Source organism: Periweissella cryptocerci (genome assembly GCF_004358325.1).
Lineage (GTDB): Bacteria > Bacillota > Bacilli > Lactobacillales > Lactobacillaceae > Periweissella > Periweissella cryptocerci.
The window spans coordinates 1787819-2710564 of record NZ_CP037940.1 but is presented as its reverse complement, the minus strand read 5'-3'; the positions used below and the strand labels follow the sequence as shown (position 1 = coordinate 2710564).

The following is a 922746-nucleotide window of genomic DNA, read 5'->3' as shown; positions in this document are numbered from 1 at the left end:
GGCACGTTCTTCACCAGCTGCCCGGGCAGTCTTTTCATCTTCCATGACGATAAAGCGATCACCTGAATCAGGCACGTCATTCAAACCAGTGATTTCAACTGGGGTAGATGGCAAAGCTTCCTTGATGCGACGACCGCGATCGTTAGTCATCGTACGAACACGTCCGTATGTGTTACCAACAACGATTGGGTCACCAACCTTCAAAGTACCTTGTTGCACGAGCAAGGTTGCAATTGGGCCACGTCCCTTATCAAGACGGGCTTCAATTACTGAACCAGCAGCTTTTTGATCTGGGTTAGCAGTCAATTCAAGCATGTCAGCTTGCAACAAGATCATTTCCAACAATTCGTCAACGTTTTGACCGAACTTAGCTGAAATCTTAACGAAGATTGTGTCCCCACCAAATTCTTCAGGAACCAATTCGTATTGCATCAATTGGTTCATTACGTTTTCAGGGTTGGCACCTGGCTTATCAATCTTGTTAACCGCAACAATGATTGGTGTTCCAGCGGCCTTAGCGTGGTTAATTGCTTCGATGGTTTGTGGCATTACACCATCATCAGCTGCAACAACCAAGATTGTGATATCAGTCACGTCCGCTCCACGTGCACGCATTGCCGTAAAGGCCGCGTGACCAGGAGTATCCAAGAATGTAATCACACGGTCTTGCAACTTAACTTGGTAAGCACCGATGTGTTGTGTGATCCCACCAGCTTCACCTTCAGTAACGTGTGAGTTACGGAGGTAATCAAGCAAGGTCGTCTTACCATGGTCAACGTGACCCATGATAGTAACTACTGGAGGACGTGGAGCTTGGTTTTCGCTACTGTTTTGTGCTTCTTCGAAGAACTTATCAGTATCGGCAACGTCGACTTCAATTTTTTCTTCAGCTTCCATACCGTAGTCAGCAGCTAAAATTTCGATTGTTTCGGCATCCAAACTTTGGTTTTGGTTAACCATAACCCCAAGCATGAACAACTTCTTGATGATTTCAGCAGTATCACGGTGAATTAACTTCGCAATGTCTTGCACGTTCATCCCGATTGAGTATACCAATACTTCTGGAAGTGGTTGTTCCTTACGTTGTGGCATTGGTTTAGCAGGCGTGTTATTACGTTGGTTTTGACGCTTACCCTTCTTACCATGACGGTTATGTTGACCATTGTTACCTTGGCTACCGTAACCACCACGACCACCGTTATTGTTATTACGCTTTGGGGCGTTGTTGTTCAAAGCACCACCGAAACGGCCTGAACCATTTTGGCTCGTTGATGTAGTCGTCGTTGAACTGTTGCTTGAACGATTTTGGCTACTAGTTGAGCTGGTATTAGCTGGGCGGCTTTGGTTATTGTTGTTTGAACGGTTTTGACCGTTAGCCGCACCATTGTTGCTAGGACGTGATTGACCACTTTGGTTGCTGTTCCGGTTTTGACCGTTACCGTTGTTAGAGCGGTTTTGGTTGTTACTGTTGGTGTGGTTTTGGCTGTTACCGTTATTAGGGCGGTTTTGACCATTTTGACCATTATTTGAACGTTGTGCGTTACCGTTGTTGTTTGAACGGTTTTGGTTGTTTTGGGCAGGTTTATTTTCAGTCGCTGGTTTAGCAGCTGCTGGCTTTGGAGCTGAAGCATCCCCTTTTTTCCCAAATCGATCACGTAATTGACGTTCTTCATTATCACCAATTGTAGACATGTGGTTCTTTACATCAAAGCCCTTGTCTTCTGCAGCTGTCACAAGGTCCTTTGAGGAAACATCCAATTCTTTAGCAAGTTCATAAATGCGTTTAGCCATAAAATTGATCACACTCCTTTTTCATTAATTAATTGTTTTATCTTTTTCGCAAAACCGGCATCGCTGACACCATAAATCGTCCGGGCCATTCCAGTTGCGTCATTCAATGCTTGTTTTGTAAAGGTCGTTACTAACGGCACATTATAAAAAGTTGTTTTATCAGTGACTTTTTTCGCAGTCGCTTGACCGGCATCACTAGCGAGGAAAACCAAATTAGTTTTGTTAGCACGCACGGCGTTTAACACTAATTCTTCACCAGTCACTAACTTACCTGCCCGTCGTGCAAGCCCGAGCATACTCAAAACTTTTTGCTCGTTATTTTGCATCGCCGAATAATTCCTTTCGGGCTTGTTGGTGATCAACATAAGCGATTAATTCTTCATAAAATTCATCGCTCACAGCAATCCCAAACGCTTTGTCTAGCGTGTGCTTTTTAAATGCTTCCTTAGCAATCTTAACATCAAGACCGATATAGGCACCGCGTCCGTTCGCTTTTCCCGTTGGATCAATACTTATTTCGTCTTCATTATTTTTAACCACGCGGATTAAATCGTTCTTGGGAAACATTTCCCCAGTCACAATATCCTTGCGCATTGGTATTTTACGAGGTTTCACTGTTTTTTCCTCCTCTATTTTCACGTAGGTTGCTTATTCAGCGTCAAACAAGTCGCTAGCAAAGTCTTCACTAACAGCCGCTTCAATGGCAGCTTCATCAGCTGGCGTTGCATCAACGGCTGGTTCGGCTGGTTTGTTAGCTACAGCAGTCTTAGCAGCTTGCATTTGTTCAAAGACCGTATCAGCTTCTGATTCAGGCTTGATATCAATCTTGAAGTTTGTCAACTTAGCTGCTAAACGAGCGTTTTGACCCTTCTTACCTATTGCCAATGACAATTGGAAGTCTGGCACAATAACGGTTGCGGCACGTTCGTTTTCAGGATCAAAAATGACATCAACCACTTCAGCAGGATTCAAGGCATTCGCAATGAATTGTGCTTGGTCTTCAGTCCATTCAACAATATCCATGTTTTCACCGGAAAGTTCGGTTACAACTGATTGTACCCGAGCTCCACGTTGACCAACCATTGTTCCAACTGGATCAAGATCAGCATTGTTACTCTTCACCGCAATCTTTGAACGATCACCGGCTTCGCGCGCAATACTCATGATTTCAACTGTACCATCAAATACTTCAGGTACTTCTTGTTCAAACAAGCGCTTAACTAAGTCTGGGTGTGTCCGTGAAACGAACACTTGGGGACCCTTGGCGTTGTTTTCAACTTTTGAAACCAATACCTTGATACGATCGTGCATCCGGTAAGTTTCATTTGGCATTTGATCTTGTTGCGTCATTACGGCTTCTTGGTTACCAGGTAAAGTAACAAACAAGTAGCGGTTATCTTGACGTTCAACTTCACCGGTAATGATTTCATCTTCATATTCAGCGAACTTATCGTACACAATGGCACGTTCAGCTTCACGAACACGTTGAATGATAACTTGCTTAGCAGTTTGCGCAGCGATCCGACCAAAGTCCTTTGGCGTCACCTTAAAACGAATTTCGTCGCCGAGTTCGTATGCCCGGTTTAATTTCAACGCTTCCTTCAATGAAACTTGTGTTGTATCGTCTTCGAATTCGTCATCTGGAACAACTGTCTTCACAGCCATTACTTTGATGTCACCCTTCTTTTTGTCAAACGTAACTTCAACGTTTTGTGCTTGATCATAGTTACGCTTATAAGCGGCTTCTAAAGCAGCTTCTAATGATTCAATCACGATTTCTTTTTTAACGCCTTTTTCTTGTTCAAGGGCATCAAGAGCCGCAATCATTTCTTTACTCATGATTTATCACCTTCCAATGTTAATTAAAATTTAATTGCTAACCGCGCTTTAGCGACTGAATCGCGTGGAATAACGACGGTTTTTTGACGAGTTTTGTCCATGTAAGTCAACGTTAATTCTTCGTCAGTCACTTCAACTAAATCACCTTCGAATTCTTTAACGCCATCAAGTTTTTGATAAAGTGACACGTGGACATATTGACCCTTGGCCCAAACGTAATCTTCGGGTTTTTTCAATGGGCGTTCTGCACCCGGTGATGAAATTTCCAGCATATATGCTTGGGGAATTGGATCAGGATCGACTTCATCAAGTAATTCACTGATTTGATTAGTAGCGACCACGATATCATCCATTGTGATACCATCGGGCTTCTTATCAAGTAAAATACGTAAGAACCAATCGCGTCCTTCCTTGACGAATTCAACATCCCATAAATCTAAGCCTTGAGCTTCAACAATGGGGGTGACTAATTTAGTGATTGTTTCGACAACGTTATTTGCCACGAACTATCCTCCTATCGTACTACTGTTGTGAAGTCTGACATCTATAAGCCTAATTGTAGACCATTCCGACTGCCGTTTCACGAACCAGCTACCAAATTTACTTCAAAAAAATGAGCGGGCAACGAATTGCCCACTCAATTAAGAGTTATATTTGAACGTTTATAATGATAGCATTATCGTACTGTTAATGCAAATTATTCGGGCGTTTTTGCGTAATTTATTAGTCCAGTGCTCACTTACCACTACATACTACGCGAGCAATGCTATCTGGCCATTTTTAACTGCCAAAAACGGTCTTAAAAATAACTCTAGTTTGAGCAGATTACAAAATCAGCACCCCAACGAATTACCGGAAAGTAATATTTCAATCACAGCCAATTTACCGTGATGAAAACGCAGCTGGCTCAGAAAAAATCGACATACTATATCAATTTCACAAACAAATTTTGATTAGTGTTATTTTCCACATTATAAATTACGAACAACACTGAATTACCGCTTGATTAAACTTGCGCATTATTTCAGCGGCTCAATTGGTTTTCCATGCATTTCGGCCCACAACGACTGTTTTTGCTAGTTTGAAAATTATTCCTAACTAACGGAGTGGCGGTAAATTACTTGGCGGGCGTAGCCTTTACACCGCGATTGGGGGAATATGTGTGTGAAACACATATTTCCGCTGAGGATGAGATGAGGAGTCTTAGGAATTTATTCCTTAGATTCCCAGCTTATCCGAACCTCACAAGACCGCATTTTGGCTTGTGAGGTTGCTTCCAGCGTGGTGCGCCAAGTAATTTACTTACACGCAGTGGCCAATTTTATTCAATCCCACGTCAGACGAATTTAGAACAAAAAAGCAATCCCCCGCCAAAATGGCATTGGATTGCTTGACATTTATTATTAATCTTTATCGCTTAAGCCGTTTTTCTTTTGATAGAAAGCATAACCGAATAACATTACGATGAAGAAAATCACCGTTGAAATTACTGAAACCCGCGTAGCTGGATCCCATACTAGAACTACTAACACTGCGGCAAAGAACGCCAACGTTAAGTAATTAGACACTGGGAATAATGGCATCTTGTATGGATTAGTCTTCGCTAATTCTGTCCGACGGTACTTGATATGACTGACTAACAAGAGCATCCAGACGAAGATAAAGCTAATTGTGGCAACCCCTGAAATCAAGACAAAGACATTGTTTGGTACATAGAAGTTCAATAAGACAACCACCAATAAGATTGCTGATGATGTTACCAAACCAGCAACTGGCACATGGTGACGACTGATGTTACCAAAAGCTTTTGGCGCTTGATTATTTTTGGCTAAGACATACAAAGTCCGACTCGTTGAGAAAATTGCTGAATTTGCTGCTGACAATGCCGCTGTTAAGACCACGAAATTAATAATTCCGGCAGCTGCTTTAATCCCAATACCTGAAAATACTTGGACGAATGGTGATTGACCAGCGTTAATGGCATTCCATGGATAGATACTCATGATAATAATCATCGCACCCACATAGAACAAACCAATCCGGACAGGCACTGAATTAATCGCTTTAGGTAAATCTTTTTCGGGATTTTCCGTTTCACCAGCAGTTAAGCCAACCATTTCAATCCCCGTAAAGGCAAAGATTACCATTGGAAAAGCCATCATAAACCCGTGGGCCCCAGTCGCAAAGAAGCCGCCGTGTGAAACCAAATTAGTAAATGAAGCCGTCCCAGTATTGACGTGAAAACCAGTTACAATCATACAGAAACCAACAATAATTAACGCTAAAATAGCAAAAACTTTAATGGCTGAGAAAGCTGACTCCATTTCACCAAACCAACGCACGTTTACCAAATTCATCGCCAGCAAAGCTACGATAACAATCAACGGCGTTACCCATTGTGGCAACGTTGGGAACCAGTAACGTAGGTAAATTCCACTAGCAGTCAAATCCGCCATCGCTAAACTTTCCCAACACAGCCAATACGCCCAACCAATCACGAATTCCCACCGCTTACCTAAGTAAATTCGGACAAAGTCAATGAATGACCGTAGTTTAGTATTTGAGAGTAATAACTCCCCGATTGCGCGCATCATCAAGAAACAGAAAATCCCGGTGATAATGTAGGCCAAAATGATTGATGGACCAGCCTGCTTAATTGCCGTCCCAGAACCTAAGAATAATCCGGTTCCAATAGCACCACCAATCGCAATCATCTGAATGTGCCGGGGCTTTAGTGCGCGCGATAACTCACGTTGTGTATCTTTTTCCATGATTTTCACCTCGATGCATGAGGACACAAAAAGTCCCCATGCCAAATTAAATTTGACATAGGGACGTTATTTAACGCGGTTCCACCCTATTTCTCAGTAAACTGAGCAACTTAATTACAGTCCTACTCGTTCGTCTCCAAAAGTACCTATTCCTGACCACCAATGCCCGCATCTCACCTACGCGAACTCTCTGAAATTGGCTGTTGCCAGTAACATTCTTTCTTCATCAACTAATTGATTAGAAGTCAATGATAGTTTCCATTCACGAAATTGTCAACAGTCGATATTATTCATTGCCGCATTGTTAACCAAATATGTTAATTAAATGCCGCTCCACCTAAAAATTACATTATTTTGATTCCAGTTCACTGCCACTGGCTTTAAACTGAATTGCTAACTGCTTTTTGTGGCTAAAGCCCGCCATTACCAAATCATATGATGCCTTAATTAATTTCTCGTAACCCGCAATCGTGAAAGTCGACTCTGTTAAGCGAATTGAATTCCAGTGCGTTTTATTAACGTGATATCCAGCAATCACAAATGCAAACTCTTCGCGCATGATTTCATTTTGTTGCGGATCACCTTTCAATGTCAGCAAGCTATCGTGCATCAGGCCAAACATTTTTCCATCTAAATCAAAATACCAACATTCCCAATCAATGCGCCAACGAACATGCGCACCCGGTAAACTGTCACCAATTCGTTTCATGTCTTTTTCAAGCGGCGTAAGTTGGGCAAAATGGTCTGCTTCACTCATATGACTTTCACCTCACATAATTTATTTTATACCTATAGCATAACAAAAAAGTCGGTATCAACCGACTTTTCACTGTTAAATATTTGTTGGCATCCCCAAAGCAATATCAGCAGCTTCCATTGTTGCTTCCGCTAAGGTTGGGTGCGCGTGAATTGTCAATGCGATATCTTCAACATTCATGCCACTGTTCACCGCTAACGTTAATTCAGCAATTAAATCCGAGGCGCCGGGGCCCGCAACTTGTGCCCCAACTAACGTACCATCATCAGTTGATACTAACCGCACAAAACCATCCGTTTCGGCTAAGGTAATCGCCCGACCATTAGCCGCAAACGGAAACTTGCTGGCTTTGACGTGCAGCCCTTTTTCAGTTGCTTCAGCTTTAGTAATTCCCACTGTTGCTAATTCAGGATCTGTGTAGCAAACCGCCGGCATTCCAAGATAGTCAACGGCAGCACTTGCATCACCACTAATTGCTTCTGCAGCAACCTTTCCTTCAAATGATGACTTGTGCGCCAAGGCCGCCCCGGCCACAATATCACCGATAGCGAAAATATTTGGCGCTGCGGTCCGTCCTTGTTGATCAACTTCAATCAATCCCCGTTGCCCAATGACAACATCGGTATATTCCAAACCCATTTCATCGGTGTTTGGGCGCCGACCAACTGTGACCATGCAATAATCAGCCGTGATTGTGTGTTCATCATCACCAACCTTGTAAGTTACGGTCACATCATGATCAGTTTGTTCTGATTTTTGCGCCATGGCACCCGTAATCACTGCAACGCCTTTTTCTTTCAGGCTCTTCAGCACTAATTCCACCATGTCTTTTTCAAAGTTTGGCAAAATTGATGGGGTTCCTTCAAGAATTGTGACGTGCGCACCAAGATTAGCGTAGGCACCCGCTAATTCCGCACCAATATAGCCCCCACCGATCACAACTAATTCCTTGGGCACTTCCTTTAAATTCAAGCCCCCAGTTGAATCAACAACTCGACCGGCAAATTTAAAGTTGGGAATTTCAATCGGCCGTGAACCCGTCGCTAAAATCAAATTATCAAATTGATAACTTTGGGCTGCCGAGTCACTCGTTTCACTCATCACCCGAAGTTTATGGTTATCATGCAAATACACTTCGCCCTTCACAATTTCAATTTTGTGCTTTTTTAAGAGCATTTCAACACCACTAGTCAAGCGTTTAACGACTTCATTGTCTTTCCACGCTTGGGTCTTAGTGAAATCCAATGTTGCGCCGGTACTTGTAATCCCAAATTGATCAGCTTGCATTGCTTGGTAGCGATGTCCCGCGTTAATCAACGCCTTTGATGGAATACAGCCCACGTTCAAACAGACGCCACCGATTTCATCGCGTTCAACAATCATCACTTTCTGACCAAGTTCAGCCGCGTGAATTGCCGCTACATAACCACCAGGGCCAGAACCAACCACAATTGTTTCGCGTTCTTCAGCAAAATCTCCTACAACCATTTTTTAGCCCTCCATCATCAACATTTCTGGATCGTGCAATAAGCTCTTCAACAGATTCATTGCCCGTTGTGCTGTGGCACCATCAATTAAACGGTGATCAAAACTCAATGATAACTTCATCATTTGACCAACTGCCAATTCACCATCCGCATTCACATATGGTTCTGGCGCAATCTTACCAACACCCAAAATGGCAACTTCTGGATAGTTGATTACTGGTGTAAACCAACCACCACCAATTGAGCCAATGTTAGTGATTGTGATTGAGCCACCCTTCATATCGGCGCCACTCAACTTACCATCCTGTGCTTTAACCGTATTTGCACTAATTTCTTGAGCAATCGTAAACAAGCCCTTAGTATTGGCGTCCTTAATGTTTGGCACGTACAGACCATGGTCAGTATCGGTAGCAATGCCAATATTGTAGTAATGCTTTGTAATAATCTCTTGCGTTGCATCATCAATTGAAGCATTGAAAACTGGATATTCTTTCAAGACTGCAGTTAAAACTTTCGCAACATATGGTAAGAATGTTAATTTGATATCACGCTCGGCCGCAATCGCTTTGTACTTCTTACGGTTAGCCATCAACGCACTTACTTCGACTTCATCAAATAACGTTACGTGTGGCGCAGTGTGTTTAGATGTCACCATCGCTTTGGCAATTGCCTTACGTGTCAACGACATTGGTTCGCGCGTTTCGAGTTCCGGCATTGCTGCGACATATGGCTGCACTGGCGCTGGTGTCACTGCAGCTTCCACGGGCGCACTAGCTTCTGCGGTCACAATCGGAGCTGGTGTTGCACCGTTAATTGTGGCATCAACATCCGCTTTCAAGATTTGTCCATGTTTTCCCGTTGCCGTAACTTGTGCCAAATTAACACCTTGTTGGCGCGCATAATGGCGTACTGACGGCATCGCAAGGATCACGTCACCAGGTTGTGCGACCGTTACGCTTTCAGTGGCAACAGTTGGCACTGAGTCGGTTGGTGTTGCTGGTGTCACTGCCACGGGGGCTTCATCTGGTACAGCTGCCGGTGCCGGTGATTCTGCTGGTACATCTACGGAACCGTCATCAATCACAACTAAGACGTCACCGATAGTCGCAGTTGACCCCTCAGCAAGTTTAATTTCTTTGATTGTACCCGTTACTGGCGATGGCAGTTCTTCGACTGATTTATCATTTTGAATTTCGACTAAACCATCGTCTTCTTCAACATGATCACCAACTTTGACCAGCCATGAAGCAATTTCACCTTCATGCATGCCTTCACCAAGTTCTGGGAGTTTAAATTCAAATGCCATAACTGACCTCCTAATTAAATTCTAAAGTTTCGCGAACTTTTGCTTCAATATCTGCTGCCGCTGGAAGCCAGTCGTCTTCAGCTAAGCCAAATGGATAAACCGTATCTGGTGCTGAAACCCGACCAATCGGTGCATCAAGTGACAAAATGGCTTTTTCTGAAATTTCAGATACGACCTTGGCCGCCACCCCAGCCATCCGTTGGGCTTCTTGAACCACCACAGCCCGGTGGGTCTTGCTAACTGACTGCACAAGTGTTGCTGAATCAATCGGTGCTAGTGAACGTAAATCAACCACTTCGACCGAGATGCCCTCTTTTGCGAGTTTTTCCGCAACTTTCAAACTTTCATTAACTTCTGCCGAGTATGCGATAACGGTCACGTCACTACCTTCACGGACAACGTTCGCCTTGTCTAACGGTACCGTATATTCACCTTCTGGCACATCTGCTTTCAATGAACGATACAATTTCAAATTTTCTAGGAAGAAGACTGGGTCATTATTTTTAATTGCGGAAATTAATAATCCCTTAGCATCGTATGGATTAGATGGTGTGACCACGCGCAGACCTGGCACCGACGCAATCATACCTTCCAATGAATCGGCGTGCATTTCTGGCGTGTGCGTCCCACCACCAAATGGCGAGCGAATCGTGATTGGTAAGCCCACCTTACCGTTCATCCGGTAACGTGTCCGTGCCATCTGACCGGCGATTGAATCCATTGCTTCAAAAATAAAGCCGATGAATTGAATTTCTGGAATTGGGCGGAACCCTTGTAAAGCTAATCCCATTGACAAACCTAAAATTCCAGATTCCGCCAAAGGAGTATCAAACACACGGTCTTTGCCGTATTCAGCTTGTAAGCCATCCGTCGCCCGGAAAACCCCACCGTTTTTACCAACGTCTTCGCCAAAAATCAACGTCTTGTCATCATTTTTAAGTTGTGTGTTTAGTGCATCAGTAATTGCTTGGATAAATGTCATCGTAGCCATAATTACTTAGCCTCCTTTGCTTCAAAGATTGCGATTTGTTCAACAATATCGGGAGTTGGTTCTTCAAAAACATTCTTCAAAAAGTCTGAAATTTTTTGTTTTGGTGCTGCATCTGCTTGAGCGACTGCGGCCTTAATCTCTGCTTTAACATCATCAATGTAGGCATTTTCAATCTCTTCAGACCACACGCCCTTCTCCGTCAACACCTTGCGTAAGCGAATTAAGGGATCATTGTCAAACCATGGTTGTTCTTCTTCAGGTGTCCGATAACGTTTTGGATCATCCCCAGCATTCGTGTGGGGGCCAAAACGGAACGTCAACGTTTCAATTAAAACTGGACCATTACCGGCAGCGGCATATTCACGGGCAGCCTTAGCAGCCTCACGCACTGCCAAGATGTCCATTCCATCAACTTGGACAAACGGAATCCCTGCGGCCATCCCTTTTTGCGCCAACGTCACTGCGGCCGTTTGCACATGTCGTGGTGTCGAAATGGCATAGCCGTTATTTTGGATAATAAACACCGCTGGCACTTGGTACGCACCAGCAAAGTTAATTCCTTCATAGAAATCACCTTGCGAAGTCCCGCCATCACCAGTAAACGTGTAAGCAACCATATCTTCGGTTTTATTTTTTTTGATTCCTAATGCAACTCCTGCCGCTTGGATATATTGCGCACCAATAATGATTTGTGGTGGCATTGCCGCTAAGTGTTCTTCTTCGTAATCGTTACCAAGAACATGTCCACGCGACCATAAAAAAGCCTTCCAAGTTGGCAAGCCGTGTTGAATTAGTTGTGGGATATCACGATAAGCTGGTAGTAAGAAGTCAGTTGCTTTGAAGGCTAATTGTGCCCCCATTTCACTAGCTTCTTGCCCTTCGGTTGGTGCATAAAAACCCAAACGACCTTGGCGCGTTAATGCATTCGAGCGTTGGTGCAAAGTCCGTTCCCAAACCATTAATTTCAACATGTCTACCAATTCAGTATCACTATATTGGTCAAACACCGCTTGATTGACAATCTTACCGTGACCATCAAGCACTTGTAGGGGTGTCTGATTAGACATCATTTCATCTTTAATTGCAGCAAAGTCGACAAAACTACTGCGGTTTTCACTCGCGTCTGTGTTTTGCATACCATCCGTAACAAAATTTGTTTCAGTCATAACAAATATCCTTCCTGTTCTCTAAAATTGTTTACTCAGCTATAGTTTGTGAATTAATAACTAATGTAAACGGTTTCATTCCAACTATAATTGTACCTTTAATTTGTGAAAAATGTGAGAACTTCTCGCAAAAATAGAATTGTTTGCGCTAACTAATATTTAACGGTAAAATGATTTGAAGAAGATTTTGAAATTGTGTGCGCCAACCACATGCAGTGGCGACACACTAAATGAAGGAGCAGAAATTATGTATTTAATGAAAGACATTACTCGCGATGGCGACCCCGTGTTACGTCAGGAAGCTGCTGACGTTCAATTCCCCCTGTCTGCTGAAGACCGCAAGTTAGCCGATGACATGATGGAATACTTAGTCATCAGCCAAGACGAAACTGAAAATGAAAAATACAAGTTACGTCCCGGTGTAGGTTTAGCTGCCCCACAAGTCGGCGAATCAAAGCGTATGGCTGCAATCTTGGTACCTGGTGAATTTGAAGACGATGAACCTTTATTCAAAGGTGTGATTTCAAACCCCGTTATCATTTCCCACTCAGTCCAAGATGGTGCGCTTGACATGGGTGAAGGCTGTCTTTCTGTTGATGAAGACGTGGCTGGTTTTGTTCCCCGCCACGATCGCATCACCGTCCGTTACCAAAACCTTGATGGCGAAACGGTAAAGTTACGCTTGAAAGATTATCCAGCCATTGTTTTCCAACACGAAATGGATCACTTGCACGGTGTGCTCTATTACGATCACATCAACCAAGCTGAACCATGGGCTGAAAGCGAAGATGTTAAATACATCAAATAACCTATTGTAAATCGAAAACGGCGTTGCCAAGTTCATTTGAACTTAGCAACGCCGTTTTTAATATTATTTATTTTTACGTAACCAGTAAACCAACCCAAAAGGTGTCTGGTTTTCATTGCCGTGGATGATACGCACAATATTCGTTCGGTGCTTATAGATAATAAAAACCGTCAAAACCGCCGCAATCGTGAACAAAAACCAATCGTGATTAAACAACGAATAGGCGTCAACTGCCAAGAAAGCCACGATTGAACCGACACTCACCATACTGGTTAAGAAAATAAACCCAGCAAACACAATGACTGCAAGCACAAACACATGCGGATCATACGCAAGCAAAACCCCGGCCGTTGTGGCGACGGCTTTACCACCCTTGAAACCAATCCAGATACTAAACATGTGACCAATAATCGCCGCTAAACCAATAATAAACGGATTAGTCCAGATTCCCATGCTAATACCAAAGATATGTGGCAAGCTCGCCGCTAAGGTCCCTTTCAAGACATCAAGCACCATCACTGCTGAACCAGCTTTTACACCGAGCACGCGAAAGGTATTGGTTGTACCAATATTACCTGAGCCCGCCGTCCGAATATCTTCGTGGTAGAATATTTTGCCAATCCAATAGCCAAATGGGCACGCCCCCAAAAAATAGCTCAACACGAATAAAAATGCAATTTCCAATGGTTAATACCAACTTTCAAATCAATCTGATTAAGTTAGTATAGCATACGCCCATTGGGTTTTTGTATCAATTTTAGAAGAAAGTTAAGCTCCACTTTCCTGAAAAATCAGACTGACCATCCAATTTATTGATTGCAAATTTGTGGGTCAAATCACCGTCTGCGTCAATCGTGTCCGCCAAGCCCCACCAAGGTTCAAGGCATACAAACGGCGCGTTCTTACCATACGGCGTCCAAATCCCAACATAATCGGCATTTTCAAGTTCCATCGTTACCCCATGCGATTCAAACAATGTCGCTAAGACTAATGATGTCGTTTCTTTTTCTAAGCCTAAAATAATCGCATCGTCTTTGTAATCGTCATAACGCAAGCGTAAAGGAATGTGGGCATCAAATTCACTTGGATGCTTTGGATCTGAGTATGGTCCAATCAGATTGATGCGATCATACTTTTTGACTGGATCTACATTCACGTAATAATCTGAAAATTTTGAAGTTGTGTCCATTGGCACGTTAAATGCGGGGTGACCACCAATTTGGAAATAAATTGGGTCATTTTCAGCGTTACTCACATAATATTCAATACTCAACCGATCATCATCCGTCAGCGTGTAGCGTAATTGCAAAATAAAACTAAATGGATACAATGACTTGGTTAGTGGATTATCACGTAATTCAAATGTGGCGGTAGTTGGTGTTTGTGCCACGACAATAAAGTTCAAGTCACGCGCAAAACCATGTTGATTTAAATAGTAGGTTTGATCATTAAAAGTGTATTGATTATCTTGTAAGCGGCCAACGATTGGGAATAAAACTGGTGCGTGCCGCCCCCAATACTTCGGGTCACCTTGCCAAATATATTCAATTTGGTGTTCTTTGTTGTAGACACTCCGTAATTCAGCACCATGCTCATGGATTTCGACAACTAAATGTTCATTTTCAAGTTTTACAGTCATTATATTTAGGACCCCTTATACTTTATAAAAGCGTTTTCATAATTACTATTTTACCATAATAAAAAGGGAGTGGAACAAAAAGGCAATATGAAGTCTGGATATTATTCATCCTCAGGCGTGGCGCGATTGAAGTATTTACGGTAGTTTTCTTGGAGCTGTTCACGGCTAACGTGCGTATAAATCTGCGTCGTACTAACGTTAGTGTGACCTAACAATTCTTGTACCGTGCGCAAGTCAGCCCCGTTATTCAATAAATCCGTTGCGAATGTATGCCGCAGCATGTGGGGATGGATTTCATTGGACAGTCCCGTTTTCTTCATTAATTGTTTTAAAATATATTCAATCCCGGTTGACGTTACCGGCTTGCCTAAATGATTGATGAAGACATAATCATGCACTTGGTGAAAGTGCGCCATCAGCTCTGGCCGGAGTTGGTCGAGATACACATTTAACGCTTTAATTGCGTAACTACCAAGAGGCACAAATCGTTCTTTGCCCCCTTTACCGATGACGTGGACGGTCTCACGCGAAAAATCAAGCTGACTAAGCGTTAACGTGGCCACTTCAGATACCCGCATCCCCGTGCCATACAACAATTCCAACAACGCAATATCGCGCAATTTTAATTTAGCGTCCTCTGCATAAACGGTTTCAAATAACACATTCAATTCTTTTTGTCGAAAATAATGGGGTAAATGATTATTGTGGGGCTTAATCTGAATATCCGCGAACGGATTGTCACGAACCATCTCATTATTCAAGAGGAACTGATAAAAGCTGCGCAACGAACTCAACTTGCGATTAATCGTCGTCCGCTCTAACTTGCGATCAAACATATTGCTTAACCAACCGCGAACCGTCATTGGGTCCAACTTATTCCAATCAAGGATAATTTGTTCACCGTCTAAATATTCGCGAAATAATTTGATATCTTCTTCATATGCTTTGATTGTCTGGGGCGAATATTGACGTTCAATCGTCAAATATTTAATAAATAAATTACTATAATTATCCATTTTTTGTCCTTTCAACTATGTACGCCAATCTAAAATCGTGCTGCTAACAACAATTTCATTAGATTATTGCATTTTCACAATTCCTTCACATAATAAACATCACGAATTCACACCCTTTGCCTAATATAAAACGTAACATTAATAAAATATTAAAGAAAGCAGTGTGATAATATAAAATGAAACAATCCGAATACGCTGATCGTATCGCTGCCACTGACAGTTCGATGCTCGCTGAACTCTTCATTGCCAGTTCAGATCCTAAAAACATTTCTTTTGCAGGTGGTTATCCTGACCAAACTTTATTCCCTGCGCAAGCTTTACAAGATTCATTTACTAAGGCCATTCAAGCTGGCGCCCCTGGCATTTACCAATATACCGATGCCAAAGGCCCAATTGATTTACGTTCTATTTTAGCACAACGCCACCTCGCTCGAACAAACGTCCAAACATCAACTGATGAAATCTTGATTACTCAAGGTGGTCAACAGGCGATTGATTTGATTGCGCGCTTATTTTTAAACAAACATAGCGGTTTAGGCGTCGAAGCACCAACATACATGGGCGCTATTTCAGCATTCAATACTTACGAACCAACTTATTTTGAAATTCCATTGGAAACTGATGGTCTTGATGTTGCTTATCTTGAACAACAATTAAAATCACATCGTGGTGCTAACCGCATTCGCTTAATGTATGTGATTCCTGATTTTCAAAATCCAACCGGCGTGACTTTGAGTGTCTTGAAGCGACAACGTTTAGCACAATTAGCTCGCGAATACGACTTCTACATTTTGGAAGATTCACCTTATCGTGATTTGCGTTACTCTGGCGAAGATTTACCAACCATCCAAAGTTTTGATACCGATGGTCGTGTGCTCTACGTTTCAAGCTTTTCAAAGATTTTGTCACCTGGTCTGCGGGTCGGTTACATTCAAGCTGCCCCTGAGCTTATCACTGAACTTGCTGGGCTCAAGTCATCCGCTGATGTGCAATCACCTAACATGACTTTGGAAGCCTTGGCGACGTTCTTAAACGAAAACAGCATCGACGATCACATCAACCGAATGAAGCCCATCTACGCTGCCAAACGCGATGCGATGATTAATGCACTGCACGAATACTTGCCCGCAACAGTTACTTTTACCAAGCCAGATGGCGGCTTCTTCCTATGGTTGCAAGCACCCCAAAATGTTAACCTATTAAAATTCCTCAAAGAAATTTTAATGCCGGAAGCTAACATCGTCTATGTCCCTGGTCAGCCACAATTTGCCACTTCAATTTCAATGAATACGGCGCGTTTGAACTTTTCAAATGTGCCACTCGAAAAAATTGAACCCGCCGTTAAACGGATGGCTGAACTTTTGAATAAATATCTATAATTAGCAAATAAACCTGATTTCAACCTTATGATACTTGAGGAGAAATCAGGTTTATTTGGCTAAAATTTTTCTAGCGTGGAATTTAAATATGTGTCTCAGGTCGATTCCCACTACGCAAGAAAAAAAGCCACCTCCCGTTATATAGGAAGTGGCTTTAATTTTAAGCATGCGATTATCATTGCAATCATCGAATTACTCAGGTTCTATTGTCAGTGTTTTTTCCATACTACTGAGGTCTGTGATTTAAAACGGTTTTCGCTAGTTTGAGTATTATACCTAACTAACGAAGTGGCGGTAAATTACTTGGCGGGCGCAGACTTTACCACGCGACTGGGGTGAGATGTGTGCAACACATGTCGCCGCTGAGGATAAGATGAGGCTTCTTAGGAATTTATTCCTTAGAAGCCCAGCTTGTCCGAACCTCTCAAGACCGCACTTTGGCTTGGGAGGCCGCTTCCAGCGTGGTGCGCCAAGTAATTTACTGGCACGCAGTGGCCAATTTTATTCAATCCCATGTCAGACGAAATAGAGCATTAATTCCCATATTCCAAACAAATACTGTCACAGAATACTTATTACTTAGTAGCCCTAATCGCTTTGGTTAATGTCAACGCACCGTTTGCTTTGGTGTTCTTGATAACCAATTTAAATTTAGCCTTCTTCGTAATCTTGTGCTTCAATTTAAGCGTGAACTTGCCCTTGGTATTGGCTTTCGTTGTTGCCAATTTCTTGCCTTGCGCACTGTATACCGTGACTTTTGCGCCCTTAGTTGTAACACCGGCAATTTTCTTGGTGTTTCGCTTAGCAACCACTTTCTTGACGCTTGGCTTAACGACCTTCTTAGTTGGTGTTTTCGCCGTTGGAGCAGGCTTAGGTGCGGGTGTTTTCTTTGGCGCTTGGGGTTGTTTGAAGTAACCCACAAGTTTGTCAGTCAAACTCGTAACTTGCTTGCTCAATGCATCAATCTTATCGTTCAAACCGGCCACGATTTTGTCAAACGCTGAGAAAACATTTGCATCGGCATCCGTTTTTGTGGTCGTGTCTGGTATTGTGGCATCCGTATTTGAGTTAGCAGTGTCATCACCCTTTGCTGGTGTGTCTGGTGTTGTAGTATCGGTTGACAACGTCGCATCGGCTGCCTTAGCCAAATCAACTTGGACAAGTACAGGATCATGATCAGATGCTTGATCCGCAAATGGCGAGTTAACGTGCACCATGTCGAATTGGTAATCACCCTTTGATTTATCTGCCGAATCAACTAAATTGTTCGATAAGAAAACATGATCAAGGACTTGTTCGTTACCATCAAAAATGTATGATGAGCGATCGGTAATATCGTAATGTTTAACCAAATCCGTCATACTTGATCCTTCAAGCGCCGTTGCGGCATCTGAAAAATCGTAATCATTCATATCACCAGTCATAATAACGTTTGTCTTCGCCGCAGCAGCTTTGCTCAAGACATCGTTAATTTGTGTTGCCAATTGAACCCGCTTAACTTCCGAAGGTTGTTGGGCTGGTTGATTTTTACCAAATGTTGGTTCGTCGCCAGTCTTTGAATTCAAGTGATCCGCAACCACAATCACATCTTGCCCCTTGAAAGTGAATTCAGCGGCCAGCGGCTTCCGCGTACCATCACCAAGGTTGCCTGAGAATAAAATACGACCGGGATTGTATTTCAAATGACCATCAGTCGTGATATCTTCAGCTTGATTAGTTGTGCCCGCAACTGCGCCATCACGTAATTGCACACGTGCTGGATTGTAAAGCATCGCTGGGCGAATGTTGGCCCCAGGTGCACCACCATCTTTGTTGTTGACGGGATCGATGTTCAAGAATTTATATTCTGGCCCACCGGCTGCTTTGATCGCATCTACTAGACGTTGGAGCGTCTTAGTCGCACTCACATTACCGTCATCAGTTTCACCATTGTCATCTTGAATTTCCATCAAATTAATCACATCCGGCGTCTTCAAATTATTAACGATATGCGCTGCTTCCTTGTCCACTTGTGATTGTGGTGTCTTAGTTGCGGCTGAGAAATTTTCAATATTATAAGATGCCACCGTCAACTTACTATCATCTTTAGCAATATAAGTTGTTTCTGGTTGTACATCAAGCTTCGTTGTAACTGGTTTAAGATCAGTGGCTTGCGCTGAAATTTTGTATGAACCGTATGAGTAGTAACCAACCCCAATCACTTTGTTGCTAATCATTTGACCTTGGTTAAATGTGGTTGATTTAGTTGACTCGATTTGAATTAATTCGGGGTGTGAATCATTCTTAGTAAGGAGTACACCACCCTTTTTCGTCAACTTATTATCAAATTTGTATTCGTCCCACTTGCTTTCAGGCAATGTGTACGTGTCACCATTTTTGGTTGGTCCAACTGCAACTGGATTATCAACTTCAACCCGCATCCCTTCAACAGCTTCCCAAAAATCAATCGCGTACTTCTTGGCGTCTGGTTCATATGCTTTTGTGTTAAATCCAGGACCAGCCAAGCCAAATGTCGCCGTGGGAATTTGGCGATCTTTATCGAGGACAACTGGTGCAGGTACCGGTTTTGTATCACCAGTTTTAGTTGCAGTTGCATTAATAATTTCAGTTACCGTTAAATCAGTTGTCGCTTTATCATCATAACCAGCCTCGTAAGTTTCTTTCACAGTCCCATCAACGGAAACAACATCCCCCGGCTTAAAGTCTTTATTTGAAGCAACTTTTACCATAATTCCGTTTGAAGTGCTGTCGTCTTGATCGGCATCCTTATCAGCATCTTGGATGTAAAGCTTCGTCGTGCCATCAAGATACGTCACAACTCCCGTCACGCCGCGCAATGTTTTGCCAGAATATGGACTAGTTTGACCAGCACCTTGGATGTCAGCAATCAGCTTAGGTGCGGCGAGTTCAGCGGGACGTTTGGTCGCATCCATGAATTGGATATCTTGCAAATTACGCAATCGTAATTCCGGTGCATTTTTGAACGTTTCAAGGACACCCGTCAAATTAACTTCATCACCATTTTTATAAAAAGTGCTGAAATCGTCAATTGATGAGCCGGTCCGATTGTCTAATTGTACGTAAATTGATTTGCCGGCTTTGTCAGTGGCAGTAAAGCCAACTGAACCATACGTATCATACGTCGCCACATCAGAAATTGTCACAGCACTCAAGTTAACCAATGATTGTTGGCCAGACGCATTCACGTTAGTTTTAGTTGCGTCGCCCAAATCAAGCGTTTCGCCCTTGATTACAGTACCAAGTTCCGTGGCTTTAGTAGCCTTATCAGGCATGAATTCCAATGTACCGTTATAAACTTCAACGTGCCCATGTAGAGTAACTTTATCGCCATCATTTAACTTGTAATCCGTCGTTGTGTAGACGTAAATGCCGGCAGTTCCGTCTTGAACGTAGAAGGCTTTACCGCCCCAACTCCCTGGTACACCAACGACCGTTCCGGTAATCGTTGCCGCTTGGGCTTTGTCAGTTAGCTTACGAGCATCCGCAATCGCGATGTTCCCTAGCTCAGCTGCGTCGGTCGGTGTTGCTGGTGTCGATGGCGTTGATGGTTGCACCACTGCTGGCGTGTCGCCACCTGCGGTCACTGTCACCGTCGCATCAGCCGGAATCCCAACTGTGCTGAAATATGTGAAGCCCTTTGAACCTGAAGTGACCGTCACCGTTACCTTTGTGCCAACCAACTCAGGGTGATCTAAGACATTGAAGTTTGTCCGTGCGTCTGAGCCCGCTTGGAGCGCAATTGGAATCACGTTTTCTTTAATATTTGTTTCATCAGGACTGTCAGCCAGCGCAATATTTGAAGCGACAGCTTTCGTTGTTGCGTTCAATCCAGTTGCTGAAGCTGATGAGCCGATAATGTAGCCAGTAATCGTGTAAGTCGTGCCTAATGTTGCGTTTTTGGCTTGATTGATGAAATCGCTAACCGAAATTGCTGCGGTCGCTGATGTTGGCGCTGGTACGTCAGCCGCATAAACAGCTGTTGTTGCAGTCCCCACAATTGGTGTTGCATAGCCACCAAGTAAAATCGTTAAAGCAGCAGTTGTGCCTAACACATGACGCCAATTACTCTTCTTACCAGTTTGCATTATAAATATCCCATATCCTTATGTTTGAATTTAGATTATTAAGAACCCGACGCCTCATAGATTATCAGGTTGTATTACTCCGTAACTATCAAGAAATCGTATTAAAACGGTAAAACATTTACTCCATGCATTTACAACTAATAGACAAAAAGCCGAAACATGCTTATTTATCTGCAATTCTGAACCAAAAACCCGCGAACATTGACCGCACATGCGTGAAATCTTCTTTCGTTTGTAGAAATAATATAGCACATTAACCGAACATTAGACAACGATTAATTTTGTACACATTTCTCAAAAGCGTGCAAAAGTTATTCAAAAGACACTCGTATAGCCTTTTAATCGTGTTATCTTTAATTTAAGTTTTTATATCAAACAGAACAATACAGAAGCGAACGTTCTTATCGTTCGTGTTTTAGTCATAAAAACCAAATTTTTATTATTTTCAGTTGTACGCAAAAAACTGGCATCGGATTATTATCCGACACCAGCATTTCTTATTTTTAATTTATATCTGTTCGCTTAAGCAAATTCCAGAAATTGAGCGCCGTTCCGATCTGAAACTTTCGCTGATGCAAATGTAATTTCATACACGTTCATCGCATCATCGTTACCCTTAAATTGGAACCCTTCAGGCAAACGGGCCGCCAAAAGTGGTTCAATCTCAGAAAATTGTTTAGCTGACTTCTTAATGACCGCTGAATTTGACGCAACATACCCAACGCCATCTTCCTTAACTGGTGTAATGAACGAAACCTTATCATTGTCCTCAAATTCATGGTTTTTGGGTGAAGTGTGAATCGTCGCAATGTAAAATTGGTTCATTTGTTCTGGATTTGGTGCATAAAAAATGTGACGAATATTGGGCACGCCATCCGCAGTTGCGGTTGCCAATGCCAACGTGTGATTCGCATTATTAGTGAAGTATGCTTCAAATAGTTCTTCTGCAGTAGCCATATTCAGTCCTCTCGTGGGTCAGATTAGTTTATGTGATTAATTTAATAATAACGATTAACACCCACTCGAAGCAAGGATTTATTTCGGAATATTATGTGAAGAAACCGTTTTCATTATTTTGCAGTTTATTTTCGCACCTGAACTAAGTCGCTTAGTTACACCCATGCCAAAAACCGTCTAACCGAAATCAGGCAGTCTCAGAACACGTATACTAGTAACTATCACCATTAATAATTGAATTTTTAACGATCACATAGTCAACTTGCCGTAAATCTAATAACTCGCGACCACCGGCGTACGAAATTGATGATTGTAAATCTTCGCGCATTTCACGCAAGGTGCTATCAATCGAACCACGATATGGCACAAACAGCTTCTTACCTTCGACGTTTTTATATTCACCCTTTTGAAATTGTGATGCGGAACCAAAATACGTCTTGAATTTTTCGCCGTCTTTTTCCACGATTTCACCAGGGGTTTCATCATGCCCCGCAAACAACGAACCAATCATCACCATGTCTGCGCCAAAACGAATTGACTTGGTAATATCACCATTGTAACGAATTCCACCATCCGTCACGATTGGTTTTCTCGCTGCCTTTGCACAAAGACGCAGTGCTGCCAATTGCCAGCCACCTGTCCCAAAGCCGGTTTTCAGCTTAGTGATACAAGCCTTTCCTGGGCCAACTCCCACCTTGGTCGCATCAGCCCCCGCATTTTCTAAATCACGAACTGCTTCTGGCGTCGCAACATTACCCGCAATGACAAACGTTTCAGGCAAGTTAATTTTAATGAATTGAATCATCGCCATCACTGATTCTGAGTGTCCATGCGCAATATCAATCGTGATATATTCAGGCGTAATACCGTTCGCTGCAAATTTTTCAACCAACTCACGATCATCTGCCTTAACGCCTAAGCTAATTGAGGCAAACAACCCTTTCGCTTGCATGTCGACCGTAAAATCATACCGCCCCGCTGGATTGAAACGGTGCATTACATAGAAATATCCCTCACTCGCCAAATGCTCAGCCAATGCTTCATCAATCACCGTTTGCATATTGGCTGGCACAACTGGCAACTTGAACGTCCGTGGCCCAAATTCGATTGACGTTTCCGCTTGCGAACGACTTTCGATAATACACTTGTTTGGAATCAATTGGACATCTTCGTAATCAAACACACTCATTGCATTATTCATTGCTAATCATCCCCATATTTTTCATTACTTGATTGTTTTATCAGTTAAAAGCGAACATTAATGAACGCTTTTACTTTATATAACTATTTTAACGAACATTAGCGGAAAATGATAGGGTTTCATTAATAAATAGTTTATATGGTTTAATAAGTCTGAATTTACGACCTTTCATTTATCAAATTTCATGTTCTACTCATCGCTTGTTTTTGCCGTAGTACTAGAAAGACCGATGCTACCACACAAATTGCTACCAAGTATCCAATCAACTCAGAAAATGTGACGAATGAAAATTCACTTTCACCTACTTGCTCTACTAAGAGCCACAACAAATGCCCGGGAAAAACATTGTAAGTATCGCGGACAAAATCAGGCAACATAGCAACTAATCCGCCAGGCATACTCAGTAATACAATAACCATATACAAGGGATTCGTAATTGTTTGTAAAGAAACTGAATCAAACACATATCCACATAAAACCCCAATAAAAACGAAAACGTTGCAAAATAAGTAAACCAAGAACCAGTTCAACAACAAATGTAAATTTAATGTTAAGTTCAAAAATAATGTGCCGACTATAGCTAACAAGCAACTAACAATCATATTTAAAATTGCCTGCGTCATGAATTGCACTACTGTATTTTGAACAATATTAAACGTCGTCGTTTTATACAAATTGAAGAAAAAGTTTTTTTCTTTCGCAATGCGTGTGCTCATTGTCACGATATTGTTGCCCAACATGCCATACATTACACAGATATAAAACAAATAATCCGTAGAAAAACCGTTAATTCGCCCCATAGAAATTTTCAAGCCAACGTAAAACAAAGTCGGAATCACAATCGTAAAAATTAAAAAACGGCGATTACGTACCACCTTATTGAATTCCAATCGAACAAGAGTTGGTATCATAAATCGGCACCCCCATACAATTTGTCATACTCCTCATTAAAATGCGTGAACTGCGAACTAGTTAACACTTTTACACTTTGACCATCCCTCAAAAAGAACAACTTATCGCATAATATTAACAAATCTTCTGAATTATGCGACGTCATTATTACCGACCCCTTCACTTTTTTTAAATCTACACGAAATGTATTAATACTAATTCGGTCAACCCCCGCACTCGGTTCATCAAGGACTAACAGACTCGCATTCGATAATAAACTTAATACGATTCCTAATTTACGCTGTTGACCACCAGAAAGCTGCGTCACATTTTTATCTAGTAACTCACTTAAACCGTATTGATTTATATAGTCGTTAAAAATATTTTTGTCATAATGCAATGCATAAACGTTCTCATACAACTTCAAAACCTCTTTAACTTTCATGTTTTCCGGGTAATTGTCCGACTGCGGTTGATAATATATATTGTGCGTCACTTCATTAGACACCGAGATGCTACCTTGGTTCGGTTTTAGTTTTCCAATAATAAGCTCAAGAAGTACTGACTTTCCCGTTCCATTTGGCGCCACAATTCCAACTATTTCATTTGCACCAATATTCATTGAAAAGTTATTCAAAATTTTTTTATCGCCAAAAATTTTTGATACACTTTGTATTTCAATCATTTGCCCCTCCTCTATCCAACAATGGCCTTAGCTGGAAAACATTAATTCTCAATCCCATTTTTAAGGACATATTAACCCTTTTATTGGCGTTAGATTCACATTTTCTTAAACCGCATTATTCTTTCTTAACGCTATAAAGTCGCAACCGCTGAACGGTCTATTTTCTTCTTAAGAACAAAAACGCCTATTCAAGAAAAATAGTTGTTTTTACGGCTTTGACAATTTCACCGGTTTACCTTATATTTTTCAATTTTCGGATTTATAAAAACAACCACACAATTAGAAAAACTTGAAGATAATCAAAAAAGTTCAATCCCAACGACACCATGGAATTGAACTGCGTCATATTTTGGTTAAAATTTTTCTAGCGCGGAATTTGGATGTGTGTCTCAGATTGATTCCCACTACGTGTCTGGAACCAGTCTCTTCGTTAGTTTGAGCAGGCAGTCTGACTAGTAATATGCTGTAATCCTTGGCGCTACCAGTTTAGTGGCAATCAATAATTCCACGTTTATCTAGCGGAGTGACTGAAAATCACTTTGTGGCCGGCAGACTTTACACCGAAATGGGACGTGACACCACGTGTCGAGTTTGTCGCTGAGGGTAGAGCCGACCGGACCTTATTTGTCCAGCGTAGCTACAAATGTGAGCAGTCTTTTGGCTTTAGCCATTAGACTGCCAGCTATCCCGAATTGCCCAAGACAGACATCCAGCCTGCAAGGCTAATCTAATCGCGTTAGGATTAGATTCAGTATTTTGTGCAACAAAATGCTGGGATGTTTTGCGTTACCGGTTCGCAGGCATAAGCAAGCAGCTTGGGCATGTGCTTCCATTTCGGTGCACAATGTGATTTTCAGGCACGCAGTGGCATCATACATCTCGTCACATTTTATAAATTCCAAGTCAGACGTAATTGAGCCTCTAACATTCCAGTATTTACTCCTAAAAAAACCGCAACCAATTAAGGTCGCGGGTTGTCTCGCATTAACGATATTTGTCGGTCTTTTTGGCGATTGTTAAGACATCACCGGCTGCTTGATAATTAATTTTTACATAAGTCATAACTGAGTCAGCGCCGGCCTTGGTACCAACTAGTGGAATGTTTTTCAAAATATCCATCAGTTGATCGTAATCACCTTCGAGCGTCGTTTCAAATGCCCCCACTTGGTAATTTACTCCCGTGCCATCAATATAAGCAATCACTTCATCGACAATCCGAATCACTTCGTTCTTATCTTCCACAATTGGCAAAATTTGGATCGCAATACTTGAATTCATATGATAATCCCCGCTTCATTTATTTTGTAACAATAAAAAGCGACCACCAAACTCAAAACTCTCATTGAACCAAGTTCAAATTAACATAAATTCGCTAATATCTTCCTACGCCGGTTTTAGCCACCAGGTTCAATGGGTATTATCTCAGCCGAGTGGCACCCCAGATATATGTTACGAGTGTATCATAACATACAATTAACAGACAAAAATGTGAATCTAGCAAAAATACCACCGCATAGTCTCAGCGACATTAATCTTTCTTATCAACAAATATTCGTAATCTTTAAATTTTGTCGTAGCGCGAAACCATGCTTTTAGTATGGCGCGCCATATTATTTCGGATAATTTCCGTTTTTTGGAAGCTCCGCTGTTGCTTGTTTGCTTCCAGTAGTTCGTTAGCTAAAGTTGAAACCATCGCTTCGTCTGATAATTGCTGATACTCATCATAATGTTGTAACAATAAATTGAATTCGTGGTAACTCAGTGGCGTCTTGGAATTACGGGTTACCAGTAGTCCCATACGATAGATATATTCACTCCCCAATAGCACAATGCCAACTATTATTGCTGGCAACACTTGATGAATCGCCCCCAACCCAATCAGAACAACAAGCATTGTGTTTACCGTTGAGAAACCACGTTGTAATTTTGAAAAATTATTCATATGCTTGGCAACGTACAAATATTTTGGCGTAAAGTATTCTGCAAGTGTAATTGCAATGGCACTGTTATCGTGAAATGCGATGCCTTGATAATATTTGGGATTTAAACGGCGCTTTTCCAGTTGCTCAAAAAGCGTTTGCATTGAAATATTCGCTTCAGTTAAGTTCATTAGTATTTCCCCCGAAATAGCTGTAATGCTTCACTAAAATTGCTTACTATAAGTTCATTGTAGACCTATTTGCGTGCCGTTACCAATGTCACACTGAACATGTTTGCTTTTTATTCGTGTGAACTCACGTTAATAGCCCTGATTTCTACCTCACAAAAAGCTAAGGTAAAATCAGGACTATCTTTGCACAAGGGTCGATTACGTTATCTCCACGGCCTCGTATTGCTAATTAATTTTAATAATCACTTTACCATGTGCATGCCCTGCTTCGACGTAATCTAGTGCGGCTTGGGCATCGGCGAAATCAAAAACGCGGTCGATTACTGGCACAATCTTGCCGGCTTCAAGCCACGTGGTTAATTGAGCTAGTTGCTCACCACTTGGGCGCATGAAGAAAAATTTATACTCCGCTTGGGCTTTTTTAGCAGCTTGCGTGGCTTTCCGACTCATTGCCCCAATCATTAGCTGCTTGCTGAGTGGGAGCTTGGCAGCTTGCGCCCATTTGCGATCAGGCATTCCCGCCACCGTTGCGACAGCTTTATGTGGCGCTAAAATTTTGACACTTTTGACTAAGTCATCACCACCCCGAGTATCATAGATGGCATCATAATCGTGCAGCACTTCACTAAAATCTTGTTTCCGGTAGTCAATCACCACTTCTGGATTAAATGGAGCTAGCGTCGCCATTGATTTTTCGCTGGCAGTTGTTGCGACGCGGGCACCCAACAGATGGGCGATTTGAATGGCGATTGTACCAACACCACCGGCACCACTGGGAATAAATAATTTATCACCCGCTTGAATGTTTAGTTGTTCGGTCAGCGCTTGATATGAAGTCAAACCAACTAATGGAATCGAGGCGGCTTCTTCAAAACTCAAGTTAGTGGGCATCAATGCAAGTTCCGCCTCATTAACCGCGATGTATTCTGCATATGTTCCAGTGCGCGTCGTCCGTGGTCGCCCATAAACCCGATCACCAAGTTTAAACTGCGTAACTTGTGCCCCAACTGCGGTTACTTCCCCAGCAAAATCATTCCCCATCGTCATTGGGAAGGCGATTTTCATGATACCTTTGGTCATACCGTTGCGTGTTTTAAAATCGACAGGATTAACACTGGCGGCTTTGATGGCAACTAGAACGTCATTGTCGCCAACAATCGGCATGGCGACTTCATTAATAATGACTTTTTCATTTTTGCCATAACGGCGAATTAGTTGTGCTTTCATAATGTTTCCTCTTCTGCAATTGCGCTCTTACACGACTCCCGAATGACATCAATTAAATATTCAAATTGATTTAACGATTCAGTCAGTTTTAGTTGATAAATATTTTCCGTACCTTTTTTAGTTGCTTGAATCATTCCCACCCGACTTAATTCCTTCAAGTGGTGTGAAACCGCTGGCCGTGATAAGCGCATTTCGGCGGTAATCTGCTTCACATTGAGCCCGGCATGCTCAATTCCTAATAAAACAATTATTTGTTGGCGCGTTGGTTCAGCCAAGACGCTGAACAACTCACTTGCGCGGTTAAATTCCTGCAAGGCTAGTGCTTGTTTTTCGTTCATTTCAACCCTCTTGTTCGTTTAAACTCATGAACTTATCATATCGAAGCAAGCGCCATTTTCATAGCTAATTTAGGTTCGTATAAACTTTACATTTAGGCTTAACATCCGGCGTAGTGTGCGCAGGCTTAAATACTGACCGCAACTCAGTTAAGTTCATTAGTATCCCCCCAAACAGCTGTAATACTTCACTAAAATTGCTTACTACAAGTCCGGTATAGACCCCTATTCGCCTGTTGTTGCCAATGCAGTATCGAGCGTGACTTGCTCATTCTTAAATATTAATAAATCCAAAGCGGGATTCAACATCGCTTTTTAAAAAGTATCATCGCACAAGAACAAAAATTCGCATTGGCTCGTTCTTTATTGTATACTTGTGGTATCAAACACTAGTTACTGCAGCGCATCTTCAAGTTTCACGACTACCTGACAAACTATTATCCATGACAATCCGGGGCACATGACGGCTGAATAAGTTATCACTTCCAACCGCCCCCACTCATATAACTCGGGCATAAATAATTGAAACATCATCGTTTGGTTGACTACAACATTTGCTAAAATGTGGCTCATAATATGCATCAAACGTTGGTATAACAGCAATCGTTAAGCATCCAAAGGCATCAAATTCATGTTACAGACATCATTGGTAATTTGCGATAAAGTTAAATGTAGTCGGAGGAAATTATGAAAAAAACAACTTTTATTAAAAATGCCAGAGTTGCTGCGCATCTCACATCAGATCAAATGTCAGAGTTACTCAATTATTCTCGCGTACAATACAGTAGGATGGAAAATGGTAAAACACCGATCCCAGATAATGTACTTTTCAAACTGCCCGAAATTACCAATGTTAGCTCCGAGGAGATTCGTGAAAAAATATTGATACCACAAAATGGCTATTTGCCAATTATTTACAAACACAACATTGAAGATGACGCTCTCATTTACTCAAATAAATATGTGAACCTTTATAAAGAGCAGCGTGCAAATGGCATTGTTAATCCCCTTGATTTTAAAGAAGTTCTAAACAAAGTAACCAAATACCACCCATATCATGACATTCTCATAAATGAAAAAATCACAATCGGCTATAGTCCACTTGGCGGTACTTTTTGGATTCAAAAAGGAGAAACAGTATTTGATACATTTAAAACAAGCTTCTTCCCAACCGATTGTCTTAATTATATTTACAGTTTCGACCTCCGTTCAACAGGACTTGTTGACTGTGATACTGCGTGCAAGTTTCTATTTTACCTATACCAAAGGAATGCCACATTTTATATTTCATCGGAAGTTTGGCGTAAAACCTTTAAAATCAGAACATACGATGCATTTGTAGAAAAATTGTGTCAGCTGATGCAAGACGAAGAAAATCGTATACACGCCCTCTCAAAGAAATATGAGGAGAAAAATGACTAATAACAACAAAAGCGAACAAATAACAACACTAACTGTCGAATTCACAGAAGATCAATACGCAATCGTTAGCGCATATGCCGAAAGTGTGCACCTAACCATTGAGCAAGCGCTTGAATCTTCTGTTCATAATCTGCTTCTGGCCGGTCCTACTGCCCTTCAACTTCCAGAAAAAACTTTGCTGAAGTCAGATGGAACCTTTGAAAAACTAGCATGGGGTGGCGGGCGTCTATTCTCTCCTGAATTTTTGGCGGAAAATCTCGCTGAAGTGATGAATCGCATCAAAGATGGCTCCCCCATTTTAATAAGCGACCCGGCAGACGAAACTAAAGATACTGTTTTAGTTTCCATTAACGACTATAGCAATTTGTACAATAAATTAAAAAAGTACCAAGATAATCTTAGCAACTAAGGCAATTAATTAATTTAGATTATTACTAACCTTCCCCTTTCCTAAATTTTTTTCGAACGCTAGTTTTTGATTTACTTTGTATATTTGCTGATAGCGATAATTTCCAGAAATAATAAACGAAGGAGCTTGGCATGGTCACTAAAAAGAAACATTGGATGGCAATATTTAACGGAACTCACGAGGGCATATTCGAAAGAAACGAACTACCAACCCCTAGCAATGCTTGGATAGTGGGGCGTTCATTTGCAACCCAAGTTAGTTTTGATACTAAAAAAGAAGCTCAACTTTGGCTTGATAAGCAGATTACAACGTATGTTAAGTCCGCGAATTTCAAATCGAATATCAAGCGCGATGCCGCTGGTCATGCAGTGGTGAATGAGACTAAATCGCAACCAATTAAAGAAACTGCATCACCAATGATTGCTGATGTAAATGAATTAACCGTACGTGATAAGAAAAAACGTAATAACTTTAAGCAATTCATGCATAAAGCGACCACCTTGCTTCATTCGCTCCGGCCTTCAGTACGCATTGCAAACGCCAAAGAGTTGCAAATCAAATCGCAACCATTCGTAGCGGATTTAGCGCAAGCTGAAGCTATTCCAAGTCCAAACCCAAATACTATCTTCCTTATCACGGACGGTAAAGGTTCAAATGGTGACTCGAGCGAAAAAGGAATTGGCATTTTAGGCTATATGTTAATGGATGGTATCGCACGCGATGTAGAAATTACCGCATCATATGAACCGAATTCCACAACGCAAGAACTACTAGCAATCATTGCTGGGTTGAACGCCATTCCTGTCAACAAGCGGCACAAAAATTTAACCATTTGTACCGATCGCCTAGATTTCATTACGCGCGTGAACACATTTCAGCTTGATGATTGGTACAACACATCCCCACGTCCCAATATTACCAATAAAGAACTATGGGCTGAACTTTATGAATTGTTGCAACTCTTTTCAAGTGTCCGCTGGATGAAAGTTACGTCACACGAAAACCCTCGCAACAAATTTGTTCATGATAATTTGAACAAATATGCGACATTATTGAGATCTGGCGAAAGAATCATCGCAAAGTGAATACCGATTGGGGCTGGGACATAAATTGTCCAGCCTACAAAATAAGCCGAATTTCTCCTTATCTTAGCAAGGTAGAGATTCGGCTTATTAACGTACATGCCTGCTGTTCAAGCTGTGTCCAATTTCAAAAGATCAAAGTTAGTAGTCATAAAAATATCTGCCCGCATCGCACAATGCTTTTACTAACCCGATATTTTTTACCGAACCCGCCCTCAATTAACAAAACAAATTCAAATAAAAATGGTTATTTTTTCTAGCGCGGGATTGTCGTTTCTGTACCTTTCAATCATCCAATTACTGAGTTCTATTGTCAGTGGTTTTTTCATGCTACTTCAGCCTGTGATTGGTAACTACTTTCGCTAGTTACATTATTCCTAACTACCGACACGCAGTGGCCAAATTTATTCAATTCCACGTCAGACGAAATAGACCGCAAAAAAAGCTCAACATTTCAAAAAACAATGTTGAGCCCTAATTAATATTTTTATTCTTCAGCCATATTAGGTTGACCAGCATTTTCAGCGTAAACTGGTGCTGTCAAACCAAGATCTGTCACAATTTGTTGTTTAGCAACTGGTTGTGGCGCATCGCTCATAACGTCCTTTGCAGAGGCATTCTTAGGGAACGCAATCACTTCACGGATGTTTTCTTGACCAGCCAAGAGCATTGCCAAGCGATCAAGTCCAAGGGCGATTCCGCCCAATGGTGGGAATCCAAATTCCATGGCATCCAACAAGAAACCGAATGCTTCGTGCGCTGCTTCGTTAGTGAAGCCAAGGGCCTTCAGCATTTTTTCTTGGACGTCCATTGTGTGGATACGGATTGAACCAGAACCAAGTTCGTAACCATTCAAGACCAAATCATATGATTGTGCGTGCGCTTGGTGTGGGTCTTCGCCTTCGTCCAAGAAGTGTAAATCTTCAACGTTAGGCATCGTGAATGGGTGGTGGGCCGCAATCCAACGATCGTCTTCTTCTTGGTATTCAAACAATGGCCAGTTCACAACCCAGGCAAATGCCCACTTGTTTTCATCAATCAAGTTGAGGTCAGCTGCCGTTTGACGACGCAAGTAATCCAATGCACCAGCAACAACTTTTTCCTTGGCCGCAACGAAAAGCAAGATGTCACCAACTTTAGCGTCCATCGCAGCGACAATTTCATCGTGCTGGTCGTTCAAGAATTTGGCCACCGGTCCGTTGAAACCATCATCAGTCACCTTCACCCATGCAAGTCCCTTGGCACCGAAACGTTCGATGTATTGGGTCAACTTGTCGAGGTCTTTACGTGAATAGTTGTCGGCACCACCAGGGACAGCAATCCCCTTTACAACCCCGCCGTTTTCGATTGTACCACTGAACACGCCAAAGGCTGATTTAGCGGCAATTGGTGAGATATCTTTAAGTTCGTAAGCGATACGCAAGTCGGGCTTGTCGGTACCAAAACGTGCCATTGATTCTGCCCAATCCAACACTGGGAAATCTTCTGGTTGCACATCAACATCGATGGCATCCTTCATAATCCGTGCAACCCATGCACCGACGAGTTCTTGGATTTCTTCTTGATCCATGAATGACATTTCCACATCAAGTTGCGTAAATTCTGGTTGGCGGTCACCACGTAAGTCTTCATCACGGAAGGCGCGTGCCACTTGATAGTAACGATCAAAGCCGGCACCCATCAACAATTGTTTAAATAATTGTGGTGATTGTGGCAATGCATAGAATGAACCTGGGTAAACCCGTGAAGGTACCAAGTAATCACGGGCACCTTCTGGCGTTGATTTAGCCAAGTATGGCGTTTCAATATCGAAGAAACCCTCTTCATCCAAGAAATCGTGCGTGGCCTTTGTTACTTTTGAACGAATCTTCAAGTTGCGTTGCATTTCTGGACGACGCAAATCAAGGTAACGATACTTCAAACGTAAATCATCAGAAGCTTCAACTCCATCAACAATTTCAAATGGCGTCGTCTTGGCTTCAGCTAAAATTGAAGCTTCGTGAACTTCAACTTCGATTTTACCCGTCTTCATATCAGCATTGATTGCCTTGGCGTCACGTGCCTTCACCATCCCGTGAATTTCGATGACGTATTCTGAACGCATTTCATCGGCAACCTTCAAGGCATCCGCACTGAATTCTTCAGAGAATACTAATTGAACGATTCCTTCGCGATCACGCAATGAGATAAAAATCAATGCTCCTAAGTCACGACGCTTTTGTACCCAACCCTTCAAAACTACTTCTTGGCCAACGAATGATTCGTCAACTAAACCGGCATATGTGGTCCGTTTCATAATTTATCCCTCATAATTTCATTTACTTTAACGAAGCCCAAATGACTTCCTTTTGCTTAACGTGCACGTAAAAATTTTTATTTAATCTTCAACAATTTCAACTTCAACCAATTGGTCGCCGCCATCATCCACTAAATCTGGTAATTCTGTATAAACTTGCGCCAAGGTGATTTTAACTTCTTCACCATTTGCCAAATTCTTCAAGTTAGCCGTTTGATTGGCCAATTCTTCTGGTCCAATCGTAATTACGTAACGCGCGTTCAAGCGGTCAGCTGACTTAAATTGCGCTTTTGGCTTGCGGTCAAGATAGTCGCGTTCAGCTGAATAACCATATGAACGAATTCCTTGAACAAGCTTCAACGCTTCAACGTCCGTTTCTTCGCCAATATTAACAACGTAGAAATCAAGTGGATCAACATCTGGCAATGGTGCGTCTTCATTTTCGAGCAAGAGCATCAAACGTTCAAGTCCGATACCAAAGCCGATTCCTGAAGTTTCGGGGCCACCAAATTCTTCGACCATCCCGTTATAACGACCACCACCAGAAATCGTAGTCCAGCCACGGCCAAGTGCTTTTGAATTCGTCATAATTTCAAAAATTGTGTGGTTGTAGTAATCCAAGCCACGCACCATCGATGAGTCGATTTCATAATCAATTCCCAAGGCATCTAACATTGTTTGGAGCTTTTCCCAGTGCGCTTTTGCGTCATCAGTTAAGTAATCCAAAATTGATGGTGCATCGGCAACAAATTCTTGGTCTTTTTCATCTTTAGAATCCAAGACACGCAATGGGTTCTTGTGTAAACGTTCCTTTGAATCATCACTCAATTCATCAAAGTGTGGTTCTAGGAAGTCAATCAATGCTTGGCGGTAATTAGCGCGAGTTTCGGCATCCCCAAGTGAGTTGATTGCCACTTTCAAAGTTGTTAAACCAAGCGTTTGGAAGAAATCAACCGCCATTGCAATCACTTCAGCATCCAAAGCCGCTGAATCGGCCCCAAAAGCTTCAACCCCGATTTGGTGGAATTGACGCATCCGGCCTGCTTGTGGACGTTCGTAACGGAACATCGGTCCAATGTAGAACGCTTTGTAAGGCTTGGCTTGTTCTGGTGCATATAATTTGTTTTCAACGTATGCGCGCACAACTCCGGCTGTACCTTCAGGACGCAAAGCAACGTGCCGGTCACCCTTATCGTGGAAATCGTACATTTCTTTGGTAACAACGTCAGAAGTATCCCCCGCTGAACGTGAGAAAACTTCAAAGCTTTCAAATAATGGCGTGCGAATTTCATGGTATTGGTAATCAGAGAAAAGCAGACGCGCAGTTTCTTCAACGTAGTGCCATTTTTCACTTTCACCTGGTAGTAAATCTGCAGTACCTTTTGGTTTTTGGAATGATTGTTTAGCCATCTTTAACACCTTTCTATTTTACGAATGCAAAAACGAAAAAAACGCCCCTACTAGCAAATAAATGCTAATAAGGGCGCTCAAGAGCACGGTACCACCTTAATTGGTTCTCATCCCTTAACGCGGGAAACGCAGCTAAGCTGGACCTCTAAAGTGTCTTTCAGGTTTTTCTAGATCGGCTCACAGCATCCGCCGACTTTCTGAACTAAAGTTACCGTACTCTTCTTTGTCATCAGTCAATATTGTTCTAGATAAATATAGTCGATTTAACCCGTATTTGCAAGCAGAATGTTCGCTTGTGATCAAACCTAATACGGTTGCTTAGCTTGAACCTTCGAGACTAGTCGTGGTAGCGCTAAGAAGATTCCTAAGCCAAGCCCAAACAAAATAATTAACGAACCAGCCGCTAATTGCACACGACCAGTTAATTGCGCTACTGCCCCAAACAGGACTGGTCCGAGAATCGCTGAAAATTTGCCAAAAATATTGTAGAAACCAAAGAATTCACTAGCATGATCCTTGGGCACCAAACGGCCAAAGTAAGCGCGACTCAAAGCTTGCACCCCACCTTGTGAGGTTCCCACTAGAATTGCCAACACCCAAAATTCTGCCGCATTTTCAATAAATAACGCATATAACGCAATTCCGACATACACAATAATGCCACCAATCAACACATTACGGGTATTGAATTTTTTCGCCAAACGCCCGTATAAAATTGAGAATGGAAAGGCAATTAATTGGACAGCTAGTAAAACCGTTAATAGCGTCGTCGTATCAATCCCGACAGCTTTCCCGAAAAGCGATGCTTCGGTAAAAATCGTGTTAACCCCATCAATATAGAAGAAATACGCCAACAAGAACCAGGCAATTTCAGGATATTGGGCAATGTGACTGACCGTTTTCACAATCCGACTACCTGCTTCTTGAATCGGATGTGCAGGTAGCGGTAAATAGTTGGCTTGCTTAACATTGCGCCACATCGGCACCGTCCAGACTAACCACCATGCTGCGGCTAGAACAAAACCAAACATCACGCCGGCCGTCGTACTCATAAAGCCACGCAGTGCGTAAAAAATCAGAAACGGAATGACACCACCCAAGTAACCAAAACCGTAACCATTACTTGAAACGCGATCCATCCGCTCATCGGTCGTCACATCAGTTATAAATGCGTCATAAAAAATATTTGCCGCACTGTAACCAATATTGGCAATCATGAAAACAAATAACAACCACCACATCTTATTGTTGGGCACCAATGCTAAACCAGCTGTTCCGACAATCCCTAATGTCGTAAATATCGTGAACAGCCTTTGCTTGAAACCCGCGTAATCCGCCAGCGCACCTAAAATTGGTGCGGCAATTGCGACTAGAAACGTTGAGAGTGAATTGGCATATGACCAAAATGCCGTTGTATCAGCGGTCGAGTAGCCAGCATTTTTACCAACCGCAACCAACCAAATTGGCAAAACCGCCGTTACAACGATAATCCCATAACCTGAATTAGCCCAATCGTACAATATCCAAGATTTTTCTTGCTTGGTCAATTTTGTCGAATTTTTTGCCAATTAATTGTCCTCCGTTTTTAACGCTTCGGTCAGGGCATGCCCATCTAATTGATTTTCAAAGTGTAACCCAAGCAATGCCGCCATCGTTGGTGCTTCATCAACTAGCTTTGCTGCCGGAATGATTGTGTGTGCCACATCTGGCCCTGCCAATACGAGCGTCGTTTGGTAATCTGGTTTTGCCGGATAAAATCCATGAACTGCGCGATACCGATCAGGTTCTGAAATATCATCGCGGTTAACCGTTTCAACAACTGCCGGGCGGTTAAGTTCATCGGTGAAATAATACCCATTTTGCGCTTCAACCATTAACGTTGCTTGTTCATTAACGTGCCACGCCTCCAATTCAGCCGGCGACTTTACCATCTCAATTCCCTCAAGCGATGAAATTGCTGCCTTAACTTCGGCAATTAACGTTGCATCACGGACATAAACGTAAGTTGAGCCATCAGTCGTTTTCGCCATTACGCGCCAATCTTTTGCGATGTGCTGCTTGGCATCTTGAGTCAACCACCCTTTGGCTTCAAATAATTGATTAAAATGAATCATGCTATGAACGTCAATCTGGAAGTGATCACCAAGTACGATGAAATTCGTATGCGCATACGTTCCGGCGGTTTTTGTGGCTTCAATCAATTCCCCTAAACGGTGATCTAAGCGTGCTAAGGCTGCATAGGCTTCTGCTGAACGCACGCCATACTTGTGCCGATGCGAATCCATATCAACCAAGTGAATTGCCGTCAAATCCGGTTGCTTTTTTATCAACGTATCTACTGCCGCGGCGGTAATGAAATCATCCAAGTTTGGTTGTTGGATACCATTACGCAAATGGCCAAACCGCCGATTCATGTCAAAGGCAAAGTAAGGTGAACTCGCTGAAAACGAGACGAGATATTGATTCGTCCAAATTCGATTCGGAAAAATCTCGGCGATGTTCCAATTGATCGGCGCTTTGGCTTGCACTGGCCAAAGGAATGCGGCTGATTTCAAACCAGCTTTGTGTGCGAGATCAAAAATTGTAGGTACCTTAATATCCTTGGCATACCAATACCAGTCAGGTGCGTCCCCACGCTCTGGTTGGACTTTTGTATTATTGATAATTCCGTGCCGATTGGGATAGACCCCTGTACCAATCGTGGTGTGCGATGGATATGTCAATGTCGGATAAATACCCGTTACTTTTTGCACATGCGTCCCTTGTTCAATTAGCTGCGCCACATTTGGCATCAAATCTAAATGCTCCGCGATATCTTCAGCCCCCATGGCATCGAAGGACACAACAACTAAGCGATTATTTGTCTTTGTCATATTTTTCGTTATCACATCCTACTTGTGTGGTAGAAATCCCCTTTTTTCAGTTTATTGAAGTTATTCAATTATATTCTTTCGGTTGCGTAAAATACAACCGTGCGATGAATTTCAGCTCGATTCCGTCTGACGTGGAATTGAATAACATTGACCACTGCGTGCCAGTAAATTACTTGGCGCACCACGCTGGAAGCGGCCTCCCAAGCCAAAGTGCGGTCTTGGGCGGTTCGGACAAGCTGGGACTCTAAGGAATAAATTCCTAAGACTCCTCATCTTATCCTCAGCGGAAATATGTGCTACACACATATTCCCCCAGTCGCGGTGTAAAGGCTGCGCCCGCCAAGTAATTTGCCGCCACTCCGTTAGTTAGTGATAATTCTCAAACTATCAAACAAAGTTACCAACCACAGGACGTAGCAGTATGGAAAACAACACTGATAATAGAACCTCAGTAATTCGATAATTGAAATGTATAGAAACGATAAGCCCACGTTAGAATAAATAGGCTAAGTTTTTTTCTAGCGTGAAATTTGGATATGTGTCTCAGATTGATTCCCACTACGTGTCTGGAACCAGCCTCTTCGTTAGTTTGAGCAGGCAATCTGACTAGTACTATGCCGTAATCCTTGTCGCTGCAGGTTTCGCGGTAATCAGTAATTCCACGCTTATCTAGCGGAGTGATTTTCAGTCACGCAGTGGCATCATACATCTCATCCCATTTTATAAATTCCACGTCAGAATATATATAGCCTGAATTCCGCCTAAATCAAAAAGCTCGATTCCTAATATCGAAATCAAGCTTTTCATCCGCAACAAAATACTGCAATCCTAAGCAATCAAACACTTAATTGACCTCAGATTTTTTGTCGCACTTTTTCATTTACAATGCATCGTATGCTTCTTCAGATAATTCCAAATCTTCAATCATATCGGTAATTGTTTGGTACTTATGGGCAATGCGCGCCATTGTTGCACCGGCAATATGTGCAACCAAATCGTCAATGAACGTGTTTGATACTTTCACACCATTGCGTTCAGTACCCTGTTCATCATTTAATTTTGCGATGATTCCTTGCTTGGCAATATCCAAACCATAGGCGTTCGAAAGACCAATACTACCTGAAGTATGGCTAATGCTTTCTGCGAGCACTTCATCCAAACCAAAAGTTCCTTTATCATTTACTAACTGATTATTTAAGTCTTCATCAAAGGCAAAGGCACCTTGTTCCGTTGCGATATCAATGGCAATGCCCATCATAATCGTATTTTGTACTTCCCGCTTTTGCAAAACTTCATACAACATGTATGTCACGGTCGTCATCGACAAATCTTTTGTGTAATTTTTTTGCCGGTTATAAACCAATTCGGCAATGCTTTCCATGGTTACGCCACGGTTTTCAAGGATTTGAATAACGTGGTGATAGTTACGCTTATCATCATAAAGATCACGGAAATCTGGGTGATAAAATTTCTTCTTTAAACGTCCCAAATCTTGAATCAAAATCGTACGAGTAATTTCATCCATTTGTGCCATAGCTACACTAATCTCCTGTTCACATCGTTTAGTTTTAGTATACACCTATTGTGCGGGGGCATATATCAACACTTCGCAAAATCCAGCATATCTTAGTTATTGAGTAAGTACGCATAGCCCGCACAAAAAGCCCTCGATATTAGCGCGAGGACTGACCGTATTTATTCGGCAGTGTCAACAACTTCAGCAATTGGCGCTTTCAAATCTTGCAACTTGGCTGAGGGATGTAGCACTTCGACACCTGTAACCGGTTCAACCTTAGGCGTCATATCACCCATTGGATGATCGTCTTCCAATCCCATATCATACTCCTCAAGTTTTACCGCCAGAAAAGCCATTTGGCGCTTTATCCAGTCAGTATCTGGAATTAGGAGAATCCCGTCGACTTCTTTTATTTTTACAACCATCCCATCAGTGGTCTGATGATAATGGTTCCAATCTAGTTCAACATCTTCAGGCATAGCTTTTGCTTTGGCATTCATGGCTAATTTCATGCCAAGACCACCCACGACAATGCCCGCTACCGTTCCAAGTAATGTGTGCGTTGTTTTATTCATTAGTGTACATCCTTTCATTCATCTGCCACAGACTAGCCCCAATTTCGGCGCTCAACGAAAATCAAATTCTTCCCCATTTCCCCAACTTTTCATATCCTGTTTAATAATTAAATTATATCATTCTAACCGTTTTTTCACGTATCTGTGGTTTGCGGTAATTGCGCCCAAAAAGGTGCTCGGACAAATTTTGTCCAGGCACCTCGGCATTACTATTTATGCGCTTCAAGAAATTCCACATTTTGCTTACGTAATACATTCGTCAAACGCGTGGCCATAAACGTTTTATTGAAAATTACTTCTAATTCAGCATGTTCCATGGTTGCTTTCAATTCACTCGCTGCTTTAACCGTTAGCGCAACACTATTACTCCAAGCGGTCACGAAATCCGCCATCACTTGTGTATCCGCCTCCTCCGCAAATTCGGGCAATTGCAATTGGTCTGCTTCAGCGGTTACACGATATGTTTCATACACAATCGCCGCTAATTTACCAATATTGCCAACAATTTCCTTAATGTCACTATCCGTCAGTTGACGTTTTTCAACGACGTAAGCACCAACATCCCGCAAATTATCACCATAAACTGCGACTTGATTCAAAAATGGTACATATGCTTGTTCCGTCATAATTAAATTCCTCTTTTTAAAATTGCCACACTAACCGCAATATTTTCTTACTAGTTAATTTTACCAATAATCTGTGTAAATTCACTCATTATTACTACCACTGAAAAATTAAAACCTGACATCGCGTCTGAATTAACGTTTACCCAATACATAAAAAGCGTTGTGTTCGCATTATTTTTGCTGATTACTCGCATTATCATCGCTTAAAATTAAAGCTATACCAATTTTAATTTCGTGATTATTTTCATTCAGTTCGTTCACTAGATTGTGCCTGTTTTCCAGTTTATCTTCTTCTAAACCCTTTATATACAGGCATTCATAACAAACATCCCCAATCTATGATACGTTATAAAATTATACAGTAACTCACTAGCTTTCATAACTTTATGTATACCAATTAAATTTAACACTTGTCCTTAGCGCCCAAGTAGGATAGTATATTGATTTGACGAAAGCGCTCACAAAAATGATTTTATAAAACGAGGTACGTATGATAAAACCAAAACTTTTTCTCGATATGGATAACGTCTTAGTCGATACATTATCCATTTTGAACACAGCTGATCCAACAAATTTTAACGTGGCAAAGCCTGACCAAATCCCGGGCATTTTTCGTTCGCTGCCACCAGTCCCTGATGCAATTAGTGCGGTTAACCAACTGGCTGAGCATTTTGACTTATATATTCTGTCAACGGCGCCTTGGCAGAACCCAAGTGCATGGTCCGATAAAATACTGTGGTTAACCCAGTATTTTGGAGCGGCGGAAGACAGCGTGTTTTACAAAAAAGTCGTGATGACCCATGATAAATCGCTTGCCAAAGCTAATGGTGGGATATTAATTGACGACCGTCCCTATCATGGGGCTAGCGGTTGGGACGACGCGGCACTTGGAACTGCATGGGTGCAGTATGGTTTTGATGCCCAGCTAACCTGGTCATCTACGTTAGTCCAACTGCTCATCGATACTGCAAACTATTATCAAGCGCATGATGTAACTTTGCGGGCCGCCTTGGAAGCCGCCAACGCGTCACGCTTCCAGTTGCAAGGACCAGTAGAAACTTTTGCAAAAGCCCACTGGGAATAGGCTTAAGCGCTAATTTAACACAATTTTTATATTTTAGGGGAGATTAATAACATGACAATTGTATCAGGAAAACAAGTGGTTCAAACTGCACGGGCCAATGGTTACGCCGTTGGTGCCTTCAATACTAATAATTTAGAATGGACACAGGCCATCTTGCGCACTGCCGAAGCCAAGCAATCACCTGTTATTATCGCTGCATCAATGGGCGCAATCAAATACATGGGCGGCTTTAAAACTGTCGCTGAACTAATTAGGAACTTGGACAGCGCCATGAATATTACGGTGCCGGTTGCGATTCACTTAGACCACGGTGACTACGAAGCCGCAATTTCAGCCATCGCCGCCGGTTTTACCTCCGTGATGTTTGACGGGTCAAATTTAACTTTCGCCGACAACTTGGAAAAGACGCAAAAAATCATTGAATTTGCGCATACCGTTGGGGTTTCCGTTGAAGCAGAAGTTGGTACAATTGGCGGTGAAGAAGACGGTATTATCGGCTCAGGTGAAATTGCTTCAATTGACGAAGCCGTAATTATGGCGCAAACCGGGATTGATTTCTTGGCTGCCGGCATCGGTAACATCCATGGTGTTTACCCTAAAAATTGGGCTGGTTTAAACTTGGACCACTTAGAAAAATTAGCAGCCGCAGTTAATGAGGCCGTTGGTTACGATTTCCCATTAGTTTTACATGGTGCGTCCGGTGTTCCTGATGCGCAAATTGCCGTCGCCATCAAACACGGTGTCGCCAAAGTCAACGTGAATACCGAAGCCCAGCTCGCCTTTCACCAAGCCACCCGCGATTTTGTTCTCAGCGACAAAGACTTAATCGGTAAAAATTATGACCCGCGTAAATTCTTAGCGCCGGGTGTCAAAGCCATCGAAACTGCCCTCACCGACCGCATTAATGTGTTTGGCTCAGCCAATAAATAGCTGTCTGCCGCAAATACTGTTTAACTCAATTTGATCTATAAAAAATAACCCCGTAGCCACTGATTACAGATGGTTGCGGGGTTATTTGGCTATGTGTCTCAGATCCATTTCCACTACGAGGCTGGAACCAGTCTGGACACCGTGATGGAAGACAAGCATTTGAAGCCACAGTGCGGTCTTCAAATGTTTGCGAAGCTTGGTTCGCTAACGCGGCAACCATCTTCACAAATCCATAATCAGTAACGAAACCCGTTACTGATTATGCCATCACGGTGCGAGCTAAAGTCCAGCCTGGTTCCAGCCTCTTCGTTAGTTTGAGCAAGCAATCTGACTAGTAATATGCCGTAATCCTGTGCTGTAGGTTTAGCGGTAATCAATAATTCCACACTTATCTAGCGGAGTGACTGAAAATCACATTGTGGCCGGCAGGCTTTACACCGTGATGGGACGAACTTGACACCACGTGTCGGGTTTGTCGCTGAGGGGTAGAGCCGACCGGGCCTTATTTGTCCAGCGTAGCTACAAATGTGAGCAGTCTTTTGGCTTTAGCCATTAGACTGCCAGCTATCCCGAATTGCCCAAGACAGACATTCAGCCTGGAAGGCTAATCTAATCGGTTTTTGATTAGATTCAGTTGTTTGTTACAAACAAACTGCTGGAATGTTTTGCGTTGCCGTATCTCAGGCATAAGCACGTGGCTTGGGCATGTGCTTCCATCTCGGTGCACAATGTGATTTTCAGGCACGCAGTGGCATCATACATCTCATCACTTTTTATAAATTCCACGTCAGACGAAATAGAGCCTGTTTTAAACTTATGACGGCAAATTCAATGGCTACTAAAAACTAGTCTAGTGACCCTTCTTGAACTCATCATCGTCCTCAGTTTTAAGAACGGCCATGAAGGCTTCCTGCGGTACTTCAACGGTACCAACCGACTTCATCCGGGCTTTCCCACGTTTTTGCTTGTCTAACAACTTAGCACGACGGTCAGGATCACCGGTGTGAATCTTAGCGGTAACATCCTTACGGTAGGCCTTGATATTCGTCCGCGCAATAATTTTGGCCCCAATGGCTGCTTGCACTGGAATTTCAAAGTTCTGGCGGGGAATGATGTTTTTCAGCTTACCAGTAATAATACGCCCACGTTCAGCGGCAAAATCACGGTGCACGATGAAACTCAAAGCATCGACCTTTTCAGAATTCAACAAGATATCAATTGTTACCAAGTCAGATTGACGGTAGCCAGCTTCTTCATAATCCAATGAAGCGTACCCACGCGTGTTTGACTTGAGTTTATCGAAGAAGTCGAAGATGATTTCTGACAATGGTATGAAGTACTTCACGTTAACCCGTGAGTCATCCAAGTAATCCATCGTATCAAATTCACCACGTTTGCGCTGTGCCAAATCCATGACCGCCCCAACATATTCGTTAGGCACCATGATATTAGCATGGACATAAGGTTCTTCGATAAAACGAATTGAACTAACTTCTGGCATTTCGGCTGGGTTAGCCACTTCAACTTGTGTGCCGTCGTTCTTGGTAACCTTGTAGGTCACGGAAGGCGCCGTCGTGATCAAGTCGAGGTCAAATTCACGTTCCAATCGTTCTTGCACAACATCCATGTGCAACAATCCTAAGAATCCCGTCCGGAAACCAAAGCCCAAAGCTTGTGATGTTTCTGGTTCAAATTCCAAGGCAGCGTCATTAAGTTGGAGCTTTTCAAGGGCTTCGCGCAAATCCGTGAACTTGGCGTTATCGGTTGGATACAAACCAGAATAAACCATTGGCTTCATCGTCCGGTAACCTTCCAAAGGTTCAGCAGCGGGATTCTTCACGTGCGTAATAGTATCCCCAGAACGCGTGCTCTTGATGTCCTTGATAGCTGCGGTGATATAACCAACATCCCCGGCACCCAAGTAATCGCGGGGAACCGGTTTTGGTGAGTTAACGCCGACTTCAGTGACTTCAAATTCCGCACCAGAGTGCATCATCTTAATCTTGTCACCAACGCGCACAATTCCTTCACGCACACGGACTGTCAATACAACCCCACGATACGCATCGTAAGCTGAATCAAAGATCAACGCTTTTAATGGTGCTTCAATGTCACCTTCTGGCGCAGGCACTGATTTCACGATTTGTTCAAGCAATTCCTTGATGCCGATACCTTGCTTAGCGGAAGCCAAAACTGCTTCAGAAGCGTCGATTCCGATGACGTCTTCGATTTCAGCGCGAACTTTTTCCGGTTCAGCAGCTGGTAAATCAATTTTGTTAATCAAAGGCACGATTTCCAAATCATTGTCCATCGCCAAGTAAACGTTTGACAAGGTTTGGGCTTCAACCCCTTGGGCCGCATCAACAACTAAGACCGCCCCTTCACCAGCAGCAAGTGCCCGGGATACTTCATATTGGAAATCGACGTGACCTGGTGTGTCAATCAAGTGAAAGACATAAGTTTCACCATCTTCAGCGTCATAGTGCAATTCGACGGAGTTCATCTTGATAGTTATGCCACGTTCACGTTCAAGCTCCATCGAATCCAAAAGTTGGTCTTGCGCTTCACGGGCCGTAATTGCGTGGGTTAAATCTAAGATACGATCAGCAATGGTCGACTTACCGTGATCAATGTGGGCGACGATACTAAAGTTCCGAATATGTTTTTGACGTTCTCGCATTTCTTCTAAATTCATTTAAGCGACGTCCTTTCTCATTAGGCTGGTATCTAAATAACCAGCAGTTTAATTTATTTTGATTAACGAACAGCGTGACAGTCAAAAAGTACCTGCACGACTAACCGAAATTTTATATTTGCTATAAAAATATTCCGTACTTTACCTTAACTATATAATTTTACCAGTAAATGCGAAAAAAAGAACTAAGGATTTCCCTCAGTTCTCAAGTTTCTCGCGATTAAGTTCGATTTGCCACCTAATTAATGGCATATTTTGCTGAATCACGTATTACTATTTATTGAAAGTCCCAATCCCCCCCATCATCGGAAAACTTGAATGTAATAACCTTATCACCAGTTACCGTCGTGTGATATTCATACTTACTATTGTCATAATTCTGGAGCGCAAGCGGATTCCCAGTTGGAAAATAATCTGTACCCTTGTAGCTTAACACCCCCGTATAATCAACGTCCGTTTGTGTATAGACAAATCGCTGGTCATAGTAGACCGATTTCTGCCCTTTTTCAAGCGTTGTATATTTAATCGTTTCATTATAACCGTCATCAACATCTGTAGTTTTCAGCTGATATTTAATCGTATAGACAAATTGCTTGGGCACTACTTTCACAGTTAACACTTTATTATTAATTCGATAAGTAGCACCTTTTTTCACTTGATACCCCACCTTTGAAAAGGTTGCAATGTACTTCTTGGCGTACGGCTTTGTCAGATATTTTTTAGTTGCCACTAATTTAGCGTTGCGACTATTAACAAATTTAACACTGACCCACGCCTTTTTTGGCATTAATTTAAACGTCAATGTCTTACGCTTGTTAATCACATATTTTTTGTTAATTTTCTTCGGTTGGTAACCGGCTACACGAACCGTTTTTATTTGCTTAATACTACCTTTGTTAATCCGATATTTTTTCGAACTAATCGTTGAACCCGTCCAACTATTTTTGTACTTAATTCGCACTGTCACTTTTTGCCGGGTGGCTTTGGCATGGCTTAGCTTTAATTTTTGGTTTGATTTAATCTTAATTTTTTTAGCAGTTTGACCAATTTTGTACGTTTTAACAATTTTCCCGTTGCTATTCTTCACATATGCGTATGCGGTTGGTTTAGCATGTGAATTGTACCAAACACGGTAATCACCCTTCGCGCCATACAAAAACTCATCGACGGTTGGGAAAATCACGCCGCTAGAATCCTCAATTGAATCATCCGCCCACTGCCAATCAGCCTCATCAACGGAGATAAAATACATATATGGCAATGAAGAGATAGCTTGGTAATGGTATGTCGTGTCATCCCACAGAATATCGCCATCGTGAACGAAATGTTTTTTCTTAATGGAATTCTTATTGGTGTTGGTTACGGTGTAATATTTGTTATACGTGCTCGCCGAAACATTCGGTGCATTCATTACAAAACAAATTGCCATTACCAATAACATCGCTAAAATCATCGGAATTTTTATAAATCGTTTCATTTTACTTTCCCCATTTTCTAAATTTTTTGCAATATTTGCATTCGTTTACTATCTAATTAAATTTTACTCCTCTGCAAATTAACACACAATTTACGCGACTTAACGTTGCCACTTTTACAAAAATTTCGTCTCAATGCGGGCTTTTCACCTCACGGCAAATAGCTCGACTTCCCCTTAGATCACTAAGGAGAAATCGAGCCATTTTGTATGGTTATGCCACTTTACGGTGCCACCAGCCAACACGTGGTTTAAAAATTAAGATGAACATCACGGCATTGATAAAGACAATCACCCCAATCGTCAAGATAACATACACCATTTGTGCGCGCATATAGCCGTTGTTCCACGGTTGTACTTCTTCGCTAATCGAGAACGTTGTATATACCAAAGTGGTAATCCACAGGGGCCACTTCAGTTTTTCAAACATTACAAAATCACCATTGCGTTCAAACGAGAAGCGACTGTACAAAATGCTTGCAAAAACGATACCAATTACACCTACCACAAACACAATAATCAATATTCGTTGCGCTGTTAACAGATTATCCATCATCGAAAGCGCCGCCGTTGTCGACATATGCAGGACGTTTGTTGCGACGTCGAGATAAACATTGCTAACCGCATGGGCAAAGAAAATTGTCGACAAACCAAAGCCACCAATTAAAATCAACGCCCACAGGGTTTGGCCAATAATTTGCGTAGTTAACACAATCAAACCAATTCCGAATATAAAGAACGCGCTAACTGCTAACACATTTATCGGTGTAAGATACCCACCAACGTTATATGCGCTATTTGGAATTGCGAGATAGATTGCACCAAAGTACAGTACCTCACCAATTACCGTCAATAACGTTGGTAGACCAACAATAATTGCTAATTTAGTCCAAAAAATTGATATCCTTTTGTACCGCGATGCGAATAATAGACTATTGAAATTCTTGGCTGTGTCCATCACCAGTAAGACAAATGTCGCTACCAAAATCATTGCTAAGACAAAAAGCGACGGTTCGAGTGGCATATTTCGCAAATTGTGGGGACCTGCATAACTAAATTGATTATTCCAGAATTTCGCCGTTCCCCGCTTTTGAATCTCACTAATTGGCTTCACTCGTTTTTGCACGACTTTGCTATCATCATTTAGCACCGAGCTATCAAAATCATCTGGATGCGCAGTATATTGTTGCGCAAATTTTTCTGAGTGCAGATACACATTAGCTTGATTCCATTGATGAATATCATTGGCCGTGGTGACTGCAAAGCTTCCCACAATCACTATCATCACAGTTAAGACAAGCACTTTATAACGTTGCCATAATAATTTAAATAACTTCATTTCGTTCCCCCTACTTTTCCAACACATAATCCGCTTCATTAACCAGCGTCGTCCGGAACAAGTCCTCCAAGTTCAATGGTAAATCTTCAAATAACAACGGTGCGCTATGCGCGATCATTTCATCAATTTTGCGGTTATAGTCGTTGAATACCACAACAATAACGCGCCCCCGCTGTTCAACTATCGTTCCATATTCACTAATGAAATCCGGGGTTTCTTCACGAAATACTAATTGAATTTTGCGGGCATTTTCACGCGATGATTCCAATGTGTACTCACGGGCAATGCGCGCGTCAGCCAATATAATTGCTCGATCAATCAATGTATCCAATTCCGTTAAATTATGCGATGAAATCAAAATACTAATATGTTGTGTTTGCACTGCATCTATCAAAACGCGCTTCACCGTTTCTCGCACTAATACATCCAAGCCATCGAGTGGTTCATCCAAAATTATGAATTGGGCTTTCGAGGCAAGCGCCAACAAGACGTTAAATAGCCCCTGCATCCCCTTTGAATAACTACGATAACGACTATCCATTGGCAAATGATGCTCTTGGACTACCGTCAAAAATCGGTCACTGTCAAACTTGTCGTATAACAAGCTATACATCTTGGCAATCTGCGCTGGCGTATAATCCGTCAAATAATTATTCTGCTGATCAATAAAGAACATATTTTGCCGTAATTCCAAATCATCACTAACCAGCTGGTCATCAATTCCCACGGTTCCTTGATCCGCCAAATATTGCCCCATCATCGTCCGAAATAACGTTGTTTTACCAACCCCATTCCGCCCAATAATTCCTAAAACTTCACCTTGCTTAACCGTAAAACTAATGTCATTCAATACGACATGTTTATTAATCATTTTCGCTAAATTGTTTACTTTTAATTCCATGATTTCCCCCATACCACTCTGCAACCAAAGCTTGCATTTTTTGTTCTGTTAATCCCATGTAGGTCGCTTCCGTCAAAAGCTCGCTCAGCTGCTGCTTAAAAATTTGCAACTGCCGATCATCCACATCACCACTCAACTGCATCGCGACAAACGTGCCACGCCCTAGCACAGTTTCAATAATTCCTTGCGCCTCCAACGCCTTGTATGCTTTCGCGACTGTATTCGGATTAACCAATTGTCGTTGGGCCATTTCACGAACCGATGGTAACTTATCCCCCACCTGTAAAATCCCCAACAAAATATCTTCTTTAATCCCATACATGAGTTGCTCATAAAGTGGTCGCCCACTTTTTTGATTCATATTCAAAGTTTCACCAACTTTCTATGCTTCTAAGCACAATGTTTGTGTGCCATGTGTATTACTATACGTAGTACACTGCAACATGTAAAGAAATTTATGTAATTCGGGCGTATTTAACCCATTGTTTGCATGTAGCAATTAAAAGATTTGTCATACGCAATAAGCTAATTAACAACATTAAAATCAAGCATCAAAAAAGGGCTATTTTTTTCTAGCGTGGAATTTAGATATGCGTCTCAGATTGATTCCCACTACGTGTCTGGAACCAGTCTGGACACCGTGATGGAAGACAAGCATTTGAAGCCACAGTGCGGTCTTCAAATGTTTGCGAAGCTTGGTTCGCTAACGCGGTAACCATCTTCACAAATCCATAATCAGTAACGAAACCCGTTACTGATTATGCCATCACGGTGCGAGCTAAAGTCCAGCCTGTTTCCAGCCTCTTCGTTAGTTTGAGTAGGCACGCAGCAGCATCATACATCTCATCACATTTTATAAATTCCACGTCAGACGTGAACGTCAAAAAAGTCCTGATTTCTAACCCGCTTAGCATAGAAATCAGGACTTTTATTTAAAAATCTATCGGAACTGACCGCTTATTTGCGGTCAATTGTTACGTGTTCACTCATCTAACTGCGTACCAAAGCTTTGTTGCATTTTAGCCAACTGCCCATGATTCAGTAAATACAAAACCCAGCCGCCGAGGACTGCACCAACTAATGCCGAGGGAATGAAAAACGGAATATAGAAATAGAAATGGTGTAAATCTAACCCGTAAATTAATTTCATCACGGGATATGAGAACAAGGCGCCAAACAAGCCGACCCCCACTACTTCACCAATAACCGCCATATAGATTTTTCCGCTCAGTCGGTAAAGGATTGCCGCCAAAGCTGGTGCCACCAAAATGCTGACGACACTGGTTGCTGGCCGACCTTCAAAGCCCATCCGTGCCAATCCCGTCATAATTGCTGCGGCCGTCGCATAACCCGGACCTAGGAGTACTGCTGCTAAAACATCGATAAAATGTTGAAATGGCGCCATATTTGGGAATACAAATACCGTTGATAAGACGTAACTCATCGCGGATAAAATTGCCGTGGCGATTAATTTGCGCGTGCGTACTTGGCGCTTCAATACATTTGTCATTTTTTGACCAAACCCTCTCTTCAAATTGCTACTTGAATTAGCGGTCGTAACTACCAGTTACCTCTCACCCCGTGGCGTTGTATGCAACAATCGGGTTCCCTCGCAAAATATTTGAGTACTAGTTGTGCGCTCCCACACCTAGCTTTATTTCTGATCAATCCCCCCAACCGCACTAAAAAACCGCCGTTCGACTGCATAAAGACAGCCAAACAGCGGCACTCTGCCAATGTTTAACCACTTCCCTACGCGAGTTCAAACTCAACAGGTTCAAAGGGTCGACATTGTCTCTCAGCCGCTAAACGGCACCCCTAGTGCATAATATTTGATTACCAATTGAGTGTAACACAAGTTTTTTGGTAGTTAAAGCGGTTTTGGATGAAGCATCCAGTAAATGTTGGTGAGTTTAATTGGAACATCAATTAAACTAGCTATTCCCCAGCTTTTCGGACCTCAATCCATTGCGGCATAAAATCTTTATCAGTAATTCCTACACGAACAGCATCATTAATTCCTACTTGAGCCATCATTAGCAAATTCATAGAAGTTTGGGTTTTAGTTGCATGAATTAACTTACTTTCCATATTTTCGGATATTAGTAAGTACAAGTAACGCTCATATTCTATATCCTCATCAATGGTTGCTGCTCTCCAGAAATTAATATCACTTGCGACTTTTTCGGCAAGCTTCCGTTTCACATTAATTGGATAAATTTCAATGCCAAATACAATCCACTCATCTTCAGTCTCATCAATATCCTCATCGCCAGAAGAAAACGAATCATTAATTGAGTTCCAACGGGCAATCGTGGCCGCTTGCTCACCACGAACCACCTCGGTCGTTCGCACTAATAATTTTGCCGCGTTCTTAGGTTTGGCATCACGGGGTTCAATCCATCCCCATTCACCCGCTGGCAATGGATTCTCTTCGCCCCCATAGTAGTCGCCTAGTTGCGGCACACCATGAAAATCGTGGTTTCCTTGTTTAAGGATATTATTTTCCGCCTGAGCGTCGACTTCCTGCCGTTCTTTTTCAGTGTTTATTTGTTCAATTTGTTGTGTTAAAACCGCACTCAATTCATTTTGCTGCTTGAGCTTAGTTTCCTGTTTAACAATCATGGCTAATTGGTTTTCTAGTTGCTGACCTATCTCTGCCAGACACTTTTCCCGCGTGATGCGGTTATCTTGGGTAACACATGTATTAGTTCCCTTTTCGATTTTTGTAATATTTTCTTCCAGCTTGGCAATATTATCTTTTATGAGTGCACATTGTGCCATAATATCGTCAATTTTAGACAGCTTCGGCGTACATTCGTGAACTACATAAACGAGTTCATGAGCTGTCCGAGCAACTTCATCCATGTTTACTACTACGGATTTTGCTTGCCCTTTATTAAAAAATTTAATTTCATCATCTTGAAAAACAACGTAATCCCCATCATCCAGCACGCGGGCAAACCGTGAGACTAAATCTGTTTTGGCGTAAAGTTGTGATAAATCTAAATAATTTGCAATTGGCATCGCCACTCCTCCATTTTCATGCTTACAACTAATTCACCCTCACTAACTAGCCCAATATGGCAATTCGATAATACGAGTCATCTGAGTCGCTGATTCGCAACAACGGTTTGACGCCTTTTACATAGACACTCCCAATTACAACTTGCACCGAATCATTCCGATATTCAGTTGCAATAATATATGCATCATGTTCACGATAGTCCCCGGATTCAGTCCAACCAAATAAATCAACATAAGCCAGATAGTCCCTAACGTCATCTCCCGTTAATGTAAGATGTAAGACGTATAAATCATTTAAATCCGGATTATATTCATCCGCGAATGAATCCATTTTTTTGCACTGCTTAATTTGTTTTTTTGCATCTTCACCGGTGATTGCCCGCTTAATATTAAACTCGATTTCATATAACGTATATGCTTCTTGTAGGATAAATGTGTCCCCAACCATGAACGGATTGATTTCGCTGCCTTTATGTTCGAGTAAAGCGCTAGCAACCGTTGGCATTTCCCCCTGCAAAATTGCTGCGTTAAAGTTATCGGTACTGGGTTTGACGCTAATTGGCGCTGGCTTATGTAGCTTAATTTCGTTTTGCAAATCCCAAACTTCAGCTGATCTTTCTGTAAATTCATTTTTAACCGCCTCAAGTTTAAACTCAGCCCGCAATAACTCTGTTTTTAGTTGTTCAATTTGCAGCAATGACGTAGTTGGTTTAAGTTGGTTGATTTTTCGGGTTATCGCGGTAATTTTATTGCTGACGGTTTGTTCCAATTCGGTAAATGCCAGCAATGCATCATTTACATTACTTTGCTTTTGGACACTTCCTTTTTGCGCTTCAACGCGCACGGTTAATTTTTGTGGTTCGATTTTCTGAACACTAAATGAACTATCGGGCTGATCAAGCACACTGCCGGCATCGATAATATTGACCAGCCGTTTACCTTGCAACACAATCAAAGCTTCATCTGGTAACACTTGTGCCAACATGTTGGCTAGTGCATCGTTTTCATATTTAAGTGTCGCCGTGAGGTTATTTTGAATTGTCATCTAGCCACCGCTCTATTCTTTGAATTCTGCAATGCTCGCTACTATTTTTTCCGTTCGCTTTTGTAAACTTGTTAGTTTTTTAGTAGCTTCCGCCAATAGTTCGAGTGTCTTTTCTTCATCATTGACACTGGTAACCACGCGTTTGGGAATTTTAGCTAAGATTTCGGTCTTGCTTTTTCCATAATTTTCAATTTCATAGTCAACCACACTCTGTGATGACACTTGATAGATTTCAGTGTCATCGTCGCTAAACACTCTGAATGCACGTTGGTCACTACTACGTTCCACTCCGTCGTTATCTAACAATGTCACATCGCCGAATTCATCCAGCGTTAACAAATCACCCGGTTTAGCACCAATTGCCATCAATTGTAGCAATTCTTCTGGCGTGAGGGTCATGTATCCATCCTTAAATGAACGGTCTTTTAACTCTTCAAAACTGGTTACGGTTGGGATGACTTGTTTTTCATCCGCATTGACTTTAGTAGTATCATCCAATCCAAAAAACTTTCTTAACATCATTTATCTCCAATCCGTATTAATAGTTACTTTTAAGATTAGCATAAAATTATGAACAGTTTATGAACTAAGGGGAAAATTACGGCTCCGTTCTGTCTGACTGGGATTGAATAAACTTGGCCACTGCGTTACTTAGGAATAATGTAACTAGCAAAAAGCAGTTACCAACCACCGGTCGCAGTAGCATGGAAAAACCACTGACAATTGAACTTCAGTAATTGGATGATTAAACAGTACAGAAACGACAATCCCACGGTAGAAAAAATATAGCAAAAAAAAAACGATGAAATCTTGGTGTGATTTCATCGTCTGTTTATTGATTATTATTTAACACGGCCGGCAAATGATGGGTGCCATTTGGCAATGCTTGAAATTTCGACCCGCTTACCAGCTTCTGGGGCTTGGACAAATTTCTTATTACTAATTGCTAGACCAACGTGGTAGACACGGCCATTTGATGACCAGAATAATAAATCACCGGCTTTAACGTTGGCAACGGCAATGCGCTTAGTTACGGCTGCTTGGCGGGCCGAACTGTGTGGTAATTTTACACCGGCTTTGTGCGCAAAACTATATGCGACTAAACCTGAGCAATCAAATCCACGCGGACTCATACCACCCCATACATAATGCGTACCAATGAAGCGTTGGGCATATTCAGCCACGCCTTGGTAAGGTGCGGTTGTTGCGGGGGTAACTGTGGTTGTACCCGTACTAGTGGCAGGTGTCGCGCTATCATCGCCAATTACCAAAGTTTGGCCAATTTTAATTACGTCAGAGTTCAAATTATTTTCGCTTTTAATCGCACTTACCGTGACATTATACTTCTTAGCAAGTGACGTCAACGTGTCGCCTTTAACTACCTGAACGCTGGTGCTATCCGCACTAACAATTCCACTAGTCGCCACAATTGTGATTAAAGTCGCAACACACGCAAAAACTAATTTACCAAGCTTATTTTTCATATTATGTGAACTCCAAATTTCGTTAATTGTCGTATTTCAATACTCATTAGTATATTCTCACAATGTTACAGAAATGGTATCGGTTGCATTACCGAATTGTGTCACATTGCTTATTATTTGTAATCGATTCATTAGGAATTTGCTGAGAACAAAACCTTACATTAGAATCATACTTGGTAAATTAGCATCATTCACGAAATTTACTTTACCATATTCGCAAGTGTTACCGTGTGCTTCGACTAGTATACTTATCTGTTTCTCAATACGAATAAGCCCTAATCTGCACGCAGCAAGTTAGGACTTTCGATTAAATCAACCTCATGTTTTTTTGCCTTACCGACCACAATCAACCTCTGTCGCCGTACCTGATTTCACCACTCCATTAATTGCTATCGATAGTATTGATGTACGTTTTTTTGAATTAAACATGGTTCATCACCAATTCGATACCATTAAAATGAATATACATCTTTTACGTTACTAACAATCGATCCCATTCAGCTTGCAAATCATCATCAAGCTTCTGCAAATGTTTGATATGTTTACTATAATTTCTGGCAACTTGAATAGATCTGAATCCAAGATCAACTAGGCCACCAAAGTTTAAACGGAACAATATCGCTGGTGTTATACCATTTCTCATAATCGCGTCAGCTACATCAATTGTTTCAAATGTCGCAATTGCCACAAGCAACAACTTTGCCAAATCCGGTTTATTGCCAATTGGCAAACTTTCCTTCCAAGTTTTGCCATAATAAAATTTCTGCTTAAACGCCCAATATAGCCGCACTAACACTTCTGCTACTAAAACCGGGATGGCTTGTGCAGTAAAAGCCCGCACATCATATCCTTGCTTATAAAGCGATTCGGCAAGTCCTGCAGCATTCATTTCACTGCCATTGGCATCAAATTTACCAAACTGCAGCTCTTGCGTGATTGCATAAAATGGAACCGGCAATCCTGCACCACGCCCAACGGAACCACTTGTCCCCGCAACGTCAGACATCGTATGTCCAAACCAATTAACAACAGCATCGATTATGCGCTTAATAATATTGCCTTCACCGGATAAACTAGATGCGTTGTCAGTCACCACTCTCACTATACTGCCATCAGTTCCAATCATCGTTGACTTGTTTGTCAATTGATCGAAAATACCCATAATCAACCCCATTGGTCCTGGATCATGTGACAAACTCAACAGGTGATGGTTAGATGCGTTTATGCCAGTTACGTTTCCGCTAAGAACATGCGCGTTGTTAGAAGCATCATAATTCACCTTAAAGTGTTTTTCCAAATACCCAATAGCTTTTTTTCGATCAGCATTTTTTGCAATGTCAACTAAACTGTCAAATTGCTCGAGCTTTTTAGAAGATGGCTGTAATCCTTTTTTGGCTTGGCTTGCAATATAATCGTTTTTATTTGCCAAAATTTCATTAATCTTTATATTTCGTCCCATCTTTTGAACAACCGAAGCATACAAATTATCTACTTCTTTACTTAATTTCCCTTGAGCATTTTTGGTTAAGGGATTATTACCATCAGTAATAGAACCGACAAGAAAAGCATCAACTAGTCCCATAATAATTCCGACAACCGCTGCAAATGCATAATCCTTTTTCTCTAATTTAGAAATTTCATACTTATCTACCAATTGATGGCTCAATGTCGCAAATTCTTGTGTACTAAACAATTTCAAATAAGGATTTGAAATATCAAAATTTATTTCCTTAGCATACGCACGGTTATCTTCCAACAGTTCTTTCCAGTCATCCGATATATCCATCGTCTGTAAAATATTTCGACTTCGCTTTTCGCTTGATTCCTCCGCAAGTTGCTGTTCAAAATCATCAAATTCTGACGTCTTAACATTTGCAGCTAACAAAGCATCTAAGTCATCCAGAATGTCTACTTGCTGATTTTTTACGGATTGCACATTGTTTTTTAACTCTTCTAACTGACGATAATTCGTATCCATCTGTGCAGATGCCGCTTCATGCATAGCAGTGTCAGTTGCGAGCAATTCAGCCATTTCATCATACAATTTATTGTCTTTGTTACGTTGTCCTTCATTCATCATAAATTCACCTACTATATTTTATGAACCACCAAACATTTTTTTAACGGAATTTTTCATATCTGAGACTGCAGATTCCTTCATATCAAAATATCCGATTGTTTCCAAAATTGCCCGGACTTTTTCAAGATAATCTTCATCCAAATCTTGCCGTAGCACAAATTTATTTTTCCCGTCGTCACTTGTTTCCTCATTATATGCATTCATCACAAATTCTTTGAACTTCACTGAGTTCACATTTTTAGACGCCAAATCATTGAATTTATCTATATTCAAAACATTAACTAAGTTTGCAATGGTAAGCTCTTTTTGTGCATCTGACTGGTCATCCATAACAACCTTTGAACTTGCTGTGATTTGCTTCAGCATCTTAATCTTTGTCATGATTAAATTATTTGTATCAGATAAACTATCAACGTCGTCAAGTGCATCTGCTAACTTGGTGGTAACCCAGTTAACATCTTCGAGCAAGATTGTAGTTGAAATTTTCAACTTTTTAATACTTGCTTGAAGCAACTCTTGTCGTACTTGATTTTTCTCCATCTCTTTACCGACTGTAAGATATTTCATACCTTTGTAAGCTAAATATCCAGCACCGGCAATTGCTCCAACGCCAATCAACATGCCACCAGTACTTGCAAAAGCCAACGTTAAAAGTCCTGTTGAAACACCACCTGAAACACCACCGGTAACAGCAAGTGCTGCTAACGTCACACCAGCTCCACCTGCTAATGCCGTTAGCTCTTTTGTAGCAGCTTCAGCTTGGGTATCATTTAAGCGTTCAGTGATAATTTTTTTATCTTGTTCAACACTTCTAATAAAGAATTTTATTTGATCATCTGTTAAACCCAATTTTTGTTCTAATTCAACAAACATAGTATTTTGCATTAGTGCCTTAAATTTTAGTTCCTTAACTAACACAAGGTTGTTTCCCAATGATTGGAACACTGTATCCTGACTACCCGTTGGAATATTTTCTTTTAAAACACTCAATAGCTCATCGTTTTCCAACACGTTTGCTGGATTCAGCCGGTACTCTCGTAACTCTTCACCGGCAGCTTTAGACAGCCGTACAGAACTAATAATTCCCAACAAGCTACTGTTTTCAGTTGGGTCAATCAAGCCATCATCACTCCGTAAGTAATTAACAATAATTTTCAAATAAGCCAAAATAACCTCATCACCAAAATCCTGAAGTTCTAGTAGCTGGTTTGTTTCCTCAAATTCGTCCCCATCTGCCAATTCCGAAATCAAAATGTACAAGAAATCTGCTACACCTTTATTTGTTCCACCAGTGTCCATTATCCCTTCTTCCCATTTTACTGTTGACCCATCCTTAAGGGTGAATTCTAAAGAATATGAGTGAACATCTCTTCCTTTTTTATCTTTCGTAACTTTATCTACTTGTTCAACACTCTCAATGGCTTCATAGTCCATTGAAACCGGATCTGTCATTGTAGCTTTATATAGTACCTTAGAACCAGTAAATACGTAGCCACCTTTACCACTATTCAGCAAGGTAGTATCTGCAATTGCCAAAATTAATCCGGCATCTATACCCACTACTTTTGAAGCATTAACTAATTGTTTTTCAGAAATATTTGGGGTTACAAAAACTTTTACACCACCTAAATCGTCAAAAAATTGACTGATGTTTTCCTTGATAAATTGTTCTGAAGCCATATTATTCTCCTCACTAATCTTAACTATTATTACCATCTATAGTTCTATTTTCGCAAGTAAATATGAATATTCATTGATTAAGCTATTCAATTACAATAATCTACTATATTAATCAAGGCAGCCGTAATCGTCCTTCTTCCGGGTAGTCTTAACCTCAAAGTTCCCGTCCATTAATCAGATAATTAAAAGCACTGATTGATGGACTGAGAGCGAAATCAAAAAGGCTGGAGATTCCAGCAGAATCACCCAGCCTAACATTGAACTAACTTTACTTATTCCAACTAAAACACTTCAACCAGAATTTCTTTGACTAATGCTAACTTCGCCCACTGCTGGTCTTCCGTTAAAATATTACCTTCCTCCGTTGAAGCAAATCCGCATTGGGTGCTTAACCACAAACGCTCTAATGGTAGGTATGTGGTTGCTTCTTGAATGCGGTTAATAATCGTTTGTTTGTCTTCTAATTCACCAGACTTGGTCGTAATCAAGCCCAAGACCACACGTTTATCCCCACTGACTTTCGCTAATGGTGCGAAGCTCCCAGCGCGGTCGCTGTCGTATTCTAAGAAATAGCTGCTGACATTTTCTTGCCCAAACAACACGTCGGCGACAGTATCGTAACCACCTTGAGCGGCCCAATCAGAATGAAAATTCCCCCGGCACACGTGGGTATTAACCGTCAAATCGGCTGGTAAATCCGCAATGGCGCCATTATTCAAATCGACATAGATGGCTTGTAATTTTTGCGGATCGAAACCAGCACCTGCGATCGTATTCCAAAAGTGCGGATCGACTAACATCCCCCACGTGCAATCATCCAATTGGACAATGCGGGCACCCAAATCATATAACGCTAAAATTTCTTCGTGGTAAACGCGTTTGATATCGGTGAATAACGCTTCATCTGAATCATAGTATTTTTCAATTTCGCTGGCGTTGATCCCCCGCACGAGTTCCGAATAAAATTGTGCTGGCGATGGTAACGTTATTTTGGCTTGAATGTTTTGTTCGGTGGCAACTTTTTGTAAGAAACCAAAATCGGCAATCACTGGATGCGTGGCAGCGATAAAACTCAATCGGCCATTCAACCGGGCTGAGTCGTCTTTGGTTTCTTCGTGGGCAAATAGATACCCTTCACCAAATTTAATTTTTTCAACGCCCCCAAAGCCCCAGAAGTTGTCCAAGTGCCAGTATGCTCGCCGAAATTCGCCGTCTGTGACCACGTCCAAGCCGACTGCTTTTTGCTTAGCAACCAGTGCGGTAATTGCGTCATCTTCCACGGTGCGTAATTGCGCGGCTGTAATTTCATTGGCTGCAAATTCGGCCCGAGCTGTCTTCAATGCTGTTGGGCGTAAGAATGAACCAACGTGTTGGAACCCAATTTTTTGTTGTGTTTGTGTATTTGGCATGTGTTTTTCTCCCCATATTCCTGGTGATTTTCATCGCTAAACTTGGCGGTACAATCCCGCCAATTCACTGCTAGTTACCACCACATGGTCGCATTTACCACGGCGCCACTACCAAATAGCAAGATTGCCGTCACTTTCGCATTCGCGTGTAAATAATAAATTTTCAATGCTTGCACCATTTGGTAGCCCCCTTTTCGTTTGTTATAAATTCGGTTTGTTATAAATTCGCTGCCCCCAGTGTTTTTCCCATGCCACTGCGGTTTGTGCTTGGTACTAGTTTTCCGCTGATTTGGCATTATACCTAACTAACGTAGTGCCGGTAAATTGCTTGGCGGGCGTAGCCTTTACACCGCGGCTGGGGTGATATGTGTGTAACACATGTCGCCGCTGAGGATGAGATGAGGAGTCTTAAGAATTTATTCCTTAGAGTCCCAGCTTGTCCGAGTTTGCCAAGACAGCACTTCGGCTTGGCAATGCGCTTCCAGCGTGGTGCGCCAAGCAATTTACCGGCACGAAGTGGCCAAGTTTATCCAATCCCACGTCAGACAAAACGGAGCCAAAAAATCCCGCAGCCTAAAATTTTAGACTGCGGGACGAATTTACTCGTGTTACCACCTGCGTTTATTGCCCAATCACTAGGGCAACCTCATCAAGTCAACCATAATTAGCGTTAACTCGGCACGCTATAACGGGCGTATCCCGGGGAATGCTAACAACATCTTGCTCACATTCCGTTTGCTCCAAGACCATTTTCCAAAATCACATTGGGCGTTCTTTCACCAAATGAACGCTCGCTGGCGCCAATGTTAATCAAGTACTTATCTCTTCATCGCAAGTGATTGCCATCAGTTTAAGCCCACTACATACGATTGTCAACCGTTTTATTAAAAATAAATTAGAAAAGTGTGCAGAATGCAATTTTTATATTACCCGTGTTACACCAATTCCTTTTCAAAATCACTCGTGGTCTGCTGTGTATTAGCGGATTTATTCCACAAATACCACCCCCACATGCCATTAATCGTCATCACGATTTGCAAAATTAGCATTGAGGTTGAACCAACGCCACCCGCGTGAAGTTGGTTAATCCAAATGACGATATTAATCAAATTAATCAGCGTCCACATGAACCATTGGCTCGCAAAACCGTAAATCATCAAGATTTCAGCGGCAATATTCAATGGTAAGACCGCTGAATCCAGCCAAATTTGCGTGCCGTGAAGCTGGCGTGACAGATAAACTTGGACGAAATAGGCGATTAATAAAATCACCGCTAACACCACCATTTGGCGCCGACTAAGCTTCTTGGCGATAATTTCTCCATGCTCATCGTGGTTATCTGTGATTGATTTGTGCCACACCGCAATCCCCACAAATTGCATGATGAAGAAAAATATTTGCGTGGTGATATCGCCAATTAAATGGTTATGCCACGCAATAATCAACCACGTCAATGTCGAAATCATCCCCCACGCGTAATTCGTCAGCCGTCCCCGGTCAATCAAGATTAAATTTGCCACCGTCGCGATGCCGACAACAAACGACACGACGCCCAATACCGAGAAATCTTGCCCAAAAATAAACGCTGCAATGGTTGCAATTAACATCATCCCCAGCAAAATGAAATCTTTGCCCGATAAAGTAATGAAATCCCCCACCAAACGTGCTGGTTTAAACGTCGCCCGTAATCCGGGTCCTATGTGCTTAATTGTTTGCATCTGTTGCTCCCCCAAGTGTGTGTGTACTCCAACTATTGTATGTTGCTAACTGCTAGCCAACTTTATACGTTCCCCAAATTAATATGGAGGTGTTCGGCGATTAGCTGTTGCGCCTGCTTAAACCGTCCGTAATAGCCATGCGGATCCGCCTCGCTAAATGCGCTATCCAAAATCACTAATTTATCCCCCAAACCCGCGTCCCGGAACAAATCAACCAGATGTTGAGTAAATAATTCACGAATATGTTGGTCGCCCATATTCATATCGCGCACCCCATCATCATAATAATCCGCATATGGGGGCACGATGATAATCAAGTCCCACTGCTCCTGCGCAATTGTGTTTTGGTACATGCCATCTAAAACTTCCAGTTCGATTGCCGTCGCCGTTTTTGCCAAATAATAATCCATATACGCTTTTGTCGCTGTCGAATTAGTATCGGCAAACACCAGCCCATTATTAGTTGATCCATTAATGACTGAACTCGTACGATTATATTGCCCCAGTAATAACTTTTGATAATCCATTGCCGTGAGCTCTTCATCGAAAATACCGTTTTTTTCCTGATAATCACGCGCGTACTCCAGTGAATATGGTGAACCATAACTGCGGGCCAGATCTTGGACCAACGTCGTTTTACCCACACTACCGCCCCCAGAAATTAACACATGCTTGGAAAAATGGCGCCGAAATGGGGTGGTAATGTAATTCCAGTTTTTCATGGGATCCTTCCGAATTTCAGTCGCGGAAATCTTCAAATCGCTCCGATCTAACACCTCAACTTCATACTGTGGCCGTAATGCGCGAATTCGTTGCGCATAATCCGCCTCACCGACGTAAAAAGTCAGTTTCGCGGCGGGATTAACAATCAACGTTTTGATTTGTTTTTCAACCTCATCCAGCCATAACGGCCAACCATGTGGCGCCGCCGGAATGTTGGCCTGACTTTCATTTAACTTGCCAACCGCCACTAACTCATCATTGCGAAAAACTTCGCGGACATAGCGGAAACGCTTATCGACCCCCAAGCCGATTTTAGTGCCGCGGTCGTCGTCTCGCCCTGAAGCAATCACCACCGCACCATCATTTTGGCGCTTTGCCTTCATCGCCACGGAATAGTGCCCGATGTGGAATGGCGCAAACGTACCAAAATACACCCCAATTCTGTTACCTGCAATCTTCTTACGCATGATTCCCCTCATTCCTTTTAATATATTTTATTAAAAATAACCGATAACGTTAGCCACCGCTTCCCACTATGATGCCTAACGTCTATTCACATCCCCCGACTAACACAACACGCTTTGTACCATTCACCGTCAAACTACCACAACCGCTAATCCTTTAAGACGTACAATTTGGCCGGGCGCCCCTTGCCCTTCGTTGAAACCGTCAAACCAGTTTCGGTAAATAATTTGCCATAAACCGTTTTGAAGTTACTACCCAGATTCCCGCTAAAATCCTTCGCAAGAAATTGCGCGTACACATTTTGCGCCTGTGGTAGGGAAAATGTTGGGCCTAAGATTTGCAAAATAGTTGGTGCATAGCTCAAGCGATTAGCCACGCGTTGGAACGCTGTTTGTAAGATTTCCGCATGGTCAAACGCTAAATCTGCCAAATCAATACCTGCAACTGTGAACTCATCCCCGTGCTTTGTAAAACTAAACCAACGTGCTTCAACGACGTCATCGCGCGCTACTACAACTTGCATCGTTGGTAGATAAGCGATGTGCGACACCGTGATAATCCACCCCCGTGGATCACGATTTGGGGTGCCAATCGTTTTGAGTTGTTCGACGTGTTGCTCATTTAGTAAAATCCCCGTCTCACCTAGCACCCCACGGATTGTTGTCTGCGTGGTATCTTCATTTGGGCGGACAAATGCACCCGGTAACGCCCATTTCCCCTGAAATGGATGTTGTTTCCGCCGCACCAATAAGACTTTGACCTGTTCGGTATCCGCATCGTACCCAAAAATGACATTATCGACCGCTAAACTCGGCTTGGCATACGTTGCTAAATCGTATGCGGCATACCACGCGAGAAATTCTGCTTCCGTTGCCTCCGTTTCATAATATTGACGTTCAGCTGCTTTACTGGAAAAATTCATCGTAACGTCCCTTCTTTGTATTTTAATAACTTTTATTATTAATCTGTGTGGGTTCAGCTTAACATACTTCGGCAATTAAATACGTTAATTTACCAAATTACCATCTCACTGACACAAAATATTTGCATTTTTAGATGTCAGCTTTCCCGACATGAAGTCTTGTACTAAATATTAAAACAGCGATAATTACCATATCAACTAAAAGAATGAGGACGAAACTATGGCAATCGATGTTGAAGCACTTAAAGCAACCCACCCGATTTTAGATGATCTGCTCACATACCAGGAATTATTCTGGAATAACCCTGAATACCAACAAGAATTCACGTTACCGTTTGGCGTGGCCGATGTTTTAGCTGCTACCAAGCGTTTTGAACGTTTTGCGCCTTACCTCGCACTAGTTTTCCCCGATACCCGCGCCACACATGGCATTATCGAATCACCGCTAACTAAAATCCCCAACATGCAACAACATTTGAGCGCGGATACGCCAATTCACGGCCAACTTTATTTAAAAGAAGACAACAAAATGCCAGTGTCTGGCTCAATCAAATCCCGTGGTGGCCTCTACGAAGTGTTGAAATACGCGGAGTCTTTGGCGATTGCCCACCTCGGTTTCTCAACCACCGACGATTACACCAAATTCAACTCAGCAAAATTCCGCGATTTCTTCGCTCAACACAAAATCGAAGTCGCCTCGACTGGAAACTTAGGGCTAAGTGTTGGGTTGATGGCGAGCACCCTGGGGTTCCAAACTTGTATTCACATGTCAAAAGACGCTGTCGCTTGGAAGATTGCCAAACTGCGTGCAAACGGTGTCGAAGTTGTCGTATATGATGATAATTTCTCTAATGCCGTCGCAGCGGCCCGCAAAGCTTCCAGCCAAGATATGCGGAGTTACTTTGTCGATGATGAAGCTTCCACCGATTTATTTTTAGGCTATGCAACTGCAGGACCTCGAATCAAAGCCCAACTTGCGGCCGCTAATATTCCGGTCGACGCGGATCACCCGCTCTTTGTTTATTTGCCGGCTGGTGTCGGTGGTTCACCTTCGGGCGTTGCTTTTGGCTTAAAAATGATGTTTGGCGCCAACGTCTATCCAATTTTCGTTGAACCTGCGCATATTCCCTCCGTCCTCGTTGGCATGGAAACCCAGCTCAACAACGATATCACAGTTTATGACGTTGGTATTGATGGTCAAACGCGTGCGGATGGTCTGGCGGTCGGGCGACCCTCTAAGATTGCGGGCGTCTACATGCGGGGCTTGTTAGCTGGCATCGCGACTAGCACTGAGGACCGCATGTTCAAATACCTGGCTGAATTAGCCGATGCCGAAAATATTTGGCTTGAGCCTTCATCAACTATTGGCATGAAAGCCCTGACCGATGTGATGCAACATCCCATCTATGGTCCCCGTGCCCAAAATGCGACCCATATCGTTTGGGCAACTGGTGGCTCAATGGTACCTACCGATATTATGCATTCGTACTACGAATATGGGCGTGAACTATTAGCACGGGATACTCCTGTATTTAGTAAGTAATAATTACGTAACCAAATGAAAAAGTTCAGCGCATCCATCTTGGGATGTGCTGAACTTTTTTGGATTTGCGATTGATTGAAAAGTACAGAAGCGACAATCCCGCGCTAGAAAATAACCATTATTTTACTAACCCACCATGTTCTTGAATCAATTCACCTAACTTTGTAAATTCACTCAAATTGAATTTCCGCACATGATTAATCAAATCAACTGCATCCATATCTACATATTCCTCATTATCAAGGTATGAATCGCTGCCCAGAACAAATTCTTCACTATGGAAAACTCGCTTAATCGGACCACTTACATCGCGTCCCCATAACAAGTCCCACCGTGCAGAGGTAGTGTATGACTTTATATCAGCAAACAGTGCGCTCCCATCAGCTAATTCCAATACTGCCCGCAAGCTGTCAAGATCGTAATTTCGATAGTCGTCAAAGTAATTTTGCACACTTTCAGTTACAGCATCCATTTTCTTGCCATTATTGTACTTTTCCAAAACGCCCATGATTTGTTTTGCATCATGCTGCGAAAGTTGAATCTCTTTTTTACCAAGCCATTTAATAAGCTTCTTTTCTGTTACCAGTTTTGTCATTTTTATTTCCCCTTCATTTGCTTCGTTATTTTCCGAATATAATAGTAATTTGCTACCAACTGCCCTATCCTCCTTGTTCGCGCGAATCAATCCGCATAAAGATTTCATCTGAAATCAACAATAGTCGGCAATCTAGTTGGTACTATCACTATATACAATGTGGTAGACATAATTTGTCTATCTTGTTACGAAATGCATAGGAAGGAGAAAAAATTGCAGTCAATTGCCGTATTTACTAGGCTGGTGAAAAATTATGAGTGCGCAAAAAGTACCCACATAATCTTCCTCGTTAAACATTCCAATAATTGACACACATCGAATACTTAGGTTGCCACCCACATAATGACGGATTTTACGGAATCTGTAATTAGCGACACCACTACTTTGTTCAAAATATTTTTCCCTTTTTCACTCATAACGGCCATCAACTCCTTTTCACTCATGAAAAAAATAATAATTAACAGCAAATACACTATATGTGGATATGTGACATCCCCTGCCGTTGTTGGCAACCTAAATATTCGATAATGAAATCAACAAAGTGCATTAAAACTTCACTTAACTTTAAGCATATGTCACCCTCGTTGTATGTTACCACAAATAATACCAAATGTGTTATTCATTGACTGACTCTATTATCAGCACTCCCCGGCATCAACGATTACTTTGTTAAAACCACGGAACAAACGCCCGCGCCACTCGCTTAACTATATGTAACCCAAAACATCCTAGTCAGCTAGAATCACCGGTATGAGAATCCAACAAATCCAGTTCTGGCGCACTCACATTAAATGGAGGAAATGCATATGGCAGCAGCAAAAACACTCGCAATTTTTAAATATATGACACCGGTATCAGCATGGGTTGTCGTAACTCAAATTGATGCCGTAGATGGTGTTGCAACTGAAGTATCATTGTAAGTAAATAGGAGGTTAGACGAAAATGTCTGGCCTCCTGTTTTTGTATTTGATTGAAAATACTAATGATAATTCATACTAACTAATGTATATTAAACAACATCTTCAATAACTTTTATTCTAAATTTAGGTTCCATAATGCCCTATTTACTTCTCATGCCCTCTCCAGATACTATTTAATTTGTTCTTTTTGAGTAGGCCAATTTATGGAAGCTAGATTTCATAATAGTTGCTACGTTAGCTGTTAGCTCACATGCTGTTATTTTTTTACTATTGCTTCCAAGTAGCCAGCATCAACCATCGCTAAGTTAATGATATGTGGAATATGTGTAAAGGCCGCTGCCATTGGTTTCTTGGCCGTTGTCCACCCCACCTTACCATCACTAATCCACACAAACCGTATGTCCGTCTCAGTAGCTTCTGTGTTAAACAAGGCTTGTAATTCCGTAAATTCACCCGCAACGGACTTCAACTTAGAACCACCTGAACCATAGAAATTGGTTTCAATGATTGTGATTCCCTTGTTATCTGGGTTATACACTACACCATCGTAGATACGTGTTGATTTATCAATCGGTACGTCCAAATTCCACCGTGCTTTAATTTCATCGGCGGTCACTTGCGTTCCCCATTCTAAGTTCGTACCCTTAACCAACTTTTTCAAATTAATTTCTAAGATTTCTTCATTTTGCTTGCCTGAACGGTTTTTTCGTCCGTTACTATCAATCCCTACCTCAACACCATAAACATAATCTACGAGTGACTTCTTAGCGTGTTTTTGAATAAAGTTCAACACTCCCGCTTCACTCAGAAAATCTACATACTCAGTAATTTTTGTGTCATCAATCTTCTTAAAGTTAACGTTGTAAAAACTAAAGTCTGCTTCATCATCAATTTTTAAAACGTCTAAATCTGCTTCACGGCTAGCAATTAGTGCTGGCATTACCTTTAATAATTCTGGGTGTTCCGTGAACACTTTGGTTGCTTCGTTTTCAATGTTATCCTTACCAATCAAGAAGTTTAAAGCATTTAATTCATATTCGTACTTATCTGAATTGTTGTAAACTTTATCCCAATTCACATAGTAGGTGGGCTTACGGTTACTAATTGCAAGGGTATCCATAAAGTTTTTCAGCTTGCTGTCGTCTGATTGCTTCATATATTCATCAAAACTTAACATGTTGAGATTCTTCCTTTTGTTTTTAATTTAAGTCTAACGTCAATTCTTGATTCTTAATTCTAGCCTTAGCAATATCTAAATATTCTGTTTCTAGGTCTACACCTATGACTTGACGACCATGGATCATCCCAGCTAATGCAGTTGTTCCTGACCCAACAAACGGGTCAATAATCACATCCCCCTTACCTGTTGAGGCTTCAATAATACGTTCCATTAATGCTAGTGGTTTTTGGGTCGGATGTTTTCCAAAGATACGTTCTGAATTCCTAATGGTGCTAGTCGTCCAAACGTCCTTCATCTGCTTGCCACCGTTGTATTCACGCATAAGGTCATAATTAAAAGTTTGCTTAGCTTTTTTCTCTTTTTTCGCCCAGAGAATTGTTTCAGTCGAGTGTGTAAACATACGGCGACTTAGGTTTGGTGCAGGATTTGACTTCTGCCAAGTGACATTATTTAGAATCGCCCAATCTTTCTTCTTTAGCAAATAGCCTAGTGTGTAGATGTTGTGCATTGTTCCAAATATCCATAACGCACCATTGGGTTTCAATACTCGACGAGCTTCGTCTAGCAACTTGCTGTAAAATTCCTCTACATCGACGTTTTCAGCCTTGTCCCAATCCCCCTTATCAACTGAAACAACTTTCCCCCCTGAATTAGAAAAACCACCATTGCTAAGAAAATATGGTGGGTCAGTGATAAACGCATCAACAGATTCGTCTTTAACCTGTGCTAATGTTTCAAATGCATCCCCATGCAATAACATCACCTGCTCACTCGTATAATATGGTGTTACTTCTTCGTTTAACTCGAGTGCATCATCAAATATGTCCATCCATGTCTCCCCTTTTTTTCGTTTCACGATATAAGAAAAAAACTGTGCCATATACTGATTGTATCAATTAATTCTACAGAGGTCTATTTATTTAATATCAGCTAAACACCTGGTATTACTGAATTATTAAAGTGTTTATATTTTCCACTTCAATCCATAAGCATCTGAATCAGTCGCAAATGCTTATGGTCAATTTTACTTTTCGCCGTAACAGCCTAAACTAGTTCAATAGTCTGGAGCTTCTTCATCTTGGTTGCTTTCTGCAAGCAACAACAAAAACTAGCTTCCAATCCTGATTCAATATAGTCAGTTGTGAGCTCTTAACTTAATCCATACCCATTAATGAAATCAGTAACCACTCGTTTGTTGGCTTGCTTCAACAATTAGTCGACTATCATGGTTCAAATGCCTCGCTATCTGGATAGTTAGTAATGATAACTTCGTTGATTTTACCGCGCTTTGCTGCGACTGAATTAATCATTCGAGTCGCCCCAACAGTATGAATGTTAGCTCGTGGTGCGTTATTTTCATTATATAATTCATAAATTAGTTCTGATGAACTATTTGAAAGAACAACCTTAACCCCACTTTCTGACAATGAATTAAACAAATCACGTAAACGGATTTGCTCTTCAAGTCCAAAGCCCTCAGCTGTATAACTTGTGAATGAGCTAGTTGCATCAAGCGGTGCGTAAGGTGGATCAAAGTAAACAAAATCATTCTTAACCGCCTTTGACACAGCATCACCAAAGTCTCCGTTGAGAATTTCTACATTGTTATTATTAAGGTATGCCGACACCGCCATAATATTATCAGTATCGACAATCTTTGGGTTCTTGTAACGGCCATAAGGGACGTTAAATTGATTCTTTGAATTTACTCGGTAGAGCCCATTGAAATCTACACGAAGCATGTAAAGAATGCGTGCAGCACGTTCTACATTCGATTCGTTATCAATGCTAAGTTCTTCCCAATCAGCACTTCGGTCTAATGCTCTCACTTCAAGATAGTGTTCCTTAGCCTGTTCGTATTCTTGATTATTGTTTAGCGCTTGGTGTTCTTCTAGTTTTACTAACAAAGCAGCTGGGTTATCCTTAACCACTCGATATGCATTGATTAGTTCACTATTCCAATCATTAATAGTTGCTTTCTCTGGCAACATGTCCAGTAAAAATGCAGCTCCACCAATGAATGGTTCAAAATAACGGTTAAAATTTTGGGGCTTTAAGGCGTTCAATTCAGGTAACAATTGCCTTTTCCCCCCCGTCCATTTTGTAATCGGTTTTGGCGCTTTGATTGATTGTGTTAATGAATCAGTATTCATGCTAATCAACCTCCTCTATTTAATTTTTTGTGCTAAATCAGTGTAACATCATGTAGACCAATGCTAAAGGGTTACAGCAAAAAAAGAATAATTCCTAACCTTTCTCGTTATATTGGTAACCAAAGCTTCAATTGTTGGCCGAATAAAGCCGAATACGACGACCTCAAGAACGAGGGTCTCCTACTCGGCTATTTACTGGCAGCAAAACAAGACTGGCACACACACGACATCTGCGCCTTTCGTGGCTTGTTCAAACGCGCGTATCGTAATTTTGTCCTCGACCATTACCGAGTGCAACGTCGCCGGACTGAAATCATTACTGAACACCAAGTGGCATTGGTTCGCCCTGATTTTGAGCTTGACCCGATTCACAATGTTAGTTTGCTGCAAGCACAGCTAACACCGCGCCAATACCAGATTTTGTGTAGCTTATATCAAGGCGACACCTTCCGGCAAATTAGTGCCAAGCTTGGGATTAGTATCACGCAGATTAGTCGTGAACGCCAGGCGATTCAGGCGGTGGCGCGTGAGATTTGGGATGACACGTTGGGTGCTTGAATTTAGTGTCTCTGAACCTGCCAGGTGCACCTGAGCCCTACTGCGTGCCTGAACACCATTCAAATAATAAGGAGCTTAATTATGAATTCGCGAATCCAACCAATTTACGGTAACACTTGGGATGGGCAGTTAATTTTGCCCAATACGCCAGATATTATTCGCACCCCGTTGGGGCATCTCGTGCATTTGGATGATGCCCGGGCGTATTTATTATGTATTAGTGAGCGTGTCGATACTCACCCGCCGTTTAAGCAAACTACGCAAGCACCAATGGTTAAGGGCAATCCGATTTTACGACCTGCCGTTAACTGAATTGGTGCGCTAGTGCATCGCGCCACGTCCGATCACTCATTGACTACGTAAAAAAGGAGGTCAAGTATTCCGTGAAAAATCCACAGTGTTGTATTCCTGAACATACCATTAGCGTTATTGATGAAGATATTCTCTTGGCGCTGCTCGAGCGTCCCCATTATGGCGATCACCCTGGTTTCAATGCTTACTGCAAGGCGTTGATTAGTTATGCACGCGTGACTGGGCAGATTAGTAGTACCGGGCCAGCTGACGCTGTCGTGAGTGATTTACTCCCCGCGATGGTCAAGTATTTGCGCCAACGTCAAACTGGTTGTTTAACCAGTGAGCAAGTTTTTAACCATTTGGCCGGATTTTTAAATACGAAAGTCGCCCGTATCAAAACGCCACCCGACCACCAATTAAAGGAGCATTTACTACAAATGCCACCCCATCAGTTCGAAGTGTTTACCCGCGAACTGATGCACGCGCTAGGTCTCGAACTCGACTTAACTTTAGGTGTGAAGCAGTCCGCTGATGGTGGTATTGATGGCTTCGGCTATCTACGCACAATCTACTTGCGCACCGAGCGCATCGCCATCCAAGCTAAGCGTTGGCAAAGCAACATCGGTAGCCGCGAAATCGACTCATTCCGTGGTGCGATGGACAAGTTTCATGCGGACTTTGGGATTTTCATTACCACCTCGCGTTTTACGAAGGAAGCTGTCGCAGCGTCACGAGCTGGGGTTAAGCCGATTACTTTGGTAGATGGTGATGAGTTGGTGGGGTTGGTGCGGGCTTGTGGGGTACAGGTGATTAGTAGTGTAGATAACTGAAATAACCCTTGATACTCAGCCCAACGCTTGGTATCAGGGGTTTTAATATGGGGCACATTAACTGATGTTTGGGGCTGAATAAGGTGTATTCACCCCCAAGTTAGAAGATTCTGTGAACTATCCCTGTTTTCGTTGACCCCGCCGTAGTGGGCTTGCTAGAATGCATATAACCAGCTACTATTTACGCATTGGAATGCGGTTTTGATTCCGATGTTGTAAATATCATTCCCTACGAAAGCACGAGGTATTTCTATGCAAAACATCCAAACTTTGATTCAAGAAAAGTATGACGCTGAAATTCATAATGTCCACGCCTTCATTCTTGACGACTTACATAGCACGAACGCGGACCTTGCGAATGCCAAGTTAGATGTCTTCGAATACCAGGTAAAAGAAGAACACCAACGCGACACCGAGATTGTTGTGCGCCCTGATTCGATGGTTATTGAACGCTTCGATAATTTCATGATGAACAATCAAGTCACCAATGAAATTAGTTTGCTTAACATGCTCATCAAGCCCCTGATCAAGGGCAATTCGCAAATTGCCGATACGATTATTGAGTTGCTCGCAGTTCAAGTCCAAAAACTCAAAGCACTTGATCCTGGAGTTGAAGACGTCAAGACCGCGTCGTTCATCACCTTCGCTGACGGTCAAGCATACCGCTACGACGTATTCATCTGGTCAAAGCAGTTTTCTTCACCTCAGATTATCAACACTTTTGGGCAAACCAGTGCCCTCCTCGTCGCCCGTAGCAACATTTCGCGCACCAAGTCCGACTACAACGCCGTCGATGCCAATTACATGCCGTTGGTGAAGTTGGCTTTTCCTGAGAATGAGACAGAACATCAGGTGCATTTGCAACGGTGTCGGATGGTGATGTTGAGTCGGAATCGGTGATGAGGTGGTGTTGAGGATGGATTAGTTATGCATATGAATATGGCGGTTTGAACTTGTCGGTTATTTGGCGGGAGCAGGCTGTCATGTTTTTGTGGTGCTTAAAAATGTATGAATCGCTTACAAATAACAATTAACCAGTTAACTATCTGATTTAGTAAAAGGAAATTAACACTAACTTTGTGTCAATTTCCTTTCACTAAGTGCTTTTTAACGGCTCGGTACCATTTCAATAAATTAATTATTGACACCAGAAATACCCTTATTTAAGTCGTTTTGCCGGATTCCCTCCAACGAGAGTCCGTTTCTCAACATCCTTTGTAACGACACTTCCCGCGGCAACCACAGCGCCTTCATGAATCGTCACACCAGGTAAAATAATTGAGTTAAGTCCTATCCACACATTATCTTCAATCACTACTGGTTTCGTATTCTCAGAAGTAATTAAGCGTAACTCTGGATGATCAAAGTGCAACTCATGTCTGTTGGCGTCAAAAATTTGTGTGTTAGCAGCAATTAAAACATTTCGTCCAATTATAACTGAGTTATATGCGTGAATTAATGTACCGTGAATTCTTGTGTTATCGCCTATTTTAATACTTCCGCTTTTACCACTAATCATTAATTTCATTGGCGCATACATATTTACGTGATAATTTAAATTACGTGAATTCAGTACCACATTATTACCAATTTCTATTTTTCCAGATTGTGTACGATTTTGAATAATTGGTTTTCCGTAAAATCGCGCGTTTTTTTGTATTTCAACAAAATTTTTGTTACGTACAATTTTATTTTGAAAAAAATCAGAATATAGTCTGAAAAATGTTCTGATTTTGCGTACAATATTCATATTATTTCATCCCATCCAAATGTTCTTTAAAATAAACTTTATTAGCTTCATCATCGAGCACTCGTTTTGCTAAATCAGTTGACGAGATTGACTCTGTATATGGCAAATAATCAACCATCGCACCAACCTTGGCAAGTCGTATTTCTTCCTGCTTATATCGTTCACTCCCCTTGTAATCGCTTCCGATAAATACAGTGTCAAATTTGTACTTTTCCCATGCATCCATCTTATCTAGTGAATCCATTACATGAACTTCATCAACATACTTAATGGCTTCGACAATTGCTAAACGTTGTTCTTCAGCAATCAGAGGATATTTTTTCTTATATGAAAATACCAAGTCTGCCGCATTAACGCCAACAATTAAATATTCGGTTCTTTCTTTAGCTGCCTTTAATAGGTTCAAATGCCCAATATGGAACATATCAAATGTACCAGCGGTAAACCCAATTTTTGATTTTTTCATTTTTTATCTTTCCCCTCGATATGTTCTAAAATTATTTTTGCCACTCGCTCAGAAGCATGTCCATCTTCTACAACGCCAATTTCATCTGTGAATTTAGCTATCTTTGACTCGTATTCGGAATCATCAAACCCCAGAATAACATCATTTAGTTCATTTTCTGATTTTGCCACTACAAATGGTAACTCATCAATTTTGAAATATAACTTACGATCACCATTCTGATATTCATCTAAATCTGGAACATATAAAATAACTTTTTTCTTAGCAATCATCCCATCAAACATAATCGATGAATAGTCGGAAATTATTATATCCGCTCGATACACCAGCTCTTGTGAATCGGCATATCCACTTGCTTGATGAATTTTTTCGTTATTGAAACCAACATCACTAAAATTAACGTTTGGATGTAATCGAATGAGTAGCTCCCAACTGCCGTTAAATCTTTGTTGTACATTCTGCAGAACACGTTCAAAATCAAGACTATACATTTCCACAGTCCAATTTTTACGGAATGTTGGAGCATAAAGAACAACTTTTGCCTTTTCATTTATCTTAAAAAATGTATTTACATTATCGTTAATTTCCGAATGATTTTCAAAAAACAAATCTAAACGTGGTGTTCCTGTTTCTAACACTTCCCCGTTGAACCAAAATGCACGTTTATACAATTCCGTTCTAAAATGCACACCAGATAACATTATATCTGTCCTCATTGCATCTTTTTGTGCAGATTTCACATATCCAAGAGATAATGTATTTTCGGAATCTGCTTCTAAATACTTCAATCCCATAAATGCATGCCATGTTTGAATATATAATTGCTTTCGCTTTTTTCTTGTAACTAATGATTTGCGTACGTTGTCTACCCAAACATTAGCGGTAGCCAACTCGTATACAGCCCTAATTGATTTTCGTTTGATAAATCTAATACCTTTAATATTAGGCTTAGAATTTATATCATTCATCAACCAAACTAAATCTAAATTTCTTTCTAACAATAGCTTTTGTGCAATATACTTTGGTGAATCACCAAAACCACGTCCAGAAAAATTATCAAAAACAATTTTATTTTTTCTAATGGGCAAAATATTAGGTATGATGCTCAGTAACTTACCTACCTGATTAAAGCTCTTTTTTATCATTTTAATCTCTCCATCATTTTATTTTTTTAATATATGTACGCCAAAGACTTCCAAATCTTTAGGCTTTTTAACTTACTTGAACTACTAAATGATTTTATACCCAAGAACTTTCAAGGACAATTCTGAAAATAATTTGTTTTTGGATTTTTTAAGGTAAACCAGTGTAAAGCTTAAATAAATAAACATTCCTACAATCACCTGAACCATTAACGTAACGACCCCGTACCCCATTTTAATTCCTATTAACCGCGTAACAATTGCCATTATGATTCCAATGCTAATAAAAACGCCACTCATCATTCCATACCTCGAGTAATGTATGTCTTTTGCACAATAGACCATTACGTACGTTGCTAATACATACTCTGTGAGAACCGTTGCAATTACACCACCCAAGGCACCAAGGAAACGAATCAAAATTAAATTTAATGTAACATTTGTAATTGCACCTAATACAATTGAGATGACATATGGCTTATCATTTGACTTAGGAATCAACAGCTGCGTGCGAATCAGGTTTCCCCACGCATAAATAGGAATTACCGTTGCAATTATTGTTAGTAAATATCCCACTTCACCGTAGCCATTTCCTAAAAATACATTTGCAAGAATAGGAGCTACTCCAATTAACCCGAACATAGCGGCAAAAGAATAAAACGATATAAATATTATAGAATTATCCATATACACACTAATATTTGTGCTTGAATTGTCGTTTCCATTTGCAAAAGTATGCGCCAGTCTAGGTAACATAACCGCCCCTAAGGCGCCAATTACACTTTTGGGCATCGAAAGAATTGTCGATGTTAATTGGTAAAAAGCCACTTGTTTGGCCGACGAAAAAATTCCAACTAAAATGGTATCCATCGATGTAAAGAGACTAATTGCAATCATTGGTACGAATAATACCAATACGGGCTTAAAGTGCTGAAAGCTTTTTTTTAGGTTAAACTTAAGTTTTCCTACTTCTTTCACGGCCATTGGAAGAACAATAATAAATCCTATCAGTTGTCCCGCCGGAACAATCAATGCATATTTAAGTAAATCATCTGGTCCCTTGACAAACATAAAAATTGCAGCCAACGTTAGTATTTTTATTAACGTGTTTCTAAAAATAACAATACCAAATTTTTCTAAACCCATAAACAACCAAGTTGTATCAAACAAAGCGCTTAAAATTATTATCCCTTGCACTAAAAAAATAATATTATTTTGACGCATGATTCCTAACGTCACAACCAAATATATACATACAATTACTAATCCAACTAATATTTGAAGCATATATATACTCCAAAACGTTTCTCTTAACTGATATTTGTCATTCCGAACTTTAGCGATGCTTCGATTACCATAATTTGCAAATCCAAGGTTAGCAAAAACTAAAAAATATCCAGCAACTGATGCTGTAAATCCATACACACCTAATGATTCTGCTCCCAATACACGAGATACATACGGTGTGGTTAAAACTGGCACTAACACAATTAATATTTGATACACCAAATTATATGTGAAATTTTTTTTCAATGACGGCATAATAGTATTATCTCTCTAAAACTTTCTATCCACGATTAAGTGCTCATAATACGTTCCCTTAACATCAGTAGGTATCATCATTTTATAATTCAATTTATGAAAAGCACTCAATTCACAATATTCAAAATACACGTTTTGATTGAATTCCTTAAATAATTCTGAGACCAACACATGAGGTTGTTGATTGCTAACAATTGGCATCATTTTGATATCTTCAGGATATTCATTAACTACAAGAGTCAAAACATGATGCATTAAAAAATAATCAGATAATGCATTTCTATTTTGCCAATATTCAAACAAAATATCCCTAGTTACTGTAAGCGTTATATTTTTTGAGAATTTAGAAAATATTAACCAATTTGAACCCGTTATCGATAGACGAGTCAAATTAGAATAAAAGAAAAGATTAGCCTCAGACATATAATCAGGAATTGCAGTTACAGTAGTTAGTACAGTGGAATCTAACCAAAGCCCACCATGTTCAATTAGCAATTGTAGTCGGACTAAATCAGAAAAATGTGTTTGTGAAATTATTCCTTCCTTCCACTTTTTTAAAATGTAATCAGGAAATTCAACGTAGGAAAATAAATTTTCTTCAGAAACTATTCGCACATCATACCCTTGTAGATGATCAATTGTCGACTGAATCGTCGACTTAACAAACTCCGGGGCTTGCTCAAATCCCTGTGCCCAATAAAGCCATACAATATTTCGGCCATCTTTTTTTTGCCCTTCTGAGTCCTTGCCCTTAGCCGCACAAATATACTTTTTTACCTGTTTTCCATAGTGCTTATTTAGCCAGTAATACGCCTTATTTAGGCTAACATCCTGGCTAATAGACATTCTTTTTCGTAAATACAATGGTAGCAAACCACTACGTACTATATTATTAAATTTTTTTATTTTATTCATTACCCACCCTGATCCATAATATTCATATTCTATTTAAAAAAAGTATAAGATTCAACTTCTTACATTTCAACAAGCTTATTAATAAATTTCATTAAACCATTCGATTTTATTACTACTGCGCCAATCATCAAATTCAACGCAATTGATTCTTTTAGGGGGATTTTTGAACGTTTGTTTTCCAAATGCAAGTTCATAATTTTTGTTTTACATAGGCTAAATTCATCTCTTGAAAAACTAAAATCACTAGCACGAAAAAAATCAATAATCGCAAAGAACCATGATTTTTCTTGAATAACTGAAAGTATTTCAAAATTTTCTGAACTTATCTGCTTTTTATACTTATTAATGTTATCTGCTAAAATATCTAGTGCTTCAAATTTCTTTAAAGCAAGATCTTTTGTCAATACCGAAGAAGTTATAGCTCCACTTCGATTACGCACATAATAGTAATAAGAGCCAGATATTTTTATCTTTTTCTTGGCGACTGCATAAATAACATGTGTAATAGCAGTATCCTCAAATAACTTTCCCACTGGATATAAAAACTTATTTTCTAAATAAAATTCTGTTAAGTAAAATTTATTCCACGCCACATCCCCGTAATTATTTCTACTCACTTCAAAATTTGTGGAACTTATAATGCTCATATCGTTACCGTCAACAGTTTTATAGTCGAATATTCCCATCTCTGCTTCCGAGTGATTCATGGCTTCTACCAATTCACTAATTAAATTAGTGTCAATAAAGTCATCTGAATCAACAAACATTAAATACTTTCCCTTAACACTTGGAAGCGCGTTATTTCTAGCAGCCGATAATCCTTGATTTTTTTGGTGTATTACCGTTACTCGTGAATCTTTTTTTGCGTATTCATCACAAACGTTCCCCGAATTATCGGTTGATCCATCATTGACTAATATGATTTGTAAATTAGAATATGTTTGATTCAAAATCGATTCCATACATCTACTTAATACAACTTCAACATTGTATACAGGCACAACAATAGAAACTAATATGGACATTTTCTTCTCCCCTTCAACTATCCGCACTTATTCAACATTAACGTTTGTTTTTAGATTTTCTTTATGCATTAAAAAGCTATCGTAGTGATAACTGGCACCATTATCAAAATTCGTAGCAAATCTATACATACCATAAAATGAAATTGTAGCGATTACCATATACGTAACCAACCTATTTTTGATAGTTACATTCTTTGTAAGTAAATCCAATAATATTGCGTATGTGAAAAGAAAATAAAATCCATCTCTGACCATAATTGGCGATCCGGCAAATAATGAATATATGGGTAGCAAAATTAGAAACAGCCGTATAATCAACGCGTTCGATTTATCGCCTAAATCAATAGTTTCATATTTCAGTAACAAAAATAAATTTAGTACCCAGAACTCTAGTAAATGTAGAATATTTGTCGCATTACCACCATATAAATTACCCGCAGCAGCTTCAGATATTTTTGTACCACCGGTACCACCAATAAGGTTTGCAAATGAAGAAAAAATGCTCATAACATCAATATGCATCAATGAGGCAACGAAGCTAAATGTAAAAATAATAGAGTAGCTAATTACTTTTTTCTTAGAAAGTTTAATGTTCCCAATCCAATATAACGGAATTAAAATTATCGCTGAAAAATGCACGCTTGCAGCCAATATTACCAGAATCATATAGCGTATTATTTTTCTATCCCTTAACGCGGGGAGAGCAATGATAAATAGTGCAACTGCAATTGATTGCCTCATATAAACAAATGACATATCTAAAAAGTATTTATAAAAAACTATAACAATTAATACATTAATATTAGCAAAAAATTTTTTTAAGCCAAAAAACATTGAAAGCCAAAAAAATAGTGCAACGAACATCGTGAGCCCATAAAATCCCATTCCTAGACTCTTTATTAGCGAGTTTAACAAAGTCCATCCAATATCATTTCCAATTAATCCATTTAACTTAATATAATCAATTAAGTTAAACTGAGCTAAGCTGGGGGCCTGTTTAAACATATAAACATAATTCTGATAATCATATCCACCCAGATGATACCGAGTACCCGATACAATTACTAATCCCAGAATTATGACAAAACCGAGCATCTCAGTAATTTTTCTATTTCCAATCATTCCAGAAAAAAGCATTGCAAGTGCAGCCACGATAAACAGGGGTGCGTATACTATCATGTTATTAACTCCTATCGTTCCGACTTATATTTTGTCCAATGCCACGCTATAAGCACACCTGGGACATAAGTTATTGCTCGCATAATGCGATGTTTTGTCTTAACAATTTCATTTCGTTTCAAAAAATGAGCGTAAGTATTGAATGCAATCCCACTTTTAATGCGTAATTTAAATGGCAACTTTAAATTCATCATTACATCATAATAATCCATCATTGCATGTGGCGATTTTATTCGCATCTTTCGACCGTCATTAGTTAATCCATCTTCTTGATAACCACCTACCGCAAGTACCTCATCAAAGTCCACCGTCCGATAACTCAAAAATACTTGTGTCCAAAGCCAACCTTCTGGGAAAAATTTTTCACCCACATATTCTGGAAAAATAAATTTTTTAAAAATATCAGCTCGAATGGTCTCGACAAAATCTCCAGTAACCCCATTTCGAAATCTGTAATCTAATTCTGAGCCATCAAACTTTTTTTGGGGAAATCTTCCTAAGTAATTATTATTTTCATCTTGTTGCTCAAACGTAATTGTTCCGTAGGAATTTACGCTTTCAAGCCTTTCCCATTCATCAGAAATTCGTTCAATCGCATTGGGTAAAAGAATATCATCGCTATCCATGATAATCACCACATCCCCAGTGATATGTCCATGTGAAAAATTCAGAGCTGTATGTTTCCCACCATTTTTCTTTACGTAATAAATTATTTCAAATGAATCACCTTTTTTTTGAAAGGATCGCACAATTTCTCCCGTATTATCAGAACTACCATCATCGATAATCAGCCACTCAAAATTTTTATTAGTCTGTTTTTGCAGACTACCATATAATTTATCAAGTAACTTCGCCCGATTATACGTAGTGGTCAATATTGTAATCTTCATCATATTCCCTCGTACACTTTTTTAATCGTGGATATAAAACCTTCGATGTTATTAATTCGGGTACTACTAGCTAAGGCAGCATTAGATTTTGCTTTATAATAGTCATTATCAGAAAATAATTTTATGATTTCTTCCACAATTTCTTCATCATCATCGGAAAGTAACCCATTAACTTCATTAATAAAACCTGCAAGTCCACCCACTCGCGTTGCAACAACAGGTTTTCCAAGTATTAAAGCCTCTAATGCGCTCAAACCAAATCCTTCCCAGCTGGACGTAAGAATACTAATTTTTGCTGCCTTTACATACGGGTACGGATTTGAAACATACCCCACCATTGATATATTATCTGTTAATCCCAATTTTTCAATAGTGTTCACAATTTTCTCCCGCATATCACCATCACCAACCATAATGACTTTAATATTCGGAACAACATTTGCTAACTCACCTACCAACTTAACAAATCTAATTGGATTTTTTTGTTCAACTAGTCTAGCTACCATAATCAAGTCTGAACTAGGTGCAACAAGCTCAACGGATTTTTTTTCAATCATTTTTTGATTTACAATGTTATTCAAAATAATCGCTTTTTTTCCCAATGAATGTTCAAATACATATTCATTAATAACTGCTTTTGAGACAACCAGAATATTATCAAACTTTGGCATAGCCAATCTATATATTAATGGTAATGAGCCTACCTTTGCCATTCTCGGATCATTATTATGTAAATGAGAAATAATTTTCCCATTATTTTCTTTTATCAGCTTCGCATTTTTCGCCGCAAATATGCTTGCTCTGAAGTCATGTGCATGAACAATGTCAGGTTTGTGTTTTACGATTATTTGTTTCATCGAATCTATCGAAAGGCTTTCGATAGATATATGATTAATTCCTAATTCATTAAGAATTGCATTAATATCGCCATCAGGGGAAACATAGTAGTGATCATACCCATCCACCAGTAAAGCGATATTAGTTACAACATTTTCTGCACCTGAATAATTACCAGTATTTAAAAAATGAAATACTTTTTTCATTTTAATTTCTCCAATTATATTTGGTTATATATAGCTTTCATCTGCCCATCAATCTCAGCCATTTCAAACTGCCGAGCATGTTGCTGCGCACTAATTCCTAATGCATCACGATTTTCAACATTAGCCAACTGCTTCATTGCTTTCGCCACTGAACCCACGTCATCATAGTTAAAGGAAAAACCAGTACGTCCATCTTCTGAATAGTCCCTAATCCCACGAACGTCCGCATATAGTAATGGCACTCCTGCAGCCATGGCTTCCATGCCTGCAACCATTAAGCCTTCAAATTTAGAAGGGAAAATAGCAGCATTCGATGCTTGATACAATTCAGGTAAGTCACTGCGATACCCAAGCAACTTAACGTTATCTCCTAAGTGATTTTGTGCGATCAACTCATTAAGTTCATCTTTCAACGGACCAATTCCCGCAATTACGTAATATAAATTGGGATTGTTCAATTTAGCCAGTGCTTCAATCACGATTCGATGGTTCTTACGTGCACTCAGTTCACCCACTGAAATCAGTAATTTTGCATCTTGTGGTACACCTAACTCACTGCGCGTTTTAATGATAACATCTTCACCAACTGGTGTCGCAAATTTATTGTAGTTAATTCCTACACCTGGCACTTCAATCACCTCACCTGCATGAAATTTTTTCTTAGCAAGTTTCGTATCTTCATGATTGATTGTAATTAATAAATCAGTCCATCGTGAAAGGAATTTCTCGATATTGTAATAAACTAACCAACTAACTGTCGATGACCCTTTATAAAACTGGAATCCATGCGCCATATAAATCAGTGGTGTTTTTGTTACATGTGTAGCTAGGCGTGTCAACATACTCGCCAGTGATGCTTGCGTATGTACAAAACTATATCCTTGTTTAATAATTTTGTGAATTTGCTTATATGCCTTCATGTTACTTTTGAGCGAACCTGCTCCACGACCAAAATCAACTTGATACCAAGTCACACCCATCTCTTGCAACTGCTCCTGCAAGTGTTCTGCCATTCGTTTTGTAATTGTTCCGGGTTCCACAAAATTAGCCGCCACATGGACTTCATTCCCTAATTCCTGCAGAATTTCAATGTTCCGCATATTAAACTGTTTAATCATTGAAGCAGTTGAACTGACAATTAATACTTTCTTCGTTTCACCCATCTTTTTCCCCACACTCCTATGTATCATTAAATACTCTTTATGTAATACAAGGCAATGACTACATCATTCGCCATTGCCTCAATTTAATTATCTATGTTATTTGCTCTCAAACACCGGCTTAACGCTTTTAATAGCCACTACATCAGCTTTTCGTTCCACTTTTTCGGCTTTAACTTCAGCCCTTTCAAGCTTGTGTTCCTTCCGCCGTTCCGCATTGGTTACCTTAGAAATCTTGTCTTCCACGATTCCCTTTGAACCAAGTACGTAGAACATTGTCCGAACGACGATTTTAGCATCCTTCATGAAAGTCACATCTGATGCGTATATACTATCAAAATTTGCCTTTGCTTCATCGTCTAGTGTGTCGCGACCGTTAACTTGGGCCAATCCCGTCAAACCAGGGCGTACACGATCAGCACCACCTGCATGACGCATCAATAAAACTTCTCGTTCACTGCGAATTAATGGACGTGGGCCAATCATGCTCATTTCACCAGTAAGGACGTTGAAAAGCTGTGGTAATTCGTCGATTGACACCTTTCGGATAAATGTACCAATTTTAGTATGGTAATCATGTGCATCCAAATCATTTGAAGCAACTTCCGGCGTATCAATTCGCATTGAACGAAACTTCTTTAATGTAAACTGAACCGAGTGAATTCCGACACGCTCTTGTTTGAAAATTGCCGGTCCCTTTGATTCGAATTTAATTGCTAATGCTGTAATCAACATGATTGGTGAAGCACAAATCAAGATGATAAGCGCCATAATAATATCTAAATATCGTTTAATATAATTTTTATACATTTTCTGAATCCTCCATTTATATTCCCCAGTGATTCCAATAGTAATGTCTCTTAATAATTCATCCAGCAAGTTGATTTAGTTAACCAACCATCACTTTGTACATATAGGTACAACAATCTCGCCAACAACTTAAATGGTTAAAATAATTAACTCATTTAAGCCTTTCACTTGACTTTCTATAACAAGATTTATTATACATAGCCCACCGCACACATACCATAGCGAAAGTGTTACAAAAAGCCGAAGAAATCATGACCTCATTATGGATAAAGTTCACGTTTTGTTCACATTTCCGGATAATCGCGCGTCTTAATAGCACGATTTCTGAACAATCCCCTGAACCCCACGTGTACTCGCGCATGTGAAAAAGCACGCAATGAATTAACACATTCACAATATAATGCATAATCACTCAGCTAATGAACACATAATTAAAACCTTGTTCATTTACTGATGATCATCCATTCACATTCTTCGTCTTTTGGCACCCTTCCGCTGCAAGGTTTGCTTGCAACCGACTTTATTATTCTATGGTTTTGTGAATTAACATGCAAGGTTTTATCCGTGTATAAATTAAAATAGTGAACTTCTATTAGACAAGTCTAATCTGAAGTGTGTTCATTGGCCGCTACTAACTATTTTCGTATTTTGTCCCAAGCGCCCCCTAATTATGTTACACATTGTTTGTTGGAAAATAACGCAATAAAAAAAGAAGTGGCTCTATCCCTTTATGGATAAAATCACTCCTCAATATAATGCTTAAATAATATTTCTCTGCTTATTTCGTTTTCTGCGTTGCATTTCGTTTGGCGTTAATTCACGTTTTACTTCAACGTCGCAGATACCGTTATCTTACCAGCAATGATTTCAGCCTTGGCCTTGTCAGTCGCCTTGACGATTGCGGGTGAAAGTTCCGTCTTCACGATGTCAACTCCGTTTTCCTTCAAGCCCAGGATAGTGTCCTTGCCAGCTGGGAAGTAGCCGTCATTAGCCGCCGTCGCAATGGTGTTTGCGGCGTTACCGACTTGGGTGAGAACTGATGTTAAGGTGAAGTTTGACTTCACGCCCTTTGAATCCGTGTAGTCACCATCGGCGTGTTGATCAATATCGACCCCGATGAAGTACTTTTTGTCGGCTGCAGGCACTTTTTGGTTTTGTGAGCGTAATTCGGCAGCGACCCCTGAACCGACTTGGCCAGCAGCTGAGTAGATGACGTCCGCGTGGTCAGCCGTCATTGCCGCAGCAATTGCGGATCCCTTTGATGCGTCCGTAAAAGTGTTGGCATAGGCGATTTTGATGCTAATCTTGGGGTTCACTGACTTGGCACCCGCCATGTAGCCGGCTTGGAACATGTCAATCAATTCTGAGTGCATCCCCCCAACAAAACCAATCGTGTTAGTTTTCGTGGTCTTGGCCGCCGCCACCCCAGCTAAGTATGAAGCTTCATTTGACCGGAAGTTAACGGACGCGATGTTTTTGCCCTTCACCACTGAATCAATGATGACGAACTTCGTCTTTGGGTATTGCGCCGCGGCTTGCTTGATTGAATCCGCTAATTGGAAGCCCGCCCCGAAGACAATCTTGTAGTTTGACTTCGCTGCCAACAAGAAATTGGCTAGGAATTGGCTTTGATCATCTGAATTGAAGTAATCGTAGCCCGGCTTGCCGTTAACCATCCCCTTCTTCAAGCCATTCGCCTTTCCAAACCGCGTTATCCCTTCCCAAGTCGATTGGTTAAATGACCGGTCATCCACGCCACCCCCATTTGTCACCATGGCAACAGACTGCGCTGTCGATTGCCCTTCGGCAGCTTTGCTAGGCTTGTGCATGTTAACCCCAATCAACGCAATCACAACTGCCACCCCAACACCGATAAGTGAGTACTTCATAGACTTCTTCATAATTTCTAATTCTCCTAATTAGCTATTTCTTATTTTCAACATAAATTAATATAGCATACCTAGAATTAAATTACTATCAAAAAGTAAGTTTCTCGACACAACATGTTGTGTTTGGGTTGTTTTGAGGTGACACATTATCTACATGTAGTGGGTAGGGTATTGCTTGTAAATGCCGTGAAATCTGGGTGGAGTAGCCCGCTGGCTGGGGCGCTGGCAAAATAATCGGGGCACGAAAACAGACCGCAAATATTCTTGCGGCCTTTTTTGTATTTATTTTCAGGGGACCAAAATGGCAGTCACCCGCAAGCTTTGTCAATTTGGACTGAGCCATAACGTAGCCAGTGTGAAAAAACTAATCCAATACAATCTTCGCCAACGCTTCGGTAGCGACCTTCGACACATTAATCCCGCGTTCTTTAGCTAAGTCGCTCAAATACTTTGGGACGGTAATTGTCTTCTTAATGGTTTTGGAGTTAGCCTGCAACCATTTGGGCATATCAACCGACACATAGACAATGCGCTCATTGGCTGCCAGCTGCCAACCACTTGGATCAGCGGACGCCGGATATTCCGGCATTTCATCAATCATCGTTGCAATTGCATCTTCACTCCAATACGCCGCATCCGCCAATGTATCACCTTGCGTAACCATTCCAGGAATATTAGGTGACGATGCGACAAAATAGTCACCATCGTCATGAAATTCGCCAATTACAACGGGATAAATCAATCTTTTTTCCATCATCTTCACCGATATACCTGCGCAGGGCTTATCTGAGGCCCGCACTGGCATACCACTAACTCCTTTCTTAACTATACGTACAAAATCTTCATCGCATATTCTACATTAGCTCGCCCAAACTCAATGACCGGAACTTCCATCTTCATCAAACACCCGGACACTATCCAATTTAAATTTCGGGAAAAAATAATTAACGCCTGAATCTTTTGTGTACACATTCAATTCAATCTTTTGTTTTCCAAGCTGTGCAAAATACACATAAAGCCCTTCTGAATTGCCCCCTTGCATATCAGAAATTTTTTCGATATGCTCGCCATGTTTATAGTCTTCAATAATCGTTTGCCTACCATGATCACCATCTAAAAACATGAAATTATCATCTTCTTTGATAGCTCGCTTCAGTTGCTTATCCAGGTTACGTTCCATCGGTGCACCATATTGGTGAAATACAAAGGGAGTTGTGATAACTAATAAACCTAAAATAGTTATCGCCACTATTAAAATTATGCGAATGAGCTTTTTCATTTGAGTTAATACCAATCCTTACCAAGTTGTCGGTTGTCATCAGCACTCGCCATAACTGTAAATTCAGCAATCACCCAGTGTTTACCTTTATACAGCCTAAATCGTTTCCGTTCATCCATAATATATTCTCCCTAATTCCCAAAATAAGCTAACGATTAAATCGGGCCCCTTAATCTTTAAAATAGATAATACTGCATCGAGAAATAATTCACAATACCAATTAACGTCTAATAAGACAGCTGTCCACCCTAATCCTAAATGTGAAGATACTACGATTGACACGGCAAGCTTCCTCATAATTTTATTCATACTTTTTTGCTAGAATTTATGTATTGAATGTAGTGTGATAAATGAAAATGAGGTGAAAAATATGGAAATGAAGTTTAACAAGCGTGGAAAAACATACTTGGCAGCGGGACTCCTATCTGCCGCACTAATGGGTGCCGGTTTTTCAACTGAAGACGTTCAAGTTGACGCAGCAACCACTCGACAAGCGATGATTTATCGCGTCAACAAAATTTTCCACTTAAGCAATAAAATTAAAGGGAACGCAACGGCAGGCTCGACAGTTGTTGCGTACCAAGTGGTTGGCAAGCATGTCACCAAAATTGGGCAAACCAAGGCTAATGCTAGTGGGACATTCACGATTATTGATCGTGGAACTGATCAAATCACTAAGGGTGGCACAATTAAGTTGATCGCCATGAAGAAAGGCTTCAAACCGGGTCAAAAGACTAAGATGGTGCGCACTAGTAAAGTTGCTTTAAGCGTTACAAGTAAAACCGTAACCGAAGGCGGCCAAAGAATTGCCCATGGTACGGCAACTCCTAAGCAAGCCGTACATGTTCGCTACATTGATAAAAATGGTCATAAGCGCCATTACAAAATTAACGCTACTCGTTATGGCCACTGGCACCATGCCTTACCTGCTACTAAAGCGGGTAATAACGTTGAAGTCCAAGTTGTGCACTACACAAATTTGGCTAAGAAGAATGCCCAAATTAAGATTGTGCCAAAAGCTGCAACACCAGCGAAAGCCGATTTAACCGCATTACAGGCAACGCAAGCGCAGGTGGCGGCCTTAGAAGCCGCCTTGGCTCAACTCAAAGCCGACTATCAGGCGCCCAACAAGGGAATCACGCCGCAAGAATTTGCCGAGTTGCAGCTAACAGTTCAAAGCTTACAGGCAGCATTAACGGCATTACAAAATACTTCTGGAACTGAAAATACTAACGGCAACAATAGTGAAAACGGAAATACTAATAATGAAAACACCAATGCTGATGGCGCAATTGATCTGGCGGCCATCAACGACCGTTTCGTCACTATTGAGGAAGCTTTAAGCAAGCTTTTAAGTTCAACGGACTTGACCCAAATCTATGATAATCTCGAAGAAATTAACGCTGCATTACGCGCATTACCAAATTCAATGGACTTGACAGAACTCACTGACCGCCTCGCAAAACTCGAGGAACAAGTGCGCGAACTATATGGGTATGACGGTAGTACTAGCAGCTCTGGAAAATAAGTGAAAAACTATAATCGAAGGCTTGATTATAGACACACGCTGCATAGATTACGCATAGCATCATTTGAATCATTCCCCACTAAGAACTACATCCATAGGCACGCGCCTCGATGTAGTTCTTATTACATATTTTTGCTAAAATTCACCTTAAGCAAGCCTCAGGAGAAATGCACCCGAGACTTTTTTCATTTCATCCTTTCGAAGTCGTATATAACTTTATATAACTTTTATTTGTTTATATAACTTTATATAACTTTTCGTAGTTTTACACATACACAACAAAAAAGCCCACCATCGCTGGTGAACTCTCCGTTAATTTATCAATTTAATAATACTTTACTGCCACACCACCTGAACCCGTCTGAACACCTCAAGTCCAAGCACTCCTGTTTACCCAAACAACATATTCAAGAACAGTGACATCCCTAAGCCGACGACCGCGATAATCGTTTCCAGCAATGTCCATGTCTGGAAAGTTTGCTTAATGTTTAAGTCAAAGTATTCCTTGAACATCCAGAACCCGGCATCGTTCACGTGACTGAAGGCCAATGAACCCGCCCCAATTGAAAGCACCATGAAGGTTGGATCGATACCAGCACCTTGCATCAGTGGCATCACCAAACCAGCGGCGGTTAAAGCCGCCACCGTCGCTGAACCAAGTGCAATCCGCAGAATCACCGTAATCACCCAAGCAAGGATAATTGGTGAAACGTCCACGCCTTGGAAAACTTCGGCCACGGCCTTACCAACGCCACCGTCGATTAAGACTTGCTTGAAGGCGGCCCCACCCCCGATAACCAGTAATAAACCAGCAATCGAACGGGTTGAAGTATCAATTGAATTAGCGATTTCCTTGAATGAACGCTTGCGTAAGTAACCCATCGTAAACAGCGCAACGACTAATGAAATCAAAATCGCCATCACAGGGTTACCAATCATTTCGATGACGGCGTCAATCCCTTGTGGACTCTTGGGCACTCGGCCATCGAAGCGGAAAATCTGCCACCCTGTCGTAATCGCCATCAGAATAACTGGGAATAATGACGTCAACGTCGCAATCCCAAATGATGGTGTATCTTCAAGCTTGAAGGTTTTTTGTTCACCAAACGCCGTCAATTCTTTCTTGATTGTGAACGCATCAGGAATGACTTTCATAATGACCTTAGTAAATAATGGTCCCGCAATGATTGCAGCGACCACCGCTGTGATTAACCCGAAGATCAAAACTTTCCCGGGGTTCGCCCCTAACGCCACCGCAATTGCAGTTGGCGCTGGGTGTGGTGGTAAGAATCCGTGCGTAACTGACAAGGCAGTCGCCATTGGAATCCCCAAGTACAGCAAAGGTACACTCGCCTCCATCGCAATTGCGAAGACGATTGGGATCAATAAGACCATCCCCACTTCAAAGAACAACGCAATCCCGATGATAAATGACGCCACCATGACGGCGAGTTGCAGGCGTTTGCGCCCGAATTTTTGAATCAGCGTTTCTGCAATCCGAAACGCCCCACCAGCATCGGCAACCAACCGGCCTAACATTGCGCCCATCCCAAAGACAATCGCGAGCTCACCAAGTGTGCCACCAATCCCAGTTTCAATCGAATGCGCAATGTCAGCTGGGTTCATCCCCAGCCCTAAAGCCACCAAGGTAGCGGTAATAATTAACGAAACAAAAGTATTTAACTTGAACTTAACAATTAGCAGCAGTAAAAAAACAATCCCCACCGTTAGTATAATGAATGGCATATCCGTTCCCTCTATTTTCCCAAAGTTATATCAAAGACATCCCCGTAATCGTCCTCGACAAGTAACTAACAACATCGCTAGCAAGCGCATGTAAGCGTTTACCATAAATAAGATTACTGGATTACTTACTAACTGTCAACACTTCCTATGGTTTGTCTTTGCAACCAACGAAAGACGATTTCCACGCAAAAAAGTGAGGATATGCCCTACCCTCACTGAAGTCCGCAATCTGCTTATTGTCGCGTTCTTCTGCTTCACGATACAACTCCATATCAAAAAGCCCGGCGCAGACAACATTTGTCCTCACCAGGCTTTTTGTGTTATACATTTTAACAGATTAACGGTCGCGTTTCGGCCCTTTACGCCACGTTGCTGGCAAAAACTTCTCGACCAAGACGCTCACCGCCCAGAAAACGACCACGAACACCGCTATTTGAGCAATATTGTTATCCCACACATTGGCATGGAAGATATTCCGCGTAAAATTCCCAACAACAAAGCCGACAACCAACGACAAAGTCCGCGCGTCTTTACGCTTAATGCTATATACAACCGCGCCAATTAGCACAGCCAGTATCGCAATTAAAACCACTAAATAAATCATTTATTATTACCGCCTCCGGTTACACTTTTGTGCCAAGCTTGATTAGTGAGTCAGAAAGAAATCACCTCTCACGTGAAAAAAATCCATGCGTTTTTCAGCGGTTCATTTTTACAATCGGTGAAAATGCCGTTTAAACCACTCAGCTATAATTACAGTTACTTCTTCTGAATCTTTTGAATTAGTTACCTGCAATACGAATTCCTTAATTTCAGGTACGGTCAAGCTGGTGTCTTGAAAATATCCGTTGTCTTCAAGAAAAATTTTTGCACTTTCGTAAGATGTGCGTTTGTTGCCATCCTGAAAGACATGCTTCTTGGTTATTTTTTGCAAAATAATGGCTGCTTTTGAATAAATAGTTGGATACATCTCGTTTCCAAAATATTCAATCTTAGCAATTTCAACTACGACTTCCAAACTTTCTTGTGATTGGACCCCAAATGTTGTACCACCAACTTCACTGACAACGAACTCATTGATATCAATGTAATCTTGTTCAGTCAAATATCTCATACATTTTTCAACGCTTCCATCAGGTCATGGTCTCCGTGAATTCGTGCCTTTAAGTCAGCACGCCGTTTCTCGCGCACAACGTATGGCTTGATGTTTAAACTACCATCCGCAAGTTCCGTAAATTCAATTTCTGAGTGTGCATCTAGACCGTTAGCATCTAACCATTGCTTCGGAATCGCAATCGTGGTTGCGTTACCGGTTCTTTGCAGTTTACGAGTTACAGTTTCCATTGTAATTACCAACTTTCCTATTTAGTAATTACATTATACCATAATACGCTTATACTCCTTAAACAAATTGGTTCTCTCAAAAACAAACTAGCTTGATTTTTATCACATATTTTGTCGGTGATTTCAGTAAATTTGTTTTGGAGATGCGTGATTCCACAAAAAAGGCTACCGCTTTCGCAATGGCCTTTCCATAATTAACAGTTCCATTTATTCAAGCATGGGATTGTCGTTTCTGCACTTTTCAATCATCAAATCACAGTGGTTCTATTGTCCGTATTTTTTCCATGCTACCGCACCTATTTTTTACTAGTTTGACCATTATTCCTAACTAACGAAGTGCCGGCAAATTGCTTGGCGGGCGTAGCCTTTACACCGCAACTGGGGAAATATGCGTGAAACACATATTTCCGCTGAGGATAAGATGAGGACTCTTAGGAATTTATTCCTTAGAGTCCCCCAGCTTATCCGAACCTCACAAGACCGCATTTTGGCTTGTGAGGTTGCTTCCAGCGTGGTGCGCCAAGCAATTTGCTGGCACGAAGTGGCCAAGTCTATGCAATCCCACATCAGACGGAATAAAGCATAACTAACTCACAATCTTCAAACCAACCACGGCAATAATGATCAGCGTCACGAACAAAATCCGCGTGTAACTTCTTGATTCACCATACCAAATGATACCGACAATCGCACCACCGGCCGCACCAATCCCAGTCCAAACGGCATAGGCCGTCCCCATCTCAATCCCACGCATCGCGAGGTATAAGAATGACAAGCTGCCACCAAACGTCACCATCAAGCCCAAGACCGTCCAGACGTTGGCTCGAATTTTAAATTGATTCAGGGCGACGACCCCAAAAATTTCAAATAAACCGGCGATAATTAAAAATATCCATGACATATTAGTTTACCTCCGCATTAATTTTTTGCTTGGCTGCCGTTTTTTCTGGTTCAACTTCAGCACCCAACATTAAACCAACCACACCGATTAACAATAAAATAATCAATGCGATTTGAATCAAACTGATTGGCGTTTTGAACACGACGGAATCAACAATCACTGCGGCCAATGTCCCTAAACCAACGAACACCGCATACGAAGTTCCGACTGGCAATTCTTGCCCTGCGCGGAAAAAGAAATAATAACTCGTTCCCAACGCCACAATTGTCAATGCCCATTGCCACCAGTTACCCGCGTGGTTGAAACCACTGACCCAGACAACTTCAAACAACACTCCAATAATAATTTTTACCCATGGATTCAATTTCATATTTAGCTCCTTCATCGGGTTCCCTGCACTCAGGCAAATCACCCGTTTCTCTCATCAAAATTAAAAACAGATGTCCGAGTCGCCTCCAATAAAACGTTCATGGAGTCTAACCCTCACATCTGTTGTTACCCATCTTGCGATAAGTATATTTTCTATATTCAATGTCTACAATTGTACCAAAGTTCCAACGCTCCGTGCAAAACTATTTTTGCTGATACCGTGCCAATAATTCGGGCGATAACTCACTGCGGGCTAACCAGCTTTGCTGAAAGGTTTCCGGACTTCGTAAGTACAGCTTACCAAATTCATCAATCAGCGCATGCCACTCGCGCGCATTATTAATGTCGAATTCCGCGAAATCCGTTTGCGTTTCAATGTACTTTTTCAGTTTACCATAGTTAAGTTTCGAATCGCTGATGCCTAGATACGTGAACAACCGGCGCGAGTAAGAGTCAGCGATAAATTGTGGTCGTCCAAAAATATAGACCAGCCACACATCAGCCGTTTCGTTGCCAATTCCCGGAATTGCATTGACCAATTTGCGTAACGTCGGCGTTTCTATCGTCGCAAAATTAGCCACATCAAAATCATATTCCGCAAAAAAATCGAGCGCATTCCGCAAATATTTAGCTTTGGAGCGATACAAACCAGCAGCTTTAATCAGATTTTCCAGCTCTTCCTGGCTTAACGCCTGCAGCGCCTCGGGATCAAAAGCCGTCACTTCACCGACATGTTGGATTACCGGATCAACGGTCACAGAACTCGCATTTTGAATCAGAATGCTCCCAACAATCGTTTCCATCCATCGCTCTTGGGGCCACCAATGCTGATCACCCATGTTGGTCTGCATCTTATCAAATAATTCGCGCATTGAATAAAATGTCGCCATATCAACCCCACTTTTCGCTTAAATTCAATACTTGTATATACCAAAAATCAACAATTCGTAAAATAAGTATTGCACCCCATTCTACCCTATTTAATCCGCAACTTCACTATCCAGTTTGCAGCAATTCAGCTATTTACATTCAGCCTTATCCGGGGAACACCTAATTGCAATACACAAAATGCGTTTTCTTCCTATAAACAAAACCGACCCAACACAATCCCTCGTGTCAGGTCGGTTTTCATTTACTAGAAATAATCCGCCAATATCGGCTTCTCAATTTGCACCAGCCGGTCAAATTCTGCGACATCCAAATCCTCCGCGACCGTAATTCGGCCAGCAAACACTAACTCGGCAAATGTCCGATACCCCATCAGCCACTGTGTCAGCGCTTGAATATCAGTGCTGAAATCAACTTCGGCTTCGGCAGGTGGTGTCGCTAGTTTTTGCGTTTGCCAGTTTTCGGCAACTGCAAACGCACCGTCATTCCAAGTGGCATTGTCATCATGCACGGCCATCACAAAACTACGCGATACATAATTACGCACCGGATACTGGTTCAAAAATTCTACCAAATTCACAATCCGCGCCTGCATATCTGGTACGAGTTCCGCCTTGGCACGATTAGGCTCAGGCATTTGCTGCAAGACCCGAATCTTTGTCGCATCGCTTTGTGGCGAGACGTACGTGAACGTATCGAATGCCCCCGCGTGACTTTGAATGAACCGCGTCGTCGCATTTTGCGCGGCCATCGTAGTGTTCACCCATTCTTTGATATTAAAATTCATTCCATCAAAGTTATAAATCACGTAACCCTGTGGTTGCCCCGCATCATCAAAATAAATCGCAAAGTTCAGCCCAGCTAACTTCTTGCCATACCAATATTGCCACCACCAAGATGCCCGTTTAAGCGCACCGCGGTGCATTTCCGGATTGTCACGATAGACTGCGGCCATCAGTGGTTGCGCCTCATCAAATGACAACCGTTTGATGTCACCTGCCGTTTTGGCACCATGGGGGAAATCGGACGCCGCCCAAGTCAGCTGCATATGATTAAAAATTTGTTCATAGCCAAACCGACGATAGAACCCATATGAAAATGGTGCCAGATACGAAATGACCACCCCATCTGCATATTCATCATCCAAAATTCGCGCCATCAGTTCACGAATACCACCATTCCCGCGTGTCTCCGGATAACTCGCCACATACCCAATCCCAGTTGCCTTGTATGTCGTACCCCAGAAATCGACATCAAATGGCGTCACAATCACATCACTTGAAATTTTGCCGTCACTTTTAAAACTATAATTAAGTGAGTGTTCAGCAAAAAAATTAAACGCCGTCTCCCCACCGGTTGGTACTTTATGAAACGCATATTTGATTAATGCAAAAAGCTCTGCATAGTCAGTTTTAGTTAATTTTTCAATCATCAGCTGCTCCCTCATAAACTTGTACAATTCTTTACAAACTATTAATAATCCCCGCATAGTTCAAAACCAGCACAACGCCCGTCGTCAAACTACCCAGGAACGCCAAGATAACGATCCCGTACCCCAACGTAAAATTGCTATACCATTCCCACGCGTATTTTTTCAATCGCACGCCTTGATAACTCACCAACACAATCACCCCAAGAATCGCTAAAACGACCCCTTGAATGACAAATTGTAACGAGTCATCCCCATTCACATAAGCAGTATAGTTAAAGAAACTCGCCACGCCAATTATTATCGCCGCAATTATTCCCATCAGGTCCTCCTTCTTTCAGCAGCCCAAGTTCGCATGCTAATCAATCATCAATTTTTGCAAACCGCTGAGCAGTTCCTTGGCTTCATCGGGAGTCAACGTAATACCTTTCCCCATCTTGCCATGTTCAGGATCCCACGAACGAATATCCAATTTAGGATCACGGTCATTCCACGAAATCAAATTCAATTCCGTCGTCCATCCTTTGGCATTCGTCGATAAGGTCGCAATGTGTTCTGTAATTTCAAATTTTAATTCCGCCATAATTCGTATCCCCTTTTCACGTTCAAAATAACGTTTGCTAAATTACATCATCAAAATCAAGCTACCTTAATTATAACAGACTCCAAAAATGCTTGATATTTTTTACCAAATTGGACATTTTCAGACATATCCAATCAATGTGCTTGTGGTTACAGTTGCGGATTATGCAACAAAAAACGCTAATACTTATTAAAAAGCATTAGCGTGTTCTCTTGTCTGATAAAGCCAGCACTTCTGCAAAATACGTTAGGTTCGCACAATTAGAGAACCTCATTCAATACATTATCTATCACCCACAGAAAAATTTGTTGCGTCAATATCTAACAACTCAATTATCTTTTCTGAATTTTTTATGACAAAACGTACATCTACATCAGTAACTTCGCCGTCCTTATAATCAGCCTTAATTCGCTTACGCATAAGTTTCAAACCCAAAGTGCCAACTTGTTCTATTTCAGGTGTTTGCCATTACCTATACTTACTAGATTCTAGGGCTTGCCACATACCCGTATGCGAATTCCCGCCAGAATAATCAGGGTTTACTTGCCCAATTAGTCCCCCAGTTACACGACGCACGGTGTAATAAATCCCATAATATGCACGAGAAATCATTATTCTCCGGCTTAGTTCATCTTTTATATTTCCATCTTTATACTCGTTACTGGCAAAAGTGTAGAATTTAAAAAAGTCATACATTATACATCCTCATCAAGTTCAAGCAGATATAAATGATTCAAGTTATGTTCAACCATCCAACTATCCACCTCGTTCAATTTGTCAAAATCGGTGTCAAATGATGACCTACTGGTGTTAATTGTAAATACCATTTTCTGGACGTCAGAATCATATTCATAGTGATATTGATTTTGACCAAATTGATCATCTAACTTTGCAAGTAAGGACCTATCAGGGGTGAAATTATTCGAGACACCCTCATTAATTTTCATCTCATGTGTCGGTGTCTTTACTGAGGTACTAGCATCTGCACTCGGCAACGTAATCATTTGCGTGCCAAAAACAAGTGTCGTAGTAAGGGCAGCTGTACCAGTCAAACTAATATTCTTTTGAAATGACATGTGATAAACCTCCTACTTTGAGACATCCGTTTCCACAACGAAAAACTTTTGGCTGTACTCCATTCCATCAATCGTAGCAACTGCTTTAAATGCACCTGCATTTGCGATAAAAACATTTCGCAAATCAGCATTCATATTAACGCTATTCATCTTCGGATCGAGTTGGACATCAGTATTTGGTAATTCAAAAACCACGTCGTCCGTTTTCAGATTGATAACCTTTAATCCCAATTCAAAAGAAGTAATATCCTCAAAGTTAGCTACAAAAACACTCAATGAAAATGACAACGCCGTAGGGATAACTCGGGCGCCTAAGACTAAAGTTGGTGATACAACCTTATTTAGAGTCTGTCCCTCATTAACCAGTTGACTTTCAAATCCTTCTGAAATAACAATTTGAACTTCCATTATGTTTACTTCTCCTAATTAAACATAGTATACGTATTAGCATAGCTACATTATTATTCCTCAATAATATATCATTTTTTGTTCTATTTATTCTAGCGTGGGATTATCGTTTCTGTACTTTTCAAGCATCGAATTACTGAGATTCTATATGCCATTTTTCCTGCTGCGACCTGCATTTGGTAACTATTTTTCGCTCGTTTGAGCAATATTCCTAACTAACGAAGTACCGGTAAATTACTTGGCGGGCGTAGCCTTTACACCGCGACTGGGGGAATATGTGTGCAGCACATATTTCCGCTGAGGATAAGATGAGGATTCTTAGGAATTTATTCCTTAGAATCCCAGCTTATCCGAGTTGTTCAAGACCGCACTTTGGCTTGAACATGCGCTTCCGACGTGGTGCGCCAAGTAATTTACCGGCACGCAGTGGCCAAGTTTATTCAATCCCACGTCAGACGAAATAGAGCAACAAAAAAACCTCATCGTAATTGATGAGGTTTTCTTATAAGTTATCTTAACGACGGGCTTCCTTGATACGGGCAGCCTTACCGTGCAATGCACGGAGGTAGTACAACTTAGCACGACGAACACGACCGTGACGAGTCACTTCGATCTTGTCAACACGTGGTGAGTGCAATGGGAAAGTACGTTCAACACCAACACCGTTAGAAATCTTACGAACAGTGTAAGTAGCTTGGATACCAGTACCCTTGCGCTTAATAACAACACCTTCGAAGAGTTGCACACGTTCGCGAGTACCTTCAACGATACGGGCGTGAACGCGGACAGAGTCACCGGCACGGAATGCTGGAACGTCTTCGCGGATTTGATCCTTAGTGATCAATTCAAGTAATTGGTTTTGCTTCATGATTAAATCTCCTGTTTCGACATTGATGGCAGTACCTAGCAGCGCAACATCGTTAATATGGGCTTGTAGCCAAAGAATATCTTACCATGCCTGCCGTACCCTGACAAGGAATAATTCTTGACACCACCACAAATACTGACTGATTTGCCAACATTTTAGGCGCATTTATTTCTATTGTAATACTCAACGTTGAGAAAGCCTAGTCAAGCATGTTAATGGCATATTGCTTCAGCGCCTTTAACGTCTGGGCATCGACCCGGTCAACGACTTCAACGTGGCGACTCCCTGAATCATAACCTAACAGCTGCCATAGTGTAATAAATCCATGGATTTCGCGCGTAATCACATCAGGCATCAATTACCGTTGCGCCCCAACTTTCGCCCTTAACGCGCTTTAAAATCAAGAATTTTTGCATCCCAAATGACACCGCTAAATAAATCAATAACGTTGACGTCCCGACCGCTGCCATCCCTGGTACATGCAATAGCGTAACCAATTGGTCGTAACCCACGTGCAAGACAATCGTCAACAACCACAAAATCACTGATTTGACCGTCCCTTTGCGAAATACTTTGCCATCAACGACCGTCACTTCATAGCTTGGTACCCGCACAAACGCCGTCGCAACCGCAAGCACTAAACTGCCCAACACAACTAACACTAATGTCAAACTCGCCATTGGTTGTTGCATACTTTGGTGTTGCAAAAATTCGAGAAAACCAACAAACCCAATACCCCCCATGATAAATTGCGCCACCCACTTATTTTCGACCTCGCGCACCCGCAATTGCCGCGCCAAAACAAATCCCATCACCACTACACCAATCAACACATTCATCATCATTATTTCTTCCTCATTTTCCATAAATTCACTAGCACCAAGGCACCTGTATAATTGCTATCAATCAATATATTGATAATAATCCACACCCCAGCAAACCCGTAGCAAAATACGACGAGTTACAAATATTTGCGATAACATGCAAAATCTAGCGTGGAATTTGGATATGTGTCTCAAATTGATTCCCACTACGAGGCTGGAACCAGTCTGGACACCGTCATGATCGAAGACAAGCCCGTTTCCATCCTCTTCGTTAGTTTGAGCAGGCAGTCTGACTAGTAATATGCCGTAATCCTTGTCACTACAAGTTTAGCGGTAATCAATAATTCCACGCTTATCTAGCGGAGTGACTGAAAATCACCTTGTGGCCGGCAGGCTTTACAACGTGATGGGACGAACTTGACACCACGTGTCGAGTTTGTCGCTGAGGGTAGATGAGCAGTCTTTTGGCTTTAGCCATTAGACTGCCAGCTATCCCGAATTGCCCAAGACAGACATTCAGCCTGGAAGGCTAATCTAATCGGGTTTTGATTAGATTCAGTTGTTTGTTGAAAACAAACCGCTGGAATGTTTTGCGTTGCCGTATCTCAGGCATAAGCACGTGGCTTGGGCATGTGCTTCCATCTCGGTGCACAATGTGATTTTCTGGCACGCAGTGACATCCTACATCTATCACATTTTATAAATTCTACGTCAAACGAAATAGAACAAAAAAAGCTCGCCCAAATTGGACAAGCTTCACTCATTTACGTCATTAATTACGCTGACACTCGCACTAAATCACGTGCCACTAAGGTTTCACCAATTTGAATGGCATTCCAAGCGGCACCCTTGAGCAAGTTATCAGCAACGACCCACATGTGGAACGCCCCATCAACTTCAAGGTCGGGACGCACACGGCCAACAAACGTCTCACGCTTGCCAGCTGCCGTCAATGGCGTTGGGTATGTTTGGGTGGCTGGATCATCTTCTAACACGACGCCCGCACCATTGGCTAAGGCATGCTGAATTTGCGCAGCCGTAACCGCTTCGTCACTCGTTTCAAAATACACAGTTTCTCCATGTCCAATCCCAACGGGCACGCGGACACATGTCGCCGTAACTTTGAGCGCCTTCGCATTCATATCACCCAACAAAATTTTCTTCGTCTCGTGAATCATTTTCCATTCTTCATGCGTATAACCATCCGCTTCAAAGACATCAATTTGCGGCAATAAATTAAACGCTAAGGGAAAATGCCGCTTGTCACCCTTCGCCGGCAAAATGTGCGCATCCATCGTTTCACCATTCAAATGTGCCTGTGCTTCAGTGTTCAATTCATTCCAAGCACTTTGCCCAGCACCTGAAGCCGCTTGATACGTAGAAACAATCACTCGTTCCAAACCAAACTGCGCTTTAATCGGCGCTAACGCCACCACCATCTGAATCGTCGAACAGTTCGGATTAGCGATGATCCCGTGATGCCAATTCAAATCATCCGCATTCACCTCAGGCACCACCAACGGCACAGCCGGATCCATCCGAAAGGCACTCGTATTATCCACACAGACCGCCCCACGTTTGACCGCTTCTGGCAGCAAAGCTTCTGATACAGACCCACCCGCTGAAGAAAATACCAAATCCACGCCCGAAAAACTATCCGGCGTCGCTTCTTCGATAATCAGCGTGCGCCCCTTAAATTCACGGGTTTGCCCAGCTGACCGCTTTGAAGCCAACAATTTCAAACTCGCCACCTCAATTGAAGATTGCGCAAGCTGCTCAATCATCCGCGTACCAACCGCTCCCGTGGCCCCTAAAATCGCTACATTATATCCTACCATCAGCTACCCCTTTTTCTTTTAATGTACTATCATATTTATTCGCAAGAATTGGCAATGTTATTCTAATTTGATCAGTGCTACAGGCTGCATACTCGACTACACCATTACTCCAAGAAAGCGGAATTTTCCGCCAAATAATGTGTAACTACCATATTAAAGCTAGTCAGTGATTTATTGAAAACCAACGAAGTGGCTGGAAATTGCTTGGCGGGCGCAGCCTTTACACCGCGACTGGGGGAATATGTGTGCAGCACATATTTCCGCTGAGGATGAGATGAGGAGTCTTGGGGATTTATCCCCTAGAGTCCCAGCTTGTCCGAGTTGTTCAAGACCGCCCTTTGGCTTGAACATGTGCTTCCAGCGCAGTGCGCCAAGCAATTTCCAGGCACGAAGTGGAACCAACCACCAAATCACTCAATCAACCTTTAATAAAAGCCGTCAAACGTGCCACCGCTAACTGCAAATGCTCCAAACTAGCCGCGTATGATAACCGCACATACCCTTCACCACCGGCACCAAACACATGCCCCGGCACCAAAGCAAGTTTTCCTTCATGCGCAAGTTGGCGCGCAAACGCTTCGTCATCCGAACCAAATTGCGCGGGAATTTTAACGAACAAGTAGAAGGCTCCTTCAGGCTTGGCAACCCCAAAACCTAGCGTACTCAGTTCTTTCATTAAGTAGTCCCGGCGGTTTTGATATGCTTGCTTCATTTCCGCAATATCGTCATCCCCATCCGCAAACGCTTTAGCAGCAGCCGCCATTGAACTGTTAATTGGCGTCGTCACCACAAACTGGTGTAGTTTGGCAATTTCTGTGACTAATTCCGCCGGACCCGTCAAGAAACCAATCCGGTACCCCGTCATGGCATACGCTTTTGACGCCCCGTTAATTAAAATTGTTTGTTCAGGCAACAGTTTAGCAATCGACGTGTGCGCCGCATCATAAGCGAGCTCACTGTAAATTTCATCTGATAAGACGAACAGGTCGTGTTGCTTAATCACAGCGGCCAAATCCGCTAATTCTGTTTCACTATACGTCACACCAGTGGGATTTGAAGGGAAATTCAAGACCAGCATTTTGGCCGTTGGATGCTCTGCTAAAGTAGCGGCTAAACGAGCGGGTGTCAAAATGAAATCATCCGGTTGCGTATTGATGAACACTGGTACACCACCGTTCACAGCGACCACCGCTTCATACAATGGAAAAGTTGGGGTCGGAATCAAGACTTCATCGCCAGGATTAATCACCGTCCCAATCACATCATAGATGGCCTCGGTCGCCCCGATTGTCACAACAACTTCGGTCGCTGGATTATAACTAACTTGATATTTTCGTGCTAAGAAATCCGCAATTGCTTGCCGCAAGTCGACAGTTCCGCGTGAAGCAGCATAGTGCGAGTCATCATTTTCGATTGATTGAATCCCGGCAGCTTTGATTTCAGCCGGCACGTTAAAATCTGGTTCACCTAACGTCAATTTTAAAATGTCAGGAATACTCGATACTTCTTCATCAAACGCCCGAATCGCCGATGGCTTCATTTGGGGCAAATATTGATTGATCTGGTTGATTAAATTTGTTTTTAATTGTGGCATTGCGGATTCCCCTTTATCTTAAATTAAATTTTCTAAGCCAATGACAAATTCATTTGAGGTCATGACTTTTTGAATACCGAGCTGCACACCCGGCATGAAGGATGTACGATCAAATGAGTCTTGGCGAATCGTTAGCGCCTCGCCCGTGCCACCAAAAAGCACTTCTTGATGAGCAACATACCCGGGTAACCGCACTGAATGAATTGGAACCTCACTCGTTGCTGGTGACTCATTTTCTAGTTGAGTGGCGGTATATTTAGCTGTCCCAGATGGCGCATCGACCTTTTTTGCATTATGCAATTCAATAATTTCCACATCCGGGAAGAATTTGACCGCTTGTTTTGCGAGCATAATCATCACCACGGCTGACAAACTAAAATTAGGTACAAGCAACCCGCCAATTTGGTGTTCGCTAGCGAGCGCACTTAACTGTTCAATTTCATTTGCCGTCAAACCCGTCGTCCCAATGACTGGCCGCATGTCCTTATTCAACGCGCCAACCACATTTTCAAAGACCGTCGTTGGCGTACTAAAATCAACCCAGACATCGGCCGCATTGGCGGGAATATTAGCCAAATCAGTATAAACCGTTTGGTACAAATCACTAGCAACAGCTTTGGGATCATAACCGCCGACTAATTTTAATCCTGGTGATGTATTTATTAATTCGACGACTTGGCGCCCCATTTTACCGCGAAAACCCGCGACAATTACTGAAATCATTTGGCACCTCCTGCAAGCACACTTTTTAACATCACAAACTCTTCGGCATCCAACGGCAAAATTGGTAACCGCGGACTCCCCGTTTCAAGCCCCTGTTCATTCAGCAGGGCTTTGACCGGTGATGGTGATGGATACATAAACAACGCATTCATCCGAGGTGTCAAAAAACGTTGCAGTTCCGCCGCATGCGCAAAATCCCCCGCATCAACGGCCGTGTACATTGCCGCAATTTCATCACCATAAATGTGGCTGGCCACCGACACTAAGCCGGTCGCGCCAATCGTTTTGGCCGCTAATGCTTGGGCATCTTCCCCAGTATACACGGCAAACCCAGTTGGCGTGTGCTCAACTAAGTAGCCGAGGTCATCAATTGACGTACATTGTTTCACCGCGTGAATATTCGGGTGTTTGGCCAAAGTCACGACGGTTTCATTTGCCATCGTCACCCCAGTCCGGCCAGGAATGTTGTACATCATAATTGGTAACGCAACTGCATCAGCGATAGCCGTAAAGTGCGCCACCATCCCCCGTTGATTGGGTTTATTATAATACGGCACAACCACTAATCCCATATCGATCCCGGCAATCGCGGCTACTTCTTGCCCAAACGCAATCGTTTCCGCCGTATTATATGAGCCAATCCCCGCAATCACTGGCACACGCCCATCAATAATTTCCGCAAAGGCGCGGTATAACCGCAATTTTTCATCATGGCTCAACGTTGGCGCTTCACCCGTCGTCCCACCAATCACAAACCCTTCACTACCATGCGCTAATAAATGCTCAGTCAAGTTTGCGAGCGCATTTAAATCAAGTTCACCGTGCACATCAAATGGCGTCACAATCGCCGTCATGATTTTTGCATCTGAAATTTTCATATTTACCTCCATTGCATTTTTCTTCAAATTAATTCGTTCACTGCGCCTGTTGCATCCGGTCAATGAGGAAACCACAAATTGCATCAATACCCATTTGAATTGCTGCTTCATTGGGCGCCAAATGTTCGGAGTGTAATGAATAAGGACTATCCACCCCTAACCAAAACATCGCCCCCGGAATTTTCGCTAAAAGATAACCGAAATCTTCGCCCGTCATTGCTGGTGCCACTTCAACGTAGTTCACCGTGTCCGTCTTCGCCATATAATCAATCAAATTAGTTGTTAATTCGGGATCATTTTCAACTGGCAAATAGCCATCTTGCTTCAAAATCAGCTCGGCTTCACAGTCAAAACTCAACGCAATCCCGTCAGTAACCTGGCGCACGCGCTCTTGAATGGCTTCAATCGTTGTTTGCTCCAACGCCCGAATCGTCCCATCCGCCGTCGCTTGACCAGCAATCACGTTACTCGTCGTGCCAGCATGCATTTGCCCAATCGTCACAACGCCACCAACAATCGGATCGACATTGCGTGACACAATCGTTTGCAACTGCGTCACCCAGCTGCTTAACGCGACCACCATATCATTTGCCAGATGTGGAAACGCCGCGTGCCCACCTTTACCAGTGAGCTGCAAATTAATTTCCGTCGTCCCCGCAAACAGCGTGCCCGGCCGACAACCAATCGTCCCCACTGGCAAACTCGGATTATCATGGAGCCCATAAATTTCATCAAGCTGCCAATCACCTTGTAAAATGCCGCTATCATATAGAAGCTTCCCGCCCGAAATGCTTTCTTCTGCCGGTTGGAAAATAAAAATCAAGTTATCAGTCGGCTGATTCTCAGCGAAATAACTCAACAACCCCAGCGCCACACTCATATGAATATCGTGCCCACACGCATGCATCCGCCCGGGGTGCACCGAACTAAACGGCAAGCCCGTCGCTTCTTCAATTGGCAAGCCATCAATATCCGTCCGGTAGCCAATCGTCCGCACTGGGTTACTACCATTAACTTTCACCAACCATGCCGTGGGTAATTCAGGCACCATCGTCGTTTCCAAATACGTCTGGTCAAATCCCCCAACAATTGCCCGAATTTTGGCAATTGTCGTAAATTCTGCTAGCGCTAATTCTGGAATTTGGTGCAGTTCACGCCGAATATTAATTAATTCTGCTTCCGTTAATACCATCTCATCACAACTTTCTTAATGCTTCCAGGAGCCCTGTCTTCGAAATTGTTTTTGCATCAACATCTTTCAATTTACGAGCAGGCACTCCCCCGACAACCGTGTACGGCGCCACATCTTCAGTCACAATTGCCCCAGCCGCAACAATCGCGCCTTGACCAATGCGCACACCTTCAAGCACCACCGCATTGGCACCAATCAAAACATCATCTTCAACAATGACTGGAGTAGCCGAAGCCGGCTCAATAACACCCGCTAAAACGGCATTCGCCCCGACATGCGCGTGCTTGCCGACAATCGCGCGGCCACCAAGCACTGCTCCCATATCAATCATCGTACTTTCACCGATTTCAGCGCCAATATTAATCAGCGCCCCCATCATAATCACCGCATTATCGCCAATCACAACTTGCTCACGAATCGTCGCGCCGGGTTCAATCCGCGCATTAATCCCCTTCAAATCCAGGAGCGGCACCGCCGAATTACGCGTATCATTTTCCACCACGTAATCCGCAATTTTTAATTTATTGGCCGCCAAGAACGGTTGCACATCCGCCCAATCACCAAAAATCGTCCCCGTATGATTTTCAATAAACCCTTGAATACTCTCGGGAATTTCCAACACCCCTAAATTCCCTTTCAAGTAAACTTTGACCGGTGTTCGCTTTTTAGCATTACTAATAAAATTGATAATTTCTTGTGAATTTAATTGTGTCATGTTTTCCCCTTATTGTTGCTTTTATGTCGGCAATATTCACCGTGTGGCATGAATTCTGTTTTTCGTGCTGATGTAGTCTTAGCAAGTCGACGCGAAGTGACAGCGTTCCCTGCTAAAGCGCTAACCCCTCTCATTTCCACTGAGCGAAGTGATTCTCACTTCCCATCGCGGTATTCACCACGCCGAAAAGCAGATTCCTTAAACGTTTCGTTAGTTTGGTACAAGTATCCTACACTTTATACACCTAACTGGAAGCAGCAGTGCACCTAAAGTTATAAGTAACTCCTATCGAGGCGGACTAAATCCGCATATGTTTCGCGCTCGACAACCACCTTGGCCGCCCCGTTTTCAATGAAGACCACCGCCGGCCGCGGATTCCGGTTATAATTTGACGCCATCGAATAGCCATAAGCACCCGTCGCTAATAACGCGATAATATCGCCAGTTTGCACCGCCGGCATATCTTGTTCATAAACTAAAATATCGCCTGACTCACAATACTTCCCCGAAATCCGTACTTTACGCGTCGTTGGCGCCTGCGGATTATTTGCGAGGATGGCTTCGTATTTGGCTTGATAAAGCGCTGGCCGAATATTGTCGCCCATCCCCCCGTCCACATTGATGTATGGCAATAAATCCGGCACAACCTTGCGCGTCCCAACGGTATAGAGGCTATATCCAGCTTCACCGACAATTGAGCGCCCAGGTTCAATCCAAATGGCGGGCATCGCTAAATGATTGGTCGCGGTTGCTTGCTTCACTGCCTGAATGATAGCTTTAACAAAATCACTAGCTGGAATCGGATCATCATCAGTCGTATAGCGAATACCAAAACCACCACCCACGTTGATTACTTCTGGTTCATAACCAATCGCATCCCGCCATTCGACGATGGTGGCGACTAATTTTTCTGCCGCGGCCACAAAGCCTGTGACTTCAAAAATTTGCGAACCGATGTGGGCGTGGATACCGCGCATCTGGAACCGGTCATTTGCTAAGACAAAATCCAACGCTTGGCGCGCTTGCCCCGATTCAATGTCAAAGCCAAATTTGCTATCGGTTTGGCCTGTTTGATCATATTCATGGGTATGCGCGGAAATTCCTGGCGTTAACCGGAGCATCACATTGACGCGCGTATCTTTAGCTGCCAAAATCGTCGTCAGCATCGCCAACTCATCAAAATTATCCACGATAATCGCACCAACTTGGGCATCGACGGCCATTTCTAATTCTGCATACGCTTTGTTGTTACCGTGAAAACTCACATCAGCCATCGGGAAATCCGCTTGCATCGCCGTATAGAGTTCGCCACCCGACACCACATCGATGTGCGCACCTTCTTGGGCGACCACTTGATACATCGCAATTGTCGCAAACGCTTTGGAAGCATAACTAACGGCGTAATTTATATTTTCTTCATTAAATACCTGTTTAAAATCCCGAATCTGTTGACGAATTTTAGCTACGTCATAGACTACCAAGGGCGTTTGAAATTCTGTCGCTAATGTCACGGCATCATAACCGCCAATACTTAAGTGCCCAGCCGCATTTGTTTGTAATTGTGCTTCACTCATAACCATTCTCCCGCTTTTATCTGCCTATTCTAATCAACTAGGAAGCGTGGTAACCGTTCCGTTAAACGATTGGTAAATTCCCATGGTTGCGAACCGACATACTTGGTCACATCCCAAATATCAATTGACTGCTGCCCGTTTGAGCCGACTAACGTTACTTCCGTCCCCACTGGCATTTCGTGGGGGAGGCGCACCATCAGTTGATCCATCGCTATTTGACCAACAATTTTGGCCTTTTCATTACCAACTAGGATTTCAAATCCCTGCATATTGCGGTCAATGCCATCGCCGTAACCTAAAGGAATCGTGCCAATCCATTGCTGGCAATCGGTCTCATAAGTCCGCCCGTAGCTGATCCCTTCATCGCCATCTAATTGCTTAACAAAGCTCAAAGCTGACTTGATACTCAAAATGGGGGCCAAGCCTTCGCCCGTAGCCAATTCTTTACCAGATGGTTCCCAGCCATACGCGACCGTGCCCACCCGAATAAAATCAGTTGGCACTTCGTCAGCATGATACATCGCTGCCCCAGAATTGGCGACGTGTACCATTGGTGGTAGCTCAGCCAAATCATCGGTTAAATCATGCCAGCGTGCCAGTTGCTTTTCAAAGTACGCTTCGTCAGTTGAGTCAGCGGTCGCAAAGTGGGTCATCAAGCCTAACCATTCGTACATATTGGGGTGCGCCTTAATCATATCGATTGCGCGGTGTAACTCATTTTTCGTCCGCATGCCAATCCGATTCATGCCTGTATCAAGTGAAATCGACACTTGCAATGCGTGATTCCCAGTTAAGAAATCTAGTGCATCCGTCAACCAATCAGCACTAACTACACTGGCGATGATATCGTGTTGCGCCAAGATTTCGGCATATTGCGGTTCCGTATAACCCAGCACCATAATTGGAATCGTGATTCCATTTTGCCGTAAGACGACCGCTTCATCAGCCACGGCCACTGCTAACCCATAAACGCCCGCATTTACTGCTGCGTGCGCGATTTCCAGAATCCCGTGCCCATAACCATTTGCCTTGACTGCCAAAAACATGTGCTTGGCATGACTAGTTTGCATCGTCGTGCGAATGTTTTGATTAAATGCTGCTTGTGAAATTTCAATACGGCTGGGCCGTAAACTTGCTACTACCATGAATATTTTCCTCGTTAAATTATTAGATTTAATTCGGCGGTTCGATTTATATGTATTTCGTGCAAACCCTTGGCTGTAACCACAAAAAAACAGCAACCAAAGTGTTCGCACTAACGCACACTCTGATTACTGTCCATAAAAAAATCTATAGTCAAAAACCACATTGTCGATAGCGCCCCGTAGCCGACTTTTTCGCTACGACAGTTCGTCATCTCTTAAACAACGTCCCAAAATTGAATAGCTACATCTATCAATCTTTCGGCAACCGCCCCTTTCACTGACCATCAATGCCTTTTGTAGTAGACTTCGATCAATTACTCTTGTTGGTTGCAACCTCTATGAATTATTAAGTTGTTACTAGCTTATGATAATTCGGACCCCGCGTCAAGATGTAAATTAATAACTTCTAATTTGTTTGCTTTTTATTCACACCTTCTTCACATCATTCTCTTAAATTTAGCTTGACCCTCAATTTACTTTGTGGGTAAAATGCCAGACAAGACGAAAACATTACAGGCACCATCCGCAATTCCTTTTTGAGACAAACTAAATTAACCGGAGGCAGCAAAATGAAAGTTGTAAAGTTTGGTGGGAGCTCCTTAGCTGACGGCCCGCACTTAGCACAAGTAATCCAGATTATGGTCCAAGATCCTGAGCGGCAAGTTCTAGTCGTCTCGGCACCCGGCAAACGGACAAGTGATGACACCAAAATCACCGATTTATTGATTCAATACGCCAACGCACCAACTGACCCAAACATCCAAAATAACATCATCAATCGCTACTGGGAAATAGCCGCCTACTTCGACCTTCCCGCTGAAAAATTCAGCCGCATTAGTGATGGTGTCATTGCTTTAGCTACCCAGCAATTCTCAACATCCGCCTATCAACTAGCCGCCTTTAAAGCCCACGGTGAAAAGCTTAACGCCATGCTGATTGCCCTGATTTTAAACCACCTCGGCAAGCCCGCAATTTATGCTGATCCAAAGGCCCTTGGTATCATGGTAACAGGCTCAGCGGCCGCGGCTTCGGTCAGTGAATTTACATACCAAAATATTTCCCGCTTTCCCTTCAAAAATGAATACCTAGTTGTCCCAGGATTTTATGGCTATGATTCACAAAATCAGATTGCAACCTTTGCACGTGGTGGCTCCGATATTACCGGTTCAATCGTGGCACGTGGACTGCAAGCGGACTTGTATGAGAACTTCACCGATGTGGACGCCATCTATTCCGCGAACCCCAATATTGTCGCCAATCCCCAACCAATCAGCACGATGAGTTACAAAGAAATGCGGGAATTAGCCTACGCGGGCTTTCAAGTCTTTAACGACGAAGCGATTATTCCCGCAATTCAAGGTAATGTGCGCATCAATGTGAAGAACACCAACCACCCGGAGGCTCCCGGAACACTAATTGTGCCCGACCAAGACCTCGTCATTGAACACGAAATCACGGGGGTTGCCAATTCAAACCGTTTCGCCGCGCTGTATTTACACCGTTATCTCTTGAACAAGGAAGCCGGCTTCACGCTTAAGATCCTCCAAATTCTGTTCAAATACGATGTCAGCTACGAACACATGCCTTCCGGGATTGATGATTTAACCATTATCTTTGATAAAACCCAATTAACCGCTGAAACCGCCGCCAATATCATGCAAGAAATCCAGGACGCCGTAAAACCAGACGTCTTGGAATGGCTCGATGACTACGCAATCATCATGGTTGTCGGCGAAGGCATGCGCGCCAAAGTCGGCGTCGTTGACCACATTATTGCCCCCTTAGCCGCCAACAACATCGGCGTCCAAATGCTCAACCAAGGTGCCTCGCGCATTTCAGTAATGATTGGTGTCAAACAAGAACTCGCCGAAGCAGCAGTCCGCGCAATTTACGCGGCCAATTTTCCAGCAAATTAATTTTATCCTTCAAAAAGCGACCAACTCATGTTGATCGCTTTTTCAGTTCTATTCATTCTAGCGTGGAATTGTCGTTTCTGTACTTTTCAATAATCGAATTACTGCGGTTCTATTGTCAGTATTTTTCCATGCTACTACGGCCTGTGGTTGGCAACTGTTTTCTAATCTGAAAACCATTACCAACTAACGCAGTGGCCAATTTTATTCAACCCCACGTCAGACGGAATACAACAAAAAACACATTAATGCGCCCATATTTGGTGGCATCAATGTGTTTCAACTTAGTTCATTATTCAGCTAACTCAGCTTTCACTTCCGCGAGCAATTTCTTTTGTTCCTTGGTTAACTCAATGTCTTCCAACAAATCAGGGCGACGCGTTAACGTCCGGCGCAATGATTCTTTCATCCGCCATTCCGCAATTTTACCGTGGTTACCACTCGTCAATACTTCTGGAACTTTGCGACCACGGAAATCCGCAGGGCGTGTGTATTGGGGGTATTCCAACAATCCCGTTGAAAATGAATCGCCAGGCGCAGATTCTTCGTTACCCAACACTTCTGGAATCAATCGCACCGTCGCATCAATGATAACCATCGCACCGAGTTCACCACCAGTTAACACGTAGTCACCTAGTGAAATTTCATCCGTTACCAATTCACGAATCCGTTCATCGTAGCCTTCGTAGTGGCCAGCAATAAACGTCAAATGTTCTTCTTGGCTCAAGTCTTCGGCCACTTTTTGGGTAAAAGGCACACCAGCAGGATCCAGCAAAATCACGCGTCCACGACTGCCAGCTTCTTGTTCGATATGATCCATCGCATCAAAAATTGGTTGGGGCATCAACAACATCCCCGCACCACCACCGTAAATCGTATCATCGACGTTGTTGTGCTTGTTATCCGTGTAATCACGAAAATCCGTCACACCAAAATCCAGCTTACCGCTTTCAACGGCTTTACCAATGATTGATTCCGTCATTGGTTTGAACATATTGGGAAAAATACTTAAGACATCAATCCGCATTAATCATCCAACCCTTCTAGCAAATCAATCACAACTTCTTGGGCGTCAATGTCAACACTCTTGATTACATCGTCAATCATTGGCAACAACAAATCTTCCTTGCCAGCGCGTTTAACTACCCAAACATCGTTAGCACCAGTTTCAAAAATTTCACTAACTGTCCCAACGGCTTGACCATCTTCAGTCACCACGTTGGCGCCAATAATATCCTTGTAATAGTATTCACCTTCGTCCAAGTCTTGCAATTCTTCTTCAGATACCGAAATATCCATACCCTTGTACTTTTCAATATCATTGATGTTTTGCTTGTCTTTAAATGACAGCAAGACAAATTGCTTGTGGTAACGCACCGTTTGGATTTCCAACGCCGTGTGTTCCTTGTTATCGATGTAAATCATGTTGCCTTTTTGGAAACGGTCTTCTGGGAAGTCCGTCGTCGCAATGACCCGCACTTCACCACGAATGCCGTGCGTGTTCACGATTGTCCCTACTTTAAAAAAATCCACTTGTTAATCCCTCACTAGTCTTATTTTCCACGTTGCCTAAGCATGCCGTGGTTCAATTGATAAACGGACCCGCTTTGCGCCTTCAAAACGCGCACTGTACACGAGGTTCCGAATTGCCGTCACGGTCACGCCACCGACCCCGATTAAACGCCCAAGGTCACTCCGATCAACGTATGCGGTAAATTCAACAAAACGGTCGCCTTCATTAATTTCGATTTCAATCACCTCTGGCTTACTAGCTAAAGGTACAATCAACGTTGTTATTAAGTTTTTCATTTCTTGTTCATTCATAATTATATTTTACCAGTAAATGCGGGCAAATACTCACTGTGGCAGCTAATTATTTACTCAAAAAATTATATAAAAGCACGAGTAAGATAAAAACAATCAGCGTGACGGCCGTAAATTTTTCTTTGCGCGTTGATTTTTTGGCCGTACCGTTATGCTGCGCTGCCCGCCGTTGTGCTAATTCATTTTCATCTGGCAATCCCAAATTCATCGTCTTCCTCTTTCATTTCAGTAATTCTACACAAGTTCCTATTGTACCAGTTTCCCTGAAAATATGGTCAGTTATCACCTAATTTAGGCCGAAATAAACCTGCCTATGCAAAAAATGGCTACAATTTTTCTAACGTGGAATTTGGATATATATCTCATCACATTTTATAAATTCCACGTCAGACGAACTAGAGTCAAAAAAATCCCAAGCCAGTTTCAAAATGACTTGGGATTTCACAGTTCACGTTACTGCAAGTGAACTCGCATTAATTATTTATATTGCTTGTTCACCACGAGCTCCAATGGTGACTTAATGTCTTTTGGTACTGACTTGTCAGCAAAGTAATCGTAAGCCGCTTGAATTGCTAATTCACCCATTTTATCAGGTTGTTGCGCAACTGTTGCCGCCATTTGACCGTTTTTAACTGCCTTAATACCATCTTCGGAACCATCAAAGCCGACAATCATAACATCTTCATGTCCCTTCAATCCTTGCACTGCTCCTAAGGCCATCTCATCGTTTTGTGAGAACATCCCTTTAATATCAGCGTGTCCTTGAATGATATTTTCAGAAGTAGTCAAACCCTTAGCACGATCAAAATTAGCTGTTTGTTTGGCAACAATCTTCAATTTACCCTTCACGGCATCATCAAATCCTGCACCACGTTCGCGGGTCGCTGATGCACCTGGCGTCCCTTGTAATTCAGCAATTTTGGCATTCTTACCAAGTTGCTTAATCATAAAGTCCGCTGCCATCTGGCCACCTTCACGTGAGTCTGAAGCCACAAGTGCCAAGACCTTCCCAGCATCAGACGACCGGTCAACGGTAATTACTGGAATTCCCGCATCATTGGCCGCTTTAACTTCGGGTGAAATTGCTGATGAATCAACTGGATTAATAATTAAGACATCAACTTTCTTTTGAATCATGTCTTCCACATCGTTATTTTGTTTAGCAGTATCGTTTTGGGCATCGAAAACTTGTACGGTTGAACCGTTTTCTTTGGCCACGTTAAGGATACCGTCTTTAATCGCGATAAAGAATGGATTACTCAAAGTCGAGAGTGAAACCCCGACTTTAATATCTTTAGGACTTTTTTTAGCAACCTTATCGGCTTTTTGGTACGGATTTTCCAAGGTCACGATGGCACAGCCACCTAAGAGGACCATGAGCGATAAGCCAACTGTCATCAGACCAAATATTTTTACTAGTTTATTTTTCATGTTAACGCCCCCTATTTTGATTTACGACGATCAATTAAGACTGCAATAATAATCACAATCCCTTTGACAATTTGTTGGTAGAAACTTGAAATTCCCAATAAGTTCATCCCATTATTCAAAGTTCCAATAATCAATGCCCCTATCAACGTTCCAAAAATTCGACCTTTACCACCGGCTAAGGAAGTACCACCTAACACAACCGCAGCAATTGCATCCATTTCATATGACATACCAGCATCTGGTTGTGCTGAATTTAAACGGGATGTTAAAATCGTTCCCGCTACGGCAGCCATAATTCCTGAAATCGTGTAAATTAAGATTGTCACTTTTTTCGTTTTAATACCGGAAACAAACGCGGCTTTTTCATTACCACCCAAAGCATACGTTTTACGCCCAAATGACATTTTGTGTAGTAACAGGTACAACAGCGCGAAGGCCACAATCATAATCACAATTGGGAAAGGAATTCCCAAGAAATAACCACGCCCGATTACTTGAAAGAAAAAACTGTTCGTCATGGCTGAGCCAGTAATTGGATTACCATTAGTGAACACGTAAGTTGCCCCACGGAAAATGGTCATCGTTGCTAATGTAGCAATAAATGGCGCCGCACCACCAACGGTAATAATAAGGCCATTAATTGCCCCCAAAACACCACCGAGTAAAACACCAATCAATAACGCAATGGCCGGTGGCATCCCACCAACAATCATCTGCGCAGTTATCGCCCCCGTAAAGGCCAAAATTGAACCAACTGACAGGTCAATCCCGGCAGTCAAAATCACAAACGTCATCCCAAAGGCAATTAACGCGTTAATCGAAACTTGCCGTAATAAGTTCAAAATATTATTAAATTCTAGAAAACTGGGATTCATGACTGTCACAATTAAGACTAGGAAGACCAATGCGAGGACTGGCCCCAATTTACCTAGGAATTCACCGATATTAAATTTCTTTTTAGCTGTTACATCATTCATACTATTTCCCCTCCTGTAGCAAGTGTCATAATTTTTTCTTGATCCGCATCCTTAGTGGCCAATTGTCCAGTCACGTGACCCTCATAAATCACCGTGATATTGTCACTCATGCCGATTACTTCTGGTAAATCACTTGAAATCATGATGATGGCAACACCTCGGTCGGTTAATTCATTCATCAAATCATAAATTTCCCGCTTGGCCCCAACATCGACACCACGCGTTGGTTCATCAAGAATTAAGACCTGTGAACCAGCTCCGACCCATTTGGCTAACACAACTTTTTGTTGGTTCCCACCTGAGAGACTTGACGCTAAATCTTGTGAACTCGTCGCCTTGACCGTCAGGCGTTTCATCAACGTCTCCACAAACAATAAATCCGCCTTTTGATCAATTAAGCCGTGCTTTACAAACCCATCAATACTTGGCAAATCAATATTGTCTTGCAGGGTCGCTTCAAGAATTAACCCTTCGTCTTTCCGGTTCTCGGTCACAAAGCCAATTCCATGTTGAATGGCTTCATGCGGTGTCCGATTTTCAACTTTCTTCCCGCGAACTTTTATCGTGCCACTGTCGAGCTTATCAATACCAAAGATTGCGCGCATAATTTCAGTACGCCCAGCTCCCATTAAGCCCGCAAAGGCCATAATTTCACCAGACCGAACTTTAAAACTGACATTTTCAAAAGCACTACTGGTCAATTGGTCAGCTTCAAAGTAAACATCGCCAAAATCAGGCTTACGTTCGGGATAAAAATCACCAATTTCGCGGCCAACCATGTCACGGACGATTTGGTCAATGGTCGTATCTTTAATTTCATAGTGTGAGACAGAAATCCCATCACGCATAATTGTAATATCATCACACAAGGCCATAATTTCTTCCATCCGGTGCGAAATATAAATGAATCCGACCCCTTTATCACGTAAATCACGAACCGTTTTGAATAATAATTCAATTTCGGTTGCTGTCAACGCCGCCGTTGGTTCATCCATAATGATAACTTTTGCATCAGCCATCAATGATTTGGCAATTTCAATTAATTGTTGCCGACCAACGCTTAAGGTACCAATTGGTTGATCCACATCAATGTCAGCGCCCAACATATCCAGATAATGCGTCGCTTGTTTACGCATTGCTCGCATATCAAGCACGCCAAACCGTCCTTTAATTTCACGGTTGATAAACATGTTTTCCACGACGGTCATTTCACTATAATTATTCATTTCTTGGTGAATAAAGCTAATTCCATGTTCTTCAGCATCTTTTGCGTTGCTGTACTGAACCGTTTGCCCATCAACCTCAATCGTGCCCCCATCATGCGATAACAGCCCCGTTAGAATATTCATCAAAGTCGACTTACCCGCACCATTTTCACCCATCAACGCATGGATGCGTGCTTCACCAAGTTTAAAATCAACTCCTTGGAGGACATGATTCGTCCCAAACGACTTCGAAATGTTTTTCATTTCAATTTGCATTACTTTTACCCTCCATTATTTCACTAAATTTAAGCTAACCCATTAAAACTCAGGATGCCATTTTGCTAAAAGGTCACGCCACTTTCTAAAATAATGTTAGCGTACGGCGTCATTTCACCCGTCCGAATAAATGCGTGCGCCGGTTGCAAATTCCGTTTCATATCTTCATGGGGGATGTAAGCCACTTCAATGCCATCAAGCAAAGCCAATGTCTGCGCTAATACTTCAGGATTCTCAGTTTTTATCTCGTTTGCTAAGTAAACTTTTTGCACTTCCAATTCAGTTAAGACATTTTTAAGTACTGCGATAAATGATGGCAACCCCTTAGAAACCGCCAAATCAATCTTTTCCGTGCCCACCGGAACTGGCATCCCAGCATCCCCAATAGCTAATGTATCAAAGTGCCCCATCTGCGCAATCACGCGTGAAATATCTGAATTTATTACTGATCCTTTTTTCAATTTAATGTTCCTCCAATAAATTTAGTTGTTTTTTATTTCCATTCTTAGCACTACTACAATATTCAATTCCCCCAAAGCACCTCGTTCTCTTTGTAAAACGTTTTACTAACCTCTTGTATTTATCATACCGCTCTTTGTAAGCGCTTGCAAGATATTTTTTGTCGTGTTTGGTAATTTGTTATTTTTCTGTAAAACACAAACAAATAGCCGTTACCTCTCTCCGCCAAGAAAAAGGTAACGACTATCAATAATATTTGCAGCTAGCATGTGTATTTTGTGTGCATGATTTGATCAACCGATATTACTTCGACGATGGAATATCCACCATATCCGCTTCTGTTACATACCAATCTTCGTCGTCAGTGAGAAATGAATTTCCTTTTGCCCATTCATTGTATTTCTCTACCGGCCAACCATACATCCCCCACGGCGTGACCGAGTTGGTGTACTCAGTTGTCACTTCCATTCGTGACGGCAACTTGCTAACCGTTACCACATTGCCACTAATTGCTTTTACAATCCCAGTTGCGCGGTTTCGTTTTCCGTCGTATTTTGTGGTAAAAAAGACAACATTACCTACCGCAATCCCCATGTATTCCATTTCCATCGCTACAATTGACTTATTATTTTTTTCAAACATTTTACTTTTCTCCTATTTTATCAAAAAGACAGTTCGTTGAACATTTTGCTTCATGAGTCCATTTTAACAATAAAGTTTGAAGAAAATTAAAACAGAAGTGGCACAAAAGGCAATCTGCAACCCTGATGTACTGAAACTTAATTCGTCAGCGATAACGAGTAAAGCGGCAGTTGCCACATTCATGAATCGTCAAATTTCTGAGTAAGTCGGCACTTACTTTATAATCAGGTCGGCACTTGCCGACTAGTTACAAAAAACTACGTAAAATCAAAAGAAAATCCCAAGTCGTGTTCAGACTGGGATTATAAGTTAATTATTATTTGATCTAATACCGAACAAATGTAAACTCACTAAGCCAATATGATGACAAAGCAAGTGTGCTATTAATTACGTTAACAATTTTAAAAACTTTCAAATAGCACCTGAAAATTAAGCATAAATTTCTGGTCATTTCTCATACTTATACTTCAAAAGCAACAGAACTAATTGGATAATTACCGCAAGAACGACAATAATAAACATAAGTCCATTACGGTATTTCGCATACATTAACACTAATAAGCCCGTTAATACTGAAAAGTAATTAAACGCCTTTGTGTAGTTAATATTCATTTTTCCCCCACTCAATAATTTACAAATGTCCAAAATGTTTTAGTGTATTCTTTACCTATTTGATGCTTATGTGCGGCATCTTTATAAATAGTAATTCGCCGACGATATGCGAGAATTTGTGCTGCTCCGTAACTTGTTTTGGAATTTAAATTCTGCTCAGTCACATGTACATACAAATAATTAGCCTTCGAATCATGCGCAATCATTATTGCGGCGATTGATGCTACGGCTTTTGCCCATCCAGGAATTGCCTTTGGAATATCAACTAGAGCCGCTATCAGTGCTGCACGATAGCCCTTATCCGCCCCTTTTTTATAATTATATCCTTTTGAAATTGCCCCCCATTTGATATTTTTATATCCTAACTTTTTGTAGCCTTCAATACTCGTTGGTGCCTTTGTACTGCCAGCATTAGCGCTGACTTCAAGACTAGGTTGAATTACTGGAACTACTGATAAACCAAGTGTCAGACTAGTAAATACAATAGCTGTTGATTTGATAATTTTGTTCATAGCGTTTCCCCTCAATGTATAAATATCTAAATAATTAACAATTTTAAGTATCCGCTAATTCAATTATACTTTCTACACCAATAAGTTGTAAATGAGTTATATTCAACTTATCGATATAATCTTGTGATATTATCTTCATATAAAAAAAACCAAAAGGAGAATCATCATGGGAGAAATTTTACGTAGACTCCGCTATGAACACGGTTTTACTCAAGAAGAATTAAGTATGGAATTGAATATTTCACAACAATCAATTTCAAAATGGGAACAAGACATTTCACAACCTTCGTTTGGAACCATTGTAAAGTTATCTACGCTTTACAAAATTAGTATTGACGAATTTAAAATACGTTAGCGTTAACTACAAAGAGATGCAATCAGATGTTTTTCTCAATTGGTTGAATCTTTTTCATATATCGGATTATTTTACACAAATAATCACCGGCATTCCTCGTATTTTCAGACACAAAAAAACTCCTAAACCCTGTTATACCAAGGTTTAGGAGCAATTTGTTATTACTTAGTGAACTTTGCTTCGTGGTACTTCTTCATGATACCTGCTTTAGAAAGGATGTTCTTAACAGTATCTGAAGGTTGCGCACCGTTGTTCAACCAGTTCATGATGCTTTCTTCTTCCAACTTAACTTCAGCTGGTTCAACAAGTGGGTTGTAAGTACCCACAGTTTCGATGAAACGACCATCACGTGGTGAACGTGAATCTGCAACAACGACACGATAGAATGGGCGCTTCTTAGAACCCATACGCTTAAGGCGAATCTTAACTGCCATAATATAATTTCCTCCGATGTGTTTTATCTACGCTTAATAATATACCAAACAACTAATCACCTGTAAAGCCTTTTTACTTTACAGACTGAAAAAAATTCATTATTTTTGTAATTTTTGGACTGTTTTGGGAAAAATCCACCGAATTACATGATATAACCCTGCTCCAAGGATAAAACCGCCCAATGTATTTGAGGTAATATCCATCAAATCAAACGTGCGCGCATTCATATAGAAATACGTCAGCACAAATTGTGTGCTTTCAACTAGGAGCGACGCCAACAACGCCAGCCCTAACATCCAGGGTAATTTAACAAAACGTTTGAAGAGCAACGCAAACATCGAAACTAACGGCACCAGCATGACTGAGTTACCGATAATATTATAGGCTGCAACTTCATTAGTTGTCACATACTTTAAAATCCGGAATGGATGGACTTCCCAATATGGTACGTGCCCATAGCCGACTTGCGCAAACGTCTGACCACTATGGGTGAAAATCCCAATCGGAAAGACGGTAAACGACAACACCATGACAAAATACGCGTAGAAGATCGCCCACACTCCAATGCGGAGCCACCGGAGCTGCGGATGGCGATGCTTTAAACTGATGACAGCCGTAATGATAAATAGCCCAACCGCAATCACTAATAGTGTGTTGTCACCTAGTATGATATCGGGGCGAAATGTTTGACCCTTGATATGAAATTCCACCGACTGCCACCTCCTCTCTTTAGTATGCTTCCTTACAATATTAGTGGAAAATGGCCGTAATTACCACTCCAACTGTTTTCTAAGAAAAATTCTTAATTGTTTGTTTAGAAAACCTCTGCAGCCGACCCGCCGGGTGCAAAGAAACCCGTTCCCGCAAAAAAAGAGCTAAGACATAAACATCCCGCTCTTAATCGCTAATATCTTATTTTACTTACGACGTTTCTTGGCTTTTTTAAGTTTCCGCGCCATTTGCTTCATGGCTAAATTACCAGCCATGCCGCCAATCTTGCTACCAAGACCACCGCCGCCCATGCCTGGCATTGAAGGCATTCCTGGCATGCCGCCACCGGCACCACCCATCATATCCATCATGCCTTGCATTTGTGGTGACATCTTACCATTCATCATGCCGTTCATCATTTTTTTCATTTCGTTGAATTGCTTGATCATCTTGTTAACTTCCACAACTGGACGACCAGCCCCAGCAGCCAAACGACGACGACGGCTAGGATTCAAAATATCTGGGTTTTCACGTTCTTCAGGCGTCATTGAGTACACAATTGCCTTAATGTGATCCATGTCCTTAGGATCCATTTGCACGTTCTTCAAAGCTGGATTGTTCGCCATCCCAGGAATCATCTTCAAGATATCTTCCATTGGTCCCATGTTTTGGACTTGTGACAATTGTTCTAAGAAATCATTGAAATCGAAGGTGTTTTCCTTCATTTTTTGCATTTGTTCTTCGGCTGATTTTTCGTCGAAGTCACGTTGCGCCTTTTCAATCAAGGTCAACATGTCACCCATGCCCAAAATACGTGATGACATCCGATCTGGATAGAAGACATCCAAGTCGGTCATCTTTTCACCTTGACCAACAAACTTGATTGGCTTACCAGTTACGGCACGAATTGAGAGCGCCGCCCCACCACGGGTATCACCGTCAAGCTTAGTTAAGACAACCCCAGTCACATCAAGGCGTTGGTCGAAACCTTCAGCAGTTTGGACGGCATTTTGCCCAGTCATGGCATCAATAACCAACAGGATTTCGTCAGGCTTGGCGATATCCTTGATGTCAGCTAATTCGTTCATCAACTCTTCATCGATTTGCAAACGACCAGCCGTATCAATGAAGACATAGTCATTGTGGTTTTCAGCAGCTTGGGCCAACCCTTGGCGTACGATTTCTCGTGGATCAACATCGGTGCCCAATGAGAATACGGGAATATCCATGTCAGAACCAAGTTTTTGCAATTGGTCAATGGCCGCTGGACGATAGATATCGGCCGCAATCAACAATGGTCGCGCCTTTTCTTCGTTCTTTAACTTAAGGGCTAACTTACCAACCGTGGTCGTTTTACCGGCCCCTTGCAGCCCTGACATCATGATAATCGTAGGAATTTTTGGGCTCTTATTCAGCGGAACCGCTTCTTCACCCATCATCTTCGTTAATTCTTCGTCAACGATTTTGACAATTTGTTGGGCGGGGTTTAACCCTTCCAGCACTTTAGTCCCGGTTGCGCGGTCACGGACAGTTTTGATGAAATCTTTCACCACATCAAAGTTAACATCGGCTTCCAATAAGGCCAAACGGATTTCGCGCATGGTTTCGCGTAAATCAGCGTCAGTAACCTTTCCTTTTTTGCGTAAGCCAGAAATTGCGTTTTGTAAACGTTCTGTAAGCCCTTCAAAGGCCATAGTAGCTACCTCACTCTATTTTCTTAATTTGCTAATACTCTTAATTGTTATCAATAACACTCAGGAAAACGCATTTATTACTCTAATTTTTCAAAGTGCTCAACTAATGTCATTAAATATTCGTCAGCACCATAATTAGTTTGGACGTATTTATCTAATTCATCAGCCGCGGCACTCCGTAATTCAAAATCACGTAACAAATGTAATTTTCCTTCGTATGCTTCAAGCAGTTTTTCGGTTCGTCTTAAGTTATCATAAACTGCTTGCCGGCTAACTTCAAACTCTTCAGCGATTTCGCCCAAAGAATAATCATCACCGTAGTAGAGATCCATGTACTCATTTTGCTTCACGGTAAGTAATGGTTGATAAAACTCAAACAAGGAATTGATGCGATTGTTCTTTTCAATTTCCAAAATGTGTTACCCCTAACATGACCACCAGTATCCTTGCACATGCAAATCACGCTGGTCATGTTTCCTCTCTAATCGGTTTAGTCAACTAAGCCCTTGAATAATCCTTGGACAAAGTCAGCTGGTGAAAATGGCCGTAAATCTGCTGCTTGTTCACCCAAACCAACCCATTTAACTGGTAAGTGCATTTCATTACGAATTGCCAAGACAATCCCACCTTTGGCAGTTCCATCAAGCTTCGTTAACACAATCCCAGAAACATCAGTTGAATCTTTAAATAATTTGGCTTGTTGGAGCGCATTTTGCCCCGTGGTCCCGTCTAAAACAATTAAAACTTCGTGCGGTGCATCGGGAATTTCACGCGTAATAATCCGCTTCATTTTTTCCAATTCTTGCATTAAGTTAACATTGTTTTGCAACCGGCCCGCCGTATCAACGAACAAGACGTCGTAATTGCCCCGGATAGCCGTTTGCACACCGTCAAAGACGACTGACGCAGGATCAGCACGATCAGGCCCTGCGACAACTTCAACCCCGTCACGGCGACCCCATTCTTGGAGTTGTTGCGTGGCACCAGCCCGGAAAGTATCAGCCGCGGCCAACAAGACTTTTTTGCCTTGTGACTTGTACAATGCGGCCATCTTACCGATAGTGGTTGTCTTACCAACCCCATTAACCCCAACAAACATGATGACAGTTGGGCCTTCTTTGGCGAAGTGCATCGAAATGTCTTCCCCATTCCCCGCTGCATCGTAGATTGAGATTAATTTATCAATGATAACTTGTTTAATATCATTCTTGTTCTTAGCGTTCTTCAACTTAACTTCACTACGTAACTCATCCGCAATTTGCATCGCAGTTTCGTAGCCCACGTCAGCTTGAATCAAAGTGTCTTCCAAATCTTCGAAGAAATCTTCATCCACCGAACGGAATTTTGCAAAGAAGGCATTCAAGCGTTCCCCAAATGACTTCCGTGTCTTTTCAAGCCCCACATCGTAACGTTCTTGTTCAGTTGGTTCGGCACTTGCTTCCTCAACACCCGCTTCTTCAACGACAGCTTCAGTAACCACTTCAGCCACAGGTTCAGCCGTTGCTTCTTCAACTAGTTCTTCTTGAACTGGTGCATCTACAACTGGCACTTCCACCGGCGTTTCAACAACTGGTGTTTGAGCTTCTGCCTGCTCCACAACGGGTTCTGGAGTTGCCGTTTCAACAACTTCTTCCGCCGCTACTGGTGCAGTTTCAGCTGCATTATCTTCAACTGCAACTTCAGTAGTATCTGCTTCACCGCTTTCAATCACATCTGCTTGCGGTTCTTCTAGCGTCGCTGCAAATTGTTCACTTGGCACGTCATCGGCATCAGTACCCGCGTAGGCTTGTTCGCCTTCGCCATCAGAGTTTTCCATCGTCGTGTCAGCCACAACTTCAGTTTCATCGGCAAATGTTTCACCTGCCGCATCCGGTGTTAAATGCACAAATTCACTATCTTTAGTTGCTTCAATATCGTTAGGAACAATCACACTTTGTGTCGCTGCATCCCAATTGGCTGGGTAAAGCACTTCAACAACGACTGGGGCAACTTTTGGTTTCTTTTTGAAAATATCAAATAATCCCATATTTAGCTTCCTCGTTTCTATTAGTTTTTAGCTCAATTAGGCAGTGCTCTAACATACGGCTATTTGACGCTTACCACCACTTAAGCTTGATTAATCAAGATCAGTTAAATTAACTGAAACCATTTTTGAAACACCCGATTCTTGCATCGTAATTCCATACAAGACATCGGCATTGACCATCGTACCTTTACGGTGGGTAATGACAATAAACTGCGTGTCATCTTGGAAGGTGTGCAAATATTCCGCAAAACGCGTGACATTCGCATCATCCAAAGCAGCTTCAGTTTCATCCAAAATTGCAAATGGTACCGGACGAACAGCAAGAATTGAAAATAACAGCGTAATTGCCGTCAATGCTTTTTCGCCACCTGATAACAATGACATTTGCTGGAATTTTTTACCAGGCGGCTGCGCCATAATATCAATCCCAGATGTCAAAAGATGTTCCGGATCCGTCAGCGTCAATTCAGCTTGCCCACCACCAAACATTTTAGTGAAGACAATACTGAACTGTGCCGCGATTTCATCAAAGGTAAATTTAAAGCGCTTTTGCACTTCCTCATCCATTTCATTCATCGTCGCATACAAATTGGTTCGCGCAGCTACTAAGTCAGCTTGTTGATTCGTCAAGAAATCAAAACGCGTTTTAACTTCTTGGTATTCTTCAATCGCTCCGATGTTAACATCGCCGATTTCATCCAACCCACGTTTGATGAGCTTCAACTGCACCCGAATTTCTTCAACCGGCATATCCATATCGGCAACTTCGGCACGAGCTTCAACTAACGAGAGTGCATAATTTTCATTCAACTGGTTCATCGCTTGGTCAAGTAATGTCGCCAAACGTGCTTGTTGGGCCCGCAAATCATTCATTTCTTGCAAGCTTTCGCGTTGTAAGGTGGCTAGTTTAGTTGACTCATCTTCTTGGCTAGTAATAACCGTATTGAGTTTAAGCAACTTTTCGCGGACTTCACTCGTTTGAATTTGGGCGGCTTCATATGCGGCGGTCGTCTTGACCAAATCAGCTTGCGCATTTTGGCTAGCCGTATATAAATCATCAACGTTCGCCGTTAATAATTCCAAGCGTTCCGCTAATGTATCTTTTTGGCGTTCTAATTGACTAACTTGTTGCTTCAATTGATTAACTTGACTCGCTAAGGCATTATATGTGGCACGCTTAGCAGCTAACCATTCCCGTTTTGTTTGAATCTGCTCAGCAATTGCTGATTGATTTTCACTTAACTCGTCGATTTGGGTTTCGAGCGTGGTGCTCTTTGCTTGGCTAGCTAACAAGTCTTGTGCCACTTGTTGCGTGTCGGCAACATTTTGGGCAACTTCTTTTTCGTAGTCGCTAGCAGAATCATTGGCATGACCTTGTTCATATTGCAATGCTTGAACTTGGCGGGCTAATTGTTCATGACTCGTGCTGGCTAACTTGCACTGACTTGTCAAAACTTGCACGTGTTCGTTCGCTTGAGCAACGACTTCACGTAATTGACTACCATCCTCAGTTAAAGTTTCTAACTTATTCGTCAAATCACGGACTTGTTGTTCTTGCGTCAACAACTCAGCTTCCATGGTTTTAACGGCCGTTTGCAATTTCTCAATCTCGGCTTTTTGACTTAACAAACCATTTTGATCATTGCGTTGAGCTCCACCGGTAATTGAACCACCGGGGTTAATGACTTGCCCATCAAGTGTCACAATCCGGAAACGATGTTGGCCCACACGCGCAATCGCCGTGGCATTGTCTAAATTATCCGCAATCACAACAGTTCCTAGCAAGCTTTCAACAATTGTGCTGTATTTCGCCTCAACCTTCACTAAGCTACTAGCAACCCCGACATAACCGGTTAATCCTTGAATTGCTTGGACTTGGTTATCTCCGAGGCTTCGGGCTTTGATGACATTACGTGGTAAGAAAGTTACCCGCCCTAAGCGTTGTTGGGTTAAGAACTTAACGGCATTTTTAGCAGTCTGTTCGTTATCCACAACTACTTGTTGGAGGGCGGCTCCTAATGCGGTTTCAATTGCCTTATTGTAATTGGTTGGCACTGAAATCAATTCAGCCACAACCCCTTCAATGCCCGGAAAATTAGCTTTATGCTTCATCAAGTTCCGCACACCTTGATAGAACCCGGTATACTCATTTCCCATGTTTTGCAACGATTCTAACCGTGCTTGCGCTTGCTTCGTTAAACCAAGCCCATCATACCAAGCTTGACGGACTTTTTGTTCAGCGGTTTTAGCTTGTTTATACTCTGCTGTAACCGTATCAAATTCTTTCGTCCGCGTCGTTTGCGTTTCCTTAGCGGTTGCTAGCTGTGCTTCCAAATCCGCTAATTCCGTGGCACTTTCAGCGAGGCGGGCTTGCGCCGTGGCTAAACGCTGCGTCAAACCAACTTGGGCTTGAGATGACTGTTGCGCGTTGCGTTCCAAATTTTGCTTTTCATTATGCAGTGATGCTTGCCGTTGCAACAACTCAACGTAATTATTTTGTTCTTGTTGCAATGTTTTACGTAACTGGGCAACCCGTTCGGCAACGGTCTGACCGGTCAATTCAGCAACTTCAGCGTTCACGTTTTCAACGGCTTGCGCTTGTTCGGCCAGTTCAGTTTGCTTAGTTGCTAACTCTGCGACCGTCGCCGTTAAGTTAGTCGTAACTGCTTCTAGTTGACTAGATACTTCCTGAACCGTGGCCGTCCGATTTTGGTCACGTTCCGCATTCACATTTTGTAAACCTTGCAAGCGTTCCTTAGCTTGCGCGTATTGCACTAGCTTCTGCTGTAACTCATCGCGCTTTAATTCCAACGCAGTCCGTTCTTGTTTTAATGTCTGCAATCGCTCTGTTTGCCCCGCAACTGCTGTTTCGTGTTTCTTCACGACATTTTCTAAAATACGGACACGCGCATCCACACCTTGCTTTGCTTCCCGATTATCGGCAATTTCAATTACCAATCGCGATTTTTCCAAGCGGTCGTATTGTGCTTTTTCAGCCAAATAATCTTGAGCCAAAGCCGATTGCTGTGCTAATGGTTCCACCCGGCCACCAATTTCAGCCATGATGTCTTGCACCCGATCTAAGTTATCTTGCGTTTGGCGTAATTCACGTTCCGCCCGTTCTTTATTCGTTTTGTATTTGAACACCCCGGCAACTTCTTCAATAATTGCGCGCCGGTCTTCAGGCTTAGAATTAAAAATGGCTTCCACCCGGCCTTGGGAAATAATTGAAAAACTTTCCCGTCCCAGGCCAGAATCCATGAACAATTCTAAAATATCACGCAAGCGCACGTCTTGACCGTTAATCTGATAATTCGATTCACCAGAACGATATAGGCGGCGCGTCAAGCGAATTTCACTCCAATCCGTCTTCAAATAGTGATCACTATTATCAAAGACAATCGAAACTTCCGCCCGGTTGAGTGGACTACGCTTGCTTGTCCCACCGAAGATGACATCCTGCATCTTGTCCCCACGCAAGCCCTTGGCGGATTGTTCCCCCATGACCCAACGAATGGCTTCAATGATGTTTGATTTACCCGACCCATTTGGTCCGACAATCCCGGTCATCCCCGGCATAAATTCAATTTTTGTTTTATCAGCGAACGATTTAAAGCCGCTAATTTCCAAAGATTTGAGTTTCATTACCAATCCTACTTTTGTTGTAATTGTTGATATGCTAAACGTGCTGCCATTTTTTCAGCATTTTTAATTGAGGAACCACTGCCCATCGCTAGGACTTGCCTATTAACTTCAACGGCCACTTTAAAAATTTGGCTATTGTCAGTACCAGATTCAGTCTCGCTGAGCTTTTGGTATTTAATCTGCACGCTACCACGTTTTTGCAGTAATTCTTGGAGCTTGCTCTTATAGTCAATGAACTGGTCAAAAAAACCTTCATCGATTTTTTTGAACATTTGTTGTTGCAAAAATGCTTGCACCGTTGCGTGGCCTTGGTCAAGATATAACGCACCAATAAAGGCTTCCCAGACATCTTCCAGCAAGGAATCACGGTTACGTGCCCCGTTTAATTCTTCACCATGACCCAGCAAAATGTATTTATCAAATGCAAGTTCCCGGGCTAAATATGCAAATGAACGGGTTTGCACCATGGCAATCCGCAATTCAGTCAACCGGCCTTCATCCCAAAGTGGGTATTTCTTGAAAAGATATTCAGCAGTCGATAGTTGCATCACTGAATCACCAAGGAATTCTAAGCGTTGATAATCACGCCCACCAAAATGGGGGTGCTCATTCAAATAATTTCCTTGCGTAAATGCTTCGACTAACAAAGTCGGTTTATTAAAAGCAATGTTAAAATCAGCTTTCAACTGTGCTTGTAATTCTTCTAACATAACTTGCCCCTTTAACTGGATTTTTTTAATCGCTGAATTCACAGGTCATCAGATTTGATTAAATCACCATTTATATAAATTTCGTACTCTCCATTATACCCCATTACAGTACTTTTAAGGCACTTAATCCCACGAAATGGCGCTCCAAGATATAAAGAAAAACCAGCACAATTAAGCACTGGTTTTTCGGGCTAAAATTTTTCTAGCGTTGAATTTGGATATGAGTCTCAGCTTGATTCCCACTACGAGGCCGGAACCAGTCTGGACACCGTGATGGAAGACAAGCATTTGAAGCCACAGTGCGGTCTTCAAATGTTTGCGAAGCTTGGTTCGCTAACGCGGTAACCATCTTCACAAATCCATAATCAGTAACGAAACCCGTTACTGATTATGCCATCACGGTGCGAGCTAAAGTCCAGACCGGTTCCAGCCTCTTCGTTAGTTTGAGTAGGCAGTCTGACTAGTAATATGCCGTAATCCTTGTCGCTGCAAGTTTAGCGGTAATCAATAATTTCACACTTATCTAGCGCAGTGTCATCATACATCTCATCACATTTTATAAATTCCACGTCAGACGGAATAGAGCCGTTTTTCGCGTCAAACAATATTATGCTGTGATGCCTTTTTTGGCAGCGATATAATCCACTGTGTTTTGCAAAGTAATCAATTTTTCGGCATCTTCATCCGAAATTTCAATGTCAAAGTGGTCTTCAAGGTCGAGGACTAATTCAACGAAATCAATTGAATCAGCATCAATATCCTTCAAAAAATTTAATTCTGGTTTAATATCTTCACGCTTTAAGTTAAACTGTTCCGCAATTGAATCGGCGATTGAGTTGTAAATATCTTCTTTAGTCATTTTATCTGGTTTCCTTTTTCTTAATTGTCTTGTTCAGCATCAAGTTGTTTTGCACTTAAATCGTCTTTGTGTGCGGCCACGTATGCTTGAATATCGGGGACGAGGTTACTAGTAATCATCTGGTGAATCTGGGCAAATGTATTTGACACCGCTTCCGCCTTCGCTGAACCATGGGTCTTAACAACTGGTGCGTTCACACCAAGAATCACAGCCCCACCAGCTTTACTATAATCAAGTTTGCCTTGCAAGCCCTTCAAAGCTGGCTTCAGTAAGGCGCCACCGATTTTAGCTGTGACCCCATTTTCCATGATGGCGGCTTTAATCATCTTCAACATCGTTAATGCCGTTCCTTCGATGGCCTTCAAAGCGGTATTCCCGTTTGAACCATCGGTCACTACGACATCAGCTGCCCCATTCAACAATTCGCGGGCTTCGACATTACCAATAAAGTTTAACGTATCGGAACCGTTAAGTAATTGCCATGCTTCCTTGTGAACCGCATCACCCTTATCTTCTTCAGTCCCAAGGTTTAACAAACCAACAGTCGGTTTAGTATAACCTAACATCTTCTCAGCGTAAAAGTCGCCCAAGAAGCCATATTGGTATAAGTGCGCTGGCTTAGATTCAGCATTTGCGCCCATGTCCATCATCACGAAATATTCATGATCACCTTTGCCAGACAAGTTAGGTAGTACTGTCGCTAACCCCGGGCGGTCAATCCCTTTAATCCGACCAATCACAAAGATTCCGGCGGCTAACACGGCACCAGTATTTCCGGCAGAGAAGAAGGCATCGGCTTCACCGTTTTTCACAGCCGTAGCTGCCAATACTAATGATGAATCCTTCTTACGTCGAATTGCCTTAACTGGTTCTTCTCCCATATCAATTGTCACATCGGTATGATGAATGTTAACCCGGTCACTATTTTGCAAAATTGCTGTGATTTGTTTTTCGTCACCAAATAATTCAAATTCAATATCAGTAAATTGGTCACGCGCTAATTCGACACCTTTAACAATTTCCAAGGGGGCAAAGTCGCCACCCATGGCATCAACTGCAATTTTCATGATTGTTTATCTCCATAATGCATGCAAACACCGTTACTTCCGGCTCCGCCACGCTAACCACCTGACAAAGTCGCCCGTATTTGCAGTACACTTCCTTTTTTGTGACTTAATCGAGATTCCGATATTTAGCCAGACTATTTGATAAATATTGTACCAGAGCTGCGTTACTTTGAACACTCTCCCAATCGGGATCTGAAATAATATAAATTGCTTCTTGTTGCGCAATTTCTAACATTTTCAGGTCAGCCACAGGGTCCCCGACGCGAAAATCAGGCATCCCTGACTGTTTATTCCCCAGAATATCACCTTGCCCCCGCAATTCTAAATCTTTTTGCGCGAGTACAAAACCATTATTCGTTTTAGTCATAATATCCATGCGGTCTTTACCATACTGGGTCTTGGGATCAGCTAACAACAGCGTATACGACTGCTTATCACCCCGACCGACCCGACCGCGTAGTTGGTGCAGTTGCGCTAAACCAAACCGATCAGCATCTAAAATCATCATCACGGTCGCATTGGGCACATCGACCCCAACTTCAATCACAGTCGTTGACACAAGGACTTGAAACTCATTTGCCTTGAATTTTGCCATGACATCAGCTTTTTCATCATTTTTCATCCGACCATGCAGTAGGCCGACTTTAATATCCGGCTGAAAATGCAGTGCCAAATCTTCATAAATCGCGGTCGCATTTTGCACGTCTAGCGCTTCTGACTCTTCAATCAAGGGCGTGACCACATAGGCTTGGGCGCCTTCATCAATTTGTGATTTCATAAAGCTCACCGCTTGATCAAAGGCATCCGTTTTTAACCAGCGAGTTTGAATCTGCTTACGACCTGCTGGTAGTTCATCAATAATTGATACATCCATTTCACCATATGCGGTAATCGCAAGTGTCCGCGGAATCGGCGTCGCTGTCATTGCTAAAATATCAGGGTTCATCCCCTTCTCACGCAAAGTCGCTCGTTGCTTAACCCCAAACCGGTGTTGTTCATCAATTACCGCTAAGCCTAAATTATGAAATTCAATATCATCTTGAATCAAAGCGTGTGTCCCGATAATCATATCGATTTCGCCATTCATTAAATCGTCCAAAATTTGCCGACGTGCCTTAACCTTAGTTGAACCAGTTATTAATTCCACACGCACATCTGGGAATGCTTCAAAAAACTTACCAAAGCCCTTCGCATGTTGCTGCGCCAGAATTTCGGTTGGCGCCATAATCGCAGTTTGCATCCCAGCGGTGTGCGCTGCATACGCAATAATTGCCGCGACAACTGTTTTACCAGAACCCACATCCCCTTGCAGTAGGCGATTCATGTGAATTGGCCGCTTAATATCAAACGCAATTTCATTAACGACTTTCTTTTGCGCATTGGTTAGCTCGAACGGCAACGTACTGATGAATGCTTGCACGGCATGATTATCAAACTCAATTGCGCGCCCATGATTTTTAGTGTCGGCCATTTTAACTAATTGTAAATTCATCTGAAACAAGAAGAACTCTTCAAAAGCCGCCGTGCGTCTAGCGGCCTTAGCATCCTCAAGTGTTTCCGGAAAATGCATATCGTGGAGCATTGTTAAACGATCCGTCAATTTATATTTTTCCTGTAAATTAGCGGGTAATAAATTTTCAATATACTGATGATAGCCACCAAATGCTTGCTCAATTAAATCATGAATCGTTTTAGCATGCACTTCCTTTGAAGCTGGATAAATACCGGCTAGTGCATCCTCATCAGCCTTAATTAGCTTGACTGCAGCTAAGCTTTGGCGATTAGCGTCATAGGTCCCATTGATGCCGACTTCTTGCCCTTGTTCGATTTGGGTTTGAATCCATGGCTGGTTAAAGAATGCGACCTTGATATTTTCATGCTCAATCAGCATGTTAAACGTCACACGGGCTTTCTTGAAACCAAAACGCACAAGGACCGGGTCTGATGAGACAACACCTTTAAACGTCACTCTTTCGCCGTCAGCAGTCTGCGATGGAATCTTTGCTGCCAAGTCGTCATAACGGAACGGAAAATATTCCAACAGGTCATAAATGGTAAAAATCCCCAAATTATTTAAAGCTTTCTCACGTTTTGGCCCGACGCCACTGAGTACCGCAATACTATCGCTTAATGATTTAGTTTCAGTCACGGTCGAACCCTCCTTTTGCTTAGTGAAAAAGGATACCCGCACGGTTCCTTTTTATCTTTGTTTAATTATACCAAACGAACAATTGTTTGAGTAGTTATTATCGACAAAAAAGTCCGCCAACACAACCGCGTGTTAGCGAACTTTAATAAATTATCTCTTATTCAACTGAAATCAAGAATGGATAAGTTGGTTGGCCACCTTCGTGGATTTCAACTTCCAATTGATCATCAATTTCGGTAATTGCATCAGCCAATGTTTGTGCGTCAGCTTCAGTCGCATCTTCACCAAAGAAAATTGTCACGATTTCAGAATCGTCATCAACCATCTTTTGAACTGTTTGGACACTTGCAGCTTGTAAATCAGCAGCCGCAACTTCGATGTCTTTGTCGATAATTCCAATGTAATCACCAACATGAATATCCAAACCACCAAGTGTGGTATCACGAATTGAAGTTGTGATTGAACCAGAAACTACCAAGCTAATGTTTTCTTCCATGCCGGCAACATTTGTCGCTAAATCAGTTGCTGGGTTAAAAGCAAACAACGCTGAGAGCCCTTGTTGAACCGTCCGTGTGTGGACAACTTCAACTGGAACATCAGCCACTTGGGTTGCTTGTTCCGCAGCCATAAAGATATTGCTGTTATTAGGCAAAATAATGGCCTTTTTAGCACCACTAGCTTCAATCGCCTTGACGAAATCTTCCGTTGATGGATTATTCGTTTGGCCACCTTCAACAATTGTAGTTGCACCAGATGACAAGAGCAATTCTTTCAAGCCTTCACCAGAAGCAACTGCTAAAACCGCAATTTCAGGAGTTTCCTTTGGTGTTGCCTTGGCAGCTTGTTGATCTTCATCACGTTGCGCATCAATCACAGCTTGTTGTTGATCACGCATGTTGTCAACTTTTACTTTGACGAGTGAACCGTAGTGCGTTCCCCATGAAATCACTTCACCAGGATCTTCAGTGTGCACGTGGACTTTAACAACTTCTTCGTCGTTAATCACAAGCAATGAATCACCTAAATCAGCCAAATGAGCGTAGAACTCATCATAATCAAAGTTATGGTCGTAAGTAGTTCCCTTAGCGATTTGAACCATGATTTCAGTACAATAGCCAAATTCAATATCTGCGGGGTTCAATTTTGATTGTGCACCAGCATGCAGGTTTTGCACCATTTCTTCTAATTCAGCGTTATCAGGAATATAAATATCATCAGCTGAAATTTCACCGGATAAGGCTTCATAAAAGGCTTGGATGACAAATACTAGTCCTTGACCACCGGAGTCAACAACACCGACTTCTTTTAAAACTGGTAGCAAATCAGGCGTTGAAGCAAGCGCTTTTTCAGCAGCTTCAAGCGTCGTCCCCATTAATTGCACGGTATCATCAGTCTTAGCGGCTTCCTTGTTGGCTGCACTTGCAGCTTCACGGATAACCGTTAAAATTGTACCTTCAGTTGGCTTCATGACTGCCTTATAAGCAGTTTCAGCACCTGCCATGAAGGCATCAGCCAATTCACGAGCAGACAAAGTTTCTTTACCTTCAACTGACTTTGAAAAGCCACGGAAAATTTGCGATAAGATAACCCCAGAGTTACCCCGGGCACCCATCAACAAACCTTTTGCAGTTGCTTGCGCTAACGCACCAATGGTTGTATCTAATGAATCACGTTCATACTGCGCGCCACTGTTCATCGAAAGCGACATGTTTGTACCAGTATCACCATCTGGAACTGGGAAAACATTTAATTTATTAATCTTTTCAGCGTTTTCGGTTAACTTATGTGCGGCGGCATTAACCATTGATCCGAATTCTACGTTCGTAATCTTCGTTACAACTTCCACTTCTCTTATCCTCCTAGAGGGTAAACGAATATTAGTCAGCTAATACTCGCACACCTTGTACAATCACATTTACTTCGTTCGCATCAACACCAAGCATTGCATCTAGGTTGTATTTAACCTTAGATTGCACACTCTTTGATACTTCAGAAATTTTCGTGCCGTAGCCTACAACAATGTAAACATCGACAGAAATCCCATTCGCTTCTTGACGAACAACAACACCCTTTGTGTAATTTTCGCGGTTCAAAATTTGATTGAAACCATCACGCAAGGCACTTTTTGAAGCCATACCAACTACGCCGTATTGTTCAGTGGCAGAACCACCAACAACCGTTGCAATAACATCATTGTTGATATCAATTGTCCCATGTTGTGATTTGATTTTAACAGCCATCAGAAATCCTCCTCAGCACCCTAGTAACATCATAAAATATCACTATCTTAAAATTTTGACTAGGGTTATTTTATCTATTAAATGCATGAATATGGTAATTTTACCATAAAACAAGCAATTCGACTAACTCCCAATCACACTTTCGTGACTTCTAGTCATTTATGATATCGATTGAAACAAAAAAGCCACCGCGAACGGTGACTTCCTGTTTGTTAATGCTTAAACACGTTCGATTGAACCGTTCTTCAAGCCTGCCTTCAAAGTGCGAGCAGCAAGATAAACTCGTTGAGGTGCTGAACCGTTGATACGGACAGTAACCTTTTGCAAGTTTGGCTTCCAGCTACGACGACTTGAGTTAAGGGCGTGTGAGCGTTGGTTACCGAAGCGAGTGTGCTTACCAGTAATTGCATCTGTTGCCATGTTGAATAACCCTCCTGTCTAACTATCGATTTCAGAAATTCACGTTTAATTAAATTTCATTACTCGATTATATTATCAGACGTACGCCAACAATGCAATAAAAAAGTGTAAAGTAAAATGACTTTACAGCTAATTTTTTTGCCACTAGCGATACGACTGGTGCATAAAACTGCACTGCATCAATGATTATACCACGTTGCGTGCCTTTTTTAGCATTAGAAATTCCCGCAATTATTTTGACGCAGTTATATCTACATTTCAATCGCGTGCCCGCGTCAAAAGTTAACCCGCGTATTTTTAATTACCATATTGGGTGTCCTTCGATTGAATTACCATCACAATACCTTGAGTAAAACTAAAATGATTAACCGTGCCTTTGAATTCGTTGGAAGACCATGAGTACGGTGTTGGACTACTCCAATCATGCAATTCATAGCGTTCATCCGCCAAATCTAAATGCTCCACCGCCGTCAAATTAATAAAGCCTAAATACTTTTTATCGGCTTCTTTAACAATTGTATGATTTCCTGGTGCATAAAACCGAATACTATTGCCACGGTCCACTAAATTAACTTTACCGATGAATTGTTGAAAACGCGGTTGTGAAAAAATCCAAATATTCGAAAGTAAATGATCAATGCGACCACCAGTTGCGCCATAAATGACAATTTCATCCGCCTGATATTCATTTTGAGCAATCGTTAGTGCTAATTCTAAATCAGTTTCATCTTTTTCTGGTTTAACTCGTCGAATATCTTGAACTTGGGTTGTTAGCCATTCGCGTTCAGTCTCAGAAAGCGAATCAAAATCACCAACAGCTACCTTGGGCGTAATCCCTAACTTTAGTAAACGAAACGCGCCACGATCAACCCCAATCCACTCGCCAACCACGGCACCAGCGGTTAATTCACTGGGCCATTGATCAACCGGACCACCAACCAGAATATTTAATTTTTTCATATTATCAAAAAGAGGCTGGAACATAACTCGTTCCAAACCCCCTTCCTTTCATTAGTTAGTTGCGTCTTTGAGCGCAGCAACCTTAGCAGCAGGGTCAACCTTGTCGTAAAGGTATGAACCTGCAACCGCAACCGTTGCACCAGCCTTGTAAGCAGCTTTAACAGTTTCGTTGTTAACACCACCATCAATTTCGATATCGTAATCTAAACCGAGTTCAGCTTTCAAATCGTTTAATTGTTGAATCTTAGCCACAGTTTCTGGCAAGAACTTTTGGCCACCAAAACCAGGGTTAACCGTCATAACCAATACTTGGCCAACCATGTGTAAAATAGGCTTGATTAAATCAACAGAAGTACCAGGGTTGATAACCACTTCAGCTTTCACACCCTTGTTGTTGATCATTTGTAAAGCACGGTGGATGTGTGGAGTTGCTTCATAGTGGACACCGATGATATCGGCACCAGCATCTGCAAATTCATCAACGTAACGTTCTGGGTTTTGAACCATCAAGTGGACGTCTAATACCATGTTAGTAACTGGCTTAAGGGCTTTAACCCAACCGGCACCATATGAGATTGATGGTACAAATAAACCATCCATAACATCGATGTGCAAGTATTCGGCGCCGGCCTTTTCAACCAATTCAACATCGCGTTGCAAGTTTACGTAATCAGCAGATAAAATTGATGGTGCTACTTTGATAGACATAAGATAAAACACTCCTTATTTTTTCTTTTTCCGGTAATCTGGTTTTTGGTTAATAATCAAATCATAAAAAGCAAGATAGTTGGTATAGCGTGATTGCATAAATTCACCCGCCTCAACACCAGCCTTAACCGCACAGCCTGGCTCATTGATGTGCACACACCCGCGGAAACGACAATTACGACTCGCTTCATCAAACTCTGGGAAGTACTGGGTCAATTCATTAGCTTCCATGTTAAACACCGCGTATGAAGAGAATCCAGGTGTGTCAGCGACAAGGCCACCATTGATTTCATGCAAGCCCACCATCCGTGTTGTGTGTTTCCCACGACTAAGAGCTTGCGAAATCTCACCGGTTTCTAACGCTAATTCGGGCAAAATGTGGTTTAACAACGTACTTTTACCCGCACCTGTTTGTCCCATAAAGACCGATAATCGGCCAGTGAATTCCGCCTGTAATTGCGCTAATCCTGCTGGTGCAAAGGCATCATCAGGCACGTAAGTTGGGTAACCAATTTTCGTATAGCCGGCGCCAACTTCGCGCAAATGTGCGAGTTTTTCCGGTGATAACAAATCAGTCTTCGTAAAATAAATAATTGGTTGAATATTAAATTCTTCAATTGCTACCAATTGTCGGTCTAATAAGTTATCTGCAAAATCGGGTTCTGCAGCCGCTGTAACTACAATTGCGGTGTCAATATTCGCAACTGGTGGACGCACAAGGCTATTTTTGCGATCATGAACCGCTAAAATGTAACCTTCATCGTGATCACTCACGTCAAAATCTACGATGTCACCAACCAGTGGCTTAATTCCGCGATCCCGGAAATTTCCGCGGGCTCGTGTTCGGTATTTTTCACCATCTTCAGTTACAACGTCATAATATCCTGCTAGTGATTGTCGAATCTGTCCTGTTGCCAAATAATTAACCCCTTTTTGATTGTTTTGATTATTAATACTTCACTATATTGTACCCGAATTTAGCCGAAATTTCGACCTACTAGCCCCTGTAACGCAAAAAATATTCGCATTATTGCAATTCTACGCAGATAATCAGCAATCCACTCGGCACAAATTAACGCCATTAGAAAAAGCCGCATCACGAGGACACGGCTTCAATGCGGTAATTACGCTAAATCGCGGAAAACTTCAGTAATATCAGTTTCCCAATCAAATGACTCTAATCCGGCCTGCGTCCGAACTTGAACTTCCATGTTAATGCAATTCTGCTCTGATGTATCGCCTGATTTGTTGATCATCCGTTTACCTCGCATTCTAACTGCCACGACATAATAACTTAATACTATGTTTATTATATAACAAAAAAAAGCCCGCTGGGTAGTAATAACCCCTCGGACTTGAAATGTTTTACAAATAAATTATGCGAGCAATGCTTTAACAGTTTCGTTAACTAACTTACCATCAGCTTTACCCTTAACTTTAGGCATCAAAGCACCCATCACTTTACCAAAATCAGCTTTTGAAGTTGCGCCAACTTCTGCAATTGTATCAGCAACAATTTGCTTAACTTCAGCTTCTGACATTTGGGCTGGCAAGTACTTAGCAACAACCAAGATTTCAGCTTCCAAAGGTTCAACTAAGTCCATACGACCAGCTTCCTTAAATTCGGCCATTGAATCCTTACGTTGCTTCATTTCGCGTGAAAGAATCGTTAATTCTTCTTCATCAGACAAATCGTGGCCTTCCTTGATTTGTTCGTTTTGTAAAGCAGACTTCAACATCCGGACCGTTGATAAAGTTGCCTTGTCCTTAGCCTTCATGGCTGCTTTCATGTCGTCGGTTAATTGTGCCAAAATACTCATTATACTTACCTCTTCTTCAGATATTTTCTACTATTTAGTGTAGCCCACTGCTAATAAGTTAGCAAGTTTTTATGTTTTTTTACGAGCATAGGTACGTTTTGCACTACGATGGTCACATTAAAATGCACCACCACCTGAGCCACCACCAAAACCACCCGAGCCACCGCTGACACCAAAACCAGCTGATTCCTTTGGCGCATTAGCACTGTCCAAACCTGTCATGTCACTCATTAGAGACACACTAAATAAATTGTACGCTAAGTATGTCGGAATAAAGTCATCTGTGTAGTTCGCATCATCGGCATGGTATTGTTGCAATGCTTTCGCAACATTATCCGCTGCGTTCAATACAACGGCATATGCGAGGTAGCGATCCCACAAGGTAACGTCTGGTACTTTTTTCAAATCAAACTGCCCGACTTCACGTAACATTTGGCCAAAATTTTTCCATGCTTGTGCTTCAGACCACCCTGTTGGCGTATAGATTGTCCCCATTTTGCGATAGTCTAGTACTCCAAACAATATGCCTAAGCTAGCTACGAGTAAAACTACGCCCAACCAAGGATAAAATTCCACGTATGGCGATCCAACTAACATTGCAATCTGGCTCCCGACCAATACAATCAAGCTAAACAATCCCAACAGATACGCCAACTTAAATTTAACATTACCGCGTTCATCGCGAAGCCAAACTGGTAGGGCTGCATTCTCGATGTCTTTATTGAATTTTTCTTTATACACGCTCAGTCGTTTAACTACCCGACTATCAGTTTTCTTAAATGTTCGCGTATCAACTTTGGCACCAATTTCAGTATTACCAAATAAAATTAATGTCACCGTTTTTTCAAATGACGTCAACCCATCATTCTTAATCAGCGTCAATTCAAAATGTTTTTGTGACCAATTGGTTTGGTCTGTCAACCGATAGTAATGGCGCGCCAATAAATCCATAATGGTTGCGCTAAAAGCTTTATCTAAGCTAAAGTGTTTTCCGTTTAGCTGTGCTAGCACAACTGCCGGTGCATTTTCACTTGGCAACTCATAATTATTAATACCAGTAATTACCAATCCAGCTTTGGCTTTAGCATGAGCATAAAATCGTTTTGCACGATAAATCAAAAATGCGCCAATTAACATTAAACTCACCAAACCAACTTGAATCCATAGCCGTAGTTGTTTAGCACGTTGCAAACGTGCTGCGATTTGTTCTTCTTGTGCAATAATTTTTGCTTGTCCATTCCCTGCAGTTTTAGGCACTTGTGGAACCGTACTTTCATCAAAATACGTATGCAATTCAACTGGTGTATTTGCCGCCACTGATGCTGCGGTATAATGATAAACCCCAGCTTTCGCATCACCCGTAAATTTGGCCGTGTTCAAGCTATGGGTCCAATACGCAAAATGTTGCTGCTTACCTTTGGGTAGTTTCACAGTAATATCAACATTTTTCAACGGAACCGCCCATTGTCCACCAATAATCTGCCAATTAATTTCAGCCACATCGTGATAGCGGGTGACAACATTATTAAGCTTATAAGTCCACTGCGCATTTAAGGTGTCGTCTGCGGCAATTGGATAGTAGATTCGGAGCTGTTTTGCGTTATTGCTATTAACAATTTGCATACCAGCACTACCACCATGATACTTCCCCTGGCGCTTGCCATTGATACTTGCTTGTGTCCATTCAGCAAAATCAACGCCCTTATCAGTTGCTTGTGTCACATAAACCCCATGCATATCATCAGCGAATTCATAACGAATCTGATAGTGCACGGTGGCTGAGCCATCAGGATGAATTTGAACATTTTCCTTTAGGCGGTTAATGCTGTACTCACCATCAGCGTGAATGCTCGGTTGCCACCACACCAGTGCCAACAAGAACACAATTACTACAATCCCACATTTGTGCTGTTTCATCACTTGCACCTTTCCCCTAGTTGTTTTGTTGTACCATTTCAATATATTGCTATATACATAAAGCAAGTAATCAACGAATGTATCTACCTTCTTAATTATAATGACTTTATCACATTCTGTACTTAGAAACAAAAATAGCGCTGAACAAAATGCTCCTCGTGATCTACTGACCTATCTTGTAGGTGACCTGGTTCTATTTATTTTAGCGCAGGATTGTCGTATCTGTACTTTTCAATCATCGAATTACTGCGATTCTATTGATTCTCAGCGTTGTTTTTCCCATGCTACTGCGGTTTGTGGTTTGTGGTTTGTGGTTTGTAACTATTTTTCGGTTGTTTGAGCATTATTCCTAACTAACGGAGTTGCCAATCTTATTCATTTCCACGTCAGACGAAATAGAGCAAAAAAACACGATTTTACCTTGAAATAAGATAAAACCGTGTTTTGCTATGAAACTATATTTATAATTGAATCGCTTTAATTTTGCTTTTGTTTTTTCTCACCGTGTGCATAGAATGCCCAGGCAACAATTCCGAAGAATACTGGACCGATAACTGTCCAGAAGGCTCCGAAGTAATCTTTAGCAATAATTGGTTGCGCAACTGTAAATGCAATTGAAACAACCAACAGAATTGCTACCACTGTTGAAACAACGTAAGTTACCGCCATGCTCTTATATGCAACAAATGGGCGGTCAACATTTTTCAAGCGCTTGAACATTGGGAAGGCAATTACCAAGAATACATATGGCAAGGTTGATGAAACATTTCCCATGTTAGTCAAGACTTGATACAGCGTTGAGGCACTATCCCCACCAAATGAAACCGCAATGATAAAGATTGACACGACGGTTGCTTGAATCCAGATTGAGAATGATGGCACTTCAGCTTTATTAAGCTTAACCATCCGACTAGGCCAGAGTTCGCGTGGTGTTCCTAAGATAAATGACTTGATTGGTGCATAAGTCATAAAGAAGAATGAACCTAAGTAAGCTAAGAACATTGAAATCCCAGCAAAACGAGCAAAGGCACTCCCGAGGCCCAAGGCAGCGGCATGGCTCAGGCCAAATGCCCCACCAAGTTCAACTCCAAGGTTATTCATCAAAACATATGTGATATTACCCAAATTTGCGGCATTACCCATACCGTGCAAGTGTGCCCAACTAGTTGAGACACCCCACAATAAGATTGATAACGCATAACCCAAACCAATTACGACCGTCGCAATGGTTGCGGCTTTAGGATAAGTCTTTTCAGCTTTATCAACTGATTCCATAATCCCACCCATTTGTTCCAAACCACCATATGCAAAGACTGCATACAAGGCAAATGACATCATTGCCAATGGTGATTGAAAGCTAGTGTTAGCAGGAGTTGTAAAGGTTGCCAAACCGTGAATTGGTTCCGCGAAGTGACCACCGTGTGCCACTAAAATAATAATTGATGAAACTAAGAAAATTACGTTCAACGCCATTACGGCCATTCCACCAATTGATGAAATTTTTGCAATCGCTTGAACCCCACGGTTAACGAAGAATGTAATTACTAAAACGAATAATACACCAAGTACACCCACTGTTTGGGTTGAATTCATGCCCAAAATTGACCAAGTTTGGGTTGTATCGTGACCAAAAACCAAAGTTGACAGGGGAATCCAGACCTTAGCTGCCACCCCAATCATCCAAACAATCCATGAAGCCAATCCAATAAAGGTTGCAATGAAAGCCATCCGAACGCCCAAAGCGTGTTCCATCCAGCTGTACAGACCACCCTTTGATTCTTTATACGTCGCCCCAAATTCTGCATACATCATTGAAGTTGGTAAGAAATATAACAACGCCCCAATGATATACCAGATAATACTGGCGAAGCCCATTTGTAAGAAGGCGACTGGCCCGTTGGCAAAACCGAAGATGGTGGTAAACATCATCATGGTTAAGGCCAAGAGACCGATTTTTTTCTTGTCCATAATGTTTCTCCTCAGGTTGATTTATTAAATTAAATTGTAAAAGTCAAACTACAGCATACCCCTAAACATTTGTGTGGCGCAATTGACTTGAAATGATTCTCATTAAACTATCTTTTAATTCTCACATAATACTAATCAAAAGCCAAAAATAAAGAACTATTACCTCAAAGCGGGCAATAGTTCTGTGTGTTATATCTTATTGTAATGTGACGATGGTCGCACCATCACCACCTGCGTTAGCATTAGCAAAATTAAATGATTTCACGCGTGGATTAGACCGTAAATACTCTTGCACGCCTTTACGCAACGCCCCGGTCCCCTTACCGTGAATAATTTCCACGGTACCAAGGTTTGAAAGGACCGCGTTATCAATGTAGCGATCAACTTCACCCATTGCTTGTTCGTAACGGTGTCCCCGTAGATCAAGCGATGCTTTCACAGTTTGTCGTGAGCTACCTTTGACCGTTGCACGTGGTTTGGTTTTCGGTTTAGCTTCTTTAGGTAAATTTTGCTTTTGGAGGTCATCAGTTTCAACGACCATCTTCAAAATACCCATTTGCACTTCCCATGCATCTGCCCCGTGTTTGCGTAACAAAACACCTTGTTGGCCATAAGAAACGACTAAAACATCGTCGCCTTCTTTAAACTCTTGTTGGCGTTTAGCACGAGCCAACACCTTATTCTTTTTCAAATCAGGTGCTTGCCGCATTGCATTTAGCTGACCTTGTGCATCAATTAAGGCACTTTCTTTAACCGTACCTGCATCTAGCTGCATTTTGCGTAAATCAGCAATCAGTTGATCCGCCTTCTTTTTGGTATCAGCAACTATATGGTTAGCTTCCTTTTTAGCTTCGTTCAATTGGTGATCACGTGCATTATCCAGCTTGAACAACTGCTTTTCCAAATCTTCTTGTTCTGCCGTAATTGTGGCTAAGCGCTCATTAATTTCAATTGATTCATCTTCAACTTGCTTACGCTTGGCAACTAAATCCGCAATCATTTCATTTAAATCTTGCGAATCTTGTTGCGTCAACGCCCGCGCTTCATCAATGATCGTATCATCCATTCCTAAGCGTTTTGAAATATCAAAGGCATTTGACCGCCCTGGTACCCCAAGCAAGAAACGGTAAGTTGGTTGTAAAGATTCAACATCGAATTCCATTGAAGCATTAATCGTGTTTGCCCGATTAAATCCATACGCTTTCAACTCTGGATAGTGGGTTGTCGCAACCACATAACTGCCTTTTGTTCCAATCGCATCAAGAATCGCAATCGCCAAAGCAGCCCCTTCTTGTGGATCAGTCCCCGCACCCAGTTCATCGACAATTACTAACGATTTCTCATCAGCTTGCTTCAAAATATCAATAATGTTAACCATGTGTGAACTAAACGTTGATAACGATTGTTCTATTGATTGTTCATCACCAATATCAGCAAATATTTCATCAAAGATACCAACGGTTGAGTATTCATCGGCCGTGATAAAAAATCCCGATTGTGCCATTATCTGCAGTAAAGCCAAAGTTTTAATTGTGATGGTCTTCCCACCGGTATTAGGCCCCGTCACGATGATAGCTTGGTAATCTTTGCCAATTACAATATCGTTTGCTACCACTTTAGTTTGATCAATCAACGGATGCCGTGCTTGTCGTAATGATACCTCGTTGGCTTCACTTACAGCTGGTTCAGTTGCCTTCATTTGGTGAGCATACATTGCCTTGGCATTAGCAAAATCCAAGTGTCCCAAGATTACTGCGTTATTCAAAATTGCTGGGGCTTCTGGTCGGAGTAGTTCTGACAATTCATCAAGAATGCGCTTTTCTTCTGAAATTTCTGCGACCTGTGCTTGGCGTAAGCGGTTATTCATATCAACAACCGCTTGTGGTTCGATATATAACGTCAAACCAGTTTGTGATTGGTCATGAACCACGCCGCCAAACTTATTCCGGTATTCGGCCTTAACTGGTACCACATAACGTTCATTCCGCATCGTAATGATGGGATCGCTCAAATAATCAGCCGCCTTACCACGCGTATATTGTTGCATTTTTTCCCGAATTGATTTTTCCGTCAACGTAATTTTTTGCCGGATTTGTTTCAATTCTGGTGATGCTTCATCCGTAATCCGACCATCATTTTCGATGGAAGTGTGCAAGCGCCGCGTTAATTGTGGCATTGTCACAATGTTATTAACTAAAGCTGGCAACCGGATTAAGTCGATTTCTTTGCTATCTGCTAAGTCAGCAAAGAACGTTGTGATTGCGGTTGAAGCTTGAAGGACCCGGCCCACTTGGGCTAATTCGGTCCCGCTAAGTGAGGCGTCCATCTCCAAACGCTTCATGTGTGGTTTAATATCTGCTAATTTAGGTAAGATAATTCCCCCGCTCACACGATAAATTTCCACAGCATCATGCGTATCTGCTAGCCATTTACGCATCGTATTAGCGTCTTTAGTTGGCCGGAGCGCATTCAATTCTGCGAGTCCAGCATCTGAGGTAAGAAAGCTACGTAACTGTTTTTTCACTTTATCGTATTCAAGGGTTGCTAAAACTTTTTCGTTCACGATAATTTCCTTTCGCGCTTTGCGTGGTTAACTTCACTCAGCGATTAACTTACTTAATGCGCCCGCTCGTTTAACCACCAGTGATAAATTTGGTTTGAAATAACTGGGGTGTTATCCAAAATGTTATTCAAAATTGGCGCCGTTACAAATTGTTGGTGAACCCATGTAATGTTCATAACTGACAGCATTGATAGAATAAAGAAACCAATCACATAAATGATTATCATGCTAACCAAGCCACCAATAATCGCATTAACTCCACCCACAATTGGAATCTTTTGAATGAATTTCAAGCTTTTTAAAAGTGTATGCACAAGAATCCCACCAATAAAGAAAATCAATGAGAATGAAATGCCTGAGGCTAAAAATTGAACACCTTTGTCTAATACAAAGGTCGGTACTGTCGGGCGATAAGCCGCACTGGCACTAGTCAATAATTTCGTAACAAGTTGTCCCACAGGGTGTGCCAAAAGTGTCGCCACAACCGTCAAGAACACATAACCAGCTAATTGCGCGATTGTTCGTACCAAACCCTTGCGGTATCCATTACCAAAGGCCACAATCAGTGCAATCCCAAAAATAACAGCTAGAACCATGTACTATGCTCCTTCTTCCACGTGCTTCAATTCATCAAGTTCCGTTTGCTTTTTTAATTGATCAGACATTGCGTTAAACGCTAACAATAACGCTTGATCTTCTACTGCCAATTTAGGCGCTAACTGTTGGATTTGTTCCAACTGTTCATTCAATAGTTGGTTGACTGCTTCCATATGTGCCACCGTGCCATTCCCAACAATCGTAAATTCCTTGTCACCAATCTTTGCGCGGTAACGTTGCTTTTGATTTGCCATAATTTTAATTTTCCACCTTTATAATCATTTTTATTGTGTCGCTACTTTGCAACACCGATTCTATTTCATTATACCTGACTCGGCAACGTTAGGAACATATTTCTTTTTCACGCAACGCAACGTTTCCATGTATAATTAAATATACTCAAATTAACCATGCGTGCACGCCAATCTGAGATTGCGCGGTGCACTCGCATACCGTAACGAAAGTGAGTCATTCTATGTCAGTCGTCATCAAAGTTGATCCGTCTACTTTAAAAAAAATTCAACAACACTACGGTTCTGTCGGTACTTTACCACCAGGCGCCGTTTTTCGCAATAAAACGAATGGGGTGACCATTACTGGTTACAAGTCCGGCAAGGTCATGTTTCAAGGTCAAAACGAAGACCGCGAAGCAAAACGATGGTCTAACACCGCACCAAGCACAGGTGCTAGCTCGCAACCTAAGCTAGCTGGTTCAAATGGTAATTTGCCTGTTGGTTTAGCCGGTATGTCAGTGCTTGGGTCAGATGAGGTCGGCACCGGTTCCTACTTTGGCCCCCTCACTGCCGCCGCAACCTATGTTTCGGCAGAAAACATTGCCCAGGTAAAAGCACTAGGTATCGCTGATTCAAAGACCTTAACCGACAAAGCAATGCAGACAATGGCAGAATCATTAATTACTTTCATTCCCTACCACGTCGTCAACATTTTGCCTAAGAAGTACAATGAATTAAACCAACGCTTAAACGCTAATGAGATGAAAGCATTTGCTCATAATCTCGCTTTAGGTAAAGTTCTTGAAAAAATCCGGCCAGTCCAACCAGACGCCATTTTAATTGATCAGTTTACGCAACCAAACACTTATTGGAAATACTTGCGCAACGTTGATGGTGTAGTTAAACAGAACGTTTATTTTACAACTAAGGGTGAACAATACCACCTGGCAGTTGCCGCGGCCTCTGTCATTGCCCGCTACGTCGAATTACAAACAATGGCAACATTAAGTGACCAAGCCGGTATCAACCTGCCCGTTGGTGCTGGTAGTGCGGTTGACAAAGTTGCCGCACAATTATTAAAAAATGGGCAAGACTTACACGATTACACTAAATATCATTTCGCTAATACCGATAAAGCAATTGCATTGGCACGGCGCTAATCCGTACTCAACAAATTTACCTTTGTCAAAAACTAACTTCAAAAAAGCTCTCGAACGTTAAATGTTCGAGAGCTTTTTTGAAATTTTACTGGCTATACTTATTTTAGCGTGGGATTATCATTTCTGTATTTTTCAATCTTCGAATTACTGAGTCCCGCAGTGTTATTTTTCTATGCCACTGCGGCCTGTGATTGGTACCTACTTTTCGCTAGTTTGAGTATTATTACTAACTAACGAAGTGCCGGTAAATTACTTGGCGGGCGTAGCCTTTACACCGCGACTGGGGTGATATGTGTGCAACACATGTCGCCGCTGAGGATGAGATAGGCTTCTTAGGAATTTATTCCTTAGAAGCCCAGCTTATCCGAGTTGTTCAAGACCGAACTTTGGCTTGAACATGTGCTTTCAGCGTGGTGCGCCAAGTATTTTACTGGCACGTAGTGGTCAAGTTTATTCAATCCCACGTCAAACGAAATAGAACCGTTTTACTTTTATTTAACGAACCACCAAGACTGAAACTGGTGAGTTCTTAGCAATATAACCAGCTTGGCTACCCATGAACTTACCCAGTCCTTTTTTGGTAGCGGCACCAACTACGACTAAATCTGGCTCAACATCAGGAATCACATCCTTAATGATTGTTTCACCAGGTTCACCTTCAGCTAGGACAATGTGAACTTCCTTCACACCAGCATCCAATGCTTGTTGTTTATAATCTTGGAGGCGTTTTTCAACATCGAGGCGCTTTGCTTCTAAGGCTTCTTTGTCCAAAAATTGGAAAACGTTCAATGAATCAGATTCAAGAACCGTAACAATGTGTAACAAGGAATCATCTTCTAATGCGTGACTAACTGCATTCAAGAATGCGAGTTGGGCATCAGCTGAATCATCAACGCCAACTAAAATGTTTTTGTGTTTTGGTAAATCTAATTTAAAAGCCATCTCGTTATCCCTCCGTCAACTAAACCATTGCGATTAATTCTTTAACAAGATTAAAGATTAATTGAATGTTCAATCCAGTTAATAGAATTGCAGATACCCATGCAACAATTGAAACCCACAATGGGTTAACAAATCGTTCACCCATAATTTTCTTTGAACCAGTAAAAATAATCAAGGGGAACATTGTAAATGGTAAGGCAATTGACAAGAAAACTTGTGAGTAAACCAAGAGGTTATCCAATGCGCCTTCCGTACCACCCCATACACATGCCGCAATCAAAACTGGAACAACTGCAATCAAACGTGTGATTAAACGACGGGCCCACATTGGCACCTTCAAGTGAATGAAACCTTCCATGATGATTTGCCCTGTCAAAGTACCAGTAATCGTGGCATTTTGACCAGAAGCCAATAAGGCAACCGCAAACAATGTTGAAAGCACTGGCGAGGCAATCCCCTTGGCGATTGTGTTATCACTCAAGGCACGGTATAAGTCACCAAATGCTTGTAATTGATCACCATGTCCAAAGAACAAGGCTGCTCCTAAGATTAAGAGCAAGGCATTAATGATTGTTGCCCCAACTAATTGGATATTTGAATCCCAAGTTGTAAAACGCACTGCATTGGCAACTTCATCTTCATTATCGCGATCATAAGCCCGCGTTTGTGAGATTGATGAGTGCAAGTACAGGTTGTGTGGCATAACAGTTGCCCCAATAATCCCAAGCGCTAAAGTTAATTGCTTATGTTGTAAGATTGAAGTGCGTGGTACTAAGCCACCCATAATCCCTGCCATGCTTGGCTTTGAGAGAATAACCATGTATAAGAAAATAACTAAAATTGATAATATCAGTGTAACAACAATTGCTTCGATCTTGCGGAAACCAAGTTTTGTTAATAATAATAGCAAGAATACATCTAAGATGGTCAACATAACCCCAACTGTTAATGGAATTCCAAATAACAGTTGCAAGGCAATCGCCCCACCAATAACTTCAGCAATATCCGTCGCCATAATGGCTAATTCAGTCATTATCCAAAGCATAAACCCAACCGGCTTATTGGTTCGGTGTCGAATTGCTTGTGCTAAATCTTGCCGCGTTACAATTCCTAATTTTGCTGCCATATATTGCATGACCATCGCGATGATCCCTGAAATAACAACAACTGATAAGAGCAGGTAGCGATATTGCGCACCACCGACAATTGATGTAATCCAGTTACCTGGATCCATATACCCCACTGCGACTAATGCCCCTGGGCCACTAAATGCAAACAAAGTCCGCCAGAATCCAGCACCTTTAGGCACTTCGACTGAACTGTTTACTTCTTCCAAACTTGCTTCACTAGCTGCGCTCGCAAATTTGTTTTTCCCTGTTTCGTCCGTCATCAAACTACTCCTTTGAAATGTTTTTCTGGTGCTAAGTTATTATACCTTCTATATAAGACTTGTAAATGTAAATAACTTAGGCACGCCTTAAAATTTTAAGCTGCGAAAATCACTGATATTCTTGATTTGTGACATGTTACCGTTTCCATTGCCGTTAAATCAACCCCTTAACTATTTACAAATACAAATATATCAATTATATTACAAACTTATTTTAGCCCTAAGTTCATCCAGTTAAACTAAACTGCTTAAATTACCTCAACATTGCCACTAAAGCAAAAAAGCTTGTCCAAACACAAAATGTATTGTACAAGTTTTTCTCCGATTTGACAATTGCTACATACAACTAAAAATAATCTTAGGCCAATATCCCTGACCAACTAGTTGCTTCAACAATCTCCGTGCTACCATTTTGCCGATTAACCGCTTGTTGATATTGGAAAATCGCTTGGCGCGCATTCAAGCGTGCCATCAAAACGCTCACATCGGCGCTTTGATCAACTAGCTTATCTAGAATCACCGCCAATTCATCAACCATCAGCAACACATCAGTATAAGTCGTCATACTATCAATATCGACGACTGCGCTAAAGCTATTAGCTAATAATTCACTAATTTCACGGTGGCAGCCATGTGCCTGTGCCTTACTGTTAATCTCGTGCAACCGGTACGTCAATTCACCTTGCAATGTCGCCAACTCATTTTGTTCAGCTACAGGTCGGTTTGCCCGATTCTCAAGTTCCACGCTAAATTCCGTAATTACCGTTTGTAATTGGCATAATTCAGTATAGTGAATCCCTGTTTGCAATGCTGTTGCAAACTCTTGTAACTGCGCTAACTCTTTGGTGGCACCTGCTTGCGTTTCCAACATTGCTTGCATGGTCGTCACTTGGTGCGTTAATTCTGTAGTAATTTCATCTATTTCGTTTTCACGCAAGGCTTTAGCCGTCTGCATTGCAACTGCTAAATCATCAAGCCGTTCTTCAATCCGTTGGACCGTCGTTGGCAAAAAGCATGAATTAAATTGTGTTTTGAGCCCTTCCACGTGTTCAGCTACCACGGGGCAGTCAGCAATATCGAACTCGGCAATGGTCGCTTGATACGCGTTAAAACGTTCTCTAAGGCCTACTAGCAAATGGTCAAGTAGTTGTTGCTGGACGGTCGCTTTGTCGATTAGACTCGCTAATTCGTTCAAATCTACCATGATCCGGGGAATATCCCGACCAGATAATAGTTTTTTTAATCTTTTTTCATGACGCATAAACTGCATGTGTACGACTGGATTATGATAAATCCCATTTTCCAACGCGGTTTGTCGTTGCTGGTCAATCAAACTTTGAACTAAATTAATGAATTTAGCTAATGCGTGACTTGCACCATCCAAAAAATCATCAAATGCCACCCGCATTACTTCAAGGTTGTTTTCATCATCGGCTAACAGATATCCTTCCAATTCAGCAAATGGTTCCCGAATCGAACGTTCCATTTTGAAATCAACATCGGCTTCCAACGACATCTGCACGCGTGCTTTCAACTCTGGATAATCCATTGGTGGCAACGCAGCAATCGTATTATCAATGTAGTCTTCCAACGAACTAATTTCGGCGGCAACCGCATGAATTTCTGCCCGGGATGCACAATGATTTACCGCACACTGATTTAATTTTTGTGTGATTGCATGTTGCTTAACTTGAATGGTTTCACAGTCGGCTAAATCAAATACATTGGCTTTGGCGATTAGACCATTCATCATTCCAATAAAATATGTTCGTACTTCGCGATAAAAATCAGGTGCTGTTGGCAAATTAAACTCAAGTTCTGGGTATTTAAGTAGAATTTCCAAAACACCACTATGCCCCATCTTCGACACATCTAACACCGTGCTGTGTTTTACTTCAGTTACCATTTTCATGTCCACCTTTTAATTATTACTACGCTTTTAATATCAATAAAATAATTTATATACCCCACAAGTCTATTATCCCAGATATTACTTTCATTAACAAAAAATAAGTCCGCTACATTGAAATATTATCGGTTCTCCATTTTCACGAATGTACTTAAGTAACGCTAACACCTAATTATCAGCCTCGCTACTAAGCACCCAGCTCAATAGATTACCAAACATTTCAAACCTCGGTACCTAGATTTTGTTGATAGTTATCGTAATCGCAGTAGCCATCCATTTTTTAAAATCACTAAATTCAAACTACTATTGCATACTAATATACTACGATGCAATCAGCGTTACTACACAAAAAGACCCCTACCACCAAAGTGATAGAGTTCTAAACATGTTAATAATATGGGGCAAATCACCCAATAAATAAGCGTGATTCGAAAAAAAGCACTCACAATTAAAGTGAGCGCTTAACAAAATAAAGAGCATTTAATTTTCTTCAATCTGAAGTTGGTTTACACCTTCAATTGTGAGAACTTGTCCTTTTTCCAACTCTGTCGTAACAGTCTTAACTTGTCCTAATTCAGAATCTTCGGTTGTACCCATAATTTCATTCACTTCACCATCGTCAGTTTGGACATTACCACTACCTTGTAACGCAGTTAACGTATAGCGACCTGGCATAATATCTGTACCAACTAAATAGTTCCCTGATCCCAATACCGTTGCACTTGGGTTTGATGCAACAGGTATTAACTTAATACTTGGAATGCCTTCTACCTTTAGCTTATCGCCTTTAACCAAGTATGAGGTAACAGAATCTACTTGCCCCATACTTGGGTCTGCAACTGAACCTAAAATAGCATTAATCAATCCTTCGCTATCAGATAAGTTACCACTCCCACTAACAGCGGTTATCTTGTAACGCCCTGGTTCTAAATCTCTACCCACTTCCCAGATACCGGTTGACAATGTAGTCGCCTTACCATTTAACTCTGACTTAGTTTCCTTTTTTGGTTCAGCCTTCTTGGGTGCTGCCTTTTTTGGCTCCGCACTTTTCATAACACTTGATGCGGCAGCTTCTGATTGAGCTTTCGTAGTAAAGATTATTGTGGTTTCAGAATTCAACGTAATTTCAGTTCGCACATCAGATTTACCCAAAGTACCACTAATCTTATACCAACCATTTGCGTCAGCACTTTGTTTAGATACCGTAACATTAGAGTGTGGGAATAAATTGGAACCAACTTTTCCCTTGACCAAAATCGTCATTTTACGTGAATTTGGAATAAATGTTGCGTACTCACCAGACCCTTTAACTGGTTCCTCAACATCCGTATCCTTATCACCACTCTTTATTTTCAAAATATTACTAGTTTTTGCTGTACTTTGGGAATCAGCTGACTTACTTGAACTATTCCCACTCAAACTCGCAACCAATGACAAAAGTGCAATTAACCCAATAAATCCAAAATAGATTTTTGAGGCAACTCCACGTTTAGTCCGTTTTAACCACTTATCGTGAATCAAACAATAAGGTACATATAAAAAGGCGGTGACAATAATAACTACAATAATGGTTCCAATAAATTTGCCCATGAAAATCTCTCCTGTCTTATTATCGTTCAATTATATACAAATAACCAGCTAATGTATATAATGTTTTTCTCAATAGCAGTTGCCTCTTGCATTTGAACTCTATGATTTAAAAAGCACAATCTAAAAGGATTCCACATCTTTTGAATTAATATTTGAGACAGCCACGCAACCCTATATCAGGATATGCGATGATAAAATAACAACGTCTCAAATGTCCGCGATGATATGTTTTGGTTCGATTTATTTTAGCGTGTGATTATCATTTCTTTACTTTTGCTTAAGAATACTCATTTACCACGGAATATACCTTAGGCACTAGTTTGGGCACATCACAAAATCAGCGATAATTGATTTGATTGTTTCGGCCCACAACGACTTTTTTTACTCCTTTGAGTATTATTCCTAACTAACGGAGTACCAGCAAATTACTTGACGGGCGTAGCCTTTACACCGCAACTGGGGAATATGTGTGCAGCACATATTTCCGCTGAGGATAAGATGAGGAGTCTTAGGAATTTATTCCTTAGGGTCCCAGCTTGTCCGAACCTCACAAGACCGCACTTTGGCTTGTGAGGTTGCTTCCAGCGTGGTGCGCCAAGTAATTTGCTGGCACGTAGTGACCGATTTTATTCAATTCCTCATCAGAAGAATTAGAACCTATGTTTTTTTATTACTATACAAAAAGAACCCTACCACCGAAGTGATAGAGTTCTAAAAATGTTAATAATTAACGTTTTTACTAACGCAGACTAGTCAATTGCTTGGATAGTCATGATGTTAGTAGTACCAGTTGTGCCAACAGGAACACCGGCAGTGATGATGATGTTATCACCCTTCTTAGCAAGACCACGTTCAACAGCAGTCTTCTTAGCCAAGGCGATCATAGCATCAGTATCAGCAGGTTCTGAGACAACGACTGGGTCAACACCCCAGCTCATAGTCAAACCACGTTGTACACGTTCGCTGAAAGTAAGTGCCAAGATGTCAGCATCTGGACGGTGCTTAGAAATCATCTTAGCAGTGTAACCTGAAGCAGTAGCGGCAACGATAGTCTTGATGCCCAAGTTAGCAGCAGCAGTAGCAACCGCAGCAGCAACTGATTCAGTGATGTCAGTAGCATCGAACAAGTTGTCAACGTGGCGACCGTTAAGTGCCAATGCTGATTCAGCTTTTTCGTCGATGTGAGCCATCATAGCAACAGCTTCCTTAGGGTAGTTACCGTTAGCTGATTCACCAGAAAGCATAGTTGCGTCAGTACCATCAAAGACGGCATTGGCAACGTCAGAAGCTTCGGCACGTGTTGGACGTGGGTTTTCTTGCATTGAGTCCAACATATCAGTTGAAGTGATAACTGCCTTACCAGCAGCGTTCATTGAACGGATCAAGGCTTTTTGTACCAAAGGCACGTTTTCAGGTGGAATTTCGATACCCATGTCACCACGAGCAATCATCAAACCATCAGAAACCTTTTCGATTTCGTCCCAGTTGTCGATACCTTCTTGTGATTCAATCTTAGGGAAGATTTGAACGTCTTCCTTGCCCTTTTCCTTCAACAATGCACGAATTTCGAGCACGTCTTGTGGCTTACGGACGAATGAAGCAGCAATGTAGTTGATGTTTTGGTCAAGACCGAAACGAATATCATCAGCATCCTTTTCAGTAATACCAGGCAAGTTGATTGACACACCAGGTGCGTTAACACCCTTACGTGAACCCAAGAGACCTGGGTTTTGAACAGTAACAAGAAGTTCGCGAGTAGCATCGTCCTTGCCAGTGATCATCATGTCAATACGACCATCATCGAAAAGTACGTGACCGCCAAGTTCAACGTCTTCAAACAAGTTTTCGTAAGTAACGTAGATACGTTCCTTAGTTCCCAACTTTTCAGCAGAAGAGTCCATACCGATACGAAGTTCATCGCCAGCGGCGAATTCAATCTTACCAGTTTCAGTATCTTGCTTAGTAGTACGGATTTCCGCACCCTTAGTGTCAAGCAAGAAACCAACTGTCTTACCAGTGATCTTTTCTGCTTCGCGAACTGCTTCCATACGGCCTAAGTGTTCTTCGTGGTCACCGTGTGAGAAGTTGAAACGGAACACGTTGGCGCCGTTTTCAATCAAGCTAACAATAGTATCCACATCTGAACTGGCAGGTCCAAGTGTTGCAACAATCTTGGTCTTTTTCATGATGTAACATATCTCCTTAGATATAACTTAGAAATTTAATTTGATTCCAATAGCTATAATACCATATTCTTAGCATTTGTGACTAAAGTTTGAACTAAAAATCATTCATCATTTGGTTTGAAAATAACATTTCCGCGCCCTAATAGTGATGTAAGCGATTCCAGTGTTTCATTATTTTTTTTGAGCCAGAGGTTCGCTTTCAATGAAATTTTACGATCATCAACAGCAAACACCAATAAAACCGGATTAACCCCATGATTGTGTTGTAAAATTCGTTCTAATTCATGTTGGGTGGTTGGATTATCAGCTGCCGCAGGAATCCGAATGTACCATTGCCCAGTTGCAACTTCAGACGTCTTTTTTTCTGTGTTATTAGCTGGTTTGCCCACCGTAATTGTACTAGCTAAACGAATTTGGTCAGCGATTACTTGCAACCCACGGTTACTTTCCACCTTTCCTGCCACAAAATAAACGCGCTGTGGTTCCAATTGACTTTTTAATTGCTTATACAAGCGTGGAAAAACGGTAATTGATATTTCACCTGTCGCATCATTACCGGTTAAGAAAGCCATTTCTTCACCCTTTTTCGTCCGAATTGTCCGAATATGGTTAATAAAAACGCTCAACATAACTTTCTGCTCAACTTGTAAGTCGCTAATTGCCACCACATTTAATGCCCGTGCTTGTTGACGATATTGTTCAACTGGATGTGCGGTCACGTAGGCGCCTAAATATTCAGCTTCTTTACTTAGTTTTTCACCTAATGACAAATCGGGTAATTTTTTAACCTTTGGTGCCATCGTGGCAAATAACGACAACGATTCACCGGATAGACCAATTGCGTCAATGAATCCCGGCAACGATTGTAGCAATTCATTACGATTATAACCAAAATTATCGCAAGCCCCGGTATATATCAGTAAGTCTAATAGCTCGGCTTTACGCCATTTATCCGGTAATCGACTAATCAAATTGGCTAAATCCGTAAACGGCCCCTTAGTTTCCCGTTCGTTAATTAAATCCCGCACAAAATCACTGCGTAGACCTTTAACTGATGCAAGGCCAAAACGAATGGCACCTTTATAGAGGGTAAAGTTTTGATAGCTTCGATTAATATCGGGCGCTAACACCGCCACCCCTTGTTGCTTAACTTCTTGAATGTAAGTTTTCGTTTTGACATCATTTCCAATCGCCGAATTCATCAGCGCCGCAAAGAATGCTGCTGGATAATGTGCTTTCAAATACGCTAATTGAAAGGCCATCTTGGAATACGCAATCGCGTGCGACCGGTTAAACCCATAATTGGCAAACGCTTCGATATAATCATAAACCTGAATTGCGACCTGTTCTGAATGCCCAAGCGTCTTGGCACCTGTAATAAATTGGTTCCGTAAACTATCAAGTTTTTGGGCGTCCTTTTTACTCATCGCACGCCGTAACAAATCCGCTTGAGCAAAACTAAAGCCTGCCAAAACCGACGCAACTTGCATGACTTGTTCTTGATAGACAATAATCCCAAATGTCGGTGCCAAAATCGGTTCCAGCACCGCGTCTGGATACGTAATCGCTTCTTGACCGTGTTTGCGTGCAATAAAATGATCAATGTTTTCCATTGGACCTGGTCGAAATAGTGCGTTTACGGCTGCAATCATTTCAAAAGAATCTGGTTGTAATTTACGGAGCACGTTCTTAATCCCGTTCGATTCAAACTGAAAAACTCCGTTGGTGCGTGCTTGTTGAAAGAGTTCCAACGTTTTAGCATCATTCAAATCAATCGTCGTAATGTCGAATGGTTCACCAGTCAACGTTTGCACGTTAGCGAGTGCATCCGCCAATAACGTCAAATTCCGTAATCCCAAAAAATCCATTTTTAACAAACCAAGTGCTTCCACGGGGTTCTTTGGTAATTGCGTCATCAAACGGCCATCTGGACCGGCTTGTACGGGTACGACATCAGTTAACGGCCGCCCAGCAATCACGACACCGGCCGCGTGCGTACTATAGTTACGCGGTAACCCTTCAATCATTTTCGCAGTTTCAACTAATAATTCACCATTTGGTAGGTCAATCATCAAATTCCGAAAGGCTTGTGAACTAGTCCATGCTTCATCAATCGTAAAGTGAAGTGCATTGGGTAAGGTTTTTGATAATTCCGACAGCTGTTGCGGATTATAACCAAATACCCGGCCAGTATCGCGGAGTGCTTGCTTAGCCGCGAGTGTCCCAAATGTAATAATTTGCCCGACGTTTTCGTGACCATACCGTTGGTGGACATATTCCAAAACCGCTTCTCGGCGTGTGTCAGGAATATCAATATCGATATCCGGCATTTGGGCTCGTTCGGGATTTAAAAACCGTTCAAAGAGTAAGTTATACTCAATTGGATCGACATCTGTGATTGCTAAGGCATACGCTACCAATGAACCAGCTGCTGAACCCCGGCCTGGACCAGTTTGAATATGTTGTGTGTGGGCCCAATTTAATACATCCCAAACAATTAAGAAATAATCATTAAAACCCAATTCATTAATTACTTGTAATTCGTGTTGCAAGCGCGCCTGATATGCTGGTTTCACTGCCAATCCGCGTGCCTGCAGCCCTGCCTGTGCTAATTCTGTCAAATAACTGGCTGCCGTTTCACTCACTGGTACCGGGAATTTAGGTAATTGCGGTTCTTGAAATTTTAAATCCAAATCAATTACGTGGAGCATCTGCTCGAGATTATGTAAAGCATCCCCGAGCTGGGCACGTTGATAGCTAGCTTCCATCTCATCAGCTTGTCGCATAAAATGGCTTCCAAGTTCATTGCGAGCTTCACCAATATTGCTTAGCGTGATTCCAGCATCTACCGCCCGTAATACCCTCGTTGGAAAGTACTCTTGTGGCGTCAAATATTCCACCAAATCATTTGGTACAACTTGGGTATGCGTATCACTAGCTAATTGCAAAATCGTCTGTTGCAAATTATGCGAATGTTCGAGGCTAACCCCAATCATCAACGATGCTGGATCAACTGCCGGTTGTAGTTTCTCCAAATATGCTTTTGCCTGGCTCAATTCACCTTGTTGTAGTAGCTGAACTACTTCACCATTCATTGGTGTAATGACAAACAAATCGTGCAAATAGTCCCACACGTCATCAAGCTTGGCCGGCGTTTGGTTATCTAAGGTCATTTTATATGATGATAATTTCAATAAATTTTGGTAACCTTTTTGATTTTTGGCAATAAATACCAACGGTTCTTCGGTTCCTTGATTAATCAAACCTTGCACCCGAAGCGTCACCCCCAACAAAGGCGTAATACCAGCAGCTTTAGCAGCTTGATAAAAATCAACAACCCCATACAAAACATCATAGTCAGTCAAAGCGACCGCACTATATCCATGCTCTTTGGCCGCTGCAACTAACTTCTTGGGCGTTGTTGTACTCTGCAGGAGACTATATGTACTGATTGTTTGCACAGGAAAATAACTCATTTTAATTTCCTCCTCGTATTTCATTTAACTTGGATGCCCATCTGGCTCCTCATTTTTTAATTAATTCGGGTACTCGAATAGTCCGAGCTGATTTAACCGCGGCCCTGCGTTTCTAAGCTGACCAATAGTATTATGGCATCCCATTCTATCAAGTCATGCTACCCCTGATAACTTTAACTCGGCTCTCGAAACTTTGTTCGTTTCTCGTTAGTATTTATTATACCAGAGAATGGTTTCTACTTGCATTTACAATTATTCAGAGTAAACTTGTATTGTAATTAAAGTATAGGAAGTTACCTAACTAACTTCACGAATAAGGGTGATTAATATGAAATATATTGTTGGAGCATTCTGGGCCTTAGTCTTTGGCGAAATCCTGGGTTACATTGGTTCTTCATTAGACGGTTCAACGTACAGCGTTAGCTTTATTGGCATCTGGGCAATTGTGCTTGGTTTAGCCGGAACCTTCCTTTTCTCAAAGATTTCATTCAGTGCAGCACCAGACGAAAAATAAGCGTTCAGGCCATTGTGGCTTGAACGTTTTTTTCTTTGTATTGCTCAAAAAACGGGGCTGGGACAAAATTTGTCCCGCCAGCAAAATAAGCCGGATTTCGCCTTATTGTGTAAGGTAGAAATCCGGCTTATTAACGTGTAACAATATACAAAACCTATATTATTTACTGTTTAATTCTGAAATCTTCAAGATAACATCAACAGCTTGATCCATAACTGTCGTTGAAACGTATTCAAAACGTGAGTGCATATTTTCACCACCGGCAAAAATATTAGGCGTTGGTAAACCTAAGAATGTAATCTTAGAACCATCAGTACCGCCACGCACTGGTTCAATAATTGGCTTAATAGCTAATTCTTTCATCGCATTTTCAGCCAAATCAACTGGGGTCATGTCGTTTTGGAGCACTTCACCCATGTTGTAGTATTGATCGCTCAATTCAACCTTAACGCGGTCTTCACCGAACTCAGCATTCATTTTAGCTGCAATATCCAACAATGTTTGCTTACGTTCTTCAAACTTCGCACGATCATGATCACGCACGATGTAACGTGCTTCGGCGGCTTCTGTTGTGCCACCAATTTGCATGACGTGCCAGAAACCTTCTGTACCTTCAGTGTGTTCTGGACGATCATGTTCAGGCAACGCTGCGTGGAAGTCCATTACTACTTGAATGGCGTTAATCATTGTGTCCTTTGCAGAACCAGGGTGCACATTCTTACCTTCAACCGTCACCTTAGCACCGGCAGCATTGAAAGTTTCCCATTCAAGTTCACCTAAAGGACCACCATCCATTGTGTAGGCAAAATCTGCACCAAATTCAGTCGTGTGGAAGTTGTCTGCACCGATTCCAATTTCTTCATCAGGTCCAAACGCAACTTTGATTGTTCCATGCTTAACATCTGGATTAGCAATCAAGTATTCCATAGCCGTAATGATTTCAGCTACACCGGCTTTATCATCGGCACCCAACAAGGTTGAACCATCAGAAGTAATCAAATCGTGTCCCGTGTAATTTTTCAAACTTGGGAATTCACTTTGTTTCAATGAATAAGTATCACTCAACTTGATGTCTGAAACACCGTCATAGTTTTCATGAATTTGTGGTTGAATGTTTTCTGAGTTGAAGTCAGCGGTATCAACGTGTGAAATAAAGCCAACAACAGGGACATCTTTATCGGTGTTAGCTGGTAATTCAGCAAAGACATAACCGTCTTTCATGGTTTGGACATTTGCCAAACCAATTGTAGTGAGTTCAGCTGCCAAATCCTTCAAGAATGCAACTTCTTTAGGATCTGATGGAACTGTCGTTGATTCCTCATTAGAACGGGTGTTAACCTTTGCATATTTCACAAAACGTGGTACTAAGCTTTCATATTTAGCCAATTGACTATACCTCTTTTCATTAAATGAATTGGAATGGATCCGTATTTATATTAGATTGTACTACTTCTAGCTCCCAATGTCCGTCCTCAGACCAATCTTTCAGAAATTGTTGGAGCGCAATTTTCATCCAAAATTCCATGTGATGACCAGGGTCGATAACTGACATCTCGGCAGCTAGAATATCATGACCGGTATGATAGGTTACATCCGCAGTCACAAATACATCCGCGCCTTGATCTTTAGCGGTTTGGTAAAATTCAGAGCCTGAACCACCTAAAACTGCCACGCGCTTAACTGTCTGACTAAGATTATTACTAACAACGCGTACATGTTCCACTTTAAAAATTTGCTTCAAACGTTCGGCATAATCTTTCAAAATAGTCGGCGTCGCTAAGTCACCTATCCGGCCCAAACCAGTGCCAGCCTCTGTACCAGAAATTAATGGCACTGTATCAGCCATTCCCAACACTTGTGCAAGCCAATCGTTCATACCCTCTTTTGCATTGTCTAAATTCGTGTGCGCCGCATAAACCGTGATATTATGCCGTAACAAATCAGCATACATCCGGTTTTGGGGGTCAGCTAAATCCAGATTTTTCGCGGGTTTAAACATCATTGGGTGATGTGCAAAAATGAAATCAACATCCGCATCAATCGCTTCTTGCACGACTTCTGGCCGGACATCCAAAGTAGTCATCACTTTGCGAATTGGTTTCTTCAAATCACCAAGCTGTAACCCACTATTATCCCAGCTTTCTTGTAGAGTTAAAGGTGCAAATTCTTCAAAACGTTCAACAAGGTCTTGCCCCTTAATTACAGTCATGCGAGTACCTCCTTGATTTTAGCAATTTCAGTTTGTGTTTCAGCAACCCGATCTTCATGGACGGGTGTTGCCGCCTCTAAGAAACCAATCACCTTTTCTTTTCGCGCTAATTCACTTTCCCACTTAGCACGCCAAACTGGTGAGTTAGCACGCATTAGCATTGGACCAAATGTTTTTTCTTGTTCAGTTAATTTTGCAGCCCCTGCTTCAGCCCGGATTAATTCATACACATGGTTACCTTCGGCGATAATATCTTCAGCCACAATGTGGTAATCGTTATCTTCCAGCCATTGGCGCACAGTTGCTTCGTCAGTATTAGGTTGCAAGATTAGTTTTGGAAAACGGGCACCGGCAGCTAAAATTTGTGAAATCAAAATTCCACCCATCCCAGCAATCGTAACCGTATCAATATTATCAGCTGGTTCAATCGCAGCTAATCCATCAGCGAGACGAGGAATGATTTTACCTTGTAAAGCATGCCGAGCGATTTCGGATTCCGCATTAGCCAACGGTCCCTTAGCCACTTCACCAGCGACAGCAAAATCAATGTGGCCATTCAAAATTAAATTGGCTGGCAAATAGGCATGATCGGAACCAATGTCAGCCACACGGGCGCGGTCGTCCACCATTTTAGCCACTGCCGCTAAGCGATTAGAAAGTTTTTTTGCATCCATTTTTTAGAATATCCTAACTATTTTGGCACTATCAGTCTTGCGCAACGCTTTATCCGCTCACAAGACTACTAGGACCACTATTTTTATTATGTTACTTAAATCTTATCATAAAACGAAGCGGTCTGAACGCAAAAATTTGAATGCAAAAAAGGACCCGATACAAACGTATCAGATCCCTTTTAATAGTTGATTACTTTGAGAGCTTAGCAGCCAAACGTGACTTGTCACGTGACGCCTTGTTCTTCTTGATCAAACCCTTTGAAACGGCCTTGTCGATTGCTGATGAAGCAACAACAAACAATTCGTTCAAGTTGTCTGCACCGGCTTCAGCAGCGGCGTTAAACTTCTTAACTTGAGTACGGTAAGCACTCAATTGAGCAACACGACGAGCTTGAGCCTTTTCGTTAGTGCGAACACGTTGGATTGAAGATTCAATAACTGGCATTGATAATTCCTCCTGGTATTTTCTGTTTAGAACTTGTAACTTGTATTGTAATCCGAAGATTAACGACGCAAGCCAAGTGCCTTAATCAATTCACGGTAACGTTGAACATCGTTGTCACGGAGGTAACGTAATAAGTTACGACGGTGACCGATCTTCTTCATCAAACCACGTTGTGAGTGGAAGTCGTGCTTGTGAACTGAAAAGTGTCCGTTCAATTCGTTGATATCTTCAGTGAGGACAGCAACTTGAACTTCAACAGAACCAGTATCGCCTTCGTGACGACCAAATTGCTTAATAAGTTCGTTCTTACGTGCTTGTGAAATAGCCATGGGTTATTTCCACCTTTCTATTTTTTATTCCATCAAACCGAGTAAAGCGACGGTGAACCGCAAAACTAAGTAAGAGGATTGTGCTCTTGGCACTTGAACTATAATACCGGCTTTTTCAGATATTATCAAGTGTTATCTCTACATTTTTGAAATTAAATTTTACTTACCAGCCGTAACGAAGTCGACCATGAACAATTCAAACAACAATTCGGCACTACGTTGTGTTGACTTCATTTGCTTTTCAATATCAATTAATCCAAGATACGCCAAACTTAAATCACGGAATTTAAACCGCTTCGCCGATTGATTAGCGAGCTTAATCCGATATGGGTGGACTTTCAATTGTGATGCGAGTTCTTTTTCACTCCGCACTTTATTAATTAACCCTTTGACCTGAATCAATAAGCGAAATTGGCTAACTAGTAATGCGTTCATTTTCAATGGTTCTTCACCACTAATCATTAAATCATGATAAATCGTCAACGCAGTATTTGTCTGTTTAGCTAATACAGCATTCACTAAATCAAACACATTTTCAGTTAATGATTTTGTGACTAACTCGTTAACCGCCGCACTAGTAATGTTTTTTTCATCATAACAATACAAATACAGCTTAGCGAGTTCACCCATCATATCTGACAAATCCGCATTCGTCCGTTGCACAAACGCATTCATGGCGACTGGTTCGATTTTGTAACCATGTGTGCGAATATCGCGTTCCACAAATTGGCGTACTTGATTTTCCGTCATTTCGGTAAATTCTAAAATTTGCGCCGTCCGCTTCAACTCTTTGACGACTTTTTTTCGACTGTCGAGCTTTGCATATGGGGCAATAAACACCAACGTCGTAGTCGGTTCTGGATGTTCCAAATAGGCCTGCAAACCCTCAATATCGTGATTTAGCCGTTGTTTTTTGACCTCACCCGTTAAAAAACCAGGCTTTTCGATGACAACAACTCGTCGCTCACCAAAAAATGGGACTGACATTGCATCGTCGAGGGCCACACTTACTTCCACTTCATCCATGTCATAGCTGGCATAATTCATCTGGCGTTCATCTTCTGGGATGACTTGTTTGAACAAGTCACGCACGGCATCCAACAAATAGAACTGTTCGCCTTGAATTAAATAGACATTCGCTGGTTGTTCCTTTAATTGTTTAGTTAATTCATCAAAATTCATTTTATTACTCACTTATCATTGTTCGCCACTCTGTATATTTCCGTGACCATCTGTAGCTAATCATACCATTTTTTGCGGTACTAACATATTGCACGTGTTCTGCTTCTAACGTTGTTATCGTATCTTGATGTGGATGACCGTACATATTATTTCGACCGGCGGAAATAATTGCTAACTGTAGTTTGATTTGCTTCACAAATTCCGGTGCCGTACTTGTTTTACTACCATGATGTCCAAGCTTAAGCACATCCACCCGTAACATTGGGTACTGGCGCATTATCATTTTTTCACCCGCTTGGTCTAAATCCCCCATGAATAGGAAACGTTGGTTACCAAAGACCGCAGTAGTGACCAACGAATCTTCATTTTTGCCTTTTCCCACTTTCATCGGCATCAATGCTTGTAACTGCGTGTTTGCCAATTGCTGGGGTGCCATGATTGCTACTATTTTAAAATGATACCGCCGTTGTAGCTGTACAAGTGTCGGCAGTTTTTCCATCCCCGCCCCTACATAAATTTTGTCGGTGCGGACTTGTTGTAATAATGTGGCCAAATCGCCCATATGATCGGCATCCGCATGCGTCAAAATAATTTGATCTAGCCGCGCAATCCCTTGTTTGAATAGATACGGAATTGTGACTTTTTCGACGATCCGTTGTCCCACCTGTTGCCGTTGTTGCCACGCAGCTTTTTCCTGAGCAAATTCCACCCTACCACCAGTATCAATCAGCGTTTTTTCTTGATTTTGCGGTGTCCGAATAAAAATACTGTCACCTTGACCAACATCAATAAACGTCACTTCGCCAGTATTTGGTACTCGAATAATCATAAAGCCCAGCACATAGCAGACGCCCAATAACCACCAACTTCGCCAACTAGTAACACGACTAAGCAAGTGTAAAGTCAGTCCCAAGCAAATCAGCGCCAATATCAACGGTAGCTGACCATAAACGATTTTCCCGGGTAAATTGCCCAGAAACGCAATTAGCCAATTTAACCCCTTAAGCATCGTATCGACACCATAACTGATTACTGGAAAATATTTAAAGACCACAACGCCTAAAATCGTCAGTGGCAGTACTACCAAACTGAACAGCGGCAATAAACAAAAATTAGCCAACAACGCTAACCAATGCCACTGATACGTATGAAAAAGTAATAACGGTACGCTCACCAAGTTCATTAACAATACGTGCACTGCATAGCATAAATGGCGCCCATAGATTAGGGACAAGGCAAGTACATATGAAAGCTGCCCACCTAAGTTTAGTAAGACTGCCGGCTCGACACACATACCGAGTATCAGCGCCCAACTCCACGCGTCAAGCTTACCAATTCGTTTGCGGCTCACAATAATGATTTGTGCAAGCATCCCCATAATAACTGCACGCACTAACGACTGTACACTACCAGAAAAAATGAAATACATTGGTAAAGCAATACAAATCAAGATAGCAACAATTTCTTGCCACCACCCAAAACGGCGTAAAATAAAACCAACAAAAATAATAAAATACGTCACTTGAAACCCCGAAATACTAAATAAATGGAGGAGGCCAAGCTCTTTGATACCTTGATTTTCTTGATAAAAATCCGCCCGAACATATCCTAAAATTAAGGTTTCACCATAAAATCGTAAATACTTAGGCAATTTCTCAAACGTTAAAATTACTTGTTTGCGCCAGCAATGTAAATAATCGTTCAGTCCATTTGGCGGGACTGTCTTGATTGTTGTTATTTTGGCTTTTGCAAGCGTATTAGTTATTCCTTGCCCACGAAAATACTCACGGGCATCAAATTCACCAATATTAGTCGCCGAATTAACTCGCCCTAACTTACCCGTGACCGTTATCAACATTGGCTGAGTCACGTTACTTAGCATTTCTTGTTCCGCTTGTTTTTGCAATTTAAGGTAGACGATTATCGGTTGTGAGTGTTGTAGCGTGCTACCCGTCACTCGCGCATAATCACCATCAACTTGAATTTCATCGGGCTGAACATGTAACTCCAGTGTGGCTTTATCCATATCCGGTAAACATTGTTGCGTTAACCGCTGATCGAATGCATAAAACCATAGTCCCATGATGCCACCGACAATGAGACTAACAATCAACACGTTACGTTCACGTAATAAAACAATCCGGATGATTACGACTAATAAGACAATAGCCGCCCATCGTTGCTGTGCGAGGATCAGAGCACTTAAACAGGCTGCCACTAAAGCTGGAAAAATCCAGCGATGTTGCATAATTATTTGTAAAGGTCGAGATTCACAGCGTCCTGTGCTGAATCAGAGAAATGAACTTGGTTGAGTTCAACCCCTTTAAGGTCAATCAAATGCTGTGCAAATTCATCATTATTATAGTTTCGCAGATAGTTAATTTTCTTAATTCCCGCTTGTAGCAACATTTTAGTGCAATTTACACATGGAAAATCCGTCACGTAGACCTCCGCCCCATCAGCGGCAATTCCGTACTTAGCACATTGAAGTAGTGCGTTTTGTTCCGCATGGATCGCCCGAATACAGTGACCGTCAACCATTAAATCACCAACATCAAAACAGTGCGCATCCCCTTCAACAGCACCGTTGTAACCTGACGCAATCAAGCGCCGGTCACGAACTAAAACCGCCCCAACTGATAAGCGATTACATGTTGAACGTGATGATAAAGCTACTGCTTGTAACATGAAGTATTCATCCCAAGGAATTCGTTTTACCATTGTATTGCCCTCATTTATTAATATTTCCTAATATTATACCAAACAAATCATTCCAAGTATTAGCCAGCATCAAGATTTATGTCTCACCCACAACAAATTCATCGCATTCTACATTTGCACTGAGCAATATCGAATTTTATTATATTCGCTGTTCTTACTGTTACAAACTAGGGTGAATTAACAATGCATAAATGCTAAACACTTAATTTATCTTTTAATTTTTCAAACGTCTTTTCACCAAAACCGGTCACTTCAGTTAGTTCCTCAATTGTGCCAAACTGCCCATGTTCTTCACGATATTGAATAATAGCATCTGCCTTGCTTGGTCCGACACCCGTCAATGTCTGGAGATCCTCTTTCGACGCATTATTCAAATTAACATTGGCTTCAGTTGTGGCTTCCCCAGCTCCCGCTACACCACTCGTTGCCGTTCCACCAGCATTATTAAATTGCGCTGGTGTCTGCTCTCCTTGTTTTGGCACATAAATAATTTGTTGATCTTGAACTTCTTGCGCTAAGTTAACTTGGTTTAAATCAGCCTTTTTTGTTACCCCACCCGCCAAAGCCAAAATACTATCGAGCCGCGCACCGGCAGCTACTTCCAAGACACCTGGTTTATTAACCGCACCTTTTACGTCTACAAATAAGCGCTTAGCCGTCGATGACGTGACCGCACTATTTGCTACCCGGCTTGAAACTTTGGGCTCTGGTGGTTGCCCAATCTGGCTAACCGCTTTAATATTTGCGTCGGGCTTTGGGGCTGTTGCTATGACACCACTTCCCAATAATACTGCCGTACCGCCACCAACAATCACCACTGCAATAATCACCCATCGCTGATACTGTTCCCACAATTCTGTCACTCGTTCTAACATCTAGCTAATTCCCCCTTTCGAAATTAAACAGTCTGTAACCCGTACGCTTAAATAATTTACGGTCTATATATAAACTACGTAAAATTAAGCCAGTTTTTTTAATTTTTTTAAAATTTTTACAAGTTCCAGTTTATTGCGTAAAAAACTCGATTCCACTCCTACGAGTAGAATCGAGCCTAGTCAATATTATGTTCCGCACTAATTTAGTTATCGTGTAATTGCACACCATCTGAATCAATCACACCACGGTACCAGGCAAAGCTATCCTTCTTGTACCGTTCATAATTACCAGAGCCATCATCGTGGCGATTAACGTAAATGAACCCATAGCGCTTCTTTAATCCTTCGTGCGTTGAAATCAAATCAATCGCGCTCCAAGGATTATACCCAAACACTTCTGCGCCATCTGCCATTGCTAAACGCATCTGTTCAATGTGATCACCTAAATACTTAATCCGTGGTTGATCATGAATCTTGCCGTCAGCGGTCAATTCATCATAATCTGCCATACCATTTTCAGTAATAATCAATGGCAAACCATAGCGGCTATAAATTTCATTAATGGTTGTCCGAAAACCGATTGGATCAATTTCCCAGCCAAATTTAGTATGGTCAAGATTTGCATTATCAATTTGCTTGAAGAAACCTGGGAAGCCAATCCCAGTTTGTTGATCGCCACTCGCTAATTCGCCTTGACTATCCATCGCCACAACGGTTCCACTATTATAGTAATTAAAAGCAATAAAATCAGCCGTCCCATTCCGCAAAATCTCGCCATCGCCATCTTCAAATGGTATCTCAACACCTAATTGCTTGATAATCGCCAAAAATTGCGCGTTATACCGACCGTAAACTGCTGGGTCAAGGAAAGCCCAGTTACGCAATGCATTCGCTTGTTGCGCCGCTAAAACGTCCTCTGGCTTATCAGAGCCTGGATACATTAGGGCAATATTCGGTGCCGGGCCAATCTTACCAGGATAATGGCCTTCATGATAATCGCGCATAACTTCAGCTTGCGCTAACAGCATATGGTGATTTTCAGTAAAGGCTGTCTGATAACCACCTTCACCGCCCCAAATCATGCTACCAAATAGTACCATCATATTTTGTTCGTTGATAGTTAACCAGTATTTCACGCGGTCACCAAAACGTTCAAATAAGATATGACAATATTCACGGAATGCTGTAATCGTTTCCCGATTTTGCCAGCCACCTTTTTCGTTCAATGCCGCGGGTAAATCAAAGTGGAACACCGTGATTACTGGTTCAATATCATTAGCCAATAGTTCATTAATTAGGTCATCATAAAACTTTATCCCAGCTTCATTAATTTCTCCTGTGCCTTCGGGTAAAATTCGTGACCAAGCAATCGATAAACGATAGGCTTTGAGGCCCAATTCTTTAAACAACTGAACGTCTTCTTTCATGTGATGGTAATGATCAACGGCGTCCCGAAAATCAATTGTTCCTGCTGGTACGTCCCGAATGTCTTGGACAGACGGTCCCTTTCCATCAACGTTCCACGCACCTTCAACTTGGTACGCACTTGTACTTGCTCCCCATAAAAAATCCTGTGGAAATGCGGTTGTTTCGGTCATTAATTTTCCTCCTTGTATTCAGTACAACTTCATAGAAAATAGTACCCAATCTGTTCCCTGTTCTCGTTTTGCAAACGCTTTCATTTATAATGATACCAAAAAAACACTAGTTAATGTAAGCCAATTTACATTTTTCTAGTGTTTTTCACAAAATACTTAATTTAATTGACCCGTAGTAATTGTTGCGGCACTCCGACGACCTTCACCATACACGCGCTTAACGTCGAGGTACTTATGTAACATTACCCATCCTTTGCGACCATTACCAGCCATCGAAACACCACTACGGCCATAACCTGGCCAAGCTTGATTAGTTATCCCAATATGCACGTGTGTCCCAGATGTCATTCCTGATACACCCATCGTCCCCAGCTTTTGTCCTTGCGCGACATATTGACCACGACGAACGGTTTGCGAACCATTTCTAAATTCTGAGTAAACAGCATACTTGCCGTCATCTTGTTTAACGATAATCACGTTTCCCGCCATTTGAAAATTGTGCGCACGATCATGGGCTCCAGCAGCAATCACTATACCCCCACGCATCGCGTAAAAACTCTTACTCTTACCAGGCACAAAATCATAGCCGTAGTGAAAGTTAGTAGCTGCATAGGCCAAGTGCCGTGAACCTTCACCTGACGAGATGTGCATACTACCTTTAACTGGCCAAATGTAGCCCGTTTTAGTACTATATGTAAATCCTTGTGCCGTTAATTTTTTGATTTGTGCTTGCGAAGCAGTTGCTGGTACGAGGTCATTGTTAGCATTAGCTGCTGTTGCACTGCCAGAGGCTACTGCACTAACTAAAATGGCTACTGTTATAATTGTTTTTAAAATCAGCTTAGTAATTTTCATCGATTAACCAGCTCCTATATATTTCTTTTTTACTTGCGTTTTTATCAATATAAAGAAGTATACTAACTTTTTGTTAGTGAAGTGAATATTCATCGATTCGTAGTTTGACCGTATTATGTTTGCAATCTAATTAGCTGAATATTGCAAAAAGAACGGTTTCTATTACAAAAAGTAATAATAACCGTTCTTCATAATTTATTTTTTTGTTGGCTGTAAAAACTTAAAGGTTAAACCAAATAAGCCAAAATTGATAAGCGCTAAGGCTAAAATAAAAATAAATGCATGTTGTGTCCCACGAGCAGTTTGTGTTGCGACACTTGCCGTTGCTTGGTGATCAACCTTCAAGAACAGTGATGCAATGGTTGTTCCAATCGCACCCGCAAATTGTTGAGCCGTATTATAAATCGCATTTCCATCCGGGCGATCTTTGGCATCAATTTGAGAAAGTCCAGTTGCCATTGAATTACCAAATGCCATACTTCGGCCGACCGTTAAGAATACATAAATCAACGTAATTGCCCAGATAACCATATTTTGCGCAATAATACTGTAGATTAATACCACGACTGCAAAGATTGAATTACCAAGCAGCAATGGTATTTTAGGCCCATGTTCGTCGTACAAACGACCAAACACAGGATTCATGAGTGCCCCCACTAAACTCCCTGGCATTAAAGCAAACCCAGCTAACAAAGTGGTTGACCCCAACACTAACTGAATATATGTCGGTATCATGAAATTCACTGCCAAGTTCGTAAATTGATAAATAAAGTATGCAAGTAAACTAAAACGCAATGCTTTACTACTAATAATATCAATGTTTAAAAACATCTTTTTGGAATGCTTTGAACGATAGATAAACAATCCCATCGCAACCACCGCTACTGCAAAGTTAGCGACCATTGCCAATGATACATCGCCATGTTCAACCGTATTCAAACCATACAGAAATGTTGAAAAACTAATAGCTAACAAGATAAATCGCAAGAAATCAAAATCACGATGTGTGCCAGTTGGTTTGACTGCTGGGATATTTTTTACTCCCAAGATAAATGAGATAAGTGCAACCGGTAAGACAAGCCAGAAAATCGCCCGCCAAGGTAAATAGTACGCAACCAAGCCACCAAACATGGGGCCAAAAGCTGGTGCTAACGATAAAATCATTGTCCCAAAGCCCATATACTGCCCGACTTTACTGAATGGTACATATTCTAAAATAATATTAAACAGCAACGGTGTGACAATCCCTGTCCCCGCTCCTTGGATAATTCGGCCAATCAAGAGTAACGCAAATGAATTAGACGCAATTGCGAGAACATCTCCGACAACGAAGAAGATCAACGCGGCGTAAAAAATCATCCGCGGACTCAAGACGTTCTTCAAATACGCAGAAACTGTCATCGTTAACGCCACTGTCAAAAGATATGCCGTTGTGATCCACTGTACCGTTCCAATTGTAATGTTGAAGTTCTGCATTAATTCCGGAAAAGTCACATTCATTGAGGTTTCTGTCAAAATTCCGGTAAAGCCAAAGAGTCCCGTTGCAATAATTGCTAAGATTGTTTGGCGACTAATTGTTTCGGTTTTTTCTACCACGATTTCTACTCCATTATTCTGATGTAATAGTTACTATAATACCACTTCACTTACCTTTAATAACACGAAAAAAAGAATGAACTAGCAAACATTTGCTAATTCATTCGTCATTTATTCAAAATTAATCATTTTCACGCACATAACGCATCGTCCGATTTGATTCTCCAACGTTGCTATTTTCAACGTGCGATACTTCAGTTTCGATATCTTCATCCGGCAGCCCACAATCAACACACCATTCTGTAAACCATTGCTGTGCTTCAAAAGGATTGTCACCAGTATATTCAAACGTTACAGTTCTTCGCATTTCTCTTACCAACTTTCCTTGAGGTTTCATAGTTACTATCTTGCCTGAAAAGTATGAACATTTTGCGAATTTGAAACAAAAAAACGGTTATCATTACGTAAATTCGTAGTGATAACCGTCCAAAATATTAATTAATCAATGTATTGATCAAGCAATGTTGTTAATTGTTCTTTAGAGTGGTAACCCACAATAGTATCAACAACTTCACCATCTTTTTTCACCAACAAGGTAGGAATTGACATGATGCCAAATTCTTGTGGTGTTGCAGGGTTTGCGTCAACGTCCATCTTGTTGAACGTTACTTTGCCACTCATTTCTGCGTCCAAAGCTTCAACAACAGGACTTTGCATGCGACAAGGTCCACACCAAACCGCCCAAAAATCAGTTAAAGTTACGCCTGTAGCAGTATCAGCTACAAAAGTTGAATCAGTAGTTTCTAAAACAGCCATTATCTAAAATCCTCCACATCGCTTTTGATTTAATATGGAGTAATTGTAACATCTTTATTAACGATATGCTATACGTTTGCTTACAAAAAATTAGAGAATTTTAGCTAAGAAGTCTTTTGCCCGATCGGTCTTGGGATTTGTAAAGAATTCTTCGGGTGACGTATTTTCTTGAATGTAACCATCCGCCATGAACCAAACTGTTGAAGCAACTTCACGTGCAAAGCCCATTTCGTGTGTTACCACAATCATTGTCATGCCTTCATCGGCCAAGTCTTGCATAACTTTTAAAACTTCACCAACCATTTCAGGGTCAAGTGCTGAAGTAGGTTCATCAAATAGCATCACTTCTGGATTCATCGCCAAGGCACGGGCAATTGCGACCCGTTGTTGTTGACCACCAGACAAGCTTGCTGGGAAAACATCAGCTTTATCTGACAAGCCAACTTTTGCTAATAATTCTTGCGCAATTTCAGTGGCTTGGCTATCATTAGTCCCTTTAACTTTCATTGGTGCTAACTTGATATTTTCAAGCACGGTCATGTTAGGGAATAAATTAAAACTTTGGAACACCATGCCCATCCGTTCACGCAGATTGTCCAATTCTTTATCAGAAAGGTGCATTAAATCTTTATCATCAAAGACAATTGCCCCTGCTGTAGGTTTTTCTAACATATTCAATGAACGTAGAAAAGTTGATTTCCCCGCCCCAGAAGGTCCAAGCACGGCAATCACTTCACCCTTGTTAACTGTTTCAGTAATATCTTTGAGGACTTCATTTTCCCCATAGGTCTTTTTTAAATTTTTAATTTCTAAGACTGTACTCATTTGCATAATCCTCTTTTTCTAATATTCATTGAAACTAAGTTTACCGATTCGGATGAAACTATGCAACTGAAAAACACATTTTTGCATATATATACACATTGTCGCTGAATATACACAAGAATATTCAGCGTTACCCCCGCAAAAGTTCCGAATACCAATTTGGGCAATTATCTGCTATACTTGCTGTGAAGAAAAGAAAGGAAACGGTATAGATGGCTCTCACACTTAAACGCGAAACTAATTTTGACAAAATGCTCGGTGACATGATTTCATTGCCACTTGACGACGAAGACAACAAAGCAAAAGATCGTGCGCTTGGTCGCACCAAAGAAAACACTAGTGACAAAAAAGATTAATCGTAACAAAAAAAGCGTCGGATTCCGGCGCTTTTTTCTTTGCTGTAAATTACTTGTGTTCGCCGTCAGGATAACGTTGATTCAATGACGCTAAGTTTTCCTTGGCAGCATCTTCAAAATCAATATCAGCCCATTCAGCAATTTGTGATAAATACCAAAGTGCATCACCAATTTCATGGGTTAAGACTTGCTTGTCCAACTTAGCACCTTCAAAACTGTAACGTTTCATCATGTAAGTGATTTGACCCGTTTCAGATGCGAGACCTAAACCAAGATTCGTTAAAACGGTTTCGGTACCAAAGAGTGTTCGATTCGCATCTTTTTGATATTCATTAAATTCCATCTTTATTCCCCTTCGTCGTCAGCTTCGATTGCTTCAAAAACGGCTTCTGGTTCTGCCATCCGTGCTTCAATCCAATCCCACGCTTCCGCTTTACCGTCTTTGGTCACGGCTGAGAACATCAAAAAGTCACTATTGGCATCATTAAATTCCAACGCCTTTTTGATGATTGATTCAGCTTTATTCCACTTACCGCGCGCAATTTTATCGGCTTTAGTCGCAACTACTAAGATTGGAATATCATAGTAAGACAACCAATTGTACATATTAATATCATCTTCTGATGGTGCATGGCGCGCATCAACTAGTGAAACCACCCCACGCAATTGGGTACGATCAGTCAAATACGTTTCAATCATTTGACCCCATTTTTCACGTTCAGTTCGTGAAACTTTGGCATAGCCATAACCGGGCACATCGACAAAATAAACTTGATCTTCAACATTATAGAAATTCAAAGTTTGCGTCTTACCTGGTTGTGAAGACGTCCGTGCAAATGACTTACGATTAATTAATGTGTTGGTAAATGATGACTTACCAACATTTGACCGGCCAACGAAGGCAAGTTCGGGGTAGCCAGTAGTTGGGTATTGCTTTGGTGCCACGGCACTAATTGTTAATGAAACATTGTGTACGTCCATTGTGAGGCTCCTATCTGTGACGATATTCGCCACACGTTGATTTTTTATAGTGATTTATAGGTTTTTATGACTTAACTAGTATACCAAAGAATCACTCCTTTAATTGTTACAAGAAAAACAAATTCAAATTATTTTGGGCTGTGTGGTATCCACTGCGTGCCACAGGACCAGAATAAATAGAATCATAATACTTTGGCTAAAATTTTTCTAGCGTGGAATTTGGATATGCGCCTCAGATTGATTCCCACTACGAGGCTGGAACCAGTCTGGACACCGTGAGGGAAGACAAACATTTGAAGCCACAGTGCGGTCTTCAAATGTTTGCGAAGCTTGGTTCGCTAACGTGGTAACCATCTTCACAAATCCATAATTCCGCGCTTATCTAGCGGAGTGACTGAAAATCGCTTTGTGGCCGACTGGCTTTACACCGAAATGGGACGAACTTGACACCACGTGTCGGGTTTGTCGCTGAGGGTAGATGAGCAGTCTTTTGGCTTTAGCCATTAGACTGCCAGCTATCCCGAATTGCCCAAGACAGACATTCAGCCTGGAAGGCTAATCTAATCGGGTTTTGATTAGATTCAGTTGTTTGTTGCAAACAAACTGCTGGAATGTTTTGCGTTGCCGTACCTCAGGCATAAGCAAGCGGCTTGGGCATGTGCTTCCATCTCGGTGCACAATGTGATTTTCAGGCACACCGTGGCATCATACATCTCGTCACATTTTATAAATTCCACGTTAGACGAAACAGAGCCAATACTTTTTTAGAATATCAAAACCATTATAAAAATGGTAGTTAATCAACTGACCAACTACCATTTACGATCTATTATTTTAAAATTAATTCAGGTTCTGCATGGTCATTAACGGTTGTTTCACCGATAATGACTTTTTCAACATCGTCTCGACTTGGTAAGTCAAACATAATGTCGCGCATCACTTCTTCGATAATTGAACGCAAACCACGGGCACCCGTGTTACGTTCGATCGCAAGTTTAGCCATTGCTTTCAATGCAGCTGGCGTAAATTCAAGATCAACATCATCTAACTTAATTAATTCAGTATATTGCTTGACCAACGCATTCTTTGGTTCCGTCAAAATATGAACCAAATCGTCTTCATCTAATTTTTCAAGCGCTGTCAAAATTGGCAACCGCCCGATAAATTCTGGAATCAAACCAAACGCCATTAAGTCTTCAGGAATCACTTGTTGCATGATTGATTTTTCATCAAGTTCACGTAACTTAGCGCCCTTATCTGAATCAGTACCAAAGCCAATGACCTTGTCCCCAAGACGTTCCTTAACAATCGTTTCAATCCCATCAAATGCCCCACCAACGAGGAATAAGATGTTCGTCGTATCAACTTGAATGAATTCTTGTTGTGGGTGCTTACGACCACCCTGAGGCGGAACGTTAGCAAGTGTACCTTCAAGCATCTTCAATAATGCTTGTTGTACCCCTTCACCAGAAACATCACGCGTAATTGAAACATTTTCTGACTTTTTCGCAATTTTATCGATTTCATCAATATAGATAATGCCACGTTGGGCGCGTTCTACATCGTAATCAGCATTTTGCAATAACTTCAGAAGGATATTTTCAACGTCTTCACCAACATACCCAGCTTCAGTCAAAGTTGTGGCATCCGCAATAGCAAATGGCACATCCAAGATACGGGCAAGGCTTTGCGCCAAATAAGTCTTACCAGAACCAGTTGGTCCGATAATTGAGATATTAGACTTTTGCAATTCAACTTCACTATCACCAACTAAAGTTTCGTTAATTCGTTTGTAGTGGTTGTAAACTGCAACTGCTAACGTCCGCTTTGCATCTTCTTGACCAATTACGTATTGGTTTAAAATATCAACAATTTCACGTGGTGTTGGTAATTCAATAACTTCTTCAATATTGTCACGACGAGTTTCTTCATCAATGATTGACTTTGCAAGTTCAACACATTCATTACAGATAAACACGCCAGGACCAGCGATAATCTTTTGTACCTCATCTTGTGATTTACCACAAAATGAACAAACTACGGGACCCATTGGGTCAGTAGCATCAAACATGGGCAATAGCCTCCTGTCAAAAATTCATATCTCAATTGTACCATAAGACCGCTACCATTCAAGGCTTTCAAAACTCAAGTTTATATGGCTTTTTAATTTCCCACACACCTAATAAAATAAAAAGGCTAAAATTTTTCTAGCGTGGAATTTGGATATGTGTCTCAGATTGATTCCCACTACGTGTCTGGAACCAGTCTCTTCGTTAGTTTGAGCAGGCAGTCTGACTAGTAATATGCCCTAATCCTTGTCGTTGCAAGTTTAGCGGTAATCAATAATTCCACGCTTATCTAGCGGAGTGACTGAAAATTACTTTGTGGCCGGCAGGCTTTACACCGAAATGGGACGAACGTGACACCACGTGTCGGGTTCGTCGCTGAGGGTAGAGCCGACCGGGCCTTATTTGTCCAGCGTAGCTACAAATGTGAGCAGTTTTTTGGCTTTAGCCATTAGACTGCCAGCTATCCCGAGTTGCCCAAGACAGACATCCAGCCTGCAAGGCTAATCTAATCGCGTTAGGATTAGATTCAGTATTTTGTGAAACAAAATGCTGGGATGTTTTGCGTTGCCGGTTCGCAGGCATAAGCAAGCGGCTTGGGCATGTGCTTCCATTTCGGTGCACAATGTGATTTTCAGGCACGCAGTGGCATCATACATCTCATCACATTTTATAAATTCCACGTCAGACGGAATAGCGCCAATAAAAAAGATTGAATCGCGAACGATTCAATCTTTTTAGCTAATGATTAATTATTAGGCTTCAACAGCTGATTCAACAATCAAGTCAACTACTTGCTTGATTGCGATATCGTGCTTCAACATTTCTGGAGTTAAAGCTTGGCGAACCGCTGCTTCGTCCATACCGTATTGGTCAGCCAATGACTTAACTTCAGCATCAAGGTCAGCATCTGATGGTTCAACCTTTTCTGCAGCCACGATTGCTTCAAGAACAAGGTTAGTCTTAACGCGCTTTTCAGCACCGTCTTCGAATTGCTTGTGCAAGTCATCGTGAGTAGTACCAGTCAATTGGAAGTACATGTCTGGGTTGATACCTTGTTGTTGCATGTTGCCAAGGTATTGGTCGATTTGACGGTGAACGTCTTCGTCGATCATTGATGCAGGAACTTCTTCACCAACAACTGAGGCGTTATCAACAGCTTGTGAGATTGCAGCTTCTTCAATTGCATCCTTAGCAGCTTGTTGCTTGTCTTCCTTAAGTTGGTCCTTAGTCTTAGCCTTCAATTCTTCAAGAGAATCAACGTCTTCATCAACGTCCTTGGCGAATTCATCGTCAAGTGCAGGCAATTCCTTAGTCTTAACTTCGTGGATAGTAGTTTCAAACAAGGCTTCCTTACCAGCTAAATCAGCTGCTTGGTAGTCTTCTGGGAAAGTAACCTTAACTTCAACATCTTCACCAGCTTTGTGGCCAACAAGTTGGTCTTCAAAGCCAGGGATGAATTGACCTGAACCAAGTTCAAGTGAGAAGTTTTCGCCCTTACCACCTTCAAAGTGGTCGCCGTTAACTGAACCATCAAAGTCGATAACAACAGTATCGCCTTCAGCGGCTGCTTCATCTTCCTTCAATACAAGTTCAGCTTGTTGTGCTTGAAGCTTTTCGATTTCAGCATCAACTTCTTTAGCAGTTACACGAGTGCTTTGCTTAGGAACAGTCAAGCCCTTGTATTCGCCCAATTCGATTTCAGGTGCGATTTCAACTTCAGCGTGAAGCTTCCATGCTTCACCCTTGTTCATTGAATCTGCATCGATAGCTGGTTGACCAACTGGAGTGATACCTGCTTCAAGAACAGCTGATTCGTACACATCACCCAAAACGATGTTCATAGCGTCTTGGTACAATGCTTCTTCACCGTATTGCTTGATGAAGAGTTGCTTAGGCATCTTACCTTTACGGAAACCAGGCATGTTAACTTGGTTCTTCACCTTGTTGTAAGCCTTATCGATACCATCAGTGTAAATTTCAACTGGGATTTCAAATGACAAAGTACCTTTGTTACCTTCGCCCTTAGTCCATTGTGCGTTTGTTGCAACCATGTGTTAATTCCTCCAATTAGAGAGCTGATCAAGCAGCTCAACTTATTTCAATGTTTAATACATACGAATAATAGTTTAACCTACAAAACTAGGCTTGTAAACTGAAAACACTATAAATTCCTGTATTTAATCGCTTTTTCTGGTGATACTAATACTGACTCAAGCAGATTAACCACTTCACGCTACACAACCAGACCTACGTGCTGTGTAGGAAGCTCATTACCACGGCAAAGCGCCCTTCTTGGTAAACTCACAACACACAGTTGGAACTCTACTGGCGAGCCCCCAAAGAGCCCTCCTGCTTGTAGCTTCAGCGTGCAAAAAAAAGAGTTCGCACGAATGCGAACTCTTTTTTGTTCAGTGAATTTGTTTAAAATTCTCTGACTAACAAATATTAGTCGTCGATTTCTGAAACAACACCGGCACCAACAGTACGGCCACCTTCACGAACAGTGAACTTAAGACCCTTTTCAAGCGCAACAGGGCTGATCAATTCAACAGTGAAAGTAACGTTATCACCAGGCATAACCATTTCTACACCTTCTGGCAATTCGATAACACCAGTAACGTCAGTAGTGTGGAAGTAGAATTGTGGACGGTAGTTTGAGAAGAATGGAGTGTGACGTCCACCTTCTTCCTTAGAAAGGATATAAACTTCACCCTTGAACTTCTTGTGGGTTTGGATTGAACCTGGCTTAGCCAAAACTTGACCACGTTCGATGTCTTCACGAGCAACACCACGGAGAAGGGCACCGATGTTATCACCAGCTTCACCTTCGTCCATAGTCTTACGGAACATTTCAACACCAGTAACAGTAGTTGAAGTAGGTTCGTCCTTAAGACCAACGATTTCAACAGCGTCACCAACCTTGACGATACCACGATCGATACGACCTGAGGCAACAGTACCACGACCAGTGATAGTGAACACGTCTTCGACAGGCATCAAGAATGGCTTGTCAGTGTCACGTACTGGAGTAGGAATGTATGAGTCAACAGTGTCCATAAGTTCTTCGATAACCTTAACTTGTTCAGGGTCACCTTCAAGAGCCTTAAGAGCTGAACCACGGAGAACAGGAATATCGTCACCAGGGAAGTCGTATTCGCTAAGCAATTCACGAACTTCCATTTCAACAAGGTCAACAAGTTCTTCGTCATCAACAAGATCAATCTTGTTCAAGAATACGATCAAGTAATCAACACCAACTTGGCGAGCCAAGAGGATGTGTTCACGAGTTTGTGGCATAGGACCATCAGTTGCGGCAACAACAAGGATGGCACCATCCATTTGTGCGGCACCAGTGATCATGTTCTTAACGTAATCCGCGTGACCAGGGGCGTCGATGTGGGCGTAGTGACGTGCTTCAGTTTCGTATTCGATGTGGGCAGTGTTAATAGTAATCCCACGTTCGCGTTCTTCTGGAGCAGCATCAATAGCTGCGAAGTCTTGTTGTTCTGCAAGACCCTTGTCAGCCAATACCTTTGAGATAGCAGCAGTCAAAGTAGTCTTACCGTGGTCAACGTGTCCGATAGTACCGATGTTAACGTGTGGTTTTGTGCGTTCATAGTGTGCTTTAGCCAAAATGAAAATCCTCCTAATATTTGCAAAACGATTGGACGTAGATACGTCTCAATCCTATGCGTTCAATTATACTACAATCCTCGAAGAACACAAACATCTAAATTAGAAATAATTGAAATATTCGTGCTCTACTGGAAAGCCTTAATTATTATATAAATACCAATGAAATTTGTAAACAACAAACCCTTAAAAAAGACTAAAAAGTTGCGATTATCGTAATAATTAGCCTTAATTACTGATTATAACCCAACTTCGGCCAAAATTTCATCTAATTTTTCAATCCATTTAATATCATTTTCAGCTAATTCTGGTAAATCTGTATCTTGATATCGAGCAATTTGATATTTTGTCCAGCCAATTGGGTCGGAAATAATTTCATCAAGCAATGGAAATGCCGTCGCTAATTTCAATTTTAAGTCTTCAGCTAAAATTTGTAACGCCATCGGATCATCTTGACCGACAGTTTCATTTAACACATTCCAAACAGTTTTGGCAGTTTCTGATGCTAAAGCTGGAATTGTCCGGCTTGGGTTAAAACTATGTTCTTCCCCATCGAACCATAAAAAACTAATTTCATCGTTAATTTGCAACCGTGCAAGAGATTCTAAAATTGATGCGCGCACCATTGGCAAGACATATTCATCGCGAAGTAAGAATTTTGCGCCCTTTAAATATTCATCTAGTGGCAATTTCAAGGCTGCACGATAGCGATTAAACTGCTCACCAAATTCAAAGTCACCTAAATGAATAAATTGGCGTAACACAACCTTGAACGTTTCGGTACTATCGACCCGCGCTTTTTCTTCACCGCTGACCACCAATGCCAATCCCGTTTCTCGTACCGTTAAATCAGTTACTGACATCAATAGTTGGCGCGCTTCAATGAAGTTATGATTTTGCACAAAAACAGCTAAAAGAATATCCAAATATTCAGGATCGTCCAAATATGCATCCAGATACTCAGCTAAATACTGCTGTGCCAACTGATACTGCTTGTTCGCAAATAACGCCCGCACAAGCTTGTAATTTAGTTCTAGACTCTGTTCGTCAGCATATAATTCGTCAAAAATTTCAATTGCTTCACGCCAATGTTCCTGCGCTAATGCATTATTACCAGCAGTTAGTGCTTCATTACGGTTATCTTCCATTAATTTGTACTCCTTAAAAAGACAATAGAGACCAGTAGGTAAAACTTTCCTACTGACCTCCATTAATGTTATGCAAAATCACTAACCTTCTGTGGTTTCTGGTTTTACAGTTTTTTTGTTTTTATTACGGTTCTTGTTTTTGTTAGGCTTTTTCTTAGCTACTGGTTGTTCATCAGCACCTAACTCTTTCGCCAATTCTTCAACGCGTTGGGCATTTTGTTGACCCTTAGCGCCGCGTTGCTTACCACTTCGGAAACCATTTTGGTTAACTTCCATGATAACTGGCAAGATTACTGGTCGGCGCCGTGTTTGTTCAAATAAGAACCGGCTAAGATTATCACGAACAGCGGTCTTCAATGTTGACCAATCAAATTCTTTGATATTAGCTAAATTATCAAGAATTGTTTTTTCAACAATATCGCTACTTTCGCGCATTAAGTCCCGTGACGCTTTTACGTACACAAAACCACGTGAAGTAATCTTTGGTTTTGAAATAATTTTCTTCTTTTTACGATCAATTGTTACTACGGCCACAAAAACCCCATCTTCAGATAGAATCTTACGATCACGTAAAACAATATTACCAATATCCCCAACCCCAGAGCCATCAATCATCGTGTTACCGACTTCAAATGAACCTGAAAGCAACATATTGTCACCATCATAAGTAAGCTTATCGCCCTTTTGCGTGATGAAAATGTGGTCTTTGGCAATGCCGATTTCTTCAGCTAATTCAGCCGCACTGTTCAAAACACGGTATTCACCTTGAACAGGGAAGAAGAACTTAGGCTTCATAAAGTTCAGCATCAATTGTAAATCATTACGTGATGCGTGCCCTGATGAACGTAAGTCTTGTGAAATTGACTTCACATCGGCGCCAGCGCGGAACATCATGTCACGCGTACGTGCTACAAAGGCCTCCATTGCTGTTGAAGGCGTTGTTGTAATGAATACTAAGTCGCCTTCGCCGATTTTAATGTGACGATCATCGCCATTTGCCATCCGTTGCAAGTGCTTAATTGGTTCACCCATCCGACCGGTTTCAAGAATCACGGTTTCTTCAGGCGTAAGCTTCTTCATGTTTTTGAATGAAACAAATAATTCACTTTCTGGAACTGGTAATTCCAACTTGTGAATTTGTAAAGCTGTGCGTACAACTTTTTCCAAGTCATTACCTGACAGAACAATTTTACGACCAGTTTTAAATGTCGCATTGATTACTTGTTGAATTCGTTGGATATTTGAAGCCACGGCAGCGACGATAATTCGGCCTTCGTGATCTTGGAATTTATCCAAAATATACTCTTCAATCTTAGATTCGTTAACTGATTCACCATAGTTACCAGTTCCGGCAGCATCGGCCAACAGCGCAACGACACCACTTTTTCCGATTTCACCTAAACGCGCCAAATCAGTTGTGTAGCCTTCGATTGCTGTTTGATCAAACTTGAAGTCCCCAGTATAAACAACTTGTCCTTCAGGTGTTTCTAAAACAATCCCAAGTGATTGTGGAATTGAGTGAGTCGTGCTAAAGAATGATACCTTAACATCGCCGTAATCAATAACTGACTTCTCGTTAACAACATGGAAATCAGTAAAGTTCTTCGTTGCGTCTTCTGCCTTAACGGCTAACTTAGCCAAGGCTAACGTCATTTCTGAACCAAAGACTGGGGCTTGTAAATCTGCCAAAAGATATGGCAAAGCACCGATGGCATCCGCGTGACCGTGTGTTAAGAAAATCCCAGCCACTTGATCAGCGTGTTCCACTAAATATGCGTAGTCTGGAATAACTACGTCAATTCCTAATAAATCATTTTCTGGGTATTTTAACCCGGCATCAAAAATGAAGATTTCATCATTATATGATACGGCATACATGTTCTTCCCGTTTTCGCGTACCCCACCAAACGGAATGATTGATAGTTTGTTGTCCATTATTAACCTCTATGTTTTTTTGACCATCGTGAACCTCACGCAGTCTTTACTCGTTCTAAATATTCTTACCTTACAGTTTATAACAAAAGTTTGCATTTTGCTACGTTTTACTACAAAGTGTCACCTTGTTTTCACTGTTTCTTCTTATATATATCGAGTGATTAATTGTACTTGTAATTCACTCATGTCGTCATTATGTCGTCACACGAACAAAAAAAGACCTGACGCCGCCTCATGTGAGTGCGTGCCAGGTCTTTTTACTGATAACTCGTACTAGAACAATTTACCAGAATTAAGCTTCTTTTGCCATGCCAAAACAGATGTCTTGTCAAATGCTGATTTGTTTTTGAAACCAAGTTTAGAATTAAGTGCGGTTGATACTTTCTTACCCCACTGACCATCTAAGTCCTTACCCTTGAACCCAAGTTTCTTTTGCAGAGTAACTACAAAGAGTGATCCGCCATTGGAATACTTGGTGTTCATTTGATGAATCTTTGGCCAGTACTTTGCATTTGGTGCATACTGTCCAGTGATTACACCGTCTTGCGTCGTGCCTGCAATCTTTTGAGCTAACTTAATTGTAGCCACGCCACCTTCACCATCTTCTGCAATCTTCTTTGCGGGTTTTGGCTTTGAAGGTGTAACTGGCTTGTTTGGTGTCGTTGGCTTTAATGGCGCCTTACCATCAAAAATATACTTAACTAACCAGATAAAGTCAGCAATCTTATAAGTTGTGCTAAACCACTTGCTAGCTGAAGTAGTCCAGTATGCATCTGGATCCGTATGGTCTGTTTCGTGAAACATGTTAGATGTTTGGTGGTGTGTAACAATCGTCGAGTCGCTAGGCTTCAAATTGTATTTCTTCAATACGTTCGCCACAAAGTTCGCACCATTCAATAATTCTTTTGCAAAATCATCTTTTGAATGAACGCGTACTTGTTCAAATTGAATGTAACGTGAGTTCGCTGTGTACCCTGCGCCCCACGCTAAGTAATCAGTATCAGCCACGCCGATAATATTTTGGCCATCCACAAACTCGTGTACAAAAGCATCCTTGTAGTGACCTTGCATGTATGAAATTTCACCGCCAATCGTTGACGTTGGATTAGCCGTTTCATGCACAACTACACCTTCTGGGCGCCCCTTGCCATTACGATATGAGTTGTGCACTGGAATTTTACCAGTCTTGTCAGTTTCTTTGGGTGCTTTAAATCCCTTATCAATAATATATTGATTAATCTTATTAGCCATTACTTAATTCCTCCATTCATCTTGTTCACAGCCATTTCAATTGCTGCGCTAATTTGGTCTGTCGTAAATCGATTAGCCCATTTATTACGCTGTAAGCTCTCGGAAACCATGTCCATTGCAGCACTTTTCTTCGCTTCATTGGTTGTGGCTTCATTGAATTGTGAAGCGTGATACACAGCTTGATCCGCAAAGTGGTATAGCATTGATGTCCGGTCGGCCTTCTTACTGATTTTAAGACGTGACCAAACGTAAACAGCGACACCCGTTAAGATGCCGCTGTCCCATAGTGCTGATAAAATTTTTAACCAATTGTCTAAATTCATTTATTCCGCTCTTTCATAAATTCAATTTCTTTTTCATTTTGAATAATCCGTTTTTCATGATTATCCAACTCGTCAAAGATAAGTTTGTCATTGCGCCGCCGCTTCACGCTGTCCTCTTTAAAGTCAGTTTGAAGTTCGGCAAGTTGATGTCGAACATCTTTAATATCAATAGAGAGCGGGTCACTAATCTTAGATTTAAAGCGGTCAATCAATTTAGCTCCCACACCCCAGAACGACAGAATGACACCAATAACGGCGCCAATTTCTCCCCATGTGAAGCCTCCAATGTCATGCATATTTTGCCTCCTCTTGATAATTGGGCACTTCCCCCTTCGGCTTTTCAGCGTATTAAAAAAGATGGCTATTTCTGGCCACCTTCAATCTGTTTCTTAATTCTAACTAACGTACTTTTTGATATTCCAGTCTCTGTGATTACTTCTGAATAGCTGTGTGTTTTCAACAGCTCATAAGCTTCACGATACCGCTTTGTTATTTTGCGCTTCGGTCTACCTTCTTTGTAGCCTTTGCGTTGACGCGCCTTCTCTTTGCCTTCTGTCACACGTTCAAGAATCATATCACGTTCCATTTCAGCAATTGATAGCAGCGTTCGCAAGAAGAATCTGCCAACCGAACTATTCTCAATCATTCCGATATTCAACACTCGAACCATCACACCCTTATCAAGCAATGGCTCAATGATGTTAAGCGCTTCTCGTGTGTTTCTAGCCATTCTATCAAGCTTCGTGACTACTAGAATGTCATTAGCTTCTAAACGTCGTATGAGCGCTTTAAATCGTGGTCGGTTCGTAGTCTTGCCTGTAAACTTCTCACTGTAAATCTTCTTTGGGTCAACACCTGCTGCCATCAATTTATCCAACTGAACATCTAAACTTTGTCCTTTGGTGCTCACTCGTGCATATCCGTAAATCATTCTGGTACATCCTTTTTTAAGGATAATGTACCAGAAACTTAGAAGTAACCGGTAACCTGAAATTACCGAATAATGTGCTTTGGACTGGTGGCTTTCACATGGACGCCACTAAGACGATTACACCGTCTAAGAGCATATCAAATTGCCGAAATGGTTGGATATTACACTGGCAAGGATATGACGGTACGAACTTAAAGAATTCGGATCATCACTATCAATATGTGCCAAAAACACATGTCCTAAAATATTCAGGTCAAGGCATTCAATTTGATTACATGGCTGGTATCAACGCGACAACGTTTGGTATGAAATACTGTTATTTTTCTGATACCACGATTACTGGTAACGATGGTAATGCAAGTAGCGCCGCCAACAAATGGTTAGTGCTTGCTGAAGTAATTGAATACTAATCACTAACTTAGAAGTTTCAGGAACAAGCGTTAATTTGAACGATACGGGTTGGATTAATGTAACTCCCAACGCGCCATTTACTGCAGGATATTTGCAATATAAACGGCGCGGAAAAACTGTGATGTTACGAGGACAGCTTAATATCACCTCTGCACAATCAGCCGGTTGGACAGGAACGATATTTACTTTACCCGCTGGGTTTAGACCAACTATTGGCTCATATTACTCACCCCGGTTCCAAGGTTCAGATGCTAACAGTTGGTTGATGCCTATTAATACAGCCGGTGTCGTTAGCTTTGAACGCTACGGGTCAGGGTCTAACGTTGCTATTGCGGCTAATGCGTGGCTTGTTTTCACAGCTCAATTTGAACTCGATTAGGTGGCTATGCGCAGATGTATGTGACCTGCCCGTCCCAGTAGTCGTTGCTACCAGGTGTACCAGCGTTAGCGTTAACAACGATATTACCAGTTGATGAATCGACACGAACCGCTGCAAAGTTAGAACCGGTGCTAACATCAAGTAGGAATCCACGAGCCGCTACAGTTCCGTAAGGCTTAGGAATACCAGCCGGAAGCGTCCCAATCGTTGTATCACCGCTCCAAGCAGGAACTCCAGTCACATTTCCAGCAAGAGTTATCTGAACGACATTTCCAATAACTCGATACGATGCGGTTAAACCAGGTGCACTGCTATTCAACGTTATCGTGCCACTTGCAATAGGCAATTTGGTTGTTCCTAAAACTTCTAAGTTTTTGACACGCAATGACTCAGTTGCCGGGTCATATAATCCCGCAACTGAATTGATTGCATTTACTGCGTCAGCGCCATTAGCGCCAATCTGAATTGGTGTATAAGCCATATTATTTTCCTCCAATAAAAATGGCTTACTCGAATTGAGCAAGCCTAGTTAAATATGATGTCAATTGTACGTGTGCCGGCGTTATCAGCGTAATTGATGATGCGCCAGTGGTGCGTGCCTAAAAGTTGTAAGATACCATCATTGGCATCAGATGACTTGTAATTAAGTGGTAACGTAACCGTGAGATTACGCGTTCCGTCTGCGTTTAGCGACCCATAGACGACTTTAGATGTGACCGTTTCAATCGCCGAACTTTGCAACGGTAAATCGTTCTCGTCAAAGATTGATTCGCTAGTAATACCATTCGTCCAAGATGTCACCGCGACAGTCGGTTGAGCACTCCCCGTGTACGTAATTGGGATGTCATAACCGGCAGCCACATTTGCAGCAATCAATTGATACATAAATGAGACCATGTCGGTTAATGTGTTAAACGAATGACCTTCGATTGCTGTAGTATTAGCAGTAATAATTTGTGCTAGTGCTGCGCTTTCAGCTGAATTATCCGAACTTTCAGCGATGTTTTGCTGAAACTGATTCCAGATGATTTCAAAGTCTTGAAACCCACCTTCCACATATTCGATTCGGCCATCAAAAGTTTCAAGCATAGAATTAACTAAATTTTTGAACGTTGCAAATTCAGCACGGTTTGTTGAAAGCATATAGCCAGTAAGTTCAACCCAGCGCGCAAGTGACTCACGTACATCTACACCATACATTTTAGTCCGAATTTGCGAAGCGTTTTGATTCACAGCAGTTGGAATATCATCAATATCCACGTTCCATGTATCACTGATATGCGTTGGGTCTCTGTACTCGACTTGTCCTGCTAAAGTAATATCTGCCATAGTTCTCCTTTCTACGACATAATAATGTCGATTGTACGCGTTCCAGCTGGATCATTATAAGTAATAATCCGCCAGTGACTATCATCAATCCGTGTAAGTACACCATCTCCGTCAGCGGTTGGTTTGTACTGAATCGGTAAAGCTAAAGTTGCATTAAATTGTCCGGTCACGCTGTTCATTCCGCTGTATGTGACGTTTGCAGTGACGGTTTCTATCTCAGATGATTGGAACGGCGTTGTGTTTGCGTTGAATATTGTTTCCGAAGTAACCCCGTTTGTCCAAGTCGTAACAGTGAATGTCCGTTGTGATACCGAGCCACCGTAGCTGACGGCTACTTTATAACCAGTGGCTAAGTAATCTTGAAGTACTCCTGAAATTTCATTCATAGAGTCTTGCAATAATTGGTTATTAGCAATCACATCCATCATGAGCTGATTATTAATTGCTACCTGTGTATTATTCGCGATTTGCGTATCAACCACGCTGTCAACTCGCCCACTCATCGTTGCCAATTGAATAGTGAAATCATTACCTAATGAATACCAAGACGCATTAGTTGTTTCCGTGGGTGTTGGGCTAGTGATAATCGTCTGCCCTGCTTGTAATGTCATTCCACCATCGTTAATAATTAATGTGGTTGGCTGATTAACTGGCAACAAACTAGCCGCATTCGATACATCATACTTAGCAACCGCAATACCGCTGAACATATTTGCAAATGTACCAATATCAGTAAAATTTTGCGTTCCGTTTGGTAATGTGACTGATGCTGGAAAGTTCATAAGTTTGTCTCCTTTCTAATATGAAAGTGACCCACTAATTATTTGCCATGCACCAGTTCCAATTTTTAACAACTCGGCATATTGACCAACTGGTTTGAAGAAATACCGCGTTTCACCCGTGAATGTTTCAACTTTTATTTCGCCACCTTTTGCTGCAGGTGTGAACGTTGCAGTTGGAATATCAGCAAAACCAGTTTGTGTAGTCACGTCGGCAAAGTATTTGTAAGTCGCGTTGACCGTCACCGTGATTGTTGCATCACCTGAACCATCAATACTCGTCGAGCCACTAACGTCACCAGCTAAGGTAATCGTACGAGCAGTAGCCCATTTGGTGGCGGTTCCGGCGTTACCAGTAATCGTTGTTGGTGCAGCCGGCAAGTTCAACGTCACATTGGTAACAGTTGCGTGGCCACCAGCATCCGTCACGATTTTGGGCACGATGATGGCTCCACCCCATGCCAATGCACCGGCCGTATTACTTGCATAGGTTCCAGCAGTTCCATAAGTCGGGTGCGTATAAATCGTATCTGTGTCAGTGAATGTTTGTGTTGTTCCATTACCCTTTGTAAAAGTAATAACTTTACCTGTAACACTCACCGACTTAACGTAATCAGCAGATGTCGCTTCAACGTAACCTGACAAGTCGACTGAATCACCAAGCTTGTCCCAATTACCAATCACATTAGTCGTCCCACCAGACCATACATAATTATTGCCGTTATCAAGTTGGTTATACACATCACCAACTTTCAAGCTTGCAACTGCCAAAGCTAACAATGCGGCTTGATTTGATACTGTACCTTTGTAATTCATGACAGTTGTGGCTTTAGCATTAATTTCTTGTTGAACAAATGCCGTCGTAGCGATACTGGTATTATTCGTCCCAGTTGCCTGCGTGGTTGCTAAGACCGCCGTTGGTATTGTCCCGCCCAACTTTGATGCATCCAAAGCTGTCACATTCAAAGCCACTGCACCCGTACCATCAAAATTAACGCCGGCAGCAGTAGCACCGCCAGTAATTGAGAATGCACGCGCTGTCGCTAATTTTGTTGCACTAGCTGCGACTGTTGGAATATCAGTAGTGGCGGCAAACTTCGTCCAGCCATTAGCGGCAATCGTAGCGCCGTCACTAACGTAGCCTCCAGTCGGTGTAAACAATATTACGGTGTTCTTTAAACGTAGCAAGGCACCCTTACCGGTTGTTACTGGTAAGAATGCCTTGATTGTTGTTTGTGCTGCAATGTCTCCCAAATCGACAAATCCGCCGACTGGGATTGAATCTAATACGTTAGTTGTAGCCATGCAATTATCCTTTCTAAACTTCGGTTATACCGTATATGATTCGCCACCCATCAGGGACGTACTTATCCATAATAGGATAGCCCTCATCATTAGTTGCCTGCACTAACGCAGTGGTTTTACGCCACATTGTGTTAGTTCCAATCGGATTAAATGTAAGAACATCAATTCCATTCACGTGCTCAATTCGATAAAAACCCACATTACCAAGAATAGTTGGTATGTCCTCAAAGCCAGCGATGTTACGAACGGCTTGCGTATATTTTAACGCATCGTCATCCGTCCCCTCGCCAACCTGTAAACCATCAACTTTAGTGTTCAATTCATTGATTAATTGCTTATTATCCTCGGAATTTCTATTCGCTTTCGTAGCAATGGCACGTACTGAGTTAACATCAGATACTACCTTTTGCACGCCATTAGTCGCTTTTTGAATTGAGCTAGCAAGGCTTTTTGTGTACTCTTCCAAACCAATAGTTCGGTCACCAACAGTCATTGATGAACTAGCCGGTTCATTCAAATCTAATTCCATTTGGACTATCCGTTTGGTTGTCCCATCTAATCCAATCAATGGATTAAAAACAGGATAGTAATTACCATTCACATATTCATCGACATTTCGGTCAATCATTGAACGATCAATCGCTGACAGCTGTGTAGCTTCAGTAACTTCCATCCCTTTAGCCAGGTCAGCCAAACCAGCAACTTTTAAGTCGGCGGGGTCGTCAATATCGTCGTAAGTAATTACCTTAACAATCCGACCAAACACATTCACACCATCTTGATTAACAAGATAGGGACTACCACCATTTACACTGGAATCGTCGCTGATATTAACTCGTTGTGGTGGTGCGGTTGTTTCATCGCTATCGCCTTCATATTGCATTCCTAGCGGCTTGACGACTGTATAAATATTGCTAGCGTCAATTGACCGACCAACTGATAACAAATTATCAGCAAGCCGAATTGGCTGTGAACCTTGGTCACTAATCTCTTTCAGATAATCTAGATATAACCCATCTATTTCGTGTCGAACTCGAAGTTCACCGCCAATTTTTTGAATTAGCATTTGGTCGATATTATCAAAACTATCAGCATCTTCGGCAGTCCACCTTTCAACTTCATCGGTTAAATCAACTTGGCCAAGATGTAATTGTTTCCACTCGTCAACGGATTGATTATGGGTTGCTATGAGTTGTGTTAAAAACTGTCTTGGTGTACTTACACCCAAATCAATTAGTAACTGTGTAGAATCGTGTAAGACAGCTTCGAGCGATTCAACTTGAACATCTAACGTGACACCATCAGCACCAAAACTCGGATTAGACTGCAACACACGTCCTTCAAAAACAGTTCGTATCGAACCGTCCTTGCCATAGCGAATCACCTTGATGAAACTAGTCAGATAATTAATATCATCATAGCCCGGTTGGCCGTAGTTGACAGAAAATGTCATACCGTCAATTGCCTTTACGTCCATTTGAATTTTAGGATTAATCAACTTAGGCACACCAACGAAACGTGAATGGATTATTTGTTCTTGACCATCGAAGCCGTTGCGTAATGTAACCTCATACATTAAATCACCTCTCGATAATAATCTACTTTGACGTGGCCATGACCACTGAACTGGAAGTAATTGATACCTGGCTGCAGTCCAATATCCCACGAATGATACGTTCCAACCGACAAAGCGATACTCTTATCATTGAACGTCAATGTAACGGAACCATCAACAACGACAATATCCGGTATCAAAACTGATTGTCCTGTATTCAAATAAATAAGTTGTGCAGTACCATTCACAATAAAGTCGCTAATATGCGCGATGTCGTTATCAAAATCAAATGTGTCCCACACATCAGAAGTATCAGAATAGCGGTGCACTCGGAATGGATAACAAGTCCATTCAATCGTAAGTGTCCCGTATAAATCGAATTCCTCCAATGTTGGGGCCGTTTGAACCTCAGCAAGAAAATAGTAATCTGGGTCTTCGTCAAGAATTAGTGGTGTTTGTGAGTTCGATGATTCAACCCAGTTAACGACATCATTGGCCACACGTCGTTGGCCAATCCGAGTGAGATTAGCACGATCGCGAATCATAAACACTTTCTTAATTTGCCGTTGTTCATAGGTTTGAACATTCGCATAAATCAAGCTTAAATCGATTGGACTATTAGCATACGGAACCGAAATAATTGATTTTGATTTTTCGGGGAAACCAATTTCGCCACCGGTAAGCATATCCACACCCAATTCAGTTGAATGTTTACCGTTGAACCACAATCCCATTTTAAATCTAGATGTTATTGCCAATTGCTATCCCCCTTCCCGCCAGGCCGTTACGATTTGCATTTGCTACCGATTGATATGGTGCCAATGCTTTACCAACACTTGAACCATCAATCGTGGTGTTCTTGTCAGCAATTGCCTTCAAGTACGATAGTGCCTCTTGACCGGCCGTATTAGTTTGCGACTGGTGTGTGACGTTGTTGTAATAGTTATTTACGTTACTTGATGCATTCAACTTCCCACTAATCCCCAGTGCTTTTTCAACGCTAGTATTATCAAACAAGCCTTGAATTTTTGGATTAACCTTGATGTTTCCAACTGGATTAATCACAGCTTCTGCCATCTTTTGTGATGCACGTTGCACTGTACGAATCTGGTCAGAAATACCATTAGTTAACCCGGCACCAACGAATCCACCTAATTGAGCCATGACACGACTTGGTGAGTGAATTTTGAGTTTTAACCGAATTGCTTTTTCAATACTCTTGGCCAAATTGGTAGCCGTGCTTGTTAGTTCACCCATTTTTTTCTTGTCTTTCAATCCATTGATGATACCTTGAATTGAATTATTCCCAAGAATGTTACCAGACTTTTTAAAGTTAGCAATATTCTTGAACTTATCACCAATCGCTGCCAAATCACTATTCAAAGTTGCTTGTGCATCAGAAAGTGCTTTTGAAGCCGCATCTTGCAAACTCTGAATTTTTGTATTCAAAGTATTTTTATCCGGAATAATCTCAATGTCAGCTTCGCTATTAGCTAAGTTGTGCTTCTGATTCCAAAGAGCAACGTACTGTTGTAGCTCTTTATCGCTCATCTGAGTCATTGCTTTAATTTCAGCAGATGAACCAACACCCATCGCACGAAGCTCATCCGTCAATGCTGCCGGAACCTTCTTAGCAATCTTTGCAACGTTGGCTTGCCATTGTGTCATTTGATTTACTTGATCATTTAAATTCTTTGCTAACGTTGACTTAGAAACTGCTTTTTTAGCCACCGCATCAAATAATCCAACTTGCGAGTAAATACTATTTTTTAAGTCATTTAACTTAGAATTATATTCATCATTTGCCGCTTGAATATCTATTGGCAACTGGTCATTAATTTTTTTAACGGTAGTTACGTACTTCTTAGATGCCGCCGCAGTTGCATCTTGCGCTTTGGTAACTTGGCTTTTTATTGAACCTTGGACTGTAGCAATTTTCTTGTTAAGGCTTTCATACGTTGCACCGGTAGCTTTACTACTCTTTTTAATTTTCTTCAATTGATCTAAGTAAGAATAATCATTCGTATAGCCTTTGCCAGCTTTGCGTTTATTACCAGCCTTATTCATTTGGTTATAGGTTTTTCGGTTAGCACCTGCTGCCTTCTTATTAACTTTCGCAATTGATTCATTAATGCGCTTAGTAGTCGCTTTCGTAGAAGTACCGTACTTTTTCAAGTCCTTAAGTTCTTGTACATAATCACCCGGACTAATCTTACCGGCTTTGTATTTTGACATCGCCCGTTTCATAGCCTTAGTTGTGCCAGTTGCTAACTTGGCAGCTTCTTTTTTGGATGCTTTTGAACCATCAGCAATACCAACGGCCAACCCTTCAGCAGTAAAGCGTCCAAGTTTCTTCGTGACACGAGATGGCGAGTGAATACCTAGCAACTTGCGAATATTAGCAGGAATCTGTCCAACTAATCGTGAAATCGCACTTGTAACACTACCCCAAGCAGCACGCAATCCACCCGCAATACCTTGAACAATCCGATGACCAATATCGCTCATCTTACCAACGACACTTTCAAATGCGCTTGTAATACCGCTGGTAATCGTAGTAACTGCTCCTTTGATTGCGCCCCATGCTGAAGAAATAATACCGGACAATGACTGCCAGATACTGGTGAAAATACTTTTAACGCGATTAAGCCCTGACTGAACAACCGACTTAACAGTATTAATACCACTAGTAACTGCTCCTTTGATTGCATTCCATGCTGAAGTAACTGGTCTTTTTAGAGCATTCCATGCGGCCGTAAAGAAACTACGAATAACATTCATAACTCGTGTAATAACTGCTCGTACAGAGTTGATATACGTAGTAACTACTGACCGAATAACATTCCACACAGCTTGTGCCACAGACTTAACCGCATTCCAACCAGCTTTCCATCCGGCCGAGATAACACGTACTGCGGCACTAATAACTTTACCAATGGCGGCTAATATTGGTGCTAAAAAGCCAGCTATTGCATTAAACACCGTCACGACAACATTCTTAATGATATTGAATTGTAAGAACCAAATACCAAGAATAATTGCTAGTGCGCCTCGAACAATCGCGACGATTACGTTGAATACAGTCGTGAACACAGCTGTTATTCCGTTCCAGACGGCCGTTGCAACTTGAGTAACACCAGACCATACAGCTGTCCAAAATGCTACAAAACCCGTCACGATTGCTTTAATTGCAATGAACACACCTAGAACTACCGTTTTGATTACATTAAAAATGATGGTCACAACGGACTTAATGATATTAAATTCTATTGTCCAGAACGTAATGAGAGCAGTGATTGCCGGTTTAAGGAAATTAAATACAGCCATTGCGGCAGTTTTAATCACATTCCAAACGGTTACAGCCACCTGTTGGATTGCATTCCATGCGGTGATAAAGAAATTACGGAACCCTTCGTTAGTTTTCCAAAGGTAAATGAATCCCGCTACTAAGGCTGCAACCGCTGCGATAATCAAACCTATTGGGTTCGCAGCTAACAACATCATTGCTACTCTAACCGCCATGATTGCAGTTTTTACCGCATTAAAAATAGCGATTACTTTTTGGACGGCCATAAATGCAATAACACCCGCACCTACCGCAGTAATAACTGGCTGCAAGATTGGTACAAGTGTTTTGAGTACATTCGCAACAGTTTGAATTATCCCAACAATTACACTCATTGTGCTTGAACTAGTAATAAAATTGGCTACTGCAACAGCTACGCCTGCAATAATCATCACGATTGGTTTAACAACTGCAACCAATGATTGAAAGATTGAGATAACACTTGGAATTGCCGCTTGAATTGCCCCAAATACGACCGATACGCGAGCTTTTACGGTATCAAATACCCCAGCCATCTGTTTTCCTGTCGGTAAAAAAGATTGAACGGAAGAAACAATACCTTGGACAAACGTCACAACCTTTGGCATGACACCAGCAATCGCTTTTCCCACACCATCAATCATCGGAATCATTGCATTAAGCGCTTGAGCCATTGGCTTAGACAACGGCTGGATAACGTTAGCAAGACCACGCACAATTGCCGTCTTGATGTTTTGCATTGAAGTTCCAATACCAGCAGTTGAGTCTTTGGCAATTTTTGAAAGTGACTTCATACCGCCACCACCGTTTTTGTCGAGGTTAATCAAACTATCTTGGAATTTTTCAACACTAATCTTTCCAGACGACAAACCAGCTTTCATCTCGCCAGTAGTCATGCCCATTGTTTTAGCTAGCGCATTTAGACTCGGACCCATGCCGGCATTAATCATACTGTTCCAAGTTTGACCGTCAACTTTCCCATTCGAGAATGCTTGCGATAACTGCGTGACAGCTTCATTAACTTGTTCCGTTGAGCCACCAAATCCAAGGATCGAATCATTCAGTGATTTATAAATATCAGCTGACTTTCCGGCTTTACCAGTCGAAGCGGCTAACAATTGTGTTGCTGATACAGCTTCATTCATTGGCGTTGGCAATCCTTGAATAGCTCCCTGAAGTTTATTCATTACGCCATCAGTTTGTTTTGCGCTGAATCCCATATTTTGGAACGCACGATTAGCATTATTCAATGTGTCAACACGCTGAATTGCCCCACCGATTGAGTTTGTGAGCACACCAACTGCCTTGGTGGCTAAACCAATCACTGCCCCACCAGCAATCATGCCTTTAAAGCTAAGTCCCTTGTCTGCTTTCTGACCAGCAACGGTTGCATTAGCCCCAAGTTCCTTAAGCTTTCCTTGAAACTCACTTAACTGTTTACTATCAACAGTTACATCTAATTTAACTTGTGCCATTTAGTCTCCTTTCTATCAAAGGTATGGTTCATCATCTTCTGGTGGTTCAAATAGTTCAGGATGTTCTTCCATGTAAATATCACGTTCCTCTGGCGTCATCCGAGCGAATTCAGCCTCTGCCTGCGTAACGTGTAACCGGTAAACGACTTGTAAATCTTGCATTTGTTGTTTTTCTTCTTTGGTGACACCCTTGTACGGCTTCCATTGACGAATCTGTAGGACTTGACGGAACTTTGTATCATCTGGAAGCCCAGCTAGCAAAGCTCTAAACTTGTACCAATGCAGTTTTTTAAACTGATCGTGCAAATCCATTCCGTAAGCTTGCAAAAAGGACGCAAAGATATACTCGGCGTCTTCAGTCAAACTATATTGTTCTGCATCTTCCTTACCACCTCCGCCGTTTCGTAACGCATCTGGGTCAATAATCGGCTTATTGTCATTGATGTATTCATCCATCAAGTATTGATATAGTCCCACTTGAAAATCTTGGCCACGTTCCTCGTAGTCGTCTCCAACTAACAATTGCAGTGACACAATCAACTTCAAATAGGCATCCATATCTTCACGAGTTTGGGTTTCAAACATGAGAATAACATTGTCAAAACTCATGTCCACCTTGCCACTCACACCCTCATACTCGAATGAATCATCCAGAGAATGCGAAAGGCTAAATAACATAATTACTTAGCCTTCTTCGCGTCGATAACAGTTTGAGCTTGCTTCTTAGTTTCTTCCAACTTGATAGCATTAAATTCTTCTTCAATCGCATTCGTGACGTTTTCAAAAGTTTGAACCAACGCAAAGACATCCTTTTGGTTGGCGTAAACCTTATCAAATGTACCTTCGCCGACGATAGAATCAAATGATAACTTCAAACCATCTAACGCAATTGCAATTTGATCTTCACGGTCGGTATCAATCTTCTTAACTTCTTCTTGGTACTTGTCGATAGTATCTAAGATGGTAGTTGCCATTTGCACACTAAATTTTTCACCATACAAAGTAAATTCAAATAGTCGTACCTTTGCACCAAGTTCTTTAAGTTGAGTCATGTTATAAATCCTCCGAATATATTTATTATGTGGAAACGACGATGCCGAGAATCGAACTCGGCCACACACCAGTTATCGCCACCAGTTTAACCAGCTGGAACTGGTTCTTCTGTCTTGGTTGGTGCAGTAGCAAATTGGTCAGCGTTCCGAAGCGTACCGTCAGTTTTGAAATCTGCTGGTGTGCCATCAAATGTGATAGTTGCTTTAAGCGCTGCACGATCGTTCGCGTCACCACCAAACGGCGTGATTTTAGATACTGATGCAGGGCCTTCCATTTGGTCGCCATTGGGTTCAATAACAACCAAGTAGCCTGTTTTATCGGCAGCCGTCATCATGTCACGAATCAACTCTTGTGCTTCATTACCGTACTTACGGTTACCTTCAAAGTTGAAAGGATATGAGGCGCCTGATGAGATTGATTCTGTACCACCGTTATCATCGTAGTAAGCAACTGAGTCTGAATCTTCATCGAAGTCAGTTTCAGCAGTTTGAATACCACCTGCGATGCGGAACAATGTAGCTTTTGTTCGACCAAAGTAGTATTTAGTCTTGTGGTTTTGGGCATAGCCCGCAAAAATAGTTGGTGTATCTGGCATTAAATTTCTCCTTGTATATAAATGTTTGCTTTGGCTTGAAACATGTACCCGTAGTAGCCGTGTTGGTCTAATCCTTGAATAGATGATTGTGGGTCAACCAGTAACACTTGTTCACCGCGCCACCAAGAAGCATCTTCACTAGTTAAATCAGCTGCGTTGAGTGAACCTAAAGATTGGCTAATCAAGTTTGAAGTGCCTTGAACCAGAGCTTGGTCTTTGTCTTTGATAACAATTTGAAACGGCAATGAAATAAATTCTTCGCCATCCATAGTTGCTTCAAGGATTGTTGACCCCGTAATTGGGTAAATAAAAACACCTGACTTTTCGTTTTGATACCCAATGAGTACTGGCAACGTTAAGTTAGGTGTTCCATTAATCTTGTCATATAGACGATCAATAAAATCCATTTAGAAATCCAATCCTTTCATGAATACTTGCCCCCACTGCTCTTGATACTGTTGTGTTGCAGGCTCGTCCCAGTGCGATGTTGTCCCAGCAGTCGTCCACGCACTTGCTTCGTCCATGTCATAAACAAAACTAGCGTATTGAGCACTCCAAATAATTGAGGACCCATCAGGCGCAACATGGCCACTATCGCGTAAATCGCCGAATCGTAATGGAACAAAGCGATTGGTATCTAGCAAGATTTGGTTGGCCATTAAAAATGAAGCTTTCCGGACTTGTTGCGGTGATGATTTATTGATTAACTCCTTTAAATCCCGCACATCAATTTTCATATTGAATGACATCTAAATCACATCCAATTCATAAGACCATGCACTAGCAGTAAATAGTCCACTAAGTGGTGTTACTTGCTTAATGATGTAGTCGTGTCCTTGTTCGTCGGTAACAATACCGTCTTTGAATGTTTCATCCATCAGACCGAAGTTTGATGTGTATCTCGCGTACAAAAAGACAACACCGTTCGAGAACAACTCTTTGCCATCCCCTGAACCCGTGAATTGCTGTGACTTGTCAAAACGAACTTTTACAAACTGGATAGCAGTATCATAAATTGGTTTCTGATATTTATCTTCGCCAATCTTTTTCTTAATCAGTACATTGTGCACTAACATTCGTGGATCAATATCAACCATAGTTAATACCTCGATATGTCAGTCCTGTACCAGCTAAGGCATTCAATGCGTCAATTGACACATAGTTATACTGACTATCTGCGCCACTTCCTGAGCGTCCACCAATCGTGACAGACGTTCTACCAATCGACTGGCCAGTAATACCTGACCGTTCGTTAGCTTCTTCAGCGGTTTGTATACCAGTTTTGGCGATGTATTCCATCTGTAAAGCAACGGCTAATTTGAATTTATCACGTCTGAAATCTACCTCATCAGAATCTAAATCATGAAACTGATAATAGTTACGCGTCGCAACATCAAGTGCCATCGAAGCCCTAGTGAGTGCACCAGTGTAACTATCTTCATCGATGTCTGTTAATCCATAATCCTTGTACTCCTCAAACGTTAGGTAGTCCATGTGGCCACCTCCTATTCTTCGGTGTCAGGTTCTTTCTTAGCGCGAGGCTTGCGCGCTGACTTAGCTGGTTCTGGTTCTGGTTCTGGTTCTGGTTCTGGTTCTGGTTCTGGTTCTGGTTCTGGTTCTGGTTCTGGTTCTGGTTCTGGTTCTTCGATTAGCTTAATCAATGGACCTTTAAAATTAGTGTGCGTATCACCTAAAAGTTCGGCGATTCGTTCATCAGAATTATCACCTGTATACTCATTACCAACATAATAAGCATGTTTGCCATCTAAGCGATCAGTAAATGATTGTACTACTTCATACTTCATGAGCTACCTCCTAGCCTTCTGCTGGTCCTTCTGCTGCAACAGTAACCTTAGTCACTGCAACCTTGTTATCGTCAAGAATAAATTGTCCACCCTTTGATGTAGCTTGCAATTCGACACCGTCGAAGTTAGTTGCTTCAATTGTCCGAGCTGTTTCAATCCCAACAAACGGAATTGCAATCATATCAGGTGCAAACAAAGCAATTACACCATCAGGGAAATTGGCTTCAGCAACTTCAATAAGTGAGAATCCCTTATACTGTTTAACTCCGTTGTCGTCTAATGAAACCGTTGAACCCTTTGCAGAAGTATTAGCAGCGTAATCAACAACAGCAGTATACAAGTCAGATGTTACATATGCAGTAACTGGCGCAGTAACTTCCTTATTGATGTAGTATTTGTGCAGTTCATTGAACAATACTGCAACATCGCCAGCGTATTCGGCAGCATTACCGGCATTTGTAGCTAAGAATGCACCGTTACGCTTATTCATTGCACGCACTTGCGCTTGTGATTGCAAATTCAAACGATCTGCAACAGCTGCGTTCAAGTCATTATTGACTGTGTGACGGTCAAGACCTTCGTGAATCGCCAATTCGTATGAATAATTAGCATCCGTATCAGCGTAGATGACTTCTGTCATATCGCCGAAACGTGAAGATTTTGCTGTGCCAGTTCCGAATGCGGTATTTGTGTCCTTGCTATAAGTTCCTACGACAACTGGCGTTGCATTTGTTTTAACTGAGAATGCTTTTGAATTAAATTGAATACCGTCTTTTGTTTGCAGTGGTGAAAATGCTCCACCAAATGCTGCTTGAACACCAAACACGGTAGACAAGATTTGTGAATACTGCGGAATGTATTGGCGAACTGGAAGATTGTTATTTGCTGTAGGCATGTGTTAATTCCTCTTTTCTATTATTGATATGACGCTACAATAGCTGCGAATGGGTCAACTTCTCCTGAATCCCCATCCCCAGCTGGATTACCCGGATGAACAATTGATGGCTTACCCGGTTGTTCGGGACTAACTTCAGCAGTTGCAAACATGAAACTAGTATCTTCGGCAGTCTTGATTGCTTCAAGTTGTTCATTCAAGCCTTCAATCTTACCGTCCTTATCGAACTTGATATTGTCCATGTCTAACAACGCTTTAGCAGCCTTTACGTTCTTTGCACCCGCTTTCGTTAGTGCTAGCTCTGTTTCATAACCGAGCTTCGTTTGTGTGAGTGCTTCTTGGCCATTATCTTGGGCAGTCTTCAAATCATCTTGCAATTTGTCGAGTTGGGCTTGGAGTTCCTTTGAGTTGCCACCGTTCTTTTGTGCGTCAGCAAGGTTCTTAGTTACTTCATCAACTTGTGTTTGTAAGTTGTCACGTTCTTGCGTGGCCGTTGTAAGTTGTCCGCGAAAGTCATTGATATCCTTACCGTTCTCGTCCATTACAAAGTCAATTTGTTCGTCTGTTAAGCCTTTGGTCTTAAGTTCATCACGTTTCATATTCTTCTCCTACGCACTTTTACGTCTGCCGACATGGATTTGTGTATGAAAAAAGCACAGAACTTATTACGCGCCCTGTGCAATGGCGCCAGTATTTTTTGTACTAAAAAAGCACTCACAATATAAAGCGTAAGTGCTCAGTTGATATACAAGTCATCGCCTCTTAATGTTTTATCAAGCTGAATAGACCCTAATAAATCACCTTTATCTGAAGTAGTAACACCATTAGCAACGACCTTATAAGTATTCCCTAAATTATCGCGTAATTCAGAACCCACATTAATTACATCTACGTTAATGTCATACCACAAAATACTACCCTTACCAGGCAAATCTAATACTGAATTTGTATATATCATCGTTCGGTAAGTTTCCTTTCGTGGTATTTAATCATTGCTTTAGTTTGCATTATCTCATCATCTGTTAATTCGTATATATCTGCATGTTTTAATAGCAAATTTTTAACTAGTATTTCTTCTGCATCTGTACCTAATTCGTCATCTAGAATACCATAATGCTCTGGGTTTTTCCACACTAAGAAATGGAACCGTTCTTCGTAAACAGTTGCACGCGAAGGATTTTGTGAAAACATAATAATATCATTTAACGTTAACCCCAACGCGCCTTGTCTCTTAAGGTGATTCTCAACTTGTTTGGTGCCGATTATCACAGTTGCACCATCACGGCGTAAATCTGCAACTACTTTATTAAGCTTATCTGTAGGCATTGGTACATTTTTAATGTTTGGAACAGTTGCCCGTAACATTAACCCATTTTTGGATATTGGCGATTGTAATACTTTAATTACTTGCCTAGCTTTAAGTAATGCTTGACTATACGATTTCTCATGCAAATTAAGTGCAGTTTGTTTCCATAACGGCACCTTAGCAGATTCTCTCAACTTAGGTGGTGCAAAATACTTCTCACGTTGATAATCACGATGTAAGAACGAATGATTTCCAACCAAGTTCCGTAGCTTTCCTTGATTATTTCTTACACTCAAACTGTATTTCTGAATCGCTTCAATATCACCTTGCTTCGTGGCCACATTGAGCAATTCTTTAGACTTGCGCACGTTGCGTTCTAAGCTTCTTTGCTTAGCTTGTAACTTACCATTAGCAGTTGCGACTTCTGGTGTCACACCGTCCATTTCTGGCCCCAATTCTGGTACTCCATTAACTTCGGGAAGGAACGGCGTAAGAATGTGGTGGCAATTAATTCCTCGGCATCCCCAAGGCTCTCCATAGCCATAATCATAAATGCTTGGATAGCCTTGATATTCATCCGGCGCTTCATCTTTTGGAACAACAAGGACAACACTACCTTGTATTGTTGCTTCAGCAGGCCGACTCGCCGGATGCGCATTCAAGTATGCCGTAACAATTCCAAACTCACTCATACGTTGTGTTCGCATTTCGTTGTAAACACGGTACGTGGTGGATTGAATGACTGTACGAGCATAATTTTGAAACGACCACCGACGACCAGCACGATCAACAAAATTTGAAGCCAATCCCTTTTGTGTCCATTTCTGAATCACATCATTGATTGCCTTATCTTTCGTCGTCACGCCAGACACAACCTGTGCAACCGATGTTTCAATCATTGACTGATACGCTTTCATTGCTTGATTGTCGCCGAAATGCGTTGTTATCAATGTTTGATTGACAAGATTATCCATCGAGATAAATGTCTGATTAACATACTGGTTAAGAATATTATCAATATCTCCAGACGGTACATGCGTCTTTCGCAAATTAGTTTCTATTTCTTGGCCAGCTTCGTTATAAACTGTGTGGCCAATATCTTGAATAAACTCTGTGAGCCGTTCTTGGCCGATGCTAGCATATCTGGCAGCAATCTCTATATTCTCTTTGTTGATGATATGAAGCTCTGACATCTTTTCCAATTGCCAGTAAAAAGCACTATCTGGCGTGAGGTCATTAACCCCAACACGTTTCAAGTGCTTCATAAAGTTATTGAATATCTGCTGTTGCAATCCTGTATAGATAGCTTCAATCTTGGCTGATTGCTCACTGATTGCTTGCGGAGTTGTCTTTGGCACATACTTCTTTGCCATTCGTCATTCCTCCGTTAATCATCAGCAATTGGTTGCTCAGTTGGATCTACATCAACAGCTACATCTTCACTAGTGTCGTCAATCTCTGCTAGTGTTTTTTGTGCTGTTTTCTCATCAACACCTTGCACCGCCATAATAGCTTGTTTTCGGCTTGCTAATCCCGCAGCAACTAACTTGCTCCAGTAATCGGCTTGTGCTGCCTTATCCGTGAATACACCGTCATCAAAATTGACCGTTATATCTTCAAGACTTGGAATATCACCAATATATAAACCAAATGCCGCTGCTTGCTCCATGGCCGAAACAATAAGCTCTTGAATAGCCCGTTCAATGTTCGTGAGTTGGCTGTTACGAGTCTGATAAGTCATTGAGTTTTCAGACACAACCTCAGTCGCAGTCTTAACACCCTGACCATCAAATGTGAACGTTCCACTCGATAACCCTAATTGCATTTCAAGCGTCTTCATCTTCTGATTGATAGTATCAATGTAAGCCTGCGACCTAATTTCACTTGTTAAGTCCTTCATGTCAGCGTCATTATTCATGCCGCTTTCGACCATGAGATACACGTTTTGATTGCTATCAAAAATTTGTCGTGGTTGCGTGTCCCCTTGTAACATAACCTGCGTCATGCTTTCAGGTACAGCAACACGTCGTTGCCCCATTTTGATTTCCCAATTAAATTGGTCAGTAGCATCATTTATTGAACGCAACGTTGGAATTGCATTATCAAAGATAGATAACCCCAAAGGACTATTAATATCCTTGTTGTTGAAATGTGCCGGCTTTAAGTATACAAACTGCGGGCGTGACAAATCTGCGAACGTCGTTACTGGTTGTAAGTCCTCGTATAACGTCTTAAGACTAACTTTGATGCCAACTTCATCAGCACGCTCAGATTGATATAGTTCATTCGTAATCGTGTAATCTTGGCCACTCCACTCATGAAATTCTAGTAACGTGTAGTAGATTATTTTGCTGCCTTCCGTTTGACGGGTAACAGTTGCAATTGCAGCTTCATGAACATCTGCCGTATTGGACCTTAATGGATAAAATACCGGTGCTTGAATCCAACTAATCTTCAATGCCCCAGTTGCTTGGTCAAAGTATGGCCGCATTGCTAATCCACCAAGAGCCAAACCACTTTCAAGATAACGACCAAAGTTCTTATTAAAATCGTTATCCTTCATGAACATTTGTGCATATTCATTAGCTTCCTTGTCGGCAATCTCGAACGTCATTTCTTCGTTAAACAAGATTGAGGCCAATCGGTGTGCTGAAACTTCTGCCATGTTGAGTGTCGTGTAATCGCGTTCTTTCGTAACGCCATAGGTATTTTTAAACTTAACCTTTGGGAACGTCCCGCGATAATAGCGCAATGCCGTAGCAATACGTTCATACTCCAATTGATTTGCACCAATTTTCGGGTGGTCAGTAATTTTACTTAATCGTTCTACAACTCCCACGTTTGCACCTGCCTTTCTAAAAAAGTTTCTTAATCTTTCAAACATATTGCCCTCCTAACGTTGCAAGCCTAGTAACTTAGCGTTGTCACGAGCCATGTATCTAAAGTTATCGCTTGTATGGTCATCTTCTTTGATAACCTTTGGATTACCAGCTTCGACAGTCTTGATATCCCATCTATAATTCTGCTGCTGTGTAACAAAAATATCGTTGCTTCCCCGGTTGATAATGTACATCAAATCTTTACCAAGTAAGTCAATTGCATAATCAGTCATTTGTTCCTCAGTCAACGCCTTATTAACCGGATCCCAACGTATGTGAAAATCTAAATAGTATTGATTACGGAAACCACCTTCCGCTGAGTCAATTGTTCGTTTCCAAATATTCAAGCCGAACTCATGCATGACACGCTCTTCAAACTCATGTACCTCTTGCGAGAGCTCGCTAGGTGCTTTCTTAACGACTTTACCGGCTGGAGAGTAATAATATGTGTCTAACAAGTAAACACGTCCCAGTCTTGAATATCCGTATGCTGACACGGCGGTTGCTGATTGCTGGTGGCCAATATCAGCGGACATTAAGATGTAAAGTAAATCATCATCGTTTGGTATGGCGTCAACAATGTGAAAGAAATCCATATTCCAGACATTAGTGCCAAGTCCAACAGCTTCACCAAGATATAAATACCGATAATAATCAATGTCACGTATCTTGATATTCTCGATTGCTCGAAGCATATCATCTGTAACAAATCCAAGCACATCATCAAGATACGTTGACTCATCCACATACCAACCAGGCGTTGTTTTCATGTCAGAAGCCCATTTGTTAATCCATGAGTACGGATTACGTGGCGGATTGTAAGTCCATATGAACCGAACAAAATCAGCTAGCGGGTGTTTTTGTCTCATAAATGTTGATTCGGTTTGGTCAAATTCTTCTTCATTTTTGAATTCGGCCGATTCTTCAAACCAAACAACAATCACGTTCTCAACGTCATTTGATTTAAGCTTTTCATAATCATCGTGGCCATAGAAATAAAACGTTGAACCAGTGCTTTTATGTTGAATCATCAATGGTGATTTTTGGAAATCGAATTGGTCAGTTGCATCAAACTTTTTGATTGCCCACTGAATTTTCTTGTATACAGAATCACGCAATGACTTACCTGTTTTACGAATGACAATGACGTTAGCCGTCTCATCCTGCTTAACATAAGCAAGCATTTTTTTAACTGAGCGCATGGCCACCACTGAGGACTTGAATGAGTTACGACCGCCTTTTAAAATATTGAACTGGTCTTTGAACTCCCAGAAACGCTTAAAGTGTGGGTTGACTTCTTTTCCAACTGTGAACGTCATGAGATATCATCCCCTTCCGCCCAATTGTCTTGAATAATGATTTCGCGTGGTGCTTCACCTGTGTTAGTCGTAGTCCTATCTAAGAACTCCTTGGCAGCTTTCTGCGCGTCATATAATTCAACATTCAGTTTCCCAAACTCACTAATCTTGATATTCTTAACGATTGCAGTATCGTAATCATTTCGTAGTTCAGTTTCAGTAATTCGATATGTTTTAAGTTGCATCGTTTCAGGATCAAGCTTCGGATTACCGTCTTCATCGTAAACATGACGGGTAACTGTCTTAGCAGCTACTACATCATCAAATCGCCCTAATGCTTGATTTGCTAACCGGTTAATAATTGCTGTACGTTTATCAGCAAACTGTTCCTCAGCTTCTTTCTTTAAACGATTCAATTCATTTTGAACACTAGCCTTTGCTAGCAACCTTGCGCTATTAGCATTAGCTGTTTCGTAATCAGCATCGTAGACGTGCATATATGAACGGGTTGCGTTACCGGTCTCCCAATATCGCTTCACAAAGGCAATCTGTAACGGATTAAGTTTGGGAGGGGCTTCATCATCTTGGGTTGCAACTTCTTTCTTTTTGGTTGCAACCTTGCGACCTTTTTGTGCAACCTTTTTAACCGAGTTTGCAACTTTTTCTTGCGACCACTTACGAGCTTTCCATGACTTAACCGTACTAAGTGACACCTCATACTTCTCGGCAATGTCCTTGTACTTCATGCCAGCTTCATAATCCTTCTCGGCATCTATCCACTTCTCTGACACATTCTCACCACCTCTCTTTCTTGGATATTCTTATGTATGCAACGTTTTCGGAGCGTTCAGGTGCTACCTAGATGCTCATTTACCGGTTTATATGAGTGCTACTCATTACGTTGCCAACCTTCTATGTATACCAGCACGGATGCTGGTTAATGTGATTACTTGGGCATGCGCTTCTCGCGGTAGTTGCGCTTGAAATAATCATCGCCAACAATCCATTTATCTGTAACGTTGATGAGAATCCAATCGCCTTCATGAATTGGAGTGTCACCGTGATAACTATCTGTGAACGTGCAATTATTATCTTCATCAACATAAACGTCGTATTGTTCAATGAACCGCTTAATTTGGCCCATGTGAAATTGCTCTGCTTTGACCGTCGTTGCCTTAAAGTATGTTTTGGCTGCCATTATTAATCCTCTCGACAAAAAGACGACCAACAATTAAGTCAGTCGTCTATCTTGTTTAATATCGTTCAATGGAATTTCCATGCCGTATTTTTTGACAATATCATCTTACACCCTATTCACTCCGCTATTACTCCGGCTCAACTCCGTTCTTACTCCGATTTTCAGAATCTAGCCAAACTCGAAAGTCGATAATTTCTTTCGGATAAGCAGTAGCAAACCAGCTATACGCTTGGTCTTTGAGTTCATAGTAACGTGAAGGCTTGTAACCAATACGATCCATGATAAATTCATCTTGTACGTTATCAATGTATGAAGCCTTTAAGATAGTGCCGTACATTGATGGTATCTTATCCATTGTTTTACGCACTGCAATGACAGCTTCACGAGCCATCATGTACTCAGTCATATTATCTTCGGCTGAATTCCCATCGCCGCCACCCTTTGGCATATCACTAAACGATGGCGACTTAATATCTAGCTGGGATAAATTAGCAACTAACATCAACTGTGGCAATTCATTTGTCAAAAAATCACGGACACGGTTTTTAGTCGCATGGTTATCCATACGTTTTAATAATTCCATTTAAGCGACACTCCCAATCTGATATAATTAATTTATCGGATTAATACATTTGATTGGCTCTGCGCTTAGCGTGGGGCTTTTTTGTTATTCTTTATTTTCAATCAGCATTGCAATGTATGAAATAATCCAAAATACCAATCCGATTGCGTTCAAGTACCACGCAATTCCCGGAGTTTCTAACGTCGGTGTGGCATCACCGTACCCTACCCACCACATTGCAAAAATATAAGCCGTAGCGCCAATACAAAATGACGCTAACAATTGCAATATTTTCATCCTATCTTCCAAAAATCCAGTTACCAGCTACCAACAACAATTTGATAACTAGCATGAACGCTAACCCAGCAGCAATGACAAATCCCAATGCTTCGAGTGACCCTTTCCAATCAGTTTTCATCTTTCGCCTCCATAAACGGCTCATCATAGCTTCCATAAATGTTTTTAAACGTGTGCCGCACATACCATTTTCCATCTTGATGTTGAACAAGTTTAAGAGGTTCATGTAAGTACATATCACGTAGCAACAAACGTTCATTATCAACAATATCGATTAGCTTATTCGTGATAACCTCAGTCAGCGTTTCGCCCATCTTCAGCCTCCGCTAAAATCGCTTCCGCAGCATCCGCTGTCCGATTTACCAGGTAATCGATCATGTCATCTACTAATTCCTTATCGAGCGTCTCGTCCGAACTGTTGTAGATGAATTCATTTAAATTATCCAAATTTGAGTTCCGTTCAAAGAGAATACTTACTAACAATTTTGCGTACTTTTCAACTTCACTTTTTTTCATTTTCCTGCCTCACTGTCATAATGTATATTTCTGCTATTGTCGTCATATTTAAATTTGCCTGCATTCGTAAACGATGTCGCTAATCGCTATCAACTTGTATTTCCAACGAATTAACCACTTAATCAATCTTCTGCCTCCACAGCTAATGCTTCATATTTAGGTAGAATTTCTTCTTTAGTGAACAAAGCCGCATCAAACAACTTGGCAAGGTTTTCGATTGTGTCCATTGCTACGAATTCATCACCTTTGTATACTGCCAATTCTCGTTGTAACATCTGCTTGGAAAGTTGTTTTGTTGCCATATTCCAACCTCCTTGTCTAAAACGGCAAATCATCATCACTGATGTCTATTTCTTGCCCGTTAGCACCGAATGGGTTACCTTGCCCGAACGTGGATTGCTGCGTATTCTGTGTGGCAACATTGTTCGTCTGTCCACCTGCGATGTTAGGTTGGGCATAATTAGTGGTGTTATTCGCTCCTGTTTGTCCTGTGCCGAAGTTTCCTTGCGGTTGTGGTTGATTGTTCCACCCGTCGTTTGCATTCGCTCCTGACGCTCCTCCGACAATATTTTGACCAAATCCATTTTGCTCTGTTGGATTGCTTTGATTATTGGTTGCAGCTCCTTGATTAAATTGCTGACCACCAAACGTATCTCCTCGTTGCGCATTGTTATCTCCCTTTGGTTCTAGCAAGCTGAAATTATCAACAACAACTTCCGTCACGTATACTCGTGTACCTTGTTGGTTCTCGTAGTTGCGTGTATTTAAACGCCCTTCAATCCCAATCAATGAGCCCTTATGCGTGAAGTTTGCCAAGTTTTCAGCTGCTTTCCGCCAAATAACTGCACTGATAAAATCTGCTTCACGTTCACCAGCGTTGTTTGTAAATTGACGATTAACAGCTAGGTTGAACGAACCAACTGCCGTTCCACTCTGGGTGAATTTAAGTTCGACATCTTTGGTCAAACGCCCAATCAGTACTACGCGATTAATCATGCTGATACCTCCATTTTTTCGCTTTCAGGTAGCACGCCCTGTTCTTTTAGCAAGTCGTAAATGAAAATGCGCCCTTTTTGTGTCCATTTAGTATTCATCACTGTTTTACGTTCACCATTGCGATGTTTAACAACGGCCGTTTCCGATTTCGTATACCCATTACGCATGTGCTTAGAGTACAGTAGCCATTGGTCGCCAACTTTGTGTTGAACACGGAAATTGTGAAGCATTCGATTCATGGCCACCGCACTCATTCCGTAATCAGCAGCAATTTGGCTAGTTGTCACAGTATCTTTTGATGCCAAGATAGTGTCTAAGTAACTGATTCTTGGTTCGTACTCCGCGATACGTTGCTCTGCGATTGCTAAATGTTCTTTTGTTTGGCCGTACTCAATCATCATTTGTCCAATTGCTACCGGGTCAGCCAAGAGTTGTTCAACGGGATTAATCTTGAACTGTTCTTCAAGCTTGACGTAGTACATTCGTACCTGTTTTCCGATTTCTGTGTGCTGCATCATCGCAACTTGCTTAGCAGTTTCGATTGTCAAAGCAAAATCATCAAGTTCACGACTGGCACCATTATTTACAAGCGTGGAAGATTTCACACTTGTAAAATCAACCCCGTCAATAAAATCCTTAATGATAAATCGTTCAGCCCATCGGCTAAAACGATCCGTAACATCAAGCCCTTTGTGTAAATTGCGTGCGCTAACTACTTGCTGACCGTTTTTATTGATTGTTGGTGTAATTAATTCATTCATCCCGTTTCCTCCTGTTGTTTTCTAACTCGGCCAATAATGCCAAATTCTTTAATTTGCGGATCCGTGAGCTTGACCGGCTTAACAATGTACTTGCTCATAAACGTATCCATGCCAATTGTGTGCTGTTCTATGTGGTGCTTGGCGCATAAGGACATATACCAAAATTCTGATGCAATGACCTTTCTACGGTTCCGCCCCATTCCAACTGGATTAAAGTGAGCTACTTGGGCATGTTCACCGCCACAAATAACGCAAATTCGTTTCTTAAGCGCCAGCATTTGCACTGCGTAATCATCTTTAATCGAATCCCATGTTTTCATTGCGAATGGAATGTCGTGCTCAATCATGAATTCAATCAAGAAATTGAGGACCTTATTAGCTTCGCTCATGGTCATTTGACTTTTATCAGCCCAACTAAACCATTCAGCACCCGTCTCACGAACATATTCACTTTTGATTACGAATGCTGCTTCATCCAAATCTTGTTTCTTGGGATTGACGTAACCTGTGTATTCAGCAAAGTCATCAAGCAACGCCCACCACTTGCGACGTTGCTCTACACTGAAACTTCGCTGGTCGCTGATTAACATCCCGACCGTTGGGCGTTGTCCTTCGACCATGTACCGTGTCAATTTCATCACGTCTATTTCATCGTCAAAGTGGACAGTGACATCTTGGCCAACAACTTTAACTATTTTTGCTAACAGTTCTTGCAGCATGTCACTGCCCCCTTCGATTAAATAATTGGTGCCCACGTCTTGGGATTGCGAATCCATGCAACCGGTACGAACGCTTTATTAGTGTCTTCAATACCGATTGGCTCAACGTAGACAAAGTTAAGCAAGTTATTTTCAGCAGTCCCTAAAAACTTGCCGTAAAACGTTCCCTTATCGTCAGTCACGACGATTACTCGCTTACCAATCCACTTGCTAATAGCTTTGGCTACTTCTTTTTTCATACCTACGCTACCCGCTTTTTGCTGATAATCTCTGCTAAGCGACGTGGATCAACACCAACGTTCTTAGCCATTACCATTTCAATTGCTTTTACTGCGCTGTCACGGTTATTTTCATACCGCCAGCCAATGCGAGTAAGCATTAAAATTGCCATTTTCTTTTGTGTATCTAGCACAGTCATATTAGTTTTCCTCGTTATTCTGGCAAGTCGCCGTCATCAATTACTACGCTTGAATAATCGAACTGCTCACTTTTCGAGTTCGCAATATCTGATTCTGGGATTTTTTTGCCGACGGTGGCCGCTGCTGAATAATCCGGCATGGTTTCGACTTTTCTTTTTTGTCTTCCCCAACTATTCGATTTTGTTGCTGACCGCTTCTGCTCACGTGCTTCAGCTTCGGCCACCGTTTTTATATTGTTTTCTTCCCAGCGTTTCAAAATACCCTCAACGTAGTTCAAACTTGGATTAGATGCTTTTGCAGTAATTCCCAACGCACGCAACATCATTGGTTCAACATTTTCTACGCCAACACGATTACTCAAATCTTGGTAATCATCTACGAAAAATTGGGTAACTGTGTTTGAAGTCAAGAGACCCAAATCAATAGCCATTTGTTTTGATTCCCATGCTCCTGATTTTGATTTATCCGTGTGCGTATCATCATGATGATTAATATCTGTGTTAGTCTCTGGTAGTCTCTGGTTATTGGTAGTGTCATTTTGACCTAATCCATCAGACCAATTTGACCCATCGAGCGGTTCATTTTGACCTGATGGACGACTCACCCGATTTTCATTACTCTCCGTAAGTGTTTCAGTGTTTTCATCATTTCCCATAGTGTCAATTTGACCCGATGGACGACTCACCCGATTTTCGAGCACTTTATAGTCGATTGAATACCATTTTGTTTTATCAATTGCCATGCGATTGTAGTTACCAGAAATTAATAATCCGTCTTTTTCGAGTGAAGAAAATGTGCGTTTCAATGTACTCATTGACCACCAAGAAAATTGTTCTAGCCATTCTTCATAAGTGTTATAAATCCAAATATGATTGTCTTTTTTTACGCCAGATTTGTTAATCCAATATTGTACTTGTTGTAATACAATCGATTCGTTTAACCCAATTTCTTTTGCCAATGAAGGCATGAATACCAATGGTGATTCATCAATTAAATATTTGCTTACGCTTGCCATTGCGACCTCCTACGCTACTGGAGCTACCTTCAGGTTATTGCTCATTCTTGCTAAGATGGCATTTAACCCGTTCCAGTCTCCAACTACTTGATTGTTAAAATCATGACCCACTTGTTGTGAAAATTGTTGTAACGCATCACGATTAATTTCATCGAGAACCTTTTGGCCATCTTGATCGCTCATCGTTTCGGCACCCATCTTTTTAGCAATTTCCCCAACCAATTTATCTGCTACGTCACCGGGACGTGGTACAACAGCCTGTGGTGCTTGTCTAGCTGTATTTGGTTTTCGGGTTTTATTAGTTGTTCCGCTTTGTTGTGCCTGCTTGGTTCCTTCAATTTCTTGAATATCAACGTCTACTTCACTAGCAATTCCAAGCATTGGTCCTAACTGATATCGACGAGCATAGGTTATCGCGGAACCAATATTTTTAGGTTCTAAATCCGTCGGAAGCCAAAACGTATCGGATTCCTTCCATGCTACTTTCTCACCGTCTACGGCTTCGACATAGGTTGTTAACCCTACCCATGTTGTTTCACCATCAACCCTTGTTTGAACATCTTGGTCATAAGTCAAGTCAACACCTGCTGTCGCAATCCCTGTATCAATTGCATGGATAATGTCATCTAAGGTTACGTAGTCGTACTTCTGACGACCTTTCTTACCCGTAAAATCAACATTTCCGTTCTTGCTTGGTTGCTTAAAAGCTTTCTTGAATTTCGTGAGTGCTTTGGTTAATGGTGCCCGTTCATCACTTCTTTTCATGATTTCTTACCCCTTATAGATTTCGACGTAGTCCGCTAATTTTTCTAACTCAATACCCGGTAAAATTTCGCCAGTCACTGTATTAATAGTCTTGCCATCCGTAGTTACGAGTTCTCCAGCCGCTGCCGCCTTCTTAATTGGGTCAAGGGGAATCGTAAGACTTTCTTTAGTTTCAACCTTGATGAAGTCTTCAAGTTCGTCACGATATTTCTTGGCGAGTGCTGCTGCGGTTCCATCTGTTCTAACCTTCCAAGCATTAGACTTCTTTGGATCAAACCGTTTGTATCGAAATTCCATTCCCATACCTGCATCAATGTTTTCAGCATCGCCCATTAAGGCTTGTAACTCACCTTGAAGTACCCGTTGGTTTTTCTCGAACAATTCGGCATCACGTGCTGCATTCCGCTTGAGCTTATCAATTTCAGCTTTGTAGTAGTCGGCTGACTTCTTAGCCTCTGCCTTGCTTTCTTGCATGCTGTTCCACAATTTTTGCATTTGTTCCGATACGGTTAATTCAACCTTTGGCTCCGTTGAAAATTTAAACTCTAATCCCATAATCTAATACCCCTTAATTTCCTTGATAATTAATTGTTCTTCGCTAGCCATTTCAAGTGCTTCAGTTGCATTTGCTGGATCTAATCCAAAATCATTCAAATAATCAACCAAGTCATCTTCTGCAACAATTTCGTTATTATCTGCGAAGTAATACACCTCATTACTATCAAGTTCATGACCAGCCCAATCACGTAATTCTTCGAGCAACATTGTCGGAGCCCAATAAACTGATAACTTTTCTAAGACCGTATCCCAGTTAGTCACTGGTAATTTTTCTTTAACTGTCATATAATTAACCTCTAAATAACTTTCTTAAGATTGTTTTGAAGCAACATTGCTAGCCGTCAAACTAGTGCGATGTTGCTTTTTTTGTGCGTTGTAATAATCCTTACGGTATTTCCAAGATGAATAGCTGTCCCATTCGGCAGCCTTATCAAATCCAATCCAAATGATTGGTAGAGTTACTAAGCTAATCATTACGATAGCCAGTAAGATGTGCGAATCAGAGATGAACGAATAATCCATGTTGTCTCCCTTCACTTAAGTTTTACTAAATCACCAAGTGTTACTCCGAGCACGTCTGCAATCAGTAATAAGTTCCCAACTGTGATATCGGTTTTACCATTCTCGAAGTCTGAGATAACCATCGGCGCCACTGTTGAAAGCTCTGAAAGCATTTTTGCGTGTAGCCCACCTCTTTCCTGATGTCTTTCAGGAAACGCGAATACTGTTTTGACCTAGCCATCACTAATTCTCAGGCTTGAGTTCAGTATCGAGCCAATCTTCGTCGGTGTAATTGAACATCTTTCGTGCACCATTTGAATCAGCAACATACAATCCTGATAAAAATGCAATTAATACTAACCCTGCTGCCATTACCCTGCCTCCTTCCCACTGAATGAAATGTCATTCAGATATTGATTGACGGTTTGCCATTTGAAACCAACTAACTTACCTGGCCGTTCAGACTCTGGCACCCGTGGGAAATTCTTATCCCTCATTAATTTTTGGAAGCTTCCCCAACTTGGAGTTGCTTCTTTACCGAACAGCTCTTTTGCGAGTTGAGTTTGGTTCAACATTTCAACGTCTGGGTACACACGTTGTTTGCCATATTCCATTTCTTTCACAATCGCTTTTGCAATCGCATTTCCAAATTCTGTAAGTTCTTCAATTGTCATAGTGACAACTTTTACTTCTGTCATGAACTGGCTCCTTTCTTGTCACTTCTGGGTGACTTGGTTTGATATAATGATTGAAAAACGAGGTGGCTTAGTATGGCTATTGCAGCATTCACAATTTCAATCATCGGTATTCTAATCAGCATTATCACTCTCTGGCGAACCTTGTTTTATGAAAAGCAACGTCAGGACACCGTTATCAACGCTGTATTTCCAACACCGGAAGACGTACCACCATTGGCTCGAATGATTTACATCGAGTTAATGATTGCTAATAACTCAAAGTTACCGCTACCTATTTCCAATGCCACAATTGTTATTGAAGACGGTCTGAAACGACAAATTACTACAACCTCTAAAAAGTTCACTTCAACCGCATTTCGTTACAATTCATTGATTGCACGTTAGCCGCTTAAAACCAATGTTGGTAATAAAACAACTAGAGAAGTCGAAATCAAATCTGATGCCGCTCCATTCGTCATTCCGGCGTTGTCAGCAGATAACCTGATTCTTGCTTTCCCAACTCCCGAATATCAATTGGACGGGCAATTCAAACCTGAGTCATTCATCCTCACGCTTGAAACGAATCGGAAGCCAATCGTAATTACCACCAACCGGCTAACAGACCAAGTGCAAACAATGCGCCAATGGTTGATACTACGAGCCCGGTTATAGGAATCCATAACCCTGAGTTATCTACAAAGTGGATAACTTTAGGGTTATTTTTGTCTACTTTTCCTTTCATGTTGTCTTACCTCCTCTCCGTCACTAACTCTCTTTATAAATTTCTATTTCAGAGATTACGAAACGAAAAAATTTTTTAAACTTTTTTTGAATGCTTTTGAAATTGTATAAATGTGATTGGCACTAAACTCATACTCGCCACTTTCATACTTGTAATAGTTTGAAGCATTCTTGAAGCCTAGTAAGTCAGCCATTTCTTGCAAACTTAATTTTCGAGATTTTCGTTCAGATTTAATGTACTCAAGATTAACTTTATTCATGGGTCCTCCTTTCACGTTTCCGTTTCAGAAACTTACCATATATTTATAATAACATCTCTGTTTTAGAGACGCAAGATAAAAGTTTATATTTTAGAAACTTTTCTTTTCTGTTATAGAAATATATCGTATACTTTCTCTATATTAGAAACGGAGGTGCCGTTATGCCAAACACTGGCTTTACAGCGCGACTAGAACAAGCAATGGAGCAAGTTGGTATGACTCAACGCGACCTTGCAGAAACTACAAACATAAATAAAGCAGTTATTAACCGAATTATATTAGGTACAAGACCTGCCCGTGATAATGAAATTACGGCAATGGCAGAAGCGCTTAACGTTTCAACTGATTGGTTACTTAAAGGTACACACAGCAGTGAAACTAATGATCCACAAGATAAAAACATAGACCTCAAAAAAGCCATCGAAGACGAGGATGTACTTCTCTCATACGATGGTAAGCCTATTCCTGATGAGTATGCTGAAATGATTAAGAAATTGTTGTCATAAAAAATAAAACCAACGCAGTGATTGCATCGGTTAAGGGGAGTTTTTAGATGATAGAAGAAATCTATGATTTTTTAGATGATTTAGCAGCAAAAAATGGAATTATTGTGTATTGGCTTAGTATTCCAGAATATATTCCACACCGTTCTAACCCACACACTAAAAAGATTGCTATGGTTGGTCGACATGGTCGTCAAGATTTAATATTTCCTTATGCACATGAAATATCTCATGTGATATTCGGAGATCCAACAATTGATAAGTTGTATCCCTATTCACCTGGGGCACATTCAAGTAGCGAAATGAACGCTGATGCTCACGGGCTAGATATGTTAATTGATTGGTTCGATAAATATCAAGACAATGGAATTGTGTACTCACAGCGCTATGCCTTCATGGAATGGTTTAAAATACCGTCTCACTTAGAACGTGTTGTTGAACGTAAACTTGCAAACTAACCTACTCACAAATAAGGATGGATATTACGATGGGATTTATGGACAAATTAAAAGGTAGCGTAAAAGAACAAGTTTCAAAAGCAAAAGAGGCCGCTGCTGAAAACAAAGCGGTTGCTAAAGCCGATACCGACATGCGTATGCTATTACTACAACAATTTACACCAAACGAAAAAGTTGCTGGATCGTTAGCCGTTGATAAAAATAACCATATTTTTAAGCTCCCTGGTCTAACTAACTTGCCATACAAATTTGATGAGCTTCGTGATTTTGAACTTCAAGAAGATGGGGCCACTGTCACTTCTGGCGGAGTTGGTCGTGCGGTAGCATTCGGTGCATTAACTGGTGGCGTCGGTGCGATTGTCGGTGGCATTACCGGTCGTAAAACTAAAGACGTTGTTAATGAATTAAAAATCAAACTTAATATCAATACTTCAAATGAAATTAAAGTTGAATATATTACCTTAATTCCTAAACCCGTAAAACGTAAATCAAACACATATAAGGTTGCAACTAAAACTACCGACCAAATTCTTGCCTTACTTCAATACATTGTTGATAACAATTCGGACGATGAAGTTGTAGCGCAAGAAGTTCAAGCTGCGGTCTCACCTGCTGACGAACTACGTAAGTATAAAAGCCTTCTCGACGATGGCATCATTACGCAAGACGAATTTAATAAGAAAAAATCTGAATTACTTGGATAATAAAAAGGGGTTAAATGCCCCTTTTATTCTAAACATCAAAGAACAAAAATTCTCATACAACTACGATATACCGTAGTTATGTTTGGCTTTACGACAATCGTATGTAAGCCCAATAAAAAATTGGAGGTATTCATCATGGCATCAATTCGTAAACGCGGTAAAACTTGGGAAGCTACCGTTTCTGTCATTCACGATGGCAAGCGTGAGCGTGTAGTTAAAGGTGGTTTTGAAAAAAAGGGATTTGCAAAAGTGTGGGCGGACGATATGGAAAGTTTGAAACGCACAGGAAAGCGACTAGTATCTTCAAACATGTTACTTTCTGACTATTTTTTAATGTGGTATGAGCAGTATAAAAAAGCTGATATTCGTGAAATTTCTTATATTCAATACGAAAATACTCATCGAATACTTACCGTGTACTTTCCAAATCTACGGCTAAATAACCTTTCAACCTTAGAACTTCAATCGGGACTTGACGCTTTTGGAAAAACTCATATGAAAATGACGGCAATTAACGTGTGGACAAGAATAAAAGCATCGCTTCGTGATGCGCTGCTTGATGACTATGTTCAATCTGACGTTTGGTCTCGCGTAAAAATAAGAGCAATTAACCCCGAGAAAAAAATACACGCTTTGTCAGTCGCCGACTTTGAATTCCTCCAAAATTACTTGTATAAGCACCTAGATGAAGAACGCAATCGGGTATTTTTGACAGCACTTGAAACGGGGGCTCGACGTGGTGAGATTTACGCCCTTACAGGTGACGATATCTCTACTGATTTCAAAACCATCAATATTTCTAAGTCATATTCCATTGCCGTAAAAAAAGTTACCGCGCCAAAAAATGAACAATCTGGACGTGTAGTCCCTGTCAGCGATAGTTATATCGCTGCAATGACGCCTTATTTGGTCGATGGCCCTATTTTCACTTACAGTCAGGCTCCTGCTGCCAACTACTTTTTTAAACGCTTGTTGGCTAAACTAGAGCTCCCAGACCATCACTTCCATGATCTAAGACACTCTCATGTTTCTTATTTGTTGTACAAGGGTGTGTCACTTGATTATATTAGCCAACGTATTGGTCACAAAAATACTCGAATAACGATGGACGTGTATAGTCACATGCTCTCCGAACAAGAACAAAGCCAGCGTGAATTACTACTTAGAATTATGCAAAAAAATAATCCGGCGTCGTCAAATGTCGTCAAAACAGCCTACAAACGTTGATATACCGCCTTTCGGCTTGTTAGTTTATAACAAATCGGTTGTTTGTGCTACTGTTTCACACACAACTTCATATAATGGTCAAACTTTCCGTTAAACTACCGCGATTATAATGATTAGTTCAGACCTATAAAATTCGTTAAACTCTCCTTATGCAAAAATTTTGCTCACAAAAAAACAGTTAAGCCCGTAAGCCTAACTGTTCGCTATTATTTAGAATGATTTATTTTGTATAACTTGGCATTCAACTTTTCATGTTCGACTAAGTTGTGCGTAAAGTATACTTTCCCTGATTTCAAATCAGCGATGAAATAGTAAAACTTCTTATCACGGTCAAGTGGCTTCAATACTGCTTCAATTGATTCCAATGATGGTGAATTGAATGGTCCTGGTCCATAACCTTGATTCGTATACAAATTGTATGGTGACTTAACTTGGGTATCTTTGTTATTCAAATTCGTCTTGTCACTGTCCAACGCATATTTTACCGAAATATCGGATCCTAAGGTCATGTGCGTGTCCAAGCGATTGAAGAACACCCCAGCGACCTTCGCACGGTCAGTCGGTGTGATGGCCTCGCGTTCAACTAATGAAGCCAACGTCAAAACTTCTTGGACGCTTAATTTTTTCTGCTTCATTTGGCCAAAGTATGGTTGCATCACTTGATTAGTTTTGGTCACCATTTGTGTGGTGATTTCTGAAGGTTTAGTTGCTGCGCGAACATCGTAAGTTGCTGGGAATAAATACCCTTCTAACTTGTATCGAGTTCCCTTAGCCTTCATTGCTGAATCAAGTAATTCTGGGTATAAAGCGTGGAGTCGCTTCAAATACGCTGGGTCATTCAACGTTGCCAGCCAATCCTTAGCACTAAATTTCGTTTCTGCTGCGACAGTCTTGGCAAATTGCTCAGCCGTTTCACCTTCACGCATTAGCACAAACCCTTTTGGCGTCGTATTGGCTGGATATTGTGCCCCAGGTTGTTGGAGGGCTTTAGCAATCGTTGCCAAATCCATGTTAGGTGACAATTCAAAATAACCAGCTTTCAAATCATTGATGTTGTTTTTAGCAACATAACGATCAAAAGCAAAATCATGTTTGATGACACCCTTCTTTTGCAAACTAGTGGCAATCTGCTGTGATGAAGAACCATCGACAACATGAAATTCAATTTTTTTCGTACTTTTAGCGCTTAAAGCTGACGTATCATTGCGCAAGTGTAAATAATATCCACCTGCAGCGGCACCAACAACAATCACAAGAATCACCAAAATTTTCAAAATCGTAACGAAAACATTGCTCTTCTTGGCTGGTGTGTATTGCTCATTTCGCGGGGTAAAGTCTGCTTCTGCCATAGTGCCTCCTAGCGAATTTCAGCATGTAATTCATCAACTAACGCCTTCACAACCTTTTCAAAGGCGGTATTAACTTCTTCTTCGACTAATGTTTTAGCTGTATCTTGATAAGTTAAAGTATACGCTAATGATTTCTTACCTGCTGGGACGTTTTCACCTTGGTAGACATCAAATAATTGAACATGCTTCAAGTGCTTACCACCCTTGCCGGCAATCGTTGCTAAGATATCAGCGTGCGCTACGTTTTCGTCAACCAAAATTGCAATATCCCGTGTGACTGCTGGGAACTTAGAAATCAAGTCATAAGCGCGATCATGCTTAGGCAAGTCGAGTAACTTTTGCAAATCAAGTTCAAAGACGTACGTGTCTTTAATTTTGAAGTTCTTAGCAATGGCGGGGTGCACTTGTCCAACAAACCCAACAAGTTGATCACCAACCATCACATCAGCAGTCCGACCAGGGTGCATTTCTACATGGTCACTAGTTGCAACATACGTAATTGGGGCAACAAAATCGAATTCAGCCAAGTAAGCTTCGACCATCCCCTTAATCGTAAAGAAATCAACTAGCTTGCCTTTAGCATCCCAAGTTGTCGCATCAATTGCACCAGTTACGGCACCCGCGATGTGTTCCACTTCAACGGGACGAACTTCTTCACCATGACGGTAGAATACCCGACCTTGTTCATATAACCCCACGTTCAATTGCTTGCGCGCCGTGTTGTATGCAATGTCGTCCAACAAACCACCCACTAAACTCATCCGGGTTGCGGTGCGGTCTTGAGTCATTGGGTAATCAAGTTTGGTGATTTCAGCGGCATTGTCCAAAGTAAACATCCGGGCCTTATCATCAGTCGTCAAACCATATGAAATTGCTTGGTTCAAACCAAGTCCTTCCAAGAAGTGGCGTGATGAACGAATTACTTGTTGCTTGTAAGTTAATTTACCAGTTGTGGCTGAATTAACTGGCAATGTTGATGGCAAGTTATCATAACCATACATCCGGGCAACTTCTTCAATCAAGTCAGCAGGAATTGAAATATCCCAACGACGAGCTGGAATAGTAACACTCATCGTTTCGCCAGTAACACTCGTTTCAAAATGTAATTGATCAAAAATAGCAACCACATCCGCAACGCTCAATTCCAAACCAAGTACTTTATTGACCCGATTCAAAGTAATATCAACGACAACGGGTGCCTTTTCAACATTAGTTGCTTCAACTACTCCTTGTTCAACGCGGCCACCAGCTAATTCACTGATAAGTTGCGCTGCATAATCTAAAGCATCTTGCGTTGCATCCCAGTTCACACCACGTTCAAAACGTTGTGAAGCTTCTGAGTGCAAATCATGCCGACGAGCAGTTGCGCGAATGTTGTGGGCGTTAAAGATTGCACCTTCCAAGATAACAGTTGTAGTGTCGTTATCAATTTCAGTGTCTTGTCCACCCATTACACCACCAAGCATCAAGCCCTTATCACCATCAGCGATAACGATATCTTGCCCTGGACGTAAATCACGTTTTTCGCCATCAAGCGTCACAAGTTGTTCGTCAACATTTGCCAACCGAACATTGATGTGCTTTTCAGGTAATTTATCGTAATCAAAGGCATGCAATGGTTGGCCAAATGTCAACAAGACGTAGTTCGTAATATCAACTACGTTGTTAATTGGGCGCATACCAGCATTCCACAAACGACGTTGTAACCAGAGTGGTGAATCACCAATCTTAACATCTGAAATAACTCGGAGCTTGTACTTTGCAGCTAATTCTTCTGGTGCTGAGGCGCTAATTAATTCATCAGTCCGCCGTTCACCATTTTCAATTAAATTAACTTCTGGCATCTTTGGTGTCTTACCAAGCATTGCCGCAACGTCCCAAGCAGTCCCATTCATTGAAAGCATGTCAGCCCGATTAGGTGTCACGCCAGTTTCAAGGATCCAGTCATTGTAGCCCAATGCTTCAAAAACATCGTCGCCGGGCTTCACGCCATCTTTTTCATCAAAAGCCCAAATACCGTCTTCAAAATCCTTTGGGGCAACTTTGTCGTCAAAACCAAGTTCTTGTAAAGCGGCCAGCATCCCATTTGAAGGTACACCACGCAACTTGCCCTTCTTAATCTTTTGACCGCCACCAATTTTTGAACCGTGTTTAGCCAAGATTACCAATTGACCTTCAGCTACATTGGGGGCACCAGTCACGATTTGGATTGGTTCATCTTCACCAGCATCCACTTGTGTGATAACCATGTGATCTGAATCAGGGTGTGGTTCGACTGATAAGACACGGGCAACGACAACATCATGCATGTCGCCAACCGGTTGGTAAACGGCATCCATTTCAACCGATGTCCGGGCAATTTTTTCACCCAAGATAGTTGGTTCTAAGTCAATATCAACATATTCTTTTAACCAGTTTAAAGATACTTTCACTGTACTTGCTCCTTTATTAACGTGCCTTTCAAGCGTTGCGCTTTGGTGAGTAGCCTTCGTTCTAAATTGATTCAATTCACATTATATGAACGACGCTATCTCGCGAATCCAAAACACGCTTGAGTAACACTTTTTTATTTAAATTGTGATAAGAAACGGACATCGTTCAAGTAGAAGTTCCGGATATCATCGACCCCGTACTTCAACATTGCAAAACGATCGGGTCCTAAACCAAAGGCAAAGCCCCCATAAACTTCGGGGTCAATGCCGGCTTTTGTCAAGACGTTCGGGTGCACCATGCCGGCCCCCAATACTTCAATCCATTCGATATCTTCAGGTTTCGTGTTTTCATCAACATCCCCCCATGAAACATCAACTTCCACTGATGGTTCCGTGAATGGGAAGTATGAAGGACGCAAACGGATTTGGTGCTTGGCACCAAATAATTCTTGCGCAACAGCTAACAGTGTTCCCTTCAAGTCACCCATGGTAATGTGCTTGTCGATCACTAATCCTTCAACTTGGTGGAATTGGTGGGAGTGTGTGGCATCATCAGTATCGCGACGATATACGCGACCTGGTGAAATCATCTTCAAAGCACCCTTTGCAAAGTCGTGTTGTTCCATCGTGCGTGCTTGCACTGGTGAAGTTTGCGTCCGCATCAAAATTTCAGGTGTGATGTAGAAAGTATCTTGCATATCACGAGCGGGGTGATCCTTAGGCAAGTTCATCATTTCGAAGTTATATTTATCTTCTTCAACTTCAGGACCTTCGGCTATTTGGTAACCCATCCCGATAAATTGATCTTCCAATTGTTCAATGATTTGTTGAATAACGTGCGCGTTTCCCTTGCGTACAGCATGACCGGGTAAAGTCACATCAAGTGCTTCACTAGCTAATTGCGCGTTCAATGCAGCGGCTTCAAGTGCGGCTTTTTTCGTTTCAATTGCAGCTTGCAAGTTATCACGGATTTCGTTAGCAAAAGCACCCACAACAGGTCGCTCTTCAGCTGTTAAATCCTTCATTCCACGGAGAACTTCCGTGATTGGTCCTTTTTTACCTAAAGTATTGACCCGGATATCGTTCAAACTTTTCAATTCAGTAGTTTGGTCGATTTGCGCCAAAACATCTGCTTGTAATTCAGTTAATGTGTCTTGTAATGACATAATTTTTCCCTTCTTAACTTGGACTAAATATTGAACTTAACTTGAACACTAATTTGATGACGTTAACCTTAATGCGTTGTCCCATTAGCTAATAATACGCTAGCTAATGGGACATTACGACTAACTACAGCTTGAAACAAAAAAGTCCCTGCATCTCAAAATGAGACACAGGGACGTATAATCGTGGTACCACCCTTATTTTGATTGCAGCAAGCCAATCACTTAAGTAGTCCTGTAACGGTGACAACCCGATATTTGTTAGTCAATCTGATGTACCAAACATAGCTCAAAGAGTGAATTCATGCACTTGTGTTGTCTTTAGCTAGTCACAGTCAAGCTAGCTAATCCCTGTTTACAACACTTGTTCACTACTACTTCTTATCTTCGCTGTTAAGTTATTTCGTTTGCTAGTATACCACATTCAGGTTACATGTGGACATTTGAAAATCAAAATAAACTTGGCACGTTATTTTGCTGTTAAACCGTATTTTGTGCGATTAACATTATGCATGTTACTAACAACGTGTGGTTACAAATCAGCATTTAAGCCTGATACTGACAACTATTTGGCAACTTTACCAACATAGCGACCATGTAATACGAAGTACAATGGTAAGCCAACGAGCGCCAGTACTGCCATGGCTAAGAACAAGTGGCGGAAGCCCAACGCTGGTACCAAGCTACCGAGTACGTAAGGTCCGACCCCTAATCCTAAATCAAAGAAAATAAAATACGTCGAGTTAGCAGGTCCTAAGCGGTGTCCGGGTACTAATTTAGCAATCGTTGCCTGAATAGTTGATTGGAAATTACCAAAACCAACCCCGATGAAGATAGCGGCAAATAATAGCATTAAACCAGAATGCATCCCGCTAATTAACCACAACCCGAAGGCTAACAATACTAATCCAGGATAAACAATGAAATTTTCATTTTTAATATCCATCAGGCGACCAGAAAACGGCCGCGATAACAAAATTACTCCGGCATAAACCAAGAAGAAGTAGCTAGCAAAGCTACCAATACCAAGCTTATCAGCGAAGAACGCTAAATCACTTTGCAAACTTGCATAGGCAACGGCAATCATCATCATTAAAAATGACAAGCCAAAGACTTTTGGTTCCAGAAACTTACGAATCCCCTTATCACCAGGTTCATCTGCACTCACATGTTTAATTTCAAATTTAATTCGATTGGCGTCAATCCCTAAAGCAACTACTAAGCCAAACACACCGATAATCACTTCAATCGCAAACAACACCGAGAAACTAACAAATTGGGTCATCAACAAAGCAAAGAACGGACCAATTGCAGTAGCAACAATCGTACTTAAACTAAAGTAACTAATCCCCTCACTCCGGCGTAACTTTGGAATAACGAAAACTACCGCCGTATTAGTTACTGTACCGACTAAACCAATCGCAATCCCTTGAATTAACCGAACCGCAATTAAGAAACCAATCCCAATTTGAATTTCATATAACAGTAATGCCGGCACAAGGAGAAACATCCCCACCAGCAATAATTTTTTGGAACTAAAAATCGTCGTTAAGTATCCCGATGCCATCCGTGATATTAATGATCCGATAACGGTAATCCCCACAACAATCCCGCTCACGGCAGTTGAAACATGATATGTATCGACAACATATGGTCCAATTGAAACCATCAAACTATAAAATGTCAGCATACTTGCGAAATTAATCATCGCTAATTGCCAAAACGGCTTGGTAAATATTTGACTCGATTCTGTTTCCAACTAATAATCCTCTTTTCTTTTTCCCGAAATGCTGTCAGTTCTAAATGCTATTTTATTAACATTCACAGCTAACATCCCTAAAAACTGCAACTATTAACGATACGCTTCTTTTTAGTACGTTGTCAAATCAGCCAGCATTCGCCGTGCAACCGCGTAAAAAAAGACCCTGCCAAAACGACAGAATCTCTCAACATAAATCTATTAATAAACTGACTTTCCAATATGGCGGCCATGTACCAAATAATAAAATGGCAAACCAATCAAAGCTAGTATCGCCATGGCAATAAACAAATGCCGATAGCCTAAAATTGGAATCAACGTCCCCAAGATATAGGGACCGAATCCTAAACCAGCATCAAAGAAAATAAAGTATGTCGAATTTGCTTGGCCTAAGCGGTGACTTGGAACTAATTTGGCCACCGTTGCTTGAATAGTTGATTGGAAATTACCAAAACCAATCCCAATGAAAATGGCGGCGATTAAAAGCATCACCCCACTATGCATGCCACTGATTAACCACATCCCCACTGCTAAAATGATTAATGCGGGGTACATGATGTAGCTCTCGCTTTTAACATCCATCAGACGCCCTGAGAACGGCCGTGAAAGCAAAATTACCCCCGCATAAACTAAGAAGAAGTAACTTGCAAAGGCACCAATCCCAATTTTTTCAGCGAAAAAATCCAAATCGCTTTGTAGACTGGCATAGGCAAATGACACGACAAACATTAATGCTGACAAACCAAAGACCCGTGGTTCTAAGAATTGCCGAATTCCACGATCTTCAGCTTTTTGTGCTGATGGCATTTCTTTGGACACATTTTTAGTTTCAAAGGTCACCGTTGTTGGATTAATACTCCAAGCAACCGCCAAACCGATCAGTGCAATGATTACTTCAATCCAAAATAAAACTGAATAACTAACAAACTGTGTCAACAATAGTGCGAAAAATGGGCCAATCGCCGTCGCAACAATTGTACTCAAACTAAAATAACTAATACCTTCACTCCGGCGCAACTTTGGCACGACGAAGACCACGGCCGTATTCGTAACTGTTCCGATTAATCCAACAGCTATCCCTTGAATAAAACGCACGGCGATTAAAAAGCCCACGCCGATTTCAATCTGATATAAAAGCAATGATGGCACTAAGACCAACATACCGACAATCATTAATTTTTTGGGGCTATAAATGGTGGTCAAGTATCCAGCTGCCATCCGTGATAGCAGCGTCCCGATAACCGTGACCCCCACAACAATTCCGCTTAACGCGGTCGAAACGTGATATGTATCCACGACAAACGGCCCTATCGAGACCATCAAACTATAAAACGTCAGCATACTAGCTAAGTTTACTAAAGCCAGTTGCCAAAACTCCTTGGTGAAAATACGATTGGATGCAACATCCATTCTTAGTTCGCTTCCTTCCTAAACTCATGAAACTTAATCAAGTATACACCCCCTTGTCAAATGCAAATTTTTAACGCAACAAAAAAGCCAACACATTTCTGTGCCAGCCTATAGATAAATAATATTATTAAATCGCTTGTGCGTAAGTTTGATCAGCCCATTCGTGAATGGCATCCATCATTGAACGCATTGCAGTACCGCGTTCAGTCAAAGCATAGTTAATCAAAGCTGAATCTTCGTAAGTCCGACGTTCAACAATACCTTCTTCTTCTAATTCCTTCAAACGTTCGACCAAGACCCGGTCAGAGCAGTTTTGAACAGCTGCTGCTAAATCTTTAAAACGTGAAACCCCGTTGTTAAGCAAAACTTCGATAATCATCCCATTCCACTTACGACCAAGAATTTCAAAAGTCTTGGCGAACTTTGGACACAAACTCAAACCATCTTTAGTAACGTTTTCCATGATATATATTCCTCTTATAATCTATATTGTAAATTAATAATACTTACTTTTTGTCAATTAGAATTATAGCACGCTTTTTTTCCCTATGTAAACAATGTTTCTTAACATTCATAAAAAGTTCATTTTTTCACAATAATTCATCGCAAAAATAGATGAATAAGCAAAATCTATGTTTAAATTTTTACCATTTTATTTCACCGCCTAAAATTTGTGCAATTTTTATATATGCCCTAAGTTTCTTGTCGTTTCGTAATGATCATTTTGTTAACAGTGTTGTTTTTCCCATACTATTGCGGCCCGTTTTTTGCTAGTTTGAGAATCATTACTAACTAACGGAGTGCCTAAGTTAATAAATTAGCCTCAACACCATAACCGGCACAACAGAAAACAACCAGCTCACCGAATCGGCAAAACTGGCTGTTGGTAAAAAGCGTGTTTAGATGTTAGCAAATTTTGCCTTGAAAGCATTCCACTTTGGAAGGAAAAATTCTTGTACCGCAGCAACATTATCAACCATGTCGACCAAATAGCTCTCACGGTATGATGGTAATTCCATCGTTGCGCCAAACATATGCTTCAAGATGATGTCCTTTTCCATTGGTGAAAGAACCGTCAACTTTTCAGCATTGCGCAAGGAAACCCGTGGGTGAATGAAGGCATGCGAACCAAGCTCAAACTTTGTATCACGCCAGTCATAGTAAAACATGTCGTGTAACAAGCCTGCTCGTGCGACTGCCCGTGCATCCAAGTGTAACTTTTTAGCCCAAACATAGCTTTGATATGAAACGCTCAAAGAATGTGTCAAACGATCTGAGTGGTGATGTTGTACGTAGTTTTGCAACTGTTGCACTTCATCTTTAACCAACAAATCGTCGATGTAACTACGATATTGCACATCTGTTCGCCAATCATTTTGTTTCAAGCAGTCGTCCTTCTTTCTAGGTTAATTAACCTTCGAATTCATTATACTACAAAAAACTGGTCGGACCAATTATTCACACTTTCTTCAAATTTCCGTAATCACCCTAGCGCGCCAATTTTATATTGGTTCTAGCGCAGAATTACTAAGGTTCTGTTGTCAGTGTTGTTTTTTCCATGCCACTACGGCTTGTGGTTGGTAACTGTTTTCGTTAATTTGCGAATTAGTCCTAACTAACGGAGTGACAGTAAATTACTTGACGGGCGCAGCCTTTACACCGCGACTAGGGTGATATGTGTGAAGCACATATTTCCGTTGAGGATAAGGGCTAAAATTTTTCTAGCGTGTAATTTGGATATGTTTCTCAGATTGATTCCCACTGCGTGTCTGGAACCAGTCACCGTGATGGCATCATGCATCACATTTTATAAATCCCACGTCAGACGGAATAGTGCCAAGACAAGATACAAAAAATGCATCCCTTATTTCAGGAACGCATTTATCGTTAGCTATTTGATTACTTCTTGTTGTGGTTGTACTTACGTTGGAAATTGGCAATGTTTTCATATTCTGGGCTGAATTGACGGCTCAAACGAATAAAGATTGGTGCAAGTTCACGGTAAACTTCGTAGTTTTCTGGGTTAGGTTGGTAAGTGTTACTATCACCAACTAATTCAGCAATATCTTCCAAGTTATCCATGATGCCCAATGCTTTCTTAGCAACAACTGTGGCAGCTAAAGCGCCTGATTCAAATGCTTCAGGTACTGTAACTGGTTGTTCAAAGATATCCGCAGCCATTTGGCGCCACAATGGTGAGCGTGCGAACCCACCAGTTGCTTGAATATTGTGTAAATCACCAACAACTTCTTCCAAGGCCAATGAAACCATGTAGATGTTGAAAATAATTCCTTCGAGCACTGAACGAACCATGTGGGCCCGGCCGTGTTCGTGCGTCAAACCAAAGAATGAACCACGCGCATTGGCATCCCAAATTGGCGCACGTTCACCACCAAGGTATGGGTGGAATAACAATCCATCCGCACCAGCGGGTACCTTAGATGCGATTTCAGTTAACAAATCATATGGATCCATGTTCAACAATGCAGCTGTTGATTTTTCTGCATCAAACAAGTTGTCCTTAGCCCAACGGAAGACATCACCACCGTTGTTAACTGGTCCACCAACAACCCAGTGATCCTTGTCCAAGGCGTATGTGAATGTCCGGCCCTTAGGATCAATAACGGGCTTATCTGAAACCACTCGAATAGCACCAGAAGTACCGATAGTAACCGCCGCAACACCTGGTTGAATAGCGTTCACACCTAAGTTAGACAATGGACCATCACCGGCACCGTAAACAAATGGTGTATCGGCTGGAATACCAATTACCTTAGCGTATTCTTCAGCCATGGCAGTTTCCATTTCGTATGGTTCAACTGGTTCTGGTAATTGTGACTTATCAATACCAGTCACGCTAAGAGCTTGTTCATCCCAATCTAAGTTGAAGATGTTGAACAAACCTGTCCCTGAGGCAATTGAAATATCCATCTTGTTAGCACCGAACAAACGGTGGAAGATATATTCCTTAATCCCCAAGTAGTGAGCAGCATTAGCATAGATATCAGGCTTTTCTGCTTTCAACCACAAAAGTTTTGAAAGTGGTGCCATTGGGTGAATTGGTGTCCCCGTCTTAGAGTAAATTTCTTGACCCAAGCCCGTTGACTTCAATTCTTCGGTGTACTTAACGGCACGCGTATCGGCCCAAGTAATCACACGCGTTAATGCATTCCAGTCTTTATCAAATGCAATCAACGAGTGCATTGCGCTAGAAAATGATACAGCTAACAACTTGTCGCCAGCTTCAAAATCAATGTGGCGTACAACGTCCATCAAGCCATCTTGTGTAGCTTGGAAGATTTCGTTCATATCTTCTTCGGCCATATCAGGCAATTCACGATACAAAGGATAACCGTGGTTCGCAGTCGCAATCACGTGACTGTTTTCATCAAAAAGGACAACCTTAGTTGAAGTAGTTCCTAAATCGACACCAATTGTATAATCCATTTTTTAACCCTCTTCTTGAAAATTATTTTCATATAATCTTATTTACTATGAAAAATTTTAACAAATTGTGAGATTTTTAGCAATAGTAACCGCTCACATCACGTAGATATTTTCCCATTTTTCTGCAATAAACCCTATCAAATCGCCATTACTCCCCCCACTTTGTGAAAAAATAAATCAATATCGATATTCGCTGCTAAATTCGTATAACACATAATAAAAAAGAGCTGGAACAAATTCGTCCCAACCCCCTCAAATTACTAATCTAATTTAATTGCAAACATCAAGATACCAGCGGCAACCCCAACGTTCAATGATTCAGCTTGGCCTTCGATTGGAATGTACAAGTTAGCAGTCGTTGCCGCTGCTAATTCGTCAGCCATTCCTTGGCCTTCATTACCCATGATTAAACCGAAGTCCATTACGCGATCAATCGTCCGGTAACTCTTAGCTTCTGGATTCAATTGTGAACCATATACGGGCAAGTTGTTGTCTTGCAACGCCTTTGTCCATTCAACTAAGTCACCTTGAAGAAGTTCCAAGTGGAATTGGCTACCTTGCATTGCGCGCACAACTTTAGGACCAAATGCATCAGCTGAGCCAGTACCTAAAACGACACCCTTAAAGCCAGCAGCGTCAGCAGTCCGGACCATTGTACCGATGTTACCTGGATCTTGAATCTTATCTAAAAGCAACCATGCGCCTTCGTGCACGTAGCTTGGTGAAAATGTCTTGCTTGGCAACGTAACTTCTGCAAAAATCCCTTGTGGGTTAACAGTGTCACCAATGTGCTTAGCGATATCTTCTGGCACAACAAATACTGGCACACCGGCTGGTAAAGCGGCTTCGTGTTCAGTTAATTGTTCGTCTGTTAAGATAATCGCACGTAATTTGGCATTGTGATTGATTGCTTCTTGTACTAAGTGCCAACCATCCAACAAGTAGGTGCCTGAAGTTTCGCGCCCCTTCTTAGTTGCGAGCTTAGCCCATGCCTTAATCCGATTATTTGCTTTACTTGTAATCTTTTCCATTAATATTCATCCGTCCTTTTATTGTATTGCCTAGTTTAACATAAAATAGCCCTCGATTGGCTGAATTGAACCGAACAAAATAATTTCATGTCCCACTAAATTGAAATACCTCGGTCGCTTGATTATTTACCAACAATCGTTCCAGGGTATTATACCCCATGCCACGGTACCATTAATCTTGTGCCTGTTGCACGAAAAAAGAACCTGATATAAAAATCAGATTCTTTCATTACGCTTAATTTTTACGTTGTTGCTTACCTGCATTACGCTTTTTGTTAGGGTCATTAGTTTGTTTTGCCGCGTTTGGCTTTGAACTAACTTCAGTTCCCTTCACTTCTTTGCGGAAATCCTTCAAAATTTCATCAGCTACTTCCTTAACGATGAAAGTCTTAGAAACATTGTCGCGAATCCGTGGACGTAAGATGTTAATAATTAAAGTTTGGATGATGGCAAATACCCCACCAATGAAGAAGTAGAGCCCAAGACCCGCACTAGTTGACCATGAGAAGACCAAAATCATCACGGGGCTCAAGAACATCGTTGTACGCATCATCTTCTTTTGTTCTTCAGGGACACCCATGAGCATCAACCAACCTTGAATCAAGTAAACGACGAAGGCCAATATTGCCAACACCATGCTTGGCTTGTTCAAAGCAGTTCCGAAGAAGGTTGCACCGGATAATGATGGTGAGTAGCGAATAGCCGCATACAAACCTGAGAACACTGGTAATTGAATCAAAATTGGTAAACAGCCAATTCCACCAGTCATTGACACACCGTTCGCCTTGTACACTTGCATCGTAGCTTGTGAGGCAGCGGCTTTTTCTTCTTGTGTCGTGGCGTTCTTAGAAGCTTCTTGCAACTTGTTAAGTTGTGGCCGCAACATACTCATCTTTTCTTGTTGAATCGTTGACTTGTGTTGTTGTGAAACCATCATTGGTAACAAGATTAAACGCACAATGATCGTCAAAATCATTACGGCCCAACCAACCGCGTTAACAGCATGAACACCACCGAACATACCCGCAATCCAATTCATAAGATTTTCAAGTGGGTGTCCTAAGTAGTTCCAAACCATCCCAAATGGAATCAAATTCCCATCAACCTTCTTCGTGCGCACACATCCGCTCAAGAAGACGACCAAGAGGGTCAACATTGAAAGGAGACTCAATTTATATTTAGTTTTCATTTTTTAACACTTTTCCTTCTCTCTTAAATTCATACTTTATTATTTTACTCGAAAGCGGTTGTAATGACAATGAGATTGTCTTCACAACTAACGAATTGCCTTTAATTTTAATTCCTGTGGCCTTTTTTGTTTCAACTAACTTGTATCAATAATTTTGCATTGCATCCGAAACGTCAAGCCACTGTTGATTTCTATGGTTCTAGCGCGGGATTGTCGTTTCTGCACTTTTCAATCATCGAATTGCAGAGGTTCTATTGTCAATGTTTTTTCATGCTACTGTGGTTGACAACTGTTTTCCACTAGTTTGAACATTATCACTAACTAACGCAGTGACAAATTTTATTCAATCCCACGTCAACCGAAATTAAGTCGTTGCAATTCAATAAAAAAGTTCCCAACTGACCGTCATGACAACGATTAGCTGAGAACTCCGCTTGTTGGATTAGTTTTTGTACAAATCTGCCATAGGCTTAGTAACAATCGCATTAATGTCGCGCATCATTACGTCCATTGCTTGTTCGTGAGCCATCAAAGCTTGCACTAATGGGTACTTTTCAATCTTGGCAGCAATTTCTTGCCATTCCTTCATCTTGGTTTCGTCAGGCGCTTGGCCTTGACTCATCAATTGTTGGATTTCGATTTGGGCATTTTGGAATTCCTTGAAAACCAAGTATGATTCTTGGTCAGCCTTCATCGTACCAAATGCTTCTTCCAAAGCCTTGTATTCATCAGTTTCACGTAAATCACGTTCTAATTGGTTCGCTGTATCGTAAATGTTAACCATCGTTTAATCACCTTTATTTAAATTTATTTTGTAGATATATCATAACATGTTTTAAAAACACTGACCGCCGTTGGTTCGCAAATCATTCCATTTTTTGAAAAAATCTGCATGTTGGTCATATTTTAACCAAACAGCCCTTTGACTTGGTCCCACAAATTTTTAGCTTTGTCTTTGACCTTGTTAGCACCGTCTTTAACGCCCTTACTTGCATCGCCAAATGAATTAAAGAAGTTATCAACCGAACTGTTCGAGGTGTTTCCAGCCGCCATGACGTTCGCATCAGGAACACTAAACTTTGTGCCCTTAGTATATGGCAAGGCTGCAGACATTTCCGTTTTGAACAATGGCCCGACGTTGTATGCTGGATTAGCTGATAAAGTTTTACCGGATGAATTGTTGTCGTAACCTTCCCATGTCGCCATGACCAAGTCTGGTGTGTAGCCGACAATCCATTTATCATTTGAACCGCTCTTTTCATTTGTACCAGATGCTTCAGTCGTCCCAGTTTTACCAGCAATCGCATAGCCGTATGGTTTTGAAGAAGCCCCAGTACCATAACTAAAGACACCTTGGAGCATACTAGTCATCGTGTTAGCGGTTTTAGCCGACATGACTTTGGTTGTTTTGGGTGTTTCGTTATCAACAATCACTTTACCCGAGGCATCAACAATCTTACGAATAAAGTACGCATGATTCATCGTTCCACTATTTGCAAAGGCACCATATGCTTGTGCCAATTGTAATGGTGAGACCCCTGTATGGGTACCCCCGAGTGCTAGTGACAAGTTTTTATCATCATCCGTCAAATCCATGCCAAATGATTGCGCCATATCAAAACCAGTATCAACACCAATTTTATTGAGTAACCAAACTGCTGGTACATTCACACTTTGTTGGAGTGCTTTGTACATTGGCATTTTATCTTGATAGAGACCATTTTCATTGGTTGGCTTGTAATGATTGGTCCCAAATGACGTTTCCTTATCGCTCAATTCGGAGTCATAGTAGTAGCCATTCTCAATTGCTGGCGCATAGACAGCTAGTGGCTTCATCGTTGAACCTGGTTGGCGTTTCATCTGTGTTGCGCGGTTAAAGCCACGGAAAACGTGTTTCCCACGTCCACCAATAACCGCAAGCACCCCACCCGTTTTAGGATTAACTGCAATTGAAGCTGCTTGGACATCTGACGTTGGATAGTTCCAACTAGCATCAAACTGCTTTTGCATCGAAGTTTGAATGCGTTGCCCTAATGTTGTGTAAATTTTATAACCACGGTTCATAATATCTGATTCGGTTAGCCCGTATTTGTTAATCGCTTCGTTAATAACTGAATCGAAGAACCATGGATATTGATACGTCGCTCCGCGTTTATAGTTATTCACAATGTGCGTTGGTGCCGCTTGAGCAGCCTTGGCACTGGCTTCTGGTAATTTTTTATTTTCAACCATCAAGTCCAGCACTAAGTTCCGACGTGCGTGCGAGTTCTTAGGATTAGCAATTGGATCATAAATCACTGGTGACCGTAGCATTGCCGCTAAGGTCGCTGCTTGGCTATCCTTAAGTTGACTTGCATGCACCCCGAAGTACCGTTCAGAGGCGTCTTCAACACCCCAGACTCCACGGCCGAAATAAGCATTGTTCAGATACATCGTTAAAATTTCTTGCTTTGAATAGCAATTTTCAACTTCAACTGATAAGAAAATTTCCCGCGCCTTCCGCGAAACCGTTTGTTCTTGGGAAAGCAACGCGTTCTTAACAAGCTGTTGCGTAATAGTTGAACCACCACCCGCAATATAATCGGCACCGGTTAACTTATTACGTACCGCAAGAACGACCGCACGGGCAATCCCTTTGACAGAGAATCCATATTCATGATAGAAATTCCGGTCTTCGGTTGAAAGCACTGCATTTTGTAAATTCGGTGAAATTTTATCTAACTTCACATACGTCCCTTTTTGGGCGAACAATGTACCGGCTTTATCACCATCTTTATCGTAAATTTCCGTCGTTTGTTCAAGTGCCGCCTGTAAATTTTTGACGTTGGCGGTCTTCGCTTCAAAGGTTAAATATGCGCTGAGCAAAAAAATGACACTCAGAATTAAAACAATAATCCACCGTTTAATTTGGTAGCGCCGCCAAAACGGCCCAATTACGTCATCGATTTTGATTCTTATTTTTTTAAATGTTGATACAGAAGAATTATTTTTCATTGGTACTCCATTAATTAATTTAAAACACTTGCGACTTTTTATTTGTATACCACAAAAACCGTAACATGAATTTTACCACAATTATTCCTAATTGCTTTGCGAATTAACTCGTTACCTTCTAAATTAAATCAATTATTAATAAATATCCGTTAAACTCAAGTATTCAAGCAGCTCATCATACAATCTCGTGGCAGTTTCCTCGTCTGGACTAGTCACGTAAATTGTATCATGCCCAGCCAACGTACCCACAACTTCAGGCATTGCCAAGTCATCAATCACCGCCGCTAACAAGTTCCCATTAGCTGGTAATGTCTTAATAACATTCATAAATTGAATCCGTGTAATCGAGATCATCACTTCGCTGACCATTTCATGTAAATGATCACGGTCGCGACTATCACTAGCTAATATTTTTTGATAATGCGTAACCCCATTAGCACCCGTCACTTTAACATAATTCAACGCTGCCAAATCACGTGAAATCGATGATTGTTGCACATCAATCCCACGTTTAGCAAGTGCAGCAACTAATTCCTGCTGACTAGCCACCGGTTCCTTTTCTAAAATCTCGGCAATAACTGTCAAACGTTCTTTTTTGATCATAGATTGCTCCCTATATTGATTTCATCGCTTGCTGTAAGCTCTGGTAATTATACAATGTTCTGACGGAAATGCACAAAAAAGACTCATAAAATTTTTAGGAGCCTCAGTGGTGATTTGTTTGTATTTACAAAATCTATCAGTGCATCTTGGAATTCTTGATTTTGTATTGAAATATCGGTGATGGATTTAAATTAGTTGGGCGGAAGGTATTGTGGACCAAATGAAAAGCAACTCACTGTTATGTGAATTGTTTTTTATTTTATTAACCCCATTTCTTTAGCCCGTTTTACCATTTTCGCCAAGCTAGCTTGTTGCTCTTTCGTTGTCATATCAATCATCCAAACGTCCTTATACCGTTCCGCTAATTCTTTTTCAGTAAGCATTGTATCTGGGCGATCATCTATAAATAATTTTTCAGACATCTTTAATCACCTTATATTTCCATCCCATACTATCCGCAGCCAAACGAGTAACCTCACCAACATCATCAGCTGTCCTTAGTTTAAGTGTTTTAAGAGCATCTACATAACATTCTCTTATCATAGTTCAAACACCCTCACCTTTCCGTGATTCAAGCTAACATAAATACTTGGACTGTTTTCTTTTTCCTCAATACCATCATATTAACTATAAAAAATGGTTCAAGCACTTGAAATTAATTTGAAGTCCGCTTGCAAACAAGCAAACAGATTCTAAACAACGAGTGAATGATAGTTTCGAGACGGTCAATCATTCTACACTCTTATACAATTACAGCACCCTAGTCAACGGGTGATAAAGCAGTCATTACTAAGATTCAATACTCATTGATCTGACACACATCTGAAGCAATTCCTTTAGGAACCATTACAACTCGATTGGAAAACTGATTGTTAATTTGATACGTATATGAAGCTTGATTTTGGTTGCTCTTTTTAAATAATGCTACTTTGCTTAATGTATTTAGCAGCTTCTGTTCGTGCAAGTCATGCTCAATAAAATTAACTACATGCGTGAACCTTTCATCCATCACTTTGAAATCTTGCACTGTCCCAATATCAAGCATTTTAAATTGATTTAAAACATCAAACACCTTGTTCATGTTATCGATATTTTTAAATACGTCACGTGGAATATAAATCATCACTTTACACCTATTTTACTTACTCCAAATGAAACAAAGTTATCAAAAATAGACAATTGGGTTTGACTCCAACTTGCTAGGCTATCCCCGTGATTGACGAAAACAAAATTGTAGTAATACGATACATTCCTTGAGTTACGACGAACGCGAATAAATTCTTGAAGCTCTGTAATTGCCCGCATTATCTTCGATGTACCCAAGATAATTTTGTCTCACATGCTATCGTAATGCAAGTGATTGGTTTTGAATAGCTATTTCCATATCGCTACAATCAAATCGTTTACCACCAATGGTGTTTTAACTCTGGATGGTACTCAAAAGCTATTAAAATTCGTACAAAAATAGGAAGCCATTGACCACGTAAGCATTCAACGTACAGCAAGGTTCAAAACTCATTGATTTAATACACATCTAAGCGCCACGATATACCGTTCTTCATTCCGTTTTTTTAACTCACTATCCGTAAGTTCCCAATCTTGACGATCATCAATAATCATTGATCTGACATACATCTGAAGCTACCGAGACGTATTGCGCTACGAATGCAGTGGTTCAAACATCATTGATCTGACATACATCTGAAGCAATGCGTTAGGTCGCCAAGATGATCGTAATGGTTCAAACATCATTGATCTGAAGCACACTGTAAATGTGGTAGCTATGAAGCGTTGGTTCAAACATCATTGATCTGACATACATCTGAAGCCAGCTGACTGTGTACCGCTCAAGCTACCAAGGTTCAAACATCATTGATCTGACATACATCTGAAGCTACCAGACGATTTAATTGACGCTACTTACCGGTTCAAACATCATTGATCTGACATACATCTGAAGCTGCTTTAGCAACGTCATAGTCACCAACTTTGGTTCAAACATCATTGATCTGACATACATCTGAAGCTAGCCATTGGGATTGGCGCTGCTCAAATGGGGTTCAAACATCATTGATCTGACATACATCTGAAGCTAACACTAGCGTTGTGGCTAGCGTCGGTGTGGTTCAAACATCATTGATCTGACATACATCTGAAGCCCTAATAGCTTTAAGGTCACTTTCAGCTATGGTTCAAACATCATTGATCTGACATACATCTGAAGCTAACACAGTTACAACTTACACAACAATCATGGTTCAAACATCATTGATCTGACATACATCTGAAGCTTGCGTTGTGCGCATTGATTTGTGATGCGTGGTTCAAACATCATTGATCTGACATACATCTGAAGCTTGTGTTAATCCCAAATTGCGTTAAGAATTGGTTCAAACATCATTGATCTGACATACATCTGAAGCAGACAGCTCGTTCGTATTGATAACATTCCAACGAACATACTTTTACGCTATCACCTTTTTCTGCATCTTTTGTTCGAACTTTTAGTCTTAAAGCTGAACAAAATCATCGTCTATAAAGTGATTATTATCTGCAAATTCGGGAGCTAGTCTCAATTTAGATGTTGTTTTTTCAAGGAAGAGAACCGACAATTCTTTTTGTTTAATGTCCTCAAACAAATAGTCAATTTGTTCGAGAGATAAGTATAGATGTACATTTGAAAAAATAAGCAAACTAGTATCGCTAAGTTCACTCGCAATGTTTATTATACTATCCATTTTATCATATCCAGAGCCCGTTTCCAATGAAGAAACGTTGATATTCTGGGCTTTTAAGACGTTACCAACATCCCATCCATCGGTGATTTCCAGGGGCAAATCACTCTCCGAAATCACTTGCCACAGCATTGTTTTTATTTCACAATCTATTTCAAACATTCGTTGTTGAATATGCTCATCTAAATAAGCCGTTAATTTACTCATCGCTTGTTTTTTAAATAGGCTTGATACTTCTGAAATTCCGGCGATATCCCCTAGTACTCTGTATTCTTTTTTTACAACCTTGTCATTGATACTAACAATTACCTTTTCACTCTCTGGATCTAACAAACCATTTAATATTTGCCAGTATAACTGTGTGTCACTAATTCCTAACACGGTCAAGCCTTCAATCTCAACAGGTTGATACGGAAACGTAGTTACTAAATATTTCATATGATAATTACCTTGTCATCGTTATTTTTCACATCGTCAATACTTGCTCCTACCAGAAAATTCATTGAAGCATATTGTTTTTCAGTTACTATTAACGTTTGCACGATACCCTCAGGTGGTACTACATCTAATAATCGTTTTTCAAGAAATTCGGCACTTTTTCGATTTATTGCTACTCGTACATAAACGCTTTCTTGAATCATCAAAAAGCCTTCATTAATTAATTGTTTGCGAAAACGACGATAGTTCCGACGTTGTTCACTTGTTAATACAGGCAAATCAAAAAATAACATTAATCGCATAACTCGATACCTCATATCTCAATCCGCCATTCAGGTAGCTCTGATTTCTCCTCAAGAAACAATAAACTTGTCCGCACAACTTCCGTAATCACGGTAGTAATTTGCGTTTCTTTCCCATTCCAACCGACTGATAGATTGATAACATTGATTAAATCACCTTTCATTGCATTTGTTAGTTCTCCCTTATCCTGCAAATAAACAATCCGATCTACCAACGGACGGAATAGCTCCATCAAATCATTCGCCAAATTAAATTCATTATTTGCATTATCATGATGTATTCCCAGTTCTGTTAAATATCCAAATTCTGAAATTTCGCGCGCTAAATTCGCAATTAAAATACCGTATCCATAGTTTAGTGCCCCGTTTTGTACTTGCTTATCATCCCGCCTAGTAAAATTTTTACCAAATAGTCGCGGAAAATATAGCCTTGCCGCAACAGCTTCACGATTTGTTTCATCACCCACTTCAACTGAATCGACAAGCTTGTCCATTGCCTCGCTATTATTACTTGTTTCTTCCAATACTTGCTGTTGAACGGTAATTTTTGTTTGTATCATTAGTTGCCATAGTTGTTGTTTGCGCATATCTGACCACTTAAATTGCTTTAAAATATTGATGTTACGACTAGTGTGCCCATGGTACCGATTGATTTCCCCAATCGGCATACCATTCTCACTTGTAAAAATTAACTTAATATCATGCTTGATAATTTCCATCACCGCATAACTAGTTACTGCAGCACGAGTTGTTCCAACAATTACAACCCTAACATCATCAATCGGAACTTGAATTACATCTGTCTGTGTTGTAATGACTAAATGATTCATCTTATACGTTAACTTTGAATGTTGCGTAATTAATAACGATCGCCAACTCATTTTTCACCTCCGGTGTGTTATAATATATTTGTGGTACTAGTCATACCACATCGGTTCAATGTCATTGATCTGACATACAGTATTGAAGTAAAGCAAAGTTTCGACTGAGCTTATTTATCTCCTTGGAGATGGCCTTATGGCCTTTTTTTTTGCATAAATTTAGTAACATAAAAAATAAGACGCACTCAATTGCAGAGTGCGTCCTATTGGTGTCTAAAGATTTGCCCGTTTCGCTAACTCTTCAACTGTATATTTTTGTTCAAATAGTCCCGTTGCTGACTGATATACAAATAAATCATGTTCATTTAACACACCAGTATTTTTCAAACGTCCAAACTCACCTGACGCCTTTATTTTTTTTAAATCCGTGTTTGAAGGATTTGCATGCAGAGCTAATAAAATTCGACTCAATGTCTGCTGTTTATCTTCAAATGATAACGTTTCAAAATCAGCACGCTTCATCTCAACCTTGGTTAAAGCGTTTTGATGTAATGGATAATATTTTTTAGCATGCGTCATGATTAAATCAAACGCTTCTAAAAAATTGTCATTATCGCCCATTTTTTCATGTTGTGCCTTTAATAATTGACTAATTTTTTTATACTCTTCACGAGACAAATATAATTGTTGAAAATTGTGTAATTCAGTTGCCGATGACACAGTCACTAAAGCTCCATCTTTAACCAATACCTGTCCATAAGGAATGTGATTAAGGACTAGTTTAGCATCTGGGTACATTTCACGAATTTTGTTAATTAAAAATTCGTCATTCCCGCGTGCATTTTCAACCCACTCCCGTAGAACATTCACCAATCGATATTTTTTCTTAGTAAACACTAATGCTGCATATGCTGGCTTAGCCGAATCAAAACCACCATATAGGTCCACACTCTTATGTTTGTCAAAAGCAAATTTCCCCTTCGATTTAACATCATGCAACTTACTTTGATAACGTGATTCATTATATAATTGTCCAGTTTGATCACTGCTCCGCTTTGTTACCAAAATTTTCGAATAATCCATAACTTTCCAAATATATTCTCGACTAGCGTCACTCCAGACAATTTCACCAGTATCTTGATTAACTTGTTGTTGAATATCCTTAGAATTCATCGATCCTACAATAAATCCATATGGTTGAATTCGAACACTATCATCTTTGGCGCCACTACGGACTTTTTTCATCCAATCCTTAGTGTACCGATAATAACTGTTACCTGCTGCGTCACTAACCCGTCCTTTACTAAAGAAACCACGGCGATCAATATACTTACCAACAGTTGCCATCAACAATGCATCATGTGCGTGATGATAATCATTAATATCACGATTTTTAGGCCACGCAATATAGCGTCGCATTTCTGCCGTTAATGATGCCTTAACCGCGGTAGTGATATGTTTACCCTCAGCAGCATAGTTAACATCAATCAAATTGGCCACATTTTTAATAATCTGCCGCGTTTCGACTAGTTGTCGTGCAATAAACCGGCTAGTTTGTGCCTCTGAAAAATCACCTTTTCGATTTGTTAGACGTTCATACTTACTTTTACTGATTAACTCAAGTTCCAACAAAGATTTCCACCAAGATTTACGTTTTGTAATAATGTCATCCGTGTAAGTGGGTGAATCAGCTTTCCGCGCGTTTGTGCCCCGATTTACCAACACTCGATTATCTAATGAATTGTCCTTGGTAAATGCTTGTGGAATGATGTGATCGATATCATACCATTCAGACAAGTGCTCCAACTCAATCGGTTCACCCGTATACATATCTTTACCTTCTTGGAGATAATATAAATATAAGCGGTCATCCTGAATTGATTCTTTTGTTTGTTCCGCTAAACTAGCTGCTAAGTCTTTAAACGTTTCATTCAGTGATGCACTACTATATAAATCCTGAACTCGCCGTAAACGGGAGTTAGTTATTCCTGTATTTTGAGGTTCACGCGCGAACTCAATATAAACTTTTTCTGGATTGCCACCAAGAACTTTACGCAAATCTTCTAGAATACGGAATACTTGCGTGATACCTCGTTTAATATTCTTAGGCCCCGCAAGTGCTTCAATTTGTTCTTTAATAGCGTTCTCTTCTTGTACACTATTTTGTTCATTAAGCCAATCTTGAACACCGTAATCACCATTATTCAAAATCTCCATTAAATTTTGATCAGTATGGTATAACAGTTCAAAAATACTATGTTTTTGTGGAACTACGTCACCGGCTGTCTCTAAATTAATTTCAATAAATTTAGAAGTTAGCAATTTTTGGGATAAACGCCCCCAACCGGTGTAATGTTTTGCTGCCAATTTTTCTTTCTCATCGGCACTAAATACAGCGAATTGTGGTTGTGCCAAACGGCGTAATCTAATTTCTCGATCCTCAAAAACAGTTTGCACCATAACCAATTCTTCAAGTAATTGTGGTGAGAGTGTTTCGACTTTTTCACGTCCAAGAACACTAACAAAAAAATTATAAGTTGAGAGTTGATTATTAAATGTATTTGATTTTGTATCCGCTAAACCATTAATCTCAAATTTCTTTCCAGTCTGACTCAAGATAAATTCTTCAACAACTTGTGCTGATATTTTATTGTGAATTTTAAAAACTTTCTCGAAGATTGCTTGTTTAGTTCTAACGTCCAGTCGCCGATGATTTTCATCACGCACATTATTTAATTCTTGAAGTACATTATAGTCCTGATATAACAGGCTTTTTTCAGGTAATGTTGGTTCACCAATCAAATAAGTATCCGTACCTGTTAAACGTGAAATGAACGCTTCACCACTTGCGTCCTTATCAACAATATCAGCAAAGTTCCAAGGTGTAATATTTTGAGAAGCGTTGCTTTTACGAATCAACCAGTGATTTGTACCATCGCCAGCAACTTTATCAGCTTCAACTAGCGGACCTACGTAATACGGAACCCGAAATTTAAGTAATCCTGCTAATTTTGTTTGTGTTTTCCCCTCTTGCGTGTATTCTTCTGCCAAAAATGGATAATACTTTTTTTGTTTTTCAATAATTGCTTCAAGTTCCGCTAAATGTAATTGATGAGGTAATATTCCATTTTGCTTTGTCCGTTGTCGTGGCAAAAATTCATCATTTTCAATTTTATTTAACAAATCAGCCTTATCGTTTTCAACAATTTCAGCAGCGCTTATTAATTTTTTGAATACCTTAAGGCCGTCCTTATGCAGATTTTCATCGACACTCAAAACGGCTTTATATGCTGTATTAATTTCATCTTTATTTTCCCGATTACGGATATTTGCTTTAATAAATTCCCAATCCTCATGGTGAGCTTTATACTTTTCAATCATTGATGCACTAATTGAAGTATGCTCTCCTAAAATCATTTTCAAGGTTATACCTTCATAGGCTTCAATAATTGCATCTAACATTTCAGCCTGTTCAACCGACAATTTTTCTCGAATTAGTTCTAGTAAAGTATCCCGATCTTCCACATCGAAATTCAACTTGAATAACTTTTTTTCATCCTTATCCAAGTCTGGAATAGAAAAAATTGTTTCAATATTTGCAACGTTACCAACTAATCCTGTTAGCACTGCCTTCATTGCCTTGAGTGCTAACTTGTCACCTTCAATAAACTGCATTGCGTCTTCAACTCGAACAGTTTTATTACGCGCATTATGATTTGTTAATGCTAGCGAAAATTTTTCGGGATTAATTATTGTTGCAAATATATTTTCCGTATCAGCATTATATTCTTCCATCGCATGAATAAAAGCCGTAACATTGAATGAATTTTTGGCACTCATTTGATTTGCTGCGTTCAAAAAATGACCGCGATACTTAACAATGTGATGAATTGCTAAATATATTTCACGTAAATCATGTTGTTTTGTATCTATCATCAATTCATGACGTAAGTGATAAATTGTTGGATATTTGCTATAAAATTCTTTTTCTTTGATTTGGTCTGCAAAAATACCCGCACCAAAATGGGGATTATTGGTATCATCAGGATGCACCCAACTATATTTTAATCGCGCTAAGAAATTATTATCAACCAACTGAAGCTCAGATGAAAAAAATTCATTCAATAAGTTTAATCGCCAATGGCGGCGAGATAACCGTCGCCGAGTTGTTCGATATCCACGTCGTTCTTCGGCCGTTTCAGCACCTTCAAATAGCCGAACTCCAATTAAATTTTTACCTTTTGCGCTAATTAATTTATAATCATCTCCAATTACAGCCCATCCGACTGATCCGGTACCAATGTCTAAACCAACGCTGTATTCTGTCTTTTTCATATGATGATCTCCTTATAAGTATATTCGAATTCATTATATCATTTTTTGTTATTCCTCGTGATTATTATCACAAGTTTTACACAAATTTCTTGCATTCATCACATTTAGCCACTAGTAGCAAAAAAGACCCAACACCTAAATGTCGAGTCTCTCACAATTATTTTAGTTCTTAAACGAATGAATTGGTGCCGGAATATGGCCACCACGATTAATAAAGTCAGCGGATGACTTATCAATTACTTCCATGACAGGTGCACTCCCAAAGAGGCCACCGTATTCAATCGTGTCGCCGATGCCCTTACCCTTAGCAGGCAATAGGCGAACGGCCGTTGTCTTATTATTTTGTACACCAATGGCTGCTTCATCGGCAATCATTGCACTGATTGTTGTGGCTGGCGTGTCACCGGGAATTGCGACCATGTCTAAGCCGACTGAACACACTGAAGTCATTGCTTCTAGTTTAGCAAGCGATAGTGTGCCGGCAACGACGGCATCAATCATCCCCGCATCTTCTGATACTGGAATAAACGCTCCTGACAAGCCCCCAACACGTTGTGAAGCCATCACGCCACCCTTCTTAACGGCGTCGTTTAAGAGCATTAATGCCGCGGTTGTGCCGTGAGCACCGACTTGTTCGAGGCCAATTTCTTCGAGCACTTCAGCGACTGAATCACCACGCGCTGGTGTTGGTGCCAATGATAAGTCAACGATCCCAAATTCAGCATCGAGCCGATCAGCGGCTAATGAACCAACCATTTGGCCGATACGCGTAATCTTGAACGTTGTGCGCTTGACCGTTTCAGCAACGACATCAATTGGTTGGCCCCTAACTTCTTCCAGCGCCCGTTTCACCACACCGGGTCCACTAACACCGACATTAATTACCACGTCGCCTTCAGAGACACCGTGGAATCCACCAGCCATGAATGGATTATCTTCAACCGCATTGGCAAAAATGACTAATTTTGAATTAGCAACTTCGTTAATTTGACCCATTTCGTAAACTTTTTCACCCATCAACTTGATGGCATCTAAGTTGATGCCGGCTTTGCTTGAGCCTACGTTGATTGAGGCACAGACGATATCGGTTTCCGTTAATACTTGGGGTAATGAATTAATCAGTGCTAAATCGCCATTGCTGAAGCCTTTTTGGACTAAAGCTGAATAGCCACCGATGTAATCAATCCCGATTTTTTTGGCAGCAGCGTCCATTGCTTTGGCATACTTAATCATGTCTTTGGCTGCTGTCTTACCGGCAACCAAGGCGATTGGCGTTACCGTTACCCGCTTGTTCGTGATAGGTACGCCGTATTCACGTTCGATTTGTTCAGCGACTGCGACCAAATTCTTACCTTTGGTCGTAATTTTATCGTAAATATTTTGTGCGGCTTGATCAGGGTCCGCATCAATACAGTCTAATAGTGAAATTCCCATCGTGATTGTCCGAATATCAAAATGTTCTTCGGCTACCATGGCAATTGTTTCTTGAATATGTGATATGTCCATTTATCTTATCCCGCCTTAAATTTTTGAAATCGCGTCAAATAATTCTTCGCGTTGCGTGTGAATGGTAACACCAAGTGCACCGGCTAATTCGTTCAAATCATCTTGTAAATCATCAAAATGTTCATCCACAGCCGTGACGTCTACCAACATGCTCATCGTGAAAACATCATCCATAATCGTTTGGCTCAAATCCAAAATATTAACTTGGTGGTTCGCTAAAGCAGTGGCAACTTCTGCGATAATACCACTCCGGTCTTTTCCGACAACTGTAACTACGGCTCGTTTCATTGATTGATTCCTCGTTTTCATTAATTATTTCTCATTATACTAAATTAACGCCCCATTATGGAAAAGAAATCATCCAAGATGTCTGAATTTTTCCTAAATTTACCAATCCAGACCGCACAAAAACGACCACCCTTCGTTTTGAAAGATGGTCGCTCCAATATTTAAAATTTTAAAACTAGTTTCAATCTCTTACGCCAGCAAATACCGTTTCAAAAATGCTAAGGTCGCTGGTAACGCATCTTCTTGATATGCTTCAGCATGGCGATTCCCTGCTAACAAAATTGTTTCAACTGGAACATCAGCTTCCTGCAATAGTTGTGCTACTTTTTGATGCTCATAAGCTGGCACAATTTCATGCATTGAATTAGCTAACAATCCAGGTCCAGACTGCTTACTAATCCGTTGATACAATGTCGCCGCAACTAATTTTTCGGGGCTCACTTGGTCCCCGAGTAAATTAATGATTATCCACTTGTAATACGCATCATTCGCTCCATCTTGATCGATTTGGTCACTCGGAACCGACTTACCAATTACAAGTTGTTTTGGTACCAATTCAAGGTGAGTATTATAAAAACCCGCTAAATCTAACAAACCTGACCAAGAGACAAATGGCCGCCCAGTAGCTAAGCCTAACTCAGTAGCTAAATTACCACCCGTTGAGCCGCCAAAGTACCCAAGGCGCTTACGATCAAAATCGTAAGCACTACTAATCAGCCACTCATTTGCTAGTTTGACGTCATCAACTTGAGTTGGATAATGATTTTCGGTTGCAGTCGCTAAACGATAATTAGCGGCTACTACGAGATAGCCAGCATCAGCTAAAATTGTCGCAATTTTGGCTTCTTTTGCCTTATCGCCTTGCCACCAGCCACCACCGTGCAAATCCAAGATTGCTGCACCATTTGGTTTATCTGGCACGTAGACATCTAATGTTTGTTGGTCAAGTGGTCCATAGGCAATATTTTTTTCAGTCCTAATCATATAGCCCCCCCTTTAATACAATCCGATTAACTTTACTGGAGTTTTTCTGCAAGCTCCACTAAATCATCAACCGCTTTTTTGTAACTTTCCAAATCAGCTTTTGTTGGATATTTTGCTTGAAAGCCAGCTAACCCACCAGCGACAAATTCCCATTCATATGAGAAAACTGCTTGATACGCTTGGGTGAACGCTGGTACTTGATCTGCGGGTAAATCCCGAATTACTTCCCGAAAATCGGTATACACTAATTCAAATTGAATCGCCCATGCCCGGATAAAATCATGTCCCGCAGCAATATGTGCGTAGTGATGTTGTGTTGTATTAACTAAGTTTGCTAATGATGATGAAATGTCTGGTACCATTGTTTTCCCCTCAATTTCTGTCTGCAAGAATGAGCCAAAAATCAACCCACCCCGAGTCCATACATATTCTATGGATATCGTAAGTTACTAAAACAATTTATCCCTTGGTAAAAATAGCCCCAAATTATACCAATTAACGTAACCATATACTATTATCTGCATAAATACAACTATCGCGTACTTAAGAAGTCCTTAGCTATTGAGTGTTGGTATTTCCTAAAACTCATCAGAAAATCTCTAGAATATCTCCATTTATTCTAGCGTGGGATTCTCATTTCTGTACTTTTATTTAAGAATACTCACGTACCACGGAATATACCCTAGGCAATAGTTTGAGAACATCACAAAAAACCGCGACTTCTACATCGCGGTTCTCCAATAAATTACATTTCGTTTGGTGCATGTACGCCAAGCAAACGCAGGCTTTCAGCTAAGACAGTCGCAACTGACTTAACGAGTGCTAAACGAGCTGGCTTTTCAGTATCATCAGTCAAAATCTTTGAGTTAGCGTAGTACTTGTTGTAAGCACGAGACAAGTTCAAAGCATACTTGGCAATGATTGATGGTTCGCGGTCGCGTAACGCACGACGAACAGTTGCTGGGAAGTCAGCCAAGGCCTTCAAAGTATCCCAAGCAGCTTCATCAGAAATTTTCAAGTCAACGCCGGCAAGATCTGGGTTCCCTGCCTTACGCAAGATTGATTGGGCACGTGCGTGTGAGTATTGGACGTATGGACCAGTATCACCTTCAAAACGCACCACTTCAGCCAAGCTAAAGTCGAAGTTGTTCAAACGTTCATTCTTCAAGTCATGGAAGACCACGGCGCCAATTCCGACTTCGCGGGCAACTTGTTCCTTATTAGCAAGATCAGGGTTCTTTTCTTCGATTTGTTGACCTGCCAACTTAACGGCATCATCCAACACGTCTTGAAGTAAAATAATCCGACCTGAACGAGTTGAAAGTTTCTTACCATCAACCGTAATCAAACCAAATGGGATGTGTTCAATGTCATCAGACCAGGCGTATCCCATTTCCTTCAAGATTGCTTTCATTTGTTGGAAGTGTTCACGTTGTTCACCACCAACGACATACAAGCTCTTCACAAAGTTGTATTCGTTCTTCCGGTAAATGGCGGCTGCCAAATCACGGGTCATGTACAAAGTAGCGCCATCAGTCCGCTTAATCATTGCCACTGGTAAGTTGTACTTTTCCAAGTCAACAATTTGGGCACCTTGTGATTCAACCAAGAGTTGCTTTTCATTCAAAGTATCGATAACTGCATCCATCTTATCGTTGTAGAATGCTTCACCATTGAATGAGTCAAAAGTAATTTCAAGTTCATCGTAGAGCGTCAAAAATTCCTTCAATGATTCATCACGGAACCATTTCCAGAGTTCTTGTGCTTCCGCATCCCCGTCTTCAAGCTTCTTAAACCATGCACGACCTTCATCGTCCATTTCAGGTTTTTCCTTAGCTTCTTCGTGGAAACGCACGTAGTACTTAACCAACGTGTTAATTGGGTCTTTTTTAACTGCTTCTTCAGATCCCCACATTTTGTAAGCAACCATCAACTTACCAAATTGTGTACCCCAGTCACCCAAGTGGTTAATCTTGATTGGGTTATACCCGTTCTTCGTCAAAATGTTAGCTAAGGCATTCCCAATAACTGTTGAACGCAAGTGCCCCATTGACATTGGCTTAGCGATGTTAGGTGATGACATGTCAATTGGCACGTTACCATGGTTCCCATCTTCATTGTTACCGTAGTCGGCCCCTGCTGACAAAACTTCATTCAAGATGTTGGCACCAACAACTTGTTTGTCTAAGAAGAAGTTAACATAAGGCCCCATTGCAACAACTTTTTCAAAGCCATCTTTGTTGATTTCTTCAACAATACCTGCGGCGATTTGTTGGGGTGCCTTGTGCATTGTCTTCGCCAACATAAATGTTGGAAAAGCTAAATCACCCAAATCTGAGGTCTTTGGTACTTCAATTTTGACAATGATATCATCGAAGCTCAATTGGTCGCCCAATACTGCGGCGATTGCGTTAGCTACTTGTGTCTTGTTATCCATTTTGGCTATCTCCCTATCTGCTGTTTATTTCATTTTAGTAATCACAATAATTGTTAATTCAGACTAATCCATCCCAGTCGTAACAAATTCATTCATAATTCAAAGAAACAAAAAAACTCGTCACTCACATTTTACTGCAAGAGACGAGTTTTTACCCGTGGTACCACTCTAATTGAAATAAATTCCACTCATTAGATATGCAATTATTATCAATTAACGCGCCAACAATCTAATTCGGTCTGGCTCACAACACCCCAAACTTGCTGAGCGAACGCTGATTGTTATCCTTAAATTGAATGACTTTATTAGTCTGAAAAGCGAAGTACGGGAATCGGACCCGCGACCACAGCTTGGGAAGCTGTTATTTTACCACTAAACTAACTTCGCAATACAAGATTAATTATATACGATTCTCGCGAATTTGCAATAATTAATCTGTTTAATCTTATTTTTAATGAAATTTCCAAAAAAATGAAATAAATCTACTCACCGTCAGCCACTACATCCGCAGCTTCATCAGTGGCAACTGGCTCTGGTTCCGGTGCTGGAATCAATACTTCTGTTTCACTCATCCGGATGATGGCCCGGTGATTATATTCATTAACAGTAGATTGATCTTCTGGATCATTCTCAGTAATCACCACTAGTAGTGCGTGATCATATATTTTTTCAACGGTTCCTTCAAAATCATGTTCCAGGTTTGCAAATTTCTTTGCCTGAACCAAGTCACCAATATTGAATCCTGAGTTATTTTCAACTTCTTCTGTTGCAACTACCATGCTTTTCTACCTCGAATTAAACTTTTTTATATTTAACTTTTTGCCAACGTCCGATGAACCATCGGTATATATTAACAAAGCCAAATTTATAAATCAACCGTCTTTTCGCATTTTCATTGTCGAAAAACATCTGTTGAATTAGCGACAATTTTATTTATCATTTGGCTTAACTACCTAGGCCTCTGGCTCACAATTCAACTGCGTCTTTGAAAATCTAATTAGGTGGTATGATATAATAATTGAAAATATTAAGAAAGGATTTTCCCATGCCAATAACTCTCTTACTCCATTTAATCTGCGCAATGTTACTATTAGTTGTCTCCATCCTCATTATTTTTGCGCGTACAAATAAACGCCTCAAAGTTTTGGTAACTGTCAACCGCGCGCTCTACTTAGTCCTTTTTGTTACTGGTGGTCTGCTGGCTTTCGATGCTTTCCCACACCACTGGTTCCTAGCGACGCTCAAAATAATTTTAGCGATTGCCCTAGTTGGTGGCCTAGAAGTTCTCGCCGCTTACAAAGCCCAAATTAAAGTCAGCTGGCGCCTATTGATTCTCATTCTCGTCCTGTTCGTCGCTGTTTTTGCAGTTGGCTTTTTATTGCATTTCGGCGTTTAATAACTTTTAGCACCTATATCCGCGACTCAAAATTTACCTAAAATTCCAAATAAAGGACTCCCGGAACGTTAGCCATAATCTAACGGACTTGGAGTCCTTTATTATTTAAAATTGTTCAATATCAATGCCCCCACAAGATTGGGCTGTGCTCAAATCGATACTTTATTATAAATCAAAAAATGGCTATTTATTCTAGCGTGGGATTGTCGTTTCCGCACTTTTCAATCATCGAATTACTGGGGCTCTAATGGTTCTCAGCTTTTTTCCATGCTACTACGGCCTGTGGTCGGTAACTGTTTTCGCTAGTTACATTATTCCTAACTAACGAAGTGACCAAGTTTATTCAATCCCGCGTCAGACGGAACAGAGCCATACTTTCTTATAAGTCAAATAAGTAAAAACAAAAAAACAGCACCTCCAGAAAAACTGAAAGTGCTGCATTAAATATTTAATCTGAGAATTCAAAGCGGAAGTCGACAATCAAGACTTCGTCCCCGTTTTGTGCTCCAGCTTCACGCAAGGCATCATCAACACCCATTCCACGAAGTTGACGCGCAAAACGCATCAAGCTTTCATCCGTGGTTGTGTTAGTCATGCGGTAAAGTTTTTCAATCTTTTCACCACTCAAGACCCATTCGCCATATTGACCAGTTGAAATTGTGAAGGCTGGTTCGTCCTCATCAAGTTCATACATAGCATCTTCAACATCAGCGTCAATCCCCTTCATTGGGAATTCAGGTGTTACGTCGAGTAAGTCCGCCGTCGTTGCCAACAATGGTGTTAAACCTTGACGTGTCAATGCAGATATTGGCATCACTAATGGGCGTTCTGCCAAATATGGATCTTCATCCAAGCGGTCTTCAAACTTCTTCAAGTTTTCTTCAGCATCTGGCATATCCATCTTTGAAGGCACCACAATTTGTGGGCGATCAAGAATTGATGGATCATAATTTTTCAATTCTTCATTAATCTTAACGTAGTTTTCATATGGGTCAGTTTCTTCAATCCCACTCATATCAATCACGTGCAAGATAACCCGCGTCCGTTCGACGTGACGCAAAAACTGAATCCCAAGTCCAACCCCAGTAGACGCACCTTCAATCAAACCAGGTAAATCGGCCATAACAAAGTCGCGACCATCATCCAAACGTACCATTCCCAAGTTAGGAACCAAGGTCGTAAAGTGATATTCAGCAATCTTAGGCTTAGCAGAGGTTACGATTGAGAGCAATGTTGATTTACCAACAGATGGGAAACCAACCAAACCAACGTCGGCCAGAACTTTCAATTCTAATTTAATGTTACGTACTTGACCAGGTTCACCATTTTCGGCAAGTTCTGGTGCAGGATTGGCAGGTGTCGCGAAGTGAATATTACCACGACCACCACGACCACCACGCGCAATCACAAATTCATCACCGTTTTCAGTCAAATCAACGAGCACTTGACCAGAATCAGCATCAGAAACTGTAGTTCCTTGTGGGACTTTGATATACATGTCTTTGGCTGAACGGCCGGTCATACCCTTGGTACCACCCTTATCACCATGTTCAGCGCGGAAGTGACGGTTGTAACGGAAATCCATCAAAGTCCGTAGCCCTTCATCAACGCGGAGGATAATTGAACCACCACGACCACCGTCACCCCCGAAAGGACCACCCATATCAACAAACTTTTCACGACGGAATGAGACGATACCATCGCCACCACTTCCGGCTTTTACTTCAACTTTAACTTGATCGACAAACGCCATTGTTTTCTCCTTATCAGTTACCTGCATTCAATACTTTGATTACTAGGCAACTTACAAATGCATATTAAAAATACTTGTGCCTACGAAATAAAACCGTTAAAGACACCACTCATCATATCCACAAACGCTGAGTGCAACGTGCAAAATTCCAACTATAAGTATAACCTCTGTGTTTACTGCAAGTAAAGCACAACACACGTTTTCTCACGATTAACCATACTTGTTTAACAATTTTGCCACTTAAGGAGTGAATATCCCCTTGTTGCTTATTTTTAACGACGCCGTATTCCGAAAACTGCTTTCTCATCACATTCAATATGAGTATAATTAGCATTATGAAAAAACTACTAGTTCCAATCATTGGTATCATACTATTGGTGCTTGCGGGCATCGGGGCAACCTTATATCATCAACACACCTCATACTTAAATACAGCACCAATCCACGCTAACCAAAACATCAAAATCGCGGTACTTTCTGATACGCACGTACTCGCCGAGCAACTTCACGATAACGGAACCGCTTGGAAAACTTTTGAAAATACTAGTGCTGGTATGGATATTAATTATAATACGCAAATTTTACAAGCAACCATCACTCAGTTACTGCAAACAAAACCAGCGATTGTCATCATTGCTGGTGACTTGACTAGTAATGGTGAAGCTCGCAACGCCCAATATCTCGCTAACCAACTGACGCGATTACGTAAGGCCGGCATCAAAACATATGTTATCCCAGGTAATCACGATATTAATAACCCCCAAGCACGTTCATTTAAAGGCGCAAAAACAAATCTCACTGATCAAATGTCACCAGCCGACTTTCAGACAATTTTCCAAAATGACGGCTACACCCAAGCAAGTACTAAAGACGCCGCCAGTCTTTCTTATCTGGTTAAGCCTGCAAAAAAGCTTTGGTTCCTGATGTTAGATTCAAATATCTACGACCATAATCAAGCTTTACAAAAATCTGCAGATGATGGCTATTTTAAACCAGCAACCGGCCGTTACATCACCGCAAGTTTAAAAGCTGCTAAAAAAGCCGGGGCAACAATAATTCCCGTCTTACACCATAGCGCTCTAGTCCATGGCAATCTTGCTGGTCACTTTGCGGTCAATAATTACCAGACTTTTGATAAAGTATTGCGAGAATACGGCGTACACTTAACAATCTCCGGTCATATGCACGCCCAAAGCATCACGACACAAGCTGGATTAACCGACATAACTCAAGGGGCCTTACCCGTCTCCCCACACTATTATGGCGAATTAACCTATGATTATCACAATCACCAATTAGCCTATCACGCCAAACCAATTGATTTGCTGACCACATGGACAGCTAAATATGGTTCATCAAAAGCTAAACAAATGCTCGCTACTGATCACGCTGCTTTGTATCAGTCTGGACGCCGTTTTGCTGAGCGCATGTTAACCACTAGTCCAGCAACGGCAAAATTATCACCACAAAAACAAGCTACCTATGCAGATGCCTTTGCTCAGATTAATGTCGCCACATTTGCTGGCACAACCTCCAAATCAAAAAAAGATCTTACGTTGTTACGGACTATACCTGATGCAGAATTACGTCAAATTTTGCGCGTGAGTCTCTCGAGTCAAGATAACTTGAATTGGTCATCAACCGGTATGACTCCCTAATTGCTTAACCATTCTCGCATATCAAAATCCCGTCATATCCGTTTTTTACGGTGAATGACGGGATTTTATTTTTCTTAAAGTACGAATTAACAAGTTTATTTTCAGGCCGCCGCTTTATACCCTCAACCTACTAGTTCGAAAACATCCGCCAAATTAAATTGTAAACTTCATCAAATCCAAATTCTTTTTCCGTATAGACGCCCTCATTAATACTTTGTGCTTGCCGATTAATTGTTGTAAATACGATTGCCATTGCGATATTATCCGGAATGTTATGAACAATTTTTTCCGCGATTGCTTGATGCAACATGACCATTACAGGATTTTCAGTGCTTCCCCATGTGGCAGCAAAATAAGGTGTTAATTCAGGTAATTGCTTAACCTGCTCAATTACTACCATTGCGTCAGGATTCTTGATTGAAAAATCATACATGTTTTTAATTGTTGCTTTTATTTTTTCTTCTAAACTTAAATTACTAGCTAAAATTTCTCGTTGTCCCTTACCCAAACTACCGCTAATTTTTTTGAAAAGTTGGACCAATAAATCCTCCTTGTTTTTGAAATAAATATAAATATTTGATTGTGGCACGCCGGCAAGTTTTGCGACTTTTGTGGTTGAGATAGCCGCCACGCCATCGCGCTCGATGATTTCTGATGCAGCTTGTAGGATTCTTTCATATTTTTCTTCATCTTTAATTTTCATATCTTCATTTTATGTGAAATTACGCCAAAAAACAATTAAAACAGATAGAGCTATACCTATTGACAAAATATAACCCTATCTGTTATATTTTAATCATCATTAAAGATAGATATATCTTTTAAAAGAAAGAAGGCAAATTACTATGAAAATTGCTATGCTAGGATCTCTCGGAAATATCAATCGAATTGTTGTTCCAAAATTAATCGCAGATGGACATGATGTATTGATCATCACGACACGTCCTGAACGTGTACCCGCAATAGAAAAACTTGGGGCAACAGCTGCTGTCGGTTCAATGGAGGACGTTGATTTCTTGACAGATACTTTTTCGGGAGCAGACTTAGCTTACTTAATGCTTTCCGTTAGTGGCTCTCAAAATCGAGGAAACATGTTTGAACGTGCCCAACAAGTTGGTAACAATTTTCGTGATGCTGTACAAAATAGCGGTGTGAAACATGTTGTGAACTTAAGTAGCATTGCGGCTCAAAACGGTCCAGAAGTTGGCGCCTTGCCTATCTATCATTTCATTGAAAATGCACTTCTTGAACTCAATGGAGTAGATGTCACCTTCATTCGACCAGTTGGCTTTTACAGCAATCTTTATGCGAATATCCCTTCAATCAAAGCAAGCCACACGATTGTAAGCAACGTTCCCTCTAACATTCCACACGCTTGGGTTGCGCCTAGTGATATTGCTGCAGTAGTTCTATCTGCAATGAAAAAGCCAACTGCTGGACACAATGTTGTTTATGTAGTTAGCGAAATGAGTACTCCTGATGAGTATGTTCCAATTTTAGCTGAAGCGCTGGATATGCCTGATTTAAGATATGTTGAAATTACAGATGGGCAACAATTAGCGGGCTTAATTGCAAGTGGTCTTACTGAAGCGGGAGCAAAAGGATTTCTACAAATGAATATAGCTGGTCGTACACCAGATAAATTCTATGCAGATTTGTATGAACATATGCCCGTTCTAGGCCAGGTAAAAATGACCGATTTTGCAAAAGAATTTGTGCAAGTTTATAACGCACAATAGTAAAATACGGTTGCCTGCTTAATATTTATCTAATTTATTAAAACCATTTTTTCACTCATATTATTCGTTTTAACTATTTTGCCTTGTAAGCATTCAGCGTAAATGCGCCTATTAAAATTTTTAATACACACAACAAATTCTCACATACAAAGAAAAAACACCTCTACGTGAGATGTTTTTTTCTTTGCATTTTTTTACTTAACACTCTTAATCATTAGAATCAGCACCCCACCGGCAATTGCGAAAATTGTAGCGAATGGGAAAATCATTTGGAAACCTAAAGTTGAAATCAAAGCAGCGGCAATAATTGGAGCTGCAGCTTGACATAAGGTGTTACCCAAGTTGTAAACTCCCATAAAGAAACCTAAGCGTTCCTTATCCAGAGCTTCACCAACTGTGACATTCAATGATTGATCAATCCCATTCCACGAACCAATTCCAATCCCACCGATAATGGCGAAAACAATCATTGTCCAAGGTTTCGCAGCGAAGAATGGGAAGATGGCACCAATCCCAAGTAAAATTGCGGCAACTGAGGTTGGTAACTTGATTGATTTAATTTTATCTGCCAAAGGTCCAACTAAACCGCCAACGACGATTGCGGCCACCATCATCACCGCTGAGATAAGTTGAATCGTATCTTGGGTCGTCTTTTCACTCAATTTCATGTAATCCGTCAAAATGAACATTTGGTATGAAACAACTAAGAACTGACCGATTCCGAATAATAATTTACCACCTAAAGCAAGATAGAAGTCACGCCCTTCTTTCACGCCGGGCATCAATTTAAGCAATTCCTTGAATGACTTTTTTTCTTTCTTTTCAACTGGCGAATCAACAACATTTTTGTTTGATGGTTCTTTGATAATAAGTGCCGTTAAAATCCCACCGACCCCAGCAATTAATCCGAATACGATAAATCCAAGGGTAATGTTTTTCATGAACATCGCACCCAAGATTGGGAAAGCATAGTTCCCAATTGACATCCCAATACCATACGCACTTGAAGCAGATCCACGTTGTTCCTTATCCGTGTATTCCATCAAGACGCCAACTGAAGCGACTGACATGTTCAAAGTGACTTGATAAAGTGACCAAAAAACTAACAAGATGGCAATTGATGGTGCCCACGCAGCTCCCATCAGTAACAACATTGAAGCTAAGCCACCAATCACAAACCATGGTGTCCGCTTACCAAAACGCGACTTAGTTTTATCTGATAACGCACCGGCAAATAAATTTGCAATCGTTGCGATTACCATCGCGATTGATGAAAATACAGCGACCAATGCCACCTTGTGCGGTGCATCAAGTGCTTGAATTTTCAATGGCAAGAAAATTGAAACCGCAACAATGTATGGACCAAGCCAGGTTCCGGCCCCAGTTACTAAACCAGGAATCATCCGTTTAAGTGAGATACTTTTCATAATAATTCTCCTTCTATATGTGTTTCGCCCCACTTCCATTTAGTCTAGGCGCTACACTTCCTATTGATGCTTATTTATTAGTCATTTTAAAGAAATCAAAATCTGCATATGATTCGTGGCGGTACGCATCGACAGCACCAATTCCACATAGCAAGCCTGTAAATCCACCAATTTCACCTTCCGAACCACCAACCCCTTCATCTGATAGGTAAGCGGTGTTAAATTCTGGTCCCACTTGTTTCCACGCTTGGTTTTCGATTTGGTAGTAAATTTTGGTTTTGCCAAAGGTTGTTACAAATTTTAGCGCCACAACGCCATTTGGAATAAAGACCTTGTCGTGAATGAATTCAATTCGTTCACCTTGTTTAGCCTGTAAAATTCCTAAAGTCGTCCCACCTAATGATTCTGAGTGATACAAGCGGGCATATAACCAGTTTGAAGCATCGTAATACATGTTCATCCCCGCACTTTGTGAGTAGTGTTCTGGGTGGAATTCAAGTTGCGTTTCAAGCTCAAATTCAAATGCTGAAGCTGCAACTGCCATAATGGCTGGATTCATGCGTGAAAAGAATGAGTTTTCACCATGGATTCGCAAATGTCCTTGATTTTCGCTTGTATTGACCCATTTTGTATTTTGCTCACGGTAGGGCGTTGTGAAACGGACATTATAAGTTTCATTTTCAAACTGATCCTCGAATGAATGCCCTGCTGTTTCACCAGCTTCGACGCCTGTCATTCCGGGAGCTGTCATTTTTGCTAAATTTGAACCATCGGCCATTTGCAACCAACCAGCATCATTCCAGGTCATTTTTTGGATAGCCGTTTCGCGTCCTAATGGGTTCAAAGTCGTGCCTGGCAATGGTCGTGACATCAAATGCGCAATATACCATTCGCCAGTATGCGTCTGAACAATCGAACCATGGCCTGATTTTTGCATGATTGAATGTGGGTTATATGCTTCAAAGTGTCCGGCATCAGGATCACCTAAGCTATAAATATGTTGCGGTGCTGACGTGATAATTGGTTCATTTGTTGGGTTAGCTTCGTATGGGCCAAAGATATTTTTTGAGCGACCCATTTCAACTCCGTGGGCATACCCCGTCCCACCAGCAGCAAGCACCAAGTAATAATAACCATCGCGCTTGTAAATTTGGGGTGCTTCGGCACAACCGCGCGTTGTAAAACCTTGCGTTACACGTACTGCCTCACCGATAAATTGATTATTAGCCAAATCCATTTCTTGGATGACAATGTGTCCTGGGTGTTGATATCCATCACGTGTTTCCCATTCCAAAATTGTCATGTAATGGCGCCCGTCTTCATCATGGAAGAGCGATGGATCAAACCCAATTGCACCTAAGAAAACTGGTTCACTCCAGGGACCATGAATACTATCCGCTGAAATTGCGTAGTTATCGGCGTTAAATTCACGACCTTCCATGTTCAACATGTGTGAATATGCCAACCAAAACTTTTTAGTGGCCACATCGTAAGATAGATGTGGTGCCCAGATACCAGCCGGTGTATTAGTACCCCGGAGATCAACTTCATGATTTTTCAAACCATGATCAACCATTTCCCAGTTAGCTAAGTCGGTTGAGTGGTAAATACTAATCGCTGGATTCAAGTGAAAAGTTGACGTGGCGATGTAGTAATCATGGTCGACGCGAATAATTGATGGATCTGGTGCGTAACCTGGAATAATTGGATTTTGAATTGTGTATGACATACTTGCTCCTCATTTGTCTGTTATTTATTCGTTTTAAGTTGTTTGCTTGTTTATTTTTACGGTTAGCTAATTCATTGCATCACGCGGTATGTTTTTCACAACAAACCGTGTCATTGCGTTATATTTCTTTGTTTTTCGTTTCTTTGTAACCGCTTACAAGATATATTATGCCATTAAAAAACGCCACAAAAAATAGGATAATTCATTCTGAACTATCCTTAATTCGTACAAATTTAGTTTTCATCAACACTACCAGCTACAATATATTGCCTTGGTGACATACCAATATTCTTAGTGAATTCTCGTGTAAAGTGACTTGGCGAGGAATATGCCAGCTTCTCCGCCACCTCGCTAATCAACATATTGGGTTGCAACAATAGCTGTTTGGCAGTCGCCAATTTCAAATCAATCAAATAAGCTTGAGGACTTTTAGCCGTAAACTTTTTAAATAACTTCAAGGCGTAACTTTGACTAATGTGATGGGCTTCAACCACCTCTGCGATAGCAATCTTAGTGGCATGGTTCGCATGATAAATTTGATAATCTAATTTATCTTTGATATCGCTCGCCAATGTTTGCCACAGCATAAACTGATTAATCTCGCCTTGACTGACTTTCAAAGCTTTATCATTTTGCAATGCCTTGGTCAAAGTTAAGATAACATCCAAAACGCTCGCCTGTAAATTCAGATAATCAAACAATTGATAGTCAGCTTGAATCATCGCCACAATGGTATCAAGTTGCGCAACTAATGCTGCATGCCCTGCGGTTTCCGTTGTGATAATGCGATTAGCATAACCACTAATCAATAAATATTTTAGCTCCGGTGATTCCAAGTTGAAGTGCATCGTGAAATATTTTAATTTTTCACTCCCCACCTGATAATTAGTGTGGCGAATACCAATTGGAATCAAAATCATCTGCCCGGCACAAATAAAAAATTCATTCGTATCGCTAATTGTCCGTTGTTCACCTGCTAAAACATAAATTAATTCAAACGCTGGGTGCTCTTCCGTTTTCCAACTCCAACCAACGGGCACCGTCTCAGCATGCCCACCAAACAAAGTAAAATTCGTATTGATTACTGGTAAATAGTTTGCCATGTCCATCTCCTAGCTTCTATGTATTACCTACCATATTATCATGTTCCACTAATTACTGGTCACTTTTATTAGGCTACCAACAAATAGCGGCACAACTCAAAACGGACACCGCAATTAACTGCGATGTCCGTTTTTCGATTGTATTTCTAAATAGGTGTAATAGTCACCTATTTGGTTTGTAGCTTTTAGTACAAGTCCAAGTAGCTATCTAATTCCCATGCTGATACTTCTTGACGATATTGACGGTATTCAAGCAACTTAGCATCGATAAATTGTTGTGATAAGTTGTAACCTAATGCATCACGCACAATTTCATCACCTTCTAAATCACGAACGGCTGCTAACAAGGTATCAGGTAAGTCCTTAATGCCTGCTTTAATCCGTTCTGATTCGTCCATCAAGTAAATGTTACGATCAACTGATTCGTTTGGTTCAAGGCTATCCTTAATCCCATCAAGGCCTGATGCTAAGATAGCTGCCAAGGCCAAGTATGGGTTTGCAGTTGGGTCAACTGAACGAAGTTCCAAACGTGTTGATTGCCCACGTGAAGCTGGGACACGAACCATTGGTGAACGGTTTGAACCAGACCACGCCACGTACACAGGCGCTTCAAAACCAGGTACTAATCGCTTGTATGAGTTAACAGTTGGATTAGTAATTGCCGTGAAGTTTTGGGCGTGCTTCAAGATACCACCCAAGAAGTTGTAAGCGGTTGTTGAAAGTTGCATTTCATCATTTTCATCGAAGAACGCATTGGTTCCTTCTGCGAAAAGTGACATGTTAACGTGCATCCCATTACCATTGATACCAGAAACTGGTTTAGGCATGAAAGTTGCATATAAGCCGTTTTTACGGGCAATTGTTTTTACGATTAATTTAAATGTTTGAATGTTATCCGCAGCTTCAAGCGCGTTAGCATACTTAAAATCGACTTCGTGTTGACCAGGAGCAACTTCGTGGTGCGCAGCTTCAACTTCAAAGCCCATTTCTTCAAGTGTTAAAACGATTTCACGACGGACGTTTTCACCCATGTCGAGTGGTGCCAAATCAAAGTATGAACCGGAATCGTTCAATTTAGTCGTTGGCTTGCCAAGTTCATCAAGCTTGAATAAGAAAAATTCTGGTTCAGGTCCGATATTGAAGGCATCAAAACCAGCAGCTTTAGCATTAGCTAAGTTTTCCTTCAAGACATTCCGTGGATCGCCCATAAATGGTTCGCGCGCCGCCGTGTAAACACTGGCAATAATCCGTGCAACCTTACCACCGTGTGAATCAGTCGCCCATGGGAAAATCATGAACGTTGAAAGGTCTGGGTACAAGTACATATCTGATTCTTCAATCCGTACAAACCCATCAATTGATGAACCATCAAACATCATGTTGTTAGCTAAAACTTTTTCAAGTTGTGACGCTGGAACTTCCACGTTCTTGATAATTCCGTACATATCAGTAAATGTTAAACGTAAAAATTCAACATTTTCTGACTTTACGAGGTTGCGAATATCATCTTTTGTATAATCATGCTTTGGCATTGTTAATAGCCCTTTCTTTTCTTATTCACCGAAAATCCGGCAAGGTTGATAAACTCTGACGCTAGTGCTTGGCGCATTTCATGAGCAGATAAATCTGGCTCACGTTGTTTTGCTGCTTTTTTCGAATAAATTGCTTGGATATCAGCAATACTGTCACCAGCATCCAAATAATCTTTAATCTCAAGTAAACGATCAACATCGTTCAAAGAAAACATCCGGCGATTACTAGCTGTCCGCTGTGGCATAATCAAATGCTGTTCCTCGTAATAACGAATCTGTCGATCAGTCAAATCAGTCAGTTCACGAATTGTACCAATTGGAAGGACTGCCAAATTTCGGCGCAGTTCTTTTTCAGCCATTCGAGTACCTCCTTAATGTCTTTGCTTAAGATACGTTCATTGTATCACCTGACACAATAAAAACAACGACCCATGTCAGGTTTCCTAACACAGGTCGTCGTTTCTTTGGAATTTCTTCACATTTTCTATTTATTGAACGTTTCAACTAACTCATCAATTGCATCGATTTCAGTTGGTTGACGTACAAGATCGAACCAGTGAATATCTGGCATTTGGTTGTTAAACCACGTTAATTGCCGTTTAGCAAAGCGTCGTGAATTACGCTTAATTAACTCAATTGCTCGTTCTTCGGTATCATATTCACCAAAGAATGGGAATAATTCCTTGTAACCAATTCCTTGGCCACTTTGGAGTTGGGCACCACCAGCGTCATACAGACGCTTAGCTTCAGCCATCAAACCATCATCAAGCATTTGGTCGACCCGCAAATTAATGCGGTCATAGAGTAATTCGCGACTCGTATTCAAACCAATCACTAAGGCGTCATACTGGCGTTCACCCTTGCTTGGCTTTTGTTCTGAAAATGGCTTACCGGTGAGCTCGTAAACTTCCAAGGCCCGAATAATCCGGCGCACATTCCCTGCTGGGATATCTTTGGCTGCCACTGGATCGACTTCATTCAATTCGTCCCAAACTGCCATTCCACCAAAATCATCGGCAAAAGCTTGCCACTTAGCCCGAATTTCATCATCGGCATCGGTATCGTCACCGCCTAATGGCATATCACCAAGCAAGGCGGCAATGTAGAAGCCAGTGCCACCAACGATAATTGGCATTTTGCCACGACTCGTAATATCCGCGATATGTTCTTTGGCCGCTGCGACCCATTCGGCCACCGTAAAGTTGTCGGTCATATCCTTAGTATCAATTAGATAATGAGGAACACCTTCTTTTTCGACATCGGTAATTTTCGCGGTACCAATATCAAGTCCGCGGTAGACTTGCATTGAATCTCCTGAAATAATTTCACCATCATATTTTTTAGCCAATTTAATTGAAAGGGCGGTTTTCCCCACTGCAGTTGGTCCCACGATTACAATAATTTTATTCATCCTTGAATTTCCTTTCGTAACTGAACCGCTAAATCCAGTTCATCGGTAATAATACCGGGTAATTTTGCTTGAAAAACCTTTCGCATTTCGGCCTTTTTATTCACAGTCCATGGGCGTGTTCGTGGGTGTTTCCCCCACCAATAAATTTTGTTCATAAACCAGCGATTATCGGGGTGAATATACTCGATAACGCGCTGTCGCTGGAGCTTCCACAAGCGCCACCTTGGTGTATACGTTAATGCATCAATCGCTAAAGTGTCATCGAGATCGTGCAATCGTTGTAACGTATCCAGATTAAAGCTTTGATATATCACTGGATAAGTCACATGATACTCGGCTATCTTATCAAGTAACCGCTGTTCAATCCCTGGGTACTCAACGTGATCAGTTTTAACTTCAATTAATAATATTTTATGAAAATGTTGGACTTGCAAAAACGTTAAGACTTCATCCAATGAAGGAATTTTAGTCCCCGCAAATTCTGGACTGAAGTAACTGCCAGCATCGAGAGCTTGTAACTCAGCTAAAGTATAGTCACCAACTAAGCCATGCCCATTTGTCGTTCGTTCTAATTTTTCGTCATGAATGACGACTAATTGATTGTCTTTAGTCAAATGAACATCAATTTCTAAACCGTCAATTTCTTCGGTTTCGAGTGCTTTCAAATATGCTGGGATTGTATTTTCTGGTGCTTTCCGTCGGGCGCCGCGGTGAGCGAATATCTGCGTTTCCATCATTTCAGCCTACCTTTTTGTTGTCCTGAACAAATTCTTAGAATATTCATAATACATTACTAGCATTTTACGCTAAACTTCTTTATCATGTAATTATAAACTATTGTTGGAGGAACAGATATGAAGAAATTTGGTACAGGCGTATTAATTGGGGTTCTTAGTACAGTTGCTGCTGGTGTCGGTGCACTTGCTGGCTTCCACAAAACGGTGGTTAAGCCCGTTAAGGACGAAGAAGCAAAGTTTGAAAACACACGCATCAAATCAGCTCGTAAGGGTCGTTCAGCTCACAGCTCAAAATTTTAATTACTCCAAATTCACATTCCAATTTTAATTGTGATGTGAATTTAGATACGATTCAAAAAAATCGGTTCAGCCTTTAATAAGGCTGGACCGATTTTTTATTCTAACTATTCAACATCAGCTGAGTGCAAAATCACACCACCCGTCTGTAATTCTGGGCTGAATTTGTACAAGCCATAACCTAATACGAATCCAAAGGCTCCGGGTAATACCCAGCCTAATCCCATTGAGGCGAAAGGTACGATATGGTGATATTCGTTAACAAGGCCCGCCGCCCAAACCTTAGTGACCAATGGCGAGTTAGCCAATGCGTCTAGCAACGCAGGTCCAGCCACAAACAACATCATGGCTCGATACACAACACTCGCCCGGTTAAAGTACTTCGCCAACAATGACAACGTGATTAGTGACAAGGCCAGTGGATACATCAACATCAAAACTGGTACTGCCCAGGTAATAATGTTGGTCAATCCGGCATTCGCAGTTACAAATGAACCTACTGCAATTGCCCGTAAGAAATTTTTATAACTGACTTTCGGAAACGTCTTGTGCATATCTTGAGCAAATGAAGCAAAGAGCCCCATTGCGGTTGTGAAGACAGCCAATGTAACAACCAGTCCCGTGAATAAAGTTCCAAAATTACCAGTGTAATGTGCAACAATTTGAGCGAACGCATCCCCACCATTTGCAGCGGCTTTAAATGTTCCCAAACTTGATGTACCAAGTAATACTAAGCCAGTGTACAAAACAACTTCAGCAGCAATTGCGAGCAAGCCTGACTTTGCTACGACTTTGGGCACAGCATCTTCATGATAGCCTAGACCCTTGATTGCATAAACAACGGTTACAGCTAAAGCCAATAAGGCAATTCCGTCCATTGTATTGTAACCATCCAAGAATCCTTGGAAGAATGCGTTACTTTGGTATGCTTCCCCAACCTGTTGGTGTAAGTTTCCCATTGGTAAAAAAACTGCCAACAATAAAGTTCCGACTAGCAAAACTAAAAATAACGGATTCAAATACTTACCAATCCAAGCAACCACATTGGCCTCTTTAGTACTAAGAAAATATGCTAAGCCGAAGAACACTGCTGAAAAAATGAGCATTCCAACGGTTTGCATGCCCTTTGGTAATAAAGGTGCCACTCCCATCGAGAATGCAGTGGCGGCAGTCCGCGGAGTTCCAAAAAACGGACCAATTGTTAAATGCAGCATTACTAAGAATACCGTGCCAAACCACGGTGCGACTGGTTTGGCGATATCAAACACGCCTTTACTACGTGTCACACTAACTGCGAGCATCGCTAGAAATGGTACCAACGTCCCCGTAACCAAAAACCCCGCTGTTGCCAAGAGCCAATTTCCACCAGCTAATTGACCAAGTTGAACCGGAAAAATTAAATTACCAGCCCCAAAGAACATCCCGAAAATTAATGAAGCTACCAAAACTGTATTGCGCCAATTGTGTTGCTTTTGATCCATAATAACTACCTCTTTCCTTGATAAACACCCAAACGATTATGATTGCAAAATTTCCTAAAGATTCTGAATAAATAAAAAGGACCCGATTAGCTGTAGTATTCCACAGCTAATCAGGTCCTTAGTTTGACTTGAATATTCTCAGCTGCTCATCATGTGAATTTCTTCATGATGAGCAACAACAATTGTCAGCCCATCATTATTAAATAATAATAATTGCGCTGATAATAATGTTATTAACTTGTGTGAAGTTAGTTGAGTTCATAAGTTCAAGCCATCCTTTTTTAATATTTAATATCTTTGTTGTTTATTATTTAACCACGTACCAGTTGGCATTGCAAGAACTAAATTAAAATATTATGGCAAAAGAATAAAATTATTCCCATTTAATTAACGATACTATCGTTAAAATCTCATTATATTTCTCGACCGTAATAAACTTGATCTTGATAGTTTTCACCGTCAAAACTAATTCGCGGTAACCGACCCCATTCTGCAAAGCCGAATTTTTTTAATAAACCAGCACTCTGCGTGTTTGTATTAAAAATCGCCGCAATTAAAGTTGTCATTTTTTGTTCGCGTCCAATTTCAATTAAATGCTGTAGCATCGCAGATCCATATCCACGACCACGCACTTGGTGATCGAAATAATATGAAACTTCCGCCGTTTGGTCAAAGCTCCGCCTAGTTCGATATGGTCCAAGATACCCATATCCTTGCACCGCACCGTCAGCCACAAGCACATATAACGGATAGCGCAAATTATTTTGATGTTCCTCAAACCAACCTCGCCGCTGTTCAACCGATTGCTCATCTAAATCCGCGGTGATGCCCCGGGCCCGAATTGACTGATTATAAATATCCGTCAATCGTGGTAAATCATTATTGATAGCCAAGCGAATCTCGTAAGCTGATTCCGTCATTATTTAGTCCACGCTTTCATTTTTCCTTATTATACTGTATTCCAACTTCATTTGGTCTCATTTATTCTAGCGTGGAATTTGGATACGTGTCTCAGATTGATTCCCACTACGAGGCTGGAACCAGTCTGGACACCGTGATGGAAGACAAGCATTTGAAGCCACAGTGCGGTCTTCAAATGTTTGCGAAGCTTGGTTCGCTAACGCGGTAACCATCTTCACAAATCCATAATCAGTAACGAAACCCGTTACTGATTATGCCATCACGGTGCGAGCTAAAGTCCAGCCTGTTTCCAGACTCTTCGCTAGTTTGAGCGCGCAGTTTGACTAGTAATATGCGGTAATCAATAATCCCACGCTTATCTAGCGGAGTGACTGAAAATCACTTTGTGGCCGGCAGGCTTTACACCGAAATGGGACGTGACACCACGTGTCGGGTTTTGCGTTGCCGGTTCGCAGGCATAAGCAAGCAGCTTGGGCATGCGCTTCCATCTCGGTGCACAATGTGATTTTCAGGCACGCAGTGGCATCATACATCTCATTACATTTTATAAATCCCACGCCAGACGGAATAGAACCAAAAAACTAGTTCATCATTTTCGACAAACTAGTTCCATATATTATTAAATTTTACGACCAAAGATAATTTGATCATGGAAAAATTCTCCATCAAAACTAATTCCGGGAAAGCGGCCCCATTCAGCAAAGCCAAATTTGGTTAACAACCCGGCGCTAGTTTCGTTCAAGCCATTCACAAACGCCAATAAATTACTAAAACCTTGCGTTTGTGCATATGAAATCAAGTAATCCATAATGGCTGAGCCGAAGCCTTTACCGCGAACGCTATGATCAAAATAGTAAGAAATTTCAGCCACGGCGTCCACCCCTTTCCGCGGACGATACACGCTAAGTGAGCCATAACCTACAACTTGATTATTTTCCACTGCCGCAAAGATGGGATGCCGCGGATCATTTTGATGCGCTTCAAACCAGCCGCGCCGTTGTTCAACTGTTTGTTCTTCAAGATCCGTCGTAATACCCCGGGTCCGAATCGATTCATTATAAATAGCAGTAAAAATTGGTAAATCATTCGCTTCCGCCAAACGGAAGGCAATGTTTGGGTTAATGTTTGTGGGTGCCTTTGGTTGAATAGTTTCTTCAAGAATATGAGCAAGCATTTTTCGTTCTCCAGAAATATGAATAAATTATGAAAACTATAATATCAAAAAACAAACCAAATGTGCTTACTTTTTTTAAATATTTTTATAATTTACATATTTGTCATAAATCTGCAAAAAAACAGCCCGCGGTTGAGACGGACTGTTCATGGTACCTATCGAGGTGTTAAATTAAGAATTGAGACTAATTAATGCCGTGCGGCCATCCGCGTCGTCACAGTCTCAGTGTTGACAACCGAATGTTCTTCATTAGTTGTAGTACTTTGTCGAACTACTTCGACAATTGCTGCAATAAGGAGTACAGCCAAGATAATAATTAGTGAAATCATCTTCATCCTCCGTCTTCGCCGTTTTGGCATACTTTATTTATATACTAATTATCGTATACTTTCAGTGTTGACGGGAGAATTTTTACGTCTTTTAAGCTTCTGTTTAGAAACTTTAATCTTCCTTAATTATTTTATTCGTTTTGTGAGCCCAACTTGTACAAGCGCTTTTCAACATTTAATTCCTGATTAAGTTGTGAACTAACTTTGTCGGCTTGAACTTCTGAGTGGGTGACGGCTTTAGCAGTTGTATCAATAATTACTTGAAAATTGTTATGGAATTGCGAGGCAACACTGCCATCCACATTATATTGTTTCTTAGTCGCGTCTTTAATAATTCCCTTTATACCATGGGGTGAATTATCAAGTACCACATCTAATTTTTCTTTGTCGGCGGTATCTAAACCACGGGCATTAGTGCTCATTACCTTATCAGCAGCGCGATAAACCGCATTAGCAGAGGCAGAGTTGCGGTAATCATATTTGCTCAATGTATCAAGCAATGTATTAATATTCTTCTTCGATTGCGTCAATTGCGAATACTTGTCGTTATCAATTTGAATACCAGCATATGTCTTCTGACCACAAGCTACCAAAATAAATGCTAGACATGCCGTTGTCAGCAATAAAACAAACTTTTTCATAACACTCTCCTTCATAGTTTCCCTAGTTTCAGGCGAACCATTCATTTCCTATTCGACTAGTTCGTATCCCCACTAACTAATCTTTTTCATAGTAATAATCATACAAGAAACACCAGAACCATGCAATTCTAGATTAAAAAATTCAACCAGCTTAACCCATCAAATAGGCCCCCAGAAAATGCTTATTTCCAACGTTTCAAATTTTTAACTTGCATTGGATACATTTTTTTAAGAAAGAACTTAGTAATCTTTCCCATTTGTGGATTTTGCTCAATTCCTTTTTCCCCAACCGCAATCATTGACGCGACTGTAGCATTAGGATCAACGAATTCACCATTTAAGTAACAATATGAACAATACTCCGTTGAAAACGAACCATCCTTATTCGTTCCAAAGTCAGCTTTATTTTGTAGTGGCATTCCACAACTTTGACAAAAAACTTTTTGTGCCATCTTACTCTCCTTATAATTTTTGTATTTGTCAGCCCCTGTCGGCCACGCAAAAATTCAATTGTGCAGCCAGGACTTCTAAAAACTTTGTCTTCATTTATTCTAGCGTGGAATTCTCATTTTTGTACTTTTGCTTAAGAATACTCGCGTACCACGGAATATACATTAGGCACTAGTTTGAACAAATCCCCAAATCAGTGATAACCGAATTTATTGTTATACAAAACGTAGCCGACCATAATTGGCCAGCTACGCAAAAAACTATTAATTAGTCTAACACTTCTGCTGCATCAAAGAAATCTGCAAACTCAACTTGTTTAGGTTGCTTAAACTCAAGAATTCGCTTCATACTTGCGGTCATATAGCGTGGTGTATACATCATACCAGTATGTAACCACCGTTTAATTACCCCCAACAAGGCCGAAACAATAAATGAAATTTGCAGTTCATCAGGTACTTCAAGTTCAACAAACTCACTTTGACAAGTTTGTTTGAACTGTTGCATATATTCTGAGAGATGGTTATAAATTTGTTGTTCAAAAACATTGTTTTCTTGCTCGTTTAACAAAACATCGAAAACTTCTGAATCGTTTTCAATGTACGCAAATGCACGTGCAATTGAGAAACGACATAATTCTGCGGCACTATCATCCTTAGTGTGACTTTTAAAACCGCGATTCGTCATATAAATTGTTTCTGCAAAAAAGTCATCAATAATTTCTTGCATCGCCCGTTGAACGAAGTCTTCCTTGTCATGGTAATGCAAATAGAAGGTACCGCGAGTTATGTTGGCTTCTTCAGTAATTTTTTGAACTGTAATATATTGCAATTTATATTCACGCATTAACTTAACTAACGCGCGTTTTAAACTATTGCGAGTCTTTAAAACTCGTGGATCTGTCTTTGTTGTCATGTGGCTACCTCTACTTTTTTAATCGTCGATTAATCAGCAATCTTTGGCATCCCAACCCATACGATAGTATCCCTAAAATCGTTATATCTTTACTAAAGATCGTGTTTTGTGTTCAATAAATCATATCTCTTGAACGTCTACTATTTAAGTATACGAAATCGCTTTCATATCGTCAATTTTTGAGCCTAATCTTCAAGAAAAAACCTAAACTTACGCAAAAACGTCTATTAGACTTCATTTTTATGTCGTTGACTGTCTGTCTTATTACATATATAATTTTATATATTGCGGTGGGCTAGCTCAGTTGGATAGAGCAACAGTCTTCTAAACTGTAGGTCGTGGGTTCGAATCCCACGCTCATCATCGTAAGACAAAAAATAAAACGTGCAGGTGTCCGATAATCGGTCATACCTGCACGTTTTTATTTATATCATTCCCACAAGGACGCCACCAAGAATTACCGCTGCCGTTCCAATAAAGGTATAGATAAATTCTTTTTTCGTTTTCTTTTCACCTAAGAATATAATTGCCCCAAAGGTTGAGATAATCACGCCCATTTGTGAAAGCGTATATGCCGTTGCGAGCCCCATGGCAGACATCGCAGACAAGAACATGAATAAGTTCCCGATTGCCCAACCAATCCCTGTAATACCGTTCTTGGCGGTCGTAACGCTGACCAAGTTATTTTCACGAATCATGAACTTCGCAAAGATAAAGGCTCCGATAACCATCCCCATTGTTTGTGGTAAAAGAATCGCAAAAGTAAACTCAGAACCGGATGTTGATGGCATCCCACCCCACGTTTGATATGCTTTTGGAATGAACGTGTATACAAGGTACCCAAACGTCGAGAGCGTTAACGCAATAATTCCAGCGCGCATATTCCCAGTTATGTTCTCTGGTTGCTTAAATGGGCTCTTAGGGTCCTTTTTACCAATGAATACGGCACCAATAACCATGATGGCGATTGCTGCAACCCCCATCAACCACATGATGGGATTTTTCCATTCTCCAAAGACAATTGCGCCCATTAAAGCATTCGTAACTAATTGTCCCGCGGTTGAAATTGGAAAGGCTTTTGATACACCAATTTCCTTAAATGAAACAAATTGTTGTGATGTACCAACTGCCCAGAACAAACCTGAGACTAAACCAAGAATCCAAATCGTTGGTGTCATTGTTGGCTTCGTCACTAGCCAAATGATGGCTGACAAGATGAAAGCACCTGATGTCATCCCAAAAACTTGTTGTCCAGCTGAACCACCGAATTTACCCGTTAATAATCCAATCGAACCCCACGTTAACGCGGGAATTAACGCCATTAATATATCCATTTTTCACACTCTCAATAATTTCTAAAGATTTTGACCAATAAAGTAATAGATTTAGTATACGACAATCAAACCGTTTGGCAATTCCTTTGAACAAAATTTTCAAAAAAATCGTTAATCCGTGAAAATTAGCAACATTTTTACGTCATCCAAACTATTTGCACAATGGATTTAACAAGTTGTATGTCCCCCTTGATATTCTGTAGGTTACCTAATTGGATATCACTCGTTGTACATATTAACGGAGTACCTAATATTTACAATTTAGGTTCTATTTATTCTAGCGTAGGATTGTTGTTTCTGTACTTTTCAATCATCGAATTACTGAGGTCCTATTGCCAGCGTTGTTTTTTCCATTCTGCTGTGACCTGTGATTTACAACTGTTTTTTCTAGTTTGAGAGTTATTACTAACTAACGAAGTGTCTGGAAAGTGCTTGGCGGGCGTAGCCTTTACACCACGACTGGGGTGAGATGTGTGCAACACATGTCGCCGCTGAGGATGAGATGAGGAGTCTCAGGAATTTATTCCTTAGACTCCCAGCTTATCCGAACCTCACAAGACCGCATTTTGGCTTGGGAGGTTGCTTCCAGTGTGGTGCGCCAAGTAATTTCCAGGCACGGAGTGGCCAATATTATTCAATCCCATGTCAGCTCAAATAGAGCCCTGATATTTTACAACTTAGTATTACCCACAATAAAAAGACCTACCTATTTTCAAAATAGGTAAGTCTTTTCCGGTTTAAATATTAAAACTAGTCTTCAAAGCCATTTTCAACAGCTTCAGGGTAGTATTGGCGCACAATGGCAGCTTCGTGGGCACTCAACATTGGGAAGTCGGCATCGGCTCCCAAATCAGTGTGGTACAAGCGGTCACGAGCTGATACTTCACCTTCAGCATGAGCAACAGTCAACTTCAAGCCATCAATGTCTTGGGCATCAGCTGGTGCATCGGCAATATCAACTAAGTGCAATTGTGATACTAAGAGCATCACGCGCACGTCAGAATCTAATGTATCAATCAAGGCACGTTGTTCAGCAGTCAAATAGAGCGTAACCGCTGCTTCAGCAGGCTTACCAATCAACTTGTTATCACGCGCTTCTTCCAAGGCCTTGTTAACCTTATCGCGCATGAGGCGGAATTCACCCCAGTTAGCAATCAAGCTAGCTGAATCAGCCAAGTCTTCGGCAACAACCATTTCTGATAAGTAACCGAATTCTTCTGGTTCTTGGAGGTATTCCCAAATTTCTTCAGAAGTGTGTGGCAAGATTGGCAACAAGAGTTTCGTCAAATTAAGCACAGTCTTGTAGAAGTTAGTTTGCATTGCCCGACGTTCCACAGAATCAGGTGCTTCGGTATAAACAACGTCCTTAGCGTAATCCAAGTAGTAAGCAGACAAATCAACGTTGATAAAGTTAACGACGCGTTTGAATAAGTCAACAAACTTGTATTGGTCATAATCAGCCAATAAGTCCTTGGTCAAATCATTAACTAACGCATAGAAGTACTTATCTGACGCTGGCATATCTTCATAAGCCACTGCATCTTTAGCGTTATCGAAATCTTCAGTATTAGCTAACAAGAAACGCATTGTGTTACGAATCTTCCGGTAAGTTTCTGAAGATTGCTTCAAAATTTCCATTGAAACACGGACATCGCTATCCGTATCAACTGAAGCTACCCACAAACGGATGATTTCAGCACCCATTTGCTTGATAACGTCATTTGGAACGATCGTGTTACCTATTGACTTAGACATCTTGCGACCTTCACCATCAAGCACGAATCCTTGTGAGATAAGACCCTTGTATGGTGCGTGACCAGTAACTGCAACAGAAGTGATCAATGATGAGTTGAACCAACCACGATATTGGTCAGAACCTTCCAAGTACAAGTCAGCTTGATCTGGCAAGTAATCACGTTGTGCCAAAACACCTTGGTGTGATGAACCAGAATCAAACCACACATCCATGATATCTTCTTCTTTGGTGAAAATACCGTTTGGTGAGTGTTCTGAAGTATAACCTTCAGGCAACAAGTCTTTAGCTTCACGTTCAAACCAGACATTTGATCCAAATTCGCCGAACAAGTCAGCCACGTGGTTAACCGTTTCTTCAGTCAAAATTGGTTCGCCATCTTCAGCATAGAAGATTGGCAATGGAACACCCCAGACACGTTGACGTGAGATAACCCAGTCGCCACGATCTTTGATCATGTTGTAAAGACGATTCTTACCCCATTCAGGTAAAAATTCAACTTCATCTAATGAATCCAAGATTTGTTGACGGAATGCTTCAACAGAGGCAAACCATTGTGGCACTGCCCGGAAAATAACGGGCTTTTTAGTCCGCCAGTCAAATGGGTAGCTGTGTTCAATGTCTTCTTGCTTCAAAAGTAAACCAAGATCAGTCAACTTTTGGAGTGAAATTGCGTTTGCTTTTTCATAGAAAACACCTTCAAAGTCAGCGCCGGCTTCTTCAGTCATCATTCCTTGATCATCAACGGGAACAGCAACTTCCAAGCCGTACTTTTGACCAACCCAGAAATCGTCTTCCCCAAAACCAGGGGCAGTGTGAACAAGACCAGTACCGGCATCCAAAGTAACGAAATCGCCAAGCATCGTAACTAACTTAACGTCTTCATAGAATGGGTGTTGAGCGATGATATTTTCCATATCAACACCCTTCACAATCTTTTCAACTTCATAATCAGCCCAGCCAAACTTTTCAGCATCGCCAGCTAATAAATCAGTCGCCACAACGTACTTCTTGTCTGATCCAGCAGGTTTAACAACTGAATATTCGTACTTGGCACCAATAGTAATCCCACGTGAACCAGGAATTGTCCATGGCGTAGTCGTCCAAACAACCATGTAAGTATCAGTATCCAAGATACCCTTACCATCAACGACACGTTCAGCATAGAACGCAGTTGGTGACGTCACATCGTGGTATTCAATTTCAGCTTCAGCCAAAGCGGATTCAGATGACCATGACCAGTAAACTGGTTTCTTACCCTTGTAAATGTAGCCTTTTTTCGCCATTTCACCGAAAGTCCGAATTTGGGCGGCTTCGAATTCAGGTAACAAAGTCAAATATGGGTTATCCCATTCAGCAGAAACACCAAGACGCTTAAAGTCTTCACGTTGCTTATCAACTTGTTCACGCGCAAATTGTTCGGCGAGCTTACGCCATTCAACCTTACTTAATTCTTTACGGTTATGACCAGCCTTTGTCAATTGTTGTTCAATTGGCAAACCATGTGTATCCCAACCAGGAACATATGGTGAGTTAAAGCCACTCATTGACTTATAACGTACGATAATATCCTTAGAAATCTTATTCAAAGCGTGACCCATGTGGATGTTACCGTTAGCATATGGAGGGCCATCATGTAATACGAAAAATGGCTTACCTTCATTTAATTTTTGACGTGCTTCATAGACTTTGTTTTCAAACCAAACGTTTTCACGTTCAAGTTCCTTGGTTGGTAAACTACCGCGCATTGGAAACTTAGTCTTCCCGAGGTTCAATGTTTCTTTAAGCTTCATGGAATCTGTACTCCTTTTCTTTTGGTAAAATAAAAGCCCCCAGCGTTCTTAAAAAAGAACACCAGGGACGATTGCTATCGTGGTACCACCCTAATTCGATTAACCTGGTTGGCTAATCCTCATTATAGTATGCAATTGTTGATAGTAATTGATCATGTATCCCACCAGAGCCTGCCAAGTTCTCACTATTTCTTGACTCACTAATGGATGAATGGATTACATGTGTATCGAAATACATTACTAAACGTGCTTTTCAGCTTCATCAGCTGGAAGCAAGATTGAAGTTTGCACTTCATCTGCTGAATCTGAGTTTACGCTATCAGTAGCAGCTGTGTCAACAGTTTCGTTGGCCTTTTTTTCATTATAAGCCGCAGATGCTGGTGCCTTTGACATACCCTTTTGTTCCAAAGTAGCATCCCAATCAGGCCGGTTGATTAATTCCAATTGTGCTTGCAACAAAGTTTGCATCTTGCTGCGGAAATCCAATGTATCTTGCTTAATAGCATCCGTTTCAGTTGCAAGTTTTTCGTTGTCATTGGCGGCATCATTTAAGATGGTCTCTGACTTAGTTTGGGCATCGGTCATCATTGCATTTGACTTGGCAGTTGCATCGGCAACCATCCGTTGAGCTTCTTCTTGAGCTTGCGTCAAAGTCTTCTTAGCTGATTCATCAGCTGTACGCTTCAAACGATCAGCGGCTTCTTGGGCAACCAAGATTGATTGGGTAACTGAACCCTTCATATCTTCGATTTGTGCGCTTTGTGCTTCAAAATCAGCAACCTTTGTTTTAAGTTGCGTATTTTCTTCAACTACTGCAGCGTAATCTTTGATAACTTGATCTAAGTAATCGTTAACTTCAGTAGAGTCATAACCTTTACGGCCACTTTTAGAAAATTCTTTATTTTGAATATCAATTGGAGTTAATGCCATTTATCCTTACCTCATTTTTTGTTATTTTGTATTGTTTCCATGACTACTCGGAGCTTATCTTTTTTAGTAGTACCTTCAAGTTCAACTAACCGCATACGTCCAAATCCACGGACTGACAACATATCACCCGTTGCTAATTCGTAATCTGGCTTAATAATTTCGGTCCAGTTCAACCGCACAGCGCCACCTTCGACCAATGTTTTCACACGGCTTCGTGAAATATTGAATGCCGTTGAGATAATGACATCAATCCGTAACGACGCGATCGTGGTTTGAGTTTGCACCCAGTCAACTTCAGGTTGTACGATATCCGCCATCGCATGTGGCATTAGATGCACTTTGATATTACCAATCCGATCAACTTGCAAACTAAAATAATCAACCATTTTATCTTCAATTAAAAATTGCCAGGTTTCATTAGCGCCCAAAATATCGCCAAATACATTTCGTTCGATACCTTGATTAACTAATGTTCCTAAAATTTGATTATGGTGAATATCTGCAAATTTGGTTGGATAGACGATTTCCATTAATTGCAAATGAAAATCAGCTTCCACAAACACGTAATAATCAGGATAAATAAGCATCCGTTGCATTTCTGCATTAGGTAAGCCACCACGACTAGCCTGGCGCATCCCATCTTCCCGATTAACAATCGTTTGCGCAATAAAACGTTGTCGTGGATTCAAAAAATGAGTCAATACTGGCCGATATTCATCAGCCACTTGGCGTACCCAACCTTGAACTTGCTCAATGAAGTTCGCTTCGTCTGGACGGAAGTGTTGCGTGATGTTCTCTAAATCAGTCAATTTGCTCACCCTCATTCAATGTATATTTTAAATATTAAAACATGAACGCAACACGAGTTAAGCCCTGTTGTGCAAGTTCTAATACGATAATGGCCAAGACTGGTGAAAAATCAATTCCACCTAATGTTGGCAAAAAGCGAAACACGTTCAAATATGGTTCTGCTAATCGCGAAATTAGTTGCCCCAATTTTGATTCGTTTGCTCCAGGTAACCAAGACATCAACGCATTTGCGATAATGACAAAAATGTAAATCTCAATTACCCGGGTAAGAATTAGTACTAATAAAGCTATCATAAACGTCTCCTATTTAGCATACTCGCTGATGTCACTGTTAATTGACGTTGAGACGCTGCCGCTAATTTCATAGTTGTGTGGTGTCACCAAAAAGATGGCGTCACCAATGCGTTCGATTTCACCATCAATGGCGTAAACCGTCCCAGTTAAAAAATCAACAATGCGCTTAGCTTGACTGTCCTCGATTGACGAAAAATTCACAATTATCGCTTGATTTGCCATCAATTGATTTGCAATTTCTTTCACGTCAGAATAGATTCGTGGTTCAAATAACGCAATTTTGCTATTTGACTCGGTCACACCTGCGCGGCGTTCATCCATTGAAACCACATTTTGGCGCATTGGACGTTTGGGCGTCCCTGCATTCATTTGTGGTTCAGTTGGTGCTTGATAATCATCTTCGGGACCATCGGCGAATTCATCGTCGACTCCGAAAAAGTTACGAAAACTAAATGCCATGTTTTACCTCACTTGTACTGCGTTTACTTACGACGCTTCAAGAAAACAGGAGTACTCAAATCACCATCATTGTCGTCATCGTCAGTGTTGGTTGCGTTATCAGTGTTAAAAACCTTAAATTCAGGCTTTTCAACGCCGGCAAATTCATCGCTAGTTGAGCTGTTTTGGAAAGGTGCTTGTGCAGTCTTTTCTTCGCTCGCTTGCAAATCATTCCAGCCTTCAAAACGGTCATTTGGTGTTGCTGGCTTTGGTTGTTGCACTGGCGCAACTGTTGGGTTAGCAACTGGCGTAACATGTACTGGCGCAGTTGCACGATCAAAAACTGATGTACCATTTGTTGGTACTGGTTGGTTCTTTCCGTTTTCAATCCCCGTTGCGATTACCGTAACTCGAATTTGTTCGTTCATTTCCATGTCGATTGAAGTACCGAAAATGATGTTAACATCTGTACCGGCAGCTTGTGACACAACATCTGAAGCAGATTGTGCTTCAAACAATGACATGTCTGGACCACCAGTGATGTTCAAGAGCACTTGTTCTGCACCAGTAATTTCAGCTTCCAGCAATGGTGATGAGATAGCCTTCTTAGTTGCTTCAGCAGCTCGGTTTTCACCGGTAGCTGAGCCAATACCCATCAATGCTGTTCCTTGGTTGGTCATCACAGTTTTCACATCAGCAAAATCCAAGTTGATGAAACCAGGGTTAATAATCAAATCAGAAATCCCTTGCACACCTTGACGCAACACATTATCAGCTTCTTTGAAAGCTTCCATCATTGGTGCTGTTTTATCAACAAGTTCCAACAAACGGTTGTTAGCAATCACGATTAAAGTATCAACGTTGTCCTTCAAGTTTGATAAACCTTCAGCGGCGTAACGGCCACGACGAGGTCCTTCAAACGTAAATGGTCGTGTGACAACCCCAACCGTCAATGCGCCTTGTTCCTTAGCAATACGGGCAACTACAGGTGCAGCACCGTTCCCAGTACCACCACCCATGCCGGCAGTAACAAAGACCATATCAGCACCAGCTAATGCTTCAGCGATATCTTGTTCTGATTCTTGGGCTGCTTTAGTCCCAACTTCAGGGTTAGAACCGGCGCCCAAACCCTTAGTTAACTTAGGTCCAAGTTGAATCTTAGTTTCTGCCCGTGAAGCTTCTAATGCTTGTACATCAGTATTGGCAACGATGAATTCAACACCATCAACACCTTCGTCAATCATTCGGTTAACGGCGTTTGAGCCACCTCCACCGACACCAATTACTTTAATTTTTGCCCCGAATTGTTCGGTTGCGTCTAACATGAAATCCATTGTCTATCCTCCAATTACCCTAGTCAAAGAAGTTTGCGAACAAACCTTTGATTTTATCTGTCATTTTTTCTTTTGGTTCTTCATCGAAATACTCACCTTCAAGATCAGGTTCTTCATTGCTAGGCTTTGTATTCATATCATTTTCTTGTTTTTCTTCATTCTTGCGGAACAAACTACGCTTCTTTGGTTCAGTTTGGGTTGCTTCATCTTGTTGAACTGCCGTCAAACGATTTCCTGAGATTGCTTGTTTGACAACTCGTTCAGTCATCGTTTGTTGTGCCGCAAGCTTTGCAACAGCGTAACCAGTTGTATAACTTGGGTGTCGCAAACCAATTTCAGTTGGTGCCATCACTTTAACTGACATGCCAAACATTTGATGAGCTAATTCTTTAATACCAGCTAATGCAGCTGAGCCCCCCGTTAAAACGAGGCCACCAGGCATATCTAATGCACCAGTTGGTTGCAACTGCTTAAACAAGTTCGTGAAAATTTGTTCAACACGTGCTTCAATAATTTCAGCCAAGTATTTTTCCGAAATCCGAGTTGCTTCGCTCTTACCAACAGGATGGATTGGAAATTCATTATTTACCGAAGCTTGTAATGGATTCGCAAAACCATAATCACGTTTGATTTTTTCTGCATCGGCCATTGAAATATTCAAGACTGTTGAGACGTCTTTGGTGATATAATCACCACCTTCTTGGTCAACCGCTGCAAACTTCAACTGATGATCATGAATCACAGCTGCTGTCGCTTGGCCTGCACCAAGATCAATGACGACTGTGCCAAAATCTTGTTCGCCATCAGTCAAAATTGTGCGGCCAATTGCCAATGGCGCAACTACAAACTCGCGTAACTTTAAGCCTGCCCGTTCAACTGCCATCTTGATGTTGTGCACAATTGTCTTAGGGCCTGTAAATGCGATTCCACGCATTTCCAAACGGACCCCAACCATATCGTATGGATCTTTGATCCCGTCAAAACCATCAACGATGAATTCGGCAGGTAATAAATCAATAATTTCTCGTTCTGGTGGCAAGTTTTGAATAATTGCCTGTTCAGCTACAACTTGAACATCATCATACGTAATCCGTTTAGTTTCACTAGTGATTGCTGTCAGTCCTTGGACTTGTTCGTTCCACTTTAACGTAAAATCGAACTTTTGAGAGCATACTCGTGCTTAATTTTATTTGTGTGTCTCTAAATACTTAATCGCTTGTTCAAAAGTTGCAACTGGCACAACTTTCATTTTCGGTGCATATTTTTTGGCAGTTGCTTTGGCCAACTCGTAATTTGTTTGGCCGCCATCAATTTGCTTGTTCAATTTAGTTGGCTTCACATAAGGTGCAAAGAAAATTGTGGCACCAGCTTTTTTAGCTGCTACGATTTTCTTATCAATCCCACCAATTTCCCCAACATAACCATCTAAATCAATCGTACCAGTACCAGCAATCTTTCGTCCCTGACGTAGATGTCCACCGGTCAATTGATCATAAATCTGGAGACTAAACATTAGACCGCCTGATGGGCCACCAATCGAGCCTGGATTTACGGCGACATTGGGTGTTGTTGAAACTTCAACATTATCAGCCAGACTAATTCCAAGCCCAGCACGACCGCCTAAATCCATCAAATGCCGTGTTGTTTTCCGGGTTTTACCATTTCGCATATACGTCACGGTGACTTTGTCATGCGTACTTTTTTTCGCTAAAAACATTTGATAGCCACGCGCGTTGTCAAAATGATGACCATCCACTTGCGTAACCGTATCACCCACTTGCAAGTCATTCGCAAAGTGCGAATTTTCAGCCAGACTCGTAATGAAAATTCCAATGTACTTAGTGTGCACAGTTCGATGAGCAGTTTTAAAAGCAATCCCGACGGCTTCATTAATTGCATTTTGCATATAAAAGCTTTGAACTTGATTGTATATAGCATTATCCACGCCACCGGTCACATCCTGTGCTTTTTCAACATCAGCTAACGGATTCAACCGGGCTGCTACCAAGCTAAAAGGTGTCGCTTGGCGCAGGGATACATAAGTAATCATATATTTCCCGGGTTTTTGATCTTCTTTACCGCCGACTTTTACAAACGGCTTCAAATCATCTGCTCCACCGGGAGTCTCAATATATGAATTTAGTGGTAAAAAGAAAGCAATTAATACCGCAACTAGTGCCACTGCCCCAATTATCCAGCCCTTGAACTGTATTATTTTTTTCATTCACGATTCCTTTTTAATTGATTTGTTTAGCTTTAAGTGCCGCACTCACCACAGGTGGTACAAGTGCTGACACATCACCACCAAAGTGCGCAATTTCTTTAATCATGCTCGAAGCAATATTTTGGTTTTCATGATGGGCCAATAAAATCACCGTTTCAAAGTCCCCGCGTAAATGCCGGTTCATTTCTGCAATGTCTCGTTCGTACAAATAATCAGTTTCATTACGCAACCCACGAACTAAAAATTGTGCGCCCAGTTGATCCATAACGGCAACTGTCAGACCAGTAATCTCCATTACTTCAACATTTTTAATATCAGCGGTTGCTTGTTTGATTAAATCAATTTTTTCAGGTGTTGCAAACATTGGTGCTTTCGTGGTGTTTGTTCCCACACCAACAACTAATGTATCAAATAGCCTACTTGCTCGCTTAATAATATCAAGGTGACCATTTGTCAATGGATCAAAACTTCCTGGAAATAATGCTACTTTCATTGATCTGTACTCCCCTCGTACTCATACACAGTAACTTCTGTAATCCCGTAATTTTTGTGGTGTGTGCGTGTAAAACTTGGTACCTCTTCTGGCAAGCCAGCTTCATGATCCGTTTCAGCAACAATAATGGCATCTTCATTTAAAAGATGTAAATCAATCATCATTTGAATATCATCAAGAATTTGTTGCTTTGCATATGGTGGATCAAGATAAATTACGTCAAATACAACTTTATCAGCTGCAAATTGTTGAAGCGCTAACCGTGCATCCCGCTTAAGAACCGTGAAACGTTCTGGTGCCTTGGTCATCGCGATATTTTCATTAATCGTTTTGATTGCGGCAAATTGTTTATCTACCAAATAGGCATGATCCAAACCACGTGAAACCCCCTCAATCGAAAGTCCACCTGAGCCAGCAAATAAATCCAAACTCGTGCCACCATCAAAATATGGTCCCACCATACTAAACATTGCTTCTTTGACCTTATCAGTCGTTGGTCGCGTTGCTGTTCCTGGGACAGCCTTCAATGGTCGCCCACCGAACTCTCCTGCCACTATGCGCATTACACTTCATCTCCATCGGGTTCAATATTTTCTAACTCCTCATCATTGTCGATTGAGAAGCTAGCATCTTCTTTTTTATCAGCTAATTCCGGATTTAAATCTGGACGCAATGAAATTTCCGTGCGTGTTACAAATCCTAATTTTTCTATTTTTTCTTGATTAGCAAGGAGATCAGTTTCATTCATGTAAATCACCACATAATGCATTTTACGTGAGATGAACTCAACATTCCCATAGCGGCGTAATTGTTTGACTTGGCGTAAGTTACGCACGTAGACAATCAATGCCCGCCGTTTTTCTGCAGTAAATTCCATTGTATGCTCCTTCGTAATTTTATTGCACTGCCGGACTCACATGTGTCCCACAACTTTGGCTAACGTGTTTTTTCTTGGATGACTTTCATTTGTCGTGCTCGACTAACCGTTGCGCTTGCGTTCATCGCTAACCCAATGGCGATACTAAGCACCAACATTGAAGATCCACCATATGAAATGAATGGGAACGTCACCCCGGTGATTGGCAATACACCACTAACTCCACCAAGATTAATCAATACTTGAATTGTTAAGTACGCTGCAATCCCATACATCATAATCCGGATATAAGTTTCATGCGTTCGCGTACCAACTTGAATGATTCGACCAATAATGATCCCCATTAAAGCTAAAACAATTACGATGACAATCGCACCCCATTCTTCACCAACGACGGCCATGATAAAGTCGGTATTCGGTTCAGGCAGGTAACCTGTTTTTTGAATTGAATTACCTAAGCCAACCCCGAACAAGCCACCATTACTAATCGCATAATATGAATTAATTAATTGCGTACCTGAGCTTTGTTGATATTCCCATGGATTAACGAATGCTACCAATCGGGCCAAACTATAGTGCTTTTGCGGATCAATTTGCATGGTCTCAATAATTTTGGGTAATATCACCCAAATGATTCCAAAAGCGCTAAAAGCTCCGGCTGCCCAATACCAAGCAATTCCTGATGCCAATAGCATTACCATCACAATGAAGCCGTTGATGGCAAAATTCCCCATATCTGGCATCACTAAGATTAATACTAAAATTATGCTTGGTAAAAACCACCGGCCACCTTTAAACGTTGTTTCTAAGGCGTGCCCTTTTTGATATGGGTGCCGTGCAAAGAAATTAGCGAAGTAGACAATCAAGGCTACTTTGGCAAATTCAGCTGGTTGCAAACTAAATCCTGGCAACATAATCCAGCCGTGCGCCCCGTTGACTGGGGGAGCAATAAACCGCGCAAATGCCAATAACATAATAATTATCCAGAGCATGATGCGTAAAAAGCGCGAGCTCATCAAATAATTGAGGCGCATTTTAAACAAGAACGTTCCGACAATAACTGCAACAAACACGAAAAACGTCTGCTTAATCAAGAAAGAAAATGGTGACCCGGAAGCCATGTTTGAACTCGCTGAGAACACATTCACAATCCCAAATAATGCCAGCGTAACCGCAGGAATTAAAATGTAATAGTCTAAGTTATTTGTTTTTTTACCCATTATGGACCTACCGTTTCTTTCCAGTAATGTTTTCATTTTAACGCAGACGTAAGCTAAAAGCACGGATAACTACAGGAAAATCTACGTTAAATCTATCCAAATGGTTATAAAAATAGCTCGCTTTCTCCTTATCCAAAAATCAGATAGGTGGAAAGCAAGCCATTTAGAGTCATATCAAGGTATATTCACCTTTTTACTTTTTTTGTTCTTCTGCTTTTAACGATGCTTCTAAGGAAACCTTAATAAGCTTTGCCGTGCTCTCTGAGATACCAACTGCATGGAGTTCTTCCAATGAGGCATTCGCAATTTTCTTAATCGAGCCAAACTTCGTCAACAGCTTTTGCCGTGTTTTTGGACCAACACCGTGAATTCCATCGAGCCGTGATGCCAATGAGTTTTTCGAGTGAACTTGCCGGTGAAAACTAATCGCAAACCGGTGGACTTCGTCTTGAATTCGTTGTAGTAAGAAAAAACCTTGTGATTTCGGATCTAAGTGTAAGTGTTCATCACCTTCTTGTTTCAACAAATCGGCAGTTTTGTGATGTTCATTTTTAACCATCGCCGCCACCGGAACATCCAATCCAAGTTCATTTTCCAACACATCTTTGGCCGCATTCAATTGAATTTCGCCACCATCCATCAAGATTAAATCTGGCATTGTTGCATGTTCTTTGAGTAACCGCGTATAACGGCGTCGAATAACTTCTTGCGTTGAGGCTGCTTCGTCGGCATGGTCAACTGTTTTCAACTTAAATTTCCGATACAAGTTTTTATTTGGTTGTCCGTCTACAAACACAACCATTGCTGAAACCAAATCAGTTCCTTGAATGTGCGAGTGATCAAATGCTTCGATTTTATGTCCCTCAGGCAAGCCAAGCGCGTCAGTGATTTCTTTCATCGCCCCGGTGGTTTTCATCTCACCTAGTTCTAACAACCGGAATTTTTCTTCCAATGAAATTTGGGCATTTTTACCAGCCAATTCCATTAAATTTTTCTTTTCACCCCGTTGTGGTGTTCGCACTGGTACGTGTAAAACATCTTCTAAAACATCGGTGTCGATTCCCGCTGGTACTAAAATTTCATTAGGCATTTTAACATTCTTGCGGTTGTAAAATTGTAAAATAAAGCTGCTCATTTCTTCTTCGGCAGTCCCAACAATTGAAAACAAGCGCTTTTCACGCTTCATCAACCGTGCTTGCCGCATGAAGAATACTTGAACTGATAACCACCCCTTATCCATATAAAAATTAAAGACATCACGTGGTGTGTTGTCATTTGAAATGATTTTCTGCTTTTCGACTGTTGCATCAATAAATTTAAGCTGGTCGCGGATTTCAGCGGCCCGTTCAAATTCGAGATTTTCAGCAGCTTTGGTCATCATTTGATCTAATTTTTTAGTCACTGAAGCTGTATTGCCATTCAAAAATGACTTAATTTTTTTAATTTGTTTTGTATACTCTTCTTCAGGAACTTCGTGCCAACAAGGCCCCAAACATTGTCCCATATGGTAATACAAACATGGGCGCCCTTGGAAACCGTTACATCGTCGCAGTGGATATACCTTTTGCAAGAAATGCAAAGTTTCTTGCGCAGCGTACACATTCGGATAAGGGCCAAAGTAGTAGGCGCCGTCTTTTTTTAAGTCACTGACTAACACTAACTCTGGGTTACGTTCGTTAGTAATTTTGATATATGGATACCCGGTCCCCCGTTTCAACCGAATATTATAATATGGTTGCCACTTTTGAATCAGGGTAATTTCTAATAAGAACGCTTCTTTATCAGAATTTGTCACAATAAAATCAAAATCAGCAATATTTCGGACTAATTCTGCCGTCTTACCATCATGCTCTGCTTTAAAATATGAGCGCACACGATTTTTTAAATTTTTGGCTTTCCCGACGTAAATAATTTTACCGTTAATATCCTTCATCTGGTATGAACCTGGTTCATCCGGTAAGAGTGCTAATTTATGTTCAATATGTTCTGAAGCCAAATCATGCCCTCCTTCATTTACTTACTTTTCTACTATATTATACGATTAATTAAAAAAAACCAATAGCGGGGTATTGGCATAAGGATCTTATTACGGTGCTACTCAATTTTGGTTAGTTGGTTGCTAGAATAAATAAATGTGAAACTTTTGTGAAAGCGATTACATTATTTGTGATAACTGTTACAATAAAAGACATAATAATTTAAATCATCTCGCAAAAGGAGCTTTAGTAACATGACAAAAAAACTCACAATGGCGCTCGTCGGTTTTGGTAACTCCGCTAATCGCTATCACTTACCTTATATTTTAACTAACGATAACCTTAATTTAAAAACGATTTACGCACACACACTTGGTAAGCGACCAACCGAACAAGCTGCTTTAGAAGCACAAGGAATTGAATTTACAGATTCATTGGATGCAATCCTCAATGATCCCGAAATCCAATTTGTGTCAGTCATCACACCAGCCCCTTCACACTTTGAACTTGCCAAGAAAATTTTAGAATCCGGCAAAAACGTGATGGTTGAAAAACCTTTTGTGACTTCAGTTGCGGAAGGTAAAGAATTAATCAAGCTAGCAAATGAAAAAGGTTTACTAATTACGCCTTTCCAAAATCGCCGCTTTGATGGTGAATTTTTGGAACTACAACACGTATTGGCTCACGGGTATATTGGCGAACCAATTGAATTTGAATCCCACTTTGACTACTTCCGCCCTGGTGCAAGCTCAAATCCTGGTGAACAAATCGACGGGGCCTTTTATGGCTACGGTGTCCACCCCCTTGATCAAATCATTAAACTGTGGGGGACTCCCGATTCTGTTGGTTACGACATCAAGTCGGTAACGAATCCAGATGGTGTCGATGATAATTTTGATGTCACATTACACTATGCCAACCTCCGTGCCAAAATCAAAACTTCATTTTTAGTTGCTCAAGAATATCCTAAATACATTTTACATGGTACTAATGGGAGCTTCATTAAATACGGGATGGATGCCCAAGAAAATGACATCTTAGCGGGAATTTCACCTGCGGATCCATTATTTGGTAAAGATAATCCCGATAATTATGGTGTCTTAAAGTACATTAATGCTTATGGCGATCCGGTTGAACACAAGCTTGAAACCCCAATTGGTAATTACGGACAAATGTATCAAAATGCCGCAGATGTGGTGTTAGATGGTGCTGATAAAGAAGTAACCGATGCCCAAATCATTGCACAACTTGAAATTTTGGATGCCGGTTTTCAAGAAGCTGGTCCCCACGTTGTTAAATTCAATCAATAATTAACTACATTGAAAAAGAGAGAAAAAATGAAAAATATTATTTTAGATTGTGATCCAGGTCATGAAGATTTCTTTGGCTTGATGCTTGCCTTAACCAGTACCGAAATTAACATTCAGGCAATTTCAACTACCGTGGCTTACCAAACTCCCGAAAATGTCCAAAAAAATGCGATGAAGGCGCTTGAATTACTTGGCCGCACTGATATTCCAGTCGCCCGCGGTGCCGCTAAACCACTCATTGAACCATTTGGCTTAGCTGATAATTGGCGTGACTTTACCGGCTTAGATGGTGCTAATTTTCCAATACCGTCATTTGCCCCATCACAATTGTCAGGCATTGACTTGATGGCGAAGACTTTATCCGAAAGCGCCGAACCCATGACCATTGCAATTTCGGGCCCGGTTACTAACGTTGCCTTACTTGTGGCAGCCCATCCTGAATTACATGCAAAAATCGAACAAATCGTATTAATGGGTGGTGCCATTAATACTGGCAATCGTTATCCTGGTGTTGAATACAATTTCTCAATTGACCCTGAAGCCGCCAAAATTTTACTCAACAGCGGACTTCCAATTGTGATGGCAACTCGCGATATGACTGAGCAAGGAATCATCACCGAAGCAACGGTTGCTAAAATGCGGGCAATTGATAACCCAGTTGCGCAAGTTGCCGCCGATTTAATGGAAAACTATGGCGACTTTTCTGATCCTGATACACCAGTTGTGTTAAATGATCCCGAAGTCATTGCCTATTTGATTGATCCAATGATGTTTACTGGTACGGACTACTATGTTGATGTTGAAACGCAAGGTCAATTAACTCGTGGGCGGCTGGTTGTTGATCAAAACGATATGACGGGTAACCTGCCTAACGCTAAGCTATTAACTAGTCTAGATAATGATCGTTTTGTAGCATTGATTCTTGATTCACTAGCAACATATTAATTCTCTATTTCATCTGGCGTGGAATTGAATAAAATTGGCCACTGCGTGCCAGTAAATTACTTGGCGCACCACGATGGAAGCGCATGTTCAAGCCAAAGTACGGTCTTGAACAACTCGGATAAGCTGGGACTCTTCGGGAAAAAATTCCCTAGACTCCTCATCTCATCCTCAGCGGCGACATGTGTTTCACACATATCGCCCCAGTCGCGGTGTAAAGTCTGCGACCGCCAAGTAATTTACCGGCACTCCGTTAGTTAGGAATAATGTAACTAGCAAAAAACGGTTATCACCCACAGACCGCAGTAGCGTGGAAAATGCCACTGACAATAGAACCTCAGTAATTCGATGATTGAAAATTACAGAAACGACAATTCCACACTAGAAAAATATTGCCCCTATTAATACCACTCCAAATAAGTGCTGAGACATAAATTGTCCAGCCAGCAAAATAAGACTGATTTCTCCTTATCGTAGTAAGGTAGAAATCAGTCTTATTTGCGTGCGACAAAAGGCTTCCAGCCGGGACTGGCGAATGTATTTATTCGCGGCACCCGTTGATATAACTCACTTAATTCATCACCTCGTTCGCTTTACTCGCTATCGCTGACGAATTAAGTTTCTTTATATCACGATTGTGGATGGCCTTTTGTCCCACTTCCTATTTTTGTGCACCTTATATTCTAAACAAAACGTTAATACTACAGTTATTTATTATCTGTATCAAAGATAATCGTCACCGGACCATCATTAACTAATGACACTTGCATATCGGCACCGAACTCCCCAGTCGCCACCGCGAAACCCGCAGCAGCCAATTGTGCATTGAACTTATCATACATTAATTCGGCAAATTCTGGTTGGCCCGCATCTGTAAAGCTCGGCCGGTTCCCTTTTTTTGTGTTCGCATATAATGTAAACTGCGAAACTGATAAAATCGCGCCATTCACATCCGCCAATGCCAAATTCATTCGGTCATCGGCATCTTCAAAAATCCGTAAATTACTAACTTTTCGGACGACGTAATCTAATTCTGCTTGGGTGTCACTATCGGCAATGCCCACTAATAGCAAATAACCGCGGTCAATTGCCCCAACAGTTTGCCCCGCAATCGCAACTGATGCGTTTGCAACTCGTTGTAAAACTACTCGCATTTTTTCTACCTCATTATTTCGTTATCAACGCTACATAAAATGGCTAAATTTTTTCTAGCGTGGAATTTGGATATGTGTCCCAGATTGATTCCCACTACGTGTCTAGAACCAGTCTGGATACCGTAATGGAAGACAAGCATTTGAAGCCACAGTGCGGTCTTCAAATGTTTGCGAAGCTTGGTTCGCTAACGCGCTAACCATCTTCACAAATCCATAATCAGTAACGAAAACCGTTACTGATTATGCCATCACGGTGCGAGCTAAAGTCCAGCCTGTTTCCAGCCACTTCGTTAGTTTGAGCAGCCAGTCTGACTAGTAATATGCCGTAATCCTTGTCGCTTCAAGTTTAGCGGTAATCAATAATTCCACGCTTATCTAGCGGGGTGACTGAAAATCACTTTGTGGCCGACAGGCTTTACACCGTGATGGGACGAACTTGACACCATGTGTCAAGTTTGTCGCTGAGGGTAGAGCCGACCGGGCCTTATTTGTCCAGCGTAGCTACAAATGTGAGCAGTCTTTTGGCTTTAGCCATTAGACTGCCAGCTATCCCGAATTGCCCAAGACAGACATTCAGCCTGGAAGGCTAATCTAATCGGTTTTTGATTAGATTCAGTTGTTTGTTGAAAACAAACTGCTGGAATGTTTTGCGTTGCCGTACCTCAGGCATAAGCACGTGGCTTGGGCATGTGCTTCCATCTCGGTGCACAATGTGATTTTCAGGCACGCAGTGGCCTCATACATCTCATCACATTTTATAAAATCCACGTCAGACGGAACAGAGCCCATAAAATTCACAAAACATTGGTGCCCATCATCGGCTTTCACATGGTTCAAAAAAAGGTGCCGGAACAAACGCATTCCAAGCCCCTTTTCAATTATTTAATTTCTATTTATTCTAGTGTGGGATCGTCGTTTCTGTACTTTTCAATCACCTAATTACTGAGGTCCGATTGGTTCTTGGTGTTGTTTTTTCATGCTACTGCGGCCTGTGGTTGGCAACTGTTTTTCGCTAGTTACATTATTCCTAACTAACGAAGTGGCGGTAAATTACTTGGCGGGCGTAGCCTTTACACCGCGACTGGGGTGATATGTGTGTAACACATATCGCCGCTGAGGGTAAGATGAGGAGTCTTAGGAATTTATTCCTTAGACTCCCAGCTTAGCCGAACCTTCTAAGACCGCTTTTTGGCTTAGGAGGTTGCTTCCAGCGTGGTGCGCCAAGTAATTTACTGACACGTAGTGGCCAATTTTATTCAATCCCACTTCAGACAGAATAGAGCCATTATTTAATTTATAAAGTTTAGTGTAAAGCGCGTTTTACATCATAAACTTCGGGAATGTTATTCAATGCGGTCATGATTTGTTCGAGGTGGACGGCATTCCGTACCCCTACTGATAATGAAATCATCACCATGCCATTGTGATCAACCCGGCCGTTCACTGACGTTAAATACTTCGTAGTGTTATTAGCTGCCTTAATTACATCGTTTAACAACCCATTACGATTATTACCACTAATCGTTAAGTCAGCATCGTAATTTGGCCGTTCACCATCTGGATTTTCCCAAGCAACTTCAATCAGGCGTTGGCCTTGGTTTTCAGCAGATTTGACGTTAGGACAATCTACCCGGTGGACTGAGACGCCACGTCCCTTAGTGATATAACCGACAATATCATCACCAGGAATTGGCGTACAACAGTGACTTAAGCGAACTAGCAGACCGTCTACCCCCTGAATCACAACACCTTCTGAAGACGACTTAGTTTGATGCTTAGCAGTTAATTTGCCTTTGCCGACTTCCATTTCCTTGTGTTCTTCAAGTAGTTCACGTTCTTGTTGCTTAATTCGCTCAGCTTCAATTTCAGCCCGTTTAGTCTCCGTCAACTTATTCGCCACACCTTGTGGTGATAAATCACCATACCCAAGTGAAGCAAACATATCTTCAATACTCATCACATGAAGCTTTTCTAATGCGCGTTCTTCGTTAGCATCCGTTAAGATCTCATCAGGGTTAAAACCTTCTTCTTGTAAGAAACGTACCATCAAAGCTTGTCCGGCTTCGACGTTTTCTTCACGATCTTGCTTACGGAAGTATTGCTTAATCTTATTACGTGCCCGCCGCGTTGAAACTAAGTTAAACCAATCTCGACTAGGACGCGCTAAATTACTAGTAATAATTTCGACAATATCCCCGGTTTTAAGTTCGGAATCCAAGGGAACAATTTTCCCGTTCACCTTCGCACCAGTAGTTTTATTACCAACTTCGGTGTGAATAATGTAGGCCATATCTAATGGACCGGCACCCTTTGGTAATTCATATACATCACCTTTTGGTGTAAATGCATAAACCCGATCAGAGAATAAATCACCTTTCACTGAATCCATGAAATCATCAGCGTCTTTTGATTCTTTCTGAATTTCCAGGATACCTTGAATCATATTTAATTTCTTTTGATCATTATTAGCAACATCAGCACCAGAAAAATTACCTTCTTTATAAGCCCAGTGAGCGGCAACCCCAAATTCAGCCACGCGGTGCATTTCATGGGTCCGAATTTGAATTTCTAATCGTTTCCCTTGAGGCCCAACTACTGTCGTGTGCAAACTTTGATAACCGTTCGCTTTTGGTAGCGCAATATAGTCCTTAAAGCGTCCAGGAATTGGTGTCCACTTTGAGTGAATAACGCCAAGTACCGCATACGTTTCCGCAATCGTATTAACTTCAATCCGGATGGCTAATAAATCATAGATTTCATCAAATTGCTTTTTCTTATCAACCATCTTCCGGTAAACCGAATAGATGTGTTTTGGACGACCGTAAATTTTAACATTCTTATAACCAAACTCATCAGTCGCTTTTTGAATTTCACCAATGGCCGCGTTAATATATGCTAACCGCTCATCCCGCCGACTATCCATCAAGTGGGCAATTCGGTGATATTGTTCCGGGTTCAAATAACGTAATGAAGTATCTTCTAACTCCCATTTAATTGTGCTAATACCTAAACGGTCAGCTAATGGCGCATAGATTTCTAAAGTTTCTGAAGCAATTCGCCGTTGTTTTTCTTCCCGTAAATGTTGCAATGTCCGCATATTGTGCAAACGGTCAGCCAACTTCACAATAATTACCCGAATATCCTTAGACATGGCAAGTAATAATTTCCGGTGGTTTTCAGCCAATTGTTCTTGGCTACTCTTATATTCAATTTTCCCTAACTTGGTAACTCCGTCCACAATTAAAGCGACAGTGGCACCAAATTCATTTTCCAAATCTTCGAGGGTTGCATCCGTATCTTCAACCACATCGTGCAAGTAACCAGCCACAATCGTTTCTGGATCCATATGTAACTGCGCTAAAATTGCGGCAACTTGGATGGGGTGAATGATGTATGGTTCACCTGACTTACGTACTTGATCCTTGTGTAAATCAGCAGCATACTGATATGCCTTATCAACGAAGGCAACGTGTTCTGGATTCATATATTCAGAAATTGCATTATGGACGTCTTCAGCAGTCCAATCTTTTTGTTTTGGCATATTTTTCACCTTGGCTTTCGGTAAGATAGTCGCCCGATCTTTGATAGCAGGCGACTACCTTAATATTTTTTGTATTCTCTCATTATACCTTAATTACTACCTAATTTGCACATTTAACGGGTTCCGTATCACGCGCCAAAGCCATCGCGCCGGCAGCAATATTATCTGCGCATGTTTAATGAATTTTGGGAAGCAAAAAAGGGAGGTGAGTATCGTAATACCACTTCCCTTTCGTTTCTATTTATTCTAGCGTGGGATTGTCGTTTCTGTACTTTTGTTTAAGAATACTCGCGTACCATGAAATATACCTCAGGCACTAAGTTTGAGCACATCACAAAATCAGTGATAACTAATTTGATTGAATCTGCTCCTCTACGACTGTTTTTCACTAATCTGAGAATTATCCTAACTAACGGAGTGCCAGCAAATTTTATTCCATCCCACGTCAGACAAAATAAAGCCACCCTTTTCATTTAATCATCAATCACAATTAAGTCTGTCGTAATTCCACTGGTTAAGTTTTCATAACCTGCAGGTGTCACTAACACATCGTCTTCAATCCGGACGCCCCCCAAACCAGCAACGTAAATTCCTGGTTCAATCGTCAACAAATTATTGGTAACCATTTCATCATCCAGGCTCCGGGAAATGTTTGGTCCCTCATGTATGTCTAAACCAATTCCGTGCCCCGTACCATGATTGAATTCTTTTCCATAACCTTGTGCCGTAATATATTCACGGCCAACTCGGTCAAGTTCACTTGAAGCCACACCATTGAACACTTCCGCAATAATCCGCTTTTGCGCAGTTAAAACGGTCTGATAGATATGTTTTAGTTCATCACTAACTTCACCAAAAGCAATCGTTCGTGTAATGTCAGAAGTATAGCCATCAACATAGTAGCCAAAGTCTATCGTCACTAATTCACCAGTCTCAATTACTTTATCAGTTGCTAAACCGTGGGGTAATGCCCCACGCCAACCACTTGCAACAATCGTATCGAATGAAGCTTTTTGCGCACCTAGCTTCCGCGCCAAATAATCTAATTCATTAGCGACCTCTTTTTCAGTCATGCCAACATGTAACTTTGGCAACAACTGGTTGAATGCCGCCACTGAAATTGCCGTTGATTTGCGTAATGCCGTCACTTCAGTTTGATCCTTGATTTCGCGCAATGCCTCAAGCACTCCAGGAACGGGTAAAAAGTCTTCGACAACAAGTAATTCGTCCATTAAGTCAAAAACGCGGAACGCTAAATCATCCTCAAATCCTAACCGTAATACTCCGGCTTTTTCAGTTTGCTTAGCGGCCTCTTGATAATAATCGCGCGTAATCACTAGCGTTACTTCAGCTGGTAAACTTGCTTTAAGTTCTTCTTCATAGCGAGAATCAGTAATCAGCAAAACACTTTGTTTAGTAACTAAAACAACACCATCCCCATTACCGCCTAAAAAACCGGTTAAGTAACGCATGTTAAACCCGTTAGTAACAAACAAACCGTCCATTTCCATCATTGCCAACATTTTTTTAAGCCGTTCAATTCGTGTTGTATACATTGGATTCACCTATTTTCTATTTATTCTTCTTAAGTCGACGTTGAACTAAACCTTCGTTAATCGACATAACATCTCGACTCAAGTGTTGATCCATAACCGTCAGAGCTTGCCGGGCGCGACTCACGACAAAATTAAACGAACCCGATTTAGTATCAATGAAGAATCCGCGGATATATTTATTCCAGAAAAATGCTTGTGCGCGAACCCCAGTCACTTCCCGCCATGGGATTTGAATGAAGCCATTACCAGCATTGGCGCGAAATTCAACGCCGCCATCACCAAATATCAACATACCCGGTTTGGGATTAATTGACGTATACATCGAATTCGCCCGCGTCGTAAATTCAACTTGTTTATTTAAAATTACTGCCATTTTATTTACTCCAATCAACTATTTTCACTAATTTAATGTTACCACAAGCGCATTAAAAAAAGCCAAGACATAATTCATCTTGACCTCACACTGTTTAATTCCACTATTGTTGCTGTAACCAGCCTGCTAACTTTGTAGCCATTTTCGCATAGCCACGCTTCGTCGGATGTGTCACCCCGTCTGACATGTCCTTGTACGATGTTATGGCTGCATTTTGTCCTTGATGCCAGTCGAATACAGGAATTCCATTAGCTTGATAGACTTGCTTGAACACTGCATTTAATTCTTCTAACGTGTAGCCTTGTTTGCTTACTTTATAGTTAGTATACAGATTATCATGCTTACTATTAAAGCGGTCAATCGGCAAGACGGCTAGTATTTTCGTGTCTGGTGCTTGCTCACGCATTTTTTGAATATCATCATCTAACGTACGAGCAACTTGCAAGAGCGATTTCTTACCCTGCACAGTGAGCCCCCAATCATTAGTACCATATGCCAAAAAAATCACTGGATAACGAGCAAACTTGCGGTTATCAATTTGCCAAGCCAAATTACGGGGAAATGATTTATTAGCATAAGCACACACGCCCGACCCAGAATAAGCATAATTCTGAATATTACCAGTTACACCAATTTTTTGTAAAGCATCATTAATAAATGGTTTTGCCGCTATTGTTGCCTCCCCATCGACGTATTCACGGCCACGCGCAATCGAATCACCAAAAATAACTGCCTTATTTAAAGCCGGCCAATCCGTAATTTTACTCTGCGTCGTAACTTGCCGTGGTGTTAATGCCAACAGCTGTCTGACCGCGCTTTTATTTAAAACTAAGCGTTGCTTGCGCACATTTCCAGTTACATAACCTTTTAATAACTGGCGTTGTTCAGGCGTTAAATATTTTCCTTTTTCTAAATGTGCCTTCTTGACATACCCAACCTTTTTTCCAGTCGCACTTGTTAACAGTACGTACGTCGTATAATTCCACTTTGAACCACGAATGGGCTTCTTCACTCGTACTGTTTTAATCGCATACAAAGTGCTTTGTTTCATCTTTTTTGCTAATTTTATTTGTTTTATTTTTAAGGGACGTTGTCGCCGTGTAGTGCTTAATTTTGATACCGTTTTTTGTTTCGGATTCTTAATGTAATACTTAATTCTTTTTGTTTTTTTAGTTGTCACAATTGTTTGATATCTGCTGGATTTAGCCGATACTTGCCCTGAAACGCATCCGCTAAAAACTACTATCACTGCGCCAACAATAACCAATAATTTTTTCATGTTAAAACCTCACATATTAAATATTAACATAAAATTGCCCAGTGACTATAGCTTCCCGCTCGTTACAATAAATAACGCGTTTAACATCTCATAATTCACAATCACTGCGTTTTACCATCCAAACTACAGACCCACAATTTCTTAGTAATTAGTCCGGTTGAGCATTGTCCGAAAGAATTGGAGTGGTACATAATACTTTGATTGACACAGTAGCGCATGATCACTGTCAAATAAATCTTCCGTCAATACAACTAATTGATTGACTTCATCAGCAAATTTACGTTTAAAGTCACTTTTATCACGTAATGAAATCGTCATTGATAACGTTGAATAACTCGACAGGTCATATAGCTGCTTTTCCAGGAAATTTCGTAATGCTTCTGAATTCATGCTTTCAACGTTATGCGCTTCCGCAAGTTCTTTTGAAACCATACAAAAATCATTGCCGATGTATTGGTCAGCTGGACCATACCAAAGATTGATGGTGAAATGATCACCCGCACCAAATAGTTTCTTGGAGTGGCTCGACTCAGCATGCCGTAAAGAATAAGCATCAACATTTTCAATTACTTTGTCACAGCTCTTATAAAACGGCGAATCATTAATTTCAAGCCCAGATTTTTTTTCGCTAGTCACATGGGCATTAATAATGTTTCCCTTTCCTTTAATGCTGCTAATAATGCCGTCCTCTTTAAGCAGATTCAATGAACTACGAATGGTTCCGCGACTAACATTGAATAATTTTGTTAAGTCGTTTTCGGATGGTAACATTCCGACAAAATGTTCAGAATCAATCTTATCTAAAATCGAATTATATACTTGGACTGGTTTGGAAACTACTTTCATTATCGACACGACCTTTCTTATTGCTTCATCGAGAATCGAACTCGACTTATTTTAACAAATAAGTTGCACCAACAATGAAGCTAACCATACTATTTTTGCTAACTGTCATTTTCCTAGCTTCTAAGTTAATAAATAATCAACAAAATAGTAGCTAAATTTGACATTTATTATAAGACAATTAACGATAAGACCAACATGAACACTACCCCAGCAACCATCGGTACAGATGTCCGTTTAACAATTTGCATTGGTTCAAGTTTTGTCGTTCCAGCCACAATCAAGATTACCGCGGCCACTGGTGAAACTGCACGGAATAAGTTACCCGCTAATTGTAGTGGTACTGACAGTGCTTCAGGTTGAATTCCAGCCGCCTGCGTCAATGGGACAACCAACGGTACCATGGCAAAGACTAACGCAACGCCACTCCCACTCAATAATACAATTACCGCCGTAAAGGCCACCATTATAATCGGTAGGAGTAAACCTGAGCCATGAACTGATGCCATTGATTTTTGCACCATTTCCATGATTCCAAGTGATGCTAACCCAGCCACAAATGTTTGCGCGGCGACTAGCAAGCCAACGATTCCCATCGCTCCGCCCATTCCATTAAAGAAACCATTCGTGTCCTTAAGGACTTGATTTACATTTTGCTTGTAGATTAACTCGGTCACGATGGCAATGAATAAGCTAATAATCGAAACAATCTGAACTGTTAATTGAATTGGCGTTTTCAAACTCAAATTGACAAAGAATGCAACGATTAACAAAATAATTGGCATCACCGGTAATAACCCATAAATAACGCGGTATCCAAACGAATCATTTTGGTGAATATCTTCCGGAATTTCTTGAATTTCTTCTTTTTCAGTCACAATTAATGCGGTCTTTTTATCTTGGCGTTTTTGCCAGAAATAATGAACCACCGCGATGAAAATCAATGTTGGAATTGAAATCAACGCATGATATTTGAACACATATTCAGTAACTGGTAAATGTAATGCTGCCGCCATCGCCACGTTATCAGAGCCTAATGGTGTTGGCACAATTGTTGCCGATGTCGCGATAACCGCCCCCGCACTCAAGCGACTCATCCCGGTTGCACGCAACACTGGATATAAAGTAGCCAATAAAATAATGGCTAAGTTTGATGCACTTGGTACAACCAATGATAGTATGTTTCCAATCAAGAATACAATTGGCACGAGAATATATACTGATTTGACGTGTTTTAATGGTTTTGTTAATGCGTTAACTGTCACCGCATTAGCACCAATCTTACTCATGTAAGCACTATACCCTGCCAAAATTAGGATAACAAACCCCGGTCCAGCAAGGGTGGTAGTGAATTGATCAACTAGTGCTTGAATCGGGTTTAGCCACGATGCCCCCGTTGGTTCTAGCGTGGTAACTTTCTTGCCAAGTAATAATGCTACATACATCAGCAAAATCCCGATTGTTAATAATGAAATTTTAATGTCCATTTTCTTGATAATCATATAAACCAACAAGACAATGGAAATTCCCCCTAATAGAATTATAACGAACGAGTTCATAGTCCAATCCCCCTGTCATTTACTTGTCTAATGAATTAATTGTCCCCAAGAACCATGTTTCAAATGCTTCGACATCAACTTGAATCGCAATTTCCGCGTTATCTGGTTGCTTTAGATAACCTTTGAAATCCATCAAGCTTGCCCCCATTGTATATTGTCCATGTGTTTCGATAGCTACATGCGTACTTTCAAAGCTAAACATTTCTGGATTCATTAACATCCCCATTGCTAATGCATCATAAATTTTCAATCCCGTTTGAAAACTCCCGCCACGATATTTAGAAAATAATTGATAAAACATATCGCCAACTTTACCCATGTGTTTAATCTTTTCACTGGTTTCCGGCATCACTTTTGCTTGCATTCCGACTTCTAGCGGCGCAACTCGAATTGGTACCCCTGATTTGAATACGATGTCCGCACTATGTGGATCAGCTGCAAAATTAAACTCTGATAACACCCCAAAGTTACCCCGACCGATTGCACCACCCATCAATACAATTTCTGCAATATTCGCCACGTCCTGTGGATATTGACGAAGATACATTGCATAGTTTGTCAGTGGACCAATCCCCACCAACGTTACTTTGTCAGTTGCATGTGCCACAACATCATGAATTGCATCAACTGCAGTACCGCTAACTTCACTACTGAAGTCGGGTTCGGGAAAAGCATATCCCGCCATCCCTGTGACACCGTGAACGCTTTTCGCTTCAATCGGGTCAACCAATAATGGGCGAGTTGCCCCTTTGACCATTGGAGCTTTAGTACCCAAGAACGCCTGCAATTTACCCAAATTCTCGAAAGTTGTTGCTACCCCCACGTTACCAGCAGTTGCCACTAGTAACTTCACATCTAATTGCTCAGATTTTAATGCCATTGAAATTGCAACCGCATCATCAATCCCTGGATCAGTATCCAAAATAATTTGTTTAGCCATAAACTAAATTCCCCTCTGTTACATATTTGAAAGCGCTTTCTATTATTAGAATACAACCTGTACAAAAATAATACAAGTGTTTTTTGAAAAATAAAAAAATTACGGCAAAAAAATGGCTCGATTTCTTCTTAATCTGAGTAAGGAGAAATCAAGCCATTTACGTAGAATATCAGGTTAGTAACACCGTTAATCCACTATTTTTTGTAATTTGATTGGATTATTAACCCAAGAGTCCAACCCAGTAACCAAGAATACCAACGACGAACAAGCCGACGATAATCCAGATTGGGTTAACCTTCTTGCGAAGTAACCACAAGACAAGGAACATCAAGAGTAATGGCATCAAACCAGGAAGTAATGTGTTAAAGATATCTTGCAAAGTGGTAATTTTGTGAGTATCAATTAACTTACCTGAAACCACTTGGTCGTAAACATTCCGAATTTGTGATGCTGAAAGCTTACCTGAGTTAGCTTTATCCACGATTGATGAAAGATCAATCACGTTCTTAGAATCGTTCTTAACCTTTGAGATAACCATTGGGAAGTTCATAGTTGTCCAACGAGGTACCAGCACACCCATGATGAACATACCCAAAATTGAAGCACCTTGAGTAATTTTTTGCATCATACCACCACCCAAATCTTGGGTGATGTTCATTCCTTGCTTGTATCCAAGCGCTTGGGTGTACCAGAGGAATGACATCCGGATAAGGTTCCAGAGGACGAAGAAAATGATTGGTCCCATGATGTTTTGTGATAACGCAAGTGAAGCCGCAAATGCCCCGATAACAGGTCGTAAAGTTCCCCAGAAAATTGGGTCACCGACACCGGCTAATGGTCCCATCATACCGACCTTAACCCCGTTAATCGCTTCATCATCAATTTCGGCACCATTGGCGCGTTGTTCTTCAAGGGCTAATTCAACCCCCAAAATTGGTGATGCAACATATGGGTGCGTGTTAAAGAATTCCAAGTGACGCTTCAAAGCTGCCGCGCGGTCTTCTTTAGTTTTGTACAAACGCTTGATAGCTGGAATCATTGAGAATGCCCAACCAACGTTTTGCATCCGTTCATAGTTCCAAGAACCTTGCAAGAACATACTACGCCACCACACTGAGCGCAGGTCTTTTTTCGTTAAATGTAAATCTTGATTTTGATTTTCAGTCATCGTATTTTCCCTCCGCTCTAGTAGTTGTTAAGAATTTCATCGATTGGGTCGCCACCAGCACTGCCTGAGCCGCTGTTGCCACCATTACCGCCATCACCACCGCCGTTAAACTTAGGTGAAAGTTGTAAGTACACAAGCGCCAAGACAAGACCGATAATACCCATAGCAATCAAGTTAATCTCAGTAACTGCTGACAAGGCAAAGCCAAGGAAGAAGAATGGCCACAAGTCAGGCGTTGCCATCATGTTAATAACCATGGCATAACCAACAACCACGATAAATCCACCCGCAACAGCCAAACCACCAGTAATTACTTCGGGAATTGCAGCCAAGGCATGACGAACTGGGTCAGCCCCAACTAAGATAACGACAACCATTGGAATCGCAATCCGTAAACCTTGAAGTACAATAGCACCAATGTGGACTGTTTCAACACCACGAATGTTACCCTTTTCAGCATAACCATCGGCAACGTGTGCCAAAGTCGTCGTCAACATCCGCACTAAGATAGTCAAAACTTGACCCGCAACGGCCAAAGGAATGGCAATCGCAATCCCAGTTTTAGGATCAACGTGTGCTGGTCCACAAACCAAGTAAGCCGAAACAACAGAAGCCAAAGCAGCATCTGGTGCAATCGCTGCCCCAACGTTCATCCAACCCAAGGCAATCAATTGCAAGGTTCCACCAAGGACAACCCCTTCCATTACATGCCCAGTTGCCAAACCAATTAAGGTTGCGGCAATAATTGGTTGGTGGAATTCAAATTCATCAAGAATCCCTTCAACCCCGGCAAGGAAAGCAATCAATACAACAAAAAATACTGATATCATGAATAATTCCTCCGAATAATAATGAGAACTAAATCAATGTTTAGATTCTCGATTGATAATATTTAATTTCGATAGATGCTACTGTTATTTGAAGCCTTTTTTTGCTAATAAATTGAATAGACTTTCACTTGAATCACTTGGAACTTTACGAACTTCAAATTTCACGCCTTGATCAGACATTTCCTTGTATGCATCAACATCGGCTTGATCAACCGCGATCGCATTAGTAATCATGGTCTTACCTTCTGTATATGACATTGAACCAATGTTAACTTCAGGGAACTTCACACCCGCATCAACGGCTTTTTGCACATCTTGTGGTGTTTCGAATAATAATAATGCTTTGACTGCTTTGAATCGAGGATCATCGTAAATTTCAATTAATTTAGAAATTGGAATAACGTTGGCCTTAACTCCGTGTGGTGCCGCTTGCACAATCAAAGTCTTCCGCAAATCATCTTTGGCAACTGAATCAGAAACCACGATGATTCGGTTTGGTCCAACATTTTTCGTCCAAGCAGTTGCAACCTGCCCGTGCAATAAACGTGAGTCAATCCGAACTAAACCAACGTTTAATTCTAATTTACCAGTATGTTCTGCTGGTGCAGTTGCACTTACAGCTGGTGTTTCTTCAGTTGTAGGAGCAGCTTCAGATGCTGGTGCTTCTTGTACCGTTTCTGGCAAACTCTTAACACCGTCTTGTGCAACTGGCACTAAATAGTGAGCAATTTCATGTGCGGTTGTCATTGAGAAACGTGCACCGTAAGCTTCGATTAACATGGGTAAGTTTAACCCCGTAACAATTGCCATCTTATCTTCGTGCTCTGCTTGAATCCGGCTAGCAGCGTTAAATGGTGATCCTCCCCACAAATCAATTAGAAACAGCACTTCATCTTCAGCATCGAATGCTTTGATTGCTGTATCAAACTTAGCCATTAAATCATCAGGTCCTTCATCAGGCATAAAAGTGACAACTTGCACTTTTTCTTGTTCCCCGAAGATCATTTGCCCAGACTGCTTAATTCCCGCGGCAAATTCACCGTGGCTGGCAATAATAATTCCGACCATATCTTAATCTCCCTTTCACTCGTTCGTTAATTGAATACAAGAATTATCTTATAGAAAATAGACACTTTTGTAAAGCGCTTTCATAAATTCTTCACACTTTCAGAAAATCTTTACATTTTCTACACAAATTGACCGCTCAAGACGATTTTTCCAATCATTTTATCCGCCTCAACTTGGGCATGTGCAGTCCGTAGATTTGCCAAACTAATCGCATCAAGCTCTTTAGTTAAAGTTGACACTAAAATTCCGTCATCCAAAAGGCGTGCGATTTCCGCTAAATATTCACCTTGTGAAGTCAGCTGATAGTCATAGTTACCCTTGGCAAACATAAATTCCCAGTCGAAACTGACACTTTTGTTCTTAATTAATGACATTGGTAATGGATCAACTGCTTCAACAATCGCACCAATGTGGCCAAACGGTGCAATTAATTTGGCAGCATTTGGAAAGTGACGTTCAGTTGAATGCAACAATGCAATATAATCAACCGCATCAAAACCGAGTTCGCTAAGGGCTGCCACATAATCTTCACGGTGGTTAACCACAAAATCAGCACCCATTTTTTCAACCCAAGCCACTGTTTCTGGTCGTGAGGCAGTGGCAATTACGGTCATACCTAACCACTTGGCAAGTTGAATCATCACTGAACCAACACCACCAGCACCATTAATGACCAACAAAGTTTCACCATCATGCGCATCGGCCGCGGGGGTCATGCCCATCTTTTCAAACATTAATTCAAATGCGGTCAAACTTGTCAGGGGCATTGCCGCAGCCTCGGCATTGGTCAAGGTTTCCGGTTTAATCGCTACGACGGCTTCATCGACTAATTGATACTCAGCGTCACTACCGGCACGTTTCATCACGCCGGCGTAGAAGACTTGCTCACCAACGATAAACTTAGTTACCGCCTCACCAACTGCGACAACTTCACCGACAGCATCGTATCCATAGATATGCGCTTTTTCGCTTTTAGGCAACGTGCTTCGGAGCTTCGCATCAACGGGGTTAACAGAAACTGCCTTAACCTTAACTAAAATATCATGCCCTTCAGGTTGAACTAATGGTAATTCCACGTACTGCAGTGCATTGGTATCTGCGATTGGTAATCCTTCATAGGCTCCAATTGCTCGAAATACATCAGACATTTACGATTCTCCTTTGATAGTTATTCTTTCACAAGCTCCATTATACCGATTTTGGGTAAGCGCATACAAGTTTTGCGATTATTTCAATATTGGTATACCAAAAATCGCATTGCTAAATAGTTTGTCAAATACAAAAAGCCCACGTTTTAACAACGTGAGCTTTTTACCTATTTGTTAATCGGTCGGTTGTTTTTCTTCAAGCGAATGCTCATGTAGTAAAATAATTTTCACACGAGCGTACTCTTTATCACTAATCAGACCGGATTTGTGCATGTTATCAATTTCAAGTGCTGCTAGTTCAATATCCCATAATCGTTTCCCGACGTGGATAAAAATATCATATTTCTTGAGCAACTGTAGCACATCGTAGTAGGTATTCATCATGTACCTTTACCTCATCATTTCATTAATTTCGGTTGCTTAGTTCGTTACCATTTTATCCAAAAAGGCCAAAGTTCATCGCCACAAAGACAATCGCTAACAGTAATACTACCCCAAGGATACGCTTATACTTACTGATCGTACCAACGCTTTTAGGGACACTGACCATATATGCGGCGAGGAACCCGGTGAATAATCCACCTAAATGTCCAAAATTATCCATGCCAGAATTGGGAACAAACCCCGAAGCCAAATTCAAAATGATAAAAATAATAAATGTCTGTGTTTGCCGGCGGACATAGGGATTTTCCCAGAATGATTCCCCAACCATTAAGAAAGCACCAAACAAACCAAAAATTGCGGTTGAAGCACCAGCAGCAACAGATTCAGGCGCAAAGACGGCACTTGCGATATTTCCACCAATTCCGGCAATCATGTAGATAACAATAAAACGCCAATGACCAAAAATTCGCTCTAACACATTCCCAATGAAGAACAAGGTAATCATGTTCAAAAGAATGTGTTCCATCCCAATATGGATAAAAATGGGATTAATCAACCGATACCATTGCCCCTGTTCAATGATTAATGGTGCATAGTCGGCTCCCCAACGGATTAAATTTTCAATACTAGTAGTTCCACCAGTTAATGTCATCAGTCCAAAAACAATGACATTCATGATAACTAAAATATAAGTTACAAATGGAGCAAGTTTGAAGCGATTCCAATAGTACGTCATTTGTTGATTCAAATTATTAATTTCCTTTTTATTTTTTTAGTAAGATATCAACGGCTTGATCGAATTTTTCGATTGGCCAATCAGCTGTCGGAACAACCATTTCTGGCAAGGCCATACTCAATGTTACACCAGCAAACTTGGCTAAGAAACGATCATAATAACCCCCGCCAAAGCCCAAACGCAACTGAGTATCAGCCGCAAATCGTAACCCTGGGACAATCAGTAAATCAATATCTTCTGGGACAACTGCCGATGACTCAACTGGTTCCGACAGGCCAAAATCATTTTGGATTAGTGGTGTTTGCACATCATATTCAAAAAAAGCCAACTGACGATGGGGCATTACTTTTGGCAAGGTCACTCGTTTCCCTTCAGCCCAAGCTGCCATGATAATTGGCAACGTTGGTAATTCAACTGGAACACTATAAGTCACGCCGATTGTCTTGGCATTCTTCCAAGCTGGTAAGCCTTCTAGCTCCGATAATAATACCTTAACTTGTGCCATTTTTGTAGTTGGCGTCAGTTGATCCAATTCTGCCAGCACTTCCGTACGCATTGTCTGCTTATCCATGGCTATTCCTCACTTGTCTATCAACATCTATGTACCATTATAACATGAAGTATTTCGCAACATGCATGTCCAACAGAGACCAAATGACGATTGGCAGCTTTACCATAACGAATTAAGTGAGCTATATCAATGACTTCTGCGGATTATGTTGGGTAAAATTTTTCTAGCGTGGAATTTGGATATGCGTCTCAGATTGATTCCCACTACGAGGCTGGAACCAGTCTGGACACCATGACGGAAGACAAGCATTTGAAGCCACAGTGCGGTCTTCAAATGTTTGCGAAGCTTGGTTCGCTAACGCGGTAACCATCTTCACAAATCCATAATCAGTAACGAAACCCGTTACTGATTATGCCATCACGGTGCGAGCTAAAGTCCAGCCTGTTTCCAGCCTCTTCGTTAGTTTGAGCAGGCAGTCTGACTAGTAATATGCCCGCAATCCTTGTCGCTGCATGTTTAGCGTTAATCATACATCTCATCGCATTTTATAAATTCCAGGTCAGACGAAATAGAGCCGTTATTGTGGATTTGTCGTTTCTGTACTTTTCAATCATCGAATTACTGGGGTTCTACTATCAGTGTTATTTTTTCATGCTACTGTGACCTGTTTTTTCGCTAGTTTGAGAATTATTACTAACTAACGGAGTGGCGGTAAATTGCTTGGCGGGCGCAGCCTTTACACCACGACTGGGAAATATGTGTGTAGCACATATTTCCGCTGAGGATAAGATGAGGAGTCTTAGGAATTTATTCCTTAGACTCCCAGCTTGTCCGAACCGACCAAGACCGTACCGACCAAGACCGTACTTTGGCTTGGACGGCTGCTTCCAGCGTGGTGCGCCAAGCAATTTACCGGCACGCAGTGATCAATTTTATTCAATCCCACGTCAGACGAAATAGCTCCATTATGTTCCACACAGAAACCACTTGCCGCACGAAAAAAGCCTGCGTTCCACCGCATAATCGGGAGAACGCAGACTTACTTTTGAGGCTGGGCAAATTTCTTCCCAGCTCCTTGTAATTAACTATTTTTGTTTTTTAAACGAAGCGACATAAGCATCGTGTTGTGCCATATCGAACTCGCCTTCCGATTTACCAATCACCATTGTTGCCAATGAGTTACCAGCCACATTAACTGCTGTCCGTCCCATGTCAACTAACCGATCAATCCCAGCAATTAATGCTAACCCTGAAGCGGGAACACCAATTGTTGAGATGGTAGCTAGCAAGACCACAAATGACGCCCCTGGAACACCCGCCATGCCTTTTGAAGTGACCATTAGGACAACTAATAAGGTAATTTGTTGTCCAAGTGACAAGTGAATATGGTACGCCTGAGCTAAGAACAACGCAGCCAATGCTTGATAAATGGCAGAACCGTCCAGATTGAATGTATAACCAGTTGGGATGACAAATGATACCACCCCTTTGGAAACACCCAATTTTTGCGTTTTTTCAATCAAGCGAGGCAAGGTAGCTTCAGAACTCGCTGTAGTAAAAGCTAATATCAGTTCATCTTTAATTACCAATAAATTATCAAAAATATTAAAGCCAAAGATTTTAGCCACAATTCCCATAATTCCAATAATAAAGATTGCCATCGTAGCATAAGCCACCAAAATGAACAAACCAAGCGGCTTCAAGGAATTCAATCCAAGTTGGGCAACTGTGACCCCAATCAATCCAGCCACTCCAAATGGTGCAAGTTGCATCACCCAACTAGTAACTTTAAACATTGTTTCAGCAACCGCTTGTAAGAAATCAATAATGATTTGCCCACGTTCACCAATTGCCGCCACACCAAGCCCAAAGAAAACAGCAAAGAAAATGATTGGGAGCATATTTCCTGCGCTAAGTGCCGCAAATATATTGGTTGGCACAATGGTCATCAGAATATCGCCAATTCCATGATGCGATGCTTCCTTAGCTGAAGCAACATATTGTGAAATATCCGTTGCTTGTAAACTATGCAAATCTACCAGTGTCCCCACATGTGTGAGATTGGCCATCAATAACCCCAACGCTAACGCTACGGTTGACATGATTTCAAAGTAGATAAGTGTCTTACCACCAATCCGGCCGAGTTTGTGTAAATCGCCCATGTTGGCAATCCCAACCGTCAAACTTGAAACTACAATTGGCAGCACAATCATTGAAATCATATTAATGAATATGGTTCCCGTTCCCTGTGCTACACCGATAAACGTCTTGTTCTGGTAAAAGACTACCCCAAGAAGAATCCCGATGATTAGTCCCGCTAAAATCCGCCATCCTAATGACAGACGCAAAAATTTCCTATGCCTCATCCTTACTTCCTCACCTTTTCAAAGATACAAACTTTTCACACTGTTTAATAGTGTAATCTTCGTGAATTGGTAATGGAAGAGGAAACTTAAAATTCTCAGAATAAATTAATTTGTATTATCCAATTTGCGATGAGTTAACCGCCAAATGATCAAAATAGCAAACCAGGCGAGAGCACCAATTGCGGCCCACATTGTGGCCGCTTGTAGGAAAAGCACAACGAAAACAAATAATAAGAAGGCTAATGTTAAGTAATCGGTAATTGGAGCACCGGGCATCAAGAAACCATCTTTTGGTAACATCCCTTTCATTTGTTTACGATAACGTAAATGGGCCACTAACATCATGGCATAGATGACGATAAAAGTTGTCGTTGCAACAGAAGTAATAAAGCCAAAGACCTTACCTTGCATAACTCCATTCAAAACAACTGAAATCCCAACAATACCAACTGACAAGCTAATTGCACGGGCAGGAACTTGTGCGCGTGATAACTTGTGGAACCGGCTCTTCTCACTCGTCAAAGCAAACATCATCCGACCAGTTGTGAAAATTGAACTGTTCAATGCTGATGCTGCAGCAGTTAAAACAACCACATTAATAATTGCGGCCGCAGCTTTGATACCCGCTGCACTGAAAACTTGGACAAATGGTGATTCAGCACTTGAATATTGTGTCCATGGATAAATACTCATAATGGCGAGCAACGCACCAATGTAGAAAATTAATATCCGCGTTGGAATTTCATTAATGGCTTTAGGAATAATCTTCTTTGGATTCTTAGTTTCTGAGGCAGTTACCCCAACGATTTCAATTCCTAAGAATGCAAAGAAAACCATTTGAAAAGCTAAGATAAAGTTCTTCCCACCAGTTGGAAAGAAACCACCGTAGTTAACTAAATTTCCTAATGAAGCATGTCCCATCGGTGTCTTAAACCCAACGGCAACTAAAATCACCCCAGTTGCAATTAATGCAACAATCGCCACAATTTTGATTAAGGAGAACCAGAATTCAGTTTCCCCAAATGCCTTAACTGTGACTGAGTTCAATCCCCATAAAACAAGTAGGAAAATCAAATCAGGAATCCACTGTGGTACCCCTGGAAGCCAAAATTGAACATATGCGCCAATTGCTGTTAATTCAGCCATCGCAATCGTAATCCAGCTAATCCAATACGTCCATCCGACGATATATCCAGCGTCCTTACCAACATATTTTTCAATAAAGTTAACAAAACTATGTTGTTTAGTATCTGAAACCAATAATTCACCAAGTGCACGCATGATGAAAAACGCAAACACCCCGGTGATTAAATAAACAAACAAGATTGCTGGTCCTGCCATCTTAATTGATGAACCGGCTCCCATGAATAATCCGGTTCCAATCGTCCCCCCAAGTGCAATAAGCTGCACATGTCGATTCTTTAATTCACGTGCCATTTCTGGTTTTTCGACTGCCATAAAATTCCCCATTCCTTTTTCGTATGTTACTTAGTTTACTCGTCTTTTTAAGATGAAACAAACGATTATATTTCATCTTTTGAATGAACGGAATTCATGTTACTTACAATCAAATTATTTAGTACCCAATTTTTGGTTGATAAACCCAAGGCCCCCCTCCTCAAAAATAAAAAAAGGCCCTGAATTAAATTCAGAGACCTTAAATTGATTATGCTTATTAACCAAACAATCCGCCAGATTTTGGAATACGATCGCCACCGGCTTCAGCAAATGCCTTCAACGCCTTCTTTTGATCCTTATTCAAGCTCTTTGGCACAGCCACGTTGACTGTTACATGTTGGTCACCATTTCCACTACCACGGAGTTTAGGCGCACCTTTTCCCTTTAAGCGGAAGTTAGTGCCGTTTTGTGTTCCTGCTGGAATCTTCATCTTCACTTCACCATGCACAGTCTTCACGAGCACTTCGTCACCCAACGCAGCTTGAACAAAGCTGATTGGCAGCTTAAAGTAAATTTCAGCGCCATCACGATCAAATTCCTTCGATGTTTGTACACGGAAAATCACATACAAATCACCATAAGGACCACCATGGGTTCCGGCTTCACCTTGGCTGTTTAGACGCATTTGTTGGCCATCTTCAACCCCGGCTGGAACCGTAACCTTAACTTCGTGATCTTGCGTCGTGTGGCCTGAACCACCACAAGTTTCACATTTGTCAGTGATTTCTTGCCCAGTACCACCACAAACGTCACAAGTTGATTGTGTTTGCATGCGGCCAAGTGGTGTGTTTTGGACAACGTTGATATATCCTGAACCACCACACTTGCGACATGTAATTGGAGATGTTCCTGGTTTTGCACCAGTACCGTCACACGTTTTACAATTAGCTTCACGTGTATATTTAATCGTGGTTTCTTTACCAAAGATGGCTTCTTCAAACTTTAAATCCATTTGGTATTGTAAATCACGGCCAGCTTGTGGACCGGCTGGATTACGGCGACCTCCGCCGCCTCCGCCACCAAACATTTGACTGAAGATATCTTCAAAACCACCACCGAAGCCGCCTCCGCCGCCATAACTTTGACCGCCGCCACCGAAACCGCCAAATCCTTGTGGACCTTCAGCTGATCCATATTGATCAAAGTTTGAACGCTTCGTTTCATCACCAACTGTTTCATAGGCTTCTTGAACGTCCTTATAATGATCTTCAGCACCAGCCTCATGGTTAATATCTGGGTGATATTTCTTAGAAAGCTTGCGGTAGGCTTTTTTAATTTCATCTTGAGATGCGTCACTTGCGACACCTAATGTGTCATATGGATTACTTGCCATTCCCTGATCCCCTTTTATTTTCAACTTAACTATCGTTCTATTCTATCATGAATTGATAAAAAGCGACGTTTTCATTAATCTCCATGTTTAACGCGGAAAGCGGGCTTAGGAAAATTCCTAAACCCACTTCCTATTAACGATTAATATTATTTGTTATCTGGGTCAACTTCTTCGAAATCGCCATCAACGGTGTTATCATCAGCGGCTTGTCCATCAGCAGGTTGGCCTTCTTGACCTTCTTGTGCTTGTTGGTACAACTTAACAGCTAAGTCTTGAGCCTTTTCGCTCAAAGCATCCTTCTTAGCCTTCATGTCTTCGATGTTGTCGTCTGCTTGGGCAGCCTTCAACGCATCAAGAGCTTCTTGAGTTGGCTTGATTTCTTCTTCAGAAACCTTACCATCAACGTCCTTAATTGTCTTTTCCGTTTGGAAGATTAATTGGTCAACTTCATTACGGAGTTCAACTTCTTCCTTACGCTTTGCATCAGCTTCTTGGTTAGCTTCTGCATCCTTCATCATCTTTTCAATTTCTTCATCTGATAAACCAGAGTTTGACTTGATAGTGATGTTTTGTTCCTTGTTAGTACCAAGGTCCTTAGCAGACACATTTACGATACCGTTCTTATCAATATCGAACTTAACTTCGATTTGTGGGATTCCTCGTGGAGCTGCAGGAATGTCGTTAAGTTGGAAACGACCTAATGTCTTGTTATCGGCAGACATTGGACGTTCACCTTGAAGCACGTGGATATCAACAGCTGGTTGGTTATCAGCAGCAGTTGAGAACACTTGTGACTTAGAAGTTGGAATTGTAGTGTTACGGTCAATCAACTTAGTGAAGACCCCACCCATAGTTTCAATACCAAGTGACAATGGTGTAACGTCAAGCAAGACGATATCCTTAACATCACCAGTCAACACACCACCTTGAACAGCGGCACCAAGGGCAACCGCTTCATCAGGGTTGATTGAGTGGTTAGGTTCCTTACCAGTTAACTTCTTAACTGATTCTTGAACAGCTGGAATACGAGTTGAACCACCGTTCAAGATAACTTCGTCGATGTCTGACATTGACAAACCAGCATCCTTTAAAGCGTTGCGTACTGGGCCTTCAGCGCGTTCAATCAAATCAAGTGTCAATTGGTTGAACTTAGCACGTGAAAGTGTCAATGACACGTTCACTGGACCGTTATCAGTTGATGCGATAAATGGCAAGTCAATGTCAGCTGAAGTTGATGATGACAAAGTCTTCTTAGCAGTTTCAGCAGCATCCTTCAAACGTTGGAGGGCCATCGTATCGTTTGAAAGGTCAACGCCTTCACCATTCTTGATTTCAGTGAGCATCCAGTCCATGATCTTTTCGTCGAAGTCATCCCCACCAAGGTGAGTATCACCATTAGTTGAGAGCACATCGAACACACCATCACCTAATTCAAGGATTGAAACATCAAAAGTACCACCACCCAAGTCATAAACAAGGATTTTTTCATCGTGATCTAACTTGTCCATACCGTATGCCAAAGCAGCAGCAGTTGGTTCGTTAATAATCCGTTCAACTTGCAAGCCAGCAATCTTACCAGCGTCCTTAGTTGCTTGACGTTGGGCATCGTTGAAGTATGCAGGCACAGTAATAACAGCTTGTGTAACTTCTTCACCCAAGTAATCTTCAGCATAACCCTTGATGTAGCTCAAAACTTTAGCTGAAATTTCTTGTGGTGTGAACTTCTTACCATCGATGTCTACCTTGTAGTCTTCACCCATGTGACGCTTGATTGATGAAACCGTGTTCTTGTTGATAACGGCTTGACGCTTGGCTGCCTTACCAACGATTTCTTCGCCGTTCTTAAATGAAACAACTGAAGGAGTAGTACGGTCACCATCTGGGTTAGTAATAATCTTAGGTTCGTTACCTTCCATTACTGCGACTGCTGAGTTAGTAGTACCTAAATCAATACCAATAATTTTTGCCATTGTATGCTTTACCTCTTTTTATATAGTTTTTTCGGTTGTAATTTTCACCGAAGTTATTTTGTTAATTTAAATTTTATTGTGCAACACTAACCATTGCTGGTCGGATAACACGATCCTTCAATACGTAGCCTTTTTGCATTACTGAGACGATTGTATCTGCAGCATGTTCATTATCAGCTGGTACGGATTGAATTGCTTGGTGGAAATCAGCATCAAACTTTTCACCGATTTCACCGACAACTTTAATATCATTGTCTTCCAAAGCCTTGTTCATGGTCTTTAACACCATTTCAACACCGGCCTTTAATTGCTTGGCCGCGTCATCGTCAGCTTCTACTGATAATGCTCGTTCCAAGTTATCAATCGCTGGCAAGATTGACTTGGCCAGTTTGGCACCTTCGTACTTCAACAATTGTTCCCGTTCTTTTTTAAAACGTGCATTCATGTTAGCCATTTCAGCTTGACCGCGGATATATTGATCTTCCACGACATCGTACTTAGCTTGAAGGTCAGCTAATGGATCAATTTCAAGCGCTTCGTCAACTTCAACGGTTTCGTCCTTTGAAGTATCAGTTGCTTCATCAACTGTCTTTTCTGTTTCTTCAACATTTTGGTTATCTTCTGCCATTCTGTACCTCCTTTACTCATCAAAGAATTGATAATAATTTAATAGTTTATTGGTTAGTTCTTGACGGAATGCTCCGAGTAAACCGATTGTCCGTGAATAAGGCATGCGGGTTGGTCCCAGGATGGCAATCATCCCTTTGCCATGATCACCGACATCATAATTAGCAGTCAGTAGTGAATAATTTTTCAATAGGTCATTGGAAATTTCATCGCCAATGCGGACTGAAACTGGTTTATTCGCATCTGAACCGCCCATGACGTCGTGCATGTCGGCCTTATTGTTTAACAACTGATACAGGTCCTTAATGGTATCGGAATCATCAACTCGACTAAAATCAAGCAAATTAAGCCGGCCACCAACGAAGAATTGATCTGATGCCGCGCGGTCAAGCACTTGCCCAAAGGTGTGTAAAAACCCCGATGGTGATTGCAAATACTGCCCGACTAACATCGGAATATCAGTCGCCAAACGATGGATAACGGTTTGAAGCGGTTGCCCGACTAACCGATCGTTCACGAGACGCACGATGGCTTCAAGTTGATCACCACTAACTTCACGCGGTACTGAGAATTGTTGACTTTCAACATCCCCATCATCAGTTACTAGAATCGCCATTACTTGGTGATTACCTAATGGAACTAAGCGAAAGCCCGAAAGCTTTGCATCAATTGCTTCAGGTTTAACTGCGAGTGCCGTAAACGAAGTTAACTGTGACAACATATTCGTTGATTGAGCGATAATTTCATCGACTTTGGCATAATTACCGACCATCGAATCACGAATCAAAGATAATTCTTGCTGACCAACCGATAAATCGATGTCGTTTAAATGATCAACATAATAACGATACCCAGCAACTGAAGGAATCCGGCCAGAACTTGTATGTTCCTTTTGAATTAAACCAGTTTCTTCTAGGGTCGCCATTTCATTACGAATGGTCGCTGAACTGACTGAGATTGGTAAACTCTCAACCAACGCTTTAGAGCCAACTGCGTGTCCTGTGTCAGTGTAAGAACGCACAATCGCCTTCAAGATTAACTTTTGACGATCTGTTAACATATCTTTCACCTCACTTTAGCACTCGTTACTACTAAGTGCTAACAAGTAATATAATACTCTAATGTCAGCATTTGTCAAAGTGTTTGTCTCATTTTTTTAAAGAAATTTGTCAGCCCTTGTGGCTGTAAGAATCTCAGTTGCTACTTTTTAGTCAGCTTTAGTCAAACAATGTCTAAAATCCATAATAAATCACAATTTCATGCATCTGTGGGCGCTTTTTTCAACGCAAAATAAAAAGGTGCTAAAAGTGAAGGGCTCCAAAAAACTTAGACAATTTAATATTTATGCCGCAAGGGCTTGATTCCGAATTTCAACAGGGGTCAAGCCCTTGTTTTTTCGTGAGATGCGAACGTTGTTGAACCGTGAGACATATCGCGAAAAGCTTTCTTTGAATTGATCAATTGATACGAATTCTTTTCGCCAAATGAATTCACGTTTAGCCAAGCTAAAGAAACTTTCCATTGGCGCATTATCCAAACAGTTTCCTTTACGAGACATGCTTTGAATTAAACCTACTTCATCTAGGCGGTTTTGGTAACGTGGGAGTTGATACAGTGTTCCTTGGTCGCTATGCAGAATTGGTTGGACATCATCGGGTAATACTTGTTGTAATTGATCAACACAGGCGGTTACTTGTGCCATATTTGGTGACGTCCGAATATCATATGCCAATATTTCTTTGCTATACATGTCGATAATCGCAGCTAAATATAGTTTGGTACCTAATAAATTTATTTGAGTCACATCAGTGGTTAACACGGTGTACGGCTTGTGTACCACAAAACTTTACTCTTACGCCCACTTGTAACTACGTAGTCACGACGAACTAGGTTCTCAGCGACTTTTCCGTGCTCTCCTTTGTAAGATGAAAACTTGCCAGATTTTGTCCAGTAACACGTTGGCATTAGCTTGATTGAACGCATAATACGGCGGACAGTTTCATCATCGAAGACATAGCCAAATAAGAATAGTTCATCTTGGATCCGGCGATAACCATAAGTTTCATCACTACCAGCGTAAAGCCATTTAATAAGATCTTTGACTTCACTATATTTGTCGTAATTCAAACGTGCTCGATTGTAGTAAAATGTCTTGCGATTTAAACCTATGAACTCAAGTAAATCTTCCAGTTTTGAATTGATTGCCTTAACGATTTCAACTACTTTGCGTAAGTTCTTTATTTCGTTTGCTTTCCATCGCCAAGGCTTCTAATTTTTTTGAGACCGCTAGCTCCAATTCGGCCACGGTAAAAGTCGCTTGTTTTAACTCTAGATTCTCTGAATTAACTTGTCAGTTTCAGATTTAGTTGTTGGGTTTAGGATTTGTCATTATGCTTATTAGGCCCTGCCTCGCCTTGGGCTTTTTAGCGCAATCAATTCGCCTACATCGAATCGCGTTTGGCCCAGTGAATCACCATACTCGGTTCAATGCGCATGTAATGCTTAAGCCATTAGTTAACATAATAGATAGCTTTTCATTACCATCAAAAAATCTCTTTGATTGCTTACGCTTTAATGAATCAAAACCATGAAGTTCTGCTTTTCTGATCCAACGCCTTATCACTGAATCAGGAATGTTATATTTCTTACTCAATCCGCGCTGGCTAATACTTCCAGTTCGATATTCTTTCACTATCTCAATTTTTTGTTCGATTGTATATTTTGCCATAATAAAAGGGCTCCAAGTCAGTTAGATTTTGTCTAACTTTCTTGGAGCCCTTCAAAATATTCACCTCTTTAGCGCCTTCTATTTGAGTTTATTTTTGACATTAGCTAAAAGTTTTTCCCGCCTATTGGTAGGCTGACTCGCAACGGCAGCGTAATTTTGCCACTTTAGTTGGTGAATCCCCATTTTATGAAAGGTGCCGCGAAATATTGATTTCACCACCGGACTCCCAAATATCACTCGGTACAATAAGTTTGGCGTCGCCATCGTCGTTAGTAAGTGCACGCGTTCTAACTGTGTAAATTGATGCTTAAACAGATGTGTGTGTTGATCTTCAATGTAAACAATGCCTTTTGCAAAAACTTTATCAAAGAAACCTTTCATCATTGCCGGCATCGTTTCCCACCAAATTGGAAACACAAAAACTAACTCATGAGCATTTAAAATTTTTGCCTGATAAATTCTAATCTGTTCGTTAATTGGTTCTTTCTGCCGCCAAGCAACTAAATCTTCAGCATGCATAACCGGATCAAAGTTCTCAACATGTAAATCAATTACATCAACATGATAACCTCTAGCTTGGTATGCTTCGACCGCCTGATGCGCCAACGCTGCTGTAAAGCTCCGATTATGGGGTTCATTTTCCCACGCCGTGGCTGTATATGGGTGATCAACAACAATTACAACATTTTTCATATCTATGTCTCCTGGTATCTTACGTGAATCGTACACATGTGAAATACCACCTTGGTATTCCTGTTACATTTGTTACACCCATTGTATAATGTAGATATATAATCAAGAAGATACAAAATATAGAAAATGTTACAGGTGAAATCATGGACGGATCAGCGCAAGGCGAACTTAGTAAAGATTGGATTATCAAAGCCCTTTTATCTTTGATGCAAGAAAAAGAATACCAAGCGATTAAAGTGACCGAGATTGCCAAACGTGCCGGTATCGCTCGGCTAACTTTCTATCGCCACTTCGCAACCAAAGAAGACGTGCTTCGTGAACGCTCACGCCAACTTTTTGCCGCTTACCAAGCTGATATTGACAACGCGCCAGCAAGTTTATCACTTGAACAAATTATTCGTTTAAGTTTTGAACATTTCGGTGCCCATGCCCCAGACAATACCTTACTAGTTAAAAATAATCTTACTTATATTTTTGAGCAAGAATTTTACACCTATTCATTACAGCTTGCCCAACACATTCCGATATTAGCAAGTTTAACTCCCACGCAGCGCAGTTTTTTCTTAGCTGGCTTTACCCGAGTCATCACAGATTGGATTCAAGTTAGTGAGCCACTACCAGCAGAGATACTAACTCAAGAAATCCTCGCACTAATTAATTTCCATGATTAGCCGCTCACTCTATCGCTTCGTTTAGTTCATAGAGTGAGAGTCTGAGACATAACTCCAGCCCACAAAATAAGACTGATTTCTCCTTATCGTAAGGTAGAAATCAGTCTTATTAACCATTCTATTTATTCTAGCGTGAAATTATCGTTTTCGTACTTTTCAATCATCGAATTACTGAATTTTTATTAGTCCTCAGTGTTTTTTCCATACTACTGAGGTCTGTGGTTTATAACGGTTTTCGCTAGTTTGAGTATTATACCTAACTAACGGAGTGGCCAATCCCATGTCAGACTAAATAGAGTCTTATTAACGAGCAAAAGGCTGTAAACCATCTTTTGTCGCACTTCTTATTGTTAATTAATTTGCTTTTTCATATGGTAATAATCATGCTCACCAATTTTTATTACGCCATCATCAACGAAGCCTTGGCGTAAGTACAATCGACGGGCATCTTCATTGGCAAAATCCACATTCAAACTAAAGTATGGTAATCCACTCGTAATTGCCAAGTTTTCAACATTTTTCATTAATGCGGAACCGATTCCTTGCCCACGGAACTCACTATCCGCCACCAGCATCTCGAGGTACCATTCGTCTGCTTGCGCCTCTTGATCAGGATGTAACTCATAATCACCCGTTTGTTCACGAATTACTTCGTCTGTTTTAGTTTCATTGTTACCATCGTATGAATACGCTGCCCCAACAATGTATCCATCTATTTCAGCGACCATTAATTTTGCAACAGCTTTCAACTTGGTTGACCCATAAATCTGACCAATTAGTGTATTACGTTTGGTTTCGCTCAGGTCGCGTAATTCCGCTAAATCCATTTGCCCAAATATAACGCCGAATAATTCCCCAATACGCTCATTGTCCGCTACTGTTGCTTCTCGAATAATCATTTACTTAATTTCCTCCCTAAATTACATTTCAAAGTGCTTGTGAAGCTTAATAGAATAAACAATTGGTACAACCACCGTTAGTATCATACTAATCACTAATGCACCAATTGCAAACATGACGTTCCACATCCCCAACACGCCACCGATAATAAATAGTAACCCACTAATCACCATCATAATGCCACCAAGTCGGTTGGTTTTTTGCCAATTTTCAGGATTGGTTAGCGTCGTTTTGAAGCGAAATCCCACTGTTCGATTAGGGCTAGCCTTAGGAATATAATTCCCTAGTACCATAAATATCACCCCAACTGTAATCATCACAATTGTCATAACATTTAGTTGATAACCTAATGCTGTTAATAGTGTCGTTGGTTGGAGGACAAGCGCCAACAACGGTACAATCCAAATGATAATTTCATTCAAGCGTTTATTTTTTTGCCGAGCATGTTCCCGTGTAATAAAAATTAAAAAATTCACAGCAATTAGCAATAGTGGCAAGAACACCACCCCAAATAGTTTACCCGCGTAATTATCTGGTAACCCATTCACATTGTAATGGATGGGAATCCGATTAGGCAACTGGTTGTACAACACTGCCCCCATAACTAACGGAATCAGCCCCACTACGGTCGGCCACCACATTTGTTTAATTTTCTTCATCATCCTCACCTGTCAATCCTTTCAACCAGAGCATTGCTTCCTCAAAAACACTGAGATTAAGTTCATAATAAATGAAATTTTTATATTTTGTTTCGCGAATCAAGTCACCTTGCCGCAGTTGAGCTAAGTGATGCGAAACCGTGGCATTGCTCAATGCAAAATGCTCACTGATTTCGCCTGCTGAATGGCGTCCATCTTTCAACAGCATTAGAATTTCACGGCGTACCGGATTCGCTAAAGCTTTTAATGTCGTCTGTAACCCCATGCCTTCACCTCACCTCTCTTATTTTGTCAAACAAACCTCCACAATCTATTTAGTGTTTTGCCTAAATAGATTATACCATAATATTTAGACAACTATCTAAATAGACTACAAAAACACACAGGCAAATCCCCCATCATTTATGGTTGACTTGCTTGTGCGTTACTAAAAAATGATAATTTTAACTTCTAAAATCCAATTTATGCTCGCTCGACGCCTGCACCAATCATAGCAATAATTAAGCCAATAACTGGATACCAACAAACTGGATAATTGCCTAACCCTTCCATCATTAGTACTGGCACGTTGGCAATTGCCAAACCTACAAACGTAATATCCGTCCATTTAGGACTTAAGTCGTGCATCGCCAGTAGGAGGATAATGCCAAAAGTGCATGCAATAATAATTGGGAATAAGGCAAATGCTATTTCGTGTGGTTGCGCCGCCAAAAATACGTCGTGAAATGGTTCGATATCATTAATTAACAAGATAAAGATTACTACACTGGCAATCACTAACAATATCCCCTCAACAATTTTTACTGTACTAACGTTTTTTATCATTTGCCACCAACCTTAACTACTCAATCATCTAGAAAACCCACCACTAAATCTGGCCGTATCCCCTTAATTTCATTATGCACCAATCTCACAAAATTGCCGTGCATTGCGGTCATTTATTAAGACGCTGGCTAATTATAAAAATTAGGCTGAGGCATAACTTGTCCAGCCTACAAAATAAGCCTGATTTCCCCTCATCGTAAGGTAGAAATCAGGCTTATTAACGTCCGATAAAAGGCTACACCACCTTTTACCCCACTTCCATTTTTAATAATTAATCTTCATATGCTAAGACTTCTTCAGACAATGGTTCTTCCTTCAAGAACACCGCCAAAATAAGTAAAACTACCGCAATTGGAATTGTCCAGATAAAGACCGTTTGGAAGGCGTGAATCGGATTAGCCAAATGCGTCCCCATATCATTAGTTAAGATTACACCAAAGGCTGCTGCACCAAAGGCACCGCCTAGGGTTTTAAAGAAATTCAAAACACCAGTTGCCGTACCAAGATCCCGCACTGGCACGGTATTTTGTCCAGCTAACATTGCAACTTGGACAAACAAGCCAACGCCTAAGCCCACGGGAATTTGCCACAAAATGATAAACCAATTGGCTGAATTTAAACTAATTTGTGCCAAACCATAGAAACCAACGCCCAATAAAACCGCCCCAATAATTGGCAAAAGCTTGTATTTACCAGTTCTTTCGATGATTGCACCACCGACCATCGTTGCAATAATCATCGCAATCATCGTTGGAATGATGTAATAACCAGAATGGCTAGCTGAAACGTGGTGAATCATTTGCGCATACATTGGGATAAAGACCATTGCGACAAATAATGCCGCTGTGGCGAGTGCAAATTGTAAGCTCGCATTGTTAAACGTCAAATTTTTGAACAATGGTAGTGGTGTTAACGCGTCCTTTTGCATCCGGTGTTCCACAATTAGGTACGCAATTAATGAAACAACTGCCCCAATAATCATGTAGAACATTTTTGCGGAGTGCCACGCAACTTGTTCGCCACCTAATGTCACAATCAATAAAGTTAATGCTGTAAATGTTGTTACAAAAACACTTCCTAAATAGTCAATTTTTGTTACCACATTTGCCCGGCTTGGCAAATGTAACTTAATTGCCAAGATTACCGAAGCGATGACTCCAATTGGAATGTTAATAAAGAAAATCCATTGCCATGAAGCATACTGAACAAAGTAACCACCCAAGATTGGCCCAGCAATTAAGCTGACCATGCTGATCAATCCAAACAAAGCTTGATATTTTCCACGAGTACGTGCTGGTACCACATCTGCCGTGACCGCTTGTACCAATGAATTTAATCCTCCCGCACCGATACCTTGGAATGTCCGTGCGATAATCAAAAATAACATTGAATGTGCTAAGCCACTAAATAGTGAACCTAAAATAAATATCGCCAACGCAATTTGTAAAATGATTTTGCGACCAAAAATATCACCGAGTTTTCCAAAAATCAATGTCATCACGGCACTAGTTAACATGAATCCCGTGATAATCCACGCTGATTGGTTGAGGTGTCCTAGGTCTTTGACAATCCCATCTAACGCGGTGGTCGTAATCGTTTGATCAAGTGTCGACATGAACAATATCAAACTCAATGGAATGAAAATCCACGTCAGATTTAACTTCTTTTCTGTTTGTGCAGCCATAATTCTATACCTTCGTGTGTATTTATTTTTAAGTAACCGGGTTACTTTTTATCAACGTTACACATTATGTAACCAAGTTACTTTTTTGTCAACAAAAAGTTACCAGGTTACATTTTTATTTGAACGTGGTAAAATAATCACATGAGTAATCGAGAAGAAAAAAAGGCTGCCAAGCGCGCCGAAATATTTAATGTTGCCGTTAAACTCTTTGCCGAGCACGGCTATGATAACGTCACTACCGCCCAAATCGCTGCCGAAAGTCATATTGCTAAAAAAACATTATTCCAATACTTCCCTTCAAAAGAAGATATTATTTTCGATGATGAAGACGAATTGATTAATGCTTTACTAGCCGGACTTGACGGCGCGACAAACATTTGGGCAGCTTTTATCACTTTTATCCAGCAAGCAAATGCCGCAAACCAGACAGATAACGATAACCACACGCCCGAAGCAATGCAGTTACCCACAATCATCCGTGAAAACGACGCTTTGAATGGGCGCTTGTTAAAAATGTGGGATAAATACGAACGGCGCTTAACGGATTATCTAATTAACTTAAACTACACCAACGCCGTTGCGAGTGCCTTATCAAATACAATGATTCATGTTTTTCGTGCGACATTCCTTGAATCTGCCGACATTAATGAAGTTATTACGGCAAACCAGCACGTTGCTAAAATGATTTTGGCATAATTCCCAGCACTCTTCTATCACTAAATACAACAAAAATCGTGCTACTCATTTTGCGAGTAACACGATTTTTCTGGCGCACTTAAATTGTTATGCTTCAACTAAAAATTCGTTAAACTTTTGGTTCAAAGTTCCAAGATACGTCCGTGCGTCTTTACGAGGCACATCCATTACATAACCAAGCAAGAAGTCTTGGACATCGTCTGTGTTTAACTGCTTGACGAAATTTAATAAATCTTCTTCTGTTGGAATTTCAATATTATTTTTCAACAATGCCAAGCTAGCTGGTCCAAATAAAAGATCCGCCCGGAAGCCTGTTGGTGCTGATTTAATTTCAACGTAAATATTTTCTTCTTTATCAACCCAAATTTTAAATTCGCCTTGGCTTTCAACTGTATATGGAATCCCCGCAACATCGGCTGCGCTCAACATAGCTGCTTCTTGTTCTTTATCAGTAAGTCCTAATGTTTTTTTCATGATGGAGCTCCTTCATTGACCAAATTGTCTGGCGCACCATTGTATCGTGTACCACTTTTAATCATGGACTTATCTCAAATTAATGCAAGCGTTTTCACTCATTTATGATAATATTATTCCAATTAAAGATTCACCCAAGTTAAATAATTAGTTAATTTCATTGGAATCCATCACTTACAAGTTCCCCACACTCTAATTCTTATTTAAACAAAATAGGTCTTAAGCTTTCCGAAAAGAAAACTTAAGACCTGTTTTGAAACATATTCTTACAATTCTATTTACTACTGCAAATATGCAATCACTTGATCAAGCGAAATAACATCTCCAATTGTATCTAATCGTTCTAACGCGTGTTGATGATTTTCTGAAGTCCGTGCACTCGTTAAATCTTCAATCGTAATAACATTGAACCCCGCGGCTACTAAGTCCTCGGCGGTTTTCAATACGCCAGTTTCAGTCACGATTCCCGTCAGCAAAACATTTTCTATATCTTTCTTTAAGAAATTTTGCAACGCCACAATTGAAAACGCGCTTGGTTCGTATTTGGTAAAACTCATACTATTTTCATGCGCCACCAAGTCATCTCGTAGCGACAAGTTAGTGAATTTTTCACGCATCGCCACGGGGATTCGGTCACTTGAAACATTAATTAACGCAGTTGGGGCTTCGGCTTTGATAGCCTCTTCAATCAAGTGATTGGTTTTAGTTAATAGTTCTTTTGGTGCATGTGGTACCAACGGCTTTTCACCAAACAAGATACCATCTTGCATATCAATAACAACTAATGCCGTATTCGAATTCTTAAAATCCATTATCTTCACCTCAAATTATTAATTTAATTATGCCGCAACTTCGCTGTCTAAATCTTTTGTATGGGTCGCATAGTTAATCAGATTGATAACCACAAAAATGGCACTACCGATAAATACCATATTGTAACCAAACATCGCGGCAATTGTTGAACCAATTAAGGGACCAATGAATGCACCCATCGACTGTGCTGATTGATTATATGAGAATACTCGCCCGGTAACTGCTTGTGGTGCTTGTTTAGCTAAAACCGCTTGAACACTTGGTAAAATCGCGGCATCGCTCACCCCAATCAACAATCGCGTCCCAATTAAATAATAGACATTCGTCGCAAATGACATTCCAATAAAGACTAACATTGAAAATACTAAACCCGCACCTAAAATGTATTTCTGACCAATGTGATCGCCCAACTGTCCAAGCCGTGGCGCTACGAGTAACGTCACAATGCCTGGTGCCGCTGAAACAACCCCGGCCATCAAGGTAATGTTACCAGTATCATGCATCAAATGTTTAACGTACAGCGACAGCACCGGATTAATTGACTGATTAGTGATTTGCGTAATTGCTGTTGTTAGCAACATCCCCCAGACAATCGTCTTACTATTAACTGATGTGAAAACTTCTTTCATCCCCAATTTACCTTTGGCAATAATTGGTTTGAAATCCTCTTTAACGAAGAATAAGGCAAGGAAGAAAACCGCTGCCATAATTACTCCCGTAATCCAAAATACGGGACGATAACCAACAATTCCAACAACAACACCACCGATAATTGGGCCAAGCAACATCCCGCCAACGCTTCCTGTTGTCAGCGTGCTCATTACACGTCCTGATTCCGTCTTCGGCGTCGTCGTTGCCATTAGTGCCATCGAATTAGACGTGAAACCAGAAAATGCGCCTAACAGCATCCGTAATGCCAATAGCATCCATGCGTGCGTCACAAAGCCCATTAAAAAGATAGTCACTGCCATCCCCGCGCTAGCCCGTAATAACATTAATTTACGCCCTTTTGCATCGGCTAATCGTCCCCAGAGTGGCGACACAATGGCCAAAACGATATAGTTGGACGCAAAAATAGCACCGGACCAGAACGCTAATTCCTTGGTCGTGTAATGTCCTAACGTTGCAATGTACAAGGAAATAAATGGCGCAATCAAGCTACCACCAATCCCCGTCATGAAGGTACCAAACCACAGCACAATCAAGTTTCGTTGCCAAATTTCCTTACCACTAAATTTATTTTTTAAATTGTTTATCATGTACTTCTGCACACTTTCTAACTAACTTTCACATTAAACTATTTTTTGTAGTTTAGCTCCAATGAACAAGTCTACAACTTCCACCACTTGATGTAAACTATAAAATATAGTTAACCCAATACCTCACGTGCTAAATTGATCGCACATGATTAAAATGGTATTCAAAACCATACTTGCTCCCCCCAACTATGGCATTTCTGCCCCTATATTTAATACGCTAGATTATCAAAAAGGGCTAAAATTTTTCTAGCGCTGGATTTGGATATACGTCTCAGATTGATTCCCACTACGAGGCTGGAACCAGTCTGGACACCGTGATGGAAGACAAGCATTTGAAGCCACAGTGCGGTCTTCAAATGTTTGCGAAGATTGGTTCGCTAACGCGGTAACCATCTTCACAAATCCATAATCAGTAACGAAACCCGTTACTGATTATGCCATCACGGTGCGAACTAAAGTCCAGCCTGTTTCCAGCCTCTTCGTTAGTTTGAGCACGCAGTCTGACTAGTAATATGCCCTAATCCTTGTCACTGCAAGTTTAGCGGTAATCAATAATTCTACGCTTATCTAGCGGAGTGACTGAAAATCACTTTGTGGCCGGTAGGCTTTACACCGAAATGGGACGTGACACCACGTGTCGAGTTTGTCGCTGAGGGTAGAACCGACCGGGCCTTATTTGTCCAGCGTAGCTACAAATGTGAGCAGTCTTTTGGCTTTAGCCATTAGACTGCCGGCTATCCCGAATTGCCCAAGACAGACATTCAGCCTGGAAGGCTAATCTAATCGGGTTTTGATTAGATTCAGTTGTTTGTTGCAAACAAACTGCTGGAATGTTTTGCGTTGTCGTACCTCAGGCATAAGCAAGCGGCTTGGGCATGTGCTTCCATCTCGGTGCACAATGTGATTTTCAGTCACGCAGTGGCATCATACATCACATTTTATAAATCCCACGTCAGACGGAATAAAACCTCGAAAAGCACCAAATCACTTGGTAACTCTAAGTGATTTGGTGCTTTTCGTTTATTATTTACTACTAGTCATTAACTTTTTAGTAAAAGTTTAACATCAATTATACTTCCGTATTTTTACCGCGAATTTTTTTCAACCACACAATCGCGCCTAATAATGTAATTCCACCAAGCGTTGCAATGATCATTTGCAAGCGGTCGAATTTGTTACCAGCTTTAGGTAACGCATTCTTAGCGGCAGCTTTACTGTTTTGTCCATTAGCTTGCTTCGTTTTCTTAGCGGCCTTTTTAGGTGCTTGCTTACTAGTTTTCTTCTTGTTTGGCTTATCGCCACCACTTCCTGGTAAATGCGTAATTGGTTTTGTTTTATCTGAATCAGTCGTGCCTGGTTGTGTTGGCTTTGTATCAACCACGGTGTCAGTGCCGGCCGTGTTCGTGTTATCTGGTGTTGTCGTGTCACCTGGGTTGGTCGTATTGCCGTTATCTGTGTTATCACCATTACCCGTGTTATCACCGTTGTCTGTATTACCACCGTTACCCGTGTTGTCACCGTTATCCGTGTTAGCGGCAACAATCGTGTAAATTGTCGCAGCTGGGAAAGTTGCATCGTGGTAGGTCATTTCTGTGGCTGGATTTTCATTTTCCTTATCCCCAGTTAATGCCCGCGCTTTGCTAACACTTGTCCCATCAGATGCAAAAATTTGGACCTGATCACCAGCTTTTAAATCACTTGGTAGCGGTAATGTCCACGTACCATTAGTTACAGCGACTGAGTCACTAAAGTCAGACCACGTTGCACCTTCATCAGTACTTAGCTTCAACCGCACACTGGCCGTGTCAGCAGAAGCGCTCCCACTAATTGTGGTACTACTGGTATCGGCAGCACTAATATCTTCAAGTGGCACCGGTGTTGGTGGCGTTACATCAATCACATTCGTCGTGGTTTCTGTTGAGCGCGCAGGGTTTGTCCCACGGCTTACAGTTGCTTGAATGTCATCACCGCCATTCAGCACATTTTTTTGGAAATCAGCTACATCATTATCCTTAATAGTCATAAATCCGTTATCACCAATTTCGTCAACTGATAATGAACTACCGGGTGCATCAATATCGATTGTTGCTGAATCATTCGTATCAAGATCAACAATTGTATTGTGATTAGCCCAGACCGGTGCCATTACTAAATCACCAGTTTCATAGTTTGGGTTAGCTTGATTTGGCAACTGCCCCATTTGAATTCGTGCCCGCAACGCTTTATCAGCATCCGTGATGAAGTCGGTTTTATATACATCACCATTGTGTTGTGCTAACAATGAGTCTAGCGTCACATCGTCATGCGCTTGCCAAGGTTGGATTGTTACTGTTGGTGCTGAGTTAAGCCCCATGATTCGGTCAAATGCCGAATTTTGCGTATTCAAGCGTTCATCAACTGCGCCTTGCAACATATCATCTGATGCCGTAATCCGTGAAGTACTTGTACCATTAGCGTTATTTGCTTTTCGCTCAAGTAAGAAGTTTTCGACGTCAACAAAATCACCATCTTGGGGTGCTGTAATGATACCATCGTCATTAGTTGTTAATGCCGTCGTGTTATTCCACAAGCTAATATCACTATTGTTGATTGCAAATGTACGCGTTTTAGTCTGATTGTTATTAGCGGTGTTCGTAGAATCACCAATATTGATGGCAGAATAATTGGTATCGCTGCTCGTTCCGGTACCACCAATATTTTTAATATCAAATGCTTTTGGTTGGTTCATGATCAAGGCAGTATTTGACGTTGCCAAATTAATCACTGGTTTGTCAGCTGGCATATTACCAGTAACAAAGAAGCTACCACCTTGATTAATCGCAATTGTTGCCCCAGCAGACTTATCACCGTTCACATTCCGGATAATTGGATTTGTCGCTGGAATGTTAAGTGATGAATGTAAATTCAATATGCCACCGTTCACATATACATTACCAAAGCCACCACTCACCGTTGAGGCCTTAATATCAGCTGGCGCGATTACCGGTGAACTATCTGGTCGATTATACCAAGCAAGCCCACCTGCCGCGGTTCCCATATCCAGAACTGCGTCCTGATTGACCGTTATATTACCAAAAGCCCACGCAATTGGTCCATATGCCTTTTGACTAGCAAAATTATTAGGCACATTTTTAGGAACGACCGTCGCGGTTGCATCCGCTGTTCCTGGCATATTACGTAAAGAAACTTTTGCATTACTTTCTAGCGTAACTTCGCGTGAATCCGCAGTTGTAAGCACTGAATCATCTTTTTCGTTATTCATCCAAAGTAGTGGCGTTGGATTAGCACTAACGATATTCGTGTGCGACCCTGCCGCAAAAATTACACTCCCAACAACCAATGGTTCGTTGGTCGTCTTAATATTATTAGTACCTGCAAAGGTCACTTCGCAACGTGACATCATCGTCAGGTGTGAGCTTGGAGAATCGACCGTAATATTTTCAAACTTCGCCCGCCAAGTACCATTATTGAGCCAATTACCGTACGCATTATTCGTATTTAAGTCGACAAAAATCCCAGCCGTAGAACCATTGCTTGGATTACCAGGCGTTACACCATCCGTAACCGTCGATGAAATTCCAGTGAAGTCATGTACGTAAAGGGTTGAACCACCGCTCTTACCATTCTCTTTGAGTGATCCATCTGTACTCTTTTTCATGTATAACGCATTGTTTCCCAAATTAAGCGTATGTTTATTCCCATTTATTTCAACACTTTTAGTTCGTGTACTTGCACTTTGTGCCAAATTCGCTTGATTATCCGGGATACTAAGGTCATTTTGTAGTTCAATGCAATCAATCGTAATATCATTCCAGGCATTTACAAACTGAGCAACTGTTGAAACGTTTGCTGTCGTTGCCCGCACTTCTTTTTTGCTGTCATTATTAGCTTTTACACTTTTGCCAACTTGCTTTTCAGCCTTGGGCAACGCGATTTCATCACTAATTAGCGCTGTCACATCTTCATCATTTTCAAGTACTTCCGCTAATTTATCTTCATTATTCAAGATGCTATCTTGATCATTTTTTTCAAAGACATTTTCTTCAGCAGAATCGTCTTCAACGCTAGTGCTTTCATCGCTTTGCTCGCCAACATTAAGTGTCGTTTCAATATTAGTATCCTGTGCTTGAACGGTTGGAATTGTTACTAATTGTGCCGACAACATAACTGCGGTCACAATTGGAATCATTTTTTTACTCATCAGAAAATCTCCATTTTTTTATTTCTATCTTATTGAGAGTTCATTCACTAATTTAACTATGTATTTTGAAATTATATCCAAAAAACTTCATCAGCCTCTCACTATTTGTAAGCCGTTTATTATTTTAATCAAACATTATTAATATTCTGCTTGTGGAATATGCTTTTTTCGTGAATATTATTTCGTGGTTATGAATTTTTTATGTCGTGGCGTTTTTTGCACATTTATGCCCTTAGTATTTACCCATCGCACCGTCTCCACTCTCACGTGATATACTATAAAAAATAGATTAAAAATTTGAAAGGAGCCACCCATGGTTCAGAAGCGAAATTTAACCCAAGCCAAAATTGTCGATCAAGCCTTAATTATCGCCAATGATAAAGGTCTCGACCAACTAACTTTCCCTATTTTGGCCGCCGGTTTGAATATCAAATACCCTTCGTTATACAACCACTTTCCTAACATTCAAGCAGTTAAAGACGCGATGGTTGTCCGCATTTACCTTGAGATGAACATACAGTTAACAACTCAGCTGGCAAATCTTCACGGTAGTAACGCGGTCATGTGCTATGCCGAAATCTACCGTAACGTCGCACTTAAATATGCCGGCAGTTTTGACTTGGTAACTAATTATTTCTTAAAAGAAGATAGTGCGGTTGGTCAAGTATTGCGCACACATTATGAGTTACTCCGCGGTACCTTAGTCGATTTTGACATCCCCACAACTGATTTAGTGCTTCTGAATCGCGGCCTCCGGAGTATGATTACCGGTTTTATCAGCTTAAGTATCAAAGGCTATTTTGGCAAAGAATTTAATCTTTCAAAAGATGAAACCTATCACCAACTGATTATGAATTTGGTAAAAAAACTACCTTTAAAAGGCTAGCTTGCTTAAGCCGTCTAACTAAACACAAAAAAATCGTATCAACATGACCCGCACAACCGGTCATGTTGATACGATTTTTAATTTTATTACTACTGTGCTAAAATACCGGTGCTTTTCCCTAAATTACTTACGAATGATGGGAATTAATTTTTCACCACTAATCACACCATCGGCAACTGATAGCTGTACGTTAGCGTTTGGACCACCAACATAGGCAAAATCATTAGCTTGCGGCAATATTTCACCAAATGCTGCCATATCTAATTGTTGCCAAACTTCATTTTCCGTTCCAGTTGCCTTAATTACCAAATATTCGCCAGCTGGAAAGTTAATAACGCGGGTATTTTCAGGCGCCGTAACGTTTGATTGTACGCCTGCATAATAGTAAAATTGGCCATCAATTGCTTCATTAACACCGTATTCTAATTCATTATCTGCCGTTGCCTTCAGTGAATCCCACCGACCATCGGCCCCAATTTCTTGCCACAAGCCGGCTTTTTCACTAGCTAATTCAAATGGATTTTTGTCCATTGATAAGGCCTTACCATATGCCGTCACTGCGAAGGCTGCTTTTGTTTCAATCGTATAATCTGTCATCATTTTTCCCTTTTTCCAAAATATTTGAAAATCCTTTATCGCTTTTCTTTCTATATTTATACTATAATAGCCAAAGGTGACAAAAGTTGGCACTATTAATAATTTATTACATAATTTTGTGAGGGAATAATGGCCGAAAAATTTGATCGGATTAACACCATGATGCGCTATATGAATAACCGGCAAACATTCACACTCCGAGAGCTTGCTGATGAATTTCATGTATCGAAGCGAACTGCGCTGCGTGATGTCCAGACTATCGAAAGTCTAGGCATGCCCCTTGAAGCTCAAGTCGGTAACGGTGGTGGCTACAGCGTGATGCGTAATCAGCTATTACCTGCGGTTCAATTTACAACTGATGAACTGAAATCACTCTTTTTAGCTTTCCAAGCAACGGCGAATCAACAGCTCCCCTATTTACAAGATCGGCAGCGTTTACTCGAAAAATTGTTAGCAATTGCGTCCCAAGCCCAACAAGATGATTTGTTACTGCTGAAACAGCTGATTTTATTTGAAAATACCAATCCGGCTAATCCAAATTTATTAGAACTCTCCGATTTTGCCACACCAATGCTACGCACATTGTTGGAGCTAAGCTTACAGTATCAACAACTTGATTTTAGTTACACAGATAACCAACAACATGCGACGGTTCGCACAATTCTCGTGCTTAATTTTTATTTTCAAAATTCACATTGGTATCTGGCAGCCTATGACTATACTCGTCAAGCAAAACGCAACTTTCGTGTTGATCGTATTACTGAGCCGGTAATTAATTGGCAACGTAGCATGCCAAAGCAAGCTGAACTTCAATCATTGAAGCACACTAGCCCTAGCGCACCCAACCTTCGTTTACAACTCCAGAGTACTGCCATTCAGCGTTTCAAACGTATGCATGCTCCGCAGTTTCAACTTGAGTACATTGATCCATTTCAAAATGTAGCCAAGTTTGAAACTAGCATTAACCTCACTAATCCCCAAGAAATTAGCTTCATTAGTGACTGGCTCCTGTTCTTAGGTGATGAAGTCAAACCAATCGAAGTTCCTAATATAATTCGCGCAAACATTCAGCAAAAAATGCAGCGTTGGTAATAAACATAATTTAGAAAGGATTTATTTCAGATGATCGATATTCGTCCATATCACAGCACAGATAAAACCACAGTTTGCACGTTATTTTACGAAACTGTTCATGCTATCAATCAAGCCGATTACACTTCCGTACAACTTGATGCTTGGACTGACACCATCACAGACTGGCCCGCACGTCTCTTAACTGATTATGGGTTAGTCGCGCAAATCAATCACACAATTGTAGGGTTTGGGTCGATGACTGCAGATGGTGAACTAGATTTATTATTTGTGCATAAGGATTTTCAGGGGCAAGGGATTGCCACCCAATTAGCAAGCGAATTAGAAGCCGATGCGCTGAGGCATGGTAATGAAACTATTCGCGTTTTCGCCTCAATTACAGCGCGCCCGTTTTTTCAAAAACGTGGTTATCAAGTTATCCGGGAAAATACCGTCCACCGTGCAAATCAAATTCTCACAAATTTTGTTATGGCTAAATCGATTGCCAAAACGATGTAACACTCAATAAATACACAATTCCTTCAAACAATCCGCTCCATTTATTTCATATTTACTTGCTAAACTATGGTTAGTTAATAATTGCAGATACAGTTTGGGGGAACTATATGACACGTAAAAAAATAGCAGTAATTTATAAAGCAAAAATTGGCATGACAAAGCAATACGCGACTTGGATTGCGGAAGCTTTTAAAGCCGACTTACTTGAACTCAGTGAAATTGAACAATTTGGGATGTTAAAGTACGATTTAGTCATTTTCGGCGGTGCCATTTCCGCTGGAACAATTCGGGGCATTAATGATTTAATGAAGCGTGCATATCGCGAACTGGTCATTTTCACAGTTGGTATGACACCACCGTCTGACCTCGATCATCACGCCCTCTTAGAGCGTAATATCCCCGCTGATCGGCGTACAAAGACGCCGGTATTCCATTTTCATGGTGGCTTCGACTGCAAAATGCTCGGCTTCTTTGAACGGACAATTCTTGTACCAATTAAAAGCTTTATTCTAAAATTGAAGCCCACGCACAAGCTAACTGCAGACGAACGGGCTTTCCTTAAATACTACGACAAACAAGTTGACCTTTGTAAGTGGAAAAGTATTTTACCCCTTCTTGAATATGTTCACGAAAAGGTGGCTTAAGCATCCAAATTTTGGATGCTTTTTTTGCTCTATTATGTCTGACGTGGGATTGAATAAAATTGGTCACTACGTTAGTTAAGAATAATGTAACTAGCAAAAAACATTTATCACCTACAGGCCGCGGTAGCATGGGAGAAAAACACTGGCAATAGAACTTCGGTCCAATACTGGGGGTTCACTTCATCTAGAAAAATATTAGCCGCTTTTTTATACCGCCGATAACCATAAAACTTGGCGCAACCCGAAAAAGATAAAAGCCATACCAATAACACATTGATGAACGTTTGAAGATTCTGTGAATAATTGTGAAACAATTGTGAATTTTATGAATATTAATTATTTAATTGCTATGATGGAGAAAATCTCAATAAATTGATAAGGACGGTGTCATGCCTAATAAAAAAATCTTGGTACTCTATAAATCTAAATATGGTTCAACCAAGCAATATGCCACTTGGATTGCGGAGGAACTGGGAACTGAATTACGCAGTCGTGATCAAATCCGACCTGATGAACTGTTGGACTATGATCTCATTATTTATGGCGGCTCATTATTTATAGGTGATATTAGTGGTGCTGGCATTCTCCGGGAGCACCCTCATCGTGACGTCATCGGTTTTACAGTTGGTTTATCGGATCCAACCACGACTGACTATACCGATGTCATTAATCGCGCAATTCCAACCGATAAGCGCCGGCAGATTCCCATGTTTCACTTTCGGGGAGCAATTGACTATGCTAAACTCGGTTTCATTGATAAAACAGTCTTACTTATGTTGAAAAATTTTGTTCTCGGGCGTAAAAAAGACAGTGCATTAACTGCCGAAGACCAAGCGATTTTGGATACATTTGGGAATGTCGTTGATTTCACTGATAAAGCTGCGATTGAACCACTCGTCACTTATGTTAAAGAAAACTATTTTGACTAACTGAACACTTATCTTAAGTATTTCCGTAAAAAACGTGCCTGTCCAGCCCGCAAAACAAGCCGGATTTCTCCTTATTGTAGTAAGGTAGAAATCCGGCTTGTTAACGTGGTACAAAAGGCTGCAACCGTTTGTACCACTTCCGTTTTTTGCATTATTTATGGTAAACTCAAAGATACGTAAACATACCTGAGGAGTTTTTAATGAACATTTTCAATGATTACCTAGCCGCTATTACCAATTCTGAGCAAAAAGCCCGCCTCAATGAAGCCCTGACATTGACCGCACAAATTGATGCACAGCTGGAACCACGTCTCGAAAATGCGATGCCCGCATTTTTTATTGGTGATAAACCAATTATCTTTTTTGCGGTAACTAAAAAACATTTCGATGTTTATCCTACGTTGATGACGCTTGATCAATTTGACGAAGAAATCACGAGTAATGCGTATCCCACCGCTAATGGTGCAATTCTAATCAAATGGGACAAGCCAGTTGACTGGTCAATGCTTACTGAGATAATCAAATTTAATATTGCCTACTAGTATCAATTACAAATGGCGGCATAATTCGTCCAGCCTACAAAATAAGCCTGACTTCTCCTCATTGGTAGAAATCAGGCTTATTATCGTGCCAAAATTTTTTAGTCGGGACAAATTCAGGTATGATTCATGGTAACCGCCGTTTGTCCCACTTGTATTTGCCGTTAACCGCTATTTAGTTTCAATTACTGGCACAGCATCGCGGTTGATGAGTTCAATTTTTTGCCCGTTTTCATTTAATAAATCAATATGTTTTTCACCCCAGACACAGAGCTTATTCAAAATAACACTGAGCGTTTCACCATACGCACTCAGGCAATATTCTACTTTTGGTGGCACTTGATTGTACACGTGGCGCTCAACAATATCAGCGTCTTCTAGCTCCCGTAACTGTTGTGTCAGCATTTTTTGCGTGATATTTGGAATCGCTCGTTTCAATTCACCAGTACGTAACGTCTGGTTGCGCAAGTGACACAAAATAATTGGCTTCCATTTACCACCAATTACTTCCATCGTAGCTTCAACGCCAATGTTATAAACTTTTTTTATTTCCGCCATTACTTCGCCTCCGCTTATTCGTGTTTGCTTACTGCATTTTACCAGCTTTAAATTTCGCGTCAACTCAACAGCTAATCTATTATGGCTTGGCTAAGTGTCCTACAAAATTAAAGTTCGCGCACAACTTTATCTTTCATTAACCAAGCAAATTTAATTCCCACCGCTGCCATAACCATAACAAAACCAAAAATCGGCGTCAAAGCTAGTCCACCGCGTGCGGTCACCTTACCACCGACAAATGCTCCCATGGTAATTCCAATATTAAATGCCGAGATATTTAACGCCGAAGCCATTGAAGTTGCTGCCGGCAGATATTTTTCCGCTAACTTAACGGCTAATAATTGTAACCCCGGTACATTCATAAATGCAAACAACCCCATCAATAAAATTGCGCCTAATCCCAAAATTGGTTGGTGGATAAAGAAAAATATACCTAAAATACTAAATGCTAAACCAATGAACATATATAACAGTGCCCGCAGCGACCGGTGATTAGCTAAGCGCCCACCAACCATGTTTCCAATTGCCACTGCGCCACCATAGCCAATTAAAATTAATACTATTTGGCTTGGCGAATATCCCATAAATTTTTCTAGAATTGGGGCAACGTACGTATATACGACAAAAGTTCCCCCATACCCTAAAGCTGTAATCAATAAAATTAATAACAAGCGCAAATTGGTCAACACCTTGCCAATATCACGCAACGAAATTGCGGTGCTCTTTGCTAAATTGTTGGGCACTAATAGAATATTACCCAACAGCGCAATCAAGCCAATCACCAAAATAAACACAAATGACATTCGCCAAGTCGTGTGTTGGCCAATGAATGTACCAATGGGAACCCCGGTAATTGTTGCGACCGTTAAGCCCGTAAACATCAGCGCAATCGCACTAGCCCGTTTAGCTGGTGCAACAACATCCGCCGCTATTACGGCAGCGATTGACATGAATACCCCATGTGCTAAAGCCGCCACAATTCGTCCCACTAACAAAAATGCAAAATTCGGCGCAATCGCCGCTAATAAATTACCCACTAAAAAGATCGTCATATCAAATAATAATACTCGTTTACGTTCCCACTTTGATGTTAATGCCGTTAAAATGGGCGCACCAATCGTTACTCCAAGTGCGTATAGCGATACTGTTAGGCTCGCACTACTCAATGAAACATGCAAATCTTGCACAATCAGTGGTAATAATCCCACGCTAATAAACTCTGTTGATCCAATCCCAAATGCACTAATCGCTAATGCCCATAATGTCATCGCTGGCTTAATTGGTTGGATTTTAGTACTCTCTTCAATCATCATTCCATTTCTACCCCTTATTCGCTTCATTGCCTACACCTTCACAATCCTTTTCCGTAACCCCATTTCCACTAAAATTTAAGTTCTTACTAGTAAAACTTACTGGAGTAATTATCAATGCAACCATCCCTTTCAACAAGTAGGCACTATTAAGTACCCTACCCACCTTTTAGTGTCTTCTTGCACCTAGTCACGCCCGGAAGCCTTTAGTCGCACGTCAATAAGCCTGATTTCTACCTTGTGATAAGGAGAAATCAGGCTTATTTTGTGGGCTAGACAAGTTATGTCCCACCCACTATTAACGTCAAAAATAATTTAGTTACGCCTAGCAAATGTTGTACTATTTTACAGGTAAAACACCATTTTCTACTCGTAAATTCAAATAACAATTAATCAGGCGTAGCTGTTTCGTGCATATATTCCAAAATATTTAATAAACGATGGGGTTCTTCGACCTGCCCGTTGTTAAGATGCATTACCAGACTTGTCCACCAACTTTTAGGATGTGGATCCGTGATAGTCATCCCATGTTCACTCAACCAATCAGCCATCATTTCTAAACTCATATTAGGCGTCAGGGGCTCCTTGGGCATCATTGCAATTTTCCACACCTGCCGGCTCGCCATCACACAATTATCATTTTGATAATGTTGTAGCCGACTCGCAATTTCACTTGCCGTGTGTGGCTTACGTCGCTTGATTTGATCATTATTACGATCATTCGTGGCCGCAATGAACAATCCAAAACCAATTACATCTAAAATTCCCATCGTGATAAACATTGGCGTGCCCTCCTATGGTTTCGTTAAATTTAAATATTCTAGAATATTACATAGTTCATGCGCTTGGGCAACATCGCCGTTATTTAGACTATGTACCATTCCAGCCCACCAATGCGTTGGATGTTCTGAGACGATTATTAATCCGCGTTCATTAAGCCATTGTTGCATTTCAGTTAAACCCATATAAGCTGGTAAATCATTGGTGGGTTCATTTGCAATCGCCCACAGCTGGTGACTGGCTTGCAAACACACTGCATGGTGGCGCTTTTGAGGTTGCTTCGTAATCACAATCCCATTGGTTGCTTGATATTTAGTCGTCCAATCATAATATTTGTTGTCTGTAACCAACGTCATAACTTTTTTTAATAAATTCATCTGCTCATCCACTTCTTTCTTTTGTTTTTTGCACAAGTTGCTTACTAATACTAGATGATTAATTTTCAACAACTGCACCGGTAACTTGATATTCATCATGGTGACTGTGTTTCACTTCAATAAAATGAATTGTTAGCAACTCTGACTTCCCGTGTGTATCTGTGTCCTTAATCTCGTATCGTAGGGCATAGGCACCATTCAGATACTCGTGGGCCCATTTTGGCTTACCGTTTACTTTGATAACTTGTTCATCAGTTTCACCTAGAAAAAAATCAATTCCTTTATAGCCATCCACCACCTCACTAACATCAGCAGCAACCTTGTCTGCCCGTTTTTCGGCCAAATAAATTACCTCGCCTTGTTTATCAGCTAGCACCTCATTGGCCATTTGAATTGCGCACACGCCAACTAGCAAAAAAATGATAACAAGTAAAATTCTTATTTTTATCATCTACTAGCCCGCCTCCATATCTGCTACGGCTTCAACAATTTAACGCACGTTGTTCGGGATTTATTGTACAAAAATAGCAGTCTTCCTAAATACAATGGAGTCTTTATCATATTTTTCGATAGATACGTATTTTAATTGAAAATCCATCCATAATTATTCGCCTTAAAATCAACTGATAAATATTTCGATAACTACAATGTACTCGCTTGTCCCCAAAAATGCAGTCCCGATGTTCTGTGAAAGCGTCGTCAACGCAAAAACTTCAAACGTGTGACTTTTTTGTGAATTTGTGCATTTTAGTAAAACGTCATTCAATAAGATAGTGTTAATCAATGTCATTAGATTGGCATTTTATGTAAATGTCCAAATTTGTCTGCACAAACAAAAAGGTGGACAAAATTTGTCCACCCAGCAAAATAAGCCGGATTTCTCCTTATCGTGTAAGGTAGAAATCCAGCTTATTAACATGTGATAAAATGAGTCGGTCAAATTATTCCTTTAATTACTAAAACACCAACTAGCATAACCAGTATCCCAATAATTTGGAGACGCTTAACTGGGGCAATTGGTGAGTGCCACAGTCCCCATTGAGCCACGACGATTGAGCCACCAAGTTGACCAACTAAAATCGTGGTCACTGTTAACCCTGCACCAATTTTTGGTACCAAAATCACAGTTAGCAAAACAAACAGTGCTCCAAGGATACCACCAAGCCATCCCCACCATGGCATGTTTTTCACCTCAATTACCTTAGGCATAATCCGGTGATCCATCACCAAAACAATGAAAATTAACACTACCCATGATAATGAGAACGAGACGAAAGTGGCTTTTACAGGGCTGCTAAGCGCAATACCTAATTGACCGTTAATCGCTTGTTGCATGGCTGAAAGTACCCCTGCAATAACTGCCCATACCCGCCAAATATTTAAACCAAGCCCGCCTTGCTTAGTTACTTGTTTGCCGCTTAGTTTTTTGTCTGAGCGTTGGTAGTTAGCCCACACAACGGCAATAAAGATTCCAAATAATAAAATAATTATCCCCAAAATACGTTGCCCAGTTAGTTGAATAACTTTATTACCAAACAACCCAAATGTATCAATCGCCGTTCCCATTAGGACTTGTCCTAATATTGGTAAAATGGCTGTCTGAATCGCGCCAATTTTTGGAAACAACAAAATAAATGTCGTCAAATAAATCGCGGCTAACCCACCACCAAGCCACATCCAAACTGGTGTATGCGCCATTTCAGCGCCAGTTGGCAGTAATGGTACTCCTGTACATACTAAAATAATTGCTAAAAAAATAACTCCCACCGTAAATGAAATCAACGATGTTCGAGATGGTGATCCAATGTACGTTCGCAAAAATGCATTAACTGGATTTTGATTGGCCAAAATAATCCCAGCTAACAAACCCAATAACATTAACATAAAAATCAAAATAATTTCTCCTTGTTTCCCTAAATTTTGGATACCTAGATTGCTCCTGCTTAATAAAAAGGGCTCTGTGTCAAATTCTGTTGGTAGGACTATTTTGGAACTAGAATCTTAATGGATTCTGGTTCCTTTTTTGTTTATTTTGCGAGGATGGAACGGAGTGACATATGAGCCAAATAAATGGAGATTGGGACATTCTAAAAATCTTGACGGATTCGCCAGAGTAAGTGAGCCATATTTTTGTAACACACGAGTTACGTTTAAGCTGGTTTGATTTGTGGTTCATACCTTCAACGCGTTCCATTTGATAGTTTCGAGGTGATGCTGTTTTGAATTCCCTTATAATTCTTGGCGAAAGTCGAAATTGCGCTGTCCATATCGTTTCCCATAATCGTGTAATGAGTGATGATGTCTTCGAAACCTGATAAATCTTTGTTATGCATTGCTTTCATAATTTCCTGATATGCAGTCCAAACCTGACCAAATTCAGGATATTCGTCGAAGACGATGCCAATCGCTTGTTCTTGTGTTAGATATTCATTAATTCCACGCATGTAATAAGGTTTCGTTTTTTCGAGATCCTCATACATCATGTGGAAGATTTTCCATTGACTCTTCATGATTTTATAGGCTCGATTATTTTGTTTATCATCAATGCGTTTTTGAATGTTCTTACGAACACTATCCAAGGCGTTACCGATACGCTGAGCGATATGGAAGCCGTCGATAATGATTTCTGCGTTCGGAAATAAGAACTTAATGAAACTGGCGTATTGAGCGTTCATATCCATGACAACGTGCTTAACACGCTTCCGATTAGCTAGTGAAAATCCAAGAAAATATTGTTTGATTGTTTTGGTTAGTCGATTGGGCAGTACTTCAAATTGCTTGATTGAAGTGGCATCACACCAAATAAAGCTAAACTGATCATTGGCTGAGCGGAACTCATCATGGAAATAGCTTCGGGTAATTGTTGTTTTTAAATTGTATTGATACTTGTATTGTCCGCCTTCGTAATATTTGCGTCATATTCGATTCGTTGTACAGAATTAAGGTGAGATATGAAGTGCTTAGCTACAGTTTTTCTTGTCATCATATCTCGTTTAGATTCTGTTTTACGATTACTTTCGTGTTTCGTGGAAATTTTGGCAGTTCTTTCGAAGTCGGATGACGCTGCTGTAAATGTATTACCACAATCTTACAGTGAAAACGTTGTTTACGCAGCGCTAAGCGCACATCACAAGCTCGTGCCAGTGAGTCGCATCTCGGTTGAAGTCCACCCCAGTGCTCGACGCAATCACGACCACAGGTCACTGCATCGGCTAACGGAATAGGTTAAATTAGCGGTATAAATTAAGCATTTATGTCGCTTGTCTCCGCGACCACGATAATCAAAATAGTTCCATTCTCCTGCTTCATTGTCGGTAAAATGGATGTTTTTATCTTTTAAATTTAACTCACGTAAGATACAATTGTCTTGGGACATAATAAATAACCTCGCATACTTTTTGATTTTTGTCGGTTGGAACGTGGTGAATGGACATAATATGTCCTTTTTGTTTTGTACATAATTATCTATTCTAGGCTCATCTGTCGCTTTGCTCCACCCTCGCGAAGAACATAAAAAACTGCTGACGGATTTCTCCACCAACAGTAAAAAGTATAGAGCCATAAAAAGATAAACTAAAACAGCAAAAAACCGCATACCATTTCAGCCAGTATGCGGCTATCAGTCAGTTTTTCTTTTTTTAAGTAATTAGTGCTACCCAAATATCATAGCACATTTTATTAATTATAAATGCTTGCACTCGACATTTAAAGACGGTCGGACTTAACTTCATCCAATCCGAAAAAATAAACCTTATTCCCCTCCCCGTAAGGCAGGAAACAGGCTTATTAACGTGCAACAAAAACTTTCCAACCAAGACAAGCGATCCTAGGTCCAATTGGCAAAAAAACTTTTGTATTTCGATATAATTGCTCAAACTAATTTAAGTGCTGGCACTTATGCTTATAAAAAATTTTATGTTAATTAAGCAACCCGACTCATACGTACAAATGAAATAACCGCACTAACCAAAGCGATGACTAACAATACGCCCAAAGCATCCGTGAATAGTGATGAATCAAAGATAGTTCTTGTCGCAGCGACAAAAATTGACAGGATAACTGCCCAAAACATAAATCCAATTCCAACTAACTTGTGCTTTGCTGCTGTGCTTTCTTGTTCCCACATCTTTCAAATACCTTACTTTCATTCTTCTTTTTTATCATTGTATCTTCCTTCACAAACTAACACAATCATAAATTTTTATGTAACCGAATTCATTTTAAAGTAAGGGTTTTCATTAAGAAAAATCGTCGTTATCAGTGTAACAATCAAGTTCATTACATAACAATTCCATTGATGCTTGTTATATTTTTAAAGAAAAAAACGAATTAACTTAAATTAAAGTCAACTCGCCTAGACTATCCGGAACACCAATATTATAGCACCAAATATCAGATACCGCGGATTTTTTTACAAATCATTAATTTCGCCAACTGTATACACATGGTTCTGCCGGGCTAGCTGAGCTTGTTGGCGGTGTACTAACTCAGAACTGACTAAACTCGGGGTAACTGGTGCCGTCCCAAACGAAATCATCCACTTCAATATTTTTTGACCAATCCGTTTATATAATTGTTGTCTCATTACGCAGTCCCCCATTAATTTTTAATTATTATAATGATAATCTTCTCATATAAATATGAAGATTTTGGTGATGGCGTCCTAGAAATAGCAAAATAATAAGGCTTTAACTAACGACCGTGAACTATGCGTTGCTTTTGTGGCTATATTTTTCTATCGTGGGATTGTAGTTTCTGTACTTTTCAATCATCCAATTACTGAAGCTCCTTTGTAAGTGTTTTTTTTGCTACTGCAGTCTGTGGTTGGCAATTATTTTTCGCTAGTTTGAGAATTATTACTAACCAACGAAGTGCCGGTAAATTGCTTGGCGGGCGCAGCCTTTACACCGCGACTGGGGCGATATGTGTGAAACGCATGTCGCCGCTGAGGATGAGATGAGGAGTCTAGGGAATTTATTCCCGTAGAGTCCCAGCTTATCCGAGTTTGCCAAGACCGCACTTCGGCTTGGCAATGTGCTTCCAGCGTGGTGCGCCAAGTAATTTACTGGCACACAGTGGCCAATTTTATTCAATCCCACGTCAGACGGAATAGAGCCCCTTTTGTTTACATTGGCGCAAAAAAAAGCTTGAACACCAAGTTGTGATGTTCAAGCTTTTCAATTTTTTTACTATGCTTCCTTCATTGCGAGTTTCATCACTGTGTGTTGTTTGCGGTGAAGTACTAAGTAATTGAAGAAAGTAAATACTAACCCAAAACCAATTAAGATAGCCATTTGCCCATAAATTGGGTGCCCTATCGAAATTGATTCCCGTAAACCAAACACCGCATGTGTGATTGGGAGGAAGGGACTAATCTTAGGGAAAATCCCACCAGTAATTTGCAGTGGATATGTCCCACCAGCTGAACTTATTTGAATAATCAGCATTAGTAAGGCAAAGAAATTTCCGACTCGCCCAAGACCGGTAATCAGGAATCCGATGATACTCATGAACGCAAATGATGCTGCCCAGATAAGGAATATCGTTTGCACAGGGTGCATAATTTGTAAGCCAAGGAACTTTTGTAAGCCTAAGAAGATAAAGAGCCCTTGTAAAATACCGACAAATCCGATGACTGAGTATTTTGTCTTCAACCATTCCCACGCATTCTTAGGTAAGAGTGCGGTGGTGCTCAAACTATACATCATCATAAAGGCCAAACTACCAACCCATAAACCGATTGAGATCATATATGGTGCCATCCCAGTCCCATTGTTTGGTACTGGCGTATCTTCATGGTGATGGGTAATTACTGGTTCACTAAATTGGAGATATGTTTTTGCATTTGGCTTATTAGCGCTAATCTTGTTAGCACCATCATGTAATGCCGTTGCTAACGTATCACTACCATCCCCAAGCTTGCCAAGCCCGTTGTCCAAAGTACCGACACCATCACCTAATTGACCGACACCATTGTTAAGTGTACCTGAGTTAGCTGTTAATTGATGACCACCGTTCTCTAAATCACCAGTTTTAGCTTGTAATTGGGTTGCCCCATTAGCGGCTTGTGATGCTCCATTTGCTAGTTGGTTAATACCACCCGTCAAGGTTGGCACATTCCCTTTAAGTTGGCCTAAGCCGTTGTTAAGTTGATTTGCACCAGACACGAGTGCACTCCCGTTTGATTGGAGTTGTTGTCCACCCGCGTTGGCTTGTTTTGCACCGGTCGCTAAATCGTTGATGCCACTTGTTAAGTCTGGCACTTTAGCGTTTAATTCAGCAGCACCGGATTCTAGATTATTAGCCCCTTGCTTTAAATCAACACCATTGGTTTTTAGCGCATCGCTACCCTTATTGGCTTCAGTAGCACCGTCTATTATTTTGTTAAGTCCTGCTGTTAAACCTGGTACATTTTCCTTTAATGCAGTAGCGCCATTCACCATTTGAGTTGAACCAGCAGCCAATGCAGACATTTGTTGTTGGTTATCAGGTGAAGTCATTGCCGCCAACACTTTTTGTAATGCAGCTTGTGTTTTTGGATCAGTCGAAGAACTCGCAATTGCGGCTAATTGCTTTGCAACATCAGACATTTGAGATGATACTTGCGTCACACCAGCAGCAACTTGGTTTGCTCCATCAGACAAGTTCGCTGCATCAGTTGGTAATGACGCAGTCTTTGTTTTCACTTCAGTAGCACCATCGTTCAATTTCTGAACACCACTAATCATACTATTTGTACCAGCGACATATTGTGAAACACCGTCTGCAAGATTTGCCGAACCTGCACTTAATTTAGCAACACCACTAGAAAGTGATCCTGTTCCCTTTTGCAACTTTTGAGTCCCAGCATTCAATTTTGAAACACCATTCGCAAGTTTATTCGTTCCAGCCACGTATTGCTTTTCACCGGTAGCCAGATTATCTGATCCAGTAGCTAATTTGTTAACGCCATTAGCAAGTGGTTTAGCCCCTTGCTTCAAAGTTTGCGTGCCATCATTTAATTTTTGAACCCCAGTGGCAAGCTTGTTCGTTCCATCGGCATACTTGTCAGTACCTGCGACAAACGTTTGAACCCCATTGGTGTACTTCTTCACTCCGGTGCCCAAGCTCTTAGTCCCATCGACTAACTTCCCAGCACCGTTTTTGGCAGTACCAAGGTTACTCGTCAGCTTATCAGCCCCGTTAGCTGCCTTGCCCATTCCTTTGCCGGCACTACCCAAAGCAGCGTAAATCGTCTTACTATATGAATCAATAATTTCTTTATTGAGCTTGGCCTTCATTTCAGTCACAGCCGCTGTACTAATCTTCATAGCAATATAGTTGTAACCTGATGTCGTTGTATAATCTAACTTCATCTTTTTAGGTTGCTTATCAGCTAACGTGGTGGCATTTTTAGAAAAGTCATGTGGAATTGTAACAATCATATAATACTTACCACTTTTGATTTCTTTGTTTGCTTTGGCCTTATTAACATAGTGGAAATCCATGTTTTTTGACTTCTTCAAATTTTCAACCAAGTCATCCCCAACCGCAAGTTTTTTCCTATCTTGTGTAACTGGTTGATCTTGATTGACTATCGCAACTGGTAAATGATTAACCTTCGCGTATGGATCCCACATTGATGCTAAAAACAGGCTCCCATAAAGTAGTGGAATCGTGGCAATAACAATTAGCACCACGCGCATCATCTTATTATTCCAAATGTTTTTCCACTCGGCTTTAAATAAACTCATTTCAAAATTCTCCTAATATATCTCTTTTCAACAACGCCTTAAAATTGCACCCTTATTCTGTACCCAAATCAATCATAATTTCAGCTTTTTTTCGATCAAATTCTGCTAGTTGCTTTGCTTTGGCTTCCTCTAACTTTGCCAGTTTATGCTGAGCATCTCGCAATTTTTTATTATCAGGCGTTACCGTCACCGTATTCATCCCGCGTAGAATGATGGTTTCCGCCAATTTCGTAACCTTTTTAACGCTTCCTGGGCGTCCAGCTAGAATCCACTTTTTAGCAATTCCAATGAAACCTGAAATCGCAAAGTAGATTTGATATTCGGCCTCCATTTTGTCAACACCCGGCATCAACGTCATCCACTCAGCTTCAAATTCTTGTTCAAATAAATTTTGTAGCCGATTGTCAGATGAAATGGTCGCCTGACTTTTAAACAGTAGCGTCACATAATCAGCATTTTCATCAAAATACTCAAACATTGATGCCATAATTTCAATTGGATCAGTCGCTTGAACTTGATCAACATACACCACAATGTCTGCGTAAACCTGATCTTCAATCGTTTTTACTAATTTATTCACATCAGTGTAGTAATTATAGAAAGTTGTTTTATTAATTCCAGCCACACTTGAAATTTCTTGTACTGAAATTTCAGTAATATTTTTTGTTTCCAATAGCGTATTCAACGCACTCACAATAGCTTGCTTCGTTTTGCGTACGCGTGCATCTTCTTTTTTGACTTCCATGACTTGCCTTCTTAATATTTCTCGATGATATGATACTACCACCACTCGTCGAGTTAAACAACAAAAATTGCATAACTTTAGTGAAAACAAACAAAAGTTGCTTAACTATATTTTTGTTTATTATTATTTTGATAATTAATTTATCACTATTATCGATGGTATATGTGTAGCGTATCATGCCAGTCTGCAATAAAAAAGGCACTAAGTTGCTTTACCAACTCAATGCCTTCTCATTACTATCCAATTTAGTAACCCTTACCAATTTTCCAAAATAAAAGGCCCCTAACTCTCGCGAGCGGGGCTACTTTTATTTAACGGAAGAATCACGCCAATTCAACGTTTACTTACCCGAGAAATGGACTTCATTAAAACTGTTGGCGTTTCCGCTTGATCAAAGCATGGGACATGGACACCCACAAGTCTTACGAAACTACTTTGCCTGGCTAATAACTTTATGCACCGAAAACATCCTGTGCTTCATGCTAATCTAACTGCGATTAGTTGTCGCTAACTTGGTAATCTACCTGGTATTAGTCGAGAGCAAACCTCCAGCAAACCCGGCCACAATCACTCACAACTACTAAACGATTATCTGGTATCGGATTCTTATGGTTCTTCCTTACAAGATATATAATACCATGTAAGCGTTTACAGTGTAATTGTTTTTACTTAATCTGCTAATCCTTTTCCCGCTAAAATTTTGGGAATGAATTTTTCAATTCGCGCAACCCGTGTTGCTGACTGCTTTGCATCCCCAAAATACCGCTTGTAAGCTTTTTGGCGACCAGGTGTCAATCGATCAAAAGCCGTGTGTAGCTCGTCATTATCATCTAACATCGTTTGTAATTCCAATGGTGTTGGAATCGCTTTAGGTTCTGCATAGACTGGTTGGATACCAGCTTTTTCTGCGGCAACTGCGGCCGCGATGTACGCGACCACTGTACCTTCTTTTGCAAGCAAGTCATCCAAGCTTGTAAAACGCATTTGGCGTTGTACTTGTGAATCTTCAGTTGGCTGGATTAGTAGACCAGCTGGATCATCAAGTACTGACCCCTTCATGAACAGCAGTGATAGGTGATTCTTCAATGGTAAGATACCAAATAGATTTTGTTCATTGTATGAGTACGTTGGCTTTCGCCACTTGTAGTCTTCTTGTAATTCTGAAGCTAATAGTAGCTGGCGTAATTTAATTATTTCAGCTTGCCAAACTTTTGTATTTGCGACAAACTCATCAACTTTTGGATTAATGTTAACTGCGGCCATGATAAACCTCACTTCGTTTCTATAATATTAGTGTTATTTTACCGTACCGCTTACGAAAAATCACTAGCAAAAATACGTACCACTTACGATTTGCGTGTGGTATACTTACTTTACCCGATTAACCCCGCCATCTGATCCTACGGGATTCCAGAAGGCTAAGTTAGACTGACCCCATTCCTGTGAATGCGGGTCTTTTATTTTGCACTAATTTAAGCATGATACATAATAATGTCCTACATTAAAACGCGAGGTTAGGACATAACTTGTCCAGCCTACAAAATACGCCTGATTTCTCCTTATCGTAGTAAGGTAGAAATCAGGCGTATTAACGTGGTACAAAAGTGGCTACATTTTTTCTAACGTAGTATTATCGTTTCTTTTCTTTCCTTTCCTTTCCTTTTCTTTTCTTTTCTTTTCTTTTCTTTTCTTTTCTTTTCAATCGTTGAATTACTGAGGCTTTATTGTCAATGTTTTTTCATGCTACTGCAGCCTGTGATTGATAACTATTTTTCGCTATTTACATTATTCCAAACTAACGGAGTACCGGTAGTTACTGGCACATAGTGGCCAATTTTATTCAATCCCACGCCAGCCAAAATAGAGCTACTAAAAAGACGCGCTTTCTCCTTATTTGAATATAAGGTCGAAATTGCGTCTTTTTTCATTTATTAAAGCTCTTCATTCAAAACTGCCAAAAATTCGCCGCCGTACTGATCGGCTTTCTTTTCACCAATACCACTAACATCGAGGAGTTCATTTAGTGTTGTCGGGTGCGCACGAACTAAATTCATTAGTACCTGATCAGAGAAAACCATGAACGGTGGAATGCCTTTTTCACGCGCAATTTCTAAACGTAATTCACGGAGTTTTTCAAACATTGGTCCACCCGCTTCAGTCTTAACCCGAGGATTACTAGTTCCAGATACCTTGCGTTGTTCACGCTGCATGACGGTCTGTTCCCCCTTCAAGACATCGGCACCAGTTGTTGATACCTGTAAACCATTGAATTCACCAGCCACATTTAAATACCCATCAGCTACTAAGGAATCGACAAATGCATTCAAGTTTTTCAATGTCCAACGATCCATCAAGCCATAGGTTGGCAACTCATCAAAATGTGTCCAAGCCATATTTTCTGGTAAACGGCCACGTAACACATTCACGACTTGTGTCCGACTGTATGTTCCGTTAGTTTTGCTGTTCATCCGGATAATGTTACTCATGACTTTTTGCGCCGCTTCGGTCATATCCACAAGTTCACGCGTATCAGTACAATTACTACACTTGCCACAGTTTTCCATGTCTTGCCCGAAATACTGAATAATATAACGTTGTAGACACATTGCGGTTGAGGCAAAGTTAGTCATTTCGCGTAACTTAGTAAGTTCATTTTGGCGATATTCTGGTTCTTGGTTATCACTATTATCAATAAAGAAACGTTGTAACCGAATATCGGCTGATGAGTAAAGCAAAATTGATTCACTTGGTAAACCATCACGACCGGCACGGCCAATTTCTTGATAATAGCTTTCGATACTGCCAGGCATCGTCAAGTGGATAACGTAACGGACATTGGTTTTATTAATTCCCATCCCAAACGCATTTGTTGCTACGATAACATCTAGTTCATCATACAAGAAATCATTTTGCGCTTGTTCCCGTTCCGCATCACCCATCCCAGCATGATAACGTCCCGCTTTAATCCCACGCGCCTTTAGAATTGCTGCAAGTTCATCGACTTTTTTCCGCGTTCCCGCATAAATAATACCGACATCTTCTTGATGCTCCGCAACATAATCGACGATGAAACGTTGTTTTTCCGAATTAGACAGGCCTTTTTCAATCTTAATCGCTAAATTCGCCCGGGCAAAACCGGTTTTAACGGTCGCTTCAATGTGCAAAATTCGTTCCAAATCCGCTTGCACCCGTTCTGTCGCGGTCGCAGTCAGCGCCATCACGTTTGGCAAATTAGCTAAATTATCAATTGCGGCAACCGCCCGTAAATAACTAGGCCGAAAATCATGCCCCCACTGTGATAAGACGTGGACTTCATCAATCACGACCAAATCCAATGGTAACCGTTGAATTAACTGATAAAAATACGGATCATCTAACCGTTCTGGTGCCACAAAAAAAAGCTTGTACGCTTCATGTTCTAACCCATCAATCCGTTCTTGATACTCCGCGGTTGTCAGCGAACTATTAATCATCGTCGCACTAATTCCCGCCGTCACCAATTCATCAACTTGATTCTTCATCAAGGAAATTAGTGGTGAAACAACCATCGTAATTCCGTCCAACATCAATGCTGGAATTTGATAAGTGATTGATTTCCCACCACCAGTTGGCATGATTCCAAGTGTTCGTTTACCAGCTAACACAGCGTTGATAATATCAGCTTGGCCCTCACGGAAATCGTCATAACCATAAACAGTTTTTAATACTTCTTGTGCTGTTTGCATACGCCCCCCACTTTCGAAAGTTTTATTGATTCCAGTATACTAATCAATCCAGCTAGCAACAAGCACAGCTAGCCTATTTATAAATCCACTTCACTATTTTTAACTGCTTTAAATTATATGGTGGGAAAATCAATCGAATTGGGAATTTAGTCGAGCTCTTCAAAACTCCCCGTTCATGACTGAATGTATTAAAACTGTGTTCACCATGATAATTTCCGATACCAGCTGGACCAACACCACCAAATGGTAAATTAGGATTAGTAATATGCATAATCGTGTTATTCACACATGCCCCACCAGATGAAATTTCATGCAAAACTTGGTCTGCACTTTTTTTATTTTCTGTGAAGACATATAACGCCAGTGGTTTTGGTAATGTCTTAATTTGGGTAATTGCATCTGCTAAACTAGTAAAAGTCACAATCGGCAATACCGGTCCGAAAATTTCATCCTGCATTAATGCCGCAGAAAAATCGTCAACTTCGGCTAGAGTTGGTTCAATATAGCGAGTTACCGCATTTCTTTTACCACCTGCCACAATATGTGTTGATGAATCATCTAGTAAGCTAGTTACACGGTTAAACTGCTTATCACTAATCATCCGCGCAAAACTCTTACTTTGCTCAATATCATCGCCATAAAATGTTTTCAGTGCTAATTTCATCTCGGTAATTAACTGCGCTTTAACATCCTGATGGACCATTAGATAATCAGGAGCAATACACGTTTGGCCCGAATTAATTGTCTTCCCCCAAATAATCCGTTCAGCGGCCACTTTTAAATTAGCCGTTTCATCAACTATTACGGGGCTTTTTCCACCCAACTCCAATGTAACTGGCGTCAAATGTTTGCTAGCCGCTGCCATCACAATTTTACCGACTGGGACTGAACCGGTGAAAAAGATATAGTCGAACGGTTGCGCTAGTAATGCCGTATTCGTCGCAACTGCGCCTTCAACAACCGCAATAAATTCATCGGTAAATATTTCATGAATCATGGTTGCTGCCACCCGTGAAAAATTAGCGGAGATTTCTGATGGCTTTAAGACCGCTGTATTCCCTGCCGCAATTGCTCCGATTAATGGTTCAAATAACAATTGATATGGGTAATTGTATGGTCCAATAATCAAGGCACTCCCGTAAGGTTCCCGAACGATGTAGCTTTTCGCCGGAAAATTCACAACAGGTGTTACCACTTTATGGGGCTTCATCCATTTTTTTAGTTGTTTAAGCATAATATCAATACTGTGGTAACTCAAACCAATTTCCGTCATATATGATTCATTTTCACATTTACCTAAATCTTGGTTCAAAGCTTCAATAAATTGTGCTTCATATTTTTTTAATCCCGCTTTTAATTTTCGTAATTGTTCAACCCGAAAAGCTAACGGCTTAGTCACTTGTGTTTGAAAATACTGGTGCTGTCTTGCCAATAAACTCGCAGCTTCATTAACTGTCATTTCCATTTAAGCCCACGACCTTTCTCGCTGTTATTTACTCAAATAACTATGATTTTGGACAACGACGCCAAATTTTGTCTTATCATATGGTTCACCATTTTTAATTTGCTCATCACGATACCGTTTGTAGGCAATCTGTTGGGCAAATGTCCGTTTAATCCGTGGTTGCTTTAATTGTTGCGCAACTGATTGATTGTGTTTTAATTTTTTCTTGTTAAATTTCATTTAATTGCTCCACTAGTTTTTAATCACTTAACATCTTAACTTTACGCATTGCGTCTTCTAATTTTACCATGAATATCATTTTCCACACCAAGTACGTGCGAACAATCTTCCCCAGCTAATATCTTCTAGGCACATTTACACGCAAGTCACAATTTATTCGTACTTACCCACTATAATAGAATTATGGAGGTGCTAAACTATGATGAAACTTTATACTAAAAATACGTGTGATGGTTGTAACGCTACAAAAGAACTATTGCGGGCAAATGATGTCACTTTTGAAGAAATTAGCTTGGACGAAAATCCGCATCACTGGGCTCGTTTCCGTGAACTTGGCATGGTACAAGCACCGATTGTAATTGCTGGTGAAGGCGAAAAGCAACAAATGTTTTGCGGTTATCAGCCTTCAGCAATTTCACGCTTAATTGCTGAATTGTCATAAAAAGATTTGCATTAAGACATATTGCGACGACAACCGCGGGTAATAATCCGTGTAGTTTCGCAAAAAAAGTAGACCCGATTCCACCTATTATGAAGGAATCGGGTCTACTAATGTGCTTAAATATTTTGGGTAACCTAATTCATTACATGATGTAACTCATTCATTATCAACGCGACAACTTCAAACTTAACCGCATATAATGCGACACAACCCAAAACTAAAGCCGCCTTGTGATGTGCTAACCACCATTTGATATTTAGATATAAAACCCGGCTCCGTGATAATTCACTTGCGGGTAGGTCAATCGCCGCCACAATGCTAAATTCTGTGCACTTTGCATCACAGATGTACTTGTTGCCTTTTTGGTGAATATCACCACCGCACCGCGGACAGTGCATGTTAGTTATATCTAAAACTGCTTGTTTTTTAATTTTGCCAAGCCCCCTATCGGTTATTTCAAATGATTATAATTCCATTTTAAATAAATAGCACATGATACGTCTCAAAATATCAAGATAGTTGAACTTAGCGCATCGATTGATGGGGCCTCATTTACGGATGACATTGACTCGTAAAATCGTTTTTTGTTTATCGGCCGCCACACGTTTAGGATCAGATAAATAGATTTCCTTGTGCGTAAAACTCGTCCGTTCATAGCCATTATCAGCTAACCACAAATCTAATTTGGCAAATGTCGCTGCCTCACTATCAAATGTTCCCGTGTGTAAAACTTGTGCAACCAATCCTTCGTCAATCTTTGTAAAACTCATTTGTTCAGCTAACTCGGGTGAAATCTTTTTAGTTGCCAAAGCTAACCCTTGAGCGAACACGGCCTCATCAACAAAATCGGGTTGTTTCATCATTAGTGTATAACTAAAGTCATCCTTAGTCAGGGTTACTTTAGTTTTTCCTTGTGTCTCAGAAGCATAACTCCATACGGCCTCTAACGGATAAACAGTGTAATCATAGGCTCCCGGAAATTCAATTCCTTTTTTGGGTGCCATTTTAATTGCATAACTCACAGCATATAACGCCGCAACTTGTGCTGCAAAAACGGGATTATCATTTGGATTCCCGCTTCCTTGCAGCATAATGAATTTTTGTGCCGGTAGTTGGGTGATTGTTGGCGTTGCTTTCAACCAATAAATATCTGCTTCACGTTTACGCCATTCGTATTTATCCGCCATTATTATAAATCTCCATCAGCAATACGGGCTAACACTGATTTTGATGGGATGAAAAAAGCAGTCCCAGTTGTAACCTCTGAGAAATCCAGTAGTCGGTCATTTTGTTCAACCATCCGCGTAAGCATTTGTTTAACAATCCAATAATGCCGCATATACGCAATGAAATATGTCCCAGCTGTGCCAGCCGCCGCATCAGCGAATGGTACATTCATCCGGACAATTTTTTGCTCCTCACCATCAACTTCGAGTTTCGCCACCACGTTATGCGCGCGCGGATCTTTTTCTTCATCTTCAAGCTCTAAGTCATTCATCTTTTGGCGCCCAATATACTTTTCTTGCATTTCGACTTTGAAGGCATTCCAAGTTTCCATGTCATGGACATATTGTTGCGCAAAGGCATATGACCCGTTGATAAATTCTCGATCTTCATCCCCAATCAGACCATACTCGGCGGATTGTGAACCATCTGGATTTTCAGTACCATCAATAAAACCAATAATTGCCCGGCCCTCAAAATAACGGAAGCCTTTAGTTTCATCAACAACCGTCGTAACTGCGCGTAAAAATGTCATAAATTGTGACATTACCTCATACACCACCGCTTCATCATGTGCCCGCACATGAAAAAACAAATCTCCTGGTGTACCCGGCATCGTATGATCAGGCCCCGTTAAATCTGTGAACGTTTCAAGTTCTGCCGGTTTATTAGCAGTTGGAAATAAATAGTCCCAAGCGTCGCTGCTAAAACCAAATGCCACACGTAAATCTGCTTTTTGCGCCCGAATATTCATACTATTAATAATTGATGGAAAACGATCCGCAAAGTTTTGAATTGCTTCTAATTCTGCTGCGCGATCCTCACGTTTCAACATCAACGTTGTAAATAAAATTTGTTCACCTGCGTCTTTGTATGCATCTTGTGCATCTGCTAATTCAATAGGCATTTTTATTTCCCCCTGGTCGTAGTTATTTAGTTTAACAATATTTTTTATTACTTCCATTTTATCATTTTCATTAAACTCGCCAAAATGTTATGACCGAATTTCACAGATTTGTCTTATTTCACGTGAAATGTTCTTAATCAGCTGTATTGAAAAAGGGCTGGAACGAAAATCGTTCCAACCCGGAAATAAGCTTCATTAACGTGGAACAAAAGGCCGAAACTGCCTTTCCCTCACTTCTCATCGCATAATATTTTATTCTAATGTTATCTTTAAATCTTCCGGCTTAATTAATCCTAATTTATTAATAAACACATATTTCAAAGCACATGCTAAGGCAACTGGTAAGATACCAAAGACTAAGACAATGCTTATCAGGGCTTGTGTACCTCCACCGGCCGTTGTATAGGCAGTGATTGGTCCAATCAACCCGGCAAATCCAAATCCAGCTGAGTAGGCCGTTCCTTCAATGTTGAAGAGTGTCGCCACGCCACCCATAATACCGGCACCAATCAATGGCGCAATGAACAGCTTAGGTTTCGTCAATAGATTAGCCATTTGGACTTTAGGTGAACCAAGGAACGTTGCCAAGCTTGCACCAATTGGATTAACGCTACTACCCATTGCAGCCAAGGTGAATGCAGCAACGACAATCCCGGCATTCGCCGCACCAGAACCAATTCCAGCTAACCCAATTGCCGTTGCAATCCCAACAGATGACAGTGGCGAGAGAATCAAGAACGCAAATGCTGCGCCTAAGACAATTCCCATCACAATTGGCGTTAATGCTGTCGCAGTAGTTACCATTTGGCCAACGATGGTTTGCACCGCCGCCATCGGTGCAAGTGTGAGTAAACCAAAGCCACCAGCCACGATAATTACGAGCAATGGTTGGATTAACATTTTAAAATGACCAAAACTATTTTTTATGGCAATAGTCATTCCGGTTGCCACAAAGATTACCAATAAAATGTTTAAAATCACCCCGGTTCCACCAATTACCATACCATTAGGGGTTTGCGTTACTACCCCGGCTGAAACGAACGCTGCCAGCGCAATCGAGGCTGCATCAATCACTGCTAGTTTTAAAATCGCCGCTACTGCAAACGCGCTCACAACCGGCAATAAACTCTGTGCTAAACTGACCATAAATCCAGCTTGGGTTGCCCATTGAGCATCCCCGAATAATTTCAATAATGAACTAATCAACGCCGCTGGAATTAGCGTGATTACAATACCTAAACTTTCACCATTTAAAACGTCTACCACGAACTTACCAAGGTTTGGTTTTGTCCGTGCCGTTGCTTGTGCAGATACATCCATATATTCATACCTCTTTTAATATTGTATAGGGGGTAAACAGAACAAAATTAAGTTTAACGATTACTACCTTTAAACACAATGAATTATTTGTGCAGTTTTCTAGTAGAAGTTTCGTAGCATGAAATAATTATATCGCTTATAAAATTCATAAATACCGTCATCTTCGCATAAATACGCGTGAGGTTAACGCGCTGCACTATTTTTATGGTACACTCTAGGATAGCGTATTGGTAAATACATAGATTTTTATGCAATTAATTTGGAGGAACAACAATGTTTTCATTAACTTTAAAAAATAATAGCACCGGTGGTACCCAAAACTTCACGGATATTCCTGAAGTAATTGTCCACACGCGTCACCGTGCCAAGCGGTTAGATGATACACGCAAGATTTTACAAGCTGTTTTAGCTGATAATGCTGCAAGTATCGAATTCAAAGCCAATGGTAAGAAATTCAACAAGTCATTAACCGAATTCACTTTAACTAATTTAGATCGTAATTAAGAAGGAGCTACAACATGACCAACTCAATGAAAAAATCACAAAACGTCAATACCGGTGTATTACACAATTCAAAAGCCAAAATGAATGGCAATACATTCACTAACAAACTTGATAAAGTTAACAAAACCGCTAACGATGAATTCGTAATGGATAAAGCTAACAAGAGTAAGACTGACGTTGCGCGGATGTTACGCGAAAAATACGCAAAAAAGAACAAATAACATAACAATTCATAAATCCACTTGTGATATCAAAAAAGGTCTTCGGAATAATTAATTCCGAGGACCTTTTTTGTATTTTTTACTTTTCAGAACCATAGCCGTAACCGTAGCCATAGCCGTAACCATATCCATAACCGTGGCGATGACCGCTATCCGTATCTAACAAGACAAAGCCCAAAATGTTAGCCTTTGAAAGTTCTAACATTTCCTTTGTGCGTTGCACAGCTGATTTTTCCGTCCGGTTTGATGAAATCACCACAACCACGCCATCAACATTTTCACCTAACACTTGAGCATCAGTCACAGCAAGCATTGGTGGCACATCTAACACAATCACATCATACATATCCCGTAATTGTTCAATCAACTGACTCATTCGTTGTGAATTCAACATATCAGCCGGATTTGGTGGGACTGGACCAGCTGTCAACACTGACAGATTAGCCACAAACGTTTGTTTAACGTAGTCTTTGATGTCAGCATCTTCAGCGGCCAAATAGTTGGTTAAACCCTTCAAATTATCCGTATCAAAAGTCATGTGAATTGTTGATCGACGTAAATCGCCATCAATAATCAATACTTTTTTACCTTCTTGGGCCCAAGTAACTGCTACGTTTGCTGAGACTGTTGATTTCCCATCCCCTAAATTGGCAGATGTGAACATCACGACCTTAAAGTTTTCAACATTCACTGATGTAAAACCAAGGTTAGTCCGCACTGTCCGATATTGTTCTGATGCGACTGCCTTTGGTTCGGCAACCGTAATGAGCTTGGCCCCATTTTCTTGGGTTTCATGTATCAGATCTGTTTTTTTGAAAATCTTATTTATTAATTTATTAGCCATTTTTTCACCCATTAGATCCGCTTTTCGCTGGTAGTATCGTCTTCAGCAACTTGTTTACTTGGTCGTGGATCAGTTTTCATTTCGTTCACGTAATTAACAACACCCAAGTTAGTCATACCAAGTTCATCAGTTAAGAAGCTCAAGTCTTTAACTGTCTTATCCGTTAATTCACGTAAGAAGGCAATTGCTAACCCAATAAACAATCCTAATACCACCCCTGCAGCTGCAATCAGCTTCACATTTGGTGATACCCGATTAGGATTTGGGGTTGCTTCAGAGACAATTGTCACGTTGTTGATTGACATGATTTGGCTAATTTTTTCTTTAAATATTTTGGCCACGCCATTTGCAATTGCCACTGCCTTATCTGGGTCAGTTGTCGTTACGTTAATGGCAAAGACTTGTGAGTTTTGTTGGTTCGTAATTGTAATATCGCTTTGCATTTCGCCAACCGACACATCATAAGGCTTAGCAGTTGGCTCCGTCACTGCTGGGGTTCCTGGTTGGACCAGCACTTTCTTCCCCTTAACAGTTTTATACTTTGCCTTAACAGCTGGTTTAATCATTTTACCATCAGGATTTGAAATGGCTTGTTGCGCATCGGTCAAAATCACGGGGCTCGTGATGATATCTTTATATGTGTTAATCATGTTAACATCCGCTTGTTGATCCATCGTTGTAGCGCCTTGATTATTTGCCTCAGCTTTCCGGTTAACTAATAATTGCGCCTGAGCAGCGTACTTAGGGGTTAACCCAAATTGTGCGACACCAAATGCCACCACTGCTAGTAAAATTCCTAAACTAATAATCAGTGCCAAATGTTTACGAATAATCGCCCAAATTTGACTAAGTTCTAATACGTTATCCATTGATATACTCCATTTTCATTTCGTGCCACAACGCCTTAATTTTGGGCACGGTTAACTTTTAAATACCGACCTTAAGTATAGGCAAAATATTACCATTCGACAAGGTTTTCTCAGCGGTTCACAAGAAATTGTGTAAACTTAATCACATTGTAATCTAATTACGCTTCAATTCCTTTATCATCGCAAATAAAATGACCTAATTGGTGGCGAAAATATGAATAATTAGTGTGCTTTTTGCTACCTTTTTATAACCATCTTCCCCCAATTTTTGATATGATTAACGAAAATAGCTTATGCTTAAGAAAGGATATTATTAAATTATGTTTATTGATAGTGATTTTGACGTTTTTACTGACCCAACTTTAGCTGGACGCTTAAGTAAAATTCGGGCGGTGATTGATCCTAAATTTAGCGAGTTTGGGGTCCAAGCCGTTACGCTCTTAAATACCGGCCAACAGGATTGGTATGCCCATGTAGCTAAACACGCTCGGCGTACTGTTTACCCACCAGATGTCACATGGATGGGGATTGCCCCCAATAAGCGTGGTTACAAAATGATGCCCCACTTTCAACTAGGCATGTGGCACGATTGTATTTTTATCTATTTAGCCGTCCTTGAAGACGCTAAAGCAAAAACTCCCGAATTAGTTCAAAAAATGCAGGCAATTTCTGCCGATATAACGGCACTTCCGTCAGACTTTCAAATTACTGGGAACCACATGGAAGAAACGATTGTCCCACTCAATCCCACCAACCTTGAGCACCTGTTAACCCTTTTTGCCACACGTAAACATAGCGAATTGCTTGTTGGCCGTGTAATCAAGCGCACCGATGCACTCATTGGAACTGAACAGTTAAACACGCTTCTACTTGAAACGCTGCGTACCCTAATTCCGATTTATGAAAAAATTCGGTAATAATTTGACTCAGCATACACAAAAGGCACCATTTCTCTAAATTAATGAGAAATGGCGCCTTTTTAATAACTGTGCTTATTTAATGAAAAACAATTTCCAAAGTTCAGTAGCTAAAATACCACCAAGGATTGGTGCAACCACTGGGACTAATGCATAGTGCCAGTGTGAATCTTCTTTATGTTTCAAAGGGAACAATGAGTGCACAATCCGAGGACCTAAGTCACGAGCGGGGTTCAAACCAGGACCAGTTGGGCCACCAAGTGAGATGACCAAAGTCATAACTAAGAATCCTAAAGCAACTGAATCAACTCGCGCGTCAATCTTGTCAGCAGTCATCCCTAAGGCACCAAAGACCAAGACAAAGGTTCCGATAAATTCATTAACGAAACCATTAAAGTGACTCTTGGCCGCATCAGTAGTGGCAAAAGTTCCCAACACTGCTAAAGTATCAGTCGTTTTGTCATAGTATGGCTTGTACGCTGCAACCACTAATAGTTGACCAACCATAGCCCCAAGCATTTGTGCCGTGATATATGGCAACACTTCATTCCATGGGAACATCCCAGAAACTGCTAAACCAATTGTAAATGCCGGATTGATTTGGCTCCCAGAAATAGTTGAGAACATCATGGCTGGTACCATAACCCCAATCCCATAACCTAAACCAATCAAAATCCAACCACCGTGGTGGCCTTTAGTATTCGCTAGGTCAACGTTAGCAACCGCCCCATTACCTAACAATACAAGTAACATTGTCCCGAAAAATTCTGCCACGAGACGTGTCATAAGTGGATAATCCATATAACCCTCCAATAAATGCTAAATAAAATAAATGTATCTTTGTAGTGTAGCACCCTCATCGCGACACGACAATTGTTTAGCTCGTTCTGATACAAGATTGTCATAATATATTATAAATACTTAGTTTATCTATCACCCAAGACTTATATCTATAACTAATCACCGCTCGATTTGTGAATAAAACGCAAAGTTTGTGTAGTTTTTGCGTGAATATGGAAACGCTTCCAAAAATATCTGTTAAGGTGTAAGTAACACAAATTTTAAAACACACTATCTATTTTGGAGGAATTTATTACATGACTGGACGTTTAGAAGGAAAAGTTGCAATTGTTACTGGTGGAACACTCGGAATTGGCTTGGGCGTTGCTCAAGAATTCGTAAAGCAAGGTGCTAAGGTGGTTATCACTGGTCGTCGCCAAGCTGTTGGTGAAGAAGCGCTTAAGGAAATTGGTGACGAATCAGTTGCTCGTTTCGTACAACATGATGCTTCAGATGAGCAAGGCTGGATTGATTTGTTCAAGCAAACTAAGGAATGGTTCGGTACTGCTAACGTTGTTGTTAACAATGCTGGTGTCGCCCTTGGTAAGAATATCGAAGATACTACTTTTGAAGAATACCGCGCATTGATGTCAGTTAACATGGATGGTGTATTCTTGGGTACTAAGTACGGTGTTCAAGAAATGAAGAACAATGGTGGTGCTTCAATCATCAACATGTCATCAATCGAAGGTTTCGTTGGTGATCCTAGCTTGGCTGCTTACAATGCATCTAAGGGTGGCGTACGGATTATGTCTAAGTCAGTTGCCTTGCACTGTGCCTTGAACGACTTAGAAGTTCGTTGTAACACTGTTCACCCTGGTTACATCAAGACTCCACTTGTTGATGCCCTTCCAGGTGCTGAAGAAGCCCAATCACAACGTACTCAAACACCAATGGGACACATCGGCGAACCTTCAGATATCGCCCACATCTGTGTCTACCTTGCATCAGAAGAATCAAAATTTGCAACTGGTTCAGAATTTGTAGTTGATGGTGGCTACTTAGCTCAATAAGCTAATATAAAAAATTTAAAAATAAAACCCCAATTACTCCTTCAAAAGGTAGTAGTTGGGGTTTTTGATAATTGTAAATATTATTAAAAAATTTATTCAGAACACCTAAGCAGATCAAAGCCTCGTTTTGCCACTAAACAAGCCGCCTACACGTTTTAAATATACTTAGTAGGTATTTTCCCGCATACGTATAATTAGCGCGCTGGGCTTGCTTAACAGCTTTATTTTTGAAGCCAGACAATTCACTAATTTTCCAAAAAATACAATTGTGTGATGTGTTAATTATTTTCAGGGTGAAAAATGTCCACTAACGGTATTTCGTGAATCCGAATTTGTGGTTTACCATTTTTTTGATTATTATTCTTACCCATCTGCAATTTGCGTTCACTGCGATGCCTTTCAACTTCAGCCGCAGTACGAATATTGTTTTGTTGCCAATTAACTAGGATTTGTTGAATGTATTTGAAATTATAGACCCCATTCAAAACAGCTTCCTTTAAGGCCAATAAAATCATTTCCGGCGTGAAATGTTCTTCATCCAACCACTTCCCCACAGTTTGTAATTCAAATGACGATAGTGGGCGCCGGAATTCACTCTCAACAGTTGCGAATACTTCTTGTCGAGCATTTTTTGAACCCGGCGCACTGATAGCTGCCGTAGTAACTGGTAATTCAGTTTGGGGTAAATCTAACAGTCTGCGAATTAGCCCATCAAATGATAATTTTTCAATCGTTTGCCCATTGGCATTCTTACTATTCGTTAACTCGGCTAACCCTTGTTGAATTAATCCATTCAGGTCGTTAGCCACTGTATTTTGCGTTAAATGTAACGTATTCGCAATTGCTTGCAAATCTGGGAACGTCCCACCTTGATCTAAAATCCGCTTAGCTTGTAAGTAAATTAAAAACTGTTCATTGGTCATTCCTAATTCGGCATAACGTAACAACAGATAATTGTTAACGGTCGTTTCGCCGGCGTGAATGTATTCTTCAATTTTTGGTTGATCCATTTAGGTACACCCCTTTTGTACAATATCTTTATTCCATTGTACATCATATCAATCCAAACCATAGTTGCAAGGCAATTTTATGTTCGCTCCACTCACCACCTGCTGTTTTACTTAAATTTGCCAGATTCACGATAGTAATCCACGAAAAAAAGATTAACCAATTGGCTAATCTTTTTTGATGTAATTTTAATATTATGGGCGTAAACGGTTAATTGTGCGTGGGAATGGAATTGCTTCACGAATGTGTTCAATACCAGTAATCCACGTAACTGCACGTTCAAGTCCAAGACCGAATCCTGAGTGAGGTACTGAACCATACTTACGTAAATCCAAGTACCATTCATATTCGTCCAAGCTCAAGCCTTGTTCTTCAATCCGCGCCTTCAAGTAATCATAATCGGTATCACGTTCTGAACCACCGATAATTTCACCATAACCTTCTGGTGCAAGCAAATCAGCTGAAATAACAACATCATCGCGCAATGGGTGCCGCTTCATGTAAAACGCCTTAATTGCCTTAGGGTAGTTTAAGATAAAGACTGGCTTGTCGAAGTGATTTGCCAAGAAAGTTTCTTCTGGTGAACCAAAATCAACACCCCATTCAATATCAAAATCATTTTCTTGCAGTAACTTAACAGCATCATCATATGACACGCGTGGGAATGGTAATTGTGTGTACTTACGCAACGTTTCGATATCACGGTCTAACAACTTCAATTCGTAGGCGTTGTGATCAATAACATTTTGTACCAAGAATGCAATGTAACGTTCTTGAACTTCAAGACTTTCTTCTTGGGTTGTCCAAGCCATTTCTGGTTCAATCATCCAAAATTCAGTTAAGTGACGACGGGTTTTTGACTTTTCTGCCCGGAACGTTGGGCCAAAAGTAAATACCTTACCATAGGCCATTGCACCGGCTTCAGCGTATAATTGACCAGTTTGGGATAAGAAAGCTGGTTGTCCGAAGTAATCCGTTTCAAACAATTCTGTTGTACCTTCTGGTGCTGAACCAGTCAGGATTGGTGCATCTAACTTAGTAAAGCCTTCTTGGTTAAAGAATTCGTAAGTCGCACGAATAATTTCGTTACGAATCTTCATGATTGCGAATGGCTTTTGGTGACGGAGATATAAGTGACGGTTGTCCATCAAGAATTCTGTTCCGTGTTCCTTTGGTGTAATTGGGTATTCATCAGAATCACCAATCAATTCAATGGCAGAGACTTCAATTTCATAACCAAAGTGCGAACGCGCATCTTCATGAATCGTCCCCGTAATTTTAATTGAACTTTCTTGCTTCAATTCCTTAGCAAGTTCAAAAATTTCATCACCAACTTTTGCCTTCACCACAACACCTTGGAAATAAGCCGTGCCATCACGCAATTGCAAGAAAGCAATCTTTCCGCTTGAACGTTTGTTAGTTAACCATGCGCCAATGACAACTTCTTCATCAACGTGTTTACCAGCATCAATAATATTAATAGTTTCCATGTTTTTTATATCCTTTATAAATTCGTTATATAAATCAAACTCAATAGTTTCTTTATTCGGTTACGATCAGTATGCTTATAACCAGAAATTTCCTGCTCCAGCTTAAAATAGCATAAATCCCTGCGATGGTCAAAATTTTCGGGTCTTTATCACCTAAGCAACAAAGACCACCAGATTGACCCGATCACCCAGATTCTTGTACAGTACCATATTGTCACCTAACCTTTTTACAAGTTTTGAATCAATTTTAACTCTTTACCATCCGTAAATTGTAACGTTACAAAATTAAGGTTATTTTTTTGATTAGTAAATGAAACATCCCATGCCGGATATCCCTTATACAAGGTTAAACCAATCGATAAGACCTTTTTAGGCTTATATTCTGCCCATACTCGGTTAACCACCTGCTGATAACTCAAACCATCTTTCAACATTACGGTTGTTGCAGCTTTTGGATTAGGTTTCTTTTGTGCCGGCATAATCACTGCAATCTGTTGTTTCTTTTTATTCTCACCAATAACTGAATAATACACGGTATTTCTTTTTGAAACTAAGAAATCGCTTGGCTCCGTAAGCCCTACTTTAGCAGCTATCGGTTCGTACTTTTCACGCGCGTTACGTGCTGGGCTCAGCGCTTTACCAAAGATAATCAGCACGCCAATAACGATAACTAATATAATTCCAATGGTAATTAACCATCGACTTACAATATGGTGTCGTCGATACAAGTTCTGGCGTAATTGCATAATACTCTCCCTCATAGCTCATTATACTTTGCAAATCTATTTGAACCTAAATATTCGAACTGTACTAGTTGGCAAATTACCGCTCCAACTAAGACAACTTAACTAGTTAATAATTATACCAAAAATCCAGCCCAACGGCGTAAGAAATCCACTGTCTAAAGCACTTCTTAACTAACTGTCAACTAAACGTAGCACTTCTCAAATGTTAACGCCATTTGTGCCCACTAAAAAAACTATTTTAGATACGAAAAAAGATAGACCTAAGCCTATCTTTTAGAATATTGCGGGAGCTGGATTTGAACCAACGACCTTCGGGTTATGGGCCCGACGAGCTACCAGACTGCTCCATCCCGCGATAATATTAAGTTAACAACTACAAAGTAATTGTCCAAGGAGGATGAGAGATTCGAACTCTCGCGCCGGTTTCCCGACCTGATGGTTTTCAAGACCATTCCCTTCAGCCAGACTTGGGTAATCCTCCAAAAGCTATGAAGCAAAATATAAAATATTTTGCGATGTCCCGTACGGGATTCGAACCCATGTTACCGCCGTGAAAGGGCGGTGTCTTAACCACTTGACCAACGGGACAAAACAATTAAAAATTATGAACCTGTCAACCTTTCGATTGAACGGAGAAGGAGAGATTCGAACTCTCGCACCGGTTTCCCGATCTACACCCTTAGCAGGGGCGCCTCTTCAGCCACTTGAGTACTTCCCCAAAACCAAGCTACACGTACGTTTTCAACGTATCGCTCGAATTTAGTATGGGCCTAAATGGACTCGAACCATCGACCTCACGCTTATCAGGCGTGCGCTCTAACCAGCTGAGCTATAGGCCCATAAAGCGAATGACGGGAATCGAACCCGCGTATCGAGCTTGGAAGGCTAGCGTTCTACCATTGAACTACATTCGCATTATTACATTAAATTTTAAGAAATAAATTTCTTAAATGGCGCTGGACGGAATCGAACCGCCGACACATGGAGCTTCAATCCATTGCTCTACCAACTGAGCTACAGAGCCATAGTGCTTTTAAAATGTTGCAACGGTCACAACGGGACTCGAACCCGTGATCTCCCGCGTGACAGGCGGGCGTAATAACCAACTATACCATGCGACCAATTGCGGGAGCTGGATTTGAACCAACGACCTTCGGGTTATGGGCCCGACGAGCTACCAGACTGCTCCATCCCGCGATAATATTAAATTAACAACTACATTAAGTAATTGTTTAAAGGAGGATGAGAGATTCGAACTCTCGCGCCGGTTTCCCGACCTGATGGTTTTCAAGACCATTCCCTTCAGCCAGACTTGGGTAATCCTCCATAAAACTATAAGAGCCTACTAACATTAAAAAATATTAGATGGACCTTGTAGGACTCGAACCTACGACCAGACGGTTATGAGCCGTCGGCTCTAACCAACTGAGCTAAAGGTCCGTGGTATGTGAGTCTAATCGCGGCGGGGGGGATCGAACCCTCGACCTCCCGGGTATGAACCGGACGCTCTAGCCAGCTGAGCTACACCGCGAATTAGATAATCCTAAGACTATCTATCGGGAAGACAGGATTCGAACCTGCGACCCCCTGGTCCCAAACCAGGTGCTCTACCAAGCTGAGCTACTTCCCGAAAAAACTATTTAAAATATGAATAATAAAAATTATTCAATGCACCTAGCAGGAGTCGAACCTGCAACCTTCTGATTCGTAGTCAGACACTCTATCCAATTGCGCTATAGGTGCATAATAAATGCCGAGGACCGGGATCGAACCGGTACGGTGATCACTCACCGCAGGATTTTAAGTCCTGTGCGTCTGCCAATTCCGCCACCCCGGCAAAAACCATTGTGAATTGACACAAAGCGAAAGACGGGATTCGAACCCGCGACCCCCACCATGGCAAGGTGATGTTCTACCACTGAACTACTTTCGCAAGAAGTGCCGACTAAAGGATTCGAACCTTCGACCCTCGCTTTACAAGAGCGATGCTCTGCCAGCTGAGCTAAGTCGGCGTAATACTATTAAATTTTAATACATCATATCAAGTTTTTCAACTCGATATGAGCCGGGCGGGGCTCGAACCCGCGACCCACGGATTAAAAGTCCGTTGCTCTACCAACTGAGCTACCGGCTCAATGGAAGATACAGGGCTCGAACCTGTGACCCTCTGCTTGTAAGGCAGACGCTCTCCCAACTGAGCTAATCTTCCGAAAAAATATAAAGCATGGCGACGTCCTATCCTCGCAGGGAGCGATCCCCCAACTACTTTTGGCGCTACAGAGCTTAACTTCTGTGTTCGGCATGGAAACAGGTGTATCTTCTGCGCTATCGCCACCACACTTATTTTTTCATGAGAAATATGAAACTTAATCTCTCAAAACTGAATACTATCATTTATTACTTAATTAACCTTACCGGACACCACTTCGTGGTTAAGTCCTCGACCGATTAGTATTAGTCCGCTCCATGCATCACTGCACTTCCACTTCTAACCTATCTACCTCATCATCTTTGAGGGGTCTTACTTTCATAAAGAAATGGGAAATCTCATCTCGAGGCGAGTTTCACACTTAGATGCTTTCAGCGTTTATCTCATCCATACATAGCTACCCAGCGATGCTCCTGGCGGAACAACTGGTACACCAGAGGTATGTCCATCCCGGTCCTCTCGTACTAAGGACAGCTCCTCTCAAATTTCCTGCGCCCGCGACGGATAGGGACCGAAAACTGTCTCCACGAACGTTCTGAACCCAGCTCGCGTACCGCTTTAAATGGGCGAACAGCCCAACCCTTGGGACCGACTACAGCCCCAGGATGCGATGAGCCGACATCGAGGTGCCAAACCTCCCCGTCGATGTGGACTCTTGGGGGAGATAAGCCTGTTATCCCCAGGGTAGCTTTTATCCGTTGAGCGATGGCCCTTCCATGCGGAACCACCGGATCACTAAGCCCTACTTTCGTACCTGCTCGACTAGTCAGTCTCACAGTCAAGCTCCCTTATGCCTTTACACTCTACGAATGATTTCCAACCATTCTGAGGGAACCTTTGGGCGCCTCCGTTACCTTTTAGGAGGCGACCGCCCCAGTCAAACTGCCTGCCAGACACTGTCTTCCACCACGATTAGTGGTGTGAGTTAGAGTGGTCATACAGCGAGGGTAGTATCCCACCAACGCCTCAATCGAAACTAGCGTCCCGATTTCTACGGCTCCTACCTATCCTGTACAAGCTGCACAAACACTCAATATCAAGCTACAGTAAAGCTCCATGGGGTCTTTCCGTCCTGTCGCGGGTAACCCGCATCTTCACGGGTATTTAAATTTCACCGAGTCTCTCGTTGAGACAGTGCCCAGATCGTTACGCCTTTCGTGCGGGTCGGAACTTACCCGACAAGGAATTTCGCTACCTTAGGACCGTTATAGTTACGGCCGCCGTTTACTGGGGCTTCAATTCTGACCTTCGCCGAAGCTAAGCCATCCTTTTAACCTTCCAGCACCGGGCAGGCGTCAGCCCCTATACGTCATCTTACGATTTTGCAGAAACCTGTGTTTTTGATAAACAGTCGCCTGGGCCTATTCACTGCGGCTGACCTTGCGGTCAGCACCCCTTCTCCCGAAGTTACGGGGTCATTTTGCCGAGTTCCTTAACGAGAGTTCTCTCGCACACCTTAGGATTCTCTCCTCGACTACCTGTGTCGGTTTGCGGTACGGGCAAATGTATTCTAACTAGAAGCTTTTCTCGGCAGCGTGAAATCATGAACTTCCCTACTTAAATTTCGGTCCTCATCATCGCTTGTCCTTGAAGATAAAAGCATTTGACTCTTATCAAGACTTACGATTTAAACGCACATATCCAGCAGTGCGCATTCATTATCCTTCTGCGTCCCTCCATTGTTCAAACAAATACACCTGGTTACAGGAATATCAACCTGTTATCCATCGACTACGCCTCTCGGCCCTCGCCTTAGGTCCCGACTAACCCTGGGAGGACGAGCCTTCCCCAGGAAACCTTAGTCATTCGGTGGACAGGATTCTCACCTGTCTTTCGCTACTCATACCGGCATTCTCACTTCTAAGCGCTCCACCAGTCCTCACGGTCTAGCTTCATTGCCCTTAGAACGCTCTCCTATCGCGCCACTTACGTGGCACCCGCAGTTTCGGTAATATGTTTAGCCCCGGTACATTTTCGGCGCAGAATCACTCGACTAGTGAGCTATTACGCACTCTTTAAATGGTGGCTGCTTCTGAGCCAACATCCTAGTTGTCTATGCAACTCCACATCCTTTTCCACTTAACATATATTTAGGGACCTTAACTGGCGGTCTGGGCTGTTCCCCTTTCGACGGTGGATCTTATCACTCATCGTCTGACTCCCGGACATAAATCAACGGCATTCGGAGTTTATCTGAATTTGGTAACCCGAGATGGGCCCCTAGTCCAAACAGTGCTCTACCTCCGTGATTCTAATTCCGAGGCTAGCCCTAAAGCTATTTCGGAGAGAACCAGCTATCTCCAAGTTCGTTTGGAATTTCACCGCTACCCACACGTCATCCCAGCCTTTTTCAACAGACACGGGTTCGGACCTCCAGTGCGTTTTACCGCACCTTCATCCTGCACATGGGTAGGTCACCTGGTTTCGGGTCTACAACAACATACTATATTCGCCCATTTCAGACTCGCTTTCGCTACGGCTCCGGTCTTTCCACCTTAACCTTGCATGTTATCGTAACTCGCCGGTTCATTCTACAAAAGGCACGCTATCACCCATTAACGGGCTCTAACTTATTTGTAAGCACATGGTTTCAGGAACTATTTCACTCCCTTCCGGGTGCTTTTCACCTTTCCCTCACGGTACTGTTCACTATCGTCACTAGGGAGTATTTAGCCTTGCGGAATGGTCCCCGCGGATTCCGACGGAATTTCACGTGCTCCGCCGTACTCAGGATCCAGAACGGAGGCTATAACATTTCGATTACGGGGCTATCACCCTCTCTAGCTCAACTTCCCAGTTGATTCATCTATGTTATAACTTGGTAACTCCAATGTTCTGTCCTAACAACCCTAGAAGCAAGCTTCTAGGTTTGGGCTCTTCCGATTTCGCTCGCCGCTACTACCGGAATCGATTTTTCTTTCTATTCCTGTTGCTAATGAGATGTTTCAGTTCACAACGTCTACCTTCATCCTGCCTATATATTCAGCAGGTGATAATTACTCACGTAATTGGGTTTCCCCATTCGGAAATCTCCGGATCAAAGCTTACTTACAGCTCCCCGAAGCATATCGGTGTTAGTCCCGTCCTTCATCGGCTCCTAGTGCCAAGGCATCCACCATGCGCCCTTATTAACTTAACCTAGTATCTTTCGATACGGTTAATTTTTGAGCGGTCAACTTGTTAGTTGACCTTTAAAGCGAGATAAAACTATTGTTTTAAAACTCAAAAAAACGCGATGTTCTCGGCTCAATTTAATAATATAAATATTAAAAATTGAATTGATTAATTAATTTAAATGATAGTATTCAGTTTTCAAAGAACAAGTTTGAGAGTAGACCTCTCAAAACTAAATAAAGTTTTGACAAATGTGTAAGTTTCCGTATTATCCTTAGAAAGGAGGTGATCCAGCCGCAGGTTCTCCTACGGCTACCTTGTTACGACTTCACCCTAATCATCTATCCCACCTTAGGCGGCTGGCTCCCGAAGGTTACCCCACCGACTTTGGGTGTTACAAACTCTCATGGTGTGACGGGCGGTGTGTACAAGGCCCGGGAACGTATTCACCGCGGCGTGCTGATCCGCGATTACTAGCGATTCCGACTTCATGTAGTCGAGTTGCAGACTACAATCCGAACTGAGAATGGCTTTAAGAGATTAGCTTAGCCTCGCGACTTTGCGACTCGTTGTACCATCCATTGTAGCACGTGTGTAGCCCAGGTCATAAGGGGCATGATGAATTTGAACGTCATCCCCACCTTCCTCCGGTTTGTCACCGGCAGTCTCACTAGAGTGCCCAACTTAATGCTGGCAACTAGTAATAAGGGTTGCGCTCGTTGCGGGACTTAACCCAACATCTCACGACACGAGCTGACGACAACCATGCACCACCTGTCACCTTGTCCCCGAAGGGAACGTCCTATCTCTAGGAGTGTCAAGGGATGTCAAGACCTGGTAAGGTTCTTCGCGTTGCTTCGAATTAAACCACATGCTCCACCGCTTGTGCGGGCCCCCGTCAATTCCTTTGAGTTTCAACCTTGCGGTCGTACTCCCCAGGCGGAATGCTTAATGCGTTAGCTGCGTCACTAAAGGGCGGAAACCCTCTAACAACTAGCATTCATCGTTTACGGTGTGGACTACCGGGGTATCTAATCCCGTTTGCTACCCACACTTTCGAGCCTCAGCGTCAGTTACAGTCCAGAGAGCCGCCTTCGCCACTGGTGTTCTTCCATATATCTACGCATTTCACCGCTACACATGGAGTTCCACTCTCCTCTACTGCACTCAAGTTATCCAGTTTCCGATGCAATCTACGGTTGAGGCCGTAGGCTTTCACATCAGACTTAAATAACCGCCTGCGCTCGCTTTACGCCCAAAATCCGGATAACGCTTGGGACATACGTATTACCGCGGCTGCTGGCACGTATTTAGCCGTCCCTTTCTGATAAGATACCGTCACTCAATGAACAGTTACTCTCACTGACGTTCTTCTCTTATAACAGTGTTTTACGACCCGAAAGCCTTCATCACACACGCGGCGTTGCTCCATCAGACTTTCGTCCATTGTGGAAGATTCCCTACTGCTGCCTCCCGTAGGAGTTTGGGCCGTGTCTCAGTCCCAATGTGGCCGATCAGTCTCTCAACTCGGCTACGTATCATTGCCATGGTGAGCCATTACCTCACCATCTAGCTAATACGCCGCGGGACCATCTCTTAGTGATAGCATAACCATCTTTTAAACTTGAACCATGCGGTTCTAATTGTTATACGGTATTAGCATCTGTTTCCAAATGTTATCCCCTGCTAAGAGGTAGGTTTCCCACGTGTTACTCACCCGTTCGCCACTGACTGCATTGTGATCAATCTCTCCGAGCAAGCTCTTCGATCATAATCACCACAGTCCGTTCGACTTGCATGTATTAGGCACGCCGCCAGCGTTCATCCTGAGCCAGGATCAAACTCTCAATTTAAAATTGAGTCTTGATGACTCTTTTGTTATCCTGAATCAATTACCGGGGAGGTAATTGATTCAATTTATTTGCGAAATTGACTTTTGCAAATCTGTACATCTTAGATTCAAAATCTAAGACCCTTACATCATTTGATTGTCAAAACTTTATTCAGTTTTCAAAGATCTACCGTGCTGCATAAGTAGCAGCAACGTTTATTTATATTACTCGTTTGACTTATGAAAGTCAACAACTAATTTAAATTATTTTTTCGTGCCGTTTGATTCGTTTGAACCAACTGACAACTTTAATATCTTATCAATTACACAAGTAGATGTCAATCATTAATTTCAATTAATTTTAACTGTGTAACCGCTTCATTGCTTTCACAACTATTTAATATTATCATCACGATTAAAAAAACGCAAGCATAAAAAATGAACAATTCCGACATTTTTATCCTTTGTGATCCACCCTGGCCGACGGTTATTGACTAACACCTTGATATATCAGCATTTCACCCGCTACCGATACTAGCTGCATGTTCTAAAACTACAATATCATTCTGTAAATATAAAAGACTTCAAACGACCTACTGGCATTTGAAGTCTTTTATAACGTATTGATCTTTTTTCATAGACTAAAGTAACTGCGGTGCAGTTCCCATATCTACAGTTTCTAATAATGAGTGCAATCCTGATGCTTGGACAAATTCAAAATTAGTACTATCCAATTGCACCTCTGCAAAATCTGTTGTTGTAAATACAAACAATGAACTCAACTTGTCATTGATTGTAACGCTTGTTAATTCATCTAATCGTAAGTCATCGATGACAAAATGTGGTTCCATCGCTGCAAGTAATGCTCCTAAGGCAGTATCACCTTCATGTGCATGCATCTTGGCTGTGAAAAAATCATAGTGATTATCATTATTTACTACTAAGTAATATGGCATTCCATCTTGAATGACCGCAATGGTTCCTGCAACAATTGACATAATAAGCAATTCCCTTCTAACGATACTGCACCAATAAAGTGCCTACTTTGTAATATTTTCGAGTGCTTCTTCTTTCCACCCATCCAACTGTTGTGCAATTGGTTTGAAACCAATCTCAGCACTACGTTTTGTCCAGTAGTGCTTCCGAACATATCCAACGTCAACTCTTTTAACTGTCGAAGCATGTGGCGTTTCAATGCAGCGCAATGACAAACTAATCTTTTGCGTATATTCATCAATATCCAAAACAACAACATCAATTACCTGGCCGACATGTAAAATGTCAGTGATACTACCAACAAAACCATATTTACACTCAGAAATATGAATTAATCCTTGGTGATGTTCATCTAAGCTAACGAACGCACCATATGGTTGAATTCCAGTCACACGTCCCCGGACATGCATCCCGATACGATACTCTGTCACAGCTAACCATCCTTTCTATAGAACCTATGTCTATTGTATCTTTAATTTAGTGCTGGCTATTTCCAGCTATGCTTTCATCAAGAAACAGTATACCCGTTCCCACTATAAAATGCTAATTAATCCCGTCAAAATTTCTGCCCAGCAATAACTCGTTAATTAATCCATTAGGCCATCTATGTAGCAGATTTTACAATCCATAACCACTTAAGCAAGATAGTGCTTCGTAATGTCATTGCGCAGTAACACACCACCGATGTCTTCTTTCTATATATTCGGAACCTAACTACACATATTGGGGCCAAAAAAAGAAGCACAACTCGTATAATTCTGAGTTGTACTTCTATATAGTAGATTATTCAGTAATATCGATGCTTTCGATTACAACATCGTCTACTGGCTTATCAGCATAGTCAGTCTTTACAGTTGCAATTTCGTTGACCTTATCCATCCCCGTAACTACTTGACCAAACACAGTGTGCTTGTGGTCAAGCCATGGAGTACCACCCTTAGTGCCATATGCTTCAACAACTTCGTCTGGGTAGTTTGCGGCTTTTAATTGAGACGCAAAGTTTGCTGGCATTTGTGATGCTTGCACAATGAAGAATTGTGATCCATTTGTAAATGGTCCACCATTCGCCATTGAAAGGGCACCGTTCAAGTTAAACAAATCATCTGAGAATTCATCTTCAAATGCATGACCCCAGATTGATTCGCCACCAAAACCAGTTCCTTCAGGATCGCCACCTTGGATCATGAAGTCTTTAATAATTCGGTGGAAAATCGTACCATCAAAGTAACCGGCTTTAGCGTGACCAATAAAGTTTTCAACGGCTTTAGGTGCTTGCGTTGGGAATAAGACAACTTCAATATCACCGTGGTTAGTGTGCAAAGTTGCTTTAGGACCAGCTGCATTGGCTGGATCAAGTTGTGGATAGTCCATAATTTATCATACCTCTAAATGTGATTTTTTTGTGATTTACATAAGTGTAACAAATTATCGTGTAAAAATCTGGTAAACTACTCTCAGATTAATAAAAAAGTTTTGGGAGAGAAAAATATACTTATGGGTTTTCTATTTGATTTTATCTTACACATCGATGACCACATTGTGAACATCGTTAATACATTCGGTTCATGGACTTACTTGATTTTGTTTGCCGTGATTTTCATTGAAACTGGAGCGGTCATTATGCCATTCCTCCCAGGGGATTCACTACTGTTTGCCGCTGGAGCAATTAGCGCTAATCCACAATATGGTCTTGATCCATTCTTATTCGCTTTCCTATTCTGGGTTGCTGCGTTAACTGGTGACTCTTTGAACTTCTATATTGGTAAACACGTTGGTAAAGCGATGATGAATCACCACTTCTTCGGTCGCTTCATTAAGAAAGAATCAATTGAAGAAGCTGAACACTTCTTTGAAAAGCATGGTGCCGTAGCAATTATCTTGGCTCGTTATATGCCAATCATTCGGACTTTTGCACCATTCGTTGCAGGTGGTTCTGGCTTACCATATAAACGATTCATCAAGTACTCTGTCATTGGAGCCACAACTTGGACGATTTTGGCAACTGGTGCTGGTTACTTCTTTGGTAACATTCCATTTGTTAAAGAACACTTCTCAGCCGTAATTATTGGGATTGTTATCGTGACTGCTATTCCCGCAGTTGTTAGTGCACTTAAGAGCCAATTACGTAAGAAACATACTATGCCTAGTGAGCTTGCAAAAAAAGAAGCTGACACGGATACTGAAATTTAATCAATCACACTTCAATATAAAAAAGTTCACATACATCAAGGTAATGTGAACTTTTTTATTTGCATTCATATATTGAATAGTTCAACGTGTTTGCGTATTACTATCCAGACTTTTGATTTGGCGTCACCCTTGCCAATTGCAGAAAGTTAACGGCGTTTAGCAAAATCGTCACGCTTGCCTTGAATCATTTCAAAGATTTCTGCCTCGCTAAAGGGCGCTCCAAATGGGATTGGCGTCTGTAAGTAGTCTTTTTCTGGACTATCAATTCCCACATTCAGATTTTCTTTGATGGGTACGGTTGCGTTATGAATGTGCCCATGCAGATTAATCAAGTTCTGGTTAACCCCAAATAACATGGGGTAATGTGTTAAATAGAACTGATAGTGGTTCAGCTTAAAGTATGTCCCCACATCTTCAAAACTAAACTTTACTTTGCCATCATCTAACGCGTAGTTGTTCGTTGCTAAATATTTAAACAACGACCGACTATCATGATTACCTTTAATTAGTACTAAATGCCCATTTAATTGATTCAATACTTCCAGAATCATTGGATTACTTTCACTTGGCTTACGATTCAACATCGCGATATCCCCAAGATGATACACGGTATCCGTTGGAGTAACGCGCGCATTCCAATTTTCAATTATGGTTTTATGCATATTTTCAACCGTCCCAAATGGCCTTGGCGCAAAATGCTGCGACGTTAATAAGTCAGCATGGAAAAAATGTAAATCACTCACAACATAAATCATCATTTACCCTCCCTTATGTGATACTTTGTTTTCTATAATAACGCAAAAACGGGACTAGAACAAAATTCGTCCAATCCCGTTTGATTTCACTTTTGTTATCTAACATCCAAAGATGTGAAAATACCTCACAATTCCACCTCTTATGGATAGCATTTTAGTAGCGGGCTTTAAAATCCGTGTACACTTCTGGAGCAATTTCTTCAATTTCAAACCGATCAACATGTCCCGCTGGACTAGGTGAATTTTTGATAATCGTCACAAAATCATGTAATTTAGCTTCTGGTCCTGTTGCTTCTAACAACACCGAGCCATCCGGTTGATTCTGTACCCACCCAGTAATTTTCAATGAGTTTGCCACGCGAATCGCACTCCAGCGGAATCCAACACCTTGAACTCTACCCCATACTTGTATTCGATATGCTTTATTTGTCATATTAAAACCTCCAAAACGAAGTATCAATTTATTGTTGATTATTTCGCATTTCATCCAAGGTTACAACTGGCAACGTAATCCGGAAAATTGAACCGTGCCCTTCCGAGCTTTCCAAATTAATCGAGCCGCCATAGCCTTCAATCAACTTCTGCGCAATACTCAAGCCCAGACCATTACCGCCTTTTTCCCGTGAACGGGCTTTATCGACACGGTAAAAACGATCAAAGACGCGGGCTGCATTTTCCGGTGAAATTCCTTCACCAAAATCTTGTACAGCAACTTGAACTTCTTTAGCCGTCCGTGACATTGAAAAATGAATTTCCTTACGCTCTTGAGTATATTTTACCGCATTGTCTGAAAGAATTATCAAGACTTGCTCTAAATGATCACGATACATTGATACAATCGTCTCTTCATGCACATCATCTTCCAAACTAAACTTAAATTCCGGATGAATCATCTGGAAATTATTGTAAACTTGGTGAACCACATCTTGAACATCGGTTGCTTCATGACGGAAATTAATTTCCGTTTGTTCAGCCCGTGTCAAATCCAGCATTTCTTGCACCAACGTTTCCATCCGTTGCATTTCAGCTAATGATGCACTAATTGATTCATTCAAAATCTGTGGATCGTCTTTACCCCAACGGTTCAATAAATCCATGTGCCCCTTCACAATCGCCACCGGTGTCCGCAACTCATGCGAAACATCTTCTACGAATTGTGATTGCTGGTCAATGAATCGTTGCATTCGATCCAACATCTCATTTAAGATATCAGCCAAATCTGACAATTCATCATTTCGCGCCATTTCAGGCACACGGGTAACGGTTTGCGGATCTTTTTCAACTTCTGCAATCGTTTTGCTAATGTATTCGACCGGTCGCAAGAACCAATCAGCCAGCAAGTAACCCCACATAGAAATCGCCATTAAGCCCAGAATAATCAACACAACTAGTATATTGACTAGTTTGACATACATGACGTGATAATCTGACAAGCTGTCAATTACTTGAATATAACCAATAACTTGATCAGTTGTCCGTGAATGGACAGGTATTCGCCCAACTAAAACATTCCGCTTACCAACTTTGACTAGCTTTTTGCCGTTAATTTTGGCTTTACCTTGCATCTGGATTGGATTATTCCGCGTAGTAAACAATTGCACGCCGCTTTTATCAAACACCGTCAATGTAAAATTCTTACTTGCGACCGATGAAATTAATTCGTCGTTCAAAATTGACCGGACGTGCGTTTCATTATTTGGTCGCAAAGTTGGTTCGACCATATCGAGGGTTAAATTATTGGCGTCAGTTAACGAGAAACGCTGGTTAACTGCTTCCAATGCGCTGTTGACTTCACGCTTTTGATTATCGAGTGCATCTTGCGTGAACGCACGAAACATCAGTAATCCAAAGACAACAAAGACAACGAACACCCCGATGGTTGTGCCTAACGCCCACTTCCACTTGACAGAGAAGCGGCGATATTTATTATTTTCTGTCATAATTTTACCAAAAAGGACTCGACGAAACGCCGGGCCCTCTTTCCTAATTAATTAGTTGGCGCTCCGCATTACATAACCAGTACCACGAATGGTTTGAATGTATGAACGGGCACTTTCAGGGTCATCAATCTTATTCCGTAAGTAACGGACATAAACATCAACCACGTTAGTTTCAACTTCTGATTCGTAACCCCAAACACGCTTCAATAAATCATCACGGGCTTGCACGACATTGACGTTTTCCATCAAAGTTAAGAGCAATTCATATTCACGCTTCGTCAAGTTAATCACTTGATCGCCACGACGAACAATTCGGTTTTCCTTTTCGATAACCAAATCCTTAAACTTAACCGTTGATTGGTGGGGCGCATGTGCTTCGGTTTCAATATCAATCCGGCGAAGTAATGCACGCACACGGGCTAGTAATTCTTCAATCGCAAAAGGCTTCACGACGTAATCATCGGCACCATAATCGAGACCTGATACGCGGTCAATTACTGAATCGCGAGCAGTCATCATAATAATTGGGGTGTTCTTTGCTTCACGTAAACGCCGTGCAACTTCCAAACCACTCAACTCAGGTAACATTAAATCTAATAAAATAACATCGTAATCATTTTCTAAAGCAGCTTCTAGGCCAGAACGACCATTATCGCGGACTTCAGTTTCATAATTTTCATGTTGTAATTCAAGCTCAACAAAGCGAGCCAAGTTTTTTTCGTCTTCAATGACCAAAATCTTACTCATTTACTAACTCCTCACTCTTACTAATTTTCATTTTCTAATATTAACATTTTTCTCTAAGAATTGGTACTATTATTAATTATTTAGCGTATTTTAAGACTTTTATTAGAGAATAATCGCGCCTTTTTCAAGCGAAATCAGCTAATCACATCGTGGCTTTCTCATTTTTCTAATTGGCTATGCATTAAGGTGTAGAAGACCCCTGCCAAAATTGTCTCAGGATGTAAAACTGCATATGCTAGCGAAATCTCACCTTCAGGTAAATTAAAGGCACTTAAATCGCGCTGGTGTTCAAATCGACTTGTCAGTATGTCGATAAAGTAATCCGGATGATATACCTTACCTGGTGCCAGTTTAAGGTAATCCGCAATCAGTTCCAAAGTCGCTAACCCTTTTTGAGCATCAGTTGTCAATGACTGTCCCACAAACCGCTCGAGTAACCGTTGATATGCGAGTCGGACTGCCTCACTACCTAACAAGCCTTGCATCTGCATCGTCAGTTCTGTCGTGGCAAATAATGCGGACAAGTTATCCCACGAAACCTGCGCATAATCGGGTTGCCACGCAAATGTATACCGTAGCCCATAAAGCTTCCCTAGTAATTTTTGGGTTTCCAACCACCCTAGGCGCATATTAAACTCTGATTGGGTGGGTGAAAAATCTAGTAATGGTCCCAAATCCCATTTAGTCTCAATTTGATGCAGCACGACATCGCTTGGTAAATCAACCGCGCGAATCCGTCCTAGACCTTGGATATCAACGGCGTAGATTTCTTTGGCCCCTTGTTCAATTGCAACTTGAATTGGTAAATCATTGGAGTAGCCACCATCCATATAACGTTTTCCGTCAATTTCAACTGGCTCAACAACTGGGAAAAAGGCACTCGAGGCAACTACCCACTGCGTTAATTCTTCAGGTGTCATATCTTTATCAACCGTAACTATTTTTTGCAATAATCCGGTAGTTTCCGTCGTAATCAATGAAAATTTCACAATCGGGTTAACTAGCTCTTTTTGGGCAACCGGTAAAAATAAATCAAATAACTGGTCTTTAGATTTATAGTCACGGGTTACTAACTGACGTGCCATTGTTTGGGCGAATTCGGATTGCGTTTTCCCAATTTCATCGGTTCCGTAAACTTTTTGCGTGGTCAGCATACCCCAAACTTCATGTGCCGTTGTACTGTCCAAATGCTGCAACGACATCCCAGTGATTGCTCCCACTGAAACCCCGATTATTCCTTGGGGCACAATCTCAGCTGCTTTCAATGCATCAAACACCCCGGTTTGGAATGCGCCATGTGCTCCACCACCACCAAACACTAGGTAAATCGGATATTGGTATATTTTCACGAATCGTTGGTCTACTTGTTCAAAACCCATATCCCGTAATACTTTGTTATCCCAGGTTTCATCTAACGCCACACTAACTTGTCGATACCGTTTCGCACTGACGTATTCATCGAGCTGTTTCATCACTGCTGTTTTATCCGCCCCGTGCACAATAAAGGCAAATTTAACTTCAATACCATTTTGCGCCCGCTTGATTACAAAAATTGCAATTAATTCGTTTTTATCATCTTGAACACCAAATTGTTCGATTTGTGGTCCAAACACGCATTGTTCGTATCTTATTCGGGCTTGTTCTAGGTCTTTAGAAAATCCTAATAACTGTTCAAACCCATGCAGCGGTAAGGCTTGCTGGAGCATTTTTCTTATTTTCACAAAACAACCTCACTTTTACGTTTGCTTTTTAAAACAATTGTTCGTATACTGTAGTTAATCAAACGAATGTTCTTAATTACGAACAGACATGTTAAATGGAAGAAGGTCATCCTCATGCAAGAATATACTTACACTAACAGCACCAACCCATTTTTTAATAATCTGAAGAATTTCAAACGTATTTTGAACATTCCTGCCCGCAAAAAACGAATCCATCGCTATAACCAAATGCCTGCTTTTCAGATTATTGATTTTTTAGAACTGGCCTTAAACGGTCACGCAACGGTTACCGTCCAGACAAACGATTCTTTTTATTCCGAAGAAATTCACGAACAAACTGGTTATTTAATTCAGCAACCTGATGGTCAATTAGTTTTGCAATCAGCTTTTAGTCGTGTTGCCAGTCCTATCATGCCTGAACACATTCGCCATATTCGCTGGACGGCATAATTTTTTTGTTACCTTTATTGTAACTGATAAGTTGGGTAACAGGCACCCCGGACGTCCAAAACTCACACATTTCAACAAAATAATAGCGGCCAATGATACCAGAGAGTATCGTTGACCGCTTTATCTTTACTATTAAATTATTCAACTTGATCGAGGTAGGCGCCATAACCTTCAGCAACCATATCTGCCTTCGGAATAAAACGCAGTGCAGCAGAATTAATACAGTAGCGCAAACCGCCTTGGTCAAGTGGCCCATCCGTGAAAACGTGGCCTAAATGACTTTGTGCATCGCGACTAGTCACTTCCGTGCGTTCCATACCAAATGATTGATCCCGGTGTTCGGCAACCTCCCGATTATTGATTGGTTTGGTAAATGCTGGCCAACCACAGCCAGAATCATATTTAGCTGCTGAAGAAAAGAGTGGCTGACCACCCACAATATCAACGTAAATTCCCGACTCAAAGAAGTTATCGTATTGATTTACAAAAGGCGCTTCGGTGCCCTTTTCTTGCGTGACGCGATAACTTTCAGGTGTCAGGCCTTGAATTAGTTCATCTTTATTTTCTACCATTTTATTGCTCCTTCTTAATTTCTTTGGATTGAGAGATTCAAATAGCCCCATCTAGATTCGCAACGCTTAAACTTCCCTTGCTCAAAGCACTAAGATATTTTACACTTAGTGCAAACATTTAAATAAGGGGGTTAAAAATTATGGAATATCAACGCTTAGCTGCGATTACCGATACCCAGCACCGCCAAGACGAGTTACTAAGGCGGCAACAAATGCCTGGAACTATTAGCACGGCTACTACTTCGACCCTAGTTGAAATGATTGGGGCTTCAAGCAACTTAGTTTTTGTAGTGCCAACACAACAACTTCAAGCCTTGAGTGCTCAAATCTTTATTCAATCAGCTCAACTACAACGATTATTAACAAGTTTAGATTCATTTGCCCAGCAAATGTTTTTATTAGCCTGTCAAGATACGGAATACGATCGTCAATTTGCATTGTCGACTGATTTAGATCCACGTCAATTCCCAGGTCTGCGCATGCGCTTACGTGAAATTAGTGATGGTCATTTCCGTAATTTTACCGCAGCGCCAGAAGTTTACCAATTATACCGCCAATTAGCTAGCATGCAAATGGTTAGCGAACTTGGTAGCCAACAATTTCGCCAGCTCTGGCCAGGACTAACCGATGCGCACAGTTTTAGCAATGTCGGTGCCCGCGCTACTGATATTACTGATGATTTAAATCACATTGGTGCGTTTAGCCAAACCGCGGCACAAGCTAATCCCTTAATAAACCTAGCCATGACCTACTACCTATACGAACAAGTCCGCCCTTTTTATGATGGTAACTGTTTAACTGGTAGGCTGATTATCGCTAATCAACTTGGTCAAATCACAGATTCAATTACTGCATTATCGGTGGCACAAGCACTTACAAGTGTTTATGACCAACTCGAAACCGAATTCCAGCTAGCTAATCGGGGGCCTAATGAACATGAGCTCACTGAATTTGTCACAACCTTTTTAACCGGCGTTGTACAAGCACAAGCCCAACAACTAGCCCAACTTAAAAATAAAAGCGCATATCCACAACCAACTGCCCCACTCACGTTAACCGCGCTACCAGAAACTATCTATACCAAACTTGCAATTGCTAGCATTTTTGGACCAGCAAATTTAGTTTTTGACATCAAAAGCCTCGTGCGGTTAACCGGCACAAGTGCCCCAACGGTGACCAAAGCCGTCAATCAACTCATTGATTTGCAATTAGTCAATATTGAACGCACCCGCCCACTTGCCATTCAACTTAAATAAACAAAAACGAGTTTTCAGTGACAGGTCTTCAAGTAAGTTAGCCAAAATCTAACTACCTTGGAGACCTCGTGGTTCGCCGAAAACTCGTTTTATTTTGCGGCTAGGCCACGTATTTAGTCACGATTTGTAGTGCAGGATCAATGGTTTCGCTCTCACCCTTCAATTCCCAACGGTTAAAAGTTGGTTGTAAAGTGATTTTCATAACATCATTTAATGCATAATTAGCATATTCCTTACCAAGCATCGGTCCCAAGTTAGTGTTAATAACTTGTTGGTAATCCTTGATATCAGTATCTTTAGCAACAATGATAATCCGAAAAGCCACGTCAAGCGTGCATGACGCACCGTGTTCTGTAAACGGACCAACTCCATCGTCGAAATCCATTAGTACTGTATAGTCGTCATTAAAATACTTTTCTAACCGTGCAACTGCATTATCATCAAAATTTAAAGTAAACATTTTCCGTCCTCCTGCTTCAATTAACTATTATTTTGCTCCCCTACTTAACAAAATCTATTATAGCGTAGACTTCTTACGAACAGCAGTTAACTTACGGGCCTTTTATTTTGGACAACGCTCAACACCTAATAGTTATTGCAACAATAGTTTTACCACTTGCGTAAATTGATTCATTTTAAAAACAGGCGCATTATTTTCAATTATTTGCACGGATAGATAAATCGCTTATGACAACGATAAGAAATGCATTGATGACGATAAACACAAAAAGGCTAAAATTTTTCTAGCGTGGAATTTGGATATGTGTCTCAGATTGATTCCCACTACGAGGCTGGAACCAGTCTCTTAGTTAGTTTGAGCAGGCAGTCTGACTAGTCATATGCCGTAATCCTTGTCGCTGCAGATTTCGCGGTAATCAATAATTCCACGCTTATCTAGCGGAGTGGCTGGAAATCACTTTGTGGCCGGCAGGCTTTACACCGAAATGGGACGAACGTGACACCACGTGTCACGTTTGTCGCTGTGGGTAGAGCCAATCGGGCCTTATTTGTCCAGCGTAGCTACAAATGTGAGCAGTCTTTTGGCTTTAGCCATTAGACTGCCAGCTATCCCGAATTGCCCAAGACAGACATTCAGCCTGGAAGGCTAATCTAATCGGGTTTTGATTAGATTCAGTTGTTTGTTGCAAACAAACTGCTGGAATGTTTTGCGTTGCCGTACCTCAGGCATAAGCAAGCGGCTTGGGCATGTGCTTCCATTTCGGTGCACAATGTGATTTTCAGGCACACAGTGGCATCATACATCTCGTCACATTTTATAAATTCCACGTTAGACGAAACAAGGCTCGGTAATTCACTTAAATACAAAAATAGACCTGACGCGAAATCAGGTCTATTGCTTATTAATTATTTTTCAACTGGACGTGAGTAGTTCGCAATATCAGTTAAGATAGTGTCGAAGAAATCAGCTGACTTCATTGAAGTTGTGTTGTCTTCACCGTGAAGACGGACTGCAACTTCGCCATTGTTCTTTTCTTGATCACCAACAACCAAGATATATGGAACCTTACTTGTTTGGGCGTCACGAATCAAGTAACCCATCTTTTCATTACGCGTATCCACAGTTGCACGGACATTCATAACTTGGAGCTTACGCAAAATTTCATCAGCGTATTCGCCGTGAGCTTCGTTGTTAACTGGAATGATAACTGCTTGCTTAGGTGCCAACCAAGTTGGGAACGCCCCCTTGTACAATTCAGTAAGGTAGGCAGTGAAACGTTCCATCGTTGAAATCAAACCACGGTGAATCATAACTGGACGGTGCGTGTTTTGACCATCTTCACCAACATAAGTAAGATCGAACTTTTCAGGTAACAAGAAGTCAAGTTGGATTGTTGATAAAGTTTCTTCACCACCCAAGGCTGTCTTGATTTGAACGTCAAGCTTAGGACCGTAGAAAGCAGCTTCGCCTTCTGCTTCAAAGTATTCAAGCCCCATGTCATCCATGGCTGTCTTCAACATCTTTTGGCTTCGGTTCCACATTTCGTCATCTTCAAAGTACTTTTCAGTGTTTTCAGGATCACGGTATGAAAGACGGAAACGGTAATCAGTAATGTTAAAGTCGCGGTAAACTTCAACCATCAACTTCAAGATTGACTTGAATTCTTCTTCGACTTGGTCAAGTGTCACGAAAGTGTGTCCATCGTTCAATGACATTTCACGGACACGTGACAAACCAGTCAAGGCACCTGATTTTTCATAACGGTGCATCATACCAATTTCGGCAATCCGAATTGGCAATTCACGGTATGAGTGGACGTGGTGCTTGTAAACTTGAATGTGTGATGGGCAGTTCATTGGACGCAATTCAAGGAATTCGCCATCCCCCATGTCCATTGGTGGGAACATATCATCATGATAGTGATCCCAGTGACCTGATTGCTTGTACAAGTTCAAGTTAGACATGATTGGTGTATACACGTGTTGGTAACCGTGTTGGAGTTCCTTGTCAACAATATAACGTTCCAAAGTACGACGGATAGTTGCACCATTTGGCATCCAAACTGGCAAACCGGCACCGACTTCGGCAGAAGTGAAGAACAAGTCTAAGTCCTTACCAATCTTACGGTGGTCACGTTCCTTAGCGTCTTCACGACGAGCTAATTCAGCTTCCACATCAGCAGCCTTCCAGAAGGCAGTTCCGTAGATCCGTTGCATCATTGGGTTTGATGACTTACCACGCCAGTAAGCACCGGCAACAGAAGTCAACTTGAAGTTTTTAATCATACCAGTTGATGGTACGTGACCACCACGACATAAGTCAGTGAATTCACCTTGTGTGTAGGCTGTGATAACTTCGTCTTCTGGCAAGTCCGTAATCAATTCAACTTTATAAGGATCGCTAGCAAAGAATTCCAACGCTTCGGCACGTGACATTTCACGGCCTTCGATAGGCAAGTCTTCTTTCACAATTTTCTTCATTTCTGCTTCAATTGCGGGGAATTCATCAACAGAAACTTGACCAGCAGGACGATCAGTATCGTAGTAGAAGCCATGTTCAATCGCTGGACCAACGCCAAAGTGCGTATCTGGGTGGAGACGCTTCAAAGCTTGCGCCAACAAGTGGGCAGCTGAGTGCCGCAAGATTTCGAGTGATTCTTCTGAATCCTTAGTGATGATTTCAAGTGAACCATCGCTTTCAATACCTTCGTTCAAGCCAACGTACTTGTCGTTAAACTTACCAGCAACTGATTTCTTAGCTAATGAAGTTGAGATACTCTTAGCAATTTCATTTGTCGTGATGCCTGCTTCAAATTGCTTAACTGAACCATCTGGGAAAGTAATGTTAATTTCTGCCATATGCTAAATACTCCTTCAAATTTTTAAATATAGTTATGATGATTAATAATCCAGCACCCCACGTCATGTTGTAGGTAAACAAAAAATCCCCCACCGCACACAAAAATGTGCGATGAAGGACGTCATTTACAAACGTGGTACCACCTTGTATTCGTGTTAGCCAAATAATTGGTTAACACCTCGAACGTTGAATAACGGTGACGAACCGGACATAGTTCACTATGCCATTTTACAAGTTAGTCAACATTAGGTACACAACAGTGAGTTCACAGCTAAGACTCACATTCTCTGTGATGTGCCACCTAATGCCGGTGTCTTGATCATTAATTTATGTCTCTAATTAAAGCACGTAATCCGACTTTGTGCAAGCGCAAACTATTTTTTAGCCCGCATAACTTGCCGCCACAGCCGGGTAACCGTACGAACGGATTATTCGATGATCTTTAATTGCCCACGGAAATCGTCAACTGATGTATAACCTTTTTCCGCCATAATTGCTAACAGTTCTTGTTCTAAGCGGGCAAACATGCTTGGTCCTTCAAATTGGAGTTGCGTTCCCACTGAAACAAGATCTGCACCACATAAAATGTGTTCGTACACGTCGCGGCCATTAACTACCCCCCCAGTACCAATCATTTTGATAGTAGGATTGAGTCGTTGCCGGAAAGCGCGCACGTTGGCTAAAGCAGTTGGCTTGGCCAATGCGCCACCAATACCACCAAACCCACCCTTAGGTTTAATTACAACGGTATCAGTGTCTTCGTTAATCCATAATCCGTTCCCAATCGAATTGATTGTGTTAACGTGTGCCAATGGGAATTTGTTCAAAATTTTGGCCATGTCATCAAAATGTACAATGTCAAAGTATGGTGGCATTTTAACGCCTAATGGCTTCGTGAAGAATGCAAATACTTCCGTTAACAAACGTTCGGTCGTTTCAAAATCATACGCAGTTTGGGGTTTACCTGGTACGTTTGGGCATGACAAGTTCAACTCCGTAATACCCATAAAGCTTGAGTCTTGAACCTTGTGCAAAATATCAAGGTTCTCTGTGTATGATACCCCAGCAACTGACAACAACATTGGCTTGTCCGCTTGTTTAGTTGTCACATAATCCAAGTAATAATCTAAACCTTCATTAGGTAATCCCATCGAATTAATTGAGCCTAAAGGAATCTTGCTCAACCGTGGGCTAGGGTTGCCGGCTCGGTAAGCTGATGTTGCACTTTTAGTGATAATCGCGCCGGTACCTTTGGTTGCGAGTAATTCATCTAATTCGGCCGTCGTTTGACAGTGAACACCTGATGCATTCAAGAAAATATCATCGAACTTAATTCCGGCAATTTCAGCGTGTAATGCTTGTGACATAACATTCTCCTTGTATATACTTCAGTGGCTAATTTTACGTAGTATTATCGACTAATCAAATTCAACAATTTCGTGTGAAGTCCATGTATCTAGCTTAGCAGACTTAAAGGTAATTTCATAAACGACTTCAGCAAGTAACACGGCTTCCGGCATCATATCCAAGAAACCCGGAATTTGTTCACCAAAGAGCTCTTTAACATCTGCTACTGACTTGTCTGATAATTTGATTGTTGTGGTATTTGAAGAAATCACCGCGCCACTTTCAGTTGGCAACGTAATTACCGCAACTTTTTCATTTGAGGCAAACTCAGTGGCTTTTGGCGCGGTTGGTGCTGTGATAACGTACCAGATATTACCACCTGCAACTGGTGTTGCAAAACGCATAATGCGGCTAGATGGTTGGTTATTTACAGCTGATGAGACCACCACTGTATTAGTATTTTTAACAAATTCGGCAAATTTTTCGCTCATAATCATTTCCCCTTATAATAACGTATTTATCAATCCAGCTAGTTGCGTGCGCCTAGTTTATTTTCCCCAAGCAGCAGGGTCTTGTTTCCACGCATGCAATGTTGCCATTTCGTCTTCTTTGATGTAACCTTCTTGGCTCGCCACGTCCACGAGCGTTGAATAATTTGTCAAAGACTTGTATGGCAAACCAGCATTGGCAAAGTTTGTATCGCCAGCTGGTAATTCATACGTAAAGATTGAAACAACGCCCAAAACGTTAGCACCTTCCTTACGCGCAGCTTCAACTCCACCTAATACTGAACCACCGGTTGAAATCAAATCATCAATCAAGACAATTTTCTTGCCATCAACTAAGCGGCCTTCAATTTGCCGACCTGCACCATGATCTTTAGGTTTTGAACGTACGTATACCATGGGTAAATCAAGTAAATCGGCAACCCAAGCAGCGTGGGGAATCCCCGCAGTTGCTACACCGCCAATAATTTCAACATCTGGATATTCACGCTTAATTAAATCCGCTAAACCTTGCGCAATTAATTTACGCACGGCTGGATAACCGATTGTTTCGCGATTGTCAGTATAGATGGGACTTTTAAGGCCTGATGCCCATGTGAATGGTTCTTTAGGTTGGAGCTTAACTGCCTTAATCGCTAATAATTGAGTCGCAACTTGAGCTTCGATTGATTGTTCTGTCATATTATTTTTCTCCGTTAAATTCAGTAAGGACGCGTTTATATGCTACATGGACATCTGTTGCCTTGGTAATCGACCGGCCAACTACGATTCCATCGGCAGTTTCCAGTGCCGCTTGGGCTGGGGTCATAATCCGGCTTTGATCTCCCGCATCATCTCCCGTTAAACGAATCCCTGGGGTAATAACTAAGAAATCGGGGCTAGTTGCCTCATGGATTTTACGTGCTTCATAAGCAGACGCAATGACCCCATCAGCACCGGCTGCCTGAGCTAGTTTAGCTAGATACAAGACTGAAGTTGTCATACTGACACTAACTAATTGCGTTACTTGCATTTCAGCTTCAGAAAATGAAGTTAGTTGCGTGATGGCTAGTAAGGTTGGTTGTGCAAACCCAGCGGCTTTGGCACCTGCTAGTAAACCTTTTTTAGCCCCCGCAATCATCCGTGCTCCACCCGCGGCATGCACAGTCACAATGTCCACACCCAGTTGACCAATTTGGTAGGCCGCATGTTCGACCGTATTTGGGATATCATACATTTTGACATCTAAAAAGATTTTAAATCCTTGGGCTTTTAATTCACGGACAAATGCAGGCCCGGCGCTGTAAAATAATTCCATGCCAACTTTGACGTATGGTTTTTCAGGCATATCAAGCTTACTTAAGAACGCGAAAGCTTGTTGTTCATTTTCAAAATCTAACGCAATAATTACCGGCTTCATCTTAGCCCTCCAGCGAATTAGTAACTTCAGTAACTTTATCAAACCCGTACTTAGTCAGTGCATCTGGCAGTTCACTGATAATGTTGGGCATTGTTTGATTATCATCATAATTGGCAGTACCAACTTGAATCGCACTTGCACCGGCCATCATTAATTCTAATGCATCATCAGTTGTATAAACGCCGCCCACCCCGATAACCGGAATCTTGACGGCCTTAGCAACTAACTCAACCATGCGAACCGCAATTGGGTGAACTGATTCGCCTGACAAACCACCGGTTCGGTTTGCCAAGACTGGTTTGCGTGTGTTCAAATCGAGTCGCATTGACATCAAGGTATTAATTAGAACCAGTGCATCGGCGCCACCTTCTTCGGCAGCTTTGGCGATAAGAGCAATATTAGTAACATTTGGTGAGAGCTTCACATAGATTGGTAAATCCACCACACGTTTGATCTTTTGTGTTAATTCAAACACGACCACTGGATCAACGCCAAACTCCATGCCACCCTTGTCGACATTCGGACATGAAACGTTAACTTCAATCGCTTTGACATTCGGCGCGGTCGCAATCCGCTTAGCCAATTCAACGTATTCGGCTTGTGTTTCACCCGCAATCGATGCAATCACTGATAAGTCGGGATATTTTTGTGCGAGTGCTGGTAGCTTTTCGTCAAGCACCGCTTCAACTCCAGGGTTCCGCAAGCCAACGGCATTTAACGTTGATGCCACCCCATGCGCATATTGTGGCCACGCATTGCCTTCACGTGGTTCAAGCGTTGTCGTCTTAGTAACCAGCGCACCAAGCAAATTTAAATCAAATTCGTTTTCATGCTCTACCCCGAAAGCAAACGTTCCACTTGCGGGCATAATTGGATTTTTTAAAGTAATGCCGGGCAGTTCCACGGCTAAACGCTTATCAGTCATATTTCAAATCTCCCGTATTTGTTTAAATATTGGCAACCAGACATATTTGTTTTACGCTTTGAATGTAATTCGAGCAAATATTCCACGTAAAACAACTTGGTGCCTATGTACCCCACCACACTAGTTTGCGGTGGGCTTATTTTAATTGTTAATGCTATTTTTAGAGGGCAATCACATTAAAGGCTTGATCTTCAAGCACTTGCAGGAATGCTGAAACTGTATCCAACGCGGTGAACAATGGCACTGCATTTTCAATCGCAGCTGCACGAATTTCAGAACCATCGGCAGCCGTCCGACGTGATGCATCCATGGTGTTAACCACGATTTGTAACTTACGATCACGCAATGCTGTGACCGCATTAAATTCTGAATCGCTTAGCTTATCAATTGTCATAACGTCCAAGCCGGCGTCGGTAAAGGCAGCTGCCGTTCCTGCCGTAGCAAAGACTTGGAAGCCTAAGCTCCGGAAACGTTTTGCTAACGCGAATGATTCTTCCTTGTCGCCATCAGCAACTGTGAACAAGACGTTACCATACTTAGGGACTTTGATGTTTGAAGCAACGAATGCTTTATACAAGGCCTTAGGTAAAGTTACATCAGAACCCATCACTTCACCAGTTGACTTCATTTCAGGTCCCAATGAGCTATCAACTAATGGCAACTTCGTGAAACTGAAGATTGGTGCTTTCACATGCACAGTGTCACCGGCTGGTACTAACCCAGTTTTAAAGCCCATGTCAGCAAGTTTTGAACCAAGCATTACTTGCGTTGCGACTTGTGCCAATGGAATGTTAGTTACCTTTGAGATGAATGGTACTGTCCGTGATGCCCGTGGGTTCACTTCAATCACGTACGCTTTTTCATCGTGAATAACGAATTGGACATTCATCAAACCAAAAGTTTTTAAGCTCTTTGCTAATTTGATTGAAGCGTCAATGATTTGGTCTTTCACTGATTGACTCATGTATTGTGGCGGATATACACCCATTGAATCACCTGAGTGCACACCGGCACGTTCGATGTGTTCCATAATTCCTGGAATCACAACCGTTTCACCATCTGAGAGGACATCTACTTCAGCTTCAGAACCGACCAAGTATGAGTCAATCAAAACTGGGTGATCATTTGAAACTTTAACAGCGCGGTTCATGTAATCTTGTAAGTCTTCGTTTGATGAGACAATTTCCATTGCCCGACCACCGAGGACGTATGAAGGACGAACCAAGACAGGGTAGCCAACTTCTTCAGCTGCTTGTAGTGCACCTTCAACCGTCGTAGCTGTGGCACCAACTGGTTGTGGTAATGCGAGTGACTTAATCACTTGATCAAACAATTCCCGGTCTTCAGCGCGGTCTAAGTCTTCAACTTGCGTTCCTAAGACTTTAACCCCACGATCATGCAATGGTGCGGCTAAGTTAATCGCCGTTTGTCCACCGAATTGGACAACAACTCCAAGTGGTTGTTCCAAATCAATCACGTTCATGACATCTTCCAACGTCAATGGTTCAAAGTACAACTTATCAGATACGGAGAAGTCAGTTGAAACCGTTTCTGGGTTTGAGTTCATAATGATGGCTTCGTAGCCAGCTTTTTGAATCGCTTTAACTGAGTGTACCGTTGCATAATCAAACTCGACCCCTTGTCCGATACGGATAGGGCCTGAACCCAACACGATTACAGATGGTTTCTTAGTAACTTCTGATTCGTTTTCTTTTTCATAAGTTGCATAGTAATAAGGTGTCGCTGATGTAAATTCAGCGGCTACAGTATCCACCATTTTGTAAACTGGCTTAATGCCCGCTTGGATCCGTTTTTCCCGAATCGCATCAGCAGTTGAGTGCCAGTACTTAGCAATCGTTTCATCCGCAAAACCATTTTTCTTAGCATATAACAATGTGTCATCGTCAAATGCTGATTTCAATGATTGTTCGATTTCAATAATGTGGAGGACTTTATCCAAGAAGAACTCATCAATCTTCGTCTTTTCATGGATAACTTCCAACGACACACCGCGCCGGAGTAAGTCAGCAATCATGAACAAACGATCATCACGGGCTGGCATCAAGTGGTTCAATAATTCTTCGTCATTCCATTCTGGGAATGTGATGTCATCTAAGTGTGTCGCCCCAATTTCCAATGAGCGCACAGCTTTAAGAATTGATTCTTCTAAGTTCCGCCCGATTGCCATGACTTCACCGGTGGCCTTCATTTGTGTACCTAAGTTACGATCAGCTGACGCAAACTTATCGAAAGGCCAGCGCGGAATCTTCGTAATAACGTAATCTAAAGCGGGTTCAAATTCAGCCAACGTTGTACCAGTAACGGGGTTCATGATTTCATCTAAGTGTAAGCCAACCGCAATTTTGGCGGCCATCTTAGCAATTGGGTAACCCGTCGCTTTAGAAGCCAACGCTGATGAACGTGAGACCCGGGGGTTAACTTCAATGATGTAATACTTGAAGCTCTTAGGATCAAGCGCCATTTGGATATTAACCCCACCTTCAATTTTCAAAGCGCGAATAATTTTCAAAGCAGCGTCACGCATCATTTGGTATTCACGGTCGGATAATGTTTGGACTGGTGCGACCACAATTGAATCCCCCGTGTGAATTCCAACGGGATCAAAGTTTTCCATTGAGGCCACAATCAACGCATTGTCAGCGGCATCACGCATTACTTCAAATTCGATTTCTTTGAAACCGGCAATTGAGCGTTCAACTAGGACTTGGGTAACTGGTGAGAGTTCCAAACCGTTTGCTGTAATTTCATAAAGTTCTTCTTCATTGTAAACGAAGCCACCACCAGTCCCACCAAGCGTGTAAGCTGGGCGGATAACAACTGGATATCCGATTTCATCAACGAATGCCTTTGCTTCTTCAACGGTGGTCGCAATCACTGATTCAGGAATTGGTTCGTTTAAGCGTTCCATCAATTCCTTGAATTCTTCACGATCTTCAGCTTCTTCGATGGCTTCAAGCTTAGTCCCAAGAAGTTCAATCTTGAATTCCGCTAAGATACCGGCTTCAGCTAATTCCTTGGCCATGTTCAAACCAGTTTGACCACCAAGTGTTGGTAAGATAGCATCTGGTAATTCTTGGCGAATAATCCGTTCCACAAACTCCAAGCTAATTGGTTCGATGAAAACTTTATCCGCGATTTCCTTATCAGTCATGATCGTGGCTGGGTTGGAGTTAATCAAGATAACTTCGTAGCCTTCTTCTTTCAAAGACATACAAGCTTGCGTTCCTGAGTAATCAAATTCAGCCGCTTGACCAATAATAATTGGACCAGAACCAATCACCATGATTTTTTTAATATCGTTACGTTTAGGCATGACTAGTTGTTTCCTCCCTTAGCTTGTTGGGTTTCTTTAATCATTGTTAAGAAATCATCGAATAAGTATTCGGCATCGTGTGGACCAGGCGCTGCATCTGGGTGGAATTGGACTGAGAAAGCTGGTTTTGACTTCAAACGCAAACCTTCAACCGTGTGATCGTTCACTTCTTCATGCGTAACTTCCAAGTCAGTACCAACCAATGAATCCGCTGAAACAGCGTACCCATGGTTTTGTGAAGTGAAATCTGAGTTACTCTTACGTAAGTCACGGACTGCGTGGTTAAATCCGCGGTGACCAAACTTCATCTTGTAGGTTGAAGCCCCATTGGCCAAGGCGAATAATTGGTGTCCTAAACAAATTCCCATCAATGGCATTTTTTCTTCCAGTGTTTGGATAGTTGGAATTGCGTAAGCAGCATCTTCTGGATCCCCAGGGCCATTTGACAAGAGTACGCCATCTGGGTCAGCAGCTAAAACTGTTTCAGCATCCACATCTGCCGGGAACACCATCACATTGACCCCACGTTTTGCTAAGGCCCGTAAGATTGAGTTCTTCAAGCCAAAATCAATCAAGGCAATTGAGACGCCATCAGTTGGTGCTTGGTAAATCGTCTTCGTCGTTGCTTTTTCCACTTGGTTAGTAGGTAACGTCATCGCAATCAAATCAGCCACGGTTGTTTCAGTAACTTCATCAACTAAAGTTGCTTTCATCGTACCAGCTTCCCGCAATTCCTTGGTCAGCGCACGAGTATCAACGCCGCTAATCCCTGGTAAGCTTTGCTTTTCAGCATATTCAGCCAAACTCATTTGTGAGCGGAAGTTACTTGGGCGCCGTGCCGCTTCATGGACAACAATCGCTTCAGCAGCTGGTGTTAGACTTTCAAAATCATCCCGGTTAATACCGTAGTTCCCAATCAATGGGTAAGTGAAAACAATCATTTGACCGTGATAACTCGCATCAGTAATTGTTTCTTGGTAACCAGACATCCCCGTATTGAAGACGAGCTCACCGACGGCCGTTGCGGCTGCCCCGAAAGCTTCACCTTCATAAACTGAACCATTTTCAAGTACTAAATAACGTTTTTGCATAACTTCCCTACTCTCCATATACTTGCTGTCCGTCAACAAATGTTGCTACTGTTGTCCCGTAAACTTTCTCACCGATGAATGGCGTATTTTTGCCTTTTGAAACAAATTCATCCGCAGTAATCGTATGTTCATTTTCTGTATCAAAAATTGCGATATCGGCTGGCGTACCAACCTTTAATTCACCGCCCTTAATTCCAAAGGCTTTAGCTGGGTTAGTTGCCATCCATTGCGTAACCGTTTGTATATCAACCAAACCGCTTTTAACAAAATGGGTATAAATCAGTTCAAAGGCAGTTTCAATTCCCGTAATCCCAAAGGCTGCTTCGAGCATTGAGCCGGTTTTTTCTTCGGCACTGTGGGGCGCGTGATCGGTTGCAATCATGTCAATCGTGCCATCGAGTAATCCGGCAATCAATGCTTGGCGATCTGCGGGTGCCCGCAGTGGTGGATTCATCTTCATCATTGGGTTATCACCATCAATCATGCTGTCATCTAACAGCAAGTGGTGTGGTGAAACTTCTGCGGTCACATGTACTCCATGTTCCTTAGCGATACGTACTAACTCAACGGATTCCTTCGTCGAAATGTGGGCCACGTGGTAGTGCACGCCAGTTGCTTGTGCCAAGACCAAATCGCGGGCAAGTTGTGATGATTCACTCAAACCGGTCATACCTGGTAAACCGAGCTTATCAGCAACAGGACCAGCGTTCATCACACCACCGTGTAACAAACTGTCGTCCTCGATGTGTGCAACAATTGCTTTACCAACTCGTTTGGCTGCTTGCATAGCTTGTAACATCGTATCCGCAGTTTGGACACCTTTACCATCGTTAGTGAAGGCTACTGCACCCAATGTTGCTAGCTTTTCAATTTCATTAATATGTTCATCTGTTAAACCACCAGAGATAGCTGCGTATTGATATGTTTTTATTATGCTGTCAGCTGCATTCTTATCAGTCACAAATTTAAACGCTTCGGCATTATCAGGCACCGGATTCAAGTTTGGCATGGCAAAGACTGTTGTAAAGCCCCCGCGCGCTGAAGCAGCGGTCCCTGACGCAATCGTTTCTTTATATTCAAAACCAGGTTCGCGGAAATGCACGTGCACATCAACTAAGCCCGGCATAACTAAATGACCTTTTGCATCGTAAACGTTTGCACCTGAATCTTCAATTTTCTTACCAATTTCAGCGATCTTACCGTCAACGACCAGGATGTCGCGGGCTTGACCTTCTACTAAACCATTTTTAATTAATAAGCGCATGTTAGTCCTCCAATAAGTTACGAGCATTCAAGATTTGTTCTAAAATCGCCATTCGAGCATAGACCCCATTTTGCATTTGTTTGAAAATCCGTGATTGCGGTGCTTCAACCAAATCAGATGAAATTTCAATGCCGCGATTAACTGGGGCTGGGTGCATTAAAATTGCGGTTGGCTTCAATGTTTTCGCGAGTTCGTCGGTCAAGCCGTATTGCGTGTGATATTCGGTTGCTGTGAATGTTTCCACCGCTTGATGATCAAGGCGTTCAAGTTGCACCCGTAATAACATCACCACGTCCAACTGCGGGAGTAGTTCATCAATCGCCACATGCTCACCGAATTCAGCAAAATCAGCTGGATACCAATCTTTTGGCCCCGAGAAGAAAACCTCAGCACCCAAGCGCTTCAAGATTTCCGCATTGGAACGGGCGACCCGTGAATGGGCTAAGTCCCCAATAATTCCGACCTTTAACCCCTCGAAGTGGTTAAACTCATCATGAATTGTCATTAAATCTAGTAAGCTTTGTGATGGATGTTGGCCATTACCATCGCCCCCATTAACTAATGCCGTGCTAATGTTGTCATCGGCAACCAGTGGCTCATACCAGCCTCGTTGGCTATGCCGAATGACCGCAATGTCCACGCCAATCGCTTGTAAAGTTTTGACGGTATCGCTTAATGATTCACCTTTAGTCACTGAGCTTGTTGATGGGTTAACATCAATCAGTTGGATTCCCAAGCGTTTTTGCGCCATTTGAAATGAACTATGTGTCCGTGTACTGTTTTCAAAAAATAAGTTAGCGGCAAAAACTGGCCGTTTTAAGTGAACTTGTTTTCCATCCCGAAATGCATAAGCCGTATTCAATAATTCAATGAGCTTGTCATTTGATAATTCGTTGATGTTTAAAAAGTTAGCTAAACCTGTCATGATTGCGATATCCTTCCCAAATCCTCATTGTGCAAATCCAAAATTACATTTACCTGTAACCAAACCTTTTAGTAACGTTTTTGCTGAAAATAAAAACGGCTACCCTACTCCAAAGAGAGGGCAGCCGAAACTGTCATAATATGCGTAAACCGATGCATCTCTCTCTGGAGGCTAAATTAATTGGTCGTATCTATTATTAAATTGTACATAAGTAACAAATCGTTGTTGCAAGTGTCTCGTGCTTATTGGGATAAAAAAACTCCCCGCACCATGAGTATGGTCGGAGAGTATCGTAAGTCATGTCTAAAGCTATCTCGTAGCTGTATACTTGCCTTGCGTGGCTCTCTGGCCAACAATTAAAGGACGCTTGCGTTTCATTAAGTATAGCAGTCATATATACAAAATACAACGGTTAATTGGCGTAATTACCGAACAATCTAGTAAAAGGATTTACAGATTATTCAGTTGAGTTGAAATTTGTTCGGGATTGTTTTGCACATTGACAAAAAGCATGGCGATAAGTGCGGCAATCCCCCCGACTACGACAATAATTATCGCGCCGTAAAGCAACCAGTTACGTAACAGGTGTTCTGGTGTAAATTCAGTTTGGCGCCGAGTCTTTTTGCCTACTAGCGCCGTTGGAATCAAGGAAACAACAAAGAAAAATAATCCCCCAAGATCACCTAACAACCATAACAATCCCAATAATGGTGGCATATCGACATCACGTAGCCTACGGACTGAACGGGCAATCGTTGGTAACGCAAGCGCTAGACCAAATATCGCTAACACGACTAAACCAATAATACTGACAACCACCCCAGCGTTCGTGGCTGCCTCAGTCCCAATCCCAAACAAAATACCGATTGGCAAGCCAAAAACAACACTAATAATTGCCCCAATGATGTACAGACCTAAAGTCCCCCACCAAAAATCCCCTCGCGTCGCCCGCGAGGTAAAATCAAATGCGTGCGTAAAAAATTGCTTAGTTGCCGGAATTAAACTCGTTTCTGCATCACTAGGATTAACTAGCGTGGGCTGTTGATATCCATTCACAGCCGGTTCAACTAGTTGTGTTTCTATAGAATGCGAATCATCTTCCTTAATCCCTGATTCATATTCATGATCGATGTATTCTTTTTCTTCAGACATAATGATAACCTCCAATACTTTTATTTAGCGCCATATCTTCGATGCTGGTAATACTACTAACATAACAGTCCTAAGCTAAGCCACGGAATGAGTAATAAGATAGCTAACAACAGAAAACTGAAAGGCTTGATACTTTAAGTATACAATATGCCCTAATATTGTGCATTTATCAACTTAGTAATATCGAATTAATGATGTCTATTGGTCCTCTTTTTTTCCATACTACCGTGGACTGTGGTTAGCAACTATTTTTAGCTAGTTTGAGTATTATTCCTAACTAACGGAGTGGCGGTAAATTACTTGGCGGGCGCAGCCTTTACACCGCGACTGGGGCAAGATGTGTGAAACGCATATTTCCGCTGAGGATGAGATGAGGACTCTTGGGGATTTATTCCCCTAGAGTCCCAGCTTATCCGAGTTTGCCAAGACCGTACTTCGGCTTGGCAATGAGCTTCCAACGCGGTGCGCCAAGTAATTTACTGGCACGCAATGGCCAAGTTTATTCAATCCCACGTCAGACGAAATAGGACTGTATCAATAATCTCCCACTAAGCAAAAAAGCGCAACACCTTTGATTACCAAAGGGCTCCGCTTCTTTTCTAATATATTCAAGGACTGGGGATGTTTTTTCATCCCAGCACTAATCCTAATTCCGTTTATTTTAATGACTAGAACTAAGAAAATTGCCGGCCATTAAAAGTCACATCTTAGAGATCGATTGAAAATTCTTCTGAAGTTGCACGGTACAAAGCTTCAACATCAGCTGGTGTCATTTTAGCGTAGGCGTTCTTATCAAGGGCATCAATGCGAACTGCTTCGGCTGCCATTTCAGCAAACTTAGTGTCTTCTTCAATGCCAAGACCTTGGAGGGTCATTGGGATATCTAATGATGCAAAGAAGTCGTGAGTTGCCAAGATTGCTTCCTTAGCAGTCTTCATCTTGTCATCATTCTTAATTCCCCAGACATTTTCACCGTATTGAGCGAACTTATCAACCGTCGTCGCATCCAAAGCAAATTCCATCCAACGGGGCGTTAAAGCAGCCAATCCAGCACCGTGAGTAATATCGTAGTATGCTGATAATTCGTGTTCAATTGGGTGCACAGTCCAGCCGTTCTTCTTACCCTTACCAGTTAAACCGTTCAAGGCAAGTGATGAGGCCCACATCAAGTTAGCACGCGCATCGTAGTTAGTTGGATCTTGCATTGCGATTGGGGCGTTCTTGATGACTGTTTTCAAGATACCTTCAGCCACGAAGTCTTGAATATCAGTGCCTTCAGCGCGGTCAAAGTATTGTTCAAACAAGTGTGACATGATATCAGCTGAACCAGCCGCAGTTTGCCACTTAGAAACAGTAAACGTGTTTTCTGGGTTCAAGAATGATACTGCTGGAATTAAATTCCAGCCAGTTGTTCCCAATTTTTCATTCGTGTCAAAATTAGTGATAACTGCATTCCGGTTCATTTCAGTCCCGGTTGCAGAAAGAGTTAAAATATCAACCAATGGTAATGCTTCGCCCACCTTGCTTGCATCCTTAACTAAGTCCCAGGCATCGCCTTCGTACTTAGCACCGGCAGCAGCAACTTTGGCGGCATCAATAACTGAACCACCACCAACGGCCAAAATCACGTCAATGTTGTTTTCGTGTGACAACTTAACGGCTTCACGGACTGATTCGATCCGGGGGTTAGGTTCAACACCACTTAATTCAGTAACATTTAAGCCGGCCAATTGAGCAAGCACTTGGTCGTACAAACCAGACTTCTTAATTGAACCACCACCATATATGAACAATACATTGTTACCAAATTGGGCAACAGAGTCGTGTAAAGCGTCTAATTGGTCCTTACCAAAACGAATATCAGTTGGTACGTAAAAACGGAAATTTTCCATGAGTTAATTACATCCTTTATAGTTGTTATCTATATAATAACGCTTAGAGGGTACTCCAAGGCAAGTATTTTTTACTGATGCGTGTTTAGTAATCAAAACTGGCCACTGTTAATGCTAAAATCGTGGACAACTACCCGCAAACTTAACGCGAGCAGACACCATAGTATCCCCCCCGTCTGTTGGCATTTTCAAATAAAAGGCCCTCTTCCGTCCGACGTGGGATTCTCATTTCTGTACTTTTGTTTAAGCGTACTTACGTATCACGGAATATACCTTAGGCACTAGTTTGAGCACATCACAAAATCAGGGATAACTAATTTTGTTGAATCTACACCCTATCACTTTTTTGCCAGTTTGAGTATTATTACTAACTAACGGAGTGCCGGCAAATTGCTTGGCGGGCGCAGCCTTTACACCACGACTGGGGTAATATGTGTGTAGCACATATTTCCGCTGAGGATAAGATGAGGAGTCTTAGGGATTTATTCCTTAGAGTCCCAGCTTGTCCGAACCGACCAAGACCGTACTTTGGCTTGGGAGGCTGCTTCCAGCGTGGTGCGCCAAGTAATTTGCTGGCACGTAGTGGCCAATTTTATTCAATTCCATATCAGACGAAATAGAGCAAAATAAAAAAGATCGAAATATAAATTATCTCGACCTCTTGTGCTTATTTAGCTCGTTTTGGTGTTTCTGCTGTCTCTTGGCTTGCTTCTGGTTCATCATCTGTCGCATCAATTTCTTCAACGACAGGTATTAAAGTTTCCCAACCACCCGCGTTGATGAGTTCCAATTTTTCATTGAAGAAAGTAGCAATTTTAGCTTTAACAGAATCTGCATCATCTAAGTAGGCCGCAACTGAAGCTGCAAAATCAATAAACAATCCAGATTGCGAAACCAACTTACTTTCAACAATCATGTACACGTTAATTTCATTATCAACAGTTTCGTCAATCAACTTGTTCATTGCATTAAAATAGCGCAATGGTAAGTTGATAGCTGCGGTTTCAAGACGCAAACTAATAGTATCTTCGGGTTCAGGGGCATCGATGATGATTTCACCTTGTGCTAACTTATCAGCGCGTAATTGCTGATCAAAGAAGTTAAACAAATCATCCAAGTTAACGGCAGCTTCATCGGCAGCCGTCACTGACCATTTTTCAAAAGCTTCTTCTTTTACCGCGGTTAAAAATTCTTGTCCATCCATTTGCATTACTTCTTACCCCCTTGTTTGTGATAAACGCCTGCTTCTTTGCGGAACCAGAAGGCTGAGCGTGCCCAGAACACTTGCATTGCGATGCCGGCTAATAATAATAGCGTCGCAAAGAGCTTCATCCCAACACCATAACCAGCTACCGTACCCCAAACTTGGGCAAAACCTGAAATGAACGTCAATAAAATCAAAAGCATCCCAAAGGCTTGTAAGTAGATGGCCATTGGCATTCCAAAACGGATCAAAGCCAATGAAGCCACAAAAATTACAACCATGACAACTACTGACGCCCATGGCGATGCCTTAGTGTGCAATGATAAGATAATATCAATAATCACAAAGATAATCAGGGCCGCAAGCCCATAGCGTGTTGCATCTGCTAAACTATTTTTTTCCATGTATAACACTCCGAATTTATTATTATGCTAATAAGTCTAAAACTTGTTCTTCGCTAATTCCTAAGAAATATTGCTGCAAATCAACTGTTACCAACACCGCTTGGATACTTGAGCGATCATACCGGATTCCAGTTAAGCGGTCGGCTAGTTGACTTGCTTCTTCAGGGCCAAAGAAATCGCCAAAAAAAGTTAACTGTTTAATAATACCATTTTCAACGTTTAAACGGGCATCAATCGTTCCAGAATCAAAGTGTTGGCGCTTTTTTACAGTAAATGCCGGTGAAGCACCATATACCCAATCCCAATTGTTGTACACATCTTGATATATCTTTTCAATTTTTGCTTCTTCATCCGCACTAATATTAACTTCATGTGCTTTGATTTCAGCTAAATCATCTACTTTAAACATATGGCGGAGTAAGTTATCACGGAAATCAGGGACGTCAATATCACGGTATTTAGCATCTAAATATGGCTTTAAATTGGTCACCCGCGAACGGACGGATTTAATACCTTTGGAAGCAATTTTGTCTGCGGGGACATTGAGTGCATTTGTGACTATATCAATGTCAACATCTAGCATCAATGTTCCATGGGCAAAAATTTTACTACCATGCTTAAACATCGCGCTGCCAGAAAATTTCTTACCATCGACCAACATATCATTACGCCCTGAAACTTCGGCATCAGTTACCCCCATCTCATGTAGCGCATCAATAATCGGACTCACAAATGATTTAAAATCACCAAATTTTGCATCCTTGGTATCAAGCACAAAACTAAAACATAAATTACCAAGGTCATGATAAACGGCACCGCCACCACTCCGACGACGTGTTACTACAATGCCATGCTCGTCGATATATTTTTGATTAATTTCTTCCTGCGTATTTTGGTTGCGCCCAACAATGATACTTGGTTCTTCGTAATAGAACAGCACCAACGGTTCATCAAAATCACGGTTGTACATTAAATATTCTTCTGTAGCTAAGTTACGCCGAATATCATGACTAGGCATTACGTAATAGTACATATTCCAACCTCCTTTTTGTGTAAATAAACAAAAAACCGTAACTAACACTAATGTGCTCGTTACGGTTTACTTAATTACTTCACGATTAGCACGTCAGATACAGCTGAACGCGTTACGTAGCTAGTTACTGAACCAACTACCAAACGTTCAACAGCGTTCATACCAGTAGTTCCAATAACGATCAAGCCGTTCTTGTGGTCACGTGGAAATTCGTTAGAAATAACAGTCTTTGGGTTACCAAAACGAACGTGAATTTCAACATCTTTCACTCCGGCGTCTTGCGCCTTCTTTTGGTATTCGCGCAATTGTGATTCAATGTCATCAACCATCTTGTAAATGACATCACCAGAAACTGCACCACCGTATCCGTCAGCGAATTGGTTGATTTCCAATACGTTCAAAATGTCCAAACGTGTTTCGTTACGCTTAGCAACTTGAATTGCAGTATCTAAAACTGCTTCAGTAGCTTTTGAGCCGTCGACTGGTGCTAAAATGTTTTCATAAACTTGCATATGTTTCACCCCTAGTTATGTTTAATATCTTGATTACTATTATACACTTTAAATATTGGCGTGTAAGCGATTACTTTGTGAAATTTCCATGAATTAAGCTGAATTTTGTTTGAATTGTGAGCTAATTATCCCAATTTGTCCCAACAATTATTCAAACCACGGGGTTAATCTAATTGTAAGTGGCGTAGATCCAGTATTTACGTTGGTGTTTCTCGATCATATTTTGGATTATGCAAAACTAACTCGATTCTAGTGTGGAATTATCATTTCTGTACTTTTGTTTAAGAATACTCACGCACCACGGAATATACCGTAGGCACTAGTTTGAGCACATCACAAAATCAACGATAAATGATTTTGTTGAATCTACACCCTACGACTGTTTTTTTGAGTATTATTCCTAACTAACGGAGTGACGGTAAATTGCTTGGTGGGCGTAGCCTTTACACCGCGACTGGGAACTAGTCTGTGCTTATGCCTGCGAACCGGCAACGCAAAAAACTCTCCTGAGCTTCCAGCTCGTAACCCAGGCCGCAAATCGATATAATTAGTCGAAGGCTATTTTATGTAAGTCGTTCGTTTAATGGTGCCTAAGAGCCCGTGCAAAAAACTGACTGTCTTCGGTTTTGAGATTAACCCAATGTCGCCTCGAGCACGAAATAAAAATTACACATTTTACTTAACCGAGACAGGTTAGCCTTCACATCAAATTTATGGAGGTGTTTTACTATGGATGTCGCACACACTCACGTATGCGGGATAGATGTTCATAAGAAATCTGTCTCGGTTTGTTTATTGATTGGTGTTTTTGATACCAACCGCCCTAAGAAACTACAGAAACCATTCGATACAACTGTTGCCGGTCTTAAACAGTTAGCTGAATGGCTTGATGATCATGAAATCGAATTAACAGTCATGGAAAGTACCGGTCAATATTGGCGTCCGGTATGGACCGTTTTAGCGCAACATTCATCTACGACATTACGTTTAGTCAATCCACAGCATATTAAATCCATTCCGGGACGTAAAACGGATATTAAGGACGCCCAATGGATTGCGGAACTTAGTAGATGTGGGCTGATTCGTCCAAGTTATGTACCAGATATCAAAACAATTGAATTACGAGAATCAACGCGCTTAAAGAAACGGATAACGCAACATCAAACGGTGGTAAAAAATGAAATTCATAATATTCTTGAGCGTTCCAATATCAAGCTAGCATCGTTTATCAATGATATATTTGGTGTTGCCGGTTCTAAGTTCATTGAACTATTAATGAATGGCGAAGTAGTGACGATGGAAAAAGTTCAGTCAATTATGTCAAAACGTATGAAAGCTAGTTCTGAAGAAATTTATGAGTCACTACAAGGAATATTGAGCATGAATGATCGCATGTTAATCTCAATTCAATATCACTTATACGAAGTGTATCAAGAAGAAATCGCCAGTCTTGAGGCCCAAATCCAACATCAGATGATTGTTGATCAGGAATTACATGATCGCTTAATGGAAATTCCAGGAATCGGTGCTGGTACTGCCGCGGTTATTTTGGCAGAAATTGGAAATAATGTTGATAGTTTTGAAAGCGAAATGGCGTTAGCCTCTTGGACAGGCTTGTGTCCTGGCAGTTATGAATCAGGTGGTAAGACATATGGGTCTAGGACAACACGTGGAAATCCGCATATTAAATCAGCCTTGGCACAGTCCGCAATAACAGCTAAAAAGTGTAAGGATACGTATCTTTCAGCATGGTGTTACAGATTACAATCACGAACCAGTAAGGCTAAAGCCAATATAGCCTTGGCGCACAAGCTACTACGAATTATTTATCAGATGATCAAGACCGGTGATCACTTTGATGAGCGCAAACTAAAAGGCTGGAGATTCCAGAGGAATCACCCAGCCTAATAAAATGAATTAACCAAATTCGCTTCACCTATATTATAAGCTAGGAGAAGAGTTTTTGCGCATTTTTTGACTTACATATTCAGGCTCATTCAAATTTTGAGGAGTTATTTACAATAAAAAACGACACACCTGTAACCGGTCTGTCGTTTTAAAATTAATTATTCAGCAATGTTTTCGTGTAAAGCTTTGTCCAAAACTGCATTGATAAACTTCCGCGAGCTTTCATCACTAAAAGTTTTCGCCAAGTTCAAAGCTTCGTCCACAACTACCTTAGCAGGCGTATTCGCTGCATCACCGTAGTTAAGTTCAAAGAAAGCAATTTCCAAAATAACACGATCAGCTTTAGCTAAGCGCGCAAAAGTCCAACCATCAGCCAAATGTTGGCTGATCATCACTTCAAGTTCGGCTTTGTATTCAAGTACACCATTAACCAAAGTAATTAGGTAATCAGGTAAACTTGCTTTTTCATCTTCTGCATTGTCAGGTGCAACATCTTCCATAACATCATCATATAATGATGCCATATCGGCTTCAGGGTTACCTGCCAAAGCAAATAAAGTTTGGAATGCTTTTTCACGGGTTTGGTGTCGGGTCATCGTCACTATGCTTCACCTACTTCTTCTTGATCATCGGCGAACAAGTTGTTTGGATCAAGCTTGTTAGTAACCTTCTCAGGAACAACGCCTTCAACGTGCACGTTAATTTCAGCTACGGCTAATTCAGTCATGCTGCTGATTTGTGACTTAACGTGTTCTTGTAACTTCAACGCTACCTTAGGAACACTAACACCGTATTCCAAGAAAACGTAGACATCAAAAGTCAGTGCGTCATCAGTGACCGTCAATTTTACGCCCTTACCGTGCGCCTTGTGTCCAAATAATTCTGAAACTTGGCTACCAAGCGAACCGCGCATCCGGTAAACACCATCAACCTCGTTGGCGGCAATTCCCGCAATTACTTCAAGAACATCAGGGTTAACTTCCGTCTTCCCGAGCACCTTACCATCATTAGCAAGGACAATATTTGTATCTTCTGCCATCTCAGTTTCCTCCATCGTGTTACTAGTAATCGACCACTAGCCAATGTATTCTTCTTCATTATACCAAAAAAGCCACTCGTAAACACGAATGACTTTTCTATTTAGCAAAAATTATGCACGTGACTTGTATGCGCCACCGTTATCAGTGTTAATGATAAGCTTGTCGCCTTCGTTAACAAAGTCAGGTACTTGGATAGTCAAACCAGTTTCCATCGTTGCTGGCTTACCACCACCATTGGCAGTAGCTCCCTTAATTGATGGTTGAGTTTCCTTAACAGTCAAAGTAACAACCTTTGGAAGTTCAACACCCAAAATTTCGTTACCAAAAGTAGTAACAGAAACTTCCATGTTTTCTTGCAAGAACTTCAAAGCGTCTTGAATGTTTTCAGCTGGCAATTCAAATTGGTCGTAAGTTTCAACGTTCATGAAGACGTGTTGAGTACCTTCGGCGTACAAGTAAGTTGCCTTTTGAGTAACGATGTCAGCAGGAACAAGCTTTTCAGAAGTGTTTGAGAACGTGATGTCGTTAACGGCACCAGTACGCAAGTTCTTCAAAGTTGAACGCACGAAAGCTGAACCTTTACCAGGCTTAACGTGTTGGAATTCAATAACACGCCAGATTGCGTTGTTATATTCAATAGTCAAACCAGTTTTTAAATCATTTGGTGTAATAGCCATGTTTAATTATCTCCTTAAGATAAGTACTTCTAAAATATTTTACCAGTATCACAGGCATTCGACAACTAATAAATGCTCAAAAAGCAACTTGTTAGCGGTTTTAAACGCCTTTGTCTAAATTACTAAGAAAATTAACGCTTCTTCTTAGCGCCTTCTTCTTTGTTAGTCTTCTTACGAACTTTCATTGCTGTCCGTTCGGCAATCCGACGGTCCATTTGGTCTTTACGTTTGATTGCTTGGTTGATTTGGTGCTTGTAGCCAGGCTTAATCTTCTTCTTTTTCTTGGCAATTAAACCAATCATTGTTGGATCAAGCTTCTTTTGCGTCTTCTTACGATTTGTCCGACGGTTACGGTTGTATGAATCAACGATTTCACCGTTCTTGATATCCTTAGGGTTAAATTCAACGCCAAGGTCTTCAAGTTCGGCCACGCGCGCATCATCACCAGGCGCGTATAAGGTAATCGCTGTCCCATCCATTCCGTTACGGCCAGTCCGACCAACCCGGTGAATGAAGAAATCAAGGTCTTCAGGAATACCATCATTAATAACGTGTGAAACCCCTTCAATATCAATCCCACGTGCAGCTAAATCAGTTGCCACAACGAATTGGAAATCAAGGTTTTGCACTTGCTTCATCACACGCTTACGTTCACGCGGTGCAATACCCCCGTGAATCGTTGCAACTTTCATTCCTTGGCTCTTCAAGAAGTGCGTCAATTCATCGGCACGTTCCTTCGTGTTAGTGAAAATCAATGCCAAATATGGTTGCCCAATTGTCAATAACTTCAAGATGATATCATTGTTTGATGAACCCTTCGTTGAAATCAACCAGTTATCAATTGTATCTGAAATCACGGTTGTTACAGGAATTTCTTCCACCACTGGGTTATCAAGATACTTACGCAAGAATGGACGCAATTTTTCTGGAATTGTTGCTGAGAAGACCAACATTTGGAGTTCTTCCGGCATTGCTCCGGCAACCGCATCAACTTCAGGTAAGAAACCTAAGTCCATTGTCATATCAGCTTCATCGACAACCAAAGTCTTCGTCAAGTGCACATCAAGGGCTTGCGTCTTTAACAAGTCGGCAATCCGACCAGGGGTCCCAATCACAATTTGTGGTTGATGACTTGCAAGTTGCTTAACTTGGCGTTCCTTATCCGTCCCACCAACGAAGTTACCAATCCGGATTTCTGGTGAAACATGGGCCGCAATTTGCTTAGCTGCGGTATAGATTTGTTGTGCTAATTCACGTGATGGCGTTGTAATCACCGCTTGAACTTGATCAAGTTCTGGTTTCAACGCATTAAAAATTGGGAGCAAGAATGTGTGGGTTTTCCCTGAACCAGTTTGTGATTGCCCAATTACTGAACGGCCTCGCATCACAACTGGAATCAAACGTTCTTGCACAGCCGTAGGAGTCTTGAAGTTAATTTCATCAAGTGCGGCTAAGATTTCTGGTTTTAAATTAAAATCAGTAAATTGTGCTGTCATTTAATATTTCCTTTCTTTTTTAAACGTGCTTATTTATTCGCCCGACGAACTGCACGATCCAGTTCATCAATAATATCATTCACTTCATCCATATCACGTGCCCGGGCCCCTGAAGCTAATGGGTGACCCCCACCATCGTGATGGCGCGCAATTTTGTTAATTGTAATACCTTTTGACCGCAACCGAACGCGATAACTATGGTCATCTTGTTCTTCAAAAATGACCCAAGTTTTGATGGAATCAATTCGTCCTGGTAGCGGAACCACAAAAGCAGTTCCCGCATCACCAAGTTCAAAGGAAGCCACCAATTCATTTGATAAGACCATGTAGGCCACACCTGAATCCAGAATTGTGATGTGTTCGAAAACATAACCTGATAACTTAGCTGCTGCTTCACTGATCGAATCTAGGGTTTGGTTAACCGCAATAATATCAAAATCATACTTAAATAATTCTGACACTACCCGCATAGTTTCACTATCAGTTGAATATAAGAAGCGGCCAGTATCACCGACGATGCCGGCATACATCACGCGCGCTGCTTCATCATTAAGTTTTAACACACCATTTGATGCTTCAGCTAGTTCATAAATCATGCTTGAAGTTGAACTTGCACCAGCGATAATCCATTGCAAATCCCCATATGGTTCATCGTTTGGATGGTGATCTATCTTGATTGTTTCAACACCGTAATCGAAGCGACGGTCATCAATTCGCGGTGCGTTGGCAGTATCGGTAATAATGACGAGCGCGTCATCGTACGCTTCATCAGGAATTTCATCCATTTGGGCAATCCATGCCAAACCAGGCACTGTTTTCCCGACGGTATAAACTTTCTTATCTGGGAAAGAATTACGGATTACTTCAGCTAAACCAACTTGTGAACCAAAAGCATCAGGATCTGGTCGTTGGTGGCGATGAATGATAATCGTATCGTATTCTTGGATTTTAGCAATTATTTGTTCTTGCACGGTCATGCGATTTCTCTTTTCTATAATACGGTTCTCTGCTACTTAAATTCCAAACACTTAGGAATCAATAGTAACCAATGAGCACACTAAGCAATTAGTATACCCTATTTTACGCTACTTCGGGCGTTTCAATGGGAATTTTGCGCTAGTTTTCAAGATTTCTATCATTTCGTTCAAAAAGTGGTAAGCTAATATTTTCAAATTCAAGGGGTGCGAGGGTCGTCATTGTCACCCCTAGTAATCGAATTGGCTTTTCAATGCCCCCAATTTCTTCAAATATTCCTTGCGCTGCGAATAAAATTTGCGCCACATCAACGGGATAGAAATCAGTCTGTGTCACCCGTTTAGTTACGGTTTCAAAATCACTATAGCGGACTTTCACCACGAGTGTTTTACCATGTCGTTGATGGCGTTTTAAACTTGCCACTAGTTTTTCCACAATGATTTTAAATTCGGTATCCACCGCTTGTTGGGTAGCTAATTCGTGATTAAACGTTTCTTCCTTACCAATTGACTTGCGTTCACGTTGCCATTCGACAGGTCGATCATCACTCCCACGAACACGTCGATACAATTGGTAGCCTAACTTACCAAATTTTTGCATCAACTCACTTTCTGAGCGTTTCAATAAATCAGCCCCAGTCATAATCCCTAACTCGTGCATTATTGGCACGGTCTTTTTACCAACGCCACGAAAATCTTCAATCGGTAGCTGACTTAAAAACGCCACCGCATCACCAGGTAGGACAAATGTTGCTCCCGCTGGTTTATTATATTCCGAAGCTAACTTTGCGATAAACTTGTTATAACTCACCCCAGTTGAACTAGTTAGGTGCAGTTTTGCCCAGATTTCTTGCTGTAACTCATGCGCTAATTCCACGGCACTCTCGATGTGTTTCTTATTCTCAGTCACATCCAAGTACGCTTCATCAAAAGCAATCGGTTCGACAATATCCGTATATTCATGAAAAATTTCATGAACTTGGGCCGAGGCTTCCCGATACTTATCAAAGTTTGGCGTTAAAAAAATACCATTTGGTGCGAGCTTTTTTGCCTCAGCTGAACTCATGGCTGAGTGTACGCCAAGTTCACGGGCAACATAATTGGCCGTCGCCACGACCCCTCGTCCACCGGTTAGTTTGGGATCCCGTGCTAAAATCAACGGCTTATCTCTGAGACTTGGATCATCACGCATTTCAATTTGCGCATAAAATGCATCCATATCAACATGAATAATCTTCCGGCTTGTATCAATATGTAAAGGAATTTCCATCTAAGTTCGCCCTTCAATTCAGATATTTATGTATTGTTTGGCTCAGCTAGCCAAGAATCTGAAAAAAGCGACTCCATTAGTTGCCTTAATCATGCTTAATAATTTTAACGCATTTAACCCATTTTTAAAACACTTGTTCGGTTTTTATCTAACCATCGTGTTGCTTTAAAGCCGACGCTGCGATGCAACACGACATAAATGTTCTATTTATTCTAGCGCAGGATTGTCGTTTCTGTACTCTTCAATCATCGAATTACTCAGGTTATATTGTCACTGTATTTTCCATACTACTGAGGTCTGTGAATGGTAATTGTATTCACTAGTTGGAGCATTATACCTAACTAACGGAGTGCCGGTAAATTACTTGGCGGGCGTAGCCTTTACACTGCGACTGGGGGAATATGTGTGCAGCACATATTTCCGCTGAGGATAAGATGAGGAGTCTTAGGAATTTATTCCTTAGACTCCCAGCTTATCCGAACTTCTCAAGACCGCACTTTGGCTTGGGAGGCTGCTTCTAGCGTGGTGCGCCAAGTAATTTACCGGCACGTAGTGGCCAGGTCTATTCAATCCCACGTCATACGAAATAGAGCCGTGGTGCTTTGAAGCCAACACAAAATAAAAAGGACCACAAACATTAAGTTTGTAATCCTTTAATTATGCTTACTTGTTGTCTTCACCACTAGCGATATCGCTAGTAGCGTCTGTGTCGACGTCAGTGATTTCGGCATCAACTTCAACTGGTTCGTCAGTTGTTGCAGCTTCTACTGATGATTCAGCAGGTACAACGCGAGCTACACCGTCAAGGTCGAAGGTGAAATAAACACCATCAGCGTCAAGTACAAAGGTCTTGTCGGCCTTATTTACTGATTCAACGACACCGTGCATGCGACCAATTGTCACTACGCGCGCGCCTGGTTGCATGTTGTCGACCATTTGTGTGCGGGCATCACGTTGCTTCTTTTGTGAGCGGTTCATCATGAAGAACATTCCACCAAACAAGACGACCATAATAATAATTTGCATTGTACCCATAGTTGTTAGTACTCCTTTTTCAGCTGTATTGCATTACCAGCATTTTTCTATAACTAATATTGTACCGTAAAAACCGCGCCATGTCGTGATATTCACAGGAAATTCACAATTTAAGTCAAGCGAAACGGCTTGAATTGGACATTTTTAGAAATTTCGCGCATTTACTTGATCAAAGCCATATTGGGCAAAGACCATTTCACGGAATTCTAGGACTTGGTCATTGGCAATCGCCGTCCGTAAATCTTCCATCATTTTCAACAAGAAGTACAAATTATGATATGACGCCAAGTTTTGCCCATGCAATTCATTTGCGTTAAACAAATGCCGTAAGTACGCACGGGTATAGTTTTGGCACACATAGCAATCACATTCATCGTCGATTGGCCGGAAATCAGCCTTATACTTACCGTTCTTAACAACTAAGCGACCATGGTGGGTCATCAAAGTTCCTTTACGCGCAATCCGCGTTGGCAAAACACAGTCAAACATATCAATCCCACGCATGGCACCATCAATCAAGGAATCAGCCGAGCCAACCCCCATCAAATAACGTGGCTTATCAGCAGGTAAAAGTGGCGTGGTGAAATCAAGGACACGATTCATTTCAACTTTTGATTCACCAACTGACAACCCGCCCACCGCGTAACCGGGGAAGTCCATTGAAACTAAATCAGCAGCGGATTGTTTACGCAAGCTCTTGAATCCTGCTCCTTGGACAATCCCAAATAGACCTTGGTCTTCAGGACGACGGTGCGCATTGAGGCCACGTTCAGCCCAACGGGACGTCCGTTCAACTGAATTTTTGACATAATCATAAGTCTCAAAGTATGGAATAGCTTCATCTAGGCTCATCATAACATCTGAACCAAGATTATTTTCGATACTCATCGCCTTTTCTGGTGAAAGGAACATCGTGTCACCGTTCAAGTGGTTCTTAAAAGTAACCCCTTCTTCTTTAATTGACCGATTGCCGGCCAATGAGAAGACTTGGAAACCGCCAGAATCGGTTAAGATTGGTTGATCCCAATTCATGAATTTGTGTAGCCCACCAGCTTCGGCAATTAATTCATCCCCTGGTCGTAACCACAAGTGGTAAGTGTTCCCTAAGATAAATTCGGCACCCATTTCTTTGAGTTCTCGGGTAGAAATATTCTTCACAGATGCTTGTGTACCAACCGGCATAAACATTGGTGTTGGGTACGTACCGTGAGGCGTGATAATTTCACCCAACCGCGCGCCGGTATGTTTGTCCTCGTGGATCAAACGATATTTAATCGCAGGTTCTGTCATTTAATCTAAACTCCCTTTTTGTATGTCAACATTGCTAAATCGCCAAACTAACTAAAATTACTTAACAAACATTGCATCGCCAAAACTAAAGAAACGGTATTTTTCATCAATGGCGTGTTGGTAAGCGTTCAAGATGTTTTCACGCCCAGTAAAGGCAGCCACTAACATCACCAACGTTGATTTTGGTAAGTGGAAATTAGTGATGAAAGCATCAACGGTTGTCCATTGGTAGCCTGGCTTGATGAAGATTTCAGTCCATCCTGAATCAGCTTGTAACTTACCATTGAACTTCGTCCCGATTGTTTCTAATGTCCGAATTGATGTTGTTCCGGTGGCAATGACACGGCCACCGTTCGCATGCACTTCATTCAAAGTATCAGCGGCTTCTTGGCTTAATTGGTAAAATTCACTGTGCATCTTGTGGTCTTCGATGTTTTCTTCTTCAACTGGGCGGAATGTCCCTAAACCAACGTGTAATGTTAATTCAACTAACTTAACACCCTTAGCTTCAACTTTAGCCAATAATTCTGGCGTCCAGTGCAAACCAGCGGTTGGGGCAGCAGCAGAACCGTTGACCTTTGAATAAACCGTTTGGTAACGTTCTTGATCCGCAAGTTTTTCTTTGATGTATGGTGGTAATGGCATTTCACCCAACGCTTCCAAAATTTCTAAGAAAATGCCGTCGTAATGAAATTCGACCATCCGGCCACCATGTTCAAGTTCTTCGGTCACAATCGCCGTCAATTCACCATTCCCAAATTTAATTTCTTGACCCACTGGGAATTTTTTGGCAGGTTTAATTAAAGTTTCCCAAGTATCACCTTCCGTATTGTTCAATAACAACACTTCAACGTGACCGTGCGTTTCTGGTTTTTCACCGTGCAAACGCGCAGGTAAAACGCGGGAATTATTCATTACCACGGCATCACCAGGGTTTAATTCAGCTAAAATATCATAAAAGTGCTTATCTTCGTATGCCCCAGTTTCGTGGTCCAACACCAACAAGCGCGAAGAATCACGTTGCTTCAAAGGTGTTTGGGCGATTAATTCATGTGGCAAATCGTAGTCAAAATCTTCAAGTTGGTATCCCATTTTTATACTTCTTTCTATTCCATGTTAGTACTATTCTTCTTCAGACCAAGCAAAGCCAAGGTGCTGATAGGCAATCCCAGCTACTACTCGACCACGTGGTGTCCGCTGTAAGAAGCCAATCTGCATCAGATATGGTTCATACATTGATTCCAGGGTTTCGGCTTCTTCACCAATATTAGCTGCTAAAGCACTAATTCCAACTGGTCCACCATGATATTGCTCAATCATTGTCGTTAATAATTTGACATCCGTTGCATCCAAGCCTTCACTATCCACATGCAATAATTTTAAGGCATAGTCAACTATTTCACGGTCAATTGCCGTTTTATCTGCCACTTGAGCAAAGTCCCGAATCCGTTTGAATAATCGGTTAGCAATCCGCGGTGTCCCCCGTGAGCGTCGACCAATTTCATGAGCACCAGATTCAACAATTGTTGTATCGAAGATTCCCGCCGTTCGCTTGACGATTTCTTCGAGATCACTCACCGTATAATATTCCATGTGCGCAACAATTCCAAAACGATCACGCAGTGGCGCTGATAGCATCCCCGCGCGGGTTGTTGCCCCAATTAATGTAAACGGTGGCAGTGGAAAATGGACTGGATGGGCAGTTGGACCTTGACCAATCACAATATCGACAAAGAAATCTTCCATCGCCGAATACAACATTTCTTCAACTTGTGTTGGCAGACGGTGGATTTCATCAATAAATAAAATATCACCGGCTTCTAATTCATTCAATAATGCAATCAAATCACCAGGCTTTTCAATGGCTGGTCCAGAAGTCGTTTTAATGCCGACTTGCATTTCATTAGCAATCACCATCGCTAATGTGGTTTTCCCAAGCCCAGGTGGTCCATATAATAAGACGTGGTCGAGTGATTCAGAACGCGCTTTAGCCGCCTGAATATATACACTCAATTCATCCTTAACTGCTTGCTGCCCAATATATTGCGATAAATATTGTGGTCGCAATGATTTTTCAAGTGACACTTCACCCAAATCCTGGACAGCTCCCGTTAATATATTTTCATCTTCATACTCATCCATAATCGCACCCTTTCTCAGTTCAGCTTATTCGCCGTTATCACGCAATAATTACTCGTGTTCACTGTATTTTTTATTTCTTTATTCTAAATTGCACACCTTACTGAATATGCACGTAGTTACGCCAGTACCTAACCCACTAATAGCTTTAAGCCTTCACTCAAATAGCTTTGCGTATCAGTTTGTGGTAACTTCGCTAATTGTTTTTGGACGCGTTTGATATCTGGTTTACCATAACCCAATGCTTCCAGCGCTGCTAAGGCATCATTTAATGCTTGTGTATCATTTGGTAATTCCATTGCTTCGTTGAACAGGTCTGGTTTAACGCCAGGAATATCTTCAAGTTTCCCCTTCAAATCGAGGACAATTTGTTGCGCCGTCTTCTTACCAATTCCTGGGAATTTAACCAAGTAATCAACGTTCTCACTTTCAACTGCTGCAATTAAAGAGCCATGATCAGCATTAGCCAAGATTGCTAAGCCTGACTTAGGTCCAATCCCAGAAACATTAAGTAACTTATTAAAGAGCATTTTCTCAGTTGCATCGAAAAAACCATACAGTGAGATTTCATTTTCACGCACAATTTGCTCAACATAAATCGTTACCACTGCGTCTAGCGCGTAACGATATGGGTTCGCTGTAAATAACTTATAGCCAATCCCACCGACTTCAACTACCACGTGGGTAGGCATCACATCGGTAATTGAACCTTTTAAATACTCATACATATGCAAGCTCCTCGTAAAAATTTTCTATGTACCATAGTAACACAAACATACGAACGTTTGTGCCACTAAAATAATATTGACCTTGTTAATCTGAAACTGCGTTTTATTACCACCACAAGGCAAGGTCAACGTTACATCGAACTTCCACTCCGTTAGCCAGTTTTCCTAAACTAATAAGGGTGGTTATCATATTCAACCCATGATTCGTGGGAATCTTGAATGCGCTTAAACATTTTTTCCATATCAGTCAGTGAGAATGTGACTACGACTGGGCGACCATGTGGGCAATTAAACGGATTTTGGGTTGTGGCTAGTTGGGTAATTAATGCTTTGGCCTGTAAATCATCAAGGTGCCAGTTCGCTTTAATTGACCTTTTACAACTCATCATAATGGCCGTTCTTTCACGGAATTGCGCAACGGTTAAACTGCCATCGCGTAAAAGCCAATCAACCATTTCACGGATAGTGGCTTCTTCTTGTCCTTCCACAAACCATGTGGGGTGTTGCTTCACGACAAATGTATTATCCCCAAATGGTTCCAAGTACAAACCGACCGCCTCCAACTCATGTTCATGATCGCGTAACTTAATCGCGTCCACCATTGGGTAATCCAATACCAGTGGTACTAACAAGCGTTGTTGGTCAGTTGCGACTTTACCGATTTCTTCACGATAATATTCATACTTAACTCGCTCTTGCGCTGCGTGCTGATCAATCAGATACAATCCGGCTGGTCCCTGCGCAAACAAAAACGTCCCAAACATTTGCCCGATATATTGTAAATCAGGGAAGCGCTCACCACCATTCGTTTGCTCATTTTCCGCCATTGTACTCAAATTTTCAGGCATCACATGTAAATCGATTTCCGTTTGTGCTTGAGCAATTGGTGCACTTTTGGCTCCGAATGCTGTGATTTTTTCATCTGCATAGCGTGTTGCAAATGATTTTACCCGCGCTGAAGCTAACTCGGCACGCGTTTTTACCACAATTGGTTGCACCGTTGCATCACTTGGTAAGGCATCTGGCAAACTTGTGGGCTTATCTTTTTGCAGGTGAGCACCATCACGAGTTCCTAATGTGTACTTCGCTGATGCTTGATTCAATTGCGTCAAGAAATCGACTGGCAAATTTTCTGAGACGGTTGCTTGGGCATCACTCGTATTAAGCTGCGGTGTTTCTTCAGCCTTCGCGTGTTCCATTAAATTCTGGTAACCATCTGGCATCAAATTAATCGAACCAAGTTTTTCGCTCACCAAACGTGTCAATAATTCCGCCAGTTCAGCTTCTTTGCTCAACCGGACCTCTTGCTTGGTGGGGTGGACATTTACGTCGACCAAGAGCGGATCCATTTTAATATTGATGACCGCCATTGGGAACCGGCCAACCATCAGCTTTGAGCCATACCCTTTAATTAGCGCTTTAGTAATGGCAAAATTTTTGATGTAACGACCATTAATCAAGACCGAAATGTATTCACGAGATGCGCGTGTTAATTCTGGTAATGACACATAACCATCAATCGTAAAATCATTATCGCTACCATTAATTGCCAGCATTTTGCGGGCATTTTGTATACCATACACATCTGCGAAAACTTGCTTTAAGTCACCATTTCCAGCCGTGCGCAATAAGTCCTTGCCATTGTGTGACAAGTGGAAAGTTACATCCGGATAGCTCATTGCCAATCGATTGACAATGTCGACAATCTTGGAGAGTTCCGTTGCTTGCGACCGTAAATACTTCAAGCGCGCCGGTGTATTAAAGAACAAATCACTGACGGTAATGTCCGTTCCTTTGCGTGCTGCCGCTGATTTTTGTTCCTTAATTTCACCGCCGCTAATGTGTAATTCATCACCGGCACCAGCGCCCGTAGAAGTCACTAACCGAACATCTGCAACTGAGGCAATACTAGGTAGGGCTTCCCCGCGAAAACCGAGAGTTCTAATCTTAAATAAATCTTGGCGGTCGTGAATCTTAGAAGTTGCGTGCCGGCGAAATGCAACTGGCACATCTTCAGAGTCAATCCCATCGCCATTATCAACAATCTGAATTGACTTGACGCCTGCTTCTTCCAATAAGATATCAATTTGGGTGGCATGGGCATCCAACGCATTTTCCAGTAACTCTTTAACGACCGAAGCTGGCCGTTCAACAACTTCACCTGCCGCAATTTGGTCGGCAAGGATCGTTGATAATTCATGAATTTTAGCCATAAACGCTCCTTTGTCGGTAATCTAATTTCAACTTGCCATTTTTTCAGTAATTAATTTAGGCTTGATTAGTCATCTCGTGTGCTAACAGTTACGCCACTAACTTGAAAGTACCCTGAAACTAGCGGCGCAAAATAAATCAGTATCTGGGACTAATCGTGTCTAAAATTATAATTTTTGTTGTAATTCAAACAGTTTATTCATCGCTTCAAGTGGTGTCATCATTGCAAGATTAACACCCTTAAGTTCATTGATAACAGCCGCATTTTTAGGATCAACTACTTCATCGCTAAATAATGCAAGCTGCTCATCATGGACTGGTTGGGGTTCCGGTGTGTTTACGACCGCAACTACCGGTTCAACTGCCACTGATTCAACTTCAACTGTGGCAGAACTCATTGGCAACTCATTAGCACTATCTTCGAGATGCTCTAAAATTGTTGATGCCCGTTGCAACAGCACATTAGGCATGCCAGCTAATTTAGCCACATTAATCCCGTAACTTTGATCGGCTGGACCAGCTTCCATCTTGTGAAGGAAGACAAGGTTCCCATTCTGTTCAATTGCACCCACGTGGGCATTTTGTAATTGAGGTAATTCATCAGCTAAAACCGTCAATTCGTGGTAGTGCGTGCTAAACAAGGTTTTGGCGTGTACGTTATTATGCACAAACTCAATAATCGCTTGGGCAAGTGCCATCCCGTCGTAAGTTGCCGTTCCACGACCTAATTCATCAAAAAGAATCAATGATTTATCGGTGGCGTTTTTCAAGGCATTGTTGGCCTCAGCCATTTCCACCATGAATGTTGAGTTCCCCGAGATCAAATCATCAGCCGCACCAATACGCGTGAAAATTTGATCAAAAATCGGCATGGTGGCCGCTTCAGCAGGCACAAATGAACCCATTTGCGCCAAAATTACAATTAATGCTAACTGGCGCATGTATGTCGATTTACCTGACATATTAGGTCCGGTGATTAACATAATGGTTTCATCCGTTGGCATTACGACGTCATTTGGTACATAACTTTGGCGGCCCAGAACTTTTTCAACTACGGGGTGCCGGCCTTGGGTAATATCCAAATCATGCCCCTTCGTGAACAATGGTTTCACAAAATGATACGTTTCAGCTACGACCGCAAAACTTTGCAGGACATCGAGTTCGGCAATTGCTTTCGCAAGGGCTTGTAACCGTGTGATGGCGGCTTTAACCACATCACGAACTTGTGCAAAGATTTCGTATTCTAGCACCGTTGATTTTTCTTGGGCTTCTAAAATTAAAGCTTCGCGTTCCTTTAGTTCAGGCGTGCTGAAGCGTTCCGCATTGGTTAACGTTTGTTTGCGTTCATAACGATTCGGATCAAGCTTGGCAATATTTGATTTAGTAACTTCAATATAGTAACCAAAGACACGATTGTAACCAATTTTTAAGCCATTAATGCCTGTCGCTTCACGTTCTTTGGTTTCCAATTCGGCTAGCCATTGTTTACCGTTTTTCATGACATCACGGTATTGATCCAGTTTTTCTGAATAGTTGTCCTTGATGATACCCCCATCGGTAACAGACAGTGGTGGTTCATCGGTTATCGCCGCCTCAATTAACTCAGCAACATCGGCAACTGGATCAAGCTTTTCCGTCAACGCATTGAACACTTGGTTATCCAGATTGGCTAACACGGCTTGCAACTTAGGAACTTGTAATAAACTACTCTTTAGTTGCACCATATCGCGCCCGTTCACGGAACCAAATGCGACCCGCCCAGCCAGTCGTTCTAAATCGTATACTTTAACTAACTCGTCTTGTAAACTTGCGCGTTCAAAATAATTGTCCAATAATTGACTAACTTTAGCCTGACGTGCTTCAATTTGGGTGCGGTCAATCAATGGCCGGTCTAACCATTGCTTCAACATCCGACCACCCATTGCAGTCTTAGTTTCATCCAGTAACCACAACAGTGTCCCTTGCTTTTTACCGGTTCGAATATTTTGTGCTAATTCCAAATTGTACCGACTATTATGATCCATTTTCAAGAAAAATGCTGGTTCATATGACACGACTTTTTGGAGGTGATCCAGTGAACGTTTTTGCGTAACCGTCAAATACGTAACTAAGTGCCCCACTGCTTGTTTTTCCAAATCGCGCGTTAAGTCTTGACTAAGGTAGCTCAACTCAGCGGTAGTCACAATGTCTGCTTGGCTAGAAATCAGTAAGCCGAGTTTCTTCAAGGTTGCGATGAAATCATCAGTGATTGAGTTATCCACCACAATTTCTTTGGCCTGTAAGTTCATGACCTCATTAATCACGCTGTCAGTCGAAGCTAAAACCGTTGCCTTCAATTCACCGGTTGATAAGTCAGCATACGCTAAGCCAAATTCATCCCCGACACTGGTCAATGCTGTAATGTAATTATTCTTTTTGGCATCGGCACTACCAGTATCCATCTTAGTTCCTGGTGTCACTAACTGAACTACGTCACGCTTAACCATACCTTCAGCGAGCTTCGGGTCTTCCATCTGTTCGACAATCGCAACTTTATAGCCTTGATCAACTAAAATATCGATATAGTTTTGCGCCGCATGGTGTGGTACACCGGCCATGGGGATGGGATTGTCAGCGTTCTTATTGCGCGTGGTCAAGGTCAGTTCAAGTAGTTGAGCCCCTTTAATCGCGTCATCATTAAATAATTCATAGAAATCACCTAACCGGTAGAACAAAAACGCATCGGGATATTTTTCCTTGATTGCATTATATTGTTGCATCATTGGGGTTTCTTTTACTGTTTTTGCCATGCGCATCGCCTTTTCATTTTGTAGTGTAATAGTAGTATTCTAGCATTTTTTCGAATTAATTTCAGCCCCGCTTGTTTTGGTATTTCTCGTCGCACGCTAATAATCCCGATTTCCACCTTACTGGAATTAAAGAGCAATCGAACTTATTTTGTGATGTACTCAAACCAGTGCCAAAGGTATATTCCGTGATACGTGAGTACTCTTGAACAAAAATACAGAATCCCACGTCAGAAAGAATAAAGCAAAAAACACCACAGCCGCTACTGGGCTGTGGTGCTCGTTGTTGGGAATTGAGTCTTAGTATGCTGACTTAAACCCTTGCATGAAAACATCGGGAATTTTTAATTGAGCCAAACATCGTCAACTTGCTTTCCTTGTCGTGACACCCTGAGGAAAGGGTTCATAGCATCAGTATTAAACCCGCCATCTCGCATGTAATCGAGCGGAATTGTGATTGTAATTAATCTAGTTTCCAAATTATAATCTATCATGTCGGATGAAATATTAAACATTCGATCAGTTGGATATACCTCCTAAAAATCAATTTTATCAATAAACTAGAGCCTTAAAAAGCCACGTCAATTGCCTGATTTTATTCTTGGCATCAATCATCGAAAACCTCAAAAAAGCCACCCATTATTGGATGACTTCGTTTTGGACATCTTCATTTGATAATTCATTGGCGACTTCGATTTCATGTTGGCGTTGCCGTTCACTAAGCATCAAGTATAAATTAACGGAAAACATCAAAAATGCCATCCCCGCAATCGTATACGAAACTGTTACGCTTGTATGCTCAAACCGACTTATAAAAATCATGAAAACTAAGATGATAGTCAAAATTGCCGTTGGAATGACTTTGATACCGTATGACCGTAAGTCGGTTGGCATATAAAGAATTCCCATTGGATAACGTTTCCACGCGCTGATAAATACAATAATTGCGAGTACAAAAATAATAATAGGGACAGCTACTGACATGTTTACCACTTCCTCGATAAGTTGTTATTGGATTTCAAACTAAAACACAGCATCAACTGACACTGTGTGTTTTATTCCTAATTATTATAACTTAGATTAACCCAAAGTGGGCGAAAGCTTCAGCAAGTCCATCTTCCATTACACCACTCGTCACGTAATCGGCTTCATCCTTAATGTGTTGCTTGGAATTCCCCATCGCCACACCATATGTGCACAATGCCATCATTGGTAAATCAGTTTCAGCATCCCCAAACGCAAATGATTCATCGGCCGTTAAGTTCAAGTCCGTCATCATTTCAGCAATGGCATTAGCTTTATCCACACCTTTTTGGCCAAAATCTCCAAATTCCTTGTATTCACCTAGCGCACTCCAATGACCAACATCAAATTGAGGAAAAGCATTTTTGGCTGCCGCATAATCCGCTTGCGTATTCAAAATGAAACTAATTTTATTTAAATCATCACGATGCATATCGGCACCATAAATCAAATCCGGCATGATTTTTTTGAATTTAGCTTGATTCGCTGGTGTATCCCCGTCATACAGTAATTCACCTACTTTATGAATAAAGTTATCACTCGCATACAAGCCACTATTTGCTTCTAAATAATAACCAATATCGTGCTGATCTAACCAGGCAATCGCTTGTTCAGTATCAGGAACTGAAATCACTTGGTGCTTAATCACTTGTTTGTTGGCTTCAATGTACACCCCATTACCACCGATATAACCATCAAAACCAATTTCCCACAAATATGGATAGATTTCGGCGCCGGAACGGCCAGTGACCATAAACACTTTATGCCCATTCGCCCGCGCTGTTTGAACAGCTTCATGTGCTGACGCCGGTAGCGTCCCATCATAATCAACCAATGTACCATCAATATCTAAAAAGACTACTTTTTCTGCCATGCATTACCCCACCTTTTCACTGACTTAAACTGTGCTTAATACGTTTAGCTTAGCAGATAATTGTGAAGTTACGTTGAATTTCCGCAAAATAATGTAAACGGTTACATCATTGATAGTTGTTTATGCTATATCACTTGATATTATGTTTTAGTAAATATGGTTTGCAGTGTACGTCCTTGATTCTGATTTTTCCAAATCAAAATCCAATTATTTTGACCAAACAAAAACCTCACCATCCCGCGATAGTGGCTCTATACTTTTTACTGTTGGTGGAGAAATCCGTCAGCAGTTTTTTATGTTCTTCGCGAGGGTGGAGCAAAGCGACAGATGAGCCTAGAATAGATAATTATGTACAAAACAAAAAGGACATATTAAATGTCCATCACCACGTTCCAACCGACAAAAATCAAAAAGTATGCGAGGTTATTTATTATGTCCCAAGACAATTGTATCTTACGTGAGTTAAATTTAAAAGATAAAAACATCCATTTTACCGACAATGAAGCAGGAGAATGGAACTATTTTGATTATCGTGGTCGCGGAGACAAGCGACATAAATGCTTAATTTATACCGCTAATTTAACCTATTCCGTTAGCCGATGCAGTGACTGTGGTTTTCGTGATTGCGTCGAGCACTGGGGGTGGACTTCAACCGAGATGCGACTCACTGGCACGAGCTTGTGGGATGTGCGCTTAGCGCTGCGTAAACAACGTTTTCACTGTAAGAATTGTGGTAATACATTTACAGCAGCGTCATCCGACTTCGAAAAGAACTGCCAAATTTCACGAAACACGAAAGTAATCGTAAAACAGAATCTAAACGAAGATATGATGACAGAAAAAACTGTAGCTAAGCACCTTCATATCTCACCTAATTCTGTACAACGAATCGAATATGACGCAATATACGAAGGCGGACAATACAAGTATCAATACAATTTTAAACAACAATTACCCGAAGCTATTTCCATGGATGAGTTCCGCTCAGCCAATGATCAGTTTAGCTTTATTTGGTGTGATGCCACTTCAATCAAGCAATTTGAAGTACTGCCCAATCGACTAACCAAAACAATCAAACAATATTTTCTTGGATTTTCACTAGCTAATCGGAAGCGTGTTAAGCACGTTGTCATGGATATGAACGCTCAATACGCCAGTTTCATTAAGTTCTTATTTCCGAACGCAGAAATCATTATCGACGGCTTCCATATCGCTCAGCGTATCGGTAACGCCTTGGATAGTGTTCGTAAGAACATTCAAAAACGCATTGATGATAAACAAAATAATCGAGCCTATAAAATCATGAAGAGTCAATGGAAAATCTTCCACATGATGTATGAGGATCTCGAAAAAACGAAACCTTATTACATGCGTGGAATTAATGAATATCTAACACAAGAACAAGCGATTGGCATTCGTCTTTCGACGAAATATCCTGAATTTGGTCAGGTTTGGACTGCATATCAGGAAATTATGAAAGCAATGCATAACAAAGATTTATCAGGTTTCGAAGACATCATCACTCATTACACGATTATGGGAAACGATATGGACAGCGCAATTTCGACTTTCGCCAAGAATTATAAGGGAATTCAAAACAGCATCACCTCGAACTATTCAAATGGACGCGTTGAAGGTATGAACCACAAAATCAAACAGCTTAAACGTAACTCGTGTGGTTACAAAAATATGGCTCACTTACTCTGGCGAATCCGTCAGATTTTTTAAGATGTCCCAATCTCCATTTATTTGGCTCATATGTCACTCCGTTCCATCCTCGCAAAATAAACAAAAAAGGAACCAGAATCCATTAAGATTCTAGTTCCAAAATAGTCCTACCAACAGAATTTGACACAGAGCCGCGATAGTAAGGTTATCTATGCATTATTGTTCTAATACCTACATTGCGGTTCCTAACATCTTCATGAATTTTGGATATTCAGTGCCAACAATCATCTGTTCATACTGCGCATTAAAGATTTTCGTCAATTCGAGTTCATTCAAAGAACCCTCAATTGCTTTTAAATTTAAAGAATCAACTACTTTAATTCCGTTAAAAAGATCACTATTCAGCAGTTTAAGGCTAAGATCGGTTGCCAAGTTAACAAAATAATATTCTTTATCAGCCAACTCAAAATACACAAATGTCCAATACTTATTTTGTGGACCACCAAATCCCGAATGCCCTAACGTTTTAAAAATACCAATCTCAACTGATACTAAATCGGCCGTCGTAAATGCATCAAACTCAATCCCTTTTTCATCTTTCAAGGTAACTGAGCTGCCATTGATACTGACCTCACCATGTGGTTGGGTCCGAAAAACAAGCGAATAGCCCTTTGCGACTTCATTCCCAACCCTATTCCCATTGAGCTGTGGATATGTCACCCCATCAATCGTAAAATTCATTAACGTTAATTGCTTGTGGCTGTTGTCTTTGATGTCGACATACGTTGCCGTCCGTTCTGAATCAAAAATATTTACCTTCATAATTGGTGCCCCCATTTCATGTATAGGTTGATTATAGCACCATTAAATGGAAGCGCTTACTTTTTTTATTGAATTAAATGAAATAATTTTGGTTCGATTCTTCCGATAAATCTGCTAGACTTGTTAAAAGCTTGTTTTTGACCTTCTATGTGAAATGATATGAACATTTTTGAAATAAAAAATGCTTCAAATACTGATATAACAGCATTTGAAGCATTAGTATGAAATGAATCGAAATTCAATAGTGCCGACAACAGGATTCGAACCTGCACGGGGTTGCCCCCACTGCGACCTGAACGCAGCGCGTCTGCCAATTCCGCCATGTCGGCAATTCAACTATTTAAGTTTACCCTATTCGGAGCCAAATGAAAAGCTAAAATCTCAGACTATAACCCCAGAAACTTGTTCAGTTCGCTTTCACTCATCAAATACAAATCACTACGTCCATGATGTTTGGCATAAACTGCGTCGACAAACTTTTTACTTTGCTTGGCTTTCGCCTCATCACTGAAAATAACTACATCGGTTTTGTTAGCCACAGCCTTGGGACGCTTCTGTACCAGCCCACCCCGTTGAGCAATTGCTTGTTGTAAATCATGCTTATTAATTTTCTGAAATTGCCCACTAACCAAAACCGTCTGATTTTTAAATAAATTTTCAGGGGCTTGGCTGTTAGGCACTAGCCATTCCTCTAACTCACGCGGGCTCAATTGCGTTACTGGTTGCTTCAATGGCTTACCACCATTGACATCAATAATTCCAAAATCATCAAAACCTAAGCGTTCTAATAACGCTACCAAATTATCTAGATTAAGTTCATCAGCAATTGCCAATAAAACTTTAGCGCTTAATTGCGCATCGACAAGCGCTGAGTGCTCGCCATCGGTTGAAAGGTGCAATCGCTCAGCTAACGCGTTCAAACCGTACCGGGTTGCTCCTGGCCACATATTCGGGGCTAGCTTGAACGTATCAATGAAGCGCAGCGGTTTGAGTTGTAAATCATAAAATTTAGCGTTCGTGATAATGGCATGGCGTTCATTCGCCACATCATGGACCACAATTGGTAAGTCACCGATAAACTTAACGATTTGGGGCCAGATTTCCGCAAATGTTGGCGCAAATGCCACGTCACTCGGATAGATACCATGGATATTATCAGAGGCGTAGGCATCAATATCGGACTCTGGATTAACCAACCATTGTCGATTAGCGGTGAACTCGCCCATTTCAACTTTTTGTAGACCAACTTCAATAATTGAAGTCCGCGTTGGTAAATTCATGCCAAACTCAAAGTCCAACGCCACAAATGATAACTCTGCCATTCCCTAGTTCTCCATCTCACTTTTTGTTAAATATGTACAAAAGGCTCAAGCCACAAATGACTTGAGCCTTTTCAAAGTTTTTACTTAGTAGCACTAAAGAACCAACGCGTCGTTGTTTCATTAACTGCTTCGGTACCAAATTCTGCCGTTACTTGCACATTCTTGAAACCAACGTTGGCCAACAATTGTTGGTAAACAGGCAACTCATACGTGCGTTCGTGGTGGAATTCTTGGATTTGACGGTAGCCGTCAATATCCTCTTGGTAGACGAAGAATGTTAATTCGTGTTCAACTGAGTGTGGCTGATCATCTTCAAATGATGACCACATAAAGGCCGTTTCATCATCATGCCAGTTATACATATAACCTGGATACACTTCATCCGTCTGATATGGTGAAATGACATCAAACAAGAATTGACCGTCCGTTTCCAAATGATCATAAACTTGTTGGAATGTCGCTTGCATTGCAGCTTCATTTGGCAAGTAATTAAATGAATCTGCAAACGAAGTAATCGTCGCATACTTATTAGGTAGGTCTGACCATTCTGTCATGTCCCCTTCAATCAAAGGCAACTCAACATTAGCTTCTTGCGCGTGCTTCATTGCCAACGCCAACATTTCTGGTGACAGGTCAAAAACTGACACATGGTAACCTTCCTTAGCAAGTAATACGGCCAAACGACCAGCACCACCAGCTAATTCCAGCAACTCACCATCCTTGTTAGGCACTTGCGCTAATACGTAATCACGCCATTGCAAGTACATTTCACTATCGAACAAGTCATCGTATAACTTGGCGAAAGTTTGGTAGTTAGCCATGATTACTAGCCCTCAGTGATGTAAGCTGAAACGTCTGCATAAGGTGCATCGCCCCAAAGCTTTTCCAAGTTGTAGTGATCACGTGTTTCTTCGTCAAAGACGTGAATAATAATGTCAGTAAAGTCCATCAATACCCAAGTACCTTCGGCTTTACCTTCGATTTGCTTAACGAACACGCCGTTTTCATTCATCTTGTCTTCAATTTCGTCAACAATCGCCTTCACTTGACGCTTTGATGGTGCGTTCATAATTACAAAGTAATCTGATAAAAGTGAAACTGATTGAACATCAAGGGCTACGATATTTTCAGCGCGCTTGTCGTCGGCAGCTTTAACGGCGATTTCTAACATTTGTTTTGAATCCATGGTGTATCTTCCTCTAATCGCAAAATTGATTAACTTTCAGTCAGCGCAATATCACAATTATTTTCTCTAAATTTATTTTTGTGCGACCCAAGCATTGTACGTCAAAATAGTTTTTGGGTAAATCAACGCTTGTTTCGCCATTAAGTAGTTTAACGTATGACCGGTCTGCCATGCAACACCTTCGTCAATATTATTAAAAGTAACTTCCCGTACTTCATCAACACCCGGGAAATCCCGTCCGTCTTCAATGTAGTCAGCCATGTAAATAATTTTGTCTAAAGTTGTCATAAACACATCCCCAGTCGTGTGGCGGCGAACAGCATTTAAAATGTCTTCGTCTGTCACCTGTAACTCATCGTGAATCATTTCTGCGCCAACAACACCATGCCAGATAGCATTCCCCCAATTTAATAAATCAGGATCAAGATGTTTAGCGACAATCACCTGTTGAAACTCCTCAGCTGATCGTTCCTTAGCATAGTCGTGCACTAACGCCGCCACAGAAACTTGTTCAAAATCCTTAACACCTAAATGTTCAGCAAATTCTAGGGCTTTAGCTTCTACACGGAGCACATGTTCAAAACGAAAATCCGATAAAGCGCCACGTAATTTAGCAACTAATGCTTCATGATTTCCCGCAAAATAGCGGTTAGAATACTCAATCTTTTTTGTCATCTTGATATAACTTATGCTCCTTAATGTAATCTTCAACAGCTTCTGGTACCAAGTAACGAATTGATTGACCGTATTTGATGCGCCGGCGAATGTCTGTTGAGGAAATTTCAATCATTGGTGAGTCCACCCAAATTACTGGGTACCGTGATAATTGTTCATGCCCCTTACGCTTCACCGCGACAAAAGTCGTCAATTGCAATAAGTCATCAATGCGATACCAAGTTGGCAAATATTCAACCTCATCTGCCCCAATGATAAAATAATATTCCACATCCGGGTGTAGTTGCGTCAATGCTAACAGCGTGTTGTATGAATAGCTTTTTCCGCCCCGTTGTAACTCTAAAGTCTCTAAGTCAAACAGCGGATTACCCGTGATTGCCCGGCGAATTAACCGCGCCCGCGTACGACCATCAATTGCTTTTTTTAGATCAACATGTGGCGGCGTAGCATTAGGCATAAATAATACTTTGTCTAAGCCTAACTGAGTACCCACTTGATCAGCCATAATTAAATGCCCATTGTGAATCGGATTAAAAGTTCCACCCATAATTCCAACACGCTTCTTTGGCTGGTTAATGGTCATTTCAGTTAATACTTGCGTCGCTGATTTTTTATCTAAGACAGTCGTTAACACAGGCTCACCCCATTTCATGCAATCTGCTCTCCTAATTTGCCGTCCGATTATATTAATCTTTCTGAATCACAGTTCGGAGGTACAAACATCGCAATCTAAACTAGATTGCTTCTACTTCGGTTGAAAATTCACGATTTTCTGGATTGTCAGAACGCTTGTACAAGACGAGCGTCCGACCAATTGTTTGTACAATTTCAATCCGTGAATTATTTTCCACATACTTCTTCACATCATCAACATCGACATCAGCCGTTTGTTGAATTGAAATCTTAAAAAGTTCGCGTTTTTCAATTGCATCCGTTAATTGATCCAACCAAATTTTTGATAAACCATTCTTACCAACTGAGAAAATTGGAGTCATGTTGTGCGCTTGGGCACGTAAATAGTGTTTTTGTTTTCCACGTAAATCAGACATATTTTATTAATACTCTCTTTCAATTTTAAAACGCAATGATTAAACCATTGCGGCACGAACCATCACAGAAACGCCCTTAGGTGCCCAACCAGCAACTGTTACGTTAGCTGGAACTGTCACCCAACCGAGGCCATTAAAGATAATGTCAGACTTAACAGTTGTCCGGAATTCATGACGTTGTAGTTCAGGGAATTCGGTCACTTCATCACTAGTTGGTGGGGCTAATAATTCACCGACATGCTTAGCATAAAACGCATCGGCATTTTCCAACTTCGTCCGGTGAATCATTAAGTTATTTTCAAAATAACCAATAAATGAATTGCGTTCACCTTGCACAAAATCAAAACGTGCCAAGCCAGCTAGGAATAAAGTTTGGCCTTCATTTAATTGATAAATAGCTGGTTTAACTTCCTTTTGTGGTGAAACAAATTTCAATTCCTTGGCACTTAAATAATGCGCCATTTGATCTTGGTGAATAATTCCTGGGGTGTCAATCATGTTTGAATTATCATCGAAAGGAATTTCAATCTTGTCCAAAGTCGTTCCAGGGAAACGTGACGTTGTAATCAAGTCACGAATACCAGTTTTTGACTTAATGATTTCGTTAATCAATGTTGATTTACCAACATTAGTAACCCCAACCACGTAAACGTCACGACCCTTACGGTACTTATCAATCTTGGCAAGTAACGTATCGATACCATGGGCTTTATTTGCAGAAACTAGCGTCACATCAACCGGACGGATCCCATTGATATTCGCTTGTTGACGCATCCAATCCGTCAATTTCGTACGCTTCAATGAACTTGGCATAATGTCGGCTTTGTTACCAACCAAAAGCACTGGATTGCTACCGACGAAACGGTGTAAACCAGGAATCAATGAACCGGTAAAGTCAAAAATATCAACGACGTAGACAATCAATGAGTCTGTGTCGGCGATTTGACCAAGCAAACGACGGAAATCGTCATCCGTCAATGAAACTGGTTGGATTTCGTTATAGTGACGCAAACGGAAACAACGTTGGCAATATACTTCTTCAGCTTCTAAGCCTTTTTTCAATGCACTCATTGGCGTGAAACCAAGAGCGCCTTTTTCAGTTGTTTGAATCAGTGCACCACAGCCGATACAGTGAATGCCTTCAGCGAGTGCAGTTTGAATTTCTTCATCAGTCATTAATATTATCCATCCACTTCAATTCTGGGTTGCCTTTAAGCATCCCCTTCTTAACAGGTTTTTCAATAAAACGGTTAATTCGTGTGTTCCATTGATCAGTTTCCAACAAAGGCTTCACTAAGATACTGCGAACGCCGGCATTGTTAGAAGCCCAAATATCAGTCATTAGTTGATCACCAACCATGACTACTTCGTCCTTTGTTAACCCGAGATCTTTGACGGCTTGATTAATTCCACGTGTTAATGGCTTAAATGCCCGTGAAACAAATTGTAATCCTAGTGGGGCTACCGCCCGGCTAATTCGATCGTGGGAGTTGTTTGAAACTACCACCAATGGAATTTCAGCCTGCGCAAGTGCGTCCATCCAGGCGCGCAACTCAGGTGTACCCTCTGGGTTATTCCAAGCAATCAAAGTATTATCTAAGTCTGAAAGCACCGCTTTTATTCCGTGTGCTTTCAACTGTTCCGGTGTGACCTTATAAGCAACGTCCACCATCCAAGTTGGGGCAAATTTATTTAGCATTAATTTCTGTCCTTTTGTTCTAATTACGTTATCTTACCTATTATAGTTTATTTTCATCGGTTTCACTAGCAGCCACCCCGAGTTCTTGTTCGACCCGAGCAACAAATACCGGTAATTGCCAGTTTTGCTGTCCCGCAAAGGTCCGCGCCAAGCGTCCCATGAGTTTTAATGCCACATACAGGCTGTGATGAGTGTGTGATATGGAATCTTGGACATAAGTCGCGTTCAGCATTTGCAGGTCGCTAAGCGCAATATAGGCGCCTAAATATTTATATTCAAATCCTAGATTGATTTCCCAATCCGACTGGCGACTAATCTGCCAAGCTAAAACACGTAACATTTCAGGGCGTAAATGCTGATTGAACATTTCATTGGCATAAATCAATTGTTTCCGTTTGAGTCCCTTACTGATATTACCAGCTTGCCAATAAAATTCATTGAGCGTTTCGTTAAATTCAGTCTCAGAGGGCTCATTTGTGATAAAGTCACGTTCAGAACTAGGACGGCCAAGTTCACCATCTTTATTCAATACTAATTGATTTAGACTATCGCTAGCCAAGTACTCAGTAATGTCCGCTACTGGTGCAATTTTTAAATCCAAGCGTACCCCGTTTTGCAAACGCATTAATTCCACTTGCCACGCTGTACCACTCTCATGAAAAAGACTAGTATCCATGAAGGACTGCACAATAATAACCGGGCCAAATTGATCAAACCACTCCGGACTAAAGCGAGCCATCACATCTACAAATACCGTTGCATCAATATCACTACGTTCATCAGCCACGCTTATTGGGTTGCTGAGTGAACCCTCAAGTCCCAGTGCTCGAATGTGCGGGTCAGCGGTCACGATAGCTTGTAATTGCTGCCAAATATCATCACGTGACATTACTTCGCAGCATCCTTATCAGCTAATATTTGATTATGAGCATTTTTAACAAAGAATCGTTTTTCAAAAGTTGGGGCAATGTGGAGCACAACCTCAGTACCATCGTCAAATAACATTTTTAAATGAGCAGGTTCAGTGTCTTCTTGACTCAACTTTGTTTCAGTAAATTTATAATCACCGAGAAAGTTCAACCAGTCTGTATTTTTAAATAAACTCATTTGTGTGACAAACAAAGTTACATCTAAATCAACCGCAGCGGTTGTAGTAGTACCAATCGCGCGTACACGTGAATCACGGGTCACAAAATTTTTCAGGTTTTCAAAAACAGTTTCTTTACTCATAATAAATACCCCATTCCAGTTTTTGGTTAATTAAGTCCAACTCAACTACTATTTTAGCATGAAGTGGGCACCCTCGGTTGCGAAAGTATTGGTTCTATTTATTCTAGCGTGGCTTGTCGTTTCCGTACTTTTCAATCATCGAATTACTGGGGTTCTATTGTCAGTGTTTTTTCCATGCCACTGTGGTCTATCGTTTAATGGCAAAAGAAAAGAGCTGCGGTTAATGAAAACATTAACCACAACTCTCAGTCATATACTAATTACTTAGTTTCAAGTGCCTTCTTAGCCATGTCAGCTAATTTGGTAAATGAAGCTTCATCAGTTACTGCAAGGTCAGCAAGCATCTTACGGTTCAAAGTTGAACCTGCAAGAGTCAAACCGTGCATCAACTTGCTGTATGACAAACCGTTCATACGAGCAGCAGCGTTGATACGAGCAATCCAAAGCTTACGGAAGTTAGACTTAGTCTTCTTACGATCGCGGAATGCATAGTAGTATGATTGCATTACTGATTGCTTAGCAACCTTAAAGTTGATGTGACGTTGTCCACGGTAACCCTTGGCCAACTTGATCATTTTTTTGCGACGAGCACGCGTCACTGTTCCACCCTTAACACGCATGGGAAGTTCCTCCTAGAATATCTATGTTTTTTACGTTTCGTTATAAAGCTACTTTTTATCTAAAGTAAATTAGATGTTTGAGAGCAACTTGTTGTATGTCTTCAAAGTAGTGTGGTTCATCATTGAAGTACCACGAAGTTGACGACGTTGCTTCTTAGTCTTACCGTGGAAACGGTGTGAAGTGAAGGCATTAGCTGACTTCAAGCCACCGTTGGCAGTCTTCTTGAAACGCTTTGCTGAAGCGCGGTGTGTCTTTTGCTTAGGCATAATAGAATTCCTCCGAATAATTTAATAGCTTTCTTTTTTAACTTGTAGACGCAACTCTACTTGTTGTTTTCTTTTGGCGCAAGAACCAAGAACATGCTACGACCGTCCATCTTAGCGCGTTGTTCAACCTTGGCGATATCTTTAGTGGCTTCAGCCAACCGATCTAAGACCGCACGACCAATTTCTTTGTGGGTGATGGCACGTCCCTTAAAGCGAATTGACGCTTTAACTTTGTTACCTTGACCCAAGAACTTAATCGCTGCCTTCAAACGGGTGTTGAAGTCATTTTCATCAATCACTGGTGAAAGACGTACTTCTTTGACAGTCACAATTTTTTGATTCTTGCGAGCTTCACGTTGACGTTTTTGTGCGTCGAACTTGAACTTACCGTAGTCCATGATCTTCGCAACAGGTGGCTTAGCAGTGGCTTGTACCAATACTAAGTCCATATCTTGATTGATTGCCATTTGTAATGCTTCTGACGTAGGTAAAACACCCTTGTCACCATCATCTGTGATCAACCGAACTTCACGTGCGCGAATCTTGTCATTTACCAAATCTTGTTGTGGTCGAGCTTGTGCTATGGCTTTGTCCTCCAAAAGTTTATTTGCTTGAAAACAAAAGAGGGTTCACGTACATTGCTATACGTAAACCCGCTCATAAAATCATTCATCATGGTTTTAAGAATATCTAGCCTAGCGACGTATTTATCACTGAGGCGAGAAGCGGGTGCTCCTGCTTTGTTTTCTCAACAGAAAATATCATATAATATTTAGGCGCCAAAGTCAAGCTTTCTATCAAAAGAAATCTTAAACTCTTTTGCTAACAGGAATTAGTATACCACATCTATTCCCATAATTGTACCTTTTGCGATTCGCACTAGTTAATGTAGCACGCACGCGCCTCCCGTGGCTATACCTGCATGACCACCGGCAAACGGTCTTAGACATAACGACGAAAACGTTGATAATCGCTAGTTTTTACGGTTGGGGATTTTTTCTTCTGGACTAATACCAACTTCTTCATAAGTTGGAAACGCAACCTTGCCTCGGAACTGCAAGCGATACTGACGGTAGTCCTTGCGTGATAGCCGCCGAATTCTGCCAGAATCAGTATCAATAATCGAAACGATTGGTCCATAGTAGAACCACCAAAGCCATGCAATCAACATGGCCATTCCAAAATACGCTAAATCACCCTTAATTGTTAAAAAGGTAAATGTCGCCCAAACCACAAACCATAGCATTTCATACATTGACATCCGTTTTAAAATCCGTGGCTTATCGTAACCATTACGGTATGCCACGCGCCAGAGGTCATTTAACTTAACCATTGGTTCCAATTTGAACATTGCTACTAATTTATGCATGGTGAGATTCCTTTCGCGCGCGTGCTAATTTTAATAGTTCTTCCGCATTAGCCAGTGCTAATTCTGTCACTTCAGTCCCACTCAACATCCGCGCAATTTCTTGTGCTCGTTGATCATCTTCAAGTACGGTCAGTGATGTTTCAGTACGTTTTCCGATGATTTTCTTTTCAATAAAGAAGTGTTGATCAGCCATTGCCGCAACTTGTGGTAAATGTGTAATAGTTAGAACTTGCGAGTAGCTAGCTATATCGGCAATCTTTTCCGCAATTGCTTGTGCAACGCGACCTGACACCCCTGTATCCACTTCATCAAAAATGATGGCGGTAATCCCTTGTGATTGGGCAAAAATAGTTTTCATTGCCAGCATCATTCGTGATAACTCACCACCAGAAGCAATCTTGGCTAGTGGTTTGGCATCTTCACCAGGATTAGTTTGAATATAAAATTCAACGTCATCTATTCCTGTAGGAAAGAAATTAGTTGTTGGCTTAAAATAAACGGAGAAGACTGCTTTATCCATGTACAAATCTTTAAGTTGTTCATGAATTGCACCGGCTAGCTTTTCACCTTGTGTTTGTCTTACTTGTGAAAGTTTCTGACCCGCTTGCTGTAAATCAGCCGTCAATGTTGCTAATTGTTGTTCCAACTCCGAGCCATCGGCATTAGCAGTCTGCATTTCCAGATATTCTTGCTTAATTTTATCTAGATAGGTCATCATAACTTCTACTGAATCACCATACTTGCGTTCTAATTGGTGGAGTTGTTCAAGCCGCGTTTCGATTTCGTTTAGTCGGCCTTCATCGTATTCAAGTAAATCACTTTGGCGCACAGCGTCATTAGCAGCTTCTTGTAAAGCATAAAATGCACTAGCAATCGCTTCACTTATTTCACGGTATTGGTCGTCAATGTTCTCAATTGATTGCATCACATTCATTGCTTCACCAACACTGTCCAAAGCGCCTTGATCTTCATCCCCATTCAAATTCGCATTGGTTGCTTCAAGCGCCTCAACGATTTTTTGAAAGTTATTCAAACGATCCCGTTCCGCCATCAATTCAGCTTCTTCACCAGCTACCAGTTCTGCATTTTCCAACTCTTCAACTTGGAATTTCAGCATATCTAACCGTTGCGCCCATTCTTGTTCGTTAGCTTGCTTCTTTTTTACCGCTGCTAATACTTTTTGGTAGGCCTGATATTTGGCTTGATATGCGCTCAGTAATGCGCTGATTTGCTTAGTTGCGTATTCATCCAACATACCGAGATGTTTTTCAGGCTGCATCAGTTCTTGGTGTTCGTTTTGCCCATGAATATCGACTAACGTTTCGCCAACTTGTTTTAACGTTGCTAAATTAGCCAAAATACCATTAATTCGGATGACATTGCGACCACTGCGTTGAATTTCACGTTGCAATATCAGCTGACCATCACTATGTTCAATCCCCAACTGATCAAGCATTTGGAGGGTCAAATTATTTTCTTGATTGAGTTCAAAAGCTGCTTGCAAAATAGCTTTATCACTCCCCGTCCGAATAAATTCTTGTGAGCCACGACCGCCAGCTAATAAGCCCACGGCATCAATAATTATTGATTTACCGGCTCCAGTTTCACCAGAAAGTACCGTCATTCCAGTGCTAAAATCAACATTCAAGTGTGGAATAATAGCGAAATTATCAATTGAAAGTTCGCGCAGCATCACTGCACCTCCTTATTATTTACAATGCTTAAAGATGCCCGGTTATCATCCTTATTAATTACAATAAATCACGTAGTTTGGCAGCAAATCGACGTCCATCGCGCCCGTCTTTCATGAAAATCATGACTTTAGCATCATCACTGAGCGTGCCGAAGACATCGTCATAAGCCATCGTATCCAACAAGTTTCCCAATACCGCCCCAGACCCTGGGACAACTTGCAGCATAATCATTGAATTTTGAACCGCCATTGACTGGATGTTATTACGTAATAGCCGCGACAACCGACTTTCTCCAAGCATTTCACCGGCTTGAGAAACTTCATAACGATATGTTCCATCGCTAATCCGTGCCTTAACCAGGTGCATTTCTTTAACGTCTCGACTAATTGTTGCTTGGGTAAATTTTTCATCAGTAGCAACTTCCAACGCGCTAACTAGTTCTTCCTGTCGCGAAAATGTCTGCTGCATAATTAACTGCCGAATCAAACGGTGCCGTTCACTTTTTTTCATAGCTAGACCTCTTTATTTGGCATATCCTTACGGTTCAATTGGTCATAAGCAGCAAGTTGGGTGGCTTCAATATCTACCCCTGGCGTAATGCTTGGTGTTTGCGTTGCCCGTAAATGTACTAAAAATTCAATATTACCTTCTCCACCTTTAATTGGTGAAAAATCAAGATTTTCAACAGTGTAACCACTTTTAACAGCGAAAGCGATGATATCTGTTAAGACCATCTTATGAACCGATTGGTCACGCACAATCCCATGCTTCCCAACATTTTCCCGTCCGGCTTCAAATTGAGGTTTAATCAATGCAACCACTTCACCGTTTTCAGCAATAATATCGCGCAATGGTGGCAAAATTAAATGTAATGAAATAAATGACACATCAATCGTCGCAAAGTTTGGTTGTCCTGCCGTGAAGTCACCTAATTTTGAATAACGGAAATTAGTATTTTCCATTACCACTACCCGTTCATCTGAACGTAATTTCCATGCTAATTGATTGGTACCCACATCTAATGCATATGACATTTTGGCCCCATTTTGGAGGACTACATCGGTGAACCCACCTGTTGATGATCCAATATCTAACACTGTTTTACCAGTCACATTGATATTAAATGCTTGCAGTGCTTTTTCAAGCTTAAACCCACCACGTGAAACGTAAGGCATTGGGGCACCCTTCATGTGTAATTCAGTGGTTACAGGGATTTTAACCCCAGGTTTGTCCAAACGTTCTTCATTGGCACCAAGGATTTGTCCTGCCATAATTGCCCGTTTAGCTTGTTCACGAGTATCGAATAAACCTTGTTGTACTAGAAGAATATCGACACGTTCTTTATCAGCCATTAATTTTTCCTTTCAAAATAACTTAAGAAACCACTTACTAATTCATGGTCAAAAGTAACTGTCGCTGCAATTTGTTCGATGATTTGGCGCGCATGCTCTACATTGGTTTGAAGCGCTGCTTTTGCACCATCGAGACCTAATAGTTTTGGATAAGTATTACGTTCAAAATCGGTGTTGTCCGTGACGTCTAACAAGTCATCTTGGATTTGAAATGCTAACCCGTACACTTGTCCAAACTCACCAAGTTGCTTCACAATTGCTACATCAACTTGCGCCATTAACGCCCCAGCCTGTGTAGCATAACTCAATAAAGCACCCGTTTTTCGATTATGCACTTGTTGTAATTCGCTTAAATCATACGTCTTTTGTGCGCCAAGCATATCTTCAACTTGGCCACCCACCATTCCAGTCGCGCCAGCAGCTACTGCCAATTGACGAACTAATTGCACTTGAACTGTGGCTGGTAATTGATTATTCGCTAACCAGACAAATGCTTGTGTTAACAGTGCATCCCCGGCCAAGATAGCATTCGCTTCACCAAATCGTTTGTGGCTAGTTGGTAATCCGCGACGCAAATCATCATTGTCCATTGCAGGCAAGTCATCGTGAATCAATGAGTATGTGTGAACTAATTCCAAAGCGCTAGCTACTCGAATAATTGACGTATCAATTGTGTGACCGAATGCGTGGTAAATTGCCAACGTCATTAGTGGCCGTAACCGTTTACCACCAGCGTTAATTGAATATAACATTGCTTCCTTGAGCACTGCTGGGGCATCTAAAGTCGCCAAGTCAGTCGCCATTTGTTTTGAAATCAAGGGCACGTATTCATCATAAAAATCTCGATAGTTTTGCGTCATAATTTATTACTTCCACTCTTACTCATTAGCATTCGTATCAAACGGAACTTCTTGTCCATCTTCATTCATCATCTTGGTTAAAGTTTTTTCAGCGTCACCAAGTGTCTTTTGGAGTTCTTGACTCAACTTAACCCCAGTTTGAAATTGTGTTAAGGCTTCTTCCAAAGGTACATCGCCACGTTCTAATTGTGAAACAATCGCTTCTAAGTCACTTAAATTTTCTTCAAAGTTCTTCTTTTTTGCTGGCATTTTTTTATTCCTTTTTTATATCAATTACGTTTGCAGTCACAGTCCCATCAAGTATCCGAATGGTAATTTCATCGGCTACTTGCAAATCAGCAACGGTTTTCACAACCTTATCATCAACCTGTACTAGGCTATAACCACGTCCTAAAATAGTCAGTGGTGACACAAGATTCAAAGCATTCGCAGTCTTTGCCATTTGTTGGCGCTTAACCTGCAATAAATTGGCATAAGCCCGTTGCAGTCGAGCCTCCAAAGTTTGAATGTGTTCCACTGATTGGTGGATTTTTTGTTGATAATTGGTCAGTGGCAACCGTTGTGCTAACAGGGCATATGCTTGTTGCTTGACACTAAATTGCCGTTGCATTGCATGCAACAATTGTTCACTAGCACGATCCACTCGTTGAACATAACCATCATACAGACGATTAGGTTGTGTGAATACATATGACGCAAGCTGCTTATTAACCAGTTGCGTAGCGTATTTTACCCGGCTTTCCATTGCATTGCGTAGCCGGTTTTGTAATTCCTGAATGTGCAACAACTCTTCGTCCAAACGTGGTGTCGCTAATTCAGCAGCTGCAGTCGGTGTCGCTGCACGGACATCGGCAACCAAATCAGCAATCGTTGTATCTGTTTCGTGTCCGACTGAACTAATCACTGGAATCTGCATATCTGCAATCGCGTGGGCAACTTTTTCTTCGTTGAATGGCCATAAGTCTTCAATCGAGCCACCACCACGGCCGATAATAACCGTGTCAAAATCCAAGGCGTTGACTTGTTGCAATCGCTTCACAATATCGGCTGCTGATTTGTCACCCTGTACAATTGTTGGAAACAAAACTAATTGTGCAATTGGGTAGCGCCGTTGTGTCGTCGTGATAATATCCCGAATTACCGCACCACTTGGTGAAGTGATTACGGCAATACGCTTTGGAAATCTTGGTAAGGGTTGCTTGAATCGATCAAATAATCCCTCAGCACTCAGTTTATTTTTTAATTGTTCGTACGCCTTATATAAATCACCGACCCCATCTGGTTGCATGGAATCAATAATAATTTGATATGTTCCTTGGGGTTCATATAAAGAAACGCGACCAGTCACTAAAACTTTCATTCCCTCTTCAGGTTGAAATTTAATTTTTTGAAAGGCTCCTTTGAACATTGTGACACTAATTTTAGCATCATTATCCTTCAAGTTGAAATATTGATGGTTTGGTCGTTGGCGCCAGTTTGAAATTTCACCGGTTAAATAAACCCGATCCAAGTACGGATCAGCATCAAATTTTCGTTTTAAATAACTCGTGAGCGCGCTCACCGTTAAATATTGCTGTTCCACCATCGCTTAGCCTTCGTTTTCAATCTTCATGTGTGACTTTGCCAATTCAACTGTCGTTTGCATTAATGTCGCAATCGTCATTGGACCAACGCCACCTGGCACTGGGGTAATGTAACTAGTTTGTTCGTGTACATCTTCAGCCACGTCACCAACAAGGCTACCATCATCCATACGATTAATACCCACATCAATCACCACGGCACCTTTTTTCAAATTATCTGGTTGTACAAAATTAGGAATGCCAACCGCAACCACGACAATGTCAGCCGTCGCTAGCAGATCATCTAAATTTTGAGTAAACCGGTGTGCCAAAGTAACTGTGGCGTTTGCATTATTTAACATCGCCATCATTGGTCGGCCTACCAAAATTGAACGTCCGATTACTAAGGCTTGCTTACCCGCAACATCAATATCGTATTCTGCTAATAACGTCATGATTCCACGAGGAGTGTTAGCTACAGGGTAATATTGATGTTTATTGGCAAACAACGCACCGATGTTATATGCGTGGAATCCATCAACGTCTTTACTTGGTAAAATGGCTTCTTGAATCCGGCTTTCGTTAATTTGCGCTGGCACGGGTGATTGTACCAAAATGGCATCAATCGCTGGATCAGCATTCAATTCGGCAATTTTTGCCAACAAGGTAGCTTCAGTAGTATCAGCTGGCATGTTAATTGTTTGCGAATCAATGCCTAACTTTTCAGCAGCTCGTTGCTTGTTACGAACATAGATTTGTGAAGCTGGATCTTCGCCCACTAACACAACTGCTAACCCAGGTGTCACACCCAAATCCATCAACTTTTCAACTTCAACTGCAACCTCAGCTTTAACTTTTGTGGCAATTGCTTTTCCATCAATTTTAACTGTCATTAATCCACGTCCCCTTTTAACGTATTCGCAACTGTCAATTTGGCAGTTACCACACTTTCTTGTAATAAATTCATTTCTAAATTATACCATTTATACTGCATATTCCGGCTGATAATGAATATTTTATTACTTAAAAAATAACTAAATTTATCTTTCTCGTGGTATCAAAAAAGCCGGACTATTGCCCGGCTTGTATTAATTTGTTGCTTATTCTTCTTCAAACAAATCAGTTGACGCAGGTTCTTCAACAGCGGCAGTGGCATCAGTGACTTCTTCAACCACGTCACCAATTCCATATGCACCACGGACACGTGCATAAATGTCTTCACGCATTGCTGCATGTTCTTCTGCATCAAGATACTTCTTAACGTTTTCACGCCCTTGACCAATTCGTTCACCGTTGTATGCAAACCATGAACCAGACTTATCAACAATATCTTTATCAACAGCCAAGTCAATCATTTCACCAGTTTGTGAAATACCTTCACCATACATGATGTCAGTTTCAACAACCTTGAATGGAGGCGCTACCTTGTTCTTAACGACTTTAATTTTTGTGTTGTTCCCAATAACGTCAGTACCGTCTTTAATTTGAGTAGAACGACGAACTTCCAAACGGATTGTGGCATAGAACTTCAATGCCCGACCACCAGGGGTAGTTTCTGGATTACCAAACATCACCCCAACTTTTTCACGAATTTGGTTGATGAAAATAGCAATCGTTCCAGTCTTGCTAATTGAACCAGAAAGCTTACGCAGTGCTTGTGACATCAAACGAGCTTGCAAACCAACGTGAGCATCACCCATTTCACCTTCGATTTCAGCGCGGGGTACTAAAGCTGCTACTGAATCGACAACTAAAATATCAATTGCTCCTGATGAAACCAAGGCATCGGCAATTTCCAATCCTTGTTCCCCAGTATCCGGTTGTGACAACAATAATTCATCGATGTTAACACCCAAATTAGCAGCATACTTAGAGTCCATGGCGTTTTCAGCATCAATATAAGCTGCAGTACCACCAGCTTTTTGAATTTCAGCTACAGCGTGCAAAGCCAAAGTCGTCTTACCTGAAGATTCTGGACCATACACTTCAATAATCCGACCCTTAGGATAGCCACCAACACCTAATGCAATATCAAGCTTTAATGATCCAGTTGGCACAGTTTCAACTTGGGTTTGAGCATTTTCACCCAGACGCATAATTGAACCTTTACCAAAACTTTTTTCAATTTTTTTAAGTGCAGCATCAAGGGCTGCTTTACGTTCATCTGCCAAGAATGGTTCCTCCTAGTTCTTTTGCATTTCTATATCTATTATATTACCGGTACGTTCGGCAAATTGCAAGTATAATCGAACAAACGTTTAAATGTTTTTTACCATTGGTAACTGCAATAATTTTCGCCGAACAATATCTAAACCTGCCATCACGGCGCGCTCACGATTACGCTGGCGATCACTACCAAAGTGGTACAAATACGCTTCTGATGCCCGATTGCGGGTTGCCAAGCCAATCCAAACTGTTCCAGCTGGCTGCCCTTCAAGTTCCCCTGACGCGACCCCGGTGAAACTGATTGCAATGTCTGTATCCAACTTTTCGCGGGTTCCAGCGGCCATTGCTTTAGCTGTTTGTTCGCTTACGACACCGTATTGATCCACTGTCGCCGGTGACACCCCAACAAGTTGTTCTTTTGCAGTTGGTGCATACGTGACAAAACCACCTGGAAAGACTGCTGAAATCCCCATTACATCAGCTAACGTACTTTGAAACATCCCCGCCGTTAAACTTTCGGCTGCACTGATGGTTACGCCACCATCAATTAGTAACTTTCCCACTGTTTCGACTAGCGAACTATCATCACCATAGGCGTAGAAATACTCACCAACAATTGCCAACACTTGAGCTTCCATCTCATCGAGTAATTTAGTTGCATTTGCCTCATCCACGGCATGCGCCGTTAACCGCAATGTCACCTCATGTGCTTTGGCATATGGTGCCATCGTTGGATTTGTTTGTTGATCAATTAAGGTAGCTAACTTGGTTACTAGCCGTGACTCACCAATTCCGTAAAAACGTAAAACCCGCGACAACAAAGTTCCTTCATGATGATATTGTTGTTGCAACAACGGTACTGCGTATTTTAATAACATTGGTTCCAATTCCCAAGGTGGCCCCGGTAACAGCAACACGTCCGGACCATTGGGATTTTTATAAAAACTACCCACGGCAAAACCGGGTTCATTGGGAAGTGCAATCCCGGCTGCCAAATACAATGCTTGGAGGCGATTGTTTTCAGCCATGGGACGACCAGTTTCCGCGTGCCATGCTTCGATTTTATCCATTGCTGCTTGATTAACGGCTAAATTTTGGTCGACAAATTTGGCTACTGTTTGCTTAGATAAGTCGTCAGGGGTTGGCCCTAAACCACCAATCGTAATAATCAAATCAGCTCGTTGACTAGCAATTTCAAGGGCACTCAGCAACCGCTCCTCATTATCACCGACCACCGTTTGAAAATGCGTATCAATATCCAATGCCACTAGTTCGCGCGCAACTAGCGGACTGTTCGTGTCTGTAATCTGTCCCAACAGTATTTCTGTGCCCACTGCAATAATTTCAGCCTGCATTTCGTGACCCCCTTATTAATAATATACGTGTCTAACTCAGTTAATTTTTAATTTAGTTCAATTTTAGCAGAAATTCGCCAACAAAAGACTGAATACTTTAATTTGCAGAATCCCCGCTCCTAGTAACGATGCATATAGCAAAAACTTACTCTATTTGTTCTAGCGTGGGATTCTCATTTCTGTACTTTTCACTCATCGAATTACTGAGGTTCTATTGTCAGTGTTTTTTCATGCCACTGTGGCCCATAGTTGGTACCTGTTTTTCGCGAGTTTGAGCATATGTCTAACTAACGCAGTGGCCAATTTTATTCAATCCCACGTCAGACGAAATACAACAAAAAAACGCCACTGAATATGATATCCAGCGGCGTTACTAATATTAAATAAAATCAATAAATCGTGAACGGAACTTCATGTGAAGGTGGCTACCAACTAAGCCTAAACCAACCACAAATGCCCAGAACATTATGGTATATTGGATTCGGTCTGCTGACCAGAACCAAGATTGTGATAAGAATGAATCACGCATCCCGTTAACCACGTAGAAGAATGGGTTTAACTTGATAACATCCGCAATCTTAGGTGGCAATTGACTAATATTCCAAATGGCACCAGATGCCCAGAACAGCAAACGCATCACTGAAGTCATCAACATCTTGTAATCAGGAATCAACACGTTAATTGTTGCATTGAAAATCCCGAAGACAAACATCAAAGCTGTCATTGCAAAGAAGTAATAGAAGAATTGCAAAATGTGCGTTGTAATTGGCACACCTGCTACCAACATTGATACAAATGAAATTGCCATCATCGCCCAGAATGAAGTTAATTCACTCACGTAGCGCACAGTTGGTAAGATACTAATTGGAAATTTCATCTTAGAAACCATGGCAACTTTACTAGTGATACTAGAAATACCGGCCATAAATGAACCATTCATGAAGAACCAAGTTGAAAGTCCAAACAACATCCACACAATATATGGTACCCCTGCTTCAGGATCACCATTGCTCTTCAATCCTAAACCGAAAACCAAGTAATAAGTCCCAACTTGGAACGCTGGATTCAAAAATTGCCATAGCATCCCAAGATAGTTACCTTGGTTATTGGCTTTATCTTCATAACGAGCAAGTCGCATGATAATTCCCATGTGACTCAAGTGCTCTTTTATAATTTCAAATAATTCTTTCAAAACAATCGTTTCCCTTCGTCAATTAATGGAATGTCATGTACGCAACTACAAACCAAAGTACAGTGAGCGCAGTCCACAATACCAACGTTGTTGCTGGCATTTTATCACCAGAAATAGCGCTAGCCGTCAATATTTTAGCATCCGTTGCTGAATAATCATGCTCGGGATCATTTTCAATATTCTTGCGTAATTGTTCAACTGTAAATTCTTTTTGTAATTCCTTTTGTGCGGCTTGATATTCGCCCTTTTCAGACTTAGGAAGCTTCTTAAACCAAGAATTCCATTCCTTATAGTGCGCAAGGACTTCTGCAGTTGGTCCAAATTCCTTTAATTCACCGTACTGAATCCACGCTGTTTTATCAGTGAACATTTCCACTTGTGACATCACGTGAGAAACGAAAAAGATTGTCTTACCTTGTTCACGGAATTCGACCATCTTATCAAGTGCTTTTTGATAGAAGGTTTCATCACCAACTGACAAAGCTTCATCAATAATTAAAATATCAGGATCATCATAGGCCGCGATTGAAAAACCAAGTCGTGACTTCATCCCTGATGAGTAACTCTTAACCGGTTGGTCAATAAAATCGCCCAAATCAGCAAAGTTAATCACATCTTCCATATGTTGCGCAATCTCGGAATTAGTCATCCCCATCATCAATGATTTCAAGTGGATGTTTTCACGTCCCGTCAATTGACCACGCAAGCCGGCCCCAATCGCAATGATTGAAGTTTCACCATTAACTTCAAGTTCACCAGAAGTTGGTGGGATAATCCCACTAATAATGTTTGAAAGCGTTGATTTACCAGAACCATTAACCCCGATAAGACCAATTGTTTCGCCTTCATAAACATCAAAACTGATTCCCTTTAATGACCAGAAACTTTGGAGACCATTACTAAATGGATTAAAGAGTGCTTTAACTTTATCTGACTTTTTGACTAATAAGTCATATTGCTTCGTGACATAACGTGCACGAACCTTTAATTTACGTTCTTCAGCCAAAACTTATTCTCAACTTTCAATTTTATAATCAAAAAATAAACGAGTTTTACTATACCACCTAAAACAAATAGTAGCTAACAAAATCACCTTTGCTAATTGTTTTTTTAGAATGCACCATCACTTTTAATAATTGAAAAGATTGTCATAAACATGATTTTTATATCAAATCCAAGCGAGGCTGCCTCAACATAGCTTAGCTCTAAATCAGCACGTTCAGGGTATTCAATATTACTCCGACCGCTTGCTTGCCATAGTCCCATCGCTCCAGGTTTCACGGATAAAAACATAGCCACCCGTTCCTCGGTATGATATTCAACTAGTTCATCTTCCACGATTGGTCGTGGGCCAACGACACTCATTTCACCCTTTAGAATATTAATAAATTGTGGAATTTCATCGACCGACGACTTCCGTAACCACGCACCGAACTTGGTAATCCGGGGATCTTCTTCTGTGGGTAACTTATAACCATTCGCCACAAATTTAGCGTACAATTCCTTATTCGCATGTAAAACTTCATCAGCATTGGGAATCATTGAACGAAATTTGTAAATATAAAACATTTTATGATTTTTCCCAACGCGCATTTGTTTATAAAAAATTGATTGTTGGGGGTCAGCAAATTTATACAGTGCGACAATCAATAAGAAAATCGGACTAAGAAGGATTAGCGCAATTAGTGACAAAATAATGTCAGCAATCCGCTTAAAGAATAAATAAATAATTGATTGAGCTCGCATTGCGTTAATTGCACTTTCCTTTCCTAAATTTACTGCATCTTTTGTATTCTATGCTTTCATTCCCTTACATACCATCGAGTTTCGGGTACATATATTGGTGAAAGCCAAACCTTTTACAAGTATTTAGCATCAAATACAGCATCTTGTGAAGTTAAAATCTTTGGTCCTTCTTTAGTAATCGCAATAGTGTGTTCAAATTGAGCTGAATATGAGCCATCTGTGGTCTTTGCAGCATCCCATTCTTCATCTTCTTGAATTGGAGCAGTCCGCCAGTCACCACCGGCATTAACCATGGGTTCGATTGTAATAGTCATACCTTCCTTAAGGCGTAGACCTTTACCAGCAGTTCCATAGTGTGGCACAGCAGGGTCTTCGTGCATCGTAGGTCCAATTCCATGTCCGATATATTCACGCACGTCACCAAAGCCCATTTCGTCTTCAATGTAGCCTTGAATTGCCGCACCAATATCACCAATGCGGTTGCCGACAACAGCTTGGTCAATACCAAGGTACAAAGCTTTTTTGGTTGCATCAACCAATCGTTGTGTTTCTGCGCTAACTTCACCGACAGTGAAAGTCCAAGCTGAGTCTGACATCGCACCGTCCAAGTTAACTACAGTATCAACAGTCACAATATCGCCTTCTTTTAAGAAAACACCGTGGCGTGGAATCGCATGACAAACATAGTCGTTAATTGCGACACAAGTAGCCCACTTATAACCAGGAACATCGAGCTGTTCACAGTAACCACCGTGGCTTTCAATATAGTTACGACAGAATACTTCAATTGCCCAACTTTCAACACCGGGCTTGATGAAATCTTTCAATTCATTGTGCATCCCCGCAATTACTGCACCTGAGGTCTTCATTGCTTCAATTTCGCGTGGTGATTTTAAACTAATCATATTTTTCCCCTTCATAATCTTTTCATATTTTTTTCGTTACAGTCAATCTATAATATTATATCAGAAAATGGGGTGATTACACGTTTTTCGTCGTTTGCACCTTCTTTGTAAGTAATATTTAATTATCTGATAATTCATTGATAAAATTAATATTCTCTCATGATATAATGTTAAGAGTTTCAATCAAAAATAAAATATTCTATACATGAGCTACCCCGTGGTTAAACTGCTCCCTATTTTTTATGTAGTGACACAGAACGTGTTTTAACCCCCAGGTAGCTCTGATAAATGAAATACGAGGAGATTCATTCATGACAATTGCTGATTTTGATATTAAACTCGATAAATATGCCGAACTTATCGCCATTACCGGTGTAAACGTACAACCCGGCCAAACCATTATTTTGTACGCTAATGTTGAGAATGCTTACTTCGCACGTAAAATTGTGGACGCTGCTTACAACCGCGGTGCCAATGAAGTTATTGTGAAATGGAGCGATACCCACACAGCTCACGCTTTTCTAGAAAACACTTCAGATGAACGTTTGGAAAACATTCCCGCTTACGTTACTGCTGAAGCAGAAGAACTAATGGGCAAGAACGCTACCCGGATTTCATTACTTTCAGACGATCCCGATGCCTTTGGTGACTTAGACCAAACCCGTGTCGCTAAATTCACTGCCGCCTCTGGTAAAGCCACTCAAGTTATTCGTAAAGCTACCATGAACAACGATATCTCATGGCTCGTCGTTGCCGCTTCTGGCAAAGAATGGGCAGAAAAAGTCTTTCCTGAACTTACTGGTCAAGCCGCAATCGACCGCCTCTGGGAAGAAATTTTCAAAGTTGTGCGCGTTGACGCCACACATAACGCCATCACTACTTGGGATGAACACATTGATACTTTGAAGGAAAAAGCCGCTTGGTTAAACGAAATGAACTTCAAAGAATTGAAATACAAGAGTGCCGTTACTGATTTCACCATCGGCTTAGCAGAAAAACACCTCTGGGAAGCCGCTGATTCTGTTGATCGCCAAGGTAACCTCTTTGTTGCCAACATGCCAACTGAAGAAGTCTTCACTGCTCCAGATTACCGGAACATTTCTGGGACTGTTACTTCAACGAAACCATTGTCATATGCCGGTGTCTTAATTGAAGGCATTGTTTTAACATTTGAAGCTGGTCGCGTTGTTTCAGCCCATGCCGATAAGGGTGAAGATACCCTGTTGCAACTCCTTGATACCGACGAAGGTGCTAAATCACTTGGTGAAGTTTCACTCGTACCTTTCCATTCACCAATTTCACAATCAGGGATTGTTTTCTACAACACTTTAATTGATGAAAATGCTTCTGATCATTTAGCTCTTGGGGCTGCTTATCCATTTAATATCCAAGGTGGAACTAAGATGAGTGCCGATGAATTACACGCATTGGGTGAAAACCAATCACAAACACACGTTGACTTCATGGTTGGTTCAGCCGACATGGATATCGACGGAATTACCTTTGCCGGTGAAGCTGTTCCCGTTTTCCGCAATGGCGATTGGGCATAATTAAATCCTTACTAGAAAGTTGTTCACATGTGGACAACTTTTTTAGTGTCACTGATACACAGTTTATGCACAACCTGACACATGTCTGAATAGTTCTATTTTGTCTAGCGTGGGATTCCCATTTCTGTACTTTTGTTTAAGAGTACTCACGCATCACGAAATATACCTTGGGCACTAGTTTGAACACATCACAAAATCAACGATAACTGATTTGATTGAATCTGTACCCTAGGATTTGCCTGGAAGCAATATTTTAGAGGCCCAGTTGATTTTCGGTCACAACGACTTTTTCGCTAGTTTGAGTATTATTCCTAACTAACGAAGTGCCGGTAAATTTTATTCAATTCCACGTCAGACGGAACAGAGCCAAAATAAGCCGGATTTCTCCTTGTAAGGTAGAAATCCGGCTTATTAACGTGTGACAACAGGCTGCAAAACGCCTTTTATCCACTTCTTATTTTAATCGAGTAACTTGTGTAAATCATACGTGTTAATCAAGCTCACTAATTTTGTTGCATAAGCAGGATCAGTTGCGTAGCGTCCAACGAGGCCTTGTGCTGCCGCTTGGTATGTTTTCGCATTTGAGCGCCATGCACCTGAATAGTAAGTTGATGAGAAACCAGGGCCATTTTTCAACAACTTGGCGTTATCGGTGAATGATGCCTTACCATTTGGATACTTCTTGAAGGCGGCATTAACGTAGTAAAGATTACCTTTGCTATCATATTCGGCCGTCCGCATGATGACAGATTGACCACTGTAAGCACCCTTAATTCCAAAGAAGTTCAACCCTTGCTTTGTCAACGCACTTTGTCCCCAGGCACTTTCAAGAGAAGCTTGAGCCATTTGAATTGAGCCATACAAGCCATAAGACTTAGTCACAGCACGGACATCCGCAGCATATTTAGTAATGAAGTTTGTGGCGTTATTCTTTGACGCGTAGAAACCACTATCATCACTATTAATCGTAACTGCCTTTAATTTGTACGTATAAGCTTTCTTAGTTGCTGAAAGGTAACCACCCTTGACCTTCAAACGTGGTGTGCCACCCTTTGTCCAAGCAACTCCGGTAACATTCACAGCAGTCCCTTTTTTGTAAGCCTTAACCCGTTTTTTGAGGTTAACATCCTTATACAAGTACAATTTCTTAGCAAGCTTAGTTTTGCCTAATTTAATCGTCCAGTAGTTTTGAATGGTCTTAACAATTTTAGTGCGGTAAGATTTTTTACCAGCTGTCACATACAATCCGTTGCTTAACTTGAAACGTGGTACACCATCATTAGTATATTCAAGTGCTTTGATTGCAAAATACGTACCAACGGCAAAGCCATTATTCTTAGTAGAAGCTTCGGCTGTCACATCGCGATAACCGTTGACCTTTTTGGCACTAACTAACTTCTTAGGATTAGTTACATAATAGCTCTTAATATTTTTTGTTGGTACAATCACATTTGCCACGTTAGCAGTCAAATAATGACCATTTGACATTTTCAAACGTGGTGTCCCACCATTTGACCATGCCAACCCAGAAATCTTGACAATCGTTCCCATTTTCACTGACTTAACCTTGTTTTTCAGGTTATTGTCACTGTATTCATTCGTACTTTTCTTCAAAATAACTTGCGTAGGCTTCGATGTTAAATAATTAGCAATGTTACCAGTAATTACCTTATAGCTGCTCTTATCATTTGGAATGTAGCCACCGCTGACTTGTAACATTGTCTTACCAGTCGCTGAAAATGAAACTGACGTAACATTCATCAACGTGTCTTTGGCAACCGTACTTTTAGCTTGTTTCCCTTCGTTATCACTGTAAAGGGTCACGTTCTTTTGCACCAATACGTTCCCAGGATTATCAACGAAAACATTCTTATCATCCACTGCTTGGACGTACTCTTTGTTCCCGCTTATGTAGTAGCCATTGGCGGTCTTCAAGCGTGTGGTACTACCAGATTGAACAATTGGATTAGCGGCTAACGGAATTAATGTGCCCGCCTTAACGAGTGGTGTCACCTTACCCGTAGTTAAATCCGGTTGTTGGTAGTAATAAATACCTTTAGTGTTATTAACAACGACATACTTAATGGCGTTATCGTTCAAGTACGACGCCGCTACAGCCACAATGCCACTAGTAGGTGTATTTGCTGTCGTGTCATTTGTAGCAGTTTTAGCTTGTTTTGAAGATGCCGTAGCTGGTGTGGTGCTGCTACTTGAAGCTGTAGTTGTAGAACTACTTGTGCTACTTTTCGATGTGGCATCAGTTGTCGTAACTTGCGTAGCGTCATCTGCAGAAGCAGCACTAACACCAGCAATCGGTGCTAACACTGAACTTGCTAAGATGACAGCTGTCATGATGCAAATAGGCATTTTTTTCATTGATTTATGTCCTCTAAATTTATATATTTCGTTTAATTAATAATATAAGTCTAACATCTAAATATTGCAGAACTGTTGCATTCTTAAGTACTCGAAGTTCCTTTGATTGCAACAGCATTAAAGAATTAAGAAGATTATGTGAAGTAACACGCAACATACATTTAATGATAGGCATTAGCCGCCATTACATTTTTGCACGAAAAATCTGTGTTTATCACTAATCTTACAAACGCTTCCAAGTATAGCACCCTAGGCAAGCGACGCTACCTCTACACACTTTATCTTAAACAAACCTAAAACAATGACTTCATATGCATCTATTTATTGTAGCGCGGGATTCTCATTTCTGTACTTTTGTTTACGAGAATACTCACGCACCACGGAATATCCCTTAAGCACTATTTTGAGCACAGCACAAAATCAGCGATAACTGATTTGATTGAATCCAGACCCTACGACTTTTTTGCTAGTTTGAGAATTATTCCTAACTAACGGAGTGCCGGTAAATTGCTTGGTGGGCGCAGCCTTTACACCGCGACTGGGGTGATATGTGTGAAACGCATGTCGCCGCTGAGGATGAGCTGAGGAGTCTAGGGAATTTATTCCCTTAGAGTCCCAGCTTATCCGAGTTTGCCAAGACCGCACTTCGGCTTGGCAATGTGCTTCCAGCGTGGTGCGCCAAGTAATTTACTGGCACGCAGTGGCCAATTTTATTCGATCCCACGGGATAGACCCACGTCAGACAAAATAGGGCCTTTATATGCAACAAAAAAACGCCTGCAATCAGACGTTTTTCGCTTAAATCATATTTAATTACATTGCATCATAATATGCTTTAACTAACTTGTAGAAATCTTTCATCGTGTAGTTAGTACCAAACCATTTCTTACCAGATGCTTTCCAGTATGCCACTGGATCAGTATGTGTGGTTCCACCTAACCATTTTGAAACATCATTGTGTGACCAAAGTGTTCCAGTCTTGTTCTTCTTAGCTAATGAAGGCTTTAAGCCATATTCCTTCAAAATGTATGCTGAGTAGTAAGCTGCATTGTTAATTTCTTTAGCGAAGTTCTTTTTCGAGTGAACACGAACTTGTTCAAATTGGATAAAACGTTGGTTAGCTTGGTAACCCGCACCCCATGCCAAGTAGTTTGTATTAGCAATGTTTTCAATTGTGCTACCGTTAACGAAAGTGTGCACAAACGCGTTCTTATAGTGCGCCTTCATGTATTTCACTTCATTTTTTAACGTTGAATTAGGGTTCGCTGTTTCATGAACAACAACCCCTTCAGGCTTGCCCAATCCCCGACGCAACTTATTCTTAGGAAAACGTTTATCAATTTTCTTAACAATCTTAGCGTGCTTGCCGAAGTAATTACTGATGATGTATGAGTTAACCTTGTTAGACCCAGCACTCGCAACAACTGTGTTCTTTTTGTTGGTTGTTAAGTAACCACCCGCCACCTTAAAGCGTGGGTAACCACCATTACTCCATTTCAAACCCTTAATCTTGATTTTTGTGCCTTTTTTTAACTTCTTAACACGTTGATTTTTCTTAAAGTTTTGGTTCTTGTAGATAAAGCTATTCTTCACGATTTTAGCTGAACCTAGTGAAACTGTCCAATAGTTACTAATCTTCTTACCAACTTTACTACCAGTTGATTTAGCGGCCGTCATAAAGCCACCATCTTGTAATTCTAAACGGGGCGTTCCACCATTAGACCACGCAATTCCTTTGACATGCAAAACATCACCGGCTTTTAACTTACCCGTAACAGTTTTAAAATTGTGATCTTCGTGTACATTAGTTGCCTTTTTTACCCCGATGATTTTAGGATTGGTAATGAAATACTTAGCTTCATCAATTGTTGAAGCAACGACCATGTCTTTATTGGCCGTGATGTAGTGCCCATTAGTTAACGCTAAGACTGGTGCATTATCAGCGCCACGATCAACGACACTTTTGATTTGTGCTGCTTTGTTAACCTTAATTGTGCCAACTTTTTGCGTTAAATCAGCATCAGCAAATTCATCAATATTAGTCTTTGCATAAACCTTTGAAATCTTGTTGCCAGGTACATATGTATTAACTGTATCAGCGTTAACCTGTACCCCCGCTAATGGAGCTACGGTAGCACCGGCCAAAATCGCAAGCATAATCGCCGCTTGTGCCACATTCTTTTTTATCTTAATCATCGTTCGTCCCCTTTTTAGCCGTATTTCAAAGTGAAATGAAGTACAACTTTTTTTCAATGACTCATATATTACACGTTCTATGTTGCGAAATGATTGCAGTTGGTTAATATCACAGTGTCGCATGTGTAACTAGATTACGAAAATTGTAAAAATACGCTGAAACCATCCCTTTAATTAAGATTCGATACCAGAACTAACAATTTAACCGCTGTTCGTCATCAGTGATGATACAAAAAATTATATTTTGTCTGACGTGGTATTGAATAAAATTGGCCACTGCGTGCCGGTAAATTACTTGGCGCACCACACTGGAAGCACATTGCCAAGCCGAAGTGCGGTCTTGGCAAACTCGGATAAGTTGGGACTCTAGGGGATAAATCCCCTAGACTCCTCATCTTATCCTCAGCGGCGACATGTGTTGCACACATATCACCCCAGTCACGGTGTAAAGTCTGCGACCACCAAGTAATTTATCAGCACTTCGTTAGTTAGGAATAATGTTCAAACTAGCAAAAAAACAGGTACCAATCATAGCCCGCACTAGTATAAAAAAACCAACACTGAGAATCAACAGAACCTCAGTAATTCGATGATTAAAAAGTCCAGCAACGACAATCCCACGCTAGACAAAATATAACAAAAAAACTCGAATCGCAATCGATTCGAGTTTACTTTGAATATTAAATTATTTTGGTAAGTTACTAATCAAAATCCCACCAATAACAATCATGATTGAACCAACAACAATGAAGCCCATTTGCTTCTTAGTTTTACGTTCATGCAAGATATAAATCCCACCAAACGTCCCAACGATGATTCCCATTTGTGACATTGTTACAGCGATAGCTTGACCCATGTTTGGGTTAGCAGCTGAAATGAACATTGCCAAGTTACCAACACCCCAAACGGCACCAGTTAACATGTTGCGCCAAGTTGGTGCTTGGAACATTGTCTTAGATTCGCGCATGAACAAGGTAACAATAATAATCGCACCGATAACCATCCCAATTGATTGTGGGAAGATTGTCGCAGTCATATAATCGACCCCGTTGTTTTTATCAGCAATCAGGTGTGAAATGTAACCAATTTTCCGCATGTAATTTGGCACAATGTAGTAACCTGAGTAACCAATCGTTGAAATCAACACGGCAATTAAGCCTCGCGTTGTTTCCATTTGCATTTGTTCATCACCGGTTTTAATGGCTTTATCACGCTTAGCGGTTAAAATGGCACCAAGGACAACCAAGAAGATTGAAATGACTCCAAAAATCCACATCCGCGCCGTTGACCATTCGCCAAGAATCGTCGCTGCCAAGGCAGCATTCCCAACGATTTGACCAGCCGTTGACCAAGGAATGGCGTTTGAAACCCCCATGGCCTTAATTGCTGTAAATTGACCAGCTTGACCAACTGCCCATAACAGCCCTGATAATAAACCAGCAATCCAAATGTGTGATGAAACATTAATGCCTTGTGGAATTACGAAGGCGATAAACGTCAAGAAACCAAATGCCATGGCACCGATTGTCATACCAAGTGTTTGTTGCCCGGCTGAACCACCAAGCTTTGTTGAAAATAAACCAGTTGAACCCCAAGCGAGCGCTGGAATTAATGCGATTAAGTATGTTAACATTTTTCTTCCCTATTCCCTTTTTCCCTAAAATGAATTATTAATTTATGCCTTGTAGTATTTGTAACCAATCGAGTACGTCTTCGTTTCACCCACCGTAATGACATCGTTACCAAATTCTGGATGGTGCCCCGCATCAGGTAAGCTTTGCGCCTCAAGTGCTACACCCATCCAAGGTTGTCCTTGACCACGTTCAAATGTCATCCCATCGTGCACTGAGTTCGCTGTAAAGAAAACGACCCCATTACGATCTGAGTAAACATCTAGCGTGCGACCACTTTCGGTATCTGTCAATTCAGCAAACTTCCCGTCAGCTTGACTGTTATCGACAACATACACATCATCAATCCCCTTTTCGGTCGTTCCCACAAGTTCCGCCATTCGCTCACCGATATTAGTCTTGTTAATAAAGTCGAAACCACGTACAGCATTTGAATTGTATTTACCGGTTGGAACCTTGTTTTCAAAAACATCTAGCCGGTTCTTTGCATCAACCCACAAATCGTGTTTTAAGACATCGTTACGCGTATTTGACAGGTTCCAATAGACGTGACTCGTTGGATTAAAGACACCGTCAACGCCCGCTTGTGTTCCTGTAAATGACAGCTCAACTTCATCATCATCCGTAAACTTATACGTTACTACTAACTTAAGTTCACCAGGGAACGTGTCGTCTTTCATCAAAGTTGTCAAAGTGATTGCATCATCACTAACTTCGTATTCAAAGACCCGATTGGCAGAACCCTTAGCCCCACCATGTAATGTCGTGGTACCTTCGTTTTGATCAACTTGATAGTGCTTATCGCCAACTATCAAATCACCTTCACCAATCCGACCAGCTACTCGTGCTACCACACGCCCCATAAAGTATGGATTGTCCACGTAGTTATCAACTGAAGCTGCATTCAAAACTAAGTTCACGCGTTCGCCATTGTCGACTACTGAGAATTCATCCCAAAGTGCTCCTAATGTTAAAACGCCTAGCCTTGAACCCTTAGCATTTTCAAGGGTAATTTTTTTGATTGATTGACCGTCGTACTCGCCAACTGTCTCAATTGTTTTTTTCATAATTTTTATATTTTTCCTTCGCTCTTAATTAAATCAACTTTATTAGTTTAGCTCATTGAAAACGTTTACACAATAGTTTCATGCAACTTTTGTAAGCGTTTTACATAAATTTGTCTATTTTCTGAAAAACGCCTACATTTTGGCCCAGTTTCATGTACATTTTTGGGGATGTGCTTCCGCCACGGTGCCTAATGGGTAAAATTTAGGCTGTACCACATTAGATGAACTGGTACCAGTTAAACCCAATAAAAAAGATGAAACCCGTTGCCGGCGTTTCATCTTTTTGTTAATCTTTTGATTGTTTATCTGGAATTGTCACAATGAAAGTTGTGCCAACATTTGCCGTACTTGAAACTTGAATGTCACCGTCATGGAGCTCGACCAGTTGCTTAACAATTGCCATACCCAATCCAGACTCGCCTTTAACAGTCCGCGAAGGATCTGCTTTATAGTAACGATCCCAAATTTTAGCTACTTGCTCAGGTGTCATCCCGATTCCAGTATCCGTAACTTGATAAACCGCTGCATCTGCTGTGCGGCGAGCAGTTACAGTGATTGTCCCATTTTCAGTAAACTGAATGGCATTATTAACCAAATTGAAAATAATCTGTGTAAAGCGATCTTGATCAGCGAAAACTTCCACATCAGTTTTATTAACTAATTCGATACTATCATTCTGCGCAATCGCGCGTTTGTTCAATTGTTCCACCAGATTTTTCAGCACCGGAATTGAATTGAATTGTTGTTTTTGCAAGACAATTTTATTTTGGCGCAATTTTTCGTAATCTAAGTTTTCCGTAACCAAACGAATCAAACGATCAGTTTCATTCTTCATTAAGCGATAACTATGTTGCTTTTCTTCTTCCGGAAAGACATCGTATTCGAGCCCTTCCAAAATACCAGAAATCGTCGTCAAAGGCGTCCGCATTTCGTGCGAAGCATTCGCCATGAATTGCTTGCGCCGTTCTTCTTGCTCTTGAATTTCAACTTCAGAAGCTTTCAGTGAGGCCGCCATGGTATTCAAGTCAGCCGCCAACGCCCCGAGTTCATCCTTGCGATTAGTTGGCAACACAATATTGTAATCGCCCGCCGAAATCTGGTTGGCCACCCGTTGCATGCGGTGTAACCGGAAGATAATGCGTTGTGATAAAAAGTAACTCAGTATAATTGCAATCACGGTTGAAATAAAGAACGCAATAATTAAATTATGGCGTAATCGTGTCAACACCTTATTAATCGAAGAAACTGATGAGGCCAGTGTTACCACCGCAATTTGTTGGCGCTTGCCATCTGGACCATCACCGAAGTATGAACGGTAAACATCAACGTTACCAGCTTCGGTTACCTTCTTCTTAATTAAATTTTGTTTTTCAAGAACTTTCCAATCATTTTTGTAAATACTAGTTGTCAGTCCTTCTTCAGGATAGATAACTTCGCGTTTAGCATTATAAATGGTAAATGATACCCCTTGATCGCTGAGCAATCGATATGCACTTTGGAGACCTTCTGTATCAAAACCGATAAACTCTTTCGTCTTTGGATCGAACCGCAAAGTTTCGTTCATCAAACTATTTGAATACTCTTCCATTTCCGCATAAGTATCTTCATACATAATATTTGTCGTGAACTTAGAAAAAAGGACGCCGATAATAATTATCGCCGTCATAATTACTAAGAAAAACGCGAGCATTTGTTGGTAAATTAAACGCATCTCCCTAATAGTACCCCTATTGCTTTTTACTTTTCATCTGCAGCAACTGCAGAATCATCAAACTTATAACCAACACCCCAAACAGTTTGAATCACTTGAGGGCCAGCCTTTTCAATTTTTTGACGTAATTTTTTGATGTGCGCATCAACAGTTCGTTCATCACCATAGTATTCGTAATCCCAAACAAGTTGTAATAATTGTTCACGAGAGAACACTTGGCGTGGTTTTTGTGCTAAAGTCTTCAATAAATCAAATTCCTTAGGCGTCAAATCACGAATTTCTGTTTCACCAATGAACGCTTCACGCGTGTTTGAATTCAAACGGAAATGATCCGTTGTGATATCAAAATCATTAGGATTATCATTAACTGGTGCGTTCGTGGCATTTGCTGACATTTCAGCCCGACGGTGAATTGCTTTGATACGCGCAATTAATGTAATTGGACTAAATGGCTTTGTAACATAGTCATCGGCACCCATTTCAAGACCAAGTACGTGATCAGATTCTGAATCACGTGCTGTCAACATAATAATTGGCACAGCTTGTGAAATTTCACGAATCTTCGCGCTAACTTGCATTCCATCAAGACCTGGTAAATTCAAGTCAAGTGTAATCATGTCCCAGCTAGTTGGATCTTCGCTAAAAATTGCAACGGCTTCGTTACCATCGTAAGCAAAGTGTGCATCCCAGCCTTCTTTTTTGAAGAACATTGCCATCATTTCTGAGACAGATTTGTTATCTTCAACCATCAATAACTTCATATTAGTGGTTCCTCCAGTTTTCGTTAACACAGATGTTATTTTTTATTATAACATTTAGTGAATTATTTACATAGGTTTTGTGAATTTGTTACATGAACGTAACCATTATTATATCAACGTTGTTAGCGATTTCATAAAAATTGAACAGTAATTCAGATCCTGTCTTCTTCTAGATTCCTGTCCTACATACTATAAGTTTATATTGCATGCTTTCTGGTTAAATGTGCTATACTACTGTGTAGAAACATTTTTGGGGTCGTTTTGGATTCGACGGGTATTGGTCGAGCTATGACTGCGTTTAGGGGTTGTGGCCCTTATAAATCCACTCAGTCAGAATAACTGCAAACAATTCAAACAAAACTTACGCTTTAGCTGCTTAATAACCAGTTAGCGTAGTCTAGTCGGGGTTCGCCCATGATGTCGCCTAGACCACCTTTTATGGGCTACGGTACCTGCTTCTACTCGGAGTTTAGTACAAGAGACTAATCGGGTTAGCTGACAAGAATTGCGAAGTGTATCCCGCGTACTTGCCAGCGAAATTTAAATAGGATGGCTATGAACGTAGATGTTGTAGTGGCGAGATGCTCGGACGCGGGTTCGAAACCCGCCGGCTCCATACTAACTCTTCATTGAGTTTCATTAAACGACAGAATGACTGGTAACTCAGTTTTCTGTCGTTTTTTGATTATCATTTTAGTATTAGTATCAAGACACCAAATTAATTTGGATACGTCTTCATCATACAACCACACTAAAATTTTTTATTATCAGCTCGCAGTCTGATAATCTCCATCACGCGTTCACATGTAATCGTTTTCATAGAAATATTTATGATTTTTGTATTTCATTCATAAGTACAACCTAGATTATGCCTCACTGATATGAATATCATTTGCGTAAGTTATGAAGAAAACATGAATACCCACTAAAATCACTGATTTATTGACCTTTTTAGCATTTTCCACCATTATTCTACAAATATGGTGCTAAAATTTCATTCAGTTTTTTAACTAGTTGCCGTTGGCGCCACGTAAATTTAAGCGTCCAAATGGCTTTCACTGTTGGCAACGCTGCGAGTTTTAGTTCAGGTGCGATTGTGCTGTCTACCATTAAGAATTGCACGGTTTCAACATATTCACGCGCAATATCAAGATTTTTGGCAACGCCAGCCTGATCGTCTTTCACTTTGGCAGTTAATGTTTCACGTAAATGATGCCGTAACTGCCGGAGTGCACTAATTAATTGATCATTTTTCATAGATTTCTTGAACTCCCCTCCAGATATTTAGCTAAATTATACCGCACGAACCGTGGTGTACAATACTCCGTGCGCATGATTTTGGATTTATGGTTCTATTTATTCTAGCGTGGAATTTGGATATGTGTCTCAGATTGATTCCCACTGCGAGGCTGGAACCAGTCTGGACACCGTGATGGAAGACAAGCATTTGAAGCTTGGTTCGCTGACGCGGTAACCATCTTCACAAATCCATAATCAGTAACGAAACCCGTTACTGATTATGCCATCACGGTGCGAGCTAAAGTCCAGCCTGTTTCCAGCCTCTTCGTTAGTTTGAGTAGTAATATGCCGTAATCCTTGGCGCTACCATTTTATAAATTCCACGTCAGACGAAACAGAGCCCCTATAAGCACATCAAAAAACGCTAATGACCAGCCATTTAGGCAGTCATTAGCGTTTTTTTAATGCCTTAATTGTAATTCAACAAGCCAATTTTGTTCATGACTTGTTCCATTCAGCAATTCTGGTTGCGCAACTGCTGCACCATTAACCTTAATGATTGTTCCACTAACAGGTGCATCATAATCGAGCACAGCTTTAGTTGCTTCAATGCTTACGAAGGGTTTATCTAATTCGACCTTCGTCCCAACGGCTGGTAACTCAACAAATGCAATCTCACCTAAGTCGTCTTGTGCGACTGGACTCAAGCCAATTTTGGTTTGTTGACCAGTTTTTTCTATCCAATACCATTTTTCCATTTGAATCACCCTTAATAATTTTTCTAGTGATTGCTAAACGAACTACGATTGGCAAACATGTAACTCTTGTAGTGATAACGCATCGACATAATCAAGCCAATCCCAATCAAGTTACCGAGCAAGGCTGAGCCCCCTTGTGAGATAAATGGCAACGGAATCCCGGTCAATGGTAGTAATCCAATACTCATCCCAATGTTTTCAAACACGTGGAAGAGTACCATCATCACAACCCCAGTGGCGATATACGCGTAGAATTCATTCCGCGTATCAAAAGTCACCCGAATCATTTGATAGATTAACAAGAAGTACAGCATGATTAAGAGTAAGCCACCAATAAAGCCAAAATTAGACCCAATAACTGAGAAAATCATATCTGATTCTTGCACCGGCACGTGCACGTGACTCGTATTAAAACCTGTCCCAAATACTTGCCCCGAGCCAATGGCCTTCATTGATTGCCACAATTGATACCCCGCATTAGACGTATCACCTGACGGATTCATCCATGTATCAACCCGGTCAAATTGATAAGCTTTAAAGCCTAGGTGCATCAAGACATTTCGCCCACCATCAGTTGTCACAAAAGCCAGCGCGGTACCACCAACCACCACAAATACGGAAATAATTGGTGTGAGAATCCGCCACGAAATTCCGGATACTAAGACAATTCCACCAAAGATTGCGATGAACACAAGCATGGTCCCAAAGTCATTTTGTAACTTTAATAAGACCAACACTGGTAGCAACCAAGCAATCATAATTCCTAACAGCTTTAAGTCCGACTTGATACTTCGGTCTGGGTGATTGGAATTATACAACGTCACTACTCGCGCCATCATCAAGATGAAAGCCGGTTTCATCACTTCGGATGGCTGAAATGTTAGTGAGCCAACAGCGAACCAACTTTTAGCCCCAGTTTTAACCTCGTATACTCTTGAATACAGGAATAACACTGCAACTAGCAGGAGGATTCCAATCCCAAAGGCAATTGGGGCAATCTTCCACAGCTGTTCAGCATCGAACTGCATCAGGACGACCACAATAATCGTTCCAAGAACGTACCAGACTAATTGTGACTTCAGCATACTGAAGACACTCCCAACGTTTGGATCATGGTTGGCAGCAACGAAAATGGCTGCTAGTCCAATCAGCGCGAGCATCATTACGACGAAGATAATTCCCCAGTCAATCCGGGAGTCATCGGCTGGCTGGTGATTTGGTTTATTCGATTGTACATTATTCAATTACTATCATCTCCCCTCCATAGGCTGTTTACGCACTATGTACAAATTTATTCCAAATTGGATTTGGAATATTAATTTGCGTATTGCCTGTAACAAAAGAACTAAGACAGCATTGTCCTAGCTCTAAAGTTGCATTATCCATGTAAATTGTAATCAGCTAACAAAAGGTTAAGCCCTTCATCAACTGAAGCAACTACTTGATTAAGCCCATGGTTTGATGTCACTGTAAAACCAGTTTCGTTTGGTTTTACAATGCCGATTTCTTTTTTGTTAACAATGACTGCAGTTTCACCAGCTTTGCGTTCTTCTAGTTCAACTGGTACTGTTTTATCTTTTTTTGACATAATTTTTCCTTATCTACCGTAAATTAATTAAGTATATCCAAGCCGTTTTTTGCCCGTTCAATATCCGCTGCGTTACGGTTACGTCGCACAGTGAAGTGGTCAGGTACTGGATCAAACCCTCCGGGAACAAATGGATGGCAACGTAAAATTCGCGCCATTCCCATAATGCTCCCCTTTAGCGCACCATGTTTTTTCAGTGCAATGATTGTGTACGTTGAACAAGTTGGATAGTATCGACATGACGGTGGAAACATTGGTGAAATGAATCGTTGGTAAAAATGCACCAAAGCCAACAAGACTGTTTTCAAATTATTTGCTCCGCTTAGCGTTTTTGCTCATGTGTTCCAATAATTCACCGGCACCCTTGGCCACGTTGTCCAATGGTGAATCAGAAATCACAACTGGTACTTCCAAGGCTTCTGAAACCAAACGGTCGATACCGTGGAGCAATGAGCCCCCACCGGTCAACATAATTCCTCGATCAACAATATCTGATGCCAATTCAGGTGGCAATTGTGCCAACACACCATGCGCTGCGTTCACAATTTGTTCTAATGTATCGTGCAATGCGCCTTCAATTTCGTTAGCGTTAATTTCGATTGAACGTGGCATCCCATCATAAGCATCCCGACCACGGACATCCATCGTCTTTGGTTCATCTTCAGGAATTGCTGTTCCAATTTCAATCTTGATGGTTTCAGCAGTCCGTTCCCCAATAACAAGGTTATGTTTACGTTTGATATAGCTGACAATATCTGAGTTCATCTTATCACCGGCCACACGAATAGAGTCTGAAGCCACGATATCGCCAAGTGAAAGCACGGCAATATCAGAAGTTCCACCACCCATGTCGATAACCATGTTACCAGCTGCCTTGAAAATATCTAAACCAGCACCAACCGCCGCAACTTTTGGTTCGTATTCGAGGTAAACTTTAGCACCACCAGATTTTTCAGCGGCTTGAATAATCGCCTTACGTTCGATTTCAGTGATATTAGTTGGTGCACAAATCATAATGTTAGGCTTTGACATGAAGCCCTTCACGTTTAATTTATTGATAAAGTAAGTCAACATTGATTCAGTCACGTCAAAGTCAGAAATAACACCATCACGCAATGGGCGGATTGCGCGAATGTTACCTGGTGTCCGGCCAACCATTTGGTAAGCTTCAGTCCCAACTGCCAACACGCGGTCAGTTTTAGCGTCAACTGCCACAACAGAAGGTTCATTTAAAACAATTCCCTTACCTTCAACGTAGATTAGAACGTTGGCCGTTCCTAAATCAATTCCAATATCTTTTGCCATTTTATATTATCTCCCTTGTTTTATCCTGTCTTTTTTACAGATACAGACTATTATAACATTGTCCGCACATAGCTTCAAAACTCAAGTTCAGTCCTTTGTAGTTCCTTAATGTTTATCGCGTTCAACCTTATACGGCGCGCATGTTTTCCAATGTCATATACAGACTCACGGTTTACTTACCCAACAATTCCCCGTAATGCTTGCACTTGAGTAACAAAGTTAATGAAGAATAAACTAATAACATAACCCATAACAATTGCTAAAAAGACTTTCATCAATTGAGCATATGCGGGGCGTTTCATAAACCGTTCAAACGGAATTGAATTTAACAGCACAAATGAAACATAGATAAAAATAAATTCAGTAATAATTTGAGCCAATGCAACAAATCCTGCAGTCATAGTGATTCCTCTTTTTTATTAATATTTTGTTATTTAAAGCGAACCGTTGTAGCAAAAAGCAATTGTCTTAATTCGCTATTTCGCTAGCAACGTGTGATCCGCATTTCTGTACTTTTCAAGTATCGACTTACTAAGGTTCTGTTAATCCGCAGTGTAGGTTTTCCCCTGCCACTGTGGCCTGTGATTGGTAACTGTTTTTCGCTAGTTTGAGCATTATTACTAACTAACGGTGTACCGGTAAATTACTTGGCGGTCGCAGCCTTTACACCGCGACTGGGGTGATATGTGTGTAACACATGTCGCCGCTGAGGATAAGATGAGGAGTCTTAGGAATTTATTCCTTAGACTCCCAGCTTATCCGAACCGACCAAGACAGACATCCAACCTGCAAGGCTAATCTAATCGCGTTAGGATTAGATTCAGTATTTTGTGCAACAAAATGCTGGGATGTTTTGCGTTGCCGGTTCACAGGCATAAGCACAGACTGGCTTGGGAGGCTGCTTCCAGCGCAGTGCGCCAAGTAATTTACCGGCACGCAGTGGCCAAGCCTATTAAACCCCACGTCAGAAGGAATAAAACCCTTTTGTTTATCATATCATATGTATACAAAAAGATTGGCAATCAACATGATTACCAATCTTTTTTTGAATGCTATTTAAAGCCACCAGTTCCACCTGTAGCTCGTAACCGGTTCATTGAACGCTTCAACGCAACTTGTGCGCGCGCCATTTCATCGGCATCATGTACTTCAGTTGCGTGTGAAATGTGCTTTTGAGCACGTTCACGCGCAGCTTCAGCACGAGCTACATCGATTTGATCTGGGGTTTCAGCACTATCTGCGACGATAGACATCGTGTTGCTTGAAAACTCTGCGAAACCACCATTAACGGCGATAACGTCTTTCGTACCATCCGGCATTTCAACATCTGCTTCATCAATTTGAAGCGCTGAAACGATTGGTTGGTGGTTAGCCATGACACCAATTGTGCCACCCATTGTTTTCAAAACAACCATTTTCGCATCATCACGAGAATAAACGACACCATCGGGAGTAACAATGCTAATAGCTAAAGTGTGTTCAGCCATGCAAAACCTCCTTACTTAGCCATCGTCTTTGCTTTTTCAACAGCTTGTTCAATCACACCGACGTTCCGGAAAGCATCTTCAGGTAAACTATCGTGCTTACCATCAAGGATTTCCTTGAATGAACGAACAGTTTCAGCAACTGGAACATATTCACCGTTAAGACCAGTAAATGTTTCGGCAACTGAGAATGGTTGTGACAAGAAGAATTGAATACGACGAGCACGGTTAACAATTGTCTTTTCTTCATCAGACAATTCATCCATCCCAAGAATTGAGATGATATCTTGCAATTCACGGTAACGTTGCAAGACGTGTTGTACTTCAGTCGCAACTTCATAGTGTTCTTGACCAACGATTTGTGGGTCAAGAGCTGATGAAGTAGAAGCCAATGGATCAACGGCTGGGTAGATACCTTGTTGAGTCAAGGCACGTTCCAAGTTAGTCGTTGCGTCCAAGTGGGCGAAAGTAGTTGCAGGAGCAGGGTCGGTATAATCATCGGCAGGCACGTAAACGGCTTGAATTGATGTAACTGAACCCTTCTTAGTAGAAGTAATCCGTTCTTGCAATTGACCCATTTCAGTAGCCAATGTTGGTTGGTAACCAACGGCTGATGGAATACGTCCAAGCAAGGCAGAAACTTCAGAACCGGCTTGCGTGAAACGGAAGATGTTGTCGATAAACAACAACACGTCTTGTCCGTTCACATCACGGAAGTGTTCCGCGATAGTCAAACCAGTCAACGCAACACGCATACGAGCACCAGGAGGTTCATTCATTTGACCATAAACCATGGCAGTCTTTTCAAGAACACCAGATTCCTTCATTTCGTAGTACATGTCGTTCCCTTCACGGGTACGTTCACCAACACCAGTAAATACAGAAATACCGGCGTGACCTGAAGCGATATTGTGAATCAATTCTTGAATCAAAACGGTTTTACCAACACCGGCACCACCGAACAAACCAATCTTACCACCACGGATATATGGGGCAAGCAAGTCAATAACCTTAATCCCTGTTTCAAGGATTTCAGTTGACGTTGCGAGTTGGTCATATGCGGGTGCATCACGGTGAATAGAATCACGTGGTGCATCTGGACCGAATTCTTCGCCGCCGTCAATTGTTTCCCCAAGAACGTTGAAAACCCGACCAAGTGTTGCTTCACCGACTGGCACTGAAATTGGCTTTTCAGTATCGGTAACACTCATACCACGTTGGAGTCCATCAGTAGAATCCATCGCGATAGTACGAACAACACCGTCACCCAAGGCAAGTGAGACTTCAACAGTTAAAGTCTTACCTTCACCCTTGTCGATAACCAAAGCATTGTTAATATCAGGTAATACATTGTCCAATGGGAATTGAACGTCGACAACAGGTCCGATAACTTGTACAACTTTACCAGCACTCATAGTTACGTTAATTCCTTTCTCGGATAAAAAATTTATTATTCTAACGCTGCCATACCACCGGTAATTTCAGTAATTTCGGTAGTAATTGCGGCTTGACGTGCCCGGTTGAATTGTAATTCAAGGCGAGCAATCACGTCTTTAGCGTTGTCTGACGCTGAACTCATCGCGTTTGCACTTGATGCGTGTTCAGCAGTTTTAGCATCAAGAATTGCTCCGTAAAGCAAACTTTCAGCGTATTGTGGCAATACTGCATGGAGGATTTCTTCTGGTGAAGGATCCATTTCATAAGCAGCGTGTAATTTTTCATCACCCGCTTCAGTATTAGCCGTCGCTTCGTCCAAAGTAGCACCCGTAATTGGGAGCATTTGAACGGCGCGGTATTCATTTGAAATACGGTTGACGTAGTGATTATATGCGACGAACAATTCGTCGTACACTTCGCTACCGTACATAGACGTTACTGACTTCACAATTTCGCGAATTTCAGCAAACGTTGGCACATCTGTTACACCACGATATTCGTAGGCAACATTGTAACCACGCTTCTTGAAGAAGTCGGCACCCGTACCACCGACTGCCAACATGACAGTGTTTTCGATAGTAAGTTCGTGCTTTTCCATGAAGTCAATTGTTTGCTTCAAAACATTACTGTTGTATGAACCAACCAAGCCACGATCAGAGGTAACAACTAAAATCCCAGTTTGTTTAACTGGTCGTTGTTCCAAAAGTGAGCCCTTAGCGCCGGCACCCAACACATGTGAAGCAGCGAGGTGAGATACCACAGCTTCAACTTTACTTGCATAGGCTTGGTAGCCTGTGGTGTGTCGTTGAATCTGACTCAACTTCGCTGTAGAAACCATTTGCATGGCACTGGTAATTTGACCAGTTTTTTTGGTCGAACTAATTCGACGTTCGATATCTTGCAATGAAGCTGGCATCGTTCACCCTCCTGACTTTCTTAGTATGCTAGTTATTCCGCAGCTGAAGAAGCTTGGAAGGTTTCCTTGAATGATGAAATCGCAGCGTCCATCTTGTCTTCAGCAGGCAAGTTTTTCGTGTTCAAAATTTCGTCAAACAAGTCTTGGTGTGATGCGCTCACTGAATCAATCAATTCATCTTGGAAACGTTGAATATCATCGATAGCAACGTCGTCAATGAATCCGTGTGTCAATGCGTAAAGAACAAGCACTTGTTGTTCAACAGGCATTGGCTTGTGAAGTGGTTGCTTCAAGATTTCAACAGTGCGACGACCACGAGCCAACTTGGCTTGGGTAGCAGCATCAAGATCAGAACCAAATTGCGCGAATGATTCCAATTCACGGAATGAAGCAAGGTCAAGACGTAATGTCCCAGAAACCTTCTTCATTGCCTTGATTTGGGCATCCCCACCAACACGTGAAACAGAAGTTCCGGCGTCGATGGCTGGACGTACACCAGCGTAGAATGAGTCTGAATCCAAGAAGATTTGCCCATCGGTGATTGAGATAACGTTGGTTGGGATGTACGCAGAAACGTCACCCGCTTGTGTTTCAATGAATGGCAAAGCAGTCATTGAGCCACCACCAAGTTCATCACTCAACTTGGCTGCACGTTCAAGTAAACGTGAGTGCAAGTAGAAGACATCACCAGGGTAAGCTTCACGACCAGGTGGCCGACGAAGAATCAATGAAAGTTCACGGTAAGCAGTTGCTTGCTTAGAAAGATCATCGTACACGATCAAGACGTGCTTGCCGTTGTACATGAATTCTTCACCCATTGCAGCACCGGCATATGGTGCCAAGTAAAGCAATGGAGCTGGTTCAGAAGGACCAGCAGTAACCACGATTGTGTAATCCAATGCACCCAACTTACGAAGGGTTTCAACTTGTGTACGCACAGTTGAATCCTTTTGACCGATGGCAACATAGATAACAATCATATCTTGGTCTTTTTGGTTCAAAATTGCATCGATTGCGACTGAAGTCTTACCAGTCTTACGGTCACCGATGATTAATTCACGTTGTCCACGACCAATTGGCACAAGGGCATCAATCGCTTTGATACCTGTTTGCAAAGGTTCGAAAACAGACTTACGTTCCATAACACCAGGAGCCTTAACTTCAACTGGACGAGTCTTATCAGTCTTGATTTCACCAAGTCCGTCAACTGGTTGACCAAGCGCGTTCACAACGCGTCCGATCATTGCTTCCCCAACGGGTACTTCCATGATACGGCCAGTACGTTTAACAGTGTCGCCTTCGCGAATGTCTTCGTAGTTACCAAGAATAACGATACCAACATCGTTTGATTCAAGGTTTTGTGCCATACCATAAACACCATTAGAGAATTCAACCAATTCACCAGCCATGGCATTGTCCAAGCCATGAGCACGAGCAACCCCGTCACCGACGTAGGTTACAGTACCAGTTTCTTCAACTGTGAGCTCATCTTGGTAATTTGCTAGTTGTTGCTTGATGAGAGCACTGATTTCCTCAGCTTTAATGCTCATACCGGTTTCACCTCTTTTGAATTATTTATTTAACCAACATACGACGAACTTTAGCTAACTTTGTAGCAACACTGCCGTCGAGGATTTGACTGTCGGATTGGACGATAACGCCCCCAACAATCGCAGGATCAACTTTAGTATCAAGCACTACTTTGTTAGCGCCGACGCGTTTGGCAAATTCCGTTGCTAAGCGTTCTTTTTGATCTGCTGCTAAATCAACAGCAGTTGTCACGCTTGCATAAACGACACTTTTCTTTTCATCAACTAAACGTTGGAATGCATCAACAATCGCAACGACATCATCTGTACGACCATAGTCGTAAGACATTTGAATGAAGTTTGCAACAACTGGGGTTGCATCTTGCTTCAAAGCTTCGATGATTGTCTTTTTAGCGCTCGTTGGCAAAGCCGGTCCGTTTAATTGACTGCCAAGTTCAGCATTGTCAACAAAGACTGCTTTTAAAGAAGTTAATTCTTCAAACACAGCATCAGTTGAACCAGCCTCTTCTGCTAATTCAAAGAGAGCCTTTGAATAGCGTTTTGCAATGGTTGTTTGATCAAGCTTCATGGCTAGCACCCAACCCTTCGATATAAGAATCGATTAATGCTTTTTGATCTTCAATCTTCAATTCTTTTTGAATAATCTTCGCTGCGATTTGTACAGACAAATCAGCTACGTCATTTTGAACTCCAGCCAAGGCATCTTGACGTTCTTGTTCGATTTCAGCAGTTGCAGATTGCTTTAAAGCAGCTGCACTGGCTTGAGCATCAGAAACAATAGCGTCGCGTTGTTTGTTACCGACTGCTTTCGCATCAGTAACAATAGTAGAAGCTTCTTGTCGTGAAGATTGTAAAGCTTCGCGGCGTTCGCCAGCTAACTTTTCAGCTTCTTGACGAGCAGTTTCTGCAGCATCGATGTCGTTAGCAACCTTGTCGGCACGGTCTTGCATCATCTTGGTTACAGGGCCCCAAGCAAAATGCTTAACTAAGAGCATCAAGATTACGAAAGACAAAATGAAGAAGAACATATCACCGGAAGCCAATTTTGTTCCGGCTAATACATCAACTGAAAACATCATGCCACCTCACTTTCTTTAGGATTTTTGTACATTCCTCTTACTTAGCGTTGATCAAGAGGAACGCGATAACAATCCCTAAGATAGGAAGGGCTTCAACAAGACCAATTCCGAGGAACATAGTCCCACGTAACTTACCTTCGAGTTCTGGTTGACGTGCAGTACCTTCAAGCATAGCTGCAATAACGTGACCATTACCAATACCGGCACCAATAGCGGCACCACCAGCAGCAATACCAGCACCAATTTGTGCCAAGTGACCTAATCCTGTGATATCCATTATAAAACTTCCTCCGAATTTAAAAATTCTATATATAAGAGCTAATAATTATAGTTCTTCGACTATTGTCTTTTCTGAGACATAAACCATTGCTAATGTGACAAACACATAAGCTTGCACACTACCGATAAAGACTGAGAAACCTTGCCAAATGACTTCACCTGCCAAAGCTGGGATAAAGCCCAACCATGAGATTGACGCCAACGTACCGTGTGGGAACGCGATACTTCCAAGTAAGTTTAACAATACTTCACCGGCCATGATGTTACCAAACAAACGAAGTCCCAATGTTAAGAAACTAGTAATAGATTCAATCACATTAAGTGGGAACATCCAAGCATATGGGCTTAAGTAAGCATTTTTGAAATACTTAGGGAAACCCAGCTTGCCAACCCCAAGGAAATGGGCTAAGACAACCATTACAAGGGCTAAAGTCATTGTAACAATTGGATCAGCTGTTGGACTCTTCAAATATGTGAAGTCGCCAACCTTAACTTGGAAAATCAGACCTATTTGGTTACCAACAAAGATAACCATGAACAAGACAAACGCTAACAAACGCAACCCTTGTCCAGTACTATTGGGCAATGAAGATCCTACGATATTATTCGTAAAATCAATAATCCATTCCAAGAAGTTTTGCTTACCACTTGGTTTAATCGCTGGCTTACGAGAAAGCCAGAAGATTAAGAAGAAAGTGATCAGCATAACAACCGTAATTGAAATCAGATTAGTTACATTGAACGTTAGCCCCAAGAACTGTACCAAAGGAGCCTTATCATCCACAAAAATTCACCTCTTTTCTGAACTGATATTTAGTTAACCGATATTTTGCAACGGTTTAAACATAGACACGATAAACACGTCAAAATACACTCGATATATTACTCCTTTGAAACAAAAGATACAATCAATCTGTCTCATTAATAATGAATTATTTATCGTGATATTGCGTCAAGCTACCGTTGTAAGCGCATTCGATTAGAAAAAATTTTTTTGTTAACTTTCTTTACATAAATCAAAATCACAAATTACTTTGTAACAATCGTAACCAATGCTACTAATTGTAAGTGTTATTTAGTGCATTTTACCAAATATTCACTCAAATGACTCATTGTAGCGATAGTCAGACCCGTGTTTCAAAAGCACATAATTACGAATCTTCCAAACGCCCTTTTTATCACGTCGTGCCTTGGCTTGGATGTGCTGATACTTGCGTGCGTTAGTATCATTTGGCGCTTTGACATAACGTACAATTGCATATCCACGTGCCAATAGTTCTTCTGCTAAATCATGACCATCGACATAGACATAAACTAACAATCGCCCATATTCATCAACGTGGGGACCTCTATCAAAGGCAATCTCAAGCCGGTGAGCGTGTTCTAAACGGTCTTTGGTATAATTACTTGCCATGTGTCCAATTGGCATCACCTTGGTGTGCTCCTTAACGGTTTCGGGTGTATCGAGCATTAAAAACCGTGCTCGATATTCCCGACCTTGGTAACGAAATGCACTCGTATCACCATCCACATGATGATCTAAACCAACCGTAATCTTTTGAAACGGTTGAAAATGCTCAAAAATGGAAGTATCTACGGAGTTTTCATGCTCGTCTTGGTAACGCCGTTGTACCTGGGGAGCTGACCGTTGTCCACCAACGAATACATGGATTGCGCCAAAAAATTTTCGACTTCAATTCATAATAGCCACCTCCTTAAAGTGTCCTTCAAAACCTAACACTTAATACTATGGTAACGCACTTACCAACCTAAACCAAAGTTCAACTTAGCAAGTAACTACAATTCCATCCGATATTAATTAGTTTTGTTGTCCACTTCTAGCTGTTTATTTTTACCACCTTTATTATAAAACAAAAAGAGCGTTAACCTATCCGATTAACGCTCACGTTTTCACATTATATTTTTAATTAACTTCATACTCTTCGTCGAGCTTGGCTGCCAATTCCTTTTCAGAAGCCGCTTCCCGTGGCAAGACGAGGTTTAAAATGATTCCGAGCACAGTAGCAATTGCCAAACCAGAAAATTGTGTTTTACCAACCTGGAGATAAGCATTTCCAATACCAATAACTAAAATTGCTGAAGAAATCATCAAATTACGTTTCACGTTGAAATCAACTTTGTTATCCACAATGATTCGGAGACCAGATGAAGCAATCACCCCGAATAATAGGAAACTAATTCCACCAATTACAGCACCTGGAATTGATTGAATCAATGCTGACAGCTTACCAACGAATGAAAACAACACTGCAAAAGTTGCTGCCCCACCAAGAACCCATACAGAGTGCACCTTGGTAATCGCAAGCACCCCAATGTTTTCGCCATAAGATGTCACAGCTGGTCCACCGAAGAATCCAGCAACAATCGAAGCCGTCCCGTCCCCAGCCAATGTCCGTTTCAGGCCGGGATCTTGAAAGAAATTCCGATCCGTTAACTTATTCAACACCATCAAGTGTCCCATGTGCTCAGTCATCGTCACTAAGGCCAATGGTGCCATCGCAATGATTGCGCCAATTTGTAAGTGTGGCGCATAGCTTACAAACGGAATTTCAAACGTTGGCAAGGCAAACCAGTGCGCCGCCGTCACTTTCGTGAAATCGACTAAACCAAATGGAATTGCCACAATGTAGCCAGAAACAATCCCCAATAAAATTGGAATCAAACCAAGGAAACCCTTAAGTACCATATTGAACAGGATTGTCAGTAATAACGTAATAATTGCAACAATAAAAATTCGAATATCATAAACTGATTTAGTGGCGCTAATTGTACGCATCGTAGCATTTGTCGCCGCAGAACCAGCTAATGACAACCCGATGACCATCACAATTGGTCCAACCACGATTGGTGGTAAGAGACTATCAATCCAGTCAGAGCCAATTAAAGCCACAATCACAGCCACAATCAAGTACACCGCTCCGACGGCCCAAATCCCTTGTGCGATTGCTGGATAACCACCGCCACCTTTAGCCATCAACGATAGCATTGGCACGATAAAGGCAAAACTTGAACCCATGTAAGCCGGAATTTTAGCCTTCGTAATCAAAATATATAGTAACGTCCCAACCCCAGATGTAAACAAAGCAATCCCAGGATTTAAGCCAACTAAAATTGGTACCAATACTGTGGAACCAAACATTGAAAACATATGTTGCAATGATAAACCAATCCAAGCACCTAACTTAGGACGGTCTGGAATATCTAAAACAACTTCATCGCGGTGCGTTCTTTCCATTGTGTAACCTCCAATAATTTCACTGTCTTAGGAGTTGATTGCGATCGCACAACTCCTAGTAAATCTGAATGAATGCAATGCCATTTGCGGTGACACTTCATGGTTCACCTGCATTTTAACGGCTAAATTTTTTCTAGCGTGGAATTTGGATATGCGTCTCAGATTGATTCCCACTACGAGGCTAGAACCAGTCTGGACACCGTGATGGAAGACAAGCATTTGAAGCCACAGTGCGGTCTTCAAATGTTTGCGAAGCTTGGTTCGCTAACGCGGTAACCATCTTCACAAATCCATAATCAGTAACGAAACCCGTTACTGATTATGCCATCTCGGTGCGAGCTAAAGTCCAGCCTGTTTCCAGCATCTTCGTTAGTTTGAGTAGGCAGTCTGACTAGTAATATGCCCTAATCCTTGTCGCTGCAAGTTTAGCGGTAATCAATAATTCCGCATTTAACTAGCGGAGTGACTGAAAATTATCTTGTGGCCGGCAGGCTTTACACCGAAATGGGACGAATCTGACGCCGCGTGTCAGATTTGTCGCTGAGGGTAGAGCCGACCGGGCCTTATTTGTCCAGCGTAGCTACAAATGTGAGCATTCTTTGGCTTTAGCCATTAGAATGCCAGCTATCCCGAATTGCCCAAGACAGACATTCAGCCTGGAAGGCTAATCTAATCGGGTTTTGATTAGATTCAGTTGTTTGTTGAAAACAAACTGCTGGAATGTTTTGCGTTGCCGTATCTCAGGCATAAGCACGTGGCTTGGGCATGTGCTTCCATCTCGGTGCACAAGGTGATTTTCAGGCACGCAGTGGCATCATACATCTCATCACATTTTATAAATTCCACGTCAGACGAAATAGAGCCATTTTAACTAAAAAAAAGACTGTCCAGCCCAAGAGGCGAACAGTCTTCATCAATGACAATTTTAATCGTCAGGATAGTTTCCTGACATCACTATCAATTTTTGATGAATCCTTATGGGCCTCTCTGGACTGTGTTAAAGGATTAACATCTATTACCATACCGAACTTTTACAGTGTCGTCAACCGTTGCTAACCAAAAATCAGTGTTTTTCCGACGGCTATAATTTCCCGGACATACAACCGGAATGTTGCTGATGACCGCGACACCGCCGCTAACCCACTAACATCCTTGATGCCGGCCTTTTTGGCTAAATACAATGCCCGATACATGTGAAAATCGCTAGTCACAATCACCGTTTGACCAAGGCGCGTAATTTTTTTACTATTAGCTAAATTTTGTTGCGTATTAATGGATTTATTTTCCTCAATAATCGGATTATGCACACCATGTGCTTGCAGATACTGGCTCATCATTGCGGCTTCACTAATTGGTTCATCGGTTCCTTGGCCACCTGAAACCACAATTTTTACAGTTGGATTGGCTTTGGCGTAAACAGCCGCCGTGCGCAAACGTTCCGCTAGCATCTTCGCCGGATGTGCAGTTGCTGCGTTTTTGCCTTTAACCTGTGCCCCCAACACCACAATTGTATCCGGTTGCGCCATTGGTTTTGCGCGGTGTTCAGACATAATCAAACCTAAACAAACAGCTGCGTAGATGACGCCAACCCCAATTAAAGCGCCAATTATCATCAATATTTTTTTCATTGTCAGATTCCCTCTTATTATGTAGAAAGAACAGAAATGCAAACTGCATTCCTGTTCATAAAATTTAAATTTACTTAGTACCAAAGAGGCGATCACCCGCATCACCAAGACCAGGTACGATGTAGCCATTTTCATTCAAGCCTTCATCAAGTGCTGCAGTATAAATATCAACATCTGGGTGAGCGGCTTGAACTGCTTTCACGCCTTCAGGTGCAGACACAAGCACCACAAGTTTAATAAACTTAGCGCCACGTTTCTTTAAAGCATCAATGGCCATATTAGCTGAGCCACCCGTAGCAAGCATTGGATCAACAATCAAAACTTCACGTTGGTCAATGTCTTCTGGCAACTTAACAAAGTATTCCACTGGTTCGAGCGTTTCTTCGTCACGATACATCCCAATGTGACCAATACGTGCGGCTGGAATCATGTTAACAATCCCATCAACCATCCCAAGACCAGCTCGCAAGATTGGCACCACTGCCAATTTCTTCCCAGCTAACTTCTTTTTGATAGTTGTAGTAATTGGTGTTTCCACTTCAACATCTTCCAAAGGCATGTCACGCGTTACTTCGTATGCCATCAGCATTGCAATTTCGTTAACCATTTCACGAAAGACTTTGGTACCAATTTCCTTATTACGAATAATCGTCATCTTGTGTTGAATCAATGGGTGATCTAAAACTACAAACTTTGCCATGCGTGTCTACCTCTTCTAGCGTTTCTTTTTAGTATAGCAAAAAGCGCAGTTTCTTTAAACTCCAAGAAACAAAATTTGCTAATTATTAATTATCGGGTAATTGGATGTGCGTCCGTTAAAGCACGGACTTCTTTGGCAACATCGGCCAATACTAATTCGTCAGTTGGCGCAGTCAAAACCCGTAAAATGAGATGCGCAATTACTCTTGAATCAGCTTCATTAAAACCACGTGAAGTAATCGCTGGGGTGCCTAATCGTAGCCCAGAAGTTTTGAAAGGACTCAACGTTTCATTTGGAATGGCTTCCTTGTTAGTCGTAATCGCAACTGAATCTAATAGGTTTTGTGCTTCTTTACCGTTCAAACCAGTCCCCGTCAAATCAATTGTAAACAAGTGGTTGTCCGTACCACCAGAAACGACCCGCACTAAATCAGATTTTTCAAACTCGGCAGCCATCGCTTTAGCATTAGCAATCACTTGTTTTGAATATTCAATAAAGTCTGGTTGTAAATCTTCGCCAAATGCCACGGCTTTCCCCGCGATGACATGTTCTAGTGGTCCACCTTGGGTACCAGGGAAAACGCCTGAATTAATTTGCTTGGCATACTTAGCTTGTGATAGAATCATGCCGCCGCGAGGACCACGTAACGTTTTGTGCGTCGTCGTTGTAACCACATCAGCGATACCAACTGGATTTGGATGCAATCCGGCTGCCACTAATCCTGCAATGTGCGCCATGTCGACCATCAAATACGCACCAACTTCATCGGCAATTGCGCGGAATTTATCAAAATCAATGATGCGGCTGTACGCTGAAGCACCCGCCACAATCATTTTAGGTTGATGTTCAACCGCCAATGCGCGAATCGTATCATAGTTCAACAATTCCGTTTCAGAATCCAAACCATATGGAATGAAATTATATAATTTACCAGAAAAATTCACTGCTGACCCATGGGTTAAGTGACCACCAGCATTCAAATCCATCCCTAAAACGGTGTCACCAGGTTGAATAAACGCTTGGTACACGGCCGCATTTGCTTGGGAACCAGAGTGTGGCTGAACATTAGCATATTCCGCATTAAATAACTGCTTAGCTCGTTCAATCGCCAAAGTTTCCACTTCGTCGACAAACTGCGTTCCGCCGTAGTAACGCTTACCAGGAAAGCCCTCCGCATACTTGTTCGTTAACACTGAACCTTGCGCTTGGCGTACCCCTTCTGAAACAATATTTTCTGAGGCAATCAACTCAATATTATGTTCTTGTCGGTCGGCTTCTCGATCAACGGCTGCCCACAATTCTGGATCTAAATCGCGATATGTCATCTGCACACACTCCTTTTCACTATTTAATACCCATATTGTAACAAAAAATCGCCAAGTTTCCTCAGCGATTCACCTAATAATTAAATTTCCAACAATTAGAATACTCGTAAGCCCCGAGCAGTGTTGTTCGTGTACAAATAATCAACCTTCATTTTTTTAAATTTTTTCAAATTCCGAGTATCACTAATTGTGTACACACTAATTTTCTTACCAGCACGGTGGACCTTGTTTTTCAAAGCACTCACCCGGTTACGTTTCACACTAACAATTGTAATCAACGGATCTTGCAATGTTTTTTGCAAATCATTTGTGGTCATATTTGAGCCATAAATTTTCATAGTACCACGAATACCAGGTAGCCCTTTACGGACAGTATCTAACCCTGCCCGCGAAAATGATTGGGCAATAATTCGCTTCCGCAGTCCTGGATACTTCTTTTCTAAACTCTTTACTAAACTAACAAATGCATCCGCTTGCTTAGCACCATTTTTCAATTCAATTGAGAACTTGATACTTTTTCGGCTACCATAGCGACTAAACACAGCATACATCGTATGAATTCGGTCACCACGACCTCGACCCCAGCGGCCAACGTTGACCTTTAGGCGGTTAATTTGGGCGTTTGATTTTTTGACAAATGCTCCACTACCATTAGTCATCCGGTTAGCGGTTGCATCGTGTGAAACATAAAGCGTGCCGGATTTAGAGCTTTGTAAGTCAGTATCAATATAGCGTGTTCCTTCACGTATCGCGCGGTCATAAGCCGCATACGTATGCTCTGCATAACCGTTTCCTTGGGCACCCCGGTGCGAAATTAACGTTGTTCGATTACTGCTCGCACTAGCCGTCGGACTAAATATCACCGGCACACTCAGAAGAAAAACACTCGTGATAATAAGTGTTCTTTGAAGTTGTTTCATTAACATAGCAAAAGCCTTCTTTTCAAATAATATATGTAACTATCAGTTGATTTTACCACTTGCTTTAATAGTTAACTAATACGAAGTCTTTACGTTTACACAACGCTTTCACGACATCTGACCACGCTGATGGATTATTTGTGTACCAAAAAATCTCCGCCGTAAAATAATCACTGGCAGAGATTTTATTTTTTACATGAAGTCTGTGGCTGTCCAAAATTGCCCCGACGCCGCTTTACCCAAGCGGTTATTATAAGCGAGCCCAATTCCTTCATCGGCAAAGCGTTGCACGAGAATGGTTGTGATTTCGTTACGATCATCAAAATACCGTAACCCCGCAAATAATTTCGCATTCGCCGCACTCACACCATCACCAAGTGACCAGACATAGTCCATCCCCGCTAAGTGATTAGCTTTGATAACTTCATCTGTCGCCATAATTCCAACTGGTTCAAGTTGTTGTTGCGCCCAAATAATCGCTCGTTGCCAGTTATCATCAGTTACCATATAAACCGGTACATCCGGCGCATAGTGGCGATACTTCATCCCAGGTGCTTTCGGCGTTTCATCAGCGCCAACTTTACGATGCTCTGAATTAACTGTGCCAATCACAGCTTCAAGCTCTTCTTGGGTCACCGCTCCTGGACGTAAAATAGTTGGAATTTCAGTAGTCATGTCAATCACGGTTGATTCAACCCCGACCCGCGTTGCACCATCGTCTATAATACCGGCAATCTTACCGTGCATATCATGCCAGACATGCTGAGCAGTCGTTGGCGATGGCTTACCCGAAGTATTGGCACTTGGCCCCACAATCGGTGTATCGGCCAACGCAATCACTTCGCGCGTTACTGGGCTAGCTGGTAGGCGAAAGGCCACTGTTGGTAAGCCACCCGTCACAATCGGTGAAAGTTTGCCTGGAATATACTCCATAATAATAGTTAATGATCCTGGCCAAAAGGCATCAATCAACTTTTGTGCTTGTGCCGGAATTACTTCGACAAAGCGTTGCACCATTTCCACGCTGGCGACAGTCACAATCAAAGGATTGTCAGCTGGACGGTGTTTAGCTGCAAAAACTTTTTTAACGGCACTTTCGTTAGTTGCATCCGCACCTAAACCGTAAACTGTTTCAGTCGGAAAGGCCACCACTTGTCCTTTATTAATCATCGCAGCTGCTGTCTGTAAATCAGCAGGCGCTGTCGTTAGCATTTTTGTTTCCACGATGCTGTACTCTCCTTATTAATTTCATTGCACTAAGGATATCCGATTGGTTCCCTAATTTTTACTTGATATTCTACTTGCTGGGTAAGCTCACACGGACCATCCGATCAAGTCCGCTTAAATCCTGACGTAGTTCAACCTCAGCTTGAGGTAATGCTTGTCGGAAAATTTCCACAACTGCTGGTCCTTGTTTATAGCCAATTTCAAAATAACCACGGCCACCAGCATTTAAGTGCGCCGCTAATTCATCAGCAATCCCTTGATACAAAACTAAGCCTTGGTTATCGGCAAACAATGCGAGGTCCGGTTCATAATCTAACACACTTTGGTCCATCACATCGCGTTCGGAATCAGCAATATATGGTGGATTAGAAATAATCACATCATATTTGGCAGCAATGTTAGCAAATAAATTGCTTTCAATAAATTTAACATTCACTTGTTGGTTAATTGCATTCCCATTGGCCACGGTTAGTGCATCGCGTGAAATATCGCTAGCACTGACTTGCCATGTTGGCTTTTCAGCTTTAAGTGTGACAGCAATTGCCCCACTCCCCGTACCAATATCTAATACGGCAAGTTCGGTGGCTTTTTGATAATCCCGCAATACCCATTCGACTAATTCTTCGGTGTCAAAACGAGGAATCAAAACCCGCGCATCAACATTGAATTCGCGTCCATAAAATGGCGCATGCCCTAAAATATATTGTAATGGCATGCCTTTTTGCACTTGCGCAATCCATGTTGGCCAAGCATTTTGTAGCACTTCAGGGGTCATACGGTCAATATTAACTTCTAACATGGAATAAGACAAATCCATTGCGCCAGATAACAAAAAATTGACCGCTTCAAGGGCATCATCATGTGATAGCCCAGCAGCCGTCAATTCTTGTAAGGCCCAGTTACGAATTTGCCGTAAACTTAATTTTGGCATTTCATACACGGCTTTCGTTTTTCTACATAACTAATCAGGCGTTGTTCTTTAAGTCTTCTAACTTCGCAGTTTGATCCGCAATCACAAGGGCGTCAATGACATCATCAAGTTCACCATTCATAATCCGATCAAGCTTATTCAACGTCAAACCAATTCGGTGATCAGTAACGCGGTTTTGGGGGAAGTTGTATGTGCGGATACGTTCTGAACGATCCCCAGTACCAACGGCTGATTTACGTTCTTCAGCATATGCTGATTCATTTTGTTGGGCATAGAAATCATAAACTCGCGCCTTCATGATTTGCATTGCTTTGGCCCGGTTTTGTTGTTGCGAACGTTGGTCTTGCATTGAAACAACAATCCCAGTTGGTAAGTGGGTCATCCGCACAGCTGATGACGTCTTATTAATGTGTTGTCCACCGGCACCAGAAGCCCGGAAAACATCAGTCCGTAAGTCTTTGTCTTCGATTTCGATGTTAACATCTTCAAATTCTGGCATCACGCCAACGGTTGCCGTCGAAGTGTGCACACGTCCAGCTGATTCAGTTGAAGGCACGCGTTGCACCCGGTGTGCTCCTGATTCATACTTCAATTTAGAATAAACTGAGTTACCAGTAATCATCAGAACTACCAACTTATACCCACCAACTTCAGTCATGGTTTCATCAATGATTTCAGTCTTCCAACCTTGGTTTTCTGCGTAACGGGTGTACATGTTCAACAAGTCGCCGGCAAACAATGAGGCTTCATCCCCACCAGCAGCCCCGTGGATTTCCATGATGATATTCTTGTCATCATTGGGATCCTTAGGAATCAACATGATTTTAAGCTTTTCTTCGATAACTTCTTTTTCAGCTTTTAATTCTTTGATTTCTTCTTTAGTCATTTCGTCCATTTCTGGATCGAGTTTTTCGCGTAACATTTCTTCGTCGTCATTAATTGTTGCGATAACTTCCTTATAATGCTTGTAGACTTCGTTTGTTTCACGTAATGAACCTTCTTCTTTTGAAAGGTCCATGAAACGGTTCGTGTCCGCAATCACTTCGGGGTCACTTAACATTTCAGCAACTTCATCATACCGATCAGCAACTGATTGTAATTTTTCAAACATTTCATCCATGATATAAATTCTCCTATTATTTTCACTGTAATAAGGTTACCAATCGCCTTATCACATGGCGAGTGAGTTAATTGTCCAAAAGCAAAGCATGCACTTACTAAACCAGTACGCACGCAGCACTAGCACAGTTAACGCTTCACCTCGTCCAATAATGGGTGAAAGTAGTGTTCACGACATACTGGGTAGTAACTTTCATTACCACCGATTTGGACTTGTTCGCCTTCATAAACGGCGTGTCCCTCACTAACGCGTAAATTATAACTGGCTTTGCGTTCGCAGAACCAACAAATTGTTTTGAGTTCTTCGATTTTATCGGCAAAAATTAACAAGGCTTCAGAACCTTCAAACAAGTGGTTTTGGAAGTCATTTTTTAAACCAAATGCCATCACAGGAATATGCAATTCATCAACAACGCGGGTTAATTGCAAGACATTTTCGCGCGTAATAAATTGGGCTTCATCAATCAAAATTGCCGAAGCATGCGTATCTAATTCTTTAACTTTTTCAAAAACATCTGTGTCATCATAAATTGGAGTCGCCGGACGGGTCATTCCAATCCGTGACGACACATTACCAACACCATCACGGTTATCCAAGCCACTCGTAAAGATTAGCACCGACTTACCTTGTTCTTCATAGTTGTGCGCCACCTTCAAAATTTCGATGGTTTTACCACTATTCATTGCGCCGTAGCGGAAAAATAATTGAGCCATGTTTATTTCCTTTCATCGCTGCATTTACTACGTTAATCAGTCTTAAATATTATAAATACTCATCCGCACCACAACTTCTGTGTCACTTCATTAACCTAATGATACTTCCTTAATAGAAAAACTTCTTCAAAACGTACCATTAACCCTAACTGAGCATTTAATTTCATCTGTCAAAAATCACCACTATCGTAATTTTCAATACCGTTGTCCATTATAGCTGAAAATTACCAAAGACGGTATCTAAAAATCTCGAATCGCGTGTTAAATGGGTGATTGTTAATCGTAACCGCACTTTTTAGCGTGTTACGCTCTGGTAAGGTCTTTCAAAGTCAATCGTCGCACCGCCACCGCCAAAAACCAGGACAGCTGACTAAAACAAATAAGCTAACTGCGATTAAATTTATCTGAAGCTTTAGCCCGACTACCCTTGTCTTGCCCAAACATGTATAATATGGAATTGGTTAAAGCAATGTTAGTTGAGCTTTTATCTAACGGATTGCTAATTAAGCGCGTATAAATTTATTAACGCAATAAAACGATGAGGAGTATAGCGACATGACATTTCGCAGTTCATTAGCGACATTTATGGGGAAAACGTCATATTGGGCCTTACACGATGTTTTACACCGCGGGGGGACTTCATTACCCGGTAAAATTGCCACCGAAATCGACCCAGACGTCTTGAAATCAATTGCTGATAATTTCGATGTGATTATGATTACGGGGACTAACGGGAAAACTTTAACGACGGCATTAACTACCCGTGTGCTTCAAGAAAAGTTTGGCAATATTATCACCAACAAATCCGGTTCAAACATGATTCAAGGTATTACTGGTACTTTGTTGACTGCTAAAATGCCTAAAGATGGTTCTAAACCTTTGGCTGTACTAGAAGTTGATGAAGCAAATATTGTCTTATTAACTAAATACATTAAGCCAAAAGCATTTGTGCTTACTAATATTTTCCGCGACCAACTTGATCGCTATGGCGAAATTTATACCACCTATCAAAAGATAATTGACGGGATTGCGGCCGCACCAGATGCAACGATTATCGCTAACGGTGATTCACCAATTTTCCGGCGCGATAACTTGCCTAATCCACGGATTTTTTATGGCTTTAAAACACAGCCTTCTGTTGGTGATATTACTGCACCAGCCAATACGGATGGTGTCCTCTCACCAACGGATAACTCCATTTTGCATTATCACTACATTACGTATGCTAACTTGGGGGATTACTACTCAACAACCGATGACTTCAAGCGACCAGAATTGACAAACTGTGTCACTAAAGTTAATGAGCTGACCCCTAAATATTCAAACTTCGATATTGATGGCACCACCTTCCAAATTGAAGTTGGTGGTCTCTACAATATTTACAACGCATTAACGGCTTACACGGTTGGGCGCTTCTTCGGCGTAACACCCGAACAAATCCACCATGCATTTGAATCAAATGCGCAAATCTTTGGCCGTCAAGAAACAATTAACGTTGATGGCAAGGAAGTGACCATTGTTCTCATCAAAAATCCGGTTGGTGCTAACCAAACGATCGATATGGTCGCAACTGAAAAAGACGATTACTCATTGATGGCCCTTTTGAACGCCAATTACGCAGACGGAATCGACACATCATGGATCTGGGATGCAAATTTTGAAAAGCTCCACGATACACGTATCAAGCACGTTATTACTGGTGGTGAACGCTACAAAGACTTCAATGTCCGGTTAAAAATGGCCGGCTTCCCTGACCAAGAAATTTACCCTGATTTGAGTCAAGGTGTCGAAGCAATTAAATCAGTGCCCACAAAAAAAGTTTATATCTTAGCAACTTATACCGCTATGCTACAATTGCGGGCTGAATTAGCTGACAAAGGTTATATCAAAGGAGGCATGGAATAATGGCTGACACACAATATAGCATTCGGGCCGCCCACTTATATGGCGACCTCATGAATACGTACGGTGACTACGGTAATATTATTGCCCTAAGTTACTATGCTCGCCAAATTGGCGTCGTCGTCACCACGGATTTGATTTCACTTGGTGATGAATTTCATGCCGATGATTATGATTTCGCACTTTTCGGTGGTGGTCAAGATTATGAAGAATCAGTTGTTGCCCCTGACCTTGCCCGCATTGGTGATGAAGTCAAAAAGTTCATCGAAAATGATGGCCCACTAGTTGCCGTCTGTGGTGGTTATCAATTACTTGGTGATTATTTCTTATTGGCAGATGGTACCCGGATTGACGGTATCAGTGCGATGGATCACTACACTTTGAACCAACCACACAGCCGTTTTATCGGTAACATCACCATCAAAAACCAAGAAACTGGTGAGGAATACCACGGCTTTGAAAACCACCAAGGTCGAACATTCCTTGGTAGTGATGAACGCCCCTTGGGTGACGTAGTTGCTGGGAACGGTAACAATGGTGAAGATGGCTCTGAAGGTGTTATCTATAAGAATGTTTATGGAACTTATTTCCACGGTCCAATCTTAACTCGGAACGGTAATCTTGCCTTACGGATGTTAAAAGCAGCCTTGGTCCGTAAGTATCCTGCTGTTGACTGGGATGCTCGGCTTAAAGATGTCACCCCGGAATTTTTCTAACATGCTAAAAGCTCGCCTGAACATTTACGTTCAAGCGAGCTTTTTTTATTGTAGTTGGTGTTGTTGTTGTTTTACTGCCACTACGTACCACGGAAAATGTTTTTCGCACCGAGATGGAAGCCAAGCTTTCTAAGCCTGTAGTCTTAGAAAGTCGGCGAGAACTGGGAGAGTAATCGCTAAAGCGCTAACTCTCCTCATTTCCCTTGAGCGAAGTGATAAATCACTTCCCATTCACGGTGTTCGCTCCGCCGAAAAACATTTTCCTTAGGTACTTCGTTAGCGTGAATATAACTACTAGCTAACAAATTCTCAAAATCACATGACTGTCGCCGACTTTACACATCTCTGATTCAGCACGCTTACAGACAAACGAGCTTTATCACTACTTAAAATTACCAGAGCTTTACCGCTTCATTTCCCCATTGTGCGTAACATTTTCAGTGTTACATGATCAAAGACCCGGGTTGGTAGTAGCCGATGACTTCCAATTAACAATTTAGCCCCAAAGCCACGTGCATAACGGGCGTGGGGTTTTCGTGCTTCGGCAATTTGTAAAATGAATTTTGCGACAGCATTAGGTTGTAAATTATATTTCCAGCCCTGCATAAACGCTTTCCTCATTGATTGTGCCAACGGTTCATAAACTGTGTTTTGTGCCGTGAAATCTGGTTCCCCATTTGTCATTGGTGTCGCAACACCACTTAGTTGGAGCAAACTCACTTCAATTCCAAATGCCTGAACTTCTAAACGCAAAGCATCCGTTACGGCCTCTAACGCGTGCTTGCTAGCGGCATACCACCCCATCAACGGTTGGTATGTTTCACCTAAAATTGAGGAAATATTGATAATCCGACCGGTTTGTTGTTGGCGCATGATTGGTAACAGTAAACGCGTTAACCGTAAGGCACCAAACACATTAACTTGGAAAATTTGTTCTGCGGTCGCAATTGGCACAACTTCGATTGGTCCATTAACTGCAAAACCGGCGACATTTACCAATACATCGATTGTTTGTACTTCCGTAACAGTTGCCACGAACTGCTCAATCTGAATTTCATCAGCTAAATCAACATCAACTAATTTAACACCCAGCGCTGCCAGTTCATTTTGACTGGTAGCTCGTCGCGCGAGGCCATATACTTGATAGCCTTGCTGTGCGAAGGCTTTGGCGGTATCTGCGCCCACTCCGGATGAAACTCCTGTAATAATTACATTTTTCATTGCTTTACCTCACCCATCATCTGAAAGCAGCATTAACCACTATGTAGTCAATGCTGCCTCCCTATTTTTTCGTCATTACGTGAAGTATAAATGTTAGCTATCAATCCAGTAAGCAACGGTACCCGCTACCTTGTGCAAAAAGCGCACCTTTGCTTAAAGTGGCGCATTATGCCAAATTACTCAAATCATTCAGCACATCTTCAATAAATTGCTTTAGGCGCGCCGGCTGTGCGGTGCTAGGATCTTCAGTCCATTTAACTAGTACGCCGACGAGCATTCCGGCAAATGAGTAACTCGCAATTTCTGGATGTGGTGAGTTTTTGATTAACTTGATCAAGATATCATCATTAGCAGCCGGAGTATTTTGAGCACTTTCACGCAGTAACTTGCTGATAATCTGAATTAATTCATAATACATCGCATGACTGGCTGTAATATTTTTAAAAATCACCCGATTACTTTGCACAATTAGGCTAATCCGCTCTGCCATGGCAGTCGCTTCACTCATTTTTCCATCAAACTGAGCACATAATTCAGTAATCAAGGCACTCAGTAAATCGTATTTGTCTGTAAAATAACGGTAAAAAGTACTGTGGTGTACCAAGGCAGTTGTACAAATTTGCTTAGTCGTAATATTTTCAAACGGCGTCGTGTTTAATAATTCGCGCAACGCTTGGATAATATCACGACGGGTGCGGACTTGTTTGTTAGTCATAATTATCACTCCTATGTTTGTATAGCAGGGCTTATCACGCAATGGTGCAAACATATCTTTCATTTTTTAATTCCGTCATGTCAGTGAATAAACATCGGCCTAATTTGCTTAATTATACCCAACGTTCCCCACGATTAAAATGTGTGTCAAAAATAGCACCAACCAAATTTACTTCGGCTGATGCTCGTATTCAGCGGTAGAACCCGCAAAATTATTTTGGTAAATTACTAATTAGCGCTCCACCCATCAATATCAGGATTGCTCCAATCACAATATATACCATTTGTTTCTTAGTTTTACTTTCATGTAGGATATAGATTCCACCAAATGTCCCGATAATAATTCCCATTTGTGAAATCGTCACAGCCATTGCTTGACCTAATTTTGGATTGGCTGCTGAGATAAACATTGCCAAGTTACCAATTCCCCAGATAACCCCAGGGAGCATATTCCGCCAAGTTGGTGCTTTAAACATCGTTTTGCCTTCACGCATGAACAGAATTACGATTAGAAATGCCCCAATTACCATCCCAATAGACTGTGGGAAAATTGTAGCAGTGACAAAATCAATACCGTTATTTTTATTGGCAATTTCATGTGAAATATAACCAATTTTACGCATGTAGTTGGGGATAATATAATATCCTGAATATCCAACGGTTGAAATCAAAATTGCAATCAAACCACGCGTCGTTTCACTTTTTGTTTCGTCATCACCGGTTTTAATTGCTTTATCACGTTTTGCGGTCAAAAACGCTCCGACAACGACTAGCATAATTGAAATTGTTCCAAAAATCCACGTTCTAGCAGATGACCACTCGCCTAAAATCGTGGCAGCCAACGCCGCATTACCCACGATTTGTCCGGCCGTTGAAAACGGAAAACCGTTTGAAACTCCCATTGCCTTAAATGCCGTAAATTGACCAGCTTGTCCTACCGCCCACAGTAAGCCAGACAAAATTCCGGCAATCCAAATGTGTGCTGAAACATTAATATTTTGTGGAATAATGAACGCCACGAATGCAATCAAACCAAATCCCATCGCACCAATCGTCATTCCAAATGTTTGTTGCCCAGCTGAGCCGCCGAGCTTTGTGGCCACGATCCCATACGAACCCCAAGTCACTACTGGAATCAACGCTACTAAATATATAAACATATCGTCTCCCCGTTCCTTTTATACGTAAGATTAACCAAATTAATCCATCTTGGACAGAAAAAGGCCAATTATTTGGCCTTTTTACTTGAACTATTTACTTTTGCCCGTAATACGCACCGGCACCATGCTTACGCAAGAAGTGCTTGTCCAATAAATGTTGTGGTACTCGGATATTGTGTGGATTCAATTGCAAAGTATGATAAGTCATTTTTGCAACCTCTTCCAAGACAACTGCATTGTAAACAGCATCGTGAGGTGTTTTTCCCCAAGTAAATGGTCCATGATCATTTACGAGCACTGCGCCCATTTGATTAGGATCAAGCTGTCGGTCTTTAAATGTTTGAACGATGACATTACCAGTTTCTTCCTCGTACGCACCGTCAATCTCAGCCGTAGTCAGTTGTTTAGTAACCGGAATATCGCCATAAAATGTATCGGCTTGTGTTGTTCCAGATACTGGAATATCAATCCCCGCCTGAGCAAATGCCACACTCCATGGCGCATGCGTGTGTACAATTCCCCCGATATCTGGAAAAGCATTGTACAAAACCACGTGCGTTGGGGTGTCACTTGAGGGATTTAACTCGCCTTCAACAATTTCACCTTGCAGATTAACTACGACCATTGCATCGGGAGTTAAATCAGCATAATCAACCCCTGATGGCTTAATCACAAACAAACCTTTTTCCCGATCAATTCCGGAAACATTCCCCCAAGTAAACTTAACTAAATCAGCAGCTGGTAATTCCATGTTAGCTGCATAAACTTCCTCTTTTAATTGTTCTAGCATGCGCCCCCCTAACGTGTTTCTCAATAATGAGTCACACTTTTGTTGCTTGCGCTAGCAACTCGTCTTTACAGAAAATGGGAGGTCGTACAAAATTACGACCTCCCATTATTTATTGATTAGATTGCCGTAAAGGCACCATCAATCAAGTAATCTTCACCGGTTGTAAACGTAGCTGTATCACCAGCCAAGTAAACAATCAGACCTTGTAATTCTTCAGGACGACCAATCCGCTTCATTGGTGATTGTGCTTCCCAATCCTTGATGATAGTACCCAAGTATGGGTCACCCAATGTTAAGTCGGTACCGATGTAACCTGGTGAAATAGTGTTAACACGGATTCCACGTTCAGCCCATTCAACAGCCAAGGCTTTAGATAACATGATTACACCAGCTTTAGCAGCTGAGTATGAAATTTGCTTTTGTGGCAAATTGATAATTGAACCAGACATTGAGGCGGTATTAATAATCGCCCCCTTACCTTGCTTCAACATCACCTTACCAGCAGCTTGTGAACCTAAGAATACAGCAGTTAAGTCCAAATCAATGACACGTTGCCAGTCTTTATAAGAAACTGTCTCGGCCGCTTCCAACAAAGTAATCCCGGCATTATTAACCGCAATATCCAATGTTCCAAATTCTTTTACTACCTTATCAACGAATTCGTTGACTTGGTCTGGATCAGTAACATCTGCTTTAATCGCAATCACTTTGTTACCAGTTGATTTTGACAATTCAGCAGCTGTTTCCTTTGCTAAATCAATATTTAAATCGATGATCGCAACGTTGGCGCCTGCTTCAGCAAGTCCAGTTGCGTAATTCTTACCGATACCTCGTGCTCCCCCCGTTACGAAAGCATTTTTACCGGCTAAGCTCATCTTTTCTAAGATTCCCATTAGATAATCCCCTTTGGTATATAAGCCACAATAAGTTATGATACATTTTGTTCCCCCAGGAGTTTCAAGTATCGAGCTTGGCAATCAAGGCTTATGTGATTCCCTTGCTTCTTTACTATATCCAAAGTGTAACCGTTTCCATTTCATAAAGATAGGCTTTTTAGCAAATTCATAATTATTCCTTACTTTTTGTAAATAATCCGTATTTATTGTTGTATAAGTGGTATGCTGTGTCTTAATCACTGCTATTTTTAACACGTTGATAATGATTGGTATAGCTCATCTTGCACCCTAGGTAAGCAAGCGTTCAACGCTAACTCGTTTAAGCAGTATATGGTAGTAAATAGAAAGTGGGGCTTAAGACATAACTCGTCCAAGCCCCACTTCTTTTCAGATAAAATCATTTCACACGAACAGTCCAAGTCTTACTTGCGAACCCATTTGCGTGATCATGCTGAATTGTAATCTTCAACTTCGTCTTCTTAGCGTACTTTTTCTTCAAGGTAATCTTAATCTTACCGTTTTTAATCACCTTCTCGGCAATCAATTTTTTGCCCTTGTACACTTTAACCGTTGAACCCTTTTTCACGGTTCCAGTAACTAGCTTTCCCTTAACCTTTAGCTTCTTAGCCTTAACTTTTGGTGAAGCTGTCACTTGGTGAGTAACGGTCGTCGTCGTGTGTAATATCGTTGCTTCATCATTACGTTCAGCGATGACAGTTAATTTTTGTTTGGCTTTTAAGCCGTTAATTTTGATGTTGAATTTGTTGTCTGACTTGGCAGTCATAGTGGCGACAACCTTGTTGCCCGCCTTAACCGTGACTTTGTTGCCCTTTGTGGTCGTTACCGTGATGTAATTATTTTTGTGGTAACTCTTGGCAACGCTCACCTTAACTTGCTTAATGGTTGTCCCGTTGATGGCCGCCGTCAGTTTTTGCGTCAACTCGGCAATTTGATCATAATTCTTACCGGTCGCATTGAGCGCATTTTGTAAATTAGTCTTGGCCCGCGCGATGTTGGTGTTGGCGCCGGCGGTCTTAACTGATTGATGTGTTAATAGCTTGTTGGCATTATTTACTGTCGCAGTCTTGTACGTCGCAACAACGGTCTTCAAGTTATTGATTAATGTCGCCATGTTTCCATAATCATGATTGTTTTTAGCAGTTTCAACGGCAGCCAAGGCAGTTTTGACGGCTGCGTTATTATTGGCGTTCTTGATTAACGAATCCGATGTACTCTTGATTTCAGTATTAATTAAATTATAGAGGTTATTCTTAAGCGTACTAATTTGTGCTTCATCGCCACTTTCAACTGCGGCTTTCAGCTCATCTTGAGCAGCTTTAATGGCATCGTTGTTTGTAACACCACCGACATTTTGAGTATTTTTAATTACATTCAAACCTTGCTTGAACTTAGCGCAAGCTATCGCAGTGCTGCTTGTACTTCCTATAAATTCTAATGGCATTACGCCTAAACTTACGGCTAGCTCGTTAACTGAATCTTGCCAAGCTAAGCTTCTTTCCCAATCTTCGGTACTTGTACCCAAGTTGCTACTTACCGATAATGCGTGTAAAAAGTCGAAATTAGTCAAATTTGAATTATTTTCCAGATATACCGACTTTAATTTATCTAAGCCAACAAATGTATTTTCATCAATTTCTGTAATCAAACTATAGTACAAATCAAAATACTCTAATGCAGTCATCTTAGCAAATATTTTTGCGTCTAGTTTGGTAAGTCCTAGCTTACCACCTAATCCAAATTCTATTAATTTAGTCAAGTTGGCGAAATTAGTTGTACTAATGTCACAATTGTATAAATATAATTCTTCTAAATTATTTAAAGGTGCAAATGTTTTTGCTTTCAACTTTACTTGCTCAAAGCCATTGTAGAAGTCTAAGTACTTCAAACTTGTTAATCCAGCAAACGCGTTTTCATCAATACTAGTAGTTCCACTATCAGATAAATATAGCCTGCTTAGTTTGTCCATATCAGCAAACGTATTCGCTTTCAGTTCTACAATACATTGGTCTTCCAAATATAAGTATTCCAAATTTGTTAAATTATTTATCCCATCTAAACTTCTAATGGTTACCTCGCCGCCATAATTTTGAAGGTTATTAATCGACTTCAAAACTTCTTTAATGGTCGCTTCCGAATCAGACTCATTCAGAATTTTTTGAGCTTCACCATCCACAGCTTCTACGATTGCTGTCCGAAGCCCACCATCTGGAATCAATCGCTTAAACGTCTCGTTTTGATTCAGATACGAATAATCAATATTATTTAACTCATCATCATACGCGTGATTACCTTGTAATTGTTGCTTAAATTTAGCGGTCAACTTTACCACTCTCTGCATGTCCATACCACTATTATCCAAAAATACAGGTATCGGTACCCCGTTGGTCTCAGCGAGTAGTTTCACGCTATCTTGCCAAATCACACTTTTGTTCCAACCGGCTTGTACATTCATATTCAGTGATAATGGGTGTAAAAAATCGAAGTCAGTTAAAGGATTGTCATATATAATTAGGTACCTCAACTTATCGTTATTTTCAAACGCATCTGGATCAATGCTTTCTAATCCATTCCCATCAAGATATATAATGTCTAATTTACTCATGTTCGCGAACGTACCTGAAGCTATTGATTTAATATTATGTTTTACCCCAACATTAGTATCATTATCAAAATCTAAATGTTCTAAATTAGTTAAATTATTGATACCTGTTAAATTTGTCACAGAATAAGTGTCTTGCTGATATAAACATAACCAAGTAATCTTTGCTAACACCTGTTTTACTGCCGTTGCATCATCTGATTCATTTAAAATCGTAACATCATCCGATATCAGATTTTCCCCTTCCTTATATCCTCCATATGTCGCAATTCCACCCCGAAGTTCCGCATCAGGAATAAGTTGCTCAAACGCCTTACCCTCCCCAATCCGGGCAATTTTAGCGGCTTGACGTTGCTTGGTTACCGGTTCAGTTCGTTTAGTCGGCACTTGTTTGTTTGTTCCAAGCTTAGGCCCGTTTGGCATCCCTTTACGGAATTCTTGCAACGCTTTCTTCGACTGCTCCGAACTCACGTCTGTCCCCTTACCAGCCTTGCTCTTCATTTTTTGTTCAACTCGCGATTCCTCAGGCTTCACATCAGCTAACACCGCTACCGGCCCGGCGAGGGTTGAGATAACCATTGCTGAGGCAAGCCCCGTTGATACAATTACTTGTTTTTTCATGTACTCATTCTCCTTAAGATAATTCATTTTTTGGATAATCAATTTTCCCAAATTAATTTGAAAATACTTAAGATGAGCCCTCGAGTATGTGAAGATTTACCGAAGCTTACTTTTAGCGCGCGTTTAATTAATCGATGGTAATTAACATTTTAATAACTTACAGGCCAAAAATAGGGATTCAAAATCATTAAATACTGATTTTGAATCCCTATTCACATTTTTCATTTCGCGTATCTAAAGATTTACTTGGCAGGATAATGTTCAATCGCTGCACGTTCAATAATGAGTCCCTCGTTATAATTCTTCATGAACTCAGCAAAGCCAATCACGTCATTTTGATCAGGTTCAAGGGTTGTCCGTTTAACATCCTTAAAAACTTTGTTATCCAAAAAATCAGCAAGCTTTTCATCGGCATCGCGCATCGTCACAAACTGGCTCAGAATCGCCATGGCCCAAGGACCACCTTCACCGGCGTTAGCCATGACTGTCACTGGTGCCCCCATAATTGCGGCCAAAATCGATTGGGCAATCACTGGTGTCTTAAAAATACCACCTTGGGCAACTACACTATCAGTCGTAACCTCTTCTTCTTTCAAAATATCTAAACCAATCTTCATCGCACCAAAGGCCGAGTACAGATTCATCCGCATTAAGTTCCCCAATGAAAACTCACTAGTGGGTGTCCGGACTAACAATGGGCGTCCTTCATCCATTCCCGTGATATTTTCTCCAGAGTAATACCCATAGCTTAATAATTCACCCGCGTTGGGTTGGGACTCCTTAACTGAGTTAAACAAAGCACTATATAACTCAGTTGACGTAAGTTCCGTTCCAATCGCTTTGGCAAATTCACCAAACAACTTCGCCCACGCATTAATATCGGAAGATGAATTATTGGCATGAACCATTGCCACAGCTGAACCATCGGGTGTCGTCACCATATCGATGACTTCATAAACTTGGGCGAGCGGCTTTTCTAACACCACCATCGCAAACGCTGACGTTCCAGCTGAAATGTTAGCTGTTCGTTGCTTAACTGAATTAGTTGCTACCATTCCCGTACCGGCATCACCTTCTGGGGCGGCAACAATCGAACCAGGTTGGAGATTACCGGTTGGGTCAATAAGTGCTGCCCCAGCCGCTGTTAAATGTCCGGCTTCTTCACCTGCCAACCGAATTGCTGGTAAGACATCAGCAATATCCCATCGATATTGTTGTACCGCTTTTAAATTACGGAATTTCTGTAACATTTTATGATCAAATTGATCCGTAACTGAATCAATTGGGAACATACCTGACGCATCCCCGACACCGAGAATTTTTTCACCAGTAACTTTCCAGTGAATATAACCACCTAGGGTCGTGATGAAATCAACATTTTTAACATGTGATTCTTGATCCAAGATGGCTTGATACAGGTGTGAAATACTGAAGCGTTGTGGAATATTGAAATTAAATAGTTTTGAAAGCATCTTAGCTGCTCGCCACGTACTTGAATTCCGCCATGTCCGAAATGGTACCAGTAATTCACCTTTGTCATCAAATGCCATGTACCCATGCATCATTCCCGAAAAACCCATTGAACCAATTGATTGTAATTCGGCATACTCATCACCAACTTTTTGGGCGACCTCGGCATATGCTGCCTGTACCCCTGCCCAGATATCTTCCAATGAATACGTCCAGTTACCATCTTCTAACTTATTTTCCCAATCGAAGCCCCCGCTTGCAATTGTTGAAAAATCAGATGCTACTAAGACAACCTTAATCCGCGTTGAACCCAATTCAATTCCTAATGCGGTTTTGCCATTAGTTATTTCTTGTTTAATCGCTTGTTTGTCCACTATCTACTCCCCATTTCGTTGATGAATCTCTAAATATCAGCGTTACAATTAGCACTGATTTGAAACCGCTTACACCTGTAGCCTACAATTAATCGCAGCGCAAGTCAACCTATGCCCGAAAATGTTACCTACTGCCATATTCACAATTTCCAATACTACTAACTTACGCATCTACATTTTACATTAATACAAAACAAAAGCCGCCATTTCAACGTTTTCAAACGCGTAAATGACGACTTTTTATGATTTATTGATACGCTCTTACATCTTTTCTAAGCGAGCAATTCTATCTGTAGTTTCTGGGTGTGTTGAAAATAAGTGCGCCATTGATTTTTTCTTCATTGGATCTTCGATGTAAAGTGCCGCCGAGTTAGGATCAGCATTTTGCATCGGTTCTGAATCAGAAATCTTTTTAAGCGCACTTATCAACCCTTGGGGATTCCGGGTAAGTTCAACCGCACTGGCATCAGCCAAATATTCACGATTCCGCGAAATCGCTAATTGCACGATGGTCGCCACGATTGGTCCAAGAACCATCAGGACAATTGACACAACCATCATAATTAATTGCGCTTGGCCGCCACCTTCATTTTTACTATCATTTTTACGATTACCACCAAACATCCAGAAGCGACTACCGATATTAACTAGTAATGAAATCGCTGCCGTTAATGCGAGGGCAATCGTTGAAATCCGAATATCATAATTACGGACGTGCGACATTTCATGCGCCATTACGCCCTCAAGTTCTTCACGATTCAAGCGCGCTAAAATCCCAGTAGTTGCAGCAACCGCCGAATTCTTCGGACTGTTACCCGTGGCAAATGCGTTTGGACTCGGATCATCAATGATAAACACCCGTGGCATTGGCACGTTGGCAACCATCGCCATGTCCTCCACCACATTCCATAATTGGGGTGCTTGATTCTTATCCGTGATTTCTCGGGCGTGGTTCATGCTCATCACAATTTCAGTAGATTGTTCAATCATAATCCATGCATAAATCGCACCAATCACAGCCGCAGCAATCAGCCCAACTTCCATTGAACCAACGGCGTAGTAACCAACGGCTGCCCCAATCAAAAGCATCAAGATAGTAAAGCCAACTAACAGATAGACCGTACGCCGTTTATTTTGCGCGATTTGATCGAATAACATGTTAGTCTCCTTACCTACTTGCCGTCAGCTCCAAATGAAACCTTGGGCACCGCTTTTTCTTCCGCTGGCGTTTCCAAGAATTCACTTGGTTCAAAGTGGTGAATACCAGCAAGTACATTAGTTGGGAAAGTCTGCAACTTAGCATTGTAACTGGCAGTTGTCGTGTTGAAGAGTTGACGTGAGTACGCAATCTTGTTTTCCGTGTTCGTCAATTCTTCCATCAATTGCTTGTATTGTTCGTTGGCCTTTAAATCAGGGTATGATTCCGCAACTGCAAAAATCCCTTTGATTGATGAAGTCATTTGATCCGACAACTTCATCGTTTCATTTTGGTTACCAGCTGGTGCTTGCGCGATTTGATTGCGTAAACCAACAACTTTTTCTAATGTTCCTTGTTCAAAGTTAGCGTAACCTTTAACCGTTTCAACTAAGTTAGGAATCAAGTCATTTCGGCGCTTCAATTGCACGTCAATTTGGCTCCACGCTTCCTTAGTGTGCATCCGTGATTTTACTAAACCGTTGTAGATTGAAATCCAAGCAAGTGCAATGACTACTACAATGATCAAGATAATAATAAGTGTCATAATAAATTGTCCTCCATATATTTGAGATAAGTACATTATATCAAATATCATTAGACATCTATAATCTTAATGTCCATCTTACCAATCCTTAATATCTTTACTCGCCATTGCGTACCTGAAAATAATACGCGCATCTAGCTAATACATTAGCAAATCAACTGCGCTAATCCAGTGACGTTGCTGCGTTTATCAGCCCTTCTTCACGTAAACTGCGGTATTCGTGAAAACCAATTACGAATGAATCAAGTACCGCGATATTAAAGAGTTGCCCACAATTGACAAGTCTTTGTGACAACACCACATCGTTGTGTGAGGGCTGTGCTTGCCCGCTTGGATGATTGTGGACAATGACAATGCTTTCGGCATTTAACTGCAAGGCCCGGCGGAAAATATCCCGTGGATGAAATGGGCACGTGCTGAGTGTCCCAATGTGAATGATATCCTTTGCCAAAATTTCGTGTTTGGCATTCAATGAATATAACCAGAGTTGCTCTTGGCTCAACATATGCATTTCCTTGATTAATTGTTCACCGAACATTTTGCTAGACAATACTTGGCCCAAAATATCTGGTGTCGCGTTACCAATTCGTTTTCCCAGTTCTATTGTTGCCACCAAAGAACCATAAACATTAGGATTGATGGCGATAAATGCTTGCAACCGTTGGTAGTCTGCTTGCTGATACGCCAGTTCATTTGGAAAATATTTGAAGAACTCAGCAATCGCACGTTCACGCGCAGTTTGTTCAAAACCATGTGACCAAAAATATTGATCCAGTAGTTCATTCATGGATAATTCGTTTACAGGCGCCACAAAATTTTCAGTCATCATAAAAAAACTCCTTCGTAAATTAGCTTATATAAGTAATATACGTAAGGAGTTCGATTATTTTTTAATTTGCTAAACTTTTAAAGTATGCGCGCACTTCGCTCACAAAATACAACGATCCAGTCAGGAGAATCATATCGTTATCGCCAAGGTCATCAAGTACCGTGGCCAACGCGATAGGCCACGTTTCATACGTGTCAATTTGGTCACCAAAACGTTCCGCTAACAAGTCTTCATCAGCAATATCACGTTTCCCCGGCCCGGCAAATTCCGTAGCGTGTAATTTGACATTTGGTACGGCTACTAACAATTCGGCCATCTCGATAAACTGCTTATCAGCGAGCGCGGCAAAAATCACATGAATCGTATCCAAGGTTGCAAAGTGATCCTGCAACAAAGTCGCCAGTTGCGTCACTGCTGGTACATTATGTGCGCCATCAATAACTACTAATGGCTCGTCATTTAACCGTTCAAATCGTGCTGGCCAAGTAGTAGCAAATAGTGCCGCACGCAAAGTAGCAACATCAAATGCCACAACATGTTGGCTGGCCAAATAATAATAAGCCAAAATTGCGAGACTCGCATTGGCCACTTGATGCTCACCCAGTAATGAAATTACCGTGTCTGGCAATTTGCGGGGCTTCATGGTAGAAAGTAGTTCCGCATCCCCCAATTGCCAGCTAAATTTTTCCTGCCATTGATAATTCGCCTTAGCAAGCTTTATTTCAAGATTGTCAAATGTATATAGCAGCGACGCTTGTTTTGCGGCAACCTCTGCAATCACTTTGCCGGCTTCATCAGTGACTGAGCCACCGTAAATCACTGGTACCCCCGGCTTGATAATGCCAGCTTTTTGGTCAGCAATTTCGGCCAATGTATTCCCAAGCACATGCATGTGATCCATACCAACCGAAGTGATAATACTTAATAATGGTGTAATGACATTCGTTGAATCCCAAGTACCGCCAATCCCCACTTCAACCAACACAATATCAACTGGATTAGTCGCAAAATAGTAAAACATCATCGCTGTAATAACTTCAAATTCGGTTGGTCCGCCATCGGCAAGTTTTTCATCAAGTTCTGCCACAATCGGTTCGATTTTTTGCACCAGCTTAAGGATTGCTTCATCTGACAGCATCACACCATCTAAACTAATTCTTTCGTTAAATTTCGTGATAAATGGTGAAGTAAACGTCCCCACGGTTAAACCGTTACTTTGTAAAATATTCCGTAAAAACGCAGTTGTTGACCCTTTACCATTGGTGCCCGTAATATGCACCGTTTTAATTTTTTCTTGCGGGTTATCCAATGCCGCTAAGAGTGCCGTAATCCGCGCAAAAGTTGGCGTCTTCTTCCACACTGAACGGCTGTGAATGTACGCCACTGCCTCATCGTAGTTATTAATCATCATTTACCCCCACACAAAATTGTTATTGTTTTTATCATAGCACAGCAATTCACACGCTTAAAGTTCAATATGCTACTTGTTTTTTATCAGTAACTTGATACAATTAACATTAATATTTTCTAATGAAATGAGGCTTTCTGACATGACGGCAACCACTATTGATTCATTGCTCGTACCCCAACTCGACGCCCTCCTCTATGAGGAAACTAACTTCACTGCTAACTTAGCAAACGCATCGGCCCTCTTGATGCAAACTATTCCTGACTTAAACTGGGCTGGCTTCTATCTTTATGATGAAGCTGGTGAAGATTTAATTCTTGGACCATTCCAAGGTAAAGTCGCATGTATGCACATCAAACCCGGTAAAGGTGTTGTCGGAACTAGTTTCGCCCAACAAGCACCAATCCTTGTGCCTAATGTGCACGAATTCCCTGGTCACATCGCCTGCGATGCCGCTTCAAACTCAGAAATCGTCATCCCATTAGTTACTAACGATGGCAAGCAGTTAGGTGTCTTAGACATCGACTCACCTTCTTTGAACCGTTTCAGCGAAGATGACCAAACAATCTTGGTAGACTTCGTTAAAACGCTTGTGGCACACATTTAATGACATTTGGAATCATACAAGTGATATTTATTTCCTACAAATAGCCTCGATTTTTACTTTAGTAGAAATCGGGGCTATTTGCGGCTCTATTTCGTCTGACGTGGGTTTGAATAAAATTGCCCACTACGTGCCAGTAAATTACCGGCACTTCGTTAGTTAGGAGTAATGCTCAAACTAGCGAAAAATAGTTACCAATCACAGACCGCAGCAACATGGAAAAAGCACTGACAATATAACCTCAGTAATTGGATGATTGAAAAGTATAGAAACGACACTCTCACACTAAAATAGGTAGAACCCCATTTACATTGTGTTAAATTTTAATGGCTAAATTTTTTCTAGCGTGGAATTTGGATATGTGTCTCAGATCGATTCCCACTACGATGCTGGAAACAGTCTGGACACCGCGATGGAAGACAAGCATTTGAAGCCACAGTGCGGTCTTCAAATGTTTGCGAAGCTTGGTTCGCTAACGCGCTAACCATCTTCACAAATCCATAATCAGTAACGAAACCCGTTACTGATTATGCCATCACGGTGCGAGCTAAAGTCCAGCCTGTTTCCAGCCTCTTCGTTAGTTTGAGTAGGCAGTCTGACTAGTAATATACCGTAATTCTTGTCGCCACAAGCTTAGCGGAGTGCCTGAAAATCACTTTGTGGCCGGCAGGCTTTACACCGAAATGGGACGTGACACCACGTGTCGAGTTTGTCGCTGAGGGTAGATGAGCAGTCTTTTGGCTTTAGCCATTAGACTGCCAGCTATCCCGAATTGCCCAAGACAGACATTCAGCCTGGAAGGCTAATCTAATCGGGTTTTGATTAGATTCAGTTGTTTGTTGCAAACAAACTGCTGGAATGTTTTGCGTTGCCGTACCTCAGGCATAAGCAAGCAGCTTGGGCATGTGCTTCCATCTCGGTGCACAATGTGATTTTCAGGCACGCAGTGGCATCATACATCTCATCGCATTTTATAAATTCCACGTCAGACGGAATAGAGCCATTTTAATTTTTTAGGCAACAAAAAAGATTCCACCGGAGTGAAATCTCTTTTTATTATTAAGTTTATGTGAAACTCAACGTCGTTCAATTCCTACAACAACTCCTTTTCGAAAATTACAAGCAAGCTTGCATTTTCTCAGCAGGTGTCCAGATTTAGAATTGATCCTTCAAAAGTTGTTTGATTTCTTCTAATGAAGGTTGGCGTGGGTTACCAGGTGTGCATTGGTCGTTGTAAACAAGATCAACAAGCTTATCAACTGCGCCTTCGAAGTGCTTCTTGTCAACGCCGTTAGCTGAAAGTGAAGTTTCAACTTCAACTGACTTAGCCAAGTCAGCAATCTTAGCAAGCAATGCGTCTACAAGAGCAGCATCGTCTTTACCAGTCAAGCCAAGGAAGCGAGCGATGTCAGCGTAATCTTTTTGTGCAGTGTAAGTTTCGTAACGTGGGTATGGAGTACGCTTAACGTTACCAGTAACTGCGTTGAACTTAATTACGTGTGGCATAGCAATGGCGATTGCCAAACCGTGTGGCAAGCCGAATTCTCCACCAGTCTTGTGAGCCAATGAGTGGTTAATTCCGAGGAATGCGTTGGCGAATGACATACCAGCTAAAGTAGATGCGTTGTGCATGTTTTCACGTGCTTTTTGGCCTTCCTTAGTTGGGTTCTTTGGATCGTACTTGTATGAAGTAGTCAAGTTTTCAAAGATCAACTTGATTGCTTGTAATGCCCATGGACGGTTGTAGTCTGAAGACATAACTGATACATATGATTCAAGGGCGTGTGACAATGCGTCCAAACCAGAGAATGCAACAGTACGCTTAGGAACAGTCATAACAAATGATGGGTCCACGATGGCAACTTGTGGAGTCAATTCGTAGTCAGCCAATGGGTACTTGATGTGAGTTTCGTCATCAGTAATAACAGCGAATGGTGTAACTTCTGAACCAGTACCTGAAGTAGTTGGAATAGCAACCATTTGTGTCTTACGTTGGTGTTCGAACTTCACGATACGCTTACGGATATCCATGAACTTTTGTTGAAGTTCAGTAAAGAGTTCCTTAAGTGCTTCAGCATCTTCTAAGATACCTTCGTGTGAAGTTGAGTATTCGTATAAGAAACGAGCAATCTTACCAGCATCAAGAGCTGAACCACCACCAAGGGCGATCACAGTATCTGGTTGGAATTCTGCCATTTGCTTAGCAATATCGATAGCTTGGCTAATCGTTGGGTCAGGGCGAACTGAACCGTAGATTGATGTCTTAACTTGGTCAGCACGCAATGCGAATTGATCAAGAACCTTGTCAACGAAACCAAATTGAACCATACCTGGGTCAGCTACGATGAATGCGCGATCAACATCTGGCAATTCTTGCAAGTATGTGATGGCGTTGTTTTCGTAGTAGATATCCTTTGGTAAACGAACCCATTGTGGGCGGTTACGACGACGAGCGACAGTTTTAATGTTAAGCAAATCGTAAGTTGATAAGTTGTGTGACAATGAGTTCTTCCCCCATGATCCTGTACCAAGTGTCAAACTTGGACGTAATGCGTCTGTATAGATGTCACCAACACCACCGATTGAGTCAGGTTGGTTAACAAGGATACGTGAAGCTTCAACGGCGTCAGCGTATTCCTTAACAAAAGGATCGTCTTGAGCACCGATTTGGATAGCAGCATTGTGACCTGCACCTTGGTAGTTCAACAATGCGCGAACAATCGCGATTGCATTTTCACGGCTGTTAGACTTGTAAACTGACAAGATTGGGCAAAGTTTTTCTGATGAAAGCTTTTCACCAATGTTCTTTTCGTCCAATTCAACAAGGATAACATCCTTACCTTCTGGCATCTTGATACCAGCTTGTTCAGCAATCCAACGACCGCTCATACCAGCAACTGGACCGTTAACACCGTGGTTATCGTTAAATACGTAGTCAGCCAACTTGTCATAGTCAGCCTTTGGAAGTACATAGGCACCTTGTGCTTCTAATTGCTTAATGAAAGTTGCGTAAACGCTCTTATCAATAACAGCTGAGTTTTCAGTGGCACAAATCATACCGTTATCGAAACGCTTTGAAAGAAGTAAATCTTCAGCAGCACGTTCCAAATCAGCAGTGTAATCGATGTAGATAGCACCGTTACCGGCACCAACACCCATTGATGGGTTACCTGACTTCAAGGCTGCGTTAACCATTGAAGGTCCACCAGTAGCCAAGATTGAAGCAATACCGCGGTTTTGAATCAATGCAGTAGTGTTGTAAAGTGAAGGAACATCAACCCATTGGATGAAGTCCTTAGGTGCACCAGCAGCAACAGCGGCATCTAACACGATTTGTGCAGCAAGTGCTGATGACTTTTGAGCTTGTGGGTGGAATGCGAAGACAATCGCATTACGAGTCTTAGCAGATAACATTGATTTGAAAATAGTTGTTGAAGTTGGGTTAGTAGTAGGAACGATCCCTGCCAATACACCAAGTGGAGCAGCTAATTCAACCTTACCAGTAACTGGGTCTTCGTTGATTACGCCAACAGTTTTATCATTTTTAATTGCGTTGTATACAGATTCTGATGCAAAACGGTTCTTAGTATCTTTATCTTCAACAACCCCACGACCAGTTTCATCGTGAGCCGCATGAGCAAGACGTAATGAGTTTTCGCTACCGGCCAAAGCCATTGCAGCAACAATCTTATCGACTTGTTCTTGAGAGAATGTTGAAAATTCTTCAACGGCCTTTTGAGCCTTTGAAACTAAGCTTTCTGCTAATGCTTCAGCAGTGGCTACTTTTTGTGCCTTTTCTTCTTCAGTTAAAGGCTTTTTTGGAGCTTTTTTTACAGTTTCAGCCATGTTTGGTATCCCCTTTGTTTTGCTTGAATATTGTTTGTGCATTTCTTAACAAGACCTATGATATACCATCTTTTTAGTTTGTGCAACCCTTTTGTGAAAAAAAGTTCAACCTAATAAAAAATATCTTGTCAGCCATGCCATAAATTCCAGTATAGCAACGTTTTAGCTCAAATGCGAATCTGAACACTCGCTTTACAAAAACCGCACACTTTATACACAAAAAAGACATACCTTCGCAAATATGCCTATATCTTTTACTTCACAAGATTCCACTATGCCCATTCTAATACGCTTGCAACCGATTGTATCAAATGTGAGCGGTATAGATATAATTTTTTCTTGGTTTTTACAACAAATTATGATGACTCGCACTCCATAAAAAAATGGCCTAATTTCTCCCTATTCGTGAATACGGTAGAAATCAAACCATTGACCGGGAAACAAAAGTTAAAACCGTTGCTCCCCTGGTTCATATTTAAATTAGTTTAATGCTTGAGCTGCAGTAATGATTGCAACTTTGTAGACATCTTCTTCGTTAGCACCACGTGATAAGTCAGAAACTGGCTTAGCCAAACCTTGCAAGATAGGTCCAATCGCTTCGTAACCACCCAAACGTTGGGCAATCTTGTAGCCAATGTTACCTGATTGCAAGTCGGGGAAGATAAAGACGTTGGCGTGACCGGCAACATCTGAGTCTGGAGCTTTTGAAGCACCAACAGATGGCACAAAGGCCGCGTCAAATTGTAATTCACCATCAAGCGCTAATTCAGGAGCTAATTCATGCGCCAATTCAGTCGCTTCAGCAACCTTAGTTACTTGATCAGCCTTAGCTGAACCCTTAGTTGAGAATGAAAGCATTGCAACCTTAGGATCAATGCCAAAGACCTTGGCAGTTGCTGCTGATTGGACAGCAATTTCGGCCATTGTTGGTGCATCAATATCAATGTTGATAGCTGCATCAGAGAAGACATAACGTTCGTCACCCTTTTGCATGATGAAGGCACCTGAAATCCGTGATGAACCAGGAGCAGTCTTGATGATTTGGAGGGCTGGACGCACAGTATCACCAGTTGGGTGTGTAGCACCTGAAACCATTCCGTCGGCAAGACCCATGTAAACTAACATCGTACCGAAGTAGTTTACATCAGTGAGCCACTTAGTTGCAGTTGCTTCATCTGTCTTACCCTTACGACGTTCAACCAATGCTGCGACCATCTTAGCTAAATCTTCAGCTGGGTATGTTGCTGGGTCAAGGACAGTCAAACCACTCAAATCAAAATTGTTTTCAGCAGCGGTTTTTTCAACATCTGCTGTTGCCCCAAGCAAAATTGGCTTCAACAAGCCATCTTTTGCTAAACGCACTGCTGCACCTTGAACACGGACATCTTCACCTTCTGGGAAAACGATTGTCTTGTTCGTACCAGTAATCTTGCTTTGTAATTCTTCGAAAAGTTCCATGATTGTAATGCCTCCAAAAAATTTAAGTTATCAATCTATAATCGGTTGTGCGGGAAGTTGCCAGTCAATTGGCGTTTCACCAACTGAAACTAGTAACTCGTTAGTCTTGGAAAATGGTTTTGACCCAAAGAAACCCCGATATGAAGACAGTGGCGATGGATGCGAGCTTGTAATCGTAAAATTACGCGTCTGGTCAATCAACTTCAGCTTCAATTGTGCCGGTTTCCCCCATAAAATGAAAACAACTGGCTCAGGTTTAGCTGATAAAGCGCGAATTGCTTCATCAGTAATTGTTTCCCATCCGTGACCCTTGTGCGAGTTGGCTGCCCCTTCACGAACTGTCAAAACCGTGTTCAGTAGCAACACACCTTGCTTTGTCCATGGAATTAAGCAGCCATGTTCGACCGGTTTAATACCAAGGTCATCGTTCAATTCTTGATAGATGTTGCGTAAGCTTGGTGGTAATTTGATACCTAGTGCGACAGAAAAGCTTAGGCCTTGCGCCTGTCCTTGTTCATGATAAGGATCTTGACCGAGAATTACAACTTTTGTATCCGCAAAGCCGGTCCGCTCAAACGCCGCAAAAACTTCGGCTTTCGGTGGATAAACATTTGCAGTTGCATATTCTTGATGGACAAATTCACTTAACTTATTGAATTCGGGCGTTTGCAAGACCGGGGCCAAAATTGGCCACCAATCATTATGAATAAAAGGTGTCATATTTAATTTCCAATCTCGATAATATCTTAACATCTTGTGAATGTTTACACAATAATTAAATTTATCCGCTTTCATGTTAGAATAAAGAATAACAGATATGTTCAAGGATTGCTAACAATTAGTCAGTAGAAGGATAAAGCTATGCGTAAACTATACTTAAAACAGCAGAATAGTTCAAGCAAACAGACTGCAACGACAGTCCGCGATGTTGACGGTAAAGCTCAATACTTAGTGACTGGGCAATTTGGTCGTGCCAACGCTTTTGTCCATATCTATAATGACTTAGGCGAGCTAGTCGTTGAAATGGAGCAAACTTCATACGGGCTCTTGCCTCGTTTTGAAATCAAGACCAATCACGAAACGGTTGGCTCAATTGGTTTATCCCTTGGCTCACTGATTGACGTTGTCTATGTGCGGGGCTTAAGTTGGCTAATTAATGGTAGTTTAGCATCAGGAATCTATCACGCCTACCATGGACAAGAATTGCTATTAACCGTTAAGCCGACAGTCCTTGCGCAAGGCCCATATAATGAACTCGTCATCACTCATCGCGAAAACGAAGCCATCTTAATTGGGATTACGGTGGTCTTAAACCGCTGGCTTTTCAATGCTAAGTCGTCCCCACTCAAAAATCTTTTACGGCATCCGATGACCCTCGCCATTAATGAAAAATTCGAGGTTAACTCAAGTAACGAGGGCCGGCACTGCCACTAGTATCTGATATTTCTAGCACAATTATAATAGCCGTTGAACCCTTTATCGGATTCAACGGCTATTTTTTTGTTTAGATGATTTGAATATATATTGCTACCTGTTACTCACTCACCGGATGCGGTATATAGAATATCCCGGCTCTATCAATGCGAAAGCCATTAATCCCGACCGTTCCATCGAAATTACTAAAGCTTGGTGAAATCCGGTAATATTTAACACCATCAGAATTTGCGGGTTTAATTGTCATTTTTACCGCTGTAATGGGTGCTCCGGCTAAAAAGGTGTGTAACCGTATTGATCCATTAATCGATAAACTACTAACAAATGCAGTTAGCATTCCTAGTAATAAAATATAAATTGTAACGCGTCTTATTAGTTTCAAGCTATTTTCCTCGCCTAGTGTAACATCTTAATTACTCGATATTTTGTAATTTTGCCAAGTTAACTATTTAATGCGTTAACTCGCTTCTCCATAAAATAAAACAATCGGTATAAATTTATGCACTCACCGGATGTGATACATAAAATATCCCTACTTTATCAACACGAAAACCATTAACCCCAAGCGTTCCAGCAAAATTACTAAAACTTGGTGAAATCCGGTAATATTTAACACCATATTCAGTTGCTGGTTTGATTGTCATTTTTACCGCCGTAATGGGTGCTCCGGCAATAAAAGTGTGTAAGCGAATTGATCCATTAATCGATAAACTACTAATAAATGCAGTTAGCATTCCTAGTAATAAAATACAAATTGTAATGCGCTTTATTATTTTCAAGCTATTTTCCTCGCCTAGTGTAAACACATCTTAAATTTTTTATTTAACCAATTCCGATGTAATTACGACATTGTCTTCACCCTATTAACTCCCAAATTAGTAGGTGTCAATTTTACACTCTTGCTTCGTTTCTTATCTCGTACCTTGACCGTAACCTTAAACTTGCTTTTGTTATTAATTATTTTTTTCGTATTTAAAGTAAACGTTAATGATTTAGCTTTGCTACCTAACTTATACGTTCCTATTTTTTTGGAATCACTATAAATTATAATTGTCGCACCCGCTTTAGTAATAATTTTTCCATAATTTTGATAGACACCATTTTTAATATCGGCCCCCTTTTCATAGAAATCTGCTTTAGTGCTTGCACTATAATCAGCCAAATTTACAGCGTCAGGACTTGGGCTTACAATTTTATGGCCATATTTTTTAACAGTAGGTTTGGTAGTCGTATACGAATTACTTGAATACAATTGTTTTGATTCCTTTGCAAATACGGCAATATCAGGGTAGCCTACTATTTTGACTTTTTTGTAAATTTTCCTGATACCACTTTTACCTTATAGGATTTTTCACCAACACGAATTTTCACTTTTGATACTTTGTTTGCTTTACCACGTATGCTTAGCCGATTCTGGTCATATGTAAATTGTACATTTGTAATGTTCACTTTTTCCGATGCAATTGCACTTGTCCCAAATATATATCCGCTTGTGGCCGCCATAATTACCACTACACTCGAAAAAACAATTTCACTTTTTTTCATATTCACCCTCCAACAGCTTACTATTTTAGTGCGTTAATATTATATTTTCGCCACTGTTCACTTTGGGCTCCAATTTATACAACTTAAAACGTTTCCGTTCATCCATAATATATTCTCCTTAATTCCCAAAGTAAGCTAAAGATTAATCAAGCCCCTTAATCTTTAAAATAGATAATACAACATCGATAAATGATTCACAATACCAATTAACGTCTAATTAGAGTAAATGTATTATTCGCATTTTGAATAGTTGTGGTTTTTCTTATGTAACATTTAATTTTGAATTAACACAGCCAAAAAACGTGCTGTATCAAATGAAAGCTAGCCAACACTATAAGAAAACAACTATCAATATTAAGCATTCACAATCCCATGATTCTAATATTCGCCAACGATAACTTTTATCTTTATTTCACAAACTCATTATTTCATGTTTCTTTTTTAATTAATTGTATTAATAACGTGAAAGCGTAAAAATCGACACCTTAAATTTTTTTATCAAACACTAAGCTTAATGAACAACACAAATTTATTATCCGATTACCACACAGTATCACTGCTGACTAACGCTACATGCCGTTACCGATTCATTTGACATAAAAAAATCCCGCTAATTTATTAGCGAGATTTTTTCATTATTTATTCAATTTGCGGTCCACCCAGTTAGCGAGGAACGTTAATCCTGTGATGATGACCAGATACATTACTGCGACAATCAACCAAATCCGGAATCCTTGCATGTTCCGTGAAATGATTACTGTCCCAGTTTGCGTTAATTCAATGATACCAATTGCCGAAAGAATCGAAGTATCCTTCAGGGTAATAATAAATTGGTTAATAAATGAAGGTACCATGATTTTGATTCCTTGAGGCATAATGACCTTCATCATGGCTTTACTATATGGCATTCCCAATGAACGTGCTGCTTCCATTTGTCCCTTATCAACAGCATTCAAGCCGCCCTTAACGAAGGCCCCAATATAAGCCCCTTCATTTAAGGTCAACGTAATCAGCCCTGCTACCATTGCTGGAATTTTTTGCCCAGTTAGTGATGGAATCCCAATGTAGATGAAGAACGCCAATACCAACAGTGGTAATCCTCGGAAAATATAAGTGAGTATGCCCCCAACACCTTGGGCCAGCTTACTTGGCACGACACCGAGTAAGCCAATAATGACACCAAAGATTGTCGCAAAGAATATTCCCGCCACCGTTAATTCGAGGGTCTTCACAATCCCATGTGCAAATTGCTTGTGGTTTTGCTTTAACAATCCCCAGATTGAGTTAGTTTCTGCCTTGCTGCCAGAGAATTTAGTTTCGCTCGCACCAACATATTTTTGGACAATTTTATCGTAAGTTCCGTTGGCTTTAATTTTGGCGAAACCGGCGTTAAAACTTCTGAGCAGTTGTTGGTTTTTACCTTTTTTAACCCCGAAACCGTAATAGCCGGAGTTAGCTGGTTTAGAAATAATTGCTAATTTTGTCCCATTTTTAATTGCATATTTCATCACTGGTTCATCTTCAAATGTCGCCACGGTGTTCCCAACCGCCACATCGTTGTACATTGTATTGGAATCGTTAAAATACGTGACCTTAAAGCCATATTTCTTTTGAATTGAGAGTGCATATGTTGCAGCACCGGTCCCTGTTTTCAACGCAACGGTCTTGCCCCGCAAATCTTTAAGTGATTTGATTTTGCTATCCTTAGCAGCTGCAGCAATCACCCCAGTTTTGTAATATGGCGTCCCAAAATCATAGACTGCTTTCCGTTCAGGCGTAATCGCCATCCCCGCCATAATCCCATCAAATTGACCAGACAGGACAGCTTGAGCTCCTGAGTTAAATGAAATTGGCGTCATTGAATACGTGAAATGTTCTTCCTTAGCAATCGCAGCAATAATATCAATATCAATCCCCACGTATTTCCCGTGTTTATCTTGAAATTCAAACGGTGGGTACGTTGAATCGGTCGTTAAATTATAGTGTGGTTCACTACTTTTCTTTGCAGCATCGGTTGTCTGAGTGATCCCCATCAAAAACAATCCTGCTACTAAACTCAATAATAAGCGATACATCCATTTTCGTTTTACCATACTATCCTCCAAAGTTATCTGCATTCAATCACCCTCCCTGATTCTACATTCGATAGATAAATAAAAAAACAGGTAAGGCAATTAATTAGTTGCCTTACCTGTCATTGAAATTCATCAGTCTACCATCTTACATGTACATTTTAGCTGATTATCAATTCGAGTAATGCAAAAAGGGCGCATTATTATCAGCACCCAAATTGTTATTATTCAAATTATTAGTGGCTTGTGCCATCAACATGCTTACTTTACCTTGTTTCATTTCACAAACCACCTTTCTAATTAACTAAATTCGCATATAAGTTATCAATAGCCAGAACATTCATTACCACCTGACTATCATGTTTATTAATACTTGCTAATTATTTTACCACAAGATTAAAAATTTATCAGAATTTTTTTGCAATCACGATCCGCTTACCTCTAGAATATCAATTTTTGAAACCACTATCCACCACGGAATATACCTTAAGCAGTAATTTGAGTACATCACAAAATCAGCGATAACTGATTTGCTTGAATCTCCCCACAATGACCACTTTTTCTTAATTTGAACATTATTCCTAACTAACGGAGTGCCAGCAAATTACTTGGCGGGCGCAGCCTTTACACCGCGACTGGGGTGATATGTGTGCAACACATGTCGCCGCTGAGAATAAGATGAGGCGTCTTAGGAATTTATTCCTTAGACGCCCAGCTTATTCGAACCTCACAAGACCGCATTTTGGCTTGTGAGGTTGCTTCCAGCGTGGTGCACCAAGTAATTTACTGGCACGGAGTGGCCAATTTTATTCAATCCCAAGTCAGACGAAATAGTGCCAAATTAAAAAGCCCACCTAGAAATTAATCTAAGTCAGCTTTTCGACATGCTATTAAACGTTCAAAACTTTATTCAAGAAATCTTGTGTCCGTGGATCTTGTGGATTATCAAAAATTTCTTCTGGTGTACCTTCTTCACGGATATAACCATCGGCGAAGAAGACTACACGGTCCGCTACTTGTTTGGCGAAGCCCATTTCGTGGGTTACGACAATCATAGTCATTCCATCTTCAGCCAGCTTCTTCATAACACCAAGAACATCCCCGACCATTTCTGGATCCAAGGCTGAGGTTGGTTCATCGAAGAGCATGATACTTGGCTTCATGGCTAAGGCACGCGCAATTGCGACCCGTTGCTTTTGACCACCAGATAATTGACCAGGTTTTGCATCGGCTTTTTCACTTAAACCAACTTGTTCGAGCAAGGCGAGCCCTTCTTTGTGTGCTTCTTCCTTGGTCATTTTACCCAATTCCATTGGTGCCAATGTCACATTTTCCAAAACCGTTAAGTGTGGGAAAAGGTTAAAATGTTGAAACACCATCCCAATATTTTCACGCGTTTTGTTCAAGTTAGTCTTTGGATCAACTAAGTCCCAACCGTTAATAATCAATTGACCACTTGTTGGTTCTTCTAACTTGTTCAATGTCCGTAAGAAGGTACTCTTCCCCGAACCTGAAGGACCAATCATTACAACCACTTCGTTTTCTTGAACTTCAAGATCAATCCCTTTTAAAACTTCGTTGTCGCCATATGACTTGTGTAAATCTTTTACGATAACTTTTGCTGTCATTTGTTTATTCCTCTCTTTAACGTGCTCGGGACTGAGACTCGTCACCATATCACACACTGTTCTCAACTACTTTTAAACTTATTATTGGCAAAGCAGTCTACCTAACCTATTACTTCATGCGCTTTTGCACCCAATTTGATAACCAAGTTAATAACGTGATTACAACTAAATACATTACAGCCACAATCAACCAAACTTTAAATCCTTGCATGTTCCGTGAAATAATAATTGTCCCAGTTTGCGTTAATTCAATAATCCCGATTGCTGACAGGATTGATGTATCCTTCAATGTGATAATGAATTGGTTAATGAACGATGGCACCATGATTTTCACACCTTGTGGCATAATAATCTTCAACATCGCCTTACCATATGGCAATCCAAGCGAGCGGGCAGCTTCCATTTGGCCCTTATCAACAGCTTCAATCCCACCGCGGACAAACGCACCAGTATACGCACCTTCATTCAAGACCAGTGTAATCACCCCAGCAACAAAGGCCGGAATTTTATCACCAGTTAAGTTAGGCAAACCGATATAGATGAAGAATGCTAACACCATCAATGGCAACCCACGGAAAGTATAGATGATTGTCGTTGAGAGTCCCCGGAGCCACTTGATTGGTGAGACACCCATCAAACCGATGATAATCCCCCAGATTGAGGCTAAGACAATCCCCACCACGGTTAACTTCATCGTTTCCCACAGGCCTTTGGCAAATTGCTTCTTGTTTTGCTTAATCAAGCCCACAAAGGTGCTATTGTCCTTCTTTGAACCAGAGAACTTTGAAGCTGAGGCACCAAGATACTTGGCAACTATTTTGTCATACTGACCACTAGCTTTGATTTTAGCAAAACCATCATCGAATGAAGCTAATAATTGTTTGTTAGAACCTTTTTTAACGGCGAACCCGTACCAACCGGCCAATGCTGGTTTAGTCACAATCTTCAGCTTCACGCCATTCTTAATCGCATATTGCATAACAGGTGAATCTTCAAATGCCGCGTCCGAGTTACCAACTTGGACGTCATTGTACATTGTGTTGGAGTCGTTGAAATACTTAATTTTGAACCCGTACTTTTTTTGTAAGCTGACCGCATATTGTGCTGATCCAGTCCCAGTTTTCAAAGCAACTGTTTTGCCCTTCAAACCACTCAAACCAGTAATCTTACTTTTATTGTTAACGGCCATCACAATCCCAGTCTTATAGTATGGTGTCCCAAAATCATAGACCGCCTTACGTTCATCTGTAATTGTCATCCCCGCAATAATCCCATCAATTTGCCCAGTTGCTACGGCTTGAGCACCTGAGTTAAAACTCATTGGCATTAATTTATACGTGAAATGTTCTTCTTTAGCAATTGCCGCCAGAATTTCCATATCAATTCCGACGTACTTGCCATTCTTATCTTCAAATTCAAAAGGTGGATACGTTGTATCAGTCGTGATGGTGTAGTGTGGTTCCTTTGCTGCGGCATGTACCTGTGGACCCGTCGCCATATTCAATCCCAAAAGTACCGCAAACGTAACTATTAACCAGCCTAGCCATTTTTTAAACATGCTGTCCTCCAAATTAAATTCTCATGTAATTACAATTTTTAGATAAAATAAAAGACAGTCTGTGCGATCATCCGCATAGCCTGTCTCCAAGTACCGCTGACTATTGTGCGAAACATCGGAATCTATGCGAAAAAGACACAATTATTATTTGCGTTTAACTCACTATTCTTCCAATTATTTTCAAATAAACACATCTTGTCGGCTCCTCATTTTTTCTAATTACTAAGAATATTATCATTATCTTACGCGTTTGTCATGTTTTCGAGCAAAATATTTACGCATCACCAAAAAAAACGTCCAGAAATACGTAATTTCCGGACGTTAATAATTATAAAGTTATAGTTAATTCATCGTATTAGTTAGCTTGTGTTGCCAAACGTTCGATAGCTTCACCGTAAATTGCAGCAGCCTTTGTTAATGATTCAATCGTCATGAATTCGTTAGCTTGGTGCATTGTGTCAGTGTCACCGGGGAAGAGTGCCCCAAAGGCAACACCACGATCCATTAAACGACCGTAAGTTCCACCACCAACAACTTCAGGCTTACCATCAAGACCAGTTTGCTTGTTATAAACATCAATCAAAGTCTTAACAATTTCATCATCTTCAGGAACAAAGTGAGGTTCCATGTGGTGGCCTTGGATTTCAACAACTGCATCGAAGCCTTCGATAGCATCATTGAAGCCCTTTTCGATATTAGTAACGTCAACGCCCTTAGGGTAACGGAGGTTCAAGTTGATGAAACCATCTCGTCCATCGTCAAAACGTTGGATACCAATGTTCATCGTCAAGTAACCCATGATATCATCGATGTAGTCGAAACCGAGTTTCTTACCCTTGGCATCGTCGTGAGCAATACCACCAAGGAATGTTAAGTAACCTTTAGCAGTCCCACCAAAATCAAAGTCCTTCAAGAAGTTAGCCAAGTAAGTTCCGGCATTTTCACCAACTTCTGGAGTTGCACCGTGTACTTGGTGGCCGTTAATTGTAAATTCAATACCATCTGGAAGGGCATCAAATGAACCAGTAATCTTGGTGTTAGCTGCCAAGTATTCGTTAAAGGCTTCAATCATTGCACTAGCATCAGGTGCTGCCACAACGGCAACTGCCTTACCAGGGACCATGTTAGGACGTAAACCAGATTCAAAGCTCTTCAAAGTGTAAGTACCTTCATTAGTACCTTTGAACTTGATTTCGTAAGTCACGTTACCCTTTTCACCATTAATTACTGGGAATTCGGCATCAGGTGAGAAACCAATTGTAGGTTGTGGTTCAACTTCAAAGTAACGATCCATGTCTTTCCAATCGTTTTCTTCATCAGTCCCAACAATGAAACGTACACGACGCTTCAAAGGTGCACCACTTTCCTTCAAAATTTTCATTCCGTAAAAGGCTGCCATTCCTGGTCCCTTATCATCAGAAGCACCACGGGCAATTAACTTACCATCTTTGATCACTGGTTCAAATGGGTTAGTTTCCCAACCTTCACCAGCTGGCATCACGTCAACGTGGGCGAGGACAGCCACTGATTCTTCAGCATCTTCAGGTCCGATTTCAGCATAACCAACAATGTTATCAATGTTCTTAGTCCGGAAACCGGCATCCGCAGCAATTTTCAAAAATGTTTCCAAAGCGGCCTTAGGACCAGGTCCTACTGGAGCATCTGCAGTTGCGAGTGAGTCATCACGCACACTTTCCACACGTAACATTGTTTGTAAATCATTTAAAAAGTCGTCTTGACGGCTTGCAATTTCTGCTTTCCAATCAGTCATCTAAATAAATCCTCCATTTTCTAATATCTGGTAACATTTTATCACAAATGGTTTTGTTATAATGGATATATTACCTATGAATATAAAATTAGTCTAATAACTTTTCTGTATTCTTACCACTGCGTACTTGGAAACCACCTACATCACGCTGGCAGCAATCCGCCCAGCCACGAATTTTAGTCCTGATGACTGAATCTACATACACAAAATAATGGAGGAAACTATGCAAGTAATTACGGAACAAGTTTTACGTGATGTGATTAAAATTCGCCCCGAACAATCACACAAAGGTACTTTCGGACGAATCATGTTAATTGGTGGTCACAATAATTATCATGGCGCAATTATCATGAGTACGATGGCGGCAGTGAATGCTGGCGCTGGCCTCGTAACAAGCGTGACTGACGCCAAAAATGTGACCGCGTTGAACATCAAGTTACCCGAAGCGATGGTCATCGATATGCGCCAGATTTCGCAAATTGCTGAGTTAATTACTAGCCAAGATGTTATCGTCATTGGACCTGGATTAGATACTGACGACATGTCTTTGGCGCTCCTAAACCTTGTCTTAAATCATGTGACTGCAGACCAAAGTTTAGTAATCGATGGTTCAGCATTAACCTTATTATCAGAAAATGATTTTCAATTACCTAAAACTAAGATCACCGTTTTGACACCTCACGAAATGGAATGGCAACGAGTTAGTGGTATTCCAATCGCAATTCAAACCCCCGCTAATAACCAACAGGCTGCCGATGAACTTGGCGCAGTTGTCGTCTTAAAAAAGCATCACAGCGAAATCTATCAACCAAACGTCGCACCACAGCAGCTGCTTGTCGGCGGTCCTTATCAAGCGACTGGTGGTATGGGTGATACGTTAGCGGGGCTCATTGGTGGCTTTTTAGCGCAATTCCCTGATAAAGCCCAAGCGACCATCGCCGCCACTTATGCTCACAGTGCCATTGCCGAAGAAATTGCTCGTGACCAATACGTCGTACTCCCAACTCAAATTAGTGCGGCTTTGCCTACTTACATGGCCCGTTTTGCCAATTAAATTCACTAAAAAAAGATGAAACTTAGTCAGTTTCATCTTTTTTTGTATCATTATTTTTATTTTTTCGCAGTTCTGATACTAAGTTCTGCAGCAGTTGTTTAGTCTCTTCATGTTCAGATAATTGTTCACGTAATTCTTTGATTTCTGTTTCAATGCTTTCAAGCTTCTCAAAATGGGCTTTACTTGCACGATACCAATTGGTAATTGTACTTGTTAACACCCCGATAATGCCAATCCCTAAGAACATCAGTATTACCGCCACAATTCGACCAAGGACGGTATGTGGATAAATATCCCCGTACCCGACCGTCGTTGTGGTTTCAATTGCCCACCACATTGCATCCCAGAAGCCAACCCCTTCAACAAATGAAAAGATTACCGACGTTGAAAGTAATAAAATTACCGCCACTATCAATAAATAGTACAATCCAGAATGGTTAAAAAAACGGCTCATTCTTTGTTGCCAAAAAATTAATTTTTCTTTTTTATTCATCTGTTACCCCCACGTCATTCGGTTTATTTTCATTATAACGCGGGGATATGAAGCAATTTTGAACTTTTCACATAGTTACAATCGGATTAACGCTCTTTGGAAAAAAACAAACCCCAAACACGTCAATATACATTAAAATTAATGGGTTTATGCTTTAGCACTACTACTGAACTAATAAAAAAACTAGACTTAACTTCGAGTGCTTAAATGATAGAGCCGCCTTTCCTTTGTCCATTAATTTTCTTCATCACTCAATTTTAAAATATTTAATAACGTTATACGGAACGACGGTGATACTGAATGTGTACCACCTACTTTGTACTTAGGCACACAACACATTTCGTTTCTTAGTAAACTTTAGAAACATTCAACTATTGAGTTGACGCAGCTTTTAGCTTCTCAATCAATCCCAAAATAAATCCAGTCTCGTATGCCCCCTTTATGGAATAGCAAACATCTAATTTATTAGTATCATCACTCAGCTTTGTAAATCCATTTTGTATGGCCAACCTTTTTAACGTCGCTATATCGGTAAATAGCCACTCGTTGACTCCATCATCAACAACTACCCCTTCGCTCTCGATACGGTACCCTATATTGTTGTCAATCAAAAATGAATATTCATGCAAATCCGTAAAAACTTCAACATGCCCGGATAGTTCATTAATGTAGCTCAACACCTTTTCATCAATTTCAATGGTTGTAATCAACATTTCAAACCAATTTTTTTGCTTAACGAGCTCCTCAAAAAAGATATTTGTTGCTGTTTGCATTGTTAAGTAATTCGGATATTGATATGCATCAAAAGATTGATTTTTTGCATTTTTGTAATTCACAATATCATCAACCAATTTAATCACATAATCTGTATGATTTTTCGGAAACGAATAGTTCCCCCATGTATTCTTGGTTCGATTTGAATTTGCGTTTCTAACTGCGCGCCACAGTAATGCATAAATTTGACTAGGTGTGAATACATTTATCCAGCGTAAGATTGCGTCTCGCATTTTTTCAGTTTTAAAGACAAATTGCATATCCTCAATTTCATGCTCCGCAATCCGAATTAGTTCATTCAGTGCCTGTTCACTCCACATTCTATTAATTTCATCCATTGAAACGTTTCTTAAAATATCCAAAGGATGCTTCAAATCATCAATTGTTCCATCAACATTGATTAACCAGCTGCACAACGTTATATTTACAGATTGTGCTTGATACTCATTTTTATTATTTTCAATTAATTCGAAAGCACTAATCTCAGAATCCGGACTAATAATAAGGACATTTCGAGTAAAAAAATGGGAGATGATTTCTATATCAAACGTGATACCACTTTTTTCTGCGACTGTTTTAATTGGTAGTAGTCTATTAGAATCGGTAGTACCAAGCTCCTGAATTACGACCGCAAGTTGCAGTCGTTCATTTAGGGAAATTTCATCCAATGCAACCTTGTCAAGGTTAGAATTCAATTCGTTTAGCAACTCCCTAAAACGGTCTTGTCTCTGTACTTCTTCAAATTTTTTAGCTTTTATTTTATCAAGTTCTTTTTTTCTCTCTTGCTCACAATTTTCGCAATAACACGTTCCAGTTAAAAAATGTCTTTTTGACGTAAATTGTTTATGTCCACAATTTATACATTGATAATCTAACTTAGTCGAATCGTTAACCGTGCGAATACCTCGATTTATTACATTACTTTTAGTTGGCGCAACGATGTACATTGCCGAATCACACCATCGACACTTCACCTGAGAGTGAATAATTGGAAACTGACTTGTTAATTTACTATTTGCAATCTTCAAATTGTTTTTTTCAATCACATCTTTAGCACTCATTTTTCCCGAATAATAGTTTCCCATAATTTCAGAAACATCAAACGATGACATCTCACTTAATTCGCTTTCACTTGCAAACCGAAATGATTCCCCTTTTATTGACTCTGCAAATTCACTTATTTTGTTTTCACTCATGATCTCATCCTTTAGAAATTTATTATTAACTACGCTAAACATTTTGCCTATTAGACCCCTGAGTTTAATCAGCGGGTTTCAACTGACTGTACCAAATGGTTACATTGCACAATCAGCCAACACATCGGCATAGAATTTCTTGACACTGACATTTCCTTGAGCTTCATGTCCCTCAGAACTTTGCTTAGATTTCAATACAAAAATAAATGAATAGAATATCATGTACTACGCTTAAGCGACTTTAGGTTCACAACGTTAATTTGACTCAATTGATTAACAAATATCTCTAGCATCTCTAGCTAGTTATACTTATTTAGACTATCAATTGTTAGTCATTTGGCTCTAACACCATCGTAAACGCTTACATTTTAAGACTCCCCCCTCTCGCATTACAAAAAAACAATTTCTTAACGATTCTTCATACTACCAGCGAAATTATTTACGTGGAAGATATCCAACAAATAAGACACCATTGGTACACCGAGGATTAAACCCCATGCACCAAGGAAATGTTCGGCCACCAACAAGGTCACAAATGTTAAAAAGATTGGCATATGTGCCCGTGATGACATCAACCGCGGATTCAAAAAATATGATTCAAGCATGTGAATCAAGATAATTAGTATCACCAAGGTAACCACTCGTTGGTAACTTCCTGTCGACAAAGCAATCAACAGCAATGGCACACTGGAAATCAACATCCCCGCCACTGGCACAAGGCCAAATATGAAGACAATCATCCCCAAAACAGCTGGACTAGGCATACCCATAATCGTCAAACCAATCACCATGATAATTGTATTAATAATATCGATGATTAATTGCACTTCGATAGTTTTACCTAAAATAGTGATAAATTTGGCGCCAATTTCATGCACGTAAGAAAAGAATTTTGGAAAACTCGACTGCTTAAAACGGTCACCAAACTTAGTTAAACTTGGGTAAGTTAGCGAGAAAATCAAGCTCAAAAATAAAGCTAACGCAATCCGAATTAGTATATCTATCACGGAAGTTGCAACCGTCAAGCCGCCTTTCAAGACATCTTGCCAATTCTTAGACAACCGATCAAGGACGTTAAATTGTTTATCGTACTTTGACACCCATTGATCTAATTGTGGGTAACTGTTCAAGCCATGTAGAATTTTATCGTACAAACCCATTCCTTCAGTCATCAACATTGGTGCAATAAAACTAATCGCTCCCACCACGATACCAACCACCACCACGTAGAACAAGATGACCGCTGTGCCATAAGGAATAGGCGTTTTTTTAGCAATCCACTTTGATGCGTGTAAGCCAAAGTAAGCAAAAATTGCCGTAAGCAACATTGTTGGCAAAAAGCTGCGGACCAACCATAAAATTGCCAACACAATAATTAGTGTGACGTATAATTGGCTGTCGCGCTTGCTAAACCATTTTTGCATTAATTCAAACATAAACCCTCCCTTAAAAATAACGTATGCATTATTCTAGCATTAATCAGCAGTTGATTCTATGCAATTGAAAAGTTCCTCGGATGACGGCGCACCTGCCCGATTACAGTTAAGCCGTCAGTTATTATTTTGCTTCCATATTAGTCTTCGTGAGCCTAAAAATCCCGTTTTTCACCTTGAATGACAAAGGAGAAAACGGGATTTACAAGTTTAAAACGAGTTATTTCCTAGCCGCTTTACGCGATTATTTCTTTGAGCGCATTTGAAAAGTTACGCGCATTCGTTGGTACTTATCTTCTGAAGGTAAGGGCTTCATGTTCAAGATTTTTTCAACCGGATTAGTTTTCATAAACTTATCCATATCTTGTTTCCCGTATTTACCTTCAAAAACTTCAGTTCGTTGCATGTTTTGCATATCATTGTCCTCATATTCATTAAGTATATTAAAGTTATTCGTACTTTCAAAACCAAATCCACTGGTTTTCGATCCGCCATTGTTAATTGACTTCATTGTAATAATCACCACTAGTAAGTATAGAGCATCTGTGTGGTGATAACTAATTATAAATATAAAAATGGGCTGGAAAAACTTCCCCAGTCCATCGTAATTATTCGCTTAACTTAGAACGCTGCTTCACCCAACGCATGCTTAGCCGCCAAATTGAGCAAACTCCATTGCCGGTCAAAACCCGGTTGGAAAAAGAAATCAGCTTCCGCCAAATCTTCCAATGTCATGCCCCCTTTGATAGCCAACGCAATTGTATTGGCATGCGCGGTAATATCGTACGTTGACATTACTTGGCCACCTAAAATTTTATGCGTCGCAGGTGCGTAGATTAATTTCACATACGCCTTAACGTTGCCATCATTTTTAACGAAACTAGGGCGCAACGTATCTTCATAAAATGAACCTTGCACCTCAATTTCAAAACGTTCAGCCGTAGTTTCATTTAACCCAGTTGAAGCGAACTTGTAATCAAACACACTCAGCGCTGACGAACCAAGTACACCTGCAAATGGGCGTGATGGTATCGTTTCTGTAATGTGATTAGCGACATATTGCGCTTCACGTCGCGTGGCTGAAGCAAGCGCCACCGGTCCACCATGCATTTGGGCTGCCATATTCAAGGGTAAAATTGCATCACCAAGTGCATAGATATCTTTATTAGATGTCCGCAAATACTCATCAGTGGCGATATTACCGCGATCAGTTACCTTAATTACTCCGCGTAACCAATCGGTATTGGGCTTCACACCTGCCGCAACAATAACCAAATCAGCCGGATATTCCTGGGTGCTAGTCTTAACACTTGAAACTTCCGTGTCCCCTACAAATTCGGTGATTGTTGCTTCCATGCCTAACTCAATACCGTGTTTTACTAAATCTTCTTCAATCAGTTTGGTTAATTCTGTATCCAAATAAATACCAAGCGGATGCTTAATCAAGTCGAGCATCACGACATGTTTGCCAGCTTGTCGGAACACTTCGGCTGCTTCCACACCGATATAGCCAGTCCCAATTACCACGACATTTTTGACTAGTGGATTGTGCAATTTTTCCCGCAGTTTCAATGCCCAATCCCGACCACGCATCAAGTAGATATTATCTAATTCGTTGCCTTTAATTGGGAGTGTTGCTGGATTAACCCCACTACTTAAAATCAATTTATCATAGGTATCAATAAATGTATCCCCAGATACTAAATTTTTGACACTCACCGTTTTTTTATGAAGATCAATTGCCGTAACTTGGTGCCGACTTAACACCTTGCCACCTTTAGCTTCAATTTTGTCTGGCCTGAAATTACGAACGTCATCAACCCCAGTGACTTTATCCTCAAGAAATAACTGCATACCACATGACATAAATGACACAAAATCACCTTGCTCATAGATTGTTACATCCATGTCAGTATACTTATCTAGCAACTCAACCGCTGCTTCATGTCCACCATGTGATGCACCAACAATAACTACTTTCATAATATCCCCCATTCCATTACGACTACCCCAACAATTTAATAATAAATCCCCGTTTAATAGTCGTAATTTTCACATTAATTTACTTAGAACAGTTCTAATATAGTTCCAAACAATAATTTAATCAACCATTACCGAAAAATTATAGTTAATTTTCCGCACAAACATACTCCGCACCAATCGCCGATATTTTTGCACGCCATATTATTATGTTTTAGCTCGAAATTCATAGTCCCAAAAGAAAAGCTAACATGGTCATCGTCAAAAAAACGCCACCTCACCGGATGACGTTAATTTTACTATTTATTCTGGCATGGGCTTGTCGTTTCCGTACTTTTCAATCATCGAATTACTGGGGTTCTACTGTCAGTTTTTCCATGTCACTGTGGTCTATGGTTAGTACCTGTTTTCCGCTAGTTTAAGAACTACTAACTAACGGAGTGGCGGTAAATTACTTGGCGGGCGTAGCCTTTACACCGCGACTGGGGTGATATGTGTGTAACACATGTCGCCGCTGAGGATGAGATGAGGAGTCTTAGGAATTTATTCCTTAGACTCCCAGCTTGTCCGAACCGACCAAGACCGCACCTTGGCTTGGAAGGCTGCTTCCAGCGTGGTGCGCCAAGTAATTTACTGACACGTAGTGGCCAATCTTATTCAATACCACGTCAGACGGAATAGAGTCGTTAATTTTACTATTCAAATTTATTAGTTACGTAATTAATCAGCAGCTAAAGCATCAATCGTGTTCAACTTTGCAGCCTTACGTGATGGTACAAATGAAGCTAGCAATGCAATGACGATCGCGATGATGATGGCAAAGGCCACATTACCAACACTGATTTGCACGATGCTGTACTTGATCATACCATGCAATGCCGTATTCATAATCAATTCAACTGCGTACGCTGCAATCAAACCAGTGACAGCTGAAATTCCACCAATCAACAACGCTTCATTCGTGAACAACTTACGCACATCCTTTGCCCGTGCACCAAGAGCGCGGAGAACCCCGATTTCCTTAGTCCGTTCGGCAACTGACATGTAAGTCGTCACGATAATCATCAAGGCTGAAACCAGTAATGAGATACCAGCAATCGCGGCTAGCACGTATGAAGCAAGCGAAGTAATCGTCTTAATTGTATCAAGGATTGCGCCCGCACCGGAAACGCTGAACGCCTTCTTACCATGCGCATTCGTCAAGCCCTTAACTGCCTTAGTCGCCACCTTGACATTATCCACGGTGTTCACCTTAGCCGCAATGAAGTTTGGTTGCACATCAGCTTTGGCACCTTTTAACATTGAGGTCATCGTGGCTTTAGTAACAAGTGATCCAATGGTTTGGTAGCCAACTACTTTCAACTTACGTGAGGCCATCACAGGCTTACCTTGCTTATCCATCGCTTGGATTTGCACCGTGATAGTCTTACCGATGATTTTCTTGTAATTCTTCTTGTTCCAAGCTTGAGCAACAGAACCTGAATCAACCACAATTTCATTCTTACCTGGCATATGGCCTTTGGTAATCCCTGATTTTTGAACGGCTGGTGTGACTGTTTGAATCAATTGAATGTTGTTAATGGTTTTGTTTTCAACTTTGGCAGTGAAGGTTGGAATGTAGAATCCCGCAGTGGCTGACTTAATATTTTTCACTGATTTGACCTGATTGACGTCGGCAGTTGTGATATCGGCAGCCTGTGGATTCTTACCATTGGTCTTCTTAGAAATTTGTATTACTTGCGGATTAACCATGTCCGTTACTTGTGAACTGATGTAACCTTGAATCCCGTTACCTAACCCGAGAAATAACATTACTGAGAAGATTCCAATCGCAGACCCAAGCGTAATCAAAATGTTTTGTCCCTTCTTGAATTTCAAGTGGTCAAAGGCCATTTTCCAGAGTGCGCCACCCTTCAAAGGTTTTGAAGTTAACCGTGCCGCTTTATTAGCTTCGGCATCGTATTTATCCTTTAATTGAATTTCTTCATCAATCACACCATCAGCCATATGCAAGATGCGCGTGCCATAATCCGCAACCGCTTGTGAGTGTGTCACTACAATCACCAACTTACCTTCTTTGGCAATTTGGTTAAGCAGTTCAAGGACTTCAGTCGTATTAACTGAATCCAACGCTCCGGTAGGTTCATCGGCAATCATGACATCTGGATCAGCTGCCAGTGCACGGGCAATCGCAACCCGTTGTTTTTGACCACCCGACAATTGACCGGGGTATTTATTGATGTGTTCGCCTAAACCAACTTGTTTCAATAATTCAGTAGCTCGTTGCTTGCGTTCCACTGCCGTCAAAGTCGTCATGTTTAATGAAGTTTCAACATTTTGTAAATTAGTTTGATAGTTAATCAAGTTAAAGCTTTGGAAGATATAGCCCACGGTCTTACGCCGATATACATCTAATTTCTTCTCTTGCTTATGGTCAAGGGTTTCACCGTTAACGACGACCTCACCATCAAACTTGCGGTCTAGGCCACCAATGATGTTCATCAGTGTTGATTTACCACCACCAGATTCACCAAGGATTGACACGAATTCTCCCAATTCAAAATTTAAGTTAATGCCCTTCAAAACTGGAAATTCGGTTTTGCCTAAGTAATATGACTTACGAATGTTTTTTAATTCCAAGAATGCCATTATAATTCTCCCGTGAGTCCTTTAGAACTCGTCTTTTCTATTTAATGTTTGTATCTTAACCCTACAAATTAATACAGAAAACTTAAATGCGATAAGTTGCATCATTTATGCGCTAACTTACATTTAAAATTAATCAGGTAACCTGATTACATGTCCAAAATTAACTTGTCCCACCCGCAAAATAGGGCGGATTTCTCTTTAGTAAAGTAGGAATCCGGCTTATTAAAGTTTTGATTTTGTCTAGCATAGAATTATCGTTTCTGTACTTTTCAATCACTGAATTACTGAGACCCTCAGCGTTTTTTCATGCTACTGCAGTCTATGGTTGGTAACTGTTTTCTGCTAGTTACATTATTCCTAACTAACGGAGTGCCGGTAAATTGCTTGGCGGGCGCAGCCTTTACACCGCGACTGGGGTGATATGTGTGAAACACATGTCGCCGCTGAGGATGAGATGAGGACTCTTGGGGATTTATTCCCCTAGAGTCCCAGCTTGTCCGAACCTCACAAGACCGCACTTTGGCTTGTGAGGTTGCTTCCAGCGTGGTGCGCCAAGTAATTTACTGGCACGCAGTGGCCAATTTTATTCAATCCCATATCAGACGAAATAGAGTCTGATTAACGAACGAAAGGTTGCAAAACACCTTTTGTCCCACCTCCATTAAACGCTTAAACTAACAACTTAGCGTATTTGTACTTTGGATCAAGTAATCCAAAAGTTAACATTTCTAATACTGTGTAAAAAACTGCTTTAATTATTTTCATTCGTGCCTCCTAATATTAATTTATGCCGTCAAAACTTGCTCGTTAACGTATTCCTTGTAAAGCTCGTGTGATGCAACCAATTCCTTATGTGTTCCAGAGCCAGTAACCTTACCGTGTTCGATAAAGTAAATATTGTCAGCATCGACAATTGTACTCAAGCGGTGGGCAATCACTAAAGTTGTCCGATCTTTCATCAATGATTCGAGCGCCTTTTGCACCATCGCTTCTGATTCGGAATCGAGACTCGCCGTTGCTTCATCAAGCATCAAGATTTTAGGGTCGCGTAAGAATGCCCGTGCGATTGCTAAACGTTGACGTTGACCGCCGGATACCTTAACGCCACGTTCACCAACTTGGGTATCCAAGCCATCCTGCATTTCAGCAACGAAGTTCTTAGCGTATGCCAATTCAAGGACATGCCAAAGTTGGTCATCGGTGTAACTACCATCTAGCCCATACGTTAAATTATCGCGAATGGTTCCAGCCATGATTGATGAATCTTGTGATACGAACCCGATTTGGTCACGCCATGATTCCAGACTAGTATTGGCAACGTTTTTGTCACCAATTTTAATCGCACCACTTGTTGGTTCATAAAAACGTTCCAATAAGCCAAAAATTGTTGATTTACCACCACCTGAAGGACCAGCAAAGGCGACAATCGTATTTGGTTTTGCTTCAAATGAAACATCTTGTAAAATGAGTTCTTGCTTATTGTAGCCAAAGTCAACGTGTTCAACTGCTAAAGTCTTGCCAGCAACATTTACGCTTGTCCCAGCATTCAAATCTTCGGCATCTTCCTTCAAGATTTCACCAATTCGTTCAGTTGCCCCTTGCGTCTTCGCTAGTGTCGTCGCAAAAGTTGCAATCGTCATCACTGGTGGCATCATTTGAAACAAGTACATCATGAAGGCAATCAATGCTGCTGTCGTCATCACACCTTCTGAGACACGGTATGCCCCAAATGCGATGATTAAGATGAATACGCCCATCATTACCATCGACATCAATGGTTGTGAAACGCCATCGATGATTGCTTCACGACGACCTAATTTGAACAAATGATTAATTTGGTTGTGCCCACGTTCAAGTTCTTGTTTTTCAGAACCAGATGCCTTAACCAAGCGAATTTCGGCTAATGTATCTGTTGATTGACCACTGAATTCAGCAATACCATCTTGGGTTGCCCGCCCAATCCGACCACCCCAAATCATTGGGAATGCCATCGCCGCTGCAGCAAGTGGAATCGCAATCAACATCATCAACGTCATGTGCCAATCGGCGACAAACATTAATACAATTGCCCCAATTAATTGGATTAATCCGGTAATAAAGTTGGGGAAACTGTTTGCCACCAAAGTTTTCACTTGCGAAGTGTCATTCACCAAACGTGAAATCATTTCACCAGACTTAACTTCGTCAAAATATTTAACTTTTAGAACGACTAATTTGTCCCAAACAGTCTTCCGTAAATTTTGTACAATTTGTTCACCGGCAACACCGAGTAAGAAATTCCCAACTGAGGAAACAATCGCGGCACCAATGAATAGGATCAATGCAATTGCAATCAATTCTTTGTTGAGGCCATTTTTAAATGTACTAATAATTTTACTTGCAAACGTTGGTGTTGCTAAGTTACCAATCACACCAAATAAGCCAAGTACTAAACCAGTTCCGAGATAACGCCATTGTGGGTGCGCAACTTTAATCAAATTGAAGAAATTTTTCCAGTTAAACTTATTCTTCCCCTTTGGTCGCCGTGTTCCACCGTGCATTTCACTATGTGCCATTATTCTTTCTCCCTATCACCCACTAATCACATCGCAGGCTCCTATATCACCTTTTTTATACTATTATTTATATGCGTAAGCTTACGTGTCCCAATAGTATGTATGATTCTTGCAATTTCCAAGAATCAAGATTTGTGTCATTATTTTTTTAATACTTACGGCCATCGAATGGATTTTCACGATTATTCATGAAGCCATTGTGGCCCATTTCGTTAAAATCACGGGTGAAGTTGTTACCACGACCAGCAAATTTTTCACCATCCATAGGGTCAAATGAACGACCGGCAAAATTTTCTTCACTCTGATTAAAAGTGTCTCGCGTGGTGAAGTCATCTTGTTGGTCACTACCAAAGCCATTGCGCTTCATATGCTTATCCAGATGCTTACTTACACGATCCATGTGCTTGCTGAAATGATTATTCCACTGTTCCATATGCTTATCGAATTGATCGACGTTATTACCAAAACGTTCCATTTCATTGCGGTGTTTCATTGTAAAGGCGCGTTTAGCAAATTCTGGCATATCGAACTTGTCCATTAATTGTTGCGTGAATTCATCACTGGCAACATGCGCATTAACCTTTTCTAAGCTGGCTTCAAAACTCGCACGTTCTTCTTCATTTAATGGCGCAAAGATTGCTGCTTTTACTTCGGCAGCAGTATCAACTTGGGTCTCCAAAAATTCTCGACCAGCGGCGGTAATTTTTACTAACACAACCCGCGCATCATTTTCGTCTTTAATCCGCTCAACATAGCCATTACTTTCAGACTTGCTTACGAGCACAGATACTGAAGCTGGTCGAATACCCAGAATTTCGGCAATTGAACCTGACGTCATCGCCTTGTCTGTTTCAACTAGAATTCGTAATAGCCGCTTACTATTATCAACGCGTGCGTTATCACGTAAACCAATTGTCCGCGATGCCATCAACAAGTTTGGGTTGTGAACCAAATTCATTAAGTTATCAAATAAATTTTCTACAGTCATTTTCATACCTCTATTTTTTATTTAGTTTTATAATCAGCAATCTAACTAATCAACAAAAAGAAGTATATTTCATTTATTTAGTTAAGTCAACATAAAACTAAATAAATATTTGACTAAAATTTTTCTAGCGTGGAATTTGGATATGTGTCTCAGATCGATTCCCACTACGATGCTGGAAACAGTCTGGACACCGTGATGGAAGACAAGCATTTGAAGCCACAGTGCGGTCTTCAAATGTTTGCGAAGCTTGGTTCGCTAACGCGGTAACCATCTTCACAAATCCATAATCAGTAACCAAACCCGTTACTGATTACGCCATCACGGTGCGAGCTAAAGTCCAGCCTGTTTCCAGCCCCTTCGTTAGTTTGAGCAGGCAGTCTGACTAGTCATATGCCGTAATCTTTGTCGCTGCAAGTTTAGCGGTAATCATACATCTCATCACATTTTATAAATTTCACGTCAGACGAAATAGAGCCAAATATTTTTTGTGCACAAAAAGAGCCACCTACAATTTGTGTAAGTGACTCGTTTTCCATTATTTACCCAACATCAGGTTCCATCATATTTATTACTTTTGCTGCCGTTGCTTATTTAACACATTTAATTTGCGAGCTTCGTATATTTGGCTACCATGTTTAATACCCCACACAATAAAATAAATTATCGTAATTGTGAGCCATTCACTAAACAGGCCCAGTGGTGTCGTGAAAAAGCCATAGGTCAGACCATCCACGATAATCACAACGATTTCTGTAATTACATAGTGCAAAATAAACACCGTTAATAACGGTAAACGTTCGATCTTATACAGCAATGTTGCCAAACCAATTAAGAATGCCATCACAAAAACACTAATGACGAGTTTCGTTGGTATTGAATGCGTCAAGACGCCATTGACAACAATTATGATTGAGCCAATCGTCACCGCCCGCCACGCGGTCCGACTAACTAATTTTAGATAACTCATCTTAAGCCCCCATCCGTTGTTTCAATGCTTTATAGTACGTCCGTGTCACAACCACTTCTTGATTATTTACTAATACCGCAATTGTGGTCCCCATCCGGGTCACTTCAATTTGTTTGAGATATTCTAAATTAATCACGGAAGCTTTAGCGACTTGAATGAACTTGTCGGGGCTTAAACTCTCCAAAACTTTGTATAACCGTTCCCGTTCTTCATACATATTTTGCTTGGTAACAATCGTGATAAAATCCTTCTGCACCTCGATTGAAATGATTTCGTCTTCTGGTACTTGGACCAACACTTTCCGTTTACGGTCATTGACCAGCAAAACCTTATTTTGAGTTTGAAAGGCCCCAATATAGGTCATCAATCGATCCGTGTCGGCTGTTTCCACCTGTGCCCGCACATCGACTGCAACTTCAGCTTCAGTTAATGCCGGGTCTTTTTTAAATTCGATTTGCATCGCTCTCTTCGCTTTCTGCCTTAGTAGTGCAGTCATTATACCAAAAATGCTCCAAGCAATGTCCGATTTAATGCATCGATTTCACGAGCCAATTTTGATTAGTGTTATTTTACAGATTATAAATTCTGAACAACACCGAATACGGTTTGATTAAACGGCTATATTTTTTTAACGTGGCATTGTCGTTTCTATCCTTTTCAATCATCGAATTACTGAGGTTCTGTTGTAAGTGGTTTTTCAATACTACTGCGGTCTGTTTTTCGCTAGTTTGAGAATTATACCTAACTAACGGAGTGTCAGTCTATTGCTTGGTGGGCGCAGCCTTTACACCGCGACTGGGGTGATATGTGTGAAACACATGTCGCCGCTGAGGATGAGATGAGGAGTCTAGGGAATTTATTCCCGTAGAGTCCCAGCTTGTCCGAACCGACCAAGACCGCACTTTGGCTTGGGAGGCCGCTTCCAGCGTGGTGCGCCAAGTAATTGACTGGCACGCAGTGGCCAATTTTATTCAATCCACGTCAGACGGAATAGAACCGATCAAACTTGCGCCGTATTTGCATGCACTAAAAAAGCGACAACCCGAGGGCGTCACTTTCTATTAATTAATTTTATTATATTAATTAATGCTGTACTGCTCTTAGCGGACAACTAATACCGATACCGGTGCATTCTTTGCAATGTACCCAGCTTGGCTACCCATGAACTTACCTAACCCAGTCTTGGCTGCCGCACCAACGACAACAAGATCTGGTTTAACATCAGGAATCACGTCTTTTACGATGGTTTCACCTGGTTCACCTTCAGCCAATACGATATGAACTTCTTTAACACCCGCATGCACTGCTTGTGCTTGATAATCTTGGAGCCGTTTTTCAACTTCAAGCCGTTTATTTTCTAAAGCTTCTTTATCTAAAAATTGGAAAACATTCAATGAATCAGATTCAAGTACGGTCACGATGTGTAACAATGAATCATCTTCTAATGCATGACTAACCGCATTCAAGAATGCCAGTTGAGCATCAGCTGAATCATCTACACCAACTAATATGTTTTTGTGCTTTGGTAATTCTAATTTAAAATCCATGTGCATCGCTCCTTAATGTTAAATTTTTTCGATAAGTTCCTTAACTAGGTTAAAGACTAATTGAATGTTCAAGCCCGTCAAGATAATTGCTGAAGCCCATGCAATTATCGAAATCCACAATGGGTTAACAAAACGTTCGCCCATGTGCTTCTTAGAACCGGTAAAGTAAATCAGCGGAATCATCGTAAATGGTAGTGCCACTGATAAGAACACTTGTGAGTAAACCAAAAGATTATCCAAGACACCTTCAGTGCCACCCCAAATGATTGCGGCTACTAAGACCGGCACAACCGCAATAATCCGCGTGATTAAACGCCGGGCCCACATTGGAATCTTCAAATGAATGAAACCTTCCATAATGATTTGCCCAGTCAAAGTACCCGTAATCGTGGCATTTTGTCCTGAAGCTAACAAGGCAACCGCAAACAAGGTTGAAAGAACTGGTGAAGCAATTCCCTTGGCAATCGTGTTATCGCTCAAGGCGCGGTATAAATCGCCGAAAGCTTGTAATTGATCACCATGACCAAAGAACAATGCGGCTCCCAAAATCAAGAGCAATGAATTAACTACTGTGGCACCAATCAACTGAATGTTTGAATCCCACGTAGTAAATTTCACAACTTTTGCTACTTCATCTTTATCATCTGAGTTATATGCTCGTGTTTGTGAAATTGATGAGTGCAAGTACAAGTTGTGGGGCATCACAGTGGCACCGATAATCCCAAGCGCCAACGTTAATTGACTGTGATGTAAAATCGAAGCACGAGGGATAAGTCCACCCGCAATACCGGCAATACTAGGTTTTGAAAGGATTACTAAGTATAAGAAGATTGCTAAAATTGATAAAATCAACGTTACGACAATTGCTTCAATTTTTCGGAATCCAAGTTTTGTTAATAATAATAGCAAGAATACATCCGCGATGGTCAATAACACACCAATCATCAATGGAATTCCAAATAATAATTGTAAGGCAATCGCTGCCCCGATGACTTCGGCAATATCTGTCGCCATAATGGCAAGCTCAGTCATTATCCATAATACATATCCAACTGGTTTGTTAGTATTATTACGAATGGCTTGGGCCAAATCTTGCCGCGTCACGATACCTAATTTAGCAGCCATATACTGCATAATCATGGCAATAATTCCTGAAATAACAACTACTGATAAAAGCAAGTAACGATATTGCGCTCCCCCAACAATTGAGGTAATCCAGTTACCTGGATCCATATATCCAACTGCAACAAGTGCGCCAGGTCCACTAAATGCCCATAAGGTTCGCATAAACCCTGCATTCTTTGGAACCTCAACACTACCGTTAACTTCTTCTAAACTTGCTCCATTTGCATTTGAAGCAAATTTCACTTTCCCTGTTTCGTCTGACATTTCAACTACTCCTTTGTTTAATAATTCAACAGCAACCAAAGCACGCTCCCATTTGTGGAGGTGGATGCCCTGATAGGTCCTGAATTTTTTCTGGTACCTTGTTTATTATACTCAAGAACAAATCATTGTAAATAAAAAAGTTAGGCATGTCTTAAAATTTTAAACTGTTAAACTCATGTAAATTATTGGCACACTAAATTGTTATCGCTTCCATTGTTGTAGCCGCAAGCAATCTGCTTAAATTACCCGTTTGACATTAGTCCAATTCCGTTAAAAAATTTACACTAACAATACTTATAATTTACGCATAACTGTCAGCATAACTCACCTTTAAGCACTTTATTGAGCCTAACCTGACATCCTGAAAGCGTCAGCCGTCACTAGTTAATCCACTACGCTATCAAATACAAATTTAGGCAAACAATCTAATTTTCGTCATCTTAGATAAAAAGATGTTATAATATACATATTAATTTTTAGACAAAGCTAAAAAATGAGAGGAACATTATCTTGCCCGAATCAATGTCGAAAACTCAATATTTGCAAACCATCCTTGAATTAGGTGGCTCAAATGAAAAAATTTCCAATAAAGCAATTGCCGAGCACTTGAAAGTGACCCCATCTTCAGTTTCTGATATGTTGGCCAAATTACAAGAATCTGGCGATGTTGAAGTGCAACCTTATTACGGGGTAACATTGACTGCTTCTGGTCGTAAGACTGCTTTGAAGTTAATTCGTTCCCACCGCTTATTCGAAGTATTTTTGCATGATAAACTTGGCTTATCATTGGCTGAAAGTCATATGAACGCGGATAACCTTGATCACGATGCCGATGAAAAGATGATTAATTCATTAGATACATTCCTGGGTACCCCCCGTTACTGTCCCCATGGTTTATTGATTCCAGATGAACACTACAATTACAAACCTACCATCCTACAAACATTGGCTGCAACTAAAGATGGCGCTGTCATCACAATTAACAGTTATTCTGAAGATTTTGAATTACTCGAATATATCGAAATGATTCATCTTGATATAGCACAAACTTGGCTCGTTAAAGGTCGGTTACCATTCGATGGTCCAATCATTTTAATTAATCAAGATGATCAAACTGAAGTTCAAGTCAGCTTAAAATCAGCCAACTTTATCTTTGTAAACTAATCTTTCACAACACTTGTAGACCTTCATTGGTCGTTCAAGTGTTTTTTATTTGTAATACAAAACGGAGCAAGAACTAAAAAGTTCTGCTCCGTTTTGCGTTATTCCGTTATATCATTTTTTAATAATTTACCATCGTGATCTCGATTCAGTAATACGTGCTCTGTGTGATGGAGTATCGAATTCACTGTGGTCAAGATATGTAGATCAGTCAATTCATAATAAATTGATTTACCTTTTCGTTCCTGATTAATTAACTGATATGCGCGTAATTCTTGTAACTGGTGTGACAAGGCCGATTGCTCAATCCCTAATATCCCTTGTAGTTCCGTGACATTTAACTTATCTTGCTCTAATAAATAGAGAATCTGAATCCGCGTCTTATTCCCCAAAACACGCGCAATCTTAGTCGCTTCATCAAGCATATCTGCCGGTATTAATTTATAATCTGCTGCCATCAACCCACCTCGCCATATATTCTCAGTATCTATATGCTACTGATACAATTATATATTATAAGAAAGCCAATAGGTGAGTAATTGTGCCAGCATCAATCAATACATATAGCCCCAACAAAATATAAATGGCGGAAGTCGCAATTTCGCCGTATTTTTCAAAAAAAGCATGGACTGGTGGCAGCAACGTCAAATGATATGCCGCAAAAATCACAACCGTCAAAATAATTAAAAACATCACTAAAATGGCTGGAACATATTTAAAATCAGTATTAGCAAAGAATGGAATATACATCGCCATGTTATCCGCACCACATGCCGCAAGTGTAATCATGACAACATTTGTAATTATTTTTTTCGGATTAGCCTTAGCCAAAGTCTCAGCTGCTTCATCGGCTTCGTCGTCATCTGAGAAATAGCCTTTAATCCCCATGACAATCGGAATAATCCCTAATAATCCGAGCATCCATTCAGCCGGAATAAATTTCAAAACGTAAGCAATAATCACTGAAATGGCGACTAATAAGAAATTCCCAACGTACGCCCCAATGAAAACTGGGCGCGCAAGTTTCCCCCGATAGATTCCAAAAATTAATAATAAAATGACAAAATAATCTGACGTGGTCCCAATATATGATAAAAATGCCGTACTCATTGCTCTAAACATTTCGTATCCTCCCTTTTTACATGAAAATACATTCATATGAATACTTTTTCATACTACCACTAATTATTTTGTTTGTATATGCACAAACAAAAAATCCACCAACAATTTATGTCAGTGGATTCATTTAGCAATTTTTTACCGGACAACCATTACTGAAACAGTGGCATACTTGGCAATATACCCTGCTTGGCTGCCCATGTATTTTTCAATACCTTTCTTTGCCGCTGCTCCCACAACTACTAAGTCTGGTTTAACATCTGGGATAACATCTTTCACAATTGTTTCCCCAGGTTCACCCTCGGCTAAGACAATATGAACTTCTTTCACCCCGGCATCAAGTGCTTGTTGCTTATAATCTTGCAAGCGTTGCTCTAAATACATCCGTTTTTCTAACAGTGCGTCCTTAGTCAATGCTTGGAAAACATTCAATTCATCAGACTCAAGCACCGTAACAATGTGCAACAATGAATCATCCTCTAAGGCATGTGAGACGGCATTTAAGAACGCTAATTGCGCATCAGCCGAATCATCAACGCCGACTAAAATATTTGTGTGTTTTGGTAATTCTAACGTTAAGGCCATATCAATATTCCTCCCTACTAACTAATTTTGTTAACTAATTCCTTCACTATATTCACGATTAGTTGGATATTCAAAACCGTCAAACCAATTGACGCAGTCCAAGCAACTACCGAAACCCAGATTGGATTAACAAAATCTGCTCCCATATGCTTTTTTGAAGCGGTAAACCACGTCAACGGAATCATTGTAAATGGCAAGGCAACTGATAAAAATACTTGTGAGTAAACTAGCAGATTATCCAAGGCACCTTCCGTACCACCCCAAACAATGGCGGCAATCAAAACTGGAATTACGGCAATGATCCGGGTAATTAGCCGTCGCGCCCACAATGGTACGTGCAAGTGAATGAATCCTTCCATGATGATTTGCCCAGTTAACGTTCCAGTAATTGTCGCATTTTGCCCTGATGCTAACAAAGCAACCGCAAACAACGTTGATAACACTGGTGAGGCAATTCCTTTGGCAATTGAGTTATCGCTCAACGCGTGGTACAAATCCCCGAACGCTTGTAATTGATCACCATGCCCAAAGAACAATGCAGCTCCCAATATCAAGAGTAATGAATTAACTACGGTGGCACCAATCAACTGAATATTTGAATCCCAAGTTGTAAAACGAACTACTTTTTTTACTTCTTCTTTATCAGTTGGATCATAGGCACGTGTTTGTGCAATCGATGAGTGGAGATATAAATTGTGAGGCATAACTGTTGCCCCAATAATTCCTAATGCTAAAGTTAATTGTGCATGATGTAAGATTTGTGCATGTGGAATCAAACCAGCCATCATTGCAGCAATGTTTGGTTTTGACAAAGCAACCAAGTATAAAAATATTACTAATATCCCAAAAATCAAAGTTACAACAATTGCTTCAATCTTCCGAAATCCCAGTTTCGTTAAAAATAACAATAAGAAAACGTCTAAGATTGTTAGCATTACCCCAACCGTTAGCGGAATCCCAAATAACAATTGTAAGGCAATCGCACCACCAATAACTTCCGCAATATCAGTTGCCATGATGGCTAGTTCTGTCATAATCCACAATGCATAACCAACTGGTTTATTCGTGTGCGCCCGAATTGCTTGTGCCAAATCCAATCGCGTGACTACGCCCAATTTTGCAGCCATGTACTGCATAATCATCGCAATAACCCCTGAAATTACCACTACTGATAATAGCAAATAACGATATTGTGCGCCCCCAACAATTGAGGTAATCCAATTACCGGGATCCATATATCCCACAGCAACTAATGCCCCTGGTCCACTGAATGCCCATAATGTGCGCCAAAAGCCCGCATTTTTGGGTACTTCAACCGTACCATTTACTTCTTCCAAACTCGCCCCATTTGCGGTGGCTAAAAATTTGGTCTTCCCTTTTTCCTCTGCCATATTGCTCCCCTTTGAATTTGTCTTTGCGTTCGTCCCTCATTATACTCATCTGTAAGTCTTTGTATACATAAAGTTTCGTGCAACTTAATTTTATCGGTGAGTTTTAACGTAATTAATAAATAAGCGAAATTAAAAAAGGCCAGGGCGCAATAAGCCCAGCCCGCAAAATAAGCTCGATTTCTCCTTATTGCATAAGGTAGAAATCGAGCTTATTAAGGTGCCACAGAATATACCTTAGGCACTAGTTTAAAAATTATTACTAAAACAATTTCCCGATGCCATAGTGAATGGCAATGGTTAGCAAGCCAATTATCACATTGCGAATCATGGCTTTTTTAACTAACCCATGACCAATTTTGGCACTTAAAAACCCGGTTAAGGCAACTGCAACTGCAGTCGCCGCAATTGTACCAATAAATTTATAATCAGTTGGTAAAAATGCCATGGCGAACAATGGGAAAATACCACCCAAGCCTGCCGAAAACAGTGAAGCAATTGCAGCTTCCCATGGATTCATATAGTGGCCAAGTTCAATATCGTACTTTACTCTAACTACCGTGGCCAACGGATTTTTACTCATCAAATCGTCTGCGATTTCTTGAGCCGTTGCCGGCGTTACACCCTTAACGACATAAAAGTCAGTAACTGCTTGCACTTGTTGGGCAAAATCAGTGTGTAATAAACGTTCTTCCTTTGCCACCGCGGCTTTTTCCGTGTCACTTTGTGAACTTACCGAAGCATATTCACCAGAAGCCATTGAAAAGGCACAAGCAAACAAGTCAGCAATCCCAGCAATCAAAATGGTGAATTGGTTCGGCGTCGCGGCTGCAACACTAAATAAAACACCAACGACTGTCAATATACCATCATTTGATCCTAACACTCCCGCTCGAATTGCATTCAAACGTTCTTCCATATTTCGCTGTGTTTTAACATTATCGCTCATTCGTCTGACCCCCTAACGTCCAAACAGTGTGCCGATGAAGTATGTTGCAATCATCGTCAGTAACCCAGCAATTACGTTACGCACAATACCCATTTTAGGATTTGCATCACCTAATTTTGCGGCTGAAAAACCGGTAATAGTTAATGCGATTGCCACTGCAATTACCGTGGCAATAACTTTCATCTTTTCTGGGAAACATGTAATCGCAACAAGTGGTAAAATTGAACCTAATGGAAATGAGATCATTGAGGCAATCGCGGCGGCATATGGGCTAGTATATTCACCAACTTCAAAGCCATAACGCTCACGCACTAAAGTCGTTAGCGAGTCGCCGGCCATCATTTCTGTCGTGGCCCGTGTGGCTAATTCCTCAGCCATACCAGTTTCCATATATTTATTTTTGACAAAGCTAAATTCGGCATCATAGTCATGCTCGAGCATTAACTTTTGTTCAATCGTCGCGGCCTCTTGGGCATCTTTTTGTGAATTAACCGATACATATTCGCCCATCGCCATTGAAACGGTCCCAGCGAGCATCCCCGCAATTCCGGAAATAAAAATTGCAAAATTATCCGTTGTTGCCCCCGCAACCCCAATCACAATTGCAGCTACGGAAAGAATTCCATCATTAGCCCCCATCACACTTGCCCGCATAATGTTTATCTTTTTGGCCAAACTCATTTTAGGCTTAATCTCTGTAGTATCTCCCATGCCTATCCCTCCATTACTTTCGTAAAATTAATGCACTGTGCGACTTTGGTTTGTCTCCTAGCACAAATCACAATATATTTTTTAAATACCTGTTATAATTAGTTTAGAATAATTCTAAATTACGACATAATTAGTCTATCATATCTCAATAAAACTGCAAGTAATAAAACTCACAAACTCTATGAAAGGATGGCGAGTTATGACTACACAAAATAATGAAATTCTCAACGAAGCCTTAGATTTCCTACGCCAAGAAGGGCTTCGGATTACACAACAACGGACGGTTATCCTTAAATACCTGATTGAAAAACGTAATCATCCAACGGCCGAAATGATTTTTACCGACATCAAATCAGAATGTGATGGTATGAGCTTAGCTACAGTCTACAATACCCTCGAATTATTTGTAAAAAATAAATTAGTCATTGAAATTGCTGCACCTGATGAGAAGCAACATTTTGATTATTTTGCTCATCCCCACTATCATGTCATTTGTACTAACTGCGGTAAGATTGAAGATGTCTTCGATTATTCTTTTACCGCAATTGAAACTGATGCGGCTAAAAAAACTGGCTATCAAATCAGTCATAGTTTGATGGAAGTCTACGGCCTATGCCCGGATTGCCAAAAGCTCCTAAATCAAGCCGCCCCACTACACTGATTTTTTCTGAAATAGTGACCACATTACACTTAGATTATTACATGCCGACACAAATAACCGTTACGATATTGCTCGTAGCGGTTATTTGCTATGTGGAAAACATTAGCTTGCGATGTTCGCCCACTATTTTTTATTTGGTAAGGTTATTGTTACGATTACCCCAATCAATTCAATTATCATAAAACTAATAAATGCAACATGAAAACCCTGTACCGCCATATCAACCTGGCGTTCAGCTTGTGAAACCACAGTTAAAATTGCCATTGCGACCATCACTCCTAACGAGCCGAGCATTTGCCGAACTGTCGTGGTGATTGCCGTTCCATGTGGAATCTGACTAGCAGTCAATGTATTCGCACCAAAAGTTACCGCTGGCATCATCGCAAACGCATTACCACCTTCAATAATCATTGCCGCGATTAAGCTTTTCCATAAACTCAGCTGTCCAAATGGTAGTGCTAACAACCCAAAGCCCACAATCATCATGCCTAACCCGGTCATCACGGTTTTCTTTGCACCCAAATAATCAAGCATTTTACCACTACGCGGATTTAATAAACTTAACCCCACCGCAGCTGGCACCATCAGCAAGCCACTTGCCAAAATGGGTAAATGCAAGATTACCTGATAATATAATGGCATCAAAACTGTCGTGACAATTAACCCAATGTAAGATATTCCCGTCAAGAACACTGACTTAGTAAACACACTAGATTTGAATACTTTAATATCCAATAATGGTGCATCCATGTGTAATTGCCGATAAATAAAAATACCCGTTAAAATAATACTAATGCCACCAACTATTAATGCACTACTCCACGCTTTCGCAGTCAGCATATTAATTGCATAAATTAAACCCGCAAAGCCAATTATGGTTACAGTTGATAGCCAATCTAATTTGTACGGTTTCAAGGACGTCACATTGCGCATAAAAAATTGAGCTAAAATTAGGATCAATATTAAGATAACCAAAAATACGCCAAACAACGCACGCCAACTCAAGTACTGTAAGACAACTCCCGAAACAATCGGGCCAGTTGCCAAAGCTGAGCCCATCACTAAGCCAGCTTTTCCCATCACTTGCCCCCGTTCAGCTTCTGGTGTGATTGCTAACAAGACCGATTGAAAAGTTGGAAACAGTGCCCCCACTGCAATCCCTTCAATAAGACGCCCAACAAGTAAAATGTTCCAACTGTGTGCCAGTACTGCCATTAATGTGCCAATAATAAAAGTTAGCAGAATCATATTAAATAATGGTTTAAATTTGAAATTAGCTAATAGCCAAGGACTAATCGGCATCATTATCGTCATTAACAACATAAAGCCCGTTGTTAACCATTGGACTGTCCCCGCGGTGAGTTCAAATTGCTTCATAATACTTGGATATGCCGTAGCCAATGCTGATTGGCTAATCGACATCGAAAATGTCGCACCTAACAATGTAATCATGAACCACGTCCGTTGTGTTTTTGTAAGATTATGCATGTGCCCCTCTTTTCACTTTTTAAAATTAGAATAATTCTAAATAACCACCGTAAGTTTACAATAAATAATCTTATTCATCAATCACAATATTTGATATTAGGCTTACCTTTCCACCTTATCTTGTGATTCCACTCGTACTACTTCTACTAGCACCTGTCCTTTTCAAACCTCGGTCAATAGTTTTAGCGTAATACTTTATTCACCGTATTTCACATAAAGATTAGGCTAAACGTATTTTTACCTTGCATTTATTTTTAATAATTGCATAATGGGGTTAGTTTACATGCAATAAATTTCAAAGCTATTAACTAGTTAAATCATAGTTAGATACCTAATTATTAATTAAGTGGTTACTAGTAGAATGAATTGGGTATCGGGAGTTTTGACCTACTTTTACTTATTTTGCAGTTGAAAAGGAATTAATACTCCTCAAGCTAATATTTTGTACAATACTATCTTAGCTAAAAGAAAGGAGGAATTTATTATGTGTACCCGTAACAGCAAATCGCTTGCCCTCTTTTTCGTTATCTTTTACATTATCATGGCATATTTTACCTTCATGATGAAAGACATGATTGCGATGTACATGATGGCAACTGGAATGTTATTAGAATCAATTATTAGTTTTATTTATTCATTAACTAACAAACATTAATAAATTGAGGGGAGTTTCCAGATGGACTTAATTTCAGATTACTTTCACGACAAGACCGCATTTGATACACAAGATGGGGCTTACAAACCAATCATTCCAGCACCCACGAACTCATCACCGTTAGCAATTCCACCACTATTATCACCTGATAAAGTTACTAACGATACCACTTACTGCACAATCCGGGCGCAGCAAGGCACCGTGCAATATTTTCCCGATACACCGGCAACTAATACTTGGGGGTATAACGGTAATATTCTTGGCCCAACGATCCCGTTCCAAGTCGGTGTGCACTACAAAATCACGCTAGTCAATGACTTACCTGAACCAACCACGTGGCACTGGCATGGCTTAAATATTTCTGGCCCCATTGCCGACGGTGGCCCGTTTGCCGCAGTTCTTCCTGGTGAACAATCAACCATTGAGTTCACGCTAAATCAGCCAGCAGCAACCGCTTGGCTCCACCCACACCCATGTCCTCAAACTGCAAGACAAGTCTGGCAGGGCTTAGCGGCCGAGGTCATCATCCAAGATACCGTTGAAGCCCAAATTGATTTACCACGTGCATATGGGACAAATGATATTCCCTTAGTCCTCCAAGATCGTTCATTCCACAATGGTCAATTAGACTATGATGCTGACTACGATGTTGACGGTACGACTGGGAATTATGCTTTAGTGAACGGCACACTTAACGCCACATACACCGTCACGCAACCAGTCATGCGCTTTCGCATTTTGAATGGTGCTAACCGGCGCGAGTTCCGCTTAAATTTCAGTGACGGCTTACCATTTTATCAAATTGCTTCTGATGGTGGTCTCCTACCCCAAACAGTCGGTTTCACAAGATTAATGCTGACCTGTGCCGAACGCGCCGAAATTTTGGTTGATTTCCGCGGATACCAACCTGGCGATCAAGTGCAATTACGCACCGACGATTCCACGTTAATAACTTTTAACATCGGCCGGATGCCGGCTTCAGATTATGTCATTCCTGATAAGTTAGCACCCGTTGAACACCTTGACGATAGTAGCAATCATGTCGATCACCGAACCGTCATGTCGGGGATGGATGCTGAAGTTCGTCTTGACGATAAATTATTTGATATGACGAGAATTGACTATCGCCTCCCAATTAATACGACCCAATGCTGGGAAATCGAGAACACTAATGATATGACCGGTGGTATGGTTCATCCCTACCACATGCACGGTTGTGAATTTCAAGTTGTTTCTCGTAATGGTAACGCACCATTTGCTAATGAACATGGCTGGAAAGACACCGTCGCCGTTAACCCCGGCGAAGTGGTCAAAATTAAATTCCGCGTGCGCCAAAGCGGGCTTTATATGTATCATTGTCACATTTTAGAACACGAAGATACCGGCATGATGGCTCAATATGAATCCTTTGATCCAAATAATGATCAACCAATCGATATCACCCATTACGTTCACCAGCTCGAAAAAAATGGCTTGCACGTTTGTCGCGATATGTCAGGAATGGATCATTCGGGGATGGATATGAATATGTAGTCTATTTAGCATTCATATCACCAATGTCGTCGCCGGGATAAACGCTCGGTGGTTGGCAGATACACACCATTTCCTCCCATTCAAGATAACTGAATAAAAAGGTTCTATAATATTTTAGCGCTGGATTTTCGTTTCTGTACTTTTCAGTCATCGAATTAATGAGGTTCTATTGTCAGAGTTGTTTTTTCCATGCTATTGCGGCTTGTGGTTGGCAACTGTTTTCGCTAGTTTGAGCATTATTACTAACTAACGAAGTGCCAGTAAATTACTTGGCGGGCGCAGTGGCCAATTCTATTCAATCCCACATCAGCAGACATAGTACCACACAAAATAAAAATAAAAACGCTGACGAATTTTTCATTTCGTCAGCGTTTTCTAATATTTTAGTTTCTATTTATTCTAGCGTGGTCTTCGCATTTCTGTACTTTTGTTTAACAATACTCACGTACCACAGAATATACTTTAGGCACTATTTCTGAACACCTCACAAAATTAGCGATAACTGATTTGATTGAATCTACGACTATTTTCCGCTAGCTTGAGTATTATTACTAACTAACGCAGTGGCTGAAAATTGCTTGGCGGGCGCAGCCTTTACACCGCGACTGGGGGGGATATGTGTGAAGCACATATTCCCGCTGAGGATAAGATGAGGACACTTAGGAATTTATTCCTTAGAGTCCCAGCTTATCCGAGTTGTTCAAGACCGCACTTTGGCTTGAACATGTGCTTCCAGCGCGGTGCGCCAAGCAATTTCCAGGCACGTAGTGGCCAATTCTATTCAACCCCGCGTCAGACAAAATAGAGGCCTAATATTTTACTTAGTTAGCAACAATGTTGAGCAATTTACCCTTGATGTTAATCACCTTACGGACAGTCTTACCTTCGATTTGCTTTTGAATACTTGCTTCAGCTAATCCAAGTTCTTCAATCTTTTCAGGCGTTGTATCAGCTGGAACCGTCATCTTGCCACGAACCTTACCGTTCACTTGCAAGACCACTTCGATTTCATCTTCTACTAATTGGCTTTCATCATATGTTGGCCAAGCAGCAAAGGCAAGCGTCGTATCCTTGTGGAATTGGCTCCACAATTCTTCAGCCATGTGTGGCGCAACTGGTGCCAATAATTGGACGAAGCCTTCGATGTATTCAACTGGCAAGTTCTCTGCCTTGTATGCATCGTTAACAAAGACCATCATTTGTGAGATTGCGGTGTTGAAACGCAATCCTTCGTAATCTTCCGTAACCTTCTTAACGGTTTGGTGGTAGCTCTTCGTCAAAGTACCATCATTGACCGTTGTGATATGGTCACGCAACTTGTCTTCGTCATCCATAATCATGCGCCAAACACGATCCAACCAGCGACGTGAGCCAGCCAAACCATCTTCAGACCACGCAATTGATTGGTCTAATGGTCCCATGAACATTTCGTACATCCGCAAAGTATCTGCACCGTATGCTTCCACGATGTCATCAGGGTTAACCACGTTACCCTTTGATTTAGACATTTTTTCGTGGTTTTCACCCAAAATCATCCCTTGGTTAACTAACTTTTGGAATGGTTCCTTAGTTGGCACGACACCCAAGTCATACAAGAATTTGTGCCAGAAGCGAGCATACAACAAGTGCAAGACTGCGTGTTCGGCACCACCAACGTACAAGTCAACTGGAGACCAGTACTTTAATTTGTCTGGATCAGCAATTGCATCGTCGTTGTTTGGATCGATATAGCGTAAGAAGTACCATGATGAACCAGCCCATTGTGGCATCGTGTTAGTTTCGCGCTTACCCTTGCGACCGTTTTCGTCAACAACATTCACCCAGTCAGTCAAGTTAGCCAATGGTGATTCACCAGTCCCAGAAGGCTTGATGTCATCAGCATGTGGCAAGCGAAGTGGCAATTCTGCTTCAGGAACTAAAGTTGTTTCGCCGTCTTCCCACTTAATAACAGGAATTGGTTCACCCCAGTAACGTTGGCGTGAGAAAATCCAGTCACGCAACCGGAAGTTAACTTGCTTGTGACCGCGCTTGTTATCTTCCAACCAAGCAATGGCCTTTTCAATCGCGTCAGTTTTATTTAAACCATCGAGGAAGTCGGAGTTGATGTGCACACCGTCACCAGTGTACGCTTCTTCATCAACATCGCCACCTTCAATAACTGGCTTAATGTTCAAATCAAACTTTTGTGCAAATTCATAATCCCGCGTATCGTGAGCTGGCACTGCCATAATGGCACCAGTGCCGTATGAAGCCAAGACGTAATCAGCAATCCAGATTGGCAACTTTTCACCATTGATTGGATTGATTGCATAAGCCCCAGTAAATACACCAGACTTGTCTTTGTTCAAATCAGTCCGTTCCAAATCAGACTTAGAAGCGATTTCCTTACGGTATGCTGCAATTGCATCCGTTTGGTCAGCAGTTGCGATTTGGTCAACTAATTCATGTTCTGGTGCAAGAACCATGTAGCTTGCGCCAAACAAAGTATCAGGACGTGTTGTGAAGACTTCAACTTGCTTATCAGCACCATCAACATCAAAGAATACTGACGCACCAATTGAACGGCCAATCCAGTTACGTTGTTGTTCCTTGATTGATTCAGGCCAGTCAAGATCATCCAAATCATCAATCAAACGATCGGCATAAGCAGTAATCTTCAAGACCCATTGACGCATTGGCTTGCGATAAACGGGGAAACCACCACGTTCAGTCTTACCATCGATAACTTCTTCATTAGCGACAACCGTACCACCCATCAAATCAGGTGCCCAGTTAACCATGATTTCGTCTTCGTAAGCTAAGCCTTTTTTGTAAAGTTGTTCAAAAATCCATTGCGTCCACTTGTAGTACTTAGGATCTGTGGTGTTCACTTCACGATCCCAGTCATATGAAAGACCAAGGCTCTTCATTTGCTTACGGAAGTTGTTGACGTTTTCCTTCGTAATATCAGCTGGGAAACGTCCTGTCTTCATTGCATATTGTTCAGTTGGCAAACCAAAGGCATCGAAACCCATTGGGTGTAAAACATTGTAGCCTTGCGCACGCTTCATCCGTGAAATGATATCAGTCGCTGTGTAACCTTCAGGGTGACCAACGTGGAGACCTTGACCTGATGGGAATGGAAACATGTCCAATGCGTAGTACTTAGGTTTTGAAGTATCAGTTCCAGTCTTGAACGTTTTATTTTCGTCCCAATAGTGTTGCCACTTTTTTTCGACGGACTTGTGATTATAAGCCATAATTGATGTATCTCCTTTGATTTTTGTGTTGCTTAGCTATTTTGCAGTTGTCTGCCACTACGTGCCACGGAATCTACTTATCGCACCGAGATGGAAGCCAAGCTTTCTAAGCCCGTAGTCTTAGAAAGTCAGAGCGAGCTGGGATTCTAAGGCCTAAAGTCCTAAGAATCCTCATCTCCTCTGAGCGAAGTGATAAATCACTTCCCATCACGGTGTTCGCTTCGCCGAAAGTAGATTCCTTAGGCACTGCGTTAGTTTGCAATTAAACATCTAACTAACACAGTGTCTGGCAAAAGAATAATAAAAAAGTCCCGTAACCAAACTAAATATAGCTTGATTACGGGACGATAATATCGTGGTACCACCCGAATTCATGCTGGCTTAAACACCAACACCTCATTCTTTTTCTGTAACGCAGAAATGCGGCAACTCATTCATGATTAACGAGTTCGTCAGTTAACAACGTGAATTCACAGCCCCATTCACTCTCTTTGCTTGTCTTCTTAACTAATACTTTAACCAGTTGCAAATATTTAATTAATGAATTCATTTTAACAACTTCTCTGCCATTTTACAATGATTGCGCGTGGTATAATTAAAACATAATTTTTAATGGAGCCATCCGGGCCTCCTGAATTCAACAAAGTTATGAAGGAGTATGAAGTGAAAGCAACTGCCAAAATACAAATTGGGCTAGCTCTTTTGGCCCTGCTAATTTTCATAGTATTAACCTGGGGTGTTGTCCAAGATACAAACTGGATTGCTGCAATTGATAATGCTGGTTTCCATCTTATCCGGGAACCTTTAAGTCCTAACCGAACTTGGTTCTTTAAAAACGTTACCCGCGCCGGAAATGAAAAATGGTCACTAACGTTGATGTTCATTCTTGCCCTGATTTTCATCTTTCAACGGAAAGCCAAGGCGACTATTTTCTTAATCTTGAACGTCAGTGTCTTTGGCCTAGGTTTATCAACCGTTTTGAAGATGGTTATCGATCGCCCACGTCCCCACATTGTCCATTTAATTCAAGCCCATGGTCTCAGTTTTCCATCTGGCCATACAATGAATGCAGTCTTACTATACGGTTCATTAATTATTTTATCGAATTACTACTTGTCAAATGACGGTTTGCGCTTTGCCTTGAACGCTGTTCTTGGGGTCATCATCATTGCGTTACCATTAAGTCGCATATACTTAGGTGTGCATTATCCAACTGACGTAATTGCTGGTTACGCATTAGGGTTCACAATGCTCATGCTTTCAAAATTTGCTATCTTTAGATTCCAAGACCACGAGGTCAAAATAAAATGAAACTCGAAAACGCCTTAAATTACAGTCACACGCTGTTACAACAAGTTGTCCAGCCTGGTGAATTTGTCATTGATGCTACCGTTGGAAATGGTTATGATACCGAATTTCTGGCACGGTTAGTTGGTCCGATTGGCGGACGCGTCCTTGGTTTCGATGTTCAATTACAAGCTATTGAACACACCACCGACCGTCTTGACGAAGCTGGCATTACTAATACCCAACTTATCCACAAGGGACATGAGCACGTTGGTGAATATCTAACTGATCAAGAAGTTGCCGGCGCAATTTTCAACCTTGGGTATTTACCCGGTGCTGATAAATCTGTGATAACACACGGCAATACTACCCTTGAAGCCGTTAGCTCAATCTTGCCACGCCTGCGTAAAGAAGGCCTACTCGTGCTAGTTGTGTATTATGGTCATCCTGGTGGGGAAACTGAGCTCAACGCCGTCATGGATTACGTCGAAGCCTTACCACACACTGACTACAACGTCTTGCAATACGGTTTTATTAATCAAGAAAACCAACCACCGTTTGTCTTAGCCATTCAAAAACGTTAACTAAAAAGCGTGCCACTGAAATGAAATTACTTTCAGTGACACGCTTTTTGATTAATCTAAATGACTACCAAAATACTGCTTATAACTTTTGCGGAACAATTGGTTCGCGCGCATGTACAGTAACCGCCGTTTAAAGTTCCAATCGGGTTGGTATTTGTACGTAAAGCCGTAGCGCCCTTGCTTGATCAGCTTAACTGCGGTATCTTTTGCCGCACTTTCGGGTGCATACTTGATAAACATCTTCGCCGGGATTTGTAGCCAAAGTTGATACTTACTCGTATCTTGGTTGGCATATACAGTTGCTTGTGAAGTTCGTTGATTGTCATAATCACTGAGAATTTCACCAACCCAGTTAACCCCATTCAACGTTGCCCAGTAACTTGAACGACCAGGCCGAATATTCATTTCAAAGAATTTGAACGTATTATCACGCGTGTCATACTTGAAATCCATATTGAAGAAACCTGTATAATCTAGGTCCGTTAAAAACTTTTCAGCAACATGGTACACGGCCTCGTCATAGTCAGGTAAAATCGCCGCGAAGTTCCCAATTCCCCAAGGCGTTGGATCTTCTAATACAGGGTGGCCCAACGAAATTACTTGCAAGTGATGATGTTGATCGACATAGCCGGTTACATTGCGTTCAAGACTAGCATCCCCCGGGATTGCATCTTGCAAAATGAATTTACCGTGATAACCATGAGCATATGCATCACGGATAGCCTTATCCAGTTCACCTTCAGAATTCAAGATATAAACCTTCGCGCGACCTTCAAAATGCAAATCAACCCATTCAACTGAATCAGCCGCCTTTAAGACAACTGGATAGCCCCATGGTGATTGCACTTGCCCTTCGGTTGGTAAATCTTCTTTGCTTAAAATAACTGACGTTGGGTGTGGTAATCCATATTGATCAGCAATTTCGTAAAATGTATTTTTGTAAATTAAGCGCTGCATCAAATCGTAATCAACATACGGTACCACGAATGTTTCACGTAATTCATCGGCATGCTTAGCAATTAGTGGTGGGTATTTATCACCTAACCCAATTAAAATAACTGGTTCTTCGTGCGTTGCATATTCTTTGGCAACTTCACGCATTGTTTGGATAAAAATTGCATCTTCACCAAAGCCTGGTACCACATGCATGTCAATAATTTTTGTATACTTAGTCGCCGCTAATAAACCACCGGCATAGACTATCGCTTTTTTTCCAGTCAATTCATGGTACGCACGCGCTTGGCCGTACGCATTTTCATCACTGCCCATAAATATCGGGGTTGCTTGGGGTTCTCCACTCAATTTTAATGTCCTCATTTCAAATATTCCTCGAAAATTATACCACAGTCCTAACCTTATCTTGGATTTTCAAGAAATGAAATTCAACATTACGGGGCTCTTCTTGCCCCATTGATACTTGCTCCCCCGCGACTTGCCTACCTACAACTTCAACGCCAATTCATCAGGCGATCCACTGTTCACTAACTCAGCCAGATAGTCGGAATTGTAAAATCGGTTTACTTGATTAATCATGGTTTGATTATTCGTGTTGCGTGCGGTTGCCACTAGTAATAGGATAATTAATTTCACTTCACGATTATCAAACCACCGCGTTTTGGCCGTCATCCGTCCGATGACAATACGTGATTGGGCAAAAAAACGGCTCTCGGTATGCAATAACACCGTGTCATCACCCATTCGTGAACTAGTAATCATCTCGTGGGCCAACAACCTTTCCATTACTTGGTCAAACGCATTTCCTTTATACGAGGCCATCAATAACCGATCTAAAACTACTACCTTATATTTTGAACGAATATTCATTACTTTAATTTTCATCAATTTACTACACCATCACTTAGCCTAATATGTGCGTGCCGTATCCCGCAATTCCGAGAACGAACAACCCGACAATAATCAAAATTGGACTAACTTTATGCCGTAATAACCATAAAACGCCAAACATCAACAGCAATGGCATCAATCCAGGAATCAACGTGTTAAAGACATCTTGAAGTGTTGTGACTTTAAACATATCAACTTGTTTTCCTGAGATAATTTGATCGTACATATTACGTAATTGAGCTGCAGAAACTTTGCCGCGATTGGCAGCGTCAGCTAATGTTGATAAATCTACCACATTCTTTGCTTCATTTTTAACACTTGAAATCACAACCGGGAAATTCATTGTGGTCCACCGTGGAACTAGCACACCCATGATGAACATTCCTAAGATTGAGGCGCCTTGCGTGATTTTTTGCATCATCCCGCCACCCAGATTTTGGGTAATGTTCGTTCCTTGTGTATATCCCATATTCTGCGTAAACCAGGTAAAGCTCATCCGTAAGACATTCCAAATAACAAAGAATAAAATTGGTCCCAGCACATTTCGTGAGAGTGCTAGTGAAGCCGCAAATGCCCCCACCACTGGTCGTAACGTTCCCCAGAATACCGGATCACCAACACCAGCTAATGGTCCCATCATACCGACTTTAACTCCACTAATCGCTTCATCATTAATATCGGCGCCGTTCGCCCGTTGTTCCTCAAGGGCAATTTCGACGCCTAAAATTGGTGCCGCTGCATATGGATGCGTATTAAAGAACTCGAGGTGCCGATGCATGGCAGCAGCACGGTCTTCCTTTGTCTTATAGAGTCGTTTAATCGCTGGTACCATTGAAAATGCCCAGCCAATATTTTGCATGCGTTCATAATTCCAAGCCCCCATTAAGAACGTGCTGCGCCACCAGACAGACCTTAAATCTTTTTTAGTAATCCGTTTTTCAGTTGTTTTACTTTCGTCCATTTTGCTTATCCCCCATTTTACCGTGCTTAATAATCATTCAAGATTGCATCAAGGTCATTACCACCAGACGTTCCCCCACCGGTACCACCACCGTCACCATCATCCTTATTATTGAATTTTGGTGATAATTGTAAGTACACTAGGGCTAAGACCAATCCGATAATCCCCATTCCAATTAAGTTCACTTCTGACAAAGCCGAAAGTGCAAAACCGAGGAAAAAGAACGGCCATAAGTCCGGTGAAGCCATCATATTGATGACCATTGCATACCCAACGACCACAATGAAACCACCCGCAACGGCCAAACCACCCGTAATAACGTCTGGGATACTTGCTAAAGCCGCACGTACTGGTTCGGCCCCAACAGCCATAACGATAATCATTGGTATGGCAATGCGGAGTCCTTGAATCCCGACACCCGCTAAATTCAGGATATCGATGGCTTGGACATTACCTTTATCTGCTTCACGGTCAGCAATGTGGGCAAAACTAATGGTTAACGTCCGCACCACAATCGTTAATACTTGTCCTGCAATGGCAAGCGGAATCGCAATCGCAATCCCTGTTTTTATATCAACTTGCGCAGGCCCGGTAACTAGGTACGCCGAGACTACGGATGCTAACGCTGCATCCGGCGCCATTGCTGCCCCAATATTCATCCAGCCTAAGGTGATTAATTGCAGCGTACCACCCAAGACAACGCCTTCAATCAAGTGGCCAGTTGCTAAACCAATCAGTGACGCCGCCAAAATTGGTTGGTGAAACTGAAACTGTTCGGCAACCCCTTCAACTCCCGCTAAAAATGCGATTAAAACTACAAAAAATGCTGTCATGTTTCATACCCCCATATGATATTTAATTTCAAACTAGCTTCTTCTTTTTAAATAGTGTCGTTAAATCTTGCTCGGAATCCCTCGGTGTTTGGCGAACTTCAAATCTAACCCCGGCAGCCATCATGCTATTAAAATCTGCCACATCATCAGCATCAACGGCCACCGCATTGGTAATCATCGTCTTGCCATCCGTGTACGTCATTGAACCAACATTGACGCTCGTAAAGATAATTCCCGCGTCGGTCACCCGCTTGACGTCTTGTGGTGTCTCAAAAAGCATCATCACTTTAACGCCGTGAAAACGCGTGTCATCATAAATATCAATTAACTTAGCAATCGGAATCACGCTCGCCGTTACATTTGCTGGTGCTGCTTGCGTAATCAACGTTTTGCGCATTTCATCTTGTGCAACTGTATCTGACACGACAAAAATACGTTCTTGGCCCGCTGACTTAGTCCACCCAGTTGCAACCTGACCATGTAATAAACGTGAATCAATTCTGACCAGGCGAACATCAAGTTCCATGTGCCCAGTATGTGTAGCAGCACGCTGTACTGGTGCTGCATGTACAATAGCCTGTGGCACATCTGCTGGTTCAACGTTAGAAACCACTTCTGGAAGGCTCCGAATGCCTTCTTTTGCTATCCCAACCAAGTAATGTGCCATTTCCTCAATGTCCGTCATGGTTGTTTGTACACCAGCAGCTTCAATGACCATCGGTAGATTTAAACCAGTGACAATGGCACTCTTGTGTGATCCGGTTGCCTGAATGCTACTGGCAACATTAAACGGTGATCCACCCCACAAATCAATCAAAAAGAGAATTTCATCGGTTGCCGCAAAAGTATTAATTACTTGATTATACTTTGCAGTCAAATCCTCCAAACCTTCCGCCGGCAAAAAAGTAACCGTATTAATATTTGGTTGCACACCAAATATCATCTCGCTTGATTGCTTAATACCTGCAGCCATGCCCCCATGACTAGCAATAATAATTTGAACCATATGTTGCCCCCTAATATATTGCATGATAGTTCACTCAAGGTCGCCCAACAGTGACCTTACCGCAAGCTTAACACTAATAATGTTTTTAACAAGGTCACCTAAAAATGCCTAACCAGCTCCAATGAAAACGGTTTCATAAAATGGTATGGGTTACGCGCGAAATGACGTGCAAAAACAGCATAATTAGCCACATTTCGCAGGTTTTAGGTCGAATGGGGCCCTAATGTTACACTTGTTACAGGTCGTACAAATAGTAAGTAAAAAGACGAAAACAACCCTCGATTGGGTCATTTTCGTCTCTTTAAGCTATTTATTTAACCGCTGCCTTCAAAACATCGACCTTATCCAACTTTTCCCATGGTAAGTCGAGGTCCAAACGACCAAAGTGACCATAAGCCGCAGTTTGGGCATAGATAGGACGTTGCAAATCGAGCATCTTGATAATGCCGGCTGGACGCAAGTCGAAGTTGGCACGAATGGCCGCTACCAATACTTCTTCAGACACAGTGCCTGTACCGAAAGTTTCAATCGCAATTGAAACTGGTTGCGCAACACCAATTGCGTAGGCTAATTGGATTTCCGCTTTTTTAGCTAAACCAGCCGCGACGATGTTCTTGGCAATATAACGAGCAGCGTATGAAGCTGAACGGTCAACCTTAGTGGCATCCTTCCCTGAGAAAGCTCCTCCACCGTGACGTGCAGCACCACCGTAAGTATCAACAATGACCTTACGACCAGTCAAACCAGCATCCCCTTGAGGTCCACCAATCACGAAACGACCAGTTGGGTTGATGAAGTACTTCGTGTTGTCATCCAATAATTCGTTTGGAATCACCACGCGGACGATTTGTTCAATCACGTCTTCACGAATTTGAACTAATGAAACATCAGGGTCATGTTGTGTTGACAATACAACTGTATCCACACGGAAAGGCTTGCCGGCTTCATCAAGTTCAACCGTTACTTGCGCCTTAGCATCTGGTCGTAAGTAAGCAATTTGACCGTTCTTACGGAGCTCAGCTTGCTTGTGTACTAATTTGTGACTCAACATAAGTGATAAAGGCATGTATTCTTCAGTTTCGTCAGTTGCATATCCAAACATCAAACCTTGGTCACCGGCACCAATTTGATCAAATGGATCTTGCCCACCTTCTTCACGGTTTTCAATTGCCGTATCAACCCCTTGGGCGATATCAGCTGATTGTTCATCGATTGCGACCATCACACCAGTGTTGTCACCATCAAATCCAAATTCCGCGTGGTTGTAACCAATCGCTTTAATTTTATCGCGGACAATTTTGTTGATGTCAACGTAAGCTGACGTTGAAAGTTCACCAAACACGAGGACAAGTCCCGTTGTAACTGAAGTTTCAACCGCTACCCGTGCGTGCTTGTCTTGTGCTAAAACTGCATCTAAGATTGCATCACTGATTTGATCAGCAATCTTATCTGGGTGACCTTCAGAAACTGATTCTGATGTGAAAAGACGTGGTTCTTTTGTATATTCTGACATTGTAGACTCCTTCTTAATTACGAGAAAAATTCTCTAGAAATAAAAAAATTGCGACCATCCTTGATTCGGATAGTCGCAATGAGCTAATGTCATATGTGAGCTATCTTCATCGATCTTGTATTACCACCTTGCAGCTATCACTGTAGGTTGGTGTGCGGTCAACGGGCAAGCCCCTCGCGCACTCTCTATGAAGAATGATACTTGACTATATTAGCTTAATATATTGTGAAATGCAAGTATGATTGCTAAAATGAAAGATAACAAACTCACCGCAAGCGTTAATCAACGTAAAAATTCGCATACCGAACGTAACAATTAGGAGCCCTGCATAAAATGGATGAAGAATATAGTGCCCGGATAAATCGCCTTGAACACACCGGCCAAGCAACCACGGCAACCACAACTACCCCACTACCAACCGATAACCAACCCCGAACATTAAAAGAGCGCCTACGTAATATTCCATGGATTAGTGCCCTAATTACCGTTATTGCCCAAAACGTTATCTGGTGGACGTACCCGTTAATCTATAGCCAACATTTAAACGGCCAATTACCGGTTAATTTGCAAGTTTTGATTGGCTATACGATTTTTGTTAGTTTAGGGATTTTCTTTACCTTTAACTCTCGTTTCCGTTCTTGGATTGCGCCCTTCTTTTTAATTGCCAGTCTGATTCTCACCTTTAGTAGTCTAATCAAAGGAAGTATCGAACTTTTCATCATGCTCTTGATGTTTTCTGGCTTCATGTTATTAGTCCAATTCAAATGGCTGAAACTCCAAAATACTTTTGGACTCATTATCTATTCAGTAGGTGCCTCATTTGCCTTGCCGATGACGATTTTTTATCTGCAAAACAGTTATGTGACTGAACCATTTTTATGGACCTTGTTACCATTAATCCTCAGCTATCTATTTTTCATGTCACCAATTTTTATCGAAAATGAAACTCCTAAACGCATGGTCAGTTTAGTCTTTGGGCTTTTCTTTTTAATTGATATTTTAACGTTGCCGCTAAACTTCTGGACAATTCTCGCCATTCTTATTGTCACCGTTACGTGGCTTATCTTGATTAATTTACGGCTCAAACGTGACTATCAAATGGTCGCCTTCACGGTATTGCAAATGATTACCGTGTTAATGATTTTTTTCCAACAACACTAACAAATCAAAAACACCCACGTAAATTCTGCGTGGGTGTTTTTACTGTTAATGGTGGTGAATCTAACTACGCATTGGCTAAATTATGTTATTGCAGTAAACTTTCATAAATTGCTTTAAGCTGCTGACCAACTTGCGGAATTGAACGCTTTGCCGCAGTGGCATAACCAGCTTCGCGCATCGCCTGATTGTCAGTAGTCAATAATTTTTGTAGCTTGCTATTAAATGATGTAACATCCTGAGCCTTCAAGACATTGACGCCATCTTCAAGCCAACCATCATAGACTGGAATGTCACGCACTAACACGTTTTGATATGAGGCAAGCGCTTCAAGCACCACAATCCCCTCAGTTTCTTCCCGTGAAGGAAATAAAAAGGCATCCGCGCCACTATAAGCCCCTTCAATAATGTCCCCCGTAATGTAGCCAGGAAACTCAACATTCGCCGGATGGTCGTGTTTTACAATTCGCCGAACTTTCGCTGGAATCGTCGCAAAATTTATATGGCCAAACCAAATGAAACGCACATCGGGATTCAAGGCCGCGATTTTGACAAAATCATCGATTCCTTTACGGATGAAAAATAAGCCAACACTAATTACGACTTTTTCTTTTGAACCAAGATGGAAATACTCCCGGAACTTATCTTCTTTAACTGGATTTGGTTGATACTTACTTAATTTAATCCCATTAGAAACCGGATAAATTGGTTGTGTTAATCCGTAATTTCTTAATAGCTGCTTCGAGTAAGGTGTTGGGGTAATCAACACATCACCAAGCTTATATAACCCGATCAAATACTTCCCATAAAATGGTGCTAATTGGTTTGAACCAATAAACGAATTCCGAAAATCCTCTTCAGTTGAATGCGCGTGATAAACAACTGGCTTACCCGCCTTCCGCGCTTGGGCGACAACGTGGCGACTATTCAACCCATAGGTATTAATATGGAGGATATCATAATCATCTTTTGGATTGGTGGTATATTCAATTCCGACTGCTTCCAAGGCTGCCATTTGGTGTCTTAATGCATTACCAATCCCTGATTGGGCAATCAGTTTTTGTGCTTCAAAATATAATAAAACTTTCATTAGACTTCTCCCAGTAATTGCTCAATTGTATCAAGAACACCTTCATGGTTATTATCATTCAGTGCCCGTAAATTAATTTGTTCACGCATCCATTTGTACGCGTTTGGCATCAAATACCCTTGGTCCACGTAATTCAACATTTCCAAGTCGTTATCATTGTCACCAAAGGCCACGATGTCCGCAGTTTCAATTCCGTATTCACGTTGGAGTCGACTAATTCCGTGGGCTTTATTAACTTCTTTCGCTAGTAAATCCACACTCCCGAAACCTGATCCTGTGGCATGCAATTCTTCACCAAAAATATTGCGTAGTTGGATTACATATTTTTCAACTGCCATATCAGGCCATACAAAAGTAACCTTGAAAACATTATCTGGCACTTCCAATAATTTCTCAACTTGCTTAATTGGCGCATAAAAAGTGCTAACTTCGGCTAATGTTGTTGGCGTTGCATGATTGCTGACATAAGCACTCTCAGCGCCCGACAGGATAATTAGGTTATCTAAACTACCCGGATTTTGCGCATTCCATTCAATAATCCGCCGTAATTGCTCACTAGATACTGGTGATTCATATAATAAATCGGCTCCTGTAAAAATTCGAGCACCGTTATCAGCAACAAAATCAATTTGAAACTGATCATTCACTGGTGCAAAAATGTCATACAGGTGCTGATATTGGTTCCCACTCGCGGCAACAAAGCGAATCCCTTTTTTCTCCATAAACTTTAGTTGTTCCCGGAAACGATCTACATTGTATTTTTTATCGTCCGTTAAGAAAGTTCCGTCCATATCAGTTGCAATCATTTTTAAATTCATTAGTAATCCCCCCTTGATTCGACAATTTAACTTTCGGCATTCAGCAAGATGTCATGTATACTTTAACATTAATATTAATAAAAAAATGCTCAAAACGTCAGCTGAATCAGCATATCGTTTTGAGCACTTATCCTACTTACTGCGCGCTTCAGCAGCAATTTATTAAGGTGGTAATCGGATTCGAACCGACGATCAGGGTTTTGCAGACCCATGCCTTACCACTTGGCTATACCACCATTTCAACAACCTACTAAGTATATAAAATAGCAGCATAACTGTCAAGTACTGTCCTTGCCTTTTCGCTTATTAATTATAAGTACATCACCAAACTGAATATCGTTCTATAAACACCCACACCGTATAGCATGTTTATTTAGCACATGCTCGTTTTTCGTCCTTACGAGCAATATTATCCACAATGACATTCAGTCATGCGCACAGACGTCTATTTAAGCAGTTGTGGTGTTACCTGTGCTAGCCAAGCATGTAACTCGGCTGATTTCCCCCACATGCTTGCATCGGCCTTATAGCTACTGTAAGCTGCTTTATTATCTTGCTTAACTAACTTACTAGCAAACAACGTACTTTTGAAATCCTGATTCTCTGATTTTGTATCCGTATTAGCCTGCGATATTAAACCCATGCTCGTTAAAATTTGTTGATAATTTTTATTATCAGTTTTATCACCATTGTAATAGTATTTGGCAGCATCAATAAAATAAATTGGTGTGTTGATTCCAAACTCGCTCACATTCGTATCTGTTTGCTTTGCGAGACTAGCCAGCTTAGCATCACTGCTTGCACCCAAAACTAAGAAAAATTGTTTTTGCTTACCATACACATTGGCTAGATAATCAGTTGGACTAATCTGCTTAACTGTGGCTCCCCATTTATAATCCGTTGGCTTAACATTTAATTTATCTACTTGGGTTGTTGATTTAGCAGAAATTGATTGTGCTGTTGAATGCTGTTTAGCTTCGCGTGCGCTATTTTGTTTATCTACCATACCTATGTAGAACCATAACCCGACGGCAATAATCACAATCACCACCAAACTGGCCAATAGTGTAGTTATGATGACTTGGCGCCGATGTGCTTTACGGGCGTTAAGTTGCCGTTGTTTAATTTTTTCTTCTGGTTCAGGCTCATGTAAAATGCCAGGAAAATTTTGCGGGGTTAAATTTTTGTGCGTATGTGATTCTTGATCAAAAAGTGTGAATTCCTTACTCATCATCCGTTTTCCGGAACCAATGACTAAATTCTCGGCATCTTCTTCTCGTTTGTCGTTCTCTTCGTTCATGATTATCCCTCGTTATCATAATTCCGCAGTTTCATTTATCTACAGAGCCCCATCTGTGTCCTGCACTCAATTCAATTTATAAACAAAAATACCGAATTACAATTAAGTAATCCGGTACCTTCTTTAGTGCCGTCGGTGGGGGTCGAACCCACACTCCCGTGAAGGAACTGGATTTTGAGTCCAGCGCGTCTGCCAATTCCGCCACAACGGCATATCTATATGTTTTACTAACCTAGGCTAGATTAATAACTGGGCTAGCTGGATTCGAACCAGCGCATGATGGTACCAAAAACCATTGCCTTACCGCTTGGCTATAGCCCAATAACAAGGGCGGTATATGGGAATCGAACCCATGCGTGCTGGTACCACAAACCAGTGTGTTAACCACTTCACCAATACCGCCATAATATAAACAGGGATAGAGGGAGTCGAACCCCCACTGATGGTTTTGGAGACCATAGTTCTACCATTAAACTATATCCCTATAGCTTTGCAAAACCACTCGAGCATTACAGCTCACCCAATGGCGCTGGACGGAATCGAACCGCCGACACATGGAGCTTCAATCCATTGCTCTACCAACTGAGCTACAGAGCCATACTGCTTAATAAATGTTGCAACGGTCACAACGGGACTCGAACCCGTGATCTCCCGCGTGACAGGCGGGCGTAATAACCAACTATACCATGCGACCAATGATAATGAAGATACTCGAACCTGTCTGCTTGTAAGGCAGACGCTCTCCCAACTGAGCTAATCTTCCGAAAGTGTCCCGTACGGGATTCGAACCCATGTTACCGCCGTGAAAGGGCGGTGTCTTAACCACTTGACCAACGGGACATAATTCAAAGCATGGCGACGTCCTATCCTCGCAGGGAGCGATCCCCCAACTACTTTTGGCGCTACAGAGCTTAACTTCTGTGTTCGGCATGGGAACAGGTGTATCTTCTGCGCTATCGCCACCACACTTTTTGAATTATATCTGAGAAATTAATAACTTCGTCTCTCAAAACTGAATACTATCATTTAATTAATCTTACCGGACACCACTTCGTGGTTAAGTCCTCGACCGATTAGTATTAGTCCGCTCCATGCATCACTGCACTTCCACTTCTAACCTATCTACCTCATCATCTTTGAGGGGTCTTACTTTCATAAAGAAATGGGAAATCTCATCTCGAGGCGAGTTTCACACTTAGATGCTTTCAGCGTTTATCTCATCCATACATAGCTACCCAGCGATGCTCCTGGCGGAACAACTGGTACACCAGAGGTATGTCCATCCCGGTCCTCTCGTACTAAGGACAGCTCCTCTCAAATTTCCTGCGCCCGCGACGGATAGGGACCGAACTGTCTCACGACGTTCTGAACCCAGCTCGCGTACCGCTTTAATGGCGAAACAGCCCAACCCTTTGGGACCGACTACAGCCCAGGATGCGATGAGCCGACATCGAAGGTGCCAAACCTTCCCCGTCGATGTGGACTCTTGGGGGAGATAAGCCTGGTTATCCCCAGTAGCTTTTTATCCGTTGAGCGATGGCCCTTCATTGCGAACCACCGGGATCACTAAGCCTACTTTCGTACCTGCTCGACTAGTCAGTCTCACAGTCAAAGCTTCCCTTATGCCTTTACACTCTACGAATGATTTCAACCATTCTGAGGGAACCTTTGGGCGCCTCCGTTTACTTTAGGAGGCGACCGCCCCAGTCAAACTGCCTGCCAGACACTGTCTTTCCACACGATTAGTGGTGTGAGTTTAGAGTGGTCACAGCGAGGGTAGTATCCCACCAACGCCTCAATCGAAACTAGCGTCCCGATTTCTACGGCTCCTACCTATCCTGTACAAGCTGCACAAACACTCAATATCAAGCTACAGTAAAGCTCCATGGGGTCTTTCCGTCCTGTCGCGGGTAACCCGCATCTTCACGGGTATTTAAATTTCACGAGTCTCTCGTGAGACAGTGCCCAGATCGTTACGCCTTTTCGTGCGGGTCGGAACTTACCCGACAAGGAATTTCGCTACCTTAGGACCGTTATAGTTACGGCCGCCGTTTACTGGGGCTTCAATTCTGACCTTCGCCGAAGCTAAGCCATCCTTTTAACCTTCCAGCACCGGGCAGGCGTCAGCCCCTATACGTCATCTTACGATTTTGCAGAAACCTGTGTTTTTGATAAACAGTCGCCTGGGCCTATTCACTGCGGCTGACCTTGCGGTCAGCACCCCTTCTCCCGAAGTTACGGGGTCATTTTGCCGAGTTCCTTAACGAGAGTTCTCTCGCACACCTTTAGGATTCTTCTCCTCGACTACCTGTGTCGTTTGCGGTACGGGCAAATGTATTCTAACTAGAAGCTTTTCTCGGCCAGCGTGAAATCATGAAACTTCCCTACTTAAATTTCGGTCTCATCATCGCTTGTTCCTTGAAGATAAAAAGCATTTGACTCTTATCAAGACTTAACGATTTTAAACGACAATATCCAGCAGTGCGCATTCATTATCCTTTCTGCGTCCCTCCAATTGTTCAAACAAATACACCTGTACAGGAATATCAACCTGGTTATCCATCGACTACGCCTCTCGGCCTCGCCTTAGGTCCCGACTAACCCTGGGAGGACGAGCCTTCCCCAGGAAACCTTAGTCATTCGGTGGACAGGATTCTCACCTGTCTTTCGCTACTCATACCGGCATTCTCACTTCTAAGCGCTCCACCAGTCCTCACGGTCTAGCTTCATTGCCCTTAGAACGCTCTCCTATCGCGCCACTTACGTGGCACCCGCAGTTTCGGTAATATGTTTAGCCCCGGTACATTTTCGGCGCAGAATCACTCGACTAGTGAGCTATTACGCACTCTTTAAATGGTGGCTGCTTCTGAGCCAACATCCTAGTTGTCTATGCAACTCCACATCCTTTTCCACTTAACATATATTTAGGGACCTTAAACTGGCGGTCTGGGCTGTTTCCCTTTCGACGGTGGATTCTTATCACTTCATCGTCTGACTCCGGACATAAATCAACGGCATTCGGAGTTTATCTTGAATTTTGGTAACCGAGATGGCCCCTAGTCCAAACAGTTGCTCTACCTCCGTGGATTCTAATTCCGAGGCTAGCCCTAAAAGCTATTTCGGAGAGAACCAGCTATCTCCAAGTTCGTTTGAATTTCACCGCTACCCACACGTCATCCCCAGCCTTTTTCAACAGACACGGGTTCGGACCTCCAGTGCGTTTTACCGCACCTTCATCCTGCACATGGGTAGGTCACCTGGTTTCGGGTCTACAACAACATACTATATTCGCCCATTTCAGACTCGCTTTCGCTACGGCTCCGGTCTTTCCACCTTAACCTTGCATGTTATCGTAACTCGCCGGTTCATTCTACAAAAGGCACGCTATCACCCATTAACGGGCTCTAACTTATTGTAAGCACATGGTTTCAGGAACTATTTCACTCCCCTTCCGGGGTGCTTTTCACCTTTCCCTCACGGTACTGGTTCACTATCGGTCACTAGGGAGTATTTAGCCTTGCGGGATGGTCCCCGCGGATTCCGACGGAATTTCACGTGCTCCGCCGTACTCAGGATCCAGAACGGAGGCTATAACATTTCGATTACGGGGCTATCACCCTCTCTAGCTCAACTTCCCAGTTGATTCATCTATGTTATAACTTGGTAACTCCAATGTTCTGTCCTACAACCCCTAGAAGCAAGCTTCTAGGTTTGGGCTCTTCCGATTTCGCTCGCCGCTACTACCGGAATCGATTTTTCTTTCTATTCCTGTTGCTAATGAGATGTTTCAGTTCACAACGTCTACCTTCATCCTGCCTATATATTCAGCAGGTGATAATTACTCACGTAATTGGGTTTCCCCATTCGGAAATCTCCGGATCAAAGCTTACTTACAGCTCCCCGAAGCATATCGGTGTTAGTCCCGTCCTTCATCGGCTCCTAGTGCCAAGGCATCCACCATGCGCCCTTATTAACTTAACCTAGTATCTTTCGATACGGTTAATTTTTGAGCGGTCAACTTGATAGTTGACCTTTAAAGCGAAATAAAACTATTGTTTTAAAACTCAAAAAAACGCGATGTTCTCGGCTCAATTTAATAATATAAATATTAAAAATTGAATTGATTAATTAATTTAAATGATAGTATTCAGTTTTCAAAGAACAAGTTTTACATTGTAACCTGAAGGTTACAATGGAGAATAGCGGGATCGAACCGCTGACCCCCTGCTTGCAAAGCAGGTGCTCTCCCATCTGAGCTAATTCCCCATGATATGGGCCTAAATGGACTCGAACCATCGACCTCACGCTTATCAGGCGTGCGCTCTAACCAGCTGAGCTATAGGCCCATGGAATTGGGTAAATCCAATTAATATTGAGAAGTAAACCTCTCAAAACTAAATAAAGTTTTGACAAATGTGTAAGTTTCCGTATTATCCTTAGAAAGGAGGTGATCCAGCCGCAGGTTCTCCTACGGCTACCTTGTTACGACTTCACCCTAATCATCTATCCCACCTTAGGCGGCTGGCTCCCGAAGGTTACCCCACCGACTTTGGGTGTTACAAACTCTCATGGTGTGACGGGCGGTGTGTACAAGGCCCGGGAACGTATTCACCGCGGCGTGCTGATCCGCGATTACTAGCGATTCCGACTTCATGTAGTCGAGTTGCAGACTACAATCCGAACTGAGAATGGCTTTAAGAGATTAGCTTAGCCTCGCGACTTTGCGACTCGTTGTACCATCCATTGTAGCACGTGTGTAGCCCAGGTCATAAGGGGCATGATGATTTGACGTCATCCCCACCTTCCTCCGGTTTGTCACCGGCAGTCTCACTAGAGTGCCCAACTTAATGCTGGCAACTAGTAATAAGGGTTGCGCTCGTTGCGGGACTTAACCCAACATCTCACGACACGAGCTGACGACAACCATGCACCACCTGTCACCTTGTCCCCGAAGGGAACGTCCTATCTCTAGGAGTGTCAAGGGATGTCAAGACCTGGTAAGGTTCTTCGCGTTGCTTCGAATTAAACCACATGCTCCACCGCTTGTGCGGGCCCGTTCAATTCCTTTGAGTTTTCAACCTTGCGGTCGTACTCCCCAGGCGGAATGCTTTAATGCGTTAGCTACGTCACTAAGGGCGGAAACCCCTCTAAACAACTAGCATTCATCGTTTACGTGTGACCGGGGTATCTAATCCCGTTTGCTACCCACACTTTCGAGCCTCAGCGTCAGTTACAGTCCAGAGAGCCGCCTTCGCCACTGGTGTTCTTCCATATATCTACGCATTTCACCGCTACACATGGAGTTCCACTCTCCTCTACTGCACTCAAGTTATCCAGTTTCCGATGCAATTCTACGGTTGAGCCGTAGGCTTTCACATCAGACTTAAATAACCGCCTGCGCTCGCTTTACGCCCAATAAATCCGGATAACGCTTGGGACATACGTATTACCGCGGCTGCTGGCACGTATTTAGCCGTCCCTTTCTGATAAGATACCGTCACTCAATGAACAGTTACTCTCACTGACGTTCTTCTCTTATAACAGTGTTTTACGACCCGAAAGCCTTCATCACACACGCGGCGTTGCTCCATCAGACTTTCGTCCATTGTGGAAGATTCCCTACTGCTGCCTCCGTAGGAGTTTGGGCCGTGTCTCAGTCCAATGTGGCCGATCCAGTCTCTCAACTCGGCTACGTATCATTGCCATGGTGAGCCATTACCTCACCATCTAGCTAATACGCCGCGGGACCATCTCTTAGTGATAGCAGAACCATCTTTTAAACTTGAACCATGCGGTTCTAATTGTTATACGGTATTAGCATCTGTTTCCAAATGTTATCCCCTGCTAAGAGGTAGGTTTCCCACGTGTTACTCACCCGTTCGCCACTGACTGCATTGTGATTAATCTCTCCGAGCAAGCTCTTCAATCATAATCACCACAGTCCGTTCGACTTGCATGTATTAGGCACGCCGCCAGCGTTCATCCTGAGCCAGGATCAAACTCTCAATTTAAAATTGAGTCTTGATGACTCTTTTGTTATCCTGAATCAATTACCGGGGAGGTAATTGATTCAATTTATTTGCGAAATTGACTTTTGCAAATCTGTACATCTTAGATTCAAAATCTAAGACCCTTACATCATTTGATTGTCAAAACTTTATTCAGTTTTCAAAGATCTACGTAGCGGCTTATCTCATCCGCAGTACTTATTTATAATACCGAATGTGCTAGTGAATTGCAAGCACTAATTTCGATTTATTTTTTTGAACTTCATAAGCGATTACTCCCTTACGACTTAAACTATATTACTAGTTACACCGCCTTTCGTCAACAATTTTTAGCGACTTTTTGAAAAAGAATTTCACGTTTCTTGTTTTCCAATGAAAATTGAAAATATCACGTAAAATCGTCCCTATATCCACCGATTTTCCGAACTATCAATCACACCTCGCATTTGTTTGTTCAGTCTGTTTTTTTCGCTAACTTGCCACGTTTTCAGAAGCCGCCTTTTTCTAACCACTTTTTTAAAAATACTTCCATACAAAACACATAAAAAACGCTATTTTCTACAAATATTTGTTTTTAATCCGCCATTACTTTTCCCTCCCAATCAATTTCCTGCCAATTTAAATCAATTTGTCTTCTTACTTGCAACGTTAACTAGCGATATCTTGATTTTTAGTCGTTCCTACTCAATAGTAACCATCTCAAAGACCCCATCGCTGAAATCATGTAAACGCAAAAATAGCTCGACCGCTACCTTATTTAGCATAAAGTAGTCGTCGAGCCATTTCACATGACAGAGTTTCTGATTGCAACTAGCATAAAATGTTGTCCCATTCAGTCTTTTCACTATTTAGTTGTATCGTCTTCTTCACCTTTGAGTTCTGGTGCATCAGTTTTATATAAGTCTGCGACTGATTTACCATGATTACGCGCAAGAATACTTGATGGCTGCGTCACTAAGTCTTTCTTCAAGGCTGCGTCAGTGGTAGATACTTTATAACTGATGTCCTTCTTATCGACTGGTTGGAAATCATGTGGGTGATAGAAACGTAACAGATCCCCCATGATTACCTTATCCGAATCTTCTAGGGTTGTATCGACAAAGCTTTGATCAGCATCAATTTCTTTTTTCACATTCGCATCCTTACTTGGGAATACTTCTTCCCCACTGGATGTGACATAGTATTGATTGCCAAACTTAGTATAGTCTTTTGACACAAAGTTCCCATCCCGGAATGGAACAATCCCTGGGTGCTTGGGCGACAATAAATCCGAACCAAATTGAACGTATTCATCGTCTTTAATCCCTAATAAATCAAGTAAGGTTGGTAGCACGTCAATTTCCCCACCATACGTATGATTAATACCACCCTTCAAGCCATTCATGTGAATCATAAATGGTACTTTTTGGAACTGAGCTAAATCGTAGTTGTTAATACTATCCTTGTGTAAGAGCTTAGCAATTGCTGGTCGGTGATTATTAGAAATACCGTAGTGGTCCCCATACAATACAATCATACTGTTCTTGTATAAACCGGCCTTCTTCAACCATGTGATAAATTCTCCGAATGATTGATCTAAATACCGCGCCGTTTGTACATATCCATCAACGGTATTATCACCAGTATCAAATGGTTTTATCGTTTGGTTTTCTTTATCTAAATCATAAGGATAGTGATTTGTAACCGTGATAATCTTTGCATAGAAAGGTTGTGGTAATTGTTCAATATACTGGGCTGAGTCACGAAGGAAAATTTTGTCCTTCATCCCATACCCGACATTGTAATTTGGATTTTCTGAATTGGGGTAGAACGGCTTACTAAAGAAGTAATCGTATCCCCATGATTTATACGTGTTATCTCGATTCCAGAAACTAGCAACATCCCCATGGAACGCTGCCGTTGTATAACCTTGTTGGTCCAAGATGGCTGGTGCCGCATTAAATGTATTACTGCCACCATAATTAACCATTGCCGAGCCACTAGGTAACCCATAGAGCGAGTTTTCTAACATCGTTTCTGCATCTGATGTCTTACCTTGCCCAACTTGATTAAAGAAGTTGTCAAAACCTAACGTATTCTTATTATGATAGAACTTAGTTAAATTAGGCATAACCGTTTGGCCGTCCCATTTGTAACCAATCATAAATTGTTGGAGACTTTCCAAGTGGAAAACAAACACATTTTTCCCTTTAGCTTTACCAAAGTAATCAACATTGTCTGGTGTCCGGTGACTATTGATAAATTTCAAAATTGGCTTTAAATCTTTGGCAGTTGCCGCTGAACGTGACGCTTCTTGTTTGTGCGTTTGGAACATGTTGAATGCTAAGTACTCGTTCAACCCTAGATATTTAACAATATAGTTATTATCAAATGTCCGTGTTAACAAACCCGAACGATCTGCACTAGCCATTCCAAAATCAGTTAAGATTAAGAAAAAGCTGAACGCCGTCATCGTCAAAGCAAAGCGCTTTTTTATTTTTAACTTATCAACTTTGATGACTTTACAGAGTAGTAATCCAATCAAGACAATGATATCAATAAAGACGAAGAAATCACCCATATGCAAGATACCACCCAATGACTTACCTAAATTATTATCTACTGAGCTTGTGCTTCCCATAATAGAAACTGATAGAAAATCCGAAAATTCACGATAATAAAGTACATTGGCAAAAAGCCACACTGATTCTAAGAAATTGATTAAGACCATAATCCAGTAACTAAAACGCCCCCGGAAATACAGTGCAATCCCTAATAACAATAATGCCGAGCCAATTGGATTCAAAACAAGTAAAAATTCTTGTAACGGACCGGACGCACCGAGCGTAAAGTCAGTTTTATATACGATATATGTTTTTAACCAAATCAGAAACGTCGACAAGAAAAAGAAGCCGACTGTAGTTTGTAAGCTCGCGCCTAACTTCTTGAATAACTTCGACATCGTGATTCCTCCACTTTTTAAGATAACAATCCAATTATACTGGTGATTGAGTAAAATACAATCACGAACGCCCTTTGAAGGCACAATTTAATACAATTCTAACCCAGATTAAAACTTAACTCCATGCGTAGGTCCTCAGACAAACCTAATTCAACATCCTGGTTAGCATCTCCCAATAGCACATCTCCCAATAGCACATATCCATCCGTATCGTAATAAAAAAAGCACAATCTCACCTTATCCGAAATAAGGTAGAAATCATGCCATTTGCCGTGAGCCAAAAGCATTCTGCTTGTTACTGGTAAACCTAGATACTATTTAACCTTTTGTTCCACGCTTTTTAAAATATCGTTTGGAAATCGTGTAGTTGATCGTATACTTCGATTGCCGCTAAATCCAAATTATCAAATTCAAAATGCCGATTAGCAAATAACTCGTCGACCTCAAACAAATTGGTTAGTTGATTGAATGTCACTGTACACACAGCAACTCCAAAAGCATCGAAATTCCGAATTTGCGTATCGCTGTTACGGTCATGGCGCATCGCTTTTAACCGTTCGATGATTTGTTGCAAATTCTGTTTCATTCTAAATCCTTCTTTCGCCGTAAACTCCAGTTGTGTTTGGTTTTTACTTTATCCGCTTTAGTATTGAATGCAATCATTCCCGCAAACATCCCAAAGTAGTACGTTAAAAACCGCCATAACAGCATCGCCAAAACTAAATCAGATGAAGATGCAATGAAACTACTGAATAAGGCCGAAAAACTGACTTCCGCACCACCTGAACCACCAGGGATTGGGAACAGCGAAATGACCATGACAATCAACACATGCAAGGCCGTGATCAAAAAGTAATTAATGTGGTCATATCCCAATGCAAGTAAGATAAAGAACGGGATTGAATAGTAAAACATTAATTGAACAAATGTCAGCCCTAGCCCCTTCAACATCAAAGGCCAGTCACGACTCATTCGTAAACTTTCTTCATGGAAACTCAACAGGCGTTCATCAGCCCACTCCGTCAACCGCGCATGTCGTTCTAAACGTTTTTCTTTGCCGCCAAAACCAAACCATTTAACAAAGTTCAACGCCAACGCAACCAAGCGCTTCGTTAGGCCGTACCAATACATCACCAAGATTAAACCAATAATCACAGCAAAGTGAATGGCAAATCCAAATACCATCAAATACTTCATAATGTGGACTTTATCAGCCATAAAATGGGAGCCATAAATCAGTGCCATGAAGAAATTTAGGACAATTACAAACTGGTACACGATAAACTTCATCAATAGTACGGCACTGGCATACCCTGGTTCTACACCGGCTTGCATCATCGCAACCAATTGAAACGGTTGCCCTCCACTCGCAAAAGGCGTGATTCCGTTCCCGAGTTGTTCAACCAGTGGGATTCGCACTGCATTACGGAACGTGAATCCTTCAACACGATTACCGACAAATACTTTCACAATAATTGCTTCGATTAATAAATACAACACAATACAAAGTAGTGCTAGCAATAACCAACCAAGCTTAATTGTAACAATATCATGTAACATATCTTCTAGATTAACATTGCGCATTGAAAAGGCGAAAATTCCGACACCAATCAATAGCATCAGGACTAGCACAATCCGATTTTTTCTATTCATTTTTTCTTATTACCCCGCTACTCATGCCAACGCTTGAACGGGTTACTGATTGTGCCAAAAAGGGAATCACCAGTTTGTTCTTCATTTGCATTGTAATCATTGATAACTGTTTGATAAAAATCCAGCATCTCGTTACCAAAGTGTTCTGCACTAACTTCTTCAATCTTAATATCACGCTTTGTAACATCACCCACTGCTGCAGTTTTGTTTAAGTATGTTGTGAGTGCTTCACCTAAGTCTTCTACTGTATTCAAACTAATCCCAATGCTCGGATCACTAATTAACCACTCGACATATGGACTGTCCATGACAACGATTGGTGTATGTTGGACTAGCGCTTCCAAATAGGTTAATCCTTGCGATTCAGAATCTGATGAAGAAACAAACACGTCGGCCATCGCGTAATACTTAGGGACTTCACTGTGATCAATCATTCCAGTAAAGATGATACTTTTTTCCAAGTGCAAATCCGTCACGCGTTTTTCTAAGCTTTCACGGGCCGGACCATCTCCAGCAATCAATAATTTGGCTGCTGGAATCGTGTCAACAATTTTACTGAATGCATTAATGGTATCTTCAATATTCTTTTCAAATGCTAAGCGTCCTAACGAAAGTGCCACCGGAGTATCGGTTTCAAAGCCAAACTGTGTCCGCAGTTGGGCGACATCTTCAGTAGTCACCTCAGAATGTACATTCACCCCTGTCGGAATTACACGGACCGGCGCGGTCACCCCATACTCAAGCATTGTATCTAAGACCAGTTGGGATGGTGCGACCACCCCTTCCATATTTTTTAAATAATTACGAATAGCGGTTTTCACCGTTCCAGGCTTAATTAACTTACCATTGGCCACGTAGTGTAAATAATCTTGATACATAGTGTGGTATGTATGAATTGCTGGAATCTTCAAGGTGAAAGCGACAAACTTCCCAATCATCCCCATCGAAAATTCAGTTTGCGTATGCACGATGTCTAAATCGAGTTCCTTAGCAATCTGAACAGCGTGTAAAGCACCACTATATGCTAAACGGCGATCAGGAAAACCGGTAAACGGAAAACTAGGAAAACGGAAAATATTTCTTTCATAGACATTTTTGGCAACTTTTGGATCAGTTGAGGTAAAGATATATACTTGATGCCCTTGAGCTTCCAGTGTTTCACGCAACGTTAAAATTGACGTCGCAACACCACTCACTTGGGGATAGTATGTATCTGTAAATAAACCAATGTTCATCCGAAGTTCCTCCTTGTCTCTTTTACTTTATTGTACGCCGATATTTTGACGTAACATTGAATTATTCTAACACAAAATCTGACTTTGTAATAATTTTGACATACAAAATCATATCACACTTAGCTAGTGGCGACCATGGATATTAGGTAAATGTAATATGTGATTTTCCCCACTTCCTAATAGTGCGTGCGCAATATCCTTTGCTGTCATACTGAGTCTCTTATATTAGCCACTATACGGCACTTCGGTTTGTTTCTCTAGTACCCGCGTTAATATGTAGGATGAATGTTCCACATCAAAAACAAAATCATTTTAGACAATCTACATAACTATCGTACAGTGTAAAAATGGTCAAAAAAAGTGGATAACAAATTGTCATCCACCTTTGTTTTTACTATCTTACTTACCAGCAACAGTTGCTTCAACTAACGCCTTAACTTCATCGTTAGTTTCAAGGTCAATCGCCTTAAGGGCAAGTTCCTTAACTTCAGTAGTTGTAAGCTTCTTCATCAATGAACGAGCTTGCAAGATTGAAGTAGCACTCATTGAGAATTCGTCTAAACCAAGTCCCATGAGCAATGGCACGGCAATTGGATCACCACCCATTTCACCACATACGGCAACAAACTTACCTTCTTTGTGGGCGTTATCAATGGTCATCTTAATAAGACGCAAAATTGATGGGTTATATGGTTGGTAAAGGTATGAAACCTTTTCGTTACCACGATCGGCAGCCATTGTGTATTGAATCAAGTCATTAGAACCAATTGAGAAGAAATCAACTTCTTTAGCAAACTTATCTGAAAGCATTGCTGCTGCAGGGATTTCAATCATAATTCCGAGCTTGATACCATCGGCAACTTCTACGCCAGCCGCAATCAACTTAGACTTTTCGTCTTCGAAGATTTCCTTTGCTGCACGGAATTCAGGCAAAGTCGCAACCATTGGGAACATAATCCATAGCTTACCGTATGCTGATGCACGGAGCAATGCGCGAAGTTGGGTCCGGAACATTTCAGTCCGATCCAATGAAATCCGCAAAGCACGGTAACCCAAGAATGGGTTTTCTTCCTTAGGCAATGGCATGTAAGGAAGATCCTTATCACCACCAATGTCCATAGTACGAACGGTAACAGTCTTACCGTTCATACCTTCAAGGACAGCCTTGTAAGCTGCAAATTGGTCATCTTCAGTTGGCATTTCGGCAGAATCCATGTATAAGAATTCAGTCCGGTATAAACCAATTCCTTCAGCACCGTTTTCCAAAACACCATCAAGGTCTTTTGGTGTACCGATGTTAGCTGCAGTCATGAATTCAACACCATCAGCTGACAAAGTCTTTTCGTCTTTCAACTTAGCCCATTCAGCTTTTTGGTCAGCATATTCTGCACCCATTTTAGTGTAAGTAGCAATTTCGTCTTCAGTTGGGTCAATGATGAAATCACCATGTAAACCATCAACAATCACAACTGTGCCTTCTTCAATTTCTGAAGTTGCAACTTCAGAACCAACCACAGCTGGAATTTCCAAAGTACGGGCCATAATTGATGAGTGTGAAGTCCGACCACCCAAATCAGTAACAAATCCCTTAACAAATTTACGATCAAGTTGGGCAGTATCTGAAGGTGTTAAATCCTTTGATACAATCACAACTTCTTCGTCAATCAAAGCAGGGTTTGGCAAAGTTACACCAAGCAAGTGTGAAAGTACACGCTTCGTAACGTCGCGGATATCTGCTGCACGTTCTTGCATGTAGGTATTATCTGTCATTGCTTCAAACATGCCAATAAACATATCTGTAACTGACTTCAATGCCGTTTCAGCATTAACTTTGTCATTTTCAATTTGTTGTTCCATTGATGAAATCATTTCAGGATCTGAAAGGATTGTAATGTGTGCTTCGAAAACTTCAGCTTCTTCTGCGCCCAAGTTTTCAGCTGCTTTGGCTTTAATCTTAGTTAAATCATCAATAGATGCACGAAAGGCCGCATTTAAGCGGCCCTTTTCTGCATCAACATCAGTAATTGATTTGTTGTCAAAAGACAGATCAGGATCAACTAATTTATAAGCCTTAGCAATAGCAACACCATTGCTGGCTGCGATACCACTAAGTTTTTTAGTCATTATTCTGAAAGGCCTTCCTTTTTCATAGTGTCAACAATCGCTGCGATTGCATCAGCTTCGTCATCCCCAGTAGCTGAGATAGTAACGTCAGCTCCTTGGCCAACACCGAGTGACATAACACCCATGATTGACTTCAAGTTAACATCCTTACCTTCGTATGAAAGAGTGATGTCAGCACCGAACTTAGATGCGCTTTGCACCAAAAGGGTTGCTGGACGAGCGTGGATACCAGTTTCTGCTACAACGTGAAAGTTACGTGATTCCATAATATTAATTCTCCTTGTTTATGCACATTTTAGATAGGGGCGAAAACCCATCAGATGATGGTTCGCCAAACCTTATGAACTAATGATAACTAAAATGTAAACGTTTTACAAGGGGTTTTCTGTGCAAAATAGCCCATTTTGATTAATTTCACAGAATCTTCAAAAAGTTTATATACCAATAATGAAAAGGCTTTCAAGCACAACATCAACGCACCCTTTGCGATTACTGATATCGCAGTTCGTATTAGTACTAGACTAACCACACTTTTCAGTAAATCCATGCCAAGCATCGTTTCAAATGTGAATTATTTTGGTTACAAGTGTATTCCTCCACTATGCTCGCGATGGTGGACGGGAAGCTGCTTCATGAACTTCATAAAAAAATGGAGCGCGACAAATTCTGTCGCACTCCATTTCACTTTAATTAATTTGTTTCCAAGCGTGTATAAGTCACAACCCCGCCACGGGTGGCCTCACCACGAATTTGGTTTTGGTATGAATATCCTTGCCAAACTTTGTGGAAAGCTGGGAAGTCGGCATTGTTAACAACAAACTCAGTAATTTCACCGCTCCGTACTTGCTCGAGTAGTACTTCGTAATCAACCATAGTTATTTACCTGTATTAATAAAGTCTTGGACTACTTGGACCAATCCACCACTAGTTGGATCTGAAGCTTGCTTAATGAAGCCTTTGATATCTGAATCTGAGAAAGCCCCTGCTTGGATGCCGGCCTTATTCAAAGTAGCACGCGCTTGTTTGATTTCACTGTTAGTGATTTTGTTTCCCATTGAATCCTTGGTGTCATTACCACTCTTATCAGAACCAACGCCTTCATTTTCATCTTTTTTCGCTGATGAACTTGAGCTTGTAACAGTTGACGTTGCCACTGATGAACTAGTGGCACTTTCTGATGATGAGCTTGCAGCAGATGAGCTTTGTGCGATAGCCGCACTTGAACTACTTGCTGCTTGCTTATCTTTAATAGAAGAAATTTCGTTATTGGCGCGTTGAATCAAAGTATCTAAACCTTTGTTTGCGCCGGTAACTTGTTGGAAATATTGCGTTGCTGTGTCAAAATCTTTTGCTTTCATTGCCTTTTGACCAGCAACGAATGCTTTCGTTTGTGCTAAATAAGTTTGTGCTGCGTAATCATTTTTCTTCTTATCAAGTGCCGTTTGAAATTCTCGTTGCGCACTCTTGTATTCCCCATCGTTTACCGCTTGCTTACCAGCACTGATTGCTGAAGCATATGCGTCGTTACCCTTAGAGTCCTTTGAGAACAAGCCGCATCCGCTAACTACAACCGCCAGTAAAGCTAAAACCCCAATTGTTGCAAATACCTTTTTCATGAAATAGATTCCTCCGATTTATAATCTGGACTTTATTATACTAGATATTTTATTAATAAACAGTTAAATCTACCCACACACATGACCACACTGTTTCGATACGATGACAAGTGTTCTACATATAAGTGTTAGCCACAGTCATCACAAAATACTGGGCATATCAAAACATTAGTCCTCGATTCACATTTTCGCTGAATGAAGTAATCTACAACAATCTCCGGCATATTGTAAGCTTTAGTCAGATACTTCAATAGTATATGTAATTTTTATATGTCGCTTTTAAACTATTGAGGCATCAATCATGAATTATTAGTGCTAACCCACTTGCCTATTCATAGCACCGGTTCAGTCAATTAGCACTCTCAGTGATAAAGTGCTAAAAATTGAGTCAAAATGCTTGTTTTTCTTTTCTGAGTGAGTATACTAATAGTCGAAGGTCAAGAAAGGTCAGACAATTTGATCGAACTTTCGACCTTAAATAATACGTAGATAAACACTTTACGAAACGAGGTACAAACTATGCTATGTCAAAATTGTAAAAAGAACCAAGCGACCATTCACATGTCAATGAACATTAATGGTCAGGTAGTCGATTTGAACTTATGTCCTAATTGCTACCAACAATTGCAAAACGAAATGAAAAACGGGGGTAACTCAAATATGATGAACGATCCATTCGGCTTTAACTCAATCGATGATATTTTCCGCGCCATGAACGGTCAACAAGCACAACAAGGCGCACAACAACGTGGTAACCAACGGCCACAAATGCAACAAGGTAACGGTAACAACGGTGATGGCGATAGTTTATTAGCCGAATTTGGTTTGAACTTAACTGAAATGGCGCGCCAAGGTCACTTAGATCCCGTGATTGGCCGTGATAAAGAAATCGCCCGTGTGGTTGAAATTTTGAACCGCCGTACTAAGAACAACCCAGTCTTAATTGGTGAAGCCGGGGTTGGTAAAACCGCTGTTGTCGAAGGCTTGGCTCAAGCTATCGTTAGCGGTGATGTCCCAGAAAAACTACAAGACAAAGAAGTTTACCGACTTGATGTTGTTTCACTAGTTCAAGGTACTGGTGTCCGCGGTCAATTTGAAGAACGCATGCAAAAATTGATGGATGAAGTTTCAAAGAGTGAAAACATCATTCTGTTCATTGATGAAATTCACGAAATCATGGGCGCTGGGAATGCCGAAGGTGGTATGGATGCTGGGAACGTCTTAAAGCCAGCCCTTGCACGTGGCGAATTCCAACTTGTTGGGGCCACAACTTTGAACGAATACCGTCAAATCGAAAAGGATCCAGCTTTAGCTCGCCGGTTCCAACCAGTTACTGTCAATGAACCTTCGGAAGATGAAGCCCTCGCTATTTTAAAAGGGATTCAAAAGAAATATGAAGATTACCACAACGTGAAGTACACTGACGAAGCTATCGAAGCTGCCGTGAAATTGTCAGCTCGCTACATCCAAGACCGTTTCCTTCCTGATAAGGCAATTGACTTGCTTGATGAAGCTGGTTCACGCAAGAACTTAGGTTTAAAGGTTGCTGATCCTAAGGAATTACAAACGAAGATTAACTCAGCTGAAGCACAAAAACAAGCAGCCATCGAACGCGAAGATTTTGAAAAAGCTGGTTACTGGCGTGATCAAGTTGCCCAATTAGAACGTACTAAAAAGGACATCGAAGAAAACCCACAAGCGCCAAACGCTGACATCATTACTGACAAAGACATGGAAGCGATTGTTGAAGAAAAAACTGGGATTCCAGTTGGTGATTTGAAAGAATCAGAAGCTGGTCAATTACGTGACTTGGACAAGCACTTGGAAGAACACGTTATCGGCCAAGATGAAGCAGTTAACAAGGTTGCTCGTGCCATTCGTCGTAACCGGGTGGGCTTCAATAAATCTGGTCGTCCCATTGGCTCATTCTTATTCGTTGGTCCTACTGGGGTTGGTAAGACTGAAACTGCTAAGCAATTAGCGAAGGAACTCTTTGGCTCAGAAGATTCAATGATTCGTTTTGACATGTCAGAATACATGGAAAAGCACAGTGTTTCTAAGTTAATTGGTGCCCCTGCTGGTTACGTTGGTTACGAAGAAGCTGGTCAATTAACTGAACAAGTTCGTCGTCACCCATACTCATTAATTCTGTTGGATGAAATTGAAAAAGCACACCCTGATGTTATGCACATGTTCTTACAAGTCTTGGACGATGGTCGGATGACCGATGCTCAAGGTCACACCGTTTCATTCAAGGACACTGTGATTATCATGACTTCAAATGCCGGCTCCGGTGATGCAGAAGCTAAACTCGGATTTGGTGCTGAAGCTGATGGTACAACACACAGCATCATGGATAAATTAGGTAACTACTTCAAGCCAGAATTCTTGAACCGTTTCGACGACATCATTGAATTCAACAGCTTAAGCAAAGAAGACTTAAACTCAATCGTGCGTTTGATGTTAACTGATGTTAATGACATGATTGCTAGCCAAGACTTGCACCTAGATGTTACTGATGAAGTTGCTAATAAGTTAGTTGACTTGGGATATAACCCAGCGATGGGTGCCCGTCCACTCCGTCGTGTCATCCAAGAACAAATTGAAGACCGGGTTGCGGACTTCTACTTAGATAACGCTGACGTTCATGACTTGGAAGCAACATTAGTCGATGACGAAATCACAATTGCTGCTAAAACTGAAGCTAAACCAGTCGCAATCGCTGCTGGCACAGATTCAGACACAACTACAGAATAATAACTAGTTAAAAAAGTCACTGTTAATAACGGTGGCTTTTTTTATTGGTGCTATTTTCATAGAATTTATGAGCCATATACTACTGTGGCTCTATTCCGTCTGACGTGGAATTGAATAATATTGACCACTACGTGCCAGCAAATTAGTAATAATTCTCAAACTAGCGAAAAACAATCGTCGGGGCCGAAATACATTGAAAAACAGCTGAGCCGCTGAAATAAGGAGCAATATTAATCGATTAGCAATTCAGCAGTTGTTCAAAATTTATCATATGTAGAACAACACTAATCAAAATTGGTTTGTGAAATCGATATGTTATTGATATAGGATGTCGATTTTCTTGGTTAGCCACGTTTTCACCACGCTAGAATAAATAGCTCCACTACTGCTTGTCCGCACAGCGCTTTGCGGGCCACACCGAAACCACATTACTACGTCAGGCCATACTTATAACATTGTGAATTTACCATCACCACCCACTGACTGCTTCGCTTATGGCTAACAAAATTATAAGGTACCACCTACTATGTCACAGCGTTGCAACAATCGACGCAACATTTCAACATTCGATTAATCTTCTCGTCATCATTACCCTGTAGTATGAACTACATGATAAATATGACGAAGAAAATAAAATTAACTTTAATGATGGTCTTGGCGCTTTTTACTTTTGCTGGTTCAATTGCTAGCTACACGCCAACTAACGCAGCAGCTGCTACGACTCACAAAACAACTAAGTCTAAGAAAGCCCTAAAAAAAGCTAAATTGGCTAAGAAAGCCAAAAAGGCTAAAAAAGCAAAGAAGGCTAAGAAAGCTAAAAAACAAACTACGAAACAAATTGTTTACGGTTATGCCAAAAGCAAACACAAATGGGGTAAAACTCAACAAAAGTACCTCGGTAAAGTAATCAGCTACGAATCAGGTTGGAAGTTAAAAGCCCGGAATGGCCGTTACGTTGGGTTATTCCAAACAACGGGTGTCCGTGATTTATCAGCCAAAGGTCAAGCTAAGCACGGTACGAAGTACATCAAGGCACGTTATGGTACACCTAAAAAAGCATGGAACCATATTCAACGTCACGGTTGGTACTAAACTCACCGTCCTCGGAGTGGTTCAACAATCATTAAAAAAATTAAAAGCTCGTGAATCTAATTTGGTTCACGAGCTTTTATTGTCTATACTTAAGTATATGTATGTAAAATAATTGACTCTATTTATTCTAGCGTGGGATTCTCATGTCTATACTTTTGTTTAAAAATACTCACGTACCACGGAATATCCATTAAGCACTAGTTTGAGCACATCGCAAAATCAGCGATAACTGATTTGTTTGAATCTGCACCCCTACGACTTTTTTGCTAGTTTGAACATTATTACTAACTAACGGAGTGCCTGTAAATTGCTTCACACATATTTCCGCTGAGGATAAGATGAGGAGCCTTAGGAATTTATTCCTTAGACTCCCAGCTTGTCCGAGTTTGCCAAGACCGCACTTCGGCTTGGCAATGTGCTTCCAGCGTGGTGCGCCAAGCAATTTACCGGCACGTAGTGACCAATTTTATTCAATACCACGTCAGACGGAATAGAACCAAATAATTGGAGGAAAATAAAAAATGACAGTAAGCCAACCAAATGGCGTTCCTGTGTGGGTCTACGTCGAAGATATCGACACCCATGAAGAATTGACGGGGCCAACTATTCTCTCAGGAATGCTCGGAGAAAACTACCAAGTTCAGATGCCACATTTACCAGCTTATAAGCTCATCCAAAATGATGGTGATTTGAATGGTCAATTCACCAACGCCACCCAAAGTGTCCGTTTATTTATGCGCCGTGCTGATTGGGCCGAAACTCAAGTAATTAACTCATTCGTTCAAGTAAAAGAACCCACACCATTATTCGATGAAACGGATGGCGAGCCAACTGGTGAATACCTCCAGCCAGATACGGTTGCCAAAACAACCTTCCGTGTCGCCACGACGCAAGGTAAATTTTGGTACAATGTTGGCGAACGTCGGTGGGTTGAATATGACCGCCATAACGTCGACCTGCGCGAAACTAGCCGAACTGATGCTCAAATTGCCGCCGAATTGGTTAGCCCTTCATGGGAAACAACCCAAGTTCAACAAAATGCTGTCATCGACTTTGTGCCTGACCAGTATACTGCTGTCTATTCCTCACCTTATGGTCGAATCATCGGCGAAATTCGTGATGGTGCTCAAGTCCAAATCAGCGAAATTATCGATGACCCAAGTGGCGTTGATTGGTACCAACTCACTGATATTGGTTGGGTTACAAGTCTTTATGTGAAGTTGGTTTAACAACCACGCAATACACACGTTAAACTTAATAAGGTTTATTGCGTGATTGTTCCTAGCTTGTCACAATATACCAATCGTAATTTTTCCGATTAAAAGCTATTTTTACAGTTACTAAGCATTAGCGCAAAAAGTTCCGGCAAATTCAATTATTGTTTTGCTGGAATCTCTTACATATTATGTTGTACAACAAAAGAAATCCCATTTCCTTTGTTCACTGCAATTACAAAGGAGCTTTTATAACAATGGACGACAAACATATTACTTTACCACCGGAAATTATTAATCAACTTGATATTGACCCCCACAAACCGGTGCAGTTAACAGTTAATGATAATAAACTGCAACTTAATCAAAATCCGGATCCTCGTGAAAAACAAAGTATGTCACTGCGGTATTTTATTACGCCAACCATTCTTGCGACAATTCTGTTTTTCATTCGTTTTACTCTAGCTGGGCAATCATTGGTACCCCTCACTGGTAATAATTCGCTGGAAAATATGACCTTTTTACTCGGAACATTAACCGGGTTTATTGTCTTTTCAATTATCTTCATTTCGCAAAAAAGACGGCGGCGCAATACGACTGTCGAAAAAATCTACTGGCGAAACTTCCCGACGATTGCAATTGCCTTTGGTAGCATGCTCTTCTTAGTTCTCATTGGAACGTTTGAATTGTTGGGAACCCTTTTTGTAGGTGCTAACTTCGATGTTTACACCGCCACAATTCTCTTCTTCATTTTTGTGGCGATCATCAATTACACGATGATAAACTTAGCACTCTCAATTACGCCGAGTCTTATTATTAATTTATTAATGACCGTTATCATTGGTGGTATGACGTTAGCCATGATTAGTAACAGCAGTTTAAAATGGTGGCATCGCAATTTTAGCTTTTTAGGTACGACTGATGCCAATAAAAGTTGGGAATTTAACCTTACTTTAGTCCTTTCTGCTCTCTTAATGATTGCCTTAATCGATTACTTATTCGTTGCCATTCATCAAGCCCATTATAAAAGCCTGCGTCTGACGACCTTACGCGTGCTACTTACGCTAACTGCTACCAGCTTTGGTGCAGTTGGTTTAATTCCGAATAACGGTGATGGCATTATGCACATCCTCCACGATCAATCAGCCCGAATTTTAGTGTTGTTCATCATTGCCCTGATTATTGGCCTTAGATGGTTAATTCCCAATATCAGTCGTGAATTTCTCCAAGTATCATATGCTATTGCGATTGGGCTCATCATTGCGCTGATTCTATTCTTGTTTGTCGGCTACTTCTCCTTGACTAGTTTTGAACTAATTAGCGCTAGTATGTCAATTGGTTGGATCTTGCTATTACTCCAAACCTTACTAAAGTTCACGGTAAATACAGAAAAAACCTATACAATCACCATTGAAGCCTCTAAATAACATCAGCAAAAAAGGATTCTAAAGCTCAATTTAATGAGTTTGAAGGGCTCCAAGAAAGTTAGACAAAATCTAACTGACTTGGAGCCCTTTTATTATGGCAAAATATACAATCGAACAAAAAATTGAGATAGTGAAAGAATATCGAACTGGAAGTATTAGCCAGCGCGGATTGAGTAAGAAATATAACATTCCTGATTCAGTGATAAGGCGTTGGATCAGAAAAGCAGAACTTCATGGTTTTGATTCATTAAAGCGTAAGCAATCAAAGAGATTTTTTGATGGTAATGAAAAGCTATCTATATTAGACTACATGTTAACTAATGGCTTAAGCATTACAGAAACTGCGATTAAATTCGACATTGAACCGAGTATGGTGATTCACTGGCAAACGCGATTCGATGTAGGCGGAATTGATGCGCTAAAAGCCAAGCGAGGCAGGCCTAATAAGCATATGACAAATTCCTAAAACCACAAACCTAAAATCTGAAACTGACAAGTTAAATTCAAGAAAATCTAGAGTTAAAACAGCGACTTTACCGTGCCGAATTGGAGCTAGCGGTCTCAAAAAAATTAGAAGCCTTGGCGATGGAAAAGCAACGAATAAAGAACTTACGCAAGTAGTTGAATCGTTAAGGCATCAATTCAAACTGGAAGATTTACTTGAGTTCGTAGGTTTAAATCGCAAGACATTTTACTACAATCGAGCACGTTTGAATTACGACAAATATAGTGAAGTCAAAGATCTTATTAAATGGCTTTACGCTGGTAGTGATGAAACTTATGGTTATCGCCGGATCCAAGATGAACTATTCTTATTTGGCTATGTCTTCGATGATGAAACTGTCCGCCGCATTATGCGTTCAATCAAGCTAATGCCAACGTGTTACTGGACAAAATCTGGCAAGTTTTCATCTTACAAAGGAGAGCACGGAAAAGTCGCTGAGAACCTAGTTCGTCGTGACTACGTAGTTACAAGTGGGCGTAAGAGTAAGTTTGTGGTTACACAGCCGTACACCGTGTTAACCACTGATGTGACTCAAATAAATTTATTAGGTACCAAACTATATTTAGCTGCGGTTATCGACATGTATAGCAAAGAAATATTGGCATATGATATTCGGACGTCACCAAATATGGCACAAGTAACCGCCTGTGTTGATCAATTACAACAAGTATTACCTGATGGCGTCCAACCAATTCTGCATAGCGACCAGGGAACACTGTATCAACTTCCACGTTACCAAAACCGTCTAGATGAAGTAGGTTTAATTCAAAGTATGTCTCGTAAAGGAAACTGTTTGGATAATGCGCCAATGGAAAGTTTCTTTAGCTTGGCTAAACGTGAATTCATTTGGCGAAAAGAATTCGTATCAATTGATCAATTCAAAGAAAGCTTTTCGCGATATGTCTCACGGTTCAACAACGTTCGCATCTCACGAAAAAACAAGGGCTTGACCCCTGTTGAAATTCGGAATCAAGCCCTTGCGGCATAAATATTAAATTGTCTAAGTTTTTTGGAGCCCTTCAGTTTTAGAATCCTTTTTAGGTTGTATTTATTCTAGCGCGGAATTTTCGTTTCTGTACTTTTCAATCATCGAATTACTGGGGCGCTAATGGTCCTCAGTTTTTTCCATGCTACTACGACCTATGGTTGATAACTGTTTTTCGCAAGTTTGAGAATTAGTTCTAGTTAACGGAGTGACGGTAAATTGCTTGGCGGGCGCAGCCTTTACACCGCGACTGGGGTGATATGTGTGCAACACATGTCGCCGCTGAGGATGAGATGAGGATTCTTAGGAATTTATTCCTTAGAATCCCAGCTTATCCGAGTTGTTCAAGACCGCACTTCGGCTTGAACATGTGCTTCCAGCGCGGTGCGCCAAGTAATTTACTGGCACGTAGTGGCCAAGTTTATTCAATCCCACGTCAGACTATTTAGAATCCTTTTTCATTATAGTTTAGATTCGAGTTCAACCTTAGGATACTTATCTTTAAACCAACGCTCTGCAAATTGGTTTTCAAACAAGAACAGTGGTTGTTCAAAGCGGTCACGTACTAACAAATTACGTGATGACGCCATCTTTTCATCCAATTGTTCTGGATTAATCCACCGCGCAATCTTGTGACCCATTGGTTCGAGCACAATTTCAGAATTATATTCATTTTCCATCCGGAACTTGAACACTTCAAACTGCAATTGTCCCACGGCACCCAGAATGTAGTCGCCTGAAGACCAAGCAGAATACAACTGAATCGTTCCTTCTTGCACAAGTTGAGCAATCCCCTTGTGGAAAGACTTTTGCTTCATAACATTTTTAGCTGACACGCGCATGAATAATTCAGGCGTGAAAGTTGGCAAATCTTCAAATTGAATTTGCTTCTTACCTGAGAAAATCGTGTCACCAATTTGGAATGTCCCAGTATCGTAGACCCCGATAATATCACCAGGTACCGCAGTTTCAACATTTTCCCGTGAATCCGCCATAAATTGGGTCACGTTACTCAAACGGATTTTTTTGTTCTCACGTCCTAATGTAACATCCATCCCACGTTGGAATTCGCCAGACACAATCCGGACAAATGCAATTCGGTCACGGTGTTGTGGATTCATATTCGCTTGAATTTTAAAGACAAAACCTGAGAATTGATCTGATTCAGGTTCAACAGCATCCCCATCAACCGTGTGCTTAGCTGATGGTGCGGGTGCGTATTTCAAGTAAGTCTTCAAAAAGCTTTCAACCCCAAAATTAGTCAAAGCAGATCCAAAGAACACTGGTGATAATTCACCACGTAAAATAGCATCTTCATCAAGTTGGTTACCTGCCATCTGAACTAATTCAACTTCATCCAGAGCATCGCGCCAAATTTTGTTTTCTTTCAAGACGTTACCATCAGCAATGTTACCATCAGCTTCCAATGGAATTTCTTTGTTGCCATTAGCATCAGCCTTATATAACTCGACCTTGTTGTCGTACATGTTATACAAACCTTGCAAGACTTGCCCTGACCCAATTGGCCAGTTCATAGGGTAAGTGTCGATGCCCAAGATGTCTTCAAGTTCAGCCATCAATTCAAGTGGGTCACGGCCATCACGGTCTAATTTGTTAAAGAATGTAAAGACTGGAATGTGGCGTTGCTTAACGATTTCAAACAACTTCTTGGTTTGGGGTTCAATACCCTTGGCAGAATCAATTACCATGACCGCAGAATCGACCGCCATTAATGTCCGGTAAGTATCTTCGGAGAAATCTTCGTGCCCAGGGGTATCCAAGATATTAATCCGCTTACCATCAAAATCAAATTGGAGCACTGAACTAGTCACAGAAATCCCACGTTTTTGTTCGATTTCCATCCAGTCAGACTTCGCAAAATTACCAGACTTTTTACCTTTAACAGTCCCAGCTTCACGCACGACACCACCAAATAACAGCATTTGTTCTGTAATGGTCGTTTTCCCCGCATCCGGGTGCGAAATAATGGCAAACGTCCGGCGTTTGCTAATTTCATCTGTAATGTTACTCATAATTACCTCTTTTAATTTGTCTATTTTTATTGGGCAGGTTAGCTTAATATTTAGCACTCAGTGGCATTTATCAATAGTTACCTAACCCGACCTTTTAATTAAGTTATAAAATTTCCCCTGTTATATTAACAGGACAAACTATCCAATACGTCGACTCCGGTCGGACGCTTCAGTCATTGCCTACATTGGACTATTCCCCATTCGTATTCTTGTTGTTCCATATTCAGTCTAGTATATCAAAAAAACAGCCCTAATTGGCTGCTTTTCACTTGTTTATTATGAATTACTTCATTGCAAATCGTGCATAGGCATTCAACATCATGTTTTTCGTTACGATATAACGGTCTTGGTTCGCATGCATCACGACCGTTATAATCCGGTGGTACCCTTGTTTTTGCCCAGTTGCAACCAAAACTTCGCCGGCCTTTGGCGTTGTACCAGTCTTCAAACCATCCACTGGGGCTTTTTTATCGTACAGTGGACGCCCTTTAATCAACCAGTTTGTTGAGCGAATTGTAATTCCTTTAATCTTAGCTTTGGGTATTGAAGCCGTCGTTAAAACATCTGGATATTCTTGAATATAATGTTCGGCTAATATAGTTAAGTCGTGCACTGAAGAATATGTGTGGGCCGTCTTAGAAGTTCCCGGTTCACCAATAATCTTAAACTTCGCCACATCATCGACATCTAATCCAGATGATGTGTAGTAGTGCGTGTCTTTCATTCCCCATGCTTGGGCTTGCTCGTTCATCATGGCGATGAATTTTTGATTATCACCAGCGACCCATATACCCAGTGCCGTTGCTGCTTCATTGGAAGATTTAATTAACGCACATTCATACAATTGCTTCAACGTAAATACTTCACCCGTTTTCATCGGAATTTCGCCGTAGAAAGCATGACTTAATCGTGCCACTGATCGATCAATGGTAATCTTCGTGTTCCAATCCGCACCAGTCGCCCGCATGTGCTTTTCAGTTAAATATAAAGTCATTAACTTGGTTGTCGATGCGTTAGGTAAGCGTTTGTGCAAATTCTTGCTGTACATGAATTTACCAGTTGTCATGTCGTATGAACTAGCGGCCGTTGCCGGCACGCGATATTCGGGTACATCCTTGACCAAATTTTTCTTGGCAGGAATCCAACCAGCATTGGTTTTAAAAAGCGGTTCGCCAGTGGCTGACCAGACTAATTGATCAACGCGTAATTTCTTATTTTTCTTAATTTCCCGTTGCACCGTCTTTAAATCTTCACCAGTAAATGTCTTAATCTTAGTTGCAGTGAAAACTTTGCCCGGTTGGGTAATGAAATAGTTCTTTTCATCCATTGCTTGCGGAATAACTAAATCACTTTTAGCTGCTTTGATATACCCGCCATCAACTTCATAATATGGTACGCCAGCGATATTGACATCGAATTCTTTAATCTTAAAAAATTGATTAGCAGTAATCTGCTGTTTGGTCTGTTTGTCGCCATTAATCGTTGTATAAATCGGTAAATTTTTACGGGCAACCATATCAGCCGCCACGACGTCCGTGTAATATTTCTGCGCATCGATTTGTACATCAACAACCGGTTGCTTCAGCGTTGGTGCATCAGTTGCGGTTACATTCGATACAAACACGAGACAGCCCACGGCAATCAACAATGCCATTACACCTTGGAGGAATTTTTTTATCATAGTGACCTCTAATCTTTATCATTGCTCAATACTACACGTATTATAACCTTTTTAACCAATAAAGGCATTTACAAACAATCAGTAACGTTAACCTAATGTATAAGGCTGCCGTAACTATTAGTTCAACACATAGCGGTCGTACACGTTGTTCATTATTTTGGTTGTATCAGCAAAACGATTGCTTGAATGCATCACGACTGTAATCAAGCGGTGTTTGCCAGGAACTTGCCCAGTCCCCACAAAAACTTGCCCAGCAGCCGGTGTGGTACCCGTTTTCAAGCCATCCACATGTAATGACTTTTGATAGTACGCCTTGCCTTTGAGCATTTTGTTGGTCGTTTTAACGGTGTGACCTTGAACCTTTGCACTCGTCTTTTTAGCCGTATTCAAAATTTTAGGGTATTTGGTCAATAATTTATCAGCTAGCATCGTTAAGTCGTAGGCCGACGAATAATTGCGAGCACGCGCTGAGCCAGTGACTTTCAAGCCATATGGCGCCACGTCATCATTGTCCAAACCAGTTGACGTGTAGTAATACGTATCCTTCAAGTTCCACGTTTTGGCTTGTTGATTCATCGCTTTAATAAACTTTGCATTGGAACCGGCCACCCAAATTCCAAGTTGGGTCGCCGCCTCATTGGATGATTGAATTAGCGCGGCTTCATACAATTGTTTCACCGTCCACCGTTGACCAGGTTTCATCCGAATTTCACCCCAAGGGGCACGACTCATCTTAGCAACATGGCTATTAATCTTGACCTGCGTGTTCCAAGTGGCACTAGTGTCTGCCACTTTTTGATACGTTAAATACAACGTCATTAACTTGGTCGTTGAGGCATTGGGCAAACGCTTATGACTATTTTTGGTATACAAAAACTTCCCGGTCGTCATATCATACGCACTGGCTGCGCGGGCGTGTGCTTTGTATTTTGGAATGAGTTTGATACTAGTTTTCTTACCTGAAACCCACCCTTTGTTCGTTTTTAAACTGGGGTAGCCCTTACTCGTCCAACTGATCGCCTTCACTGTTAGCTTTGCATTACGCTTAATGAGAACTTTTTTCGTCTTCAAATCAACCGTTTGATAACTTTTCACCTTAGCTTTGGTAACTACTTTGACTGGCTTTGTAATGAAATATTTTTTACTAGTGGTAACTTTTGGGACAATGACTTTTGCTTTAGCGGTTGTGATGTAGCCGCCACTCACTTGAAAGGTCGGTGTTCCGCTTTCATTAACGACCAATCGTTTAATCTTAATTAACTTACCAGCTGTGATTGTGCCAATCTTTTTCTTCATATCAGCCGTTTGGTAAATCGTCAGTTTAGTGCGTGCGGCCATTTTGGGTGCGCTAACTTTGGTATAGTATTGGCTCGTACTCACTCGTATCGGGTTGGCATCTGCCACAGTATCGGCGTGAACGTTCGTTGCATAAGCATACGTAGCTCCCGCAAGTGCCAACGCTAATAACCCTTTAATGATATCTTTAAACATGCTATTCCTCATCTCAATTTTATAATAGTTATTATTGTACCGCTTCATATTAACAAGCATGTTGCATTCGGCTTACAAAAATTAGTTATCCACCATTTTATAAGACAGTTTGACGTACTTTCCTACATTTTTTCAGGAACGTGTTAGTTTTATTAACATCAAATGTGGAGCTTTTCACAAGAACATCGTATAATAGGCGAAATATCATTATTAGGGTAATTAATTTACAAGTTTCAATTACGTCAACACCGCTCAATGATTTTATCCATTCCACCAAAAAAATTGGCTGTGACTGTGAGCACACCATCAACGAGGTAAGCAAATGCGATTAGAAAAAGATTCATTAGGTTCTATTGAAGTTCCAAGTGACGCCTACTATGGTATCCACACCCAACGTGCATTGATTAATTTTCCAATTACTGGTGAGCAAACTAATCCGGAGCTAATTCGGGCATTCCTAGAAATTAAGCAAGCTGCGGCCGTCGCTAACCATTTGGCAGGTAACTTAGCTGATGACGTTGCCGACGCTATCGTGCAGGCGACTAACCAATTACTCGCAGAACCATTTGATACCAATAAATTCCCCCTCGATCCAATTCAAGGTGGAGCTGGCACTAGTACTAATATGAACGTCAACGAAGTCATTGCTAATACGGCAATTGAACTGCTGGGTGGTCAAAAAGGTGATTATCAACTAGTTAATCCCAATGATCACGTCAATATGAGTCAAAGTACTAATGATGCCTATCCAAGCGCCGGCAAACTCGCGCTCGTTCACCTGTTGGAACCTTTGCAACGTGAACTCAGTGCATTAATTGATGCGCTTGGTGATAAAGCCGATGAATTTGCTGACGTCTACAAAATGGGCCGCACGCAGCTCCAAGACGCGGTTCCCACTACTTTGGGTAACACCTTCCACGCTTTCTTAAAACCCTTACGACGTGATGCCCACCGTATCGAAATTGCGGCAGAAGGCTTGTACCCACTAAACCTCGGTGGCTCTGCAATCGGCTCCGGCATTAATGTTAGCGCCATTTACCACGAAAACATTATCAGTGAACTGGCAAAGCTGACGAATTTACCACTTAAACAAGCCCACGATTTATTCGATGCCACCCAGAACCTAGATGCATTCATCGTTTTCTCAGGTAGTTTAAAAACATTGGCCGTTAATTTATCAAAAATGGCCAATGACTTGCGCCTGTTGAGTTCCGGCCCACGTTCTGGTTTAAACGAAATTAACTTGCCCGCGCGCCAAGCTGGTAGTTCCATCATGCCAGGTAAAGTTAATCCGGTCATTCCCGAGGTCGTCAATCAGGTTGCCTTTGAAGTTATCGGTAATGATGCCACGGTTACGGCAGCCGTCGAAGCTGGCCAACTAGAATTAAACGCCTTTGAACCAGTTATCTTCTACCGGCTTATCGCTTCAATTAATCACTTAACTCACGCCATGAAAACTCTGCGAGAAAACGCCATTGTCGGCATTACTTATAACGCCGAACAATTAGCCCATGATATTGATTTTTCATCGAGTTACGCCACCGCAATGGCGCCAATTATTGGCTACAATGCGGCTGCAAAACTGGCCAAAGAATCCTTAAAAACCGGTTTACCTTTACGTCAGTTGGCAATTGCTTCGGCTCTCTTCACTGCTGAACAGCTCGAACATATCTTCCGGGTTGAAGAAATCATTATCAACTCACGGACAAAAGAACACGGTGTCGTGCTGCGCAATTCGATTCATCATACCGTTGAGTAAAGAGTTACGAATAAAAGCCATGTATTACCCACATCGAGACTGAGATATACCTTTGTCCCGGCAAAAAAATAAGCCTGATTTCTCCTTATTTTAAGGTCGAAATCAGGCTTATTAACGTGCAACAAAAGATACAGATTTATATCTCTATTCGTGCCTACCAGGATTACCAGCTAAGCCCGTTTGCTTTTCAAATTCAAAACCAGTTTGTGCTACCGCAGCTTTTTCATCGGTTGATAATACTCGATCAACGTTTGGAATATCATATTTTGCTAAGACGTCACCATAAGTTAAGTCGTGACTATTGAGATATTCCACCAGCAATGCTAGTTCATGGCGTTGCCCAGCGGTTGGTTTGTTAATCGTGATTGTTTCATCAAATGCCCGTTCAATTGAGCGATCAAACCGTTTATTCTCTGATTCAACCGCGTACTCAGTTTCAATCGCGGCCACACGCGTTACTAATTCTGGCGTTAACTCATCAAAACTAATTGGTTGGCCAAACTTACGCGTCTGCATGAATGCTGAATCAAGTGACAGATTAACCATTCCCGCGCGTTGATATTCAGCTTCATGAATATGCCCGTGTACAGACAAAATTGGATATGGTAAATCAATCGCATAATGACTCATCCAGACTTGAACTCCGTTGATTTTCAGGGCTTTCGCAGTTTCAACATATTCAACAATCTTAGTTTCTGGTGCTTTCAATGCAGCTTTTATTTGATCAGAATGATCATGATTACCTTTGAAAAAGACTTTCTGACCATTTAACCGGGCCAATTGAGCTACGAAGTCCTGCTTTTTACGAAACATCCCTAAGTCACCTAGAAAATAAACCGTATCAGCATCCGTCACAGTTTCGTTCCAAGTTTGTTCGAGATAGGCATCCATCTTCGCAACCGTGGGTTCAATGCCCAATGCCTGCAAGCTGTCAGCCCGCGATTTATCAAAGTACAAGATTTTTTCATGATTGAAATGGGTATCTGAAATAATATAATTCATACTCGCTCCTTCTTAATGCTTTTCCTATATTTTATGCCAGCTTAGAAAGCTTGTCTTGTACTATTTTTTAGGTTATCCATTTAATTCAACAATCTGTGGTTTCCTCTCAGTGTTAGTGTAAACTATCATTACAATTCAATGAGAAAAAGTGATATACTATTAATAATTTATTTTCAAAAAGGAGCTCAATATGCAAGCCAGAAACAAAGTACCCGTTGCCGAAACATGGAATGTTCACGATATTTATCCTGATGATGCCGCATTCAACGTCGACCGTGAATTATATCTCAATTTAGTCGAGGCCTTCATTACCAAATACACTGACCAATTAAAGACTAGTTCCGATTTCATTACTGCACTAGGTGATTTTGAACTTCTTGAACAAAAGAGCAGTCTGTTAATTCACTATGCATTTTTACCTCAATCGACTGATATCACGGACAGTGCCGCGGCACAATTATTACGGGCAACTGATGAATTATTATCAGTAAATGCCGCTAAGCTCACGTTCTTTGATGACGCGTTAGTTAATGCGGACGTCGCCATCTTAGATGCAATTGCAACGGATGCGCCCAAATTTGCTTCATATATTCGCCACACTAAAGAAAAGAAAGCTCACCAATTAAGCCCTGACGTTGAAGCTGCCCTTGCGCAACTTTCACCCTCACTCTATTCTGCTGAAAATACTTATGGTCAAGTTCGCTCCGCTGATCTTGCCTATGACCCTATTACGGTCAATGGTGTTGAATACCCAATGTCATTTGTGCTGTATGAAAATCGCTACCAATACTCACCCGATACTGACTTACGGCGGGCAGCTAGCAAGGCTTTCTATGATGGCTTAGCTAAGTACCAAAACACCGTTGCTTCAACTTATTACAACCAAGTCGCCACTGAAAAGCGCATTGCAACTTTACGTGGTTTTGACTCCGTCATTGATTACCTGTTAGTCGGTGATGAGGTGGATCGTTCATTATTTGACCGCCAAATTGATGGCATTATGAACTGGTTAGCGCCAGTTATGCGTAAATACGTGAACCACATCAAGGAAGTCCGCGGTCTCGACAAAGTAACGTTCGCCGACCTCCAAATCGACCTTGATCCAGACTTCAATCCTAAGGTAACCATTGAAGAATCTAAGCAACTGGTTAGCGATGCAATCAGTACTTTGGGTGCGTCTTATCACGATATGATTATGCCTGCCTACGCTGAACGCTGGGTTGATTTCGCACAAAATGCCGGTAAAGAATCTGGTGGTTTCGCAACCAAAGCATTCGGCATCCACCCTTATATTTTAATGACTTGGACTGATGAAATGGCTGACGTCTTTACGTTAATTCATGAACTCGGGCACAACGGCCACATGATTTTATCAGAAGCCAACAACTCGATTTTAGGAGACTTCCCTGCGACTTACGTGTCAGAAGCCCCATCAACCTTTAACGAATTGCTCCTAGCTAACTCACTACAAGCAAGTGCTGATGATGCTCGTTCAAAGCGTGCGGCGCTCGTTAAAATGTTGACGAACACGTACTACCACAACTTTGTGACGCACTTACTCGAAGCTGCCTTCCAACGCGAAGTTTACACGTTAATTGATAACGGCGAAAGTTTCGATGCTGCCAAACTCAATGAAATCAAACGTGGTGTGCTTGAAAAGTTCTGGGGTTCAGATGTCGAAATCAATAACGGAGCTGAATTAACTTGGATGCGTCAATCTCACTACTACATGGGACTCTACTCATACTCATATTCAGCTAGTTTGACCATCTCAACCCAAGCCTTCTTGAAGGTTCGTGAAGAAGGTCAACCAGCCGTCGATCGGTGGCTCGAACTCCTCAAAGCCGGTGATCAATACACACCAGTTGATTTAGCAGCCAAAGCGGGTGTTGATATTACAACTGACGAACCATTAAAGCAAACGATTAAGTTCCTTGATGAAACTGTTGATCAGATTATTGCTTATACCGACGAATTGAAATAGTATATTAAAAAACGTTCTAACCCTCGCAACTTCGCTAGTGGTTGGAACGTTTTTTCTTTATTACACCAAAGGCAATCTCATTTTTTCGAGATTTTTATAATTATTGTTATAATTGAGTCATACTCGTGCCATGTAATAATTGGGATATTAGGGATAATATACCGAAAGTAGGAAAAGATTATGCAAAAATCTAAATATCATGCGCGCTATCGTTTCACAGCTTTCATTACCGCCCTCTGTGGTTTATTCTTGCTGACGAGTTTGTCTGGCTGTGCCCAAGATACCGCTAAAGACTCGGCTGAAAGTCACGTCACGTCATCTAAAATCAGCAAAAGTAGCAGTACCTCCAGTCAAACAAGTAATAGCTCCAGCGCTTCAAGTTCTAGTAGTACCGCGACTTCTCAACAACCTAAAAAATCAACTACTCAATTATCAACTAGTTTCAATTCACACAACGGCTTAACCACCGTTGCTAATCAAGAACCATTAAACTACAAAAACAAACGACAAATGGAAATGGCCAGTCTCGATCAGTATGGCCGTGCTGTTGATTCACACATCCAGTTGAACAATAGTGAAGAACCTGATCAGGCAGGTAAAAAGCGTGAAGCATTGACGCTCAACCCCGCTGGCTGGCACAACTATAACTTCTACTATACTAAGGACGGAGTAACTAAGCGCGCGTGGTTAATGAACCGTGGACATCTGGTCGGCTATCAGTTTTCTGGCTTAAATGACGAAGCACGTAATTTGGTCGTTGAAACAGCTTATTTCAATGCCGGTAATTATAAAGGTATGGACTCCGGGCGCGCCGGTTCGATGCTGTACTTCGAGAATGCTCTAGATTCATGGGTCGCCAATCACCCTAACTACCGCTTGGATTATCAAGTTACCCCGATGTACAAAGACAATGAATTAGTGCCACGCGAAATTCGTTTGGCATACGTTGGCTATGACCAGTCTGGTGATAAACTTGCAATTAAGCTGGGCTCTGATTTAGAGCACGAAGGTAACGGTGGCGCCACTGTCGTTTATCTTAAAAACGACAGCCCCAACGCTAAAATTAATTATGCAACTGGGACTGCAACTAACACCGTCGCAAAAGCTAAATCAACAAACTCTCCCGCTGCAACTCATAAAAAAGCAAAATCAAGTTCCGTAGTAACGGCCACTAATTCTGCCGCACAAACTACCGTCTACGTCACGGGTGGTGGTGATTCCAATGTCTATTGGTACAGCAAGGACAATATGCCTGCCAATACTAATATGAACAACGTTGTCACTATGACGCAAGCCCAAGCAGAAGCGGCCGGCAAACGGCATTCCTTACGCGAATAGTATTCTCCACGGTAAACAATCCGCTTTCTACCTTAACTGGTGAAAGCGGGTTGTTTTTGAGTTGGTTGTTAGTTTACTAGAGCAGACGTATCAATGTATGCGTAGCCGACTTGCGCTTCGCTTGAAAATACTTCGAGATAAAGCTCACTCCCATAAAGATTAAACACGCTAAGATCGTATACATCGAGTGGCAGCGTGAGTGTAAATGCCTTAGTTTCGGGATCAAAATCAATCATCTCAGAATCAACCGCCAAAAGAGCGTGGAATCCGTCACTACTATCGTCGTACACTTGGAATCCAAGATTCTCAACATTCGTTTTCAATTTTCCTTTAATAACAAAATTTCCACTGTCAATTGTTCCTATCGGAGATTCGGCGAAAAATTCTCCATTATCTAATAGACCACGCCAATTAATTTTAAAATCAGTATTTGTTTGCCGTTCGATATCGGCATATATGTGATACTGAATGTTTTCAGTGAGGCGTGAGTACGTGACATCAACCGTTGCTCCTTGTAATGCCGAGCTAGCTGACAAATAGTTTCCTTCGTCACCAGTATATTTAAAGAATCCATCTAAAAAGGCCACGAAGGTTTGGTCACGTTGTTCTTGTCCCAGCTCCGTTTCACTATCACTAAGCACCATATTGCGTAAGTTAACATTTTGCAAGTGTAACTCACTCATGCTTCCGGCCCAAGCATACTCGTCCCAGGTACCAAACGCATTGGCATTCGCACTTTCACCAGATAATTTGTTTGCGTTACAAATTTGGTTACTTGAAAGATCCAAATTCTTTAACCCGGTAAGCAAGGCAATATCGCTCGCAACGTTACCATCAATCAAAAAATCGCTACTCTTGTTAGAACTAAGGTTCAAGGTTTCAATCTTATTGTTTTGCGCCAAATTAGCCAAAGTTCGGAATTGCGAGTTCGACAGATTTGCGTGACTGGCATTAATGGTCATTAAATTGGCAAAGGCCTTTAAGCTCACCCCAGCCAAATCAGTTTCACTTTTCCAACCAGTGTTTGCTTGCAGAACTGAATCCGCGTAAGTACGCGCAATATTGAATTCGCCATGCATGTTCAAGGTCGTAATGCCGGGCAAATTAGCAGCATTAGCGACTAATTGTTTGATCAAATCATTCGTAATAGGTGTGTCATTAAAGTTCAAAACTTCCTTTTTGGCTAAGACATCAACTACGTCAGCCACGGGTTGTTTCTTATCCGCCTGCGTTTCCAAACCAAGCGCTTGAATGATTAAGGCATTAACGGGGCCGTTACCAATCACTGTCCTGATAGTTGTTTTTTGAACTTCAGGTGTTGGTGTAGTTGGCTTTGTTGGCACAGTTGGCTTAGCTGGCTTGGTCGGTTTAGCCGGTTTAGCTGGTTTAGCCACCACGTGAATTCCGTTATTAGTAAACCTATTACCGCCTGATTTAGCATTAGTCGCTCTGAGGTCAATGTGCTTACCAGCTTTCAAGTTGTGAACCGCAATGCGCCAGTTACTCTTACTGTTGGTCATCGTCCACGCCGTAATACGGTGACCATGTGAATCAGTGTAGGCAATCGCAACTTTTGTGCCTGGCAAAGCCTTACCGACTACCTTATGTTCCCCGACTTTAACGGTCTTGGACTTAATCTGAAATTTCATACCCGCATGTGAATTACGCACGGCACGGGAGCGTACAACCCGAGGTGCAGAAGATTTCGTTGCGGCAATCCGAATACGTTCTCCTAGCCGAATTTGATCTTTACCAGTATCTTTTATTGTAAATTTACCATTGGTCTTAGCCTTTGTTTTCCCAATGAGGACTGCTTTGCCATTTTTCTTAATTTCAAAGGCTTTGACGGTTGCGCCCTTAGTAGCGGTTCCGGCAACAACTTTTTGGTTGTGATAGACCTTATCTAAATTAGCGGTTACCTTTTGAGCTGCCGCCACTTGATTTGTTTGTCCCAAGCTAGGCGCAATGACCCCACCGAGCACGGCGAGCGTACCCAAAGCAGCAATCACCCACATTTTACCGGCTTTATATAATTTATAATGTTTCTGCATATCCATGGTTAAACTCCAATCTGCTACTGACAAGCGACTTTATTTAGTTTTATATACCAATCAGTATAATTGAAGTATATGAAATTATTCCGGAGGATAAATTGAAGTTTTTGGCAGATTATGTCAATTCTACGCCGACACACCTAAATGTTTAGAGTTTCATTTAGAAAATTACAACATTAAATATATACGCATATCAATTTCTAACTAAAAAATCATCACAAAAACACCCGCTTTCTCCTCATCCGAGCAAAAGAAAAAGCGAGTGCTTTGACGTGTAATTAAACACCGAAACTAAATTGAGCTTTATTATGGTAACTTCGTACCTAATAAATTAATGTTTGATTTATTAGTATTTTTTATCAAGTCATTAACATCCAAATTTGAACTGCCCCCTTTAACAGCCAAATAAACGGGATCCGCATCCATCACAGAATATTTAACAAGGTAGTTATCAACTTTATTATTACTGATATGCGTAGAATCAAACGTTATTATTCCAGCCAAAGTTTCTCCTGCATATACTTTTTCTGAAGTTGGAAAAACACTGCTTCCCCAGTAACTGTCTGAATATCCTTCAGTGACATACACGCCTGATTTAGTAGCCAAATCAGCATCATCTGAGTGATAAAAATTAAATCCTGTTTTTTGATGAATTGCGACACCTACACTGATAAAGTGATCCAATAATTTAGTGCTCGTTACCAAACCAATTGTTTGCGTATAACCGTACTTGTCTTTAATCTTAATGGTTTTACCATAAGGTACTGGATTGTTCAAAGAACCAATGGATGCATTTTTAGCATACTTAAGTGTAATTGTTCGATTACCCTTTACCGTGAATGATGAAACTGAGCTAGAAATATGTTTTAATCCTGTAAACTTTTCGGGCGATACTTTATACTTTGTTCCATATTTAACTTGTTTCGTGGTTTTCTTAAGAATCTTAGATCCATTAACATGTTTTAATGTAATTTTGTATTTTTTCGCGGTGTACTTAATTTTTATAGTCTTAGGCTTTGAAACCTTCACTGCTTTAATTTTTTTTGGTGCTTTATAACCTGAAAATGATAACTTTTTTGCTTTAAATTTCTTTCCTTTATTTACTTTAACTTTTGTACTTTTAAGAATTTTATTACCGCTTACATATTTAACCGTAATATTGACTTTCTGTGCTTTCTTGACCTTCTTGACTTTCTTAACTTTCTTATTGGCACTGACCGTTTGCCCTGTTACAACTGATGTAAATGGCACTACCCCCCATATCAAACCAGCTGAAATAGTAACCAAAAATAATTTTTTGATAATTTTGTTCATGTCAAAAATCTCCTTTTTTCTTATTGTTGTTTTCCAATATATTTATACTACCGTTTGCATTAGGTTTTTTCTGTGTCCAAATTATGACTTTTTTGTAAAAACAGTAAAACGTTTAACTCGTATACTTAAAAAGTCCATAATGCACCTTATTAAGCGTCTTAAATTACCATAATTTCAGTTGCGAGCGCCCCCTGCCAAATGCAAGTGTCTATCAATATATTTTCTAAAACAAAAAAACACCGACCCGAAAGTCAGTGTTTTTATCAAATTCAAGAATGAATTACTTGTTTACGATTGATTCCTTGGCGTCCTTTGAAAGGTTGTAGAATGAGTTAATACCCTTGTATTCTGCAACGTTTTCTGACAACAAGTCTTCGATACGCATAAGTTGGTTGTACTTAGCGATACGGTCAGTACGTGACATTGAACCAGTCTTGATTTGGCCGGCGTTAGTAGCAACAACCAAGTCAGCAATGGTAGTGTCTTCAGTTTCACCAGAACGGTGTGAAACGATAGCAGTGTAACCAGCTTCCTTAGCCATTTCAATTGCTTCCATGGTTTCAGTCAAAGTACCGATTTGGTTAACCTTGATAAGGATTGAGTTAGCTGCGCCCATTTCGATACCCTTCTTAAGGTATGCAGGGTTAGTAACGAAGAAGTCATCACCAACAAGTTGAACTTTCTTACCAAGTTCGTTAGTAATAGTAGCCCAGTCTTCCCAGTTGTTTTCATCGATAGGATCTTCGATTGAAATGATTGGGTACTTAGCAACTAAACCTTCAAGGTAAGTGATGAATTCAGCAGTAGTGAATTCTTCCTTAGTTGACCAACGGAGAGTGTACTTCTTAGTTTCGTTGTCCCAAAGTTCTGAAGAAGCAACGTCAATTGCGATTGCAATATCTGAACCTGGCTTGTAACCAGCAGCTTCGATAGCCTTGATCAAGTATTGGAGAGGTTCTTCGTTGTTAGCAAAGTCAGGTGCGAAACCACCTTCATCACCAACTGAAGTAGCCTTGCCGTCAGCAGACAACAACTTCTTCAAGTTGTGGAAAGTTTCAGAACCCATACGGATGGCTTCCTTAACAGTCTTAGCACCAACAGGCATAATCATGAATTCTTGGAAGTCAACCTTGTTTTCTGAGTGCGCACCACCATTGATAACGTTCATCATTGGAGTTGGCAATACGTGGGCATTGAAACCACCAAGGTAGTTGAACAATGGCACGTTGAGTTCATCAGCAGCGGCACGAGCAGCAGCGATAGAAACACCAAGAATAGCGTTGGCACCCAACTTACCCTTGTTTTCAGTACCATCAAGCTTGATCATAGCCTTGTCGATAGCAACTTGGTCAGTTACATCGTAGCCCAAGATTTCCTTTGAGATAATGTTGTTAACATTGTCAACAGCCTTAGTAGTACCCTTACCCATGTAACGGCTCTTATCACCATCACGGAGTTCAACTGCTTCGTGTTCACCAGTTGAGGCACCTGAAGGAACGATTCCGCGACCGAAGCCACCATCTTCAGTGTATACTTCAACTTCAACAGTTGGGTTACCGCGTGAGTCTAAGACTTCGCGAGCGTAAATATCAGTAATTGCAGACATTATAACATCTCCTTGAATTCAGTTAGTTTATTAGTTTTACCGTCTCTAATTGTATATTTTTTAAATCCAAATTACAACGATAATAACTTACATTATTAGTTAATTCACAAGAACTTTACTTTGCGTCGTAATTTACTAGTTCGAGAAAGGTCTCTGGATCTAGTGACGCATCCCCAACAAGGACACCATCGATACTTGGCATCGCCATTAAGGCCGCTTGATTACTTGGCTTAACTGAGCCACCATACAAAATCCGAACTTGTTCGGCACACGCGTCATTATAGACATCCGCGATAGTTTGCCGAATTAAGTAGCAACCATCTTCCGCTTGTTGTGCTGAAGCGGCAGCCGTCCCAATTGCCCATGAAGGTTCATACGCAATCGTAATCTTAGCCGCATCTTCCGCCTTAACCCCTTTTAGTGCTTCGATGACTTGGGAAACGACCCAATGGACTTTTTCATTTGATTCGCGTTGTCCCATCGTTTCGTCCACACAAATAATTGGCTTCATACCGTTGCGTAAAACGGCCCGAACTTTGTTATTGACCATTTCGTCAGTTTCTCGAAAATAGTTTCGTCGTTCACTATGACCAATTAGCACATAGTTCACGCCTAAGCTCGCCACAGCCTTAGGGCTAGTCTCACCAGTAAATGCCCCAGCATCTTCCCAAAAGACGTTCTCAGCCCCAATTTTCACTGGTTCTGCATCCGCGGCGGTCATCATTTGACTTAAGAATAAACTTTGCGCACAAATTAATGATTCAACATTGTTTTCAGCTGGTAACTTTCCTCGAATTTGCTCGATAAAGTCAAGCGCCTCCGGTAAGGTTTTGTTCATTTTCCAATTAGCAGCGACAAACGGTACACGCATATTGCATACCCCCTTTATTATATCTGTTACCTATTATACTGTATTTCATGAAAGCGCGCTCATCGAACCCTGCAAAAGATTATTCTCATGCCCGGCACACAAAAAACACTCGGAGACAGTTTAGCCTAGCTCTGAGTGTTGTATCGTACTTAAGCTTAATCTGTAATCGTCTTAAAATCTGCTAACACAGGGATTGGTAAAATATCATAACCCGCAATGGCGGTTAACAGCTCATCAATATCGGCATCATAGATTTCACCAATATTGCCTAAGCGAAATGTTGGCAATTTTGAAACTTTTCCTGGATATATCACAAACCGTTTAGCTTTCAGGTAATCATAGAACCGTTGAAAATCAAAATCAGCTGTCGGAAACATGTATGACGTGATAATGGGTGATTGCACGTCATCCGCTAAAATCGTTTTAAAACCTAATGCGTGCATGCCACGTTCAAGTTTTTGTTGATTGTTTGCGTAACGCGCGTACCGGGCAGCTACTCCACCCTCTGCTCGCAGTTCTTCCAAAGCCTTTGCAAACGCATAAACGACGTGTGTGGGTGAAGTGAAGCGCCACTTACCATTATGCGTATCCATCTCATGGTTTTGATCATATAAATCCAGTGAAAGTGAGCGAGCCGTCGTACTATGTTGATTAAGAACTTCCCTTTTCGCAATCACAAATGCGAAGCCTGGGACACCTTGAATTGCCTTATTAGCACTGGAAACCAAGTAACTGGGATTCCAAGCGGCTACGTCAATAGGCATCCCACCGAAACTGCTCATCGCATCAACAATTGTTTCGATACCGCGTTCGTGCGCATCAACCAAGACTTCACTCACCGGATTCAAAATTCCCGTTGTCGTTTCTAGGTGAACCATTCCTAAGTGCGTCACTTCCGGGTGCAATTCCAAAAATGCGGCCACTTGGTTAGCGTCTACTGGTTGATCTTCCGCAAACGTCAATTCGAGCGTATTAATACCGTAGCCTTTCGCCATTTGGGCCATTCGACGGCCGTAAGCGCCATTTTCTAATACTAAAATAGTATCTTCGGCGGTAATTCCGGTGTTAATCACACTTTCAATCCCATAGCTGCCGCTCCCTTGAATTAAAACAGCTGTGTAATCTTCTTCCGAAACGTGTGCAATCCGTAATAATTCCCGGCGAATCCATTGCGTTGTTTCATTATAATCAACATCCCATGTGCTCCAATCATTCAACATCGTTTCTTTGACTGCTTGGCTAGTAGTTAAAGGACCCGGTGTAAGTAAAATATAATCAGACATTATTGAACCGCCTCCGTTTTGTTTAAGCTTGCGATTAATTCAGGTAATTCTGCCATGTTATTAATGACGTATTCTGCTCCGGCTACAATAAATTTGCGACGGGCAACCTCACGCTGAACCTCGCGTTCAACAGCAGTTAACGCTTTCCACGATTCCTCACTATAGCCTAGCAAGCTACTACCATCAATTACGCCGACTGGAATGACACCAGCATTTTGGGCTTCTTGAATATCCACCACAGTGTCCCCAATTTTGATAACTCCATCCCGATTAGTTAATCCGAACTGCTGCAAGTTATAGTTAATCATCACCGGTGCTGGGCGCCCTACCCCAACTTTATCTGGCGTTACTAACACATCGGGCAAATACCCAAGTAGCGCCGTGCGCTTGGCCACAATATCTAGCATTGCGCTCGTATAACCGGTCGTTGAACCAATCTTAATATCGTGCTCCCGCAGTTTACTAACAGCATTGACCACGCCCGGTAACATGACTGTGTCACCACCTAAAATACGATTCAATTCTTTTTCAAATTCAGCATATAACACATCCGTCGCAGGTAAGGTTGCATGATCCAAAGTAACCCGTGCATCAACCAATGCCAATATTTTTTCAATGTGCTCCCGCTTAGCCATACCCATATCTTGCCGAATTTCTGCTTCGGTCACCGGAATATCAAATTTGTTGAACGCCCCTTTAAATGCCAAAATTGGCGCTTCACTCCCAAAATCAACCGTTGTACCGGCCCAATCAAAAATCACTGCGTTAATTGTCATCTTTTCCCCTTTGTTATTCCATTGGTTTTGACTAATTTGTTCTGCATTAGTTCTTTTGCAAATAGTGTGTCCGTAGACGCATTGAGATAAATTCAAAGACTAATATGACTACCAATAACATGTACACAATCGTTCCAACTGCATGAAAATCAAAGTAATACGTGCCATCGAGGTATAAATTATACCCAATCCCGCCCGCACCGGCCGCCGCACCAACCGCAATCGCATTGGCAAAATTAATTTCTAAGCGAATGAATGTCCACGATAATAAAGTTGGAATCACTGATGGTAAAACCGCCTGAAAAACAATCTGCCAGTAGCTTGCCCCCGTCGACCGGAGTGCCTCCAAAGTTCCGGGATTAATTGCTTCAAACTCTTCAGAGTAAGCCTTGGTTAAATAGGCAATACTGTGAAAATTCAGACCAATAATCGCCGCTGTCGCACCTAATTGCGAGTTAATCGCAAAAATCAGCACCCAGAGAATTGTTGGCACCGCCCGAATTGCCGCCATCACCATCCGAATAGTATTCGACCGGCGTTTAGTACTCAAGTTTCGCGCACCAAGTAAGCCGGTAAAAAACGCGATTAGGGCTCCCATAATGGTTGTCAGAATCGCTAGCGAAACTGTCACGGCAACCGCAACTAGTAGTTTAGGCAAGTCACTATTGATTGTCGGCTGTAAAAACATAAATTTGATATTAGTCAAAAACGCCGCCACGGCCTTAACCAAATTAACATTACCAGTATTCATCGTAACCATGTAAACAAGCGTAATCCCACCCATTACGGCAAATGCAGCTTGCGTTGCAAACCGACTCTTAGAAAACGGACGCTTCATGACACCTGGGTTCCGACTTGACTGTGTCGCTCGGATTACTAACATTTGCTTAGATAAAGTTATTTTTTCATCCATTACATAATTAACCTCCGTACTTTATTTGAAATCATTTCCAGCGCAACCACCACCACTACCGTTACTAAGATTACAATCCCAACAACATCATAATCAAAACTCTTGTAGTAATAATCAAACAAGAAACCAATTCCAGTCCCTGTTAACATGCCGACTAAGGTCGCATCACGAACATTATTTTCAACCATATACAGTAACCAACTCATCAGTGACGTTGCAGCCATTGGAACGACCCCGCGAAACACAATTTGCCAATAGCTCGCACCTGTCGCTTTTAACGCCTCAATCGCTGGTCCGGCCGTGTCTTCAATTGTTTCCATAAATGCTCTGGTTAAATAGCCAAAACTCGTAAAAAAGAGGGCTAAAAATCCAGTGAGATCATTTTGTTTAAACGAGAACAAGAGAATCATCGCCCACGCAACCAATGGAATATTCCGGAAAAATGAAGCAAAAATTCGGGTTGCAACTTGTAGCGGTTTATAAATTCCGGTCACTGCTGAACCAACAATCGCCGCGAATAGTGCGAAAACCGCCCCAATCAAACTCGCAGAAACCGACATGCCAACCGTACCAATCATCGCGATAATAATTGCCGGAATTGTCGCCATGGACTTACTTGTCGGCACAAAGTTTGCCAACAACCACGTCACACCTTTCGGTACCGTTGTGAATACTGAAGTACTATCATAATTAACAAATAGCGCGGTCACTACGTAAATCCCCACAATGATAAGCGTAATCGACCACATCACTAACTTACGTTTACCAAAATACTGCTGCATTGCTTGTCCATTATCAGTCATCATTCGATTGCCCCAACGTCGTTTCCGTATACATTGACAATTTGAGCCGGTGTCAATTCGTTTGGCTGGCCATTAAAGACGACCTGTCCATTATTGATGCCCACAATATGATCCGAATATTTTTTAGCGATTTCAACTTGGTGTAGATTAGCAATGACCGTAATATTCATCTCCACGGCAATCTTTTTCAAATAATCCATTACCACAGTGGTTGATTGTGGATCCAATGACGCGATTGGTTCATCCGTTAAAATAATTTTGGGTTCCTGCATCAGCGCCCGCGCAATTCCAACGCGTTGCATCTGTCCCCCAGATAATTCATTGGCTCGCGTGTATATAAAGTCACCTAGTCCCACTAAGTCTAGTAACGCGGCTGCGGATTGCTTTTCACTGAGTGTATACCACCCCAATGCCCCACTTATAGTTGACTTACGACCGAGTGCACCGTGCAAGACATTTTCAATCGCACTCAATCGGCCCACCAAATTATAGTTTTGAAACACCATCCCAATTTGGGCACGTATTTTACGTAGTTGCTGCTTATTCGCTTGCCTAATATCTTGGTCATTGAATAAAATTTGCCCACTATCGTCAGTAATCAGTTGATTGATGCTCCGTAAAACGGTTGATTTACCAGCACCCGAAGGCCCAATAATTGATAAAAATTCGCCGTCAGCGATTGAAAAACTAATATTTTTAATCGCCTTATGCCCATTATCATAAGTTTTTGAAATGTCTTTAATCTCTAACATCATTTACTTCCCCATCATTGTGTGTGTTGGTTTATACCAATTATCATCAGTTACCACTAATTTCCCTTGCTCACTGGGCTTGGTAAAAATTGCTGGTGTTTTAGAATCATCGGTTCCCATTAATTTCTGATTACTAGCAAATTCCGCCGAAGTAAACGCCGTCGTCAACTTCTTAATCATGGCAGCTGTTAGCCCTTGCTTATTAACAACAATCGGATCATTTTGCACTGGATTCACACCGATTGCCACAACCTCTTTGTTCGTAAATTGTTTAAATGGTTGCGCTGCATCTTTTTTTACGTCAAATGTCGAGCCAACCTTGTCCCAACTTCCAGACTTAACTTCCAAGTAAGGTGTCATATCTTCATCATCAAATACTGCAACATCCGCATCCCCATTTAACAAATTGACCGCTGAGCCTTGGTGTGAATTTCCGTACAGTACAGTCGAAAAGAAATCACCGCTTTTGGAAAATTTAGTCTTATCCTTGATGTTGAATGTCTTAGCCAACACATTGGTCGGCACTTCGAAGCCTGATGTCGAACTAGTTGAAACAAACGAAATCTTCTGCCCCTTAATATCATCAATTGAGTATTTCCCGTTGCTTTCATATTTAGGTGCATCTTGTTTGTTAACCATAAAATACGAGTGATATTGAGCCCCACTTAAAGTCCCAGTTGGGCCAGACGTTGTGGCGATTGGTACGACTGCTTTATTCTTCGCATGTGCTTGCACGTAAGCTGATGAACCAATATAGGCGACTTGTGCTTTACCTGAGGCAATCGCTTCAATTGTGATGTTGTAATCCGTTGTCGTTAATAATTTAATCTTTTTACCCGTTGCCGTTTCTAATTTTTGCTTAAGTTCATCTCGTGATACTGTCATGTCTTTAACTGATGCGCTTGGCAAGAAAGCAACCGTAATTGTATCTTTGGTTGCGGCACTTTTACTCGAGCACCCCGCCAAAACGGCAATGGTGAGTATCCCAACCGCTAATGCAGTCATATGTGATATTTTCATGTGGGCAAATCTCCTTTGTTTTGTTACTACATGTAGCATAACGTACCCACATATATTTCCTGCGATGTTTGTGTATCTATCCCGTAAATGCTAATCAATTGAATAAATACTTATTAAATTGATTATTTTTCTAGAGTGGGGTTTAGTATCCTACCGTTCGATGCAGCACGAAAAAAGCCCCCGACTTAATTGTCGAGGACTTCTCTATTATTCAATCGTACTAATTTTGGCGAAACCTGCAAGCAAGCTTTCAGTTTCTTACAAAATTACTTTTCTGAGATAGCTGCGATACCTGGTAATTCCTTACCTTCAAGGTATTCAAGTGAAGCACCACCACCAGTTGAGATGTGAGTCAATTGATCAGCAATACCCAATTGTTGAGCCGCTGCAGTTGAGTCACCACCACCAACGATAGTAGTTGCACCTTCAAGAGTAGTAAGGTATGAACCAACTTCAAGGGTACCCTTAGCAAAGTTAGGCATTTCGAACACACCCATAGGTCCGTTCCAAACAACAGTCTTAGCACCATCAAGAGTCTTCTTGAAGAGGTCGATTGACTTAGGTCCAATATCAAGACCCATGTAACCGTCCTTGATGTCACCATCAGTAACTTCGATGTTTGCATCGTTTGAGAATGCATCAGCAGTAACAGCATCGATTGGAAGAACAAGCTTGTCGCCAGCCTTTTCAATCAATTCCTTAGCCAATTCAACCTTGTCAGCTTCGAACAATGAGTTACCAATCTTCTTGCCATTAGCAACGTCAAAAGTGTAAGCCATACCACCACCAACGATAACCTTGTCAGCCTTGCCGAGGAGGTTTTCGATGATACCGATCTTGTCAGAAACCTTCGCACCACCAAGGATGGCAACGAATGGACGGGCTGGTGCTTCAACGGCACCACCCAAGAACTTGATTTCCTTTTCCATCAAGAAACCAGCAGCGGTTTGCGCGATGTTTGAGGCGATACCTACGTTAGAAGCGTGGGCACGGTGAGCAGTACCGAAGGCGTCGTTGACAAAAACGTCACCGAGTGATGCCCAGTACTTACCAAGTTCAGGATCGTTCTTAGATTCGCGCTTAACTTCAACGCCATTCTTAACATCTTCAAAACGAGTGTTTTCAAAGACAAGAACTTCACCGTCGTTCAACTTAGCAATTGCTTCTTCAAGTTCTGGACCTTCAGTAGCAGGTACAAAGGTAACAGGCTTGCCAAGCAAGTCAGCCAACTTTTGCGCAACAGGCTTCATTGAAAGGCCCTTCTTGTCGTCTTCACTCTTGATACGACCCAAGTGTGAGAACAAGATAGCACGACCACCATTATCAATTACGTACTTGATAGTTGGCAATGCACCAACAATACGGTTATCGTTTGCAACAATAACTTCACCAGCTTCGTTTTCCTTCAATGGAACATTGAAGTCAACACGCATAAGGACTTTCTTGCCCTTTAAATCTAAATCAGAAACAGTTAACTTAGCCAATTTAGAATCCTCCTGAATTTTCTTCTGTAATAGAATAGTGAGCAAATACTAACGCCCTACTGAATATATTCTAACATTCTTTCCTATAAATACAAAAAGAAAAGACAGTCCGAAGACTATCTTTTCTCGAAATATTTTACTCTTATCAATTAAGCTTCAAGAGTTGCGAAGTGGAGAAGAGTACGGATCATGTTTGAAGTGAAACCGTATTCGTTATCGTACCAAGCAACAGTCTTAACTAATTGGAAGTCACCTGAAGTAGTTACTTCAGTTTGAGTTGGGTCAAATACTGAACCGTAAGTTGAACCGATGATATCTGATGATACGATACCGTCTTCGTTCCAACCAAAGGCGTCGTTGTCCACAGTGTACTTCTTGATAGCTTCGTTAACTTCGTCAGCAGTAACCTTCTTAGAGAAGATTGAAACCAATTCAGTCAATGAACCGTCAACAACAGCAACACGTTGTGCGTGACCTTGCAACTTACCCTTCAATTCTGGAACAACAAGACCAATAGCCTTGGCTGCACCAGTTGAGTGAGGAATAGTGTTAACAGAAGCAGTACGGTTTGAGCGAGGCTTAGAACCCTTAGGTCCATCAAGGATCATTTGAGTTGAAGTAAATGCGTGAACAGTAGTCATAGTACCAACTTCAAGACCGAATTCCTTGTTAAGGAAGTAAGCCATTGGTGCAAGACAGTTTGTAGTACATGAACCTGCAGAAACGATAGTGTCGTTTGAGTCCAAGATATCCAAGTTAACACCAGGAACAACAGTCTTGATGTCACCAGCTGGTGCTGAGATCAAGACACGCTTTGCGCCGGCGTCCAAGTGAGCTTGTGACTTTTCAGCTGAAGTGTAGAAACCAGTACATTCAAGTACGTATTCAACTGAGTCGTTAGCAACCCACTTCAAGTCAGCAGCGTTACGTTCTGCGTAAACCTTGTATTCCTTACCATCAACGATAATTGAATCGTCAGTAGCTGTAACTTCTGCGTTCAAAGTACCGTGAGTTGAGTCATACTTCAAAAGGTATGCCAACATTGATGGTGAAGTCAAATCGTTAATGGCAACAACTTCAATATCTGAAGCAGTGTCCTTCAATTCGAGAATACGACGGAAAGCAAGACGACCAATACGTCCGAAACCATTGATACCAACTTTAACAGTCATGAATAAAATTCCTCCAAAAAATCTAATTGTTTTAACACTCTGTATTTTACGCTTATCCGAAAAATTAAGCAACAATGAAGCGCATCCATTAGCTAGGATTGCGTCTTACATAAAGTAAGCTTACGCTCAAACGTCTGTTATCACTGAACTATCACCCAGTTTTTAGGCAATAATTCAAATATTGTCCACTTTGGAAATACCTTGCCATGGTCTTGTGCTTAACTCTTTTAAATCATAACCGGTGCATTCTTAATTAATGTCCCAGTCCCTTCATCAATAAAATTAGTTACGTTGGCCAGCGAGGTAATCACTGCTTGGCTGTCGGTTTGCTCGACAAATTCCACCGATGCTTCGATTTTTGGTAACATACTGCCAGCAGCAAATTGATTACGATTAATCAATACGCGTAAATCAGCTGGTGAAATCGCCGTTAATTTTTCTTGATTGTCTTGACCAAAATTAATATACACATTATCGACCGTCGTTAAGATTACGAGTAGGTCAGCGCCAACTAGTTCGGCTAGCTTGGCCGCTGCAAAGTCTTTGTCAATAACTGCTTCTGAACCAGTGTATTCATTGCCAGTTTTAATGACTGGAATGCCGCCACCGCCGACCGCAATTGTGATGACACCTTGGTTAACCAAGTCACAAATTACATTACTTTCAAGGACATTAATTGGGCGCGGTGATGGAACGACGCGCCGATAGCCACGCCCAGCATCTTCTTTGAACGTCCAATCTGGTTGGCGCCGTTGTACTTCCACAACTTCATTTGCGGTGTAAAACGGACCAATTGGTTTTGATGGGTTTGCATAAGCAGCATCAGTCGCATCAACTTCAACTTGGGTCACAACCGTTGCAACTTCTTGGGTAATTTCCGCTTCAGCCAACGCGGTACGTAATGCGTTCGTTAGCCAATAACCGATACTGCCTTGGGTCATTGCGACCGCAGTATCAAGTGGCATTGGCGGATTTGTCGTCGTACTACCGGCCATTTGTTGGAGCATTAAGTTGCCGACTTGCGGACCGTTCCCATGGGCAATGATTAACTCATACCCATTTTTAATAAATTCGACAAGCTGACATGCAGTATCTTGGAGGACTTTTTGTTGTCCTCGGGCAGTTGCATCGTGGGCTAGGATCGCATTGCCACCCAACGCAACTACTACTCGTTTCTTTTTCATGAAAGTCTCCTTTCGGTTTCAAATTCCGCGCTTAAACATTTATCTTGCCTAGAACCAATAATACAATTCCGATAATTGCCCCAATGGTAATTATGACAGCAACCACCTTCTCTGAACTGGTTAATCCGTGGGCATTATCCCCACATTCCTTACGCGCTTTCGCATAGAAGTAAATTCCTGGTACATATGCAATTAAACAGAGTAGTAAGAACTGGACCCCCGCAAGACAGATCCCGACAATTTCAAAAACTAAGGCAATGAAGCCATATACCATTTGGCGTTTGTAATCGGGTTGTTTCAGCTTATTATCCCAAGAATATTTGATTTGATATGCTCCAACGAAGGCGTACGTCACGATGATGGCCGCCGTACAGAGGGAATACGCAAAATTATATGCTTGTGATGTGAATAGAAGTGAAAATAGGAAAATCTGAATCAAGGCTTGGGTAACAAATAAAGCAAATGATGGTGCTTTCGCCTTGTTTGTCTTCCCCCAACTCTTTGGTAACAGTTGTCGTTTACTCATCAGTAGAATTGTTTCTGACGGTAACATTGTCCAAGCTAGCCACGATCCTAAAATCGAAATGATTAACCCAATACTAATTACGACCCCGCCGACGGGACCAACCATTGATTCAAATAAGTAGACCATTGCTGGTTGATTTAAATCAGCCAATTGAGTCTGCGTCATATAGCCATATGGTAATAATGACGCCAACACATATATTAGTAGCAGACTAAGTAAGCCGATAATTGTCGCTTTACTAGCGTCGGACTTTTTCTTGGCCCGACTCGACATCATTGCTGCCCCTTCAACCCCGACAAAGACCCACATCATTACCATTATACAGCCCTTCACTTGCGTCATGACATCCCCGAAGTGAAATGAAGTTGTCACGTTGCTCCAAAACATGGCCGTAAAAATATGGCCCTTGAATAAGAAGATTCCAACTACGATAAAGGCGAATAGTGGAATCATTTTGCAGACAGTCACCACTGTATTTAATACAGCAGCTGATTCAACCCCTTTATTAACAAAGAAGGTCAGCGCCCACGCAATTATCGACGCTCCTAAAATCGCCCAGATATTCTGCCCGGTTTTAAATATCGGGAAGAAATACCCAATCGAACTCATCAGGATCGTTGCGAATGCGACATTACCTAGCCAAGCAGATAACCAATATCCCCAGCCACTAATGAAACCCGCAAACGTGCCGAAGCCTTCTTCCGCATACGTAAAGACCCCCTCTAACTCAGGGCGCTTTTCAACCAAATTACTTAATGAGAGTGCCAACATCAGTACCCCAAAACCAACAATAATCCAGGCGATGATGACTGCACCAGGCGCCGCTACCGATGCCACATCTGAGATTAAGGCAAAGATTCCGGCACCAATCGACGAACTAACAACAAGCGCAACTAACGCGATTAGGCTAATTCCTTTTTTATTGTCCATAAGATTGTTTCCTTTCAGTTTGGAAGGCAATAATCATTAAAATTCTATTAATCCCTACTGGCCGTTTGTCTAACATTTAGCTCATTTCAACAAACGAGCTGTAATTTATAGCTGACTTCAAGGCCTCCCTGATTAATTAAAGGCGACCTTGAATTATATAGAAGCGCACACAAGATTCAATACGCATTCTCTTTTAAATAGTCAGACTAACAACACGCATGTAGTAGCAAAAAAGCTACTTTGCGATACAGAATCAAATTATTAAACTTTTGGAATGAACAAATTGCCTAAGGTCGCTGCCATAATTGCTTTGATTGAGTGCATCCGGTTTTCAGCTTGGTTAAATTGACGCGCATAAACACTCCGGAAAACTTCATCCGTTACTTCCATTTCGGTCAAACCGTACTTCGCTTGAACATCTTGTCCGTACAAAGTCGTGACGTCGTGGAAAGCCGGCAGGCAATGCATAAAGATTAATTCATCAACGCCCATTCCAGTTGCTTGCATTACATCCATATTTACTTGATATGGTTTTAAATCATTAACGCGTTCTTCCCAATTATCTTCCCCCATTGATACCCAGACATCGGTGTAAACAACATTAGCGCCTTTAACGCCTGTGTTAACATCGGCAGTAACCATTGGATGAGCGCCACTTGCTTGCGCGAATTCTTGCGCCAAATCAATAATTTCTTGATCCGGTTGGAGATTTTTAGGCGCCACAATGTGGATATTTACCCCCAACATTGAACCAGTTACTAGCAATGAGTTTGCCATATTATTCCGGCCGTCACCCATGTATGCTAAGGTCAGTCCTTTTAAATAACCGAAATTTTCTTTGACGGTCATAAAATCAGCAATCATTTGTGTGGGGTGCCACTCATCAGTTAAACCATTCCAAACCGGAACACCAGCATGGGCGGCTAAACCTTCCACAACTGATTGTTTAAAGCCCCGAAATTCAATGCCGTCAAACATACTGCCCAAAACTTTGGCTGTATCTTCCACTGATTCTTTCTTACCAAGTTGAATATCATTAGCGCCCAAATATTCTGGGTGCGCACCTAAATCAATGGATGCGGTCGTAAACGCTGAACGGGTTCGGGTTGATGCTTTTTCAAACAGCAACGCAATATTTTTACCTTCAAGGTAGTGGTGTGGGATACCAGCTTTTTTCAATGCCTTTAAATGAATCCCAAAATCCACAAAATATTCCAGTTCAGCAGGTGTAAAATCTTTTTCTGCGAGTAGCGAGCGTCCTTGTAAAATTGATTCTGTCGTCATTAGTTATCTCCTCTGCATGGTTGAGTTTGCTAGTTACTTACCTAAATATCTTCACGAACAATTGGCATACTCATGCAACGAGGACCACCACGACCACGTGATAATTCACTCGAATCAACTTCAATTACGTTCAATCCATGTTGGCGGAGGATTTCATTACTAACGTAGTTTCGGTCATATGTCACAACTACTCCCGGCGCAATCGCTAAAGTGTTAGAACCATCATTCCACTGTTCACGCGGTGCAACAATCGCATCACCGTTCCCAGTTGGAATTAAATCAATCTCATCAAGATTCAAGGCTTGCTTCAAAATCGCTTTTAAATCGTGCCCTGATTCGATTTCGATTCCCCCATCGACGCCCGGCTTTAATGTCCAAGTTTGAATTTGATCGCCTTTACTTAAGATTCCAGGGTGCACCGTGAACTGATTGTAGTTAATCATTGTGAACACAGTATCCAAGTGCATCATCGCGTGATTATGTGGAATTTCAATCGCAATCACGGTGTCAAATTGACCATCAGCAAATAAATTTTTGGCAATATCTTGAATTGCTTCTGCGGATGTCCGTTGTGACACGCCAATGGCTAAGACGTGTTCACTTAGGACTAATTCATCGCCCCCTTCAATCCGCGTCGCATGATTCCGGTCACGCCAAACTTTGTCCTTGGTGCCGACAAAACGAGGGTGATACTTAATGATATATTCCATGAACATTGATTCATTGCTGTCACGTGACGCGCGCCAAATGTCATATGATTAATACTTAACCCACTACCAATCGCTGCGGCTGGATCACGTGTGAAATACAAATTAGGCATAGGATCCATTAAGAATGGATATGATGCATCCGCCGCCATTTCATTTAACGTACATGGCGTGTAATGAATTTCATCACGTCGAATTCCTGCCATGATTTTTTCGACCATTGCTAAAGTGTCAAAATCAAGTAAATACTCTTGTAATGCATCGTGCGTTGGGCCAGCAATATAGCCGCTCTCACTTAGCATTTGTTGCAGAAATTCTTGTTTAACTTCAGGTGCTGTATCCAGTGCGGCAGCCGTTAAACCTTCTAGATATAATACTTCGACATCGTTATCACGCAGCGCTTGTGCAAAGCCATCGTGTTCACGTTGGGCAATCTTCAAATACGGAATATCATCAAAAAGCAAACGTTCCATCGTGTCCGGCGTCAGGTTTTCAATTTCATGACCTGGCCGTTTCAGGATAACCGTTTCAAGCTTGCCAATTTCAGAATTTACGTGAATTGCTGACTGCGTAACCTCGTCTTGTAATACATCAAGTGTATTCAACATATCATTCATATGCGTTCCTCTTTTCTTGAGCTTATAGTGACTTACCAACTACTTGATTTACCAAGTAGTACCTTACATATCCACTATACGATTTTTGGAAAACGCTTACATTTTAATCATCGCACCATTATTGCCCCCACTTCACTTCGCTAATGAGTGTCGTCGCCAATCGATTTTCGGAGTGTTCGCAGTCAATTTTGTACTTGGTATTAGCCAAGATGGGCTTCACACTATGGGTTTATAAGTATTTATCCCTAAAAAAATAGCTCACATTCGCCTTTTATTTTGGCAAATATGAACTACTTTATTTTGAAATATTTAATTTAAATCGTTTAATTCATTTTGAACATATTCTTTAAAATTCGTTGGTTTATGACCGAGCAACATCGTGAGCACCGTTGAATTCCCAAAAATCCCAAATTCACTATAAGTTTTCGCAAGTTGTTTAAAGGCAATGCGTGTGTAAACATTCTGAAAACCGACGCTGTCCAAAAAGTCATCAATTTCCACTTTCGTAGCGCGGGCATCTTTACCAGTCAACTCATTAAACTGCTCAACTAATTCGACTGGTGATAAGAAGTCATCCCCAACTAGTTCATAGGTTGCACCATTGTGTTCGTCTGGATGAGTAAGGACCTTAACCGCAACTGTTCCAACATCGTTTGGATCAACATACGATAAGCGCGTATTAACATCGTAGAAGATTTCATATTTATCACTTGCAAGGACTTGTTGTGAATTAAAGTTGTGCATATAGTGCATTGGTTGCAAAATAGTATACTTTAAATTCGTTTTGAGGCCTGTGTAAACTAAATATTCTTCGCTTTCCCGCTTAGTAGTGTGTTGTAATAAGGTACTCATAATTGGGTGTGTCACTGACACAAACACAAAATGTTTGACGTTGTATTTAACGGCCATATCAATTGTGTAACGCGCTGAATAAAATTCTTCCGCCGTAAATAGTGGTGGAATATACAAAATTGAATCGACACCTTTAACTGCATCACGGATGACATCAGCATCACGTAAATCCCCAACAATTGTTTCTTTAACCCCTAAATCTTGGAGGGTTGTAACCTGTGGATTAATATCAATTGCGCGAACCTCTTGATTGGCAGCTAACAATTGCTTGATAAAAATTTGACCAGTGTGGCCAAAAGCGGAAGTGACTAATATCATGATATTTACTCCTCGTTTACGTTTTTGCAAATAGTTTAAATGTTCATGAACATTTTATCACAATAAAGTTGCATGCGCATGCATTTAATTTTATAATGAATGCACAACCCATTATTCAACAATCAATAAGGAGAAATATTCCATGAAATTAACAGATCGTAATATCGTAATTACCGGTGGTGCCGGTGGAATTGGTTTTGCAATGGCGAGTGAATTTGTAAAACGTGGCAACAATGTTGTTATTGTTGACTATAATGATGACGCCTTGTTGGAAGCCCAAAAGCAAGTACCAGCACTAATCACCAAAAAAATTAACTTAGCCCTTAGTGACGAACGGGTGCAATTAGCACAATGGATTAACACTGAATTTCAAAATGTCGACATGCTGATTAATGTCGCTGGGATTCAAAAGTGGGTTAACTTACAAAACATGCAACAAGATTGGGCTAACTATCACAATGAAATCGCCATCAACTTGGAAGCCCCAATTCATTTAATTTCTTTATTGCTCCCTACTTTAGTCAAGGCAGCTGATGCCGATATTATTAATGTTACTTCTGGATTGGCTGTAACACCAGGAACATGGGTCCCAATTTATTCGGCAACTAAAGCCGGTCTCCGAACTTTCACGGAAGTTCTACGCTTGCAATTAGAAGACACAAACGTGAAAGTCCACGATATCCTTCCACCTGCCGTTAATACTAACTTGGGCGGTGGCGGTGTCCACGATTATGGAACACCACTTGCCGAATTCAACGATGCTGTATTTGAACAATTAGCAAATGATCAAAATGAAATTACGTATGATACTTCAACTGTTCAACTTCACGCGACAAAAGCGGAAAATCAGGAACAGACTGAAAACATTTGGCATATTTTCAAAGAAACTGACACCTTTAAAAATGCCTAACCGTCAAACTCATTAATCGCGTTAAGAAAAGTGTGACCCAACCGCCTTTTAAGCCACTATTATCTAATGCAACACAAAAAGTTCGATTCCATCCATATGCGGATAATTGGAATCGAACTTTTTTGCGTAAGCGCACTACTGCTTCGTATTATTTAGCCTCAATATTTTTTGCAAAATCACGAATCAATTTTACAAAGTCGCCTTGAAATTCTGGACTAACTTTTGCTACTAATTCAATATTCATATCATTAATAATTTTATTGATCTGCGGTAAAACTTGTTCGCCTAATTCCGTCACAAATAAATGTGACGTCCGTTTGTCTTGGTCATCTACTTTTTTTTCTAAAAAACCTTTTTGGACTAATTGCTGCACGGCGCGTGTAATCGTACTTTGATTTAGTTTTACTAACTTACCCAAGTCATCTTGTTTAATACCAGGTTGCACGGCAATTTTTTGAATATAAAAATATAACCGTGAATTAAGGTTTAATGGTCGCAATAAATTGTCGAGCTTTAATTGAATATCATGACTCGCTAGTGAAAGCCATTCTACTAAATCATCTTCAAACATCATATCCTCCTTTATCTAACAGCTTCCGACGTGTTTATTATTTTTGGCTAAATCAAGTGCATAATACTAGTCCGTGTTGACGCGCTAAAAACACCATAACGCGTACTCAGTGCTGCGGCTTGGTTACGTTGCAATGTAAAATCACCTTCATTGCCCGCATCTTCAGCATCATCTAACACATCAAAGTAGTTCGCCAACAAGTAACTTGGTAATAATCGTAATTCCCGTTTTTGCATTGGATAATCACCTGGTACATTGATATGGTCGACCTTATTATGCATATCGATTTGACCATTATGCATTTCAACTTCAAAAACATGTTCAGCAACCGCATCTGCGGGAAGTGGTGGTAATTCGTCGTCGCCCGTAGCAAACACATACTGCGCAACTTCTGGGGTAATCACAAAATACAAGTAATTCTCAAGTTGTGTAACTGGCTGAATATAACCATAAACATCCGCGCCGACATAATCGGTAACTTCTTCATATAACAATGGCCTTCATCCTCATGCTTTCGTTGTTTTTAAAATGGCAATAAACTGGCTATATTTTTTCTAACATGAAATTGTCGTTTCTTTACTTTTCAATCATCGAATTACCGAGTTTCTATTGTCAGTGTTGTTTTTCCATGCTACTACGATCTGTAGTTGGTAACTGGTTTCCGCTAGTTTGAGCATTATTTCTAACTAACGAAGTGTCGGTAAATTACTTGGCGGGCGCAGCCTATACACCGCGACTGGGGTGATATGTGTGAAACACATGTCGCCGCTGAGGCTAAGATGAGGAGTCTTAGGAATTTATTCCTTAGACTCCCAGCTTATCCGAACCTCCCAAGACCGCACTTTGGCTTGGGGGGGGGCTTCCAACGTGGTGCGCCAAGTAATTTACTGACACGTAGTGGCCAATTCTATTCAGTCCAATATCAGACGAAACTGAGCCAGTAATATTTGGTACGAAAAAAGCCATCGATTAACATCAATGGCTTTTTCGTATTGTTGCATGGCGACGTCCTATCCTCGCAGGGAGCGATCCCCCAACTACTTTTGGCGCTACAGAGCTTAACTTCTGTGTTCGGCATGGGAACAGGTGTATCTTCTGCGCTATCGCCACCACACTCGTTACAACATCTATTTATAATACGTAAATAAACGCTGTAAGTCAATATCAATTTACTACTTTTTTGGATTTAATTTGAAACCATAGTAAGTCGCCCCTTTAAAGGTTTGCTTGGCTAACTTACCAATGGCGGTATATTCCTTACCACGCTTGCTTTTCGCCGGAAATGAAATTTCATCCCCTGCTAATAACTTAGCCAGTTCATCATCCGTAAATGCGTGACCACTCCATTCACGAGCAAAACTAATCTCTTGCCCCTTCCACGTACCAGTCATCTTCTCAGTAATTTTACGTTTCACCGTTGGCTTAACTTTGGGAGTGCCTAAAATGCTTGTCAAACTTTCACCGTTGGCCAACATGATTGGCATATCGTGTTCAACTACTTGGGTGACTGATTCAAGTAACTTAGCTTGATTGATTTTAAACTGACCAATCTCATTCATCATTTCAAACAACCGGCTGGTGATTTTAGGTGACGCAATCCAAGTGCCTTTAACTAGGATGGCTGAGACATTCCCAGTTTCCGTCAACGTTAATTTTCCGCGTGATTCACGGAGCATTGCCTTCGTGCCACGCGCCATTTCTGACAAAGTTGAAACCCGGGTTGCCCCAGTTCCAACGTTATATTTTTCCAAATACGCCATAATCCATTTTGTTGTGGGGGTCGTTGGTTTCTTATTGGCGCCCTCGTACACATATGGATCCGCCATTGGTCCCAATTGTCCCGCGCCATTTTCTTCTTCAGTGTCATCGGCCCGCGTTGCTTTGGCTGAATCGTAGACTAATTTGAAATTTAGCTCCTTGGCAATATTGTACGCCGTTTTAAATTCTGGATACGCTGCTAAATTAGCTGTGACATGATCGTACACATAGTCTTCAGCTAACATCGCCAAATAGTTTTTCGCTAAAATTTGATAAATTGCTTGGGCGCTCTGCCCGTACTTATCAAGTGCACCCAGTGAACTAGGAACTTTCAAACCAGGGCGGTTCGCTCCGTGCGAGCCTTCTTTCTTCACGTGCGTTCGGCGCGGTTGCCGGTGAGTCAATAAACTCGTATCGACCCCAACTACCCCGGCGATTTTATCAACTAACGGTAAGATTTCATTGAACTGTTCTGGGGTGACGGTTTTATCTTCCGTCCGCGGATATGAAACTACTTCAGCTTCATACATTTTTTGATAAGTTGACAGGACTTCTTTCGAGTCAAAGCCTTGGGTCGCAGCAATTGATGCCAAGCCTGCCAAATCTAACAGTTTTCCCGGTGCTTGGGTACGGGTTTCATGCCTTTCATTAGCGATGGCACTACTTTGATACCCAGCTAATTCTTGCTTAGCCGCAGCTTCATTGTCAAAACGATAAGCGACGATTTCGCCATCTTTTGTTACCCGCCCGAAAATGTGTCCCGCTGGATCTTTGAATTTCACTTCATAGAATGGCTTACGGACATAGTTTTTGATTGCTTCAAACTGTTCGTAGATTTTCCAGACAATTACCGACTTCAATCGACCTTCCCGTGCCACGACTTTAAAGCCATTCTTCTTGGCAGCGTGCGTGGCAATCCGCGTCAATTGCATTGAAGCAAAATCCCAGCGATTCCGGCTTTCCCCTTTTTGGTATTCACCATCTTGCTTAATATCGGAAACATCCCGCAAATTAAACATCGCTGCTTGAATTCCTTTGGCAGATTCATCCATGAAGTTTGCCCGTAACACACGACCGCGCCAGCCGATTGCTTGGATTGCTTCCCACGCCAACAATTCCCCTTCGCCAGATGGATCCGTATCAGTTGCGATGACTAGGGCATCATATCCGCGCTTCGATTCCACTTTAATTTCGTCAACCAATTTTTTAGTTGATTCTGACCGCCCCGTCCGTGGGTTCCGATTGCGGATATAAGTTCGCGCCCAACTTAAATCGGCCAGATTCCATGGTAAATGTTTGACGTGCCATGATTTGTATTTGGTTTTTAACTCATCCGACACCATTTCTTCTGGGTCTTTTAACGTCATCACGTGCCCCCGCAAATTAGTAATCGTGTAATCCCAGTCACTAAAATGACCAGTTTTACCGCCAAGGGCTTTGATGAAATTTTGCGCTGCTGAAGGTTTTTCAGTTATGATTAAATATTTCGTCATAGTTTTCTCGTTTTATTATTATTTTGGATATAACTATTATATCATTTTAGTTTGTTACTCCGAACGAAAATTCGTATAAATAATTTCATAAGGTGGCAACATGCAACTTTGTACCACTACATTTGCTTTGCGCACTACGATGGCAATCAATCCCATATTTTTAGTAGTCCCGTATGAAGGCATTTTTGCAGTCGCACTAAGTATTTGTTACTCATTTTGCAAACTAACGCAGTGCCAAGAAATTACTTGGCGGTCGCAGACTTTACACCGCGACTGGGGTGATATGTGTGCAACACATGTCGCCGCTGAGGATGAGATGAGGAGTCTTGGGGATTTATCCCCTAGAGTCCCAGCTTATCCGAGTTTGCCAAGACCGCACTTCGGCTTGGCAATGTGCTTCCAGCGTGGTGCGCCAAGTAATTTACTGACACGTAGTGGCCAATTTTATTCAATCCCATGTCATACGACGAAATAGAGCAAAAAAAACGACTACAGCTTTCGCCGTAGTCGCGTGCAGATTGCTATTACTTTGTTTCCATACCAAGGTCAGTCTTAATCTTGGTCGTTGAGATGCCTTCAGTCCGTGGCAAGTAGACAACTTCACAGTAATCCTTCAAGAAGTCGAACTTACCAGTCCAGTCGTCACCCATGACGAACAAGTCGATGTCGTTGTTCTTAACGTCATCAATCTTTTGTTCCCAATCATTTTCAGGTAACACTTCGTCAACATAACGGATGGCTTCCAAGATGTACTTACGGTCTTCGAATGAAGTGTAGGCTTTTTTACCCTTGATTGCGTTGAATTCATCAGATGAAACAACAACCGTCAAGTGATCCCCCATTTCGCGGGCGCGTTTCAATAAGTTAACGTGACCTTTGTGGAGCAAATCAAAAGTTCCGTATGTGATTACTTTTTTCATTTTCTATATCCTCGTTTTATAACAGTCATCAGCTGAGAACCCTCACTTTTTTATCATGAGTTACTCACCTTCTAGGATGACCATTTTTATATTTATCGGCCTTGACACGCAAAATTATGCACCAATTCCGAATTACGTTTTTTATTATAGCACATCATTGGTTAGGCAAATATTAAAAAAGATAGAAGGTAGCTGGTTCTAATAACCAACCACCCTCTATCCAATTGCAGCGACTAGCTGTCTGCACGACGAGACAACTCTTGATATCTGCTATACCAAAGGTCTATATATTCCTTTGAAAATGGTCCCTTGCCTTCATTAATCCAATCCACGAGAACTTTGACATTTTCCTTGAGAATCTTATCTGTTTCTTTTGAATAGTGCCATTGCTTTCCGTGGGCTTCATATTCGTCGACATCTAGCAATCGCTTTTCACCGTCTGGATAAACTTTCACATCTAAGTCGTAATCAATATACTTCAATGCTTCCTTATCCAAAACATAGGGCGATGCCAGATTGCAGTAATATGAGACACCATTATCACGAATCATCGCAATAATGTTGAACCAATAATGCTTGTGGAAATATACAATTGCTGGCTCCCGAGTAACCCATCGGCGACCGTCATCTTCAGTCACCAAGGTATGATCGTTCACCCCAATAATCGCGTTTTCACTGGTTTTTAATACCATGGTATCGCGCCAAGTTCGATGTAAACTCCCGTCATGCTTATAGCTTTTGATGGTAATAAAGTCGCCCTCACGCGGTCCGCGTTCCTTGACCATAACCAACTAACCAACTTTCTGAATAAACATCGAATTTCATATATCATTATACACTGTCTAAAAGTCTTTGTCCTACTATTATGTTGTTAATCAGTGTTTTCTTCCATTAACTGGTTGACAACTGTCGAGATTGCATCCCCATCAAAACCCTTCGCATACAAATTTCGCTTTGTGCGCTGCACCCGTTCATTCCCCTCATACCGACGATTACGTGCCCATAATTTTGCTGCCATTTCCCGTAAATTATCCAATTCATCGTCTGGATCCTCGGGTTCGCCTTTAAGCACTTCTTGGACTTGCGTGATGACCTCACCACCGAATCCTTTAGTTGATAAACCTTGATAAACTTTTTGTTGCCGTTGAAACCCAGATTCACGATGATAGCGTTTAACCAGCTTATTAGCCAGTTTCGTCGCATTTTCAACTTGATCCTCAATTGAGTAATCAAGCATCGCTTCCTCAATATCATTGGCCGAAATCCCACTCTGCCGTAATTTTTGTGAAATCACAAACGGGCCTTTGTCTGAAGTCGCCGCTTGTGTGTGGACGTAACTTTGTGCATATGCCAAATCATCCAACAATTTATACTCCTTGAGACGCTCAATCGTCATCTCGATAACATCTTCAGGAATCTCAAAACCAACTAACTTATCATGCACGGCTTTGGTTGACCGTAAAAAGCCAGAAAGATAATCAATGGCTTTGCTGTACGCCATCGCAATATCATCATCGCGTTTAATTTTAGCTTGGAGTTCTTTATCAACCTCGCTGCCTTTGAATAAGTTATATTTCAGTAAAACTGATTCGGCCGCTGGAAAAGCATACTTACCATCAAGGTAAATATTATAACGGCCGCCGCGCTTTTGCACTTCAACTTTAGTAATAACTCCCATAAAACCGGTTCCCCCTTTTCGTATTGTTGGGCTGTATTGTTGGGCTGTATTCTTGCCCCCAGCCCGCACAATTAATTTTATAGCTACCAATACCCATTCTACGCCAAATCAATTTAAACTCTACCAACTTGTCTAGGCGCGTGGTTGGCTAACATAGTTCTATTTATTCTAGCGTGAGGTTGTCGTTTCTGTATTTTTCAATCATCAAGTTACTGAGGCGCTATTGTCAGTGTTGCTTTCTCCATGCTATTGCAGCTGTGGTTTATAACTGCTTTTTACTAGTTTGAGCATCATTGCTAACTAACGAAGTGCCGATAAATTGCTTGGCGGGCGCAGCCTTTACACCGCGACTGGGGGAATATGTGTGCAGCACATATTTCCGCTGAGGGTAAGATGAGGAGTCTTAGGAATTTATTCCTTAGACTCCCAGCTTACCCGAACCGACCAAGACCGCACTTTGGCTTGGGAGGCTGCTTCCAGCGTGGTGCGCCAAGCAATTTACCGGCACGTAGTGGCCAAGCTTATTCTATTCCATATCAGACAAAATAGAGCCGCTAACATGCACAATGAGCCCGAATACAAGTGAAGAGTTGCCATAATCATGACAACTCTTCGATGTGTTTAAATTTTGTTTTCTGGCGTACGCATTGCACTGCGTAGGATGTTTCGTAAACGATTGATCAGTGGTGTATTTAAAATCACTACTAGCAACAGATAAATAATTACGCCCAACCCAATTTGGAGCAATAAGTGATGCGCATTCATAAATTGGTGCACGTTGAGATACTCAACAACCCCAAACATTACCAGACCAGCAACCAAATATTTCCAAATTTGTGGGAATAAGTGGGTCACGGTCACATGGCGATGGACAAGTGCTAACTGCCAGATAACAATCAATACTTCTGAAATCAATAAGCCATAGGCCGCCCCATTCAGGCCAAACCATGGAATTAAAATGAAATCAAAACTAATATTGAAAAATACTCCGGCCCATAGTGCCCATGTGTATGCCGCAGTTTTTCCTGTTACCAACAAATACTGTTGTCCTAATACGTTACTCCAGCCAATCAATAGTACCGCTGGCGCCATAATCATGAGTAACTGACTCACAGGCTCATATCCAAGCCCTAACAGCCAAGCTGGCATCTGTGGGGAGATGGCTGCAATCCCAAAGGCCAAGCCAACCCCAATCCCCGTTGTCGTGTCCATGCCAACCACTAAATCATGACGCAAGCCAACTAAGTCACCATTTTTAGCCCGTTTCGTGGATAGTGGCATCATAACTTGGCTTACTGCCGTCACAATCGCAATCAACACGATTACTAACCGCGAACCATAATCGAAATACCCCGATGCACTAATCGCATCAAGTTTTCCCAGCAACGTCCGGTTAATCATCATGTAGATTTGACTCGCGACGGTTGGCAATAAGAGCAGAAATGCTGGCTTCAAGTGCGGCACGAACGTTAATTGTCCCCAATCTACCTTGGTTAAATTCTTCCGTAAAGCTGGCCATAGTGACAAATTACCAATTAAGCCGGCTAATGCGGTAACCAAGATATAGGTCGCTAAATCATTCTCCGTTTTGACTAAGAAGAAAATGAAGACAATCCCTAAAATCCGAATCGTCGTATTACGCATGATCGTTTTTTGATAATCATGCGTCCCCATAAAGTACCAGGAAATGTCAAAGGCCACTGCGACTAACGAAATCGCTTGGAGCCAGAAGTATGGTCGGAACCGGGCCGCAAATGATGTCAAAATCATATAAGTGGCTAGTGCAATCACAACCATTAAAATCTGTAATAGCTCGATTTCCCAGAATAGTTTGGAGCGTGCCTTTTCATCTTTTAAATATTTAATTTTGTTCATCCCATACATATTTAATCCAAATGTCGCAAAAATTAAAAAATACGTCATTACTGAATTTGTATATGCGTTAATCCCGACATTTTCCGGGCCTAACACACGTGATACATAGGGGATGGTTAATAGTGGCGCTAACAGAATCAATAACTGATAGCCCAAATTAATGAAATAATTGCGAACAACTTTCATATGTTTATCCCTTTATCGTGTTCTCAAGACCAACTGCTTTTAAATAAACCACCTTGACCCGTTTATTCAGCGTTAAGGTGCTTTTGAGGCACACTTCCTAACTTCTTGTTATTGGATTTCGCGCATGCCAACTTTACGTAAGAGAAAGTTAGCAATCTTCTTAGGCCAATTTTGTTTTTCCATGTGGACAAAATTAACTTCTGTATATTGATAGTCATTCGTATCTAACCAGACATCCAGCAACAGTTCGCTCACAAATCCATACACTCGTTTTTCGTAATCATCCCAACCCGTTGTATCCGTCTTGGCTTCAACCTCACCCAAAACGTCAAATAACCAACTGGCATAATTATCAAACTGTGGTCGTTTCATAATAAACATGTTAAACATGTGGGCCGACGTTTGCTTCATGACCTTATCGAATGCTGGTACATATCGTGGATACTTTTCAACTAATACTGCGCGAGCCGTGTCTAATGGTTCAACATGGTGTGCATGCGCATAGTGTTTATAGTTGGATTCAATATAGTAATTACGCTTCTTAGGCAAAATAATATCCGTTTTGCTAAGTAAATTTTCAACTTCTTGTTGATTCAAAATTGTTGCTAAATCTTTTTGTTTGCTCAAAGACAAATGGCGCCGGTAATGCACTAAGCCAATTGCGTCAGCGTCTAAATTTTTCCATGCCCAATACATTGCAGTTAATTCGTTATATGAACTATTCTTGGCCGAGATATTGTCGCCTTGATTATCACCTTGGTACCCAAGTTCAAGTTCAGGGTGCAGTGCCTTACCAACGTGCACTGGTAAGTACAAATTATGGTCAGCTGGCATTTGATATGCCTTATGTGCGGCAACTAATATTTTTATGTTCATGATGTGCCCTTCCATTCGTTAATTCATACTACATCATTATACCAAAAAATCCCCTAGTAACGACGAATGGTTGCTAGAAGATTTGTTATAACGCTTGGTAATTTAACGGTAGTACATGCCCCAATGGTGCTTCCGGTCAGCTTCGGCCGGAATTTGGGTGTAATCCTTGTACAAAAATGTTAAATAGTCATGATAGTTTTTCATTACCGGCATCTGCGTATCGGCAAAATCAACCCAGATGATTTGATTGTACCATGCGGCTTGACCAAACTCTTTCATACCATTGACCCCAATAACCGTTAATAATCCAGCGGTATGCGAGGTACGATACTTATGATCAATTTTCCGCGCACGCCGATTTTCACGTTGCACATAATAACTCGCTGGTGCTAAGCGAACTACCGGTGAAATAATTTTTTTCCACCACAAACCAGGTTCATCCGGTTGCCATTGGTTCTTTCGTGCCAAATTCCGCGCAATATCCAGCATCTTTTGGGTCACATATTCAAACTTCTGCATTCGGGTACTATCTGCCATATGATCAATTGGGAAAACATCAACAAAGACGCCGTTGGCAACCGTCCGAAACTCATTGTCAGCAATTGTTTTGGTATCAGCCACCCGCGCATATGGATAGTTCCAATCTGCTTTGGTATTAAAAAATAAGAGTTCCGCATCTGGTACTTGGGGCTTGTAATTTGCCACAAAAAATTCGTATTGATCACGGGGCAAGCCTAAATCAGCATCATCATCCCATGGGATAAAGTCATGATGCCGCACTGCTCCCAGCGCAGAACCACCCGTCAATACAAACGTTAAATTATTTTCAGCGGCAAAACGCTTAATATCTTTCATCATCGCAAGCATGCGGCTTTGGATTTCTTCAATTGTTAAGTATCTTTTTTCACTCATTGATTCATATCCCATCTTTGAAATAAATATAAGTCAGGCACACACCTGCACATATTATTTACGAATTTCATTCAATACTGTACTAATACCATAGGTTGCATCGTGTTGCTCAAACCGGTGGGCAAAGGCCGCAAGTTCTTGGTGATTAACTTTGCCAAGTGCTTCAAATAATGACATTTCATCTGTCACAATTGGTAAACCTAACTCAGCCGGATCTAGATACATTCCACGTTTAGCGGCGTACTCCTCGGCATCTGGTTGCAATAAGACAATTGGTCGATTCAATACCGCGTAGTCAAACATGATACTTGAGTAATCCGTAATTAAAATATCACTTGCTTGCATTAACAAATTTAAATCAGCAAATTCAGTGACATCAATCCCAATGACAACATTGTCATTCATAAAGTAATGTCCACGAACTAACAAGTTGTACTCACTCGCTAAACCTTCTTGGGCGGCTTGGCTAAGTGCTGAAGCAAATTCACTATCGTATTCACGAAAAGTCGGCGCATATAGCACTGTTTTTTTCTGGATATCCAGTTGCAATTTATCTTGTAAGTTTGCAATTTCCGCTGACCGATCACGTAACAAATTTGCTGAACGTGGTAAGCCCGTAATGGTTGGTTTTGCTGAACTTGGGAAAATCCGGCTGAAAATATCAGCATCGTATTCACTCGAAGCTAGTAAAACATCGAACTGCGCCTTGGCAAACCAGTGTTTAACTAAAAATTCCAAATTAGCTTCATCAGGCCCGAGCTTTTTCAACGGCACCCCATGCCATGTTTGGATATAAATGTTATGGGGATGCTTAAATGGTACCAATCGTTCAATACTTGAATTTGCCACCCAGTACTTAGCGTGCAATAACTGCTTAAAATAGCCTAGCCCGTTAGCTGAAATCTTGTGTGCCGCATCAACGTCTGGAAATTGGTCGGGATCGTTAAATGCCCACACCAAATTGTAATCCGCAAAAGCAGCATCAGCTCGCATGGCATCATAGATTGCTTTTGGCGAATCATTGAATTTACGCCCAGAAAAACTAATGAACAAGACCGTCTTATCATCCGTCTGCACGAATATTTTTAAAATTGCGATAATCATCCCGACTAATAGTAGGTAAAATCGTCCAAAAAAAGCTGAATGTTTAATTATATCTTTGATTTTTTGCATGTTTTTATCAGCCTTTCTGACCATATAAAAAAACGACCGTACCTAAGTGCGATCATTTTTTGTTCAACTTAGATGGCTCGATTGCAAACCATCCTTTCAAACTCTGATACCAATGGCACCAGTGGAAATCACTATATTTATATGTGCGACCATTTCCAATAATCACATTGTTATTTTTCTGGCTAAAATTTTTCTAGCGTGGAATTTGGATATGTGTCTCAGATCGATTCCCACTACGAGGCTGGAACCAGTCTGGACACCGTGATGGAAGACAAGCATTTGAAGCCACAGTGCGGTCTTCAAATGTTTGCGAAGCTTGGTTCGCTAACGCGGTAACCATCTTCACAAATCCATAATCAGTAACGAAACCCGTTACTGATTATGCCATCACGGTGCGAGCTAAAGTCCAGCCTGTTTCCAGCCTCTTCGTTAGTTTGAGCAGGTAGTCTGACCAGTAGTATGCCGTAATCCTTGTCGCTGCAAGTTTAGCGGTAATGAATAATTCCATGCTTATCTAGCGGAGTGACTGAAAATCACTTTGTGGCCGGCAGGCTTTACACCGAAATGGGACGTGACACCACGTGTCGGGTTTGTCGCTGAGAGTAGAGCCGACCGGGCCTTATTTGTCCAGCGTAGCTACAAATGTGAGCAGTCTTTTGGCTTTAGCCATTAGACTGCCAGCTATCCCGAATTGCCCAAGACAGACATTCAGCCTGGAAGGCTAATCTAATCGGGTTTTGATTAGATTCAGTTGTTTGTTGCAAACAAACTGCTGGAATGTTTTGCGTTGCCGTACCTCAGGTATAAGCACGTGGCTTGGGCATGTGCTTCCATTTCGGTGCACAATGTGATTTTCAGGCACGCAGTGGCATCATACATCTCATCACATTTTATAAATCCCACGTCAGACGGAATAGAGCCATTTTTCTTATCTATAAATGATAACGCAAAACCCCCGACGTCTTACCGGTTTATTATACCGCTTCAGACGTCGGGGATTCAATGTAATGTTGCCGTTTCAATTTAAGCCACTTCTAAGTTTTTACCACATGTGTGTAACTTTACTATTGGTGATATCAACCTTCATAGAAATACTATGTGAACTATTATTAACTTAATACCTCACTCAGCTTTCGATTCTTTTATTTCGCTAACGATGCCCTTCGTTGGATTAATCAAGACTACATAGTTAGAAACACCATCATTTGCTTCGTATTGACTTTTTAATTGATAGTAACCATTTCCCCTACGTGATATTTGATATCCAGCATCATCTATCCGAACTTTCGCACCTGGATGATCTTCAGCAAGCACTTGCTTAGCGAGTTTTATTAACTGCTCTCTTAACGTACTGTTTGTCACTTCCTCGTCAACTTGCGAATCTACATTTGAAGAAGTTGATTCATCTAATTCTTCAACCTCAGCTTCTTCATCAGAATATTCGTCACTGTCACCACTTTTAGTATTTGATAAATTATAAATTGTTGGGTTTCGAGCTTCCTGTCTTGTTTCAACCACTGTGGTGACGACTGCCAATGTAATTAATGAAATTAACAGTAGAGACCCACCTATTAGAATTTTCTTCCCCAATCCACGTGATTGTTTCCTAATAATTGAATTGTTGGAAATATTATTTTGAACTAAATTCGGAGAATTCTTTGGTTTTGCTTTCGATACCGGGGCTTGCGCATCGTTCCAGAGTTCCGATTTAGTTCGGCTCAATTTTTTATAATAATCTGATTCAATTTGTGACTTTAATTGATCAAAGAAAAAATTGACTCCCCGCTGAACTTTGATGACTGACCATTTTCCGTTTGCACTTTTTAAAAGTACTTCAAGTCTATGGATTGATCTAGGCTGTTTAATATTCAATTCTTTCGTTTGTGGCTTCTTTTCACCAGACGATAATAATGCTTCCGTCGCAAACACAGCAAGTAATCCACCGATTTGTCCAAGTGTATTTACAGCACGTACCCTTGTTGCACCATTTGTATGAGTTCCAAAACTGCTTTCTTCGCCTTCTTGCTCATAGTCAACAGTAGAATCAACCATATCTAGTATTTTATTGGAATGCGATAACTCTTCAATAAGTGGCAATCGATTATATTCTGGTAAAGATGACAACCACTCACTTACTGCCCCCTGGAAATAACTATTATAATTACCAATCATTTGATGAATTGAATCCGATAAAAGTTGAATACTAGATTCAATTTTATTGTCTGAGGCATTGAACATTGCATCGTTTGCACTTGAATTGAGGCCCAGATTGTTTTTCAAAGTTTCGTGATTTCCCTGTAATTCAGTAATGCCCGGAATATCCCTAACCCCTTCCTTACATTCCGATTGTAAACCTTCAATTTGCTCCAACGCCATTTTAGATGTCATAGCCATAATCATTCACCTCCGTATGGTTCATTAATTAGGCAACTTCAAGATTTTTACCACATCCCGAACAGAATTTAGATTCATTTACGTTCTTCGCTCCACAATCAGTACAGAAGATATGTTCGCGAACTACCTCAGTCTTTAAATTGCCCTTCGCAATCAATTGCTTGAACTCATCAGTTTGACACCACTTCTCAATTTCGAAAGCTCGCACGGCATTGAGGGGGTGGTCTGTCATTAACGTTTCCGCATAGTGGGCAACTTTACTACGAACTTCAGCGGTCTTGAGACGTTCATATTCCACGGCTTGATTGAAATATTCTTGCACGTTAATCTCACCAAACACTTTGCTACCACCTGATAGTTTAACCATCATGTTGACCACTGGTGCAGCATCTTTCAGATAAAGTGCCGCAGCTCGGTCTGCTGAAAACTCACTACAACGTGACCAATAATTATATGCCGATTCTAATCCGGCTAACGCTAGTTGACTAGCACCACCCAAGCTGGCTCCGACTGAAGCAATATAAAGCCCCATCTGATGGTACATCATGTGATTACAAACAATATGGCCAACTTCATGGGCAATGACCGGCGTTAATTCCTCGGCAGAACACATTTCCAACAAGCCAGAAGTAACTGTAATGCTAAATTGATCAACCCCTTGCGCAAACGCGTTCGGATTTGGATCTAATGTAATATAAAAATCTGGCTCTTCAATTCCGAAATAATCGCAAATTGGCGGTAATAAATTATAAATTTCGGGTAATTGGTTTGGACCCAGCTTAATATTCGAAGCAAGGTTATTCATTTTTAACATGTGACTGCTCCAATACTTGTCCATCTTTTTCATGACGGTATCAATTAACGGAACCTTTTGCAGTGCTTCTAATGCTTGTTTATCACTGTTGTGACAGAAGTCATGCGCATTCTCAATTCGAATAACTGGCACGACTGGCGTGGCATCATCATTTTTTGCATCCATTTTTTCTTCAACTTTAACTCCGACTTGGTCTTTTACACTTTTACCAAGATTTTTTGCATCATCTAAAAATCCCATTGTTATCATCTCGCTTTCTATATTAAAACGTTGCTAACTACACTACGAACTCATCTACCCTCAAATTAACTAGCCTTAGTACCACATTGCGAACAAAATACACCACCGTTCAAGCTATTACCACAGTTACCACAGAACTTTGCGTGTGGGCTATCCGATTGACTCGTTTCCTCTTGAACCGCTGTAGTTTTAACTGAATTCATATTTGCCGCCATTTGTGCGCCACCATAATTCGGTGCAATTTGTAATATTGTCGGCATATCAGCTTTCAACCATTTAAAGTTTCCGCCTGCCAAGTACGTGTAGATTGTAAATATGTGGTTTTCACCGTTTTGCATGATTGTCATTGCCTTAGTATTCAACGCTAACCCACCATTGGTAAGTAACGCCTGATCAAATGAAATTGCGCCAATTTCATTTTTTGGAACAAACGTATCTTTACCAGTGAATTCATGTTTTGTATTCGTGATTTCCATAAACAGTAACCCGTTTTCTTCAAATGAAATCACATATCGCGAACGCCCCATTGACTTGGCAATAGCGTAGAAATAACCACCAACGGCTGAACCAATTCCTTCATTCTCACTTCGGGGATCAGCCAAGACCATCCTTGATGTATCACCTGAATATCCTAACTTTACTTTACGATTTGCAATGAACTGCTCATCCATTTGTTCATACATTCCAAACATAATCTTATCCTCCTAAAACAGTAAGTCTTTGATAAGCCAAAATGCTGCGAAAATTGCGGCAATGATGGCTGCGTTCTTTCCAGTTTTCGATTCGGCCTTTGTGTAACCAATAATTGCTAATACGATACCGATAAAATCAAAAAATGGGACAAACGTACCAATTAACACACAGACCCAGGAAATCCAAACCCACATGCTTTGTTTATCGTTACTTTCATCTTCTTCAACTTCTTCAGGAATACCAGTTGATACAAAATTTTCAGCAGTAGTAGCGCCAACTGCCATTGTTTCATGATGTTCGGAAACTGCTTCATGAATTTCTTCTTTAACATGCTCTACTCCAGATTTCACAGCTGTAACAATCTGTTCGCCACATGATGGGCAAAATTGTAATTCACTGGTCACTTCACCGCCACAATTTGTACAAAATTTCATGATAATACCTCTTTCTTTCGATAAAAAAACAACGGGAAAACACTGACATGGAAATTTTCCATGCCAACGTCTTCCCGTTGACGACATTATTATAATTATTCAAACACGCGTTTACATATCACCTCATTACCACGTCCATAATCGACCGTAGTAATAGCTTTGTTATCCTAATATTCCCTACAATTAATATAAACTAAATGGTCTTGTGCTTACCAAAGAACCATTCATTCAGATACACTTACGCAGTTTCACGTAGCTTTCCCAACTGTGCTACGCCTGAGATCAACGATAATGACTAGACTCCCTTAAATTTTTAAGCACATTTCCGTTAAATGTTTTACAATATTCAACATGCGTAAACAACATGTAGATTCACCTAAATTCAGCCAAAACAAAAATCCTCACAAATCAACGATTCATGAGGATTTAAGTCTATTTAAGATATTTCAGATGGCCCACCTGGGAGTCGAACCCAGGACTACGCGTTGAGAACGCGGCGTCTTAACCGCTTGACCAGTGGGCTATTACAAGATTTAATTATAACCTACTGAGCCACCGTGTCAAATACCAAACAAAAAAGCACTCACTATAATTGCGGCTAAATTTTTTCTAACGTGGAATTTGGATACGTGTCTCAGATTGATTCCCACTACGAGGCTGGAACCAGTCTGGACACCGTGATGGAAGACAAGCATTTGAAGCCACAGTGCGGTCTTCAAATGTTTGCGAGCTAACGCGGCAACCATCTTCACAAATCCATAATCAGTAACGAAACCCGTTACTGATTATGCCATCACGGTGCGAGCTAAAGTCCAGCCTGGTTCCAGCCTCTTCGTTAGTTTGCGTAGATATTCTGACTAGTAATATGCCGTAATCCTTGTCGCTGCAAGTTTTAGCGATCATAGTTCAACGCCTTATCTAGCGGAGTGACTGAAATCACATTGTGGCCAGGCTTTACACCGAAATGACGTGACACCATGTTGTCAGTTTGTCGCTGTAGAGCCGACCGGGCCTTATTTGTTCAGCATAGCTACAAATGTGTCTTTGGCTTTAGACTGCCAGCTATCCCGAATTGCCCAAGACAGACATTCAGCCTGGAAGGCTAATCTAATCGCGTTAGGATTAGATTCAGTTGTTTGTTGCAAACAAACTGCTGGAATGTTTTGCGTTGCCGTACCTCAGGCATAAGCAAGTGGCTTGGGCATGTGCTTCCATTTCGGTGCACAATGTGATTTTCAGGCACGCAGTGGCATCATACATCTCATCACATTTTATAAATTCCACGTCAGACGGAATAGAGCCATAATTGCCGTGAATGCTCCACATTTTCTATTACTAATTAATCATCCACTTCAAAAAGATAGTAGTAAGCCTTACCACCAACAGTATATTTGCGTGCGGTAACACTTTCATCACCCATTGATGTGGTTTGGATTTTTGCGGCTTTCTTAACTGCTAAACGGTATGAAGCCTTCCCCATTTTTTTGAAGTTCAAGCCTTTAATATTCTTTTTCGTATAAAGGTAAGCGGTATTGCCCTTCATCTTTTCTTTAACGATTTTTACTGATGCGGCTGGTTTTGAATTTGTGTACACATTGTCACTTAACTTTGTGTAGTATTCAATGTAACCATTGGTCGTCACACTAACAGTTTGCTTAGTTTTCTTGGCGTAGGTACCACCGTTAAGTGGGGCTTCAATGGTTGAACCCATCGCTTTTTTTACAATTTTGAAATTCTTCTTCAAAGGCTTAACTAATACGTTAGAATAATCGGTATGATTCCGAACTAAACCTTTACGATATTGATAACTCAAGCTGCCTAAGTTCAAACTCAACGCAATTCCTTTACCTTGGGCCACCCCATAAGCTAAGACTGTTCCTTTTGGTAAAGTAACCTTCTTAGTCGCCTTTTTGCCCAATTTTACATTCAAAGTTAATTTTTGCTTAGTTTGAACAAGGGTGTTTTTCTTAACGGACGCCGTGCTAAGATATTGGCTACTCTTAGTGGCAGCGTGTACTCCCAATCCTGACAAGCTAGTTAATAACATTCCTGCTGTTGCAACACTTACTAAAATTTTCATTGTTTTCATAACTGTTCTCCTTAAGTTCTCTAAAATAGAACTACTGATTTATTTGCTTTGCTACCGGTAATAACTTATCTATCCTGTCCAGTACTACTTCAAGAAATGCTTAATTTACCAGGTTTTATTACCGTTTAGAAAATGAAGCCAATTCATTCCAGACGGCTTTGTGCCCAAACGTATAAGTCGCATTTGATTGATAATAGCCTTCACCCATACTTACTTTGACGTTTGCACCTTGTGTAACTTTCAAACGATATACACCTGAATTTAGTTTTTGCGCTGGTAAATATTTATTATTATTTTTGAGATACAAATAAGTTGCCTTGCTTGTTTCTGTAATTTTTAATATTTTATCGGATAACAATGGTTTTGCCATCCCAGCCAAGGCACCTTTTTTATAAAATTCAATATAGTTGTCCAATGTAATCATAAATTGGTCAACGTTGTCGTTGGTTGACGGTTTGCCCATCAAGAATTGCTTGTAGACAAACTTTGACGGTTTAACATTAACAAGCTTGAAGTTGCTTTTCTTCAATGGTACCCCAATTGGCATCAATATGTGGTTTACCGAACTTTTCGTTACATTGTAATTAAGTGTCCCTACAAGACTAAACAGAGCATAAACCTTGCCATGACTATCGCGTGTTTTTGCGAGTTGTACAATTGAATTCTTGGGTGCATAAAAGCTTTTGCCGACACTGTCACCTAGCGCGTTAGTATAAATACCTAGCTTGATTTTTTTAGTTGTCTTGAAATACATTTTGTCTTTGACATTAGTAAAATAACCTGGAGCAATCGTTTTTGTTGCTGCATCAACATTCAATGCGCCCAAACTTATCATACCGACCAAAGCAATTCCCATTAACAAACCACTCTTTTTCAAACCGATTCCCATGTTTGTGCTTCCTCTATCTAAGTGTTTTCTACAGGTGCTAACTATACGCTCAATTCATTTGCAATCAATAATTTTAACTCAATTAATTTGTGCGGCTAATTTGAGCTGATAGTTACTATTACCAATCACTACTATTCTTTTTTTATTAAAAAATCCGATATCAATGACCATGCGCAAATCTCTGTTTATATAAAAAAAATCTAATGAATTCATATTCCGAATTCACTATATTTTTTGTGAAATTAATTAAATGCACTTGGTACAATTCGGGAATTACACCAATTTTTATGCGCATGGAGTTGCTCGTGTTTTAATCATCACCCGACTCGTTTTATCACTTTTTATCTTATATCAGTTTTATCACTTTCGATTTTTCGGCTAAACAAAGGTGTTTACCGGTTTTATTTTTATCACTTTTGCTGTTTTTATCACTTTATCACTTAAAAAAATGTCTTTATTTTCGGCGCAAAAAAAGGGCTGGGGCACAAATTTCCCAGCCCACAAAACAAGCCTGATTTCTCCTTATCGTAGTAAGGTAGAAATCAGGCTTGTTAACGTGCGACAAAAGGCTGCAACCGTTGAGATAACTCACTTAATTCATCACCACGCTCGCTTTGCTCGCTATCGCTGACGAATTAAGTTTCATTATCTCAAGGTTGCAAATCGCCTTTTGTCACACTTCCTTTTTGATTTAGCATATTTATTTTACAAACGTGCACGTAATTCCTTGGTCTTTTCTTCAAAGCCAGGCTTACCAAGCAAACCAAACATGTTTGACTTGTACGCTTCAACTCCGGGTTGATCAAATGGGTTAATCCCATTCAAGTAACCAGAAATACCCACGGCGATCTCGAAGAAGTAAATCAAGTAACCAAGTGAAAATTCATCTTGCTTTTCGATTTCAACAATCATGTTTGGCACGCCACCATCAACGTGGGCCATGACAACACCTTGCATAGCTGTATCGTTCACATAAGACATGTCCTTGCCTTGCAAGTAACCTAAACCATCTAAGTCAGCATCAGTTGATGGGATGACAACGTCACTAACCGGCGTTGCAACTTTCAAGACAGTTTCCATCAAGAAACGTTGACCGTCTTGAATGTATTGTCCAAGTGAGTGCAAGTCAGTTGAGAAGTTAGCTGATGATGGGTAGATACCCTTGTTATCCTTACCTTCTGATTCACCTTGCAATTGCTTCCACCATTCTGAGAAGTATTGCAAAGTTGGTTCCCAGTTAATCAGCAATTCAGTGTTATAACCCTTACGGTACAAGATGTTCCGCATTGCGGCGTATTGATATGCACCATTCGTCGCCAAATCAGGAGTGGCATAATCCACTTGTGCTTGTGCTGCACCAGCCATCAAGGCATCAATATCTGCACCTGAAGCCGCGATTGGTAACAAACCAACAGCAGTCAAAACTGAGAAACGGCCACCAACTGAGTCAGGCACAACAAATGATTCGTAGCCTTCAGCATTAGCTTCAGTTTTCAAAGCACCACGTTGCTTATCAGTAGTTGCGTAAATCCGGGCTTTGGCTTCATCAGCACCATATTTCTTTTCCAAAAGTTCCTTGAAAACGCGGAAGGCAATTGCTGGTTCCGTCGTTGTTCCTGATTTAGAAATAACGTTAACTGAGAAGTCACGATCACCAACAACCTTGATTAAGTCGTTCAAGTAAGCTGGGCTAATTGAGTTACCCGCAAACAAAATTTGTGGGAATTCACGTTCTGAATCTGGTAAGTAATTGTAGAAATATTCGTGCAAGAAGTCAACAGCTGCGCGTGCACCGAGATATGAACCACCGATACCGATAACAACCAAGACGTCAGAGTTGCTTTGAATTTTCTTTGCAGCTGCCTTAATCCGATCAAATTCTTCCTTGTCGTAGTCAGTTGGTAAATCAACCCAGCCGATGTAATCTGAACCTGCACCAGTTCCGTTGCGCAATTCTGCATCCGCTGCGGTAACCATTGCTTGCATTTGGCCGAGTTCATGTTCCCCGACGAAGTTTGAAACGTTTGAATAATCAAAATTGATACGTGCCATGTTTAGTAGTGCCCCCTGTTTAATTGATAGCTTCATTATATTACAAAAGCGCTTTCATTTCTACGAGGTCTAGACCATTATCATAAAAACTTCACATTTTGGTTTAATTATCTTTCTATTTGCTAAACAATTTGTTTGATTGAGTTAGTGCTCAGTAAATTAAAAATTTTAATATCCTCGACGATTTCAATTGGATCAAGCGCATCAATATCGACGTGAAGTACTAAGTCAGCAATCGTCGCGGCAATCACTTCCCCGAAAGTGTGGGCTTCACTGTGGCCAATCGAATGGCGCAAATTAATCGCATTAACATAAACGTTGCTGTTTTCGGCTTCCTGCAATAAATTCCAAGTAGCGTCATCCGAGCCATCATTAATAAATAACATCCGACTTTGGGGGCTAATCTGGCTATCTCGGATGAGCCTAACCAATATGCGGGTAATCACTTCAATTGTTTTATCTACCAGCGTTGCATTATTTTTGACCGGAATTACAATTATCGTTTCATTTATTTTATTCATGATATTTTTCTCGCTTTCTTTAGCATGTGGTTATCTTAAGTTGCCAAAGTTAAACAAGCGTTAAGTGAATATTAAACAAACATAAAGCCGTTTAGTTTGTTTAATGTCTGACGTGGGCTTGAATAAATTTGGCCACTGCGTGCCAGCAAATTACTTGGCGCACCACGCTGGAAGCAACCTCCTAAGCCAAAAAGCGGTCTTAGGAGGCTCGGGTAAGCTGGGCTTCTAAGGAATAAATTCCTAAGAAGCCTCATCTCACCCTCAGCGACGATATGTGTTACACACATATCGCCCCAGTCGCGGTGTAAAGTCTGCGACCGCCAAGTAATTTACCGACACTCCGTTAGTTAGAAGTAATACTCAAACTAGCAAAAAAACAGTTGCCAACCACAGGCCACATTAGCAAAACAACTGCCAATAGAACCTCCGTAAATCGATAATTGAAAAGTACAGAAATGACAATTCCGTGCTAGAAAACAAAAAAGGAATCCAGTTTCCCGGATTCCTTTTCGTGTGATATTTAATTAAATTGTGTAACCTTTGCCTAATCCAATAAGCTGTGCAAGTTGTATTTGCTGATTAATGAAAGTAACTTGTCATCGTAGTGTGGATCAGTTGCGTAACGACCAACTAAAGCATGTGCTGCTTTCTTGTATGTTTTGGCATTTGAACGCCAAGTACCGGCATAGTAAGTTTTTGAGAAACCAGGGCCATCCTTTAACTTCTTTGCGTTATCGGTAAATGAAGCTTTGGCATTTGGATACTTACGGAATTTCGCGTTAGTATAGTACAACCTACCACTAGCGGTATATTCCGCCGTCCGCATCGTAACTGACTTCCCTTTATATGTTCCTTTAACACCGAAGAAGTTGTGTCCCTTTTTAGTTAAACCTGATGTACCCCATGCACTTTCAAGACCGGCTTGGGCCATTTGAACTGAACCGTACAAGCCGTACTTTTTCGTGACTGAGTAAACATCATTCGCATATTTCTTAATAAATCGGGTTTGTAAAGTTGATGCTTTATAGTTAGCTTTAACTGCTTTGGCAGGTTTCTTACTAATTGATTTCTTCGCACTAATGTAACCACCCGTAACCTTTAAACGTGGTGTTCCACCCTTTGACCAAGCGATTCCCTTAACTTTAAGCGTCGTGTTCTTCTTAACTGACTTCTTCTTGTTTTTAAAAGCAGTATCTTTATACAACTTAGTGTTCTTCTTAACTTTAACCTTTGTGGCAGGTTTTACCGTGTAATAATTCGTTACATTCTTAACGAGCTTAGCACGCCAACTAGCCTTAGCAGTTGTTACGTAGTCGCCATTACTCAACTTAAAGCGAGGAGTACCACTCTTAGAGTATTCCACTCCGGTAATACTAATTTGGGTACCCTTAGCTAACTTTTTTACCTTATCCGCAAATGCTGTGTCATGATATTCTGTCGCACCTTTAGCTAAGACCATCGTTGCGGCTTTAGGTTTGATGTAATATTTTTTAGTATCAACTTTTGGTGTCGCTGGCTTAGCTGGTTCGGCCGGTTGCGCAGTGTCATCAGAAGCTTGCGCTGCGCTGTCATCAGTTGCTGGTGCTGTCGTATCGTCAGTTGTTGCACTAACAGTAGTCGCATCCGCTGTATCAGCATGAACCGCAGTTAATTGATCCATCACAAAAGTACCGCCAAATAATGCAGCAGTAACCCCACCGACCGTTAATACTAAATTAATAAATTTTTTCATGTAACATTTTTCCTCGTATTTCATAATATTAGGTGCCTAATTGACACCTTTTAGGACTTTTCGGTAAATGAGGCGTTATTTTATACTTTGTACCCCTAAACCATCATGTATACGAGGATAGCATTAGAACATTACAGGTAAATTGCAAAATAAGAACAAACTAAAAGCCATTTCGTTGCAATTGCAATGAAATGACTTAATTGGACATTATTCAAATTACTGTGGATACCTTCATGGCGATTACTTTGTAGATACCATTCCGTAGTTTGGTTCTCTTTATTCTAGCGCGAGATTCTCATTTTTGTGCTTTTGTTTAAGAATACGCACATACCAAGGAATATACCTTCGGCACTAGTTTGAGCACATCACAAAATCGGCGCTAACTGATTTGTTTGAATCTATACCCTACGCCTATTTTCACTAGTTTGAGAATTATTACTAACTAACGCAGTGGCTGGAAATTGCTTGGTGGGCGCAGCCTTTACACCACGACTAGGATGATATGTGTGTAGCACATATTTCCGCTGAGGATGAGATGAGGAGTCTAGGGAATTTATTCCCGTAGAGTCCCAACTTATCCGAACCTCACAAGACAGACATCCAGCCTGCAAGGCTAATCTAATCGCGTTAGGATTAGATTCAGTATTTTGTGAAACAAAATGCTGGGATGTTTTGCGTTGCCGGTTCGCAGGCATAAGCACTGACTGGCTTGTGAGGTTGCTTCCAGCGCAGTGCGCCAAGTAATTTCCAGACACGAAGTGGCAGTAAATAACAAGATTCAAGTAATATTAGAACAACTTCCGCCATAACTTCATTAAGCCACTCAAGTTCGCATTAGCAAACCGGCCTAACCACACGCGGAAACTAATCCCGAGCGTAGTCGGACTGTGGATTAAATCATCATGTGTTTTGATTGCTTCGTAAACCCGCTTTGAATTATCCGTATCAACCACATCAAAATACGTCGAGCGCATCGCGGCAAATTCAGGCTTTTCGGCAAAATCTGTTTTGATGTAATTAGCAATCGTTGTGATTGTTTCATCCGCCGTAAATGTAATATCACCAAACAATTCCGTTTCAAAATTCATCGAAGTGCCTTCATATTCAAGGTACTTCGCTTGGTCGAATTGATAGAATATCGTAGGTTTCTTCAAGTAGAACATTTCCCATTGGACTGATGAATAATCGGAAATCATCAAGGAACTCTTCATAATCATTTCATCCATTGGTACTTCAAGGAACTCGTACGAATCAATAATTGCATCATCAATTGTAAACAAGTGCATGTAATCCTTGAACTTAGGGTGCATGAAAAACGCAATCCGCACATTGTTTTCAACTAGTAACTGCTTCAAACGTGGATCCGTCAAAAATGCTTGATATTCTTGATAGAATTCTGATTGGACGAACAATTCATCCGGCATACCTTGCATCCAGTTACGCCACGTTGGCATGACGAAAATCTGCTTGAACGCAACCTCGTCAGTCCGGTCTTGTAGCACATCCCAGCGAGGTAAGCCCGCTGCTACGACTTCATGGTCGGAAAAGCCCCATTCAGCCATCGCAATTCGTTGTTTTTCCCATTCATCGGGCGCAATGACTAAGTCAAAGTTCCCAGCTGCTTTGTAGAAATCAATCACGCGCTTAATTCCGTTAACCCCATGTTGCAAGTAAACTAATTTCTTAGTCGCAATTGCTTTTCCCATTGGGGTTTCACGTTGCATCAAGTTATAGGCATTCCGCCGGGTGTCTGATGAAATCAACGTATCGGCTGCAAACAAGTACACAAAATACTTAAATGACATGAATGGCAGCACTTTATCGAGTTTATCACTCACAAAGTGATATTCCGGTGACTTGGGATCAATCACGTAATAGTAGTTATCGTATAGCTTGTTTTGATACACATAATTGAAGAAATGATACCCACTATCATGCGCCGATTGGGCCATTTTTTCATAACCGACCCAGATATGCCGTTTGCGTAATTGCTTACCAAAAATCCGGACATACCAATAAGCTAATGATTCCTTGAAATAATTCTGCGGATTTTCAAACGTTTCGCGGTGACGATAGGTAAACGATAAGCTCCCATTTTTAGTGATATATGGATAAAAAATATCACTATCTAGGTGTACTTGACCACGAATTGGGTGTGCTTGAACTTGGTAGAGTACCTTTGTCGAAGCTTCCACCACACGCGCATAGGTCACTGCACCTTGTGCGTCATGCGTTTTAACGAAAACATCCCAGTATTGGGCAAACATCTTCCACGTAGCTAAATCTTGTTGCGTGCTAAGGTAATAAACGCCATCCGCATATTTCACCTGCGTCGTAAATTCACGGACATTAAACTCGTCTGGATTACGTTGAACAATGGCAATTTGTAAATCATTAGCATCTAATTGACTCGCCGTTGCCACTTCAACAGCTAACTGAATCGTCGTACCGTGGTGCTTGTATGCTGAAGTCGTCAGAATCATATCATGCTTTTCTTTCAACAAATTACCCGCGGTATTTTTGGCAAGTGAAAAGCCCCGATCAGTGGTTAGATATAATTGAAGCTGCTTGTTAGCAACATCAAATGTTTTATTAGTATCGTACGTTTTTAAGAAGCGTTGGTTATCGTGAACAGGTAAATCGCCATCAAGATATAAGCGCACTAGTTCAAATGGTTGATTATCAGAGCTAACCAGTGCAAACATATCCCAACGCCCATTTTTAGGCAAATCAATAATGTCACTAAAGACTGGTTCTAAATCGTAATTAAAAGTGCCATCAATGACGCTATCATTTTGGATAACGCTGTAATTAGTACTACGGCGTTGCTTGAGGACTAATGCCGCTAACGTTGGCGTGTCTTCATAGCGCACCGCAAAACTATACCCATGGGTTACATCAATTTTGGCATTGGCTTGCCGATAATCACTTGAAAAATCAATCTTATGTGGCAAACGCACTGCTTCATTATTCACTTCGGCACGCTGATAGTCTTGATACACTTGCGCATACTGCGTTTGCATGATTAATTCATGTGGAATCGAACTAACCATAACTTGTTCCAAGGCATGAACCACCAAAACAAAACCATCTGTTTCAGTAATTCGCGTTATTTCAGTCGTGTCTTGCCGGGTAATCGCTTGGTGCCCACCATCAAACAACCGCAAGGGCCGATCAATGAACATTTCACTCGTGGGCAACTCAATTTCCAGCCATTTACGGTGGACCACAACATCAAGGGACTGCTCACCCAACGTAGCTGCTTGCACCGCATGGTAATCACCGGGGATTAGCAAGGTTACATTTTCTAGTTTCCATTGTTGATCACTCACGTGTTAGTCCCCCTTCCGCATTTCATTGGCGGTAGTTATTTCTTGATCCATGCGGTCATTCATCGTGTTAACCGCATCAAAAATCCGCTGACTGTTTTGTTGATCGTGTGCAATAAAGTATTTTTGGTACATTGGTTCATATTGCGTATCGAGTTTGAAATCGGCCGTCACAATTTGAGCAATTGCATCGACGACTTGATCAACATCTTGGACACGCGGACCGAATAATTCAGTATCCATGTTCAAGTAACTGCCCCAACTATCGAGGTAGCGTTCCAAATCAAATTGATAAAAAATCACCGGTTTGTGCATATAAAAAGTGTCCCACGCAACTGATGAATAATCAGTAATCATCAGTGATGACTTCATGATTTCTTCGTTCACTTGGATGTCACCAAATTTATAAATTTCCACGTAGTCCGATTTTTCGCCAGCAAAGGAATCGACATAATCTTTAAATTTTGGATGCAAGAAGAACACTAACTTCAAGTTATGTTGCTTCAACAAATCCATCATCCGTTGATTAGTCAACAAACTCGCAAAATGTTGATAATAGTCCGTTTGCATGAAATCTTCCGCGGGTAAATCTTCTAACCACGTCCGCCAAGTTGGCATCACAAAGATACGCTTCATTGGTTGTTCCGCACTCTTATCTGTTAAAACGTCCCAACGAGAAAAACCCGTTAAGCCAATTTTATTGGCGGGATAATTCCAGTAGTCGTGCACAATTTTTTCTTCAGCTGGTGAAGTTGTAATAACTAAGTCAAATGATCCACGATTAGCTGCATTCCGGAAGTACGTGGTTTTCTTAAACGCAGTCACCCCATGTTGCAAGAACACGGCGCGCTTGTTAGCCACTTGGTCATACATATAGCCTGACCGCACCCGTAAACTATAAACGTGCCGGCGAATTTCAGAACCAACCAACGTCTTAGCCATCAATAAGTACAAATAATATTTGAACGAACCGTGCACTAGCAGTTTATCCGCGTGTTTACTTTGCACCTTGGCAAAGTCGGCTGAATCAGCACTCAATACATAATAGAAATCATCGTGCAGTTTGTTTGTAGCGACATAATCGAAAAATGCATAACCGTTGTCTTGCGCAGTTGATGCGAATTTTTCAAACCCGAGCCATACGTTGGGCTTCATCATTTTGAACGTTTTCATTAAACCAAAAGTAATACGTGCCAAGCGTTCTTTGAAAGTAGCTTGGGGCGTTTCAACTGGTTCCATTTCGCGAACCATGAAGGCCAAACTGTCATTATAAGTTAGGTATGGCACTAGAATACGCTTCTGGTCTTTATCAGTAATTTTATAGTGTAAGTATGAACGGTTAACCCGGCGAATAACCCGTGCACCAACCTTTTCAATCCGGATTCGTTCTGGCCCATTACCAAAGTCAACTAGCGCAAACAAATCCCAGTAAAGCGGATAAAATTCATTCCAATCCATCGTCAAACCGACTTTGGCTTTTGTGAATTTGGCGTTGACGGCAGTTACTTGTTTCACGGGTAATTCAACGACGTGTTCAAATAAATTTGACCGCAATTGAATCCGTGCACCCAAGAACTTGAATTTATCATTGGCGCGAATGTGCATCGTTAAGGTTGGCTTGCGTAGGGGTGCAGCTTCAATTGAATATACTTGTGCGCGGACATTGTGCCCAAAACGCGTCGAATAGAAATCCGGTTGCATATCAATCAACACAAAGCCATTGTCGGAATTCATAAACTTAATCCGCTTTTTTTGTGCCGTCATCCGTTCAGGGTATGCCCCGGCTTGGTTACGCAACTGAAGTTCAAACTGGCCATTTGTTAGTGCTAACTTCAGTAGTAAAGGTTGTTCACGCACCCGGCCAAGCTCATCAACGAATTCATCGGTTAAATCAACCACGACTTGGCTGTTGGCAAAAGTAACCACCGGCAAAATAATCGCGGCATCCCCACGCCCAGCTTGTATCGTTGGTTGTTGAACTTGGTCAATCAATGCGCCAATTGCTGGTAATTGAAATTCCAATTGTTGCGCTGGTAATTCAAGTGCGCTGACGCTAGTAACTGCCGTGATATTTTCAGCAGCAAACAACACATTTGCCGCTTGATTATCAGCCACGCTCTCAACTAACCACCCGGCATAATTGACTAACTCTAATCCCGCGAAGACTCCGGTCAATGATAACCGGCCTTCAGTGATAGTGCGGTCAACAAGTAAATACTCAAAGGATTCATCTGCTACTGTGAACGCAAAGAATACTTGGAAAACATTTTCGACATGTTGATCAAGGTAGGCCTGTAATGTTGCCGTTGAAAATGTTAAGCGGCCATTCATATACTCAAATGACAGCGCTTGTGCTTCAACCTGACCAAAAACACGCACCAATAACTGGGCGTCCGTTGGCAAAATCAATTCGACATTCACTTGAACTTGCTGATTGTCTGCCGTAAATTGAGCGTCTTGGATATTGACCGTGCGCTGATTTTCAGTTTTCATATCTGCCATTATCTCCTTACCCTCATTACTTCGTTTCTTCTACTTGATTCAATTGTGACTTCACTTTACGTTTTTTCAAATACGTATCTAATTTGCCGAACGTTAATTTTTCAATTGGGTTCGTAATTAAGTTTGTTAATGCGACGATTACTGACCCAACCGCAAAAATTACTAAGCCGACTCCGATTGAATAAATCAGGATCTTCCAGCCACTAGTAAAGCGTTGTGCATCAACTAAATCCCATAACCACTTGTGGCCAATCGAACTACTTTGCAGTAAGTAAATGCCAAACACATTCGCAGCTAAACCATTAATTAACTTATTACCTGGAATTGGTAAGCGTAAGAATACGGCAAAAATGATAACTGCCAAAATCAATGACAGTGGGTTCATTGGCGCATTGGCAAAGCGCGTATTACTAATGCCGATTGCCCGTACCATACTGATGAACTTGTTGGCGTCTAATGAGTTAAACCAGTTCATAAACTGAATTGAGCCTAACATCAAGGCAGCCACACCTGCCCACAAACCAAGCAATGTCTTTGTCTTAAGGTTCTTAATGAAATCAGGGTAAAGGCGGATATAGCCCCCAATCATGTAAACAAACATCATCCAAATCACGTCACTGTAAATACTGATTTTAGGCGCGATTGTTGGCCAGGCTGACCCTACTACTAAGAAAAGTAACAAGAAATTCCGATATTCTTTTTGGGTTAAGGCTTTAGCGAACTTATTCATAAATGGGACAAATAAATACATAATCATGTACGCGGTGATGAACCACCATTGATTAAACATGATTGGTAAAAATGAGATCCGTAACTGATTCAATGAAATCGTTTGGCCAAGTTGCGTAAAGTGATGGAAGATGAAAAATATTCCCACGGCATACAGCCACACTTGAACCCACAATTTGCTAAGTGAACGCCACTTAAACGTGCTTTTAATTAGGAAATAACCTGATATTAAGATGAAAATATTAACGCCTAAGCGTCCACCGGTTCCTAACCACTGCGTCACCAACCGTGCATTATTGACTGATCGTACAACATGCCAAGGTGTGTGCAACGCCATATGATTAATAATGATGATAATAATTGCAAATATGCGTAATAATTCCACGTTAGATTGGCGGACTTTTTTGACTACTTTTTCCATAATTCCCTCTTTTACATAATCTTGTTAATACGCTATTATACCACGCACCACCAAGCTTTCACGTTGAACGCTCGTGTTGTAATACAAATGTGAAGCTAGATTAATGCGGAAAGGAAAAACTCTATTTCGTCTGACGTGAGCTTTAATAAAATTAACCACTGCGTACCTTCAAATTACTCGGTGCACCACGCTGGGATGTTTTGCGTTGCCGGTTCGCAGGCATAAGCACAGACTGTCCCCCAGTCGCGGTGTAAAGTCTGCGACCGCCAAGCAATTTACCGACACTTCGTTAGTTAGTAATAATGCTCAGACTAACGAAAACAGTTATCAACCATAAGCCGCGGCAGCGTGGGAAAAACAGCACTGCCAAATTTCTTCTCTCACCTTTTTTATGTACCGGAGTGGATAGTTTCCACTCCAAATGTTTCAATTATTCACTTATCTTACACAAGCTTTGAATCAACGAATCTAACACCAAATAAAGATGGTGTACTATACACTTTATTACCGTTAAACCGTTCGTTAGTTTTAGAAATTTTATTTACTACCATATATCGTTTACTGATTCGTTTCAGTTGGATTTTATAATATCCATCTGCCAAGCTAGTTGGCGGTAAAATAATTAATGTTACTTTATTCCCTTCAAATGACGCGGATTTGATTTCCGAATAAGTATCATCACCACCACCTGAGTTCAGGTATTGTGTATCAGTGTCGGTACTTGGACCGTCACCATTCCAAATCGCCTGAATATTGAACCACATTCTTGTCATCTTCTTATTAAACTTCCATTCGTAATACATATCGGACTTGCTGGAATATGGTGATAAATGCCCCGATTTATATAAAAATGCTTTGGTCATTTTAAAGTTGCCCATGGCCGGCTTTTTCATCTTTTTTCGAAACGTTACTTTTTTATTATAATTAATGGTGGTATTCCAATTTGCCGGTATCGTAATCCGTACGCCTTGTTTTGTCCGATTCAGTGTAAAATTTTCTTCAAAAAACTTATACTTACCACCCGATTTCGTCTTCAAAATATAATTAACTGACAAATGACCATATTTAGTTGTCCACGCAGCTAATTTATTTCCTTCGTACCGATCAAGGGCAACGTATTTTCCCTTTTTGGTTCGGTATGCATATTCCAAACTGCGAGCCTTGATTTGAACCCGTTCTTTACGATTTTTAAACACATTCCATGTGTACCAAGTCCCACGATATTTTTTTGGAATTGGTTTACTAATTTCCTTTTGTTTCATTTTACTTAACGTTTTCCACTCTCCCGTATTACGGGTAACAATGTTTGCCACACCATGCACGCTGTGCCCTGTACTTGCACTGCAAGCGGATATGGTCAAGGCAATAGTTACCACAAATATAACTAGGCCAAGCAACACTATGAATTTTTTCATAATATTCTCCAATTACTGTTTTTATGTACCCGGAGTGGTTAGTTTCCACTCCAAATGTTAAATATACACTTATCTTACACAAGCTCTGAATCAACGAATCTAACACCGAATAATGATGGTGTACTATACACTTTCTTACCGTTAAACCGTTCATTAGTATTAGTAATCTTTTCTACGACCATATAACGTCTGCTGATGCGTTTTAGTTGAATTTTATAATATCCATCATCCGTGATGCTAATTGGCGGTAAAATAATTAATGTTACTTTATTCCCTTCAAATGACGCAGATTTGATTTCTGAATAAGCATCATCGGCACCACCTGCGTTCAGGTTTACTGTTTCATCATCGATATTTGGACCGTCACCATTCCAAATAGCCTGCACGTTAAACCAAAAGCGTGTCATCTTCTTATTAAATTCCCATGTATAATAAGTATCGTACTTGCTAGAATATGGTGATAAATGCCCTGATCTATATAAAAATGCTTTAGTCATCTTAAAATTACCCATGACCGGCTTTTTCATTTTTTTCCGAAACGTAACTTTTTTATTATAATTAATGGTGGTATTCCAATTTGCCGGTATCGTAATCCGTACGCCTTGTTTTGTCCGATTCAGTGTAAAATTTTCTTCAAAAAATTTATACTTACCACCCGATTTATTCTTCAAAATATAATTAACTGACAAATGTCCATATTTAGTTGTCCATGCAGCTAGCTTATTCCCTTGGTACCGATCAAGGGCAACGTACTTTCCTTTTTTTGTTCGGTATGCATATTCCAAGCTACGAGCCTTAATTTGAACCCGTTCTTTACGATTTTTAAACACGTTCCATGTGTACCAAGTCCCACGATATTTTTTTGGAATTGGTTTACTAATTTCCTTCTGTTTCTTTTTACTTAACGTTTTCCACTCTCCCGAATTACGGGTAACGATGCCTGCCACACCATGTACGCTGTGCTCTGTACTTGCACTGCAAGCGGATGTGGTCAAGGCGATAGTTACCACAAATGTAACTAGGCCAAGCATTAACATAATTTTTTTCATTTTCTTTTCCTCACCTATGTGTAATAGTCTGATGGTAGTGCGCTTTTTTCGCCATACCACCTAACTTTAATTATGTACCAGAACGGTATATTCACCGTTCCAATCAAACTTAATTAGCACATCAGATATTACTCGCCACAAATTTTCAGTATTAGCTCTCTACTTAAACTAATTAATTTTTGTATATACCTGTGGGCACAAACCTAATTCCAAATAAACTTGGGGTTCGGTTTACTTTATTGCCATTAAAACTATTTTGTCCTTTTTCTATTTTAGTAACTACAATGTATTGTTTACTGATTCGTTCTAACTGAATTTTGTAGTAGGTTTTAACCATGCTTGCAGGTGCTAACACTATCAATGTGACTCTGTTCCCTTTAAACGTTACTTTCTCAATCACTCCATATCCAGATGAATCCCCACCGGCACTTAGATCAGCAACATCATTCCCTATATCGGGTCCTGAATTGCTCCAAATTGATTGACTATTAAATAACATGTGAGTCATTTTTTTATTAAAACTCATCATGTAATACACATCTTTACTTTTGAAGTACCGTGAAATCAGGGTTTTCTTCGATAGAAATTCTTTTGTCATGTTATTTTTCACCATAGCAGGGCGTTTCAATTTTTTTCTAAATGTTACGTGTGTATTATGATTAATCATTTCAATCCAAGAACTTGGTAACGTTATTCTGACACCTTTTTTTGTGCGACTAAGTGTGAAATTTTCCTCAAAAATTTTATATTGATTGTTTTTCTTAGTCTTCAATATATAGTTTACTGAGAGGTGATTATACTTTGTTTTCCATGTTGCTAGTCGGTTTCCAGAATACTGATCCAGGACAACATATCGCCCATTTTTATTTCGATATGCATATTGAAAAGAACGAGCATCAATCCTTATTCGTTCTTTTCTATTAGCTAACACATTCCACGCATACCAAGTCCCACGATATTTTTTTGGAATATTTTTTTTAATTTCTATTTGTTTCTTAGTGCTAAGCTTCTTCCAATTACCTTCCGTACGTTCAGAAACACCAGCCTTCCCTAACACGCTGGAACTTGCATTGCATGTACTTGGAATTAAAGTAATTGCCAACAGAATGGCAATCACACTCGTAAAAATAATCTTTTTCATTTTCATCTCTCACCCTTCTTATGTACCAGAGTGAGTACCCTCACTCCTGAAAACATTTTCTACTTTTTATAAAAGGCACTTGCAGCAAACCGAACACCAAACAAACTTGAAGTTCTGTACACTCTATGACCATCGTAGTATTCTTTTATTTTTGGGGTCTTCTTAACTACAAAATATTTTTTACTTAATCGTTCGAGTTGGATTCTGTAATATCCATTAACCATACTTGCGGGTGGATCGACAATCATGGTTATTTTATTTCCTTTAAAAGAAATATATTTGATTTTTGAATATAGCGAGGAATCTCCACCGGCAGATAAGGCGTCCGTATCAATATTTGTGTTCGCTCCTGAGTTACTCCAAATCGTCTGTGAATCAAATAACATTTGTGTCATATGCTTATTAAACTTCATCGTATAGTAAATATCTTCTTTTTCAAAATAAGGAGAGACAAAAGTTTTTCTGTCAAAAAAACTTTTACTCATTTTATTATGTCCCATTAGGGGTTTCCGCATTTTTTTTCGTACTGTGATTTTTTTATTATGATTAATTGTATCAACCCAATATGTTGGTAGAGTAACCCGTACACCTTGCTTAGTTCTATTCAGCGTAAAATTTTCAGCAAAAAATTTATACTTACCACCCGATTTCGTCTTCAAAATATAATTAACTGACAAATGTCCATATTTAGTTGTCCATGCAGCTAACTTATTCCCTTGGTACCGATCAAGGGCAACATACTTTCCTTTTTTTGTTCGGTATGCATATTCCAAGCTGCGAGCCTTGATTTGAACCCGTTCTTTACGATTTTTAAACACATTCCACGTGTACCAAGTTCCGCGATATTTTTTAGGAATTGGTTTACTTATTTCCTTCTGTTTCTTTTTACTTAACGTTTTCCACTCTCCCGTATTACGGGTAACGATGCCTGCCACACCATGTACGCTGTGCCCTGTGCTTGCACTGCAAGCAGATGTGGTCAAGGCAATAGTTACCACAAATGTAACTAGGCCAAGCATCATTATGAATTTTTTCATAATATTCTCCAATTAGTTTTTCTATGTACCCGGAGTGGTTAGTTTCCACTCCAAATGTTAAATATTCCCTTATCTTACACAAGCTCTGAATTAACGAATCTAACACCGAATAAAGATGGTGTACGATACACTTTCTTGCCGTTAAACCGTTCATTAGGCTTAGGAATCTTTTTAACAACAAAGTACCGTTTACTGATGCGTTCTATTTTAATTTTATAGTAACCATCGAGTGCACCTGTTGGTGGGGATACAATTAACGTAACCGTATTTCCCTTGAATGTGGTACTCTCTATGTCCGAATAGGATTCACTATTACCGGCTGAATCTAAAAGTTCAACATCCCCACCTGCATTTGGACCATCCCCATTCCAAATAGCTTGTGTGTCAAACCAAAAACGAGTCATCTTCTTATTGAACTTCCATTCATAATAAATATCGTACTTGCTGAAATATGGTGATAAATGCCCTGATTTATATAAAAATGCTTTGGTCATTTTAAATTTGCCCATGGCCGGTTTTTCATCTTTTTCCGAAACGTAATTTTTTTATTATAATTAATGGTGGTATTCCAAATTGCGGGTATCGTAACCCGTACGCCTTGCTTAGTTCGATTCAGTGTAAAATTTTCAGCAAAAAATTTATACTTATCACCCGATTTCGTCTTCAAAATATAATTAACAGACAAATGTCCATATTTAGTTGTCCATGCAGCTAACTTATTCCCTTGGTACCGATCAAGGGCAACGTACTTTCCTTTTTTTGTTCGGTATGCATATTCCAAACTGCGATCCTTGATTTGAACCCGTTCTTTACGATTTTTAAACACATTCCACGTGTACCAAGTTCCGCGATATTTTTTTGGAATTGGTTTACTAATTTCCTTCTGTTTCTTTTTACTTAACGTTTTCCATTCACCTGTATTACGAGTAACAATGCCTGCCACACCATGTACGCTGTGCCCTGTACTTGCACTGCAAGCGGATATGGTCAAAGCGATAGTTACCACAAATGTAACTAGGCCAAGCATTAACATAATTTTTTTCACTGCTTTCCCTCAACTTTAAGATGTTACACCCTAGTGGTAGTTCTAATGTCTTTACACCCTAACTTTAATTATGTAATAGGAACGACTTTTTACCCGTTCCATGAAACCCAATTCTCTAGTTTGAATACCACAAGTGACTTTTCACAAATCGCTTACCAAATAATGTTGGTGTCCGGTAAACTTTTTTTCCGTTAAACCATTCATTCTTTTTGGGGATTTTATTAATTTCAAAATACTCTCTTCCAATACGTTTGAGCTGAATTTTATAATATGAATCTCCCCAGCCAGATGTTACCAGTAGAGTGACTTTATTTCCAGCGAATTTTTCACTTACAACATCTTGATATGCATCTATGTCCCCACTCGCCATTAATGCTTGTGTATCAGAGTGTGTAACCGAACCTAAATCGCTCCAAATTGACTGAAGATCAAACAACATATGGTTCGTTTTTTTATTAAAATTCATCGTGTATTGAACATCGCCATGATAAAAATAAGCTGAAACAAAATCTTGTTTGCTCAAAAATGCTCTTGTCATCTTGTATTTAGCCTTGGCTGGTTTTTTCATTTTATGCCGAAACGTAACCCGCGAATTATGATTCATCCTATCAAGCCACACTTCGGGTAATGACACACGGACACCTTGCTTCGTTCGATTCAATGTAAAATTTTCTTCAAAAAATTTATACTTGTTGCCTTTGACTTTAAGCACCTTTTTGACTGCCAAATGGTCATATTTAGTTTTCCAAGTCGCTAGCTTAGAATCACTGAATTTATCAAGTGTCACATATTTTCCCTTGGCATTTTTAAACGCAAACTCATATGATTGCGCACCAATCTTCACGCGTTCCTTACGTTTGCGTAAAACATTCCACGCATACCACGTGCCGCGATAGCGTTTCGGAATTGGCTGTTTAATTTCCGCTTGTTTCTTCTTGCTAAGTTTTTTCCAAGTACCCTGATTATTAACGGATAATCCCGATTTACTTACGTCTCCAGTTTCTGCATGTACAGAAGATAAGGGACTAATTGTAATAAAAAAGCCTACCAAGCTCACCAATACTATAAGTTTTTTCATTTTTTTCTCCTATTCATTATTGCCTAATTGTTTGATTTGCCTTAAAACTAGATGGATACCATGTCTCAAATAAATATGCCGATGGGTTTGATCCAGTATTGCTAAATGCAATCGCCTCAGATTCCGTTGAGCGACCACCTCGCGTCGCATTCCACCTAGTATAGGAGACATTTTTAATTTTCAGTCCCCCATGCATAAATTTACCTAATGGTACCGATTGATATGCATTATTTCCGACAAAATAAACTCTTTTATTAGAAATTGCTGTTCCCTGTAAATCAGAACCGACAAATGTTAAATTTCGAGTTGCTGAAATTCTTGGTGCTTTCATTTGTAGTTTTTTCCCTTTACCTCTTAGTTTGAAGGAGCCTAATAAAACAGCCATTCGCTTTATCTTACTTTTTTTATATTTCTGAGTGGCTCCTTTAATACCAAAATAATATTGCCCAGCATAATAACTTAGTGTTCTAGGTTGATAATACCTTTTATTATACTTGAAATAAACAGTTCCTTTTTTCATTGATTTAATGCTCATTGTTTTTTTAGAAATAAAGAAAATTGTCGATTTCAATTTACTCTTTCCGACATTATCTGTCACAGATGCAATTACTAATCCTTTAGTATTGGAATTATCCAATTTGCCTATTGTAATTGCTTGTCCATGACCAATTCCTTTGATCACACCTGAGTACTTAACCGCACCTTTCAACTTTGGGGAATATTTTTTGAGTCTTTTATTAATACTTTTTGCCTTTGCAGTGTTAAGTGCCTTCCCCTTTATGCTATGTGATTCTAAATAATCTCTAAATGCTGTATTTTTTTGATCTTTATGAAGTGTCTTTGACGTATTAACCTTTTTTTGAAAATTTTTTATTTTGCCAAGATTATATCGAATAATCCTGCCACTACGATTGTTATTCGCTGCAGGACTTCCCGTTTTGCGATAGGTTGCCACAATATACATATATTTTCCATCTTGAACTGCTCCCTGCATCGAAAGCGAATTTGCTTTTTTTCCTTTAATTTTTGGTATATTGGGGCTTTTGCTTGCACCTATTTGATTCTGAAAAATAAACGTAGCAAATTTACCATGTTTTGCAGGAAGCTTATTGCCAACAGTATGTTTTAGCTTAAATTTTTTAAAAAATATATGATAAAAAGGGCTAACTTTAAATCCATTGACATAAACTTCTGCGCTACTCATTGGTGCCGCTGACATCTTCTTTATTACATTAATATTTTGCCCCTTAACACTCGAATTTTTATAAGGTAACATCGTGAGCGTTGATACCTTACTAGTACTACTCCAATTTTCCTTCGGTTTTGGCTTTGGCTTTGAATTATTCCAATCGTTTTGAATACTATTTTGTTGATTAGAATCCAGAACACCGTACATAGTCGGGATTTTTGTGATTTGTGCAGCTTCAACCACCGCCACACTCTGTAACATCATTGGTAATACTAAAATAAAACTCATAATTCCAATTACAATCTTATTCATGTTTCTTCCCTTTCCCCATTACTCCCATCGCAATTCCTAATAACATTAGCCCTAAAACAATCAGCATATTATCGTGTCCAGCTGCATAGCCGGTTTGTGGTAGCATTCCTTGGTGCTTAATATTTGGCGTACCACTCACGCTTTGTTTACCATTGGTTGATGACGACTGATATCCAGTGGAACTAACACCTGTCGAACCTGATAATGCTTGCAACATAGTTCCTGCTTGGTTTGCCTTGAATTGTTGACCTTTAAACGTGAAATAGGCTGTTTCATTATTAATGGGAATTATTTTGATTAACTTGTACGTTTTTGCATCAAAAATACCGAGACGCGTTTTACCATTCTTGGTATAGAACGAATAAATGTAATTACCAATATTGTAATTCAACATTTTATCACCATTCCGGTACGTAACTGTGTCTAACCAAATCGTTCCCTTATGGTCACTCTTGAGTCCTAATTGCTTCGCAGTACCATGGGTGATATTTTCTTTTTCAATAATCATGCCAGCATATTTAGGCACAATCTGGCCATCATCTGCGCCCCATTCGTAATCTTGTTGATACTTATACACCTTACGATCCAATAATCGGAAGTGGTTATCAGCGTTACCAGTTACTAACCCAATCAACATGTTATCGGCGTTCACCGTCATTGATTGCACCTTAAAGTTCTTACTACCAGCTTTACGGGTGTACACAGCTGTTTCAACGCCCCTACTACCATTATCAGTAACAACGATGTATTCGTTATCGCTTAATTTAATTCGTTTGGTGCCATTATTACTGACACTAACCGTCTTAACTAAGTTTCCCTTACTATCAGTCACTTTGACTTCTAGGATACCTTTAACTTGCCGTGACACGGTCGTTTTCATACCGTTCGTCCACTTTTGCGTGTATTCATCATTCGTATTGTTGCTAGTCAGTTTCATCCCCGTTTTAAACGTCACTTGCTTCAGTTTCAAGGTAATTTCTCCAGTAGGGGTCATATTAATAATATCGCCGTCTGGATAATTCTTGTTCACTGAATGTACAACTTTTAAAGCCCCATCTTTTGTCCATGTGATTGTAATTGTCGTCTTTTTATCGCCAGGCAACGTCATTGTTTCACCGGATTTTAAAGTTTTGATAGGTGCGAAAACATCAGGATCGGTGTTGTCCATTAAGACCCCAACTTTTAACTTACCGACTGTTCCAGCGGGAGCGTCAGTATCTAATAAGAAGTCTAGTGCCCCGTATCGTGATCCATCATTACCGAAAACTTGACTGTACCCAATTAAACGACCATTACCATCGAACACTGGTGCTACCCAAGTTGCATTGGCATTATATTGATCTTCGTTATAACCTTGGCCATAATGCAATACTATCTTCTTCGGATTACTGCTATATTCACCGGTTAACTTGGCCACATCCTTAGTTAATAAAACTTCATACCAAGGTGATTCCTTGACTGGTGTCAATGTATAATCATCACCTACATATCCTTTTACAGTTTCCGTTTTTAAGATGTTATCCCAGTCATCAATGTGTTCCACTTGCATCGTAACGAGTTTTGGATTGAAATTAAACGTTGCCTCTTTTTGTCCTGTCCACGTTTGCGTGCCTTTCACCATGACCGCATTACCGTTATCCACCGTGTAGCCAGCTGGTGTCGCAATCGTTGGTAACGTAAACGGATCGTCATAAATAACTGCTACTGTCTTATCAGGTGCAATTTTTTTGCCAGTCCGTTTATTCACGTAGTGTACTGTGATTACGCCTTCGTTGGGATTGTAATAGTACGTGGCTAATTTTTGTCCCGTCCACGTCCCATCAACATTCACACTATCTGGCAAATCAATTGAATAGCCTGTCGGTTGATTGATTTGGGGTAAGTTCAGTGTATCGCCATAAGTCATATCAACTGTTACTGGGGCACCTAATACTTTACCAGTGTGTTTGCTGAGATATTGGACGGTAATCTGACCTTTAGCTGCCGGCACAGTCGTTGTCACTGTTTTAGAAGATTCTTCGTCCCCATTAAAAGTCCATACAACCGCTGCCTTAACATCATAGTCGCCTTGCAATTTATCTTGGGCCGTTGCCCCAATTGTAATTTCATAGCGCTTACCATAGAAATCAGCGGAGTTGAGCTTACTTTTAAGATTGAATGTAATCGTATTACCATCAATAGTTGGTGTCAGCCCCGTAACCATTTTGCCAGTCATCATATCTTTAATTACAATCGTGCTTGGATCAACTTTGACAGAATCAGTCTTCCCATCATCAATTGTCAGTGTGAATGAACCGGTTGAATAGTAACTAGATTTGTCGGATGCCGCCACAGTTTGCGTAATCTTATACGTGTAGCTTGCGGTGGTGTTTGCAAGTTTCGTAGTGCTAACCGTTAACTTAGGTGTCGAGGTGTCACTAATTCCGTACTTAATACTTGGTGTACCAAAGTTAATATCACGTCCCCGATTATGCCATGTATCAGTGTCCGCGTTGCCTGTTGCGTCTGGATCAACCGCAATAATCTTGACGTCGCGCGGTTCATACGTAAATGTTATTCCATTCACGTTGGCCATGGCTAACTGCACCGCACCATCGGCGGTATTATCGGTAGCTTCGGTTCCCATGAATGCAACACTATCGTCACTGTTCTTGTATTCATAAACATTGTTCGTACCATTGGCAGTCACTGGTACATATACCGTGTCGACTTTATTGAAGTCGGCTTTACTCAAGGTAAATGATTGAGCCTTGTCTAAGTCAGTTAACACCACTAATCCGGGGAGATTAACTTGGGTTTTCGTACCTGACTTCACGTAGTTCACTGTATATTGCAGCGACGTTAAACCTTCGACATCAATACTGTCGGCATTCACCCGAATACCAGCGTTCTTAATATCATCATCAGTTATATCAGGTGAAACCGTGAAATTCTTAATCGTATAAATTTGATCCAGTAAATCGCCGGCATCATCATAACCAACGTTTGAAATTCTAACTGCCGTCGTGCCATTTTTAATGTCACTTGCCTTGAATGCCACCCCTTTATCCGAATTACTCCAACTTGAGTTAATATCGGCATCCTTAGCTTCCGTAGTTCCACCTTCATTCGAGATTACCGTCGTACCACCAACGTTAGTAAGTGGCATAAAGATATAATCCGCTGGAATTTTCGTTGTATCAGTTGTAGTAACATTTCCGCTAACGCTTGTTGCTTTTTGCGGTGTACTACTGCTTGGAGCGGTTGCATCAACTTGGGTGACCGTGACTGGTTGTTGTGTCTTCTCGTATTCGGCACTAGCGTCAGCCAATACTTTCTTGGTATCATCGGCAGACGTTCCAGCAGGCAGATTAACAGTTTTAGTTGGTTGTGCTGTTTCATCATCATCATCGCTGACAGCGTTTTGCGTGGCTGGTACCGCAGTTCTAGTACCTTCAGGATTCGTGTCATCCTTTGTGCCGTTTTTCACATTAGTGGACACAGCTTCATTTGTATTCGTGGTTGCTGTATCGGAGCTATTATCGGTCGATTTGTCAGCCGCGTCACTGCTGTCCTTTGACTGACTAGCAGATGTATCATTTGCCGCTGCGGCTTGTTCATCAGCCTGATTGACCACGACTAACTTCGAACTGTTTGACGACGCGGCGCTATCCCTAGTACTCTGTGTTGAGTCAGCACTCGCGTCAGTTGTTGCACTTGAACCTGTTACATCTGCCGAAGCGGTCGTACCTAATGCCATACCCCCGATTGCAATCCCAGCAATCAACCAATTTTTACCCGACTTGTACAACTTAAAACGCTTTTGTGTCCCGTTTACTCCCACGTTACTTACCTTCTTAGATTTATTATATTTTTTATTATTAACTATAATAATCTAAAAACGATTCCACTAACCCATCTCGTCATATATGCCGGTTCAAATGCATTTCTTCAAAAATCCCTTTAAATATTTTTGTTTCTGCGCCGCTAAATTTGGATCATCTAAGATTTGCATTACTTTGACGGCATCGTCACATTGCTGCATTCCTAACGCTTTATCAGCAAACCGCAAGTGAAAAAGCCCCGTCAAAAACAACAAATTTGTTCTTATGAAATAGAGTGTTTCATCCTTTTTGATTGACGTAATTACATTCAGTAAAAATTGCGCATGCTTTTTATTATCTTTCTCAATAAAAATTCGCGTCAAATTAAGTAGCGTCTCTAAAAAAATCCGTTTGTTTTTGGCCAAGCCGATAAGTTCCTCAGTTTTCTCCAAAATCTTAGCCGACATGCTCGTCAACATTGCATCCGTCAATAAATGGGAAGCATTTGAAAACAGTGTTAATTCATAAGCTGTCCAATTATCAATGCCGATTAAGTATTCTGATAAAAATATCCGCGCTTCTTCATCAATCTCTGTATCAGTTAAATCCGCCAACAATCCCTCCACCATTATTGAATTGCAACGATAAGATTTTAACTTGGTGGCGTGATATTGTTGCAACTGTTCATTGGCAAGTTCGTGTAACTTAATTATATCTTCTGCCACATAGGCATCCCCAGCTACCCCTAATAATATTGTAAAATCATCTTCCTGCTTATTATCCAAATACAAAAATTCTTCCAAGCTCACATTTAAGTGTTGAATTATACGGACTAGTTTGGAAAAACTCATTTCTGTTTTGCCTTTTTCAAACTTGCCTAAAAACGAATCTGAAACGATCCCCGCACTTGCGTCCACTAAAGATAGATTTTTATTTTTACGAATTCGTGATAGTGTTGCACCATAATTACTCATTTTTATTCTCCTTAACTCCCAGAAAAACATATCCCACCCAATTCCAAAAAATCGGCATATATTTTGAGATACTAATATTTTACCATTTTTCTGTTATCTTTATGGATGTGACACACTTTTAATGAAAGGATGTAAACCAATGAAGTCAAAGTTAGTTAGTTTGCTTTTATCAGGAATTGTTTTCGGTGGCGGAATCGTCATCACCCGCGCCGTAGAACTCACTGATTTAATCACCAAGTTGTAATTGCATCAACACAAAAAGGTCTATCGAAAAAATTCGATAGCCCTTTTTACTTTACTATTATGAACTGTATTTATCACGAACAACGACATTATTTAATGAAATCGCCGTCATGTAATGAGTATTGCTTACCAGCCGTGATATCATATTGAATCATTTTGTAATCAGCATAGATTTGTTTTTGCTTAATTGACAAGTTGTTTGGATCAATCAGCTTGTTATCAGGACTAACTAACTCGCTGTTCCCATTGTCATTAGTCCCATTCGCACGCCGACCTGAGTCAATTGACATTGCGGGGAGCTTTGTCGCCACTTCCGTCATCAAGGCATAGAATGGTGAAACCTTTTGATTCATGTGATCCAAGACTAAGGCACTAAAGTCATTAGGACTCACAATCTTCGTGTTTTTCAGCTTTGCATTATGCGTGCGGCTGTATTTATTTGAGTAAATAAACCAGTCTGTTTCATGCAATTGCAGACCGTACTTATCCATTGGAATTGCGTTCCACACACCTGGCAAGTGATCCCCGTAGAATAACATGGTAATTGGTCGGTTATATGAATCCAACTTCTTAATGAATTTCTTCAAGGCTTGGTCGGTGTAGTGCGCCCCTTCCGTATAATTGGCGATTGATTGCTTTTCGGCATCGCTCATATTCCAATCATTAGAAGTGACTGTAAATTGGTTTTGTGGGTAAACGTTTGGATAAGGCGTGTGATTTTGCATCGTTTCCAAGCCAATCATTTGCCCTTCCTTATGTTCATTTAAGCGTAATTCAACTTCCTTGAAGGCTGAGTCATCAGAAACCCGAATACTCTTACCAATCCGTTTTTGATACGTCAAAGGATACTTTGAGCCTCGGTAGAAGAACTTGTTGAAACCGAAGTCCTTGAAAACATTAATCCGGTTATACAAAGTTGCCACATATGGGTGCACGTCAACCTTGTAGTTGAACAAACTCATCATTGAAGGCACTTCCTTCATCTTTGGCACCACTTGGACATATGGTGTTGAAACGGTTGGTGAGAAGTTGTTCAATGCCATACTAGTAAATACTTGATATTCAATGTTGGCAGTCCCACCACCATATCCAGATGACAGCATCATACCGGACGTGGTTTCCTTCTTCAATTGTTGCAAGTAAGGCAATGGTTGGCCGGACATTTTAACACCAGGGTTATGCGTTGGATCTTGCAAACTTTCTGACAAGACATAGATTACCGTTTGCTTATCCATATCGTCATATTTACGCGTCTTATTAATTTCAGTAGCAACATTCCGGTACTTCGCTACTAATTTATCAACCGTTGCTTGGTTATAGCCTTTTGGTTTAGCCATAACTTGCACATCCAAATTATTAACGAACGTCAAGAGTGGACCACTCCGATACGCACCCTTGGTTTGATCGTAGAAACGAGGGTTGAACTTAATTGAAGTCATGTACTTGTGCGCTAATGAAGTTTCATGATTTAACGTGTAAAATGATGAAACCCCTAAGGCACCAATGACTAGGAGGACAAGCCGCATCCGCCAGCCAAATGACTTTTTAATTCGTGAGCGCCATTGTAAGGCCACCGTAATCACAATCAAAATGACGAGGCCAATTACGGCTCCAATCAGCAAGTTTTTAGAAACCATCCCAGCTAATTCAGAGAAGCTACCTAATTCTGAAATATCAGCAGGTAACACGGGTTCTTGGCGGGCAATTAATTTTTCAAAACTACCGACCGAGAAGCCAACCATCACGATTGAAATAACCATTAATGAAACCCAGTAACGGTTGAAAATCGCCATGAAAATTGCCATGAAGATAACTAAAATCAACATGTTAGTCCAGAAAATTGACGCCCGTAAAAACATATTGAAGAAAGCTTCCTTCACTGACCAGTCAACTTGTGACATATCGAGAACGATAATTAACACAGAGAACGTCAACAACATGAATACAAATTGTTCGATTTGGACTTTGTGCGCGAGCGCGTATTTTTTCACACGTTCTAACCAATCCACTAAGCGGTCACTGGTTAATTTATCAATTGCTTTATCTAAACGAGTCACTTGGAATAGGCTCCAACGTAGCAACCCAATTACAAGTCCACTAACAAACAACAACACTGCTAAACCAACGAAATACACAATAATCGCTTTCGTTGAATGCAAGTGGCCTAACTTAACCATGTGTGGTTGCAAATAGTTCACAACAATAAATGGTGTTTTTGAAATGATATAAATATCCACTAAAATGCTGGTCAACATCCCAATAAATGGTAATGGCTTCCGTGATTGCCACTTAGCAAAGAGCAAGAATACCGCCACACTAGCGATGAAGATTGGCAAACTTTGTAAGTGAATAAACCGGCCATAGATATTAATATCTTGCGTTGATTTTTGAATTGAAGCTAAAATCAAGAACGCCGCCGTAAAGCCAGCCGTCAATAATCCCATCAACAATGGCCAAACTTTGATTCGATTAGCAACATTCGCTAACTTGAAGTAGGCCCCGAACAGGTACACAACCGTCATCCAGATGAAGTTTTGCCCCATACCTAAGTTGAAGATACCTTCCTTGAAGAAAGTACTTTCAACTGAAGTAAATAAGAACAACACCAAGGCAAAAGCATCCAATTGCTTTGGTGATAAACTAGTCAGCACCTTATTAAAGATTGGTGCTAATAAGACAATCACGACCGCGGCCGTCGCTAACCAATAGACATTGTGGCCAATTGGTGCAAGCGTCCGTGCCAAGGCAAGTAACGTCCGAAACTGACTGTCTTTGGCCCAATATAAAATTGCCGAGCCGATTGAATACAATAACACAATCAGCCATAAACGAATCGCCGCACTAACTTTGAACGTTTTATTGACTAATAAATACCCAGCGATTAACGCCACGATGTTAAAACCGAGTAACGTCACACCGTAAATCCCCCAACCAGCAATAAACTGGTGTGATAGGATTTTTGTATTCAAATGATTAATAATCCCGGATTGGCTCATCAAGCCATTAATAATAATCCCGAGGGTCGCAATGACTGCTAATAACTGCAAGCCAAGCGGTGATTTCTCACTTTTCTCCATTTTACTTCTCCCTATTTCACGTGTACTTGAATGTAATCCACAAATTCAGCCGCCGATTTCCCTTTTGAATCCACGACGAATAATTCCCGGAACTTAGCCATCCGTTCATCGACAGCGAACCCATTAGTACTTAATTGCTGCAGTTCGCTAATCAACGCGGTCGTATCCTTGATGATTGTCCCAGGTAAATCTGTTTGGTAATCCATATAGAATCCGCGCAATTCTTCCCCATACGCATCAATATCGTACGCGTAGAAAATCACTGGCCGATTCAAAATTGCATAATCAAAAAATACCGACGAATAATCAGTAATCAACACATCACTCACTAAATACAAATCGCTAATATCAGAATAGTCAGACGCATTAATCACGAAATCTTCGTAACCGGTAAAGTCCAATTGGTTCGCAATCAAATAGTGCATCCGCGTTACCAAGACGTATTCATCACCTAATTGAGCTCGCAGTTGGGCTAAGTCAAACGGCAATTCAAACGTATACTCACCAATATTGGCAAACTGATTATCACGCCAAGTTGGTGCATATAGGGCTACTTTTTTATTAGCGGGAATCTGTAATTTGGCTTTCAAGGCCGCAATCTGCGTTGGGTTATCATCCATAAACAATTTATCATTGCGGGGATAGCCGATTTCAAGCATTTCACCATTAAAGTTAAACGCCCGCCGGAAAATGTCTGATGAATACCGGTTAGGGCTAATCAATGCATTCCATTTGGCAACTTCATTAGTAAAATTATTTTTATACTTCAAGGTATCCGTACCCGGCATTTGCACGCGGGCCATATCCACCCCTAATTTCTTGAGAGGTGTGCCATGCCAAGTTTGGGCATAGAGCTGTTGTTGATTACCAGGGAACCACATTGGTAGGCGCGCATTAATCACCAGGGCGTGCGCTTTAGCCATTGTTCTGGCCCACTTGAAGGTCCCGCGCCGGATATATGCAATGTGTTTTTCTTTGGCGAGCGGTTCTAAGTCACGGTTAACTGACCAGATCAATTTCACTGGTAAGTTGCGCCGCTTGTACTCGTAATACGTTGCGAGTGGACTATCAGAGAACTGCCTTCCCCCAAAACTTTCAAAGACAATCGTCGTTTGCTTGGCAAGGTGTTTACCACTTACTAGCGCATACTTTTTCCATAAGAACCGGCGTCCCCGCCGGAAATAGCGTAGATATACTTTACTTAATTTGGTAAAGCCACCACGAATTTTACGCATGACCCACGTTTGCTTTGGAAAAACGAGCGGTTCAACTTGGACAACCCGTTCAACTGATAATACGAGTTTCAGCCAAAGTTCTGGGCTGATTTTCGTATTACGGGGCTCGATTTGACTTTGGAGGAAACTAGCCTGCAGTGGAATCTGTTGCTGGTCAACAGTCAGTGCGACCCGTAACGTTTCCGTCGCCAATGACTGAAGCTGGGCAATCGGTAGCTTAGCGCTAAATTTTGCCCCCGTGACCTTCGTTGCGACCGTCATTTGGACTGCGCCCATATTGTTAATTACACTGACACTAACTTCTGGTAACTGTGCTGTCGTCTTCACAATCCCGTTTACTACTAAATTTTGTTTAGTCCATTTAGCGTTAGTTGCGGTCACGAACAACCCATTTGTTGGGCGCGACACATCAATTGCAAACAATTGATCTTCTAACAACATTGGCCGGATTAACAGTTCATCGGTAAACTGCGCAAGGTCATCAATAATCCCCAATTGCGTAAATCCCAGGCGTTGTTGCACTAATTGGTCGTGTTGCTCACCAACCAAATATGCATCCCACGTAATCTTATTCGTGCCGGCTTGCAGTAGCTTAAACGTTGCCGTCTGAACTTCAGCAAATGAAATCTGAACAGTTCGGTTTGCACTGATTGGATATGTTAATTCACTAATAACTGGTGCGTAAATTGAGCCAGTCTGGTTACGTAAAACTACCCGCTGATTTGCCCAATCTGGTAATGCATTTGCTGCTAATTGAAGCTCGAAATCATTTGCTTGGTAACTAATTTGCTCAATTAGTAGCACTGGCGTATATGGTTGCCGTTTGGCTTGTTTTATATTATTCACAATTCCGCTCTTTTCAAAAAATACTTATAATCCATTATAATCAAAACCCGCTTAAGATACGATAGCAAAAGGCTTTAAGTTGCCAGAATGTCAGTTCAATGTAACATAAAACGCTTGCTTAACCAAAAAAAGATGAGCTATATAAGCCTCACCTTTGGTTATTTATTCAAATTAGTATGGTTTAACTGATTTCAAAATTTCAGGTCCCCGGTTAGTCATCAAATATGCATAACCTTTTGAATCAAATTGAACAGTTTCAAATTCACGTTTAGTCTTATTGAAGACGGTTTCGCGTACATCCTTGGCAGTTAAACTACCTAATTTAGCCACAGGGATTGATTGCAGTGAACCATCAGCAACAAACATCAATTCATTTTTCTTGGCATTGTATGACATTGATTGTGAGTGTGTACCAGCATTGTACTTCAATCCTTGCATAACTAAGCTAAATGATACCTTGTTAGTGGCAATGTTTCCTTTGTAAATCTTAACATTACCCTTCTTGCCAGTACCACCATTTGAGGTAACATAAGTGTAGAAGTAGGCATTACCATCCTTATCAAAGGTCAGGTTGTGCCCCATGTTTGTCGTAGGTGAAAGTCGGAACTTCACCGAACCAGTCGGCTTTAAAGATGAAGGATCAATCCGTTGAATCGTGGCATAGGCCCCCTTCTTTGGGTTCATATTCGTATCTTTAATTTCCCAGAGTTGACCCGTTTTAGGATTCATCGCTAAGGATTGACCGTGCCCCGCCGTGAACTTTTTACCAACTTTAATAAATGGCTTAACTTTGTTGTAGGCTTTCTTTTGAGCTTTGTTGCTACTGCCTTGTTGGTGATATGAAAATGCTTTACGGACATATGAACTTGAAATCTTATACTTTTTCAAACCGGCCATGTTGTAACGAATAACCCAACCAGTGTTTGAGCCTTCCTTGACAGTATAGAGGACATACATATACTTATCATTCTTACTCATCGCCATTGATTGCGGATTACCCCAATCACCAGATTTCTTATTTGTCACTGGCATAAAGAAATTAGTTTTGAAGGAAACTTTCGCGCCGTTCACATTTTTAGTACTAGTAATCGTGTTTTTCTTAGTTTCAAAGGTGTGCTTTGCTTGATACTTGGCCGAGTAACCATATTTATAAACTTTTTTAGTCGTTTTGGTGTTGCTAACAGTCTTAAAATCTTTACCTGTGTAGCTCGCTAATGCATAGCCACCTTGCGTTGCGGCACTAGCAACCATTGGTACAAGCATCACAGCTGCCGCAGCGGCGGCCATCACTGACGTTTTATTCTTTAACATTTTAAACCCTCCAATGTAATCTACATTAATCTGTGGTAAACAATAACTCAAGTATATTAGCCACTGCGTGCCTGAAAATCACTTGGCGCACCACGCTGGAAGCAACCTCCCAAGCCAAAGTACGGTCTTGGGAGGTTCGGATAAGCTGGGACTCTAAGGGAATAAATTCCCAAGACTCCTCATCTCATCCTCAGCGGAAATATGTGTTGCACACATATTCCCCCAGTCGCGGTGTAAAGGCTCCGCCCGCCAAGTGATTTCCAGACACTCCGTTAATATACAGAATGAACATTTAATCCTAAAGAAACTGACAAATTTCCGGAACTATGCATAAAATTTTTTTAATACAAAATATATAGCTATCGCTACAATGTGCAAGTACGGATAAATTTTTAACTAATAACATCAAAAAGTATCAAGCAACAATTGCTTGTGTACCTAGCTTTAAGTATATCATCACACCTAGTTTCTTTCCGATATTTAGATTTAAATATGACATAGTTTTTTATACGGGGCGTTGCCGGTTCGCAGGCATAAGCACAAACCGGCTTGGGAGGTTACACAGCATGATGCACCAAGCAATTTCCAGGCACGCAGTGGGAATTATCACACAGATAAACAAAAAAATTCCAAGCCACCTGCAAAATCAGATAACTTGGAAACCTTTTTTAATTTATATATTGATGTTAGCCCATTATATGCAAACCAACGGAGTGCCTAAGGAATCTGCTTGGCGGGCGGAGCCCTATACACCGTGAATGGGAAGTGATTTATCACTTCGCTCGAGGCAAATGAGGCGAGTTAGCGCTTTAGCGGTTACTCTCCCAGTTCACGCCGACTTTCCAAGACTACAGGCTTGGAAAGCTTGGCTTCCATCACGGTGCGTCAAGCAGATTCCGTGGCACGTAGTGGCAATAATGCGTTAATACCTAATAACTACCAAACACATGACTACTGAAGTCACGATCATCCGCACCTCGACTCAAGTATGCTTGAATATCAGTTGCTGAATTAACCGTAATATCGACCGGCACACCGCTTGGGGTAAACTTCGGTGCCACCTGCGCTAAGAAATTAGTGAAACTAATAATCTCGGTTTGGCTGTAGAATTGGGTCGTAATCGTGATATGTTCGCCCGCTAACTTCTTATTAACATATTGCGCTTGCGCGGTTAAACCGGCAATTGTTGGGAAGAAGTGTTGAACTTGTGACTGGAAGTTTTGAAAATTCTTATTATCATTACTTGCATAACCAGTCGCACTGCCAATCAATGGAAATACCTTGTTGGCAATATTCATTTTATCCCATTTAGTAATTTTATCACCAGTTGTTTGCGTAACAGCGTAATACTCACCACCCACTAAACTATCGTTGGGGGCTTGTTCATACATCGCAATTGCAATTGGCATATTACTTGGAATTTTTTTCAACTTTCTAATCCGTTGCACAATCTTAGCGGCAGCTTCTTGGCCATACTTGACCATGGCGTCATGATCAATTTTTTGTTCAAAGGTCGCACCGTATTGTTGCTTTTGGTAATAGTCAATTGGATTCATCGCAATCCCAATTGTCATCCCCTTCAAACTCAACTTTTTACCATTTTTTTGCATAAAGTCTTGTTCTTCAATTGATTGGATGTAGATTGGGTTACGTTTGTTATTTTTCTTACCATTATCAACCGGGTTTAAACCATTCTTGTTGTCTTTAGTTTGCCGTGCCAACCAGCTTTGCACGCGATCCATTGACAAATATTGGCCTTCTTGGAAAATATAATCAGCTGGCTTGTAATAGCCCTTTGAAATATCCAATAAACCGGCTTCAAAACTCGTGATATTGAAATTATTACTATTCCGTGCGGCGGTTAAACCACGCGCCTTACTAACAAGGTAGTGACCATTCTTAATCACACCGGCGTAATCATCCTTCGATGTTTGGCCAGTAGTTTGCACTGAATCCTGTTCGTTGGCCCCATTTTCAACACTCGTTGTGTTATCAATGTTTCCACAAGCCGCTAAAATAAGCGCGATTAGCAACATGCTTGCAGCAATTCCGATTTTCTTAATGTGTTTCATAAAATAACTAGCTCCTTCATACTTGGTCAGCCTAGTTTAGCTACTCAGCATTCATCGTCGTGACGAATTTTGCTTCATCCCAAACTTCAATACCGAGTTCGTTGGCCTTATCAAGTTTACTACCTGCGTCTAACCCGACAATTACTAAATCGGTTTTCTTGGAAACACTACCTGCAACTGTCGCGCCATGATCTTCTAACCAATTTTTAGCTTCAGTCCGTCCCAATTGTTCTAGTTTACCAGTTAAGACAACCTTCTTACCAGCAAAGACTGAGTCAATCGCGGCTAAATCACTAGCCGTTCGACCATTAAAGTCCATGTTAACGCCCGCTGCAATCAGTTCATTAACTAATGCATCAGCTTGGACGGTCGCAAAATATTGGTGAATTGCGTTACCAATTACTAAACCCAAGCCGTCAATTTCAGCAATTGCCTCTGGTGTTTGCTCCTTAATTACGAGTAAGCTACCAAAATGTTGTGCAACTTGCTTAGCCGCTTTCGCACCGACACCACGGATGCCTAGCCCAAACAATAACCGTTCAACTGAATTGGTCTTTGAATTATTAATTGCGGTCAATAAGTTGTTGGCCGACGTTTCACCGAACTTCTCTAACATAATAAGCTCATCGAACGCTAAAGCATACAAGCCCGCAACATCCTTAATCAAACCTTTAGCAAGTAATTGCCCAATAATTTTTGGTCCTAAGCCATCAATGTTCATCGCATTACGGCTCGCGAAGTGGGTCAATTGTTCTTGCATTTGCGTGGGGCATGCTGGGTTAATACACCGGAGGGCAACTTCACCATCGACGTGTACCAATTCGCTATCACATGATGGACAATTAGTGGGAATCATGTATTCGACACTGTCGGCTGGCCGCTCAGCTACAATCACTTCACCAACTTCAGGGATAATATCCCCAGCCTTATGCAAAGTCACCGTATCACCAAGCCGCACCCCTTTAGCTAGTAGGTAATCTGGATTGTGCAATGAAGCGCGACTAACCGTCGTACCAGCTAATTGAACCGGATCCATCACCGCAGTGGGCGTGACCGCACCAGTCCGTCCAACCGTCCATTCAATATTGCGAATTACCGTAGTCGCTTCTTCTGGTGGAAATTTGTACGCAATCGCCCACTTGGGTACTTTAACTGTATTCCCAAGTTCGTTTTGCGTGTTTAAATCGTTAACTTTTACGACCACACCATCAATTCCATACGCAAGTGCATCACGCGTACCAGTGTATTGATCAATAAACGTCGTAAATCCTGTAACATCTGCAACTACCACATTGGTTGGATTAGTTGGCAAGCCAATGGCCGCAAAGCGTTCCAGCGATTCAGCTTGTGTCGTCGCACCCAAGACAGCGGGTTGTGCAGTGTAATAGATAAACGCACTCAGCTCACGTTCCTTAGTGACTTTAGGGTCCAATTGGCGCAAAGAACCCGCCGCGGCATTCCGTGGGTTAGCAAATGTTGCTAATCCTTCCGCTTCCCGTTGTTCATTGAGTTTTGCAAACGCCTTTTTCGGCATATAAACTTCACCCCGGACTTCGATTGTCAAAGGTTCGTTTAGTTGCTTAGGAATGGCTTTGATGTATTGAACATTCGCGGTTACGTCTTCACCAATCAAACCATCTCCACGCGTTGAAGCTTGCACTAACTTACCAGCTTCATAATCCAATGCAATCGCTAAACCATCAATTTTTAATTCAACATTATAGGTTAACTCGGTACCAGCATTTTTTTCAGTGCGCTCTGACCATTCGGTTAATTCTGCGACTGAGAATACGTCGCCTAGCGAAAGCATCGCTTCAGGGTGTTGGACTTTAGCTAAACCTTGCTTAGTTTGGCGACCACCGACTTGTTGGCTTGGTGAATCAGCCGTTACTAATTCTGGAAACTTGGCTTCAAGTTTTACTAATCGATCATACGACGCATCGTAGACGTGATCTTCAACAGTTGGGGCATCATCTTGATAATATTCTTGTCCCCATTGAATAAGCTGACTGCGCAGTTTTGCCAACTCTGGTTCGGCCATCGCGGCAGTCATTGCTTCAATTGGTGTTAATGCATTCATGAATTAGCATCCTTTCGTAAAAAAATTAACCATATCCTTAGACACCAACGCTATTCTACCTTTTCAATTGGTGCAAAGGCTGCAAGTAAACGTTTGATACCTTGTTCTGGGAATGCAATATCGAGTTCCGCATCTTCGCCAGTACCGTTTACCTTCACAACTGTCCCAATGCCCCATTTTTTGTGAGCCACTTTTTCGCCGGGGTTCCAACTCTTCTTGTCTGCCCCAGTGCCCGCATTTGAAACCACTGCGGTTGATTTTGGACGGGTATATGTGGTTGCAGTTGCAGCCCGCGTCCGGCCACTAAATGGTACATCGCGGCGTGCTTGGGTTCCACCAAAACTACCAGCTGATGGATTAGCGTATTCGATTAGTTCTGATGGGATTTCATTAATGAATCGTGATGCTTGGTTGCTTTGGGTGCGACCATATAGCAAACGTGAATATGCATTAGTGATGAATAATTTTTGCTTGGCACGTGTGATTCCCACGTAGGCCAAACGGCGTTCTTCTTCCAATTCGTTATCTTCGAGCATTGCCCGTGAAAGTGGGAAAATACCTTCTTCTAACCCAATCAAGAACACGACAGGAAATTCCAAGCCCTTAGCTGCGTGTAACGTCATCAAAGTCACTTCAGATGCTTCTTCTTCAACATTATCTAAGTCTGACACCAACGCCAAATCAGCTAAAAAGTCGACAAACATGTCGCTGTCTTCAGTTTCAGGCTCATACTTCTTATCAAATTGTTTAGTCACTGAAAGAAATTCTTCCAAGTTTTCAACCCGAGCTTGTGCTTCAAGCGTGTTTTGACTCTTTAATAATTTCAAATAACCCGTTTTATCGAGGATTTGTTCCGTCATTTCCGTGATGTTCAAAAATTCGCGTTGCTTGTGTAAGTTATCCATCAAGATACCAAACTCAGCAATACTATTCTTGGCCCGGGCTGACAAACCATTAGCTAAATCAACGTTTTGGGCCGCTTCCAACAAGTGCATGTTCGCATCATTGGCAAAAGCGCGTAATTTATCAATTGAGGTTGCCCCAATACCACGCTTAGGTTCATTAACAACTCGTTCAAAACTCATGTTATCGGCTGGGTTAGTTACTAAGGTCAAGTATGCTAACACGTCGCGAATTTCTTTACGATCATAGAACTTACTGCCGCCAACCATCGTATATGGAATGTTTGACTTTACTAAATTTTCTTCGACTGACCGTGATTGCGCGTTAGTCCGGTAAAGCACGGCAAAATCACCGTAGTTATATGTGCCAGCTTCCACGTATTCCTTGATTTTTGAAATAATGAAGAAGGCTTCGTCAGTTTCGCTTTGGCCACGATAGTACGTGATTTTGTCGCCTTCATTGTTTTCCGTCCACAATTTCTTAGGCAAGCGCACACTGTTATTATCAATGACGGCATTCGCAGCATCCAAAATAGTTGAAGTTGAACGGTAGTTTTGTTCCAACATCACCGTTGTAGCTTCCGGATAATCTTTTTCAAAATTCATGATGTTATCCATGTTCGCACCACGCCAGCCGTAGATACTTTGATCAGCATCCCCAACCACACAGATATTTTTAAAACGGCGTGCGAGCATGTTAACAATTGTGTATTGCGCGTCATTGGTATCTTGGTATTCATCGACGTGAATATATTGAAATTTATTTTGGTAAAAGCTTAATACGTCTGGGGCCTGTTCAAATAATTGAATTGTAAGCATGATTAAATCATCAAAATCAACGCTTTGTGCAATTCGCAATTGACGTTGGTATTCGGTATACACATCTGCCACAATTTTTTCAAATGGTGCCGCTGCTAATTCAGCGTAGGCTTTTGGTGTTTGCATAGCGTTTTTAGCGTTTGAAATCGCACCAAGAATTGAACGTGGGTCATACTTTTGCGTATCAATGTTTTGTTCATTCATGATGCGCTTAACTAACGTGCGCTGTGAAGATGGGTCAGCAATCGTAAAGTTACGGTCATAACCAATTCGGTCAATTTCCCGCCGTAAAATCCGCACGGCCAAACTGTGGAAAGTTGAAACCCAAACGGCATTAGCATCTTCGGCACTCAAAAGTTGGGCAACCCGTTCCTTCATTTCACGGGCAGCCTTATTCGTAAAGGTAATCGCCAAAATGTTCCAAGGATTAACATCTTTTTCTTCGACCAAGTAAGCAATTCGGTGTGTCAAAACCCGGGTTTTACCTGAGCCAGCTCCGGCCATGATTAATAAAGGTCCTTGCGTATGCAAAACTGCCTCGGTTTGTTTATCGTTCATCCCTGCTGTAAAGTCTTGTACCAAGATGTCGTCCTCCGTTTTATTCATTAAATAGCGCTAAATTTTTGTAAACAATGTGTTCGGCTCGGTTAGTTCTAAGTATTAATTCCTCACGTACTAGCAATTAATAATGTTTAGAACTGCCACGAGCATGTCGTTTAATATTGTACCAAATCTAAAACAAATGTTCGAGTATCAAAGCGCCGTTCGCGAAGTTTTTCACTCCTCACCCGGTCAGAAATTCCACTACCAGTACTTTACCATTGCCGGTCTCGTCAGGTGGCGCTTGTGAATTTTTTGATGAGCATTTTTTATTTTTGAATAACCATCAGGACCTTACCGCGCTTGTTTATATTAAAAATATAATTTAATTATTAGAAAAAACTAGTTGCACATTCATTACAGACTTGTTACAATGTGCAACGTTGTAATTTGACCGTAATATTCGTTACTTGTTTTGGGAGGGGAAAAATTCATGGTTCTTAAAGTTAATAAATTAAATACTTCTATAGGAAGTAAGCATATCTTGCACAATGTTTCATTTGACGTTCAACCGGGTGAAATTGTCGGTTTAATTGGTAAAAACGGGGCTGGTAAAACAACCATCATGAAGTCCGTGATTGGGCTCATTAATTTTCAAAGCGGTTCAGTCACAATGAATGACACGCTTATTGATATGAACCACCATGCTGGTTTGGCAGATATTCGCGCACTGATTGAATATCCCGCGCTTTATAACAACATGACTGGTCGCCAACACCTAAAACTTTATGCAATGGGTGAAAACATCACGGCAACGATGATGGACGAAATCATTGCTGAAACTGGTATTGCCAGTTTCATTGATCAAAAAGCAAAAGGTTATTCACTAGGTATGCGTCAACGTTTGGCCATTGCCATCACCTTGTTAGCACAACCTAAGTTAGTAATTTTGGACGAACCAATGAATGGGCTTGATCCAGAATCAACCCACGAAATGCGGACTTTGATTGTTAAGTTAGCTAAGGAACGTGGCATTAGTTTCTTAGTTTCTAGTCACCTGTTGGACGAATTAAGCCGGATGGCCGATCGTTTTGTGATCATTGATCAAGGTGCCGTTATTAAAACTGGCACGTTAGAAGAAGTTACTAGTAAGAACAAAGCTCAGGTCGTCCTTCAAACAACTGACAATGTCGCAACTGAAAAGGCCCTCGTGGCGTTAAATTATCACGTTCTTGACACGCCACAAGGGTTAAACATCGCCCTTCATGGCACTTCGTTAAATAACTTGTTGCACGATTTAATTGCCATCCAAGGTATTGATATCGTCCACTTAACCGAAACATCACCAGACTTGGAATCATCATTCCTTGACCTACTTGATGCACAAACGGAGGCAAATCATGAATAATTTATTAAAACAAGAAATCTACAAATTAGCATTGAAGAAAAGTACCAAATGGCTCTTCGGGATTTTATTCTTATTAGTTATCATTTTGGGAAATGTTTTCTCCCGCTTTGGTGGCACAAATGAATATTTTGGTTCATACGGTTTTGTTGGAATGCTCATTTCCATCATCATCCTGGTCAACGCTTCGGCAAGTTTAATGACGGAGTGGAATACCGGTTCAATCAAGATCCTCCTTTCACGTCAATATAGCCGCATCACCGTGTTCTTTAGTAAACTGATTACGTTAGTATTAATGCACTTGGCATTGCTCTTTACGGCTTTTGTCGGTATGATGCTGAGCCGTGTAATTTTCTTTGCTGGTAAATCTGTGAAGATTAGTTGGTTTGAACCCGTTATTGCTAATCTCCTGACTACTTGGATGGTTGTTGCCATCACAATTTTACTTGTCGTATTATTGCGGAGTAGCGCAGTTGCCTTGACGATTGGAATGATTTTAACGGTTGGTGGTTCACTTATTTCTGGCTTAATGACCACATTGATTGCCCACTTTACATTTGTGAAGTGGTTACCAACTAATATGTTGATGGCTGGACAAGAATATCGCCAACCACTCCTCCACAGCATGACTAGTTTATCCGTCCCAGAAATCGTTGGTGGTAACTTAATTTATCTCGTTATCTTCATGGGCTTAGCAATCTGGAGTTTTAACAAACAAAACGTTTAATTGTACAGGAGATTATTTAACATGAAAAAAATGATTACTATCATCATCGCACTTGTCGTAATTATCGGCATTTTTATCGGTATTAATAAGGCCGCTAGTTATAAACACGACCGTTACGATGGCCAACCTGTTTATTTCACGGCGCCAGCTGCACCTAAACAAACCGTAATGCGTGATGACAACGGTAAAGTTATCTTGGATAGCAAAGGCAAGAAATCACCAATTTATTCATACAAGCACGTTAAGACTTACACGAAAACTGGTCAAACTAAGTACATCGAATTTGACTGGGAGGGTTCAACTCCCATGCAACAAGATGCCCCTTATACGGCTTCGGCATCGAAAACCATTGTGGTCAAAGGTCCTAACACCATTGCAGCAGACAAGATCCCTGCTAACATCAAAAAAATATTGAATCTCAAGTAACTCAAATACGCCACGACAATCATAAATGTCGTGGCGTATTTATTTTGTATGGCCATTTCTGTACTTTTTGTTTAAGAATACTCACGCACCACGGAATATACCTTAGGCACTAGTTTGAGCACATCGCAAAATCAGCGATAACTGTTTTGATTGAATCTACCTTAACGACTGTTTCTTGCGAGTCTGAGAGTTATTACTAACTAACGAAGTGACAGTAAATTGCTTGGCGGGCGCAGCCTTTATACCGCGACTGGGGGAATATGTGTGCAGCGCATATTTCCGCTGAGGATGAGATGAGGAGTCTTAGGAATTTATTCCTTAGACTCCCAGCTTGTCCGAATTGTTCAAGACAGACATCCAGCCTGCAAGGCTAATCTAATCGCGTTAGGATTAGATTCAGTATTTTGTGTAACAAAATGCTGGGATGTTTTGCGTTACCGGTTCGCAGGCATAAGCACAAACTGGCTTGGGAGGTTGCTTCCAGCGTGGTGCACCAAGTAATTTACTGGCACGCAGTGGCCAAGTTTATTCAATCCCACGTCAGACGGAATAGAACCAGAACCTTTGCTATTCGCTCAACGCTTGGTATAAATCAAAAGGTACTTCATGCTCCAATAACAATTCAAAACGGACAAAATTTTGTTGCACTTGTTTACGCTCATTAAATAATTGAACTTCAATTGACGTGTTCTGGTTCGCTAATGCCGGCCCTAGATAATAAAAGAGTTTACCTTCGTCATCTGATTTTTTCACAAACACTTCCACTTGTACGTGGTGTTTGTCCGCATCATACAACCGAGCTTCAACATTTGATTGGAGCGTCCTTTGCGGCTTACTAAAAAATGGAATCGTTTGCCGATTAATAAACGTATTCTCATAAGCAATGTCGGCCGCTTGCTGCTCACTTTTATCAATCGTAATAAAAATGGGCAATGTATTCGTCGCTTCATCATACTTATAGCCACCAATATCAAGACTAGGTAAATCATGCTGCCAATTTAACAAACGTAACACGTCTTTACGACTATAACGTTGGTACATGGTGAATTGCTGTTGCAGATTAAACTCGCTAGTAATTTTAGCTAAACCAGTTTGTACGGCATCACTAAGATATTCCCGTTCAAACGGACTAAGTTGGTGGGCAAATGCCCAAACATCCCCTGTCCAATTGACGAGTGGTGCCACGCCATATTTTTTCCGGTCAAGCGCTGTGTAGTAATCCTTTATAGCTAACACCCTGGCAATTGAGTCCAATGTTTCCGGGCTTTGATACACACCACTCAGAACTGCCATCAATTCCAGCGTCGTAACCATGTTATTATCTAACAACGCTTGGATAACTAGTAATTCATGTGGTCGCTTGCCCAAAACCAGTTCTTGACTAACAAACTGTAATTGCTGCTGAAATTCAGCCGATATTGCCGGCGCAAGTTCCTTCGTCATCTTCGCGATAAACGCCGGATATGTTTTGAATTTAGTTAACACGGTGTTTAAATCAAGAGTGCCATCACGATAAACTTCCAGCAATGACGGGACCCGACCAAATTTGTGAATAAGTTGTTGATAACTTAACTGTAACGCGCGATTGGCGTCAAGCTTCACACTATTCACAGCCGCTAAAATTCGCTCTTGCGCGATGTGTTCAAAGTTGATTGTCGATACCCCAGTAACCTCAGGTACACGTAACTGCATCCGCAAGCTGTCTTTATCAGTTGTTGCTTTAGCCGTGAACGCTTGGGGGATTAAATAATTTTGTTGATAATTACCGATAAAATCAAGAACTGTCACGTAGGCTTTATTTGGTTCCTTCCGTAACCCACGCCCCAACTGCTGCAAGAACACAATCCGCGACTGCGTACTACGCATCATAACAACTTGATTTACGCTCGGAATATCAATTCCTTCATTGAAAATATCAACCGAAATCAAGTACTTAAGTTGGCCATGCGTCAATTGTTCAATGGCCATTTCGCGCTCAGCTTGACTCGTTTGCCCACCTAAATACATACTTGGAATGCCGCGCGCGGTCAATTTCTCGGCTAATACTTGACCTTCTTCTGTCCGACTCACAAAGATGAGCCCTTGCAATTGTTCACCCGCATAGCCATAGTAAGCCGTTTTAGCGACCAAGTAATTAACGCGCTCATCCGCCACCAAATGTTGCAAGTCCGTGGCATCATCAATCGTTACGTCACCTTGTTGATAATCAGCAACCCCAATGTAATGAAATGGTACCAGCATATCTTCTTTTAATGCCACTTGTAATGAGATTTCATAAGCCAAATTATAATCAAACAGTTCGTAGACATTGAACCCATCCATCCGTTCTGGCGTTGCGGTCAATCCCAATAAAAATGTTGGCGTAAAATACGCTAACAACCGTTGATATGATGGGGCTGCCGCTCGGTGCGTTTCATCAATTAATATATATTCAAATTCACTCGGATCAAACTGCTCATGTGTAGCTGGTTGCGCCATCGTTTGTACCGTTGTGAACAAATACTTTGCCCGCATATCATGTTGTGAACCGCTTAAAATCCCATAATCGCTTGCCGGCCCACCCAGTACTGCGCGAAATGTTTGTAACGCTTGTTTTAATAGTTGTTCACGGTGCGCCACAAATAACATTTTTTGTGGTTTTACCTGTTGCACATCGAATGCCCCCAGATACGTTTTCCCCGTCCCAGTGGCTGAAACAACGAGCGCTTTATCCGCTCCCCGCTGGCGAACTGCTTGAATTGCTAACAACGCTGCGGTTTGCATTGCGTTAGGTTTGGGCAGTATTTGTTTGGTGTTGATAACTTGTGGACGACTTGGCGTTTGATAATTTTCCGCGTAAGTAGTTATCCACTGGGGTGTGAGTGGTTCAGCGTTCGTCCACAGGTTAATAAGTTGGGTATCAATCTGCTGGGCAAAATCTCCCTGGTTCAATGAACTTAGGCGTACGTTCCACTCCGTGTTCATTTTCAAAGCGGTTTGCGTTAAATTTGCGCTGCCGACAATGACCGTTTGATAGCCATCGTGGTTGAATTGGTACGCTTTCGTATGAAAATTTCCATCCGCAACAATCCGAACATCAACATTACTGAGTTTTAATAATTCTCGAAAAACTTTGGGCTGATTAAAATTTAGATATGTCGAAGTAAGCAAGCGTCCCCGAATTCCTCGTGCTGCCAAATCGGCTAGTTGTGATTTGAGCATCAATAAACCACCCTCGGTCACAAACGCAACGGCAAAGGTAAACGAAGTTGCGGTGGATAACTCTGCTTGGAGATAACTCAACAACGATTCCCCTGGTAAATTGTTAATAAGTTTGGGGATAAATGCTTGGGGCATGTTGACATCAGCTTGCATAAATCCGTGCTGTAACGCTGCTAATAATTGTTTTTCCATCAGTGAGCTCCATTCTATTTTGCTATATGTATGTAACAATCCCCACTTCCAAGGATGAAAGCGGGGATTGTTTGGTAACTTTAGCTTTATACGTTGCTAAAATCAAGTATCTAGTTAATTATTTCGCACTCACCACTGTGTACAAGGTCATCGCCATCGCAACGGCATTGTTTACCATATGAACCCCAATTGACATCTTGATCTGCCCACTTTTTTTATACGTGTAAGCTAAGATTCCACCCACCGTGGCATACAACAGATAACCTAGGATATTGTTACTGGCATGTACGAGTGAAAACAAAACCCCACTGAGGACAATGTTAAACCACCAATTATTTTTACGGAAAAAGTAGTTGACGACTAAACCACGAAAGATAAACTCTTCCACAAACGGAGCAATAAATACAGCAGCTAGCGCGAACACAACCAACACTGCGTGATTCATGCTTAGCACGGATTTAATATTTTCCTGATTAGCAGTATCACTAACATGGTTAACTTTTACGATTAAAAAGTTGAACACAAATGTTGTCAGAATCACTAACCCGTACATTTTAAAAATTGTATTGATTTCTGAGCTCGTAAACTTCTTGAACTGTGGGACAGTTAGATAGGGTTTAATTAGTCGCCATGCAAGCAAAGCAATTCCAATATAAACCACTACGTAAGCTAGTAAACTGCCGTATTTAACCCACCCGACTGGTGACTTCCCACCTAATTGAATAATCACGGGTACAAAAACTACCAGTAAAACCATCCCCACAAAAATCAAGACACGCTTCGTCCAGCTAGGTACTTTAGTTGTTTGTTGCATAAACACCCTTTCTCACTAATTGAAACTTAGGTTATCGTGTATACACACTATAACATTGAATCATGCGTACTCTTCCACCGGTCTTCTTCTTCCTCTTCATCGTATGGCGTTGGCTCGTGTAATTGAATCATCAGCCACGCCATCCCAATACTTGTCGCGAGGAATAATGCGATGAAGATACCGCCAATTAGCCAAGTTGACCACCCGAGCATATTGCCCACGATTGCCACGCCAACAAAAATTGTCGTAATCACAACCCCGGCAGTTATTTGTAATGCTACTTTCATTGGTATCTCCTTTCTTTTTTACTTGGTTCACGGAAACTCACCAAGTTTATTTTTGCCTCGTCACTAGTGTCCGATGTTGCCTTTAAAATTCCTCATGAAAAACATTTGCGAGAATTGCTTGATACCCAAACGTATGAAATGAAAACATGCGCAAGAAATCAATCTGATCAACCCGCACTTGAATCGTCCATAAATCACTTAAATCACGGTCATCGGCATAAATAAAAGTCATTAGCCCATCATGTACATCCACTAAAAAGCCAGTCACATGAGCATCTTTACGATCATCATCAACCCAGCCAATCGTAATAACTTCTTTATTGCGTAACGCTGTGTTGACAAGGTCTTCCATCATTGAAGCTTCTGTTGGTTGATATTCATTAAAGAACCACTCGATTTCCCAAGCATCATAATATCCTTGGTGCTTAGCGAGTTTTTCTTTAATCACCACCGTGCGCAAATAGTCAGTCTTACGACGGGCAGCATAAATATCGCTAATCCGAATGACAATCACACCGTTAATCTTACCATCTGGGTCAATTGTTTTCAGCATCACAAACTCATCATCTTGCTGAACAACATATCCCACCGTAAACGTGTCATGATCAACAAAGTGGTCAAGTTCAATTAATTCGTTATTTTGCTGTGCTAAAAAAATGTGTTGCTGAATTGTTGCCAAATTACTAAGCCTCGACCCAATCAGGGAATACGTATTTTTCAAAAATTTCAGCCACAGCACCTTCATTATTAGTACGCTCAGTAACCACGTCAGCTGCTTCCTTAACAGTTGGAATGGCATTTTGCACGGCCACACCCAAGCCAACTGCCTTAATCATTGATAAATCATTATTATTATCGCCAGCAGCAATAATTTCAGTTTGCGCGATACCGAGCTTTTCACCAAGCATCAATGAAGCTGATCCTTTATCGGTACCCTTTTTGTTAAATTCAATGTAGCGACCTGATGAGAAAGTAGCTTCAACTTGGCCCTCAACTTCAGCTAACACCGCCGTCCGAATATCTTGGCGAACTTGTTCATCGGTGCTTTCAAAAATCACCTTCATGATGTTAGCGTCTTGCAAGAAATCAATGTTAGCTTCGTCAATGATTTGGTATGGTACTTGCCGTTCTTCCATGTATTGCTTATCTGAAGGCGAAATATTGTAAATGTATAACGTATCAACCGTATATACGTGTGCATCAACTGTATCATTGATTAACCCAGCGTGGAAAATTGTCTTCGCTAATTCAAAATCAACCCCACGAGTAATCACTAAACGGTCATCTTCGTTTTCAACAATCGCACCACCATTATATGAAATCACATATTGATTAGCGACATCCTTCAAGCCTAATTTTGTTAATAAGGCCGCTACGGATTTGAAACTCCGACCAGTATTCGGCACGAACTTAAAACCCATCGCAGTTGCTTTTTTAATCGCGTCGACATTCTTTTGATTGATTGTACCATCATCGTTCAATAAAGTTTCATCTAAATCACTAACTAACATTTTATACATTATTTGTAGACTCCATTTTCTGTAAGTTTTATCTATTTGGTATGCAAACCATGCCAAGAAAACATGTTTTACTCAATAATTCTATTTTACCAAATTTCTAGCCAATAAACTTTGAAGTTTTTTAAACGCTTTCATTATACTCCCCTGGCTTTTCACCCATCCTAATGATTACTCCAATTTTCGAAATTGACGAACCAAGTACCGATACTTTGTAATCATTTACTCCCCACCTAACTAGTGACCTATGATAGAATTAATATGTTAAAAATACTGAAAGGAGCACAAAACATGCTCGAAGAATTCAAAAAATTTCTTCTCCGTGGTAACGTCCTAGACCTTGCGATTGGGGTTATTATTGGGACTGCCTTAACTGGAGTCGTCAAGTCATTATCATCTGGTATCATTATGCCTTTAGTTAACTTATTCATGTTCAAAATTAATTTGAGTAAGCTTATCTTTACGATTGGCGCGGTTGAATTCCACGTTGGGACTGTCCTTCAAGCCATTATTTCATTCGTCATCACTGGATTTGTTTTATTCATGATTGTCAAAGCAGTCAATACATTTATGAAGAAAAACGATGAAGAAGATGCGATTGTTCCTAACGAAGAACTCGAAACACTTAAAGACATCCGTGAATTGTTACAAAACCAAAGTGCCAACGTTACTACCGAAGAACCTGTCGATAAGTAATTTTCTACAATATATCTGAATACAACGATAAAGCACCAGAATTCCGCATCGGAACTCTGGTGCTTTGTTTTTTTTGACGTGGTTTTGAATAAAATTGACCACTACGTGCCAGTAAATTACTTGGCGCACCACGCTGGAAGCAGCCTCCCAAGCCAAAGTGCGATCTTGGTCGGTTCGGACAAGCTGGGAGTCTAAGGAATAAATTCCTAAGACTCCTCATCTTATCCTCAGCGGAAATATGTGCCTCACACATATTTCCCCAGTCGCGGTGTAAAGGCTGCGCCCGGCAAGCAATTTACCGTCACTCCGTTAGTTAGGAATAATACTCAAGCTATCAAAAAATCGTTGTGGAGCAGATTCAAGTAAACCTGTTATCACTGATTTTGTGATGTACTCAAACTTGGTTCCTAAAGTATATTCCGTGGTACATGAGTATTTTTAAACAAAAATGCAGAAATGAAAATCTCACGTCAGATGGAATAGCACAAAAAAACAAGCAACCAGAAATTAATCTGATTGCCTGTTTTAGAAGTTAATTTTAGTTAACTTCGATAAGGAGATTAGTCCTTAACGATGTTAGCAGCTTGTGGGCCGCGATCTGATGATTCAACATCAAAAGTAACCTTTTGGCCTTCGTCAAGTGACTTGTAACCGTCACCTTGGATAGCTGAGAAGTGTGCAAAGACGTCTTCGCCGTTTTCACGAGTGATGAAGCCGAAGCCCTTGTCTGCGTTAAACCATTTAACTGTACCGTGTTCCATAATATGAATCTCCTTGTGTAGGGTTTGCCTACTTTGTATTTGTAATACTGGATTGGTGCAACGGAGTATTTCATAAAATGAAACAGTACCTTTGAAGCCGAACCAAACTACAAGACATAGTATAGCACGGGAATTTATAAATAGATACACTTTAGGCTTAATTAATTCAAACTTTCTTATAAGTCCTTAAAATCCCAGCTTATAACTTTCCCTGTATCGCTTACCCCGCCCATCTTACAGCGGAAATTAACTATCAAAAGTTAATTTAAAACTTTTAGTTCATCACCCGTATTTTCAGCTAAAACTACCAAATTTACTTAACAGCCTCACATTTTGCTGCACAATCCAATACTATTATTGAATTGCTTCTGCACTCACACCAATGTTAGCAAAGTTATTATAGCTATCAGCAGCTGTCGTGAAGCCGGTTACTCGTGTGTTAACTGGATACCATGCCATACTAAATGACTTGGGGATAACGACGGCTTCCTTAGTCATGTAAGCTTGGTAGGCCTTAAATTGGGCTTGCCGATACTTTAAGTTGTTGGCTTTTGGTGAATCGATGTTTTTAATCAACTTAGTCAACTCAGGGGACGTAAAGTGACCCAGGTTATACAAGGCCCCTTTGCCAAACATGCCTGCTTGTGATGGTTCTTGGCTCAAAGTAGCGTTCCCATCAGTAATATCCCATGCTTGGTTTGTTCCAGATACTGCCATATCTAACCATGTGTTAAAGTCAGCTAATCGATTATGGTAGAGGTGCACATTAACCCCAATTTGTTTCCATTGTTGAATGCTGTCTTGGGCAATGACCTCTGAATTCTCACTACCATTTTGTGCAAGATACGTCAGGCTAAATGCTTTACCCGCAGGTGTCAGCCGATATTCATGCTTTGCATCCCACTTGAATCCGGCTTGATCAAGTAATTGATTAGCTTTGTTAAGATTTAACGGAAAGCCTTTGATACTTTTATCGTTAAATTGCTTGAAAGCAACCGGAACTGTTGTATTGGCTCGCATCTGCAAACCGTAGTTAAACTTCTTGTTGATTTCGTCCAAGTTTAACGCATAGCCCATCGCTGCGCGTAAATTTTTATTTTGCAGTGGTGTGTTACGATCTTGAATGTTAATCCCTTGCTTAGCATCAAAGTGTCCTAAATTAAAGTACATTGATGACAAGGCTAAACTTTCATGACCAGTTTGGACATAATCCTTTAGTTTGCTGACCGCTGGATAGGCTGTCGCTGGCATACCATACATAATATCGTATTTTTTGGCCTTCAAAGCTTCTGCCGACGTCGCCGTGGTAACTGAAGTCATCTGTAATTTTGCTAGTTTAGCCGGCTTGCCATAGTAATATGGATTGCGCACATACGTTATTGATTGTCCGCTCATAACTTTGGCAATCTTGTAAGGCCCCCATGAAAGTGGGTGTTGCCGCACTTGTGGTGCACCAGTTAACTTATTTGGCTTAATTGCCTTTAAATAATGATACGGCTCAACTGATGAAAGCAAGTAACCCGAACCAGCTTGCGTTAATCCCGGTACCATGGCTTTCATCGCCACTTGCATAACCCGACCATTTTGGCCATTGGTGAACGTAATTCCACTAATTGTCTTGGCTTTACCCGCATGGTATGCATCCATTCCAACGATATTAGCTAATGCTTCGGTATACGTTTGGGCTTGATACGCGGGGCTGGTCACTAATTCATACGGATATTCTAAATCTTTAGCTGTAACACTACGGCCATCTGACCACTTCAAATTCTTGCGTAAGGTGATGGTTGCCGTCTTAGTTTTAGCATCAAGCCGCAAATTAGCCGCCCCACCATCAATAATTTTATAGGTTTTGTCAGTTTTAAAAATGCTAACGCCTAAAGGTTGTGCTAAGGTCACATCGTCATCACGTGTTGTGACTTCTGGCAAAAAGATCCCGGCAAATGGTTGATCTTCAACCAACCCCATTTGTAATATGCCACCTTTAATTGCTTTGGTCTTGTTGTTATAAGCAAGCTTAATATTATTTGAATCAGCTGCTTGGTCATGCGCTTTCGTTGGATGATACTCAACTGCGAATACACCCGCTACAATTGCGACGATGATAATTCCTGATAATAAATATTTCTTAATCATGTAATTTCTCCAATGTTAGTTAATCAGCAAATGAAATTCATTTGAATGATGAGGTCTAATAGATTTTGACTAAATTTAGATACGCCGCCCCGTCTAGCTAAGTTTGGCTGGGAAACAAAAAAGAGGTCGTTCCTATGTCCGAAAACATAGAAACGACCTCTGTCGCGTTACCATTCTATTTTGTCTATTGGTTACCCAAATAGACCTCTGCAACGAACGGCCCACGTCTGGACGATTCGTGTGCCTTTGATAACGGAGGCCAATTCCGTTGTAGACCCGCCCCACGGCTTCGCTACACCAAATCACAGGTCCAATTTCACCTGGCCATACATCGCTGAACTCTCAATTACGCCAACTCCCTGTACATGCCGTACCAAGTTACTTTCCTGATCACGTTGTTTAATTAATTCAATTGCACGAGACTTATCATAATTCTCTTTTAATTTTAATGCAAGCTTTATTTTTATCATTTTTTATTTATACGGTTACCACTACGTTCCGGCAAATTGTTTGGTACACTACGCCAAAAGCACACGTTCGAGCAGTCTGTCTTATGTTTGCGAACCAGCAGTTTAAAACAAAAAAAGCCCAGTATCACCTACCACGCCCGTTTCTTGCCACTTCTAATTTTGGCTATATTTTTCTAGTGTCGGATTGTTTTTTCCATGCTGCAGTGCCCTGTGGTTGGCTGCTGCTTTTCGCTAGTTTGAGTATTATTCCTAACTAACGGAGTGGCGGTAAATTACTTGGCGGGCGTAGCCTTTACACCGCGACTGGGGTGATATGTGTGCAACACATGTCGCCGCTGAGGATAAGATGAGGAGTCTTAGGAATTTATTCCTTAGACTCCCAGCTCATCCGAGTTGTTCAAGACCGCACTTTGGCTTGAACATGTGCTTCCAGCGTGGTGCGCCAAGTAATTTACTGGCACGCAGTGGCCAATTTTACTCAAGACGAAATAGAACCATAATTTTTTTCTGACTGTCCAGGTTGGAATCGAACCAACACTCTCCTAATTAACAGTTAGGCGCAGTACCATTGTGCCACTGGACAATATTCACAAATCTCCGAACATGTTTCTACCTGAATCATAACACCATTAAATATACTTACAACCCCTCTTGGCATATTGGCTATTTAGCATGCTGAATTCATAAAAAAGGAGGGGCAAAACACACCCTGCCACGCAAAAATAAGCTCGATTTCTCCTTAATTGGTAGAAATCGAGCTTATTAACGTGTGCCAAGAGGCCGCAATATTTTATTGCTTAGTTGCTTCAGTACCTTTAGCGCTGTCTTTAATTAAGATAGCGGCGGCAATTGCCCCGATAATCAGCATTGCTGCGCCAGCGAATAATACTGATGTAAATCCGTGGTCAAATGCTGTAAAGACAGTGTGCTTCAAGTCAGCAAATCCAGGCATCGCACGGAAAGCTGCGGCGCGAGGGCTTTGCAAAATTTCGTTACCGGCAAATGGTCCACCTTTGAACAATGCGGTGTGAATCCCATCAGCGGCTTGTTGTGGTAAGTGCAACTTTGGCAAGTTTGTGGTCAAGCTATCACGGTAACCCCCAGTCAAACGCAATCCTAAGAACACAATCCCAAAACTAACCCCGAATTGACGGAGAACGTTCAAAATACCTGAAGCCATCCCCAAGTGACGTGGTTCAACTTCTTCCAATGCTGCGTTCGTCATTGGTGGATTAACCGTCGCACCACCAATCCCAATCAAGATGAACGCTGGCCAAAGCGCAGCGAACGTTACAGTTGGTGTGATTTGGTGTTCCATTACAAGTAAACCAGCTGCAATAATCAGCAATGAAATACTAATCATCCACTTCTTAGAAATTTTACTACTCAAGATACCAGCAATTGGTCCAAGAATCAGCGCAAAACCACTAATTAGCAATTGCCGGGTTCCAGTTTGTAATGCAGTGTAGCCAATATAGTTTTGCATCAAAATTGTTAAGTAGGCGTAAAATGCGTACAAACCAGCACCTAACATAAATGACGCGATAACCGCACCCGTAAAGGTTGGTTTCTTGAAAATTGCCAGATCCATCATTGGTGCTTTGTTTTTATTTTCCCAAATAATAAATAGAATCAAGGCAACAACAGCCAACGCCATGTAACCACCAACTTGGAAGTTAGTCCATGACCAGTCATAGTGACCTTCTTTGTTAATTAAACCAAGAATCAAGCCAAAGACCGTTAAACTACTAAGAATAATTCCCAACCAGTCAATTTTACCTTTACTTGGCCATTGCTTACCTTGGTCAACGAAAACAGCAGTCAAGATCAAAGCAACAATCCCAATTGGTAAGTTAACTGTGAAAATAGCGCGCCATGAGAAGGCTTGGACTAAGTAGCCACCAACCAAAGGTCCAATCGCGGTTGATAAACCAATGATTGAACTCAAAATACCTAGTGCAGCTCCCCGTTCTTTACCTTGGAAGTTTGAAGCCGTGATAGCCATTGATAATGACATCATCCCTGAGCCACCAATCGCTTGTAGCCCGCGGAAAACATTAAGCATTTCCATGTTGCTTGAAATCGCGTTAAGTCCTGATGCTACGGTGAAGATAATCATGCTAATCATGAAAATCTTCTTGCGTCCAAACATATCACCCAGTTTTGACATCAACAACAATACGACGGCATAAACCATGGTATAAGCGTTAATAACCCATTGTAAATTACTAAATGAAGCATTAAAACTCCGTTGAATGGTTGGCAACGCAACGTTAACAACCGTCACATCCAACAAACTCATGAAAACCCCTAGTGAAACGGCTACTAAACCAATCCAGCGTTTATAGCTCTTTTTTTCTTCCATCATAATCCTAATTCTCCCTTTAAATCATTAATCCATTGAATCGTTCGTTCGTTTAACGCAATTTTCAATTCCAACATCCGCACTGCCGAGCGCTTATCTTCAGCACTCATTTCATCAACATTAGCAACGTGCGCAATTTTGCTTTGTGCTTGTTCAATCAAACTTTCATTCCACGCCCGATACTCTAATAAAATCTGGCGTTTTAAATCTGAATCAACAAAACGAATGGCATCTAGCTTAAATTGATAGCTATCTTCGGTGTGGGCATTCGATTCGACCGGCGCTTCCATTAATTCGTAGAAACGCTTACGCCCCGCCTCAGTGATTGTCGCAAATTTCTTTTTCCGTCCAGCTTCATCAATATCGCTTAACGTAATGTAGCCCGCATCCGCTAGCCGATTCAGCAACGGATACATAACGCCCCAACTAATCTTTCGGTAGGAGCCTAACGTCAGCTCCAACACAGCGCGTAATTTATAACCCGTCCGCGGCCGTTCAATTAGCTCCGCTAAAATATATAACTCATACATATGGCATACCTCCTCACGCTTTCAACAAACTCGGTTCCCCGGGCAATGCCTTTCTCGATATATCTTTTAGATATGTTATTACGGTTTATTATGATATATCTAAAAGATATAAAGTGCAAGTAAAAACTACACATTTTTTATTATTTTTTCCGGTCGGTTATTGTCAATAAAATAAACGCAACAAAAAACTCGTCACTAACGTCAGTAACGAGCTTTTTATTGTAACTAAAAACATTAGCTATATTTAGCCCAGCGTGGGATTGGCATTTCTGTATTTTTCAATCATCGAATTACTGAGGTTCTATTGTCAGCTTTTTTCCATGCTAGTGCGGCCTGTGGTTGGTAACTGTTTTCACTAATTTGAGAATTATTCCTAACTAACGGAGTGCCGGTAAATTACTTGGCGGGCGCAGCCTTCACACCGCGACTGGGGTGATATGTGTGTAGCACATGTCGCCGCTGAGGATGAGATGAGGAGTCTAGGGAATTTATTCCCGTAGAGTCCCAGCTTATCCGAGTTTGCCAAGACCGCACTTTGGCTTGGCAATGTGCTTCCAGCGTGGTGCGCCAAGTAATTTACCGGCACGTAGTGGCCAAGTTTATTCAATCCCACTTCAGACAAAATAGAACCAAAACATTTATTTAACGCGAATGCTAAACTGTCTGACACCAAAACCTTTAGCATGCGTATGTTGAACTTTAATCTTTAACTTTGTCTTTTTCTGGTATTTCTTTTTCAGGTTAAATTTAACTTTGGTATTTTTTACCCGGACTTTTTTGATCAACTTTTGCCCCTTATAGACGCGAATCGTTGTTCCTTTAGTTGCTACGCCGGTAACCCGTTGCTTGTTAACTTTGAAATTAGTCGCCTTCGGTTTTGGCGATGTTTTAATACTGATGTTCTTACTTGTTGCTTGGTAAATCACCTTGGCAGTATCGGCTTGATCAACTGTAACTGTTAATTTTTGCCGTCCCTTGAGCTTTTTAACTTTTACTTTAAATTTGCCTTTCGCGTTGGCTTTACCACTACCAACTTGACGCTTCGTTTTGGCATCCTTAATAATCACTTGGGTGCCCTTAGCGGTTGAACCCGTAATATAATTATTTTTGTGATATGCCGTGTCGAGTTTCAAGGCCGTTTTAACACGCTTTGTTTGGCCGACTAACGTATTCAACTGCTTCGTTAAAGTAATCATTTCATCATACTGTTGTGCTTTGATACTTGCCTGCAACTTTGTAATTACGGGCCGAATGACGGTTGATTGATCAAATTTTTTATTTTTCGCCTGATTGATAGCATTTTGAGCATTCGTCGTTACATGCGTTTTATATTTAGTCACTGCCGTTCGTAAATCACTGAATGCTTGATCAAGGTTGCCATATACATGTGCCTGATTAACTGCCTTAATTGCCGCTTTCGCATCTAACACCGCTTTATCATTCTTTCCTTCACTACCAATATTACCAATAATGTTGTTTTCTAGCGCCGTAATGCTTTTGTCCACTGCTACATAAACAGCCGCTAGCAAACTAGGTAACTGCATCACCTCACCAGTATTAATTGCTGCCTGCAATCGGGAAATGCATGCTTTAACCCCCGCATCATTCGCTATGACAGTTGCCTCACGCAAGTTAACAATCACTTGACTGTCGCCACCCTTGCCTTGCAAAATCTGCTGGTACTTAGCAACGTTAATTACGTCATTCAAATTGCCAGTATATCCGCTTGGTATTGGGATTACAGACTGAGTACCAAGCAAGTCCCCAGCCTGAAGGACCGCGTGATACCAAGCCATCACCAAGTCTGGATCCAAGGTCGCCTCAATATATTGGCTTTTAAGTGGCAAATCAGCTAAGGCCGCATAATCAATTAAATTTGCATTTCCATACAAGCCCAAATTCAGCAGGTGACTAAGACCACTTAAAGTCCCTTGCGCAATCGTCGTTAACTGGTTATTATCCAAATCCAATGTCTCTAAGTTACTCAATCCTTTAAATGTCCCAGCCACTAAATTTTTAAGCTGATTATTTGATAGTTCCAAACTCGTTAACTGCTTCAAGCTCACAAAAACATTTGGCGCCAAGCTTGTTAATTGATTGGCATCCAACGACAAGCGTTGCAGTTTGCTTAACCCATTAAACGAGCTCGTACCTAACGAAGTAATTTTATTAAATTCCAAATCCAAATTCTCTAAATTGCTCACGTTGCTGAATGTATTTGCCGGAATTGTCGTGATTTTATTGTTACCTAAGCCAAGATTAATTAACTTTGATAAACCGTTGAAAGTCGTACTATTAATTGCTGTAATATTTTGGCCATCTAAATCCAGATATTTTAAATTAGGTAAATTATTCAATCCCGTTAAATCACTGATTTTAGCTGGTGCCGAAGCTTCATTTGACCATGAAACTAATAAAACTTCGACCGTTTTTAACACGTTTTTTATTTGGACATTCGTCGCTTGATCATTAGTGAGAACCTTTTTTTGCTCATCACTTAATGGCTTAAATATTTCATCGTCGTATCCATCTAAATCAATTTCAACCGTCAGTGTCTTTCCATACTGAATAATTGCCTGTCGTAACCCTGCATCCGGAATTAATTCAATAAAGGCCGGGGAACTCCGTTGTATCGTTTGTGATTTTGGTGTTGCTGCCAGTGCACTTACAGGGCCGGCTCCAACTGAAAATAGTAGCATTGACGCCATCCCTAACGTAACTAGCTTTGTTAATTTCATTAAGTTTATACCTCCAAATTAATTCCATGCTAATTTGAATGCCCAACCGCCTCCAAATTTTTTCTATTGTATTAATTATCGCAATAAAAAATGAAGAATTCGGGTGTAAAAACCAAACTAATTTCCTAATAACACACGGCACGTAATGGACATTTAAAGACGTTGAAAGTAATTTATCCGGAGCTTATTGCAAAAAAATAGGCCGGACAAAAGGTTGCAACCATTTGTTCTAGCGTGGAATTTGGATATGTGTCTCAGATTGATTCCCACTACGAGGCTGGAACCAGTCCGGACACCGTGATGGAAGACAAGCATTTGAAGCCACAGTGCGGTCTTCAAATGTTTGCGAAGCTTGGTTCGCTAACGCGGTAACCATCTTCACAAATCCATAATCAGTAACGAAACCCGTTACTGATTATGCCATCACGGTGCGAGCTAAAGTCCAGACTGTTTCCAGCCTCTTCGTTAGTTTGAGCAGGCAATCTGACTAGTAATATGCCCGTAATCCTTGTCGATGCAAGTTTAGCGGTAATCAATAATTCAACGCTTATCTAGCGGAGTGGCTGAAAATCACTTTGTGGCCGACAGGCTTTACACCGTGATGGGACGAACTTGACACCACGTGTCGAGTTTGTCGCTGAGGGTAGATGAGCAGTCTTTTGGCTTTAGCCGTTAGACTGCCAGCTATCCCGAATTGCCCAAGACCGCCCTTTGGCTTGGGCATGTGCTTCCATCTCGGTGCACAATGTGATTTTCAGGCACGCAGTGGCATCATACTCATCACATTTTATAAATCCCACGTCAAACGGAATAGCGCAAAAAAATAAGCCGGACATGATTCGTCCGGCCTATTAACGTGCTGCATAATTATTCTTCTAAGTAATCAAATTCCAATGATGGATCCGCGTTCAAGTCCCAACTGCCACGCCGACCTTGGCGCCAGAAAATTTCGCCCGCAGCCCCAATCATTGCGGCATTGTCACCGGCTAATTTTAATGGTACTGGTACAAACTCAGTATCAGGGAATTGTGCCAATGCGTCAGCTAAAGCCGCCCGTAAGCCTGAATTAGCTGCAACACCACCGCCAAGCAACAACTGCTTAACTGGGTGTTCACGAAGTGCTTTAACCGTCTTTTCCACCAATACATCTACGACGGCATTTTGAAATGAAGTTGCCAAATCATTATGATTAAGAACTTCGTCACGTTGTTCTGCATTGTGGAATGTATTGATAAATGCTGATTTTAACCCCGAAAAGCTAAAATCATACGTGTCGTCTTTTTCCATCGCGCGGGGAAATTTAAAGGTATCATTGCCTAAATGCGCCATTTCATCAATTGTCTTACCGGCAGGATATTTAATCCCCATCACCCGGCCAACTTTGTCGTACGATTCACCAGCTGCATCATCGCGGGTTTCCCCAAGCACTTGAAATACGCCTTCAGCGGGAATATATACCAATTCAGTATGTCCACCACTAACTAATAAAGCTAACGCTGGGTACTCAATTGGTTTAACAAACCGCGCTGCCATAATGTGACCAGCTAAGTGACTTGTTGGTACTAATGGTAAATTATGGGCCCACGCAATTGTCTTTGCCGCTGTTAACCCAATCAACAACGAACCAACTAATCCTGGTCCATAGGTTACAGCCACTGCATCAATATCAGCAAACGTTACACCAGCATCTGCCAGTGCTTCATCTACCAAAATCGTTACTCGTTCAATATGGTGTCGGCTCGCAACTTCTGGCACAATCCCCCCAAATCGTTGGTGCGACTTAATTTGGGTTGCAATTTCATTACTTAAAATCGTATCACCGTCTTTGACAACAGCGACACTTGTTTCATCCGCACTTGATTCAAACGCCAATATTAAGCTCATTTTAACATCATCTCCATAATTAAGGCGTCCTCAATCGGCGCACGATAGTATTCCTTGCGTGTGCTCATCAAAGTAAAACCTAATTTTTCGTATAACCGGCGGGCACTTACGTTACTCTCACGGACTTCCAAGAAAATATGGGTGTCCGTCGGGAATTTTTGTAACCACGCCCGCATCATTTTCGTCGCTAAACCTTGTTTTTGAAAAGCCGGAATAATTGCCACGTTTGAAATCGACAATTCATCAATGATTAGTGTCCCCGCAACAAAGCCGGCTGGGATATCATTAACTAAAATCACCTGATAACTCGCATGTTGATTGGCCAAATCATGTATAAACGTCTGCTTACTCCACGGCGAAACTCCGTAGGACATACGTGCAAGTTCGAACAATTCATCACCATCAAGGGGCTCACGGTATGTAACCTTAGCTTCGCTTTCTCCTAGTAGTTCCGATTCGTTCATCATCAAACTATTCCTTTTCTTTCAATGGTAATACCATGTCGATTGCATCTTCGTGATCACCAAAATAGTAACCAGCTTGGACGCCATGTGATTCAAAACCCAATGATGCATACGTTTTTTGTGCTTTTTCGTTAGACGCCCGTACTTCGAGCGACACTTGCTTGGCATCAATCTTAGTGGCTTTGTGAATAATTGTATTCAGTAAGAAGGTCGCAATGCCTTTACGTTGCCATTCTGGTAAGACGGCAATATTCGTCACGTGTAAATCTTTTGCACCACGTGAATAGCTTGAACCAATAAACGCCACCATGCGATCATTTTTCCGAACCACTAAGTATAAGCGATCAGATTTACGGCGTAATTCACTGGCAAAAGCTTTTTCATTCCAAGGAGTTTGACCATCATACACAGCACGTTCAACGTCCAAAATTTCCTTAATATCAGAAACTTGTGCACGACCAACATAATATAAAACGTCGTTAATCGTGACCCGATGTGCTTTAACATTCATGGCCGCTTTTTGTTGCTCATCCGTCGCCATAATGTTTTTATACCATTTATAAATTTGCTTAAATAAATTATCAGACTTCTTCGACATAATCATTCCCTGTTTCGTTAGGATGTTTGGCTTGCCACTCAGCTTCCGCCTGTGACACACGTAAGTAATTTGGTACAAATGTATGCACATTTTCAATTGGTGGCATGTTCGCCCCGAGTTCAGCTAAGCGTCCACCATTTGGCAAGTTGTCGTTTTCCGGCGCAAACTGCACACGGTCACCGAACGTTGTTGTTAATATGTCCACAAAATTGGCGTATTCACCAATCACCATAATTGCTTGCGTCGTTGTTGCTAAGTATGCAACTAAGTCGTCAATGTGGTTATGCCGATCAGCCCAAACGTTCTTACCCGCCAGATAAACCCCGCTGTACATATTTTGGTTGCGGGCATCAAAAATTGGCACAACTAAACTCGTTGCATCCTCAATGTTTGCAGCTAATGTTTGTAAGCTCGAAACTCCCACTAGTTCGATATGCAATGTTGCAGCTAATGTCTTCGCTGTCGTAACGCCAATCCGGACACCCGTATATGAGCCAGGACCTTCTGCTACCACAATGCGATTCAAATCGGTTGGTTGCCACCCCGCATCGTGCATCATTTCATCAATATATGGTAATAATTGTAAGCTGTGATTACGTTTTTCATTCGTCACCCGTTGGTCAATTACAACCCCATCTGCGGACAACGCAACCGTCATCGGCTGGTTCGACGTATCCATTGCTAATATTTTCACGGTCATACCCCTTTTTAGTCAGCCCTAATTGCTGACCCAATAATCTGTGCTAATCCACAGTATACATAGGATATATATTAACACGTTCCACCACTTGGATAAATAAAACCCACTTTACATTTTAATTAAATTCCAAAAAGGCGCGATTTCTCTACTTACCAGAAATCGCGCCTCACTATTTTTGTGATTTAAAACTTACTTGCGGTCATCGTAACCATTGGGGTGGCTTTGCGTCCACGTCCAAGCAGTCTTGATGATTTCAGTAACGTCATCATATTGAGGCTTCCAGCCTAACACTTCACGCGCTTTTTCAGAAGCAGCAATCAAAGTATCTGGATCACCAGCGCGACGAGGACCAACTTCGGCAGGAATTGCTTCACCAGTTGCCACGCGTGTTGCTTCAACCATTTGCTTCACTGAGAAGCCAGTTGATGAACCCAAGTTGAATTGGTTAGAATCGTTACCTGCAGCCAAGTAATCCAAAGCCAAGATGTGCGCATCTGCCAAATCAACAACGTGAACATAGTCACGAACGTTGAACCCATCTGGCGTGTTGTAATCATCCCCAAACATCATAATCTTGTCGCGCTTACCAAGTGCAACTTGTAAAATGATTGGCACTAAGTGAGTTTCAGGACCGTGGTCTTCACCAATTGAGCCATCTGGTTTAGCACCAGCCACGTTAAAGTAACGCAAAGCAACCCACTTGATACCATATGCCAAGTCAGCCCAGTGCATCATGTGTTCCATTTGGAGCTTTGATTCACCGTATGGGTTAATTGGATTTTGGGGGTCAGTTTCCTTGATTGGCACAACTTCAGGCACACCATAAGTTGCTGCCGTTGATGAAAAGACAATCTTCTTCACATCGTGATCACGCATAACTTCGAGCAACGTAATCATACCACCAGTGTTATTATCAAAGTACTTCAACGGATTTTCCATTGATTCTGGAACGATTGATGAAGCTGCGAAGTGAACAACTGCTTCAATATCTTCCGCATCAAAAACCGCACTCAAAGCATCCTTATCCCGAATATCGACCTCGTAGAATGGGACACCTTCCTTAACTGCGGCGCGGTGCCCAGTCAACAAGTTATCCACAACAATTACGTCACGTCCCTTTTCAGTTAAACGATCAACCATGTGTGAACCGATGTATCCGGCTCCGCCTAATACTAAAATAGCCATTTTATATTTTCCTTTCAAATATCCATAATCATTGTTTATTTTAACACGCTTAGTCCGTAACTGCGCGCCATTTCATTTCTGCTTCGGTCATTAATTCATTATCAACACGAATTTGGTGGAGTGTTGTCACGATTCCATCAACCGCCGGTAAGATTTTATAGTAGCTATTAATTTCACTACCATAGCGAATTTCACTTTCGTACTTAATATTGATATTCACAACCTCATTTTGCGTCAAAAATTCAGCGCCTAGCGGATCTTGCATCCATGTAAAATAGTGCGCATTATTCACGTGATGATTATGATCAATATCGAAGAATCGCACGTGATAGAAATTATGCATAACTTCTGGTAACTCAGTTTCCGCCAATTGCATTGGGTTAGGAATCCGCTCAATTTTTTTAACTTTATCCGCCTGATATGCTTCCATCATCACTTGCGGAATCCGCACCATCTTCCGCGCTTCCATATCAATCATTGTGAAAATCGCCCGGATATCCACGAGCTTTTCCCCCTGTGATGTCTCCAACCAAAAATTACGAACGGCAAAATACGGGTTATAGTGGTCGGCTTGCGTCTTAATCACAATTTGTTCACCAACACTAGGCCTGCGGGTAATATCAATATTATATTGTAGGATTACCCAGCCGATATTTTGTGCATGAATCTCGGCATTGCCAACACCCAGCGTTTCACTTTGATCACCGGAAGCTAAAATGGCCAGGTTCAAAATGTTGGCCGTCGTAAGCTTTCCGGTAATGTCAGCTTCATAATATAAGACGCGGTGTTCTTCTGCAAATACTGCTCCAGCCATTATTCGCCCTCACTATCAGTGTCAATTTCATGAAAAATATTGTAAACCTGTTGCTTCTTTACGCCACGATCTTTAGCGACCGCTTTAATTGCTTCATTGGGTTTCGCCCCCGCATCAATCAATTGTTGCACGTATTCCGCGATTGGCAAATCATCGGTAATTAATTTTTCCGCTGGTTTATCAGGGTTTGGATTACCGCCAAGCAGCATCACAAACTCCCCGCGTGGTTCATTTTCAATCGCCCAAGCCAACACCTCTTGCGCCGTACCACGAATAAATTCTTCATAGCGTTTCGTCAATTCGCGTGCTAAGACAACGGGACGATCAGCGCCTAACACGTCAACTACGACCGCCAAAGTCTTGCGAATTCGATATGGCGACTCATACAAAATCGTCGTTTCTTCACGTTGACCGATTTCAGCAAGTACCTCTTTTTGATCAGATGTCTTCCGTCCTAAGAAACCATAAAAATAAAATGGTTGTGGCACAAGTCCTGAGGCAATCAAAGCAGTTAAGCCCGCATTTGGACCTGGCAACGGTACCACAGGAATCCCCACTTGGGCAGCCGCAGCAACTAGTTCAGTTCCCGGATCAGAAATCGAAGGCATCCCCGCGTCACTAACTTGAGCTAAATTCAAACCACTCTGTAATTTTGCCAATAGTTCGGGAATCCGTGCTTGCGTATTATGTTCATGAAACGAAATTTGTTTCGTTTGAATTTCAAAGTGATTTAATAATTGTTGTGTGTGACGGGTATCTTCAGCCGCAATCAAATCAACTGTTTTCAGCGTTTCAATTGCTCGATACGTCATATCGTCTAGGTTACCAATCGGAGTTGGTACCAGATATAAAGTCCCGCTGGTGTGCTGCCTAAAACTTGATTGTGTCTGCATTACTCCGTCTCCTCGTTTTTCATATTTTAGGTTGTTTGTTTATTGCTTAATTACTTACCTTCACCATAAATGATATCGAGGCATTCGAGGCATGATTCACCATCGTCTAGGCGCCGACCGTATGATGCATTACAAACGTGAAAGCCTGATTCATATAGCTTCTTAAGGTTTTCACGCGATTTTGAGAGGCGTGGTTGTTTTTTAGCCGTCTTTTTCGTCATCATTTGATTACGTAAATGTTCGTTTTCAATTGTTAATTCGGCATTTTCTTCCATTAACGTACTAATAAGCTGCCGCATTTCTTTAGTTTCACTAATTACCGATTGCATTTCCATGATAATCGCTGAAAACTTATCATAAATTTGATTTTTTTCCATTTTTTAAAATATCTCCATTGATTTTATTGGAGCCTTCATCTGTCATTGCCCCTAGTGCGAGCAATTGTATTTGAGCCTTTCGCAAATGTTAACTTAAAATATCTAGCACTTGTAATGTTAACATTTCAGCTACATTTTGAAAGCTTACATTCATTGCAATAACTGGTTTCGTCGCTAGTGCCGCTTCTGTTAGTGCAATTAATTGTGCTTCTGAAAATTGACTAGCAATCTGTTGCAATTGTCCTTCTTGTTCAACAAATGTTGGTTGAACCCCTTGGTGCACTAATAATAAATCACGGAACACATATAACATGACATCTAATAATATTGCCTGTTTATCTTTATCATCCCTAGTTGGTGCCAGTGGTATGATTCCCGTTTGAATCATCGCAAATGCTGCATAGTCTTTTTTCATTAAAACATTGAACCACCGCCAAACCGTTTCGCGGGCTTTTTGTAACCAATCATTTTCCATCAAAGCTTGGCCACCAGTGAGACTGTTACTCAACCGGACAGCTAATGTCGCATCTGCAACATCCATACCATTAGCTATCAATTGCTTGGCTAGCACAGTTGGTGCCAATGGCCGAAATTCAACCACTTGAGTCCGTGAAATGATAGTTGGTAAAATCAAGCTCCGATTTTCCGTTAACAAGATAATTATCATGTTACCAATTGGTTCTTCAATGAATTTTAAAATACTGTTAGCCGCACTGTTCGTCATCATTTCGGCGCGTTCGATAATGAATACCCGTTGCGAACTTTCCGTCCCACTTTTCGCAAATTCATGGACCAGTGGTCGAATATCATCAATTTTTATTGTTTGTGATTTTGCACTTTGGGCATTTTTTTCACGTTTCGCGAGGTCTTTTTCATTTTCAATAATTTGGCCATTTTCGTCCGCTTGAAAATCACCTTTAACTTCATTCTTGGTGCGACTGATGATTGCTGCCATTGAGATTACATCGGGGTGTTCATGGTTGGCAATCCGGGTACATTCGTAACATTCACCACACGGTTGCCCGTCAACTAAGTTTTGACAAAAAAGCCGCATGGCAAGCCAACTTGCGACATCACTCCGGCCGGCGCCACTTGGCCCATTAAATAAATAGGCGTGCGCAAGCTGCTGATTTTCAATTGCTTTTTGAAAATGCTGAACAACTACCGGTTGGCGTTGTTCAGCATTCTCGATTATTGTATGTGCGTTCATCTAACATCCTTTAATGTACTTGTGACTGTAAAATCATCACTGCAATTAATCCAGGCTTCGCAAATCAACCTGTTAGAAGTGCCGAAAACTTTCAATTGGCATTACAAAGACTGTTGCTCCACCAACTTCAACTTCGACTGGGAATGATGAACCCGAATCAACAATTGAATCCATGTTCAATGGTGGTGTCATAAATTGTTTCCGGGCATGTGAAGTATCCTGAATAATATCAATAACTTCTTCAACCCGTTCATCTTCAGTACCAATCATGAATGTTGTATTTCCTGACCGTAAGAAGCTCCCCGCCGAATTAAAACGAGTCGCTTGAACGTGTGCCTTCGCCAAGGCAGCACTCACTTTGTTACTATCTTTATCTTGGACAATTGCCATAACCATCTTCATAATTACGTACCTTCTTTCCTTAGGCGAGAAACATTCTAATTAACCGAGCTCTGGATAGCGAGTTTTAATCGCTAATAATGCATCCGCAACCACTGCTTCAAATGGTTGTGTGGCATCAATTGTGACAATGCGTTCTGCGAAAAGTTCCTTTTGTTGTAAGTAAGCTTCACGCACACGAATGTGGAATTCCAACGCATCCTTATCTAACCGATTAACTTCATCTGAGCGGTGTTCCCAAATCCGATTCAAACCAACTTCTGAAGGTACATCGAAGTACAAAGTTAAATCAGGCACGAGGCCTTCCGTTGCAAATAAATTCATGTCGTAAACTTCAGTTGTGCCAATTTCACGGCCAGCACCTTGGTAGGCAACTGAGCTATCAACAAAACGGTCGCAAAAAACGATTTTGTTCGCACTCAAAGCAGGCCGAATAGTTTCGACAATGTGTTGTCGCCGCGCAGCAGCAAACAATAATGCTTCAGTACGTGGATCCATTGCCGTGTTCTTAACATCTAAGATAACTTGGCGAATTGATTCTGAGATTGCGTTACCACCAGGCTCACGTGTCATCACGAGTTTATCGCCTAATTTTGGGGCAAGCTTAGCCACTAGCTCGCTTAAAACGCTGGTTTTACCTGCACCATCAGGGCCTTCAAATGTAATAAATTTACCAGTCAACTGCTTCACTTCCTGTTCAAATATAATAGTTTAATTTTACTTGAATTTTGGGTCGTTGTCCATGAAGGTCACCAGACAATTCGTGAAACAATTTGGTCTTTGTTAGCGGTAACAAACCAAATCTACAAAACGGCATCTTTCATTCTATAAATCATAGCAAGTTCGCAGAACATTTGCGAACTATTCGATTAGAAAACGATTAAAACAGTGCTATAATTGGGACAATATTACAAAGCCCAGTTCAAGTTTGTTCGTATTTAATTAATTCTGAATCAAATCACACTGTATTCCTTTGGAGGTATTTCTATGTCACAAAATGTTACACTTCAAGATCTCTATCAACTCAAAACAATTGGCAACCCCGTTGTCGTTGGTGAGAGCACCTATCTTGTTCAAACGCACGTCCGCGCAATTGAAAATGACTATCAAAACGGCGTTTATCACTTATTTGAGGATGGGACAACTAAACTTGTCGCTAATAATGCGACCGCTCCTACGAATGCCTTTGGTCAATTAGCGTATTTACAAAAAATTGATGGACAATCGCAAATTATTTTTGGCGGTTACCCGGTTACACAAACTCAATACGGTGTGGTTAACTTTATTGCGAGTCCAACTTCGCCAATCATCACCTACGCTGAAAAGATCACCCACACTGCACCAGTCGCAAAACACACTAACCGCCCACAAATTCGACGTATCACTAACCAATACTACAAAGCGGATGGTTATGGTTTTACTGATGAAGGCACACTTTTTGAAATTCACCAATTTGATGTTATTCAAGGCACCGACAAAATCGTCTTAACCCAAGAAACACGGACTGATTTATTAGATGCATCAGCTGATGGTCAAAGTTTTATCTGGTTAGAAGGCGCTGATCTTGCCGGTGATTTAGATGAAAACACCCTGTGGTACTTGAACCTCACTGCCAGTCAACCAGTAAAAGTTACGGCCACACTTCCTAGTGGCACCACGGCCGATGCGGTGATTTCACCAGATGGCCAACAGATTCTCTTAGCCGCTCACGATGACCAATACCCAAATGCGCGCATTCACGCAATTTACTTATACGATATCGCGACCGCCACGTTGGCTCCTTATTTCACTGAGGACGTCGACACTGTTCGGGATGCCATGAGTGATTTGCCTTCAGCGGGTTCTGCCCACTCCCTAGCTTGGCTTGATTCAAAAACCTTTGTCTTCCAAGCCACCTATCACGGTCACAGCCGACTGTACTACGGGAATGTTACTGGCGATTACCATCTAATTGATGACTCTGCGCGTAGTATTCTCGGCTTTTCTGTTACTGATACTGATTTGCTATTAGTCGAATCTAAAACTGATAAGCCCGCCCGTTTAGTTAGTCATTCGCTCGTGAATAACACGGAGGTTTCCCGTTACAACCCGAATGCTGACTATGAATTGACACACACCTATGCGACTGCTGCTAAGTACATCTTCCAATCTGAAGATGGCAGTGACGTTGATGGTTGGTTCATGCCTGCGGCTAAGCAAGGTGGTAAAAAAGCTCCCCTCATTCTATATGTCCACGGTGGCCCCCACGGCGCTTACAGCGAAGCCTTTTTCTGGGAATTTCAAGTCTGGACTTCATTGGGATATAACGTGGCTTTCACTAATCCCCATGGCTCAACTAGTTATGGCCAAAGTTTTGTCAATGCCGTCATTGGCGCTTATGGCGAACAAGATTACCGTGATGTCTTGGCTGGATTAGACGCCGTGCTTGCTAATAACTTGCATGAAATTGATCCAACCCAGGTCTACTTAGCTGGTGGCTCATATGGCGGCTTCATGGCGACTTGGGCGGCTGGACACACCGACCGGTTCACAGCAATTGTCGCGCAACGGGCCGTAATTAACTGGATTAGTATGTTTGGGACTTCCGATATCGGTGCCTCATTCACGAAGGCCGAACTCGGCATTGGTTTATTCGATACCGACGGGCTAGCAAAGCTCTGGCAATTCTCACCGCTCGCCTACGCCCAAAACGTAAAAACTCCCATCTTATTGATGCACGGCGAATACGACATGCGGGTACCAATTGGTCAAGCTGAAGAGTATTATTCTGCAGTAAAGGAACACACGGATACCCCAATTGAATTTGTCCGCTTCCCTGAAGCGTGGCATGGCGTATCACGTAATGGTCAACCAAACTTACGTGAAGCACGGATTAATGTGATGAATGATTGGTTCAAACGTTTTTCTAACTGAGGACTTAAAGAGTGAGCTTCATCAGCTTACTCGAGATACTAGCAAAATATTGGCATAAGAACCGAATTTTGTCGCAAAAAAATAAACCTGTTTTCTTCCCACCCCATGGTAGGGCGAAATCAGGTTTATTAGTGTTTGCTAGTGAGCTCATTTTTTATTTATCAGGTTGGCATCCGGTTCACTTCACGCAAATGTTACCGTAAGTTTTTTCCCCATTGCCTGAGCGAGCTGCGCCATTTTTTCGAAAGACACATTATCGCCACGTTCAATTCGAGCAATTGTGGCTTGAGTTGTTCCTGCTTTTTCCGCCAATTCTGCCTGGGTTAAGCCCGCTGCTTCACGTGCCTTGTAAAGTGCAACTGCGGTTTCAAGTTTTTCTGATTCAATTTCGTATCCAGCCACTCATCGAATTACTGAGGTTCTATTGTCAATGTTTTTTCATGCTACTGCAGCCTGTGGTTGGTAACTGTTTTTTCTCTAGTCTGAGCATTATTCCTAATTTACTGGCACGCAGTGGCCAATTTTATTCAATCCCACGTCAGACGGTATAGCGCCCGAAAATGGCACTAATTAACACTAAAAAGGAAGCTGCGCTAATCCGCCGCTTCCTTTTTGCTTTACTATAATTAAACTCGCCAAATTTTTAAACTTCACTCGCTTCTAATTCGCTAGCCAATGAATCATTGCTGATTACTTTAACTCCTAGTAACACTGCTCCAGCTAAGCCGGCAACAATTACTAATGCGATAACAGCGCCAACAATATGATACGTTGGAGTGCTATTAATCACTGCTTGGAATCCATCATTTGCATAAGTTACTGGCAAGAACTTAGCCAATAAAGCAAAGAAACTTGAGAAGAATGACGTTGGTACAACCTGACCTGTGAAAATCAATTGCAACAAGGCCAAAATAAATGAAACGAATAACCCAATCGAACCAAAGAGGCGATCAATTGCTAATGCAAGCATCGTAAATACCACGGCCGTCAATAACGTGAACGCAACTAAGCCGGCTGGGTGTTCCACTGGCACAGCAAACAGCTTAACTACTAACAACGCTAACGCTGTTTGAACCAATGGCACTGCTGCCAACGTCGTTATCGTCGCTGGTACACTAGCACCGTTAACCCGACGACGCCGGTGTTCATTAAGTTGTGTGATTACTGCTCCCATGAATAAAGCAAAAGCAATAATCAATGGTGCAAAGGCCGCTTTCAAATTCATTGTGATGTTGTTCTTCAATGATTTGTTAGCAATCGGTGCGACAAAGTGATTAATGGTTTGTTTGCTAGTTGAGATTGGTACTAGTTGTGAGACCCCAGCTTGCATACCATCATCGAGCGTGTGGATACCATCTGTCACTTGCGTTAAACCAGTTGACACTTGGTCATCCCCTGCCGCCAACTTACCAGCACCGTCAGTCGCTTGCCCCGCACCAGTTGCTAATTGTGCGGTACCAGCTGAGAGCTTGTTAGCCCCGCTAGTAAGTGCCCCAGCGTTACTAGTTAACTTGTTACCACCTGCAAGTAGCGCGCCTGAGTTAGCTTGCAATTGGCCTGCGCCATTAGCGGCCTTTGCAGCACCTGCTGCCAGTTGGCTAACACCATCCGTCAATGCGGGCACATTACTTTGGAGCTGTCCCAAACCACCATTAAGTTGCTTGGCGCCTGAAACTAGTGCGCCCCCGTTAGCTTGTAATTGTTGTCCACCCGCATTTGCTTTTTTTGCACCAGTTGCTAATTGTGAAATACCATTCGTCAACGCTGGTACTTGGCCATTCAATTCGTTCAAACCACCAGCAACTTGTTTTGCCCCAGTCGTTAAATCCTGACTGTTGGACTTAAGTTGCTTACCACCATCGTTAGCTTCACTGGCACCAGTTGCTAATTGTTTTGCACCGGCCACCAAATCAGCACTTTTACTTTGCAATTGTTGACCGCCACTATTAGCTTGCTTCGCCCCAGCTGCCAAATCACTAATTCCTTGGCTGAGTGCTGGTACATTGTTATTCAAGTCTTTCGCACCAGTTGCGACATCACTGGCACCTTGAACTAAAGCCGCTAAATCAGCTTGGTTTTTATCAGAGGTCATTGCACCAAGGACTGCCAGTAATTGTGCTTTAGTCGTTGGATCAGTAGTCGCAGCTGCAATTCCAGCTAAGCTCTTAGCACTATCTGACATTTGCCCAGCAACTTGTTGAACACCAGCAGATACCTGCGCTGAACCGGCAGCTAACTTAGATGCACCAGTTGCTAAAGGCGTGGCGCCTTGTGCTAATTGGTCAATACCTGCATTTAATTTTGTCACACCAGCCGCTAATTGGTCTGTCCCCGCCGTGTATTGTTGAATACCAACTGACAAGCTTGCAGCACCAGTATCTAATTGTGAAACCCCATCAGCTAACTGATCTGTACCAGCAACATATTGCGTCACACCAGTTGAAACTTGATTTGAACCAGATTTCAATTGTGAAATACCGCTTGCCAATGGTGCGGCGCCTTGTGCTAATTGTTGCGTGCCGTCATTTAACTGTGAGACCCCATCAGCTAACTGATTAGTGCCAGCAACATATTGAGTTGTTCCGTCAGCTAGAGCGCTTGAACCGGCCGTTAATTGATTAACACCGGCAGCCAGTGGTTGCGCACCCTTCTTTAATTTCTTAGTTCCCGCATCCAATTGTTGGACACCATCCGCTAATTGGTTAGTGCCGGCAACGTACTTGTTTGCACCAGCAACATAGGTTTGGACACCATTTGTGTATTCACCAACGCCATCCGTTAATGCTGATGCGCCAGTTGCTAATGTTTTGCCACCTTCTTTTAGCTTCAACATACTTGTCGCTAAAACGTGCAGATTTTTATTCACTAATGTGTGCCCATCATTTAACTGATCAGCCCCATTAGCTAATTGTAGTGTCCCCTTAGCGGCAGTCTTAGTACCGGTTGAAAGTTTTTTAATTGAAGATAATAGTTCTTCATTGTACGCTTGTTGCACATTTTGCGTCACTTCATCACGTAAGGATTTAGCAACCGTGTTCGTTAATAAGCTCGAAACTAAAGTATTGTGATCTGACAATTTAATATCGATATCAGACGTTTTAGGTTTTGCATCGAGTGCCGTCGTCGTATTTGCCGAAAAATCTGCTGGTAGTGTCACCACCATGAGTGCTTTACCATTGTCGATATCTTTTTGCGCCGTTTTAGCATCCGTGAACACCCAATTAACTTCGGTGTTCTTCTTCAACTTAGTAATGACACCTTGCCCAACATTAACCGTTGAACCATTATTATCAACAGCGCGATCTTGATTAACCACCGCCACCGACATGCTAGTTCCCGTTGAGTTTTCAAATGAACTCACGAAGTTCAAAATCACCCAAATAAGTAATGCCGGAATCAAAGCTGCCAAACTAGCAACTGCAATAAACCGTCCGCGTGAATTTACTTTGCTCCAAATCACGATCCTAATCTCCATTTCCTGAAACTAAAAATTGTGTAACGCATTATAATTGCTCTTTGTTAACGTTATTAACCATTTGGATTAATAAGTTAGTACACGGCGTTAACAAATTAACATGTTATGCGTTTTTAATACACATGTCAACACATTTTGCATAGTAACCTGTCCCTGCGTAACACATTGGCCAACATCGCAGACCATTGGTTAACGTCATATACCGCTTTACGCTAAGCTTTTGGGACGCACGGTGGCATATAAATTTAGCTCTAACTAAAAAAATCCCGAGTCACAAAAAAGAGCGAACCGTTGCAAAATTCACACGACTCGCTCATTTTATTAAATTATCGTTTGTTAACGCCGAGTTTCAAAACAAAACCTCCGCGTCGCTATGAGAAAGTAAACTTCCTCCCTAATTAAATGTGTTTGTCCGTTCAGCGTGTCCTTGCGTCCACCTTTTTAACTGGTTCACTGCGTTCACCAGTGCTGAACTCCCAAACAAAACCTCCGCGTCGCTATGAGAAAGTAAACTTTCTCCCTAATTAAATGTGTTTGTTCGTTCAGCGTGTCCTTGCGTCCACCTTTTTAACTGGTTCACTGCGTTCACCAGTGCTGAACTCCCAAACAAAACCTCCGCGTCGCTATGAGAAAGTAAACTTTCTCCCGCTCCTTGTCGGTTTACATCATACCTGACATTGCGGCGGCTTGGGCTGCAGCAGCGGCGGCGTCACCGGCTGGCTTTGGTTGTTCAGCTACGACAGCTTCAGTTGTCAACAACAAGGCTGATACTGAGGCTGCGTTTTGTAAGGCTGAACGGGTTACCTTAGTAGGGTCCACGATACCGGCCTTAACCATGTCAACCCAAGTATCATCGGCAGCGTTATATCCAATACCAACTTCTTGTTCCTTCAACTTGTTTACAATCACTGAGCCTTCAAGACCAGCATTGATCGCAATTTGACGGACAGGTGATTCAAGCGCGCGCTTCACGATGTTGATACCAGTTTGAACATCGCCAAATTCTTCCAATGCATCAACAGCTGGAATGGCGTTAACCAAGGCAGTCCCACCACCAGAAACGAAACCTTCTTCAACCGCTGCACGAGTAGCGTTCAAGGCATCTTCAATCCGGTACTTGCGTTCCTTCAATTCAGTTTCAGTTGCGGCACCGACCTTAACAACGGCAACCCCACCAGCCAACTTAGCCAAACGTTCTTGCAACTTTTCACGATCAAAGTCAGAAGTGGTTTCGCTGATTTGCTTCTTGATATTTTCAACACGTTCAGCGATTGCGGCCTTTTCACCGTAACCTTCAACAATGGTTGTGTTGTCCTTTGAAACGGTTACCTTAGCTGATTGGCCAAGTTGTGCCAAAGTCGTGTCCTTCAAGTTCAAGCCAAGATCTTCAGTAATCACAGTCGCACCAGTCAAAGTAGCGATGTCTTGCAACATTGCCTTACGACGGTCACCGAAACCAGGAGCCTTAACTGCAACCACGTTGAATGTTCCACGCATCTTGTTCAAAACAAGCGTTGGCAAAGCTTCACCAGTAATATCATCTGCAATGATTAAGAGTGAGCGACCTTGTTCAACAATACCTTGTAACATTGGCAAGATGTCTTGGATGTTACCAATCTTCTTATCAGTTACTAAGATGTATGGGTTGTCCAATGATGCTTCCATCTTGTCGTTGTCAGTTACCATGTATTGTGACATGTAACCGCGATCAAATTGCATTCCTTCAACAACTTCAAGCGTTGTGTCGATACCCTTTGATTCTTCAATTGTGATAACACCATCGTTACCAACCTTGTCCATTGCTTCGGCGATTAAATCACCAACTTCAGCATTGGCAGCAGAGATTGACGCAACTTGGGCAATATCGTCCTTAGTTTCAACCTTGTGTGACATACCGTGCAATGCTTCAACAGCAGCCTTGGTTGCTAATTCGATACCACGACGGATACCAACTGGGTTAGCACCGGCAGTCACGTTCTTCAAACCTTCGTTCACGATGGCTTGCGTCAAAACAGTGGCCGTAGTAGTACCGTCACCAGCAATGTCGTTCGTCTTAGAAGCCACTTCAGCCACAAGCTTTGCGCCCATGTTTTCAAAGTGATCTTCAAGTTCAATTGCCTTAGCGATTGTTACCCCATCATTAGTGATGGTAGGTGCGCCGTAAGTTTCTTCCAAAACAACGTTACGTCCCTTTGGTCCAATGGTTGTCTTAACTGTATCTGCTAACTTATCAACCCCACGTAACATTGCTGCGCGAGCGTCTTCAGAGAATTTTAAATCTTTTGCCATGTGTTAATTTGCCTCACTTCAATTTTATATTTCATTAACGGTTGCCAAAATTCAAACTTTACGTTAAATTCTGCACCATTGTAAATTAGTCGACAATCGCGATGATGTCTTTTTCGTGAACTACTAAGAAATCTTCACCATCGTGCTTGATTTCATTACCAGCAAACTTATCAAACAAGACAATGTCGCCCGCCTTAACTGATAAAGGTGTCAACGTACCATCTTGCAAGAGGTAACCGGCACCAACAGCAATAACCTTCGCTGTGGTTGGTTTTTCGTCAGTACCACCGGCAATCACGATACCGCCGAATGTTTCTTCTTCTTTTTTTTCTAATTGTAAAATAACACGATCACCTAATGGCTTTAACATGCTATCCACCTCCATATGAATTATTTTTAGCACTCTCATTCTCTAAGTGCTAATATCTACAATCACTATCTTATCACGCCCGCAAAAGAATGCAAGTCTTATGGTTAACAAATCCACCCTAATCGACATTTTACATGTGTAATTAGCGCACATTTTGCCTACTTATTTTTCCGCTATATATATCTGTACAAATTTAAAGTGCATTCAGTAATATAAAAAAAGGCCAACCAAAATGGTCAGCCCGAAAAAGAATTAATTATTTATTTTCACCTTCACTGGTGTAGTTTTCAATGAAGTAAATCAAAGTTTGCAATTCGTTAGTTAAATCAACGTTTTGCACGCGAACAGAGTCTGGTACAGTAACACGTAATGGCGTGAAGTTTAAAATCCCCTTCACACCCGCTTGTACAAGTAAATCCGTTGTCTTTTGAGCTGTTTCAGATGGCACAGTCAAAATTGCAATTTCAATCCGTTGATCTTCGATTTGCTTAACTAAATCTTGAATATCATATACTGGCACCCCAGATTGGATTGTGTTAATTAATTCTGGGTTAATATCAAATACTGCCGATACGCGCACATTTGAATTTTTGTGGAAATTAAAGTTTAACAAAGCATGGCCTAAATTTCCCAAACCAATTAAAGCAACATTTGTTAAAGTATCTTGGTTAAGAATCTTCGCGAAAAAAGTTAGTAAACTTTCAACGTCATATCCATATCCGCGTTTTCCCAATGCGCCAAAGTATGAGAAGTCACGACGAATCGTGGCTGCATCAAACTTCACAGCATCTGACAATTCAGTCGATGAAACCCGAGTTTTACCCGCATCCAATAAGAAGTTAAGATAACGGTAATAGATTGGCAAGCGCTTAGCAGTTGCGCGTGGAATTGATGGTTCAGTCACGTAATCGTCCTCCATTTTCACAAATATTATTTTGTCTTGTGAATTTCTTTTCGTTTGCTATTGTAGCACATTTTGCTTGCTTGTGAACTAAAAAACAATCGCATTTTCACAAACTTTTAGGCGCAGCTATGGTAAAATCAACATATTAGAGATAAAGAATGAGGTAAGCCAAAATGATTTTGTTGCAAGTCCAACATGTGGAACGCCGCTTTGGAGCGGATGTATTGTTTAGCGATGTACAATTAGAAATTCAAGACCGCGCGCGGATTGCTTTAGTTGGGCGCAATGGTGCTGGTAAGTCGACCTTGCTGAAAATCATCACTGGCCAAGAAGCCCCTGATGAAGGTGATGTCACTAGCAAGAAAGATCTCACCATGAGTTATTTGGCGCAAGATACCGGTTTAGACACTGAAAATACAATCTGGGATGAAATGCTTGATGCGTTCGCTGAAGTCCGTAAAATGGAAAAAGAAATGCACCGTTTAGAAGCCGTGATTGCTGACCCTAGTTCGGTGACCCCAGATGAATACACCCGCGTACTCGCTAACTACGACCAAATCCAACACGATTTTAACGAAAAAAATGGTTACGGTTATGAAGCAGCTATTCGTGGTGTGCTCCATGGTTTTCAGTTTGAACCGGATCGTTTTGATGACAAGATTAGCTCTCTGAGCGGTGGTCAAAAAACACGTTTAGCCCTAGCTAAAGCCCTACTTGAACGTCCCGATTTATTAATTTTAGATGAACCAACTAACCACTTAGATATGGATACTTTAGCGTGGCTGGAAAGCTATTTACAAAGCTACACCGGTGCCCTCTTACTCGTATCGCACGACCGGTACTTCCTAGATCGCGTTGTCACTGAAGTTTACGATATGAACTTTGGCCATCTTGACCACTATACTGGTAATTATTCCCGTTTCTTGGATACAAAAGCCGAACGTCTTAAGACTGCTTCTCGGGAATTTGAAAAACAACAAAAAGAAATTGATAAGTTGGAAGACTTCGTTAATCGTAATATTGTCCGCGCTTCCACGACCAAGCGGGCACAAGCACGGCGGAAACAACTCGAAAAAATGGAACGGATTGAAAAGCCAACGGTTGATTCATCCCGCGCTCAAATCCAATTCTCAACTGACCTAGAAAGCGGGAGTGAAGTTTTACGTGTCCGTGATGCGGCAGTTGGGTATTCACCCGATCATATTCTCGCTGAACCAATTAATATTGACGTCGATAAACACCATGCCGTTGCTATTGTTGGTCCTAATGGTGTTGGTAAATCGACTTTACTCAAGAGCATCCTAGGCATCATTCCGTTTATCAAAGGATCTGCTAAAATTGGCGCCAATGTGTCGGTTGGCTACTATGACCAAGAGCAACACACGCTCCACGAAAACAAAACAATTGTGCAAGAACTCTGGGATGAGCATCCACAAACGCCAGAAAAGGATATTCGGTCGATTCTTGGCTCATTTCTCTTTAGTGGGGATGATATTACCAAAAAGGTTAATAGTCTCTCAGGGGGCGAACGGGCGCGTCTGATGCTCACTAAGTTAGCGATGGATCACGATAACTTCCTTATCCTTGACGAACCAACTAATCACCTGGATATCGATTCCCGCGAAGTTCTTGAAGTTGCCGTCAACGAATTTAACGGTACGGTCTTATTTGTTTCCCATGACCGGTACTTCATCAATCAGACGGCTACCGAAATTGTTGAAATCTCGCCTGAAGGTTCAAAAGTCTTCATGGGTGACTATGACTACTACATCGAAAAAACGGCGCAAGTACCGGACACCGAAAATGATGTACTAGTTGAAAACTCACAGCCTTCTAAGCAAGATAACTATCAACAATCGAAGGAAGCTCAAAAGATTATTCGCAAACTCCAACGCGCAGTTGATGACCTAGAAGCGCAAATGATGGCATTAGAGACTAAACGTGATGAAGCCTTAGCTGCCATGAATGAACCCGATGTTGGCTCAGATATTGCCAAGCTTTCTGACCTCCAAAAAGTCGTCGATGCAGCAACAGAAGAACTATCCGGCATCGAAGCTGATTGGGAAGAAAAGAGTATGGAACTCGAAGAGCTTCAAACCGAAGCATAACAAAAGGACTTAACTTTACCGCATTTGGTAGAGTTAAGTCCTTTTTGCTATTAGCCAGGCATATCTATATTTGTTAGTTCATTTATTATTAGGCTAGCAATACATTCACCGGTGCCTAAATTTTTATTAATCTAAATCATATGGCTAATATCTAGTATAGACTCTGTTTGTTGATTTATTCAGTCAAATCAACCCGTTTACTTAAGGCATACACGATAACTCCACCAATAACCATGGAACCAAGTTCACCAATCATTAAGCTAATGTAAGTTGGCCAAAAGAGCATTTTTTGATGCAGCACAACTGGTAGTTCCAATGCAATCACCCACATCATTAACGTTGTGATAACCGTTGTGATGCTTAATTTGACGATTGTCGATTTAACCTTGCGCGTCAGCAAATACGCAAGAGAAGTCATTATAAGGGTCTGCAAACTCCCTGCAATTACATCAATAATCCCTAACCCAAAAAACATGTTAGCAATAACAACACCTAAAGTAACGGCAACAATATAACGCTTATTAAATGCCGCCAAATGATTAAGCATTTCTGACAAGCGTAATTGAACAGGTCCAAAAGAAAAAGGTGCTATGAATGCTGTAATTACCACATACATAGCGGCAACAACCCCAATCAAAGCAATTTGTGCAGCAGGCTTTATTTTTACCTTTACTGCTGTTTTTGTTTGTACATTATCCATAAAATAAATCTCCTAGTTTTTTGAAGAGGGATGGTAGATGAACCTCTAAATAATTGCAACTGTACTAGTTTAGCATACCTCAATTTTTGATTAAAGAGTCAAAAATCCAAGTTTTACCTCGATAACGTAATATAGTGTTAATTACTTCTGCGTATTCACGGATGCACACAAAGAAAAAGCACTATGTTGGTTAGGCATAGCACTCAAGGAGATTATTTATGAAGAAAGTGATAAAGCTGTTCTGAGACTTTATCATGCTTTTAGGGGATAAGTACATAATACTAGTGGTAGATTAAATGAAGATTACAGCCTCTTAAATGGCTAAAATTTTTCTAGCGTGGACTTTGAATATATGTCTCAGATTGATTCCCACTACGTGTCTGGAACCAGTCTGGACACCGTGATGGAAGACAAGCATTTGAAGCCACAGTGCGGTCTTCAAATGTTTGCGAAGCTTGGTTCGCTAACGCGGTAACCATCTTCACAAATCCATAATCAGTAACGAAACCCGTTACTGATTATGCCATCACGGTGCGAGCTAAAGTCCAGCCAGTTTCCAGCCTCTTCGTTAGTTTGAGCAGGCAGTCTGACTAGTATTATGCCGTAATCCTTGTCGCTGCAAGTTTAGCGGTAATCAATAATTCAACGCTTATCTAACGGAGTGGCTGGAAATCACTTTGTGGCCGGCAGGCTTTACACCGAAATGGGACGAACGTGACACCACGTGTCGGGTTTGTCGCTGAGGGTAGATGAGCAGTCTTTTGGCTTTAGCCATTAGACTGCCAGCTATCCCGAATTGCCCAAGACCGCCCTTTGGCTTGGGCATGTGCTTCCATTTCGGTGCACAAAGTGATTTTCAGGCACGCAGTGGCATCATACATCTCATCACATTTTATTCAATCCCACGTCAGACGAAATAGAGACTCTTAAATTCACAAAAAAACGCTAAAATCCATTTCTGAATTCTAGCGTTTTCAACATAACTCCGGCAGGCGGGCTCGAACCGTCGACAACCTGATTAACAGTCAGGTGCTCTACCAACTGAGCTATGCCGGAATAATTTAATATAAGCATGGCGACGTCCTATCCTCGCAGGGAGCGATCCCCCAACTACTTTTGGCGCTACAGAGCTTAACTTCTGTGTTCGGCATGGGAACAGGTGTATCTTCTGCGCTATCGCCACCACACTCTTATATCAATTACTGAGGTATTAATTTGACTTAATCTCTCAAAACTGAATACTATCATTTATTACTTAATCTTACCGGACACCACTTCGTGGTTAAGTCCTCGACCGATTAGTATTAGTCCGCTCCATGCATCACTGCACTTCCACTTCTAACCTATCTACCTCATCATCTTTGAGGGGTCTTACTTTCATAAAGATGGGATCTCATCTCGAGGCGAGTTTCACACTTAGATGCTTTCAGCGTTTATCTCATCCATACATAGCTACCCAGCGATGCTCCTGGCGGAACAACTGGTACACCAGAGGTATGTCCATCCCGGTCCTCTCGTACTAAGGACAGCTCCTCTCAAATTTCCTGCGCCCGCGACGGATAGGGACCGAACTGTCTCACGACGTTCTGAACCCAGCTCGCGTACCGCTTTAATGGGCGAACAGCCCAACCCTTGGGACCGACTACAGCCCCAGGATGCGATGAGCCGACATCGAGGTGCCAAACCTCCCCGTCGATGTGGACTCTTGGGGGAGATAAGCCTGTTATCCCCAGGGTAGCTTTTATCCGTTGAGCGATGGCCCTTCCATGCGGAACCACCGGATCACTAAGCCCTACTTTCGTACCTGCTCGACTAGTCAGTCTCACAGTCAAGCTCCCTTATGCCTTTACACTCTACGAATGATTTCCAACCATTCTGAGGGAACCTTTGGGCGCCTCCGTTACCTTTTAGGAGGCGACCGCCCCAGTCAAACTGCCTGCCAGACACTGTCTTCCACCACGATTAGTGGTGTGAGTTAGAGTGGTCATACAGCGAGGGTAGTATCCCACCAACGCCTCAATCGAAACTAGCGTCCCGATTTCTACGGCTCCTACCTATCCTGTACAAGCTGCACAAACACTCAATATCAAGCTACAGTAAAGCTCCATGGGGTCTTTCCGTCCTGTCGCGGGTAACCCGCATCTTCACGGGTATTTAAATTTCACCGAGTCTCTCGTTGAGACAGTGCCCAGATCGTTACGCCTTTCGTGCGGGTCGGAACTTACCCGACAAGGAATTTCGCTACCTTAGGACCGTTATAGTTACGGCCGCCGTTTACTGGGGCTTCAATTCTGACCTTCGCCGAAGCTAAGCCATCCTTTTAACCTTCCAGCACCGGGCAGGCGTCAGCCCCTATACGTCATCTTACGATTTTGCAGAAACCTGTGTTTTTGATAAACAGTCGCCTGGGCCTATTCACTGCGGCTGACCTTGCGGTCAGCACCCCTTCTCCCGAAGTTACGGGGTCATTTTGCCGAGTTCCTTAACGAGAGTTCTCTCGCACACCTTAGGATTCTCTCCTCGACTACCTGTGTCGGTTTGCGGTACGGGCAAATGTATTCTAACTAGAAGCTTTTCTCGGCAGCGTGAAATCATGAACTTCCCTACTTAAATTTCGGTCCTCATCATCGCTTGTCCTTGAAGATAAAAGCATTTGACTCTTATCAAGACTTACGATTTAAACGCACATATCCAGCAGTGCGCATTCATTATCCTTCTGCGTCCCTCCATTGTTCAAACAAATACACTGGTACAGGAATATCAACCTGTTATCCATCGACTACGCCTCTCGGCCTCGCCTTAGGTCCCGACTAACCCTGGGAGGACGAGCCTTCCCCAGGAAACCTTAGTCATTCGGTGGACAGGATTCTCACCTGTCTTTCGCTACTCATACCGGCATTCTCACTTCTAAGCGCTCCACCAGTCCTCACGGTCTAGCTTCATTGCCCTTAGAACGCTCTCCTATCGCGCCACTTACGTGGCACCCGCAGTTTCGGTAATATGTTTAGCCCCGGTACATTTTCGGCGCAGAATCACTCGACTAGTGAGCTATTACGCACTCTTTAAATGGTGGCTGCTTCTGAGCCAACATCCTAGTTGTCTATGCAACTCCCAATCCTTTTTCCACTTACATAATATTTAGGGACCTTTAACTGGCGGTCTGGGCTGTTCCCTTTCGACGGTGGATCTTATCACTCATCGTCTGACTCCCGGACATAAATCAACGGCATTCGGAGTTTATCTGAATTTGTAACCGAGATGGGCCCTAGTCCAAACAGTGCTCTACTCCGTGATTCTAATTCCGGAGGCTAGCCTAAAAAGCTATCGGAGAGAACCAGCTATCTCCAAGTTCGTTTGGAATTTCACCGCTACCCACACGTCATCCCAGCCTTTTTCAACAGACACGGGTTCGGACCTCCAGTGCGTTTTACCGCACCTTCATCCTGCACATGGGTAGGTCACCTGGTTTCGGGTCTACAACAACATACTATATTCGCCCATTTCAGACTCGCTTTCGCTACGGCTCCGGTCTTTCCACCTTAACCTTGCATGTTATCGTAACTCGCCGGTTCATTCTACAAAAGGCACGCTATCACCCATTAACGGGCTCTAACTTATTGTAAGCACATGGTTTCAGGAACTATTTCACTCCCCTTCCGGGGTGCTTTTCACCTTTCCCCTCACGGTACTGTTCACTATCGGTCCACTAGGGAGTATTTAGCCTTGCGGGATGGTCCCCGCGGATTCCGACGGAATTTCACGTGCTCCGCCGTACTCAGGATCCAGAACGGAGGCTATAACATTTCGATTACGGGGCTATCACCCTCTCTAGCTCAACTTCCCAGTTGATTCATCTATGTTATAACTTGGTAACTCCAATGTTCTGTCCTACAACCCCTAGAAGCAAGCTTCTAGGTTTGGGCTCTTCCGATTTCGCTCGCCGCTACTACCGGAATCGATTTTTCTTTCTATTCCTGTTGCTATGAAGATGTTTTCAGTTCACAACGTCTACTTCATCCTGCCTATATATTCAGCAGGTGATAATTACTCACGTAATTGGGTTTCCCCATTCGGAAATCTCCGGATCAAAGCTTACTTACAGCTCCCCGAAGCATATCGGTGTTAGTCCCGTCCTTCATCGGCTCCTAGTGCCAAGGCATCCACCATGCGCCCTTATTAACTTAACCTAGTATCTTTCAATACGGTTAATTTTTGAGGCGTCAACTTGTTAGTTTGACCTTTAGCGAGATTAAAACTATTGTTTTAAAACTCAAAAAAACGCGATGTTCTCGGCTCAATTTAATAATATAAATATTAAAAATTGAATTGATTAATTAATTTAAATGATAGTATTCAGTTTTCAAAGAACAAGTTTGAGAGTAGACCTCTCAAAACTAAATAAAGTTTTGACAAATGTGTAAGTTTCCGTATTATCCTTAGAAAGGAGGTGATCCAGCCGCAGGTTCTCCTACGGCTACCTTGTTACGACTTCACCCTAATCATCTATCCCACCTTAGGCGGCTGGCTCCCGAAGGTTACCCACCGACTTTGGGTTGTTACAAACTCTCATGGTGTGACGGGCGGTGTGTACAAGGCCCGGGAACGTATTCACCGCGGCGTGCTGATCCGCGATTACTAGCGATTCCGACTTCATGTAGTCGAGTTGCAGACTACAATCCGAACTGAGAATGGCTTTAAGAGATTAGCTTAGCCTCGCGACTTTGCGACTCGTTGTACCATCCATTGTAGCACGTGTGTAGCCCAGGTCATAAGGGGCATGATGATTTGACGTCATCCCCACCTTCCTCCGGTTTGTCACCGGCAGTCTCACTAGAGTGCCCAACTTAATGCTGGCAACTAGTAATAAGGGTTGCGCTCGTTGCGGGACTTAACCCAACATCTCACGACACGAGCTGACGACAACCATGCACCACCTGTCACCTTGTCCCCGAAGGGAACGTCCTATCTCTAGGAGTGTCAAGGGATGTCAAGACCTGGTAAGGTTCTTCGCGTTGCTTCGAATTAAACCACATGCTCCACCGCTTGTGCGGGCCCCCGTCAATTCCTTTGAGTTTCAACCTTGCGGTCGTACTCCCCAGGCGGAATGCTTAATGCGTTAGCTGCGTCACTAAAGGGCGGAAACCCTCTAACAACTAGCATTCATCGTTTACGGTGTGGACTACCGGGGTATCTAATCCCGTTTGCTACCCACACTTTCGAGCCTCAGCGTCAGTTACAGTCCAGAGAGCCGCCTTCGCCACTGGTGTTCTTCCATATATCTACGCATTTCACCGCTACACATGGAGTTCCACTCTCCTCTACTGCACTCAAGTTATCCAGTTTCCGATGCAATTCTACGGTTGAGCCGTAGGCTTTCACATCAGACTTAAATAACCGCCTGCGCTCGCTTTACGCCCAATAAATCCGGATAACGCTTGGGACATACGTATTACCGCGGCTGCTGGCACGTATTTAGCCGTCCCTTTCTGATAAGATACCGTCACTCAATGAACAGTTACTCTCACTGACGTTCTTCTCTTATAACAGTGTTTTACGACCCGAAAGCCTTCATCACACACGCGGCGTTGCTCCATCAGACTTTCGTCCATTGTGGAAGATTCCCTACTGCTGCCTCCCGTAGGAGTTTGGGCCGTGTCTCAGTCCCAATGTGGCCGATCAGTCTCTCAACTCGGCTACGTATCATTGCCATGGTGAGCCATTACCTCACCATCTAGCTAATACGCCGCGGGACCATCTCTTAGTGATAAGCAGAACATCTTTTAAAACTTGAACCATGCGGTTCTAATTGTTATACGGTATTAGCATCTGTTTCCAAATGTTATCCCCTGCTAAGAGGTAGGTTTCCCACGTGTTACTCACCCGTTCGCCACTGACTGCATTGTGATTAATCTCTCCGAGCAAGCTCTTCGATCATAATCACCACAGTCCGTTCGACTTGCATGTATTAGGCACGCCGCCAGCGTTCATCCTGAGCCAGGATCAAACTCTCAATTTAAAATTGAGTCTTGATGACTCTTTTGTTATCCTGAATCAATTACCGGGGAGGTAATTGATTCAATTTATTTGCGAAATTGACTTTTGCAAATCTGTACATCTTAGATTCAAAATCTAAGACCCTTACATCATTTGATTGTCAAAACTTTATTCAGTTTTCAAAGATCTACGTTTGCGTTGTCGCTGTGACAACATCTATTTATATTACTCGTTAACCTCTAAGAAGTCAACAACTAATTTAAATTAATTTTTTTCGTTATCTCCTGCGAAGCAACTAAGTTAGCTACTTGCTTTTGACAACTTTTATATATTACCGCTCATTTAAAACCAATGCAAGTACTTTTTCAAACTTTTTTCTTGTCGCTACTTTAACTCTGCCTGTAACCCAACTAGCTACTTGCTTTCTACACATCTAGCTCTGTAATCATCGCCCATATAATAACTGAAGTTTTGGTGTTTCTTACTATAATATGTTTGCCACACCACCGTCGTAGAATTATCTGGTGCATAGTAATATCGCGCATTCATTTCCTATTCTCATATGCTCATCATCAATTAACACCCAAGTTAGCACGCTGAATATTCCCCAGCTCTCCAGCCAAGCTGTCTATCGTTCAATATTAAAAGCGGTAAATCAATTGACGCACTCAAAAAATCTGATACCAACGTCAACTGTGTATCCGGGTAAATCTGCACATTACTTATTTAGTAATTATTCCGCCGTTTAAATCATTAGCTAACGAAATTGCTATTCTATGATTTTGTAACCAACCTTTCACCTCGTACCTATCATACAGTCTTGTTTGACTATGGATAGTAACCTTAGCCATCTTACTAAATTTCCGTGAGATCAGCTCATATTGCATTAGCGTGATTACCTTTCCAGTCTCGCTAGTAATGATTTATATATTCAAAATATAAAACTTGTAATAAAAATACCTGCAATAAAATTATCATTGCAGGTACTACGTTGTATATGTTTCTATTCTGCTATCATTGTTAGTTGCTTATGATCAAACACACAAACACCTTCTTTGACCAAATCACTAATAGTTCGGCTCATTGTTTCACGTGTCGTTCCACAAATTTTGGCTAAATCAATGAATGATGTTCTAAATGGCAACCGGAGATTACCATCCGCATCAAATTCACCGGTCTGCTCCGAAAGATTAGTCAAGGTACGTAAGATCCGTTCACTAGTTCCATATGTCATGGAATCACACCAATTTAGTTTGTATTCATTCATTACATCCGTAAGCTGGGTCATCACTGATTTAACCATCTTGTCATTTTGTGTGATAAATCGTTGGTACAATGACAAGCTCACCGTGATGTATTCGAGATCAGACAAAGCTTCCCCCGTCGCCTGAAATTCTGATTCCTTCCCGACAATAACTGATAAAGGATATAACTGTTTTGACCCAATGAAATGAAAAAACTCATTTCCATCAAGATCCAGTTCGTCCAGTTGGAGCAAACCAGAAATAACGAGATACAACCGATTAGTTGGTTCGCCTTGATCAAATAATACTTGACCACGTTTTGCTTCATGATAAGTCATATCACGCGCAAGCAACCGGAATTGTTGGTCCGTCAAATCCTTAAATTGCATCTGTTGCCTTAAATCAGTCAAAAGTTCCTGATTAACATTTTTGATAAACATAAATAAAGTCCCCCGTGTCTTTAGCTGTTTAGCATTCACTTAAATCAAACTTAACGCATGCTTAGCGCTTAACTAAACTATTTGTTTGAGCAATCGCATCCCCAAGATAGCGATTACACACTCTCATTATATATCAAAGTCGGCAAAAATAATGCGAAGTTCGTCACGTTTTTAGTTTTTTTGCAAAAAAGTCGTAATTTAGCTATTCACTAAATTACGACTTTCCAAATTATTTATTTACCTAGCGCAGTGAAAACTTGTTCACGGGTTGGGATTGATGGCAATGCACCAGCACCTTGAACCGCTAATGAAGAAGTTTTGTTTGAAACACGAATTGCTTCGGCTAAGTTCGCTAAATCATGATCAAGATTAGCTGCTAATGATCCAATAAATGAATCACCTGCGGCTGTAGTATCAACAGCGTTAACCTTAAACGCATCCACAAAGCCGTGTCCCTTAGTGGTTTGATAGAAGGCTCCGCGGGCACCTACCGTGATAATTACATTTTCAACACCTAATGATTGTAAGATATTTGCTGAAGCAACCATTGATGCTTCGTCGGTAACTTCAATATCAGTAATAATTTCGCTTTCAGTTTCATTAGGAATAATAATGTCAGTTAACATCATCAATTCGCCTGGAATGTTGGCAGCCGCTGGCGCTGGATTCAAGATAGTCAATACGCCGGCGTCTTTAGCAATTTTGAAAGCAGCAATTGCGGTTGCCATTGGTGTTTCAAATTGAGTAATCAAAACATCTGCATTTTCAATCACTTCACGTGCAGCTTCGATGTGGGCTTCGGTCAATTGTTGGTTAGTACCACCATTGATTAAAATAGTATTGTTACCATCTTCTTCAAGCAAAATGTATGCTGCCCCAGTTGAGATACCATTCATCACAGTAACGTGCTTAGTATCAACTTGGTCATTAGTTAATGCAGATAACATCATCGCACCATTTTGATCATCACCAACGGCACCGATAAAACTAGTTTGTGCGCCCATACGTTTGGCGGCGACAGCTTGGTTAGCGCCCTTACCACCAGGAGCTACCGTAGTATCATTCATCGCCATCGTTTCACCTTGTTTTGGTAAATGGTTAATGTGCAAAATTGAATCAACGTTTAAGCTTCCTAAAACAACAACTTTCTTTTCCATAATTAGCTACCCTATTCTCTCTTTCGTAAAACGTTTTACCATTAAATAAAAAACCGTCATTCGATATTCATGCATTCATCATACATAAATTTGAAAACGGTTTCCACTATTAATACTTATTTTAATGAAACTCTAATTCTACAGTTTCCGAGTTGACTCACGAACAACTAATTCGACATCATGGCGCCAGACTTGTTTGGCAACTTTCGGGTTGTTAATCCGCGCATGTAACATTTCTGCTGCGCGTTGGCCACTTTCACGAATTGGCTGATCAATGGTCGTCAATGGTGGCTGTAAATAATCAGCATAGTCGGTGTTATCGTACCCAATCACCGAAATATCAGCTGGTATTTTTTTACCCGCATCAGCGATGGCTTTATAGATGCCAATCGCCACTTCATCATTTAACCCCCAAATAGCAGTTGTATCTGGAAACTTTTTGATGATTTCACTACCAGTCGCGTAACCACTATGTTTATTCAACTCGGTAATGCAAATTCGATCAGCGATATCAACATCTGCCGCCGCTAAGGTATCGACAAAGCCTTGAACCCGTTTGCTCAAATTGGGAGTCAAGACAGCCGGCGATGCAATTGCTATTTTCTGATGCCCTAAATCTAATAAATGTTGTGCGGCTAACTGACCACCGTGATATTCATTGATTTCAATGTGATCGGAATATCCATCATCCGGACTTTGATCAAGTAATAAATACGGAATATTATTTTTTGTCAGCATCTTATCAATCCGCATGTCTTCAGCGACGTCATTGGCAATAATCAAGCCATCAGCAGAACGGCCGATTAATTCATCAACATTTTTAACATCGCGTTCATGATCACCATCGGAACTCACCAAAATTATGCGTAAGTTATGATACTTACCGTAATCTTGGACGCCTTGAAAAAAACGTGAAAAAAACGGGTTATGAATATCTGGTACCAAGACCCCCATTGTAATCGTGCCACTATTGCGCATTGTTTGGGCTGAATAATTGGGCACATAGCCTAATTCATCTTTTGCGGCAATCACCTTTTCACGCGTTGCTAACGGAAATCGCTCACCCTTACCATTTAAAATTTGTGAAACTGCAGTTATTGAAACCTCCGATAACTGTGCAACTTCACGAATTGTTACTTTTTTTGGCATTTCCTGACTTTCCTTTCAACTATGTATTAATTACTTATATCATAACATTTATCAGCACACAAAAAGGGTGAAGCTTGTAAGTTTCACCCTTTTTTGACTCTATTTATTCAGTAGCTCGAATATTACTGTTCTTCGCTAATTAACCATGTCGATTACATGGTTAATTGTCTATGCTAATCGTTGATAGATTGGCAGTTGACCAACAGAGGCCACAATTGCTACTAGGAGCATACTACCAAATGACCACGTCGTGTGATCGTTCATTTTAATGAGAGCATATAAACCAATGAGCAACCAGCCCACTTGCGCCATGACTAGCAATACTTTGCTACAACGCAACATTAATTTCTTTCTCGGAATAAAAATATCCTTCTTTCTATACTATGCGTGTTTAACTTGTTTATCCATTTTCTTTTCGATATAACCTAAAACCAAATCCGCAATGATCGCCATCAAAGCAGTTGGAATTGAACCGGCTAAGATAATGGCTGCACCATTCGTCGCATTGGTACCACGAATAATGATGTCACCTAATCCACCAGCCCCAACAAAGGCACCGATGGCAGTTATCCCAATGGCTACAACTAAGGCGTTACGAATCCCACCCATAATTACCGAAACCGCTAATGGTAATTCTACTTGGAATAGCAACTGCCAACGTGTCATCCCCATGCCTTTACCAACATCGAGCAAGTTTTTGTCGACGCTCTTCATACCACTAAAAGTATTCGCAATGATGGGTAAGAGTGAGTATAAGAACACGGTTGCGATAACGGTGTTAACCCCTAAGCCAAGGCCTAACATAATAATCGACATCAACGCTAGTGATGGAATTGTTTGAATAACATTCACTGCATCTAGTACCCAACGACTCATCTTACTATGGTGGGCAATCCACAAACCAATCGGCATCCCAATAATAGTTGCAAAGAGTACCCCGTAAATTGCAATCAAGAAGTGCCGACCAAACTGTCCCAAGACATAAACTGAGTTATTTTGAAAATAATCAACAAGTTGTTGCCATGTATTCAAATTATTCATTTCGCCCCTCCTGCCCGAAAGTAATTATGCTTAACCAAAAAGTTATGTGCTACGACACTTGGTTCTAACAAATTATTATCGACTTCGTAGTTTAAATTTTGCATCGTCGTCAGATCAATTTTGCCATCTAGTCGGCTTAGCAATGGTTTCAATTCAGGGTGCGCCTTCAATATCTGATTAGTCGCAACAAGGCTACAATTGTATGGTGGGAAAAATTGACGGTCATCCTTTAAAACTTTTAAATGATAACTCTTAATCCGACCATCCGTTGAATACCCTAAAACGACATCCATCTTTTTAGCTGCCAAAGAATCGTAAACTAAACCAACTTGCATTGGTGTCGCTTTCTTGAACTTGAACCCATACGCCTTTTGAAATGCTGGATAACCATCCCCAACCCGATTCAGCCATGAGCTATCAACCCCTGCTGACAACTTTGAGCCAACTTTGGCTAAGTCGCTAATTGTTTCAAGGTGGTATTTTTTAGCTGTAGCATCACTAACCATAAATGCATATGTGTCCGCAAAACCATATGTTGGGAACCAAGTTTGATTGTAACGTTTCAAAAATTGGGTTTTAACAATTTCTTGCGCCTTAACCGGATCTTTCGTGGGTTTCATTTTTAACGTAGCTGTTATTTCAGTTCCGTCATAACGCCCCGCTGAAATATCTGAGCTACCTTGCATCATCGATTGTTGCACAACGATTGACGAGCCCAAATTATTCACTAATTCGACTTTTTCATTCGTTTCATGTTCGACAAGTTCAGCAATCATGTTCGCTAAAATCTGTGATTCCGTGGTACTAACGGAACTAACTTTAATCGCATCTTTACCGCTACTGCCTAAACCTGGTAATCCGCAGCCACTCAAACCAACTAATAAGGGCAACAGCAAAATCAACAAATAATACCTTGCTTTTCTCATGCATTTGCCGCCTTTCGTAGGTTAATTGGTGTCAGCCGTTTTTCTAGCTTACCAAGTGCCCAGTCAACTAATAAAGCCATAATCATAACTGGCACGGTCCCACCAATGATGAAGGCCGGTTGATACAGGTTCAAACCACTAAAGATAAAATCACCTAAGCCACCCGCGCCAATGTATGACGCTAAAGTTGCCCATGCAATTACATAGACTGACGCTAACCGAACCCCGGTCATAATAACGGGTAAGGCAAACGGAATCTGCACCCGTCTGATTGATTGCCAAGTTGTCATGCCCATGCCTTTGGCTGCATCAATTAAATTGCGATCAACCCCATCCATACCTAAATACGTATTCCGAAGAATTGGTAAGAGTGAGTAGATGAATAAAGCAATAATCGCTGGTACTTTACCGATCCCAAATAGTGGAATCATCAATGCTAGCAAAGCCAGTGAAGGAACCGTCTGTAACATACTTGCAATTCCAAGGACGATTTTAGCAGTCTTAGGGAAACGCGTTAAGATAATCCCCAGCGGAATTGCCACTGCCATCCCTAGCGCAATCGCAATTGCTGAAATATACAATTGTTGCCAAGTTTTATAAAGGAGTTGCACACCATTTTCTTGTAAGAAATTAATCATCGCTTACCTCCACTGTCGCACTAGGTTCAACTTGGGGAGTAGCCTCTTCATTCTCATCACCCCAAATTGCGGAATAAACCATATCGACCAATGACGAGCGCGTCACAATCCCAGTCAAACGCAGTTCATTATCAACTACTGGAACGTACGACGCACCCCGTTTCAATATTCGTTCAACTGTATCACGCACTAACATATCGGATTTCACATAAAACATCCCTTTATGCATTACATCGCTAACACTCGTAGCGGTTTTAAAACTGATATCAATATCTTCAATATCGACATAACCTTTTAAGTGTTGATCATCATCAGTAACTAGTAAGGTATCAACGTGATTTTTGCGCATCACGGTAACCGCTTCACGTAAAGATTTCCCTGGTGAAACCGCGATTGGGTTTTTCTTCATGATTTGGCCAACTGTCCGACTGTTTTGTTGGGCAGCCAATAATCGTTCGTGCCCCAATAGTTCAGCAACGAAGTCATTAGCTGGGTGTGCCAAAATGTTTGCTGGTGTATCAAATTGAATGAGTTCACCCGCGTCCATGACACCGATTTTGGTTGATAAATCCAACGCTTCATCCATGTCGTGCGTGACAAATATGATTGTCTTACCTAATTTTTCTTGTAGGTTTTTGACTAATACTTGTAACGCTTCCCGGGTAATTGGATCCAAAGCACCAAATGGTTCATCCATCAAGATAAGTTTTTGATCAGCAGCTAGGGCACGCACGACACCAATCCGCTGTTGTTGCCCCCCTGACAATTCACCAGGATACCGATCTAAGTATTCTTCTGGTAATTCAACCAGTTTAATTAATTCAAGGGCTTTAGCATCTTGTTTCACTTGTGACCACTTCAATAAATTTGGAACCATCGTAATATTTTTACGAATGGTCATATGTGGCATCAAACCGATATTTTGAATCACATATCCGATTCGACGGCGGAGTTTGATTGGGTCCATCTTCGTGACGTCTTTACCCTCAAGTAGCACCTTGCCTTTTGTTGGGTTTAGCATTCGGTTAATCATCCGCATCGTAGTTGTTTTCCCCGATCCAGACGTCCCAATTAAACAAATGAATTCACCCTCTTCAACACTAAAACTAACATCATCCACAGCCGTTTGACCGTGATAGATTTTTGATACATTTTGAAACTCTAAATATTTGCTCATATCCCTGCGCTCCGTTTCTTGTATAAGTAACGTTATTTGGCGCTGTAAAGTTCCCCCAAAGCTATTGATTTAGACAATCAAAGCACCTCTGCAGTTCACTTCTTCGTAAATCAGCGTCCCGAAAAGTTATTCCAACCTTAACACATTAACATAAAAATAAATAATATGAGGCTTATTGTTTTAAAAATAAATGATTATAATTCGCGTTTTAAATGCTAAGATTTCACATCTTCCCCCGCATATTTTGCTGATTCTTCATCCCGATTAGTATCATCATATTCTGGTTCTAACGTGGGATTGTCGTTTCTGTAATTTGCAATCATTGAACTACTGAGGCTCTATTGTCAGTGTTGTTTTTCCCATGCTACCGTGGCCTGCGGTTGGTAGTTCTCTTTGCTAGTTTGAGCATCATTACTAACTAACGGAGTGGCTGGAAATTGCTTGGCGGGCGTAGCCTTTACACCGCGACTGGGGGAATATGTGTGAAGCACATATTTCCGCTGAGGATAAGATGAGGACTCTTAGGAATTTATTCCTTAGAGTCCCAGCTTGTCCGAGTTGTTCAAGACCGCACTTTTGCTTGAGCATGTGCTTCCATCGTGGTGCGCCAAGCAACTTCCAGGCACGCAGTGGCCAATCTTATTCAAGCCCACCTCAGACAGAGCCAAAAAAAGGCCCTCTCCGCCAAGCAGAGAAAGCCTTTAATAAACTACTATTCTTTTAAGTGGTAATAATACGTTGAAATCGTTAAATCATCACGCGTATTCAAGACCGTCCGTAACCGCAAACTTGTTTGGTTATGGAGGATGTTTTGCCAACCTTTTTTCGGTGTGAATTGTGGAATGATAATTGTTGTTGAGTAATTACGTTCTTTAGAATTCTTCGCAATCACATCAACGAAACGCAACGTTGGCGCTGCAATTGAACGGTATGAAGAGTGAATATCAACATATCGAACATCTGGGAACTCTGATTTGAATTCCTTTGCTGTTCGGTGTTCCTTGTTTGGATCAGTATCGAACGAAACGTGCATTGCCACGACATAATCCCCGATTGAACGGGCGTAATCAATCGCACCAGCAGTTACTCGTGTCACATTAGATACCAACACGATAACTGTTGAACCGGCATACTCGCGCCGGACAATTGGTTCTTGTGAAACCAAACGTAGTTGTCGAGCAACTTTTTGATAGTGTCCTTTAATTTTCAAGAACATGTAAATCAAAGCAGGCATGATAATCAAGTAAGGCCAGACGTTATCAAAACGTAATGCGAACAAAATGATAACCAAAGCGCCTGAGATAAAAGCACCCAAGGCGTTAATCATTGATTTACCAATCCAGTAGCTACCGCGTTCACGATACCAGTGTTTGACCATCCCCGATTGACTCAAAGTAAATGGTACGAACACCCCAACTGCATACAATGGAATCAACTTATCTGTTTGCCCATCAAAGATGGCAATTAAGACAATCGCACCAATTGCGAGAGAAACAATCCCGTTTGAGTAACCAAGCCGGTCACCTTTATCCATGTACATGTGTGGCATAAACTTGTCTTTCGCCAAGTTGTAAGCCAGCATTGGGAAGGCAGAGAAACCGGTATTGGCAGCAACCGCTAAGATCATGGCAGTTGCTAATTGTAATAGGTAGAAAAATGCTCCATGACCGAAAGTTTGAATCCCGATTTGGGCTAAAACCGTCACATCGTGGTTAGGACGAATTCCATACCAATATGACAAGAACGTAATTCCAGCGAAGAAGAATGCCAAAATCAAAGCCATGATTGATAACGTTGCCGCCGCATTACGGGGCTTTGGTTCCTTAAAGTTTGGTACGGCATTACTAATGGCTTCAACCCCAGTTAATGAAGATGAACCACTCGAGAAGGCTCGTAAGAATAAAATGACACTCATGCCACCAAACGATTGCCCAACTGCTAATGGTGCTTGGAACTCAACATGCCCAGTTAAAATGTTGTACAGACCTACGATGATCATAATTGCAATCATGACCACGAAGAAGTAAACCGGAACAGTCAGGAACGCAGCTGATTCACGTATCCCACGCAAATTCAAACACATAATCAAGACCACGATGATCACCGCAATTGGCACAACATGCCCCCGTAAAGCGGGTATGGCTGAAGTGATGGCCTGCGTACCGGCAGTAACCGAAACCGCCACCGTTAACATGTAATCAACCAGTAGCGAGCCACCAGCAACTAAACCGGTGTGTTGCCCCCAGTTAGTTGAGGCAACCTTGTAGGCACCACCACCACCTGGATACGCATGGATAATCATCCGATACGATAGAGTGATTGCTGCTAACAGAACTAAGACCAACGCAGCAACTGGGATTTGGAACCACATTGCGGCACCGGAAGCGGCAACTGCCAACAACACGGTCGTAATTTGTTCCGTCCCATACGCCACAGATGACAACGCATCTGACGACAACAAGGCTAGTGCTTTGAACCGTGAAAGTGATTGCCCACCTTCATCCAAAGTCTTCAACGGCTTCCCAATTACTAGCCGTTTTAAATAACGCCACATAATTACTCTCCCTTAATTTCGTTTAACGAAACTTTAATATTAATGATTGCATAATTCTTTGAGAACATTGTAATTTTACGCTTTTTGCATGGTAAAGCAAGTATTAAGAACCCATTTTGTACTATCGCACGAATCTTTGCAAGCACCTTCCCGAAACCACACAAAAAAGGGCTAAAATTTTTCTAGCGTGAAATTTGAATATGCGTCTCAGATTGATTCCCACTACGAGGCTGGAACCAGTCTGGACACCGTGATGGAAGACAAGCATTTGAAGCTTGGTTCGCTAACGCGCTAACCATCTTCACAAATCCATAATCAATAACGAAACCCGTTACTGATTATGCCATCACGGTGCGAGCTAAAGTCCAGCCTGTTTTCAGCCTCTTCGTTAGTTTGAACATGCAATCTGACTAGTAATATACCGTAATCTTTGTTGCTACAAATTTAGCGGTAATCAATAATTCCACGCTTATCTAGCGGAGTGACTGAAAATCACTTTGTGGCCGGCAGGCTTTACACCGAAATGGGACAAACTCGACACGTGGTGTCGAGTTTGTCGCTGAGGGTAGATGAGCAGTCTTTTGGCTTTAGCCATTAGACTGCCAGCTATCCCGAATTGCCCAAGACCGCCCTTTGGCTTGGGCATGTGCTTCCATTTCGGTGCACAATGTGATTTTCAGTCACGTAGTGGCATCATACATCTCATCACATTTTATTCAATTCCACGTCAGACGAAACAGAACAAAACAAGCCCGATTTCTCCTTATCGTAGTAAGGTAGAAACCGGGCTTGTTAACGTGGGACAAAAGGCTGAAACCTTTTGTCTCACTTCATTTTCAATTGCATTAATTTAACAGAATTACTTCACGTCGTCTGCAAATTCGCCGTATTCCTTGTAATCAAAGAAGTCGAATTCAGCAGTTTCGCCATAACCTGAGTAATCCATTGCGTACATACCAACAAAGGCACCTGTGAAGAATCCACCCATAGTTTGGTTAACGTAATCATCTGAAAGGATGGCTGCGTCAAAGACTACTGGGATTTCGATGAAGTTAGTACCGTCAAATGAGTATTCGTAAGTGTATGATTCCTTACGAACCTTAGTGCGGAACCAAACCCATTCAGTACCTTCAGGGATCTTGATTGCGTCATCCTTTAAGAATGAAGTGTAGCTATCACGATCATTTTGAGTCAATTCAATCACGTGGCCGTTAACTTCGTTCCAAGTAATTGAAATTGTTGAGAAGTGCTTGTTGTTATAGTAGTTAGTCAAACCAGCCATTGCTTGGTATGACTTAGCATCAAACTTAACCTTAGTAGTAGCGTCAAAGTAGAATGCTTGCCAACGACGAGCAATCAATGATAAGTCGAATTGGTTAGCCAATGAACCTTGACCCTTCAAGAACAATGAACCGTCCTTGATTTCACCCATCTTGTTATCAAATGGCACACGCAACGTGTTGAAGTTGATGTCCATTTCTGGAGTATCAAAGTCTGAGTGTTGTGAGTGGTCAGCTGGTGCTTCCGTCAAGATGGCATCCTTAGGTGCATCAACGAATTGTTGACCACCGTGGCCGCCAACGATGTGTGGCCAGCCTTCTTCATCCCATTCAACCTTTTGAATAGCAGTTTCACGACCAAGCGTTGACCAACCACGTGGGTCAGTAACTGATTCGTTTTCGTGGTTCCATGGACGACCAGTCAATGATGCGTAGTAGAATTCACCACCTGGAGTTTCAACAAGGGCACCGTGACCTTGCTTTTGTAAGTAGCTGTATGGAGTGTCGAAGTTAGTCAAGAAGACTTCACCAGGTTGCACTTCAAATGAATCAGCATCCAATGACTTAGAACGCGCAACAACTTCTTGGTGGGTAAACACAGTACCACCTTCAGCAGCGAAGATGTAGTAGAAGCCGTTCATCTTGTAGATGTGAGGACCTTCAACAAGCTTAACATCAGTACCACGCCATACAGTACGGGCAGTTTCTGGCATCAAACGTTCTTCTTTAACATTGTATTCAGTCAAAGTCAAACCATCAAATGGGTGCTTGTATTCGCGGTGATCCCAAGTTTGTTGGATCAAGTACTTGCGGCCATCATCATCGTGGAACAATGAGGCATCAAAACCAACACCGTTCATCTTGATTGGTTCTGACCATGGGCCCATGATATCTTCAGCAGTCGTCAAGTAGTTAGTCATGTCCTTGAAGGCACCATCAGTAATCTTAACGTCAGTGTAAATCAACCAGAACTTGCCATCAGCGTATGACAAGTCAGGTGCCCAGATACCACCTGAGGCTGGGTTACCCTTCATGTCTAACAAAGTAGTGTTAGACAATGGGTGTGTGATCAAGTTCCAGTGAACCAAATCCTTTGATGAGTGGATTTGAACGCCAGGGAACCATTCGAAAGTTGAGTTAGCGATGTAGTAAGTGTCTTCAACGCGGATGATTGATGGATCCGCGTTAAAACCAGGTAAAACAGGGTTTTGAATTTGCATGTTATTGACCTTTCTTTATGTAATTATGACCGCCGCAAGTGACAAGATGAGCTTGCTTTGTAAGCGGTAACAATTAGTTGATAAATATAATATAACACTGTTAGTTGTTTGACGCAACTAGCTTTAGCAAATTAATCCAAAAGAAATCACTTTGTGCCTAATTTGCCGAGTTTAATGCCTTTTTCACAAGAGCTTTCAGCGTGATTTTGCGTAAAAAAATAGACCTCGCAATTGCGAGATCTATTGATTATTTAACATTAATCGTTAGCGTGCTTACCAACCTTCAAGTCAGCATTCATCTTAGCAACATATGCATCCGTTAATGGGTAACGGCTGATAATAACCATTGCGATGATTGCAAAGGCAATTGGCAACCAAATCATTGAAATTTGAATACCAAGTAAACCACTTGCAGTTTGTTCCTTTAACTTAGCGCTAAAGTGAGTAAGTGACATGATGTAAAGTGGGATGATACCACCTAATGCCAAACCAATCTTGAAGAACAGACCCATGATGGCGTTAATGATACCAGCAACCCGCTTACCAGAAGTGTATTCACCGTATGAAACAACTTCAGGAACCAATGCCCACATGAAACCAGTAGCAGAAGTAAGACCCCATTGCATAAGGAAACGACCGATGTAACCCAACCAAATGTTTGAGTAATCCATTGACCATGCCCAAAGCAAGAGTGTACCAATGATGAAGATCGTAAGGAATGTGTAGAAGAAACCCTTCTTACCCAAAGTCTTACGAAGCATTGGCCATAATGAAACAAGTGCGATACCTGGGATAGAACCAATCAAACCGATTGATGCCATCAAAGCAGATTGTGAGTTGTTAGCACCAAATGAGTATTGCATGAAGAATGGCCATGCAGTGTTACCAAAGAACATGAATGTAAATCCGATAAGGAAGAACAAACCAAGCACACGGAGTGCCTTGTTACGAGCAAATTCAGCAAACAAATCAGTGTACTTAACTTGTTCAACTGATTCTTCAGAAGGAAGGACACGTTCTTTAGTACCCTTGTAAGTGAAGAATAACAAAATCGCACCAAGTACCATGTAAATCCCGAAGACCATAAACCAAGCGCCAGCGGCCTTTGGATTAGAGTAATCACCCATGTTCAACTTAAGACCGAAGAATCCAGTATCAGTTGATTTGTTGTCATATGAAGTTGCCATTTGAACGAACAATGGGAACAATGTGTAAACCAAGAGATTACCAGTGTTAGCAAGCATCATCCGTGTTGAAGTCAACTTGTTAATTTCACCTTCGTCACGTGTCAATGATGCATTCAAGGCACCATATGGAATGTTAACGAATGAGTAAATCATGGCAGTTGCCATGTATGAAACGAACGCATAAGCGATTGTTGCAACAGTACCTTGGCCCAATACAGAACCAACTGGCAAGAAGAGCAACGCAGCTAAGATAACCAATGGAATACCAAATCGCATAATGAATGGACGATATTTACCAGCGGCGGTAGGCTTAGCCTTATCAACTACAGTACCAACCCATGGATCCCAAATGACATTAATCCAACGGACGATTAAGAAAATCGTTCCACCAATTGCAGCTGAGATACCGTTAATGTTAATCAGATAAAATGCAAGGAAACCACCAACAGTCCCGAAGATCAAGTTTTGGGCGAAATCACCAAAACCATAACTCATCCGGTCCCAGGTTGTTAACTTAGCAAATTCATCATTTTTTTGAACTTGTGCGTCCATAATATAAATTCCTCTTTCCTGGAGAATAAAATAAATGATATAAGTATTTGTTGAATTAGTAACTTAATTCAAAGCTTAACAAGCTTTTGAAACCGTTACCATTCGCGATATGAAATATAATATCATGGTTAATTGTTTAAAGCAACCAACCAGTTGTGAAAAAATTATGAATTTAACAATTCTTTTGTAATTGCTTACATTTGTGTTCTTTGCACTCATTTTTTCACCAAGAACCCATTGTTATCAACCTTTACAGGCACATTGACCATCTAAACTTGCACTTAATTCAATCATCGAATTTGTGAATTTTTATGCATTATTTTCGACACTGAACATCCACATAACTCGCGCGATTATTTTTCTTTCCTTTATATAACGTAATTTCATCCAACTATTTGTTTTCCAAATACAAATTCGCTTTTTTCATTTGAAAAATTTTTGTTTGGCAGCGAATCTTTCCCAAAATGAGAGGAGCCCAAACTCATCCCGCCTCGTTACTGTTTTCCGCATTAAGTTAATGCATCGTCGCATAACTTTCATACACAGCGTATTATTCAATAACCGCTATCATCCAAACATGGTGCCTTGCACTACTTAACAAATTTAACGGTTGCGTTTAATAAGTTGTTTTCACGTGCTTATCTATAACCGCGCCACCACCAATAAAAACGCTTTTTCTTTGACAATCCGCTAAGATCACAATTAATTTTATCTCATGAAAACCCACTGAACGCACGACAGTAACCGTTTTCATGATTTTTCATTGTGTGTGACTGAACTAAGTTTAAGAAAAGGCTTGCATTTCATGAATAATGACGGTAAAGTATTCACATAAGCTAGTTAGTTGGTTGGTTAGACTAATCTACTCAACGAGCTAACTTAGCAATCATAAAATAACTCACACAATATATGGAGGAACATCAAATGTCTTTATTTGATTTCGAAAAGGTTCAATACCTTGGTAACTCAGAATTGAACGCCGGTAAAGGCTTCAACTTCTACAACGCCGACGAACTTGTTGCTGGCAAGCCTATGAAGGAATGGTTGAAGTTCTCAGTTGCCTACTGGCACACTATGGACCAACGCTTGACTGACCCATTCGGTGACGGTACTGCACTCCGTCCTTGGGATAATGTTACTGACCCAATGGAACAAGCATTGGTTAAGGTAGACTACATGTTCGAATTTATGGACAAGCTTGGTGTTGAATACTTCGCCTTCCACGATCGTGACCTTGCTCCTGAAGGTTCATCACTTAAAGAAACTAACGAAAACTTGGATCGTGTTATCGACAAGATCGAAGAAAAGATGCAAGAAACTGGTAAGAAGCTTCTTTGGAACACTGCTTCACTCTTCACTAACCCACGTTTCGTTGCTGGTGGTGCTACTACTCCATTTGCTGACGTATTTGCTTACTCAGCAGCCCAAATCAAACACTCACTTGAAATTGCTAAGCGTCTTGGTTCACAATCATACGTCTTCTGGGGCGGTCGTGAAGGTTACGACTCAATCTTGAACACTGACATGAAGCGTGAACAAAAGCACATCGCTGCTTTCTTCCGTTTGGCTAAAGATTACGCTAACGAAATTGGTTACACTGGTCAATTCTTGCTTGAACCTAAGCCAAAGGAACCAACTACTCACCAATACGATGCTGATTCAGCTACTACTATTGCTTTCCTTAAGGAATACAACTTGGAAGACGATTTCAAGCTTAACCTTGAAGGTAACCACGCTTACTTGGCTGGTCACACTTACGAACACGAAGTTCGCGTAGCTCGTGAAGCTGGTATGCTCGGTTCACTTGACGCCAACATGGGTGACAAGTTGATTGGTTGGGATATCGATGAATTCCCTACTGACATCTACGAAACTACTCTTGTTATGTACGAATTCCTTAAGAACGGTGGTCTTCCTACCGGTGGTTTGAACTTTGATTCAAAGGTTCGTCGTCAATCATTCGAAGTTGAAGACTTGTTCTACGCCCACATGGCTGGTATGGATACTTACGCCGCTGGTTTGAAGGTTGCTGCTAAGTTGATTGAAGACCGCGTATTCGACGATGTTATCGAAGACCGTTACTCATCATTTGACTCAGGTATCGGTGCTGACTTCGAAGCAGGCAAGTTAACTCTTGTTGACTTCGAAAACTACGTACTTGGTAAGACTGATGCAGAAATTCTTGCAACTACTAAGTCTGGTCACCTCGAACGCCTTAAGGCAACTTTGAACAACTACATCTTCTCAGTTCTTGGTAAGTAATTAGTTATTCAATACTCTAAAGGAGTGGAAAGCTATGCTTTCCGCTCCTTTTTTCTTACAATTAACATGAATTTAACCACTACTAAAAAATATAAAAAAGAGGATTATGCCATGAGTTATGTACTCGGTGTCGATCTCGGGACTTCAGCCGTTAAGGTTTCTGCCGTTGATCGCGAAGGTAACATTGTTGCCCAACAAAGCTTCGACTATGATTTGTCACACCCCAAGCCAGGTTATTCAGAACAAAACCCTGAAGACTGGGTTTCAGCAACGACTGTTTCAATCGTTCGTTTGATTCTTAAAGATGGCTTGAAGCCTGAAGAAATCGAAGGTATCTCATTCTCAGGTCAAATGCACGGTTTGGTGCTCTTGGATGACAAAAACCAAGTTCTCCGTCCAGCAATCTTGTGGAACGATACTCGTACGACGCCACAAACTAAAGAAATTGCTGAAAAGATGGGTCAAGAATTCATCAACGTTACGCGTAACGTTGCGCTTGAAGGTTTCACCCTTCCTAAGATTCTCTGGGTTAAAGAAAACGAACCAGAAATCTTCTCACAAGCAAAGACTTTCGTACTCCCTAAAGACTACGTTCGTTACCGCATGACTGGTCAATTGGCAATGGAATACTCAGATGCTGCTGGTACAGTTGCACTTGACGTTGCTAACAAGACTTGGTCTAAAGAAGTTCAAGAAGCCTTTGATCTTGATGCATCATTCTTCCCAGAATTGATTGAATCAATTGACTTGGCTGGTAACATTTCTGATAGTTACGCATTGTTCTCAGGTTTGACTACTGCTACTAAGGTATTTGGTGGTGCTGCTGATAACGCTGCTGGTGCGATTGGTTCTGGTATCTTGCAACCTAACATGGTGATGTCATCAATTGGGACTTCTGGTGTTGTGTTGAAGTACGAAGATAACTCAAACGTTGATTACAACGGTCGTTTACACTTCTTCAACCACGCAATTCCAAACAAGTTCTACTCAATGGGTGTTACGTTGGCCGCTGGTCACTCACTTAACTGGTACAAGCACACTTTTGCTGCTAACGATGACTTTACTGAAATGGTTTCATCAGCTGCCGAATCAACAGTTGGTGCTAATGGTTTGATTTTCACACCATACATCGTTGGTGAACGAACTCCTTATGCCGATGGTGACATTCGTGGTTCATTCTTGGGTGTTGATGATACACACAAGAAGTCAGACTTTGTCCGTTCAATCTTGGAAGGTATTATCTTCTCATTCAAAGACATCTTTGATATCTACGATGAAGTTGGTGCTGACTTTGATACGGTTGTTTCAATCGGTGGTGGTGCTAAGTCACCGCTCTGGTTACAAATTCAAGCCGACATCTTCAACAAGAAGGTTGTCTCATTGAAGAACGAACAAGGCCCTGGTATGGGTGCTGCAATGATTGCTGCTGTTGGTCTTGGCTGGTTTGATACTGTTCAAGATGCTGCTGCGTCATTCATCTCATTTGGTAAGGAATACTTGCCAGACCCAGCACGTGCCGCTCAATACGAAACTGTGCACAACATCTACAAGAAGGCTTACGCTGCAACTGCAGAAATTAGCCACGAATTGATGAATTACCGTCGTTCACTTTAATTTAACAAATGAAAATAGTGCTGACGTTTATAACGTTGGCGCTTTTTTATGTTACTGTGTATTGCTCCACTGTGTGCCTGGAAATTGCTTGGCGCACCACGCTGGAAGCAGCCTCCCAAGCCAAAGTGCGGTCTTGTGAGGTTCGGTTCAGTGGCCGTAATTTTAACGGAGCTTAGATTGCTGGATTTGTGGAGATAGTGCAACTCGCTCCGCAAACTGAGTGAGACTCGCGCAGCTTGCGGAACCATGGTGGCCAAACGAAAAAATTTTACGGAGTGGAAAGAATCCGCTAACCTAATTCCAGAGTATTTTTTGCTTTAATTGTGCCAGAAAAAGCCGGTTTAATAACATTTATGATATAATTACAAAGAATAATAACTGGAGGAAATGATCATGAACACAATCACAGTGTCATTAACCACTCCTGATGGTGTTAACCAAACGTACAGCTCTGTTCGGATGCTTACTTTTGGGACTTCAGCAGGTTATGAAACGGTAATGGCCAACCACGTTCCAGTCATCGCAGTTTTAGGAATTGAGGTTATGCGACTAACATTCGCTGATTACTCAATTAAACAAGTTTTCGTTAATGACGGTGTCTTGGAATTCAAAGACTCAGCTGCAATCATTGTTGCACAAACTTCTGAAGACCAAGATAAAATTGATTTAGTCCGGGCACAAGCTGCCAAAGAACGGGCTGAATCACGCTTGAGCAATGACGAATTTGACCAAAAACGGGCTGAAGTTGCCTTGAAGAAGGCCATGACACGGATTAAGACAGTTACTGGTCTGTAATCCTCCCCGCTTGATACATTTTAGAATTTCAGGCTAAAAAGAGCTTAACCACGCGTTTTCACGTTCGGTTAAGCTCTTTTTATTCGCCATTTTTATGCTAACTTTTTTATGATACTAAAATTTTCTTTGGATCACCATAAATCATTGTTTCAAGCATTGGGACTACTTCGTCCAAACCTAACTGTTCCCATAAGTCTGGTAATGACTCATGGTGTAAGTTACCAACGCCGTTCGCAATTTTTGACTTGGTGCAAGTCGCAACGGGCCAATCCGTCTCGCCAACTAAATAACTTTGTCGTTCAAGTCGAATTGGATCATTATCAACTAATTGTAGCGCTTCATTAAATACTGCCTCGGTCGTACTATACTCAGCCAATAAGACTGCATAGACGGCGCCGTTAAGTGTCCAAGTTGCTTCTCGTACTAAACGAGTACAACGGGCAACTTGTTCTTGTGCGCGCACTAAGTACTGCATTGCTCCTTCTTCATCACCACGATAATTCAGTTGAATCGCTTGCTGTGTTAATTTATTCGTCCGTGTCGCTAACAGCTGAATTTGATCAGCATGTGCTTCGACTTCCGTTTTCGCCGTACCAACGTTAATGAATGCTTCTTTCATCGCTGCATTTTTTTCCATGCGGTGTAAGAATTTGACAACCTTTAGCATTCGGCGCACTATAACCGTCATTAATTCACCACGATCAACGGCCACTTGCACACTCTTTTGTAAGATTGCGAGCTCCTTGTCGCACGCTTCCAAGTCAAATTGCACACCGTCAACAAATGTATCCACCTGATTATAATGTGAGCGCAACTCTTCAATTCGGGCTGATTTATCATTTAACACACGGTGTAAGGCGACGACTTGCTGCCATTGCCAGTCATTCAATACCAAATGATTCCGATTCGCTGCTTGCAGTAACTCTTCTGCCCGCGTACGAACACGACTACTATCCTCAGCAATCAACTCAACGGCCAATTTAAGCGCTTCTAAACTTGCCAGAATTTCAGCGTTAGTTCCGTCAATTACTAACTTGTCTAAGCGATTTTGAGCAAATTGAATATTCTTATTTTCATACAATGCCAATGGCACCCGATATTCATCAACTAATTGCAATACGTTTTGCCGCTCTTGCAAAGCACTTTGCACTGTTTGCTGTAAGTTTTTTTGCAACTCATGCAATTGATTAAATTCTAAATCATTTTTTACTAAGTAATTTTCTAAATTTTCCAATGCCACTTGAACGGCACTTTCATTATTCACAATTCCTTTTTTAGCCGTTGCAATTACTTCCGTCGCATTTGAGCGCTCAAATTCAAAGTTAGCCAATGACACTGAACATGCCTCTTTTAAGTTGGCAAATGCCACTTCTAAATTAACAATTGAGCCATCAGTTAACTCTTTACGTAACCGATTGCGTGCGGCAGCGATATCTGGTTGATTATCAACGACTACCGGAATACTTGCTAAATACCGTTCAATCTTATTTTGAATTTGGTAACGTTCCTTCAATGCCTTATCCACTAACGAAATTAACATTTCAAGCATTGAAATTGCGCTATCAAAATCTAATTGATTGGCATCTGTTAAACATTGAATCCCTTGAATCAACGTTAAAACATCAGCCTCTTGACTAATTGGTAAGTTTTGAATGTTTTCAATAATTTGTGCAGCTAAAATACCCGAATTAACTGCAGTTGGTTCTAAGTTTTTAATTCCCTCCGAAAGACTCCTTTCAATTTCTCGTACTTTTTGCAAGTTACGAAAATCGTCAGTTTCTTTCATCTTTTGTCTCCATCTTTCTTATTATCACTATTTAATTATATAACATTAAATTGACAAATACGTTCATTTCACTAAGGTTGCATGAAACGTTCACAATTACTCGCTAAGCTTCAAGAATAATTCAAACCTTTTACAGTTGTACAACTATCTTTAATTTCCAACCGCATTATATTGTAGTTGAGCCAAATTTCGGCTACAATATATAGAGTTATTTCAGGAGATAAGGTAGGGCATTATGGTGATTATTACAGCAGGTATGATTGGTGTTGGTAAGACAACACTTACAAGTTTGATTGCAGACCACATGGGGACAAAGGCTTTTTACGAACCAGTTGGTGACAATCCGGTTTTGCCACTTTACTATGGCGATCCCAAGCAATATGGATTTTTATTACAAATTTACTTCCTGAACAAGCGTTTTGGTATGATTAAAGCTGCCCTCGCAGATGACAACAACGTCTTAGACCGTTCTATCTACGAAGATGCGCTTTTCACCCAAGAAAACAACAAAGAAGGTAACATTTCAGATACTGAATTAGATGTTTACATGACTTTGTTAAATAACATGATGAATGAATTACAACAAATGCCAAAGAAAGCACCAGACTTGATGGTCTATGCTGAAACTGACTTTGCTACAATTTTGTACCGCATCAAAAAACGTGGTCGGGACTACGAACAATTTGAAGATAATCAACAATTACAAGATTACTACTTCAAGATGTGGACAGCTTACAAGGAATGGTTTGATGCCTATGACGTCTCACCTAAGCTCAAGATTGACTTACAAAAGTACGATCTTGAAGATCCTGAAAATCAACAACTCGTGCTTGCCATGATTGATGAAGAATTAGCTAAGTATCGCGATTAATATGCAGATAAACAAGTGTGACCAACGGTTTTTCCACGACCTGACCACACGTTAATAAGCCTGATTTCTACCTTGCCACAAGGAGAAATCAGGCTTATTTTGGCTCTATTCCGTCTGATGTGGGCTTTCATAAAATTGGCCACTACGTAACAGTAAATTACTTGGCGCACCACGCTGGAAGCGCATTGCCAAGCCGAAGTGCGGTCTTGGCAAACTCGGATAAGCTGGGACTCTACGGGAATAACTTCCCTAGACTCCTCATCTCATCCTCAGCGGCGACATGTGTTGCACACCCCCAATCGCGGTGTAAAGGCTGCGCCCGCCAAGTAATTTACCGCCACTTCGTTAGTTAGGCATAATGCTCAAACTAGCGAAAATAGTTGCCAACCACAAGCCTGACAAAGCTATGTTCCAGCCCCAATTCGATGGTTGAAATGTACACAAACGACAATCCCACACTAGAGTAAAGCGAACCCTTATTTTTGGAGGCAGGACAAGTTATGTCCGCTTCCCTTTTGATGTTTTTATAGTAATCTTGATTCGCGGAAGCTGTTCACTATTATTTAGCTACTAAATCTTCACGTGCATGGATCATTTCCGTAATTAAGCGATTAACTGGTAATTCCATACCGTGCTTAGTGCCTAGATTTGCAAAATAACCGTTCAAGAAATCAATTTCCGTTAAACGACCTTGGTGCAAATCTTGGTACATTGATGGGTAGTGCGCACCCGCGTTTTCTGGAGCCATGGTGTTTTTGACGACTGCCATAATTCCTGGTACATCAACTTTAATCCCTTCAGCCTGTCCAACTGCCTTGATTTCATTGAGGATTTGTTGGGCTAGGTCCATGCCGTTTTGCATAATGCCAAACTCTGCGATATTTGCATCTAGTAAAACTGATAGTGGATTAAAGACTGAGTTCACCCCTGCTTTGCGCCAAATATCAGTCAATACATCGGTTGACGCCGTTACATTTAAGCCAGCCCCGTTCAAAACTGTGATGATATCATCAATCGGTGCCGTCCCAATTGCTTGGAGGCGGATTGAGCCCGATCCCGTGACTTTAATCATGCCTGGACGCACTAACCCGGAAGTCCACATTGTCACACCCGCCAAAATTTGGTCATCCGTCACATGTTGTTGCATAATTTCAACGTTACCAACACCATTTGAAAGTACAAGTAACCGTGTCTTAGCGGTAATCAATGGTTGGATTCCCGTTAGCATCGTGTCCAGTTGCATTGCTTTAGTAAACAAGATAATTAAATCAAATTCTTCATCAATCAATACTTCAGGTCGATAGATTGGAATTTGGAATGTTTCAATTTCATCGGCATCATTAGCGACTTTTAAACCAAATTCATTAATCGCATCAATGTGTGCTTGCCATTGATCAATCCCGATTACTTCGTTACCAGCAGCTTGTAGTTTTGTCGCAAACCGTGCTCCCATCGCACCAAACCCAGCAATTGCAATTTTCATCCTATTCACCTATCTTTCATTTTCCAATGTTACTTTGCATTATAACAAAAATTTCCAAATGAAAAAGCCAACAACACCCGTTATTGGCTTTTTGATATTCTAATTTTCACTATTGGCGGTATTAAATAGTGATTAAGCTTTGCTAGATAATTGGCGACCGTCAGCATTTGTCCGAACAACTAATGTATCGACTGTCCCATGTTGGACAACGTATTGCGCATTTGAGCCCATTAACATCCGTGAGACAAAATTAGTACCCGTGGCACCAATCACAACTAAATCAACGCCATACTTATCAACCAAGCCTTCTGACAAAGCAACTTTTGAGTTACCAGCTGACACGTCAACGACTACGTTCGTCAAACCTTCAGCCACTGCTTTATCTTTCAACTTACCGGCAACGATTTTTAAATCATTCAATAATTCTTCTTCAACAGTTTCATTAATGTAAGCTTTACCTAAGCCCATCCCCATGCCAACGTACTTTTCTGAATTCAAAACACTGGCAATAATCAACTTACCATCATTACGTTTAGCAGTTGCGACGGCTTTTTCAAAGGCTTCCTCAGATTGATGTGAACCATCAACCCCGACAAGAATATTCTTATAGTTCATAACTTTACCTCACTTTAATTTGTTTATACTTACAATGTTAAAGAAAAAAGGCACATCTTGCAAGCGTTTACATCATTATTCACAAAAAAGACTAATCCACTAATTATGTAAAATTAGCAGGTTAGTCTTTTGCTTAGTTATTCTTATAGTCGATGATCTTAGTAGCTACATCTTGAACCGCCAAAACCGCTGACCCGACCACGACAGTTGTTGCAGCAATCGAAATCAATGCCACGGCAACGTGCGCTTCACGGCGACGACGGCTTTCTTTGCGAGCAGCCTTCTTACCATCTAAGTAAGTCGCTACTAAGCGTTTAGCTGAACCAGGTACCAATTCTTCATACTTAGCCAATTCTTCTGGTGTTGGCAAAACGGGTACCATTTGGTGCATCCCCATCCCCATATGTGGATGACCATGATGCATTGGGCAATGTCCGTTGTGATGATGATGCGTTGTCTTAATCTTTGTGTTTGCTGGTTTCATGATAATACCTCCGCGTATTTCACTTAGTTGTTACTTCTATTATACGCACACTTGTCAACAATGCCACACGCCAAACTCTAATTAGCCTGAAAACAAAAAACAGAGCACCATCCAATATGGGCTCTGCTTAATAGTTTTGGCTAACATTTTTCTAGCGTGGAATTTGGATATGTGTCTCAGATTGATTCCCACTACGAGGCCGGAACCAGTCTGGACACCGTGATGGAAGACAAGCATTTGAAGCCACAGTGCGGTCTTCAAATGTTTGCGAAGATTGGTTCGCTACCGCGGTAACCATCTTCACAAATCCATAATCAGTAACGAACCCCGTTACTGATTATGCCATCACGGTGCGAGCTAAAGTCCAGCCTGTTTCCAGCCTCTTCGTTAATTTGCATAGGCAGTCTGACTAGTAATATGCCGTAATCCTTGTCGCTGCAAGTTTAGTGGCAGCATACATCTCATCACATTTTATAAATCCCACGTCAGACGAAATAGAGCAAAAAAGCAGAGCACTCATCTACTGTGAGGCTCTGCCTAATAGTTTTGGTCATATTTATTCCAAGCTACTGTCGCTTGTGTTTGGTAACTATTTCCGCTAGTTTGAGCATTATTCCGAACTAACGGAGTGCCGGCAAATTGCTTGGCGGGCGCAGCCTTTACACCGCGACTGGGGGAATATGTGTGAAGCACATATTTCCGCTGAGGATGAGATGAGGAGTCTTGGGGATTTATCCCCTAGACTCCCAGCTTATCTGAACCGACCAAGACCGCACTTTGGCTTGGGAGGCCGCTTCCAGCGTGGTGCGCCAAGCAATTTGCCGGCACGTAGTGACCAATTTTATTCAAAAACCATTTGATTCGTATAAAGTTCGGCGTAGAAACCATCTTCTGCCAATAGTTCAGCGTGGCTACCTTGTTCAATGACTTCACCATCACGCAAGACCACAATTTTGTCCGCGTTCAAGATTGTCTTCAAACGGTGGGCAATCACAAAGCTCGTCCGACCTTGAATGACATTGTCCATCGCCTTTTGGATACGGGCTTCCGTCACCGTATCCACGTTCGATGTCGCTTCATCCAAAATTAACAAGTCTGGATTAGTCAAAATTGTCCGAGCAATTGATACTAATTGTTTTTGACCGGTAGAGAAGACTGAGTTTTCATCAGACACTTCAGTATCATAACCCTTTTCCAACGCCATGATAAAGTCGTGAATATTGGCTTGTTTAGCCGCATCGTAAACTTCTTCATCTGTTGCTTCGGGCTTACCAAAAACAATATTATCGCGGATTGTACCACTAAATAATACTGAATCTTGGAGCACAATTCCGACGTGTTCACGCAAGGAATCGATATCCATCTCACGGGCATCAAGGCCGTCAAACGTCACTGAACCACCAGTAACATCATAGAACCGGTTCAACAAATTCATAACCGTCGTCTTACCAGAACCCGTTGGCCCAACTAAGGCAACCATTTGCCCCTTATCCACATCAATTGAAACACCGTGGAGAATTTCACGTTCTTCATTGTAGCCAAAGCGAATATCGTTTAACTTGATACCCGTTTGTAAATTACCAATCATCTTACCATCAGCAGGGTTTACTTCGTCCGGCTCGTCAAAGACTTCATTCAAGCGCCGGGCCCCAGTAATTGCGAGTTGCAGCATATTGTACAATGACGTAATTTGGGTGATTGGTTGGTAATATTGTTGTGAATATTGAACGAAAATTACCACTAATCCCAACGCGGTTGCTTGGGACATGCTGCCATTCAAGGCTAACCATGAACCAAAGAAAATCACAATCGCCGTGTTAATCAATGACATCCCTTGCATCAATGGGAAAAGCATACCGGAATAAACTTGGCCCTTGAACGTTGCTTTACGCACACGCTCGTTGTAACCAAGGAAGCCAGTCGTTGATTCGTCTTGTAACCCATTGGTGATAATAATGCGTTCACCAGCGATTTGTTCGTTAATATACCCGTTCAAATGACCAACTTCATCTTGTTGTAAATCCACGTACTTACGGGCTTTACTAATCATGAAGAACGCAATCAAAATCGCAACTGGCGTTGTCGCAATCGTTGCCCATGCTAATTGCGTATTTTCACGGAACATCATGATCAAAATCCCAATCATTAAGGCAACGTTTGAAAATAGTTGGAACAAAGCTTGGTTCATTGCGTTAAAGATATTATCCAAGTCAGATGTGAAACGTGACAAGATTTCACCATCACGGTGGGAATCAAAGTAGCGAATCGTCATCCGTTGTAACTTACTAAACAAGCCCGTCCGCATCTCATTGGTTGAATAACCTGTAACACGCGAAATGATTAGACTCGATAAGAACATCGCAATCGCATTGAATACGAAGAATAACAGCATCATCCACAAGGCATTATGAAAGCTCGTTTTTGATGCTAAATTATGCGTTTGTGGGTTCATCAACATGCCCACATACTTAGCTAATTCAGTAATGGCGCGTCCCATGAAGATGGGTGCCTTAACTTGGAAATAAGTCGAAGCAATCGTCAACAACGTCACAAAAATCAAACTTAACTTATAACGTTTTAGGTAGTGGACAAAAAACTTAGTCCCACGAATAATTTCTTCCATGTTATTGCACCTCCTTCGTTGTTTCTTTGGCTTTTTGGGTTTGGTATATTTCTTGATAGAACTTATTATGAGCAACTAGTTCGGCGTGCGACCCTTCACCGACAACACGTCCTTCATCAAGCACGATAATTTTATCCGCATTAATCACTGAAGCAATTTTTTCGGCAATCACAAACGTCGTCGTGTCTTTTAACTCAGTATCTAACGCCTGCTTAACGAGCTTTTCTGACTTCGCATCTAAGGCTGAAGTTGAATCATCCAAAATCAAGATTTTAGGATTACCAATGACACCACGAGCAATTGAAAGTCGTTGCTTTTGACCACCAGAAAAGTTTGATGAACGTTCTTCAACTGGTGCATCATACGTATCAGGATATTTTTCGATGAACTCTGCTGCTTGTGCAATCCGCGCTGCGCGCTGCATGTCAGCCAATGTTGCATCTTTCTTACCTTGGCGTAAGTTATCGGCAATTGTCCCAGAAAATAACACTGCCCGTTGTAAAACAAATGAAACTGCCTTACGCAAACTCTTTTCGTTTACATCCTTCAAATCAATATCATCAATCTTGACCGTTCCAGCAGTTGGATCGAACAAACGTGGAATCAATTGAACTAAGGTTGATTTACCAGAACCAGTCCCACCAACAACCCCAATCATTTGACCAGGTTCAGCCGTAAATGAGATGTCGTGCAACGTAGCTTCGTCATCCCCGGGATAAGTGAAATCAACGTGGTTAAATTCAACCTTCCCAGTCAATTCAGTTACCGGCGCGGCATTATTGTAATTCAAATCATTAGTTGTTGCCAAAATTTCTTTAATCCGGCCAACTGAAACCAATCCACGGGAAGCAAAAGTACTCATCATCCCACCAATAATAATGGCCATCATGATTTGCATCATATAGTTCACAAATGATGTCACGGCCGCTAACGTTGATGGGTCAGTATCCACCATGTTACCGACAAAATAAATTGATGCGGCAATCGCAACGTTCGCAATCAACATGAATGCTGGTACGATAATCGCAAACAAATTACCAATAACAATGTTCAAATCACGCATTTCATCCGATGTTGTCGTAAAGCGCTTGATTTCATTATCTTCTTGCACAAATGACTTCACCACGCGTACACCCATCAAGTTTTCCTTGGCAAGTGTGTTAACGCGGTCAATCATTTTTTGCATTTTACCGAAGTATCGGCCCATGCGCCCAAATGACAAACCAGACACAAAGACAATCAAAATTACCATCACAATGATAATCCACCACAACTTAGGCAATGTCATAATCGCTAAAATAAATGAACCGATAAACAAAATTGGAATCCGGAGCAATGATTGTAAGAACATCATTACTAAGTTTTGAATTTGGGTAATATCATTGGTCAACCGCACAACCAGGTTACCCGCTGAAAATTTTTCAATATTCGCATATGAAAAATCTTGAATTTTACGATACGTCTTTTCCCGAATATCAGCTGCCATTCCTTGGGCCACTTTGGCAGCAAAAATTGTATTAATCGCTCCACCAACCAAACCAATGACGGCAATCAGAATCAATTGAAAGCCTAATTTATCAACTTGATTGCTATCATTCTTGATGATTGCTTCCATGACTTTTTGCAGTAACTTTGGTTGCCAAAGCGCTGAACCCGTCATAACAGCAATCGAAATGAACGCCCAGAAAATATCTAACCGATACTTCTTGGCAAATTTAACTAAAAATCCCACATGCATTCTCCTTGCTTACATTACAAAGGCTACCCGGACGGTTCCTTTGGTTACATTACATATTACTATTTGGTGCTGTTAGTTTGCTTATAGCTGCATACCAAATTAACGGAGTGGTATGTTACTAATAACTTGCTAACGAACCAATATTTCTGACCACTTAATTCTGTATAAGTGCCTATCATAACACAGCACTTACTATTAGTGCAGGTACACTATCATACCAGATTTAATCAATTCGCACAGTACCTGATTTAACTTTTGCTGAGATTTTATATTTGGCATCTGCCGCTGTTTGCCCAACCTTCAAAGCTTGGACGTCATATTGATATTCAGCTTCTCGTTTAACCGCAACAGTGCCGGATTTAGCCTGTAAATCAAACAAGAAATCTTGATTCATCGGCGTATTCACCCGAATCGTGCCGGAATTCCCGTTTAAGTTAAGGTCACCAATCAGTTCATCGAAATCTAAACGTGTCGTGCCGCTTTTAACGGTAATATCACCCGCCCCATGCAAATTAGTTCCCTTGATTGAGCCACTAGTTGTATCCATTTGGAATTGCGCGGTGACGTCATCTAGCTTCATCGTGCCACTTTTAACCTGCGCTTGTAACAGTTGGGTTGAGACGTGGCTCGCCTTCCAACTACCAGAGCTGGTTTTACCAGTGATTTCACGAACATCAACGTTGTTTAATTTCGTAATTCCAGAGGTTGAAACGATATTCAGCTTCACTGATTGTTGAATATTATCAATGTTAATCAAACCTGATTTCAAATCAATCGTTAATGTTTCCACATAAGTTAACGGCAGCCGAACCTCCAAGCGTTGGTGCAAGTTACCTAACAATGGCTTATTACCACTCGTAATAATTAACCGCCCACCTTGCCGAACTTGCTTGATAAAATATTCTGGCTTTTGTTTCGTCATATATTCATCAATTTCCAGTAAATCGCTATTCCCCGGTTGCACATTGATAATTAAATCTTTTAAATCAAACTGAATTTCAGTCACGGCGTTCAAATCAGTTTGGGTTGAATTTACCAACTTAACGCGGCTAAACAATCCAACTTTTTCCGGTCGTTCATCCGCCGCAAAATTAGCCTCAACGTTGCTAATTTCCTTGATAGTGCTGTCTAAATCACCAAAATCAGCAAGGGCAGCGTTCAAAGCAGTCTTTAATCCCGCCCCGCCTTCGACTTTTTCTTGGACAGATTCTAGAATATCACTGCGCAATTCACCACGAAAATCTTGCATTTCGGCTGTATTAGGGTATTTTTCAAAAAGTTCTGCAAGTTTAGCATCCACTGCTTGTTCTACTTCATTCATTTTATTATTCCTCCGTAACCTTTCCACGAATCAAATTATCAATGACGTGCTTGGCGAATTCCCATGCTTCCAACCGCTGTTGCAATGCAAGCTGACCTTGATTAGTTAACTTATAATATTTACGGCGCCCACCCTGGGTTTCATTCCCGTAATAGCTTTCAATATCACCGTTTTTTTCAAGACGGCGAAACACCGTATACAACGTGGCTTCATTCAATTCATATGTGCCACCGGACATCTCGCGAATAGTTTGTGCAATCCGATAACCATAACTATCACCTTGCGCCAAAATATTTAAGACAATCGTGTCCGTGTGTCCACGAATTGTGTCTTTAGAAATTTCATGTGTCATCTGGCATCCTCCTTTATAATTGCTATGTCTTACAAAGTACTATACACGCAACTACTGTGTGTGTCAAAGTACTTTATTCAATACAGCAAAAAATAGGCTAAAATTTTTCTAGCGTGGAATTTGGATATGTGTCTCAGATTGATTCCCACTACGAGGCTGGAACCAGTCTGGACACCGTGATGGAAGACAAGCATTTGAAGCCACAGTACGGTCTTCAAATGTTTGCGAAGCTTGGTTCGCTGACGCGGTAACCATCTTCACAAATCCATAGGGGCTGGGACATAACTCCAGACCCAAAAAGAGCTTAACCAAGTGCTGAAAAGCGTGCGGTTAAGCTCTTTTTAGTATAATTATATGTAAAGATAACGCTGTAACAGCAACGTTATCAAGTCGGTCGTCCCTTATTCACAGTGAGGTATTCCCTATGAAAAATTATAACATGAACCAAATCATGTTGGATATTCCAACGGCTTATGAACCTGATAAAAATCATGTGGCACACTACATTAACGAATTAGTTGAGGACATGGACGTAACTATCTTCTATACTACTGGTCGACCACTTGAGTATGATCCACGATTAATGATGAAACTAGTTTTATTCGCATATACCCGTGGCGTGCGTAGCGGTCGGCGGATTGCCGAGTTCGCCCAAGAAAACATTATTGCGATGTGGCTGACTCAAGAAGCACAGCCATCATATCGCACAATTAATCGTTTCCGAGTGTCAGACTTGTCAGAAGCCATGATTAGCTCGGCGTTTTCGCGTTTCACCAAATTACTTCACGACAAAGGATATATTGATGATGTAATCTATATTGACGGTACCAAAATTTTAGCGGATGCCAACAAGTTCAGTTTTGTGTGGAAGAAAAACACAATTCGTTTCGATAAAATGAATACCGTCAAAGCTCAACAATTAATTCAAGATATTATGGCAGAACAACAATCATTACAGTTACCAGAATATACTGATTTGTCAGTTGAAGAATTAGACGATGTGATTGCGCACCTAGAATCGTACTTAGCAAAACAAGAACAACAAGTCGTAGCTACACAGAAAGTGTCGCCTAACCCCGCCAAACAAGCGCGCCGGAATACTAAAAAGCACCTTAATAAGGTTGAACATATTCGTGACAAAAAGCTAGCGTATCAACACCAAATAGAAACTTATAATGAACGCAATAGCTATTCCAAGACTGATACTGACGCTACTTTCATGCGGGTTAAAGAAGATTACATGCAGAATGGTCAATTGAAACCAGCCTATAATTTACAAATCGCTACCAACGCTCAATTTGTCTTAGGCTATGGAATTTTCCAAAATCCAACTGATACGCGTACGTTGATGCCTTTTGTTGATCAACTCAAACAATACGAAACGTTGGGTTCAACGATTGTCGCAGATGCCGGATATGGTTCGGAAAGTAATTATCGGCAACTCGAAGATGAATACCCAGCTACTACAGTGCTGATTCCATACGGCACGATGTTAAAAGAAACCAGCAAAAAGTGGCAGACCGATGAACGGAAAGTCATGAATTGGAATTACTGTGCGGAAGATGACTATTATGTGGACCCACGAAACGTTAGATTTAATTTTAAACGTCTAAGTAAACGAACTGATAAATACGGATTCGTTCGTGACTTTAAAGTTTATGAAGCTGAAGCTCAGACGGAAAATTTAGAAGATATTGCGGCTGCGTTAACGCCTAAAGGATATACGAGAAAAATTACAGTGAATCCGGCATTTGAATATCATAAAGCGAAAATTAGAAGTGAGTTTTCAAAAGAAGAAAACCAAGCCATCTACGCCCAACGAAAGATTGACGTAGAATCGGTTTTCGGCAGATTGAAAGCTTATTTTGGGTTCACTCGCTTCTCGGTCAGAGGATCGAGCGAGTGAAACGTGAAGTCGGAATCGCCTTGATGGCAATGAACATGAAGAAATTGGCCACCAAATGATGCCTTTTCGTGAGTAAACAATATATACATAAAAAATAGGCCTCAAGATTTCAAAAAACGAAATCTTGAGGCCTATTTATTTATAACGAGCTAAGGTTTTGTCCCAGCTCCTATGCCATCACGGTGCGAGCTAAAGTCCAGCCTGTTTCCAGCCTCTTCGTTAGTTTGAGTAGGCAGTCTGACTAGTATTATGCCGCAATCCTTGTCGCTGCATGTTTAGCAGTAATCAATAATTCCACGCAGTGGCATCATACATTTTATAAATTCCACGTCAGACGAAATAGAACCAAAAATAGGGCAAGCACAAGTTCCGATGACTAGTCGAAAAAGTTGTACCTACCCTATTTTTATTAATTATCGTGCAAAAGAACTCAGCGTTTTTTACAAGCCAGGAATTGCTTCAACTAGCAGTTCTTTACCGTTGCCATCGAAATAAGTCACATGCTTAGCAACTAAATCACTCGTCCAGACTGGCACACCAGCTTGTCCAGCTAATTCGCAAAATTGTTCAAAGACAATTGCACCTGCTTGTGCTTGCCGAACTGCGGCTTTGATTGCGACTGGATCACCCACTTCAGCAACGTTCTTGGGAACACCGTTCATTTGTAAGTCTACTGAACTATCCACATCGTAAAAACGATACATGCCCTCTGCCACCAAATAATCGTAGCGTGTCACGCCTAATTTCATGAAGTTTTTCATTAAGTTGGCAAAGCCACCTGCATTAGTTTCACTGTTAACTGCTTGGTTCATTTTTTCAAAATCTAAAGTCATAATTTGCGCTCCGGTTTCGTTATTTATTTACTACCATGAATAAATTATAACGGAAAGAATTGGTCAATAATTGTAAAAAATGGACATTATTGAAATGAACCCCCGGTATTAGATTTAATCCAACATCGGGGGTTCACTGCACATTATTATCGTCCCATTTATTGCCAGTGTGTTTCCCAAACACCATCAGGGTTGCGATTTTTCAAGGCTAATTCAGAAATATTGGCATCATCAAACACTGGGAGCATTTCTTTGAAAGTCTTTGGTAGGACGAAATCAACTAGTTGTTCCCGCGTCGTCCAAAAGATTTCACCTTCACGGCTTGCTTTGATTTCACCCGTGTACGCCGTAGCCTTAAACAAGAACACTACGTATCGCGCACCATCGGCTAAGGGCCATTCCTTGATTCCGACCATCACAGGATTTTCAATCGTCAACCCAGTTTCTTCAAGTGCTTCGCGATATGCTGACTCCACCACCGTTTCACCGGCTTCGACATGTCCACCGGGAAATGTAACACCTGGCCACTTGGGATTCTTACGGTCTTCCACTAAAATTTCATGTGTCACCGGATTTTCAATCATAATCATATTTGTAATTTCAATTGCTTGGTAACGGTTTTCAGCCATCATTATCCCTCTATCTATTGAACGTTTATCCCCAGTAAAGCCGCGAAAATCGGCGACTGCCATTGTGATATCACCACACCACGTAGCAAATTTGGACTAACTAATAGTGAATCAAATTCAGCCGCGCGTAAATCCAGCCCTTTCAAATTCGTATCAATAAAATCAATTTGATCAATATTGGCTTCAGCAAACACAACGTGCTTCAACGTGACCGCTTGAAACGAACTATCAATTAACAACGACTTGGAAAAATCGACATCCGTTAGCTTAGTTTCACTAAAATTACTGTAACGCAGGTTAGCGCCCAAAAACTTGGTTTTCTTAATCACAGCCATGTTAAAGTTCCCACCTTGAACATTGGCATGATCAAAAAGAGAATCAATAAAGTACGCTTCTGTAAAATCTGCACTCAACAATTGCGTCTTGATAAACTTCACATCAATGAATTCACCATTCCGAAAGTCACTCTGTGCAAACGTACAGTTAACGAACTCAACATTATTCAAACTAATTCCGTGATTGGAATAACCAATTTCACAGTTTTCATAACGTGTATTTGGTTCAACATCATCAAGCCCTAAGCTTTGGTCTGTGATGGTATTAGTAATAACATTATTCATAATATTAATCCTTTATTTTACGCGGTTATTGCTAGTTTTTATGCTGCCACTGCGTGCAATTTTTGGTTCGGCCACCATGGTGCGAGGTAAACGCCAAACCAAAAATTCCACTCCGTTAGTTAGACATTCAACATTCTGTTTAGTGTTATCATGTCGCAGATATAAATAAGAACTCAAACTAACGGAGTGGCAATAGCACTCATTAACCATTTATTTGCCTTTCAGTGATAGGCTTTCTACGTTGAGCTCCTTGGTGATCCAGTCTTTGTAGAAGGATTCCTCGTGCGAAACTAAAATTAGGTTGCCTGGGAATTTTTTCAATGCCTTCTTCAAGCCGTCCTTGGTTTCGTCATCCAAGTGGTTCGTTGGTTCATCTAAAATCAAGAAATTAGCTGGTGTCAGTTCCATCAACGCAATCTTAACCTTAGTTTGTTCACCACCAGATAAGAGCCGCATTTCCTTCATCGCATTGGCCGCATTAATCCCGGCTGCCCCAAGGCGTGTCCGAATTGTCTTTGGTTCCAGTAATGGGAACGCATCACGCATTACTTCTAGCGGTGTCATGCTATCGTCATCCCATTCCAAATCCTGATCAAAGTAATTAACGTGGGCCGATGGTGAAAATTCGGCATCCCCTGACAAAGCTGGAATAACCCCCAGAATTGACTTGATTAACGTTGATTTACCAACCCCGTTAAAACCCTTGAACACGACTTTTTCACCATGAGTCATCGTAAATGTTACTGGTGAAAGCAATGGGGTCACATAACCCACGGAGATTTCATTAACTGCAAGGGCATTCTGTGAACCTGTATCGAGGTATGGGAAATCAAACGAAGCTCGCATGTTATCGTCCGGCGGCGTTACCCGTTCAAGTTTATCCAACATTTTTTCACGTGACTTGGCTTGGTTTGATTTTGAACCTGCTTTGTTTTTTGAAATGAACTTTTGGGCTTTTTCAATTACCACTTGTTGTTGTTCAAATGCGCGTTGTTGTGAAACTTTACGTTCTTCTTTTTGTCGCATGGCTTGTTGGAAACTCCCACGGTACTTGGTGATTTTTCCTAAACCAACATCCGCAATTGAATTAGTAACTTGTTCTAAGAAGTCATAGTCATGGGAAATTACAATCGCAGCGCCTTCGAAATTTTGGAGGTAATCAATTAACCACTCGATGTGACTCGTATCCAAGTAGTTCGTTGGTTCATCCAGAATAATGACGTCATCATTTTCTAGCAACAGCTTCGCTAAAATAATTTTAGAACGTTGCCCACCTGACATTTCACTAATAATGTGATCACGCCCAATTGAATTCAAACCCAACCCGCTAATGACGCGTTCGATTTCAGTTTCAATATTGTAAAAATCACGGGCATCCAATTGTTCTTGCAAGCGCCCGGCCCGGTCCAAATATTTGTCTTCCAGGGTATTCGCGTACTCCGTGTACAATTCGGTCATTTCTTTTTCTTTGGCGAATAACTCTGCAAACGCCGTGTGTAAGAAATCAATCAAAGTCATCCCCGCTGGAATATCAGCGTATTGATCCAAATACCCGACGCGGATGTTATTTTGCCATTTAATTTTCCCATTCAAAGGTAACGTTTGCCCAGTTAAAATGCGGATTAACGTTGATTTACCAGCCCCATTTTGGCCGACAATCCCCATGTGTTCACCTTTGTTCAGCTGAAATTCAGCATCTTCATACAATTTCTTTTCAGCATAACTCATTGATAAGTCGCTGACTTCTAATAATGCCATTTCTACCCTCTTTCGGACTTGAAACGGAATGCGGATAAATCGCAAGTTCCGACGTGTGCAAAAAAATACTTCTAATAACTATAGCAGATTTTGGGTCAACTTGCGACTTATCCCCCACCAAAAGGACGCCATTCCGAGCTGAAAATGGTATACTAGTCAACGGTTATTTTACATATTATTTGTTATAGAAGGAGCCGTCCCATGAAACCAAAAACTATTAGTACCCACACAATTCCAGTTAAGAATGCTGCGCGTGAATTTCGGTTCTTTCACGAAGTATTTGACATTCCCGTTGTTGAACACGAAAATTTTGAACATCTCATCTTGCAACAAGAACGTTTAGTTTTAGATGAAAATGCTGAACCAACTGAACTCACTTTAACCGTTAAAGATCATCAAGCTGAACTTGCTAACCACTTAGCAAGTTATTACGTGACCCAAGTTGGCGAACCCGTTGAAGAAGGCCAAAAAGTCGTCTTTACGATTAAAGATTTTGAAGATAACACAATCAAAATCATTGCTAATAAGTAACATTGCTGGAACTTGCCAAAAATGGTAAGTTCTTTTCATTAAATCGAGGTAATAAATCATGCCCTCTCGAATCAAAACTGCCCTCGTGATTGCTGCGAGCCTTTTCATGGAAGTTCTTGATGGAACTATTATTACGACTGCCTTACCAACTCTTAGTCGTGACTTTCACGTTGCAAGTAGTACCACCAGTTTATTAGTTAGTACCTATATGCTCGCCGTCGCCATCTTCATTCCTTTGAGTGGGTGGCTTGCGACTATCTGGCAACGAAAACGCCTCTTTATTACGGCCGTTGGTATCTTTGCGATTAGCTCCCTATTAAGCGCCTTAAGCCCAAGTTTTGGTTTCTTACTAACAATGCGGATCTTTCAAGGTATCGCGGGTGCCATGATGGTTCCCGTTGGGCGTTTAATCGTGCTCGAACAAACCGAACCCCGCGACCTCTTGAAGATGATTTCGTTTTTAGTATGGCCGGCACTCATGGCACCAGTTATCGCCCCATTACTTGGTGGCCTCATCGTAACTTATACAACTTGGCATTGGATATTCTTAATCAACGTGCCCATCGGTATCGCAATTATTTTGATTGGTCGTAAAACAATTGTCGATGACCAATCACCAAAGCCGGCACCTTTTGATGCCTTGGGATTTATTCTAGTCGGGCTCGCGGCGGCTGGTGTTTTGATAGCTTCGGAATTGATTACAAATGCTGCTGTATCCAAAACCCTAGTTATCGTTCTCTTCATCGTGGCAATCGCAATTGGAATGTTTGCCTTCCGCCATTTAGGACGTGTTAAGCATCCCTTATTCTCACTAGAAGCGCTCAAAATTCCAACTTTTCGGGTCTTTCAAACCGGTGGTTCAATCTTTTGGATGACAATTGGGGCCTTGCCATATATGTTGACGTTAATGCTCCAGACTTCATTCCACTGGTCAGCTGCCCGCGCTGGAACCTACGTCCTGTTCATCTTCGTTGGTAACATTGGTATCAAGCCCTTTACTACCCCAATTATTCAAAAGTTCTCATATCGTGGCGCAATCGTTATTGCGTTAGGCTTGGCCTTTCTCGCCACGATTGGCTTAGCCTTTGTCACCCCAAACACTCCCGCATTCTGGATTATGTTTGCGGCCCTTGTGTCTGGGGTTGGCCGTTCATTAGCATTGACCGCCTATAATGGCTTAAGTTTTGCCGATCTATCGCGGGAGCAAAAAAACTCTGCGAATACTCTTTCATCGGTAGCTCAGAATTTGTCACAGGCGCTCGGAATTGGTTTTGCGGCAGCCGGACTAGCTGGTTTTGGCAATTTGTTTAATACCGCCAGTGCTTTCAAATGGACGTTTTTAATCCTCGCTGTAATTTCGTTATACCCATTATTTGAAATACTAACCTTACCAAAAGATGCCGGCGCACAAGCAACCGGTAAATAATAATCGAGCTGAGACATAAATTATCCAGCTCGAAAAATAGGCCTGATTTCTCCTTATTGTAGTGTAAGGTAGAAATCAGGCCTATTTACGAACAATCGATTTCTAATCGCCTTTCGCCCCGCTTCAGTGTTAATTTCACGTAAAACATGTATCTTTTTAGGCGCATCACTTGCAATTGTTCGTATTTACTTTATAATAAATCTTGTGGTTAAGAAATCATTCGTGTTTTACCACTTGCACACGAACAAAATCGATTACGGAGACTAATACATGACAAAATTACGAACTATTCCTGGATTTGAAGGTACCTACGGCATGAACCCTGCCGGTGAAGTATTTCGCTTAGAATCAGTTGATGAAAGCGGCCATGTCCGCAAGTTCAAGTCACTACGTGCAACAGTCCACGGGCGCGGTTACCTATATGTCCGCCTCAGTGTTAATGGTGTGCGTAAAATGTACAGCTTAAACGCTTTGTTCCGGCAAACTTTTCCCGAACATAGCTCGCTTCTCGGTGTAGCAGCCTAGTCTCCACCTAAAATTGAATATCGCTCCTACAGTAAAAGGGGCTGGGACATAAATTGTCCAGCCTGCAAAATAAGCCGAATTTCTCCTTATCTTAGTAAGGTAGAAATTCGGCTTATTAACGTGGGACAAAAGGCTGTAACCGTTGATATAACTCACTTAATTCATCACCACGCTCGCTATCGCTGACGAATTAAGTTTCATTATATCAAGGTTGCAAATCACCTTTTGCCCCACTTCCTTTATTTTGTTCGTATTTTTACTCGGCGGTTGCTGGAATTTCATTGTTACCATGCTTGAAGACTTGGCTTAATAACCAGAAATTCAATAGCCCTAGCAACGCTAAGAATATCCATGCCCGGATACTACCATCTTGCGCATTAACTCGTTCACTGCCCGGTCCCATTGTCATAAATAATGACATCACCGTAGTTCCTAACGCACCGGCGATTTGTTGGAAAGTATTAAAAATAGCATTTCCATCAGGTCGTAATTCAGCAGGAATCTCACGCAACCCATTGGCCATCACATTACCGTAAGTCATACTACGGCCAATCGTGAAGAGTAGGTAGAAGACCATCACTGACAGAATCGATAAGTGTGTACCCGCTAACGCAAAAGCAATCAGTAACACTGTGAAAATCGTATTACCAAGATACAACGGTTTTTTGGGTCCCATCTTATCTAGCATGCGGCCAAACAATGGGTTTGCCACTGCACCGACCACACTACCGGGAAACAACATTAGCCCCGCAAACAACGACGTCGCACCAAGCACGATTTGCCCAAAGTTTGGTAGCATGAAGTTCATTCCCAAGTTAGAAAATTGCACAATCATATAAATAATGACACTGTACACAAACGCTTTATTTTTGAAAATCCGAATATTCAAGAACATCCGCGTTGCCGTTTGCGATAAGCGAATAAAAATTGCAATTAACACTAACGCAATTCCTAATGGGACAAAAAATTGCACACCAACTTTACCTTCGGCGCCAACTGATGCCAGACCGTATAAAATCAAGAAATAAGTCGCCCCAAGCAGGCCAAACCGGGTAAAGTCGAACTGCAATGGCTTGGTACTAGCTGGTTTCGTATTTGAAATGTTTTTAATCCCAATCGCAAACGCAATTAACGCAATTGGCACCAAAATCCAGAAAATATAACGCCAGTTAGAGTAGTACGCCATCGTCCCACCAAAAGTCGGGCCAAATGCTGGAGCCATTGACGAAATCATCGCACCGATTCCCATGTAAGTCCCAATTCGGCGGATAGGCACACTCGTTAAGATGATATTAAACATTAACGGCATCAAGAACCCCGTCCCAACACCGGACGCCAACCGTCCCAGAATCAAAATCGGAAATGTCGGTGCTAAAGCTGAAATAAACACACCAGCAATAAAGGAAATAAAGCCCATCAAGAAGATCCGGCGTGATGAGAGCGTTGCTTTGAAGAAAGCCGAAGTTGTCATCACTAAGGACACTGCCAACAGATAGGCCGTCGTTACCCATTGCACCATCGCAATGTTGACCCCAAATTCGTGCATCAAGTGAGGAAATGTCACGTTCAATGATGTTTCACTAAGAATCCCCGTGAACGATAACACGCCGGCACCAGCGATTGCCAGGATTACGCGGGTTGGAACTTTTTCATCGTTAAATTGGTTACTTGCCAATGTACTCATCCCCTTTTTGATTAAAATATTATCTTTTCACTTTAACATATTTCTTTAACACGCTGAAATATTTTACATGCTTCTCCTATAAAATCCGCAATACCTTGACTGCATTAAAAAGAGCTAAGACAAATTTAGTCCTAGCTCCAGCTAACATACTTATTTAATTATTCGGCTAAAATTTTTCTAGCGTGGAATTTGGATATGTGTCTCAGATTGATTTCCACTACGAGGCTGGAACCAGTCTGGACACCGTGATGGAAGACAAGCATTTGAAGCCACAGTGCGGTCTTCAAATGTTTGCGAAGCTTGGTTCGCTAACGCGGTAACCATCTTCACAAATCCATAATCAGTAACGAAACCCGTTACTGATTATGCCATCACGGTGCGAGCTAAAGTCCAGCCTGTTTCCAGCCTCTTCGTTAGTTTGAGCAGGCAGTCTGACTAGCAGTATCCCCGTAATCCTTATCGCTGCAAGTTTAGCGGTAATCAATAGTTCAACGCTTATCTAGCGGAGTGACTGAAAATCACATTGTGGCCGCCAGGCTTTACACCGAAATGGGACGTGACACCATGTGTCAGGTTTGTCGCTGAGGGTAGAGCCGACCGGGCCTTATTTGTCCAGCGTAGCTACAAATGTGAGCAGTCTTTTGGCTTTAGCCATTAGACTGCCAGCTATCCCGAATTGCCCAAGACAGACATTCAGCCTGGAAGGCTAATCTAATCGGTTTTTGATTAGATTCAGTTGTTTGTTGAAAACAAACTGCTGGAATGTTTTGCGTTGCCGTACCTCAGGCATAAGCACGTGGCTTGGGCATGTGCTTCCATCTCGGTGCACAATGTGATTTTCAGGCACGCAGTGGCATCATACATCTCATCACATTTTATAAATTCCACGTCAGACGAAATTGAGCCAATTATTCTTACTTGGAATAAAGCTAATCACGAAGAAAAAGATATTCGTGATTGGCCACGCAATCATCAATAGTCCTAGCTCACTTATTTGAATATTTAAAAATCTTACTCAAGAAGACAAAATTCACTAAGCCAAGACACATTAAGAACATCCAGGCTTTGACGCTCCCAAAATACGCCACCGTATCTGGTGCGCCACTCCCTGTCGTCATGAATAATGACATTACCGTTGTACCCAGTGCACCGGCAATTTGCTGTGCGGTATTAAAAATTGCATTGCCGTCTGGTCGGATTTCTGCTGGTAATTGGCGCAAGCCATTGGCCATTGAATTACCAAATATCATACTACGTCCCAACGTAAACATGAGATACAAGATTGTAATTACCCCAGCAGACATATAATTACCCAATAACACAAACAAGGCGAAGGTCACTGTAAAAATCCCATTACCTAGATAGAGTGGCTTACGTGCACCAAGTGTATCTAACATCCGTCCAAAAGCTGGCGCAACCAAGGCACCAATCAAACTCCCCGGCAATAACATTAAGCCTGCAAATAATACTGACATCCCTAAAGCGATAATACCAAAGTTTGGTAGCATGAAATTTAGGCCCAGATTAGAAAACTGAATGACCATATAAATCAAAAGGCTGTAAATAAAAGCCTTATGCTTAAATACTTGTACATTCAAAAACATCTTCGTTGCCACTTGCGAGCGCTTAATAAATATCGTCATTAAACCAATTGCAATCAGGAGTGGCACAATAAATTGGATCCCAATCCCACCATATTCACCAATTGAAGCGAGACCATACAACAAAGCGAAGTACGTTCCACCTAGTAGCCCAAAACGTAAGAAATCGAACTGGACTGGCTTAGCAATTTTAGGCTGCGTAGTCGCAATGTTGCGTAAGCCAATGACAAAAGCAATCAAAGCAACTGGAATTAATACCCAGAAGATATAGCGCCAATTAGCATAATATGTCATGGTTCCACTAACGGTCGGACCAAATGCCGGTGCCATCTGCAGAATCATTGAGCCAATCCCCATAAATGTTCCAATCCGGCTTAGTGGCACACCCGTCAAAATAATATTGAACATCAACGGCATTAATAACCCAGTTCCGACACCTGCAATAATCCGTCCAACCAATAAAATAGCAAACGTTGGCGCCAATGCTGAGGTGCAAACCCCCAGCAGAAAAGCAATAAATCCCATAATGAATATTTTTCGCGGCGCTAAAATGGCTTTGAAATATGCCGAAGTCGTCATAATTAGTGACACGGCTAATAAATAAGCGGTCGTCACCCATTGCACCGTGGCAATATTGATCTGAAACTCTTCCATAATTGTCGGAAAAGTCACATTCATTGATGTGCCACTCATAATTCCCGCAAACGACATGATGCCGGTTGCGACGATGGCTAAGATAACTTGCCGTGGGACTTTAACTTTCGGAACATTTTTTTCTGTCTGCGCCAAGTATTTACTCCTCCATCACTTCCTAAAATTCTCAATTGACAGCAATTTTGCTAGTCCCGTGAATTTCACCTTTTGCTATTCTAATGAACAATTTTGCCTAAACTGTGAAAAAGCTCGGCAGATTTTAATTATCTGCCGAGCTTCACGTTATTCACTTACTACATTTAAATTTGTCAGCACTTATTTATCGTACTTTGCCAAGAAGGTAGCTACTTTGGCTTGGTAAACCGCGGGATTAGTTTCAAATGACTTCGCGTGTTTTGCACCCTTCACAATCCATAATTCCTTAGGTCCCTTAGTGGCAGCGTAGTTTTTGTAAACCATCTTAGTTGGCACAAAATCATCTTTTGCCCCATGAATAAAGAACATTGGGCGCTTATTTTTGTGTAATTGCTTAACGGAACTAGCTTCAAAGTAACTGTACCCAGCGCGCACCTTTGAAATTGCGGATACAATGTTTACCAATGGGAACCCAGGTAAGTTGTATAATTCCCCAGCTTGGTACGCCGTTTCGTTGTAGACGTTGTCGTAACCACAATCTTCAATGAACGCTTTCACGTTACTTGGCAGCTTTTCACCAGACGTCATCATCGTGGTTGCCCCACCCATTGAGACCCCAAACATAATAATATTCGAATCTCCATTCTTTTGGATAACTTGGTTAATCCAGCGAACGTAATCTTTACGGTCAGTCCAGCCATAGCCAATCAAGTTACCTTGCGAAGCACCGGCAGCCCGATCATCTGGGATTAAGACGTTGTAACCGAGACGGTGGAACATTTCCCCGTATTCGGCCATCTTTTCCTTATTTCCGTCAAATCCATGAGCAATCACGGCCGTTTTATTCGTCGTCTTAGCAGCTGGCACATACCAAGCATCCAACTTCAAACCACCTGGTGTCGTTTGGTACCAAGTTTGCTTCTTAAGTTTTGAAAATGATTCCCGATACGCATAGGCAGGGTTAGACTTAGCCATTGGCGTACTATTAATAAATGACTTTGGTGCCCGGACTTCAGCCACATGGAAGAAATACATCCCCGCCGCAAATAAAATAACGACCAAAACACCAACAATACTTGCTATCCAAATACAAACCTTTTTACCAGTGCGCATCTTCTTTTTTCCCTTAGCCACAATCTCTATCCTCACTTCAATAATTTCTATGTTTTTGTTATTTAATTGCTGCTAATTCCGTGGTGCACCAAGTGATTTACCGGTACGCAGTGGTAGTAGCCTTCCCTGTAAACTATCAAAGCTACTAATTATTAAATCCATGCACGCTAACTAATTAACACCATTAACAATATAATGGATAATTCTACCACTATTCGTTTATTAGCGCCATGTTTTCCCAAGCCTTAATAATATTAAAATGTTATAATAATACTTATATATACGATGGAGGAACCATACATGACCTACTCACAAAACTGGGATCTTGACAGCATTTTCCCTGGCGGTGTTGATTCACCCCAACTTGCAGATAAAATGAGCTTAATTGCGCTGCAAATTCAAGATTTTAGCACAACCATTCAAAATTTTGATGTCACAGCTGACGCACCAGCATTTGCCACCTTCGTTGCGTTAACTAACGAAGCCCAAACTATCGAAGCCGGCTTATTACAAGTATCAGTCTTCGTGAGTGCGTTGATTTCTGATGATTTCTCAAACACAAATTTAACCGCTAAAAATGCCGAAGTCGATAACTTAAAAGCGCAATACGCTGATCCTTCAGCAAAATTCAAAAAGCTGCTAGCCAACATCGACGCCACCAATTGGGCGGCCATTATTGCGATTCCAGCGTTAAAGGAAATTGTTTTCAACTTGAACGAAATGCGCCAAGAAGCCGGTGAACTCCTCGATGACGCCACTGAAAACTTGATTACGCAACTCGAACTTGATGGTTACTCAGCTTGGAGTTCCCACTATGACACAATTGCTGCTGGCTTAAGTATGCCTTTCACTGATGAAAATGGGGTTACGACAACCATTTCAGCTGGGCAAGCGTTAAACCACTTAGAAGGTTATCCCGATGCCAAAGTTCGTGAAAACTTACTCGCCGGTTACGAAAAAATGTGGGGCGATGCGGAAGGCTTAGTGGGCGATACATTGAACCACCTTGCTGGCTTCCGTTTGACTAACTACAAAGCTCACGGCACTAAAGACTACTTGAAATTACCATTACACTTAAACCGGATGAGCCAAGCAACGTTGGACGCGATGTGGGATACTGTTTCTAAGAACAAAGAAATGTTGAAAAAATATTTCGTACGGAAAGCCCAACTCATGGGTAAAGAAGCGCTCGGATTCCAAGATATTTACGCGCCCATCCATGCTGGTGACTTTGAAGCTAAGGACTTGAGCTACGACGATGCCGCTGAATTCATCATGGCTAATTTCGCCAAATTCTCACCTAAAATGGCCGCTTTAGCTAAGCGGGCCTTTGAAAACAACTGGATTGAATCAGAAAACCGCCCCGGAAAACAACCCGGTGGTTATATGGAAGCGGTCCCTGAACTTGGCGAATCACGGATTTTCTTAACGTTCACTGGTTCGCCAAATGATGCCTCAACGATTGCCCATGAACTTGGTCACTCATTCCACACTTCAGTCTTAACTGACTTACCATTTTGGCGTGGTGGCTATGCGATGAACGTCGCCGAAACTGCATCAACATTTGCCGAACTCGTGGTAAATGATGCTAAACTGCAAGCCGCAACTTCAGATGCTGAACGCGTTACTTTGTTAGACGCCAAGCTAAACAACCCCGTCGCAATGATGATGAATATTCATGCGCGTTACTTGTTTGAAAATAAATTCTACAAATTACGCCAACAAAAGCTGGTCACCCCAGCTGAATTAAATCAATTAATGACCGAAGCCCAAGAAGAAGCCTTTGATGGCGCGCTCGACAAATTGCACCCACACTTCTGGGCAAGTAAATTGCACTTCTACATTGATGATGTACCTTTCTATAACTTCCCTTACACATTCGGGTTCTTATTTAGTTTAGGAATTTATGCTCAGGCACAAAAGACCGAAAACTTTGAAGATCAATACATCGCCTTGCTTCGAGATACTGCCAACATGTCAACCGAAGACCTTGCCCAAAAGCACCTCGGCGTTGACTTAACCAAGCCAGATTTCTGGCAAGCTGGTGCTGACTTAGTCGCTAAGGACGTCCAAGACTTCTTAGATGTCACTGAGCAATTTGTAAAATAACCAACAATCATTAGGAGGTTCACTATGTTCCCAGAACGACTACGCGCCTTGCGCCGTGGACGGCATATTACTTTAGAAGTCCTTGCCGAGGCTTTAAATGAACAGCTTACTTCAGACGAAAAGCCTAATACCTCATCGCAGATTGGTAACTGGGAACGTGGTATCCGAACTCCTTCCTATATTGAAGTCCGTAAGTTAGCTGAATACTTTAACGTTTCACTAGACTATCTAGTTGGTAAAATCGATCACGAGGAAATTGATATTGCGATGCTCTTCTTATCAGGTAGTCGGTTAACTTTTAACCACGAACCACTTGATAATCAAGATCGCTATGAAATTTTCCAACTAATCGATGGCTATGTCCACGGAAAAGCTGGCCGCGATGCCATTATTCCAATCGATCACCAAGAAGAACTCGATTTGTTCTCATAATAGGTCATAATTAATGAATCCAAAACAACTCAAGAAATTAAAAAAACAAGTTAAACAAAGCGTGGTGAAACCCTACATTGAACAACTCCAATATTTTGCGGATTTGTATAGCGACTACCCACAAATTAAATTACTGATTAACAATGCGCTCCAAGCAGATCGTTTAATCAGTCAGAAAATGGCGCCACAACCATTACCACCTTTACTATTACCAGATGATATTCAAAATACCATCTTCACCAAGCTGGCCGCAATTTATCCTGCTGGGGATGCTCAAGGTGATCTTGAATGGGATAAGCTCTCAAGTGGTTTACCAAAGCTCGATAAATTATTACGGGACTTCCGTGATTACTTATCCACAACTTATGGCATGTGGGCGTACACCAATTCAAGCTTCTTAGGCGATTTAAGCACTTATACCGCTGGTGGCAGCGTCTTGGAACTAATGGCAGGTAACGGTTATATCTCGGCTGGACTACGCGCGCGCAATCCCAAACAAGTTGTCTATGCGACCGATGATACTAGCTGGAAGCAAGAAAACGCGACTGGTGCACAGCCTGTCACGCACATCGAAGCGTTAGATGCCCTTGCAGCCCTTGAAAAATACGGGGCAACGGTCACTTACATCATTATGTCATGGTCACCAGATGGCGTGACCATCGATGTGGATGTACTAAACACCATTCGTAATCAGTATCCCGCGGCTACTTTCATCGTTATTGGCGAAAAAAACGGGGCAACCGATTCAAAGGAATTCTGGCAAACCGCTTCGCTCGAGGAAATCCCCGAACTCAATGCCCATTACCACACCTTTGATTTGATTGATGAACGCGTCTATTTAGTGAAATAGTGTTGCTTTATTACGTCTGACGTGGGATTGAATAAACTTGGTCACTACGTGTCAGTAAATTACTTGGCGCACCACGCTGGAAGCTCATGTTCAAGCCAAAGTGCGGTCTTGAACAACTCGGATAAGCTGGGACCCTAGGGGAATAAATCCCCAAGAGTCCTCATCTCATCCTCAGCGGCGACATGTGTTACACACATATCACCCCAGTCGCGGTGTAAAGTCTGCGACCGCCAAGTAATTTACCGACACTCCGTTAGTTAGGAATAATACTCAAACTAGCGAAAGACAGTTACCAACCACAGAGCACAGTAGCATGAAAAAATAGAACCAATAGTAACGTTATGAGTTATCCACTTGTGGAAAACCTCTAGCGCTATTTTTATCCACAAATCCACTTATCCCCAGGCTATCCACTTGCAAAAAAAAATCCCGATTTCTCCTTATCATAGTAAGGTAGAAATCGGGATTTTTAATATATCGTTATTCTGTAACAGCTTCTTCTTCATCATCTTCAAGATTACGAATTTCACGCACGAAACCATCGCGCTTTTGTTGCCGCTTTTTCCAGTAATACACTGGCACACCCAGCAAGACGAATCCTAATGAAAGTAGGACACCTTCGACATCGGTAATCACTTCGTTATATAACACGAAGACCGCACCAACAATTGCCACAATTGGTGTCAGGGGATACAACGGCACCGTAAACTTACTTTTATCCACGCCTTCACGTTTCCGTAATAGGAAGATACCCACGAAAATCATCACGTAGAAAACATACACGATGAAAATTGCTTTGGCTGATAACCAGTCGGCATTTGAGAAAACAATCATAAATAGTGCAATTCCCATGGTTGCCAACGTAGCGTGCGTTGGGGCTTGCGACTTCATATTCAAGTAACCCAATTGCTTGTGGAAAGGCAATTCGTGGTCACGCGCCATCGCAAACATTAACCGTGGGAATGACATTAACTTACCGTTCATTGCCCCAGCAATTGAAATAATAATCCCAATTGAAAGAATTTTCCCGCCTATTTGACCAAAGGCTGATGTTACTAAGTATGGAATCGCATCATCCCCCTTAGTTGCAATCACATCAACATTAACAGACTTGAAAGTTGCAAATGTTACTAGTACATACACAACTATGACCGCAAGAATCCCGAAGACAATTGCTTTTGGCAACATTTTGCGTGGGTTCTTTAGTTCTTCACCTAAGTTCGTAACTAAAATCCAGCCATCGTAGGCGTACAAAGTTCCTAACACTGCCACCCCAAAGTTACCAACGTGCTCTTGGACAACTTGGACACTTTGACCAATGGCGTGTTGATCACCGAAAAACAGCCCGAAGACAATAATTGCTGTAATCGGAATGGCTTTCCCAATCACGGTAACAATGGCAAATGTTGCCCCGAAACGGTTGGCCAATAAATTCAAGCCACCAACTAATAACACAACCACAATCGACAATGGTAGTTGCCAAGCATGATTAAAATGGAAAAATTCTGCTAATAAAATTGCTAAATATACACCTAATGATGCAATCATCGCTGGACCGTAGACAATTACTTGCATCCAGCCCGATAAGAAACCCCAAAGTCGGCCATAGATATGTTCCATGTACGAATATAATCCACCAGCGTGCGGCATTTTTGATGCAATTTCAGCGACACTTAGGCCAGCTGTTAACGTGATTACCCCACCGATAATCCACGCGAGTAAAGCCATGGAGGTGGAACCAGTTTCCTTCAAAACTGTTGCTTGTCGAATAAAAATCCCTACACCGATAATCGTACCGATAACTAGAGACAACGCTGAAGGCAGACCTAAGTCGCGGTTCAGTTTGACACTTTTTTTGTCACTCATGGCTTTCTCCTCACCTATTTTTTGATTATATTTTAATAATAGGTTTACTCGCTTCAACTGCAGGTTTAGAAAACTTAGCTTCCATCATGATGCGAAAAGCAAATTTCGTGGCACGTAGTAAAAGTAAAAAGTTCAACACTTGAATTAATAGCACTAGCGCTGTAGTTGCAAAAGCAAAGTAAAATTAAAATATGATTATGATTTTAACATATATTTTCAAGGAATAGCACTTTTTTCTCAAATAAAAATATGAATTTTCAATATAAAATTATTATATATATAATATTAACTTCCTAACATAAAACCGGTCAAATTTCTTTTAGTCACCAAAATAAAAAGGACGGCAACGGAATCCCATTCGTTCCGCCCATCCTTCAACATTAAATGTACTATTTATTGTAGCGTGGGATTCTCAATTTTGTACTTTTGTTTACGAGAATTTTTCCTAACTAACGGAGTGGCCAATTTTACTTAATTCCACGTCAGACAGCATAGAGCTCACTAAATTACCAGATATGCATACGCTCTTGCGGCGCGCGCCACATTGCATCCCCAGCTTTGATATCGTACGTCGTAAAAAATTCGCTAAAGTTACTTAACGTAATATTAACCCGGAGCTGGGCTGGGCTATGCACATCCACTGCTCCACGTAAGCGCCAATAGTCTGGGGTTGCCTGCTTGCGCCAAATGCGGGCAAAACTTGCAAAAAATGGTGCTAAATTGGCATCACTACCCATGACATTTTTTAACGCTGCTAGGGCAACTGTGACGCCGCCGTTATCAGCTACATTTTCTGCCAACGTTTGCTGGGCGTTGACGGTCACGCCATTTGCCACTTGCTGCTCAAACTGTTTTTCCAAAATCAGCGTCCGCTTTTTAAATGCTTGATAATCCGCTGTTTGCCACCAATTGCTCAAACTACCCGTGGCATCCAGATGCGATCCCTTATCATCTAAGGCATGCGTCATTTCATGGGCAATGATTGTCCCAATTCCACCATAGTTAGCCGCCACATCTTGTTTTACGTCGTAGAATGGCCACTGTAGGATTCCTGCAGGGAATACAATCTCGTTACGCGGCCCGTCGTAATATGCGTTTACGCGGTGCGCAGCCATGTGCCACGCTGCCTTATCGACTGGCAAATCAGCCTTAGCAAAATACGCTTGCCGTTTTATCGCCCGCAGATTTTGGACATTAATGTAATAACTTGCGGTCACATCAACGGTTAATTGTGCATAATAACGCGGTAGTTGCGTTGGTGCCCCAACTCTTACCGTCATCTCCGCCAGTTTCAATCGCGCTTGTTGCTTAGTGTTTGCACTGAGCCAGTCATTAGCTGCCAGTTGATCTTGATAGGCAGCGCTGATTGCCGTAATCATTGCGGTCACATTTTCGTGTGCCACGCTACTAAAGTGCCGCTGAGCATACATCATCCCTAACGCTTCACCAAAAATATCATTGACCACTTCAAATGCCGCTCGCCGTGGTTCAACTAATGCTTTAGCCCCCGTTAAAGCTAAATTGTATTGACCACCTGCTTGGCGTAAACTTTCCGATAAGTACGGCGTTGCATTAACTAGTGCCTTAATCAACATCCAACTTTTAATCAGTGGAAAAGTCTGTGGATTAACCAATTCATCGAAGTTCGACCAGTAACGCTGTTGCTGAATGACAACTTTAGTAACTTGGTGGCCAACTAATTGTGCCGTCAGTCCACCTAAATCAACAAACTGACTATGCGTATTAAAATCAGCCAATGTCGTGGGGTGATAATGGTTCCAAGGATCATCAGCTTCCGTGGTTGTCATAATTGCCGCCGAAAGGAGCTTGTCAAACACGAGCGCATTCTCAATCAGCTTACCAATATCCGTATTTTCAAAACCAAACCGCGCGAGCACATCAAATGCTTGTTCAATCCAGCTTTCAATTAGGTGTTCTGCTTCAGGGTTATCATCGACGTAATACGCCGTGTCTGGCATAATCGTTCGTGGTGCATCAGCATACAAGACATGGATGTTCGTATTTCTCATGTCAGCGGCAACATGAAAGCTAAACGGCGTACTGACATCAGCAAAAATAAATTCTGCTGCCTGTTCCTGTAACTCAGCTAAGTCGCGTAACTTGAGAATTTTTTCGGCCATTGGTTGCACTGGAAATGGACCATCATCCTCACGGCGTTCATAATCAAGTGCGATTGCATATAATTGTTTGGCTCCTTGGAGTGCAAGATGATCTTCATTATTATCAGTCAAGATTGCCTGTACTCGCCGTTCATTTTCAGCGGTTAAATCACTAAAGCTCCCACGTTGGACTTGGTCAGGTGCTAACTCAACTTCATCTAGCCATGCTTGATTAATCGCTGTGTAGAAATCATCTTGGATGCGTACCATCATTCATTACCCCGCTCGCGATTCATTATGTACGACAAACTAGCCCCGTGGGACTAGTTGCCATTAATTGTATTTTACCAGATTTGGACGCGGTCTGCTGGTGCTCGCCACATACCATCATCTGCCGTAACGTTAAATGTTACAAAGAAATCTTCAAAGTTAGAAACTTGGACATTTGCCCGTAATGGTGCGGGTGCGTGCACATCAACCGCCGCCATTAACTTCATGAAATCATCATTGGCCTTGTTACGCCAAACCGTTGCCCAGTTACCAAAGAAGTCCGCTAAATTAACTTCATCTTCACCCTTGGCAGCTTCAAGCGCCGCACTCATACCACCAACGTCAGCAACGTTTTCAGAAACCACCAGGTGCCCATTAATTTTGGCACCACTAATTTCCAAACCGTCAAATTCGTTAATCATTGCTTCAGAGCGTTTTTCAAAGGCCGCAAAATCTTCGTCGGTCCACCATGAATTCAAGTTACCTTTTTCATCAAAGCGCGCCCCGTTCGTGTCAAATGCGTGTGAAATTTCATGCGCAATCACCGCACCAATACCACCATAGTTCGCTGACTTGCTTTGTTCTAAGCTGTAGAACGGTGCTTGCAAGATAGCGGCTGGGAACACGATAATGTTGTGGAATGGGTGGTAATACGCATTTACCATATCTGCCGGCATTTCCCATTCATCCGTATTAGGCTTTTCTTTAAATTGGGCAAAGGCATGCCGGTTATCAAATTCGCTAAACTTCAACGCATTGTCGAGCAAGCTTGCATCTTCGTCCACAATAAATTGTGAATAACGGGCTGGAATCTTGTCAGGGTACCCAACGTTCAAACCGATTGTTGATAACTTCAAGACTGCCTTTTGCTTCGTTGCTTCACTGAGCCACGTATTTTGAGCGAGGCGGTTTTCGTACACCGCAATCATCTTCTTAACCATGTCTAAGACATCAGCTTTGGCCGTTTCACCAAAGTACTTACGACCATAGTAATCACCAACAACTGGATCAAACGCCCCATGTGCCAAACGTAAAGCGGCTTTTTCTTGGCTCGGTGCGGCTTCAGTACCACTCATTGTCCGGCCAAACACACCAGCTTCTTGGCGCATTTCTTCGCTCAGGTAACCGGCAAATGCCCGCACCGTTTTCGTGATAAATGAAGCTTTCATCAAACTAAAGTTTGCTTCGTTAACAATTTCATCATAGTGATCCCAGAACTTCACTTCACCAACATTCACGATATCTGGTTCACCATCAACTAAGGCCTTAAAGAACGTTGCTAAGTCGAGGTTCTTAACCTTCGCTGTAAATTCATCAAAAGCAATTGGATTGTAAAGTTTCCAATAATCACTCTTTTCTTCATTTGAAAGAACAAATGGGACAGCTAACTTATCGAAAGCTACCGCATCGTCAGCCAGTTTAGTTGCTTCAGCTTCATCATAGCCAGCCATGACCAATAACTTAACGGTTGAAGCAGCCCACACTTTAAGTAATTCAGGGCCTTGTTCATTATCATCGGTGTAGTAAGTTGTATCAGGTAGGATTTGACTAAATGAACCAACATTCAAAATGTTACGTTCCGTGTTCTTCATATCTTGGTCAACGTAGGCTGGTACACCAGTTGGCAAACCTTGGAAGCTGAAGCTCAACAAGTTAGCTTGCAAGTCTTGCAGGTTATTGAGCGCCGTCACCTTAGCTAACCAAGGCTTCAAAGGAACAGCCCCATCAGCATCCCGCTTCGTCCAATCACTAGCGAGACGGTAAAATTTAATAAACTCACCCATCAAGCCCGCGGGTGTTTCACCATCGCGCATGGCACCAAAATCAGCCAATTCGGTTTTTTCAATCTTAATCCCAAGTTCATCAAATGAACCAATCCGGGGACGATCACTTGGAATTTCAGTTTCAGCCAACCATTTTTCATTAATCGCTGTGTAAAAGTCATCTTGCAGTCGTGTCATTATTGTTCCTCCATTTGAATTAATTAAAAAAAGGAAGTTGGACGTATTTGTCCAACCTCCTTAATTATATTACTTATTTATCTAAAGTAATGCGAAATTACTTAGTTTTTGCAGCTGACACCGCGATATCTGCCCAACGAGTTTGGTCAGAAGCGTGTGAGTTAGTCCAGCCAATTACACGTTCGTTAACTGGGAACCAGTCAAGTGAGAATGAAGTTGGGATAACTGCAGCTTGATCTTGCATGTATTCTTGGTACTTATCAAATGCTTCCTTACGGTTTGATTCAGTCAAGGCAGCTTGGCCATCAACGTTATCAAGTAACTTAGTCAATTCAGGTGTAGTGAAGTGACCGAAGTTGTATGGAGCACCCTTTGAGTATAAGTCCATTTGTGAAGGATCAGATGATACTGACCATGAACCACCCATCAAGTCCCAATCTTGGGCTGTACCAGTTGTCATAACTTGTGCCCAAGTGTTGAAGTCTTGTAAACGATCGTGGTACAACGCAACGTGCACACCGATCTTCTTCCATTGTTGGATGTAGTTTTGTGCAACGGCTTCAGCATTTGAGTTACCTGAACGAGCAAAGTAAACCAACTTGAATGGCTTGCCATCCTTGTCTAAACGGTAACCGTCGCCTTCTTTACCTGATTGCCACTTGTAACCGGCCTTATCAAGAATTGAGTTAGCCTTCTTAAGATCCAATGGGAAGCCCTTGACATCCTTGTCATTGAACTTTTCAAAGACAGGCACGATTGTTGAGTTGGCACGAGTTGCAAGACCGTTGTTGAACTTCTTGTTAACTTCATCAACGTTCATTGCGTAACCCATTGCTTGACGCAAGTTCTTATCTTGAACTGGAGTCTTACGATCCATTACGTTTTCACTCTTCTTGGCGTCAAAGTGACCCAAGTTGAATGCCATGTATGAGAATGAAAGTGATTGTTGACCAGTTTGCACGTAGTCAGTAAGCTTTTTAACATTTGGGTAAGCAGTTGATGGTGCTTGGTACGCAACATCATACTTCTTAGCCTTCAATGCTGCGGCTGCAGATGAAGTTGACACAACAGATGTCGTGATTTGCTTGAGCTTAGCCTTTGAGCCGTAGTAGTATTCGTTTGGTACATATGTTACTGATTGACCAGCAACGACCTTAGAAACCTTGTATGGGCCGTATGAAAGTGGTGCTTGACGAAGTTCCTTTGAAGCAGCAAGCTTCTTAGGTTGGATACCCTTCAAGTAGTGGTATGGTTCAGCAGATTCGAGGTAGTAACCTGAACCAGATTGCCACATACCAGGCGTCATCTTGTCGAATTGAATCTTCAATTGGTTACCGTTTTCACCCTTAGGATAAGTAAGACCTGAGATAGTCTTAGTTTTACCCTTGTTGAAATCAGCTAAACCTTTAATGTTAGCAAGGGAATCAGTATAACGTGATGAACCGTAATCTGGGTTAGCAGTCAATTCATAAGCAAATTCCAAATCCTTGGCAGTAACAGCCTTACCGTCTGACCACTTCAAGTCTTTGTGTAAAGTAATAACAGCTGTCTTGCTTGCCTTATCAAGTTTAATGTCAGCGGCACCACCGTCAACAATCTTGAATGAATCATCAGTAGCAAAGATTGAACCACCAACGGCAGTCAAAGGTTCTGCTAAGTATGAATCAGTTTGTGAATTTGATAATTCAGAAGCAAAGATTCCTTCAAATGGAGTATCTTGTACCATCGCAACATTCAAATTACCATCTTTAATGGCCTTTGCCTTGTTGTCGTAAGCGACCTTCAAATCACCAACAGTGGCAGTAGATGCCTTTTCGTCTGATGACTTGTTGCCACAACCTGCAAGCACTGCTGAGAACAATGCTGCCGCAGTTACAAATCCTGCGAGATATTTTGTAGATTTCTTCATAATTGTAAATCCCCTTGCTTTCCTACATAAATTTAATGTCCAAATAATTCGCCTTGTTTAAAGTTGAATTTTCCTATGAGATTTATATTAGCAGAGAAATTTTAATGTTGCAATGGTTTTTTAATACAATTCTCACTTTATTCATATTTTATTCAAACATTCACATTAAATACGCTTTCATTTACCAGCTTTTTGTTCTTCTACTCCGTTTTATCCTACAAAATGCCCATCACAGGTCGATATTCTTAAAATGTGAAGATTCTAAGAAGATACTAAATATTAGAATATTAGTAAATAAAACATTCTTCCATGTTAGTGGCATACCTAAAGAACCAAGCCGGAGTGCCACGGACTGTTAAGGCGCTATTTATTCCACCGTGGAATTTGGATATGTGTCTCAGATTGATTCCCACTACGAGGCTGGAACCAGTCTGGACACCGTGATGGAAGACAAGCATTTGAAGCCACAGTGCGGTCTTCAAATGTTTGCGAAGCTTGGTTCGCTAACGCGGTAACCATCTTCACAAATCCATAATCTGTAACGAAACCCGTTACTGATTATGCCATCACGGTGCGAGCTAAAGTCCAGCCTGGTTCCAGCCTCTTCGTTAGTTTGAGCAGGCAATCTGACTAGTAATATGCCCGCAATCCTTGTCGCTGCAAGTTTAGCGGTAATTAATAATTCCACGCTTATCTAGCGGAGTGACTGAAAATCACTTTGTGGCCGGCAGGCTTTACACCGAAATGGGACGAACCTGACACCACGTGTCGGGTTTGTCGCTGAGGGTAGAGCCGACCGGGCCTTATTTGTCCAGCGTAGCTACAAATGTGAGCAGTCTTTTGGCTTTAGCCATTAGACTGCCAGCTATCCCGAATTGCCCAAGACCGCCCTTTGGCTTGGGCATGTGCTTCCATTCTCGGTGCACAATGTGATTTTCAGGCACGCAGTGGCATCATACATCTCATCACATTTTATAAATTTCATGTCAAACAGAACAGAACGAAAAAAGCACCAGTAACCGTATAAGGGCTACTGGTGCTTTATCGTGCCATCAGCTAAACATAGCTAATCGACATTAATTTTGTTATTAACCTAAACGTTGACGTGCATCAGCCGTCCGACGGAGTACTTGTCCAACGAATGAGATACCAACGGTAATTACGATAATAAGTAAGGCTGCTGGTGCCCAAACGTATGGCTTAGAAGACAAGACATCTGGGTCAGTCGCAGCTGAGATCATTGTCCCAAGCGATGGCGTACCATTTGGTAAACCGAAGCCCAAGAATGACAATGTAGTTTCAATCCCGATGTTACCGGCGAAAGTCAAAGTTGAATCAACGATGATGATTGATGCCAAGTTAGGCAAAATTTCGCGGAAGATAATCATGAAATTACTTGAGCCAGAAGTTTTTGATGCGCGCACATAGTCACGATCAGCTTCTGATAACACCTTTGAACGAATCAAACGTGTTGTCCCTTGCCATGAGAATAAACCAATAATCCAGATCAAAGTCCATTCATTGTACTTAGTAACAATTGATACCAACACGATGATAATCATCAAGAATGGTAACACTGTCCAGAAATCAATGATACGCATGATGATTGTATCAACGATTCCGCGGAAGTAACCAGTAACCGTTCCAATGATAATCCCAAAGAATTGACCAATTAAGGTAATCATGAAGGCAATCATCAATGAATTACGGGCTGAGGCAATTAACATGCTAACAATGTCACGACCTTGTTCATCAGTTCCTAAAAGGTGGCCATCAGTACCAGGTGTCAAATATTGATCCATGATGCTAACAGACGTTACGGTTTCCTTTGAGATGAAGAATGACCAGATAATGATTGTCAAAAAGATGACAATCAAGAGAATTGCAGCGACGAGGGCTGTTTTATCTCGTTTAAATTCACGTATGATTGTGCTAATACCAGAAGGAGCACTAACAACCACATCTTTTTCGTCAACTTCTTTAATAGTTCGTGGTGTATCTACTAAAGTTTCGTTTTTTTCTTGTTTTTCAGACATTGATTTATAGCCTCCTTTCTATTCGATACGAATTCGTGGATCAACAATACTCATGATAATATCTGAGAGTAATGAACCCAACAATGCTAAGATCCCAGTGAACAAGACAATGGCGGTAACCACTGAATAGTCACGAGTAACAATTGAAGTTAAGAACAATTGACCCATCCCAGGATATGAGAACACATTTTCAACAACCACTGAACCACCGATTAAACCAGTAATTTGGAAACCAGCAAAGGCCGCGATTGGTAACAATGAGTTACGGAAAATGTGACGTGAGTAAACCTTGTGTGTTGGTACACCTTTGGCACGTGCAGTCCGCACATAATCTTGTGATTTTGAATCAATAATTTCTGAACGTAAGTATTGAATTGTACTTGTTGTCCCAATAATACCCGCTAAAGCAGCTGGTAAAATCATGTGATAAATCCGTGAGAAGAACTCTTGGATTAATCCAGTTGCATCGGGATTGATTGTCCCAGCGGTTGGGAAGATTCCTAATTGGTAACCAAAGAAGAATAAACCAAGCAAGAACACAACGAATGATGGCACACCGAAAGTGATAAAGTTAAAAATCACAATCCCGCGATCGCGACGTGAACCTTCAAAACGTCCAGCTGTCATACCCAAAGGAATGGCAACTGCGTAAGAAATAATCAACGTCAACAATGAAAGCCAGACAGTATTACCAATCCGGTTACCAAGAATTGTGGCAACGGGTTGCTTTTGTGCATAACTTTGACCTAAGTCACCATGGAACAAGTTTTGTACCCAGTGCCAGTATTGTGTGTACCATGGGTCAAATAACCCAGCCGCACGCTTCAAAGCTTCGACTTGCTTAGGGTCAGTGTTTGGTCCGATTGAACCTGAGAAAGGATCCCCAGGCATCAACTTAGCAAGCATGAACACTAAGGCTGACAAAATAATGATTTGCGGAATCATAATTAAGACCCGCCGTAAAATTGTTTTCCACATATTACTTAGCGTCTCCTTCCGTAGTTGCTTCAGGTGAAGATACCCAGTGCGTTGGTGAAATTTGGTGCATTGGGTAAGCTAAACCATCTTTGTCGTAGAATTGACTACGATCTTCCTGATATTGCTTTTCAATTTGTGCCCGTTCAGCTTTATTTTCTTCACGGTTAGCGATATCAATTTGCGGAATCGCTGAAAGCAAACGTTTTGTATAAATGTGTTGGGGGTTCTTATAAATATCATCTCGAGTTCCGAGTTCAACGAACCGGCCGAGGTGCATGATGGCAATATTTTCAGTCATGTGACGAACAACACCCAAGTCATGTGAAATGAACAAGAATGAAATACCTAATTCTTTTTGAATCCGCTTCATGAAGTTCAATACTTGCGCTTGGATTGATAAATCCAAGGCTGAAACTGGTTCATCAGCAACAATCAATTTAGGATTAGTGGCAATCGCACGGGCGATACCAATCCGTTGTCGTTGTCCACCAGAGAATTGGTGGGGATATTGGTACATTGCGCCAGTGGATAAACCAACAATGTCCAACAATTCTGCCACGCGCTTCTTTTCAGCAGCTTTATCAAGACTTTCAAAGTTGCGAATTGGTTCTGCGATAATATCGTAGATACGCTTCTTAGGATTCAATGATGACAATGAATCTTGGAAAATCATTTGGACGTCCTTGTTGTACTTCATCCGACGACGTACTGCTGGCTTAGTAACATCTTGCCCTTGGTAAATGATTTGGCCACTAGTGACCTTTTCCAACCCAACAATTGCTTTACCAATTGTTGACTTACCAGAACCTGATTCACCAACCAAACCGTATGTTTTACCCGCTTCGATTTCAAAAGTTACACCATCAGCGGCGTAAACGTAGTCCGATACCCGGTTCCAAAAACCAGAACGAATTGGGTAGTGGACTTTTAAATTTTTAATTTCAATTAATGCACTCATTTAATTGTTTCTCCTCTACCCTACTAAATTTCGTCTTTAAACTTAAATTGCTTCCAGCTTTCACCACGTACAAGGTGATTAGGTTCAACTTCAACTAATTCTGGATGACCTGGTTGCACTGGTACCCATGGAATCCGGGGTGCGAACAAGTCAGTTGTCCGATCCATCTTCGTCAATGGTGGCACTGAACCTTCAATAACGTATAACTCGTCATTTTCAGATTCAAGTGTTGGCATCGCACGAAGCAATGAACGGGTGTATGGGTGCTTAGCATTGTTAAAGATAATGTCCACTGGACCTTGTTCAACAATTTCACCGGCATACATAACGGCCACTGTATCAGCAACTTCAGCCACAACACCTAAATCGTGGGTAATCAAAATAATCCCAGCGTGGTTTTCTTTTTGGATGTCTTTCAACAAGTCCAAAATTTGCGCTTGGATTGTAACATCCAAGGCGGTCGTTGGTTCATCGGCGATAATCAATTCTGGTTTGTTAGCAATTGCAATCGCAATGATAATCCGTTGACGCATCCCACCAGAAAGTTGGTGTGGGAATTGACGCGCAACACGATCTGGATGTGGAATCCCAACTTGCTCAATCAATTCATGCACACGTGCTTCTTTTTCCGTTTCAGTCATATCAGTGTGCACATCAAGGTTTTCCTTAATTTGGTCACCAATACGCATCAATGGATTCAAAGCAGCCAGCGGATCTTGGAAAATCATACCGATTTCTGAACCACGAATATCGTTAAATTCATCTTCTGATAATTCTAAGATTTCTTTACCGTCAAAATTAATTTCACCGGTAATCTTAGTTGCGTTCATATTGTGTAAGCCAATGACAGTCGTTGCCAAAGTAGACTTACCTGAACCTGACTCACCAACAATGGCAAGCACTTCGTCACGGTGTAATTCAAGGCTCACATTATCAATGGCCGTGTAGTAGTCACCGTTGATTTTGAAAGCCGTTGAGACACCGTTGATTGATAATAAAGTTTCTTCATTCATAGTTTTATATCTCACACTTCGTTTTCAATTAAAATCCTATTAAAAATACAATATCATTAGTTTACTAAAAAAATTCTCATAATAAAAGGGTAAATGTGAACATTACATATTTTCTTCAATATTTATCACAGTTACAGCCACTATGTTCATTAAAGTTTTCTTATTTACCTCCACAATAACTTCTAAGAATATTCAAATTTATATGGCTCATTTTGCAAATTGCCACTTCGTACCACAGAATCCACTTGGCGCACCATGATGGAAGCCAAGTGGATTCCTTAGGCACTTCGTTAGTTAGCACAATCAATGATATTCAATTAACGCCACACTATCGATATACTCTATGGTTTCGTTACTATGGTACGCAATGACAGTTATCGGCGCTATTTATTCTAGCGCGGGATTCTCATTTCTGTATTTTTGTTTAAGAATGCTCACGCCCCACGGAAAACACCTTAGGCCCTAGTTTTGAGCACATCGCCAACTCAGGGATACCAAATTTGATTGAATCTACACCCTACGACTGTTTTTGCTAGTTTGAGCATTATTACTAGCTAGCGCAGTGGCTGGAAATTGCTTGGCGGGCGTAGCCTTTACACCGCGACTGGGGGAATATGTGTGAAACACATATTTCCGCTGAGGATAAGATGAGGACTCTTAGGAATTTATTCCTTAGAGTCCCAGCTTGTCCGAACCTCACAAGACCGTATTTTGGCTTGTGAGGTTGCTTCCAGCGCAGTGCGCCAAGTAATTTCCAGACACGAAGTGATCAAGTTTATTCAATCCCACATTAGACGGAATAGCGCCCACTTATCATACACCCTGAATCAAGGTATGGAAAAAGGCAACCGAACGTGTTCGGCTGCCTTTTGTATTATTTAAGCTTTTTATCAAACCAACGACCAACTAATGACAATGCATAGTTCACAATGAAGTACATAATCGCCACGGCGATAAACATTGGAATAATGTAGTTATTATTTTGACCGTAAATGATTTGCGCGTGATACATCAATTCTGGCAAGACAATGATCGTTGCCAATGAAGTATCCTTAATCAATGAAATAAATTGACTCACCAATGGTGGAATCATCTTTTTGTAAGCTTGTGGCAAAATGATGTGCCACATTGCTTGACTACGAGTCATCCCGTTAGCAAGTGCACCTTCAGTTTGACCTAATGGTACACCGACAATCCCGGCCCGCACGATTTCAGCAATCATCATTGATTCAAAAATCGTTAAGGCACTAACAGCAGAAGTCATAATACTCATGTGAATCCCAAAGTTAGGTAGACCGAAGTACGTAAAGAAGATGATTAAAAGCAATGGCAAGTTCCGAATCACGTCAATGATAAAACCTACGACTTTTGACACAACGGGAATATTGTTATAACGGATAACCCCAAAAATCGAGCCAATCACGAAACTTAAAATAACCGCGATGATTGAAACTTCAATTGTGACCCACAAACCTTTAAGTAAGTAACTGATATTAACCCAAGAGTAGGCATCAATAAGATTTTGCATTTTATTTTACCCCTCCCTAGGCCAATTTCTTTTCTAAGTGACGCATATAGTAACTAAGTGGCATTGTGATAATCAAGTAGAACACCGCTACGATAATATATGTGGAAACAGTATTAAAAGTTGTTGAAGCAATTTCATTCCCTTGGTACATTAAATCACCACCAGCAACGAACGCTAAGATTGATGAATTTTTAACCAAGTTAATAAATTGGTTACCCAATGGTGGAATCACTAACTTGAACGCTTGGGGCAACACAATGTTCTTCATTGCTTGCCAGAAAGTCATCCCATTGGCACGGGCACCTTCCATTTGTCCTGGATCCACGCCTAAAATACCAGCGCGCACTGTTTCAGCAATGAAAGCTGACGTATAAAGCGTCAACCCAATTGTCCCAGCGGCAAAACCAGAAATTTTAAAGGCATTGGCAACTACCACGAAGAAAAACATCGTGATTACCAACAGTGGAATATTCCGGAACACTTCAATGTAAACCCGCGCAACGGCATGTGCCACTTTGTTTGGGAAAACTTCCATGATTGCAAATCCTGATCCGAGAAGTAATGAGAAGAACAATGCCAATACACTTGAAAGCAATGTCCAACCAAATCCAGAAAGGAATTGTGATGCGTGACTTGAAAAAATACTAATCATTTAACAAAGACCTCCAATCGAAACCAGGTACATTCCCAAACCATTTTTCAATTAATTTGTTGTAAGTACCATCGGCGTGAATTTCATCGATTGCTTTGTTAATGGCATTTTTCAAGTCGCCTTGGCCCTTATCCATTGCAATCCCATAGGGTTCTTTGGTGAAAGTTCCACCAACAACCCGCGTGCTAGGGTTATCTTCTGACATCCCATAAAGAATCCCATTATCAGTTGTCAAAGCATCACCTTGACCAGACTTCAAAGCCGTTAAAGCTTGGGCGTAATCTTGCAATTGCAAGACCCGTGCCTTGGGAGCAAATTTCTTAACGTTCAGAACTGAGTTTGAACCCACCGTTCCAAGCACAGTTGCGCCCTTGTGGTTCAAATCGCGAATGTTCTTAATTTTGCTGCTTTTCATTACTAATAATGATTGACCGGCATTAAAGTATGGTTTTGAAAAATCGACAACTTCTTCCCGTTCAGGTGTAATTGTCATCGTTGCAATGATTCCTTCAATATTCCCGTTCTTCAACAATGGAATCCGGGTTTGTGAAGTTACTTGAATAAATGTAGCTTTAGCCTTTGGGTCAATTCGCTTGGTGATGGCCTTAGCCATATCAATATCGAATCCCTCAACGTTACCAGTCTTGATGTTCATCAAACCAAATAGTTTCGTATCTGCTTTGACACCCCAAATCATTTCTTTTTCGTTTTTAATCCGTGTTAATTGATTTGCTTTTGAGACCGCAGCTTCTGTTCCGCAACCAGCAACGACTACCATTAAGGCAGCAACTGCAGCAAACAAGGCTACGATTTTGATTAATCGTTTCGTCATTCCCTAATCCTTAGTCCTTTCTCTTCATCCCACTAAATAATTCTCTAACAATTAGTGGTTAAGCACTTGGCTTAAGAATTGTTGCGCACGTGGTTCACGAGGTGCACCAAAGAAGTCAGCTGTCTTATCATCTTCAAGAATTTGACCATCTGCCATAAAAATAACTCGGTCAGCCACTTGCTTGGCAAAGCCCATTTCGTGAGTCACAACTAAAGTAGTCATACTTGAATCCTTGGCGATGTCCTTCATGACACTCAAAACGTCCCCAATCATTTCTGGATCCAAAGCAGAAGTTGGTTCGTCAAACAACAATGCCTTTGGCTTCATTGCTAATGAACGCGCGATCGCAACACGTTGCTTTTGTCCACCTGATAATTGCTTAGGTAAGTTACCACCCTTATCAGCTAAACCAACTTGGTCTAACAATTCAAGTGCAATCCGCTTGTTTTCAGCTTCATCACGGTGCAACACCAAGCGAGGTGCCAACATGATGTTTTCCAAAGTTGTTTTGTTTTCGTACAAGTTAAAATGTTGGAAAACCATTCCAACGTTTTTACGAATCTTGTTCATGTCAGTCTTCTTGTCAGCTAAATCGTAACCATTAACTAACAATTGGCCAGCTTGGACTGGTTCCAAACCGTTGATAGTCCGGATTAACGTTGATTTACCAGAACCTGAAGGTCCGATTAAAACAACTGTTTCACCATCATCAATTTCTAAATTGATATTTTTCAATGCGTGAAAATCACCATAGTACTTTTCAACGTTCTTAAATTCGATCATTGACATGTTACATTTCCTCCAGCATATCTTTTCGTGACAGGTTGCCACGAGACTATGTTTATTAAATATTTTATAAAACTCTCTAACTACACCGCCACAACCGCATTACTTAAGATTATGTTGGCACAGTTCACATCTACAGCGACGCAAAAACCATGTCGCCAATAAGCGCTATTCTATAGTTTACCTTGCGATTGCGCATTCGTCAAAGAGGAATTAAACCACCGGAACTAAATAACCGGCTGGCGTTTCTCAAACTAATCTTAACCATAAACCCTACCTATTGTTTTTTAGGTGCGTATGCTACTTCGACTTTCAAAGTGTATGGATAGTCACGTTCAAAAAAACTACTCCGGGCCAAAGTTTTCCCTGGTCCACCTTGTAATACAACCGAAGCAAGGAATAAATCAAATTGAGCCAAGGCGGTTTTCGTGTCTGCCAAGCCAATTCGAATAATTTCACCTAAGCGAACTGCCTGCATTTCATTCACACCACCATACACAATTAAATGCGTACCTTCAGTAGTTAAATGGAAATATGGTATCGCTGCCCCTGGGTGGTTAGCATAAATCGGCTGATTCCCGTTTAGCGATAAACTCGCCCTTAAGTCGTCATCGCTCATGCCTTGGTAATCTGTTGTGATTAAGCCCATTGCCGCCATGTCATTAGCTAACTGGTTGAGGCTATTTTCCTCATCCGGATTGCTTTGCATTGCCGTTGGTAAGACTTGTTTTTGTTCATACAAGCCATGTGCTGGTACAATAACCGCTGCTCGTGCCTGTTTCTGTACTTCTGGATTTTGTGGTCCACCCATGATTTTTTCAATTTTAGGTGAAATGTCCAGTTTGGCGTCTTTTTGCGTAAAGTAATACATGAAGTTCAAATAAATCACGTACATCAGCGCTACAAATGCCAGCAGTAGACCAAATCCACGTAACCAACGGTGTGCGGTCAGAAAGCTTATCGCAATGTAAAAGATATACCACACACCACCAAAGCCAAGCACTGTATACAAGCGCCCTTTGAATTTAGTATTAACATTAAACAGCCCAAAATAATGGTTAACCATATCTAAAATTGTCAGCATTGTAGTTACCCCCTATTGATTACTTTCTGATGGATCGGTTTGGTTTTGCGCCTTCGTACCATCATCTGGTACTTCAACCGCCGACGAACTTGACTCAACAACTTTACTACTTGATACGGCTGGTTGACTACTTGATTGCGTAGGCTTCGTACTACTTGATGATTTTTCAACTTCAGACTCACGACTAGATTCTTTAGCTGAACTGCTACTGCTACTGCTTGATTTTTTATCAACGCTACTACTTGATGAACTCGAGCTGTCCGAACTTGAACTACTGCTATCTTCGCTCGAACTTGATTTGTCTTTTACACTCGATTTAGGCACCGAGGAAACTTGCTGAATTGGGTGTCCTTGGTTCGTATGAGAAACTTGATTAACTACCACATTAGCCGCACTGAGCGTCAAAATAATTGAGACAACCGCAACCGGTGTCATAAAAGGTGGTGTCCGATATGCCATAATTTTTCTCTCCCCTAAAAATCCTTTTAATGTTCTATTAGTTTTATTTGTTAATACATCGTTGCGTTGCTAGTAAGTCACTTAGTGTACCACGTTAACGAAACTATTTTTTATTCATTATAAACTGACGATATACCAAAAAAATACCCCATGCAATCATGGAGTACCAACTTTACTATTTAATTAACCATTTTGCGAGCTAACTTGCTTGACTAATTCATCAATTTTACGTTTAGTCGCCGTCAAATCATCATTGACGATTACATGCGCTACCCCAACTAAATCTGCTGGTAACACTAAATCGCGGACATAATCAGCACTCGCAAGTCGCTTAGCTATTCGCGCTTGTTCGTCACCGCGTTGTACTAGGCGCTCATTTAATACGGCGTGATTGCTAACTGTGAGATAAATAATCACCGCCTCATCCCCCAATACTTGGGCGTAAGTTGTTGCACCTTTTGTATCCAAAACGATGGAAACAAATGGATTTTTCGCGAATGCCCGTTCCACCCCTTCACGTGATGAACCATAGCGGTTACCCGAATATTCAACAGCTTCCAAGTAATGATTCTTTTCAAATGATGCCGGCGTTTCAAAATAATAATCGCGATTATCAACTTCACCATCGCGGGGTGCCCGTGTCGTGTGTGTGATGACTTGGGGCATTTGATACTGATTGTGTAAATACTGGGCAATCGTTGTTTTACCCGTTCCAGCAGTTCCAGTGATGACAAATACTTTCTGATTCATGTTTTAGTGATTTCCTTTAGTGTATTCTCAGTTGTTGGCTAATAAACGTAGCTAAACTGTGCTTTCTGATTTTAACAAATCCATTAATATTTTTAGGTGCCCCGCCACATTAATTTACTAACCGACGCGTAATCCGGTCAGTGAAACCGGTCGTAATATCCCATGGGTCTAACCCAGTTTTTGCAGTCCATTCTTCAATCGTAATTGCTTGGGTGCCATCGTGTCCCAAGAAAATAACTGGTGTGCCAACCGCAAATTCATGTGGCAAACTAATCATTAATTGATCCATCGCAATGTCACCCACAATCGTGGCTTGTTCACCACCAACTAAGACGCGCATGCCCGTCAATTGTTTGGGTAACCCATCAGCATAGCCAATTGGTACCGTGCCAATCCATTCACCTGGTTGCGTAAAATAATGGTGTCCGTAGCTCACACCGTCGACCGCAGTGTGTTGCTTCACGTTCATTAGTTGAGAACGTAAAGCCAGCACTGGTTGTAAATCCAGCTTCGGTTGCAAGTCCCCCATTGAAGGATCCCAACCATACATCAACGCACCAATCCGCGCCGTTTGCATCGTTATTTCGTCGTGATGATACAAGGCTGCACCTGAATTAGCAACATGTACGTATTTCGGGAATGCTAGGCCAGCAGTAAGCTTATTCCATCGTTGTAATTGCATCGCAAAGTACGCAAAATCTGGTGAATCAGCCGTCGAGAAATGCGTGTGCAAACTCGTCCACTCAAATTGCGCTGAATTTTTTTCAATAAACTCAATAGCGGCGTCTAATTCATGCCGATCATCAAATCCAATTCGCCCCATTCCAGTATCTAAACCCAGTGAAACTTGCAACGCCGTTTCATGCAAATATGTTTGTGCGCTATTCAGCCAAGCTAGTGTCCCCACTGTTGCCATAATCTGATTATCGGCCATTATTTGGGCATACTTAGGTTCCACCAACGCCAATACTAAAATGGGGAGTTCAGGCTCAACTTGCCGCACAACTAAGGCTTCATCGAGGGTTGCCACTGAAAAACCATCAACATGCGCTTGGCGTAGCCCATTTACCATTGGCACTAATCCATGCCCATACGCATTCGCCTTAACAACCGCCCAAAAATTCTGTACGTGTGTGGCGGTGCGAATTGTCTCAATATTATCTTTAATTGCACTCAATGACAGCTCAATGACTGTTGGGCGCATAACTGATTCAACCATTTGCTTATCCCTCGACTCGTTATTATTACTTTCAAATATAGCACGCCGCAACACGCCATTCCACGTTTTAATTGCCGTGATTTGTTGGCAATACTGATGATATCAATGCTTAGACAGCAAAAACACATCAATTCCGTGAAAAAAAGCGTAACATTTTGCACCGCTATAAAAAAACACCCTCAAAAAGCGCGGGTGTTTTAATTCTATATTATTTTAGTGTGAGATTGTCGTTTCTGCACTTTTCAATCATCGAATTACTGAGATTCTATTGGTCCTGTTTTTTTAATCTATTGCTGGTAACTATTTTCGCTAGTTTGAGAATTATTCCTAACTAACGGAGTGCCGGTAAATTACTTGGTGGGCGGAGCCTTTACACCGTGACTGGGGTGATATGTGTGCAACACATGTCGCCGCTGAGGATGAGATGAGGAGTCTTAGGAATTTATTCCTTAGACTCCCAGCTTGTCCGAGTTGTTCAAGACCGCACTTTGGCTTGAACATGTGCTTTCAGCGTGGTGCGCCAAGTAATTTGCTGGCACGCAGTGGCCAATTTTATTCAATCCCATGCCAGATGAAATAAGGTGTTTTAATTCTAGATTATTTATCATTTAATTTTGAATGCTTAATCCCATAAGTTAAGTACAAGACTAAACCTAAAACAAACCAAATTGCTGATGTAATCAACGTATCTATCCGTAATTGCGTCATCAAGAATAATGAAAATGCAGCTGACAAAATTGGTAACACCGGATAACCCGGCATACGATAACCATCATGATTCATATCCGTACGGCGGCGCAATGGAATTACCCCAACTGAGACGAACATGAAGGCTAACAACGTTCCCATGTTAACCAATTCCGTCAACCGATCCAACGGTACTAATCCACCTAACACGGCAATAATAATTGTCACTAATTTCAGTGCGTTCTTTGGTTGTGAAGAGTGCATATCAATCTTACCAAGCTTTTTTGGTAAGAGGCCATCGCGCCCAATCGAGTAAACCAAACGTGAACCAGAATAAATCATGGTCACCATCATCGTGAACATACCCGCCAAAGCCCCGATTGTAACTACTAATGACGCCCAGTTTTGGCCAACTGATGCTAATGCAAACGCCACTGGATCACCAACATTGAGTTCTTGGTACGGTACCATTCCCGTTAATACTAGGCTAACTAGTGCGTAAAGCACAGCGGCAATCACTAGTGTGCCAATAATTCCGATAGGCATGTCGCGCTTAGGATTTTTAACTTCTGCTGCCGAGGTTGATACCGCATCGAAACCTAAGAAAGCAAAGAACACCATTGATGCTCCAGCCAAGACCCCTTGAATACCGAATGCGCCATTTAACCGTTTAGGAATAAATGGATGGAGGTTACTTGATTTAATGAAGAAGAAACCAACTACAATGAATAAAATAATAATCGCAATTTTAACTAACACCATGACGTTTTGAATCTTCTTTGACTCATTCAAACCATATGACAGCATCCATGAAATCAGTAAAACAATGATAACTGCGACTAGGTTAATATACGTGCCTTTTGCGGGGTCAAACGGTCCCGAAATTGCCGTTGGCAGCTTCATAATTGGATTAATTAGGTGAGCAAAGTATGCCGACCACCCAGTCGAAACAGCCGCTACGGCCAATAAATACTCAAGAATCAACGCCCAGCCAAGTACCCAGCCGACCACTTCACCAAAAATCACATTCCCGTATGAATAGGCTGAACCCGCAATTGGCATTGCTGAAGATAATTCAGCATACGCCATTGCGGCCATCCCACAAATAATCGCGGCAATAATGAAACTGAAGACAATTCCTGGTCCAGCTGTTGTGGCGGCTACGGTACCTGGTAGAATAAAAATACCAGTCCCAATAACAGCCCCAACGCCTAATCCAATTAAATCTTTGGCAGTTAACGTTTTTGCTAACAATTTATCATCACGCATATAATTACTTAATGATTCTTTTTTGAACATTCGTTGCAGTAAGTTCATATAAGCTACCTCGCTCTTTCTTTTCGATGCTAACAAAGCTAAAACAAAAAACACATCACTACGCTTAGCTACTGTAAGCGCGGTGATGTGTCGAAATTTCGTCATTATAACGCAAATCAACTGACCATCGGACGCTTACATAGCTAATCCATCTGGCCAACTGAAACAACTCTTGGCATCCGGATTAGACCGTAAAGTACCAAAAGGAAAAGTTGTTTGTCGTTGTGATTTGCGTGTTTTTCATATATTTTGTCCTCAATTAGGTTGATTGCTTAATTCTAAATGGTTTCTCATCAAAATACAATGAATAATTTACGCTTTTTCTTAGAAGACCAAGCTAGTTACGCCAATGCTGATTTCGTTCACTCACTATTTATTGGCAAATAAAACGAAAACCCATTTTCTAACCAGACGTTAATGTATAATAGTTGTTAAATCAATAAACTCGAGGTGACCTATGAAAAACAATCAATTTGCATTACTCCCCGTCGATTCAGAGCAAGCACAAGCTGAATTACGGCTGATTAAATTCATCGACGAAGATGTCGACGCACTCAAAACTGTTCCCGCAGTATACCAAGCCTTACTCTTTAAAGCATTTCCAGAAAGTGAAGCGCCAGCAACATTAACGCAAAAGCTTGCCGGCATTCTTGCGACCCCTACTCAAGATTTAGCGGCTTGGCTCACTGATGCCAAAGTCGTTACCGCAGAAGTGTTTTATCGGGTTGCCTTACAATTATTGGAATTTTTACCAGTCCATGATTTTTCAATCGACGATCCTTTTGAAGCAATGGATCGGATGCAATTACCCACGGTGACTGAAGCTGAATTTGACCGTGAAACACTCTTCCATGCTTGGTATTTACTACTCAACACACACACTAAGAATGGTAAAAGTTTCATCGATCGCTTAGCAACACGGGGCTACTTTGCACCGTTTATCTATGAACTTGATACACCACGCCCATTGTTCTTCAATGGGAAGGCGCAACCAGTCTATGATACCAACGCAATTACGCGTGAAGTTGTCTACGTTGAAACGGATTTTGATAGCGACCACGATGGTCAACGTGATCTTCTCAAAGTTGAAGTCTTGCGCCCTGTTGAATCAACCGAACAACAAGTACCGGTGCTCTACACTTCATCGCCTTACAACCAAGGTACAAATGATGAAGACGGTGAAAAATTAACTCATAACGTTGATGTTCCACTGGCACGTAAAGAACCTAAGCCACTTGATTACGTAGCAATTGCGCACCAAGATGACTTTGGGACTGTCCCTGCCGCTCGTGTCGTGGCCGATGAAACTGAATGGGCCACTGAAAGCTTCGCCCGCGAACAAAGTTACACATTGAATGACTACTTCCTCGCGCGCGGTTTTGCCGCCGTTTACGCTGCCGGCATTGGCTCACTTGATTCTGATGGCTTGCAAACAACTGGTGACGAGTATGAAGTTGCCGGCGCCAAAGCCATTGTTGAATGGTTACACGGTGATCGAATCGCCTTCACCAATAAAACCGATAACATCGCCATTAAAGCATGGTGGTCAAATGGTAAGGTTGCCATGACTGGGCGTTCATACCTCGGTACCTTAGCGACGGCGGTTGCCACCACTGGGGTTGCTGGTCTTGAAACCATTGTCTCAGAAGCCGCGATTTCAAGTTGGTATGACTACTATCGTTCTAATGGTTTGGTGATTGCACCGGATGGCTTCCCTGGTGAAGATGCTGATGTTTTGGCAGAAGAAACTTTTTCACGGCGTAAGCAACCCGGCGATTTCCTCAAGGTCGCTGATGAATACAATCAGTATTTGACCCAAATGGGCGTTGATCAAGACCGCGACACTGGTAGTTACAACGAATTCTGGGATGCCCGGAATTACTTGAAGAATGTCGATAAAATTAAAGCCGATGTCCTGATGGTCCATGGTCTAAATGACTGGAACGTGAAACCCGAACAAGTTAACAACTTGTGGCATGCGCTTGATCAAGCCAACGTCAGCAAGAAAATCATCCTCCACCAAGGTGAACACATCTACATTAATGCGATGCGTTCAATCGACTACACGGACATGATTAACCTCTGGTTCTCACACAAGTTATACGACTTAGACAACCACGCTGATGAACTTTTACCAAACGTGATTGTCCAAGATAATGTTAAACCCGAAACTTGGACGGCCTATGCGGATTGGGATTCCCGTGAAAACATGCAAAAGTTTAACATTCATGACAGCCAATTAAGTGCAACTTCCGGCAACACTCAACCCAGCCAATTCAATGACCACATCGATGACAACTTGTTCACGAGTTACACGAAGAACGTTGCCAAGTGGGAAAACGACTTGAAGCAAGTTGATTCACCATTAGCCGGCCACCGATTGATTTTCCAGACAAAGCCAACCGAAAATGCCCAAATTATTGACGGGCGCGTCCACATCCACGTGAAAGTTGCGAGTTCAGAAGACTTGGGTCTCTTGAGCTTCCAACTCGTCGATTATGGTGATGCGAAGCGCTTAAAGGTTAGTCCTTCACCACTGCGGGTCAAACTCGATACTGGTTTCCACTGGCGTGAAGATGCCTTGAATGAATTCACCTTAGGCCAAGCAACACCGTTCAAAATGATTAGCAAGGGACACATTAACTTGCAAAACCGGACTAATGCTTGGCAAAGCGATGATTTACAAGCCGAAGAATTTGTCGATGTTGACTTAGAGCTCCAACCAACCTTCTACCACTTACCAGCTGGGCACCAACTTGGTTTAGTCGTTTACGCGACAGACTTTGGTATGACAGTGCGTGGTAACCAAGATATTACGTACTCAGTTGATGAAGCTTGGTCATATATTGAAGTACCTTTTAAAGATTAGTTGGTGCTAGATGCCACTCCGTACCACAGAACCAGACCTACGTGTATCATGAGGAATAACCATAACCAAATAAACAAAAAACTCGTAATGATTGGGTGTAAATCCATTCGTTGCGAGTTTTTTTATTTCATACCTTACTGATTCCAGTTTCAATCTAAATATAGCCAACTTACACAGCAAATAAAAATGGTGAAGGGCTGTTTCTCAAGTCAGCCCTTCACCGTCTTATTATTTTTTCTGTTTAGCGCCAAAAATACCAAAACGTTTAATAATGATTTTGGCGACAATCACGACAATCACAACTTTAATAATTGCTGATGGAATAAACACAATCATTGCTGGCTTAATAACCGCACCGATTGTAAAGCCATTCCAAATGGCGAGCCACACTGTTCCGACAAATAATTGGACAATCGCCGCAATTAAGTTAGCGACGGCCAAATTCCACCATTTGGTTGAGAGCTTCAGCAGATAGCCGACGATAATTGCATAAATGAAGAATCCGAACAAGTAGCCACCATTAGGTCCAAGCAACACTTGTAAGCCGGCATTTCCCCCAGCAAAGACAGGAATCCCAATCGCACCTAGTAATAGATATACCGCGATGGCACTATTCGCAATCCATGGTGTTGCTACAGTGGCAAACAAGCCAAGCGCTAAAGTTTGCCCGGTTAATGGCACCACGCTCAACGGAATTGTAAACTGTGAAAAAATCCCTAATAGTGCCGCAAATTCGGCCGCTAAGATCAGGCCACGTAATTTATTTTGTGATGCTGTTTTTGTGTTATCCATGATATTCCCCATTCAAGATATTGACTTTAGTAATTTCGCCACTCGTGAAGCTTTGTGCGCCGTCTTTTGTGTTTAGAATTAACGCCCCATCATCTGCGATGTCCGTTACGCGCCCGCTAATTTCTGTCCCGTAACGACTTAGGGTAACTTCTTGACCAATCACTAACGAAAGTTCTCGATAGCGTGCCATGAATGTCGCCGTCTGATACGTTGTTACCAACGTTAATAATGCGTTTAATAGCTGTGTCGCTAACTGATTCCGGTCAACATCAGCTAAACCCAACGAGCCCACCTTTTGGCTTAATTCAGTTGGAAATTCAACATTGGTCAAATTCAAGCCAATGCCAATAATCACATGGCTCAAGGTACCGGATTCTAAATCCGCAATTCCCTCAGTCATGATACCAACAACCTTATGCTGATTAACAATGACATCATTGACCCACTTGATTTGTGGTTGCACATGGTACAGTTTTGCCAGTGTATCCGCCACAGCCGTTGCCACGCCCGTTGTTAGTAAGCCACTATTCAAGCGCTCATCGTGCATTGGCAACAATAAACTTAAGTACAACCCATCATCTGCTGGGCTATAATAAGCTCGGCCTTGGCGCCCATACCCAGCAGTCTGCTCGTTAGCGATAATCGCCACCGGTTTTGTTGGTGCCGTCACTGCCAAATTTTTAGCAAATTTATTCGTGGAATCAATTGTGTTAAACACCTGAACCGCGATGTCAGTCTGTAGTCCTTGCTTAATCGTTGTAGCGTTCAATACATTCCCACCACGATAACGATAACCAACCCGGTGTTGGCTTTCAATCTGATAACCGGCGTCCTTCAATTGCTGAATCGTTTTCCAAATTGTATTTCGACTAACCTGTAATTCTGTAGCTAATTCTGCACCAGAAACATAGCCATCCGCATGTAACATCAAATATTGTAAAATCTGTTCTTTCAATTAAGTCACCCCATCAACTTATATTGGTTGACTTAAATCATAATAAAAAAGCAGCTGCATTGCAACTGCTTTTTGTACATATTACATATTTCCGTCTTCAACATCATTGATGAACTGTGCCAAGTTGGCATAGTAGACTTCTGGGTTATCCATCATTGCGTGGTGACCAGCATCCGGCGTAATTGCCAAACGAGCATTTGGAATTTGTTTAGCCATCCGTTCAGCTGTCGCAACTGGCATTGTTTCGTGTCCACCGAATGTTACTAACGTTGGCATGCTGATGTTTTGGATTTGGTCGCGGAGATCAAATTCCTTCAATTTACCAGTCACAACGAATTCGTTATCGCCTTGGAATGGACCGTACACGTCCGTTGCCATCGTTGAAATCAAGTGGTCTGTGACAACTGGTTGCTTGCGATCCACGTATTGGGCGTTCAAAATGTCGACATACTTTTGGTATTGGGCGTCATCCCAGTTACCTTCAGCTTCAATCTTTTTCATGTATGCTACTGCATCGGCATCCAAAGCTTCGTCACGACGCGCGTTGATTGAAACCACATATTCTTCGATGTTATCTGTCATTGATGAAATGATGGCACCCTTCAAGTGGTCACCATACTTCAAGGCGTAAAGTTGAACTAATGCGCCACCCCAGCTTTGACCGATTAAGTAAAAGTTATCAATCCCAAGCTTTTGACGAACTTCTTCAACTTCATCAATGTAGTATTCATAAGTTAAAATGTTTTGGTTTTTAGGATCAGAGAAATCTGGTTGGTCTGAATACCATGAGCCAAGTTGGTCATACATGTGAACTTGAATATCCACATTGCGGGCCGCCAATTGTTTTGCCGTATCTTCCCAGTATTCGTGGTTACCACCAGGTCCACCATGCAAGGCAAGCAAGTGAATATCACCAGTGCCCTGGGTGTTGGTCCATAAATGGTAGCCGTTGTCTAAAGTAATAATGGTCGTCCCAGTCTTCATTAAACTATTTCCTCCTCGATATCGGTTCCTTTAGTCAAAGGTTCCGTGCTGTTCCTTAGAATCTATCACCATTCATTATATCACTTGTGCTAAAATTAGATTAAGAATATACACTAAGGTGAGACATATTATGATTAAAACATACTTTCAATTTTGGACACATTTATTTGACACTAAGCACCGCAGCAGTCGGCGTGATGTTTGGATTCCAACCGTTATCAACGCAATTATTTTAGTTATCGCCCTAATCATCATTGGTAATGCCGGTGGTTTTAAGGGAATGAGTTTTGACACTATCATGTCCGACTATTTCGTTGGTATTTGGCTTCTCTGGGTTGTCCTCTCATGGGGCATTCAAGCACGACGCCTCCACGACTTAGGTTTGGGTTCTGCTTGGCTAATTATCTTGGCCTGGGTTGTTCCATTAATGTGGGTTGTTGACGCAGTTGCTGGTTTCCCTTATGAAAACCAATGGGAATACATCAACGAAAAGCAAAATGCCGAAATCCACGCGAAAACTGAAGATTATAAGCAAAAAAATGGTATTGCCTAAGTACATTTAACGACTAAATAGCAAATAGGAGGCGTTTCACGAAACTTGTGAAACGCCTCCTATTTGTTTATTACAGTACCTATAATTAGTCAGCGGTACTCTTAGTAATATGGAAATATGCCTTACCACCCACGGAATACTTGGCCCACTTCGTCCAGCCAACACTTGTCTTGTGGTCATCACGGTCCAAATCCTTGGTTTTGGTGGTTTTCTTCAAATTTTTAACGGTTAATCGATATTGGTTCTTCTTCATTTTTTTCGTGTTCAAATTCTTGGGAGCTTTTTTGAAGTACAGATAAGTTTTGTTCCCCGACTGTTTTACTTTGGTGATTTTACTTGATTGACTTAGCTTACTAGATTTTGAGTTATAGTATTCCAAATAATTATCAGAAGTTACATACATTGAATCATAAATGTCTTTATAGGTATTGTATTTACCTAAATCTAATTCTAACGCTGTAATCGGTGTTGGCTTTTTCACAAGTTTATACTTACTCTTTTTCAATGGCACGGAGTACCAATCGCCAATCGAGTTTCCATTTTTATCTGTTTTTATTTTGCCATTGCCTAGTTTGTAACTAAGTGCATCAAAATCAAATTGGGCACTAACTTTTCCATTTTTCTTAAAAGTTCCATCCAACTTAAGAACCGTTCCCTTTGGTACATAAAGTTTTTTCTTTTTACCGTTAACCTTGTTATACCACCCAATTTCCGCCTTAGCTACCGTTTTTACATAGCTATTATTCTTAGCGTTGGTAATATACTTGCTGGCTGATGCCGCGTTAACAGTCGTAACCGGAATTGACGCCATTACCATTCCAATTGCTGCTACACCGACTAATATTTTCATTGTTTTCATCGTAAAATTCCCCCTTTAGGATTTGAATTCAATATGGTGACTATTAATATTTTTAAATACAGTGTATCTTAAAATTTATCTTTGAGTACATTGTAGGTACGCGCACGATTTGTACTTTTAGATTTGTCATTAATTACAAAATACACATAATCTCCTATGCGTTAAAAAATGTATTTGCTATGTTTACTACATAATCATCATACCAAGGATTTATCCCCTCATCGTGTAAATTGTCCAATATGATAATAATTTGTGATTATTATCACAAAAATTTCATATCGGATAACTTTCACAGAATCTTCACTTTAATTTGGTATAGAGCCTAAAAAAAAACAGAACCAATTAAGATTCTGGACGACAGTAATATTTACAAATTTTCATTAACTGTGTTAATAAGCTCCTCATAAGCTTTTTCAAATTTTTTGGCCCAACTATATGCTCGAAAATATCGTAACACGCTAATTGCTGCCATCGCCTGCGTTTTTCCTGCTTCAATATTATTTTGCGCAATTTTCAACATGCCACTCAAGAAGTCGAACTTTACTTTTGCTATCGAAACATCCCCGTCAACCATGAGCATCGATAACCGACTTAAAGTCGTGTTTAGGGACAAAATTTGCCGATTTTTCAAAAACAACTCTGCCATATTCAATAGTATGTTGACCAACACATTCTGGTTTTCTTTAATTTTCCAAACATTCTGTGAACGATCAAGGGCAATCTTGCTAAGTAATTCAGCGATTTCCAAGTCAAACCATTTCAGATTATTATTGAATAGTCGCAACTCATAGCGTCCCCAATCATCAATATTCAATAAATATGTTTTGAGCTCATTTATCATTTCTGCATCAACTGTCTCACCGATAGCGTCTTGATAATACAAGTAGGTCGTCAGATAGCGGTGCCGATGGACAATGTCATTAGTTTCAGCAAATTTACTTTGTTCGTTAAGCATCATCGCTTTGAACCGCGATGCATCGTTAGCCAATGTAGCTTCTACTAATTCAGTCTGAAATATCACATACGGTTCTGCTAGTTCGTTCTTCAGCCGATAATCAAACTCATCCCAATTCACACGCAAACGACTCAGTAACTGAAATAAGATTTCAGTGTTTGGAATTGCCTGTTCACGTTCTACTTTAGATAAAAAGCCCACTGAAACGATACCATCTGCGACCTCGCTCAATGTCATCCCTTTATCTTTCCTAAATTGCTTCAATATCTTTCCATAATTACCCATTCCCAGCCCCCAATGTTATCTAAGCATAGGATAGGGTTATTTTAGCCATATTGCAAGTGTTATTTTTCACAAGTTCTGCATCTAGATCAATAATGATTCCATTTTTCCTAGCGTAGGATTGTCATTTCTGTACTTTTCAATCAGTGACTTGCTGAGGTTCTATTGTCAGTTTTTTTCATACTACTACGGCCTGTGGTTGGTAACTGTTTTCTGCTAGTCTGAGTATTATTTATAACTAACGAAGTGGCGGTAAATTACTTGGCGTAACGTTAACCTTCCAGAAATGAAAAAAACGCCAACTAATCGGCGTTTTTTTCAGTATCAATAATTTCAATGTGTTCGGTAGTCGTATTTACTTCGTCATATGTACGATTTGTTGCGACCATTCCTAAACTAATGGCGATAGCAACATCAACCTTCGTCATGATTTCTTGTTCAAGATGTGAAACTTTGTCTTTTAGACGTGATTTGTCAATTGTCCGGAGTTGCTCCAATAAAATCACTGAGTCTTTAGCGACACCCTCTTCACGTGCAGGCAAGCCCACATGTGTTGGTAGCTTTGGCTTTGAAATTTTGGCCGTAATCGCTGCCACAATCACTGTTGGTGAGTGAAAGTTCCCAGTGTTATTTTGAATAATCAACACTGGTCGAGTCCCCCCTTGTTCGGAACCGGTTACTGGTGAAAGATCCGCGTAGAATATATCACCACGTTTGATTTCAATATTTCCCATATACTATTTTACCTCGCGCTTAATTCTAGTTGAAAAATCAGTAACAATTTCATAAGGAATTGTTGCCGCATAATTAGCTAGTTCACTTAATGTCAAACTTTTGTCCCCGTCTTGACCAACAATTGTCACCGTTGTCCCCACTGGCTGATATGCTGATAAACGAATCATCGTTTGGTCCATTGTAACACGCCCAACAATGTCCGCATATTCACCATTGACCAAGACGTGAAATCCTTGCATGCGGCGCAAGAATCCATCGGCATAACCAATTGGCAATGTAGCAATCCATTCCTCATCGGTAGCCGTGTACGTTGCCCCGTAGCTGACTTTATCACCGGCGGCCACTTGCTTAACAAACGCAATCTCAGTCGTCAATGACATGACTGGTTGTAATCGTGATTCCGGCAAAACATCGCCCGACGGATTAAACCCATACATTGCCGCCCCCAAGCGCAGCACATTAGTTGGCACTTCTTTACTACGCCACAATGATGCGGCTGAATTCGCTGCATGCACAAAACGTGGTAATGGTTTAACTGCATTAATTGCCGCTTGCCAGTTACCTAATTGGCTTTCAAAGTAATCTTTATTTTCTTCATCGGCTGTTGCAAAGTGCGTGAACATGCCTTCAAACTCAAACTCCGTTGCATGATTCCGTAAATATTGACTCGCCGTTACCAAGTCAGCTGGTGTCCGGACGCCAATCCGTCCCATTCCAGTATCAACCCCCATGTGAACTCGCAACGGGGTATTAATTCCGGCTCGCGCCAACAGTGGCTGGGCAACTTGTAGCCAATCAAGATCACCAACCGTTAATGAAATCCGATATTTAGCAGCATCTACTGCCCACTCACTTGGTGTAATCCCAAGAACTAAAATCGGTTCATCGGTATAGCCTAACTCCCGCAACTCAATGCCTTCATCCAAAAGCGCCACCGCAAAACCAGTCGCACCGGCAGCTTTTGCCATTTTGGCAATCTCGGCAACACCGTGCCCGTATGCATTTGCTTTAACAACCGCAAAAACATCAATATTTTCATCAAACGGAGCCTTTGACACCGCAATATTATGCGCTAATGCCTGACCATCTAATATAAGCTTAGTTGGCCGATGTACGCCTACAACCATTATCTCCACTTCCTAACGTAACTTTTCATACCGCAAGCGCGTATTATCTTAATTATAATTATTATTTATTTTCTAAAGTCACAACCGTTGCCACCATATCAACTGAATGACTAATCGAAACCAACGCAATCCCATTAAATGGCTGCTGTGTAAAAGTTGGTTTACCTTGTTCGTTATTCAATACTTCCATATCGTGCCACGTTAGCTGCGATCCAATCCCAGTTCCAAAAGCTTTACTATACGCTTCTTTTGCTGAAAAACGCCCCGCCAGAAATTCCCAGGCCCGTTTGCCGTTCAACTTCTCAAACTGATTTTGTTCTTTCACCGTCAAAATTTTACTAACAAAACTCGGCTGGCGTTCAACAACCGCACGGATTTGACTAATTGACTGAATATCATTACCTAACCCGTAAAGCATTGCCACACCACCTCAAAATTTTATTTTTCATTCACGCCGAGCAGTACTCAACTCTCAATTGAACGATCACCTTAATCATCGAGCACTTGAACTATTATACCAAAAACAACCATAAAGAAACTGATAAGAATACCAGTTTGTGAAATTATCATGCGAAACACAAAATTATTGTAGCTATCAAACCACTACAATAATTTTATTTTTTAAGTTAACGCTCCAATAAATGAACAATCTTTGTGAACTCGCAATACTTTTTCATATTTTCAGCATCGATTTGCTGAATACCTACTTCAAACTAACGAAGTGCCTAAGGAGTCTACTTGGCGCGTAGTGACCCCTATGAACACCAAAATCAATTTGTTATATTTATTCTAGCGTAGGATTGTCATTGCCGTACTTTTCAAGTATTAAATTACTGAGGTTCTGTTAATCCACAGTGTCGTTTTTTCTATGCTACAGCAGCCTATAGTTGGTAACAATTTTCCACTAATTTTAGCATTGTTCCTAACTAACGGAGTGCCGGTAAATTGCTTGGCGGGCGTAGCCTTTACACCACGACTGGGGGAATATGTGTGCAAACACATATTTCCGCTGAGGATAAGATGAGGAGTCTTAGGAATTTATTCCTTAGACTCCCAGCTTATCCGAGTTGTTCAAGACCGCACTTTGGCTTGAACATGTGCTTCCAGCGTGGTGCGCCAAGTAATTTACTGGCACATAGTGGCCAATTTTATTCAATCCCACACCAGAGGGAATAGCGTCAATCAATTTATGTAGAAAAAAGAGCTAAGGCAAAATTGCCTTAACTCTTCATTTGGTTTAATCTTTGTTTTCGCTGATAGTGAATGGACGACGTGAAGCGCCACCATTACCACCTTGACGAGATTGTGAACCACGACGGTCGTTTGAACGAGTGCCGTTACCGTAACGCTTTTCACCGTTACGACGTTCGCCATCGCGTGAACCACCACGACGATCGCTATCGCCACCTTCACGACGGCCACGGTAGCCTCCGCCACCGTTACCACGACGGTCGCCACTACCACCGCGGTTACGGCTGTAGCTACGTCCGCCACCACCATTACCACCCTTGTGGCGTGGTAATGGACGTTCTGGTGTGATCTTAACTGGTACTTGTTCTGCGTCTGGCTTAGCAGCAGCAGTCAACAAAGCAGCAGCCAAAGTCTTAGCATCGTACTTAGCAACTAATTCGTCCGCTTGATCAGAGATCATATCAACATTAGTGTTAGTAATGATTGATTCAACGGCTTCAGTAGCAGTCTTAATACGACCAGCTAAGGCTTCTTCCTTTGTTGGTGGCTTCAATGGCAACATACGCTTCTTAGTAAGTTTTTCGATATCGCGCAAGTAATCAATTTCACTTGGTGAAACGAATGTCAATGAAGTACCGTGAGCACCGGCACGACCAGTACGGCCAATACGGTGAACATAGCTTTCTGGATCTTGTGGAATATCGTAGTTGTAAACGTGGGTAACATCCTTGATGTCCAAACCACGCGCAGCAACGTCGGTCGCAACCAAGATGTCAAGTTGACCACCCTTAAAGTCGCGCAAGACCTTCATCCGCATTTGTTGTGACAAGTCACCGTGAATTCCGGCTGCCCGGTATCCACGCATTTCAAGACCCTTAGCCAATTCATCAACTCGGCGCTTAGTACGACCGAAGATAATGGTTAATTGTGGGTTTTGAACGTCAAAGAGACGAGTCATAACGTCAAACTTTTCAAATTCCTTTGACTTAACGTAGTATTGATCAACTAAATCAGTCGTCAATTCTTTTGATTCAACCTTAATGTGGGTTGGTTCGTGCATGAATTGCACACCAATGCGCTTGATAGCTGGTGGCATCGTAGCAGAGAACAACATCGTTTGACGTTCGTCAGGAACAGTCTTCAAAATTGATTCAATATCTTCCAAGAATCCCATGTTGAGCATTTCATCTGCTTCATCCAACACAAGGTTCTTGATACCTTCTAATTTAACTGTTTTACGGTTTAAGTGATCAAGCAAACGACCTGGAGTACCAACCAAAATGTTTGGACGGTTCTTCAAACCATTAATTTGCTTACGGATATCGGCACCACCGTAAACTACTTGAACCTTAACGTGCTTGTCATGACCCAACTTGAACAATTCTTCTTGCGTTTGAATAGCAAGTTCACGAGTTGGTGAGATGATCAAGGCTTGTAAGCCACCATCAGGATCGATGTTTTCCAAGATTGGCAAACCAAAGGCTGCTGTTTTACCAGTACCAGTTTGGGCTTGTCCGATAACGTCTTGACCCTTTAAAGTCAATGGAATCGTTTCTTCTTGGATAGGTGTGGCTTCGACATAACCATGCTTTTCGATGGCTGTTAACAGGTCTTCTGAGAGACCGAGTTCTGAAAATTTCAAAATTTTTCCTCCATTTGCTTGAAGCAAGCGTCGTATATTAGCTACGAAAAATCCGTTCCGCTTGGTGCGCTAATATATTGAACAAGCTTCAACTAACAACATATAACTTCGTTAGTATACGTTCGTTTCCACCAGATAGCAAGCTTAATCGCTCGACTTCTAAATGTTAATCATGCTTAATGCCAAAGTTTTGATGCACAGCGGCGGGATTATCGTGTGCCAAACGGGCGGCTGCGGCCGCGGCGACTGCTCCAACTAAATCATCTGCAAAGGTATTAACGACGCCCGCCTTGTGTTCATTCAGCTCACCAATTACCCCCGGTTTCGTCCGATCAACAAAGCCAAAATTCGTCACGCCGATTGAACCATAGACTGAAGTAATACTCATCGCAATCTGTTCATCAATCCCATACAAGCCTTCATCATTTTCAACAATAGTTTGGACTGGCTCTGGTAATAAATGTTGTGTTGCCAATGTATCTAATGCTAAACCAGTCAAAATTGCATTTTGCACTTCACGCTTGGCGAGCACATGCATCACCGAATCAGTGGCGATTGCTGGTGTTAAATCCAGAATGTAGCCATGCACTAACTCATACACAATATCACCAATTTGCGTGGGGCCAATTTTGTGTGCCGATAATTGATCCAACACTTCATCTAATAAATTGTGTTCATTTAATTGTTGTTCGTTCATTGAATTACGTCCCATCTGTTTTAGTAATACTATTATCTTACCGCAAATCACTAAAACAATCCGTAAACTCCCGTCAGTTCGGTTCTATCACTCTTGTCAGCTAGTTATTCACTGGTAGGGTCACGACAAAACGCGTCCCTTGCGGAAAATTATCGCTGACGGTCATTTTCCCGTGGTGACTATCAACAATCCATTTAGCAATCGCCAAACCAAGCCCTGTCCCACCGGTTTCCCGTGAGCCAGATTTCTCATCCCGATAGAAGCGATCAAAAATATGTTTCTTACCATTATCTGAGATGCCGCGCCCGGTATCTGCCACTTCAATGCTTAGCTGTTTATTGCTAATTGCCGTTTTAAAATTAATTGTTTGCCCTTCATCGGTATACTTCAAAGCATTATCTAACAAAATGACCATCAACTGGTGAATGCGTTGCTTATCTACTATTGTAGTTCCCACCGCAGCTAAGTCACTCGTAAATACTTTTTGCTCCAATTCTGCAATTTCACCATAAGGCTCCACAATTTGTTGGAAAAATTCACCGAGATCCACTGCTTCTGATTTAACCACCGTCATATTCGAGTTGGCCTTGGCCAAGGTTAATAAATCCGCTGACAAATTATTCAAGCGCCGAATTTCTGATAGTGACAAGATAATCGGATCGAATTCCTCTTGAATCGTGGCACTGGGCCTCGTCAATAAAATTTCTAGCTTGTTTTGAATAATTGTCAGTGGTGTCTTCAATTCATGGGCTGCGCTATCCACAAAATCCTGCTGTTGCTGCCACGCCTTCATGACTGGTTTCATATTCCGTTGTGCTAACCACCAACTCACAATAATCGTCAACAACGCAAAAATTGCAAACGACACTAACAATACTTGCAAGAAACTTTGGACGCTTTGCCGTTCCGCACTAATATTTTCTAATAGCAGGGCATAATGCGCCGTTTGAACTCCATCCGTCACTGGGCTTTTTAGTTTCACTAGCATCGTCCGAAAATATGCCCGTCCACCCAAATCGACATTTTGAATTTCATTTAAATCCTTTTTGTCCATTTTGATTTGAGCGAGAGGCGTTGCACGATCACCTAATGCATTAAAATTAACAATCGTGCCGGTTTCATTAAATAACAACGTCATCGTCCGAAAATCGCCGGGATTGGGCATCATGCCTTCGTCCTTTAAACCGTGTGCCTCATGTTGTAAATTCCGATCAGCACTCGAGTACAGCGTGTGTTGGAATGTAAAAAAGATGATTGCACCCAAAATTGCAAAAATAACTGAAAAACTAATCGCGCCGGTTAAAAACATGTGCCGTTGCTGTTTTTTATTAACAATATTATTCATCTGTCGCCTCGAGAATAAACCCAATGTTGCGAAGGGTTTTAATTAAATTATTTTCACCGACCGTTTCAAGTTTGCGTCGTAAATTATTAATGTAGATATTAACCACATTAATCGTCGTATCTGAATCAATCCCCCAAACACGATCAAAAATTTGGTCACGGGTCACAATGATGTTTTTATTTTGAATTAGATAAACCAAAATATCAAACTCTTTACCAATCAGCTTTAGCACTTCGCCGTGCGCAACGACACTCCGATTTTCTAAGTTGACTTCTAACCCGCTTGTTTGGAGCGTATGATCATCCGAATATACCCCTGCCCGCCGCAGTAACGCTTGCACCCGCACAATCAACTCTTCGCGATGAAATGGCTTGGTCAAATAATCGTCAGCGCCAACATTAAAGCCGGTTACTTTATCATCTAGTCCGTCTTTGGCGGTCAAAATCAAAACCGGCGTCGTAATTTCATGCGCCCGCAAATCCTTAATTACCTCCAAACCGTTTTGCAACGGCAACATCAGATCGGAAATAATTAAATCATACGGTACCTCAGTTGCTTGGTACTCACCTTCTTCACCGTCATAAGCTTGGTCCACATCAGCAAATGGTGCGAGCATTTCTTTGATATTGTCTGATAAATCATGTTCATCTTCGATTAATAAAATTTTAATTGCTTGTGTCATTTATCTTATCCCCATTCGTTTGTTGACACTATCCGTCATGTATGGATTACTCCGCCACAAAGTTTCAACTGATACGTGGTTTTAGTCATCCATAAAACTAAATAGCATCTCTTTATTAAGAGTATCTTATCCTATGAAGATTAAGTCAAAATAAAAAAGTTAGTATTATAGTAATCTGGGCGCTATTTATTCTAGCGTGGATTCTCATTTCTGTACTTTGTTTAAGAATACTCACGCACCACGGAATATTCTTTAGGCACTAGTCTAACAATTATGACTAACTAACGCAGTGCCGGGAAATTGCTTGGCGGGCGCAGCCTTTACACCGCGACTGGGGGACAGTCTGTGCTTATGCCTGCGAACCGGCAACGCAAAACATCCCAGCATTTTGCTTCACAAAATACCGAATCTAATCCTAACGCGATTAGATTAGCCTTGCAGGCTGGATGTCTTGCTTCCAGCGTGGTGCGCTAAGTAATTTACCGGCACGCAGTGGCCAATTTTACTCAATCCCACGTCAGACGGGATTAGTTCATGGAATGCAAAAATCTCCGCCAACCTAATTGCAAAACAATCAGGACGACGGAGATATATTATTATTTAATTAATACAAGAGCTTTTGATTGTTAAGAAAATTAGTTTGTCGCTGCCATTTCTTGACCAGCTAAAGTTTTAGCTGAGATTGACAAGATTGTGTTAACGAAAACTGCGGTACCAACTGGCAGTGCCTTTTCATCAAGATCAAATTTAGGGTTGTGATTGATGTACTTGTAGCCATCTTCCGCCGTGCCAACACCAAGAACGAAGAACGCACCCGGCTTAACGTCAGTATACATACCAAAGTCTTCACCACCAAGCATTTGCGGTACTTCAAAGATTGCTTGTTCGCCGACGATTTGGGTTGCTGCTTCCATCACGTTATCCACACAGTCTTTGTCGTTAACGACTGAACTGTAACCAAAATCAAATTGTAATTCGTAAGTTGCACCGTACATTTTCGTGATATTTTCAATTGCGCCTTCAATCATGCTCCGTAACTTCAAGCGCGTTTCTTGCTTCAAAGTCCGAACTGAGCCTTGAATCCGGGCAGTTTCTGGAATCACGTTAGCGGCTTGGCCACTGGTAAATTCACCAAATGAACATACAGCATTGTCTAATGGACTAATCCGGCGAGCAACCATGTTATTGATTGTGCTGATAATTTCAGCACCAATTGTAATTGGGTCAATTGCGGCTTCTGGCATCATGGCATGGGAACCCTTACCGATAATTTTCAAATCAAAGACATCAGAGTTGGCCGAAAATGCACCCACACGTTTACCAATCGCTCCTGATGGAATCATTGGAACGACGTGGCAACCGTAAATTTCATCGACGTCATTGAGGACGCCGGCTTCAATCAACATCTTAGCGCCACCAGGTGGCATTTCTTCAGCCGGTTGAAAGAGGAATTTAACCTTACCCGCAATCTTATCTTGCATCTTTGTCAAAACTTCAACTGCCCCTAGTAACATTGCTGTGTGGGCATCGTGACCACATGCATGCATGATACCGTCATTTTCAGACTTGAATGGCACATCAGTTTCTTCCGTCACTGGCAATGCATCAATATCAGCGCGCAACGCAATCGTCTTACCAGGGTGGGCACCTTCAAGCACTGCCATGATCCCATTTTCAACCGGTTCAGTGATTGTCAAATTAGGGAATGTTTCAAGCACGTCTTTAATATACGCCGCTGTTTGCACTTCTTGAAATGACAATTCTGGATGTTGGTGCAAATGACGACGCCAAGCAATAATTTGTTGTGATGGTAATGAATCAAGTAATGACATATAGATACTCTCCTTAAATTTGAAATAAGGCTACCCAATTGGCTCCTTATGAATTAAATTGTATTTCAGCAATGATGCGCTTAAGCTTTTTTCTTTTTAAGATTTGGAATTAAGCATGCCGTGGCAGCCATCGCAAGTCCCAGAATCAAGAAGTACGTGAATACGCTGATAAATGAGCCCCCCGATGCGGTAACGAACAATCCAATCAATGATGGTGAAACAACCCCACCCAAGATTCCACCAGTTGCAACCGTTGCGTAACTTGGTGCAAATACATCTGATTTAAAACGCTTCAGTGGCAAGCTCATCAATGTGACAAATGTGATCAGTAAAGCAAAATCAGCAACTGCTAATGCCAGTGCCATTGTTGCGAACGTTTCCATGTAGAATGCGCTGAACAAACCAACGGCACCAATGACAGCCGCCACACTAATGACAAATTTTTCGTTACCTTGGAACCAACGTCCCACAACATAACTACCAACAATCGCCCCAACCAAGGCACACGCCCCAGCAATTGAAGCTAAGTTTCCGGCTTCGATTAAAGTATATCCTTTAGGACCAGTTAAAAATGTCGGCACCCAGCTGGTAATTCCGTAAACAATCGCATTTACAAAGAATGCACAGAAGAAGAAAATCCAAACTTGCTTGTTTTTCCACACGGTTTTCAATGATACTTTCGGTGCTACTTCAACATCTTCGCTGACAATTGCTTTCTTTTCATTTGGAATCGCAATTAGTAATAAAAGTCCAATTACGACTGCAATTACTGCCAACAAGCGATAAGTAGCAACCCACCCCATACTTTGAACCGCTGGTGATACAATCATCGGACCAATCGCACTAGCAATTCCTGAAGTTGATAACAAAATCCCTTGCGCAAATGTCCGCTGACCAATTGGTAATTTAGTTGCAACTTCTTTACTGGCACTGGCGGCATAACCTGAATGGGCAATCGCCCCAGCCAAGAAACGGATTAAAATGAAATAAATGATTGATGTCCCAAAACCAAACAAACAAGCGAAAACCCCAATCATGAAAATTGAGAAAACTAAGATTTTCTTTGAACCAAGTTTATTATTAACAAAGCCCATCGGAATTTGCATCAATGCGTACCCCAAGAAGAAAGCCGACATAATGAAACCTTTTGCACTTGGGCTAATGCCCATTTCGGCTGACATCGGTACCAAAGCAATCCCGATTGATAGTTTATCAATGTAAATCATAATGTAACCTAAGAACAGGGCTACGATTAACAAGATAGTTCTGAGTTTTGACTGCGTTTTCACCACATCCATTAATATATTTCCTCCAAATTTTCGTGCTATATGTAATTAAGATTATTATTTTATCTAAAACATTCACAATCTTATTTCGTTACTTAATAATATACCTGTAACCCGTGATGATTTTTGGTGTGAACTATGAATTTTTTGTGTAACTCTTACAAAACTGTAAGTCAAAGCTAATCCAACCGTAGGACAGTGTGAATAAAGTGTGAATTCCAGCGCAATACTGCGGAATTATTGCTAAATGTGCCTCGTTGAAAAACCAATTTGGGCACCCTGTCAGACACACGACAAGCCTTCGTTGAAAAGCTAGCTACTAAATTTTATATAGCTTGTCCCAGCACAAGCAAAAAACACACCCGCATAATTGCAGATGTGTTCTAGCACGATATCTATTAATGTTGGTAGCTAAGATTTCATTGTCGCGCGTCACTTCGCGTTTGCTAATTTGCTTTAAATTGGTGATCTGCTAGCTGAATCTGTACGTCCGCTTGTTGCGCCACATTTTGGTCATGGGTAATGATAATGACCGTTTTATTCAATTCCCGCGTCAAATTTTTGAACAATTCAACAATTGCGCTAGAATTTTCCGCATCCAGATTCCCCGTTGGTTCATCCGCTGCCACAATGGGCGCATCAACCAACATTGCCCGCACGATGGCTACCCGTTGTTGTTGACCACCACTAAGTTGTTGCACATTCTTCATGGCATTAGCTTCATCAATACCGACTTTCGCTAAGGCAGCCAAGATGTAATTTTTATCACCCACGTGTTTTGAGTGTGTGATGCTGAGGGCACTTTTAACATTTTGGTAGGCTGACATGTAATTTAATAAATTATATGACTGGAAAATGATAGCCACATCATCACGCCGGAAATTCCCGAGGCCAATCTTGTTCACATCTTTGCCATCGAGGAGAATTTGGCCTTGTTTTGGTGTGTCTAACCCTGCCAAAAATGACAGTAGCGTCGTTTTTCCGGAACCGGATTCGCCAACAACGGCGTACATTTTACCCGGTTCAAATGATAAATTAACATCCTGATAGAGGGGGTGACTGGCGTCCTTGAAGTAGTGGGTTAAGTTTTTTATTTCTAACATAATTTATGCTCCTATATCGGTTGCCTCAGTGCAGGCGAACCGCGCTTTTCTTTTAGACTATTCGTTGGTTAAAATTCGTTTCGGCTTCAAGCGCAAAATGTTGATTGACGCTGCTGAAACTGCCACTAAGATAATTACTAGGCCGAAACCACCTAATTCACCAAGTGTTTTCATATTTAATGTCGTATTGAGTTGCTTAAGTTGGGCCGGACTTGCTTGGTTAGTCATCCCACCGCGCATGCCACCAGGTCCACCAGCACCAAGTTGACCGCCCATACCTCTGCCACCTTGACTACCAGGTTGGCCCGTCGTTTCTGATGTTGTTTTAGCTTGCGCAGTTTGTTGCGCCACTAATTGATTCCCAACTGTTTGACCAACATAATTCCCTGTAACCCCCGCAATTCCGAGTGAAATAACTAAGACTGCAAATAATTCAAAGAATAATTGACCAACAATTTTGGCCTTCCGTTCACCAATTGAGAGTAATACTCCCATTTCATGGCGTCGTTCCCGAACCATCAACACAATAATTAGTGTCAAAATAATCACCCCAGCTACCGCCACTAAAATCACAATTTTTGATGCAAATGATTTAATGTTATTCAATGGCGTCAACAATGCTTTATAGGCTGCATCGTCAGCCGTTAATTGTAATTTATTGGTATCAATTAACTTCTTAGCCGCCTTCACAAATGCATTGGCTTTACTTGGTTCTGACAGAGTAAATGTCACATTGGCAGCTTGATCGACCGTGCCATTTAACGTATTAGCTAACGTATAACTTGCGTAAATTGTGTTACTTGGGTCAATTGGGCTGAAGCCTTCTGTTGCGGTACTTTTTAATTGGTAAATCCCAACAATTTTCAAACTAATTTTTTGTTTGCCATCGGTTGACTTAACTTTAACTGTGTCACCGACTTTTAAACTATCTTGATCAGCTAAGTTCTTTTCAATCATGATATTGTTCGTGTTTTCATCGCTAGCTGTAATACCCCGACCATCAACTAGTGTCGCGGTTTTACCAGTAAAAGCGGCCGCACTTGCTGATGTACTTACACCGGCAATGTTCATATCGCCTTGGGCTGGCTTGTTACTTTCACCGCCACGGCTTGTACCACCTTGACCGCCACCAAAACCACCTTGGCTACTTGATGAACTTTCAATTGGATCAAAGCCATTCGCATTAACGGAAGCCGAATTTGAAATGCTGTATCCGGCGACATTTGCTAGGGCGGCAATTTTTTTGACTTGTGCAACAGTCGCAGTCGCCTCAGCCGGACGAGTTGTTTCACCAGCTTCACGGGCGGCTTGCATTTGGGCAAACATTTTCTCACGATTAGCACTCAACGTCACCGTCGCGCCGGCACTCTTTTGGGCGTTTTGCGTTGCCGTCACAGCGGCATTCTGGATAATCAATCCAGCTAACACAAAAATTAAAATTGCTGATGTCACTAATACTAGTAATAAACTCCGGCCTTTCTTATGGCGTAAGTTTAACCATGCTCGGTTTAAAAAATTCATCTCTCTAATCCTCTTCTCTGTTATTTATCAGTTAGTCACAATGTTGCTTACTGACCAGCTGTTCTTGATGTCCATTAATATAACGAGGGAAAATTAAACAAATATAAACTGAGGGTTAAATGAAAATTAAATATCATTTTAAAATGAAGCTTAGGAACATAAATTAACTATAACGTCCAAAAACTCAGGCACGAATTTTTCCTAAGATCTTCTTAAATCTCGCTTAACTTAATGACATTGGCATCATCTGTGGCTGCGGCGTTAGATATGCATCCCACGCAGTTACCACGATTCGCACGACATAAAAAATAACCCAATCCCAATGACACCATGGGATTGAGCTGTGCCAAAATATATACTTTTTTATAAGTTAAACAAAAAAATTTCTAGCGTGGAATTTGGATATGCATCTCAGATTGATTCCCACTACGAGGCTAGAAACAGTCTGGACACCGTGATGGAAGACAAGCATTTGAAGCCACAGTGCGGTCTTCAAATGTTTGCGAAGCTTTGCTCACTGTCGCTGATGAATTAAGTTTCCTTATATCAAACTCGCAAACCGCCTCTTGTCCCACTTCCAGTATTATTTAACTTCATCCCAACGAGTATAGGTAAATTCTTCCATCACTGCCCGCTTGGCAACTACTGGCTTAACTTCGGTAAATTCGTCTTCCATCGCAAACTGATATTCATTAGAATCTTCAGCAGTTTCTTCATCCCAATATGCAAATGAATAGTACTTGTCATCTTTTTTTACGACACCAAAAATTTCAGCGGCATTTTTATCAGCTTGTTCAAGGTCAAAATCACCTTCATAGTGAATTCCGTCAAATTCGGCTTCATCCCCATCACTAAAGTGTTCAAAGTGCGCCAATATTTCTGCCTTATCAGCTGCTGTTAATGTTTTGCCAAGCAATTGTTCTAAAGTAATTTTCATTGTTAATCCTATTCCTTTTGGTTAATGTAATTATTTTAACACTTGCTTACACTAATACGATTAGTTATTTTGAGCCACCGGTTGGCATGTACGGAATTAATGAATCGGCCATTGCTTTCAAATTACGTGTCTGAACTAGTACTTTCCCTTGACCACTAAAATGATTCACAATTCCTTCACCTGATTTGAACCCAAACATTCCTGAGGCAATTTCAAGCTTGTAATCCAAACTTGAAGACCACGCTAAGACATTACCATTATCAACAATTAAGTGATCGGTGACGTCCATTTCAACAATATCACCGTAACTGGCAATCAACAATGAGCCTTCACCAGTTGTTTCCATAATGAACAAGCCACCGGTGCCAGCAAAAATCGCTTTCCCTAATTCTTGGCGCTTCATGTTGTAGTTCACACCTTCATCTGCCGCTAAAAATGAACCGGTATTAAGCCGCCAGTTATTGGCTGGACTAGTCGTTAGTTCCATAATCTTACCTGGTAAGGCTGGTCCCAATGAAATTTTAGCGCCATCACGTTGACCAATTGCAGTGGTCATAAACATACTTTCACCACTCGCCATTCCACGTCCAACTGCCTTTATCAATCCGCCTAATCCAGACGCTCCATTTGAATTCATTTTACCTTGGAGTTCCACGTCCCCGGTGTGATAGACCATTGAGCCACGTTCAATTTTTATTTCTTCATTTTGTTGTAAAGTGATTTCCACCAGTTGAAAAGCTGAGTCGTTTGAAAGTTGATATTGCATGTTGCCACCTCCTGCAATGGTTTCCGTAATTTAGGAAAATCCATCGTTTTTTATTATTCACCTAAATTATACCGACTAATTTTGAAGATTTTTATTATTCAGCTTCAAAATAATTAATGCCCACCCAATGGAATCTTTAACCGCCATTCATCATTTCGCAATGCCTGCCGCTCTGGTACTAGCGATAAGTACGGTGTCACCATTAAGAGAAAATCTTTCAAATTATCATAGCGTTCCTTTGGTGAAAAATAGTGATTCATCTTCCGCTGTGATAAATTCCCAACAATTTTAACGAGGTCATCATTATGCTGTTGCACAACTGCAGCCGCCGACAGTTCCAAATTTTTTAATAAATCAACACGTTCAAAAGTTGGTAAATTCGGATTATCCACCAATTTAAAATCGACTGGTAAATTTTCACCAACACCCAAAATCATAATATTTTTTATCGCCGCTAATTCATTTAGTAACTCATTTGGTGCCACTGCGTTCAAATACTTTGGTAAATAATATACACTTGGTGTTTGCACTAACAAATGGACTTGGCGATTTACGCCACCCCCAAAGTTAATATGGCTGACAAACACCCGCTTTTGAATATAGTTGACGTTATCCAGCACTAATTGTGGATTTTGTTGCCACAACAGGCCAAAGTCCAACCAAAATTGGCCTTTAGCCGTATAAATTGGCATCCCCATAAATTCACCTCGCAGTTTTCATAATTAATTTGCTTTATTTATTCTAGCGTGAGATTCTCGTTGCTGTGCTTTTGTTTAAGAATACTCACGTACCACGACTATACCTTGGGCACTAGTCTTTTGAGTACATCACAAAATCAGCGATAACTGATTTTGTTGAATCTGCACCTTACGACTGTTATTGCTAGTTTGAGAATTATTACTAACTAACGGAGTGCCGGTAGTGGGCAGTTTTCATTCTCAATTGTACTAAAAAACCACCAACTACAAAATCAGTAATCGGTGGTGAATAATTAATATACCTTAGTAGACTTAAAAATTTCAGGTTGGCGATTGGATAACATATAGGCATAGCCCTTTTTATCAAACGCAATCGTTTCAAATTCCCGTTTCGACTTGAACGTTGTCTCCCGAATATCGGCTGGTTTGAGGCGCCCTAGCTTTTTTATTGGGAAAGATTGGATTGAACTATCTGACACCAGCATCAGGCGCTTCTTTTTGGCATCATACGAAATTGCTTGCGCGTGTGTGCCTGCTTTATGCTTGATAATCTGAACTTGCGTGAATTTACTTGGTTTGTTGATTCCAAACGTGCCCTTGTAAATTTTTGCCGAATTATCCTTCTTGTTAATGGTTGAAAAGTACGCCTTCCCGCGACGATCAAAAGTTAAATTATGTGCTAACGGAATTTTATCAGTAACTTTAAACGTCGTCCGCCCCGTCACCTTTAATGATTTTGCGCTAATCCGTAGTAACGTGGTGTTTTTTTCGACGTATTTGCCACGCTTCTTCAAATCTCGATTAACCCAAATTGCGCCGGTTTTAGGATTCAAGGCCATCGCTTGACCGTGTCCAAGTTGCATCTGCTTGCTGACTTTAATATACTTGGCAAGCTTTTTGTAACTTTTTTTCTTGTGTGAACCCGCATAGACCTTAAACATGTAATTAAGGGGTTTATGCTTTAATACCTTTTTTAACCCATGCAAATTATAGCGGATAATCCAACCAGTATTCGATTCTTTCCTAATTGGTTTATAGAGAATATACAAGTATTTATTATGTTTGCTATAGACCATACTTTGTGGATTTCCCCATTTGTAGCCATGGTTAGCGGGCAAATACGTTGATGTTTTCAGCGTAACTTTGCGACCAAAAACATGTTTTTTCGTTTCTATCACGTTTTTCTTACTTGTTTTTTGAGGTTGGCACTTACCAAAACCCCAATGTTTCGGTGCTTGCTTAGTTGTTTTAATATTATTTACAATATGCAAGTCAGCGTGCACCAAACTTCCTGTTACCAGCGAAAAAAGCATGATAGTCGCTAATGTGATTGTGATTATTTTATTTTTCACGGACTATCCTCCTATTAATTCTTAGAAATACCTATACTGATTTCCTATGCAACCATTCCATAAAAATTCACTGCTTCTATCATAACTCTTTTAACATGCATGGCACCGCCTGTTTTGCAGATGTAACAGTAATGCAAAATTATCGGCTAAAGCCTGGCTGATTAGTAATGAATATCCTCTATTTTACATTTTATTTAAAATAAAGTGTTGACGCAGAACTTTTGAAGGACTATGCTTATCCCTATTGTTTCAAAACAAAACCAACGAAGGAAGTTAGGCTTATGCAAAAAATGTCATTACAATTTAACAACGCCTACTATTATGGTTATTCAGCTCCTAAGCTGTGATAACCACCTTTTTGTGTGGCTCATGGCTTAGGTTTCTAACCTAATTCATGGGACACAAGTTGAAACATTATTACGCTAAACTTGTAAAGCACCTGTGAATTTTTAAATTCGCAGGTGCTTTTTTCTATTTCCGGCCGGAATAGCTTGGCGCTACTACCGCAATTATTTTATTAACATTCAATCACACAAGAAACTGAGGAATTATTTATGCATAACAAAAAAATCTCGACCTTAGAGGCTAGCCTCCTCCTAATTGGCATGCTCGTTATTTTGGCACTAGGCATTATTCATTTACAATTAATGCCCCAAGTCCCAGTCCTCCTAATCATTGCGCTTTTCACATTGTGGGCGACAATTCGCAAAATTCCTTTGAACACCGTTACTGATAGTATGGCTAGTGGTATTCAAAAAGGAATCATTCCATTGTTAATCTTCATCCTCGTTGGTGCCCTTATTGGGGTTTGGCTCCAAGCTGGTATCATCCAATCATTAATGGTGTTTGGTTTTTCAATTGTTTCTGTCCAATGGTTCTTACCCACTGTTTTCTTAGTTACTGCAATTGTCGGAACCGCAATCGGGAGTGCCTTTACCGTTATTTCAACATTGGGATTAGTTTTCATTGGTATTGGAACTGCGCTTGGTTTAAATCCTGCCATGGTTGCTGGAGCCATCATCTCTGGCGCCATCTTCGGGGATAAAACTTCACCACTCTCTGATTCAACAAACTTAGCAGCCGCTATTTCAGGTGGTGAATTGTTCGCCCACATCAAGAATTTATCTTGGTCAACCATTCCAGCCTTCTTCGTTTCATTAATTATTTACACCATCATTGGTCACACCCAAAGCCACGTATCTTTGCACAGTGTGGCAACGTTAATTCACGTCCTCGAAGCCCACGCGAGCGTTTCAGCTTGGGCAATCCTGCCAATCGGGCTCTTATTAATTGGCGCCTGGCTCAAAATTCCTGCCATCCCAACGCTTTTACTCAACATCAGTGTGACGGCCATTATGATTTTATTCCAAGGTCACGTTGGGCTCAAAACCATTGCCAATGTCATTGAAACTGGTTTCATCTCAAACACTGGTAATCACCAAGTTGATGCCTTGCTGACGCGGGGTGGTATTACGAGCATGCTTGGCACCGTTGGTTTAATTATTTTGACTCTTTCACTTGGCGGTATTTTGTTAAATCTCGGCATTATTGAAACCGTGATGGTACCAATTACGAAACGTCTTAAATCAAACGGTACCTTAGTACTTGGCACGATTTTGACAGGTATTAGCATGAACCTCTTAGTTGGTGAACAATACTTATCAGTTATCTTACCTGGGAATGCTTTTAAGGAAGAATTCGACAAGCGTGGTTTAGCACCAGTTGCTTTAGGTCGGGTACTTGAAGATGGTGGGACTGTTATCAACTACTTGATTCCTTGGGGTGTAGCCGGTGCCTTTGCCGCTACAACACTTGGCGTTCCAGTACTAACGTTCTTACCATTTGTTTTCTTTAGTTGGCTTTCACCAATTTTCTCATTGTTCAGTGGCTTCACTGGTATTGGTTTAAAGAAAATTGATACTGTTAACAACTAAATATCACTTAGGATAGTCTGACAGAGAATGGAATAAAATTGGCCACTGCGTTAGTTGAGCATAATGCTCAAACTAGCGAAAAAGCAGGTACCAATTATGGGACGCAGTGGCATGAAAAAAACACTGACAATAGAACCCCAGTAATTCGATGATTGAAAAGTTCGGAAACGACAATCCAACGCTAGACTAAATACAACCATAAAACACAAATAGCTCATGCATTTCGTCATTAAACGAAGTGCATGAGCTGTTTTTCTATTAATTTAATTTTTCTCAGGTTCCGAACCTTATTTATTCAAAATTTCGGTGATTAAATTCAATTCTTCATTGGAGAAATCCATATTTTCACTCATCTTGATATTTTCCAACAAGTGCTTAGTTTGAGATGCCCCGATAATTACGGAACCAACACGTGGATCTTTCAACAACCAAGCTAATGCCATTTGTGAAAGCTTTTGCCCGCGTTGTTGGGCAATCTCGTTCAGGCCGACAATTTTGGCGTGAATATTTTCTGTCCCGTTGTCAAAGATATACTTGCTTGACCAATGAATTGGCATATCGGCAGGGATTCCGGCTAAATAACGATCTGACAGCAAACCTTCAGCTAATGGACCATATGCTACTAAACCTTTATTGTGACTACCAACCGCGTCTACAATACCAGTGGTTTCAGCATTTCGATTCAACATATTGTATGAAACCTGATTACCAACAAATGGCGTCCCGAGTTCTGCAAAAATTGGCGCAATTGCATTGAACTGTTCCGTCGTATAGTTTGAGACGCCCACATACAAAGCCTTACCTTGGCGTACCATCAAATCCATGGTTTCCGCAGTCTCGCGCAGATTAGTGTGTGGATCCCAACGGTGGGCGTAGAAAATATCGACGTAATCTAAGTGCATCCGTTGCAACGATAAATCAAGGGCTCCGACAAACGTCTTCTTAGAAGAAAACTCGCCAAACGGTCCTGGCCACACATGGAACCCAGCTTTCGTGGTCACAACCAATTCATTACGGTGGGCTTTTAAATCTTTTTCAAACACATGCCCAAAAGTTTCTTCTGCGGCACCACTCGAATAACTAGCCGCATTATCAAATGAGAATATCCCATTATCAAACGCATTCAAGATTACCTCACGTGATTTGCTTAAGGGTTGTTCACCCCCCATGTTCTTCCAAAAACCTAACGAAAGACTTGGCAAAATCATCCCCGTATCACCCATGCGACGAGCGGGTAAGTTGTCGTAGCGTTCTTCGGCTGCTTTATAAACCATTTGTTGCCCCCTTAGTGTTGAGTACATATTAGTTATAATTGTTTAGCGTTGCCCTCACCATAGCATTCGCATGCGGGAACGTCAACAATTCCGGTCATGCTGTTTCAACACACGGTCAATGAATTGGTATTGTCCTTATTGCCCTTTTCTATTTTTTTCAATGTCTTTATCATAATAATTTCATTTATATGCCTCTAGCGTGGAATTGTCGTTTCTGTACATTTCAATCATTAAATTACTGCGGTTCTATTGTCAGTATTTTTCACGCTACTGTGGCCTGTGGTTGGTAACTGTTTTCCACTAGTTTGAGCATTATTTCTAACTAATGGAGTGGCCAAATTTATTCAATCCCACGTCAGACGGAATAGTGCCATGAAAAAGTACAAAAAGAAAACGCCTTAACCACTGAATTCACAGTGACCAAGACGTTTTCGAAGTGTTCATAACTTCAATTAGTGCGATCGAGAGGAATCGAACCTCCACGGTATTTCTACCACAGGATCCTTAATCCTGCGCGTCTGCCAGTTCCGCCACGATCGCATGACATAACTCATCGCCTCAACGACAAGATATATCATACCAAATAGATTTTACTTTGGCAATACATTTGCACAACTTTTTTAAATTTTTTTGCTTGGTTACTTAAACACGCTTACTACCAATTTCAACGAGGTGTCCTTTACATTTACCGCAAACATATTTTTTCGTATCAATATGCCGTTTGCGCGCGTACGTTTGGCCACAGTTCTGACACTGATATTCGACCACTAACTGTAACTTACGGGCTGAATCATCGCTTGGTACCTGTGGGGCAAACCGACTACCACCAACGTTTGCTAGTAGGACTTTGAATTGTTGATCCTTGTGTTGATATGGTAATCCCCGCAAATGTAAATGGTAATGCACCAATTCATGCTTCACCACCCCAATCAAATTAACTTCATCAAATGCCGTATACATTTTCGGGTTAATATCAATATTATGACTTTGCAATTGATACCGCCCACCCGTTGTTTTCAGCCGTTTATTAAACCACGCTTTGTGTTGAAAAGGTTGGTGGAAAAATTCCAATGAAATCTGTTCAACTAATGTTTGCAACTGTTCATCAGTCATTTTCGCTAACCTACTTTTCTTCTAACGGTAACATCGACAGGCCAATCCGATTACGTTTCGTATCAACGTCCACTACCCAGACGTCCACGATATCACCCACCGCCACAATTTCACTTGGGTGCTTAATCCGCTTTTTCGCCATCCGTGAGATGTGTACTAGTCCATCATGCTTCACACCAAGATCAACAAAGGCACCAAAATCAATGACATTCCGCACTGTTCCTTGTAATTTCATGCCGGCTTGTAAGTCTTCAATATGCAAGACATCTTGGCGTAAAACGGCACCCGGCATATCATCACGGACATCACGGCCTGGTTTTGACAGTCCTTGAATGATGTCATCCAACGTCGATAACCCAATCCCAAATTCGTCGGCGGTCGCTTGGTTATTCAAACTACTGAGGACGCTTGTTGCTGCTGTTCCGACTTGTTTGAGGTTCAAACCGGCCTTATCCAATAATTCCTTAGCGATAGTGTAACTTTCTGGGTGAATATCGGTGTTATCTAAAATATTTTTCCCCGCGACGATGCGCAAGAAACCCACTGCTTGTTCATACGCCTTAGGCCCTAAACGGGGAACTTTTTTTAATTGTGGCCGACTCAAAAATTCACCATTTTCGTTCCGGTAGTTCACGATATTATTAGCAATCGTTTTATTCAAGCCAGAAATGTGGGCTAACAACTGTGGTGAAGCGGTATTCAAATTAACACCAATTTGGTTAACGGCGGTTTCAACAACAGTGTCGACCTGTTCATCAAGTTCCTTAGCGGGTAAATCATGTTGATATTGCCCCACTCCTACTGATTTGGGATCAATCTTAATCAATTCAGCTAATGGATCTTGCAAACGCCGCCCAATCGAAACCGCGGAACGTTCTTCAACGTGCAAATCCGGAAATTCTTCACGCGCCGCATCACTGGCTGAATAAACTGAAGCACCGGCTTCGTTAACAATCACGTAACTTGTTTGCGCCGTAATATTAGCCGCGACAAATTCTTCTGATTCCCGACTAGCAGTTCCGTTCCCAATCGCTACTAATTCAACCTGATATTTGGCAATTAAATCTTTAAAAATATCCGCGGCTTCAGCGCGTTGCTTACCACTGGCTGGCTTATGTGGGTAGATTACTTGTTTTGCTAAGAATTTACCATTCTCATCAATCACCGCTAACTTAGAACCCGTCCGAAATCCGGGATCAAAGCCCATGACAATCCGCCCTTTCAGTGGTGCTTGCATCAACAAATGATACAAGTTTTCGCCAAAGACATTAATAGCTTGTTCACTGGCTGTTGCGGTTAGTTTTGCCCGCAATTCACGTTCAATCGCTGGTCCAATAAAACGTTTGTAGGCGTCTTCTAAGGCCGCGTAAACAATATCAGCCATCTTACCTTGCCGGTTACCAATTTCTTTAAATCGTAAGTGTCCCAAAATGCCATCGACATCCGTTTCAATCGTCGCTTTCAAAACTTTTTCGTTTTCACCCCGATTAATTGCCAAAGTTTGGTGCGATTGTAATTGATTCAACCGGCTACTAAATTCGTAGTACATTTGGTACACGCCTTGTTCGTCGAGTTCCTTGGCTTTGGGTTTTTCACTGACCGCCAGCATCCCCTTAACCCACGTGAAGTCACGTACCCATTCACGATAACTCGCATTTTCACCAATTCGTTCGGCCAAAATTTCATTTACGCCGTTCATAACGGCTTCCAAATCTGGTACTTCATCATTCACATACTTTTGCGCTTCAGCATCGACTGAACCACTTGGAAAGCTCACTAACCAATTGGCCAATGGTTCCAAACCTTGTTCCTTGGCGATAGTCGCCTTAGTCCGCCGTTTTTGCTTAAACGGTAGGTATAAATCTTCCACAATTTGGAGCGTTTTAGCTTGATCAATTTTTGTTTGTAATTCCGGCGTTAGCAAACCTTGCTCGGTAATTGCCTTCACAACCGTCTGCTTACGATCCCGTAAATCAGTAACTGTCTTCGCCGTTGCTTGGATTTCACGGATTTGAACTTCATCTAAGTCTTGTGTCCGTTCCTTCCGATACCGCGCGATAAATGGTACGGTGTTCCCTTCAGCAAGCATTGATAGCACGTTTTCAACTTGCTTTGGTCGATAGCTTAATGTTTTTATTACGGCTTGTAAAATTTCAGGTTCCATTTTTATCTCCTGTTTTATCTTGATTCTGTTAAATCACATTTGTGCATAAATATCACACCGTAGGGATTACTGAATCAATTACTTATCTGCTTAATTATAAGGGTGAATAGTAAAAAGACCAACCACCGTTTCCGATAATTGGTCTTTCTTAGTTTTTGTAAAATTTGTTATGCTGGATAATGCCCATAAAATACTGCGGCCGCCCCAATTAAGTTGGCATCAGCCCCAAACTTACCAACCGTAATTGTAGGTGTCATATCCGCAATATCAATTGCATCGTACATTGCTTGAACGTGCTTTTTAACACTTGGAACTAGGTCTGGATTGTTTGTAATTGTCCCACCTAAGATAAACATATCCGGATCAAGAATGAAGGAAATATTGAAAATCCCCTTAGCAATTGCTTGATAGAAATTTTCAACATACTCTTTTGCTACTGTATCGCCATTTTTAGCGGCATCAAAAATGTCTTTACCAGAAACTGCCGTACCATTAGCCGCATTATAGCGGTCAGCCATTTGGACTGGTGAACCATGCACACTCCAATTATCTTGATCATCATAGAATTGCCCGAAACCAAATTCGCCACCGTAGCCGTGTCCCCCGCGCACCAATTTACCGTCCACAAAGTTAGCGCCACCGAGCCCAGATCCAATCACTAAAAATGAAACCACGTCCTGATTGCGACCGTCCCCTTGCCAAATTTCAGCAAAACCCGCACAGTTCGCATCATTTTCCATCGTTACTGGTAAGTTGAAAAGGTCTTCCCATTCTTTAAGAATTGGAAAATTGTGTAAATACGGAATCGCTGACAGACCACCAATGTAGCCTTCAGCGTACTTCACATTCCCCGGTGCACTAATTGCGACACCAGTAAATGTAAATTGTTGTGCTAACTCAGTCTGAACTTGAACCATGGCACTTTTCATGGCTGACCAAGTTGCCGGTGTGACAAATGAAGCCGTCGCAGTTAACTGGTTTTGATTCCAAACCCCATACTTAACTGATGATCCACCAATATCCATTAATAATAAACTCATCTTATTTCCTCTCCGAATTATCTTTCTATATCCAGTTATATTTGTTATTTCGGTTCTATTTATTCTAGTGTGTAATTGCCGTTTCTGTACTTTTCAATCATCAAATTACTGAGATTCTATTGTCAGTATTTTTTCATCCTACTGTGGCCTGTGGTTGGTTACCATTTTTCGCTAATTTGAGAATTATTACTAACTAACGAAGTGCCAGTAAATTACTTGGCGGTCGCAGACTTTACACCGCGACTGGGGTGATATGTGTGTAACACATGTCGCCGCTGAGGATAAGATGAGGAGTTTTAGGAATTTATTCCTTAGGCTCCCAGCTTATCCGAACCTCCCAAGACCGCATTTCGGCTTGGGAGGTTGCTTCCAGCGTGGTGCGCCAAGTAATTTACTGTCACGCAGTGGCCAATTTTATTCAACCCCATGTCCGACAAAATAGCTCCCTTGAATTGATACATAAAAGGCTTGAGCAAAATTTGCTCAAGCCTTTTATCAATCGTTAATTTTTAGATAATACTGCTTAGGCTTCAGTTGCTTCAGCAGTAGCTTCTTGTTCTTGAGCTAACAAGATCTTGTCGTACTTAGCAGCAAATGGCCAGTAAATTGCAGTTGAGATACCCAACGTAATTGTTTGCCAAATCATCATCTTCCATCCACCGATAAGGAATCCTGAAAGGATTGCTGGAGTAGTCCATGGAGCTGACACACCGTTAAGTGGAGGCACGATACCAGTTGCAATAACAATGTAAGTAGTTGCAGCAACTACCACTGGAGTCAAGAAGAATGGAAGTGCCAAGAATGGGTTCATAACAATTGGAAGACCGAACAAGAATGGTTCGTTAATATTGAAGATAGTAGGAACTGCTTCAACCTTTGAAAGGGCCTTGAATTGTTGTGACTTCGCTGCGATAAGCATGAAGAGCAACAAACCAATTGTGATACCTGAACCAGTCAAGTTGATGAAGTTGTTGTAGAATTCGTTAGTAACGATGTGAGCACCGTTTGCGAGTGACAACTTACCAGCCTTGTAAAGTTCAGCATTAGCAAATGAGTTAGGAATCAACATAGGACCAGTGATACCACCCATGATCAAACCACCGTGAACACCGAAGAACCAGAAGAATGGTACTAAGAAGGCGATGATGATAGCACCACCGAATGTATCAGTAACACCTTGGATTGGAGTTTGCACAACTTCATAAATCCATTCGAGCAAGCTTGAGTGGAGTACCTTATCAAAGAAGGCGTAAATGACAGTTGCAACAAAGATAATAACACCTGATGGAATCATTGCTGTAAATTGGTTAGCAACGTTAGCAGGAACTTGTTCTGGCAACGTAATCTTCCAACCAGCATTAATCATTGCTGAGTATGACCAACCAACAAGTAAGGCAACGATCAAGGCTGCAATCATCCCTTGTCCACCAAGCCAAGTGGTGTTAATTACACCAGTAACTGGGCCGTTGATGGCATCTTGCAATACTTGAGGTGAACCCTTAAGGGCTGAAGCAAGTTGCTTAGCACCGTCAGCTTGTGAAGCTGCGATAACTGGGTTAGCAACTTGGAGCTTTTGCACGATCAAGAAGGCAACGAATGAAGTCAATGCTGCAGGCAATGCTTCATGTCCTTCGTCACGAACGTAAACGTAAGCAATCCCAATTGATGAGAACACCGCCATGATACCAAATGAAGCAGCATAGGCTTGGTTAAAGTAGACTGTCAAGCCAGAGCTGGCGAAGAAGTCTGAAATTGCAGTGACTGGGAAGTTTGCAAGGATCAAGAAGATTGATCCGATAATGATGAATGGAAGTGAGTAAACCATACCATTCTTCAGGGCGTTAATCGCTTTAGTATTAACGAACTTAAGAACTGGAGGCAACAACTTCGTGTTAATCCAATTAGACATAATACACTCCTCGTATAAATAAAATTTTTGTGTGACGTTACCGCCATTATGAGAAAAATTGCTTTTATGAAAGCGCTTTCTATATTTACTATAATACGCTATCTGTATATTAAGTAAACACTTAAAGCACGAAGATTTTGTGACTTATTCGTGTCCTAAGTTCGAAAGTTGAAATTAGTTTGTCGTTAGCTTCAACTTTCGTGTAAGCGCTTTCTATAACTCTTATAATACTACATCTGTCTATTAAGTAAATAGCTAAACTACGATTAAATTATGAAGTTTTCATGAAGACTACAACCAATTGTGAACATTCTTCAAACAAAGCCCTTAAGCTATTGAAAGCGATTACACAAAAAGCTATAATTAGTTTCATAAGCAGGCCTAATCTTAGCATTTGCCTAAGCATTAAGTGTCTAATAAATTATAATTAGTAAATAGGAGATATTATCTATGTTAACTGTACAAGCCGCTCCATTCTTCCACGATCAAATCATCAAGGCCCTCGAAGGCTACAACGAAAATGGTGTTTCATTTAAGCACACTGACAGTGCCGGTATGGACATTCACTTCGACGTTACTGGAACTGACGAGGATCCAAAGGTTATCGCCAAGGCATACCTCAAGAAGGCTGCTCAAGGTGTCATGGTTTCATTCAAGTAAGATAATCACCTGCGGGGCCGAGGCAAAATTGTCTCGGCTCTTTTTTTAGTCTTTACCAGCTCGCTAACAACCGCTAAACTTAAACTAATCAAATATATTAAGGAAGATACCTATGTCACTAAATTCAAGCTTTTGGCCCTTATACGTCGGCATCGCGTTGTTTGTCATCATTTATATCGTCGCGATGATCCATTTCTTCAGCTTTACTCGTAAACGGCAATTTTTCTATCAAGGTCGATATCCGGCTAGTGGTGCTAGTACCATCGCCAAACGAATCAAGTTATTTAAAGTTAATGCCCTAATTGATAACAAAGATTTGATGGCGCAGTCACGTAAACCACGCCTTTTTGGGATTTTGATTTTCGTTACCTTTGCCTATGGTATGTACTGGGGTAACACAGCGTTAGGTCACTTACACCACGCAAAATTTGCATCTGACTTAACTGCCGCCATCGTTATGTTGGTAATCAGCTTCTACTTCGTTGCCCGTTACAGTAAGTCAGTTAAGGCTTTCCAAGCGAACTTAGAAGATTACCTATTGAAGGCGCCCCGTGATCGTAAGCAACAAATTGTCTACCTCAAATTACCACAATCACTTCAAAAGCTCCAAGATCGCGGTAGTCGCTTGGTTGAACTTGCGATGTATGTCATGATTGCCGTAATTTTGCTTGGCTTAATTGTCCTTAGTATTGTCGGGTAATTCTGATGAAAATGAATGCAATCAGCCGTTTCATTATTATTGGTGCCGTGGTTACTTTGGGTAACTACATCAATTCGCAAAATTTAATCACCAGCGCTTTATGGGGCTTTTGCTTTGTTGCCGTTGTGGTGGTCTTGTCACAACTATTCCTGAAACGCTAAAAAGCTCACAATCTACCTTTTCGGGGTAGCTTGTGAGCTTTTTTATTATTTATTCTAGTGCGGGATTATCAATTTTGTACTTTTTAATCATTGAATTACTAAGGTTCCATTGTTCCTCAGTGTAAATCATCACCATTGTCAGCAAGAACTTCCTTGAACCAGTGGAATGACTTCTTTGGCACGCGCTTAAGGTCCATCACATCAGCGTTGGTCCGGTTCACGTAAACCATACCGTAACGTTTGTCCATGTTACCAGAAGAACTTGGAATATCAATTAAACCCCAGCCAAGGTAACCAATGACTTGCGCACCATCAATAAACATTGCATCCTTCATGGCTTGGATGTGATCACGGTGGTATTTAATTCGAATGTCGTCTTGAATTTCGTTCTTACCATCCCATTCTTCACGCCAGCCAATTCCGTTTTCAATTGGGAACACAGGAACGCCGTAACGACTGTACATCTTAGAAATGATGTCACGCAGACCAAGAGGATCAATCGTCCAATTCCATTCATTAGATTCCAAGAAACGGTTATGTTCATTGGCGAAGTCTAAGTAATGGTTAGGCGCAGTGCCCGCTGGAATCAAGTCCGCATTAACAGTATCCGTCCGGTAGTATGAGAATGACAACCAGTCACTAGTCATCTTACCTAGTACTTCGTCATCTTCAGGTAAATAATCCATATTGATGCCTTCGTTTTTTACAAACGTCAGTACTTCGTGTGAATAACGGCCATGTACAAACGCATCTAACAAGTTATAATTCAAAAATTCATCAACCTTACGGGCCGCTAAAATATCAACTGGCTTTGAAGTTGCTGGGTATGTTTCAGCATACGCAAGCATCCCCCCAATTTGTAAGTCTGGGTAATTTTCATGAATGTTATTAGCCACATGCGCGTGTGCTAACATTGTGTGGTGGAAAATTTGGTACAAGTTATCAAGGGATTTTTCGGCCTTTTCAGCACCAGCAATGTTATATGCCAAATCCATGAAATACAAGTTATGTTCATTAAAAGTAATCCAGTACTTAACGCGATCGCCAAAACGTTTAACCATTTCATTTGAGTAGCGTACAAAAGCATCCACAACATGTCGATCCAAGAAACCATTGTACTTTTCAGCCAAAGCAAGAGGCATATCAAAGTGGTACAGACAAATCATTGGTTCAATCCCGCGCGCGAGCAACGCATCAATTTGTTTGCTGTAGAATTCAATTCCTTCTTCGTTGAATTCGCCATCACCATCAACTACCACCCGTGACCATGAGATTTGGAAACGGTACATGTTCATGTTCATTTCCTTCATCAAATCAAAGTCTTCTTCGTAACGGTGGTATTCATCAATCGTGATATTCCAGTCCATTGAATTTTCAGTCGCTGGGCGCACATCGTAAACTGACTTACTCTTACCGCCTTCATTCCAGGCACCTTCAGTTTGCATACTTGATACTGAGTTACCCCAGAAAAAATCTTTTGGCATCTTGTGTTCCATAGTTTTTTATCCTCTTTATCGTAGTTTTATTGTTGTTCAAGGGCGTATTTTGCTAACAACGCACAGCCCAAGACGCCCGCATCATCTGCCAAGGCGATTGGTTGAATATATTCATCTAAATTTGGTACTTGGGCATAATCGGCCATTTGCGCAACAAATGATTCCCGAATCATGGGGAACAACATTTGCTGGTGCATGACACCGCCACCAAGCACGATGCGTTCAGGCGACAAGATTAGTGAGTAGTTCACTAATGCTTGCGCAATGTAATACGCTTCAACTTGCCACGCTGCATGCTCTTGACCCAACTCAACTGCGGGCACGCCGTAACGTGCTTGCAATGATGGTCCAGCTGCTAACCCTTCAAAACAAGTGCCATGATATGGGCACACACCCTTGAATTCAGTATCATCAGGATGTTGATGTAAACTAATATGGCCTGCCTCTGGATGACCAAAACCGCTAAGTAACTGGCCGTTTTGGATAATTCCAGCGCCAATGCCCGTTCCGATGGTCAAGTAAACTAAGTTATTAATTCCTTTAGCTGCCCCGAGCTGTTGCTCACCGACTGCCGCCACGTTCACATCAGTCGTCCAAAAATATGGAATATCACGCCAAGCTTTCATTGCACCTAAGAAATCAAAGTCACGCCAACCGGGTTTAGGGGTGGCTTTCACAAAACCATACGTCGCTGACTTTTTATTAATATCAATCGGGCCAAATGCACCAATACCAATCGCATCAACCTGATTCGCATCAAAAAAAGTAAAAACATCGGCTAACGTTTCTGCTGGCAACCGCGTATCAATTCGTTCACGGGCAACAATTTGCATATCTTCATCAATAACAGCAAGGACAAACTTTGTGCCCCCAGCCTCAATTGCACCATATCGCATTCATCAATTCTCCTTCAAAATTTAAATTTTCATCGTTGTTACTTGTGTATAAACACAAAACGGGCCAAGGACAAGTTGTCCTTGGCCCGCTATACAACTATTAGTCTTCGTTGTTGTAGAGATCTACACCATCAGATTTAACCAATTTTTGATACCAGTTGAATGAATCCTTCTTAGAACGTTCACCTGAACCTTCACCCATGTCATCAAGATCAACATAGATAAAGCCGTAACGTTTAGCCATTTCACCAGTTGATGCTGAAACCAGGTCAATCACACCCCATGGGCAGTAACCGTATAATTCAACACCATCAAGCACAACTGCTTTTTCCATTTCAGAAATGTGGTTTTGGAAGTAGCTAATCCGGTAATCATCGTGAACTTCGCCGTTTTCATCCTTCTTATCATAGGCACCAAATCCATTTTCAACAATGAATTGTGGCTTTTGCCAACGATCCCACATCCAGTTCATAGCGTAACGCAAACCAACTGGATCAATTTGCCAACCCCAGTCTGATTGTTTCAAGAATGGGTTATCGCCGTGGTTAGTTGTTTCGTCGTATTCTAACCATTCGTCACCAGTATCAGACACAGTCCATGACATATAGTATGAGAAACCAATGTAGTCACAAGTGTACTTAGCGAGAATTTCTTTATCTTCTTCAGTCACACCAATGTTGAAGCCCTTGTGTTCCCACATCTTAAGTAACCAGTTAGGATACTTACCATTGGCTTGAACATCACCCCAGTAGTAACGTGTTTGCATCGCACGTTCTGCAAACAAAATATCTTTAGGGTTTGATGATGCTGGGTAAACTGGGTTCATTGCAATCATACAACCAACTTGCATTTCAGGGTTGATTTCGTGAGCAACCTTAGTAGCAAGTGCTGAAGCAACCATTTCGTGGTGTGAAGCCAAGTACATTAATTCTTGCGCTTCATCTTCTGAGTAATCCTTCAATGCTGAGTTTTGCAACATTGGGTGGGGATCTTTCCATGAAGTTTGGTTATTGATTTCGTTGAAAGTCATCCAGTACTTAACTTTGTTCTTGTAACGGTCAAAGACAACTTCGGCAAAACGCACGAAGAAATCAATCAACTTACGGTTACGCCAGCCACCGTATTCAGTCACAAGGTGGTAAGGCATTTCAAAGTGAGAAAGTGTAATTACTGGTTCGATGCCATTTTCAATCAATGCATCAAACATGTCATCGTAGAATTGCAAGCCTTCTTCATTTGGTTCAGTTTCATCACCATTTGGGAAAATACGTGTCCAAGCGATTGAAGTCCGGAATGCTTTCATACCCATTTCCTTGAACAACTTAAAGTCATCCGCATATGTGTGGTAGAAATCAATTCCGCGGTGGTTAGGGTAGTTACCATCTGGCAAGACACCATCAGTTACAACCCGAGGAACACCGTTCTTACCTGCCAACATTACATCAGCAATTGATACGCCTTTACCACCTTCTTGCCAGCCACCTTCAAGCTGGTGCGCAGCAACGGCGCCGCCCCAAAGGAAGTTATCTGGCATCTTCAAACCTTGTTTAGTCATCTATATTTTCTCCAATTTTAATTTATTTTTATTTCGTTTGTAAAAAAGGGACGCAGGACATAGTATCCGCGTCCCCTTGCATGAATTACTTACCGTCAGCAGCAAGCTTCTTGTAAATATCAACTACTTCACCAGCTAAGTCCCGGAAAGTGATTGCGTTCATGATGTGGTCTTGTGAGTGAACGGCCAACAAAGTAACAGTCATGTGGTTACCTTGAGCTTCTTGTGTCAACATTGAAGTTTGTGAGTTGTGAGCTTCAGTCAAGAATTGATCTGATTCCTTCAACTTCGCATCGGCACCATCAAAGTCGCCAGTCTTGGCAGCTTGAATTGCTTCGAATGCTGAACTCTTGGCGTTACCACCATTCATAATTAAACCCATGATTGCTTCTAAGTTTTGTTCTTCCATTATCTCAAATCCTCGTTTTTTATATTTTTTAAAGTGATAGTAATTGACGATAAATCGTCATGTTGTCCATTATCTTGGTTTCATAACCAGAAAAACCACGACGCTTGCCTCAACAATGATTAAAGGTCGTGGTTTTTAGAAGTGTTAATTAAGAATTAAACACCCATCAAACGGTCAGCTTCCTTAAGGACGTTATCACCCTTCATCATGCCGTAATCTTGCATGTTGATGATTTCCATAGGAATACCAGCTGCTTCTGCCTTCTTCTTCATTTCGCCTTCAAGGTAGCGAATTTGAGGTCCAAGCATAAGAACGTCTGGGTGCTTTTCAGCAATTTTGTTATCAGCGTCTGCTGATGCAGTTGCGAAGATTTCGTAATCTTTACCGGCTGCAACTGCTGCCTTTTGCATTGCTGCCACCAACAATGAAGTTGACATACCTGCTGCACACACTAACATAACTGTCTTTTCTGCCATAATCTTAATATCCTCCGGTTTTTATAACCATTTAATTTAGTATTTTTGCAACTACCACTGTAATCGCTTTCAATATCTATACTATAAAGCTCGAATGTGAAAATGTAAACCCTTTCAGACGAAGAAATTGTAAATAAATTGTGAATTTTTTGTGTTTCATGTAAACGTTTTCATTGCTGATGCATCAGTATTTGTTTTGATAGTATAAGAAATCAACCAACTGGCCTTTTGTTGTACATTAATAAGCCTGATTCCTCCCTTACTGGAACAAGGAGAAATCAGGCTTATTGGGTAGGTTGGACAAGTCGTGTCCCACCTTCGATATTATTAACTAATTTGAACTGCTGCTTGAACTTTCACCATCATCGGTATCAGTTTTGCGCGTTTGTTGAATTCTTGAAGTATCCATGTTCTTGTGGTTTACTTCTGGTGCGTCAGTTCGATAAAGACTCTGGGTCGATTTATCTTGATTTTGACTAAAGATGCTAGTGGACTTCAAATGCAGTTTTGCCTCAACTTGCTTGGCAAAATTAACCCCATTCGGATACGTGTAATTGTATTTACTTGGATCAACTGGGGTAAAGCCGTCCGGTGTATAGAAACGCAATAAATTCTTTTGGTTTAATGAATCCGACATACTCAGTTTTTCTTTAACTGCCGTGGCGGTTTTATCAATCTTCTTCATCAGAGCTGGGGTTTCGTCTAATTCCGCACCCGTTTTAGTCTTATAAACCGTCCCATTAATGTAATTATAGGTTGGTGAAACAAAATCACCATCCCGGAACGCCACAACTTGACTATGTTGTTTGCTCATCAAATCCGAACCAAATTGTACATATTCTTTTGAATCAATTCCCAACAGATGTTCCAATGTTGGAACGACGTCAATTTCACCACCATATTGTTTCTGTACGCCACCATCCTTCAACCCTGGCACGTGAATAATTAATGGCACCCGTTGCATTTCTGCATCATCATTAGCATTCCAGTCATCGGTACTTTTACCAACTATCGGCGCTAAGCCTGGGTTTTCAGTGTCAGAAATACCATAGTGATCCCCATACAAGAGAACTACTGAATCTTTATATAGCCCAGATTTTTTCAAATAACTGAAAAATTCCTTGATTGAATCATCCAAGTATCGGTTAGTGACAAAGTAGTTGTTAATAATTTTTGAGTCAGTATTAACAGTTTTGAAGCCCTTATCTTGATCTTCCTTGTCCAATGAATATGGGAAGTGGTTAGTGACAGTAATGTACTTCGTATAGAACGGTTGTTGTAAGTGTTCTAAATACGGAATTGAGTCATGGAACAACAACTTATCCTTTAGACCATAGCCAGTTGCCCGGTCTCCCGTCGTATCAAAGTAACTCGCATCGTAGAAGTAATCATACCCCATGTTTTTATAAACGTTATTCCGATTCCAAAAGGCCGCATTGTTACCGTGGAAAACAGCCGACGTGTAATCACCATGTTGTTTTAAAATTTCTGGCATTGCTTGGAAGGTTTCGTCATCCCCGAGTTGGGCAAATAACGAGCCTTGTGGCAAACCAAAAGTTCCTGTTTCAAGCATGTTTTCGGCATCCGAAGTTTTCCCCTGCCCAACTTGGTTAAAGAAGTTGGCAAAGGACAGGCTATCTTTGGAATTATAGAGCGAGTTCAAGAACGGCGTGACCTCTTGCCCATTAATTTTCTTATTAATACTAAATTGTTGGAAACTTTCGAGGTGAATAACAATCACGTTGCGGCCTTTGGCAACTCCATAATATTTTGGATTAGGCTGAGCGTAATGTGCGCGCACGTATTTCAAAATCCCGTTAATTTCAGAGCTCTTCGCATTTTTTCGTAACTCAGCGGTCTGATGTGAATTAATACCATCATAGGTAGTAAAAGCATCTAACCCTAAATATTTAACAAAGTAAGTCCGGTCAAACTGCCGCGTCAATAGCTGTGGGCGACTCATGTCAGCAAATGCAATATTCACCATCAAAAGTAACATACCACCTGACAAGGCTGCTAAACCCGACCAACGTGCGGCTTTTTTCACATCGAACTTAATTACCTTGGTTAATAGGAGGACGATGATTATCACGATATCAACCCAAAAGAAAATATCGTGAAAGTCCATTAATTCATAACCGGCACCACTCAATCCTTGATTAACTTTATCGTAACCAAGCATCGTATTAACCGTCATGAAATCCGTAAACTCACGGAAGTAGATGACATTTAAATACAAAAGTACCGTATTTAGAATATACATAATTCCTAATACTGGGTAAAAAAACTTGGCGCGTTTGAAAAACCAAGCTATCCCGAACAGAATAATCGATGTGGCAATCGGATTAATCAACATAATTAGAAACTGAAATGGGGTTTGAACTCCGAGCGCTCCAAAATCTAGAAAGTATGCCAAGAGTGTTTTGGCCCAAAATAAGATGATTAAGAACCAAAAGAAACCTTTTCGCGTGCTTAAATGGTTAAATAGTTTTCGCATTTTATAATAATATCCTCAATTTTTGTGTTATATCTTATCAATTCTACCACCAAACGAGTACAATATTTAATAAATCAATATTAAGGAATAATTAATTATGCAAATCGAAAAACAATTTGGCTTTGGCCACGTGGCTACTGACGCACTAGAAATTCGTCTCGCCGTTTTTAATAAAGAACAAGGTTTTTCCATCTCTGATGAACTTGATGGCCTAGATGAAACTACCACGCACTATGTCGGTTATCTAACACCCGATGAACCTATCACAACTGCACGTATTTCAAAAGACAAGCCAGGTAATTGGCACATTCAACGAGTCGCCACTACCAAAGCAGCGCGCGGTAAAGGTTATAGCACCGCCTTATTAAAGCAAGTTGAAGCAGACGCCCGTGAAAAACATGTCAAAACACTTGATCTTGGTGCCCAAATTCAAGCTAAAGGTTTTTATGAAGCCCTCGGTTATCAAGTTGTTGGCGAACAGTTCCTTGACGCTGGCGCTCCTCACGTTCGCATGGTTAAAGAATTAACCCGGTAGTAATTAATTGCACTACTATGCATTTCTACCTATAATTGTTTATTAAATAATCGCTCTGCTAGTTCGCAATTTTTAGCACCACCAAAAAAACTAACAAACCCTAAATAATAAATTTCACCCGGAGGTTTTCATGGAAAACGATCAAAAAAACGTTGATCAAAAAATTATTAACGCTAACGTACTTGATGTCTTCAATCTAGAATTTACGCACACAACTGTCTGGCTCAATGCCGGCAAAGTCTACGCATTAGGTGAACAACCTAGCCTAATCGCTAACACAACCACTGATGCGCATGGTCAATATCTTGTTCCTGGGATTATTGATGCGCACATGCACGTTGAAAGCTCGTTACTAAGTCCAACAGAGTTTGGTAAGTTAGCCTTAAGTCGCGGCATTACGACCATTTTTGCCGATCCCCATGAAGTTGCCAACGTTCAAGGAACTGATGGTTTGAAATACATGCTGGCCGATGGTGCCCAAAGCCCCATCACAATCCAGTGGATGCTACCATCTTCAGTTCCAGCGGTCAGTTTTGAACACTCTGGGGCAACTTTGAAAGCTGCTGATTTAAAACCGTTCTACGCTGAACCTAGTGTCGGTGGTTTAGCCGAAGTTATGGATTTCCCAGCGGTGAAAAACGCGGACCCTGATATGCTACAAAAAATCAGTGATGCCCTCGCAGCTGGTAAACAAGTTGATGGTCACACGGCGGGGCTCTCAGCGGCTGACTTAGATGTATATCGTCAATATGGCATCGCTACTGATCACGAATCAACGACCGTCGCCGAAGCACGTGCCCGTGTTGACGCCGGCTTCTTCGTTTATTTACGTGAAGGAACTGTTGAACGTGACTTAGCGAACATTCTTGGTGCGGTTAACGACCATAACTACACACGCTTCGCCTTTGCTACTGATGATAAAACGGCCAACGATGTCATCCGTGAAGGTGGCGTTGATTTCAACGTCAAAAAAGCCATCAGCTTGGGACTTGACCCAGCAATGGCTTACACGATGGCATCATTAAATGCCGCTCAATCACACTTCATCAATGACCTTGGTGCCATCACGCCCGGCTACACCGCCGACTTATTGTTGGTTGATGATCTAAACGCCGTCCACGTGACCAAGGTAATGAAGGCTGGCGAATGGGCAGAACCTTCAACCGCGCAAACCTTACCTTGGAACTACGAATCAATGAACTATACGATTGGTGATCTCCACTTGCCGTTAAAAACAGGTAAAGCGCACGTTATCGGTATTCGCCCTGGTCATATTGATACCGAACACTTACAAATCGACGTTCCAATGACCAATGGTGAATTTGCTCCGAGCGCTAACGCCGACTTAGCTAAAATGGTCGTCGTTGAACGACACCACAACTTAGGAACAACCGGTGTCGGTATTTTACAAGGTTTAGGCCTACGTGAAGGCGCTATTGCCACTAGTATCAGTCACGATTCCCACAACTTAATTGCCGCCGGAATGTCTGATGAGTTGATTACCAAGGCTATCGAGAAAATCGCAGCTACCAATGGGGGCTTAGTCGTCGTTGACGGTGCTGGTAACGCAACTGAATTACCATTACCAATTGCCGGTTTAATGGCCAACGAAGATTACCACCAAGTTGTTGAACAATATAACAACGTTTTGGCTGCCTTCCGTACCATCAGCGCAGTTGAATACGACCCATTCTTAACCTTGTCATTCTTGGCGTTACCAGTTATCCCTTCATTGAAATTAACTGATCAAGGTCTCTTCGATTATGATAAATTTGATTTCATTGATATTAACGCATAACGCAATTCCACGCAAAAAATATAACCATATAATAAAAGACAGCCTTTTCGTGGGCTGTCTTTTTATTATATTAATCATCTAAATTAAAGACATCTTTGTCGTTGTTCTTCAACACGTAACCTGTAAAAATTGTTAGTGTAATCAGCGCAATTACCAAGGCGTAAACGGATAAACGATCAACCACGTGCATTTCTGAAAAAGTCTTGAAATGCCGACCAATTCCAATCGCATCAGCTGCTTGTGCTTCGCGACGGATAACTTTTGGATTGTTACCTTCATCAGTAACAATTTCAACTGCTTGTAAACTCTCAGGGTGTGCAAGCGAATCATCGAGCATTTGCATCCGCGCATTCCCAGCGATTGAAGCGGCATGCTTAACTTCAGCTGCACGCTCAGCATTAGTTTTTACTTTTTCCGTAGTTACCGATACTTTATTAGTACTAATCGTATTAATGTTATCTGTTAATACCGGCTGTTTCACGCTTGGTGTCACTGTACTAGGTTTTGTTACCGGTCGTTTTTCATTTGGTGTTACCGCGGGTTTTTCTTCGGGCAACGGCTTTGGCTTTACTTCTGGTTTGGGTTTCACCTCTGGTGTCACCGGTGTTGGTAGGGGTTTTACTTCCGGGGTAACATCTGGTACTACTGGCGTTGGCTTCACTTCTGGCGTGATGTCTGGTGATGGTGTTGGCGTTACATCTGGGGTAACATCTGGTGCTGGGGTTGGTAGTGGCAATGGTGTCGTTTCATTATCATCCACCTCAGCCGGTAACTTACCGGGTAATTCAATCTCCGTGTCTTGCAAAAAGCCTTCAATCACGTTTGATGTATTTTTCAAATCACTACGTTGCTGATTATCAATAGTCTCAACATTGTCTTGTGATACACTATTTGCGGCTACTTGTATCGGTAAAATTACTAAACCAATCATTATCGCAAAAAGATAAATAATGGTGCGATTCATCATTTTTGTCATTATAACTGTCCTCTGTTTTTTAATCTTTATCTATCATACTTTTAAGATGTGATTAATTCGTGAACATACTATTGGCAGATTTTGACTTTTATCGACGCGCTAGACAATTCCGTTAATAATCATGTAAATAAATGATAAGTTTCATTGTACATTTCTAATATTCTTACCGTAAGTCAGCTTCCTACCCATTTTTATGGTTATATTTTTTCTAGCGTGGAATTGTCGTTTCTGTACATTTCAATCATCGAATTACTGAGGTTCTGTTGATCCTCAGTGTTGGTTTTTCCATGCTACCGCGGTCTATGGTTGGTAACTGCTTTTCGTTAGTTTGAGTATTATCGCTAACCAACGGAGTGGCCAATTTTATTCAATTCCATGTCAGACGGAATTGAGCACTAAAAAGACTCCAAGTCAGTTAGTTTTCGCTAACTTTCTTAGAGCCTTTCGTATTTGCAAATATGAACTTTTAAGCAGTCCGGGTTAATCCATTAAGGAAGAATGTTACCGGCTGCAAGGTACACATCGTACCATTCTTGACGTGTCAATGAAACCTTATCAGTATCAGTCATTTCGTCAAGACGGCTTGGTGTCATTGAGCCCAAGATAACTTGCATCTTAGCTGGGTGACGTAAAATCCATGCAGTTGCAATGGTATTCTTAGCAACACCATACTTGTCAGCCAATGTTTGCAACGTCTTGTTCAATTCTGGGAATTGTGGGTTATCAACAAATGGACCATCAAAGAAACCGTATTGGAATGGTGACCATGCTTGAATCGTCATGTTGTGCAGACGGCTGTATGACAAGATACCACCATCGTGCATTACTGATGCCGCATCCGTCATGTTAACGTGAATGCCTTCATCAATCATACCAGTGTGCATTACACCGAATTGTAATTGGTTAGCAACAAGGGGTTGTTTAACCGCAGTCTTCAACAATTCAATTTGATTAGGGTTTTGGTTTGAAACACCAAAGTGGCGTACCTTACCTGATTCTTCTAATTCATTGAAAGCTTCAGCGACTTCTTCTGGTTCAACCAATGTATCTGGACGGTGAAGTAAGAAAGCATCAAGGTAATCTACACCTAAACGGCTTAATTCACCATCAACGGCTGAGAGAATGTGTTGCTTTGAAAAATCAAAACGTTCACCGGGAACAATGCCACCCTTTGATTGCACGAAGATATCTTCGCGGTTGATTTTGGCATCCTTCAATGCTTGTCCGAAGACTTCTGAAGACTTACCAGCACCGTAGATATCTGCTGTATCAAAGAAGTTGATGCCCTTTTCAATTGACTTTTCAACGATTGCTTGTGCCTCAGCAGGTGTCTTGCTATCAATGCGCATTACGCCCAAAGCTACGTCTGAAACTAATAAATCACTTGTACCAAGTTTAATCTTTGCCATATTCGATTATGTTCTCCAATTTCTAAAATTATTATTATTAAAAGCATAGCAAACTTTACGTGTAAACGCTATCATGCTCACAGAATCTTCACGAAAACTCCACATTTTTTACCAAGGTGTCGCTGATGGGTCTTTGTGGTAGCCTGCAATTCCGGTCATTCCATCAAGAATTTCCATATCTGCCGAGGTTAATTCAAAATCAAAAACATCACCATTTTGAATGATGCGTTCTTCGTGCGTTGACTTAGGCAGTGGTAAGAACTTGTGTTGCAAGCTCCACCGGATCAAAACTTGCGCAATGTTTTTGTTATATTTTTCCGCAACTTCTTTCACCGCAACTTCTTCAAGCAATGCCCCTGTTACAAGTGGTGAGTATGCTTCATTCAGAATTTTGTGGGCGTTATTATATTCAACTAACTCACCTTGACGATCAGAAGGGTTCAAGAAATTTTGGTTAACCACTGGCTTGATTTCAGCCGTTTGCAACAATACATCCAAGTGGTGTGGCATGAAGTTAGACACGCCCAACGCCTTAATTTTGCCCGCGTGATACTCTTCTTCAAGTGAACGCCACATATCAGCGTTGGCTTGTTCCCAATGATCGCGAATTGCTAATGGTTCTGGCCAGTGTACCAAGTACAAGTCAACATAATCCAAACCCAGTTTAGTTAATGATTCGTTTAGTGCATCCTTAGCCGCTTGGTAGCCATGCGCCTTAGAACCTAGTTTAGTCGTAACAAAAATTTCTGCGCGTGGAATGCCTGAATCCTTGATTGCCCGGCCCACTGATTCTTCATTACCGTAACCGGCAGCTGTATCAATATGACGGTAGCCCGCCTTCAGTGCTGCAGTGACTGCGTGATAGGCTTCGTCACCCTCGGCACTTTGCCACGTACCAAACCCAATTACGGGAATTTCGATACCGTTTGCTAATGTATACGTATCTGTTAAAGTCATTTTTTGTCTCCTTTATTGCTCAAATTTGCTTATCTAATTATTTTTAAACCTCGAAACACGCTAATCATCAATACTTATTGCACTACAGGAACTTTAATTAGCGCTGATAAAAAATCCGGGTGCAAAGGATTTAGCGCTCAAGAAGTCGCCCTTTGTAACCGTTTACACTGTATTATAAACTTATTCCATTAAAAAATGTGTGAAGAATTTTTGGAAAGTTGACTTAGAGCTCACTCGAAGGTCTATACTTAAAGACAGTTACAATACTGAATTTGCTGATTTTTTAGGAGGACGGCATGTCATATACAATTAGCCAAGTCGAAGAACTAACTGGTATTTCCGCCTACACTTTGCGCTATTACGATAAATTAGGCCTATTACCCTTCGTCGATCGCACGAATACTGGTAATCGCTGTTTTAAGGATGCTGATTTCAAATATTTAAACATGATTACGTGTTTAAAAGAAACCGGGATGCCCCTAGCCGAAATCGGTCAATTTATTGATTGGTGCATGGCTGGTGATACAACCTTGAATGAACGACGCCAAATGTTTACTAGCCAAGTGCAGGCCGTTGAAGCACAAATTGCTGACTTACAAGCAAATTTACGTAAGTTAGAATACAAACAAAAATATTATGAAACAGCCGTTAAATACGGCACGGAAGCAGTCATTATTGGGGACTGTGAATTTCCCGATATTCCACTGCGCATTGATCAAACAAAACTCGATACATTAACAACGAAAGTAGGTTAACACATGCAAAAAATTGGTTTTATCGGAACTGGTGTCATGGGGACTGGAATTGTTACCAATCTTCTAAAAGCAAATTATTCTGTCACAGTCTACAATCGAACAAAGGCTCATGCACAACGCGTGCTTGATGCCGGCGCAACGTGGGCCGATACTCCTGCTGCATTAACGCAACAAAGTGACATCATTTTTACGATGGTCGGCTACCCAACCGATGTTGAAAACGTATACTTTGGTGAAAATGGTATCTTTTCAACTGCCACAGCCGGTCAAATTGTGGTCGACATGACGACTTCGACACCAACTTTAGCCGCTAAAATTGCCGCCTATGCAACTGAACACGGCATCGGTGCCTTAGATGCCCCCGTTTCCGGCGGTGATATTGGTGCTAAAAACGGTACCTTAACAACCATGGTTGGTGGCGATCAAGCGACCTATGCGCTTGTCTTACCAGTTTTGTCAGCGATATCTAAGCAAGTCAACTTATTTGGGGCGGCTGGTGCCGGGCAGCATACAAAAATGGCCAACCAAATTATGATTGCCGCAACTATGGTTGGGATGAGTGAAATGCTCGTCTATGCAAAAGCAGCCAACCTCGATTTACAAAAAGTGCTCGAAACGTTGAGCTCTGGTGGTGCCGATAACTGGAGCATGGATAATTACGCCCCTCGTATCTTTAAAGGCGACTTCCAACCTGGTTTCTACGCCAAGCACCTCTTGAAAGACCTGCGAATTGCCTTGGATGAAGCAGCCAAAATGGATTTAGATTTACCTGGCACAAAATTAGCTGAAAAGCTCTATCAAGAACTCGCCGAAGAAAAGCAACTCGGCAATGAAGGTACCCAAGCGCTCGTCAAATTGTGGGCGCAATTTAACTAATTCCCATACAGTAACCGTCATAAGCTTGGATTCATCTTACAAGGTGAATCCAAGCTTATTTTGGCGCCATTCCTTCTAGCGTGGAATTCTCATTTTTGTACTTTTATTTAAGCGTACTCACGTATCACGGAATATACCTTAGTCCCAAAAATCGACATGCTATATCAATAACATATCGATTTCACGAACCAAGTTTGATTGATTAAGCTTACGCATTATTTCAGCGGCTCATTTGGTTTTCAATGATTTTCGACCAATAACGACTTTTTTGTTAGTTGGAGAATTATTACTAACTAACGGAGTGACGGCAAATTGCTTGGCGGGCGCAGCCTTTACACCGCGACTGGGGGAATATGTGTGAAGCACATATTTCCGCTGAAGATAAGATGAGGAGCCTTGGGGATTTATACCCTAGACTCCCAGCTTATCTGAACCGACCAAGACCGCACCTTGGCTTGGGAGGCTGCTTCCAGCGTGGTGCGCCAAGTAATTTGCTGGCACGGAGTGGCCAATTTTATTCAATCCCACGTTAGACTAAATAGAATCCGTATTTTGCATAGATTTAGTTCTGTGCACAGGGTGGGGAATAACTTCTTCTTTACAATTAAGTTACATTTTTTTATGTAGTCGTGCTGTCACATGATATAATTGTATTTGTAGCTAGTCTACTTATACTATTCTAAGAAACGAGGATTCCAATCATATTAAACTCATATCAGAGTCAAAAACGTAGCGTTCAATTACTTATAAAAGCCATCGCTGCCGTTATCATTGTTACCATCATCAATGCCATCTTCCCTGCAAACTCAATTGCAGGTGGTATCACAAGTGCGACAATTTTGTGGATCTTTTTTAAGCCCCGTTTTTTCTTTATTTATGTATTACCATTCTTCATCTATGGTACTTTTGCTGGCCTGTCCACTTTGACTGCGGGTGTAGGCTTTATTGTCTTCATCTTGTATTACGTCGTTGTCCTGAACAACCGTAAGAAAATCCGCAAAGTTTGGCAACAAACTTTCCAAGCATCTCCGCGGATGAAGTTAACTAAGAATAAGAATTTAACTGGTTTCAGTCGCCAAGACATCGCCTTTTTCAACAAAACAATGCGTACGGCCGAAACGCAACTACACGCTTGGGAAGATAGTATTCACGCAAATAACCGGCTCTTAGCAATTGACACCAAGACCCAAGGCTTCAAAGCTGCTACCGGTCTTTATAATGAATTGCAAAAAGAACCGCGTAAACTGGCCTATGCTGATCAATTCTTATACACACACCTGCCAAACGTCGTTGATCTAAGTGGTTCCTTCGTTGAAATTAGCAATCACACGATTAAGAACGAGGCAGTCTACGATTCGATTAAAGCTGCGGCCACAACCATTGAGGCCGTATCAATGCAAATCGCTGATGATTACACCAAATTTGTCGCCGATGATTTAGACGATATCGACCTACAAATGTCAATTGCTCAGCAAAATATTGAATTTACTAACTACATTAAGGAGAAGCGTGCCAATGACCAATGAACCTAATACTAATGAACTTGAATTAGATGTTGTCCCAGAAATGAAAGAGGTCGTCGCTAAACCCGATGAACCAGTAAGTCAAAACTTAATTGATAAGCTCAGCCCTGACGAACAAAAAAAGGCCCACGAATTAGCTGGCAAAATTAACGTTGATGACAACCAATCAACCATCACTTATGGTGCTGATGCCCAAACTAAGATTGCCAACTTTTCAGCATCAGTCTTAGCCAAAGTTAACAGTAATGATGCTCCGATGGGTGACACCTTGACTGACTTGCTTTACCAGTTGAAGGCAGCAGATCCTAGTGAACTGAGTGGTGGTAAGCCATCATTTTTCGCCAAAATTTTCGGTAAAGTTAAAAAATCTATTTTTGAAACAACTGCCAAATACCAAAAAATTGGTGCTCAAGTTGATCAAGTAGCGGTAAAGCTGAATAAAGACAAAGCTTGGTTAATTAAAGATAACCAAACTTTAGAAGGCTTATTCAAGGAAAACATGGACTACTTCCATAACTTGAACATCTACATTGCTGCAGCTGAACTCAAGATTCAAGACTTACAACAAAACATCATTCCTGCCGCTCAAGCTAAAGCTGAGGCAAGTGGTGACCAAATGGATTTCCAAACTGTTAGCGACCGTCAACAATTCCTCGAACGTTTGGAAAAGCGGGCGTATGACTTACAATTGTCACGCCAAATTTCAATCCAACAAGCACCCCAAATTCGGATGATTCAAAACTCAAACCAACAATTAGCTGAAAAATTGCAAACCTCCGTTAATACCACTTTGCCTTTATGGAAGAACCAAGTGGTCATTGCCTTGACAGTCTTACGTCAACAAGACGCTGCTATCACGCAACGTCAAGTAGCTGAAACGACGAATGATTTGCTAACTAAGAATTCAGAAATGTTGAAACAATCAACAATTGAAACTGCCCATGAAAACGAACGTGGGATTGTTGATATTGAAACTTTACAAACAACGCAACAAAACTTGATTGAAACCATCGAAGAAACCTTACAAATTCAAAAAGAAGGCCGTGAAAAACGTAAAGCTGCCGAAATTGAAATGCAAGGTATGGAAGAACAAATGAAACAAAAGCTGTTAGATGTTTCACGCCAAGCAAACGACGATACTCAAGCATAATAACACCACGCACAAAAGCCCCCATAGCAACACGTTTTCACAAACGTAATGCTATGGGGTCTTTTCAATTACATATGAACAATTCCCATTGCGCCCAAGATGATAAAGATAATCCCGACGGCAATCCGGTACCAGCCAAAGGCCTTGAAATCATTGTTTTTGATATAGTTCAACATAAACTTAATGGCAATAATCGCAACGACGAATGAAACAATCACACCGGTTAACAGCACCGCTGTTTCTGAACCAGTGAACGAGTTACCATCATGGAAGTAACTGCCTAACTTCAAAATCGACACCCCAACCATGGTTGGAATTGCCAAGAAGAATGAAAATTCAGAAGCGACAAAGCGTGAAGCTCCTAATAAAACACCACCTAAAATGGTTGCGCCAGAACGTGATGTCCCAGGAATAATACTCAATACTTGGAATAACCCAATAAAGATGGCCATTTTCCAAGGTAACGTGTACAAGTCAGTAAATTTTGGTGTTAACTTTTTGTTGTGATTTTCGATGATAATGAACAAAACACCATAGAAAATCAACATTGCAGCCACAACTGGCCATGTTTGCAAGTGGGCATCCATCCAGTCATTCAATGGGAAGCCGACAATTACTGAAGGTAATACGGCAACAATAACCTTGAACCAGAGTGTCCATGTTTGCTTCTTTTCAAGTTGATCCTTCTTTGGTGAAAAAGGATTTAATTTGTGAAAATACAAGACAACCACGGCCATAATCGCACCTAATTGAATCACATAATCAAACATGTTCATGAATGATTTTGATTGTTTCATTTGCACAAACTGATCAGCTAAAATGATGTGTCCAGTTGATGAAACTGGTAAAAATTCAGTTAACCCTTCAACTACCCCAATAATGGCGGCTTTGATAATTTCTAACATTGCTATTTTCGCTCCTTTATAATTCCAAATACGCTACTTGAAGAGTATACCAAAAAATTTATCATGTGCTACCAATGCAATACAAACTTAATCATTTAACCCAGCTTGCAATTGCTTTTTCTAGCTAAATCAGCGACAATAGTTCTTACTTACTAAATAGAAGAGAGAATGCTAATGGGAACTGTGCAAGATAATTTTGAAATCCGGGCCGTCTTGGCTGAACAACTAAAGAAAGTTAACCACAAAATCGTGCACCAATGGTCATTGCGCCTTGTTGATCACGTTAATTCGGTTTACACACGTGAAATCCCAGGTGATACCCGGTTGACTGACTTGCTGGCTCAACCAAAAAGCGCAGATGCAAGTGTTGCTGCTTTGGCCATCGCGCGGTCACTTGAAGATAAGCCGGCTGCTCAAGCAGTTGCCCAAGCAACGGGCTTTGCGCTTAACCCTGCTGACAGCCACGAAAATGCCCTCACGGCAGCTGACTACGCCGCCAAGGCAATCGGTTTAGCTGATCCCGCCAAAGTCATGCAAGAACGTGCTTGGCAACTTGCTCAGCTCGCTAAGCTCATTGCTAAACAACGTGAAAAGGCGCTAAAGGCTCATAAACACTAATTGACCAATCCATAGATGACCAAACTTTTTCCGGGCCAGTCAAGTTATATTTTAGCCCCAATTATGCGCCTTCACCCCTAGCAAATTCATATTTAAAAAACGCCACGATTCTTGCTAGATTCGTGGCGTTTAATTTTTATTCAATGTATAATACTTCTTAAACCAAATATAAGCAGTAGAAATGAGGAATAAAAATTGACTAGCGGTCAAATAGCACTTAATTTAGTAATTATTATCATCATCCTATTATTTGCAACGCTCTTTGTTGCCAGCGAATTTGCATTAGTTAAGGTGCGCCCCAGTGCACTAAAAGAAGAACAGGCAAAGCGTGACAAACCTTCTAAGAAGATTGCGCGTGCCTTGCACATGACTGAAAATTTAAACGAATATCTATCTACAACACAAGTTGGGATTACCGTTGCCGGCTTAGTCCTTGGTTGGATTGGTGAAGAAACAGTCTCACATTTGCTCCTTGAAGCTGGGCTAATTGTTCACTTACCAACCAACGGCAGTGCCCAAGCCGTCGCTTCCGTACTCGCAATGGCACTCTTGACTTATATTGAAGTTGTCTTTACTGAATTGGTACCTAAGAACATCGCCATCGATATTCCAGTGAAAGTTTTACTGTTTGTCACTGGTCCCTTGCACTTCTTCCACGTGCTTTTCTACCCATTCGTGTGGTTCTTGAATGTATCTGCCAACCACGCCGTCAAGTTGTTTGGAATGAAGCCTGCCAGTGAAGGTGACGAAACATTCTCTCAAGCTGAAATTCTCACATTATCGCGGAATGCGGTTTCTGGGGGTGAGCTAGACGAAGAAGATTATTTGTTCATGCAACGCGCTTTTGATATGAATGATAAAGTTGCGGCCGACATCATGATTGACCGGACACAACTTGAAGTCCTCGATATTACAACAACAGTTAAGGAAGCCCTGCAGACCTATATTCGTGACCAATACTCACGTTTCCCTGTAGTTGCCAACAATGACAAAGATAAAATTTTAGGTTACGTTTTCTCCTATGATCTTGTTCGTCAAAGCCAAATTGATGATTCAATCATGGTTTCCAAAGTCTTACGGAACATGGTCGCTGTTAACGAAAACATGCCAATTCAAGATGTCTTAAAGAAAATGATTGAAAAACGTACCCCAATTGTCGTTGTCGCTGACGAATATGGTGGTACATCCGGTATCATTACCGATAAGGATATTTATGAAGAACTCTTCGGAACTGTCCGTGATGAAATCGATGATGTCGCTGAAGATCTCGTTGAAAAAATTAACGCTAACACGTTTAAAATTCCGGGTAAAATGACCATGTATGACTTTGAACGTTATTTCCAAGTCAGCATTCCGGAATTTAAGAAGTCTGAAATGGTGACCATCTCAGGGTACATGATTGACGAACACCAAAACATTAAAGTCGGTGAAGTTATCTCCGTTCAAAACTTTGATTTTAAAGTTCTCGACTATGCCGATGCTTTCATCAACTATTTTGAAGTAACAATAAATACTTCCGGTAAAACCGATGATGCAAAAACCGAATAATACGCTTAAGTGAATATTGTGGGGGACGTAACTCGTCCAACCCGACAAACAAGCCTGATTTCTCCTTGTAGTACTGGGGTAGAAATCGGGCTTGTTTTAATGTGCAACAAAAAGCATCCGATTGGGACAGGCGAACTCGGATACTATTCGCGCAAACCATTTATCTAATTCACTGCCACTTTTTTGAATTTTCACTTACCAACTTAAGCAATTCAAGTCCCAAAACCGGCGATAAATGCTAAAATGTTGTAATAGATATCTTTTTGTTATTTATACATTATCTCGTTAATAAATAGCCAAAATAACGTTATTACATGTTTTAAATTTGCTGTTTTGGGCATTTGGTTAGTTTTCCGAATAAACAATTCATAAAAAATTCACACTTTCTTCATACTTTCTTCACATTTCAAGCTTAATATAAGCAAAGTTCGATACGTCGAACAGTTCATTAACTCCCCCAAAGTAATGAATTGTCGGGCTATTCCCCCCAATTATAATAGCCCGACACGCTAGTATTTATACTAGTGCCACCACCGTCGCTCCCCCCTCTTGCGCGGTGGTTTTTTTGTACCCAAAATTTCATGGGTTGGATATGCTCGAGCAACTAACGAAAAATTCATTGACGGATGTGCCTAAGTCGATAATTACAGATGAACCTGAACGTGCACTCTCGAACAGTCAAAATTAGCCACACAACGTCCTTAGCGTGTTTTTAACCACTAATTCGATGATTTGTATTACTATCAATTATAATCGCTGTACAAGCAAAGACCGGCCGGTAAACATTATGTTCACCGGCCGGTCTTTTAATTTATTTAATTATGCAAAGATTGAAGCTAACAGCAAGATTACTGCCAAACCAACCGTTGAGATAATTGTTTCAAGCACTGTCCAAATTTGGAAAGTTTGTGTAACTGTTAAATCGAAGAATTCCTTAAAGATCCAGAAACCAGCATCATTAACGTGTGAAGCAATCAATGAACCTGAACCAATTGCCAAAGCAACAAAGACTGGCAACATTGAGTTACCAGGGTTAGCAGCCAAGATACCAGTAACGATACCAGCAGCAGTCATACCAGCAACGGTTGCAGAACCAACGGCAACACGCAAGATTGCGGCTACGGCCCAAGCGAAGATGATAATCGTAATTGCGCTCATGCTACCACTTGCAGTGAAGATCTTCGCAACTTGGTCAGAAACACCACCAGTAACTAAGACCCCACGAAGGGCACCACCACCACCAACAATCAACAAGATACCAGCAACGGCATTGATGGCTTGCGTCATTGATTCATTAACTTGTGCCATTGTGCGCTTTTGCCACACACCCATTGAGAAGATGGCAAAGATCAATGCAATCGTCATTGCCACGGCAGGGTTTGCCATGAATTCGATAACTTGATCAAACATGGTTGGGTTCTTTGGTGTCACACCACCCGTGTAGATCATCTTATAAACAGTTGCGATAATCATGAAGACCAATGGGAAAACTGAAGTTAATACTGACAAACCAAAACTTGGTGTCTTGTCTAAGTCGTATTCTTTAATTTCACCAACGGCCTTAATTTCTGTTTTCATTTGGAAGGCATCAGGAGCGTACTTTTGTGCCAACTTAGTGAAAGCAGGACCTGCCACAACAGCAGTGATAATTGAAACTACCAAACCAAAGATCAACATCATCCCAATGTTAGCACCCAAAGCTGAGGCAACAGCTGTTGGAGCTGGTTGTGGAGGCAAGAAGCCTTGTGCTGATGAAAGCGCGGCAGTCATTGAAATACCAAGGTATAGCAATGGCACACCGGCTTCAATGGCAACGGCGAACACGATAGGAATCAAGAGTACCATCCCAACACCGAAGATCATTGAAATCCCGATGATAAATGAAGCAATCAAGACAGCCCATTGCAAACGCTTAAGACCAAACCAGTTGATCAACGTTTTGGCGATTCGGTATGAACCACCCGCATCGGCAACCAAACGCCCAATCATTCCACCAAAGATGAAGATAACTGAGTTTGAACCTAAGATATTACCAACACCTTGGTCACCTAAGACCGCATTGGGGATATCCATTGGTGACATACCTAATAATAGCGCTAAAATAAATGCGGTGATAATCAAGGCAACGAATGTGTTCACCTTAAATTTCACAATCAATAGAAGCAAAATCAGAATTGAAATTGCTAGCATCACAAACTGCATCCTACAAATCTCCCTTTTAGCCGTACTTAACTTAAAGTCACAGCGTATTCTATTTTTGTCTCTAACAGAAATACCATATCAGCGTATTCCTCTAGAGTTTTAAAGCCAAGTATTATCATACGAACCAGCGTATGCATCCGTTTTAAACCACTACTCACATAAAAAAATTAGCCGGTAGGTTGACCTATCGGCTAATTATTTACAAAGTGTTAGTTCTTAGTTCTTGTCAACGGCGTGACCACCGAATTCGTTACGCAAAGCAGCAACGACTTTACCAGTAAAGGTGTCATCTTGCATTGAACGGTAACGCATCATCAATGAAAGGGCAATGACTGGAGTAGGTACTTGTAAGTCAAGACCTTCTTCAATAGTCCATTGACCTTCACCAGAAGCGTGCATACGACCAGCCAAGTTATCCAAGTGTGGATCCTTTGAGAAGGCGTCTTCCATCAATTCCATCAACCAGCCACGGATAACTGATCCGTGGTTCCAAAGCTTAGCAACTGCTTCGTAGTCGTAGTCGAATTGTGAAGCTTCAAGAACTTCAAAACCTTCAGCAATTGCTTGCATTTGGCCGTATTCGATACCGTTGTGCACCATCTTAAGGTAGTGACCTGAACCAAGCTTACCAGTGTAAAGGTAACCGTCTTCTTCAGAAATTGAAGCAAATAATGGTTCGATAGTCTTCCATGCTTGGGCGTCATCCCCACCAATCATGAAGTTACCGTGTGAACGGGCACCTTCCATACCGCCTGAAGTACCAGCATCAAAGAACTTGATACCAGCAGCAGTAGTACGGAGGTTTTGTTCAAGGTTATCCTTGTAGTTAGAGTTACCACCATCAATGATGATGTCGCCCTTGTCCATCTTTTCAATCAAAGTATCGATTGTTGAGTTGGTTGGTACACCGGCTGGAACCATTACCCAAACAACTTTAGGTGATGGCAACTTAGCAAGCATATCATCAATATCAGTAGCTGGAGTTACTAAATCTGAGTAATCCGTAGCTGCCTTTACAAAGTCTGCATTTAAATCAAAAGCAACAACTTCGTGCTTGTTGTCTGCAGCGTTTTTAACAAGGTTAAGGCCCATTTTACCTAAACCGATCATCGCGAATTTCATTATGAAATACCTCTTTAAAAAATTTAATTTTTATTACTCTCTTATTGTATGAAAAAAGTTTTCACATTGCAAGCATAAATTTGTAAATTTCTTTCACAAATTTATTAACTTGCCCGAATTAGCGATGATTGGTAAGCTTAGCATTTTAACAATTAACGAGTGCTCTCGTCACTTAGTCTTCGCCACTATGCTTGTAACCACTGGGATACGCCTATTCTTAGCAACTAAAAATTTGTACATTACGCCAGTTATTTTCAGTAACTAACAAAAAAATTGCGTGAAAATTATTTTCACGTATAATGAATATAAATGAAAATCTTTTTTAGACGAGGTAAGCCAACATGGCGCAAACTGCAATTAGCTCAATTAAAGCTAACTATCAACAATTAAATAACACTGAGCAACGCATTGCGGATACCATTTTGGCCAACCCATCAGTTGCTCATGACTACACCATCCAAGAACTTGCCGTGGCATCTGGCGTTTCGAGCGCTTCCGTTTCCCGTTTTGTAAAACACATCGGTTGGGAATCGTATCGTGATTTCAGTGTCGCCCTTGCTGCTAGCGAAAACGATGACGCTTTCTTTGGTGAAATTGAAGAAAATGACAGTACTAATGATATTGTACGTAAAGTTTTCAGTGGGGCTGACAACGCACTCGCTTCAACGGTCGAGATGCTTGATCCCGCTGATTTCGATGTTGCAGTTGATTTAATCTGTAACGCCCGTGTTGTGGGACTGTTTGGTATTGGTGGTTCATCGATTGTTGCCTTCAATGGTTATCACAAATTTTTACGGACACCAATCAATGTTCAACAACACCCCGATTATGATATCCAATTAATGCAGGCCGTTAAAATGCGCAAAGACGATGTCGCAATTGTCATTTCCCACTCTGGTCGCAATCACGATACATTAGTAATCGCTGAACAGTTGAAAGCTAACGGGACCCCGATTATTGCAATCACGTCGTTTGCCCAATCACCACTTGCTAAACTTGCGGATTTGACACTTGTTTCCATTGCCGAAGAAGTTAACTTCCGTTCAGAATCAATGAGTTCGTTGATTGCACAAATCACTATCATCGATTCATTATTCACCTTAACCGGCTTCCGTTTAGGCCAACAAACGCAAGACGTGGTCGACAAGATGCGTAGCGCAATTGAAGGTACCCGGATTTCCAAAAAATAAACATCTAAATAAAACAAGACCCATCCAACGTGGCATTAAGCCAACTCGGATGGGTCTTGTTTTTTCGATACATTTTAGCTATTCGCCGCAATTGCATCATCGAGTGCCACCAAAATGCGTTGCACTGCTTCTTCCGTACCTTCGGGTAAAGCATGGTAACCATCTAACTCGGTTTTCTTAGCCATGATGAAATCCAAACGATTTTGCATCCGGGCCTTTAATTGCGTTAGATACGTGACATCGGTGAAATCGAGGTCAAAACCAGCGACCGGCAAGTAACTTAATCCCGCAATTGGCCCGAATGGTTCAAACTCGGCATCTTTGTCAACGACCGCTTCAATTGAACCCAAGGTATGCTTTGGTTTAACTTTAGTTGCCCCGAAAAATCCCGTATTTAAGATATAACAATCGGCCTGCATGGTTTCAAATAAATGCTTAAAGTCGCGATAGTCTTCACCGAGTGCATATGCGCGGAATGGATTAGCAAAGGGTTCAATAACTAAAGCATCCATGTCCACTTTGCCCACAATGTTTTCGGCTGATGAACGTTTCGTAGCGAGCGTCAAACCAAAGATTGATGCTAATGCGGGATCATCCACACGTACTAGCGGTGGTAACGTATCGTCCTTCATAATCCAATACACGGCATCAATTTTTTCTTGCAGATGGTCAACGCGGTTAGGCGCAAAAAAGCGTGATTTAACAGTTCGACCATTACCATTCCGAATATCTTCAGTCACTAAGACTTTTTCGCCACGATCATTGATGCTAACGCCCACATTTTGACAGGTTAAGAAGTACTTAACGGCATCACTAGTCATGGGGTAATCTTGTGCCTTATCAAAGTACGCCGGTTCAAGCGCCGTGGTTGAGCCATCATCTTCACCAATGACAAATGCGTCATCATGCAAAACTGTTACGTCGTATTTGTCCGGATTCTTTGCCAGGGTAATGGTTGACTTACCTGAACCTGACAGACCAAATGCAGCCATTGTATATTTAGAACCATCTGGTAAAGTATATTGCTTCATACCACCGTGACAGGCCACAAAGCCATTCCGGTGAGCTGCTGCCCAGGCTAACGTTAGGGTCCCTTTTTTCAATTCGCCAAAATAACGTAACCCCAAAATAACGGCGGTGTTATGCACTGGATCAAATAAAGCGAGTCCATCGGGATATTCAGTGCTTGTCCAATCAGGATCCGCCATCACAAACAAATCCCCGACTGGATATGGTTGTGATTCAGCGTACATTTCAGCATATTCAGCCGTAATTTCTTGAAAGTTAAGCATATAACTCAAAACATTCGTTTCATAACCTTCAGGTACTAATAAATGACTTTTCACAGTATATTTTGTATCTAAGCCGACTAAAACATCCGCGGTCAATGTATTTTTACGTTGCATGCCGTACGCTGCTTCACGAACCAACTTAGCTAGCGCGCCCTCGTTAACGCCGGGTTGCCCAATGATTTTCCGCGCTGCGGCAGTTCGGCCAACAATGCCCCCATCATTGAACACAATTACCTTCGCATCTGCGGGTAGCCCTTGTTCTTCTGCCTGATAGATTGGTAAATCAGTCACAACTGCCCCCTGGGCATGTTTAGCCAGTTCGTAAGCTTCAGTTCGGTTAGTGATATGTTTAACAGTATTTGAATAAAATGCCGTTTCGACCGTTGTCCGAATTGCGGAAAAAATTTTATTTTCTTTGACCAAATCTTCGTTTTTATATTGTCCGATTGATGCCATGGGCGTGCCCTCCATTTTTCTGAATACGCAATTATTAAGTTTTCTTTATACTATCAATCTTAGCAAACCGTTAGCCCATCAAAAAATGATAACCCTCGAAAAAGTATGAAAAAAGTATGTCTATGTTATCCGTTCGGTGATAACCCGCCACGCCAATCTGTGCTTACGCCAGAGAACCGGCACACAAAAAGCTCGATTTAAACCTTATCTGAAACAAGGTTTAAATCGAGCTTTTCCATGGAACATTAGCTGTCACAGTCAGCAACTGCGTTATTTAATAAATGTCGCAAATGAAAAAAGTAAAGCAGCAATGCTTAATGCCATCCCCATTAACCAATGGTACTTGGCTAAATTATGCCGAAAAGTCCATGTTGTTGCCGCAACTTTAGGCAATTCCTTGCCATTAAAATACTTAGCTTCCGCTTCAAGACTGGCTTGCTGATTACGGCGCGCCAGCGTAAATACTATGGCCGCCAATATCGCACCAATTATTGCAAATACTTGATGAATTGTTATAACAATCGCAACAATACCGAGAATTTTAAACAATTGTGCCCGTCGGTCTAATTGGCGATACTTTGCAGCATCCTTTTTTAACTGCCGCTCAAATTGCTGCATTTCATCTTTACTGATTACCTGTGCTTCTAATGCAGCATAGTAACGCTTAGCCTCACTGTGCGCAAGGTACCCAAATAACCCCAACACCACAACTACGGGCGCAACAATGTACGTTATGAATAGAATCGTTCCTGCACTCATTATTTTCCAACTTTCTATATAACTTATTATTTTTATATCCGAACTAGCACGATGACAAATTATCCACAATATGGTTCTAGCGTGGACTTGTCGTTTCTGTACTTTTCAATCACCTAATTACTGAGGTTCTATTATCAGTGTTGTTGTTTCATGCTACCGCGGCCTGTTTTTCGCTAGTTTGAGTATTATTCCTAACTAACGGAGTGACGGTAAATTGCTTGGCGGGTGCAGCCTTTACACCGCGACTGGGGTGATATGTGTGCAACACATGTCGCCGCTGAGGATAAGATGAGGAGTCTTAGGAATTTATTCCTTAGACTCCCAGCTCATCCGAGTTGTTCAAGACCGCACTTTGGCTTGAACATGTGCTTCCAGCGTGGTGCGCCAAGTAATTTACCGGCACGCAGTGGTCAATTTTATTCAATTCCACGTCAGCCGAAATAGAGCCCGCAACATCAGGATAAAACAAAAGGCATCCGCAAAATGCGAATGCCTTTGTCAAGAAATAGATTACTTGATACCGTATTTCTTGTTGAACTTGTCCACGGCACCATCGGCTTGAGTGAACTTTTGCTTACCAGTGTAGAATGGGTGTGAATCAGAAGTGATTTCAACACGGATCATTGGGTAAGTTTCGCCTTCAAATTCGATAGTTTGGTCTGAAGTTACAGTAGAACCTGAAACAAACTTAAAACCAGTAGTTGAGTCAACAAACACAACCTTGTGGTAGTCTGGGTGAATTCCTTGCTTCATAACGTTTCTCCTTAATGCCCTGATTCATATGCTGAACCAGAGTCAGTTTATTTGTTCTATAATCAACTTACATATATTAGCACGATTTACTTGCCACGACAACATAAAAAGTCAGTAAACTAACATAATTACCCCATCGAAACTATACTTTTCGCTTATTCGGCATCTTCATCGAGAATTTCAACTTCAGCGCCTAATTGCGTAAGTTTCCAAACAACTCGATCATATCCGCGCAAAATGTGATCAGCATCATGAATTACGGTTTGACCATCTGCCATCAAACCAGCAATCATCAACGCAGCGCCCGCACGAATTTCGGCTGCGGTAACAGAAGAACCCACGAGTTTGCCACTTTCATTGATTGTGATAACACCCTCAACTTCAGAAGCAATATCAGCACCAAGGCGACGTAATTCAACAATGTGCCGCACTCGTTTAGGATAGATGGTATCCAAAATTTTACTTTCACCATGTGCCAACATCAATACTGGCGTTAATGGTTGTTGTAAATCAGTCGCAAATCCTGGATATGGTGACGTTTTAACGGTCACCGGTTCCAAATTAGTTGACTTAGGCACGTAGATTTCATCTTCTTCAATCTGTAAATCAACGCCCATTTCAATCATTTTAGAAGTAAATGATTCCAAGTGTTCAGGAATAATGTTGTGAATCATGATTCCATCCCCAACCGCAGCTGCCAATGACAAATAAGTCCCAGCTTCAATCCGGTCTGGAATAATCGTGTGCGTTGCGCGGGCTGAAAGCAATGGTACCCCTTCAATACGGATAACATCCGTACCAGCACCGCGAATTTTAGCGCCCATATTGTTCAAGAAAGTTGCTAAATCAATAATTTCTGGTTCACGGGCCGCATTTTCAATAATCGTTTGGCCGGGGGCTTTAACCGCTGCTAAAATAATATTGATTGTGGCACCAACTGAAACCATATCCAAAAAGATTCGCGCGCCATGCAACCCTTCTTCACCAGTTGTAATGTAAATTGTATCGTTTGCTTCTTCAACCTTGGCACCTAAGGCTTTAAATCCCTTGATGTGCTGGTCAATTGGTCGTGGTCCAATATTATCCCCACCAGGGAAGGTCACGGTTGCCCGACCAAAACGGCCCAGTAATGAACCCATAAAATAGTATGAAGCCCGCAAGCTCTTAATTGCAGTACTTGGCAATGGTGCTTCATTAATTTGGGTTGGATCAATATCTAATACGCTGTGTTTAAATTCAGACTTAACATTCATTGAGTCTAAAATAATTTGTAAATTGTAAACATCGGCAATATCTGGAACACTGTCGAATTGTACGGGCGTGTCTGCTAAAATCGCAGCGGGAATCAACGCAACGGTTGAGTTTTTGGCTCCCCCAATCGTCACATCCCCGGAAAGATGCCGACCGCCATTAATAATCATTTTTTTATTCATTTTATACACCCTTTTATCAATAGCTAAATGCGTGTGTTATTTTTATTTGTTTTATACACACGAAAAAATATGCATGGCTACATATAATTTTCAATTTTACCGATAATTTCCCGAAATAACAACACTGCGGGGCACTTTCTCATTACTTTGCCATGGAATTTAATTAAAATTAAAGGTCTTTCATTTTTAAATTGATATAACGTGCTAACAAAATCAGTGCACGCTGGTATTTTACGGTACCAACTAACCTTTTATTGCAGAAAAAAGCGGCTAATATTTTTTCTAGCTTGGAATTGTCGTTTCTATACTTTTCAATCATCGAATTACTGAAGTTCTATTGTCAATTTTTTCCATACTACTGCGGTCTTGGTCGGTAACTGTTTTTTCTAGTTTGAGCATTATTCCTAACTAACGGAGTGCCGGTAAATTGCTTGGCGGTCGCAGACTTTACACCGCAACTGGGGTGATATGTGTGCAACACATGTCGCCGCTGAGAATAAGATGAGGAGTCTAGGGAATTTATTCCCTTAGAGTCCCAGCTTATCCGAGTTGTTCAAGACCGCACTTTGGCTTGAACATGCGCTTCCAGCGTGGTGCGCCAAGTAATTTACTGGCACGCAGTGGCCAATTTTATTCAATCCCATGTCAGACGAAACAGAGCCAAAAACACCACCGAAACCAAAAACGATTTCAGTGGTGTATTATCTAATTATTTTGCTTCGTGTTGCTTCAAGGCAGCGGCAACGAACGCACCATACAATGGTTCTGGACGTTGTGGACGTGACAAGAATTCTGGGTGATATTGAGCAGCGATGAAGAAGTCATTTTCTGGAATTTCGATAATTTCCATCAAACGGTCATCTGGTGAAACCCCAGCAAAGACCATCCCAGCCTTTTCAAATTCATTCCGGTAATCGGTATTAAATTCAAAACGGTGACGGTGACGTTCTTGAATTTCCTTCACGTTACCGTATGCTTCAGCAGTCTTAGTGCCAGCCTTCAAGTCAGCTGGGTACAAACCAAGACGGAGTGTACCACCAAGGTTTTCAACACCAGCTTGGTCAGCCATCAAGTGGATAACTGGGTTTGGTGTTTCTGGTTCAAGTTCAGTTGAGTTTGCATCAGTGTAACCCAAGACGTGGCGGGCAAATTCAACAGATGCAAGTTGCATACCAAGGCAGACACCGAGGAATGACACGTTGTTTTCACGGGCATACTTGATTGCCAAAATCTTACCTTCAATACCACGTGGTCCAAAACCACCAGGCACGATGATACCATCAGCATCAGCAAGCAATTCTTCGTAATTGTCTGGGTTAACTGTTTCAGCATTGATGTGGTTAATCTTAACTTCCGCATCAACAGCGTAACCGGCGTGCTTCAAGGCTTCGTTAACTGAGATATAAGCATCTTGCAAGTCAGTGTACTTACCAACAAGGGTAATCTTAACTTGTTTGTGCAAGTTGTTGACATGATCAACTAATTCTTTCCATGAAGCCATATCAGCTTCAGGTGCATCTAAGCCAAGCTTGTTCAAAACAACGTCGTCCATGTGTTGAGCTTGGAGATTCAATGGAATTTGGTAGAGTGATTCTACGTCCATTGATTCGATAACAGCTTCTGGCTTAACGTCAGTGAACAAGGCCAACTTTTCACGCATACCATCAGAGATTGGTTCTTCAGTCCGAAGTACCAACATATCTGGTTGGATACCCAATGAACGCAATTGTTGTACTGATTGTTGCGTTGGCTTAGTCTTCATTTCACCAGCGGCCTTCAAGTAAGGCACTAATGAAGTGTGAATGTAGAAGACGTTTTCTGGACCAACTTCTGACTTCATTTGACGCAAGGCTTCCATGAATGGCATTGATTCGATATCACCAACCGTACCACCAACTTCAGTGATAACAATATCAGCATCGGTTGTTTGTGCGGCACGCATCATTTTTTCCTTCAATGCGCCAGTGATGTGTGGAATAACTTGGACAGTAGCACCTTCATAGTCACCACGACGTTCTTTAGCCAAAACTTCTGAGTAAATCCGACCGGTTGTAACATTTGAGTACTTGTTCAAGTTAATATCAATGAATCGTTCATAGTGACCAAGATCCAAATCAGTTTCCAAGCCATCGTCTGTAACAAAAGTTTCACCGTGTTGGTAAGGACTCATGGTACCAGGGTCGACGTTAATGTATGGGTCAAATTTTTGAACCGCAATCTTGAATCCACGGTTCTTCAACAAACGACCTAATGATGCTGCAACAATACCTTTACCGAGTGATGAAACCACACCACCTGTAACAAAAATATACTTAGTTGCCATAAATAAAAATTCCTCCTCTGGTTTCCATGGGTATTATTTTAGCCCATTCACGCTGAAAAAACTAAAAATAGCTCCCAACTCAAAAAAATGAATTGGGAGCTAATAACTTACTCTATTGACAGTCCTTCTTGTAAGGAGCCCTCAAATATATTACAGAATCTCTAGGGAATAGTCAAGCATTCATCTTCATTTCCCACTAATCGTCGCTGGTAATCGCTTAATCGCTGCCAACATGAACGCGACAGCACCAAGGCCCGCCATGATAATTAACACTGCTGCCCCGATATTACCAATAAAATGCGACGCACTGACAACACTGGCTGCCAGAATCGTACCAACTGGTCGCGTCGCTGCACTAAAACCTGAATACGCCCCAATTTTGGCTGGATTCATCATATCGGCACGGAGCGTTTGTGAGGCCGGTGTCACAATCATTTCACCAAAAGTTAAAATCACCCCGGCAATTAGTAATGGCCAAAACGTATTGAAAATAAACGCTAACGCAAAACCACCACTTTGTACCAATGTACCGATAACCACTCCGTTTTTTAGCGAAAATCGTTGGGTCAGTTTAGTCATCACACCCATTAGCACGATAATCAAAAAGGTATTTTCAATTGTAATCAGCGACAGCATCCTTTGACCAAAAATCGTCAAACCAGCCAGCGTGATTGTATGAAAACTTTGACCCAAATGCGCTGCCAAATAAAAATCAGGTTGTGAGAAAACTGCCGTTGATAATACCAATCCCGCTGAAAAAAGCATAAAACGTTTATCAACCATGACGCCACGATAGCTTTTCACAACGGCTCCGAGTGAATCGCCATGTTGACTCCGCGCTTCTTGAGGTAGTGTCTCGGTAATCCAGATGATGATAATAATAAGATTAATTGCTGCAACAATCGCCGTTCCTGTCATCAACTCGAAACGGTGCGTCTTGAAAAACCAACCACCAATTGCCGCCCCAATCATGACACCAACATTCAATACCCAATAAATCATCGAGTAAATAAACTGGCGATTTTTAGGACTCGACATATCAATCAACATCGCTTCTTCGGCAGGATCAGCAAAACCATAGCCAACCGTCACCAACAGAAAGCCAAAGAACGTTGCTTGCGGCGAAACCAGCAAGGGCGAATTCATCACGGCAGCTAAGACGTAGCCTAAGACAATTGTCGCCACACCGATTGTCATCACCTTTTTTCGTCCCCACGTATCTGCTACGTGCCCACCGTAAAGTCCAGCAAAGAACCCGGCAATTTGCACAACAATCAACAAGAGCCCCGTCCAAAAGGCTCCAAAATAATCTACGTAATAAATTGTCATGTTAGGGCCAACTGAACTACCAATCAGTACCGACATAAAAACCATTAAAATACGCAGCTGAATGTTACGATTTAATTTAAAAAATTCTCCCATCGGTGCCTCCCGTTTTTAAGTATCTCGCTAGTGTATCTGAATTCACATCATTTTGCAATGCGCTTCTAATTTGATACAAGCTGTAGTTTCGGTTCCATTTCGTCTGACATAGAATTGAATAAAATTGACCACTACGTGCCAGTAAATCACTTGGCGCACCACGCTGGAAGCAACCTCCCAAGCCGAAATGCGGTCTTGGGAGGTTCGGATAAGCTGGGAGTCTAAGGAATAAATTCCTAAGACTCCTCAGCTTATCCTCAGCGGCGACATGTGTTTCACACATATCACCCCAGTCGCGGTGTAAAGTCTGCGACCGCCAAGCAATTTACCGGCACTTCGTTAGTTAGACATAATGCTCAAACTAGCGAAAAACATTTGCCAACCACAGGCCACAGTAGCATGAAAAAGCACTGATAATAGAACCTCTGTAATTCGATGATTGAAATGTACAGAAACGACAACCTCACGCTAGAATAAATAGAACCGCAGTTTCTCGCAATCGTATTTTTGAATATACAAAAATACGCTAGAGCGCAAGCGCCCTAACGTATTAACATTTGTAATGTTTAGTTTTCTTCGTCATCACCGAAGTCTTCATCATCAGAGAATTCTGATAATTGACCTTCAATACCATCAGCAAGACCTGAGTCATCGTCGTCGTCATCTTCAACGTCGTCGAAACCATCAGCAGCCTTTACATCTTCATCGGCATCTTCTTCGTCATCAGCCGCGTCATCTTCTTCATCGATTTGACCGAAATCATCATCTTCAGGGTCATCATCGTTGTAGTCAATAACATCATCGTCGTCAGCTGCGTCATCAAGGAAGGCATTAACCTTCTTACGCTTCTTCTTACGTGCTGGTGCATCATCTTCTTCATCCAAGTGGACGGCTTCATCAATGGAATCAATCGCATACCATGAACGAAGTCCCCACATGTTATCACCAAGTGAGATGAAACTACCATCAATATTCAAATCAGTGTAAAACTGTGATAAGCGTCCACGAATTTCTTCGTCGCTCTTACCCAAGTATTGTTGAACTTCATTCACAAGATCAGCAAAAGCTAATGTTTCGCCGTGGTGTGATAATGCAGCATGCGCTACCTCAATCAATGAGAGTTCTTCTTTGTTTTGGCCTTCAAATTCTGTAAATTCCAAAATTAGCACGTCCTTTCGGGGTTTATCCTTATTAATATTACCGGTTTATGCGGTAAATTGCAATCGAATCTTATGTTGTCCTACAACTTCTTCACCGGTGAGCAACTGATAATCAATTGCAACCTTGCCGGCAAATGGCTTTTGAAAAAACTCAACATCTAAGCGTTGCGTTAATGTCGTAATATCCATTAAGCCCATAGGTGTCCGGTACTTTGTTGTTTTGATCGTATTTGGACTGAATACTAAACGTAAATCATTTTCTGAATGGCGCCGTAATTGAACGTCACCATCTTCTTGAATTTTCATCGTCACTGGAATACTTTGCCCATCAGCAGTTTCATGATAGCGCAAGTATAAAGTTGAGCCCATTTTAAATGCCTGACCCATCTCACTAAATTCAAATGTTTCTTCTTGACCAGCTTGCAACAGCCATGTGTTGACTTTAAATTCAACTGGTATTCCTGATGTTAAATCTGCCATGATTTGCGCGTAATCCCTTTCGTTTCAATGTTACATTTCATTATAGTCTATTTATTCGGTATAATGATAGTTAAAGAAACCGCATTATTCATTATTTTTAAGGTAATTTGTTGTATTATGCCCACAGTGTGGAATTTTTAGTTTGACCGCCGTGCTATGACGTGCCATTCGTTCACAAATAACGCTAATCCGGACGCTAAAATGAAATTCAGGTGATTACTATGCTACTACCATTTAATAAAATAAATATCGTGCAGAATCACTTTGACGAAGTTAATCCACTAACAAGTACAGCATACAACGCATCTCTGTTTGACCTCGTGCAAAAAAACGAGGCCATTTTACACCTTTGGACGACAACGCCAGCGGTTGCTTTAGGCCACCGTGATAAGCAACTTCCTCATTTAGATGTGGCCCGAACTTGGTTACATAGCAACAACTATGCTTCATATATCCGCTCGGCTGGTGGGCTAGCGGTCGTCAGCGATACTGGCATCCTCAATGTGTCGTTGATTTTTCAGCAACCAGACGTCCCACTATCGATTAACGGTGCGTATGATTTAGCCGTTAATTTAATTCAGCAGGCATTACCTGAATTAAAGATTAGCACTAATGAAATTGTCGGCTCGTATTGCCCAGGCAGCTATGATTTAAGTATTAACCACCGAAAAATTGCCGGCCTCGCCCAACGACGCTACCGTAATAAAATCGCAGTGTCCTTGTACCTAAGTGTCAGCGGTGATCAAGAAACCCGTGGTACGTTGATTCGACAGATGTATCAGCAAGGTTTACAACAAACTACAATTACGGCACCATATCCTGACGTCAAACCACAAACCATGATGAATTTAGATGCCGTCAGTGATATTTCGGTACCTGAATTCAGCCAGCGCCTAATCACAGCATGGCAACCGTTTTTGCCACACGAACAATTACAACTACCAACTGACTTCAGTATTAACAATCAGCTTGAAATACTCGAAAAACGGCAACCAACCACATGATGAAAGGACTATACATGAGTTATTTAACACAAAAATTAGCCAAAGAAACTGTCCTTCGCGATCCGGTGCACACGTATATCTACGTCCAAGAACAAATTATTTTAGATTTAATTAATACGACTGAATTTCAACGTCTGCGCCGCATCAAGCAACTTGGCGTGGCTTCAGAAGTTTTCCCTGCGGCCGAACACTCCCGGTTTACCCACTCACTTGGTGTGTACGAAATCGCCCGCAAAATCACCAACCACCTCGAACTTGATTACTCAACCCAAGTTCCCGGTGACGGCTTATGGAATCCGAGCGAGCGCATGATTACGTTAATCGCTGGTTTATTGCATGATGTCGGCCATGGACCCTACTCACATACTTTTGAGCACATCTTCCACACCGATCACGAGGCGTTCACCCAAGCCATTATTACCACTGCCGGTACGCAAATTAACACAATTTTGCGCCGTGTTAGCCCTGAATTTCCAGCCCAAGTGGCCAGCGTCATTAATAAAACGTATCCAAATCCTCAAGTAGTGCAAATTATTTCAAGCCAAATTGATGCCGATCGAATGGACTACTTGTTGCGCGATGCATATTTTAGCGGTGCTCACTACGGTTCATTTGATTTATCGTTCATTTTACGGTTACTCCATCCTTATGCTGGTGGGATTGCATTTAACATTATTGGGATGCACGGAATTGAAGATTACATTGTCAGCCGCTACCAAATGTATCTCCAAGTGTATTTCCACCCAGCATCACGTTCGATGGAAGTTATCTTAACGAATTTATTGCAACGAGCGCATGATTTATATTTGAAAGCCCAAGATGATTTGGCGGTCGATATTAGTTTTATCCCGCCAGTGATGTTGCCATTCTTCCAACACAAACCAACTTTACAACAGTATTTAGCTTTGGACGACGGTGTCTTAGTAACCTACTTCAGTCAGTGGCGGTACGTCGATGATCCGATTTTAAGTGACCTTGCTGTCCGTTTCTTAGATCGCAAGCCACTCAAATCAATCCTCTTGGATGATGAATCTGCGAAATATTTACCTAGCATTTCCCAATTAATCCAAGAAGCCGGCTACAACACTGCTTACTACACCGCTGAAAATGATAGTTATGATTTACCTTATGATGCCTATGATCCTAAGGACAAAAAACCACGCACCCAAATCGAACTAATGCGCGAAGATGGTAGCACAACTGAACTTTCAACCATCAGTGCGTTAGTAAATGCGATTACTGGGCGACAATCTGGTGACCGCCGGTTCTTCTTCCCAAAAGAAATGTTACGGACAAATTCAGATGATATCTTCAGCCCCGTATACGCAGAATTTCAAAGCTATATTACGAATGGTTATCTCGCAGCGCCACATAATTAACGTGTAGACACCCGCCAAAGGAGAATTTTATGAGCATCAAACTAATTGCCATCGATATCGACGGTACCCTCTTAAACGAAAAAAACGAACTAGCTCCGCGCACGATTGCGGCCTTGAATGCTGCAACTGCTAAAGGAATCAAAGTCGTCTTAACCACTGGCCGCCCATTAACCGGTGTTAAGCCATATCTTGAAGCTTTAGGACTCCAAGGCGATGACCAATTTGTGATTACTTTCAACGGTGCCCTTTCACAAACTGTAAGTGGTAACATCATCACCAAAGAAACGATTACGTACCAAGACTACTTGGACATCGAAGCCCTTAGTCGCCAACTTGATATTCATTTCCACGTAGAAGATGAACAACTCATCTATACCGCTCACGCCTTAATTCCTAAGTACACAATTGGTGAATCATTCTTGGTCAACATGCAAATCCAATACATGCCCGTTGCCGAAATGGCTGTTAAGGATTACTCAAAAGGCATGATGATTGATGAAATTGATGTAATTAACCGTGTTGCCAAGGAAATCCCCGCTGAATTCCACGACCGTTTCTATATCGTGCAATCAACTCCATATTTCTTAGAATTCTTGAACAAATCAGCTTCCAAAGCAAATGCCTTAGCTGAATTAAGCGCCAAACTTGGTATTAACCAAGACGAAACAATGGCGCTCGGAGATCAAAACAACGACTTACCAATGCTCGAATGGGCCGGTCTTGGTGTTGCAATGGGGAATGGTACTCCTGAAGCCAAAGCAGCCGCCAATGTTATCACTGCTACGAACGCTGAAGATGGCGTTGCCCAAGCTGTTGAAAAATATGTGTTAGCCGCTAAATAATTTCCATCCAACCAAAAAGCCGTCCGAATTACGTTTAAAAACGCTGATTCAGACGGCTTTTTCACTTTATTTAACTGTCACAAATTTACCGGTGTTCAAGTTCATTTGGGTAATTTTCATTGTTTTTGTGTTCAAACGATAGAGACCCTTTAGTTTAGTTGAACCGCCACTGCTTTTACGAGCTTCAACTTGGTATGATGTCTTATTAATTTTATTTACCATGTAAAAAATGCCAGTCTTCTTAGTTGGGTTAACTTTTTTCAAGACAATTTTTAAAGCATGGTTGCTGTTTTTGACCTTCGCAACCTTTTTGGGTGCTTTTTTTATTTTAGTAGTTTTTGTTGCTGCCGCTGCATTAGTTTGACTTGCGACCATTTGTAGTGGGGCTAATGCAACAATCGTCACCGCCAATACTAGCATCATTTTAGTAATCATCTTCTTAGTTTTCATCATCATATCCTCGTTCCCTTTTCTTTATGTTTTAATTATATCACTAAGATTACCTTTGTTACAGACTCTTTACAAAAGTTACGCAATCCGTAAGGGAAACTTTACTATTTTGATGAAACTGTGAAGATTGGTAACTTTATTAATCAACTAAAATAATAATGCATTACAGTTTTATTTGTTGTCAGGGAGATTGTGGGCATAGCCAGTAGTTATCGGATTAATTTTACAAATTCGTCAATAAACTTAATTGGATTTGTATTCACAAATTACTCATATGCTTCCGCTAGAATTAAGTTATATTAATTAATTTTAAAAAGGAGCGCACCGATGAACAGTAAAGGTAAAAAGATTGGCTATACATCGTTAGCAATGATCACTTTGATTAGCGGCATGGGAGCTACCCCATCAGCGCTGGCAAGTCAGACAGACCGTGATGTACAAACAGAACAAGTAGAAAAAGTACAGCCGGCGCCCGATAAAACTGCTGACACGCTGGCAACTAAACCCGAGGATGCAGTTGAAAAGCCAAGCGAGGCTACCAGTACCGAATCACCAGTCACGCCAGTAGCAGATTCAGTGGCAGTTGATAGTACGTCACCAGATTCATCAAAACCTGATCAGCCAAAGGAAACCGTAATTAGTGAAACAAACACAACAACTCCAACCGCAGATATCACGAATGCGGTTACTGACAAAACTGTGCCGGCGGCTAAAAGTGCCGCTAACGACTTTGGGTTAAAAGCAGCCGAGCGAGTAGCGGCACCAATGCAACAAACTACTAAGGCAAAAACACCAAAAGTGGATATAGAAGGTTTACTAAATGTAACCGCCACCCCCGGAAGTAATCAAATAACGCTTGAATGGGGTGGGCTAAGTACATCTGGAATTTCGATTACAAGCTATACCATTCAATATCAACCAACAGGTGCTCCTTGGTTCACTGGACCCTCAGTTGGAGCCCTCCAAACAAGCGAAACAATTACTAGTTTGACAAATGGTGTCCAATATAATTTCCAGGTTCAGGTTAATTTTTCCGATGGTAGTTCACAAATGAGTAGCATAGTATCTGCTACACCGGCAGCTGTCCCTAGCACACCACCCTTATGGGCATATAGTGGTGATGGTGAAGTCAACCTAGCTTGGTCTGCTCCCAACGATGGTGGATCACCAATCATCGGTTATTCCGTTCGTTACAAATCAACTGACAGCAGTATGTGGATACCCTATCCAACGGATGGCACGGCAACCTCAACTACCATTGACGGCTTACAAAATGGGCAAATGTATAACTTTCAAGTTGCGGCGATTAACGCCAGTGGTATAGGTAGCTACGGATCTGCCACGGCAACTCCAATATCTGTACCGGATACCCCGGTATTGACGCCAATACCTGGTGATGGTCAGGTTAAACTAACTTGGACCGTTCCTGACGATGGTGGAGCACCAATCACCGGTTACACCTTACGTTATAAACCAACGGACAGCGACGACACCGCATGGGTAACTTATCCAACAGATGGCACGGCAACCACCGCTACCATTGATGGTTTAACCAACGGCCAATCATATGATTTTGAAATTGCAGCAATTAACTATCTCGGCGCGGGAGCTTACGGATCAACACAAGCTATTCCGGCAGCGCTACCAGCTGCACCTGAGTTGACGCCAACACGCGGTGATGGTCAAGTCGAGCTAACATGGACTGTTCCTGACGATGATGGCTCACCAATCACCGGTTACGCCTTACGTTATAAACCAACGGACAGCGACGACACCGCATGGGTAACTTATCCAACAGATGGCACGGCAACCGCAGTTACCATTGATGGTTTAACCAATGGCCAATCGTATGATTTTGAAGTTGCAGCAATTAACGCCATTGGTACAGGTGCTTACGGCTCAAACACAGCTATCCCAGCTACTGTACCTGCTGCACCTGTATTGACACCGACGCCCGGTGATACTCAAGTCGACATTAGTTGGACAATGCCAGATGATAACGGCTCACCAATCGTCGGCTTCATCCTGCAGTACAAACTGACAACTGAAGACAACTGGATTACCGTACCGACTGTTGACACTGACTTGACGGCAACGATTACTGGGTTAACCAATGGTTTGGATTATGATTTCCGCGTTGCCGCCATTAATGAAATCGGCACTGGTAATTATGGTGAAGCAACTACAACACCTAATAAGGCGGCGGACAATACTGAGGATAATACAGGCGGCGACAACACGGGGAATAACACCACACCTCCAACTGATGTAACTCCTACAGTACCGGGAAATACAACGCCAGCCACACCACAGCCAGGGGAGTCGCAATTGCCAAGCACTGGCGGTTCAACGACCCCAACACCTGATAAGACTGGAAATGATAGCCAATCAGGCAAAACGCCAAGCACACCAGTACCAGGGCACTTGCCTGGTACCGGTACTGGTGGCACACCGGCTAAGGTTGGTAACAACACACGTACTTCCAACGCAACCACACCCACGCAAACAGCAAACCAAAAATTGCTACCAAAAAGTGGGCGTGCATTTGGCGCTAACCAGCTGTTAATTATCATCGGCAGCACTTTACTTGGTTTAATCGGCGCATTCGGCTTGCTATACCGGAAACGTCGCTAATTGCCTTTTGTACCAATAATCATTGCTAACAAATAAAATAAGAGCTGACATATAACTTGTTTAGCCCGAAAAATAAGCTCGATTTCTCCTTTAATTCTAAGGTAGAAATCGAGCTTATTAATGTGTAACAAATGGTTTCTATTTATTCTAACGCGGGGTTGTTGTTTCCGCACTTTTCAATCATTGTATTACTGAAGTTCTGTTGTCAGTATTGTTTTTCCATCCTACTGTGACCTGTAGTTAGTAACTATTTTGAGCATTATGCCTAACTAACGTAGTGACTGGAAATTGCTTGGCGGGCGCAGCCTTTACACCGCGACTGGGGTGATATGTGTGTAACACATGTCGCCGCTGAGGATGAGATGAGGAGTCTAGGGAATTTATTCCCGTAGACTCCCAGCTTATCCGAGTTTGCCAAGACCGCACTTTGGCTTGGCAATGAGCTTCCAGCGCAGTGCGTCAAGCAATTTCCAGACACGTAGTGGCCAATTTTACTCAATTCCGTGTCAGGCTAAATAAAGCCGTAAGATTTCCTGTTCTCGTATTATGCTTTTTCGCTTTTTTCAATAAACGCTTTAATCCGCGCAATCGCTTCCGTTAACAACTCTTGACTCGTCGCATACGACAAACGAATGTGGCCTGGCATTCCAAACGCCTCACCAGCAACAACGGCAACGTGGGCTTCTTGTAAAACTGCCATCGCAAATTCAACGGTATTCATGTAGCCTAACTTAACCATTGCTTCTGTCACATCGGGGAAGAAATAAAATGCCCCTTGTGGCTTAAATGATAATTTCACACCTTCAACCGCTTCAAGTAACGCATAAGTGGTATTCAACCGTGTTTCAAAAGCTTCCCGCATTTTGGCAACCGGAACTTGGTCACCTGATAACGCTTCAATCGCCGCATATTGCGCAGCGGTCGTTGGATTAGACGTCATGTGTCCCAACAACAAATTAATCTTACTGATAATTTCCTTTTGGGCGACCACATAACCTAAACGCCAACCAGTCATTGCATAGGCTTTTGAAACCCCATCAATCAATACTGTGTTAGCAAAGATTTCATCTGAAAATTCCAATACTGACGTAAACTTAGTACCGTTATAGACTAACTTGCCATAAATTTCATCAGCGACTAGTAACACATCGTTATCCAACGCCCATTGAGCAATCGCTTTTAATTCAGCCGCTTCATACACAAGCCCGGCTGGATTTTGTGGTGAATTCAAGATTAGCAAGCGCGTCGCATCAGTTTTGGCCGCTTCAAGTTCAGTAACTGTAACTTTCAAATCCGGTGCAGCTGGTTGGACGATTTGAACAGTTGCCCCACTTAATTTGAGTTGTTCTTCGTAACTAACCCAATATGGTGCAATCACCATCGCGGCATCCCCAGGTTCTAACACTGCTTGGAATAATGAGTAGAGCCCCATTTTAGCCCCAACGGTTACTGTCACTTGATTGGGTTCGACCAAGCGGCCAGTGTCGGCTTCAACACGGTTAATAATCGCTGTTTTCAGCGCTGGTAATCCTGAAACTGGCGTGTAGTAACTCGCACGGCCATCCGTAATACTTGCAATAGCCGCTGTTTGAATATTAAGTGGTGTCGCAAAATCCGGTTCACCCGTACTTAAATTAATTACATCGATGCCATCGGCTTGCATTTGTTTAGCCAAAGCTGAAACCTGCAAAGTTGCAGACGGGGTCACGTTTAATACACGTTCCGAAAATTTCATAGCATACACTTCCTTTCAAAGGATATTTTTTAGAAAAATTAAGTTTAAATTCAAATTTTGTGTGCTTAAGCCTACGACAACTTCGTTAATTCAATCAACAAGTCACCACCGTCAATTTGCATTCCATTAGTGGCGTGAATATAACGAACTTCCGCATCATATGGTGCTTGAATAATCGTTTCCATCTTCATTGCTTCAGTGACAATCAAACTTTCGCCTTTTTTAACTTGTTGGCCTTGTTGAACTAAGATTGAAACAACCGAACCAGCCATTGTGGCGCCGATTTGTTCGGGATCAGTTGGTTCAGCTTTTTGTTTCGTTGTCGTTGAAACATTCGCGTTCACATCTTTGACGATAATTTCTTCACTTTGACCATTCACTTCAAAGAATAATGAACGAGTTCCATCTGGATTAGGTTCCGTGATTTGTCGTAACACAACAATGTTCTTGCGACCCTTAGTTACTTCGATTTCCACGCGTTCACCAACCCGCATTCCTTGGAAGAATGTTGGCGTATCTAAGTAAGTCATTGGTCCAAATTCATTTTGGCGCGCGATGTAGTCAGCATACACTTTTGGATACATGATGTATGACAACACTTCTTCACGCGATGGTTCATGCCCAATGAGTTCTGTGACTTCTGCTGTCACTTTGGCAAAATCAACTGGCTGTGCCAAAGCACCTGGCCGTACCGTCAACGGTTGCTTACCCTTTAAAATAATCTTTTGCAAATCTTCGGGGAAGCCACCAACTGGTTGACCTAAATCACCCATGAAGAAGCTCACCACAGATTCAGGGAAGTCCAAAGTTTCACCATGATCATAAATATCAGCAGCCGTTAAATCATTTTGCACCATGAACAATGCCATATCACCAACAACCTTTGATGATGGCGTAACTTTGGAAATGTCACCAAACATTTCATTAACGGTCGTGTACATCACCTTGATTTCATCCCAACGGTCGCCTAAACGTAAGGCATTAGCTTGTTGTTGGAGGTTAGAGTATTGTCCACCAGGCATTTCTGTTTGGTAAATATCGGTTTGTGCACCATTCAGCTTGTTACCAAAACCAGCGTAGTATGGCCGGATATTACTCCAGTATTCATCTATTTTTTCAGCGTCATGCACGTTCAAATCAGGTTGGCGTTTGTTACCCGACAAGGCATAATACAATGCGGTCGTTGATGGTTGTGACGTCGTACCAGACATGGCTGAAGATGCCACATCAACGACATCGACGCCCGCTTCAACAGCCCGGGCATACGTGAAAATACCGTTACCGGTCGTATCATGCGTGTGCAAGTGGATTGGCAAATCAACCGCGGCCTTCAATGCACTGACTAATTCATATGCAGCTTGGGGTTTCAACAAGCCGGCCATATCTTTAATACCAATAATATGAGCCCCACTTGCTTGTAATTCTTGCGCTAAATCAACGTAATATTTAGTTGTGTACTTAGTTTTATTCGGATCTAAAATATCACCGGTATATGCCATTGCAGCTTCGGCAATTTTCCCAGTATCGCGAACCGCTTTAATTGATTCGGTCATTTGTGGTACCCAGTTCAATGAATCAAAAATCCGGAAGACATCGACGCCGTTTTCTGCTGAAGCGGCGATGAAATCTTGAATTACGTTGTCAGGGTAGTTCTGGTAACCGACTGCATTTGAGCCCCGGAATAACATTTGCAATAACGTTTTTGGCATCAATTTACGTAATTGACGCAACCGTTCCCAAGGATCTTCACCAAGGAACCGATACGCAACGTCAAAGGTCGCTCCACCCCAAACTTCAGCACTAAATAGTTCTGGCAAGGCCTTTTGCATATCACCAGCAATATTCACCATGTCTTTTGTCCGCATTCGGGTGGCAAATAATGATTGATGTGCATCTCGCATCGTCGTATCTGTTAACAAGACTTTATCTTGGCTCAACAACCACTGTCCCATGGCGTCAGCACCTTGAGTATCTAACACGGTTTTCGCCGTTTCTAAGTCCGGTGCAAGTTCGGCAAATTTCGCATTATAGCTGTTAGGTGCGTAATACTTCGTGTCATCTGAATCAACACCAGGGAAACCATTCACTGTGGTCGTTGCCACGTAGTGAATTAATTTCGTTGTTGGTTGAGCTTCCGGTTCGAGATCAAACAACGCTGGGGTTTCATCAACGAATGTCGTTGGTGCTTGTCCAGAACGGAAGACTGGGTGATTAACCAAATTTTTCAAGAATGGAATGTTCGTCTTCACGCCCCGAATAACAAATTCATCAAGAACCCGCCTAAGCTTTTGGTTGGCGGCTTCAAAATCCATCCCGTGCACGATTGCTTTGGTTAATAATGAGTCATAGTATGGGGTCACGTAAGCTCCGGTAAAGGCATTCCCAGCGTCCAAACGCACACCAGTCCCACCTGGCGAACGGTAACTTTGAATCCGACCAGTGTCTGGTACAAAACCATTCATCGGATCTTCGGTTGTAATCCGCGCTTGGATTGCAACACCGGTTGCCCGAATGTCAGCTTGAACCGGCACACCAATTTCATCGTGCAAACGTTGGCCAGCGGCAATTAAGATTTGTGTTTTAACAATATCAATTCCCGTAACTTCCTCCGTCACGGTATGTTCAACTTGTACACGTGGATTAACTTCAATGAAGAAGAAATCTTCCCCTTCAACTAAAAATTCCACCGTGGCGGCATTTTGGTAATTAACCGATGCCAATAATGCTACGGCAGCATCTTGAAGTCGTTTACGAACATCTAATGACACCCCAACCGCTGGTGCAAACTCAACAATTTTTTGGTGGCGGCGTTGCACTGATGAATTTCGTTCAAATAAATGCACGACGGTCCCATGTTCATCGGCAATAATCTGTACTTCAATATGTTTGGGATCGACCAGATAACGTTCCAAGTAAATTTCGTCATCCCCAAATGATTTTTCGGCTTCTGAACGCGCCCGGGCAAACGCTTCAACTAATTCACTTTCTTCATACACAACCCGCATACCGCGACCACCACCACCGGCAGCTGATTTAACAAATAATGGATACCCACTCGTCTTACCAAATTCGATGGCTTCACTAATTTCAGTTACGGGGTGATCCGTACCCGGCACTGTTGGAACTCCGGCAGCAATTGCCGCATTTTTGGCCTTGATTTTATCACCAAACATTTCAAGGTGGGCTGGCGTTGGGCCAACAAACTTAATTCCTGCAGCCTCAACGGCCCGGGCAAAGTCAGCATTTTCAGACAAAAAACCATAACCAGGATGAATTGCATCAACGTTATGTTCTTTGGCGATGCGGACGATGTCTGCAATATCTAAGTACGCCGCAATCGGATCTTCGCCCACACCAACTTCATAAGCTTCATCGGCTTTAAAACGGTGCATTGAAAATTCATCGGCCTTTGCGTAAATCGCAATGGCGTGCATGCCTAATTCGTGAACTGCGCGAATAATCCGCGTGGCAATTTCGCCACGGTTCGCAATTAATATTTTTTCCATTAAGTTTCGCTCCCATTCCAGTGCAATCAGGTCTAATTCTCACAAATAATCTTCAACTATTATAACGAATATTAGAGAATATTGTTAGCGATATGATGCTAATTGCAGACAAAAAAGCGAAAGATTTCAATCATTCTCGATTGAATCTTCCGCTTTTAGTTAAATCTTTACGAATCTAGGACAAAATTTGCTTTCGTCCGCCGTCCCATATTGATTATTTGATTACGATATCGTAGTGGTTACCAACAGTTCCACGGTCATGGACAACACCCATACCAAGTGGTGTCATCACCTTAGTACCAAATGGCTTAGATGACGCAAGAATCAAGTAGCCATCCTTGTCGCGACCATTCAATGTGTACGTACCATCAGCAGTGTAAGCGCCCATTCCTGAACGGTTAGAACCATCTGGAGAGTAGTAAGTGAATGTCTTGTTGTCGTAGCTTACACGACCTTTTTGTTTGAATTGCGCAGCCGTCATAATTGCTTGTGCGTCTGCTGCAGTTGTATCAGCGTTAACATCATCACTTGAAGCAGTGATAAGATCAGCTAATTGGCTAACACGACCAGCAAATTGTGGCTTGAAGTTACTTACAGTGTTAATTGAAACCTTCTTACCTGGTTGTGGGGCTTCAATGAATTTACCATCACCAATTGCAATCGCAACGTGGTAGACCTTACCGCCGCGTGACCAGAAGTACAAGTCACCAGCTTTAGCTTCACTAACATCAATCTTAGTCGTTAATTTAGCTTGTTGGCCTGATTGGTGTGGCAAATCAATGCCTAAGCTGTTTTTGTACACGTAAGAAACCAAACCAGAACAGTCAAATCCCTTAGGTGAAGAACCCGCCCAAACGTAAGGTGTACCAATAAATTGCTTAGCGTAAGTAATCATTGATGCAATCTTTTGATCGGCTTGTTGTGAAGTTCCATCAACAGTCGTCGCAGTATTAGCATCTTTCTTTTCAGCTTGTTGCTTTTCAAATTTTTCAAAGCTTGCTTTAGAAGGAATCACAATCTTTTGACCCTTAAAAATTAAACGCGGGTTGTTCAAGTGGTTGTAAGCTGCAACTTGGTCAATTGTTGACTTGTACTTTTCAGCAATTTCAAAGACGTTGTCGCCACGTTTTGCCGTCACAGTAATATCCGCGTTACCGACAATACTAGTTCCCAAAATAGCGGCCCCAGCAGTTGCCATCGTAAGTGTTAAGTTCTTTGCAATTTTATTCATGTAATTCGCTTCCTCCGAGTGTGATTAACGTTGAATGGTTCCCTTTTTATCCGTTCACGTATATTGATTGAATATCCTTAAGAATTCCTTATGTTTTATATCATGCAATTATCATAGCAAAAAAGAATCGGCTTATGAAGGGCATTAGGCGAAGTTTCATGGTTTGTTCACACATTCTGGGCGATTGTAATCTGCGCGTAACACTAACCGCGATTTAGCAATATTAACCACAAAAAATTCACACATTTTCACACGCAATACTTATTATTCGTTCGTAGAATCTTATAGACTACTACTAAAAATGCCGGTTATCTCTTCTATCATTGATAATACTATTCAAATAAAAAGTGGAGGTTCCCACTTACGTAGTTACCTCCACTGTGATTATTTAATATCTACTGTTGCTTTATTTTTGTGGATTGCTTGTAGCTTTTCCGTCAAACGTAGTAATAAACCGTTTTCGAGCATCGATGCCCACATACCTTCTAAATGCCGTTCTCCACGAATAATTGCGGTAGTAATGGCATCAAAAGTTGCGACATCATCACTTTCCACAATTAACTTTTCAATATCACGTTCTTCAAGTTTGTCATAAGGTAACTTACTCAACACCCGGTCATAGTCACGATTATACATCGTTGAGTGTTGAAATTCAGATGCAAATTGATACATTTCTTGATCATAATCTGGGCTACCATCCAAATGCTTACCGACAGTCCAAACTACCGGTACACCTTGGGCGTCGCGAAAATATGCAATGTGTTTATCAAAATCAAATTGTGACATGCCACACCTCTTTACTTATTTTTTATAAGTATTAATTATAGAACATTTCCTAAAGTTTAGCCAATTAAAATCATCGGTTACTTGCAGGACGAAAAAAAAGCCACTGAACAATACCGTCCAGTGGCTACTATTTATGATTCTAGTGTAGGATTGTCGTTTCTGTGCTTTTCAAGCATCGAATTACTGAGGTTCTATTGTCACTGTTGTTTTTCCTATGCTACTAAGACCTGTGGTTGGTAACTGTTTTTTCTAGTTTGAGAATTATTACTAACTAACGGAGTGCCGGTAAATTGCTTGGTGGGCGCAGCCTTTACACCGCGACTGGGGTGATATGTGTGCAACACATGTCGCCGCTGAGGATAAGATGAGACTTCTTAGGAATTTATTCCTTAGAAGCCCAGCTTGTCCGAACCTCCCAAGACCGCACTTTGGCTTGGGAGGTTGCTTCCAGCGTGGTGCGCCAAGTAATTTACTGGCACGTAGTGGTCAATTTTATCCAATCCCACGTGAGCCGAAATAGATCATTACTTATTCAATGTCTTTCAAATCATCAACCGTGATATGGCCCTTTTGAATTCGATAAATGTTCCACATGTATGAAACAAATGTCCGGACAACTGCGTATAATGGAATCGCTAAAATCATGCCACCGATTCCCGCGATATTACCGGCCGCCAACAAGATAATGATGATGGTTAATGGGTGAATTTTCAATGTCTTGCCGATGATGTTGGGGTAGATTAAATTTCCATCGACTTGTTGCACAATCACGACAACAGCAATTACCCAAACGAGTTGCCATGAACCGACTGTTAAAGCCACCAGCAATGAAGGAAAAATCCCAATGTATGGTCCAACGTAAGGAATGATGTTCGTAATCCCAGCAACTACTCCTAGTAATAGGGCGTATGGTTGCCCAATGATTAAGTAACCGATACTTGTAAAGACCCCAACAAAGAGGCATTCAAGTACTTGACCATCAATGTATTGTGAAATGGTTTTTGACATCTTACCCATCAATTCCGCAATGTTATCTTGCTTATCGGCTGGGAACAAACGCATCACATTTGGCATGAATTTATGGCCATCGTTCAACATATAAAACAGCATAACTGGTACCGTGATTGCCGTAATCGTAATGCTCGTCACTTTCCCAATTACCGCACCAAGGCCGTTTGCAGTTCCAAGTAAAAACGTCTTCGCGTATTTGCCGGCGGAATTTTCAATCGTACTTGCATCCACCTTCAGTCCACTCTTAGCAAGCCACTTGTTATGCATTAAGTCGTTTACTTCATTTTGCACGTCATTTGTGAATTTGGGTAAGTTCGCTAACAACCGACTAACCTGATTAATTAACTGTGGTACAACCGTAATAATAACGAGCGCTAATAACGCAATTACTGCAATCATTACAATTGCCACGGCCAATGTGCGTGGAATCCGGAATTTTTTAATTTTAACTTTTTGCAATAGCTTCACTACCGGATTCAATAAGTAATATAAGAATCCTGAAATAATGATTGGCAAGAAAACGGTTTGTACAAATATCCCAATTGGTGTGAATAAGAATGAAATTTGCGTACACACGAAAACTAATAAAGCTAATACTAGTAGTTCCAACGACCAAAACATCAGCTTGGATGTTCGTAATTTTTCAAACATTGCTAGCTCCCTCTGATTAATTATTTGTCTTTAAGATTAACAAATTACCACTATAATAGCCATCAAATAACCCATTTATTCGGTGGCCTACTAATCGCCCCGTATAACCATTGCTTAAAAGTTAGTGCATTTTTGCACTAAGAATGCTAGAATACTGATATATATTAGTTTACTAACTTAAACAAAGGAAGGTTTTATAATCATGGCTGTTTCTGTAATTATTTACTGGGGTCTCTCAGTTGCACTTGCTGTTCTTGCTGTTTGGGCATTAATCATGACTTTCGTTTACTTCACCAAGCAAGTTGGTGGTAACTTGTTCATGCTCGTTGTTATCGACTTGCTTGCTGGATTAGTTGGTTTGGCTGGTTGGGTTGTTTACAGCAACACTTCATGGTCTAACTACTGGTTAACCGCTTCACCTAAAACAACTTCATCATTGTTGTTGATTAGCTGGATTGCTTTGCTTGTCTTAGCAGTTGTTCAATTCGTATTGACAGTTGTTGATGCAAAACGCGTTGCCGCTTAATTAAATATCTCCAAATAAAAATCCCGCCCACTAATTTTAGTGAGCGGGATTTTGCGTACCTATATTTTCAGGCGTTGGTCATAAGGTAAAATCGTGCCTTCTATTGCGGAACCAAATTCCATTTTTTATTCAACCGTCAATTGTTCAAAAAAGGTAACGGCATCCCCAATTTCTTGTTGGACATACTGTGGCGCTTCAATTCGTTCGCGGTTCACTGCCAAGATAGGCACCTGGGCATTAGCATATTGCAATAGTCCGGCAAATGGATACACAACAAAGCTAGTCCCAACGATAACCACTAAATCAGCGTTCATCACCCATTGCGCGGCTTCATTAGTACGGAATGGGATTTCACCATATAACGTGATGTTAGGTCGTAAAATGTCGCCATCTTCCCGACGCATTCCTGCCTGGTAATTTTGGTAACTTGCTGGTTGGTGATCAGTAACCCCATAGACATCGTAGATATTGCCATGGTATTCAATCACCCGTTCAGCATCAGCACCAGCTTTAAGGTGTAACCCATCCACATTCTGCGTAATAATCCGGGCTTTTCCCGCGTTAACTAATGCCGCCATTTTTTGATGAATGACATTCGGCTTAGTGGCTGGAAAGTACATATTTTTGATAATGAAATCATACATTTTAGCTGGCTCATTGGCTAAGGCATCGGTACTTAACAGATATTCTGGCCGTTCAACCGCATCATACAAGCCACCTTTAGATCGATAATCTGGAATTCCTGAAGCCGTCGAAACCCCCGCGCCGGTTAAGAACACAATGTTTTTCGCATTGTTAAATAAATCCTGTATCTTTTTGTCCATGAACAACTCCCCGCTTACTTCTGTTTGATATTTTATCCATTAATTATCGCACGTTAATAAGCCAGATTTCTACCTTACTAGGAGAAATCCGGCTTATTTTACAGGCTGGAAAATTTATGCCCCAGCCCCATACTATTCACTACTTATTCAACGCCTAAAACTTCATTTGTAGCCCAACGGAAGTCGATATTAGCGTAGCCACTTGGTGTAACTGCAGTTATTTTTTTACTAAATTCCTCACCAATAACGCTGTAAAATTCGACATCAAACGGAACCGTTCCGTTGTCCCCATCCACGAACAACAGCGCCATGACTGATTTGCCATCACTATCATGGGTATAAAGCATTTCATCAAACTCTTTGTCAGCTATTTGATCTTTGACTTCATTGAGGATAAATAGCTTCATTTCAAGGGATTAACCTGCTTCAAAATCGACGTGGTCGCATTCAGCCACAAACTAACGATTTACGTAATTAAGCTTCATCCGCCGTTGGTTCAGTATCGCGCATTGAATAAGGCATTGCGATGCTATCGAATAATTCTTCCACCGTCATATCATAAAGTTGCTTGAACCATTCCGTTGAACCACCGGTAACTTCTTCAGGAATCGCAATTACGAAACCATTTTGGTGGTCTTGACGATTCAACCCAACATAAGCGCGTTCGCCAGTCTTTTTATCCTTCATTTCTGAGTGGAACACTTCAAAGACTTGGCGCACTTGCATCCGCAATTGACGCGCTGAGAAGACGCTTGAAAGGGTAGCAAATTCATTACTGTGTAATTCAGGCATGCCCCAAGCTTTCATTTGAGCATCAAAGCCCTTGAACATCTTCACAATTGCCCGACGCATTGCAAATGGCGAATCGACTGGCTTCTTCGTTACGTCATCATACAAGTTCTTCGCACCTGCGTAGGCAATTGGGTAGTCCTTACGGAAACGGGCCAAGTATTTCTTCTTGTCTTCATCAGCTTCATAGAAGGCCAACGCATCAACCAATGTTAACAAACGCAAAGCTGCTTGATCGTCATTCTCATCACCTTCTGGGGTCAAAGTGTGGGCAATCCCGCTAGCAAATGCTTCAGACACTTCTGGGGTAATCAAGTCATGCTTACGTTGTTCCGCAACCACGATATTGTGTGCCACGGCGTTATATAAACTAGTGGCCATAATCATTAATTGTTCATCAAGCTGTTCATCACCAAATGACAAGTTAAACATAATTTGGGGGAAGCCTGACATTGACATCAACATGTGCATCAATTCGTGCGTTGCCGTATAATCTGGTGCGGTTACATCGTTAACTTCAATCAAGAAACGTGAACCCATCGCATCACGGGTAGCTTGCCCATGTAATAAATAACCGGCTTTTTCCTTACCGAAATGAACCATTACTTCCCCAGGGAAAATTTGATTAACTTGGTCCAATAATCCTTTGGCGGTTGCGCTTAAACGTACTACTTCTTCTGTCATTTTTAATTTCTCACCTTATCTAAGATTTCTTGTGCTGTTTGCATATCTGCATGGACAGCGTGCTTTAATTTTTCAACGACCACCGGAATTTCCTCGGTGGTTGCACCAACTGCAATGGCCAACGATTTCATTTGCAAAGCCATGTGACCAGCTTGAATCCCATTAGTTACTAGCGCGCGTAACGCTGCTAAATTCTGGGCTAAGCCAACACCAGCAATGACTTGCGCTAATTCCTCCGCGCTTTCAATTGCTAACATCCGTTGGTTGGCTTTAACCAGTGGGACAATCCCAATCGAGCCACCGACAATTCCAACCGGTAGTGGGATAATCAACTCGCCTAGCAAATGTTCATCCGTAATAGACCATGTGGTTAAGCCACGATATTGGCCGGTATGACTCGCATAAGCATGCACGCCGGCTTCGATTGCCCGCCAGTCATTCCCACTCGCCATAACGGCTGCATCAATCCCATTCATCAAACCTTTGTTTTCAGTAGTCGCACGGTATGGATCGCGCTGACTGAACTCGCTCGCAATCATGATTTGGTCAGCAATTTGCTGGCCAGAAAAATCACCTTTGACCAAACTGCTAAACGGGATTGCTACCGTTGCCTTAACTAATGATTCGGTCGCCAAGTTCGATAGAATAGCCATTGTCACTTGTCCTAAATCGCGCTTACGTAAATCATTGGCAACAGCTTCTGCCATTGTGTTAACAACATTTGCACCCATCGCAGCCTTAGTATCGACCAGCAAATCAACTGAAACATAGCCAGCACCTAAATCACGCACGCGAATATCTGTTAAGCCACCACCACGGGCTGCCATTGAAGGATGTGCGGCATTACCTAAGTTAACTAACTCGTCCTGATGTGCTTGCATATAGTCAACAACTAGCTCAAAATCAGCGTCGTGTATGAGAACCTGACCAATCATTTGCCGATTAAGGATTTCAGCTTTGACACCACTACCCAAACCAATCATGCGTGCACCATTAGCGGCTGCCGCAATAACTGACGGTTCCTCGGTCACCATTGGCACCATGTATGTCTGCCCGTTCACAACCAGGTTTGGCACCACACCTTCTGGTAATCGATAGCTGGTTACATAATTTTCAATCATTTGCTCATTAACGGCATCATAGTTAGCTGTAAATAACGCCTGATCTGCCACTGATAAATGACCCTGTGTGACCATTTCGCGCAAGCGTTCAGTCCACGACAATTGATGAAATTTCATAATCCACCTATCCCATGCTAAAACACAAATCGGGGTAATTCCCAATTATGCACTTAGCACCCCTGCTTTCTCGTAAATTTAATACATCTATTTTAACATATCAAACCGTGTTCATAGTTATTTCATATCGATTCGCTATTATTGAATTAGTAAACTTTATCTATAAAATTCAGGAAAGGGGGCGTCAATGTCTAAAAAAATTATCCTCGCTTGTATTGTCATGGTCGCAATTCTCGGTATAAAATTATCGCCACTCAGTGTAGCCAGTTCGCCCCCACTCCATCAATACAACATCACAATGAGTAGCACGCTTGAGCAACAATATCTCGACGATGTCATGGAAACTGAAACCACCGCACCATTTTACGTCAATCCCCAAGCTAGCTGGAAAAAGGCGTTAAGTGAAGTGTTCACTAGTCTCCGGAGCACTGCGCAACAATCCATCGCCAATCTCTACTTTGAAGCGGATGGTCAACCCCTCCCCATTTTCCAAACAACCTTGGCCGCCCAGTTACACCAAGGCATTACTTTAGTTTCCGGTTCGGCGAGTTTAACTAACGCCTCCCGCCAAACAAGTACGCTCCTTGCGACTGCACCCAATACCATCAATGCATTTGCCGGGCACTTACCTAACATGTCCGTTGGTGCCCTTTTCTATATTCATAGTGGTACGAGCCATTTGACGTACCAAGTTGTTAAGCAACAAATTATTGATAAGCCAATTAATAATGTCATCGCGCAACCAAAGGATAACGGCAACTACGTAACTTTAGCTGTGCCAATGATTCAAGCTAATCAAAACGTAACTTTAGCAATCCAAGGACAATTACTCGCGAATGATTTCAAAGCCGCCGCGATTCCCAAACAATGGTTCATGCCGATTGCCCTATTGATATTAATGGTCATTATCTCCATTTGGGTTTTCTGGGCGACATACCACATTGTCTGGCAGATTTTCTTTAAGTAAATATTGGTACGTGAGTATTTCGGGTCGTGAATTAGGTTTCAGTATATCAAGGTTGCAACCCGCATTTTGTACCACTTTCCGGCGCTATTTATTCTAGCGTGGGATTGTCGTTTCCGTACTTTTCAAGTATCAAATTACTAGGGTTCTATTATCAGTGTTTTTCATGCCACTGCGTCCTATAGTTGGTAACTGTTTTTGCTAGTTTGAGCATTATTCCAAACTAACGGAGTACCGGTAAATTGCTTGGCGGGCGCAGCCTTTACACCGCGACTGGGGGAATATGTGTGCAGCACATATTCCCGCTGAGGATGAGATGAGGAATCTTGGGGATTTATCCCCTAGAGTCCCAGCTTATCCGAACCGACCAAGACCGCACTTTGGCTTGGGAGGCTGCTTCCAGCGTGGTGCTCCAAGTAATTTACTGGCACGTAGTGGCCAATTTCATTCAATCCCACGTCAGAAAAATTAGAACCCACTTTCCCAGTATTAACATTAATAACGCAAAAATAGCCCGATTTCCCTTGTGATAAGGGGAATCGGGCTATTTGATTAATATTAAAGAGTAGTGAAATCGAAGACCTTACGACCGGTAATCTTACCGTTCTTCATTTCATCGATAACTTCGTTGATGTCACTGAATGCAACCTTTTCAACGATAGGCTTAACTTTACCTTCAGCACCGAATTGGAAAGCTTCCTTCAAGTCAGCACGCGTACCAACCAATGAACCACGAACTTCGATACCGTCAAGAACAGTCTTAGCGATGTTCAAAGCCATGTCACCTTGTGGCAAAGCAACGGCAACTAACTTACCCATTGGGCGCAATGAATCAACGGCTTGGTTAAAGGCAGTTGCGTTAACTGCGGTAACTTGGGCGTTGTGCACACCACCAGTTGCCTTTTGCACTTCAGCAGCCACGTCTTCAACCTTCTTACGGTTAATCATAACTTCAGCACCATTGGCGTGTGCAGCAGCCAACTTATCTTCGTTACCATCGATAACAGCAACGTGAGCACCAAAGACATTGTGTGCGTATTGGACAGCCAAGTTACCAAGACCACCGGCACCGTGAACTGAAACCCATTGACCAGGCTTAGTTTCACCAACCTTCAATGACTTGTACATTGTAACACCGGCACAAGTGATTGAAGTTGCTTCAACTGGATCTAAGCCTTCTGGAACTTTAACTGCATACTTAGCGTTAACAACAACTTGTTGTGACATTGCACCATCAATTGTGTAACCTGAGTTGCGAACGTTACGACAGAAAGTTTCATTACCTGAAACACAGAAATCACAAACGCCACATGCGTCGTAGAACCAAGCGATTGATACACGATCGCCGACTTTCAAGTAGTCAGATGCGCCTTCGCCAAGCTTAGACACGCGACCAACACCTTCGTGACCAATAACACGGCGGAAAGCACCGTTACGTTCACCCAATTCATTAGGGTTACCAAAATCACCGTTTGCACAGTGTAAATCAGTGTGACAGAGACCAACGTATTCCACGTCAACCAAGGCGTCACCGAAGCTCAAATCGCGGGGCTTCCAGTCTTCTAAGATATCAACAAAACCATCTGGTACTTCACGAACAACTGCTGCTTTCATTATTTAAATTCCTCACTTGTCTTAATTCATCATATTTAATATCGCTTACTTATTACATTCTAATGCAAACGTTTTCAAAAAGAAAGTGTAAGTTATCACAATTTAAAATATTTTTCACGTGAAATTGATTATTACCACCGTTTTTAATAGTTCCATTGCTCACATGTGAATAAAAAGCATAAAAAATATGAATATTCTGTGAGCATATCTCACCCCTTTTTTTGAGAATCGCAGTATAATATAAGTGTAGAAGAGATAGGGTTTCTCTTTACAAAGGGATTTGTTTTTAGAGCCTCATTCGAAAAGAGTATGTCAATTTAGATTTAGTGGAAAGAAGGTGTATCCGATGCCTTTTGATATTGATGATATTAAAGATCAAGCAACAGATGCCTTGAAGGACGTCGATCTTGACGACCTTAAAGACAAAGCAGAAGATCTCTTGAAGGACGTTGATCTTGACGACCTCAAGGACAAAGCAAAAGATTTACTTGGGTAAGCTTATATATTTGAACAAGTATCACCGCTCATGGCTGTTTCGGTCATGGGCGTTTTTTGATTCCAATTCGTCTGACGTGGGATTGAATAAAATTGGCCACTGCGTTAGTTAGTCATAATTCTCAAAACTAGAAAAAAACAGTCGTTGTGGGCAAAAAATGCATTGAAAACGAACTGAACCGCTGAAATAATGCACCAGTTTAATCAATCGGTAATTCAGTGGTTGTTCAGAATTTATAGTATGCAAACTAGTGCTAAGCAAAATCCGATACCAGAAACTACTACTATGCTAGAATGAATATTGTATTAGCAATTTTATTTATCAAAGAAAGGAAGTAATTACCATGATTGAAGCAACTAAATTATTTTGGACGCACGTGTTTGATTTCCAAACTCGTTCAACGCGCAGTGATTTCTGGTGGGCGGCATTAGGTAATATTATTCTATCGATTATTGTCTCCTTTGTTGCCGGGCTTATTTTCGGTAACAGCACTGCAGGTTCAGCAGCTTATTCAATTATTTATGGAATTGTTGGTTTTCTCTACTTGATTGCGACGATTTCAATCGTTGTCCGACGTTTACATGACATTAACCGTTCCGGCGGTTGGTGGTGGATTCAACTGATTCCAATTGTCGGCGGGATTATCTTATTAGTCTTTGAATTGACTGCCACAGTCGAAGTTGGCAACCGTTATCCTAAAATGGAACGCTGATAACTAAAGTACCAAAAATAAGCCGGATTTCTCCTTATCATAAAGGTAGAAATCCGGCTTATTAACGTGCGATAAAGCGTCGCATTTTATTCGCCATCATTTTCAAACTGTGCCGTTAATTCAGCTACTCGTTGTTTGAAGTCTGCACTAAAAATGTCGTATTGTGCCACTAATTCGGTAACATCATCAATGTTCCCTTCGGCAGTTTCAGCAAAATAGTCAAATTCAGCTTCTACCTGCTTATTAGTTTTATCTGCGTCGGCAACCTTATCAAACTTCGCCACGTGATTATTGAAATCAATGATCGCAATTTCATTGACCAATGGTTCCATAATTTCACCACCACGCGCAATGATTGTGTCCTGCATAACTTGGAGTGCTTCACGTAAAGTATTAATGCTCGTTGCTGCAATCGTTTTTACTGCATCCCGATTAGCCAACATTGTTTGTTTATCCATTTTATCGTCATCCGTTTTCTGATTAATAGAGCTATTTTAACCCATTTACGTTGTGAAATGGAATTATTATTCAGTGTTACCTACCTAATCCAGTTTTAATTATTGCGCGCTTGCGTCAAATTCCGTGTTCCTGTCATTAGTTTGCAATCAGTTTTCGATTAATTTTCTTCATCATTTCGCCTTGTGAACCCTAGTTTAAACCACTTTTATAATCATTTTCTAATGTTTTTGCGTACATTGTTTATGCATTTTGCATTAAATGTATGTCATTAGATTGTATTCAGACGTAATTATGTCGTAAATGCATCGCAATACTGGACTGATATGCTTATCACTGTTCAATAACTCATGTCGTACACAACAAAAAGGGGTAACAAAGGATAATATGAATAAATTTAATTTAAAGAAAATCGCATTATCATCATTTGTCACGACAGCATTATTAGCCGGTGGGACGGTTATCGCTAATGCGGACACAGTTACAGTTAAATCGGGGGATTCACTTTCAGCACTTGCTGCTACTAACGGGACAACCGTTAATAAAATTGCTCAAGATAACCACATCGCTAACCCGCAATTAATTTTTGTAGGACAAAGCTTACAAATCAACGGTGGTAGCAATGCAAGTGTTGGCAGTCAAAGTCAGGCCGCACAACCAAGCAATGTTTCAACACGCAGCACAACGACCTCATCATCAACTGGTCAAAATATCGTTAACTACGCTGCCCGCTTCTTAGGTACACCCTACGTTTGGGGCGGTGGCACACCAGCTGGCTTTGACTGTTCTGGACTTGTTCAATACGTCTTCGCCAATGCGGCTGGGATTAACTTAGCTCACTACACTGGTTCACAAGCCGCTGCAACCACGCGGATTCCAGTTAGCCAAGCTAAAGCCGGCGATTTATACTTCTGGGCTAATGGCAGTGGTGTTTACCACGTTGCCATCGCTACTGGAAACGGTCAATACATTGAAGCACCAAAACCTGGTGATGTCGTTAAGACAAGTTCTGTTAATTACTGGGCACCATCATTTGCTACTCGCGTTGCGGGTGTAAACTAAAATTATCAATATACGTTTAAAAGTCGGAAATTTTATTTCTGGCTTTTTTTATGTGCTCACAAAAAAACACCAACCAGAACCTAATCTAGTTAGTGTTTTCAATATAAATATTACAAAGCTTTCTTAGTAAGAATCTTCTTATCAGTAAGCTTCAAGTCTTTGTCGAATGTGTAGACAACTGGTTCACCAGTAGCCATTTCGAGGTTAAGGATATCATCGTCAGAAATTTCTTCGATGTACTTAGCCAAGGCACGCAATGAGTTACCGTGGGCTGCGATCACAATGTTCTTGTCATCCTTAAGCTTTGGTGCGATTTCATCTTGATAGAATGGAATTACGCGTTCCAAAGTAACCTTCAAGTTTTCACCTGCTGGAATAGTGCGTGGGTCCAAGTTAGCGTAGCGACGGTCGCCAGCAATTGAACCTTCAGCGTTAACGTCTTGCATAGGTGGCAATACGTCATATGAACGACGCCAGATGTGCACTTGTTCGTCACCCCACTTAGCAGCTGCTTCAGCCTTATCTTGGCCTTGCAATGCACCGTAGTGACGTTCGTTTAAGCGCCAAGTCTTAGTTTCTGGAATCCAGAGTTGGTCTGATTCTTCCAAAGCGAAGTGTAAAGTCTTGATGGCACGCTTCAATACTGAAGTGTATGCGTAATCAAATTCCAAACCTTCTGCCTTCAATGAACGACCAGCGTTCTTGGCTTCTTCAACACCTTGGTCTGACAAGTTAACATCAACCCAACCAGTGAACAAGTTCTTCAAGTTCCATTCACTTTGTCCGTGACGAATCAAAACTAATTTAGCCATTAGGATAAATACCTCTTTAAATTGATTTTTTTATACTGGTCTATTATAACCGATTTTGTGATGATGCGCACACAAATTCCCTTGTCCACCGAACTAAATTTAACCAAGCGCTTAAATTCCATTCACTATTATGCTTTACAAACTCCCCGACACAGTTATTGATTATCACAACCTGGTTTGTCGGCCAAATGATTATCACGCAAGTTCCCAACATCGATATTTTTGTCAATTATTTATCACCGTTAGCAATCAGCTTACTCGTTAGCGGTGTCATAATAATCTTTGGCTTAGAATGGTGGTTCATGCACAAATTAAAAAGTTAATAATTACAAAAAAATCCCACGCAACCGATAAAAAGTTGCGTGGGATTTATTTTATTTAAAATTGAATACCCATTGATGTTAATAGTAACGCAAAGCCCCAAACTGCGGCTAAACCCGTCACAACTGACAGTAACATTGAGTGTGTATAATATGCCACGACAATAACTAAGACTGCCGCCAGCATCATGTTCACGTTACCAAACGTGACATGGTAATCGTGATCCACGAAAATGTCCTTGGCAATCAATGCCGTGAACAACGAAACTGGAACGAACCCCATCCAATCGTTAAACCACTTGGGAATTTTCCGTGTAGTGAAGAATAGCATTGGGATGTACCGCGGAAGAAAGGCCGCAATCGCCCCAAAACCCACAATCATTAAATGCCGTTTTAATTCTGCATCCATTATTCAGCACTCCCTTTTTGTTCCTTCGCGCGTTGCAAGCGCCCTAATTGTTCGTGCGTATTCTTTGGTCCCTTAACTTTAGACAAGATCGCACTTTGATGATTGTGCTTTTTGATGGCCATTTCAGCTAAGTAACCCGCCGTTGCTGCCGTCACAGTCGCTAAGATTAATCCAAGCGTGCTTTGGAAAGCGACAACTAACCAGACTGATAAAACACCTGATACGATTACTGGGAAGAAAAGAATGCGCTTCTTGATTTGCATTGTGACCATGTATAAGAACATTGCGGTTAAAGCAAAGTGCACAATTGGTAAATCAATTGTAACTGCGGAACCAAGAATCCCACCAACAACATTTCCTAACGTCCAAGCTGCTAATGAGAAATATTCAACTTTCAAAGCATCATCAGCACTCCAATTTTTATCAGTTGAAAACTTAAGGTAATTAACCGCATAGTTTTCATCATTCATTGAAGCAGAAAAACGCAAAATAAAGTGCTGTGGTTGGTCACGCAGGTATTTCGACAAACTCGTTCCAAGCAGTGCATACCGTAATTCCAAGAAAAACAGCATGATAGTGATTGTCCAGACTGGTGTGGCTGTCATGAGCATTGACGCAATCATGAACTGAGCACCACCAGAGAAAACTAGAACTGATAAGAGCACAATCATCCAGATCGCGAAACCACCAGAGTGTAAAAGAATTCCGGCAGCAATCCCGATGGGGAGATAGCTTAACATTAAAGGCATTGTAACTTTCATTACTGTGAGCCAACGGGGCTCGTTCTTTTGTTCCTTCATCACGACTCCGAAAAATTTCTACTTTTTATAAAAACAATACTAATATTGTAGCATATTTTACACGAACATTAACATACTTAGAGCAATAATATTGGCTTTGATCGTCAATTTGAGGTAAGTAAAAACACCTATCCGCCCATTTTACAGCAGTGGCGATAGGTGTTTTCTTGTGAAATTGTAAATAATGTAGCCTACAACTTATACTTTTTCTTCCATATATTCACAGCAAGCACTCCCGAGAGTATCACGATACCAAGGATTGGCGCCAAGAACTCACGACTCCGTCCAGCTTTTGGTAGCGTTGTTGTTGAATTTGTCGTATTTCCTGAATTCATTACGGTTGTTTTTGCAGGTTTCGTGGGCGTTTTTTTGCCACCAGTCCCCGGTAACTTATCAGGTTCCGCAGGTTTTTGCGTTGATGTTCCACTTGGCTTGTCTCCTGTGACCGGTGATGGCGTGTTTGGGGTCTCCGTATTTGAACTGTTTTTTTCATAGACAAATTTATAACTTTGACCGCTAACATCCCCATATTTCACACTCGTATTAGCATCTGTACTTTGCCAATTGAGCTTTGGCACTGCACGTGTCATGCTATTAGTCGCATTGTATAAACCCTTAAACTTGTAATTGTCAAAATTTTTGGGCGTTAAATCTAACTTATCATCAACGTAACCACTAATTACCTCAGGTGCTTCCAATTCATTATCATCAGTGTCAACGCGATAAATTGTAATTGGCTGCGCTGCGGTGCGATATTCATAGGTTACCACTTGTGGGCCCCCAGTCATCATGCCAGTTGCACTCCCACTGACTACCTTGGGGTCACCATAACCGGCAATTGTTGGCGCAGCTGGTAATGTATATGCATCTCCCCGGAAACCTTCGTTCGTAGTTGATGCTACGACTGGTTTTCCGTTGCTATCTTGGGTAATTTCCTTACCTTGTTGATCAACGTATCTTGGGGTGACCGTACCACTAATCCGCCAAACTAACGTACCGGCATCCGCATCAGGGTAGCCATTTTCTGTATTAATGTAATCAACAAATTGTTGGGCGGCAGTCAGCGCGCTTCCAGTCGTCAGCGGTGTCACGATACCATTACCGTAGGGGTGGAAGTTTTCTTCCGTTCCATCTGGTGAAAAATAACTAACCCATTTGAAGGCATCTTCCCCGATTTCGATTGGCCCATCAAAATCACCCAAGGTAATCTGCGTAAGACTTAAACAGCCAAAAAATGAGCCTCCACCAATTGTTTTTAACTTAGGATTGTTTGCGAATCGAATTGAAGTTAATTCTTGGCACGTATAGAAGGAATTCTCATCAAGTGTTGTTAAATTAACTAAATTGTCAAAATCAACGCTATTCATTCGCCACAAATCAGGAAAGGCCGTGTTCGCAATCGTGGTAATATCATCCATATCCGCTGGAAAACTTAAATTTCCGTCCCATTCACCACTATTGTAATATTCCAAAAATTCATTGGAAAGCGTAACAATCGTCGTGCCTTCAATATTGAAATCAGCACGGGTAAATGTCCATGCACCATTTCTAGCTTGCGCCGCTTTGGCTTTTTTCGACATATTTTTATTTGTCGTTGTATTCTTTTTTTCCGGTGCTTTCGTAACCGGTTTTTTCGACGTGCTAAAATTAACGCTCGGTAAAACTGGATTGTCCATTTTTTCGGCAGCACTTTGATTACTACTGTTAACGTCATTAACATTAACGGGTGCATCTACTTGTTTGGTAGCCAATGAATCTGCTAACACAATCGGAGTTACGCCTACCCCACCCAGCATAGTAATCATTGCCAGCGAAGTATAAATCCAGCGCTTGCCAAGCTTAGCAAACATCTTATTGGTACTATCACGGTACACCTGACGATATATTCTCATATTGTTTTCTTTATTTTTTTTCATAACATATTCTCCATTTCGCAATTGTTGCAAAGGGGCATCTACATATATCTGTTATCATTAGAATAATTATCAACTTAATTATATAAAGGCGATGTGAATATATTTTGTCTTAATTAGGTAGAAAATCGTGAAATACGTGCACGCTTGCTGTACAAATATACAATTATGATAATGTTGTAAATAAAGTGTCCTTGTTAGTTTAATCGCAATCCTGGCAATTTTGTGGTTAGCCACCATTTGATTTTTCCAATGGCATGAACTATCGTATACTTAACAAAAATATTCTTTAAAGGTAGGTGTCAACATGACTGAATTTGCTAACCCATCTGATTTTGATTGGAACAACCTGAACTTCTCATACCATCCCCTGCCTTATCGCTTCCGCGCATACTACGATAACGGCACTTGGCATGACATGGGTTTAGAAACTGATCCATATTTACCAATTCATGAAGGCTCGACTGCCTTGCATTATGGTCAACAAGTTTTCGAAGGAATGAAAGCCTACCGCCGTGCAGATGGTGGAATTAATCTTTTCCGTCCCGACCAAAATGCCGCTCGGATGAACCGGTCAAATGCCCGTCTGTTAATGCCTGAAGTCCCAACGGAGATGTTCCTTGAAGCGGCCAAAGCAGTCGTCCAAGCCAACGCCGATTTCGTTCCACCTTATGGAACTGGGGCAACTCTCTACTTACGCCCATTTATCATTGGTGTCGGCCCAAACGTTGGGGTACAACCGGCCGCCTCATATATCTTTACAATTTTCGCTACTCCAGTGGGACCATACTATAAAGGTGGCTTAACGCCAACTGCCTATGTAACTTCTGATTACGATCGGGCTGCTCACGGTGGAACTGGTCAAGCCAAGGTTGGTGGTAACTATGCGGCGAGCCTTATGCCCGGTGACCAAGCACACCAAGCGGGCTATTCCGATGTGGTCTACCTTGATCCACGACTCCATGAAAATATTGAAGAACTTGGTTCAGCCAACTTCTTCGGTATTACCAAAGACGGCCAGTTCTTAACACCAAAAAGCCCCTCAATCTTGCCTTCAATTACGAAGTACAGTCTAATGGCTGTGGCTGAGGAACTTGGTTTAACCGCACGCGAAACTACAATTAGTATTCACGACTTGGATCAATTCAGTGAAGCTGGTGCAATGGGCACAGCCGCGGTAATTTCACCAGTTGGTTCAATTACGCACGGTGACGACAAACACGTTTTCTTCTCAGAAACAGAAGTCGGACCCATCACTCAACAACTTTACAATCGCCTCCTCGCTATCCAATTCGGTGATGAAAAGGGACCCGAGAATTGGATTGTAGACGTGCCCGCCAAATAACATAAAAAAAGAAATGGAACAAAAGGCGTTTTGCAGTCTTTCGTTCGTTAATAAGCCTGGTTTCTACCTTACTACGCTAAGGAGAAATCAGGCTTATTTTGTAGGCTGGACAAATTATGTCCCAGCCTCTTTTTGCTAGTTTCGGACCCAAATTCACGCTATGTATGGCACAAAATGTGTTTTTTACTACCAAAGCACATGTTGTATCAGACAGTCTAGCACTTTTTTGCACTTTTAACTGCTGCAATGTTACAAATAGTTTCTATTTGTAAGTGTATACTACAAAATAAAGGGGGCGGATGATAGACGAGTATGCGGGCTGAAAAATTACTACTCCAAAATGTAAATTTTCATGACCAGGAATAATTGTCATGAAACAGTTCAGTCTGATTGGTACCTTCACTGCAACATTCGCAGAATTAATGGGGAAAATCATGGAAGAAACAAAGCAATCATTTTCCAATGTCGCCAAAGACGCAAGTATCGCCGCTCTCAGTCCCAAAAATATTATTCGTGATATGGTCCAGCAACCAATGGGGAATCGCATTTATATGCTCCTCTTAGCCGTAATGCAACTGGCTACCTTTGTTTTCGCGTATACGACCGCTGATGGTTTTGCCATCAGCGATGGTATGGCGAATCCGCTCAACATCATTGCTCTCATTGCCGGAATTGCCGGTGTCATGAAAGTTATCCTCGTCGCCCGCGGTAAAATGACGACGTACTTCTGGGGTTTAATCAATACCGTGGCTTATATTATCGTTTCCTCCCAATCAGCGTTGTGGGGCGAAGTAATGCTAAATGCATTTATCTTCGTAATGCAATTTGTTGGAGCCATTCAATGGATGCGACCAAATGAATCTGATGATGCCGATGCACCAAGTGGTACCGTCAAAGCGCGTCAATTATCACTACGTGGTTGGATTATTTTAGGCGTTATCATTATCGCTGGTTGGCAAATCTACGCCTTTGCACTAGGATTAACCAATGATCCTCACCCATCAGTTGATAGCTTAGCCGTCGTGTTACAAGTCATCGCGCAGTTCTTGATGACGATGCGTTATGGTGCGAGTCAATGGGCACTGTGGATTATCGCTAATATTGTTGAATTGTTATTGTGGTCACCATGGCTCAATTACAATCCGATTATGCTAGCCTTATGGGGCGCATTCTTAATCAACGCGGTCTACGGTTACTGGATGTGGACACGTACTTTGCAAGAACCCGAACCGGCTGCAACAAAGTAACGCATAGCAAACAAAATTTGGACAAAGGTTTTTATTCCACTGCAAAAAGGCACGATTACTACCCTTATCAAATAAGGAGCAATCGTACCTTTTTTAGTTATAGTTTATGTCTCAGCACTACTTTTACTTGTTTACCATAAATCATTCACATAGTTTTCATCCGGTGCACCCATAATCCGTTCACCACGATTCAACAAGTTAACCAACGCCATGTCATGCGGATTCAACGTAAAATCCCCAATCGTGGCATTTTCAGTAATTCGCTTGTTATTCGTTGATTTTGGAATTACGGCTGTCCCATTCTGATTATGCCACTTCAATACGATTTGAGCAGGCGTCTTACCGTATTTTTCAGCTAACGTAATAATCAATGGATCCTTCAAATCAGCGGCTTGACCCAATGGGCTCCAAGCTTGGTGTTGAATACCCAAGCTTTGCATGTAATCACGGGTCACATGATTATTAAAGTATGGGTGCGTCTCAACTTGGTCGACGGCTGGCATCACAGTAGCTTCCAACATCAAACGATCCAAGTGGTTCGCTTCAAAATTTGAAACCCCAATCGCACGGACATAACCTTCCTTGTACAAATGTTCCAGAGCTTTCCATGTTTGGAACATGTGCTTTTCTTTTGGCCAGTGCACCAAGTATAAATCCAAGTAATCCGTTTGTAATTCCTTGGTCGTATTCTTGAAGGCTGCCAAAGTCTCTTCGTAACCTTGTTCTTGTTGACCAACTTTTGAAGTTAACCAATAATTATCACGGTCAAGACCACTATTATTCGCAAAATAATTACCAAGATCAATTTGGTTGCCGTACATTGACGCCGTATCGAATAACCGGAATCCCGTCTCAACCGCATGATCCATCGCAGCCGTGAAATCTGGTGACTCTTGCGCCGCATATGTGCCAAAACCCAGTTTAGGCATCTCAACACCATTGTTTAATGTAAACGTCCCCGCCTCAAATTCTTTAATCATTTGTTCACCTCATCAAAGTTTATTATGTCGTAATTATACCAGATGAATGAAAACGCTTTTATGATTTTTTCTGGAAACTTTACAAATAAAAACAGGGCGGACACACAACTTGTCCCGCCCTGCAAATATTTACATATCAGTTGCTTCGCCAATCTTGGCTTCAATGTATTCAGCCAACTTGTCCTTAGGGTACAAGCCAGAAACCTTTTCGATTGCCTTACCATTGCGGAAAAGCACCAATGATGGAATACTCATCACGCGATATTCTTCAGCGATTGCCGTGTTACCGTCAACATCGAGTTTACCAAATTTGATTTGGTCACCGTATTCGCCTTCGAGTTGTTCCAAAATCGGATTCATCATCTTACAAGGGGCACACCAATCAGCCCAAAAATCGACCAAGGTTAAGCCTTCTGCAGTTTCAGTAGCGATATTTTCGCCCGTAATCGTTGTTGCCATATTCTTATTACCTCATTTATATTATTGAACAGTTTTCTTCAAGTTAACCGGGAAGTGTCCTGGTAGTTTAGCGCCAATTGAGCGTACTTCATCGCTGAATGGTACATGTAATTCCACTGTGGCACTATGTAGCAACATACCACCTTCATAATTCGATGATGGGTTGTACAATTTATCCCCGACAATCGGATGGCCAATTGATGCCAAATGCACCCGCAATTGATGCGTTCGCCCAGTTTCCAATTGTAAACGGAGTAACGTGTTTTGATAAACCATGTGAACTTTCGCCCACTTAGTTACTGCTGGTAAGGCGTTGGCCCCATCAATTAGACGTTTGCGGTCATCAACTGGGTCTTCACCAATCGCCGCATCAATAACGCCATGGCTCTCCGCCAAATTACCACAAACCCATGCCAAATACGTGCGACCAATAATTTTGTCGCCAATCATCTGATCAAGAATTGGGACAACAATCGGGTTCTTAGCAATGATTAGTGCCCCCGAAGTTTCTTTGTCGAGCCGGTGAACCATGTATGGGGCTTTACCCGGTTGATCCGCCAAATAAGCCGCCGCAAAGTTCATCATCGTTTGATCTTCACCCGGTGAATTAGGGTGTGACTTATAGCCCCGTGGCTTGTTAACCACCATCAAATCGTCATTTTCAAAAATGACATCTAGTTTCACTGAATCATCGCTAACATAATTAGATTCTGGAGTCATAAAGTCTGAATCAATAAAATGCAAATCCAGTTCATCCCCTGGTTTCAAAATCGTATTAGTTGGTTGGTATTTCCCATTAAGTTCTAAGCCCTCGCGCATCCGAATAGCACCCCGAATCCGCTTTGGAATTTTCCAAGCAGTGAGTTGTTCTTTAATTGAAATTGCCGGCTGATTAGCTGGTAATACTAGGTGCTTATCCCATGTTTGCATTCACTTTTACCCCGTCATTTACTTATTTCTATATTTTAACATATTTCGTCAAATCTGCTTACATTTTACTAGTAATCTGATTATATTACAGACTTTGCTAGATAACGTTGCTGATAAATGCCACTCCGCGAAATTTTTGGTTTGGCCACCATGGTAGAAAGACAAGCTTCACGAGCCTCTGCGAGTCTCACTCAGTTTGTGGAGCTAGCACACTATCTCCACAAATCCAATAATTTAAACTCCGTTAAAATTATTGCTACCACGGTACGAGGTAAACGCCAAACCAAAAATCCCCCTCCGTTAATTAGTAATTTATCCTAATTAGATTAAAATCAGCTTTTATATTTTGTGTAGCCAGGTCACATGCATAATTACAAAGTGGAGTTGCGTCAGATTTTATTAGTTAAAATTCAAGTAAAAGGTTAGTAATATTTATTTCGCTAGTGGTTTTACGGGTTTATGGTTCAGCTCTGCATACTAACGGAGTGCCTGGAAATTGCTTGGCGGGCGTAGCCTTTACACCACGACTGGGGAAATATGTGTGCAGCACATATTTCCGCTGAGGATAAGATGAGGAGTCTTAGGAATTTATTCCTTAGACTCCCAGCTTATCCGAGTTGTTCAAGACCGTACTTTGGCTTGAACATGTGCTTCCAGCGCGGTGCGCCAAGCAATTTCCAGGCACGGAGTGGCATTTTCAATCATACAATGTAATTTAAAACCAGCAAAATAATCCACCTATATACATCCGAAACAATTTCGTTTATACTAACGTCGTGGTCTTAAAAGCCACACACAATTGAAAGCCAAGCTATCTGGGGTGCTGTTACAGCTGAGATGATACCCATTGAACCTGATCTAGTTAGTACTAGTGGAGGAAGATACGACTATTTTGCTTATTCATATTCTAGCAATTTTTTAGCCACTCTTCATTTCATTAATGGAGAGTGGCTTTTTTATTACAAATGGTAAGCATGTTTAATTTCATGTACACGTTGAAATTATCTTAATCGTTGAACAATTACCCGATTGTCGCGGCTTTCAAATAAATTCGGGAGGTTGATGCACATGCAATCAACAAATACAGCTTCAAATAAAGTAACACACTGGCGTCTACGCGACGTGATTCTTTTGGCCCTCATCGGTATTTTCTTTGGTTTCATTTTCTGGGCTTGGGCCTTCGTGTACAACGTTGTCGCTGCCACACCACTGAAGCCATTCGCAAATGACATCACGATTGGTGCGTGGGTTATGGCCGGTCCAATGGCTGGTTTCCTGCTTCGTAAAGCTGGTGCATCATTGCTTGGTGAATTTCTTGCAGCCGCAGCGGAAATGATGATTGGTTCTCAATGGGGAGTTTCCAACTTACTTTCTGGTTTTATTCAAGGTATCGGTGCCGAACTTGGTTTTGCTTTCACCGGTTATAAAAAATGGAACGCCTTCAGTTTATTTCTCTCAGCGCTCACATCAACCATTGTTACCTTTGGTTGGGATTTATTCGCGAATGGTTACGCCTCATACAGTTTCGGTATGTTAGCGGCATTATTCATTATTCGCTTTATCTCAATTGGTTTCTTCGGTGGTGTTCTCGTCAATGCGATTACTAAACTTATCGAAAAATCTGGTGTTCTTGCTCGTTAATCAACACTTACAAGGCATAAATATTGCAGTTGGCTACGGTCAGCTGTATGTACATAACATGTTATTTGGAACTTGGGCACGAAGCTGTTGTTTACAGATTCAAATCTCAGCAGTTCTGAAGCCACGACATTTTTGGAGGGATTACAATGGCCACCTTGACCACACAAAATTTAACATTCACGTATGTTGAAAATCCAGTTGATGGTGTTGTCCCTGCGACGACGCCAACTCTAGCCGATGTCAATCTCACGTTAGCTCCTGGGTCTTTCAATCTACTCAGCGGACCATCTGGCTCAGGTAAGTCAACACTCCTCAAAACGCTGGCTGGCTTATATCCCGAATATGGCGGTAACGTCAGCGGCAAGATACTTGTCGACGAACACCCACTTGATGAATATGCAACTGTAGACCGTGTTCAAAAAATAGGTTTGTTATTTCAAAATCCTAGTGAGCAATTTGCAATGAAAACCCCGTTCAATGAATTAGTGTTTACCCTTGAGAATTTGCAAGTTGAACCTAGTGAAATTAAGGCCCGGGCACTGGCAGCTTTGGAATTTGTCGGCATTACTGATTTACAAGATCGCCAATTAGCGACGCTTTCGGGTGGTGAGGCGCAAAAAGTTGCCTTAGCTATCGTTTTCGTCATGCAAAGTGACATCATTTTACTTGATGAACCATTTGCAAGTGTTGACCCTGAAGCGCGGTTAGCTTTATTAGCCAAGCTCAAGGCCTTGCAATTAGCTGGTCGGACAATTTTAGTTGCCGATCATGATTTGGAGGGGTATGCCGATTTAGTTACCACAGTCTATCAGATTAATAGTACTAATATTCAACAATTAAACGATGCTAGCGCCCTCTTCGCGCAATACCAGCCAACGACCCATGATTTTGCATTACCCATGGGTGAAATAGTTATGCACCTCGATCAAGTTAGCTTTGGCACGAATGACCAAGTTCTTTTTTCAGACGTCGATTTAGAAATTCCTGCCAAGAAAATGACCTTAATTACCGGCCCAAATGGGGTTGGTAAATCAACCTTTTTCATGGCGCTAACACGACTCCACAAGTATCAAGGGAGCATTAGTTATCTTGACCAAAATATTTCCAAGATTAAACTTCCTATATATGCTCGTGAGGTTGCGTTGGTCTTCCAAAATGCAGAAACCCAATATCTAAAAATGACGGTAACCGAAGAATTGGCACTCAGCAAAAAATACAGTCAATTTGCAGACTATTGGACCGATGCCCAAATCGATAGCGTCCTCGCTGACTTAAATCTTTTGGAATTGAAATACCAAGTTGTCTATCGCCTTTCCGGTGGGCAAAAAAAGAAACTCCAAATTCTAAGTATGCTCATTCTCGGAACACCCGTTTTATTATTTGACGAACCACTAGCTGGGCTAGACCTAGCTTCCGTCAAAGTCGTCATGGAATTATTAAAAGCTACTAGCCTTCGCCAAGAGCAAACAATCTTAATGATTAGCCATCAATTAAACGGAGTGCTAGCATATTTTGACCACCACTTAGTTTTCCATGACAAACAATTGACCTTTGAAGGGACGGTAATTGCCTGATGAATGCGAGTTTAAAATTACTGATTGCCTTGGTACTATCGTTAGAAATTTCAGTTACTAAATCAATTAGTTTGAATATTATTTTAGTTGCGTTTAGTTTTGTATACGTTATCTGGCATCGTCCATCTTGGAAACAATTCGCCTACTTATTCTTTATTCCACTTTTACCGGCGTTTGGTTCTTGGTCATCCCTCTATCTCTACGGGACTGGTGACCACATTCACATGGCCTGGGTCATGTTTACACGGATTTTTGCTTATGTTTGGATTGGCGCTTCACTAACCATGACAACGACAACCGATGACTTACTAACTTCGCTTGAACAAAACGCCAAACTCCCTAGCACTTTCGTTTACGGCATGCTCGGGGCTTTTAATTTCATTCCACGAATTGGCCATGAATTAAACACAATTAAGATTTCGGCGCGCATGCGTGGTGAAGTGCTCCACTTCTGGTCACCACAAATTTTCTTCAAAGCCATTTTAACTTCACTAAATTGGTCCACAAACTTATCACAAGCGATGACCTCACACGGATTTGCTGAAGGTGCGCCACGGACACACTACCAGACAATTAAGATTCCTTCTTGGAACTGGCCTGTTAGCTTCGTAATCATCATATCATCGCTAGCCTATCTAATTTTCTCGCCGTTGCGTTAGATTTGGTATACTAGAGGTAATACGTATACGAACGGACAAAATATTATGTTAAAACAACACCAACCATTCCCTAAATTTGAATGGTTTCAAGTGTTTGACGTCACTCCAAGTGAACGCCAAACCTTAATTGATAAATATGGATTAACCGATGAATTAATCTTTTATGCAACCGACCCGAATGAAAGTGCGCGGATGGAATATGATAAGGCGCGCGACATCATGTTGATGATTTTTGATATCGTCACGCCTGATTCAGAACGGGCAGCTACCGAACCAATGGGTATTCTTTTTAAAGACCACAGGTTGTTCACGTTCACGCGGAGTACCACAACTTTTGCTGATCATATTTTGGAAGAACCCAATAACAACCAAGTCCAAGTTGACCACGACCAAATTGAACCTTTGGACATCGTTTTAAATGGTTTATACTCGTTAGCGACTGATTACGTTGGGGCAATTGTTGGGATTAATCGGCGACGTAAAGGCATTCAAGATCGCTTAACTCAATCTAAGTCGATTCAAAAAGAAATCAATTCTTTGCTCGATTTAGAAACGTCTTTGATTTATTTTTTAAATTCCCTACGCTCTGATAAAGTTCTGCTATTAGAATTAAAAAGGCACGAAGCTAATAACCTCACGCTCCTCCAAAGTGAACACATCGATGATATTTTAGTTGAAGTCTCACAAGGGATCGACATGGCGGAAATGGCGCAAGAAGTCATCAACTCCGTTTCGAGTGCCTATTCAAATCTCGTAAATAGTGATTTGAACTGGACCATGAAGTTACTGACGGTTTATTCAATTGTCTTAACCGTGCCCACGATTGTGAGTGGGTTCTATGGTGAAAATGTTGAGTTACCATTCATGCATGCCGACAATGGCTGGATTTACACCATTGGTATTACGGTACTGGGTATGGCACTTGCCTTCATCATTCTCTGGCGCGCCGGCTTCTTTAAAAAATAACAGTTAAAAATCCCGTTCGCTTTGATGTGAACGGGATTTTTAGTGTTGTATTTATTTGTGTGCGCCACGGCGGAAACGATTAGTAAACAATGGTGAAACCGCTTTGTTTTCGTTAATCCGCATAATCGCATCGGCTAGTAAGTCGGCCGCTGAAACTTGGACCAACTTGCTAAACTTCTTATCATCAGGTAATTTAATTGAATCGGTCAAGATAACTTGCTTGAACGCTGAAGCTTCCAACCGTTCAATTGCGGGGCCAGAAAGGACAGCGTGTGTCGCAACAACATAAACTTCATTGGCACCCTCGTCCATAATTTTTTGGGCACCAAGGGTAATTGTACCGGCAGTATCAATCATGTCATCAATCATGATTGCCCGCTTTCCTTTAACATTACCGATGATGTTCATAATCTTGGCAACATTAGCTTTCGGACGACGCTTGTCGATAATTGCAATTGGCGCCTTCAATAATTCGGCCAAAGCACGGGCACGGGTAACACCACCATGATCCGGTGAAACGACCACGGTATTACCATCTTCAGCAATACCAGAACTCAACAAGTAATCAGCTAACAACGGTGCCCCCATCAAGTGATCCATTGGAATATCAAAGAATCCTTGAATTTGGGCAGCGTGGAGGTCCAGCGCAATTACTCGTGTAGCACCAGCTTTTTCCAACATATTTGCAACTAACTTAGCGGTAATTGGTTCGCGAGAACGTGCTTTACGATCTTGACGCGCGTACCCGTAATAAGGCATCACGATGTTAATACTTGCAGCACTCGCGCGACGCAAAGCATCAATCAAAATCAACAACTCCATTAAGTTATCGTTAACTGGGGCTGACGTTGATTGCACAACGTAGACGTTATCCCCACGAATACTTTCTTCGATGTTAATGCGAATTTCACCATCACTAAAGCGATCGACCTTCAACTTCCCTAAATCAACACCAATTGTTTCGGCAATTTTTTCGGCAAGGGGTTGGTTCGCGCTCAATGAAAACAGTTTAAAATTTGGATCCGCGTAAGTACTCATCTCTGTCCTCTACTCCACTTGTTTTTGTCATAATATCATCTACCTTCAATTTTATTAGTTTTCGGGTCAATCTTCAAGCTTCCGCAGCTTTTTCTCACAATTTGTTGGTTTTACCAAAAGATTATCTCAATTTCCATTGATATTCACAATCTATTCAAACTAATTCAGTAAGATAACGATAGGATATAGTTGAAATGGGGGAACTAATCATGAGTAAAAAAAGATGGTTTGTTGTGATCACTTTATTATTTATCGGAATTGGGGTTATGGGATTTCCATACATCAATCGTTTCGTTACCGAGTATAAAATGACACAAGAAGTCCAAAAAATCAAAAAATTTGATAGTAGTACCGCTTACGCTAGCACCAACGCTAAAAAAAAGCACCGCAATGTAGCTCCGGGCTATTTATCAGTGCCAAAACTTGGCATTGAATATCCCATCCATGAGGATTCATCTAAAAAAACTTTAAATGAAGGTGTTGGAATTATCGTAAATCTCGACCGCCCTGGTGATGGGACTGGTTCATTAACCGCCATTCCTGGGCACCGTGGTTGGTGGGGCACGCCAATGTTTCTTAATTTACCACAAATGCAACCAGGCGATGTTTTCACCATATCGTGGCGTGGTGAAAAGTTATATTATCGGGTTTATGAAAATAAAATTTTCTTAGCTAATGAGCTCGACAAAGTTCAACGTTTCGAAAATGAAGAACGGTTGATTCTGGTTACTTGTCATCCCTACGGTAAAAATACGCATCGTTTCCTCGTCTATGCCGACCGCATTAACAACAAAGGTCAAAAAATGGTTGACGTCCGCTCAAAAGCCGACAATAAAAAGCAAAACCTTGCTAATTATCGCAAACCAAGTGATAGTGATGCCGCAGCCGTAGCTAACGCCGGTCAAAAATAGCCTTGTTATAAAGAGTTGCAACTACGAAAAAGGAATGCACCCCAACCGGATGCATTCCTTTTTTGCTAGCTTTTTTCAATTCGATATTCAAACTTATCACCGTTTAAGTCCGCTTTTAGCCGTTCATGCTTAGCTTCGTTAAACCAACCTAAATCAATAGTGACGGCATCATCATGTTTTTCAACATTTTGAATGGATTCACGGACAAATTTGTGGACATATTTGGAAATATCAATATATTCATTTACCTTTGCGACCGCAGTTGCTAACGTATACCCTTCATCAAGGAAATATTTAATCCCGGTGACGCGAGCGTATTGTTGGAAGTGAAAAACACGGGCCGTTTGGTCATCATCACGTTGAATTGACTGAATATAATTTTTCTTTTCCCAATAACGTAATTGGCGGCTTGAAACACCCGTCATTGCACTAAGCTCACCAATTCGGAAGAACATTGCATCCGAATTGAAGACGTGTTTCATCAAATCATTTTTAACCATGTCATTTTCCATGCTTTTCACTTCCTTTCGTATTTTACTACAATCATTGTCATGCAAGTTAACAACGGTGTCAAGTCATATCCGTACTACTTACACAAATATTCAGGCAACCATTTATTAAAAAATTGCCTGAATATCGCGCCACAGTAACTCAAAAAATCCAACGCGTTTTTCCGCGTAACCTGTCACTAATGAATACTGTGGGCGTTTTACTCCGGGTAAATAGCTGACATCGTTTTTAATATCAACGGTGCCGACCCGTTTTTCAGCATTAAACGGTGCGTTAAATTGCTGCGTTTGGTGTGCTGTTGTTTGGATTTTAGCATGTTTTTTAGGTAACCATAGACCAATTGGTTCTTTGACAACTAAGGTAACCTTGCGTTCTTTAGCTGTTTTTACATCAACTTCACGTTGTGGCAACATTGCACCTTGCTCTGTGTACGCTAACTTCGGTAAAGTAGCTGCCAACAACTGATTTGTTTGGATAAACCGCGCTGGATCAGTAGCGGCATTCACACTCCCTGCACCAAAAATTACCGTCACTAAACGACGCTTGGCGTACGTTAGCGATCCCACAAAATTTCCATGCGCCTTAGTTGATGCACCAGTCTTCAGGCCATCAAATTTATACTGCGTTTTGACCTTACCACCAGGTAACAGCCAATTAGTATTCGTCAATGTGGTTTTACCAAAGCGCGCCGTTTGTAGTTGGGTGGTGTTTAACACAGTCGGATATTCATTAACCAAGTGACGCGCGATAATCGCCATATCAGCCACGCTCAACATGTTTTCAGACTGTCGATTACCACCAACCGCATCTGAATAAACTTGATTATTCTTTAACCCAGCGGCTCCGTAAATTTGGGCGGTTTTAATTCCCCATTCATTGAGCTGCTTTTGCATCAACTCGACAAAATCTGCTTGGCTACCACTGACCGCTTGCCCTAATGCCATCGCTGCCGCATTGGCTGAATCTAATAATGCCGCGCGGTACAAAGCCGACACCGTATATGAGCGCCCCGCAGTTAGCGGAACATTAGTTAATTCAGGTTCGATACTGACTTTAGCAATATTCGGCGTAATTTTAACCCGCGTATTCCACGATAATTTGCCATTCTGAATCGCTTGGTGAACTAAGTAAACTGTCAGCAATTTTGACGTTGAGGCCGCTGGCAATAAAGTATCCGGGTTCTGTTCACTCAAAACTTGACCACTTTTGGCATCAACGACAATGGCACCTTTCGCTTGAACGTGTGGGTTAATTACTGCCGCATTGGCATTAGCTGGTATCAACGTCAGTAAGCTAATGCTAGCAATTACGACGGTAAGCCCCCATTTAATTCTTGATATCATTTCCGCCCCCTAGTTGTTTAATTCGGCTGCTCAATTGGTTCGCGTGGTGCTTGTTTTATTGGCAAATTAATAATGAATGCGGTAAGTTCATCATCAGAAGTAACATGAATGTCACCACGATGCGCATCAACAACCCCACTCGCAATAGCTAAGCCTAAACCAGTTCCACCAGTCTGAGTTGAGCGCGAGCCTTCCACCCGGTAAAAGCGATCAAATAAATGTTCAACCGAATCCGCTGGAATTTTTGACCCATCATTAGTAACGCGAATTTCAACATCGCCTTGCCGTAAACGCGCAGTTAGTTTAATGAAACTGGCACCATCGCCATATTTTAAACCATTCTGAATTAAATTCATAAATAAACGTGCTAATTTTTCTGAATCAGCCTGAATCATAATATCATCAGGATTCGTCATCGCCGAAATCATTAAGTTTTTTTGCTTCGCTTCCAATTCAAAACTGGCCGCTAATTGTTCGAGCATATCACTCAAATTAATTTCTTGAAAATTCAGCCGCATGTCTAATTGTTGGACTTGTGCGAACTCAAATAAATCTTCCACCAATGATTTCATTTGTGTAGCTTTCGCATAAGCCGTGTGCGTATACTTTTTTATCAACTCTGGTGATAATGGTGCAACACTATTTTCGACTAACCCAAGATAACCAATAATTGATGTCAACGGGGTGCGTAAATCATGAGAAACGTTCGTAATCATTTCATCCTTGGAACGTTCAATCGCCCGTTCATCATCGCGCGCCCGAATCTGTGCATCAACTAACGCATTCACGCTGTCGATAATAGGCTGCAAGTTCTTGCCCAACCGATAAGGCACCCGGTGTTTAAAATGCCCGTCAGCGATGTAGTGTAGCTCATTAATGATGTGTTTCATTTGATAGAGGTGGTAACGGCGCACTAATCGCCAAATCAAGACCGTTAAATCTAGTGCCACCGCTAATCCCATCCCAATCCACTGATAACTCCAGATTTTCCACTGATGGGGACCAATCACTAAACTACTTTTAATCTCAAAAATCCCGTTTTGCAAACCTGGATTGTGATGAATATAATTCGTAATGATTGTCAGTAACGACCAATCCAATAATAACAATAGCCCAGCTGTCACCACGCCTTCAAAAATCAAGAGCCAGCGTTCTTTCCCAGTTAATTTCACGTTTTCACCTACTTGCCTACTAATTTTAATTCTACTTACAAAAAAAGGCGGCTGGGACATAACTTGTCCAGCTTGCAAGATAAGCCCGATTTCTCCTTATTGAATAAGGCAGAAATCGGGCTTATTAACGTGTGACAAATGGCTACAAACCACCTTTTGTCACACTTCCTTTTTATCATCCATTTTAGCGTGAGCTTTCAATCTTATAGCCGACGCCCCATACTGTTTGAATAACTTGGTCACCATTTGTCGCTTCTTCAATCTTGTCACGTAAGTGTGATACGTGCACCATAACAGTCTTGGCAGACACAACAGATTCTTGTTGCCAGACACGTTCAAAGATATCATCAGCAGAGAAAACGCGGTTCGGGTGACTTGCAAGCAAGTACAAAATCCCAAACTCTAAAGCTGTTAGCGCGATGGGATCCCCTTCAGCGGTTTTCACTTCGTGCGAATCCTTGTTAATTACTAATGAGCCAATATCCAAAATATCTGGTGTCACATCTTGAACTTGGTTTTCAGCCCGGCGGAGTAATGACTTAACACGTGCCATTACTTCAAGGGGGTTAAAAGGCTTGGTAACATAGTCATCAGCCCCTGTAATTAAGCCTTGAATCTTGTCCATATCAGTTGATTTGGCCGATAACATCAAGATAGGAATCTGTGAGTCCTTACGCACTTCCTTCACAACTTCCATCCCGCTCATTTCAGGCATCATAATGTCTAAAATCATCAAAGCAATTTCTGGGTTAGTGTGTAGTTTTGATAAAGCATCACGCCCATCATATGAAATCAATGGTTCGTAGCCTTCATTTTTGATGTAAATTTCGAGTAATTCAGCAATTTCTCGGTCGTCATCAACTACTAAAATTTTAGTCATGTTCTACTCCTCGATTAGCGTGCTTTCACCTGCTTGTGACCACAAACTGTCACTGCAAGAAAGCCTTACTGATTCTAAACCTCTCGCCAATTATTTCTTGACGTTATTTGATGGACCGCCGAACATCCCACCAGAAATACCTGTAACCCGGCGTTCTAAGATAAACCCGACAAAGGCAATTACTGCTAAGATGATATAAACGAACCCTGGCAAGCCTGGGTTGAGGGCCTTTGGAATAACCGTAAATGACACTCCGTAGAAGGCCATCCAGATAAGCACGGCCAAAATCGTAATCACAATTCTGAACCAAATTGGCTTTCTATTATCAGGATTAGCTGGTGCCAAAATTCCTTGAATGTAAGCGAAGATTAATCCACCAGAAATGGCAGTTAACAATAACCCGACAATCCCATAAGTAGCACCAGTATTGCCTTTGGCAGTCATCATTGAAATCCCAAAGACTAAGCTAAACATTGCAAAGAACATCAAAGCTGTATCAATTGCATTAGGCCAGAAACCTTTGTTATTACCGCTCAACCCTTGACGCTTAGGTTGATTAATTGAAGCAGCTTTTTCTGAAGCTGTTCCATATAATTGCTTGGCTGTTTTGCCGGCCTTTTGACCAGCCTTTAATTCTTCAACGACTTCTTCTAATGCAACCCGCTTGTCACCACCAACCATGCCGCTAGCATCAAGGTGTTTATTCAATTGGAACATGAAATCTTCATTACGCTTTGTTAAACCAAGGTTACCAAAGCCTGAAATATTTTTGCCAGTTGTTTCTGAAACATCACCATGATGTTCTTGCACCACGTTAGCATTACGTGGCTGCTTATTTTCTTCTTCTGTCATTGTTTGATACCCTATTTTCGTTTTTATTTTACTTTTTGCTCGCACTCCACCGATTGCTTATGCACCGACTTTTAAAACGAGCTTGCACTTACAAATTAGACATTAAATAAGAATTCAATGATATCGCCATCTTGAACTACGTATTCTTTACCTTCAGAACGACGACGACCGGCTTCACGCACGGCTTTGACTGAGCCATATTGGTCTAAATCGTCAAAGGCAATTGTTTCGGCACGAATGAAGCCACGTTCAAAGTCTGAGTGAATTACACCGGCAACTTGGGGTGCCTTCACACCGGCCTTAAAAGTCCAAGCGCGGGTTTCTTTACCACCAGCGGTGAAGAACGTCCGTAATTCCAACAAGTGGTACGCTGCGCGAATCAACTTGTTCAAACCAGGTTCAGTCACACCTGCCATCGTCAAGAATTCTTCCTTGTCAGCGTCATCTAATTCGGCAATTTCTTCTTCTGCACGCGCTGATAAACCAATAACTTCAGCCCCTTCAGTTGCAGCAAAGTCTTGAATTTGTTTGAAGTACTTAGAAGCTTCTGGATCGCTCATGTCTTCTTCAGCAATGTTAGCCACATAAAGGACTGGCTTTGAGCTCAACAAGAACAAGCCACGGACAACTTTTTGTTCGTCATCATTGAATTCAATTGTCCGGACTGACTTACCAGCTTCAAGGACTGGCTTAATCTTTTGCAAGACTGCAAATTCTTCTTGCGCATCCTTGTCTTTAGGCGTCTTAGCGGCCTTTTCAACCTTAGGCAACCGCTTATCAACTGCATCCAAATCAGCTAAGACCAATTCAGTGTTAATGGTATCGATATCATCAAGTGGATCGATTACACCGTTCACGTGGGTGATTTCATTATCATCAAACGCGCGGACAACGTGCACGATAGCATTAACTTGACGGATGTTTTCCAAGAACTTGTTCCCAAGACCTTCACCCTTTGAAGCGCCTTTAACAATTCCGGCAATATCCGTAAATTCAAACGTTGTTGGCACAATTTTATCGGCTGGTTCAATTTCTTGAATCCGTGCTAAACGGTCGTCTGGCACTTCTACCATCCCGACGTTTGGTTCAATCGTTGCAAATGGGTAGTTCGCCATTTCTGCTCCGGCTTTAGTAATTGCGTTAAATAGTGTTGACTTACCAACGTTTGGAAGCCCAACAATCCCTGCTGTTAATGCCATTTTTTATAATCTTCTTTCTTCGCTTATTAATCGGTTTCGGCTTGACGCAAAACACGTTTTAATCTTTTATCAAAATCGTGGCGAGACAACATTACCATGTGTCCACACCCTTCACACTTTAATTTAATATCTGCGCCCACTCGTAGAATTAACCAAGCGTTCGCACCACACGCATGGGGCTTTTTCATTTCGACAACATCGCGGACTGCATACATATGCTTTACCTCTTAGTCTAAATTGATATTTAACACTTCAAGAATGCGGGTTAAATCATCGTTGGACAAGTAGTTGATTTCAATCTTCCCTTGGCCTTTTTCGTTAGCTTTAACTGCAACTTTAGTCCCAAATTTTTCTTCAAGCTTGTCTTGGGTCGCCCGGACAAACGGACTGACTTTAGCTTTGGTTACTTTAGGTGCTTCGTCCTTAGTAGCAGCATCGCCGTTGGTTTGGCTGACGATTTCTTCAAGTTGACGAACCGTCAAACCAGGGTTAACTGCACGCAATGCAAGGGCGTTAATTTTAGTTTTGTCTTTCAAACCAAGTAACGTCCGTGCTTGCCCCATTGATAAATCACCGGCTTGCAAGAGTTCCTTAACATCAGCTGATAAGGTTAACAAACGTAGATAGTTAGCGATAAATGGCCGTGACTTTCCAAGGCGCTTAGCCACTTGAGCTTGCGTCAAATTAAGTTTGTCCATCAAAGTTTGATAGGCCTGTGCTTCTTCCAATGGTGATAGATCTTCACGTTGTAAATTTTCAACAACCGCAATTTCCATCATTTGATTATCATTAATATCGCGAATAATTGCCGGAATATTCTTCAAATCAGCCATTTGGGATGCCCGAAAACGGCGTTCCCCTGCGAGAATTTCATAGCGCTTCAACTTACGATCTGGTTGTCGCACAATAATGGGTTGAAAGACCCCTTCATTTTTAATTGATTCAGCTAAGTCTTTTAAGGCCGCATCATCAAAGGTTTTCCGTGGTTGATATGGGTTTGGTCGGATTTCATCGAGTTGAATCTTATGAATCTTTTCAGAGTTCAAATCTTCAATATCGACATCCACATTGTTACTGGCCATTAAAGCGCCTAAGCCGTTACCGAGAATACTTTTCTTTTTAGAAGTCGCCATGAGCCGCTAAGACCTCCTTCGCTAATGCTGTGTACACTTCAGCACCCTTTGAACGCGCATCGTAATCCGTGATAGCTAATCCATGTGATGGTGCTTCTGCTAGCCGTACATTGCGTGGAATGAATGTTTTGTAGACTTGTTCACCAAAGTAATTACGAACTTCTGTCGTAACTTCTTGGCCCAAGTTTGTCCGTGGATCAGTCATCGTTAGTAAAACTCCTTCAATCTTCAAATCGGGATTGAAGTGTTTTTGTACTAACTTAATCGTATTTAACAATTGGCCCAAACCTTCGAGCGCATAGTATTCGCTTTGTACGGGAATCAAGATTGAATCGGCAGCCGTGAAAGCATTGATTGTAATAATCCCTAACGAAGGTGGATTATCAACGAGAATGTAGTCGTATTGATCACGAATCGAATCAATCGCATCCTTCAAGCGCATTTCACGCGCCATTTGCGGTGCCAATTCAATTTCTGCTCCTGAGAGTTGGATGGTTGCTGGCACAACATCTAAGCCATCGTGTGATGATGGTAAGATGGTTTCTTCAATTGGCACTTCGTTAACTAAGACATCATAGATATCTTGTTCAATTAATGACTTTTGAATCCCAGTTCCACTAGTCGCGTTCCCTTGGGCATCAATATCAACTAGTAATACTTTCTTACCTGCCGATGCGATTGCTGCACCAAGATTAACACTGGTGGTCGTCTTACCAACGCCACCTTTTTGATTTGCAATTGCAATTACATGTGCCATTTATGCTTTCCTTTCCGTTTGTTCTGCTTTAACTAACCTCAGGGTTACCTGATAGTTTGTGTCCTTGTTATCTTCTTCAAGTTCAACTAAGACACCTTGCTTTTTTAAGATTGCTAGCCCGTCTTTTAAGAAGGCTTGTAATAAATTACGTTGCGCCACTACATCAAGTTGTTGTACTTGCAACTCTTTGACGATGATTTCCGTTTCCTTGACTGTTAACCCGGTGTGGATAATTTTATGCACAACCTTAGCTTGATTACGTTTATCAAGTTTTAGCAATGCGCGTCCATGCCGCTCAGTCATTTCACCTTTACGGATTGCGTCTTTAGCCGGTTCACCTAGCTTAAGTAACCGTAGTTTATTGGCAATAGTTGCTTGGGATTTACCTAACTCGTTCGCCAACACTGCTTGGGTGTAATCAGAAACTTGCATTAATGTTTGATATTCATTAGCTTCTTCAATCACTGAAATTTCGGCATTTTGCAGTTGCTTAACCAAAGCCGCAATGCGCTGATCAATTTCTGTTTCAGTTAATTTATTTTCTTGTCGCACTGCTTTAACCAACCTTTCTCTCAGTAATTTTGTTGCCGTTTTGCTTATTCACCCAAGGCTTCTTTATTCGGTGTTCCAGGTTTACGTGGGTATTTACCTGGTGTGGTTTTAATTTTTTTAACTACGTCAATTTCACGTGGATCGCCATTTGGTAACTCAAATGCGTGCGTTGATTCAACTTCACCGCCGAGTGTCTTGAGTGCAAACTCAGCCTTGGCCAATTCAACTTGTGCGCCTGATCCCTTCATCGCTACCAAGTACCCACCAACCTTAAGGAGGGGCAATGTTAATTCACTTAACACCGTCATCCGTGCCACGGCGCGTGCTGTTACCACATCAAACTCAGCCCGGTGTGGTGATTTCTTACCACCAAACGTTTCAGCTCGGTCGTGATAGAAAGCAACACCATCTAATTTTAAAGTTGCGGCTAAATCATTCAAAAAGCCAATGCGTTTTTGTAATGAATCGACAATCCCAACTTGTAGTTGTGGGAAAACGATTTTCATGGGGATTGATGGGAACCCTGCACCCGCACCAACATCCAAAATCTTTAATGGTTCTGTTTGGATAGCTGGGAAATAAAAGGCAGCCGTTAAAGAATCATAGAAGTGCTTTAAATAGACTTCTTCTTTATCAGTGATTGCCGTCAAATTGAACTTTTCATTCGTTGCGACTAACAGTTCATAGTAGTCAGCAAATTGCTGTAATTGATAATCAGATAGCTTGATTCCATGTTCTGCTAATGCAGCGACAAATTGTTCTTCGTTCATGAGTTTCCTCCGGATTTTCGTGGAACATTCGAGTAGTTTCACATATAACAATAATACCGCAAAGTAGTTTTTTTCTCAAACGGAAGTTCCCTTTTTCGGGAAATATTGCTAATATTTTCTAATCCCTTAGCAAATCTATTTATTTTCAAATTCAAGCGCTTGTCTTTGCCTCTGCTACGGTAGTTCCGCTTGCTTTCACTCCCTTAATAAAAAAATATGTACTAAAAAATCCCAACCGGCAAAATATGCCAGCTGGGATTTTCAAAGACTATTATTAGCTAAGATTAGTTCTTAGTAATGTTAGTAGCTTGTGGGCCGCGATCTGAACTTTCAACTTCGAAAGAAACTGATTGACCTTCATCAAGAGTCTTGAAACCGTCACCTTGGATAGCTGAGAAGTGTGCGAACACATCTTCACCGTTTTCACGAGTGATAAAACCGAAACCCTTGTCGGCGTTAAACCATTTAACTGTACCTTGTTCCATGATATGAATCTCCTTGTAAATGCGCCAATTAAGGCATGTGATTTTAACGTAACTGATTGGTGTAACTGGAGATATTTCTCAAGATTGATGAAACAAGACCTGTTTTTCCAAACCAAACTACAAGATGTATTATAACATGCTAAAAATAAAAAGGCTATGTTAGTCTTAAATCTGTTCTTCTTCGTCAATCATTCCTTCTTGTTCACCACGATGAACTTCGGCCTGAATAGTCACGTGTTTGATGTCATACTTTTCCATCAGCAAGCGGTTAATTTCATCGTAAATCACTTCGGCGTCACTCAAAAGCATGTCTTGCAAATTTACGTGTAGTGAAAACATCACCGCTTCTTCATCGACTTGCCAAGCGTGATAGTGGTGTGATCCCATTACGCCTGGAATAACATCAATATCAGCTTGAATGGCACAAAAATCCAAATCTGGTGTCGCTTGCATCAAAATCTTGACAGTTTGCTTTACTACGGGCCAAACTTCCTTGAGGATATAGGCCATAACTAGCAACGTCACCAATGGATCCAACCACACCCAATTAAAGAGTGCAATCAGAACCCCAGCGACAATCACGCCAACTGATGACAATGCATCACTCAAAATATGCAAAAATGTTGCGCGCTGATTCAAATTATGTTCGCTACCACCCTTTAAGAGGAGGGCAGAAGCTACATTTGCAATTAATCCAACTACCGCCACTATCAACATTAAATCTGCGTTCAATGGACTCGGATGCCAAAAGCGTTCAATGGCTTCGATGATTAGAAAAATCGACAAACCAACTAAGAAAATGGCATTAATAAACGCTGCTAAAATTTGGGCGCGTTTATATCCATAAGTTTGCTTGACATTCTGTCCGCGCAAACTAATTTTGAACGCAATGTAACCTAATACAATCGCCAAGGAATCGCCCAAATTGTGAAAAGCATCTGACAAGAGTGCTAGACTCCCTGACAGCACACCACCAATAATTTCAACCGCCGTAATCACCAAATTCAATATCGTGACCGTGAAGAATTTCTTCCCCGTCATCTCTGTTCCGGTACCATGTTCATGTTCTTGCATTTTGCATGTCCCCCTTTCACCTTAATTTCATTACTTCTATCATGCCACAAATTTGAATTTCGCTCCACGAATCAATAATAAGTGAATGGTTAACTATCATAATTTTGTTATTTTATTGCCACTCCGTACCACTGCGGCCTGTGGTTGGTAATTTTTTTCGCTGTCTGAGAATTATTCCTAACTAACGAAGTGCCGGCAAATTGCTTGGCGGGCGCAGCCTTTACACCGCGACTGGGGTGAGATGTGTGTAACACATATCGCCGCTGAGGATGAGATGAGGAGTCTTAGGAATTTATTCCTTAGAGTCCCAGCTTATCCGAACCTCTCAAGACCGCCCTTTGGCTTGGGAGGCCGCTTCCAGCGTGGTGCGCCAAGTAATGGCTAAAATTTTTCTAGCGTGGAATTTTGATATGTGTCTCAGATTGATTCCCACTACGTGTCTGGAACCAGTCTCTTCGTTAGTTTAAGCAGGCAGTCTGACTAGTAATATGCCGTGATCCTTATCGCTGCAAGTTTAGCGGTAATCAATAATTCCACGCTTATCTAGCGGAGTGACTGAAAATCACTTTGTGGCCGACAGGCTTTACACCGAAATGGGACGAACTTGACACCACGTGTCGAGTTTGTCGCTGAGGGTAGATGAGCAGTCTTTTGGCTTTAGCCATTAGACTGCCAGCTATCCCGAATTGCCCAAGACCGCCCTTTGGCTTGGGCATGTGCTTCCATCTCGGTGCACAATGTGATTTTCTGGCACGCAGTGGCATCATACATCTCATCCCATTTTATAAATCCCACCTCAGACGAAAAAAGGTCGCAAAATTAATTGCGACCTTCCTTTATTTGAGCTTATTTAGAATTACTTATCAGCTTTTTGGGCTGCATCGATAGCTTGTTTAATTGCCATCGTTTGGAATTCTTGGGTAGCTTGCTTAACTAAAGCTGCTTGACGACTTGGTGATGTGGCCATAGTTGGATCAGCCATCATCGCAGCTTTCATCTTGCCTTCAATATAAGCTTTCGCAGCTGCTTTTTGTTCAGCTTGTTGCGCTTTTGAAGGGTTTTGCATTTCTTTAGCGAGCTTCTTAGCTGCCTTAACACTCAACTTCGCCCAAGCTTCCTTAGGGATATTGAACGTGTTGACACGCTTAACAACTTCCTTGTCGTTACCACCAATACCAAACAAGAACTTGTCTAAAGAACGTTTGTATTCGTAACGAGTAGTTTTAACTTCAAGCGTTGCTGTATCAGAATCAACAAGCTTAACCTTATTCGTTGTCTTACCATCCGTTTGGGTGTGACTAGGTTTCTTATCCTTCTTGGCAGCTTTATAAATGTACACATTATCGTGACCATTCGTCCCAATAGGTTGGTACAAAAGCATGCTAATTGGTGATTTACTGTCACCAGCTGAATAAATTACAGTTTGCTTTTCAGTCGTTACTTTCGTCATACCTAAGTGGCTATGGTCATTTTCCACTAACATGAACAATGAACCCACCAAAAGAATAAAGGCGATAAATGACAAAACATAACTAACAAAACGATTGTAGATCAACACGAAGAAGATGAAGAACAAAATCGCACTAATTATTACTAAAGTTAAAATCATTTGTTCTTACCTCCTCGTACTAAGACTTGACTCTTATGACGGTGGCCTTCAAGTGTAAATGCGACAATCAAGCCGACAATCGCAAAACCAATTGCCAACCAGAAGGCGGCGTGATAACCACTCAAGGCGGCGTTCAATGCATCACGACCGTATTGTAATGGTTCAGCTTTTAACAACTTGTGCGCTGGCATGTTTGTCTTAACAACATTAGATAAAACAGAAATCATAACTGCAGTACCCATTGATGATGCAACTTGACGCGCCGTGTTATTTACGGCGGTCCCGTGGGCAATCATTTCGCCTGACAAGGCTGCCATCCCAGCAGTCGTTACTGGCATCATAACCATCGCAATACCAAACATCCGCACAGCATACAAGACTGTCACGTTAATAACAGGTGTACCAACTGTAAGGAATGTGAATGGTACTGTCCCAACTGTCAAAAGAATCAAACCAGTAATCGCCAACTTCTTAGCACCGATTTTATCGTAAATTTGACCAGTGATAGGTGACATAACACCCATCATTAATGCCCCAGCTAACAATGTTAACCCAGCGTGGAATGGTGTCATCCCGCGAACAGTTTGCAAGTATTGTGGGATAACCATTTCGGCACCAATCATCGCCATCATTACTAATGAAGCTAAAATTGTTGTAATTGTAAATTGCTTGTTTTTGAAAACACGTAATTCCAATAATGGCTTTTCAAGCTTAAGTTGACGCCAAACGAAGAGGGCAATGAAAATTACACCGATTACCAATGGTGCGATTACGTGTGCAATGTCGCCCCAGCCTTCGCCAGAAACTTCAGAGAATCCATACAACATCCCACCGAAACCAATTGTTGATAATCCAACTGATAAGAAGTCCAATGGTTCTTTTTTAGTGTGAATAACAGGTTTCATAAAGAAAAGACCTGCAATCAACACAAGTGCAATGATTGGAATCATAATTCCAAACAAAGTTTGCCACTTGTAGTTATCTAAAATCCAACCAGAAAGCGTAGGTCCCATGGCTGGTGCTAACCCAATAACTAACCCGGCCATCCCCATGGCTGCACCACGGTTGTTAGCTGGGAAGATTGAAAGCATGATAACTTGCAATAATGGCATCGCAACCCCAACAGCCAACGCTTGAATCAAACGTCCCGTTAATAATTGCGCAAAGGTTGATGAGGTGAATGCTGTAACTGTCCCAATCAAGAAGACAAACATTGCACCCAAGTACAACCATTTTGTATTAAAGCGATTACTCATCCAGGCTGAGACTGGAATCATAATCCCGTTCACCAACATGAATCCGGTGGTTAACCATTGAACGGTCCCTAATGATTCGTGTAATGACTTCATTAAGGTTGGTAAGGCGGTTGCTAAGACTGTTTGGTTAAGGACGGTAACGAATGTCCCAATCAACAGCACGGCAATCAACAAACCACGGTTAAATGGCTTACCGTTTGCATCTACTGCTTGCATATGTTTATCTCCTTTTATTTTCCATATAATAATTTAGTTTACTTATTTTTAGTACGATTACCTATATTAGTCCGCCTAACATTCTTTGTCAACTTATTTGACATTGATTTTCAAATGAACGCGTTTTCATTGTCCAAATCAGTCAATTTCTTACAGTTAGGTTAACATATCCTGTTTTATTAAATTGGATACAAGTCGCATCAAAAGCTTGAACATTGTACGAAAAAAGCTACCAGAATCTCCCGGTAGCTCGCTTTTCTATTATCGGTCTATTTTAGTACCAACCATTGGCCATCCAGTGCGCTTTAGCACCTTCCCATGAACCATAACGGCTAGTTACATATTGATCAGCAACACGTTCTTGGTTAGCGGCTGAGTAGTCACCGTGCAAGTATGATGATGATAATTGGTACTTACCTACGTATTGACCATTACGGGCACCGTAGTTACCACCAGATTCGCGGTTAGCAATCCATGCCTTAGCAGAAGATTGTGAACCTTGGTAACCAGTAGAAGTGCTCTTGGTTGCCGTAGTGTCCTTAACTGTTGCTTGCTTTACAGGAGCCACTTGTTCTTGGGCTGAAGCTTGCTTAGTTGTTGCTTGGTTGTTGTTTGTTGATTGGTTAGTGTTGCTTGAAGTAGGTACAGTTAATTGTTCATTAACAAAGATTAAGTTAGTGTTGTCCATCTTGTTAGCTGCAGCAATTGCAGCAACCGTGGTGTTGTTCTTAACAGCAATTGCTGAAACTGAATCACCAGGTTGAACTGTAACTGTTGTATCAGCACTCGCAACAACCCCCGTTGTTACTAAAGCTGCGATTAAACCAGTTGCTGATAAAATTGTATTCTTGACGTTCATCATATTTTCTAAATCTCCTCTTTACGGATCTAATTTCCCAATTTACTTTTTATACGATTGGGCTTAATTTTTATGTTGCCGTTGACGTCCGTATCAATCAACAAGGTATATACTACGGACAAATTGTAACAAGGAGTTAGCAGATTAGTGACAGCAAAACATGACGTTTGTAATATTCAACGCTTTCATCGTAATCTTTTTGTAACTTGGAAATACGAACATACGTCCAAAGGCGATAAAATCAGTAATTTCAGCACTTTAGTTAACGCTGTCAACTAATTCATTTATTAGTCAAAAAAAAGCAATAAATCTGCTCATAATCTTGCCATAATCAATAAACCGCAAAAAAAAACTGTAAAATTCAATGAATTTTACAGTAGTGTGTCTAATATTTCTTCAATGCTACCCGTTCTACGTGGTGATTTGGCCCTTTTATGAGGACTAAATCGGCATGTGCCCGGGAAGGTAAGATGTATTTTTCTAAGTTTACTTCATTAATAGCATGCCAAACGTCCTTGGCTGCTTGGAATGCAGCAGGTCGATCAGCCGTATATTGATAGTAGAAACTATCAGGGTGATCAACCGCTTCATCAAGTAAATCTTCAAAGCGTTCCAAGAACCAGGTCTTAATCAGGTCAGTCTTCGCATCAACATAGATTGTTAAATCCATTAAATCACGGGGCACTAATCCTAGTTTAGGTCGTTGTAACGCGTTAACACCCTCAACTAGTACAATGTCTGGTGCTCGTAAGACTTCATATTCATCAGGAACAATATCATATAGTTCATGTGAATAAATCGGTACCTTAATCTCTGCTTGGCGATCTTTGACGGCTAACAGAAAACTAGTCAACGCATCAGTATCATATGACACTGGAAATCCTTTTTGCCCCATTAAATTATGAGCCTTCAGATATGCCGACGGATATAAAAAGCCATCCGTTGAAACTAGTGCCGTCGATAATTCTGGGCACATTATCGTCAGCAAATCCTTCAATAATGCTGCCGTCGTCGATTTACCAACTGCCACACTGCCAGTTAAACCAATCACAAATGGCATTGCTTGCGCCGATTGAGCCGTAAAACTCGCCTGATGCTGTTGCGCCATTTGATAATCAATAAAATGTTGTTGAATTAAGCTAGCAACTGGTTGGTACACAGCTAATAGTTCTGCTTCATTAAACGCTGGGTGCTTTGCAACCAATTCCTGTAAGACGGCCGGCGAGAGTTCGCGCACCGGTTGTCCAAACGTTGCCCATCTATCCCGCTGATATACCTCGTAATTTACGAACGTTTCCATGATTACTCCGTAACCTCATATAAATCTGGGTTCACTCGATCTAAGAGTGGTGTCAGTTCATCCAATGCTAACACGGTTAATTGGTGCATTGCCCGTGAAGCAATTGTGTAAAGGAGTTGGCGTTCATCTTCAAGTGGATACATTTTCTTAGAGGCGTCCCAGATGACAACCGCATCAAATTCCAATCCCTTAGCCAAGTATGACGGTACGATAATCACCCCATGTGCTAAACGTTGGTTTTCGGAACGAATCAGGGTCACTGCAACGTCTTGTTGTTTAAGCTCAGCATAGACGGCTTCACCTTCAGCCAATGACTTGGTAATAATGGCAGTTGTTTCGTTCATACCATTATTCGTATTAATTTGGCTCACTAAACGGGCGTACAAGGCTGCACTATTATCCTCAATCGTCACAGTTGGCAAATTACCACTTCGGTTGAATGCAGTAATCGTTTCGCCGTTTACCAAAATTTCCTTAGAGAAATCTGTAATTTGTTGGGTTGAACGATATGTTTGGGTTAATTGCACAACTTCAATTTTATCTGAATCAAAGAGTGTCCCCAATTCTTGTAAGAGCGTACGTGAATTTTCCTTCGTAAAGATTGCTTGGTTCAAATCACCCAGCATCGTGAACTTAGCTTTTGGAAAACTAAATTTCAAGAAGGCTAATTGGAAAGCAGTATAATCTTGAATTTCATCAATGAAGACAAAGCGAATATCACGTTCACCATGCTTACCAGTCAACAAATCATACAAGTACAAGTAAGCCGAGACATCGGCAAGTGACAAACGCTTGTCTTTAAAGTCAGTAACCGTCTTAGTCACACTCTTTGACCAATCATCAGCCGTGATTCCCCATTGATTCAAATCAACGAAGTTTGGTACTGAACGCAAAAAGTGCGCAAATTGGGCGTTTACATTAATGAAACGGTTACGGTGAATTGCGTGGGCAATCGGCTTGAAGGCTTCTGTCACAATCTTACGTGCTAAGAAGTTGTATTCCTTTTCTTCCGATGCAAATTCCCGTGGTTCATCGCCAAACAATGAATCAATTTCAGTTTTGGTTAGGTTTTGAATCGCTTCTTCAACCCATTTTTGTTTCAATTCACTACCAACTTTACCAGTTAGCGAATTAGTCAAACTATCCTTTGTCGCATTCAAACGTTGTCCTAGCTTGTAATTCTCATTGTAACCATAGAACATTTTGGCGATTTTATCCTTATCAAAGAACGCCTCACCTTGAAACTTAATATCACGGAAACGGACATTACTCCGGTTCAACGTTTCAGCATACTGTTGGACAACCTTAAAGAATGCTAAGCTCCCTTTAAAATTAGTAATCCGTTGGGCCGCTAAGTCGTTATCTTCTTCAAAACGTTCTTGCAAAGTTTCCACGCGCATGTTGGGTAAACGTCGGTTTGAGTATTGGAAGTACGTCATTTGGACCATGTTTTGTTCACCGAGTTCTGGCAAAACTTGATCAATATAGTCATTAAACAATTGGTTAGGACTGAACAAGACCACTTGTCCGCTATCTAAGTTTCCGCGGTAACGGTAAAGCAAGTACGCAACCCGTTGCAATACTGCCGCCGTTTTACCAGAACCTGCTGCCCCTTGAACAAACAACAAGTCAGCAGCGGTATTCCGAATAATTTTATTTTGTTCCTTTTGGATTGTCGTCACGATACTCTTCATTTTAGTATCTGAGTCACCACTTAAGGCTTCCAAAAGCATTTGATCCCCGACAGCTTCATCTGTATCAAAAATTGTTACCACAACACCGTCTGCGATTTGGAATTGACGCTTAAGATCCACATCAACCGTTTGATTACCATCTGGTGTTAAATATGTCACTTCACCTAACCCACCATCGTAGTAGATTGATGAAATCGGCGCACGCCAATCATATATCAAGAAATGATCCGGTGTATCGGAAAATGAACCTAACCCAATATAAATTGTTTCGGCTTTTTGTTCACCACGTTCTTGAAAATCAATCCGCGCAAAGTATGGATTGACTTCTAATTTTTTTAAGGTTTCCAAGCGTGTTGTTGCATGTTGGAAACTATTTTGACGTTCTGTGATTAATTGTTGTTGTTGCCGAACTGATAGTGCCGTATCCAACATATTTTCATATGTGCTAGTTTTGATCCGGACATCGCCCCAACCCGCTTCAATATCTGAGCGATCTTTTTCAGTCTTATCGAGTTCTGCTTGGGTTTTAACTTGTGCAATTTTTATTTTTTCGAGCACGTCCGTTAAGTGACTTTGTTCGTACTCGTGAATTTGATCTGCCATGTATACTTCCCTTTTTTATCTATTTTATAAACACAATACTAGTGCTCCCCAATTCAACAAAGCCTACTTGAATGTAGTCGCTAAATAGCCGCTGTCCGAAATTAACAGTAACGATGTGCATAACAACCTGTATTCAATTATTAGTACTTTGTTGACTAATAATTATACGCCAGACCAGAGTTTAATGCTATCGTATGTTACTATTATAGGTGAGAGTATTTTTTACTTATAGCAATCCGATTAAAAGGAGATCACAATCATGCAACCAATTAACATTTATCTCGTCCGCCACGGACAAACTTATTTCAACCTTTACAAGCGTATGCAAGGATGGAGCGACATGCCCCTTACTGAAAAAGGAATTGCCGATGGGCACCGTGCCGGCCGTGTATTAAAAGATGTTAGCTTTGATGCTGCTTACTCAAGCGACTTGACACGGGCTGTTAACACTGCAAAATACATCTTGAGCGAAAACCAAGCAAGCGCCCTCACTGAACCAACTCCAATGCCTGAATTCCGAGAAGTTTCTTTTGGTTCATTTGAAGGTTTAACGGGTGAATTTGCCGTTAGCATGGTCGCTGCTAAACTCGAAAACGTTGAATCATTCACCGAATTGATGGCCTCTGAAGGTGCCGATGGTACCATGGAAGCTTTCAAAGCCGGCGATCCTTATGGACACGCTGAAGGCGCCCAAGAGTTCTGGGATCGTATCAACACTGGTCTTGATATTTTACGCGATCGCCAAGAACCTGGTGATAATGTCTTGCTCGTATCACACGGAGCAACAATTCGCTCAATTGCTGGCCGCTTTGGTTTAAAAGCATATGAAGGTCAAGCACCCGCCAATGGTGCAATTACTAAACTTGAATTAACAGAAGATACCGTCAAAGTTGTGTTCTACAACGAAACTGATAATCTTCCCGGATAAGAAACGAGGCTACTTAATGGAAGAACAATTTGAAGTACAACCGGTCATCATTGCTGGTTTAGATAAAAATGATCCCAGTTTTGCCTACTCAATGGAAGAATTAGCTAACTTAATTGATGCTAATAACATGGAAGTGGCTGAAACTGTCACTCAAAAACTCGACCGCCCCAATGCCGGAACTTACTTTGGTAAAGGGAAAGTTGAAGAACTCAAGGAACTCGTTGAAGCAACCGGCGTATCCTTGATTGTTACTAATGATGAATTATCACCTTCCCAAATTCGGAACATCGAAGCTGGAACAGGTGCTTCAGTGATTGACCGGACTGGTTTAATCCTGGATATCTTCGCCAATCGTGCCAAGTCAAAGGAAGCCAAATTGCAAGTTGCCATTGCGCGCCTCCAATATCAACTTCCACGCTTGCGGACTAGTATGAATGTCCGCATGGACCAACAAACAGCTGGTTCTGGTAGTGGTGGCTTTACCAACCGTGGTTCTGGTGAAACTAAGCTCGAAATGGATCGCCGGACTATCGAAAATAGCATTACTCATTTAAAAGAAGAACTCTCAGTTATCACCAAGTCTGAAGATACCCGTCGCGCCCAACGTGATAAATCAGGTATCCCAACTGTCGCCCTCGTCGGTTATACCAATGCTGGTAAATCAACGATTATGAACGGGCTTGTGCGGATGTATGGCCAAGGTGAAGACAAGACCGTCTTTGAAAAGAACATGCTTTTTGCCACTTTGGACACTTCGGTTCGTCAATTAACTTTGCCTGACCAAAAGCAATTCTTGCTGAGCGATACAGTTGGGTTCGTTTCTAAGTTGCCTCACAACTTGGTGAGTGCCTTCCGTTCAACTCTGGCGGAAGCAGCTAAGGCTGACCTCTTGCTCCAAGTGGTTGACTACTCAGACCCTAACTACAAAGACATGATGGAAACAACCGAACTCACATTGAAACAAATCGGGGTTACCGATATTCCAATGATTATTACGTTCAACAAAGCGGATTTGGCGCAAGCACCCGTTGCTTACCCAACTCGCGAAGGTGATAACATCATTATTTCAGCGCGTGAAGATGATTCCTTGAATGCTTTATTAGCAATCATCAAGGAAAAAGTTTTCAAGGATTACGTGACTGAAAATCTCTTGATTCCATTCAGCGATGGTCAAGTCGTAACATACTTGAACGAACACGCTAACATCAATTCAACCGAATACCTTGAAGAAGGTACCCTTTTGAACGTTGAACTCCAATCAGCTGATGCCGCCCGTTTTGAAAAGTACGTTTATTCTGAATAAGTAAAATAACTTTACTAAAAAACGCGAATTCCACAACCGGAATTCGCGTTTTTCATTTGTTCAATTGTCTAAGCATCGAGTTCGTTATCAAGATTTGAAAACTTATCATTTTCGCGGATATCGACTTCTTCATCAAAAGTTACGCGCCGTGGTTCGCTTTCGATGTCATGCAACAATTCTACATTGTGTTTGTGCTCTGGTGTGCCAACGATATCATCATTTTTTGTGGTATCAATTTCATCATCAAAAGCAACTTTCTTTGGTTCATCAGTCATAATTTGATTACCTCGTTTCGGATAATTTGTATGGCAATATTTCCTACTCCCAGAATAACAATTAACTTTAAAGAATCTGTGAATCAAGGCTTAGAATGTGACAAAAATTTGTGACTAAATTTTTTCTAGCGTGGAATTTGGATATGCGTCTCAGATTGATTCCCACTACGAGGCTGGAAACAGTCTGGACACCGTGATGGAAGACAAGCATTTGAAGCCACAGTGCGGTCTTCAAATGTTTGCGAAGCTTGGTTCGCTAACGCGGTAACCATCTTCACAAATCCATAATCAGTAACAAAACCCGTTACTGATTATGCCATCACGGTGCGAACTAAAGTCCAACCTGTTTCCAGCCTCTTCGTTAGTTTGAGCAGGCAATCTGACTAGTAATATGCCCGCAATCCTTGTCGCTGCAGGTTTAGCGATAATCAATAATTCCACGCTTATCTAGCGGAGTGACTGAAAATCACTTTGTGGCCGGCAGGCTTTACACCGAAATGGGACGTGACACCATGTGTCGAGTTTGTCGCTGAGGGTAGAGCCGACCGGGCCTTATTTGTCCAGCGTAGCTACAAATGTGAGCAGTCTTTTGGCTTTAGCCATTAGACTGTCAGCTATCCCGAATTGCCCAAGACAGACATTCAGCCTGGAAGGCTAATCTAATCGGGTTTTGATTAGATTCAGTTGTTTGTTGAAAACAAACTGCTGGAATGTTTTGCGTTGCCGTACCTCAGGCATAAGCACGTGGCTTGGGCATGTGCTTCCATTTCGGTGCACAATGTGATTTTCAGGCACGCAGTGGCATCATACATCTCATCGCATTTTATAAATCCCACGTCAGACGAAATACAAAAAAGCCCATCGGTCTAAAAGACCAATGAGCTTTTTTAATTACTATAACTGAAGAGATAATCGGCAGTAGATTACTTCTTAAGTGGTGACCAGTTCCAGTCAGTGAATTCAGGAATGTCAATACCTTCGTTACGAGTAACGTCGAAGTGCTTAGCAAGGATAGCATCCATCTTAGCAGTCGTGTCAGCAATTTGATCAGCTGACAATACGTCAGTCAAGCGAGCAACAGTGTCCTTAACCAAGTTGAAACGGTCAAGTTGTGAGTATACACGCATGTCGTAAGTAGTAGTGATATCACCTTCTTCACGGTAACCGTGAACGTCAAGGTTGTGGTTGTGACGATCGAAGAAGATGTCCTTAACAAGATCTTCGTAACCGTGGAAGCCGAATACAACTGGCTTGTCAGTAGTGAAGATAGCGTCGAATTCATCGTCTGACAATGAACGTGGGTCTTGCTTCTTAAGACGCAAGAAGTCAACAACGTTCACAGTACGGATCTTCAATTCTGGGAATGCTTGGTTAAGCAACCAAACAGCTGCGAATACTTCGATAGTTGGTTCAGTACCAGAAGCGGCGAACACAACATCAGGAGTTTCGTTATCAGCAACAGTTGAAGCCCATTCGATAGTCTTAAGACCAGTTTCTACCAATTCAGTAGCTTCGTCGATTGAGAACCATTGTTGACGTGGTTGCTTAGAAGCAACGATCAAGTTAATGGTTTGGTTCAAACGAAGTGACTTGTCAGCAACAGCCAACAAAGTGTTACCATCAGCTGGCAAGAATTCGCGGATGTACTTAGTCTTCTTTTCAGCCAAGTGAGTCAACAGACCTGGATCTTGGTGAGTGTAACCGTTGTGGTCTTGTTGGAAGGCAGTAGAAGTAGCAATCAAGTTCAATGATGGGTACTTGTTACGCCAAGTGATTTCGTCAGCTTGACGGTACCACTTGAAGATTTGAGTAATCATTGAGTCAACAACACGAAGGAATGATTCGTATGATGCGAAGAATCCGCGACGACCAGTCAATGTGTAGGCTTCTAACCAACCTTCAGCTTGGTGTTCTGAAAGTTGTGAATCAATAATACGACCCTTGGCACCAACGAATTGATCGTTAGGTTCGCGAACTTCTTCCATCCATTGACGGTCAGTAGTTTCGAACAAGTCCCAGAGACGGTTAGACATAGTTTCATCAGGTCCGAAGAAACGGAAGTCTTCCATGTTACGGTCAGTAACTTCACGGAGGTAAGTTGAAAGAACCCACATGTCCATGTTACGGTTTGCTTCTGATTGAAGGTGTCCACGGTTTTCAGGCGTAACGTCTGAAGCGTAGGCCTTGTAGTCAGGCAAGTTAAGTTGCTTAGGATCTTCTCCGCGGCCAACACCACCGTTAGCAATTGGGTTCATTGACATACGCTTGTCACCCTTAGGTGCAAGTTCTACCAAGAAGTCCTTTGGAGTACCATCTTCGTTGAAGAGTTCTTCTGGACGGTATGAAGCCATCCAGTCTTTGAACATGTCAACGTCGGCATCAAAGTTCTTTGATGAGAATGACAATGGCACTTGGTGTGAACGGAATGAGTCTTCAACAGGCATACCCTTTTCGTCAACCTTTGGACCACCCCAACCCTTAGGAAGGCGAGCAACAACCATTGGCCAGAATGGTACTTCACCATCTTGGTAACGGCCGTTTTCACGGGCATCTTTTTGGATTTGCTTGATGTCTTCGATAGCTTCGTCGAATACCTTGGCTGCCAACTTGTGGTAAGTCATGTAGTCGTGGATATCATCGTTTTCGATGAAGTATGGCTTCCAACCGAAACCTTCGAAGTATTTAACAAGTTGTTCATCTTTGTAACGTGACAAGATAGTTGGGTTAGAAATCTTGAAACCGTTAAGATCCAAGACAGGTAACACAGCACCGTCAGTAATAGGGTTGATGAACTTGTTTGATTGCCATGCAGTAGTAAGTGGACCAGTTTCTGATTCACCATCACCGACAACAACGAAACCGATTTGGTCTGGGTTATCTAAGATAGCACCAACACCGTGTGAAAGTGAGTAACCAAGTTCTCCACCTTCGTGAAGTGAACCTGGAGTTTGAGCAGTTGCGTGTGAACCAACACCACCTGGGAATGAGAAACGCTTGTACAAACGGTTCAAACCTTCAAGGTCGCGAGTGATTTCTGGGTAATCTTCGGTGTATGAACCGTCGATCCATGAGTTTGAGAACATAACTTGACCGGCGTGACCAGGTCCTTCAACATAAAACATGTTCAAGTCGTACTTGTTGATCAAACGTGATGCGTGTGCATATAAGAAAGTTTGACCTGAAACAGTACCCCAGTGTCCGATTGGTTTTGCCTTAACGTCTGCAGCTGTAAGTTCAGTACCAGTTACTGAGAACAAAGCGTTGTCCTTCAAGTAAATAACACCGGCTGAGATGTAAGTAGTTGCACGCCACCAGGCGTCAACGTTTTCCAAATATTCTTGTGAATCGTAATCTACTGCCATTTGGAATAGCTCTCCTTTTTTAATTAAAAGTTTTAAAGTGCTAAAAACTCAACACAATTGTTAAGCTTTACAAGTTATATTTTAGCCCGATAAAAATAAAAGTCAACTAATTTTTCAATTGGAGCGGTCCAATTAAAAAGCCGCCTAAATTTCCCGTACTAAAATATCTGCAACTTCACGTTACGAGTGTAATTGTAACGTCTTTGCGCACAAAATACCACGAATTGGCATTAGAATATTGTTTAGTTGCTGTTCTTTGATTATTTTATGGCAGATACAAGTCCCAAACTAGCGTCAGCAAAGGCATTCCCAAGGTAAATAAACATCTACTTAAATAATGAACTTTTTATTTTAAAGACTGTTCCCAAATTGATTTTGCAAGCAATTTCATATCGCCAGCTGAAAGCGGACTTCAGGTTTAACTTTCCATCAAAAAAACAGCATCCCGCTGAATGCTGTTTTCACTTTATTTTTTATGTTCGGGTGCATGTAATTCGTGTAAATTCCGTCCTAAGCGCATATATGCAATAAAGTGCCAGATAATCCCGGCAACCACCATTGCGGCACCGAGCCAAGCGCTCAACCACATTAGGCCAATCGCTAGTCCATACACCGCTACTGACCGCCATGGATCATACTTAATCCGTGAATATAACTCCTTATTCATGTCACCTTTGACCGCTAATTCACTATGGCTAGCAGCGTAACTATACAGCCAAAAATACGTCAGTGAAATCAGCATCGCTACAAATGCATACGTCATAAATGCTACCCGTAAATCGTTGATATTACCGCGTTTTAGTGTTGCAGCGACTAATAAAGTTGGGTAGTTAATGAGTGTGACTGTGAACAATGAGACCATGTTGATAATGTTCAGTTTACGATCAATTTGCTTCAATGATAAGAAAAAATCATGGTGAAATAACCAGAGCGTCCCTACATAAACATACGATAAAATATATGCAAAGAAAATCGGCCATTGATTCAACATTCCATCAAGCAAATGTCCGACTTGGTATTCTGGCACCACAAATTCCAAAACCAAAATCGTAATTAAAATCGCGTACATTCCATCACTAAACGCTTGTAATCTTTCAATTTTCATCAAGTTCCCCCTCTTACCAGTTTCCACATGCCTTATTAGTCATTCCAATTACTCAGCATCTAAACTGACAAAAGCATTATACTTCATATATTTATAATTGATACGCATCGTCGACACTTCAAATGGGGTCCCATCATCTAAGAAGAAAATCCCTTCCATGATGCCGACTGGTTCATAAGCTGTGAGTTGTAATAACTCCTGATCCGCAGCATTCGATGGTTCCGCCATCACTGACATAAATGACTTGGTGACCGCTTTTTTCTTAGTCTCCTCAACATAGTTAAAGATTGACCCCTCAACTTTATCCGTTGATAATTCAGGTAGCACCTTGATTGGAATAAAGCCCGTTTCAATCATGAACGGCACCCCATCCAAGATACGTAAACGTTCAATTTGGTACACAAAGTCCCCTTCATCTAGGAACAAAGCTTGCTGTAAGTCATCATTAGCCGGTACCACTTGAAAGTTAAGTAACTTAATCGTTGGCGCTTGCCCACCAAGTTGATAACTATCTGTCACCCCTAAATTCGAGCCTTCATTATGGAAAATTGGTTGGTTTTTCAAATAAAGTGGATTCACGAATGTTCCTGAACCACGTTTTTTAAAAATAATTCCTTGTGCCGCCAAAATATTCAACGCGCGCTTGATTGAAGAACGACTTACCCCGTAACTTTCTGATAAAGACCGTTCGTCAGGTAACTTCTTATCAGGAAATTCATTACTGTAAATCCGGTGCTTGAGGTCGGCTAAAACCTGCATGTAAATGACATCAGCCATGTGAATTCCTTTCGTTGTGTTTATTTATCTATTCCATTTTTTAATTGTCCAATGTTATTATACAAAAAATAAATTGGTCTGACCACTTGTATCATAAATAAAGACCAATTCATTTAAAATTAGGACCAATTATTGTTGCACAAAAAACGCCACGCAATCTCTAAATTTGCGTGGCGTGTATTATTCCGGCTAAATTTTTCTAGCGTGGAATTTGGATATGCGTCTCAGATTGATTCCCACTACGTGTCTGGAAACAGCCTGGACACCGTGATGGAAGACAAGCATTTGAAGCCACAATGCGGTCTTCAAATGCTTGCGAAGCTTGCGTTAACGCGGTAACCATCTTCACAAATCCATAATCAATAACGAAACCCGTTATTGATTATGCCATCACGGTGCGAGCTAAAGTCCAGCCTGTTTCCAGCCCCTTCGTTAGTTTGAGCAGGCAGTCTGACTAGTAATATGCCCGCAATCCTTGTCGCTGCAAGTTTAGCGGTAATCAATAATTCGGACAGCCTTACTTATCGGGCGTGGGATTGTCGTTTCTATACTTTTCAGTCACCGACTTGCTGAGGTTCTATTGTCAGTGTTTTTTCCATATTACTGAGGTCTGTGATTAGTAACTGTTTTCACTAGTTACATTATACCTAACTAACGGAGTGGCTAGAAATTGCTTGGCGGGCGTAGCCTTTACACCGCGACTGGGGGAATATGTGTGAAGCACATATTTCCGCTGAGGATAAGATGAGGAGTCCAGGGAATTTATTCCCGTAGAGTTCCAACTTATCCGAACCGACCAAGACCGCACTTTGGCTTGGGAGGCTGCTTCCAGCGTGGTGCGCCAAGTAATTTACTGGCACGGAGTGGCCATTTGTATTCAATTCCACGTCAGACGAAATAGAGTTATTATTCATTCTACCGCTTTCGTCCACCATGCCCGCAAGCGTTGGGTATGCAGTGCCTTAATCCCATATAGCATTTGCCATGTTCCTAGTAACAAATACATAATATCAAACAGAGTGATTCCCGCAAAAATATATACTTGAACAATTACCAAAGCAACTTGAATTGCACCAACACCAATTCCCGCTTGTGCGAGGTGACCTGGTTTTACCCGCACCATAATTAACACTATTGCATTAATAATTCCTACCACAGTTAAAATTACTGACAAGATCAAAAAATCAGTAAATGGACCGTTTTGGAGGTCTTCTACATTAACCATGCCGAGCTCATTTGGATTTAAAATGCCAGCAATTCCGCTCAGCGTGGCACTAATAAATACTAATAATGTTGCTAAGCAGAAAAGCCGTTTTGACATTTTAGAGATCCTTTCCGTCCCATTCTTCCTTGAATGCGGCTAAGTAGTCCAACATAATTTGTTGGCGATGTGCGCCGACCGTTTTGGCCTTGGTGGTGTTTAAATGGTCAACTAGTAATAGTAATTTCTCGTAAAAATGATTAATCATTGTGCCTTCGTCATCGCGCCGATATTCGGCTTTTGACATTGATGTGCGTGGCTTGATTGCCGGGTCATACATGATATGACCGTGCCCACCACCGAAGATAAACACACGGGCGATTGACATTGCGCCAATTGCATCTAATCGATCGGCATCTTGGACAATCTGGCCGTTAATATCTAATGGTAGACCTTCTCCATTCATGGTTTTCGACCACGACATATTATCAATGATGAAAAAAATGGCAGCTTGCGTATCTGAGCTAACCGCATTGGCTATCAGCATTGCGACCACGTCGGCC

The 922746-nt window shown here is 41.4% G+C and carries 805 protein-coding genes, 36 tRNA genes, 10 rRNA genes, 1 other RNA gene, 2 pseudogenes, 1 CRISPR repeat array, 5 riboswitches and 1 other annotated feature (2 of these 861 only partly in view); of the genes and pseudogenes, 124 read left to right on the top strand and 730 right to left on the bottom strand.

Going from position 1 to position 922746, the window contains the following annotated elements; all coding sequences use genetic code 11:
• The 11 genes from infB to pdhA all read right to left on the bottom strand — a co-directional run.
• On the bottom strand, positions 1-1791 hold the 5' portion of the coding sequence (infB, locus tag EQG49_RS12085; protein WP_133364217.1) for a translation initiation factor IF-2. Its footprint begins 693 nt before the window's first position; only the first 1791 of its 2484 coding nucleotides appear in the window; it begins with the start codon at positions 1789-1791; the stop codon falls past the left edge of the window.
• A gap of 8 nt (positions 1792-1799) precedes the next feature.
• Positions 1800-2117: a YlxQ-related RNA-binding protein gene (locus tag EQG49_RS12080; protein ID WP_243115717.1), complete on the bottom strand. Its 318-nt coding sequence runs from the start codon at positions 2115-2117 to the stop codon at positions 1800-1802.
• A complete protein-coding gene (gene rnpM / locus EQG49_RS12075; protein ID WP_133364215.1) occupies positions 2107-2406 on the bottom strand; it encodes an RNase P modulator RnpM in 300 nt (99 codons plus the stop codon). The genes EQG49_RS12080 and rnpM overlap by 11 nt, the downstream gene beginning before the upstream one ends.
• Before the next feature lie 33 nt (positions 2407-2439).
• Complete coding sequence (nusA, locus tag EQG49_RS12070) at positions 2440-3630, bottom strand: transcription termination factor NusA (RefSeq protein WP_133364214.1); 1191 nt, start codon at positions 3628-3630, stop codon at positions 2440-2442.
• 23 nt (positions 3631-3653) lie between these two features.
• Positions 3654-4133 (bottom strand): ribosome maturation factor RimP, encoded by a 480-nt coding sequence (gene rimP / locus EQG49_RS12065; RefSeq protein WP_133364213.1) that lies wholly within the window; start codon positions 4131-4133, stop codon positions 3654-3656.
• 900 nt (positions 4134-5033) lie between these two features.
• Positions 5034-6401 carry an amino acid permease gene (locus tag EQG49_RS12060; RefSeq protein ID WP_133364212.1) on the bottom strand — a complete coding sequence of 456 codons (1368 nt, stop codon included), beginning with the start codon at positions 6399-6401 and terminating at the stop codon, positions 5034-5036.
• A gap of 349 nt (positions 6402-6750) precedes the next feature.
• Positions 6751-7158: an MmcQ/YjbR family DNA-binding protein gene (locus tag EQG49_RS12055; RefSeq protein ID WP_243115716.1), complete on the bottom strand. Its 408-nt coding sequence runs from the start codon at positions 7156-7158 to the stop codon at positions 6751-6753.
• Positions 7159-7233: 75 nt separating this feature from the next.
• The gene (gene lpdA, locus EQG49_RS12050) at positions 7234-8646 is read right to left on the bottom strand and encodes a dihydrolipoyl dehydrogenase (protein WP_133364211.1); all 1413 of its coding nucleotides are present in this window, start codon (positions 8644-8646) and stop codon (positions 7234-7236) included.
• A 3-nt stretch (positions 8647-8649) separates the two neighbouring features.
• Positions 8650-9951, bottom strand: coding sequence for a 2-oxo acid dehydrogenase subunit E2 (locus EQG49_RS12045; RefSeq protein ID WP_133364210.1), 1302 nt, complete (start codon positions 9949-9951; stop codon positions 8650-8652).
• A 10-nt stretch (positions 9952-9961) separates the two neighbouring features.
• Positions 9962-10942, bottom strand: a complete 981-nt coding sequence (locus tag EQG49_RS12040; protein WP_133364209.1) for an alpha-ketoacid dehydrogenase subunit beta — start codon at positions 10940-10942, stop codon at positions 9962-9964.
• Positions 10943-10944: 2 nt separating this feature from the next.
• Positions 10945-12078 carry a pyruvate dehydrogenase (acetyl-transferring) E1 component subunit alpha gene (gene pdhA, locus EQG49_RS12035; protein ID WP_133364594.1) on the bottom strand — a complete coding sequence of 378 codons (1134 nt, stop codon included), beginning with the start codon at positions 12076-12078 and terminating at the stop codon, positions 10945-10947.
• A gap of 277 nt (positions 12079-12355) precedes the next feature.
• On the opposite strand from pdhA, the gene def reads away from it, so the two are divergent.
• A complete protein-coding gene (gene def / locus EQG49_RS12030) occupies positions 12356-12916 on the top strand; it encodes a peptide deformylase (protein ID WP_133364208.1) in 561 nt (186 codons plus the stop codon).
• A 63-nt stretch (positions 12917-12979) separates the two neighbouring features.
• On the opposite strand, the gene plsY is transcribed toward def, so the two are convergent.
• From plsY to xerC, 3 genes are all read right to left on the bottom strand, one after another.
• Complete coding sequence (gene plsY / locus EQG49_RS12025; protein ID WP_133364207.1) at positions 12980-13600, bottom strand: glycerol-3-phosphate 1-O-acyltransferase PlsY; 621 nt, start codon at positions 13598-13600, stop codon at positions 12980-12982.
• A 73-nt stretch (positions 13601-13673) separates the two neighbouring features.
• A complete protein-coding gene (locus EQG49_RS12020) occupies positions 13674-14555 on the bottom strand; it encodes an aldose 1-epimerase family protein (protein WP_133364206.1) in 882 nt (293 codons plus the stop codon).
• A gap of 101 nt (positions 14556-14656) precedes the next feature.
• Positions 14657-15571: a tyrosine recombinase XerC gene (xerC, locus tag EQG49_RS12015; RefSeq protein ID WP_133364205.1), complete on the bottom strand. Its 915-nt coding sequence runs from the start codon at positions 15569-15571 to the stop codon at positions 14657-14659.
• Positions 15572-15747: 176 nt separating this feature from the next.
• On the opposite strand from xerC, the gene EQG49_RS12010 reads away from it, so the two are divergent.
• Positions 15748-16950, top strand: coding sequence for an aminotransferase-like domain-containing protein (locus EQG49_RS12010; RefSeq protein WP_133364204.1), 1203 nt, complete (start codon positions 15748-15750; stop codon positions 16948-16950).
• Positions 16951-17525: 575 nt separating this feature from the next.
• On the opposite strand, the gene EQG49_RS12005 is transcribed toward EQG49_RS12010, so the two are convergent.
• The 9 genes from EQG49_RS12005 to EQG49_RS11965 all read right to left on the bottom strand — a co-directional run bounded on the left by EQG49_RS12005 (position 17526) and on the right by EQG49_RS11965 (position 28465).
• Complete coding sequence (locus EQG49_RS12005; RefSeq protein ID WP_133364203.1) at positions 17526-21056, bottom strand: DUF6359 domain-containing protein; 3531 nt, start codon at positions 21054-21056, stop codon at positions 17526-17528.
• Positions 21057-21578: 522 nt separating this feature from the next.
• Positions 21579-22013 carry a pyridoxamine 5'-phosphate oxidase family protein gene (locus tag EQG49_RS12000; RefSeq protein WP_133364202.1) on the bottom strand — a complete coding sequence of 145 codons (435 nt, stop codon included), beginning with the start codon at positions 22011-22013 and terminating at the stop codon, positions 21579-21581.
• 211 nt (positions 22014-22224) lie between these two features.
• Positions 22225-23202, bottom strand: a complete 978-nt coding sequence (locus EQG49_RS11995; protein ID WP_133364593.1) for a GMP reductase — start codon at positions 23200-23202, stop codon at positions 22225-22227.
• A gap of 194 nt (positions 23203-23396) precedes the next feature.
• Complete coding sequence (locus EQG49_RS11990; protein ID WP_133364201.1) at positions 23397-24125, bottom strand: hypothetical protein; 729 nt, start codon at positions 24123-24125, stop codon at positions 23397-23399.
• Positions 24122-24790: an ATP-binding cassette domain-containing protein gene (locus EQG49_RS11985; RefSeq protein ID WP_133364200.1), complete on the bottom strand. Its 669-nt coding sequence runs from the start codon at positions 24788-24790 to the stop codon at positions 24122-24124. The genes EQG49_RS11990 and EQG49_RS11985 overlap by 4 nt, the downstream gene beginning before the upstream one ends.
• Before the next feature lie 984 nt (positions 24791-25774).
• Positions 25775-26068, bottom strand: a complete 294-nt coding sequence (locus EQG49_RS11980; RefSeq protein WP_133364199.1) for a thiamine-binding protein — start codon at positions 26066-26068, stop codon at positions 25775-25777.
• A gap of 85 nt (positions 26069-26153) precedes the next feature.
• A riboswitch (TPP riboswitch) is annotated at positions 26154-26241 on the bottom strand.
• Positions 26242-26351: 110 nt separating this feature from the next.
• Positions 26352-26900: a hypothetical protein gene (locus EQG49_RS11975; RefSeq protein ID WP_133364198.1), complete on the bottom strand. Its 549-nt coding sequence runs from the start codon at positions 26898-26900 to the stop codon at positions 26352-26354.
• Positions 26901-27125: 225 nt separating this feature from the next.
• A complete protein-coding gene (locus EQG49_RS11970; protein WP_133364197.1) occupies positions 27126-28127 on the bottom strand; it encodes an NADP-dependent oxidoreductase in 1002 nt (333 codons plus the stop codon).
• Positions 28124-28465 carry an ArsR/SmtB family transcription factor gene (locus EQG49_RS11965; protein ID WP_133364196.1) on the bottom strand — a complete coding sequence of 114 codons (342 nt, stop codon included), beginning with the start codon at positions 28463-28465 and terminating at the stop codon, positions 28124-28126. Before EQG49_RS11965 ends, EQG49_RS11970 begins: the two co-directional genes overlap by 4 nt.
• A gap of 684 nt (positions 28466-29149) precedes the next feature.
• On the opposite strand from EQG49_RS11965, the gene EQG49_RS11960 reads away from it, so the two are divergent.
• The 3 genes from EQG49_RS11960 (at position 29150) to EQG49_RS11950 (ending at position 31378) form a co-directional block, all read left to right on the top strand.
• Positions 29150-29884, top strand: a complete 735-nt coding sequence (locus EQG49_RS11960; RefSeq protein WP_133364195.1) for a helix-turn-helix domain-containing protein — start codon at positions 29150-29152, stop codon at positions 29882-29884.
• Complete coding sequence (locus EQG49_RS11955) at positions 29877-30293, top strand: hypothetical protein (protein ID WP_133364194.1); 417 nt, start codon at positions 29877-29879, stop codon at positions 30291-30293. Before EQG49_RS11960 ends, EQG49_RS11955 begins: the two co-directional genes overlap by 8 nt.
• Before the next feature lie 131 nt (positions 30294-30424).
• Entirely contained in the window at positions 30425-31378 is a 954-nt protein-coding gene (locus EQG49_RS11950) for an RNase H family protein (RefSeq protein ID WP_133364193.1), read from the top strand.
• Between the two features lie 484 nt (positions 31379-31862).
• On the opposite strand, the gene aspS is transcribed toward EQG49_RS11950, so the two are convergent.
• The 7 genes from aspS to EQG49_RS11915 all read right to left on the bottom strand — a co-directional run bounded on the left by aspS (position 31863) and on the right by EQG49_RS11915 (position 40671).
• Positions 31863-33671 (bottom strand): aspartate--tRNA ligase, encoded by a 1809-nt coding sequence (gene aspS / locus EQG49_RS11945; protein WP_133364192.1) that lies wholly within the window; start codon positions 33669-33671, stop codon positions 31863-31865.
• Between the two features lie 81 nt (positions 33672-33752).
• The gene (hisS, locus tag EQG49_RS11940; protein ID WP_133364191.1) at positions 33753-35081 is read right to left on the bottom strand and encodes a histidine--tRNA ligase; all 1329 of its coding nucleotides are present in this window, start codon (positions 35079-35081) and stop codon (positions 33753-33755) included.
• A 305-nt stretch (positions 35082-35386) separates the two neighbouring features.
• Complete coding sequence (locus tag EQG49_RS11935; RefSeq protein ID WP_133364190.1) at positions 35387-36649, bottom strand: MFS transporter; 1263 nt, start codon at positions 36647-36649, stop codon at positions 35387-35389.
• Positions 36650-37954, bottom strand: a complete 1305-nt coding sequence (locus tag EQG49_RS11930; protein ID WP_133364189.1) for an alkaline phosphatase family protein — start codon at positions 37952-37954, stop codon at positions 36650-36652.
• An 880-nt stretch (positions 37955-38834) separates the two neighbouring features.
• Positions 38835-39488 (bottom strand): phosphatidylglycerophosphatase A, encoded by a 654-nt coding sequence (locus EQG49_RS11925; RefSeq protein ID WP_207668554.1) that lies wholly within the window; start codon positions 39486-39488, stop codon positions 38835-38837.
• Between the two features lie 161 nt (positions 39489-39649).
• Positions 39650-40045: a hypothetical protein gene (locus tag EQG49_RS11920; RefSeq protein ID WP_133364188.1), complete on the bottom strand. Its 396-nt coding sequence runs from the start codon at positions 40043-40045 to the stop codon at positions 39650-39652.
• A gap of 209 nt (positions 40046-40254) precedes the next feature.
• Positions 40255-40671: a hypothetical protein gene (locus tag EQG49_RS11915; protein WP_133364187.1), complete on the bottom strand. Its 417-nt coding sequence runs from the start codon at positions 40669-40671 to the stop codon at positions 40255-40257.
• A gap of 490 nt (positions 40672-41161) precedes the next feature.
• On the opposite strand from EQG49_RS11915, the gene EQG49_RS11910 reads away from it, so the two are divergent.
• Together EQG49_RS11910 and fba are read left to right on the top strand one after the other, a co-directional pair.
• On the top strand, positions 41162-41755 hold the full coding sequence (locus tag EQG49_RS11910) for a 5' nucleotidase, NT5C type (protein WP_133364186.1): 594 nt from the start codon (positions 41162-41164) through the stop codon (positions 41753-41755).
• Positions 41756-41806: 51 nt separating this feature from the next.
• Positions 41807-42685 carry a class II fructose-1,6-bisphosphate aldolase gene (gene fba / locus EQG49_RS11905; protein ID WP_133364185.1) on the top strand — a complete coding sequence of 293 codons (879 nt, stop codon included), beginning with the start codon at positions 41807-41809 and terminating at the stop codon, positions 42683-42685.
• An 850-nt stretch (positions 42686-43535) separates the two neighbouring features.
• On the opposite strand, the gene lepA is transcribed toward fba, so the two are convergent.
• The 16 genes from lepA to EQG49_RS11825 form a co-directional block, all read right to left on the bottom strand.
• A complete protein-coding gene (lepA, locus tag EQG49_RS11900) occupies positions 43536-45380 on the bottom strand; it encodes a translation elongation factor 4 (protein WP_133364184.1) in 1845 nt (614 codons plus the stop codon).
• 277 nt (positions 45381-45657) lie between these two features.
• Positions 45658-46857, bottom strand: coding sequence for a hypothetical protein (locus EQG49_RS11895; RefSeq protein ID WP_133364183.1), 1200 nt, complete (start codon positions 46855-46857; stop codon positions 45658-45660).
• A 211-nt stretch (positions 46858-47068) separates the two neighbouring features.
• A complete protein-coding gene (locus tag EQG49_RS11890; protein WP_133364182.1) occupies positions 47069-48193 on the bottom strand; it encodes a hypothetical protein in 1125 nt (374 codons plus the stop codon).
• 10 nt (positions 48194-48203) lie between these two features.
• Positions 48204-49094 (bottom strand): ATP-binding cassette domain-containing protein, encoded by an 891-nt coding sequence (locus EQG49_RS11885; RefSeq protein WP_165964892.1) that lies wholly within the window; start codon positions 49092-49094, stop codon positions 48204-48206.
• A complete protein-coding gene (locus EQG49_RS11880) occupies positions 49057-49455 on the bottom strand; it encodes a GntR family transcriptional regulator (protein WP_133364180.1) in 399 nt (132 codons plus the stop codon). Before EQG49_RS11880 ends, EQG49_RS11885 begins: the two co-directional genes overlap by 38 nt.
• Positions 49456-50076: 621 nt before the next feature.
• On the bottom strand, positions 50077-50604 hold the full coding sequence (gene thiW / locus EQG49_RS11875) for an energy coupling factor transporter S component ThiW (protein ID WP_133364179.1): 528 nt from the start codon (positions 50602-50604) through the stop codon (positions 50077-50079).
• A 222-nt stretch (positions 50605-50826) separates the two neighbouring features.
• A riboswitch (TPP riboswitch) is annotated at positions 50827-50924 on the bottom strand.
• A 108-nt stretch (positions 50925-51032) separates the two neighbouring features.
• Positions 51033-52121, bottom strand: coding sequence for a hypothetical protein (locus EQG49_RS11870; protein WP_133364178.1), 1089 nt, complete (start codon positions 52119-52121; stop codon positions 51033-51035).
• A 46-nt stretch (positions 52122-52167) separates the two neighbouring features.
• Complete coding sequence (locus EQG49_RS11865) at positions 52168-53166, bottom strand: hypothetical protein (RefSeq protein ID WP_133364177.1); 999 nt, start codon at positions 53164-53166, stop codon at positions 52168-52170.
• Between the two features lie 12 nt (positions 53167-53178).
• Positions 53179-53688: a hypothetical protein gene (locus EQG49_RS11860; protein ID WP_133364176.1), complete on the bottom strand. Its 510-nt coding sequence runs from the start codon at positions 53686-53688 to the stop codon at positions 53179-53181.
• A 320-nt stretch (positions 53689-54008) separates the two neighbouring features.
• Positions 54009-54650, bottom strand: a complete 642-nt coding sequence (locus tag EQG49_RS11855) for a C40 family peptidase (RefSeq protein ID WP_133364175.1) — start codon at positions 54648-54650, stop codon at positions 54009-54011.
• 472 nt (positions 54651-55122) lie between these two features.
• Positions 55123-56730, bottom strand: a complete 1608-nt coding sequence (locus EQG49_RS11850; protein ID WP_133364174.1) for a hypothetical protein — start codon at positions 56728-56730, stop codon at positions 55123-55125.
• An 18-nt stretch (positions 56731-56748) separates the two neighbouring features.
• Positions 56749-58410 carry a hypothetical protein gene (locus EQG49_RS11845; RefSeq protein ID WP_133364173.1) on the bottom strand — a complete coding sequence of 554 codons (1662 nt, stop codon included), beginning with the start codon at positions 58408-58410 and terminating at the stop codon, positions 56749-56751.
• Between the two features lie 281 nt (positions 58411-58691).
• Positions 58692-59819 carry a 5-methyltetrahydropteroyltriglutamate--homocysteine S-methyltransferase gene (locus EQG49_RS11840; RefSeq protein WP_133364172.1) on the bottom strand — a complete coding sequence of 376 codons (1128 nt, stop codon included), beginning with the start codon at positions 59817-59819 and terminating at the stop codon, positions 58692-58694.
• A gap of 935 nt (positions 59820-60754) precedes the next feature.
• On the bottom strand, positions 60755-61537 hold the full coding sequence (pnuC, locus tag EQG49_RS11835; RefSeq protein WP_133364171.1) for a nicotinamide riboside transporter PnuC: 783 nt from the start codon (positions 61535-61537) through the stop codon (positions 60755-60757).
• A 62-nt stretch (positions 61538-61599) separates the two neighbouring features.
• Entirely contained in the window at positions 61600-62727 is a 1128-nt protein-coding gene (locus EQG49_RS11830) for an AAA family ATPase (RefSeq protein ID WP_243115715.1), read from the bottom strand.
• A 146-nt stretch (positions 62728-62873) separates the two neighbouring features.
• Complete coding sequence (locus EQG49_RS11825; protein WP_133364170.1) at positions 62874-63647, bottom strand: NUDIX domain-containing protein; 774 nt, start codon at positions 63645-63647, stop codon at positions 62874-62876.
• 220 nt (positions 63648-63867) lie between these two features.
• On the opposite strand from EQG49_RS11825, the gene EQG49_RS11820 reads away from it, so the two are divergent.
• Complete coding sequence (locus EQG49_RS11820; RefSeq protein WP_133364169.1) at positions 63868-65190, top strand: D-serine ammonia-lyase; 1323 nt, start codon at positions 63868-63870, stop codon at positions 65188-65190.
• A gap of 118 nt (positions 65191-65308) precedes the next feature.
• On the opposite strand, the gene EQG49_RS11815 is transcribed toward EQG49_RS11820, so the two are convergent.
• The 4 genes from EQG49_RS11815 to EQG49_RS11800 all read right to left on the bottom strand — a co-directional run bounded on the left by EQG49_RS11815 (position 65309) and on the right by EQG49_RS11800 (position 70038).
• Positions 65309-65785, bottom strand: coding sequence for a hypothetical protein (locus EQG49_RS11815; RefSeq protein ID WP_133364168.1), 477 nt, complete (start codon positions 65783-65785; stop codon positions 65309-65311).
• Positions 65786-66961: 1176 nt separating this feature from the next.
• Positions 66962-67882: a type II restriction endonuclease gene (locus tag EQG49_RS11810; protein ID WP_133364167.1), complete on the bottom strand. Its 921-nt coding sequence runs from the start codon at positions 67880-67882 to the stop codon at positions 66962-66964.
• Between the two features lie 22 nt (positions 67883-67904).
• On the bottom strand, positions 67905-68714 hold the full coding sequence (locus EQG49_RS11805) for a DNA-methyltransferase (RefSeq protein ID WP_133364166.1): 810 nt from the start codon (positions 68712-68714) through the stop codon (positions 67905-67907).
• A gap of 394 nt (positions 68715-69108) precedes the next feature.
• On the bottom strand, positions 69109-70038 hold the full coding sequence (locus EQG49_RS11800; RefSeq protein WP_133364165.1) for a DNA adenine methylase: 930 nt from the start codon (positions 70036-70038) through the stop codon (positions 69109-69111).
• Positions 70039-70098: 60 nt separating this feature from the next.
• On the opposite strand from EQG49_RS11800, the gene EQG49_RS11795 reads away from it, so the two are divergent.
• The 4 genes from EQG49_RS11795 to EQG49_RS11780 all read left to right on the top strand — a co-directional run bounded on the left by EQG49_RS11795 (position 70099) and on the right by EQG49_RS11780 (position 72620).
• Positions 70099-70596: an RNA polymerase sigma factor gene (locus EQG49_RS11795; protein ID WP_133364164.1), complete on the top strand. Its 498-nt coding sequence runs from the start codon at positions 70099-70101 to the stop codon at positions 70594-70596.
• An 81-nt stretch (positions 70597-70677) separates the two neighbouring features.
• Positions 70678-70908: a hypothetical protein gene (locus EQG49_RS11790; RefSeq protein WP_133364163.1), complete on the top strand. Its 231-nt coding sequence runs from the start codon at positions 70678-70680 to the stop codon at positions 70906-70908.
• A 71-nt stretch (positions 70909-70979) separates the two neighbouring features.
• The gene (locus EQG49_RS11785; RefSeq protein WP_133364162.1) at positions 70980-71720 is read left to right on the top strand and encodes a restriction endonuclease; all 741 of its coding nucleotides are present in this window, start codon (positions 70980-70982) and stop codon (positions 71718-71720) included.
• Between the two features lie 252 nt (positions 71721-71972).
• The gene (locus EQG49_RS11780; protein ID WP_133364161.1) at positions 71973-72620 is read left to right on the top strand and encodes a hypothetical protein; all 648 of its coding nucleotides are present in this window, start codon (positions 71973-71975) and stop codon (positions 72618-72620) included.
• 259 nt (positions 72621-72879) lie between these two features.
• On the opposite strand, the gene EQG49_RS13990 is transcribed toward EQG49_RS11780, so the two are convergent.
• From EQG49_RS13990 to EQG49_RS11710, 14 genes are all read right to left on the bottom strand, one after another.
• The gene (locus EQG49_RS13990) at positions 72880-73470 is read right to left on the bottom strand and encodes an acyltransferase (RefSeq protein WP_133364160.1); all 591 of its coding nucleotides are present in this window, start codon (positions 73468-73470) and stop codon (positions 72880-72882) included.
• Between the two features lies 1 nt (position 73471).
• Positions 73472-73936 carry an FAD synthase family protein gene (locus tag EQG49_RS11770; protein WP_133364159.1) on the bottom strand — a complete coding sequence of 155 codons (465 nt, stop codon included), beginning with the start codon at positions 73934-73936 and terminating at the stop codon, positions 73472-73474.
• Positions 73933-75081 (bottom strand): CDP-glycerol glycerophosphotransferase family protein, encoded by a 1149-nt coding sequence (locus EQG49_RS11765; protein ID WP_133364158.1) that lies wholly within the window; start codon positions 75079-75081, stop codon positions 73933-73935. Before EQG49_RS11765 ends, EQG49_RS11770 begins: the two co-directional genes overlap by 4 nt.
• Positions 75082-75165: 84 nt before the next feature.
• Positions 75166-76611, bottom strand: a complete 1446-nt coding sequence (locus EQG49_RS11760) for an oligosaccharide flippase family protein (RefSeq protein WP_165964890.1) — start codon at positions 76609-76611, stop codon at positions 75166-75168.
• Between the two features lie 24 nt (positions 76612-76635).
• The gene (locus EQG49_RS11755) at positions 76636-77535 is read right to left on the bottom strand and encodes a capsular polysaccharide synthesis protein (protein WP_133364156.1); all 900 of its coding nucleotides are present in this window, start codon (positions 77533-77535) and stop codon (positions 76636-76638) included.
• 59 nt (positions 77536-77594) lie between these two features.
• The gene (locus EQG49_RS11750) at positions 77595-78560 is read right to left on the bottom strand and encodes a glycosyltransferase family 2 protein (RefSeq protein WP_133364155.1); all 966 of its coding nucleotides are present in this window, start codon (positions 78558-78560) and stop codon (positions 77595-77597) included.
• A 27-nt stretch (positions 78561-78587) separates the two neighbouring features.
• Positions 78588-79739 carry an EpsG family protein gene (locus tag EQG49_RS11745; RefSeq protein WP_133364154.1) on the bottom strand — a complete coding sequence of 384 codons (1152 nt, stop codon included), beginning with the start codon at positions 79737-79739 and terminating at the stop codon, positions 78588-78590.
• A gap of 11 nt (positions 79740-79750) precedes the next feature.
• Positions 79751-80632: a glycosyltransferase family 2 protein gene (locus EQG49_RS11740; protein ID WP_133364153.1), complete on the bottom strand. Its 882-nt coding sequence runs from the start codon at positions 80630-80632 to the stop codon at positions 79751-79753.
• Positions 80629-81672, bottom strand: coding sequence for a glycosyltransferase (locus tag EQG49_RS11735; protein ID WP_133364152.1), 1044 nt, complete (start codon positions 81670-81672; stop codon positions 80629-80631). Before EQG49_RS11735 ends, EQG49_RS11740 begins: the two co-directional genes overlap by 4 nt.
• 14 nt (positions 81673-81686) lie before the next feature.
• Positions 81687-82835 (bottom strand): glycosyltransferase, encoded by a 1149-nt coding sequence (locus EQG49_RS11730; protein WP_165964889.1) that lies wholly within the window; start codon positions 82833-82835, stop codon positions 81687-81689.
• Between the two features lie 96 nt (positions 82836-82931).
• Positions 82932-83642 carry a sugar transferase gene (locus EQG49_RS11725; protein ID WP_133364150.1) on the bottom strand — a complete coding sequence of 237 codons (711 nt, stop codon included), beginning with the start codon at positions 83640-83642 and terminating at the stop codon, positions 82932-82934.
• Positions 83643-84466: 824 nt separating this feature from the next.
• Positions 84467-85543 carry a BMP family lipoprotein gene (locus EQG49_RS11720; protein WP_243115714.1) on the bottom strand — a complete coding sequence of 359 codons (1077 nt, stop codon included), beginning with the start codon at positions 85541-85543 and terminating at the stop codon, positions 84467-84469.
• Positions 85544-85895: 352 nt separating this feature from the next.
• The gene (locus EQG49_RS11715) at positions 85896-86288 is read right to left on the bottom strand and encodes a type II toxin-antitoxin system HicB family antitoxin (RefSeq protein ID WP_243115713.1); all 393 of its coding nucleotides are present in this window, start codon (positions 86286-86288) and stop codon (positions 85896-85898) included.
• A 117-nt stretch (positions 86289-86405) separates the two neighbouring features.
• A complete protein-coding gene (locus tag EQG49_RS11710; RefSeq protein WP_133364149.1) occupies positions 86406-86810 on the bottom strand; it encodes a hypothetical protein in 405 nt (134 codons plus the stop codon).
• Positions 86811-87180: 370 nt separating this feature from the next.
• Between EQG49_RS11710 and EQG49_RS11705 the strand changes: the two genes are divergently transcribed.
• Entirely contained in the window at positions 87181-88338 is a 1158-nt protein-coding gene (locus tag EQG49_RS11705; protein ID WP_133364148.1) for a hypothetical protein, read from the top strand.
• Between the two features lie 390 nt (positions 88339-88728).
• Here the strand turns inward: EQG49_RS11705 and EQG49_RS11700 are convergent, their stop codons facing one another.
• From EQG49_RS11700 to alr (EQG49_RS11595), 23 genes are all read right to left on the bottom strand, one after another.
• Complete coding sequence (locus EQG49_RS11700) at positions 88729-90084, bottom strand: gluconate:H+ symporter (RefSeq protein ID WP_133364147.1); 1356 nt, start codon at positions 90082-90084, stop codon at positions 88729-88731.
• A gap of 337 nt (positions 90085-90421) precedes the next feature.
• Positions 90422-90688, bottom strand: coding sequence for a hypothetical protein (locus EQG49_RS11695; RefSeq protein WP_133364146.1), 267 nt, complete (start codon positions 90686-90688; stop codon positions 90422-90424).
• Positions 90689-90796: 108 nt separating this feature from the next.
• A complete protein-coding gene (locus tag EQG49_RS11690; RefSeq protein ID WP_133364145.1) occupies positions 90797-91198 on the bottom strand; it encodes a type II toxin-antitoxin system death-on-curing family toxin in 402 nt (133 codons plus the stop codon).
• Positions 91195-91428 (bottom strand): AbrB/MazE/SpoVT family DNA-binding domain-containing protein, encoded by a 234-nt coding sequence (locus EQG49_RS11685; RefSeq protein WP_133364144.1) that lies wholly within the window; start codon positions 91426-91428, stop codon positions 91195-91197. Before EQG49_RS11685 ends, EQG49_RS11690 begins: the two co-directional genes overlap by 4 nt.
• A gap of 586 nt (positions 91429-92014) precedes the next feature.
• Positions 92015-92329, bottom strand: coding sequence for a DMT family transporter (locus tag EQG49_RS11680; RefSeq protein WP_133364143.1), 315 nt, complete (start codon positions 92327-92329; stop codon positions 92015-92017).
• A gap of 1 nt (position 92330) precedes the next feature.
• Positions 92331-92699, bottom strand: coding sequence for a DMT family transporter (locus EQG49_RS11675; protein ID WP_133364142.1), 369 nt, complete (start codon positions 92697-92699; stop codon positions 92331-92333).
• 202 nt (positions 92700-92901) lie between these two features.
• Positions 92902-93588: an endonuclease III domain-containing protein gene (locus EQG49_RS11670; protein ID WP_243115712.1), complete on the bottom strand. Its 687-nt coding sequence runs from the start codon at positions 93586-93588 to the stop codon at positions 92902-92904.
• A 245-nt stretch (positions 93589-93833) separates the two neighbouring features.
• Entirely contained in the window at positions 93834-95018 is a 1185-nt protein-coding gene (locus tag EQG49_RS11665; protein ID WP_165964888.1) for a GNAT family N-acetyltransferase, read from the bottom strand.
• A gap of 31 nt (positions 95019-95049) precedes the next feature.
• A complete protein-coding gene (locus EQG49_RS11660) occupies positions 95050-95337 on the bottom strand; it encodes a hypothetical protein (protein WP_133364140.1) in 288 nt (95 codons plus the stop codon).
• 36 nt (positions 95338-95373) lie between these two features.
• Positions 95374-95598: a YdbC family protein gene (locus EQG49_RS11655; protein ID WP_133364139.1), complete on the bottom strand. Its 225-nt coding sequence runs from the start codon at positions 95596-95598 to the stop codon at positions 95374-95376.
• Positions 95599-96293: 695 nt separating this feature from the next.
• A complete protein-coding gene (locus tag EQG49_RS11650) occupies positions 96294-96674 on the bottom strand; it encodes a hypothetical protein (RefSeq protein WP_133364138.1) in 381 nt (126 codons plus the stop codon).
• A gap of 12 nt (positions 96675-96686) precedes the next feature.
• Positions 96687-97082: a hypothetical protein gene (locus EQG49_RS11645; RefSeq protein WP_133364137.1), complete on the bottom strand. Its 396-nt coding sequence runs from the start codon at positions 97080-97082 to the stop codon at positions 96687-96689.
• A gap of 514 nt (positions 97083-97596) precedes the next feature.
• On the bottom strand, positions 97597-97950 hold the full coding sequence (rplS, locus tag EQG49_RS11640; protein ID WP_133364136.1) for a 50S ribosomal protein L19: 354 nt from the start codon (positions 97948-97950) through the stop codon (positions 97597-97599).
• A 199-nt stretch (positions 97951-98149) separates the two neighbouring features.
• The gene (locus EQG49_RS13780; RefSeq protein WP_165964887.1) at positions 98150-98305 is read right to left on the bottom strand and encodes a hypothetical protein; all 156 of its coding nucleotides are present in this window, start codon (positions 98303-98305) and stop codon (positions 98150-98152) included.
• The gene (locus tag EQG49_RS11635; RefSeq protein WP_133364135.1) at positions 98298-98795 is read right to left on the bottom strand and encodes a hypothetical protein; all 498 of its coding nucleotides are present in this window, start codon (positions 98793-98795) and stop codon (positions 98298-98300) included. Before EQG49_RS11635 ends, EQG49_RS13780 begins: the two co-directional genes overlap by 8 nt.
• A gap of 755 nt (positions 98796-99550) precedes the next feature.
• A complete protein-coding gene (locus EQG49_RS11630) occupies positions 99551-100612 on the bottom strand; it encodes an aspartate-semialdehyde dehydrogenase (RefSeq protein ID WP_423245966.1) in 1062 nt (353 codons plus the stop codon).
• A gap of 418 nt (positions 100613-101030) precedes the next feature.
• Positions 101031-102206 carry an aminotransferase class I/II-fold pyridoxal phosphate-dependent enzyme gene (locus EQG49_RS11625; protein WP_133364133.1) on the bottom strand — a complete coding sequence of 392 codons (1176 nt, stop codon included), beginning with the start codon at positions 102204-102206 and terminating at the stop codon, positions 101031-101033.
• 18 nt (positions 102207-102224) lie between these two features.
• Positions 102225-102929 (bottom strand): 4-hydroxy-tetrahydrodipicolinate reductase, encoded by a 705-nt coding sequence (locus tag EQG49_RS11620; RefSeq protein ID WP_133364132.1) that lies wholly within the window; start codon positions 102927-102929, stop codon positions 102225-102227.
• Positions 102926-103807 (bottom strand): 4-hydroxy-tetrahydrodipicolinate synthase, encoded by an 882-nt coding sequence (dapA, locus tag EQG49_RS11615; RefSeq protein ID WP_133364131.1) that lies wholly within the window; start codon positions 103805-103807, stop codon positions 102926-102928. Before dapA ends, EQG49_RS11620 begins: the two co-directional genes overlap by 4 nt.
• Before the next feature lie 37 nt (positions 103808-103844).
• On the bottom strand, positions 103845-104999 hold the full coding sequence (locus tag EQG49_RS11610) for an N-acetyldiaminopimelate deacetylase (RefSeq protein ID WP_133364130.1): 1155 nt from the start codon (positions 104997-104999) through the stop codon (positions 103845-103847).
• A 4-nt stretch (positions 105000-105003) separates the two neighbouring features.
• Positions 105004-105714 carry a 2,3,4,5-tetrahydropyridine-2,6-dicarboxylate N-acetyltransferase gene (gene dapD / locus EQG49_RS11605; protein ID WP_133364129.1) on the bottom strand — a complete coding sequence of 237 codons (711 nt, stop codon included), beginning with the start codon at positions 105712-105714 and terminating at the stop codon, positions 105004-105006.
• A 272-nt stretch (positions 105715-105986) separates the two neighbouring features.
• Entirely contained in the window at positions 105987-107288 is a 1302-nt protein-coding gene (lysA, locus tag EQG49_RS11600) for a diaminopimelate decarboxylase (RefSeq protein ID WP_133364128.1), read from the bottom strand.
• A 29-nt stretch (positions 107289-107317) separates the two neighbouring features.
• Complete coding sequence (alr, locus tag EQG49_RS11595) at positions 107318-108433, bottom strand: alanine racemase (RefSeq protein ID WP_133364127.1); 1116 nt, start codon at positions 108431-108433, stop codon at positions 107318-107320.
• A 162-nt stretch (positions 108434-108595) separates the two neighbouring features.
• A riboswitch (Lysine riboswitch) is annotated at positions 108596-108780 on the bottom strand.
• Between the two features lie 222 nt (positions 108781-109002).
• Between alr (EQG49_RS11595) and EQG49_RS11590 the strand changes: the two genes are divergently transcribed.
• Positions 109003-110349 carry an aspartate kinase gene (locus EQG49_RS11590; protein WP_133364126.1) on the top strand — a complete coding sequence of 449 codons (1347 nt, stop codon included), beginning with the start codon at positions 109003-109005 and terminating at the stop codon, positions 110347-110349.
• Between the two features lie 289 nt (positions 110350-110638).
• Here the strand turns inward: EQG49_RS11590 and trmD are convergent, their stop codons facing one another.
• The 10 genes from trmD to EQG49_RS11545 form a co-directional block, all read right to left on the bottom strand.
• A complete protein-coding gene (gene trmD, locus EQG49_RS11585; RefSeq protein WP_133364125.1) occupies positions 110639-111373 on the bottom strand; it encodes a tRNA (guanosine(37)-N1)-methyltransferase TrmD in 735 nt (244 codons plus the stop codon).
• Positions 111373-111879 carry a ribosome maturation factor RimM gene (gene rimM, locus EQG49_RS11580; protein WP_133364124.1) on the bottom strand — a complete coding sequence of 169 codons (507 nt, stop codon included), beginning with the start codon at positions 111877-111879 and terminating at the stop codon, positions 111373-111375. Before rimM ends, trmD begins: the two co-directional genes overlap by 1 nt.
• 36 nt (positions 111880-111915) lie before the next feature.
• On the bottom strand, positions 111916-112170 hold the full coding sequence (locus EQG49_RS11575; protein WP_133364123.1) for a KH domain-containing protein: 255 nt from the start codon (positions 112168-112170) through the stop codon (positions 111916-111918).
• Between the two features lie 49 nt (positions 112171-112219).
• The gene (locus EQG49_RS13775; RefSeq protein ID WP_165964886.1) at positions 112220-112378 is read right to left on the bottom strand and encodes a hypothetical protein; all 159 of its coding nucleotides are present in this window, start codon (positions 112376-112378) and stop codon (positions 112220-112222) included.
• 269 nt (positions 112379-112647) lie between these two features.
• The gene (locus tag EQG49_RS11570; RefSeq protein ID WP_243115789.1) at positions 112648-113547 is read right to left on the bottom strand and encodes a D-ribose ABC transporter substrate-binding protein; all 900 of its coding nucleotides are present in this window, start codon (positions 113545-113547) and stop codon (positions 112648-112650) included.
• A gap of 65 nt (positions 113548-113612) precedes the next feature.
• Positions 113613-114578: an ABC transporter permease subunit gene (locus EQG49_RS11565; protein WP_133364121.1), complete on the bottom strand. Its 966-nt coding sequence runs from the start codon at positions 114576-114578 to the stop codon at positions 113613-113615.
• Complete coding sequence (locus EQG49_RS11560; protein ID WP_133364120.1) at positions 114575-116059, bottom strand: sugar ABC transporter ATP-binding protein; 1485 nt, start codon at positions 116057-116059, stop codon at positions 114575-114577. The genes EQG49_RS11565 and EQG49_RS11560 overlap by 4 nt, the downstream gene beginning before the upstream one ends.
• 65 nt (positions 116060-116124) lie before the next feature.
• The gene (gene rbsD, locus EQG49_RS11555; protein WP_133364119.1) at positions 116125-116520 is read right to left on the bottom strand and encodes a D-ribose pyranase; all 396 of its coding nucleotides are present in this window, start codon (positions 116518-116520) and stop codon (positions 116125-116127) included.
• A 301-nt stretch (positions 116521-116821) separates the two neighbouring features.
• On the bottom strand, positions 116822-117160 hold the full coding sequence (locus EQG49_RS11550) for a hypothetical protein (RefSeq protein ID WP_133364118.1): 339 nt from the start codon (positions 117158-117160) through the stop codon (positions 116822-116824).
• 623 nt (positions 117161-117783) lie between these two features.
• On the bottom strand, positions 117784-118284 hold the full coding sequence (locus tag EQG49_RS11545) for a hypothetical protein (RefSeq protein ID WP_133364117.1): 501 nt from the start codon (positions 118282-118284) through the stop codon (positions 117784-117786).
• Positions 118285-118450: 166 nt separating this feature from the next.
• Here EQG49_RS11545 and EQG49_RS11540 point away from each other — a divergent pair, with 166 nt between their 5' ends.
• Complete coding sequence (locus tag EQG49_RS11540) at positions 118451-118639, top strand: helix-turn-helix domain-containing protein (protein WP_243115711.1); 189 nt, start codon at positions 118451-118453, stop codon at positions 118637-118639.
• A gap of 161 nt (positions 118640-118800) precedes the next feature.
• On the opposite strand, the gene rpsP is transcribed toward EQG49_RS11540, so the two are convergent.
• The 23 genes from rpsP to zapA form a co-directional block, all read right to left on the bottom strand.
• Positions 118801-119073, bottom strand: a complete 273-nt coding sequence (gene rpsP / locus EQG49_RS11535) for a 30S ribosomal protein S16 (protein ID WP_133364115.1) — start codon at positions 119071-119073, stop codon at positions 118801-118803.
• A gap of 99 nt (positions 119074-119172) precedes the next feature.
• Positions 119173-119784 (bottom strand): VanZ family protein, encoded by a 612-nt coding sequence (locus EQG49_RS11530; RefSeq protein ID WP_133364114.1) that lies wholly within the window; start codon positions 119782-119784, stop codon positions 119173-119175.
• Positions 119785-119991: 207 nt separating this feature from the next.
• Complete coding sequence (ffh, locus tag EQG49_RS11525) at positions 119992-121479, bottom strand: signal recognition particle protein (protein ID WP_133364113.1); 1488 nt, start codon at positions 121477-121479, stop codon at positions 119992-119994.
• Positions 121480-121556: 77 nt separating this feature from the next.
• Complete coding sequence (locus tag EQG49_RS11520; protein ID WP_133364112.1) at positions 121557-121892, bottom strand: putative DNA-binding protein; 336 nt, start codon at positions 121890-121892, stop codon at positions 121557-121559.
• A 77-nt stretch (positions 121893-121969) separates the two neighbouring features.
• A complete protein-coding gene (gene ftsY / locus EQG49_RS11515; RefSeq protein WP_133364111.1) occupies positions 121970-123505 on the bottom strand; it encodes a signal recognition particle-docking protein FtsY in 1536 nt (511 codons plus the stop codon).
• A 90-nt stretch (positions 123506-123595) separates the two neighbouring features.
• Positions 123596-127150 (bottom strand): chromosome segregation protein SMC, encoded by a 3555-nt coding sequence (smc, locus tag EQG49_RS11510; RefSeq protein WP_133364110.1) that lies wholly within the window; start codon positions 127148-127150, stop codon positions 123596-123598.
• Positions 127151-127158: 8 nt separating this feature from the next.
• Entirely contained in the window at positions 127159-127860 is a 702-nt protein-coding gene (gene rnc / locus EQG49_RS11505) for a ribonuclease III (RefSeq protein WP_133364109.1), read from the bottom strand.
• Between the two features lie 607 nt (positions 127861-128467).
• Complete coding sequence (acpP, locus tag EQG49_RS11500) at positions 128468-128719, bottom strand: acyl carrier protein (protein WP_133364108.1); 252 nt, start codon at positions 128717-128719, stop codon at positions 128468-128470.
• 20 nt (positions 128720-128739) lie between these two features.
• Positions 128740-129786: a phosphate acyltransferase PlsX gene (gene plsX / locus EQG49_RS11495; RefSeq protein WP_133364107.1), complete on the bottom strand. Its 1047-nt coding sequence runs from the start codon at positions 129784-129786 to the stop codon at positions 128740-128742.
• Positions 129787-129892: 106 nt separating this feature from the next.
• Positions 129893-131977, bottom strand: a complete 2085-nt coding sequence (gene recG / locus EQG49_RS11490; RefSeq protein WP_279232808.1) for an ATP-dependent DNA helicase RecG — start codon at positions 131975-131977, stop codon at positions 129893-129895.
• Positions 131978-132092: 115 nt separating this feature from the next.
• Positions 132093-133781: a DAK2 domain-containing protein gene (locus EQG49_RS11485; RefSeq protein WP_133364105.1), complete on the bottom strand. Its 1689-nt coding sequence runs from the start codon at positions 133779-133781 to the stop codon at positions 132093-132095.
• A 31-nt stretch (positions 133782-133812) separates the two neighbouring features.
• Positions 133813-134175 (bottom strand): Asp23/Gls24 family envelope stress response protein, encoded by a 363-nt coding sequence (locus tag EQG49_RS11480; RefSeq protein WP_133364104.1) that lies wholly within the window; start codon positions 134173-134175, stop codon positions 133813-133815.
• A gap of 219 nt (positions 134176-134394) precedes the next feature.
• Entirely contained in the window at positions 134395-134595 is a 201-nt protein-coding gene (rpmB, locus tag EQG49_RS11475) for a 50S ribosomal protein L28 (protein WP_133364103.1), read from the bottom strand.
• Positions 134596-134892: 297 nt separating this feature from the next.
• Positions 134893-135555 (bottom strand): thiamine diphosphokinase, encoded by a 663-nt coding sequence (locus tag EQG49_RS11470; protein ID WP_133364587.1) that lies wholly within the window; start codon positions 135553-135555, stop codon positions 134893-134895.
• 51 nt (positions 135556-135606) lie between these two features.
• Complete coding sequence (rpe, locus tag EQG49_RS11465) at positions 135607-136263, bottom strand: ribulose-phosphate 3-epimerase (RefSeq protein ID WP_133364102.1); 657 nt, start codon at positions 136261-136263, stop codon at positions 135607-135609.
• 15 nt (positions 136264-136278) lie between these two features.
• Positions 136279-137181, bottom strand: coding sequence for a ribosome small subunit-dependent GTPase A (rsgA, locus tag EQG49_RS11460; RefSeq protein WP_133364101.1), 903 nt, complete (start codon positions 137179-137181; stop codon positions 136279-136281).
• A 206-nt stretch (positions 137182-137387) separates the two neighbouring features.
• Positions 137388-137519 carry a hypothetical protein gene (locus EQG49_RS14085; RefSeq protein WP_279232807.1) on the bottom strand — a complete coding sequence of 44 codons (132 nt, stop codon included), beginning with the start codon at positions 137517-137519 and terminating at the stop codon, positions 137388-137390.
• Positions 137520-137639: 120 nt separating this feature from the next.
• Positions 137640-138083, bottom strand: a complete 444-nt coding sequence (locus tag EQG49_RS11455) for a GatB/YqeY domain-containing protein (protein WP_133364100.1) — start codon at positions 138081-138083, stop codon at positions 137640-137642.
• A gap of 117 nt (positions 138084-138200) precedes the next feature.
• Positions 138201-140000, bottom strand: coding sequence for a DUF2207 domain-containing protein (locus EQG49_RS11450; RefSeq protein ID WP_133364099.1), 1800 nt, complete (start codon positions 139998-140000; stop codon positions 138201-138203).
• 477 nt (positions 140001-140477) lie between these two features.
• Positions 140478-141968, bottom strand: coding sequence for a glutamate/gamma-aminobutyrate family transporter YjeM (gene yjeM / locus EQG49_RS11445; protein WP_133364098.1), 1491 nt, complete (start codon positions 141966-141968; stop codon positions 140478-140480).
• 196 nt (positions 141969-142164) lie between these two features.
• The gene (locus tag EQG49_RS11440; protein WP_133364097.1) at positions 142165-144531 is read right to left on the bottom strand and encodes an endonuclease MutS2; all 2367 of its coding nucleotides are present in this window, start codon (positions 144529-144531) and stop codon (positions 142165-142167) included.
• Between the two features lie 53 nt (positions 144532-144584).
• Complete coding sequence (locus EQG49_RS11435) at positions 144585-145127, bottom strand: CvpA family protein (RefSeq protein ID WP_133364096.1); 543 nt, start codon at positions 145125-145127, stop codon at positions 144585-144587.
• A 3-nt stretch (positions 145128-145130) separates the two neighbouring features.
• Positions 145131-145382, bottom strand: coding sequence for a cell division protein ZapA (gene zapA / locus EQG49_RS11430; RefSeq protein ID WP_133364095.1), 252 nt, complete (start codon positions 145380-145382; stop codon positions 145131-145133).
• Positions 145383-145603: 221 nt separating this feature from the next.
• Here zapA and rnhC point away from each other — a divergent pair, with 221 nt between their 5' ends.
• Positions 145604-146521 (top strand): ribonuclease HIII, encoded by a 918-nt coding sequence (gene rnhC, locus EQG49_RS11425; protein ID WP_133364094.1) that lies wholly within the window; start codon positions 145604-145606, stop codon positions 146519-146521.
• Positions 146522-147016: 495 nt separating this feature from the next.
• Here the strand turns inward: rnhC and EQG49_RS11420 are convergent, their stop codons facing one another.
• From EQG49_RS11420 to dnaE, 6 genes are all read right to left on the bottom strand, one after another.
• Positions 147017-147463, bottom strand: coding sequence for a universal stress protein (locus tag EQG49_RS11420; protein ID WP_133364093.1), 447 nt, complete (start codon positions 147461-147463; stop codon positions 147017-147019).
• A gap of 19 nt (positions 147464-147482) precedes the next feature.
• Positions 147483-148853 carry an Nramp family divalent metal transporter gene (locus tag EQG49_RS11415; RefSeq protein ID WP_133364092.1) on the bottom strand — a complete coding sequence of 457 codons (1371 nt, stop codon included), beginning with the start codon at positions 148851-148853 and terminating at the stop codon, positions 147483-147485.
• Positions 148854-149211: 358 nt separating this feature from the next.
• Positions 149212-150759, bottom strand: coding sequence for a hypothetical protein (locus tag EQG49_RS11410; protein ID WP_133364091.1), 1548 nt, complete (start codon positions 150757-150759; stop codon positions 149212-149214).
• Positions 150760-151242: 483 nt separating this feature from the next.
• Entirely contained in the window at positions 151243-152352 is a 1110-nt protein-coding gene (locus EQG49_RS11405) for a hypothetical protein (RefSeq protein WP_133364090.1), read from the bottom strand.
• A gap of 749 nt (positions 152353-153101) precedes the next feature.
• Positions 153102-154538: a pyruvate kinase gene (gene pyk / locus EQG49_RS11400; RefSeq protein WP_133364089.1), complete on the bottom strand. Its 1437-nt coding sequence runs from the start codon at positions 154536-154538 to the stop codon at positions 153102-153104.
• A gap of 101 nt (positions 154539-154639) precedes the next feature.
• A complete protein-coding gene (gene dnaE, locus EQG49_RS11395; RefSeq protein ID WP_133364088.1) occupies positions 154640-158014 on the bottom strand; it encodes a DNA polymerase III subunit alpha in 3375 nt (1124 codons plus the stop codon).
• A gap of 328 nt (positions 158015-158342) precedes the next feature.
• Between dnaE and EQG49_RS11390 the strand changes: the two genes are divergently transcribed.
• Positions 158343-158528, top strand: a complete 186-nt coding sequence (locus tag EQG49_RS11390; RefSeq protein ID WP_133364087.1) for a YjzD family protein — start codon at positions 158343-158345, stop codon at positions 158526-158528.
• 159 nt (positions 158529-158687) lie between these two features.
• On the opposite strand, the gene pepT is transcribed toward EQG49_RS11390, so the two are convergent.
• From pepT to EQG49_RS11315, 15 genes are all read right to left on the bottom strand, one after another.
• Positions 158688-159914 (bottom strand): peptidase T, encoded by a 1227-nt coding sequence (pepT, locus tag EQG49_RS11385; protein ID WP_133364086.1) that lies wholly within the window; start codon positions 159912-159914, stop codon positions 158688-158690.
• Positions 159915-159933: 19 nt separating this feature from the next.
• Positions 159934-160737, bottom strand: a complete 804-nt coding sequence (locus tag EQG49_RS11380; RefSeq protein ID WP_423245965.1) for a Nif3-like dinuclear metal center hexameric protein — start codon at positions 160735-160737, stop codon at positions 159934-159936.
• Positions 160734-161411, bottom strand: coding sequence for a tRNA (adenine(22)-N(1))-methyltransferase (locus tag EQG49_RS11375; RefSeq protein ID WP_133364085.1), 678 nt, complete (start codon positions 161409-161411; stop codon positions 160734-160736). Before EQG49_RS11375 ends, EQG49_RS11380 begins: the two co-directional genes overlap by 4 nt.
• Before the next feature lie 190 nt (positions 161412-161601).
• Positions 161602-161856, bottom strand: a complete 255-nt coding sequence (gene rpsT / locus EQG49_RS11370; protein ID WP_133364084.1) for a 30S ribosomal protein S20 — start codon at positions 161854-161856, stop codon at positions 161602-161604.
• 59 nt (positions 161857-161915) lie between these two features.
• Positions 161916-162185, bottom strand: a complete 270-nt coding sequence (gene rpsO, locus EQG49_RS11365; RefSeq protein ID WP_133364083.1) for a 30S ribosomal protein S15 — start codon at positions 162183-162185, stop codon at positions 161916-161918.
• A gap of 159 nt (positions 162186-162344) precedes the next feature.
• Positions 162345-163367, bottom strand: a complete 1023-nt coding sequence (holA, locus tag EQG49_RS11360; RefSeq protein ID WP_133364082.1) for a DNA polymerase III subunit delta — start codon at positions 163365-163367, stop codon at positions 162345-162347.
• A 4-nt stretch (positions 163368-163371) separates the two neighbouring features.
• Positions 163372-165615 carry a DNA internalization-related competence protein ComEC/Rec2 gene (locus EQG49_RS11355; RefSeq protein ID WP_133364081.1) on the bottom strand — a complete coding sequence of 748 codons (2244 nt, stop codon included), beginning with the start codon at positions 165613-165615 and terminating at the stop codon, positions 163372-163374.
• A gap of 2 nt (positions 165616-165617) precedes the next feature.
• Positions 165618-166088 (bottom strand): ComE operon protein 2, encoded by a 471-nt coding sequence (locus EQG49_RS11350; protein ID WP_133364080.1) that lies wholly within the window; start codon positions 166086-166088, stop codon positions 165618-165620.
• A 194-nt stretch (positions 166089-166282) separates the two neighbouring features.
• Complete coding sequence (locus EQG49_RS11345) at positions 166283-166963, bottom strand: helix-hairpin-helix domain-containing protein (RefSeq protein ID WP_133364079.1); 681 nt, start codon at positions 166961-166963, stop codon at positions 166283-166285.
• A gap of 203 nt (positions 166964-167166) precedes the next feature.
• A complete protein-coding gene (locus EQG49_RS11340) occupies positions 167167-168561 on the bottom strand; it encodes a glycoside hydrolase family 1 protein (RefSeq protein ID WP_133364078.1) in 1395 nt (464 codons plus the stop codon).
• Between the two features lie 156 nt (positions 168562-168717).
• A complete protein-coding gene (locus EQG49_RS11335; protein ID WP_133364077.1) occupies positions 168718-169416 on the bottom strand; it encodes a M23 family metallopeptidase in 699 nt (232 codons plus the stop codon).
• Between the two features lie 195 nt (positions 169417-169611).
• Positions 169612-171012 carry an MFS transporter gene (locus tag EQG49_RS11330; RefSeq protein WP_133364076.1) on the bottom strand — a complete coding sequence of 467 codons (1401 nt, stop codon included), beginning with the start codon at positions 171010-171012 and terminating at the stop codon, positions 169612-169614.
• 121 nt (positions 171013-171133) lie between these two features.
• Complete coding sequence (locus tag EQG49_RS11325; protein ID WP_133364075.1) at positions 171134-171319, bottom strand: hypothetical protein; 186 nt, start codon at positions 171317-171319, stop codon at positions 171134-171136.
• A gap of 131 nt (positions 171320-171450) precedes the next feature.
• On the bottom strand, positions 171451-171768 hold the full coding sequence (trxA, locus tag EQG49_RS11320; protein WP_133364074.1) for a thioredoxin: 318 nt from the start codon (positions 171766-171768) through the stop codon (positions 171451-171453).
• Positions 171769-171858: 90 nt separating this feature from the next.
• Positions 171859-172593, bottom strand: coding sequence for an amino acid ABC transporter ATP-binding protein (locus EQG49_RS11315; protein ID WP_133364073.1), 735 nt, complete (start codon positions 172591-172593; stop codon positions 171859-171861).
• A 212-nt stretch (positions 172594-172805) separates the two neighbouring features.
• On the opposite strand from EQG49_RS11315, the gene EQG49_RS13770 reads away from it, so the two are divergent.
• Positions 172806-172949 carry an SPJ_0845 family protein gene (locus EQG49_RS13770; protein WP_165964885.1) on the top strand — a complete coding sequence of 48 codons (144 nt, stop codon included), beginning with the start codon at positions 172806-172808 and terminating at the stop codon, positions 172947-172949.
• Between the two features lie 49 nt (positions 172950-172998).
• Here EQG49_RS13770 and EQG49_RS11310 read toward each other — a convergent pair whose 3' ends face one another.
• From EQG49_RS11310 to EQG49_RS11260, 11 genes are all read right to left on the bottom strand, one after another.
• A complete protein-coding gene (locus EQG49_RS11310) occupies positions 172999-173292 on the bottom strand; it encodes a nucleoside triphosphate pyrophosphohydrolase family protein (RefSeq protein ID WP_133364072.1) in 294 nt (97 codons plus the stop codon).
• 2 nt (positions 173293-173294) lie between these two features.
• Entirely contained in the window at positions 173295-173930 is a 636-nt protein-coding gene (gene yihA / locus EQG49_RS11305) for a ribosome biogenesis GTP-binding protein YihA/YsxC (protein WP_133364071.1), read from the bottom strand.
• An 829-nt stretch (positions 173931-174759) separates the two neighbouring features.
• The gene (gene clpX, locus EQG49_RS11300) at positions 174760-176001 is read right to left on the bottom strand and encodes an ATP-dependent Clp protease ATP-binding subunit ClpX (RefSeq protein ID WP_133364070.1); all 1242 of its coding nucleotides are present in this window, start codon (positions 175999-176001) and stop codon (positions 174760-174762) included.
• Between the two features lie 750 nt (positions 176002-176751).
• Positions 176752-178050, bottom strand: a complete 1299-nt coding sequence (tig, locus tag EQG49_RS11295) for a trigger factor (protein WP_133364069.1) — start codon at positions 178048-178050, stop codon at positions 176752-176754.
• 394 nt (positions 178051-178444) lie between these two features.
• Complete coding sequence (gene tuf / locus EQG49_RS11290; RefSeq protein WP_133364068.1) at positions 178445-179632, bottom strand: elongation factor Tu; 1188 nt, start codon at positions 179630-179632, stop codon at positions 178445-178447.
• 239 nt (positions 179633-179871) lie between these two features.
• A complete protein-coding gene (locus tag EQG49_RS11285; RefSeq protein WP_165964884.1) occupies positions 179872-180780 on the bottom strand; it encodes a tetratricopeptide repeat protein in 909 nt (302 codons plus the stop codon).
• An 81-nt stretch (positions 180781-180861) separates the two neighbouring features.
• On the bottom strand, positions 180862-182715 hold the full coding sequence (locus EQG49_RS11280; protein ID WP_133364066.1) for a ribonuclease J: 1854 nt from the start codon (positions 182713-182715) through the stop codon (positions 180862-180864).
• A 273-nt stretch (positions 182716-182988) separates the two neighbouring features.
• On the bottom strand, positions 182989-183966 hold the full coding sequence (locus EQG49_RS11275) for a peptidoglycan recognition protein family protein (protein ID WP_133364065.1): 978 nt from the start codon (positions 183964-183966) through the stop codon (positions 182989-182991).
• The gene (locus EQG49_RS11270; protein ID WP_133364064.1) at positions 183966-184289 is read right to left on the bottom strand and encodes a phage holin, LLH family; all 324 of its coding nucleotides are present in this window, start codon (positions 184287-184289) and stop codon (positions 183966-183968) included. Before EQG49_RS11270 ends, EQG49_RS11275 begins: the two co-directional genes overlap by 1 nt.
• On the bottom strand, positions 184286-184585 hold the full coding sequence (locus tag EQG49_RS11265) for a hypothetical protein (protein ID WP_133364063.1): 300 nt from the start codon (positions 184583-184585) through the stop codon (positions 184286-184288). The genes EQG49_RS11270 and EQG49_RS11265 overlap by 4 nt, the downstream gene beginning before the upstream one ends.
• 65 nt (positions 184586-184650) lie before the next feature.
• On the bottom strand, positions 184651-185220 hold the full coding sequence (locus EQG49_RS11260) for a recombinase family protein (protein WP_133364062.1): 570 nt from the start codon (positions 185218-185220) through the stop codon (positions 184651-184653).
• Positions 185221-185318: 98 nt separating this feature from the next.
• On the opposite strand from EQG49_RS11260, the gene EQG49_RS11255 reads away from it, so the two are divergent.
• The gene (locus EQG49_RS11255; protein ID WP_133364061.1) at positions 185319-185630 is read left to right on the top strand and encodes a hypothetical protein; all 312 of its coding nucleotides are present in this window, start codon (positions 185319-185321) and stop codon (positions 185628-185630) included.
• Between the two features lie 35 nt (positions 185631-185665).
• Positions 185666-186010 carry a hypothetical protein gene (locus tag EQG49_RS11250; RefSeq protein ID WP_133364060.1) on the top strand — a complete coding sequence of 115 codons (345 nt, stop codon included), beginning with the start codon at positions 185666-185668 and terminating at the stop codon, positions 186008-186010.
• A gap of 4 nt (positions 186011-186014) precedes the next feature.
• On the opposite strand, the gene EQG49_RS11245 is transcribed toward EQG49_RS11250, so the two are convergent.
• The 41 genes and pseudogenes from EQG49_RS11245 to EQG49_RS11055 form a co-directional block, all read right to left on the bottom strand.
• Complete coding sequence (locus EQG49_RS11245) at positions 186015-186491, bottom strand: hypothetical protein (protein WP_133364059.1); 477 nt, start codon at positions 186489-186491, stop codon at positions 186015-186017.
• Positions 186492-186535: 44 nt separating this feature from the next.
• Positions 186536-187339, bottom strand: coding sequence for a hypothetical protein (locus tag EQG49_RS11240; RefSeq protein ID WP_133364058.1), 804 nt, complete (start codon positions 187337-187339; stop codon positions 186536-186538).
• 11 nt (positions 187340-187350) lie between these two features.
• On the bottom strand, positions 187351-188121 hold the full coding sequence (locus tag EQG49_RS11235) for a hypothetical protein (protein WP_133364057.1): 771 nt from the start codon (positions 188119-188121) through the stop codon (positions 187351-187353).
• A 15-nt stretch (positions 188122-188136) separates the two neighbouring features.
• Entirely contained in the window at positions 188137-189423 is a 1287-nt protein-coding gene (locus EQG49_RS11230) for an autotransporter outer membrane beta-barrel domain-containing protein (RefSeq protein WP_133364056.1), read from the bottom strand.
• 13 nt (positions 189424-189436) lie between these two features.
• Positions 189437-190999, bottom strand: coding sequence for a phage tail protein (locus tag EQG49_RS11225; RefSeq protein WP_133364055.1), 1563 nt, complete (start codon positions 190997-190999; stop codon positions 189437-189439).
• On the bottom strand, positions 190999-191736 hold the full coding sequence (locus tag EQG49_RS11220) for a hypothetical protein (RefSeq protein ID WP_133364054.1): 738 nt from the start codon (positions 191734-191736) through the stop codon (positions 190999-191001). Before EQG49_RS11220 ends, EQG49_RS11225 begins: the two co-directional genes overlap by 1 nt.
• On the bottom strand, positions 191720-195778 hold the full coding sequence (locus tag EQG49_RS11215; protein ID WP_133364053.1) for a tape measure protein: 4059 nt from the start codon (positions 195776-195778) through the stop codon (positions 191720-191722). Before EQG49_RS11215 ends, EQG49_RS11220 begins: the two co-directional genes overlap by 17 nt.
• Positions 195779-195793: 15 nt before the next feature.
• The gene (locus EQG49_RS11210) at positions 195794-196456 is read right to left on the bottom strand and encodes a Gp15 family bacteriophage protein (RefSeq protein ID WP_133364052.1); all 663 of its coding nucleotides are present in this window, start codon (positions 196454-196456) and stop codon (positions 195794-195796) included.
• 2 nt (positions 196457-196458) lie between these two features.
• Positions 196459-196830 (bottom strand): DUF6673 family protein, encoded by a 372-nt coding sequence (locus tag EQG49_RS11205; RefSeq protein ID WP_133364051.1) that lies wholly within the window; start codon positions 196828-196830, stop codon positions 196459-196461.
• An 86-nt stretch (positions 196831-196916) separates the two neighbouring features.
• Positions 196917-197426, bottom strand: coding sequence for a phage tail tube protein (locus tag EQG49_RS11200; RefSeq protein ID WP_133364050.1), 510 nt, complete (start codon positions 197424-197426; stop codon positions 196917-196919).
• On the bottom strand, positions 197426-197833 hold the full coding sequence (locus EQG49_RS11195) for a phage tail terminator protein (protein WP_133364049.1): 408 nt from the start codon (positions 197831-197833) through the stop codon (positions 197426-197428). Before EQG49_RS11195 ends, EQG49_RS11200 begins: the two co-directional genes overlap by 1 nt.
• Positions 197834-198175, bottom strand: a complete 342-nt coding sequence (locus EQG49_RS11190) for a minor capsid protein (RefSeq protein WP_133364048.1) — start codon at positions 198173-198175, stop codon at positions 197834-197836.
• Positions 198176-198523 carry a putative minor capsid protein gene (locus EQG49_RS11185; RefSeq protein ID WP_133364047.1) on the bottom strand — a complete coding sequence of 116 codons (348 nt, stop codon included), beginning with the start codon at positions 198521-198523 and terminating at the stop codon, positions 198176-198178.
• Positions 198516-198920 (bottom strand): head-tail connector protein, encoded by a 405-nt coding sequence (locus EQG49_RS11180; protein ID WP_133364046.1) that lies wholly within the window; start codon positions 198918-198920, stop codon positions 198516-198518. The genes EQG49_RS11185 and EQG49_RS11180 overlap by 8 nt, the downstream gene beginning before the upstream one ends.
• A gap of 11 nt (positions 198921-198931) precedes the next feature.
• Positions 198932-199231 (bottom strand): hypothetical protein, encoded by a 300-nt coding sequence (locus EQG49_RS11175; RefSeq protein ID WP_133364045.1) that lies wholly within the window; start codon positions 199229-199231, stop codon positions 198932-198934.
• Positions 199232-199241: 10 nt separating this feature from the next.
• The gene (locus tag EQG49_RS11170; protein ID WP_133364044.1) at positions 199242-200126 is read right to left on the bottom strand and encodes a phage capsid protein; all 885 of its coding nucleotides are present in this window, start codon (positions 200124-200126) and stop codon (positions 199242-199244) included.
• A 20-nt stretch (positions 200127-200146) separates the two neighbouring features.
• Positions 200147-200725 carry a phage scaffolding protein gene (locus tag EQG49_RS11165; RefSeq protein WP_133364043.1) on the bottom strand — a complete coding sequence of 193 codons (579 nt, stop codon included), beginning with the start codon at positions 200723-200725 and terminating at the stop codon, positions 200147-200149.
• Positions 200726-200862: 137 nt separating this feature from the next.
• The gene (locus EQG49_RS11160; RefSeq protein WP_133364042.1) at positions 200863-201084 is read right to left on the bottom strand and encodes a hypothetical protein; all 222 of its coding nucleotides are present in this window, start codon (positions 201082-201084) and stop codon (positions 200863-200865) included.
• Entirely contained in the window at positions 201081-202805 is a 1725-nt protein-coding gene (locus tag EQG49_RS11155) for a phage minor capsid protein (protein ID WP_133364041.1), read from the bottom strand. The genes EQG49_RS11160 and EQG49_RS11155 overlap by 4 nt, the downstream gene beginning before the upstream one ends.
• A gap of 14 nt (positions 202806-202819) precedes the next feature.
• Positions 202820-204316: a phage portal protein gene (locus tag EQG49_RS11150; protein ID WP_133364040.1), complete on the bottom strand. Its 1497-nt coding sequence runs from the start codon at positions 204314-204316 to the stop codon at positions 202820-202822.
• Between the two features lie 9 nt (positions 204317-204325).
• Positions 204326-205630 carry a PBSX family phage terminase large subunit gene (locus EQG49_RS11145; protein WP_133364039.1) on the bottom strand — a complete coding sequence of 435 codons (1305 nt, stop codon included), beginning with the start codon at positions 205628-205630 and terminating at the stop codon, positions 204326-204328.
• Positions 205627-206400 carry a terminase small subunit gene (locus tag EQG49_RS11140; RefSeq protein ID WP_133364038.1) on the bottom strand — a complete coding sequence of 258 codons (774 nt, stop codon included), beginning with the start codon at positions 206398-206400 and terminating at the stop codon, positions 205627-205629. Before EQG49_RS11140 ends, EQG49_RS11145 begins: the two co-directional genes overlap by 4 nt.
• Before the next feature lie 155 nt (positions 206401-206555).
• Positions 206556-206807: a hypothetical protein gene (locus EQG49_RS11135; RefSeq protein ID WP_133364037.1), complete on the bottom strand. Its 252-nt coding sequence runs from the start codon at positions 206805-206807 to the stop codon at positions 206556-206558.
• 127 nt (positions 206808-206934) lie between these two features.
• Positions 206935-207390, bottom strand: a complete 456-nt coding sequence (locus EQG49_RS11130; RefSeq protein ID WP_133364036.1) for an ArpU family phage packaging/lysis transcriptional regulator — start codon at positions 207388-207390, stop codon at positions 206935-206937.
• Positions 207391-207474: 84 nt separating this feature from the next.
• Positions 207475-207666: a hypothetical protein gene (locus EQG49_RS11125; protein WP_133364035.1), complete on the bottom strand. Its 192-nt coding sequence runs from the start codon at positions 207664-207666 to the stop codon at positions 207475-207477.
• A gap of 110 nt (positions 207667-207776) precedes the next feature.
• Entirely contained in the window at positions 207777-207980 is a 204-nt protein-coding gene (locus tag EQG49_RS11120) for a hypothetical protein (RefSeq protein ID WP_133364034.1), read from the bottom strand.
• Positions 207961-208182, bottom strand: coding sequence for a hypothetical protein (locus EQG49_RS11115; RefSeq protein ID WP_133364033.1), 222 nt, complete (start codon positions 208180-208182; stop codon positions 207961-207963). The genes EQG49_RS11120 and EQG49_RS11115 overlap by 20 nt, the downstream gene beginning before the upstream one ends.
• A gap of 122 nt (positions 208183-208304) precedes the next feature.
• Complete coding sequence (locus EQG49_RS11110; protein WP_133364032.1) at positions 208305-208484, bottom strand: hypothetical protein; 180 nt, start codon at positions 208482-208484, stop codon at positions 208305-208307.
• 16 nt (positions 208485-208500) lie between these two features.
• A complete protein-coding gene (gene ssb, locus EQG49_RS11105; protein ID WP_133364031.1) occupies positions 208501-209178 on the bottom strand; it encodes a single-stranded DNA-binding protein in 678 nt (225 codons plus the stop codon).
• Positions 209175-209939, bottom strand: a complete 765-nt coding sequence (locus EQG49_RS11100) for a phage antirepressor KilAC domain-containing protein (RefSeq protein WP_133364030.1) — start codon at positions 209937-209939, stop codon at positions 209175-209177. The genes ssb and EQG49_RS11100 overlap by 4 nt, the downstream gene beginning before the upstream one ends.
• The gene (locus EQG49_RS11095; protein WP_165964883.1) at positions 209936-210658 is read right to left on the bottom strand and encodes a putative HNHc nuclease; all 723 of its coding nucleotides are present in this window, start codon (positions 210656-210658) and stop codon (positions 209936-209938) included. The genes EQG49_RS11100 and EQG49_RS11095 overlap by 4 nt, the downstream gene beginning before the upstream one ends.
• Before the next feature lie 17 nt (positions 210659-210675).
• Positions 210676-210897 (bottom strand): hypothetical protein, encoded by a 222-nt coding sequence (locus EQG49_RS11090; RefSeq protein WP_133364028.1) that lies wholly within the window; start codon positions 210895-210897, stop codon positions 210676-210678.
• Positions 210898-210899: 2 nt separating this feature from the next.
• A complete protein-coding gene (locus tag EQG49_RS13765; RefSeq protein ID WP_165964882.1) occupies positions 210900-211076 on the bottom strand; it encodes a hypothetical protein in 177 nt (58 codons plus the stop codon).
• 14 nt (positions 211077-211090) lie between these two features.
• Complete coding sequence (locus EQG49_RS11085; protein ID WP_133364027.1) at positions 211091-212092, bottom strand: DnaD domain-containing protein; 1002 nt, start codon at positions 212090-212092, stop codon at positions 211091-211093.
• Between the two features lie 9 nt (positions 212093-212101).
• Positions 212102-212857 carry an ERF family protein gene (locus EQG49_RS11080; protein WP_133364026.1) on the bottom strand — a complete coding sequence of 252 codons (756 nt, stop codon included), beginning with the start codon at positions 212855-212857 and terminating at the stop codon, positions 212102-212104.
• 6 nt (positions 212858-212863) lie between these two features.
• Positions 212864-213412, bottom strand: a complete 549-nt coding sequence (locus EQG49_RS11075; RefSeq protein ID WP_133364025.1) for a hypothetical protein — start codon at positions 213410-213412, stop codon at positions 212864-212866.
• Positions 213413-213415: 3 nt separating this feature from the next.
• Positions 213416-213700, bottom strand: coding sequence for a hypothetical protein (locus EQG49_RS11070; RefSeq protein WP_133364024.1), 285 nt, complete (start codon positions 213698-213700; stop codon positions 213416-213418).
• A gap of 24 nt (positions 213701-213724) precedes the next feature.
• The gene (locus EQG49_RS11065; RefSeq protein ID WP_133364023.1) at positions 213725-213937 is read right to left on the bottom strand and encodes a hypothetical protein; all 213 of its coding nucleotides are present in this window, start codon (positions 213935-213937) and stop codon (positions 213725-213727) included.
• Positions 213938-213948: 11 nt separating this feature from the next.
• Positions 213949-214098, bottom strand: a pseudogene (locus EQG49_RS11060) (helix-turn-helix domain-containing protein); the annotation flags it as partial.
• Positions 214099-214159: 61 nt separating this feature from the next.
• Positions 214160-214288 (bottom strand): hypothetical protein, encoded by a 129-nt coding sequence (locus EQG49_RS14080; RefSeq protein WP_279232806.1) that lies wholly within the window; start codon positions 214286-214288, stop codon positions 214160-214162.
• Positions 214288-214614 carry a hypothetical protein gene (locus EQG49_RS11055; RefSeq protein ID WP_133364021.1) on the bottom strand — a complete coding sequence of 109 codons (327 nt, stop codon included), beginning with the start codon at positions 214612-214614 and terminating at the stop codon, positions 214288-214290. Before EQG49_RS11055 ends, EQG49_RS14080 begins: the two co-directional genes overlap by 1 nt.
• Positions 214615-214686: 72 nt before the next feature.
• On the opposite strand from EQG49_RS11055, the gene EQG49_RS11050 reads away from it, so the two are divergent.
• Positions 214687-214998 (top strand): hypothetical protein, encoded by a 312-nt coding sequence (locus EQG49_RS11050; RefSeq protein ID WP_133364020.1) that lies wholly within the window; start codon positions 214687-214689, stop codon positions 214996-214998.
• Positions 214999-215194: 196 nt separating this feature from the next.
• On the opposite strand, the gene EQG49_RS13760 is transcribed toward EQG49_RS11050, so the two are convergent.
• Both EQG49_RS13760 and EQG49_RS11045 read right to left on the bottom strand, forming a co-directional pair.
• A complete protein-coding gene (locus tag EQG49_RS13760; protein ID WP_165964881.1) occupies positions 215195-215335 on the bottom strand; it encodes a hypothetical protein in 141 nt (46 codons plus the stop codon).
• 55 nt (positions 215336-215390) lie between these two features.
• Positions 215391-215594, bottom strand: coding sequence for a helix-turn-helix domain-containing protein (locus EQG49_RS11045; RefSeq protein WP_133364019.1), 204 nt, complete (start codon positions 215592-215594; stop codon positions 215391-215393).
• A 161-nt stretch (positions 215595-215755) separates the two neighbouring features.
• Here EQG49_RS11045 and EQG49_RS11040 point away from each other — a divergent pair, with 161 nt between their 5' ends.
• From EQG49_RS11040 to EQG49_RS11025, 4 genes are all read left to right on the top strand, one after another.
• Positions 215756-216100 (top strand): helix-turn-helix domain-containing protein, encoded by a 345-nt coding sequence (locus EQG49_RS11040; RefSeq protein ID WP_133364018.1) that lies wholly within the window; start codon positions 215756-215758, stop codon positions 216098-216100.
• A 47-nt stretch (positions 216101-216147) separates the two neighbouring features.
• A complete protein-coding gene (locus tag EQG49_RS11035) occupies positions 216148-216555 on the top strand; it encodes a hypothetical protein (RefSeq protein ID WP_133364017.1) in 408 nt (135 codons plus the stop codon).
• Positions 216556-216593: 38 nt separating this feature from the next.
• Positions 216594-217259, top strand: a complete 666-nt coding sequence (locus tag EQG49_RS11030) for an SHOCT domain-containing protein (RefSeq protein WP_165964880.1) — start codon at positions 216594-216596, stop codon at positions 217257-217259.
• Between the two features lie 135 nt (positions 217260-217394).
• Entirely contained in the window at positions 217395-218486 is a 1092-nt protein-coding gene (locus tag EQG49_RS11025; protein ID WP_165964879.1) for a site-specific integrase, read from the top strand.
• A 206-nt stretch (positions 218487-218692) separates the two neighbouring features.
• Here the strand turns inward: EQG49_RS11025 and mltG are convergent, their stop codons facing one another.
• The 26 genes from mltG to EQG49_RS10900 all read right to left on the bottom strand — a co-directional run bounded on the left by mltG (position 218693) and on the right by EQG49_RS10900 (position 250488).
• Positions 218693-219835: an endolytic transglycosylase MltG gene (gene mltG, locus EQG49_RS11020; RefSeq protein WP_133364014.1), complete on the bottom strand. Its 1143-nt coding sequence runs from the start codon at positions 219833-219835 to the stop codon at positions 218693-218695.
• Positions 219836-219843: 8 nt separating this feature from the next.
• A complete protein-coding gene (pheT, locus tag EQG49_RS11015; RefSeq protein ID WP_133364013.1) occupies positions 219844-222267 on the bottom strand; it encodes a phenylalanine--tRNA ligase subunit beta in 2424 nt (807 codons plus the stop codon).
• Between the two features lie 134 nt (positions 222268-222401).
• A complete protein-coding gene (gene pheS / locus EQG49_RS11010) occupies positions 222402-223433 on the bottom strand; it encodes a phenylalanine--tRNA ligase subunit alpha (protein ID WP_133364012.1) in 1032 nt (343 codons plus the stop codon).
• A 562-nt stretch (positions 223434-223995) separates the two neighbouring features.
• Positions 223996-225189: an MFS transporter gene (locus EQG49_RS11005; protein ID WP_243115709.1), complete on the bottom strand. Its 1194-nt coding sequence runs from the start codon at positions 225187-225189 to the stop codon at positions 223996-223998.
• A gap of 201 nt (positions 225190-225390) precedes the next feature.
• Positions 225391-226599 (bottom strand): MFS transporter, encoded by a 1209-nt coding sequence (locus tag EQG49_RS11000; protein ID WP_133364011.1) that lies wholly within the window; start codon positions 226597-226599, stop codon positions 225391-225393.
• A 127-nt stretch (positions 226600-226726) separates the two neighbouring features.
• Entirely contained in the window at positions 226727-227062 is a 336-nt protein-coding gene (locus EQG49_RS10995) for a winged helix-turn-helix transcriptional regulator (protein WP_133364010.1), read from the bottom strand.
• 436 nt (positions 227063-227498) lie between these two features.
• Positions 227499-227984, bottom strand: a complete 486-nt coding sequence (locus EQG49_RS10990; RefSeq protein ID WP_133364009.1) for an HD domain-containing protein — start codon at positions 227982-227984, stop codon at positions 227499-227501.
• A 514-nt stretch (positions 227985-228498) separates the two neighbouring features.
• On the bottom strand, positions 228499-230046 hold the full coding sequence (gene gntK, locus EQG49_RS10985) for a gluconokinase (protein WP_133364008.1): 1548 nt from the start codon (positions 230044-230046) through the stop codon (positions 228499-228501).
• 260 nt (positions 230047-230306) lie between these two features.
• Positions 230307-231077: a TrmH family RNA methyltransferase gene (locus tag EQG49_RS10980; protein ID WP_133364007.1), complete on the bottom strand. Its 771-nt coding sequence runs from the start codon at positions 231075-231077 to the stop codon at positions 230307-230309.
• A gap of 235 nt (positions 231078-231312) precedes the next feature.
• Positions 231313-232266: a membrane protein insertase YidC gene (yidC, locus tag EQG49_RS10975; RefSeq protein ID WP_133364006.1), complete on the bottom strand. Its 954-nt coding sequence runs from the start codon at positions 232264-232266 to the stop codon at positions 231313-231315.
• 442 nt (positions 232267-232708) lie between these two features.
• Positions 232709-233050: a YlbF/YmcA family competence regulator gene (locus tag EQG49_RS10970; RefSeq protein ID WP_133364005.1), complete on the bottom strand. Its 342-nt coding sequence runs from the start codon at positions 233048-233050 to the stop codon at positions 232709-232711.
• A 122-nt stretch (positions 233051-233172) separates the two neighbouring features.
• On the bottom strand, positions 233173-235260 hold the full coding sequence (locus EQG49_RS10965) for a PBP1A family penicillin-binding protein (protein ID WP_133364004.1): 2088 nt from the start codon (positions 235258-235260) through the stop codon (positions 233173-233175).
• Between the two features lie 135 nt (positions 235261-235395).
• A complete protein-coding gene (locus EQG49_RS10960) occupies positions 235396-235863 on the bottom strand; it encodes an arginine repressor (protein ID WP_133364003.1) in 468 nt (155 codons plus the stop codon).
• A gap of 254 nt (positions 235864-236117) precedes the next feature.
• Complete coding sequence (locus EQG49_RS13755; protein WP_165964878.1) at positions 236118-236285, bottom strand: hypothetical protein; 168 nt, start codon at positions 236283-236285, stop codon at positions 236118-236120.
• 374 nt (positions 236286-236659) lie between these two features.
• Entirely contained in the window at positions 236660-236986 is a 327-nt protein-coding gene (locus tag EQG49_RS10955) for a hypothetical protein (protein WP_133364002.1), read from the bottom strand.
• A 483-nt stretch (positions 236987-237469) separates the two neighbouring features.
• Positions 237470-238286: direct repeats of the CRISPR family, unit length 36 nt; unit sequence GGTTCAAACATCATTGATCTGACATACATCTGAAGC.
• Positions 238287-238373: 87 nt separating this feature from the next.
• A complete protein-coding gene (csn2, locus tag EQG49_RS10950; protein WP_133364001.1) occupies positions 238374-239036 on the bottom strand; it encodes a type II-A CRISPR-associated protein Csn2 in 663 nt (220 codons plus the stop codon).
• Positions 239033-239338 carry a CRISPR-associated endonuclease Cas2 gene (cas2, locus tag EQG49_RS10945; RefSeq protein WP_207668553.1) on the bottom strand — a complete coding sequence of 102 codons (306 nt, stop codon included), beginning with the start codon at positions 239336-239338 and terminating at the stop codon, positions 239033-239035. The genes csn2 and cas2 overlap by 4 nt, the downstream gene beginning before the upstream one ends.
• An 11-nt stretch (positions 239339-239349) precedes the next feature.
• The gene (gene cas1 / locus EQG49_RS10940) at positions 239350-240219 is read right to left on the bottom strand and encodes a type II CRISPR-associated endonuclease Cas1 (protein ID WP_133363999.1); all 870 of its coding nucleotides are present in this window, start codon (positions 240217-240219) and stop codon (positions 239350-239352) included.
• Between the two features lie 213 nt (positions 240220-240432).
• The gene (gene cas9, locus EQG49_RS10935) at positions 240433-244494 is read right to left on the bottom strand and encodes a type II CRISPR RNA-guided endonuclease Cas9 (protein ID WP_133363998.1); all 4062 of its coding nucleotides are present in this window, start codon (positions 244492-244494) and stop codon (positions 240433-240435) included.
• Between the two features lie 162 nt (positions 244495-244656).
• Positions 244657-246000 carry a PFL family protein gene (locus tag EQG49_RS10930; RefSeq protein WP_133363997.1) on the bottom strand — a complete coding sequence of 448 codons (1344 nt, stop codon included), beginning with the start codon at positions 245998-246000 and terminating at the stop codon, positions 244657-244659.
• Between the two features lie 15 nt (positions 246001-246015).
• Complete coding sequence (locus EQG49_RS10925; protein ID WP_133363996.1) at positions 246016-246288, bottom strand: ACT domain-containing protein; 273 nt, start codon at positions 246286-246288, stop codon at positions 246016-246018.
• Between the two features lie 189 nt (positions 246289-246477).
• Positions 246478-247272 carry an alpha/beta hydrolase gene (locus EQG49_RS10920; protein ID WP_133363995.1) on the bottom strand — a complete coding sequence of 265 codons (795 nt, stop codon included), beginning with the start codon at positions 247270-247272 and terminating at the stop codon, positions 246478-246480.
• 32 nt (positions 247273-247304) lie between these two features.
• Positions 247305-247634, bottom strand: coding sequence for a hypothetical protein (locus EQG49_RS10915; RefSeq protein WP_133363994.1), 330 nt, complete (start codon positions 247632-247634; stop codon positions 247305-247307).
• Between the two features lie 383 nt (positions 247635-248017).
• Positions 248018-249709, bottom strand: coding sequence for an arginine--tRNA ligase (gene argS / locus EQG49_RS10910; RefSeq protein WP_133363993.1), 1692 nt, complete (start codon positions 249707-249709; stop codon positions 248018-248020).
• Positions 249710-250025: 316 nt separating this feature from the next.
• Positions 250026-250096, bottom strand: a tRNA-Gly gene (locus tag EQG49_RS10905).
• A gap of 95 nt (positions 250097-250191) precedes the next feature.
• The gene (locus tag EQG49_RS10900) at positions 250192-250488 is read right to left on the bottom strand and encodes a hypothetical protein (RefSeq protein WP_133363992.1); all 297 of its coding nucleotides are present in this window, start codon (positions 250486-250488) and stop codon (positions 250192-250194) included.
• 266 nt (positions 250489-250754) lie between these two features.
• On the opposite strand from EQG49_RS10900, the gene EQG49_RS10895 reads away from it, so the two are divergent.
• Positions 250755-251105 carry a DUF1516 family protein gene (locus EQG49_RS10895; RefSeq protein WP_279232842.1) on the top strand — a complete coding sequence of 117 codons (351 nt, stop codon included), beginning with the start codon at positions 250755-250757 and terminating at the stop codon, positions 251103-251105.
• Positions 251106-251553: 448 nt separating this feature from the next.
• Here EQG49_RS10895 and obgE read toward each other — a convergent pair whose 3' ends face one another.
• Entirely contained in the window at positions 251554-252858 is a 1305-nt protein-coding gene (gene obgE / locus EQG49_RS10890) for a GTPase ObgE (RefSeq protein WP_133363990.1), read from the bottom strand.
• Positions 252859-253175: 317 nt separating this feature from the next.
• Here obgE and EQG49_RS10885 point away from each other — a divergent pair, with 317 nt between their 5' ends.
• The gene (locus tag EQG49_RS10885; protein ID WP_133363989.1) at positions 253176-254516 is read left to right on the top strand and encodes a metallophosphoesterase family protein; all 1341 of its coding nucleotides are present in this window, start codon (positions 253176-253178) and stop codon (positions 254514-254516) included.
• Between the two features lie 130 nt (positions 254517-254646).
• Here the strand turns inward: EQG49_RS10885 and EQG49_RS10880 are convergent, their stop codons facing one another.
• Positions 254647-255219, bottom strand: a complete 573-nt coding sequence (locus EQG49_RS10880) for a TetR/AcrR family transcriptional regulator (RefSeq protein WP_133363988.1) — start codon at positions 255217-255219, stop codon at positions 254647-254649.
• Between the two features lie 142 nt (positions 255220-255361).
• Here EQG49_RS10880 and EQG49_RS10875 point away from each other — a divergent pair, with 142 nt between their 5' ends.
• Positions 255362-256255 (top strand): NmrA family NAD(P)-binding protein, encoded by an 894-nt coding sequence (locus EQG49_RS10875; RefSeq protein ID WP_133363987.1) that lies wholly within the window; start codon positions 255362-255364, stop codon positions 256253-256255.
• Positions 256256-256449: 194 nt separating this feature from the next.
• Here EQG49_RS10875 and EQG49_RS10870 read toward each other — a convergent pair whose 3' ends face one another.
• From EQG49_RS10870 to EQG49_RS10840, 7 genes are all read right to left on the bottom strand, one after another.
• Positions 256450-257682, bottom strand: a complete 1233-nt coding sequence (locus tag EQG49_RS10870) for an MFS transporter (RefSeq protein WP_165964876.1) — start codon at positions 257680-257682, stop codon at positions 256450-256452.
• Between the two features lie 70 nt (positions 257683-257752).
• Positions 257753-259411 carry a glycoside hydrolase family 43 protein gene (locus EQG49_RS10865; RefSeq protein WP_133363985.1) on the bottom strand — a complete coding sequence of 553 codons (1659 nt, stop codon included), beginning with the start codon at positions 259409-259411 and terminating at the stop codon, positions 257753-257755.
• A gap of 233 nt (positions 259412-259644) precedes the next feature.
• Entirely contained in the window at positions 259645-260514 is an 870-nt protein-coding gene (locus EQG49_RS10860) for a helix-turn-helix transcriptional regulator (protein WP_133363984.1), read from the bottom strand.
• 185 nt (positions 260515-260699) lie between these two features.
• Positions 260700-262046 carry a type I glutamate--ammonia ligase gene (glnA, locus tag EQG49_RS10855; protein ID WP_133363983.1) on the bottom strand — a complete coding sequence of 449 codons (1347 nt, stop codon included), beginning with the start codon at positions 262044-262046 and terminating at the stop codon, positions 260700-260702.
• A 2-nt stretch (positions 262047-262048) separates the two neighbouring features.
• The gene (locus tag EQG49_RS10850) at positions 262049-262405 is read right to left on the bottom strand and encodes a MerR family transcriptional regulator (protein WP_133363982.1); all 357 of its coding nucleotides are present in this window, start codon (positions 262403-262405) and stop codon (positions 262049-262051) included.
• Positions 262406-262530: 125 nt separating this feature from the next.
• Positions 262531-263457, bottom strand: a complete 927-nt coding sequence (gene miaA, locus EQG49_RS10845) for a tRNA (adenosine(37)-N6)-dimethylallyltransferase MiaA (protein WP_133363981.1) — start codon at positions 263455-263457, stop codon at positions 262531-262533.
• Positions 263454-264194 (bottom strand): glycerophosphodiester phosphodiesterase family protein, encoded by a 741-nt coding sequence (locus tag EQG49_RS10840; protein WP_133363980.1) that lies wholly within the window; start codon positions 264192-264194, stop codon positions 263454-263456. The genes miaA and EQG49_RS10840 overlap by 4 nt, the downstream gene beginning before the upstream one ends.
• A 117-nt stretch (positions 264195-264311) precedes the next feature.
• Here EQG49_RS10840 and EQG49_RS10835 point away from each other — a divergent pair, with 117 nt between their 5' ends.
• A complete protein-coding gene (locus EQG49_RS10835; protein ID WP_133363979.1) occupies positions 264312-264494 on the top strand; it encodes a DUF3042 family protein in 183 nt (60 codons plus the stop codon).
• Between the two features lie 104 nt (positions 264495-264598).
• Here the strand turns inward: EQG49_RS10835 and brnQ are convergent, their stop codons facing one another.
• From brnQ to EQG49_RS10805, 7 genes are all read right to left on the bottom strand, one after another.
• Positions 264599-265972, bottom strand: coding sequence for a branched-chain amino acid transport system II carrier protein (gene brnQ / locus EQG49_RS10830; RefSeq protein WP_133363978.1), 1374 nt, complete (start codon positions 265970-265972; stop codon positions 264599-264601).
• Between the two features lie 413 nt (positions 265973-266385).
• Positions 266386-266892, bottom strand: a complete 507-nt coding sequence (locus EQG49_RS10825) for a GNAT family N-acetyltransferase (RefSeq protein WP_133363977.1) — start codon at positions 266890-266892, stop codon at positions 266386-266388.
• 620 nt (positions 266893-267512) lie between these two features.
• On the bottom strand, positions 267513-268067 hold the full coding sequence (locus EQG49_RS10820) for a GNAT family N-acetyltransferase (RefSeq protein WP_133363976.1): 555 nt from the start codon (positions 268065-268067) through the stop codon (positions 267513-267515).
• Positions 268068-268255: 188 nt separating this feature from the next.
• A complete protein-coding gene (locus tag EQG49_RS13750; protein WP_165964875.1) occupies positions 268256-268396 on the bottom strand; it encodes a hypothetical protein in 141 nt (46 codons plus the stop codon).
• A gap of 131 nt (positions 268397-268527) precedes the next feature.
• Entirely contained in the window at positions 268528-269037 is a 510-nt protein-coding gene (locus tag EQG49_RS10815) for an LptM family lipoprotein (RefSeq protein WP_133363975.1), read from the bottom strand.
• A gap of 182 nt (positions 269038-269219) precedes the next feature.
• Entirely contained in the window at positions 269220-269489 is a 270-nt protein-coding gene (locus EQG49_RS10810) for a zinc ribbon domain-containing protein (protein ID WP_133363974.1), read from the bottom strand.
• 265 nt (positions 269490-269754) lie between these two features.
• The gene (locus EQG49_RS10805) at positions 269755-270399 is read right to left on the bottom strand and encodes a TetR/AcrR family transcriptional regulator (RefSeq protein WP_133363973.1); all 645 of its coding nucleotides are present in this window, start codon (positions 270397-270399) and stop codon (positions 269755-269757) included.
• Positions 270400-270688: 289 nt separating this feature from the next.
• On the opposite strand from EQG49_RS10805, the gene EQG49_RS10800 reads away from it, so the two are divergent.
• Positions 270689-270762 (top strand) — tRNA-Arg (locus tag EQG49_RS10800).
• Between the two features lie 62 nt (positions 270763-270824).
• Here the strand turns inward: EQG49_RS10800 and EQG49_RS10795 are convergent.
• From EQG49_RS10795 to uvrC, 14 genes are all read right to left on the bottom strand, one after another.
• The gene (locus EQG49_RS10795; RefSeq protein WP_133363972.1) at positions 270825-271733 is read right to left on the bottom strand and encodes a GRP family sugar transporter; all 909 of its coding nucleotides are present in this window, start codon (positions 271731-271733) and stop codon (positions 270825-270827) included.
• Between the two features lie 750 nt (positions 271734-272483).
• Complete coding sequence (ileS, locus tag EQG49_RS10790) at positions 272484-275279, bottom strand: isoleucine--tRNA ligase (protein WP_133363971.1); 2796 nt, start codon at positions 275277-275279, stop codon at positions 272484-272486.
• A 240-nt stretch (positions 275280-275519) separates the two neighbouring features.
• Positions 275520-276209 carry a DivIVA domain-containing protein gene (locus tag EQG49_RS10785; RefSeq protein WP_133363970.1) on the bottom strand — a complete coding sequence of 230 codons (690 nt, stop codon included), beginning with the start codon at positions 276207-276209 and terminating at the stop codon, positions 275520-275522.
• 11 nt (positions 276210-276220) lie between these two features.
• Positions 276221-277018: a YlmH family RNA-binding protein gene (locus EQG49_RS10780; protein ID WP_243115708.1), complete on the bottom strand. Its 798-nt coding sequence runs from the start codon at positions 277016-277018 to the stop codon at positions 276221-276223.
• Positions 277019-277052: 34 nt separating this feature from the next.
• Positions 277053-277313: a YggT family protein gene (locus tag EQG49_RS10775; protein ID WP_175577950.1), complete on the bottom strand. Its 261-nt coding sequence runs from the start codon at positions 277311-277313 to the stop codon at positions 277053-277055.
• A gap of 9 nt (positions 277314-277322) precedes the next feature.
• Entirely contained in the window at positions 277323-277772 is a 450-nt protein-coding gene (locus tag EQG49_RS10770; RefSeq protein ID WP_133363968.1) for a cell division protein SepF, read from the bottom strand.
• Between the two features lie 23 nt (positions 277773-277795).
• The gene (gene ftsZ, locus EQG49_RS10765; RefSeq protein ID WP_133363967.1) at positions 277796-279085 is read right to left on the bottom strand and encodes a cell division protein FtsZ; all 1290 of its coding nucleotides are present in this window, start codon (positions 279083-279085) and stop codon (positions 277796-277798) included.
• Between the two features lie 19 nt (positions 279086-279104).
• Positions 279105-280205, bottom strand: coding sequence for a cell division protein FtsA (gene ftsA / locus EQG49_RS10760; protein WP_279232841.1), 1101 nt, complete (start codon positions 280203-280205; stop codon positions 279105-279107).
• A 66-nt stretch (positions 280206-280271) separates the two neighbouring features.
• A complete protein-coding gene (locus EQG49_RS10755) occupies positions 280272-281309 on the bottom strand; it encodes a SepM family pheromone-processing serine protease (RefSeq protein ID WP_133363965.1) in 1038 nt (345 codons plus the stop codon).
• Between the two features lie 13 nt (positions 281310-281322).
• Positions 281323-281802 (bottom strand): pantetheine-phosphate adenylyltransferase, encoded by a 480-nt coding sequence (coaD, locus tag EQG49_RS10750; RefSeq protein ID WP_133363964.1) that lies wholly within the window; start codon positions 281800-281802, stop codon positions 281323-281325.
• On the bottom strand, positions 281799-282365 hold the full coding sequence (gene rsmD, locus EQG49_RS10745; RefSeq protein WP_133363963.1) for a 16S rRNA (guanine(966)-N(2))-methyltransferase RsmD: 567 nt from the start codon (positions 282363-282365) through the stop codon (positions 281799-281801). The genes coaD and rsmD overlap by 4 nt, the downstream gene beginning before the upstream one ends.
• Complete coding sequence (locus EQG49_RS10740) at positions 282365-282679, bottom strand: YlbG family protein (RefSeq protein ID WP_133363962.1); 315 nt, start codon at positions 282677-282679, stop codon at positions 282365-282367. Before EQG49_RS10740 ends, rsmD begins: the two co-directional genes overlap by 1 nt.
• A gap of 59 nt (positions 282680-282738) precedes the next feature.
• Complete coding sequence (locus EQG49_RS10735) at positions 282739-283899, bottom strand: FtsW/RodA/SpoVE family cell cycle protein (RefSeq protein ID WP_133363961.1); 1161 nt, start codon at positions 283897-283899, stop codon at positions 282739-282741.
• Between the two features lie 193 nt (positions 283900-284092).
• Positions 284093-285895: an excinuclease ABC subunit UvrC gene (gene uvrC, locus EQG49_RS10730; RefSeq protein WP_133363960.1), complete on the bottom strand. Its 1803-nt coding sequence runs from the start codon at positions 285893-285895 to the stop codon at positions 284093-284095.
• Between the two features lie 234 nt (positions 285896-286129).
• Here uvrC and EQG49_RS10725 point away from each other — a divergent pair, with 234 nt between their 5' ends.
• Positions 286130-287185, top strand: a complete 1056-nt coding sequence (locus EQG49_RS10725) for an oxidoreductase (protein ID WP_133363959.1) — start codon at positions 286130-286132, stop codon at positions 287183-287185.
• A gap of 27 nt (positions 287186-287212) precedes the next feature.
• Positions 287213-288130 (top strand): nucleoside hydrolase, encoded by a 918-nt coding sequence (locus tag EQG49_RS10720; RefSeq protein ID WP_133363958.1) that lies wholly within the window; start codon positions 287213-287215, stop codon positions 288128-288130.
• A gap of 704 nt (positions 288131-288834) precedes the next feature.
• Here the strand turns inward: EQG49_RS10720 and dtd are convergent.
• From dtd to EQG49_RS10595, 25 genes are all read right to left on the bottom strand, one after another.
• Positions 288835-289281 carry a D-aminoacyl-tRNA deacylase gene (gene dtd, locus EQG49_RS10715; protein WP_133363957.1) on the bottom strand — a complete coding sequence of 149 codons (447 nt, stop codon included), beginning with the start codon at positions 289279-289281 and terminating at the stop codon, positions 288835-288837.
• Between the two features lie 1303 nt (positions 289282-290584).
• On the bottom strand, positions 290585-292822 hold the full coding sequence (locus tag EQG49_RS10710; protein WP_133363956.1) for a RelA/SpoT family protein: 2238 nt from the start codon (positions 292820-292822) through the stop codon (positions 290585-290587).
• A gap of 473 nt (positions 292823-293295) precedes the next feature.
• On the bottom strand, positions 293296-294387 hold the full coding sequence (locus EQG49_RS10705) for a M24 family metallopeptidase (protein ID WP_423245964.1): 1092 nt from the start codon (positions 294385-294387) through the stop codon (positions 293296-293298).
• 7 nt (positions 294388-294394) lie between these two features.
• Entirely contained in the window at positions 294395-294751 is a 357-nt protein-coding gene (locus EQG49_RS10700; RefSeq protein WP_133363954.1) for a DUF956 family protein, read from the bottom strand.
• Positions 294752-294854: 103 nt separating this feature from the next.
• Complete coding sequence (locus EQG49_RS10695) at positions 294855-296030, bottom strand: SGNH/GDSL hydrolase family protein (RefSeq protein ID WP_133363953.1); 1176 nt, start codon at positions 296028-296030, stop codon at positions 294855-294857.
• A 141-nt stretch (positions 296031-296171) separates the two neighbouring features.
• The gene (locus EQG49_RS10690; protein ID WP_133363952.1) at positions 296172-296876 is read right to left on the bottom strand and encodes a GntR family transcriptional regulator; all 705 of its coding nucleotides are present in this window, start codon (positions 296874-296876) and stop codon (positions 296172-296174) included.
• 167 nt (positions 296877-297043) lie between these two features.
• Entirely contained in the window at positions 297044-298432 is a 1389-nt protein-coding gene (gene dcuC, locus EQG49_RS10685; RefSeq protein WP_133363951.1) for a C4-dicarboxylate transporter DcuC, read from the bottom strand.
• A gap of 19 nt (positions 298433-298451) precedes the next feature.
• Positions 298452-299372, bottom strand: a complete 921-nt coding sequence (locus tag EQG49_RS10680; RefSeq protein WP_133363950.1) for a nucleoside hydrolase — start codon at positions 299370-299372, stop codon at positions 298452-298454.
• Positions 299373-299592: 220 nt separating this feature from the next.
• Positions 299593-300540, bottom strand: a complete 948-nt coding sequence (locus tag EQG49_RS10675; RefSeq protein ID WP_133363949.1) for a PTS system mannose/fructose/sorbose family transporter subunit IID — start codon at positions 300538-300540, stop codon at positions 299593-299595.
• 17 nt (positions 300541-300557) lie between these two features.
• Positions 300558-301370, bottom strand: coding sequence for a PTS mannose/fructose/sorbose transporter subunit IIC (locus tag EQG49_RS10670; RefSeq protein ID WP_133363948.1), 813 nt, complete (start codon positions 301368-301370; stop codon positions 300558-300560).
• A gap of 84 nt (positions 301371-301454) precedes the next feature.
• Positions 301455-302438 carry a mannose/fructose/sorbose PTS transporter subunit IIB gene (locus tag EQG49_RS10665; protein ID WP_133363947.1) on the bottom strand — a complete coding sequence of 328 codons (984 nt, stop codon included), beginning with the start codon at positions 302436-302438 and terminating at the stop codon, positions 301455-301457.
• Between the two features lie 119 nt (positions 302439-302557).
• Entirely contained in the window at positions 302558-303586 is a 1029-nt protein-coding gene (locus tag EQG49_RS10660; RefSeq protein WP_133363946.1) for a zinc-binding alcohol dehydrogenase family protein, read from the bottom strand.
• A gap of 174 nt (positions 303587-303760) precedes the next feature.
• Positions 303761-303967: a YqgQ family protein gene (locus tag EQG49_RS10655; RefSeq protein ID WP_133364583.1), complete on the bottom strand. Its 207-nt coding sequence runs from the start codon at positions 303965-303967 to the stop codon at positions 303761-303763.
• A 55-nt stretch (positions 303968-304022) separates the two neighbouring features.
• Entirely contained in the window at positions 304023-304718 is a 696-nt protein-coding gene (locus EQG49_RS10650; protein ID WP_423245963.1) for a rhomboid family intramembrane serine protease, read from the bottom strand.
• A 16-nt stretch (positions 304719-304734) separates the two neighbouring features.
• On the bottom strand, positions 304735-305277 hold the full coding sequence (locus EQG49_RS10645) for a 5-formyltetrahydrofolate cyclo-ligase (protein ID WP_243115707.1): 543 nt from the start codon (positions 305275-305277) through the stop codon (positions 304735-304737).
• 1025 nt (positions 305278-306302) lie between these two features.
• Positions 306303-307583 (bottom strand): dicarboxylate/amino acid:cation symporter, encoded by a 1281-nt coding sequence (locus EQG49_RS10640; RefSeq protein WP_133363945.1) that lies wholly within the window; start codon positions 307581-307583, stop codon positions 306303-306305.
• A 105-nt stretch (positions 307584-307688) separates the two neighbouring features.
• The gene (locus EQG49_RS10635) at positions 307689-309041 is read right to left on the bottom strand and encodes an amino acid permease (protein WP_133363944.1); all 1353 of its coding nucleotides are present in this window, start codon (positions 309039-309041) and stop codon (positions 307689-307691) included.
• A gap of 217 nt (positions 309042-309258) precedes the next feature.
• Positions 309259-310374, bottom strand: a complete 1116-nt coding sequence (gene dnaJ / locus EQG49_RS10630) for a molecular chaperone DnaJ (protein WP_133363943.1) — start codon at positions 310372-310374, stop codon at positions 309259-309261.
• 146 nt (positions 310375-310520) lie between these two features.
• Positions 310521-312344 (bottom strand): molecular chaperone DnaK, encoded by a 1824-nt coding sequence (gene dnaK / locus EQG49_RS10625; RefSeq protein ID WP_133363942.1) that lies wholly within the window; start codon positions 312342-312344, stop codon positions 310521-310523.
• A gap of 73 nt (positions 312345-312417) precedes the next feature.
• The gene (gene grpE, locus EQG49_RS10620; protein WP_133363941.1) at positions 312418-312972 is read right to left on the bottom strand and encodes a nucleotide exchange factor GrpE; all 555 of its coding nucleotides are present in this window, start codon (positions 312970-312972) and stop codon (positions 312418-312420) included.
• 12 nt (positions 312973-312984) lie between these two features.
• A complete protein-coding gene (gene hrcA / locus EQG49_RS10615) occupies positions 312985-314031 on the bottom strand; it encodes a heat-inducible transcriptional repressor HrcA (RefSeq protein ID WP_133363940.1) in 1047 nt (348 codons plus the stop codon).
• Positions 314032-314313: 282 nt separating this feature from the next.
• On the bottom strand, positions 314314-314775 hold the full coding sequence (locus EQG49_RS10610; protein ID WP_165964874.1) for a DDE-type integrase/transposase/recombinase: 462 nt from the start codon (positions 314773-314775) through the stop codon (positions 314314-314316).
• Between the two features lie 8 nt (positions 314776-314783).
• Entirely contained in the window at positions 314784-315098 is a 315-nt protein-coding gene (locus tag EQG49_RS10605) for an IS3 family transposase (protein WP_165964873.1), read from the bottom strand.
• Positions 315099-315441: 343 nt separating this feature from the next.
• On the bottom strand, positions 315442-315699 hold the full coding sequence (locus EQG49_RS10600; RefSeq protein ID WP_133363937.1) for a helix-turn-helix domain-containing protein: 258 nt from the start codon (positions 315697-315699) through the stop codon (positions 315442-315444).
• A 78-nt stretch (positions 315700-315777) separates the two neighbouring features.
• Positions 315778-316392, bottom strand: a complete 615-nt coding sequence (locus EQG49_RS10595; protein WP_133363936.1) for an NAD(P)H-dependent oxidoreductase — start codon at positions 316390-316392, stop codon at positions 315778-315780.
• A gap of 143 nt (positions 316393-316535) precedes the next feature.
• On the opposite strand from EQG49_RS10595, the gene EQG49_RS10590 reads away from it, so the two are divergent.
• A complete protein-coding gene (locus EQG49_RS10590) occupies positions 316536-317063 on the top strand; it encodes a TetR/AcrR family transcriptional regulator (protein ID WP_133363935.1) in 528 nt (175 codons plus the stop codon).
• Positions 317064-317413: 350 nt separating this feature from the next.
• Here EQG49_RS10590 and EQG49_RS10585 read toward each other — a convergent pair whose 3' ends face one another.
• The 5 genes from EQG49_RS10585 to EQG49_RS10565 form a co-directional block, all read right to left on the bottom strand.
• On the bottom strand, positions 317414-317962 hold the full coding sequence (locus tag EQG49_RS10585; RefSeq protein ID WP_133363934.1) for a GNAT family N-acetyltransferase: 549 nt from the start codon (positions 317960-317962) through the stop codon (positions 317414-317416).
• Between the two features lie 21 nt (positions 317963-317983).
• Positions 317984-318625: an SdpI family protein gene (locus EQG49_RS10580; protein WP_133363933.1), complete on the bottom strand. Its 642-nt coding sequence runs from the start codon at positions 318623-318625 to the stop codon at positions 317984-317986.
• On the bottom strand, positions 318609-318887 hold the full coding sequence (locus EQG49_RS10575) for an autorepressor SdpR family transcription factor (protein WP_133363932.1): 279 nt from the start codon (positions 318885-318887) through the stop codon (positions 318609-318611). The genes EQG49_RS10580 and EQG49_RS10575 overlap by 17 nt, the downstream gene beginning before the upstream one ends.
• Positions 318888-319084: 197 nt before the next feature.
• A complete protein-coding gene (locus tag EQG49_RS10570) occupies positions 319085-319447 on the bottom strand; it encodes a hypothetical protein (RefSeq protein WP_133363931.1) in 363 nt (120 codons plus the stop codon).
• A gap of 271 nt (positions 319448-319718) precedes the next feature.
• A complete protein-coding gene (locus EQG49_RS10565; protein ID WP_133363930.1) occupies positions 319719-321131 on the bottom strand; it encodes an MDR family MFS transporter in 1413 nt (470 codons plus the stop codon).
• A gap of 141 nt (positions 321132-321272) precedes the next feature.
• Between EQG49_RS10565 and EQG49_RS10560 the strand changes: the two genes are divergently transcribed.
• Complete coding sequence (locus tag EQG49_RS10560) at positions 321273-321827, top strand: TetR/AcrR family transcriptional regulator (protein ID WP_133363929.1); 555 nt, start codon at positions 321273-321275, stop codon at positions 321825-321827.
• An 87-nt stretch (positions 321828-321914) separates the two neighbouring features.
• On the opposite strand, the gene EQG49_RS10555 is transcribed toward EQG49_RS10560, so the two are convergent.
• The 4 genes from EQG49_RS10555 to EQG49_RS10540 form a co-directional block, all read right to left on the bottom strand.
• Positions 321915-322301 carry a hypothetical protein gene (locus EQG49_RS10555; protein ID WP_133363928.1) on the bottom strand — a complete coding sequence of 129 codons (387 nt, stop codon included), beginning with the start codon at positions 322299-322301 and terminating at the stop codon, positions 321915-321917.
• A 281-nt stretch (positions 322302-322582) separates the two neighbouring features.
• Positions 322583-323113, bottom strand: a complete 531-nt coding sequence (locus EQG49_RS10550) for a cysteine hydrolase family protein (RefSeq protein WP_133363927.1) — start codon at positions 323111-323113, stop codon at positions 322583-322585.
• 27 nt (positions 323114-323140) lie between these two features.
• Positions 323141-324373, bottom strand: coding sequence for an MFS transporter (locus tag EQG49_RS10545; protein WP_133363926.1), 1233 nt, complete (start codon positions 324371-324373; stop codon positions 323141-323143).
• Between the two features lie 1069 nt (positions 324374-325442).
• Complete coding sequence (locus EQG49_RS10540) at positions 325443-328574, bottom strand: pectate lyase-like adhesive domain-containing protein (protein ID WP_133363925.1); 3132 nt, start codon at positions 328572-328574, stop codon at positions 325443-325445.
• A gap of 313 nt (positions 328575-328887) precedes the next feature.
• Here EQG49_RS10540 and EQG49_RS10535 point away from each other — a divergent pair, with 313 nt between their 5' ends.
• A complete protein-coding gene (locus EQG49_RS10535; RefSeq protein ID WP_133363924.1) occupies positions 328888-329460 on the top strand; it encodes a TetR/AcrR family transcriptional regulator in 573 nt (190 codons plus the stop codon).
• 123 nt (positions 329461-329583) lie between these two features.
• Here EQG49_RS10535 and EQG49_RS10530 read toward each other — a convergent pair whose 3' ends face one another.
• Entirely contained in the window at positions 329584-330060 is a 477-nt protein-coding gene (locus tag EQG49_RS10530; RefSeq protein ID WP_165964872.1) for an effector binding domain-containing protein, read from the bottom strand.
• A gap of 126 nt (positions 330061-330186) precedes the next feature.
• Between EQG49_RS10530 and EQG49_RS10525 the strand changes: the two genes are divergently transcribed.
• The 5 genes from EQG49_RS10525 to EQG49_RS10505 all read left to right on the top strand — a co-directional run bounded on the left by EQG49_RS10525 (position 330187) and on the right by EQG49_RS10505 (position 333762).
• Complete coding sequence (locus EQG49_RS10525) at positions 330187-331149, top strand: helix-turn-helix transcriptional regulator (protein ID WP_133363922.1); 963 nt, start codon at positions 330187-330189, stop codon at positions 331147-331149.
• A 30-nt stretch (positions 331150-331179) separates the two neighbouring features.
• Complete coding sequence (locus EQG49_RS10520) at positions 331180-331647, top strand: GNAT family N-acetyltransferase (RefSeq protein WP_133363921.1); 468 nt, start codon at positions 331180-331182, stop codon at positions 331645-331647.
• Between the two features lie 107 nt (positions 331648-331754).
• Positions 331755-332291, top strand: a complete 537-nt coding sequence (locus EQG49_RS10515; RefSeq protein WP_133363920.1) for a flavodoxin domain-containing protein — start codon at positions 331755-331757, stop codon at positions 332289-332291.
• A 389-nt stretch (positions 332292-332680) separates the two neighbouring features.
• Entirely contained in the window at positions 332681-333220 is a 540-nt protein-coding gene (locus EQG49_RS10510; protein ID WP_133363919.1) for a flavodoxin domain-containing protein, read from the top strand.
• Positions 333221-333420: 200 nt separating this feature from the next.
• On the top strand, positions 333421-333762 hold the full coding sequence (locus EQG49_RS10505; protein WP_133363918.1) for an iron chaperone: 342 nt from the start codon (positions 333421-333423) through the stop codon (positions 333760-333762).
• 168 nt (positions 333763-333930) lie between these two features.
• On the opposite strand, the gene EQG49_RS10500 is transcribed toward EQG49_RS10505, so the two are convergent.
• The 16 genes from EQG49_RS10500 to EQG49_RS10435 all read right to left on the bottom strand — a co-directional run bounded on the left by EQG49_RS10500 (position 333931) and on the right by EQG49_RS10435 (position 350671).
• Complete coding sequence (locus EQG49_RS10500; protein ID WP_207668552.1) at positions 333931-334317, bottom strand: winged helix-turn-helix transcriptional regulator; 387 nt, start codon at positions 334315-334317, stop codon at positions 333931-333933.
• 107 nt (positions 334318-334424) lie between these two features.
• On the bottom strand, positions 334425-335630 hold the full coding sequence (locus tag EQG49_RS10495; protein ID WP_243115706.1) for an MFS transporter: 1206 nt from the start codon (positions 335628-335630) through the stop codon (positions 334425-334427).
• Positions 335631-336016: 386 nt separating this feature from the next.
• Positions 336017-336409, bottom strand: coding sequence for a hypothetical protein (locus EQG49_RS10490; protein ID WP_133363917.1), 393 nt, complete (start codon positions 336407-336409; stop codon positions 336017-336019).
• A 12-nt stretch (positions 336410-336421) separates the two neighbouring features.
• On the bottom strand, positions 336422-336784 hold the full coding sequence (locus tag EQG49_RS10485; protein ID WP_133363916.1) for a hypothetical protein: 363 nt from the start codon (positions 336782-336784) through the stop codon (positions 336422-336424).
• Between the two features lie 58 nt (positions 336785-336842).
• Positions 336843-337235, bottom strand: a complete 393-nt coding sequence (locus tag EQG49_RS10480; protein WP_133363915.1) for a hypothetical protein — start codon at positions 337233-337235, stop codon at positions 336843-336845.
• Between the two features lie 485 nt (positions 337236-337720).
• Positions 337721-338668, bottom strand: a complete 948-nt coding sequence (locus EQG49_RS10475) for a DMT family transporter (RefSeq protein WP_133364578.1) — start codon at positions 338666-338668, stop codon at positions 337721-337723.
• Between the two features lie 296 nt (positions 338669-338964).
• On the bottom strand, positions 338965-339645 hold the full coding sequence (locus tag EQG49_RS10470) for a transposase (protein WP_133363914.1): 681 nt from the start codon (positions 339643-339645) through the stop codon (positions 338965-338967).
• A gap of 1061 nt (positions 339646-340706) precedes the next feature.
• Complete coding sequence (locus EQG49_RS10465; RefSeq protein ID WP_133363913.1) at positions 340707-340910, bottom strand: hypothetical protein; 204 nt, start codon at positions 340908-340910, stop codon at positions 340707-340709.
• 285 nt (positions 340911-341195) lie between these two features.
• A complete protein-coding gene (locus tag EQG49_RS13745; RefSeq protein ID WP_165964871.1) occupies positions 341196-341369 on the bottom strand; it encodes a hypothetical protein in 174 nt (57 codons plus the stop codon).
• A 604-nt stretch (positions 341370-341973) separates the two neighbouring features.
• On the bottom strand, positions 341974-344517 hold the full coding sequence (locus EQG49_RS10460) for a YhgE/Pip domain-containing protein (RefSeq protein ID WP_133363912.1): 2544 nt from the start codon (positions 344515-344517) through the stop codon (positions 341974-341976).
• A 52-nt stretch (positions 344518-344569) separates the two neighbouring features.
• Positions 344570-345262 (bottom strand): TetR/AcrR family transcriptional regulator, encoded by a 693-nt coding sequence (locus EQG49_RS10455; protein ID WP_133363911.1) that lies wholly within the window; start codon positions 345260-345262, stop codon positions 344570-344572.
• 669 nt (positions 345263-345931) lie between these two features.
• On the bottom strand, positions 345932-346525 hold the full coding sequence (locus tag EQG49_RS10450; RefSeq protein WP_133363910.1) for a YdeI/OmpD-associated family protein: 594 nt from the start codon (positions 346523-346525) through the stop codon (positions 345932-345934).
• 503 nt (positions 346526-347028) lie between these two features.
• On the bottom strand, positions 347029-347190 hold the full coding sequence (locus EQG49_RS13740; RefSeq protein ID WP_165964870.1) for a hypothetical protein: 162 nt from the start codon (positions 347188-347190) through the stop codon (positions 347029-347031).
• Positions 347191-347193: 3 nt separating this feature from the next.
• Positions 347194-348987 carry a DNA helicase RecQ gene (gene recQ / locus EQG49_RS10445; RefSeq protein ID WP_133363909.1) on the bottom strand — a complete coding sequence of 598 codons (1794 nt, stop codon included), beginning with the start codon at positions 348985-348987 and terminating at the stop codon, positions 347194-347196.
• A 73-nt stretch (positions 348988-349060) separates the two neighbouring features.
• Complete coding sequence (locus tag EQG49_RS10440) at positions 349061-350452, bottom strand: aldehyde dehydrogenase (RefSeq protein ID WP_133363908.1); 1392 nt, start codon at positions 350450-350452, stop codon at positions 349061-349063.
• Between the two features lie 24 nt (positions 350453-350476).
• Positions 350477-350671, bottom strand: coding sequence for a hypothetical protein (locus tag EQG49_RS10435; RefSeq protein ID WP_133363907.1), 195 nt, complete (start codon positions 350669-350671; stop codon positions 350477-350479).
• 199 nt (positions 350672-350870) lie between these two features.
• On the opposite strand from EQG49_RS10435, the gene EQG49_RS10430 reads away from it, so the two are divergent.
• On the top strand, positions 350871-351113 hold the full coding sequence (locus EQG49_RS10430; RefSeq protein WP_133363906.1) for a glutaredoxin domain-containing protein: 243 nt from the start codon (positions 350871-350873) through the stop codon (positions 351111-351113).
• A 548-nt stretch (positions 351114-351661) separates the two neighbouring features.
• On the opposite strand, the gene EQG49_RS10425 is transcribed toward EQG49_RS10430, so the two are convergent.
• The 3 genes from EQG49_RS10425 to EQG49_RS10415 form a co-directional block, all read right to left on the bottom strand.
• Positions 351662-352300, bottom strand: a complete 639-nt coding sequence (locus EQG49_RS10425) for a GyrI-like domain-containing protein (protein WP_133363905.1) — start codon at positions 352298-352300, stop codon at positions 351662-351664.
• 2 nt (positions 352301-352302) lie between these two features.
• On the bottom strand, positions 352303-353244 hold the full coding sequence (locus EQG49_RS10420; RefSeq protein WP_133363904.1) for a Dyp-type peroxidase: 942 nt from the start codon (positions 353242-353244) through the stop codon (positions 352303-352305).
• A 252-nt stretch (positions 353245-353496) separates the two neighbouring features.
• Complete coding sequence (locus tag EQG49_RS10415) at positions 353497-354564, bottom strand: PTS sugar transporter subunit IIC (protein ID WP_133363903.1); 1068 nt, start codon at positions 354562-354564, stop codon at positions 353497-353499.
• 273 nt (positions 354565-354837) lie between these two features.
• On the opposite strand from EQG49_RS10415, the gene EQG49_RS10410 reads away from it, so the two are divergent.
• On the top strand, positions 354838-355068 hold the full coding sequence (locus EQG49_RS10410; protein ID WP_133363902.1) for a hypothetical protein: 231 nt from the start codon (positions 354838-354840) through the stop codon (positions 355066-355068).
• Between the two features lie 14 nt (positions 355069-355082).
• Positions 355083-355289 (top strand): hypothetical protein, encoded by a 207-nt coding sequence (locus EQG49_RS10405; RefSeq protein WP_133363901.1) that lies wholly within the window; start codon positions 355083-355085, stop codon positions 355287-355289.
• Positions 355290-355368: 79 nt separating this feature from the next.
• Here the strand turns inward: EQG49_RS10405 and EQG49_RS10400 are convergent, their stop codons facing one another.
• A complete protein-coding gene (locus tag EQG49_RS10400) occupies positions 355369-356133 on the bottom strand; it encodes a CpsD/CapB family tyrosine-protein kinase (RefSeq protein ID WP_133363900.1) in 765 nt (254 codons plus the stop codon).
• A gap of 11 nt (positions 356134-356144) precedes the next feature.
• Positions 356145-357002, bottom strand: coding sequence for a YveK family protein (locus tag EQG49_RS10395; RefSeq protein WP_133363899.1), 858 nt, complete (start codon positions 357000-357002; stop codon positions 356145-356147).
• Positions 357003-357322: 320 nt separating this feature from the next.
• Between EQG49_RS10395 and EQG49_RS10390 the strand changes: the two genes are divergently transcribed.
• Positions 357323-357919, top strand: a complete 597-nt coding sequence (locus tag EQG49_RS10390) for a DUF1054 family protein (RefSeq protein WP_133363898.1) — start codon at positions 357323-357325, stop codon at positions 357917-357919.
• 75 nt (positions 357920-357994) lie between these two features.
• Here EQG49_RS10390 and EQG49_RS10385 read toward each other — a convergent pair whose 3' ends face one another.
• The gene (locus tag EQG49_RS10385) at positions 357995-358720 is read right to left on the bottom strand and encodes an MIP/aquaporin family protein (RefSeq protein ID WP_133363897.1); all 726 of its coding nucleotides are present in this window, start codon (positions 358718-358720) and stop codon (positions 357995-357997) included.
• Between the two features lie 296 nt (positions 358721-359016).
• Here EQG49_RS10385 and EQG49_RS10380 point away from each other — a divergent pair, with 296 nt between their 5' ends.
• Positions 359017-359772: an NADP-dependent (R)-specific alcohol dehydrogenase gene (locus EQG49_RS10380; protein WP_133363896.1), complete on the top strand. Its 756-nt coding sequence runs from the start codon at positions 359017-359019 to the stop codon at positions 359770-359772.
• Positions 359773-360050: 278 nt separating this feature from the next.
• Here EQG49_RS10380 and EQG49_RS10375 read toward each other — a convergent pair whose 3' ends face one another.
• The 28 genes from EQG49_RS10375 to EQG49_RS10240 all read right to left on the bottom strand — a co-directional run bounded on the left by EQG49_RS10375 (position 360051) and on the right by EQG49_RS10240 (position 372537).
• Positions 360051-360782 (bottom strand): DnaD domain protein, encoded by a 732-nt coding sequence (locus tag EQG49_RS10375; RefSeq protein WP_133363895.1) that lies wholly within the window; start codon positions 360780-360782, stop codon positions 360051-360053.
• 192 nt (positions 360783-360974) lie between these two features.
• The gene (gene asnS / locus EQG49_RS10370; RefSeq protein ID WP_133363894.1) at positions 360975-362270 is read right to left on the bottom strand and encodes an asparagine--tRNA ligase; all 1296 of its coding nucleotides are present in this window, start codon (positions 362268-362270) and stop codon (positions 360975-360977) included.
• 227 nt (positions 362271-362497) lie between these two features.
• Positions 362498-363016, bottom strand: coding sequence for a cell wall elongation regulator TseB-like domain-containing protein (locus EQG49_RS10365; protein ID WP_133363893.1), 519 nt, complete (start codon positions 363014-363016; stop codon positions 362498-362500).
• A gap of 281 nt (positions 363017-363297) precedes the next feature.
• Positions 363298-363371: transfer RNA gene (locus EQG49_RS10360), tRNA-Met, on the bottom strand.
• Between the two features lie 36 nt (positions 363372-363407).
• Positions 363408-363497, bottom strand: a tRNA-Ser gene (locus EQG49_RS10355).
• A gap of 35 nt (positions 363498-363532) precedes the next feature.
• Positions 363533-363604: transfer RNA gene (locus tag EQG49_RS10350), tRNA-Glu, on the bottom strand.
• 42 nt (positions 363605-363646) lie between these two features.
• Positions 363647-363734 (bottom strand) — tRNA-Ser (locus tag EQG49_RS10345).
• Positions 363735-363781: 47 nt separating this feature from the next.
• Positions 363782-363855: transfer RNA gene (locus EQG49_RS10340), tRNA-Ile, on the bottom strand.
• A 4-nt stretch (positions 363856-363859) separates the two neighbouring features.
• Positions 363860-363930: transfer RNA gene (locus EQG49_RS10335), tRNA-Gly, on the bottom strand.
• 37 nt (positions 363931-363967) lie between these two features.
• Positions 363968-364040, bottom strand: a tRNA-Phe gene (locus EQG49_RS10330).
• 23 nt (positions 364041-364063) lie between these two features.
• Positions 364064-364137 (bottom strand) — tRNA-Asp (locus tag EQG49_RS10325).
• Between the two features lie 2 nt (positions 364138-364139).
• Positions 364140-364213, bottom strand: a tRNA-Met gene (locus tag EQG49_RS10320).
• A gap of 39 nt (positions 364214-364252) precedes the next feature.
• A tRNA-Ser gene (locus tag EQG49_RS10315) sits at positions 364253-364342 on the bottom strand.
• Between the two features lie 40 nt (positions 364343-364382).
• A tRNA-Ile gene (locus tag EQG49_RS10310) sits at positions 364383-364456 on the bottom strand.
• Between the two features lie 17 nt (positions 364457-364473).
• A tRNA-Met gene (locus EQG49_RS10305) sits at positions 364474-364547 on the bottom strand.
• A gap of 25 nt (positions 364548-364572) precedes the next feature.
• Positions 364573-364646 (bottom strand) — tRNA-Pro (locus EQG49_RS10300).
• A gap of 39 nt (positions 364647-364685) precedes the next feature.
• Positions 364686-364759: transfer RNA gene (locus EQG49_RS10295), tRNA-Arg, on the bottom strand.
• Positions 364760-364767: 8 nt separating this feature from the next.
• Positions 364768-364853: transfer RNA gene (locus tag EQG49_RS10290), tRNA-Leu, on the bottom strand.
• Between the two features lie 24 nt (positions 364854-364877).
• Positions 364878-364949, bottom strand: a tRNA-Gly gene (locus EQG49_RS10285).
• A 6-nt stretch (positions 364950-364955) separates the two neighbouring features.
• Positions 364956-365028: transfer RNA gene (locus EQG49_RS10280), tRNA-Thr, on the bottom strand.
• Positions 365029-365077: 49 nt separating this feature from the next.
• Positions 365078-365150 (bottom strand) — tRNA-Lys (locus EQG49_RS10275).
• A gap of 2 nt (positions 365151-365152) precedes the next feature.
• Positions 365153-365225, bottom strand: a tRNA-Val gene (locus EQG49_RS10270).
• A gap of 13 nt (positions 365226-365238) precedes the next feature.
• Positions 365239-365355, bottom strand: a 5S ribosomal RNA gene (gene rrf, locus EQG49_RS10265).
• An 89-nt stretch (positions 365356-365444) separates the two neighbouring features.
• Positions 365445-368364, bottom strand: a 23S ribosomal RNA gene (locus tag EQG49_RS10260).
• Between the two features lie 253 nt (positions 368365-368617).
• Positions 368618-370192: ribosomal RNA gene (locus EQG49_RS10255) — 16S ribosomal RNA — on the bottom strand.
• The 16S, 23S and 5S rRNA genes sit together here with 19 tRNA genes alongside, the layout of an rRNA operon.
• Before the next feature lie 619 nt (positions 370193-370811).
• Positions 370812-371168 (bottom strand): hypothetical protein, encoded by a 357-nt coding sequence (locus EQG49_RS10250; protein WP_133363892.1) that lies wholly within the window; start codon positions 371166-371168, stop codon positions 370812-370814.
• Between the two features lie 42 nt (positions 371169-371210).
• Entirely contained in the window at positions 371211-371576 is a 366-nt protein-coding gene (locus EQG49_RS10245; protein ID WP_133364577.1) for a CvfD/Ygs/GSP13 family RNA-binding post-transcriptional regulator, read from the bottom strand.
• A 373-nt stretch (positions 371577-371949) separates the two neighbouring features.
• Complete coding sequence (locus EQG49_RS10240; RefSeq protein ID WP_133363891.1) at positions 371950-372537, bottom strand: peptidylprolyl isomerase; 588 nt, start codon at positions 372535-372537, stop codon at positions 371950-371952.
• A 123-nt stretch (positions 372538-372660) separates the two neighbouring features.
• On the opposite strand from EQG49_RS10240, the gene EQG49_RS10235 reads away from it, so the two are divergent.
• The gene (locus tag EQG49_RS10235) at positions 372661-373356 is read left to right on the top strand and encodes a VTT domain-containing protein (protein WP_133363890.1); all 696 of its coding nucleotides are present in this window, start codon (positions 372661-372663) and stop codon (positions 373354-373356) included.
• 146 nt (positions 373357-373502) lie between these two features.
• Here the strand turns inward: EQG49_RS10235 and EQG49_RS10230 are convergent, their stop codons facing one another.
• From EQG49_RS10230 to EQG49_RS10210, 5 genes are all read right to left on the bottom strand, one after another.
• The gene (locus tag EQG49_RS10230) at positions 373503-374111 is read right to left on the bottom strand and encodes a metallophosphoesterase family protein (RefSeq protein ID WP_133364576.1); all 609 of its coding nucleotides are present in this window, start codon (positions 374109-374111) and stop codon (positions 373503-373505) included.
• A 154-nt stretch (positions 374112-374265) separates the two neighbouring features.
• Positions 374266-374544: an acylphosphatase gene (locus tag EQG49_RS10225; RefSeq protein WP_133363889.1), complete on the bottom strand. Its 279-nt coding sequence runs from the start codon at positions 374542-374544 to the stop codon at positions 374266-374268.
• 28 nt (positions 374545-374572) lie between these two features.
• On the bottom strand, positions 374573-376051 hold the full coding sequence (locus EQG49_RS10220; protein WP_133363888.1) for a HAMP domain-containing sensor histidine kinase: 1479 nt from the start codon (positions 376049-376051) through the stop codon (positions 374573-374575).
• Between the two features lie 51 nt (positions 376052-376102).
• Positions 376103-376798, bottom strand: coding sequence for a response regulator transcription factor (locus tag EQG49_RS10215; protein ID WP_133363887.1), 696 nt, complete (start codon positions 376796-376798; stop codon positions 376103-376105).
• 158 nt (positions 376799-376956) lie between these two features.
• The gene (locus EQG49_RS10210; RefSeq protein WP_133363886.1) at positions 376957-378519 is read right to left on the bottom strand and encodes a patatin-like phospholipase family protein; all 1563 of its coding nucleotides are present in this window, start codon (positions 378517-378519) and stop codon (positions 376957-376959) included.
• Between the two features lie 114 nt (positions 378520-378633).
• On the opposite strand from EQG49_RS10210, the gene EQG49_RS10205 reads away from it, so the two are divergent.
• Positions 378634-378969 carry a hypothetical protein gene (locus tag EQG49_RS10205; protein WP_133363885.1) on the top strand — a complete coding sequence of 112 codons (336 nt, stop codon included), beginning with the start codon at positions 378634-378636 and terminating at the stop codon, positions 378967-378969.
• Between the two features lie 137 nt (positions 378970-379106).
• On the opposite strand, the gene msrB is transcribed toward EQG49_RS10205, so the two are convergent.
• A complete protein-coding gene (gene msrB, locus EQG49_RS10200; RefSeq protein WP_133363884.1) occupies positions 379107-379541 on the bottom strand; it encodes a peptide-methionine (R)-S-oxide reductase MsrB in 435 nt (144 codons plus the stop codon).
• Between the two features lie 140 nt (positions 379542-379681).
• Here msrB and EQG49_RS10195 point away from each other — a divergent pair, with 140 nt between their 5' ends.
• Positions 379682-380797 (top strand): Fic family protein, encoded by a 1116-nt coding sequence (locus tag EQG49_RS10195; RefSeq protein WP_133363883.1) that lies wholly within the window; start codon positions 379682-379684, stop codon positions 380795-380797.
• A gap of 100 nt (positions 380798-380897) precedes the next feature.
• Here EQG49_RS10195 and EQG49_RS10190 read toward each other — a convergent pair whose 3' ends face one another.
• From EQG49_RS10190 to EQG49_RS10110, 17 genes are all read right to left on the bottom strand, one after another.
• Positions 380898-381257: an iron-sulfur cluster biosynthesis family protein gene (locus EQG49_RS10190; protein WP_133363882.1), complete on the bottom strand. Its 360-nt coding sequence runs from the start codon at positions 381255-381257 to the stop codon at positions 380898-380900.
• Between the two features lie 905 nt (positions 381258-382162).
• On the bottom strand, positions 382163-384115 hold the full coding sequence (gene thrS / locus EQG49_RS10185; RefSeq protein ID WP_133363881.1) for a threonine--tRNA ligase: 1953 nt from the start codon (positions 384113-384115) through the stop codon (positions 382163-382165).
• 429 nt (positions 384116-384544) lie between these two features.
• A complete protein-coding gene (locus tag EQG49_RS10180) occupies positions 384545-385483 on the bottom strand; it encodes a dihydroorotate oxidase (protein ID WP_133363880.1) in 939 nt (312 codons plus the stop codon).
• A 51-nt stretch (positions 385484-385534) separates the two neighbouring features.
• Positions 385535-385954: a pyridoxamine 5'-phosphate oxidase family protein gene (locus tag EQG49_RS10175; RefSeq protein ID WP_165964869.1), complete on the bottom strand. Its 420-nt coding sequence runs from the start codon at positions 385952-385954 to the stop codon at positions 385535-385537.
• Between the two features lie 57 nt (positions 385955-386011).
• Positions 386012-386650, bottom strand: a complete 639-nt coding sequence (gene pyrE / locus EQG49_RS10170) for an orotate phosphoribosyltransferase (RefSeq protein WP_133363878.1) — start codon at positions 386648-386650, stop codon at positions 386012-386014.
• 1 nt (position 386651) lies between these two features.
• A complete protein-coding gene (gene pyrF, locus EQG49_RS10165; protein WP_133363877.1) occupies positions 386652-387368 on the bottom strand; it encodes an orotidine-5'-phosphate decarboxylase in 717 nt (238 codons plus the stop codon).
• 1 nt (position 387369) lies between these two features.
• Positions 387370-388293, bottom strand: a complete 924-nt coding sequence (locus EQG49_RS10160) for a dihydroorotate dehydrogenase (protein WP_133363876.1) — start codon at positions 388291-388293, stop codon at positions 387370-387372.
• A 160-nt stretch (positions 388294-388453) separates the two neighbouring features.
• The gene (gene carB, locus EQG49_RS10155) at positions 388454-391627 is read right to left on the bottom strand and encodes a carbamoyl-phosphate synthase large subunit (protein ID WP_133363875.1); all 3174 of its coding nucleotides are present in this window, start codon (positions 391625-391627) and stop codon (positions 388454-388456) included.
• A gap of 2 nt (positions 391628-391629) precedes the next feature.
• A complete protein-coding gene (locus EQG49_RS10150; protein WP_133363874.1) occupies positions 391630-392718 on the bottom strand; it encodes a carbamoyl phosphate synthase small subunit in 1089 nt (362 codons plus the stop codon).
• 7 nt (positions 392719-392725) lie between these two features.
• A complete protein-coding gene (locus EQG49_RS10145; protein ID WP_175577949.1) occupies positions 392726-393982 on the bottom strand; it encodes a dihydroorotase in 1257 nt (418 codons plus the stop codon).
• A gap of 1 nt (position 393983) precedes the next feature.
• Positions 393984-394907, bottom strand: coding sequence for an aspartate carbamoyltransferase catalytic subunit (locus tag EQG49_RS10140; protein ID WP_133363872.1), 924 nt, complete (start codon positions 394905-394907; stop codon positions 393984-393986).
• A 450-nt stretch (positions 394908-395357) separates the two neighbouring features.
• On the bottom strand, positions 395358-396059 hold the full coding sequence (locus tag EQG49_RS10135) for a DUF805 domain-containing protein (RefSeq protein WP_133363871.1): 702 nt from the start codon (positions 396057-396059) through the stop codon (positions 395358-395360).
• A 707-nt stretch (positions 396060-396766) separates the two neighbouring features.
• Positions 396767-397951 carry an iron-containing alcohol dehydrogenase gene (locus tag EQG49_RS10130; protein ID WP_133363870.1) on the bottom strand — a complete coding sequence of 395 codons (1185 nt, stop codon included), beginning with the start codon at positions 397949-397951 and terminating at the stop codon, positions 396767-396769.
• 667 nt (positions 397952-398618) lie between these two features.
• The gene (locus EQG49_RS10125) at positions 398619-399161 is read right to left on the bottom strand and encodes a hypothetical protein (protein ID WP_133363869.1); all 543 of its coding nucleotides are present in this window, start codon (positions 399159-399161) and stop codon (positions 398619-398621) included.
• Complete coding sequence (locus EQG49_RS10120) at positions 399161-399559, bottom strand: hypothetical protein (protein ID WP_133363868.1); 399 nt, start codon at positions 399557-399559, stop codon at positions 399161-399163. The genes EQG49_RS10125 and EQG49_RS10120 overlap by 1 nt, the downstream gene beginning before the upstream one ends.
• Before the next feature lie 22 nt (positions 399560-399581).
• Positions 399582-400592 (bottom strand): lipoate--protein ligase, encoded by a 1011-nt coding sequence (gene lplA / locus EQG49_RS10115; protein ID WP_133363867.1) that lies wholly within the window; start codon positions 400590-400592, stop codon positions 399582-399584.
• Positions 400593-400666: 74 nt separating this feature from the next.
• Positions 400667-401104 carry a universal stress protein gene (locus EQG49_RS10110; RefSeq protein WP_133363866.1) on the bottom strand — a complete coding sequence of 146 codons (438 nt, stop codon included), beginning with the start codon at positions 401102-401104 and terminating at the stop codon, positions 400667-400669.
• Between the two features lie 729 nt (positions 401105-401833).
• Here EQG49_RS10110 and EQG49_RS10105 point away from each other — a divergent pair.
• Positions 401834-403012 (top strand): IS110 family RNA-guided transposase, encoded by a 1179-nt coding sequence (locus EQG49_RS10105; RefSeq protein ID WP_133363865.1) that lies wholly within the window; start codon positions 401834-401836, stop codon positions 403010-403012.
• A gap of 158 nt (positions 403013-403170) precedes the next feature.
• Here the strand turns inward: EQG49_RS10105 and nusB are convergent, their stop codons facing one another.
• From nusB to EQG49_RS10030, 15 genes are all read right to left on the bottom strand, one after another.
• Positions 403171-403614: a transcription antitermination factor NusB gene (nusB, locus tag EQG49_RS10100; RefSeq protein WP_133363864.1), complete on the bottom strand. Its 444-nt coding sequence runs from the start codon at positions 403612-403614 to the stop codon at positions 403171-403173.
• Positions 403614-404051 carry an Asp23/Gls24 family envelope stress response protein gene (locus EQG49_RS10095; RefSeq protein ID WP_133363863.1) on the bottom strand — a complete coding sequence of 146 codons (438 nt, stop codon included), beginning with the start codon at positions 404049-404051 and terminating at the stop codon, positions 403614-403616. Before EQG49_RS10095 ends, nusB begins: the two co-directional genes overlap by 1 nt.
• Positions 404052-404162: 111 nt before the next feature.
• Positions 404163-404729, bottom strand: a complete 567-nt coding sequence (efp, locus tag EQG49_RS10090; protein ID WP_133363862.1) for an elongation factor P — start codon at positions 404727-404729, stop codon at positions 404163-404165.
• A gap of 131 nt (positions 404730-404860) precedes the next feature.
• Positions 404861-406225, bottom strand: a complete 1365-nt coding sequence (locus tag EQG49_RS10085) for a DEAD/DEAH box helicase (RefSeq protein ID WP_133363861.1) — start codon at positions 406223-406225, stop codon at positions 404861-404863.
• A 29-nt stretch (positions 406226-406254) separates the two neighbouring features.
• Positions 406255-407202, bottom strand: coding sequence for a DHH family phosphoesterase (locus tag EQG49_RS10080; RefSeq protein ID WP_133363860.1), 948 nt, complete (start codon positions 407200-407202; stop codon positions 406255-406257).
• Between the two features lie 139 nt (positions 407203-407341).
• Positions 407342-408469: a DNA polymerase IV gene (dinB, locus tag EQG49_RS10075; RefSeq protein WP_133363859.1), complete on the bottom strand. Its 1128-nt coding sequence runs from the start codon at positions 408467-408469 to the stop codon at positions 407342-407344.
• A 663-nt stretch (positions 408470-409132) separates the two neighbouring features.
• Complete coding sequence (gene yajC / locus EQG49_RS10070) at positions 409133-409495, bottom strand: preprotein translocase subunit YajC (protein ID WP_165964868.1); 363 nt, start codon at positions 409493-409495, stop codon at positions 409133-409135.
• Positions 409496-409648: 153 nt separating this feature from the next.
• Positions 409649-410794 (bottom strand): tRNA guanosine(34) transglycosylase Tgt, encoded by a 1146-nt coding sequence (gene tgt / locus EQG49_RS10065; RefSeq protein WP_133363857.1) that lies wholly within the window; start codon positions 410792-410794, stop codon positions 409649-409651.
• Between the two features lie 57 nt (positions 410795-410851).
• On the bottom strand, positions 410852-411886 hold the full coding sequence (gene queA / locus EQG49_RS10060; protein ID WP_133363856.1) for a tRNA preQ1(34) S-adenosylmethionine ribosyltransferase-isomerase QueA: 1035 nt from the start codon (positions 411884-411886) through the stop codon (positions 410852-410854).
• Positions 411887-411916: 30 nt separating this feature from the next.
• Positions 411917-412936, bottom strand: coding sequence for a Holliday junction branch migration DNA helicase RuvB (gene ruvB, locus EQG49_RS10055; RefSeq protein ID WP_133363855.1), 1020 nt, complete (start codon positions 412934-412936; stop codon positions 411917-411919).
• A 128-nt stretch (positions 412937-413064) separates the two neighbouring features.
• Positions 413065-413661 (bottom strand): Holliday junction branch migration protein RuvA, encoded by a 597-nt coding sequence (gene ruvA, locus EQG49_RS10050; protein ID WP_133363854.1) that lies wholly within the window; start codon positions 413659-413661, stop codon positions 413065-413067.
• 170 nt (positions 413662-413831) lie between these two features.
• On the bottom strand, positions 413832-415874 hold the full coding sequence (gene mutL / locus EQG49_RS10045) for a DNA mismatch repair endonuclease MutL (RefSeq protein ID WP_133363853.1): 2043 nt from the start codon (positions 415872-415874) through the stop codon (positions 413832-413834).
• A gap of 165 nt (positions 415875-416039) precedes the next feature.
• Complete coding sequence (gene mutS, locus EQG49_RS10040) at positions 416040-418661, bottom strand: DNA mismatch repair protein MutS (protein WP_133363852.1); 2622 nt, start codon at positions 418659-418661, stop codon at positions 416040-416042.
• A 636-nt stretch (positions 418662-419297) separates the two neighbouring features.
• Positions 419298-419642 carry a hypothetical protein gene (locus EQG49_RS10035; protein WP_133363851.1) on the bottom strand — a complete coding sequence of 115 codons (345 nt, stop codon included), beginning with the start codon at positions 419640-419642 and terminating at the stop codon, positions 419298-419300.
• Between the two features lie 91 nt (positions 419643-419733).
• Positions 419734-420555, bottom strand: coding sequence for a Cof-type HAD-IIB family hydrolase (locus EQG49_RS10030; RefSeq protein ID WP_133363850.1), 822 nt, complete (start codon positions 420553-420555; stop codon positions 419734-419736).
• A 432-nt stretch (positions 420556-420987) separates the two neighbouring features.
• Between EQG49_RS10030 and EQG49_RS10025 the strand changes: the two genes are divergently transcribed.
• Positions 420988-422283 carry an ISL3 family transposase gene (locus tag EQG49_RS10025; protein ID WP_165964867.1) on the top strand — a complete coding sequence of 432 codons (1296 nt, stop codon included), beginning with the start codon at positions 420988-420990 and terminating at the stop codon, positions 422281-422283.
• Between the two features lie 171 nt (positions 422284-422454).
• Here the strand turns inward: EQG49_RS10025 and EQG49_RS10020 are convergent, their stop codons facing one another.
• The 29 genes from EQG49_RS10020 to map all read right to left on the bottom strand — a co-directional run bounded on the left by EQG49_RS10020 (position 422455) and on the right by map (position 445294).
• A complete protein-coding gene (locus tag EQG49_RS10020; RefSeq protein WP_133363848.1) occupies positions 422455-423045 on the bottom strand; it encodes a hypothetical protein in 591 nt (196 codons plus the stop codon).
• Positions 423046-423290: 245 nt separating this feature from the next.
• A tRNA-Leu gene (locus tag EQG49_RS10015) sits at positions 423291-423374 on the bottom strand.
• Between the two features lie 57 nt (positions 423375-423431).
• The gene (locus tag EQG49_RS10010; RefSeq protein ID WP_133363847.1) at positions 423432-424367 is read right to left on the bottom strand and encodes an exonuclease domain-containing protein; all 936 of its coding nucleotides are present in this window, start codon (positions 424365-424367) and stop codon (positions 423432-423434) included.
• Positions 424368-424447: 80 nt separating this feature from the next.
• Positions 424448-425188, bottom strand: a complete 741-nt coding sequence (locus EQG49_RS10005; RefSeq protein ID WP_133363846.1) for a class I SAM-dependent DNA methyltransferase — start codon at positions 425186-425188, stop codon at positions 424448-424450.
• Positions 425189-425193: 5 nt separating this feature from the next.
• Positions 425194-425553 carry a ribosome silencing factor gene (gene rsfS, locus EQG49_RS10000; protein WP_133363845.1) on the bottom strand — a complete coding sequence of 120 codons (360 nt, stop codon included), beginning with the start codon at positions 425551-425553 and terminating at the stop codon, positions 425194-425196.
• A 72-nt stretch (positions 425554-425625) separates the two neighbouring features.
• A complete protein-coding gene (gene yqeK, locus EQG49_RS09995) occupies positions 425626-426228 on the bottom strand; it encodes a bis(5'-nucleosyl)-tetraphosphatase (symmetrical) YqeK (RefSeq protein ID WP_133363844.1) in 603 nt (200 codons plus the stop codon).
• Positions 426212-426880, bottom strand: coding sequence for a nicotinate-nucleotide adenylyltransferase (locus EQG49_RS09990; RefSeq protein ID WP_133363843.1), 669 nt, complete (start codon positions 426878-426880; stop codon positions 426212-426214). Before EQG49_RS09990 ends, yqeK begins: the two co-directional genes overlap by 17 nt.
• An 82-nt stretch (positions 426881-426962) precedes the next feature.
• On the bottom strand, positions 426963-427277 hold the full coding sequence (locus EQG49_RS09985; RefSeq protein WP_133363842.1) for a YhbY family RNA-binding protein: 315 nt from the start codon (positions 427275-427277) through the stop codon (positions 426963-426965).
• A gap of 39 nt (positions 427278-427316) precedes the next feature.
• Positions 427317-428453, bottom strand: a complete 1137-nt coding sequence (gene yqeH / locus EQG49_RS09980) for a ribosome biogenesis GTPase YqeH (RefSeq protein WP_133363841.1) — start codon at positions 428451-428453, stop codon at positions 427317-427319.
• Positions 428446-428976 (bottom strand): YqeG family HAD IIIA-type phosphatase, encoded by a 531-nt coding sequence (locus EQG49_RS09975; protein ID WP_133363840.1) that lies wholly within the window; start codon positions 428974-428976, stop codon positions 428446-428448. The genes yqeH and EQG49_RS09975 overlap by 8 nt, the downstream gene beginning before the upstream one ends.
• Before the next feature lie 40 nt (positions 428977-429016).
• A complete protein-coding gene (locus tag EQG49_RS09970) occupies positions 429017-429865 on the bottom strand; it encodes an aminoglycoside 6-adenylyltransferase (RefSeq protein ID WP_133363839.1) in 849 nt (282 codons plus the stop codon).
• A complete protein-coding gene (locus EQG49_RS09965; RefSeq protein WP_133363838.1) occupies positions 429865-430206 on the bottom strand; it encodes an aminoglycoside 6-adenylyltransferase in 342 nt (113 codons plus the stop codon). Before EQG49_RS09965 ends, EQG49_RS09970 begins: the two co-directional genes overlap by 1 nt.
• A 260-nt stretch (positions 430207-430466) precedes the next feature.
• Positions 430467-430826: a 50S ribosomal protein L20 gene (rplT, locus tag EQG49_RS09960; RefSeq protein ID WP_133363837.1), complete on the bottom strand. Its 360-nt coding sequence runs from the start codon at positions 430824-430826 to the stop codon at positions 430467-430469.
• 69 nt (positions 430827-430895) lie between these two features.
• Positions 430896-431093: a 50S ribosomal protein L35 gene (rpmI, locus tag EQG49_RS09955; protein WP_133363836.1), complete on the bottom strand. Its 198-nt coding sequence runs from the start codon at positions 431091-431093 to the stop codon at positions 430896-430898.
• 56 nt (positions 431094-431149) lie between these two features.
• Complete coding sequence (gene infC, locus EQG49_RS09950) at positions 431150-431650, bottom strand: translation initiation factor IF-3 (protein ID WP_133364575.1); 501 nt, start codon at positions 431648-431650, stop codon at positions 431150-431152.
• A 52-nt stretch (positions 431651-431702) separates the two neighbouring features.
• Positions 431703-431840: a sequence feature (ribosomal protein L20 leader region), on the bottom strand.
• Positions 431841-432066: 226 nt separating this feature from the next.
• Positions 432067-432462: a hypothetical protein gene (locus EQG49_RS09945; protein WP_133363835.1), complete on the bottom strand. Its 396-nt coding sequence runs from the start codon at positions 432460-432462 to the stop codon at positions 432067-432069.
• Positions 432455-434155: a DNA repair protein RecN gene (recN, locus tag EQG49_RS09940; RefSeq protein WP_133363834.1), complete on the bottom strand. Its 1701-nt coding sequence runs from the start codon at positions 434153-434155 to the stop codon at positions 432455-432457. Before recN ends, EQG49_RS09945 begins: the two co-directional genes overlap by 8 nt.
• Positions 434156-434213: 58 nt before the next feature.
• On the bottom strand, positions 434214-434666 hold the full coding sequence (locus EQG49_RS09935) for an arginine repressor (protein WP_133363833.1): 453 nt from the start codon (positions 434664-434666) through the stop codon (positions 434214-434216).
• A 2-nt stretch (positions 434667-434668) separates the two neighbouring features.
• Positions 434669-435508 carry a TlyA family RNA methyltransferase gene (locus EQG49_RS09930; protein ID WP_133363832.1) on the bottom strand — a complete coding sequence of 280 codons (840 nt, stop codon included), beginning with the start codon at positions 435506-435508 and terminating at the stop codon, positions 434669-434671.
• Positions 435508-436368: a polyprenyl synthetase family protein gene (locus EQG49_RS09925; protein ID WP_133363831.1), complete on the bottom strand. Its 861-nt coding sequence runs from the start codon at positions 436366-436368 to the stop codon at positions 435508-435510. Before EQG49_RS09925 ends, EQG49_RS09930 begins: the two co-directional genes overlap by 1 nt.
• 18 nt (positions 436369-436386) lie before the next feature.
• Positions 436387-436617: an exodeoxyribonuclease VII small subunit gene (locus tag EQG49_RS09920; RefSeq protein WP_133363830.1), complete on the bottom strand. Its 231-nt coding sequence runs from the start codon at positions 436615-436617 to the stop codon at positions 436387-436389.
• Positions 436618-436621: 4 nt separating this feature from the next.
• Positions 436622-437953, bottom strand: coding sequence for an exodeoxyribonuclease VII large subunit (xseA, locus tag EQG49_RS09915; RefSeq protein WP_133363829.1), 1332 nt, complete (start codon positions 437951-437953; stop codon positions 436622-436624).
• 3 nt (positions 437954-437956) lie between these two features.
• Positions 437957-438823 (bottom strand): bifunctional 5,10-methylenetetrahydrofolate dehydrogenase/5,10-methenyltetrahydrofolate cyclohydrolase, encoded by an 867-nt coding sequence (locus tag EQG49_RS09910; protein WP_133363828.1) that lies wholly within the window; start codon positions 438821-438823, stop codon positions 437957-437959.
• Positions 438824-439030: 207 nt separating this feature from the next.
• Positions 439031-440101 (bottom strand): recombinase RecA, encoded by a 1071-nt coding sequence (gene recA, locus EQG49_RS09905; RefSeq protein WP_133363827.1) that lies wholly within the window; start codon positions 440099-440101, stop codon positions 439031-439033.
• 87 nt (positions 440102-440188) lie between these two features.
• Positions 440189-441451, bottom strand: a complete 1263-nt coding sequence (locus tag EQG49_RS09900; RefSeq protein ID WP_133363826.1) for a competence/damage-inducible protein A — start codon at positions 441449-441451, stop codon at positions 440189-440191.
• Between the two features lie 379 nt (positions 441452-441830).
• Positions 441831-442643 (bottom strand): ABC transporter permease, encoded by an 813-nt coding sequence (locus tag EQG49_RS09895; protein WP_133363825.1) that lies wholly within the window; start codon positions 442641-442643, stop codon positions 441831-441833.
• A gap of 22 nt (positions 442644-442665) precedes the next feature.
• Entirely contained in the window at positions 442666-443649 is a 984-nt protein-coding gene (locus EQG49_RS09890; protein WP_133363824.1) for an ABC transporter ATP-binding protein, read from the bottom strand.
• Positions 443650-443753: 104 nt separating this feature from the next.
• Positions 443754-444389 carry a sugar transferase gene (locus tag EQG49_RS09885; RefSeq protein WP_133363823.1) on the bottom strand — a complete coding sequence of 212 codons (636 nt, stop codon included), beginning with the start codon at positions 444387-444389 and terminating at the stop codon, positions 443754-443756.
• A 113-nt stretch (positions 444390-444502) separates the two neighbouring features.
• Complete coding sequence (gene map / locus EQG49_RS09880; RefSeq protein WP_133363822.1) at positions 444503-445294, bottom strand: type I methionyl aminopeptidase; 792 nt, start codon at positions 445292-445294, stop codon at positions 444503-444505.
• A gap of 311 nt (positions 445295-445605) precedes the next feature.
• Between map and EQG49_RS09875 the strand changes: the two genes are divergently transcribed.
• Positions 445606-446844 carry an aminopeptidase gene (locus EQG49_RS09875; protein ID WP_133363821.1) on the top strand — a complete coding sequence of 413 codons (1239 nt, stop codon included), beginning with the start codon at positions 445606-445608 and terminating at the stop codon, positions 446842-446844.
• Positions 446845-447303: 459 nt separating this feature from the next.
• On the opposite strand, the gene EQG49_RS13985 is transcribed toward EQG49_RS09875, so the two are convergent.
• The 6 genes from EQG49_RS13985 to EQG49_RS09845 form a co-directional block, all read right to left on the bottom strand.
• On the bottom strand, positions 447304-449220 hold the full coding sequence (locus tag EQG49_RS13985; RefSeq protein ID WP_243115705.1) for a DUF5776 domain-containing protein: 1917 nt from the start codon (positions 449218-449220) through the stop codon (positions 447304-447306).
• An 813-nt stretch (positions 449221-450033) separates the two neighbouring features.
• Positions 450034-451416, bottom strand: a complete 1383-nt coding sequence (locus EQG49_RS14185; protein ID WP_423245962.1) for a DUF5776 domain-containing protein — start codon at positions 451414-451416, stop codon at positions 450034-450036.
• A 685-nt stretch (positions 451417-452101) separates the two neighbouring features.
• Positions 452102-453049, bottom strand: coding sequence for a GRP family sugar transporter (locus EQG49_RS09860; protein ID WP_133363820.1), 948 nt, complete (start codon positions 453047-453049; stop codon positions 452102-452104).
• A 42-nt stretch (positions 453050-453091) separates the two neighbouring features.
• Positions 453092-454114 carry an aldose epimerase family protein gene (locus tag EQG49_RS09855; protein ID WP_133363819.1) on the bottom strand — a complete coding sequence of 341 codons (1023 nt, stop codon included), beginning with the start codon at positions 454112-454114 and terminating at the stop codon, positions 453092-453094.
• Positions 454115-454400: 286 nt separating this feature from the next.
• Positions 454401-455825, bottom strand: coding sequence for a sensor histidine kinase (locus tag EQG49_RS09850; protein WP_133363818.1), 1425 nt, complete (start codon positions 455823-455825; stop codon positions 454401-454403).
• Between the two features lie 26 nt (positions 455826-455851).
• A complete protein-coding gene (locus EQG49_RS09845) occupies positions 455852-456586 on the bottom strand; it encodes a response regulator transcription factor (RefSeq protein ID WP_133363817.1) in 735 nt (244 codons plus the stop codon).
• 252 nt (positions 456587-456838) lie between these two features.
• Between EQG49_RS09845 and ssrA the strand changes: the two genes are divergently transcribed.
• Positions 456839-457205: a transfer-messenger RNA gene (ssrA, locus tag EQG49_RS09840) on the top strand.
• Positions 457206-457558: 353 nt separating this feature from the next.
• On the opposite strand, the gene EQG49_RS09835 is transcribed toward ssrA, so the two are convergent.
• The 25 genes from EQG49_RS09835 to EQG49_RS09715 all read right to left on the bottom strand — a co-directional run bounded on the left by EQG49_RS09835 (position 457559) and on the right by EQG49_RS09715 (position 480041).
• Entirely contained in the window at positions 457559-457843 is a 285-nt protein-coding gene (locus EQG49_RS09835) for a hypothetical protein (protein WP_133363816.1), read from the bottom strand.
• 443 nt (positions 457844-458286) lie between these two features.
• Positions 458287-458583, bottom strand: a complete 297-nt coding sequence (locus EQG49_RS09830; RefSeq protein ID WP_133363815.1) for a glycine cleavage system H family protein — start codon at positions 458581-458583, stop codon at positions 458287-458289.
• Positions 458584-458606: 23 nt separating this feature from the next.
• A complete protein-coding gene (locus EQG49_RS09825) occupies positions 458607-459827 on the bottom strand; it encodes an FtsW/RodA/SpoVE family cell cycle protein (RefSeq protein ID WP_279232804.1) in 1221 nt (406 codons plus the stop codon).
• A 134-nt stretch (positions 459828-459961) separates the two neighbouring features.
• Positions 459962-460171 (bottom strand): DUF2969 family protein, encoded by a 210-nt coding sequence (locus EQG49_RS09820; RefSeq protein ID WP_133363814.1) that lies wholly within the window; start codon positions 460169-460171, stop codon positions 459962-459964.
• 23 nt (positions 460172-460194) lie between these two features.
• The gene (yidD, locus tag EQG49_RS09815) at positions 460195-460479 is read right to left on the bottom strand and encodes a membrane protein insertion efficiency factor YidD (protein ID WP_133363813.1); all 285 of its coding nucleotides are present in this window, start codon (positions 460477-460479) and stop codon (positions 460195-460197) included.
• 1 nt (position 460480) lies between these two features.
• Positions 460481-461476, bottom strand: a complete 996-nt coding sequence (mreB, locus tag EQG49_RS09810) for a rod shape-determining protein (protein WP_133363812.1) — start codon at positions 461474-461476, stop codon at positions 460481-460483.
• 176 nt (positions 461477-461652) lie between these two features.
• Positions 461653-461877, bottom strand: coding sequence for a DUF1146 family protein (locus EQG49_RS09805; protein ID WP_133363811.1), 225 nt, complete (start codon positions 461875-461877; stop codon positions 461653-461655).
• 651 nt (positions 461878-462528) lie between these two features.
• The gene (locus EQG49_RS09800) at positions 462529-462963 is read right to left on the bottom strand and encodes a F0F1 ATP synthase subunit epsilon (RefSeq protein WP_133363810.1); all 435 of its coding nucleotides are present in this window, start codon (positions 462961-462963) and stop codon (positions 462529-462531) included.
• 11 nt (positions 462964-462974) lie between these two features.
• The gene (gene atpD / locus EQG49_RS09795) at positions 462975-464375 is read right to left on the bottom strand and encodes a F0F1 ATP synthase subunit beta (protein WP_133363809.1); all 1401 of its coding nucleotides are present in this window, start codon (positions 464373-464375) and stop codon (positions 462975-462977) included.
• A 35-nt stretch (positions 464376-464410) separates the two neighbouring features.
• A complete protein-coding gene (locus EQG49_RS09790) occupies positions 464411-465313 on the bottom strand; it encodes a F0F1 ATP synthase subunit gamma (protein ID WP_133363808.1) in 903 nt (300 codons plus the stop codon).
• 32 nt (positions 465314-465345) lie between these two features.
• Entirely contained in the window at positions 465346-466863 is a 1518-nt protein-coding gene (gene atpA, locus EQG49_RS09785) for a F0F1 ATP synthase subunit alpha (protein WP_133363807.1), read from the bottom strand.
• A 25-nt stretch (positions 466864-466888) separates the two neighbouring features.
• The gene (gene atpH, locus EQG49_RS09780) at positions 466889-467431 is read right to left on the bottom strand and encodes an ATP synthase F1 subunit delta (protein ID WP_133363806.1); all 543 of its coding nucleotides are present in this window, start codon (positions 467429-467431) and stop codon (positions 466889-466891) included.
• A complete protein-coding gene (gene atpF, locus EQG49_RS09775) occupies positions 467421-467939 on the bottom strand; it encodes a F0F1 ATP synthase subunit B (protein ID WP_133364571.1) in 519 nt (172 codons plus the stop codon). Before atpF ends, atpH begins: the two co-directional genes overlap by 11 nt.
• Before the next feature lie 40 nt (positions 467940-467979).
• A complete protein-coding gene (gene atpE, locus EQG49_RS09770) occupies positions 467980-468195 on the bottom strand; it encodes a F0F1 ATP synthase subunit C (protein WP_279232840.1) in 216 nt (71 codons plus the stop codon).
• A gap of 72 nt (positions 468196-468267) precedes the next feature.
• The gene (atpB, locus tag EQG49_RS09765) at positions 468268-469005 is read right to left on the bottom strand and encodes a F0F1 ATP synthase subunit A (RefSeq protein WP_133363804.1); all 738 of its coding nucleotides are present in this window, start codon (positions 469003-469005) and stop codon (positions 468268-468270) included.
• A 312-nt stretch (positions 469006-469317) separates the two neighbouring features.
• Positions 469318-469752, bottom strand: coding sequence for a thermonuclease family protein (locus EQG49_RS09760; RefSeq protein ID WP_165964866.1), 435 nt, complete (start codon positions 469750-469752; stop codon positions 469318-469320).
• 393 nt (positions 469753-470145) lie between these two features.
• The gene (locus tag EQG49_RS09755) at positions 470146-471477 is read right to left on the bottom strand and encodes a solute carrier family 23 protein (RefSeq protein ID WP_133363802.1); all 1332 of its coding nucleotides are present in this window, start codon (positions 471475-471477) and stop codon (positions 470146-470148) included.
• Between the two features lie 1052 nt (positions 471478-472529).
• Positions 472530-473105: a YdcF family protein gene (locus EQG49_RS09750; protein WP_165964865.1), complete on the bottom strand. Its 576-nt coding sequence runs from the start codon at positions 473103-473105 to the stop codon at positions 472530-472532.
• 70 nt (positions 473106-473175) lie between these two features.
• Positions 473176-473805 carry a uracil phosphoribosyltransferase gene (gene upp, locus EQG49_RS09745; RefSeq protein ID WP_133363800.1) on the bottom strand — a complete coding sequence of 210 codons (630 nt, stop codon included), beginning with the start codon at positions 473803-473805 and terminating at the stop codon, positions 473176-473178.
• 89 nt (positions 473806-473894) lie between these two features.
• Complete coding sequence (glyA, locus tag EQG49_RS09740) at positions 473895-475130, bottom strand: serine hydroxymethyltransferase (protein ID WP_133363799.1); 1236 nt, start codon at positions 475128-475130, stop codon at positions 473895-473897.
• A gap of 95 nt (positions 475131-475225) precedes the next feature.
• A complete protein-coding gene (locus tag EQG49_RS09735) occupies positions 475226-476056 on the bottom strand; it encodes a glycerophosphodiester phosphodiesterase (RefSeq protein WP_133363798.1) in 831 nt (276 codons plus the stop codon).
• Positions 476057-476242: 186 nt separating this feature from the next.
• Complete coding sequence (locus tag EQG49_RS09730; RefSeq protein ID WP_423245961.1) at positions 476243-477274, bottom strand: L-threonylcarbamoyladenylate synthase; 1032 nt, start codon at positions 477272-477274, stop codon at positions 476243-476245.
• A gap of 73 nt (positions 477275-477347) precedes the next feature.
• Positions 477348-478208 (bottom strand): peptide chain release factor N(5)-glutamine methyltransferase, encoded by an 861-nt coding sequence (prmC, locus tag EQG49_RS09725; protein WP_133363797.1) that lies wholly within the window; start codon positions 478206-478208, stop codon positions 477348-477350.
• Positions 478209-478242: 34 nt separating this feature from the next.
• Complete coding sequence (gene prfA, locus EQG49_RS09720) at positions 478243-479328, bottom strand: peptide chain release factor 1 (RefSeq protein ID WP_133363796.1); 1086 nt, start codon at positions 479326-479328, stop codon at positions 478243-478245.
• A gap of 128 nt (positions 479329-479456) precedes the next feature.
• Positions 479457-480041 carry a thymidine kinase gene (locus EQG49_RS09715; RefSeq protein WP_133363795.1) on the bottom strand — a complete coding sequence of 195 codons (585 nt, stop codon included), beginning with the start codon at positions 480039-480041 and terminating at the stop codon, positions 479457-479459.
• A gap of 555 nt (positions 480042-480596) precedes the next feature.
• Here EQG49_RS09715 and EQG49_RS09710 point away from each other — a divergent pair.
• Both EQG49_RS09710 and EQG49_RS09705 read left to right on the top strand, forming a co-directional pair.
• Positions 480597-481946 (top strand): Mur ligase family protein, encoded by a 1350-nt coding sequence (locus EQG49_RS09710; RefSeq protein ID WP_133363794.1) that lies wholly within the window; start codon positions 480597-480599, stop codon positions 481944-481946.
• Positions 481946-482659: a type 1 glutamine amidotransferase gene (locus EQG49_RS09705; RefSeq protein ID WP_133363793.1), complete on the top strand. Its 714-nt coding sequence runs from the start codon at positions 481946-481948 to the stop codon at positions 482657-482659. The genes EQG49_RS09710 and EQG49_RS09705 overlap by 1 nt, the downstream gene beginning before the upstream one ends.
• Before the next feature lie 411 nt (positions 482660-483070).
• Here the strand turns inward: EQG49_RS09705 and EQG49_RS09700 are convergent, their stop codons facing one another.
• The 11 genes from EQG49_RS09700 to EQG49_RS09650 all read right to left on the bottom strand — a co-directional run bounded on the left by EQG49_RS09700 (position 483071) and on the right by EQG49_RS09650 (position 496507).
• On the bottom strand, positions 483071-483880 hold the full coding sequence (locus EQG49_RS09700) for an SDR family NAD(P)-dependent oxidoreductase (protein WP_133363792.1): 810 nt from the start codon (positions 483878-483880) through the stop codon (positions 483071-483073).
• Positions 483881-484046: 166 nt separating this feature from the next.
• Complete coding sequence (locus EQG49_RS09695) at positions 484047-484595, bottom strand: TetR/AcrR family transcriptional regulator (RefSeq protein ID WP_165964864.1); 549 nt, start codon at positions 484593-484595, stop codon at positions 484047-484049.
• Positions 484596-484806: 211 nt separating this feature from the next.
• Positions 484807-485754 (bottom strand): GRP family sugar transporter, encoded by a 948-nt coding sequence (locus EQG49_RS09690; protein WP_133363790.1) that lies wholly within the window; start codon positions 485752-485754, stop codon positions 484807-484809.
• A 94-nt stretch (positions 485755-485848) separates the two neighbouring features.
• Positions 485849-486544 carry an L-ribulose-5-phosphate 4-epimerase gene (locus EQG49_RS09685; protein WP_133363789.1) on the bottom strand — a complete coding sequence of 232 codons (696 nt, stop codon included), beginning with the start codon at positions 486542-486544 and terminating at the stop codon, positions 485849-485851.
• Between the two features lie 116 nt (positions 486545-486660).
• Positions 486661-487437, bottom strand: a complete 777-nt coding sequence (locus EQG49_RS09680; protein ID WP_133363788.1) for an SDR family oxidoreductase — start codon at positions 487435-487437, stop codon at positions 486661-486663.
• A 400-nt stretch (positions 487438-487837) separates the two neighbouring features.
• Complete coding sequence (locus EQG49_RS09675; RefSeq protein WP_165964863.1) at positions 487838-490681, bottom strand: leucine-rich repeat domain-containing protein; 2844 nt, start codon at positions 490679-490681, stop codon at positions 487838-487840.
• A gap of 242 nt (positions 490682-490923) precedes the next feature.
• Positions 490924-492528, bottom strand: coding sequence for a xylulokinase (locus tag EQG49_RS09670; protein WP_423245981.1), 1605 nt, complete (start codon positions 492526-492528; stop codon positions 490924-490926).
• 258 nt (positions 492529-492786) lie between these two features.
• Positions 492787-493683, bottom strand: a complete 897-nt coding sequence (gene htpX / locus EQG49_RS09665) for a zinc metalloprotease HtpX (RefSeq protein WP_133363785.1) — start codon at positions 493681-493683, stop codon at positions 492787-492789.
• Positions 493684-493697: 14 nt separating this feature from the next.
• Positions 493698-494267, bottom strand: a complete 570-nt coding sequence (locus EQG49_RS09660; RefSeq protein ID WP_133363784.1) for a LemA family protein — start codon at positions 494265-494267, stop codon at positions 493698-493700.
• A 163-nt stretch (positions 494268-494430) separates the two neighbouring features.
• Positions 494431-495096, bottom strand: a complete 666-nt coding sequence (locus tag EQG49_RS09655) for a JAB domain-containing protein (protein WP_133363783.1) — start codon at positions 495094-495096, stop codon at positions 494431-494433.
• Positions 495097-495157: 61 nt separating this feature from the next.
• The gene (locus tag EQG49_RS09650; RefSeq protein WP_243115704.1) at positions 495158-496507 is read right to left on the bottom strand and encodes a bifunctional folylpolyglutamate synthase/dihydrofolate synthase; all 1350 of its coding nucleotides are present in this window, start codon (positions 496505-496507) and stop codon (positions 495158-495160) included.
• Positions 496508-496646: 139 nt separating this feature from the next.
• On the opposite strand from EQG49_RS09650, the gene EQG49_RS09645 reads away from it, so the two are divergent.
• Positions 496647-497111, top strand: coding sequence for a GAF domain-containing protein (locus EQG49_RS09645; RefSeq protein WP_133363782.1), 465 nt, complete (start codon positions 496647-496649; stop codon positions 497109-497111).
• Positions 497112-498263: 1152 nt separating this feature from the next.
• Here the strand turns inward: EQG49_RS09645 and adhE are convergent.
• From adhE to EQG49_RS09630, 3 genes are all read right to left on the bottom strand, one after another.
• Positions 498264-500954: a bifunctional acetaldehyde-CoA/alcohol dehydrogenase gene (gene adhE, locus EQG49_RS09640; protein WP_133363781.1), complete on the bottom strand. Its 2691-nt coding sequence runs from the start codon at positions 500952-500954 to the stop codon at positions 498264-498266.
• 480 nt (positions 500955-501434) lie between these two features.
• Positions 501435-502412 (bottom strand): phosphate acetyltransferase, encoded by a 978-nt coding sequence (gene pta / locus EQG49_RS09635; protein ID WP_175577948.1) that lies wholly within the window; start codon positions 502410-502412, stop codon positions 501435-501437.
• 30 nt (positions 502413-502442) lie between these two features.
• Positions 502443-503132, bottom strand: coding sequence for a uracil-DNA glycosylase (locus EQG49_RS09630; RefSeq protein WP_133363779.1), 690 nt, complete (start codon positions 503130-503132; stop codon positions 502443-502445).
• 141 nt (positions 503133-503273) lie between these two features.
• Here EQG49_RS09630 and EQG49_RS09625 point away from each other — a divergent pair, with 141 nt between their 5' ends.
• Entirely contained in the window at positions 503274-503846 is a 573-nt protein-coding gene (locus EQG49_RS09625) for an LURP-one-related/scramblase family protein (protein WP_133363778.1), read from the top strand.
• Positions 503847-504343: 497 nt separating this feature from the next.
• Here the strand turns inward: EQG49_RS09625 and EQG49_RS09620 are convergent, their stop codons facing one another.
• The 7 genes from EQG49_RS09620 to pepV form a co-directional block, all read right to left on the bottom strand.
• Entirely contained in the window at positions 504344-504625 is a 282-nt protein-coding gene (locus EQG49_RS09620) for a hypothetical protein (RefSeq protein WP_133363777.1), read from the bottom strand.
• Between the two features lie 62 nt (positions 504626-504687).
• Entirely contained in the window at positions 504688-505098 is a 411-nt protein-coding gene (locus EQG49_RS09615; protein ID WP_133363776.1) for a DUF2911 domain-containing protein, read from the bottom strand.
• Between the two features lie 44 nt (positions 505099-505142).
• Entirely contained in the window at positions 505143-505391 is a 249-nt protein-coding gene (locus tag EQG49_RS09610) for a hypothetical protein (RefSeq protein WP_133363775.1), read from the bottom strand.
• Positions 505392-506026: 635 nt separating this feature from the next.
• Positions 506027-507484, bottom strand: a complete 1458-nt coding sequence (locus EQG49_RS09605) for an ABC transporter substrate-binding protein/permease (RefSeq protein WP_133363774.1) — start codon at positions 507482-507484, stop codon at positions 506027-506029.
• Between the two features lie 869 nt (positions 507485-508353).
• Complete coding sequence (locus EQG49_RS09600) at positions 508354-509091, bottom strand: amino acid ABC transporter ATP-binding protein (protein WP_133363773.1); 738 nt, start codon at positions 509089-509091, stop codon at positions 508354-508356.
• A gap of 109 nt (positions 509092-509200) precedes the next feature.
• Positions 509201-510649, bottom strand: coding sequence for an ABC transporter substrate-binding protein/permease (locus tag EQG49_RS09595; RefSeq protein WP_133363772.1), 1449 nt, complete (start codon positions 510647-510649; stop codon positions 509201-509203).
• A 355-nt stretch (positions 510650-511004) separates the two neighbouring features.
• Entirely contained in the window at positions 511005-512420 is a 1416-nt protein-coding gene (gene pepV, locus EQG49_RS09590) for a dipeptidase PepV (RefSeq protein ID WP_133363771.1), read from the bottom strand.
• A 223-nt stretch (positions 512421-512643) separates the two neighbouring features.
• Here pepV and EQG49_RS09585 point away from each other — a divergent pair, with 223 nt between their 5' ends.
• On the top strand, positions 512644-513474 hold the full coding sequence (locus EQG49_RS09585) for an NAD(P)H-hydrate dehydratase (RefSeq protein ID WP_133363770.1): 831 nt from the start codon (positions 512644-512646) through the stop codon (positions 513472-513474).
• A 22-nt stretch (positions 513475-513496) separates the two neighbouring features.
• On the opposite strand, the gene EQG49_RS09580 is transcribed toward EQG49_RS09585, so the two are convergent.
• The 12 genes from EQG49_RS09580 to EQG49_RS09525 form a co-directional block, all read right to left on the bottom strand.
• Positions 513497-513967 carry an ion channel gene (locus EQG49_RS09580; RefSeq protein ID WP_133363769.1) on the bottom strand — a complete coding sequence of 157 codons (471 nt, stop codon included), beginning with the start codon at positions 513965-513967 and terminating at the stop codon, positions 513497-513499.
• Between the two features lie 371 nt (positions 513968-514338).
• The gene (locus tag EQG49_RS09575) at positions 514339-515937 is read right to left on the bottom strand and encodes a hypothetical protein (RefSeq protein ID WP_133363768.1); all 1599 of its coding nucleotides are present in this window, start codon (positions 515935-515937) and stop codon (positions 514339-514341) included.
• 407 nt (positions 515938-516344) lie between these two features.
• Positions 516345-517373, bottom strand: coding sequence for an AI-2E family transporter (locus EQG49_RS09570; RefSeq protein WP_133363767.1), 1029 nt, complete (start codon positions 517371-517373; stop codon positions 516345-516347).
• Positions 517374-517614: 241 nt separating this feature from the next.
• Positions 517615-517881 carry a hypothetical protein gene (locus EQG49_RS09565; protein ID WP_133363766.1) on the bottom strand — a complete coding sequence of 89 codons (267 nt, stop codon included), beginning with the start codon at positions 517879-517881 and terminating at the stop codon, positions 517615-517617.
• A gap of 110 nt (positions 517882-517991) precedes the next feature.
• Positions 517992-519353, bottom strand: coding sequence for an FAD-dependent oxidoreductase (locus tag EQG49_RS09560; protein WP_133363765.1), 1362 nt, complete (start codon positions 519351-519353; stop codon positions 517992-517994).
• A gap of 717 nt (positions 519354-520070) precedes the next feature.
• Positions 520071-521999 carry an ABC transporter ATP-binding protein/permease gene (locus tag EQG49_RS09555; RefSeq protein ID WP_133363764.1) on the bottom strand — a complete coding sequence of 643 codons (1929 nt, stop codon included), beginning with the start codon at positions 521997-521999 and terminating at the stop codon, positions 520071-520073.
• 785 nt (positions 522000-522784) lie between these two features.
• Positions 522785-524554 (bottom strand): ABC transporter ATP-binding protein, encoded by a 1770-nt coding sequence (locus EQG49_RS09550; protein WP_423245960.1) that lies wholly within the window; start codon positions 524552-524554, stop codon positions 522785-522787.
• 148 nt (positions 524555-524702) lie between these two features.
• Entirely contained in the window at positions 524703-525542 is an 840-nt protein-coding gene (locus EQG49_RS09545) for a MarR family winged helix-turn-helix transcriptional regulator (RefSeq protein ID WP_165964862.1), read from the bottom strand.
• Between the two features lie 568 nt (positions 525543-526110).
• Entirely contained in the window at positions 526111-526509 is a 399-nt protein-coding gene (locus EQG49_RS09540; RefSeq protein WP_133363762.1) for a DUF3021 family protein, read from the bottom strand.
• A gap of 1 nt (position 526510) precedes the next feature.
• Positions 526511-526969: a LytTR family DNA-binding domain-containing protein gene (locus EQG49_RS09535; RefSeq protein WP_165964861.1), complete on the bottom strand. Its 459-nt coding sequence runs from the start codon at positions 526967-526969 to the stop codon at positions 526511-526513.
• A 640-nt stretch (positions 526970-527609) separates the two neighbouring features.
• On the bottom strand, positions 527610-528056 hold the full coding sequence (locus tag EQG49_RS09530) for a universal stress protein (protein WP_133363760.1): 447 nt from the start codon (positions 528054-528056) through the stop codon (positions 527610-527612).
• Between the two features lie 18 nt (positions 528057-528074).
• Positions 528075-529445, bottom strand: coding sequence for an Nramp family divalent metal transporter (locus EQG49_RS09525; protein ID WP_133363759.1), 1371 nt, complete (start codon positions 529443-529445; stop codon positions 528075-528077).
• Positions 529446-529955: 510 nt separating this feature from the next.
• Between EQG49_RS09525 and EQG49_RS09520 the strand changes: the two genes are divergently transcribed.
• Entirely contained in the window at positions 529956-530609 is a 654-nt protein-coding gene (locus EQG49_RS09520) for a metal-dependent transcriptional regulator (protein WP_133363758.1), read from the top strand.
• 98 nt (positions 530610-530707) lie between these two features.
• On the opposite strand, the gene EQG49_RS09515 is transcribed toward EQG49_RS09520, so the two are convergent.
• The 6 genes from EQG49_RS09515 to EQG49_RS09490 form a co-directional block, all read right to left on the bottom strand.
• Complete coding sequence (locus tag EQG49_RS09515) at positions 530708-531064, bottom strand: ArsR/SmtB family transcription factor (RefSeq protein WP_133363757.1); 357 nt, start codon at positions 531062-531064, stop codon at positions 530708-530710.
• A gap of 55 nt (positions 531065-531119) precedes the next feature.
• Positions 531120-531728 carry a cadmium resistance transporter gene (locus tag EQG49_RS09510; RefSeq protein ID WP_133363756.1) on the bottom strand — a complete coding sequence of 203 codons (609 nt, stop codon included), beginning with the start codon at positions 531726-531728 and terminating at the stop codon, positions 531120-531122.
• Between the two features lie 135 nt (positions 531729-531863).
• Positions 531864-532310 carry a universal stress protein gene (locus tag EQG49_RS09505; protein ID WP_133363755.1) on the bottom strand — a complete coding sequence of 149 codons (447 nt, stop codon included), beginning with the start codon at positions 532308-532310 and terminating at the stop codon, positions 531864-531866.
• 17 nt (positions 532311-532327) lie between these two features.
• Positions 532328-533701 carry an Nramp family divalent metal transporter gene (locus tag EQG49_RS09500; RefSeq protein WP_133363754.1) on the bottom strand — a complete coding sequence of 458 codons (1374 nt, stop codon included), beginning with the start codon at positions 533699-533701 and terminating at the stop codon, positions 532328-532330.
• A gap of 259 nt (positions 533702-533960) precedes the next feature.
• Positions 533961-534647 (bottom strand): VIT1/CCC1 transporter family protein, encoded by a 687-nt coding sequence (locus EQG49_RS09495; protein WP_133363753.1) that lies wholly within the window; start codon positions 534645-534647, stop codon positions 533961-533963.
• Positions 534648-534659: 12 nt separating this feature from the next.
• Entirely contained in the window at positions 534660-535340 is a 681-nt protein-coding gene (locus tag EQG49_RS09490; RefSeq protein ID WP_133364567.1) for a VIT1/CCC1 transporter family protein, read from the bottom strand.
• A gap of 217 nt (positions 535341-535557) precedes the next feature.
• Between EQG49_RS09490 and EQG49_RS09485 the strand changes: the two genes are divergently transcribed.
• Positions 535558-536019: a Fur family transcriptional regulator gene (locus EQG49_RS09485; protein ID WP_133363752.1), complete on the top strand. Its 462-nt coding sequence runs from the start codon at positions 535558-535560 to the stop codon at positions 536017-536019.
• Between the two features lie 123 nt (positions 536020-536142).
• On the opposite strand, the gene EQG49_RS09480 is transcribed toward EQG49_RS09485, so the two are convergent.
• Positions 536143-537507, bottom strand: a complete 1365-nt coding sequence (locus EQG49_RS09480; RefSeq protein ID WP_133363751.1) for an MFS transporter — start codon at positions 537505-537507, stop codon at positions 536143-536145.
• A 484-nt stretch (positions 537508-537991) separates the two neighbouring features.
• Between EQG49_RS09480 and EQG49_RS13735 the strand changes: the two genes are divergently transcribed.
• Together EQG49_RS13735 and EQG49_RS09475 are read left to right on the top strand one after the other, a co-directional pair.
• Complete coding sequence (locus EQG49_RS13735) at positions 537992-538162, top strand: hypothetical protein (RefSeq protein ID WP_165964860.1); 171 nt, start codon at positions 537992-537994, stop codon at positions 538160-538162.
• 21 nt (positions 538163-538183) lie between these two features.
• A complete protein-coding gene (locus EQG49_RS09475; protein ID WP_133363750.1) occupies positions 538184-539695 on the top strand; it encodes a multicopper oxidase family protein in 1512 nt (503 codons plus the stop codon).
• A gap of 821 nt (positions 539696-540516) precedes the next feature.
• On the opposite strand, the gene leuS is transcribed toward EQG49_RS09475, so the two are convergent.
• Entirely contained in the window at positions 540517-542934 is a 2418-nt protein-coding gene (leuS, locus tag EQG49_RS09470; protein WP_133363749.1) for a leucine--tRNA ligase, read from the bottom strand.
• Between the two features lie 648 nt (positions 542935-543582).
• Between leuS and EQG49_RS09465 the strand changes: the two genes are divergently transcribed.
• The gene (locus EQG49_RS09465) at positions 543583-544245 is read left to right on the top strand and encodes a phosphatase PAP2 family protein (RefSeq protein ID WP_165964859.1); all 663 of its coding nucleotides are present in this window, start codon (positions 543583-543585) and stop codon (positions 544243-544245) included.
• Entirely contained in the window at positions 544242-544805 is a 564-nt protein-coding gene (mnmM, locus tag EQG49_RS09460; RefSeq protein ID WP_133363747.1) for a tRNA 5-(aminomethyl)-2-thiouridylate-methyltransferase MnmM, read from the top strand. Before EQG49_RS09465 ends, mnmM begins: the two co-directional genes overlap by 4 nt.
• A 51-nt stretch (positions 544806-544856) precedes the next feature.
• Here mnmM and EQG49_RS09455 read toward each other — a convergent pair whose 3' ends face one another.
• The 6 genes from EQG49_RS09455 to metK all read right to left on the bottom strand — a co-directional run bounded on the left by EQG49_RS09455 (position 544857) and on the right by metK (position 550963).
• On the bottom strand, positions 544857-546122 hold the full coding sequence (locus tag EQG49_RS09455; RefSeq protein WP_133363746.1) for a carboxylate--amine ligase: 1266 nt from the start codon (positions 546120-546122) through the stop codon (positions 544857-544859).
• Positions 546123-546245: 123 nt separating this feature from the next.
• A complete protein-coding gene (locus EQG49_RS09450) occupies positions 546246-546644 on the bottom strand; it encodes a PTS sugar transporter subunit IIA (protein ID WP_133363745.1) in 399 nt (132 codons plus the stop codon).
• A 19-nt stretch (positions 546645-546663) separates the two neighbouring features.
• A complete protein-coding gene (locus tag EQG49_RS09445; RefSeq protein WP_133363744.1) occupies positions 546664-547611 on the bottom strand; it encodes a PTS system mannose/fructose/sorbose family transporter subunit IID in 948 nt (315 codons plus the stop codon).
• A 26-nt stretch (positions 547612-547637) separates the two neighbouring features.
• Positions 547638-548444, bottom strand: coding sequence for a mannose/fructose/sorbose family PTS transporter subunit IIC (locus EQG49_RS09440; protein ID WP_133363743.1), 807 nt, complete (start codon positions 548442-548444; stop codon positions 547638-547640).
• Between the two features lie 28 nt (positions 548445-548472).
• Complete coding sequence (locus EQG49_RS09435; protein ID WP_133363742.1) at positions 548473-549450, bottom strand: mannose/fructose/sorbose PTS transporter subunit IIA; 978 nt, start codon at positions 549448-549450, stop codon at positions 548473-548475.
• Between the two features lie 310 nt (positions 549451-549760).
• Complete coding sequence (gene metK / locus EQG49_RS09430; RefSeq protein ID WP_133363741.1) at positions 549761-550963, bottom strand: methionine adenosyltransferase; 1203 nt, start codon at positions 550961-550963, stop codon at positions 549761-549763.
• 103 nt (positions 550964-551066) lie between these two features.
• Positions 551067-551157, bottom strand: a riboswitch (SAM riboswitch).
• A gap of 139 nt (positions 551158-551296) precedes the next feature.
• Between metK and EQG49_RS09425 the strand changes: the two genes are divergently transcribed.
• The gene (locus EQG49_RS09425; protein ID WP_133363740.1) at positions 551297-552124 is read left to right on the top strand and encodes a hypothetical protein; all 828 of its coding nucleotides are present in this window, start codon (positions 551297-551299) and stop codon (positions 552122-552124) included.
• 85 nt (positions 552125-552209) lie between these two features.
• Here the strand turns inward: EQG49_RS09425 and EQG49_RS09420 are convergent, their stop codons facing one another.
• From EQG49_RS09420 to EQG49_RS09300, 24 genes are all read right to left on the bottom strand, one after another.
• Complete coding sequence (locus EQG49_RS09420; RefSeq protein ID WP_133363739.1) at positions 552210-553211, bottom strand: LTA glycolipid anchor biosynthesis glycosyltransferase, IagA/BgsA family; 1002 nt, start codon at positions 553209-553211, stop codon at positions 552210-552212.
• Positions 553211-554029, bottom strand: a complete 819-nt coding sequence (locus EQG49_RS09415; protein WP_133363738.1) for a Cof-type HAD-IIB family hydrolase — start codon at positions 554027-554029, stop codon at positions 553211-553213. The genes EQG49_RS09420 and EQG49_RS09415 overlap by 1 nt, the downstream gene beginning before the upstream one ends.
• Positions 554030-554194: 165 nt before the next feature.
• Positions 554195-554265: transfer RNA gene (locus EQG49_RS09410), tRNA-Cys, on the bottom strand.
• A gap of 209 nt (positions 554266-554474) precedes the next feature.
• Entirely contained in the window at positions 554475-555329 is an 855-nt protein-coding gene (locus EQG49_RS09405; RefSeq protein WP_133363737.1) for an HlyD family secretion protein, read from the bottom strand.
• A gap of 127 nt (positions 555330-555456) precedes the next feature.
• Positions 555457-555540, bottom strand: a tRNA-Leu gene (locus tag EQG49_RS09400).
• A 38-nt stretch (positions 555541-555578) separates the two neighbouring features.
• A tRNA-Gln gene (locus EQG49_RS09395) sits at positions 555579-555650 on the bottom strand.
• An 8-nt stretch (positions 555651-555658) separates the two neighbouring features.
• Positions 555659-555731 (bottom strand) — tRNA-His (locus tag EQG49_RS09390).
• A gap of 11 nt (positions 555732-555742) precedes the next feature.
• A tRNA-Trp gene (locus tag EQG49_RS09385) sits at positions 555743-555813 on the bottom strand.
• A 40-nt stretch (positions 555814-555853) separates the two neighbouring features.
• Positions 555854-555926, bottom strand: a tRNA-Phe gene (locus EQG49_RS09380).
• Between the two features lie 23 nt (positions 555927-555949).
• Positions 555950-556023 (bottom strand) — tRNA-Asp (locus EQG49_RS09375).
• 74 nt (positions 556024-556097) lie between these two features.
• Positions 556098-556169 (bottom strand) — tRNA-Glu (locus EQG49_RS09365).
• A 10-nt stretch (positions 556170-556179) separates the two neighbouring features.
• Positions 556180-556296: ribosomal RNA gene (gene rrf, locus EQG49_RS09360) — 5S ribosomal RNA — on the bottom strand.
• Between the two features lie 86 nt (positions 556297-556382).
• Positions 556383-559310 (bottom strand): 23S ribosomal RNA (locus tag EQG49_RS09355).
• A gap of 212 nt (positions 559311-559522) precedes the next feature.
• Positions 559523-559595 (bottom strand) — tRNA-Ala (locus tag EQG49_RS09350).
• A 6-nt stretch (positions 559596-559601) separates the two neighbouring features.
• Positions 559602-559675 (bottom strand) — tRNA-Ile (locus EQG49_RS09345).
• A gap of 94 nt (positions 559676-559769) precedes the next feature.
• A 16S ribosomal RNA gene (locus tag EQG49_RS09340) occupies positions 559770-561340 on the bottom strand.
• A gap of 841 nt (positions 561341-562181) precedes the next feature.
• The gene (locus EQG49_RS09335) at positions 562182-564278 is read right to left on the bottom strand and encodes an LTA synthase family protein (protein ID WP_133363736.1); all 2097 of its coding nucleotides are present in this window, start codon (positions 564276-564278) and stop codon (positions 562182-562184) included.
• Positions 564279-564618: 340 nt separating this feature from the next.
• Positions 564619-564864: a DUF1797 family protein gene (locus tag EQG49_RS09330; RefSeq protein WP_133363735.1), complete on the bottom strand. Its 246-nt coding sequence runs from the start codon at positions 564862-564864 to the stop codon at positions 564619-564621.
• Positions 564861-565931 (bottom strand): lysylphosphatidylglycerol synthase transmembrane domain-containing protein, encoded by a 1071-nt coding sequence (locus EQG49_RS09325; protein WP_133363734.1) that lies wholly within the window; start codon positions 565929-565931, stop codon positions 564861-564863. Before EQG49_RS09325 ends, EQG49_RS09330 begins: the two co-directional genes overlap by 4 nt.
• A 17-nt stretch (positions 565932-565948) precedes the next feature.
• Positions 565949-567166: a glycosyltransferase gene (locus EQG49_RS09320; RefSeq protein ID WP_133363733.1), complete on the bottom strand. Its 1218-nt coding sequence runs from the start codon at positions 567164-567166 to the stop codon at positions 565949-565951.
• A gap of 399 nt (positions 567167-567565) precedes the next feature.
• Entirely contained in the window at positions 567566-569290 is a 1725-nt protein-coding gene (ptsP, locus tag EQG49_RS09315; protein ID WP_133363732.1) for a phosphoenolpyruvate--protein phosphotransferase, read from the bottom strand.
• Positions 569290-569556, bottom strand: a complete 267-nt coding sequence (locus tag EQG49_RS09310; RefSeq protein WP_133363731.1) for a phosphocarrier protein HPr — start codon at positions 569554-569556, stop codon at positions 569290-569292. The genes ptsP and EQG49_RS09310 overlap by 1 nt, the downstream gene beginning before the upstream one ends.
• A 424-nt stretch (positions 569557-569980) precedes the next feature.
• Positions 569981-570163: a hypothetical protein gene (locus EQG49_RS09305; protein WP_133363730.1), complete on the bottom strand. Its 183-nt coding sequence runs from the start codon at positions 570161-570163 to the stop codon at positions 569981-569983.
• A gap of 2 nt (positions 570164-570165) precedes the next feature.
• Positions 570166-570906, bottom strand: coding sequence for an outer membrane protein assembly factor BamD (locus tag EQG49_RS09300; RefSeq protein WP_133363729.1), 741 nt, complete (start codon positions 570904-570906; stop codon positions 570166-570168).
• A 519-nt stretch (positions 570907-571425) separates the two neighbouring features.
• Between EQG49_RS09300 and EQG49_RS09295 the strand changes: the two genes are divergently transcribed.
• From EQG49_RS09295 to EQG49_RS09270, 6 genes are all read left to right on the top strand, one after another.
• Positions 571426-573663: an ATP-dependent Clp protease ATP-binding subunit gene (locus EQG49_RS09295; protein ID WP_133363728.1), complete on the top strand. Its 2238-nt coding sequence runs from the start codon at positions 571426-571428 to the stop codon at positions 573661-573663.
• Positions 573664-574281: 618 nt separating this feature from the next.
• Complete coding sequence (locus tag EQG49_RS09290) at positions 574282-574755, top strand: aggregation-promoting factor C-terminal-like domain-containing protein (RefSeq protein WP_165964858.1); 474 nt, start codon at positions 574282-574284, stop codon at positions 574753-574755.
• Between the two features lie 521 nt (positions 574756-575276).
• Positions 575277-575984 (top strand): MucBP domain-containing protein, encoded by a 708-nt coding sequence (locus EQG49_RS09285; protein ID WP_133363726.1) that lies wholly within the window; start codon positions 575277-575279, stop codon positions 575982-575984.
• A gap of 242 nt (positions 575985-576226) precedes the next feature.
• Positions 576227-577396: an AbrB/MazE/SpoVT family DNA-binding domain-containing protein gene (locus EQG49_RS09280; protein ID WP_133363725.1), complete on the top strand. Its 1170-nt coding sequence runs from the start codon at positions 576227-576229 to the stop codon at positions 577394-577396.
• 94 nt (positions 577397-577490) lie between these two features.
• Positions 577491-577862, top strand: a complete 372-nt coding sequence (locus EQG49_RS09275; RefSeq protein ID WP_133363724.1) for a helix-turn-helix domain-containing protein — start codon at positions 577491-577493, stop codon at positions 577860-577862.
• A complete protein-coding gene (locus tag EQG49_RS09270; RefSeq protein WP_133363723.1) occupies positions 577855-578889 on the top strand; it encodes an IS3 family transposase in 1035 nt (344 codons plus the stop codon). The genes EQG49_RS09275 and EQG49_RS09270 overlap by 8 nt, the downstream gene beginning before the upstream one ends.
• A 458-nt stretch (positions 578890-579347) precedes the next feature.
• Here EQG49_RS09270 and EQG49_RS09265 read toward each other — a convergent pair whose 3' ends face one another.
• The 3 genes from EQG49_RS09265 to EQG49_RS09255 all read right to left on the bottom strand — a co-directional run bounded on the left by EQG49_RS09265 (position 579348) and on the right by EQG49_RS09255 (position 584091).
• Positions 579348-580919, bottom strand: a complete 1572-nt coding sequence (locus EQG49_RS09265; RefSeq protein WP_133363722.1) for a peptide chain release factor 3 — start codon at positions 580917-580919, stop codon at positions 579348-579350.
• A 283-nt stretch (positions 580920-581202) separates the two neighbouring features.
• Positions 581203-582600, bottom strand: a complete 1398-nt coding sequence (locus EQG49_RS09260; protein ID WP_133363721.1) for a DUF5776 domain-containing protein — start codon at positions 582598-582600, stop codon at positions 581203-581205.
• A 117-nt stretch (positions 582601-582717) separates the two neighbouring features.
• Positions 582718-584091 carry a DUF5776 domain-containing protein gene (locus EQG49_RS09255; protein ID WP_165964857.1) on the bottom strand — a complete coding sequence of 458 codons (1374 nt, stop codon included), beginning with the start codon at positions 584089-584091 and terminating at the stop codon, positions 582718-582720.
• A 322-nt stretch (positions 584092-584413) separates the two neighbouring features.
• Between EQG49_RS09255 and EQG49_RS09250 the strand changes: the two genes are divergently transcribed.
• Complete coding sequence (locus EQG49_RS09250) at positions 584414-585850, top strand: aspartate ammonia-lyase (RefSeq protein WP_133363719.1); 1437 nt, start codon at positions 584414-584416, stop codon at positions 585848-585850.
• 144 nt (positions 585851-585994) lie between these two features.
• On the opposite strand, the gene EQG49_RS09245 is transcribed toward EQG49_RS09250, so the two are convergent.
• Positions 585995-586852 carry a metallophosphoesterase family protein gene (locus EQG49_RS09245; RefSeq protein ID WP_133363718.1) on the bottom strand — a complete coding sequence of 286 codons (858 nt, stop codon included), beginning with the start codon at positions 586850-586852 and terminating at the stop codon, positions 585995-585997.
• 190 nt (positions 586853-587042) lie between these two features.
• On the opposite strand from EQG49_RS09245, the gene pepF reads away from it, so the two are divergent.
• A complete protein-coding gene (gene pepF, locus EQG49_RS09240) occupies positions 587043-588836 on the top strand; it encodes an oligoendopeptidase F (RefSeq protein WP_133363717.1) in 1794 nt (597 codons plus the stop codon).
• 180 nt (positions 588837-589016) lie between these two features.
• The gene (locus EQG49_RS09235) at positions 589017-590174 is read left to right on the top strand and encodes a DNA/RNA non-specific endonuclease (protein WP_133363716.1); all 1158 of its coding nucleotides are present in this window, start codon (positions 589017-589019) and stop codon (positions 590172-590174) included.
• 68 nt (positions 590175-590242) lie between these two features.
• Here the strand turns inward: EQG49_RS09235 and EQG49_RS09230 are convergent, their stop codons facing one another.
• The 17 genes and pseudogenes from EQG49_RS09230 to EQG49_RS09150 form a co-directional block, all read right to left on the bottom strand.
• Entirely contained in the window at positions 590243-592231 is a 1989-nt protein-coding gene (locus EQG49_RS09230; RefSeq protein ID WP_133363715.1) for a KxYKxGKxW signal peptide domain-containing protein, read from the bottom strand.
• Positions 592232-592534: 303 nt separating this feature from the next.
• Positions 592535-593542, bottom strand: coding sequence for a MucBP domain-containing protein (locus EQG49_RS09225; protein WP_133363714.1), 1008 nt, complete (start codon positions 593540-593542; stop codon positions 592535-592537).
• 280 nt (positions 593543-593822) lie between these two features.
• Positions 593823-595148 (bottom strand): phosphopyruvate hydratase, encoded by a 1326-nt coding sequence (gene eno / locus EQG49_RS09220; protein ID WP_133363713.1) that lies wholly within the window; start codon positions 595146-595148, stop codon positions 593823-593825.
• Positions 595149-595263: 115 nt separating this feature from the next.
• Positions 595264-596019, bottom strand: a complete 756-nt coding sequence (gene tpiA, locus EQG49_RS09215; RefSeq protein WP_133363712.1) for a triose-phosphate isomerase — start codon at positions 596017-596019, stop codon at positions 595264-595266.
• Between the two features lie 155 nt (positions 596020-596174).
• The gene (gene phnW / locus EQG49_RS09210; protein WP_207668567.1) at positions 596175-597305 is read right to left on the bottom strand and encodes a 2-aminoethylphosphonate--pyruvate transaminase; all 1131 of its coding nucleotides are present in this window, start codon (positions 597303-597305) and stop codon (positions 596175-596177) included.
• Positions 597302-598078, bottom strand: coding sequence for a phosphonoacetaldehyde hydrolase (phnX, locus tag EQG49_RS09205; RefSeq protein ID WP_133363710.1), 777 nt, complete (start codon positions 598076-598078; stop codon positions 597302-597304). The genes phnW and phnX overlap by 4 nt, the downstream gene beginning before the upstream one ends.
• A 46-nt stretch (positions 598079-598124) precedes the next feature.
• Complete coding sequence (locus EQG49_RS09200; protein ID WP_207668551.1) at positions 598125-598991, bottom strand: PhnE/PtxC family ABC transporter permease; 867 nt, start codon at positions 598989-598991, stop codon at positions 598125-598127.
• Positions 598991-599797 carry an ABC transporter permease subunit gene (locus EQG49_RS09195; RefSeq protein ID WP_243115703.1) on the bottom strand — a complete coding sequence of 269 codons (807 nt, stop codon included), beginning with the start codon at positions 599795-599797 and terminating at the stop codon, positions 598991-598993. The genes EQG49_RS09200 and EQG49_RS09195 overlap by 1 nt, the downstream gene beginning before the upstream one ends.
• Positions 599794-600546, bottom strand: a complete 753-nt coding sequence (phnC, locus tag EQG49_RS09190) for a phosphonate ABC transporter ATP-binding protein (protein WP_133364564.1) — start codon at positions 600544-600546, stop codon at positions 599794-599796. The genes EQG49_RS09195 and phnC overlap by 4 nt, the downstream gene beginning before the upstream one ends.
• A 3-nt stretch (positions 600547-600549) precedes the next feature.
• A complete protein-coding gene (locus EQG49_RS09185) occupies positions 600550-601566 on the bottom strand; it encodes a phosphate/phosphite/phosphonate ABC transporter substrate-binding protein (RefSeq protein WP_243115702.1) in 1017 nt (338 codons plus the stop codon).
• 266 nt (positions 601567-601832) lie between these two features.
• Entirely contained in the window at positions 601833-603050 is a 1218-nt protein-coding gene (locus tag EQG49_RS09180; RefSeq protein ID WP_133363709.1) for a phosphoglycerate kinase, read from the bottom strand.
• 149 nt (positions 603051-603199) lie between these two features.
• Positions 603200-604222 carry a type I glyceraldehyde-3-phosphate dehydrogenase gene (gap, locus tag EQG49_RS09175; protein ID WP_133363708.1) on the bottom strand — a complete coding sequence of 341 codons (1023 nt, stop codon included), beginning with the start codon at positions 604220-604222 and terminating at the stop codon, positions 603200-603202.
• Between the two features lie 227 nt (positions 604223-604449).
• Positions 604450-605406 (bottom strand): carbamate kinase, encoded by a 957-nt coding sequence (gene arcC / locus EQG49_RS09170; RefSeq protein WP_133363707.1) that lies wholly within the window; start codon positions 605404-605406, stop codon positions 604450-604452.
• A gap of 31 nt (positions 605407-605437) precedes the next feature.
• Complete coding sequence (arcD, locus tag EQG49_RS09165) at positions 605438-606862, bottom strand: arginine-ornithine antiporter (protein ID WP_133363706.1); 1425 nt, start codon at positions 606860-606862, stop codon at positions 605438-605440.
• Between the two features lie 261 nt (positions 606863-607123).
• Positions 607124-608146: an ornithine carbamoyltransferase gene (gene argF, locus EQG49_RS09160; RefSeq protein ID WP_133363705.1), complete on the bottom strand. Its 1023-nt coding sequence runs from the start codon at positions 608144-608146 to the stop codon at positions 607124-607126.
• A gap of 41 nt (positions 608147-608187) precedes the next feature.
• Positions 608188-609461: pseudogene (arcA, locus tag EQG49_RS09155) on the bottom strand (arginine deiminase).
• A 318-nt stretch (positions 609462-609779) separates the two neighbouring features.
• Positions 609780-610640, bottom strand: a complete 861-nt coding sequence (locus EQG49_RS09150; RefSeq protein ID WP_133363704.1) for an SDR family oxidoreductase — start codon at positions 610638-610640, stop codon at positions 609780-609782.
• Positions 610641-610782: 142 nt separating this feature from the next.
• Here EQG49_RS09150 and EQG49_RS09145 point away from each other — a divergent pair, with 142 nt between their 5' ends.
• The gene (locus EQG49_RS09145; protein ID WP_133363703.1) at positions 610783-611550 is read left to right on the top strand and encodes an SDR family oxidoreductase; all 768 of its coding nucleotides are present in this window, start codon (positions 610783-610785) and stop codon (positions 611548-611550) included.
• 148 nt (positions 611551-611698) lie between these two features.
• On the opposite strand, the gene EQG49_RS09140 is transcribed toward EQG49_RS09145, so the two are convergent.
• From EQG49_RS09140 to pcrA, 40 genes are all read right to left on the bottom strand, one after another.
• Positions 611699-612121, bottom strand: a complete 423-nt coding sequence (locus EQG49_RS09140) for a MarR family winged helix-turn-helix transcriptional regulator (protein ID WP_165964855.1) — start codon at positions 612119-612121, stop codon at positions 611699-611701.
• A 47-nt stretch (positions 612122-612168) separates the two neighbouring features.
• Entirely contained in the window at positions 612169-612615 is a 447-nt protein-coding gene (locus EQG49_RS09135) for a hypothetical protein (protein WP_133363701.1), read from the bottom strand.
• A gap of 503 nt (positions 612616-613118) precedes the next feature.
• A 5S ribosomal RNA gene (rrf, locus tag EQG49_RS09130) occupies positions 613119-613235 on the bottom strand.
• Between the two features lie 58 nt (positions 613236-613293).
• Complete coding sequence (locus EQG49_RS09125) at positions 613294-615372, bottom strand: DNA topoisomerase (protein ID WP_133363700.1); 2079 nt, start codon at positions 615370-615372, stop codon at positions 613294-613296.
• Positions 615373-615896: 524 nt separating this feature from the next.
• Positions 615897-616292, bottom strand: a complete 396-nt coding sequence (tagD, locus tag EQG49_RS09120) for a glycerol-3-phosphate cytidylyltransferase (protein ID WP_133363699.1) — start codon at positions 616290-616292, stop codon at positions 615897-615899.
• 233 nt (positions 616293-616525) lie between these two features.
• Positions 616526-617077, bottom strand: a complete 552-nt coding sequence (ntdP, locus tag EQG49_RS09115; RefSeq protein ID WP_133364562.1) for a nucleoside tri-diphosphate phosphatase — start codon at positions 617075-617077, stop codon at positions 616526-616528.
• 86 nt (positions 617078-617163) lie between these two features.
• Positions 617164-617970, bottom strand: a complete 807-nt coding sequence (recX, locus tag EQG49_RS09110) for a recombination regulator RecX (protein WP_133363698.1) — start codon at positions 617968-617970, stop codon at positions 617164-617166.
• A 621-nt stretch (positions 617971-618591) separates the two neighbouring features.
• On the bottom strand, positions 618592-620031 hold the full coding sequence (locus EQG49_RS09105) for an oligosaccharide flippase family protein (RefSeq protein ID WP_133363697.1): 1440 nt from the start codon (positions 620029-620031) through the stop codon (positions 618592-618594).
• Between the two features lie 108 nt (positions 620032-620139).
• On the bottom strand, positions 620140-620907 hold the full coding sequence (locus EQG49_RS09100; protein WP_133363696.1) for a DUF4422 domain-containing protein: 768 nt from the start codon (positions 620905-620907) through the stop codon (positions 620140-620142).
• Positions 620908-621009: 102 nt separating this feature from the next.
• The gene (locus EQG49_RS09095; RefSeq protein WP_165964854.1) at positions 621010-621819 is read right to left on the bottom strand and encodes a LicD family protein; all 810 of its coding nucleotides are present in this window, start codon (positions 621817-621819) and stop codon (positions 621010-621012) included.
• Positions 621820-621873: 54 nt separating this feature from the next.
• Positions 621874-622992 carry a CDP-glycerol glycerophosphotransferase family protein gene (locus EQG49_RS09090; protein ID WP_165964853.1) on the bottom strand — a complete coding sequence of 373 codons (1119 nt, stop codon included), beginning with the start codon at positions 622990-622992 and terminating at the stop codon, positions 621874-621876.
• 1122 nt (positions 622993-624114) lie between these two features.
• Positions 624115-625386, bottom strand: a complete 1272-nt coding sequence (locus EQG49_RS09085; protein ID WP_133363693.1) for a hypothetical protein — start codon at positions 625384-625386, stop codon at positions 624115-624117.
• 28 nt (positions 625387-625414) lie between these two features.
• Positions 625415-626440 (bottom strand): M48 family metallopeptidase, encoded by a 1026-nt coding sequence (locus EQG49_RS09080; RefSeq protein ID WP_165964852.1) that lies wholly within the window; start codon positions 626438-626440, stop codon positions 625415-625417.
• A gap of 65 nt (positions 626441-626505) precedes the next feature.
• Complete coding sequence (locus tag EQG49_RS09075) at positions 626506-627132, bottom strand: zinc ribbon domain-containing protein (RefSeq protein ID WP_133363691.1); 627 nt, start codon at positions 627130-627132, stop codon at positions 626506-626508.
• A gap of 12 nt (positions 627133-627144) precedes the next feature.
• Positions 627145-627567: a hypothetical protein gene (locus tag EQG49_RS09070; RefSeq protein ID WP_133363690.1), complete on the bottom strand. Its 423-nt coding sequence runs from the start codon at positions 627565-627567 to the stop codon at positions 627145-627147.
• 451 nt (positions 627568-628018) lie between these two features.
• A tRNA-Glu gene (locus EQG49_RS09065) sits at positions 628019-628089 on the bottom strand.
• An 817-nt stretch (positions 628090-628906) separates the two neighbouring features.
• A complete protein-coding gene (locus EQG49_RS09060) occupies positions 628907-629656 on the bottom strand; it encodes a hypothetical protein (RefSeq protein WP_133363689.1) in 750 nt (249 codons plus the stop codon).
• 118 nt (positions 629657-629774) lie between these two features.
• A complete protein-coding gene (locus EQG49_RS09055) occupies positions 629775-630545 on the bottom strand; it encodes a hypothetical protein (RefSeq protein WP_133363688.1) in 771 nt (256 codons plus the stop codon).
• 705 nt (positions 630546-631250) lie between these two features.
• Positions 631251-632597: a glucose-6-phosphate isomerase gene (locus EQG49_RS09050; protein WP_133363687.1), complete on the bottom strand. Its 1347-nt coding sequence runs from the start codon at positions 632595-632597 to the stop codon at positions 631251-631253.
• A gap of 122 nt (positions 632598-632719) precedes the next feature.
• Complete coding sequence (locus tag EQG49_RS09045) at positions 632720-633118, bottom strand: glycosyltransferase family protein (protein ID WP_133363686.1); 399 nt, start codon at positions 633116-633118, stop codon at positions 632720-632722.
• Positions 633119-633662: 544 nt separating this feature from the next.
• Positions 633663-634850 carry a DUF5776 domain-containing protein gene (locus tag EQG49_RS09040; RefSeq protein WP_243115701.1) on the bottom strand — a complete coding sequence of 396 codons (1188 nt, stop codon included), beginning with the start codon at positions 634848-634850 and terminating at the stop codon, positions 633663-633665.
• A 788-nt stretch (positions 634851-635638) separates the two neighbouring features.
• Positions 635639-638182: a CDP-glycerol glycerophosphotransferase family protein gene (locus tag EQG49_RS09035; protein WP_133363685.1), complete on the bottom strand. Its 2544-nt coding sequence runs from the start codon at positions 638180-638182 to the stop codon at positions 635639-635641.
• Between the two features lie 3 nt (positions 638183-638185).
• A complete protein-coding gene (locus EQG49_RS09030) occupies positions 638186-640681 on the bottom strand; it encodes a CDP-glycerol glycerophosphotransferase family protein (RefSeq protein WP_133363684.1) in 2496 nt (831 codons plus the stop codon).
• Positions 640682-640697: 16 nt separating this feature from the next.
• A complete protein-coding gene (locus EQG49_RS09025; RefSeq protein WP_133363683.1) occupies positions 640698-641831 on the bottom strand; it encodes an acyltransferase in 1134 nt (377 codons plus the stop codon).
• A 443-nt stretch (positions 641832-642274) separates the two neighbouring features.
• Positions 642275-643246, bottom strand: coding sequence for a hypothetical protein (locus tag EQG49_RS09020; RefSeq protein ID WP_133363682.1), 972 nt, complete (start codon positions 643244-643246; stop codon positions 642275-642277).
• Positions 643247-643320: 74 nt separating this feature from the next.
• Positions 643321-644295, bottom strand: coding sequence for a hypothetical protein (locus EQG49_RS09015; protein WP_133363681.1), 975 nt, complete (start codon positions 644293-644295; stop codon positions 643321-643323).
• A gap of 172 nt (positions 644296-644467) precedes the next feature.
• Positions 644468-645442, bottom strand: a complete 975-nt coding sequence (locus EQG49_RS09010; protein WP_133363680.1) for a hypothetical protein — start codon at positions 645440-645442, stop codon at positions 644468-644470.
• Positions 645443-645495: 53 nt separating this feature from the next.
• A complete protein-coding gene (locus EQG49_RS09005; RefSeq protein ID WP_133363679.1) occupies positions 645496-646473 on the bottom strand; it encodes a hypothetical protein in 978 nt (325 codons plus the stop codon).
• Between the two features lie 74 nt (positions 646474-646547).
• Positions 646548-646982 carry a hypothetical protein gene (locus tag EQG49_RS09000; RefSeq protein WP_165964851.1) on the bottom strand — a complete coding sequence of 145 codons (435 nt, stop codon included), beginning with the start codon at positions 646980-646982 and terminating at the stop codon, positions 646548-646550.
• Positions 646964-647518 carry a hypothetical protein gene (locus EQG49_RS08995; protein WP_133363677.1) on the bottom strand — a complete coding sequence of 185 codons (555 nt, stop codon included), beginning with the start codon at positions 647516-647518 and terminating at the stop codon, positions 646964-646966. The genes EQG49_RS09000 and EQG49_RS08995 overlap by 19 nt, the downstream gene beginning before the upstream one ends.
• Positions 647519-647633: 115 nt before the next feature.
• Positions 647634-648596: a hypothetical protein gene (locus EQG49_RS08990; RefSeq protein ID WP_133363676.1), complete on the bottom strand. Its 963-nt coding sequence runs from the start codon at positions 648594-648596 to the stop codon at positions 647634-647636.
• A 16-nt stretch (positions 648597-648612) separates the two neighbouring features.
• Positions 648613-650097 (bottom strand): hypothetical protein, encoded by a 1485-nt coding sequence (locus EQG49_RS08985; protein ID WP_133363675.1) that lies wholly within the window; start codon positions 650095-650097, stop codon positions 648613-648615.
• A complete protein-coding gene (locus EQG49_RS08980) occupies positions 650090-653920 on the bottom strand; it encodes a KxYKxGKxW signal peptide domain-containing protein (protein WP_165964850.1) in 3831 nt (1276 codons plus the stop codon). The genes EQG49_RS08985 and EQG49_RS08980 overlap by 8 nt, the downstream gene beginning before the upstream one ends.
• A 93-nt stretch (positions 653921-654013) precedes the next feature.
• Positions 654014-654874, bottom strand: a complete 861-nt coding sequence (locus EQG49_RS08975; protein WP_165964849.1) for a helix-turn-helix domain-containing protein — start codon at positions 654872-654874, stop codon at positions 654014-654016.
• A 332-nt stretch (positions 654875-655206) separates the two neighbouring features.
• Positions 655207-658194, bottom strand: coding sequence for a sulfatase-like hydrolase/transferase (locus tag EQG49_RS08970; protein ID WP_133363672.1), 2988 nt, complete (start codon positions 658192-658194; stop codon positions 655207-655209).
• Between the two features lie 11 nt (positions 658195-658205).
• Complete coding sequence (locus EQG49_RS08965) at positions 658206-660275, bottom strand: CDP-glycerol glycerophosphotransferase family protein (RefSeq protein ID WP_133363671.1); 2070 nt, start codon at positions 660273-660275, stop codon at positions 658206-658208.
• Between the two features lie 171 nt (positions 660276-660446).
• Complete coding sequence (locus EQG49_RS08960) at positions 660447-661586, bottom strand: hypothetical protein (protein ID WP_133363670.1); 1140 nt, start codon at positions 661584-661586, stop codon at positions 660447-660449.
• A gap of 929 nt (positions 661587-662515) precedes the next feature.
• Positions 662516-663658 carry a CamS family sex pheromone protein gene (locus EQG49_RS08955; RefSeq protein ID WP_133363669.1) on the bottom strand — a complete coding sequence of 381 codons (1143 nt, stop codon included), beginning with the start codon at positions 663656-663658 and terminating at the stop codon, positions 662516-662518.
• A 40-nt stretch (positions 663659-663698) separates the two neighbouring features.
• Positions 663699-665738, bottom strand: coding sequence for an NAD-dependent DNA ligase LigA (gene ligA / locus EQG49_RS08950; RefSeq protein WP_133363668.1), 2040 nt, complete (start codon positions 665736-665738; stop codon positions 663699-663701).
• Between the two features lie 50 nt (positions 665739-665788).
• Entirely contained in the window at positions 665789-668044 is a 2256-nt protein-coding gene (gene pcrA, locus EQG49_RS08945; protein ID WP_423245980.1) for a DNA helicase PcrA, read from the bottom strand.
• Positions 668045-668492: 448 nt separating this feature from the next.
• Between pcrA and EQG49_RS08940 the strand changes: the two genes are divergently transcribed.
• Genes EQG49_RS08940 through EQG49_RS08930 form a run of 3 tightly spaced genes read left to right on the top strand, consistent with a single transcriptional unit; the run spans position 668493 to position 670557 of the window.
• Entirely contained in the window at positions 668493-669407 is a 915-nt protein-coding gene (locus tag EQG49_RS08940; protein ID WP_133363666.1) for an ABC transporter ATP-binding protein, read from the top strand.
• Complete coding sequence (locus EQG49_RS08935) at positions 669400-670131, top strand: ABC transporter permease (protein ID WP_165964848.1); 732 nt, start codon at positions 669400-669402, stop codon at positions 670129-670131. The genes EQG49_RS08940 and EQG49_RS08935 overlap by 8 nt, the downstream gene beginning before the upstream one ends.
• A gap of 21 nt (positions 670132-670152) precedes the next feature.
• Positions 670153-670557: a DUF1093 domain-containing protein gene (locus EQG49_RS08930; protein ID WP_133363664.1), complete on the top strand. Its 405-nt coding sequence runs from the start codon at positions 670153-670155 to the stop codon at positions 670555-670557.
• A gap of 567 nt (positions 670558-671124) precedes the next feature.
• On the opposite strand, the gene EQG49_RS08925 is transcribed toward EQG49_RS08930, so the two are convergent.
• From EQG49_RS08925 to EQG49_RS08905, 5 genes are all read right to left on the bottom strand, one after another.
• Positions 671125-673950: a DEAD/DEAH box helicase gene (locus tag EQG49_RS08925; protein ID WP_133363663.1), complete on the bottom strand. Its 2826-nt coding sequence runs from the start codon at positions 673948-673950 to the stop codon at positions 671125-671127.
• A gap of 118 nt (positions 673951-674068) precedes the next feature.
• A complete protein-coding gene (locus EQG49_RS08920; protein ID WP_133363662.1) occupies positions 674069-674764 on the bottom strand; it encodes a CPBP family intramembrane glutamic endopeptidase in 696 nt (231 codons plus the stop codon).
• A gap of 47 nt (positions 674765-674811) precedes the next feature.
• The gene (locus tag EQG49_RS08915; RefSeq protein ID WP_133363661.1) at positions 674812-675051 is read right to left on the bottom strand and encodes a hypothetical protein; all 240 of its coding nucleotides are present in this window, start codon (positions 675049-675051) and stop codon (positions 674812-674814) included.
• A gap of 82 nt (positions 675052-675133) precedes the next feature.
• Positions 675134-675730 (bottom strand): hypothetical protein, encoded by a 597-nt coding sequence (locus EQG49_RS08910; RefSeq protein ID WP_133363660.1) that lies wholly within the window; start codon positions 675728-675730, stop codon positions 675134-675136.
• A gap of 4 nt (positions 675731-675734) precedes the next feature.
• A complete protein-coding gene (locus EQG49_RS08905) occupies positions 675735-676571 on the bottom strand; it encodes a Cof-type HAD-IIB family hydrolase (protein WP_175577947.1) in 837 nt (278 codons plus the stop codon).
• 288 nt (positions 676572-676859) lie between these two features.
• Between EQG49_RS08905 and mscL the strand changes: the two genes are divergently transcribed.
• The gene (mscL, locus tag EQG49_RS08900) at positions 676860-677264 is read left to right on the top strand and encodes a large conductance mechanosensitive channel protein MscL (protein ID WP_133363659.1); all 405 of its coding nucleotides are present in this window, start codon (positions 676860-676862) and stop codon (positions 677262-677264) included.
• Between the two features lie 560 nt (positions 677265-677824).
• On the opposite strand, the gene EQG49_RS08895 is transcribed toward mscL, so the two are convergent.
• The 17 genes from EQG49_RS08895 to tmk form a co-directional block, all read right to left on the bottom strand.
• Positions 677825-678025, bottom strand: coding sequence for a cold-shock protein (locus EQG49_RS08895; RefSeq protein WP_133363658.1), 201 nt, complete (start codon positions 678023-678025; stop codon positions 677825-677827).
• Between the two features lie 354 nt (positions 678026-678379).
• A complete protein-coding gene (locus tag EQG49_RS08890) occupies positions 678380-680161 on the bottom strand; it encodes an ABC transporter substrate-binding protein (protein WP_133363657.1) in 1782 nt (593 codons plus the stop codon).
• Between the two features lie 981 nt (positions 680162-681142).
• Positions 681143-681214 (bottom strand) — tRNA-Asn (locus EQG49_RS08885).
• A gap of 207 nt (positions 681215-681421) precedes the next feature.
• Positions 681422-682999, bottom strand: a complete 1578-nt coding sequence (locus EQG49_RS08880) for an MFS transporter (protein ID WP_341472807.1) — start codon at positions 682997-682999, stop codon at positions 681422-681424.
• Positions 682996-683526, bottom strand: a complete 531-nt coding sequence (locus EQG49_RS08875; protein WP_133363655.1) for a PadR family transcriptional regulator — start codon at positions 683524-683526, stop codon at positions 682996-682998. The genes EQG49_RS08880 and EQG49_RS08875 overlap by 4 nt, the downstream gene beginning before the upstream one ends.
• A gap of 638 nt (positions 683527-684164) precedes the next feature.
• Positions 684165-686264: a leucine-rich repeat domain-containing protein gene (locus EQG49_RS08870; protein WP_133363654.1), complete on the bottom strand. Its 2100-nt coding sequence runs from the start codon at positions 686262-686264 to the stop codon at positions 684165-684167.
• A gap of 867 nt (positions 686265-687131) precedes the next feature.
• Complete coding sequence (tsaD, locus tag EQG49_RS08865; RefSeq protein ID WP_133363653.1) at positions 687132-688148, bottom strand: tRNA (adenosine(37)-N6)-threonylcarbamoyltransferase complex transferase subunit TsaD; 1017 nt, start codon at positions 688146-688148, stop codon at positions 687132-687134.
• Entirely contained in the window at positions 688145-688615 is a 471-nt protein-coding gene (rimI, locus tag EQG49_RS08860; protein WP_133363652.1) for a ribosomal protein S18-alanine N-acetyltransferase, read from the bottom strand. The genes tsaD and rimI (EQG49_RS08860) overlap by 4 nt, the downstream gene beginning before the upstream one ends.
• A 4-nt stretch (positions 688616-688619) precedes the next feature.
• Positions 688620-689210: a ribosomal protein S18-alanine N-acetyltransferase gene (gene rimI, locus EQG49_RS08855; RefSeq protein ID WP_133364559.1), complete on the bottom strand. Its 591-nt coding sequence runs from the start codon at positions 689208-689210 to the stop codon at positions 688620-688622.
• Positions 689194-689910 carry a tRNA (adenosine(37)-N6)-threonylcarbamoyltransferase complex dimerization subunit type 1 TsaB gene (gene tsaB, locus EQG49_RS08850; RefSeq protein WP_243115700.1) on the bottom strand — a complete coding sequence of 239 codons (717 nt, stop codon included), beginning with the start codon at positions 689908-689910 and terminating at the stop codon, positions 689194-689196. The genes rimI (EQG49_RS08855) and tsaB overlap by 17 nt, the downstream gene beginning before the upstream one ends.
• Before the next feature lie 189 nt (positions 689911-690099).
• Entirely contained in the window at positions 690100-691095 is a 996-nt protein-coding gene (gene galE / locus EQG49_RS08845) for a UDP-glucose 4-epimerase GalE (RefSeq protein ID WP_133363650.1), read from the bottom strand.
• Positions 691096-691144: 49 nt separating this feature from the next.
• Positions 691145-691909 carry an acyl-[acyl-carrier-protein] thioesterase gene (locus tag EQG49_RS08840; protein WP_133363649.1) on the bottom strand — a complete coding sequence of 255 codons (765 nt, stop codon included), beginning with the start codon at positions 691907-691909 and terminating at the stop codon, positions 691145-691147.
• A complete protein-coding gene (gene rsmI / locus EQG49_RS08835; protein WP_133363648.1) occupies positions 691909-692802 on the bottom strand; it encodes a 16S rRNA (cytidine(1402)-2'-O)-methyltransferase in 894 nt (297 codons plus the stop codon). The genes EQG49_RS08840 and rsmI overlap by 1 nt, the downstream gene beginning before the upstream one ends.
• A 50-nt stretch (positions 692803-692852) precedes the next feature.
• A complete protein-coding gene (locus EQG49_RS08830; RefSeq protein WP_133363647.1) occupies positions 692853-693179 on the bottom strand; it encodes a DNA replication initiation control protein YabA in 327 nt (108 codons plus the stop codon).
• Between the two features lie 88 nt (positions 693180-693267).
• Positions 693268-694389: a DNA polymerase III subunit delta' gene (gene holB / locus EQG49_RS08825; protein ID WP_133363646.1), complete on the bottom strand. Its 1122-nt coding sequence runs from the start codon at positions 694387-694389 to the stop codon at positions 693268-693270.
• Positions 694390-694461: 72 nt separating this feature from the next.
• On the bottom strand, positions 694462-694791 hold the full coding sequence (locus EQG49_RS08820; protein ID WP_133363645.1) for a cyclic-di-AMP receptor: 330 nt from the start codon (positions 694789-694791) through the stop codon (positions 694462-694464).
• Positions 694792-694830: 39 nt separating this feature from the next.
• Complete coding sequence (tmk, locus tag EQG49_RS08815) at positions 694831-695469, bottom strand: dTMP kinase (RefSeq protein ID WP_133363644.1); 639 nt, start codon at positions 695467-695469, stop codon at positions 694831-694833.
• 306 nt (positions 695470-695775) lie between these two features.
• Here tmk and EQG49_RS08810 point away from each other — a divergent pair, with 306 nt between their 5' ends.
• A complete protein-coding gene (locus EQG49_RS08810; protein ID WP_133363643.1) occupies positions 695776-697701 on the top strand; it encodes a S9 family peptidase in 1926 nt (641 codons plus the stop codon).
• A gap of 183 nt (positions 697702-697884) precedes the next feature.
• On the opposite strand, the gene EQG49_RS08805 is transcribed toward EQG49_RS08810, so the two are convergent.
• The 5 genes from EQG49_RS08805 to EQG49_RS08785 all read right to left on the bottom strand — a co-directional run bounded on the left by EQG49_RS08805 (position 697885) and on the right by EQG49_RS08785 (position 704739).
• Entirely contained in the window at positions 697885-698103 is a 219-nt protein-coding gene (locus tag EQG49_RS08805) for a helix-turn-helix domain-containing protein (protein ID WP_133363642.1), read from the bottom strand.
• Between the two features lie 241 nt (positions 698104-698344).
• Positions 698345-701161 carry a YhgE/Pip domain-containing protein gene (locus tag EQG49_RS08800; protein ID WP_165964847.1) on the bottom strand — a complete coding sequence of 939 codons (2817 nt, stop codon included), beginning with the start codon at positions 701159-701161 and terminating at the stop codon, positions 698345-698347.
• Between the two features lie 675 nt (positions 701162-701836).
• The gene (groL, locus tag EQG49_RS08795) at positions 701837-703465 is read right to left on the bottom strand and encodes a chaperonin GroEL (RefSeq protein ID WP_133363640.1); all 1629 of its coding nucleotides are present in this window, start codon (positions 703463-703465) and stop codon (positions 701837-701839) included.
• Between the two features lie 85 nt (positions 703466-703550).
• Positions 703551-703835: a co-chaperone GroES gene (gene groES / locus EQG49_RS08790; RefSeq protein ID WP_133363639.1), complete on the bottom strand. Its 285-nt coding sequence runs from the start codon at positions 703833-703835 to the stop codon at positions 703551-703553.
• Positions 703836-704091: 256 nt separating this feature from the next.
• Positions 704092-704739, bottom strand: a complete 648-nt coding sequence (locus tag EQG49_RS08785) for a redox-sensing transcriptional repressor Rex (protein WP_133363638.1) — start codon at positions 704737-704739, stop codon at positions 704092-704094.
• A 173-nt stretch (positions 704740-704912) separates the two neighbouring features.
• On the opposite strand from EQG49_RS08785, the gene EQG49_RS08780 reads away from it, so the two are divergent.
• Positions 704913-706847 carry an ABC-F family ATP-binding cassette domain-containing protein gene (locus EQG49_RS08780; protein ID WP_133363637.1) on the top strand — a complete coding sequence of 645 codons (1935 nt, stop codon included), beginning with the start codon at positions 704913-704915 and terminating at the stop codon, positions 706845-706847.
• A 175-nt stretch (positions 706848-707022) separates the two neighbouring features.
• Here the strand turns inward: EQG49_RS08780 and EQG49_RS08775 are convergent, their stop codons facing one another.
• From EQG49_RS08775 to EQG49_RS08705, 15 genes are all read right to left on the bottom strand, one after another.
• Complete coding sequence (locus tag EQG49_RS08775) at positions 707023-707547, bottom strand: QueT transporter family protein (protein WP_133363636.1); 525 nt, start codon at positions 707545-707547, stop codon at positions 707023-707025.
• Positions 707548-708530: 983 nt separating this feature from the next.
• Positions 708531-708603: transfer RNA gene (locus EQG49_RS08770), tRNA-Asn, on the bottom strand.
• 14 nt (positions 708604-708617) lie between these two features.
• Positions 708618-708734, bottom strand: a 5S ribosomal RNA gene (gene rrf / locus EQG49_RS08765).
• Between the two features lie 91 nt (positions 708735-708825).
• Positions 708826-711734, bottom strand: a 23S ribosomal RNA gene (locus tag EQG49_RS08760).
• Positions 711735-711987: 253 nt separating this feature from the next.
• Positions 711988-713563, bottom strand: a 16S ribosomal RNA gene (locus EQG49_RS08755).
• 981 nt (positions 713564-714544) lie between these two features.
• The gene (locus EQG49_RS08750; RefSeq protein ID WP_133363635.1) at positions 714545-715225 is read right to left on the bottom strand and encodes a Crp/Fnr family transcriptional regulator; all 681 of its coding nucleotides are present in this window, start codon (positions 715223-715225) and stop codon (positions 714545-714547) included.
• A gap of 233 nt (positions 715226-715458) precedes the next feature.
• Positions 715459-716382, bottom strand: coding sequence for a ribokinase (gene rbsK, locus EQG49_RS08745; RefSeq protein ID WP_133363634.1), 924 nt, complete (start codon positions 716380-716382; stop codon positions 715459-715461).
• A gap of 138 nt (positions 716383-716520) precedes the next feature.
• Positions 716521-717531: a ribose utilization transcriptional repressor RbsR gene (rbsR, locus tag EQG49_RS08740; RefSeq protein ID WP_133363633.1), complete on the bottom strand. Its 1011-nt coding sequence runs from the start codon at positions 717529-717531 to the stop codon at positions 716521-716523.
• A 381-nt stretch (positions 717532-717912) separates the two neighbouring features.
• Positions 717913-718572: an ABC transporter permease gene (locus tag EQG49_RS08735; protein WP_133363632.1), complete on the bottom strand. Its 660-nt coding sequence runs from the start codon at positions 718570-718572 to the stop codon at positions 717913-717915.
• Positions 718569-719498 carry an osmoprotectant ABC transporter substrate-binding protein gene (locus tag EQG49_RS08730; RefSeq protein ID WP_133363631.1) on the bottom strand — a complete coding sequence of 310 codons (930 nt, stop codon included), beginning with the start codon at positions 719496-719498 and terminating at the stop codon, positions 718569-718571. Before EQG49_RS08730 ends, EQG49_RS08735 begins: the two co-directional genes overlap by 4 nt.
• Positions 719495-720136 (bottom strand): ABC transporter permease, encoded by a 642-nt coding sequence (locus tag EQG49_RS08725; protein ID WP_133363630.1) that lies wholly within the window; start codon positions 720134-720136, stop codon positions 719495-719497. The genes EQG49_RS08730 and EQG49_RS08725 overlap by 4 nt, the downstream gene beginning before the upstream one ends.
• Positions 720129-721313 (bottom strand): betaine/proline/choline family ABC transporter ATP-binding protein, encoded by a 1185-nt coding sequence (locus EQG49_RS08720; RefSeq protein WP_133363629.1) that lies wholly within the window; start codon positions 721311-721313, stop codon positions 720129-720131. Before EQG49_RS08720 ends, EQG49_RS08725 begins: the two co-directional genes overlap by 8 nt.
• 712 nt (positions 721314-722025) lie before the next feature.
• Entirely contained in the window at positions 722026-723867 is a 1842-nt protein-coding gene (locus EQG49_RS08715) for an APC family permease (protein ID WP_133363628.1), read from the bottom strand.
• Positions 723868-724726: 859 nt separating this feature from the next.
• Positions 724727-726367 (bottom strand): glycoside hydrolase family 43 protein, encoded by a 1641-nt coding sequence (locus EQG49_RS08710; RefSeq protein WP_133363627.1) that lies wholly within the window; start codon positions 726365-726367, stop codon positions 724727-724729.
• Between the two features lie 257 nt (positions 726368-726624).
• Positions 726625-728106: an MFS transporter gene (locus tag EQG49_RS08705; protein ID WP_133363626.1), complete on the bottom strand. Its 1482-nt coding sequence runs from the start codon at positions 728104-728106 to the stop codon at positions 726625-726627.
• A gap of 924 nt (positions 728107-729030) precedes the next feature.
• Here EQG49_RS08705 and xylA point away from each other — a divergent pair.
• The 3 genes from xylA (at position 729031) to EQG49_RS08690 (ending at position 732777) form a co-directional block, all read left to right on the top strand.
• The gene (gene xylA / locus EQG49_RS08700) at positions 729031-730368 is read left to right on the top strand and encodes a xylose isomerase (RefSeq protein ID WP_133363625.1); all 1338 of its coding nucleotides are present in this window, start codon (positions 729031-729033) and stop codon (positions 730366-730368) included.
• A 111-nt stretch (positions 730369-730479) separates the two neighbouring features.
• Complete coding sequence (gene xylB, locus EQG49_RS08695; protein WP_133363624.1) at positions 730480-731982, top strand: xylulokinase; 1503 nt, start codon at positions 730480-730482, stop codon at positions 731980-731982.
• A 393-nt stretch (positions 731983-732375) separates the two neighbouring features.
• Positions 732376-732777 (top strand): ATP synthase delta/epsilon chain alpha-helix domain-containing protein, encoded by a 402-nt coding sequence (locus tag EQG49_RS08690; RefSeq protein WP_165964846.1) that lies wholly within the window; start codon positions 732376-732378, stop codon positions 732775-732777.
• Positions 732778-732883: 106 nt separating this feature from the next.
• Here EQG49_RS08690 and EQG49_RS08685 read toward each other — a convergent pair whose 3' ends face one another.
• A complete protein-coding gene (locus tag EQG49_RS08685) occupies positions 732884-734563 on the bottom strand; it encodes a hypothetical protein (protein ID WP_133363622.1) in 1680 nt (559 codons plus the stop codon).
• A gap of 235 nt (positions 734564-734798) precedes the next feature.
• Between EQG49_RS08685 and EQG49_RS08680 the strand changes: the two genes are divergently transcribed.
• Positions 734799-735434 (top strand): deoxynucleoside kinase, encoded by a 636-nt coding sequence (locus EQG49_RS08680; RefSeq protein ID WP_133363621.1) that lies wholly within the window; start codon positions 734799-734801, stop codon positions 735432-735434.
• 559 nt (positions 735435-735993) lie between these two features.
• On the opposite strand, the gene EQG49_RS08675 is transcribed toward EQG49_RS08680, so the two are convergent.
• The 7 genes from EQG49_RS08675 to EQG49_RS08645 all read right to left on the bottom strand — a co-directional run bounded on the left by EQG49_RS08675 (position 735994) and on the right by EQG49_RS08645 (position 744050).
• A complete protein-coding gene (locus EQG49_RS08675) occupies positions 735994-736917 on the bottom strand; it encodes a 2-dehydropantoate 2-reductase (protein ID WP_133363620.1) in 924 nt (307 codons plus the stop codon).
• A gap of 132 nt (positions 736918-737049) precedes the next feature.
• Positions 737050-737532, bottom strand: a complete 483-nt coding sequence (locus EQG49_RS08670; RefSeq protein ID WP_133363619.1) for a universal stress protein — start codon at positions 737530-737532, stop codon at positions 737050-737052.
• A gap of 133 nt (positions 737533-737665) precedes the next feature.
• Positions 737666-738016, bottom strand: a complete 351-nt coding sequence (locus tag EQG49_RS08665) for a hypothetical protein (RefSeq protein WP_133363618.1) — start codon at positions 738014-738016, stop codon at positions 737666-737668.
• 841 nt (positions 738017-738857) lie between these two features.
• Positions 738858-740639, bottom strand: coding sequence for an ABC transporter ATP-binding protein (locus EQG49_RS08660; protein WP_133363617.1), 1782 nt, complete (start codon positions 740637-740639; stop codon positions 738858-738860).
• 1 nt (position 740640) lies between these two features.
• Positions 740641-742371, bottom strand: coding sequence for an ABC transporter ATP-binding protein (locus EQG49_RS08655; protein ID WP_133363616.1), 1731 nt, complete (start codon positions 742369-742371; stop codon positions 740641-740643).
• A gap of 229 nt (positions 742372-742600) precedes the next feature.
• Positions 742601-743698 (bottom strand): DUF4097 family beta strand repeat-containing protein, encoded by a 1098-nt coding sequence (locus tag EQG49_RS08650; protein ID WP_133363615.1) that lies wholly within the window; start codon positions 743696-743698, stop codon positions 742601-742603.
• Positions 743699-743702: 4 nt separating this feature from the next.
• Positions 743703-744050 carry a PadR family transcriptional regulator gene (locus EQG49_RS08645; protein ID WP_133363614.1) on the bottom strand — a complete coding sequence of 116 codons (348 nt, stop codon included), beginning with the start codon at positions 744048-744050 and terminating at the stop codon, positions 743703-743705.
• A gap of 424 nt (positions 744051-744474) precedes the next feature.
• Here EQG49_RS08645 and EQG49_RS08640 point away from each other — a divergent pair, with 424 nt between their 5' ends.
• Positions 744475-745956, top strand: a complete 1482-nt coding sequence (locus EQG49_RS08640) for an IS1182 family transposase (protein WP_133363613.1) — start codon at positions 744475-744477, stop codon at positions 745954-745956.
• A 440-nt stretch (positions 745957-746396) separates the two neighbouring features.
• Here EQG49_RS08640 and EQG49_RS08635 read toward each other — a convergent pair whose 3' ends face one another.
• The 4 genes from EQG49_RS08635 to EQG49_RS08620 form a co-directional block, all read right to left on the bottom strand.
• Positions 746397-746789: a DUF1398 family protein gene (locus tag EQG49_RS08635; protein ID WP_133363612.1), complete on the bottom strand. Its 393-nt coding sequence runs from the start codon at positions 746787-746789 to the stop codon at positions 746397-746399.
• A 158-nt stretch (positions 746790-746947) separates the two neighbouring features.
• Positions 746948-747418: an 8-oxo-dGTP diphosphatase gene (locus tag EQG49_RS08630; protein WP_133364558.1), complete on the bottom strand. Its 471-nt coding sequence runs from the start codon at positions 747416-747418 to the stop codon at positions 746948-746950.
• A gap of 14 nt (positions 747419-747432) precedes the next feature.
• A complete protein-coding gene (locus tag EQG49_RS08625; protein ID WP_133363611.1) occupies positions 747433-748038 on the bottom strand; it encodes a pentapeptide repeat-containing protein in 606 nt (201 codons plus the stop codon).
• A 210-nt stretch (positions 748039-748248) separates the two neighbouring features.
• Positions 748249-749796: an ABC-F family ATP-binding cassette domain-containing protein gene (locus EQG49_RS08620; RefSeq protein WP_133363610.1), complete on the bottom strand. Its 1548-nt coding sequence runs from the start codon at positions 749794-749796 to the stop codon at positions 748249-748251.
• Between the two features lie 201 nt (positions 749797-749997).
• On the opposite strand from EQG49_RS08620, the gene EQG49_RS08615 reads away from it, so the two are divergent.
• From EQG49_RS08615 to EQG49_RS08605, 3 genes are all read left to right on the top strand, one after another.
• Positions 749998-750327 (top strand): lactoylglutathione lyase, encoded by a 330-nt coding sequence (locus EQG49_RS08615; protein ID WP_133363609.1) that lies wholly within the window; start codon positions 749998-750000, stop codon positions 750325-750327.
• Positions 750328-750385: 58 nt separating this feature from the next.
• Positions 750386-751753, top strand: a complete 1368-nt coding sequence (locus EQG49_RS08610) for an MFS transporter (RefSeq protein ID WP_133363608.1) — start codon at positions 750386-750388, stop codon at positions 751751-751753.
• Positions 751754-752023: 270 nt separating this feature from the next.
• Entirely contained in the window at positions 752024-752278 is a 255-nt protein-coding gene (locus EQG49_RS08605) for a hypothetical protein (RefSeq protein WP_133363607.1), read from the top strand.
• Positions 752279-752534: 256 nt separating this feature from the next.
• Here EQG49_RS08605 and EQG49_RS08600 read toward each other — a convergent pair whose 3' ends face one another.
• From EQG49_RS08600 to EQG49_RS08590, 3 genes are all read right to left on the bottom strand, one after another.
• The gene (locus tag EQG49_RS08600) at positions 752535-753953 is read right to left on the bottom strand and encodes an MFS transporter (RefSeq protein ID WP_165964845.1); all 1419 of its coding nucleotides are present in this window, start codon (positions 753951-753953) and stop codon (positions 752535-752537) included.
• Positions 753954-754948: 995 nt separating this feature from the next.
• A complete protein-coding gene (locus tag EQG49_RS08595; RefSeq protein WP_133363605.1) occupies positions 754949-756352 on the bottom strand; it encodes an MFS transporter in 1404 nt (467 codons plus the stop codon).
• 180 nt (positions 756353-756532) lie between these two features.
• Positions 756533-757465: an alpha/beta hydrolase gene (locus EQG49_RS08590; RefSeq protein ID WP_133364557.1), complete on the bottom strand. Its 933-nt coding sequence runs from the start codon at positions 757463-757465 to the stop codon at positions 756533-756535.
• 300 nt (positions 757466-757765) lie between these two features.
• On the opposite strand from EQG49_RS08590, the gene EQG49_RS08585 reads away from it, so the two are divergent.
• Genes EQG49_RS08585 through EQG49_RS08575 form a run of 3 tightly spaced genes read left to right on the top strand, consistent with a single transcriptional unit; the run spans position 757766 to position 760856 of the window.
• The gene (locus EQG49_RS08585) at positions 757766-759574 is read left to right on the top strand and encodes a M3 family oligoendopeptidase (RefSeq protein WP_133363604.1); all 1809 of its coding nucleotides are present in this window, start codon (positions 757766-757768) and stop codon (positions 759572-759574) included.
• A 24-nt stretch (positions 759575-759598) separates the two neighbouring features.
• The gene (locus EQG49_RS08580) at positions 759599-760006 is read left to right on the top strand and encodes a helix-turn-helix domain-containing protein (RefSeq protein ID WP_133363603.1); all 408 of its coding nucleotides are present in this window, start codon (positions 759599-759601) and stop codon (positions 760004-760006) included.
• 13 nt (positions 760007-760019) lie between these two features.
• Positions 760020-760856: an SAM-dependent methyltransferase gene (locus EQG49_RS08575; protein ID WP_133363602.1), complete on the top strand. Its 837-nt coding sequence runs from the start codon at positions 760020-760022 to the stop codon at positions 760854-760856.
• A 480-nt stretch (positions 760857-761336) separates the two neighbouring features.
• On the opposite strand, the gene EQG49_RS08570 is transcribed toward EQG49_RS08575, so the two are convergent.
• From EQG49_RS08570 to EQG49_RS08490, 17 genes are all read right to left on the bottom strand, one after another.
• A complete protein-coding gene (locus EQG49_RS08570; protein WP_133363601.1) occupies positions 761337-762722 on the bottom strand; it encodes an APC family permease in 1386 nt (461 codons plus the stop codon).
• Between the two features lie 506 nt (positions 762723-763228).
• The gene (locus EQG49_RS08565; protein ID WP_133363600.1) at positions 763229-765115 is read right to left on the bottom strand and encodes a M13-type metalloendopeptidase; all 1887 of its coding nucleotides are present in this window, start codon (positions 765113-765115) and stop codon (positions 763229-763231) included.
• A gap of 71 nt (positions 765116-765186) precedes the next feature.
• A complete protein-coding gene (locus tag EQG49_RS08560; protein ID WP_133363599.1) occupies positions 765187-767073 on the bottom strand; it encodes a M13 family metallopeptidase in 1887 nt (628 codons plus the stop codon).
• 97 nt (positions 767074-767170) lie between these two features.
• A complete protein-coding gene (locus tag EQG49_RS08555; RefSeq protein WP_133363598.1) occupies positions 767171-768982 on the bottom strand; it encodes an oligopeptide ABC transporter substrate-binding protein in 1812 nt (603 codons plus the stop codon).
• A 1088-nt stretch (positions 768983-770070) separates the two neighbouring features.
• Positions 770071-771018, bottom strand: coding sequence for an ABC transporter permease (locus EQG49_RS08550; protein ID WP_133363597.1), 948 nt, complete (start codon positions 771016-771018; stop codon positions 770071-770073).
• Positions 771019-771036: 18 nt separating this feature from the next.
• On the bottom strand, positions 771037-771996 hold the full coding sequence (gene opp4B / locus EQG49_RS08545) for an oligopeptide ABC transporter permease (RefSeq protein ID WP_133363596.1): 960 nt from the start codon (positions 771994-771996) through the stop codon (positions 771037-771039).
• A 1-nt stretch (position 771997) separates the two neighbouring features.
• Positions 771998-772954 (bottom strand): ABC transporter ATP-binding protein, encoded by a 957-nt coding sequence (locus EQG49_RS08540; RefSeq protein ID WP_133363595.1) that lies wholly within the window; start codon positions 772952-772954, stop codon positions 771998-772000.
• A gap of 23 nt (positions 772955-772977) precedes the next feature.
• Positions 772978-773967, bottom strand: a complete 990-nt coding sequence (locus EQG49_RS08535) for an ABC transporter ATP-binding protein (protein WP_133363594.1) — start codon at positions 773965-773967, stop codon at positions 772978-772980.
• An 874-nt stretch (positions 773968-774841) separates the two neighbouring features.
• Entirely contained in the window at positions 774842-775495 is a 654-nt protein-coding gene (locus tag EQG49_RS08530; RefSeq protein ID WP_133363593.1) for an amino acid ABC transporter permease, read from the bottom strand.
• A 16-nt stretch (positions 775496-775511) separates the two neighbouring features.
• Positions 775512-776147, bottom strand: coding sequence for an amino acid ABC transporter permease (locus EQG49_RS08525; RefSeq protein ID WP_133363592.1), 636 nt, complete (start codon positions 776145-776147; stop codon positions 775512-775514).
• Positions 776140-776979, bottom strand: a complete 840-nt coding sequence (locus EQG49_RS08520; protein ID WP_133363591.1) for a glutamate ABC transporter substrate-binding protein — start codon at positions 776977-776979, stop codon at positions 776140-776142. The genes EQG49_RS08525 and EQG49_RS08520 overlap by 8 nt, the downstream gene beginning before the upstream one ends.
• A gap of 51 nt (positions 776980-777030) precedes the next feature.
• A complete protein-coding gene (locus tag EQG49_RS08515) occupies positions 777031-777768 on the bottom strand; it encodes an amino acid ABC transporter ATP-binding protein (protein ID WP_133363590.1) in 738 nt (245 codons plus the stop codon).
• Positions 777769-778042: 274 nt separating this feature from the next.
• Positions 778043-778849: a DUF6681 family protein gene (locus EQG49_RS08510; RefSeq protein WP_133363589.1), complete on the bottom strand. Its 807-nt coding sequence runs from the start codon at positions 778847-778849 to the stop codon at positions 778043-778045.
• Between the two features lie 12 nt (positions 778850-778861).
• Positions 778862-779308 (bottom strand): hypothetical protein, encoded by a 447-nt coding sequence (locus EQG49_RS08505; protein ID WP_133363588.1) that lies wholly within the window; start codon positions 779306-779308, stop codon positions 778862-778864.
• Between the two features lie 183 nt (positions 779309-779491).
• A complete protein-coding gene (locus EQG49_RS08500) occupies positions 779492-780058 on the bottom strand; it encodes an AAA family ATPase (RefSeq protein ID WP_133363587.1) in 567 nt (188 codons plus the stop codon).
• A 109-nt stretch (positions 780059-780167) separates the two neighbouring features.
• Complete coding sequence (gene alr / locus EQG49_RS08495; protein WP_133363586.1) at positions 780168-781277, bottom strand: alanine racemase; 1110 nt, start codon at positions 781275-781277, stop codon at positions 780168-780170.
• 597 nt (positions 781278-781874) lie between these two features.
• Positions 781875-783281: an APC family permease gene (locus EQG49_RS08490; RefSeq protein WP_133363585.1), complete on the bottom strand. Its 1407-nt coding sequence runs from the start codon at positions 783279-783281 to the stop codon at positions 781875-781877.
• A gap of 457 nt (positions 783282-783738) precedes the next feature.
• Here EQG49_RS08490 and EQG49_RS08485 point away from each other — a divergent pair, with 457 nt between their 5' ends.
• Entirely contained in the window at positions 783739-786150 is a 2412-nt protein-coding gene (locus EQG49_RS08485; RefSeq protein ID WP_133363584.1) for a Xaa-Pro dipeptidyl-peptidase, read from the top strand.
• Positions 786151-786378: 228 nt separating this feature from the next.
• Here the strand turns inward: EQG49_RS08485 and EQG49_RS08480 are convergent, their stop codons facing one another.
• The 3 genes from EQG49_RS08480 to EQG49_RS08470 form a co-directional block, all read right to left on the bottom strand.
• The gene (locus EQG49_RS08480) at positions 786379-786942 is read right to left on the bottom strand and encodes a biotin transporter BioY (protein WP_165964844.1); all 564 of its coding nucleotides are present in this window, start codon (positions 786940-786942) and stop codon (positions 786379-786381) included.
• Positions 786935-787897 carry a biotin--[acetyl-CoA-carboxylase] ligase gene (locus EQG49_RS08475; protein ID WP_133363582.1) on the bottom strand — a complete coding sequence of 321 codons (963 nt, stop codon included), beginning with the start codon at positions 787895-787897 and terminating at the stop codon, positions 786935-786937. The genes EQG49_RS08480 and EQG49_RS08475 overlap by 8 nt, the downstream gene beginning before the upstream one ends.
• An 81-nt stretch (positions 787898-787978) precedes the next feature.
• Positions 787979-788881 (bottom strand): proline iminopeptidase-family hydrolase, encoded by a 903-nt coding sequence (locus EQG49_RS08470; RefSeq protein WP_133363581.1) that lies wholly within the window; start codon positions 788879-788881, stop codon positions 787979-787981.
• A 130-nt stretch (positions 788882-789011) separates the two neighbouring features.
• On the opposite strand from EQG49_RS08470, the gene EQG49_RS08465 reads away from it, so the two are divergent.
• On the top strand, positions 789012-789434 hold the full coding sequence (locus EQG49_RS08465; RefSeq protein ID WP_133363580.1) for a DUF805 domain-containing protein: 423 nt from the start codon (positions 789012-789014) through the stop codon (positions 789432-789434).
• Between the two features lie 85 nt (positions 789435-789519).
• On the opposite strand, the gene EQG49_RS08460 is transcribed toward EQG49_RS08465, so the two are convergent.
• From EQG49_RS08460 to EQG49_RS08380, 17 genes are all read right to left on the bottom strand, one after another.
• On the bottom strand, positions 789520-790293 hold the full coding sequence (locus EQG49_RS08460; protein ID WP_133363579.1) for a hypothetical protein: 774 nt from the start codon (positions 790291-790293) through the stop codon (positions 789520-789522).
• Positions 790294-790660: 367 nt separating this feature from the next.
• Complete coding sequence (locus EQG49_RS08455; RefSeq protein WP_133363578.1) at positions 790661-791533, bottom strand: helix-turn-helix domain-containing protein; 873 nt, start codon at positions 791531-791533, stop codon at positions 790661-790663.
• A gap of 299 nt (positions 791534-791832) precedes the next feature.
• On the bottom strand, positions 791833-792264 hold the full coding sequence (locus EQG49_RS08450) for a type II toxin-antitoxin system PemK/MazF family toxin (RefSeq protein WP_133363577.1): 432 nt from the start codon (positions 792262-792264) through the stop codon (positions 791833-791835).
• 3 nt (positions 792265-792267) lie between these two features.
• Positions 792268-793392: an alanine racemase gene (gene alr / locus EQG49_RS08445; RefSeq protein ID WP_133363576.1), complete on the bottom strand. Its 1125-nt coding sequence runs from the start codon at positions 793390-793392 to the stop codon at positions 792268-792270.
• 61 nt (positions 793393-793453) lie between these two features.
• Complete coding sequence (acpS, locus tag EQG49_RS08440; RefSeq protein WP_133363575.1) at positions 793454-793810, bottom strand: holo-ACP synthase; 357 nt, start codon at positions 793808-793810, stop codon at positions 793454-793456.
• A gap of 819 nt (positions 793811-794629) precedes the next feature.
• Entirely contained in the window at positions 794630-796225 is a 1596-nt protein-coding gene (cshA, locus tag EQG49_RS08435; RefSeq protein WP_133363574.1) for a degradosome RNA helicase CshA, read from the bottom strand.
• Positions 796226-796391: 166 nt separating this feature from the next.
• Positions 796392-796922, bottom strand: coding sequence for a phosphatidylglycerophosphatase A family protein (locus EQG49_RS08430; protein WP_133363573.1), 531 nt, complete (start codon positions 796920-796922; stop codon positions 796392-796394).
• A gap of 100 nt (positions 796923-797022) precedes the next feature.
• Positions 797023-798267 (bottom strand): sensor histidine kinase, encoded by a 1245-nt coding sequence (locus EQG49_RS08425; RefSeq protein WP_133363572.1) that lies wholly within the window; start codon positions 798265-798267, stop codon positions 797023-797025.
• Positions 798260-798949, bottom strand: coding sequence for a response regulator transcription factor (locus EQG49_RS08420; protein ID WP_133363571.1), 690 nt, complete (start codon positions 798947-798949; stop codon positions 798260-798262). Before EQG49_RS08420 ends, EQG49_RS08425 begins: the two co-directional genes overlap by 8 nt.
• Positions 798950-799584: 635 nt before the next feature.
• Positions 799585-800781, bottom strand: a complete 1197-nt coding sequence (locus tag EQG49_RS08415) for a M20 metallopeptidase family protein (RefSeq protein WP_133363570.1) — start codon at positions 800779-800781, stop codon at positions 799585-799587.
• 80 nt (positions 800782-800861) lie between these two features.
• Entirely contained in the window at positions 800862-802079 is a 1218-nt protein-coding gene (locus EQG49_RS08410; RefSeq protein ID WP_133363569.1) for an MFS transporter, read from the bottom strand.
• Positions 802080-802513: 434 nt separating this feature from the next.
• Entirely contained in the window at positions 802514-803173 is a 660-nt protein-coding gene (locus EQG49_RS08405) for an ABC transporter ATP-binding protein (protein ID WP_165964919.1), read from the bottom strand.
• 54 nt (positions 803174-803227) lie between these two features.
• Positions 803228-804691: an ABC transporter permease gene (locus EQG49_RS08400; protein WP_133363567.1), complete on the bottom strand. Its 1464-nt coding sequence runs from the start codon at positions 804689-804691 to the stop codon at positions 803228-803230.
• A 583-nt stretch (positions 804692-805274) separates the two neighbouring features.
• Entirely contained in the window at positions 805275-805628 is a 354-nt protein-coding gene (locus EQG49_RS08395) for a hypothetical protein (RefSeq protein WP_133363566.1), read from the bottom strand.
• 64 nt (positions 805629-805692) lie between these two features.
• Entirely contained in the window at positions 805693-806394 is a 702-nt protein-coding gene (locus EQG49_RS08390) for a TIGR00266 family protein (RefSeq protein WP_133363565.1), read from the bottom strand.
• Positions 806395-806507: 113 nt separating this feature from the next.
• Entirely contained in the window at positions 806508-807092 is a 585-nt protein-coding gene (locus tag EQG49_RS08385) for a hypothetical protein (protein ID WP_133363564.1), read from the bottom strand.
• A gap of 293 nt (positions 807093-807385) precedes the next feature.
• Positions 807386-808444: a hypothetical protein gene (locus EQG49_RS08380; protein ID WP_133363563.1), complete on the bottom strand. Its 1059-nt coding sequence runs from the start codon at positions 808442-808444 to the stop codon at positions 807386-807388.
• Positions 808445-808998: 554 nt separating this feature from the next.
• On the opposite strand from EQG49_RS08380, the gene nhaC reads away from it, so the two are divergent.
• A complete protein-coding gene (gene nhaC / locus EQG49_RS08375) occupies positions 808999-810378 on the top strand; it encodes a Na+/H+ antiporter NhaC (RefSeq protein WP_133363562.1) in 1380 nt (459 codons plus the stop codon).
• 287 nt (positions 810379-810665) lie between these two features.
• Here the strand turns inward: nhaC and EQG49_RS08370 are convergent, their stop codons facing one another.
• From EQG49_RS08370 to EQG49_RS08345, 6 genes are all read right to left on the bottom strand, one after another.
• Complete coding sequence (locus EQG49_RS08370) at positions 810666-811652, bottom strand: aldo/keto reductase (RefSeq protein WP_133363561.1); 987 nt, start codon at positions 811650-811652, stop codon at positions 810666-810668.
• Positions 811653-812108: 456 nt separating this feature from the next.
• Positions 812109-812192, bottom strand: a tRNA-Leu gene (locus tag EQG49_RS08365).
• Positions 812193-812294: 102 nt separating this feature from the next.
• A complete protein-coding gene (locus EQG49_RS08360) occupies positions 812295-812765 on the bottom strand; it encodes a SprT family protein (protein ID WP_133363560.1) in 471 nt (156 codons plus the stop codon).
• 10 nt (positions 812766-812775) lie between these two features.
• The gene (locus tag EQG49_RS08355; RefSeq protein WP_133363559.1) at positions 812776-814929 is read right to left on the bottom strand and encodes a Tex family protein; all 2154 of its coding nucleotides are present in this window, start codon (positions 814927-814929) and stop codon (positions 812776-812778) included.
• A gap of 167 nt (positions 814930-815096) precedes the next feature.
• Positions 815097-815969 (bottom strand): ROK family protein, encoded by an 873-nt coding sequence (locus tag EQG49_RS08350; protein WP_133363558.1) that lies wholly within the window; start codon positions 815967-815969, stop codon positions 815097-815099.
• Between the two features lie 523 nt (positions 815970-816492).
• Positions 816493-817878, bottom strand: coding sequence for a PTS sugar transporter subunit IIC (locus EQG49_RS08345; protein WP_133363557.1), 1386 nt, complete (start codon positions 817876-817878; stop codon positions 816493-816495).
• Between the two features lie 450 nt (positions 817879-818328).
• On the opposite strand from EQG49_RS08345, the gene EQG49_RS08340 reads away from it, so the two are divergent.
• The 3 genes from EQG49_RS08340 to EQG49_RS13730 all read left to right on the top strand — a co-directional run bounded on the left by EQG49_RS08340 (position 818329) and on the right by EQG49_RS13730 (position 819399).
• Positions 818329-818538: a hypothetical protein gene (locus EQG49_RS08340; protein ID WP_133363556.1), complete on the top strand. Its 210-nt coding sequence runs from the start codon at positions 818329-818331 to the stop codon at positions 818536-818538.
• A 112-nt stretch (positions 818539-818650) separates the two neighbouring features.
• Complete coding sequence (locus tag EQG49_RS08335) at positions 818651-819238, top strand: hypothetical protein (protein ID WP_133363555.1); 588 nt, start codon at positions 818651-818653, stop codon at positions 819236-819238.
• Positions 819239-819243: 5 nt separating this feature from the next.
• A complete protein-coding gene (locus EQG49_RS13730) occupies positions 819244-819399 on the top strand; it encodes a hypothetical protein (RefSeq protein ID WP_165964843.1) in 156 nt (51 codons plus the stop codon).
• Between the two features lie 116 nt (positions 819400-819515).
• On the opposite strand, the gene EQG49_RS08330 is transcribed toward EQG49_RS13730, so the two are convergent.
• From EQG49_RS08330 to EQG49_RS08305, 6 genes are all read right to left on the bottom strand, one after another.
• A complete protein-coding gene (locus tag EQG49_RS08330; RefSeq protein ID WP_133363554.1) occupies positions 819516-820895 on the bottom strand; it encodes a glycoside hydrolase family 1 protein in 1380 nt (459 codons plus the stop codon).
• A gap of 26 nt (positions 820896-820921) precedes the next feature.
• Positions 820922-821791, bottom strand: a complete 870-nt coding sequence (locus EQG49_RS08325) for an ROK family protein (protein WP_133363553.1) — start codon at positions 821789-821791, stop codon at positions 820922-820924.
• A 100-nt stretch (positions 821792-821891) separates the two neighbouring features.
• Positions 821892-823346, bottom strand: coding sequence for a 6-phospho-beta-glucosidase (locus EQG49_RS08320; RefSeq protein ID WP_133363552.1), 1455 nt, complete (start codon positions 823344-823346; stop codon positions 821892-821894).
• A gap of 85 nt (positions 823347-823431) precedes the next feature.
• Positions 823432-823755, bottom strand: coding sequence for a PTS sugar transporter subunit IIA (locus EQG49_RS08315; RefSeq protein WP_133363551.1), 324 nt, complete (start codon positions 823753-823755; stop codon positions 823432-823434).
• 155 nt (positions 823756-823910) lie between these two features.
• On the bottom strand, positions 823911-824231 hold the full coding sequence (locus tag EQG49_RS08310; RefSeq protein ID WP_133363550.1) for a PTS sugar transporter subunit IIB: 321 nt from the start codon (positions 824229-824231) through the stop codon (positions 823911-823913).
• Between the two features lie 331 nt (positions 824232-824562).
• Positions 824563-826728, bottom strand: coding sequence for an LTA synthase family protein (locus EQG49_RS08305; RefSeq protein ID WP_133363549.1), 2166 nt, complete (start codon positions 826726-826728; stop codon positions 824563-824565).
• 97 nt (positions 826729-826825) lie between these two features.
• Here EQG49_RS08305 and EQG49_RS08300 point away from each other — a divergent pair, with 97 nt between their 5' ends.
• The gene (locus EQG49_RS08300; RefSeq protein WP_133363548.1) at positions 826826-827263 is read left to right on the top strand and encodes a GNAT family N-acetyltransferase; all 438 of its coding nucleotides are present in this window, start codon (positions 826826-826828) and stop codon (positions 827261-827263) included.
• A 130-nt stretch (positions 827264-827393) separates the two neighbouring features.
• Positions 827394-829061, top strand: a complete 1668-nt coding sequence (ade, locus tag EQG49_RS08295; RefSeq protein WP_133363547.1) for an adenine deaminase — start codon at positions 827394-827396, stop codon at positions 829059-829061.
• A 70-nt stretch (positions 829062-829131) separates the two neighbouring features.
• Here ade and EQG49_RS13725 read toward each other — a convergent pair whose 3' ends face one another.
• The 3 genes from EQG49_RS13725 to EQG49_RS08275 form a co-directional block, all read right to left on the bottom strand.
• A complete protein-coding gene (locus tag EQG49_RS13725; RefSeq protein WP_165964842.1) occupies positions 829132-830037 on the bottom strand; it encodes a hypothetical protein in 906 nt (301 codons plus the stop codon).
• A 488-nt stretch (positions 830038-830525) separates the two neighbouring features.
• Positions 830526-831446, bottom strand: a complete 921-nt coding sequence (locus tag EQG49_RS08280) for an aldo/keto reductase (RefSeq protein ID WP_133363544.1) — start codon at positions 831444-831446, stop codon at positions 830526-830528.
• Positions 831447-831554: 108 nt separating this feature from the next.
• Positions 831555-832403 (bottom strand): aldo/keto reductase, encoded by an 849-nt coding sequence (locus tag EQG49_RS08275; protein ID WP_133363543.1) that lies wholly within the window; start codon positions 832401-832403, stop codon positions 831555-831557.
• Positions 832404-832699: 296 nt separating this feature from the next.
• Between EQG49_RS08275 and EQG49_RS08270 the strand changes: the two genes are divergently transcribed.
• The 4 genes from EQG49_RS08270 to EQG49_RS08255 all read left to right on the top strand — a co-directional run bounded on the left by EQG49_RS08270 (position 832700) and on the right by EQG49_RS08255 (position 836707).
• Positions 832700-833158, top strand: coding sequence for a MerR family transcriptional regulator (locus EQG49_RS08270; protein WP_133363542.1), 459 nt, complete (start codon positions 832700-832702; stop codon positions 833156-833158).
• 3 nt (positions 833159-833161) lie between these two features.
• Complete coding sequence (locus EQG49_RS08265; RefSeq protein WP_133363541.1) at positions 833162-834034, top strand: NAD(P)-dependent oxidoreductase; 873 nt, start codon at positions 833162-833164, stop codon at positions 834032-834034.
• Between the two features lie 839 nt (positions 834035-834873).
• Positions 834874-835560, top strand: coding sequence for a 5-bromo-4-chloroindolyl phosphate hydrolysis family protein (locus EQG49_RS08260; RefSeq protein ID WP_165964841.1), 687 nt, complete (start codon positions 834874-834876; stop codon positions 835558-835560).
• Complete coding sequence (locus tag EQG49_RS08255) at positions 835550-836707, top strand: toxic anion resistance protein (protein ID WP_133363539.1); 1158 nt, start codon at positions 835550-835552, stop codon at positions 836705-836707. The genes EQG49_RS08260 and EQG49_RS08255 overlap by 11 nt, the downstream gene beginning before the upstream one ends.
• A gap of 68 nt (positions 836708-836775) precedes the next feature.
• On the opposite strand, the gene EQG49_RS08250 is transcribed toward EQG49_RS08255, so the two are convergent.
• On the bottom strand, positions 836776-837612 hold the full coding sequence (locus EQG49_RS08250) for an undecaprenyl-diphosphate phosphatase (protein ID WP_133363538.1): 837 nt from the start codon (positions 837610-837612) through the stop codon (positions 836776-836778).
• Between the two features lie 168 nt (positions 837613-837780).
• Here EQG49_RS08250 and EQG49_RS08245 point away from each other — a divergent pair, with 168 nt between their 5' ends.
• Together EQG49_RS08245 and EQG49_RS08240 are read left to right on the top strand one after the other, a co-directional pair.
• Complete coding sequence (locus tag EQG49_RS08245; protein WP_165964840.1) at positions 837781-838230, top strand: putative immunity protein; 450 nt, start codon at positions 837781-837783, stop codon at positions 838228-838230.
• Between the two features lie 195 nt (positions 838231-838425).
• Positions 838426-839778 (top strand): hemolysin family protein, encoded by a 1353-nt coding sequence (locus EQG49_RS08240; RefSeq protein WP_133363536.1) that lies wholly within the window; start codon positions 838426-838428, stop codon positions 839776-839778.
• Between the two features lie 819 nt (positions 839779-840597).
• On the opposite strand, the gene EQG49_RS08235 is transcribed toward EQG49_RS08240, so the two are convergent.
• Together EQG49_RS08235 and gnd are read right to left on the bottom strand one after the other, a co-directional pair.
• Entirely contained in the window at positions 840598-841980 is a 1383-nt protein-coding gene (locus tag EQG49_RS08235) for a gluconate:H+ symporter (RefSeq protein WP_133363535.1), read from the bottom strand.
• A gap of 216 nt (positions 841981-842196) precedes the next feature.
• Entirely contained in the window at positions 842197-843102 is a 906-nt protein-coding gene (gene gnd / locus EQG49_RS08230) for a phosphogluconate dehydrogenase (NAD(+)-dependent, decarboxylating) (protein ID WP_133363534.1), read from the bottom strand.
• A 341-nt stretch (positions 843103-843443) separates the two neighbouring features.
• On the opposite strand from gnd, the gene EQG49_RS08225 reads away from it, so the two are divergent.
• Positions 843444-844292 (top strand): MurR/RpiR family transcriptional regulator, encoded by an 849-nt coding sequence (locus EQG49_RS08225; RefSeq protein ID WP_133363533.1) that lies wholly within the window; start codon positions 843444-843446, stop codon positions 844290-844292.
• A gap of 74 nt (positions 844293-844366) precedes the next feature.
• On the opposite strand, the gene EQG49_RS08220 is transcribed toward EQG49_RS08225, so the two are convergent.
• From EQG49_RS08220 to EQG49_RS08185, 8 genes are all read right to left on the bottom strand, one after another.
• On the bottom strand, positions 844367-846040 hold the full coding sequence (locus EQG49_RS08220) for a phosphoenolpyruvate carboxykinase (ATP) (RefSeq protein WP_133363532.1): 1674 nt from the start codon (positions 846038-846040) through the stop codon (positions 844367-844369).
• 270 nt (positions 846041-846310) lie between these two features.
• On the bottom strand, positions 846311-846799 hold the full coding sequence (locus EQG49_RS08215; protein WP_133363531.1) for a hypothetical protein: 489 nt from the start codon (positions 846797-846799) through the stop codon (positions 846311-846313).
• 510 nt (positions 846800-847309) lie between these two features.
• Positions 847310-847552: a type B 50S ribosomal protein L31 gene (locus tag EQG49_RS08210; RefSeq protein WP_133363530.1), complete on the bottom strand. Its 243-nt coding sequence runs from the start codon at positions 847550-847552 to the stop codon at positions 847310-847312.
• A 155-nt stretch (positions 847553-847707) separates the two neighbouring features.
• The gene (locus tag EQG49_RS08205) at positions 847708-848985 is read right to left on the bottom strand and encodes a UDP-N-acetylglucosamine 1-carboxyvinyltransferase (protein ID WP_133363529.1); all 1278 of its coding nucleotides are present in this window, start codon (positions 848983-848985) and stop codon (positions 847708-847710) included.
• Positions 848986-849694: 709 nt separating this feature from the next.
• On the bottom strand, positions 849695-851308 hold the full coding sequence (locus tag EQG49_RS08200) for a CTP synthase (protein ID WP_133363528.1): 1614 nt from the start codon (positions 851306-851308) through the stop codon (positions 849695-849697).
• A gap of 186 nt (positions 851309-851494) precedes the next feature.
• Positions 851495-852730: an MFS transporter gene (locus EQG49_RS08195; protein WP_133363527.1), complete on the bottom strand. Its 1236-nt coding sequence runs from the start codon at positions 852728-852730 to the stop codon at positions 851495-851497.
• Positions 852731-853296: 566 nt separating this feature from the next.
• Complete coding sequence (rpoE, locus tag EQG49_RS08190) at positions 853297-853890, bottom strand: DNA-directed RNA polymerase subunit delta (protein WP_133363526.1); 594 nt, start codon at positions 853888-853890, stop codon at positions 853297-853299.
• Positions 853891-853935: 45 nt separating this feature from the next.
• Positions 853936-854370, bottom strand: a complete 435-nt coding sequence (locus EQG49_RS08185) for a YwiB family protein (protein ID WP_133363525.1) — start codon at positions 854368-854370, stop codon at positions 853936-853938.
• A 221-nt stretch (positions 854371-854591) separates the two neighbouring features.
• On the opposite strand from EQG49_RS08185, the gene EQG49_RS08180 reads away from it, so the two are divergent.
• Genes EQG49_RS08180 through yidA form a run of 3 tightly spaced genes read left to right on the top strand, consistent with a single transcriptional unit; the run spans position 854592 to position 857595 of the window.
• Positions 854592-855374: a lipoate--protein ligase family protein gene (locus EQG49_RS08180; RefSeq protein WP_133363524.1), complete on the top strand. Its 783-nt coding sequence runs from the start codon at positions 854592-854594 to the stop codon at positions 855372-855374.
• A gap of 14 nt (positions 855375-855388) precedes the next feature.
• A complete protein-coding gene (locus EQG49_RS08175) occupies positions 855389-856753 on the top strand; it encodes an HD domain-containing protein (protein WP_133363523.1) in 1365 nt (454 codons plus the stop codon).
• 29 nt (positions 856754-856782) lie between these two features.
• Positions 856783-857595 carry a sugar-phosphatase gene (yidA, locus tag EQG49_RS08170; protein WP_133363522.1) on the top strand — a complete coding sequence of 271 codons (813 nt, stop codon included), beginning with the start codon at positions 856783-856785 and terminating at the stop codon, positions 857593-857595.
• Positions 857596-857661: 66 nt separating this feature from the next.
• Here yidA and EQG49_RS08165 read toward each other — a convergent pair whose 3' ends face one another.
• Positions 857662-858051, bottom strand: a complete 390-nt coding sequence (locus tag EQG49_RS08165; protein ID WP_133363521.1) for a hypothetical protein — start codon at positions 858049-858051, stop codon at positions 857662-857664.
• Positions 858052-858372: 321 nt separating this feature from the next.
• Here EQG49_RS08165 and EQG49_RS08160 point away from each other — a divergent pair, with 321 nt between their 5' ends.
• Positions 858373-860679, top strand: coding sequence for a fibronectin type III domain-containing protein (locus EQG49_RS08160; RefSeq protein ID WP_133363520.1), 2307 nt, complete (start codon positions 858373-858375; stop codon positions 860677-860679).
• Between the two features lie 544 nt (positions 860680-861223).
• Here the strand turns inward: EQG49_RS08160 and EQG49_RS08155 are convergent.
• The 5 genes from EQG49_RS08155 to EQG49_RS08135 all read right to left on the bottom strand — a co-directional run bounded on the left by EQG49_RS08155 (position 861224) and on the right by EQG49_RS08135 (position 869599).
• On the bottom strand, positions 861224-862414 hold the full coding sequence (locus EQG49_RS08155; RefSeq protein WP_133363519.1) for a pyridoxal phosphate-dependent aminotransferase: 1191 nt from the start codon (positions 862412-862414) through the stop codon (positions 861224-861226).
• 71 nt (positions 862415-862485) lie between these two features.
• Positions 862486-865920 (bottom strand): pyruvate carboxylase, encoded by a 3435-nt coding sequence (locus EQG49_RS08150; RefSeq protein ID WP_133363518.1) that lies wholly within the window; start codon positions 865918-865920, stop codon positions 862486-862488.
• Positions 865921-866134: 214 nt separating this feature from the next.
• Positions 866135-867151 (bottom strand): NlpC/P60 family protein, encoded by a 1017-nt coding sequence (locus EQG49_RS08145; RefSeq protein WP_133363517.1) that lies wholly within the window; start codon positions 867149-867151, stop codon positions 866135-866137.
• Between the two features lie 384 nt (positions 867152-867535).
• Entirely contained in the window at positions 867536-867937 is a 402-nt protein-coding gene (locus tag EQG49_RS08140; RefSeq protein ID WP_133363516.1) for a DUF6508 domain-containing protein, read from the bottom strand.
• A 528-nt stretch (positions 867938-868465) separates the two neighbouring features.
• Positions 868466-869599 (bottom strand): AI-2E family transporter, encoded by a 1134-nt coding sequence (locus EQG49_RS08135; protein WP_133363515.1) that lies wholly within the window; start codon positions 869597-869599, stop codon positions 868466-868468.
• Positions 869600-869801: 202 nt separating this feature from the next.
• Here EQG49_RS08135 and EQG49_RS08130 point away from each other — a divergent pair, with 202 nt between their 5' ends.
• Positions 869802-870125, top strand: a complete 324-nt coding sequence (locus EQG49_RS08130) for a hypothetical protein (RefSeq protein ID WP_133363514.1) — start codon at positions 869802-869804, stop codon at positions 870123-870125.
• Positions 870126-870250: 125 nt separating this feature from the next.
• On the opposite strand, the gene EQG49_RS08125 is transcribed toward EQG49_RS08130, so the two are convergent.
• The 4 genes from EQG49_RS08125 to EQG49_RS08110 all read right to left on the bottom strand — a co-directional run bounded on the left by EQG49_RS08125 (position 870251) and on the right by EQG49_RS08110 (position 873660).
• Positions 870251-870955: an NAD-dependent protein deacylase gene (locus EQG49_RS08125; protein WP_133363513.1), complete on the bottom strand. Its 705-nt coding sequence runs from the start codon at positions 870953-870955 to the stop codon at positions 870251-870253.
• 137 nt (positions 870956-871092) lie between these two features.
• Positions 871093-871356: a hypothetical protein gene (locus EQG49_RS08120; RefSeq protein WP_133363512.1), complete on the bottom strand. Its 264-nt coding sequence runs from the start codon at positions 871354-871356 to the stop codon at positions 871093-871095.
• A 67-nt stretch (positions 871357-871423) separates the two neighbouring features.
• Entirely contained in the window at positions 871424-872422 is a 999-nt protein-coding gene (locus tag EQG49_RS08115; protein WP_133363511.1) for an IpaB/EvcA family protein, read from the bottom strand.
• Positions 872423-872424: 2 nt separating this feature from the next.
• Positions 872425-873660: a hydroxymethylglutaryl-CoA reductase, degradative gene (locus tag EQG49_RS08110; RefSeq protein ID WP_133363510.1), complete on the bottom strand. Its 1236-nt coding sequence runs from the start codon at positions 873658-873660 to the stop codon at positions 872425-872427.
• Between the two features lie 187 nt (positions 873661-873847).
• On the opposite strand from EQG49_RS08110, the gene EQG49_RS08105 reads away from it, so the two are divergent.
• Positions 873848-874627, top strand: coding sequence for a sortase family protein (locus EQG49_RS08105; RefSeq protein ID WP_133363509.1), 780 nt, complete (start codon positions 873848-873850; stop codon positions 874625-874627).
• A gap of 555 nt (positions 874628-875182) precedes the next feature.
• On the opposite strand, the gene adhP is transcribed toward EQG49_RS08105, so the two are convergent.
• A complete protein-coding gene (adhP, locus tag EQG49_RS08100; RefSeq protein WP_133363508.1) occupies positions 875183-876238 on the bottom strand; it encodes an alcohol dehydrogenase AdhP in 1056 nt (351 codons plus the stop codon).
• 346 nt (positions 876239-876584) lie between these two features.
• On the opposite strand from adhP, the gene EQG49_RS13720 reads away from it, so the two are divergent.
• Together EQG49_RS13720 and EQG49_RS08095 are read left to right on the top strand one after the other, a co-directional pair.
• Positions 876585-876734, top strand: coding sequence for a hypothetical protein (locus tag EQG49_RS13720; RefSeq protein ID WP_165964839.1), 150 nt, complete (start codon positions 876585-876587; stop codon positions 876732-876734).
• 343 nt (positions 876735-877077) lie between these two features.
• The gene (locus tag EQG49_RS08095) at positions 877078-877446 is read left to right on the top strand and encodes a DUF805 domain-containing protein (RefSeq protein WP_133363507.1); all 369 of its coding nucleotides are present in this window, start codon (positions 877078-877080) and stop codon (positions 877444-877446) included.
• An 86-nt stretch (positions 877447-877532) separates the two neighbouring features.
• On the opposite strand, the gene EQG49_RS08090 is transcribed toward EQG49_RS08095, so the two are convergent.
• The gene (locus EQG49_RS08090; RefSeq protein WP_133363506.1) at positions 877533-877904 is read right to left on the bottom strand and encodes a hypothetical protein; all 372 of its coding nucleotides are present in this window, start codon (positions 877902-877904) and stop codon (positions 877533-877535) included.
• Positions 877905-878289: 385 nt separating this feature from the next.
• Between EQG49_RS08090 and EQG49_RS08085 the strand changes: the two genes are divergently transcribed.
• Complete coding sequence (locus EQG49_RS08085; protein WP_165964838.1) at positions 878290-878964, top strand: C40 family peptidase; 675 nt, start codon at positions 878290-878292, stop codon at positions 878962-878964.
• 110 nt (positions 878965-879074) lie between these two features.
• On the opposite strand, the gene EQG49_RS08080 is transcribed toward EQG49_RS08085, so the two are convergent.
• The 4 genes from EQG49_RS08080 to EQG49_RS08065 form a co-directional block, all read right to left on the bottom strand.
• Positions 879075-879776: a 2,3-diphosphoglycerate-dependent phosphoglycerate mutase gene (locus EQG49_RS08080; protein ID WP_133363504.1), complete on the bottom strand. Its 702-nt coding sequence runs from the start codon at positions 879774-879776 to the stop codon at positions 879075-879077.
• Between the two features lie 378 nt (positions 879777-880154).
• Positions 880155-880505 carry an AzlD domain-containing protein gene (locus tag EQG49_RS08075; protein WP_133363503.1) on the bottom strand — a complete coding sequence of 117 codons (351 nt, stop codon included), beginning with the start codon at positions 880503-880505 and terminating at the stop codon, positions 880155-880157.
• Positions 880505-881305, bottom strand: a complete 801-nt coding sequence (locus tag EQG49_RS08070; protein ID WP_133363502.1) for an AzlC family ABC transporter permease — start codon at positions 881303-881305, stop codon at positions 880505-880507. The genes EQG49_RS08075 and EQG49_RS08070 overlap by 1 nt, the downstream gene beginning before the upstream one ends.
• A 191-nt stretch (positions 881306-881496) precedes the next feature.
• Complete coding sequence (locus EQG49_RS08065) at positions 881497-883221, bottom strand: MucBP domain-containing protein (RefSeq protein ID WP_133363501.1); 1725 nt, start codon at positions 883219-883221, stop codon at positions 881497-881499.
• Positions 883222-883525: 304 nt separating this feature from the next.
• On the opposite strand from EQG49_RS08065, the gene EQG49_RS08060 reads away from it, so the two are divergent.
• Together EQG49_RS08060 and pnuC (EQG49_RS08055) are read left to right on the top strand one after the other, a co-directional pair.
• On the top strand, positions 883526-884563 hold the full coding sequence (locus EQG49_RS08060; protein WP_133363500.1) for a branched-chain amino acid aminotransferase: 1038 nt from the start codon (positions 883526-883528) through the stop codon (positions 884561-884563).
• Positions 884564-884934: 371 nt separating this feature from the next.
• Positions 884935-885810, top strand: coding sequence for a nicotinamide riboside transporter PnuC (gene pnuC / locus EQG49_RS08055; RefSeq protein ID WP_133363499.1), 876 nt, complete (start codon positions 884935-884937; stop codon positions 885808-885810).
• Positions 885811-885941: 131 nt separating this feature from the next.
• Here pnuC (EQG49_RS08055) and EQG49_RS08050 read toward each other — a convergent pair whose 3' ends face one another.
• The 3 genes from EQG49_RS08050 to EQG49_RS08040 form a co-directional block, all read right to left on the bottom strand.
• A complete protein-coding gene (locus EQG49_RS08050) occupies positions 885942-886790 on the bottom strand; it encodes an aldo/keto reductase (protein WP_133363498.1) in 849 nt (282 codons plus the stop codon).
• A gap of 129 nt (positions 886791-886919) precedes the next feature.
• Complete coding sequence (trxA, locus tag EQG49_RS08045) at positions 886920-887249, bottom strand: thioredoxin (protein ID WP_133363497.1); 330 nt, start codon at positions 887247-887249, stop codon at positions 886920-886922.
• 21 nt (positions 887250-887270) lie between these two features.
• On the bottom strand, positions 887271-888179 hold the full coding sequence (locus EQG49_RS08040; protein WP_133363496.1) for an RluA family pseudouridine synthase: 909 nt from the start codon (positions 888177-888179) through the stop codon (positions 887271-887273).
• An 806-nt stretch (positions 888180-888985) separates the two neighbouring features.
• A riboswitch (TPP riboswitch) is annotated at positions 888986-889076 on the top strand.
• A gap of 171 nt (positions 889077-889247) precedes the next feature.
• Here EQG49_RS08040 and EQG49_RS08035 point away from each other — a divergent pair.
• The 4 genes from EQG49_RS08035 (at position 889248) to EQG49_RS08020 (ending at position 893019) form a co-directional block, all read left to right on the top strand.
• On the top strand, positions 889248-889820 hold the full coding sequence (locus tag EQG49_RS08035) for an ECF transporter S component (protein ID WP_133363495.1): 573 nt from the start codon (positions 889248-889250) through the stop codon (positions 889818-889820).
• Between the two features lie 146 nt (positions 889821-889966).
• Positions 889967-891394, top strand: a complete 1428-nt coding sequence (locus EQG49_RS08030; RefSeq protein ID WP_133363494.1) for an ABC transporter ATP-binding protein — start codon at positions 889967-889969, stop codon at positions 891392-891394.
• Positions 891394-892053 carry an energy-coupling factor transporter transmembrane component T family protein gene (locus EQG49_RS08025; protein ID WP_133363493.1) on the top strand — a complete coding sequence of 220 codons (660 nt, stop codon included), beginning with the start codon at positions 891394-891396 and terminating at the stop codon, positions 892051-892053. Before EQG49_RS08030 ends, EQG49_RS08025 begins: the two co-directional genes overlap by 1 nt.
• Positions 892054-892098: 45 nt before the next feature.
• Positions 892099-893019, top strand: a complete 921-nt coding sequence (locus EQG49_RS08020; RefSeq protein ID WP_133363492.1) for a magnesium transporter CorA family protein — start codon at positions 892099-892101, stop codon at positions 893017-893019.
• A gap of 51 nt (positions 893020-893070) precedes the next feature.
• Here EQG49_RS08020 and EQG49_RS08015 read toward each other — a convergent pair whose 3' ends face one another.
• Complete coding sequence (locus EQG49_RS08015; protein ID WP_133363491.1) at positions 893071-894057, bottom strand: ribose-phosphate diphosphokinase; 987 nt, start codon at positions 894055-894057, stop codon at positions 893071-893073.
• A 209-nt stretch (positions 894058-894266) separates the two neighbouring features.
• Here EQG49_RS08015 and EQG49_RS08010 point away from each other — a divergent pair, with 209 nt between their 5' ends.
• Positions 894267-894968 carry a class C sortase gene (locus EQG49_RS08010; RefSeq protein ID WP_165964837.1) on the top strand — a complete coding sequence of 234 codons (702 nt, stop codon included), beginning with the start codon at positions 894267-894269 and terminating at the stop codon, positions 894966-894968.
• Between the two features lie 65 nt (positions 894969-895033).
• Here EQG49_RS08010 and EQG49_RS08005 read toward each other — a convergent pair whose 3' ends face one another.
• The 18 genes from EQG49_RS08005 to helD form a co-directional block, all read right to left on the bottom strand.
• The gene (locus tag EQG49_RS08005; protein ID WP_133363489.1) at positions 895034-895480 is read right to left on the bottom strand and encodes a MerR family transcriptional regulator; all 447 of its coding nucleotides are present in this window, start codon (positions 895478-895480) and stop codon (positions 895034-895036) included.
• A 105-nt stretch (positions 895481-895585) separates the two neighbouring features.
• Complete coding sequence (locus tag EQG49_RS08000; protein WP_133363488.1) at positions 895586-896821, bottom strand: D-alanyl-D-alanine carboxypeptidase family protein; 1236 nt, start codon at positions 896819-896821, stop codon at positions 895586-895588.
• 17 nt (positions 896822-896838) lie between these two features.
• Entirely contained in the window at positions 896839-897993 is a 1155-nt protein-coding gene (locus EQG49_RS07995) for a sensor histidine kinase (protein ID WP_133363487.1), read from the bottom strand.
• Positions 897994-898177: 184 nt separating this feature from the next.
• Positions 898178-898873: a response regulator transcription factor CroR gene (gene croR, locus EQG49_RS07990; RefSeq protein ID WP_133363486.1), complete on the bottom strand. Its 696-nt coding sequence runs from the start codon at positions 898871-898873 to the stop codon at positions 898178-898180.
• 90 nt (positions 898874-898963) lie between these two features.
• Positions 898964-899725, bottom strand: coding sequence for a DUF1129 family protein (locus EQG49_RS07985; protein WP_133363485.1), 762 nt, complete (start codon positions 899723-899725; stop codon positions 898964-898966).
• A gap of 95 nt (positions 899726-899820) precedes the next feature.
• Positions 899821-900924: a redox-regulated ATPase YchF gene (ychF, locus tag EQG49_RS07980; protein WP_133363484.1), complete on the bottom strand. Its 1104-nt coding sequence runs from the start codon at positions 900922-900924 to the stop codon at positions 899821-899823.
• A 26-nt stretch (positions 900925-900950) separates the two neighbouring features.
• Positions 900951-901139, bottom strand: coding sequence for a DUF951 domain-containing protein (locus tag EQG49_RS07975; RefSeq protein ID WP_133363483.1), 189 nt, complete (start codon positions 901137-901139; stop codon positions 900951-900953).
• A 12-nt stretch (positions 901140-901151) separates the two neighbouring features.
• Entirely contained in the window at positions 901152-902057 is a 906-nt protein-coding gene (locus EQG49_RS07970) for a ParB/RepB/Spo0J family partition protein (RefSeq protein ID WP_133363482.1), read from the bottom strand.
• Positions 902044-902814: a ParA family protein gene (locus EQG49_RS07965; protein WP_133363481.1), complete on the bottom strand. Its 771-nt coding sequence runs from the start codon at positions 902812-902814 to the stop codon at positions 902044-902046. Before EQG49_RS07965 ends, EQG49_RS07970 begins: the two co-directional genes overlap by 14 nt.
• Positions 902815-903366 carry a ParB/RepB/Spo0J family partition protein gene (locus tag EQG49_RS07960; RefSeq protein WP_165964836.1) on the bottom strand — a complete coding sequence of 184 codons (552 nt, stop codon included), beginning with the start codon at positions 903364-903366 and terminating at the stop codon, positions 902815-902817.
• A 44-nt stretch (positions 903367-903410) separates the two neighbouring features.
• Entirely contained in the window at positions 903411-904136 is a 726-nt protein-coding gene (gene rsmG / locus EQG49_RS07955) for a 16S rRNA (guanine(527)-N(7))-methyltransferase RsmG (protein WP_133363479.1), read from the bottom strand.
• Between the two features lie 284 nt (positions 904137-904420).
• Positions 904421-904621 (bottom strand): cold-shock protein, encoded by a 201-nt coding sequence (locus tag EQG49_RS07950; RefSeq protein WP_133363478.1) that lies wholly within the window; start codon positions 904619-904621, stop codon positions 904421-904423.
• A gap of 165 nt (positions 904622-904786) precedes the next feature.
• Positions 904787-905695: a cation diffusion facilitator family transporter gene (locus EQG49_RS07945; RefSeq protein ID WP_133363477.1), complete on the bottom strand. Its 909-nt coding sequence runs from the start codon at positions 905693-905695 to the stop codon at positions 904787-904789.
• Between the two features lie 856 nt (positions 905696-906551).
• Positions 906552-907304, bottom strand: coding sequence for a DUF4811 domain-containing protein (locus tag EQG49_RS07940; protein ID WP_133363476.1), 753 nt, complete (start codon positions 907302-907304; stop codon positions 906552-906554).
• On the bottom strand, positions 907301-908776 hold the full coding sequence (locus EQG49_RS07935) for an MDR family MFS transporter (RefSeq protein ID WP_133363475.1): 1476 nt from the start codon (positions 908774-908776) through the stop codon (positions 907301-907303). The genes EQG49_RS07940 and EQG49_RS07935 overlap by 4 nt, the downstream gene beginning before the upstream one ends.
• Before the next feature lie 274 nt (positions 908777-909050).
• Entirely contained in the window at positions 909051-909635 is a 585-nt protein-coding gene (gene apf, locus EQG49_RS07930; protein WP_133364556.1) for an aggregation-promoting factor, read from the bottom strand.
• 385 nt (positions 909636-910020) lie between these two features.
• On the bottom strand, positions 910021-910935 hold the full coding sequence (coaA, locus tag EQG49_RS07925; RefSeq protein ID WP_133363474.1) for a type I pantothenate kinase: 915 nt from the start codon (positions 910933-910935) through the stop codon (positions 910021-910023).
• A gap of 2 nt (positions 910936-910937) precedes the next feature.
• On the bottom strand, positions 910938-913232 hold the full coding sequence (helD, locus tag EQG49_RS07920) for an RNA polymerase recycling motor HelD (protein ID WP_133363473.1): 2295 nt from the start codon (positions 913230-913232) through the stop codon (positions 910938-910940).
• 259 nt (positions 913233-913491) lie between these two features.
• Here helD and EQG49_RS07915 point away from each other — a divergent pair, with 259 nt between their 5' ends.
• Both EQG49_RS07915 and hflX read left to right on the top strand, forming a co-directional pair.
• Positions 913492-914160, top strand: coding sequence for a histidine phosphatase family protein (locus EQG49_RS07915; RefSeq protein ID WP_133363472.1), 669 nt, complete (start codon positions 913492-913494; stop codon positions 914158-914160).
• Between the two features lie 16 nt (positions 914161-914176).
• Complete coding sequence (gene hflX, locus EQG49_RS07910) at positions 914177-915463, top strand: GTPase HflX (RefSeq protein ID WP_133363471.1); 1287 nt, start codon at positions 914177-914179, stop codon at positions 915461-915463.
• A gap of 68 nt (positions 915464-915531) precedes the next feature.
• Here hflX and EQG49_RS07905 read toward each other — a convergent pair whose 3' ends face one another.
• The 6 genes from EQG49_RS07905 to EQG49_RS07880 form a co-directional block, all read right to left on the bottom strand.
• Positions 915532-915738, bottom strand: coding sequence for a hypothetical protein (locus EQG49_RS07905; RefSeq protein WP_133363470.1), 207 nt, complete (start codon positions 915736-915738; stop codon positions 915532-915534).
• A 923-nt stretch (positions 915739-916661) separates the two neighbouring features.
• Entirely contained in the window at positions 916662-919100 is a 2439-nt protein-coding gene (locus EQG49_RS07900; RefSeq protein ID WP_133363469.1) for a phosphoketolase family protein, read from the bottom strand.
• A 466-nt stretch (positions 919101-919566) separates the two neighbouring features.
• Positions 919567-920205, bottom strand: a complete 639-nt coding sequence (locus EQG49_RS07895; RefSeq protein ID WP_133363468.1) for a TMEM175 family protein — start codon at positions 920203-920205, stop codon at positions 919567-919569.
• A 48-nt stretch (positions 920206-920253) separates the two neighbouring features.
• Positions 920254-920982 carry a GntR family transcriptional regulator gene (locus tag EQG49_RS07890; protein ID WP_133363467.1) on the bottom strand — a complete coding sequence of 243 codons (729 nt, stop codon included), beginning with the start codon at positions 920980-920982 and terminating at the stop codon, positions 920254-920256.
• 910 nt (positions 920983-921892) lie between these two features.
• A complete protein-coding gene (locus EQG49_RS07885; protein ID WP_133363466.1) occupies positions 921893-922303 on the bottom strand; it encodes a hypothetical protein in 411 nt (136 codons plus the stop codon).
• Position 922304: 1 nt separating this feature from the next.
• Positions 922305-922746 carry the 3' portion of an HD domain-containing protein gene (locus EQG49_RS07880; RefSeq protein ID WP_133363465.1) on the bottom strand. It continues 221 nt past the right edge of the window, so only the last 442 of its 663 coding nucleotides appear in the window; its start codon lies beyond the right edge, outside the window — the gene reads right to left on this strand; it ends in the stop codon at positions 922305-922307.

Excerpts from the sequence above, each read along its gene's own strand:
- EQG49_RS08555 (WP_133363598.1), bottom strand. The coding sequence starts at position 768,982 with ATGAAGAAATCTACAAAATATCTCGCAGGATTTGTAACTGCGGCAGCA.
- pyk (WP_133364089.1), bottom strand. The coding sequence starts at position 154,538 with ATGAAAAAGACCAAGATTGTTGCAACACTTGGACCTGCCAGTTCAGAT.
- EQG49_RS08880 (WP_341472807.1), bottom strand. The coding sequence starts at position 682,999 with ATGATGGAAGAAAAAAAGAGCTATAAACGCTGGATTGGTTTAGTAGCC.
- EQG49_RS11790 (WP_133364163.1), top strand. The coding sequence starts at position 70,678 with ATGAATTCGCGAATCCAACCAATTTACGGTAACACTTGGGATGGGCAG.
- EQG49_RS09045 (WP_133363686.1), bottom strand. The coding sequence starts at position 633,118 with ATGAATAAAATAAATGAAACGATAATTGTAATTCCGGTCAAAAATAAT.
- xerC (WP_133364205.1), bottom strand. The coding sequence starts at position 15,571 with ATGGATAATTATAGTAATTTATTTATTAAATATTTGACGATTGAACGT.
- EQG49_RS08080 (WP_133363504.1), bottom strand. The coding sequence starts at position 879,776 with ATGGCTAAATTAGTTTTGATTCGTCACGGACAAAGTGAATGGAACTTG.
- EQG49_RS11670 (WP_243115712.1), bottom strand. The coding sequence starts at position 93,588 with ATGGCGACATTTTATTCAATGCGCGAATTATTTGATAAGATGCAGACC.
- EQG49_RS09445 (WP_133363744.1), bottom strand. The coding sequence starts at position 547,611 with ATGGACGAAAGTAAAACAACTGAAAAACGGATTACTAAAAAAGATTTA.
- EQG49_RS10460 (WP_133363912.1), bottom strand. The coding sequence starts at position 344,517 with ATGAGTTTATTTAAAGCCGAGTGGAAAAACATTTGGAATAATAAGATG.
- EQG49_RS09420 (WP_133363739.1), bottom strand. The coding sequence starts at position 553,211 with ATGAAAGTTTTATTATATTTTGAAGCACAAAAACTGATTGCCCAATCA.
- EQG49_RS10640 (WP_133363945.1), bottom strand. The coding sequence starts at position 307,583 with ATGAGGCATAGGAAATTTTTGCGTCTGTCATTAGGATGGCGGATTTTA.
- EQG49_RS08820 (WP_133363645.1), bottom strand. The coding sequence starts at position 694,791 with ATGAAGATGGTTATGGCAATTGTCCAAGATAAAGATAGTAACAAAGTG.
- EQG49_RS11450 (WP_133364099.1), bottom strand. The coding sequence starts at position 140,000 with ATGAAACAGCACAAATGTGGGATTGTAGTAATTGTGTTCTTGTTGGCA.
- EQG49_RS08195 (WP_133363527.1), bottom strand. The coding sequence starts at position 852,730 with ATGGGAGAATTTTTTAAATTAAATCGTAACATTCAGCTGCGTATTTTA.
- alr (WP_133363586.1), bottom strand. The coding sequence starts at position 781,277 with ATGGTTGAATCAGTTATGCGCCCAACAGTCATTGAGCTGTCATTGAGT.
- EQG49_RS11065 (WP_133364023.1), bottom strand. The coding sequence starts at position 213,937 with ATGGATTATTCGTTCATCTCTGATTCGCACATCTTACTGGCTATCGTA.
- EQG49_RS09600 (WP_133363773.1), bottom strand. The coding sequence starts at position 509,091 with ATGACAGCAAAAGTTATCGTAAAAGATTTACACAAGTCATATGGCGAC.
- dnaK (WP_133363942.1), bottom strand. The coding sequence starts at position 312,344 with ATGGCAAAAATTATTGGTATTGATTTAGGTACTACTAACTCAGCAGTC.
- EQG49_RS11910 (WP_133364186.1), top strand. The coding sequence starts at position 41,162 with ATGATAAAACCAAAACTTTTTCTCGATATGGATAACGTCTTAGTCGAT.
- EQG49_RS08510 (WP_133363589.1), bottom strand. The coding sequence starts at position 778,849 with ATGCTGACAATTTTAGATATGGTTAACCATTATTTTGGGCTGTTTAAT.
- map (WP_133363822.1), bottom strand. The coding sequence starts at position 445,294 with ATGATTAGTTTAAAATCACCACGCGAAATTGAAGCAATGAAGACCTCA.
- EQG49_RS12045 (WP_133364210.1), bottom strand. The coding sequence starts at position 9,951 with ATGGCATTTGAATTTAAACTCCCAGAACTTGGTGAAGGCATGCATGAA.
- EQG49_RS09830 (WP_133363815.1), bottom strand. The coding sequence starts at position 458,583 with ATGGAAAAATGGTATTGGATAGAAAAAACTGGTCAACAAACCAAAATT.
- EQG49_RS11550 (WP_133364118.1), bottom strand. The coding sequence starts at position 117,160 with ATGTTTGAAAAAAATAATAAGTCAATTGTAGCGATGGAAATGGAATAC.
- EQG49_RS08625 (WP_133363611.1), bottom strand. The coding sequence starts at position 748,038 with ATGAATAATGTTATTACTAATACCATCACAGACCAAAGCTTAGGGCTT.
- ftsZ (WP_133363967.1), bottom strand. The coding sequence starts at position 279,085 with ATGGATTTCATGTTAGACGCAACCGAACAATTCGGGGCAAAAATTAAA.
- EQG49_RS11890 (WP_133364182.1), bottom strand. The coding sequence starts at position 48,193 with ATGAAGTTATTTAAATTATTATGGCAACGTTATAAAGTGCTTGTCTTA.
- EQG49_RS11095 (WP_165964883.1), bottom strand. The coding sequence starts at position 210,658 with ATGCTGCAAGAACTGTTAGCAAAAATAGTTAAAGTTGTTGGCCAAGAT.
- EQG49_RS08145 (WP_133363517.1), bottom strand. The coding sequence starts at position 867,151 with ATGAATAAAATTGCAAAGAACTTAACACTTACGATGGCAACTGCTGGG.
- EQG49_RS11870 (WP_133364178.1), bottom strand. The coding sequence starts at position 52,121 with ATGCCAATTGCAAATTATTTAGATTTATCACAACTTTACGCCAAAACA.
- EQG49_RS08535 (WP_133363594.1), bottom strand. The coding sequence starts at position 773,967 with ATGAATGAAGAAACTTTATTATCAATCAACGGTGTCTCAACGGCTTTC.
- EQG49_RS08725 (WP_133363630.1), bottom strand. The coding sequence starts at position 720,136 with ATGATTAATTTCTTACAAGAAAATGGTGTGCAACTCCTTTATAAAACT.
- EQG49_RS09800 (WP_133363810.1), bottom strand. The coding sequence starts at position 462,963 with ATGGCTGAACACACTTTAGCTATTAGCATTGTTACTCCCGATGGTGTC.
- EQG49_RS09040 (WP_243115701.1), bottom strand. The coding sequence starts at position 634,850 with ATGAAAAAATTTATTAATTTAGTATTAACGGTCGGTGGGGTTACTGCT.
- smc (WP_133364110.1), bottom strand. The coding sequence starts at position 127,150 with ATGAAACTCAAATCTTTGGAAATTAGCGGCTTTAAATCGTTCGCTGAT.
- EQG49_RS10955 (WP_133364002.1), bottom strand. The coding sequence starts at position 236,986 with ATGATTTATATTCCACGTGACGTATTTAAAAATATCGATAACATGAAC.
- EQG49_RS08460 (WP_133363579.1), bottom strand. The coding sequence starts at position 790,293 with ATGAAAACAATGAAAATATTAGTCGGTGTAGCAGCAATTGGAATGGTA.
- mscL (WP_133363659.1), top strand. The coding sequence starts at position 676,860 with ATGCTCGAAGAATTCAAAAAATTTCTTCTCCGTGGTAACGTCCTAGAC.
- rpsT (WP_133364084.1), bottom strand. The coding sequence starts at position 161,856 with ATGCCAGTTATTGAATCTTCAATCCAACGTGTTCGCACTAACGAAAAG.
- EQG49_RS09910 (WP_133363828.1), bottom strand. The coding sequence starts at position 438,823 with ATGACAGTTAAAATTGATGGAAAAGCAATTGCCACAAAAGTTAAAGCT.
- tagD (WP_133363699.1), bottom strand. The coding sequence starts at position 616,292 with ATGAAAAAAGTAATCACATACGGAACTTTTGATTTGCTCCACAAAGGT.
- EQG49_RS09700 (WP_133363792.1), bottom strand. The coding sequence starts at position 483,880 with ATGAAAAATGTAATTATTACAGGAGTTTCATCCGGAGTGGGCGCAGAT.
- lplA (WP_133363867.1), bottom strand. The coding sequence starts at position 400,592 with ATGTACTATTACGTAATGCCTAGTCATGATATTCGGCGTAACTTAGCT.
- EQG49_RS13720 (WP_165964839.1), top strand. The coding sequence starts at position 876,585 with ATGCCTTTTGATATTGATGATATTAAAGATCAAGCAACAGATGCCTTG.
- EQG49_RS10850 (WP_133363982.1), bottom strand. The coding sequence starts at position 262,405 with ATGGCTGAAAAAGAACTGCGCCGAAATTTGGCAGTCCTTCCAATTGGT.
- EQG49_RS11350 (WP_133364080.1), bottom strand. The coding sequence starts at position 166,088 with ATGGTAAAACGAATTCCTTGGGATGAATACTTCATGTTACAAGCAGTA.
- EQG49_RS10120 (WP_133363868.1), bottom strand. The coding sequence starts at position 399,559 with ATGGAAAAAAATAGTTTAGCAGATGCAACACGCTATGGGCTTGCGGCC.
- EQG49_RS09015 (WP_133363681.1), bottom strand. The coding sequence starts at position 644,295 with ATGAAAAAAATTATGTTAATGCTTGGCCTAGTTACATTTGTGGTAACT.
- EQG49_RS10230 (WP_133364576.1), bottom strand. The coding sequence starts at position 374,111 with ATGATTTATGTTGTGAGTGATTTACATTTTTTCCATGCTGACTTATTA.
- EQG49_RS10395 (WP_133363899.1), bottom strand. The coding sequence starts at position 357,002 with ATGGATAACGTATTAGAACTTAGTCAAATTTGGGCGATTATTCGTAAA.
- EQG49_RS08670 (WP_133363619.1), bottom strand. The coding sequence starts at position 737,532 with ATGAACTATAAGAATATTCTTGTCGGGGTTGATGGTTCACATCAATCT.
- EQG49_RS13760 (WP_165964881.1), bottom strand. The coding sequence starts at position 215,335 with ATGAAAGGAAAAGTAGACAAAAATAACCCTAAAGTTATCCACTTTGTA.
- EQG49_RS09835 (WP_133363816.1), bottom strand. The coding sequence starts at position 457,843 with ATGAAAAATGATCAATTAATTAGTGCACTCCGGCAGTTACGGCATCAT.
- EQG49_RS07940 (WP_133363476.1), bottom strand. The coding sequence starts at position 907,304 with ATGATTTTAACTTTAGTAATAATTAGTGCGATTTTGTTCTTCATCTTC.
- EQG49_RS11540 (WP_243115711.1), top strand. The coding sequence starts at position 118,451 with ATGGGAGAAATTTTACGTAGACTCCGCTATGAACACGGTTTTACTCAA.
- EQG49_RS08255 (WP_133363539.1), top strand. The coding sequence starts at position 835,550 with ATGACCAATGAACCTAATACTAATGAACTTGAATTAGATGTTGTCCCA.
- EQG49_RS09735 (WP_133363798.1), bottom strand. The coding sequence starts at position 476,056 with ATGTTAATGAAACAACTTCAAAGAACACTTATTATCACGAGTGTTTTT.
- cas9 (WP_133363998.1), bottom strand. The coding sequence starts at position 244,494 with ATGAAAAAGACAGAATACAGCGTTGGTTTAGACATTGGTACCGGATCA.
- EQG49_RS10205 (WP_133363885.1), top strand. The coding sequence starts at position 378,634 with ATGCAAGAATATACTTACACTAACAGCACCAACCCATTTTTTAATAAT.
- EQG49_RS09435 (WP_133363742.1), bottom strand. The coding sequence starts at position 549,450 with ATGGTTCAAATTATTATTGCTAGTCATGGGGGCATGGCTGCAGGTATT.
- EQG49_RS10465 (WP_133363913.1), bottom strand. The coding sequence starts at position 340,910 with ATGTGGGAACAAGAAAGCACAGCAGCAAAGCACAAGTTAGTTGGAATT.
- EQG49_RS08110 (WP_133363510.1), bottom strand. The coding sequence starts at position 873,660 with ATGAAATTTCATCAATTGTCGTGGACTGAACGCTTGCGCGAAATGGTC.
- EQG49_RS09525 (WP_133363759.1), bottom strand. The coding sequence starts at position 529,445 with ATGTCAGACGAAACAGGGAAAGTGAAATTTGCTTCAAATGCAAATGGA.
- pnuC (WP_133364171.1), bottom strand. The coding sequence starts at position 61,537 with ATGCAAACAATTAAGCACATAGGACCCGGATTACGGGCGACGTTTAAA.
- EQG49_RS10455 (WP_133363911.1), bottom strand. The coding sequence starts at position 345,262 with ATGGAAGTCAAAAAAGAAGATGCACGCGTACGCAAAACGAAGCAAGCT.
- hflX (WP_133363471.1), top strand. The coding sequence starts at position 914,177 with ATGGAAGAACAATTTGAAGTACAACCGGTCATCATTGCTGGTTTAGAT.
- EQG49_RS08955 (WP_133363669.1), bottom strand. The coding sequence starts at position 663,658 with ATGAAACACATTAAGAAAATCGGAATTGCTGCAAGCATGTTGCTAATC.
- EQG49_RS09685 (WP_133363789.1), bottom strand. The coding sequence starts at position 486,544 with ATGCTAGAACAATTAAAAGAGGAAGTTTATGCAGCTAACATGGAATTA.
- EQG49_RS11575 (WP_133364123.1), bottom strand. The coding sequence starts at position 112,170 with ATGAATGAACAAGAAATGAAAAACTTAATAACAACGTTGATTGTACCT.
- EQG49_RS08500 (WP_133363587.1), bottom strand. The coding sequence starts at position 780,058 with ATGAATCAGAAAGTATTTGTCATCACTGGAACTGCTGGAACGGGTAAA.
- EQG49_RS13745 (WP_165964871.1), bottom strand. The coding sequence starts at position 341,369 with ATGAGACAACAATTATATAAACGGATTGGTCAAAAAATATTGAAGTGG.
- tgt (WP_133363857.1), bottom strand. The coding sequence starts at position 410,794 with ATGACAGAACCTGCGATTAAATATCGTTTGATCCACGAGGACAAACAT.
- EQG49_RS14185 (WP_423245962.1), bottom strand. The coding sequence starts at position 451,416 with ATGATTAAGATAAAAAAGAATGTGGCACAAGCGGCGATTATGCTTGCG.
- EQG49_RS08085 (WP_165964838.1), top strand. The coding sequence starts at position 878,290 with ATGAATAAATTTAATTTAAAGAAAATCGCATTATCATCATTTGTCACG.
- EQG49_RS10920 (WP_133363995.1), bottom strand. The coding sequence starts at position 247,272 with ATGATTAGGACTGAAAAAAATATTGCCTATGGACCACTTGACCAACAA.
- EQG49_RS10530 (WP_165964872.1), bottom strand. The coding sequence starts at position 330,060 with ATGATGACAGATTATACGATTGAAACAAAAGCAGCCTTCGCAGTGACG.
- EQG49_RS08345 (WP_133363557.1), bottom strand. The coding sequence starts at position 817,878 with ATGTCTAATTGGATTAACACGAAGTTGTTGCCTCCAGTTCTTAAGTTC.
- EQG49_RS08210 (WP_133363530.1), bottom strand. The coding sequence starts at position 847,552 with ATGAAGCAAGGAATTCACCCAGACTACCACAAGGTTGTGTTTGTTGAC.
- yidA (WP_133363522.1), top strand. The coding sequence starts at position 856,783 with ATGAGCATCAAACTAATTGCCATCGATATCGACGGTACCCTCTTAAAC.
- EQG49_RS08430 (WP_133363573.1), bottom strand. The coding sequence starts at position 796,922 with ATGAACGAACAACAATTAAATGAACACAATTTATTAGATGAAGTGTTG.
- EQG49_RS11705 (WP_133364148.1), top strand. The coding sequence starts at position 87,181 with ATGGAAATGAAGTTTAACAAGCGTGGAAAAACATACTTGGCAGCGGGA.
- rpe (WP_133364102.1), bottom strand. The coding sequence starts at position 136,263 with ATGTCTATCAAAGTAGCACCATCAATTTTATCTGCTGATTACGTAAAC.
- EQG49_RS10720 (WP_133363958.1), top strand. The coding sequence starts at position 287,213 with ATGAAAAATATTATTTTAGATTGTGATCCAGGTCATGAAGATTTCTTT.
- EQG49_RS11285 (WP_165964884.1), bottom strand. The coding sequence starts at position 180,780 with ATGGAAGATAACCGTAATGAAGCACTAACTGCTGGTAATAATGCATTA.
- EQG49_RS11050 (WP_133364020.1), top strand. The coding sequence starts at position 214,687 with ATGGCTATTGCAGCATTCACAATTTCAATCATCGGTATTCTAATCAGC.
- EQG49_RS10490 (WP_133363917.1), bottom strand. The coding sequence starts at position 336,409 with ATGTTTATCACGATGGGAATTTTAGATGTAATTGGTTTTGGATTGTTC.
- EQG49_RS11150 (WP_133364040.1), bottom strand. The coding sequence starts at position 204,316 with ATGTTTGAAAGATTAAGAAACTTTTTTAGAAAGGCAGGTGCAAACGTG.
- EQG49_RS08025 (WP_133363493.1), top strand. The coding sequence starts at position 891,394 with ATGAATGCGAGTTTAAAATTACTGATTGCCTTGGTACTATCGTTAGAA.
- EQG49_RS10570 (WP_133363931.1), bottom strand. The coding sequence starts at position 319,447 with ATGATAAAAAACGTTAGTACAGTAAAAATTGTTGAGGGGATATTGTTA.
- EQG49_RS09415 (WP_133363738.1), bottom strand. The coding sequence starts at position 554,029 with ATGAATTTAAAAATGATTGCAACTGATATGGACGGAACTTTCTTAACG.
- obgE (WP_133363990.1), bottom strand. The coding sequence starts at position 252,858 with ATGGCGTTTGTCGATCAAGTTAAAGTTGAAGTAAAAGCCGGAAGTGGT.
- EQG49_RS09680 (WP_133363788.1), bottom strand. The coding sequence starts at position 487,437 with ATGGGAATCTTAGAAAAGATGAGCTTAGCCGGTAAAAATGCTTTCGTA.
- EQG49_RS10425 (WP_133363905.1), bottom strand. The coding sequence starts at position 352,300 with ATGGCGGATAAATACGAATGGCGTAAACGTGAAGCAGATATTTATTGG.
- EQG49_RS09805 (WP_133363811.1), bottom strand. The coding sequence starts at position 461,877 with ATGACTGCAGGATTTGTTGCATTGGCTCAAATTATTACTGAATTTATT.
- EQG49_RS09485 (WP_133363752.1), top strand. The coding sequence starts at position 535,558 with ATGACTACACAAAATAATGAAATTCTCAACGAAGCCTTAGATTTCCTA.
- EQG49_RS11960 (WP_133364195.1), top strand. The coding sequence starts at position 29,150 with ATGAAAAAAACAACTTTTATTAAAAATGCCAGAGTTGCTGCGCATCTC.
- EQG49_RS10825 (WP_133363977.1), bottom strand. The coding sequence starts at position 266,892 with ATGACGGAATCAGCTTACGAGATTCGCTTGGCTATCAATAATGATTTA.
- brnQ (WP_133363978.1), bottom strand. The coding sequence starts at position 265,972 with ATGGATCAAAAGCAACACAATTGGCGCAATACAGTTTTGGTAGCTTCA.
- EQG49_RS10645 (WP_243115707.1), bottom strand. The coding sequence starts at position 305,277 with ATGGATAAGCAGACAATGCGTACGGAAGTGCTGGCAGAATTGGATCAA.
- EQG49_RS09330 (WP_133363735.1), bottom strand. The coding sequence starts at position 564,864 with ATGAAACAGAATTTGCAACAAATCATCGAACGGTTAAAAGCGATGCGC.
- EQG49_RS09305 (WP_133363730.1), bottom strand. The coding sequence starts at position 570,163 with ATGGTTGATTACGAAGTACTACTCGAGCAAGTACGGAGCGGTGAAATT.
- pyrE (WP_133363878.1), bottom strand. The coding sequence starts at position 386,650 with ATGACAGAACAATCAATCGAAGCTCAAGTTGCGACTCAATTATTAGCG.
- EQG49_RS08675 (WP_133363620.1), bottom strand. The coding sequence starts at position 736,917 with ATGAAAATTGCAATTGCTGGGTTTGGTGCGATGGGAGCACGGTTTGCG.
- EQG49_RS07900 (WP_133363469.1), bottom strand. The coding sequence starts at position 919,100 with ATGGCAGTAGATTACGATTCACAAGAATATTTGGAAAACGTTGACGCC.
- EQG49_RS11035 (WP_133364017.1), top strand. The coding sequence starts at position 216,148 with ATGATAGAAGAAATCTATGATTTTTTAGATGATTTAGCAGCAAAAAAT.
- EQG49_RS08635 (WP_133363612.1), bottom strand. The coding sequence starts at position 746,789 with ATGACTTTAGATTTTGAAAAAATGAACCAAGCAGTTAACAGTGAAACT.
- EQG49_RS09710 (WP_133363794.1), top strand. The coding sequence starts at position 480,597 with ATGACATTTCGCAGTTCATTAGCGACATTTATGGGGAAAACGTCATAT.
- EQG49_RS11410 (WP_133364091.1), bottom strand. The coding sequence starts at position 150,759 with ATGGTAACTGAAGTAAAACACAGCACGGTGTTAGATGTGTCGAAGATG.
- EQG49_RS08465 (WP_133363580.1), top strand. The coding sequence starts at position 789,012 with ATGATTAAAACATACTTTCAATTTTGGACACATTTATTTGACACTAAG.
- EQG49_RS08250 (WP_133363538.1), bottom strand. The coding sequence starts at position 837,612 with ATGTTAGAAATTATCAAAGCCGCCATTATTGGGGTAGTTGAAGGGTTA.
- EQG49_RS10250 (WP_133363892.1), bottom strand. The coding sequence starts at position 371,168 with ATGTCAATTGTTGCAGGAACCATTGCGGTCATTCAAGATGGAATGCCA.
- EQG49_RS11950 (WP_133364193.1), top strand. The coding sequence starts at position 30,425 with ATGGTCACTAAAAAGAAACATTGGATGGCAATATTTAACGGAACTCAC.
- EQG49_RS10785 (WP_133363970.1), bottom strand. The coding sequence starts at position 276,209 with ATGGCATTAACTCCAATTGATATTCAAAATAAAGAATTTTCTAAAAGT.
- EQG49_RS11565 (WP_133364121.1), bottom strand. The coding sequence starts at position 114,578 with ATGAATGATGTAACAGCTAAAAAGAAATTTAATATCGGTGAATTCCTA.
- EQG49_RS14080 (WP_279232806.1), bottom strand. The coding sequence starts at position 214,288 with ATGGCAGCAGGGTTAGTATTAATTGCATTTTTATCAGGATTGTATGTT.
- phnC (WP_133364564.1), bottom strand. The coding sequence starts at position 600,546 with ATGTTAGAGATTAAAGACATTTCAAAAACTTATGATAATGGGCATAAG.
- EQG49_RS08715 (WP_133363628.1), bottom strand. The coding sequence starts at position 723,867 with ATGTGGCGTTATTTAAAACGGCTAGTAATTGGGAAGCCGTTGAAGACT.
- EQG49_RS08075 (WP_133363503.1), bottom strand. The coding sequence starts at position 880,505 with ATGGATGCAGAATTAAAACGGCATTTAATGATTGTGGGTTTTGGGGCG.
- EQG49_RS08960 (WP_133363670.1), bottom strand. The coding sequence starts at position 661,586 with ATGTTAAAGAATAAAACGTCAGTGATGGCCGCCGCTGCGGCAGCTGTG.
- EQG49_RS08455 (WP_133363578.1), bottom strand. The coding sequence starts at position 791,533 with ATGGGTAATTATGGAAAGATATTGAAGCAATTTAGGAAAGATAAAGGG.
- EQG49_RS10440 (WP_133363908.1), bottom strand. The coding sequence starts at position 350,452 with ATGGAAATGACAGTTAATGAAGCTGCGAGTTTATTGGCAAGACAGCAC.
- pyrF (WP_133363877.1), bottom strand. The coding sequence starts at position 387,368 with ATGAAGCCGGTAATTATTGCGTTAGATTTTGAAAATGAACAACAAGCT.
- EQG49_RS10035 (WP_133363851.1), bottom strand. The coding sequence starts at position 419,642 with ATGTCAGTAGCTGTCCCTATTATTATTTTTGTACTCGCAATTATTGTA.
- glyA (WP_133363799.1), bottom strand. The coding sequence starts at position 475,130 with ATGACATATCGCGATTTAGATCCAGAATTGTGGGCAGCCGTTGATCGA.
- ychF (WP_133363484.1), bottom strand. The coding sequence starts at position 900,924 with ATGGCATTAACAGCAGGGATTGTTGGGCTTCCAAACGTTGGTAAGTCA.
- EQG49_RS08580 (WP_133363603.1), top strand. The coding sequence starts at position 759,599 with ATGTTCCCAGAACGACTACGCGCCTTGCGCCGTGGACGGCATATTACT.
- EQG49_RS10390 (WP_133363898.1), top strand. The coding sequence starts at position 357,323 with ATGTTTATTGATAGTGATTTTGACGTTTTTACTGACCCAACTTTAGCT.
- EQG49_RS07895 (WP_133363468.1), bottom strand. The coding sequence starts at position 920,205 with ATGAAAATTGAAAGATTACAAGCGTTTAGTGATGGAATGTACGCGATT.
- EQG49_RS08300 (WP_133363548.1), top strand. The coding sequence starts at position 826,826 with ATGCAAATCGAAAAACAATTTGGCTTTGGCCACGTGGCTACTGACGCA.
- EQG49_RS08280 (WP_133363544.1), bottom strand. The coding sequence starts at position 831,446 with ATGGCAAAGATTAAACTTGGTACAAGTGATTTATTAGTTTCAGACGTA.
- EQG49_RS09000 (WP_165964851.1), bottom strand. The coding sequence starts at position 646,982 with ATGGGCAAATTTAAAATGACCAAAGCATTTTTATATAAATCAGGGCAT.
- groL (WP_133363640.1), bottom strand. The coding sequence starts at position 703,465 with ATGGCAAAAGATTTAAAATTCTCTGAAGACGCTCGCGCAGCAATGTTA.
- EQG49_RS09660 (WP_133363784.1), bottom strand. The coding sequence starts at position 494,267 with ATGACACTTATTATTATCTTGATCATTGTAGTAGTCATTGCACTTGCT.
- EQG49_RS13780 (WP_165964887.1), bottom strand. The coding sequence starts at position 98,305 with ATGCCTGATGTGATTACGCGCGAAATCCATGGATTTATTACACTATGG.
- rimI (WP_133363652.1), bottom strand. The coding sequence starts at position 688,615 with ATGATGAACGAATCGGAACTACTAGGAGAAAGCGAAGCTAAGGTTACA.
- msrB (WP_133363884.1), bottom strand. The coding sequence starts at position 379,541 with ATGGTAGAAAATAAAGATGAACTAATTCAAGGCCTGACACCTGAAAGT.
- EQG49_RS07905 (WP_133363470.1), bottom strand. The coding sequence starts at position 915,738 with ATGACTGATGAACCAAAGAAAGTTGCTTTTGATGATGAAATTGATACC.
- EQG49_RS09405 (WP_133363737.1), bottom strand. The coding sequence starts at position 555,329 with ATGAACGAAGAGAACGACAAACGAGAAGAAGATGCCGAGAATTTAGTC.
- lysA (WP_133364128.1), bottom strand. The coding sequence starts at position 107,288 with ATGAGTGAAGCACAATTACAAACAAATGCGGCTGGGCACTTAAGTATT.
- EQG49_RS10010 (WP_133363847.1), bottom strand. The coding sequence starts at position 424,367 with ATGGCAGAGTTATCATTTGTGGCGTTGGACTTTGAGTTTGGCATGAAT.
- EQG49_RS08780 (WP_133363637.1), top strand. The coding sequence starts at position 704,913 with ATGATTTTGTTGCAAGTCCAACATGTGGAACGCCGCTTTGGAGCGGAT.
- EQG49_RS08840 (WP_133363649.1), bottom strand. The coding sequence starts at position 691,909 with ATGGCTGGAGCAGTATTTGCAGAAGAACACCGCGTCTTATATTATGAA.
- EQG49_RS09440 (WP_133363743.1), bottom strand. The coding sequence starts at position 548,444 with ATGACAGCATTTTTTGTAGTTTTAATCGCATTTTTAGCGGGAGTTGAA.
- EQG49_RS11170 (WP_133364044.1), bottom strand. The coding sequence starts at position 200,126 with ATGCCTACAGCAAATAACAATCTTCCAGTTCGCCAATACATTCCGCAG.
- EQG49_RS11650 (WP_133364138.1), bottom strand. The coding sequence starts at position 96,674 with ATGTCATTTCAAAAGAATATTAGTTTGACTGGTACAGCTGCCCTTACT.
- EQG49_RS08325 (WP_133363553.1), bottom strand. The coding sequence starts at position 821,791 with ATGCGATATGGTGCAATTGAGGCTGGGGGCACAAAGTTTGTCCTTGCT.
- ptsP (WP_133363732.1), bottom strand. The coding sequence starts at position 569,290 with ATGACTAAAAAACTTAGTGGTATCGCAGCCAGCAATGGTGTTGCTATT.
- EQG49_RS11880 (WP_133364180.1), bottom strand. The coding sequence starts at position 49,455 with ATGAATCAAAAAAGTGGGCGACCACTTTATGAGCAACTCATGTATGGG.
- EQG49_RS11165 (WP_133364043.1), bottom strand. The coding sequence starts at position 200,725 with ATGAAACGTGATGAACTTAAGACCAAAGGCTTAACAGACGAACAAATT.
- EQG49_RS07935 (WP_133363475.1), bottom strand. The coding sequence starts at position 908,776 with ATGCAAGCAGTAGATGCAAACGGTAAGCCATTTAACCGTGGTTTGTTG.
- asnS (WP_133363894.1), bottom strand. The coding sequence starts at position 362,270 with ATGGAAACTATTAATATTATTGATGCTGGTAAACACGTTGATGAAGAA.
- EQG49_RS10420 (WP_133363904.1), bottom strand. The coding sequence starts at position 353,244 with ATGCCTATTGAATTAGCAGATGCACAAGATGCATACAAAGACGCAGGT.
- pepV (WP_133363771.1), bottom strand. The coding sequence starts at position 512,420 with ATGACTGATTGGAAAGCAGAAATTGCAAGCCGTCAAGACGACTTTTTA.
- EQG49_RS11715 (WP_243115713.1), bottom strand. The coding sequence starts at position 86,288 with ATGATGGAAAAAAGATTGATTTATCCCGTTGTAATTGGCGAATTTCAT.
- glnA (WP_133363983.1), bottom strand. The coding sequence starts at position 262,046 with ATGCCAAAGCATGATTATACAAAAGATGATATTCGCAACCTCGTAAAG.
- EQG49_RS11270 (WP_133364064.1), bottom strand. The coding sequence starts at position 184,289 with ATGAATTTAGACAATTGGTTAAAAATTTTATCAGCACTATGGGACAGC.
- arcC (WP_133363707.1), bottom strand. The coding sequence starts at position 605,406 with ATGAAAAAGAAACGAGTAGTAGTTGCGTTGGGTGGCAATGCGATCCTA.
- EQG49_RS11375 (WP_133364085.1), bottom strand. The coding sequence starts at position 161,411 with ATGGATGCAAAAAAACTTTCTAATCGCTTAGCGGCAGTGGCTAAAATG.
- EQG49_RS10030 (WP_133363850.1), bottom strand. The coding sequence starts at position 420,555 with ATGGCAGAAAAAGTAGTCTTTTTAGATATTGATGGTACATTGGTTGAT.
- EQG49_RS09530 (WP_133363760.1), bottom strand. The coding sequence starts at position 528,056 with ATGGATTTTAAATTAGAATTACCAAAGCACAAAAACATATTAGTTGGT.
- EQG49_RS09560 (WP_133363765.1), bottom strand. The coding sequence starts at position 519,353 with ATGAAAGTAGTTATTGTTGGTGCATCACATGGTGGACATGAAGCAGCG.
- EQG49_RS09855 (WP_133363819.1), bottom strand. The coding sequence starts at position 454,114 with ATGAAAAAAACAATTGAGACAGTTGGCGAGTACGACGGTCAATCAATC.
- EQG49_RS09480 (WP_133363751.1), bottom strand. The coding sequence starts at position 537,507 with ATGCATAATCTTACAAAAACACAACGGACGTGGTTCATGATTACATTG.
- hrcA (WP_133363940.1), bottom strand. The coding sequence starts at position 314,031 with ATGTTAACAGATCGTCAAAAGTTAATCTTGAAGGCGATTGTGCGTTCT.
- EQG49_RS08040 (WP_133363496.1), bottom strand. The coding sequence starts at position 888,179 with ATGCAAACATGGGATAAGCACCTAGTATTACCAGCTAATCAGCCGGCA.
- EQG49_RS11625 (WP_133364133.1), bottom strand. The coding sequence starts at position 102,206 with ATGCCACAATTAAAAACAAATTTAATCAACCAGATCAATCAATATTTG.
- ileS (WP_133363971.1), bottom strand. The coding sequence starts at position 275,279 with ATGAAGCTTAAAGAAACATTGAACCTCGGGAAGACTAAGTTTCCAATG.
- EQG49_RS10105 (WP_133363865.1), top strand. The coding sequence starts at position 401,834 with ATGGATGTCGCACACACTCACGTATGCGGGATAGATGTTCATAAGAAA.
- EQG49_RS08050 (WP_133363498.1), bottom strand. The coding sequence starts at position 886,790 with ATGATTAAAGAATTTGAGGCGGGGACGTTTACATTAAACAATGGTGTT.
- dinB (WP_133363859.1), bottom strand. The coding sequence starts at position 408,469 with ATGGAAATTCCTTTACATATTGATACAAGCCGGAAGATTATTCATGTT.
- EQG49_RS08480 (WP_165964844.1), bottom strand. The coding sequence starts at position 786,942 with ATGGATAACACAAAAACAGCATCACAAAATAAATTACGTGGCCTGATC.
- EQG49_RS10505 (WP_133363918.1), top strand. The coding sequence starts at position 333,421 with ATGAACATTTTCAATGATTACCTAGCCGCTATTACCAATTCTGAGCAA.
- coaD (WP_133363964.1), bottom strand. The coding sequence starts at position 281,802 with ATGAAAGTAGCATTATTTCCAGGAAGTTTTGATCCATTGACAAATGGT.
- EQG49_RS09610 (WP_133363775.1), bottom strand. The coding sequence starts at position 505,391 with ATGAAAAAAAGTGAAATTGTTTTTTCGAGTGTAGTGGTAATTATGGCG.
- EQG49_RS11480 (WP_133364104.1), bottom strand. The coding sequence starts at position 134,175 with ATGGCTGTTAAAATCAAATCACAACATGGGACAATTGATATCAACAAT.
- EQG49_RS10085 (WP_133363861.1), bottom strand. The coding sequence starts at position 406,225 with ATGACAGCACAATTTACTGATTTTAATTTAAAACCAGAAATCTTAGCC.
- adhP (WP_133363508.1), bottom strand. The coding sequence starts at position 876,238 with ATGAAAGCAGCAGTTGTTCGTGAAGTACCAGATGGTTTTGTTGATATC.
- EQG49_RS09965 (WP_133363838.1), bottom strand. The coding sequence starts at position 430,206 with ATGAGTAAAGAAACTGTTTTTGAAAACCTGAAAAATTTTGTGACCCGT.
- EQG49_RS08930 (WP_133363664.1), top strand. The coding sequence starts at position 670,153 with ATGAAAAAAATGATTACTATCATCATCGCACTTGTCGTAATTATCGGC.
- EQG49_RS08810 (WP_133363643.1), top strand. The coding sequence starts at position 695,776 with ATGTCACAAAATGTTACACTTCAAGATCTCTATCAACTCAAAACAATT.
- EQG49_RS11920 (WP_133364188.1), bottom strand. The coding sequence starts at position 40,045 with ATGAATAAAACAACGCACACATTACTTGGAACGGTAGCGGGCATTGTC.
- EQG49_RS09515 (WP_133363757.1), bottom strand. The coding sequence starts at position 531,064 with ATGGCAGCAGATTATAAATTAATACCGGCAGATATGCTTGATGAAGCG.
- leuS (WP_133363749.1), bottom strand. The coding sequence starts at position 542,934 with ATGGCTTATAATCACAAGTCCGTCGAAAAAAAGTGGCAACACTATTGG.
- EQG49_RS08065 (WP_133363501.1), bottom strand. The coding sequence starts at position 883,221 with ATGAAAAAAAATAAAGAAAACAATATGAGAATATATCGTCAGGTGTAC.
- EQG49_RS09970 (WP_133363839.1), bottom strand. The coding sequence starts at position 429,865 with ATGTCACGTGATGATATTTGGCAGCAATTACAAGCTATCGTGACCGCT.
- EQG49_RS10385 (WP_133363897.1), bottom strand. The coding sequence starts at position 358,720 with ATGGATTATCCACTTATGACACGTCTCGTGGCAGAATTTTTCGGGACA.
- EQG49_RS11240 (WP_133364058.1), bottom strand. The coding sequence starts at position 187,339 with ATGGCAGATATTACTTTAGCAGGACAAGTCGAGTACAGAGACCCAACG.
- EQG49_RS10510 (WP_133363919.1), top strand. The coding sequence starts at position 332,681 with ATGCCTAATAAAAAAATCTTGGTACTCTATAAATCTAAATATGGTTCA.
- EQG49_RS09230 (WP_133363715.1), bottom strand. The coding sequence starts at position 592,231 with ATGGATATGCAGAAACATTATAAATTATATAAAGCCGGTAAAATGTGG.
- EQG49_RS11885 (WP_165964892.1), bottom strand. The coding sequence starts at position 49,094 with ATGGAATTAAAAGTAAACAATTTAGCGAAAATGATTAATAAACATGTC.
- EQG49_RS08975 (WP_165964849.1), bottom strand. The coding sequence starts at position 654,874 with ATGAGTAATTATGGTGCAACACTATCACGAATTCGTAAAAATAAAAAT.
- EQG49_RS12080 (WP_243115717.1), bottom strand. The coding sequence starts at position 2,117 with ATGCAAAATAACGAGCAAAAAGTTTTGAGTATGCTCGGGCTTGCACGA.
- csn2 (WP_133364001.1), bottom strand. The coding sequence starts at position 239,036 with ATGAAATATTTAGTAACTACGTTTCCGTATCAACCTGTTGAGATTGAA.
- EQG49_RS10450 (WP_133363910.1), bottom strand. The coding sequence starts at position 346,525 with ATGGCCGCAGTTAACATTAATCCAAAAGTTGATGAGTTTGTCGCAAAT.
- EQG49_RS11275 (WP_133364065.1), bottom strand. The coding sequence starts at position 183,966 with ATGGCTAATAAGATTAATCAATATATTATTGATAAGGGATTTAAAGCA.
- nhaC (WP_133363562.1), top strand. The coding sequence starts at position 808,999 with ATGCATAACAAAAAAATCTCGACCTTAGAGGCTAGCCTCCTCCTAATT.
- EQG49_RS11390 (WP_133364087.1), top strand. The coding sequence starts at position 158,343 with ATGAAATATATTGTTGGAGCATTCTGGGCCTTAGTCTTTGGCGAAATC.
- EQG49_RS11955 (WP_133364194.1), top strand. The coding sequence starts at position 29,877 with ATGACTAATAACAACAAAAGCGAACAAATAACAACACTAACTGTCGAA.
- EQG49_RS08015 (WP_133363491.1), bottom strand. The coding sequence starts at position 894,057 with ATGAGTACTTACGCGGATCCAAATTTTAAACTGTTTTCATTGAGCGCG.
- ruvB (WP_133363855.1), bottom strand. The coding sequence starts at position 412,936 with ATGGATGAGTATGAAGATGAAAATATATTAACGGGAGCTGTCCAGGAT.
- EQG49_RS09050 (WP_133363687.1), bottom strand. The coding sequence starts at position 632,597 with ATGGCACGTATCAATTTTGATTATTCAAACGTTTCAAACTTCGTCGGG.
- EQG49_RS08650 (WP_133363615.1), bottom strand. The coding sequence starts at position 743,698 with ATGAATGAAGTAGAACAAGCAGTGGATGCTAAACTTGCAGAACTTTTT.
- EQG49_RS08640 (WP_133363613.1), top strand. The coding sequence starts at position 744,475 with ATGAAAAATTATAACATGAACCAAATCATGTTGGATATTCCAACGGCT.
- EQG49_RS13740 (WP_165964870.1), bottom strand. The coding sequence starts at position 347,190 with ATGAAAAAAGACGCAATTTCGACCTTATATTCAAATAAGGAGAAAGCG.
- EQG49_RS11135 (WP_133364037.1), bottom strand. The coding sequence starts at position 206,807 with ATGGCAGCCAAAACATACTTTAAGGCAACGACGGTCAAAGCAGAGCAA.
- EQG49_RS11700 (WP_133364147.1), bottom strand. The coding sequence starts at position 90,084 with ATGCCATTCATTATACTAACGGTGGGGATTGTTTTTTTACTGCTGCTA.
- atpF (WP_133364571.1), bottom strand. The coding sequence starts at position 467,939 with ATGTTTTCAGTTGATGTATTAGCCGGAACAAAATTGGCTTCCGGTGAT.
- EQG49_RS11380 (WP_423245965.1), bottom strand. The coding sequence starts at position 160,737 with ATGACTGTAATTAAGGGGCAAGACCTTGTTGAACGTTTTGAAGAATTT.
- EQG49_RS12055 (WP_243115716.1), bottom strand. The coding sequence starts at position 7,158 with ATGAGTGAAGCAGACCATTTTGCCCAACTTACGCCGCTTGAAAAAGAC.
- EQG49_RS10585 (WP_133363934.1), bottom strand. The coding sequence starts at position 317,962 with ATGATTATTCGAGAAGCAACAGTAGCGGACAATGAGCGTATTGGGGAA.
- EQG49_RS11225 (WP_133364055.1), bottom strand. The coding sequence starts at position 190,999 with ATGTATGAGGTTACATTACGCAACGGCTTCGATGGTCAAGAACAAATA.
- EQG49_RS10525 (WP_133363922.1), top strand. The coding sequence starts at position 330,187 with ATGGCCGAAAAATTTGATCGGATTAACACCATGATGCGCTATATGAAT.
- EQG49_RS10005 (WP_133363846.1), bottom strand. The coding sequence starts at position 425,188 with ATGGCTAACTACCAAACTTTCGCCAAGTTATACGATGACTTGTTCGAT.
- EQG49_RS08425 (WP_133363572.1), bottom strand. The coding sequence starts at position 798,267 with ATGAATAATATTGTTAATAAAAAACAGCAACGGCACATGTTTTTAACC.
- phnX (WP_133363710.1), bottom strand. The coding sequence starts at position 598,078 with ATGACAATTAACGCAGTGATTTTTGATTGGGCCGGTACAACGGTTGAT.
- EQG49_RS10680 (WP_133363950.1), bottom strand. The coding sequence starts at position 299,372 with ATGGCTAAACAAATTATTTTGGATACTGATCCAGGGATTGATGATGCG.
- EQG49_RS09070 (WP_133363690.1), bottom strand. The coding sequence starts at position 627,567 with ATGAAATTTTGTACAAATTGTGGCGGTGAAGTGACCAGTGAATTACAA.
- EQG49_RS08490 (WP_133363585.1), bottom strand. The coding sequence starts at position 783,281 with ATGAACTTACTGCAACGAATGTTCAAAAAAGAATCATTAAGTAATTAT.
- EQG49_RS08135 (WP_133363515.1), bottom strand. The coding sequence starts at position 869,599 with ATGTTTGAAAAATTACGAACATCCAAGCTGATGTTTTGGTCGTTGGAA.
- EQG49_RS11630 (WP_423245966.1), bottom strand. The coding sequence starts at position 100,612 with ATGGTAGGATATAATGTAGCGATTTTAGGGGCCACGGGAGCGGTTGGT.
- EQG49_RS08335 (WP_133363555.1), top strand. The coding sequence starts at position 818,651 with ATGTCACTAAATTCAAGCTTTTGGCCCTTATACGTCGGCATCGCGTTG.
- upp (WP_133363800.1), bottom strand. The coding sequence starts at position 473,805 with ATGGCAAAGTTTGTAGTTTTAGATCACCCATTGATTCAACACAAGATG.
- EQG49_RS11265 (WP_133364063.1), bottom strand. The coding sequence starts at position 184,585 with ATGCATGACATTGGAGGCTTCACATGGGGAGAAATTGGCGCCGTTATT.
- EQG49_RS09625 (WP_133363778.1), top strand. The coding sequence starts at position 503,274 with ATGCGTAAACTATACTTAAAACAGCAGAATAGTTCAAGCAAACAGACT.
- EQG49_RS10795 (WP_133363972.1), bottom strand. The coding sequence starts at position 271,733 with ATGGATATATTAATGGCGTTAATTCCCGCGTTAACGTGGGGTTCGATT.
- EQG49_RS11455 (WP_133364100.1), bottom strand. The coding sequence starts at position 138,083 with ATGAGTATTTTGGCACAATTAACCGACGACATGAAAGCAGCCATGAAG.
- EQG49_RS08915 (WP_133363661.1), bottom strand. The coding sequence starts at position 675,051 with ATGAAAGTAGCATTACAAATAACTGCCGGGGTTGTGATTACGACAATT.
- EQG49_RS08925 (WP_133363663.1), bottom strand. The coding sequence starts at position 673,950 with ATGGAAAAACAATTATTAGCAGCGTTACAGCACGGATTTATGCAAGCT.
- EQG49_RS11080 (WP_133364026.1), bottom strand. The coding sequence starts at position 212,857 with ATGAAAAGAAGTGATGAACGGGCACCATTAACCAAAGCACTCACGAAA.
- rplT (WP_133363837.1), bottom strand. The coding sequence starts at position 430,826 with ATGCGTGTTAAGGGTGGAACAGTGACGCGTGCTCGTCGCAAAAAAATG.
- EQG49_RS11805 (WP_133364166.1), bottom strand. The coding sequence starts at position 68,714 with ATGGACATATTTGATGATGCACTCGAGTTAAACGAAGAAGTAACACCA.
- EQG49_RS08505 (WP_133363588.1), bottom strand. The coding sequence starts at position 779,308 with ATGGCATATCGGACACCACCTTTTATGACACCGGTTGCGGTTGTCTCA.
- EQG49_RS08420 (WP_133363571.1), bottom strand. The coding sequence starts at position 798,949 with ATGACACAAGCAATTAAAATTTTATTAATCGAAGATGAACATGATTTA.
- EQG49_RS11115 (WP_133364033.1), bottom strand. The coding sequence starts at position 208,182 with ATGAAAAAAAGTGAAGTTGAAAAGTACGCAAAATTGTTAGTAAGTATT.
- EQG49_RS11145 (WP_133364039.1), bottom strand. The coding sequence starts at position 205,630 with ATGACGTTCACAGTTGGAAAAGAAGTCAACCCACACTTTAAGCGTTTC.
- EQG49_RS10960 (WP_133364003.1), bottom strand. The coding sequence starts at position 235,863 with ATGATCAAAAAAGAACGTTTGACAGTTATTGCCGAGATTTTAGAAAAG.
- EQG49_RS10775 (WP_175577950.1), bottom strand. The coding sequence starts at position 277,313 with ATGATAGCTTTATTAGTACTAATTCTTACCCGGGTAATTGAGATTTAC.
- EQG49_RS11915 (WP_133364187.1), bottom strand. The coding sequence starts at position 40,671 with ATGACGGAACAAGCATATGTACCATTTTTGAATCAAGTCGCAGTTTAT.
- EQG49_RS08685 (WP_133363622.1), bottom strand. The coding sequence starts at position 734,563 with ATGAAAGAAACTGACGATTTTCGTAACTTGCAAAAAGTACGAGAAATT.
- EQG49_RS09705 (WP_133363793.1), top strand. The coding sequence starts at position 481,946 with ATGGCTGACACACAATATAGCATTCGGGCCGCCCACTTATATGGCGAC.
- EQG49_RS08775 (WP_133363636.1), bottom strand. The coding sequence starts at position 707,547 with ATGGATAATGTACAAACAAAAACAGCAGTAAAGGTAAAAATAAAGCCT.
- EQG49_RS11970 (WP_133364197.1), bottom strand. The coding sequence starts at position 28,127 with ATGAAAGCACAACTAATTCGCCGTTATGGCAAAAATGAAAAAGTCATT.
- mutL (WP_133363853.1), bottom strand. The coding sequence starts at position 415,874 with ATGGCTAAAATTCATGAATTATCAACGATCCTTGCCGACCAAATTGCG.
- htpX (WP_133363785.1), bottom strand. The coding sequence starts at position 493,683 with ATGTTATTCGATCAAATCGCGCAAAATAAACGGCGTACGGTCTATCTG.
- EQG49_RS09645 (WP_133363782.1), top strand. The coding sequence starts at position 496,647 with ATGACGGCAACCACTATTGATTCATTGCTCGTACCCCAACTCGACGCC.
- EQG49_RS08665 (WP_133363618.1), bottom strand. The coding sequence starts at position 738,016 with ATGAAACCAGCAAACACAAAGATTAAGACAACGCATCATCATCACAAC.
- EQG49_RS11070 (WP_133364024.1), bottom strand. The coding sequence starts at position 213,700 with ATGACAGTTAAAGAAAAATTACCAGTGACTAACTGGGATACGGTCTTA.
- EQG49_RS10520 (WP_133363921.1), top strand. The coding sequence starts at position 331,180 with ATGATCGATATTCGTCCATATCACAGCACAGATAAAACCACAGTTTGC.
- EQG49_RS10485 (WP_133363916.1), bottom strand. The coding sequence starts at position 336,784 with ATGAATTTATTAAAAAAAGTTATGACGTTGGTTACAGACAACAAATAT.
- EQG49_RS11865 (WP_133364177.1), bottom strand. The coding sequence starts at position 53,166 with ATGACAATTCAAAATAACCTCACGGCGACACTTAAATATGAAAACGAT.
- EQG49_RS10405 (WP_133363901.1), top strand. The coding sequence starts at position 355,083 with ATGACCAACTCAATGAAAAAATCACAAAACGTCAATACCGGTGTATTA.
- EQG49_RS09255 (WP_165964857.1), bottom strand. The coding sequence starts at position 584,091 with ATGTTTAAAGATATCATTAAAGGGTTATTAGCGTTGGCACTTGCGGGA.
- EQG49_RS11975 (WP_133364198.1), bottom strand. The coding sequence starts at position 26,900 with ATGAACTTAACTGAAGCGAATATTTCAATGCAAACGCTTTTTGAGCAA.
- galE (WP_133363650.1), bottom strand. The coding sequence starts at position 691,095 with ATGGCTATTTTAGTATTAGGCGGAGCCGGATACATCGGTTCACACATG.
- EQG49_RS08720 (WP_133363629.1), bottom strand. The coding sequence starts at position 721,313 with ATGAGCAAATATTTAGAGTTTCAAAATGTATCAAAAATCTATCACGGT.
- EQG49_RS10980 (WP_133364007.1), bottom strand. The coding sequence starts at position 231,077 with ATGGAAAAGATTACAAGTAAAGCAAATAATCGGATTAAGGCATGGGCT.
- EQG49_RS09985 (WP_133363842.1), bottom strand. The coding sequence starts at position 427,277 with ATGTCTGATTTACGTGGAAAACAAAAACACTATTTACGTGCCCAAGCG.
- EQG49_RS11085 (WP_133364027.1), bottom strand. The coding sequence starts at position 212,092 with ATGGCAAGCGTAAGCAAATATTTAATTGATGAATCACCATTGGTATTC.
- EQG49_RS09845 (WP_133363817.1), bottom strand. The coding sequence starts at position 456,586 with ATGAAGTTATTGATGGTTGAAGATAACAAATCTGTCTCAGAAATGATG.
- EQG49_RS08215 (WP_133363531.1), bottom strand. The coding sequence starts at position 846,799 with ATGAGTGCAGGAACGATTCTATTCATAACGTACATTGTTGCGCCCGTA.
- EQG49_RS11030 (WP_165964880.1), top strand. The coding sequence starts at position 216,594 with ATGGACAAATTAAAAGGTAGCGTAAAAGAACAAGTTTCAAAAGCAAAA.
- def (WP_133364208.1), top strand. The coding sequence starts at position 12,356 with ATGTATTTAATGAAAGACATTACTCGCGATGGCGACCCCGTGTTACGT.
- EQG49_RS11695 (WP_133364146.1), bottom strand. The coding sequence starts at position 90,688 with ATGATTTATTTAGTGGTTTTAATTGCGATACTGGCTGTGCTAATTGGC.
- rnhC (WP_133364094.1), top strand. The coding sequence starts at position 145,604 with ATGTCAGTCGTCATCAAAGTTGATCCGTCTACTTTAAAAAAAATTCAA.
- xylA (WP_133363625.1), top strand. The coding sequence starts at position 729,031 with ATGTCTTTATTTGATTTCGAAAAGGTTCAATACCTTGGTAACTCAGAA.
- EQG49_RS11560 (WP_133364120.1), bottom strand. The coding sequence starts at position 116,059 with ATGCAAATTGAAATGAAAAACATTTCGAAGTCGTTTGGGACGAATCAT.
- EQG49_RS10565 (WP_133363930.1), bottom strand. The coding sequence starts at position 321,131 with ATGGCTGCACAAACAGAAAAGAAGTTAAATCTGACGTGGATTTTCATT.
- EQG49_RS13735 (WP_165964860.1), top strand. The coding sequence starts at position 537,992 with ATGTGTACCCGTAACAGCAAATCGCTTGCCCTCTTTTTCGTTATCTTT.
- EQG49_RS10925 (WP_133363996.1), bottom strand. The coding sequence starts at position 246,288 with ATGAAACGAGCCGTAGTTACAGTTGTCGGAAAAGACCGGAGTGGTATT.
- EQG49_RS10580 (WP_133363933.1), bottom strand. The coding sequence starts at position 318,625 with ATGATGAAGAAAATTAAACAAATGTGGTGGCCGACCGTAGTGGGGCTG.
- EQG49_RS11210 (WP_133364052.1), bottom strand. The coding sequence starts at position 196,456 with ATGTTATTTAGCCTTTCGCATTCTCTGGATGATTCATTCGAGTATGAG.
- EQG49_RS10860 (WP_133363984.1), bottom strand. The coding sequence starts at position 260,514 with ATGGCAAACTATTTACCAGTAATCAATACGAATTTTACTTTGTTTGGT.
- ftsY (WP_133364111.1), bottom strand. The coding sequence starts at position 123,505 with ATGGGATTATTTGATATTTTCAAAAAGAAACCAAAAGTTGCCCCAGTC.
- EQG49_RS09555 (WP_133363764.1), bottom strand. The coding sequence starts at position 521,999 with ATGGCATTCTTGGAATTAAAAAACATTCGTAAGTCATATTACTTAGGC.
- EQG49_RS08090 (WP_133363506.1), bottom strand. The coding sequence starts at position 877,904 with ATGGATAAACAAACAATGTTGGCTAATCGGGATGCAGTAAAAACGATT.
- mutS (WP_133363852.1), bottom strand. The coding sequence starts at position 418,661 with ATGGCAAAAACAGTAAAAGAAACCCCAATGATGCAACAATATAATGCA.
- EQG49_RS09990 (WP_133363843.1), bottom strand. The coding sequence starts at position 426,880 with ATGAAATGGGGTGAGCCTGTGTTAACGACTGTCTTAGATAAAAAATCA.
- EQG49_RS08870 (WP_133363654.1), bottom strand. The coding sequence starts at position 686,264 with ATGAAATTAACAAAGCTAGTTACGTTAGGGATGGCGTCAATGCTACTA.
- EQG49_RS13755 (WP_165964878.1), bottom strand. The coding sequence starts at position 236,285 with ATGTCTGAAAAATTATTTATAGATGATCGCCCAGATACAATGCTTACT.
- EQG49_RS11780 (WP_133364161.1), top strand. The coding sequence starts at position 71,973 with ATGCAAAACATCCAAACTTTGATTCAAGAAAAGTATGACGCTGAAATT.
- EQG49_RS11235 (WP_133364057.1), bottom strand. The coding sequence starts at position 188,121 with ATGAACTTTCCAGCATCAGTCACATTACCAAACGGAACGCAAAATTTT.
- EQG49_RS13770 (WP_165964885.1), top strand. The coding sequence starts at position 172,806 with ATGGCTCTCACACTTAAACGCGAAACTAATTTTGACAAAATGCTCGGT.
- dapD (WP_133364129.1), bottom strand. The coding sequence starts at position 105,714 with ATGACACAATTAAATTCACAAGAAATTATCAATTTTATTAGTAATGCT.
- EQG49_RS08660 (WP_133363617.1), bottom strand. The coding sequence starts at position 740,639 with ATGGAAGAAATTATTCGTGGGACTAAGTTTTTTGTCCACTACCTAAAA.
- EQG49_RS11660 (WP_133364140.1), bottom strand. The coding sequence starts at position 95,337 with ATGGGAATAATTGCGGCGATAATAATTGGCGTGGCGAGTTTCTTTAAC.
- EQG49_RS11855 (WP_133364175.1), bottom strand. The coding sequence starts at position 54,650 with ATGAAAAATAAGCTTGGTAAATTAGTTTTTGCGTGTGTTGCGACTTTA.
- mnmM (WP_133363747.1), top strand. The coding sequence starts at position 544,242 with ATGAAACTCGAAAACGCCTTAAATTACAGTCACACGCTGTTACAACAA.
- EQG49_RS10595 (WP_133363936.1), bottom strand. The coding sequence starts at position 316,392 with ATGAAAAATGTTGTAATTGTTGTTGATCACCCATATACAGCCACGGCG.
- EQG49_RS10140 (WP_133363872.1), bottom strand. The coding sequence starts at position 394,907 with ATGACAGGTTTAGCTAACTTTTTAAACATCAACGAATTATCAAATGAC.
- EQG49_RS08690 (WP_165964846.1), top strand. The coding sequence starts at position 732,376 with ATGAACACAATCACAGTGTCATTAACCACTCCTGATGGTGTTAACCAA.
- yqeK (WP_133363844.1), bottom strand. The coding sequence starts at position 426,228 with ATGACAAAAAAGATTGAGTATTCTAACCGCTATTTTGCGGGAAATCAT.
- EQG49_RS10400 (WP_133363900.1), bottom strand. The coding sequence starts at position 356,133 with ATGGCTAATAAATTAATAAATAAGATTTTCAAAAAAACAGATCTGATA.
- aspS (WP_133364192.1), bottom strand. The coding sequence starts at position 33,671 with ATGAAACGGACCACATATGCCGGTTTAGTTGACGAATCATTCGTTGGC.
- EQG49_RS10660 (WP_133363946.1), bottom strand. The coding sequence starts at position 303,586 with ATGTCTGATGTATTTCGAGCAATTGGAGCCTATGAAGGATTACCAATC.
- EQG49_RS10380 (WP_133363896.1), top strand. The coding sequence starts at position 359,017 with ATGACTGGACGTTTAGAAGGAAAAGTTGCAATTGTTACTGGTGGAACA.
- EQG49_RS09080 (WP_165964852.1), bottom strand. The coding sequence starts at position 626,440 with ATGGGATTTTTAGATGATGCAAAAAATCTTGGTAAAAGTGTAAAAGAC.
- EQG49_RS07915 (WP_133363472.1), top strand. The coding sequence starts at position 913,492 with ATGCAACCAATTAACATTTATCTCGTCCGCCACGGACAAACTTATTTC.
- atpA (WP_133363807.1), bottom strand. The coding sequence starts at position 466,863 with ATGAGCATTAAAGCTGAGGAAATCAGTGCTCTCATCAAGCAACAACTA.
- EQG49_RS09790 (WP_133363808.1), bottom strand. The coding sequence starts at position 465,313 with ATGCCAGCTTCATTGCAAGATATCGAACGTCGAATTAGTTCGACCAAA.
- EQG49_RS08470 (WP_133363581.1), bottom strand. The coding sequence starts at position 788,881 with ATGAAGACTGGGACGACCATTATTACTTTAGACAACGGCTACCATTTA.
- EQG49_RS09005 (WP_133363679.1), bottom strand. The coding sequence starts at position 646,473 with ATGAAAAAATTCATAATGATGCTTGGCCTAGTTACATTTGTGGTAACT.
- EQG49_RS11800 (WP_133364165.1), bottom strand. The coding sequence starts at position 70,038 with ATGAATACTGATTCATTAACACAATCAATCAAAGCGCCAAAACCGATT.
- EQG49_RS11755 (WP_133364156.1), bottom strand. The coding sequence starts at position 77,535 with ATGAATAAAATAAAAAAATTTAATAATATAGTACGTAGTGGTTTGCTA.
- helD (WP_133363473.1), bottom strand. The coding sequence starts at position 913,232 with ATGGCAGATCAAATTCACGAGTACGAACAAAGTCACTTAACGGACGTG.
- EQG49_RS11125 (WP_133364035.1), bottom strand. The coding sequence starts at position 207,666 with ATGAAAATATTGCAATTGTTAGCGTCATTTTGTATTGGCGCTACGGCT.
- EQG49_RS10220 (WP_133363888.1), bottom strand. The coding sequence starts at position 376,051 with ATGACAGAAAATAATAAATATCGCCGCTTCTCTGTCAAGTGGAAGTGG.
- carB (WP_133363875.1), bottom strand. The coding sequence starts at position 391,627 with ATGCCTAAACGTAACGATATTAAAAAAATCATGGTGATTGGTTCTGGT.
- pepF (WP_133363717.1), top strand. The coding sequence starts at position 587,043 with ATGCAAGCCAGAAACAAAGTACCCGTTGCCGAAACATGGAATGTTCAC.
- EQG49_RS09285 (WP_133363726.1), top strand. The coding sequence starts at position 575,277 with ATGACAGTAAGCCAACCAAATGGCGTTCCTGTGTGGGTCTACGTCGAA.
- EQG49_RS09265 (WP_133363722.1), bottom strand. The coding sequence starts at position 580,919 with ATGAGTAACATTACAGATGAAATTAGCAAACGCCGGACGTTTGCCATT.
- EQG49_RS11260 (WP_133364062.1), bottom strand. The coding sequence starts at position 185,220 with ATGATTTACGGATATGCACGAGTGAGCACCAAAGGACAAAGTTTAGAT.
- EQG49_RS12000 (WP_133364202.1), bottom strand. The coding sequence starts at position 22,013 with ATGGCTACTGCAGAAGAACTATTTGAAGCATACTTCACTAATAATGCG.
- hisS (WP_133364191.1), bottom strand. The coding sequence starts at position 35,081 with ATGGCTAAACAATCATTCCAAAAACCAAAAGGTACTGCAGATTTACTA.
- EQG49_RS11185 (WP_133364047.1), bottom strand. The coding sequence starts at position 198,523 with ATGGTTGATATTGATCCACGAATGTTAGTGCACAATGTACTGATTAAG.
- EQG49_RS08525 (WP_133363592.1), bottom strand. The coding sequence starts at position 776,147 with ATGATTAGTATTTTTTCAAGTCACGCATCACAATTCCTTTCTGGATTT.
- EQG49_RS09245 (WP_133363718.1), bottom strand. The coding sequence starts at position 586,852 with ATGAATTATATTATTTCAGATACCCATTTCAATCATGAAAAAATCTTG.
- EQG49_RS10635 (WP_133363944.1), bottom strand. The coding sequence starts at position 309,041 with ATGGCAGTCGAAAAACCAGAAATGGCACGTGAATTAAAGAATCGACAT.
- EQG49_RS09150 (WP_133363704.1), bottom strand. The coding sequence starts at position 610,640 with ATGATATTAGTCACTTCCGCTTTTGGCCACACTGGTCAAATTTTTATC.
- recX (WP_133363698.1), bottom strand. The coding sequence starts at position 617,970 with ATGGGAGTTATTACTAAAGTTGAAGTGCAAAAGCGCGGCGGCCGTTAT.
- EQG49_RS08355 (WP_133363559.1), bottom strand. The coding sequence starts at position 814,929 with ATGGAACCTGAAATTTTACAAGCCGTAATAAAAACATTAAGCTATCGA.
- apf (WP_133364556.1), bottom strand. The coding sequence starts at position 909,635 with ATGAACGTCAAGAATACAATTTTATCAGCAACTGGTTTAATCGCAGCT.
- EQG49_RS10690 (WP_133363952.1), bottom strand. The coding sequence starts at position 296,876 with ATGAAAGTAGTTTCCAAACCAGTCCAAGTATATAATTCGATTTTAGAT.
- EQG49_RS11470 (WP_133364587.1), bottom strand. The coding sequence starts at position 135,555 with ATGAAAAAATTAAATATTCTGGTTGGTGGTCCGGTTGATCAATGGCCC.
- EQG49_RS11710 (WP_133364149.1), bottom strand. The coding sequence starts at position 86,810 with ATGAAAAAGCTCATTCGCATAATTTTAATAGTGGCGATAACTATTTTA.
- EQG49_RS11810 (WP_133364167.1), bottom strand. The coding sequence starts at position 67,882 with ATGTTAAGTTTTGATGAATATATGAAGCAATCAGACGACAGCAAGCTG.
- EQG49_RS08160 (WP_133363520.1), top strand. The coding sequence starts at position 858,373 with ATGAACAGTAAAGGTAAAAAGATTGGCTATACATCGTTAGCAATGATC.
- EQG49_RS11315 (WP_133364073.1), bottom strand. The coding sequence starts at position 172,593 with ATGAGTACAGTCTTAGAAATTAAAAATTTAAAAAAGACCTATGGGGAA.
- EQG49_RS10190 (WP_133363882.1), bottom strand. The coding sequence starts at position 381,257 with ATGTTTACTTTAAATTTTGATGATAATGCAGTTGCACGGTTAGAAAAG.
- EQG49_RS09900 (WP_133363826.1), bottom strand. The coding sequence starts at position 441,451 with ATGCAGGCTGAAATTATTGCAGTGGGCACAGAAATACTGTTGGGACAG.
- EQG49_RS09125 (WP_133363700.1), bottom strand. The coding sequence starts at position 615,372 with ATGACGAAATATTTAATCATAACTGAAAAACCTTCAGCAGCGCAAAAT.
- EQG49_RS08095 (WP_133363507.1), top strand. The coding sequence starts at position 877,078 with ATGATTGAAGCAACTAAATTATTTTGGACGCACGTGTTTGATTTCCAA.
- EQG49_RS09200 (WP_207668551.1), bottom strand. The coding sequence starts at position 598,991 with ATGGATGAAAAAATAACTTTATCTAAGCAAATGTTAGTAATCCGAGCG.
- EQG49_RS10555 (WP_133363928.1), bottom strand. The coding sequence starts at position 322,301 with ATGAAAAAAACATTAGGACTTACTGATAAAGAACAAGAAGCAGCTATG.
- EQG49_RS10180 (WP_133363880.1), bottom strand. The coding sequence starts at position 385,483 with ATGTCACAAGCATTACACGCTGAAATTGCCGGAATTAAGTTCGATGAT.
- EQG49_RS13730 (WP_165964843.1), top strand. The coding sequence starts at position 819,244 with ATGAAAATGAATGCAATCAGCCGTTTCATTATTATTGGTGCCGTGGTT.
- holB (WP_133363646.1), bottom strand. The coding sequence starts at position 694,389 with ATGAACGCACATACAATAATCGAGAATGCTGAACAACGCCAACCGGTA.
- rpmI (WP_133363836.1), bottom strand. The coding sequence starts at position 431,093 with ATGCCTAAGCAAAAGACACACCGCGCTTCAGCAAAGCGTTTCAAGAAG.
- EQG49_RS08705 (WP_133363626.1), bottom strand. The coding sequence starts at position 728,106 with ATGGACGCACAAGTTCAAAAAAATGATGAATTTGCTAAGTTAACAACC.
- coaA (WP_133363474.1), bottom strand. The coding sequence starts at position 910,935 with ATGGAAACGTTCGTAAATTACGAGGTATATCAGCGGGATAGATGGGCA.
- dnaE (WP_133364088.1), bottom strand. The coding sequence starts at position 158,014 with ATGAGTTATTTTCCTGTGCAAACAATCAGTACATATAGTCTCCTGCAG.
- EQG49_RS09475 (WP_133363750.1), top strand. The coding sequence starts at position 538,184 with ATGGACTTAATTTCAGATTACTTTCACGACAAGACCGCATTTGATACA.
- mreB (WP_133363812.1), bottom strand. The coding sequence starts at position 461,476 with ATGGCAAAAGATATTGGAATTGATTTAGGAACGGCCAACGTTCTAATC.
- EQG49_RS08155 (WP_133363519.1), bottom strand. The coding sequence starts at position 862,414 with ATGAAATTTTCGGAACGTGTATTAAACGTGACCCCGTCTGCAACTTTG.
- EQG49_RS09535 (WP_165964861.1), bottom strand. The coding sequence starts at position 526,969 with ATGCAAATCGAATTTAAAAAAGACCCGGCATTAACTGAAGCTGAAGTT.
- nusA (WP_133364214.1), bottom strand. The coding sequence starts at position 3,630 with ATGAGTAAAGAAATGATTGCGGCTCTTGATGCCCTTGAACAAGAAAAA.
- EQG49_RS07985 (WP_133363485.1), bottom strand. The coding sequence starts at position 899,725 with ATGACAGAAGAAGAAAATAAGCAGCCACGTAATGCTAACGTGGTGCAA.
- EQG49_RS10410 (WP_133363902.1), top strand. The coding sequence starts at position 354,838 with ATGTTTTCATTAACTTTAAAAAATAATAGCACCGGTGGTACCCAAAAC.
- EQG49_RS11645 (WP_133364137.1), bottom strand. The coding sequence starts at position 97,082 with ATGGAAGTTCAAATTGTTATTTCAGAAGGATTTGAAAGTCAACTGGTT.
- EQG49_RS08385 (WP_133363564.1), bottom strand. The coding sequence starts at position 807,092 with ATGGGGATGCCAATTTATACGGCTAAAGGCCAATTTTGGTTGGACTTT.
- EQG49_RS10495 (WP_243115706.1), bottom strand. The coding sequence starts at position 335,630 with ATGATGATTGAAGAGAGTACTAAAATCCAACCAATTAAGCCAGCGATG.
- EQG49_RS09260 (WP_133363721.1), bottom strand. The coding sequence starts at position 582,600 with ATGATAAAAAAATTCCTCCAAGGTGTAATGGCATTGTTGATTGCCGTG.
- queA (WP_133363856.1), bottom strand. The coding sequence starts at position 411,886 with ATGGGATACCAACTTGAAGATTTTGACTACGATTTGCCACATGAATTA.
- ade (WP_133363547.1), top strand. The coding sequence starts at position 827,394 with ATGGAAAACGATCAAAAAAACGTTGATCAAAAAATTATTAACGCTAAC.
- EQG49_RS10725 (WP_133363959.1), top strand. The coding sequence starts at position 286,130 with ATGACAAAAAAACTCACAATGGCGCTCGTCGGTTTTGGTAACTCCGCT.
- EQG49_RS09510 (WP_133363756.1), bottom strand. The coding sequence starts at position 531,728 with ATGTTTAGAGCAATGAGTACGGCATTTTTATCATATATTGGGACCACG.
- EQG49_RS09820 (WP_133363814.1), bottom strand. The coding sequence starts at position 460,171 with ATGTCAAAAAAAGATAAAACAGTACCAGTTGAACTAGAAGAACGCAAA.
- EQG49_RS08735 (WP_133363632.1), bottom strand. The coding sequence starts at position 718,572 with ATGAATAATTTGAATACATGGCAACAACTTGTTGATTATTTTCAAAAT.
- ruvA (WP_133363854.1), bottom strand. The coding sequence starts at position 413,661 with ATGTATGAGTATTTAAAAGGTTCAATTACCGATGTGATGCCTACCCAC.
- EQG49_RS09500 (WP_133363754.1), bottom strand. The coding sequence starts at position 533,701 with ATGGCAGAGGAAAAAGGGAAGACCAAATTTTTAGCCACCGCAAATGGG.
- EQG49_RS12040 (WP_133364209.1), bottom strand. The coding sequence starts at position 10,942 with ATGGCTACGATGACATTTATCCAAGCAATTACTGATGCACTAAACACA.
- grpE (WP_133363941.1), bottom strand. The coding sequence starts at position 312,972 with ATGGCAGAAGATAACCAAAATGTTGAAGAAACAGAAAAGACAGTTGAT.
- EQG49_RS08710 (WP_133363627.1), bottom strand. The coding sequence starts at position 726,367 with ATGCAAATTCAAAACCCTGTTTTACCTGGTTTTAACGCGGATCCATCA.
- EQG49_RS10590 (WP_133363935.1), top strand. The coding sequence starts at position 316,536 with ATGGACGGATCAGCGCAAGGCGAACTTAGTAAAGATTGGATTATCAAA.
- EQG49_RS11435 (WP_133364096.1), bottom strand. The coding sequence starts at position 145,127 with ATGGTTCTAGCTGTTATTTTTGGGATTGCACTGATTGTGGCCTTTGGT.
- EQG49_RS08315 (WP_133363551.1), bottom strand. The coding sequence starts at position 823,755 with ATGGAAGAACAAAACTTAGAAGCAATCATGGGTTTAATTATGAATGGT.
- recQ (WP_133363909.1), bottom strand. The coding sequence starts at position 348,987 with ATGCAAACAGCACAAGAAGTATTAAAAACTGTTTATGGTTATGACGAT.
- EQG49_RS09630 (WP_133363779.1), bottom strand. The coding sequence starts at position 503,132 with ATGACACCTTTTATTCATAATGATTGGTGGCCAATTTTGGCCCCGGTC.
- EQG49_RS10865 (WP_133363985.1), bottom strand. The coding sequence starts at position 259,411 with ATGTCATACACAATTCAAAATCCAATTATTCCAGGTTACGCACCAGAT.
- EQG49_RS11545 (WP_133364117.1), bottom strand. The coding sequence starts at position 118,284 with ATGAACAAAATTATCAAATCAACAGCTATTGTATTTACTAGTCTGACA.
- EQG49_RS08275 (WP_133363543.1), bottom strand. The coding sequence starts at position 832,403 with ATGACTTTAACAGATACGTATACATTAGCAAACGGTATCGAAATTCCC.
- trxA (WP_133363497.1), bottom strand. The coding sequence starts at position 887,249 with ATGGCAACAACGATTACGGGCGAAAATATCGCTACTGAAACTGCAGAA.
- EQG49_RS09145 (WP_133363703.1), top strand. The coding sequence starts at position 610,783 with ATGAAATTAACAGATCGTAATATCGTAATTACCGGTGGTGCCGGTGGA.
- EQG49_RS11025 (WP_165964879.1), top strand. The coding sequence starts at position 217,395 with ATGGCATCAATTCGTAAACGCGGTAAAACTTGGGAAGCTACCGTTTCT.
- EQG49_RS09750 (WP_165964865.1), bottom strand. The coding sequence starts at position 473,105 with ATGAAAAAAATATTGATGATAATTGGCGCTTTAATTGGGGTTGGCGTC.
- EQG49_RS10080 (WP_133363860.1), bottom strand. The coding sequence starts at position 407,202 with ATGACCGTGCAAGAACAAATAATTGCTAAAATCCAAGAATACGATACG.
- EQG49_RS10130 (WP_133363870.1), bottom strand. The coding sequence starts at position 397,951 with ATGGAAAATTTCCGTTTTTACGTACCAACTGATATTCGTTTTGGTAAG.
- EQG49_RS08390 (WP_133363565.1), bottom strand. The coding sequence starts at position 806,394 with ATGCAATATCAACTTTCAAACGACTCAGCTTTTCAACTGGTGGAAATC.
- EQG49_RS10435 (WP_133363907.1), bottom strand. The coding sequence starts at position 350,671 with ATGAAATTTAACAAGAAAAAATTAAAACACAATCAATCAGTTGCGCAA.
- EQG49_RS11570 (WP_243115789.1), bottom strand. The coding sequence starts at position 113,547 with ATGGTCCTCTTAGGTGGCTGTGCCATCGTGACCTTGGAAAATCCGTAC.
- EQG49_RS08450 (WP_133363577.1), bottom strand. The coding sequence starts at position 792,264 with ATGGGAAATATTGAAATCAAACGTGGTGATATATTCTACGCGGATCTT.
- EQG49_RS10375 (WP_133363895.1), bottom strand. The coding sequence starts at position 360,782 with ATGGATCAACCAAAAATTGAAGAATACATTCACGCCGGCGAAACGACC.
- alr (WP_133364127.1), bottom strand. The coding sequence starts at position 108,433 with ATGGTAGTAGCAAGTTTACGGCCCAGCCGTATTGAAATTTCACAAGCA.
- yqeH (WP_133363841.1), bottom strand. The coding sequence starts at position 428,453 with ATGACTGATGAAGAAATTCAAACTGCACTCGCTGAAGGCATTCACTGT.
- EQG49_RS10840 (WP_133363980.1), bottom strand. The coding sequence starts at position 264,194 with ATGATGGAAACGCAGATATTCGCTCACCGCGGCGCCCGACGGAAAGCA.
- EQG49_RS10965 (WP_133364004.1), bottom strand. The coding sequence starts at position 235,260 with ATGAAAAATAATTCTTCTGTATCAACATTTAAAAAAATAAGAATCAAA.
- EQG49_RS09690 (WP_133363790.1), bottom strand. The coding sequence starts at position 485,754 with ATGTTTATATATTTAGTAGCGTTGATTCCAGTAGTGACTTGGGGTTCG.
- EQG49_RS10655 (WP_133364583.1), bottom strand. The coding sequence starts at position 303,967 with ATGAATACCTACTACGATGTGCTACAGTTGCTCAAGAAATATGATATT.
- EQG49_RS08985 (WP_133363675.1), bottom strand. The coding sequence starts at position 650,097 with ATGAATAAGATTGTAATTGGAATTATGAGTTTTATTTTAGTATTACCA.
- EQG49_RS08010 (WP_165964837.1), top strand. The coding sequence starts at position 894,267 with ATGAGTAAAAAAAGATGGTTTGTTGTGATCACTTTATTATTTATCGGA.
- EQG49_RS07945 (WP_133363477.1), bottom strand. The coding sequence starts at position 905,695 with ATGCAAGAACATGAACATGGTACCGGAACAGAGATGACGGGGAAGAAA.
- EQG49_RS08920 (WP_133363662.1), bottom strand. The coding sequence starts at position 674,764 with ATGCAACAAACAACTAAAGTACCTAGCTGGACGAAGCGTGTCTTGATT.
- EQG49_RS10870 (WP_165964876.1), bottom strand. The coding sequence starts at position 257,682 with ATGAAAAGTATCTCACTTAAACGGATGATTCCTGGTTTAGTAACTGGG.
- EQG49_RS09975 (WP_133363840.1), bottom strand. The coding sequence starts at position 428,976 with ATGCTAAATAAATTTGCCCCAACTTGGATGGTGGACGTTGCTTATAAG.
- EQG49_RS11930 (WP_133364189.1), bottom strand. The coding sequence starts at position 37,954 with ATGACAAAGACAAATAATCGCTTAGTTGTTGTGTCCTTCGATGCCATG.
- atpD (WP_133363809.1), bottom strand. The coding sequence starts at position 464,375 with ATGAGTGCTGGTAAAGTTGTACAAGTTATCGGACCTGTTGTCGACGTT.
- EQG49_RS11055 (WP_133364021.1), bottom strand. The coding sequence starts at position 214,614 with ATGACAGAAGTAAAAGTTGTCACTATGACAATTGAAGAACTTACAGAA.
- EQG49_RS13765 (WP_165964882.1), bottom strand. The coding sequence starts at position 211,076 with ATGACTGTGCTAGATACACAAAAGAAAATGGCAATTTTAATGCTTACT.
- EQG49_RS09650 (WP_243115704.1), bottom strand. The coding sequence starts at position 496,507 with ATGATGATTAATAACTACGATGAGGCAGTGGCGTACATTCACAGCCGT.
- EQG49_RS10735 (WP_133363961.1), bottom strand. The coding sequence starts at position 283,899 with ATGGGTAAAAAAACAAATAACTTAGACTATTACATTTTAATTCCTGCG.
- EQG49_RS10475 (WP_133364578.1), bottom strand. The coding sequence starts at position 338,668 with ATGTTAATGTTATTGGGTTTGTTAGCTGGGATTATTTTGGCCAATCAA.
- EQG49_RS09090 (WP_165964853.1), bottom strand. The coding sequence starts at position 622,992 with ATGCAAAAAATCAAAGATATAATTAAACATTCAGCTTTTTTTGGACGA.
- rsmG (WP_133363479.1), bottom strand. The coding sequence starts at position 904,136 with ATGAACGAAGAACAATTTGTCGCTGCATTAGCAGAACATGGAATCAAG.
- gntK (WP_133364008.1), bottom strand. The coding sequence starts at position 230,046 with ATGGATTATACAATTGGTGTCGATTTAGGAACTACTTCAACTAAGGTT.
- EQG49_RS13750 (WP_165964875.1), bottom strand. The coding sequence starts at position 268,396 with ATGATTTCACTAATTATTATCTTGGCTGTACTCCTTATTGCAGCAATT.
- EQG49_RS08310 (WP_133363550.1), bottom strand. The coding sequence starts at position 824,231 with ATGGCAGAAAAGACAGTTATGTTAGTGTGTGCAGCAGGTATGTCAACT.
- rsmI (WP_133363648.1), bottom strand. The coding sequence starts at position 692,802 with ATGCAGACACAATCAAGTTTTAGGCAGCACACCAGCGGGACTTTATAT.
- EQG49_RS11985 (WP_133364200.1), bottom strand. The coding sequence starts at position 24,790 with ATGATTGAAATACAAAGTGTATCAAAAATTTTTGGCGATAAAAAAATT.
- EQG49_RS10545 (WP_133363926.1), bottom strand. The coding sequence starts at position 324,373 with ATGATAAACAATTTAAAAAATAAATTTAGTGGTAAGGAAATTTGGCAA.
- EQG49_RS12020 (WP_133364206.1), bottom strand. The coding sequence starts at position 14,555 with ATGACTGTAAAACTTGAAAATGAACATTTAGTTGTCGAAATCCATGAG.
- EQG49_RS11160 (WP_133364042.1), bottom strand. The coding sequence starts at position 201,084 with ATGATATATACAAATTCAGTATTAGATTTGCCTGGTAAGGGTAGTATT.
- metK (WP_133363741.1), bottom strand. The coding sequence starts at position 550,963 with ATGTCAGAATATACAAAAGAACCACGTCTTTTCACATCAGAATCAGTT.
- EQG49_RS14085 (WP_279232807.1), bottom strand. The coding sequence starts at position 137,519 with ATGATCAACAAATCAGGCGATACATCAGAGCAGAATTGCATTAACATG.
- EQG49_RS08235 (WP_133363535.1), bottom strand. The coding sequence starts at position 841,980 with ATGCAGTTTGTGATGCTAGCAATTTCAATTCTGATTTTGCTTCTATTG.
- EQG49_RS09325 (WP_133363734.1), bottom strand. The coding sequence starts at position 565,931 with ATGAATAGAAAAAATCGGATTGTGCTAGTCCTGATGCTATTGATTGGT.
- EQG49_RS08165 (WP_133363521.1), bottom strand. The coding sequence starts at position 858,051 with ATGATGATGAAAACTAAGAAGATGATTACTAAAATGATGCTAGTATTG.
- EQG49_RS10240 (WP_133363891.1), bottom strand. The coding sequence starts at position 372,537 with ATGGACTATCCACAACTTGATCCAGCCAATGCAGCTGGTCCTAAAGCA.
- EQG49_RS08560 (WP_133363599.1), bottom strand. The coding sequence starts at position 767,073 with ATGACACGACTGCAAGATGACTTTTACACAGCGATTAATGAAAAATGG.
- EQG49_RS10135 (WP_133363871.1), bottom strand. The coding sequence starts at position 396,059 with ATGTCTGAAGAAAAAGAATACATCGATCATGAATATGAATCAGGGATT.
- rpmB (WP_133364103.1), bottom strand. The coding sequence starts at position 134,595 with ATGGCAACAGATGCAATTACTGGTAAGCACACTCGCTTCGGTAACCAA.
- EQG49_RS09545 (WP_165964862.1), bottom strand. The coding sequence starts at position 525,542 with ATGACTGTAGAAAATTTATTTGATAACTTAATGAATTTGGTTCACAAC.
- EQG49_RS09020 (WP_133363682.1), bottom strand. The coding sequence starts at position 643,246 with ATGAAAAAATTCATAGTGTTGCTTGGCCTAGTTATATTTGTGGTAACT.
- EQG49_RS09060 (WP_133363689.1), bottom strand. The coding sequence starts at position 629,656 with ATGAAAACAATGAAAATTTTAGTAAGTGTTGCAACAGCAGGAATGTTA.
- EQG49_RS09030 (WP_133363684.1), bottom strand. The coding sequence starts at position 640,681 with ATGGCAGATATGAAAACTGAAAATCAGCGCACGGTCAATATCCAAGAC.
- EQG49_RS10700 (WP_133363954.1), bottom strand. The coding sequence starts at position 294,751 with ATGGCAGTAATTTTAAATAAACAAGTTGAATTTACGACGCGGGCGAAT.
- EQG49_RS08680 (WP_133363621.1), top strand. The coding sequence starts at position 734,799 with ATGGTGATTATTACAGCAGGTATGATTGGTGTTGGTAAGACAACACTT.
- EQG49_RS11205 (WP_133364051.1), bottom strand. The coding sequence starts at position 196,830 with ATGACTCAACTTAAAGAACTTGGTGCAAAGGTACGACTATTTGAATTT.
- EQG49_RS10670 (WP_133363948.1), bottom strand. The coding sequence starts at position 301,370 with ATGATATCAGTATTTTTTGTTGTATTGATTGCTTTCCTTGCCGGGGTT.
- EQG49_RS09550 (WP_423245960.1), bottom strand. The coding sequence starts at position 524,554 with ATGGCACATAGTGAAATGCACGGTGGAACACGGCGACCAAAGGGGAAG.
- EQG49_RS07950 (WP_133363478.1), bottom strand. The coding sequence starts at position 904,621 with ATGGAACAAGGTACAGTTAAATGGTTTAACGCCGACAAGGGTTTCGGT.
- EQG49_RS10695 (WP_133363953.1), bottom strand. The coding sequence starts at position 296,030 with ATGAAAAAATTATTGGTTATTGTTGGCGCAGTGATAGTAGTTTTTAGC.
- EQG49_RS10195 (WP_133363883.1), top strand. The coding sequence starts at position 379,682 with ATGGAATATCAACGCTTAGCTGCGATTACCGATACCCAGCACCGCCAA.
- EQG49_RS09595 (WP_133363772.1), bottom strand. The coding sequence starts at position 510,649 with ATGTTTAAAAAATGGCTAGGCTGGTTAATAGTTACGTTTGCGGTACTT.
- EQG49_RS08005 (WP_133363489.1), bottom strand. The coding sequence starts at position 895,480 with ATGGAAAATGACATGGTTAAAAATGATTTGATGAAACACGTCTTCAAT.
- EQG49_RS08105 (WP_133363509.1), top strand. The coding sequence starts at position 873,848 with ATGTCTAAAAAAATTATCCTCGCTTGTATTGTCATGGTCGCAATTCTC.
- EQG49_RS11665 (WP_165964888.1), bottom strand. The coding sequence starts at position 95,018 with ATGATTGAAAAATTAACTAAAACTGACTATGCAGAGCTTTTTGCATTA.
- EQG49_RS10880 (WP_133363988.1), bottom strand. The coding sequence starts at position 255,219 with ATGAAAATTAAAGATGAAGAAAAATATGAAAGAATCCTACAAGCTGCA.
- EQG49_RS10365 (WP_133363893.1), bottom strand. The coding sequence starts at position 363,016 with ATGCAATTACGCCAGAACTTGTATCGACGACACCATATTGTAAGTCGA.
- EQG49_RS09465 (WP_165964859.1), top strand. The coding sequence starts at position 543,583 with ATGAAGGAGTATGAAGTGAAAGCAACTGCCAAAATACAAATTGGGCTA.
- EQG49_RS11795 (WP_133364164.1), top strand. The coding sequence starts at position 70,099 with ATGCTAAAGGGTTACAGCAAAAAAAGAATAATTCCTAACCTTTCTCGT.
- pnuC (WP_133363499.1), top strand. The coding sequence starts at position 884,935 with ATGAAACAGTTCAGTCTGATTGGTACCTTCACTGCAACATTCGCAGAA.
- EQG49_RS09290 (WP_165964858.1), top strand. The coding sequence starts at position 574,282 with ATGACGAAGAAAATAAAATTAACTTTAATGATGGTCTTGGCGCTTTTT.
- EQG49_RS10150 (WP_133363874.1), bottom strand. The coding sequence starts at position 392,718 with ATGCAAAAACGTTATTTAGTACTTGAAAATGGTTCAGTTTATGAAGGT.
- EQG49_RS10900 (WP_133363992.1), bottom strand. The coding sequence starts at position 250,488 with ATGGTAGTTGCAACAGAAGAAGTTGAAAATAACTCAGGATTCAATATT.
- EQG49_RS11130 (WP_133364036.1), bottom strand. The coding sequence starts at position 207,390 with ATGGAATTATTAAAACGTATGGATAACCATGCGACTAAAAACCGTGTC.
- EQG49_RS13725 (WP_165964842.1), bottom strand. The coding sequence starts at position 830,037 with ATGACAAAAATGATGAATCGCACCATTATTTATCTTTTTGCGATAATG.
- EQG49_RS12060 (WP_133364212.1), bottom strand. The coding sequence starts at position 6,401 with ATGGAAAAAGATACACAACGTGAGTTATCGCGCGCACTAAAGCCCCGG.
- acpS (WP_133363575.1), bottom strand. The coding sequence starts at position 793,810 with ATGCTTTACGGGTTAGGTAATGATATTCAGTCAATTAGTCAAATCCGT.
- EQG49_RS09850 (WP_133363818.1), bottom strand. The coding sequence starts at position 455,825 with ATGCGTTTAATTTACCAACAAATGCTCGCGTTTTTCTTAGTAATTATG.
- EQG49_RS11405 (WP_133364090.1), bottom strand. The coding sequence starts at position 152,352 with ATGGGCAAATTTATTGGAACCATTATTGTAGTTATTATTGTCACCGCC.
- EQG49_RS08565 (WP_133363600.1), bottom strand. The coding sequence starts at position 765,115 with ATGATGGTACGCATCCAAGATGATTTCTACACAGCGATTAATCAAGCA.
- tsaD (WP_133363653.1), bottom strand. The coding sequence starts at position 688,148 with ATGAGCTTAATATTGGCGTTTGAATCAAGTGCGGATGAAACAAGTGTC.
- EQG49_RS11850 (WP_133364174.1), bottom strand. The coding sequence starts at position 56,730 with ATGATGAATGAAGGACAACGTAACAAAGACAATAAATTGTATGATGAA.
- EQG49_RS09540 (WP_133363762.1), bottom strand. The coding sequence starts at position 526,509 with ATGAGTTATCTAAAATTAGTTAGTCGGACCGCGTGGCGGGCGGTGACG.
- EQG49_RS11415 (WP_133364092.1), bottom strand. The coding sequence starts at position 148,853 with ATGACGGACGAAACAGGGAAAAACAAATTTGCGAGCGCAGCTAGTGAA.
- EQG49_RS11090 (WP_133364028.1), bottom strand. The coding sequence starts at position 210,897 with ATGAAAAAAGAAGTAGCCAAAGCTATTAGCAAGTGGATTGGTAAGCGA.
- EQG49_RS10175 (WP_165964869.1), bottom strand. The coding sequence starts at position 385,954 with ATGAGCGAAAAATTTGCCGAATTTGTTAAAAATACTAATACAGTGGTG.
- xseA (WP_133363829.1), bottom strand. The coding sequence starts at position 437,953 with ATGGTGGAACAGCAATATTTAACGGTGAGCGCGCTCACGAGTTATTTA.
- EQG49_RS09755 (WP_133363802.1), bottom strand. The coding sequence starts at position 471,477 with ATGGAAAGAACGCACCGCGATGAAGTTGTTTTAGATATTCCAGACCGT.
- EQG49_RS08895 (WP_133363658.1), bottom strand. The coding sequence starts at position 678,025 with ATGGAACACGGTACAGTTAAATGGTTTAACGCAGACAAGGGCTTCGGC.
- EQG49_RS08570 (WP_133363601.1), bottom strand. The coding sequence starts at position 762,722 with ATGAGTGACAAAAAAAGTGTCAAACTGAACCGCGACTTAGGTCTGCCT.
- ssb (WP_133364031.1), bottom strand. The coding sequence starts at position 209,178 with ATGATTAATCGCGTAGTACTGATTGGGCGTTTGACCAAAGATGTCGAA.
- EQG49_RS09875 (WP_133363821.1), top strand. The coding sequence starts at position 445,606 with ATGACAATTGCTGATTTTGATATTAAACTCGATAAATATGCCGAACTT.
- thrS (WP_133363881.1), bottom strand. The coding sequence starts at position 384,115 with ATGGCAGAAATTAACATTACTTTCCCAGATGGTTCAGTTAAGCAATTT.
- EQG49_RS09575 (WP_133363768.1), bottom strand. The coding sequence starts at position 515,937 with ATGAGTGAAAACAAAATAAGTGAATTTGCAGAGTCAATAAAAGGGGAA.
- EQG49_RS11355 (WP_133364081.1), bottom strand. The coding sequence starts at position 165,615 with ATGCAACATCGCTGGATTTTTCCAGCTTTAGTGGCAGCCTGTTTAAGT.
- rsfS (WP_133363845.1), bottom strand. The coding sequence starts at position 425,553 with ATGGATTCAAAACAAATGTTAGAAATCGCCGTTAAAGCTGCCGACGAC.
- yjeM (WP_133364098.1), bottom strand. The coding sequence starts at position 141,968 with ATGGACAAGAAAAAAATCGGTCTCTTGGCCTTAACCATGATGATGTTT.
- EQG49_RS08520 (WP_133363591.1), bottom strand. The coding sequence starts at position 776,979 with ATGACGAAACGATTAATCAAAATCGTAGCCTTGTTTGCTGCAGTTGCT.
- EQG49_RS08340 (WP_133363556.1), top strand. The coding sequence starts at position 818,329 with ATGTTAACTGTACAAGCCGCTCCATTCTTCCACGATCAAATCATCAAG.
- EQG49_RS08175 (WP_133363523.1), top strand. The coding sequence starts at position 855,389 with ATGAGTTATTTAACACAAAAATTAGCCAAAGAAACTGTCCTTCGCGAT.
- EQG49_RS10810 (WP_133363974.1), bottom strand. The coding sequence starts at position 269,489 with ATGGCACAAAAAGTTTTTTGTCAAAGTTGTGGAATGCCACTACAAAAT.
- EQG49_RS08180 (WP_133363524.1), top strand. The coding sequence starts at position 854,592 with ATGCTACTACCATTTAATAAAATAAATATCGTGCAGAATCACTTTGAC.
- zapA (WP_133364095.1), bottom strand. The coding sequence starts at position 145,382 with ATGGCAAATCAAAAGCAACGTTACCGCGCAAAGATTGGTGACAAGGAA.
- groES (WP_133363639.1), bottom strand. The coding sequence starts at position 703,835 with ATGTTAAAGCCATTAGGTGATCGTGTTATTTTACAATTAGAAAAAAAA.
- EQG49_RS08370 (WP_133363561.1), bottom strand. The coding sequence starts at position 811,652 with ATGGTTTATAAAGCAGCCGAAGAACGCTACGACAACTTACCCGCTCGT.
- EQG49_RS10430 (WP_133363906.1), top strand. The coding sequence starts at position 350,871 with ATGATGAAACTTTATACTAAAAATACGTGTGATGGTTGTAACGCTACA.
- EQG49_RS09055 (WP_133363688.1), bottom strand. The coding sequence starts at position 630,545 with ATGGGAATCGGTTTGAAAAAGAGTGGTTTGTTAATGGGAATTGCTTTG.
- EQG49_RS12005 (WP_133364203.1), bottom strand. The coding sequence starts at position 21,056 with ATGCAAACTGGTAAGAAGAGTAATTGGCGTCATGTGTTAGGCACAACT.
- EQG49_RS09100 (WP_133363696.1), bottom strand. The coding sequence starts at position 620,907 with ATGAACATAAAAATATTAGTTGCCGCACATAAGGCATATCAAATGCCA.
- tpiA (WP_133363712.1), bottom strand. The coding sequence starts at position 596,019 with ATGCGTGTACCGTTTGTCGCTGCTAATTGGAAAATGAACAAAACCTTA.
- EQG49_RS11110 (WP_133364032.1), bottom strand. The coding sequence starts at position 208,484 with ATGGCAACAAAACAACTTTCCAAGCAGATGTTACAACGAGAATTGGCA.
- alr (WP_133363576.1), bottom strand. The coding sequence starts at position 793,392 with ATGGTTGTAGGCGTACATCGGCCAACTAAGCTTATATTAGATGGTCAG.
- rplS (WP_133364136.1), bottom strand. The coding sequence starts at position 97,950 with ATGAAGCAAAACCAATTACTTGAATTGATCACTAAGGATCAAATCCGC.
- EQG49_RS08875 (WP_133363655.1), bottom strand. The coding sequence starts at position 683,526 with ATGTATGAGTTATATATTTTAGCGGAGCTAATTGAACGGCCGCGGACG.
- EQG49_RS13775 (WP_165964886.1), bottom strand. The coding sequence starts at position 112,378 with ATGAATTTGGGATTGCCAGATGAAAATGAATTAGCACAACGGCGGGCA.
- EQG49_RS11675 (WP_133364142.1), bottom strand. The coding sequence starts at position 92,699 with ATGAAATTGAATCCATGGGTAAAAATTATTATTGGAGTGTTGTTTGAA.
- yihA (WP_133364071.1), bottom strand. The coding sequence starts at position 173,930 with ATGGACGTACACAATGTTTCATTAACAATTAGTGCCGTGGCACCAAAG.
- EQG49_RS07890 (WP_133363467.1), bottom strand. The coding sequence starts at position 920,982 with ATGGCTGATGTCATTTACATGCAGGTTTTAGCCGACCTCAAGCACCGG.
- EQG49_RS09920 (WP_133363830.1), bottom strand. The coding sequence starts at position 436,617 with ATGCCAGCAAAAAAGAAGAACTTTGAAGAAAATTTAAGTGACTTAGAA.
- EQG49_RS10755 (WP_133363965.1), bottom strand. The coding sequence starts at position 281,309 with ATGAAAAAAATAATACAGTTCAAGGGCTGGATAATTGGGGCAGTGGCA.
- EQG49_RS08140 (WP_133363516.1), bottom strand. The coding sequence starts at position 867,937 with ATGTCACAATTTGATTTTGATAAACACATTGCATATTTTCGCGACGCC.
- croR (WP_133363486.1), bottom strand. The coding sequence starts at position 898,873 with ATGACTAAAATTTTAGTAGTTGATGACGACCGAGAAATTGCTGAATTA.
- EQG49_RS08540 (WP_133363595.1), bottom strand. The coding sequence starts at position 772,954 with ATGAGTGCATTAATTGAAATTAAAAATTTAAAAGTCCACTACCCAATT.
- EQG49_RS09225 (WP_133363714.1), bottom strand. The coding sequence starts at position 593,542 with ATGAACAAAATTATCAAAAAATTATTTTTGGTTACTATTTCAGCTGGT.
- prmC (WP_133363797.1), bottom strand. The coding sequence starts at position 478,208 with ATGCCAAAATTAAGTTTACGGCAAATTCGTAACTGGGCCTTACAAGAA.
- EQG49_RS07885 (WP_133363466.1), bottom strand. The coding sequence starts at position 922,303 with ATGTCAAAACGGCTTTTCTGCTTAGCAACATTATTAGTATTTATTAGT.
- EQG49_RS11000 (WP_133364011.1), bottom strand. The coding sequence starts at position 226,599 with ATGGATGTTGCATCCAATCGTATTTTCACCAAGGAGTTTTGGCAACTG.
- dtd (WP_133363957.1), bottom strand. The coding sequence starts at position 289,281 with ATGCGAGTAGTTTTACAACGAGTTGCAAACGCATCAGTTGCGATTGCG.
- ntdP (WP_133364562.1), bottom strand. The coding sequence starts at position 617,077 with ATGGTCAAGGAACGCGGACCGCGTGAGGGCGACTTTATTACCATCAAA.
- EQG49_RS11180 (WP_133364046.1), bottom strand. The coding sequence starts at position 198,920 with ATGGACTACCTAACGTTTGAGGAGTACAAGGATTATGGATTAACAGAC.
- eno (WP_133363713.1), bottom strand. The coding sequence starts at position 595,148 with ATGTCTGCAATTACTGATATTTACGCTCGCGAAGTCTTAGACTCACGC.
- EQG49_RS11655 (WP_133364139.1), bottom strand. The coding sequence starts at position 95,598 with ATGGCGGAATTAAAATTTGAAATTACAGAACACATTGCGACCTTATCG.
- cas2 (WP_207668553.1), bottom strand. The coding sequence starts at position 239,338 with ATGCGATTAATGTTATTTTTTGATTTGCCTGTATTAACAAGTGAACAA.
- EQG49_RS09335 (WP_133363736.1), bottom strand. The coding sequence starts at position 564,278 with ATGTCGAAGTTATTCAAGAAGTTAGGCGCGAGCTTACAAACTACAGTC.
- fba (WP_133364185.1), top strand. The coding sequence starts at position 41,807 with ATGACAATTGTATCAGGAAAACAAGTGGTTCAAACTGCACGGGCCAAT.
- rsmD (WP_133363963.1), bottom strand. The coding sequence starts at position 282,365 with ATGCGCATAGTGGCAGGAGAGTTCGGTGGGCGACCATTGAAGGCTGTC.
- EQG49_RS11980 (WP_133364199.1), bottom strand. The coding sequence starts at position 26,068 with ATGAATTCAAGTATTGCGATCCAAATTTTGCCAATTGTGGAAGATAAG.
- EQG49_RS11310 (WP_133364072.1), bottom strand. The coding sequence starts at position 173,292 with ATGGAATTTAATGAATATCAAAAAGATGCGAATCGAACACTCTTTGGT.
- EQG49_RS09925 (WP_133363831.1), bottom strand. The coding sequence starts at position 436,368 with ATGACGCAAAACTATCGAGATTTTTATGATGAATACGTGCCCTTGATT.
- EQG49_RS10895 (WP_279232842.1), top strand. The coding sequence starts at position 250,755 with ATGCCAATAACTCTCTTACTCCATTTAATCTGCGCAATGTTACTATTA.
- EQG49_RS09860 (WP_133363820.1), bottom strand. The coding sequence starts at position 453,049 with ATGTTAACATACTTAATCGCATTAATTCCAGCGCTCGCTTGGGGTTCA.
- EQG49_RS11765 (WP_133364158.1), bottom strand. The coding sequence starts at position 75,081 with ATGATAAAAAAGAGCTTTAATCAGGTAGGTAAGTTACTGAGCATCATA.
- EQG49_RS11335 (WP_133364077.1), bottom strand. The coding sequence starts at position 169,416 with ATGAAAATTACTAAGCTGATTTTAAAAACAATTATAACAGTAGCCATT.
- EQG49_RS09235 (WP_133363716.1), top strand. The coding sequence starts at position 589,017 with ATGCAAAAATCTAAATATCATGCGCGCTATCGTTTCACAGCTTTCATT.
- EQG49_RS08265 (WP_133363541.1), top strand. The coding sequence starts at position 833,162 with ATGCAAAAAATTGGTTTTATCGGAACTGGTGTCATGGGGACTGGAATT.
- EQG49_RS11845 (WP_133364173.1), bottom strand. The coding sequence starts at position 58,410 with ATGGCTTCAGAACAATTTATCAAGGAAAACATCAGTCAATTTTTTGAC.
- EQG49_RS08130 (WP_133363514.1), top strand. The coding sequence starts at position 869,802 with ATGGCTGTTTCTGTAATTATTTACTGGGGTCTCTCAGTTGCACTTGCT.
- EQG49_RS11840 (WP_133364172.1), bottom strand. The coding sequence starts at position 59,819 with ATGCCAAATACACAAACACAACAAAAAATTGGGTTCCAACACGTTGGT.
- trxA (WP_133364074.1), bottom strand. The coding sequence starts at position 171,768 with ATGGCTGTTTTAGAAACTACTGATTCAACTTTTGTAGCTGATACTGCT.
- EQG49_RS08615 (WP_133363609.1), top strand. The coding sequence starts at position 749,998 with ATGAAACCAAAAACTATTAGTACCCACACAATTCCAGTTAAGAATGCT.
- EQG49_RS09565 (WP_133363766.1), bottom strand. The coding sequence starts at position 517,881 with ATGAAGTCAATTAACAATGGCGGATCGAAAACCAGTGGATTTGGTTTT.
- EQG49_RS08630 (WP_133364558.1), bottom strand. The coding sequence starts at position 747,418 with ATGGCTGAAAACCGTTACCAAGCAATTGAAATTACAAATATGATTATG.
- EQG49_RS08575 (WP_133363602.1), top strand. The coding sequence starts at position 760,020 with ATGAATCCAAAACAACTCAAGAAATTAAAAAAACAAGTTAAACAAAGC.
- EQG49_RS11995 (WP_133364593.1), bottom strand. The coding sequence starts at position 23,202 with ATGAGTGTGTTTGATTACGAAGATGTCCAATTGATTCCAAACAAGTGT.
- EQG49_RS11925 (WP_207668554.1), bottom strand. The coding sequence starts at position 39,488 with ATGGCACAAATGGATGAAATTACTCGTACGATTTTGATTCAAGATTTG.
- EQG49_RS11815 (WP_133364168.1), bottom strand. The coding sequence starts at position 65,785 with ATGACAAAACTGGTAACAGAAAAGAAGCTTATTAAATGGCTTGGTAAA.
- EQG49_RS10930 (WP_133363997.1), bottom strand. The coding sequence starts at position 246,000 with ATGGACATATCACATATTCAAGAAACAATTGCCATGGTAGCCGAAGAA.
- efp (WP_133363862.1), bottom strand. The coding sequence starts at position 404,729 with ATGGCTATTACACCAAATGATTTAAAAACTGGTTTGACTATTGAATAT.
- EQG49_RS11820 (WP_133364169.1), top strand. The coding sequence starts at position 63,868 with ATGGCAATCGATGTTGAAGCACTTAAAGCAACCCACCCGATTTTAGAT.
- EQG49_RS08590 (WP_133364557.1), bottom strand. The coding sequence starts at position 757,465 with ATGCGCACTGGTAAAAAGGTTTGTATTTGGATAGCAAGTATTGTTGGT.
- EQG49_RS07965 (WP_133363481.1), bottom strand. The coding sequence starts at position 902,814 with ATGGCACATGTAATTGCAATTGCAAATCAAAAAGGTGGCGTTGGTAAG.
- EQG49_RS08120 (WP_133363512.1), bottom strand. The coding sequence starts at position 871,356 with ATGAAGCTATTTATCCTCAATGAAGTCAAAGATCAAATAGCTGACAAA.
- EQG49_RS09310 (WP_133363731.1), bottom strand. The coding sequence starts at position 569,556 with ATGGAATCACGTAACTTTCACGTTGTAGCAGAAACTGGTATCCACGCT.
- EQG49_RS11990 (WP_133364201.1), bottom strand. The coding sequence starts at position 24,125 with ATGATACCAACTCTTGTTCGATTGGAATTCAATAAGGTGGTACGTAAT.
- thiW (WP_133364179.1), bottom strand. The coding sequence starts at position 50,604 with ATGACAAATGTATTGAAGCGCCAAGTACGCACGCGCAAATTAATCGCC.
- EQG49_RS12010 (WP_133364204.1), top strand. The coding sequence starts at position 15,748 with ATGAAACAATCCGAATACGCTGATCGTATCGCTGCCACTGACAGTTCG.
- EQG49_RS08515 (WP_133363590.1), bottom strand. The coding sequence starts at position 777,768 with ATGTCAATGATCGAATTTAAGAACGTTGAAAAGTACTATGGTGATTTT.
- EQG49_RS10515 (WP_133363920.1), top strand. The coding sequence starts at position 331,755 with ATGACACGTAAAAAAATAGCAGTAATTTATAAAGCAAAAATTGGCATG.
- EQG49_RS09275 (WP_133363724.1), top strand. The coding sequence starts at position 577,491 with ATGGCAAAATATACAATCGAACAAAAAATTGAGATAGTGAAAGAATAT.
- EQG49_RS11120 (WP_133364034.1), bottom strand. The coding sequence starts at position 207,980 with ATGGGCGAAACGCTGACTGAGGTTATCACGAATAAGCTAATCGATATT.
- EQG49_RS11100 (WP_133364030.1), bottom strand. The coding sequence starts at position 209,939 with ATGAATGAATTAATTACACCAACAATCAATAAAAACGGTCAGCAAGTA.
- EQG49_RS11280 (WP_133364066.1), bottom strand. The coding sequence starts at position 182,715 with ATGGACAACAAACTATCAATCATTCCGTTTGGTGGGGTACGCGAAAAC.
- EQG49_RS09695 (WP_165964864.1), bottom strand. The coding sequence starts at position 484,595 with ATGACTAACAAACAAGTCCGCACCCGTCGTGATATTATCCAAGCGTTG.
- EQG49_RS08060 (WP_133363500.1), top strand. The coding sequence starts at position 883,526 with ATGACTGAATTTGCTAACCCATCTGATTTTGATTGGAACAACCTGAAC.
- EQG49_RS08030 (WP_133363494.1), top strand. The coding sequence starts at position 889,967 with ATGGCCACCTTGACCACACAAAATTTAACATTCACGTATGTTGAAAAT.
- dapA (WP_133364131.1), bottom strand. The coding sequence starts at position 103,807 with ATGAAAATTTCAGATGCAAAAATCATGACGGCGATTGTGACGCCATTT.
- EQG49_RS10245 (WP_133364577.1), bottom strand. The coding sequence starts at position 371,576 with ATGCATGTCCGGGGACGTGTGACTGGAATTCAACCATATGGTGCGTTC.
- EQG49_RS09935 (WP_133363833.1), bottom strand. The coding sequence starts at position 434,666 with ATGAAAAAAAGTGAACGGCACCGTTTGATTCGGCAGTTAATTATGCAG.
- ffh (WP_133364113.1), bottom strand. The coding sequence starts at position 121,479 with ATGGCCTTTGAAGGGCTTACAGAACGTTTACAAAACGCAATTTCTGGC.
- EQG49_RS09320 (WP_133363733.1), bottom strand. The coding sequence starts at position 567,166 with ATGAACATTGGTTTATTTACAGATACATACTATCCCCAAGTGAGTGGT.
- EQG49_RS11725 (WP_133364150.1), bottom strand. The coding sequence starts at position 83,642 with ATGTATAAAAATTATATTAAACGATATTTAGATATTATTATGGCGCTT.
- EQG49_RS08245 (WP_165964840.1), top strand. The coding sequence starts at position 837,781 with ATGCTAATGGGAACTGTGCAAGATAATTTTGAAATCCGGGCCGTCTTG.
- EQG49_RS11635 (WP_133364135.1), bottom strand. The coding sequence starts at position 98,795 with ATGATGATGAATGTGTTGATTGGTGTAGTGGTGATGGGATTTGTTTTG.
- EQG49_RS11255 (WP_133364061.1), top strand. The coding sequence starts at position 185,319 with ATGGACGCCACTAAGACGATTACACCGTCTAAGAGCATATCAAATTGC.
- EQG49_RS11825 (WP_133364170.1), bottom strand. The coding sequence starts at position 63,647 with ATGAATTTTTCCAGTAAAGCAGCTGAACGTCAATATTATGAAACGGAG.
- EQG49_RS11965 (WP_133364196.1), bottom strand. The coding sequence starts at position 28,465 with ATGAACGAAAAACAAGCACTAGCCTTGCAGGAATTTAACCGCGCAAGT.
- EQG49_RS10020 (WP_133363848.1), bottom strand. The coding sequence starts at position 423,045 with ATGAAGGTAAATATTTTTGATTCAGAACGGACGGCAACGTATGTCGAC.
- EQG49_RS08330 (WP_133363554.1), bottom strand. The coding sequence starts at position 820,895 with ATGGAACACAAGATGCCAAAAGATTTTTTCTGGGGTAACTCAGTATCA.
- EQG49_RS10225 (WP_133363889.1), bottom strand. The coding sequence starts at position 374,544 with ATGACAAATAAAGCATATCGAATACAAGTATGGGGTAGAGTTCAAGGT.
- EQG49_RS08970 (WP_133363672.1), bottom strand. The coding sequence starts at position 658,194 with ATGGAGAAAAGTGAGAAATCACCGCTTGGCTTGCAGTTATTAGCAGTC.
- adhE (WP_133363781.1), bottom strand. The coding sequence starts at position 500,954 with ATGGCTGAAACTGTAAAAAAAGCTCCAAAAAAGCCTTTAACTGAAGAA.
- EQG49_RS11175 (WP_133364045.1), bottom strand. The coding sequence starts at position 199,231 with ATGAAGTATGAAGTAGTACAATCATTTACTGATCGCTTAGATGGCAAA.
- EQG49_RS11610 (WP_133364130.1), bottom strand. The coding sequence starts at position 104,999 with ATGGTATTAACGGAAGCAGAATTAATTAATATTCGGCGTGAACTGCAC.
- EQG49_RS09450 (WP_133363745.1), bottom strand. The coding sequence starts at position 546,644 with ATGAAAATTAAAGTAATGAATATTCGTTCAAAATATAAGGTAGTAGTT.
- EQG49_RS09095 (WP_165964854.1), bottom strand. The coding sequence starts at position 621,819 with ATGAGTGAAAAAAGATACTTAACAATTGAAGAAATCCAAAGCCGCATG.
- EQG49_RS11720 (WP_243115714.1), bottom strand. The coding sequence starts at position 85,543 with ATGAAGAAGTCTATGAAGTACTCACTTATCGGTGTTGGGGTGGCAGTT.
- rpsP (WP_133364115.1), bottom strand. The coding sequence starts at position 119,073 with ATGGCAGTTAAGATTCGCCTTAAGCGTATGGGTTCTAAGAAGCGCCCA.
- EQG49_RS11215 (WP_133364053.1), bottom strand. The coding sequence starts at position 195,778 with ATGGCACAAGTTAAATTAGATGTAACTGTTGATAGTAAACAGTTAAGT.
- EQG49_RS11195 (WP_133364049.1), bottom strand. The coding sequence starts at position 197,833 with ATGGATTTTATTGATCGTCTATATGACAAGATTAATGGAACACCTAAC.
- opp4B (WP_133363596.1), bottom strand. The coding sequence starts at position 771,996 with ATGTGGAAAACAATTTTACGGCGGGTCTTAATTATGATTCCGCAAATC.
- EQG49_RS09195 (WP_243115703.1), bottom strand. The coding sequence starts at position 599,797 with ATGATGACTGATAATGGACAAGCAATGCAGCAGTATTTTGGTAAACGT.
- EQG49_RS08395 (WP_133363566.1), bottom strand. The coding sequence starts at position 805,628 with ATGAAAATTACTTTAGAACAATTGCTTGGCAAAACATTAACAGCAGCT.
- mltG (WP_133364014.1), bottom strand. The coding sequence starts at position 219,835 with ATGGCAGAAGCAGACTTTACCCCGCGAAATGAGCAATACACACCAGCC.
- EQG49_RS09505 (WP_133363755.1), bottom strand. The coding sequence starts at position 532,310 with ATGGCCTTAACGTTAGAATTACCAAAACACACAAATATTTTAGTCGGC.
- EQG49_RS08270 (WP_133363542.1), top strand. The coding sequence starts at position 832,700 with ATGTCATATACAATTAGCCAAGTCGAAGAACTAACTGGTATTTCCGCC.
- EQG49_RS08360 (WP_133363560.1), bottom strand. The coding sequence starts at position 812,765 with ATGACTGATGAACAGTTGCAAACATTAGTTGAACAGATTTCATTGGAA.
- EQG49_RS08185 (WP_133363525.1), bottom strand. The coding sequence starts at position 854,370 with ATGGCAGATTTAACATCAGGAATACCAGTTGAATTTAAAGTCAACACA.
- EQG49_RS08305 (WP_133363549.1), bottom strand. The coding sequence starts at position 826,728 with ATGCGAAAACTATTTAACCATTTAAGCACGCGAAAAGGTTTCTTTTGG.
- yidC (WP_133364006.1), bottom strand. The coding sequence starts at position 232,266 with ATGAAAACTAAATATAAATTGAGTCTCCTTTCAATGTTGACCCTCTTG.
- dcuC (WP_133363951.1), bottom strand. The coding sequence starts at position 298,432 with ATGAACTCGTTCGTTATAATTCTATTAGGGGGAATTTCCATTGTCTTG.
- EQG49_RS08035 (WP_133363495.1), top strand. The coding sequence starts at position 889,248 with ATGCAATCAACAAATACAGCTTCAAATAAAGTAACACACTGGCGTCTA.
- EQG49_RS10535 (WP_133363924.1), top strand. The coding sequence starts at position 328,888 with ATGGTTCAGAAGCGAAATTTAACCCAAGCCAAAATTGTCGATCAAGCC.
- EQG49_RS10125 (WP_133363869.1), bottom strand. The coding sequence starts at position 399,161 with ATGCAAATGGATGGACAAGAATTTTTAACCGCGGTAAAAGAAGAAGCT.
- EQG49_RS10110 (WP_133363866.1), bottom strand. The coding sequence starts at position 401,104 with ATGCAAGTTTATGAAAACATTTTAGCACCAGTCGACGGCTCAAAAGCT.
- EQG49_RS07975 (WP_133363483.1), bottom strand. The coding sequence starts at position 901,139 with ATGTATGCAGTCCGCGATGTTGTCGAAATGAAAAAGCCCCATGCGTGT.
- gnd (WP_133363534.1), bottom strand. The coding sequence starts at position 843,102 with ATGAAATTCGCGATGATCGGTTTAGGTAAAATGGGCCTTAACCTTGTT.
- EQG49_RS10710 (WP_133363956.1), bottom strand. The coding sequence starts at position 292,822 with ATGCCAAAACAAAAAGATTGGACTGCTGAAGACGTCCATAATGCAATT.
- EQG49_RS08605 (WP_133363607.1), top strand. The coding sequence starts at position 752,024 with ATGACAAAATTACGAACTATTCCTGGATTTGAAGGTACCTACGGCATG.
- xylB (WP_133363624.1), top strand. The coding sequence starts at position 730,480 with ATGAGTTATGTACTCGGTGTCGATCTCGGGACTTCAGCCGTTAAGGTT.
- rbsK (WP_133363634.1), bottom strand. The coding sequence starts at position 716,382 with ATGGAAAAGAAAGTTGTTGTTTTAGGAAGCTTAAACGTTGATTCAATT.
- prfA (WP_133363796.1), bottom strand. The coding sequence starts at position 479,328 with ATGGATGAAATGTTTGAAAAATTACAATCAGTTGCTGATCGGTATGAT.
- EQG49_RS08620 (WP_133363610.1), bottom strand. The coding sequence starts at position 749,796 with ATGGCATTATTAGAAGTCAGCGACTTATCAATGAGTTATGCTGAAAAG.
- EQG49_RS08350 (WP_133363558.1), bottom strand. The coding sequence starts at position 815,969 with ATGAGTTTATTATTAATGGATATTGGTGGATCATCAGTTAAGTATGGG.
- EQG49_RS10970 (WP_133364005.1), bottom strand. The coding sequence starts at position 233,050 with ATGGTTAACATTTACGATACAGCGAACCAATTAGAACGTGATTTACGT.
- EQG49_RS11590 (WP_133364126.1), top strand. The coding sequence starts at position 109,003 with ATGAAAGTTGTAAAGTTTGGTGGGAGCTCCTTAGCTGACGGCCCGCAC.
- EQG49_RS10095 (WP_133363863.1), bottom strand. The coding sequence starts at position 404,051 with ATGGCAGAAGATACAAATATTGTCCTTGCTAATGATGGTAAGGTGCTC.
- EQG49_RS08000 (WP_133363488.1), bottom strand. The coding sequence starts at position 896,821 with ATGATATCAAGAATTAAATGGGGGCTTACCGTCGTAATTGCTAGCATT.
- EQG49_RS08205 (WP_133363529.1), bottom strand. The coding sequence starts at position 848,985 with ATGAATAAAAAAATGATTATTAATGGCGGTCGGCATCTTTCCGGGGAT.
- clpX (WP_133364070.1), bottom strand. The coding sequence starts at position 176,001 with ATGTTTGATGCTACTGACCCAATGGGTCCCGTAGTTTGTTCATTTTGT.
- EQG49_RS08830 (WP_133363647.1), bottom strand. The coding sequence starts at position 693,179 with ATGGAAAAAAATCAAATTTATGATAAGTTTTCAGCGATTATCATGGAA.
- EQG49_RS09185 (WP_243115702.1), bottom strand. The coding sequence starts at position 601,566 with ATGAAAATATCACATATGACTGCATTAGCGGTTGGGATACTCACCATT.
- atpH (WP_133363806.1), bottom strand. The coding sequence starts at position 467,431 with ATGAAGCTTGATCAAACAACCATTGCAAAACGCTATTCAAAGGCTCTC.
- EQG49_RS11040 (WP_133364018.1), top strand. The coding sequence starts at position 215,756 with ATGCCAAACACTGGCTTTACAGCGCGACTAGAACAAGCAATGGAGCAA.
- EQG49_RS10540 (WP_133363925.1), bottom strand. The coding sequence starts at position 328,574 with ATGAGTAAAAAAATGATTCCAATTGTGACCGCAGTTATGTTGTCGGCA.
- EQG49_RS13990 (WP_133364160.1), bottom strand. The coding sequence starts at position 73,470 with ATGAATATTGTACGCAAAATCAGAACATTTTTCAGACTATATTCTGAT.
- EQG49_RS13985 (WP_243115705.1), bottom strand. The coding sequence starts at position 449,220 with ATGAAAAAAATGCCTATTTGCATCATGACAGCTGTCATCTTAGCAAGT.
- tsaB (WP_243115700.1), bottom strand. The coding sequence starts at position 689,910 with ATGACCGTGAAAATATTAGCAATGGATACGTCGAACCAGCCGATGACG.
- EQG49_RS08410 (WP_133363569.1), bottom strand. The coding sequence starts at position 802,079 with ATGGATGTGGTGAAAACGCAGTCAAAACTCAGAACTATCTTGTTAATC.
- EQG49_RS11190 (WP_133364048.1), bottom strand. The coding sequence starts at position 198,175 with ATGTCATTCAATATGAAAATTGATGTGCGGGATTTAAAGGAGTTAATC.
- EQG49_RS09105 (WP_133363697.1), bottom strand. The coding sequence starts at position 620,031 with ATGAAAGTTGTTCGCAATTATTTCATTAATTTGGGCTATCAGTTATTG.
- EQG49_RS11735 (WP_133364152.1), bottom strand. The coding sequence starts at position 81,672 with ATGAAAAAAGTATTTCATTTTTTAAATACTGGTAATTATTCAGGTGCA.
- EQG49_RS10995 (WP_133364010.1), bottom strand. The coding sequence starts at position 227,062 with ATGGAAAACGTTACTAAAGATGGTTTGAGTTTGTGTCCAAAGTTCGCC.
- EQG49_RS09140 (WP_165964855.1), bottom strand. The coding sequence starts at position 612,121 with ATGTTTGAAGATGATTTAGTAGAATGGCTTTCACTAGCGAGTCATGAT.
- EQG49_RS08935 (WP_165964848.1), top strand. The coding sequence starts at position 669,400 with ATGAATAATTTATTAAAACAAGAAATCTACAAATTAGCATTGAAGAAA.
- pta (WP_175577948.1), bottom strand. The coding sequence starts at position 502,412 with ATGGAACTTTTCGAAGAATTACAAAGCAAGATTACTGGTACGAACAAG.
- holA (WP_133364082.1), bottom strand. The coding sequence starts at position 163,367 with ATGAATTTTGATGAATTAACTAAACAATTAAAGGAACAACCAGCGAAT.
- recN (WP_133363834.1), bottom strand. The coding sequence starts at position 434,155 with ATGCTGCGCGAACTTTCAATTGATAATTTCGCTATTATTCCACACTTG.
- EQG49_RS10575 (WP_133363932.1), bottom strand. The coding sequence starts at position 318,887 with ATGGGGTTACAGACGACATTAAAAGCTTTAGCGAATCCGGTACGCCGT.
- EQG49_RS09025 (WP_133363683.1), bottom strand. The coding sequence starts at position 641,831 with ATGGAAAAAGTAGTCAAAAAAGTCCGCCAATCTAACGTGGAATTATTA.
- acpP (WP_133364108.1), bottom strand. The coding sequence starts at position 128,719 with ATGACTAAAGAAGATATTTACAACTCAATCGCCGATTCAATTGCGGAA.
- rpsO (WP_133364083.1), bottom strand. The coding sequence starts at position 162,185 with ATGGCTATTTCACAAGCACGTAAGAACGAACTTATTAAGCAATTTGGT.
- EQG49_RS09300 (WP_133363729.1), bottom strand. The coding sequence starts at position 570,906 with ATGAAAAAGGTATTTGCAACAATTGGGGTTTTAGCTTTACTGGCGGTT.
- EQG49_RS10885 (WP_133363989.1), top strand. The coding sequence starts at position 253,176 with ATGAGTATAATTAGCATTATGAAAAAACTACTAGTTCCAATCATTGGT.
- EQG49_RS09570 (WP_133363767.1), bottom strand. The coding sequence starts at position 517,373 with ATGTTTGAATTAATGCAAAAATGGTTTAGCAAGCGCGACAGCCAATTA.
- EQG49_RS09085 (WP_133363693.1), bottom strand. The coding sequence starts at position 625,386 with ATGGCTATGACATCTAAAATGGCGTTGGAGCAAATTGAAGGTTTACAA.
- EQG49_RS08070 (WP_133363502.1), bottom strand. The coding sequence starts at position 881,305 with ATGAAGGAACAAAAGAACGAGCCCCGTTGGCTCACAGTAATGAAAGTT.
- EQG49_RS09425 (WP_133363740.1), top strand. The coding sequence starts at position 551,297 with ATGGATGAAGAATATAGTGCCCGGATAAATCGCCTTGAACACACCGGC.
- EQG49_RS08020 (WP_133363492.1), top strand. The coding sequence starts at position 892,099 with ATGTTAAAACAACACCAACCATTCCCTAAATTTGAATGGTTTCAAGTG.
- EQG49_RS10665 (WP_133363947.1), bottom strand. The coding sequence starts at position 302,438 with ATGGTCGGAATTATTATTGCCAGCCACGGTGAATTTGCCGCGGGAATT.
- EQG49_RS11155 (WP_133364041.1), bottom strand. The coding sequence starts at position 202,805 with ATGGCAAAGAAGTATGTGCCAAAGACAACTCCGCAAGCAATCAGTGAG.
- EQG49_RS10875 (WP_133363987.1), top strand. The coding sequence starts at position 255,362 with ATGAAAATTGCTATGCTAGGATCTCTCGGAAATATCAATCGAATTGTT.
- EQG49_RS08645 (WP_133363614.1), bottom strand. The coding sequence starts at position 744,050 with ATGACACATGAAATTTCTAAAGACACAATTCGTGGACACACGGACACG.
- EQG49_RS10550 (WP_133363927.1), bottom strand. The coding sequence starts at position 323,113 with ATGGATTTTAAGAATTCGAATACGGCATTAGTTGTTATTGATATGCAA.
- cas1 (WP_133363999.1), bottom strand. The coding sequence starts at position 240,219 with ATGAGTTGGCGATCGTTATTAATTACGCAACATTCAAAGTTAACGTAT.
- EQG49_RS11770 (WP_133364159.1), bottom strand. The coding sequence starts at position 73,936 with ATGAAAAAATCAAAAATTGGGTTTACCGCTGGTACATTTGATATGTTC.
- lepA (WP_133364184.1), bottom strand. The coding sequence starts at position 45,380 with ATGAATTTAGAAGAAATGCGAGAACGTCAAAAACATATTCGGAACTTT.
- lpdA (WP_133364211.1), bottom strand. The coding sequence starts at position 8,646 with ATGGTTGTAGGAGATTTTGCTGAAGAACGCGAAACAATTGTGGTTGGT.
- EQG49_RS10740 (WP_133363962.1), bottom strand. The coding sequence starts at position 282,679 with ATGGAATTTACTGCAGAAAAACGGCGGGCATTGATTGTCTACGTGCGT.
- EQG49_RS09580 (WP_133363769.1), bottom strand. The coding sequence starts at position 513,967 with ATGAATAAAAAAGAAAAATTAATTTTTTGGCAACAAAGAATGAGCCGT.
- EQG49_RS10235 (WP_133363890.1), top strand. The coding sequence starts at position 372,661 with ATGGGTTTTCTATTTGATTTTATCTTACACATCGATGACCACATTGTG.
- argS (WP_133363993.1), bottom strand. The coding sequence starts at position 249,709 with ATGGATAACAAGACACAAGTAGCTAACGCAATCGCCGCAGTATTGGGC.
- EQG49_RS11245 (WP_133364059.1), bottom strand. The coding sequence starts at position 186,491 with ATGGCTTATACACCAATTCAGATTGGCGCTAATGGCGCTGACGCAGTA.
- EQG49_RS09930 (WP_133363832.1), bottom strand. The coding sequence starts at position 435,508 with ATGGCTGATAAAGAACGTGTCGATATTCTTCTAGTACAACAAGGTTTA.
- rnc (WP_133364109.1), bottom strand. The coding sequence starts at position 127,860 with ATGTTAGAAGAATTACAAGCACAGTTGAAAGCTGATTTTAACATTGCT.
- EQG49_RS09010 (WP_133363680.1), bottom strand. The coding sequence starts at position 645,442 with ATGAAAATGAAAAAGATTATTTTTACGAGTGTGATTGCCATTCTGTTG.
- EQG49_RS09495 (WP_133363753.1), bottom strand. The coding sequence starts at position 534,647 with ATGAGCGATAATGTTAAAACACAGCGAAATATGGAAGAACGTTTGAAT.
- trmD (WP_133364125.1), bottom strand. The coding sequence starts at position 111,373 with ATGCGGATTGATGTCTTAAGTATTTTTCCCAATATGTTCAAACCAATG.
- EQG49_RS09675 (WP_165964863.1), bottom strand. The coding sequence starts at position 490,681 with ATGAAAAAACAAGTAATTGTATCAACGGGGCTTGCCTCAGCAATGGTT.
- EQG49_RS08750 (WP_133363635.1), bottom strand. The coding sequence starts at position 715,225 with ATGTTTATCAAAAATGTTAATCAGGAACTTTTGACTGATTTAAGGCAA.
- EQG49_RS08890 (WP_133363657.1), bottom strand. The coding sequence starts at position 680,161 with ATGATTAAGAAATATTTATTATCAGGAATTATCATCGTCGCAATTGTA.
- EQG49_RS11685 (WP_133364144.1), bottom strand. The coding sequence starts at position 91,428 with ATGGAAACTGTAACTCGTAAACTGCAAAGAACCGGTAACGCAACCACG.
- EQG49_RS09945 (WP_133363835.1), bottom strand. The coding sequence starts at position 432,462 with ATGCATAAATTAGTAGCAATGTTCAAATTGGAACCAATGGTTAAGTTA.
- yajC (WP_165964868.1), bottom strand. The coding sequence starts at position 409,495 with ATGCAAATTATTATTATGGTCGTCTTGTTTGGTGGAATGTTCTTCATG.
- EQG49_RS11740 (WP_133364153.1), bottom strand. The coding sequence starts at position 80,632 with ATGATGAAGATTACAATATTGACCACTACGTATAATCGGGCGAAGTTA.
- EQG49_RS09280 (WP_133363725.1), top strand. The coding sequence starts at position 576,227 with ATGGACGACAAACATATTACTTTACCACCGGAAATTATTAATCAACTT.
- ligA (WP_133363668.1), bottom strand. The coding sequence starts at position 665,738 with ATGAATGCATTAACACCAATTGAAGCAATGACTGCCGCGATGGCCGAA.
- EQG49_RS10835 (WP_133363979.1), top strand. The coding sequence starts at position 264,312 with ATGAAGAAATTTGGTACAGGCGTATTAATTGGGGTTCTTAGTACAGTT.
- EQG49_RS08320 (WP_133363552.1), bottom strand. The coding sequence starts at position 823,346 with ATGACTAAACAAGGTTTGAAGATGCCAGATAACTTCCTTTGGGGCGGC.
- EQG49_RS08225 (WP_133363533.1), top strand. The coding sequence starts at position 843,444 with ATGGCGCAAACTGCAATTAGCTCAATTAAAGCTAACTATCAACAATTA.
- EQG49_RS10160 (WP_133363876.1), bottom strand. The coding sequence starts at position 388,293 with ATGACTGATAAGCGTTTAGCCGTGGAACTGCCCGGCATTACTTTAAAA.
- EQG49_RS09605 (WP_133363774.1), bottom strand. The coding sequence starts at position 507,484 with ATGGTAAAACGAAAATGGATGTATCGCTTATTATTGAGTTTAGTAGCA.
- EQG49_RS11340 (WP_133364078.1), bottom strand. The coding sequence starts at position 168,561 with ATGACCGAAACAACCGCATTTCCACAGGATTTTTTATGGGGAGCAAGT.
- EQG49_RS10025 (WP_165964867.1), top strand. The coding sequence starts at position 420,988 with ATGTCCCAAGACAATTGTATCTTACGTGAGTTAAATTTAAAAGATAAA.
- EQG49_RS11045 (WP_133364019.1), bottom strand. The coding sequence starts at position 215,594 with ATGAATAAAGTTAATCTTGAGTACATTAAATCTGAACGAAAATCTCGA.
- pheS (WP_133364012.1), bottom strand. The coding sequence starts at position 223,433 with ATGTCATTACAAGACACATTAACTGAATTACAAGCAGATGTTTTGGCG.
- EQG49_RS08990 (WP_133363676.1), bottom strand. The coding sequence starts at position 648,596 with ATGAAAAAACTTATAGTATTGGTGAGCTTGGTAGGCTTTTTTATTACA.
- EQG49_RS08730 (WP_133363631.1), bottom strand. The coding sequence starts at position 719,498 with ATGAGAAAAGCAAGGTATTATTTGTTGATTTTGCTGTTGCCCTTATTA.
- rimI (WP_133364559.1), bottom strand. The coding sequence starts at position 689,210 with ATGTCGAAGAAGTCTGATAATTTATTTAAGCAAATTTATAAATGGTAT.
- EQG49_RS10560 (WP_133363929.1), top strand. The coding sequence starts at position 321,273 with ATGAGTAATCGAGAAGAAAAAAAGGCTGCCAAGCGCGCCGAAATATTT.
- EQG49_RS11620 (WP_133364132.1), bottom strand. The coding sequence starts at position 102,929 with ATGATTTCAGTAATTGTCGCGGGTTTTCGCGGTAAAATGGGGCGCCAA.
- EQG49_RS11200 (WP_133364050.1), bottom strand. The coding sequence starts at position 197,426 with ATGCCAGATACACCAACTATTTTTGCGGGCTATGCCCAAAACCACAAG.
- EQG49_RS11680 (WP_133364143.1), bottom strand. The coding sequence starts at position 92,329 with ATGTCATGGATATTTTTAATTATCGCCGGTTTATTTGAAATTTTTGGG.
- gap (WP_133363708.1), bottom strand. The coding sequence starts at position 604,222 with ATGACTGTTAAAGTTGGTATCAATGGTTTCGGACGTATTGGTCGTCTT.
- EQG49_RS10215 (WP_133363887.1), bottom strand. The coding sequence starts at position 376,798 with ATGAGTAAGATTTTGGTCATTGAAGACGAAAAAAACTTGGCTCGCTTT.
- EQG49_RS10675 (WP_133363949.1), bottom strand. The coding sequence starts at position 300,540 with ATGACTGAAAATCAAAATCAAGATTTACATTTAACGAAAAAAGACCTG.
- EQG49_RS08400 (WP_133363567.1), bottom strand. The coding sequence starts at position 804,691 with ATGAATTTTTTAAACCGAGCATGGTTAAACTTACGCCATAAGAAAGGC.
- EQG49_RS08550 (WP_133363597.1), bottom strand. The coding sequence starts at position 771,018 with ATGTCTGAAAAACAAGAAAAAAACGAAACTTTAGTAGATACACCACGA.
- EQG49_RS10415 (WP_133363903.1), bottom strand. The coding sequence starts at position 354,564 with ATGGATGTATCTGCACAAGCAACGGCACGGACAAAACCAAACCTTGGT.
- EQG49_RS08485 (WP_133363584.1), top strand. The coding sequence starts at position 783,739 with ATGAAAAACAATCAATTTGCATTACTCCCCGTCGATTCAGAGCAAGCA.
- EQG49_RS08415 (WP_133363570.1), bottom strand. The coding sequence starts at position 800,781 with ATGTCATTACTTGATTCATTACCATCACAACAAATTATTGCTTGGCGT.
- EQG49_RS08115 (WP_133363511.1), bottom strand. The coding sequence starts at position 872,422 with ATGACAGAAGAAGTAGTACGTTTAAGCGCAACCGCCAAAGGATTATTG.
- EQG49_RS11895 (WP_133364183.1), bottom strand. The coding sequence starts at position 46,857 with ATGAAACGATTTATAAAAATTCCGATGATTTTAGCGATGTTATTGGTA.
- EQG49_RS10145 (WP_175577949.1), bottom strand. The coding sequence starts at position 393,982 with ATGCGCTTATTAATTAAAAATGGTTTAGTAGAAGGTCAAGCCCGCGAC.
- EQG49_RS10770 (WP_133363968.1), bottom strand. The coding sequence starts at position 277,772 with ATGGCATTTAGTTTTCGTAACTTTTTCGGAGTCGACGATGAATTCGCC.
- EQG49_RS10815 (WP_133363975.1), bottom strand. The coding sequence starts at position 269,037 with ATGAAAAAGTTTGTTTTATTGCTGACAACGGCATGTCTAGCATTTATT.
- EQG49_RS11075 (WP_133364025.1), bottom strand. The coding sequence starts at position 213,412 with ATGGGATTAGAGTTTAAATTTTCAACGGAGCCAAAGGTTGAATTAACC.
- EQG49_RS11690 (WP_133364145.1), bottom strand. The coding sequence starts at position 91,198 with ATGAGATATTTGACTGAACAAGATTACATTGATATCAATGAGTTCGTT.
- EQG49_RS10500 (WP_207668552.1), bottom strand. The coding sequence starts at position 334,317 with ATGGCGGAAATAAAAAAAGTTTATAACATTGGCGTTGAAGCTACGATG.
- EQG49_RS10915 (WP_133363994.1), bottom strand. The coding sequence starts at position 247,634 with ATGGTACCAGACATTTCATCATCATTAGCAAACTTAGTTAATACAACA.
- EQG49_RS11860 (WP_133364176.1), bottom strand. The coding sequence starts at position 53,688 with ATGATGTTAAGAAAGTTTTTTGGATTGGATGATACTACTAAAGTCAAT.
- EQG49_RS09455 (WP_133363746.1), bottom strand. The coding sequence starts at position 546,122 with ATGAGGACATTAAAATTGAGTGGAGAACCCCAAGCAACCCCGATATTT.
- EQG49_RS08905 (WP_175577947.1), bottom strand. The coding sequence starts at position 676,571 with ATGTATAAAATGTTAGTTAGTGATTTAGATGAAACTTTATTGAACGAT.
- EQG49_RS08200 (WP_133363528.1), bottom strand. The coding sequence starts at position 851,308 with ATGGCAACTAAGTATATTTTTGTTACAGGTGGTGTGGTTTCATCACTC.
- EQG49_RS10480 (WP_133363915.1), bottom strand. The coding sequence starts at position 337,235 with ATGATAAAAATAAGAATTTTACTTGTTATCATTTTTTTGCTAGTTGGC.
- EQG49_RS08585 (WP_133363604.1), top strand. The coding sequence starts at position 757,766 with ATGACCTACTCACAAAACTGGGATCTTGACAGCATTTTCCCTGGCGGT.
- EQG49_RS10600 (WP_133363937.1), bottom strand. The coding sequence starts at position 315,699 with ATGGCAAAATATACAATCGAACAAAAAATTGAGATAGTGAAAGAATAT.
- EQG49_RS08220 (WP_133363532.1), bottom strand. The coding sequence starts at position 846,040 with ATGGCATCAATCGGACAATATAAAAACGAAGATTTGGTCAAAGAAAAT.
- tig (WP_133364069.1), bottom strand. The coding sequence starts at position 178,050 with ATGGTTGCAACAAACGCACAATGGACTAAGGGCGAAGGTAACAAAGGT.
- EQG49_RS11745 (WP_133364154.1), bottom strand. The coding sequence starts at position 79,739 with ATGATAGTATACGCACCCCTGTTTATCGTGGCTGCACTTGCAATGCTT.
- rbsR (WP_133363633.1), bottom strand. The coding sequence starts at position 717,531 with ATGCCAAAAAAAGTAACAATTCGTGAAGTTGCACAGTTATCGGAGGTT.
- EQG49_RS11750 (WP_133364155.1), bottom strand. The coding sequence starts at position 78,560 with ATGTCCATATTAGTTTCTATTGTTGTGCCTGTATACAATGTTGAAGTT.
- pdhA (WP_133364594.1), bottom strand. The coding sequence starts at position 12,078 with ATGCAAAACACAGACGCGAGTGAAAACCGCAGTAGTTTTGTCGACTTT.
- EQG49_RS11345 (WP_133364079.1), bottom strand. The coding sequence starts at position 166,963 with ATGTTAGAACGAGTGACAGAATTGTGGGAACAGTATCAGCGATGGGTG.
- EQG49_RS09885 (WP_133363823.1), bottom strand. The coding sequence starts at position 444,389 with ATGCGAGCTCAATCAATTATTTATTTATTCTTTAAGCGGATTGCTGAC.
- dnaJ (WP_133363943.1), bottom strand. The coding sequence starts at position 310,374 with ATGGCAAGTAATCCATATGACACATTAGGTGTCGCAAGTGACGCATCT.
- argF (WP_133363705.1), bottom strand. The coding sequence starts at position 608,146 with ATGACGACAGAATCAATTTTACAAGGACGCTCGCTACTCGCAGAAAAA.
- EQG49_RS09250 (WP_133363719.1), top strand. The coding sequence starts at position 584,414 with ATGCGATTAGAAAAAGATTCATTAGGTTCTATTGAAGTTCCAAGTGAC.
- miaA (WP_133363981.1), bottom strand. The coding sequence starts at position 263,457 with ATGAATAAAATTATTGTAATCGTGGGACCAACTGCAGTGGGGAAAACC.
- EQG49_RS10805 (WP_133363973.1), bottom strand. The coding sequence starts at position 270,399 with ATGACAACAAAGACAGATCCACGAGTTTTAAAGACTCGCAATAGTTTA.
- EQG49_RS11830 (WP_243115715.1), bottom strand. The coding sequence starts at position 62,727 with ATGCGTAAGAAGATTGCAGGTAACAGAATTGGGGTGTATTTTGGTACG.
- EQG49_RS09075 (WP_133363691.1), bottom strand. The coding sequence starts at position 627,132 with ATGTTTGGAATGTATGAACAAATGGATGAGCAGTTCATTGCAAATCGT.
- EQG49_RS11420 (WP_133364093.1), bottom strand. The coding sequence starts at position 147,463 with ATGGCTTTTAAATTAGATTTACCAAAACACAAAAACATTTTAGTTGGC.
- EQG49_RS07970 (WP_133363482.1), bottom strand. The coding sequence starts at position 902,057 with ATGGCGACTTCTAAAAAGAAAAGTATTCTCGGTAACGGCTTAGGCGCT.
- EQG49_RS08530 (WP_133363593.1), bottom strand. The coding sequence starts at position 775,495 with ATGCAAAATCTTATTGATGCCTACTCTTGGGTTAATATCAGTTACTTA.
- EQG49_RS09585 (WP_133363770.1), top strand. The coding sequence starts at position 512,644 with ATGCAAGTAATTACGGAACAAGTTTTACGTGATGTGATTAAAATTCGC.
- EQG49_RS11730 (WP_165964889.1), bottom strand. The coding sequence starts at position 82,835 with ATGGGTGAAACGAAGAAAGTATTAATTGTCAGTTCAACTGCTTCAATG.
- plsX (WP_133364107.1), bottom strand. The coding sequence starts at position 129,786 with ATGAAAATTGCAGTTGATGCCATGGGTGGCGACTTTGCCCCCTTGGAA.
- arcD (WP_133363706.1), bottom strand. The coding sequence starts at position 606,862 with ATGGACAATAAAAAAGGAATTAGCCTAATCGCGTTAGTTGCGCTTGTT.
- EQG49_RS08940 (WP_133363666.1), top strand. The coding sequence starts at position 668,493 with ATGGTTCTTAAAGTTAATAAATTAAATACTTCTATAGGAAGTAAGCAT.
- EQG49_RS11325 (WP_133364075.1), bottom strand. The coding sequence starts at position 171,319 with ATGCGAAGAACTGTAACGTTTGAATATACTGGTGACAATCCTTTTGAA.
- EQG49_RS11230 (WP_133364056.1), bottom strand. The coding sequence starts at position 189,423 with ATGGCTACAACTAACGTATTAGATTCAATCCCAGTCGGCGGATTTGTC.
- EQG49_RS09295 (WP_133363728.1), top strand. The coding sequence starts at position 571,426 with ATGCTATGTCAAAATTGTAAAAAGAACCAAGCGACCATTCACATGTCA.
- EQG49_RS08610 (WP_133363608.1), top strand. The coding sequence starts at position 750,386 with ATGCCCTCTCGAATCAAAACTGCCCTCGTGATTGCTGCGAGCCTTTTC.
- EQG49_RS09715 (WP_133363795.1), bottom strand. The coding sequence starts at position 480,041 with ATGGCTCAATTATTTTTCCGCTACGGCGCAATGAATAGTGGTAAAACC.
- EQG49_RS10820 (WP_133363976.1), bottom strand. The coding sequence starts at position 268,067 with ATGCTTGCTCATATTCTTGAAGAAACTATTCAACCAAAGGCACCCACA.
- EQG49_RS08150 (WP_133363518.1), bottom strand. The coding sequence starts at position 865,920 with ATGGAAAAAATATTAATTGCGAACCGTGGCGAAATTGCCACGCGGATT.
- EQG49_RS09655 (WP_133363783.1), bottom strand. The coding sequence starts at position 495,096 with ATGATGACTGAAAATTTTGTGGCGCCTGTAAACGAATTATCCATGAAT.